General features: G+C 59.6%; 888 protein-coding genes, 13 tRNA genes, 1 other RNA gene, 6 pseudogenes and 4 riboswitches (2 of these 912 cut by a window edge). Of the genes and pseudogenes, 443 read left to right on the top strand and 465 right to left on the bottom strand.

Features of this window, described 5'->3' with window-relative positions:
- From mraY to murB, 6 genes are all read left to right on the top strand, one after another.
- Positions 1-527, top strand: the final stretch of a protein-coding gene (mraY, locus tag I8E17_RS09875) for a phospho-N-acetylmuramoyl-pentapeptide-transferase (RefSeq protein WP_069612538.1). It extends 595 nt beyond the left edge of the window; the window shows 527 of its 1,122 coding nt (coding positions 596-1,122); its start codon lies off the left edge, out of view; the stop codon is at positions 525-527.
- Between the two features lie 7 nt (positions 528-534).
- Positions 535-1,947: a UDP-N-acetylmuramoyl-L-alanine--D-glutamate ligase gene (murD, locus tag I8E17_RS09870; RefSeq protein ID WP_069612537.1), complete on the top strand. Its 1,413-nt coding sequence runs from the start codon at positions 535-537 to the stop codon at positions 1,945-1,947.
- Between the two features lies 1 nt (position 1,948).
- A complete protein-coding gene (gene ftsW / locus I8E17_RS09865; protein WP_069612536.1) occupies positions 1,949-3,103 on the top strand; it encodes a putative lipid II flippase FtsW in 1,155 nt (384 codons plus the stop codon).
- 181 nt (positions 3,104-3,284) lie between these two features.
- Entirely contained in the window at positions 3,285-4,406 is a 1,122-nt protein-coding gene (gene murG, locus I8E17_RS09860; protein WP_069612535.1) for an undecaprenyldiphospho-muramoylpentapeptide beta-N-acetylglucosaminyltransferase, read from the top strand.
- Positions 4,403-5,818, top strand: a complete 1,416-nt coding sequence (murC, locus tag I8E17_RS09855) for a UDP-N-acetylmuramate--L-alanine ligase (protein ID WP_069612534.1) — start codon at positions 4,403-4,405, stop codon at positions 5,816-5,818. The genes murG and murC overlap by 4 nt, the downstream gene beginning before the upstream one ends.
- Complete coding sequence (gene murB, locus I8E17_RS09850; RefSeq protein WP_069612533.1) at positions 5,815-6,789, top strand: UDP-N-acetylmuramate dehydrogenase; 975 nt, start codon at positions 5,815-5,817, stop codon at positions 6,787-6,789. Before murC ends, murB begins: the two co-directional genes overlap by 4 nt.
- Positions 6,790-6,879: 90 nt before the next feature.
- On the opposite strand, the gene I8E17_RS09845 is transcribed toward murB, so the two are convergent.
- On the bottom strand, positions 6,880-8,211 hold the full coding sequence (locus I8E17_RS09845) for an MFS transporter (protein WP_069612532.1): 1,332 nt from the start codon (positions 8,209-8,211) through the stop codon (positions 6,880-6,882).
- A gap of 255 nt (positions 8,212-8,466) precedes the next feature.
- Here I8E17_RS09845 and aqpZ point away from each other — a divergent pair, with 255 nt between their 5' ends.
- The 9 genes from aqpZ to I8E17_RS09800 all read left to right on the top strand — a co-directional run bounded on the left by aqpZ (position 8,467) and on the right by I8E17_RS09800 (position 19,438).
- Entirely contained in the window at positions 8,467-9,153 is a 687-nt protein-coding gene (gene aqpZ / locus I8E17_RS09840) for an aquaporin Z (protein ID WP_069612531.1), read from the top strand.
- 300 nt (positions 9,154-9,453) lie between these two features.
- On the top strand, positions 9,454-10,380 hold the full coding sequence (locus I8E17_RS09835) for a D-alanine--D-alanine ligase (RefSeq protein WP_069612530.1): 927 nt from the start codon (positions 9,454-9,456) through the stop codon (positions 10,378-10,380).
- 11 nt (positions 10,381-10,391) lie between these two features.
- A complete protein-coding gene (locus I8E17_RS09830) occupies positions 10,392-11,300 on the top strand; it encodes a cell division protein FtsQ/DivIB (protein ID WP_183814447.1) in 909 nt (302 codons plus the stop codon).
- Entirely contained in the window at positions 11,297-12,628 is a 1,332-nt protein-coding gene (gene ftsA / locus I8E17_RS09825; RefSeq protein WP_069612528.1) for a cell division protein FtsA, read from the top strand. The genes I8E17_RS09830 and ftsA overlap by 4 nt, the downstream gene beginning before the upstream one ends.
- A gap of 102 nt (positions 12,629-12,730) precedes the next feature.
- A complete protein-coding gene (gene ftsZ / locus I8E17_RS09820) occupies positions 12,731-14,473 on the top strand; it encodes a cell division protein FtsZ (RefSeq protein WP_069612527.1) in 1,743 nt (580 codons plus the stop codon).
- A gap of 329 nt (positions 14,474-14,802) precedes the next feature.
- Positions 14,803-15,759, top strand: coding sequence for a UDP-3-O-acyl-N-acetylglucosamine deacetylase (gene lpxC, locus I8E17_RS09815; RefSeq protein WP_069612526.1), 957 nt, complete (start codon positions 14,803-14,805; stop codon positions 15,757-15,759).
- A 288-nt stretch (positions 15,760-16,047) separates the two neighbouring features.
- Entirely contained in the window at positions 16,048-16,917 is an 870-nt protein-coding gene (locus tag I8E17_RS09810) for an outer membrane protein assembly factor BamD (protein ID WP_176728007.1), read from the top strand.
- 12 nt (positions 16,918-16,929) lie between these two features.
- Positions 16,930-18,603 carry a DNA repair protein RecN gene (gene recN, locus I8E17_RS09805; RefSeq protein ID WP_069612524.1) on the top strand — a complete coding sequence of 558 codons (1,674 nt, stop codon included), beginning with the start codon at positions 16,930-16,932 and terminating at the stop codon, positions 18,601-18,603.
- Between the two features lie 202 nt (positions 18,604-18,805).
- Entirely contained in the window at positions 18,806-19,438 is a 633-nt protein-coding gene (locus I8E17_RS09800; protein ID WP_069612523.1) for an acetyltransferase, read from the top strand.
- A gap of 105 nt (positions 19,439-19,543) precedes the next feature.
- On the opposite strand, the gene I8E17_RS09795 is transcribed toward I8E17_RS09800, so the two are convergent.
- Positions 19,544-20,203 carry a CDP-diacylglycerol diphosphatase gene (locus tag I8E17_RS09795; protein WP_229002099.1) on the bottom strand — a complete coding sequence of 220 codons (660 nt, stop codon included), beginning with the start codon at positions 20,201-20,203 and terminating at the stop codon, positions 19,544-19,546.
- A gap of 426 nt (positions 20,204-20,629) precedes the next feature.
- On the opposite strand from I8E17_RS09795, the gene ligA reads away from it, so the two are divergent.
- Positions 20,630-22,780 (top strand): NAD-dependent DNA ligase LigA, encoded by a 2,151-nt coding sequence (ligA, locus tag I8E17_RS09790; RefSeq protein ID WP_069612521.1) that lies wholly within the window; start codon positions 20,630-20,632, stop codon positions 22,778-22,780.
- Positions 22,781-22,822: 42 nt separating this feature from the next.
- Here the strand turns inward: ligA and I8E17_RS09785 are convergent, their stop codons facing one another.
- Positions 22,823-23,359 (bottom strand): GNAT family N-acetyltransferase, encoded by a 537-nt coding sequence (locus tag I8E17_RS09785; RefSeq protein WP_069612520.1) that lies wholly within the window; start codon positions 23,357-23,359, stop codon positions 22,823-22,825.
- 337 nt (positions 23,360-23,696) lie between these two features.
- Here I8E17_RS09785 and I8E17_RS09780 point away from each other — a divergent pair, with 337 nt between their 5' ends.
- A complete protein-coding gene (locus tag I8E17_RS09780) occupies positions 23,697-24,020 on the top strand; it encodes a helix-turn-helix domain-containing protein (protein WP_069612837.1) in 324 nt (107 codons plus the stop codon).
- Positions 24,021-24,058: 38 nt separating this feature from the next.
- On the top strand, positions 24,059-24,502 hold the full coding sequence (locus I8E17_RS09775) for an SRPBCC family protein (RefSeq protein ID WP_069612519.1): 444 nt from the start codon (positions 24,059-24,061) through the stop codon (positions 24,500-24,502).
- Here I8E17_RS09775 and I8E17_RS09770 read toward each other — a convergent pair.
- A complete protein-coding gene (locus I8E17_RS09770; protein ID WP_162750866.1) occupies positions 24,489-24,629 on the bottom strand; it encodes a hypothetical protein in 141 nt (46 codons plus the stop codon). The genes I8E17_RS09775 and I8E17_RS09770 overlap by 14 nt on opposite strands.
- 61 nt (positions 24,630-24,690) lie before the next feature.
- On the opposite strand from I8E17_RS09770, the gene I8E17_RS09765 reads away from it, so the two are divergent.
- Positions 24,691-25,185 carry a CreA family protein gene (locus I8E17_RS09765; protein WP_069612518.1) on the top strand — a complete coding sequence of 165 codons (495 nt, stop codon included), beginning with the start codon at positions 24,691-24,693 and terminating at the stop codon, positions 25,183-25,185.
- A gap of 267 nt (positions 25,186-25,452) precedes the next feature.
- Here I8E17_RS09765 and I8E17_RS09760 read toward each other — a convergent pair whose 3' ends face one another.
- Positions 25,453-25,917 (bottom strand): chemotaxis protein CheW, encoded by a 465-nt coding sequence (locus I8E17_RS09760; RefSeq protein WP_069612836.1) that lies wholly within the window; start codon positions 25,915-25,917, stop codon positions 25,453-25,455.
- Between I8E17_RS09760 and I8E17_RS09755 the strand changes: the two genes are divergently transcribed.
- From I8E17_RS09755 to I8E17_RS09740, 4 genes are all read left to right on the top strand, one after another.
- Complete coding sequence (locus tag I8E17_RS09755; RefSeq protein ID WP_141720050.1) at positions 25,904-26,152, top strand: hypothetical protein; 249 nt, start codon at positions 25,904-25,906, stop codon at positions 26,150-26,152. The two genes, I8E17_RS09760 and I8E17_RS09755, sit on opposite strands and share 14 nt — an antisense overlap.
- Before the next feature lie 213 nt (positions 26,153-26,365).
- Complete coding sequence (locus tag I8E17_RS09750) at positions 26,366-26,968, top strand: SCO family protein (protein WP_069612517.1); 603 nt, start codon at positions 26,366-26,368, stop codon at positions 26,966-26,968.
- 7 nt (positions 26,969-26,975) lie between these two features.
- Positions 26,976-28,124, top strand: coding sequence for an NAD(P)/FAD-dependent oxidoreductase (locus I8E17_RS09745; RefSeq protein WP_069612516.1), 1,149 nt, complete (start codon positions 26,976-26,978; stop codon positions 28,122-28,124).
- A gap of 20 nt (positions 28,125-28,144) precedes the next feature.
- A complete protein-coding gene (locus I8E17_RS09740) occupies positions 28,145-29,023 on the top strand; it encodes a 50S ribosomal protein L11 methyltransferase (protein ID WP_069612515.1) in 879 nt (292 codons plus the stop codon).
- 200 nt (positions 29,024-29,223) lie between these two features.
- Here the strand turns inward: I8E17_RS09740 and I8E17_RS09735 are convergent, their stop codons facing one another.
- Positions 29,224-29,364, bottom strand: a complete 141-nt coding sequence (locus tag I8E17_RS09735; RefSeq protein ID WP_162711788.1) for a hypothetical protein — start codon at positions 29,362-29,364, stop codon at positions 29,224-29,226.
- A 343-nt stretch (positions 29,365-29,707) separates the two neighbouring features.
- Here I8E17_RS09735 and I8E17_RS09730 point away from each other — a divergent pair, with 343 nt between their 5' ends.
- Entirely contained in the window at positions 29,708-31,543 is a 1,836-nt protein-coding gene (locus tag I8E17_RS09730) for an aminopeptidase P family protein (protein ID WP_069612514.1), read from the top strand.
- A 44-nt stretch (positions 31,544-31,587) separates the two neighbouring features.
- Here the strand turns inward: I8E17_RS09730 and I8E17_RS09725 are convergent, their stop codons facing one another.
- The gene (locus I8E17_RS09725) at positions 31,588-31,899 is read right to left on the bottom strand and encodes an AzlD family protein (RefSeq protein WP_069612513.1); all 312 of its coding nucleotides are present in this window, start codon (positions 31,897-31,899) and stop codon (positions 31,588-31,590) included.
- A 2-nt stretch (positions 31,900-31,901) separates the two neighbouring features.
- The gene (locus I8E17_RS09720; protein ID WP_069612835.1) at positions 31,902-32,624 is read right to left on the bottom strand and encodes an AzlC family ABC transporter permease; all 723 of its coding nucleotides are present in this window, start codon (positions 32,622-32,624) and stop codon (positions 31,902-31,904) included.
- A 232-nt stretch (positions 32,625-32,856) separates the two neighbouring features.
- On the opposite strand from I8E17_RS09720, the gene I8E17_RS09715 reads away from it, so the two are divergent.
- Positions 32,857-33,108: a DUF2164 domain-containing protein gene (locus I8E17_RS09715; protein ID WP_069612834.1), complete on the top strand. Its 252-nt coding sequence runs from the start codon at positions 32,857-32,859 to the stop codon at positions 33,106-33,108.
- A gap of 7 nt (positions 33,109-33,115) precedes the next feature.
- Here I8E17_RS09715 and panB read toward each other — a convergent pair whose 3' ends face one another.
- The 3 genes from panB to I8E17_RS09700 form a co-directional block, all read right to left on the bottom strand.
- A complete protein-coding gene (panB, locus tag I8E17_RS09710) occupies positions 33,116-33,937 on the bottom strand; it encodes a 3-methyl-2-oxobutanoate hydroxymethyltransferase (RefSeq protein WP_069612512.1) in 822 nt (273 codons plus the stop codon).
- Between the two features lies 1 nt (position 33,938).
- Positions 33,939-34,811 (bottom strand): pantoate--beta-alanine ligase, encoded by an 873-nt coding sequence (gene panC / locus I8E17_RS09705; protein ID WP_069612833.1) that lies wholly within the window; start codon positions 34,809-34,811, stop codon positions 33,939-33,941.
- 211 nt (positions 34,812-35,022) lie between these two features.
- Complete coding sequence (locus I8E17_RS09700) at positions 35,023-35,727, bottom strand: SDR family oxidoreductase (protein WP_219510697.1); 705 nt, start codon at positions 35,725-35,727, stop codon at positions 35,023-35,025.
- A gap of 124 nt (positions 35,728-35,851) precedes the next feature.
- Between I8E17_RS09700 and gcvA the strand changes: the two genes are divergently transcribed.
- A complete protein-coding gene (gcvA, locus tag I8E17_RS09695; protein WP_069612510.1) occupies positions 35,852-36,742 on the top strand; it encodes a transcriptional regulator GcvA in 891 nt (296 codons plus the stop codon).
- Between the two features lie 123 nt (positions 36,743-36,865).
- Positions 36,866-38,251, top strand: a complete 1,386-nt coding sequence (locus tag I8E17_RS09690; RefSeq protein ID WP_229002098.1) for a hypothetical protein — start codon at positions 36,866-36,868, stop codon at positions 38,249-38,251.
- Between the two features lie 6 nt (positions 38,252-38,257).
- Here the strand turns inward: I8E17_RS09690 and I8E17_RS09685 are convergent, their stop codons facing one another.
- From I8E17_RS09685 to I8E17_RS09670, 4 genes are all read right to left on the bottom strand, one after another.
- The gene (locus I8E17_RS09685; RefSeq protein WP_069612509.1) at positions 38,258-39,343 is read right to left on the bottom strand and encodes a glycosyltransferase family 1 protein; all 1,086 of its coding nucleotides are present in this window, start codon (positions 39,341-39,343) and stop codon (positions 38,258-38,260) included.
- Between the two features lie 81 nt (positions 39,344-39,424).
- The gene (pncA, locus tag I8E17_RS09680) at positions 39,425-40,048 is read right to left on the bottom strand and encodes a bifunctional nicotinamidase/pyrazinamidase (protein WP_069612508.1); all 624 of its coding nucleotides are present in this window, start codon (positions 40,046-40,048) and stop codon (positions 39,425-39,427) included.
- 111 nt (positions 40,049-40,159) lie between these two features.
- The gene (fucP, locus tag I8E17_RS09675; RefSeq protein WP_069612507.1) at positions 40,160-41,443 is read right to left on the bottom strand and encodes an L-fucose:H+ symporter permease; all 1,284 of its coding nucleotides are present in this window, start codon (positions 41,441-41,443) and stop codon (positions 40,160-40,162) included.
- Between the two features lie 261 nt (positions 41,444-41,704).
- A complete protein-coding gene (locus I8E17_RS09670; RefSeq protein ID WP_219510699.1) occupies positions 41,705-42,337 on the bottom strand; it encodes a TetR/AcrR family transcriptional regulator in 633 nt (210 codons plus the stop codon).
- Between the two features lie 145 nt (positions 42,338-42,482).
- Here I8E17_RS09670 and I8E17_RS09665 point away from each other — a divergent pair, with 145 nt between their 5' ends.
- On the top strand, positions 42,483-43,220 hold the full coding sequence (locus I8E17_RS09665; protein WP_069612505.1) for an SDR family oxidoreductase: 738 nt from the start codon (positions 42,483-42,485) through the stop codon (positions 43,218-43,220).
- A gap of 138 nt (positions 43,221-43,358) precedes the next feature.
- Here the strand turns inward: I8E17_RS09665 and I8E17_RS09660 are convergent.
- Together I8E17_RS09660 and I8E17_RS09655 are read right to left on the bottom strand one after the other, a co-directional pair.
- Positions 43,359-43,573: pseudogene (locus tag I8E17_RS09660) on the bottom strand (GIY-YIG nuclease family protein); the annotation flags it as partial.
- A 111-nt stretch (positions 43,574-43,684) separates the two neighbouring features.
- The gene (locus tag I8E17_RS09655) at positions 43,685-46,150 is read right to left on the bottom strand and encodes a UvrD-helicase domain-containing protein (protein ID WP_069612831.1); all 2,466 of its coding nucleotides are present in this window, start codon (positions 46,148-46,150) and stop codon (positions 43,685-43,687) included.
- Positions 46,151-46,512: 362 nt separating this feature from the next.
- Here I8E17_RS09655 and I8E17_RS09650 point away from each other — a divergent pair, with 362 nt between their 5' ends.
- The 4 genes from I8E17_RS09650 to I8E17_RS09635 all read left to right on the top strand — a co-directional run bounded on the left by I8E17_RS09650 (position 46,513) and on the right by I8E17_RS09635 (position 52,951).
- On the top strand, positions 46,513-47,679 hold the full coding sequence (locus I8E17_RS09650; protein WP_069612504.1) for an efflux RND transporter periplasmic adaptor subunit: 1,167 nt from the start codon (positions 46,513-46,515) through the stop codon (positions 47,677-47,679).
- The gene (locus I8E17_RS09645; RefSeq protein ID WP_219511510.1) at positions 47,679-50,831 is read left to right on the top strand and encodes an efflux RND transporter permease subunit; all 3,153 of its coding nucleotides are present in this window, start codon (positions 47,679-47,681) and stop codon (positions 50,829-50,831) included. Before I8E17_RS09650 ends, I8E17_RS09645 begins: the two co-directional genes overlap by 1 nt.
- 246 nt (positions 50,832-51,077) lie before the next feature.
- Positions 51,078-52,091 carry a flagellin gene (locus I8E17_RS09640; RefSeq protein WP_069612503.1) on the top strand — a complete coding sequence of 338 codons (1,014 nt, stop codon included), beginning with the start codon at positions 51,078-51,080 and terminating at the stop codon, positions 52,089-52,091.
- A 191-nt stretch (positions 52,092-52,282) separates the two neighbouring features.
- Complete coding sequence (locus I8E17_RS09635) at positions 52,283-52,951, top strand: OmpA family protein (RefSeq protein ID WP_069612829.1); 669 nt, start codon at positions 52,283-52,285, stop codon at positions 52,949-52,951.
- A gap of 59 nt (positions 52,952-53,010) precedes the next feature.
- Here the strand turns inward: I8E17_RS09635 and I8E17_RS09630 are convergent, their stop codons facing one another.
- Positions 53,011-53,418, bottom strand: a complete 408-nt coding sequence (locus I8E17_RS09630) for a DUF2000 family protein (protein ID WP_069612502.1) — start codon at positions 53,416-53,418, stop codon at positions 53,011-53,013.
- Positions 53,419-53,453: 35 nt separating this feature from the next.
- Here I8E17_RS09630 and I8E17_RS09625 point away from each other — a divergent pair, with 35 nt between their 5' ends.
- Positions 53,454-54,320, top strand: coding sequence for an AraC family transcriptional regulator (locus tag I8E17_RS09625; protein WP_069612501.1), 867 nt, complete (start codon positions 53,454-53,456; stop codon positions 54,318-54,320).
- 16 nt (positions 54,321-54,336) lie between these two features.
- Here I8E17_RS09625 and I8E17_RS09620 read toward each other — a convergent pair whose 3' ends face one another.
- From I8E17_RS09620 to I8E17_RS09605, 4 genes are all read right to left on the bottom strand, one after another.
- On the bottom strand, positions 54,337-55,062 hold the full coding sequence (locus tag I8E17_RS09620; protein WP_069612500.1) for an amino acid ABC transporter ATP-binding protein: 726 nt from the start codon (positions 55,060-55,062) through the stop codon (positions 54,337-54,339).
- Positions 55,040-55,699: an amino acid ABC transporter permease gene (locus I8E17_RS09615; RefSeq protein ID WP_069612499.1), complete on the bottom strand. Its 660-nt coding sequence runs from the start codon at positions 55,697-55,699 to the stop codon at positions 55,040-55,042. The genes I8E17_RS09620 and I8E17_RS09615 overlap by 23 nt, the downstream gene beginning before the upstream one ends.
- The gene (locus I8E17_RS09610) at positions 55,696-56,367 is read right to left on the bottom strand and encodes an amino acid ABC transporter permease (protein WP_069612498.1); all 672 of its coding nucleotides are present in this window, start codon (positions 56,365-56,367) and stop codon (positions 55,696-55,698) included. The genes I8E17_RS09615 and I8E17_RS09610 overlap by 4 nt, the downstream gene beginning before the upstream one ends.
- A gap of 63 nt (positions 56,368-56,430) precedes the next feature.
- A complete protein-coding gene (locus I8E17_RS09605) occupies positions 56,431-57,225 on the bottom strand; it encodes a transporter substrate-binding domain-containing protein (protein ID WP_069612497.1) in 795 nt (264 codons plus the stop codon).
- Between the two features lie 330 nt (positions 57,226-57,555).
- Here I8E17_RS09605 and I8E17_RS09600 point away from each other — a divergent pair, with 330 nt between their 5' ends.
- Together I8E17_RS09600 and I8E17_RS09595 are read left to right on the top strand one after the other, a co-directional pair.
- On the top strand, positions 57,556-58,968 hold the full coding sequence (locus tag I8E17_RS09600; protein ID WP_113366037.1) for an FAD-linked oxidase C-terminal domain-containing protein: 1,413 nt from the start codon (positions 57,556-57,558) through the stop codon (positions 58,966-58,968).
- A 226-nt stretch (positions 58,969-59,194) separates the two neighbouring features.
- The gene (locus I8E17_RS09595) at positions 59,195-62,902 is read left to right on the top strand and encodes an AsmA family protein (protein WP_069612495.1); all 3,708 of its coding nucleotides are present in this window, start codon (positions 59,195-59,197) and stop codon (positions 62,900-62,902) included.
- Between the two features lie 78 nt (positions 62,903-62,980).
- Here I8E17_RS09595 and I8E17_RS09590 read toward each other — a convergent pair whose 3' ends face one another.
- The 4 genes from I8E17_RS09590 to ssrA form a co-directional block, all read right to left on the bottom strand.
- Positions 62,981-63,193 (bottom strand): ribbon-helix-helix domain-containing protein, encoded by a 213-nt coding sequence (locus I8E17_RS09590; protein ID WP_069612828.1) that lies wholly within the window; start codon positions 63,191-63,193, stop codon positions 62,981-62,983.
- Between the two features lie 104 nt (positions 63,194-63,297).
- The gene (locus I8E17_RS09585; RefSeq protein ID WP_069612494.1) at positions 63,298-63,492 is read right to left on the bottom strand and encodes a DUF4169 family protein; all 195 of its coding nucleotides are present in this window, start codon (positions 63,490-63,492) and stop codon (positions 63,298-63,300) included.
- A 55-nt stretch (positions 63,493-63,547) separates the two neighbouring features.
- A complete protein-coding gene (locus I8E17_RS09580) occupies positions 63,548-64,060 on the bottom strand; it encodes an SspB family protein (RefSeq protein ID WP_069612827.1) in 513 nt (170 codons plus the stop codon).
- Between the two features lie 118 nt (positions 64,061-64,178).
- Positions 64,179-64,549: a transfer-messenger RNA gene (gene ssrA / locus I8E17_RS09575) on the bottom strand.
- Positions 64,550-64,731: 182 nt separating this feature from the next.
- Between ssrA and I8E17_RS09570 the strand changes: the two genes are divergently transcribed.
- Positions 64,732-65,652: a thymidylate synthase gene (locus tag I8E17_RS09570; RefSeq protein ID WP_069612493.1), complete on the top strand. Its 921-nt coding sequence runs from the start codon at positions 64,732-64,734 to the stop codon at positions 65,650-65,652.
- A 66-nt stretch (positions 65,653-65,718) separates the two neighbouring features.
- Here I8E17_RS09570 and I8E17_RS09565 read toward each other — a convergent pair whose 3' ends face one another.
- On the bottom strand, positions 65,719-66,240 hold the full coding sequence (locus tag I8E17_RS09565) for a GNAT family N-acetyltransferase (RefSeq protein ID WP_069612492.1): 522 nt from the start codon (positions 66,238-66,240) through the stop codon (positions 65,719-65,721).
- A 276-nt stretch (positions 66,241-66,516) separates the two neighbouring features.
- Here I8E17_RS09565 and I8E17_RS09560 point away from each other — a divergent pair, with 276 nt between their 5' ends.
- The 6 genes from I8E17_RS09560 to I8E17_RS09535 all read left to right on the top strand — a co-directional run bounded on the left by I8E17_RS09560 (position 66,517) and on the right by I8E17_RS09535 (position 72,778).
- Positions 66,517-67,083 (top strand): XRE family transcriptional regulator, encoded by a 567-nt coding sequence (locus I8E17_RS09560; RefSeq protein WP_069612491.1) that lies wholly within the window; start codon positions 66,517-66,519, stop codon positions 67,081-67,083.
- A 102-nt stretch (positions 67,084-67,185) separates the two neighbouring features.
- On the top strand, positions 67,186-68,022 hold the full coding sequence (locus I8E17_RS09555) for an NAD(P)-dependent oxidoreductase (protein WP_069612826.1): 837 nt from the start codon (positions 67,186-67,188) through the stop codon (positions 68,020-68,022).
- A 105-nt stretch (positions 68,023-68,127) separates the two neighbouring features.
- Entirely contained in the window at positions 68,128-68,646 is a 519-nt protein-coding gene (locus tag I8E17_RS09550) for a dihydrofolate reductase (RefSeq protein ID WP_069612490.1), read from the top strand.
- Between the two features lie 163 nt (positions 68,647-68,809).
- Complete coding sequence (gene hflK / locus I8E17_RS09545; RefSeq protein ID WP_069612489.1) at positions 68,810-69,934, top strand: FtsH protease activity modulator HflK; 1,125 nt, start codon at positions 68,810-68,812, stop codon at positions 69,932-69,934.
- A complete protein-coding gene (locus I8E17_RS09540; protein ID WP_069612488.1) occupies positions 69,934-70,872 on the top strand; it encodes a protease modulator HflC in 939 nt (312 codons plus the stop codon). The genes hflK and I8E17_RS09540 overlap by 1 nt, the downstream gene beginning before the upstream one ends.
- A gap of 193 nt (positions 70,873-71,065) precedes the next feature.
- The gene (locus I8E17_RS09535) at positions 71,066-72,778 is read left to right on the top strand and encodes a DegQ family serine endoprotease (protein ID WP_069612487.1); all 1,713 of its coding nucleotides are present in this window, start codon (positions 71,066-71,068) and stop codon (positions 72,776-72,778) included.
- 3 nt (positions 72,779-72,781) lie between these two features.
- Here the strand turns inward: I8E17_RS09535 and I8E17_RS09530 are convergent, their stop codons facing one another.
- The 3 genes from I8E17_RS09530 to serB are packed head-to-tail and all read right to left on the bottom strand — an operon-like array spanning position 72,782 to position 74,844.
- Positions 72,782-73,360: a GNAT family N-acetyltransferase gene (locus I8E17_RS09530; protein ID WP_069612486.1), complete on the bottom strand. Its 579-nt coding sequence runs from the start codon at positions 73,358-73,360 to the stop codon at positions 72,782-72,784.
- Positions 73,357-73,920, bottom strand: coding sequence for a GNAT family N-acetyltransferase (locus I8E17_RS09525; RefSeq protein ID WP_069612485.1), 564 nt, complete (start codon positions 73,918-73,920; stop codon positions 73,357-73,359). The genes I8E17_RS09530 and I8E17_RS09525 overlap by 4 nt, the downstream gene beginning before the upstream one ends.
- Before the next feature lie 33 nt (positions 73,921-73,953).
- On the bottom strand, positions 73,954-74,844 hold the full coding sequence (gene serB / locus I8E17_RS09520; protein ID WP_069612484.1) for a phosphoserine phosphatase SerB: 891 nt from the start codon (positions 74,842-74,844) through the stop codon (positions 73,954-73,956).
- On the opposite strand from serB, the gene miaA reads away from it, so the two are divergent.
- Positions 74,843-75,739, top strand: a complete 897-nt coding sequence (gene miaA, locus I8E17_RS09515) for a tRNA (adenosine(37)-N6)-dimethylallyltransferase MiaA (RefSeq protein ID WP_069612483.1) — start codon at positions 74,843-74,845, stop codon at positions 75,737-75,739. The genes serB and miaA overlap by 2 nt on opposite strands.
- Positions 75,740-75,747: 8 nt before the next feature.
- Here the strand turns inward: miaA and I8E17_RS09510 are convergent, their stop codons facing one another.
- Positions 75,748-77,769: an ATP-binding protein gene (locus I8E17_RS09510; RefSeq protein WP_219510702.1), complete on the bottom strand. Its 2,022-nt coding sequence runs from the start codon at positions 77,767-77,769 to the stop codon at positions 75,748-75,750.
- Positions 77,770-78,097: 328 nt separating this feature from the next.
- On the opposite strand from I8E17_RS09510, the gene I8E17_RS09505 reads away from it, so the two are divergent.
- The 3 genes from I8E17_RS09505 to I8E17_RS09495 all read left to right on the top strand — a co-directional run bounded on the left by I8E17_RS09505 (position 78,098) and on the right by I8E17_RS09495 (position 81,761).
- Positions 78,098-79,891 carry an acetolactate synthase 3 large subunit gene (locus tag I8E17_RS09505; RefSeq protein ID WP_069612481.1) on the top strand — a complete coding sequence of 598 codons (1,794 nt, stop codon included), beginning with the start codon at positions 78,098-78,100 and terminating at the stop codon, positions 79,889-79,891.
- An 84-nt stretch (positions 79,892-79,975) separates the two neighbouring features.
- Complete coding sequence (ilvN, locus tag I8E17_RS09500; protein ID WP_069612480.1) at positions 79,976-80,548, top strand: acetolactate synthase small subunit; 573 nt, start codon at positions 79,976-79,978, stop codon at positions 80,546-80,548.
- A gap of 205 nt (positions 80,549-80,753) precedes the next feature.
- Positions 80,754-81,761: a capsular biosynthesis protein gene (locus I8E17_RS09495; protein WP_069612479.1), complete on the top strand. Its 1,008-nt coding sequence runs from the start codon at positions 80,754-80,756 to the stop codon at positions 81,759-81,761.
- A gap of 3 nt (positions 81,762-81,764) precedes the next feature.
- On the opposite strand, the gene I8E17_RS09490 is transcribed toward I8E17_RS09495, so the two are convergent.
- The gene (locus I8E17_RS09490) at positions 81,765-82,610 is read right to left on the bottom strand and encodes an aldo/keto reductase (protein WP_069612478.1); all 846 of its coding nucleotides are present in this window, start codon (positions 82,608-82,610) and stop codon (positions 81,765-81,767) included.
- A 206-nt stretch (positions 82,611-82,816) separates the two neighbouring features.
- Here I8E17_RS09490 and I8E17_RS09485 point away from each other — a divergent pair, with 206 nt between their 5' ends.
- The 6 genes from I8E17_RS09485 to I8E17_RS09460 all read left to right on the top strand — a co-directional run bounded on the left by I8E17_RS09485 (position 82,817) and on the right by I8E17_RS09460 (position 87,232).
- Complete coding sequence (locus I8E17_RS09485; RefSeq protein ID WP_069612477.1) at positions 82,817-83,410, top strand: LysE family translocator; 594 nt, start codon at positions 82,817-82,819, stop codon at positions 83,408-83,410.
- Between the two features lie 23 nt (positions 83,411-83,433).
- Positions 83,434-84,078 carry a nitrile hydratase subunit alpha gene (gene nthA, locus I8E17_RS09480; RefSeq protein ID WP_069612476.1) on the top strand — a complete coding sequence of 215 codons (645 nt, stop codon included), beginning with the start codon at positions 83,434-83,436 and terminating at the stop codon, positions 84,076-84,078.
- Positions 84,075-84,734, top strand: coding sequence for a nitrile hydratase subunit beta (nthB, locus tag I8E17_RS09475; protein ID WP_069612475.1), 660 nt, complete (start codon positions 84,075-84,077; stop codon positions 84,732-84,734). Before nthA ends, nthB begins: the two co-directional genes overlap by 4 nt.
- The gene (locus tag I8E17_RS09470; RefSeq protein ID WP_069612474.1) at positions 84,721-85,098 is read left to right on the top strand and encodes a nitrile hydratase accessory protein; all 378 of its coding nucleotides are present in this window, start codon (positions 84,721-84,723) and stop codon (positions 85,096-85,098) included. The genes nthB and I8E17_RS09470 overlap by 14 nt, the downstream gene beginning before the upstream one ends.
- Positions 85,099-85,164: 66 nt before the next feature.
- Complete coding sequence (locus I8E17_RS09465) at positions 85,165-86,292, top strand: ATP-dependent RecD-like DNA helicase (protein ID WP_069612473.1); 1,128 nt, start codon at positions 85,165-85,167, stop codon at positions 86,290-86,292.
- A gap of 187 nt (positions 86,293-86,479) precedes the next feature.
- Positions 86,480-87,232: a pyridoxine 5'-phosphate synthase gene (locus I8E17_RS09460; protein WP_069612472.1), complete on the top strand. Its 753-nt coding sequence runs from the start codon at positions 86,480-86,482 to the stop codon at positions 87,230-87,232.
- A 249-nt stretch (positions 87,233-87,481) separates the two neighbouring features.
- Here the strand turns inward: I8E17_RS09460 and I8E17_RS09455 are convergent, their stop codons facing one another.
- Positions 87,482-88,369, bottom strand: coding sequence for an SDR family oxidoreductase (locus I8E17_RS09455; protein WP_069612471.1), 888 nt, complete (start codon positions 88,367-88,369; stop codon positions 87,482-87,484).
- 137 nt (positions 88,370-88,506) lie between these two features.
- Here I8E17_RS09455 and I8E17_RS09450 point away from each other — a divergent pair, with 137 nt between their 5' ends.
- Both I8E17_RS09450 and I8E17_RS09445 read left to right on the top strand, forming a co-directional pair.
- Complete coding sequence (locus tag I8E17_RS09450; RefSeq protein WP_069612470.1) at positions 88,507-88,923, top strand: helix-turn-helix domain-containing protein; 417 nt, start codon at positions 88,507-88,509, stop codon at positions 88,921-88,923.
- Between the two features lie 10 nt (positions 88,924-88,933).
- Positions 88,934-90,181 (top strand): NAD(P)/FAD-dependent oxidoreductase, encoded by a 1,248-nt coding sequence (locus I8E17_RS09445; protein ID WP_113366038.1) that lies wholly within the window; start codon positions 88,934-88,936, stop codon positions 90,179-90,181.
- A gap of 90 nt (positions 90,182-90,271) precedes the next feature.
- On the opposite strand, the gene I8E17_RS09440 is transcribed toward I8E17_RS09445, so the two are convergent.
- From I8E17_RS09440 to I8E17_RS09420, 5 genes are all read right to left on the bottom strand, one after another.
- Positions 90,272-91,498, bottom strand: coding sequence for an MFS transporter (locus I8E17_RS09440; protein ID WP_069612468.1), 1,227 nt, complete (start codon positions 91,496-91,498; stop codon positions 90,272-90,274).
- Between the two features lie 53 nt (positions 91,499-91,551).
- Positions 91,552-92,169 (bottom strand): TetR/AcrR family transcriptional regulator, encoded by a 618-nt coding sequence (locus I8E17_RS09435; RefSeq protein ID WP_069612467.1) that lies wholly within the window; start codon positions 92,167-92,169, stop codon positions 91,552-91,554.
- Positions 92,170-92,256: 87 nt separating this feature from the next.
- Positions 92,257-92,763: a GNAT family N-acetyltransferase gene (locus I8E17_RS09430; RefSeq protein WP_113366040.1), complete on the bottom strand. Its 507-nt coding sequence runs from the start codon at positions 92,761-92,763 to the stop codon at positions 92,257-92,259.
- 85 nt (positions 92,764-92,848) lie between these two features.
- The gene (locus I8E17_RS09425) at positions 92,849-93,778 is read right to left on the bottom strand and encodes a bifunctional helix-turn-helix transcriptional regulator/GNAT family N-acetyltransferase (protein ID WP_069612465.1); all 930 of its coding nucleotides are present in this window, start codon (positions 93,776-93,778) and stop codon (positions 92,849-92,851) included.
- 71 nt (positions 93,779-93,849) lie between these two features.
- Positions 93,850-94,569: an aspartate/glutamate racemase family protein gene (locus I8E17_RS09420; RefSeq protein ID WP_069612464.1), complete on the bottom strand. Its 720-nt coding sequence runs from the start codon at positions 94,567-94,569 to the stop codon at positions 93,850-93,852.
- A 161-nt stretch (positions 94,570-94,730) separates the two neighbouring features.
- On the opposite strand from I8E17_RS09420, the gene I8E17_RS09415 reads away from it, so the two are divergent.
- Together I8E17_RS09415 and I8E17_RS09410 are read left to right on the top strand one after the other, a co-directional pair.
- Positions 94,731-95,195, top strand: coding sequence for an Lrp/AsnC family transcriptional regulator (locus I8E17_RS09415; RefSeq protein ID WP_069612463.1), 465 nt, complete (start codon positions 94,731-94,733; stop codon positions 95,193-95,195).
- Between the two features lie 110 nt (positions 95,196-95,305).
- Positions 95,306-96,568: an NAD(P)/FAD-dependent oxidoreductase gene (locus I8E17_RS09410; RefSeq protein WP_069612462.1), complete on the top strand. Its 1,263-nt coding sequence runs from the start codon at positions 95,306-95,308 to the stop codon at positions 96,566-96,568.
- A gap of 39 nt (positions 96,569-96,607) precedes the next feature.
- Here the strand turns inward: I8E17_RS09410 and I8E17_RS09405 are convergent, their stop codons facing one another.
- The gene (locus tag I8E17_RS09405) at positions 96,608-97,651 is read right to left on the bottom strand and encodes an NAD(P)-dependent alcohol dehydrogenase (RefSeq protein WP_069612461.1); all 1,044 of its coding nucleotides are present in this window, start codon (positions 97,649-97,651) and stop codon (positions 96,608-96,610) included.
- A 201-nt stretch (positions 97,652-97,852) separates the two neighbouring features.
- Here I8E17_RS09405 and I8E17_RS09400 point away from each other — a divergent pair, with 201 nt between their 5' ends.
- The 3 genes from I8E17_RS09400 (at position 97,853) to ilvC (ending at position 100,676) form a co-directional block, all read left to right on the top strand.
- Positions 97,853-98,764 (top strand): AraC family transcriptional regulator, encoded by a 912-nt coding sequence (locus tag I8E17_RS09400; protein ID WP_069612825.1) that lies wholly within the window; start codon positions 97,853-97,855, stop codon positions 98,762-98,764.
- Between the two features lie 199 nt (positions 98,765-98,963).
- Complete coding sequence (locus tag I8E17_RS09395; protein ID WP_069612824.1) at positions 98,964-99,614, top strand: TetR/AcrR family transcriptional regulator C-terminal domain-containing protein; 651 nt, start codon at positions 98,964-98,966, stop codon at positions 99,612-99,614.
- Positions 99,615-99,656: 42 nt separating this feature from the next.
- Complete coding sequence (gene ilvC / locus I8E17_RS09390; protein WP_069612460.1) at positions 99,657-100,676, top strand: ketol-acid reductoisomerase; 1,020 nt, start codon at positions 99,657-99,659, stop codon at positions 100,674-100,676.
- 49 nt (positions 100,677-100,725) lie between these two features.
- Here ilvC and I8E17_RS09385 read toward each other — a convergent pair whose 3' ends face one another.
- From I8E17_RS09385 to I8E17_RS09375, 3 genes are read right to left on the bottom strand one after another with little or no spacing between them, the layout of a single operon-like run.
- Positions 100,726-101,313: a class I SAM-dependent methyltransferase gene (locus tag I8E17_RS09385; protein ID WP_069612459.1), complete on the bottom strand. Its 588-nt coding sequence runs from the start codon at positions 101,311-101,313 to the stop codon at positions 100,726-100,728.
- A 55-nt stretch (positions 101,314-101,368) separates the two neighbouring features.
- A complete protein-coding gene (locus tag I8E17_RS09380; RefSeq protein ID WP_069612458.1) occupies positions 101,369-101,746 on the bottom strand; it encodes a type II toxin-antitoxin system VapC family toxin in 378 nt (125 codons plus the stop codon).
- Complete coding sequence (locus I8E17_RS09375; protein ID WP_112721102.1) at positions 101,746-101,955, bottom strand: AbrB/MazE/SpoVT family DNA-binding domain-containing protein; 210 nt, start codon at positions 101,953-101,955, stop codon at positions 101,746-101,748. The genes I8E17_RS09380 and I8E17_RS09375 overlap by 1 nt, the downstream gene beginning before the upstream one ends.
- Before the next feature lie 219 nt (positions 101,956-102,174).
- On the opposite strand from I8E17_RS09375, the gene I8E17_RS09370 reads away from it, so the two are divergent.
- Both I8E17_RS09370 and I8E17_RS09365 read left to right on the top strand, forming a co-directional pair.
- Complete coding sequence (locus I8E17_RS09370) at positions 102,175-103,404, top strand: PLP-dependent aminotransferase family protein (protein ID WP_069612456.1); 1,230 nt, start codon at positions 102,175-102,177, stop codon at positions 103,402-103,404.
- 304 nt (positions 103,405-103,708) lie between these two features.
- Positions 103,709-104,638, top strand: a complete 930-nt coding sequence (locus tag I8E17_RS09365; RefSeq protein ID WP_112723452.1) for an IS110 family transposase — start codon at positions 103,709-103,711, stop codon at positions 104,636-104,638.
- Positions 104,639-104,679: 41 nt separating this feature from the next.
- On the opposite strand, the gene I8E17_RS09360 is transcribed toward I8E17_RS09365, so the two are convergent.
- The gene (locus tag I8E17_RS09360) at positions 104,680-105,738 is read right to left on the bottom strand and encodes an aldo/keto reductase (RefSeq protein WP_069613194.1); all 1,059 of its coding nucleotides are present in this window, start codon (positions 105,736-105,738) and stop codon (positions 104,680-104,682) included.
- A 172-nt stretch (positions 105,739-105,910) separates the two neighbouring features.
- On the opposite strand from I8E17_RS09360, the gene I8E17_RS09355 reads away from it, so the two are divergent.
- The 8 genes from I8E17_RS09355 (at position 105,911) to I8E17_RS09320 (ending at position 113,779) form a co-directional block, all read left to right on the top strand.
- Positions 105,911-106,891: an ABC transporter substrate-binding protein gene (locus I8E17_RS09355; protein WP_069613193.1), complete on the top strand. Its 981-nt coding sequence runs from the start codon at positions 105,911-105,913 to the stop codon at positions 106,889-106,891.
- 17 nt (positions 106,892-106,908) lie between these two features.
- The gene (locus tag I8E17_RS09350) at positions 106,909-108,603 is read left to right on the top strand and encodes an iron ABC transporter permease (protein ID WP_069613192.1); all 1,695 of its coding nucleotides are present in this window, start codon (positions 106,909-106,911) and stop codon (positions 108,601-108,603) included.
- Positions 108,591-109,622 (top strand): ABC transporter ATP-binding protein, encoded by a 1,032-nt coding sequence (locus I8E17_RS09345; protein ID WP_069613191.1) that lies wholly within the window; start codon positions 108,591-108,593, stop codon positions 109,620-109,622. The genes I8E17_RS09350 and I8E17_RS09345 overlap by 13 nt, the downstream gene beginning before the upstream one ends.
- 77 nt (positions 109,623-109,699) lie before the next feature.
- A complete protein-coding gene (locus I8E17_RS09340) occupies positions 109,700-110,695 on the top strand; it encodes a 2OG-Fe(II) oxygenase family protein (RefSeq protein WP_069613190.1) in 996 nt (331 codons plus the stop codon).
- A 48-nt stretch (positions 110,696-110,743) separates the two neighbouring features.
- Positions 110,744-111,859, top strand: a complete 1,116-nt coding sequence (locus I8E17_RS09335; protein ID WP_069613189.1) for an endonuclease/exonuclease/phosphatase family protein — start codon at positions 110,744-110,746, stop codon at positions 111,857-111,859.
- Positions 111,856-112,593 (top strand): DNA mismatch repair protein MutT, encoded by a 738-nt coding sequence (locus tag I8E17_RS09330; protein WP_069613188.1) that lies wholly within the window; start codon positions 111,856-111,858, stop codon positions 112,591-112,593. Before I8E17_RS09335 ends, I8E17_RS09330 begins: the two co-directional genes overlap by 4 nt.
- 68 nt (positions 112,594-112,661) lie before the next feature.
- Complete coding sequence (locus I8E17_RS09325) at positions 112,662-113,579, top strand: PhzF family phenazine biosynthesis protein (protein ID WP_069613217.1); 918 nt, start codon at positions 112,662-112,664, stop codon at positions 113,577-113,579.
- A 124-nt stretch (positions 113,580-113,703) separates the two neighbouring features.
- Positions 113,704-113,779 (top strand) — tRNA-Lys (locus I8E17_RS09320).
- A 65-nt stretch (positions 113,780-113,844) separates the two neighbouring features.
- On the opposite strand, the gene I8E17_RS09315 is transcribed toward I8E17_RS09320, so the two are convergent.
- Entirely contained in the window at positions 113,845-114,432 is a 588-nt protein-coding gene (locus I8E17_RS09315) for a hypothetical protein (protein ID WP_162750902.1), read from the bottom strand.
- Positions 114,433-114,734: 302 nt separating this feature from the next.
- On the opposite strand from I8E17_RS09315, the gene I8E17_RS09310 reads away from it, so the two are divergent.
- The 3 genes from I8E17_RS09310 (at position 114,735) to I8E17_RS09300 (ending at position 118,183) form a co-directional block, all read left to right on the top strand.
- The gene (locus I8E17_RS09310) at positions 114,735-115,517 is read left to right on the top strand and encodes an aminoglycoside adenylyltransferase family protein (protein WP_069613216.1); all 783 of its coding nucleotides are present in this window, start codon (positions 114,735-114,737) and stop codon (positions 115,515-115,517) included.
- 532 nt (positions 115,518-116,049) lie between these two features.
- On the top strand, positions 116,050-117,540 hold the full coding sequence (locus tag I8E17_RS09305) for an FAD/NAD(P)-binding protein (protein ID WP_113366598.1): 1,491 nt from the start codon (positions 116,050-116,052) through the stop codon (positions 117,538-117,540).
- Between the two features lie 175 nt (positions 117,541-117,715).
- Positions 117,716-118,183 (top strand): Rrf2 family transcriptional regulator, encoded by a 468-nt coding sequence (locus I8E17_RS09300; RefSeq protein ID WP_069613185.1) that lies wholly within the window; start codon positions 117,716-117,718, stop codon positions 118,181-118,183.
- A gap of 23 nt (positions 118,184-118,206) precedes the next feature.
- On the opposite strand, the gene I8E17_RS09295 is transcribed toward I8E17_RS09300, so the two are convergent.
- Both I8E17_RS09295 and I8E17_RS09290 read right to left on the bottom strand, forming a co-directional pair.
- Entirely contained in the window at positions 118,207-119,424 is a 1,218-nt protein-coding gene (locus tag I8E17_RS09295) for an SfnB family sulfur acquisition oxidoreductase (protein ID WP_069613184.1), read from the bottom strand.
- 374 nt (positions 119,425-119,798) lie between these two features.
- Positions 119,799-120,116 carry a hypothetical protein gene (locus tag I8E17_RS09290; protein WP_162750903.1) on the bottom strand — a complete coding sequence of 106 codons (318 nt, stop codon included), beginning with the start codon at positions 120,114-120,116 and terminating at the stop codon, positions 119,799-119,801.
- A gap of 20 nt (positions 120,117-120,136) precedes the next feature.
- On the opposite strand from I8E17_RS09290, the gene I8E17_RS09285 reads away from it, so the two are divergent.
- The 8 genes from I8E17_RS09285 to I8E17_RS09250 all read left to right on the top strand — a co-directional run bounded on the left by I8E17_RS09285 (position 120,137) and on the right by I8E17_RS09250 (position 130,774).
- Positions 120,137-121,552 (top strand): FAD/NAD(P)-binding protein, encoded by a 1,416-nt coding sequence (locus I8E17_RS09285; protein WP_069613182.1) that lies wholly within the window; start codon positions 120,137-120,139, stop codon positions 121,550-121,552.
- A 190-nt stretch (positions 121,553-121,742) separates the two neighbouring features.
- A riboswitch (cobalamin riboswitch) is annotated at positions 121,743-121,960 on the top strand.
- A 107-nt stretch (positions 121,961-122,067) separates the two neighbouring features.
- A complete protein-coding gene (locus I8E17_RS09280) occupies positions 122,068-122,481 on the top strand; it encodes a DUF1636 domain-containing protein (protein WP_069613181.1) in 414 nt (137 codons plus the stop codon).
- Positions 122,482-122,491: 10 nt separating this feature from the next.
- Positions 122,492-123,271, top strand: a complete 780-nt coding sequence (locus tag I8E17_RS09275) for an ABC transporter ATP-binding protein (protein WP_069613180.1) — start codon at positions 122,492-122,494, stop codon at positions 123,269-123,271.
- A 20-nt stretch (positions 123,272-123,291) separates the two neighbouring features.
- Entirely contained in the window at positions 123,292-124,251 is a 960-nt protein-coding gene (locus I8E17_RS09270) for an ABC transporter substrate-binding protein (protein WP_069613179.1), read from the top strand.
- A gap of 62 nt (positions 124,252-124,313) precedes the next feature.
- Positions 124,314-125,330 carry an iron ABC transporter permease gene (locus I8E17_RS09265; RefSeq protein WP_069613178.1) on the top strand — a complete coding sequence of 339 codons (1,017 nt, stop codon included), beginning with the start codon at positions 124,314-124,316 and terminating at the stop codon, positions 125,328-125,330.
- A 282-nt stretch (positions 125,331-125,612) separates the two neighbouring features.
- A complete protein-coding gene (locus tag I8E17_RS09260) occupies positions 125,613-128,204 on the top strand; it encodes a mechanosensitive ion channel family protein (protein WP_069613215.1) in 2,592 nt (863 codons plus the stop codon).
- Positions 128,205-128,426: 222 nt separating this feature from the next.
- Positions 128,427-129,266 carry a response regulator gene (locus I8E17_RS09255; RefSeq protein WP_069613177.1) on the top strand — a complete coding sequence of 280 codons (840 nt, stop codon included), beginning with the start codon at positions 128,427-128,429 and terminating at the stop codon, positions 129,264-129,266.
- Positions 129,267-129,442: 176 nt separating this feature from the next.
- Entirely contained in the window at positions 129,443-130,774 is a 1,332-nt protein-coding gene (locus tag I8E17_RS09250) for a diguanylate cyclase (RefSeq protein ID WP_069613176.1), read from the top strand.
- 39 nt (positions 130,775-130,813) lie between these two features.
- Here I8E17_RS09250 and I8E17_RS09245 read toward each other — a convergent pair whose 3' ends face one another.
- The 3 genes from I8E17_RS09245 to I8E17_RS09235 all read right to left on the bottom strand — a co-directional run bounded on the left by I8E17_RS09245 (position 130,814) and on the right by I8E17_RS09235 (position 132,653).
- Entirely contained in the window at positions 130,814-131,848 is a 1,035-nt protein-coding gene (locus I8E17_RS09245; protein WP_015340232.1) for a GlxA family transcriptional regulator, read from the bottom strand.
- A 288-nt stretch (positions 131,849-132,136) separates the two neighbouring features.
- Positions 132,137-132,340 (bottom strand): DUF1127 domain-containing protein, encoded by a 204-nt coding sequence (locus tag I8E17_RS09240; RefSeq protein ID WP_069613174.1) that lies wholly within the window; start codon positions 132,338-132,340, stop codon positions 132,137-132,139.
- 97 nt (positions 132,341-132,437) lie between these two features.
- Positions 132,438-132,653 carry a hypothetical protein gene (locus tag I8E17_RS09235; protein ID WP_229002097.1) on the bottom strand — a complete coding sequence of 72 codons (216 nt, stop codon included), beginning with the start codon at positions 132,651-132,653 and terminating at the stop codon, positions 132,438-132,440.
- Positions 132,654-132,776: 123 nt separating this feature from the next.
- Between I8E17_RS09235 and I8E17_RS09230 the strand changes: the two genes are divergently transcribed.
- A complete protein-coding gene (locus tag I8E17_RS09230; RefSeq protein WP_069613173.1) occupies positions 132,777-133,676 on the top strand; it encodes a LysR family transcriptional regulator in 900 nt (299 codons plus the stop codon).
- A 35-nt stretch (positions 133,677-133,711) separates the two neighbouring features.
- Here I8E17_RS09230 and I8E17_RS09225 read toward each other — a convergent pair whose 3' ends face one another.
- From I8E17_RS09225 to I8E17_RS09195, 7 genes are all read right to left on the bottom strand, one after another.
- Complete coding sequence (locus I8E17_RS09225) at positions 133,712-135,712, bottom strand: ASKHA domain-containing protein (protein WP_069613214.1); 2,001 nt, start codon at positions 135,710-135,712, stop codon at positions 133,712-133,714.
- A 54-nt stretch (positions 135,713-135,766) separates the two neighbouring features.
- Positions 135,767-136,096, bottom strand: a complete 330-nt coding sequence (locus tag I8E17_RS09220; protein WP_069613172.1) for a hypothetical protein — start codon at positions 136,094-136,096, stop codon at positions 135,767-135,769.
- A gap of 1 nt (position 136,097) precedes the next feature.
- Entirely contained in the window at positions 136,098-137,066 is a 969-nt protein-coding gene (locus I8E17_RS09215; RefSeq protein ID WP_015340226.1) for a methyltetrahydrofolate cobalamin methyltransferase, read from the bottom strand.
- A gap of 103 nt (positions 137,067-137,169) precedes the next feature.
- Positions 137,170-138,276 carry a methylenetetrahydrofolate reductase gene (locus I8E17_RS09210; protein WP_113366599.1) on the bottom strand — a complete coding sequence of 369 codons (1,107 nt, stop codon included), beginning with the start codon at positions 138,274-138,276 and terminating at the stop codon, positions 137,170-137,172.
- 3 nt (positions 138,277-138,279) lie between these two features.
- Positions 138,280-138,858, bottom strand: a complete 579-nt coding sequence (locus I8E17_RS09205) for a methylenetetrahydrofolate reductase C-terminal domain-containing protein (RefSeq protein WP_069613170.1) — start codon at positions 138,856-138,858, stop codon at positions 138,280-138,282.
- Positions 138,851-139,153, bottom strand: coding sequence for a virulence factor (locus tag I8E17_RS09200; protein ID WP_069613169.1), 303 nt, complete (start codon positions 139,151-139,153; stop codon positions 138,851-138,853). Before I8E17_RS09200 ends, I8E17_RS09205 begins: the two co-directional genes overlap by 8 nt.
- Before the next feature lie 236 nt (positions 139,154-139,389).
- On the bottom strand, positions 139,390-140,028 hold the full coding sequence (locus tag I8E17_RS09195) for a DUF1638 domain-containing protein (protein WP_069613168.1): 639 nt from the start codon (positions 140,026-140,028) through the stop codon (positions 139,390-139,392).
- Between the two features lie 19 nt (positions 140,029-140,047).
- Here I8E17_RS09195 and I8E17_RS09190 point away from each other — a divergent pair, with 19 nt between their 5' ends.
- The gene (locus tag I8E17_RS09190; RefSeq protein WP_083258188.1) at positions 140,048-140,206 is read left to right on the top strand and encodes an entericidin A/B family lipoprotein; all 159 of its coding nucleotides are present in this window, start codon (positions 140,048-140,050) and stop codon (positions 140,204-140,206) included.
- Positions 140,207-140,272: 66 nt separating this feature from the next.
- Here the strand turns inward: I8E17_RS09190 and I8E17_RS09185 are convergent, their stop codons facing one another.
- Complete coding sequence (locus I8E17_RS09185) at positions 140,273-140,974, bottom strand: B12-binding domain-containing protein (protein ID WP_069613213.1); 702 nt, start codon at positions 140,972-140,974, stop codon at positions 140,273-140,275.
- Between the two features lie 257 nt (positions 140,975-141,231).
- On the opposite strand from I8E17_RS09185, the gene I8E17_RS09180 reads away from it, so the two are divergent.
- The 3 genes from I8E17_RS09180 (at position 141,232) to I8E17_RS09170 (ending at position 144,420) form a co-directional block, all read left to right on the top strand.
- Positions 141,232-142,812, top strand: a complete 1,581-nt coding sequence (locus tag I8E17_RS09180) for a trimethylamine methyltransferase family protein (protein WP_069613167.1) — start codon at positions 141,232-141,234, stop codon at positions 142,810-142,812.
- A gap of 101 nt (positions 142,813-142,913) precedes the next feature.
- A complete protein-coding gene (locus I8E17_RS09175) occupies positions 142,914-143,606 on the top strand; it encodes a 4Fe-4S dicluster domain-containing protein (protein ID WP_069613166.1) in 693 nt (230 codons plus the stop codon).
- An 85-nt stretch (positions 143,607-143,691) separates the two neighbouring features.
- On the top strand, positions 143,692-144,420 hold the full coding sequence (locus tag I8E17_RS09170) for a phosphodiester glycosidase family protein (protein WP_176728015.1): 729 nt from the start codon (positions 143,692-143,694) through the stop codon (positions 144,418-144,420).
- A 65-nt stretch (positions 144,421-144,485) separates the two neighbouring features.
- Here the strand turns inward: I8E17_RS09170 and I8E17_RS09165 are convergent, their stop codons facing one another.
- On the bottom strand, positions 144,486-145,700 hold the full coding sequence (locus tag I8E17_RS09165) for a glycosyltransferase family 2 protein (protein WP_069613165.1): 1,215 nt from the start codon (positions 145,698-145,700) through the stop codon (positions 144,486-144,488).
- A 297-nt stretch (positions 145,701-145,997) separates the two neighbouring features.
- On the opposite strand from I8E17_RS09165, the gene I8E17_RS09160 reads away from it, so the two are divergent.
- Positions 145,998-146,987, top strand: a complete 990-nt coding sequence (locus I8E17_RS09160; protein WP_069613164.1) for a glycosyltransferase family 2 protein — start codon at positions 145,998-146,000, stop codon at positions 146,985-146,987.
- A gap of 95 nt (positions 146,988-147,082) precedes the next feature.
- Here I8E17_RS09160 and I8E17_RS09155 read toward each other — a convergent pair whose 3' ends face one another.
- A complete protein-coding gene (locus tag I8E17_RS09155) occupies positions 147,083-148,969 on the bottom strand; it encodes a glycosyltransferase (RefSeq protein WP_069613163.1) in 1,887 nt (628 codons plus the stop codon).
- 375 nt (positions 148,970-149,344) lie between these two features.
- Here I8E17_RS09155 and I8E17_RS09150 point away from each other — a divergent pair, with 375 nt between their 5' ends.
- Together I8E17_RS09150 and glf are read left to right on the top strand one after the other, a co-directional pair.
- On the top strand, positions 149,345-150,484 hold the full coding sequence (locus tag I8E17_RS09150) for a DUF707 domain-containing protein (protein WP_069613162.1): 1,140 nt from the start codon (positions 149,345-149,347) through the stop codon (positions 150,482-150,484).
- A gap of 126 nt (positions 150,485-150,610) precedes the next feature.
- On the top strand, positions 150,611-151,786 hold the full coding sequence (gene glf, locus I8E17_RS09145; protein WP_069613161.1) for a UDP-galactopyranose mutase: 1,176 nt from the start codon (positions 150,611-150,613) through the stop codon (positions 151,784-151,786).
- A gap of 114 nt (positions 151,787-151,900) precedes the next feature.
- Here the strand turns inward: glf and bmt are convergent, their stop codons facing one another.
- The 5 genes from bmt to I8E17_RS09120 form a co-directional block, all read right to left on the bottom strand.
- Positions 151,901-152,914 carry a betaine--homocysteine S-methyltransferase gene (gene bmt, locus I8E17_RS09140; protein ID WP_069613160.1) on the bottom strand — a complete coding sequence of 338 codons (1,014 nt, stop codon included), beginning with the start codon at positions 152,912-152,914 and terminating at the stop codon, positions 151,901-151,903.
- Positions 152,915-153,079: 165 nt separating this feature from the next.
- Positions 153,080-154,132, bottom strand: a complete 1,053-nt coding sequence (locus tag I8E17_RS09135; protein ID WP_069613159.1) for a glycine betaine/L-proline ABC transporter ATP-binding protein — start codon at positions 154,130-154,132, stop codon at positions 153,080-153,082.
- Positions 154,125-155,036, bottom strand: a complete 912-nt coding sequence (locus I8E17_RS09130) for a proline/glycine betaine ABC transporter permease (RefSeq protein WP_069613158.1) — start codon at positions 155,034-155,036, stop codon at positions 154,125-154,127. Before I8E17_RS09130 ends, I8E17_RS09135 begins: the two co-directional genes overlap by 8 nt.
- A 247-nt stretch (positions 155,037-155,283) precedes the next feature.
- Positions 155,284-156,282, bottom strand: coding sequence for an ABC transporter substrate-binding protein (locus I8E17_RS09125; protein ID WP_069613157.1), 999 nt, complete (start codon positions 156,280-156,282; stop codon positions 155,284-155,286).
- An 814-nt stretch (positions 156,283-157,096) separates the two neighbouring features.
- Entirely contained in the window at positions 157,097-157,240 is a 144-nt protein-coding gene (locus I8E17_RS09120; RefSeq protein WP_092716115.1) for a hypothetical protein, read from the bottom strand.
- A gap of 235 nt (positions 157,241-157,475) precedes the next feature.
- On the opposite strand from I8E17_RS09120, the gene I8E17_RS09115 reads away from it, so the two are divergent.
- The gene (locus tag I8E17_RS09115; protein WP_069613156.1) at positions 157,476-158,930 is read left to right on the top strand and encodes a cobyric acid synthase; all 1,455 of its coding nucleotides are present in this window, start codon (positions 157,476-157,478) and stop codon (positions 158,928-158,930) included.
- Here I8E17_RS09115 and I8E17_RS09110 read toward each other — a convergent pair.
- Positions 158,927-160,723 (bottom strand): chloride channel protein, encoded by a 1,797-nt coding sequence (locus I8E17_RS09110; RefSeq protein ID WP_069613155.1) that lies wholly within the window; start codon positions 160,721-160,723, stop codon positions 158,927-158,929. The genes I8E17_RS09115 and I8E17_RS09110 overlap by 4 nt on opposite strands.
- Positions 160,724-160,902: 179 nt before the next feature.
- Positions 160,903-161,302, top strand: a riboswitch (cobalamin riboswitch).
- Between the two features lie 140 nt (positions 161,303-161,442).
- Here I8E17_RS09110 and cobU point away from each other — a divergent pair.
- The 5 genes from cobU (at position 161,443) to cobO (ending at position 168,476) form a co-directional block, all read left to right on the top strand.
- Positions 161,443-161,967, top strand: a complete 525-nt coding sequence (cobU, locus tag I8E17_RS09105; protein ID WP_069613154.1) for a bifunctional adenosylcobinamide kinase/adenosylcobinamide-phosphate guanylyltransferase — start codon at positions 161,443-161,445, stop codon at positions 161,965-161,967.
- Between the two features lie 5 nt (positions 161,968-161,972).
- Complete coding sequence (gene cobW / locus I8E17_RS09100) at positions 161,973-163,022, top strand: cobalamin biosynthesis protein CobW (RefSeq protein ID WP_069613153.1); 1,050 nt, start codon at positions 161,973-161,975, stop codon at positions 163,020-163,022.
- A 236-nt stretch (positions 163,023-163,258) separates the two neighbouring features.
- Positions 163,259-167,239 carry a cobaltochelatase subunit CobN gene (cobN, locus tag I8E17_RS09095; RefSeq protein ID WP_069613152.1) on the top strand — a complete coding sequence of 1,327 codons (3,981 nt, stop codon included), beginning with the start codon at positions 163,259-163,261 and terminating at the stop codon, positions 167,237-167,239.
- The gene (locus I8E17_RS09090; RefSeq protein WP_069613151.1) at positions 167,236-167,835 is read left to right on the top strand and encodes a dimethylsulfonioproprionate lyase family protein; all 600 of its coding nucleotides are present in this window, start codon (positions 167,236-167,238) and stop codon (positions 167,833-167,835) included. Before cobN ends, I8E17_RS09090 begins: the two co-directional genes overlap by 4 nt.
- Positions 167,832-168,476, top strand: a complete 645-nt coding sequence (gene cobO / locus I8E17_RS09085; RefSeq protein WP_069613150.1) for a cob(I)yrinic acid a,c-diamide adenosyltransferase — start codon at positions 167,832-167,834, stop codon at positions 168,474-168,476. Before I8E17_RS09090 ends, cobO begins: the two co-directional genes overlap by 4 nt.
- 15 nt (positions 168,477-168,491) lie before the next feature.
- On the opposite strand, the gene I8E17_RS09080 is transcribed toward cobO, so the two are convergent.
- From I8E17_RS09080 to I8E17_RS09070, 3 genes are all read right to left on the bottom strand, one after another.
- Entirely contained in the window at positions 168,492-169,292 is an 801-nt protein-coding gene (locus I8E17_RS09080) for a helix-turn-helix transcriptional regulator (protein WP_069613149.1), read from the bottom strand.
- Complete coding sequence (locus I8E17_RS09075; protein WP_069613148.1) at positions 169,292-169,657, bottom strand: nuclear transport factor 2 family protein; 366 nt, start codon at positions 169,655-169,657, stop codon at positions 169,292-169,294. The genes I8E17_RS09080 and I8E17_RS09075 overlap by 1 nt, the downstream gene beginning before the upstream one ends.
- A gap of 101 nt (positions 169,658-169,758) precedes the next feature.
- A complete protein-coding gene (locus I8E17_RS09070) occupies positions 169,759-170,544 on the bottom strand; it encodes a TSUP family transporter (RefSeq protein WP_069613147.1) in 786 nt (261 codons plus the stop codon).
- A 148-nt stretch (positions 170,545-170,692) separates the two neighbouring features.
- Between I8E17_RS09070 and I8E17_RS09065 the strand changes: the two genes are divergently transcribed.
- The 14 genes from I8E17_RS09065 to I8E17_RS09000 all read left to right on the top strand — a co-directional run bounded on the left by I8E17_RS09065 (position 170,693) and on the right by I8E17_RS09000 (position 183,825).
- Positions 170,693-171,097, top strand: coding sequence for a cobalamin biosynthesis protein (locus tag I8E17_RS09065; RefSeq protein ID WP_069613146.1), 405 nt, complete (start codon positions 170,693-170,695; stop codon positions 171,095-171,097).
- A 163-nt stretch (positions 171,098-171,260) separates the two neighbouring features.
- Entirely contained in the window at positions 171,261-172,220 is a 960-nt protein-coding gene (locus I8E17_RS09060) for a nucleoside hydrolase (RefSeq protein WP_069613145.1), read from the top strand.
- Between the two features lie 281 nt (positions 172,221-172,501).
- Positions 172,502-173,350 (top strand): uroporphyrinogen-III C-methyltransferase, encoded by an 849-nt coding sequence (gene cobA, locus I8E17_RS09055; protein WP_113366600.1) that lies wholly within the window; start codon positions 172,502-172,504, stop codon positions 173,348-173,350.
- Positions 173,347-174,654 carry a cobyrinate a,c-diamide synthase gene (locus I8E17_RS09050; protein WP_069613143.1) on the top strand — a complete coding sequence of 436 codons (1,308 nt, stop codon included), beginning with the start codon at positions 173,347-173,349 and terminating at the stop codon, positions 174,652-174,654. Before cobA ends, I8E17_RS09050 begins: the two co-directional genes overlap by 4 nt.
- The gene (gene cobD, locus I8E17_RS09045) at positions 174,651-175,649 is read left to right on the top strand and encodes a threonine-phosphate decarboxylase CobD (RefSeq protein ID WP_069613142.1); all 999 of its coding nucleotides are present in this window, start codon (positions 174,651-174,653) and stop codon (positions 175,647-175,649) included. The genes I8E17_RS09050 and cobD overlap by 4 nt, the downstream gene beginning before the upstream one ends.
- The gene (cbiB, locus tag I8E17_RS09040) at positions 175,646-176,626 is read left to right on the top strand and encodes an adenosylcobinamide-phosphate synthase CbiB (protein WP_069613141.1); all 981 of its coding nucleotides are present in this window, start codon (positions 175,646-175,648) and stop codon (positions 176,624-176,626) included. Before cobD ends, cbiB begins: the two co-directional genes overlap by 4 nt.
- Before the next feature lie 118 nt (positions 176,627-176,744).
- Positions 176,745-177,173 (top strand): L,D-transpeptidase, encoded by a 429-nt coding sequence (locus I8E17_RS09035; RefSeq protein ID WP_069613140.1) that lies wholly within the window; start codon positions 176,745-176,747, stop codon positions 177,171-177,173.
- Positions 177,174-177,392: 219 nt separating this feature from the next.
- On the top strand, positions 177,393-177,671 hold the full coding sequence (locus I8E17_RS09030; RefSeq protein WP_069613139.1) for an acyl carrier protein: 279 nt from the start codon (positions 177,393-177,395) through the stop codon (positions 177,669-177,671).
- Positions 177,672-177,793: 122 nt separating this feature from the next.
- Complete coding sequence (locus tag I8E17_RS09025) at positions 177,794-178,267, top strand: 3-hydroxyacyl-ACP dehydratase FabZ family protein (RefSeq protein WP_069613138.1); 474 nt, start codon at positions 177,794-177,796, stop codon at positions 178,265-178,267.
- Between the two features lie 43 nt (positions 178,268-178,310).
- The gene (locus tag I8E17_RS09020; RefSeq protein WP_069613137.1) at positions 178,311-179,516 is read left to right on the top strand and encodes a beta-ketoacyl-ACP synthase; all 1,206 of its coding nucleotides are present in this window, start codon (positions 178,311-178,313) and stop codon (positions 179,514-179,516) included.
- Positions 179,517-179,526: 10 nt separating this feature from the next.
- On the top strand, positions 179,527-180,807 hold the full coding sequence (locus I8E17_RS09015; protein ID WP_069613136.1) for a beta-ketoacyl-ACP synthase: 1,281 nt from the start codon (positions 179,527-179,529) through the stop codon (positions 180,805-180,807).
- A gap of 55 nt (positions 180,808-180,862) precedes the next feature.
- Positions 180,863-181,891 carry a zinc-binding dehydrogenase gene (locus I8E17_RS09010; protein WP_219510706.1) on the top strand — a complete coding sequence of 343 codons (1,029 nt, stop codon included), beginning with the start codon at positions 180,863-180,865 and terminating at the stop codon, positions 181,889-181,891.
- A gap of 5 nt (positions 181,892-181,896) precedes the next feature.
- The gene (locus I8E17_RS09005; protein ID WP_069613134.1) at positions 181,897-182,829 is read left to right on the top strand and encodes a lipid A biosynthesis lauroyl acyltransferase; all 933 of its coding nucleotides are present in this window, start codon (positions 181,897-181,899) and stop codon (positions 182,827-182,829) included.
- A gap of 273 nt (positions 182,830-183,102) precedes the next feature.
- A complete protein-coding gene (locus I8E17_RS09000) occupies positions 183,103-183,825 on the top strand; it encodes a PAS domain-containing protein (protein ID WP_069613133.1) in 723 nt (240 codons plus the stop codon).
- Between the two features lie 187 nt (positions 183,826-184,012).
- On the opposite strand, the gene I8E17_RS08995 is transcribed toward I8E17_RS09000, so the two are convergent.
- Both I8E17_RS08995 and znuA read right to left on the bottom strand, forming a co-directional pair.
- Positions 184,013-185,218: a GTP-binding protein gene (locus tag I8E17_RS08995; protein ID WP_069613131.1), complete on the bottom strand. Its 1,206-nt coding sequence runs from the start codon at positions 185,216-185,218 to the stop codon at positions 184,013-184,015.
- Positions 185,219-185,300: 82 nt separating this feature from the next.
- Complete coding sequence (gene znuA / locus I8E17_RS08990) at positions 185,301-186,275, bottom strand: zinc ABC transporter substrate-binding protein ZnuA (RefSeq protein WP_069613130.1); 975 nt, start codon at positions 186,273-186,275, stop codon at positions 185,301-185,303.
- Positions 186,276-186,375: 100 nt separating this feature from the next.
- On the opposite strand from znuA, the gene I8E17_RS08985 reads away from it, so the two are divergent.
- Genes I8E17_RS08985 through I8E17_RS08975 form a run of 3 tightly spaced genes read left to right on the top strand, consistent with a single transcriptional unit; the run spans position 186,376 to position 188,460 of the window.
- On the top strand, positions 186,376-187,245 hold the full coding sequence (locus tag I8E17_RS08985; protein ID WP_069613129.1) for a metal ABC transporter ATP-binding protein: 870 nt from the start codon (positions 186,376-186,378) through the stop codon (positions 187,243-187,245).
- On the top strand, positions 187,238-188,065 hold the full coding sequence (gene znuB / locus I8E17_RS08980; protein ID WP_113366601.1) for a zinc ABC transporter permease subunit ZnuB: 828 nt from the start codon (positions 187,238-187,240) through the stop codon (positions 188,063-188,065). Before I8E17_RS08985 ends, znuB begins: the two co-directional genes overlap by 8 nt.
- Entirely contained in the window at positions 188,062-188,460 is a 399-nt protein-coding gene (locus I8E17_RS08975) for a Fur family transcriptional regulator (RefSeq protein ID WP_069613127.1), read from the top strand. Before znuB ends, I8E17_RS08975 begins: the two co-directional genes overlap by 4 nt.
- Before the next feature lie 51 nt (positions 188,461-188,511).
- Here I8E17_RS08975 and I8E17_RS08970 read toward each other — a convergent pair whose 3' ends face one another.
- Positions 188,512-189,042, bottom strand: a complete 531-nt coding sequence (locus I8E17_RS08970; RefSeq protein WP_069613126.1) for a gamma carbonic anhydrase family protein — start codon at positions 189,040-189,042, stop codon at positions 188,512-188,514.
- Between the two features lie 16 nt (positions 189,043-189,058).
- The gene (locus I8E17_RS08965; RefSeq protein ID WP_069613125.1) at positions 189,059-189,754 is read right to left on the bottom strand and encodes a fumarylacetoacetate hydrolase family protein; all 696 of its coding nucleotides are present in this window, start codon (positions 189,752-189,754) and stop codon (positions 189,059-189,061) included.
- A gap of 139 nt (positions 189,755-189,893) precedes the next feature.
- Between I8E17_RS08965 and dusA the strand changes: the two genes are divergently transcribed.
- On the top strand, positions 189,894-190,907 hold the full coding sequence (dusA, locus tag I8E17_RS08960; protein ID WP_113366602.1) for a tRNA dihydrouridine(20/20a) synthase DusA: 1,014 nt from the start codon (positions 189,894-189,896) through the stop codon (positions 190,905-190,907).
- Between the two features lie 127 nt (positions 190,908-191,034).
- On the opposite strand, the gene I8E17_RS08955 is transcribed toward dusA, so the two are convergent.
- The 8 genes from I8E17_RS08955 to uvrB form a co-directional block, all read right to left on the bottom strand.
- A complete protein-coding gene (locus I8E17_RS08955) occupies positions 191,035-192,654 on the bottom strand; it encodes an IS66 family transposase (protein WP_113367024.1) in 1,620 nt (539 codons plus the stop codon).
- 75 nt (positions 192,655-192,729) lie between these two features.
- Complete coding sequence (gene tnpB, locus I8E17_RS08950) at positions 192,730-193,074, bottom strand: IS66 family insertion sequence element accessory protein TnpB (RefSeq protein WP_069611408.1); 345 nt, start codon at positions 193,072-193,074, stop codon at positions 192,730-192,732.
- Positions 193,071-193,457, bottom strand: coding sequence for a transposase (locus I8E17_RS08945; RefSeq protein ID WP_069611409.1), 387 nt, complete (start codon positions 193,455-193,457; stop codon positions 193,071-193,073). Before I8E17_RS08945 ends, tnpB (I8E17_RS08950) begins: the two co-directional genes overlap by 4 nt.
- A 331-nt stretch (positions 193,458-193,788) precedes the next feature.
- Positions 193,789-194,001, bottom strand: coding sequence for a cold-shock protein (locus tag I8E17_RS08940; protein WP_069613123.1), 213 nt, complete (start codon positions 193,999-194,001; stop codon positions 193,789-193,791).
- 349 nt (positions 194,002-194,350) lie between these two features.
- Complete coding sequence (locus I8E17_RS08935; protein WP_162750904.1) at positions 194,351-195,502, bottom strand: hypothetical protein; 1,152 nt, start codon at positions 195,500-195,502, stop codon at positions 194,351-194,353.
- A 161-nt stretch (positions 195,503-195,663) separates the two neighbouring features.
- Positions 195,664-196,767, bottom strand: coding sequence for an adenylate/guanylate cyclase domain-containing protein (locus I8E17_RS08930; RefSeq protein ID WP_069613121.1), 1,104 nt, complete (start codon positions 196,765-196,767; stop codon positions 195,664-195,666).
- Between the two features lie 158 nt (positions 196,768-196,925).
- A complete protein-coding gene (locus I8E17_RS08925) occupies positions 196,926-197,381 on the bottom strand; it encodes an SRPBCC family protein (RefSeq protein WP_069613120.1) in 456 nt (151 codons plus the stop codon).
- 200 nt (positions 197,382-197,581) lie between these two features.
- Positions 197,582-200,368, bottom strand: coding sequence for an excinuclease ABC subunit UvrB (uvrB, locus tag I8E17_RS08920; RefSeq protein ID WP_069613119.1), 2,787 nt, complete (start codon positions 200,366-200,368; stop codon positions 197,582-197,584).
- Positions 200,369-200,651: 283 nt separating this feature from the next.
- Between uvrB and I8E17_RS08915 the strand changes: the two genes are divergently transcribed.
- Positions 200,652-201,902, top strand: a complete 1,251-nt coding sequence (locus I8E17_RS08915; protein ID WP_069613118.1) for an MFS transporter — start codon at positions 200,652-200,654, stop codon at positions 201,900-201,902.
- Between the two features lie 53 nt (positions 201,903-201,955).
- Here the strand turns inward: I8E17_RS08915 and I8E17_RS08910 are convergent, their stop codons facing one another.
- The 5 genes from I8E17_RS08910 to I8E17_RS08890 form a co-directional block, all read right to left on the bottom strand.
- Positions 201,956-202,549 (bottom strand): hypothetical protein, encoded by a 594-nt coding sequence (locus I8E17_RS08910; protein ID WP_229002096.1) that lies wholly within the window; start codon positions 202,547-202,549, stop codon positions 201,956-201,958.
- Between the two features lie 114 nt (positions 202,550-202,663).
- Positions 202,664-203,731, bottom strand: a complete 1,068-nt coding sequence (locus tag I8E17_RS08905; RefSeq protein ID WP_069613117.1) for a tetratricopeptide repeat protein — start codon at positions 203,729-203,731, stop codon at positions 202,664-202,666.
- A gap of 44 nt (positions 203,732-203,775) precedes the next feature.
- The gene (locus I8E17_RS08900) at positions 203,776-205,368 is read right to left on the bottom strand and encodes a tetratricopeptide repeat protein (protein WP_069613116.1); all 1,593 of its coding nucleotides are present in this window, start codon (positions 205,366-205,368) and stop codon (positions 203,776-203,778) included.
- A gap of 122 nt (positions 205,369-205,490) precedes the next feature.
- Positions 205,491-206,081, bottom strand: a complete 591-nt coding sequence (locus tag I8E17_RS08895) for a hypothetical protein (protein WP_069613115.1) — start codon at positions 206,079-206,081, stop codon at positions 205,491-205,493.
- Between the two features lie 4 nt (positions 206,082-206,085).
- The gene (locus I8E17_RS08890) at positions 206,086-206,475 is read right to left on the bottom strand and encodes an acyl-CoA thioesterase (RefSeq protein ID WP_069613114.1); all 390 of its coding nucleotides are present in this window, start codon (positions 206,473-206,475) and stop codon (positions 206,086-206,088) included.
- Between the two features lie 241 nt (positions 206,476-206,716).
- Between I8E17_RS08890 and I8E17_RS08885 the strand changes: the two genes are divergently transcribed.
- The 6 genes from I8E17_RS08885 to I8E17_RS08860 all read left to right on the top strand — a co-directional run bounded on the left by I8E17_RS08885 (position 206,717) and on the right by I8E17_RS08860 (position 212,270).
- Positions 206,717-207,910: an extensin family protein gene (locus I8E17_RS08885; RefSeq protein ID WP_069613113.1), complete on the top strand. Its 1,194-nt coding sequence runs from the start codon at positions 206,717-206,719 to the stop codon at positions 207,908-207,910.
- A gap of 106 nt (positions 207,911-208,016) precedes the next feature.
- Positions 208,017-208,271, top strand: coding sequence for a hypothetical protein (locus I8E17_RS08880; protein WP_069613112.1), 255 nt, complete (start codon positions 208,017-208,019; stop codon positions 208,269-208,271).
- Positions 208,272-208,657: 386 nt separating this feature from the next.
- Positions 208,658-209,584 (top strand): ABC transporter ATP-binding protein, encoded by a 927-nt coding sequence (locus tag I8E17_RS08875; protein WP_069613111.1) that lies wholly within the window; start codon positions 208,658-208,660, stop codon positions 209,582-209,584.
- Entirely contained in the window at positions 209,581-210,342 is a 762-nt protein-coding gene (locus tag I8E17_RS08870) for an ABC transporter permease (RefSeq protein ID WP_069613110.1), read from the top strand. The genes I8E17_RS08875 and I8E17_RS08870 overlap by 4 nt, the downstream gene beginning before the upstream one ends.
- A gap of 75 nt (positions 210,343-210,417) precedes the next feature.
- Positions 210,418-211,743 (top strand): Mur ligase family protein, encoded by a 1,326-nt coding sequence (locus I8E17_RS08865; RefSeq protein ID WP_069613109.1) that lies wholly within the window; start codon positions 210,418-210,420, stop codon positions 211,741-211,743.
- Positions 211,744-211,745: 2 nt separating this feature from the next.
- Positions 211,746-212,270, top strand: coding sequence for a GNAT family N-acetyltransferase (locus I8E17_RS08860; RefSeq protein WP_069613108.1), 525 nt, complete (start codon positions 211,746-211,748; stop codon positions 212,268-212,270).
- Between the two features lie 30 nt (positions 212,271-212,300).
- Here the strand turns inward: I8E17_RS08860 and I8E17_RS08855 are convergent, their stop codons facing one another.
- The 4 genes from I8E17_RS08855 to I8E17_RS08840 form a co-directional block, all read right to left on the bottom strand.
- Entirely contained in the window at positions 212,301-213,206 is a 906-nt protein-coding gene (locus I8E17_RS08855) for an EamA family transporter (RefSeq protein WP_069613107.1), read from the bottom strand.
- Between the two features lie 94 nt (positions 213,207-213,300).
- Entirely contained in the window at positions 213,301-214,002 is a 702-nt protein-coding gene (locus I8E17_RS08850) for a TIGR02281 family clan AA aspartic protease (RefSeq protein WP_069613106.1), read from the bottom strand.
- The gene (locus I8E17_RS08845; protein ID WP_069613105.1) at positions 213,999-214,220 is read right to left on the bottom strand and encodes a DUF1289 domain-containing protein; all 222 of its coding nucleotides are present in this window, start codon (positions 214,218-214,220) and stop codon (positions 213,999-214,001) included. The genes I8E17_RS08850 and I8E17_RS08845 overlap by 4 nt, the downstream gene beginning before the upstream one ends.
- 19 nt (positions 214,221-214,239) lie before the next feature.
- The gene (locus I8E17_RS08840) at positions 214,240-215,016 is read right to left on the bottom strand and encodes an adenosylcobinamide-GDP ribazoletransferase (RefSeq protein ID WP_083258185.1); all 777 of its coding nucleotides are present in this window, start codon (positions 215,014-215,016) and stop codon (positions 214,240-214,242) included.
- 127 nt (positions 215,017-215,143) lie between these two features.
- On the opposite strand from I8E17_RS08840, the gene cobT reads away from it, so the two are divergent.
- Both cobT and I8E17_RS08830 read left to right on the top strand, forming a co-directional pair.
- The gene (cobT, locus tag I8E17_RS08835) at positions 215,144-216,160 is read left to right on the top strand and encodes a nicotinate-nucleotide--dimethylbenzimidazole phosphoribosyltransferase (RefSeq protein WP_069613103.1); all 1,017 of its coding nucleotides are present in this window, start codon (positions 215,144-215,146) and stop codon (positions 216,158-216,160) included.
- 185 nt (positions 216,161-216,345) lie between these two features.
- Positions 216,346-216,738, top strand: a complete 393-nt coding sequence (locus I8E17_RS08830; RefSeq protein WP_069613102.1) for a diacylglycerol kinase — start codon at positions 216,346-216,348, stop codon at positions 216,736-216,738.
- 122 nt (positions 216,739-216,860) lie between these two features.
- On the opposite strand, the gene I8E17_RS08825 is transcribed toward I8E17_RS08830, so the two are convergent.
- The gene (locus tag I8E17_RS08825; protein WP_069613101.1) at positions 216,861-218,390 is read right to left on the bottom strand and encodes a HAMP domain-containing sensor histidine kinase; all 1,530 of its coding nucleotides are present in this window, start codon (positions 218,388-218,390) and stop codon (positions 216,861-216,863) included.
- A 123-nt stretch (positions 218,391-218,513) separates the two neighbouring features.
- Between I8E17_RS08825 and I8E17_RS08820 the strand changes: the two genes are divergently transcribed.
- The 3 genes from I8E17_RS08820 (at position 218,514) to I8E17_RS08810 (ending at position 220,267) form a co-directional block, all read left to right on the top strand.
- Entirely contained in the window at positions 218,514-219,083 is a 570-nt protein-coding gene (locus I8E17_RS08820) for a thermonuclease family protein (protein ID WP_069613100.1), read from the top strand.
- Positions 219,080-219,712 (top strand): uracil-DNA glycosylase family protein, encoded by a 633-nt coding sequence (locus I8E17_RS08815; protein ID WP_069613099.1) that lies wholly within the window; start codon positions 219,080-219,082, stop codon positions 219,710-219,712. Before I8E17_RS08820 ends, I8E17_RS08815 begins: the two co-directional genes overlap by 4 nt.
- Positions 219,713-219,778: 66 nt before the next feature.
- Positions 219,779-220,267: an Lrp/AsnC family transcriptional regulator gene (locus I8E17_RS08810; protein ID WP_069613098.1), complete on the top strand. Its 489-nt coding sequence runs from the start codon at positions 219,779-219,781 to the stop codon at positions 220,265-220,267.
- A gap of 62 nt (positions 220,268-220,329) precedes the next feature.
- On the opposite strand, the gene I8E17_RS08805 is transcribed toward I8E17_RS08810, so the two are convergent.
- Complete coding sequence (locus I8E17_RS08805; protein ID WP_069613097.1) at positions 220,330-221,202, bottom strand: NAD(P)-dependent oxidoreductase; 873 nt, start codon at positions 221,200-221,202, stop codon at positions 220,330-220,332.
- A gap of 266 nt (positions 221,203-221,468) precedes the next feature.
- On the opposite strand from I8E17_RS08805, the gene I8E17_RS08800 reads away from it, so the two are divergent.
- The 4 genes from I8E17_RS08800 (at position 221,469) to I8E17_RS08785 (ending at position 225,479) form a co-directional block, all read left to right on the top strand.
- A complete protein-coding gene (locus tag I8E17_RS08800; protein ID WP_069613210.1) occupies positions 221,469-222,437 on the top strand; it encodes an aliphatic sulfonate ABC transporter substrate-binding protein in 969 nt (322 codons plus the stop codon).
- A gap of 194 nt (positions 222,438-222,631) precedes the next feature.
- Positions 222,632-223,807, top strand: a complete 1,176-nt coding sequence (gene ssuD / locus I8E17_RS08795; RefSeq protein ID WP_069613096.1) for an FMNH2-dependent alkanesulfonate monooxygenase — start codon at positions 222,632-222,634, stop codon at positions 223,805-223,807.
- Between the two features lie 24 nt (positions 223,808-223,831).
- Positions 223,832-224,668, top strand: a complete 837-nt coding sequence (gene ssuC, locus I8E17_RS08790; RefSeq protein ID WP_069613095.1) for an aliphatic sulfonate ABC transporter permease SsuC — start codon at positions 223,832-223,834, stop codon at positions 224,666-224,668.
- A 10-nt stretch (positions 224,669-224,678) separates the two neighbouring features.
- Complete coding sequence (locus I8E17_RS08785) at positions 224,679-225,479, top strand: ATP-binding cassette domain-containing protein (RefSeq protein ID WP_069613094.1); 801 nt, start codon at positions 224,679-224,681, stop codon at positions 225,477-225,479.
- Here I8E17_RS08785 and I8E17_RS08780 read toward each other — a convergent pair.
- The 8 genes from I8E17_RS08780 to I8E17_RS08745 form a co-directional block, all read right to left on the bottom strand.
- Complete coding sequence (locus I8E17_RS08780; RefSeq protein ID WP_069613093.1) at positions 225,476-225,952, bottom strand: SRPBCC family protein; 477 nt, start codon at positions 225,950-225,952, stop codon at positions 225,476-225,478. The two genes, I8E17_RS08785 and I8E17_RS08780, sit on opposite strands and share 4 nt — an antisense overlap.
- On the bottom strand, positions 225,949-226,293 hold the full coding sequence (locus tag I8E17_RS08775) for a metalloregulator ArsR/SmtB family transcription factor (RefSeq protein ID WP_069613092.1): 345 nt from the start codon (positions 226,291-226,293) through the stop codon (positions 225,949-225,951). The genes I8E17_RS08780 and I8E17_RS08775 overlap by 4 nt, the downstream gene beginning before the upstream one ends.
- Positions 226,286-226,978: a glutathione S-transferase family protein gene (locus I8E17_RS08770; RefSeq protein ID WP_069613091.1), complete on the bottom strand. Its 693-nt coding sequence runs from the start codon at positions 226,976-226,978 to the stop codon at positions 226,286-226,288. The genes I8E17_RS08775 and I8E17_RS08770 overlap by 8 nt, the downstream gene beginning before the upstream one ends.
- Positions 226,979-227,093: 115 nt before the next feature.
- Positions 227,094-227,918: a methyltransferase domain-containing protein gene (locus I8E17_RS08765; RefSeq protein ID WP_069613090.1), complete on the bottom strand. Its 825-nt coding sequence runs from the start codon at positions 227,916-227,918 to the stop codon at positions 227,094-227,096.
- 111 nt (positions 227,919-228,029) lie between these two features.
- Complete coding sequence (locus I8E17_RS08760; RefSeq protein WP_069613089.1) at positions 228,030-228,296, bottom strand: aspartate-semialdehyde dehydrogenase; 267 nt, start codon at positions 228,294-228,296, stop codon at positions 228,030-228,032.
- A gap of 183 nt (positions 228,297-228,479) precedes the next feature.
- On the bottom strand, positions 228,480-229,310 hold the full coding sequence (locus I8E17_RS08755; RefSeq protein WP_069613088.1) for an ABC transporter permease: 831 nt from the start codon (positions 229,308-229,310) through the stop codon (positions 228,480-228,482).
- Positions 229,307-230,119: an ABC transporter permease gene (locus I8E17_RS08750; RefSeq protein ID WP_069613087.1), complete on the bottom strand. Its 813-nt coding sequence runs from the start codon at positions 230,117-230,119 to the stop codon at positions 229,307-229,309. The genes I8E17_RS08755 and I8E17_RS08750 overlap by 4 nt, the downstream gene beginning before the upstream one ends.
- Positions 230,120-230,237: 118 nt before the next feature.
- Complete coding sequence (locus I8E17_RS08745) at positions 230,238-231,020, bottom strand: lysine/arginine/ornithine ABC transporter substrate-binding protein (RefSeq protein WP_069613086.1); 783 nt, start codon at positions 231,018-231,020, stop codon at positions 230,238-230,240.
- A gap of 357 nt (positions 231,021-231,377) precedes the next feature.
- Here I8E17_RS08745 and I8E17_RS08740 point away from each other — a divergent pair, with 357 nt between their 5' ends.
- Entirely contained in the window at positions 231,378-233,894 is a 2,517-nt protein-coding gene (locus I8E17_RS08740; protein ID WP_069613085.1) for an OmpA family protein, read from the top strand.
- 52 nt (positions 233,895-233,946) lie between these two features.
- Here I8E17_RS08740 and mobB read toward each other — a convergent pair whose 3' ends face one another.
- Genes mobB through I8E17_RS08725 form a run of 3 tightly spaced genes read right to left on the bottom strand, consistent with a single transcriptional unit; the run spans position 233,947 to position 236,046 of the window.
- Positions 233,947-234,477 (bottom strand): molybdopterin-guanine dinucleotide biosynthesis protein B, encoded by a 531-nt coding sequence (mobB, locus tag I8E17_RS08735; protein WP_069613084.1) that lies wholly within the window; start codon positions 234,475-234,477, stop codon positions 233,947-233,949.
- Positions 234,474-235,124: a molybdenum cofactor guanylyltransferase MobA gene (gene mobA / locus I8E17_RS08730; RefSeq protein WP_069613083.1), complete on the bottom strand. Its 651-nt coding sequence runs from the start codon at positions 235,122-235,124 to the stop codon at positions 234,474-234,476. Before mobA ends, mobB begins: the two co-directional genes overlap by 4 nt.
- A gap of 10 nt (positions 235,125-235,134) precedes the next feature.
- A complete protein-coding gene (locus tag I8E17_RS08725) occupies positions 235,135-236,046 on the bottom strand; it encodes a DMT family transporter (RefSeq protein WP_069613082.1) in 912 nt (303 codons plus the stop codon).
- 336 nt (positions 236,047-236,382) lie between these two features.
- Here I8E17_RS08725 and I8E17_RS08720 point away from each other — a divergent pair, with 336 nt between their 5' ends.
- Positions 236,383-238,932, top strand: a complete 2,550-nt coding sequence (locus I8E17_RS08720; protein ID WP_069613081.1) for a methyl-accepting chemotaxis protein — start codon at positions 236,383-236,385, stop codon at positions 238,930-238,932.
- Between the two features lie 103 nt (positions 238,933-239,035).
- Here the strand turns inward: I8E17_RS08720 and I8E17_RS08715 are convergent, their stop codons facing one another.
- Together I8E17_RS08715 and moaA are read right to left on the bottom strand one after the other, a co-directional pair.
- Positions 239,036-239,728 carry an MBL fold metallo-hydrolase gene (locus I8E17_RS08715; protein ID WP_229002095.1) on the bottom strand — a complete coding sequence of 231 codons (693 nt, stop codon included), beginning with the start codon at positions 239,726-239,728 and terminating at the stop codon, positions 239,036-239,038.
- Positions 239,729-239,806: 78 nt separating this feature from the next.
- The gene (gene moaA / locus I8E17_RS08710; RefSeq protein WP_069613080.1) at positions 239,807-240,856 is read right to left on the bottom strand and encodes a GTP 3',8-cyclase MoaA; all 1,050 of its coding nucleotides are present in this window, start codon (positions 240,854-240,856) and stop codon (positions 239,807-239,809) included.
- A 133-nt stretch (positions 240,857-240,989) separates the two neighbouring features.
- On the opposite strand from moaA, the gene I8E17_RS08705 reads away from it, so the two are divergent.
- Positions 240,990-241,364, top strand: coding sequence for a DUF971 domain-containing protein (locus tag I8E17_RS08705; protein ID WP_069613079.1), 375 nt, complete (start codon positions 240,990-240,992; stop codon positions 241,362-241,364).
- Positions 241,365-241,396: 32 nt separating this feature from the next.
- The gene (locus I8E17_RS08700) at positions 241,397-242,596 is read left to right on the top strand and encodes a low temperature requirement protein A (RefSeq protein ID WP_069613078.1); all 1,200 of its coding nucleotides are present in this window, start codon (positions 241,397-241,399) and stop codon (positions 242,594-242,596) included.
- Here the strand turns inward: I8E17_RS08700 and I8E17_RS08695 are convergent.
- Positions 242,590-243,075 carry a MarR family transcriptional regulator gene (locus I8E17_RS08695; protein ID WP_069613077.1) on the bottom strand — a complete coding sequence of 162 codons (486 nt, stop codon included), beginning with the start codon at positions 243,073-243,075 and terminating at the stop codon, positions 242,590-242,592. The two genes, I8E17_RS08700 and I8E17_RS08695, sit on opposite strands and share 7 nt — an antisense overlap.
- 45 nt (positions 243,076-243,120) lie before the next feature.
- Between I8E17_RS08695 and I8E17_RS08690 the strand changes: the two genes are divergently transcribed.
- Complete coding sequence (locus I8E17_RS08690; protein WP_069613076.1) at positions 243,121-244,086, top strand: alpha/beta hydrolase; 966 nt, start codon at positions 243,121-243,123, stop codon at positions 244,084-244,086.
- Between the two features lie 56 nt (positions 244,087-244,142).
- Positions 244,143-244,751, top strand: a complete 609-nt coding sequence (locus I8E17_RS08685; RefSeq protein ID WP_069613075.1) for a pyridoxamine 5'-phosphate oxidase family protein — start codon at positions 244,143-244,145, stop codon at positions 244,749-244,751.
- A gap of 54 nt (positions 244,752-244,805) precedes the next feature.
- Here I8E17_RS08685 and I8E17_RS08680 read toward each other — a convergent pair whose 3' ends face one another.
- From I8E17_RS08680 to fumC, 3 genes are all read right to left on the bottom strand, one after another.
- On the bottom strand, positions 244,806-245,873 hold the full coding sequence (locus I8E17_RS08680) for a GGDEF domain-containing protein (RefSeq protein WP_069613074.1): 1,068 nt from the start codon (positions 245,871-245,873) through the stop codon (positions 244,806-244,808).
- A 196-nt stretch (positions 245,874-246,069) separates the two neighbouring features.
- A complete protein-coding gene (locus tag I8E17_RS08675) occupies positions 246,070-247,677 on the bottom strand; it encodes a fumarate hydratase (RefSeq protein WP_069613073.1) in 1,608 nt (535 codons plus the stop codon).
- Between the two features lie 299 nt (positions 247,678-247,976).
- Positions 247,977-249,368 carry a class II fumarate hydratase gene (gene fumC, locus I8E17_RS08670; protein WP_069613209.1) on the bottom strand — a complete coding sequence of 464 codons (1,392 nt, stop codon included), beginning with the start codon at positions 249,366-249,368 and terminating at the stop codon, positions 247,977-247,979.
- 405 nt (positions 249,369-249,773) lie between these two features.
- Between fumC and I8E17_RS08665 the strand changes: the two genes are divergently transcribed.
- Positions 249,774-251,672, top strand: a complete 1,899-nt coding sequence (locus tag I8E17_RS08665; RefSeq protein WP_069613072.1) for a L,D-transpeptidase family protein — start codon at positions 249,774-249,776, stop codon at positions 251,670-251,672.
- 71 nt (positions 251,673-251,743) lie between these two features.
- Here the strand turns inward: I8E17_RS08665 and I8E17_RS08660 are convergent, their stop codons facing one another.
- Entirely contained in the window at positions 251,744-252,418 is a 675-nt protein-coding gene (locus tag I8E17_RS08660; RefSeq protein WP_069613071.1) for an HAD family hydrolase, read from the bottom strand.
- A 195-nt stretch (positions 252,419-252,613) separates the two neighbouring features.
- Between I8E17_RS08660 and rpiA the strand changes: the two genes are divergently transcribed.
- The 5 genes and pseudogenes from rpiA to I8E17_RS08635 all read left to right on the top strand — a co-directional run bounded on the left by rpiA (position 252,614) and on the right by I8E17_RS08635 (position 257,566).
- The gene (gene rpiA, locus I8E17_RS08655; protein WP_069613070.1) at positions 252,614-253,315 is read left to right on the top strand and encodes a ribose-5-phosphate isomerase RpiA; all 702 of its coding nucleotides are present in this window, start codon (positions 252,614-252,616) and stop codon (positions 253,313-253,315) included.
- 13 nt (positions 253,316-253,328) lie between these two features.
- Positions 253,329-253,883 (top strand): DUF2059 domain-containing protein, encoded by a 555-nt coding sequence (locus I8E17_RS08650; RefSeq protein WP_069613069.1) that lies wholly within the window; start codon positions 253,329-253,331, stop codon positions 253,881-253,883.
- Positions 253,884-254,067: 184 nt separating this feature from the next.
- A complete protein-coding gene (gene gor / locus I8E17_RS08645; RefSeq protein WP_069613068.1) occupies positions 254,068-255,453 on the top strand; it encodes a glutathione-disulfide reductase in 1,386 nt (461 codons plus the stop codon).
- A gap of 154 nt (positions 255,454-255,607) precedes the next feature.
- Positions 255,608-256,981 (top strand): 3-deoxy-7-phosphoheptulonate synthase class II, encoded by a 1,374-nt coding sequence (locus I8E17_RS08640; protein ID WP_069613067.1) that lies wholly within the window; start codon positions 255,608-255,610, stop codon positions 256,979-256,981.
- Between the two features lie 159 nt (positions 256,982-257,140).
- Positions 257,141-257,566: pseudogene (locus I8E17_RS08635) on the top strand (GFA family protein).
- Between the two features lie 3 nt (positions 257,567-257,569).
- On the opposite strand, the gene I8E17_RS08630 reads toward I8E17_RS08635, so the two are convergent.
- Together I8E17_RS08630 and I8E17_RS08625 are read right to left on the bottom strand one after the other, a co-directional pair.
- Complete coding sequence (locus I8E17_RS08630; RefSeq protein ID WP_069613066.1) at positions 257,570-258,106, bottom strand: DUF1003 domain-containing protein; 537 nt, start codon at positions 258,104-258,106, stop codon at positions 257,570-257,572.
- A 157-nt stretch (positions 258,107-258,263) separates the two neighbouring features.
- Positions 258,264-260,138, bottom strand: a complete 1,875-nt coding sequence (locus I8E17_RS08625) for an LTA synthase family protein (protein WP_229002112.1) — start codon at positions 260,136-260,138, stop codon at positions 258,264-258,266.
- Between the two features lie 245 nt (positions 260,139-260,383).
- Here I8E17_RS08625 and I8E17_RS08620 point away from each other — a divergent pair, with 245 nt between their 5' ends.
- From I8E17_RS08620 to I8E17_RS08610, 3 genes are all read left to right on the top strand, one after another.
- Entirely contained in the window at positions 260,384-262,063 is a 1,680-nt protein-coding gene (locus tag I8E17_RS08620; RefSeq protein ID WP_069613208.1) for an NAD+ synthase, read from the top strand.
- A 31-nt stretch (positions 262,064-262,094) separates the two neighbouring features.
- Positions 262,095-262,919 carry a TolB family protein gene (locus tag I8E17_RS08615; protein WP_069613064.1) on the top strand — a complete coding sequence of 275 codons (825 nt, stop codon included), beginning with the start codon at positions 262,095-262,097 and terminating at the stop codon, positions 262,917-262,919.
- A gap of 164 nt (positions 262,920-263,083) precedes the next feature.
- Positions 263,084-264,835: an ankyrin repeat domain-containing protein gene (locus I8E17_RS08610; protein WP_069613063.1), complete on the top strand. Its 1,752-nt coding sequence runs from the start codon at positions 263,084-263,086 to the stop codon at positions 264,833-264,835.
- 42 nt (positions 264,836-264,877) lie between these two features.
- Here the strand turns inward: I8E17_RS08610 and I8E17_RS08605 are convergent, their stop codons facing one another.
- Positions 264,878-265,633, bottom strand: coding sequence for a hypothetical protein (locus tag I8E17_RS08605; protein WP_069613062.1), 756 nt, complete (start codon positions 265,631-265,633; stop codon positions 264,878-264,880).
- Between the two features lie 195 nt (positions 265,634-265,828).
- A complete protein-coding gene (locus tag I8E17_RS08600; RefSeq protein WP_069613207.1) occupies positions 265,829-268,141 on the bottom strand; it encodes an NADP-dependent malic enzyme in 2,313 nt (770 codons plus the stop codon).
- Positions 268,142-268,569: 428 nt separating this feature from the next.
- Here I8E17_RS08600 and I8E17_RS08595 point away from each other — a divergent pair, with 428 nt between their 5' ends.
- The 6 genes from I8E17_RS08595 (at position 268,570) to I8E17_RS08570 (ending at position 274,980) form a co-directional block, all read left to right on the top strand.
- A complete protein-coding gene (locus I8E17_RS08595) occupies positions 268,570-269,376 on the top strand; it encodes a UDP-2,3-diacylglucosamine diphosphatase (protein ID WP_069613061.1) in 807 nt (268 codons plus the stop codon).
- 166 nt (positions 269,377-269,542) lie between these two features.
- Positions 269,543-270,760, top strand: coding sequence for an MFS transporter (locus tag I8E17_RS08590; protein WP_069613060.1), 1,218 nt, complete (start codon positions 269,543-269,545; stop codon positions 270,758-270,760).
- A gap of 150 nt (positions 270,761-270,910) precedes the next feature.
- Positions 270,911-272,071: an ABC transporter permease gene (locus tag I8E17_RS08585; RefSeq protein ID WP_069613059.1), complete on the top strand. Its 1,161-nt coding sequence runs from the start codon at positions 270,911-270,913 to the stop codon at positions 272,069-272,071.
- A 12-nt stretch (positions 272,072-272,083) separates the two neighbouring features.
- Complete coding sequence (locus I8E17_RS08580; protein WP_069613058.1) at positions 272,084-272,947, top strand: ATP-binding cassette domain-containing protein; 864 nt, start codon at positions 272,084-272,086, stop codon at positions 272,945-272,947.
- Positions 272,948-272,956: 9 nt separating this feature from the next.
- Positions 272,957-274,327, top strand: a complete 1,371-nt coding sequence (locus tag I8E17_RS08575) for an MlaD family protein (RefSeq protein WP_069613057.1) — start codon at positions 272,957-272,959, stop codon at positions 274,325-274,327.
- A gap of 38 nt (positions 274,328-274,365) precedes the next feature.
- Positions 274,366-274,980 carry an ABC-type transport auxiliary lipoprotein family protein gene (locus I8E17_RS08570; protein WP_069613056.1) on the top strand — a complete coding sequence of 205 codons (615 nt, stop codon included), beginning with the start codon at positions 274,366-274,368 and terminating at the stop codon, positions 274,978-274,980.
- A gap of 6 nt (positions 274,981-274,986) precedes the next feature.
- On the opposite strand, the gene I8E17_RS08565 is transcribed toward I8E17_RS08570, so the two are convergent.
- Entirely contained in the window at positions 274,987-275,385 is a 399-nt protein-coding gene (locus I8E17_RS08565) for a polyketide cyclase (protein ID WP_069613055.1), read from the bottom strand.
- A gap of 295 nt (positions 275,386-275,680) precedes the next feature.
- Here I8E17_RS08565 and gndA point away from each other — a divergent pair, with 295 nt between their 5' ends.
- Complete coding sequence (gndA, locus tag I8E17_RS08560) at positions 275,681-277,108, top strand: NADP-dependent phosphogluconate dehydrogenase (protein WP_069613054.1); 1,428 nt, start codon at positions 275,681-275,683, stop codon at positions 277,106-277,108.
- Positions 277,109-277,124: 16 nt separating this feature from the next.
- On the opposite strand, the gene I8E17_RS08555 is transcribed toward gndA, so the two are convergent.
- Entirely contained in the window at positions 277,125-278,204 is a 1,080-nt protein-coding gene (locus I8E17_RS08555; RefSeq protein WP_069613053.1) for a LacI family transcriptional regulator, read from the bottom strand.
- A 459-nt stretch (positions 278,205-278,663) separates the two neighbouring features.
- Here I8E17_RS08555 and I8E17_RS08550 point away from each other — a divergent pair, with 459 nt between their 5' ends.
- From I8E17_RS08550 to I8E17_RS08505, 10 genes are all read left to right on the top strand, one after another.
- Positions 278,664-279,902, top strand: coding sequence for an ABC transporter substrate-binding protein (locus I8E17_RS08550; protein WP_069613052.1), 1,239 nt, complete (start codon positions 278,664-278,666; stop codon positions 279,900-279,902).
- Positions 279,903-279,993: 91 nt separating this feature from the next.
- Positions 279,994-280,884 carry a sugar ABC transporter permease gene (locus I8E17_RS08545; RefSeq protein WP_069613051.1) on the top strand — a complete coding sequence of 297 codons (891 nt, stop codon included), beginning with the start codon at positions 279,994-279,996 and terminating at the stop codon, positions 280,882-280,884.
- Between the two features lie 11 nt (positions 280,885-280,895).
- Complete coding sequence (locus I8E17_RS08540) at positions 280,896-281,792, top strand: carbohydrate ABC transporter permease (RefSeq protein ID WP_069613050.1); 897 nt, start codon at positions 280,896-280,898, stop codon at positions 281,790-281,792.
- A gap of 3 nt (positions 281,793-281,795) precedes the next feature.
- The gene (locus I8E17_RS08535; RefSeq protein WP_069613049.1) at positions 281,796-282,887 is read left to right on the top strand and encodes an ABC transporter ATP-binding protein; all 1,092 of its coding nucleotides are present in this window, start codon (positions 281,796-281,798) and stop codon (positions 282,885-282,887) included.
- Between the two features lie 56 nt (positions 282,888-282,943).
- Entirely contained in the window at positions 282,944-285,409 is a 2,466-nt protein-coding gene (locus tag I8E17_RS08530) for a glycoside hydrolase family 2 protein (protein ID WP_069613206.1), read from the top strand.
- Positions 285,410-285,513: 104 nt separating this feature from the next.
- Positions 285,514-286,275, top strand: a complete 762-nt coding sequence (locus I8E17_RS08525; protein WP_069613048.1) for a sugar phosphate isomerase/epimerase — start codon at positions 285,514-285,516, stop codon at positions 286,273-286,275.
- Between the two features lie 11 nt (positions 286,276-286,286).
- Positions 286,287-287,420, top strand: a complete 1,134-nt coding sequence (locus I8E17_RS08520; RefSeq protein WP_069613047.1) for a Gfo/Idh/MocA family oxidoreductase — start codon at positions 286,287-286,289, stop codon at positions 287,418-287,420.
- Between the two features lie 68 nt (positions 287,421-287,488).
- On the top strand, positions 287,489-288,520 hold the full coding sequence (gene mgrA, locus I8E17_RS08515) for an L-glyceraldehyde 3-phosphate reductase (protein ID WP_069613046.1): 1,032 nt from the start codon (positions 287,489-287,491) through the stop codon (positions 288,518-288,520).
- A gap of 79 nt (positions 288,521-288,599) precedes the next feature.
- Positions 288,600-290,210 carry a glycoside hydrolase family 43 protein gene (locus I8E17_RS08510; RefSeq protein WP_069613045.1) on the top strand — a complete coding sequence of 537 codons (1,611 nt, stop codon included), beginning with the start codon at positions 288,600-288,602 and terminating at the stop codon, positions 290,208-290,210.
- Between the two features lie 129 nt (positions 290,211-290,339).
- Positions 290,340-290,666 carry an RcnB family protein gene (locus tag I8E17_RS08505; protein WP_069613044.1) on the top strand — a complete coding sequence of 109 codons (327 nt, stop codon included), beginning with the start codon at positions 290,340-290,342 and terminating at the stop codon, positions 290,664-290,666.
- Positions 290,667-290,805: 139 nt separating this feature from the next.
- Here the strand turns inward: I8E17_RS08505 and I8E17_RS08500 are convergent, their stop codons facing one another.
- Positions 290,806-297,699 (bottom strand): hypothetical protein, encoded by a 6,894-nt coding sequence (locus I8E17_RS08500; protein WP_219510709.1) that lies wholly within the window; start codon positions 297,697-297,699, stop codon positions 290,806-290,808.
- Between the two features lie 491 nt (positions 297,700-298,190).
- Between I8E17_RS08500 and I8E17_RS08495 the strand changes: the two genes are divergently transcribed.
- Together I8E17_RS08495 and I8E17_RS08490 are read left to right on the top strand one after the other, a co-directional pair.
- Positions 298,191-298,559, top strand: coding sequence for an Hpt domain-containing protein (locus tag I8E17_RS08495; RefSeq protein WP_069613042.1), 369 nt, complete (start codon positions 298,191-298,193; stop codon positions 298,557-298,559).
- 149 nt (positions 298,560-298,708) lie between these two features.
- Positions 298,709-299,029, top strand: a complete 321-nt coding sequence (locus tag I8E17_RS08490; RefSeq protein ID WP_015340086.1) for a 2Fe-2S iron-sulfur cluster-binding protein — start codon at positions 298,709-298,711, stop codon at positions 299,027-299,029.
- 442 nt (positions 299,030-299,471) lie between these two features.
- On the opposite strand, the gene I8E17_RS08485 is transcribed toward I8E17_RS08490, so the two are convergent.
- A complete protein-coding gene (locus I8E17_RS08485; RefSeq protein WP_069613205.1) occupies positions 299,472-300,095 on the bottom strand; it encodes a DUF922 domain-containing protein in 624 nt (207 codons plus the stop codon).
- A 178-nt stretch (positions 300,096-300,273) separates the two neighbouring features.
- On the opposite strand from I8E17_RS08485, the gene folP reads away from it, so the two are divergent.
- From folP to folK, 3 genes are all read left to right on the top strand, one after another.
- Positions 300,274-301,056, top strand: coding sequence for a dihydropteroate synthase (folP, locus tag I8E17_RS08480; protein WP_229002111.1), 783 nt, complete (start codon positions 300,274-300,276; stop codon positions 301,054-301,056).
- Positions 301,057-301,117: 61 nt separating this feature from the next.
- Positions 301,118-301,489 (top strand): dihydroneopterin aldolase, encoded by a 372-nt coding sequence (folB, locus tag I8E17_RS08475; RefSeq protein WP_069613040.1) that lies wholly within the window; start codon positions 301,118-301,120, stop codon positions 301,487-301,489.
- Between the two features lie 61 nt (positions 301,490-301,550).
- A complete protein-coding gene (gene folK / locus I8E17_RS08470; RefSeq protein WP_229002110.1) occupies positions 301,551-302,000 on the top strand; it encodes a 2-amino-4-hydroxy-6-hydroxymethyldihydropteridine diphosphokinase in 450 nt (149 codons plus the stop codon).
- A gap of 79 nt (positions 302,001-302,079) precedes the next feature.
- On the opposite strand, the gene I8E17_RS08465 is transcribed toward folK, so the two are convergent.
- The 4 genes from I8E17_RS08465 to I8E17_RS08450 form a co-directional block, all read right to left on the bottom strand.
- Positions 302,080-302,631: a hypothetical protein gene (locus tag I8E17_RS08465; RefSeq protein ID WP_069613038.1), complete on the bottom strand. Its 552-nt coding sequence runs from the start codon at positions 302,629-302,631 to the stop codon at positions 302,080-302,082.
- Between the two features lie 105 nt (positions 302,632-302,736).
- A complete protein-coding gene (locus tag I8E17_RS08460) occupies positions 302,737-303,816 on the bottom strand; it encodes a TIGR01620 family protein (RefSeq protein ID WP_069613037.1) in 1,080 nt (359 codons plus the stop codon).
- The gene (locus tag I8E17_RS08455; RefSeq protein WP_069613204.1) at positions 303,813-305,288 is read right to left on the bottom strand and encodes a YcjX family protein; all 1,476 of its coding nucleotides are present in this window, start codon (positions 305,286-305,288) and stop codon (positions 303,813-303,815) included. The genes I8E17_RS08460 and I8E17_RS08455 overlap by 4 nt, the downstream gene beginning before the upstream one ends.
- 122 nt (positions 305,289-305,410) lie before the next feature.
- Positions 305,411-305,902 carry a histidine phosphatase family protein gene (locus tag I8E17_RS08450; protein ID WP_069613203.1) on the bottom strand — a complete coding sequence of 164 codons (492 nt, stop codon included), beginning with the start codon at positions 305,900-305,902 and terminating at the stop codon, positions 305,411-305,413.
- 281 nt (positions 305,903-306,183) lie between these two features.
- Between I8E17_RS08450 and dksA the strand changes: the two genes are divergently transcribed.
- A complete protein-coding gene (gene dksA, locus I8E17_RS08445; protein ID WP_004109001.1) occupies positions 306,184-306,603 on the top strand; it encodes an RNA polymerase-binding protein DksA in 420 nt (139 codons plus the stop codon).
- Between the two features lie 94 nt (positions 306,604-306,697).
- On the opposite strand, the gene I8E17_RS08440 is transcribed toward dksA, so the two are convergent.
- A complete protein-coding gene (locus tag I8E17_RS08440) occupies positions 306,698-307,633 on the bottom strand; it encodes a flagellar biosynthetic protein FliO (protein WP_113366606.1) in 936 nt (311 codons plus the stop codon).
- 391 nt (positions 307,634-308,024) lie between these two features.
- Here I8E17_RS08440 and I8E17_RS08435 point away from each other — a divergent pair, with 391 nt between their 5' ends.
- Together I8E17_RS08435 and trpS are read left to right on the top strand one after the other, a co-directional pair.
- On the top strand, positions 308,025-310,643 hold the full coding sequence (locus tag I8E17_RS08435) for a PAS domain-containing sensor histidine kinase (RefSeq protein WP_069613035.1): 2,619 nt from the start codon (positions 308,025-308,027) through the stop codon (positions 310,641-310,643).
- Between the two features lie 223 nt (positions 310,644-310,866).
- Entirely contained in the window at positions 310,867-311,886 is a 1,020-nt protein-coding gene (gene trpS / locus I8E17_RS08430) for a tryptophan--tRNA ligase (protein ID WP_069613034.1), read from the top strand.
- Positions 311,887-311,944: 58 nt separating this feature from the next.
- Here the strand turns inward: trpS and I8E17_RS08425 are convergent, their stop codons facing one another.
- Both I8E17_RS08425 and I8E17_RS08420 read right to left on the bottom strand, forming a co-directional pair.
- Positions 311,945-312,871: a pseudouridine-5'-phosphate glycosidase gene (locus I8E17_RS08425; RefSeq protein WP_069613033.1), complete on the bottom strand. Its 927-nt coding sequence runs from the start codon at positions 312,869-312,871 to the stop codon at positions 311,945-311,947.
- Between the two features lie 46 nt (positions 312,872-312,917).
- Positions 312,918-313,862: a carbohydrate kinase family protein gene (locus tag I8E17_RS08420; protein ID WP_069613032.1), complete on the bottom strand. Its 945-nt coding sequence runs from the start codon at positions 313,860-313,862 to the stop codon at positions 312,918-312,920.
- Positions 313,863-314,101: 239 nt separating this feature from the next.
- Here I8E17_RS08420 and recA point away from each other — a divergent pair, with 239 nt between their 5' ends.
- From recA to I8E17_RS08405, 3 genes are all read left to right on the top strand, one after another.
- Complete coding sequence (gene recA / locus I8E17_RS08415) at positions 314,102-315,187, top strand: recombinase RecA (protein ID WP_069613031.1); 1,086 nt, start codon at positions 314,102-314,104, stop codon at positions 315,185-315,187.
- Positions 315,188-315,360: 173 nt separating this feature from the next.
- On the top strand, positions 315,361-318,021 hold the full coding sequence (alaS, locus tag I8E17_RS08410) for an alanine--tRNA ligase (protein WP_069613030.1): 2,661 nt from the start codon (positions 315,361-315,363) through the stop codon (positions 318,019-318,021).
- 138 nt (positions 318,022-318,159) lie between these two features.
- Positions 318,160-319,011 (top strand): AraC family transcriptional regulator, encoded by an 852-nt coding sequence (locus I8E17_RS08405; RefSeq protein WP_069613029.1) that lies wholly within the window; start codon positions 318,160-318,162, stop codon positions 319,009-319,011.
- A 46-nt stretch (positions 319,012-319,057) separates the two neighbouring features.
- Here the strand turns inward: I8E17_RS08405 and I8E17_RS08400 are convergent, their stop codons facing one another.
- Together I8E17_RS08400 and I8E17_RS08395 are read right to left on the bottom strand one after the other, a co-directional pair.
- On the bottom strand, positions 319,058-319,684 hold the full coding sequence (locus I8E17_RS08400; protein ID WP_069613028.1) for a glutathione S-transferase family protein: 627 nt from the start codon (positions 319,682-319,684) through the stop codon (positions 319,058-319,060).
- 118 nt (positions 319,685-319,802) lie between these two features.
- On the bottom strand, positions 319,803-321,017 hold the full coding sequence (locus I8E17_RS08395; protein ID WP_069613027.1) for an NADP-dependent isocitrate dehydrogenase: 1,215 nt from the start codon (positions 321,015-321,017) through the stop codon (positions 319,803-319,805).
- A gap of 222 nt (positions 321,018-321,239) precedes the next feature.
- On the opposite strand from I8E17_RS08395, the gene I8E17_RS08390 reads away from it, so the two are divergent.
- The 6 genes from I8E17_RS08390 to I8E17_RS08365 all read left to right on the top strand — a co-directional run bounded on the left by I8E17_RS08390 (position 321,240) and on the right by I8E17_RS08365 (position 326,991).
- On the top strand, positions 321,240-321,845 hold the full coding sequence (locus I8E17_RS08390; RefSeq protein ID WP_069613202.1) for a hypothetical protein: 606 nt from the start codon (positions 321,240-321,242) through the stop codon (positions 321,843-321,845).
- 176 nt (positions 321,846-322,021) lie between these two features.
- The gene (locus I8E17_RS08385; RefSeq protein WP_069613026.1) at positions 322,022-322,864 is read left to right on the top strand and encodes an RNA methyltransferase; all 843 of its coding nucleotides are present in this window, start codon (positions 322,022-322,024) and stop codon (positions 322,862-322,864) included.
- Positions 322,845-323,645, top strand: a complete 801-nt coding sequence (gene murI, locus I8E17_RS08380; RefSeq protein WP_069613025.1) for a glutamate racemase — start codon at positions 322,845-322,847, stop codon at positions 323,643-323,645. The genes I8E17_RS08385 and murI overlap by 20 nt, the downstream gene beginning before the upstream one ends.
- A gap of 2 nt (positions 323,646-323,647) precedes the next feature.
- Entirely contained in the window at positions 323,648-324,112 is a 465-nt protein-coding gene (locus I8E17_RS08375) for a GNAT family N-acetyltransferase (protein ID WP_069613024.1), read from the top strand.
- 85 nt (positions 324,113-324,197) lie between these two features.
- The gene (locus I8E17_RS08370) at positions 324,198-325,343 is read left to right on the top strand and encodes an alpha-hydroxy acid oxidase (protein WP_069613023.1); all 1,146 of its coding nucleotides are present in this window, start codon (positions 324,198-324,200) and stop codon (positions 325,341-325,343) included.
- A 130-nt stretch (positions 325,344-325,473) separates the two neighbouring features.
- The gene (locus tag I8E17_RS08365) at positions 325,474-326,991 is read left to right on the top strand and encodes an ATP-binding protein (protein ID WP_069613022.1); all 1,518 of its coding nucleotides are present in this window, start codon (positions 325,474-325,476) and stop codon (positions 326,989-326,991) included.
- Between the two features lie 7 nt (positions 326,992-326,998).
- Here I8E17_RS08365 and I8E17_RS08360 read toward each other — a convergent pair whose 3' ends face one another.
- Both I8E17_RS08360 and I8E17_RS08355 read right to left on the bottom strand, forming a co-directional pair.
- The gene (locus I8E17_RS08360; RefSeq protein WP_069613021.1) at positions 326,999-327,439 is read right to left on the bottom strand and encodes a TA system VapC family ribonuclease toxin; all 441 of its coding nucleotides are present in this window, start codon (positions 327,437-327,439) and stop codon (positions 326,999-327,001) included.
- Entirely contained in the window at positions 327,436-327,663 is a 228-nt protein-coding gene (locus tag I8E17_RS08355; RefSeq protein WP_069613201.1) for a CopG family transcriptional regulator, read from the bottom strand. Before I8E17_RS08355 ends, I8E17_RS08360 begins: the two co-directional genes overlap by 4 nt.
- 281 nt (positions 327,664-327,944) lie before the next feature.
- On the opposite strand from I8E17_RS08355, the gene rpsD reads away from it, so the two are divergent.
- From rpsD to I8E17_RS08325, 6 genes are all read left to right on the top strand, one after another.
- Positions 327,945-328,562 carry a 30S ribosomal protein S4 gene (rpsD, locus tag I8E17_RS08350; protein WP_069613020.1) on the top strand — a complete coding sequence of 206 codons (618 nt, stop codon included), beginning with the start codon at positions 327,945-327,947 and terminating at the stop codon, positions 328,560-328,562.
- 71 nt (positions 328,563-328,633) lie between these two features.
- Positions 328,634-329,563 carry a glutaminase gene (locus tag I8E17_RS08345; RefSeq protein ID WP_069613200.1) on the top strand — a complete coding sequence of 310 codons (930 nt, stop codon included), beginning with the start codon at positions 328,634-328,636 and terminating at the stop codon, positions 329,561-329,563.
- Positions 329,564-329,623: 60 nt separating this feature from the next.
- Positions 329,624-330,511: a tRNA 2-thiocytidine(32) synthetase TtcA gene (ttcA, locus tag I8E17_RS08340; protein WP_069613019.1), complete on the top strand. Its 888-nt coding sequence runs from the start codon at positions 329,624-329,626 to the stop codon at positions 330,509-330,511.
- A gap of 73 nt (positions 330,512-330,584) precedes the next feature.
- Positions 330,585-331,412 (top strand): inositol monophosphatase family protein, encoded by an 828-nt coding sequence (locus tag I8E17_RS08335; protein WP_069613018.1) that lies wholly within the window; start codon positions 330,585-330,587, stop codon positions 331,410-331,412.
- Positions 331,413-331,428: 16 nt separating this feature from the next.
- Positions 331,429-332,253: an inositol monophosphatase family protein gene (locus tag I8E17_RS08330; RefSeq protein WP_113366607.1), complete on the top strand. Its 825-nt coding sequence runs from the start codon at positions 331,429-331,431 to the stop codon at positions 332,251-332,253.
- A 114-nt stretch (positions 332,254-332,367) separates the two neighbouring features.
- The gene (locus I8E17_RS08325; RefSeq protein WP_069613016.1) at positions 332,368-333,297 is read left to right on the top strand and encodes an adenylate/guanylate cyclase domain-containing protein; all 930 of its coding nucleotides are present in this window, start codon (positions 332,368-332,370) and stop codon (positions 333,295-333,297) included.
- Positions 333,298-333,315: 18 nt separating this feature from the next.
- Here I8E17_RS08325 and I8E17_RS08320 read toward each other — a convergent pair whose 3' ends face one another.
- From I8E17_RS08320 to grxD, 3 genes are all read right to left on the bottom strand, one after another.
- Positions 333,316-334,611 carry a multidrug effflux MFS transporter gene (locus tag I8E17_RS08320; RefSeq protein WP_069613199.1) on the bottom strand — a complete coding sequence of 432 codons (1,296 nt, stop codon included), beginning with the start codon at positions 334,609-334,611 and terminating at the stop codon, positions 333,316-333,318.
- Positions 334,612-334,624: 13 nt separating this feature from the next.
- A complete protein-coding gene (locus I8E17_RS08315) occupies positions 334,625-335,857 on the bottom strand; it encodes a multidrug effflux MFS transporter (protein WP_069613015.1) in 1,233 nt (410 codons plus the stop codon).
- A 140-nt stretch (positions 335,858-335,997) separates the two neighbouring features.
- Positions 335,998-336,333 (bottom strand): Grx4 family monothiol glutaredoxin, encoded by a 336-nt coding sequence (gene grxD / locus I8E17_RS08310; RefSeq protein ID WP_047633128.1) that lies wholly within the window; start codon positions 336,331-336,333, stop codon positions 335,998-336,000.
- A 387-nt stretch (positions 336,334-336,720) separates the two neighbouring features.
- On the opposite strand from grxD, the gene I8E17_RS08305 reads away from it, so the two are divergent.
- Entirely contained in the window at positions 336,721-337,023 is a 303-nt protein-coding gene (locus I8E17_RS08305) for a hypothetical protein (protein WP_069613014.1), read from the top strand.
- A 219-nt stretch (positions 337,024-337,242) separates the two neighbouring features.
- A complete protein-coding gene (locus I8E17_RS08300; RefSeq protein WP_069613013.1) occupies positions 337,243-338,442 on the top strand; it encodes a hypothetical protein in 1,200 nt (399 codons plus the stop codon).
- Here I8E17_RS08300 and I8E17_RS08295 read toward each other — a convergent pair.
- The 4 genes from I8E17_RS08295 to I8E17_RS08280 all read right to left on the bottom strand — a co-directional run bounded on the left by I8E17_RS08295 (position 338,428) and on the right by I8E17_RS08280 (position 343,228).
- Positions 338,428-338,661 (bottom strand): BolA family transcriptional regulator, encoded by a 234-nt coding sequence (locus I8E17_RS08295; RefSeq protein ID WP_004108912.1) that lies wholly within the window; start codon positions 338,659-338,661, stop codon positions 338,428-338,430. The two genes, I8E17_RS08300 and I8E17_RS08295, sit on opposite strands and share 15 nt — an antisense overlap.
- A gap of 14 nt (positions 338,662-338,675) precedes the next feature.
- Positions 338,676-340,907, bottom strand: coding sequence for a phosphoribosylformylglycinamidine synthase subunit PurL (gene purL / locus I8E17_RS08290; protein ID WP_113366608.1), 2,232 nt, complete (start codon positions 340,905-340,907; stop codon positions 338,676-338,678).
- Positions 340,908-341,077: 170 nt separating this feature from the next.
- Positions 341,078-341,584, bottom strand: coding sequence for an acyloxyacyl hydrolase (locus I8E17_RS08285; RefSeq protein WP_307777802.1), 507 nt, complete (start codon positions 341,582-341,584; stop codon positions 341,078-341,080).
- A 225-nt stretch (positions 341,585-341,809) separates the two neighbouring features.
- Positions 341,810-343,228, bottom strand: a complete 1,419-nt coding sequence (locus tag I8E17_RS08280) for a PLP-dependent aminotransferase family protein (protein ID WP_069613010.1) — start codon at positions 343,226-343,228, stop codon at positions 341,810-341,812.
- Between the two features lie 105 nt (positions 343,229-343,333).
- Here I8E17_RS08280 and I8E17_RS08275 point away from each other — a divergent pair, with 105 nt between their 5' ends.
- The gene (locus I8E17_RS08275) at positions 343,334-343,579 is read left to right on the top strand and encodes a DUF1127 domain-containing protein (protein WP_069613009.1); all 246 of its coding nucleotides are present in this window, start codon (positions 343,334-343,336) and stop codon (positions 343,577-343,579) included.
- 38 nt (positions 343,580-343,617) lie between these two features.
- Here the strand turns inward: I8E17_RS08275 and I8E17_RS08270 are convergent, their stop codons facing one another.
- The 6 genes from I8E17_RS08270 to I8E17_RS08245 form a co-directional block, all read right to left on the bottom strand.
- Entirely contained in the window at positions 343,618-344,151 is a 534-nt protein-coding gene (locus tag I8E17_RS08270; protein ID WP_069613008.1) for an AAA family ATPase, read from the bottom strand.
- A gap of 84 nt (positions 344,152-344,235) precedes the next feature.
- A complete protein-coding gene (locus tag I8E17_RS08265) occupies positions 344,236-344,643 on the bottom strand; it encodes a hypothetical protein (RefSeq protein ID WP_069613007.1) in 408 nt (135 codons plus the stop codon).
- 122 nt (positions 344,644-344,765) lie between these two features.
- A complete protein-coding gene (gene purQ / locus I8E17_RS08260; RefSeq protein ID WP_069613198.1) occupies positions 344,766-345,437 on the bottom strand; it encodes a phosphoribosylformylglycinamidine synthase subunit PurQ in 672 nt (223 codons plus the stop codon).
- Positions 345,438-345,540: 103 nt separating this feature from the next.
- Positions 345,541-345,783: a phosphoribosylformylglycinamidine synthase subunit PurS gene (gene purS, locus I8E17_RS08255; protein WP_069613006.1), complete on the bottom strand. Its 243-nt coding sequence runs from the start codon at positions 345,781-345,783 to the stop codon at positions 345,541-345,543.
- Between the two features lie 17 nt (positions 345,784-345,800).
- Entirely contained in the window at positions 345,801-346,565 is a 765-nt protein-coding gene (gene purC, locus I8E17_RS08250; RefSeq protein WP_069613005.1) for a phosphoribosylaminoimidazolesuccinocarboxamide synthase, read from the bottom strand.
- 266 nt (positions 346,566-346,831) lie between these two features.
- A complete protein-coding gene (locus I8E17_RS08245) occupies positions 346,832-347,386 on the bottom strand; it encodes an alpha/beta hydrolase (RefSeq protein ID WP_069613004.1) in 555 nt (184 codons plus the stop codon).
- A 168-nt stretch (positions 347,387-347,554) separates the two neighbouring features.
- Between I8E17_RS08245 and I8E17_RS08240 the strand changes: the two genes are divergently transcribed.
- Both I8E17_RS08240 and I8E17_RS08235 read left to right on the top strand, forming a co-directional pair.
- Positions 347,555-348,355: a DUF2189 domain-containing protein gene (locus tag I8E17_RS08240; RefSeq protein WP_069613197.1), complete on the top strand. Its 801-nt coding sequence runs from the start codon at positions 347,555-347,557 to the stop codon at positions 348,353-348,355.
- Between the two features lie 85 nt (positions 348,356-348,440).
- Entirely contained in the window at positions 348,441-348,956 is a 516-nt protein-coding gene (locus I8E17_RS08235) for a low affinity iron permease family protein (RefSeq protein ID WP_069613003.1), read from the top strand.
- Here I8E17_RS08235 and purB read toward each other — a convergent pair.
- The 4 genes from purB to I8E17_RS08215 all read right to left on the bottom strand — a co-directional run bounded on the left by purB (position 348,937) and on the right by I8E17_RS08215 (position 352,701).
- Complete coding sequence (purB, locus tag I8E17_RS08230) at positions 348,937-350,238, bottom strand: adenylosuccinate lyase (RefSeq protein ID WP_069613002.1); 1,302 nt, start codon at positions 350,236-350,238, stop codon at positions 348,937-348,939. The two genes, I8E17_RS08235 and purB, sit on opposite strands and share 20 nt — an antisense overlap.
- A gap of 104 nt (positions 350,239-350,342) precedes the next feature.
- On the bottom strand, positions 350,343-350,756 hold the full coding sequence (locus I8E17_RS08225) for a hypothetical protein (RefSeq protein WP_229002109.1): 414 nt from the start codon (positions 350,754-350,756) through the stop codon (positions 350,343-350,345).
- Between the two features lie 97 nt (positions 350,757-350,853).
- On the bottom strand, positions 350,854-351,540 hold the full coding sequence (rpe, locus tag I8E17_RS08220) for a ribulose-phosphate 3-epimerase (RefSeq protein ID WP_069613001.1): 687 nt from the start codon (positions 351,538-351,540) through the stop codon (positions 350,854-350,856).
- Positions 351,541-351,621: 81 nt separating this feature from the next.
- Complete coding sequence (locus tag I8E17_RS08215; RefSeq protein WP_069613000.1) at positions 351,622-352,701, bottom strand: ABC transporter substrate-binding protein; 1,080 nt, start codon at positions 352,699-352,701, stop codon at positions 351,622-351,624.
- A 168-nt stretch (positions 352,702-352,869) separates the two neighbouring features.
- On the opposite strand from I8E17_RS08215, the gene I8E17_RS08210 reads away from it, so the two are divergent.
- From I8E17_RS08210 to I8E17_RS08180, 7 genes are read left to right on the top strand one after another with little or no spacing between them, the layout of a single operon-like run.
- Positions 352,870-353,364, top strand: coding sequence for a flavin reductase (locus tag I8E17_RS08210; RefSeq protein ID WP_069612999.1), 495 nt, complete (start codon positions 352,870-352,872; stop codon positions 353,362-353,364).
- Between the two features lie 19 nt (positions 353,365-353,383).
- Complete coding sequence (locus tag I8E17_RS08205) at positions 353,384-354,313, top strand: MoxR family ATPase (RefSeq protein WP_069612998.1); 930 nt, start codon at positions 353,384-353,386, stop codon at positions 354,311-354,313.
- Between the two features lie 3 nt (positions 354,314-354,316).
- The gene (locus I8E17_RS08200; protein WP_069612997.1) at positions 354,317-355,564 is read left to right on the top strand and encodes a VWA domain-containing protein; all 1,248 of its coding nucleotides are present in this window, start codon (positions 354,317-354,319) and stop codon (positions 355,562-355,564) included.
- 7 nt (positions 355,565-355,571) lie between these two features.
- Complete coding sequence (locus I8E17_RS08195; protein ID WP_069613195.1) at positions 355,572-355,901, top strand: XdhC family protein; 330 nt, start codon at positions 355,572-355,574, stop codon at positions 355,899-355,901.
- Positions 355,901-356,608: an XdhC family protein gene (locus I8E17_RS08190; protein ID WP_069612996.1), complete on the top strand. Its 708-nt coding sequence runs from the start codon at positions 355,901-355,903 to the stop codon at positions 356,606-356,608. The genes I8E17_RS08195 and I8E17_RS08190 overlap by 1 nt, the downstream gene beginning before the upstream one ends.
- The gene (locus tag I8E17_RS08185) at positions 356,605-358,239 is read left to right on the top strand and encodes a molybdopterin-binding/glycosyltransferase family 2 protein (RefSeq protein WP_069612995.1); all 1,635 of its coding nucleotides are present in this window, start codon (positions 356,605-356,607) and stop codon (positions 358,237-358,239) included. Before I8E17_RS08190 ends, I8E17_RS08185 begins: the two co-directional genes overlap by 4 nt.
- 8 nt (positions 358,240-358,247) lie before the next feature.
- The gene (locus I8E17_RS08180) at positions 358,248-358,568 is read left to right on the top strand and encodes a TfoX/Sxy family protein (RefSeq protein ID WP_069612994.1); all 321 of its coding nucleotides are present in this window, start codon (positions 358,248-358,250) and stop codon (positions 358,566-358,568) included.
- Positions 358,569-358,571: 3 nt separating this feature from the next.
- Here I8E17_RS08180 and I8E17_RS08175 read toward each other — a convergent pair whose 3' ends face one another.
- The 5 genes from I8E17_RS08175 to I8E17_RS08155 form a co-directional block, all read right to left on the bottom strand.
- The gene (locus I8E17_RS08175) at positions 358,572-358,994 is read right to left on the bottom strand and encodes an NUDIX domain-containing protein (RefSeq protein WP_069612993.1); all 423 of its coding nucleotides are present in this window, start codon (positions 358,992-358,994) and stop codon (positions 358,572-358,574) included.
- A gap of 66 nt (positions 358,995-359,060) precedes the next feature.
- Positions 359,061-360,581: a DEAD/DEAH box helicase gene (locus tag I8E17_RS08170; RefSeq protein ID WP_069612992.1), complete on the bottom strand. Its 1,521-nt coding sequence runs from the start codon at positions 360,579-360,581 to the stop codon at positions 359,061-359,063.
- Between the two features lie 197 nt (positions 360,582-360,778).
- Entirely contained in the window at positions 360,779-362,095 is a 1,317-nt protein-coding gene (locus tag I8E17_RS08165; protein WP_069612991.1) for a M23 family metallopeptidase, read from the bottom strand.
- A 116-nt stretch (positions 362,096-362,211) separates the two neighbouring features.
- Positions 362,212-363,042, bottom strand: coding sequence for a ferritin-like domain-containing protein (locus tag I8E17_RS08160; RefSeq protein ID WP_069612990.1), 831 nt, complete (start codon positions 363,040-363,042; stop codon positions 362,212-362,214).
- A gap of 4 nt (positions 363,043-363,046) precedes the next feature.
- A complete protein-coding gene (locus tag I8E17_RS08155; protein ID WP_069612989.1) occupies positions 363,047-363,529 on the bottom strand; it encodes a peroxiredoxin in 483 nt (160 codons plus the stop codon).
- A gap of 128 nt (positions 363,530-363,657) precedes the next feature.
- Here I8E17_RS08155 and I8E17_RS08150 point away from each other — a divergent pair, with 128 nt between their 5' ends.
- Positions 363,658-367,077, top strand: coding sequence for a DUF3971 domain-containing protein (locus tag I8E17_RS08150; RefSeq protein ID WP_069612988.1), 3,420 nt, complete (start codon positions 363,658-363,660; stop codon positions 367,075-367,077).
- A gap of 55 nt (positions 367,078-367,132) precedes the next feature.
- Here I8E17_RS08150 and I8E17_RS08145 read toward each other — a convergent pair whose 3' ends face one another.
- The gene (locus I8E17_RS08145) at positions 367,133-367,459 is read right to left on the bottom strand and encodes a hypothetical protein (RefSeq protein WP_069612987.1); all 327 of its coding nucleotides are present in this window, start codon (positions 367,457-367,459) and stop codon (positions 367,133-367,135) included.
- A gap of 174 nt (positions 367,460-367,633) precedes the next feature.
- Positions 367,634-368,890: a tyrosine--tRNA ligase gene (gene tyrS, locus I8E17_RS08140; RefSeq protein ID WP_069612986.1), complete on the bottom strand. Its 1,257-nt coding sequence runs from the start codon at positions 368,888-368,890 to the stop codon at positions 367,634-367,636.
- A gap of 298 nt (positions 368,891-369,188) precedes the next feature.
- Here tyrS and I8E17_RS08135 point away from each other — a divergent pair, with 298 nt between their 5' ends.
- Together I8E17_RS08135 and I8E17_RS08130 are read left to right on the top strand one after the other, a co-directional pair.
- Positions 369,189-371,780 carry a caspase domain-containing protein gene (locus I8E17_RS08135; protein ID WP_069612985.1) on the top strand — a complete coding sequence of 864 codons (2,592 nt, stop codon included), beginning with the start codon at positions 369,189-369,191 and terminating at the stop codon, positions 371,778-371,780.
- Positions 371,781-371,959: 179 nt separating this feature from the next.
- A complete protein-coding gene (locus tag I8E17_RS08130; protein ID WP_069612984.1) occupies positions 371,960-372,475 on the top strand; it encodes a GNAT family N-acetyltransferase in 516 nt (171 codons plus the stop codon).
- 116 nt (positions 372,476-372,591) lie between these two features.
- On the opposite strand, the gene I8E17_RS08125 is transcribed toward I8E17_RS08130, so the two are convergent.
- Positions 372,592-373,269, bottom strand: a complete 678-nt coding sequence (locus I8E17_RS08125; RefSeq protein WP_004108794.1) for an alpha/beta hydrolase — start codon at positions 373,267-373,269, stop codon at positions 372,592-372,594.
- 233 nt (positions 373,270-373,502) lie between these two features.
- Here I8E17_RS08125 and I8E17_RS08120 point away from each other — a divergent pair, with 233 nt between their 5' ends.
- From I8E17_RS08120 to I8E17_RS08085, 8 genes are all read left to right on the top strand, one after another.
- On the top strand, positions 373,503-374,669 hold the full coding sequence (locus I8E17_RS08120) for a cysteine desulfurase family protein (RefSeq protein ID WP_069612983.1): 1,167 nt from the start codon (positions 373,503-373,505) through the stop codon (positions 374,667-374,669).
- A 146-nt stretch (positions 374,670-374,815) separates the two neighbouring features.
- Positions 374,816-376,285: a Fe-S cluster assembly protein SufB gene (gene sufB / locus I8E17_RS08115; RefSeq protein ID WP_069612982.1), complete on the top strand. Its 1,470-nt coding sequence runs from the start codon at positions 374,816-374,818 to the stop codon at positions 376,283-376,285.
- A gap of 71 nt (positions 376,286-376,356) precedes the next feature.
- Positions 376,357-377,112: a Fe-S cluster assembly ATPase SufC gene (gene sufC, locus I8E17_RS08110; protein WP_113366609.1), complete on the top strand. Its 756-nt coding sequence runs from the start codon at positions 376,357-376,359 to the stop codon at positions 377,110-377,112.
- 22 nt (positions 377,113-377,134) lie between these two features.
- Positions 377,135-378,409 carry a Fe-S cluster assembly protein SufD gene (gene sufD, locus I8E17_RS08105; protein ID WP_113366610.1) on the top strand — a complete coding sequence of 425 codons (1,275 nt, stop codon included), beginning with the start codon at positions 377,135-377,137 and terminating at the stop codon, positions 378,407-378,409.
- A gap of 15 nt (positions 378,410-378,424) precedes the next feature.
- The gene (locus tag I8E17_RS08100) at positions 378,425-379,666 is read left to right on the top strand and encodes a cysteine desulfurase (protein ID WP_069612307.1); all 1,242 of its coding nucleotides are present in this window, start codon (positions 378,425-378,427) and stop codon (positions 379,664-379,666) included.
- An 11-nt stretch (positions 379,667-379,677) separates the two neighbouring features.
- The gene (locus I8E17_RS08095; RefSeq protein WP_069612273.1) at positions 379,678-380,058 is read left to right on the top strand and encodes an SUF system Fe-S cluster assembly protein; all 381 of its coding nucleotides are present in this window, start codon (positions 379,678-379,680) and stop codon (positions 380,056-380,058) included.
- Positions 380,059-380,134: 76 nt separating this feature from the next.
- Positions 380,135-380,524, top strand: a complete 390-nt coding sequence (gene sufA, locus I8E17_RS08090; RefSeq protein WP_069612272.1) for a Fe-S cluster assembly scaffold SufA — start codon at positions 380,135-380,137, stop codon at positions 380,522-380,524.
- Between the two features lie 128 nt (positions 380,525-380,652).
- Positions 380,653-381,345, top strand: a complete 693-nt coding sequence (locus tag I8E17_RS08085; RefSeq protein WP_069612271.1) for a transporter — start codon at positions 380,653-380,655, stop codon at positions 381,343-381,345.
- Positions 381,346-381,371: 26 nt separating this feature from the next.
- Here I8E17_RS08085 and I8E17_RS08080 read toward each other — a convergent pair whose 3' ends face one another.
- The 4 genes from I8E17_RS08080 to gcvT form a co-directional block, all read right to left on the bottom strand.
- Positions 381,372-381,632 carry an addiction module antidote protein gene (locus tag I8E17_RS08080; RefSeq protein WP_069612270.1) on the bottom strand — a complete coding sequence of 87 codons (261 nt, stop codon included), beginning with the start codon at positions 381,630-381,632 and terminating at the stop codon, positions 381,372-381,374.
- A 148-nt stretch (positions 381,633-381,780) separates the two neighbouring features.
- The gene (gene gcvP, locus I8E17_RS08075) at positions 381,781-384,645 is read right to left on the bottom strand and encodes an aminomethyl-transferring glycine dehydrogenase (RefSeq protein WP_219510713.1); all 2,865 of its coding nucleotides are present in this window, start codon (positions 384,643-384,645) and stop codon (positions 381,781-381,783) included.
- Complete coding sequence (gene gcvH / locus I8E17_RS08070; protein WP_069612268.1) at positions 384,645-385,007, bottom strand: glycine cleavage system protein GcvH; 363 nt, start codon at positions 385,005-385,007, stop codon at positions 384,645-384,647. The genes gcvP and gcvH overlap by 1 nt, the downstream gene beginning before the upstream one ends.
- A 25-nt stretch (positions 385,008-385,032) precedes the next feature.
- A complete protein-coding gene (gene gcvT / locus I8E17_RS08065; RefSeq protein WP_069612267.1) occupies positions 385,033-386,169 on the bottom strand; it encodes a glycine cleavage system aminomethyltransferase GcvT in 1,137 nt (378 codons plus the stop codon).
- A 71-nt stretch (positions 386,170-386,240) separates the two neighbouring features.
- Positions 386,241-386,318, bottom strand: a riboswitch (glycine riboswitch).
- Positions 386,319-386,321: 3 nt separating this feature from the next.
- Positions 386,322-386,405: riboswitch (glycine riboswitch) on the bottom strand.
- A 168-nt stretch (positions 386,406-386,573) separates the two neighbouring features.
- Between gcvT and I8E17_RS08060 the strand changes: the two genes are divergently transcribed.
- The 8 genes from I8E17_RS08060 to I8E17_RS08025 all read left to right on the top strand — a co-directional run bounded on the left by I8E17_RS08060 (position 386,574) and on the right by I8E17_RS08025 (position 392,909).
- The gene (locus I8E17_RS08060; RefSeq protein WP_219510715.1) at positions 386,574-387,107 is read left to right on the top strand and encodes a copper chaperone PCu(A)C; all 534 of its coding nucleotides are present in this window, start codon (positions 386,574-386,576) and stop codon (positions 387,105-387,107) included.
- Positions 387,108-387,290: 183 nt separating this feature from the next.
- Positions 387,291-388,289 carry an RluA family pseudouridine synthase gene (locus I8E17_RS08055; protein ID WP_069612265.1) on the top strand — a complete coding sequence of 333 codons (999 nt, stop codon included), beginning with the start codon at positions 387,291-387,293 and terminating at the stop codon, positions 388,287-388,289.
- On the top strand, positions 388,286-388,939 hold the full coding sequence (locus tag I8E17_RS08050) for an HAD-IA family hydrolase (RefSeq protein ID WP_069612264.1): 654 nt from the start codon (positions 388,286-388,288) through the stop codon (positions 388,937-388,939). The genes I8E17_RS08055 and I8E17_RS08050 overlap by 4 nt, the downstream gene beginning before the upstream one ends.
- A gap of 9 nt (positions 388,940-388,948) precedes the next feature.
- Positions 388,949-389,734 carry an ATP12 family chaperone protein gene (locus I8E17_RS08045; protein ID WP_069612263.1) on the top strand — a complete coding sequence of 262 codons (786 nt, stop codon included), beginning with the start codon at positions 388,949-388,951 and terminating at the stop codon, positions 389,732-389,734.
- A gap of 69 nt (positions 389,735-389,803) precedes the next feature.
- A complete protein-coding gene (locus I8E17_RS08040) occupies positions 389,804-390,274 on the top strand; it encodes a hypothetical protein (protein WP_069612262.1) in 471 nt (156 codons plus the stop codon).
- Positions 390,275-390,336: 62 nt separating this feature from the next.
- Positions 390,337-391,869: an acyl-CoA carboxylase subunit beta gene (locus I8E17_RS08035; RefSeq protein WP_069612261.1), complete on the top strand. Its 1,533-nt coding sequence runs from the start codon at positions 390,337-390,339 to the stop codon at positions 391,867-391,869.
- Positions 391,870-391,992: 123 nt separating this feature from the next.
- Positions 391,993-392,385: a DoxX family protein gene (locus I8E17_RS08030; RefSeq protein ID WP_069612260.1), complete on the top strand. Its 393-nt coding sequence runs from the start codon at positions 391,993-391,995 to the stop codon at positions 392,383-392,385.
- A gap of 137 nt (positions 392,386-392,522) precedes the next feature.
- Positions 392,523-392,909 carry a DoxX family protein gene (locus I8E17_RS08025; protein WP_069612259.1) on the top strand — a complete coding sequence of 129 codons (387 nt, stop codon included), beginning with the start codon at positions 392,523-392,525 and terminating at the stop codon, positions 392,907-392,909.
- Positions 392,910-392,920: 11 nt separating this feature from the next.
- Here I8E17_RS08025 and sugE read toward each other — a convergent pair whose 3' ends face one another.
- The 6 genes from sugE to I8E17_RS07995 form a co-directional block, all read right to left on the bottom strand.
- On the bottom strand, positions 392,921-393,235 hold the full coding sequence (gene sugE / locus I8E17_RS08020; protein ID WP_069612258.1) for a quaternary ammonium compound efflux SMR transporter SugE: 315 nt from the start codon (positions 393,233-393,235) through the stop codon (positions 392,921-392,923).
- 133 nt (positions 393,236-393,368) lie between these two features.
- Positions 393,369-394,205: an S-formylglutathione hydrolase gene (fghA, locus tag I8E17_RS08015; RefSeq protein WP_069612257.1), complete on the bottom strand. Its 837-nt coding sequence runs from the start codon at positions 394,203-394,205 to the stop codon at positions 393,369-393,371.
- Positions 394,202-394,669, bottom strand: coding sequence for a YaiI/YqxD family protein (locus tag I8E17_RS08010; protein WP_069612256.1), 468 nt, complete (start codon positions 394,667-394,669; stop codon positions 394,202-394,204). The genes fghA and I8E17_RS08010 overlap by 4 nt, the downstream gene beginning before the upstream one ends.
- A gap of 74 nt (positions 394,670-394,743) precedes the next feature.
- Positions 394,744-395,871 (bottom strand): S-(hydroxymethyl)glutathione dehydrogenase/class III alcohol dehydrogenase, encoded by a 1,128-nt coding sequence (locus I8E17_RS08005; RefSeq protein WP_069612255.1) that lies wholly within the window; start codon positions 395,869-395,871, stop codon positions 394,744-394,746.
- A gap of 163 nt (positions 395,872-396,034) precedes the next feature.
- Positions 396,035-398,044: an acetyl/propionyl/methylcrotonyl-CoA carboxylase subunit alpha gene (locus I8E17_RS08000; RefSeq protein WP_219510718.1), complete on the bottom strand. Its 2,010-nt coding sequence runs from the start codon at positions 398,042-398,044 to the stop codon at positions 396,035-396,037.
- 81 nt (positions 398,045-398,125) lie between these two features.
- Complete coding sequence (locus I8E17_RS07995) at positions 398,126-399,061, bottom strand: DMT family transporter (RefSeq protein ID WP_083258155.1); 936 nt, start codon at positions 399,059-399,061, stop codon at positions 398,126-398,128.
- 218 nt (positions 399,062-399,279) lie between these two features.
- Between I8E17_RS07995 and I8E17_RS07990 the strand changes: the two genes are divergently transcribed.
- Positions 399,280-399,702 (top strand): helix-turn-helix transcriptional regulator, encoded by a 423-nt coding sequence (locus tag I8E17_RS07990; RefSeq protein WP_069612305.1) that lies wholly within the window; start codon positions 399,280-399,282, stop codon positions 399,700-399,702.
- 144 nt (positions 399,703-399,846) lie between these two features.
- Here I8E17_RS07990 and I8E17_RS07985 read toward each other — a convergent pair whose 3' ends face one another.
- The 3 genes from I8E17_RS07985 to I8E17_RS07975 form a co-directional block, all read right to left on the bottom strand.
- The gene (locus tag I8E17_RS07985; RefSeq protein ID WP_069612253.1) at positions 399,847-400,041 is read right to left on the bottom strand and encodes a hypothetical protein; all 195 of its coding nucleotides are present in this window, start codon (positions 400,039-400,041) and stop codon (positions 399,847-399,849) included.
- A gap of 76 nt (positions 400,042-400,117) precedes the next feature.
- The gene (locus tag I8E17_RS07980) at positions 400,118-400,333 is read right to left on the bottom strand and encodes a hypothetical protein (RefSeq protein WP_015339986.1); all 216 of its coding nucleotides are present in this window, start codon (positions 400,331-400,333) and stop codon (positions 400,118-400,120) included.
- A 294-nt stretch (positions 400,334-400,627) separates the two neighbouring features.
- Positions 400,628-400,712 (bottom strand) — tRNA-Leu (locus I8E17_RS07975).
- 239 nt (positions 400,713-400,951) lie between these two features.
- Here I8E17_RS07975 and lipB point away from each other — a divergent pair.
- Positions 400,952-401,668: a lipoyl(octanoyl) transferase LipB gene (gene lipB, locus I8E17_RS07970; RefSeq protein WP_069612304.1), complete on the top strand. Its 717-nt coding sequence runs from the start codon at positions 400,952-400,954 to the stop codon at positions 401,666-401,668.
- Between the two features lie 104 nt (positions 401,669-401,772).
- Here the strand turns inward: lipB and I8E17_RS07965 are convergent, their stop codons facing one another.
- Positions 401,773-401,937: a hypothetical protein gene (locus I8E17_RS07965; protein WP_162711810.1), complete on the bottom strand. Its 165-nt coding sequence runs from the start codon at positions 401,935-401,937 to the stop codon at positions 401,773-401,775.
- A 578-nt stretch (positions 401,938-402,515) separates the two neighbouring features.
- On the opposite strand from I8E17_RS07965, the gene I8E17_RS07960 reads away from it, so the two are divergent.
- Positions 402,516-402,833, top strand: a complete 318-nt coding sequence (locus tag I8E17_RS07960) for a hypothetical protein (protein ID WP_069612252.1) — start codon at positions 402,516-402,518, stop codon at positions 402,831-402,833.
- A gap of 402 nt (positions 402,834-403,235) precedes the next feature.
- Entirely contained in the window at positions 403,236-403,772 is a 537-nt protein-coding gene (locus I8E17_RS07955) for a hypothetical protein (protein ID WP_083258154.1), read from the top strand.
- Between the two features lie 60 nt (positions 403,773-403,832).
- On the opposite strand, the gene I8E17_RS07950 is transcribed toward I8E17_RS07955, so the two are convergent.
- Positions 403,833-404,327 carry a peptide deformylase gene (locus I8E17_RS07950; RefSeq protein ID WP_069612250.1) on the bottom strand — a complete coding sequence of 165 codons (495 nt, stop codon included), beginning with the start codon at positions 404,325-404,327 and terminating at the stop codon, positions 403,833-403,835.
- A 445-nt stretch (positions 404,328-404,772) separates the two neighbouring features.
- On the opposite strand from I8E17_RS07950, the gene I8E17_RS07945 reads away from it, so the two are divergent.
- A complete protein-coding gene (locus I8E17_RS07945) occupies positions 404,773-405,162 on the top strand; it encodes a MerR family DNA-binding transcriptional regulator (protein ID WP_069612249.1) in 390 nt (129 codons plus the stop codon).
- Between the two features lie 22 nt (positions 405,163-405,184).
- Here the strand turns inward: I8E17_RS07945 and I8E17_RS07940 are convergent, their stop codons facing one another.
- From I8E17_RS07940 to I8E17_RS07930, 3 genes are all read right to left on the bottom strand, one after another.
- Positions 405,185-405,658, bottom strand: coding sequence for an isoprenylcysteine carboxylmethyltransferase family protein (locus I8E17_RS07940; protein ID WP_069612248.1), 474 nt, complete (start codon positions 405,656-405,658; stop codon positions 405,185-405,187).
- Positions 405,659-405,670: 12 nt separating this feature from the next.
- Positions 405,671-406,660: a DUF1624 domain-containing protein gene (locus tag I8E17_RS07935; RefSeq protein WP_069612247.1), complete on the bottom strand. Its 990-nt coding sequence runs from the start codon at positions 406,658-406,660 to the stop codon at positions 405,671-405,673.
- A gap of 61 nt (positions 406,661-406,721) precedes the next feature.
- On the bottom strand, positions 406,722-407,414 hold the full coding sequence (locus tag I8E17_RS07930; RefSeq protein ID WP_069612246.1) for a DUF599 family protein: 693 nt from the start codon (positions 407,412-407,414) through the stop codon (positions 406,722-406,724).
- A 198-nt stretch (positions 407,415-407,612) separates the two neighbouring features.
- On the opposite strand from I8E17_RS07930, the gene I8E17_RS07925 reads away from it, so the two are divergent.
- Positions 407,613-409,022, top strand: coding sequence for an L-serine ammonia-lyase (locus I8E17_RS07925; RefSeq protein WP_069612245.1), 1,410 nt, complete (start codon positions 407,613-407,615; stop codon positions 409,020-409,022).
- A gap of 58 nt (positions 409,023-409,080) precedes the next feature.
- A complete protein-coding gene (locus I8E17_RS07920; RefSeq protein WP_069612244.1) occupies positions 409,081-409,515 on the top strand; it encodes a DUF1489 family protein in 435 nt (144 codons plus the stop codon).
- On the opposite strand, the gene I8E17_RS07915 is transcribed toward I8E17_RS07920, so the two are convergent.
- The 7 genes from I8E17_RS07915 to I8E17_RS07885 form a co-directional block, all read right to left on the bottom strand.
- Positions 409,512-409,787 (bottom strand): hypothetical protein, encoded by a 276-nt coding sequence (locus I8E17_RS07915; protein ID WP_069612243.1) that lies wholly within the window; start codon positions 409,785-409,787, stop codon positions 409,512-409,514. The two genes, I8E17_RS07920 and I8E17_RS07915, sit on opposite strands and share 4 nt — an antisense overlap.
- A 126-nt stretch (positions 409,788-409,913) precedes the next feature.
- Entirely contained in the window at positions 409,914-411,419 is a 1,506-nt protein-coding gene (locus I8E17_RS07910; RefSeq protein ID WP_069612242.1) for a D-alanyl-D-alanine carboxypeptidase, read from the bottom strand.
- 117 nt (positions 411,420-411,536) lie between these two features.
- Positions 411,537-412,307 carry a hypothetical protein gene (locus I8E17_RS07905; RefSeq protein ID WP_069612241.1) on the bottom strand — a complete coding sequence of 257 codons (771 nt, stop codon included), beginning with the start codon at positions 412,305-412,307 and terminating at the stop codon, positions 411,537-411,539.
- A gap of 336 nt (positions 412,308-412,643) precedes the next feature.
- Positions 412,644-413,249 (bottom strand): transglutaminase-like cysteine peptidase, encoded by a 606-nt coding sequence (locus I8E17_RS07900; protein ID WP_069612240.1) that lies wholly within the window; start codon positions 413,247-413,249, stop codon positions 412,644-412,646.
- Between the two features lie 390 nt (positions 413,250-413,639).
- The gene (gene pip, locus I8E17_RS07895; RefSeq protein WP_069612239.1) at positions 413,640-414,602 is read right to left on the bottom strand and encodes a prolyl aminopeptidase; all 963 of its coding nucleotides are present in this window, start codon (positions 414,600-414,602) and stop codon (positions 413,640-413,642) included.
- A 71-nt stretch (positions 414,603-414,673) separates the two neighbouring features.
- A complete protein-coding gene (locus I8E17_RS07890) occupies positions 414,674-415,303 on the bottom strand; it encodes a PilZ domain-containing protein (protein WP_069612238.1) in 630 nt (209 codons plus the stop codon).
- An 82-nt stretch (positions 415,304-415,385) separates the two neighbouring features.
- Positions 415,386-416,066, bottom strand: a complete 681-nt coding sequence (locus I8E17_RS07885; RefSeq protein WP_113366611.1) for a PAS domain-containing protein — start codon at positions 416,064-416,066, stop codon at positions 415,386-415,388.
- A gap of 299 nt (positions 416,067-416,365) precedes the next feature.
- On the opposite strand from I8E17_RS07885, the gene I8E17_RS07880 reads away from it, so the two are divergent.
- Positions 416,366-417,136, top strand: coding sequence for a rhomboid family intramembrane serine protease (locus I8E17_RS07880; RefSeq protein ID WP_069612236.1), 771 nt, complete (start codon positions 416,366-416,368; stop codon positions 417,134-417,136).
- A gap of 165 nt (positions 417,137-417,301) precedes the next feature.
- The gene (locus I8E17_RS07875) at positions 417,302-417,736 is read left to right on the top strand and encodes a CBS domain-containing protein (RefSeq protein ID WP_015339966.1); all 435 of its coding nucleotides are present in this window, start codon (positions 417,302-417,304) and stop codon (positions 417,734-417,736) included.
- Positions 417,737-417,880: 144 nt separating this feature from the next.
- Here the strand turns inward: I8E17_RS07875 and I8E17_RS07870 are convergent, their stop codons facing one another.
- The 3 genes from I8E17_RS07870 to folE all read right to left on the bottom strand — a co-directional run bounded on the left by I8E17_RS07870 (position 417,881) and on the right by folE (position 420,035).
- Complete coding sequence (locus I8E17_RS07870) at positions 417,881-418,840, bottom strand: patatin-like phospholipase family protein (RefSeq protein WP_069612235.1); 960 nt, start codon at positions 418,838-418,840, stop codon at positions 417,881-417,883.
- A gap of 108 nt (positions 418,841-418,948) precedes the next feature.
- Positions 418,949-419,398: a phosphoribosyl-AMP cyclohydrolase gene (hisI, locus tag I8E17_RS07865; RefSeq protein ID WP_069612234.1), complete on the bottom strand. Its 450-nt coding sequence runs from the start codon at positions 419,396-419,398 to the stop codon at positions 418,949-418,951.
- Between the two features lie 25 nt (positions 419,399-419,423).
- Positions 419,424-420,035: a GTP cyclohydrolase I FolE gene (folE, locus tag I8E17_RS07860; RefSeq protein ID WP_069612233.1), complete on the bottom strand. Its 612-nt coding sequence runs from the start codon at positions 420,033-420,035 to the stop codon at positions 419,424-419,426.
- Between the two features lie 292 nt (positions 420,036-420,327).
- Here folE and I8E17_RS07855 point away from each other — a divergent pair, with 292 nt between their 5' ends.
- The 5 genes from I8E17_RS07855 (at position 420,328) to I8E17_RS07835 (ending at position 424,855) form a co-directional block, all read left to right on the top strand.
- A complete protein-coding gene (locus I8E17_RS07855) occupies positions 420,328-420,789 on the top strand; it encodes an iron-sulfur cluster assembly scaffold protein (RefSeq protein ID WP_069612232.1) in 462 nt (153 codons plus the stop codon).
- A gap of 13 nt (positions 420,790-420,802) precedes the next feature.
- Positions 420,803-421,225: a membrane protein insertion efficiency factor YidD gene (gene yidD, locus I8E17_RS07850; protein ID WP_069612231.1), complete on the top strand. Its 423-nt coding sequence runs from the start codon at positions 420,803-420,805 to the stop codon at positions 421,223-421,225.
- 3 nt (positions 421,226-421,228) lie between these two features.
- The gene (locus tag I8E17_RS07845; protein ID WP_083258153.1) at positions 421,229-421,756 is read left to right on the top strand and encodes a DUF1697 domain-containing protein; all 528 of its coding nucleotides are present in this window, start codon (positions 421,229-421,231) and stop codon (positions 421,754-421,756) included.
- A gap of 128 nt (positions 421,757-421,884) precedes the next feature.
- Positions 421,885-423,873, top strand: a complete 1,989-nt coding sequence (gene thrS / locus I8E17_RS07840) for a threonine--tRNA ligase (protein ID WP_069612229.1) — start codon at positions 421,885-421,887, stop codon at positions 423,871-423,873.
- Positions 423,874-424,015: 142 nt separating this feature from the next.
- The gene (locus tag I8E17_RS07835; RefSeq protein WP_069612228.1) at positions 424,016-424,855 is read left to right on the top strand and encodes a lysophospholipid acyltransferase family protein; all 840 of its coding nucleotides are present in this window, start codon (positions 424,016-424,018) and stop codon (positions 424,853-424,855) included.
- A gap of 83 nt (positions 424,856-424,938) precedes the next feature.
- On the opposite strand, the gene I8E17_RS07830 is transcribed toward I8E17_RS07835, so the two are convergent.
- A complete protein-coding gene (locus I8E17_RS07830; protein WP_113366761.1) occupies positions 424,939-426,009 on the bottom strand; it encodes a hypothetical protein in 1,071 nt (356 codons plus the stop codon).
- Between the two features lie 153 nt (positions 426,010-426,162).
- On the opposite strand from I8E17_RS07830, the gene I8E17_RS07825 reads away from it, so the two are divergent.
- The 4 genes from I8E17_RS07825 (at position 426,163) to I8E17_RS07810 (ending at position 429,126) form a co-directional block, all read left to right on the top strand.
- On the top strand, positions 426,163-426,750 hold the full coding sequence (locus tag I8E17_RS07825; protein ID WP_069612226.1) for a nitroreductase: 588 nt from the start codon (positions 426,163-426,165) through the stop codon (positions 426,748-426,750).
- Entirely contained in the window at positions 426,750-427,355 is a 606-nt protein-coding gene (locus I8E17_RS07820) for a flavin reductase family protein (protein WP_069612225.1), read from the top strand. The genes I8E17_RS07825 and I8E17_RS07820 overlap by 1 nt, the downstream gene beginning before the upstream one ends.
- Before the next feature lie 113 nt (positions 427,356-427,468).
- Positions 427,469-428,623, top strand: a complete 1,155-nt coding sequence (locus I8E17_RS07815; protein WP_069612303.1) for a DUF2336 domain-containing protein — start codon at positions 427,469-427,471, stop codon at positions 428,621-428,623.
- 35 nt (positions 428,624-428,658) lie between these two features.
- Entirely contained in the window at positions 428,659-429,126 is a 468-nt protein-coding gene (locus I8E17_RS07810; protein WP_176728003.1) for a GNAT family N-acetyltransferase, read from the top strand.
- A gap of 4 nt (positions 429,127-429,130) precedes the next feature.
- Here the strand turns inward: I8E17_RS07810 and I8E17_RS07805 are convergent, their stop codons facing one another.
- Together I8E17_RS07805 and parE are read right to left on the bottom strand one after the other, a co-directional pair.
- Positions 429,131-430,309 carry an AI-2E family transporter gene (locus tag I8E17_RS07805; RefSeq protein WP_069612223.1) on the bottom strand — a complete coding sequence of 393 codons (1,179 nt, stop codon included), beginning with the start codon at positions 430,307-430,309 and terminating at the stop codon, positions 429,131-429,133.
- A gap of 246 nt (positions 430,310-430,555) precedes the next feature.
- Positions 430,556-432,619 (bottom strand): DNA topoisomerase IV subunit B, encoded by a 2,064-nt coding sequence (gene parE / locus I8E17_RS07800; protein ID WP_113366760.1) that lies wholly within the window; start codon positions 432,617-432,619, stop codon positions 430,556-430,558.
- Between the two features lie 205 nt (positions 432,620-432,824).
- Between parE and I8E17_RS07795 the strand changes: the two genes are divergently transcribed.
- The 4 genes from I8E17_RS07795 to I8E17_RS07780 all read left to right on the top strand — a co-directional run bounded on the left by I8E17_RS07795 (position 432,825) and on the right by I8E17_RS07780 (position 437,033).
- Positions 432,825-433,721, top strand: coding sequence for an alpha/beta fold hydrolase (locus I8E17_RS07795; RefSeq protein WP_069612221.1), 897 nt, complete (start codon positions 432,825-432,827; stop codon positions 433,719-433,721).
- A gap of 137 nt (positions 433,722-433,858) precedes the next feature.
- Positions 433,859-434,629: a triose-phosphate isomerase gene (gene tpiA, locus I8E17_RS07790; RefSeq protein WP_069612220.1), complete on the top strand. Its 771-nt coding sequence runs from the start codon at positions 433,859-433,861 to the stop codon at positions 434,627-434,629.
- A gap of 113 nt (positions 434,630-434,742) precedes the next feature.
- Entirely contained in the window at positions 434,743-435,261 is a 519-nt protein-coding gene (secG, locus tag I8E17_RS07785) for a preprotein translocase subunit SecG (protein WP_069612219.1), read from the top strand.
- A gap of 143 nt (positions 435,262-435,404) precedes the next feature.
- Complete coding sequence (locus tag I8E17_RS07780) at positions 435,405-437,033, top strand: CTP synthase (protein ID WP_069612218.1); 1,629 nt, start codon at positions 435,405-435,407, stop codon at positions 437,031-437,033.
- On the opposite strand, the gene ftrA is transcribed toward I8E17_RS07780, so the two are convergent.
- Positions 436,996-438,033 (bottom strand): transcriptional regulator FtrA, encoded by a 1,038-nt coding sequence (ftrA, locus tag I8E17_RS07775; protein WP_069612217.1) that lies wholly within the window; start codon positions 438,031-438,033, stop codon positions 436,996-436,998. The genes I8E17_RS07780 and ftrA overlap by 38 nt on opposite strands.
- Positions 438,034-438,098: 65 nt before the next feature.
- Here ftrA and I8E17_RS07770 point away from each other — a divergent pair, with 65 nt between their 5' ends.
- The 4 genes from I8E17_RS07770 (at position 438,099) to I8E17_RS07755 (ending at position 442,171) form a co-directional block, all read left to right on the top strand.
- Positions 438,099-438,491, top strand: a complete 393-nt coding sequence (locus I8E17_RS07770; RefSeq protein ID WP_219510721.1) for a rhodanese-like domain-containing protein — start codon at positions 438,099-438,101, stop codon at positions 438,489-438,491.
- A gap of 139 nt (positions 438,492-438,630) precedes the next feature.
- Positions 438,631-439,680: a HoxN/HupN/NixA family nickel/cobalt transporter gene (locus I8E17_RS07765; RefSeq protein ID WP_069612215.1), complete on the top strand. Its 1,050-nt coding sequence runs from the start codon at positions 438,631-438,633 to the stop codon at positions 439,678-439,680.
- Between the two features lie 85 nt (positions 439,681-439,765).
- Positions 439,766-440,299, top strand: a complete 534-nt coding sequence (locus I8E17_RS07760) for a FecR domain-containing protein (protein ID WP_069612214.1) — start codon at positions 439,766-439,768, stop codon at positions 440,297-440,299.
- A 12-nt stretch (positions 440,300-440,311) separates the two neighbouring features.
- Positions 440,312-442,171, top strand: a complete 1,860-nt coding sequence (locus I8E17_RS07755; protein ID WP_069612213.1) for an adenylate/guanylate cyclase domain-containing protein — start codon at positions 440,312-440,314, stop codon at positions 442,169-442,171.
- 26 nt (positions 442,172-442,197) lie between these two features.
- Here the strand turns inward: I8E17_RS07755 and I8E17_RS07750 are convergent, their stop codons facing one another.
- Positions 442,198-442,797, bottom strand: coding sequence for a LysE family translocator (locus tag I8E17_RS07750; protein ID WP_069612212.1), 600 nt, complete (start codon positions 442,795-442,797; stop codon positions 442,198-442,200).
- A gap of 97 nt (positions 442,798-442,894) precedes the next feature.
- Between I8E17_RS07750 and I8E17_RS07745 the strand changes: the two genes are divergently transcribed.
- The gene (locus I8E17_RS07745) at positions 442,895-443,770 is read left to right on the top strand and encodes a LysR family transcriptional regulator (protein WP_176728002.1); all 876 of its coding nucleotides are present in this window, start codon (positions 442,895-442,897) and stop codon (positions 443,768-443,770) included.
- Positions 443,771-443,793: 23 nt separating this feature from the next.
- On the opposite strand, the gene I8E17_RS07740 is transcribed toward I8E17_RS07745, so the two are convergent.
- Entirely contained in the window at positions 443,794-444,882 is a 1,089-nt protein-coding gene (locus tag I8E17_RS07740; RefSeq protein WP_069612210.1) for a citrate synthase/methylcitrate synthase, read from the bottom strand.
- An 84-nt stretch (positions 444,883-444,966) separates the two neighbouring features.
- On the opposite strand from I8E17_RS07740, the gene I8E17_RS07735 reads away from it, so the two are divergent.
- Entirely contained in the window at positions 444,967-446,100 is a 1,134-nt protein-coding gene (locus I8E17_RS07735) for a citrate synthase (protein ID WP_069612209.1), read from the top strand.
- Positions 446,101-446,133: 33 nt separating this feature from the next.
- Here the strand turns inward: I8E17_RS07735 and I8E17_RS07730 are convergent, their stop codons facing one another.
- The gene (locus I8E17_RS07730) at positions 446,134-446,505 is read right to left on the bottom strand and encodes a VOC family protein (protein ID WP_083258152.1); all 372 of its coding nucleotides are present in this window, start codon (positions 446,503-446,505) and stop codon (positions 446,134-446,136) included.
- A gap of 29 nt (positions 446,506-446,534) precedes the next feature.
- Positions 446,535-447,536: a dicarboxylate transporter/tellurite-resistance protein TehA gene (gene tehA, locus I8E17_RS07725; protein ID WP_069612207.1), complete on the bottom strand. Its 1,002-nt coding sequence runs from the start codon at positions 447,534-447,536 to the stop codon at positions 446,535-446,537.
- A gap of 305 nt (positions 447,537-447,841) precedes the next feature.
- Here tehA and gnd point away from each other — a divergent pair, with 305 nt between their 5' ends.
- The gene (gene gnd / locus I8E17_RS07720) at positions 447,842-448,867 is read left to right on the top strand and encodes a phosphogluconate dehydrogenase (NAD(+)-dependent, decarboxylating) (RefSeq protein ID WP_069612206.1); all 1,026 of its coding nucleotides are present in this window, start codon (positions 447,842-447,844) and stop codon (positions 448,865-448,867) included.
- Positions 448,868-448,988: 121 nt separating this feature from the next.
- On the opposite strand, the gene glp is transcribed toward gnd, so the two are convergent.
- From glp to I8E17_RS07695, 5 genes are read right to left on the bottom strand one after another with little or no spacing between them, the layout of a single operon-like run.
- A complete protein-coding gene (gene glp, locus I8E17_RS07715) occupies positions 448,989-450,215 on the bottom strand; it encodes a gephyrin-like molybdotransferase Glp (RefSeq protein WP_069612205.1) in 1,227 nt (408 codons plus the stop codon).
- Between the two features lie 3 nt (positions 450,216-450,218).
- The gene (moaC, locus tag I8E17_RS07710; RefSeq protein WP_069612204.1) at positions 450,219-450,713 is read right to left on the bottom strand and encodes a cyclic pyranopterin monophosphate synthase MoaC; all 495 of its coding nucleotides are present in this window, start codon (positions 450,711-450,713) and stop codon (positions 450,219-450,221) included.
- 1 nt (position 450,714) lies between these two features.
- Complete coding sequence (trpC, locus tag I8E17_RS07705; RefSeq protein ID WP_069612203.1) at positions 450,715-451,530, bottom strand: indole-3-glycerol phosphate synthase TrpC; 816 nt, start codon at positions 451,528-451,530, stop codon at positions 450,715-450,717.
- A 6-nt stretch (positions 451,531-451,536) separates the two neighbouring features.
- On the bottom strand, positions 451,537-452,559 hold the full coding sequence (trpD, locus tag I8E17_RS07700; protein WP_069612202.1) for an anthranilate phosphoribosyltransferase: 1,023 nt from the start codon (positions 452,557-452,559) through the stop codon (positions 451,537-451,539).
- Between the two features lie 25 nt (positions 452,560-452,584).
- The gene (locus tag I8E17_RS07695; RefSeq protein WP_069612201.1) at positions 452,585-454,477 is read right to left on the bottom strand and encodes a peptidylprolyl isomerase; all 1,893 of its coding nucleotides are present in this window, start codon (positions 454,475-454,477) and stop codon (positions 452,585-452,587) included.
- 180 nt (positions 454,478-454,657) lie between these two features.
- On the opposite strand from I8E17_RS07695, the gene I8E17_RS07690 reads away from it, so the two are divergent.
- The 4 genes from I8E17_RS07690 (at position 454,658) to I8E17_RS07675 (ending at position 458,463) form a co-directional block, all read left to right on the top strand.
- Entirely contained in the window at positions 454,658-454,939 is a 282-nt protein-coding gene (locus tag I8E17_RS07690; RefSeq protein ID WP_069612302.1) for a hypothetical protein, read from the top strand.
- A gap of 303 nt (positions 454,940-455,242) precedes the next feature.
- Positions 455,243-455,707 carry a MarR family transcriptional regulator gene (locus tag I8E17_RS07685; RefSeq protein WP_069612200.1) on the top strand — a complete coding sequence of 155 codons (465 nt, stop codon included), beginning with the start codon at positions 455,243-455,245 and terminating at the stop codon, positions 455,705-455,707.
- Positions 455,700-456,926 (top strand): HlyD family secretion protein, encoded by a 1,227-nt coding sequence (locus I8E17_RS07680; protein WP_069612199.1) that lies wholly within the window; start codon positions 455,700-455,702, stop codon positions 456,924-456,926. Before I8E17_RS07685 ends, I8E17_RS07680 begins: the two co-directional genes overlap by 8 nt.
- Positions 456,919-458,463 (top strand): DHA2 family efflux MFS transporter permease subunit, encoded by a 1,545-nt coding sequence (locus I8E17_RS07675; RefSeq protein WP_069612198.1) that lies wholly within the window; start codon positions 456,919-456,921, stop codon positions 458,461-458,463. Before I8E17_RS07680 ends, I8E17_RS07675 begins: the two co-directional genes overlap by 8 nt.
- 74 nt (positions 458,464-458,537) lie before the next feature.
- Here I8E17_RS07675 and I8E17_RS07670 read toward each other — a convergent pair whose 3' ends face one another.
- Positions 458,538-459,134, bottom strand: a complete 597-nt coding sequence (locus I8E17_RS07670) for a DNA-3-methyladenine glycosylase (RefSeq protein WP_069612197.1) — start codon at positions 459,132-459,134, stop codon at positions 458,538-458,540.
- 412 nt (positions 459,135-459,546) lie between these two features.
- Between I8E17_RS07670 and I8E17_RS07665 the strand changes: the two genes are divergently transcribed.
- A tRNA-Ser gene (locus I8E17_RS07665) sits at positions 459,547-459,636 on the top strand.
- Positions 459,637-459,772: 136 nt separating this feature from the next.
- On the opposite strand, the gene I8E17_RS07660 is transcribed toward I8E17_RS07665, so the two are convergent.
- The 14 genes from I8E17_RS07660 to I8E17_RS07595 form a co-directional block, all read right to left on the bottom strand.
- Positions 459,773-460,018 (bottom strand): hypothetical protein, encoded by a 246-nt coding sequence (locus tag I8E17_RS07660; RefSeq protein ID WP_113397812.1) that lies wholly within the window; start codon positions 460,016-460,018, stop codon positions 459,773-459,775.
- A 100-nt stretch (positions 460,019-460,118) separates the two neighbouring features.
- Positions 460,119-460,484 (bottom strand): helix-turn-helix domain-containing protein, encoded by a 366-nt coding sequence (locus tag I8E17_RS07655; protein ID WP_113397811.1) that lies wholly within the window; start codon positions 460,482-460,484, stop codon positions 460,119-460,121.
- Positions 460,474-460,815 carry a hypothetical protein gene (locus I8E17_RS07650; protein ID WP_162751133.1) on the bottom strand — a complete coding sequence of 114 codons (342 nt, stop codon included), beginning with the start codon at positions 460,813-460,815 and terminating at the stop codon, positions 460,474-460,476. Before I8E17_RS07650 ends, I8E17_RS07655 begins: the two co-directional genes overlap by 11 nt.
- Complete coding sequence (locus I8E17_RS07645) at positions 460,815-461,195, bottom strand: hypothetical protein (RefSeq protein ID WP_162751132.1); 381 nt, start codon at positions 461,193-461,195, stop codon at positions 460,815-460,817. Before I8E17_RS07645 ends, I8E17_RS07650 begins: the two co-directional genes overlap by 1 nt.
- A gap of 65 nt (positions 461,196-461,260) precedes the next feature.
- On the bottom strand, positions 461,261-464,557 hold the full coding sequence (locus I8E17_RS07640) for a hypothetical protein (protein WP_113397808.1): 3,297 nt from the start codon (positions 464,555-464,557) through the stop codon (positions 461,261-461,263).
- Between the two features lie 11 nt (positions 464,558-464,568).
- Positions 464,569-466,800, bottom strand: coding sequence for a hypothetical protein (locus I8E17_RS07635; protein ID WP_219510728.1), 2,232 nt, complete (start codon positions 466,798-466,800; stop codon positions 464,569-464,571).
- Between the two features lie 587 nt (positions 466,801-467,387).
- Positions 467,388-468,029, bottom strand: coding sequence for a hypothetical protein (locus tag I8E17_RS07630; RefSeq protein WP_113397806.1), 642 nt, complete (start codon positions 468,027-468,029; stop codon positions 467,388-467,390).
- A gap of 15 nt (positions 468,030-468,044) precedes the next feature.
- Positions 468,045-468,647: a hypothetical protein gene (locus I8E17_RS07625; protein WP_113397805.1), complete on the bottom strand. Its 603-nt coding sequence runs from the start codon at positions 468,645-468,647 to the stop codon at positions 468,045-468,047.
- On the bottom strand, positions 468,647-468,907 hold the full coding sequence (locus I8E17_RS07620) for a hypothetical protein (RefSeq protein ID WP_113397804.1): 261 nt from the start codon (positions 468,905-468,907) through the stop codon (positions 468,647-468,649). Before I8E17_RS07620 ends, I8E17_RS07625 begins: the two co-directional genes overlap by 1 nt.
- 29 nt (positions 468,908-468,936) lie before the next feature.
- A complete protein-coding gene (locus I8E17_RS07615; protein ID WP_113397803.1) occupies positions 468,937-469,758 on the bottom strand; it encodes a terminase small subunit in 822 nt (273 codons plus the stop codon).
- Between the two features lie 1,304 nt (positions 469,759-471,062).
- Entirely contained in the window at positions 471,063-472,793 is a 1,731-nt protein-coding gene (locus tag I8E17_RS07610; RefSeq protein WP_113397801.1) for a virulence-associated E family protein, read from the bottom strand.
- A complete protein-coding gene (locus tag I8E17_RS07605; protein ID WP_162751130.1) occupies positions 472,790-473,215 on the bottom strand; it encodes a hypothetical protein in 426 nt (141 codons plus the stop codon). Before I8E17_RS07605 ends, I8E17_RS07610 begins: the two co-directional genes overlap by 4 nt.
- A 699-nt stretch (positions 473,216-473,914) precedes the next feature.
- On the bottom strand, positions 473,915-474,193 hold the full coding sequence (locus tag I8E17_RS07600; RefSeq protein ID WP_162751129.1) for a hypothetical protein: 279 nt from the start codon (positions 474,191-474,193) through the stop codon (positions 473,915-473,917).
- Positions 474,162-475,463 (bottom strand): site-specific integrase, encoded by a 1,302-nt coding sequence (locus I8E17_RS07595; protein ID WP_113397797.1) that lies wholly within the window; start codon positions 475,461-475,463, stop codon positions 474,162-474,164. The genes I8E17_RS07600 and I8E17_RS07595 overlap by 32 nt, the downstream gene beginning before the upstream one ends.
- A 352-nt stretch (positions 475,464-475,815) precedes the next feature.
- Here I8E17_RS07595 and I8E17_RS07590 point away from each other — a divergent pair, with 352 nt between their 5' ends.
- The 6 genes from I8E17_RS07590 (at position 475,816) to I8E17_RS07565 (ending at position 481,999) form a co-directional block, all read left to right on the top strand.
- On the top strand, positions 475,816-476,439 hold the full coding sequence (locus I8E17_RS07590) for a flavodoxin family protein (protein ID WP_069612196.1): 624 nt from the start codon (positions 475,816-475,818) through the stop codon (positions 476,437-476,439).
- Positions 476,432-477,301 (top strand): sigma-70 family RNA polymerase sigma factor, encoded by an 870-nt coding sequence (locus I8E17_RS07585; RefSeq protein WP_069612195.1) that lies wholly within the window; start codon positions 476,432-476,434, stop codon positions 477,299-477,301. The genes I8E17_RS07590 and I8E17_RS07585 overlap by 8 nt, the downstream gene beginning before the upstream one ends.
- 381 nt (positions 477,302-477,682) lie before the next feature.
- Positions 477,683-478,858 carry a septal ring lytic transglycosylase RlpA family protein gene (locus I8E17_RS07580; protein ID WP_069612194.1) on the top strand — a complete coding sequence of 392 codons (1,176 nt, stop codon included), beginning with the start codon at positions 477,683-477,685 and terminating at the stop codon, positions 478,856-478,858.
- Between the two features lie 70 nt (positions 478,859-478,928).
- Positions 478,929-480,140 (top strand): D-alanyl-D-alanine carboxypeptidase family protein, encoded by a 1,212-nt coding sequence (locus I8E17_RS07575; protein WP_069612193.1) that lies wholly within the window; start codon positions 478,929-478,931, stop codon positions 480,138-480,140.
- A gap of 153 nt (positions 480,141-480,293) precedes the next feature.
- Entirely contained in the window at positions 480,294-480,971 is a 678-nt protein-coding gene (tmk, locus tag I8E17_RS07570) for a dTMP kinase (RefSeq protein WP_069612192.1), read from the top strand.
- On the top strand, positions 480,968-481,999 hold the full coding sequence (locus I8E17_RS07565; protein WP_069612191.1) for a DNA polymerase III subunit delta': 1,032 nt from the start codon (positions 480,968-480,970) through the stop codon (positions 481,997-481,999). Before tmk ends, I8E17_RS07565 begins: the two co-directional genes overlap by 4 nt.
- Before the next feature lie 51 nt (positions 482,000-482,050).
- Here I8E17_RS07565 and I8E17_RS07560 read toward each other — a convergent pair whose 3' ends face one another.
- Positions 482,051-482,851: a sulfite exporter TauE/SafE family protein gene (locus I8E17_RS07560; protein ID WP_069612301.1), complete on the bottom strand. Its 801-nt coding sequence runs from the start codon at positions 482,849-482,851 to the stop codon at positions 482,051-482,053.
- 249 nt (positions 482,852-483,100) lie between these two features.
- Here I8E17_RS07560 and metG point away from each other — a divergent pair, with 249 nt between their 5' ends.
- The 6 genes and pseudogenes from metG to I8E17_RS07530 all read left to right on the top strand — a co-directional run.
- Positions 483,101-484,654, top strand: coding sequence for a methionine--tRNA ligase (metG, locus tag I8E17_RS07555; RefSeq protein ID WP_069612190.1), 1,554 nt, complete (start codon positions 483,101-483,103; stop codon positions 484,652-484,654).
- 8 nt (positions 484,655-484,662) lie between these two features.
- Positions 484,663-485,445 carry a TatD family hydrolase gene (locus I8E17_RS07550; RefSeq protein ID WP_069612189.1) on the top strand — a complete coding sequence of 261 codons (783 nt, stop codon included), beginning with the start codon at positions 484,663-484,665 and terminating at the stop codon, positions 485,443-485,445.
- 4 nt (positions 485,446-485,449) lie between these two features.
- Positions 485,450-486,277 (top strand): MBL fold metallo-hydrolase, encoded by an 828-nt coding sequence (locus tag I8E17_RS07545; RefSeq protein ID WP_069612188.1) that lies wholly within the window; start codon positions 485,450-485,452, stop codon positions 486,275-486,277.
- A complete protein-coding gene (locus I8E17_RS07540) occupies positions 486,274-486,765 on the top strand; it encodes a YbaK/EbsC family protein (protein WP_069612187.1) in 492 nt (163 codons plus the stop codon). The genes I8E17_RS07545 and I8E17_RS07540 overlap by 4 nt, the downstream gene beginning before the upstream one ends.
- 68 nt (positions 486,766-486,833) lie before the next feature.
- Entirely contained in the window at positions 486,834-487,313 is a 480-nt protein-coding gene (locus I8E17_RS07535; RefSeq protein WP_069612186.1) for an SRPBCC family protein, read from the top strand.
- A 226-nt stretch (positions 487,314-487,539) separates the two neighbouring features.
- Positions 487,540-487,704 (top strand): annotated as a pseudogene (locus I8E17_RS07530) (helix-turn-helix domain-containing protein); the annotation flags it as partial.
- A gap of 29 nt (positions 487,705-487,733) precedes the next feature.
- On the opposite strand, the gene I8E17_RS07525 reads toward I8E17_RS07530, so the two are convergent.
- The 3 genes from I8E17_RS07525 to I8E17_RS07515 form a co-directional block, all read right to left on the bottom strand.
- A complete protein-coding gene (locus I8E17_RS07525; protein ID WP_069612185.1) occupies positions 487,734-488,474 on the bottom strand; it encodes a class I SAM-dependent methyltransferase in 741 nt (246 codons plus the stop codon).
- A 435-nt stretch (positions 488,475-488,909) separates the two neighbouring features.
- Positions 488,910-489,764: a D-alanyl-D-alanine carboxypeptidase family protein gene (locus tag I8E17_RS07520; RefSeq protein WP_069612184.1), complete on the bottom strand. Its 855-nt coding sequence runs from the start codon at positions 489,762-489,764 to the stop codon at positions 488,910-488,912.
- Between the two features lie 339 nt (positions 489,765-490,103).
- On the bottom strand, positions 490,104-490,328 hold the full coding sequence (locus I8E17_RS07515; protein WP_069612183.1) for a DUF1127 domain-containing protein: 225 nt from the start codon (positions 490,326-490,328) through the stop codon (positions 490,104-490,106).
- 103 nt (positions 490,329-490,431) lie between these two features.
- Here I8E17_RS07515 and I8E17_RS07510 point away from each other — a divergent pair, with 103 nt between their 5' ends.
- Positions 490,432-491,310, top strand: a complete 879-nt coding sequence (locus I8E17_RS07510) for a LysR family transcriptional regulator (protein ID WP_069612182.1) — start codon at positions 490,432-490,434, stop codon at positions 491,308-491,310.
- Positions 491,311-491,366: 56 nt separating this feature from the next.
- Here the strand turns inward: I8E17_RS07510 and I8E17_RS07505 are convergent, their stop codons facing one another.
- Complete coding sequence (locus tag I8E17_RS07505) at positions 491,367-492,023, bottom strand: dihydrofolate reductase family protein (protein ID WP_069612181.1); 657 nt, start codon at positions 492,021-492,023, stop codon at positions 491,367-491,369.
- A gap of 226 nt (positions 492,024-492,249) precedes the next feature.
- Here I8E17_RS07505 and I8E17_RS07500 point away from each other — a divergent pair, with 226 nt between their 5' ends.
- The 6 genes from I8E17_RS07500 (at position 492,250) to I8E17_RS07475 (ending at position 499,086) form a co-directional block, all read left to right on the top strand.
- A complete protein-coding gene (locus tag I8E17_RS07500) occupies positions 492,250-494,139 on the top strand; it encodes an ABC transporter ATP-binding protein (protein WP_069612180.1) in 1,890 nt (629 codons plus the stop codon).
- A gap of 2 nt (positions 494,140-494,141) precedes the next feature.
- Complete coding sequence (locus tag I8E17_RS07495; RefSeq protein WP_069612179.1) at positions 494,142-496,043, top strand: ABC transporter ATP-binding protein; 1,902 nt, start codon at positions 494,142-494,144, stop codon at positions 496,041-496,043.
- Positions 496,044-496,078: 35 nt separating this feature from the next.
- The gene (locus tag I8E17_RS07490) at positions 496,079-496,669 is read left to right on the top strand and encodes an NADPH-dependent FMN reductase (protein WP_113366758.1); all 591 of its coding nucleotides are present in this window, start codon (positions 496,079-496,081) and stop codon (positions 496,667-496,669) included.
- Positions 496,670-496,816: 147 nt separating this feature from the next.
- Positions 496,817-497,323, top strand: a complete 507-nt coding sequence (locus I8E17_RS07485) for a helix-turn-helix domain-containing protein (RefSeq protein WP_069612177.1) — start codon at positions 496,817-496,819, stop codon at positions 497,321-497,323.
- Between the two features lie 17 nt (positions 497,324-497,340).
- Positions 497,341-498,606: a beta-ketoacyl-ACP synthase II gene (fabF, locus tag I8E17_RS07480; RefSeq protein ID WP_069612176.1), complete on the top strand. Its 1,266-nt coding sequence runs from the start codon at positions 497,341-497,343 to the stop codon at positions 498,604-498,606.
- A 57-nt stretch (positions 498,607-498,663) separates the two neighbouring features.
- On the top strand, positions 498,664-499,086 hold the full coding sequence (locus tag I8E17_RS07475) for a DUF4864 domain-containing protein (protein WP_069612175.1): 423 nt from the start codon (positions 498,664-498,666) through the stop codon (positions 499,084-499,086).
- A 79-nt stretch (positions 499,087-499,165) separates the two neighbouring features.
- Here the strand turns inward: I8E17_RS07475 and I8E17_RS07470 are convergent, their stop codons facing one another.
- The 7 genes from I8E17_RS07470 to coaD form a co-directional block, all read right to left on the bottom strand.
- Positions 499,166-500,056: a cell wall hydrolase gene (locus I8E17_RS07470; RefSeq protein WP_069612174.1), complete on the bottom strand. Its 891-nt coding sequence runs from the start codon at positions 500,054-500,056 to the stop codon at positions 499,166-499,168.
- Between the two features lie 253 nt (positions 500,057-500,309).
- Positions 500,310-500,735 carry a VOC family protein gene (locus I8E17_RS07465; RefSeq protein WP_069612173.1) on the bottom strand — a complete coding sequence of 142 codons (426 nt, stop codon included), beginning with the start codon at positions 500,733-500,735 and terminating at the stop codon, positions 500,310-500,312.
- A 245-nt stretch (positions 500,736-500,980) separates the two neighbouring features.
- Positions 500,981-502,111 carry a tRNA guanosine(34) transglycosylase Tgt gene (tgt, locus tag I8E17_RS07460; RefSeq protein ID WP_069612172.1) on the bottom strand — a complete coding sequence of 377 codons (1,131 nt, stop codon included), beginning with the start codon at positions 502,109-502,111 and terminating at the stop codon, positions 500,981-500,983.
- 6 nt (positions 502,112-502,117) lie between these two features.
- Positions 502,118-503,203, bottom strand: coding sequence for a tRNA preQ1(34) S-adenosylmethionine ribosyltransferase-isomerase QueA (gene queA / locus I8E17_RS07455; protein ID WP_069612171.1), 1,086 nt, complete (start codon positions 503,201-503,203; stop codon positions 502,118-502,120).
- Between the two features lie 88 nt (positions 503,204-503,291).
- The gene (locus I8E17_RS07450; protein WP_069612170.1) at positions 503,292-503,792 is read right to left on the bottom strand and encodes a peptidylprolyl isomerase; all 501 of its coding nucleotides are present in this window, start codon (positions 503,790-503,792) and stop codon (positions 503,292-503,294) included.
- A gap of 114 nt (positions 503,793-503,906) precedes the next feature.
- On the bottom strand, positions 503,907-504,479 hold the full coding sequence (locus I8E17_RS07445) for a peptidylprolyl isomerase (RefSeq protein ID WP_113366757.1): 573 nt from the start codon (positions 504,477-504,479) through the stop codon (positions 503,907-503,909).
- Between the two features lie 29 nt (positions 504,480-504,508).
- Positions 504,509-505,021 carry a pantetheine-phosphate adenylyltransferase gene (gene coaD, locus I8E17_RS07440; protein ID WP_069612168.1) on the bottom strand — a complete coding sequence of 171 codons (513 nt, stop codon included), beginning with the start codon at positions 505,019-505,021 and terminating at the stop codon, positions 504,509-504,511.
- Between the two features lie 201 nt (positions 505,022-505,222).
- Here coaD and I8E17_RS07435 point away from each other — a divergent pair, with 201 nt between their 5' ends.
- The 4 genes from I8E17_RS07435 (at position 505,223) to I8E17_RS07425 (ending at position 506,974) form a co-directional block, all read left to right on the top strand.
- Positions 505,223-505,447: a hypothetical protein gene (locus I8E17_RS07435; RefSeq protein WP_069612167.1), complete on the top strand. Its 225-nt coding sequence runs from the start codon at positions 505,223-505,225 to the stop codon at positions 505,445-505,447.
- Between the two features lie 91 nt (positions 505,448-505,538).
- Positions 505,539-505,697: a hypothetical protein gene (locus tag I8E17_RS07430; protein ID WP_015339886.1), complete on the top strand. Its 159-nt coding sequence runs from the start codon at positions 505,539-505,541 to the stop codon at positions 505,695-505,697.
- A gap of 39 nt (positions 505,698-505,736) precedes the next feature.
- Positions 505,737-505,871, top strand: coding sequence for a hypothetical protein (locus I8E17_RS35280; protein ID WP_257713997.1), 135 nt, complete (start codon positions 505,737-505,739; stop codon positions 505,869-505,871).
- A 212-nt stretch (positions 505,872-506,083) separates the two neighbouring features.
- Positions 506,084-506,974, top strand: a complete 891-nt coding sequence (locus tag I8E17_RS07425) for an NAD(P)-dependent oxidoreductase (protein WP_069612166.1) — start codon at positions 506,084-506,086, stop codon at positions 506,972-506,974.
- Between the two features lie 150 nt (positions 506,975-507,124).
- Here I8E17_RS07425 and gyrA read toward each other — a convergent pair whose 3' ends face one another.
- Complete coding sequence (gyrA, locus tag I8E17_RS07420; RefSeq protein ID WP_069612165.1) at positions 507,125-509,920, bottom strand: DNA gyrase subunit A; 2,796 nt, start codon at positions 509,918-509,920, stop codon at positions 507,125-507,127.
- A 224-nt stretch (positions 509,921-510,144) separates the two neighbouring features.
- On the opposite strand from gyrA, the gene I8E17_RS07415 reads away from it, so the two are divergent.
- Positions 510,145-510,777 carry a MarC family protein gene (locus I8E17_RS07415; protein ID WP_069612164.1) on the top strand — a complete coding sequence of 211 codons (633 nt, stop codon included), beginning with the start codon at positions 510,145-510,147 and terminating at the stop codon, positions 510,775-510,777.
- A 52-nt stretch (positions 510,778-510,829) separates the two neighbouring features.
- Here I8E17_RS07415 and I8E17_RS07410 read toward each other — a convergent pair whose 3' ends face one another.
- Positions 510,830-511,390, bottom strand: a complete 561-nt coding sequence (locus I8E17_RS07410) for a single-stranded DNA-binding protein (RefSeq protein WP_069612300.1) — start codon at positions 511,388-511,390, stop codon at positions 510,830-510,832.
- A 271-nt stretch (positions 511,391-511,661) separates the two neighbouring features.
- Between I8E17_RS07410 and uvrA the strand changes: the two genes are divergently transcribed.
- Positions 511,662-514,583 carry an excinuclease ABC subunit UvrA gene (gene uvrA, locus I8E17_RS07405; RefSeq protein ID WP_069612163.1) on the top strand — a complete coding sequence of 974 codons (2,922 nt, stop codon included), beginning with the start codon at positions 511,662-511,664 and terminating at the stop codon, positions 514,581-514,583.
- A gap of 31 nt (positions 514,584-514,614) precedes the next feature.
- On the top strand, positions 514,615-515,421 hold the full coding sequence (locus I8E17_RS07400; RefSeq protein ID WP_069612162.1) for a DUF72 domain-containing protein: 807 nt from the start codon (positions 514,615-514,617) through the stop codon (positions 515,419-515,421).
- A 2-nt stretch (positions 515,422-515,423) separates the two neighbouring features.
- Here the strand turns inward: I8E17_RS07400 and I8E17_RS07395 are convergent, their stop codons facing one another.
- Positions 515,424-516,899 carry a bifunctional ADP-dependent NAD(P)H-hydrate dehydratase/NAD(P)H-hydrate epimerase gene (locus tag I8E17_RS07395; protein ID WP_069612161.1) on the bottom strand — a complete coding sequence of 492 codons (1,476 nt, stop codon included), beginning with the start codon at positions 516,897-516,899 and terminating at the stop codon, positions 515,424-515,426.
- Positions 516,900-517,247: 348 nt separating this feature from the next.
- Between I8E17_RS07395 and I8E17_RS07390 the strand changes: the two genes are divergently transcribed.
- The 3 genes from I8E17_RS07390 (at position 517,248) to hspQ (ending at position 519,606) form a co-directional block, all read left to right on the top strand.
- Positions 517,248-517,586, top strand: a complete 339-nt coding sequence (locus tag I8E17_RS07390; protein WP_015339877.1) for a P-II family nitrogen regulator — start codon at positions 517,248-517,250, stop codon at positions 517,584-517,586.
- Between the two features lie 64 nt (positions 517,587-517,650).
- The gene (gene glnA / locus I8E17_RS07385) at positions 517,651-519,060 is read left to right on the top strand and encodes a type I glutamate--ammonia ligase (RefSeq protein WP_069612160.1); all 1,410 of its coding nucleotides are present in this window, start codon (positions 517,651-517,653) and stop codon (positions 519,058-519,060) included.
- A gap of 216 nt (positions 519,061-519,276) precedes the next feature.
- Positions 519,277-519,606, top strand: a complete 330-nt coding sequence (hspQ, locus tag I8E17_RS07380; protein ID WP_069612159.1) for a heat shock protein HspQ — start codon at positions 519,277-519,279, stop codon at positions 519,604-519,606.
- A gap of 151 nt (positions 519,607-519,757) precedes the next feature.
- Here hspQ and I8E17_RS07375 read toward each other — a convergent pair whose 3' ends face one another.
- Positions 519,758-520,417: an invasion associated locus B family protein gene (locus tag I8E17_RS07375; protein ID WP_069612158.1), complete on the bottom strand. Its 660-nt coding sequence runs from the start codon at positions 520,415-520,417 to the stop codon at positions 519,758-519,760.
- Positions 520,418-520,681: 264 nt separating this feature from the next.
- Between I8E17_RS07375 and I8E17_RS07370 the strand changes: the two genes are divergently transcribed.
- Together I8E17_RS07370 and I8E17_RS07365 are read left to right on the top strand one after the other, a co-directional pair.
- Positions 520,682-522,493, top strand: coding sequence for an extracellular solute-binding protein (locus I8E17_RS07370; protein ID WP_069612157.1), 1,812 nt, complete (start codon positions 520,682-520,684; stop codon positions 522,491-522,493).
- A gap of 94 nt (positions 522,494-522,587) precedes the next feature.
- Complete coding sequence (locus I8E17_RS07365) at positions 522,588-523,259, top strand: DsbA family oxidoreductase (protein WP_069612156.1); 672 nt, start codon at positions 522,588-522,590, stop codon at positions 523,257-523,259.
- A gap of 164 nt (positions 523,260-523,423) precedes the next feature.
- Here I8E17_RS07365 and I8E17_RS07360 read toward each other — a convergent pair whose 3' ends face one another.
- Positions 523,424-524,323, bottom strand: a complete 900-nt coding sequence (locus I8E17_RS07360; protein WP_069612155.1) for a LysR substrate-binding domain-containing protein — start codon at positions 524,321-524,323, stop codon at positions 523,424-523,426.
- Positions 524,324-524,492: 169 nt separating this feature from the next.
- Here I8E17_RS07360 and I8E17_RS07355 point away from each other — a divergent pair, with 169 nt between their 5' ends.
- From I8E17_RS07355 to I8E17_RS07340, 4 genes and pseudogenes are all read left to right on the top strand, one after another.
- Positions 524,493-525,038, top strand: coding sequence for a sugar ABC transporter (locus tag I8E17_RS07355; protein ID WP_069612154.1), 546 nt, complete (start codon positions 524,493-524,495; stop codon positions 525,036-525,038).
- A gap of 6 nt (positions 525,039-525,044) precedes the next feature.
- Entirely contained in the window at positions 525,045-525,371 is a 327-nt protein-coding gene (locus I8E17_RS07350) for a hypothetical protein (protein ID WP_069612153.1), read from the top strand.
- A 20-nt stretch (positions 525,372-525,391) separates the two neighbouring features.
- Entirely contained in the window at positions 525,392-526,249 is an 858-nt protein-coding gene (locus I8E17_RS07345) for an MBL fold metallo-hydrolase (RefSeq protein ID WP_069612152.1), read from the top strand.
- Between the two features lie 12 nt (positions 526,250-526,261).
- Positions 526,262-526,366 (top strand): annotated as a pseudogene (locus tag I8E17_RS07340) (disulfide bond formation protein DsbA); the annotation flags it as partial.
- Between the two features lie 81 nt (positions 526,367-526,447).
- Here the strand turns inward: I8E17_RS07340 and I8E17_RS07335 are convergent.
- Complete coding sequence (locus tag I8E17_RS07335) at positions 526,448-527,035, bottom strand: TetR/AcrR family transcriptional regulator (protein WP_069612299.1); 588 nt, start codon at positions 527,033-527,035, stop codon at positions 526,448-526,450.
- 167 nt (positions 527,036-527,202) lie between these two features.
- Between I8E17_RS07335 and I8E17_RS07330 the strand changes: the two genes are divergently transcribed.
- Both I8E17_RS07330 and ubiA read left to right on the top strand, forming a co-directional pair.
- Positions 527,203-527,625, top strand: a complete 423-nt coding sequence (locus I8E17_RS07330) for a RidA family protein (RefSeq protein WP_069612151.1) — start codon at positions 527,203-527,205, stop codon at positions 527,623-527,625.
- A 151-nt stretch (positions 527,626-527,776) separates the two neighbouring features.
- On the top strand, positions 527,777-528,691 hold the full coding sequence (gene ubiA / locus I8E17_RS07325; protein ID WP_069612298.1) for a 4-hydroxybenzoate octaprenyltransferase: 915 nt from the start codon (positions 527,777-527,779) through the stop codon (positions 528,689-528,691).
- Positions 528,692-528,700: 9 nt separating this feature from the next.
- Here ubiA and mfd read toward each other — a convergent pair whose 3' ends face one another.
- Both mfd and I8E17_RS07315 read right to left on the bottom strand, forming a co-directional pair.
- Positions 528,701-532,201, bottom strand: a complete 3,501-nt coding sequence (mfd, locus tag I8E17_RS07320) for a transcription-repair coupling factor (protein ID WP_069612150.1) — start codon at positions 532,199-532,201, stop codon at positions 528,701-528,703.
- Positions 532,198-532,512, bottom strand: a complete 315-nt coding sequence (locus tag I8E17_RS07315) for a succinate dehydrogenase assembly factor 2 (protein ID WP_069612149.1) — start codon at positions 532,510-532,512, stop codon at positions 532,198-532,200. The genes mfd and I8E17_RS07315 overlap by 4 nt, the downstream gene beginning before the upstream one ends.
- A gap of 173 nt (positions 532,513-532,685) precedes the next feature.
- Between I8E17_RS07315 and recG the strand changes: the two genes are divergently transcribed.
- Complete coding sequence (recG, locus tag I8E17_RS07310) at positions 532,686-534,791, top strand: ATP-dependent DNA helicase RecG (protein WP_069612297.1); 2,106 nt, start codon at positions 532,686-532,688, stop codon at positions 534,789-534,791.
- Between the two features lie 44 nt (positions 534,792-534,835).
- Here the strand turns inward: recG and I8E17_RS07305 are convergent, their stop codons facing one another.
- The 15 genes from I8E17_RS07305 to pcsA all read right to left on the bottom strand — a co-directional run bounded on the left by I8E17_RS07305 (position 534,836) and on the right by pcsA (position 552,819).
- On the bottom strand, positions 534,836-536,323 hold the full coding sequence (locus I8E17_RS07305; protein ID WP_229002108.1) for an esterase-like activity of phytase family protein: 1,488 nt from the start codon (positions 536,321-536,323) through the stop codon (positions 534,836-534,838).
- Positions 536,324-536,560: 237 nt separating this feature from the next.
- Entirely contained in the window at positions 536,561-537,262 is a 702-nt protein-coding gene (locus tag I8E17_RS07300; protein WP_069612147.1) for a DUF502 domain-containing protein, read from the bottom strand.
- Positions 537,263-537,439: 177 nt separating this feature from the next.
- Positions 537,440-539,266 carry a glutamine--fructose-6-phosphate transaminase (isomerizing) gene (glmS, locus tag I8E17_RS07295; protein WP_069612146.1) on the bottom strand — a complete coding sequence of 609 codons (1,827 nt, stop codon included), beginning with the start codon at positions 539,264-539,266 and terminating at the stop codon, positions 537,440-537,442.
- 113 nt (positions 539,267-539,379) lie between these two features.
- Positions 539,380-540,741 carry a bifunctional UDP-N-acetylglucosamine diphosphorylase/glucosamine-1-phosphate N-acetyltransferase GlmU gene (glmU, locus tag I8E17_RS07290; protein ID WP_069612145.1) on the bottom strand — a complete coding sequence of 454 codons (1,362 nt, stop codon included), beginning with the start codon at positions 540,739-540,741 and terminating at the stop codon, positions 539,380-539,382.
- Between the two features lie 102 nt (positions 540,742-540,843).
- Complete coding sequence (locus I8E17_RS07285; RefSeq protein ID WP_069612144.1) at positions 540,844-541,590, bottom strand: FadR/GntR family transcriptional regulator; 747 nt, start codon at positions 541,588-541,590, stop codon at positions 540,844-540,846.
- 16 nt (positions 541,591-541,606) lie between these two features.
- Positions 541,607-542,575 (bottom strand): galactofuranose ABC transporter, permease protein YjfF, encoded by a 969-nt coding sequence (gene yjfF / locus I8E17_RS07280; protein WP_069612143.1) that lies wholly within the window; start codon positions 542,573-542,575, stop codon positions 541,607-541,609.
- Positions 542,572-543,600, bottom strand: coding sequence for an ABC transporter permease (locus I8E17_RS07275; RefSeq protein ID WP_113366756.1), 1,029 nt, complete (start codon positions 543,598-543,600; stop codon positions 542,572-542,574). The genes yjfF and I8E17_RS07275 overlap by 4 nt, the downstream gene beginning before the upstream one ends.
- Positions 543,597-545,120, bottom strand: a complete 1,524-nt coding sequence (gene ytfR / locus I8E17_RS07270) for a galactofuranose ABC transporter, ATP-binding protein YtfR (protein ID WP_069612141.1) — start codon at positions 545,118-545,120, stop codon at positions 543,597-543,599. Before ytfR ends, I8E17_RS07275 begins: the two co-directional genes overlap by 4 nt.
- Before the next feature lie 131 nt (positions 545,121-545,251).
- Positions 545,252-546,214: a galactofuranose ABC transporter, galactofuranose-binding protein YtfQ gene (gene ytfQ, locus I8E17_RS07265; RefSeq protein ID WP_069612140.1), complete on the bottom strand. Its 963-nt coding sequence runs from the start codon at positions 546,212-546,214 to the stop codon at positions 545,252-545,254.
- A 145-nt stretch (positions 546,215-546,359) separates the two neighbouring features.
- The gene (locus I8E17_RS07260; RefSeq protein ID WP_069612139.1) at positions 546,360-547,436 is read right to left on the bottom strand and encodes a BMP family ABC transporter substrate-binding protein; all 1,077 of its coding nucleotides are present in this window, start codon (positions 547,434-547,436) and stop codon (positions 546,360-546,362) included.
- Positions 547,437-547,489: 53 nt separating this feature from the next.
- Entirely contained in the window at positions 547,490-548,410 is a 921-nt protein-coding gene (locus I8E17_RS07255; RefSeq protein WP_069612138.1) for an ABC transporter permease, read from the bottom strand.
- A complete protein-coding gene (locus tag I8E17_RS07250; RefSeq protein ID WP_069612137.1) occupies positions 548,407-549,492 on the bottom strand; it encodes an ABC transporter permease in 1,086 nt (361 codons plus the stop codon). Before I8E17_RS07250 ends, I8E17_RS07255 begins: the two co-directional genes overlap by 4 nt.
- Complete coding sequence (locus I8E17_RS07245; protein ID WP_069612136.1) at positions 549,482-551,056, bottom strand: ABC transporter ATP-binding protein; 1,575 nt, start codon at positions 551,054-551,056, stop codon at positions 549,482-549,484. The genes I8E17_RS07250 and I8E17_RS07245 overlap by 11 nt, the downstream gene beginning before the upstream one ends.
- Before the next feature lie 41 nt (positions 551,057-551,097).
- Complete coding sequence (locus I8E17_RS07240; RefSeq protein WP_069612135.1) at positions 551,098-552,081, bottom strand: quinone oxidoreductase; 984 nt, start codon at positions 552,079-552,081, stop codon at positions 551,098-551,100.
- Between the two features lie 12 nt (positions 552,082-552,093).
- The gene (pcsA, locus tag I8E17_RS07235; protein ID WP_069612134.1) at positions 552,094-552,819 is read right to left on the bottom strand and encodes a phosphatidylcholine synthase; all 726 of its coding nucleotides are present in this window, start codon (positions 552,817-552,819) and stop codon (positions 552,094-552,096) included.
- 212 nt (positions 552,820-553,031) lie between these two features.
- Between pcsA and I8E17_RS07230 the strand changes: the two genes are divergently transcribed.
- Entirely contained in the window at positions 553,032-554,234 is a 1,203-nt protein-coding gene (locus I8E17_RS07230; protein ID WP_069612133.1) for a UbiH/UbiF family hydroxylase, read from the top strand.
- Here the strand turns inward: I8E17_RS07230 and I8E17_RS07225 are convergent.
- Positions 554,211-555,173, bottom strand: a complete 963-nt coding sequence (locus I8E17_RS07225) for an AEC family transporter (RefSeq protein WP_069612132.1) — start codon at positions 555,171-555,173, stop codon at positions 554,211-554,213. The genes I8E17_RS07230 and I8E17_RS07225 overlap by 24 nt on opposite strands.
- A 63-nt stretch (positions 555,174-555,236) precedes the next feature.
- Positions 555,237-556,004, bottom strand: a complete 768-nt coding sequence (locus tag I8E17_RS07220; RefSeq protein ID WP_069612131.1) for a cytochrome c biogenesis CcdA family protein — start codon at positions 556,002-556,004, stop codon at positions 555,237-555,239.
- 284 nt (positions 556,005-556,288) lie between these two features.
- Here I8E17_RS07220 and I8E17_RS07215 point away from each other — a divergent pair, with 284 nt between their 5' ends.
- Complete coding sequence (locus I8E17_RS07215) at positions 556,289-556,588, top strand: PsiF family protein (RefSeq protein ID WP_219510734.1); 300 nt, start codon at positions 556,289-556,291, stop codon at positions 556,586-556,588.
- Positions 556,589-557,401: 813 nt separating this feature from the next.
- On the opposite strand, the gene I8E17_RS07210 is transcribed toward I8E17_RS07215, so the two are convergent.
- The 3 genes from I8E17_RS07210 to I8E17_RS07200 form a co-directional block, all read right to left on the bottom strand.
- Entirely contained in the window at positions 557,402-557,680 is a 279-nt protein-coding gene (locus I8E17_RS07210) for a hypothetical protein (RefSeq protein ID WP_069612129.1), read from the bottom strand.
- Positions 557,681-558,093: 413 nt separating this feature from the next.
- Positions 558,094-558,573: a hypothetical protein gene (locus I8E17_RS07205; RefSeq protein ID WP_112721342.1), complete on the bottom strand. Its 480-nt coding sequence runs from the start codon at positions 558,571-558,573 to the stop codon at positions 558,094-558,096.
- Positions 558,574-559,248: 675 nt separating this feature from the next.
- Positions 559,249-559,324: transfer RNA gene (locus tag I8E17_RS07200), tRNA-Lys, on the bottom strand.
- A 377-nt stretch (positions 559,325-559,701) separates the two neighbouring features.
- On the opposite strand from I8E17_RS07200, the gene I8E17_RS07195 reads away from it, so the two are divergent.
- The 3 genes from I8E17_RS07195 to I8E17_RS07185 all read left to right on the top strand — a co-directional run bounded on the left by I8E17_RS07195 (position 559,702) and on the right by I8E17_RS07185 (position 561,154).
- The gene (locus I8E17_RS07195) at positions 559,702-559,959 is read left to right on the top strand and encodes a GlsB/YeaQ/YmgE family stress response membrane protein (RefSeq protein ID WP_069612128.1); all 258 of its coding nucleotides are present in this window, start codon (positions 559,702-559,704) and stop codon (positions 559,957-559,959) included.
- A 194-nt stretch (positions 559,960-560,153) separates the two neighbouring features.
- Entirely contained in the window at positions 560,154-560,360 is a 207-nt protein-coding gene (locus I8E17_RS07190; RefSeq protein ID WP_069612127.1) for a hypothetical protein, read from the top strand.
- Between the two features lie 179 nt (positions 560,361-560,539).
- Positions 560,540-561,154, top strand: coding sequence for a GntR family transcriptional regulator (locus I8E17_RS07185; RefSeq protein ID WP_069612126.1), 615 nt, complete (start codon positions 560,540-560,542; stop codon positions 561,152-561,154).
- A gap of 53 nt (positions 561,155-561,207) precedes the next feature.
- Here I8E17_RS07185 and I8E17_RS07180 read toward each other — a convergent pair whose 3' ends face one another.
- From I8E17_RS07180 to cysG, 5 genes are all read right to left on the bottom strand, one after another.
- On the bottom strand, positions 561,208-562,020 hold the full coding sequence (locus tag I8E17_RS07180; RefSeq protein WP_069612125.1) for a ferredoxin--NADP reductase: 813 nt from the start codon (positions 562,018-562,020) through the stop codon (positions 561,208-561,210).
- A gap of 245 nt (positions 562,021-562,265) precedes the next feature.
- Entirely contained in the window at positions 562,266-562,778 is a 513-nt protein-coding gene (locus tag I8E17_RS07175) for a DUF934 domain-containing protein (protein ID WP_069612124.1), read from the bottom strand.
- Between the two features lie 11 nt (positions 562,779-562,789).
- Positions 562,790-564,469 carry a nitrite/sulfite reductase gene (locus I8E17_RS07170; RefSeq protein ID WP_069612123.1) on the bottom strand — a complete coding sequence of 560 codons (1,680 nt, stop codon included), beginning with the start codon at positions 564,467-564,469 and terminating at the stop codon, positions 562,790-562,792.
- Between the two features lie 17 nt (positions 564,470-564,486).
- A complete protein-coding gene (locus tag I8E17_RS07165; RefSeq protein ID WP_015339836.1) occupies positions 564,487-564,801 on the bottom strand; it encodes a DUF2849 domain-containing protein in 315 nt (104 codons plus the stop codon).
- The gene (gene cysG / locus I8E17_RS07160) at positions 564,801-566,240 is read right to left on the bottom strand and encodes a siroheme synthase CysG (RefSeq protein WP_069612122.1); all 1,440 of its coding nucleotides are present in this window, start codon (positions 566,238-566,240) and stop codon (positions 564,801-564,803) included. The genes I8E17_RS07165 and cysG overlap by 1 nt, the downstream gene beginning before the upstream one ends.
- Positions 566,241-566,532: 292 nt before the next feature.
- On the opposite strand from cysG, the gene I8E17_RS07155 reads away from it, so the two are divergent.
- Positions 566,533-567,120 carry a nucleoside deaminase gene (locus tag I8E17_RS07155; protein ID WP_069612121.1) on the top strand — a complete coding sequence of 196 codons (588 nt, stop codon included), beginning with the start codon at positions 566,533-566,535 and terminating at the stop codon, positions 567,118-567,120.
- A gap of 18 nt (positions 567,121-567,138) precedes the next feature.
- Positions 567,139-567,987, top strand: a complete 849-nt coding sequence (gene mazG / locus I8E17_RS07150) for a nucleoside triphosphate pyrophosphohydrolase (RefSeq protein ID WP_069612120.1) — start codon at positions 567,139-567,141, stop codon at positions 567,985-567,987.
- A gap of 6 nt (positions 567,988-567,993) precedes the next feature.
- Here the strand turns inward: mazG and hflX are convergent, their stop codons facing one another.
- The 8 genes from hflX to dusB form a co-directional block, all read right to left on the bottom strand.
- The gene (hflX, locus tag I8E17_RS07145) at positions 567,994-569,328 is read right to left on the bottom strand and encodes a GTPase HflX (protein ID WP_069612119.1); all 1,335 of its coding nucleotides are present in this window, start codon (positions 569,326-569,328) and stop codon (positions 567,994-567,996) included.
- A gap of 78 nt (positions 569,329-569,406) precedes the next feature.
- Positions 569,407-569,649 (bottom strand): RNA chaperone Hfq, encoded by a 243-nt coding sequence (gene hfq, locus I8E17_RS07140; protein WP_003539403.1) that lies wholly within the window; start codon positions 569,647-569,649, stop codon positions 569,407-569,409.
- Positions 569,650-569,756: 107 nt separating this feature from the next.
- On the bottom strand, positions 569,757-570,620 hold the full coding sequence (locus I8E17_RS07135) for a D-amino-acid transaminase (RefSeq protein ID WP_069612118.1): 864 nt from the start codon (positions 570,618-570,620) through the stop codon (positions 569,757-569,759).
- A gap of 49 nt (positions 570,621-570,669) precedes the next feature.
- Positions 570,670-572,034, bottom strand: a complete 1,365-nt coding sequence (locus I8E17_RS07130) for a sigma-54 dependent transcriptional regulator (RefSeq protein WP_015339830.1) — start codon at positions 572,032-572,034, stop codon at positions 570,670-570,672.
- A complete protein-coding gene (locus tag I8E17_RS07125) occupies positions 572,024-574,297 on the bottom strand; it encodes a PAS domain-containing sensor histidine kinase (protein WP_069612117.1) in 2,274 nt (757 codons plus the stop codon). Before I8E17_RS07125 ends, I8E17_RS07130 begins: the two co-directional genes overlap by 11 nt.
- A 281-nt stretch (positions 574,298-574,578) precedes the next feature.
- Entirely contained in the window at positions 574,579-576,030 is a 1,452-nt protein-coding gene (gene ntrC / locus I8E17_RS07120) for a nitrogen regulation protein NR(I) (protein WP_015339828.1), read from the bottom strand.
- Positions 576,027-577,184, bottom strand: coding sequence for a nitrogen regulation protein NR(II) (locus I8E17_RS07115; protein WP_069612116.1), 1,158 nt, complete (start codon positions 577,182-577,184; stop codon positions 576,027-576,029). The genes ntrC and I8E17_RS07115 overlap by 4 nt, the downstream gene beginning before the upstream one ends.
- Positions 577,181-578,209 (bottom strand): tRNA dihydrouridine synthase DusB, encoded by a 1,029-nt coding sequence (dusB, locus tag I8E17_RS07110; protein ID WP_069612115.1) that lies wholly within the window; start codon positions 578,207-578,209, stop codon positions 577,181-577,183. The genes I8E17_RS07115 and dusB overlap by 4 nt, the downstream gene beginning before the upstream one ends.
- Positions 578,210-578,428: 219 nt before the next feature.
- Here dusB and I8E17_RS07105 point away from each other — a divergent pair, with 219 nt between their 5' ends.
- Both I8E17_RS07105 and I8E17_RS07100 read left to right on the top strand, forming a co-directional pair.
- On the top strand, positions 578,429-579,649 hold the full coding sequence (locus tag I8E17_RS07105; RefSeq protein WP_069612296.1) for a bifunctional 2-C-methyl-D-erythritol 4-phosphate cytidylyltransferase/2-C-methyl-D-erythritol 2,4-cyclodiphosphate synthase: 1,221 nt from the start codon (positions 578,429-578,431) through the stop codon (positions 579,647-579,649).
- The gene (locus I8E17_RS07100) at positions 579,646-580,143 is read left to right on the top strand and encodes a CinA family protein (protein ID WP_069612114.1); all 498 of its coding nucleotides are present in this window, start codon (positions 579,646-579,648) and stop codon (positions 580,141-580,143) included. Before I8E17_RS07105 ends, I8E17_RS07100 begins: the two co-directional genes overlap by 4 nt.
- 12 nt (positions 580,144-580,155) lie before the next feature.
- On the opposite strand, the gene I8E17_RS07095 is transcribed toward I8E17_RS07100, so the two are convergent.
- From I8E17_RS07095 to I8E17_RS07025, 15 genes are all read right to left on the bottom strand, one after another.
- Positions 580,156-580,602 (bottom strand): type II toxin-antitoxin system RatA family toxin, encoded by a 447-nt coding sequence (locus I8E17_RS07095; RefSeq protein ID WP_069612295.1) that lies wholly within the window; start codon positions 580,600-580,602, stop codon positions 580,156-580,158.
- Between the two features lie 9 nt (positions 580,603-580,611).
- Positions 580,612-581,205, bottom strand: a complete 594-nt coding sequence (locus I8E17_RS07090; RefSeq protein WP_069612113.1) for an AAA family ATPase — start codon at positions 581,203-581,205, stop codon at positions 580,612-580,614.
- A 9-nt stretch (positions 581,206-581,214) separates the two neighbouring features.
- Positions 581,215-581,808 (bottom strand): AAA family ATPase, encoded by a 594-nt coding sequence (locus I8E17_RS07085; RefSeq protein ID WP_069612112.1) that lies wholly within the window; start codon positions 581,806-581,808, stop codon positions 581,215-581,217.
- A gap of 156 nt (positions 581,809-581,964) precedes the next feature.
- The gene (lipA, locus tag I8E17_RS07080) at positions 581,965-582,936 is read right to left on the bottom strand and encodes a lipoyl synthase (protein ID WP_069612111.1); all 972 of its coding nucleotides are present in this window, start codon (positions 582,934-582,936) and stop codon (positions 581,965-581,967) included.
- Between the two features lie 36 nt (positions 582,937-582,972).
- The gene (locus tag I8E17_RS07075; protein WP_037201967.1) at positions 582,973-583,221 is read right to left on the bottom strand and encodes a GlsB/YeaQ/YmgE family stress response membrane protein; all 249 of its coding nucleotides are present in this window, start codon (positions 583,219-583,221) and stop codon (positions 582,973-582,975) included.
- Between the two features lie 69 nt (positions 583,222-583,290).
- On the bottom strand, positions 583,291-583,545 hold the full coding sequence (locus tag I8E17_RS07070; protein WP_069612110.1) for a GlsB/YeaQ/YmgE family stress response membrane protein: 255 nt from the start codon (positions 583,543-583,545) through the stop codon (positions 583,291-583,293).
- Positions 583,546-583,600: 55 nt separating this feature from the next.
- Positions 583,601-585,046 carry a dihydrolipoyl dehydrogenase gene (lpdA, locus tag I8E17_RS07065; RefSeq protein ID WP_069612109.1) on the bottom strand — a complete coding sequence of 482 codons (1,446 nt, stop codon included), beginning with the start codon at positions 585,044-585,046 and terminating at the stop codon, positions 583,601-583,603.
- Positions 585,047-585,098: 52 nt separating this feature from the next.
- Entirely contained in the window at positions 585,099-585,740 is a 642-nt protein-coding gene (locus I8E17_RS07060; protein WP_069612108.1) for an SGNH/GDSL hydrolase family protein, read from the bottom strand.
- Between the two features lie 25 nt (positions 585,741-585,765).
- Positions 585,766-587,127: a pyruvate dehydrogenase complex dihydrolipoamide acetyltransferase gene (locus I8E17_RS07055; protein ID WP_069612107.1), complete on the bottom strand. Its 1,362-nt coding sequence runs from the start codon at positions 587,125-587,127 to the stop codon at positions 585,766-585,768.
- Between the two features lie 15 nt (positions 587,128-587,142).
- Positions 587,143-588,525, bottom strand: coding sequence for a pyruvate dehydrogenase complex E1 component subunit beta (locus I8E17_RS07050; protein WP_219510736.1), 1,383 nt, complete (start codon positions 588,523-588,525; stop codon positions 587,143-587,145).
- A 16-nt stretch (positions 588,526-588,541) separates the two neighbouring features.
- Positions 588,542-589,585 (bottom strand): pyruvate dehydrogenase (acetyl-transferring) E1 component subunit alpha, encoded by a 1,044-nt coding sequence (gene pdhA / locus I8E17_RS07045; protein ID WP_069612105.1) that lies wholly within the window; start codon positions 589,583-589,585, stop codon positions 588,542-588,544.
- Positions 589,586-589,742: 157 nt separating this feature from the next.
- Complete coding sequence (locus I8E17_RS07040; protein ID WP_069612104.1) at positions 589,743-590,054, bottom strand: septum formation initiator family protein; 312 nt, start codon at positions 590,052-590,054, stop codon at positions 589,743-589,745.
- 218 nt (positions 590,055-590,272) lie between these two features.
- Positions 590,273-591,547, bottom strand: a complete 1,275-nt coding sequence (gene eno, locus I8E17_RS07035; RefSeq protein WP_069612103.1) for a phosphopyruvate hydratase — start codon at positions 591,545-591,547, stop codon at positions 590,273-590,275.
- Between the two features lie 148 nt (positions 591,548-591,695).
- Positions 591,696-592,535 (bottom strand): 3-deoxy-8-phosphooctulonate synthase, encoded by an 840-nt coding sequence (gene kdsA / locus I8E17_RS07030; protein ID WP_069612102.1) that lies wholly within the window; start codon positions 592,533-592,535, stop codon positions 591,696-591,698.
- Entirely contained in the window at positions 592,532-593,419 is an 888-nt protein-coding gene (locus I8E17_RS07025) for a VOC family protein (protein ID WP_113366754.1), read from the bottom strand. Before I8E17_RS07025 ends, kdsA begins: the two co-directional genes overlap by 4 nt.
- A gap of 419 nt (positions 593,420-593,838) precedes the next feature.
- Here I8E17_RS07025 and lexA point away from each other — a divergent pair, with 419 nt between their 5' ends.
- The gene (lexA, locus tag I8E17_RS07020) at positions 593,839-594,561 is read left to right on the top strand and encodes a transcriptional repressor LexA (protein WP_069612100.1); all 723 of its coding nucleotides are present in this window, start codon (positions 593,839-593,841) and stop codon (positions 594,559-594,561) included.
- On the opposite strand, the gene I8E17_RS07015 is transcribed toward lexA, so the two are convergent.
- Positions 594,542-597,010: a ComEC/Rec2 family competence protein gene (locus I8E17_RS07015; RefSeq protein ID WP_113366753.1), complete on the bottom strand. Its 2,469-nt coding sequence runs from the start codon at positions 597,008-597,010 to the stop codon at positions 594,542-594,544. The two genes, lexA and I8E17_RS07015, sit on opposite strands and share 20 nt — an antisense overlap.
- Before the next feature lie 289 nt (positions 597,011-597,299).
- Here I8E17_RS07015 and gltA point away from each other — a divergent pair, with 289 nt between their 5' ends.
- Positions 597,300-598,589: a citrate synthase gene (gene gltA / locus I8E17_RS07010; RefSeq protein ID WP_015339806.1), complete on the top strand. Its 1,290-nt coding sequence runs from the start codon at positions 597,300-597,302 to the stop codon at positions 598,587-598,589.
- A gap of 27 nt (positions 598,590-598,616) precedes the next feature.
- Here gltA and lpxB read toward each other — a convergent pair whose 3' ends face one another.
- The 18 genes from lpxB to I8E17_RS06920 form a co-directional block, all read right to left on the bottom strand.
- Entirely contained in the window at positions 598,617-599,798 is a 1,182-nt protein-coding gene (gene lpxB, locus I8E17_RS07005; protein ID WP_069612098.1) for a lipid-A-disaccharide synthase, read from the bottom strand.
- Entirely contained in the window at positions 599,795-600,676 is an 882-nt protein-coding gene (locus I8E17_RS07000) for an LpxI family protein (protein ID WP_069612097.1), read from the bottom strand. The genes lpxB and I8E17_RS07000 overlap by 4 nt, the downstream gene beginning before the upstream one ends.
- Positions 600,677-600,678: 2 nt before the next feature.
- Complete coding sequence (gene lpxA / locus I8E17_RS06995) at positions 600,679-601,494, bottom strand: acyl-ACP--UDP-N-acetylglucosamine O-acyltransferase (RefSeq protein ID WP_069612096.1); 816 nt, start codon at positions 601,492-601,494, stop codon at positions 600,679-600,681.
- Positions 601,491-601,964 (bottom strand): 3-hydroxyacyl-ACP dehydratase FabZ, encoded by a 474-nt coding sequence (fabZ, locus tag I8E17_RS06990; RefSeq protein WP_069612095.1) that lies wholly within the window; start codon positions 601,962-601,964, stop codon positions 601,491-601,493. The genes lpxA and fabZ overlap by 4 nt, the downstream gene beginning before the upstream one ends.
- The gene (gene lpxD, locus I8E17_RS06985) at positions 601,957-603,024 is read right to left on the bottom strand and encodes a UDP-3-O-(3-hydroxymyristoyl)glucosamine N-acyltransferase (RefSeq protein WP_069612094.1); all 1,068 of its coding nucleotides are present in this window, start codon (positions 603,022-603,024) and stop codon (positions 601,957-601,959) included. Before lpxD ends, fabZ begins: the two co-directional genes overlap by 8 nt.
- A 51-nt stretch (positions 603,025-603,075) precedes the next feature.
- Positions 603,076-605,409 carry an outer membrane protein assembly factor BamA gene (bamA, locus tag I8E17_RS06980; protein ID WP_069612093.1) on the bottom strand — a complete coding sequence of 778 codons (2,334 nt, stop codon included), beginning with the start codon at positions 605,407-605,409 and terminating at the stop codon, positions 603,076-603,078.
- Positions 605,410-605,606: 197 nt separating this feature from the next.
- Complete coding sequence (rseP, locus tag I8E17_RS06975) at positions 605,607-607,280, bottom strand: RIP metalloprotease RseP (protein WP_069612092.1); 1,674 nt, start codon at positions 607,278-607,280, stop codon at positions 605,607-605,609.
- A gap of 125 nt (positions 607,281-607,405) precedes the next feature.
- Positions 607,406-608,239, bottom strand: a complete 834-nt coding sequence (locus I8E17_RS06970) for a phosphatidate cytidylyltransferase (protein WP_069612091.1) — start codon at positions 608,237-608,239, stop codon at positions 607,406-607,408.
- On the bottom strand, positions 608,239-608,985 hold the full coding sequence (locus I8E17_RS06965; RefSeq protein WP_069612090.1) for an isoprenyl transferase: 747 nt from the start codon (positions 608,983-608,985) through the stop codon (positions 608,239-608,241). Before I8E17_RS06965 ends, I8E17_RS06970 begins: the two co-directional genes overlap by 1 nt.
- A 109-nt stretch (positions 608,986-609,094) precedes the next feature.
- Positions 609,095-609,655, bottom strand: a complete 561-nt coding sequence (gene frr, locus I8E17_RS06960) for a ribosome recycling factor (RefSeq protein WP_069612089.1) — start codon at positions 609,653-609,655, stop codon at positions 609,095-609,097.
- A 56-nt stretch (positions 609,656-609,711) separates the two neighbouring features.
- Positions 609,712-610,431, bottom strand: a complete 720-nt coding sequence (gene pyrH, locus I8E17_RS06955; protein ID WP_069612088.1) for a UMP kinase — start codon at positions 610,429-610,431, stop codon at positions 609,712-609,714.
- 238 nt (positions 610,432-610,669) lie between these two features.
- Positions 610,670-611,596 (bottom strand): translation elongation factor Ts, encoded by a 927-nt coding sequence (gene tsf / locus I8E17_RS06950; RefSeq protein ID WP_069612087.1) that lies wholly within the window; start codon positions 611,594-611,596, stop codon positions 610,670-610,672.
- 273 nt (positions 611,597-611,869) lie between these two features.
- On the bottom strand, positions 611,870-612,637 hold the full coding sequence (gene rpsB / locus I8E17_RS06945; protein WP_069612086.1) for a 30S ribosomal protein S2: 768 nt from the start codon (positions 612,635-612,637) through the stop codon (positions 611,870-611,872).
- Positions 612,638-612,826: 189 nt separating this feature from the next.
- Entirely contained in the window at positions 612,827-613,933 is a 1,107-nt protein-coding gene (locus I8E17_RS06940) for a substrate-binding domain-containing protein (protein WP_219510738.1), read from the bottom strand.
- Positions 613,933-614,550 (bottom strand): 5-bromo-4-chloroindolyl phosphate hydrolysis family protein, encoded by a 618-nt coding sequence (locus I8E17_RS06935; protein WP_069612084.1) that lies wholly within the window; start codon positions 614,548-614,550, stop codon positions 613,933-613,935. The genes I8E17_RS06940 and I8E17_RS06935 overlap by 1 nt, the downstream gene beginning before the upstream one ends.
- A 107-nt stretch (positions 614,551-614,657) precedes the next feature.
- Positions 614,658-616,232, bottom strand: a complete 1,575-nt coding sequence (locus I8E17_RS06930; RefSeq protein WP_069612083.1) for a substrate-binding domain-containing protein — start codon at positions 616,230-616,232, stop codon at positions 614,658-614,660.
- A gap of 4 nt (positions 616,233-616,236) precedes the next feature.
- Positions 616,237-617,316: a toxic anion resistance protein gene (locus I8E17_RS06925; protein WP_069612082.1), complete on the bottom strand. Its 1,080-nt coding sequence runs from the start codon at positions 617,314-617,316 to the stop codon at positions 616,237-616,239.
- Between the two features lie 203 nt (positions 617,317-617,519).
- Complete coding sequence (locus I8E17_RS06920) at positions 617,520-618,347, bottom strand: cell envelope integrity EipB family protein (protein ID WP_069612081.1); 828 nt, start codon at positions 618,345-618,347, stop codon at positions 617,520-617,522.
- A gap of 136 nt (positions 618,348-618,483) precedes the next feature.
- Here I8E17_RS06920 and I8E17_RS06915 point away from each other — a divergent pair, with 136 nt between their 5' ends.
- From I8E17_RS06915 to I8E17_RS06900, 4 genes are all read left to right on the top strand, one after another.
- Positions 618,484-618,951: a RidA family protein gene (locus tag I8E17_RS06915; RefSeq protein WP_069612080.1), complete on the top strand. Its 468-nt coding sequence runs from the start codon at positions 618,484-618,486 to the stop codon at positions 618,949-618,951.
- Positions 618,951-619,670, top strand: coding sequence for a glycerophosphodiester phosphodiesterase (locus tag I8E17_RS06910; protein WP_069612079.1), 720 nt, complete (start codon positions 618,951-618,953; stop codon positions 619,668-619,670). The genes I8E17_RS06915 and I8E17_RS06910 overlap by 1 nt, the downstream gene beginning before the upstream one ends.
- A gap of 123 nt (positions 619,671-619,793) precedes the next feature.
- Complete coding sequence (locus I8E17_RS06905) at positions 619,794-620,981, top strand: GNAT family N-acetyltransferase (protein ID WP_112721371.1); 1,188 nt, start codon at positions 619,794-619,796, stop codon at positions 620,979-620,981.
- Between the two features lie 41 nt (positions 620,982-621,022).
- On the top strand, positions 621,023-621,451 hold the full coding sequence (locus I8E17_RS06900; RefSeq protein ID WP_069612077.1) for an HIT family protein: 429 nt from the start codon (positions 621,023-621,025) through the stop codon (positions 621,449-621,451).
- Between the two features lie 108 nt (positions 621,452-621,559).
- Here I8E17_RS06900 and clpA read toward each other — a convergent pair whose 3' ends face one another.
- The 5 genes from clpA to cysE form a co-directional block, all read right to left on the bottom strand.
- Positions 621,560-624,094 carry an ATP-dependent Clp protease ATP-binding subunit ClpA gene (gene clpA, locus I8E17_RS06895; protein ID WP_069612076.1) on the bottom strand — a complete coding sequence of 845 codons (2,535 nt, stop codon included), beginning with the start codon at positions 624,092-624,094 and terminating at the stop codon, positions 621,560-621,562.
- A 10-nt stretch (positions 624,095-624,104) separates the two neighbouring features.
- Complete coding sequence (gene clpS, locus I8E17_RS06890; protein WP_069612294.1) at positions 624,105-624,458, bottom strand: ATP-dependent Clp protease adapter ClpS; 354 nt, start codon at positions 624,456-624,458, stop codon at positions 624,105-624,107.
- A gap of 286 nt (positions 624,459-624,744) precedes the next feature.
- On the bottom strand, positions 624,745-625,110 hold the full coding sequence (locus I8E17_RS06885) for a phasin family protein (protein WP_069612075.1): 366 nt from the start codon (positions 625,108-625,110) through the stop codon (positions 624,745-624,747).
- 352 nt (positions 625,111-625,462) lie between these two features.
- On the bottom strand, positions 625,463-625,666 hold the full coding sequence (locus I8E17_RS06880) for a DUF3126 family protein (protein ID WP_015339784.1): 204 nt from the start codon (positions 625,664-625,666) through the stop codon (positions 625,463-625,465).
- Positions 625,667-625,790: 124 nt separating this feature from the next.
- Complete coding sequence (cysE, locus tag I8E17_RS06875; protein ID WP_069612074.1) at positions 625,791-626,654, bottom strand: serine O-acetyltransferase; 864 nt, start codon at positions 626,652-626,654, stop codon at positions 625,791-625,793.
- A gap of 76 nt (positions 626,655-626,730) precedes the next feature.
- Between cysE and I8E17_RS06870 the strand changes: the two genes are divergently transcribed.
- A complete protein-coding gene (locus I8E17_RS06870) occupies positions 626,731-627,531 on the top strand; it encodes an enoyl-CoA hydratase-related protein (protein WP_069612073.1) in 801 nt (266 codons plus the stop codon).
- Position 627,532: 1 nt separating this feature from the next.
- Here I8E17_RS06870 and I8E17_RS06865 read toward each other — a convergent pair whose 3' ends face one another.
- Positions 627,533-628,318, bottom strand: coding sequence for an alpha/beta hydrolase (locus I8E17_RS06865; RefSeq protein ID WP_069612072.1), 786 nt, complete (start codon positions 628,316-628,318; stop codon positions 627,533-627,535).
- Between the two features lie 201 nt (positions 628,319-628,519).
- Between I8E17_RS06865 and I8E17_RS06860 the strand changes: the two genes are divergently transcribed.
- Together I8E17_RS06860 and I8E17_RS06855 are read left to right on the top strand one after the other, a co-directional pair.
- A complete protein-coding gene (locus I8E17_RS06860; protein WP_069612293.1) occupies positions 628,520-628,765 on the top strand; it encodes a zinc-finger domain-containing protein in 246 nt (81 codons plus the stop codon).
- 29 nt (positions 628,766-628,794) lie between these two features.
- Positions 628,795-629,958 carry an FAD-dependent monooxygenase gene (locus I8E17_RS06855; RefSeq protein ID WP_069612071.1) on the top strand — a complete coding sequence of 388 codons (1,164 nt, stop codon included), beginning with the start codon at positions 628,795-628,797 and terminating at the stop codon, positions 629,956-629,958.
- On the opposite strand, the gene I8E17_RS06850 is transcribed toward I8E17_RS06855, so the two are convergent.
- On the bottom strand, positions 629,959-631,149 hold the full coding sequence (locus I8E17_RS06850) for a cystathionine beta-lyase (RefSeq protein WP_069612070.1): 1,191 nt from the start codon (positions 631,147-631,149) through the stop codon (positions 629,959-629,961).
- Between the two features lie 370 nt (positions 631,150-631,519).
- Between I8E17_RS06850 and I8E17_RS06845 the strand changes: the two genes are divergently transcribed.
- The 5 genes from I8E17_RS06845 (at position 631,520) to I8E17_RS06825 (ending at position 636,184) form a co-directional block, all read left to right on the top strand.
- Positions 631,520-632,545, top strand: a complete 1,026-nt coding sequence (locus I8E17_RS06845; protein ID WP_069612069.1) for an amino acid ABC transporter substrate-binding protein — start codon at positions 631,520-631,522, stop codon at positions 632,543-632,545.
- 96 nt (positions 632,546-632,641) lie between these two features.
- Positions 632,642-633,835 carry an amino acid ABC transporter permease gene (locus tag I8E17_RS06840; RefSeq protein ID WP_069612068.1) on the top strand — a complete coding sequence of 398 codons (1,194 nt, stop codon included), beginning with the start codon at positions 632,642-632,644 and terminating at the stop codon, positions 633,833-633,835.
- A 1-nt stretch (position 633,836) separates the two neighbouring features.
- A complete protein-coding gene (locus I8E17_RS06835) occupies positions 633,837-634,991 on the top strand; it encodes an amino acid ABC transporter permease (RefSeq protein ID WP_069612067.1) in 1,155 nt (384 codons plus the stop codon).
- Between the two features lie 18 nt (positions 634,992-635,009).
- On the top strand, positions 635,010-635,783 hold the full coding sequence (locus tag I8E17_RS06830; RefSeq protein WP_069612066.1) for an amino acid ABC transporter ATP-binding protein: 774 nt from the start codon (positions 635,010-635,012) through the stop codon (positions 635,781-635,783).
- 239 nt (positions 635,784-636,022) lie between these two features.
- Entirely contained in the window at positions 636,023-636,184 is a 162-nt protein-coding gene (locus I8E17_RS06825) for a hypothetical protein (RefSeq protein ID WP_176728001.1), read from the top strand.
- A 53-nt stretch (positions 636,185-636,237) separates the two neighbouring features.
- Here the strand turns inward: I8E17_RS06825 and I8E17_RS06820 are convergent.
- The 5 genes from I8E17_RS06820 to I8E17_RS06800 all read right to left on the bottom strand — a co-directional run bounded on the left by I8E17_RS06820 (position 636,238) and on the right by I8E17_RS06800 (position 638,204).
- Positions 636,238-636,314 (bottom strand) — tRNA-Arg (locus tag I8E17_RS06820).
- Positions 636,315-636,402: 88 nt separating this feature from the next.
- Positions 636,403-636,708, bottom strand: a complete 306-nt coding sequence (locus I8E17_RS06815) for an ETC complex I subunit (RefSeq protein WP_069612065.1) — start codon at positions 636,706-636,708, stop codon at positions 636,403-636,405.
- Between the two features lie 179 nt (positions 636,709-636,887).
- Positions 636,888-636,964 (bottom strand) — tRNA-Pro (locus tag I8E17_RS06810).
- A gap of 147 nt (positions 636,965-637,111) precedes the next feature.
- Entirely contained in the window at positions 637,112-637,624 is a 513-nt protein-coding gene (locus I8E17_RS06805) for a DUF192 domain-containing protein (RefSeq protein WP_069612064.1), read from the bottom strand.
- A 1-nt stretch (position 637,625) separates the two neighbouring features.
- Positions 637,626-638,204, bottom strand: a complete 579-nt coding sequence (locus tag I8E17_RS06800) for a cold-shock protein (RefSeq protein WP_112721378.1) — start codon at positions 638,202-638,204, stop codon at positions 637,626-637,628.
- A 198-nt stretch (positions 638,205-638,402) separates the two neighbouring features.
- On the opposite strand from I8E17_RS06800, the gene I8E17_RS06795 reads away from it, so the two are divergent.
- The 5 genes from I8E17_RS06795 (at position 638,403) to I8E17_RS06775 (ending at position 640,458) form a co-directional block, all read left to right on the top strand.
- A complete protein-coding gene (locus tag I8E17_RS06795) occupies positions 638,403-638,843 on the top strand; it encodes a VOC family protein (protein ID WP_069612062.1) in 441 nt (146 codons plus the stop codon).
- Positions 638,844-639,047: 204 nt separating this feature from the next.
- Positions 639,048-639,845, top strand: a complete 798-nt coding sequence (locus I8E17_RS06790) for a hypothetical protein (RefSeq protein ID WP_069612061.1) — start codon at positions 639,048-639,050, stop codon at positions 639,843-639,845.
- Positions 639,846-640,019: 174 nt separating this feature from the next.
- Positions 640,020-640,094: transfer RNA gene (locus I8E17_RS06785), tRNA-Glu, on the top strand.
- A gap of 86 nt (positions 640,095-640,180) precedes the next feature.
- Positions 640,181-640,255, top strand: a tRNA-Glu gene (locus tag I8E17_RS06780).
- Positions 640,256-640,383: 128 nt separating this feature from the next.
- Positions 640,384-640,458 (top strand) — tRNA-Glu (locus I8E17_RS06775).
- 75 nt (positions 640,459-640,533) lie between these two features.
- Here I8E17_RS06775 and recJ read toward each other — a convergent pair.
- The 4 genes from recJ to I8E17_RS06755 form a co-directional block, all read right to left on the bottom strand.
- Complete coding sequence (recJ, locus tag I8E17_RS06770; RefSeq protein WP_113366415.1) at positions 640,534-642,336, bottom strand: single-stranded-DNA-specific exonuclease RecJ; 1,803 nt, start codon at positions 642,334-642,336, stop codon at positions 640,534-640,536.
- A 57-nt stretch (positions 642,337-642,393) separates the two neighbouring features.
- Complete coding sequence (locus tag I8E17_RS06765; RefSeq protein ID WP_069612059.1) at positions 642,394-643,713, bottom strand: homoserine dehydrogenase; 1,320 nt, start codon at positions 643,711-643,713, stop codon at positions 642,394-642,396.
- Between the two features lie 56 nt (positions 643,714-643,769).
- Positions 643,770-644,990: an LL-diaminopimelate aminotransferase gene (locus tag I8E17_RS06760; protein WP_069612058.1), complete on the bottom strand. Its 1,221-nt coding sequence runs from the start codon at positions 644,988-644,990 to the stop codon at positions 643,770-643,772.
- 222 nt (positions 644,991-645,212) lie between these two features.
- Positions 645,213-645,665 carry a hypothetical protein gene (locus tag I8E17_RS06755; RefSeq protein WP_069612057.1) on the bottom strand — a complete coding sequence of 151 codons (453 nt, stop codon included), beginning with the start codon at positions 645,663-645,665 and terminating at the stop codon, positions 645,213-645,215.
- A 160-nt stretch (positions 645,666-645,825) separates the two neighbouring features.
- Here I8E17_RS06755 and phaC point away from each other — a divergent pair, with 160 nt between their 5' ends.
- From phaC to I8E17_RS06685, 14 genes are all read left to right on the top strand, one after another.
- Positions 645,826-647,673, top strand: coding sequence for a class I poly(R)-hydroxyalkanoic acid synthase (gene phaC, locus I8E17_RS06750; RefSeq protein ID WP_069612056.1), 1,848 nt, complete (start codon positions 645,826-645,828; stop codon positions 647,671-647,673).
- Between the two features lie 11 nt (positions 647,674-647,684).
- A complete protein-coding gene (gene sfsA, locus I8E17_RS06745; protein ID WP_069612055.1) occupies positions 647,685-648,431 on the top strand; it encodes a DNA/RNA nuclease SfsA in 747 nt (248 codons plus the stop codon).
- Between the two features lie 2 nt (positions 648,432-648,433).
- Positions 648,434-649,270: a type I methionyl aminopeptidase gene (gene map, locus I8E17_RS06740; RefSeq protein ID WP_069612054.1), complete on the top strand. Its 837-nt coding sequence runs from the start codon at positions 648,434-648,436 to the stop codon at positions 649,268-649,270.
- 42 nt (positions 649,271-649,312) lie between these two features.
- On the top strand, positions 649,313-650,029 hold the full coding sequence (radC, locus tag I8E17_RS06735; RefSeq protein WP_229002094.1) for a DNA repair protein RadC: 717 nt from the start codon (positions 649,313-649,315) through the stop codon (positions 650,027-650,029).
- Between the two features lie 144 nt (positions 650,030-650,173).
- Positions 650,174-651,418 carry a site-specific integrase gene (locus tag I8E17_RS06730; RefSeq protein WP_219510741.1) on the top strand — a complete coding sequence of 415 codons (1,245 nt, stop codon included), beginning with the start codon at positions 650,174-650,176 and terminating at the stop codon, positions 651,416-651,418.
- A gap of 97 nt (positions 651,419-651,515) precedes the next feature.
- Complete coding sequence (locus tag I8E17_RS06725) at positions 651,516-651,848, top strand: nuclease (protein WP_229002093.1); 333 nt, start codon at positions 651,516-651,518, stop codon at positions 651,846-651,848.
- A 43-nt stretch (positions 651,849-651,891) separates the two neighbouring features.
- Entirely contained in the window at positions 651,892-652,257 is a 366-nt protein-coding gene (locus tag I8E17_RS06720) for a type II toxin-antitoxin system RelE/ParE family toxin (RefSeq protein ID WP_219510745.1), read from the top strand.
- Positions 652,258-652,260: 3 nt separating this feature from the next.
- Positions 652,261-652,623 carry an XRE family transcriptional regulator gene (locus tag I8E17_RS06715; RefSeq protein ID WP_219510747.1) on the top strand — a complete coding sequence of 121 codons (363 nt, stop codon included), beginning with the start codon at positions 652,261-652,263 and terminating at the stop codon, positions 652,621-652,623.
- Between the two features lie 98 nt (positions 652,624-652,721).
- A complete protein-coding gene (locus I8E17_RS06710; protein WP_219510748.1) occupies positions 652,722-655,721 on the top strand; it encodes a TrlF family AAA-like ATPase in 3,000 nt (999 codons plus the stop codon).
- A 15-nt stretch (positions 655,722-655,736) separates the two neighbouring features.
- Positions 655,737-656,207 (top strand): hypothetical protein, encoded by a 471-nt coding sequence (locus I8E17_RS06705; protein WP_219510751.1) that lies wholly within the window; start codon positions 655,737-655,739, stop codon positions 656,205-656,207.
- Between the two features lie 63 nt (positions 656,208-656,270).
- Positions 656,271-658,238, top strand: a complete 1,968-nt coding sequence (locus I8E17_RS06700; RefSeq protein ID WP_219510754.1) for an AAA family ATPase — start codon at positions 656,271-656,273, stop codon at positions 658,236-658,238.
- Positions 658,239-658,240: 2 nt separating this feature from the next.
- Positions 658,241-660,124, top strand: a complete 1,884-nt coding sequence (locus I8E17_RS06695; protein WP_219510756.1) for an ATP-dependent helicase — start codon at positions 658,241-658,243, stop codon at positions 660,122-660,124.
- Positions 660,121-660,264: a hypothetical protein gene (locus I8E17_RS06690; RefSeq protein ID WP_219510758.1), complete on the top strand. Its 144-nt coding sequence runs from the start codon at positions 660,121-660,123 to the stop codon at positions 660,262-660,264. Before I8E17_RS06695 ends, I8E17_RS06690 begins: the two co-directional genes overlap by 4 nt.
- The gene (locus I8E17_RS06685) at positions 660,249-660,767 is read left to right on the top strand and encodes a hypothetical protein (protein ID WP_219510760.1); all 519 of its coding nucleotides are present in this window, start codon (positions 660,249-660,251) and stop codon (positions 660,765-660,767) included. The genes I8E17_RS06690 and I8E17_RS06685 overlap by 16 nt, the downstream gene beginning before the upstream one ends.
- 58 nt (positions 660,768-660,825) lie before the next feature.
- Here I8E17_RS06685 and I8E17_RS06680 read toward each other — a convergent pair whose 3' ends face one another.
- The 8 genes from I8E17_RS06680 to I8E17_RS06645 all read right to left on the bottom strand — a co-directional run bounded on the left by I8E17_RS06680 (position 660,826) and on the right by I8E17_RS06645 (position 669,121).
- Positions 660,826-661,287 (bottom strand): very short patch repair endonuclease, encoded by a 462-nt coding sequence (locus I8E17_RS06680; RefSeq protein ID WP_219510762.1) that lies wholly within the window; start codon positions 661,285-661,287, stop codon positions 660,826-660,828.
- A gap of 1 nt (position 661,288) precedes the next feature.
- Positions 661,289-662,935 (bottom strand): DUF2357 domain-containing protein, encoded by a 1,647-nt coding sequence (locus I8E17_RS06675; protein WP_229002091.1) that lies wholly within the window; start codon positions 662,933-662,935, stop codon positions 661,289-661,291.
- A gap of 24 nt (positions 662,936-662,959) precedes the next feature.
- Positions 662,960-664,618, bottom strand: a complete 1,659-nt coding sequence (locus I8E17_RS06670) for a hypothetical protein (RefSeq protein WP_219510766.1) — start codon at positions 664,616-664,618, stop codon at positions 662,960-662,962.
- Positions 664,587-666,086 carry a DNA cytosine methyltransferase gene (locus tag I8E17_RS06665; RefSeq protein ID WP_219510768.1) on the bottom strand — a complete coding sequence of 500 codons (1,500 nt, stop codon included), beginning with the start codon at positions 666,084-666,086 and terminating at the stop codon, positions 664,587-664,589. The genes I8E17_RS06670 and I8E17_RS06665 overlap by 32 nt, the downstream gene beginning before the upstream one ends.
- A 2-nt stretch (positions 666,087-666,088) precedes the next feature.
- The gene (locus I8E17_RS06660) at positions 666,089-666,292 is read right to left on the bottom strand and encodes a CopG family transcriptional regulator (RefSeq protein ID WP_219510770.1); all 204 of its coding nucleotides are present in this window, start codon (positions 666,290-666,292) and stop codon (positions 666,089-666,091) included.
- Positions 666,293-666,660: 368 nt separating this feature from the next.
- The gene (locus I8E17_RS06655) at positions 666,661-668,259 is read right to left on the bottom strand and encodes an IS66 family transposase (RefSeq protein ID WP_113367574.1); all 1,599 of its coding nucleotides are present in this window, start codon (positions 668,257-668,259) and stop codon (positions 666,661-666,663) included.
- Positions 668,260-668,328: 69 nt separating this feature from the next.
- On the bottom strand, positions 668,329-668,682 hold the full coding sequence (tnpB, locus tag I8E17_RS06650) for an IS66 family insertion sequence element accessory protein TnpB (RefSeq protein ID WP_113367575.1): 354 nt from the start codon (positions 668,680-668,682) through the stop codon (positions 668,329-668,331).
- Positions 668,675-669,121, bottom strand: coding sequence for a transposase (locus I8E17_RS06645; protein ID WP_162750996.1), 447 nt, complete (start codon positions 669,119-669,121; stop codon positions 668,675-668,677). Before I8E17_RS06645 ends, tnpB (I8E17_RS06650) begins: the two co-directional genes overlap by 8 nt.
- Positions 669,122-669,321: 200 nt before the next feature.
- Here I8E17_RS06645 and I8E17_RS06640 point away from each other — a divergent pair, with 200 nt between their 5' ends.
- The 7 genes from I8E17_RS06640 (at position 669,322) to I8E17_RS06610 (ending at position 677,567) form a co-directional block, all read left to right on the top strand.
- Positions 669,322-670,515: a DUF932 domain-containing protein gene (locus I8E17_RS06640; RefSeq protein WP_219510772.1), complete on the top strand. Its 1,194-nt coding sequence runs from the start codon at positions 669,322-669,324 to the stop codon at positions 670,513-670,515.
- A 172-nt stretch (positions 670,516-670,687) separates the two neighbouring features.
- Positions 670,688-672,784: a ParB/RepB/Spo0J family partition protein gene (locus I8E17_RS06635; RefSeq protein ID WP_219510774.1), complete on the top strand. Its 2,097-nt coding sequence runs from the start codon at positions 670,688-670,690 to the stop codon at positions 672,782-672,784.
- 63 nt (positions 672,785-672,847) lie between these two features.
- Positions 672,848-673,882: a toprim domain-containing protein gene (locus I8E17_RS06630; RefSeq protein WP_219510776.1), complete on the top strand. Its 1,035-nt coding sequence runs from the start codon at positions 672,848-672,850 to the stop codon at positions 673,880-673,882.
- Positions 673,883-674,179: 297 nt separating this feature from the next.
- A complete protein-coding gene (locus I8E17_RS06625; protein WP_219510778.1) occupies positions 674,180-675,103 on the top strand; it encodes a DUF2493 domain-containing protein in 924 nt (307 codons plus the stop codon).
- Positions 675,104-675,326: 223 nt separating this feature from the next.
- Positions 675,327-676,451, top strand: a complete 1,125-nt coding sequence (locus I8E17_RS06620) for an NAD(P)/FAD-dependent oxidoreductase (RefSeq protein ID WP_219510780.1) — start codon at positions 675,327-675,329, stop codon at positions 676,449-676,451.
- Between the two features lie 363 nt (positions 676,452-676,814).
- A complete protein-coding gene (locus tag I8E17_RS06615; RefSeq protein ID WP_167713022.1) occupies positions 676,815-676,982 on the top strand; it encodes a hypothetical protein in 168 nt (55 codons plus the stop codon).
- 141 nt (positions 676,983-677,123) lie between these two features.
- Positions 677,124-677,567, top strand: coding sequence for a hypothetical protein (locus I8E17_RS06610; RefSeq protein WP_219511512.1), 444 nt, complete (start codon positions 677,124-677,126; stop codon positions 677,565-677,567).
- A gap of 705 nt (positions 677,568-678,272) precedes the next feature.
- Here I8E17_RS06610 and I8E17_RS06605 read toward each other — a convergent pair.
- Positions 678,273-679,301, bottom strand: a complete 1,029-nt coding sequence (locus tag I8E17_RS06605) for an IS110 family transposase (RefSeq protein WP_219510782.1) — start codon at positions 679,299-679,301, stop codon at positions 678,273-678,275.
- A gap of 193 nt (positions 679,302-679,494) precedes the next feature.
- On the opposite strand from I8E17_RS06605, the gene I8E17_RS06600 reads away from it, so the two are divergent.
- The 27 genes from I8E17_RS06600 (at position 679,495) to I8E17_RS06470 (ending at position 700,396) form a co-directional block, all read left to right on the top strand.
- Positions 679,495-679,821 (top strand): DUF736 domain-containing protein, encoded by a 327-nt coding sequence (locus tag I8E17_RS06600; protein WP_219510784.1) that lies wholly within the window; start codon positions 679,495-679,497, stop codon positions 679,819-679,821.
- A 186-nt stretch (positions 679,822-680,007) separates the two neighbouring features.
- The gene (locus I8E17_RS06595) at positions 680,008-680,250 is read left to right on the top strand and encodes a helix-turn-helix transcriptional regulator (protein ID WP_219510786.1); all 243 of its coding nucleotides are present in this window, start codon (positions 680,008-680,010) and stop codon (positions 680,248-680,250) included.
- A 120-nt stretch (positions 680,251-680,370) separates the two neighbouring features.
- Complete coding sequence (locus tag I8E17_RS06590; protein WP_219510788.1) at positions 680,371-680,634, top strand: DUF2285 domain-containing protein; 264 nt, start codon at positions 680,371-680,373, stop codon at positions 680,632-680,634.
- Between the two features lie 117 nt (positions 680,635-680,751).
- The gene (locus I8E17_RS06585; protein ID WP_219510790.1) at positions 680,752-681,069 is read left to right on the top strand and encodes a DUF6499 domain-containing protein; all 318 of its coding nucleotides are present in this window, start codon (positions 680,752-680,754) and stop codon (positions 681,067-681,069) included.
- Position 681,070: 1 nt separating this feature from the next.
- A complete protein-coding gene (locus tag I8E17_RS06580) occupies positions 681,071-681,517 on the top strand; it encodes a DUF2285 domain-containing protein (RefSeq protein WP_229002090.1) in 447 nt (148 codons plus the stop codon).
- 127 nt (positions 681,518-681,644) lie between these two features.
- Complete coding sequence (locus I8E17_RS06575) at positions 681,645-681,929, top strand: helix-turn-helix domain-containing protein (protein WP_219510793.1); 285 nt, start codon at positions 681,645-681,647, stop codon at positions 681,927-681,929.
- An 11-nt stretch (positions 681,930-681,940) separates the two neighbouring features.
- A complete protein-coding gene (locus I8E17_RS06570; RefSeq protein WP_219510795.1) occupies positions 681,941-682,828 on the top strand; it encodes a replication initiator protein A in 888 nt (295 codons plus the stop codon).
- Positions 682,829-683,039: 211 nt separating this feature from the next.
- Entirely contained in the window at positions 683,040-683,678 is a 639-nt protein-coding gene (gene parA / locus I8E17_RS06565) for a ParA family partition ATPase (protein ID WP_219510798.1), read from the top strand.
- Positions 683,675-683,929, top strand: coding sequence for a hypothetical protein (locus I8E17_RS06560; protein ID WP_219510801.1), 255 nt, complete (start codon positions 683,675-683,677; stop codon positions 683,927-683,929). The genes parA and I8E17_RS06560 overlap by 4 nt, the downstream gene beginning before the upstream one ends.
- On the top strand, positions 683,926-684,447 hold the full coding sequence (locus I8E17_RS06555) for a DUF2840 domain-containing protein (protein WP_219510802.1): 522 nt from the start codon (positions 683,926-683,928) through the stop codon (positions 684,445-684,447). The genes I8E17_RS06560 and I8E17_RS06555 overlap by 4 nt, the downstream gene beginning before the upstream one ends.
- Complete coding sequence (locus I8E17_RS06550; RefSeq protein WP_219510804.1) at positions 684,444-684,989, top strand: S26 family signal peptidase; 546 nt, start codon at positions 684,444-684,446, stop codon at positions 684,987-684,989. The genes I8E17_RS06555 and I8E17_RS06550 overlap by 4 nt, the downstream gene beginning before the upstream one ends.
- A 45-nt stretch (positions 684,990-685,034) precedes the next feature.
- Positions 685,035-685,373 (top strand): DUF736 domain-containing protein, encoded by a 339-nt coding sequence (locus I8E17_RS06545; RefSeq protein ID WP_219510806.1) that lies wholly within the window; start codon positions 685,035-685,037, stop codon positions 685,371-685,373.
- Positions 685,374-685,376: 3 nt separating this feature from the next.
- The gene (locus tag I8E17_RS06540; protein WP_219510808.1) at positions 685,377-686,141 is read left to right on the top strand and encodes a lytic transglycosylase domain-containing protein; all 765 of its coding nucleotides are present in this window, start codon (positions 685,377-685,379) and stop codon (positions 686,139-686,141) included.
- 244 nt (positions 686,142-686,385) lie between these two features.
- Positions 686,386-688,122, top strand: a complete 1,737-nt coding sequence (locus I8E17_RS06535; RefSeq protein ID WP_219510810.1) for a VirD2 family relaxase/mobilization nuclease — start codon at positions 686,386-686,388, stop codon at positions 688,120-688,122.
- A gap of 28 nt (positions 688,123-688,150) precedes the next feature.
- Complete coding sequence (locus I8E17_RS06530) at positions 688,151-690,142, top strand: conjugal transfer protein TraG (RefSeq protein ID WP_219510811.1); 1,992 nt, start codon at positions 688,151-688,153, stop codon at positions 690,140-690,142.
- Between the two features lie 7 nt (positions 690,143-690,149).
- On the top strand, positions 690,150-690,584 hold the full coding sequence (locus I8E17_RS06525; protein ID WP_219510815.1) for a ribbon-helix-helix protein, CopG family: 435 nt from the start codon (positions 690,150-690,152) through the stop codon (positions 690,582-690,584).
- Between the two features lie 168 nt (positions 690,585-690,752).
- Entirely contained in the window at positions 690,753-691,736 is a 984-nt protein-coding gene (gene trbB, locus I8E17_RS06520; protein ID WP_219510818.1) for a P-type conjugative transfer ATPase TrbB, read from the top strand.
- Positions 691,733-692,065 (top strand): TrbC/VirB2 family protein, encoded by a 333-nt coding sequence (locus tag I8E17_RS06515; protein ID WP_219510821.1) that lies wholly within the window; start codon positions 691,733-691,735, stop codon positions 692,063-692,065. Before trbB ends, I8E17_RS06515 begins: the two co-directional genes overlap by 4 nt.
- Positions 692,065-692,346 carry a VirB3 family type IV secretion system protein gene (locus tag I8E17_RS06510; RefSeq protein WP_219510824.1) on the top strand — a complete coding sequence of 94 codons (282 nt, stop codon included), beginning with the start codon at positions 692,065-692,067 and terminating at the stop codon, positions 692,344-692,346. Before I8E17_RS06515 ends, I8E17_RS06510 begins: the two co-directional genes overlap by 1 nt.
- 8 nt (positions 692,347-692,354) lie before the next feature.
- On the top strand, positions 692,355-694,793 hold the full coding sequence (gene trbE / locus I8E17_RS06505; RefSeq protein WP_219510826.1) for a conjugal transfer protein TrbE: 2,439 nt from the start codon (positions 692,355-692,357) through the stop codon (positions 694,791-694,793).
- Positions 694,790-695,548, top strand: a complete 759-nt coding sequence (gene trbJ, locus I8E17_RS06500; RefSeq protein WP_219510828.1) for a P-type conjugative transfer protein TrbJ — start codon at positions 694,790-694,792, stop codon at positions 695,546-695,548. The genes trbE and trbJ overlap by 4 nt, the downstream gene beginning before the upstream one ends.
- Positions 695,549-695,558: 10 nt before the next feature.
- Positions 695,559-695,894: a putative entry exclusion protein TrbK-alt gene (gene trbK-alt, locus I8E17_RS06495; RefSeq protein WP_219510830.1), complete on the top strand. Its 336-nt coding sequence runs from the start codon at positions 695,559-695,561 to the stop codon at positions 695,892-695,894.
- Positions 695,895-695,898: 4 nt separating this feature from the next.
- Positions 695,899-697,257 (top strand): P-type conjugative transfer protein TrbL, encoded by a 1,359-nt coding sequence (gene trbL, locus I8E17_RS06490; RefSeq protein ID WP_219510833.1) that lies wholly within the window; start codon positions 695,899-695,901, stop codon positions 697,255-697,257.
- The gene (trbF, locus tag I8E17_RS06485; RefSeq protein ID WP_219510835.1) at positions 697,257-697,940 is read left to right on the top strand and encodes a conjugal transfer protein TrbF; all 684 of its coding nucleotides are present in this window, start codon (positions 697,257-697,259) and stop codon (positions 697,938-697,940) included. The genes trbL and trbF overlap by 1 nt, the downstream gene beginning before the upstream one ends.
- Positions 697,937-698,965, top strand: a complete 1,029-nt coding sequence (trbG, locus tag I8E17_RS06480; RefSeq protein ID WP_219510836.1) for a P-type conjugative transfer protein TrbG — start codon at positions 697,937-697,939, stop codon at positions 698,963-698,965. Before trbF ends, trbG begins: the two co-directional genes overlap by 4 nt.
- A complete protein-coding gene (locus I8E17_RS06475; protein WP_219510839.1) occupies positions 698,962-700,173 on the top strand; it encodes a TrbI/VirB10 family protein in 1,212 nt (403 codons plus the stop codon). Before trbG ends, I8E17_RS06475 begins: the two co-directional genes overlap by 4 nt.
- Before the next feature lies 1 nt (position 700,174).
- Positions 700,175-700,396: a DUF2274 domain-containing protein gene (locus tag I8E17_RS06470; RefSeq protein WP_219510841.1), complete on the top strand. Its 222-nt coding sequence runs from the start codon at positions 700,175-700,177 to the stop codon at positions 700,394-700,396.
- A gap of 147 nt (positions 700,397-700,543) precedes the next feature.
- On the opposite strand, the gene I8E17_RS06465 is transcribed toward I8E17_RS06470, so the two are convergent.
- Both I8E17_RS06465 and I8E17_RS06460 read right to left on the bottom strand, forming a co-directional pair.
- Entirely contained in the window at positions 700,544-701,257 is a 714-nt protein-coding gene (locus tag I8E17_RS06465) for an SDR family oxidoreductase (RefSeq protein WP_219510844.1), read from the bottom strand.
- A 54-nt stretch (positions 701,258-701,311) separates the two neighbouring features.
- On the bottom strand, positions 701,312-701,923 hold the full coding sequence (locus tag I8E17_RS06460) for a TetR/AcrR family transcriptional regulator (protein WP_219510846.1): 612 nt from the start codon (positions 701,921-701,923) through the stop codon (positions 701,312-701,314).
- 189 nt (positions 701,924-702,112) lie between these two features.
- On the opposite strand from I8E17_RS06460, the gene I8E17_RS06455 reads away from it, so the two are divergent.
- Positions 702,113-703,207: an MFS transporter gene (locus I8E17_RS06455; protein ID WP_219510849.1), complete on the top strand. Its 1,095-nt coding sequence runs from the start codon at positions 702,113-702,115 to the stop codon at positions 703,205-703,207.
- Positions 703,208-703,296: 89 nt separating this feature from the next.
- On the opposite strand, the gene I8E17_RS06450 is transcribed toward I8E17_RS06455, so the two are convergent.
- Positions 703,297-704,187, bottom strand: coding sequence for a LysR substrate-binding domain-containing protein (locus tag I8E17_RS06450; RefSeq protein ID WP_219510852.1), 891 nt, complete (start codon positions 704,185-704,187; stop codon positions 703,297-703,299).
- A 117-nt stretch (positions 704,188-704,304) separates the two neighbouring features.
- Between I8E17_RS06450 and I8E17_RS06445 the strand changes: the two genes are divergently transcribed.
- From I8E17_RS06445 to I8E17_RS06430, 4 genes are all read left to right on the top strand, one after another.
- Positions 704,305-705,177: a PhzF family phenazine biosynthesis protein gene (locus tag I8E17_RS06445; RefSeq protein ID WP_219510855.1), complete on the top strand. Its 873-nt coding sequence runs from the start codon at positions 704,305-704,307 to the stop codon at positions 705,175-705,177.
- Between the two features lie 550 nt (positions 705,178-705,727).
- Positions 705,728-706,306, top strand: a complete 579-nt coding sequence (locus I8E17_RS06440; RefSeq protein ID WP_219510857.1) for a hypothetical protein — start codon at positions 705,728-705,730, stop codon at positions 706,304-706,306.
- A 2-nt stretch (positions 706,307-706,308) separates the two neighbouring features.
- Entirely contained in the window at positions 706,309-707,058 is a 750-nt protein-coding gene (locus I8E17_RS06435; RefSeq protein WP_219510859.1) for a M23 family metallopeptidase, read from the top strand.
- A gap of 64 nt (positions 707,059-707,122) precedes the next feature.
- Positions 707,123-707,809 (top strand): hypothetical protein, encoded by a 687-nt coding sequence (locus tag I8E17_RS06430; RefSeq protein WP_219510861.1) that lies wholly within the window; start codon positions 707,123-707,125, stop codon positions 707,807-707,809.
- 244 nt (positions 707,810-708,053) lie between these two features.
- On the opposite strand, the gene I8E17_RS06425 is transcribed toward I8E17_RS06430, so the two are convergent.
- The 8 genes from I8E17_RS06425 to I8E17_RS06390 all read right to left on the bottom strand — a co-directional run bounded on the left by I8E17_RS06425 (position 708,054) and on the right by I8E17_RS06390 (position 714,882).
- A complete protein-coding gene (locus tag I8E17_RS06425) occupies positions 708,054-709,097 on the bottom strand; it encodes a saccharopine dehydrogenase NADP-binding domain-containing protein (RefSeq protein ID WP_219510863.1) in 1,044 nt (347 codons plus the stop codon).
- A gap of 1,007 nt (positions 709,098-710,104) precedes the next feature.
- Entirely contained in the window at positions 710,105-711,073 is a 969-nt protein-coding gene (locus I8E17_RS06420; RefSeq protein WP_219510867.1) for a LysR family transcriptional regulator, read from the bottom strand.
- A 15-nt stretch (positions 711,074-711,088) separates the two neighbouring features.
- Complete coding sequence (locus I8E17_RS06415; protein ID WP_219510869.1) at positions 711,089-712,003, bottom strand: RNA polymerase sigma factor; 915 nt, start codon at positions 712,001-712,003, stop codon at positions 711,089-711,091.
- Between the two features lie 15 nt (positions 712,004-712,018).
- On the bottom strand, positions 712,019-712,324 hold the full coding sequence (locus I8E17_RS06410; RefSeq protein WP_219510871.1) for a hypothetical protein: 306 nt from the start codon (positions 712,322-712,324) through the stop codon (positions 712,019-712,021).
- Between the two features lie 69 nt (positions 712,325-712,393).
- Positions 712,394-712,843: a nuclear transport factor 2 family protein gene (locus I8E17_RS06405; protein WP_219510873.1), complete on the bottom strand. Its 450-nt coding sequence runs from the start codon at positions 712,841-712,843 to the stop codon at positions 712,394-712,396.
- A 19-nt stretch (positions 712,844-712,862) separates the two neighbouring features.
- Complete coding sequence (locus tag I8E17_RS06400; RefSeq protein ID WP_219510875.1) at positions 712,863-713,405, bottom strand: dihydrofolate reductase family protein; 543 nt, start codon at positions 713,403-713,405, stop codon at positions 712,863-712,865.
- On the bottom strand, positions 713,402-714,328 hold the full coding sequence (locus I8E17_RS06395; RefSeq protein ID WP_219510877.1) for an alpha/beta hydrolase: 927 nt from the start codon (positions 714,326-714,328) through the stop codon (positions 713,402-713,404). The genes I8E17_RS06400 and I8E17_RS06395 overlap by 4 nt, the downstream gene beginning before the upstream one ends.
- 137 nt (positions 714,329-714,465) lie before the next feature.
- Positions 714,466-714,882, bottom strand: a complete 417-nt coding sequence (locus tag I8E17_RS06390) for a helix-turn-helix domain-containing protein (protein WP_307777803.1) — start codon at positions 714,880-714,882, stop codon at positions 714,466-714,468.
- A 259-nt stretch (positions 714,883-715,141) separates the two neighbouring features.
- On the opposite strand from I8E17_RS06390, the gene I8E17_RS06385 reads away from it, so the two are divergent.
- Together I8E17_RS06385 and I8E17_RS06380 are read left to right on the top strand one after the other, a co-directional pair.
- A complete protein-coding gene (locus tag I8E17_RS06385; RefSeq protein WP_219510880.1) occupies positions 715,142-715,753 on the top strand; it encodes a dihydrofolate reductase family protein in 612 nt (203 codons plus the stop codon).
- A gap of 344 nt (positions 715,754-716,097) precedes the next feature.
- Entirely contained in the window at positions 716,098-716,505 is a 408-nt protein-coding gene (locus tag I8E17_RS06380; RefSeq protein ID WP_219510882.1) for a GFA family protein, read from the top strand.
- A gap of 51 nt (positions 716,506-716,556) precedes the next feature.
- Here the strand turns inward: I8E17_RS06380 and I8E17_RS06375 are convergent, their stop codons facing one another.
- Entirely contained in the window at positions 716,557-718,350 is a 1,794-nt protein-coding gene (locus tag I8E17_RS06375) for an FAD-binding oxidoreductase (RefSeq protein ID WP_219510886.1), read from the bottom strand.
- A 697-nt stretch (positions 718,351-719,047) separates the two neighbouring features.
- Here I8E17_RS06375 and I8E17_RS06370 point away from each other — a divergent pair.
- Positions 719,048-719,926 carry an SDR family oxidoreductase gene (locus tag I8E17_RS06370; protein WP_219510892.1) on the top strand — a complete coding sequence of 293 codons (879 nt, stop codon included), beginning with the start codon at positions 719,048-719,050 and terminating at the stop codon, positions 719,924-719,926.
- 47 nt (positions 719,927-719,973) lie between these two features.
- The gene (locus I8E17_RS06365) at positions 719,974-720,699 is read left to right on the top strand and encodes an NAD(P)H-binding protein (RefSeq protein WP_219510895.1); all 726 of its coding nucleotides are present in this window, start codon (positions 719,974-719,976) and stop codon (positions 720,697-720,699) included.
- Between the two features lie 117 nt (positions 720,700-720,816).
- Here the strand turns inward: I8E17_RS06365 and I8E17_RS06360 are convergent, their stop codons facing one another.
- Positions 720,817-721,404 carry a glutathione S-transferase C-terminal domain-containing protein gene (locus I8E17_RS06360; RefSeq protein ID WP_219510898.1) on the bottom strand — a complete coding sequence of 196 codons (588 nt, stop codon included), beginning with the start codon at positions 721,402-721,404 and terminating at the stop codon, positions 720,817-720,819.
- A 126-nt stretch (positions 721,405-721,530) separates the two neighbouring features.
- Here I8E17_RS06360 and I8E17_RS06355 point away from each other — a divergent pair, with 126 nt between their 5' ends.
- The gene (locus tag I8E17_RS06355) at positions 721,531-721,917 is read left to right on the top strand and encodes a helix-turn-helix domain-containing protein (protein WP_229002089.1); all 387 of its coding nucleotides are present in this window, start codon (positions 721,531-721,533) and stop codon (positions 721,915-721,917) included.
- 242 nt (positions 721,918-722,159) lie between these two features.
- Here I8E17_RS06355 and I8E17_RS06350 read toward each other — a convergent pair whose 3' ends face one another.
- Complete coding sequence (locus I8E17_RS06350) at positions 722,160-722,813, bottom strand: glutathione binding-like protein (protein WP_219510900.1); 654 nt, start codon at positions 722,811-722,813, stop codon at positions 722,160-722,162.
- Positions 722,814-722,910: 97 nt separating this feature from the next.
- On the opposite strand from I8E17_RS06350, the gene I8E17_RS06345 reads away from it, so the two are divergent.
- A complete protein-coding gene (locus I8E17_RS06345) occupies positions 722,911-723,765 on the top strand; it encodes a LysR family transcriptional regulator (RefSeq protein ID WP_219510902.1) in 855 nt (284 codons plus the stop codon).
- A 209-nt stretch (positions 723,766-723,974) separates the two neighbouring features.
- Here the strand turns inward: I8E17_RS06345 and I8E17_RS06340 are convergent, their stop codons facing one another.
- Positions 723,975-724,736 (bottom strand): SDR family oxidoreductase, encoded by a 762-nt coding sequence (locus tag I8E17_RS06340; RefSeq protein ID WP_219510904.1) that lies wholly within the window; start codon positions 724,734-724,736, stop codon positions 723,975-723,977.
- A gap of 136 nt (positions 724,737-724,872) precedes the next feature.
- Here I8E17_RS06340 and I8E17_RS06335 point away from each other — a divergent pair, with 136 nt between their 5' ends.
- On the top strand, positions 724,873-725,772 hold the full coding sequence (locus tag I8E17_RS06335) for an AraC family transcriptional regulator (RefSeq protein WP_219510906.1): 900 nt from the start codon (positions 724,873-724,875) through the stop codon (positions 725,770-725,772).
- Between the two features lie 68 nt (positions 725,773-725,840).
- Positions 725,841-726,224: a VOC family protein gene (locus I8E17_RS06330; protein ID WP_219510908.1), complete on the top strand. Its 384-nt coding sequence runs from the start codon at positions 725,841-725,843 to the stop codon at positions 726,222-726,224.
- 97 nt (positions 726,225-726,321) lie between these two features.
- Here I8E17_RS06330 and I8E17_RS06325 read toward each other — a convergent pair whose 3' ends face one another.
- The gene (locus I8E17_RS06325; RefSeq protein WP_219510910.1) at positions 726,322-727,200 is read right to left on the bottom strand and encodes an NAD(P)H-binding protein; all 879 of its coding nucleotides are present in this window, start codon (positions 727,198-727,200) and stop codon (positions 726,322-726,324) included.
- 146 nt (positions 727,201-727,346) lie between these two features.
- On the opposite strand from I8E17_RS06325, the gene I8E17_RS06320 reads away from it, so the two are divergent.
- On the top strand, positions 727,347-728,285 hold the full coding sequence (locus I8E17_RS06320) for an AraC family transcriptional regulator (protein ID WP_219510912.1): 939 nt from the start codon (positions 727,347-727,349) through the stop codon (positions 728,283-728,285).
- A 110-nt stretch (positions 728,286-728,395) separates the two neighbouring features.
- Positions 728,396-728,806 (top strand): ester cyclase, encoded by a 411-nt coding sequence (locus I8E17_RS06315; RefSeq protein WP_107393625.1) that lies wholly within the window; start codon positions 728,396-728,398, stop codon positions 728,804-728,806.
- Positions 728,807-728,812: 6 nt separating this feature from the next.
- Here the strand turns inward: I8E17_RS06315 and I8E17_RS06310 are convergent, their stop codons facing one another.
- The 3 genes from I8E17_RS06310 to I8E17_RS06300 form a co-directional block, all read right to left on the bottom strand.
- A complete protein-coding gene (locus I8E17_RS06310; protein ID WP_107393626.1) occupies positions 728,813-729,256 on the bottom strand; it encodes a MarR family transcriptional regulator in 444 nt (147 codons plus the stop codon).
- Positions 729,257-729,481: 225 nt separating this feature from the next.
- Positions 729,482-730,528, bottom strand: coding sequence for an amidohydrolase family protein (locus I8E17_RS06305; protein ID WP_229002088.1), 1,047 nt, complete (start codon positions 730,526-730,528; stop codon positions 729,482-729,484).
- Complete coding sequence (locus I8E17_RS06300; protein WP_229002087.1) at positions 730,522-731,250, bottom strand: SDR family oxidoreductase; 729 nt, start codon at positions 731,248-731,250, stop codon at positions 730,522-730,524. Before I8E17_RS06300 ends, I8E17_RS06305 begins: the two co-directional genes overlap by 7 nt.
- Positions 731,251-731,363: 113 nt before the next feature.
- On the opposite strand from I8E17_RS06300, the gene I8E17_RS06295 reads away from it, so the two are divergent.
- The 6 genes and pseudogenes from I8E17_RS06295 to I8E17_RS06270 all read left to right on the top strand — a co-directional run bounded on the left by I8E17_RS06295 (position 731,364) and on the right by I8E17_RS06270 (position 736,601).
- The gene (locus I8E17_RS06295) at positions 731,364-732,266 is read left to right on the top strand and encodes a LysR family transcriptional regulator (protein ID WP_219511525.1); all 903 of its coding nucleotides are present in this window, start codon (positions 731,364-731,366) and stop codon (positions 732,264-732,266) included.
- Positions 732,267-732,691: 425 nt separating this feature from the next.
- The gene (locus tag I8E17_RS06290; RefSeq protein WP_219510914.1) at positions 732,692-732,922 is read left to right on the top strand and encodes a helix-turn-helix domain-containing protein; all 231 of its coding nucleotides are present in this window, start codon (positions 732,692-732,694) and stop codon (positions 732,920-732,922) included.
- Between the two features lie 103 nt (positions 732,923-733,025).
- Positions 733,026-733,190: pseudogene (locus tag I8E17_RS06285) on the top strand (JAB domain-containing protein); the annotation flags it as partial.
- A gap of 261 nt (positions 733,191-733,451) precedes the next feature.
- The gene (locus I8E17_RS06280) at positions 733,452-734,048 is read left to right on the top strand and encodes a dual specificity protein phosphatase family protein (RefSeq protein WP_069611991.1); all 597 of its coding nucleotides are present in this window, start codon (positions 733,452-733,454) and stop codon (positions 734,046-734,048) included.
- A gap of 107 nt (positions 734,049-734,155) precedes the next feature.
- Positions 734,156-735,562 (top strand): Si-specific NAD(P)(+) transhydrogenase, encoded by a 1,407-nt coding sequence (gene sthA, locus I8E17_RS06275; protein WP_069611990.1) that lies wholly within the window; start codon positions 734,156-734,158, stop codon positions 735,560-735,562.
- Between the two features lie 229 nt (positions 735,563-735,791).
- Complete coding sequence (locus I8E17_RS06270) at positions 735,792-736,601, top strand: phytanoyl-CoA dioxygenase (protein ID WP_069612290.1); 810 nt, start codon at positions 735,792-735,794, stop codon at positions 736,599-736,601.
- A 142-nt stretch (positions 736,602-736,743) separates the two neighbouring features.
- Here the strand turns inward: I8E17_RS06270 and tig are convergent, their stop codons facing one another.
- From tig to I8E17_RS06250, 4 genes are all read right to left on the bottom strand, one after another.
- Positions 736,744-738,231: a trigger factor gene (gene tig / locus I8E17_RS06265; protein WP_069611989.1), complete on the bottom strand. Its 1,488-nt coding sequence runs from the start codon at positions 738,229-738,231 to the stop codon at positions 736,744-736,746.
- 280 nt (positions 738,232-738,511) lie between these two features.
- Positions 738,512-738,596, bottom strand: a tRNA-Leu gene (locus tag I8E17_RS06260).
- Positions 738,597-738,741: 145 nt separating this feature from the next.
- On the bottom strand, positions 738,742-739,356 hold the full coding sequence (locus tag I8E17_RS06255) for a GDYXXLXY domain-containing protein (protein WP_069611987.1): 615 nt from the start codon (positions 739,354-739,356) through the stop codon (positions 738,742-738,744).
- The gene (locus I8E17_RS06250) at positions 739,353-740,492 is read right to left on the bottom strand and encodes a DUF2157 domain-containing protein (protein WP_113366406.1); all 1,140 of its coding nucleotides are present in this window, start codon (positions 740,490-740,492) and stop codon (positions 739,353-739,355) included. Before I8E17_RS06250 ends, I8E17_RS06255 begins: the two co-directional genes overlap by 4 nt.
- A gap of 873 nt (positions 740,493-741,365) precedes the next feature.
- On the opposite strand from I8E17_RS06250, the gene I8E17_RS06245 reads away from it, so the two are divergent.
- The 3 genes from I8E17_RS06245 (at position 741,366) to trmFO (ending at position 743,507) form a co-directional block, all read left to right on the top strand.
- A complete protein-coding gene (locus I8E17_RS06245) occupies positions 741,366-741,512 on the top strand; it encodes a DUF1127 domain-containing protein (RefSeq protein WP_015339702.1) in 147 nt (48 codons plus the stop codon).
- Between the two features lie 329 nt (positions 741,513-741,841).
- Entirely contained in the window at positions 741,842-742,027 is a 186-nt protein-coding gene (locus tag I8E17_RS06240) for a hypothetical protein (protein ID WP_229002107.1), read from the top strand.
- A gap of 43 nt (positions 742,028-742,070) precedes the next feature.
- The gene (gene trmFO, locus I8E17_RS06235; RefSeq protein ID WP_069611984.1) at positions 742,071-743,507 is read left to right on the top strand and encodes a methylenetetrahydrofolate--tRNA-(uracil(54)-C(5))-methyltransferase (FADH(2)-oxidizing) TrmFO; all 1,437 of its coding nucleotides are present in this window, start codon (positions 742,071-742,073) and stop codon (positions 743,505-743,507) included.
- A 32-nt stretch (positions 743,508-743,539) separates the two neighbouring features.
- On the opposite strand, the gene I8E17_RS06230 is transcribed toward trmFO, so the two are convergent.
- The 5 genes from I8E17_RS06230 to yajC form a co-directional block, all read right to left on the bottom strand.
- On the bottom strand, positions 743,540-744,001 hold the full coding sequence (locus I8E17_RS06230; protein ID WP_069611983.1) for a hypothetical protein: 462 nt from the start codon (positions 743,999-744,001) through the stop codon (positions 743,540-743,542).
- Between the two features lie 75 nt (positions 744,002-744,076).
- Complete coding sequence (locus tag I8E17_RS06225; RefSeq protein WP_069611982.1) at positions 744,077-744,937, bottom strand: phytoene/squalene synthase family protein; 861 nt, start codon at positions 744,935-744,937, stop codon at positions 744,077-744,079.
- 17 nt (positions 744,938-744,954) lie between these two features.
- On the bottom strand, positions 744,955-745,341 hold the full coding sequence (locus I8E17_RS06220) for an Mth938-like domain-containing protein (protein ID WP_069611981.1): 387 nt from the start codon (positions 745,339-745,341) through the stop codon (positions 744,955-744,957).
- 4 nt (positions 745,342-745,345) lie between these two features.
- Entirely contained in the window at positions 745,346-747,889 is a 2,544-nt protein-coding gene (secDF, locus tag I8E17_RS06215) for a protein translocase subunit SecDF (RefSeq protein WP_113366407.1), read from the bottom strand.
- Positions 747,890-748,048: 159 nt separating this feature from the next.
- Entirely contained in the window at positions 748,049-748,396 is a 348-nt protein-coding gene (yajC, locus tag I8E17_RS06210) for a preprotein translocase subunit YajC (protein WP_047634659.1), read from the bottom strand.
- Positions 748,397-748,602: 206 nt separating this feature from the next.
- Between yajC and I8E17_RS06205 the strand changes: the two genes are divergently transcribed.
- Positions 748,603-749,475 carry an ATP-binding protein gene (locus I8E17_RS06205; RefSeq protein ID WP_069612289.1) on the top strand — a complete coding sequence of 291 codons (873 nt, stop codon included), beginning with the start codon at positions 748,603-748,605 and terminating at the stop codon, positions 749,473-749,475.
- A gap of 80 nt (positions 749,476-749,555) precedes the next feature.
- On the opposite strand, the gene I8E17_RS06200 is transcribed toward I8E17_RS06205, so the two are convergent.
- The 14 genes from I8E17_RS06200 to I8E17_RS06135 all read right to left on the bottom strand — a co-directional run bounded on the left by I8E17_RS06200 (position 749,556) and on the right by I8E17_RS06135 (position 765,460).
- The gene (locus tag I8E17_RS06200) at positions 749,556-751,244 is read right to left on the bottom strand and encodes a peptidoglycan DD-metalloendopeptidase family protein (protein WP_069611979.1); all 1,689 of its coding nucleotides are present in this window, start codon (positions 751,242-751,244) and stop codon (positions 749,556-749,558) included.
- Between the two features lie 170 nt (positions 751,245-751,414).
- Positions 751,415-752,068, bottom strand: a complete 654-nt coding sequence (locus I8E17_RS06195; RefSeq protein WP_069611978.1) for a protein-L-isoaspartate(D-aspartate) O-methyltransferase — start codon at positions 752,066-752,068, stop codon at positions 751,415-751,417.
- A 4-nt stretch (positions 752,069-752,072) separates the two neighbouring features.
- Entirely contained in the window at positions 752,073-752,837 is a 765-nt protein-coding gene (surE, locus tag I8E17_RS06190; RefSeq protein WP_069611977.1) for a 5'/3'-nucleotidase SurE, read from the bottom strand.
- 15 nt (positions 752,838-752,852) lie between these two features.
- Entirely contained in the window at positions 752,853-754,136 is a 1,284-nt protein-coding gene (gene serS / locus I8E17_RS06185; protein ID WP_069611976.1) for a serine--tRNA ligase, read from the bottom strand.
- A 98-nt stretch (positions 754,137-754,234) separates the two neighbouring features.
- A complete protein-coding gene (gene tatC, locus I8E17_RS06180; protein WP_069611975.1) occupies positions 754,235-755,062 on the bottom strand; it encodes a twin-arginine translocase subunit TatC in 828 nt (275 codons plus the stop codon).
- The gene (gene tatB, locus I8E17_RS06175; protein ID WP_069611974.1) at positions 755,059-755,784 is read right to left on the bottom strand and encodes a Sec-independent protein translocase protein TatB; all 726 of its coding nucleotides are present in this window, start codon (positions 755,782-755,784) and stop codon (positions 755,059-755,061) included. Before tatB ends, tatC begins: the two co-directional genes overlap by 4 nt.
- A 56-nt stretch (positions 755,785-755,840) precedes the next feature.
- On the bottom strand, positions 755,841-756,047 hold the full coding sequence (locus I8E17_RS06170; protein WP_069611973.1) for a twin-arginine translocase TatA/TatE family subunit: 207 nt from the start codon (positions 756,045-756,047) through the stop codon (positions 755,841-755,843).
- A 243-nt stretch (positions 756,048-756,290) separates the two neighbouring features.
- On the bottom strand, positions 756,291-756,983 hold the full coding sequence (gene scpB / locus I8E17_RS06165; protein WP_229002106.1) for an SMC-Scp complex subunit ScpB: 693 nt from the start codon (positions 756,981-756,983) through the stop codon (positions 756,291-756,293).
- 43 nt (positions 756,984-757,026) lie between these two features.
- Entirely contained in the window at positions 757,027-757,824 is a 798-nt protein-coding gene (locus tag I8E17_RS06160) for a ScpA family protein (protein WP_069612288.1), read from the bottom strand.
- Between the two features lie 74 nt (positions 757,825-757,898).
- Entirely contained in the window at positions 757,899-758,912 is a 1,014-nt protein-coding gene (nagZ, locus tag I8E17_RS06155) for a beta-N-acetylhexosaminidase (RefSeq protein ID WP_069611971.1), read from the bottom strand.
- Between the two features lie 78 nt (positions 758,913-758,990).
- On the bottom strand, positions 758,991-759,494 hold the full coding sequence (locus I8E17_RS06150; protein ID WP_069611970.1) for a GNAT family N-acetyltransferase: 504 nt from the start codon (positions 759,492-759,494) through the stop codon (positions 758,991-758,993).
- A 113-nt stretch (positions 759,495-759,607) separates the two neighbouring features.
- Complete coding sequence (locus I8E17_RS06145) at positions 759,608-762,364, bottom strand: SPOR domain-containing protein (protein ID WP_069611969.1); 2,757 nt, start codon at positions 762,362-762,364, stop codon at positions 759,608-759,610.
- 61 nt (positions 762,365-762,425) lie between these two features.
- Positions 762,426-764,186 (bottom strand): arginine--tRNA ligase, encoded by a 1,761-nt coding sequence (gene argS / locus I8E17_RS06140; RefSeq protein WP_069612287.1) that lies wholly within the window; start codon positions 764,184-764,186, stop codon positions 762,426-762,428.
- Positions 764,187-764,242: 56 nt separating this feature from the next.
- A complete protein-coding gene (locus I8E17_RS06135; RefSeq protein ID WP_069611968.1) occupies positions 764,243-765,460 on the bottom strand; it encodes a deoxyguanosinetriphosphate triphosphohydrolase in 1,218 nt (405 codons plus the stop codon).
- Between the two features lie 310 nt (positions 765,461-765,770).
- On the opposite strand from I8E17_RS06135, the gene erpA reads away from it, so the two are divergent.
- Entirely contained in the window at positions 765,771-766,103 is a 333-nt protein-coding gene (gene erpA, locus I8E17_RS06130) for an iron-sulfur cluster insertion protein ErpA (protein ID WP_069611967.1), read from the top strand.
- Between the two features lie 129 nt (positions 766,104-766,232).
- Positions 766,233-767,024, top strand: a complete 792-nt coding sequence (gene xth, locus I8E17_RS06125; protein ID WP_069611966.1) for an exodeoxyribonuclease III — start codon at positions 766,233-766,235, stop codon at positions 767,022-767,024.
- Between the two features lie 63 nt (positions 767,025-767,087).
- Here the strand turns inward: xth and exoR are convergent, their stop codons facing one another.
- The 5 genes from exoR to I8E17_RS06100 form a co-directional block, all read right to left on the bottom strand.
- The gene (gene exoR / locus I8E17_RS06120) at positions 767,088-767,891 is read right to left on the bottom strand and encodes an exopolysaccharide production regulator ExoR (RefSeq protein WP_069611965.1); all 804 of its coding nucleotides are present in this window, start codon (positions 767,889-767,891) and stop codon (positions 767,088-767,090) included.
- 683 nt (positions 767,892-768,574) lie between these two features.
- A complete protein-coding gene (locus tag I8E17_RS06115) occupies positions 768,575-769,834 on the bottom strand; it encodes an OmpP1/FadL family transporter (protein WP_069611963.1) in 1,260 nt (419 codons plus the stop codon).
- A gap of 471 nt (positions 769,835-770,305) precedes the next feature.
- Positions 770,306-773,149, bottom strand: coding sequence for a valine--tRNA ligase (locus I8E17_RS06110; RefSeq protein ID WP_069611962.1), 2,844 nt, complete (start codon positions 773,147-773,149; stop codon positions 770,306-770,308).
- A 122-nt stretch (positions 773,150-773,271) separates the two neighbouring features.
- A complete protein-coding gene (locus tag I8E17_RS06105; protein WP_069612286.1) occupies positions 773,272-774,141 on the bottom strand; it encodes a DUF2497 domain-containing protein in 870 nt (289 codons plus the stop codon).
- A 258-nt stretch (positions 774,142-774,399) separates the two neighbouring features.
- Complete coding sequence (locus I8E17_RS06100) at positions 774,400-775,050, bottom strand: protein-L-isoaspartate O-methyltransferase (protein ID WP_069611961.1); 651 nt, start codon at positions 775,048-775,050, stop codon at positions 774,400-774,402.
- 450 nt (positions 775,051-775,500) lie between these two features.
- Here I8E17_RS06100 and I8E17_RS06095 point away from each other — a divergent pair, with 450 nt between their 5' ends.
- Positions 775,501-775,941 carry a Rap1a/Tai family immunity protein gene (locus tag I8E17_RS06095; protein WP_069611960.1) on the top strand — a complete coding sequence of 147 codons (441 nt, stop codon included), beginning with the start codon at positions 775,501-775,503 and terminating at the stop codon, positions 775,939-775,941.
- Positions 775,942-776,830: 889 nt separating this feature from the next.
- Here I8E17_RS06095 and I8E17_RS06090 read toward each other — a convergent pair.
- Positions 776,831-776,904: transfer RNA gene (locus I8E17_RS06090), tRNA-Cys, on the bottom strand.
- A 316-nt stretch (positions 776,905-777,220) separates the two neighbouring features.
- Between I8E17_RS06090 and I8E17_RS06085 the strand changes: the two genes are divergently transcribed.
- The 3 genes from I8E17_RS06085 to I8E17_RS35275 all read left to right on the top strand — a co-directional run bounded on the left by I8E17_RS06085 (position 777,221) and on the right by I8E17_RS35275 (position 780,142).
- Positions 777,221-777,673 carry an acetyltransferase gene (locus I8E17_RS06085; protein ID WP_069611959.1) on the top strand — a complete coding sequence of 151 codons (453 nt, stop codon included), beginning with the start codon at positions 777,221-777,223 and terminating at the stop codon, positions 777,671-777,673.
- Between the two features lie 857 nt (positions 777,674-778,530).
- Positions 778,531-779,637 carry a porin gene (locus I8E17_RS06080; protein WP_069611958.1) on the top strand — a complete coding sequence of 369 codons (1,107 nt, stop codon included), beginning with the start codon at positions 778,531-778,533 and terminating at the stop codon, positions 779,635-779,637.
- Positions 779,638-780,007: 370 nt separating this feature from the next.
- The gene (locus I8E17_RS35275; protein WP_257713998.1) at positions 780,008-780,142 is read left to right on the top strand and encodes a hypothetical protein; all 135 of its coding nucleotides are present in this window, start codon (positions 780,008-780,010) and stop codon (positions 780,140-780,142) included.
- A 198-nt stretch (positions 780,143-780,340) separates the two neighbouring features.
- Here the strand turns inward: I8E17_RS35275 and I8E17_RS06075 are convergent, their stop codons facing one another.
- The 3 genes from I8E17_RS06075 to I8E17_RS06065 all read right to left on the bottom strand — a co-directional run bounded on the left by I8E17_RS06075 (position 780,341) and on the right by I8E17_RS06065 (position 781,616).
- On the bottom strand, positions 780,341-780,526 hold the full coding sequence (locus I8E17_RS06075) for a hypothetical protein (protein WP_069611956.1): 186 nt from the start codon (positions 780,524-780,526) through the stop codon (positions 780,341-780,343).
- Between the two features lie 312 nt (positions 780,527-780,838).
- Complete coding sequence (locus I8E17_RS06070) at positions 780,839-781,243, bottom strand: DoxX family protein (protein ID WP_069611955.1); 405 nt, start codon at positions 781,241-781,243, stop codon at positions 780,839-780,841.
- A 298-nt stretch (positions 781,244-781,541) separates the two neighbouring features.
- Positions 781,542-781,616: transfer RNA gene (locus I8E17_RS06065), tRNA-Asn, on the bottom strand.
- Positions 781,617-781,732: 116 nt separating this feature from the next.
- Between I8E17_RS06065 and I8E17_RS06060 the strand changes: the two genes are divergently transcribed.
- Entirely contained in the window at positions 781,733-782,044 is a 312-nt protein-coding gene (locus I8E17_RS06060; protein WP_069612285.1) for a hypothetical protein, read from the top strand.
- Between the two features lie 9 nt (positions 782,045-782,053).
- On the opposite strand, the gene I8E17_RS06055 is transcribed toward I8E17_RS06060, so the two are convergent.
- On the bottom strand, positions 782,054-782,611 hold the full coding sequence (locus tag I8E17_RS06055) for a sugar O-acetyltransferase (protein ID WP_069611954.1): 558 nt from the start codon (positions 782,609-782,611) through the stop codon (positions 782,054-782,056).
- A 327-nt stretch (positions 782,612-782,938) separates the two neighbouring features.
- Here I8E17_RS06055 and I8E17_RS06050 point away from each other — a divergent pair, with 327 nt between their 5' ends.
- The 3 genes from I8E17_RS06050 to I8E17_RS06040 all read left to right on the top strand — a co-directional run bounded on the left by I8E17_RS06050 (position 782,939) and on the right by I8E17_RS06040 (position 786,197).
- Positions 782,939-784,291, top strand: a complete 1,353-nt coding sequence (locus tag I8E17_RS06050; RefSeq protein ID WP_069611953.1) for an extracellular solute-binding protein — start codon at positions 782,939-782,941, stop codon at positions 784,289-784,291.
- Positions 784,292-784,390: 99 nt separating this feature from the next.
- Positions 784,391-785,275 (top strand): sugar ABC transporter permease, encoded by an 885-nt coding sequence (locus I8E17_RS06045; RefSeq protein ID WP_069611952.1) that lies wholly within the window; start codon positions 784,391-784,393, stop codon positions 785,273-785,275.
- A gap of 7 nt (positions 785,276-785,282) precedes the next feature.
- A complete protein-coding gene (locus I8E17_RS06040; RefSeq protein WP_069611951.1) occupies positions 785,283-786,197 on the top strand; it encodes an ABC transporter permease subunit in 915 nt (304 codons plus the stop codon).
- Positions 786,198-786,383: 186 nt separating this feature from the next.
- Here I8E17_RS06040 and I8E17_RS06035 read toward each other — a convergent pair whose 3' ends face one another.
- Positions 786,384-787,496 carry a sn-glycerol-3-phosphate import ATP-binding protein UgpC gene (locus I8E17_RS06035; protein WP_069611950.1) on the bottom strand — a complete coding sequence of 371 codons (1,113 nt, stop codon included), beginning with the start codon at positions 787,494-787,496 and terminating at the stop codon, positions 786,384-786,386.
- A gap of 249 nt (positions 787,497-787,745) precedes the next feature.
- On the opposite strand from I8E17_RS06035, the gene I8E17_RS06030 reads away from it, so the two are divergent.
- A complete protein-coding gene (locus tag I8E17_RS06030; RefSeq protein ID WP_069611949.1) occupies positions 787,746-789,203 on the top strand; it encodes a deoxyribodipyrimidine photo-lyase in 1,458 nt (485 codons plus the stop codon).
- A gap of 3 nt (positions 789,204-789,206) precedes the next feature.
- Here I8E17_RS06030 and I8E17_RS06025 read toward each other — a convergent pair whose 3' ends face one another.
- Positions 789,207-790,037, bottom strand: coding sequence for an SDR family NAD(P)-dependent oxidoreductase (locus tag I8E17_RS06025; protein ID WP_069611948.1), 831 nt, complete (start codon positions 790,035-790,037; stop codon positions 789,207-789,209).
- Between the two features lie 294 nt (positions 790,038-790,331).
- Here I8E17_RS06025 and I8E17_RS06020 point away from each other — a divergent pair, with 294 nt between their 5' ends.
- From I8E17_RS06020 to I8E17_RS06000, 5 genes are all read left to right on the top strand, one after another.
- Entirely contained in the window at positions 790,332-791,372 is a 1,041-nt protein-coding gene (locus tag I8E17_RS06020; RefSeq protein ID WP_069611947.1) for a cysteine synthase A, read from the top strand.
- Between the two features lie 4 nt (positions 791,373-791,376).
- Entirely contained in the window at positions 791,377-792,114 is a 738-nt protein-coding gene (locus tag I8E17_RS06015; protein WP_069611946.1) for an alanyl-tRNA editing protein, read from the top strand.
- A 60-nt stretch (positions 792,115-792,174) separates the two neighbouring features.
- Positions 792,175-793,032, top strand: coding sequence for a 3-mercaptopyruvate sulfurtransferase (sseA, locus tag I8E17_RS06010; RefSeq protein WP_069611945.1), 858 nt, complete (start codon positions 792,175-792,177; stop codon positions 793,030-793,032).
- The gene (locus tag I8E17_RS06005; RefSeq protein WP_069611944.1) at positions 792,987-793,601 is read left to right on the top strand and encodes a GNAT family N-acetyltransferase; all 615 of its coding nucleotides are present in this window, start codon (positions 792,987-792,989) and stop codon (positions 793,599-793,601) included. Before sseA ends, I8E17_RS06005 begins: the two co-directional genes overlap by 46 nt.
- An 81-nt stretch (positions 793,602-793,682) precedes the next feature.
- On the top strand, positions 793,683-794,192 hold the full coding sequence (locus tag I8E17_RS06000; protein ID WP_069612284.1) for a DUF1203 domain-containing protein: 510 nt from the start codon (positions 793,683-793,685) through the stop codon (positions 794,190-794,192).
- A gap of 17 nt (positions 794,193-794,209) precedes the next feature.
- On the opposite strand, the gene ald is transcribed toward I8E17_RS06000, so the two are convergent.
- Entirely contained in the window at positions 794,210-795,328 is a 1,119-nt protein-coding gene (gene ald, locus I8E17_RS05995; RefSeq protein ID WP_069611943.1) for an alanine dehydrogenase, read from the bottom strand.
- A gap of 152 nt (positions 795,329-795,480) precedes the next feature.
- On the opposite strand from ald, the gene I8E17_RS05990 reads away from it, so the two are divergent.
- Entirely contained in the window at positions 795,481-795,942 is a 462-nt protein-coding gene (locus I8E17_RS05990) for an Lrp/AsnC family transcriptional regulator (protein ID WP_069611942.1), read from the top strand.
- A gap of 6 nt (positions 795,943-795,948) precedes the next feature.
- On the opposite strand, the gene I8E17_RS05985 is transcribed toward I8E17_RS05990, so the two are convergent.
- Positions 795,949-796,752 carry an endonuclease/exonuclease/phosphatase family protein gene (locus I8E17_RS05985; RefSeq protein WP_069611941.1) on the bottom strand — a complete coding sequence of 268 codons (804 nt, stop codon included), beginning with the start codon at positions 796,750-796,752 and terminating at the stop codon, positions 795,949-795,951.
- A gap of 159 nt (positions 796,753-796,911) precedes the next feature.
- Between I8E17_RS05985 and I8E17_RS05980 the strand changes: the two genes are divergently transcribed.
- Both I8E17_RS05980 and I8E17_RS05975 read left to right on the top strand, forming a co-directional pair.
- The gene (locus I8E17_RS05980) at positions 796,912-797,271 is read left to right on the top strand and encodes a PilZ domain-containing protein (RefSeq protein WP_069612283.1); all 360 of its coding nucleotides are present in this window, start codon (positions 796,912-796,914) and stop codon (positions 797,269-797,271) included.
- A 137-nt stretch (positions 797,272-797,408) separates the two neighbouring features.
- Positions 797,409-799,397 carry a bifunctional 2',3'-cyclic-nucleotide 2'-phosphodiesterase/3'-nucleotidase gene (locus I8E17_RS05975; RefSeq protein WP_069611940.1) on the top strand — a complete coding sequence of 663 codons (1,989 nt, stop codon included), beginning with the start codon at positions 797,409-797,411 and terminating at the stop codon, positions 799,395-799,397.
- A 45-nt stretch (positions 799,398-799,442) separates the two neighbouring features.
- Here the strand turns inward: I8E17_RS05975 and I8E17_RS05970 are convergent, their stop codons facing one another.
- Positions 799,443-800,411 carry a LysR family transcriptional regulator gene (locus tag I8E17_RS05970; RefSeq protein WP_069611939.1) on the bottom strand — a complete coding sequence of 323 codons (969 nt, stop codon included), beginning with the start codon at positions 800,409-800,411 and terminating at the stop codon, positions 799,443-799,445.
- Between the two features lie 136 nt (positions 800,412-800,547).
- Between I8E17_RS05970 and I8E17_RS05965 the strand changes: the two genes are divergently transcribed.
- Entirely contained in the window at positions 800,548-801,162 is a 615-nt protein-coding gene (locus tag I8E17_RS05965; protein WP_069611938.1) for an FMN-dependent NADH-azoreductase, read from the top strand.
- Between the two features lie 53 nt (positions 801,163-801,215).
- Here I8E17_RS05965 and I8E17_RS05960 read toward each other — a convergent pair whose 3' ends face one another.
- Positions 801,216-801,797 carry a TetR/AcrR family transcriptional regulator gene (locus tag I8E17_RS05960; RefSeq protein ID WP_069612282.1) on the bottom strand — a complete coding sequence of 194 codons (582 nt, stop codon included), beginning with the start codon at positions 801,795-801,797 and terminating at the stop codon, positions 801,216-801,218.
- Between the two features lie 105 nt (positions 801,798-801,902).
- Between I8E17_RS05960 and I8E17_RS05955 the strand changes: the two genes are divergently transcribed.
- Positions 801,903-802,679, top strand: coding sequence for an SDR family oxidoreductase (locus I8E17_RS05955; protein ID WP_113366409.1), 777 nt, complete (start codon positions 801,903-801,905; stop codon positions 802,677-802,679).
- Between the two features lie 105 nt (positions 802,680-802,784).
- Here the strand turns inward: I8E17_RS05955 and I8E17_RS05950 are convergent, their stop codons facing one another.
- The gene (locus tag I8E17_RS05950) at positions 802,785-803,123 is read right to left on the bottom strand and encodes an HlyU family transcriptional regulator (RefSeq protein WP_069611936.1); all 339 of its coding nucleotides are present in this window, start codon (positions 803,121-803,123) and stop codon (positions 802,785-802,787) included.
- 37 nt (positions 803,124-803,160) lie between these two features.
- On the bottom strand, positions 803,161-804,375 hold the full coding sequence (ilvA, locus tag I8E17_RS05945) for a threonine ammonia-lyase (RefSeq protein ID WP_069612281.1): 1,215 nt from the start codon (positions 804,373-804,375) through the stop codon (positions 803,161-803,163).
- 391 nt (positions 804,376-804,766) lie between these two features.
- On the opposite strand from ilvA, the gene I8E17_RS05940 reads away from it, so the two are divergent.
- The gene (locus I8E17_RS05940; protein ID WP_069611935.1) at positions 804,767-805,108 is read left to right on the top strand and encodes a hypothetical protein; all 342 of its coding nucleotides are present in this window, start codon (positions 804,767-804,769) and stop codon (positions 805,106-805,108) included.
- Between the two features lie 288 nt (positions 805,109-805,396).
- On the top strand, positions 805,397-806,629 hold the full coding sequence (locus I8E17_RS05935) for a site-specific integrase (protein WP_219510917.1): 1,233 nt from the start codon (positions 805,397-805,399) through the stop codon (positions 806,627-806,629).
- Positions 806,630-806,663: 34 nt separating this feature from the next.
- Here the strand turns inward: I8E17_RS05935 and I8E17_RS05930 are convergent, their stop codons facing one another.
- From I8E17_RS05930 to I8E17_RS05920, 3 genes are all read right to left on the bottom strand, one after another.
- Positions 806,664-808,736, bottom strand: a complete 2,073-nt coding sequence (locus I8E17_RS05930; RefSeq protein ID WP_219510919.1) for a hypothetical protein — start codon at positions 808,734-808,736, stop codon at positions 806,664-806,666.
- 32 nt (positions 808,737-808,768) lie between these two features.
- Positions 808,769-809,988 (bottom strand): IS3 family transposase gene (locus I8E17_RS05925; protein ID WP_219510925.1). Its coding sequence is split into 2 segments (ribosomal slippage): positions 808,769-809,652 and positions 809,652-809,988, totalling 1,221 coding nucleotides; the frame shifts between segments, so codons are not numbered across the junction.
- Positions 809,989-810,050: 62 nt separating this feature from the next.
- Positions 810,051-811,259, bottom strand: coding sequence for an NERD domain-containing protein (locus I8E17_RS05920; RefSeq protein WP_219510927.1), 1,209 nt, complete (start codon positions 811,257-811,259; stop codon positions 810,051-810,053).
- Between the two features lie 514 nt (positions 811,260-811,773).
- On the opposite strand from I8E17_RS05920, the gene I8E17_RS05915 reads away from it, so the two are divergent.
- Positions 811,774-812,352, top strand: a complete 579-nt coding sequence (locus I8E17_RS05915; RefSeq protein WP_219510929.1) for a MobA/MobL family protein — start codon at positions 811,774-811,776, stop codon at positions 812,350-812,352.
- A gap of 125 nt (positions 812,353-812,477) precedes the next feature.
- Here I8E17_RS05915 and istB read toward each other — a convergent pair whose 3' ends face one another.
- The 4 genes and pseudogenes from istB to I8E17_RS05895 all read right to left on the bottom strand — a co-directional run bounded on the left by istB (position 812,478) and on the right by I8E17_RS05895 (position 816,830).
- Positions 812,478-813,212 (bottom strand): IS21-like element helper ATPase IstB, encoded by a 735-nt coding sequence (gene istB, locus I8E17_RS05910; RefSeq protein WP_003501246.1) that lies wholly within the window; start codon positions 813,210-813,212, stop codon positions 812,478-812,480.
- A pseudogene (gene istA / locus I8E17_RS05905) lies at positions 813,190-814,713 on the bottom strand (IS21 family transposase). The gene istB and the pseudogene istA overlap by 23 nt, the downstream one beginning before the upstream one ends.
- 247 nt (positions 814,714-814,960) lie before the next feature.
- Positions 814,961-815,356 (bottom strand): hypothetical protein, encoded by a 396-nt coding sequence (locus I8E17_RS05900; RefSeq protein ID WP_219510931.1) that lies wholly within the window; start codon positions 815,354-815,356, stop codon positions 814,961-814,963.
- An 85-nt stretch (positions 815,357-815,441) separates the two neighbouring features.
- Entirely contained in the window at positions 815,442-816,830 is a 1,389-nt protein-coding gene (locus I8E17_RS05895) for an integrase (protein WP_229002105.1), read from the bottom strand.
- A 421-nt stretch (positions 816,831-817,251) separates the two neighbouring features.
- Between I8E17_RS05895 and I8E17_RS05890 the strand changes: the two genes are divergently transcribed.
- On the top strand, positions 817,252-818,892 hold the full coding sequence (locus I8E17_RS05890) for a restriction endonuclease (RefSeq protein ID WP_219510934.1): 1,641 nt from the start codon (positions 817,252-817,254) through the stop codon (positions 818,890-818,892).
- 599 nt (positions 818,893-819,491) lie between these two features.
- Here the strand turns inward: I8E17_RS05890 and wrbA are convergent.
- Positions 819,492-820,091, bottom strand: coding sequence for an NAD(P)H:quinone oxidoreductase type IV (gene wrbA, locus I8E17_RS05885; protein ID WP_069611934.1), 600 nt, complete (start codon positions 820,089-820,091; stop codon positions 819,492-819,494).
- A 239-nt stretch (positions 820,092-820,330) separates the two neighbouring features.
- Here wrbA and I8E17_RS05880 point away from each other — a divergent pair, with 239 nt between their 5' ends.
- The 6 genes from I8E17_RS05880 to I8E17_RS05855 all read left to right on the top strand — a co-directional run bounded on the left by I8E17_RS05880 (position 820,331) and on the right by I8E17_RS05855 (position 829,819).
- On the top strand, positions 820,331-821,104 hold the full coding sequence (locus I8E17_RS05880; protein WP_069611933.1) for a competence/damage-inducible protein A: 774 nt from the start codon (positions 820,331-820,333) through the stop codon (positions 821,102-821,104).
- A 115-nt stretch (positions 821,105-821,219) separates the two neighbouring features.
- Positions 821,220-822,065 (top strand): universal stress protein, encoded by an 846-nt coding sequence (locus tag I8E17_RS05875; RefSeq protein ID WP_069611932.1) that lies wholly within the window; start codon positions 821,220-821,222, stop codon positions 822,063-822,065.
- Between the two features lie 314 nt (positions 822,066-822,379).
- Positions 822,380-822,877: a xanthine phosphoribosyltransferase gene (gene gpt / locus I8E17_RS05870; RefSeq protein WP_069611931.1), complete on the top strand. Its 498-nt coding sequence runs from the start codon at positions 822,380-822,382 to the stop codon at positions 822,875-822,877.
- 772 nt (positions 822,878-823,649) lie between these two features.
- The gene (locus I8E17_RS05865; RefSeq protein ID WP_069611930.1) at positions 823,650-827,450 is read left to right on the top strand and encodes a vitamin B12-dependent ribonucleotide reductase; all 3,801 of its coding nucleotides are present in this window, start codon (positions 823,650-823,652) and stop codon (positions 827,448-827,450) included.
- Between the two features lie 377 nt (positions 827,451-827,827).
- A complete protein-coding gene (locus tag I8E17_RS05860; protein ID WP_069611929.1) occupies positions 827,828-828,562 on the top strand; it encodes a phosphotransferase in 735 nt (244 codons plus the stop codon).
- 201 nt (positions 828,563-828,763) lie between these two features.
- A complete protein-coding gene (locus I8E17_RS05855) occupies positions 828,764-829,819 on the top strand; it encodes an acyltransferase (protein ID WP_229002086.1) in 1,056 nt (351 codons plus the stop codon).
- Between the two features lie 90 nt (positions 829,820-829,909).
- On the opposite strand, the gene I8E17_RS05850 is transcribed toward I8E17_RS05855, so the two are convergent.
- Positions 829,910-831,037, bottom strand: coding sequence for an alpha/beta fold hydrolase (locus I8E17_RS05850; RefSeq protein ID WP_069612279.1), 1,128 nt, complete (start codon positions 831,035-831,037; stop codon positions 829,910-829,912).
- Between the two features lie 303 nt (positions 831,038-831,340).
- Here I8E17_RS05850 and I8E17_RS05845 point away from each other — a divergent pair, with 303 nt between their 5' ends.
- Positions 831,341-832,963, top strand: coding sequence for an ABC-F family ATP-binding cassette domain-containing protein (locus I8E17_RS05845; protein WP_069611928.1), 1,623 nt, complete (start codon positions 831,341-831,343; stop codon positions 832,961-832,963).
- Positions 832,964-832,981: 18 nt separating this feature from the next.
- Here the strand turns inward: I8E17_RS05845 and I8E17_RS05840 are convergent, their stop codons facing one another.
- The 5 genes from I8E17_RS05840 to I8E17_RS05820 form a co-directional block, all read right to left on the bottom strand.
- Complete coding sequence (locus I8E17_RS05840; protein ID WP_069611927.1) at positions 832,982-833,995, bottom strand: OmpA family protein; 1,014 nt, start codon at positions 833,993-833,995, stop codon at positions 832,982-832,984.
- Positions 833,989-834,921, bottom strand: coding sequence for a hypothetical protein (locus I8E17_RS05835; RefSeq protein WP_069611926.1), 933 nt, complete (start codon positions 834,919-834,921; stop codon positions 833,989-833,991). Before I8E17_RS05835 ends, I8E17_RS05840 begins: the two co-directional genes overlap by 7 nt.
- On the bottom strand, positions 834,921-835,739 hold the full coding sequence (locus I8E17_RS05830) for a hypothetical protein (protein WP_069611925.1): 819 nt from the start codon (positions 835,737-835,739) through the stop codon (positions 834,921-834,923). The genes I8E17_RS05835 and I8E17_RS05830 overlap by 1 nt, the downstream gene beginning before the upstream one ends.
- Complete coding sequence (locus I8E17_RS05825; protein WP_069611924.1) at positions 835,717-837,165, bottom strand: hypothetical protein; 1,449 nt, start codon at positions 837,163-837,165, stop codon at positions 835,717-835,719. The genes I8E17_RS05830 and I8E17_RS05825 overlap by 23 nt, the downstream gene beginning before the upstream one ends.
- Positions 837,166-837,356: 191 nt before the next feature.
- Positions 837,357-839,270: a hypothetical protein gene (locus I8E17_RS05820; protein ID WP_083258145.1), complete on the bottom strand. Its 1,914-nt coding sequence runs from the start codon at positions 839,268-839,270 to the stop codon at positions 837,357-837,359.
- 228 nt (positions 839,271-839,498) lie between these two features.
- Between I8E17_RS05820 and I8E17_RS05815 the strand changes: the two genes are divergently transcribed.
- The 6 genes from I8E17_RS05815 to I8E17_RS05790 all read left to right on the top strand — a co-directional run bounded on the left by I8E17_RS05815 (position 839,499) and on the right by I8E17_RS05790 (position 842,942).
- Positions 839,499-840,515 (top strand): 2-dehydropantoate 2-reductase, encoded by a 1,017-nt coding sequence (locus I8E17_RS05815; protein ID WP_113366416.1) that lies wholly within the window; start codon positions 839,499-839,501, stop codon positions 840,513-840,515.
- 180 nt (positions 840,516-840,695) lie between these two features.
- Positions 840,696-840,923: a hypothetical protein gene (locus I8E17_RS05810; RefSeq protein ID WP_069611921.1), complete on the top strand. Its 228-nt coding sequence runs from the start codon at positions 840,696-840,698 to the stop codon at positions 840,921-840,923.
- Between the two features lie 12 nt (positions 840,924-840,935).
- On the top strand, positions 840,936-841,877 hold the full coding sequence (gene dapA, locus I8E17_RS05805) for a 4-hydroxy-tetrahydrodipicolinate synthase (RefSeq protein WP_069611920.1): 942 nt from the start codon (positions 840,936-840,938) through the stop codon (positions 841,875-841,877).
- 141 nt (positions 841,878-842,018) lie between these two features.
- Complete coding sequence (locus I8E17_RS05800) at positions 842,019-842,216, top strand: hypothetical protein (RefSeq protein WP_141720045.1); 198 nt, start codon at positions 842,019-842,021, stop codon at positions 842,214-842,216.
- A gap of 32 nt (positions 842,217-842,248) precedes the next feature.
- Positions 842,249-842,518: a hypothetical protein gene (locus tag I8E17_RS05795; RefSeq protein WP_069611918.1), complete on the top strand. Its 270-nt coding sequence runs from the start codon at positions 842,249-842,251 to the stop codon at positions 842,516-842,518.
- 94 nt (positions 842,519-842,612) lie between these two features.
- Entirely contained in the window at positions 842,613-842,942 is a 330-nt protein-coding gene (locus tag I8E17_RS05790; protein ID WP_069611917.1) for a DUF1883 domain-containing protein, read from the top strand.
- Positions 842,943-842,950: 8 nt separating this feature from the next.
- On the opposite strand, the gene I8E17_RS05785 is transcribed toward I8E17_RS05790, so the two are convergent.
- Both I8E17_RS05785 and I8E17_RS05780 read right to left on the bottom strand, forming a co-directional pair.
- Positions 842,951-844,267 carry a replication-associated recombination protein A gene (locus I8E17_RS05785; protein ID WP_069611916.1) on the bottom strand — a complete coding sequence of 439 codons (1,317 nt, stop codon included), beginning with the start codon at positions 844,265-844,267 and terminating at the stop codon, positions 842,951-842,953.
- Positions 844,264-845,667, bottom strand: a complete 1,404-nt coding sequence (locus I8E17_RS05780; RefSeq protein ID WP_069611915.1) for a DegQ family serine endoprotease — start codon at positions 845,665-845,667, stop codon at positions 844,264-844,266. The genes I8E17_RS05785 and I8E17_RS05780 overlap by 4 nt, the downstream gene beginning before the upstream one ends.
- Positions 845,668-845,884: 217 nt before the next feature.
- On the opposite strand from I8E17_RS05780, the gene I8E17_RS05775 reads away from it, so the two are divergent.
- A complete protein-coding gene (locus I8E17_RS05775; protein ID WP_229002104.1) occupies positions 845,885-846,190 on the top strand; it encodes a hypothetical protein in 306 nt (101 codons plus the stop codon).
- 208 nt (positions 846,191-846,398) lie between these two features.
- Here I8E17_RS05775 and ilvD read toward each other — a convergent pair whose 3' ends face one another.
- Entirely contained in the window at positions 846,399-848,237 is a 1,839-nt protein-coding gene (gene ilvD, locus I8E17_RS05770; RefSeq protein ID WP_069612277.1) for a dihydroxy-acid dehydratase, read from the bottom strand.
- A 339-nt stretch (positions 848,238-848,576) separates the two neighbouring features.
- Between ilvD and msrP the strand changes: the two genes are divergently transcribed.
- Both msrP and msrQ read left to right on the top strand, forming a co-directional pair.
- A complete protein-coding gene (gene msrP, locus I8E17_RS05765) occupies positions 848,577-849,527 on the top strand; it encodes a protein-methionine-sulfoxide reductase catalytic subunit MsrP (RefSeq protein WP_069611914.1) in 951 nt (316 codons plus the stop codon).
- Entirely contained in the window at positions 849,524-850,180 is a 657-nt protein-coding gene (gene msrQ / locus I8E17_RS05760; protein WP_113366411.1) for a protein-methionine-sulfoxide reductase heme-binding subunit MsrQ, read from the top strand. Before msrP ends, msrQ begins: the two co-directional genes overlap by 4 nt.
- A gap of 28 nt (positions 850,181-850,208) precedes the next feature.
- Here msrQ and I8E17_RS05755 read toward each other — a convergent pair whose 3' ends face one another.
- The 5 genes from I8E17_RS05755 to I8E17_RS05735 all read right to left on the bottom strand — a co-directional run bounded on the left by I8E17_RS05755 (position 850,209) and on the right by I8E17_RS05735 (position 854,632).
- Positions 850,209-851,099: an HlyD family secretion protein gene (locus I8E17_RS05755; RefSeq protein WP_069611912.1), complete on the bottom strand. Its 891-nt coding sequence runs from the start codon at positions 851,097-851,099 to the stop codon at positions 850,209-850,211.
- Positions 851,096-851,305: a DUF1656 domain-containing protein gene (locus tag I8E17_RS05750; RefSeq protein WP_015339618.1), complete on the bottom strand. Its 210-nt coding sequence runs from the start codon at positions 851,303-851,305 to the stop codon at positions 851,096-851,098. Before I8E17_RS05750 ends, I8E17_RS05755 begins: the two co-directional genes overlap by 4 nt.
- Before the next feature lie 4 nt (positions 851,306-851,309).
- On the bottom strand, positions 851,310-853,382 hold the full coding sequence (locus I8E17_RS05745; RefSeq protein ID WP_069611911.1) for an FUSC family protein: 2,073 nt from the start codon (positions 853,380-853,382) through the stop codon (positions 851,310-851,312).
- Entirely contained in the window at positions 853,379-853,849 is a 471-nt protein-coding gene (locus tag I8E17_RS05740) for a MarR family transcriptional regulator (protein ID WP_069611910.1), read from the bottom strand. Before I8E17_RS05740 ends, I8E17_RS05745 begins: the two co-directional genes overlap by 4 nt.
- Before the next feature lie 156 nt (positions 853,850-854,005).
- Positions 854,006-854,632: a TetR/AcrR family transcriptional regulator gene (locus I8E17_RS05735; protein WP_083258144.1), complete on the bottom strand. Its 627-nt coding sequence runs from the start codon at positions 854,630-854,632 to the stop codon at positions 854,006-854,008.
- A 69-nt stretch (positions 854,633-854,701) separates the two neighbouring features.
- Between I8E17_RS05735 and I8E17_RS05730 the strand changes: the two genes are divergently transcribed.
- On the top strand, positions 854,702-855,220 hold the full coding sequence (locus tag I8E17_RS05730) for a DinB family protein (protein WP_069611908.1): 519 nt from the start codon (positions 854,702-854,704) through the stop codon (positions 855,218-855,220).
- Positions 855,221-855,244: 24 nt separating this feature from the next.
- Here the strand turns inward: I8E17_RS05730 and I8E17_RS05725 are convergent, their stop codons facing one another.
- The 32 genes from I8E17_RS05725 to rpsL all read right to left on the bottom strand — a co-directional run bounded on the left by I8E17_RS05725 (position 855,245) and on the right by rpsL (position 875,000).
- A complete protein-coding gene (locus I8E17_RS05725; protein ID WP_176727999.1) occupies positions 855,245-855,652 on the bottom strand; it encodes a DUF2809 domain-containing protein in 408 nt (135 codons plus the stop codon).
- A gap of 170 nt (positions 855,653-855,822) precedes the next feature.
- Positions 855,823-856,245: a 50S ribosomal protein L17 gene (gene rplQ, locus I8E17_RS05720; protein WP_069611907.1), complete on the bottom strand. Its 423-nt coding sequence runs from the start codon at positions 856,243-856,245 to the stop codon at positions 855,823-855,825.
- Between the two features lie 48 nt (positions 856,246-856,293).
- Positions 856,294-857,304, bottom strand: coding sequence for a DNA-directed RNA polymerase subunit alpha (locus I8E17_RS05715; RefSeq protein WP_047634789.1), 1,011 nt, complete (start codon positions 857,302-857,304; stop codon positions 856,294-856,296).
- A gap of 103 nt (positions 857,305-857,407) precedes the next feature.
- Positions 857,408-857,797, bottom strand: coding sequence for a 30S ribosomal protein S11 (gene rpsK, locus I8E17_RS05710; protein WP_004118426.1), 390 nt, complete (start codon positions 857,795-857,797; stop codon positions 857,408-857,410).
- Positions 857,798-857,928: 131 nt separating this feature from the next.
- Positions 857,929-858,297, bottom strand: a complete 369-nt coding sequence (gene rpsM, locus I8E17_RS05705) for a 30S ribosomal protein S13 (protein WP_004118424.1) — start codon at positions 858,295-858,297, stop codon at positions 857,929-857,931.
- Positions 858,298-858,514: 217 nt separating this feature from the next.
- Positions 858,515-859,165 carry an adenylate kinase gene (locus tag I8E17_RS05700; RefSeq protein WP_069611906.1) on the bottom strand — a complete coding sequence of 217 codons (651 nt, stop codon included), beginning with the start codon at positions 859,163-859,165 and terminating at the stop codon, positions 858,515-858,517.
- On the bottom strand, positions 859,162-860,502 hold the full coding sequence (gene secY / locus I8E17_RS05695; RefSeq protein WP_069611905.1) for a preprotein translocase subunit SecY: 1,341 nt from the start codon (positions 860,500-860,502) through the stop codon (positions 859,162-859,164). The genes I8E17_RS05700 and secY overlap by 4 nt, the downstream gene beginning before the upstream one ends.
- Before the next feature lie 226 nt (positions 860,503-860,728).
- The gene (rplO, locus tag I8E17_RS05690) at positions 860,729-861,199 is read right to left on the bottom strand and encodes a 50S ribosomal protein L15 (RefSeq protein ID WP_069611904.1); all 471 of its coding nucleotides are present in this window, start codon (positions 861,197-861,199) and stop codon (positions 860,729-860,731) included.
- A 17-nt stretch (positions 861,200-861,216) separates the two neighbouring features.
- Positions 861,217-861,429 (bottom strand): 50S ribosomal protein L30, encoded by a 213-nt coding sequence (gene rpmD / locus I8E17_RS05685; protein ID WP_007690786.1) that lies wholly within the window; start codon positions 861,427-861,429, stop codon positions 861,217-861,219.
- Between the two features lie 13 nt (positions 861,430-861,442).
- Entirely contained in the window at positions 861,443-862,012 is a 570-nt protein-coding gene (rpsE, locus tag I8E17_RS05680; protein ID WP_004118414.1) for a 30S ribosomal protein S5, read from the bottom strand.
- A gap of 130 nt (positions 862,013-862,142) precedes the next feature.
- Positions 862,143-862,505 carry a 50S ribosomal protein L18 gene (gene rplR, locus I8E17_RS05675; RefSeq protein WP_069611903.1) on the bottom strand — a complete coding sequence of 121 codons (363 nt, stop codon included), beginning with the start codon at positions 862,503-862,505 and terminating at the stop codon, positions 862,143-862,145.
- A gap of 12 nt (positions 862,506-862,517) precedes the next feature.
- Positions 862,518-863,051: a 50S ribosomal protein L6 gene (gene rplF, locus I8E17_RS05670; protein WP_069611902.1), complete on the bottom strand. Its 534-nt coding sequence runs from the start codon at positions 863,049-863,051 to the stop codon at positions 862,518-862,520.
- Between the two features lie 43 nt (positions 863,052-863,094).
- Positions 863,095-863,493, bottom strand: coding sequence for a 30S ribosomal protein S8 (rpsH, locus tag I8E17_RS05665; protein WP_015339607.1), 399 nt, complete (start codon positions 863,491-863,493; stop codon positions 863,095-863,097).
- 12 nt (positions 863,494-863,505) lie between these two features.
- Positions 863,506-863,811 (bottom strand): 30S ribosomal protein S14, encoded by a 306-nt coding sequence (rpsN, locus tag I8E17_RS05660; protein WP_004118406.1) that lies wholly within the window; start codon positions 863,809-863,811, stop codon positions 863,506-863,508.
- A gap of 33 nt (positions 863,812-863,844) precedes the next feature.
- Positions 863,845-864,402, bottom strand: a complete 558-nt coding sequence (gene rplE, locus I8E17_RS05655; protein WP_069611901.1) for a 50S ribosomal protein L5 — start codon at positions 864,400-864,402, stop codon at positions 863,845-863,847.
- Positions 864,395-864,703: a 50S ribosomal protein L24 gene (gene rplX, locus I8E17_RS05650; protein WP_069611900.1), complete on the bottom strand. Its 309-nt coding sequence runs from the start codon at positions 864,701-864,703 to the stop codon at positions 864,395-864,397. Before rplX ends, rplE begins: the two co-directional genes overlap by 8 nt.
- An 11-nt stretch (positions 864,704-864,714) precedes the next feature.
- Positions 864,715-865,083 (bottom strand): 50S ribosomal protein L14, encoded by a 369-nt coding sequence (gene rplN / locus I8E17_RS05645; RefSeq protein ID WP_003573790.1) that lies wholly within the window; start codon positions 865,081-865,083, stop codon positions 864,715-864,717.
- A gap of 227 nt (positions 865,084-865,310) precedes the next feature.
- Complete coding sequence (rpsQ, locus tag I8E17_RS05640; protein WP_069611899.1) at positions 865,311-865,550, bottom strand: 30S ribosomal protein S17; 240 nt, start codon at positions 865,548-865,550, stop codon at positions 865,311-865,313.
- A gap of 12 nt (positions 865,551-865,562) precedes the next feature.
- Positions 865,563-865,763, bottom strand: coding sequence for a 50S ribosomal protein L29 (gene rpmC, locus I8E17_RS05635; RefSeq protein WP_007690763.1), 201 nt, complete (start codon positions 865,761-865,763; stop codon positions 865,563-865,565).
- Positions 865,764-865,774: 11 nt separating this feature from the next.
- Complete coding sequence (rplP, locus tag I8E17_RS05630) at positions 865,775-866,188, bottom strand: 50S ribosomal protein L16 (protein ID WP_004118395.1); 414 nt, start codon at positions 866,186-866,188, stop codon at positions 865,775-865,777.
- Positions 866,189-866,224: 36 nt separating this feature from the next.
- Positions 866,225-866,950 carry a 30S ribosomal protein S3 gene (gene rpsC / locus I8E17_RS05625; RefSeq protein WP_004118393.1) on the bottom strand — a complete coding sequence of 242 codons (726 nt, stop codon included), beginning with the start codon at positions 866,948-866,950 and terminating at the stop codon, positions 866,225-866,227.
- Positions 866,950-867,339 (bottom strand): 50S ribosomal protein L22, encoded by a 390-nt coding sequence (rplV, locus tag I8E17_RS05620; protein ID WP_004118391.1) that lies wholly within the window; start codon positions 867,337-867,339, stop codon positions 866,950-866,952. The genes rpsC and rplV overlap by 1 nt, the downstream gene beginning before the upstream one ends.
- Positions 867,340-867,341: 2 nt before the next feature.
- Positions 867,342-867,620, bottom strand: a complete 279-nt coding sequence (gene rpsS, locus I8E17_RS05615) for a 30S ribosomal protein S19 (RefSeq protein ID WP_037199970.1) — start codon at positions 867,618-867,620, stop codon at positions 867,342-867,344.
- Positions 867,621-867,635: 15 nt separating this feature from the next.
- A complete protein-coding gene (gene rplB, locus I8E17_RS05610; RefSeq protein ID WP_069611898.1) occupies positions 867,636-868,472 on the bottom strand; it encodes a 50S ribosomal protein L2 in 837 nt (278 codons plus the stop codon).
- Between the two features lie 11 nt (positions 868,473-868,483).
- Positions 868,484-868,777, bottom strand: coding sequence for a 50S ribosomal protein L23 (locus I8E17_RS05605; protein ID WP_015339600.1), 294 nt, complete (start codon positions 868,775-868,777; stop codon positions 868,484-868,486).
- Positions 868,774-869,394, bottom strand: coding sequence for a 50S ribosomal protein L4 (rplD, locus tag I8E17_RS05600; protein WP_015339599.1), 621 nt, complete (start codon positions 869,392-869,394; stop codon positions 868,774-868,776). The genes I8E17_RS05605 and rplD overlap by 4 nt, the downstream gene beginning before the upstream one ends.
- 13 nt (positions 869,395-869,407) lie before the next feature.
- On the bottom strand, positions 869,408-870,049 hold the full coding sequence (rplC, locus tag I8E17_RS05595) for a 50S ribosomal protein L3 (RefSeq protein WP_069611897.1): 642 nt from the start codon (positions 870,047-870,049) through the stop codon (positions 869,408-869,410).
- 39 nt (positions 870,050-870,088) lie between these two features.
- The gene (rpsJ, locus tag I8E17_RS05590) at positions 870,089-870,397 is read right to left on the bottom strand and encodes a 30S ribosomal protein S10 (protein ID WP_003547547.1); all 309 of its coding nucleotides are present in this window, start codon (positions 870,395-870,397) and stop codon (positions 870,089-870,091) included.
- Positions 870,398-870,705: 308 nt separating this feature from the next.
- The gene (tuf, locus tag I8E17_RS05585; RefSeq protein WP_095434658.1) at positions 870,706-871,881 is read right to left on the bottom strand and encodes an elongation factor Tu; all 1,176 of its coding nucleotides are present in this window, start codon (positions 871,879-871,881) and stop codon (positions 870,706-870,708) included.
- Positions 871,882-871,947: 66 nt separating this feature from the next.
- A complete protein-coding gene (fusA, locus tag I8E17_RS05580; RefSeq protein ID WP_069614848.1) occupies positions 871,948-874,047 on the bottom strand; it encodes an elongation factor G in 2,100 nt (699 codons plus the stop codon).
- A 30-nt stretch (positions 874,048-874,077) separates the two neighbouring features.
- Positions 874,078-874,548 carry a 30S ribosomal protein S7 gene (gene rpsG, locus I8E17_RS05575; RefSeq protein WP_069614847.1) on the bottom strand — a complete coding sequence of 157 codons (471 nt, stop codon included), beginning with the start codon at positions 874,546-874,548 and terminating at the stop codon, positions 874,078-874,080.
- Positions 874,549-874,628: 80 nt separating this feature from the next.
- The gene (rpsL, locus tag I8E17_RS05570) at positions 874,629-875,000 is read right to left on the bottom strand and encodes a 30S ribosomal protein S12 (RefSeq protein ID WP_003507760.1); all 372 of its coding nucleotides are present in this window, start codon (positions 874,998-875,000) and stop codon (positions 874,629-874,631) included.
- Positions 875,001-875,508: 508 nt separating this feature from the next.
- On the opposite strand from rpsL, the gene I8E17_RS05565 reads away from it, so the two are divergent.
- On the top strand, positions 875,509-875,802 hold the full coding sequence (locus tag I8E17_RS05565) for a hypothetical protein (protein ID WP_004123433.1): 294 nt from the start codon (positions 875,509-875,511) through the stop codon (positions 875,800-875,802).
- Positions 875,803-875,915: 113 nt separating this feature from the next.
- On the opposite strand, the gene rpoC is transcribed toward I8E17_RS05565, so the two are convergent.
- The 15 genes from rpoC to I8E17_RS05490 all read right to left on the bottom strand — a co-directional run bounded on the left by rpoC (position 875,916) and on the right by I8E17_RS05490 (position 894,193).
- On the bottom strand, positions 875,916-880,124 hold the full coding sequence (gene rpoC / locus I8E17_RS05560) for a DNA-directed RNA polymerase subunit beta' (RefSeq protein ID WP_069614846.1): 4,209 nt from the start codon (positions 880,122-880,124) through the stop codon (positions 875,916-875,918).
- A 176-nt stretch (positions 880,125-880,300) separates the two neighbouring features.
- Positions 880,301-884,443 (bottom strand): DNA-directed RNA polymerase subunit beta, encoded by a 4,143-nt coding sequence (gene rpoB, locus I8E17_RS05555; RefSeq protein WP_069614845.1) that lies wholly within the window; start codon positions 884,441-884,443, stop codon positions 880,301-880,303.
- A 263-nt stretch (positions 884,444-884,706) separates the two neighbouring features.
- Entirely contained in the window at positions 884,707-885,090 is a 384-nt protein-coding gene (gene rplL, locus I8E17_RS05550; protein ID WP_069614844.1) for a 50S ribosomal protein L7/L12, read from the bottom strand.
- A 58-nt stretch (positions 885,091-885,148) separates the two neighbouring features.
- Positions 885,149-885,667 (bottom strand): 50S ribosomal protein L10, encoded by a 519-nt coding sequence (rplJ, locus tag I8E17_RS05545; RefSeq protein WP_047637052.1) that lies wholly within the window; start codon positions 885,665-885,667, stop codon positions 885,149-885,151.
- A 329-nt stretch (positions 885,668-885,996) separates the two neighbouring features.
- On the bottom strand, positions 885,997-886,695 hold the full coding sequence (rplA, locus tag I8E17_RS05540; RefSeq protein WP_069614843.1) for a 50S ribosomal protein L1: 699 nt from the start codon (positions 886,693-886,695) through the stop codon (positions 885,997-885,999).
- Between the two features lie 4 nt (positions 886,696-886,699).
- Complete coding sequence (rplK, locus tag I8E17_RS05535) at positions 886,700-887,131, bottom strand: 50S ribosomal protein L11 (protein ID WP_069614842.1); 432 nt, start codon at positions 887,129-887,131, stop codon at positions 886,700-886,702.
- A 213-nt stretch (positions 887,132-887,344) separates the two neighbouring features.
- Complete coding sequence (nusG, locus tag I8E17_RS05530) at positions 887,345-887,875, bottom strand: transcription termination/antitermination protein NusG (protein WP_004123460.1); 531 nt, start codon at positions 887,873-887,875, stop codon at positions 887,345-887,347.
- A gap of 18 nt (positions 887,876-887,893) precedes the next feature.
- Positions 887,894-888,094 carry a preprotein translocase subunit SecE gene (gene secE / locus I8E17_RS05525; RefSeq protein ID WP_069614841.1) on the bottom strand — a complete coding sequence of 67 codons (201 nt, stop codon included), beginning with the start codon at positions 888,092-888,094 and terminating at the stop codon, positions 887,894-887,896.
- 195 nt (positions 888,095-888,289) lie between these two features.
- Positions 888,290-888,365 (bottom strand) — tRNA-Trp (locus I8E17_RS05520).
- A gap of 208 nt (positions 888,366-888,573) precedes the next feature.
- On the bottom strand, positions 888,574-889,452 hold the full coding sequence (locus I8E17_RS05515; RefSeq protein WP_176728038.1) for a 3-deoxy-manno-octulosonate cytidylyltransferase: 879 nt from the start codon (positions 889,450-889,452) through the stop codon (positions 888,574-888,576).
- Positions 889,453-889,457: 5 nt separating this feature from the next.
- Entirely contained in the window at positions 889,458-890,144 is a 687-nt protein-coding gene (locus tag I8E17_RS05510) for a glycosyltransferase (protein ID WP_069614840.1), read from the bottom strand.
- A 329-nt stretch (positions 890,145-890,473) separates the two neighbouring features.
- Positions 890,474-891,367: an NAD(P)-dependent oxidoreductase gene (locus I8E17_RS05505; protein WP_069614839.1), complete on the bottom strand. Its 894-nt coding sequence runs from the start codon at positions 891,365-891,367 to the stop codon at positions 890,474-890,476.
- 249 nt (positions 891,368-891,616) lie between these two features.
- Entirely contained in the window at positions 891,617-892,126 is a 510-nt protein-coding gene (locus tag I8E17_RS05500) for an AAA family ATPase (protein ID WP_069614838.1), read from the bottom strand.
- A gap of 71 nt (positions 892,127-892,197) precedes the next feature.
- On the bottom strand, positions 892,198-893,373 hold the full coding sequence (gene tuf / locus I8E17_RS05495) for an elongation factor Tu (RefSeq protein ID WP_095434658.1): 1,176 nt from the start codon (positions 893,371-893,373) through the stop codon (positions 892,198-892,200).
- A 391-nt stretch (positions 893,374-893,764) separates the two neighbouring features.
- Positions 893,765-894,193 carry a DUF3597 domain-containing protein gene (locus I8E17_RS05490; RefSeq protein WP_069614914.1) on the bottom strand — a complete coding sequence of 143 codons (429 nt, stop codon included), beginning with the start codon at positions 894,191-894,193 and terminating at the stop codon, positions 893,765-893,767.
- A gap of 466 nt (positions 894,194-894,659) precedes the next feature.
- On the opposite strand from I8E17_RS05490, the gene I8E17_RS05485 reads away from it, so the two are divergent.
- The gene (locus I8E17_RS05485; protein WP_219510937.1) at positions 894,660-894,824 is read left to right on the top strand and encodes a hypothetical protein; all 165 of its coding nucleotides are present in this window, start codon (positions 894,660-894,662) and stop codon (positions 894,822-894,824) included.
- Here I8E17_RS05485 and I8E17_RS05480 read toward each other — a convergent pair.
- Positions 894,821-895,345, bottom strand: a complete 525-nt coding sequence (locus tag I8E17_RS05480) for a phospholipase D family protein (protein WP_219510939.1) — start codon at positions 895,343-895,345, stop codon at positions 894,821-894,823. The two genes, I8E17_RS05485 and I8E17_RS05480, sit on opposite strands and share 4 nt — an antisense overlap.
- Before the next feature lie 80 nt (positions 895,346-895,425).
- On the opposite strand from I8E17_RS05480, the gene I8E17_RS05475 reads away from it, so the two are divergent.
- Genes I8E17_RS05475 through I8E17_RS05455 form a run of 5 tightly spaced genes read left to right on the top strand, consistent with a single transcriptional unit; the run spans position 895,426 to position 897,446 of the window.
- Complete coding sequence (locus tag I8E17_RS05475) at positions 895,426-895,665, top strand: hypothetical protein (protein ID WP_174174065.1); 240 nt, start codon at positions 895,426-895,428, stop codon at positions 895,663-895,665.
- Between the two features lie 54 nt (positions 895,666-895,719).
- Positions 895,720-896,223 carry a hypothetical protein gene (locus tag I8E17_RS05470; protein ID WP_219510941.1) on the top strand — a complete coding sequence of 168 codons (504 nt, stop codon included), beginning with the start codon at positions 895,720-895,722 and terminating at the stop codon, positions 896,221-896,223.
- Positions 896,224-896,234: 11 nt separating this feature from the next.
- Entirely contained in the window at positions 896,235-896,972 is a 738-nt protein-coding gene (locus tag I8E17_RS05465; RefSeq protein ID WP_113397951.1) for an SOS response-associated peptidase, read from the top strand.
- Positions 896,969-897,265, top strand: coding sequence for a hypothetical protein (locus I8E17_RS05460; RefSeq protein ID WP_113397952.1), 297 nt, complete (start codon positions 896,969-896,971; stop codon positions 897,263-897,265). Before I8E17_RS05465 ends, I8E17_RS05460 begins: the two co-directional genes overlap by 4 nt.
- A 1-nt stretch (position 897,266) precedes the next feature.
- On the top strand, positions 897,267-897,446 hold the full coding sequence (locus tag I8E17_RS05455; protein WP_113397953.1) for a hypothetical protein: 180 nt from the start codon (positions 897,267-897,269) through the stop codon (positions 897,444-897,446).
- On the opposite strand, the gene I8E17_RS05450 is transcribed toward I8E17_RS05455, so the two are convergent.
- From I8E17_RS05450 to I8E17_RS05385, 14 genes are all read right to left on the bottom strand, one after another.
- Positions 897,443-897,793: a DUF1515 family protein gene (locus tag I8E17_RS05450; RefSeq protein WP_113397954.1), complete on the bottom strand. Its 351-nt coding sequence runs from the start codon at positions 897,791-897,793 to the stop codon at positions 897,443-897,445. The two genes, I8E17_RS05455 and I8E17_RS05450, sit on opposite strands and share 4 nt — an antisense overlap.
- A 340-nt stretch (positions 897,794-898,133) precedes the next feature.
- Entirely contained in the window at positions 898,134-898,559 is a 426-nt protein-coding gene (locus tag I8E17_RS05445; RefSeq protein WP_113397956.1) for a hypothetical protein, read from the bottom strand.
- Positions 898,559-899,161 (bottom strand): lysozyme, encoded by a 603-nt coding sequence (locus I8E17_RS05440; RefSeq protein ID WP_113397957.1) that lies wholly within the window; start codon positions 899,159-899,161, stop codon positions 898,559-898,561. Before I8E17_RS05440 ends, I8E17_RS05445 begins: the two co-directional genes overlap by 1 nt.
- A complete protein-coding gene (locus I8E17_RS05435; RefSeq protein ID WP_113397958.1) occupies positions 899,148-899,387 on the bottom strand; it encodes a hypothetical protein in 240 nt (79 codons plus the stop codon). Before I8E17_RS05435 ends, I8E17_RS05440 begins: the two co-directional genes overlap by 14 nt.
- A 252-nt stretch (positions 899,388-899,639) precedes the next feature.
- On the bottom strand, positions 899,640-900,668 hold the full coding sequence (locus I8E17_RS05430) for an acyltransferase (RefSeq protein WP_219510944.1): 1,029 nt from the start codon (positions 900,666-900,668) through the stop codon (positions 899,640-899,642).
- Between the two features lie 188 nt (positions 900,669-900,856).
- Positions 900,857-903,283, bottom strand: a complete 2,427-nt coding sequence (locus tag I8E17_RS05425) for a hypothetical protein (RefSeq protein ID WP_219510945.1) — start codon at positions 903,281-903,283, stop codon at positions 900,857-900,859.
- Positions 903,284-903,296: 13 nt separating this feature from the next.
- Positions 903,297-903,551 carry a hypothetical protein gene (locus I8E17_RS05420; protein WP_219510947.1) on the bottom strand — a complete coding sequence of 85 codons (255 nt, stop codon included), beginning with the start codon at positions 903,549-903,551 and terminating at the stop codon, positions 903,297-903,299.
- Between the two features lie 101 nt (positions 903,552-903,652).
- Positions 903,653-903,937: a hypothetical protein gene (locus I8E17_RS05415; RefSeq protein ID WP_162751144.1), complete on the bottom strand. Its 285-nt coding sequence runs from the start codon at positions 903,935-903,937 to the stop codon at positions 903,653-903,655.
- A 95-nt stretch (positions 903,938-904,032) separates the two neighbouring features.
- Positions 904,033-904,515 carry a hypothetical protein gene (locus I8E17_RS05410; protein WP_219510949.1) on the bottom strand — a complete coding sequence of 161 codons (483 nt, stop codon included), beginning with the start codon at positions 904,513-904,515 and terminating at the stop codon, positions 904,033-904,035.
- The gene (locus I8E17_RS05405; protein WP_219510951.1) at positions 904,515-904,922 is read right to left on the bottom strand and encodes a hypothetical protein; all 408 of its coding nucleotides are present in this window, start codon (positions 904,920-904,922) and stop codon (positions 904,515-904,517) included. The genes I8E17_RS05410 and I8E17_RS05405 overlap by 1 nt, the downstream gene beginning before the upstream one ends.
- A 10-nt stretch (positions 904,923-904,932) precedes the next feature.
- Entirely contained in the window at positions 904,933-907,788 is a 2,856-nt protein-coding gene (locus I8E17_RS05400) for a phage tail protein (RefSeq protein ID WP_219510953.1), read from the bottom strand.
- Entirely contained in the window at positions 907,788-909,215 is a 1,428-nt protein-coding gene (locus tag I8E17_RS05395; RefSeq protein WP_219510956.1) for a hypothetical protein, read from the bottom strand. Before I8E17_RS05395 ends, I8E17_RS05400 begins: the two co-directional genes overlap by 1 nt.
- 522 nt (positions 909,216-909,737) lie before the next feature.
- On the bottom strand, positions 909,738-910,082 hold the full coding sequence (locus I8E17_RS05390; RefSeq protein WP_229002085.1) for a hypothetical protein: 345 nt from the start codon (positions 910,080-910,082) through the stop codon (positions 909,738-909,740).
- Between the two features lie 2 nt (positions 910,083-910,084).
- Positions 910,085-910,519 carry a hypothetical protein gene (locus tag I8E17_RS05385; RefSeq protein WP_219510958.1) on the bottom strand — a complete coding sequence of 145 codons (435 nt, stop codon included), beginning with the start codon at positions 910,517-910,519 and terminating at the stop codon, positions 910,085-910,087.
- Between I8E17_RS05385 and I8E17_RS05380 the strand changes: the two genes are divergently transcribed.
- The 7 genes in view from I8E17_RS05380 to I8E17_RS05350 are tightly spaced (at most 5 nt apart) and all read left to right on the top strand, a layout consistent with a single transcriptional unit that may run on beyond the window.
- A complete protein-coding gene (locus I8E17_RS05380) occupies positions 910,507-911,001 on the top strand; it encodes a hypothetical protein (protein ID WP_219510960.1) in 495 nt (164 codons plus the stop codon). The genes I8E17_RS05385 and I8E17_RS05380 overlap by 13 nt on opposite strands.
- The gene (locus tag I8E17_RS05375) at positions 911,001-911,279 is read left to right on the top strand and encodes a hypothetical protein (RefSeq protein WP_219510963.1); all 279 of its coding nucleotides are present in this window, start codon (positions 911,001-911,003) and stop codon (positions 911,277-911,279) included. The genes I8E17_RS05380 and I8E17_RS05375 overlap by 1 nt, the downstream gene beginning before the upstream one ends.
- Before the next feature lie 5 nt (positions 911,280-911,284).
- Positions 911,285-911,575, top strand: coding sequence for a hypothetical protein (locus I8E17_RS05370; RefSeq protein WP_219510965.1), 291 nt, complete (start codon positions 911,285-911,287; stop codon positions 911,573-911,575).
- A complete protein-coding gene (locus I8E17_RS05365) occupies positions 911,575-912,708 on the top strand; it encodes a recombinase RecT (protein WP_229002084.1) in 1,134 nt (377 codons plus the stop codon). The genes I8E17_RS05370 and I8E17_RS05365 overlap by 1 nt, the downstream gene beginning before the upstream one ends.
- Positions 912,705-913,556 (top strand): hypothetical protein, encoded by an 852-nt coding sequence (locus I8E17_RS05360; RefSeq protein ID WP_219510967.1) that lies wholly within the window; start codon positions 912,705-912,707, stop codon positions 913,554-913,556. Before I8E17_RS05365 ends, I8E17_RS05360 begins: the two co-directional genes overlap by 4 nt.
- On the top strand, positions 913,553-914,434 hold the full coding sequence (locus I8E17_RS35380; protein ID WP_307777804.1) for a hypothetical protein: 882 nt from the start codon (positions 913,553-913,555) through the stop codon (positions 914,432-914,434). Before I8E17_RS05360 ends, I8E17_RS35380 begins: the two co-directional genes overlap by 4 nt.
- A protein-coding gene (locus tag I8E17_RS05350; RefSeq protein ID WP_113397484.1) for an HNH endonuclease crosses the window boundary here: on the top strand, positions 914,431-914,787 show its 5' portion. The gene runs 33 nt beyond the window's last position; only the first 357 of its 390 coding nucleotides appear in the window; the start codon lies at positions 914,431-914,433; its stop codon lies off the right edge, out of view. Before I8E17_RS35380 ends, I8E17_RS05350 begins: the two co-directional genes overlap by 4 nt.

Genomic DNA, 914,787 nt, shown 5'->3' with positions numbered 1-914,787 from the left:
CCGCTGGCAATGCCGTCAACCTGACGGACGGCCTGGATGGGCTGGCGATCGTGCCTGTCATGATCGCAGCCGCGTCCTTCGGCGTCATCGCCTACCTCGCCGGTAACTTCGTTTTTGCAGACTATCTGGCGATCAATTTCGTGCCCGGAACGGGCGAACTGGCTGTCGTTCTTGGTGCTGTCATCGGTGCCGGCCTCGGCTTCCTCTGGTTCAATGCGCCGCCGGCCGCAATTTTCATGGGCGATACTGGTTCGCTGGCTCTCGGCGGCATGATCGGCTCCGTCGCCGTCGCCACCAAGCACGAGATTGTCATGGCGATCATCGGCGGTCTCTTCGTGCTTGAGGCGCTTTCCGTCATCATTCAGGTCGGCTTTTTCAAGATGACCAAGCGCCGCGTCTTCCTGATGGCGCCCATTCACCATCACTTCGAAAAGAAGGGCTGGACGGAGAGCCAGGTCGTCGTGCGTTTCTGGATCGTCGCTGTCATTCTCGCGATGATCGGCCTTTCCACTCTGAAGCTGCGGTGAGGCAAGAATGATCCCCGTCACCACGCTGAACGGAAAGAAGGTCGCTCTCTTCGGCCTTGGCGGCTCCGGTTTTGCGACGGCACGCGCGCTCGTTGCCGGCGGCGCCGATATCACGGCCTGGGACGACAATCCGGACAGCGTGGCAAAGGCATCCGCCGAGGGAATAGCGGTTGCCGATCTGAGGACGATCGACTGGAGCGGCCTGTCGGTTTTCGTTTTGTCGCCCGGCGTGCCGCTGACGCACCCGAAGCCGCACTGGACCGTCGATCTCGCTCATGCCGCCGGTGTTGAGATTATCGGCGATGTCGAGCTTTTCGTAAGGGAGCGGCGGGCGCATGCCCCGGATTGCCCTTTCATCGCAATCACCGGGACGAACGGCAAATCGACGACGACGGCGCTGATCGCCCATATCCTGCAATCGAGTGGGCGTGACACGCAGCTCGGCGGCAATATCGGGACTGCGGTGCTGACGCTCGATCCGCCGAAGTCCGGGCGTTTCTACGTCGTAGAATGTTCCTCCTATCAGATCGATCTGGCGCCCACGCTCAACCCGTCCGCCGGCATCCTGCTGAACCTGACGCCCGATCATCTCGATCGCCATGGCACGATGCAGCACTATGCTGACATCAAGGAGCGGCTTGTCGCGGGCAGTGATGTCGCCGTCATCGGCGTCGATGACAGCTATTCCTCCCTGATCGCCGACCGTATCGAGCGAGCCGGCGGCAAGGTCACGCGAATTTCGCGCCGGCATGTGCTAGCGGCTGGTCTCTATGCCGAGGGCAGCCGCATCCTGCAGGCATCGAACGGTGCGGCAAGCGAGATCGCCGATCTCGACGGTATCCAGACCTTGCGCGGCGGCCATAACGCACAGAACGCAGCGGCGGCGATTGCTGCATGCTTGGCCGTCGGCATTTCCGCCGAGGAGATCCGGGCCGGACTGAAATCCTTCCCCGGCCTCAAGCATCGCATGCAGCCCGTGGGAAGGCGCGGCCGGGTCGTCTTCGTCAACGATTCCAAGGCGACCAATGCGGATGCGGCAGCCCCCGCGCTTTCGAGCTACGAAAATATCTACTGGATCGCCGGTGGTCTGCCGAAAGAGGGTGGCATCACCAGCCTGGCGCCGCTCTTTCCGCGTATCGCCAAGGCCTATCTGATCGGTGAGGCGGCACCCGCCTTTGCGGCAACGCTCGGCGAGCAGGTTCCCTACGAGATTTCCGGCACGCTGGAACGCGCCGTGGCACATGCTGCCGCGGATGCGGACAGGGACGAACGGGAGTCCGCGGCGGTGATGCTGTCACCGGCCTGCGCAAGCTTCGATCAGTACAAGAATTTCGAGGTCAGGGGTGACGCCTTCGTCAGCCATGTCGCGGCGATCGATGGTGTGACCATGCTGATCGGTTCAGCAACTGGAGGCAAATGATATGGTAAGCCGCGTTGAACGTGGGGCCTTGGCCGAATGGTTCTGGACCATCGACCGCGTGTTTCTCGCCCTTTTCATCCTCTTGATCGGCATCGGCTTTATGCTGTCCTTCGCGGCTTCGCCAGCGGTGGCGGAGCGTATCGGGCTTGAGCCGTTCCACTTCGTCAAGCGCCATGCCCTGTTCCTCATCCCGGCCATCGCGGCGATGATCGGCATTTCCTTCATGACGCCCCGGCAGGTACGAAGGACCGCCGTCATCCTGCTGATCGTGTCGCTGGCGATGATGCTTTTCGCGCTTTTCTTCGGCATCGAGGTCAAGGGCTCGCGGCGTTGGGTGAATATCGCGGCCTTGTCGATCCAGCCTTCGGAATTCATGAAGCCGGCGTTCGTCGTCGTCTGCGCCTGGCTGTTTTCCGAACATGCCCGCCAGCCGGAAATTCCGGGTAATCTCTTCGCCATCATCCTCTTTGGCATCGTCGTCGCCTTGCTCGTCGCGCAGCCTGACCTTGGCCAGACGATCCTGACGACCGCCGTCTGGGGCGGCATGTTCTTCATGGCCGGCATGCCCTGGCTGTGGATCATCGTGCTCGGCGGCCTCGGCGCGGGCGGTTTCGTCACCGCCTATTATGTCTTCGATCACGTGGCGCAACGCGTGAACAAGTTTCTGACGGGCGAGGGCGATACGTTCCAGGTCGACACTGCCAAGGAAGCGATCGTTCATGGCAACTGGTTCGGCGTCGGTCCTGGCGAGGGCATCGTCAAGCGTATCATTCCGGACGCCCATACCGACTTCATCTTCTCGGTGGCGGCCGAAGAGTTCGGTGCCATCTTCTGCATCGTGCTCGTGCTGATCTTCGCCTTCCTCGTGCTTCGCGGCCTGTCGCATGCCTACAAGGAGAAGAACGACTTCAACCGTTTTGCCGTCGCCGGTCTGGTGCTGCAGATCGGCATCCAGTCGATCATCAACATCGGCGTGAACCTGCAGCTGCTGCCGGCCAAGGGCATGACGCTGCCGCTGATTTCCTACGGCGGTTCGTCGATGACCGCGATCTGCGTGACGGCGGGCTTCATTCTGGCGCTGACGCGTCACAGGCCGGAAAAGCGTGCGCAGGATCGGACCATGTTCCGCGTGACGCACGGTTTGCCGGCGGAGTGATCGTCTTGGGACTACCGGCCATCTGCTCCTCATATCTCCTGCCTGCTCTTCATTCTCCGGTCGCTTTTCCCAAAACGCCGGTCTATGAGGGGGGCTTGGCCCGCGCCGATGACGCGGTCGGGGCGGCTTCCTATATTAGGGAGATGCCCCGAGTAGTGGGGTATTCGCGGGAGCGAAAATCATGAGTAAAGGCATTGTCCTTCTTGCCGCCGGCGGTACCGGCGGTCACGTATTTCCGGCCGAAGCACTGGCCTACAAGCTGAAGGAGCGCGGCTATTCCGTGCACCTCGTCACCGACAGCCGTGCCGAACGCTATGCCGGCAAATTCCCAGCCGACGAGATTCATGTCGTGCCCTCGGCAACCATCGGCTCGAAGAACCCGTTAAAGGTTGCGCAGGCCCTCTGGACGCTATGGACCGGCATGCGCGCGGCGCGCAAGCTGATTCAGCGCATCAAGCCCGTCTGTGTCGTCGGCTTCGGTGGCTATCCGACCGTTCCGCCACTTCTGGCAGCCACGCGCATGGGCGTGCCGTCCATGCTGCACGAGCAGAATGCGGTCATGGGTCGCGCCAACAAGATGCTGGCGACGCGCGTGCGTGCGATTGCCGGCGGTTTCCTTGCGGAGAATGGCGCATTTGCCGAGAAGACGGTGACCACGGGCAATCCCGTTCGGCCAGCCGTCATCGAAGCAGCAAAACGCCCCTATGTGCCCTCCGGTCCGGAAGATCCGTTCAACCTTGTCGTCTTCGGTGGCAGCCAGGGGGCGCAGTATTTCTCCAAGGCTGTGCCGACAGCGATCAGCCTGCTTGAGGAGCCGCTGCGAAAGCGGCTGCGGATCACGCAGCAGGTGCGCCCTGAGGATATGGAGACGGTCAACAGCTGCACGAGAAAGCTTGACATGGGCGCCGATGTCGCGCCGTTCTTCAACGATATGGCGGAGCGCATCGGCGCTGCGCACCTGGTTCTCTGCCGCTCCGGTGCCTCCACGGTCTCCGAGCTTGCGGTTATCGGGCGCCCCGCGATCCTGGTTCCCTATCCGCATGCGCTCGATCACGATCAGGCGGCCAATGCGGCTGCACTGGCGGCAACCGGCGGCGTGAAGGTCATCGTGCAGTCGGAACTGACGCCGGAGAAACTTTCCACCATTCTGCGCGGCGCCATGACCATGCCGGAAAAGCTCGCAAAGATGGCTGCATCAGCCAAGCAGGCGGGCAAACCGGATGCGGCAAACTTGCTTGCCGACATGGTTGAGGCTATTGCCGCGGGACGTTCAATTCAGCAATTCAAGGGGGCAGGCGCATGAAGCTGCCGAAGGCAATCGGCCTTGTGCATTTTATCGGTATCGGTGGCATCGGGATGAGCGGCATTGCCGAGGTTCTGCATAACCTCGGCCATCGCGTGCAGGGGTCCGATCAATCGGAAAGCGCCAACGTGCAGCGGCTGCGCGACAAGGGTATTCCGGTCCATATCGGTCACAAGGCTGAAAACCTCGGCGATGCCGAAGTCGTCGTTGTCTCCACCGCCATCAAGAAGAGCAATCCGGAGCTGGTCGCGGCGCGTGAAAAGCTGCTGCCGGTCGTGCGCCGTGCCGAAATGCTTGCCGAATTGATGCGCTTTCGCAGTGCGATTGCCATCGGCGGCACGCATGGCAAGACGACGACGACCTCGCTCGTGGCGACGCTGCTGGAAGCCGGCGGCCTTGATCCCACGGTCATCAATGGCGGTATCATCAATGCCTATGGCACCAATGCACGCATGGGTGAAGGCGAGTGGATGGTGGTCGAGGCAGATGAGTCGGACGGCACTTTCCTGAAACTGCCGGCCGATGTTGCGGTCGTTACCAATATCGATCCGGAACATCTCGATCACTACGGCAATTTCGATGCCGTGCGCGCCGCTTTCCGGCAGTTCGTGGAGAATGTGCCGTTCTACGGCTTCGGCGTCATGTGCATCGACCATCCGGAAGTGCAGTCACTGGTTAGCCGCATCGAGGACCGCAAGGTCATCACCTATGGCGAGAACCCGCAGGCCGACGTGCGTTTCTCGAATGTGCGGATCGATGGCACGCGTTCGCTGTTCGATATCGAAATCCGCAGACGCCGCACCGGCAAGGTGATCCAGATCAAGGATCTCATCATGCCGATGCCGGGCCGCCACAATATTTCCAATGCGACCGCCGCCGTTGCGGTTGCCAATCGGCTGGGGATTTCCAGTGAGGCGATCGCCAAGGGCCTTGCATCCTTCGGCGGCGTCAAGCGCCGCTTCACGCTGACCGGAGAGTGGAACGGGGTCAAGGTCTTCGACGACTACGGCCATCATCCCGTCGAAATCAAGGCAGTGCTGAAGGCAGCACGCGAAGCATGCAAGGGCCGCATCATCGCCGTTCATCAACCACATCGCTACACGCGCCTTTCGAGCCTCTTCGAGGAATTCGCGGCTTGCTTCAACGATGCCGACAGTATCTTCCTGGCGCCCGTCTATGCCGCCGGGGAAGATCCGATAGAGGGCGTTGATTCGCAGACGCTGGTTTCGCGTATCAAGGCCGGCGGTCATCGCGATGCGCGCTATCTGCCCTCACAGGAAGATCTTGCCGCCATGGTTGCAGAGATTGCGCGACCGGGTGATTTTGTGGTTCTGTTGGGGGCTGGTAGCATCACATATTGGGCAGCATCATTGCCAAAGGAACTGGAAGGCCTCTCGGGTAAGTCCGTATGAAACAAGTAGATGGGGAAAAGCTTCTCGCGTCGCTCGGCGACGGTGTAAAGGATATCAGGGGACGGCTGACGCCGGATGCCCCGATGGATCGTGTGACGTGGTTCCGCGCCGGCGGGCTGGCGGAACTGATGTTCCAGCCGCATGATACGGATGATCTCATCACGTTCCTGAAGATCCTGCCGGAAGAAGTGCCGCTCACGGTCGTCGGCGTGTGTTCGAACATATTGGTGCGTGATGGCGGCATTCCGGGCGTCGTTCTCAGGCTTTCGGCCAAGGGCTTCGGTTCTGTCGAGCTTGCCGGTGAAAACCGCATCCTGGCCGGCGCTATCTGCCCGGACAAGCATGTCGCGGCCATGGCGATGGATAACAGCATCGGCGGTTTCCATTTCTATTACGGCATTCCCGGGAGCATCGGTGGTGCCGCGCGGATGAATGCAGGCGCCAATGGCGCCGAAACCCGTGAGCGCGTCATCGAAGTGCATGCGGTCGACCGCAAGGGCGACAAGCACGTGCTGACCAATGCCGAGATGGGGTACAGCTATCGCCATTCCGATGCGTCTGAAGATCTGATCTTCACGCATGTTCTCTTCGAAGGCTATCCGGAGGATCGCGCCAAGATTCGCACCGAGATGGATGCCGTGCGCGCTCATCGCGAAACGGTGCAGCCGGTACGCGAGAAGACCGGTGGCTCAACCTTCAAGAATCCGGATGGCTTCTCCGCCTGGAAACTGATCGACGAGGCGGGTTGCCGCGGTCTGGTTATCGGTGGCGCTCAGATGTCGTCGCTTCATTGCAACTTCATGATCAACATGGAGCAGGCGACGGGCTACGATCTGGAATATCTCGGCGAGCAGGTGCGTCGTGAGGTTTTCGAAAAATCCGGCATCAAGCTGGAGTGGGAAATCAAGCGCCTCGGAAACTTCATGCCGGGTCGGGAAGTCCGCCCGTTTCAGGGTGTGACGACTGAGTAGGTCTCGACTGCAATCGGTCATCTTCATAAAATGATTCAAGAAAATGGCCGGGTTTTCACCCGGCCTTTTCAATTGCTTATGTCTGTTTTTTCAGACTTCGTCGTTGCCCGAGAGCAGGATGCCGATCAGCGAGAGTACTGCTGCGCCGGCGAGGTAGTAGCCGACATAGACCAGACCGTAATTGGTCGCGAGCGATGTGGCGATGTAGGGCGCGAGAGACGCACCAACGATGCCGCCGAGATTGAAAGTCATCGAAGCTCCGGTATAGCGCACCGTGGTCGGGAAAGGTGCTGCCAGAGCTGCGCCGATCGGGCCATAGGTAAAGCCCATCAGGGCAAGACCGATGATCGAGCAGGCGAAGGCACCGGCAAGGCCGGCCGTCAGCAGCGACGAGTAGAACAGGCCGAAGACAAGGATGCCGATCGTCGTCAGGATAAGAACCAGACGGCGCGAATAGCGGTCGGACAGGAGACCGGAAACCGGGATCATCAGGCCGAAGAAGACGACGCCGACGAGCTGAACGACGAGGAACTGGCCCTGGGAGTAGCCGAGGCCGGCCGGAAGCGGCCCGTTGCCCGGGGGGCGGGTGCCCCAGCTCAGGGTGAATGCCGTCATCAGATAGAACAGCACGAAGGTCGCCACCGCGATGATGGTGCCGAGAATCAGGCTGCGGAAGTGCGAGCGGAAAATGACGGCGATCGGAACGGAAACGCGCTCTTCCTTCTCGATGGCTCGCTGGAATTCCGGCGTTTCGGTGATCTTCAGGCGGACATAAAGACCGACGGCGACCAGCACGATGCTGATCAGGAACGGAACGCGCCAGCCGTAGTTGAGGAAATCCGCATCCGCCATGCTTTCGCGCAGAATCAGGAACAGACCTGCCGAAAGGATGAAGCCGATCGGTGCTCCGAGCTGCGGGAACATGGCATACCAGCTGCGCTTGCCTTCAGGTGCATTTTCCGTGGCAAGCAAGACAGCGCCGCCCCATTCGCCGCCGAGGCCAAGACCCTGGCCGAGGCGGCAAAGTGCCAGCAGAATCGGTGCGAGAACGCCGATCGACGCATAGGTCGGCAGCATACCGATCACCACCGTCGAGAGACCCATGGTCATCAGGGCCGCCACAAGCGTCGCCTTACGGCCGATCCGGTCACCGAAATGGCCGAAGATCATCGCGCCGATCGGGCGCGCGAAGAAGGCGATAGAGAAGGTCGCGAAGGACTGCAGAGTTGCCGAAGTCGGATCGCTTGCCGGGAAGAACAGCTTCGGGAAGACGATAACCGCCGCCGTTGCATAAACATAGAAATCGAAAAATTCGATCGTTGTGCCGATGAGGCTCGCGATCAGAACACGTGCCGGGGAATTCGCAACAGCATTGTTCGATGACGAGGGGGTCGGCGATAAAGGAGATATCGCGTCAGTCATGTTCCCACCAATTCAGAGGATGCTAAGGCGCGCTTAGCGGATAAAAATTGTCCTTAGCGTAATTTTTGTTCAACGCAAACGTTAGCTGCGCAAGAAATCAGCGGTTGCGTGCTATTATTTTGACGTAATTGTTGATTCGTGAGCAATCAGGCGGGCGTTTGTTGTTGGAGAGGCGTACTCCGGCGAGTCCTTACCGGAATCTTTTTCACCAATGGCCGATTCTCGGTTGGATTGCGGGCTGAGGAGAAAGGTTTCATGCAGAAAAAACTCATCGCTGAGTTTCTTGGGACGTTTTGGCTCGTATTCGGCGGCTGCGGCAGTGCGATCTTCGCAGCAGCCTTTCCGAGCCTCGGTATCGGTTTTCTAGGCGTTGCCTTTGCGTTCGGTCTGACTGTGCTGACGATGGCTTTCGCCGTCGGCGGAATATCAGGCGGGCACTTCAATCCGGCCGTTTCGGTCGGCCTGACGGTGGCTGGCCGCTTTCCCGGCGGGCAGCTCATTCCCTATATTATCGCACAGGTCATCGGCGCCGTTGTCGCCGCGGCCGTGCTCTATCTGATCGCAAGCGGCAAGGCTGATTTCCAGCTCGGTGGCTTTGCGGCGAACGGCTATGGGGAACATTCTCCCGGCGGCTATTCCATGGTTTCGGCACTGGTGGCCGAGATCGTGCTGACGCTGTTCTTCCTGGTCGTGATTCTGGGCTCGACGAGCAGCACGGTGCCGGCCGGCTTCGCGCCGATCGCCATCGGCTTGGCGCTGACGCTGATCCATCTGATCTCGATCCCGATCACCAACACATCGGTCAATCCGGCTCGTTCGACAGGGCAGGCTCTCTTCGTCGGCGGCTGGGCGCTGCAGCAGCTTTGGCTGTTCTGGGTCGCCCCCATCGTTGGCGGAGCGCTGGGCGGATTGGTCTGGAAGCTGGTCGACGATAGCGAGTGATCTTGGCCTCAATTTAATGCCTACAGCCCCGCATCGAGCGCTCGATGCGGGGCTTATTGTTTAAAAAAATCTAAATGTAGTGATTTCAAAAGTAGCAACTCCATGATTCCAATGGCAGAATTCTTTAAGTCGGTTTGATTCGAAGCATGAGATCCTCGCCAGGTCGGCGGAAAGTTAACGAAAGTAAACGCTTCATTAACCTTAATGTCGTTCTAATCGGCCTATTGAAAGCGGGGCGAGAATCGCGGTTAGGCGAGGCCCTGCAAACGCAAAGTAGAGACCGTGAAGTCGGGGGTATTGATGGGTGGCAAGCATGTGGCTGTCCTTTTGGGCGGATTTTCCTCGGAGAGGCCGGTCAGCCTTTCCTCGGGAAAGGCATGCGCCGATGCCCTCGAAGCAGAAGGCTTCCGGGTTACCCGTGTCGATGTCGATCATGACGTCGCCAGCCGCTTGGCTGAGTTGAAGCCCGATGTCGTCTTCAATGCGCTGCATGGTCCCTTCGGCGAAGACGGTACAATCCAGGGCATTCTGGAATATCTGCAAATTCCCTATACGCATTCCGGCGTGCTTGCCTCGGCTCTTGCGATGGACAAGTCACGCGCGAAGACGGTCGCTGCCGCCGCGAGCATCCCGGTTGCCAGCTCGATCGTGATGGATCGTTTCGCCATTGTCGGCGAGCATCCGATGAGGCCGCCCTATGTCGTCAAGCCGGTACGCGAGGGCTCGAGCTTCGGTGTCGTGATCGTCAAGGAAGATCAGGCGCATCCGCCGCAGATCGTTACCTCTGCCGAATGGCGCTATGGCGATGAGGTTCTGGTCGAACGTTATATCCACGGGCGCGAGCTGACTTGCGGCGTCATGGATGGCAAAGTCCTCGGCGTGACCGAGATCGTGCCGCTCGGTCACAGCTTCTATGATTATGACGCCAAGTACGCCAAAGGTGGCTCAAAACATGTCTTGCCGGCGGAAATTTCACCGAATCTTTACCAAAAGATACAAACATTATCGTTAAGGGCGCATGAAGCTATCGGCTGCCGCGGTGTTAGTCGATCTGACTTCCGTTTTGACGATCGCTTTTCCGAAGAGGGCGAACTTGTCTGGTTGGAGATCAATACCCAGCCGGGCATGACTCCTACCTCCCTGGTGCCTGAAATGGCCGCTCATGCCGGCTACTCTTTTGGTGAATTTCTCCGGTGGATGGTGGAGGACGCGTCTTGTTTGCGCTGACGGTCAAAAATATGAGGCGGTCCCGTCATCGCGTCCCGCTCGCCATCGACGAGGTTGAGGACGCATTCGTCCTGCCGCGTCCGCTGCGCCGCACTGTTCGCTTCCTGGTCAGCCTCGGTTCGGGTCGCATCAATATTCCGGCTCATACGGGTACTGTTTCGACCCTCGTTCTTCTTGCTGCGACCGGCCTTTATGGCATGTCGGTTGGTGGTCATACCCAGGCGGTCGCGGAAGCGACGACCTCTGCTGCTGGTTTTGCGATCGAGGATGTAAAGGTCTCCGGCAATGACGAGACCTCGGAAATCGAGATCCTGCAGCTGCTCGGCCTCGACGGTACGACCTCGCTCGTTGCCCTTAATGCCGATGCGGCCCGCCAGAAGATTGCCAACCTGCCCTGGGTTCAGAATGTCGAGGTTCGCAAGGTCTATCCGCGGACTGTCGAGGTGAAGCTCAAGGAGCGTAAGGCCTATGCGATCTGGCAGCACGGTTCCGAGCTTTCTCTGATCCAGAAGGACGGCAGCGTGATTGCGCCGCTGCGCGACAACAAATTTGCAAAACTACCGCTCTTCGTCGGTCGTGATGCCGAAACCGCAGCGGCCTCCATCGACGACCAATTTGCCAAGTGGCCCGATGTTCGCAGCCATGTGAAGGCTTTCGTCCGTGTCGCCGGTCGCCGCTGGGATCTCTATCTGGACAACGGCGTGATCATCAAATTGCCGGAAGACAATATCGATGATGCGCTCGCGCGGCTGACCAAGCTCGACAAGGAGCAAAATCTTTTGCAGCGCGATATCGCTGCCGTCGATCTCCGGATCGATGATCGTACCGCCATTGAGTTAACTCCGGATGCCGCAATTCGCCGCCAGGCCGCAGTCGATGCAAGAAACAAGGCTTTGAAGAAAGCAGGTCAGGATACATGAGCTTATTTGGTTCGTCCCATTTCGGCCTGCCTCGGTTGAAGCCTTTGTCTTCGAAGCGGTCGCATATCGTGTCGGTCCTTGACATCGGCTCGACGAAGGTCGTCTGCATGATCGGTCGCCTGACGCCGCGCGAGGAGAGCCAGGTTCTCCCGAACCGCACCCACAACATCGAGATCATCGGTATCGGTCATCAGCGTTCCCGCGGCATCAAGACTGGCGTGATCGCCGATCTCGATGCGCTGGAAGGAGTTGTCCGGCTTGCGGTCGATGCCGCCGAGCGTATGGCGGGCCTGACCGTCGACAGCCTCATCGTCAACGTTTCGGCCGGTCGTCTCGGCAGCGATATTTACACCGCGACCATCGATCTCGGCGGTCAGGAAGTCGAGGCCAACGATCTCAAGAAGGTTCTGGCCGCAGCCTGCCAGCAGTCGATCCGTCAGGAGCGCGCCGTGCTGCACTCGCTGGCGACGGGCTACTCCCTTGATGGCGAGCGCGGCATTCGCGATCCTCTGGCCATGTTCGGGGATGCACTCGGCGTGGACATGCATGTGGTGACAGCCGAGCGCGCGGCACTTCGCAACCTCGAGCTCTGCATCAATCGAGCGCATCTGTCGGTCGAAGGCATGGTGGCGACGCCTTACGCCAGCGGTCTTGCTGCCCTCGTTGACGATGAAGTCGAGCTTGGCTGTGCTGCGATCGACATGGGTGGCGGCACGACGACGATTTCGGTCTTTGCCGAGGGCAAGCTGGTGCACACCGATGCCGTCAGCCTCGGCGGGCATCATGTCACCACCGATCTTGCACGCGGCCTTTCCACCCGCATCGAGGATGCGGAGCGGCTGAAGGTCGTTCATGCTTCCGCTCTCGCGAATTCTTCGGAAGAGCGCGAACTGATTTCCATCCCGCCGATCGGCGAAGATGAGCGTGACCAGCCGACACAGGTGCCGAAGGCGCTGGTGTCGCGCATCGTCAAGGCTCGCATCGAGGAAACTCTCGAGCTCATTCGCGATCGCATCCAGCGTTCGGGCTTCAGCCCGATCGTCGGCAAGCGCGTCGTCCTGACGGGCGGTGCGAGCCAGCTGACCGGTCTGCCCGATGTGGCGCGCCGGGTACTTGCCCGCAATGTCCGCATCGGTCGTCCGATGGGCGTGTCTGGTTTGCCGACGGCAGCCAAGGGGCCGGCTTTTTCGACCGCGGTCGGTCTGATGATCTATCCGCAGGTCGCAGACATGGAAACACATGCGCCGAGCAGCGGTCTGCTCTCGTCGTTTGGAGGTAACAACAGCCGGATCGGCCGCGTTGGCCAATGGCTGAAAGAGAGTTTTTGAGTGCCTGATCCCGGAAATCAGTCCGGGGCAAGCATCAGGCAAGTGAAATCGAGTGAATTGGCCGGCGTGGCGATGCGGCCATAAAGAGAAGGAACGGGTACAATGACTATCAAGCTGCATAAGCCAGATATCACCGAGCTTAAGCCGCGAATCACCGTGTTCGGTGTTGGTGGCGGTGGCGGCAATGCCGTCAACAACATGATCACGGCAGGCCTGCAGGGCGTCGATTTCGTCGTCGCCAACACGGATGCCCAGGCGCTGACCATGACCAAGGCAGAGCGGATCATCCAGCTCGGCGTCAACGTCACGGAAGGTCTCGGCGCCGGCTCGCAGCCGGAAGTTGGCCGTGCAGCTGCCGAAGAGTGCATCGATGAAATCATCGATCACCTGAACGGTACGCATATGTGCTTCGTTACCGCCGGCATGGGCGGCGGCACGGGTACGGGTGCCGCTCCGGTCGTCGCACAGGCCGCTCGCAACAAGGGCATCCTGACCGTCGGCGTCGTTACCAAGCCGTTCCACTTCGAAGGCGGCCGCCGTATGCGTCTTGCCGAGATGGGCATCCAGGAACTGCAGAAATCGGTCGACACGTTGATCGTCATTCCGAACCAGAATCTGTTCCGCATCGCCAACGACAAGACGACTTTCGCCGACGCGTTCTCGATGGCCGACCAGGTTCTCTATTCGGGCGTTGCCTGCATCACCGACTTGATGGTGAAGGAAGGTCTCATCAACCTCGACTTCGCCGACGTCCGTTCGGTCATGCGCGAAATGGGCCGCGCGATGATGGGTACCGGCGAGGCTTCCGGTCAGGGCCGTGCAATGCAGGCTGCTGAAGCCGCCATTGCCAACCCGCTGCTCGACGAAACCTCGATGAAGGGTGCACAGGGCTTGCTGATCTCGATCACCGGCGGCCGTGACCTGACCCTGTTCGAAGTCGACGAAGCTGCAACCCGCATCCGCGAAGAAGTCGATCCCGACGCCAATATCATCCTCGGCGCCACCTTCGACGAATCGCTTGAGGGCATCATTCGCGTTTCCGTCGTCGCAACGGGCATCGACCGCGCGATGAACGAGGCTTCCGACAGGGGCATGGAATTCCGCCCCGCCGCAAAGCCTGCTATGCGTCCTTCCGCGGCCGCCGCTCCGGCAGCGGCCGCAGTTCAGCCTGCCCACGTCTCGCAGGCCCAAACCGCACAGGCCGCCGCTCCGGCTCCTCGTACCGTGGATCCAGTCGCCCAGACCATTCGTGCAGCAGAGGCCGATCTGGAGCGCGAACTGGAATTCCAGATGAGCCGGCAGACTCAGGTGCCGCAGCAGCCGGTTACGCAGCAGGCCGCTGCGCCGGAAGATAATTTCCGTCCGCAGAGCCGTATCTTCGCAGCAGCCCCGGAAGCCCAGCCGGTCCGTCAGGCTCCGGTTCAGCCGCAGCCTCAGCAGCAGGCGCCGGTCATGCATCAGCAGCCGGTCATCCGTCAGGCTCCCGAGCAGGTCCGCATGCCGAAGGTCGAGGATTTCCCACCGGTCGTTAAGGCCGAGATGGAACACCGCGCCCAGCCGGCAGCCGCCCAGGCGACCGAAGAGCGTGGCCCCATGGGTCTTCTGAAGCGAATCACCAATTCGCTCGGCCGCCGCGAAGAAGATCCGGCTTTCGACGACATGATGGCTCCAACGAACAACGCCGCTCCGCAGCAGCGTCGTGCGCCGTCGCCGGAAGCAAGCCTCTATGCTCCGCGCCGTGGCAATCTCGACGATCACGGCCGCCAGGCTCCGCAGGCACGCATGGCAAGCCATGAGGACGATCAGCTCGAGATTCCGGCCTTCCTGCGCCGCCAGTCGAACTGACCCGCAACAGGCAACCCTTTAATAGGTTGCTAACCATATTGGAGAAATCCGGGGCCCAAAGGCTCCGGATTTTCTTATTTTATAACCATTGTCTTATTTAAAATTATCCAACAAATTCAATTGGCTGCTTTCGTAACAAAACGAAAGAAACAGTGATTTGGAATGCGATGCCCCGGCGCGTATGTAGATATCAAGCAAGCCCGCTGAATCACATTCGGAGACGAATGTATGTGAGGTGCGTGGCATAGTTAACAGACTGAACCGGCGATAAGGGTAAGCGTCCGAAGATGACCGCCCGGCTTGGATCAGATAGACGAAGGCAGAATTACATGGCAATTGGATTGCTTGGTTTTCAGACCACCATTGCAAACCCTGTGACACTTTCCGGTATTGGCGTTCATTCCGGTGCCAATGTGTCGATCACCTTCTACCCCGCCGAAGCCGGCACCGGTGTCGTTTTCCAGCGCCTGCACGATAATGGCGATGTGACCGAACTGCGCGCCGTTTCCTCGCAGGTCGGCAACACGGATCTCTGCACGGTTCTCGGCTTTTCTCCGGCGCGCTCTGTCGCGACGGTCGAGCACGTCATGGCTGCGATCTACGCGATCGGCCTCGATAACGTCGTCGTCGAGGTGTCCGGCGCGGAAATGCCGATCATGGACGGCAGCTCCTATCCCTTCATCGAGGCGATCGAGCAGGCGGGTGTCGTCTCGCTCGGTGTCAAGCGCCGCTATATCCGCGTCATCAAGCCGGTGCGGATCGAAGCTGGCGGTTCCTGGTGCGAGTTCCGCCCCTATGATGGCACGCGCTTCGAAGTCGAGATCGATTTTGAATGCCCGCTGATCGGCCGTCAGAAGTGGGAAGGCGATCTGACCGCAGAGACTTTCAAGACGGAACTGTCGCGTGCGCGTACCTTCGGCTTCATGCGCGATGTCGAGCCCCTCTGGGCTTCGGGCCATGCGCTGGGTTCGTCGCTGGAAAATTCGGTCGTCATTTCGGATGACAATACCGTCATCAACGTCGAAGGCCTGCGTTATCCCAAGGACGAGTTCGTCCGCCACAAGACGCTCGATGCCGTTGGCGATCTGGCTCTTGCCGGTGCACAATTCATTGGTTGCTACCGCTCCTATCGCGGCGGCCATCGCATGAATGCGAATGCCCTGAAGGCATTGCTCAGCGACGCTTCGGCTTATGAGGTCGTCGAAACCTCGGCACCTCGCCAGCGCGGTCACGGCCGCGAGTTCATTGCGGTCAACGCGCCTGAATTCGCTCCTTGGTCGGCGTGATTTTTTCGGAATCGAAATGAGACAAAGCTGCCGCTCTGATGAAGGGCGGCTCTTTTTTTGACGGACGACTCATCGGGTTTGTCTTCGGTCGCGAAGCGGCGGCAGGATGGTGCGGGCCGATATGAGAAATCCCTGTCAAAACAGTGATTAAAGGCTGCGGATATGCGGTCTTTGCCACAAAAATGCGTTAATGCACCATCAATGCGTTGCCCTGATGGTGTTTTTGCGGCTAGAAACGCCAGCGAGAGAACACCGTCTCCGCAACGACGGCTATGGGACAGTCATCCGATGGGTTTTGCAAGGTCTGAACGCATGAATATCACAGCACGGGCTTTGCTCGTATCGCTCCTTCTGGCCGGTACCGGTGCGGTGGTGACGGGGTGTAATACGAAAAAAGATATCGACATCACCAAGCTCGGTGTCGAGACCGATCCACCGGAGATGCTCTACAATCAGGGCCTTGCCAACATCAAGGCCGGCAACATGACGGAAGCCGGCAAGAAGTTCGATGCCATCAACCAGCAGCAGCCTTTCTCCGAATGGGCACGCAAGGCATTGGTAATGAGCACCTTCGTAAAGTATCGCACCGGCCGTTATGATGAGGCGGTACAGACCGGCAATACCTACCTCAAGCAATATCCGGGCTCGGAAGATGCCGACTATGTGCAGTACCTGGTTGGCTCGTCCTATGCCAAGCAGATCGTCGACGTGACGCAGGACCAGCGTGCAGCACAGCAGACGATCGAGGCAATGACCAAGCTCGTCAATACCTATCCGAAGTCGCAATATGTCAGCGACGCTCAGGAAAAGATCCGCTTTGCCCGCGACCAGCTCGCCGGCAAGGAAATGCAGATCGGCCGTTATTATCTGGAGCGCAAGGATTACCTGGCCGCCATCTCCCGCTTCCGCGTGGTGGTGGAGCAGTATCCGACGACGAACCAGATCGAAGAAGCCCTGGCGCGACTCGTCGAAGCCTATTATGCGATGGGTATTGTTCCGGAAGCGCAAACGGCAGCTGCTGTCCTCGGGCACAACTATCCGGACAGCCGGTGGTATAAGGATTCCTATCAGCTGCTGAAGAAGGGTGGCGTAGAGCCGAGCGAAAACTCGGGCTCGTGGATTTCCAGAGCGGGCAAGAAACTTCTTCTTGGGACGTGAGATTGAGCGCAGATGCTGATCCAGCTTTCGATCCGCGATATCGTTTTGATCGAGCGGCTGGATCTTGCCTTCGAATCCGGGCTTTCGGTTTTGACCGGCGAGACGGGAGCGGGCAAATCCATCCTGCTTGACAGTCTGTCGCTGGCCCTCGGCGGGCGCGGCGATGGCGGGCTCGTGCGCCATGGCGAAGAGCGTGGCCAGGTGACTGCGGTTTTCGATGTGGGCACGCAGCATCCCGCCCGCAAGCTCCTGCGCGAAAATGGCATCGACGATGACGGCGATCTGATTTTCCGCCGTGTGCAGTCCGCCGATGGCCGCACCAAGGCCTTTGTCAACGACCAGGCACTCAGCGTGCAGCTCATGCGCCAGATCGGCCAGCTCCTCGTCGAAATCCACGGTCAGCATGATGACCGTGCGCTGGTCGACACGGATGCGCATCGCACCTTGCTCGATGCTTTCGCTGGCCTTGCTGACGAGGCACAGGAAGTCGGCAGACTTTACAAGATCTGGCGCGATACCGATCGCACGTTAAAGAAGCACAGAGAGCAGGTGGAGCGGGCTGCCCGTGAAGCCGACTATCTTCGCGCCTCCGTTGACGAGTTAGAGAAGCTTGCGCCGCAGGACGGCGAAGAGGACGAGCTTGCCGAAAAGCGCTCCCGGATGATGAAAGCGGAGCGCATTGCGGGGGATATCGCCGAGGCTTCCGAATTCCTCAATGGCAACGCATCGCCCGTGCCGCATATCGCATCGCTGGTGCGCCGATTGGAGCGCAAGAGCCACGAAGCGCCGGGCTTGCTCGAAGATACCGTGGCGCTGCTGGATGCCGCTCTCGATCAGCTGTCCAACGCGCAGATGGAAGTGGAGGCAGCACTCCGAAAAACGGAATATGATCCGCGCGAACTCGAGCGTGTCGAAGAGCGCCTCTTCGCATTGCGGGGTGCCTCGCGCAAATATTCCGTGCCGGTAACGGAACTGCCGGCTCTGGCCGCACGCATGATTTCGGATCTCGCCGATCTCGACGCTGGCGAAGAGCGGCTGGCGCGTCTTGCTGCCGAGCTTTCCGCCGCCAAGGCGGATTATGATGTCGCCGCACGCAATCTGTCGGAGAAACGTCACCATGCCGGCGAGGCTCTGGCCGCAGCTGTCATGGCCGAGCTGCCGGCCCTGAAGCTCGAGCGTGCGCGTTTCATGGTGGAGATATCACGCGATCCAGAAGCCGGGACGGCCGAGGGTATCGACGTTGTCGAATTTCATGTGCAGACCAACCCTGGCACGCGACCGGGACCGATCACCAAGGTCGCCTCCGGCGGCGAGCTGTCGCGCTTCCTTCTGGCGTTGAAGGTTGCGCTTGCCGATCGCGGCTCGGCGCCGACCCTCGTCTTCGACGAAATCGACACTGGTGTCGGCGGCGCGGTCGCGGATGCGATCGGCCAGCGGCTGAAGCGCCTGTCCGATCGCGTGCAGGTGCTGTCGGTCACCCATGCACCGCAGGTCGCTGCCCGCGCTGCAACCCATCTCCTGATCTCCAAGGGACCCGTCGCGGACGGCTCGGAAAAAATTTCCACACGCGTCGCGACTATGGAGCCGAAGGATCGCACCGAGGAAATCGCCCGCATGCTCGCGGGTGCTTCGGTCACCGAAGAGGCGAGGGCGGCTGCCAAGCGCTTGCTGGCCGGTAACGGGTGATTTCTCCTGTGATGTTGTCGGAGGCAGAGGCCGGCGGCGACTTGCCCGAAGCGGGCATAGCAGCAAGCTCAGCGACTATAGCGCTGAAACGCGCCTGAACCCGTCATCTGCCGTCGGCATGTTGCTTCGGTTTTTCGACGGTCTTGCGTCATATATCCTTCATCGTCCCCAGTTAGGCAGGCCCGGAATTCGGAGACTGTCAATGCACTCAACCACACAGCCCAATCGGCCAAAAATCGCAGAAACCGTCATCCACCCGACGGCGAACATAAGGGATTCGAGCATCGGCAGATGCTGTGAGATTTTGGCGGACACATCCCTGCACACTGCCGAACTTGGAGATTTCTCTTACTTGGGGCCGCGCTGCATTGTCGGTGACGCAACGATTGGAAAGTTCTGCGCCATTGCGGCAGAGGTGAGAATTGGTGCTCCCAATCATCCGATGGACCGACCATCCATGCACCGCTTCACCTATTGTCCGGAATATTACACGGCGGGCGCCGTGCGGGACCACGCCTTTTTCGATCGGCGAAAGGAAGACCGCGCTGTCATCGGCAACGATGTCTGGATTGGTCATGGCGTGATTGTTTTGCCGGGCGTAAAGGTTGGACACGGCGCCGTGCTTGCGGCAGGCGCGGTCGTCAGCAAAGATGTCCAACCATATACTGTCGTCGGTGGTATTCCCGCCAAGTTCATTCGAGAGCGCTTCACGCGAATCATCGCAGAAAGACTGACGTCCATCGCCTGGTGGGATTGGCCTTTCGAAACCATCATGGAGCGGCTTGCCGATTTTCAGTCAAGCGACATCGAAGCCTTTTGCGAGCGCTGGTCCTGATTCGCTCCTGACGACTTGGGCGGCCAGCCTTGGCCGTGTCATCCTACGAAATCGTACCGGCTGTGAATGAGTTCGGCCGACGTACGAACTTTTGAGCGACATGCATCAGAGCCGGCATTTGGGATCGATCATGTCCTCCGCGGAGCCGTGGGATTTGTAGGCTTCGTTTATTCTTGCCAGAATATAGAAGCCATGCTGCCCGTTGGGCAATGCAGCGCCAAAGACGCCGACGACCACGTTTTCCATATTTGAACGGGCACCATCGACGCCATCTGCGACGAGCTGCAGCGGGTTCAAATTCGAAAGGTCATCGGCCGTATGGAAAGTTGCCCACCAACCAGCTCGGGTCTTCAAGTCCGTAAACCGGCCGCTTTCAATTTCCGTCGCATGGGCCTTCAAGAGCGCGCGAAAGCGAGGCGTCTCGCAGCCCATGTGGATATGAAGCCGATCTTGTGTGCGCCAACTGGCGGCGTTTATCGCCAGGGCAAAATTCTGTCGCGAAGCCTTCGTCGAACGCGGATCGATCGCTGATAGCTCTTTCCACGCTTCCTCAAAATAGTTCGGCGCTCCCGTGGTCAGAAGGCGTGGGTCTTCGATGCCGGGTACATCGGCGAGCGGTGCAAGGATGGTGCGCTCTTTGTCAGCAGGCTCACGAAGAACAACGTATGAAGACAAAGGGTCCTGCGACTGGACTATCTTGAGGCACGGATATGGCGACCCCGTCAGGGTGGAGTTGATCTCACAAGCTCTGACGACCAGCCCCAAAGCGGAGCGGCTGACGAATGAGCTCATGATCAAGACTGCAACAACGAGGAAAATAGAGAGAACGGTAAGACGGTGCTTCATGCGTGATTTCGAATTTCTGCCAATGATCCAATCATTTCCCGAGATGTGGTTCTCATAATATAGACCACCTTAAATCCCCTGCGATAGGCGCGGAAGAGCCGCTGCCCCAGGAATTGAATAGGGAATTCCACCGGGGCTAACTGGACGCTGATGCTTCCCGCATCTGTAACACCAAGGACGACAGATCACGGCGTAAAGTTGTCGTGAGCGGCGCCGCCACCTTTTCGGTCCGGCAATTGAATTGCAGATTTTTCCCTTTGTTTTTCCGTGCCCCGAGCTGAAAACCGCTTCGCACTTTTTGCGGAAGTGCTCTAAAACATTTTCGAAATCGGGGAGTGTAGATTCATGAGCACCGAACAGAAGCCCGTCGAGGATTTGACCGAGGAGGAAGCGGCCGCGGCGCTTGCCTATCTGGCTGCGGAGATCGCGCGCCACGACGCGCTTTATCATGGCAAGGATGCGCCGGAGATTTCGGATGCCGAGTATGATGCGCTGAAGCGGCGCAACGACGCGATCGAAGCCAGGTTTCCCGCATTGATTCGCGCCGACAGCCCGTCGCGGCGGGTCGGCGCCGCGCCATCTGAGACGTTTGCTCCCGTGGTGCATGCAAGGCCGATGCTCTCGCTCGACAACACGTTCTCACAGGAGGATGTCGAGGATTTCGTCGCCAGCGTCTATCGTTTCCTCGGTCGCTTGCCGGATAATTCGATAGCCTTTACTGCCGAGCCGAAGATCGACGGCCTTTCCATGTCGATCCGTTACGAGAATGGCCGCATGGTCAGCGCGGCGACGCGCGGCGACGGTACGACAGGTGAGAACGTCACCGCCAATATCAGGACCATCAAGGAAATCCCTCAGACTTTGCCGGCAGGCGCTCCCTCCGTCGTCGAAGTGCGGGGTGAGGTCTATATGGCCAAGAGCGATTTCCTGGCGCTCAACGCGCAGATGGAGGCCGAGGGCAAGCAGACCTATGTCAATCCCCGCAATACGGCGGCCGGATCGCTGCGTCAGCTCGACGCGAAGGTGACGGCGAGCCGCAAGCTGAAATTCTTCGCCTATGCCTGGGGCGAGATGTCCGACATGCCGGCGGATACGCAATACGGCATGGTGCAGACCTTCAAATCCTGGGGCTTTCCCGTCAATCCGCTGATGGAGCGCTTGAATTCGGTTGCCGATATTCTCGGCCATTACGAGGAGATCGGCCTGCAGCGGCCGGATCTCGATTATGATATCGACGGTGTCGTCTATAAGGTCGATAGCCTTGAATTGCAGGCCCGCCTTGGTTTCCGCTCGCGCTCGCCGCGCTGGGCGACTGCGCATAAATTTCCGGCGGAACAGGCCTTCACACGTCTGGTCGGCATCGATATCCAGGTCGGCCGCACTGGCGCGCTGACGCCGGTCGCGCGGCTAGAGCCGATCACGGTTGGCGGCGTCGTCGTGACCAATGCGACCCTTCATAATGCCGACTACATCAAAGGCATCGGCAACAAGGGCGAGCCGATCCGCGATGGCCGGGATATCCGGGTCGGCGATATGGTGATCGTGCAGCGGGCGGGCGACGTCATTCCGCAGATCGTCGATGTTGTGCTCGAGAAGAGGGAGGCGTCGAGCGCGCCTTACGAGTTCCCCAAAGTCTGTCCGGTCTGCGGCAGCCACGCGGTACGCGATATCAATGAGAAGACCGGGAAGGTCGATGCCGTCACCCGCTGTACCGGTGGCTTTATCTGCCGCGCGCAGGCGACCGAGCATCTCAAGCATTTCGTCTCGCGCAATGCCTTCGATATCGAGGGCCTCGGCTCCAAGCAGATCGATTTCTTTTTCGAGAGCGAGGATCCGGCGCTGCAGATAAAGACCGCACCGGACATCTTCACCCTCGAAAAGCGTCAGCAGGCGTCACTGACGAAGCTTGAGAATATCGAAGGTTTCGGCAAGGTCAGTGTCGGTAAACTTTATGCCGCGATCAACGAGCGGCGCCAGATCGCCCTGCATCGCTTTATCTTCGCGCTTGGCATCCGCCACGTCGGCGAGACGACGGCTAAGCTTCTGGCACGCTCCTACGGCACCTACGAAGCCTTCGAAACAGCGATGAAGGAAGCCGCGCCGCTTGCCGGCGACGCGTGGAACGATCTTAACAATATCGAGGGCATCGGCGAGGTGGTGGCGCGAGCCATCGTTGAATTCTACAAGGAACCGCGCAATACGCAGGTAATCGCGAAGCTTTTGGAGGAGGTTCAGCCTCAAGAAGCGGAGCAGCCGGTGACCTCAGGTAGTCCAGTGGCCGGCAAGACCGTCGTCTTTACCGGTTCGCTGGAAAAGTTTACCCGTGACGAGGCCAAGGCGAAGGCTGAGAGCCTGGGAGCCAAGGTTTCCGGCTCGGTGTCGAAGAAGACCGATATCGTCGTGGCCGGACCGGGTGCCGGCTCCAAGCTCGACAAGGCGCGCGAGTTTAATGTCCAGGTCATGACCGAGGACGAGTGGCTGGATTTGATCGGCTGATGATGGTCGGCGGCGGAATCATATCCGCCGCCGTGTGATTGCTTAGAATCTCAGCCGCGCCATCGTGAACGCATCCACGTATTCGCCATTGCGGAAACCGAAGGCGCGTAGACGCCCCTCGGTTTCGAACCCGAATTTTTCGTAGAGGCCGATCGCCCGCGCATTGTCGACATAGACGGTCAATTCCAGACGCTTGATCGCGAGCCAGTTATCGGCGGTATCGATGAGAGCGCCCAATAGCGCGGAGCCGATTCCGCAGCCGGTGAAATCGTCGTGCACGCCCATGCCAATGCTGGCACTGTGAGCCCGCCGGCCGGCAAGGCGGTTCATTCCGGCATTGCCGACGACCTTTCCGTCCACCTCCGCGACGAGACGGGTGGCACTGGGGTCGTGCTTGTCCAGCCATCGCTGCGTGTCTTCGACGCTTTGAAACGGCAGGCGAAGCGTGCCGGCGCGGAAACCCGGAAGATTGGCGATGGTGGCGATTGCCTCGGCATCGGATGGGCGGGTTGCACGGACCGTTACCGGGCCGACCTTGCCTGATCGTCGTTTGGCGGGTTCTTGCTCTTCGAAAGACATGGGCTCTCCTTGATATTGATGAGGAGAGCAAGGAGGCTTCAACCCTGCTCGCCTCGGCAGGGTTGAGATGGATCGCGGTCAGCTCAGCGCAACACGGCTTCCACTCGCCCTGCAAAGGGAGAGGTGGTGTGAAGGTGCATCACGATGGTGCGGTTTGCGATCATGGGCGGATGATCTGACGCGATGCGGACGTTGTCAATCACTCCCTGGATAAATCCCTAGATGAAACCGCCGCCGCCCCGCGGCGCGATGGGGTTATTTCGCTTCACATATTACTTGACAGGCAACCATTTGGTTGCCTATAAACAAAGAAAGGCAACCAAATGGTTTCGTGTTCGTGGATGATGATGCAGTCTTCAAGGCGTTGGCGGATGCTAGCCGGCGGCAATTGCTCGATAGGCTCCATGAGCGCAATGGGCAGACTCTGAACGCGCTCTGCGAGGATCTGGACATGAGCCGCCAGGCGGTCGCCAAGCATCTTGCCATTCTGGAGGAGGCCAATCTGATCTCTACGCAGAAGCATGGACGCGAGAAGCTGCATTTCATCAACGCCGTCCCGATCAACGGCATCGCCGAACGCTGGATCAACAAGTTCGAACAGCGGCATCTGAATACGCTTTCGGCCTTGAAAAAGGCGCTGGAAGGCGAGGATAGCCCCTGAGCTCAAGAAGCAATAAAATTCAAACAAGGAGAAATGGCATGACTGGCAGCAAATTCGTCTACGTCACCTTCATCCGCACCACGCCGGAAAAGCTCTGGTCGGCGCTGACCACGCCGGAATTCATCAAACAATACTGGTTCGATATGGTCCACGACACCGAGTGGAAGGTTGGATCGCCGTGGAAAATGCTCTTTCCGGATGGCCGGGTTGCCGATGCGGGAGAGATTGCCGAGTTCGATCCGCCTCGGCGGCTCGCGATCAACTGGCGCAATGAGTGGCGCCCGGATCTGAAGGCCGAAGGCTGGTCGCGCTGCGTGATGGAGCTGGAGCCGTCGGACGGTGTCGTGAAGCTGACCGTTGCCCATACGATCGAGGTTGAAAACTCCAAGCTTATCGAGGCGGTCTCCGGTGGCTGGCCGAAGATCCTGTCCAACCTCAAGTCGCTGCTGGAAACCGGAACGGTCGCAATCAGCCAGAAGTGAGGTGACGCACTGCCTGCGTGTGTTCGGACGCCGTTGCTTTGGCGGCGGCGTCCATCGTGTGGATCGCCGCCGCATCGATCGTGAAGCGTTGCACGCGGATACAGGCGTCCCATCTTGCATCGCTCATGGACCATCTTACCTTAACCAAGCCGCTCTTGCTCCCCGCGGCTGTTGTTGGAGGATGATCGATGCGTTCACCCAAACTCTTTGCCGCCATTGCCGCGTCTTTTCTGGTCGTAGCGCCCATTTCCGCTTCCGCCGAAGTCGTCGGCAAGGTCGGTGTGGACTGGACGGGCAATGATATTCTGGTCGATGCCGTGCCGGACCCCGAAGTTTCGGGCATCACTTGCCATGTAACTTATTTCGATCGCAGCGTGATCGACCGGTTGCGCAAGGGCAACTGGTTCGAAGATCCTTCCAATAATTCCATCGCTTGCCGTCAAACCGGTCCGATCGAGATCGGTGATATCAACCTGTCCCAGAGCGGTGAGGAGGTATTTCGCGCCGGTCTGTCGCTCATCTGGAAGAAGCTGGTCGTCACCCGCATTTATGACAAGAAAAATGACACGCTCGTCTATCTTATCCATTCGCGGCAGCTGACGGATGGCTCCGCCAAGATGGCTATTTCGACGATCCCTTTGTTCGGCCAGCAGGTTACATGGAAAAACGGTAAGCCGAAATGATGGTATATCGATACCTCTTGTATGGCTCGTAGAAGATAATACCAAAAAAAGTCATACTCTTGGGTTGTCGAATTCCCTCTAGTTGCTTTCGGTTTGCACCTTTTTGATGCAATTTCGAAGGCGAACAGGGAGGCGACTCTCGCCCCTGTTCACGGCCTGCAAGACCGTGTTATTGGCTACACCCCTGCCAAAACCGGTTGTTAAAAAGCGATCGCCCTGGAGCTTGGCTCCAGGGCGATCTTCTTTGGGTAAGCTAACTTATTGAAATCAGGCTGCCTGTGCCAACTGATCCGCAATGACCGTATCGAGGTTGAGGAAGCAGACCATGGTCTTTTCCAATGCCACGATGCCGCGGCAGAAGGCGCGCTGTGCTTCGGGGATGATTTCCGGAGCTGGCTGCAGATCTTCACTTTTGATCGACATCATATCCGAGACCTGTTCGACCAGCAGGCCGACCAGCTTGCCGGCAATATCCGTGACGATGATTGCGGAACGCTCCGAAGGTTCCGTCATCTTCATGCCGAGGCGGCAGGCCATGTCGATGACCGGGATCACGGCGCCGCGCAGGTTGATGAGGCCGAGCACGTAAGGCGGCGTATGCGGCATCGGCGTCACAGGAGCCCAGCCACGGATTTCGCGGATGGCCATGATGTCGATGCAGAATTCCTGATCGCCAAGGTGAAAGGAGACGATTTCCAGATAGGTGCCCGATTGCTTGATGGCGTTCGTCATATTCGAGAACTTCCCGTTTGGCATCGCCGCGCAAGCGACGCTCGCGATTGAAGAGAGAGAGATCGGCTGGAGCGGCTTGGGCAGCGGCAGCGTCCGGTGCTTCGGCGAAGATACGCCTGGCGTTCCGGCGGGCGTCATGCCCTCTGGAATAAAGAGGTTTGCCGCGCTTTCGGGCGGCGGAATGGAATTCGACTTTGCTGCTGATGTTGGCGCGGACTGGTTAGGATTGGTTTAACATGAAAACAGATTTTGTCTCTCCGGCCCAAGAAGAGCGGCGAAATGGAGTGATCAAGGGCTTGGAAAACCGCTGAACCACATACTGCGACGATTTCGGCCTTCCTGAACATCTTCTTGAATTGCGTCCTCCACTTCGAGCCGTTACATCGGCTGGGAGGTCGATTGCACCGTGCTCTCGGCGCAATGTCCGTATCGGTGAGGAATAGCATTCATGAGAAGCGTGCGGATTGCAGTTTGGGTGGCCGTATTGATCGTGGCCGGACTATTGGGCTGGTTTAGCTTTGGCGGCGGCAAGTCGCCGGAAGTCACGTCATCTGGGCCTTATGGCGTGCCCTTCACACTCGTTTCGCAGAGCGGCCAGCCGATCAGCGAGCAGGCGTTCCGCGGCAAGCCGTCAGCTGTTTTCTTCGGCTATACCCATTGCCCCGATGTCTGTCCGACGACGCTATTCGAGCTGAATGCCTGGCTGCAGAAAGTGGATCCCGCCGGGAGCAAACTCAATGCCTATTTCGTGACTGTTGATCCTGAGCGCGATACGCCCGCGATCATGGACCAATATGTCTCCAACGTATCGAAGCGCATCACCGGAATTTCCGGAGACCCTGCCAAGGTGATGGATATGATCAAGGGGTTCCGCGTCTATGCCAAGAAAGTGCCGGTCGACGATAAGCAACCGAATGGCGACTATACGATGGACCACACCGCTTCCGTCTTCCTGCTGGATTCGCAGGGCCGCTTTGCCGGAACCATCGCTTACGAGGAGGATCCGGACGTGGCGGTGAAGAAGCTGGAGAACCTTATCAAGAAGGGATAGGGCCTGGATGGGCGAGGAGATTGGCGGAGAGGGAAAATCCAGATCCATCCTGATCGCGGGGGCTGGGCCGGTTGGCCTTACCGCCGCTCTCGAGCTCGCCCGTCGCGGCTTCTCGCCGCGTATCGTCGATGACAGCATAGGTCCGACACCGCTGCAGGAAAGCCGGGCGCTCGGCGTCAACGCCCGCACGTTGACGCTGCTATCTCCTTCCGGCGTTGCGGAGCGCATCATCGCCGCCGCGCAGCCGATCGAGCAGTTTCGGGTCCGCTCGAATAGAAAGATTCTGATCCGGCTAGATACACGGGAGGTGAAAGGTCGCTTCAGCGCTGTTTGTGCCCTGCCGCAGGGAAGTACGGAGCGCGAGCTGATGGAGGCGCTTTCGGCCTATGGCATTTCGCCTGAATGGCAGACAGCCATGATTGCAGAAGCCATCGCAGACTTTCAAAAGCCTGAGGTCATGCTGCGCCGAGCTGATGGTATCGTTGAGACAGTGCGGCCGGACATATTGATCGGTGCCGATGGCGCCCATTCTGCAGTGCGCAAGGCGCTCGGTGCCGGCTTCCCAGGTGAGGCGCTGGAGGCTTATTTCTATCTTGCCGATTTTCGCTATGCGGAACCGGTAGACACGCATTTTGCCGAGATATCGCTCTTCGATCCTGGCATGGTCGGACGCTTGTCTGTCGCGGCCGATATCATCCGCTATATCTCGACGCTGGAGGATTTCGAAAGCCGCATCGCTCATCCAGCCGCCATTGCCGAAAAGACCTGGGCCTCGCAGTTTCGCATCCACTTCCGGCATGTCGAACCCATGGCCAAGGGCAATGTTTTTCTTGCCGGCGATTCCGCGCATATTCATTCGCCGGCCGGCGCTCGCGGCATGAATCTCGGCATCGAAGATGCCTCCTGGCTTGCCTGGCTCATTGCGGAAGGCCGCGAACAGGAGTATTCGGCCTTGAGAATTCCCGCCGTGAAGCAGGTTTTGAAACAGACCTATGACCTGACGCGATTGGTGACGATGCAAAGCCCGCTGGCAGTTGCGGCGCGTAATTTCCTTGCGCCGCTGTTGCTGCGCTTCGGCCCGGTCCGCCGGCAGTTGCTTCGGGGTGTGTCCGGCTACGACACTCCGAAACCGCCTTGGATCGACTGGGCCGAATAAAAACGAGAAAGAGCGACGAGTTGAGTGAAATCCGCCTTTATGTGACGACGACCGAGAAGAAGGCCGAGCAGGTTCTGGACCTGATGACGCCGGTGTTCGAAGACGAAGAATTGCCGATCGCAACGACGGAGATCGACGAGAAGAACGATGTCTGGGAAGCGTCGATCTATCTCTATGCTATGGATGAGGATGAGGTTCGCGGACGTTTCGAAGCGCTCCTGAAGCCTGCCTTCGCCGACCTCGTCATTCAAAAGGAAGTGCTTCCCGATATCGACTGGATTGCAAAGTCGCTGGAAGGGTTGAAGCCCGTTCGTGCCGGCCGCTTCCTCGTGCACGGCTCGCATGATCGGGACAAGGTGGGCCCCAGCGACATCGCCATCGAAATAGAAGCGGGACAGGCCTTCGGCACCGGTCACCATGGGACGACTGCGGGCTGCTTGGAGACGATCGAGAAGGTTGTTGCGAGCCGCCGCGTGCGCAATGCGCTCGATCTCGGTACGGGCAGCGGCGTGCTGGCGATCGCCGTGCGCAAGCTGCGCAACATTCCGGTTCTGGCAACCGACATCGATCCGGTTGCCGTTCGCGTCGCGAAGGAAAATGTCCGCAGCAACGGCATCGCCTCGGGTGTCACGCTGGAGACGGCGCCGGGGTTCCATTCCACGGCATTTTCACGCCATGGGCCGTTCGACTTGATCATCGCCAATATTCTGGCACGTCCGCTCATCAAGATGGCGCCGCAGCTCGTGGCGCATCTGGCACCGGGTGGTTCGGTCATTCTTTCGGGTATCCTTGCCGAGCAGCGGTGGAAGGTTCTCGCCGCCTATAACGGCGCCCACCTTCGGCATGTGCGCACGATCTGGCGCAACGGCTGGGTCACGATCCATCTCGACCGGCCCTGAGCCGGTCACCTCCCGCATCAACAATCGCAAATAAAAAAGGCGATGCCGAAGCACCGCCTTAAGATCGATTTTCACCGATCTTGCCCGCGAGCGTGTGGAGGAGGAGTGCTCAAGCGGGCTCTAAGCGTTCTGATCACAATCCGAGAGGGAGGAGGAGAACCGGATTGCGATCGACTTCGAACGCGTAGATCGTAAACTTCTTAACGGCGGCCGCCACGGCTGGCGCCGATTGCCTTTGCGGTTTCGACTTCGAGCTGACGAAGCGAGCCGACGGAGTGGCGTACGGTGCGACGCTCGCCAGCCAGCGCCGGGCTAACATATGCGGAGCGAGAGATAGGCATTGTCATAAGTCCTTGGTTTTGAGCTGGTTCTTCGTGAACCCGTTTGATGCGGCGGATATAGCGACTCGCCCGCCGACGTGGCAGGGGGGAAGCTTCATGGGAGCTATGCATGATATGCATGTTTCGTGCCGTGAAGTTGTCATATTCGAACTGGCATGCTCACGAAATGGGCGGATTCGTTAACGGCCGCGGTTGGGATAGACTGCTCTCATGTGGTGAGATGCGCCCGTTATCGCGCATATCGTCTCAAGGATCGAAAATCACGTCGCACTTCCGATTGTGATGCTCTAACATACTGGCAATATTCAGTTTCACGGAATCTCCACCAGTCTCGGATCAGCTCATGTTTCAGTCTTTCGACGTCACTTCCACCCCGCAATTCGGTCGCGAGCGTGTCGCCGGTTTGCGCGCTGCCTTTGGCGATCTCGGCATTGACGGCTTCCTGGTGCCGCGTGCTGACGAATATCAAGGCGAGTACGTGCCCAAATGCTCGGAGCGTCTCGCATGGCTCACGGGCTTCACAGGATCGGCGGGTGTTGCGCTTATCACACACTCTCAGGCCGTGGTCTTTGTGGATGGCCGGTATGTGACGCAGCTTGCCGAACAGGTGGACCGCAGCGTCTTCACCGGCGGCGATCTGGTGAACGAGCCGCCACATGTCTGGCTGCCGCGTCATGCGAAGAAGGGCTTCCGCCTCGGTATCGATCCATGGCTGCATACGGGTGCCGAAGTACGCCGATTGGAAAAGGCGCTGGCCGAGATCGACGGCAAGCTCGTCTTCCTGCCTCATAATCCGCTCGACAAGCTCTGGACGGCCCGTCCGGCCGAGCCGTTGGGCAATGTTATCATTCAGGATATCGCTCAGGCCGGTATCCTCGCCAAGGACAAGCTTGCAACGATTGCGAGCGGCCTCAAGGAAAAGAATCTCAAGGCTGCGCTGATTACCGATCCGTCTTCCGTCGCCTGGATCTTCAATATCCGCGGCAGCGACGTGCCGCACACGCCGCACCCCTTGGCCCGCGCCATCATCTATGCGGAAACCGAAGCGGAGCTTTTCCTTGACAAGCGCAAGACCAAGGTCGAGGCGGAAGCCTATCTCGCGCAGATCTGCCAGCAGCTGCCGCCTTCCGAACTTACCAAGCGTCTGGCCGCTGCGGCTGTGAATGGCGGGCGAATCTTGGTTGATCCGGATCTCGCTTCCTATGCCTTGACCGATATCATTCGTCGTGAAGGTGGAGAGGTCGTGGAGGGCAGTGATCCCGCCAGGCTGCCACGTGCCTGCAAGAATGCCGCCGAAATCAACGGATCGGCCGCGGCGCACCTGCAGGACGGCGCGGCAATGGTCGAGTTCCTTTACTGGCTGGAGACGAGCAAGCCGGGAACGGTGACGGAAATCGCCGCTGCAGAAAGGCTGGAAGCCTGCCGCGCCCGCGTCGGCGAAAGCATGCAGAACCCGCTCAAGGACATCTCCTTTGATACGATCTCCGGTGCGGGCGAACACGCGGCCATCATGCATTACCGCGTGACCACGGCGAGTGATCGGCTGATCCAAGCCGGTGAGCTGTTCCTCATCGATTCAGGCGCGCAATATATCAACGGCACGACCGACATCACCCGCACCGTTGGCATCGGTGCCGTGTCGGAAGAGCACAAGCGCCTCTTCACGCTGGTCTTGAAGGGAATGATTGCCATCAGCACGGCGCGTTTCCCCAAGGGTACGCGCGGTTGCGATCTCGATCCACTGGCGCGCATCGCGCTCTGGAAGGCGGGCGTCGATTTCGCGCATGGCACCGGCCACGGCGTCGGCTCCTATTTGTCAGTCCATGAAGGGCCCCAGCGCATTGCGCGTCTCGCCGTCCAGGAGCTGCTTCCTGGCATGATCCTGTCCAACGAACCCGGCTACTATCGTCCAGGTCACTTCGGCATTCGCATCGAAAACCTGATCTATATCCGTGAGCCGGAGGAGATCGAGGGTGGTGACATGCCGATGCTCGGCTTCGAGACGTTGACCTTCTGCCCGATCGATCGCAGCCTGGTGCTGGTGGAACTGCTGACACATGAGGAGCTGCATTGGCTGAACGAGTATCACGCTCGGACGCGCGAGGCGCTGATGCCGCTGATCCATGATCACGACATACGGGCGTGGCTGGAAAATGCCACCCTTGAGCTTAGCCACTGAGAAATACGAATCCCATCCCAACTGGAAAAGGGGTGGGAGCCGTGTCAGACGCCTATGGAATGGCGCCATGCCATGACGACGATCCATCCAGCGACCAGCATATAGGTCGAGGGATAGCGCAGGCCGACAAGAAGGGCGGCAACCATTGCCACCTTCGTATCCCAGCCGCCGACGAAGAAAGCGGGTGCGACGAGGGTCGTGAGTACGGCGGCGGGCACGGCATTCAGCGCGGCTTCGACACGCGGCGGAATGCGGGTCATCTTGACGATCAGGATATAACCGCCGATGCGCGTCAGGAAGGTCACCACCGCTGCAGCCGCAATCAGCAGGACCATATGCGAATTGAAGTCGAACATGGTCAGATCTCGTGGCTTTCGTGCGCGATATCAGGCTTGCGATTCGCCTTCACCGGCGGCAGCGTTGCGGCAAGCGCGACGCCCGCCAATGCGCCGATGCTGACATGCCAGGGCGAGCCGACATAGCGATGGGCTATGGCTGATGCCACGGCGCTGACGGCGACAACAGGCAGGAAATTGTCCCGCGTGCGGAAGCCCATGACGATGCCGAGGAAATAGACCGGCAGAAGGATATCGAGGCCGATGGCTTTGGGATCGCCGATGAAACTGCCGAGAAGACCGCCGATCAGGCTCACCACCACCCAGGGAACATAGATCACCGCCGCAAAGCCGATATACCAGGCGAAAGTCACCGGCTTGCCGCTTTCATGGCGCTTGATCGTTTCGGCGAATTGGGGATCGACCAGCAGGAAAAAGGTGAAGAACTTCTCCACCGCTGAAAAATGCCTGATGTAGCGAGCGATCGCCGCCGAATAGAGTACATGGCGAAAATTCACCGCCAGGATCGACAGCACGATGAGCCAAGCCTGAACATTGTGGCCGAAGAGGTCTATGCCCACCATTTGGCTGGCGCCGGCATAGACGGTGCCGCTCATCAGGGTTAGTTCGCCAAGGGACATGCCTTGATCGCGCGCCAGCGCACCGAAAAGGGCGCCAAAGGGCGCAGCAGCGAGGCCGACGGGAATGCCGCCCTTCAAGCCTTCAAGAAATTCCGCGCGACTCATGGTCCGCTTGTCCTTTGTGGAAAATCCGGCGCTCTCGCCAAGATGTCGGGTCGAGGGCGGCATTCCGCATGAAAGCAACGATTGTTGCACCCTTGCGTATTTGCTGCCGCGCTGTTCAATGGCCGGAGGTGTAAGCCGTACCCGTGGAACCAGCAATTGAATTTCCTTGATGGATCAATTGATTTCCTTGATCCAGCGCTTGGAGACCGCTCGCAAAATGAGAGATGGAAAGATGAAGAAGATCACCTTTTCGAAGGAGGAGAAGGCAGCCATGGTTGCCCGCCTTCAGCGCTATTTCGCCGACGAGCTGGATCAGACGCTCGGCACCTTGCCCGCTGAATTCCTGCTCGATTTCTTCACCGCCGAGATCGGTCCCTATTATTACAATCAGGGGCTGCGGGATGCCCATGCGGCATTTATGAGCAAGATGGAGGACTTCGGCGAAGCGATCTATCTGCTGGAGAAAGAGCCCCCCAAGAGCTGATGGTGCCTCACTTTTTCGGCTGAAACGTATGCTCAATAGCCGGGAAAGTGCGAGCCTTCACTTCCTCGGCATATGCTTCAGCCGCTTTCGAGATCATGGGCGCCAGCTCCGCGAAATGCTTGACGAAGCGCGGCTTGAAATCGTTGAACAGGCCGAGCATGTCGTCGGAAACGAGGATCTGCCCATCGCAGGCGGCGGATGCGCCGATACCGATGGTGGGAATGGCAACGGCGGCGGTGATCTCGCGGGCGAGCGGCTCGATCGTGCCTTCGATGACCATGGCGAAGGCGCCGGCCTCCGAGATCGCCTTGGCGTCACGCCGGATCTTGTCTGCTTCCTTGTCCGAGCGTCCAAGCGAGCGATAACCGCCGGTCGTATTCACCTGCTGCGGCATCAGGCCGACATGGCCGAAGACCGGAATACCGCGAGACGTCAGGAAGGCCACGGTTTCAGCCATTTCCTCGCCCCCCTCCAGCTTCACGCCATCGCAGCCGGTTTCCTTCAAGATTCGGGCGGCATTGCGAAAGGCCTGCTCCTTCGACTCCTGGTAGGAGCCGAAGGGCATGTCGACGATGATGCAGGCATGTTTTGTGCCACGCATGACGGCCTGGCCGTGGGCGATCATCATCTCCAGCGTGACGCCGACGGTCGTCTCCATGCCGTAGAGCACCATGCCGAGGGAATCACCCACGAGAAGCAGGTCGCAATGCTGATCGAGCAGGCGGGCAATCGGCGTCGTATAAGCCGTCAGGCTGACGATCGGGCGCGTGCCCTTCATCGCCTCGATGGCGGCGGGCGTGATACGCTTGGCATGTCCGACAGTGCTCATCTCAGGCGGTCCCTTCGTTGGCGGATCTGCTGCCGATAACCCGATTGTCAAGCAGGCGGGTGGTGCCGATGCGGACGAACAAGGCAATGAGGATTGGCTGCCCCTGCAGTTTACTCAATGGTTCCAGCGTTTCAGGATGGCGGACGGCGGCGACTTCCACGGTCGCGAGCGGCTCCTTTTCGATGAAAGCGCGCAGCGCCTCTTCGAGTGCGACGGGGTCATTCACCCCGAGATCATATAGCCGCTCGGCTTCCGCCAATGCATTGGGAACGATAACGGCGGCGGCACGCTCTTCCTTCGACAGATAGACATTGCGCGAGGAGAGGGCCAGGCCATCGGCGTCGCGAACGGTCGGCACCGGTACGACCCGGACAGGCTGGGCCAGATCCTCGACCATACGGCGGATGATCGTTACCTGCTGATAATCCTTCTCGCCGAAATAGGCGCTGTCCGGCTGGACGATGTTGAAGAGCTTGGTGACGACGGTGGCGACGCCGGCGAAATGGCCCGGGCGAACTGCGCCTTCCAGTTCCGCGCCGAGTTTCGGCACGTCGACCACAGTTTGCATCGGACGCGGATACATATCTGCAACACCAGGTGCGAAGAGATAGTCGACACCGGCATCGCGCAACATGGCGCCGTCGCGTTCGAGATCGCGCGGATATTTCGCCAGATCCTCATTGGCGCCGAACTGCAGCGGATTGACGAAAATGGAGGTGACGACGACGTCGTTCTCGGCCTTGGCGCGAGAGACGAGTTCCATGTGGCCGGCATGCAGGTAGCCCATGGTCGGCACCAGGCCGATTTTTCTGCCGGCTTTGCGTTGCACGTCGAGCCGTTCGCGTAAAGCGGCTATCGTGTGAACGATCTCCATCATGGCACTCCTCCCCAAGCAACGTCGTTTCCGCATTGCCCCTTTCCATCCCTAAAATTGCCGGGACTTCTAACGTGTGCAGTGCAGAAAGGCAATTCGCCCGCGCCCGGCCAACCAAGGCGATTTGATCTCCGCTATCGCGCTCCAAACAAAATCGCTCTCCCAAGCAGTGCCTGAGAGAGCGAAAACGAGATGATGCTGTCTTGCGTAGCTAGACCGAGTGCATCAATCCGCCATCGACCTTGAGATTCTGACCGGTGATGTAGCCGGCGCCATCTGAGGCGAGGAAGGCGACGGTGGCGGCGATCTCTGCGCTGGTGCCGTAGCGCCTCATGGGCACGCTGCCGCGGCGTTCTTCTGTCGCCGGCAGGCTGTCGATCCAGCCGGGCAGGACGTTGTTCATCCGCACATTGTCGGCGGCATAGGTGTCGGCAAAGATCTTCGTATAGGAGGCGAGACCAGCCCGGAACACGGCCGAAGTCGGGAACATTGGCGACGGTTCGAAGGCCCAGGCGGTGGAAATGTTGACGATGGCGCCGGACTTCTGCTTCTGCATGATGGGCGCGACGAGGCGGACCGGGCGAATGACGTTCATCAGATAGACGTCCAGGCCGGTGTGCCATTGCTCGTCGGTGATGTCGAGGATCGGAGCGCGGGGGCCGTGGCCGGCGCTGTTGACCAGCACATCGATGCGTCCCCATTTTTCCATCGTCGCATCGACCAGCCGCTTGAGATCGTCGTTGGACTGGTTGGAACCGGTGACGCCGATGCCGCCAAGCTCCTGAGCGATAGCCTCGCCCTTTCCGGAGGAGGAGAGGATGGCGACACGGAAGCCATCGGCGGCAAGGCGCCTAGCGCTTGCAGCGCCCATGCCGCTGCCGCCCGCAGTGATAATAGCCACTTTTTCTATCGACATCTGTGCTTCCCTTCTCGTCTGGCTCCCGCAGGATCGATTGCCCTAAATCTGCCGATGAAATATCATCTTCTTCGCGTGAGGGCCAAGCAGCTAAATTCTTATCTGTCAGTAGAAAAACTATCGCATGAATGGTTCACCGGGTAAACTTCCCTCCCTGAATGCCTTGAAGGCATTCGAGGTCGCCGCGCGCCATTGCAGTTTCAGGTTGGCGGCCGAAGAGCTCGGAGTGACGCAAGGTGCGGTCGCACAGCAAGTCCGCGGGCTGGAAGCCGAGCTCGGCGTAAAACTATTCGAGCGGATGCCGCGGGCTTTGGCTCTGACGGGCGAGGGGCGAGGCTATATTGCCGATATCAGGCGTGCCTTTGAAATCATCGCCCGCGCGACGGGTGAGCTCAGCCCGCAACCTGTCAGGCTCACCATCAGCACCACGCCGACATTCGCATCGAAATGGCTGATCCCGCGCCTGCCGGATTTTACAGCCCGTCATCCCGGTCTCGATCTCCACATTCTCGCGACAGAACGCATATCGAGTTTCCAGGCGGAAGGGGTAGACCTTGCGGTCCGTTATGGGCGACCACCTTTTGGACCGGGACTTGCTGCGGAGCTGCTCTTCGAGCAGGAAATCATTGCCGTTTGCAGCCCTGTGCTGCTGCATGATCGAAAGCCACCGAAGACACCGGAGGAGCTGGAAGGCTACGTGCTCCTTCACGATGCACATAATTCCTGGCCCGAGTTTATCGACAGGCATCTCGGGCGGGCTTCGCAGGCATCCTATAAAGGGATCAGTTTCAATCAGACTTCGCATGCGATCGAGGCCGCTATCGCGGGACACGGCATCGTGCTTGCAAACCGCGATTTCGTCGTGCGTGACCTAGCGGAAGGCCGGCTGACGCAGATAATTCAGGGATCGCTAAACGGTCCTTCCGACTTTTATCTCGTCTGGCCACGTTATCGGAAGTCCTCTGCACTTGAGACGGTGATTGCCTGGATAGGCGAAGAGGTAAAACGGAAATAATCGGTACGATGTCATGACGATGCCGGCATTTTGGGCCATGGTTTCAATATCGGCTCCGCTTCGCCCTTTCAGATTAGCGCTTTTCTCAATCTTTTCCTGTTATCTGCCGCCATGGCAAAGATCGTGGCGTTGGCGGCATATTTCTATCAGGCGGCGGTGGCTTTCGGGCTGCTGATCGCGGTGGCACATCTGCTGGCTCCGGCGGACTATGCGGCCTATTCGCTGTTCATCTCGATCAGCCAGTTTGCGGCGATCCTCTGCTTCGAGTGGGTTCGCTTTGCCTGCAGTCGCTTCTATCCCGGGCAGGGGCCAGGGAGCGAGGCGCTGGAGCGCAAGGCGCTGACGGTAGAATTCGCGGCATGCTCGGCAATCTGCCTGATTGCCGCTTCCGTCTCGATCCTCTTTTCGGTCTCGGCAGAGATTGCCGTGCTTGGCGGGCTCGTTGCGATCTTCCAGGGCGGCAGCGACCTGCATCTCACCATGCTGCGCTTCCGTCAGGAATTTCGCGTCTTTTCGCGGCTTCAGGGTTCGCGCGCGACGATTCTGGCAATCGGTACGCTTGCGGGCGCCGCCGTTGCTCCGACTTTCACATGCACCGTCATCGGTCTGATGACCGGCTATCTTGCCTATGGGCTCCTTGCCGCTTTTCTGAGCCGCAACAGTCTTCACGAGGCGGCTTCGTTCGAGAAGGCGCTGGTACGCAAGCATTTCGTCTATGGCAGCGTTGCCGCGAGCGCCTCCATTATCGGCATGTTGACGCCGTTGGGATTGAAATCGATCCTCACGGCCACGCTGGGAGCGGGTGGCGCTGCCGGCGCACTTCTGGCGCTTGATCTGCTGCAGAGACCCTTCGTCCTGATCGTCTCTGCGCTGCAGGCCATTCAATATCCCGATGTCGTCACGACCTATGATCGCGATGGGCGAACCCCTGCCTTTGCCAAGCAGCTTGGGGAATATTACTCGCTGCTGACCGGTCTGACGCTGATGACCGCCGCCGGCATTTTCGCGCTGCTGCAGCCGGTCGGGCAATTGGTCATTGCCGCCGGTTTGCGCAAAGAGTTTCTTGCCGTCGCCCCCTTTGTCATCGGCCTTGCGACATGCCGCGCGCTGACGGCCAACATGATGCCCACCCCGGCGCATCTGCAGCATCGACTATTGACGATTTTCCTGCTCGCGGCGCTGGATTGCGCGCTGCTGAATGCGGGCACGCTCATCGGCGGTTATCTCGGTTCCTTCGGCGATGCTGCCCTCATGGCCGGCGGCATGATTGGCGCGCTTTGTGCCATGACGATCGGCGTCAAGGTGATGATGTCTCTTGCCTTTGATTTCGTCTGGCCGCCCGTCGTTCTGTCGGGCATCGGGCTGGCCCTGCCGGTGCTGGCAACGGCCGGTTTTGGCTATTCGCTCTGGATATCTGTGGCTATCGGCGTTGTCGGGGGCGCGCTCTTCTGCCTGCTCGGTCTTTACAGCTATTTCGTCACCATGTTCCGGCCGCAGTCCCGGTCCTGAAATCCCTTAGAGATCTTCCAGAATGGACAGGACGCGATCTGCGCTGCCATCCCAGGAGAAGCGCGTAACGTTCTCATGGCCGCGTCGACGCAGATCCTGGCGCAATGTCTCGTCCGTCGCGATCCGCCGCATGGCGGAGACAAGTTCCTCCTGTCGGAAGGGATCGAAGTAGAGCGCGGCATCGCCCGACGCCTCACGCACGGCGGGAATATCGGCCGCAAGCACCGGGCAGCCCTGTGTCATCGCCTCCAGCGGCGGGATACCGAACCCTTCGTAAAGGCTCGGGAAAACGAAAGCTGTGGCATGGCGCTCCAGGGCGGCGATTTCCGCATCGGTGAGCCGACCGGGAAAAAGCAGGCTGTCGTTCGATTGCTGGTTATCCGATTTGAAGACGGTCGGTGCGGAGCCGCCGACGACCACGAGCTTCTGATTCTCATCGTTAAGCGCCTCGAAGGCGCGGATTGCGAAATCGAGGTTCTTGTTCGGCTTCATCGTGCCGACGAGTAGGAAGAAGCCGTTGGTTTTCAGACCAAGCCGCTGCATGACGGCCTCATCAGGCTCGATGGCGGCGTAATGATCGACCGCATTGTAGACGACGTCGATACCGGCAGAAGGAACTCGAAACACCGAGGCGAGCTCCTGCCGCGAGAATTCGGAGACGGTACCGATCTTGGCGGTGCGCGTCAGCACGGTCCCAAGTGCACTGTGCAGCAGCCTATAGCTGCGCTTGAAGGATTGCGGATGGCGGAAGATCGTCACGTCATGGATGACGACGGCCTGGCGGCGATGCAGAAGTGGGCCGCTGCCGCCAAAGCCGATGAGACGGCTGCCGTGCGAGTGTGAAAGCAGCGCTGTTTGCTCCCAGAGATGGCCGGGGCCGGAACCGAAGCTATCGATTTCTATCGCCGAAAGCCTCATATCGACAGGCGTATTGCGCGGCACCGCCAAACGCCAGCGCACCCCTTTCAGAGAAGCAGGCAGTGCGCCTGAGGAGATCTTGCGATCGAGCGCCAGGGTCAATTCGCGCGCAAAGCGCTGTACACCGGACAGAGGCTGGCCGAGAAAACGCCCGTTGATGACAATCGACTGCACGCTAAAGATCCCGATATCTTATTGATGGGACATAGCTTGCACCATTTTATTTAGAGAAGGTTTAGCGTGCTTCGCGCGATTTTACGCAAGCGCGTCCTTGCTGCTGGCAATGGTGACGCCGCGGGCTCGCATCTCGTCGATTGCCGCTTTGACGCCGGCGGGATCGATGCCTCGGCTGGCATCTTCGATGAAGCGGACTGCGACGCCGGGCAGCATTTCAACGGCATCGAGCGCCGAGAACTTGACGCAATAATCGGTTGCCAGCCCGCAAAGGTCGAGTTCGGTGACGCCCTTGTTGCGCAGATAGGCGGCCAGTCCGGTGAGGGCGGCCTGATCGTTGTCACGGAAGGCGGAATAGCTGTCGACGGCGGGGTTCTGGCCCTTCTGCTGGATGAAATCGACGGAGCCGATATGGAGATCGGGATGAAACTCGGCATCTTTGCTATTCTGGATACAATGATCGGGCCACATCATCTGCGGCTTGCCTGACAGTGTGCCGATCTCAAAAGGTTTTTTGCCTGGATGAGCGGAAGCGAAGCTGCCGTGACCGGCCGGATGCCAGTCCTGCGAGGCGACGACGAGATCGTATTGGCCGCTGTCGATGAGCCTGTTGGCGACAGGCACCACCTGATCTCCATCCGGCACGGGAAGCTTGCCGCCCGGGCAGAAGCCGTTCTGGATGTCGATGAGCAGCAGCGCTTTCATGAGACCTGTCCTTCCGTTTTGTTGCGCTGCACGATGCCAAGCGGCGCGCTTCGGATCAAGCCCTTTGCGCCCCGCCGATGAAGGCGGCGAGGCGCGATGGTGTGTGAAGGCTTATGCCGGCCTGTGGCCCTTGAGGCCATAGAAGGCAATGTAGACGTAGCAGATGATCGGCATCAGGAAGGCGAGGTGGATGCCGATCGTATCGGCAAGGCCGCCCTGGATAACAGGCAGGATCGCGCCGCCGACAATGGCAAGGCACAGAATGCCCGAGCCCTGGCTCGTATATTTGCCGAGACCGTGCAGCGCCAGGCTGAAGATCGTCGGGAACATGATCGAGTTGAACAGGCCGATCGCCAGCACGGCCCACATGGCGACATGACCCGTCGTCAGCACCGTCACCAGCAGGAGGATGATCGCTGCGACAGCATTGAAGGCAAGCGCCTTGCCGTCATCGATGTGGCGCATGATTGCCGAGCCGACGAAGCGTCCGACCATCGCGCCGCCCCAGAAATAGGAGACGTAATGGGCGGCATCGGCCTCGGAGAGATGCGCGATATCGGGCTGGCTGAGGAAATTCACCAGGAAGCTGCCGACGCTGACTTCGGCACCGACATAAACAAAGATGCCGAGAGCGCCGAGCACGAGATGGCGATACTGCCAGGCAGAGCCGCCGCCGCGCATCGGCTCGATGGTCTCCTCATCCTCGACTTGCGGGAGTTTCAGCGCCGCAAAGACGGCCGCGAGCACCAGGAAAGCGGCGGCAAGGAGCAGATAGGGGAATTTGACCGCGCCGGCTTCCGCTAGCCGCATGGCGTCGAGCTGTTCCGGTGTCGCGTTGGTGGCTGCAGCTGTCGCAGCAGACAGGATCAACATCGCGCCGAAGTAGGGGGCAATCGTTGTGCCGAGCGAGTTGAAGGCCTGCGTCAGGTTCAGGCGGCTGGCGGCCGTATCCGGCGGTCCCAATACGGTGACATAGGGGTTTGCGGCAACCTGCAGGATCGTGATGCCGGTGGCGAGCACGAACAGCGCGCCCAGGAACAGGGCGTAGACGCGGTAGGTGGCGGCAGGAATGAACAGGGCGCAGCCGACGGCCGCGATCGCAAGGCCGACGACGATGCCCCATTTATAGGTGATGCGCTTCACGAGCGTGCCGGCAGGCAGCGATATGATGGAGTATGCGCCGAAAAAGCAAAGCTGGATGAGCATTGCCTGCGTGTAATTGAGCTGAAAGACGCTTTTCAGGTGCGGGACCAGAATATCGTTCAGGCAAGTAATGAAGCCCCACATGAAAAAGAGTGAGGTGAGTGCGATAAGCGCGAATTGGTAATTGCCCTGGCCTTGGTGTGCGGATGCACGCGCGCTGGTGGGCGCAGAGCTTGTTGCTGAGCCGGCCACTTTTTAATCCTCGGTTCTTGTTGTTGCCAGGCTTCGAGATTCGAGCCGGACGAAAAGCCCGAACGGGCCGAAAGAAGAGCTGGCAGCGGCTTGCCGGGATCCCACGGGAAACGTGGAACCTCGAAGCCGCTTCAATCGATATAATCGATTGGTCCGCTATTGGTAGCTTGCTAGGCATGCGGATTTTGCAATGCTGCAATGCAATCGCTTGCAAAGTCGGAATGTCTAGGCGTGCCTTTTGCTTTTGGGCTGCGCACTCGATCAGGGCGGGTTGCTGAGCTTGTCGACGCTATGCAAATAGCCAAGAACGGCGCGTTTCACGCGCAGAGCCAGCTGGTATCTATCCTGGTCGCCATGCTCTCCGGCGGCATCCACCATTCCCTTGATGATGGCGACCACATCGCGGCTCGTCACATCGATATCGTCCTGCGGCGGCAGATCCGGCCGCAGCAGGGTTGCGCGGGTGAGCTCGAAGAAGCGCCTTTTGATCGCTTCGGTGGCAGCATCGAGCGGCAGGCGCGCTTCCTCGAAATCGAGCAAGCGGGCTAGTGCCGGCCTGCGAAGCTGTTGCTCGACGCAGGGGAGGATGAGCGCCGACAAGGCCTCGCTGCCGGTGGGCTTGTCGGCGGCAATTTCCGCCTCTGCGACGAGGCGCGAAGTTTCGCGCAAGATCAAGGCTCCGATCAACGCATCCTTGCGCGGAAAATACTGATAGAGCGAGCCGACACTGACGCCCGCCTTTTCCGCAACGGCATTGGTGGAGAAAGCCTCATGGCCACGCTCCTCCAAAATGCGAGCTGCAGCCTCCACGATCGCCTCGACTGTTGCGAGCGAGCGGGCTTGTCTTGGCGCTTTTCTCGGCGCGGCACGGCTATGGAGAGGGCCTTCGGACATGATTCCGGAATGCGAGTAGCAAAAAGCGAATTATCGCTCATATTACAGTTCGCGACCCAACGAAACAAGCGTTTCAGCGACATGCCGGGATTGAGTGCCCGGGCATGATCGACAACGCGTGTGCGAACGACAAGGAGATTGACGCATGCCCAACGAAATTAGAACGGCGATCGTAACCGGTGCATCCAAAGGGATTGGGGCAGCCATTGCGAGGCAGCTTGCCGAAGACGGCTTTCAGACCGTCGTCAATTACGCATCGGGTTCCGGAGAGGCCTCCGATGTTGTTGCCGGCATCACGGCGGCAGGCGGCCGCGCGATTGCAATCCGTGCCGATGTTAGCGACGCCGCGGCAATAACGGCATTGTTCGATCGCGCCGAAGCGGAGTTCGGAACGGTCGACGTGCTCGTCAACAATGCCGGGATCAGCAAATTCTCGCCACTGGCCGAGGTCTCGGATGAGGATTTTCGGCAGCAGCTCGCGGTCAATCTGACAGGGACCTTCAATGGAATGCGAGAAGGGGCGAAGCGGGTGCGGGATGGCGGCCGCATCATCAATCTTTCCACGAGCATTATCGGTCACTACTCCCCCGGCAATGGCGTCTATGCGGCGACCAAAGCGGCAGTGGAGGCGATGACCCATATCCTAGCCAAGGAACTCGGCACACGCGGTGTCACGGTCAATGCGGTCGCGCCGGGACCGATCGCGACCGAATTGCTGTTCAAGGGGCGGTCCGAGGCGCTGATCCAGCGGCTGATAAACGACATTCCGCTCGGGCGCCTCGGGATGCCGGAGGATATCGCCCATATCGTATCGTTTCTGGCCGGGTCGCAGAGTGGCTGGGTCAACGGCCAGATCATCAGGGCAAATGGCGGACGTAACTGAGATCGTGCAGCGGGGCGGGAGAGCTTTGTGCGTTGTTATCCGGTACCGTTAAAAGTGCAGGATTCGGACTATGATCGAGGGGCCGGGATACGCAGACGATCGGGAAGCGTGAGGCTTAAGCTTCACCAGAGCTCGTAGTATATCCCGCCAATCGGGATTGGCTCTTTCGATCAGCTCGATCTTCCATTGGCGATACCAGCGTTTCAGCGATTTTTCGCGTTGTATGGCTGAAACGATGTCGGCGTGGTCTTCATACCAGACGAGCCGTGTGCATCCGTATTCCAGGCAAAGCCCGGTGTCAGGCCTTCGCGATGTTCGTAGATGCGGCGCTCGAGATCGGCGGTGACGCCGATGTATAAAGTGCCGCGCTTGTGGTTGGACGGAGTGTGTGGGTGGGGAGGAGATCCACAATCAGCCTAACGGTTGATGGCCACCCTCTGGTCCCAAACCAGACAGCTTTACCGTCAAACCCGCTCGACAAACCCATCCAAAACCCTTTTCTGCCCCGCGCGGTCGAATTCGATCGTCAGCTTGTTGCCCTCGATCTCAGAGACATTGCCGTTGCCGAATTTGATGTGGAAGACGCGGTCGCCGATGGCGAATTTGGAGGGTTCGGCGGAAGTGGATTTGGCCACCAGCTCGCCGTCTATGGTGCGCACCTTCGGGCCGCTCTCGCCGTAGCCGATGCGCTCGACGGCGTGGCCGGAGCGGCTGCCCCAGTTGTCGCGGGTCGCATCGTTGCGGTTGGCCTGGGCGCGTTTCCAGCCGGGCGTGGAATAGGTGTTGGCGAAGGGATCGGCCTTGTCGAAGCGGGACTGGCCGTATCCGCCGCGACCGTATCCGCCATAGGATTGCTCGACTTCGGCGACCTGAACATGCGTTTCCGGCAGTTCGTCGAGAAAGCGGGAGGGGATCGTCGATTGCCAGAGGCCGTGAATGCGGCGGTTGGAGACGAACCAGATGTGGCAGCGGCGCTTGGCGCGGGTGATGCCGACATAGGCGAGGCGACGCTCTTCCTCGAGACCGGCGCGACCGCTTTCGTCGAGCGAGCGCTGATGCGGAAACAGGCCTTCCTCCCAGCCGGGCAGGAACACCGTGTCGAATTCCAGACCCTTGGCAGAGTGCAGCGTCATGATGGAGACGGCGTCGAGATTTTCGTTCTGCTCGGCATCCATAACAAGGGCGACGTGTTCAAGGAAGCCGCGCATGGATTCAAAGCTGTCCATGGAACGGATGAGTTCCTTGAGGTTTTCAAGCCGCCCCGGCGCTTCCGCCGATTTGTCGTTCTTCCACATGTCCGTATAGCCGGACTCTTCGAGGATCTGCTCGGCAAGCTCGGTATGCGGCGTATTCTCGAGCAGGCCCTGCCAGCGGCGGAATGATTGCACGACGTCGAACAGCGCCTTACGTGCCTTCGGCTTCATCTCATCCGTCTCGATGATATCGGCCGCTGCCGCCAGCATCGGGATATCGCGCACGCGGGCGTAATCATGCAGGGCGCGAACCGTGGTGTCGCCGAGGCCGCGCTTCGGTGTATTGATGATGCGCTCGAAGGCGAGGTCGTCGGCCGGTTGGCAGACGAGGCGGAAATAGGCCATGGCGTCGCGGATTTCGAGGCGCTCGTAGAAGCGCGGGCCGCCGACGACGCGATAGTTCAGGCCGAGCGTCACGAAACGGTCTTCGAACTCGCGCATCTGGAAGGAGGCGCGCACGAGGATGGCGATATCGTTGAGATTGTGTTTGTTGCGCTGGAGCTGCTCGATCTCTTCGCCGATGGCGCGCGCTTCCTCCTCGGAATCCCAGGAGGCGTGCACCTGCACCTTGATGTCGTCCGGTTCGGAGCGGTCGGTGAACAGCGTCTTGCCGAGCCGGCCTTCATTATGGGCGATCAGATGCGCGGCGGCACCGAGAATATGCTCTGTGGAGCGATAGTTGCGCTCGAGCTTGATGACCTTGGCGCCTGGAAAATCCTTCTCGAAGCGCAGGATATTGTCGACCTCCGCGCCGCGCCAGCCATAGATCGACTGGTCGTCGTCGCCGACGCAGCAGACATTCTGCGGCTCGCCTTTCTGCCGCTGCGCCAGCAGGCGCAGCCACATATATTGCGCCGTGTTGGTGTCCTGATACTCATCGACCAAGATGTAGCGGAAGCGCTGGTGATAATCCTTGAGGATATCAGGATTCTGCCGGAACATATTGATCGGATGCAGCAAAAGGTCGCCGAAGTCGCAGGCGTTCAGTGTCTTCAGGCGGTTCTGGTAGGCCGCATAGAGTTCGCGGCCCTTGCCGTTGGCAAAGGCGCGGGCGTCACCTTCCGGAATATCGGCGGGGCTCAGGCCCTTGTTCTTCCATGTGTCGATCATGCCGGCAAACTGCTTGGCCGGCCAGCGCTTGTCGTCGAGCCCTTCGGCCTGGATCAGTTGCTTGATCAGCCGGACGACATCGTCGGTGTCGAGAATGGTGAAGCTGGAGGTTAGACCGACCAGTTCCGCATGACGACGCAACAGCTTCACACCGATCGAGTGGAAGGTCCCGAGCCAGGGCATGCCTTCGACCGCGCCGCCGACCAGCAGCGCAATACGTTCCTTCATCTCGCGAGCCGCCTTGTTGGTGAAGGTGACGGCGAGGATCTGGCTAGGGAAGGCGCGGTTTGTGGAGAGGATATGAGCGATGCGTGTCGTCAGCACGCGTGTCTTGCCGGTGCCGGCGCCCGCAAGCACCAGCACGGGGCCGTCGAGCGTTTCCACGGCTTCCGCCTGTTCGGCATTGAGGCCCGAGAGATAATCGGGCCGGCGGCCGCTGTCGCGTGCCGCCATGGCGCGGGCCGCAATGCCGCCGCCGTTGCTGCCGGCTGTCGGCGCGGAACGGCGCGGTGCCACGTGCTCCGGCTCCTCGTCAAAGAAGGGAATATCGTCATGTCCAATGGTCATGCCGCCCAATGTAATGATTCTACCCCGAAAGGCAAAAGAAACGGGCCGAAACTAGAACAAAAAGTGCACATCGCAGGGCATAAGGCTCGATCGGCCGCTGTTTTTCATATGGAAATGGATCGGTCCATTCACCGGGTAAAACGTCTCGTTGTCCGCACCAAGATTACAACTTTGTCATAATCTGCGGCGAAACTTGCGGCATATGCTCAAAACACGATATTGCAGCAAATCGGGCACAATCTTGCTTTATAGAGCCGTCCGAGCCGAAATTGACCCCTGGTTAAGTGTGCTGGGTGGATGAGGGGTCACAAAAACCAACGACGCGATTTCATCGCCTCTGACACAACGAGCCGGAGACGTGCATGACCGCCTGGAAGCAGCTTTCCTTGTCTTTTTTCTTGCTGGCAGCTGGCATCGCCGCTGTCGTGGCCTTCATGCCCAGTGCGGCGGGCCTGCTGCAGAAGGTCGGCGTTCCCGAGACTGTCGTGGCCTGGATTGCTCCGCGCGATGGCGCGGCGGACGGGAGGGCGAAGACGCAGGCAAGCTCCGGCGGACGGCGCGGCCAGAACATACCGCTTGTCGTGACCGAGCCTGTGGTCAGCGGTGTCGTCAACGATCGCCTGAGCGCGATCGGTACCGGTGACGCCATCCGTTCGGTCGTCGTCATGCCGCAAGCGGCGGGTACGATCCGGGAAATTCTCATTAAGTCAGGCGACAGGGTGAAGCAGGGGCAGGTGCTGGCGCGTCTCGACGACGACGAGCAGATCATCGCTCGCGGCCAGGCGGAAGTGGCGCTGAAGAGCGCTGTCGAAAAATCCCAGCTCTACCGCAATATCAAATCCACAGTCTCGCGCATGGATGTTTTCGATGCCGAGATCGTGGAGCAGGGCGCAAAGCTGGCGCTGCAATCGGCCGAGCTGGCGCTGAAGCGCCGCGATGTGGTCGCACCGATCGACGGGATTGTCGGTATCGTGCCTGTGGTCGTCGGCGACAATGTGACGACAACGACCAATATCGTGATGCTGGACGACCGCTCGGAAATCCTGGTGGATTACTGGGTGCCGGAGCGCTTCGCCAACACAGTCAAGGTCGACCAGCCGGTGGAAGCGACGTCGGTGGCATTGCCGGGGCGCGTATTTTCGGGCGTTGTCGAGGCAGTCGACAATCGTGTTGACGGCGCGAGCCGGACGCTGCGCGTGCGCGCCCGCATCGATAACGCCTCCGATGTTCTGCGCGCCGGCATGTCCTTCAATGTCGGCATGCGCTTTGCCGGCGAATCCTATCCCTCCGTCGATCCGCTCGCCGTCCAATGGGATGGGGCGGGTGCGCATGTCTGGCGCGTCGTTGACGGCAAGTCCTCGAAGGTGCGCGTCAGCATCGTGCAACGCAATCCGGATGCGGTACTGGTCCGCGGCGATCTTCGCAATGGCGATCTCATCGTCATCGAAGGATTGCAGCGCGTGACCGAAGGCGGCGAGGTTCGCTTTGCCCGCGATGTCGCTCAGGCCAAGGAGGTCATCACTCAATGATGACCGATGGCGACGATGTGGCGGATGCCGGCTCGGCAGCGCCCAAGCAATCCTTTACCGCACTCTTCGTACGCCGGCCGATCCTGGCGCTGGTCTTCAACACGCTGATGGTCGTCGCCGGTCTTGCCGCCTATTTCGGCGTCGAAGTACGAGAACTGCCCGATGTCGACCGTCCGGTCGTGACCGTCAGGACCGTATTCGATGGCGCATCGCCGCAGACGGTGGATCAGGAGCTGACGAAGATCATCGAAGGGGCGGTTGCCCGCGTCAGCGGTCTGAAGTCGGTCTCCTCCAGCTCGTCCTTCGGTCAGAGCCGGGTAACGCTCGAATTTTCCGACGCGACCGATCTTTCGGTTGCCGCCAATGATGTCCGCGACGCCATCGGTCGCATCACCGAACAATTGCCCGATCAGGCGGATGCGCCTCAGATCGTCAAGGCGGATTCGGATTCGCAGCCGATCATGCGGCTTGCCGTCACCTCGAGCACCATGACGATGGATGACCTGACACAGCTCGTCGACAAGGAGATCACCGACCGGCTGGCCTCTGTCGAAGGCGTCGCCGATGTCGAGCTTTACGGCGATCAGGAGAAGATCTTCCGCATCGATGTCGATCAGGCCGCCCTTGCGAGCCGAGGTCTCACCATCGGCGACCTGACGACGGCGCTTGCGACCGCAGCACTCGATGTACCGGCCGGATCGCTGAAGAGTGCGCGGCAGGATATCGTCGTGCGTGCAACGGCGGCACTACAGACGCCGGAGGATTTCTCGCGGCTGATCATCAAGAACCGCGTGCGGCTTTCCGATGTCGCCACCGTGACGCTCGGACCGAGGGACGGCACGACCGCGCTGCGTTCGAACGGTGTGCAGGGCGTTGGCCTCGGCATCATCCGTCAGGCGCAGTCGAATACCTTGAATATTTCCGAAGGCGTGAAGGCCGTCGTCGCGCAGCTGTCTAAATCGCTGCCCGAGGGTACGCGCATCGTCATCACCAGCGACGATGCCCTGTTCATTCAGGGGGCGATCCACGAGGTCGTGCTGGCGCTCGTCCTGTCGGCCTTGATCGTCACCGCAGTCATCTATCTCTTCCTGCGCGACTGGCGGGCGACGCTGATCCCGGTCGTAACCATGCCGGTGGCGCTGATCGGCACGCTTGCCGCGCTCTACATGGTCGGTTTCTCGGTCAATATCCTGACGCTGCTGGCAATCGTGCTTGCGACCGGCCTCGTGGTCGATGACGCCATCGTCGTGCTCGAGAATATCGTGCGGCGCAGGGCGGAGAAGATCGGGCCTCGCGCTGCCGCCGTGCTTGGCACGCGCGAAGTTTTCTTCGCCGTCATTGCAGCGACGGCCACGCTTGCTGCCGTGTTCATTCCGCTCTCCTTCCTGCCGGGGCAGGTGGGCGGCCTGTTCCGTGAATTCGGCTTCGTGCTTGCCTTCTCCGTCGGCCTGTCGTCGGTCGTGGCGCTGACGCTGTGCCCCATGCTTGCCTCGCGAATGCTGACCAAGGAGATGCGCGAGGAGCATGGCGTGCTCGGCCGTTTCGGCGAGCTTTTCTCCGGTGTCTATCGTCGTACCCTCAAGGCTTGTCTCAATGCGCCTTTCGTCGTCATCGTCTTCTGTGCCGTGTTTTCGGCTGCAGCCGTCCTGGCGTTCGTGAACGTCAAGAGCGAACTGACACCGAGCGAGGATAGAGCGATGGTCATGCTGCGTCTCACCACGCCGCAAGGCGCAGGCCTCGATTATACCAAGGATCAATTACAGCGCGTCGAAGAGCGGCTGCAGCCGCTGATGGACAGCGGCGACATACGAAATATCTACGCGATTTCAGGCATGAACAGCCAGAAGAACAGCGGCTTCATGGTGCTGACGCTGGCGCCCTGGAGTGAGCGTCATCGTACGCAGCAGGATATCGTCGCCGATATCAACACGGCCATGGCCGGCGTGCCGGCTCTTCGCGGCAATGTCATCCAGGCCAACAGCCTGCGCATCCGTGGCGCCGGCAGCGGCGTGCAGATGGCGCTCATCGGCAACAATCACGAAGCGCTGACCGACGCAGCGCTGAAACTCGTGCAGGAACTCGACAAGACCGGCCAATTCGATACGCCGCGGCTGAACAACGAGCCGACACAGGCTCAGGTCTCCGTCACCATCGATCGCGAACGCGCTTCCGATCTCGGGATCGACATTTCAGGTCTTTCAGTGGCCTTGCAGTCGCTGCTCGAGGGTCGCTCCGTCGTCGACGTATTTGTCGCTGGCGAATCCCATCCGGTGCTGTTGACGTCGACGATGCGGCCCATCGATGATCCTACGGATCTTGAAAACGTCTTCCTCAAGACCGGCGACGGCAAGATCGTGCCGATGTCGGTCATTGCGTCGTTGAAGGAGAATGCGGTTGCGCCGCAGCTGACCCGCGAGCAGCAGCTGGCTTCGGTTGCGATCACGGCCGGGCTCAAGAACGGCATGTCGCTCGGGCAGGCGGTCGAGGAGATGACACGGATCGCGACGCCACTCCTGCCGCCTGGTTCGCGGTTGATGCCGCTCGCCGAAGCGGCGACACTGGAGGAAAATTCCAGCGGCATGGCCCTGACCTTCGGTTTTGCCATTGTCATCATCTTCCTGGTGCTTGCCGCGCAGTTCGAAAGCGTGCTGTCGTCGGTCATCATCATGTCCACGGTGCCGCTCGGTCTCGCCTGCGCCGTCTTTGCGCTCGTCATCACCGGATCGAGCCTCAACATCTACAGCCAGATCGGCCTGGTGCTGCTCGTCGGCGTCATGGCCAAGAACGGCATCCTGATCGTCGAGTTCGCCAATCAGCTTCGCGACAAGGGCGAAAGCGTGCGCGAGGCGATCGAAAAGGCCTGCGCACTGCGCCTGCGCCCTGTCATGATGACGATGATCGCGACCATCCTTGGCGGCGTACCGCTTGTCTTTGCCGAGGGGGCCGGCGCAGAAGCGCGCGTCGCGCTCGGCTGGGTCATTGTCGGCGGCCTTGGGTTTGCGACCCTGGTCACGCTTTACATCACACCCGTCGCCTATCTGCTGATCGCCCGCTTTGCGAAGCCACAGACGCATGAGGAACAGCGCCTGCATGATGAGATGTCGGATGCGGCGCTGCGCGCGAGGCTGACCAATCTTCGCGCGGCGGAGTAGGTCGGAACCGGCAGGTTGCGCCAATTGCAGTCGTTGCGCTTATTTATGGTAAATCAGGGGTATCGTTTAGCGCTTTTTTAAGCATGTTTGCTAATCATGTCGGTATGTAACCGCTGGAGCGCAGGCGTTGTTTCGCCTCACTCCCCGTTCGCCGACACGCTCGGCCCGCGCGCATGAGCGCCCGCGGCAAGGTTCCGATGTCTCCTTGTATTTGTTGCGTATTGTTGCGTCCGGAGTTCATGTGCCGTGAGTATTTTTTCGACCTTCATCAGGGTCAGTCCCTCTGTGAATACAGCGCTGGAAGTGCTGAGGGACACCCAGACCAAACTGGGTAATGCCGAACGACAGATGTCGTCGGGCCTGCGGGTTCAGTCGGCCAGAGACAATGCCACATACTGGAAAATCTCGACTTTGACGCATACCGACATCGGCGCGATTTCGTCGGTTCAGGATGCGTTAGGTCTCGCCGCCTCGACCGTCAGCACCGCTTCCACGGGTGTCAGCAGCGCGATCGATGTCGTCACCGAGATCAGGACGAAGCTCGTCGGCGCCTATGAGACCAGCGTCGACAAAACGACACTCAACGACGAGATCACCCAGCTCAAGCAGCAGTTGCGCAGCGTCGGGGAGTCGGCGACCTTCAACGGCGTCAACTGGACCGTGCTGCAAGATGGCGCGGATCCGACTGACCCCCATGAGATTCCAGGCTCCCTTATCCGCGGCACCGATGGCACCGTAAAGATCGGCATGCTGAGCTATGCGGGCGTCAGCTCGACGACGGGGCCAATCACCTCGGCCGATGCGCGTTATCTGATCGACGATCAGTCAAGCGGCACCGGCGGATATGGCGTGCTGACGTCGACATCTTTCGCCACCGAAGCCGGAGCGGCCAAGAATTATGTGCTCATCAGCAGCAAGAACGGCAATACTAGCGGCCAGGTGGAGATCTCGCTCGATGCGAATACGAGCCGGGGCGCCATTGTCGACATGGTCAATACCGTCACGGGAATGCTGAACCAGCTCAAGACGATCGGATCCGCCTTCGGCTCCCTCGAGGCGCGTATCAATCTTCAGACCGAGTTTGCCAGGAATCTCAACGATTCGCTGACCAGCGGGGTCGGCAAACTTGTGGATGCCGATATGGAACAGCAGTCGAGCAAGGTTCTGGCGCTGCAGGCTCAGCAACAACTCGGGCTGCAATCTCTGTCGATCGCCAATGCGAGCTACAATACGGTTCTGCAACTCTTCCAGAACCATTGATTGCAGCAAACGGCTGAAATTGACGGGGCTGGCGGGTGAATGGCTCCGCACGTCCGCATGCGCCGGCTTCTGCAAAAGCTCAGCTGACTCTCTATGCACAGGGGACAAGGGTCTGGATAAGATTTCTCTTCATGATATCGCCGCAATGCTTCATATCTGCTGCGGCCATCGAACCGGAGAGCGACGATTCTATGATCAAGAAAATTGCCATTCTTGCCCTAGCGGCAGCCTTTTTGAACGCATGCACCACCACCGACCCCTATACGGGTGAACAGAAGGTATCGAATACCGCAGGCGGTGCGGCGATCGGTGCCGGCGTCGGTGCCGTTGCCGGTCTTCTGATCGGTCATTCGCCGGCCTCGCGCCGCAATGCCGCGCTGATCGGCGCCGGCGTCGGTGCGCTCGCGGGTGCCGGTATCGGCAACTACATGGACCAGCAGGAGTCCGAACTGCGTGCACAGCTGCAGGGCACTGGCGTTTCAGTGACCCGCGTCGGCGACCGCATCATCCTGAACATGCCTTCGGCGATCACCTTCGATATCGACCAGGATGCGATCAAGCCGGAGTTCTTCCCGACGCTGAATTCCGTCGCGATCGTGCTGCGCAAGTTCAACCGTACGCTGATCGACGTCAACGGTCATACGGATTCGACCGGCAGCCTGCAGCATAACCAGGATCTGTCCGAACGCCGCGCTGGATCGGTCGCGTCCTACCTCGGCAGCCAGGGTATCGATCAGCGCCGCATGTCGGCCATTGGCTTCGGTCCATCGCAGCCGGTCGCAACCAATGCAACGGAGGCCGGTCGCGCGCAGAACCGCCGCGTCGAGATCCAGATCGCACCGATCACGCAGAACGGTTAAGCCTTTCCGAACAAAAACGGCCGGGTCTCGCGATCCGGCCGTTTTCTTTGCGCGTCCGATCACGCATGCATGTCGGCGCCCTTGGTGATCTTGTCGACGATTTTCTTGTCGGCGCGCAAGGCGATGCCGACGACCTTGGCATCTTCCGGCGCGAATTCGGCAAAGACGGCGCGGTTGGCCGCGTCATGCCCGGTTGAGAACATTTCCTCTATGAAGATGGAAGAGGTGACGCCGCGCTCCAGCGAGCGGCGATGGATGGCGGCTATGTTCTCCTTGTCGGCCGAGAGCACGATGATGGGCTGGATCGACAAAGCGTTGTAGACGTTGCCGGTGCGATCGCGATAGGCTTCTCCGATAATATCTGGATGTTGTCCGGCTATGCCTGTCGACAGAAAGGCCGTTACATTCAGCTTTTGCCAGGATTGAAGGTCGTTTCGCAGAACGATCGCGATTTTGGTATCGAACATCGATGGTCACTTTCATGCAGTCTGGAAATGGGACATTGCACGAGGATGTAGCGGGACAGATCTTCGAGGGTCTTGAACGTTTGTGCGTGACACCGGAGGCCAACCGCATCCTGTCCGCGCCTGCCTATCCGGGCATCGAACGCATCCAGGCGCAGTTTCGTGGCGATGCCTTCGAACTGCATCGGCACGACACCTATGCGCTTGGCGTCACCATGCGCGGCGTGCAGACATTCCGTTATCGTGGCGAACAGCGCTACAGCTTGCCCGGGCGGGTAATCATTCTTCATCCGGACGAACTGCATGATGGCGGGGCAGCGACCGAGGACGGCCTCGTGTACCGGATGCTGTATCTGGAACCGTCGGTGCTGTTTCAATGCCTTGAGGCGGCGCGTGTCGGCCTGCCTTTCGTCGATGATCCCGTGGTGGAAGACAATCGCCTTGCCGGCCTGTTGCTGGCGGCGCTTGGCGAGCTCGATCGCGAGCTGGATGAGCTCTTCGTCGACGATTTCGTTTCGCGACTCACCGACGGACTTGTCCAGCACGCCCGTTTGCCGCAACGGCGCTTGGGCAGCATTGCGTGGGGGCAGGTGAAGACTGCGCGGGACTATATCGAGGCGCATGTCACACGAGGTGTGCGCTCGCAGGAATTGGAGCGCATCACCGGCCTCGATCGCTTTGCGCTTGCGCGGCATTTCCGTGCTGCCTTCGCAACAAGCCCGCACCGGTTCCTGCTGATGCGCCGGCTGCAGCAGGCAAAAGCGATGATCGCCGCGGGGGAGCCGATCGCTGAGGTGGCAGCCGCAACCGGATTTGCCGATCAGAGCCATCTGACCCGGCATTTCAAGAAGGCGTTCGGCATTGCTCCAGGCGTCTGGAACACTATGGTTCAGAGAGCCGGCTAGCGGGACTTGTCGGCTCTCAATGAATGCCGAGGAACTGCGTGAGCTCCGGGGTTTGCGGATTGGCGAAGACTTCGCCGGGCGGTCCGATTTCGTGTACGCGGCCCTTATGCATGAAGACGACGCGTGAGCAGACGTCGCGGGCGAATTTCATCTCATGGGTCACCATCAGCAACGTCATGCCTTCGCTGGCCAGTTCGCGCACGACCGCAAGAACTTCCGCGACCAGCTCCGGGTCCAGCGCAGAGGTGATTTCATCGCAGAGCAGCGCAATCGGCTGCATGGCGAGTGCCCTGGCGATGGCGACGCGCTGCTGCTGGCCGCCGGAGAGTTCATCCGGGTAGGCGTCGAACTTGTGCCCGAGGCCGACACGGTCGAGCATGCGCCGCGCCATGGCTTCGGCTTCGGCCTTGGCGGTCTTCTTGACGACCATCTGCGACAACATGACGTTGCGTCCTGCGCTCAGATGCGGGAAGAGATTGAATTGTTGGAAGATCATGCCGACCTTCAGCCGGAGCGCCTTCAGATGGAGGTCATCGGGCAGGAGCTGTGCGCCCGCGACGGAGATCGAGCCGCCATTAATCGTCTCCAGCCCATTGATGCAGCGCAGCAGCGTCGATTTTCCCGAACCGCTCTTGCCGATGATGGCGATGACTTCGCCGGGCTCGACATCGAGGTTGATGCCCTTCAGGACTTCGTTGGTGCCGAAGCTCTTGCGGACTTCAGTGATTTCGATGAGCGACATTGAGCTTCCTCTCCAGGATCTGGCTGCTTTTCGACAGCGGCCAGCACAGGGCGAAATAGATGAGCGCGACAAAGCCGTAGACGGTGAACGGCTGGAAGGTCGCGTTGGTGATGACGGTGCCGGCCTTCGACAACTCGACGAAGCCGATGATGGAGGTCAGGGCCGTGCCCTTGACGACCTGCACCGAGAAGCCGACGGTCGGCGGCACGGCGATGCGCAGCGCCTGGGGCAGGATGACGTAGCGCATCTGCTGCAGATAGCCCATCCCCAGACTGGCCGAAGCCTCCCATTGCCCCTTGGCGACAGCCTCGACGCAGCCGCGCCAGATTTCGGTAAGGAAGGCAGCCGACCAGAGGGTGAGCGCGACGCCGGCAGCCAGCCAGGCCGGCACGTCGATCCCGAAAAGCCCGAGACCGAAGAAGGCCAGGAAGAGCTGCATCAGCAGCGGCGTGCCCTGGAACAGCTCGACGAAATATCTGACCGCGATGCGGCCTACCTTTGCCTTGCCGATGCGCAGGAACAGGAGGATTGCGCCGACGATGGCACCGCCGGCGAACGAGACGAGCGACAGCAATACCGTCCAGCGCGCGGCCAGCAGAAGGCCGCGCAGGATATCCCATGTTGTGAATTGGATCATTGGCGGACCCTGCGTGGAAAGATCATCTTGCCCACGACCGCGAGTACCTGTCGAAGCAGGATCGCCAGCGCGAGGTAGATCGCCGTGGAGACGAAATAGGCTTCGAAGGCGCGGAACGAGCGCGACTGGATGAAGTTTGCCGCGAAGGTCAGATCCTCGGCGGCGATCTGCGAGACGACAGAGGAGCCGAGCATGACGATGACGACTTGCGACGACAGTGCCGGCCAGATGCGCTGCAGGGACGGAACGATGATGACATGCCGGAAGGTTTCGAACCGGGTCATGGCAAGGCTGGCGCCGGCTTCGAACTGGCCGCGCGGCGTTGCCTGTATGCCGGCGCGGATGATCTCGCAACTATAGGCGCCGAGATTGATGATCATCGCGAGATTGGCGGCAGTCATCTCGTCCATCTGAATGCCGATGCCGGGCAGGCCGAAAAAAATGAAGAAGAGCTGGATCAGAAACGGCGTATTGCGGATGAGCTCGACATAGGTAGCAACGAAGGGTTTGAGCCACCCTGGACCCAGTGCTCGCGCCCAGGCGCAGGAAATTCCGAGGAGAATGCCAAGCACGGCGCCGATAAGGGTCAGCTCCACCGTGACGAGAACGCCCTTGATCAGCGTGGGATAGTATTCGGCAAACCAGCCGAAATCGAAATGATAGCGCATGGGAGAAAGCCCTGCTCGGACCGATCACGCCGCCGAATGACGGCACGATCGGTCCTGCGTTGATCAGAAGCCGGTCGGCAGGTCGGCGCCCAGCCACTTCTGCGACATCTTGTTCAGTGTCCCGTCCGCCTTGGCGGCAGCAACGATGTCGTTGACCTTCTTCTGTAGCGTCGGCTCGTTCTTGTTCAGGCCTATGAAGCAGGGGGAGTTGGTGATGAGGAATTTCATCTCGGGCTTCTTCGGCGGGTTCTTGGCGAGAATGGCAGCCGCGACGACATTGCCGGTCGCAACCAGCTGGACCTGTCCGGACAGAAAGGCGGAGATGGTGCCGTTATTGTCCTCGTAGCGCTTGATCGTCGCGTCCTGCGGCGCGATCTTGGTCAATGCCAGATCCTCGATCGCGCCGCGGGTGACGCCGATCGTCTTGCCGGAAAGGTCTTCCGCCTTTGTTGCTGCGACATCGCCGGGGCCGAAGACGCCGTTGAAGAAGGGCGCGTAGGCTTCGGAGAAATCAATGACCTTTTCGCGATCCGGATTCTTGCCGAGGCTTGAGATCACCAGATCGACCTTGTTCGTCTGCAGATAGGGAATGCGGTTGGCGCTGGTGACGGGAACGAGTTCCGTTTTCACGCCGAGTTTTTCGCCGATCAGATTGGCCATATCGATGTCATAGCCCATGGGTGCCATGTCCGTGCCGACGCTGCCAAAGGGCGGGAAGTCCTGCGGGACGGCGACGCGGAGTGTGCCGCGCGAGGCTATGTCGCTCAAGGCATCCGCCCGAGCTGCGTTGGGGGCGGAAATTGACCCCGTCGCCAGCACCGCAATTCCGAGTGCCATGAGCATTTGTCTGCGCTTCATCGAATGTCCTTCCAATCGTGGCTATGTGAAAGCTGAAAGGCGATAGGCAAGACATATGCCAGTCGACGGAAAATTGCGTCGCGGTGTTATGATCTGGATGAAAGTGAATGCTCGGTGATCGTGGAGGCGGTGCGTTGATTAAAAGATAGGCAAAATTCTGCCGCGATGATTTTTCCTACCCACCGGTTGTCGTGCCTTTGATCAATCGCACAAAACTTGAACTTATACGCGATGGCAGCTCGCTTTCATCACTGGACAGCCCCGCCCCAAATGCCCCATAGAACCGGGAGAGGTTAACGCCCTGGACGACCGCGATGGGAGATTCGGACTATGGTTTTGGCTGATGCAAAGCCGGGTACACGTAACGAGGCCGGCATATCTGCCGTTCTCGGCATTCTGAAGCAGGCCTTCGGCGAGCGGTTCCAGACCGGCGAAAGTTTTCGCGCCCAGCACGCCCACACGACCACCTATATCCCATCGCAGCTGCCGGATGGCGTGGTCTTTGCCGAAACGAGCGAGGACGCGCGGACTGTCGTCAAGGCATGTGCCGAACACAAGGTTCCGGTCATCCCGTTCGGTACTGGCTCTTCGCTCGAAGGGCAGGTCAATGCGCCGCAGGGCGGAATTTCCATCGATTTCAGCCGCATGAACCGCATTCTCGAAGTCAATGCCGAGGATCTGGATTGCACGGTCGAGCCCGGCGTCACCCGCGAGCAGCTTAATACCTATCTGCGCGATACCGGCCTGTTCTTTCCGATCGATCCCGGCGCCAATGCCTCGATCGGCGGCATGGCATCGACGCGCGCATCGGGCACCAATGCCGTGCGCTACGGCACGATGAAGGACAATGTCCTGTCCGTGACCGTTGTTACCGCCAATGGCGAGGAAATCCGCACCGCCCGCCGCGCCAAGAAATCGTCGGCCGGTTACGATCTGACGCGGCTCTTCGTCGGCGCCGAAGGCACGCTCGGCGTGCTGACCTCGATCACGCTGCGCCTTCAGGGTATCCCGCAGAAGATTGCCGGCGGCGCGTGTGCATTTCCGGACATCAAAGCGGCGTGCGATGCGGTCATCATGACCATCCAGATGGGCGTTCCCGTCGCGCGCATCGAACTGCTCGATGCCATGCAGATGCGGGCCTGCAATCGCTATTCCGGCCTGACTTACGACGAAAAACCGACGCTATTCCTCGAATTCCACGGCACCGACGAAACTGTTGCGCTGCAGTCGGCGCAATTTGCCGAGATCGCGACGGAATGTGAGGGCGGCGAATTCCTTTGGACAAGCAATGCGGAAGAGCGCAACAAGCTCTGGAAAGCCCGTCATGACGCCTATTGGGCCTGCCGGGCGCTGGCGCCTGAATTGGCTGCGCTATCGACCGATGTCTGCGTTCCGATCTCGCGGCTTGCCGAATGCGTCGCGGAAACCCAGGCCGATATCGAGGCGCACGGCCTGCTGGCACCCATCGTCGGTCATGCGGGCGATGGCAATTTCCATGTGCTCGTCCTGTTCGACGACAAGACGCCGGAGGGTATCGCCGTTGTCGAGGAATTCGTCGCGCGCCTCAACGCGCGTGCGCTCGCCATGGATGGCACATGCACGGGCGAACATGGCATAGGGCAGGGGAAGATGGCGTTTCTGGAGCAGGAGCTCGGCGATGCGGTCGATCTGATGCGTCAGATCAAGGAGTCGCTCGATCCGGATGCCATTTTCAATCCAGGGAAGATATTCCGCAGGCACTGAAAGATGGAATATTTTCATGATCTTGGCTTGCTACGGCCGCGAATGACGCTAGGCTGCATTCGCACTTTTCCGGTTTTTGCCATGAAAAGTCACTGACATGCGCTAGATGGGGCATATCTCCTGAAAAGAGCTGCTGTGACAGGCGGAGATCGGGTAGAACCATGCATATGCGCTCTGACAAGCGACCACTGCATGTGTTGGGAATGAAGATTGGAGACGATACGCGTTGTTAGGTAGGGTCCTGGTTTTTCTGGGTGGATTGCTCGTGGTGGTGCTGTTCGTGGCGCTGCTCGCTCCGCTCTTCATAGACTGGACCGATTTTCGCAAGAACTTCGAGGATCAGGCGAGCCGCATCATCGGCAAGAAGGTGACCGTTCACGGTACCGTGGATGCTCGCCTTCTGCCGTTTCCGTCGGTAACGCTGCACGATGTCCGTGTCGGCCAGGAGGCTGATGGCACGCCGCTGGTGCAGGTCGCCGAATTCTCGATGGATGCGGAACTTGCGCCTTTCCTTTCCGGTGAAGCGCTGATCTTCGATATGCGGGTGTCCAAGCCCAAGGTACGGCTGCGGCTGCTGAAGGATGGCACGCTTGACTGGATGCGCGGCAGCCAGCCGGAAATTCCCGCAAAGTCCGTCGTGCTCGAAAGCGTTCACGTCGAAGACGGCGATATTCTCTTCATTGACGAGCAAACGGGCAGGACCCGGCATGTTACGAGCCTGGATGCGCAGATGTCGGCCAGATCGCTTGCCGGCCCCTGGCGTATCGAGGGGGATGCGGCACTCGACAACGAGCATGGCAATTTCACCGTCTCCAGCAGCCAGCCGGACGATAACGGCGTTCTGCGGGTCCGCACCCGGCTGATGCCGGATCGCCATCCGCTGAACGTCGACCTCGACGGCGAGTTGAAACTCGTCAACAGCAAGCCCGATTACATGGGCTCCTTCACAGCCGGGATCAACGATAAGCAGACGCGCGATTCCGCCGATCAGAAGGCGCAGCCCCGCATCAAGGGCCGTTTTGAGCTGACGAATGACCGCATTCGCGTTCCCGAATACCGTCTCGAAGTCGGCGCCGATGACGATCCCTATGTCGTCACCGGCGAGGCGACGCTGGATACGGGGTCCAAGCCGGAATTCCTGCTGACGGCCGATGGACAGCAGATCGACGTCAACCGGCTCGGCAACAATAAGGGCACCAACGGCAAGACCAACCGCAACCCGGCAATCTCGGCGCGTCAGCGCCTCAACAATCTGATTGCGATCGCGGCTGAAATCCCGGTGCCACAGGTTCCCGGCAAGGCGACCTTCCGGCTGCCGGCGATCGTGGCGGGCGACACGACCATACGCGACGTGCAGCTCGATCTTGAACCTGCTGGAACGGGATGGAAGATCGATCATGCGATCGGCACGATGCCCGGCCGCACACAGGTCGAAGCGCGCGGCAATCTCATGTTGCGGGGCGAGCCGAATTTCATCGGCAATCTGGTTGTCGCATCCAACCAGCCCTCGGGACTGGCGTCGTGGCTTGTAGGGGCCGTCGACCCGGCGATACGCCAGCTGCGTCAGGCGGGCTTCTCCGCCGATGTCAGCCTGAAGCATGACGCGCAGCGCTTCGAAAATCTTGAGATCGCAATCGGCTCGGCCACACTGAAAGGCCGCATCGATCGCCAGAGCGGGACGGACAAGATCCCGGCAAAGCTTGCCGTCGATCTAACCGGCGATGCTCTCGACCTCGACGCGCTGAGGGCGCTGACCGGCCTCTTCACAGGTCAGGATACGGGGGAATCCCTCTTCGATCATCGGATCACGGCGCATCTCCAGGCCGGAAAATTCATGGCATTCGGCGTGCCGGCCGATAATGTCGATACCTCATTTTCCGTTGCCGACGGCGCTCTGACGCTCGACAAGCTTTCGGTGCATAATGTCGCCGGCGCCGAAATCACCGCGACCGGCCGCGCCGACGGCTCGCTTTCCGACTACAAGGGATCGGGTGAGATCACCTTCAAGGCTGCCGATCCCGGGCCGTTCTTCGAAATGCTACGCCAGCATTTGCCGCATCATCCCGTCATGGACCGGTTGGTGCGCAATGCCGCATGGTATGGAAACACTGCTCTTCGCGGGGCGGTGACGCTCGGTGGGGATCAGGAGAATGCGCTGACGGTGACGCTTGCCGGCGTTTCCAACGGTAGCCGCGTCAATTTCGATTATCGCATGTCCGATCTTTCGGCGTTCACGGGCAAGGGCACCACGACGCTCGAGGGAACGCTGGAAAATTCGGTGACGTCGATCCTGTTCGGCCAGGCGGGTCTCGATCCGTTGCCTGTGGAAGCCGACGCCAATGGTCGTCTGACGCTGAAAGTCTCCGCAAGCGGCTCCGATCCGGCGGATGCGGCACTCACCTTTGCGACCGACAAGACGTCGTTCACCGCAAACGGCAAGGTGGATGTCCGTCCCGCCACCTTCCTCGACGGCAACATAGTGCTGTCGCTCGAAAGCGCTGACATCGATCCTTATTTCGTGATGAACGGTATCGGTATTCCGCAGATGGGTGCCGGTTTGCCGGTGAAGTTCCAGGCCAATGCCGCTCTAAACCCGGACAAGATCGTGTTTTCCGACATGAAGGGGCTGTTTGCCGACAACAACATGTCCGGCACGCTGACTATCGATCGGAAGGCGCCGAATCTCAAGGCGTCGGGCGAACTGTCGCTCGACAAGGCGGATCTCGACTGGCTGGCGGAAGCCATCTACGGGCCGATAAGCGATCCGAAAACAGGCACTCTGAACCAGGATAAACTCGGGCTACCTGCATTCACCGGGATGGATATCGGCGTCAAGCTTTCCGCAAGGCAGGTATGGCCCGGCATATTCGGTCCCATTTCGAATTTCACCGCCAATGCGACCTACAAGGGCGAAGAATTGCGTCTTAACGATCTGACGGGCGGCTGGAACGGCGGCACGCTGACCGGCAGCGCAATGTTCGCCAATTCCGACGGTACTGGCCTGCTGCAGACGAAGCTTAGCCTGGCTAACGGCGATCTCGCCGCTGTCGCCTGGCAGCGTGACGGTGCGCCGCTCGCCACCGGTCGCTTCGGCCTTGCAATGAATGCCGAAACGAGCGGCAAGAGCATTGCCGACCTTGCGGCCAATGCCAGCGGTTCGGGTGAAATGAAGCTCGGCGAGACGCATGTGCGTGGCCTCAATCTCTCCGTCATGCCGCCGCTCCTCTCGGCGACGGATCAGATTCAGGGTGATATCACTGCCGCCAAGGTGCTGCCGATCGTGCAGACGCTGCTCAACAATGGCGAAGCGGTTCTTCCGGCGACGAGCATTCCTTTCAACATTTCCGCCGGTGTGATGCGGGCGACCAATATTGCCGCGAGCAACGATCTGGCAAAGCTTTCGGGCAATGCCGAAATCAGTCTGCCGCATGAGCGTATGCGCGGCTCTCTCGGCATCAATTTCAACGCCGGCGCAGAAGCCCAGAGCGGGGCGGAACCGGCCTTGCGCCTCGATTTCGCCGGCCCCCTGGCCTCACCAGGTCGGACAATGGACGTGACGGATGTGACCAGCTTCCTGTCGGTTCGGGCATTCGAGCGCGAACGCCGGCGTGTCGAGCGCCTGCAGGCCAATGTGCTTGAAAAGCAGAGGCTGCGGCGTGAGGTGGCGCTGTACAAGTATGTTGCAGGCGTGCGCGAGGCTCAGCGCCAGCGCGATGCCGCCGTCGAGCAGCAGCGCCGTGCGGAAGAGGAACGGCTGCGCGATTTGGCCCGGCAGGCGGCTGCGCAAAAGCAGTCGGAGGAAGAGGCGCGTGCCAGGCAGGCAGCCGAAGAGGCAGCCAAGGCCAAGGCGGCGGCCGAAGCGCGAGCCAAGGCCGAAGCGCAGCATCCGCCGGCACCGCTGAACTTCAATGAATTGCCAGGAGTCGCCCAGTAGGGTGGACAAGTTGCAAACCGAACTACGCCGGGCGTCTGAAGCACGCTGACGACATTGTTGCAAGTTTCCTGCAGCCGTTCAGTTGCGATCCTTCAGCCATCGGAGGACATAGAGGCGAAGTGCCGAGGAGAGATTGCTGCCTGCTTCGCGCCCGTCGTCGATCTCGGAGATCAGTGCTGCGAGCGACATGCCGCGCGCGCTGGCGATAGCCTTCAGTTCTGTCCAGAAGGCATCTTCAAGGGAAAAGCTTGTGCGATGGCCATGCAGCGTCGCGGAATGTTTGCGGATCATCGGCGGATCGATCAAATATCGGAAATGGCGGGATATGTCTGAAAGTGATTCAAAATGCGGAAGTAAGCAACTGATTTCTGAAGTTTTTTATCTCGGGATCTAAACTAGTCTTCGGTCTTCTTGGTTTCGATTCGCCCGGCCTCGTGCGTCTTCTCGGCCTTTTCGTTAAGCGCCGACGTCAGCTTCTTTTCGGCCTTGGTTCGCCCGAAGGAAATGCGGTTCTGCTCCGCTTGCTTTTCCTTGTCCGCGCGGGCCTGCTTTTTGCGAAACTGGCGCAGATTGACGATTTCGGCGCTCATCGATCTCTTCCGTTACCGATACGAAAAAGGGAAGCGAATGCTTCCCCTCCAATGCCTACTGCTTCTTGCGGAATGCGTCGAGGGAAACGACCGATCCCGGCTTCTTTTCTTCGCCTTCCTTGGCTGTCGCCGCCGGCGCTTCCTCGCCTTCAGCCGGTACCGGATAGGCCGTAATCTCGTTGGAAGAGGTTTCCTCTTCCTCGTCAGCCAGCGGCACGTCGAACTCCAGCTCGAAATTCACCGATGGGTCATAGAAGCCGCGGATTGCGTTGAAGGGGACGACCAGTTTTTCCGGGACGTCGGAGAAGGAAAGGCCGATCTCGAATTGGCTCTCGCTGATCTTCAGATCCCAGAACTGGTGCTGGATGACGATGGTCATCTGCTCGGGATACTTCGCCTTCAGGTGCTGCGATATGCGCACACCGGGGGCGCCGGTCAGAAAGGTGATAAAGAAATGGTGGTCACCGGGCAGGCGGCCTGTAGCGGCGACCTCGGTCAGCACCTTGCGGATTACTCCACGCAGGGCGTCCTGTGCCAAAATGTCGTAGCGGATATGATCCTGCCCCATGCTTTCCTGTCTTTCGTTGGCCATGTTTTTTATAGGCTTATGCCACGCTGAACGCCGCCGGAAAAGCCCTATGCGCGAGTCACCGCCTGTCGATCTATAATATAGCACTGGAGAAGAAGGTGAAGGCTTCTGTTGCCAGGTGCCTTCGAACCCCGCCTAAGAGTGCGACCCCTTAGGACTTTATTTGAAGTGTCACACCGCGATTAAGCAGCGAGACGAGCTTCCGCATAGTTGTCGTTTGCAACTACAATTTTAGCCCGATAACGGCGGTACAATGCCGAGCGAAAAGTCGATCTTTACACCCTTGTCGATCCTGTTTCGCCCCCATCAAAAGCCGGTCTGACGCCAGTCTGGCCGGCCGGTTTTTGGTGGAGGCGCCGGGTACCGCCCCCGGGTCCAATAGGTTTATTACACCGCTCATTTATCGCCATAGCCGGCCCGAAGACCGGCAAGGCTGATATAGTGTTTTCCGCCCGCGAAGGGAAGGGCAATTGTCATAATTACGTCGCGGAAACATCGGTTTGCCCGCGAAGCTCAGAGATTTACCTGAATTACGTCTCCCTGCGGTTGGTTTCACAGCGGCTTGTCATTAAAATTGCGAAAAAGGAATCGGCAGGCTGCCGTTCGGCAAGCCTTACGGCCGGAAATTTCAAGCGATTTCGGAGCGGAAGATGGCTCGTCACCCAGAGTATCAATATCTCGACCTGATGGCGCACCTGCTCGAGCACGGCGATCGCCGCATCGATCGCACCGGCGTCGGTACCTTGAGCGGCCTCGGCGCGATGATGCGATTCGATCTTTCGAAGGGGCAGATCCCGATCTTCACGACGAAACGCGTCTACTGGAAGCTCGCCGTCAAGGAAATGCTCTGGTTCCTGACCGGTGACACCAATATCCGCAATCTGCTGAAGGAAAATGTGCGGATCTGGACCGATTGGCCGCTTGCCAAATATCGCAAGGCGACGGGCGAAGAGATCGATCAGGTCGCTTTCGAGAAACGCATTCTGGAGGACGAGGCCTTTGCTCTGCAATGGGGCGATCTCGGCCCGGTCTATGGTAAGCAGTGGCGGCAATGGCGCGATGCCGAAGGCCGCGTGCATGACCAGCTCGCCGCTGTTATCAAGGATCTCAAGACCAATCCCAGCAGCCGCCGGATGATCTTCCACGCCTGGAATGTCGGCGAGCTTGCCGATATGGCGCTGCATCCTTGCCACATGGTCTATCAGTTCCACGTATCGAACATCTCGGCCGAAGGAGGCAAGCGCCCGCGTCTCAGCCTGATGGTCTTCCAGCGTTCGTGCGATTTGTTCCTCGGCAATCCCTTCAACATCTGCCAGCAGGCGGTTTTGCTCGCCATGGTCGCGCAGCAGGTCGATATGGATATGGGCGAACTGGTCTGGTCAGGTGGCGATGTTCACCTCTATCTCAATCACCTGGATGCGATCCGCGAGCAGCTCAGCCGCGAGCCGAAGCCATTTCCGACCTTGCGCCTGCTGCGCCATCCGGACAGCATCGATGATTATCGCATCGAGGATTTCGAGGTTCTCGGATATGAGCCGCACGCGGCGATCGCGGCTGAAGTCGCGGTTTAGGCGTTTCGGCCGGCAACGCCGGCGAGAATGAGTTTTGCCACCGTGATCGGCATGATCCCCATGCTCTCAGCTTATGGGATCGGGATCGACGCGTTCGTCCAGCAGCAGCTGCAGGAAGGCCAGATCCAACCACCGCCCGAACTTTGTGCCGACCTGCGGGAGCAGGCCGACCTGCTGGAAGCCGAGTTTTTCGTGCAGCCGGATCGAGGCGACGTTGCCGGCCTCGATGCCTGCGACCATCGCATGTTTGCCGATCGCCCGGGCACGCTCGATCAGCTCCATCATCAGCGCCTTGCCGATGCCGCCGCGATATTGATCGTTCCGCACATAGACTGAATGCTCGACCGTGTGGCGATAACCGTCGAAGGCGCGCCAGTCGCCAAAGGAGGCGTAGCCGACTACTTCCTTATGATCATCGATCGCCACCAGTACGGGGTAGCCGAGCTTATGCCGATCCTGCAGCCATTGTTTGCGGTTGGCGATATCAACCTGCGTCTCGTTCCAGATCGCGGCGGTATTGGCGACAGCGTCGTTATAGATCGCGGTTATTCCCGCGAGATCCTCGTCTCTCGCATCTCGAATTTGCATCGGCGGCTCCGTAGGGCATCCACTAAATCGGATAGATGTCTTTGTTACTCTGTCCTGTCATACATCGATTTCCATATCTGTCCACTATATTATCACAAAAATCCGGCGGATAAAAAGCGCCAGTCGGCTCGCGACGAATGCCGAAATTCCCACGGTTACGCGGCTTTAAGGAATATTCGACTGTTCTTCCATGCTATGAAGGCTCGTATGAGGTCAGATTTCGGATATGCAAGGCGCTAATTGTCAGCCCTGCGGAAGTCCACTATAGTAAAACGCATGTCTCACCTTGATGATATCGACAGGCGCATAGGCGCACGCATTCGCATCGAACGGGAAAGCCGCGGCTGGTCGCTGACGGAGCTGGCGGACCGCTCTACCGTATCCCGTGCCATGATTCACAAGATCGAGCGTGGCGAAAGCAGCCCGACGGCGGCGTTGCTCGGCAAGCTTTCCGGTGCCTTCAGCCTGAGCATGTCGACCCTGATGGCGCGTGCGGAGATGCAGCAGGGCCGGTTTCTCCGAAAGGAAGAGCAGCCCGTCTGGGTCGATCCGCAGACGGGCTATGAGCGCCGGCACGTTTCCCCGAAGTCGGACCTGCCGCTCGATCTCGTCCGCATCGATTTGCCTGCGGGCGCGGAGGTTCCGATGCCCGCATCGGCTTACGCCTTCACACGGCAGCTCATCTGGGTGCTGGCGGGGCGGCTGACGTTTTTCGAGGGAGATACGAAGCACTCGATGTCGGCGGGCGATTGCCTCGAACTCGGTCCGCCGACGGATTGCGTCTTCAAGAATGAGGGCAGCGAACCCTGCATTTATGCTGTCCTCGTGCTTCGTAACGCCTGAGAGGCAGCGCTAAACTTAGCGTTACCACAAGGCATTGCGCTCGTCCGGCCACACGATAGGCGATATGCTGCCGTCTTCCTCGATCGGAGAAGGAGATTGGCCGTGGAGATCGCAATCATCGGAGCCGGCGCCATGGGAAGTGCCATTGGCCGGCGTTTGGTCGAAAACGGGGCGAGGGTGCTCACCTATCTCGAAGGACGTTCGGCTTCGAGCATCGAGCGGGCGAAAGCAGCCGGCATGCAACCGGTCGATCTGGCCGAGGTTGCCGCGTCGCGTCTCATTCTTTCTATCGTTCCGCCTGCGGAGGCCATAGACGTTGCAGAGCAGATTGCCGGCGAAATGCGGCGGAGCGGAAGAATGGCGGTATACATGGATTGCAATGCGATCTCGCCGAAGACGATGGCGGAGGTTGCGACGATCTTCGGCGGCGATTGTGGCGTAGTTCTCGACGGCTCCATCATCGGCGGTCCGCCAAAGCCGGGCCAGAAGGGACCGAAACTCTATGTAAGCGGCGATACGGCGAGCGACAGCGGCGTGCTGGTCGAATACGGACTGCAGGTCCGCCGCATCGATGGGGCGATCGGTGCGGCCTCGGCACTGAAGATGTGCTACGCCGGCATCAACAAGGGCGTGACGGGCCTCGGCACGGCCATGCTACTTGCGGCGATCCGTTCGGGTGCCGATGCCGCCTTGAAACGCGAACTTCAGCAAAGCTTGCCGGATCTCGACGCGAAATTCGTCCACGGTATTCCGGACATGTATCCGAAAGCCTATCGCTGGGTCGCGGAGATGGAGGAGATTTCCGAATTCCTCGGCGAGGACGATCCAGCTGCCTTGATCTTCAAAGGTATGGCCGGGCTCTATCGGAAGATGGCCAATGATCGGGAAGGCGGGGGCATTTTGGCCGCCCAGCTCGATAAATTGACTAGTGGCGCCTGATACCGGGCCATGGCAGGTGCGTTCCATCTGCCGTTGCGGCCATGATGATATAAAGTCGTCGGACCGACTCGCATTGGCGTCGGTGAGGCAGACTGAGGGAGACGCATGACCCAGCCGATCAAAACCATCGTCGTTGCCGTATCGCGCAACGGCATCATCGGGCGCGAAGGCGATATGCCCTGGCGGCTGTCGTCAGATCTCAAGCGGTTCAAGGCGATGACGCTCGGCAAACCAGTAATCATGGGTCGCAAGACGTTCCAGTCGATCGGCAAGCCGCTGCCGGGCCGGCCGAATGTCGTCATTACCCGGGATACTGATTTTATGGCCGAGGGAATAACGGTGGCGCATTCGCTCGATGAAGCGATTTCAGTTGCGTCGCGTCTGGCGAATGAGAGCAATGTCGACGAAATCTGCATCCTCGGCGGTGGCGAAATCTATCGGCAGGCGATCGGTCTGGCAGATCGGCTGCTGATCACCCATGTCGAGGCGGACGTAGAGGGCGACACCTCCTTTCCAAAGATCGATCCCGGCATCTGGCAGGCAGACAACGAGCTTGCCGTTCCGGCTGGAGAAAAGGACACTTATCCGACGCGTTTCGTTCGCTATTTCAGACGAAAAGCATAAGAGCTGCCCCCAAAAAGCAAATATTTTCCAATGAATCCGACGAACTTCCTGAAGTCGCGTTGAAAGCAGGTGCTTCGATACCTATAACGGGAAACAATCGCTGCCACCCGCGAATTTCGTGGGCCTGGCGCGATATCGGGAGTCAACAAACAAAGAGGTTTTGATGCCTTGGAGCAATCAGAATGGCGGCGGCGGTGGCCCATGGGGCGGCGGTGGCGGCGGAAATAATCAGGGACCTTGGGGGCAGGGACCGAACCGGCCGCGAGGCAGCGGCAGCGGCGGGCCACCCGACCTTGAGGATATTATTCGTCGCGGTCAGGACCGATTGAAAGGTTTCGTACCTGGTGGCTTCAATGCAGGCGTCGTACTCATCATCATCGCAGTGATTGCCATTTTCTGGCTGATCCAGTGCATCTACACCGTGCAGCCGGACGAACGTGGCGTTGAGCTGCGCTTCGGCAAGCCGCGCGAGGAAGTCTCCATGCCCGGCCTGCATTTCCATATCTGGCCGATGGACCGCATCGAATTCGTGAAGGTCACAGAGCAGCAGCGCAATATCGGTGGCCGCTCCTCGGCCGGTTCGAATGCTGGGCTGATGCTGACGGGCGATCAGAACATCGTCAACGTGCAGTTCTCGATCCTCTATACCGTGACCAATCCGCAATCCTACCTGTTCAATCTCGAGACCCCCGACGAGACTTTGCAGCAGGTTGCGGAGAGCGCCATGCGTGAGGTCGTTGGCCGCCGTCCGGCTCAGGACATCTATCGCGACAAGCGTCAGGAAATTGCGACCGAGGTCAGAAGCATCATCCAGGATACAATGGATCGCTACGGCTCCGGTATCTCCATCAACGCCGTTCCGATCGAGGATGTTTCGCCGCCGCGCGAAGTGGCCGATGCATTCGAAGAAGTGCAGCGTGCGGAGCAGAACGAAGACCAGCAGGTGGAAGAGGCCAATCAATACGCCAACCAGAAGCTCGGTCAGGCCCGCGGTCGCGCGGCTCAGATCCGCGAAGAAGCGGCTGCCTACAAGGACCGTATCGTGAAGGAAGCACAGGGTGAGGCGCAGCGCTTCATTTCGATCTACGACGAATACGTCAAGGCGCCCGAAGTCACGCGCAAGCGTCTGTTCCTGGAAACCATGGAGTCCGTCATCGGCAATTCCAACAGCATCATCATCGACGACAAGCAGGGCGTCGTGCCTTACCTGCCGCTGAACGAAATCGGCAAGCAGTCCACGACGCAGGCAGGCAAGCCCGCCGCTGCAACTCAGCCGGAGGCCAAATAATGACATCCAGCCGTTTGCCAGCCATTCTTATCGCGCTCGCGGTAGTGCTGCTGCTTATTTATTCGTCGGTGTTCGTGGTCAATGCCCGAGAACAGGCGATCGTCCTGCGCTTCGGCCAGATTCGCGACGTGAAGACGGAGCCCGGCATCTACTTCAAGCTGCCTTTCGCCTTCATGGATGCCGATCGCGTCCAGTATGTGCAACTACAGGAACTCCGCTTCGATCTGGACAATATCCGTGTCCAGGTCTCCGGCGGCAAGTTCTACGAAGTCGATGCCTTCGTGGTCTACAAGATCATGGATGCGCGCAAGTTCCGCGAGACCGTCTCGGGCGATCGCGATGCGGCTGAATCGCGTCTCAGAACTCGCCTCGATGCTGCTCTGCGCCGTGTCTATGGTCTGCGCGGTTTCGAAGCGGCGCTTTCCAACGAACGTGCCGCGATGATGACCGAAGTGCGCAACGATCTGCATCGCGATGCGGAATCACTCGGCCTCAACATCGAGGACGTCCGCATTCGTCGCACGGACCTGTCTCAGGAAGTGTCGCAGAACACTTACGACCGCATGAAGGCCGAGCGTCTGGCGGAAGCCGAGCTGATCCGCGCGCGCGGTAACGAAGAGGGCCAGCGCCGCCGGGCGGTTGCTGACCGTCAGGTCGTCGAGATCGTTGCCGATGCGCAGAAGGATTCGGAAGTGCTGCGTGGTGAAGGCGAAGCTGAGCGCAACGCCATCTTCGCGGATGCCTCGAAGCGCGATCCGAACTTCTACGAGTTCTATCGCTCGATGGCTGCCTACAACAAGGCGCTTGCCTCCGGCGGCAAGACGCTCGTGCTGCCGCCGAACCAGTCGGACTTCTTCAAGTATTTCGACAGTCCTGCCGGTTCCGCGCCCAATTCCGGCGCGCCGGCACTCGCCAATCCGACGCCGCCTGCGAACTGAGGCGTCATACACTGAAACGAAAGGGCTGCCTCCGGGCGGCCCTTTTCTTTATGGCGGATTGCATCACCTTTCGCCTGCAAGCATCGGCGGCGAGGAGCTTCGGGGATTTCTCAAAAAGGTGATTTCACGCTTCATCATTCCGCCTTATGTTGATGCTTATACAAGTTTTCCCCTATCTTGATGAGGATGCCTGATGGCTTCGACCAATCGCCTGCCTTTCAGCCGTTCGTTTGCCTTGCTCGCAAGCATTGCACTGATTGCCGGCCCCGTTGCGGGCGTCGCCGAACAGGCTTATGCGCAGACGCAGAACAGCGGTGCAGCCGCAGGTGCCCAGCCGCCGGCCGCGACCAACAATCAGGCGCCGCCGGCAGCATCTCCAACGGTCACGACGAACCCGGCCATGAATGCCGGCCCGGCATCGGTTGCCGATCTCGCTTCCGGGTTGCTCGATGCGGTCGTCAATATTTCCACGTCGCAGAAGGTCAAAGATGAGGGGAACGGGCCGGCGACTCCGAAGGTGCCGGACAATTCGCCCTATCAGGATGAGTTCAACGATTTCTTCAATAACAAGAAAGACGACGACAGCAACCGCAAGGTGAGTTCACTCGGCTCCGGCTTCGTCATCGATCCTTCAGGCTATATCGTCACCAACAATCACGTCATTGAAGGCGCTGACGATATCGAGGCGATCTTCCCAAACGGCACGAAGCTGAAGGCCAAGCTGATCGGAACGGATACGAAGACCGACCTTTCGGTCCTCAAGGTCGAGCCGAAGCACCCGCTCACGGCGGTCAAATTCGGCGATTCCTCCAAGATGCGGATCGGCGACTGGGTGATGGCGATCGGCAATCCCTTCGGTCTCGGCGGCTCGGTGACCGTCGGCATCGTCTCGGCGCGTGGCCGCAACATCAACGCCGGCCCCTACGACAATTTCATTCAGACGGATGCGGCGATCAACAAAGGCAATTCCGGCGGTCCGCTCTTCAACATGAAGGGCGAGGTGATCGGCATCAATACGGCGATCATCTCCCCGAGCGGCGGCTCGATCGGTATCGGCTTTGCCGTCCCGTCCGAACTGGCTGAGGGCGTCGTCAATCAGCTCCGTGACTTCGGCGAGACGCGCCGCGGCTGGCTCGGCGTGCGCATCCAACCGGTCACGGACGATGTCGCCAACAGTCTCGGTCTTTCAGAAGCCAAGGGAGCCCTTGTGGCCGGTGTCATAAAGGGCGGCCCTGTCGATAACGGCTCGATCAAGGCTGGCGACGTGATCCTGAAGTTCGACGGCAAGGATGTGGACGAGATGCGGGATCTGCCGCGTGTCGTCGCCGAAAGCCCCGTCGGCAAGGAAGTCGATGTCGTCGTCTATCGCGATGGCAAGCAGCAAACCATCAAGGTGACGCTCGGTCGGCTGGAGGACAGCGATCAGGCGGCAGCGGCAAGCGCTGACAAGAACAAGAAGCCGCAGCTTGCGCCTGACGATAAGGGCAACAGCGACGGCGTCATCAACCCCGACCAGGGAGACGATGGTGACGACGACGGTATGGATGGACAGGATCAGGGCGGTGACCCGCAGCAATCGCCGCAGGCTCAGCCGCCAGTTCAGGCGACCTCGAACATTCTCGGAATGAAGCTCTCGACGCTGACCGCCGAAAACCGCAAGAGCTTCGGCATCGCCGACAGTGTCGATGGCGTCGTCATCACCGAAGTGGCGCCAGGTTCGGCAGCCGCGGAGAAGGGGCTGAAGCCTGGCGATGTCGTCGTCGAGGTCGCGCAGGAATTCGTTCAGACGCCGAGTGCCGCCTCGGAGAAAGTGGCCTCATTGAAGCGGGAAGGCCGCCGCAATGCGCAAATGATGATTGCGTCTCCGAACGGTGACTTGCGCTTTATCGCCGTCGCGCTTGAGTAGAATTCAGCTCCCAGCTTGCTCTGTCCGTTGTGCCCGCCACTCGGCGGCGCTCAGGCGGTAGACCACATGTCGCTTCAGGTGTGGATGGGTCTCCGAAATTTGCGGATGGTCGAAATCCCAGGCCGGATGAGGGTGCATGCCGATCTTGCGCATCACGGCCAGGGCGCGCGTATTGCCATGAACCGCAACGGACAGGATTTCTTCGAGGTTCAGCGCGGTAAAAGCGTGGTGTACAAGAGCCATGCCGGCTTCGGTTGCGTAGCCCTTTCCCCAATGGCGCGCCGATATCCGCCAGCCGATTTCCACGACATCCCTCGGTAAATGCGGCTCGAGCTGCACTCTCGCCAGGCTGCAGAATCCGACTGCCGTGCCATCACCCTTCAAGACCATGGTGAGAAGCTTGAAGCCGGGTTCCGGCGTTACCTTCCGGATCATGGAAAAGATGGTGTCGGCATCTTCGCGGCTGCGGGCAAATGGAAAGAATTCGAGGACGGCTGGGTCAGAGCTGAGTTCATAGAACAGCTCGCGATCCTCTTCCAGGCATGGCCGAAGGAGCAACCGAGATGTTTCAAGTGTCGTCATTGCCCCGAGTGCCACTCCGCTGCCGTTAGACGATAGAGGACGTGACGCTTTAGGTGAGGATGCGTGTCGGGAACGTTGGGATGATCGAAATCACCGTCCTTGACGCGATGCATACCGATCCGCTCCATGACGGCGGTCGATCTGACATTGTTGTGTACGGCGAAGGAAACGATTTGATTGAGGCCGAGCTTTCCGAAGCCATAGGCTAGCAATGCCCGCGCCGCTTCCGTAACCAGCCCCTTGCCCCAGTGCCGCGTCACCAGCCGCCAGCCGATCTCGATCGTTCCGACCGGGACAAATGGTTCCAGATGATCCGTGCGCATCAGGCCGCAATAGCCGATCGCCTCACGGTTTTCCTTCAGCTCGAGCACGTAAAGGCCGAGTCCGGTTTCCGTGATCATCGACTGGACGCGATCGAAGAATGCGTCCGCTTCCACGCGGTTGCGGCGAAACGGGTAGAACTCCATGACCGCCTCGTCGGAATTGATCTCCAAAGCCAGGTCGCGATCCTCTTCGCGCCAATTGCGGATGATGAGGCGTTCGGTTTCGGTGATGATCATCTGCGGCCTCCGAGTTCGGCGATTTGCGCTGCTCTATGGTTTGACGAAGTCCGTCTTGCGGTAGCCCTGGATATAGAGCAGGGCAGTCAGATCGCCGTGGTCGATGCGCATTCTGGCCTGCGCTGAAACGGTTGGCTTGGCATGGAGCGCGACACCGGAACCGGCAAGCTGCAGCATACCAAGGTCATTGGCGCCGTCGCCGACGGCCATGGCGTCATCGGTGGAGATACCGAGCTTTTCGGCTATGTCGTTCAGCGCGTCCACCTTGGCCTGCTTACCGAGGATGGGCTCTTCGACGAGGCCGGTCAGGATGCCCTTTTCTTGCAGCAGGACATTTGCCCGATTCTCGTCGAAGCCGAGGGTGGCACCGATCCTGCTGGTGAAGACGGTGAAGCCGCCGGAAACCAGGGCGGCGTAATAACCCTTCGCCTTCATGGTGGCGATGAGCTCGGGGCCGCCCGGCGTCAGCGTGATGCGTTTGACGATGACATCGTCGACAACGGAGAGCGGCAGTCCCTTCAAGAGAGCAACGCGCTCGCGTAGCGCCGGCTCGAAGGCGATTTCCCCATTCATGGCGCGGGCGGTGATATCGGCAACTTTCTCCTTGAGGCCGACTTCGGCAGCAAGCTCGTCGATGCATTCCTGGCCGATCATTGTAGAATCCATGTCGGCAATCAGCAATTTCTTGCGGCGGGTTTCGACTTGCTGGATGACGAGATCGATTGGTTCGCTGCCGATCACCGCCAGTATATTAGCCTCTGCTGCCTCGATATCGGTGTCGTCGCGAAGCGCGATATCGCAGGCAATGCCGTCGGCCAGCCAGTAGAGCCCGGATGCCTTGACAACATCAGCCGCCTGTTCGGCGATGGCCGGAACGAGAACGGGGTTTGACGGATTGGCAATAAGCGTGGCAACGAAGGCCATGAGCAGAAACCCTATAAGCAATATCGACGCGATCCTGATAACCGGGCCAACCGCCAGCGGCAAGTCCGCACTGGCGGTAGAATTGGCCCGTTCGCATGATGGTGTCGTCATCAATGCCGACAGCATGCAGGTTTATGATACCCTGCGCGTGCTGACCGCACGGCCCTCCGAGGCCGATATGGAGGGCATTCCACACCATCTTTACGGCCACGTTCCGGCGGGACAGGCGTATTCGACCGGCATCTGGCTGCGCGAGGCATACGCCTTGGTCGAGCGCCTGCGCGTCGAGGGCAGAATGCCTGTCTTCGTCGGCGGTACGGGTCTTTATTTCAAGGCGCTGACGGGCGGACTGTCCGATATGCCGGAAATCCCGCTTGGTATACGAAATCGCCTTCGCGGTCGGCTGCTGGCAGAAGGAGCGGAAGCGCTGCATCGTGAGCTTGCGGAGCGCGACGCCGCCGTTGCCGAAACGCTGAACCCGCAGGACGGGCAGCGCATCGTTCGCGCTCTGGAGGTGATCGAAGCAACGGGCCGGTCCATCGCCGCTTTTCAAGGGAAGACCGGACCAATGGTCATCGATCCCGACCGTGCACGAAAGATCGTGGTTCTGCCTGAGCGTGCTATCCTGCGCGAACGCATCAACAGCCGTTTCGAGAAAATGCTGGCTATGGGGGCGGAAGACGAGGTGCGGGCTCTTCTGGCACTGGATCTTCCGCCGGAAATGCCCGCCATGAAGGCGATCGGGGTCGCGCAGATTGCCGCGATGCTGAAAGGAGAGATGACACGTGCCGAGGTCATCGAAACCGGATCTGCGGCGACGCGGCAATATGCCAAGCGGCAGATGACCTGGTTCCGCAATCAGATGGACGAGAGCTGGGCACGCTTGAGCCCGTAGTTCGCGAGTCAGTCCTTGTCGTAAAGACTGCTGAGTGGCTTTTTCAGAATGCTGTCCCGCAAGGACGGGCCGGATTCCCGCCGCAGGGATGGAGCGGCCTCTCTCGGCGACACCGAGCGCGTGCCTCCTTCATCGCTCCCGAATTCGCGGCGCAATTCCGCAAGCTTGCTGTCGATCGATGTTTGCGAGGCGGCCGCGGGTTGCGGTGCGGTGGTGCGCGGCAGCATGTCCGGACGATAGGGTTCGATCGACGGTGGGTTCGGTTCCGCCTGATGACGAATTGCCAGCGGAGCTGGTACGTCGTCGAAATCATCTCTGATATTGGTCACCGGCGCAGCATTGTAGCCCTGGAGAGGGATGAGATCGGGGCCTGAAATCGAACGCATGCGGCCGACGATTGTGCGCAGATCGACCGTATCCGGCGAATCCTCACTGGTTTTCGCGACGCTGCCGCTGGCTTTTGGCAACAAATGCCGTTCGACCTGGGAAAAGCGCATCCGCATCGGCACTGCGATGGCCTCGCCGAAGGCGATCGCTTCGCCGTTGCCGATCGATGAGAGAAAGCTTGTCGTCGAGATCGAAGAATTCGGGATGGCCGAACGGATGATTTCCTGGTCGCGATCATTGGCAAGGCGCATGGCAAAGAGCGTCGAGCACTGCGACAGGATCGTCTGATCCAGTTCGCCCGGTCGCTGCGTGATGATGCCGAGCGATACGCCGTATTTGCGGCCTTCCTTGGCGATGCGGGCAATGGCTTGTCGTGTCGGGAAGAAGCCGAGCGTTGGGTCGGCGGGAATATAGCGGTGGGCTTCCTCGCAGACGACGAGCATATGGATTGCGCCGTCGCTCCAGAGCGCCAGTTCGAAGGCCATGCGGCAAAGAACGGAGGCAACGGAATTGATGACTTCCGAGGGGATGCCGGCGAGTTGGAAGGTACAGATCGGCTTGCCGTCGCCGGGAATTCGGAAGATCTTGGCGATGGTCTCCATGATCGTATCGGTGATCGTGTTGTTGGAGAACATGAAATGGTAGCGGGGATCGTTGATCGCCGAGATGATGCGCATCTTCAGGGAGCGCAGATGCGGCTTTTCCTGACGGCCCTCAAGACGGCCGATGCGCTCGTCGATCAGAGCCAGCAGATCCGCCATGCGGTAGGGGACCGGCGTGTCCGCTGTCACCGAGGCCTTTTCCGTCTGGCGGCGCATCAGGGCGGAATCGCTGCCGCGGAAGGCGCGTCTCGCTTCGGGGATAAGGTCACGCAGCGCATCGAGCTCTTCCGGTACTGCAGGACGGCCGCGGAAAACGACTTCGCTGAACTCCTCAAGCCGCATCAGCCAGAAGGGCAGGTCTAGGGTATCGGTGTCGATGACGACGGAGTGCCTTGGAAAGGCGGCGGCGAATTCGTTGTGCGGATCGAGGATCAGCACGCGCAATTTCGGATCGGCTGCGATCGCCTTGTGCAGCAGCAGCGAGACCGCAGTGGATTTGCCGACGCCTGTGGAGCCGACGACGGCGAAGTGTTTCGAGAGCATGGAGGGAATATGAATTGCAGCATCGATGCTTTCGTCCTGTGTCAGCTTGCCGATGACGCAGCTGCTGCCCTTGCCGGCATCGAAAATGCGCATCAGGTCGGCCGCACGGATGCGGTGCGCGATCGCTCCGAGATAGGGATAGGCCGATATGCCGCTGGAAAATTCCTCGCGGCCATCCGGTCCGACGCGGACTTCGCCGAGCAATTCCACCTCGATGCGGAAGAGATTGTCCTGACCTTCGCCCCAGCCGACGCTTTGCGTATTCATGGAATAGACGAGGGCTGCGACGCGGTTCTTCCCGACGCTGATGGAAATCAGCCGACCGACCGACCAGAGTTCGGTCAGATCCGTGCCGCCGGCCTCGGCCACGGCGGCGATCGTCGCTCTAGAACCGTTGCACGCGACAACGCGGCCAAGGAAGCGATTTCCCGGTTTCAGTTTGTCGCGGCGATCAAGATCTCCAGCGTTGCCTGATGTCTGCAGGTCGTTATTCAGCAAACAGTTACCCCAACTAATAGATGCCGGAGCATAGAGACGTGGGCTTAACAAAACCCTGTCTGTTACCCATGCTTTTTATAGGGTTATGATGCGGTCGCGATTTTTTATTGCTTCACGCGTTGACGCTTCGAAATTTTCTGTCTATCACTTCGGCCCATGAAAAACTCGATCGTTCTTATCGTGGTGGGAAGGCGCATGGGCAGGATGGTGTAACCATCCGGCGACAGCCACCCATGCGCTAGATGACAGGCTCCCAAAGGGGCCTTTTTTTATGCCCGAAATCGAGATTTCATCTTTCCAAACCTCCAGCAGACAGCGGAACAAACGTATGACCGGCACAGATAATCAGGCGAGCGGCAATCGAATGACAGGCGCGGAGATCGTGTTGCAGGCGCTTAAGGACAATGGCGTCGAACACATCTTCGGTTATCCGGGCGGCGCTGTGCTTCCGATCTATGACGAAATCTTCCAGCAGGACGACATCAAGCATATTCTCGTCCGCCACGAGCAGGGCGCCGGTCATGCGGCCGAAGGCTATGCCCGCTCCACCGGCAAGGTCGGCGTCATGCTGGTCACTTCGGGTCCTGGCGCGACCAATGCGGTCACGCCGCTGCAGGACGCCTTGATGGATTCCATACCGCTCGTTTGTCTCAGCGGTCAGGTCCCGACCACGCTGATCGGCTCTGACGCTTTCCAGGAATGCGATACGGTCGGCATCACGCGGCCTTGCACCAAGCACAACTGGCTGGTCAAGGACGTCAATGAGCTGGCAGCGGTCATTCATGAAGCCTTCCGCATCGCCCAGTCGGGGCGTCCGGGTCCTGTCGTCGTCGACATCCCGAAGGACATTCAGTTTGCGACCGGCACCTATACGCCGCCGGAAGCGCATCACGTCCAGAAGAGCTATCAGCCGAAGATGCAGGGCGATCTCAACAAGATCACGCAGGCGATCGAGCTGATGAAAAATGCCCGTCGTCCGGTCATCTATTCCGGTGGCGGCGTTGTCAATTCCGGTCCGGAAGCCTGCAAGCTGCTGCGCGAGCTGGTCGAGCTGACCGACTTCCCGATCACTTCGACGCTGATGGGCCTCGGCGCTTATCCGGCTTCCGGCAAGAACTGGCTCGGCATGCTCGGCATGCATGGTTCCTACGAAGCCAACATGGCGATGCATGATTGCGACGTCATGGTCTGCATCGGTGCACGCTTCGACGACCGCATTACCGGCCGCCTGAATGCTTTCTCGCCGAATTCGAAGAAAATCCATATCGATATCGATCCGTCCTCGATCAACAAGAACGTCCGTGTCGATGTCGGCATTCTCGGCGATGTCGGCAATGTTCTGGAAGACATGGTTCGCCTGTGGCGTGCACTGCCGCAGAAACCTGCCGCAGAGCGTTTGGGCGATTGGTGGGCTGATGTTGCCCGCTGGCGCGCGCGCAACTCGTTCGCCTACAAGCCGAGCGACGATGTCATCATGCCGCAATATGCGATCCAGCGTCTCTATGAGCTGACGAAGCATCGCGATACCTACATCACCACAGAAGTCGGCCAGCACCAGATGTGGGCTGCGCAGTTCTACGGTTTCGAACAGCCGAACCGCTGGATGACCTCGGGCGGTCTCGGAACCATGGGCTACGGCCTGCCGGCAGCGCTCGGCGTCCAGATCGCCCATCCGGAGAGCCTGGTCATCGATATTGCCGGCGATGCCTCGATCCAGATGTGCATTCAGGAAATGTCGGCTGCGATCCAGCACAATGCGCCGATCAAGATCTTCATCCTCAACAACCAGTACATGGGCATGGTTCGCCAGTGGCAGCAGCTGCTGCACGGCAATCGTCTCTCCAATTCCTACACGGAAGCGATGCCTGATTTCGTCAAGCTCGCGGAAGCCTATGGCGCGGTTGGACTGCGTTGTGAAAAGCCGGGCGAGCTCGATGCCGCCATTCAGGAGATGATCGACGTCAAGAAGCCGGTCATCTTCGATTGCCGCGTTGCCAATCTCGCCAATTGCTTCCCGATGATCCCCTCGGGCAAGGCACACAATGAAATGCTGCTGCCTGACGAGGCGACCGACGAGGCCGTCGCCAACGCCATCGACGCCAAGGGTCGCCAGCTGGTTTGATCGACAGATGGGGCGCGGCAAGAGCCGCGCCCCAATGGATCTCGCTGGCATACCGAACAGAACCGAGGAAACGGAACAAGGATCATGAACGCACACCTTCAACCCACGGGCTCCGCCTATTTCATTTCGCCCGAAACCGCGGCGGCCGAGAGTCATACGCTTTCGGTGCTCGTCGATAACGAGCCAGGCGTTCTCGCCCGCGTCATCGGCCTCTTTTCCGGCCGAGGCTATAACATCGAAAGTCTCACGGTTTCCGAGACGGAACATCAGGCGCATCTGTCCCGCATCACCATCGTGACACGCGGCACGCCGCAGGTGCTGGAGCAGATCAAGGCGCAGCTTGAGCGCATCGTTCCCGTTCATCGCGTCGTCGACCTGACGGTGCGCGCCCGCGAACTCGGCCAAGAGCGGCCGATCGAGCGCGAAGTTGCGCTGCTGAAGGTGATCGGAAGCGGCGAGACCCGTGCCGAGACGCTGCGGCTCGCCGACGCCTTCCACGCCAAGGTGGTGGATGCGACCGTCGAGCACTTTATTTTCGAGATCACCGGCAAGTCCTCGAAGATCGATCAGTTCATCGCCATCGTCAAGCCGCTCGGCCTCATCGAAGTCTGCCGCACCGGCATCGCCGCGATGAACCGCGGCTCGCAGGGAATGTAAGAGCCTGCGGTGTTGAGGGGGTACTCGCATATGAGGGAAATCGGCGCTGCAAATTCCTTCTCCCCTCGGGGAGAAGGTGGCCCGAAGGGTCGGATGAGGGGGCCTTTCCGATTTGAATTCGCGAGTTTTCGCACTCCTGGCAGGCACCCCCTCATCCGCCTGACGGCACCTTCTCCCCGAGGGGAGAAGAGGAAACGCGGCAACGATGGCTGAGATCGGCGACAAGCCGTGGCATCCGCCGCCTGGCATGCGTCTCGGCGCGGCGCCCTTCGTGCGCGGTGACTTTCCCTGGCTTGGGCATTATTTCGGCTCGCAGAAACTGGCCTCGATCCTTTCTCCGGGAATTGGCGGCGTCCTGTCCTGGGGTGGCCGTGCGCCGGCCAAGGTGGCGGACGGGATTGCGCGGTTTCGCGGATTGCGCCACTGGCACCTCGAGGACGGCTTCCTGCGGTCGATGGGGCTTGGCAAGTCCGGCGCCATTCCGCTGTCAATCGTTATCGACGATCTCGGTCTACCCGTCGATGCAAGCAGGCCCTCACGGCTTGAACGGCTGATTGAGGGAGCGAGAGAGGCTGGGGAGCTTGGCCGCACCATCCGCGAGCAGATCGTTCTGAACAAGCTCTCGAAGTATAATCATCTCCCCCATCGATCGCCTCACATCGAGCGGACGAGCAAGCGGCGCATTCTGCTGGTCGATCAGGTTGTCGGCGATGTTTCCGTTGGTAGGGCGCTCGGCTCGAATGCCTCCTTCGAGAAGATGCTTGCCGATGCGCTGGCAACCGATGCGCAATGCCTCATTCGTACTCATCCGGATGTCATGGCTGGACTTCGTAAGGGATATCTTACGGTGAGCGCTTCGAACGCCAATGTAATCCTCGTCGACGAGCAGGTATCCGTGGCGTCTATCCTTGAAGCGGTAGACGAGGTCTGGACGGTTTCTAGCCAATTCGGCTTCGATGCGCTGCTGCGCGGCATTCCGGTTCGCTGCTACGCCGCGCCTTTTTATGCGGGATGGGGAGTGACTGAGGATCATTTTGGCGTTTACACCAAGGCAGCACTTGCCGGGCGTCGAACGAAGCGGAGGACGGTCGATCAGATCGCCGCTGCAGCATTTTCACTTTATCCGACCTACCGCGATCCGGCTGACTGGCGAGAGATCGATGTTTTCCGGGCGATCGAGCTGATCGTCGCGCAGCAGAAAGCTGCCGCTTGAAACCTATAACATTTCCAACGACTTTTTCCGCGACGGTGGCGGGAAGGCGGCGTCGAGCACGGCCCAATCCTCGTCGGTGATATCAATATCGACAGAATCACGGTTTTCCTCGATGCGCTGAGGGTTCGAGGACTTCGGGATTGCTATCACGCCGTCGCGCTCCAAGAGAAAGGCAAGCGCAACCTGCGCCGGCGTTGCCTGATAGGTCTTGGCGACGCGGATCAGCTCGGGATGGTGGAGCAGGCGGCCTTGCTCGATCGGAGAATAGGCCATGATCGGAATGCTGCGCTCCTGGCACCAGGGCAAGAGGTCGTATTCGATGCCGCGCCGGGAGAGATTGTAGAGCACCTGGTTGGCGGCGACATTGCCGCCGTTCGGCACGGAAAGCAGCTCGTCCATATCCGCGACATCGAAATTCGACACGCCCCAAGCCTCGATCTTGCCCGCCGCCTTGAGGGCTTCGAAGGCTTCCACTGTTTCTTCCAGCGGATAGTTACCGCGCCAATGCAGCAGATAGAGATCGATGCGATCGGTATTCAGGCGCTTCAGGCTGCGTTCGCAGGCTGCAACCGCGCCCTTGCGGCTCGCATTGGCGGGATAGACCTTGCTGACGAGGAAAACCTCGTCGCGGCGGCCTTCGATCGCCTTGCCGACGATCTCCTCCGAGCCGCCATCGGCATACATCTCAGCCGTATCGATCAGCGTCATGCCGAGATCGAGGCCGGTTTTCAGGCTGGCGATCTCATCCCTGGCGGTTGCTGCATTCTCGCCCATGTTCCAGGTGCCCTGGCCAAGCGCCGGAACCTGGATGCCGAAGGGAAGGGCGACGGTTGGAATGGGCTCGCGCATGGTTTTTCCTCGCTACAGAAAACCGAAGGATAGGGGCATTCGACTGGATTTCAATCGGCATCCGTCCTGTCACGGTGACAATCATCCTATGGCTTTCGTATGGCCGGCGAACTAATGTCGCACCGTCATGCGCCGTCGCATTTTTGCGCGCGCGAAAAAGAATTTTGGATGCCGCCTTGTCACGATACGGTGTCCTGGGAGGCATCATGGCGCTGGATACATTTCTGGCTCTTCTACTTTTTGCATTCACGACCTCGATCACGCCCGGACCGAACAACATGATGTTGTTTACTTCCGGTGTGAACTTCGGTTTCCGGCGCACCATTCCACACATGCTCGGCATCGGCGTCGGCTTTTTTGTGCTGCTGATTGCAGTGGGATTGGGGTTGGGTGCGCTTCTGCACACGGTACCCGTGCTTTACACCGCACTTAAATTCGCCGGCGGGGCCTATCTCGTCTGGATTGCCTGGAAGATTGGCACCTCGCGCAGTCTGAGCGAGGCGGAAAGCGATGCGAAGCCGATGAGTTTCATCAGTGCTGCTGCGTTCCAATGGGTCAATCCCAAGGCGTGGGTGATGGCTGTCACCGCTATGGCCACTTACACCAACGAGCAGCTCTATCTCTTCACGGTCCTTGTCGTCGGATTCGCATTTGCCGCTGTGAACGTCCCGAGCGTATCGACCTGGGCCGGCTTTGGCTCCGTCCTGCGCGAATGGCTCTCCGATCCCATCAGGCTGAAATGGTTCAATATAACCATGGCCGTTCTGCTGGTACTCAGTCTCTGGCCGATGTTAAAGTAGGTGCAAAGAGAGAGGAGACGGCCATGTCCCACGACCACTCGCATGATGATGACGATCATCATCACCATCACCACGACAACCACTATTCGGACATGCAGGCGCGCGTTAAGGCGCTGGAGACGCTGCTGACCGAAAAGGGGCTGATCGACCCGGCGGCGATTGACCGCATCGTCGAGACCTACGAGACGAAGGTCGGGCCGCGCAATGGGGCGCAGGTGGTGGCGAAAGCCTGGAGCGACCCCGACTTTGCCGATTGGCTGCGGCGTGACGCGACGGCGGCGATTGCGAGCCTCGGTTTTACAGGCCGCCAGGGCGAGCATATGCGTGCGGTGTTCAATACGCCGGAAACGCATAACCTGATCGTCTGCACGCTTTGCTCTTGCTATCCGTGGGCCGTACTCGGGCTGCCACCGGTCTGGTATAAGGCACCGGCTTATCGCTCCCGCGCGGTGATCGATCCGCGTGGCGTGCTTGCCGAATTCGGCCTGACATTGCCGCAGGAGACGAAGATCCGCGTCTGGGATTCGACGGCCGAACTTCGCTACCTGGTAATCCCCGAGCGGCCGGCCGGTTCCGAAGGCATGGACGAGGCGGCGCTGGCGGATCTCGTCAGCCGCGACGCCATGATCGGCACGGCGGTCGCGAGAATGCCGGAGGCCGCGCTATGAACGGGCCGCACGATCTCGGCGGCCAGATGGGTTTTGGCCCGGTCGCCCCGGAACAAAACGAGCCCATTTTCCATGCCGAATGGGAAAAGCGCGCGCTTGGCATCACTCTTTCCTGCGGCGCCTTCGGTGCATGGACCATCGACGAAAGCCGGCATGCGCGCGAAAACATTCCGCCGGCGAGCTATCTCGGCGCCAGCTATTATGAGATCTGGACTCGCGCCGTCGATATGCTGCTGGAGCGGCATGGTTTTGCGACGGCCGAGGAGTTGCGCAGCGGTCACTCGCTCGAACAGGGCAGGGTGCCGAAGCGGGTTCTGACGGCTGAAATGGTCGATGGTGTCTTGGCCAAGGGCGGCCCCTGCGACCGGCCGGTCGATACCACTCCGCTTTTTGCCGTCGGCGATCATGTGCGGACGAAGAACTTCAACCCGACCGGCCACACAAGGTTACCGCGCTATGCCCGCGCAAAGACGGGTGTCATCGAAGCGGTGCAGGGCTCCTTCGTCTTCCCCGACGACAATGCCCATGGCCGGGGCGAAAATCCGCAATGGGTCTATACGGTCGTCTTCGATGGCGCCGAGATCTGGGGCGAGGGCGCCGATCCCTCGTTGACCGTTTCGATCGATGCCTGGGAGAGCTATCTTGAGCGCGGGTGAGATCGCATCGCCTCTGGCGCAATCGCCGGGGTTGCCGAAGTCCGCAGATGGCGAACCGGTCTTTCCGGAGCCTTGGGCGGCAGAGGCTTTCGCAATGACCGTTCATCTGCATGAAAAGGGCCTGTTTGCCTGGAGCGAATGGGCCGAGCGGCTGTCGGCCGAATTGCATAAGCCCGGCCGCGCGATTGACGGTAGCGACTATTTCGATTGCTGGGTGGCGGCTCTGTCAGGGCTGCTGGTGGCCAAGGGTGTGGCCGATGCGGATGCTATTTTGGCTCTGCAGCACAGCTGGCAACGTGCGGCCGAGGCAACGCCGCATGGCAAGCCGATCGCGCTCGAAAACGATCCTCAATACGCGACATAAGCGCGTGGCGGCGGCGATGGCTTTTTACCGCTTGCTTCCGTCAACCGAATCCTGCCAAGTCGAACCATGCAATTCGCGCCGCAACAAGATGAAGCGCTCAAGGCCGTCGCAAACTGGCTGAAAGAGGGGCGCTCGCCGTTGTTTCGCCTGTTCGGCTATGCCGGTACGGGCAAGACGACGCTTGCGCGGCATTTCGCCGAGCATGTGGACGGCGAAGTGCTGTTTGCTGCCTTTACCGGCAAGGCGGCGCAGGTGCTGCGCTCACGCGGCGCTTCGAACGCCAAGACCATTCATTCGCTGATCTACCGGCCGCGCGGCGAGGAAGCCGTCGAGGACGAAGAGACAGGCAAGACATCGATTGCCCCGATGTTCACGATCAACCGTCAGAGCCCGGTTGCCAAGGCCGCGCTGATCATCGTCGACGAATGCTCGATGGTGGATGAAGCGCTCGGCAAGGATCTGATGAGTTTTGGCACCCCCATTCTCGTGCTCGGTGACCCCGGCCAGCTTCCGCCGGTTTCGGGGGGCGGTTTCTTCACGAACGAGGAGCCGGATTACCTGCTGACGGATATTCACCGTCAGGCACGCGACAATCCGATCATCCAGCTCGCCATGCAGGTGCGTGAGGGCAGGGAAATCATGCATGGCGACTATGGCACCGCACAGGTGATCTCGAAGAACGAGGTTACGCAGCCACTGGTGCTGGAGGCCGATCAGGTGCTTGTCGGCACCAACAGGACGCGCCGGCGCTACAATCAGCGTCTGCGCGAGCTCAAGGGTTTTACGGCCGATTATCCGCAATCCGGCGACAAGCTGGTCTGCCTGCGCAACGATCCCGCCAAGGGGCTGCTCAACGGCTCGCTCTGGCAGGTCATGACGTCTTCCCGGGAAACGACGAAGCCGGGCATCAATCTGCTGGTGCGTCCGGAAGATGACGACATGGATCGCGGTGCAGCGAAGATCAAGCTCTTGAAGCAGGCCTTCGAGGATGTCGAGGGCGAGATCCCGTGGTCGACGCGCAAGCGCTATGACGAATTCGATTACGGCTATGCGCTGACCGTACATAAGGCCCAGGGTTCGCAGTGGAACAATGTCGTGCTGTTCGATGAGAGCTGGGCATTTCGCGATACGCGGGAGCGTTGGCTCTACACGGCGATCACCCGTGCCGCCGAGACGCTGACGATCGTTCGTTAGAACGGTACCGGAGCGATCGAGAACCACCAAAAGCAACCCTTCATTGGCGTGTCACCGCATGGGGATGCGCACCTGAAGCGCCCATCAAAGTTTTACATGGGTTGATGTCGGAATCTCGTTGGTTTTGCTGCGCATAATGGCATAAAACGGCAGCTGTCATCCGCTTTGAAAATCAGGGATTTCGATCATGCCCGCCAAGCTTTCCGTGAACCTCAACGCCATCGCGATGCTGCGCAACCGGCGTGATCTTCCCTGGCCGAGCGTCACGGGCTTGGGCCGTATCGCGCTTGCCGCCGGCGCCAGCGGTCTGACTGTTCATCCGCGTCCCGATCAGCGGCATGTCCGCTTTTCCGATCTGCCCGATATCCGCGCGCTGATCGATGATGAGTTTCCGGAAGCGGAATTCAATATCGAAGGCTATCCGAGCGACGAGTTCTTCGATCTCTGTGCTTCGGCGGAACCTGAACAAGTGACGCTCGTGCCCGATGATCCCTCTCAGGCAACCTCGGATCACGGCTGGGATTTTCGCAAGAACCGTGAGCTGCTGGCCGAGGTCGTCGCCAAATACAAGACGATCGGCTGCCGTGTCTCACTATTTGCCGATGGCGATGGTGATGCCGAGGCAGTGAAGATCGCCAGGGAAGTGGGCGCCGACCGCATTGAGCTTTATACCGGCCCTTACGGTGGCTGCTACGACGATCCGCAGAAGGCTGCCGTCATCCTCGAGGCGCTCGGCAAAACCGCCGATGCAGCCTTTGCCAATGGCCTTGATGTCAATGCCGGTCACGACCTGACAGTCGCCAACCTGCCGGCGCTGTTGAAGCGCATCCCGAAGCTTGCGGAGACTTCGATTGGTCATGGGCTGACTGCCGACGCGCTGGAATATGGCATGGCCGAAACAGTGCGGCGTTTTCGCCGGGCTTGCGGTCAGGCGGTTTGAGGGGAATAGTTCCGGGGCTAGTCAGGCAAGTTTGTTGTTTTTGTCGTGCCTTTCTTGATTTGCCCCTTATCTTAGCCTCCTCCCCGCAAGCGGGGAGAAGGGGCGACAGAGCAAAACGGTGACTGCGTCACCCATTCAGAGTTTGTGAACATGAAAACGCCCTCGCCCCGCTTGCGGGGAGAGGGCCGGGTTAGGGGCCTTGCTTGAAGTCTCGGCAGAGAGACTCGCATGATCGCCGTCAAACTAAATTCAGCCAGCCAACGCTGCTTTGTGCTCTTCGAAGAAGCTGCGCAGCGTCTGCGGCTCCTTGCCGGTCAGCTTGTTGAAGTCGTTGGTGAGGATGTCGAATTTGCCGGCGCGGGTGTTGGCATCGGCAGAGACGAGCATGTCGACGACGAATTTCGGCAGGCCGGCGCCGGCAAGACCGGCGGCGAACTGTTCGTCCGTGACTTGCACAACCTCAAGCGAACGGCCGGTGATCCGGCTGACGACGCTTGCGACGTCCTCGATGGTGACGGCGGTCGAGCCCGTCAGCGTGTAGGTGGCGCTTTCCGTGCTGTCGGAAGTCAGGGCGGCGGCGATGGCGAGTGCGCAATCTTCGCGGCTGATGTTGCTGATCCGGCCGCCGCCGGTTGCTGTATACCATTTGCCGGTTTCGAGGCTGTGCGGCAGGCCCATCAGGTAGTTGTCGAAGTACCAGGCGTCGCGCAGGATCGTGTAGCCGATGCCGCTTGCCTTGATGGCGTTTTCCGTGCCGAGGTGATCGGGCGCAAAGCTGACGAGCGAGCCTTCCGGCGCCGGCATGGAGGTGTAGAGAATGTGCTTCACACCGGCCTTCTTCGCGGCTTCGACGGCAGCCGTGTGTTGCTTCAGGCGCAGGCCGGGTACGGCGAGCGCATCAGTGCTGATGATCAGCAGGCGATCGACGCCCGCGAAGGCGGCAGGCAGGCCAGCGGCATCATCGAAGTCGGCCTTGCGGGTGACGACGCCCTTGGCGGCGAGATCGGCAAGTTTTTCGGGGCTGCGCGTGGCGGCAATGATGCGGCCGGGAGCAACCTTGTATGTCTCCAGCAGGTGATGGATGACGCGCTGACCAAGCTTACCGGCGGCGCCGGTGACGAGAAGAGTGCTGCTCATATGTTTTCCCTTGTTGGACCGCCGCACATTCGCAGGGTCTTGTTGCTCTCAAAAAGAGACTAGCACTAGAATAGGAATTGACTTCATGGTGTAAAGGAGGCAGTTTTTCGGCTCCAAGTTACCAAAAGGGAACCGGCATGGCAGCCAGCGCCGTCGTCAATCTGCGCAGCAAGGATCCGCCGCTGCGCGACTTCGATCTCAGCAATCTTGATTTCGGCAATTGTCCGGTGCGGGATCTGATTTCGCAGATCGGCGGAAAATGGTCAGTGCTGCTGTTGGAAACGCTGGCCAAGCGGCCGTATCGTTTCGGCGAATTGCGCCGGCTGGTGCCCGATATTTCCCAGCGCATGCTGACGCAGACGCTGCGTGACCTGCAGCGCGACGGCTATATCGACCGGGAGGTTTTTCCCACCAAGCCGCCAAGCGTCGAATATCGCATGACTGACCTTGGCCATTCGCTGTACGAGCCGCTGGCGCATCTCCTGAATTGGGCGGAAGCCAATCACGAGGCCGTCAAGGCCGCTCGCGCCCGTTTCGATCAATCGCCGGACTGAGCCGCCCATCGTGAAGCCTTTGAAGATTGCTATCGTCGGCGCCGGACCTGCCGGTCTTGCCGCCTCTCTCTTTCTCACTCGTGCTGGTCATACGACCGATATTATTGAACGGTTCGATAGTCCGGCTCCCGTCGGCTCGGCGCTGATGCTGCAGCCGACCGGATTGACCGTGCTGGAGTCGCTTGGGCTCGGTCCCGCAATCCATGCCGCTGGAAATCGCATCGATCGATTGTTCGGCATGGAAGCCGCCCGCGGCCGCATCGTCCTCGATGTGCGCTACAACGCGCTGCCCGGTGGACGCTACGGGCTTGGCGTTCATCGTGCGGCCCTGTTCGATACGCTTTACGACGAAGTCTCCGCACGGCGACATCCGATCCTTACGGGACAGCGTGTTATCGGTGTGATGGAAGAGGGCGGTGAAAGCTATCTCTCCGTCGAAGGCGGTGAGCGGCTGGGACCCTATGATCTCGTCATCGACGCCAGTGGTGCGCGTTCGGAACTGGTCGCGGACTCGCCCGTTGCGCCGCGTGCCCGCAATCTCGTTTACGGCGCTTTCTGGGCGACGCTCGACTGCCCGGAGGGGCTGGTGGACGAGGCGGCGCTGACGCAGCGTTATGACAAGGCCAGCGTGATGATCGGCGTCTTGCCGATCGGCAGCAGAAGGCCGCATTTGCCGAAGCAGGCGGCTCTGTTCTGGAGCCTGAAAGTCGCGGATGCCGATGAGGTGCGCAAGCGTGGGCTTGAGTGCTGGAAGCAGACGATCCGCGGCTACTGGCCGGAATGCGAGCCCTTGCTGGAGCAGATTACAGACTGGGATCAGTTGACGCTCGCACGCTACGCCCATCGCACTGTGATGACGCCCTATAGCGGGCGGACCGTCTTCGTCGGCGATGCAGCGCATTCCACCAGTCCGCAGCTGGGGCAGGGTGCCAATATGGCGTTGCTCGATGTCGCGGCTCTGGCGCATGCTCTGGCAGGACATGAAACGATTGAAGCCGCTCTTGCTGCCTATGCCAAGGCGCGGCGGATTCATGTGCGGCTGTTCCAGCTGCTTTCTGCCGCCTTCACGCCTTTTTATCAATCGGACTCGGCAGCATTGGCCTGGATCAGGGACCGGCTGGTTGCCACCATCGCCAAGGTGCCGCCGGCGCCGCAGATCCTGGCGGGCATCGTTTCCGGCACGCTGGTCGATCCGTTCCACGGCGCCGGCTTGCGGGAATGTGACTGGCTGCGGCTGGCTCTACCGCAGCCATCGTAATCATTTCTTGCGCTCGAGCCTTTCCGCTTTTCTCCGAATAGCGAAAAGGCTCTATCCCTTTATTTCCAAGCAATTCCGGACGGAAAACCGCTACGCACTTTTCCTGGAATTGCTCTCGGTCAGGAAGGCAAGCAGCGCAATGACCGGGAAGGTGACGCCGATCCAGGAGGCCATGCTCCAGCCCCCGGTCGCATAGGCCCAGCCGCCAAGCGCCGAACCGAGGGCGCCTCCGGCGAAGAAGGTCGCCATATAGAGGCCGTTGAGACGGCTGCGATGTTCGGCGCTGAGCGCAAAAATGGCGCGTTGGCCGAGCACGAGGTTCGTCTGGACGCCGAAGTCCAGCATGATCCCTGACAGCGTCAGGGTGATGAGTGCCAGCAACGAGCCGCTGCCGGAAAAATGGCCGATCAGGACGGCGATGATGGCAATCGTCAGAGCGAAGGCGGTGGCAAGCTTCGTCCAGCCGCGATCGGCAACACGTCCGGCAATCGGCGAGGCGACTGCGCCCGCCGCGCCGGCAAGCGCGAAAAGGGCGATACCATTTTGCGTCAGACCGAAGGCAGGGCTTGCCAGCAGCAGCGGTGTCGTCGTCCAGAACAGGCTGAAGGCGCCGAACATGCAGGCCTGGTACAGCGCACGACGCTGCAGGACCGGTGTGCGAAGCGCGAGGTGGCCCATGGAGGACAGGAGCTGCCCATAATGCAGCCTCGTATGGGGCACGCGGGTCGGCAGAACAAGGCGCAGGATGACGATCAGCCCGATCATGACGCCGGCCGAGATGATATAGACGGCGTGCCAGGAGAGAAGCTCAGACAGGAAGCTCGCAGCCGGGCGGGCGAGCATGATGCCGACGAGCAGGCCGCTCATGACATTGCCGACCACAGCGCCGCGGCTGGCGTCCGGCGCCATATGGGCGGCGAAAGGGACAAGGACCTGCACCGCGACGGATGCCAGGCCGATGCATAGCGAAGCGAGCAGAAACAGCGATGGCGAGGAGGCAAAAGCGGCGCCTATGAGCGCGATGGCGGATAGCGCGACCAGCGTCAGTACCAGTTTCCGGTTTTCGAGAAGGTCGCCGAGCGGCACGATCAGCAACAGGCCGAGGCCGTAGCCGATCTGCGTCAGGGTGACTATAAGCCCGGTCGCCGCCGGGCTGAAGCCGAGTGATTGGCTGATCGGGCCGGCGAGCGGCTGGCCGTAATAGAGATTGGCGGCTACCAACCCGCAGGCGGCGGCGAACATGAATGTGAGAAGCGGCGAAATGGTCTTTTCGGGGAGCGGCGTGCTCTCCCGTAGGGCAGCGGCAGTTGCGGGCATGTTTCGTCCTCGATGCGGGCAGGGAAGCGTGTTCCCCGAAATTTCGATGGAAATCAGTTCAGCAGTTTCATGGCCGTTTCGGTGACGGCGAGCATATGTTCGGCCTTGCGGCCGGTCTTGCCGATCACGCGCATGCCCTTCGTCAGGGCAAGCAGAGCGCAGGCGGTACTTTCCGGATCGACGTGCTTTGGCACGGAGCCATCCTCTTGTCCGAGATGGATCAGATTGAGAATGCGCCTTTCGTCGAAATCGAAGGCGACGCCGACGCGACCGGCAACTTCTTGGTCGAAAAGCGCAAGCTCTGTCGCGCTTCCAACCACGAGGCAGCCGCGGCGGCCGATCTCGCCGCACGAGGCCTCCGCGAAGAACCTCAGCAAAGTCCGCAGCTTTTCATGAGCATTCGGCGCCTCGGCAAGCGCGTCGTCGATAAGTTGCTGACGGACTTGGCGATACCGGTTGAAAGCGGCGAGAAAGACGCCGCGCTTGTCGCCGAAAGCCTTGTAGACGCTACCGGCTGTCAGGCCCATTGCCTCGGTCAACTCGCTGATCGAGGCTGCATAATAGCCGCGCTCGGAAAAGACGCGCAGTGCTTCATCGAGCGCGGAATCCATGTCGAATTCACGCGGGCGTCCACGAAGCTTCGGTGCGGTATCGAGAGTGTCTATCGTCATGGCACTCTTTTAGGAAATGATCGTTTCCAAATCAAGCGATTTTTGCGTCGCAGCAAGACATTGCGAGAATGGCGGCGGCTGGTTTCGTTATTCGTGGAAAAACGCCATATGGATCGCGTCTTTATAACGTCCGTCTATGCGGACGGAATTGCGTGCGAGGCCCTCGCGGACGAAGCCGACTTTTTCGTAGAGCGCGATGGCCCTGTCATTATCGGCATGGACGCTGAGTTCGATGCGTTCTATTTCTGCATCACGCGCGGCGCGCAGCGTTGCCTCTAACAATCGACGCCCCAATCCCCGGCCGCGATAAGCGGGGATGATGCCCATACCGAGCCTGCCGGCGTGGGCATGGGAAGGAAAGGCATGACGGCTGATGTCGCACCAGCCGACCACTTTCCCATCGGCTAAGGCGACGAATTGCGGATTGCCCTTTTCGATCATACCAAGCAGGAAAATGCGCGTTTCTTCCAAGGGAAAGGCTTCGAGCAGCGACAGATATTCCCGCTCGCGCGCGACCGTATCAAGCGCCTTGTGAAAGCCTTCGATGTGTTCGGCTGATATGGGTACTATCCGGATTTCGGTGTCAATGGTCATGGAAACAGCTCGATGCAAATAAGGGATGTATCGAGGATATGGTTCAACTAAGCGCCTGTCTATCCAAGTGTCTTCCCACGGACATTTACAGATCGAGCACCCAAGTCTGACCGTTCAATTCCGGGCCGAACATCCGATGTCTTTCCTCCGCCGCAAGCTTGAAGCCCGCCTTGATGTAAATCGCCCGCGCCGTATCAAGAATATCGTTGGTCCAGAGCGAGAGTGTTCTGTAGCCGGCGTCGCGCGAGAAGCGGATGCATTCATCGACCAGCAGTTTGCCGAGGCCGAGGCCACGCGCGGCCTTGTCGACATAGAGCAGTCTCAGCTTCGCGATGCCGTCGCCGCCATCGGTAATCATCACGGAGCCCACGTTCAGGCCGCTTCGCTCGGCAATCCAGCATCGGTCCTTCTGCGGATTGAAATTGGACAGGAATTTACCGGCGACTTCGGCCACCAATCCCTCGAAGCGGTCGTCCCAGCCGAATTCTTCGGTGTAAAAACGTGCCTGACTTTGCACGATCCAGCCAATGTCCCCCGCTCGATGGTTGCGGATGATGGCGGGTGGTTTACTCGTTTCACCGGCACCGAGCGTGTCCTGGATCGTCCGCATTGCCGCCACGATACGCTCTGGTTCTCCGATCGCGAGCTTTTCGAAATATCCGGCGATCTGCGCGCGTGAGCGGCGGACGAATTCTTCGAATTGCGCCTGTCCCTTATCGGTGACCTTTATGATCTGGCTGCGCGCATCGGTCGGATCGGGTGTCGTTTCGACCAGCCCATCCTCGCGGAAGCGCTTGACGATACGGCTGAGATAGGCGGGGTCGAGATGGAGATCGCGCGTCAGCGCCGAAGCGGCGACACCGCCGCGGAAGCCGACTTCGAACAGCACGCGTACATCCGTGAGCGTATAGGGGCTGTCAAGATAGGCCTTGTTCAGGACGCCGAGAAAATTCGTGTAGAAGCGGTTGAAGTCGCGAACGGCATCGATGGTCGCGAATTCGGCAGCAGGACTCATGGCATCGTCTCCTCAGATACAAGAGACGATGTTGGTTATTTATTGGACTCAGTCAAGTAAATTGATTGGACTCAGGCGGCGCAGCTGCTGCGAGCTTTTTCGTTCGCGAGAGCAAAATCCACAGCCGCTTCCGCATGGATGGTCGTCGTATCGAAGCCCGGCAGGATCAGCGCCTTCGGATCGAGGATGAGGCAGATCTCGGTGCAGCCGAGAATAACGCTGTCGGCGCCTTCGGCCTTGGCGCGTTCGATGATTGCATTCAGTTTCCGGCGCGACTCGTCCTTAATGACGCCGGCGCAGAGTTCGTTGAAGATGATATCGTGCGTGACGGTGCGATCCTCGGAACCGGGGACCATGATGGAGACGCCGTTCTCAGCCATGCGCTCGGCGTAGAAGCCGTGTTCCATCGTGTAGCGCGTGGCGAGCAGCAGAGGCTTGACGCGGCCGGCGGCCTTCAAGGCCGCGGCGGTTTCATCGATGATATGAATAAGCGGTGCGGAAACGCGTTCGGCAACCTGGGGAGCGATCAGGTGCATGGTGTTGGTGCAGATGAGCACACATTCGGCACCGGCCGACTGCAGGCGCTGCGCGGCGTCGCCGAGACGGTCGGCGGCATCGTTCCAACGCCCGGCCTTTTGCAGGGCGACGATTTCCTCGAAGTTGACGGAGTACATGACCAGTTCAGCCGAGGAGAGGCCGCCCAGCCGCTCGCGGACCATTTCGTTGATCAGGCGATAATAAACTGCAGAACTCTCGAAACTCATACCGCCGATCAGGCCAATGGTGCGCATAATGCTGTTCTCCGCTCGTGGATTTTGAATGGAGGAATAGTGCGGTGATTCATCCGCCGTATGTTTGCGTTTTTTGAAGCTTATCAGGATTTCTCTGCAAGTGTTTGCGCATTTGTCGATTTATGTGCAAAATAACGGCGCGTATAGAGGGGGTGCCGCACATGCTGGACGAACGTGACCGAAAGATTCTCGAAGTTCTGCAGGCGGATGCCGGCATCTCCGTCACCGAACTTGCCGATCGTGTTGCCCTGTCGGTGTCGGCCTGTTCGCGCCGCATACAGCGGCTTGAGGAGAGCGGGCATATAGCTCGGCGCATCGTTGTGCTCGACCGCGAAAAAATGGGAGTGCCGACCACGGTCTATGCGATGATCAAGACGGCGCATCACGCCGATGAATGGATCGAATCCTTCCGCAGGGTTATCGGTGATATCCCCGAAATCGTCGAGGCGCATCGGCTGACAGGTAACTACGATTATATCCTCAAGATCGTTCTGCCGCGTGTCGAGCATTACGATGTCATCTACAAGCAGCTCGTGCGCAAGGTCGAGCTCTTCGATGTATCCGCATCGATCTCGATGGAGGAACTTAAAAGCGGCGCCTCCGTTCCTGTCGGGTATGCGCAATAGGCGCCTTGCCATATCGTAGCCGTGCAGAGGTGCCATGCGTAAAAGACGGTTGCTGCATATCCTTCTCAACCCTACGTTTTTGAGCAGGCTTAATCGCGAGGTGTTGCCATATGCAGGATCATCATGTTGTTGTGGTCGGAGGTGGTTTTGGCGGGGTCCAGCTCGCCAACGATCTGAAGGGTGCCCCCGTCCGAATCACGATGATCGATCGGCGCAATCATCACCTCTTTCAGCCACTCCTCTATCAGGTCGCGACCACTCTGCTTGCGACTTCCGAGATCGCGTGGCCGATCCGCAATTTTTTCCGCGATCGGCCTGAAGTGACGACGCTACTTGCCGAGGTCGTCGGCATCGATAGCACGGCGCATGAGGTGCTTCTGAAGAATGGCCAAAAGGTCCATTACGACACGCTGGTACTGGCGACCGGCGCCACCCATGCCTATTTCGGCCATGACGAGTGGGAGCCGGTGGCGCCGGGATTGAAGACGCTGGAGGATGCCACCACCATCCGACGACGCCTATTGCTGGCCTTCGAGCAGGCGGAAATGGAAACCGACCCCGCCGTCCGCGAGGCACTGTTGACCTTCGTGATCGTCGGCGCGGGTCCCACCGGCGTCGAGCTCGCCGGTATCATCTCCGAGCTGGCAAGGACGACGCTACCGAAGGAGTTCCGCAACATCGACACCCGCAAGGCGAAGATCATCCTCGTTGAGGCCGGCCCAAGGGTGTTGCCCGCTTTTGCACAAGAGCTCTCCGACTATGCGCACAAGGAGCTGGAACTGCTGGGTGTCGATGTTCGCTTCGGCAGACCGGTCACCTCATGCACGGCGGAAGGCGTGACGATCGGCGACGCGTTTGTGCCATGCCGCACCATCGTCTGGGCGGCGGGCGTCGAGGCGTCGCCGGCGGCGAAATGGCTTGGCATTCCAGCCGATCGTGCCGGCCGCGCCATCGTCGACAAGGATCTGAGGGCGCCGGGCAAAGACGATGTTTTCGTCATCGGCGATACGGCAGCCGTCATGCGGGACGATGGCAGCCCAGTGCCGGGGATCGCTCCCGCGGCAAAACAGCAGGGCTCTTACGTTGCCAGGGTGATCAAGGCGAAGCTAACCGGCCGACCGGCGCCGAGGCCTTTCCACTATCGCCATCAAGGCAGCCTTGCGACGATCGGAAAAAGTGCCGCGATCATCGATTTCGGCTGGATCAAGCTTAAGGGCTGGCTCGCCTGGTGGGTGTGGGGACTTGCCCATATCTATTTCCTGATCGGCGTGCGCTGGCGCATCGCGGTCGCCTGGAGTTGGCTATGGATCTATCTCAGCCGGCAGCACAGCGCCCGCCTGATCACGCAGAAGGAAACGATGCGCGAAGAATAAGGAAGGGCGGCGTCCGGATCGGACGCCGCCCTTTTCAGCTTATGCCAGCGAGGCGATGTCGATCACGAAGCGATAGCGGACATCGCTCTTCAGCACGCGCTCGTAAGCTTCGTTGATGTCCTGGATGCTGATCTTCTCGATTTCCGAAACGATATTGTGCTCGCCGCAGAAGTCGAGCATTTCCTGGGTTTCCTTGATCGAGCCGATCATGGAGCCGGAAAGGCTGCGGCGGCCCGGAATGAGCGAGAAGGCATGAACCGGAACGGCATGTTCGGGAACGCCGAGCAACACCATGCTGCCGTCATACTTCAACAGGTTGAGATATGCATTCCAGTCGATGGCGGTTCCGACCGTATTGAGGATAAGGTCGAAGCTGCCGGCGAGCTTGGTGAAGGTCTCGGCATCGCTGGTCGCATAATAATGGTCGGCGCCGAGCTTGAGGCCATCTTCCTTCTTCGACAGCGTCTGGCTCAAGACGGTCACGTCGGCGCCCATGGCGTGGGCCAGCTTCACGCCCATGTGGCCGAGGCCGCCCATGCCGACGATGGCGACCTTCTTGCCCGGTCCGGCCTTCCAGTGGCGCAGCGGCGAATAGAGCGTGATGCCGGCGCACAGCAGCGGAGCACCTGCGTCGAGCGGAATGTTGTCGGGGAAGGAGAGGACATAGCCTTCCTTGACGACGATCGAGTCGGAATAACCACCGTAAGTCGGTGTCTCGCCGTCGGCCTCGACGTCGTTGTAGGTCTGAACGAGGCCCGGCATGTAATGTTCGTAATCCAGGTCGCGCGTGGCGCAGGTCGTGCAGGAATCGACGAAGCAGCCCACGCCGACGCGGTCGCCGACCTTGAACTTTGTGACCTCGGAACCGACGGCGGTCACGATGCCGGCGACTTCGTGGCCGGGCACCATCGGATATTTCGAGCCGCCCCATTCATTGCGGGCCTGGTGAATGTCGGAATGGCAGACGCCGCAATATTTGACGGAGATGACGACGTCGTCCGCATTCGGATCGCGGCGTTCGAAGGTGAACGGCGTGAGCGGCTTGGACGCGTCGGTGGCGGCATAACCCTTTGCGATAGGCATGGGAGATTTCCTTATCTTTTCGGATGGGTGGGGAGTAGAATTTGGATGGCCCACCATGCATCAGGATCGGGCCGCAGCGTTAGAGCGATCCTGCAAGCTTTATATACGATCCTGCGAATCTAAATGCGCGGTGGATCTTTCGCCATCGAATGGTGTTATCTAGATAAGCATCGATATCTGCTCAAAAACAGTTGGTTGCGCATGACACTGCCTTTCAATCCCAATCAGGAACTCGCATCGATCGTTGCACGTTTCGCTCCGGTGGACGGCGAACACCGCACGCCGATAGGCAGTCTTAATCTCTATCGGCAGTCGGCCGCGACCGTGTGGCAGCATGGGGCTTACCGGCCCTGTTTTGCGATCGTGGTGCAGGGACGCAAGCATCTGACAATCGGCGCCGAGACCTATAATTACGGTGTCGGCGAGTATATTTTGACGGCGCTCGACCTGCCGGTATCGACGCAGGTCACCAATGTCGGCAGCGACACGCCTTATCTTTGCTTCGGCATGGCGCTCGACAGCGAACGCCTGAAGGAGCTGCTGTCGCGCGTCAGCATTCCGCGTCAGGCACTGACTGCCGAGCCAGTGCGCGGAATTGCGGTCAATGCGGCCTCACCGGAACTGCTCGATGCCTCGCTGCGCCTGCTTCGATTGCTTGATCGGCCCGAAGATATTCCGGCCATGGCGCCTTTGATCGAGCAGGAAATCCTCTATCGCCTACTGACTGGCCCGAATGGACCTCGGCTGCTGCAGATCGCAATGGCAGAGAGCCAGACCAACCGGGTGGCGCGTGCCGTCGCCTGGCTCCGCAACAACTATACACAGCCGTTGCGCATTGACGAACTCGCCGAGCGTGTCGGCATGAGCGTTTCCTCGCTGCATCACCATTTCAAGACAGTTACGGCCTTATCGCCGATGCAGTATCAAAAGCAGCTTCGGCTGCATGAGGCGCGGCGGCTGATGATCGTCGAACAGCTCGACGTCGGATCGGCCGGCCACCGCGTCGGCTATCAGAGCCCCTCGCAGTTCAGCCGGGAATACAGCCGCCTTTACGGCCTGCCGCCACTGAAGGATGTCGAGGCCATGCGCAATAGCGTTGTCGCGGCCGAGTAGGCGATGTTTCCGACCAATCATTTGCGTCAAGTTCTCTTGATCGACTGGCCGGCTCGCGGCAGCTGCCACCTTTTAGGAGCCTGACTCGCACTCTCTTTTTAACGCAGTGCAGCAACGAATTCCGCTTGACGACGGCATTGGTGTCCTGCATAAAGCGCCACGAACCGTACCGTACGGTACGCATTTGGGAGTGGCCATCGTGCTGAGCGAAGTAGGACAGTCGAGCGAGTTTTCGCCGCGCCAGAACGCCGTTCTGGAACAGGCGCTGCGTCTGCTTGTCGACGGCGGCGAGAAGGCGCTGACGACCTCGGGTGTCGCGCGCGCCGCCAATTGCTCCAAGGAGAGTTTATATAAATGGTTTGGTGACCGCGACGGCCTGCTGTCTGCGATGATCACCTACCAGGCCAGCAAGGTTCGCACCTTCGAGCGCAATGGCGAACGGCTGAATACGGCAAGCCTGCATGACCATCTCGTCATTTTCGCCCGCGATCTGCTCGAGGTTCTGGCCGGCGACGTTTCACTTGCGTTGAACCGTCTGGCGATCGGCCAGTCGAACCGCGACGGCTCGAAGCTCGGAAAGCTGCTCCTGGAGCGCGGACGCCGGCAGATCGACCGCCGCGCCATCGGTCTCATCGATGCCGGCAAGCGGGCAGGGCTGCTACGCTTTACCGATGCGGACGAGGCATATCACACGCTTTATGGGCTCATCGTCTCCGATTTGCATGTGCGCATGCTGCTCGGTGAGCCCGGTTTGAAGGACACGAGCCGTCAGGCTGAGAAAGCGGTCACTGCTTTCCTCCGGCTTTACGGCACGGAAAAGGTATTGGCGGAAGCGGCAGCGACCGTCTGAGACTTAGAAGTTTACCCAGACAAGCAAAGGGAAGGACAAACAATGCGCGTCTATTACGATCGTGATGCCGATCTCAACCTCATCAAGTCGAAGAAGGTCGCCGTCATCGGCTATGGTTCTCAGGGCCGCGCGCACGCGCTGAACCTGAAGGACAGCGGCGCACAGAACGTTGTGATCGCGCTCAAGGCCGGTTCCCCGACCGTCAAGAAGGCCGAAGCCGACGGCTTCAAGGTCATGACCGTTGCCGAAGCTGCCGCCTGGGCCGACCTGATGATGATGGCGACCCCGGACGAGCTGCAGGCTGACATCTACAAGTCCGAAATCGCTCCGAACATCCGTGACGGCGCGGCCATTGCTTTCGCCCATGGTCTCAACGTTCACTTCGGCCTCATCGAGCCGAAGGCTTCGGTCGACGTCGTCATGATCGCTCCGAAGGGCCCGGGCCACACGGTTCGCGGTGAATACCAGAAGGGCGGCGGCGTTCCCTGCCTCGTTGCCGTTCACCAGAACGCTTCCGGCAATGCCCTTGAACTCGCGCTCTCCTACGCCTGCGGCGTCGGCGGCGGCCGTTCGGGCATCATCGAAACCAACTTCCGCGAAGAGTGCGAAACCGACCTCTTCGGCGAACAGGTCGTTCTCTGCGGTGGCCTCGTCGAGCTCATCCGCGCCGGCTTCGAAACGCTGGTTGAAGCCGGCTACGCTCCGGAAATGGCCTATTTCGAGTGCCTGCACGAAGTGAAGCTGATCGTCGACCTCATCTATGAAGGCGGCATTGCCAACATGAACTACTCGATCTCGAACACGGCCGAGTGGGGCGAATACGTCACCGGTCCGCGCATCATCACCGAAGAAACCAAGGCTGAGATGAAGCGCGTCCTCAAGGACATCCAGACCGGCAAGTTCACCTCCGAGTGGATGCAGGAATACCGCTCGGGTGCTGCCCGCTTCAAGGGTATCCGCCGCAACAACGACAGCCACCAGATCGAAGAAGTCGGCGCCAAGCTGCGCGGCATGATGCCCTGGATCGGCAAGAACAAGCTGGTCGACAAGTCGGTCAACTAAGCTTTCGGCGAGAGTCGGATTGGGGGCCGGGGCGAAAGCTCCGGCCTTTCTATTTATGGGCCGCGACGTAGAGCCATCTTGTCGGCTCGCCATCGAAGCCCCCACCATCGGCTTCGGTCATGGCGATGTTCTTCCACCCTCCGACGCTCAGCATATCCCGAATCCATGAGGCCGACGGATAGTTGTAATAGCGTCCGAACTTGTCATGCCCTTCCGCTTCTCCTGCCTTGAAGCTGGCGTGGAAGATGCCGCCCGATTTCAAGGCGCGCAAAATGCGATCGAAGATATCCGGCAGGGCGGATCGCGGAACATGCAGGAGGCTGGCCTCCGCCCATATTCCGTCGAAGATTTCGGTGGCATCCAAGTCTTCGAAACGCATGACTCGAACGGGCTTGCCAAGACGTTTTTCCGCTTCTCTCGCAAGCTGTGCTGAACGGTCCGTGGGCGTAACGTCGAAGCCGTGCGAGAACATATAGGCGGCATCCTGGCCAGCGCCGCAACCCAGTTCGAGGATGGCTGCGCCCGCGGGCAGGGTAGCCAGAAAGGCATCCAGCCTCTGTCTCGGCAGCTTGCGTTCACGCGCGGCGTAGATGGCGGCATTGTCGGTGTAGAAGGACGCTGTCGGATCGGTGCTCATGCTGGTTGGCGCCTTTTTCGAGATGTATCGCGTTTAAGCGAAAAAGGACAAATATCTATTGTGCTTTGCCAAAATAGACCACGCGATCCAGGTCCTTGAAATGGGCGTCCAGCGTCAGAACGTCGGCGTCGTGCTGTTCGGCCGTGGCGTAGATGATCGCGTCGGCGAGTGCGAGTTTGTGTTTCGCCGAGACTTCGGCGGCGCGGCGGGCGAGGGCGGTATCGAGGGGAGCGACGATGCAGGTGGCGGTGTAAGCGAAAAAAGAATCGACTGCGTCCTCATCGCGCTCGCGCTCCAGCCATTTGGCAAGTTCGAGCTGGACGATGGTAGGGACGATGCATTCGGTTCGCGCAGGCATTTCGCCCTGGAGCCGCTCTGCAGCCGGACCTTGGGTTAGCCATTCGATCCACGCCGAGCTATCAACGACGCGCATCAGAACCGGTCTTTCCGGTCGCGGTAATTGCCGGGGTTGGCACCCTTCGCCATGCCCTTGAGGTCGGCAAGTTCGGGTACGGGGATAAGCAGCACGCCCTTGCCCTTGGGAATGAAGATGAACTCCTGACCCGCAGTCCAGTGCTGCTGGTCGCGAACTTCTTTCGGGATCGATATCTGAAATTTCGAGGAGAGGGTTGCTGTGGCCATTCTTACGTTTTTCCGATCGATGGATTGAGCGTAAGAATAGCACCCAGAGAGAGAAATGTGTAGGTCATTTCAGACGCGATCTAGCATCGATGACCGGCAAGGCTGCGATCGTTTCGAGAGTTGTTTGTCACCATCACAAACAAAATAGGTCAGCATTATTGACTTATCTTTTGTTGCGTGATCTTGTGTCAGAAAGATCAAAAATTACGAGGAAGCCCCATGTTGAATTGGGAAAATATCTTTGCGACGCGCTCGAGCCGTATGCGCGCCTCTGAAATCCGCGAGCTGCTGAAACTCTTGGAGCGGCCGGATATCATCTCATTTGCCGGCGGCATTCCCGATCCGGCCTTGTTTCCGGATGCCGAATTCAAGCAGGCCTATGCCGACATCTTTTCCGGCCCGACTGTCAATGCAGCGCTGCAATATTCGGTCAGCGAGGGCTACAAGCCGCTGCGTGAATGGCTGGTCGGCCAGATGGGCGCGCTCGGCATTCCCTGTGAGCTTGAAAACGTCTTCATCGTTTCCGGCTCGCAGCAGGGCCTCGATTATCTCGGCAAGCTCTTCCTGTCGCCGAAGGATACGGCGCTGGTGACAGCGCCGACCTATCTCGGCGGGCTGCAGGCCTTCAATGCCTATGAGCCGACCTACGACCAGCTGACGCCGAATGGCAATCGCACGCCGGACTCCTATCGCGCCGCGGCTTCACAGGCCGGCGGCAGGGTGAAATTTGTCTATCTCTCGGCCGATTTTGCCAACCCGACGGGCGAGACGGTCGATCTCTCCGGTCGCGAGAAGCTGCTCGACCTCGCCGAAGAACTCGATATCGCCGTCATCGAAGACGCCGCCTATCAGTCGCTGCGCTATGACGGCGAGCCGGTTGCGCCGATCCTGGCCCTGGAAATCGCGCGCAAGGGCAGCATCAACGACACGCGCACGATCTATTGCGGCAGCTTCTCGAAGACGCTGGCGCCGGGCCTTCGCGTCGGCTTCATCGTCGCCAACGCACCTGTCATCCGCAAGCTCGTCCTGATGAAGCAGGCGGCAGACCTGCATTCATCGACCATCAACCAGATCGCGATCCATCAGGTCGCCGAGCGTGGGTTTGAAGCGCAGGTCGCCAAGATCCGCAAGGCCTATAGCCATCGCCGCGACTGCATGTTGGCCGCGCTTGCGAAATACATGCCTGACGGTACGAGTTGGACGAAGCCGCAAGGCGGCATGTTCGTCTGGATCACCCTGCCGAAGGGCATGGACGGCGCCAAGCTGCTTGCACGGTCTCTCGAAACGGCGAAGGTCGCCTTCGTGCCCGGTCAGGCATTCTTCGCCGACGGTTCTGGCGCGAACACCTTCCGTGTCAGCTTCTCCTGCGCCAATGACGAGATGATCGAAGAGGGTATCTCGCGGCTCGGCAAGCTAATTGCTGGCGAAATCGGGACAATGGCGGCCTAGTTTTTTACCTTCTCCCCTTGGGGAGAAGGTGGCCCAAAGGGTCGGATGAGGGGGCCAATTGCCGTGCCCCTGAGTCCTCGTAACCTCGGTATCCCCCTCATCCGCCTGTCGGCACCTTTGTAACTTCCCTTTATCCGCGATTGAGGCTGTAATGCCTGTTGCGGTGGCGGATGGAAGACCGATGCACCTTTGGGACACGAAGCCCGTGGGAGAGCGAGGGTCTTCATCCGCCGTTCCATTGAACCCGAACAGTCGCCAGGGCCGCTTGCGCAAGCAAAGCCCGCTTAGGCAAGGATGGGATCAGATGGAGAAGATTGTTGGCATCGATGTTTCGAAGGACCGGCTCGATGTGGCTGTCGCACCGCAGGGTGAGGTTTTTGCCGTCGGCAATGACCATGCCGGCATTGATGATCTGATTGTTCGGCTGAAAGCCATCGGCGCCGATGCGATCGCGCTTGAGGCGACAGGTGGTTTCGAGACCCTGGCGGTGGCCGGGCTGTCATCGGCGGGCTTGACGGTCCTCGTCGTCAATCCGGCGCAAGTGCGCGCCTATGCCCATGCCATTGGCCGCAGGGCCAAGACCGATCCGATCGATGCCGCCGTCATCGCTGCCTTCGTGCTGGCGACGAAGCCGGAGGTGCGGCCGTTACGCGATGCCGAGACCCAGGCTTTGTCCGAACTGGTGGCGCGCAGGCGCCAGATCGTGCAGATGATCGTGGCCGAAGAGAACCGGTTGCGCATGGTGCTGGCAAAGCAGGCGCAGAAAAGCGTCAAGCGCCTGCTTGCGGCCCTGCGCCGCGAGCTCGAAAGCCTTGATGCGGATCTCGACGATCATATCCGTAAATCACCGGTCTGGCGGGTGCGCGAGGCACTCTTGACCTCCGTGCCGGGCGTCGGGCCGACAACGGCGCGCACGCTGTTAGCCGAACTGCCGGAACTTGGCAGTCTCGACCGCCGCCAGATCGCCGCGCTGGCAGGCCTTGCGCCCTGGACGCGGCAATCGGGAAAATGGAAGGGCAAGAGCTTCATCGGCGGCGGCCGCGGCAAGGTGCGCGCCGTCCTCTTCATGGCAGCTCTCGTCGCCAGCCGTCATAACCCAGGCCTCAAGGCCTTCAGGGACAAGCTGGTCGCATCAGGCAAGCCGAAGATCGTCGCCATCGTCGCAACCATGCGAAAACTGATCACAATCCTCAACGCCATCATCCGAGACAACAAACCATGGCAAAACGCTTGACATCCAAGACAGTCGCTCTCCCCGAGGGGAGAAGGGGTTCGTCACTTCGCCAGATGTGGGCCGATCAGAGCCAGATCGGCCTCGCTCAGCCGATCGCTGGCGGTATTGCGCTGATGCCAATAAGGATACATCAGCGGCTGCAGGCTGACGTCGTCGAGGCTCTTGCGTTCCTCGGCCGTCAGCTTCAGCTCGGCGCTGGCAAGATTATCCTTGAACTGCGCCTTGGTGCGGCCGCCGATGATGACCGAGGTCACGCCCTTGCGGCCGATGAGCCAGGCAAGCGCCACCTGAGCGGCCGAAACGCCGCGACTGTCGGCTATCTCCACCAGCGTATCGACAATGTTCCATAGACGATTTTCATCCCGGATCGGCGGTTCCGTCCAGCCGGCGAACTGGCGCGTGCCCTCGGGCGTCGCCTGATTGCGGCGATGCTTGCCCGAGAGCAGGCCGCCGGCGATCGGACTCCAGACGAGAATTCCGAGGCCCTGGTCGATACTGATCGGTACCAGTTCGTTTTCCGCGTCGCGCGCTTCAAGCGTGTAATGAATCTGCTGGCTGACGAAGCGTTCGCGCTTGTCGCGCTCGCTCACGCCGAGTGCCTTCATGATGTGCCAGCCGGAAAAGTTCGAGCAGCCGATGTAGCGTACCTTGCCCTGGCGAACCAGGGTGTCGAGCGCTTCCATCGTCTCTTCCAGCGGCGTCTGGCCGTCCCACTCATGCAGCTGGTAGAGATCGATCACGTCGGTCTTCATGCGCTTCAGGCTTGCCTCGCAGGCCTGGATAAGATGCTGGCGGGATGAGCCGACATCGTTGACGCCGGGTCCCATCGGGAAGCGCGCTTTGGTGGCGATGAGCACGCCGTTCTTGCGCGGGCCACCGATGATCTCGCCGAGAATTTCCTCTGACGCGCCTTGCGAATAAACATCGGCCGTATCGAGCAGATTGACGCCGGCATCCACACACATGTCGACGAGCTTCTTTGCTTCCTTGACGCCGAGATCGCCAACGGTTTTTGCCCAGCCAACGCCACCGAAAGTCATGGTGCCCATAGTGACGGTGGAAACTTTGAGGCCGGAGCGGCCAAGCAAGCGATATTCCATAGATCTGTCCTCCTCGATCCCGTCTGAAATACGTGCCTCAGCAAATAGCGTCGGAGTGCCGCGGTCAAGATTCAATCATCATACGAACGGCAATCTATTCAAATTCAACTGTCACAATCATGTTAAGCCCTGCGTCTAGACAACCTCCTACAACCTAGCCGAGGACGTTTTCATGAAGACCTTTGTTTCCGCCTTTGCCGGCCTGTTGGCCATTGCCCTTTTCTCCGGCAGCGCCAACGCCGCCGATCTCGTCCTCTATACCAGCCAGCCGAATGCCGATGCGCAGGCGACCGTTGATGGCTTCATGGCCGCCAATCCTGGCATCAAGGTCGATTGGGTACGTGACGGCACGCCGCAGATCATCGCCAAGCTGCAGGCTGAAATGCAGGCCGGCGCTCCGGTTGCCGATGTCCTGTTGATCGCTGATACGGTAACGCTGGAGCGCCTCAAGGAAGCCGGCAAGCTGCTTGCCTACAAGTCGCCGGAAGCCAAGAACTACGATGCCTCGCTCTATGACACCGACGGCTATTATTATTCCACCAAGCTGATCACGACCGGCATCGTCTATAACACGGCCGCCGCGATGAAGCCGGCAAGCTGGCAGGATCTGGTGAAGCCCGAAGCAAAAGGCTTGGTTGCCATGCCGAGCCCGCTTGCCTCGGGCGCCGCCCTCATTCACGCCCAGACGCTTGCCGGCGTCGGCAGCCTCGGCTGGAATTACTACAAGAACCTCGCAGACAACGGCGCCATCGCGTCCGGCGGCAACGGCGCCGTACTGAAGTCCGTCGCTTCCGGCGAGAAGGCCTATGGCATGATCGTCGACTACATGCCGATTCGCGAAAAGGCCAAGGGCGCTCCGCTGGAGTTCGTCTTCCCGAAGGAAGGCGTTTCGGCCGTCACCGAGCCGGTCGGCATTCTTGCCGGCACGCAGCACGCCGACGCAGCCAAGAAGTTTGTCGATTACGTCCTCTCCGAAAAAGGCCAGGAAGGCTTCTTGAAGCTTGGGTATATTCCGGCCCGCAATGGCATGCCGCTGCCGCAAGGTTTTCCGGCACGTGACAGCATCAAGGTTTTGCCGTTGAATGCAGCCGATGCTCTCAAGAACACGGATCAGGACCTGAAGACCTTCTCCACCTACTTCAAGTCGAAGTAATCCGACCCGGATCTGGAATGTACTCACATGTGCGTCGGGGAAACAGCCAGCCGGCCTGGCTGTTTCCTTTTGTTGTTGCCGTCGTGCTGTTGCTCAGCGTCCTGCCGCTGGCGCGGCTGGCGTTCGTCGGCATCGAGGCGCTGCTCAAAGGCGGCACCTATGAACTCGTCACCGATCCCTCGCTCTGGCGCTCGGCCTGGTACACGATAGAGACAGCTGTGCTCGGCACCGTCGTTTCCGTCTTGCTCGGCTGCCTCTTCGCATTCCTGCTGACATTGACAGATTTGTCAGGGAGGGGATTGCTCGGTTTCCTCTTCGTGCTGCCGATGATGATCCCGCCGCAGGTGACGGCGCTCGCCTGGGTACAGATGTCAGGACCGTCGAGTCCCTTGCTGAAAGCGCTGCATATCGCGCCGCCGCTCGGCTCGCCGCAGCCGCTCTATTCCGTCGGCGGCATCGCGCTGCTCTATGGCGTTCAGCATGCGCCGCTTGTTTATCTCGCGTTGCGCGCTGGCCTGATGGCGCTGCCGCGTGACGGTGTCGAGGCCGCGAGGCTTTCGGGCGCGTCCGGCCTGCGTGTCTTCCGCGATATCATTCTGCCATTGTCTCTGCCCGGTGTCATTGCGGGAGCCGCGATCGCCTTCGTCTCGTCCATCGGCAATTTCGGCATTCCCGCGATCCTCGGCATTCCCGCGTCGATCTACACTCTGTCGACGCTGATCTTCACCAAGTTTTCCAGTTTCGGGCCGCGCACCTTCGGCGATATTGCCGTGCTGTCGACGATGATCGCCGTCATTGCGGTTGCCGGGCTTGCTGTGCAGGGCAGGGCCTTGAAGGGGCGCGACTATCGCGTCATCGGCATTTCCGGCGCCACAGCCGCCTTTTCGCTCGGTCGCTGGCGCTATCTGGCGCTGCCGGCGCTCTGTGCCATTCTCTTCGTCATGCTTGTTGCGCCTTTCCTGGCCCTGGTGGCCGGTGCGCTGGTGCCGGCCTATGGCGTGCCGCTGACCTTCAAGACCGCATCGCTCAACGCCTTCACAGAAATCCTGGTTCGGCAGAGCATAACGCGCACCGCCTTTTCCAATTCGCTGTTCCTCGCGGGCATGACAGCTTTTGGTCTCCTGCTGGTAACAGTGCTCACCGCCTATACACTGACGCGGCGCAAGGACGCGCTCAGCCGCATCGTCGGCGGCATGATCGAGATTCCCTATGCGCTTCCCGGCATCATCATCGCCGTCTGCTTCATTCTGGTGTTCGCAGCACCCTTGCCGATTCTCAACGTCACGCTTTACGGGACGATCTGGATCATCCTGCTTGCCTATTTCTCCGCCTATTTCGCCGTCAGTCTGAAGCCGGTCATGAGCGCCTTCTTGCAGCTCGATCCGGCGCTGGAGGAGGCAGCACGGCTTTCCGGCGCCGGCTTCTTTCGCCGCCTGACCGATATCATCGTGCCGCTGATCGCGCCGGCGGCGGGCGCGTCGGTGATCCTGGTCTTCCTTATCGCCTGCAACGAACTCACTGTTTCGGCGCTCCTGTGGTCCGCCGGCACCCAGACCCTCGGCGTCGTCATTTACAATCTCGACGATGGCGGCAGTGCCGATCTTGCCTCGGCCATGTCAGTCATCGTCATCGCCATGGTCGTCATCATGATGGTGCTTCTGGAAATCATGGCCAAGCGCCTGCCGAAGGGAGTGGTGCCTTGGCGAAGCTGATCCTCAATCACGTCAGCAAGGATTTCGGCACGGGCGGGCGTGCTGCTGTCAACGCCTTGTCGCTCGATGTCCGCGAGGGTGGCTTCCTGGCGCTTCTCGGCCCCTCGGGCTGCGGCAAGACCACCGTGCTTAGAATGATCGCCGGTTTCGAGCAGCCGACGGATGGCTCCATTCATCTCGGGGAGCGGTTGCTGGCGGATGCGGCGAGCATGTTGCCGCCTGAGCGGCGCAACATGGCGATGGTGTTCCAATCCTACGCGCTCTGGCCGCATATGAACGTATCAGACAATGTCGGCTATCCGCTGAAGGTGCGCGGCATTTCCGGCGAGCGCTACCGCGAGAAGGTGCGTAACGCCTTGGCGACGGTGCGTCTCGGCGACTATGCCGAACGCCGGCCCGCCGATCTCTCCGGCGGCCAGCGCCAGCGCGTGGCACTTGCTCGCTGCCTGGTGACATCGCCCGATGTCGTGCTGCTTGATGAACCGCTCGCCAATCTCGACCGTCACTTGAAGAAGGAGATGGAGGAGACGTTTCGCGAGTTTCACCAGCGCTCGGGTGCCACCATGGTTTATGTCACGCACGACCAGAGCGAAGCGATGGCGCTTGCGACCGATGTCGCCGTCATGTCCGAAGGGCGGTTGTTGCAGGTGGCGCCGCCGGCGGAGATCTATGCACGCCCTGAAGGCAAGATGGTCGGCGGCTTGGTCGGGCAGGGCGCCATTCTGTCGCTAGCGTTTTCCGATGGCGGTCCGCGCCGCATCGACTGGCCGTCCTTCCGAGGCCTGTGGGAGAATCAGACAAGCGGCTCGGCCAGTGCGGATATTCTCGTGCGGCCTGAAGACGTGGTTGCCGACGGGGAGGGCATTTCATGCCGCGTCGATTCCGTTCTCTATGAGGGCGAGCGCTATGCGCTAAGATTGTCTATGCCGGATGGGCAGGTGCTGCGTGCCTATAGCCGCGATGCCGTCACCGCTGGCGACGGCTATCGGGTCGCCATCCGCTCGGCTTGGCGGCTTTGATCGGGCAAGGGACAAGATGGTTGTTCCCTGTCGCCTCCTATGCTTGATTTGCTCCACGTCACGAAGGGGAGTCGCGCATGTCCGATCATAGCTTTCCGATTTTCGACCTCGGCGCTTTCGAAGCAGCCGGTCACGACGAGAAAAAGCGGCTCGGCGCGGAGGTGGATCGGATATGCCGCTCGACCGGCTTTCTGGCAATTGCCAACCACGGCGTTGCGGATTCCGTCATTGCAGAAGTCTGGAAGAAAACGCAGGCATTCTTCGATCTGCCACCCGAGGTGAAGCAGAAGGCGAAAACGCTCTATCCCGGTTACCCCTACGGCTATCTCGGGCCGGGCACCGAAGCGCTGGCAAAATCGCGTAATGTCGACACACCGCCGGATCTGAAGGAGAGCTTTAATGGCGGCCCGCTTTCCATTCCCGCAGGCATGAGCGACCCGGAAGCGCTCGGCTTCTGCTATGCCGCCACCATCTGGCCGGAGGCGCCAGAAGGGTTCGTGGAGGCTTGGAAGGTTTATTATCGGGCGATGGAGGATCTGGCGGCGCGCATCATGCGCGTGTTCGCGACGGCACTCGGCCTCGATGAGCACTTCTTCGATCCTCATGTCGATGCGCCGATCAGTGCGCTGAGGGCGTTGAACTATCCCGAGCAGCATGTGCCACCGCAGCCGGGCCAGCTTCGCGCCGGCGCGCATACCGATTACGGCAGCCTGACGATCCTCCTGCCGCAACCCGGCTCGAAAGGACTCGAGATCATCGCTCCTGATGGCAACTGGACGCCCGTGCCGCCGGTGGAGGGGGCTTTTGTCATCAATATCGGCGACCTGATGGCGCTCTGGACCAACGATCGCTGGGTCTCGACCGTGCATCGCGTCGTCAATCCGCCCCCGGAGGAGGGCGGCATGCAGCGGCGGCAATCCCTTGCCTTCTTCCATCAGCCAAACTGGTTTGCCGAGATCGCCTGCCTGCCGTCATGCCTCAAGGAAGGCGAGGAGCCGAAATATGTGCCTGTTCTGTCCGGACCGTATCTGATGGGCAAGTTCAAATCGACTGTAACAGCCAAAGCCGGATGATGCCGGTTTAGTAAGCCGGCTTATATTTTTCTTAAATCGGAATGCTTCATGTCCCTGCGCCTTGCGACCTTCAATGTCGAAAACCTTCTGACCCGTTTTGATTACACTGGTTTTCGCAACCAGTTGCGCCAGGATCGCGTGTTGCAGCTTTTCGATGTTCGCAATGAAGAGGTCTATCAGCAGCTGGAGGCAGCCCGGGTGGTTGCCGCTACCGATGACACAAGGCAGATGACGGCGCTTGCGATCGCGGATGCCGATGCCGACATCATCTGCCTGCAGGAGGTCGACAACATGGCGGCGCTGCAGGCTTTCGAATATGGTTATCTCTACCGCATGGTCGGCAACGGCTATCGTCAGAAATTCCTCATCGAAGGCAATGACAGTCGCGGCATCGATGTTGCCGTCATGATGCGCGAGGAGACGCGCGACGGCCAGCCGATAATCCTCAACGATATCAAGAGTCACGCCATGGTGACCTATGGCAATTTCGGCCTTTTCAACGACGAGCTTGCGGAGCTCGGCCTTCATTCGGAAGACAAGATCTTCAAGCGCGATTGCCTGGAGCTGCATCTCCATATCGGTGGCGTACCGTTCTCGCTCTACGTCATCCATCTGAAATCGATGGGACCGGCGCGTGAAGGCTTGGATGGACGTCACGCGACCATGCCGATCCGCCGGGCGGAGACCATGGCGGTTCGCCGCATCATCGAAGATCGTTTCGGGGCTGGCCACACTGCGACGAAGAATTTCGCCATCTGCGGCGATATGAACGACTATGAGGAATGGGTTGATGTCATCGGCACGCGGCGCACCGGCTATCGCTTCGAACCGCGCGGCGAGGAGAAGGGCAGCGCACTCGATGTCTTCAGCCATGATGGTTTCGCCGAAAACGTCGTGCGACGGCGCGACGAACTTGACCGCTGGACGCTTTACCACGCCCGCGGACCACAGGAGCAGCGCCTTTGCCAGCTCGATTATATCTGGCTCTCTCCGGCTCTGGCGCGGGCCAATGCGACGCGCATGCCCGATATCATCCGTTCGGGCCAGCCTTTCCGCACTATTTTCCCACCGGGGCAAGAGGTGGAGCGCTATCCGCGCGTCGGCTGGGACAGGCCGAAGGCCTCCGACCATTGCCCCGTCGTCATGACATTGGATTTGATATGACACTCTCAGAACAGAACGACATGGCCGGCTGGCCGCCGGAAAGCACCGTGTTCCCAATCTCCAGCATCGACCTTACGGTGTTTCCTGGCGAACATCCGTTTCACATGCGCGCGCAGGAGGCAGCGCGTGAAAATTGGGTAAGGGAAATTGCCGCCAATCCATCACTCTATGACGGTCGCATGATCTTTCAGCACAGGCTGTCGCTTACAGGCGGTGCAGTGAAGGGGGAGGCCTATGTAACACCCTTCTCGACATTTCTCTTTTGGCGAAAGCAGCGGCAGCCGGGAGCATTTCATCTTTTTGCCTTTCCTGTCATCGTATCGTCGGACGGAGCGATCATCGCGATACGCATGGCCGCCCATACCGCAAATCCCGGTCAGGTCTATTGCGCCTCCGGATCGATGGATGAGAACGATATCGTCGACGGGCGCGCCGATGTCGAAGGCAATATGCGGCGCGAGGTGTTGGAGGAGACTGGTCTCGATCTAGAAGATGCCGCGCCGGTATCCGGATATCACGCAATGCATATAAGGCGTTCGATCACGCTTCTTCGGGTCTTCCGTTTTCCATGGACGGCCGAGGACATGCTTCGGCGGATCGAGGCGCATATGCTCGTTTCCGAAGAGGACGAGGTCGATGGCGTGGTCGCTATTCGATCGGCCGACCCAACGGCGCATCCCTACAATATTGCGATGCTTCCGGTTCTCGCCTGGTTCTTCGGCCGCGACAAATAGCTTGGGCTTGCGCTGGAGTCGGTTGCAGTTATGAATATTAAGGTCTGGAAGCTTGGATGGAGGCCGGATTGGCGCGCAGCTACAGTGTCTATGATGTGTTCACCGACAGCAAACTATCGGGCAATCCACTCGCGATCATCTTCGATGCCGAAGGGTTGAGCGACGAGGCGATGCAGGCGATCGCCAGGGAGATGAACCTTTCCGAGACGGTATTCGTGCTACCGCCGCAAAATCCCGCGCATACGGCAAGCCTGCGGATATTCACGCCTGGTCGCGAACTGCCTTTTGCCGGACATCCGACCGTCGGCACGGCGATCGCCTTGGCGGAGAAGGCCCATGCCAATCATGGCGGAGATCTCGATCTAGTTTCCGTTCTCGACGAGCGCGTCGGGCCGGTGCGCTGCGCCATCAAGCTGCGACAGAATAAGGCGAGCTTTGCGGAATTCGACCTGCCGAAAAAGTCGCAGGAGATCCTGCTGCCGCTCGACAGGGCCGATATCGCCAATGCACTCAGCCTGAAGATCACCGAAATCGGCTTCGAGAATCATGTGCCCTCGATCTGGAGTGCCGGGGTACCGTTTCTTCTGGTGCCGGTTCACGATGTCGGGGCGGCGGAAAGGCTGGAATTCGACCAGCAGCTCTGGGAAAAGACTGTGCCGTTCGTCGACGGCGCGCTTGCCTCGGCTTTCATCTATTGCCGCGGCGGCGTCAATCACGTTGCCAAATTCCATGCGCGCATGTTTCCCGTGGGAATGGGTATCGTCGAGGACCCGGCGACGGGTGCTGCGGTGGCGGCGCTATCCGGTGCGATCAATCAGTTCGACGCCCTGCCGGATGGACATCATCCGGTCATCATAGAGCAAGGTATCGAGATGGGGCGGCCGTCGCTGATTCATCTTCACCTCGACATCGATGGCGGCCTGATCGCCAATGCACGTATCGGCGGCCAGGCGGTGCGTGTTGCATCAGGAATTCTTGAGCTTTGATTTCATTGAGTTTTCGTCGGCCTCTGAAATTTTTTTGACAAAAAAACAAAGAAAATTCGTCTGGCCGCTGGACAATCAAACCGATCCTATTTATATGCCCGGTCACGCCGCCAGCAAGCGGTACGGGTGATTAGCTCAGTTGGTAGAGCAGCTGACTCTTAATCAGCGGGTCGTAGGTTCGAGCCCTACATCACCCACCAAAAACTCCTTGAAATCGTTAGGCAATTTGCAACGCGTTAGGGTTTTCGGCTGTTGAGGCCGTCGATCAATCGGAGAGCCTGCCCAGCAGAAGGCCGGTAAATAGACCGAGTAACGCTGTCACGATCAGGACCGAGCTCGTGGCTGTCGGATTTTCCCTTGCGGCCTGCACCACGTTCCTGCCTTCGGAGCGGGCATGGTCCGCGATGCTTGCAACTTTTCCCCTTGTCGAAGAAAGAGCCTCGTCGGCGCGATCCGAGGCACTGTCGATGCGCCTTGCCAATTCGGTGGAGAGCTTATCGATCTGGCTGCGGAGCTCGTTGATCTGAGTGTTGATATCCTTGTCCAGCGAGACGTCGGCCATGGTGTTCTCCTTGAGAGGGGGAAATGCCCTTAGGAACGAACGGAGGCTTGCTTTGGTTCCCGTCCGCCATGGATCGATGTCTGGATGTTGGAATCTGTTAATCGGGAATGGAATTGATGATCCGCTGCCGGAAGAGAAGGCCCGGTTCAGCGCAGATGCAACAGAAATGCCGCTGGCGCGGTTAGCGACATCGTGAAGAGAAATAGGGACAGCCCGTATTTTAACCTTCTCATGCGGCGTGTCTTTACGCCCTCCCAGTCGTAAATCATGAGTATATCCTCTTTGCTTCATGTCTTATCGACCCGAGAAATATCCCAGGAATTGTTTGCGCGAAGCTTGCGGAATATTTTTCTTAGATCGATGAATAGACGTGTCGGATTATACAATCCAACGCTGCATATTTACCTTGATTTTTGCAAGTATAATCAAGAAATTTCATTCTCAAAGCAAACGGGCTTTGATCCGGCTCTTTTGGGATGTCTTGTTAGATCCATGCACTTTGGTTTGACGATTACGAAGATGAAGAGCTTGAGTTGGGGCTGCAAAAGCGGCTCCTCGATCGCTATATCCGGATGATCGCGATCGGAGATTGCATGCTGACTGCAACATCGGAAATTCCGGCAGAAGCCCGAGCGGCTTTGGCAATTGCCAAGGAAGTTTTCGGCGATCACCTTCAAGCCGTCTATCTGCACGGATCGGCGGTCGCGGGCGGACTGCGTCCGCAAAGCGATGTGGACGTTTTGGCAGTCATCGATTTCCCGATGACCGATTTCATGCGCAAACGCCTGCTTGCTCGTCTGCTGACGGCTTCGGGTCGTCAACCAGTCCGGCCCGGTGCTTCACGCTGCATCGAGCTCATGGTGTTTCTGAAGGGTCATCTTTCTGCACCACGTTTTCCTGCATGTAGTGAGTTTGTCTATGGTGAATGGTTGCGTGACGACTTCGAGGCCGGCGGAATCCCTGAACCTCTTTGTGATCCGGACATCACGCTCGTCCTGGCTCAGGCGCGGCAGCAGACCCTAACGCTATTTGGCCCGGCCCTTGATGATGTTCTTGTTGAAATTCCGCCGGGAGATATAGGGCGCGCTATACGGGAGGCGCTGCCGGCCTTGCTTGCCAATCTATATGGAGACGAGCGGAATGTTCTGCTGACGCTGGCCCGTATGTGGAGAACGGCGGCGACTGGGGAATTCGTCAGCAAGGACATCGCCGCCGAATGGGTCATGCCGCGCTTGTCCGAACACGTAGCCCGAACGACCATGCAGCTCGCTCGCAGTGCCTATTTGGGGGAAATACAGGATGATTGGAAGTTTCGACGGGGAGAGGCTCGCCACGCGGCGACCTGTCTGCATCGGCAGATCCTGTCGTTGCTATAGGCGGCGGCCCACATGAGCCGTCCACGTCGGTCTGATGGCTTTGCCAGCTGGTTCAGCTGCGTGCTTCAAGCCACGTCAGACATGTCCGCCTGACGGCAACGGCCATCGCTTTCGACCGTATGCGGTCAGTGCTTCTTATGCACGCCTTCCATAACGCTGAACACAAAGATCGCAGCCAGAATGAGCATCAACGTATAGTCGAATGCGGTGAGCAGACGCAGTAGTTCCATGATGTTTCTCCTCCCACAGAGAACACGAACCAGAACAACCGCTAGTATGTTCCTCGAACGCGTGTATGCCAAGTTCTTTACATCTTGCGATGCAAAAACAATGTTGTGCGTGGCACAAATAACCGTTTGTTTGCAAAGGCATATCAGCACTGTATTGACTGCCGTTGGTTGCAAAGAGGGCAGGCGCGAGCTTGAATCGTATTGTCAACAAATTTTATAGAGTATATCACTACCTCACTGATAATTGCCGTTGGCGGCGGATGTAGAATTCGCGTGGCGATCGATCTGGAGGAAGTTGGCTATTGACCATCGGCTCGGACCACCAGGCGTCTGAACTGCCTGTTATCGTCATAGTTGGCGGCGGCGTCTCCGGGACGGCGGTTGCCTTCCATTTGCTACAGAATCAGTCGGGTCGGGGCTGTCGGCTTTTTATATTCGAGCCAAGGGAGCGTTTGGGGGCAGGGCTTGCCTACGACACGCAAGATCCTGCCCACCGCATCAATGTGCCGGCAGCGAAAATGAGCCTGCTGCCCGACGACATCGAGCATTTTCAGCGCTGGCTGCTGGAGAATGACGCGCTTGCCAATGATGATGCGGCGGCCGCCGTGAATGGCGCTTTTTTTCCGCGACGCTCCGTTTTTGGAAACTATATCAATAGCATGATCCGTCCTTTCGTCGAGAATGGGCGGATCCTCCATGTCAGGCAAAGTGTCGAGCGTATTCACAGGACGGGCAACCGCTGGACGGTCACCGGTACTGATGGACGGCGCGTGGATGCTGACATTCTCGTCATCGCCACCAGTCATCCGTCGCCCTTGCCGCCGCAAGTGCTGCAGGATGCGCTTGCCGATCACCCGCGCTTCATTCCCGATCCGACACGACCGGATGCGCTTGCGGCCATTCGCGCCGAGGATCGCGTTCTGATCGTCGGTAATGGTTTGACCTCGGCCGACGTCATTGCCTCGCTCGGGCTCAGAGGCCATAAGGGGCCGATTACTGCCATATCCCGACGCGGCCTGCGCTCGCGCGGCCATGCGGCAGTCAGGCAGGAGCCATTCGGCGATTTCGCCACTCGGCCGTCGAAGACGGCAGTCGAGCTGCTGCGCAGCGTACGTGCCGCCATCCGCAAGGCGCAGGGCGAAGGCCGCAGCTGGCATGCTGTCATCGATCAGGTGAGGGCGCAAGGCCGGCATGTCTGGCACGCCCTGCCGGTCGCGGAACGGCGACGTCTCGTCCGGCATTTGAGGCCATTCTGGGATGTGCATCGGTTTCGCGTCGCGCCGCAGGTGGAGGCTGTCAGCGAAGGGGCGCTTGCAAGCGGCCGGCTGGAAATACTGGCGGCTTCGATCGCGACGGTCGGCGTTGCAGACGGCGTGGTCGACTGCACCCTACGACTCAGCCGTTCGGAGCGATCCGTTGAAAGGCAATTCGATGCAGTCGTGGTCACCACCGGACCAGGGCACCGCGGGATACTGCAATCGCAGGGCTGGATCGACGAGCTATCGAAGGCCGGATATCTCACAATGGATCCCGCACGGCTGGGGTTTTCCTGCGATATGCGATCACGGGCGCTTGCCGGCGATGGAACGGTGGTTCCATCCTTGTTTATCTCCGGACCGCTTGCGCGCGGAACCTTCGGCGAATTGATGGGATTGCCCGAGGTGGTCGAGCATGCCGTTCTGGTGGCCGACCAGGTCGCGGGCGCGGTTGCCGACTTCAGGCGTGGGCAAGAGAAGGCATATTTGGACAGTAGTGCCGCTAAATCCAAGAAAAGCCGCAAATTCGTTGCTTAGGCGATACAATTGCCTAAATTTACTCATATAAACTATACAATTTGTGAGTTACTGTCTTGTTCGTAAGGGGCTGCGGGGTTACTTCCGCAACCTGTGCTGACAGGACCGGCCCGTTGAGTCTCTTTTGAGCCACGCCGGGTTTTCAACAATCGACTTTGCAGTAAAGCGGACGGCGATGCTTACGAAAAAAGGAAAATACGGACTGAAGGCGCTGGTGGATCTCGCACGCCTTGGTCCGGGTGAAACCGCGTTCATCAACGATATCGCGTTACGCAACAATATTCCGAAGAAGTTTCTCGATACCATCCTCCTCGAATTGCGAAACGCCGGCGTGTTACGTTCGAAGAAAGGCCCGGGCGGCGGTTATTCGCTGTCGCGCCCCGCATCGGAAATCCGCATCGGCCATGTCATTCGTACCCTGGACGGTCCGTTGGCGCCTATACGTTGCGCCAGCCGTACGGCTTACGAAGCCTGCGACGACTGTTCCGATCCGGAACGCTGTCAGGTCCGGCGTTCGATGACCGAGGTGCGTGACGCGATTGCCGAGATTCTCGACAACATGTCGCTGGAGGAATTCGTTGCCGGTGGCGCTGACGCCGATATCCCGGAACGGGAAAACCACCGGGCCTCCCATATCGGCTGACGTTGTCGATTCTCCTGCGCCCATCAAGGCAATGAGGTCTTCGATGGCTTTACGCCGTTGAGATGGTAATTGCCGACGATGTGGTATTTCCGGCGGGCCGGTTCATGCAGGGTGTGAATGCGGGCATTGCGCCAGTGGCGGTCAAGGTTGAGTCCGATGCGCGCAGACTCCGTGCCCGCAAGCTCGAACAGCGCGTCGGCTGCTTCCATCGCGATATCGGCAGTAATCGTCTGGGCCGCCGCAACGGAGAGTGCGGCGTCGATAACATGATCTTCTGTCAGATTGATCTGTGCGGCATCGATCTTGCCGCCGGCGCGCTCCAGCATCGCCGTCGCCGCCTCAATGCGGATGGCAATCTCGCCGATCCTTGTCACGATCAGCGGATCGTTGACGACTCGCTCATCCCCGTTGCCTTCCGTTGAGTGAGAGCGGGTCCGCACGAATTCCATTGTCGCCGCCAGCGTGGAGCGGGCAATGCCGAGATTGATGCCGGCGCCGGTGAGCTGGTTCACACTATCGATCACTGTGGGCTCAGCCAGCTTTTCTCGGTGCAGAAGAAGGGCGTCGGCATTGAGATAGACATTATGCAATATGATCGTGCCGTTTCCGGAGGTGCGCTGACCAAAGCCATCCCAGTCGTCGATGATCTGGATGCCCTCCATGTCTTTGGAAACGACAGCGGCGATCAGCCCCTTGCGTTTGTCGGTCGTGAATAGCGCAATCCAGTCCGAAAAAAGAATGCTGGCGGAAGGCTGGCTCCGTCCGCTGAGGCGGAAGCCGAGCCCGTCCGCTGTCAGATGCCAGGGATGCTGGTCGGTGCCGCTTGCACCGGATTGGGAAAAGATGCCGCCGAAACGATCGCCGATAACGGCGCGGTCGAAAAGGGATGCCCGTTGGTCCTCGCCGCCCCCAATTCTCACCGCTTCCAGCACATGAAAATGCGTTTGCAATATCTGTGCTATGGAAGGATCTGCCTCGGCAAGGGTCGCAACGACCTCGGCGAGAACGCAGTTCGAAATGTCGATACCGCCATGTTCCGAAGGAACGGAAATCCCCAGCAGGCCTGACTGCGACAGGGCTTCGACCTCGTCATAGGGCAGGATGCGATTGATATCGCGATCGCTTGCATGCTGAGCGAAACCGGCGGCGAGCGAACGTGCGATGTCGAGCGCTTCCTCTTCGCTCTGGACGCGATGGGCGGGCGGCCTGACACGTTCGTGCAACTGCGAAACAGTCCCCATTCACCACTCCTCGGCCAGCGCCAAGTCGGTTTCTCAGGCGCAGCAAATCCCTGCGATCTTAATTTCGATAGATGGAGTGTACAACGGATTTTCCTGGCGCATTCATGTTGCGCCCTCGGGCACGATAGGCGCCGACCGCGAAATTGTAAGCGAGCGGCCCGGTATAATGCGTTGAGGATGGCGGGTTGCGAATCCTCTTCTCTGGGACCAACGAATAGCGAAAGCTGCTTCATAAGCTGATCCTAGGGCTTGGAATTGCTTTCCCTTTTTGCCGATCGACGCAGGTGCCGGATACGAAGGGGGTGTCCGGTCGCCCGCCGTTTTCTGTACCGCAGCTTCGTCGACCCTATTCCGCTCGGACAAGAAAGCACTTGCTAGCGGAGCGTTTTCGCGCTTTCATATACGACTAAATAAGTAGACAATGGCAATAATCCTGCTGCCTGATGGCTTTTGACGAAGTAATCATATGGCGGCTGATTGCAGGCATCTGGTGTTGGATCAGAGTTGGACCTGCCTGTCGCATCTTTCATTTTGGAAGCGTCCTGATTGAAGAAGCGCGACGCGTATTGAGAACGGAAGCGGCTTTTGTGCGTTCTGTCGGCCGCAGTCCCAAGGTTGCCGAGGCCCGGATATCGGCTCTGTGTTTCCGGACCTGTGAAGTCAGCAAGCCCAAGAAAGGCATGATCGACCACCTCTCGCCCCAGGAGTTGATATGACGGTTCAGGGATTCTTTTCCGCCAGGACGAACGCGACAGCGCGGCCTTATGCGATGCCTCGCATTGCCGTGATCGGGCGCGGTTTTTCCGGCATGATGATGGCGATCGCCCTGATGAAGACGGTTCGCTTTCCCTTCCATCTGCAGCTTTTCGATCCTAATTCCACCGTCAGCGGCGGACAGGCGCTCGCCTCCGGACATAGCAGTGAAATTCTCAACAGCCGTGTTCGCGATCTTTCCGTTTCCGCGGGAGATCCCGACGACTTCAATCAATGGCTTTGCGGTAATGCGCCTTTCCGCAGCGCCGTCCCCGCCGCCATACCCGGTTTTTTGCAGATCTTCGTACCGAAGAGCATTTTCAGCGACTACGTCTATCAGCGCTTTTCGGAAGCCTTCTCGTCACGGCGGGATGTGGCGGTGCAGGTCAGCAGTGAGACGGTCTTCGGGCTTCGGCGTGTTCAGGGCGGCCGTTTCGCAGTGGAAAGCGATGGCGCCGCCAACGCGCCTTTCGACATGGTGGTGCTGGCGACAGGCTATGGCATCAGCGATCACGAATTCCAGGCCAGCGATCTCGTGACCGTGCCGACGACGGTGCGGGCGCGCCGTCTCGTGTCGCGACCGCATACGGTCCTGCTCGGAAGCGGCCTGCGCGTCGTCGATCGGCTGCTGCAGATGCGTGAGAACGGCTATACGGGACAGATCACCATCGTCTCGCGGCGAGGCTTTCTGCCGCAGAGCCACACGCGCAACAATGCCGATCCGGTTTTCCCTGCCGACGAGATGCCCGGCAAGCTCAGCGAGATCGTCCGCTTCGTCCGCAAGGCTTGCGTCGAGGCGGAGGCGAACGGCCAGAGCTGGCAATCCGTCATGAACGGCTTGCGCAAGCATGCGCGCTCGCTTTGGCGATCTCTGCCGGCAGGGCAGAAGCAGCAGTTCAACCGCCATTTGCGGGCGCTTTATGACAGCCATCGCAATCGGCTTCCCGAGGCGCTGCATGTACGCCTCAATCAGGAGCTTGCCGAGCGCAATACGCTGCTGCGGCGCGGTCATTTTATCCGCCGCACGCCGACCGGGCTGGTTTTGAAGCCGGCTGGCCGGCAGGAGACCGAGCAGCTCTATGCCGACGAGGTAATCGATTGTCGGTGTCAGGCGCCGGATCTGAATGCACCCTTGCTGCGTAGCCTCATCGATGCCGGCCTCGCGGTGCCGGACGAGCTTGGTCTCGGTCTCGCCGTGGACGCGACAGGCTTGCTTGAGGTCAACGGGCGTACGACAGACGGGCTCTTTGCGATTGGTCCCCTGGGACTTGGAAGTCTCCCCGACATCGATCTGGTGCCTGAAATCGTGACGCAGGCCTATGCGGCGGCAGAGAGCGTCGCGGAGCGTTTTCATCCTCAGTGCAAGGCGGTCTGACAACCCTGCGGTCTCTTTCATTCTGGATCGCGATTGAGTGCTTCCGCACATGCATATCGCAGTCGCGGCCTCGAGCGGAAATAGGCTTGTCATTTGTTATGTAATAACGTAACAATTACCTATTCAGGCCGAAGCTCGAGGACAAATGAAAGCGCATATGACATCGTCGTTGCCCGCATCCGCTTTCTATGACATGAATACCGCCGATGGTGCTGCTTTCGGATCGATCCGGATGGCGGCTGAAAAGGGAACACGGTGCGGATTACCCATCAGGGGCCAAGACCGTGGCTGCCCCCGCAACTGTAAGCGGAGAGCGCGTTCGCAATATGCCACTGGCGTCAAGCCGGGAAGGCGCGAACGAGTTGTGACCCGCGAGCCAGGAGACCTGCCATCGACGATATCAACCGCAACGGACGGGGTGTTCCGATGGAAAATCAGTGGTTGGGCGAGGGCGCCGCTGCGTCCGCTGACCCCATCTTGACTGTGCCTCCGGCGAAATCTCCGGGAGGCATCTCATGGATAATACAAAAGAGGCGACGCACCGGATCACCGTGTGCACCAACTGCCGTCATGTCGGCAAACCGTGCCGGCCGGGCCTCGAACTCCTGAAACATCTGCAGATGGCGATCTCCCGGGCTGATGCCGCACTCGCGGATGATTTCAGCCTGGAGGGCAGCGTCTGCATGGCGGGCTGCGAACGGCCGTGCACGGTCGCTTTCCAGGCCACGGCAAAGTCGACGTACCTCTTCGGTGACATCGAGGATGCGAGCGATATCGGTGCGCTCGTCTCCTTCGCGAAGCTTTATCGGGATCGCCTCGATGGGCTGACCCGCGAAAGCGAACGCCCGAAAGCGCTGGCAGGCAAGACCCTCGCGCGCATTCCCGCCGCCATCGTATCAGCCGAACGCCAGCTGGTCGTATTGCAATAGGAGCCGGGTCATGTCCGAACGAAGCGCACGACTGGAAGCAGACGGCATCAGCTGGGGTCCCCAGAAGGGAATGCCGATCATCAGTGGCATCACGCTATCAGTCGAGACCGGCGCCCGGCTTGCGATCATCGGTCCGAATGGAGCCGGCAAGTCGACCTTGCTGCGCTGCCTCTATCGCGGCCTCAAGCCGCAGCGAGGTTCGGTGCGTCTCGACGGCATCGATCTTTGGTCCATAGGTCCGCGAGAGGCGGCGCAGCGCATCGCCGTCGTGCCGCAGGAGACGCCAGGTGATTTTCCCTTCAGCGTGCGGGACGTGGTGTTGATGGGCCGCATCCCGCACCGCAAAGGCATGGCACGCTGGAGCGATCGCGACCATGACGTCACGACCAAGGCGCTCGTCCGTCTGGAACTGGAGTCTTTGGCACCACGGCAATTCGCGTCGCTGTCGGGTGGCGAGAAGCAACGGACGCTGATCGCCCGCGCCTTGGCACAGGAGCCGGAACTCATCATTCTCGACGAGCCGACCAATCACCTCGACATCCGCCACCAGCTCGAGATTCTTGAGCTACTCAAGAGACTCGGCCTGACGATCATCACGACGCTGCACGATATCAATCTCGCTGCTGATTTTGCGACGCAGATCGCCGTCATGGATTGCGGGCGGCTCATGGGCCATGGCGAACCTGCCGAAGTCCTGACTGTGGAGCATGTCTCGAGCGCTTTCAGGGTTGGTACACGGCTGCATCGCACCGACGGCGGCCCGCAGCGCTTTTCCTTTTCCCTTCGATAATACGATCATTGGAGTTATTCATGTTTTCTCGCATATCTCTGTCTGCCGCGGCCTTGCTTATCGGAAGCCTGTTCGCGGGCACGACACTCGCCGAGCCTGTCACCGTGCGCAGCTGCAATCGCGATGTGACCTTCGACAAAGCGCCGGAGCGGGCCGTTTCCAACGACGTCAACCTGACCGAGATGATGTTGGCGCTGAAGCTGCAGGACCGCATGGTCGGCTATACCGGCATTTCCGGATGGAAGACGCTGGATGAGAAGCTGCGTGACGGCGTGAAGGAACTGCCGGAGCTGTCGCCGAAATATCCGAGCAAGGAGGTGCTGCTCGGCGCCAATGCGGATTTCTTCTTTGCCGGCTGGAACTACGGCATGAAGGTCGGCGGCGAGGTAACTCCGGAAACGCTCGCCCCCTTCGGCATCAAGGTCTATGAGCTGACCGAATCCTGCATCTTCGTCATGCAGAAGAACAAGCCGGCCATGGACGACATGTTCGTGGATCTCCTCAATCTCGGCAGGATCTTCCGCGTCGAGAACAGGGCGGAAGCGCTCGTCGCCGGCTATCGCAAGCAGCTTGGCGAGATCCAGGCGAGGATCGGTCATGTCGACAAGCCGACCAGCGTTTTCGTCTATGACTCCGGTGAGGAAAAGCCGTTCACATCGGGGCGCTATGGCATTCCGACCGCCTTGATCGAGGCTGCCGGCGGCGTCAATGTGATTGATGACGTCGAGAAGAGCTGGACTGAAGTGTCCTGGGAGCCGGTCATCGAGAAGAACCCGGAAGTGATCGTCATCGTCGATTACGGCCAGGTCACCGCCGCCCAGAAGATCGCCTTTCTCAAGGGCAATCCGGCTTTCAGGAATATCGATGCCGTGAAGAATGACCGCTTCGTCGTCCTGCCCTATGTGGAGGCGACGCCGGGACCGCGCAACATCGAGGCCATCGCCACGCTGGCCAAGGCCTTTCATCCGAGCGCCATGTAATCGTCTGCAATGCCGATCCGTCCAGTCGATCATGGGACGGATCCCTTCCTCAAGTTTCAAGCATGCGCCTCAATCTCTCAATTCTCATCCCCTTGCTTGCCATAGGCTTCATTCTGTCGATCACCGCCGGTGTGTCGCTCGGCTCGGCATCCATTCCGTTCTCCACCGTCTGGTCGATCGTCGGCAACAGACTGCATGTTGGTGCCTTTCCGGTCACCTGGTCCGGCGGGCAGGAAAGCATCGTCTGGGACGTCCGTTTCCCGCGCGTTGTTCTGGCGGCGCTCGTTGGGGCCGGGCTTGCCATCACCGGCGCCGTCCTGCAGGCGCTGACGCGAAATCCATTGGCGGACCCGCATCTACTCGGCGTCTCCTCCGGGGCGGCATTCGGCGCCGTTCTGGCGCTGTTGCATACCGGGCTGATCCTCGGCCTGTTGACGGTGCCGTTGTTCGCCTTTGCCGGCGCCTTGCTCGCAACCGCGGCCGTCGGGCTGACGACGCGGCTGACGCGCTCGCATTCGGCCGATCGGCTCGTCCTGTCGGGCGTGGCGGTAGCCTTCGTGTTCACGGCGCTTGGCAACCTCCTGATCTTTCTGGGCGATCCGAGAGCCGCCAACACCGTTGTCTTCTGGATGCTGGGCGGGTTAGGACTGGCGCAATGGCAACATCTTATCTATCCCGCTGGCATCCTGCTGTTCTGCCTTGTCTTACTTCTTCCGAAGACGAGGGAGCTCAACGCACTTGCGATGGGCGATGAAACGGCCGTCACGCTTGGCATTGCCGTTGCACGATTTCGCTTGCTGCTCTTCGTCATCACGGCGCTGCTGACCGGCGTGATGGTCGCTTTTTCAGGCGCAATCGGTTTCGTCGGGTTGATGGTGCCGCATTTCGTGCGGCTGATCGTGGGCGGCGACAATGTGCGCGTGGTGCCCCTGAGCGCTGCTGTCGGCGCACTGACGTTGATCTGGGCTGATATTATCGCGCGCCTTGTGATGGCTCCGGAGGACATGCCGATCGGCGTGGTCACCGGGCTTGCCGGAGGCGTCGCCTTCGTCCTGATATTGCGGAGCGGGCGCGCATAGATCGACCCATTGCCAATGTGTTTTCCTGGCCTATTTCCGGGCGGGCGATGATCGGCGCGGCGGGTCGGTCGTCAAGGTGAGAGCGGGCGATATCCGGTTTTGAGCGAGGGTTCGGATAGATAACGGCATGGAATGCCTTCGTGTCGCCTTTCTTTGTCTTACAAGGCGTACGCGTAAAGACTATGGAATTCGCAATCTTACTATAGGACGACTCGGCTCTCCATTTTGCGGCGATTTCGGTCATCCACCGCCTGCGACTTCATGTGCAACGAGGAGCTCTGCTTGCGCCCGCTGAAATCTCGTCTTTTTCCATTATCCCTTTTGTTGCTGGGATTCAGCGTTTTTACCGCCATCATCCCGCTGGCGGGGGCTGCCCTTGCGCAGGATCAGCAGCCGGCCCAAGCGTCGCAGCAAACGGACCAACAGCCCGGGCAGCTCGCCAATGGGCTGCTGGACGCAGCTGTCACCGATCTTGGCAAAGCGAAGAAGACTTATGCCTCGCTTCTGGACGCGGCAAAACAGGCAACATCGGATGACGAAACGCTCGTAGCGCTGTCCGGCCAGGTCGACGAGCTCAACCTCACCACAGCTGCTATTTCCGCACGTCTGAAACCCCGTACCGCCGAAATCGATGCGCGCCTGACCCAACTCGGTGCTGCGCCCAAGGAAGGCCAGCCGCCTGAGGCTCCGATCGTCACGCAGGAGCGCGACCGTCTCAATGCCGAACGCTCTCAGATCAGCGCCGTGATCCTCGATGCCGATAATCTGACCGTGGAGACCAATCGGCTTGCGATGCAGTTCATGGAGATGCGCCGAAGGCTGTTTGCCGAGACGCTATTCAAGCGGACGGAGATTTCCACGGCGACATTCGACGATGCAGGGGCGGCTCTGGTCGACGAGGGCGTCAAGTTCAGTACCGCCGTGACGAGCTGGATCGGCTTCGTGCTCAAGGCAAAGCTTGCTTCATTCCTGGCCGCTGTCTGCCTGTCGCTCGGCGCTGCTCTGATCTTTCTTTTCGGTGGTTATCGGCTATTCCGCCGCTACTACGTGCAGGACGAGGCCGTCGAGAATCCGCCCTATATCAGCCGTCTCTCCGTTGCCTTCTGGTCGACCCTGATCCGTACGCTGTCGCTGGCCGCCTTTCTCGTTACGTCTTTCTTCTTCCTCTCGAATTTCAATGTGCTGCGGCCTGACATCGCGCCGATACTGGCTGCGGTCTTCGGTTTCATTGGCCTCGTCTATTTTGTCGGTCGCCTGAGCAATGCTGTCTTCGCGCCCTTCCGGCCGCATTGGCGGCTGGTCAAGCTGTCGAACAAGGGGGCACATTCGCTGACCTGGTGCCTGCAGGCGATGGCTGTGGTCAACGGGCTGGATTACGTCTTCGACCGCATCAGCGAGTCCATGGGATCGCCGGTCGTCGTTACCGTGGCCAAGAGCTTTCTGGCGGCACTGCTGATCGGCCTCATTCTGATTGCGGCATCCTTCGGCTCGCCGATGCTTGCCAAAAACGGCGATCCGGATGCGCCAGGCCGCCATTGGCCGCATGGCATGGCCATCATTCTTCGCGTTCTCGGCATATTGGTGATCTTCACCTCGTTCATCGGCTATGTCGGGCTGGCCCGCTTCATGGCAACGCAGATGATCGTGACGAGCGCTGTCATCGCGACCATGTATCTCGGCTTCCAGCTCGGCAAGGCCGTGTCCAAGCAGGGCGTTTTTGCCGAAACCATCATCGGACGCTTTCTGGAAAATCGCCTGAAGCTGAGCGAAGTGGCGCTCGATCAGGCCGGTCTTGCAGCTGGGCTTGCGACTTACGCCGTCGCGCTGCTGACCGGCATTCCGCTGATCCTGCTCTCCTGGGGCTTCCATATTCAGGATCTGGAAGTTTTTGCCTACAGGCTCTTCACCGAGATCAAGATCGGCAACATGTCGATCTCGCTGCTCGGCATTTTCGTCGGCATCCTGCTGTTTGCGGGTGGCTATCTGGTCACGCGCTGGTTCCAGCGCTGGCTCGACAGCAATGTCATGGCGCGCGGGCAGGTGGATCTCGGCGTCCGCAACTCCGTGAGGACCGGTATCGGCTATCTCGGCATAGCCTTGGCGGCGATCTTTGCCATTTCCGCTGCCGGCATCGATTTGTCCAGCTTGGCGCTCGTCGCCAGTGCCCTCTCGGTCGGTATCGGTTTCGGCCTGCAGAATATCGTGTCGAATTTCGTATCGGGCCTGATCCTGCTGGTCGAGCGGCCGTTCAAGGTCGGCGACTGGATCGTTTCGGGAACATCGGAAGGTATCGTCAAGCGCATCTCGGTGCGCGCGACCGAGATTGAGACCTTCCGCAAGCAGTCGATCATCGTGCCGAATTCCGAGCTCATCAACGCGTCCCTCGGCAACTGGACGCATCGCAACAGGCTCGGCCGCTCGGAAATTCCGGTATCCGTCAGCTATGATGCCGATCCGCGCAAGGTCATGGATATTCTACTGGAACTGGTGCGCGCGATCCCGAAGGTTCTCAGAAATCCCGAACCGCATGTGGAGTTCCTGCGTTTCGGTCCGTCATCGCTCGATTTCGAGATGCGTTTCTATCTTTCCGATCTCTCCGACGGCATGGAGATCCGCAACAATTTGCGCATCGAAATCCTGAAGCGCTTCAAGGAAGAAGGAATTTCAATCCCCTATCCGCATCAGGAGCTGCATATCGTTCGCGACGGCAGGCGAGACAGGCAGCTGGATGTCGCGGCGGACGCACTGACAGATTCTGCCGACGGGCCCGAAGCCGAGGATAACATTCAGGAAGGCTCCGCTTCGTTCGGCGAAGATAAAGCGCCCGAGGCAAAGGGGGCGAGCCGGCGTCGTGGACGGACAGCCGCAGAGTAGGTTGCACGCAGGCAAGCCGTCGCCTGTGCGCTCCGACTGCAAGCTTTCAGTCCGATTCCCCACATGGGCAACGGGTATTCAGTGAGGTCTGCGCCTAAAAAGGCGCTGGCCGACCAGCATAGTTTTGTTCATTTCCGGGAAACCAGTCGACTTAACAAATACGCAAAAGCTTTGTTTTAAAACAATACAGAGGGGATCAATTTTCAAAAATAGGTTTTCATTATGCCATTTCTGGGTGTTTCGGGGATGCAATACTCCGGCGCGTCTCTTGCCGGCTCGCGCATTCTTCTCGTCGAGGACTCCAATCTCTTTACATCGATGGTCAGGGGCAAGCTGAAGGAGCTTCTGGATATCGACGTCGAGATTTGTCGCTCTTTCGAAGAGCTTCAGCTTGCCTATGACAAGTCGTCGGAGCCGATCAAGTTGGCGATCTCCAATATGAATCTCCCAGGAGCCGAGAAGGGCGAAGCCCTGGCCTATCTTCTCGACCTCAGCATTCCGACGATCGCCTTCACGGGTACTTTTCTCGAAGGCACGCGCGACGAGCTGATCGCCAAGGATGTTGTGGATTATATTCTCAAGGACAATGTCTTCGCAGTAGACATGCTGGCGGAATCGATCTGCCGCTTTCTGACAAACCACCGTCACCATGTTCTCATCGTTGACGACAGCGCAACTGCGCGCGCTTTGCTGTCCAGCCGGCTGAAACGCTATAATTTCCGCGTCAGCGTTGCGGAGAATGGTGCAAAAGCACTCGAAATCCTGAAGGCCAGCCGGGATATCGGCCTTATGGTCACGGACTACAATATGCCCGACATGGACGGATTCGAGCTGACACGGCGCATCCGTGCGACGACAGGTTCCCATGAGCTGCGCATTATCGGCGTCTCCTCATCCAATAACCGGCTGCTTTCCGCTCGCTTCCTCAAAGCGGGCGGCAATGATTTCATCCTGCGTCCATTCATCGATGAGGAATTCTACTGCCGCGTGAATCAAAATCTCGACACGCTGTTGCAGATTCGGTCGGCTCAGCCGCCCGCCGGGGAGATACAGGCTGGATAAAATCGGCTGAAATAATCCCAGGAAAGTGAGGAAAAATCACTTTTATGTAAATCTCCGCAATCAGCGGTTCCAATTTTTTCACGAATCCTGTTCAGGATACGTGCAAGACGGTTTGGCAGACCTGCAATTGACTGACTATTCATACACCCTGACGGTGTGGGAGGAATTGACGGGAAATGGTACTGCATGCGGGAAACATTGGCGGCGGCATCGGTCACCGCGATGGCAGCCAGAGAATACTTCTGGTTGAGGATTCGCGCATGTTTTCCGCGGTGCTGTCGCATCGGTTCGAAACCGAGCTCGGTCTTGCTGTCACCCATTGCTCTTCATTGAAAGTGTTGAACAAGGTGCTGGCAGAGGCGGACCGCAGCTTCACGATGGCGGTGATCGACCTGAACCTTCCGGACGCTGCCCATGGAGAAGCCCTGGATGTTGCCGTTGCCCATGACATTCCCACCATCGTCTTCACGGCGTCTTTCGACATGGCGACGCGCAATCGCATCATGGAGCGCAATGTCGTCGATTATGTGCTCAAGGATGGCGAGTTCGCCCTCGACAATCTCGTTTCCTCCGTCCGGCGCGCCATCGCCAATCGGTCTGTCCGCGTTATGGTTGTCGACGATGTGCCTTCGGCACGGAAAATGCTGACGGATTTGTTGCACGCTCAGCAATTCAAGGTCGCTGAAGCCGGCACGGGTGTCGAAGCCCTGGCGATGCTTGAGACATTCGACGACATCGAAATCGTCGTCACCGACTACAATATGCCCGACATGAACGGCCATGAACTGACTCGCCGCATCCGCCACCGCTATGGCTCGGATCGGATGCGGATCATCGGCATTTCGTCTTCGAACGATCGTTTGCTGTCTGCGACATTCCTGAAGGCGGGCGCCAGCGATTTCATCTACCGCCCCTTCGTTCAGGAGGAGCTGCAATGCCGTATCGCGTTGAATGTCGAGACACTGTCGCAGCTGAAGCAATTGCGAGCGGCAGCGGCGAGCGACTATCTGACCGGGCTCTACAACAGACGCTATTTCTATGATCATGGCCCGCGTCTGGTCAATGAATGCCTGCGTCGTCAGCGGCCAAGCTCGGTCGCCATTCTCGACATTGATCACTTCAAGAATCTGAACGACACCTATGGTCACGAGATCGGCGATCAGGTGCTGAAGGCCGTTGCCGCGAGGCTTCACGGGTTACTGGAAGGCACCGACAATCTGCTCTCCCGTCTTGGGGGAGAGGAGTTTGCCATTCTGTTTGCGGAAATGAATTCGCGGGCGGCGACCGCGCTATGCGATGAGGTCCGCCTCAGCCTTGCCAGCCTGAAGGTTCATGCCGACGACGAAGAGCTTTCGGTGACTGTTTCCATCGGCGTAGCGGAGATTGCCGGCTACGAGTCCTTCGACAACTATCTCAATGCTGCCGACCAGTTTCTCTACATGGCGAAGCACAACGGTCGAAATCAGGTCTATTCCGATTTCAAAATGGCCCAAGAGGCGGCCCAGTAAGCCGCCTGCCTGATCCGCTTGTTTTGAGTTCCACCGTCTTCAGACGACAATACCGGTGCGGTTGGTCGACATGGTCAGCTTGCGCTCCGCGCGCTCCTGCTGTGGCGAGCGATTATAGAGTTCGCGATAACACTTGGAGAAGTGCGAGGCGGAGACGAAGCCGCACGCGACCGCCACTTCGACGACTGGCATGGAGGACTGCACCAGCAGATGCCGGGCGCGATCCAGGCGAATTTCAAGATAGTAACGGGCTGGAGAGCGGCCCATTTCCTGGCGGAACAGGCGTTCGATCTGCCGGCGCGACAAGCCGGCATCGTCGGCGATTTCCAGAAGCGACAGCGGCTCGGCGAGGTTGCTTTCCATCAGCTCGATGATCGACAGCACCTTCGAGTTCTGCACGCCGAGACGCGCGCGCAGCGGCAGGCGCTGGCGGTCGTGCGGACTGCGCACGCGATCGGTCAGCTGCTGCTCGCAAACGCGATTGACGAGGTTTTCGCCGAAATCCTGACCGATCAGGTTCAGCATCATGTCGAGCGAGGCGGTGCCGCCGGCGCAGGTGTAGAGATTGCTGTCGACCTCGTAGAGATCTGCATAGACTTCCGCCTGCGGGAAAGTTTCCGAAAAGCCCGGAAGGTTCTCCCAGTGGATCGCGCAGCGCTTGCCGTTCAAAAGGCCGGCCTGGGCAAGCACATGGGCGCCCGTACAGAGGCTGCCGACGGCGACGCCGCGATTGTACGTCTCGCGCAGCCAGGCATTGACCGACTTGTTGTGGAATTCCTCGACATAGATGCCGGAACAGACCAGCACCATGTTCGGGCGGTTCTCTCCGCCAAGATAGCGACGCTCGTCGGTAAGGGAGGAATTGACCTCCAGCCCGATGCCGCTGGAGGAATAGACTTTCTGCCCGTCCGTCGAGGCAAGCCGCCATGTGTAAGCGGGATAGCCCAGCATGCGATTGGCAATCCGCAGCGTCTCGATCGCGGCGGAAAACGGCAGCATGGTGAAATGCGGAACAAGGAAGAAAACCAGGGAACGCGTCTTGATCGGGGTCTTGCTCATGTCGTGAAAATCCATGCTCCAGGGCCGTTACGTATTCCTTGCGTCAAATACGTCGGCCCGATGGTCTATAAGCGACATTGGCATGGATAATCGCGGCCGCAAAGGGATATTTGCGTCTACCATGAAAAATAGGGGGCTGCAGGGGGGAAGCGAAGCGGAGCCGAGCGATATGCTCAAGCGGCAAAATATATTTGCGGGTAATTCTCAAGATTAAAGTGCGGTTCGCATCTGGATGCGCAAATGTTCAAAAGGCGACGCTCGTTCGGGTTGAGCGTCGCCTTCAGTTTTTATGCTCTTTCATTCTCATTGGGCGGCTTTCGGCTTCTTGATTTCATTTGCGGCCGGCCAGCCCAAGTCCTTGCGCATGTCATCGGACAGGGATTCGAGCTCGCGAAGGGAGCGCCACTGCTGCCAACGATTAGCGAGGCGAGAAAAGAAGGGCATATAGTTGGTGCCGGACGAAAACGGGTTCCGCGCGCCGGTCTGTCTATAACTGATAGTCGTCATTTTCAGGGTCCTTTCAGTGTCAACCGCTCAAAATGTCACGGGTTTAATATGGGCTCGGCAGATCCATCAATCAAACGAATAGATCTTATAGCTGCCATTAGCATTCTTGAACGAAACGCAGCTTGCCGGGTTTGCGCTCAAGCGCTGCCAAGGTGCGATCCGGCGGGAGGCCGCGCGCATTGACGTCATCGATCAGATGAGCGGGAAAGCGGGCGGCAATCTCGTTCAGCGTATGCTGCGCCCTGCGCTGGATTTTGCGGAGGCGTAGAAGAGCGAAAAGCCGTGAAGCTTCGTTTGATACCGTGCCAGCCATGATTTTGCTCCTTCGAGGCTGTCTGCGATGAATTTCCGTTAAGGCTAATATGGTGCTTCGTTGACATTCAGACAAATGAAATGATATGGTGTTTAGGATCAGAAAAATTGAAAGGTAATCGATATGACCGTACCGTTCCGCCGGCCCATACCGTTGCTTGACAATGAAGTTCTGCGCACCTTCGTGGCGATTGCCGAAACGGGGAATTTTTCGACTGCGGCCGATGCTGTCTTTCGCACGCCGTCAGCTGTTTCGATGCAGATCAAAAAGCTGGAAGAGCAGCTTGGTGTTACGCTATTCCTGCGTGATGCTCGGTCTGTGAGCCTGACGCAGCATGGGGAGATGCTGCTTTCCTATGCGCGCAATATTCTCGCTCTCTCCAACGAGGCGGTTTCGCGCTTCATCATGCCCGAGCTCAGCGGCGTGGTGCGGCTTGGCGCGCCTGACGATATTGGCGAGCGCTTGCTGCCGACCATCCTCAAGAGCTTTTCCGAGACTTATCCGGGCATCATGGTCGATGTCGTTGTCGATATGAGCATGCAGCTGAAGAAGCGCATCGAGGAGCAGCGGCTGGACCTCGCACTGATCAATTGCGCCACGCGGCCTTTCCCGACCGAAGGAGAGGTTATCTATACGGAGCGTCTCGTCTGGGCCGGCGCGAAGTGCGGCACCGCCTATCGCCGCGATCCGCTGCCGATTTCCATCTGGGAGGAAGGCTGCATCTGGCGGTCCGAAGCCATGGCGCAGCTGGAGCGGCAGAAGCGCGCCTATCGCGTTTCCTATCTCAGTGCCCATACGATGGCGCAGCGCGCCGCAATCGTCTCCGATCTTGCCGTCGCGCCATTCCCGCGCTCCTACATCACGGATGATATGGAAATCCTCGGGCCGAACGAGGGCCTACCGGAGCTCACTTCGTTCGATATCCGTCTGTTGACGGCCTCGCAGATGACCGGGCCGATGAAGGCGGTGGCAGACAGCATTCGCCAGGCCTTCGTCGAGATCGGACGCAAGATGGCCGCGTGAACCGCGGCCAACCATCTCCTGGACAAATTGTTTTCTTACTCGCGGCTGCGGCGACGCCTGCGGGCGCCGCCCTCTCCGCCATCGTCTGAGATCTGCTTGCGCTCCGGCAGGGTCACGACCTTGGACAGTTCCGGGAAGCGGTCAACTTTGTTCGGCAGCGCCATGGCGTAGACAAAGTGCTCCTGAAATTTTGATTCAAGCGCTGTCTCTATCTTCTCGATTTTCCTGACAGTTTCCTCGATCTCGCGGCGATGGCCGCGATTGAGCAGCGCCATGCGCGCGCCAGTGCCGGCGGCATTGCCGACTGCTTTGACCTTGTCGAGTTCGCAGTCGGGAATGAGCCCGAGCACCATCGCATATTTCGGATCGATGAAGGTGCCGAAGGCGCCGGCAAGGCCGATGCGGTCGACGTGATCGATGCCCTGCTTGTCCATCAGCAGCTTGACGCCGGCGTAAAGCGCGGCCTTGGCGAGCTGGATGGCGCGGATATCGTTCTGGGTGACTGTGATGCGTGGTTCGCCGTCGCGCAGCAGATAGGAATAGGTGCGGCCGTTCTGCAGGATGCGTGGCGAGCGGGCAGCCATCGAACCGTCGACCACACCGTCCTCCGAGATGATGCCGGTCAGGAACATTTCGGCGACGACCTCAATGATCGCGGAACCGCAGATGCCGGTCACGCCGACCTTGGCGGCGGCCTCTTCGAAACCGGGCTCATCCGACCACGGCTCGATGCCAATGACGCGATAGCGCGGCTCCAGCGTGACGGGATCGATGCGCACGCGTTCGATCGCGCCGGGAGCGGCTCGTTGGCCGCTGGAAATCTCGGCACCCTCGAAGGCCGGGCCGGTCGGCGAGGAGGCGGCGACGACGCGATGGCGATTGCCGAGCACGATTTCGGCATTCGTACCGATATCGACCAGCAACATCATCTCTTCTTGGCGATGCGGGCCTTCGGCAAGTGTCGCGGCAGCCGCATCGGCGCCGACATGGCCGGCGATGCAGGGCAGCATGTAGATGCGCGTGCCGGCATTCATCGGCAGGCCGATCTCGGCCGATTTCAGATGCACGGCCCCGGATACGGCTAGCGCGAAGGGGGCGCCGCCGAGCTCCGTCGGATCGACGCCGAGGAAAAGGTGATGCATGATCGGGTTGCCGACGAAGACGGCATTCAGAATATCCTGGCGCGACACGCCGCCATCGGCGCAGACCTTGTCGATCAAGCCGTTCAAGGCTTCGCGAACGGCATTGGTCATCGCCTCGCGGCCATCCGGGTTCATCATGACGTAGGAAACGCGGCTCATCAGATCCTCGCCGAAGCGGATCTGCGGGTTGGAGGCGCCGGCCGAAGCGACGGTTCTGCCCGATAGCAGCGACGACAGATGCATGGCGATCGTCGTCGAGCCGATATCACAGGCAATGCCGTAGGCTTCGTTCTTCAAGCCGGGATAGAGCGCTATCAGGCGAGGGCGTTCGCTGTCCTGATCGCGATGAATGGCGGCCGTCACCTTCCATTCGCCCTTGCGCAGGATCGACTGCACCTGCGGGATGAGGTGAAAATCCACTTCGAGATTGTCGTATTTCCAATCCGCTGCAATTGCCGCCTTCAGGCGATCGAGATCGCCAAGCGGCTTGTGCATGTCGGGTTCCTCGACCTCGACGTAGCACATATGCACGGCCGGATCGCGGGCGATGACGCGTTCGTCGGCCGCCTTGCGCACGACCTGCGCGTTGATGACGGTATCCTGCGGCACGTCGATGACCAGATCGCCCTGGATCAAAGCGGAACAGGAAAGCCGGCGCCCTTCGGGCAGTTCGCGCACCTCGGCATAGCGCTTTTCCTTCGGGCCGATCGGCGAAAGGTGGTCATTGGACGAGACGATCTTGTGCTTGGCGAAATTGCCTTCCTGCACGGAGACCTGGCAGCGCCCGCAGGTGGCCCGGCCGCCACAGACGCTTTCGACATAGACGCCGAGCTGGCGCGCTGCTTCCAGCACGGGCGTTCCCACGGGGAAGTGGCCGCGCTTGCCGGAGGGCATGAAAAGAACAAGAGGTTTGGCGCTGTCGCTGGCTTCGGCCACGGATCAGCCTTTCTATTTGCTAAGGCGGCGCACGTTCGAGCGAACACGCCTGCTATAGGGTTTTATCGCGGCGTGAGCGACCGCATCGGCGATGCTGCGCTGGCTTGTCGCGCCTGCGACCGTCAGAGCGGCGAAACCCTGTTGCACCATTGCTGCGTTTACGGCAGCGGCGCTTTCCGCCGCCGCCATCATCTTCTCCGAGATCATCCGGTTCATTTCGGCCGCGTTTACGCTGCCTGCCAGCGCGTCCATCCACATCTGCTGCAGCCGTATGGCGATCACGACAGGCGCCTGCAGCCAGAGCGTAGCAAGATCGTTGGAGAGGTCGCGACGGGATGCCATCTTATTCCCTCGCTGCTCCCGCACCGGCGCGCGCAGCACGGCCACCGCGACGTCCGCCGCCGGCGGCAGGGGCAGCCGTTGCTGCGGCGGCTGCGACGCCGCCTTCGGCCGGCTTGTAGTCGCGATAGGTCATGATCCAGTTGGTGCAATTGGCATCCGTGCCGTTCAGCACGTTGGCGGCGCGCACCGCCTCCATTTCCTGCGGGCGGCAGGGGTTCATGATGGCCGAGGTCATGCCTGCGCCGATGACCATCGGAATGAAGCCGGCATTGATGCCATGGCGATGCGGCAGACCGAAGGAGATATTGGAAAGGCCGCAGGTCGTGTTGACCTTCAGTTCGTTGCGCAGCCGGTGCAGCAGCGCGAAAACCTGACGGCCAGCATCGCCAAGGGCGCCAATCGGCATGACGAGCGGGTCGACGACGATATCATGCGGCTTGATGCCGTGGTCCATGGCACGCTCGACGATCTTCTTGGCGACGGCGAAGCGCACGTCCGGATCCATGGAAATGCCGGTCTCGTCGTTCGAGATGGCGACGACGGGCACGTCGTATTTCTTGACCAGCGGCAGGATGGCTTCGAGCTTTTCCTCTTCGCCGGTCACCGAATTGACCAGAGGCCGGCCCTTGGCAACCTTGAGTGCGGCTTCGATCGCCGCCGTCACCGAGCTGTCGATCGAAAGCGGTACGTCGACCAGACCCTGCACGATCTCCAAGGTCTGCACCAGGAGGCCCGGCTCGGTCTCGTTCGGGTTGACCGAAGTGACGCCTGCGTTGACGTCGAGCATGGTCGCACCGGCGGCGACCTGTTCCAGCGCATCCTTGATGACGGTGTCGAAATTGCCTTCGATCATCTCGGCGGCGAGCTTCTTGCGCCCCGTCGGGTTGATGCGTTCGCCGATCACGCAGAAGGGCTGGTCGAAGCCTATGATGATCTCGCGGGTGGCGGAGGCAACGATGGTACGCGTCATGTCTGATCCTCTGGTCAGTTGGCCCGATAGCTGGTCTATCGTGCGGTGATCTGGGTTACAAGCCGGCCGGTTTCTCTCCTAGCCCGCTGCTATCGTCTCGAATTCAATGTGCCTGCGGCGGCGTATGGTGGGCGGCGATCTCCGCCATCGCCTGCTGGTTTTCTTCCCTGCCTTCGCTGATCTGGTGCAAGCGCTCGGCGACGAGAGCATCCGTGCGGCTTGCTTCGCGCTTCCAAGGCTGGCGGCCCTTCAGCACGCCGGAATCATGCACCATTTCGGCGACATATTCTTCCTGGCGGTAGGCCATGACATGGATGCCGGAAACGCCCTCGATCTCCTTCACCTCGTTGATGATGTCGATGCAGAGCTGCTTGCCTTCCTTCTTCTGATCCTGCGCGTCCTCGATGCGCTTGATGACCTCATCGGGGATATGAACGCCCGGTACGTTGGAACGCATCCAGCGGGCTGTCTTTGCCGATGCGAGCGGGCCGACGCCGACAAGGATGAAGCATTTCTCGTGAAGGCCGAGGTCGCGCACCTTCTTCATGTATTCGCGGAACATCGGTACATCGTAGCAATATTGACTCTGGACGAACTGCGCGCCGGCCTCGATCTTCTTTGCCAGCCGATAGGGGCGGAAGTCGTAAGGCGGCGCGAAGGGATTGATGGCGGCGCCGAGAAAAACCTTCGGCGGCGACGTCAGCTTGCGGCCGGAGAGGAATTTGGCGTTGTCGCGCATAATGCGGACAGTTTCGAGCAGCGACATGCAATCGAGATCGAAGACAGGCTTGGCGCCCGGCTGGTCGCCAGCTTGCACGCCGTCACCGGTCAGGCACATGATGTTGCAAACACCCATGGCAGCCGCACCCAGCACGTCGCCCTGGATAGCGATGCGGTTCTTGTCGCGGCAGGCGATCTGCATGATCGGCGCATATCCCATCCGCGTCAGCAGCGCGCAGATGCCGACCGAGGACATGTGGCAGTTGGCGCCGGAGGCATCGACGGCGTTGATGCCGTCGACCCAGCCTTCGAAGATGGCGGCGCGTTCATAGACGTCTTCAGCATTGGCGCTATCGGGCGGGTTCAGCTCGGCGGTGACGGCGAACTCGCCGCGGCGGAGCACGCGCTCCAGCCGCCCCCGCGAAGAATGACCGGGCAGGGGATCGAGCGGCAGATGGACGCCAAGCGGATTTTCATCGATATGCGACATCGCTCAGGCTTCCTTTTTCGCCGCTTCGCGGGCTGCTGCCGCTTCCGCCGTGACGCGAAGCCATGAGGACGTCTCGCGCAGCGACTGATTGACGGGCTTCTGCACGTTGAGGATCGCGTCCCCGTGGGTCATATTCCTCGAGCCGTTCCAGGCCTGCACCCAGACACAGGGCATATCGGGCTCCACCTCGCAATTGCCGTTGGCGCGCACACCGCCGCAGGGACCATTGCGCAGCTGCTTGGGACAGTTCATCGGGCAGGACATGCCTGTCGACGACAGCGCGCATTGGCCGCACATGCGGCAATCGAACAGGAAGCCCTTCACATTGCGTTCGATGAAGGTGATCGGTCGCTCCACGCGCTCATAGCCGAACGCTTTCCACAGCGGATGAAGCAGCAGGAAGGTGTCGGCGAAACGACGATAGAACCATTCGAGGAAACGCGAATGACGCACGGCCCAGAGACGGACCGTATATTTGCGTCGGGCGCGGCGGTTAGGGGAGACGCCGGCCGGCGTGTAGGCGCCGCTGGCCGCCTTTGCGCCCGCGGCGGCATTGCCAGGCTTCTGGACGGCATCAGCCATTGTCGCGGCCTCCGGCCTTCACCAGCGCCACCAGCCGCTCGCGATCATAGGCAGCCTCGAGCTCGCCGGCTGCCTTGTCTGCTTCGGCCTCGAGATCGTCGGAGACCGGTACGGGATCCGCCTTGCGCCATTCAGCCAGATAGTCGTCGGTTTCGGCCGCGCCGGTGCGCATGGCGCACATGTCGATCGCTTCGGTAAAGCGCAGCGAAAGCTCGCGTTTTGCCGTCTGCCTGCCCTTCTTGATGATGACCTGGGCCGGAATGTCCCGCCAATAAACGACAATGCGATCTGCCATGCACAAATCTCCTCTTCACGCCAGAATGCACGCCGGCAGACCTCGGGACTGCGCTCGCCACGACGCGGCACATGCCGAAAAGCGACGCGATATCGAAACCTCGCCTGCAAGCATCCCCAAAGCTTATTATCTTTTGAAACGGACGGGTTCGAACTGTGATTGAATGTCTTTGACTCGTCCAGCATGCCGGTCTCGGCAAAGAAGAGGAAGATCGAAAACCGACGTAGATGTCGCAGTCAGACGGTCAATAATTCGCGGGCGAGATCGCCGTAGCCGGTATAGCGATATTCGTATTCCAGGCCGAGAAAGGCGGCGGCGTCCCTTGCCTTTGCCTGCAGCGCCGGATCTTCTTCCTGGGAGAGATAGACGACCTTGCGGTAGTTGCCGAAATACATGTCGCGCAGCTCCGGATGGCGATCCAGACCCAATGGAACGATGACGAAGGATTCGAACTGGCGAGCCAGGAAGTCGGTCAGGAAAAACGACGTGATATCATCGTCACGCGCGGCGAAGGCCTCATTGCCTGTAAAGAAGGAATAGCAATGCGGGCCGGACAGACGCTCTATCCCCTCACGCTGGCAGATCCTGTCGACATCGCCGCCGGTGCCGCAATCGGCATAACCGATAAAGATCTTCTCGAAGCCGCGCGCGCGGGCATCGGCGATAGCCTCTTCCAGGGCTGGTGCGATCTTCTGCGGATAGGAATGATAGATTGCGGGAAGACAGTGAAGGTCGATGTGATCGAGCCCGTTTATTCTGGTGACCGCTAGTATTTCGCGCGCGATTGCCCCGCACGCAATCACATGAACTTTTTGGGCTTGTGCGCGTTTATGGCGCGGAGGGTTCTTCTCCGCATTTTTTTGATCGATATCCACTCAGAGGGGGTTCCCAATCATGACTGCACCGACACTCACGAAAATTGCCACCGCCTGCGTCGTTCTCATGGTGCTTGCCTCTTGCGCCAATACTATACGTGGCGTGGGCAGAGATACCGCAAATGCGGTGAACGCAACCGAGGACGCCGGTCATACCGTCAAGAAGGCGGCTCAATAGCTAATTTGGGATACCGATGTGCCGGCGGCAACCCGTTGATTGTCGCCGGCACTCAGTTTCTTGCAATCAGGCGCCGGCAGCCAGGCTGTTGTGCTTGCGCTTCATGAATTCCTTGGCAGTCTCCACCGCCACGGCAGCGTCACGGCAATAGGCGTCAGCACCCACCGCCTTGCCGAATTCCTCGTTCAGCGGCGCGCCGCCGACGAGCACGACGTAATCGTCGCGCAGGCCCTTTTCCTTCAGCGTATCGATGACGACCTTCATGTAGGGCATCGTCGTGGTCAACAGCGCCGACATGCCGAGAATATCGGGCTGTTCGCGCTCGATGGCATCGAGGTAGTTTTCGACCGGATTGTTGATGCCGAGGTCGATGACGTCGAAACCGGCACCCTCCATCATCATGCCGACAAGGTTCTTGCCGATGTCGTGAATGTCGCCCTTGACGGTGCCGATCACCATCTTGCCGAGCTTTGGTGCGCCGGTCTGTGCCAGCAGCGGCCGCAGGATCGCCATGCCGGCCTTCATCGCATTGGCCGAAAGCAGCACTTCCGGAACGAAGAGAATGCCGTCGCGGAAGTCGATGCCGACAATACGCATGCCCTCGACCAGCGCCTGGGTCAGAACATCGTAAGGAGCCCAGCCGCGCTCCAGGAGAATATTGGTGGCTTCCTCGATTTCTTCCTTCAAGCCATCATACAGGTCGTCATGCATCTGCTGCACGAGCTCTTCATCAGAAAGTTCCGAGAGAATGATTTCGTCGTCAGACATGCGCTCCATCCCATTTTCGTGCAGCATCAGAGACTTGTATAAAACACTGCCGTCATTACGGATAGACCGGAAGGCCGCCAAAACTCTTTTTGAATGCGACGTCGCACGGAACAATCGCGACGGACGAAGAACAGTTGATATTAGCAGCCGATGTCTGTCCTATGCTAATTGCTGGCGCATTAAGGAACGTCCGCTTGTCGGAATCAGGTAGCATGGGGCCTGATAGACGCATCCATGCGCAGGAGTGAGGAAACATCATGGACGATATGATTGAGCAACCGGCTGCAGGCAATGATGGCGGCGGACGGCGTTCGCGCAGCGAGGGCAGGGGTGCGGCGGCGCGGCGCGCTTCGCGCAGTGGCGGCGGGCCAGGTCCTTCGCTCCCCTATATCACCCGTAAGATCGGCGTCTATGAAGTGCTTGACGAAGAGGGCCTGCAGCTCATCGAACGCAATGCCGATACAGTTTTGGAGGAAATCGGCATCGAATTTCGCGACGATGCGGAAGCTCTGGCGCTCTGGAAGGAAGCCGGTGCCGACGTACGCGGCCAGCGCGTGCATTTTCCGAAGGGCCTTTGCCGCGAGCTTCTGAAGACCGCGCCGAAGGAATTCACCTGGCATGCGCGCAACAGCGCCCGCAACGCCCATGTCGGCGGCAAGGCGACGATTTTCGCGCCAGTCTACGGCCCGCCCTTCGTGCGCGACCTCGAAGGCAACCGCCGCTATGCGACGATCGAGGATTTCCGCAATTTCGTGAAGCTCGCCTATATGGCGCCGTCGATGCATTCGTCCGGCGGCACGGTCTGCGAGCCTGTCGATATCCCGGTCAACAAGCGCCATCTCGATATGGTCTACAGCCATATCAAATATTCCGACAAGCCGTTCATGGGCTCGGTCACCGCACCGGAGCGTGCTGAAGACACGATTGCCATGGCGAAGATCGTCTTCGGCGACGATTTCGTTGAAAACAATTGTGTAACGCTGAACCTCATCAATGCCAATTCGCCGATGGTGTTCGACGAAACGATGCTCGGCGCCTTGAAGGTCTATGCGCGGCACAATCAGGCCTCGGTCGTTTCGCCCTTCATCCTGTCGGGCGCCATGAGCCCAGTGACGGTTGCAGGTACGCTGACGCAGATTCTCGCCGAGGTGCTGGCCGGCGCTTCCTTCACGCAGCTGATCCGCAAGGGCTCGCCTGTTCTGTTCGGCACCTTCGCCGCATCCATTTCGATGCAGTCGGGCGCGCCGACCTTCGGGACGCCGGAGCCATCGCTTGTCTCCTATGGCGCGGCACAGCTTGCCCGCCGTCTCGGTCTGCCGTTCCGTACCGGCGGTTCGCTCTGCGCCTCGAAGGTGCCGGATGCGCAGGCGGCGCACGAATCGGCCAACACTTTGAACATGACGCTGCTGGCGGGCACGAATTTCGTGCTGCATGCGGCCGGCTGGCTCGAAGGGGGGCTCGTCTCCTCCTACGAGAAATTCATGATCGACCAGGACCAGCTCGGCATGATGCAGAAGATGGCCGAAGGCGTGGATCTCTCCGAAAATGGCCAGGCGCTGGATGCCATTCGCGAAGTCGGACCGGGTAGCCACTATCTCGGCTGCGGCCATACGCAGGCGAATTTCCAGTCGGCCTTCTATCGCTCGCCGCTCGCCGACAACAACTCCTTCGAACAGTGGGAGATCGAAGGTCAGAAACGCATCGAGCAGCGCGCCAACGCGCTTTGCCGTTCCTGGCTCGATCATTACGAAGCGCCGCCGCTCGATCCGGCCATCGACGAGGCTCTTCTCGCCTATATCCAGAAGCGCAAGGACTCGATGCCGGACGCCTTCACCTGAAGAGAGCCCGAGGCCGCCAGGGAGCAAGGCGGTGCGACACGCGTTGCCGATCTCATCCAGAAGGAAGTCTGGCGGCCGCACTATGAATATAAGGGGCCACGGTGAGCCGCGGCCCTGCCATCTTCGAACAGCTCCGTGCGGCGCTCGGCGTCCACGGAGTTTTCGTTCGTGGCAGCTTGTCTTTCAATGAAGGCGAGGGGCCATTGCTGACGGATTGCATGCCTGCACGCAGCGTCATCCTGCTCGGCAATATCGGCGGCTCGATCTGGCCGGCGTTTTCGGCCTGGCGAGATATGCCCGACAACAGGATATCCATGGATCCGCTCGACGACTGGTCGAAGGCGATTATCCGGCCGGTCGCAAGCGGGCTGGGGGCCACGGCCTATTTTCCGTCGGATCCGCCCTGGCAACCGTTCCAGCGATGGGCCATGCAGGCCGAGGGCTTGAAAGCGTCGCCGCTCGGCATCTTGATCCATCCGGACTATGGTTTGTGGCACGGATATCGCGGCGCATTGGGATTTGCCGACGTGCTGGAAGGAATGGAGGTGTCGCCGTTTTCTCCGCATCCATGCGATCTATGTGTGGAGAAACCTTGTCTTGCCGCCTGTCCCGTTGGGGCGATAGCGGCAGCCGGCTTTGATCTTTCAGGCTGCCGGTCGCATTTGCGCACACCGCAAGGACAGGCCGGCTGCATGGCCGGCGGCTGCCTTTCACGCAATGCCTGCCCGGTCGGAGCCAACTATCGTTATCCCGCCGAACAGCTTGCATTCCATATGGCTGCACTCCAGCTTTAGGTCTCACGCCTTCCTTGTTTCGCCGCATTGCGATGCGTTCTGAAGCCTGTGTTATTGATACGGGGCTATGCGATTGATTCGATTGATGGTCATTCTTGCCGTTCTTGCCTTTGCCGCCACCGCGTCGGCCGGCGAAGCCTGCCGCAAGGTCCAGCATCTCGGGGATGGCTATACGGTCTGCACTTTCGATGCGGTCAGCGACGACATTCAGATTTTTCAGAACGATCGCAACGGCAAGCCTTATGGCTCTTTCCGTGCCCTGGAAAATGATCTGCGTCAGGATCGCATCTATGTGCGCTTCGCCATGAATGGCGGCATGTATCTCGACGACCAGTCTCCCGTGGGTCTCTTCGTCGAGAATGGACGTGAGGTGAAGGCGATCAACACCAACAAGGGCTGGGGCAACTTTCATCTCCTGCCGAACGGGGTCTTCTATCTCGGGGCGGGCAAGGCCGGGATCATGGAAAGCAAGGCTTTCGCCGCTTCCGGCATCAAACCTTTTTATGCGACGCAGTCCGGCCCGATGCTGGTCATCAGCGGCAGACTTCATCCGTCATTTCTGGCGGATAGTCCGAGCTTGAAGACACGAAACGGCGTGGGCGTTACCTCTGACGGCAAGGTCGTCTTCGCCATTTCCGATGGCGCGGTGCGTTTCCACGACTTTGCGACGCTATTTCGCGACGAGTTGCAATGTCCGAATGCGCTGTTTCTCGATGGCAGCATCTCCAGCCTCGATATCCCGGAATGGCAAAGGCGTGACAGCCTGTTTCCGCTCGGGCCGATCATTGCAGTGACGGAAATGCTGCCGGGCTAAGACGCGCCGGAAATGCGAAGAGCTCCGCAGTGCGTCGCGGAGCCCTCGGTCATAGCTATCAAGTCTCAGACGAACTGATCGATATAGGTCATGATGCTGAACAGGCCGTCCTTCGGACCCGGATTGGCCGGGAAATCCTCGGTGAAGCGGAGATAGGCCCTTGGCTTGCCGCCATAGCTGCCGGTCTGCGGCGCTTCCCTCGAGAGATGCTGCCGGATCGACTGCGGGAGAAGGTTGATCGTGGCGTCGTCGATGATCGGTTCGATGATGACGGGTTCTTCATTGAAAGCGATCGCTTCCGTCGCGGCGGTGGAGATGCCTGCCAGCTTGCGGATCTGATCATAGGATTCCGGCGGCAATGGCGTCGGCAGGTAGGCCGCCATGCGGTGATACATGATATAGGCTTCGACCCAGTTCTGCGCGTTGACATGCAGGCGCATGGCGACCGCCTGACGCTGCAGCATGAATTCGGTGATGCGAGGCATCAGCGAGCCGCGATAATCAGGTGGATAGCGGTTATCGCGCAGCGCCTGCGAGGCGAGGTATTCGAGGCCGCCTCTGTAGGTATCCCATTGGAACATGCATTCCTTGTTGCCCTGCTGCAGGCGCGGATCGTCTGAAACGGCGGTCACGCGCGCGAAAGGCTCCGGCATAAACAGCACGTCGGCCTTGTCCAATGCGCGGGTCGTATAGAGGAATGCCCAGAAGATGAACGGCGTCGGGCTGGAAATTGATTTCAACAGAACGTCGCGCCGGATGATCATGAATTCGGGGAAGATGTGACGGTCGAGAATGAATTCCAGCATCGAGCGGAAATCACCCTTGGCGTGACGCGTCGGATAGGAGAGGTGATAGAAGGGTTCCATATCGCCGCCGCCAGGCCGGCCATCGACGAGGAGCCACGGCGCCTGGATCATGCCGATATTCTTGTCGTCCACCATGATACGAAGATATTCGACGACTTTTTCCGGGATCAGCAAATCGTCGTCGCCGAGGAAAACCGCGTAATGGCCGCGGGCTCTCTGCATCGCAAAAGCGTAGTTGCTGATGAAACCGGAATTTCGCGCCCGGCGATAGGCGCTGATTTCCGGATGATGCGAGATCGACTGAATGTAGGCTGCGGTCTCATCCGTCGAGCAATCGTCGACAATGACGATTTCGAAAGGGAGGCCCAGCCGGCGAAATTCCTCCAGGTGGAAATTGACGTTCCGCTCGAGCATGAACTGACGGTTATAGGTCGGAACGCAGACCGAAAGGACGGGGACTTGGGCAGAAGACATCGATATTCTCCACGAGGCATCAGCGCGATTCTATGCACGGACTTTGATCCATGAATAAGCGGGATTGCTTTCGCGGGGCTGGAGAGTTTTGAGCGATCCGATTGTGGGAATTGCCCATGCTCCAGTTCAGTGCAAGTTCCGCTCTTTATGCTCCAGCCAGCGCATCCCGCAATCCCGGCAGGAAGCGATTGCCGTTTTCGAGGTTGCCTCTTCCTAGAAAATGGCCGGATAGCCCGAGGCACATGGATCAACCGATACCTCCAGGGTTTGGCGTCCATGTCAGTATCAGGAGACCCTGTGAGCAAAGTCAGTGTCATCATTCCCGCCTATAAGGCGCAGGAATCCATCGGTGAAACGATTGCCGCGGTTCTGGAAAATCGTGCCGTCCTGGAGGTGATCGTCGTCGACGACATGTCTCCCGATGCCACCGCGATGATTGTCGAGCGACATGCTCAGCGCGATCAGCGGGTGCGCCTGCTGCGCAATCCGCAAAATGGCGGGGCGGGGTACAGCCGGAATGCCGGCATGGCCGCCGCCCGCGGCGACTATTATTACTTTCTCGACGCCGACGACATGGTAGCGCATCGCTCGATCGATGAAGTCGTGTATCACATGGAAGCCAACGGCTGCGATGTGATGGTGTTTCGCTATCGCTACGTCACCGAGAGGAACGGTCGTCTCGATCCGATGCTGCCGATCGACAACGATGCCTGGCGGGAGCTGGTCGGCGATACCGACATAGGTGTTTTTACACTCGACCAGTGCGGGCGATTGCTGTTCACCGTGAATTTCCCGTGGAACAAGATCGTGAGCGCCAGGCTATGCCGGGAAACGGGTCTCCGCTTCTCGGAGACCCGCGTCCATAACGATATCTATGCTCACTGGCATATCTATCTGCACGCCCGGAAGATCGGCATGATGAATCGTTATCTCATCGGCCACCGCGTCTATCAGGACAGGGCGCAGCTGACCAATGTCTTCACCGAAAAGCGCTTCGAGGTCTTCAAGGCCTTTGCAGAGGTGGAAGCGCTGTTTGCGCGCCTGCCGCGGATGAAAGAGGCCTATTACCAGTGGTTCCTTCGCAGCAAGTTCGATTTGCTCGATTGGATCTACCCGCAATTGCCGTTCGATCTCAGGGAGCGCTTTTTCGCGCTGGTTCGGCAATGCTATGAAGAGTATGGCCAAGCTGACTATGAGAACGTGCGCAGGCAGTCGTTCGAGACTGCGGATATCGCGCTCAGGCTGAAGCAGGCCCCTCATTTGATACTCGGCAAGACGCCGAGATAGCCGGCTAAGATAACCTTCTTCACCTGCCGTATTCGCAATAAAAAAGAGAGGCGCCGCGAAATGACCGCGGCGCCTCTCTTCCATTTCAGGCTGGTTCATCTGATGGCGTCGAGCTCGTTCAGATCCAGCGCGTTTTCGAATTCGTCGCGGCTGTAGATCGCAAAATCCGCTTCAGTCGATTCCTTGAACTTGTATGGGTTCTCCACGAGCTTCAGCAGGCTCCATTGCGGGAACCGGTTTGCGATGTCCGCCGTGAATTTGCGGTGCCGGACATGCGACGCGCCGCGAATATCCGGGCCGTCGAAATTGGAGGCGTAGATAATCACATAGCGCTGCGGCAGGGAGAAGAGCTGGTCGAGGTAATTGACGTAAATATTGTCGTCAACCAAATGGTAGAGGACGTCGAGCGACAAGGCGCAGTCATAGGCGTCCTCGTGCATTTCCCAGTCAAGCGACTGATCGCCCAGCCAGACGAAATTGTAGTTCGGCTTATCCCTGTACATCATCATCGTGCGTTCGATGACCGTCTTGGAGACGTCGAAGCCGGTATAGCGGTCGAACGAGAAGTATTTCAGCTGATTGCCGTCGCCGGAGCCCATCTCCGCGAAGGATTTCAGCCCTTTCTTCCGGGCGAAGCTATTTAGAAACTGTCCCTTGTATTTGGCGAGCACATCATAAGAGCCGGCACCCGAATTGCCGCCACTGCGGTAACGGCCTTCCCAATAGCCGGTGGAGTCAAAGGAAGGCGCAGCTTCCGATCGACGTATCGGCTGTTCCAGCGCTGTAACGGGGGCAAGTCGCTCCACAGATGGCGCCGGGATGGGCTGCGGCTGTGTCGGATAGGGCTGCTGCATCGGCTGCATCGCCACCTCGGCAACCGGCATGGCTTCGCGAACCTGCTGCACCGATATGGCCTGCGGAATAGGTGCGGGTTGCTGGGCCTGATGTGCGGCAGCCGGCCGCTGCGCCAACCAAAGCGGAACGGGCCGCTTCATATGCGAGCCGGCCTGCTGTTCCAGGGATGCCCAATTCAAGGTCTTGGGTGCTTCGGCTACCCGGTCGCCCATGACGATATCGAGTTCGCGCAGCTGCTTGGCGAGCGGGAATTTCTCGTGGACATATTGGGTCCATTGGTGGGTCTGACCGGCAATGATCTTTTCGACGGCCTCATCCACCGACGAGAAGCGGATTTCGTCGGGCCAGAATTCTTCCGCACCGGGATAATCATGGATCACCGGCAGGGCGCCGACAGCCATGGCTTCGGCGATGTTATAACCAAAGCTCTCGTGCACCGAGGTCGACAGTATCACGCCCTTGTCGGCGAGGAACGCCGGCATGTTGCGCTGCCAGCCATGGAAGAAGACGTTGCGGGTAAGGCCGAGCTTTTCCGTCGTGCGCTTCAGGTACGGCATCATGACGTACTCTTCCTGTTCGCCGGCCACATGCAGCGTGTAGGAAGGATCGCGCTTCACCAGCGAGTGCATGATTTGCAGGAACAGCGGCTGGTTCTTGCGCATGAAGGGCTTGGCGGCCCAGGCGATCTTCTTCTTGTCGAGCGAAGGGATCGGCTTGAACTTGTCGAGATTGAGGCCGTTCCACACGACGTGGGTACGGGTTTTCTGGGTGACCTGGGGTGCCCTGAGTTTCAGGACACGCAGCATGTCATGGGACACCAGAATCAGATCATCGATGGCGCCGAAATCGATACGATCGGGAAAATTCGATTCGACGATCTCGAAGCGATGCCAGCGCGCGATGACGCGCTTGCCGCGCCGCTTGATGTTTTGGTTGATCGCATGGACGAAGAGCTCGTTGCAGAATTCGAACCAGACGATATCGGCCCATTCCACAGCGGTCTCGATCTCCTTGATAGTCTTCGGCTGTATGGCCATGACTTCGTAGGTCTTCGACAGATGTTGGAATATGTCGCCGATGAAGCTATCGACTTCGATGATTATGGCCAGTTTTTTCTTCTGATGCATCTTCTGCTACCGTAAAAGAGACGAGTGGTTCTTAGTCTCGACCTGACGGACGACACGACCGACCTTCGTGTCCGCCGAGCACCGACGTTCTTGGCAATATTCTGAACGCGCGATTGTCCCCCGCACAGAAATCCCAGCCCCGAGATTATGCTGACCAACTTTCGCGAGGCTGGATTGCTCGAAATGCGTTCTGGGCGACGGTGTTCCCGGCGGCAGGCGGCCTTTGATTTCCTGCACAAGCTTCGCAAAAGGAATGGTGGCCAAAGTGCCGATCAAACGAGCTCGATCGCGAGCGAATCTCCGGGAGCCATGTCGTCTGACTGCTTTCCTCGGATCGGGCCGTTACCTGGGGTTCGGAATTAGGGAACAGTCCACATGTCATTGGCAGCGAACAGCTTGCATAAGCCCGCCTACGAAGTGCATCCGGCGAGCCAGATACAATGGTCCGATGCGCCGCCGCTGACCCAGGACATGTTGAACGGCACATTTTGGAGCCTTGGCGACGTCAACCGCGGGATATTCTCTCGCTTCATGGTTTTGGCGCCTGAGGGCATGATCGGCAATTATTTCGATCCCGCCGTCGATTTCTGGCATGTGATGGCCGGTCGGCTTTGCCTGATCGACAGAGATGGGCTGCCGTCGGTCATTTTCGATTCTGCCCATATCGAGGACGGCAATCTCATGGCATTGGCGGGCCGGGGCGTTATTGGAGGTGTCGATAGCACCTATCTGCTGGTGCCGGCCGATCACCCACCGCATCCGCTGTTTTCAACGCCCGTAGGTGTGGAGCGCAAGGCCAAGTTCCTCGTGCAGCCGCAGGAAGGGCTAAGGCGTCCCAATCTCGTTGTCGTGCCCGCTGGTTCGAAGTCGCTCCATCCGCGCTGGTTTGAAAAGATCGATGATGCCTCGCGCAACTGGGATCTCTGCATCGGCTATTATGGTGCCGAGACGCCGGAAGTTTCCGATAGCCCCTACGAATATCTGGCGCATCTGCCGAAGACCAAGAAGTTCAAGATCATCTACGACCTCTTCCATCAAGGCAGCCCGCTTTGGAATTATGAGCGAATCTGGCTGCCGGATGACGATCTGCTGTGCGACGGCGAGGACATTAACAGGATGTTCCACCTGTCGCACAAGCATGGTCTGGATCTGGCACAGCCGTCCCTCAAAAAGGGACCAGGCTCTTATCCCAATCATCCTTTGACGGTGCAGCGACCCAACAGCGTCGTGCGTTTCGAGGGTTTCGTCGAAATCATGTGCCCGGTCTTCTCGCGGCGTGCGCTGCAAATCTGCATCGAGTCCATGAAGGATGTCGAATCCGGATACGGTCTCGACCATCTTTGGCCGTCATTCCTCGGGCGGCCGGCGGCGCGCATGGCGATTATCGATGCCATTTCCGTCGCTCACACGCGGCCGCTAGGCGCGACCTACAACGTTAATGCAGCGGTGGAAGAACAGGCTGCACTCTTCAGGACGTATCAATATACGCCGCTGAAATATGCCGGCGTCTGGTAGCGTGCCTGGATTTTTCCAAATGCCGCCGACAGATTCGCGCCGCCGTCACCCTGATATATCCAATTCCGTTTGGCACCTTCGATTGCGGCCGCGACCGAGATTCGGTGGTAGCGAGAGTTTTAGAGCATGATTGATTTTTCCAAGACAGATTTATTGATCGTCGGTGCCGGCTTCTACGGCGCGACGATCGCGGAGCGGGTCGCGAACGAGCTCCAGAAGAACGTGCTTCTGATCGACCGGCGCAGCCATATCGGCGGCAATGCCTATAGCGAGTTCGACGGCGAGACCGGGATCGAGGTTCACCGCTATGGTGCGCATCTCTTCCATACACCGAACGAAGTGGTCTGGACCTATCTCAACAGATTTACCGCTTTCACCGACTATAAGCATCGCGTCTATTCGACCTACCGCGATCAGGTCTATTCAATGCCGATCAATCTCGGAACGATCTCGCAGTTCTTCAACCGGCGCCTTTCACCCGACCAGGCGAAGGCCCTGATTGCGGATCAGGCGGCGGAAATGGCCGGCCGCCATCCGGCCAATCTGGAAGAGAAGGCGATTTCGCTGATCGGCCGGCCCTTGTACGAGGCGTTCATCCGTGGCTATACGGCCAAGCAATGGCAGACGGATCCGCGCGACCTGCCCGAACATATCATCACGCGCCTGCCGGTCCGCTACACTTTCGATAACCGCTACTTCAACGACAAATATGAAGGCCTGCCGGTCGACGGTTATACCGCAATCTTCGAGAGGATGCTGAAGCATCCGAAAATCCAGATCGCCCTCGATGTCGATTTCTTTTCGTTGAAATCCTCGCTGCCGGCCGATCTGCCGATCGTCTATACCGGCCCGATCGATCGCTACTTCGATTATTCCGAGGGTGAGCTGGGCTGGCGTACCATCGACTTCGAGAAGGAGACGCTGAATACCGGCGATTTCCAGGGGATGGCGGTCATGAATTATGCCGACGAGACGACCCCTTACACCCGTATCCTGGAATTTCGCCACTTCAATCCCGAGCGAAGCTATCAGATCGAAAAGACGGTCATTGTGCGGGAATATTCACGATCGGCGAAGCGCGTCGATGAACCCTATTATCCAATCGACACGCGTCAAGACAAGGAGATCTTCCTGCGCTATCGCGCGCGCGCCGAGGCAGAGGTGAATGTGCATTTCGGTGGGCGACTCGGCACCTACCGTTATCTCGATATGCACCAGGCGATCGGCGCGGCGTTGAAGGCGTTCGATAGCCGCATTGTCCCGCATTTCATCGAGGGGCGCGCTATCGGTGGTGAGAAATAGAGGCTGCAGGCGCCGGCTCACTTTCGGCATACTTTGAAGACGCGGCCGAGCGAAGATCCCTGTGGAAGCACTTGAATGAAAAAAGAAAGCCCGGCAACCGGGCTTTCTTTTTCCTTAGGATCGTCTGCGACGTTCGCGAGCCGGGGCCGCGCCGCCTTCGTTGGCGGTCTTGTTGCGCAGGGGACCGATCCGTTCAATGATCGTTTCCAGCGTCGGGCGAGGGCCGGCTACGTAGCTGTCCAGCGCCTCCCGCATGGCGGCGAGATGGCCGCAGGAGGTGCCGCAGCAGCCGCCGATGATCTTGGCGCCGGCATCGCGGGCAAGGCGGGCATAATCGGCCATCAGCGGCGGCGTACCGGAATAATGGATTTCGGCACCGCGATATTCGGGAATGCCGCAATTGCCCTTGACGATGACGATCGCGGAAGCGTCCGCCTCGGTCATATCGAGAAGGCTGGAGAGGATGTCGGAAGCGCCGACACCGCAATTGGCACCGACCGCGAGCGGCCCTTCGCCGATATCGGTGGCGACGGCATGAATGTCCTTCGGATGCAGGCCCATCATGGTCTTGCCGGCCGTGTCGAACGAGCCGGTATAGGTATAGGGCAGGCCGACCTTGGCGGCGGCTTCTGCTGCAGCCCGGATTTCTTCCGGCGATGACATGGTTTCGATCCAGGCGACATCGGCACCACCCGCCTGCAGGCCTTCCATCTGCTCGACGAAAGCGGCGACGGCGTCTTCATAGGTCAGGGCGCCTAGCGGCATCAGCAGTTCGCCTGTCGGTCCGACGGAGCCGCCGACAATGACCTTGCGGTCGGCGTTGTCGGCAACGGCGCGGGCGATCTCGGCGGCCGTCTTGTTGAGGCTATGCACGCGATCCTGCGCATGATGGAGCTTCAGGCGATGGCGGGTGCCGCCGAAGGTGTTGGTGAGGATGATGTCGGCGCCGGCATCGACGAAATCCTGATGCAGCTTCGTGATCCGGTCCGGGTGCTGTTCGTTCCAGAGCTCGGGTGCTTCACCGGCCTCAAGGCCCATCGCGAAGAGGTTGGTGCCGGTTGCGCCGTCGGCAAGCAGTACGCCCTTTTCGGCAAGGAGATCAGTCAAGGGATTGGTGGCGACGGTCATGGTGCGTCCTCGGATACGTAGGATGTTCGGATATCAAATGCAGATATAAACATTTCTTTATGTGAAGACAACGACAAGATCGCTACCCATATGTCGACACGGCCATGGCGGCAGAAAAAAGCGCCCCGGTGAGGGCGCTCGATCGTTTGGGATGAAGATGAGCCGCTAGGCTGCCGCCATCTGTGCCGTCTCGTGCGATGTCGGCGTGACCATGGCGGCGATGATGCTTTGCAGATCGATCGTGCCGATGGGCTTGCCGCCCGCATCCATGACGACGGCTCCGGTTTGGCCCGCCTCGGTGATCTGCTTGGCGGCTATTTCCAGCGTCATGTCGCCGGGTACACGTGCGCCGCCCGGCTCGCCGGCAAGCGGCTTCATGATCGTCTGGGCTTGGATGACGCGACCGCGGTTCACCTCCTTCACGAAGGCCGTGATATAGTCGTCGGCCGGCTGCAGCACGATCTCCTGGCCGGTGCCCTGCTGCACGACCTTGCCGTCGCGCAGGATCGCGATCTTGTCGCCAAGGCGCAGCGCCTCGTCGAGATCGTGGGTAATGAAGACGACGGTCTTCTTCAGCTCCTTCTGCAGATCGAGGAGGACGGTCTGCATGTCGACGCGGATCAACGGATCGAGCGCTGAATAAGCCTCGTCCATCAAAAGGATATCTGCATCGTTCGTCAGTGCGCGGGCAAGTCCGACGCGCTGCTGCATGCCGCCGGAAAGCTGGTTCGGAAAGTGCCTTTCGAAGCCCTTGAGCCCGACGCGCTCGATCCAGTACTGGCCCTTCTTCTCGCTCTCGGAGCGCGGCACGCCCTGGATATCCAGGCCGTAGACCGTGTTCTCGATGACGGTGCGGTGCGGCAGCAGCGCGAATTTCTGGAACACCATCGCCGTTTTGTGGCGGCGGAATTCGCGCAGGTCGTTTTCGCTCATCTTGCAGACGTCAACGCCGTCATAGAGCACTTCGCCGACCGTCGGCTCGATCAGCCGGTTGATATGGCGGATCAGCGTCGACTTGCCCGAGCCGGAGAGGCCCATGACGACGGTGATGGCGCCGGCCGGCATGTCGATGTTGATATCCTGCAGGCCGAGCACATGGCCATGCGTTTCATTGAGCTCGGCCTTGCCCAGGCCGTTCTTGACCTGATCGATATAATCGCGTCCGCGAGGACCGAAAATCTTGTAGAGGCTTTTGATCTGGATCGCGTGACTAGCCATGGATGACCTCCGAGTGCTTCTGGAGCCTTCTGCCGTAGGCCTGGCTCGTACGGTCGAAAATGATGGCAATGGCAACCAGCGCGAAACCGTTGAGGAAGCCGACGGTGAAGAACTGGTTGTTGATCGCCTGCAGCGTGTTCTTGCCGAGACCGCCGACCCCAACCATGGAGGCGACGACGACCATGGCCAGCGACATCATGATGGTCTGATTGATGCCGGCCATGATGGTGGGCAGCGCGAGCGGGATCTGTACGTTGAAGAGTTTCTGGCGGTGCGATGAGCCAAAAGCGTCGGCGGCTTCCAGCACCTCCTTGTCCACGAGGCGGATGCCGAGATTGGTGAGGCGAATCATCGGCGGAACGGCGTAGATGACGACGGCGATGAGGCCCGGCACCTTGCCGATGCCGAAGATGACGACGACCGGAATGAGATAGACGAAGCTCGGCATGGTCTGCATGACGTCGAGGATCGGATTGACGATCGACTGCAGCCGGTCCGAGCGCGCCATCAGGATGCCGATCGGCAGGCCGATGACGATGGCGATGAGCGTACAGACGGTAACCATGGCAAGCGTGACCATCGTGTCGGTCCAGAGGCCGAAGATGCCGATGAGGATCATGGAGATCGCTGTGCCGGCAACGATTCTAAGGTTGCGGCTTGCCGCATAGACCACGAGCATCATCACGATGAGCACGATGAACCATGGCGTGTTGGTGAAAGCCCATTCGAGATAGTTCAGAAACCATTGCAGCGGTTGCACGATGGCATCGATGAGCGTGCCGTAGGCGCGTACCGACGCCCTGAAGCCGTCATCGATATTCTTGCGTGCGAGACGGATGATCGACTCGTCTATTGCCGGAAAGTTGCAGAGCACATTCGGCAGGATCGTACACTGGATAGCCATGTATTTCCCCTTCTTAGTCCGGTTTTGTCCCGCTCCGCCCGTGTGGCCTTCACGCGTGGATGGCTTGCAGCGCTGCGACCGGTTCTTCAGGCTGCCCCTGCATTCTTACTATATTCGCCACCATCAATCTGCACTCGTTGCGACCTTGCGCCATGTCACTCTGTCGGTATGAGGGGCATTCGGGTTGCACTGTGCGAATGTAAAATCGGCGGCAAACACAAGGCCGCCGCCGATTCCGCAGCATGGATTAGAGCGAAGCCTTGATCTTGGTGGCGACGTCCGGAGCAACCCACTTGGTCCACATGTCGGGGTATGTCTTGAGGAAGTACTTGGCGCCGTCCTCGTTCGTGCCCTGATTGTCGGTCATCCAGGCGAGAACCTTGCCAACCGTGGCATTATCCCATTTGCGGGTCTTCATATAGTCCATGGCAATGCCGGCCTTGGCCGCAAAGTCCTTGGTGACGACGGTGTAGACATCCGAAACCGGATAGGAGTTCACCTTCGGATTGGCGCAGTCCTGTTGCGACGTGCAGGCATCCCATTCCTTCTTGTCGTGCGGCACGTTAAAGCTCAGACGAACCATGTCGTACTTGCCGAGGATCGCGGTCGGCGCCCAGTAGTAGCCGAGCCAGCCGGTCTTCTTTTCGAAGGCGTTGGCGATCGAACCGTCCAAACCTGCCGCCGAGCCGGTGTCGACGAGAGTAAAGCCAAGCTTGTCGGCGCCGAGAGCCTTGTAAAGGTTGGTCGTGGAGATCTGGCAGTTCCAGCCTGCCGGGCAGTCATAGACGGCGCCCTTGGATGGATCTTCCGGGGCAGGGAAAAGTTCAGGATGCTTCAGCGCGTCCTGCACGGTCTTGATGTCGGGATGCGCGTCGGCGACGAACTTCGGAATCCACCAGCCTTCAACGCCGCCATCGCTCAAAAGCGGTGCAGCCACGATCAGACGGCCTTCCGATACGGCCTTGTCGAGCGCGGTGCGCACGGCATTGACCCAAAGCTCGGGCGCAACGTCAGGCTGACCTTTTTCGTTCATGGAGGTAAAGGTCGGCTGCGTGTCGCCGGTCACCAGAGTGACGTTACAGCCATAACCGTTTTGCAGTATGATCTTGTCGACCTGGGCGGCAACGCCTGCCGATGCCCAGTTCATTTCAGCGATGGATACGCTGCCGCAGTCTGCGGCCTGCGCCGAGCCAGCCAAAGCATAGGCGCCGAATGCAAAAATGGCTGAAGCGAGAAGCTTCTTCATTGATATCGTCTCCCAATTTTTCGTTACGTTGCGGAAATCGACTCCAAACGCGTTCGATTTCTGTCGATCCCCTGTCAGCGCGGTCTAATTGCAACCGTTCATACGCCGCTGACGACGCCCGTACGGTCCCCTTTGCTGCCGTCGTGCATTTGGTCTTTTTGCGACCGCGGAACTCTGTCGCGGCCGGGCATTCTGTGCATCGACGTTGAGCAGCGTAAGGATTTGAATGAAGAAATCAACAGCCCGTCGGGCGATGGACGTTATCGTGCCTCTTGGAGAAGCTTAAATAAGCGCCTGAATTAGCCTGTTTTCTGCCATTCGTGGCTGCAAAACGTCCATTACACGGCTTCCTCAAAGCTCTGCTGCTCAGACGGATTTGAATGGCGCTTAAATATCGCGTCCCTGAAAGACGTTTTATATCTTATTTGCGCCGTTTACGCTTTCTCAACGCAAAGCGGAAAATTTTCAAAAAATTTTCGGATTCACTCTAATTTAAGCACTTAATAACCCTCCAGTAACGATGTCCATTTATCAATCGATGCGTGGCGGGGGACAAACCGCTGCTTCCCTGGATCAGGTATTGCGTACCGGGGAAAGCGAACCTTGCGGTGTATGTGCAGGGAAGCCGGCGTTTTTGGCAAACCGCGTCGATCTCCGGATCGCGCGGTTTTCGCGCTTTAGAGGGTGCCTTTACGAGACAGTTTGATCTGCCACGAAGCGGCACCCGTTCCGATGTCGATAACGATCAAAAATAAAGCCGCCGATGCTGTCGCATGGCGGCTTTCATGTATCGGGTCGGCGGATTGACGCGCTCTCAGCCGACATTATAGGTGCGGATGAAGCCGATCGTGCCGAAGCGCGTGTCGAGCTGCTGCAGGCGGCTCTCCGGTCGGCGAACCGGGAGCTTGCCATTCCAGGCGATCTGAATGGAATTCTGTCTGTTGAAGATGAAGAGCATTGGGGTATCCTCCGACCCGGACCGGCCGGTTTCGTTGTGTGTTTTCGCGATGGAGATAATCCTCTTCTGCCTAACTCACAATGGATGAAATCGTCATCCAATGTCGCAAACAGAGCATGTTTGAGGGTGATGCATTTTTGTATCGTGGTCGCTCTTTCCGGAGGCCCGGGATCGCGGCAGAATCAAGGCGGAATCTAGCGTTTTCAGTGGCTGTGGCGCATCGAGGTGGTGGGGAATGACAAGAGCGATCATGCTGCAGGGAACCGGCTCCGATGTCGGAAAAACGGTATTGGTCGCAGGACTATGCCGGCTGTTCGCAAACAGAGGCGTGAGGGTGCGCCCGTTCAAGCCGCAGAATATGTCGAACAATGCCGCCGTTGCCGAGGATGGCGGCGAGATCGGGCGCGCCCAATGGCTACAGTCGCTGGCGGCGCGGGTGCCATCATCGGTTCACATGAATCCGGTGCTGTTGAAGCCGCAATCGGAAACCGGCAGCCAGATCATCGTGCAGGGCAAGGTTTGGGGCCATGCCAAGGGCAGGGACTATCAGGCGCTGAAGCCGCAGCTGCTTGGAGCCGTACTCGAAAGCTTCGCTACGATGCGGGCAGGAACCGATCTCGTTGTCGTCGAGGGAGCGGGTTCTCCTGCCGAGATCAATCTTCGGCGCGGCGATATCGCCAATATGGGCTTTGCGACACGCGCCAATGTCCCCGTCGTGCTGGTCGGTGACATAGACCGCGGCGGCGTAATCGCCTCACTGGTCGGCACGTATCATATATTGCCGGAGGAAGACCGGCGGATGATCCGCGGCTATCTGATCAACAAGTTCCGTGGCGATGTCTCCTTGTTCGGTGAGGGCATAGAGGCCATCGGCGGCTTCACAGGCTGGCAATGCCATGGCGTCGTGCCGTGGCTGAAAGCGGCGGCGCGTCTGCCGGCGGAGGATTCCGTTGTGCTGGAGCGGCTTGCTCGTGGCTCGTCCGGCGCGCTCAAGGTCGCCGTGCCGGTGCTGTCGCGGATTGCCAATTTCGACGATCTTGACCCGCTGCGAGCCGAGCCCGATGTCGATCTGGTTTTCGTTCGCGCTGGGGAGCGTTTGCCTGCGGATGCGGGGCTTGTGATATTGCCAGGCTCCAAGTCCACGATCGGTGACCTTCTTGATCTGCGCGAGCAGGGATGGGACCGGGATATAGGCGCGCATGTGCGCCGAGGCGGCCGTGTTATCGGTATTTGCGGCGGTTATCAGATGCTCGGCCATACCGTTTACGATCCGCTCGGTATCGAGGGATCGATGACCGAGACGCCCGGATTGGGTCTTTTGGATATCGAGACGGAAATGGCTCCGGAAAAGACGGTACGGAATAGCACTGCCGTTTCCAGGGAATATGATGTGCCGCTATCGGGCTATGAAATCCATCTTGGCGTGACGCGGGGGCCGGACTGCGAACGGCCATCAACGATGATCGATGGGCGGCCCGATGGAGCCGTATCGCCGGATGGCCGCGTCATGGGCACATACCTGCATGGTCTTTTCGGCAGCGACGCTTACCGGGCGAAGCTGCTGGCAAGCTTCGGTCTTTCCGGCGAGCGCATGAACTATCGCGCCAGCGTCGATGCAGCGCTGGACGAGGTTGCGGCAGAGCTGGAAAGTGTACTCGATCCCGCCTGGCTCGACGGTCTGGTCGCCTAAAGTTCCCCCGACACTTCCCGCCGCCGGCGGTCGAGTTCTTCGCTGTAGCGGCGCAGCGTATAGCTCTCCGTCAGCAGACCGATGACCTTGCGTTCGATCAGGTCGTTGACCACGACGAGCGCTTCGCTCTTCGTCTGCTCGAACATCGCGGCTGCCTGCTTGGCGTTCATTTGCGGCTGCAGGAACTCGTTGCGCAGCCGGATGAAATCGGAAAGGCCGTGCTCCTCGTCGTCTTTTTCGATCGGGCTCGCATAGACATCGGGCACGAGAACCATTCCGGAATATTTCTCGTTCTTGTCGATCAGGATGACACGCTGCGCCGAGCCGATCGGAAAATTCTTGCGGAATTCCTCGATGCTCATGTCGATGCTGCCCGTGTGCACGTCGGGGCGCATCATGCGGGCGACAGTGAGGTTGCGAATCCAGCCGACATCGTGAGCGCTACGGATGCTCTCGCCACGCAAATGGAAGCGCCATGTGGCGAAGGAGTAGCCGAAGGTCGTGCGCACCACGAGGGACGAGGTGATGACGGCCGCCAGAACCAGGGCGGTGATCGGGAAATCCCCGGTGATTTCAAGCGCCAGGAAGGTCATGGTCAGCGGGCCGCCGATGATGGCAACGGCCAGCGAGCTCATGCCGACGACGGCATAGACGACCGGCGTCAGCGTGGCATGATCGAGATAGGGTGCACAATAGGCGAAGATCTTGCCGAGCAGCGCGCCCATGAACAGCGAAGCGAAGAAGAGGCCGCCTCTGAAGCCGGAGCCGATCGATATTGCGGAGGCGAGCGATTTCAGCAGAAATAGACCCAGCAAGGCGCCCAGCGTCACGTCCGTAGACAGATTGAGATGCAGCGCGCCATGGCCGGCAGACAGGACCTGCGGCGAAATCAGCGCCAGTGTTCCGACGACAAGCCCGCCAAGCGCCGGCCGGAAAGGCGGCGCGATGGAACTCTTGCGTGCCAGTTCCTCGACCCAGGCGACGCCCTGCATGATCAGGATGCCGATACCGGCGCAGAAGGCACCGAGCAGGATAGCAGGGAGATAATCCGCCGGGACGATCGCCCCGAAATGATCGATATCGATGGCGAAGTCATCGCCGGCAAGCAATCTTGCGATCATTGTGGATATCAGCGCCGAGACGACGACGGGTGTCAGGGTGACGATCGAATAACTGCCGATGATCAGCTCGAAGGCGTAGAAGGCACCGGTCAGCGGCGCATTGAAAGCGGCTGCAATGGCGCCGGCCGCGCCGCAGCCGACGAGCATGCGCAGATCCGCGCGGCGCATCTGCATCTTATAGCCGAATTTGGAGGCAATGCCCGCGGCGAGCTGCGTGTAACCTGCTTCAAGCCCGACGGACGCGCCGAATCCATTGGAGATCAGGTTCTGCACGGCGACGATGATGCTGTCGGTAAGCGACATGCGGCCGCCATGCAGCGCATTGGCTTCGATCGGGTCGACCATCGGCTTTTTGCGCGTGCGCGACAATACGTAAAGGAGAATGCCGAGAATGATGCCGCCGGCGATCGGCGCGATGAACAATACCGATTTGTCGGGAATCGCCATCGCCGCCGAACTCAAGCGTTCGTAGTCTGTTATGCCGTAGATGACGCTGTGAAGCTTGCGCGAGATATAGCTCATCGCGGTGACGGCACAGCCGGACGCTATTCCCACCAGCGCGCCGGCAAAAACAAGTCCCAGCTCGCCACGGCGCAGCAATGCCCTGAAGCGACCGAGATCGAATAGGACCGAGAAGACGCCGAGACGTCGCGGTTGGAATTTCTGCAGCATGGAAGCGGACGATACGTTTTTGCTGGAATGTGAGGGCTTACCCTCTATAAACTCCTAACATCAAAGAAATACGGCAAAAAAGCCGCTGGTTTCATGGGAATTTTCAACCGAATTCGCAATCAGGATGGCGCAGGTCGCATCCATGCCCTTGATTGACTTGAACTCTGTGAAAGCCTAATCATTGCGGCATAACGAATGGTTCCTGAGCGGCGATCTGCCGCATGGGATGAAAAGGGAATGTGAAGGGGCGGACCCAATCCGGGCGTTCTCATCACAGCCGACCCCGCGACTGTAGAGCGGTCAGGGTCTTTCGTTCGGTTTGAAGCCTTTTCCGTCGATGCTTCGCATGGTGCGAACGGGGCGGGGCAGGCGCAAATCGAAAAAGCCACTGGCGTGGCATTATGATTAACCGGGGCTGGACGCCTCTTATTCTACGAATCGTCCGCCTTTTCATGATGCATTGCCGGGAAGGTGAGAAAGATCCGCTGGCGCACGATCGGGGGCGACCGGTTTCGGTCCGCCCCCGTCGCGGCGCCTCATCCGCGAGCCAGGAGACCTGCCATGCGTGCCGGGCGCAGAGCCTGTTTTGGGACGCGAGTTCCGCTGCCAGCACGGAGGTTGTCATGGCGCAAGATGAGTTTTCGGCGTGTAGGCGCCCGTTTTCCGGTTTCAGCGACGTGCTGCCGACCCTCGCTTTTGCTCGAGAGCGGGCATAACGCATGTCGGCTTCAATTTCCCAAGCGGTCTTCGTCCTTGGCGGCGCGCGTTCTGGCAAATCCAGGTTTGCCGAATCTCTGGTTTCGGACACTGGTCTTGAACGTCACTATGTGGCGACAGGGCAGGCGTGGGATGACGAGATGCGCGAGCGCATCGGCAAGCATCGTGCCGATCGCGGCGATCTATGGCAGACGCATGAGGAGCCGATCGATCTCGTCGGGCAGCTTGCCGCCATTGACGCGGAGGGGCGGGCGATGCTTATCGACTGCCTGACGCTCTGGGTGACCAATCTGATGATGGCCGAGCGGGATATGGCGGCAGAATTTGCCGCTCTCACTGCATTTCTACCAACTGCGCGATCAAGGCTCGTTCTCGTCTCCAACGAGGTGGGCCTGGGAATCGTGCCGGAAAATCGCATGGCGCGCGAATTTCGCGACCATGCCGGCCGCCTGCACCAGATGGTCGCGGCGGCAAGTGCCGAAGTTTATTTTATCGCAGCGGGCTTGCCGCTGAAAATGAAGGGCTGATCCATATGAACCAGGAAAAGATTCCCGCCACCGTCATCACCGGCTTCCTGGGAGCCGGCAAGACGACGATGATCCGCAACCTCCTGCAGAATGCCGGCGGCAAGAAGATCGCGCTGATCATCAACGAATTCGGCGATCTCGGCGTCGATGGCGACGTGCTGAAGGGCTGCGGCGCGGAGAACTGCACGGAGGACGACATCATCGAGCTGACCAATGGCTGCATCTGCTGCACCGTCGCCGACGATTTCATCCCGACGATGACGAAGCTTCTGGAGCGCGATGCGCGTCCGGATCATATCGTCATCGAAACATCAGGCCTTGCCCTGCCGCAGCCGCTGGTCGCCGCCTTCAACTGGCCTGACATTCGCACCCATGTCACCGTCGACGGCGTCATCACGGTGGTCGACAGCGCGGCTGTTGCCGCCGGCCGTTTCGCCGACGATCACGACGCCGTGGAGGCTGCTCGCGTCGAGGATGACTCGCTCGATCACGAAAGCCCGATCGAGGAGCTGTTCGAGGATCAGCTGACCTGCGCCGACCTGATCGTGCTCAACAAGACCGATCTGATCGACACCGATGGTCTCGGCCGCGTGCGCGCCGAAGTTGCCTCGCGCACGGCCCGCAAGCCGACGATCATCGAGGCGAAGAACGGCGACGTGCCGGCCGCTGTCCTGCTCGGCCTCGGGATCGGCACGGAAGACGATATCGTCAACCGCAAATCTCATCACGAGCTGGAGCACGAGGATGGCACGCCGCATGACCACGACGAGTTCGACAGCTTCGTCGTCGAACTCGGCCCGATTGCCGATCCGGCCGCCTTTGTCGATGCGCTGAAGGGCGTGATTGCGGCGCATGATGTGCTGCGCCTCAAGGGCTTCGTCGATGTCCCCGGCAAGCCCATGCGCCTGCAGCTTCAGGCCGTCGGCAGCCGCATCGACACCTATTTCGATCGCGCCTGGACGCCGGGTGAAGCGCGTGCGACCCGGTTGGTGGTGATCGGCCTGCACGAGATGGACGAGACGATCGTTCGCAAGGCGATCGAAGCATTGGTCTGATCGATGTTGAGTCTTTGCCGAGCGATACCCTCCTCTGTCACTACCGTGACATCTCCCCCACAAGGGGGGAGATTGGAAGCTCGTGGCTGCTCCATCGCAAAACAACTGATGTTGCAGGTTGCCGGGGTCTTGGGAGGTAAGTCCAGCGAAGCATGGAACCGAATGATCTCCCCCCTTGTGGGGGAGATGTCCCGAAGGGACAGAGGGGGGTATGCCGCCGCATACTCTGAAACCTAATGCATCTCCTCCTGGCTCAAAAGGGAACCATCAGCGACGGAGAGGAGGCGATCGACCTCGGGCAGTCGCCCGGCGATATCCTCTTTCTGTCGGCCGCCGATACCGAGCTTGCGGCGATTGCCGCGGCCCACGGAGAGGGCGGCCGTTCCCTTCGGCTTGCAAGCCTGATGAGCCTCAAGCATCCGATGTCCGTCGATACCTATATCGACAGAACGGCGCGGCATGCGAAGCTCATCATCGTGAGGGCGTTGGGAGGGGCGAGTTACTTCCATTATGCGCTGGAGGCGCTGCATGCCTGCGCGGCGCGCCAGGGTGCCTTGATCGCCGTGTTGCCGGGAGATTCGAAACCCGATCCCGGGCTGACACCGTTTTCCAACGTCGCGCTCGATGATCTCAATGCGCTCTGGTCCTATCTGATCGAGGGCGGCGAGGCGAATTCGCGGGCGTTTCTCGCCTATGCCGAGGCTATGCTCTCAGGTGCCGAGAAGCCGATGCCCGCCGTACCCTTGATGAAGGCCGGGGTCTGGTGGCCGGGCAGGGGCGTGATCGGCGTCGAGGAGTGGCGGAGAGTCTCCAATTTGGGGGTGGCGGGCCCGGAGGGACTCGAACCCTCAATCATCGCGATTTCCTTCTATCGGGCGCTGGTTCAGAGCGGTGAAACCAAGCCCGTCGAAGCCATGATAGAGGCGCTTATCGCCGAGGGCATGCGGCCGTTGCCGGTCTTTGCCTATAGCCTCAAGGACGCCGTGTCGGTCGGTATTCTCGAAAGTGTCTTTACCGAGCTGAAGCCAAGCGTGGTCATCAATGCCACTGGCTTTGCCGTTTCGGCGCCCGGTGCGGATCGTCAGGCGACGGTGCTGGAGACTGGTGACGCCATTGTTCTGCAGGCCATCTTCTCGGCTTCATCGAAGGAGGCGTGGGAGGCATCTTCGCAGGGGCTTTCGGCGCGCGATCTCGGCATGAACGTGGCGCTCCCCGAGGTCGACGGACGCGTTCTTGCCCGCGCCGTGTCCTTCAAGGCTGCGACCCGCTATGATGAAAGGGTCGAGGTCAATATCGTTGCCAGCGAGCCGCTTGAGGATCGCATGCGCTATACGGCGCGGCTTGCGGCCAATTGGGCGCGGCTGCGCAATACGCCGCCCGGCGATCGCCGTGTTGCGCTTGTTATGGCGAACTATCCCAATCGTGATGGACGTCTCGGCAATGGTGTCGGGCTCGATACGCCGGCTGGCACGATCGAAGTGCTGAAGGCGATGCGGGCGGCCGGTTACGGCGTTGCCGATCTGCCTGCCGATGGCGACACGCTGATGCGGCACTTGGCGGAAGGGCCGACAAATTCGGGGCATGACGGCCGCGTGGTCCGCGAGAGGCTTTCCTTCAGCGACTACAAGGATTTCTTCTCGTCGCTTCCCAAACAGATTCAAGATGAGATTACGGCGCGCTGGGGCGGGCCGGCGGCGGATCCTTACGCGATTGGTGACGGCTTTGCTCTGCCGTTCGCCCGCTTCGGCGATGTGCTCGTTGGTATCCAGCCGGCGCGTGGCTACAACATCGATCCGAAGGAGAGCTACCATTCTCCCGATCTGGTGCCGCCGCACGGTTATCTCGCCTTCTATGCCTTCCTGCGCCGCTCCTTCGATGCGCATGCGGTCATCCACATGGGTAAGCACGGCAATCTCGAATGGCTGCCGGGCAAGGCGCTGGCGCTGTCGGAAAATTGCTATCCGGAAGCGATCCTCGGGCCGCTGCCGAACCTTTATCCCTTCATCGTCAACGATCCCGGGGAGGGTACGCAGGCCAAGCGCCGCACCAGCGCCGTCATCATAGATCATCTGACGCCGCCGCTGACACGCGCCGAAAGCTATGGGCCGCTGAAAGATCTGGAGGCGCTGGTCGACGAATATTACGAGGCTTCCGGCGGCGACCCACGCCGCATCCGTCTGCTGCGCAAGCAGATTCTCGATCTCGTTGCCGATATCGGGCTGGATCAGGATGCCGGCATCGCCAAGGGCGAGGGTGAAGACGAGGCTTTGCGCAAACTTGATGCCTATCTCTGCGACCTCAAGGAAATGCAGATTCGCGACGGGTTGCACATCTTCGGCGTTTCGCCGTCGGGACGGCTGCTGACGGATTTGACGGTGGCGCTGGCAAGGGTGCCGCGCGGGCTGGGCGAGAGTGGCGATCAGAGTTTGCAGCGGGCGATTGCTCGGGATGCGTTCGCGGGCGTGGAGGGTGCGATACCCCCCTCTCTCGCCTTCGCGACATCTCCCCCACAAGGGGGGGGATCGGTGGCTCGCGGAGCTTCCTCGGATCAAACCAAGATCGAATCCGCTGATGTTGTCGATAAATGGGTTGGAAAGACGAGCGGCATACTCCCTCCAATCTCCCTCCTTGGGGGGGAGATGTCAGCGAAGCTGACAGAGGGGGGTATCTCTCCGAACAAACCATTCGATCCTTTGGATTGCGACATGGCCGCAGAATGGACCGGGCCGTGCCCCACAATCCTCCAAGGTATCTCCGACACCCCCTGGCGTACCCAAGGCGACACTGTCGAGCGTATCGAACTCCTGGCCGCAAAGCTCGTGAATGGCGAAACGGCCTGCCCCGAAAACTGGCCTAACACCCGCCTGGTCCTCGACGAGATCGTCGCAAGGCTCCAGCCTTCCATTCTCGCTTGCGGCGACGCGGAAATTGCAGCTCTGCTCAAAGGCCTCGACGGTCGTTTCGTGCCTCCCGGTCCCTCCGGCGCGCCGACACGTGGGCGGCCGGACGTTCTGCCTACGGGACGGAATTTCTATTCGGTCGACAGCCGCGCGGTTCCGACGCCCGCTGCCTATGAGCTTGGTAAGAAATCGGCCGAATTGCTCATCCGCCGCTATGTTCAGGATCACGGTGAATGGCCCGTTTCCTTCGGCCTGACGGCCTGGGGAACGTCGAATATGCGCACGGGCGGCGATGATATCGCGCAGGCGCTGGCGTTGATTGGCGTCAAGCCGGTCTGGGATATGACCTCACGCCGCGTCACCGGCTATGAGATCATTCCGCCGGCCATGCTCCGGCGCCCGCGTGTCGATGTGACGCTGCGCATCTCTGGCTTCTTCCGCGATGCCTTTCCCGAGCAGATCGCTTTGTTCGATAGGGCAATCCGCGCCGTCGGCATGCTCGATGAAGATGCTGCGGACAATCCCATTGCGGCGCGCATGCGCGGTGAGATCGCGCGGCTTGAGGCAGCCGGGCTGGACACGGCGTCTGCCAGTCATCGGGCGGGCTATCGCGTCTTCGGGTCGAAGCCCGGCGCTTATGGAGCTGGTCTGCAGGCGTTGATCGATGAGAAGGGTTGGGAGCGGCGTGCCGATCTGGCTGAGGCCTATCTTGTCTGGGGTAGCTATGCCTATGGCGCCGGCGAGGAAGGTCGTGCCGAGCGAGGCGTCTTCGAAGAGCGGTTGCGTTCGATCCAGGCGGTCGTACAGAACCAGGATAATCGCGAACACGATCTGCTCGACAGCGACGATTATTATCAGTTCGAGGGCGGTATGGCGGCGGCGGCCGAGCAACTCAGCGGCGCGCGCCCTTCAATCTATCATAACGACCATTCCAGGCCGGAAAAGCCTGTGATCCGCTCGCTTGAAGAGGAGATCGGCCGGGTCGTGCGCGGGCGCGTCGTCAACCCGAAGTGGATCGAGGGTATCATGCGCCATGGCTACAAGGGTGCTTTCGAGATCGCCGCTACGGTGGACTATCTCTTTGCCTTCGCCGCAACGACGGGTGCGGTCCGCAATCACCACTTCGAAGCCGTCTACCAGGCCTTCATCATCGATCAGCGCGTGCGCGATTTCATGACGGAGAAGAACCCGGCTGCACTCAGGGAGATGCGAGAACGTCTGCTCGAGGCGATCGATCGCCAGCTCTGGACGCCGAGAAGCAATTCGGCGCGGTTTGATCTGGAGAATCTGGATAAGGGCAAGGACGCCGCGGAATGAGTGCTATTGGCGAGCTTCTGGTTGCTTTTCGAGATTACCTGCTGTCGCGCAGTGACCCGATGCTATGGCATTTCATTGGAGGCTTTGATTGGCCGACTGAAGAGCGGTCGCTCGTGCCGCAGGACTTGCCCGTTGTCGATTATCTTCGGAAACATGGTCGGTCTGGCGATGGGGCGGAAGGCGTGCTGCTTGGCAGGCTCCTTCAAGCCGCGGACGAACTGCATTGGGCCCAGACCTACAGCATTACCGATTTCGGCGCGGATTTCCTCGAGAGATACGGCTGGGTCGAGCTTTTCGGCACGCGTGGGCATTTCGTGAGCGAGGAGATGGCCGGCGGCTTCCTGCTGCTCGGTCCCGGCGTGCATTATCCGGATCATCATCACGAGGCTGAGGAGATGTATATTCCGCTGACCGACGGCTCGCTGTGGAGCAAGGATGCCCAACCGTTCCTGCCGCGCTGGTCGGGTGAGATCATACATCACCCCTCGAATATCCGCCACGCCATGCGCACGGAAGACCAGCCGCTTGTCGCGCTCTACCTCTGGCGCGGCGGGCCGCTGGCACAGAAATCGATCATATCAGGGAGAATGCAATGAGCGACGAATCGGCCGAAACCGGCGCGGGCGTGCCGAAGAACGACGATGCCCGTCACGCCGACAAGATGGCCAAGAAGAAGGCCGCGCGCGACAAAATCATGTCGACCAAAACCGATGAAAAGGGTCTGATCATCGTCCACACAGGCAAGGGTAAGGGAAAGTCTTCTTCCGCCTTCGGCATGATCTTCCGTCACATCGCCCACGGAAGGCCAAGCGCTGTCGTGCAGTTCATCAAGGGGGCCATGTGGACAGGCGAGCGCGACCTGATCGAGAAGCATTTCTCCGACCTCTGCCAGTTTTATACCATGGGCGAGGGCTTTACCTGGGAGACGCAGGATCGCGCCCGCGACGTTGCGGCGGCCACGGCTGCCTGGGAAAAGGCCAAGGAACTGATCCGCGATGAGCGCAACTCCATGGTGCTGCTGGATGAGATCAATATCGCGCTTCGTTACGATTACCTCGACATCAACGAGGTACTGGAGTTCCTCAAGAACGAAAAGCCTTACATGACCCATGTCGTCTTGACGGGCCGCAACGCCAAGGAAGAGCTGATCGAGATTGCCGATCTCGTAACCGAGATGGAATTGATCAAGCACCCTTTCCGCTCGGGTATCAAAGGGCAGCCGGGCGTCGAGTTCTGATCGCTAGCCGGGCGTTCAACCGCCCGGCAGCATCGTCTTCAGTTTTTCCGCCGTCTGCGGGTTTGCGGGAAAGAAGGATTCGATCGCCAGCTCCGACAGAGTGACATCGACAGGCGTTCCGAAGACGGTCGTGGTGGACAGAAACGAGAGATGTCCCGCATCGGTGACAAGCTCCAGCGGCACGACAATGCCGGCGAAATCCCGTTCCGGAGCCGTCGACTTTGGCTGAGTCGGTGCGGGATAGGCGGATAATTCCGCCAGCAGTTTTGTCAACACGGGATCGCCGGTTGCCGATATCTGCTGGCGCAGGCGCTCCAGCAGATGCGCACGCCATTCGGAGAGATTGGCGATCCGGGGTGCCAGGCCACGCGGATGCAGGCTCAGCCGCAGGACATTGATCGGCCCTTCGGTCAGCGAGGCATCCGTCACGCCGGCAAGCAATGGTGCGACGGCGGCATTGGCAGCGATCAGCGTCCAATGCCGGTCGACGGCCAGAGCCGGGAAGGGCTCGTGCCCCTTCAGAAGCATGTTTATGGCATGGCGTGCCGGAGCAAGCGCCGGGTCGTCCAGTTTGCGCTCTGGAAAGACCGGCGCAAATCCAGCCGCCAGGAGCATCGGATTGCGTTCGCGCAAGGGAACGCCAAGCCGTTCGGCGAGATGCATCAGCATCTCGCGGCTTGGAAGCGCCCGCCCGCTCTCGATGAAGCTCAGATGCCGTTGCGATATATCGGCTTCAAGGGCGAATTCGAGCTGGCTCAGGCGGCGGCGCTGCCGCCATTCGCGCAGGTGGTCGCCGAGAGAGCGGGCCGGGTTCATCACGCGGCGGCCGGCAGCTGGTCGATAAAGCCGTGAACGGATTTCAGCTGTTCGCCTTCTAGAATTGCAAAATCCGTGCCCTTGATCAGCGGCTCGGCGTCGGCCGGGCCGAAACCCCAGGAGAAGCGAAGATGGTCGCCGTAGCGATCGCCGTTCGTAAGGAGGGTGAAGCGAAAGCCCGGGAAGCGCTCGTGTGCCGCCGTGACCAGTGCGTGGATCTCTTCGCGATTGTCCGCGCGCATCATCGGGTCGACATAGCTGCAGTCTTCCGTCCATGCCTCGGCGATAAGTGCGCGCCGACGGTCGGTATCGGCCTCGTTCCAGATGGCGATATAGCGGTCTGCAATGGTGTTCGCATCAGTCATCGGTCAACTCCTTTGGATCGCCTGAACCGTTCAGGCAGGGCGATCATCGGCGCGTACCGAAGCACTATCAATTACGTCGGAGGTAATCAAAGGTGCGGTTCTTACAGTCCCAGCCAGATCCTGACCGGGTGGGTAGGATCCGCCAGCAGCTTGATCGCGAAGGCGATGCAGACGATGACGAGCAGCGGCTTGATCAGTTTCGCACCGATGCGCATGGCGAGCCGCGAACCGAGCTGGGCGCCGAGGAATTGGCCGAACCCCATCGTCAGCCCGACTTTCCAGAGGATGGCGCCGGAGAAGATGAAGACGATCAGGCCGCCGAGATTCGAGCCGAAATTGAGCAGCTTCGTATGCGCCGTCGCCTTCAAGAGGCCGAAGCCGGCGAGAGTCACGAAGGCGAGCATCAGGAACGAGCCGGTTCCGGGACCGAAGGCGCCGTCATAGAAGCCGATCAGCGGCACGAACGTTACGCCGAAGAGTCCGGCGCTCATGCGCCGATGCTTTTCGACGTCGCCGAGATTGGGTTTCAGGGCGAAATAGAGTGCAATCGCGATCAGAAGGAAGGGCAGGATGATGCGCAGAACCTGGCTCGGCATGATGGTCGCCAACAATGCACCGAGCATGCCTCCTATCACAGCCATCGCCGCCATCGGAAGCTGTTCGCGAAGTTGCACGTGTCCTTGCCGGGCATAGGCGATCGTTGCGGAGGCTGCGCCGCAGATGGACTGCACCTTGTTCGTGCCGAGGGTCTGCAGCGGCGGAATACCGGCCAGCAGCATGGCAGGCACGGTAATCAGCCCGCCGCCGCCGGCGATCGAATCGACGAAACCAGCGAAGAACGCGGCGGCAAAGAGCAAAAGCAGCAGTTGAAATGTGATATCTGGCAAGGTGGGGAACTCTGAGGCGGGAATTAAACGGCCTTCTGGCACTTCGATCGCCGCAAGGCAATTGCTATCAGGGCACATCAGGCGAAATTGACGCGCCGAAACGTGCCCGCTACAGCTGTCATCTCGGTCGATGCTGTTGGGAGCGACTATGACGATCTACGCCAATTCCACCCGCCGCTATCTTCTGGGTCTTGGCTGTGAGCGCGGCACGGACTGGAATGAGGTGCGGATGCTTGCACAAAGAGCCTTTCAGGAGGCCGGCATCGGGAGCGAGCAGGTTCTGGCCGTCGTGTCGATCGACACGCGCATGGATGAACCGGCGATCCTGGAGACCGCCACGCATTTTCGCCTCCCGGCGCGCTTCTTCAAGGCGGCCGCACTGGAGCGGGAGACACCCAGGCTGAAGAACCCGTCCGAGATTGTTTTCGCGCATGTCGGTTGCCACGGTGTGGCCGAGGCTGCTGCGCTTGCGGCCGCCGGCCCCGATTCCGAGCTCGTGCTTCCCAAAATTAAGTCCGGCCTTGCGACAGCAGCGATCGCCAGGATCGCTTGAAGAGCGAATTCGCCACGCAAATCTCACAAATGCTCCATAGGGACATCGTCATGGCATTCCGCCGCCGGCGGTTCTCGTGTATGCCGATGGGTCAAGCATGATCCGCGACGGGAGGAAATTTCCGGAAGATCAAGCTTATTCAGTATGTTGATAAGGAAAAATCATGCAAAAGGTCATTTATGATACGGATCCGGGCGTTGACGACGCCATGGCGCTTCTCTTCCTGCATCGTCACCCGAATATCGACCTTCTTGGCGTGACGACGGTTTTCGGCAATGCTTCGGTCGACACGACGACCCGCAACGCGCTGTTCCTGAAGCGCGAGTGGAATATTCCGTGCCCGGTTGCGCGGGGCGCCAGCGTCACTTTCGATCCTTCGCGGCATGAGCGGCCATGGCCGACAATGGTTCACGGCCATAACGGCCTCGGCGACATCGATGTGCCCGACACGATCGATCTGCCGGCCGATCCGCGGCCGGCTTACCAATTCATCATCGACACGGTTCGCGCGCATCCGGGTGAGGTGACCCTGGTTGCCGTTGGCCGCATGACCAACCTCGCCCTGGCGTTGAAGCACGATCCCGAGATCGCCTCGCTCGTGAAGGGCGTCGTCATCATGGGTGGCAATTTCTACGTGCCGGGCAATGTCACGCCGGTTGCCGAAGCCAATATTCATGGTGATCCGGAAGCTGCGGATTTCGTCATGACAGCAGCCTGGAAAGTCGTCGTGGTCGGTCTCGACGTCACGTCGGTAACGACCATGAGCCGCAGCTATCTCGCTGATATGGCGAAAGCGGGCGGCCCTTCGGTGCAGCTCCTGGCCGATCTGTCGCAGTCCTATATCGATTTCTACAGCCATGCGGTCGAAGACGGCATGATGGTGCATGACAGCTGCGCCTGCGTCTACGTCGTGGCACCAGAGCTGTTCGACACGATCGAGGGATCGATCCGCGTCGTCTGCGGCGGTATTGCCGACGGCCAGACGATTATCAAGCAGGACGGCCGCCGCTTCCCGCCCGGCGATTGGGACAATCTGCCGAGCCAGATCGCCTGCACCGGCATTCGCTCGCAGCAGGTTCTCGACCTGATCCGCGACGTGATTCTGGGCAAGGTGAAGCATTGAACCCGTGAGGGGGGATGGCCCCCCTTCACAATTCGCTGAAGATCATTCTCCAGTTCTATCAAGAGCCTATCTGAGTGTCCGAATATATCGAGTCCGGGACGCAGTGATCGATCGACGTGTTTTCTGTGCCCTGTCGCCGTTGGAAAAGCTCATAGCGTGCTGTCGCTCATGTTGGGGAGATGCGTGACGTAATGTTCGCAATGCGAGCGATGTCGAACGGAGATCGCCTTATCCCGTTCTCAACATTGCAATTTCGCCCATCCAGGCATAGGACACATGGGATGAACGATACCGCCTTTTCCAATCTGCCGGCCCTGGAGCCGGGGTCCGTCTGGCTCGTCGGTGCCGGGCCGGGCGATCCGGGGCTTTTGACCCTGCTGGCCGCCAAGGGATTGGCCGAGGCTGACATCATCGTGCATGATGCGCTCGTCAATGAAGATTGCCTCAAACTAGCCCGATCGGGCGCGGTGCTGGAATATGCCGGCAAGCGCGGCGGCAAGCCTTCCGCCAAGCAGCGGGATATCTCGCTGCGCCTGGTGGAACTGGCGCGGGCCGGCAAGCGCGTTCTGCGTTTGAAAGGGGGCGATCCCTTCGTTTTCGGCCGCGGTGGCGAGGAAGCGCTGACGCTTGTCCAGCATGGCATTCCCTTCCGCATCGTGCCCGGCATCACGGCTGGGATCGGTGGTCTGGCCTATGCCGGCATTCCCGTTACCCATCGCGACGTCAACCATGCCGTCACCTTCCTGACTGGTCATGACTCCTCCGGCGTCGTACCGGACGCGATCGATTGGGACGCGATCGGCAAGGGATCGCCCGTTATCGTCATGTATATGGCGATGAAGCACATTGCTCAGATCAGCGCGAATCTTATTGCTGCCGGCCGATCGGAGGACGAACCTGTTGCCTTCGTCTGCAATGCCGCGACATCCTCGCAGCAGGTTTTGGAGACGACGCTCGGGCGCGCGCCCGACGATGTCGAAGCCTCGGGCCTCGAGCCGCCCGCCATAGTCGTCGTCGGCGAGGTGGTGAAATTGCGGCCGTCGCTCGATTGGCTGGGTGCGCTTTCCGGCCGCATATTGCTGCCGGCGACCGAAAGCCCGGTGGAAAGCGGACGCAAGGTGTCGGCATGAGCGGGCTTCTGATCGCGGCACCCTCATCAGGCTCCGGCAAGACCACATTCACGCTCGGTCTGCTGCGGGCACTTCGAAACAGGGGCGTTGCGGTCGCGTCCGGCAAGGCCGGACCGGATTATATCGATCCTGCCTTTCACGCAGCAGCGCTCGGATCCTCCTGTCTCAACTTCGATCCCTGGGCCATGCGCGCCGAACTGATTTCCGCCAATGCCGCGCTTCATCGTGCCGGCGGACGGATGCTCGTGATCGAGGGGATGATGGGTCTATTCGACGGTGCTGCCGATGGCACTGGAACTCCGGCCGATCTTGCCGCCCTGCTTGGCCTTTCCGTCGTGCTCGTCGTCGACTGTTCTCGCATGTCGCAATCGGTTGCAGCGGTCGTCAGCGGCTTTGCCAATTTCCGGGCCGATATCCGCATTGCCGGCGTCGTGCTCAATCGCGTCGCCAGCGACAGGCATGAGAGAATGCTGCGCCAGGCGTTGGACGCGGTGCGCATGCCTGTTGTCGCCGTTATCCGCAGTGATGCCAGCCTGGCATTGCCGGAGAGGCATCTCGGTCTGGTGCAGGCTGGAGAGCATGGAGCGCTCGAGCAGTTTATCGAGGCGGCTGCCGAGGTCGTCTCGAAAGCCTGCGATTTCGATCTGCTCTTGCGCGCAGCACACCAGCATCTCGTTCGCACGTCAGCGGCCAATATCGCGCGGCTTATGCCGTTCGGTCAGCGCATTGCCGTGGCGCGGGATATCGCCTTCGCCTTCTGCTACGAACACATGCTGCTTGGCTGGAAGCGGCGCGGCGCCGAGATCTCCTTCTTCTCCCCACTTGCGGACGAGGCGCCGTCGTTCGATGCCGACGCCGTCTATCTGCCGGGCGGCTATCCGGAATTACACGCCGGAAAGCTTGCCGCTGCCCAGCGGTTCCAAGAGGGCGTAAAGACTGCCGCGGCGCGCGGAGTGCGCATCTATGGCGAGTGCGGCGGCTATATGGTGCTCGGTGAGGGGCTTGTCGATGCGGCAGGTGCGCTCCATGAAATGCTAGGCCTCTTGCCCGTTGTTACCAGCTACGAGAAACGACAGCGCCATCTTGGCTATCGGCGGGTGATGCCGCTTGCCGGCTCCTTCTTCAACAAGCCGATGACGGCGCATGAGTTTCACTATTCGACCATCGTATCGGAAGGTGAGGCGGATCGTCTGTTTGCGGTGAGGGATGCGCTCAATAACGATCTTGGTGCCGCCGGCTTGCAGCGTGGCAATGTTGCCGGCTCCTACATGCATTTGATCGATCTCGCCGGTGACGCCGTATGACCAGCAGGATTGTCCATGGAGGCGGCATTACGGCTGCGGCACGCCAATATGGCGGGCGTCCGGAGGAATGGCTGGATCTGTCGACCGGCATCAATCCCAATCCGGTGACGCTGCCGGAAATCCCGGTTGCGGCATGGCATAGGCTGCCTGACCAGCATTTGCAGGAGCGGGCGCGGGAAGCGGCGAGGAACTATTACCGGACCGGCGATATTCTGCCCTTGCCCGTTCCCGGCACGCAATCCGTCATTCAATTGCTTCCGAGGCTGGTGCCCGGTGGCAGCGTCGCAATCCTCTCGCCGACCTATGGCGAATATGCAAGAGCCTTCACGCTGGCGGGGCTGCAGGTCCGCCAGGTTTCGACGCCTGCCGAACTTACCGCTGACGACAGGCTCGTGGTTGCCGTCAATCCGAACAATCCTGATGGGCGAAGACTGCCGATCGAGCAGTTGCGTGATTTGCACGACAGGTTACGGAGCCAAGGCGGGATCCTTCTTGTCGACGAGGCCTTCGGCGATATGGAGCCGGCAGCGAGCATGGCGCCTTTTGCCGCCGCGATGCCCAATCTCGTCATCTTCCGTTCGTTCGGAAAGTTTTTCGGACTGGCCGGCCTTCGGCTTGGGTTCGTGATTGCTGAGGCCGCGATCCTGACACGTTTCGAGGATTGGCTCGGTCCATGGGCGGTTTCCGGGCCGGCCCTTTCGATCGCCGCGTCGCTCTTGGAAGGCGACACAAGCGCTATCCGAAACCGCATTCTTCAGCGACATTCGGCGCTGCAGACGGTTCTTCGCCGCTCGAGGCTGCATATTGCGGGAGGCACTGCCCTGTTTGCACTGGTTGCGGACGACCGCGCCGAGGGCACATATGCGTATCTCTGCCGTCATCATATTCTCGTCCGCAAGTTCGATTACGCCCGCAATTGGCTGCGCTTCGGGCTAGCTCCAGATGAAGAAGCGGATCAAAGACTCGCCGGGGTATTAGAGGATTATTCGACATGACCGCCGACGAACATTTGCTCATCCTGGTCCTGGCCTTGTTGCTCGACCGCATCGTCGGCGATCCCGACTGGCTGTGGCAGCGCTTTCCGCATCCGGTCGTGCTGTTCGGCAAGGCGATTTCATCCTTCGACCAGCGATTCAATGCAAAGCACCTGGCCGGCGTGCTTCGCCGCCGCAACGGACTGATGTCGATCGTCGCGCTGCTCATGGGCGCCGTGATCGCCGGCTGGGCCATTCATGGATTTTTCGCCTTCTTCGGCTGGCTCGGCATCCTGGTCGAGGCGGGGCTTGTGGCGGTTTTCATGGCGCAGAAGAGCCTTGCCGATCATGTCGAGCAAGTTTCGCGGGCATTGCGTGCCGATGGTCTGGAAGGAGGGCGTCTCGCCGTGTCGCGCATCGTCGGCCGCGATCCCGAGACGCTGGACGAGCCGGGTATCTGCCGTGCCGCCATCGAAAGCCTTGCCGAGAATTTTTCCGATGGTGTCGTCGCACCGGCGCTGTGGTACGGCGTTTTCGGCCTGCCCGGCCTCTTCTTCTACAAGATGCTCAACACTGCCGATTCGATGATCGGCCACAAATCCGAGACCTATGTCGATTTCGGCCGCGCTGCCGCGCGCCTCGACGATATCGCCAACTGGCCGGCCGCGCGCCTCTCCATCCTATTAATTGCTGCCGGCGCTCTGATCAAACGTGGCATCTCCGCGCTTGGAAATGCGATCCGCATCGCCGTCCGCGATGGCGGGCTGCATCGTTCACCCAACTCCGGCCGGCCCGAGGCGGCTATGGCCGGCGCGCTCGATATCCAGCTTGCAGGTCCGAGAATCTATGGCGGCGAGCTCGTGCGCGAGCCGATGATCAACGGCTCCGGCCGCGACACTGCTACGGTCAACGACATCGAAGCCGGCATTTCCATATTCTATTCCGCTTGCACGATGCTGACGCTTCTCGCTTTCCTGGGTTTTCTGCTGCTCTTGTGAGCGTCCCTAAATTAAGCAATCGCTCACTATATGTATTAATTTGGTATAATCAGTATAGCGATAGACTCTCCCATCGTCTGAATTGCTTCATAAGGAAGCAAACAGTCGGAGGGGCAAGATGAGGCGTATCGCGTTCGCAGTAACGGCATGCCTGTGCATGCAATTCCACACCGTTTCGGCCCATGCCGGGACTGTTCTGGCAGTGGTCGATCTTCGATCGCAAACAATGACCGTTTCGGAGGATGGAGCTCTGAAGTATCGCTGGCGAGTGTCGACGGCGCGCAGGGGCTATGTGACGCCGACCGGCTCCTACACGGCCAAATGGCTGTCCAGGGATCACCGCTCGAAAAAATATGACGATGCGCCGATGCCTTACGCCGTGTTCTTCAACGGCGGCTATGCCATTCACGGCACCTATGAGGTGCGGCGGCTCGGCCGGCCGGCGTCGCATGGCTGCGTGCGGCTCGATACCCGCAATGCTGCCACTTTCTTTGCGATGACATCGGATGCCGGGCTTCACAACACCCGCATCGTGATCAGCGAGTGATCTTTCGCCAACAAGCGCTTTGTCATGGCGGTTCGGCCGCAATGCTGCCGCATCTCGCGTCCATGTCGCGCGTGATTTCACAGGTATGACGCGGCAGTCATTTTGCTGTTTGCGCAACACTGTCTTGCCAAATTGCCGGGGTTTCTGGTGGAAACCATTGGCTTTTGGAATGGATTTCCCTATGAGGGGGATGAATTATTATTTCAAGAGGTATGGGCAGTGACTGCTACATTTGACAAAGTTGCCGACATCATCGCTGAAACCAGCGAAATCGACCGTGACACCATCACCCCGGATAGCCACACGATCGACGACCTCGGCATCGACAGCCTGGACTTCCTGGATATCGTTTTCGCGATCGACAAGGAATTCGGCATCAAGATCCCGCTCGAGCAGTGGACGCAGGAAGTCAACGAAGGCAAGGTCTCGACCGAAGAATACTTCGTCCTGAAGAATCTCTGTGCCAAGATCGATGAGTTGCGCGCTGCCAAGGGCTGAGCGACATCCTTGCATTTTTTGACGCCCAGCCGCCTTTGAATATGGCGGCCGGGCGGTTTCATTCTTAAATAGCGTATCCCGCCCGGCGCGTCCTGCATTGCCGGGTTGGATCGGAGGCGTTGATGCTGCTGGAATATTTCCAGATGATCGACAGGGTCGAGTCCGTCGATCTGTCCAAGGGCCAGTTGAAGGCTCATTCCGTCGTTCCGGCGAAAAGCCCTGTTTTCGAAGGCCATTTTCCGGGCATGCCCCTGGTGCCCGGCGTTCTTCTTATCGAAACGATGGCGCAGGCCTCGGGCATGCTGGTGCTTGCCGCGACGAAATTTGCCTACATGCCGTTCCTGATGTCGGTCGATGGCGCGAAGATGCGAACCTTTGTCGAGCCGGAAGCCGAACTCGATATCGAAGCAGATTTGGAACACGAGGGTTCGGGCTTCGCCGTCACCAAGGCGCGTATTGCCATTGCCGGAAAGAAGGTTTGCGATGCGCAGTTGAAGCTGCGCACCATGCCGTTTAATGAGGTGCCGCTCGGCGATATCGTGCGCAAGCGGGCAGGCGAGGTCGGGCTTCTCGACGCCATCCCCGCCAACGGTTGATGCTGCCGGCTTGTTCGGCGCCGCATTCGAAGAGGATTGATGAATGAGCAAGGCTCAGAATGATGTGGTGATCACGGGTATCGGCATCGTTACCTGCCAGGGCGTTGGCAAGGACGCGCATGTCGCCTTGCTGACCGCGGACAAGGCGCCGGCGACCATCGTCGAAACCGAGAAGTTCAAGCCCTATCCCGTGCATCCACTGCCCGAAATAGACTGGTCGCAACAGATTCCGAAGCGCGGTGATCAGCGCCAGATGGAAAACTGGCAGCGCATCGGCGTGTTCACCGCCGGCTTGGCGCTCGACGATGCCGGCTTCAAGGATGATCTGGAAGCCTGCGGCACCATGGACATGATCGTGGCGGCCGGCGGCGGCGAGCGCGACATCAATGTCGATACGCTGATCGTCAATGAGGGCCTGAAGCGCAACGACCGCGAGCTGCTGCTGAACGAGAAGCTGACGACCGAACTCAGGCCGACGCTGTTCCTGGCGCAGCTTTCGAACCTGCTGGCCGGCAACATCTCGATCGTGCACAAGGTCACGGGCTCGTCGCGCACTTTCATGGGCGAAGAGGCCTCCGGCATTTCGGCAGTGGAGACCGCGTTCCACCGTATCAAGTCCGGTGAATCGAGCCATGCTCTCGTAGGCGGCGCATTTTCCGCCGAGCGCCTGGACATGATCCTGCTAATCGAATCGATCAACGCGCATGCCATTGGTGACTGGCATCCCATCTGGTCGCGCAAGCCGGAAGACGGCGGTGGCATGATTATGGGCTCGCTGAGCGCCTTCCTCGTTCTTGAATCGCGTGCGCATGCCGAAGCTCGCGGCGCCCATATCTATGCGACGATTGATGCGGTGGAGGGCGATCGCGGCCGGCGCGACGAAGGCAAGTTTGAAGCGCGGCTGGAGCGTATGCTCGCGCCAGCCAAGCAGACGCCCGGCGATGCGACCGTCGTCTTTTCCGGCACGACGGCGATTCCCGATCTTGCCCAGCGCGAAAAGGCAGTGCTCGATGCCCAGCTTCCGGGCTCGGCTATTCGCGCCTATTCCGGCGTTTCCGGCCATGGGCTGGAAAGCCAATTCCCGCTCGGGCTCGCCTTCGCTGCATTGGCCGTCGCCAGCCAGGCCAAGGTGCCGCCTTTCGATGCTGCCCATGAAAAGCCAATGACTACGGGTGCCCGCAAAGCCGTGGTTACGACCGTCGGCCATGTGCGCGGCGAAGGCATTGCCGTATTGTCAGCTGAAGCGTGAGGAACAGGATATGACCGCTTACAAGGATCATCTCGGACGCCCGATCGTTGCCGTTACCGGCATGGGGATCATCACGTCGCTGGGGCAGGGCCTGCAGGACAATTGGAATGCATTGTCGTCTGGCACTTCCGGCATTCACGGCATTACCCGCTTCCCAACGGACGGCCTTTCGACGCGCATCGCCGGCACCGTGGATTTCATCGATATTCCAGCTCCGAACGCCGTCGAGCGCTCTTATGCTTTCGCCCGCGAAACAACTATTGAAGCTCTGGCTCAAGCCGGGATTTCTGGCGATTTCGACGCACCGCTGTTCCTGGCTGCGCCGCCGATCGAACCCGAATGGAGCGCCCGTTTCGAACTGGCCGACCGCTCTCCTCCGGCAGATCATGAGGGCGATGCATATGAACGCTTTCTCGCCGCCATGCGCCAGCGTCCCGATCCTGCCTTCCATGAAGCGGCTCTTTTCGGCGCCATTTCCGAGCGCCTTGCCGACCGTTTCGGTACGCGCGGCCTGCCGGTAACGCTGTCGACGGCCTGTGCATCGGGCGTGACGGCAATACAGCTCGGTATCGAGGCGATTCGTCAGGGACGCACCACGCGAGCACTGACCGTTGCCACCGACGGTTCGCTTAGCGCCGAGGCGCTGATCCGCTTCTCGCTGTTGTCAGCGCTGTCGACACAGAACGATCCGGCGACCAAGGCTTCCAAGCCATTCAGCAAGGACCGTGACGGCTTCGTCATCGCAGAAGGCGCTGCGACGCTGGTGCTGGAATCACTGGAGGCAGCGGTCGCACGCGGCGCCAAGATCCTCGGCATCATGAAGGGCGCGGGCGACAAGGCCGATTCCTTCCATCGCACCCGGTCTTCACCGGACGGTGGCCCGGCGATCGCGACGATCCGCGCAGCGCTTGCCGACGCGGGCATGGCCGAGACCGATATCGGCTATATCAACGCTCACGGCACCTCGACGCCGGAAAACGATAAGATGGAATATGGCGCGATGTCTGCCGTCTTCGGCGAGCGGCTTCCGACCATTCCGGTTTCCTCGAACAAGTCGATGATCGGCCATACGCTGACGGCTGCGGGTGCGGTCGAAGCGGTGTTCTCGCTGCAGACCATGCTGACCGGCACGCTGCCGCCGACCATCAACTACAACAATCCCGATCCGTCGATCATTCTCGACGTGGTGCCGAACAAGAAGCGTGAAAAGCAGGTAAGTGCCGTTCTTTCGAACTCTTTCGGGTTCGGCGGCCAGAATGCCAGCCTTGTCATGGCGCTTGAACCGGCTTAATCGGACTTCTGAAAAAACAGGACACAACTGCGCCCGAGAGGCGAGGGACTTTGCCATGCGTGCTTTGCAACTGATCGACGACCGCAAACTTGAGATCACCGATCTGCCGGAGCCGGATGCGCCGGGCGCGGGTGAGGTGACCTTGCGCGTCAAGGCCGTCGCCCTCAATCACATCGATGTGTGGGGCTGGCGCGGCATGGCGTTCGCCAAGCGCAAGATGCCGCTGGCCATCGGCGCGGAGGCCGCCGGCGTGGTCGAAGCGATCGGCCCGGGTGTTGCCAACGTCCTGCCGGGGCAGCTCGTATCGATCTACGGCGCGCGTACTTGCGGTCTTTGCCGCCATTGCCGCGAGGGTCGTGACAATCTGTGCGAATATGTCGGCGGCGTGCATGGTTTCCATCTCGATGGTTTCGCGCAGGAGAAGGTCAATCTTCCGGCCCGTCTGCTCGTTCCGGCGCCTCCCGGCGTCGACGCGGTGGGTGCCGCGCTTGCTCCGGTGACCTTCGGCACCGTCGAGCATATGCTCTTCGATAATGCCAAGCTCGAACCGGGCGAAACGATCCTCGTTCACGCGGGCGGCTCGGGTATCGGTACCGCCGCGATCCAGCTCGCCAAGAAGATCGGCTGCACGGTTATCACGACGGTCGGTTCCGACGACAAGATCGAAAAGGCGAAGGCGCTCGGCGCCGATCACGTCATCAACTATCGCACCGACCGCTTCGAGGGCGTTGTGCGTAAGCTGACGAAGAAAAAGGGTGTCGACGTGGTTTTCGAGCATGTCGGCAAGGACACCTGGGCCGGCTCCATGCTCTGCATGAAGCGCGGCGGCCGTCTCGTCACCTGCGGTTCGACTTCGGGCGTTTCGACCGAAATGAACCTGATGATGCTGTTCCAGCAGCAGCTGAAGCTGCTTGGCTCCTTCGGCTGCCGCATGGAGAACATGGCCAATGCGATGCAGAAGATGGCGCGCGGACTGGTTCATCCCGTGATCGATACCGAAGTCGGCTTCAATGACATCGACCGGGCGCTGGAGCGGATGGAATCGCGCCAGATCTTCGGCAAGATCATCCTGAAGATGGACTGAGCAGCGTGAAGCTCTTCATCACCCGGATCGTCCTTGCGCTCAGAAATTTCCGGCAGTGGCTGGTGGCGCAGGTCATTTTCGGCTTCCTGAATTTCCTGAAGCTGTTTCCGGCGGATGCAGGCATCAACTTCGCCGATTGGCTGACCCGCAAGATCGGTCCGCGCATGCGCCGGCATCAGCTGATGCTGACCAATCTGCGCAATGCCTTTCCCGAAAAGAGCGAGGCGGAGGTCGATGAGATCGCGCGTGCGAGCTGGGGCAATATGGGGCGCCTGGCAGCGGAATATGTGTTTCTCGACCGGCTTTTCGACTTCGATCCCTTTAGCGACAAGCCGGGCCGCATCGAAGTTTCGGGCATTCCGATCTTTCTCGACCTCAGGGACAACCCGCGGCCGTTTATCGTCTTTACAGGCCATACCGGCAATTTCGAACTACTGCCGGTCGCCGGCGCTGCCTTCGGCCTGACCGTGACCGTACTCTTCCGACCGCCGAACAATCCCTATGTCGCTCAGAAGGTTTTCGACTTCCGGGCTAAACGTATGGGCAACCTCGTTCCCTCCCACGCCGGCTCCTCGTTCAGCCTTGCGCGGGAGCTGGAAGCGGGTCGCGGCGTCGGCGTGCTGGTCGACCAGAAATTCCGCAAGGGCTTGAAGACGTTGTTCTTCGGCAGGGACGTAAAGACGAATCCGCTGTTGCCGAAGCTGGTGCGTCAGTTCAATTGCGAGGTCTATCCGGCCCGCTGCATCCGCCTGCCCGGCAATCGCTACCGGCTGGAGATCGAGCCGAAGCTCGAGATGCCGCGCAACGAAGCCGGCGGTCTCGATCTGACCGCAACGGCGCAGATGCTGAATGACAAGGTTGAGAGCTGGGTACGGGAAAACCCTGAGCAATGGCTTTGGTATCATGATCGCTGGAATATCAAGAAGAGCGTTTTCTAGACATCCATTCCGGCCCGTTAGCGACAGTTTTGCATTGTATATTTGCATCCGGTCTTCATGCAGTCATTACGCCAGGTAAGCCTTGCATTTCAGAAAGTTCTCCTTTCACGAGAACTTCCGCTCATCCGGATTGAAAGTAGGGATAAGTCATGTTAATTCACAATGCGGAAAGTTTGGTGAGAATGCGGACACCAAGCTGAATATCCTTGGGCATGGTAACGCCGGGAAACGAGGCCCCTGCGTCTTGCTGTGTGCGGGGACAGGAGGGCAATTTTGCTGGCACTCTTTCATGCCTTCTCCACGAAATGTAACCAGATTCAGCGTGCGATAAAACTTGGCGATGATGAGCTTGTAGCGTCACTCGATCGCGAATTGGAGCCACTTATCGCGGCTATCCTGGCCTATAAGGCTACGAGTCTGCTTGAAATTTACATGCAGCTCCAGTTCATGAACAATCTCATCCGAGAAGAATCGGACGATCGCTCGCGCGTCATGCGCAATTCCGCATCGCTGTCGGTATTGATCGATCGCTATTTCGGCGGTGCAAGCGAAGCAGCAGGCGAAGTTCTTCGGGTGTTTTCAAGCGAGAAAATCGATCGGGACGATGCGTTCGGCTTCGAAGAAAGCAGCGTTCTCAATGATGTCATTCTGGACAGCCTGCCGGATCGCGTTGCCGTCGTGACGCGGGACTATCGCTACCTCTACAGCAACGCCGCCAATTCGGAGTTTCTGAAGTCGAAGCCGATCGAACTCATGGGACGTCATATCTCGGAATTTGCCGGCGCGGAAGATTTCGAAAACAGCCTCAAGGCGAAGCTTGATGCTTGCTTTACCGGGGAGAAGGTGGAGTGCCTTTATCCCTCTTATCGCCAGATCGAACCCGGCAAGGTATTTCACTGCACTATGACGCCGCTGCGGGCCAAGGCGGAAGTGATCGGCGCATTGCTCGTCATGCACGAGATCATCGCCGTTCCTGCAGGCATGCTGGTGGCCTGAATTCGCGTTCAGGCCCCAAACAGCAGTTTTCCAATCGCGTCCGGTATCAGGCGAAGATTGTGTTCGCTTGATTTAGTGGTGTCTCGATCCGCTTCGACCGTATCGGACCGCGATCGATCGCTCGCCTCTTCGTTATCGCCGCTGCTATCGAAGCAGTAGCAGCGGAATCGGATCATTTTCGGCTGTTTCATGCCGGTAACCTGTTCCAGCTTGCAAACGGATCGGGCAGATTGCGCCAACGCTCGGGCGTGAAGCGGTCCGCCTTGACGAGGCAGGCATTCAGTTCGGCGGTAATCTGTTTTTCGCTCATCGGGTCGGCGCCGATGAACACCAGCTCCTGGCGGCGGTCCCCCCAGATCGGATCGAGATAGGGTGCCAGCGCCCGCTGGAAGCCGGGATTGCGCGGCCATTGGTCCTGCGGGACGGCAGCCCACCAGAGGCCTATCTTGCCCGTGCGGACGAGTGCACCCGCCTGGCTCATTTCGCCGACATAATAGGGCCGCGTCGCCAACCAGAAGAAGCCCTTGGCTCTGACAACGCCCGGCCACGAGCGATTGAGGAAGGCTTGGAATTTCGCGGGGTCGAATGGTCTTTTCGCGCGGTAGACGAAGGAGCGAATGCCATATTCTTCCGTTTCGGGAACATGATCCTTGAAACCGTGCAATTCCTTGTACCAGAGCGGATGCGTTTCGGCGCGATCGATATCGAAGCGTCCGGTGCCGAGAACCTCCGCCGGTTCGACTGCACCGAAATCCGCTTCGATGAGACGCGCATCGGGGTTGAGGCCGACGATGATCTTGCGGGCGGCGTCGCGTTGTTCAGCCGTTGCCGAACCGACCTTGTTGAGAATGACGACATCGGCAAATTCGATCTGCTCAACCAGAAGGTCGACAATGGTCCGGTTGTCGCCTTCACCTGCGGTTTCACCGCGACCGGCGAGGAAATCCGTCGATCCATAGTCGGCAAGAAGATTGGCCGCATCGACAACCGTAACCATCGTATCGAGCCGGGCAACGTCGGAAAGACTGCTGCCATCCTCGTCGCGGAACTCAAAGGTGGTGGCAACGGGCAGGGGCTCGGCAATGCCTGTGGATTCGATCAGCAGATAATCGAAGCGATCCTGCTCCGCGAGCTGGCGGACTTCCTTCAGTAGGTCGTCGCGCAGCGTGCAACAGATGCAGCCATTGGTCATCTCGACGAGCTGTTCCTCCGTGCGGGAGAGATTGGCGCCGCCATCGCGCACCAGCGCCGCATCGATATTCACCTCGCTCATGTCGTTGACGATGACGGCAACGCGCAGACCCTCGCGGTTGTTGAGAATATGGTTGAGCAGCGTCGTCTTGCCGGCGCCGAGAAAACCGGAGAGGACGGTAACCGGGAGCTTCCTGTTCATGACAATCTCTTTTGTAATGTAATATCATTACATTTGTTGCGATGAAAAAAGCGAGCCATGCGCTCGCTTCCTTCGGCGGTGTTCAGCCTTGTGCTGAAAGGCAGGTTTTCAGAGAACTGGCGATGCCGCGCATCAGGTCGAAATAGAGATCCGGTCCTTGCGGCAGCGTTGCGGCTTCCGGGTCCAGCACACCCGATTTTGCCGATGTGCCCTCGAGCACCACCTTGACCAGCTTCGGTTCGAATTGCGGTTCGGCGAAAACGCAGGTCGCGCCGAGATCGGCGACCTTGCTGTGGATCTCGGCGACGCGCTGCGCGCCCGGGATGGTTTCCGGGCTGACCGTGATGGAGCCAGAGACACGCACGCCATAGCGATGCTCGAAATACTGGTAGGCATCATGGAAGACGATGAAAGGCTTGTCCTTCACAGGGGCGAGCGTCGAAGCGATTTCCATATCGAGCGCATCGAGCTTGTCGTCCAAGGTCTTCTGATTTGCCTCGTAGGTGAGGGCGTTGGCGGGATCGGCCGCGACCAGCGACGTCGTGATTTCGGCGACCATCGCCTTGGCATTGTGCGGATCGAGCCAAAGGTGAGTGTCGAACTCGCCATGATCGTGGTCGTGATCATGTGCATGATCATCGCTGGCTTCGTGTTCGTCGCCATCGTCATGCGGTTCGAAGGCACCGCCTTCGCGGAACTTCAGTTTGGCGATGCCGGGTGCGTCGTCAAGCTCGACGACGGTGGCATTGGTACCGAGTGCGGCAAGCGGCTTCTGCAGAAAAGCTTCCATGCCCGGCCCAACCCAGAAGACTACTTTCGCCTCCTGAAGGTTGCGCGCATTCGACGGCTTGAGCGCATAGGCATGCGGCGAAGCAGCACCGTCGACGATCAGATCCGGGGTGCCGACGCCCTGCATGACGGCTGCGACCAGCGAGTGGATCGGCTTGATGGAGACGACGACTTTCGGCGCATCGGCGGCAGTTGCGGTCGTGCTGACGAGCAGGCCGGAAAGGAGAAGGGAGGCGGCGAAGGGAAGAAGAGTTTTTGCTGCGTTCATGCCAGAAATGCCCTTGAATGGGTCTGTTATGTTATTACATCAATTGCGTTATGCTATAACGTGTGCGATAGCATGGCGCAATAGTGCAATTGGAAATTTCATGCTTTCTTCCATCGACAGCAAGAGCCGGCCGCTGGTGTCGCTCCATGATGTCGGCGTCCGCCGCGACGGACGCTGGCTGGTGCGTGGCGTCGATTTCTCCGTCAGTCGCGGCGAGATCGTCACCCTGATCGGCCCGAACGGTTCCGGTAAATCGACCAGTGCCAAGACGGCGATCGGCGTGCTGAAGCCGGACGAAGGACGTGTCGACCGCATAGCCAATCTGAAGGTCGGCTACGTGCCGCAGAAGCTTGCCATCGATTGGACCTTGCCGCTTAGCGTGCAGCGATTGATGACGCTGACCGGGCCTTTGCCGGAGCGCGAGCTGGTTGCTGCTCTTGAAGCCGTCGGCATCGCGCATCTCGCGAAAGCCGAGGTGCAGCATCTTTCCGGCGGCGAATTCCAGCGGGCGCTGCTGGCGCGCGCCATCGCCCGCAAGCCCGATCTGCTTGTGCTGGACGAGCCAGTGCAGGGGGTCGATTTCAGCGGTGAGATCGCGCTTTACGATCTCATCAAGTCGATCCGCAATTCGCAAGGCTGCGGTATCCTGCTGATCTCGCATGATCTGCATGTCGTGATGGCGGCGACGGATACTGTGGTCTGCCTGAATGGCCACGTCTGCTGCCGCGGCACGCCACAGACTGTCAGCCAGAGCCCGGAATATGTGAAGCTGTTCGGTACGCGGGCGGCACAATCTCTGGCGATCTACAGCCACCATCACGACCATACGCATCTGCCTGACGGTCGCGTGCAGCATGCGGACGGTTCGATTACGGACCATTGCCATGCCGATGATGGCCATCATCATGGCCACGATCACGATGATCATCATCACGGCCATGACCATGTCGAGGGAGAGCGTCATGTTTGATGATTTCTTCCCGCGCGCCGTCGTTGCCGGCGTCGGGCTGGCGCTGACGACCGGGCCGCTCGGCTGCTTCATCATCTGGCGACGTATGGCCTATTTCGGCGACACGATCTCGCATTCGGCATTGCTCGGCGTGGCCCTCTCGCTACTTTTTCAGCTCAATCTGACGCTGTCGGTCTTTGCGGTTGCCGCGCTCGTGTCGATCCTGCTGCTGTTTCTGCAGCGGCGGCAGGCGCTCTCGGCGGATGCGTTGCTCGGCATTCTCTCGCATGCGACACTGGCTATCGGCCTTGTCATCGTCGCCTTCATGAGTTGGGTGCGGATCGATCTCATCGCCTTCCTCTTCGGCGACATACTGGCCGTCAGCCAGTCCGATATCGCGGTAATCTGGGGCGGCGGCATCCTCGTTCTTGCGGCGATTGCCTGGCTCTGGCGGCCGCTTTTGGCCTCGACAGTCAATCTCGAGCTTGCCGAGGCAGAAGGATTGCGGCCGGAGCGCGCGCGGCTGCTCTTCATGCTGCTGATGGCCGTGGTGATCGCGATTGCCATGAAGATTGTCGGCATACTTCTGATCACGGCGCTGCTGATCATTCCCGCGGCCACCGCACGTCGCTTTGCCTCGACGCCGGAAACAATGGCGATCTTTGCTTCGCTGCTTGGCGCCATCGCCGTTGTCGGCGGGCTTTTCGGATCGCTGCGCTATGATACGCCGTCTGGCCCGTCGATCGTGGTTGCGGCGCTCGTTCTATTTATCATCAGTCTGCTGCCCCTCGTTCGCAGGAGCGGCACGCCAGCGGCGCAACAGAGAGGACAGTCATCATGACCACTCCGATGCTCACCAAGAACCAGTCCCTCGTTTTCGATATCCTGACCAAGGCGGAGGCGCCGCTCAGCGCCTATACCATCCTGGACAAGCTGCGCGATCAGGGTTTTCGGGCGCCGCTGCAGGTTTACCGTGCGCTCGACAAGCTGCTGGAATATGGCGTCGTGCATCGGCTCGAGAGCATCAACTCCTTCGTCGCTTGCGCGCATCCGCACGAAGATTGCCATAGCCATGGCCTCGTTGCCTTTGCCATCTGCGAAAGCTGCGGTCAGGTGATCGAGTTTCATGATCACGAGGTGGATCATCGGCTGATGGACTGGCTGAAATCTCAGAAGTTCAAGGCGGAGAAGTCGACCATCGAAATTCGCGGTCATTGCGCCAGTTGTGCGGCTTGAGCTACGCGCCGCAACGCATTCCGCGTTCCATCAATTACTCATAAGAGAATTCTAATCCAATCTTTTAAGATCACGCGCGAAGCGCTGCCAGTTGGCGACGTAATGCTGAGCTGAGCGGCGCAGGCCTTCGATCGCAGCTTCGTCCAGGGTGCGGATGGCTCTTGCCGGTGCGCCGACGATCAGCGAGCCATCCGGAAATTCCTTGCCTTCCGTGACGAGCGCATTGGCGCCGACGAGGCAATTATTGCCGATCTTCGCGCCGTTCAGAATGGTTGCGCCCATGCCGATCAGCGAATTGTTGCCGATGGTGCAGCCATGGATGATGGCGTGATGGCCAATGGTGCAGCCTTCGCCGATCGAAACCGGAAACGCCGGATCGGTGTGGATCATCGTGCCTTCCTGAATATTCGTCGCCTTGCCTAAGGCGATCAGCTCATTGTCGCCGCGCAGGACCGAGCCGAACCAGATGCCGACATCCTCGCCGATCTCGACCTTGCCGATCACGCTTGCGTCTGGCGCGATCCAGTATCGGTCGGGGCCCGGCGTTTTCGGTGTGAGGCCGGCAAGGGCGTAGAGCGGCATGGTCGATCCTCCTCGATCAGACGACGTTCAGCACAAGATTGGCGAGGCCATCGACGGCGCAGCTGATCCGGTCGCCGCGGACAACGGGGCCGACTCCGGCGGGCGTACCGGTCATGATGATATCGCCCGGGGCCAGTGTGAACAGCTTGGAGAGCTCGGCGATGATTTCCGGCACCTTCCAGATCATCTGAGAGAGATCGCCTCTCTGGGCGGCCTCGCCATTGCGCATCAGCCAGATGCCGCCCTTGTCGGGATGGCCGGCGCGGGTGGCCGGAACCAATGCTGAAACCGGAGCCGAGTGATCGAAGGCCTTGCCGATTTCCCAGGGGCGGCCGAGCTTCTTGGCTTCACCCTGCAGGTCACGGCGGGTGAAATCGATGCCGACACCATAGCCATAGACGCAATCCAGTGCCTGTTCGACCGGGATGTCCGCGCCACCGCCGCGCAGCGCCACGACAAGCTCCACTTCATGATGCACGTCCGCTGACAGCGAAGGATAGGGGAAATCGCTCGAGACAAGCAGATTGTCCGGGTTCTTCTGGAAGAAGAAAGGCGGTTCGCGGGTGGGGTCATGACCCATCTCTATGGCGTGGTCGGCATAGTTGCGGCCGACGCAATAGACGCGACGCACAGGAAAAAACTCGGTCTCACCGTCGATCGGCAGAAGGACAGGGGCAGGTAGTGGAATGACTGTCTTTAGTGGGGCGTTCATATGCGCTTTCGAAACTCTCATCTTTTTCAGAGGGCTGCTGCCGTCCGACTCCTTCGAGCAAGCTAGCATTATTGTTACAGCCGCGAAAACTGGCGTTTTTGAGGGATTTGGTGTAGAGCGCGGATCAGAAAGGTTTCCCATGTATAGCGACGCACTGAAAACTGGCCGCAAGATCTTTGCGGTCGCCCCCATGATCGACTGGACGGATCGCCATTGCAGATACCTGCATCGGCAGATCAGCCGGCATGCGCTTCTCTATACCGAGATGGTGGTGGCGGATGCGATCATTCATGGGCCGCGCGACCGGCTGCTGGGGCATGATGCTGCCGAACATCCCGTCGCGCTGCAGCTTGGCGGCTCCGATCCGGCCAAGCTTGCCGAGGCGGTGAGGATCGCGGAAGCCTATAACTATGACGAGATCAATCTCAATGTCGGCTGTCCGTCCGATCGCGTGCAGTCCGGCACCTTCGGCGCCTGCCTGATGCTGACGCCGGAGACGGTCGCATCCTGCATTGCGGCGATGAAGGCGATCTCGAAGGCACCCGTCACGGTGAAATGCCGCATCGGCGTCGATGAGCAGGAACCCGAAGAGGCGCTGCCCGAACTGATGACGCGCGTGCTCGATGCCGGCGCCGATGCGATCTGGATCCATGCCCGCAAGGCCTGGCTGAAGGGCCTGTCGCCGAAGGAAAACCGCGAAATACCGCCGCTGGACTACGATATCGTCTACCGCATGAAGCAGCGCTGGCCTCAGGTTTTCATCGGCATCAACGGCGGCATCCAGACGCTGGATCAGGCCGGGGCGCATTTGGCCCACGTCGATGGCGTCATGCTCGGCCGCGCCGCCTATCAGAATGCCGCCATTCTCGCCGACGTCGATCGTCGCTTCTTCGGCGAACCGGCCGCCGAGGCTGACTGGAACGGGCTGCGCGACCGGATGATGGATTACGTGGAGCGCCACATCGAAAATGGCGGCCGCCTGCAGCATGTCGCGCGCCACATGGTCGGCCTCTTCACCGGCTTGCCGGGCTCGCGCCGTTACCGCCAGATCCTTTCCACCGACGCCAACAAACCGGGGGCGGGGCCGGAGGTGATTGCCGCCGCCTTCGCGGCGGTGGATTTCAGTGCGGATTCGGAGCGGGTCAGCGCTTGAGGGGATACTGATCCCCACTGCGTTCTTCCTTCGAGCGCAGCTTTCGTTACCACCTCACACCCGTCATCCTCGGGCTTGACCCGAGGATCCACGCCCAAGCACATTGGTGCGTTTAAATCGTAAGCGGTTAGCTGATGGCGTCAGGCCTGAAGTTCCATGGCATAAGCGCCTCGAGCTCGGATACTGGCCAGCCTTGAGCGATGCGGGTCAATGTCTGGGAGAGCCAGTCGAGCGGATCGACGCCATTTATTTTGGCTGTCTGCAAGAGGGTGGCGACCGTCGCCCAGGTGCGTCCACCACCCTCGCTGCCGGCGAATAGACTGTTCTTTCTCGTAATTGTTTGGGGCCTGATCGCGCGCTCGACGACATTGGAGTCGATTTCGATCCGGCCGTCCGTCAGGAAGCGCTCCAGTGCTTCGCGCCGGGTGAGCGCGTAGCGGATTGCTTCGGCGGTCTTGGACTTGCCAGAGACCTTGCCCAGTTCCTTCTCCCAAAGATCAAAGAGGCCGGAGACGATGGTTGCAGATTTTTCCCGACGCAGCACGGAACGGCTGTCGGCATCTCGACCGCGGACATCATCCTCGATGCGCCACAGCTCGGTCATCGCGATGATCGTGTGCGTTGCAGCCTTCGAGACTCCGCTGATGTGAAGGTCGTAAAACTTGCGGCGTAGGTGCGCCCAGCACCCTGCGAGTTGGATCGTTTCATTGCTGCCGGCTTTGGCACGCGTCTTGGCGAGATTGGTATAGGCCGAGTAGCCGTCGACCTGCAGAATACCGCTGTATCCGGCGAGATGACGTGCCACGCAATCAGCGCCCCTGCTGTCCTCAAAACGATAGGCCACCATTGGCGGACTGGTTCCGCCATAGGGGCGATCATCGCGAGCATAAGCCCAAAGCCAGGCCTTCGTCGTTTTCCCCGAACCGGGCGCAAGAGTGGGTAAGGTGGTTTCGTCGGCGAAGATCCTTTCGCCCTCCTTGACGCGCTCGAGGATGTAATCGGCGCATATCTGCAGCTCGAAGCCCAGATGCCCCATCCACTGGGCCATCAACGATCGGCTGATCTCGACACCGTCGCGTAGATAGATTGCCTCCTGCCGGTAAAGCGGAAGGCCGTCGGCGTATTTGGAGACGGCGATATAGGCGAGCAGCCGCTCCGTCGGCAGGCCGCTTTCGATGATGTGTGCCGGTGCCAACGCCTGGAGCACGCCATCGTTGCCCCGGAAGGCATATTTGGGGCGACGCGTCACGATGACCCTGAACTTCGGTGGCACGACATCCAGTCGTTCGGAGCGATCCTCACCGATCAGGACCTTTTCCAGCCCCTCGCAGCCGGCAGGGATCTCCGGCTCGATCACTTCCTCTATGCGTTCGAGATGAGCGGCAAAACTCTTGCGCGGACGTGGTGCTCGTTTCGGCTTTTCCTTGGCCGCGCGATCGAGCTCGCTCTGGATCGCCGAAAGGCCGGTCTCAACTTCCTCGAAAGCAAAGGAGACCTGCTCGTCGTTGATGCCAAGGCGCAGCCGCTCGGAACGGGTGCCATGTTGGGTGCGCTGCAGAACCTTCAAGATCGATGTGAGGTTGGCAATCCGCTCGTTGGCGCTCTTCTCCATCGCCTCCAGCCGGGCGATCTCAGCTTCAGCGGCCTTCAGTCGGGCTTCTTTCGCAGCCTGCTCGCGCGCCATCGCGAGGACCATCGCTTTCAGCGCGTCAATGTCGTCCGGCAAGTCGTGAGGGGGCAAATCCATGGGAATGAGTAGAGCACAAAAACCGCCGTTTTCCCAACCATTACAGCGGCATGATTCATCTTGCCGCAGGCCCTGTCAGCCCGTCAACAAGGGCCGCCGGACCTTGGCCGGGCGGATCTTTTTCCAATCCATTCCGGCTAGCAACGCCATCAGCTGAGAATGGTCCAGACGTATCCGTGCCGCCGATATGCCCGGCCAGCAGAAGCCTTGATCTTCCAGGGTTTTCGAATAGAGGCAGACACCACTGCCATCCCACCAGACAATACGAATACGATCGGCCCGTTTCGACCGGAAGACGTAAAGCGCGCCATTGAAGGGATCGAGGCCGCCATCCCGCACCAGCGCCATCAAAGAGACGGCCCCCTTGCGGAAGTCGACCGGCTGGCACGACACATAAACCACCACACCGGAGGCGATCATGCCTTGCGAGCCGCCCGTAAAACCCTCACCAGATGATCAGGGTCGAACTCGCCGCCAACGCGCACCACCATATCCGCAATGACAATATCTACCGAGCCGCTTCTCATCGTATCAACGCGCGCGAACTTGATCTCCTTGCCCATTCCCTCCGTCAGGGGCGCAACAACTCCCGATGCCAGTGCCTTGCGACGCCACCCATAAAGCTGCGAGGGATCCAAGCCTTCAGACCGGGCAATCGCCGAGACATTGGCTCCAGGCTGCAACGTCGCGGCCACGATCCGCGCCTTCTCATCATCCGACCAGTCACGCGGCTTGCGTCGTCTTCGGACGGGCTCTGCCGTCAAAACCTCAAAGGTTCGAGGGTGATTCACACTGTCGCTCATGGAATTCTCCGCATGACTCATGCAGAAAATCGCCGATCAGCAGTCCGAAAGATACGTGGGGTGGCCTACGCGCTTACTTTAAATCGACAAGAGTGCTGGTTTCGCTTTGGCAACCTATCCCTTTTCGCCGGAGGAGGCGATGGGGCCTGTGCCTAGATCCTCGGGTCAAGCTCGAGGATGACGGAATGTTAGGATGTTCCGGGGCAGACAACGGACTTGCGGTGAGGGCATAGCCAAGCTTGCTTCAGGACGAGGGTGCTCTCCTCACAAACGAAAACGGCGCGGTTTTCACCGCGCCGTTCGAAACCTTGATCCGGTAGTCACCAGAGGCTTAGGCAGCCTGGATGTTGACAGCCTTCGGGCCCTTGCCCATGCGATCCGGCTCGGTGTCGAAGGTGACCTGCTGGCCTTCGCGCAGCGACTGGATGCCGGAAGCCTGAAGAGCGGAGATATGGACGAAAACGTCCTTTGCGCCGCCGTCAGGAGTGATGAAACCAAAACCCTTGTCCTGGTTGAAGAATTTTACGGTGCCCTTGGTGGCCATGGGGGATAGTCCTTTACCCATCAGTCTTAGTTTATCCGGATAGACCGGACGGCTTTGCTTCCGCAACATGCGAAAGCCAGTCGAGAAGTCACGTACGGGGAAAGAACGTCTGCGCGGGTCAGAAGACCCAACCGCTGCCTGCCGCAAGCGGATCACCAAATCAGTCCAGTCACCGGCATGCAAATGCCCGAGCATGCATATGGGTGACAGGGTTTGTGGAAAAAGGCAAGGGGCAATATCGGGGCAGGGTGGGAAACGGGTAGGATAGGGTGGGAATTTCAAGGGGTTGAGTGGTACATGTGAACTTCCTCATTATTCTCATCATTATGAAAATATACATCAGAATAGGTTAGATAATACTAAGCGCAATTCTCTTGATGATGGGCATTATATAAAGAATGATATCTTTCGAATATGGCAGGAAATATCCAACAATTACTCCTGCGATGGCCCCTTTTACAGCCGAATTACTGGTAGTCTCTAATGAATATCGATCCTTCATCGTCGACAGAATATTTTTATATGGGCCTACTTTGTTATCTTTTAAATTTTCTATCTCATAGGTTATTTTTGGATTTATTGCGATAAATCCGAATTTCTGTTCTATTGTATTGAGCTCTTCCTTATAATATCTCTCTGCTCCTTCTATTTGAGTCTGAATTTTCTCAAGTTTTATAAGTGCGTCATAGATATCCAGTTTTTGATTTTTGGGCCAAAACGAAAATGTTTTTCTCTTAAAATTCGTATTTTTATCAATTAAAATAGCAAGATTGGATATATTTGTACCAACGTTATTTTTAGTATTTATTATGCTGTAATAAGTTGATATTTCCTGTTTTATTCTGTCTTGGCAGTCAAATTTTATATCTTGTAAATTTCGTCCCTTTTGAATGTAGAAATTTACAATATCATATCCATAACTTTCTTCGTATTCGACATCGTACTTTCGTTCGTCTGTCTCGTAAATAAAGAAATCAGCATGAAATGGAGAAGGCCCAAGCATATGAAAATCTATCCCGTTTTTCTCCGTTAGGTTTTTCTTCATATGCTTCCAAAGTAACGAAACTGCCGCTGAAGGATCGTCCTCGATGACGTCCGTACTTACGTAAACAACCGGAAAGTGTCCGCCATAAACAATTGTAATCTCCAAGTTCTCACTTTTTAATGATCCGAGAAAGCGTGCACCATATTCTTTCTGCAGCCGGAATGGCATAGTCATCTTTATGGAGATCGTACCGCTCATGAAATGAGGGTATGGATATTCTATTTCAGATAAATCAGAACTTTCCGAAAAATTGTTTTCGACAAATTCTCCTATATACTGTGTTTCGGTAAAATCTGAAAATACAACCTCTTTAATCAAATTATCTTGTTTGAGATAATCCTCAATTTCATCCAAGTAAACCCTTCCAGGGTTCTGTCCTATTAATTTGGTCTTCTTCTGGAAGTGAAAGCAACCAACGCCGAATGAATGAATTAATACAGGGTTATCTTTTTCCACGATTTCTTTACTTCTTGTTGAGCTTTTAGGTTATTTTCTCGCACAGGTTAAGGTCATTGTAATCGCGAATTCAAATATTCATAGGTATCGCTTTGTCTTTTGTCGTCGCGATAACAGGTTGTTAGGTGCATTATTGACCACCGGCCCTCCTTGTGATCACATCATTCGACGAATGATGCTCTTACTGAAGAGCCCGCTTCTCCGACCGAATTGCGAGCTAGAGTAAACACCGCACAAGCCTCCGCAATCCCCCGCAGTTCGTGACTCCCCAAGGCCAGAAGCGGCATCGTTGTCTCGGCTGCGACCGACCCCGAAACAAGGATATTGTGTCCGAGCGGCTTGCAGAGGCCCTCCAGCCGGCTGACGAGGTTGACGGCGGGGCCGATGGCGGTGAAGTCCAGCCGGTCGGCAGCGCCGATGTTGCCCCAGAGCATATCGCCGAAATGCAGCGCGACGCCAAAGGGGAGCGGCGGCAGACCTTGGCTTGTCCGCGTCGCGTCGAGATGCGCCATGCCGGCGCGTATGGCGGTGGCGGCGCGCAAGGCGGCTTCACAGGCTTCCTTCGGTGTTCCAATGACCGGGAAGATTGCCAGTACGCCATCGCCCATGAATTTCAGCACTTCGCCGCCGAAGGCATGCACGGCTCCGGCGACGCGGTCGAACCAGGCATCGAGTGCCGCGATCATAACGGTCGGTTCCGTCGCTTCGGAAAGGGCGGTGAAATCCCGCAGATCGGCGCAGAGCAGGGCTGCGCGGATGGTCTCGCCGCTATTGCGGCTGAGTGCACCGGCCTGCACCCGCGCCGCACTTCTGCGGCCGAGATAGGCTTCGAGCAGGGTCGATAAAGTGGCGCGAGCGGTCAACCCCGCCAAAGGGGCTGCCGCAAATCGGGCGATCTCGCGCAGGTTTTCCGCTTCGAAGGCGGTGAAGGGCCGGGTGCCAGCCCAGGCAAGCACGGAATTGCCGGGCGCAATCCCGATCGTTTCCTCGCATATCGGGCCGAGATCGCCCAGCCAATCGCGGCCGGCCTGTCCGAGCGCCGTGCCGGCAAAGCCAAGAGCTTCGGTCACTGCGCCGGTTTCGGCGCGCCAGAGCCATGTATGCTGCGTGATGATCGGATGCGGCGCGGCAAGCGTCAAGGCGCTGCCGGCAAGCGGGAGACCGGCAGCCAACAGGTGTCCGCCCAGATCGGCCAGGAAGCGTTCGGGGCTGGGCGAGGTGCCGGCTTCGTCGACCAGCCAGGCAAGGGGGGCGGGCAAATCCATGCGGCGATCATGCCATGGCGCTTGCTGGCTGTCATCCGTGCCGGTGAGACCATGCCGACGGCCTTGGAAAGCAGAATGAGACTGGCAACCGCTGTCGCCGGTCGGTGATATTATGGCTTTCCAGCGTCCAGCCCGATGACGCCGCGCTCAAGATCTCGTCAACTTCTGCCGTCGTGACCGCGCATGGGGTCCGGACCGGGATCGCGTCCGGCGGCCACTGCGGCCATGCGGTCGAGATAATGCGCCCAACCCTTTGCGTGCGCTTCGCATTGTTCGACGGTCGGAAGGCCGGTATGGGTGAGACGCACCAGCGTTCCATCCGGCTGCTCTATCAGGTCGATCTCCACGAGGGTCGATCCGGGAGGCACTTCCTCGCTGCCATCCCAGCCAAAGCTATAGGCGAGGCGGTGTACCGGCACGACTTCGCGGAAAGTGCCCCGCGCGGCACGGGCGCCGGTGACGTTGACGAGATAGATGCCGCCGGGCTGCGGCTCCGTGCGCGCTTCCGTCCCCATCCAGCGCAGGATCTTTTCGGGATCGGTCAGCAATGCGAATATGGCCGCAGGCGGCGCCGAGACATGGGTCTCGCGACGGACGATCAAAGGCTCGGACATCAGTCTTTCTCCCCAGGTTGCTATCGCTTCCCACTGGCCCGGTAAGCGCTCAAGCGCCTTCCGTCTCCCCCGTAGGCCCCTTCATATGATGGCATGTAGCGTCTGCGGCCTCGTCAACAAGGCATTGCCATGTTCGCAGACCTCTCAGCCTTCGTAAATCGGCAGCACCGGGCAGTATATATCCGATAATCGTGGTCGCCTTATCGGCCGGGCCGCCCCGTCTTGCCTTTTGTCCGCCCCTTGCGCTGCTTCTCGTCCACCGGGTCCTCATAGGAGCCGACGCCCGGCTTTGCCCGGGTGATCGGCTTGTCCGGTAGCTTGCCGGTGACAGGCTTTTCGGTGCGGCCGACGGTCATCTCATCCAGCGTATTCTTACGGAAGAGCGGCGTGCCGGCATCGCCGCCCGGACCCATTTCGTCAAGGCTGGGCTTGGCGAAATAGGATCGGGAATCCGGCGCCGGCGGCGCACGCTTGCCCGTTGCGGAACCGCGGCTTTCGAGGCTCTTTGCCTCCTCGCGGGCGAGCGGATCGTCCATGGCGGCGAGCTCGACGGCCTTGAGGCGCTTGATCTCGTCGCGCAGCCTTGCGGCCTTTTCGAAGTCCAGGTCGGCGGCAGCATCGCGCATGGATTTTTCCAGCGCGTTGAGATGGGCCTGCAGATTGTTGCCGACGAGATGGCCGCCATCGGCAAAGCCCTTGCCGGAGGCGCCGCCGATATCGGCGCGGACATGGTCCTTCTCGTAGACGCTGTCGAGGATGTCGGAAATCTTCGCCTTGACCGATTCCGGCGTGATGCCGTGTTCCTTGTTGTAGGCCATCTGCTTTTCGCGGCGGCGATTGGTCTCGTCCATCGCCCGCTGCATCGAGCCGGTAATGGTATCGGCGTAAAGGATGACCTTGCCGTCGACATTACGCGCGGCGCGGCCGATCGTCTGGATCAACGATGTCTCCGAGCGCAGGAAGCCTTCCTTGTCGGCATCGAGAATGGCGACGAAGCCGCATTCGGGAATGTCGAGACCCTCGCGCAGCAGGTTGATGCCGACGAGCACGTCGAAGGCGCCGAGGCGAAGATCGCGGATGATCTCGATGCGTTCCAACGTGTCGATGTCGGAGTGCATGTAGCGCACGCGCACGCCTTGTTCGTGCAGATATTCCGTCAGGTCCTCCGCCATGCGCTTGGTCAGCACAGTGCAAAGCGTGCGATAGCCCTTGGCGGCGGTTTCGCGGATTTCGCCAAGCACGTCGTCAACCTGCGTGCGGGCCGAACGGACCTCCACCGGAGGATCGATGAGGCCGGTCGGGCGGATGACCTGTTCGGCGAAGACACCGCCGGATTGCTCCATCTCCCAGCCGCCGGGTGTTGCCGACACCGCGATCGTGTCCGGGCGCATGGCGTCCCACTCCTCGAAACGCAGCGGACGGTTGTCCATGCAGGAGGGCAGGCGGAAGCCGTATTCGGCAAGCGTCGCCTTGCGGCGGAAGTCGCCTCTGTACATGCCGCCGATCTGAGGCACGGTGACGTGGCTTTCATCGATGAAGATGATGGCGTTATCGGGAATGTATTCGAACAGCGTCGGCGGCGGCTCGCCGGGATTGCGACCGGTCAGATAGCGCGAATAGTTCTCGATGCCCTGGCAGGAGCCGGTGGCCTCAAGCATTTCGACGTCATAACGGGTGCGCTGCTCCAGACGCTGCGCTTCCAGCAGGCGGCCGGCCTTTTCCAGCTCCGCAAGGCGCAGTTTCAGCTCTTCCTTGATCGCCTTGATGGCGCCGTTCAGCGTCGGGCGCGGTGTTACATAGTGCGAATTGGCGTAGATCTTCACCGATTTCAGGTCACCGGTCTTCTGGCCGGTGAGGGGGTCAAATTCGGTGATGGCGTCGATCTCGTCGCCGAACATGGAAATGCGCCAGGCAGCATCCTCCAGGTGGGCCGGAAAGATTTCGATCGTGTCGCCGCGAACGCGGAAGGAGCCGCGCGTGAAATCGATGTCGCGGCGCTTGTATTGCTGCGCCACGAGGTCGGCCAGCAGCTGCCGCTGATCGAGCCGGTCGCCGACATTCATCTGGAAGGTCATGGCCGTATAGGTCTCGACCGAGCCGATACCGTAGATGCACGAGACCGAGGCGACGATGATACAGTCGTCACGTTCCAGCAGTGAACGCGTCGCCGAGTGGCGCATGCGGTCGATCTGCTCGTTGATCGAGCTCTCCTTCTCGATATAGGTGTCCGAGCGCGGCACATAGGCTTCCGGCTGGTAGTAATCGTAGTAGGAGACGAAATACTCGACCGCGTTGTCCGGGAAGAAGTTCTTGAATTCGGAATAGAGCTGGGCCGCCAGCGTCTTGTTCGGCGCGAGGATGACGGCCGGGCGCTGCGTCGCCTCGATCACCTTGGCCATGGTGAAGGTCTTGCCGGAGCCGGTGACGCCGAGCAGCACCTGGTTGCGGTCACCGTTTTGCAGCCCTTCGACGAGATCGCGGATCGCCGTCGGCTGGTCGCCAGCCGGCTGATATTCCGAGGCCATGCGGATCTCGATGCCGCCTTCGGATTTTTCCGGGCGGGCAGGACGGTGCGGCGTCCAGATCTTGCCGTTCTTATGCAGCGGGTTGCCGCTCTCGATCAGCTTTGACAGGGCTTCTACAGTCGCCGTTACGCCGCTCGTCGAAATCTTGTCGGCATCTTCAAGCGCGATATCGAGGCCGGAGACCGGATTGAGGCCGGCGGCGGCGCGTGTTTTGGGGTCGGTCGACCCACCCATGGAGACGCCGCGCGCGGTCTTGCCGGCGGTGATTTCCACCTTCTTGCGGTGCTTGCCGGCTTTCGAGGCAATCTCGCGCTGGGTTTCGACGCTGGATGCTTCCGCATCGGCTTCGAGCTGTTTCACCCAGTCGGCGACACTGCCGCTGAGCGGCGCGCCTTCGAACGATGCCTGCGGCGCCTCTTCGAAACCGGTCGCGGCGGGGTATTTTTTCGATGATTTGGCCATGGGGCGAATATGGCGACAGATCGCGCGGATGTGAAGGGGTAAAGAGTACAAAAGGGAAACAAAATGGCGGATTTTTCCATTCGCCGGCGATGTCAAATATGTTACAACCCAAGAGCGGCCGATGCGTTATCGCTGATCCAAAGTCCGCATAGCGCGATCCTCGCAGGCGCCAAGGGAGGAGCCAGCCGCAACGTCGACATGCCCGGCCAGTGCCGGGTTCCCCCAGCTTCGACGGCATCCGGTATTGCCCGCCTCGCCGCCGCCATCCGGTCGGAGGATCATGATGACCGCATTGGATAGCTTACGTTCCCTGTCCCCCCAGCAACGAAACACCGTGATCGCAGCCTATCTGGGCTGGACATTGGACGCTTTCGATTTCTTCATTTTGGTTTTCGTTCTCAAGCATATAGCCGAAGAATTTCACACGGATGTCCCCGCGGTTGCCGTGGCGATCTTCCTCACCCTTGCCATGCGGCCTCTTGGTGCCCTGATCTTCGGACTCGCGGCGGATCGTTTCGGCCGGCGCGCGACCCTGATGGTCGACGTGCTGCTTTACTCCGTATTCGAATTTCTGACAGGCTTTTCTACCGGCTTGACGATGTTCCTCGTGCTGCGCGCGCTCTTCGGCGTTGCCATGGGCGGGGAGTGGGGTGTCGGCGCGTCGCTCGTGATGGAAACCATACCCGAGGACTCGCGCGGCCTTGTGTCCGGTATTCTGCAGGCCGGTTATCCCTCGGGCTATCTGCTCGCCTCGATCGTCTTCTTTCTGCTGTTCCCGATCATCGGCTGGCGCGGCATGTTCTTCGTCGGCGCGGTGCCGGCGCTGCTGGTGCTCTATATCAGGCGCAATGTGGAGGAATCTCCGGCTTTCCTTCAGCGGCAGGCCAAGCCGCAGCGGCCGTTCCTCACCGTATTGCGCGAGAATATCCCACTGTTCATCTGGGCGGTGCTTCTGATGACAGCATTCAACTTCTTCAGCCACGGTACACAGGACCTCTATCCGACATTCCTGGAAGCTCAGCGGCAATATGATTCATATACCGTCGGTGCTATCGCCATCGTCTACAATATCGGCGCGATTGTCGGCGGCCTGACTTTCGGCTCTTTGTCGCAGCGTTGGGGCAGGCGGCGGACCATTGTCATCGCGGCGCTGCTGGCCATTCCGGTCGCTCCGCTCTGGGTCTGGGGTCAGGGACCCGTGATGCTCGCAATCGGCGCCTTCCTGATGCAGTTGTTCGTGCAGGGCGCCTGGGGCATCATTCCGGTACATCTCAATGAATTGTCGCCGGATGAGGTGCGCGGCACCTTCCCCGGATTTGCCTATCAGCTCGGCAATCTGCTGGCTTCAGGCAATGCTTCGATCCAGGCGGGATTGGCGAAGCGGTGGAGCGGCGACTATGCCCTGGCGCTGTTGATCGTGGCCTGTATCGTCGCCGTGGTCGTCGCTGTTTTCGCCGGCTTTGGCTTCGAGAAGAAGGGTGTTCGGTTTGGCGGGAAGGGTGCAGGCCAAGCGGATAGCGCCGTGCAGGCCTGAACAGATTCGCCATCAAGGTCACGAGGGCCGGCTGATATCGCTGGCCCTTTCGTTTATTTTCCGCAAATTTCCGAGATCTTGGCCTGGGCGAAGCCGCGGGCTAGCTCCTGCAGTCCACCGACCGAGGATATCAGTTCGCCGATCGGGCCATTGATGCCGAGATGCAGGTCGGTGATGTGGCATGCGCCGACATCGACGGTCATGGAGGCATCGAGTTCGCCCTTGATCGTCGTCTTTAGCACGCCGTGCGATTTGCATGCCATCTCGGCACGCGCGTTGATCTGGACACCGCCGTTCGGGCCGTCGCAGATATCGAGGGATTTCACCTCGAACTTGTCCTTGTGATCGACACCGGGCAGCTTCTTGCAGGGATCGGCCTCGTTCACGGATTTCTCGATCTCCGGGCCGAATTTGCTCTGCAGCAGCGACCAGCATGAGCCGGGCGCGGCCTCCGCCGGCATTGCCGTTATCGGAAGCGGAGAGAGCTGCAGCACGACCGCTGCCGTCAGCGCAGCCATGCGAAGCGTTGGTAGGGGCGAGACGGGGAACACGGGATATTTCAGGTTCACGACGATCGATCCTCTCAGGAAAAGAAGTAGCAAATCAGGCCCGGTGTGGCGACAGTCTTCCATCTCTTCCTTCGTCAAGGCAATCCCCCTGATGATGACCGTCCGATAGGTATCCGCATGGTTTGCCGCGCTCTACCGGGAGCAAGGCAATGATCGAAGGCATGAGAGATCACTGGTCGGCCAGTAAAGCGCTCAAATCGGAATAGTCTGTCCACCGGAGGGAGCTTCCGGCGGCTCCGTGTCTCCGTCGTAACCCAGATGCTTCGCCTTGCGGAACCACTCCGCTGCCTTGGCGGCATTAGCGGCAACGCCATCGCCGTCGCGGTACATCATGGCGAGATTATAGGCCGCGCCGGCATAGCGATGTTCGGCTGCCCGCTCGAACCAGTAGATCGCCTTCGGACCGTTCTTGGTGACGCCCTCACCGTCGCGGAACATAACGCCGAGATTGTATTCGGCCTCGACATCATTCTGCGCCGCTGCTTTCAGGAACCATGTGATCGCCTCGGCCTGATCCCGCCTGATCCCGTCGCCATCGGCATACATGGCACCGATATTGAACTGCGCGCTAGCATCGCCCTGTTCGGCGGCCTTCTTGAACCAGGAGAAGGCTGCAGCGCCATCCTTGGTGACGCCTTCGCCGTCGCGATACATGATCCCCAGATTGTATTGCGCCTCGACTTTTCCCTGCTCGGCCGCCTTGCGATACCAGTTGACGGCCTTGCTCTTGTCCTTGTCCGTGCCGTCGCCCTGGTCATACATGGTGCCGACATTGAACTGAGCATCGGCATCACCCTGTTCGGCCGCTTTGCTGTACCAGGCAAACGCCTGCGGCTTATCCTGCGCTACGCCTTGGCCCGTGTCGTAGACGACGCCGAGATTATATTGTGCATTGAGGTATCCCTGTGCCGCAGCCTTCTTGTACCAGACAATGGCCACGCTCTTGTCGGCGGTGACGCCTTCGCCCTGGTCGTACATGGTGCCGACATTGAACTGCGCTTCGGCATTGCCCTGATCGGCGGCCTTCTTGTACCAGCTGAGGGCAAGCGTAAGATTCTTTTCGACGCCGTTGCCGTCCTCGTACATTTGTCCGAGCTTCAGCTGTGCGGCAACGTTGCCCTTGTTTGCCAGGGGGCGCCAGTAATCCAAGCCCGATTTGATATCGCCGCGATCGTAGCTGTTTCGTCCGACATCGGCTTGTGCCGTTCCCATGGACGCCAGCGCGAAGAGCAAACCTGCTGCCCCCTTCTTCCAATTCACGATTTACCCCTCAATCGAAATTCGTTGAATTAACATGTCGAGCTCTAAGGCACGAGCACCATCAGCAAATGAAACAAGAGCCAGCCCGTGCTGACGCCCGAGCGCTTTTTGCCGGCGGTCCCATGGCCCAGCGGTCCGAGATCCTTGATCGGGCCGTCGCCATTGGCTTCCATGTAGGTGAGTCCATGCTGCGCTTCCGGTAATCCCTTTGCCGCCGCCTTGTTGAACCAGTCGGCTGCGATCTTGGAGTCCTTTGGCACGCCATAACCGTTATAATACAGATATCCAAGACCGTATTCCGCTCGAGCGTCGCCCTGATCGGCGGCTTTGTGAAACAGAGCGGCCGTTTGGCCATAGTCCTTGGGAACGCCGGCGCCCTGATAATAGAGGTAGGCGAGGGCATATTCGCCTTGTGAATTGTTCTGGTCGGCCGCCTTGCGGTACCAGCTTGCGGCGGCCGATTTGTCAGCTGTCGTCCCCTGACCGTTTTCATACATGTAGCCAAGTGCGTATTGGGCGTCAGCATGACCCTGGCCGGCGGCTTTCTGGAACCAGTCAAAGGCCTTGCCATAGTCCCTGCCAATGCCCCGGCCGGCCGCATACATGTAGGCGAGGGCATATTGACCCTGTGCGTCGCCTTGTTCGGCGGCCTTGCGATACCATCTCGCCGCGCTGTCATCGTCGGTCTTCACGCCCTGGCCGTTGGCATAGAGGTAGCCGATGGCATATTGGGCGTCGGGGCGGCCCTGATCGGCAGCTTTGCGATACCATTGCAGTGCCTGCCTGTAGTCCCGGGCGACGCCTATCCCGTTTGCAAGACTGTAGCCGACGGCGTATTGCGCGTCAGCGCGTCCTTTTATCGCTGCCTTCATATACCAGGAATAGGCTTCGGCATCGTTCCGTTCGACACCCTTGCCATTGGCATAGGCATAGCCGACCGCATACAGGCCTTGCGCGCTTCCTTGGTCGCCGGCCTTTTTATACCAGGCGACGGCCTGCTCCTGGTTTTCTTCCGTGCCTTGGCCGTTATCATACATATGGCCGATGGCGTACTGGGCATCGGGCCGGCCTTGGTCGGCCGCTTTGCGATACCAGCCGAGTGCGATCGCCTCGTCCTGATGCACGCCGAGGCCATTGGCATACATGTAGCCGAGCGCATATTGCGCCTGCGCCTGTCCCTGAGCGGCGGCTTTCTGGTACCAGGTGACGGCGTTTTCATTACTGACAGCCATACCACGGCCATTGGCATAGGAATAGCCGATGGCATATTCAGCATCGGCATTGCCGTTTTGCGCCGCCCTCAAATACCAGTCGTTTGCCTGTTTGAGATCCGCATCGACGCCCCGGCCGCTCGCATACATGTAGGCCAGTGCATATTGCGCCTGTGCATTGCCTTGGTCCGCCGATTGTCGATACCAATCGATGGCCTGAGCGTCGTCCTGCTCCACGCCCTGACCGTTGGCGTAGCGGTAGCCGAGACCGTATTGGGCGGCTGCGTTGCCCTGCTTTGCGAACTCCACCCAATATTTCAGATCGATCGCGGTATTGGCGGGGCCTGGGGCAGGATCCTCGGCGCGAGCAAGCCAGGGCAGCGAAAGAGCGAGCGCCAACCCCAATGCGTAGCTCTTTGTCTTCAAGGCTTCAGTCTCCCACCTGCGTCCCGGACGTAATCGATCTGAACAATATGGCGATGTCTTGGTCAAGGGATCGCAGGAACCCAAATGGCAGCGGTTTTTGATGCCTATACCGGATGCGACCGCTATACCGGAAGCACGTCGTAGAGGCGGAAGATCCATGTGATCTGATAGATCAGTCCGATGATCACGAATGCTGCCTGGAAGCGTCGGTTGGCGGTGATCGAGGCAATGATGCACAGGATGACGTAGACGACATTGCGTATTGGATATTCCCAGCCGAGAGAACGAAAATAGGCCTCTCCCTTCAACAATGTGTCGATGAGGTCGACGGCGTAGGTGACGGCGAGCAGGCCGAAGAACCAATGACGGCGGGAGATGAAATATTCCTCGAAGCCGCCGTAATCCTCGACCGACGGCGGATTGAGCAATACGCAGAGGAAATAGAAGAGGCAGCAGAAGCAGATGAGAAAGAGGTAGACACCAAAATTGATCTGCGCGACGGATTGCAGCCGATACTCCCACCACCAAAAATGGATGATGAAAAGGAACATGGACAATACCCAGCCGATATGGACGAGGTAGATCTTGTTCTTGCCCGGTGCCTGCACGAATCCGGCAAGCCGGGTCAGAAGCTGGGCGAGCGAAAGGCCGATCACCATGCTCATGACCGTCCTGATATAGACGTAGACTTCCGGTGTGTGCGCGGAATCCATCGCGTCAGCTCTCCTCTGGTACAGCCTTCGGCAAGCCGCTTTCATCGAGCGCGACCATGATGAAGGTCGCAGCCGTGACTTTCTCCAGGCTGTTATAACGGGCGCGGTGTGCCCATGCTTCGACGCTCAGCGTGATCGAGGTACGGCCGACGCGTTCGATATCGGTGAAGACGCTCAACGTATCGCCGATCTTGACCGGCAGTTCGAAGGCCATCTCCTTGACCGCTGCCGTGACCACGCGTCCACGCGCCCGCTCGGCTGCGCGGATGCCGCTTGCCAAGTCCATCTGCGCCATGACCCAGCCGCCGAAAATATCGCCGGCAGGATTGGCGTCGGCGGGCATGGCGAGCGTGCGCAATGTCAGCTCGCCTCTCGGTTTGACGCTGTCATTCATTCTTCTGCTCCTGTTCACGGTCGATTCCGACAATCAGCCTATGCAATCCTGCCGCGATGGAAAAGCCATGCTGGCATTTCCATGGAGGACTCCTGTGGGTCACGCGCTTTGCTTCAGGCGATTCCATGCTCACGCGGTACCGTTGTAAAACAGCGGGACCCCTGCGGTAAGCTTTCGTTCACCCTTCCCATTTAGGATTTGTAATCGTTACCGACCGTGGCTGGGGCAGCGGATCAGGACTATGGCCATTTTACCCATTCTACGGCGGGTCGCGCTGCCATTGCTGTTGTCGTCGGCGCTGGTCGCCTGTACGGCAGATAGCCTCGTGCCGCCTTCTGGCATCGACAGCTCCTCGCGCGTCGGCTCGATCAAGCCGCATCGCAGCGTGCCGCAAAGGCAATTCGCCTACCAAGGGGTACAGGATCCCGTCGTTTCCGCGTCGAGCAATTACAAAAGCGGCGGTCCCGTTCGTTCCAGCGGAACGGGTGAGGCGGTGACCACGACGGATGTCGAGGCCGGCTTAGCGCAGCAGTCGGATATCCCCTCCCAGGGTGTCAACATGGACGCCGAGCTTGGCGTCAGTCCGAGTGAGGAGGCGCAATCCGCCTCGGTGGTAGGATTGGCGCAGGAGGAGCAGCAGAACATTGCCGAAGGTCAGTCCGACCAGCCCGTGGTCGACGGTATCGGCACCGATGCGCCGGTACAGACCAACCGCTCGGTCGTGCAGCGCCCGGCCGCGCAGGCCGAGCTCAATCAGTCGCGGATACCGAGGCAGTTGCCGGGAACGCAAGTCGCGATGCTGCCGCGTGTCGAAAATCCGATACCGCGCCTCGATCAGCAGTTCGAAGCGCCGCAATCGACGCCGGGGATGATGCCGCCTTCGGAAATCGCCTGCCGTCAGGAATTGCAGCGCATGGGTGTTATCTATACCGACAAGCCGGCGATCTCGAACGGTCCTGCATGTCAGGTTCCCTATCCGGTTTCGCTGAGCGGCCTTTCCGGCAATATCGCGGTCCGACCGGCGGTGACCTTGAATTGCCAAGTGACGCTCGCCTTCGCCAAATGGGTAAAGAACGAACTCGCCCCAGCCGCACGCACGCGCTATTGGACCGGCATCGCCACGATCGTACCGCTCGGCGGCTATTCCTGCCGCCGTATGAACAATAGCCGGCAACGCTATAATCCGATGTCGGAGCATGCGCATGGCAACGCCATCGACGTCGGTACCTTCGTCCTGAAGAACGGCCATGTGATCGATGTGCGGAAGAAGGGCTTGTTCTCCTTCCGGGAAGGGCGGTTGCTCAAAGCGGTGCGCAGTGACAGCTGCCGCTATTTCGATACCGTGCTCGGCCCCGGCAGCAATCCGGAGCACTGGAACCACTTTCATTTCGACCTCAGGGACCGAAAGGGCGGCCGGCGCTATTGCAGCCTTTGATTGGCCCTTTGCCGGAACAGCATCTACACTTGTCAAACGGGAAAGCTGATTTACCTTTCGACGGAATCGCGCTCAATTGCGCGCATTGGGTGCCAGAGAGGGGTTCATGGAAGACGTACCAAGACGAAAGAAAAGCCTGGGAAGGGCGCTCCTTGCTGCACTGATTGCCATCATTATCGTCATCGGCGGCCGCTGGTACGCTTATGTCGCCTATGCCGACGATCCGTTCGATGAAGTCGGCATCGGTCTCAACTCCATGATGCCCGGACCCATTCGCGACAAGGGTTGTGCGATGCTGAAGGCACGCTTCGAGCACAAGACGCTGCCGCCGGCCGGATGCGGCGTCAACGGCAACTGGTAACGGTCGTTTTCCCGATCGTAAGCTGGCAAAAAGAAAAAAGCCGGCTGAGCCGGCTTGAGCGGAGCACGGCAACGACGGGGAATCTTCGCCGGCTCCAGAAAAGAACTTCATGTTGCAATGATGATGCACGCAATATGAATGCGAAGGCAATAAATCGGCCAATACAACAGGCGCTGACGGTGTCGCCAAGAGGCGTTGGGCGGAGTTGCGACAAGCGTTGCTCACCTAAGGAGCTATATGCCCGACGAAGGTCACGATTTGATGACAGCTTATTCCGCTTAGGCGAACGCTGTGTTTCACTACCGTGGGGTGGTAAAAGCCCAAGACCGGCTATATAGCGGGCAAACGCCGCGAAATTCATCACAAAAGCCGGACTTTGCCTGACTATGGCTGCGATCATTTCCATACGCAATCTTACGAAAACCTATGCCAACGGATTCCAGGCGCTGAAGGGCATTGATCTCGATATCGAGCGGGGCGAAATCCTGGCACTGCTGGGGCCGAATGGTGCGGGCAAGACGACGCTGATTTCCATCGTCTGCGGGATTGCCAATCCGAGCGGTGGGTCTGTGACCGTCGGCGGTTATGACGTCGTGCGCGATTTCCGCGCCACGCGCAGCCTCATCGGCCTCGTACCGCAGGAATTGACGACCGATCAGTTCGAAACCGTGTGGAACACGGTCAGCTTTTCGCGCGGGCTTCACGGCAAGAAGCCCAACCCCGAATATATCGAGAAAATTCTCCGCGATCTTTCGCTCTGGGAGAAGAAGGACAACACGCTTCGCCAGCTATCCGGCGGCATGAAGCGGCGTGTGCTGATCGCCAAGGCGCTGTCGCATGAGCCGGAGATCCTCTTCCTCGATGAGCCGACGGCCGGTGTCGACGTGACGTTGCGCAAGGACATGTGGCATGTAGTCGAGCGCCTGCGCGCTTCCGGCGTCACGATCATTCTGACGACGCATTACATCGAAGAGGCGGAGGAGGCCGCCGATCGCGTCGGCGTCATCAATGGCGGCGAGCTGCTGCTTGTGGAGGAGAAGAAGGCGCTGATGGCCAAGCTGGGCCGCAAGCAGCTCATTCTCGATCTGAACGAGCCGCTCCACGCCGTACCGCAGTCCCTCGACGGCAACGGGCTTTCGCTTGGCCCGAACGGCCTGACGCTCGTTTATGATTTCGATACTCGGCACGAACAGTCCAGTATCGCGGCTCTGCTGTCGAAACTCGCCGCCGAGGGAATTCATTTCAAGGATCTTTCGACGCGCCAGAGTTCGCTCGAGGATATTTTCGTATCGCTGGTGGAGGCGGGCAAATGAACTTCGAAGCGATCAAGTCTATCTATTCGTTCGAAATGGCCCGCACGCGTCGCACTCTGCTGCAGAGCGTCGTCTCGCCAGTCATTTCCACATCGCTCTATTTCATCGTCTTCGGTGCCGCGATCGGTTCGCGCATCAATCTGGTCGAGGGCGTTTCCTATGGGGCGTTCATCACGCCGGGCCTGATCATGCTGACCTTGCTTGGGCAGTGCATCAGCAACGGCTCCTTCGGCATCTACTTCCCGAAGTTTACCGGTACCATCTACGAGGTGCTATCGGCGCCTGTGGCCATGACCGAGATCGTGCTCGGCTATGTGGGCGCGGCGGCGACCAAGGGGATGCTGATTGGCCTGATCATCCTCGCCACGGCAAGTTTCTTCGTCGAGATCAGGATCGAGCATCCCCTTATGATGATCCTGTTCTTCGTGCTGACGGCAGTCACCTTCAGCCTGTTCGGCTTCATGATCGGCATCTGGGCCGGAAATTTCGAGCAGCTGAACCTTATCCCGATGCTGGTCGTGCCGCCGCTGACCTTCCTCGGCGGCAGCTTCTATTCGATCAACATGCTGCCGCCCTTCTGGCAGGCGGTCAGCCATCTCAACCCGGTCCTCTATCTGGTTAGTGGTTTCCGCTGGAGCTTCTACGGCATCGCCGATGTCAATCCGGGCTTGAGCCTTGCCATGATCACGCTCTTTCTCGTCATCTGTCTGATCATCCTGGGGTGGATTTTCCGGACCGGCTATCGCTTGAGAAATTGATGGCGGTGCCTGGCCCATAGGCCTAAGAAGACCTGCGGCTTTGCGGCCGCAACAAAATGGTCCAGGAAGCATTCAATGTCGCAGGCTCATCTCAATCCCTCGCTGCCCCAGGCACTCTCCCGGCTCGATCAACTGACCAACTGGGAGCGCAAGCCGCGCGGGGAGATGCGGGTCGGTCTTGAGCCGATGTTCGACCTCATGCAGCGCCTGGGTAATCCACATCGCAGCTTTCGCGCCATCCACGTTGCCGGCACCAAGGGCAAGGGATCTGTCTCGGCGCTCATCGAAGCGGGATTACTGCGGGCCGGCTGGCGCGTCGGTCGCTACGCATCACCGCATGTCGACCGAGTGAACGAGCGTGTCAGTATTCTTGGCCAGGAAGTCGAGGATGATGCGCTGGCGACGGCGATCATGCAAGTTCTGGACAGCTATGAGAGCGCGAAGCAGGCGGCAACCGCCGCCGAGGATGCCACCTGGTTCGACGTAATAACGGCTGCTGCTTTCGTCGTCTTCCGGGATGCTGGTTTGGATTGGGTTGTGGTTGAGGTTGGGCTGGGCGGCAGGTTGGATTCCACCAATGTGGTCTTCGGCGAAGTCGCGATCGTGACCAATATCGGCCTTGAGCATACCGAAATTCTTGGGGTCACGCGCGAGGCGATCGCGGGCGAGAAGGTCGGCATATTGAAACCGGGCGCCACGCTTGCCACCACGCTTGCTATCGATGATGCCGCGGGAAAGGTCTTGCAGCAGCGTGCCGATGAGCTTGGCTGCCAGATCCTGCGAACCGATCTTCCCGAAGATGCGACGATCGCCGCAACGAATATCGCGCTGGTCGGCCTTGTATTCGATTATCTCGGTCGGCAGGGCGTGCAGACGGCGGGCAAAAAGGGGCAGCCGGTCGGCGCGTGGCTGCTCGAACCGGCCGTTATCGACAAGGCGCGGCTGCCGGGGCGGATGGAGCGCTTCGACCTTTCCCTACCACCCACGCTGCGAAGCGGGCGGCAGAGCTTGCCCATCATCATGGATGGCGCGCATGTGCCGTTCAATATCGAAGCAGTCCTGCGCGATATCACGCGCTCGTCCAGCGTCAGCGGCGATTGCGTCGCCGTCGTCGCACTTGCATCCGACAAGGATGCTCCCGGCTTCTTGAACGTGCTCTCGCAATACGTGGCCCATGCGGTCTTTACGGAAGCGTCCGGATCGGGCCGCGCCCATGCGGCGACGGAGCTGGAGGCATTGGCGATCTCGATGGGTATGGCCTGCGAAGCCGAGCCCAACCCGCAGAAAGCGCTTCATCATGCCGTCGCGAAAGCTGCGGAGGTGGGCGGCTGGATCCTGGTGACGGGCTCGCTCTATCTTGTCGGCGCTCTGCGCGGAACTGTCCAGGGGAGTGTAGGGTGACGATGGAAATTACGATCAGGCCCGCTCTTGCCAACGATGTCGCCGAGATGGCGAGGCTGCATCGCGCGATCTGGTGCGACACCTATCGCGACCTGGTGTCTGCTGAGATTTATCAGGCTCTCGACGAGGATTTCCGCCGTCTGCGGTGGGCGGACATACTCGCAAATCCCCATCGGGATCAGCGCGTGCTTTTGGCCGAGCGGGGCGGGCGGCTTGTCGGTATCGGCGCGATCAACGCGCCGTCCGATGCCATATTCGAGGGGCGAGGCGAGATTAAGTCGCTCTATATCGATGCTTCCATCAAACGCCAGGGACTTGGCCGCCGTCTGATGCGAGAATTGGCGCGGGAACTTTTATCCATGGGCTATTCGGGTGCGGCGCTTGGTGTGGTTGTCGGCAACGAATCGGCGATTGCCTTTTATCGTGCGCTCGGAGGCCAATTGATCGGCCGGTACACGGATCCGGGTCCGGTCTGGCGTTCCGACAATTTCATTTTTGCATGGGACGATTTGTCCGTTCTGATCTGAGTGTCCCATGCAAGCCGATGAACGGCGATTTCATCCGGCTGCGATCCGCTTGCGTGGGGCGATGGTCATGGCCATGACGCCAGCCACGACACAGACAAGACCTATGGCTGCGGTCGGAGACAGAGGTTCGCCAAGGAAGACGACGCCGATGGTGACGCCGATCGGGACGCGCAGATAGGCTTGTGCCGTCGTGCCGACCGAGCCGAGGGTCTGGATAAGCCGGAAATAGATGCTGAAGGCAAGCGCGGTGGAGACGACCGACAGGCCAAGCAGTGCCAGGATTGAGGCTGTCGACGGCGCAATCTGCCAGGGATGTTCGACAATCAGGCTTGCCGGGATCAGGAGAGCGGCACCGCAAAGCAGGGAGCCGGCTGCCGGCATCATCGGGTCCAGCCCTTTGAAATTTCGGCCGAACAGTGCGGCGCAGGCATAGCAGATCGACGCCGCGACGACGGCAAGCTGCGGCAGCAGCTGGCGGCCCATTCCATGCAGCGCATCGAGGCCGATGATCAGGCAGATACCGGCCATGCCAGCAATCACGCCGAAAAGCTTGCGGCCCGTTAGCGGTTCGCTGCGCAGCACGAAGGCGGCAATCAGGAAGGTGAAAATCGGCGTCGTGGAATTCAATATGGTCGCAAGGCCGGCATCGACAGTCTGTTCCGCCCAGGCGATCAGCGTGAAAGGGATGGCGCTGTTGAGGCAGGATTGAATGAGGAAGCGCTTCCAGGTGGCGGCATCGCGCGGCAGGTTCAGACCACGCCAGCGAATGATCACAAGCAGGACAAGGCCGGCGATCAAGGTGCGGGCCGCTATCAGTGTGATCGGCGGGATGGTTGCTACGCCGATGCGGATGAAGGTGTAGGAGGCACCCCAGCAGGTGGCGAGGGCGAGGAGGAGAAGCAGTTCGGTCGTCAGGTTAGGTCTTGGCGGCGTCATAGGGGGCACTCTTGTAAGATTTGGACATGCCGTCTTTTAGAGCGAAGAGATCGGCGATTACTTCGCTCCCAACCGAACTATCGCGTTCGGTTCATCAGTCGCGCAGCCGAAGCTCGTCGGTTTGCATCTGCATCGACCCCAGGGTTTCGAGAAAGCTCATGCCGAGCAGGCTCTGATCGAGCTTGCCCGCTTCGGCCACGCTCGCCTCGACATCCCTGCGCTTGATCGGGCCGATTGCCACGGAGCCGAGTTCCACGGGAGCCGCCCTGGCGCGGCCGTTGGCGGTCAATACTGTCTGCGAATAGGTAAGGTTTTCCGGAATGATGCCGACGCGCTCGGCGTCCTCCTGCGATAAGGCGATGGTGCTGGCGCCGGTGTCGATCAGCATGTCGATCGACTGGCCATTGATCATGACCCGTGCTTCGAAATGCCCGTTCGAGCGCTTGTGAAGGATGACTTCCTGACCGCCTTCGCTCGTCGTGACGATAACGGCGTGGCCGGGTATAAGGCCGGCGAAGACGCGATTGCCGACCTGTTCGGCATCGTATCGATAAATATAGGCGGTCGCGAGCGCCATGATGATGACGAACCAGATCAGCAGATTGCGGATCGACTGGCTGACCGTATGCCGGCTCGCCCACACCGCGGCGCTCATCATCAGAGCGATCGGCAGAAGATAGACGACACGCGCGAAGTCGTCGTTGCGCATGCCGAAGGTGGAGCCGGTGTTATTGTTGAAGATGAGCAGTGCGAGGCCGATGCCGAGAATGGCGAGAACGATGTTCAGGCGGTTCATACGGCGCTGCGCTCCCGTGCCATCCTTTGGCGGCGCGTCTCCCGGCGCGGCTTGCGCTCGACCTTGGTCAGGCGCTCCGGAAGCATTTCCATGATCTGGCGGCGTTCGTCGTCGCTATAGCTCATCCACGCGCCGATTTCGGCCGACGTGCGGCCGCAGCCGAAGCAATAGCCGGTATTCTGGTCGATGGAGCAGACGAGGATGCAAGGTGTCAGCATGGGATCATATATCGATGCTTCAAATGCACATGGCAAGGGTACAGAGGGAAGCGATCTCGCAAATCTGCTGGGTCGCGCCGATCGTATCGCCCGTATGGCCGGTCAATTTCCGACGGACATATCCTGTGGCAAGAGATGTCGCGACGCTCGTCGTGAGAAGGCAGCCAACCAACGCCGGAACGCCCATGGCGGGACCGACGAGCAGTATCGCGAGGCCCAATGTCGCAATCAGCGCCAGCTGCATGGCATCGCCATCCGGCTTGCCTGCCGATGCCGCGGTCCCATCCGGCTTCGCGGATGGCAGGGCGTACCAATGCCAGACCATGGCACCGCGGCTCAAGGTGGCCGCCGCGAGAATTGCGACAGCGGCGTCCTCAGGCGGCAGATGCCGGGCGATGGCTGCAAGTGCCGCCGCCCGCAATCCGAACGACAGTATCAACGCTGCCGCCCCATAAGTGCCGATACGGCTATCCTTCATGATTTCGAGCGCGCGCTCGCGGTCCTTGCCGCCGCCCAATCCGTCCGCCGTGTCGCTGAGCCCGTCTTCATGGAGGGCGCCGGTCAGGATCGTCTGCACGGCAAGCGCCAGCAATGCGGCCATCAACGGATCGGCGTTGAGGGCGAGCAGCACGCTGAACGTCAGCGCCGAGGGCAGGGCGATCAGCAGGCCAGCAACGGGAAAAGCGCGTGAAACGCGCGAAAGCTTGCCGTCATGGCCTTCGAAGAAGGACGACGGCACGGGAATGCGGCTCAAGAATGCGACGGCGCGCGCGATGTCACGCATATATTCCCGCATTTCTTCCTCTCCCCGCCATACGCGCGACAGCATCGGGCGCTTTTGGAGTTGTTCGCACCGATTCCCAGGACTAATAGAGTCGCACGCAAAGAACCCGATTTGAGACCAAAAGACAAGGAACGCATTTATGAGCGTCAGCGGCCTCCCATTCGACGATTTCCGCGCATTGCTGCGCGACCTTCCAGGCCCGGATGCCCGGGCGCTCGTGGCCGCGCGCGAACGTGATGCGCAGCTCACCAAGCCGCCGGGCGCGCTTGGAAGGCTGGAGGAAATCGCTTTCTGGCTGGCCGCCTGGACTGGTCGTGCGCCGGCCGTAACCCGGCCGCTGGTGGCGATCTTTGCCGGCAATCACGGCGTCACCAAGCAGGGAATTACGCCGTTTCCGCCTTCCGTAACCCAGCAGATGGTGGAAAACTTCGCAGCCGGCGGAGCCGCGATCAACCAGATCTGCGTTGCCTACGATCTCGGCCTCAAGGTCTTCGACCTCGCCCTCGATTTCCCGACGGGCGATATCACCGAAGAACCGGCATTGAGCGAGCGCGACTGTGCCGCGACCATGGCCTTTGGCATGGAGGCGATTGCCGGTGGTACCGACCTGCTCTGCATCGGCGAAATGGGCATCGGCAACACTACGATCGCCGCGGCCATTCATTACGCGCTCCATGGCGGCAAGGCCGAAGACTGGGTTGGCCCAGGCACCGGCTCGGAAGGTGATATGCTGAAGCGCAAGATCGCCGCCGTCGAGAAGGCGGTGGCGCTGCATCGCGCTCATCTCAACGATCCGCTGGAAATCCTGCGCCGCCTCGGTGGCCGCGAGATCGCGGCAATGGCCGGCGCCATTCTCGCCGCACGCATGGAACGGATCCCTGTTATCATCGACGGTTATGTTGCGACGGCTGCCGCTTCCATTCTCAAGGCCGCGAATCCCTCTGCACTCGACCATTGCCTGATCGGGCACGTCTCGGCCGAGCCGGGTCATCTCCGCTCCATCGAGAAGCTCGGCAAGACGCCGCTTCTGGCGCTCGGCATGCGGCTTGGCGAAGGTACGGGGGCCGCACTGGCGGCCGGCATCGTCAAGGCTGCTGCAGCCTGCCATTCGGGCATGGCGACGTTCGAAAGCGCCGGGGTTACGAATAAGCACTGAAAACTTGGCGGCGAGACGTTGAAATAGGCGTTTCGCCGCTCAATTTCCCTGTGGATGATCGGTTTCTTGTCATAAATCTGCAATGAATTTTGAAGGCGGCGAGCGGCGTCGCCTTGCTTCGCCCACGGTGAGGCGGTATTCGCAAGGCATCCAGATGCAACCGGAACACTACGGGCGGAGCGCGAATGGCTGAATTTTCAAAATCTGCGGTCAACAAGGAGACCGGAATTCGGCATTTTTTCGCCGCTGCAGGCTACTCCTGGGGCGGATTTCAGCGGCTGTTGCAGGAATCGGCCTTTCGCCAGGAACTCCTTTTTGCCGGGGTGGGACTGATCCTGTTGATTGCGGTCGGCGCGACCATCGGCGAGATCGTCATCGCGATGGTGTTGTTCCTCGCGGTCTTCGCGATCGAAGCCATGAATACGGCGGTGGAAGAGGTGATCGACCGGATCTCGCCGGAGATTTCCAATGTCGGCAAACATGCCAAGGATCTCGGCTCGTTTGCCGTGCTCTGCATGCTGGTCGCGTCCGGCATCTACCTTCTTTATGTCATCGGCAGCCATCTGCTGTTTCGCTAGAGCAATTCCAGGAAAAGTACGTAGCGGTCTTCCGTCCGGAATTGCGAGACAACAAAGAAATAGCGCGGTTCAGAGATTCCGTGAAAAGCTGACGCGTCTAGCGATCAGCACCCGAGCTGCTTTTAAGCGAAGCTCTTCTTGCGGCGCTCGACAAAAGGAGCGTCTTCGACCGCCGGCAGGCTTTGAAGGACGCGTTTTGCCGGCAATATGGCTATGACCTCGGTGCCTTCCCGCAGCTTTGATTTCAGCATGAATTGACCGTCATGCTTGGCAAGAATGGCCTGTACGATCGGCAGACCAAGGCCAGTGCCCTGTTCGGCGCTCTTGATGGCGATGGAGCCCTGACCAAAGGCGGACAGGACAATCGGGATTTCCTCTTCGGGAATGCCAGGGCCATTATCCTTGATCGCTACATATTCGCCGCCGCCGGCGGTCCAGCCAACCTTCACGCTGATCTCGCCACCCTGCGGCGTGAATTTGACCGCGTTCGATAGAAGATTGAGGATCACCTGGCGCATTGATTTCTCATCGGCCCACACAGAAGGCAGCTGCGCTTCGAATTGCGATGAGATCGAAATGTTCTTGGCGCGGGCGCGCAGCTGCACCATGCCGATGCAATCCTCGGCAATATCGAGGAGGGAAATCGCTTCTTCGTTCAGCTCGTATTTGCCGGCCTCGATGCGCGAGAGATCGAGGATTTCGTTGATCAGGTTGAGCAGGTGCTGGCCGGATCGATGAATATCACTGGTGTACTCGCGATAGGTCGGATTGTTGAGCGGCCCCATAACCTCCGCCGACATGACCTCGGAAAAGCCGAGGATCGCATTCAGCGGCGTTCTAAGCTCGTGCGACATGGAAGCAAGAAAGCGCGATTTGGCGAGATTTGCTTCCTCGGCACGCCGGCGCGCTTCGTCAGACATCGACTTCGCGACTTCGAGCTCCGCGATCAGATCGTCCTTCTCCGATTGGAAGGAGAGGATCTTCAGGTTCGACTGATACATGCGGTTGGTGATGAAGCTGAAGAATATCACGGCAACCGAAATGGCTGCGGTGAGGGCGATATCGGAAGGTCTTCGCGTGAGGATCGCGGCCACGGCCAGCGCGACGGTCGCGGGTGCGAAGGAAAATGGAACGGCCCGCGGCAGCATGAAGCTGGACATGGCCGTAATGCAGATTGCCGCAAGCAGCGTCGTCCCTTTGTAGAAGGCGAAACTGTCGCCACCGCAGGTCGCACAATTTTGCACCGTGAAGAGCGCCCAACAGAAGCCGACGAGCAATTGTCCCAGCAAGAGCAGCTGCCGCCACTTTCTGGCGCTTTCGGCCGACATTTCCTGCTTCTTGGCGCGCCGTCCGATCAGCATGTTGATGGCATGGGCCGTCAGGATCGGAATGGTCCAGAAGAGAATGCCCGTATCGCGCGTCAGGTAGACACCGAGAACGGCAACCACGATGACGAAGATCGGCACCACGGCGGCACTCTGCCGCAAGGTGTCGATGTGCATCATCATCAGTTCGCGATCGAAATTGCGGCTATGGCCGCTTTGCAGGCGTTCGCGCGTTTGCCGCACGGCCTTCGACACAGCCCGGTTACGGTGACTGCGCGATCGGTCGACAATGTTTTTATCTGTCGATGTGCTGACGCCGGTGCTCATGGTTACATTGAAACTTGGCCTGCCTGAGGCTACACACTAGCCTTCAAATCTTAAGAAGATGCTGCGCCGAAATGATTTGTTTGCCATCTTCGCCAAGGATTTGTTCTTAAAGGAGGCAACAACGTGGTGCGGTCGGGCCGCCTGTTTCGTGACGGCGTGGTCACTTTCGCGCTGCTTGCCATCCTTGCATTATTCGCGTTGAAGATGAACAATCGACCGGAAATCGTTCAAAACGGCAAGTTTTATGTCATCGACGGCGACACGCTTTCCGCCAACGGCGAACGCTTGAGGCTGAAAGGTATCGATGCTCCTGAGTATCGGCAGCGCTGCCAGCGCAATGGCGCGGATTGGGCCTGCGGCGAAGAAGCGCGCAAGGCGCTTGCCACAATGATTAAGACAGGAGCGCCCGAATGCCGGGGATGGGAGAGGGATCGCTATGGTCGCCTGCTGGTGACATGCGTCGCCGGCGACCTCGATGTCAATGCCGCAATGGTGCGCGATGGCATGGCGGTTTCCTATGGTGCCTACGTCAGCGAAGAGCGCATCGCGCGGCAGGCGAAAGCCGGGCTTTGGGCCAGTGATTTCGAGAGGCCCAGCGACTATCGGCGCGAGGAGCGTATGGCTGATGGTAATGATTCGATTGCCGGATTGTTCGGCTATTTGCGCCAGCTTGTCGGATGGAGCGCCCCATGAAGCAGGAGAGCGAATTGCAGATCCTGCGTTCCGCGATTGCGGCCTGCCGTCTCTGTCGGGACGCACCGGCCAAGGGCGAGGCGGATCGCCTGCCGCATGAACCGCGTCCGGTTGCGACACTGTCGTCGACTGCGCGGATACTCATCGCAGGGCAGGCGCCGGGATTGCGCGTTCACGAGAGCGGCCTGCCATTCAACGATGCCTCGGGTGACCGTTTGCGTCAGTGGCTCGCGGTAGATCGCGAGAGCTTCTACAATCCGGACCATTTCGCCATAATGGGCATGGGCTTCTGCTTTCCGGGCTATGACATGACGGGAAGCGATCTGCCGCCGCGCAAGGAGTGTGCGCCGTTGTGGCGGCAGCGGGCGATGGATGCGATGCCGCAGATCGAATTGATCCTGACGATCGGTCAATATGCTCAGGCCTGGCATCTTGGGGCGGAGCGCATGGGGTCGATGACCGAGACGGTCGCGCAGTGGCGGCGTTACCTTCTAACCAACCGGTCGCCGTCCGTCCTGCCATTGCCGCATCCAAGTTGGCGCAACAGCGGCTGGCTGAAACGAAACCTCTGGTTCGAGGCCGAGTTGCTTCCCGTTTTGCAACAACGTGTGAAAAGCCTGCTTCCTTGAGAAAAAGTTTCTTTTCTATCGCTAAAAATAAGCTATAGAGAGAATATAATTCGAAGGATGCTTTAAATGGACCGTCTTGACCGCAAAATCCTGCGCCTGCTGCAGGAGGATTCCACTCTGGCCGTAGCCGATCTTGCAAAGAAGGTCGGTCTCTCGACGACGCCCTGCTGGCGCCGCATCCAGAAGATGGAGGAGGATGGCGTCATTCGCCGCCGAGTGGCCTTGCTCGATCCCGAGAAGGTCAACACGAAGGTCACTGTTTTCGTGTCCATCCGCACCAACAGCCATTCCATCGAATGGCTGAAGCGCTTTTCGGAAGTGATCGCCGATTTCCCGGAAGTGGTCGAATTCTATCGCATGAGCGGCGATGTCGACTATCTTCTGCGCGTCGTCGTTCCGGATATCGCTGCCTATGATGCTTTCTACAAGCGCATGATTGCCAAGATCGAAATCCGCGACGTCTCCTCGGCTTTCGCGATGGAGCAGATCAAGTACTCGACGGAACTGCCGCTCGATTACATGCTGCTGGAAAATGCCAAGTCCAACGAGGACTGACATGAACTGAGCGCCGTTTTGAAGAGGCGCTCAGCAGAAGCCGCTGATTTCGCTGCGGCCCTTTACTTCTTGTCCAGGCGCGCGAGCAGCGAGGAGGTATCCCAGCGATTGCCTCCCATCGCCTGGACGTCGCCGTAGAACTGATCGACGAGGGCCGTGAGCGGCAGCTTGGCTTTGTTGCGGCGAGCTTCCTCGAGCACGATGCTGAGATCCTTGCGCATCCAGTCCACTGCGAAGCCGAAATCATATTTGCCTGAAATCATGGTCTTGTGTCGGTTCTCCATCTGCCAGGAACCGGCGGCCCCCTTGGAAATCACCTCAACGACCTTCTCGATATCGAGGCCGGCCTGCTTGCCGAAGTGAATGCCTTCTGCCAGACCCTGGACGATGCCTGCGATGCAGATCTGGTTAATCATCTTGGTCAGTTGTCCCGCGCCGACAGGCCCCATCAGGCCGACCATGCGCGCATAGGCGTCGATGACGGGGCGGGCCTTTTCGAACACGGCTTCATCACCGCCGCACATGACGGTCAGTACGCCGTTTTCCGCGCCTGCCTGTCCGCCGGAGACCGGGGCGTCGATGAAGTCGACGCCTTTTTCCTTTGCGGCGGCGTAGAGTTCGCGAGCGACTTCAGCGCTCGCCGTCGTGTTGTCGATGAGCACGGAGCCCGCCTTCATGGTTGAAAGGACGCCGTTCTCGCCTGTCGTCACCGAGCGCAGGTCGTCGTCATTGCCGACGCAGGTGAAGACGAAATCGGCACCTTCAGCGGCCTGGGCTGGGGTAGGGGCGAACTTGCCGTCATATTGTTTGGCCCATGCCTCGGCCTTGGCGGTGGTGCGGTTGTAGACGGTGACGTCATGCCCGCCCTTGACCTTCAAGTGCCCGGCCATGGGATAGCCCATGACGCCCATGCCGATGAATGAGACCTTTACCATTTCATAACTCCCTGACCGAATTTGTTTCGAAGGCTTAGCCGAAAGGCCAGAGAGACGAAAGACCGATTTGTCGGGCAACTTGTCACCATGGCATGTGATTTGAAATCTCATTTCTAATTTTTGCATTTATTGGAATTTAATTTCGCTCTCGTTGCGAATTTTCATAATTTCCTTTGTCGATATAATCTATGGATTTGCGATCTTAAGCCATCGACAACGAGCCGATGGCCGCGGAAGCGCCGAGGCCTCATGAAAAGGAATCTTCGATGATTTCGCGCAGACAGACACTCGGCCTTCTCGGTGTGACGGCGGCAGCTTTCGCTTTACCTTCCGTTCGACAGTCACGTGCGGCCGCAGCCACGACACTTCGGATCGGCTGGCAGAAGAACAGCGTATTGGCATTAGCGAAGCGCGAAGGGGCGCTGGAAAAGCGGCTTTCCGATCGCGGCATATCCGTGGAATGGTCGGAATTCACATCCGGTCCGCCGCTACTTGAAGCTCTCGGCGCCGGTGCTCTCGATTTCGGTGCCACGGGCGATGTGCCGCCGCTGTTTGCGCAGGCTGCCAATGGCAATCTGCTCTACGTCGGCATTTACACCGGCAGCCCCGAAAGCTCCGCCATTCTCGTGCGCAAGGATTCGCCGATCCAGACGCTTGCCGATCTCAAGGGAAAGAAGGTTGCCTTCAAGCGCGGCTCCAGCGCCCACAACGTCGCCGTTAAGGCGCTTCGCAAAGGTGGGCTTGGTATCAACGATGTCCAGCCGCTCGATCTTGCGCCGCCTGATGCGTCCGCTGCGTTCAAGACGGGCGCGATCGACGCCTGGTCGATCTGGGATCCCTATCTCGCCATTGCGGAGGCCGATCCGGATACGCGCATCCTCGCGACCGCGCGAGGCATCGTCGATTCCTTCAGCTATTTCCTGGCGAACGGCGATTTCACCAAGGATAATCCGCAGGTGATTATCGACGTCATCGACGAACTGGCCAAGGTGGGGGCGGCGGCGCAATCGGATCTGGACAACACCGTTAAGGCTATGTCCGAAATCACTGGCGTGCCGGCCGAGGTGACGCGGGTGGTGCTGACGCGTCCGGGTGCGAATCTTGGCGGCGTCTCGACCATTACAGATGCGGCGATCGCCTATCAGCAGGGGCTGGCTGACGAGTTCTACAATCTTGGCATCGTTCCCAAGAAGCTCAACATCACGGACATCGTCTGGCGGCCGAGGGCGAGCTGAGGCTGACAAGATCCGCAGATATCGCCCGCGCCCGAAACACTACGGGCGGGGGCTTTATCAGGAAAAATATTTCGCCAGATACAGGCGATTAGAAAATCCACATTGTCGATATAATATCTGGTCTATGCCACTATCCGGATCGAACATCGGGAAGTGGCTCCCGACCACGCGCATCCAGAAAGCAGGAAAGCTTCATGACCGCGACCGCAAAACCCATCGATTTCCTCTGGTTCATTCCGACCTCCGGTGACGGCACCTATCTGGGCACGGCCGATCTCAATCGCGGGCCGGAGATCGGCTATCTTCAGCAGATCGCGCAGGCGGTCGACCGGCTGGGCTATACGGGCGTGCTTTTGCCGACCGGTGTTTCCTGCGAAGAATCTTTCGTCACCGCGGCAGCTCTTTCGGCACATACTCAGAAGCTGAAGTTCCTGGTGGCAATCCGCCCGGGTACGGCGTCGCCGGCTTATTATGCGCGCCTTGCATCGACGCTCGATCGTGTCTCGAATGGCCGTGTGCTGCTCAACATCGTCGTCGGCGGCAGCCCGGCAGAGCTGGCCGGTGACGGCATTCATCTGGAACACGATGAGCGCTACGCCCATGCCGATGAATTCTTCCATGTCTGGGAAGAGCTTCTGGAGACGGGATCGTCCACTTTCGAGGGCAAGTATATCAAGGCCACCAATGCAAGGCTCGGCCTACCGCCGGTGCAGGCGCCGCGCCCGCCGCTCTATTTCGGTGGTTCTTCCGATGCCGGCATCGAATTTTCGGTCGGTCGCGTCGACAAGTATCTGACCTGGGGCGAGCCGCCGGCACAGGTGGCCGAGAAAATTGCAAAGGTGCGGGCGGCCGCTGCCAAACGGGGGCGCGAAGTCAGCTTCGGCATTCGCCTTCACTTCATCGTTCGCGAGACGGACGAAGAGGCATGGGCTGCGGCCGACAAGCTGATTTCCAAGCTCGACGACGAGACGATCCGCGAAGCTCAGGAGCAATTCGTCAACCAGTCCGATTCCGTTGGCCAGAAGCGCATGGCCGCGCTGCACGGCGGCCGCCGCGACAGGCTCGAAGTGTCGCCCAACCTATGGGCCGGCGTAGGGCTGGTTCGTGCCGGTGCGGGTACGGCGCTTGTCGGCTCGCCGAAGACGGTTGCCGCGAGGCTGCGGGAATATCAGGAGCTCGGTATCGAAACCGTGATCGGTTCCGGCTATCCGCATCTGGAGGAAGCCTATCGTGTTGCAGAGCTTCTCTTCCCTGAACTGGGGTTGAAGCGTGACGAGCAGCGTGCCGGGTTCCGCAATGAATTCGGCGCCAAGCAGATTTTCGCCGGCGGCAGTCATGGCGGCAATCTCAAGGTCGTTTCCGGCTCGTAACGCCAGTTCAAAAGGGAGATTCCCATGTCGGCATTCGACACGTCCTTCGTCCGCGTGGCTTCGGAACGGCGCACGCGCCAGGCCAGGGTCGCGCGGCAAGGCATCTCGTTCCAGAGATTTCTGCCTTTCCTGCTGCCCATCGTCGTCATCGCGGCATGGCAGCTGGGCTCGTCGCTTGGATGGATCTCCACCCGTATCATGCCGTCGCCGGCGGCAGTCGTGATCGCCTTCTGGCAGACCACGATCTCCGGGCAGCTGCCGAACAATATCCTCGTCAGCGCCGGCCGCGCCTTCGCCGGCCTGCTGGTCGGCGGCTCGATCGGCTTCCTGCTCGGTATCGCCAATGGCGTCTCGCGGCTGTCTGAACAGCTGACGGATACGACGCTGCAGATGCTGCGCACCATTCCGCACCTTGCCATGGTGCCGCTCGTCATTCTCTGGTTCGGGATCGGCGAAGAATCCAAGCTCTTCCTGACGGCGCTCGGTGTGCTGTTCCCGATCTACCTCAATACCTATCACGGCGTACGCAATGTCGATCGCGGGCTGATCGAGATGGGCCGGGTCTATGGCATGAGCAGCTGGACGCTGTTCCGGAAGGTCATCTTTCCCGGCGCGCTTCCGTCCATTCTCGTCGGCTTGCGCTTTGCCCTCGGCATCATGTGGCTGACGCTGATTGTGGCTGAATCGATCGCGGCATCATCGGGCATCGGCTATATGGCCAACAATGCCCGCGAGTTCGGCATGACCGATGTCGTGGTGCTGACGCTGGTCATCTACGCCATCCTCGGCAAGCTCGCCGATGTCGTCGCCCGGGCGATCGAGCGCAGGGCATTACGCTGGAACCCGGCCTATCAGAATTGAGGAACCTGTCATGAGCAGCATCGCGATAGATCGCCCACGGGCAGAGGCCGCAAATATCACGCCACAGGTTGCGGGCGCCGCTGCCATCCATATCAAGGGCCTGGAGAAGAGTTTCGGCAACAACCGCGTCCTGCGCGGCATCGATCTCGATATTCCCGCCGGCCAGTTCGTCGCCGTTATCGGCAAGAGCGGCTGCGGCAAGAGCACGCTGCTGCGTATTCTGATGGGACTGGAAGAGCCGAGTGCGGGCCATTTGCGTTTTGAGGCAGCCGACCGCAGCGACGCGCAACCGAATACGCGCATCGTGTTTCAGGAGCCGCGGCTGCTGCCTTGGCTTTCTGTCGCCGACAATGTTGCGGTAGGCCTGGGCGAGGGCGTCCCGCAGGATATTTCGCGCAAGGAAACGGCCGCCGTTCTTTCCGAGGTGCAGCTGGCCGAAAAGGCCGGCGAATGGCCGTCCAGCCTTTCCGGCGGACAGAAGCAGCGTGTGGCGCTGGCCCGTGCGCTTGTCAGCAAGCCCGGTATCCTCGCGCTCGATGAGCCGCTCGGTGCGCTGGATGCTTTGACCCGCATCAGCATGCAGGAACTGCTGAACCGCGTCTGGCGTGAACTCGGCTTCACGGCCGTGCTCGTGACTCACGATGTCAGCGAAGCCGTGCATCTGGCCGATCGGGTTGTGGTGCTGGACGAGGGCAGGATCGTGCTCGATCTTGCCATTCCCTATCCGCATCCGCGCCGCCATGGCAATCCGGCGTTGGCAGAGCTCGAAGGGCAGCTGCTGGCCGCGATCCTTGGTGACGCACGCGGTTAATTCGGTTTGCTATCGTTCCCCTCGACGTAGAGCCTGAGATTGTCGAAGCCGATTTCCGTGCCCATGAGACGAGAACCATTGTCGCTGTAGCCGTCGAGGAAAACGACCTGCTCGACGAAGGTCATTTTCGTGCCGCCGGGTTCCGGGGCAAAATTGACCGTTGCGAGCGACACGGAAATCCTGACGTCATCGAGCATCATGTCAAAGGCATAGATGAAGCGCTCGTTCTGGACGACGTCGATATAGCGCGCCTGATAGGCATGCACGACGCCGTCCGTGGAGGCGGTACGGTTGCTTTCGCTGCCGCCGGTGCGGAAATCGAGCTGGAAATCCAGCTGCTTCCATTCGCCGTGACAGGCAAACCATTGCTGCTTCTGTTCGGGGATTGCCCAGGCATTGAAGACCTTCGAAAGAGGGGCTTTAAAATGACGCTCTATGGTGATCGTCGTATGGTCTGTCGATCTTATGCTCATTCGTCCGTCGTCTCCGTCGATGTATCAGCGAGAAAGAGGTCGAGCCGGTCGAAGGTCCTGTTCCAGGACGCCTTGCGTTCGGCAATCCAGCGTTCGACGGCTGCCAGCGCCTCCTTGCGCAGGTGATAGGTGCGCACCCGACCGGTCTTTTCAGATAGTACCAGTCCGCTCGTTTCCAGCACCTGCAGGTGTTTCATCACCGTCGGCAGCGCCATGTCGAGAGGCTGTGCCAGTTCCGTGACCGAGGCCGGTCCACGTCCGAGCCTGTCGATCATGCCGCGCCGGCTCTGGTCGGACAGGGCTTGGAACATCCGGTCGAGCGCCTGTGTTTCCTCAAGCATTCGGCTTTTCCGGCCGGAACTGCGCCGGCAGCTTGTCACTATAAGGATACATATGGAAATAAGGCATTGCTTCCTGCAGCACGCGGGCGAAGGACGGGCGCTCGATAAGACGTTGATAATATGCTCTCAGCCGACCATGCTCTTTGGTAAAGGGGACGAGGGTTTCAGCGTAGAACAGGGCTGGCGCGGCGGCGCAATCCGCCATGGTCACATTGTCTCCGGTGATCCAGGTTTTTCCGTCCAACTGCTTTTCGATCATGCCGTAGGCGGTGCGCAGTAAGATCTCGGCGCCGGCGACGCTTTGCGGGCTGCGATTCTCGTCTGTGCGGCGGACGTCCGCGACGATCGCTTGCATCGGCTCCTGCACATAGAGATCGAAGAAGCGATCCCAGAGCCTGACGCACAGGGCATCCGAAAGTTCGGTCGGCAACAGCTGCGTTGCGCCGGGATAATGCCGGTCGAGATATTCGATGATGATACTGGTCTCCGGAACGGTGCTGTCGAGTGCTTCATCGCGCAGGACTGGAAACTTGGCGAGAGGCCAGAGGCGGACGAGCGAGGCGCGCGATTCCGCATTGCCGAGATCGATGATGCGGCTTTCGAAGGGTGTTCCGTTCTCATAAAGCGCCATCAAGACCTTGTGGCAGAACGAGGCGAGCGGATGCTGATAGAGAATAAGAGACATGCGACAACCTTCCGAACTTATACTTATCTGAATGGCTAAGTATCAGGTTGCTGGTCGTCGCGCAAGGAAATAGTTATCCAAATGGATAACTATTTCCTGCGTGATGTATTTCGCTTCAATCGGCGAGACGCCGGGCGATGACCAGATGACCCGGCGTCGGCTGGCCATCTTCCATGCGGACGTTGATGTCGGTGATTTCGACGAGTTCGAAACCCGTCGCAGCCAGCCTTTCGCGTACATAGACTTCCGAATGGGCGAAGCGCTGATGCGGGCCGACCATATAGGGACGTCCGGCCATGGTCTCCTCACGAAGGGTTTCCGAAGAAAAGATAAAGAGCCCGCCGGGCGTCATGTTCTCCGCCGCACCGAAGAAAAGAGGCTCCAACGCGCCGAGATAGGGCAGGACATCCGTCGCGGTGATGAGATCGAAGGCGTCCTCATCGTTATCGTCAAGGAAATCCTCGACCTCAGCGACGAAGAGCGTTTCGTAGATGTCCTTCTCATGGGCGACTTCGACCATGTTCTCGGAAATGTCGATACCGGTGATATCCTCGACGATATCGCGCAGAGTGCCGCCCGTCAGCCCTGTGCCGCAGCCGAGATCGAGCATGCGCTTGAAGGGGCCGAGGCCGAGGGCTTGCAGGCGCTGGCGCACAAGAACCGGGACGTGGTAGCCGAGCTGCTCCACCAGCACATCCTCGAAAACCTCGGCATGCTGATCGAAGAGCGTCTCGACATAGGCATCAGGCGCCTTGACCGGCGTTTCGCCGCGTCCCATCGAGGCGATGCGCACGGCTGCGCCACCATGGTCTTCCGGGTCGAGGGCCAGCACCTTCTCATAGGCCTGAACCGCAGCGTCGATATCGCCGGCCTTTTCCAGCGCCAATGCCCGGTTATAGGCTTCCGCCAACGCGTCTTCGTCGATCTTCTTCTTTGCCATGAGTGACAGCCCTTCCATTCGTCACGCAGGCATTAAGGCGCTTGATCGGCTTTTGCAATGCTTGCCGTATCGCCCAATCGGCGCAGTCTTGACGCCGAAGGCCCGACGTGGCTAGTGCAGGATGAATTCGCCCTTCACGGCCCGCCATTCGGTTGCTGAAATCAGCTTGCGATGGACATAGCGCACGGAATGCAGCGGGCCATCCAGCGTTTCCTGCCAGAATTTCAGGAAGCCGCGCATTTCCGGGAAGTTCGGGGCGAGATCATAATCCTGCCAGATATAGGTCTGCAGGAATTGCGGATGATCGGGCAGGCGGTAGAAGATCTGCGCCGTGGTCAACCCATAACCCTGCAACTGCTTTTGCATGTCGTCGTGCATGAGCTTTCTCTTTCCGTTCCCATTTTTTCGTGACTCATGGTCACTCAAATATGGAAACAGCAGATGGTAAACTCAAGCTTTACAAAAATGTCATGGGCCAAATTTATTCACAGAAATCAATATGTTAGCAGCATATATATGGGAGTGCTGCCAAGGTTGCGCCCGGGCGCAGCCTTGGCGAGATCAGCGCTTGAGATGCCGCGTCAGCCGGCCTTCCATCCGTGCCCAGCCGTTCCGCATGAGTTCGACGATGACGAGATAGAAAATCGCTGCCCAGAGATAGATCTGGTAATCGTAGGTGCGTGAGAAGGCATAGCGGGTCTCGCCCATCAGGTCGTAGACGGTGATGATGGAGACGGTGGCCGAGCTCTTGATCAGCAGGATGATCTCATTGCCGTAAGGGCGGAGCGCCACGATGAGCGCCTGGGGAATGATAATCTTGCGGAAGGCGATCCACGTATGGATACCAAGCGCGCTGGCCGCTTCCCGCTGGCCCTTTGGTACGCTCTGAATGGCACCCCGGACGATTTCCGTCTGATAGGCGGCCGTGTTCAACGTCATGGCGAAAACGCCGCAATAGAACGGATCCTTGAAGAACCACCAAAGGCCGATATCCTCGAGCAACCAGCGGAAGCTCGGGAAACCGTAATAGACCATGAAAATCTGGGCCAGCAGCGGCGTGCCGCGAAACAGATAGACATAGCAGTAGGTCAGCGTGCTTAGAAATTTATTGCTCGACATACGGGCGAAAGCGAGCGGTATCGAGAGGATCGCGCCGAGAATGAAGGATGTGGCGACCAGTTTGATCGTGATGCCCAGGCCATGCAGAAGCCTGGGGCCATAGGTTTCGAGCTTGTCGACGTCCCAGCCGAAGACGATCATCGCCAGCAGCGAAATACCGAGAACGGCCCAGAGGGTCAGAAAGAAATAACCGGCAATGCGCGCCTTGGACAATTTCCTGACCGTCTCCGGCGGGGCCGGTCGCGCTGCGATCAGAACTTCGGCATGGCTCATCGATGGACCTCCGCACGTTTAGCCCATCGATCGAGATAGAAGAGGCCGACGGAAGAGATGACGGCCAGTGTCAGATAAAACAGGCAGGCGATGGAATAGAAGGTGAAGGGTGCCTTGGTGGCACGAACGGCAATCCCCGTCTGCCTGATGATGTCGGCAAGGCCGATGATGGATACGTAGGACGTATCCTTCAGCAGGTTCATCCAGAGGTTCCCGAGATTTGGCAAGGAAATACGTACGAGTTGCGGCACAATGATAAGCCGCATGGTTCGCGCCCGATGAAACCCAAGGGCATCGCCCGCCTCATACTGACCTTTGGGAATGGCTTTGAAGGCAGAGAGGAGGACTTCCGAGCAATAGGCGGAAAAGACGATCGCCAGTGCTACCATGCCGGCCGCGAATGCATTGATCTCGACGGGGCCATTGTAGCCGAACTTGGCAAGCAGCGATTGCAGAAGGATCTGCATGCCGTAGTAGATGATGAAGAGCGTCAACAGTTCCGGCAGGCCGCGGAAAATCGTCGTGAAGACACCTGCCGCAAGCCGTAGCGGCCTTTCCTCCGATTGCTGCGCGAGCGCGACGAAGAAACCGATGATGACCCCAAGTGGCAGCGTCAGAGCCGAGACTGCTATGGTTATCTTCAATCCGCCAGCCAGTTCATCACCCCAGCCCGTATCGCCGCAAGCGAGCATGGTATCCGGGCGGAACATGCTGAACACTGTGAACAGTCCCGCAGGACCGCACAATGGGTCAAAAATCGTACTCAACCAGGTCCATAAGGAACCAAGGGCGGAAAACAATCCGCTCATGCTGTATTTCCCCTAGCGGCTTTTGCCGCGTTTCTGCTTATATTCGTCTCGTTGTCAAACAAAAACGGCGGAAGAGCAAGCTTCCGCCGTCGTCTTTTCCCAGGGAACAGACGGGCGATCAATCGCCGTAGACGTCGAAATCGAAATACTTGTCCTGGATTTTCTTATAGGTGCCGTCAGCGCGGATCGCAGTGATCGCGGCGTTCAGCTTGTCCTTGAGAGCCGTATCGCCCTTTCGGATGGCGATGCCCGCGCCGGCACCGTTGATGACCGGGTCGCTTTTCAGCGTGCCGAGCATCTTGCAGCAGTTGCCTGCATCCGATTTCACCCATTCCGACAGCACGACCACGTCGTCGATGGCTGCATCGATACGGCCATTGCTGAGATCGAGCTTGTATTCGTCAGCCGACGGATAGAGCTTGAGCTCGGCATCCTTCAGGTGGGCGGAGGCGTAGTTGGCATGGGTCGTGGAGGACTGCGCGCCGATCGTCTTGCCCTTCAGGGCTTCGTCGGTCGGTTCCTTGAGAGCGGAGTCCTTCGGAACGGCGATTGCCGGCGGCGTGTTGTAAATCTTGTTGGTGAAGTCGACGATCTTCTCGCGCTCGGGCGTGATCGACATGGACGAGATGATTGCGTCGAACTTCTTGGCCTGCAGGGCTGGAATGATGCCGTCGAAATCCTGGTTCACGAAGGTGCACTTGACCTTCATGTGATCGCAAAGCGCATTGGTTATATCGATGTCGAAGCCGGTGAACTTGCCGCCGGCATCAAGCGATTCGAAAGGCGGGTAGGTCGCGTCCGTGCCGAAGACGATCGTGTCGCCGTCGGCAAGCGCCGCGCCGGCGGCAAGCGACATCGCGGCGAAGGACGCGGCGGCAAGAAGACGAGTGGAGATGCGCATATTGACCCTCTCTGTTGGTGGCCGGCAGCCCATTATTGTTTTTGGCAGACGGCTCGAGTGGAGCGGGCCGGTGGCCCGCCTTGCGGCGATATTCGTACTTTTTTTCTGGAAAATGCAACTGGAATTACGAAGGCAACCTGCCTTTGCGCAATGCAAGCCCGCCACAGGGAAATCTGAACGAAACCCATCCGCTGCGTTCAGCCAGGGTTAATTGCGGCAACCTAATAGTGCGGGAACATATAGCGGCTTGCCGCGATTCAGCCTCACGAGAACCGAAAATTGGCCGGGATATTGAGGCAATCGCCTTGCCGCTGAGATTCGCAATTTGGCGGACAAAGATCATAAGAGGAGACCCCTATGGGAAAGCGATCCAGACTATTTGCCAGCGCCGCGTTTCCGCTGCTTTCGCTATCGCTCGCCTTCGAGCCGGCAGCAGCGGCGGCACTTCGTGAACAGCCCATCGCACCGCTGAACAATGGCATAGGTGATGTGGCCGCGATGGCCCCCGATGCCAGTTTCGAGGTGGCGCAGCAGGAAGCGCCGGCAGCTCAGCCCGATGAGGAGCAGCTCAAACACAAGAAGCCTGCCGAAGGCGGAGAGGGTCAGAAGCATCAGGGTGGCGGCGAACAGCAGCACCAGATGAAGCAGGCCGAGCCTGAGGGCGAGCCGCAGCCGAAGGCGCCGAAGCAGCAGCAGCCGGAAGCCCAGCCGCCGAAGGCCCAACATCAGCAGCCTGCGGAGCAGGAGCAGCCGAAGCCGCAGAAGCAGCAGCCGGCCGCAGAGGCTCCGCCCGAGCCGAAGAGGCAGCGCCAGCAGCCGGCTGAAGAGCAGCCTCAGGCACAGCCCGAAGCCAAACCGCAGCCCAAGGCCGTCGCTCCGCAGGCAGAGCCAGAAGCCCCGCAGCCGAAGCCGAAGGCCAAGCAGCCTGTGGAGCAAGAGCAACCGAAGCCACAAAAGCAGCAGCCGGCCGAAGCACCTCAGCCGAAGATAGAGCAGCAGCCTGCTACGGAAGCACAGCCGGAAGCCCAGCCGCCGAAGGCCAAGCCTGGTGCGAAGGCACAGCAGCCGGCGCCGGCGGAGAAGCAGGCGCCCGCCGCCAACGAACAGCCGAATCAGGAGGCTCAGCCTGGAAAGCAGGCGCAACCCGAACAGAACGCCCATCCCAAGCCGCAAGGTCAGAACGAGGCTCCGGCAAAGCAGCCCACTGAGCAACAGCCGGCACCGGCCGGTGAGCCTGCCCAGGGACATAAGGCACAGCCGGGAACGCAGGCTCAGCCCCAGACGCAGGCGCAGCCTGAGGCTCAGCCCGGGACACCAGCGACACCTGGCGCCCAGCAGGGGCAGAAGCAGGGTGGTGACAAGACCCACGGCAAGCAGCCGCAGAACCAGCAGCAGGGCGAGCAGCCCGCCGCCAATCCGCAGCAGCCGGCCCAGCAGGGCACGCCGCAAGGACAGCCCGCCCAGGCTGGCAACCCGGCGGCGCCGCAGCCCGGCAAGCAGCAGCCCGCCAATGGCGCCGCGACGCCGGCCCCAGGTAGTGCAACGGCTCCCGCCGCAAACGGCAATGGTCAGCAGGCTGGCGAAATCCAGGTGCCTCCGGCCGAGCAGGTCTCGCCGCAGGAACTGGAGCGCCGCAAGAAGATCGCGGAGAACCCAGCCTCTGCCAATGGTCCCGTCATCCTGCCGGTCGAAAACGGAAGCGCGGTTCTGGACAGCCAGAAGGATGCGGTTCGTCGAGGCGAGCATCGGAACAACGGACAGAACCCCGCTGCTCCGGGCGCCCAGGGTGGTGGTGGACAGGCGGGTCAGGCTCAGCAGAGCGGGCAGGCTCAGAATGCTCCGGCCCAGCAGCCGCCACCGGCCTACACCAAGCCGCCGACCTCAGACGCCGAGGCGCAGCGCGCGGCAGCCGGCGCCCAGCCGCAGCAGCCGGTCAAGATGGAAGCGGTGACCAGCGAGCAGGGCCGCCGCATCGATCGCCGGCCGGACTTTGTCCCGCCGCAGGGAACGACGGTCCAGACCATCATCAATCAGGACAACCGGACCATCGTGAATGTCGACAACACCTATGTCGTTCGTCACGACGACAGTGAGCGCTTCATCCGAGGTGGCGAGCGGCCGATCTACGAACAATTGCCGCGCGACCGCTATCGTGAAACGATCGATCAGCCCGATGGCGATCGCGTGGTGACGATCCGCAACCGCTACGGCGACATCATCCAGCGCTCGCGCATCGACGCCAGCGGCCGCGAATATGTGCTGTTCTATTCGCCGGAGCTGGAAGATCGTCCAGACAATGACGACTACTTCCGCGATCCGGGCGATAGCCTGCCGCCGATGCGACTGCTCATTCCGCTGAGTCAGTACATCATCGACACGGCATCGAACCGCAACGCCGACTATTACGACTTCCTGCGTGAGCCACCGGTCGAGCCGGTCGAGCGCATCTATTCGGTGAATGAAGTCCGCTATTCGGCTCGTATCCGCGACAAGATCCGCCGCATCGACCTCGATACGATCACCTTCGCAACAGGCAGCGCCGAGATTCCGATGTCGCAGGCGAGCACCCTTCGCGGTGTCGCCGATGGCATGTTGAAGATCATCAAGCGCGATCCGACAGAAACCTTCCTGATCGAGGGCCATACGGATGCGGTGGGTTCGGCTCAGAGCAATCTGATCCTGTCGGACCAACGCGCCGAATCGGTCGCCAACGTACTGACGGATGTCTACGGCATTCCTGCCGAAAACCTGGTCACCCAAGGCTATGGCGAGCAATATCTCAAGGTGAATACGCTCGGCCCGTCGCAGGAAAACCGCCGTGTCACCATTCGCCGTATCACGCCGCTGGTGCGTCCGGTCGCATCGAACCGGTAAGGATCAGCTTACAGCTTGATAGTAAGGGCCGCCGGGAAACTGGCGGCCCTTCTCATTTCTGCCGGTTGCCGAGGCCCACTTTTGCAGCGATAAAGTCGGCGATGGCGGCCGTGTCGTCGAGGTCGAAAACGACGAGCAAACCGGCGTCTTCAACCGGATGGTCCGCGGCGATGGCTACGATGTGAGGATCTTGCGGGGCGAGCGGTTCGCGTTTTGCCGCTTCCAGTCGGCGCGCCTCGATCTTCGGAATGGGTTCGCGTTTGTAACCTTCGATCAGAACGAGGTCGCAGGGGGCAAGACGCGCCAGTATTTCTTCAAAGCTCGGTTCCGGCGCGCCGCGCAATTCGTGCATGATGGCGTAACGCGTGCCGGAGACGATGGTGACTTCATGCGCGCCAGCCTCGCGATGACGAAAACTATCGGCGCCAACCTTGTCGATATCGAAATCATGATGCGCATGCTTGATGGTCGAGATGCGATAGCCGCGCAGTGTGAACTCTGTGACCAGCCGCACGGCAAGCCCCGTCTTGCCGGAATTCTTCCAGCCGGCGATGCCGAAGATTTTGGGCCGAGATTTCGTCATGACATGCGTTCCAAAGCTGCCAGCCATGTCTCCGCTTCGACGAGATCGGCTGGCGTGTTGATGTTGAAGAAGGGGTCGAGAGGCCCGATTGCCGTTTGGATAGCGGGAAACTCCACCCGCCGCACTGTATGCCGGGCGAGGAAATCTCTCACGCGCCGCTTTTCGTCCGCGGCGATCCATTGCTCCAGATCGTCGGCTGCGGAGACGGGCCAGAGGCCGAAAACAGGATGATCCTGACCAAGGGATGCTGCGATGGCAATCTCGTCAGAGCCGTGAATGACGTGGGCAAGGTGCGCGACAACATCGGCAGGAAAGAACGGGCTGTCGATGGGGATGGTGGCGATATGCGAGACTTCAGAATAACGCGACCGTGCGTCCTGCAGCGCAGCGAGCACACCTGTGAGCGGCCCCAATTTACCGGGAATTGTGTCCGGTATGAGCAGCATCCCCATAGCGTCAGGCCAATCGGCATCCGCATTCAATGCGGTAGGCTTGCGTTGCTTTTCAGAGATCTTCGACGCGATGCGAGCTAGCAGACTTTCGCCGGCGAGCGGTGCGAAGGCCTTGTTTGCGCCCATGCGGCTGGAACGGCCGCCCGCAAGCAGAACGACGGGAATATCTTCGGGATTGGCGATGAAGTCGGACATGATTTCGACCTCAGGCGGGAACGCGGGGCTCTGATTCCTGAGCGACGAGCTCGGCCGTCCGCCGTTTGCTTTCGCGATAGAAGGTATAGATGCCGGAGGCGATGACAACGGCAGCACCGGAAATAGACCATCCGTCCGGCACTTCGCCAAAGGCGATCAGGCCGAGCAGGGCCGACCAGATGAGACTGAGGTAACGGAACGGCGCGACGAAAGAAATTTCGCCCGTGCGCATGGCTAAGATGACGCTCTGGTAGCCGATCAGCACCAAGACGGAGGCCAGCAGGATTTGCAGGAGCGATGTTGTGCTCACTGGCTGCCAGCCGCCGAAGGGGACGATGCACAATGCTCCGAATATGGAAATGGAAATTGCGGTACAGAGCGTGACCATCAACGACGGCACGGACTTGTCGATGCAGCGTGTTGCCAGATCGCGGGCGGCGGTCGCAAACATGCAGGCGATGGCAAGGAGGGCAGCCGTCGTGAACCCGTCCCGGCCGGGCCTGATGATGATCAGCACGCCGATGAAGCCGACGGCAATGGCCGTCCATCGCCTCCATCCCACAGGCTCCTTCAAAAAAATCATCGCGCCCAGCGTCACGGCAAGCGGCACCGCCTGTTGGATGGCGGAGGCATTGGCGATCGGCATCATTCCAAGAGCGGTGATATAGGTTGCTGCAGCCAGAGCTTCGCAGGCGATGCGCAGCGCAATCATCGGCTGCAGGATGACGCGCCAATTGCGCAGAGCGCCCATTCGGCGAGCGAGCAGATAGACGAAAAAACTCGTGAACAGGCCGCGGATGAAGATGATTTCGCCTGCATTCATCGTTGCTATGACCGTCTTGGACAAAGCATCGCTGCAGGAGAAGCCGGCCATGGAGGCCGCCATGAAGAGCGCACCCTGCGTATTCTTGGTCAGTCGCATGAGAAAGATGAGTCCCCCGATATACTCATCTGGATTAGCGCCGTTTTCGGCAAATTGGAATCGGCTGTGCTTTGGCTGCAGTTGAATTCGATTGTGCAGTGCGGCGAAATTGCTGCGAAGGAAAGGTCGGTTTTTCGCGTAATGGTCGCGAAATTATACGGCGGTTGTAATTTTTTGCCAATGCGAAGAGTTTCGGGCAGGCGATTAATCCTTATTCAATCTTATTTCCCGAGGCTCACAGCGGTTTTGCATGAGGCAGAAGCACCTACCGCAGCGCAGCAGGAATGACGATCCCGCCTCCGCTGGAGATTTTTAATAATCCAGTTGAGGCGCCGCATGTTTTTCATTGATCGTCTTTTGCAAGGCCGCAGGATTGTCACCAAGGTTCTAATTTTCGTGGTGCCGCTGGTGGTTCTCATCGCCGGTGTCGGCCTCGTCGGTTATCACACCGCCAATATTCTGAACGGTCACATGACCGTGACGCGCGCCACGATCGAAAATATCAGCGATTTCGAGAACCTGCAGGCCGCCCTGCAGGAATTCACCGGATCGCCTTCGGAAGAGACGCGCCAGGCACTGGCCGACAAGATCGATGCGCAGGAACAGGGTGTCCGTCGATTGAGCGGGCTGCTCAGCGACGATCAGCGCGCCAAAATCGTTCCGGTCACCGGGCTCGCCGCCAAGATGCGAACGCAGGAAGCCACGCTCTGGTCTATCAAACAGAAGCAGGATAGTGATGTCCAAGCCATCCGGAAGGCGGTGCAAAATATTGAGGCGACCGCCAAGGCCGCCGGCAAGCAGATCGACATCATCCGCAAGGATTTCAGCGACAAGGAAACCTTCGCCAAGGAACTGCTCTACGATGCCGCCGCTTATAAGGGCCTTTCGGAGAAGATGAGCAATCTGCGCATCCAGGTGCAAATGGCTGCCGACTCCACGGAAGAAATTTCCGATGCACGCACCTACGCCGATGCCATCTTGAAGCAGGTGACGGTTTCAAAGGCGCTGGTTTCGAAGCGCGGTGCCGGTCTCGTCGCGAACGCCTCCGATGCTGCCGACAAGCTCGATGCGGTCCTGAAGGGGTCGGGCACGCCCGATCAGAAGGTCGAGGCGATGGGGCCGATCCTGCAGAGCTTCGTAAAAATCGAAGGCGAGATGACGCTGCAATCGGCCAAGAACAGCGATACCGCCGCCGATCGTTTCGTCAGCCTGGACAAGATCATCGATGGCCAGAAGGAGCTTCTGGATCACGTCGATCAGGCGCTCGGTCTCGTCGATCGCCTGACCCTGCATGCCTCGCGTATGGAAAATGTCCGCGATGCTGCATCGCGCGAGCCTGTGCTTGCGGACCTCAAGGATCTGCAGGGCGTTGCTGCCAGGATTTCGGAACTTGGCCAAACCAACGCCACCATGCGTGATTTTTCCGCTCACGTGAAGCCGCTGATCGACGGCCTGACCAATGGATCGGCCGATCTGCTTCAGACGGCCGCCGACTGGAAGACGACGCGCGTTCAGTCCAATGCCCTACTGGCCGATGCCATGACCTCGCTGCGCGGCTTTGTCGCCCAGGCACAGGAACTCGGCAAGGAAGACAGCGAGCGCTCGGCCAACGTCTCGGTCATCGCCATGATCGTCGGCACGCTGCTTGCCATCATCGGCGGCCTGATGCTGGTGGAAACCCTGCGCGGTCCGCTGAAGCGCGTCACCGACGTCATGACGCGCCTTGCAAGCGGCGACTTGGAAGTCGCGATCGACGGCCGCAATCGCGGCGACGAGATCGGCGACATGGTGCGCTCCGTCAGCGTCTTCCGCGATGCCGCGCTTGAAAACGTCCGGCTCGAGCGCGAGGCCGAAAACGCCCGTGCGCTCTCAGCCGAAGAGGCTGCCCGCCGCGCCGCCGAGCGCGCCCGCATAGAGGCCGAGCAGAAGCAGGCGCTCAATGCGCTGGCCGATGTTCTCGCCAAGCTCGCCGACGGTAACCTGGAAGAGGGCATGCGTGAGGATCTTTCCGCCGATTTCGTGGAAATGGCCTTCACCTACAATCACGCCGTCGAAGCTCTGCGCGAGACGCTGACGGACGTTCGCTACACGGCCGAGGAAATTAAGGGCGGCACCGGTAATCTTGCCATGTCGGCTGACGATCTCGCCCGGCGCACCGAGCAGCAGGCGGCAGCTCTTGAGGAAAGCTCGCGGGCGCTGCATCGCCTTAGCGACGTCGTGCGTTCGACTGCCGATCGTGCACGGCAGACCGCAAGCTCCGTCAATGAGACGCAGGCCTATGCAACGCAATCGGGCGAAGTGGTTGCCAAGGCTGTGGGCGCCATGAGCGAGATCAACCGTTCCTCCGAGAAGATCGCCACGATCATCGGCGTCATCGACGAGATCGCCTTCCAAACCAACCTCTTGGCGCTAAATGCAGGGGTCGAGGCAGCCCGTGCCGGCGAAGCGGGCCGCGGCTTTGCCGTCGTCGCGCAGGAGGTGCGTGAACTGGCGCAGCGTTGCGCCAATGCGGCAAAGGAGATCAAGGGCCTGATTTCGGCAAGCTCCGCGCAGGTGCAAAATGGCGTACATCTGGTCGAGCAGACCGGCGCGGCGCTGGCTGAGATCATCAACCATGTCACCGGCGTCCAGAGGCTGGTTGCCGATATTTCGTCTGCCACCACCGAGCAGTCGACCGGTATTGAGGAAGTGACCCGCGCCGTCTCTGAAGTCGAGCTGATCACGCAGCGCAACGCGGCCATGGTCGAGGAGAACAATGCAGAGATCCACGGCCTTCGCCAACGGGTCGGCATGCTGTCGGAAAAGATTGATCGCTTCCGTACCGGCGATGGCGAGGTGGAATATGCGAGCTACAGCAGTACGGATGCGCGGTATCGCGCCGCATAAAGCGGTGCTTTAGATAAGGCTAATAACCGGTTGATGCGCCGGGCTAATGGTTCGGCGCATTTTGATTGAAGCTTACTGTCGCGATCACGGCGCTGTGGACGAATTACCGGCAGAGATTAAGCGTTTCGCCATCGGCGGGGATTAACAGGCGCGACGGATCGAGACCGCTGGCCTCTGCGGTTTGGCGAAGATCCTGGCTTGTGACGGTCGCGTGATCGAGCGCTTCCATATGAGTTGCGACGATAGTCGCTTGCGGGGCGAGGCGGCTGACTTCGAGCGTCTGCTTGTCATCCATGACGATCAGGTCGCCGTCCCAACGGGCGCCGCAGGAATGGGTGACGATGATATCGGGCGAGAATTCACGGATCGTTTCGGCGACCGGAGGGTAAAGCACGGTATCGCCAGCCCAATAGACGGTCGGTTCGCCATCGGCCTCCAGCATGAATCCGATGACCAGGCCCATCTTTTCCACTACCGGTCCGACACCGTGGCTGCCCTGCCGCGGCGTGATTGTCAGCCCTTGCCAAGTGATCGATTGCGCAAGCGGGGTGACATTTGTGAAGCCAGCGTCGCGGATACGTCCTTCGTCACCGGGTTGACAAAGGATCGGCAATGTTTTCGGCACGCGCTCCTTGGCAACGGCATCGAAATGATCGGTATGCAGATGCGATACGATCACCAGCTCGACGCCTTGGAGAATGTCGTCGATCGAACGTGGCAGTTCCGTCATCGGATTGGGAGAGCGGCCGGTAAAGGACGGGAGACTGTGTCGCGGCGCAAAATAAGGATCGATCATCAACAGATGGCCGCCATAGGTGATTCAGCGTCGCGTTGCGAATAAGCTCAAGCTGCATGCAGATTGTCTCGATTTAATTTAGCCGCCGGTAACGCTCATGTGGCGCGCGACCGCCGGGCGGTTGTGCGTGCGGTCGATGATGAAGTCATGACCTTTGGGCTTGCGGGTAATGGCTTCATCGATTGCGGCCTGGAGCAGGGCGTCATCCTCGCTTGCGCGCAGCGCTGTGCGCAGGTCGGCCGCATCGTTCTGCCCTAGGCACATATAGAGCGTGCCCGTGCAGGTGAGCCGCACGCGATTGCAGCTCTCGCAGAAATTATGGGTCATCGGCGTGATAAAGCCGAGGCGGCCGCCGGTCTCTGTGACTTCGACATAGCGGGCGGGGCCGCCCGTCTGGTAGGGGATGTCCGTTAGCGTGAACTGACGCTCGAGATCGGTGCGCAACTGGGAGAGCGGCAGATATTGATCGGTGCGGTCCTCGTCGATCTCGCCCATGGGCATGGTCTCGATGACGGTCAGGTCCATGCCGCGACCATGCGCGAACCGCAGCAGCTCGGGAATTTCGGTATCGTTGAAGCCTTTGAGCGCGACGGCATTGAGCTTGATCTTCAGGCCAGCCTTCTGCGCTGCGTCGATGCCTTCCATCACCTTGGAGAAATCTCCCCAGCGGGTAATCGTGCGGAATTTATCGGGATCCAGAGTATCGAGCGACACATTGATGCGCCGGACACCGCTATCGTAAAGTTCTTCGGCATGGCGGGCGAGCTGAGAGCCGTTGGTCGTCAAGGTCAATTCGTCGAGTGCGCCATTTTTCACGCTCTCGCCGAGTTTGCGGACCAGAAACATGATATTCTTGCGCACCAGAGGTTCGCCGCCGGTGAGCCTGATCTTGCGCACGCCCTTGGCGATGAAGGCGGAACAGAGCCGGTCGAGTTCTTCGAGCGTCAGCAGATCCTTCTTGGGCAGGAAGGTCATGTGCTCGGCCATGCAGTAGGTGCAGCGGAAATCGCAGCGGTCGGTGACGGAAACGCGCAGATAAGTCACCGCGCGCCCGAAAGGGTCAATCATCGGGCTTCTATCCGCTGCCAGCGGCGAAGCGCCGCCTATGGTACCGACCATGCTATTCACTCAAATCTCCATCACGCTGCTAATGTGTGCATAGGCGATTGTTGCGTCAAGGAAAATGCCTTTCAATTATACTTGCGTGTAGAGCTGTGGCGGCATAATTCTCGGAAACACACTGAAAGGCATGGGAAAATCGATGAGTGACGTTTGGCCGACCGAATTGCGGGTCTCGAAGGATCGCCGTCACCTGATGGTGACGTTCGATAACGGCGCGAGCTTCGACTTGCCGGCCGAGATGCTGCGGGTGCTGTCTCCCTCCGCGGAGGTCCAGGGACATGGGCCGGGACAGAAGGTTACCGTACCGGGCAAGCGCAACGTCAGCATCATGTCGATGACGCGGACCGGCAACTATGCTGTTCGCATCGGGTTCGACGACATGCACGACACGGGAATTTTCACATGGGCCTATCTGCGCGAGCTCGGAGAAAAGGGTCAGGAGCTTTTCGCGGCCTATGAGGCTGAGCTGAAGGAAAAGGGTCTCAGCCGCGACCCGGTTGGAAAGCCGCACTAGATAATCTCCAGTAACGGACAGGGGGCGTAAGCATGATCCTTGGGGGTAGGGAAAACTGGCTTCGCGCCAAGGGCAGCAAGAACGAGAGCAAGGTTTCCTTCGTCGAGCTGTTTTTCGATCTGGTCTTCGTTTTCTCGATCTCGCAGCTTGCGCATGCGCTGGCCGAGCATTTCACCCCATTGGGGGCGCTCGAAGCCATCATGCTGATCTTTGCGGTGTGGTGGGTCTGGATTTTCACGGCGTGGGTGACGAACTGGCTCGATCCCGACCGCATGCCGGTGCGTATCATGCTGTTTACGCTGATGTTTGCGGGACTTATCCTCTCCGCTGCAATTCCCGAGGCTTTCGGCGAGAAAGCGATTTTCTTTGCCGGCGCCTATGTCTTCATGCAGGTCGGGCGCTCGCTGTTCACAGTCTATGCCCTGAAGAATGTCAACGCCGCTAACCATCGCAACTTCCTGCGGATCACTTGCTGGCTTGTTTTGTCCGGCGTCTTCTGGATTTCAGGGGCGCTGGTGGAAGGCGAGGTTCGTATCGTGCTTTGGCTGATCGCACTCGTTATCGAATATTCGGCTCCGGCACTCGGCTTCCGGGTTCCCGGCCTCGGCAAATCGACGACGGCAGACTGGGATGTATCGGGTGCCCATCTGGCCGAGCGTTGTGCGCTGTTCATCATCATTTGTCTCGGCGAGGCCGTTCTGCAGGCGGGCAAGACCTTTGCAGAGCAGCCGGTCACGCCGTTGATCGTCGCAGTATTCATTACCGCTTTCATCGGTACGGTTGCCCTCTGGTGGATTTATTTTCAATTCGGTCATGAAAGGGCGGCCCATCGCATCGAGCATGACGATACGCCCGGCAGCCTCGCCCGGCAGGCGTTTACCTATGCGCATATTCCCATCCTCGCCGGCATTATTCTCAGCGTCGTCGGAGATGAATTTCTCTTTGCTCATCCACATGATGCCGCCGACATGCACGCTGCAGCCGCGCTACTCGGCGGACCGGCAGTCTTTCTCCTTGGAAATCTCTGGTTCAAGGGGGTAACCACCGGCCGGCCGCCGCTATCGCATATGGCGGGGCTTGTTGGGCTGGCGCTGTTGCTGCTTACACTGCCGATGGTTGTGGTCTATCAGCTCGGCATTCTTGCCACGGCCGTGCTCGTCGTCGTTGCGATCTGGGAATTCGCCTCGTTGAACCGGGTCGTTCCTTCGGCGCGTTCAGCCGGCGATCATTGATCGCCAGCAAGTTTCAGCGGTTCACGTTCTTCCTGTAGCAGGAGACTGACGATGCGTTCCATGTGCACGGTGATCGCTTTGCACTCTTCGATCGGCGCATCCGAGAGCATCCGGTCGATGAGCGCGGTCTGGATGGTCATGGCTTCCTCGGTTACACGGCGCCCTTCCTCCGTCAGGTAGAGGCGGAGCACGCGTTTGTCGTGCTTGTCGCCGCGCCGTTCGATCAGCCCGCGCTTTTCCATCTGCGGCAGCAACATGCTCATGTTGGAGCGGCCGACCAATAGCTTGCGGGCGAGTTCCTGCTGGGAAATGCCTTCAAAGCGAAACAGGTTGACGAGAATGTCGAGGTGCGGCGGCTTGATGTCGAGATGCGCCAATGCCCGTCCGAGTGATTGTTGCATCAGCTGACAGGCGCGCGCCACCGCGATCCAGCTTCGAAAACGCGGATGGTCCCAGGGAAGGGATTGATTTTTGTTCATCGTTGTACTTTATTGTTCATGGTTGAACATTATCGGATTTCCACTATGCCATCCTTTGCGCTCAAGGTCACCCGGTCGGTTCTCGCCGGTCTCGAAAGGCTGTCTCCGCGGCTCGCCGGCAAGGCGGCTTTCCGGCTTTTCTGTCTGACGCCTTCGCGTCGCCCACGCGGCTCGAAGGCCAAGGCGGCGCATATGGAGGGCAGGCAGCGTCTTCTCGCAGCAGAGCAGGTGATGCTGCCGTTTCCGGGCGGCCGTGCCATGGCCTACCGCTTCAACGGCGGAGCCAAGGGAACGCGCAAGCGCTATCTCGTGGTCCATGGCTGGGGTTCCAGCAGTGAATACATGTCCGAACTGGCTGCATTCCTTGCGGACGATGGAGCGGAGGTGATCTCGCTCGATTTGCCCGGCCATGGGCGATCGGCCGGTCGGTTCCTGAATGTACATTTGGCCGTTTCCGCTATCGCGGCTGCTTCGGCGCGCTTCGGAGCCTTCGATGCCACGATCGGACACTCCTTTGGTGGGGCATCCCTGGCACTGGCATCCGCAGGCTTTCTGCCTGATATCGAGCCGCTTCAGACGGGTAGGCTGGTGCTGATCGGTGCGCCGAGCGCCATGGGCTGGCTCTTCAAGGATTTCGGGCGCCTGATGCGGCTGAGGCCGGCCACGCAGGCGGCCCTCGAAGACGAGGTTCGTCTGGTAACGGGCAGGACGCTCGCTTCCTATGACCAGAAGCGCGACCGGCTCGATCCGAGCCGGCCGGTTCTCGTCATCCATGCCGAGGACGACAAAGAAGTGAGCGCCGATCATGCGCGCAGCTATGCCGCCGAAGGCGCGCATGTCCGTCTCTTCTGGGCCAATGGCTTCGGGCACCGACGAATCGTCAGCGCCGCACCCGTATTCGACGCCATACAGCGCTTCCTTACCGAAGATATTCAGGAGGAAAATCCGCTCGAAAATCATGACGGGACAGTGCTATCGTTCTATCGAACTCCGCTGCGTCGCTCGTCATGATAGTGGCTGTGCCGCGCCGGATCCGAGTGGATTACCACAGAGAAGCGTGAGGCCACATGCACATCGTCACATCCGTCGAAGAACTGAAGCAGCTCTATGGCGACGCCGGCGAGGCATCGATCACCAAGGTCACGAGCGTCCTGACGCCGCTCTATCGCCGAATGATCGAAGCGTCGCCCTTTATGGCTCTGGCCACAGTTGGGCCTGAGGGGCTTGATTGCTCACCGCGTGGTGACTTGGGCGGTGTCGTTCGCGTAGAGAACGAGAAGACCCTGCATCTGCCGGATTGGCGCGGCAACAACCGCGTCGACTCTCTTGCGAATATCGTTCGTGATCCGCGCATCGCGCTGATGTTTCTCATCCCGGGATCGAATACGACGATGCGGCTCAATGGTCGGGCAGTCGTCTCGATCGACCCGGCCTTGCTCGACAGTTTCGAGATGGATGGCAAGCATCCGCGCTGCGTTGTCGTGATTACGATCGAGGAAGTCTATTTCCAGTGCGCGCGGGCGATTATGCGGGCCGAGCTGTGGAATGCGGAACGGTTCGTCGATCCGGCAAGCCTGCCATCGCCGGGTATGATGCTGAAGGCGGCGAAGGCCGATTTCGATCAGGAGACTTATGATCGCGAGGCGCCCGTACGGGCAGCCAAGACACTCTGGTAAGCAAGCCGCCGACATGCCTGGGAAAGCCGCGCCGGCGGTTGGTTGGCTTCGCTTCTAATTCTTGTAGATGAGCCAACTTTTGGTGAAATCCTTCTGCATGCCATCCTGATAGACACTGCTGCAATTGCGGCCGGCATTCTTCGCGCAGTAGAGCGCCAGATCGGCCTTGTTATACAATTCTCCTGAATCGGCTGCTTCCGAAGCCATGCAGATGCCGAGGGAGAGGGTGATCGGACCATAGTCGACCCTGGTGCGCGAATTCTTGAACGGCGTCGCCTCCAGGGTGCGACGTATCCGTTCGCAAACCGTCGTAACGTCCTCGACGCTGGTGGCTTCCAGAATGAGAGCGAACTCTTCGCCTCCGACGCGGGCGACGAAAACGTCGCGACGCACATTGGCGCGGATGATGGAGGCGACGGTGGCGAGAATCTTGTCGCCGACCGGGTGGCCGAACGTGTCGTTGACCCGCTTGAAGTGATCGATATCGGCAAGAATCAGAGCGGTCGTCGGCCGGGTAAGCTGGTTGTCGAAGATGGAGATCAGCCGGTCTTCGAAGGCGCGGCGGTTGGAAAGCCGGGTTAGCGAATCGGTGTTGGCGATACGCTTGTATTCGTCGAGTTCCTTGCGGACCAGATCCATTTCCTGGCTGCGCTCCACGACATGCTCGACGGTCTTTTCGCCGTGAGCCATCGTATCGCCGGTTGCTGTGGCGAGCATGTCAATGGCGCTGCGTAGCAGTTCGGCGCTGTTGTGGCTTCTGGAGCTTATGCTTTCGCTGGTTTCGCCGAGCAGGCGGTTATAGCTTTCGAGTGTTGTCTGTTCCTGACGCAGGGCACGCAGGACGGCATCGAGTTCGGAGGCGAGGCGGGTATGCGCTTCATCGAAGACGCGACCCGCATGATGCGGAAAATATTTGGCGCCGATCTCGTCCAGCTCCTCCTGGGTGGCGTTTTTGCCCAGAGCTGCCAGTTCACGCGTGAGAGTGGGATTGGAGCCGATATAAGCTTCGTAGAAAAGTTGGTAATTGCGCGGAATAGGTGCGACCCCCATGGATCGCATGGCGTAGGTAATTTGCCCTGCCACGTCGGGAATTTGCGCCTTCGGCGCAATCGCCGTACTCATCGGTGAGCTCCGTAACATGTATTTGTTAAATCTCTTCTTTATTTATGCAAAGATTCTTTGAGAAAATATTAAGAATGTGATTATGAAAAATCCTCTGTCACCATGGTTTTATTCAAAAAATAATACAATTGAAGAGGGTTTTACAGAAAGGGGCGCCGATGCGCCCCTTTTGATATGCACAATTAAAACAGCTATTCTATCCAAGGTTAAGTTCCTGAAAGAAATCATTGCCCTTGTCGTCGATGACGATAAAGGCGGGGAAATCTTCGACCTCGATCTTCCAGACCGCTTCCATGCCGAGTTCCGGATATTCGAGTACCTCCACCTTCTTGATGCAATCCTGAGCAAGGCGGGCAGCCGGCCCGCCGATCGAACCGAGGTAGAAGCCGCCATATGTCTTGCAGGCTTCCCGTACGGTACGCGAGCGGTTGCCCTTGGCGAGCATGACCATGGAGCCGCCGAAGGATTGGAACTGGTCGACGTAGCTGTCCATGCGGCCCGCGGTCGTCGGGCCGAACGAGCCGGACGCATAGCCGGCAGGCGTCTTTGCCGGGCCGGCGTAATAGACCGGATGGTTTTTCAGGTATTCCGGCATGCCTTCGCCTTTTTCCAGGCGCTCGCGGATCTTGGCATGTGCAAGGTCGCGCGCGACGATGATGGTGCCGGTAAGCGACAGGCGCGTCTTGACCGGATGCGCCGATAGTTCTGCCAGGATATCCGCCATCGGCCGGTTGAGATCGATGCGGACCATGGATTCCGAGAGCTTGGCTTCGTCGATCTCCGGCATGTACTTGGACGGGTCGGTCTCGAGCTGCTCGATGAAGATGCCGTCGCGGGTGATCTTACCCTTGGCCTGGCGGTCGGCGGAACAGGAGACGCCGAGGCCGATCGGCAGCGAGGCGCCGTGACGGGGCAGGCGGATGACGCGGACATCATGGCAGAAATACTTGCCGCCGAACTGTGCGCCGACGCCGAGGCTCTGCGTGAGCTTGTGGATTTCCTTCTCCATTTCGATATCCCGGAAGGCATGTCCGCTTTCGGAGCCTTCCGTGGGAAGACAGTCGAGATACCGCGTCGAGGCGAGCTTGACCGTCTTCAGGTTCATCTCCGCAGACGTGCCGCCGATAACGATAGCGAGATGATAAGGCGGGCAGGCGGCCGTGCCGAGCGTCAGGATCTTCTCTTTCAGGAAGTCCAGCATACGATCGTGAGTCAGCAGCGAAGGCGTACCCTGATAAAGGAATGTCTTGTTGGCCGAGCCGCCGCCTTTGGCGACGAAGAGGAATTCATACGCGTCGGTGCCTTCCTCATAGATATCGATCTGCGCCGGCAGATTGTTTTTGGTGTTCTTTTCCTCGAACATCTTGATCGGCGCGAGCTGCGAGTAGCGCAGGTTCTTCTTTTCATAGGCATCGAGTACGCCCTTTGCCAGCGCGCTGCTGTCGCCGCCTTCAGTCCAGACGCGGCGGCCTTTCTTGGCCATGATGATGGCGGTGCCGGTGTCCTGGCACATGGGAAGCACGCCGCCAGCGGCGATATTGGCATTCTTCAGCAGATCATAGGCGACGAAGCGGTCGTTATCGGTGGCTTCTGGGTCTTCCAGGATCGAGGCGAGCTGCTTCAGGTGGCCGGGGCGCAGCAGGTGGTTGATATCGGCGAAAGCCGTCTCGGCGAGCAGGCGGATGCCCTCGGGTTCGACGGTCAGGATTTCCTGGCCCTTGAAGGTGTCGACGGAGACGTAATCGCTGGAAATCTTGCGATAGGGAGTGGCGTCATCGCCGAGAGGAAAGAGATCGTCAGCCATTTGGGAAACCTTTCAAGCCGGATGGCGGGGAAGATATTTGGAGACGGTCTAAATCCGGCTGGAGGCAAAAGCAATTGTTTGGCTGATAAGTCGAAACTTCAAAGTGGGGTTCGTTAGTTGGGCATACTCAGGTCAGGTGGTCTTCCGATGGCTAAGCCTTGTGCCCGGCCCCTCGCCATAGCCCTCTCCCCCATTGCGGGGAGAGGGGGACCTATTCTGTGTTTGCGGCACCTACTAATGAGGCTGCTGATGTCGCATGATCAATTTCTTCTCCCCGCGACGATCACCGTCCAATGATTTCACTTCGGACCGATCATCGTTTCCGGCCGGACGATGGCATCATATTCTTCCGATGATACCAGTCCACTCGCCAGAGCTTCTTCCTTCAGGGTCGTGCCGTTCTTATGCGCCGTCTTGGCGATCTTGGCGGCATTGTCGTAGCCGATCTTCGGCGCGAGTGCCGTCACCAGCATCAGCGAACGTTCGAGACCGGCCTTGATGTTGTCCTCGCGCGCCTCGATGCCGACGACGCAATTATCCGTGAAGGAGACGGCGGCATCGCCGAGCAACTGCACCGACTGGAGGAAGTTGTAGGCCATCATCGGATTGTAGACGTTGAGCTCGAAGTGGCCCTGGCTGCCGGCAAAGGTGAGGGCCGCATTGTTGCCGAAGATGTGAATGCAGACCTGCGTCAGCGCTTCGCATTGCGTCGGATTGACCTTGCCCGGCATGATCGACGAGCCCGGCTCGTTTTCCGGCAGTGCCAGTTCGCCGAGACCGGATCGCGGGCCGGAACCCAGCAAGCGGATATCGTTGGCGATCTTGAAGAGCGCGGCTGCCGCCGCATTGATAGCGCCGTGGCTGAAGACCATCGAATCATGGGCAGCCAGCGCCTCGAACTTGTTCGGGGCGGTAACGAAGGGCAGGCCGGTGATTTGGGCGATCTCGTCAGCGACCTTCTCTGCAAAGCCGATCGGCGCGTTGAGCCCGGTTCCGACCGCGGTGCCGCCCTGGGCGAGTTCGCAAAGGCCCGGCAGGGTCAGCTCGATGCGTTTGATGGAGGAGGCGACCTGCGCGGCATAGCCTGAGAATTCCTGGCCGAGCGTTAGTGGTGTTGCATCCTGCGTATGGGTGCGGCCGATCTTGATGATATGGGTGAAGGCGGCGACCTTCTTTTCCAGGGCCGCATGCAAGTGCCTGAGCGCCGGCAGCAGATGATGGACGATCTGCTCGGCGCAGGCGATGTGCATGGCAGTCGGATAGGTATCGTTCGACGACTGGCTCATGTTGACGTGATCGTTCGGATGTACGGGCTTTTTCGAACCCTTGACGCCGCCGAGCATCTCGATCGCGCGATTGGAGATCACTTCGTTGGCATTCATGTTCGACTGCGTACCCGAGCCGGTCTGCCAGACGACAAGCGGGAAATGATCGTTAAGCTTGCCATCTATGACTTCCTGTGACGCATCGACGATTGCCTTGCCGAGCGCCGGATCCAACTGGCCGAGCTCCATATTGGCCCGCGCAGCCGCCTGTTTGACGATGCCGAGGGCGCGCACGACCGAGAGCGGCTGCTTTTCCCAGCCGATCTTGAAATTGCCGAGCGAGCGCTGGGCCTGCGCCCCCCAATAGCGGTCGCTGGCGACTTCGATCGGGCCGAAGGTATCGGTTTCGGTGCGGGTGGACGTCATCTTCGTGGTCCTGCTTTCCATTGAGACAGATAGCAGCCATATAGGTGCGAACCGTGCTCATGAAAACATCAAAGCGCAATTCATGATTATAAACATCATGTTTGAATGCGATCGTCGGGCGTGCTCTTTTTAACACGCCTGGCATATATTCGCGGAGGCGCATTTACCGCCCCTCAAAAAGCCCGGCAAATTTCAATAAAAGATTAACCAATAATTTCATAATTCGGTGTGGACTAAGCGCGGAAGTCGCCACTGCTTCGTCACGTGAAGTTGAGGCATTGAACGAAAGGCGGGGTCTCGTCGTTTTCAGTGTGTCGGGTGTATGATGTCTGAGACATCGCGGCCGAGTTGAAAACAGCACCGTCGAGCTCGAAGTTACCGTACGACACAGGGACTGATTAGAGAATGAAACTTGCCATCAAAGCCACAGCATCCGTCCTGGCTCTTTCCTGCTGCCTTTCCTCGATTGGCGCAACCTCCGCAAGTGCTATGACCCTCATGGATTTTATCCGTGGCGGTCAGGGCCGTCAGCAGAGCACGCAGGTTTCGGCTCCGGTTCCCGTCAACCCGGCGCAGACGCTGAACTCCGTTGAGCCTCCGCGGGCAAAGCAGCCGCTGCCGACCGTCGATGCGCCGAAATACTATACTTACAAGGCCGACCAGATGCGTCTGGTGTCGACGGTGCATTTCGCCGATCCGGTTGTGACCGGCGCCGTTGCAGACGCCTCTCCCACGCCGGTCGCTATCGATGCCGAAGTTTCGCAGCGCCGCTATCTGGCGGATGCCCGCGTCATGGCGACCAACGATATCGCCAAGGCGATCGAAGCCTATTATGCCGATCAGAGCAAGCCGCTTCTCTGGGTTGCGGATCATGCCGTCAGCGACAAGGCGAAGGCCGCGATGGCGGTCCTTGCCGATGCCGGTTCCGTCGGCCTCGATCCTGCCGACTATGCGGTAACGCTGCCCGGCGACAATGCCGCAAATGCCGACCCGGTGCTGCGTGATCGGGCTCTCATGCAGTTTGAGCTCACGCTCTCCAGCAAGGTGCTGATGTTCGTCCAGGATACGGTTCGCGGTCGCCTCGACCCGAACAAGATCTCCGGCTATCACGACTTCAAGCGCAAGGACGTCAATCTGACGGCTATGCTCGATGTATTGCGCGCCAGCCCCGATGCTGCCGCCTATCTCAACAGCCGCAGCCCGTCCAACCCGCAATTCATGGAATTGAAGGCGGAGCTTGCGAAGCTGCGTTCCGAGGCCGGGACGGACGGCGGTCACATTTCCATTTCGCTCGCCGGTACGCTGAAGCCGGGTGATAGCTCGCCGGAAATGGCCAATATCGTCAAGGCCATCGAGCATCGCGGTTCGGATGCACTGAAGACGGCTCACGCCGATCTTTTCTCCGCGTATCTGGGCACGCCGAGCTATACGCCCGAGCTCGTGTCGCTAGTCGAGGACTTCCAGCGCGAAAAGGGTTTGACGGCCGACGGCGTGATCGGCCCGTCCTCCGTTCGCGCCATGGTCGGCGAGAACAACGATGTGAAGATCCAGAAGCTGGTCATCGCCATGGAGCAGCTGCGCTGGCTGCCGGACGAACTGGGCCCGCGCTACGTCTTCATCAATCAGCCGGCCTTCATGGTCTATTACTACAATAATAATCAGGAGCAGCTGTCGATGCGCGTCGTCGTCGGCAGCAAGCAGCACCAGACCTTCTTCTTCGAAAATCAGGTGCAGACGGTCGAATTCAATCCGTTCTGGGGCGTTCCGCAGTCGATCATCATCAACGAGATGCTGCCGAAGCTGCGTTCCGATCCGAACTATCTCGATCGCATGGGCTATCAGGTCGAAGTGGGCGGTCGCGCCGTCGCTTCGTCCAGCGTCGACTGGTATGGCTCGACGAAGAGCATTTCGGTTCGCCAGCCGCCGAGCAGCGACAACGCGCTCGGTGAACTGAAAATCCTCTTCCCGAACTCGCACGCCATCTACATGCACGACACGCCGCAGAAGAGCTTCTTCAAGAAGGATATGCGCGCACTCAGCCACGGCTGTGTCCGTCTTGCCGATCCGCGCGCGATGGCCGCTGCCGTGTTGAACACCACGGTTGACGACGTCGCCAAGCAGATCGCCACCGGCCAGAACAAGGCTGTGGCCGTGCCGCAGAAGTTCCCGATCTACATCGCCTATTTCACCGCTTGGCCGAACAAGGACGGCGTGATCCAGTATTTCAACGATGTCTATGATCGCGATGCTGCCACGCAGAAGGCGCTCGATGCGACCTCAAAGGCGCGGACTGCTCAGATCTAAAGTCTGTTCAGTGGCGAAAACAGAAATGGCGGCCATGTGCCGCCGTTTTTTTGTTGAAGAACTGCTGTGTCTCAGGCCGCCAGCAATCCCTCGACCAGTTCCGGCGTCAGCTCATCATAGTGATAGATGATGCGGTTCGGTCCAAGGGTTTCGATGCCGACATCGGAGTAGCCGAAGGGGACTGCGATGGAAGGGACGCCGGCATTGCGGGCGACAAGGATGTCGTTGATGCTGTCGCCGATCATGATCGTCCGGGCGATGTCGCCGCCCGCGCGCTCGACGGTGCCGATCAGGTGTTCTGCATTCGGCTTGCGCACGGTGAAGGTATCGCCGCCGGTAATGGCCTCGAAATATTGGGTCAATTCGAGCCGGTCGAGAAGTGTGCGCGCAAGCGATTCCATCTTGTTGGTGCAGACGGCAAGCTTGTAGCCTTTGTTCCGCAGTGTTGTAAGCGCGGCCAGGAGTCCGGGGTAGGGCTGCGTGACGCCGGGCATCGTCTCGGAATAATGGGTTATGAAGCGCTGTAGCAGAGCCGGTAATTCTTCCGATGTCAGCGTATAGCCATGCAGCTTGCAGGCCCGCTCGATCATCACCTGCGCGCCGTTGCCGACGAGATGCGTCACGTCGTCGTAAGTGACCGGCGGAAGCTTGAGTGCGGCGATGGTATGGTTCAGGCTGACGATCAGGTCCGCATGCGTGTCCAGCAGCGTGCCGTCGAGATCGAATACGACAAGGGGAGATTTCACGAGGAATCGGCCTTTGCATAGAAAAGAGTACGTCTTCCGGAGTTAAAAGATCGCGCGGGCAATTGCAACTGAAGTGCCGGAAAGCCTAGGCGGGAGGGGCTCGGGGATTTCTATATCATGCCGTTATTTTGGCTTTCGTTTGGCTGGAGAGCCGTGTAAACAGCAGACCAACGTAACAATGGGAGCAGGTGGCGCATGGACGCCCGCCAGATGAAAATCGAGGCTGCGAGAGCCGCGCTCGCTCACGTCGAAAGCGGCATGCGGCTCGGGATCGGCACCGGCAGCACGGCGGAGGAATTCGTTCGCCTGCTCGCGGAAAAGGTCGCCGCCGGCCTCTCGATTGAGGGCGTTCCCACGTCTGAAAGAACGGCCAAGCTCTGCAACGAACTCGGCGTGCCGTTGAAGTCGCTCGATGAGCTTCCGGAACTTGATCTGACCATCGACGGAGCCGATGAGCTGGATGGCGCGCTGACGCTGATCAAAGGCGGCGGCGGTGCGCTGCTGCGCGAGAAGATCGTTGCGGCCTCGTCAGCCCGCATGATCGTGATCGCGGATCAGAGCAAGGTCGTTGAGACCCTCGGAGCCTTTCCGCTGCCGATCGAGGTCAATCCCTTCGGTCTCGTTTCCACTCGCATCCTCATCGAGAAGGCGGCCTCGCGTCTTGGGCTTTCCGGCGCGCTCAACATGCGCCGCGCGGGCGACAGTTTCTTTGTCACCGATGGGGGGCATTACATCGTCGATGCATCTTTCGGCCGTATTCCTGATGCAGAGGCGCTGTCGAGCGAGCTCTATTCGATTCCCGGCGTTGTCGAACACGGGCTCTTTATCCATATGGCGACACAAGCGATCATTGCCGGCCCCGCCGGTGCGCGCACGTTGCAGGCGAACAATACATAGGAGCACTCATCTCATGATCAAATTTGCGGGTCTTGGCCGTCTTGCCGCTGCAACCATTCTTCTTTCCGGCATTGCTTTCGGTTCCGTAAGCGCTCAAGAGGTTTCCGAGGATCAGATCAAGGCTGCCCGCGCCGCGATCAATGCTCTCGGCATCACCAACCAGTTCGACAACATCTTGCCGAACCTCGCCGAGCAGCTGAAGAGCACGATGATCCAGGCAAACCCGAATTTCGGCGATGCGATCAACTCGACCGTCGACGCGACCGCCCTGGCTCTGGCGCCGCGCCGCGCCGATCTCGAGCGTGAAGCCGCCATCACCTACGCCAAGGCCTTCTCTGCCGACGAACTGAAGGCGATTGCAGATTTCTACAATTCGGCGGCAGGCAAGAAGCTTCTCAAGGACGGTCCGCTCGCCACCCGCGAACTCTACAAGGCGGCCGATATCTGGAGCCAGGGCATTTCGCGCGATCTCGCAAAGCAGAGCAACGATGCCCTGCAGAAGGTCGTCAAGCAGCCGGTCGTTACGCCGGATGCCGGTGCGGCCGCTCAGCCGGCGCCGAAGCAGTAATCAACGGTTCGCCGCCGCAATGGTTTCGAAAGCTGGGTTTGTAGTTTTCGGTATCTGCGGCAAGCAGTTGCAAATTCGAAGCCCGGATCGATTCCGGGCTTTTCTTTTTGAGTTCAGGCTCCCTATATGAGTGCCGACCCCTAAAGGCGCTTCGCGCGCAACTTGATGTCTACAGGAGCGATCCATGCCTTCGTTTGATTTCGACCTTTTCGTGATTGGCGGCGGCTCGGGCGGTGTGCGCAGCGCGCGCGTGGCCGCATCGCTTGGTAAGAAGGTCGGGATCGCCGAGGAATATCGCTATGGCGGCACCTGCGTCATTCGCGGCTGCGTGCCGAAGAAATTGTTCGTCTACGCCTCGCAATATAGCGAGCATTTCGAGGATGCAGCCGGTTTCGGCTGGACGGTCGGCGAAAGCAGCTTCGACTGGAAGAAGCTGATCGAGGCGAAAGACAAGGAAATCGCCCGGTTGGAGGGCCTCTATCGCAAGGGGCTCGATAATGCCAAGGCGGATATTTTTGACACACGCGCGGAGCTCGTGGATGCCCATACGATCAAGCTGCTGAAGACCGGGCAGACCGTGACCGCCGAGACGATCGTCATTGCGACCGGCGGCCGGCCGAACCTGCACACGGCGCTGCCGGGTCACGAGCTTTGCATCTCCTCGAACGAAGCGTTCCATCTGAAGGAACTGCCGAAATCGATCCTCATTGCCGGCGGCGGCTACATCGCCGTCGAGTTCGCCAACATCTTTCATGGTCTGGGCGTCGAGACGACGCTGATCTATCGCGGCGCCGAGATACTCTCGCGCTTCGATCACGACCTGCGCAAAGGCCTTCACGAGGCCATGGAGGAGAAGGGCATCCGTATTCTCTGCCATGACATCATCGAGTACGTCGAGAAGGCGGAGGGCGGGCTCAGTGTTCGGACGAAGAACGATAAGCTCCTGACGGTCGATACCGTCATGCTGGCGCTCGGCCGTACTCCGAATACCGAAAATCTCGGGCTTGAGGCTGCCGGCGTCGCAATCAACGAGCAGGGCGCCATTATCGTCGACGAATATTCGCGCACTTCCGTTCCGAATATCTTCGCTCTCGGCGACGTCACCGACCGGGTACAGCTGACGCCGGTGGCGATCCACGAGGCCATGTGTTTCATCGAGACCGTCTACAAGGACAATCCGACCCGACCGGATCACGAACTCATCCCGACGGCCGTTTTCTCGCAGCCGGAGATCGGCACGGTCGGTCTGACCGAGGAAGACGCTGCCAAGCGTTATCCGGAGCTCGAAGTTTACCGGGCGCAGTTCCGGCCGATGAAGGCGACGCTTTCGGGCCGAGCCGAGAAGATGATCATGAAGCTAATCGTCAATGCCGCGGACCGCAAGGTCATCGGCGCCCATATTCTCGGCCACGATGCCGGCGAGATGGCGCAGCTTCTCGGCATCACGCTGAAGGCCGGCTGTACCAAGGACGATTTCGACCGCACCATGGCGGTGCATCCGACGGCGGCGGAAGAATTGGTGACGATGTATTCGCCGAGCTACCGCATTCGCAACGGCGAGCGCGTGTAACGCGGTCGTTTTAGCTCTGAGATCGACTGCACCATAAAAGATTCGCACAGTAGTTTGCCCGCCTTTGCAAGCGGGCGGCAAAGGTTTATAAGCGCGCGTTATTTACGACGACGGGCCGCCCGAAAAAGATCGGGCGTACAAGCAGGTGAGTGAGATGGCACAGAATTGGACCCCGAGCAGTTGGCGGCAGAAACCGATCCAGCAGGTGCCGGATTTTCCGGACAAGGCAGCGCTGGCAGAAACCGAAGCCCAACTTGCAAGCTATCCGCCGCTCGTTTTCGCCGGTGAAGCCCGTCGCCTGAAGGCGCATCTCGCCAATGTCGCAGAGGGCAACGGTTTCCTGCTTCAGGGCGGCGATTGCGCCGAAAGCTTTGCAGAACACGGTGCCGACACGATCCGTGACTTCTTCCGCGCCTTCCTGCAGATGGCTGTCGTGCTCACCTTCGGTGCGCAGCTGCCGGTCGTCAAGGTTGGCCGCATTGCCGGTCAGTTCGCCAAGCCGCGCTCGTCGAACATCGAAACGCAGAATGGCATCTCGCTGCCGAGCTATCGCGGCGATATCATCAACGGCATCGATTTCACCGAAGAAGCTCGCATTCCCAATCCGGAGCGTCAGATGATGGCTTACCGCCAGTCTGCCGCGACGCTAAACTTGCTGCGCGCCTTCGCGATGGGCGGCTATGCGAACCTGGAAAACGTGCAGAAGTGGATGCTCGGCTTCGTCAAGGACAGCCCGCAGGGCGAGCGCTACCGCAAGCTTGCCGACCGCATCGGCGAGACCATGGATTTCATGCGTGCGATCGGCATCACCGCCGAGAGCAATGCGAGCCTGCGCGAAACCGATTTCTTCACCAGCCACGAAGCGCTGCTTCTGGGCTATGAAGAAGCCTTTACCCGCGTCGATTCCACAACCGGCGACTGGTACGCCACCTCGGGCCACATGCTCTGGATCGGCGACCGTACGCGGCAGGCCGATCATGCGCATGTCGAATATTTCCGCGGTATCAAGAACCCGATCGGTCTGAAGTGCGGCCCTTCGCTGCAGGCGGACGATCTGCTGAATCTGATCGACATCCTGAACCCGCAGAACGAAGCCGGCCGCCTGACGCTGATCTGCCGTTTCGGTCACGACAAGGTTGCCGACAACCTGCCGCGCCTCATTCGTGCCGTCGAGAAGGAAGGTCGCAAGGTCGTCTGGTCCTGCGACCCGATGCACGGCAACACGATCACGCTCAACAATTACAAGACGCGCCCGTTCGAACGCATCCTGTCGGAAGTGGAAAGCTTCTTCCAAATCCATCGCGCCGAAGGCACGCATCCGGGCGGCATCCATATCGAGATGACCGGCAAGGATGTGACCGAATGCACGGGCGGCGCCCGCGCGGTCGGCGCCGAGGACCTGCAGGATCGCTATCACACGCATTGCGACCCCCGTCTCAATGCCGACCAGGCGCTGGAACTCGCCTTCCTGCTCGCTGAGCGGATGAAGGGCGGTCGGGACGAGAAGCGTATGCGCGCACACGGCTGAGCGAAGCCGCATTCATGATCTCTCGAATGGGCCGGCGAAAACCGGCCCATTCGCTTTTGGGCTAGGAGCGATCAGCTCGGCTGAAAGACGCTTCAGTTCTTTGAAATTGACCCAAATTCCGTTCTCGGCAAGGCTGCCTTCAAAACAAGGGGAGCAATGATGAGCGACGAACACACGGGAGCCTGCCTCTGCGGCAGTGTAAGTTTCAGGACGCACGGAAAACTGCGCGAGGTGGTCGCCTGCCATTGTTCGCAGTGCCGCAAGCAGACCGGGCTCTATTATGCCGCGACCAATGTCGCACGCGAAAATCTTGTCATCGAGGGAGAAGAGGCGATCACCTGATATCGTGCCAGCACATTCGCTCGCCGTGGTTTTTGCAGGATCTGCGGCTCGGCTCTGTTTTGGGTGGCCGATGGCGCCGATGAAATATCGATCATGGCCGGTCTGTTCGATCAGCCGAGCGGCCTTGAGATGGGTTATCATATCTTTTGCGCCGACAAGGGCGATTATTACGAGATCAGCGACGGACTGCCGCAATACCGGCAGGGACGACCGGGATTGCTGACGGCCGGCCCCTCCGATTAACCCTCACATACCACCTTTTTCGGTAACGAGCTTGCTGAGCTTGGCGAGTTCTTCGCGCACCACCGCAAGCTCAGTCAACACCTGCATATCGATCTTCTGATGCAGGGACAGCACTTCCAGCTCGGACTTGAGATTGACTTCATAATCCTTGGCTGCCTCGAAACGATCCCGCTCGGCCTGCCGGTTCTGTGACATCATGATGATCGGGGCCTGGATCGCGGCGAGCATGGAGAGAACGAGATTCAGGAAGATGAAGGGATAGGGGTCGAAGGCGTTCGTGGTGAGGAGGATCGTGTTGATGACGCACCAGAGCGCCAGAAACAGCAGGAAGGCGATGATGAAGGACCATGAGCCACCGATGCGGGCGATGCTATCAGCGAGACGCTGCCCCCGGGAGGATTCCGCCGAGATGGCGGCGTTGATATCGGTGGAGATGATTTTCCGCTCGTGCGCCTTTTTGAGAACGCGCTTTTCGATATCGCCAAGCTGATCGGCCGTCTTGTCAAAATGCAGATGAACGAAGTTGGGAAGATTATGCATTGGAAGGGCTCCGAGGTCCAAGTAGCATTGAATGCAACTATTCGACCAACGGGGAAAAATGCAACGAGGGAAGGGTTTCAAACTCGATTGCGCATGGAGCTGCTGCGCGTACTGTTATCGCAAAAGAACACCCGCACTGACTCATGTTTATAATGGGCTAGCTGTCTTCCTGGCCCATCAGCTCCGCATGAGACGGGAAGAAGCGCCCCAAACCATATTGGTGGCCGAACATCATGTCGTGCTGCAGATAGCGATAGTCGCGCACGGTCGGGTCAAGCTCCGGCTCCTTGCGGCCCCAATCGGGGAAGGTCTGGCTGTCGCGGGTTGCCAGCTGATAGCGGTCGACGATGTTGTATTTCTTCTGCACGCGGCCGAGAAAGCCCGTGTAGAAAGGATGCTCATAGCCTGCCGTTTTCAGCAGGTGATAGGGCAGCTGCGAGGGGCTGATGGTACCGATGTCCTTGCGAACGCCCTTCTTGCTCGACCAGACGACGAGCGGCGTTTCGTGCTCCTTCTTCATGACGTCGAGCGGCGCCTTGCGGGTCGCCACCTGCTGCGGCATGTAGCCGGTGTTCGGATAGACGCTGCCGAGCGGCGGCAGATGATCGCCCCAGAGGACGATAATGGTTTCCCGGTCGCGCTTTTCGGCCCAATCCATCAGCATCTTCAGGCTGTCATCGGCTTCGCGAACGCCCTGTGCATAGGTAGCGAGCGCCGCACGATCATCGTCGTTCAAATTGCCGGCGATATCGACGGTATTCTCGGAATAGCGGTCGGCTTCGTAAGGCCCATGTCCCTGAAGAGTGACCGCGAAGAAGAAGAAGGGACGCTCGGCGGCGTCTCCTTCGCTCATGATTTCCTTCATAAGGGAGTCGTCAGCGGCGAACATGCCGCGTTTATCCATGGGCGGCAAAGTCTCCTGGGTATGAAATTCTTCGAAGCCGAAAGCCCGGTAGACCTCGTTACGGTTCCAGAACCAACCGCTGAAAGGATGCAGTGCGCGCGCCGTATAGCCTTCGCCGCGGAAGAAAGTGGCAAGCGACGGCAGCGGGCGGCGCACATATTGCTGATAGGGAATGCTGCCATAGGGGAGAAAGGCGTTGGAAAAACCCGTCAGTGCCTCGAACTCGACATTGGCGGTCATGCCGCCGAATTCCGGCGAGAAGACATTGCCCGATTGTCTGGCGCGGATCGTCGGCATCGGATCCGGTGTGAAGGCGATGTTGGAAAGCCGAGTCGGATCCCAGAGGGATTCGCTCATCAGCATGATAATGTCGGGCTTTTGGCGCGGACCGGAGAGATAGCCGTAATTTCTTGCGGGCATGGCGTCGATGGCGCCATGGCCGTATCCGGCCGGTGACTTGATGTCGGCCATGGGCAGGTTTAGCGCGAAGGCGACGATGAAGCCGTTGTGGTTGTAATTTTCCGTCTGGTCCCAGACGATCGGTATGATCCCCAGCTTCTCGCGAACATAGGAATATTGTGTGGGGTCCATCTGCGAGGCGAAAAGTGCTGCCAGCGGCAGGCAGATCGAAAGCCGGGCAAGGCGCTCGTTTCGCGAAAGTGCGAACGTGTGGCTCAGGATATAGCGCCAGAACAGGATCATGGCGCCGGTGCCGGCGATGATGCCGATTGCCAGGGCAATCGCCGTCCAAGGGCGATCACGTACCATGACCGGCATCAGCTCCATGATCTGCCGCCCAAACAGGAAGTCCGAAGGGTAGAGCGGATCGGAGAGAAAATTCTGCTTCTGGCTGGAAATGAAGGCCGGTATGAGCAGCACCGGAGCGACGATCAAAGCGGATAGATGCGCGCGACCGATCAAGGCATCCAGCGTCAGCATGGTCAGCATGACAACGCCGATGGTGGCAAGGCCCGGACGGGACGGGGAAAGGAGATAGGTCCAAGCGGAGGCGAATTCGCCGCGTGCGACCCATTCGACCGTCATGACGATGGACAGGGAGAAAAGCAGGGTCAGCGTGAGGCTCAGAAGCAGGCGCAGAGCGGCAGACTTCTGTCTTGCCGCGCCGATCTTCTGGAAAAGGGCAAGCTTGCCCGCCAAGGCGGACTCGATGACCAATGCGACCAATGCTTTCTCCAAAAGCTACAAATATTCATATAAGTGTCACGCTTCTGTCATGAATGCTTCATGAACCGCAAGGCTGGCCTGGTATTTTTTGGGGCAAAAATACCTCCCCTGCGTGTAGTGCGATCTTTGATGCGTGTGCGGGAAGGAAGGCGGTTGCGGAAGAAAGATGGCATCGCTAAATGTATGGCATGACAGAGCAAAGCCAGATTACCCACACCATCCGCATCGCCGTCGCGCAGCTCAATCCGACGGTCGGCGACGTCTCCGGCAATCTCGCCAAGGCGCGCGAGGCCCGCGCCGAAGCAGCACGCGAAGGCGCGCAGCTCCTATTGCTGACGGAATTGTTCATTTCCGGCTATCCGCCGGAAGATCTGGTGCTGAAGCCGGCATTCATCCGCGCCTGCTGGAAAGCGGTGGAAGCTCTCGCTGCCGATACCGCCGATGGCGGCCCCGGCGTCATCATCGGCTTTCCCCGGCAGGACGAGACCGGCCGCTACAATTCGATTGCCGTGCTCGATGGCGGCAAGGTGATCGCGATCCGTGACAAGGTAGACCTACCGAACTACGGCGAGTTTGACGAGAAGCGCGTGTTCGATCAGGGCGCCATGCCCGGTCCGGTCAATTTCCGCGGCGTGCGGCTGGGTATCCCGATCTGCGAGGACATCTGGGGCGAGCTCGGCGTCTGCGAGACGCTGGCTGAGAGCGGTGCGGAAATCCTTCTGTCGCCGAATGGCTCGCCGTACTATCGCGGCAAGGTCGACGTGCGCCATCAGGTCGTGCTGAAGCAGGTCATCGAGACAGGGCTGCCGATGATCTATGCCGCCCAGCTCGGCGGCCAGGACGAACTGGTTTTCGATGGCGCCAGCTTCGGTTTCAATGCAGATAAGACCCTGGCCTTCCAGATGAGCCAGTTCGAGACCGCGCTTGCGGTGACGACCTGGAAGAAGAACGGCGATGGCTGGCATTGCGCCGAAGGGCCGATGGCCCATATTCCGGAGGGCGAGGAGGCGGATTATCGCGCCTGCCTGCTGGGCTTCCGCGACTATGTCAACAAGAACGGCTTCAAGTCGGTCGTGCTTGGCCTGTCCGGCGGTATTGACTCTGCCATCTGCGCGGCGATTGCCGTCGACGCGCTCGGCGAAGAGCGTGTGCGCACCGTCATGTTGCCATATCGCTATACGTCGCAGGATTCGTTGAAGGATGCCGCCGATTGCGCCAAGGCGCTCGGCTGCCGCTATGACATCGTGCCGATCGAGGATCCGGTGACGGGCTTCACGTCGGCCCTGTCGGATCTCTTCGAAGGGACCGAGAGCGGCATCACCGAGGAAAATCTGCAGAGCCGCGCCCGCGGCACCATCCTGATGGCGATCTCCAACAAGTTCGGCTCGATGGTGGTGACGACGGGCAACAAGTCGGAAATGTCTGTCGGATATGCTACGCTCTATGGCGACATGAACGGCGGTTTCAACCCGATCAAGGATCTCTACAAGATGCAGGTCTATGCGCTGTCGCGCTGGCGTAACCTGCATGTCCCGCCGGGCGCGCTCGGCCCTTCGGGGGAGGTCATCCCCCATAACATCATCGACAAGGCGCCTTCGGCGGAACTGAGGCCGAACCAGACGGACCAGGATTCGCTGCCGCCCTATCCGGTGCTCGACGATATCCTCGAATGCCTGGTGGAAAAGGAGATGTCGGTAGAGGAAATCGTGGCTCGGGGCCATGATGTCGCGACCGTACATCGCGTTGAACATCTACTCTATCTCGCCGAGTACAAGCGCCGCCAGTCTGCGCCGGGCGTGAAGATCACCAAGAAGAATTTCGGTCGCGACCGTCGCTATCCGATCACCAACCGGTTCCGCGATCGCTGATCGCGGTATCCAGCGGCAAGGGAGAGGAAAAATGCGCAGCTCGGTCGAGATTTATAATATCCGCACGGGTGCGAACCGGATCGTCTGGCAAACGGACCAGCTGATCGAGGCGCCGAACTATTCGCCTGGCGGGCGCTATCTTCTGTTGAATGGCGACGGGCTGCTCTATCGGCTGCCGCTGGATGGCAGCGGGATCGTCCAGGTCGATACCGGCTTTGCGACCCTGTGCAACAACGATCATGGCATCTCGCCGGACGGTTCGCTGATCGCCATTTCCGACAAGACGCAGCATGGCAAATCCTGCATCTATGTTCTGCCGTCAGAGGGCGGCACGCCAAGGCAGGTGACGACCAATCTGCCCTCCTACTGGCATGGCTGGTCGCCGGACGGAAAGCGCTTCTCCTACTGCGGCATCCGCAACGACGTTTTCGATATCTATACGATCTCGATCGATGGCGGCGAAGAGACCCGCCTGACCCATGGCGAGGGCCGCAATGACGGACCTGACTATTCGGCCGACGGGCAATGGATCTATTTCAATTCGAGCCGCACCGGCCTGATGCAGATCTGGCGCATCCATCCTGACGGCACCGGCCTCGAGCAGGTGACCCATGATAATTACGGCAACTGGTTTGCACATCCGTCACCAAAGAACGACAAGGTGGTCCTGATCTCCTATGATCCTGACGTCTTTGATCATCCGCGCGATCTCAATGTGCGGATGCGGCTGATGGATATGGATGGCGGCAATCTGACGACGCTGTTCGAGCTCTTTGGCGGGCAGGGATCGATCAATGTGCCGAACTGGTCACCGGATGGGGACGAGTTCGCCTATGTCCGCTATGAGCCGGCCTGAGCTCTGGACAGATCGCAACCGGCGCGATAGATCTGGATGCGTTCTCAGGGCGCATCCGATCCGCGGGAAGGGCTAGGCCCACCTGATGCATATAAAGTGAGACTGCCACACCTCTTTTCAGTCTGTGGGCGCGGATACCGGACATAAATGGAAGGAGGTCTACCGTGACCACGCGCTCTTTGGCTGTCGACGCCACTCTCGATTCCCTGAAAAAGCAGGCCAAGTCTTTCTTCAAGGCCGTTCAAGCCGGCGATACTTCGGCGCGCAGCCGCGTTGTGCCCTATTTTGCCGATATCGACAGCGTCGGACTGCAGGACATTCAGCTCGTTCTTGCCCGCGAATTCGGCTTCTCCAGCTGGACGAAGCTTAAGGCACATCTGGAAAGCGGCAATCGCAAGCATATCCCACGGGATCAGCTCGCCAACCGTTTCCTGTCGCTGGCGACGGTTTCGTATTTTGCCAGTATTCCCGCCGATCCCGCGCGCTTCGATGAGGCGCTGCGACTGCTGGAGTCCCATCCGGAGATTGCTGACGAAAGCATTCACGTCGCTGCTGCGCTCGGCGATGCCGACCGTATAGCTCGCTGGCTCGATCGCCAGCCACAGCTTATCGATCGCAGGGGCGGGCCGCATGATCTCACTCCGCTGATGTACGCGGCCTATGCTCGCGTGCCGGGTCGATCCAGCCTGCCGGCAGCCCGTGGGCTGGTTCGGCGCGGGGCCGATGTCAACGCCTTCTTTCTCGATGCCGGTCAGTATCGCTTCACCGTTTTGACCGGCGTCTTCGGCGAAGGCGAGGCGGGAAAGGAGCGCCAGCCGCCGCATGCGGAATGCGAGGCATTCGCGCGGCTGCTGCTCGACGCCGGCGCCGAAGCCAATGACAGCCAGGCGCTCTACAACCGCATGTTCGAACGGGACGATACATGCCTGAAATTGCTGATCGAATATGGCTTGTCCGCTCGGGATAAGAACAATTGGCTCGTGCGCGAGGGCGGGAAGTTTGTCGAGAACACGCAGACTGTGTTCGACTATCAGCTTGCCTGGGCGCTGGAACATCGCATGAGCGAGCGGGTGCGCTTGCTGGTGGATCATGGTGCTGATGTTCACAAGGTCGTCAATGGTAGAACGCCGTATGAGTGGGCACGGTTAGGGAACGACAAGGATCTGGCGTTGTATCTTGTTCAGCAGGGGGCGGTGGCGGTTCGCCTTAAGCCCGAGGATTGGTTCTATATCCAGATTCAGCAAGGGGCCAGGAATGAGGCAGCGGATCCGGCAATAGTCGTCGAACACATAAAGAGAATTGCGAGGGAATTCGATATTTATGAGGCGATGCGGCAGGCTCATCCCGACATGCTGCACGAGGCTGCTGGCGAAAATGATCTGCGCGCCGTTGGTCTCATGTTGGCGCTGGATTTTGACGTCAATGCCATGACCAGCCGAACGCCGCTGCATGAAGCGGCGCTGCATGGCCATATGGAGATGGCGAAGCTGCTGATCGAGCATGGAGCGGACACCACCGTTCGTGATCCCAATTTTCATGCGCCGCCGATCGGTTGGGCCGAATATAACGGCAAGGATGAGATGGTCGAGTTTCTGAAGGCCTATCCGCTCGATATTTTCGCAGCAGCCACTTTCGGTCAGGTCGATCAGCTGGCTGCTATTCTCGATAAGCATCCGGAACAGGTGAATATCCGCTTCGGAGACTTCCGCCCGCATGGGCAATCCAGCGATCGCGATTGGATGACACCGCTTGGCTTTGCCATTGTCAATCGCTGCGGCGAGGCGGTGCGCTTCCTGCTTGCGAAGGGTGCGGATCGCTCGGTCAGGGATGTTTCCGGACAGTCCTATCGCGATCTTGCGAGAGAGACGGGCGATGAGGCCATCATCTCCTTGTTGCGCCAGTCCGGAACGGCATGAAACCACGCAGTCGGGCGGAGATGGGCAACATCCGCCCACGCATTATTGTGTCGGCTGCGGCCCCGCTTCTTTCGGATGTTTAAGGTCGATGCTGCCCTGGTCGGTCGCGAGGAATTGCGGGCCGACCTGGCGCACCTTATGGGCCGAAGGATCATAGGGGCGATCCGGCGGAAGTTGCTGCGGCTGCGCCTGTGTTACCTTGGGCGGCGCCGCCGGTGGTGCCTGCTTTTGTTCGAGGCTGGAATTCTTCTGGAGCCTTGGCGTCTCGATGACGGTAATGGAGCTCTCCGGCTTGGCCAGGGACTGCTCCTGCGGCGCATAGGCATCCATTTTCGTGTGAGTGTCGATGACAATATCCGGCGTTGCCGAAGCCGGCAGGCTGCAGCCGTTGCGCTGCATCGTGTCCAGCAACTGCCGGCGCTGCATGGCAACGGCATCGACGCGGCCGACGCTTTGTTCGCGCTGATCCATCAGAAGGGAGAGATCCTGCCGCATCTGATCGATCGATTGCCTGATGTCATCGCAGACGCCCTGACTGTCCTGGCCGCCAAATACGCCATCGTCCCCTTCGACGCAGCCCTGGTTGCGCAGATCGCTCATCGTCCGGCGGATCATCAGGTTCTGTTGCACGATGGCGCGCGAGAGCTGGCGCGTTTCCTGACTGGCGCCGATCACTTCGCTGATGTCGACATAGCGGCCGCGCAGTTCGTCGCAGAGATCGACCTGTGCGAGGGCCGCCGATGTGGTCGTCAGCAGGGAAAAGAAGGCGATGGAAGCTTGTTTTATGCCGCGGTTCACGGTTCTGCTCTCGAAAGCGGTTTTAAGTCGCTGAAGATTACACGCTGCAGCTTAACAACGTATCCATGAAAAAGCACGGATTTCGAGAGGATTTTCGTGAAATTGCGGGTCGCAGCCGCCGATAGCCAGGAGATGAGCGACACCGCGAATGCATGAAACGCGGTGCCGTTGTGACTGTGGCTGCTAGACGTGATATCAGGCGATCTGCGAGGCTTCGACGACGGCGAGCGCCGCCATGTTGACCACGCCGCGCGAAGTGACTGACGGCGAGAGAATGTGGGCCGGAAGCGCCGTGCCGAGCAGAATCGGGCCGACATGCAGACCATCGGTCATGGTCTTGACCACGCCGAGTGTGATGTTGGCCGCATCGAGATTGGGGAAGACCAGTAGATTGGCTTCACCGGAGAGCGCGCTGTCCGGCATTACGTGCCGGCGTAGGCTCTCGGAAATGGCACTGTCGCCATGCATTTCGCCGTCGACCTCCAGATCCGGCGCTGCCTCGCGAATGAGAGCCAGCGCTTCGCGCATCTTGGTAGCGCTTTCCGACTCCCGGGAGCCGAAGTTGGAATGCGAGACGAGGGCGGCGCGGGGCTCGATGCCGAAGCGCTTGATCTCCTCGGCCGCCAGCCAGGTGGATTCCGCGATTTCCTCGGCGGACGGATTAAACGTCACATAGGTGTCGGTATAGAAGGTGGCGCCACGCTGCGAAATTAGCAGGCTCAATGCCGAGAAATCCCGAACATCGGGCCGCTTGCCGATGACCTGGCGGACGATGCGCAAATGACGTTCGTACCGGCCTTCGAGACCGCAGATCAGCGCGTCGGCTTCGCCGCGCTTCAGGGCAAGGGCGCCAATGACGGTTGTGTTGGTACGGACGATCGTGCGGGCTGCTTCCGGGATAACGCCCGCGCGGCCGACCAGCGAGAAATAGAGCTCGACATATTCGCGGAAGCGGGGATCGTCTTCCGGATTGATGACGGCGAAATCCGTATGAGGGCGAATCTTCAGGCCGTAGCGCTTGAGGCGCGTCTCGATGACGGAAGGACGACCGATAAGGATCGGGACGGCGGTGCCTTCCTCGAGCAGGACCTGGGCGGCGCGCAGCACGCGCTCATCTTCGCCTTCGGAGAAGACGACGCGCTTTCGCTCGGCAATCTTCGCTGCCGCAAAGATCGGCTTCATCACGAAGCCCGAGCGGAAGACGAAGCGGTTGAGCTCATCCATATAGGCGTCGAAATCCTTGATCGGGCGCAGGGCGACGCCGCTTTCCGCGGCTGCCTTTGCCACCGCCGGCGCAATGCGCAGGATCAGGCGCGGGTCGAAGGGCGAGGGGATCAGGTAATTGGGCCCGAAGACCGGAGTTTCACCGGTATAGGCGCGGGCGGCGACATCGGAAGGTTCTTCGCGCGCAAGCGCGGCGATGGCGCGCACCGCAGCCATCTTCATCTCTTCGTTGATCGTCTTGGCGCCGCAATCGAGCGCGCCGCGGAAGATATAGGGGAAGCAGAGGACGTTGTTGACCTGGTTCGGGAAATCCGAGCGGCCGGTGCAGATCATCGCGTCCGGGCGGGCGGCACGGGCGAGATCCGGCATGATCTCCGGCGTCGGGTTGGCGAGCGCCATGATCAGCGGCTTTTCGGCCATCTGCGCCAGCAATTCGGGTTTCAGCACGCCGGCTGCGGAGAGGCCGAGGAAGACGTCGGCACCCGGGATGGATTCGGCGAGCACGCGCTTGTCGCTGTCCTGGGCGTAGACGGACTTCCACTCGTCCATGAGGACGTTGCGATCCTTGTAGACCAGACCCTCGATATCGTGGACCCAGATGTTCTCGCGCTTGGCGCCGAGAATGACAAGCAGATTGAGGCAGGCGAGTGCGGCCGCACCGGCGCCGGAAGCGACGATCTTGACGTCTTCGATCTTCTTGCCGGCCAGTTCCAGCCCGTTGAGGATGGCGGCGGCGACGATGATGGCGGTGCCGTGCTGATCGTCGTGAAAGACCGGAATTTCCATTTTCTCGCGCAGGCGGCGCTCGACGTCGAAGCATTCCGGTGCCTTGATGTCTTCTAGATTGATGCCGCCGAAGGTCGGCTCGAGCGCGGAGACGGTGTTGACCATCTCATCGACCGTCGGTGCTGCGATTTCGATGTCGAAGACGTCGATGCCGGCGAATTTCTTGAAGAGAACGGCCTTCCCTTCCATGACGGGTTTCGAGGCCAGCGGGCCGATATTGCCGAGGCCCAGCACGGCGGAACCGTTGGAAATCACCGCTACGAGATTGGCGCGGGACGTATAGTCGGCTGCCGTTTCGGGGTTGTCGCGGATGGCGATGCAGGGCGCAGCGACACCGGGGGAATAGGCAAGTGCCAGATCGCGCTGATTGCCCAGCGGCTTGGTCGCTTGAATTTCGAGCTTGCCGGGACGGGGATAACGATGGAAATAAAGCGCCTGCTCGTCGAAATTTCCGCTCGCCATGTTCTTGGCTGCTTTCGAAGTGTCGTTCGTATCCAACTTGCGTCTCCATTCCTGCCTGCGCTTCGAGTCTTCTGCATACATCAATCGCTTCGCCTTCACAGTATGGAATTGAGGTCACAAGGCGTTTTTGTCGTGGCAAAACTGAATTGCCTTTTCCGCAATGATCGCAGATCGCGCGATGTCCTTTCCGCAAGTCGAAGGTTGCGATCGTGTCATCTTGGAAAGAATGGCGTGAAAGTGCACAGATGTGCGGCTCATCCAAGCGAGGCGGCGCGGGCCATGTTTCGCCTTGGTATCGCCAGCTTTACAAGCGATCGTCCTGACCTCGCCGTTGCCGCGAAACCGGGTTGAACGTCGCCGCTGGGCCGCCAAGCACAGGGTTTGTCATCTTCCTGAAACACGAGTCTGGTTTTGGAATAGCCAAGGTAGGATAGGGCACGGACATAAAGTTCGTGAATGAAAACATGGACCCTCGGCATTTCCGAACGCTATTCATTTCTGACGTGCACCTCGGCTCGAAGGCCGCCAAGGCGGATTACCTGCTCGATTTTCTCCGTTATCACGAGGCCGATACCATCTTCCTGGTCGGCGATATCGTTGATGGCTGGAGACTGAAGCGAAACTGGTACTGGCCCCAGGATTGCAACGACGTCGTACAGAAGCTCCTGCGCAAGGCGCGCAAGGGCACGCGCATCGTTTATATCCCCGGCAATCACGACGAATTCCTGCGTGACTTCCCCGGAATGCACTTCGGCGGTATCGAGGTGGCGCAGCGCGCCATGCATGAAACGGCCGACGGGAAGAAATATCTCATCCTGCACGGCGACGAATTCGATGTCGTTGTCCGCAATGCCCGCCTGCTCGCCTATCTCGGAGACTGGGCTTACGACATGGCCATCTTGATCAATATCGGGCTTGCGGCGGTGCGCCGACGCCTGAACATGCCCTATTGGTCCTTTTCGGCTTGGGCGAAGCTGCAGGTGAAGCACGCTGTCAATTTCATCGGCGAGTTTCAGCGTGTCGTGGCCGAAGAGGCCAAGCGCAATGATGCCGATGGCGTCATCTGCGGTCATATTCACCATGCCGTGATCGAGGATCTCGATGGGATCCGTTACATCAACACGGGCGATTGGGTGGAAAGCTGCACGGCGATTGCCGAACACGAAGACGGCACGTTCGAGCTGATCACGTGGCAGAATATTCTCGAAACGCAGCCAGTCGGCTCGCAGGTCGGGGAAATACCGCAGGCCCTCGGCGCACAGGCGGCCTGATTTCTGGTTCTTCACGGGCTTGATAATGGCTTTTCATAATTATTGATCGCTGCAAGACAGCCTCGGCTTCGGATTTTTCCGAAACGTTACGGTTTTGGCCATTTCTCGCCATAGTCGTATTCTCGATAGCATGATAGGGACAAGTACGTTCCCCTTCAGGTCTGTCATGATTCCCGCGATCAAGTCCTTCCAGGGCGAGGGTGCGCCTCCTTATTTCCGCTTGCGCGCCGCCTTGTCCTATTGCGCTCCGTTGTTCGTCAACGGCATTGCCGTACCCTTCTTTCCCGTCTGGTTGGCGGGGCTGAATTTCAACGATCACGAGATTGGCCTGGTGATCGCCATTCCCATGGTCGTACGCGTCCTCGTGACACCCATCATCGCGGTACTCGCCGATCATATGAGAGAGCGGGCCGATGTATTGTTATGGTCGGGTGCCTTGTCGCTGCTGACGGCAATCGCGCTTTACTGGACCAGCGACTTCTGGCCGGTGCTTTTGGTCTATGGCATTCAGGGCGCTACTTATGCGCCTTACGTGCCGGTGGTCGAATCGATTGCCATGTCGGGCGTGCGCCGCTGGGGTTTCGATTACGGTTCCATGCGGGTCTGGGGATCGATCACCTTTATCCTGTCGACCCTTCTCGGCGGCCAGCTGATAGGCATGTGGGGCGGCACGACAGTATTGCCGGTGATGGTAGCGGGGTTCATTCTGACGACGATGATGGGCTTTTTCGCGCCACGTATCGGGCCGACGCGCCGGCGCAACCAACCGATCAATCTGCAATCGCCGACGGGAAATCTGCGCTCACCGCAATTGCTCATCACCATGATCGGCGTATCGATACAGCAATCGAGCCATGCGATGCTCTATACATTTGCGTCGATCTACTGGCATAAGCTCGGCTTTTCCGGCGCCGAGATAGCCGTGCTGTGGAGCATTGGCGTCACGGCCGAGGTGATGGTGTTTTTCCTGTCGAAAAAACTGAGCAGGCGGTTCAGCGCCTGGACGCTCATCTTCTTCGGTTCGACCATGTGCATTCTGCGCTGGGTCCTGTTTCCGAGCAATTTCGGTTTCCTTGGCTATTTCGTGCTGCAGTGCTTTCATTCCTGCACCTATGCCTGCGTCCATACCGGCGTTCAGCGTCGTATCGTGGCGTCGGTCCATGAGGCGCAGGAATCATCGGCCCAGGGCGCCTACTATTTCTACAATGGCATGTTCCTGGGATTGATGACGCTTGCATCCGGTTATCTCTACGCCTGGCTTGACCTGGCGAGTTACTATGTCATGGCCGGCATCGCCGCCTTTGGGCTCGCCATGGTCGTTTTTGCCTATGGGCTGCAGGCGAGAAAGCCGGCAATCGGCGGAGGCGCTCACGGTGTATCCTGACGCGGTGCAACAAATTCATTTGGATATCAAAAAGCCGTGACATATGTTGGCGCCGGCGCGAGATGGAAATTCCATGCATAGTCGGTGTATGAAGCACTGACCATGCGGGCTCACCGAGTCGGCGTATGTTGTGCCAAATTTGAAAGACGCATGAGTTTGAAAGCAGCCGAGCAAAGGTCCGATGCACCGAAGATCGATGATGCGCCCGAAGGCGCAGGCCATCGCTATCGGCTGCAAGGCAGTTGGCGCAGCGCCAGCGTGCATGGCGTGCTGCGACAGATCGAGCAGCTGTCCAAGCGCAGCTCCGGCGGCGACGTCGTGATCGATCTTTCCGGTCTTTCGGATGTGGATACGGCGGGTGCGCTGCTGATCCGCCGACTGAAGGAAAGCCAGGAAGCACACAAGGCCCACGTTACGATCGAAGGCTCCAATCCTCATATCGACGAATTGCTGACGACATTCGATACGCATCCGGACGATGAGGCGGCAGCGGCGAAGCCGAGGAAATCATGGGCGGAGCGTGTCTTCGCGCCTATTGGCGAAAGCGTCTACGATATATGGGGCAACCTCATCGCCGCCATGTATATCCTGGGTTCAGCCGTACGCGGCGGTCAGCTCAAGTTCGGCCGTGGTAGCGGGGTTTCGCCTGCCTCGATCATCAATCAGATCGATCACATGGCGGTGCGCGCGGTTCCGATCATCCTGCTGATGTCGTCGCTGATCGGCGCGATTATCGCCCAGCAGGGCGCTTTCCAGCTGCGTTATTTCGGTGCGGAAATCTTCGTGGTCGATCTGGTTGGCATCCTGCAATTGCGTGAAATCGGCGTGCTTTTGACCGCGATCATGATCGCCGGCCGGTCCGGCAGCGCGATTACCGCCGAAATCGGTTCCATGAAGATGCGCGAGGAAGTGGACGCGCTGAAGGTCATGGGCCTCAATCCCGTCGGCGTGCTCATCTTTCCCCGATTGGTGGCGCTTACGGTTGCCTTGCCGCTGCTGACGGTCATTGCCAATTTTGCCGCGCTTTTTGGTGCTGCCCTGGTGTCCTGGGCCTATTCCGGCATCACGTTTGCGACTTTCATTTCGCGCCTTCACGAGGCCGTCAGCCTTTCGACGGTCATTTCGGGCATGATCAAGGCGCCGTTCATGGCACTGGTCATCGGCATCGTCGCGGCGGTTGAGGGATTGAAGGTGGGAGGCAGTGCGGAGTCTCTCGGTCAGCACGTGACTTCATCGGTAGTGAAGTCGATCTTCGTCGTTATCCTGATGGACGGGCTCTTCGCCATGTTCTACGCAGCAATCGATTTCTGAGGGACGATAACGATGAGCGCGCTTCACTCGGAAATCCCGCTGGAAAAGGATGAGCAGGGCAGGGACATCGTGCTGTCGGCACGGGATGTCACCGTCGGCTTCGGATCGAAAATCGTCCTCGACAAACTGAACCTCAATATCTATCGCGGCGAGATTCTCGGTTTCGTCGGCGCTTCCGGGGCGGGTAAGTCCGTGCTGCTGCGCACGGTGCTGCGGCTATTGCCGCGCCGCTCGGGCAAGATTGAGATTCTCGGCGAAGATTACGACAAGCTCGACGAGCAGGACCGCAACCGCCTCGACATGCGGCTCGGCGTTCTCTTTCAGCAAGGTGCGCTGTTTTCCTCACTGACGGTCAAGGAAAACATCCAGGTGCCGATGCGGGAATATCTGGACCTGCCCAAGGAGATGATGGACGAGCTGGCGCTGATGAAGATCCGCATGGTGGGTCTCGCCGCCGACGCCGCCGACAAATATCCTTCCGAGCTTTCGGGCGGCATGATCAAGCGCGCGGCGCTGGCCAGAGCCCTGGCGCTCGATCCGGACCTCGTTTTTCTTGATGAACCGACATCGGGTCTCGATCCGATCGGTGCGTCGGAGTTCGACGAACTGATTGCCAAGCTGCGCGACACGCTTGGCCTGACCGTTTATATGGTGACTCACGACCTCGACAGCCTGTTTTCCGTCTGTGACCGTATTGCCGTCCTCGGACAGAAGCGGGTATTGGTGGAAGGTACGGTTGAGGACATGCTCGCCTGTGATGACCCCTGGGTGCAATCCTACTTCAGGGGCAAGCGCGCACGATCGATCGTGCCGCGCGAGGACATCAGAGGGCACAACGACGACAAAGGCGCAGGCGCCCACAGCCGCGAGAAGTGACTGGAGACAATGGAAACCAAAGCCAATTACACGATCGTCGGGTTCTTCACGCTGGTTGTCATCGCGGCCGCCTTCGGCTTCGTCTACTGGATGGCGGAATATGGCCGCGGCGGTCCGATGGTCGAGCTTGTCGTGCGCATTCCCGGTTCGGCCAATGGTTTGAGCGTCGGCTCGCCGGTTCGCTTCAACGGTATTCAGGTCGGCTCGGTGCAGGGGCTTTCGATCGACGCCGACGACCCGAACTATTCTCTCGCCTTCACACAGGTGCGCGCCGATGCACCGGTCTACACCTCGACCAAGGCTATTCTTGAGATCCAGGGTCTGACGGGTGCTGCCTATATCGAGCTTTCGGGCGGCCGTAACAGCGACGAAAACATCCTGAAGCGCTCGATCGACACGGGCAAGCGTGCGGTATTGCTCGCGGATCAGTCAAGCGTGACCAACCTGTTGACGACGGCCGACAAGATCCTGAACCGCGCCAACGATACGATTGGTGACATTCAGGGCTTCGTCTCGGATTCGCGCGGGCCGTTGACGGATACCGTGCGCAATGCGCAGAAATTCTCCAAGGCCATCGCCGATAATTCCGACAATATCGACAAGTTCCTGGCAAGTGTCGGGCAGCTTTCCGATACTTTCAAGACGGTTTCGGTCCGCGTGGATTCGACATTGGATGCGATCGAGAAGCTGGTGCGCGCGGTCGATGCCCAGAAGGTCAACGACGTCATCGCCAATGCCGACAGGATCACGGCCAATGTCGCCGACGCAACGACCGACCTGAAGGCGACGATTGCGAGCTTCAAGCAGACGGCCGACACCTATACGACGTTCGGTCAGAATGCGCAAAAGACGCTGGACCGGGTCGATGCGATCGTCGCACAGATCGATCCGGCCAAGATCAAGGGATCGGTTGACGATATTGCCGACGTGACGAAACAGGCGCGCACGGCGGTCGCATCGATCCGCGACGTCGCCAATTCCGTTGCCGCGCATCAGCAGGATATTGACCAGACGATCGCCAATGCCCGCGACATCTCCACCAAACTCAACGCGGCTTCCGGCAAGGTCGACGGCATCCTGACCAAGGTCAATTCCCTGCTCGGCGACGACAGCACGAAATCACTGTTCGCAGAAGCCAAGGACACGCTCGAGTCCTTCAAGAAGATGGCGGACAATCTCAATTCCCGCATTGGGCCGATCGCCGACAATCTGCAGAAATTCTCCAGCAGCGGCTTGCGCGATGCCCAGACCCTCATCAACGACATGAGGGGCACGGTTGACAACCTGAATAGCACAATCACTAATTTCGACCGCAATCCGCAACGACTGATTTTCGGCGGGGATACGGTCAAGACTTATGACGGCCGCGCGCGGCATTGATGAAGAGCGATATCTGGTCTCCAGGGGATAAGCGAAATATGGTCGGTTGCGTGTCGAGTGAGCGTCATCAAGTGTGGAAAGCTGTGATCGCGTTGCCGTTGCTTGCAGCTTTGCTGGGGGGCTGTGGAACTTCCTCCAACAACGATACCTACGATCTTTCCGCGTCGGCGAAGGCGAATGGACCTTCGGTCAAAAGCCGCCAGATCCTCATCCCGCCGCCAACCGCGCTGCAGGCGCTGGACAGCAATCAGATCGTCATTCGTGTCTCGCCCTCGGAAATTCAATACCTCGCCAAATCGCAATGGAGCGACAAGCTGAGCAAGATGGTGCAATCGAAACTGGTCGAAGCCTTCGAAAACACCGGCAAGCTCGGCGGCGTCGGCGTGCCAGGGCAGGGGCTTGCGATCGACTATCAGATCGTCACCGATATCCGCTCCTTCGAGATCAATGCGTCCGGCGGCCAGAAGACGGCAATTGTCGAGATCTCCGAAAAAATCCTGAACGATCGCACCGGCACGGTGAAGGCCCAGAACGTGTTCCGGAAGGTCGTGCCGGTCAGTGGTGGCAGCAATCCCGATTTCGTCCGTGCACTCGACGCTGCATTTGCCGGCGTGACCGGCGAACTCGTCGACTGGACATTGCGCTCGCTGTAAGGGCGATCAGCGCTCCATCAACTCTTTCAGTGTCTTCAGATCGCGCATGACATGCGCGGCATCGGCTGCGAATTGTGCTGCCTCCATGCCCGGTAGCTGGAGCACGGTGAACATGACCTCGCAACCGTCGCCGTTCGGTACGACGCGCAAGGCATTGTAGACCTGCAGATCGGATTCCAGTGTTACCCAGTGATCGATGACGCCGAAGTCATTGCAAGGCGCGAAGCGCACGCGTGCAGTCCCGAGCATGCCTTCGGCGATCCAGTCGTCCCCGTCCTGCGTCAGTCCCGATGCCAGGCCAGAGGCCCAGAAAGGCATGTTTTCCGGGCGGCTGGCGTAGTCGTAGACCTCCCTCCAGTCGCGAGCGATGGAGATATGTACGATCTTCGCGCTCATGGTCGACATGATGGTTTCCTCCTCTATATCACCCTCATGGGACTGCGGTCGGCAGAAAAAACGTTGGTTCGGAAACGGATGAATCGCGAATTCCGCAACATTGTTGCACAGTCCTGCAAAGAGAACGATTCACGGCTTTCGAAGGCTTGCCGTTTTCCGTCCGGAGTGCAACAACAGCCACCAACGCAGGGCTGTCGCCGGTCGCGTCGAGCGTCGGTGGCATTGCGTCATATCGGATGTTGCTGTGTCTTCCGGGTCTTCAGGGTGGGGCCGGGCGCAGTCAACGGCTCATTGGAGGATTGTCGTGGAAAAGGCAGAAATCGGGCTGATCGGTCTTGCTGTGATGGGATCGAATCTGGCGCTCAACATCGCCGAGAAAGGCAACAAGATCGCAGTGTTCAACCGTACACCTCAGGTAACGGATGAATTTTATGCGAATGCGGGCGCACTCAAGGACAAGATCATTCCCTGCAAGACGATCGAGGAATTCGTCGAGGCGATCCGCCCGCCGCGGCCGATCATCATCATGATCAAGGCCGGTGAGCCGGTCGACCAGCAGATGGCGGCGCTGCAGCCCTATCTCGACAAGGGCGACATCATGATCGATGCCGGCAATGCCAATTTCCGCGATACGATTGCTCGCTTCGATCGTCTGAAGGATACCGGCCTGACCTTCATCGGCATGGGCGTATCCGGTGGTGAAGAAGGGGCGCGTCATGGTCCGTCGATCATGGTCGGCGGCACGGAGGAGTCCTATAAGCGCGTCGAGAAGGTGCTGACCTCGATCGCTGCGAAATACAACAACGATCCATGCGTTGCCTGGCTCGGCAACGATGGCGCCGGTCACTTCGTCAAGACCATCCACAACGGCATCGAATATGCCGATATGCAGATGATCGCCGAAATCTACGGCATCCTGCGTGACGGTCTCGGCAAGAGCGCGGCCGAGATCAGCTCGATCTTCGGCGACTGGAACAAGGGTCGCCTCAACTCCTACCTCATCGAGATCACCGAGAAGGTTCTGGCTGCAAAGGACCCGGCAACCGGCAGCGCCATGCCCGATATCATCCTCGACAAGGCCGGCCAAAAGGGTACCGGCAAGTGGTCTGCCATCGAAGCCCAGAACATGGGCATTCCGGCGACGGCGATCGAGGCTGCTGTTGCGGCCCGCAGCCTCTCGGCGATCAAGAGCCAGCGCGAAGCAGCCGAGAAGATTTTTGGCACGCCGGACTACAAGTTCCCGATCGCCTTCGGTCCCGACTTGCTGAAGGACCTGGAACTGGCGCTCTTCGCCGCCAAGATCGGCGCCTATGCCCAGGGCTTTGCCGTCATGGCCGAGGCCTCGAAGGAGTTCAACTGGTCGCTGCCGATGCCTGTCATCGCCAAGATCTGGCGTGCCGGCTGCATCATCCGTTCGCAGTTCCTCGACGAGATCACCAGCGCTTTCACCAAGACCCCGGATGCGGCGAACCTGATCGTCACCCCGGCCTTTGCCGAGATGGTCAAGGAATCGATCCCGTCGCTGCGTCGCATCGTTTCGGCTGCGACCGCATCCGGTTTGCCGGTTCCAGCCCTTGCGTCGGCGCTCACCTATTTCGATGCCTATCGTCAGGCGCGCGGCACCGCCAACCTGATCCAGGCCCAGCGTGACTTCTTCGGCGCGCACGGTTTCGATCGCGTCGACGGCAAGGATATTCACCACGGCCCATGGGGCAGTGGGGCTCAGGGCTGAGAAGCTCGTTTGCGCTTCAATAAGGAAGGCTCGCCGGACCCGTTCGGCGACCTTTTTCCGTTGCCAGTTCTTCCGGCCAGACGGGCGAGCTGATGCTTTGCAGCAGTTCCGGTTCCACACCGTCGATACGGGCGATGACCGCCTTGGCGAGTTCGCGGCCGGCATGGCGGAAATCCTCCGATACCGTAATGATCTCGGGCCTGATCCAGCTCAGCACGTCTGTCGATTGCTTGGCGACCATGTCGATATCGCGGCCCAGGCGGAAGCCGGCCGCCTCGATGCCGGCATTGACGGCAATCGCACCGCCGCTGCTGGAGCAGACGATCCCGTCAGGCGCATGCGGTGAGCGCATCAGCGCCTCGACCGTGTCCTTGATATCGGCCAGCGCGTTGTCGGTCGTAATCCTCAAGGGGATTTCTTCGGCGCCATATTGATGCAAGCCCGTCTGGAAGCCGATGCGGGTGTGCGAATAATAGGTCAGCTTGCTGGAGGGCTGCAGCAAGGCCAGGCGGCGCCGACCTCTTGCGACCAGTGCGCGCACGGCCTCATGCGCGAAGGCCTCGTTGTCGAAGTCATGGAAGGGATGGATGATGCCCATATCCGTCCGCCCATGCGTCGAGAAAGGCATGCCGCGCTCATGCATGAGCTCGACGCGCGGATCATCCGGCTCCGTACGCGATATGATGACGCCATCGGCTGAGCCGGTGTCGAGAATGTAGCGCACTGGCACCAGCGGGTCCTTGCTGTGCGAATGCGGCGTGATGACCAGGTGATATTGCGTGCCGGCGAGAACTTCGGAAATGCCGAAGACGATGTGGCTGGTGAAGCCCATGATTTCTTCATCGATGCTCAGCACCAGGGCAATCACATTGGTCTTGCCGGTTCTCAGGCGCACGCCCGCGCGGTTCGGTTGATAACCCAATTGTCGGGCGACCATGCGCACCCGCTCCTTGGTCTCGGCTCCGATATCAGGGGCATCCTTCAATGCGCGAGAAACGGTGGTGATCCCTAACCCCGTCATGAAGGCGATTGTTTTCAATGTCGGCCGTTCGGGAGCGGATGGCGCTCCGCTCCCTGACATTTTTTTATTGTCCATTTCGCTCACGCTTGCCTCCCGGCCGCCTCCCGCAGCCTATCCGCTTATATTGCCCACATGGCCACCGCAAGCATAGACGCCATGCGGCCTCGCCAATGCAATGAGAAAAACTGTAACGATACAGTTGAAAAGTCGAGCCCTATTTTCACGCCGATTTTCATGCCTGTTCTCGTGGTTGTATTCGTGACTCCTGTCTCGAAAATTGAGCGGATCAAGATTATGCAAGAGGACCGCATGAGTGTGCCCTTGAAATAGAACATTAAATATCAGCACGTTACAAGGAGTTCCCAGGTTTTTTGGCGACCGATGTCGTGATGGAACGGAGTTATCTTCCACAGGAAAAATGTAATCAGTGATTGTATATCCACGCAGTCATGAAAAATTTATGGTCAGGCGGTTGCGCGTTGAAAATGATTCGAATACGTTTTTCCGGCAACGTTTCAGTGAGGGAGGAAACTCATGAATATTCGTTTGATGGCTGCCGCTTTGCTTGCATCTGTCGCAATTCCCGCTTTCTCAGCAAATGCGACCGATCTTGAGGTAACGCATTGGTGGACATCGGGCGGCGAAGCAGCTGCCGTGAAGGTTCTGGCTGAGCAATACAACGCGCTTGGCAACAATCACTGGGTCGACGGTGCGATCGCCGGATCCGGTTCGACCGCAACGCCCCTCATCGTCAGCCGTATCCTGGGCGGCAATCCCATGGGTGCAACGCAGCTCAATACGGGCCGTGACGCCGAAGAGTTGGTCAAGGCCGGCCTGATGACCGATCTGACCGACCTTGCCGAGAAGGAACACTGGAAGGACATCATTCGTCCGGCCAGCCTCCTCAATTCCTGCACCTATGAGGGCCGGGTCTATTGCGTGCCGCTCAACATCCACTCCTGGCAGTGGATGTGGGTCAATCGTCACGTCTTCGAAGACAACGGCATGAAGGTCCCGGCCAACTGGGATGAATTCGTCGCCGATGCGCCGAAGCTGCGCGAGAAGGGCATCACCCCACTTGCGACCGGCGCTCCGTGGCAGGTCGACGGTATCCGCAACGTCATGCAGATCGGCATCGGCGGCAAGGAGACCTATCTGGCGATCTACCAGAAGAAAGACGCAGACGCTGTGAAGAGCCCCGAAAACCGCAAGGTCTGGGACGCTTTCGCGCAGGCGCGCGATCTGGTTGATGAGAGCTATTCCGGCCGCGACTGGAATGTCGCCACCAATATGGTCATCACAGGCAAGGCTGCCGCGCAGATCATGGGCGACTGGGCGCAGGGTGAGTTTGGCGTTGCCAAGCAGGTTGCCGGCAAGGACTATGATTGCCTTCCGGGTCTCGGCTTCCATGGCCTGCTCGATACCGGCGGCGATAGCTTCTACTTCCCGAAGAACAGCAATCCCGACATCACCAAGGCGCAGCTCGAGCTTGCCAGCATGCTGGTTTCCAAGGAAACCCAGGTCAAGTTCAACCTCGCCAAGGGCTCCCTGCCGGTGCGCGACGATATCGATCTGAGCGCGGCCAGCAGCTGCATGAAGAAGGGTCTGGAAATCCTCAAGAATCCGGACAACGTGGTGCCGGGTGTCACTCAGCTGATCGACCCGGATACGCGCGGTCAGATGACGGATCTCGGACTGCAATTCTTCTCGTCGAAGATGACCGTGGATGAGGCGATCGAAAAGCAGGCCGCCATCTTCAAGCAGGCGCAATAAGCAAGACGACCATCTATCAATCGCGATGGCCGGCATCGGGGCGGGCGAGGGATCTCGCCTGTCCTGAGGCAGGTCACCAACGGAGGTATCGATGGCTAACGCTGTCCGGCCACTGGGTCTGTTCCGTAACCTCAATGCGAAGATCGCCGCCATTCCCATGGTGCTGACGGTGATCGTCGTCTTCGTCGGTTGCACGCTCTGGACCGTCATCTATTCGTTCACAGATTCAAGACTGCTGCCGAGCTCCAATTTTGTCGGTCTGGCGCAGTATCAGCGTCTGTGGGGTACCGATCGCTGGAACATCTCGATCGGCAATCTTGCGACATACGGCATTCTCAGCCTGGTTTTCGCTTTCGTCGTCGGCTTCTTTCTGGCCGTGCTGATGGATCAGAAAATCCGCTTCGAGAATACGTTCCGAACCATTTTCCTTTATCCTTTCGCTCTGTCCTTCATCGTGACCGGCCTCGTCTGGCAGTGGATCCTCGATCCTGCGCTCGGGCTGCCGAAGCTGATGCAGGATATGGGCCTTACGAGTTTCAACTTCGCTCTGCTCGGCAATCAGAAGACCGTGCTTTATGCGCTCGTCATTGCCGGTCTCTGGCAGGGCACCGGCCTTGTCATGGTGCTGATGCTGGCGGGCCTGAGGGGGATTGACGGCGAAATCTGGAAGGCGTCGCGCGTTGACGGCATTCCAGCCTGGCGGACCTATATCTTCGTCGTCATTCCGATGATGCGAGGCGTCTTCGTCACCACGCTCGTCATCGTCGCTTCAGGCATCGTGCGCGTCTATGATCTCGTCGTCGCCATGACATCAGGCGGGCCGGGTTTCGCGTCCGAAATGCCGGCTAAATATGTCTATGACTTCATGTTCCAGCGCTCCAATCTCGGTCAGGCGCTTTCCGCCTCCACCGTCATGCTGGTGACCGTTTTCATCTTCGTCGTGCCGTGGGCTCTCATCGAGTTCCGCCAGAAGCGCCGGTAAGGGAGGAAACCATGGCACTTGCCGCCACCATCGAACCTTCGGGCACCAAGCCCAGGCGCCGCTTTGCCCCGCGCACGATCATGCTCTATGGCATACTTGGGCTGGCCGCGCTCTACTATCTCCTGCCGCTCTATGTGATGGTCGTCACTTCGCTCAAGGGCATGCCGGAAATCCGCATGGGCAATATCTTTGCTCCGCCCATGGAGATTACTTTCGAGCCTTGGGTGAAAGCCTGGTCGCAAGCCTGCACCGGCCTTTACTGCCACGGCATCCAGGTCGGCTTCTGGAATTCGGTGAAGATCCTCGTTCCGAGCGTCATCGTCTCGATCGCCATTGCGTCGGTCAACGGCTATGCGCTCGCCAACTGGCGGTTCAAGGGATCGGAAATCTTCTTCACGATCCTGCTGTTCGGCGCCTTCATTCCCTATCAGGTCATGCTCTATCCGCTCGTCATGGTGCTGCGCGAACTTGGGCTGTTTTCGACGCTTGGCGGCATCGTCCTCGTGCACACGATCTTCGGCATGCCGATCAACACGCTGTTGTTCCGCAACTATTTCGCCTCGCTTCCGCCTGAACTCTTCAAGGCGGCACGCGTCGACGGCGCCGGCTTCTGGCAGATCTTCCTGCGCATCATGCTGCCCATGTCGCTGCCGATCTTCGTCGTCGGCATGATCATCCAGATCACCGGGATCTGGAACGACTTCCTGTTCGGCGTCATTTTCGCCGGCACGCAGAACTATCCGATGACCGTGCAGCTGAACAACGTCGTCAACGCCGTGCAGGGTGTCAAGGAATACAACGTCAACATGGCCGCAACGCTGCTGACGGGCGCGGTGCCGCTTATCGTCTATTTCGTGTCCGGGCGGCTCTTCGTTCGCGGCATCGCCGCCGGCGCAGTGAAGGGGTAATTCATGAACAGTAGCGTTTCCATCAAAGACCTTTCGCTGAATTTCGGTGCGGTCAACGTTCTGAAAAATCTCAATCTCGAGATCAATGACGGCGAGTTCCTGGTGCTTCTCGGTTCGTCGGGTTGCGGCAAGTCGACCTTGCTCAACTGCATTGCCGGCCTGCTCGATATCAGCGAGGGGCAGATCTTCATCAAGGGCAAGAACGTCACCTGGGAGGAGCCCAAGGATCGCGGCATCGGCATGGTGTTCCAATCCTATGCGCTCTATCCGCAGATGTCGGTCGAGAAGAACCTCTCCTTCGGCCTGCGCGTTGCCAAGGTGCCGCAGGACGAGATCAACAAGCGTATCGCGCGCGCTGCCGAAATCCTGCAGATCGAGCCGCTGCTGAAGCGCAAGCCGGCCGAGCTTTCGGGCGGTCAGCGCCAGCGCGTCGCGATCGGCCGCGCCCTGGTGCGTGATGTCGACGTCTTCCTTTTCGATGAGCCGCTATCGAACCTCGACGCCAAGCTGCGTTCGGAGCTGCGCGTGGAAATCAAGCGGCTGCACCAGTCGCTGAAGAACACGATGATCTACGTCACCCACGATCAGATCGAGGCGCTGACGCTCGCCGACCGCATCGCGATCATGAAGAACGGCGTCATCATGCAGCTCGATGACCCGACGACGATCTATAACGCGCCGCGCAATCTCTTCGTCGCCGGTTTCATCGGTTCGCCCTCTATGAACTTTCTCAAGGGCGAGCTGGTCAACCGCGAAGGCAAGGTCGTGTTCGCGACCAACGACGTGCTGTTTTCTCTCGATGGCTACAAGGCTGGCGAGGCGCTTCAAGCGGGCCGCAAGGTCGTGCTCGGCGTTCGTCCGGAGCACATCACGGTCAATGAAGCGACCGCTCCCGGCGCGGAGGTTCACAATGCCACGGTGGATATCGAGGAGCCGATGGGTGCCGATAACTTGCTGTGGCTGAAGCATGCCGGACATACGATGTCGGTTCGCGTCAACGGTGCCCGGCGCTTTGGCCCCGGTTCAGCCGTAAAGCTTGGCTTTGACATGTCGCTCGCATCGCTCTTTGATGCGCAGACAGAACTCAGAATATGATCCATGCCCGAGGCGGTCTGACCGCCTCCTTCTTTGCAGCGGTCCGGGGAGGTCCGATGTCGTCTTCGATCAATGATAATCTTGCCATCGATCTCGTCGGTTCGTGGAGGCTGACCTCTCCCGACAGCGATCATTCTCTCTCCATGTCGCTGCCCGGTGATATTCATTCCGCGCTACATGCGGAAGGGCTTATTCCCGATCCCTATTTCGCGCGCAACGAAGAAGTCGTGCAGTGGGTTGCCCAGCAGGATTGGGAGCTGACACGCAGCTTCACGCTCGATGATGCCGGCGGCGACTGGTATCTCGATATCGACTATCTCGACACCGTCGCCAGCGTCTATGTCAACGATACGCTCGCGCTGGAGGCCAACAACTGCTTCCAGCGCTATCGCCCCGATGTCTCGAAGGCGCTGAAGGCGGGCGAAAATACCATTCGCATCGTCTTGCATTCGAGCATTTCGGCTGGTGCCGCCCTTCAGGCGAAACAGCCTTTCTATATCCCCTACAGCACTGGCAATTCGCCGATCCCGAACGGCAACATGCTGCGCAAGCCGCAATGCCATTTCGGTTGGGACTGGAATATCGCGATCGCGCCGCTCGGTCTCTATGGCACCATCGCGCTGAAGAAGCTCGAGATCGCCCGTATCGAGAATGTCGTCACCCAGCAGGTTCACAATGATGACGGCTCCGTCGACCTCAAGGTGACGGTGGCGCTGTTTGCCAAGGGAACGGGGATTGCGCAGCTCTATTTCTCGCTCGACGATGAGCGGGTGCGCCTCGATGTCGGCGTCAATGCCGGCGAGACATCGATCACCCACTTCTTCCATATCGACAAGCCCAGGCTCTGGTGGCCGGCCGGCAATGGCGAGCAGGCGCTCTATGCGCTTTCAGTGGAAACCAATTTCGAAACCGTCACGCGGCAGATCGGCCTGCGCACGGTCGAGTTGATCACCACCGAGGATGAAGCTGGCAGCCGTTTTGCCTTGAAGGTCAATGGCCGCGAAATCTTTGCCCGTGGCGCGAACTGGATTCCGGCCGACGCGCTGTTTTCACGCTCCAATCCGGCTGCGACCGAGGATCTGCTGCAATCGGCCGCCGATGCCAATATGAATGCGATCCGAGTCTGGGGCGGCGGCTTTTACGAGCATGACTGGTTCTATGACACTTGCGACCGCTTGGGGTTGATGGTGTGGCAGGATTTCATGTTCGCCTGCAATCTCTATCCCTCGACGGGTGATTTCCTCGAGAATGTCGAGGCCGAGGTCGGCTATCAGGTTCGCCGGCTTGCGACGCATCCCTCCATCGTTCTATGGTGTGGTGATAATGAGCTGGTGGGCGCGCTCACCTGGTTCGAGGAGTCCCGCAAAGATCGGGATCGCTATCTCGTCTCCTACGATCGCCTGAACAGGACGATCGAGACGGCGATGAAGAACGCTCTGCCGGATGCGATCTGGTGGCCGTCGAGCCCGGCTTCGGGTTATCTCAACTTCGGCGACGCCTGGCACGCCGATGGCTCCGGCGACATGCATTACTGGTCGGTCTGGCACGAGAACAAGTCCTTCGACAATTACCGCTCCGTGCGGCCGCGCTTCTGCTCGGAATTCGGCTTCCAGTCCTATACCTCGCTACCCGTCATCAAGACCTATGCCGAGGCGAAGGATATGAACATCGCTTCTCCGGTCATGGAGCTGCACCAAAAGAATGCCGGCGGCAACGAGCGGATTGCCGGCACGATGTTCCGCTATTTCCGCTTTCCGAAGGATTTCCCGAATTTCGTCTATCTGAGCCAGGTCCAGCAGGGTCTCGCCATCAAGACGGCGGTGGAATACTGGCGGTCGCTGAAGCCGCATTGCATGGGTACGATCTATTGGCAGCTCAATGACACCTGGCCGGTGGCCTCGTGGTCGAGCCTGGATTACGGCGGCCGGTGGAAAGTGATGCACTATCTGGTGCGGCGCTTCTTCCAGCCCGTATCGGTTGCGGCCATTCCCTCCGAAGACAACAAGACGATCCGCTTCTCCGTGGTCAACGATACGAACGCCGACATCATGGCCGATATTTCGGTATCGCTGCTGAAGCTCGACGGTAAGCGCGTGCCGCTGACGACGGCGCACGCCATCTGCACGCCGGATGCGGCCGTAACGGCATTGTCGATCGATGCGGATCAGGTGCCGGCCGATTGCCTGCTGGCGTGGCGTTTCACCGCATCGAACGGCATGGGCGGCGAGGGGCATTATGTTCACGGCACCTACAAGGCGCTCGAGCTTCAGCCCGCCGGCCTGACGGTGCGGAGGGAGGAGAAAGAGGAAGATGGGACGATCGAACTCATCGTCACCGCAAAGGGACTTGCGCTGTTCGTGATGATCGAGAGCGAAACGGACGGACGCTATTCCGACAACGCCTTCGATCTCGCTGCCGGTGAGAGCCGCCGCATCGTCTTCACGCCGGCCAAGCCGCTCGCAAGCGGCGTGCCCGAATTCCGCATCTATGATCTGCAATCCAGCCAGTCGGTGGACAGCTAGCCGGTGGCCAGCAACCGACGGATTGAGCTATCGCGCCGTTAAGGCGGCGCTTTCGGGGCCACAAGCCCAAGACAGACGGCCGGGAGGCCATTGGAGGACTATCGATGACGAAACTTGGATTTCAGCTTTATAGCGCCCGCAATTTCCAGCCCTATTCGGAGATCTTCGTCAAGCTCGGCAAGGCTGGCTATGCCGAAGTCGAGGGCTTTGGCGGCATCTATGCCGATCTCGACGAGACCGGCCTCAAGAACCTGCGCGCCGAACTCGACAAGAACGGCCTGCGGATGGCAAGCGGCCATTTCAGCCCGGATTTCCTTGATGGCGAAGTGGAGAAGTCGCTCACCATTGCCAAGACCCTCGGCATGGATTCGATCTATGCGCCGCATATCGGCGCCGACCAGCGCCCGAAGGATGCGGCCGGCTGGCGTGCCTTCGGCAAGCGCCTGCATGAGATGAGCAAGCCCTACAAGGATGCGGGCTTCGAATTCGGCTGGCACAACCACGACTTCGAATTCGTCAAGCAGGCCGACGGCTCGCTGCCGATCGAGCAGATCTTCGAAGGCGCTCCGGATATTTCCTGGGAAGCCGATATCGCCTGGGTCATCCGCGGCGGCGGCGATCCCTTTGCCTGGGTCGAAAAGCTCGGTCCGCGCATCACGGCCGTTCACGTCAAGGACATCGCGCCGGCTGGCGAGAACAAGAATGAAGACGGCTGGGCCGATGTCGGTCATGGCACGGTTCCGTGGGCGAAGCTGCTCAAGGCGCTCGCCGGCACCAAGGCCAAGCACTTCGTCGTCGAACACGACAATCCGAGCGATGTCGATCGTCTGATCACCCGCTCCATCGCATCCTTCAAGAGCTTTTGAGGCATTTCCACATGGCTAAGGAACTTGGCGTCGGCATCATCGGATGCGGCAACATCTCAACCACCTATTTCTCGCTCGCACCGCTCTTCAAGGGCCTGAAGGTGCTGGCCTGCGCAGATATCAACATGGAAGCGGCGCGTGCGCGCGCCGAAGAATACAAGGTCAAGGCCCAGACCATCGACGAACTGCTCGCCAATGACGAGCTCGATGTCATCGTCAACCTGACCATCCCGGACGCGCATTTCCCGGTTTCGAAGCGCATTCTGGAAGCCGGCAAGCACGTCTACTCCGAAAAGCCGCTGGTGCTGACGCTGGAGCAGGGCGAAGAGCTGCGTCGCATCGCCAAGGAAAAGGGGTTGGCCGTCGGCTGCGCCCCGGACACCTTCCTCGGTGGCGCCCACCAGCTTGCCCGCAAATTCATCGATGACGGCGGTATCGGCCGCGTCACTTCGGGCGCATGCTATGTCATGAGCCCGGGCATGGAAATGTGGCATCCGAACCCGGACTTCTTCTTCCTGCCCGGCGGCGGCCCGATCCTCGATCTTGGCCCGTACTACATCGCCAACCTCATCAATCTGATCGGTCCCGTGAAGCGTGTCGGTGCGATGACCTCGATGGCATCGCCGACCCGCACGATCACCAGCCAGCCGCGCAACGGCGAGATCATCCCGGTGAAGACGCCGACGACCATCCAGGCGCTGCTCGAATTCGTCAGCGGCGCCCGCATCACGCTGACGGCGAGCTGGGATGTCTGGTCGCATCGCCATGCCAATATGGAGCTTTACGGCACCGAGGGCTCCCTCTATGTGCCCGATCCGAACTTCTTCGGCGGCACCGTCGAGGCGAGCGGCCGCGACAAGGACATCAAGCCACTGGAAAACTGGGCGCATCCTTTCGGTATCGTCAATCAGGAAAGCCCGAGCGGTGCGCGCGCCAACTATCGCACGGCCGGGCTTGCTGACATGGCGGCCTCACTGATCGACGGCCGCGATGCGCGTTGCTCGCTCGACCGCACGCTGCATGGCGTCGACGTCATGACTTCGATCCTGAAGTCTGGCGAGGAAGGCCGCTTCATCGATCTGACGACAACCTGCACGCAGCCGGCAGCCCTCGGCATCGAAGAGGCACAAGCGCTCTTGAAGTAAGCGCCGGAAGAGCTAGTTTGCGCGCGGGTGACCAACCCGCGCGCTTTTCATCTCGAAGGAATTCCATCATGGCCTGGCAACCGGCATCCGATCGTTATTCAAAAATGAAATACAACAGGACCGGCCGTTCCGGTCTCAAGCTGCCGGCGGTCTCGCTGGGGCTCTGGCACAATTTCGGCGGCGACACCCCGCATGATCGCAAGGTCGACATGTGCCGCACGGCCTTCGATCTCGGCATCACCCACTTCGACCTTGCCAACAACTACGGACCGCCTCCCGGCAGCGCCGAGACCGCTTTCGGCGAGATCCTGCGTACCGATTTCTCGGGCTTGCGCGACGAGCTGATCATCTCCTCCAAGGCAGGCTACGACATGTGGCCGGGTCCCTATGGCGAATGGGGCAGCCGCAAATATCTGATCGCCTCCTGCGACCAGAGCCTGAAGCGCATGGGCCTCGACTATGTCGACATCTTCTATTCGCACCGCTTCGACCCGGACACGCCGCTCGAGGAGACCTGCGGCGCGCTCGACCATATCGTCCGCTCGGGCAGGGCGCTCTATGTCGGCATTTCCTCCTACAACTCGCAGCGCACGCGCGAGGCTGCCGCCATCCTCAAAGACCTCGGCACGCCGTGCCTGATCCATCAGCCGAGCTATTCCATGCTCAACCGCTGGATCGAGGATGACGGTCTGGTGGATACGCTTGAAGATCTCGGCATCGGTTCGATCGTCTTCTCGCCGCTGGCTCAGGGCATGCTCTCGACCAAGTATCTCGGCGGTATTCCGGACGACAGCCGTGCCGCGCAAAACCACTTCCTGAAGCGCGACTTCATCCGTCCGTCGATCATCGACAATATCAGAAAGCTCAACGAGATCGCCGAGAAGCGCGGCCAGACGCTGGCGCAGATGGCGATCGCCTGGGTTCTGCGCGGCGGCCGTATCACCTCTGCCTTGATCGGCGCGAGCCGTTCGTCGCAGATCGTCGATTGTGTCAAGGCGCTCGATAATCTCGAGTTCACCGCCGAAGAGCTGAAGCAGATCGATGTCTATGCCAAGGAGGCCGACATCAATCTCTGGGCCAAATCGGCCGAACGCGATTGAGCATTCTGAAACGCCTGGAACTGGTTTCCGGGCGTTTTACCTTATTGCCGCTTGCCATGGTCTCCGGAGGAGAGAGTTCATGATCCGCAATCCGATCCTGCCGGGGTTCAATCCGGATCCGTCCATCTGCCGCGTCGGCGAGGACTACTACATCGCGACATCGACATTCGAATGGTATCCGGGTGTGCAGATCCATCATTCGCGCGACCTCGTGAACTGGACCCTGGTGAGGCGGCCGTTGGAGCGTGCGTCGCAGCTCGACATGCGCGGCGAACCCGACAGCTGCGGCATCTGGGCACCTTGCCTCTCCTATGCGGATGGTCTGTTCTGGCTCGTCTATACCGACGTCAAGCGCTATGACGGCAACTTCAAGGATGCCCATAACTACATCGTGACCTCGCCGACGATTGAAGGCGAATGGTCCGAGCCGGTCTATGTCAATTCCTCCGGTTTCGATCCGTCTCTGTTCCATGACGATGACGGACGCAAGTGGTTCGTCAACATGCAATGGAACCACCGCACGGAGAGCTATGGCGGCTCGCCGAAGACGCCGGCCTTCGACGGCATCCTGCTGCAGGAATGGGATTCGGCGACGAAATCCTTGAAGGGGCCGATCAGGAACATCTTTGCCGGCACGGAGCTGGGATTGGTCGAGGGGCCGCATCTCTTCAAGCGCAACGGCTGGTATTATCTGACCACGGCAGAAGGCGGCACTGGTTACGATCATGCCGTGACCATGGCGCGCTCCCGCGACATTGCCGGGCCGTACGAACTGCATCCCAACAAATACCTGATCACCTCGAAGGACCATCCGGAAGCGGCATTGCAGCGCGCCGGCCACGGACAATATGTCGAGACGCATGACGGACAGTTCTATCATACGCATCTTTGCGGGCGGCCTCTGCCGCCGCATCGCCGCTGCACGCTCGGCCGCGAGACCGCTCTGCAGAAATGCGTCTGGAAAGAGGACGGCTGGCTCTATCTCGAAAACGGCACCAGCGTTCCCGATGTCAATGTGGCCGGTCTGAACGGTGCGGTGCCGATCGAGAGGCCGCGCCGCAGCGGTTACAATTTCGATCAGGCCAAACTGCCAACGGATTTTCAGTGGCTGCGCACGCCGCAGCCGGAACGCATTTTCAGCGTGACGGAGCGTCCGGGTCACTTGCGGCTTTTTGCTCGTGAAAGCATCGGTTCCTGGTTCGAGCAAGCCCTCGTCGCCCGCCGGCAGGAGCATCACAGTTTCCGGGCCGAAACCGTCGTCGAATTCGAACCCGACACCTATCAGCAAGTTGCGGGCCTGACGCATTACTATAATCGATTCAAGCTGCATGCCATTGCCGTGACCTTGCACGAGAAGCTCGGCCGCTGCGTCACCATCATGACCTGCGCTGGAGACTATCCGAACGGCCGCTTGAGTTTTCCGATCGAGGGTGGCGTCGCAGTGCCCGATGGGCGGATCCAGCTTGCCATGGAGGTGCGGGACAACGAGCTCCAATTCTACTGGCAAGCGGAAGGCATGGGCGCATGGCAGGCGATCGGGCCTGTGCTCGATGCTGGCGTCATCTCGGATGAGGGCGGGCGCGGCGAGCATGGCTCCTTCACCGGTGCTTTTGTCGGCATGTTTGCTTTCGACACGTCCGGCCGGGCAAAGACGGCGGATTTCGACTGGTTCAACTATGATGAGCTATAAGACTTCCAGTGGAGCAGACGCCTGGCCGAACCTATCGCATCCATTACGGAATTGTAATTCGACTGTCAGACTCGTTTCATGTCTTTCACGATAAGTTCGCGTGCAGATTCTGAAATGAGGAAACAACCAATGAGAAAAATCTTCACTGTTCTTCTTGCAGCGTCCATCATCGCAATGCCGCTGGTTGCGACTGCGCAAGTCAAGCCTGCGCCCGCCGGCAGGCAGGCCGTGGTCCAGAAGGAACTGGTGAAGAAGAAGGTCGTCATCCGCAAGGGCGGTTGGGTCAAGGGACGCCGCCTGTCGGCCTCCGATCGGCGGCGTGCAACGGAAATCGACTATCGTACCTACCAGTTGTCCGTACCCCCGCGCGGCTATCGCTGGGTTCGCCTGAAGAACAACTTCCTCCTCGTCGGCATTACCAGCGGTTTGATCTCGAAAGTGCATGAGGCCCGGTAAGCCGGTTCGAGCTCCTGCCAAGCAAGTCAAGGGCGGCCGAGAACCGCCCTTTTTCGTGCCCTAAAAACTTATGGAACAGCCTAAAACAGAAATCCCCGGCATCTCTGCCGGGGATCGCTCAATCGTTCTTTGTCCATCCTCAGCTCAGGCGACCCGCTGCGTGCGCCAGCATGGTGTAGACCTTGCCGGTGTCCGATGTGAGATAGGATTGCGTGACCGTCTTGTCGCGATCGGTGCGAACAACGTCGGTGAGCAGCTTTTCGAAATCGGCGATGTAGCGATCGACTGCGGTGCGGAATTCCGGCTCGCGGTCGTATTTGCGCTTGATCTCATCGAAGGTCTGCTGGCCCTTGAGCGTATAGAGGCGGCGTGTGAAGACGTCGCGTTCGCCACGCTGGTAACGACGCCATAGATCAACCGAGGCGTCATGATCGATCGCGCGGGCGATATCGACCGAAAGCGAGTTCAGCGATTCCACGACATGGCGCGGGTTGCGTGCGGCAGGAGCGGGAGCCTGTTCAGCCGGCGCTTTCGGTGCCGGTTGACGGGCTGGCTGCAGACCGGCGTTTTCATCGCGCGACGCGCCGCGCAGCAGATCGCTGATCCAGCCGCCGCCTGCTGCTTCCTGACGGGCAGGAGCTGCTGTTTCCGCCGGACGCTGCGGCTGTGCCGCCGGGCGCTCGGCCGGGATCGACCCGCGCAAGCCGAGGGACTCGAACGAGGGCGGCTGCGGCTGCGGTGCCGGGCGCTGTGCGGGCTGCTGGGCGACCGGCGGCTGTTGCACCGGTTGCTGCGGAGCAGGTTGTTGCTGCCGCGGAGCTGCAGCGGCCGGGGCAGGTGCGGCGGGCTGCGGCCGTGGAGCGGGCTGCGCATCCGCCAGGGCACGGGCTGCAGGCTCGGAAATTTCCAGCTGCTGTGTCGAGCGACCGACGATCTGCGAGATATCCTGCAGGGCCTTGATCTGTTCGGCAACGGCGCGACGCATGGCTGCGGCACTTTCCTTTGCCTCTTCCGGAAGGTCGAAGGCACCGCGCTTCAACTCGCTACGAGTAAGGTCGAGCTCACGGCGAATATCGCCGGCCGAGCGGCGGATCTCATCCGTCGCACCGGCGAAGCGGCCGATAGCGTCATCCACCGCAACGCGCAGGGTTTCACGCAGCTGCTGGGCAGCGGTCTCGGACGTCTTGCCGGCGTCGGCGAGCATTTGCTCGACCTCTGACAGCGAGGCCGTGAGACCGCCGCGCAGGCGATTGGTGAGATCGCTTGAGCGGCGCTCGGCATTGGCGAATGTGTTTTCGACAGCCTGGTTCGCTTCCTCGCCGGCCTTCTGCAAGGCGGTGCGCATGTTTTCCGCCGCATCTTCCGCGCGTTTCTCTGCGTCGGAAAGAACGCGGCCGATATCGCCGAAGGAGGACTGCACGCTCTGGCGAAGGTTGCCGGTCACCTGGTTCGACCGCTGCTCCGCCCGATCGAAGGCTGTTTCGACCATCGAGCCGAGGGCGCGCATGGTGTTTTCGATCTCCTCCGAGCGCTGAACGAGGCCGACGGCCAGATTCTGCAGTGCCGTTTCGCGCTCCTCCAGCGTCGATACGAGGTTTGACTGCGCGGCGCCCAGGAGCTGGGATGCCTGCGTCAGCACCTTGGAGTGATCGTCAAAACGACCGACGATGCTGCCGACCTGCGATAGGGTCTGGCCGGTGATCTCAGACAGCTTGTCGACCTTGCCTTCGAGGAGGCGGCTGGACGCGGAAACCATCTCGCCGGCCTTCGCGGCAGATTCGGCGAAGCGCGACGAGGTTGCTGTGAGGCGATCGTCGACGTTTGCGAATTCGGTGGCCGCGTTCGACAACAGGCCGGCAATCGCCGAGTTGTTGTCCGCCAAGCGCGCAATGATGCCGTTGACGCTTGCAAGCAGGTTGTTTTCGAGCGCGCTGACCGTGTTGACCGCATGCTCCGTGCGCGACGAGATCGCGTTGATGAGGGCGGCGTTTTCAGCGCGCAGACGTTCCGTGCTTTCCTGAGCCGCCGCCGAGATGAGGGCTGCGGCTTCCTGACCCGTTGCCGCGTAGCGATCAACGATTGGGCGAGCTTTTTCGTCGATGAGGCGCGACAGCTCGGTAGAACGTCCGGCAAGCATCGAATTCAGCTCGCGGGTACGCTCGTCAAGCGAGGTGCGGATGGATGTGCCACGGGCTTCCAGCGCCTTGTCGACATCGGCAAGCGTCGAGCCGATTTCACGGGCTCGCTCTTCCAGAGAGCTGCGGATCGCCGTGCTGCGCTCGTCGAGCGCGCGCTCGACCTGGGCCATGGAGGCAGCAATCTGCTCGCTGCCGCCGGCAAGCGTGTTGCGAATAGCTGCGCCGCGGGCTTCCAGCGACTGTTCCGCGGAAGACAGTGCCTGCGAAATCGTATTGACCTGATTGCTGACGAGGCCCTCGGCTTCGGCGACTTTGTTGACGATCGCATTACCGGCTTCCGAGAACGTCTGGGCGACGGCCGCAGCCTGGCTTGCCAACCGGTTCTGCGTTTCGGAGACACGGTTGACGAGGTCGTTGGAGCGCTCGGTCATGGCACGGGCGAAGGCATCGCTGTGGTTGCCGAGGTTTTCGGCGAATTGCTGGCCGGTGTTGGCAAGCAGTTCGGCCGTACGCGTCGCCTCTGTGTCCATGCCTTGCGCGGCGTCGGCGACGGCCGTGCGCAGCGTGGTGGCCAGATTGGCGGCCTTGCCTTCGATCGTGCGATTGACGGCTTCGAGGCCGACATTGAGAGCACGATCCATCGTTGAAAGGCGCTCTTCGATGCGGGCGGATGCCTGGCTGCCGCTGTCGTCGATCTTCGCCGCGCCACTCGCCAGCGTATCGGAGAGGCGGTTGCCGGCAGCGTCGACCTGAGCGGCAACGCCTGTAACACCTTCATTGATACGGTTTTCAAGAGCCGAGAGGCTAGCCTCGACCCGCGAGCCGGTCTCGGCAAAGCGGTTCGTCATGCCGTCAATCGACTGGTTGAGGTTGGACGAGAAGGTTTCGGCCGAGCGCGCGATGTCACCTGCTGCCTGCTGGATACGGCCGGCAATGTCGCCCGCACCGCTATTCAGCCGCTCTTCCAACATCCTTGCGCTCGCGTCGATGGTCTGGCGCAGAGAAGCCTCACGATCCTCCAGCGACATTTCCAGCATGCTGGCGCTGGTGGCGATCGAGGTGCCGATAGCGGTCGTCTGCTCCATCAGCGTATTGTCGATCTGCGCATGGGCGTCACGCAGGGCGAGATTGATCGCATTGCTGCGATCTTCCAGCGTGGAGCGCATACGCTCGTAGGCCGAGGCCAGGTTCTGATCCATCTGAGACAGACCGGCACCGAGGGTGTTTTCGAGCTGACGGGTGGTGGTGCCGAGAACGGTCTCGACGCGATCGCTGTTGGCGCCGAGTATTTCGGAGAGAGTGTCCGTATGGGCAGCGAGCGAGCGATCGAGGCGTTCCTGGTTTTCGCTATAGGCTGCGCGAATCGCATCCGCCTTGTCGCCAAAGGCCCCGGCAACACGGGATTCTGCACCGGAGACGCTATCGAGGAGCGCATTGGTGCGTTCTTCCAGGGCGCTTTCGAAACGGTTCTGGTTTTCGGCGAGCGAGATCGCGAAGGCCATGCTCTTGTCATCGAGCGTGTTGGTCAATGCCTCGTGGCCGCTGTTGACGGTATGGGCGATGGCCTTGGCGCTGTTGGAAAGAGTGTCTTCCAGCTTCGCATGGCCTTCCGAAAGAGCGACGGCGAGCGCCATCGTCCTGTCGTCGAGGCTGTTGACGATCCTGTCGTGAGTGCCGGCGACAGTTTCGGAGAGGGCGTCGAGGCGGCTGGATACCGCATCCTCGAGGCGTGACTGGGTGTCGGAGAGCGAAATGGCAAGCGCCATCGCCTTGTCGTCCAGTGCATCGGCCAGCGCATTGTGGTTGCTGGTGAATGCGTTGGTGATCGCCTCGGCGCGGTTGGCGAGCGTTGCTTCAAGGCGCGACTGGCCGGAGGTCAGGGCATCGGAGAGCGCCCGCGTCTTGCCTTCGAGGGTATCGGCAACGCGTTCGGCGTGGCCTGAGACGGTATCTTCGAGACGGGCCTGAGCCTCCGACAGCGCGATGGCGAGTGCCATCGTCTTGTCGTCCAGCGTGGCGCCGACGCTTTCCGCATGGCCGGAAACGGCGTTTTCAAGGCGGGCCTGGCTTTCGGAGAGGGCAACGGCCAATGCCATCGTCTTGTCATCCAAAGTGCTTGCAACGCTTTCCGCGTGACCGGCTATGGTGCTTTCCAGGCGGGATTGGCTTTCACTTAGCGCGATGGCGAGTGCCATCGTTCTGTCGTCCAGCGCCTCGGCCAAAGCATTGTGGTTGCCCGCAAATGCCTTGATGATCGCCTCGGCGCGGTTGGCGAGGGTTTCTTCGAGACGAGATTGGCCGGAGGTCAGGGCGGCCGCGAGCGCACTCGTCTTGCCTTCGAACGTGTCGGCGACGCGATCGGCGTGACCGGCAACGGTTTCCTCCAGCCGGGCCTGGCTTTCGGAAAGCGCGATAGCGAGCGCCATCGTCCTGTCGTCGAGGGCATTGGTGACGCTTTCGGCGTGACTTGAGACCGTGCTTTCGAGACGAGCCTGACCCTCGGCGAGCGCACGCGCAAGGTCCTTGGTCTTCGCATCCAGGGTGCCGGCAACGTGTTCCGCATGACCGGAAACGGTGTCTTCCAGGCGGGATTGGCCTTCGGAAAGCGCAATAGCAAGAGCCATCGTCTTGTCGTCGAGCGTGTCGGCCAGCTTGCTATGGGTGTCGGCCATGGCACTGTTGATGGCATCGGCGCGGCTCGCCAACGTGTTTTCGAGGCGCAACTGGCTTTCGGCCAGCGAAATTGCCAGCATCGAGGTGCGTTCGTCGAGCGCGGCGGTCAGATGCTCGTGGGAACCGCTGACGGCATTGGTGATCGCCTCCGAACGTTCGGCAAGCGTCTGCTCGAAACGAGACTGGTTGTCTGCCAGGGCGCCGAAAAGCGCGTTGCTGCGAGCGGCCATTACGGCATCGACGCGCTCGTGGGCGGAACTCAAAGCCTGCGTGATCTCGCTGGTGCGGGCAGAGAGGGTATTGTTGATGTCATTGGCGCGGCCGGTGAAGGCCGAGGTCAGTTCTTCCGTGCCACTTTGCAGGGCGGCGGAGACGTCGCGCGTGACACCCTGCACGGCGGAGGTGAAGGCGTCGGCATGCGACGCGAGCGTGGTGTTGAGTTCGCTCGTGCCCGAGGTGAGGGCCGAGGAAATGCCAGTCGTGGCATTCTGCAGCGCCGACGTGATCTCGTTCGCCTTGGAACCGATGGCGCTTTCGAGCACTTCCTGTCCGGTTGCCAGCGTCGTTGCCAGTGCGAGGGACTGATCGGTGAGATGCGAACCCAGGCGCTCGATGCTGGAGGTCAGGATGCCTTCCAGCGCATCGGAATTGCTGCCGAGCGACTGATTGATGCGGGCGAGGCTTTCCGTGAGCTTGGTGTCCAGGGTACCGGCACGCTTGTCGAAGGCCGAGGTGAATTCCGATACGCGCTCGTCGAACGCCGTCGAAAGCTGCGCGATGGTCGACTGGAAGCGCTCGTCGAAGAAGCCGGAGCGCAGATCGATGTCCATGATGGCATCATCTGCAGTCGACTGCAGGCTTTGACGGAAGCTCGCGCCCTTTTCGTCGAGGGCCGTGTTGAGGCGGGACAGAACAGTGTCGAGCGTGCCGGTAATGGAACGTTCGCCGCCGGTGAGGCTCTCGCTGATCTCCCGGGTGCGGGCAACCAGCGTTTCGTTGAGCTGGCGCGCACGTTCATTCAGTGCAGAGTTCAGCTTTTCGGTGTTCGCATCGAGCGTCGACGCGCGCGTTTCGAACTGGCCGAGCAGCGCGTTGCCGCGTTCGGCAAGGGTCGAGGACAGAGATTCCAGGCGGGTGTCGAATTCGTGGCTGAGAGCGAGGCCCGAAGCGTTGAGGTTCTGCAGCAGGCTGTCTGTCTTGGCTGCAAGCAGGGTGCCGAGGGCCTGAACGGCGGAATCCGATTTCTCCATCAGCGCGGCGGCGCGCGTATCGATCATAGATGCGAAGGCTTCGCCCGAAGTGGAAAGGCGCACGGCGATTTCCTCGGTCGCCAGCGACAGGTCTTCCTTGATCTGATCGTGCACGCCGGAGATTGACGAGCGGATCCGCTCGGCGTGATTGACGATGGCGTCACGCTCGGTACCCAGCTCGTGGACCAGGCTGCGCACGCGCAACTCGTTGTCGGCGTAGCTGCGCTCCAGCGCATTGACCTCGGTATGGACGAGGGTTTCGAGCTCCGTGGCGCGTGCAATGGTGCGTTCGATGCCTTCGTTCATGGCCGAGACTTCACGGCGCACGGCCTGACCGACCGTCATGATGCGCTCGGAAGCTACAGTTTCCGGCTCGACGAGACGCAGAGCGACTTCCGCCATGGAGCGGGCTGCATTGCGCATGTCGTGCGCACGCGAAATCATCATGCCGAAAGCATAGAAGAGCAGCACCGGAACGATGATGCCGACGATGCAGGCGATGACGCCTGGAAGGGCTGCGAGATCCGCGATTGAATGGATGTTTCGGATCTGCGTACCATAGAGCATGAAGGCGAGGCCGGCGCCGCCGATGATCCAGAACAGCGAGAAGATCGTGGCGTTTCGCACCGCGTGGCTCTGCGGGGCTCCGTCGAGCGCTCTCAATATGCTTGCGGAACTCGCCCGGCTGCCGTCATTGGCGGCTGCAAGGTTCGGGTTCTTCGGTGCCTCGGCGGAGCGGGGCGGGGTAGCAGGGGCGGCGGTGCTGCGCGCGCTGCCATTCTTGCGGGCGGCATCATCCCTGGTCTGCTTTATCGGCTGTTTCGGCGGCTCAGACACATTTCGCTCCGGGACATCAGGCGTAGTGCCGCTGCGGGACTCCAAGCTCTCGTCACTGAAATCGATCTGCAGAGCTTCGTCCAATGCCTGAAAGGCCTTGTCCTCGACCGACTCGATGTACTTTTTGTTCGCCATGCGGTTACGCCTCGTTACAACTCACTCGGGCTTGCCGTGTCTTTTCCGGTAATTCCGCCGCGTCCGGAAAAGACGACCCCTGCCTCCCGCGGGTCTTCCGTCTTCGATCAACATCGAATTTGGATTTCCCATTACATTCAGAGTGGATAACTGGTTTTTCAAACGGATGTTATGAAAACATTACCATCATCCACTTCCGGGGCAAAGGCATGTGCCATCTACCCAATTTACCAGTATCGTAGTGACACATTCCCCTAGTCATGACAATTAATTCCACCTTAAAGCCGGTGGATCGTTAAGGTGACATTAACTCTGTTTATCTGTTCAACGCCATGAAAACCCAAGATTTTGAGCATGTTTAACGGACGTTAACCATGTCTGGAGTTTTCGGCCCTCAATGTGCCAAAATTTAACTGGATGGCCATGCCCGGGCCGCAACTATGCGGCATGTCCCTAAAACAGTCATAGATAAATGACGGGAGCATTGGCACATGGCAGCTTTGAACATCGCATTTGAATCTCCTGATAATTCGCGGGGCGCGGCTCCGTCGCGGGAGCGGGCGATCGATCTCGTCCATCTCGGCAAGCAGACGATGGGCGATAAGGCGCTTGAGGTCGAGGTGCTGCAGATGTTCGCGAGGCAGGCCCGTTCCTGTCTGCAGGAGATCGGCAGCGGCGATCCCAAGCGGATGGAGGCCGCATCGCACAAGCTGAAGGGCGCTGCCAGCGCCGTCGGCGCCTTCCGCGTGGCGGACGCGGCCGGAGCGCTCGAAAGCAATGTCGGCGACGCCGCTCACGTGGCAGCGGTCACAACCAGCGTCATCGAGGCTGAAAACTTCATTTTGAAGCTTTCGCGTTGAGCCGATCCGCTCGACGATCAATGATGTGCATCCTTGCGCCGCCGGACGGGACAAACCGTTTCGGCGGCGCAAATGTTGACTGCCCCATCGATTTGTTGGAAGTAAAATTCCGATCACCCTTCATTCACGAAATATCGGAATTCACCCACATGACCAAATTGACCATCGTCGCCTTCGACGGGACGCGCTTTGACCTCAATGTCGACGAGGGCTCCACCGTGATGGAAAATGCCGTACGCAACTCCGTTCCAGGCATCGAAGCGGAATGCGGCGGTGCGTGCGCCTGTGCCACCTGTCATGTCTATGTCGATGAGGAATGGACCGAGAAGGTCGGCGGCCCGGAAGCCATGGAAGAAGACATGCTCGACTTCGCCTTCGACGTTCGTCCGAACTCGCGGCTCTCCTGTCAGATCAAGATGAAGAGTGCGCTGGACGGCCTTGTCGTCCACGTGCCGGAACGCCAGGCCTGACACCTGACCTCTGGCACGTTCCGTCCGATCCGTTGCGATAATTCCGCTGAGGGTCGAATGCCCAAAAAAGATGCCCCGCTCAGCTGGTGCAGCGAGCGAGGCGAGGCGGGCGCATCACCGCAGGCAAGGGAGGAAACACCTGCGGCTTCAGGACGCGCCAGGAGAACACTTAGCGCATGCTTTGAGAAACAAACCCGACTGCGCCGAAGAGCGAAGAAACCCGCCAGCGCAGGTACTCAAAATCGATCCTTTTGCGACATCCGCCCGGCCTTCTTCGAATCAACCAGTGCGTTTGTCTCTGTAATTGATAGGAAAAACCTATTTCAGATTCTCGTAAAGTTCAAAGAACGACGAGATCAGACGATTCACAGGATATAGTGACTGATTTCCCACAGTTGGCGCTGCTGATCGCCTTTTGCGCCGAAAGGTAGTTTTCGAACGGCTACTGCCGGGCGCCTTGGCGGCTGCGATAGTAGAGCAGCCTCTGCATCCGGCTCGTGAAATTGATCGCTTCGATGCGATCGAAGCGCGCCTGATCGGCATCGTGCCGGTCGGTTTCCCGCGACGTCACCTCATTCGCCTTTTCCTGAAGCGCATCACAATTGCTGGCTGACGGCAGAGACAGGATCTGCCTTTCCATCTGCCGCGCATGTTGACGGGCGATTTCGACATGCCGGTCCTCATGGCGCCGGATATCGGCGGCCAATGTATCCCAGATCATGGAAAGCTGCTTGCTGGCATGCCGCCGGTCACGCCAGCGCGGCAGAATGATTTCCGTATCGACCGTAACCTTGACGCCGGAAATATAGCAGCGGCCGTTTGCTTCACTGTAGGTCGCATTGCCGCCGAAGCGGATTCTCGTCGCACCGGGATGGTGACTGCTGGAGCCGATCGCCAGCGGCCCGCGCTGGTTCAGGGCGGCATCGAGCTCGTCGGCGGTGCTGCCCTTGATGTCGAAATAGGAAATGGATTTGCGGGCGATGACTTCCGCTCCGGCTACATTGGGTATGCAGAACGCGAGCAGCAATGCACACGAAAGACTGAACTTATGGGATGCAAGCGGCATTCGTGTCGCTACCATGTTGAACTTCTGCGAACCTTGCGGCATAGCCACTGTGAGCGCAATATCAAGCGCGAGGTTTTTTCCTTTTCAATGGGATGGACGGTTCGTGACGGAGCTTCGCAGCCAAACCTGGCATGTCGCGCATGGCCGCAGTATCGATGTCGGCGGACAAAGCGTCATCATGGCTATCGTCAATGTGACGCCGGATTCCTTTTCCGACGGCGGGCATTATGAGGCCGTCGATGCGGCCGTTGCCCATGCGCTGGCCTGTGTCGAGGACGGGGCTGGTATCATCGATATCGGCGGCGAATCGACCAAACCGGGTGCCGCCGCCGTCAATGCCAGCGAGGAGCAGGGACGGGTACTGCCCGTCATCGAAGCCTTGCGCGGCAGGACCGATGCGCTGATCTCCGTCGATACGTATCGCGCCGATACGGCGCGGTTGGCGATCGGCGCCGGCGCGCATATCGTCAACGACGTGTTCGGTCTGCAGCGCGAGCCAGATATTGCCGCCGTGGCGGCGCAAGCGGGCGCTGGTCTCTGCATTATGCATACGGGGCGTGACCGGCAGAAGCTGCCTGATGTGATCGATGACCAGCTTTTCTTTCTCAATCGCTCGCTGGGGATTGCCGCTGCGGCCGGCGTCGACAGGCAGACGATCGTGCTCGATCCGGGCTTTGGCTTCGCCAAGGAGAATGCCGAGGAAAATCTGGAGCTGATGGCGCGTTTCAATGCTCTGCTGCGCTTCGAGCTGCCCCTGTTGGTCGGCACCTCGCGCAAGCGGTTCGTCGGCACTATAACGGGTCGCGACGCAGCCGATCGGGATGTCGGCACTGCCGCAACCAGCGCGATCCTGCGGTTGCAGGGGGCTGCGATATTCCGCGTACACAATGTCGCAATCAACAGGGACGCGCTGGCGGTTGCGGATGCTATTCTTAGGACGCGCGCGAGACTTAAAGCATAATGCTCGAATGCAGGGAGCGGTTTTCGGACCCGATCGCGCCTGTTCGAAAGGGAGAGACGCCATGAGCGCTGTGACATACACCATTACTTTGCAGAATTGCGCCTTCTTTGCCCGGCACGGCGTCCATGACGAGGAGGAATTCCTTGGCCAGCGCTTCTTCGTCGATGCCGAACTCGATGTCGAAGCCGGCGATGCGCTGGAGCGTGATTCGATCGACGACACCGTCAATTACGGCATCGCATTCAGCGTCATCGAGGAAATCGTGACCGGGCGCCGACGCTATCTGATCGAGGCGCTGGCGCTTGATGTGGCGAAGGAACTATGCCGTCGTTTTCCGGGTATCCGCCGCGCCAAAATCACGGTACGCAAGCCCAATGCCCCGGTTCCGGGCGTTCTCGATTATGTGCAGGTGAGCATTGAGCATTTTGCCTGAAGGTGTAGCCGTGCGGACGACGCTCGGTTTGGGTGGCAATCTGGACAACCCGGTCCGCGCCATGGCGCTCGCCTTGCGCATTCTGGATGCGCGTGCCGATTGTCAGGTGATTTCGGTGTCGCGGCTTTATCGCACGCCGCCCTGGGGCAAGACGGACCAATCCTTCTTCTACAATTCCTGTGCTGCGGTCGACACGACCCTCACGCCGGAAGCCTTGCTGGACGTGTGCCTCGACATAGAGCGGCAGATGAAGCGGGTGCGGATCGAGCGCTGGGGGCCGCGAACGATCGATATCGATGTGCTGACCTATGGAGATCTGGAACAGGCCGAGCCGCTGCTCACCATTCCGCATCCGCGAATGGTCGAGCGTGGTTTCGTGCTGATGCCGCTTGCCGATTTCGCGGCGGATCTCGTGGTCAAGGGTCGGGCAATCTCGGATTGGCTGCAGGATGTTGATGTGGAAGGTATCGAGGTCGCGGACGAAAACCGTGACTGGTGGCGAACGGCCTGAGCTGGACCATATGACTATTATTAAAGAGAAAGGCCGGCAAAATTGCCGACCTTACTCTTTGTGAATTGCTGTCGGACGCTTACTGGATCGATCCAACCGCCATCTGGTCGACGTCGGCGCGCTTCAGCGTGACGCCGATGACTGGCACCATCTGTTCGCCGACCTTCACCGAAATGGTGACGTTCATCGACTTGCTGTCCGGAACGCGGGCGATCATGGCACCGTTCAGCTTCTGACGGTTCAGTCCGAGAACGACGGTATTGTCGTTGACTGTGCCGGAGGTGACATCGAGGCCCTTGCCGGCTGCACCGTCCAGGAATTTTCCGCTATAGGAGCCGCCGCTCTGCGTGATCTCGGCCGACATCGGCTGCTGGAAGACGCCGACGCGGCAGGTGCCGTCGAGCTTGACGCCGGCGCTGCTGCCATCGGATGGCTTGCCCGTGAGATTGCAGGTGAACTTCGTGCCTTTGTACTTGCCGGCAACGATCTCGCCGGGGCCGCTCCATGTGCCCGAAATCGACTGGAAGAACGCCTTGTCGCGGGGAGCCGCTTCGGCTGATTGCGTCCAGGCGCCGGTGGAGATGGATGCGGCGGCAAGGCTGCTTACAAGAAAAAATCGACGCGAAAACATGGACATTCCCTAGCGAGGCGAAACCGTGAAACTGTTTGTCACTTTTGCCCGAGAATGGTTAATGCTTGGTTTCCGAAGGTACTGAAGTCCCTAATTTGCAGGTCGTCACGCCGGGTTGCGGCCAGTGACATTCGGCGTGAGGTCGCCGGCGAAATCGGTAATGCCCGGACGTTTGAGCGCCTTGAAGGGGAGCGGTCGGCAAAGGTCCATGGCGGCGATGCCGATTCTCGCGGTCATCATGCCGTTGACGACGCCCTCGCCGAGGCGTGCGGAGAGTTTCGACGCCAAGCCATGACCGATCAGTTGCTGGACAATGCTGTCGCCGACTGCGATGGAGCCGGTGACGGCGAGGTGGGCAATCACATCGCGCATCAGCCTGATCATGCCGAGCGTTCCGGGTCTGCCGCCGTAGAGTTCGGCCATGGCGCGGACCAGTTTGGCTGCTTCATAGAGAACGTAGAGAATATCGACGAGGGCGCGGGGACTGACGGCCGTTACGACGGACACGCGTTTCGACGCGCCGAGGATCAGCGCCCGGGCGCGGCGGTCGAGCGGGCCGAGAAGCTCGCGTTCGGCAAGATCAATGAGCTGAGGCGCATCGATGATATCGTCTTCGGCTGCCTTCAGGGTCGCGCGGCCTCTGGCCGTGTCTGGATTGGCTTCGAGTAGAGTGCAGAGCCGCTTGACCAATGCTTTGGCGCGCGCCGGTCGGGTTTCGAGGATGGCAGCTTCCGCCTCCACCTTGATGGTCTGCACGGCGGCGAGCCGCATCATTCCGATAGTTTCGCGGATGACGATGGCGAACACGGCCAGAATGCCGATGGCGACTACCGCAAGGGCGGTATAGCCAAGCCAGTCGGCCCGGCCGAACAGGTCGCGGATGAGCTGATCCGTCCAGAGGCCGAAGGCGAGTGACGCCAGAATGCCAAGCGCACCGAGCGCCACCTTGCCGAAGGAGAATTTCTTGCGGCGGGGCTTGGCGATGGCAGTTGCATCCGAATCGGCGCCGAAAGCCGGATTGATGAACGGATCTTCCGCGTCGGGCGTCAGCACGATGTCGGTATCGAAGCTTTGCGGCTTGCGAACCGCTGGTGGTGTCGCTTCTTTTCTGGAGGTTTCAGGTTCCACCGTGAAAGCGCCGGGACGACGATTGCCGTTCGGTTCGTTTTCGGTCGATTTCGTCATGCGAGACGGTCTCCGAACAGGAACTGCATGGCGCGGTCGAGGCGGATATGCGGCACCGAAAGCTTGATGCCTTCACCGGTTTCATCGAGCTCCGGCGGGCGAAACCGGACAACGTTCACCTCGGGCAGATGGACCTTTGCCCCATCCGATTCAAGGGCTTCGAACAGCCAGCGCGGGTTTTCCGGCAGATCGCCAGGGAAGATCGCCGTCTTGCGATTGCCGTCGAAAGCCTCGCCGGCGATAGTTTCCTTGTCCATCGGCGTGCCGACGATGACGGGAAGCGTCTGGCCGTCGCGGGTCACGGTTGCCTCGCGGGTTGCGCGCACAGAGGCGATGGCCATGACCTCTATGCCGGCACCCGCCATGCCGATGCGTTCGATCGCACGCTCGACGAGCCGGCGGGTGAGAGCCTCCAGGCGGTCGTGGCTTTCATGATGGAGGTGGTCGGCTTTGGTCGCGGCTACTAGCACACGGTCAATCCGACGGCCGAGCAGCGAGGAAATGAGCGAATTCGTGCCGGGACGGAAGCAGGCCAGTACGTCCGTCAGCGCCCGTTCCAGATCCTGTACCGCTTCCGGGCCGCGATTGATGGCCTGCAGGGCATCGACAAGGACGATCTGCCGGTCGAGGCGAGCAAAGTGCTCGCGAAAGAAGGGTTTGACGACGACGGCCTTATAAGCCTCGTAGCGGCGCTCCATCATCGCCCAGAGCGAGCCCTTCGGCGCACTGCCTTCGGGGGGCAGCTTCAGCGGCGCGAAGGTGAGGGCCGGCGAGCCGTCGAGATCGCCAGGCAGCAGGAAACGGCCGGGCGGCAATGTCGAAAGTGAGCGCTCATCGGATTTGCAGGCTTTGAGATAGTCGGCAAAGGCGATGGCGAGGTCGCGTGCCTTCATTTCATCCGCGGATGCTGCGATGTCTGCCGCCTCCGTCATGGCAAGCCAATGACGTGAAAGCTCGGCGCGAATGCCGGTGTTTGCCAGAGCCAGCGTTTCCTCGCTGAAGGTACGGAAATCCTTGGCGAGCAGCGGCAGGTCGAGCAACCATTCGCCGGGATAGTCGACGATATCGATGGAGAGCCGGCCGGGTGAAAACAGGCGGTTCCAGCCGCTGGCGCTTTGATAATCCAGCGTGATACGCAGCTCGGAGATAGCACGCGTCGAATCCGGCCAGATGCGGTCTTTGACCAGGGCACGGATGTGGTCCTCGTATTGAAAGCGCGGCACGGCATCATCCGGCTGCGGCTCGAGGCGGACGGCGGAGACGCGACCGGATTGCACCGGCTCGAACAGCGGCAGACGTCCGCCGTTCAGGAGATTATGCACCAATGAGGAGATGAAAACGGTCTTGCCCGAACGGGAGAGGCCTGTAACACCCAGACGGATCGTCGGATTGACGAGGCCGGCGGCGCGATCGGCCAGATTGTCAAAGGCGATGAGGGCGTCGTCGGTAAAAGAGGTCAGGCTTGGGGGCAAGGCGGGATCCCTGGATGACAGCGTGGCCGTGAATATAGGGATCGAAACTCGCGCCGAAAAGGTGAGCAGATATGGCTCTGCAATCACTCGCGAGCGGGATTGCGGCTCATATCGGGAAGTCCCTACTCGGTGACAAAGTCCGTCAGGGTCCAGCCTGACGACGTCGCATCGATCACAGCAAGGCCGGCTGTCGGAAAACCACGAGGGAGGGCATCGGCGAAGGCCTCATGTCCGATCAGCGCGGCGAGCGTCAGTTCGATGATCGGATTGTGCGCGACCAGCATGACGGACTCCTGATCGGTCTGCGCCGAGATGAGCGACAGATAGATATCCGGCGTGCCATTATAGAGCGCATCGACAAAGCGGAATTCCGTCGAGGGCGTGACGGCGCGGCGCATGGCCGCGGCCGTCTGACGACAGCGCAAGGCAGTGGAGGAAATGACGAGGTCCGGCTTATAGCCTTTGCCGACCGCTTTCTCCGCGACGATCTCGGCCGCCGCATAGCCATTGTCGCTCAAAGGGCGATCGAAATCCTTCTGTCCGGGCGTAGCCTGCCGGGCCTCGGCATGGCGTAAAAGATAGATCCTGGACGGCGGCGGCGAAATTCTGGTCATGGCGAAATTCCGGGGCTCGATTTCCCCAATGAGGTAGCGTCTGTTCGCATGCGCCGTCAACTGCGAGGCGATCCGCAAGAGCGCGAAATGCCTCGCCTTCACGGGAAGGTTACGAGCGCGGAGAATCGGGGCTGGCGAGAAGAAGTGATGAAAAAATAGACCCTTAGCCGAATTTTATGACAAATTTAAAAATCAGTTGACAGCATCTATTTGGCTTGAATCGGTACTATTGGTTGGGATATACACCCCAGCCATATGAGATGTTCTTCAGGAGAATCGCGTTGAGTGAGAAGATCGATCTTAGCAACTATGTGCCCTCGGAAGACGAGGAGTTCATGAATCTGAACCAGCGAGCTTATTTTCGAGCGAAGCTGATAGCATGGAAAAACGACATCCTTAGAGAAGCGCGCGAAACCCTGGATCATCTTGCAGAAGAAAGCGCAAATCATCCCGATCTTGCTGATCGGGCTTCCTCGGAAACCGACAGGGCCATCGAACTTCGGGCTCGCGACCGCCAGCGTAAACTCATTTCCAAGATCGATGCCGCCTTGCAGCGTATCGAAGATGGTACTTACGGCTATTGCGAAGAAACCGGCGAGCCGATCGGCTTGAAGCGTCTGGACGCCCGTCCCATCGCCACCTTGTCGATCGAGGCACAGGAACGCCACGAGCGCCGCGAGAAGGTTTATCGCGACGAGTGAATGGCGCTTCGGTTTCGACCGGGCTTATAGAACAAAGGCACGACGGGGATATCCGTCGTGCCTTTTTTCATTCCGGCGGTTGAGAGGACGCGCCCTATTTGTCGCGGCTGACGCTCATTTCCCCGAAGATGCGAGCGACTTCTTTCTGAAGGGCGCTGTCGGCTCCGGTCAGCGGTGCAAGTTCGGGTTCGACGCGTTTTGCGGGGTTTGAGACGGGGGATGGCGCGGCATTTGGCTGCTGCTGCACCTGCCGGGGTGCCGGCGCGTTCGGAATGATCCGTTCGGCGGTCAGGTTCTTCGACATTTCCGCTTCGAGGATGCGCTGGAAATCGTTGCCCGGCTCGGCAGCAGGCGCCGGCGCCGATGCGACGGTGGATTCGACTGCCGCCTGGCGCGCGGGAGCAGGCTGCTGCTGCGGCAGGACAACGTGGCGAGCAGCATCCAGTATGTCGGCTGCCTCAGTCTCGCTGATTGCCGGAGCGGGTTGTTGGGTCGGTTGCGGCGGCTTGACAGGGGCGGCTTGTGGGTGCTCGGCCACCTGCGGCACTGGAGCGGGTTCCGTTGCAGGCGCAAGGCGGGGTTCGTTGCGCAAATAAGCTTCGATCTTGTCTTCGGCGGATTGCTGGCGCTGCGGAAGCGCTGCGGGAGGAACTTCCACCGCAGCCTCCCTCTGCAGCCGCGACTGCTTCTCTTCAAATGCCATGGGGGTATCGACCGGCGTCGCCGCGGTTCCAGCCCGGGTGCCATCGGAAATGCCCGATTCGATGACGATATCCGTTGGGCCGCCGATCATGATCAGATGCTCGATCCCATCGCGTCGGACGAGCACGAGACGGCGGCGGGCATCGACGGCGGCGGCATCCAGCACCTGCAGGCGAGGCTGACGGTTCTTGCCGCCGCGCACGAAGGGAGAAGGCGCTCGGTTGCGCATGATCCACAGAATGCCAATGAGTACGAGCAGGGCAATGCCAACTCCACCGGCTGCGAGAAAGAAGCGGCTGCCATAGGCTCCGGCGATATCATCCAACATATCGAGATACTCCGTAATTGTCCCCGATGTCGCGGTTTACAGCGCCGCGCGCCAGATGTGACGCGCAAAGGTCGCTGTAGTACTTTAAATCCACTGCATAATTTTACTCTTAAATCGAATCCAATCTAAGGAATTATGCAGTGGGCGCAACTGTCGCGGGTAATGCTTTGACCGTGACCCTTCTATATCGCGATCATATGAACAGGATTGCGCCGGAGACAAGATGCGATTGCAGGCTGTTGTATTCTATTGCTTGTGAATTCAAGTCTTTCTGGTCCGGCAAAGCTTTTTGCGGATGACGCAAATTGATAAAGAAGATTCGAAAGGTCCGACTCCGGCGACGCCAAGGTGTATGACATGTCGCGAGGAGAACGGCCGATACGAGGGGTTTATGACGAAGCAGCGTCCGTCCGACGAGTATAGCGTGCCGCTGGTGGATCGCGGAGTTCGTTCTGGAACCGTGCTGCGCATCATCCTGCTCGCGCTTGTTCTCGTGGCCGCGGCAGCGGCCTTCGTCGTCTTCAAGAACCAGCTGGATAATGAAGCGGTTCTCGGCGGCCTTGGCATTCTGGCCATGGTCGGCATCTTTTTCCTGGTCTCTTCGATCATCGGTTTCGTCGAGGTCATGCCTCAGCCGCAGTCCGACAGCCTGGCGCGGTCCTTCCTCAACAGCCATCCCGACGGGACGCTGATCACCGACGAGAAGGGCCGCATCGTCTACGCGAATGCCGCCTATGGCCGGTTGACGGGGGCAACCAAGGCGACGGAAGTGCAGTCGCTGGAGATGCTCCTGTCGCGAAATCGCGAGTCCAACGAGGCTCTCTATCGTCTTGCCAATGGCCTGCGCGATGGTAACGAGGGGTCGGAAGAGTTTCGCCTGCTAAAGCCGCTCGGCCCGATGGACGGAGGCGGCAATGGCGCGCATTGGTACCGGCTGAAAGCGCGGGTGCTGCCGGCCGAGCAAGGCGCCAACAAGGCACTGCATATCTGGCAGATCACCGATATCACCTCCGAGCGTGACGACCAGGAACGCTTCTTCAAGGAACTGCAGAACGCGATCGACTATCTCGACCACGCGCCGGCCGGTTTTTTCTCCGCCGGACGCAAGGGTGAAATCTTCTATCTCAATGCGACGCTTGCCGAATGGCTGGGCTTCGACCTGACCAAGTTCGTGCCGGGTTCGATGACGATCGGCGATCTGGTGGCCGGCGAGGGGCTGGCGCTCATCCAGTCCGTCCAGGCCGAGCCGGGATTGAAAAAGACAGTGACGCTCGATCTCGATCTGCGCCGGTCCAATGGCCAGAGCCTGCCCGTTCAGATCGTCCACAGCGTCACGTCGATGCGCGACGGCGCTCCGGGCGAGAGCCGCACCATCGTCCTGACCCGCCAGAACGGTGGGGATACCGAGCAATCGGCCTCCGCCGCCGCGATGCGTTTCAGCCGCTTCTTCAACAATACGCCGATGGCGATCGCGTCCGTGGATGGCAACGGCCGCATTCTGCGGACGAATGCGCCCTTCCTGAAACTCTTTTCGGATCTGGTCTCGCGCGACGATATCGAGCGCGGTGCGGCCCTCGAGAGCGTCGTCAACGAAAGTGATCGGCCGCAGCTGCAGCAGGCGCTGGCGGCAGCCAAGGACCGGCAGGGCGACATTCCGCCGATCGACTCCCGCAATCCGAAAGACGAGACGCGGCATTTCCGCTTCTACGTCAATGCCGTCATCGACCAGACCGACGAGGCGCCGGAAGAGGCTGCCATCGTCTATGCGGTCGAGGTGACAGAGCAGAAGGCGCTCGAGACCCAGATGGCGCAAACGCAGAAGCTCAATGCCGTCGGCACGCTTGCAGGCGGCATCGCGCATGACTTCAACAACGTTCTGACGGCGATCCTGCTGTCGTCCGATCATCTGCTGCTGCAGGCGCGGCCCTCCGATGCCAGCTTTGCGGATCTGATGGAAATCAAACGCAATGCCAATCGCGCAGCCGTGCTGGTGCGGCAGCTGCTCGCCTTCTCCCGCAAGCAGACCATGCGGCCAACGGTTCTCAATCTGACAGATGTGATCGGCGATCTCCGCATGCTTGTGGACCGGCTGCTGTCCGGTACGCATGTCAAGCTGGATGTTGATTATGGCCGTGATCTCTGGCCGGTGAAAACCGATCTCTCGCAATTCGAGCAGGTGCTGATCAACCTCTGCGTCAATGCCCGCGACGCCATGCCGGGCGGCGGCACGCTGACGCTGCGCACCCGCAATCTGCGTGCGGCGGATGTCAGTGCCTTCAACTATCCCTATCTTCCGCATGAAGACATGGTGCTCGTGGAGGTCAGCGATACCGGAACCGGTATCGCGCCGGAGATCATGGACAAGATCTTCGAGCCCTTCTTCACGACGAAGGAAGTCGGCAAGGGCACCGGTCTCGGACTTGCCATGGTCTACGGCATCATCAAGCAGTCCGGCGGTTATATTCAGCCGGAATCGGAAGTGGGCAAGGGAACGACCTTCCGCATCTTCCTGCCGCGCCACATCGTGGAAATGCCTTCGGTAACGGAAGCGAAAGCGGCGGAAAGCCGTGATGTTACGGCAATGGATCAGGGTGCGGGTGTCGCCGCATCTACGGAAGAGCCGGCCGATCTCACCGGCAAGTCCGCAGTCGTTCTGCTTGTCGAGGACGAAGAGGCGGTACGCCGTGGCGGCAAGCGCATGCTCGAGACGCGCGGCTACACCGTCTACGAGGCCGGCTCCGGCGTCGAGGCGCTGGATATCATGGACGAGCTCGACGGTCAGGTCGATGTCGTCGTATCGGATGTCGTCATGCCGGAAATGGATGGTCCGTCGCTGCTACGCGAACTGCGCAAGAAATATCCGGACCTGAAATTCATCTTCGTTTCGGGCTACGCCGAGGATGCCTTTGCCCGCAATCTGCCGGCCGATGCGCAATTCGGCTTTCTGCCGAAGCCGTTCTCGCTGAAGCAGCTTGCCGTCGTCGTGCGCGAGACGCTGGACAAGAACTAAGTCTGAGGCGTTTCGCACCTCTCCATGTTGCCGATTGTGGCGCAACGGTGTAATCAACCGCCCATGATCGACCTTGCCAAGCCCGTTTGCCAAATGTGGTGGCGCTCCTTCTAGGAGCGGCAGTCGTCATGTCTTGAAATCGACCCTGCCGCCGTGATCCGGCAGGCATGGTCCATTCCGTTTTCCTTCCCGATTGCGGCGGCTCCTTTTGCGGAGCAACGAAATGTTTTCCCCTATCGATACCCGCCCTGTCATCCTGACGGGCGACCGGACGACAGGTCCACTCCATCTCGGCCATTACGTCGGCTCGCTGAAAAGCCGCGTTGCGCTTCAGCATAGCCACGAGCAATTCCTGCTCCTGGCGGATACCCAAGCGCTGACCGACAATGCCCATGATCCCGAAAAGGTTCGGCGCAACGTCCTTGAAGTCGCCACGGACTACCTAGCCGTCGGCATCGATCCAACGCTGACGACGATCTGCGTACAATCCGCCTTGCCGGCGCTGGCGGAGCTGACGCTGCTCTATCTGAATTTCGTCACGGTCAGCCGCCTGGAGCGAAATCCGACGATCAAGACGGAGATCCAGCTGCGCGGCTTCGAACGCGATGTGCCGGCCGGCTTTCTCTGCTATCCGGTCGCGCAAGCCGCCGATATCACGGCCTTCAAGGCGACGGTCGTTCCCGTCGGCGAAGATCAGGCGCCATTGATCGAGCAGACCAACGAGATCGTTCGCCGTCTCAATCGGCAGATCGGGCGAGACGTTCTCGTCGAGGCTGCAGCCATGGTGCCAAAAGTCGGGCGCCTTCCGGGCGTCGACGGCAAGGCGAAGATGAGCAAATCGCAGGGCAATGCGATCCCGCTTTCGGCATCGCCTGGTGAGATCAGGGATGCAGTGCGACGCATGTACACCGATCCGCATCACCTGCGCGTCGGCGATCCGGGCAAGGTTGAGGGAAACGTCGTCTTCACCTATCTCGATGCCTTTTGCGAGCATCGGCAGTTGGTCGAAGAGATGAAGGCGCATTATCGGCGTGGCGGCCTCGGAGACGTCACCTTGAAGAGACATCTTGAGGACATCCTGCAAGCGCTGTTCGCGCCGATCCGCGAACGCCGCGCGCATTATGCAGCCGAACCGAACTATGTCATGGAAGTCGTGCGAGAGGGGACGAGAAAAGCGAGGGAGCGGACGGAGGCGACACTTGCCGAATTGCGCGACGCCTTGGGCCTGTTCACGCTTACCTGAAACAAAGGGCCGGGCGATCTTCTGACGCGCCCGGCCACTCTCATAGCTGCTTGTCTGATTATTCCGCGAGCGCGACGGCGATCTCGGCGGCCAGGCGCGCATTGTTTTCGACAAGCGCGATGTTGGTCTTGAGGCTGCGGCCTTCGGTAATGTCGAAGATCGTGCTCAGCAGATAGGGCGTAACCGCCTTGCCGCTGATCTCATCCCGCTCAGCGCTGTCGAGTGCGCGCTCGATGTAGATTTCCATCTCCTCACGCGGGATCTCGTCGGCTTCCGGAACCGGATTGGCGATCAGCATGCCGCCATCGATGCCGAGCTGTTCGCGTGTCGTCTGGAAGTTGGCGATCGCAGCGGGGCTATTCAGCGTCAAAGGGCTCGTGAGCCCGGATGAGCGCGACCAGAAGGCCGGGAACTCGGTGCTGTCGTAGGTGACGACCGGAACACCGCGGGTTTCCAGCACTTCCAAGGTCTTCGGAATGTCGAGGATCGCCTTGGCGCCGGCGCAGACGACGATGACACCCGTGCGCGCGAGCTCTTCAAGATCGGCCGAGATATCGAAGCTCTCTTCGGCGCCGCGATGCACGCCGCCAATACCGCCGGTGGCGAACACCTTGATGCCGGCGCGGGCGGCGGCAATCATCGTGGCGGCAACGGTGGTCGCGCCGGTGCGGCGCTCAGCGATCGCAAAGGCGATGTCGGCGCGCGAAACCTTCATCGCACCTTCCGTCTTGGCGAGGGCTTCCAGCTCTTCCGGCTCAAGACCGATATGCAGCGTACCGTGAATGACGGCGATAGTCGCCGGAACAGCGCCTTCCTGCCGGATGATCGCCTCAACGCTGCGGGCCATCTCGATATTGCCCGGATAGGGCATGCCGTGGGTGATGATCGTCGATTCCAGGGCGACGATCGGTGCACCGCGCAGCTTGGCGGCAGCGACTTCCTTCGAATAGGAGATCGGAAGCAGGGGCGAGATAGGCTGGGTCATTGTCGTTTCCAATTCACTGAAACAGTATACGCGTCTTGAGCAGGCTTCATGACAGAATTTCGGCCTCGGGAACAAGGGCCAATGCCGCCTTTAGCAGCTCGGGAGAGAGATTTTCCGCCGTCGCATAGGGGGACTGGACGGTGATTGCTGCCGCCGCTGCCCCATGACGGACGGCTTCTGCGAGATCGTGGCCGGCCAGCAGCGCCGAAAGAACGCCTGACGCCAGCGAGTCTCCCGCGCCGGTGACATCGGCCACATCTTCGACCACAGGCGGCTGCAGGCTGACGATGGCATCACGCGAGAAGGCGATCAGGGGTCGTTTCCCGCGGGTGATCACGCCATTGCGCAGGCCGAGCGCACGCAAAGCATTTACCCATTCGCGCGGATCCTCCGGACGGATTTCGGTCAGCGCCGCGGCTTCGGCCTCGTTGAGGAACAGGTGGCCGATTCCGGCAAGGCTCGGTTTCAGCCGCACGACTTTGGCCGGCGAGATGGCGATAGCGGCAACGGGCTTGCCGCACAGAGCAGCTCTTGCCGCAATTGCTCCTAAGGTTTCGGCAGGCAGATTGGCGTCGCAGAGAATGAGGTCGGTTTCTTCGAACGCGTCCCGAACGGCGCGAATCGCCAGGCGTCGCGGAACGAAGAGCTTGTAAAGCTCCATGTCGGCAAGCGCGATGACGAGATTGCCGTCATTCTCAAGGATCGCCGTATAGCTCGGCGTCTTGCGATCGAGGAAGACAAAGGGCTTGTCATCGATGCCGGCATGGCTTGCCGCTTCCGCCACCATTTCGCCGGAGGGATCGCCGCCGCGCGGCGAGATCAGCTTTACGTCGAAGCCGAGGCGAGCGAGATTTCGGGCCGCATTGAAGCCGCCGCCGCCGGGCTCCTCGAACCATGCGCCGGGATTGCTGGCGCCGGGCGCCGTCTCGCCGAAAATGCGGCCGCGCCGGTCGATATGGGCGCCGCCGAGAACGAGAATCTTTTTCGCCATAGGATTATCCTCAGCAGTCGAAAAGGCGAATCGAGCGAGCCGCAAACATCTCGCAATTCACCGCTTCTGGCATGTAAGTGCCTGGGAAGAAAGAAGAAAACAAAAATAGAACGAAATTCATTTTACCTTTTTCTTTCAATCGCTTGTTGTGCCCTTGCGATATGAGAACAAATCGAGTACACAATTCTCATCGGCGGCGACATTGCTAGAGCGGCTTCAATAACCTAAAGGTGGATCGAATGTCTCAGAATTCTTTGCGGCTTGTAGAGGACAAATCGGTGGATAAAAGCAAGGCACTTGAAGCGGCACTCTCTCAAATTGAGCGGTCGTTCGGCAAGGGCTCGATCATGAAACTCGGCTCGAACGAGAACGCGGTCGAAATCGAAACGGTTTCCACCGGCTCTCTGAGCCTCGATATCGCTCTCGGCATTGGCGGCTTGCCGAAGGGGCGCATCATCGAAATCTACGGGCCGGAAAGCTCGGGTAAGACGACACTGGCGCTGCAGACCATCGCAGAGGCGCAGAAGAAGGGCGGCATTTGCGCCTTTGTGGACGCGGAACATGCGCTCGATCCGGTCTATGCCCGCAAGCTCGGCGTCGACCTGCAAAACCTGCTGATTTCGCAGCCCGATACCGGCGAACAGGCGCTCGAAATCACCGATACGCTGGTGCGCTCCGGCGCCATCGACGTTCTCGTCGTCGACTCCGTTGCGGCATTGACTCCGCGCGCCGAAATCGAAGGCGAGATGGGCGACAGCCTGCCGGGTCTGCAGGCCCGTCTGATGAGCCAGGCGCTGCGCAAGCTCACGGCTTCGATCTCCAAGTCCAACTGCATGGTGATCTTCATCAACCAGATCCGTATGAAGATCGGCGTCATGTTCGGTTCGCCGGAAACGACGACGGGCGGCAACGCGCTGAAGTTCTATGCCTCGGTTCGCCTCGACATCCGCCGCATCGGCGCCGTCAAGGAGCGCGAAGAGGTGATCGGCAACCAGACGCGAGTCAAGGTCGTCAAGAACAAGATGGCGCCGCCCTTCAAGCAGGTCGAATTCGACATCATGTATGGCGAAGGTGTTTCCAAGACCGGCGAACTGGTCGATCTCGGCGTCAAGGCCGGCATCGTCGAAAAGTCCGGCGCTTGGTTCTCCTATAATAGCCAACGCCTCGGCCAGGGCCGCGAAAATGCGAAACTCTTCCTGCGCGACAATCCGGATCTCGCCCGTGAAATCGAGTTGTCGCTCCGCCAGAATGCCGGTCTCATCGCCGACCGCTTCCTGCAGAATGGCGGTCCCGATGCCGATGATGGCGACGCCTCCGGGGAATAAGGATCTTCGGGAGTAGTTCCCGACCTGAGACTGAGACTTTAAATTGGAACCGGCCGCATTGTCCAAGGGATGTGCGGCCGGTTTTGTTCGTGCGGCTGGACAGCGCCCGGAGCGAACGATAAAAGCCTCTGACTTTGACGCAAGTTGTTGACGGCAGTACTGAAGGGCCCCCTATGAGCGGTGTGAATGAAATCCGGTCGACCTTCCTCGACTATTTTAAGAAAAACGGCCACGAGATCGTGCCGTCGAGCCCGCTGGTGCCGCGCAACGATCCGACATTGATGTTTACCAATGCCGGCATGGTGCAGTTCAAGAACGTGTTCACCGGTCTGGAGCAGCGTCCCTATACGACCGCTTCGACGGCGCAGAAATGCGTTCGCGCCGGCGGCAAGCATAACGACCTCGACAATGTCGGCTATACCGCGCGCCATCACACCTTCTTCGAGATGCTCGGCAATTTCTCCTTTGGCGACTATTTCAAGGAGCGCGCCATCGAGCTTGCCTGGAACCTGATCACGAAGGAATTCGGCCTCGATGCCAAGCGCCTGCTGGTCACGGTCTATCACACCGACGACGACGCCTTTAACCTGTGGAAGAAGATCGCCGGCCTTTCCGACGACCGGATCATCCGCATCGCCACCAGCGACAATTTCTGGGCGATGGGCGATACCGGTCCCTGTGGCCCCTGTTCGGAAATCTTTTACGATCATGGCGATCACATATGGGGTGGCCCTCCCGGCTCCCCGGAAGAAGATGGCGACCGCTTCATCGAGATCTGGAACCTCGTCTTCATGCAGTTCGAGCAGATCACCAAGGAGCAGCGCGTCGACCTGCCGCGTCCGTCGATTGACACGGGCATGGGCCTCGAGCGCGTTGCCGCAGTGCTGCAGGGCAAGCATGACAATTACGACATCGACTTGTTCCGCGCGTTGATCGAAGCTTCGGAAGAGGCGACCGGCGTGAAGGCCGAGGGCGAGCATCGCGCAAGCCATCGCGTCATTGCCGATCATCTGCGTTCGTCTGCCTTCCTGATCGCCGATGGCGTGCTGCCGTCGAACGAAGGCCGCGGTTACGTGCTTCGCCGCATCATGCGCCGCGCTATGCGTCACGCGCAGTTGCTCGGTGCCAAGGAACCGTTGATTTGGAAGCTCCTGCCGGCGCTGATCCAGCAGATGGGCCGTGCCTATCCGGAGCTGGTACGCGCCGAGGCACTGACCTCCGAGACGCTGAAGCTCGAAGAAACCCGTTTCCGCAAGACGCTGGAGCGCGGCCTGTCGCTGCTCAACGATGCCACTTCGGAGCTGCACAAGGGCGACAGCCTGGACGGCGAAACCGCCTTCAAGCTCTACGACACCTATGGTTTCCCGCTCGACCTGACGCAGGATGCGCTGCGCGCCCGCGGCATCGGCGTCGATATTTCCAGCTTCACGGATGCGATGGAGCGCCAGAAGGCTGAAGCACGCTCGCATTGGGCAGGCTCCGGCGACAAGGCGGCCGAGACCATCTGGTTCGAACTCAAGGAAAAGCTTGGTGCGACCGAATTCCTGGGCTACGACACGGAAACGGCCGAAGGCGTCATCCAGGCGATCGTCAAGGACGGTGTCGCGGTCGACAGCGCCTCTGCCGGCGACAAGGTGCAGATCGTCGTCAACCAGACGCCGTTCTACGGCGAATCCGGTGGACAGATGGGTGATACCGGGGTGATCTCCAGCGATCACGGCAAGCTTGTTGTCGGGGACACGCAGAAAAAGGGCGAGGGTCTCTTCGTTCACAGCTCCGAGGTTTCCGAAGGCAAGATCAAGGTCGGCGACGCTGTCGTCTTGACCGTCGATCACAACAGGCGCTCGCGCCTGCGCGCCAACCATTCCGCCACCCATCTGCTGCACGAAGCACTTCGCGAAGTGCTCGGCACCCACGTGGCGCAGAAGGGCTCGCTGGTCGCGCCGGAGCGCCTGCGCTTCGACGTGTCTCATCCGAAGCCGATGTCGGTCGAGGAGTTGAAGGTCGTCGAGGATATGGCCAACGAGATCATCCTGCAGAATTCGCCTGTCACGACCCGTCTGATGAGCGTCGACGATGCGATCGCGGAAGGCGCGATGGCGCTGTTCGGCGAAAAGTACGGCGACGAGGTCCGCGTCGTGTCGATGGGGCAGGGTGTTCGCGGGGCCAAGTCCGGCAAGCCCTACTCGGTCGAGCTTTGCGGCGGTACGCATGTCTCCGCCACCGGCCAGATCGGCTTGGTCCGCATTCTCGGCGAAAGCGCCGTCGGCGCCGGCGTGCGCCGTATCGAGGCTGTTACGGGTGAATCCGCGCGTGACTATCTCGCCGAACAGGACGATCGCGTGAAGAGCCTCGCTTCGACGCTGAAGGTCCAGCCGGCCGATGTCGTTTCCCGCGTCGAAGCCCTGATGGACGAACGCCGCAAGCTGGAGCGCGAATTGGCTGATGCCAAGCGCAAGCTTGCCATGGGCGGCGGCCAGGGCGGTTCGGCCGATGCGGTACGGGATGTCAACGGTGTCAAGTTCCTGGGCAAGCCGGTTTCCGGTGTCGACCCCAGGGATCTCAAGGGCATGGCGGATGAAGCTAAGGCAGGTCTCGGTTCTGGCATCGTTGCGCTGATCGGCGTTTCGGACGATGGCAAGGCAAGCGCCGTCGTCGCTGTCACTGAAGATCTGACGAGCCGCTTCAGCGCTGTCGATCTCGTCCGCGTCGCTTCGGCTGCGCTCGGCGGCAAGGGCGGTGGCGGCCGGCCCGACATGGCCCAGGCCGGCGGCCCAGATGGCGCCAAAGCTGATGAAGCCGTTGAGGCGATTGCGGCGGCGCTTGCCGGCTAAGGCTCTGAGTTCCGATGGGTAATCAAGAATGGCGGATACTTCGGTGTCCGCCATTTTTCTTTGTCCGGACAACTCCGCAGGATTTGTCAAATCGGGTTATGCTCTTGTCGGGCCGATCGAATTTGCAAGAGGTTTGACATGAGTGGCGGCACGGCGTGGACGCTTTACGAGACCCGGTTGCGGCGGGTTTCGGCCTATATCCACGAGCATCTGGATGATGAGCTCGATATGGAAAAGCTCGCCGAGATCGCCTGCATGTCCAGCTATCACTGGCACAGGATCTATCGGGCGATCTACGGCGAGACAGCGGCGGCAACCGTCAAGCGGCTACGGCTCCATCGTGCCGCCGGCGATCTCGTCAACACCCGTCTATCCGTCAGCGACATTGCAAAGCGGTCGGGCTATCCCAACCTCCAATCGTTCAACCGCATCTTCAAATCCGTCTACGGCATGCCGCCGGCGCGATATCGGAATGAGGGAAGCCATACGATCTTCGAACCCAGTACCCAAGGAAGGATCACGGTTATGTTCGACGTTACGCTTCGCACGATTTCCCCGATGTCACTGATCGGTGTCGCCCATCGCGGCTCCTATATGCAGATCGGGCAGGCTTTCGAAACACTTTTCGGCACCATCTTCGCCCGCCGCCTCGCCGGGCCTGATATGCGCATGATCGGCATCTATCTCGACGATCCTGATGTCGTGGAGACGGACAAGCTGCGGTCATATGCATGTGTCACCGCAGGCGGGGCTGTGGTTGCGGACGCTCCGTTGGAGCGGCGCTCTCTCGATGGTGGCGAATATGCCGTGCTGCGCCACAAAGGGCCTTACGCAAACATGCATAGGGCATATCAGTGGCTCTATGCACAATGGCTGCCGGCCTCCGGGCGACAACTCCGCGATACCGTCATGTTCGAGGAATATATCAACAATCCGCGCGACGTGCCGCCGGCAGAGCTTTTGACCGATATCTATATGCCCCTGCAATAGCGGCATAAGGTACCGATGGCGGATTTTCTCTCAACGCTTCGTATTGTCAGGCATTGGCCGGCTTCGGCATGGCAGCATTGTCGATATCGTTGCCTCGGCGATAGGCGTCGCGATCGCTGACCCTGGCCCAATAGTCGATGAAGGCCTGGCGCTTCTCGATGGTGCCGAAATTGAGACCCCAGCCGACATGCGAACCGACATAGACGTCGGCGGCCGTAAAGCGGTCGCCGGCGATGAAGGGCGATGTTGTGACCGCCTGTTCCAATGTATCGAAAACATGGTCCAGACTACCGCAGCCGGCCATGCGCAGGCGTTCCGTCGGAATTTCAAAGCCGAGGGCGCGATTGGTCACCGCCATCTCCATCGGGCCGGCGGCAAAGAACATCCAGCGGAAGTAGCGGCCGCGCTCGGCTGCCGTCGGGGCAAGTCCTGCCTGCGGGAAGGTTTCCGCCAGATAGGCACAGATGGCCGCACCTTCGGTGACGACGGTATCTCCATGCCTGATGGCCGGCACCTTGCCCATGGGATTGACCGCAAGATATTCTGGCGCCTTCATCGTCGTGCCAAAATCGAGGTATTCGGTGCGATAGGGTTGGCCGATTTCCTCGAGCATCCAGCGAGCAATGCGTCCGCGTGACATCGGGTTGGTATAGAAAACGAGTTCTTCGGCCATCTGCCTCTCCCTTTTGCTGCCAGCATTTTTGTCACCGGTTCGCCCGGGCGGCAAGATTCAGGGCAAAAGAAAACCCGGCGTTGAGGCCGGGTTCTCGTATCTGCTTTGTCGGTGAGGCTTAGGCAGCCATGGCCTTCTTGAGGTTCTCGTCGATCTTGTCGAGGAAAGCGGTGGTGGAGAGCCAGGGCTGGTCGGGGCCGATCAGCAGCGCCAGGTCCTTCGTCATGTAGCCGGCTTCAACCGTGTCGACGCAAACCTTTTCGAGCGTGGAAGCGAACTTCGCGAGTTCGGCATTGTCGTCGAGCTTGGCGCGATGAGCGAGGCCGCGGGTCCAGGCGAAGATCGAGGCGATCGAGTTCGTCGAGGTTTCCTGACCCTTCTGATGCTGGCGGTAGTGACGGGTCACGGTGCCATGCGCTGCTTCGGCTTCGACCGTCTTGCCGTCCGGCGTCAGCAGAACCGAGGTCATCAGGCCGAGCGAGCCGAAGCCCTGGGCAACCGTATCGGACTGAACGTCGCCGTCGTAGTTCTTGCAGGCCCAGACGTAGCCGCCGGACCACTTCAGGGCGGAGGCAACCATGTCGTCGATCAGGCGGTGTTCGTAGGTGATGCCGGCTTCGTCGAACTGAGCCTTGAACTCGTTCTGGTAGACTTCTTCGAAGATGTCCTTGAAGCGGCCGTCATAGGCTTTGAGGATGGTGTTCTTGGTCGAGAGGTAGACCGGCCATTTGCGCATCAGGCCATACATCATCGAGGCGCGGGCGAATTCGCGGATCGACTCGTCGAGGTTGTACATGGCCATGGCAACGCCGGCGCCCGGCGCGTTGAAGACTTCCTTCTCGATGACCGTGCCGTCTTCGCCGATGAACTTGATGGTCAGCTTGCCCTTGCCGGGGAATTTGAAGTCGGTGGCGCGGTACTGGTCGCCGAAAGCGTGACGGCCGACGACGATCGGCTGCGTCCAGCCCGGAACCAGGCGCGGAACGTTCTTGCAGATGATCGGCTCGCGGAAGATGACGCCGCCGAGAATGTTGCGGATCGTGCCGTTCGGGCTCTTCCACATTTCCTTGAGGTTGAATTCCTTCACGCGGGCTTCGTCCGGGGTGATCGTGGCGCACTTGATGCCGACGCCGTATTTCTTGATGGCATTGGCGGCGTCGACGGTCACCTGGTCGTTGGTGGCGTCCCGGTTTTCGACCGAGAGGTCATAGTAGTCGATATCGATGTCGAGGTAGGGGAAGATCAGTTTTTCTTTGATGAGCTGCCAGATGATGCGAGTCATTTCGTCGCCATCGAGATCGGCAACGGGATTTGCGACCTTGATCTTCTTCATGCTTCTGCCTCGTTTAAGCTGATGGGACCCGATGGTCCTGTGGGTAATATGAAGTCCCGAGGGCTATAGCACCGCAAGTGCGGAACGCAAAGCCGATAGAGCCTCCGGCGTCGCGTTTTTGATCATTCGTGACATCACTCGCTTTTTACGATCCGGCCATTGCCAAAGCGATCGATGGGTCTAATGTCGCGCATGTTTTGCCTGCTGCCACGGAATCAAATCATGCATAAATTTGCCGCCTCCGCTTTCGCCTTAACGCTTTTTCAGTTCTCGCTTGGCGCGCATATGGCGCTCGCGGCCGATGCGACGACGCCCGTGAAGGCCATCATGGACGCGACCGTCTCCAATTGGGCGGGCGGCGACAGCGATTGGCAGGATATTTTCGGCGAGGACAAGCTCAAGGATATCTACAGCAAGGATTTTGGAGCGAAGTACCAGGCGGCGGCGCAATTTCCCGCTGCCGACGAGGACGGTATCTCGCCATTCGACTACGATGTCATCGTCAATGCGCAGGATGCGTGCCCGCTGGAGGACGTGAAGATTGCCGCCCAGCCGCCGAAGAACAATGTGACGGAGGTGCTGGCGACCTTCAAGAAATCGACCTGCATGGGCTCCGACGCCGATTATCAGAAGGTGACCACGGTTCGTTTCGAGGTCATCGAAGAGGGTGGCAGGCCCGTGGTGGACGATATCGTCACCAACGACGACAATGGCAATCCGAGCTCGCTCAAGAGCGTGATGGTGGATCTCGTCAAACAGCAGCAACAACAGCCAGCAGACCAGACGCAGCAGCCGTCGGATCAGAAGAAGCCTGCCAATCCACAATAATAGGGCAGAATTCGTTCTGCCGTTCAAGCGCAAAAAACTTGCCGATCGGCAGGCGTCTCGCTATTGCGACACCGGAACCAGGACATTGAGCATGATGTCGTCCGAAAATCGCTAACACTTTTCGGCATCATGTTCGAATTAGCGCGATCGGTTTCGCGCGCGGAGATTTAGGCATCATGGCAGGCACGAACAGCGAGCGTCAACTTCTGGCCGAAGGGCCGGCCATCATTCTGGTCGAGCCGCAGATGGGCGAAAATATCGGTATGGTGGCGCGCGCCATGGCGAATTTCGGGCTTGCGGAGTTGCGCCTCGTCAATCCTCGCGATGGCTGGCCGAACGAGAGGGCACAGGCGACTGCCTCCAAGGCGGATCATATCATCGAGGCGACCAAGGTCTACGACACGCTGGAGCAGGCGATCGCCGATCTCAATTTCGTCTATGCGACAACCGCGCGGGAGCGGGACGGTTACAAGCCGGTGCGCTCGCCTGTCATTGCGGCCGAAACGCTCCGTACCAGATTCAAGGCGGGCGAGGGTACCGGCATTCTCTTCGGCAGGGAGCGCTGGGGCCTGACGAATGAGGAAGTGGCGCTGGCCGACGAGATCGTGACCTTTCCCGTCAATCCCGCCTTCGCTTCTTTGAACATCGCGCAGGCCGTGCTGTTGATGTCCTATGAATGGATGAAATCGGGCATGGAGGATCTGGGCGATGTGCCTTTCCAGGCGATCGAGCAGCGGCCTTCGACGAAGGAGCAGCTTTTCGGTCTGTTTGACCAGCTCGAGGAAGCGCTGGATGCGCGCAATTATTTCCATCCCGCCGGGAAAAAGCCGAAAATGGTCGACAATCTCCGCGCCGTCCTCTCGCGTCGGGCGTTCACTGAACAGGAAATCAGCGTCTTGCGCGGGGTGATCTCGTCTCTTGACCGCTTCTCGCGGAAGTCTCCGCGCGGCAGTGGCTCGCATCCCCGATCCTCGAAAACACCGAAGGAAGCTCCAAGCGATGACAGCAGCGGCGAATGAGCTGAAACCAATACTCGTTTTCGATTCAGGGATCGGCGGTTTGACGGTGCTGCGCGAAGCACGCGTGCTGATGCCGGAGCGGGGTTTCATCTATATCGCCGACGATGCCGCATTTCCCTATGGCAGTTGGGAAGAAGCGGCGCTGCAGGAGCGCATCGTCGATCTCTTCGCACAGCTGCTCGTGCAATATGATCCGGAAGTCTGCATCATCGCCTGCAACACTGCGTTCACGCTGGCCGGAGCCGCTCTTCGTGCCGCCTTTCCGCAGATGACCTTCGTCGGTACCGTCCCAGCGATCAAGCCAGCTGCGGAGCGCACGCGTTCAGGTCTGGTTTCCGTGCTGGCGACACCGGGAACCGTCAAGCGCGCCTATACACGCGACCTGATCCAGTCTTTCGCCACGCAATGTCATGTCCGGCTTGTCGGATCGGAAAATCTGGCACGTCTGGCGGAAGCCTATATTCGTGGCGATGTCGTCAGCGACGAGGCCGTCATGGCAGAGATCGAGCAGTGCTTCGTCGAGATGGATGACCGCAAGACCGATATCGTGGTGCTTGCCTGCACGCATTATCCTTTCATGGCCAATATCTTCCGCAGGCTTGCGCCCTGGCCGGTCGATTGGCTCGATCCCGCGGAAGCGATCGCAAGGCGCGCGCGCAGCCTGGTGCCGCAGGTGGCTGATGCCGTCCATCCCGATAATCTCGACTTTGCGGTGTTTACCTCCGGGGCACCAGATTTCCCCACGCGCCGGCTGATGCAGGGCTTTGGGCTCAAGGCTTGATCATGAAAGACAAGGTCTCGTTGCGTAAACTCGATCTCGCGGATATGCCGGCGGCTGCCGCCGTTCACCGCGCTTCCTTCAACGAAAGGCTGCCGACGCTTGCCGGGCTTCATACACCGGAAGAAGACGTTGGCTTCTGGAGTGCTGTCGTTTTCAAGGATTGCCAAATCTGGGGTGCGGAAGAGGGCGGTCGTCTCGTCGGCGTCATCGCCTTTCTCGAGGATTGGATCGACCAACTCTACGTGTTGCCTGAGGCGCAAGGGCGCGGCATCGGCAGCCGGCTCCTCGATATCGCCAAGTCGGCCTATCCGCAGCTCTCGCTCTGGACGTTCCAGAGAAATGAGCAGGCGCGCCGCTTTTACGAGAAGCACGGCTTCTTCGTGGTTGACGAGTCGGACGGGGCAGGCAATGAGGAGAAGGAGCCGGATGTGCTTTACAAATGGGAAGCACGCTTGCACCGGTTGTAATGCAGGATTGGGCTGAGCGGCGGAATATTGGGAGGACGATATTTGATGCCTTTTGAGATTGATTGCAGTGTTGTCGGGGCAAGCCATGCGCCTGCGTGAGTGCCATAACTTCCATGATTTTCGCCTTCTCGCGAAGAAGCGTCTTCCCGGTCCAATCTTCAACTATATCGATGGTGCTGCCGACGACGAAGTGACGCTCCGGCGAAACACAACCAGCTTCGAAAGCTGCGATCTCGTGCCCAACGTCCTGCGTGGGGTCAGCGAGATAGACATGTCTGTTACCGTCATGGGACAGAAGCTCGCGACACCCTTCTATTGCTCGCCGACGGCGCTGCAGCGGCTCTTCCATCATCAGGGCGAGAATGCGGTTGCAGCCGCCGCCTCTTCGCTCGGCACCATGTTCGGCGTCTCCTCACTCGGCACCGTCAGTCTCGAGGAAATCCGCAAGAAGCATCAGGGACCGCAGGTCTATCAGTTCTATTTCCATAGGGATCGTGGCCTGAACCGGGCAATGATGGAGCGGGCGAAGGAAGCCGGCGTCAACGTCATGATGCTGACTGTCGACAGCATTACCGGCGGCAATCGCGAGCGCGATCTTCGCACCGGATTTTCCATTCCTTTCAAGCTCAATCTGGCCGGGATTACCCAATTCGCCATCAAGCCCGCGTGGGCGCTGAATTACGTCACCCACGAGAAGTTCCGCCTGCCGCAGCTCGACGAGCATGTCGACATGAGCGGCGGTGCGATGTCGATCGGCAAGTATTTCACCGAGATGCTGGATCCGTCGATGAATTGGAACGACGTTGCCGAGATGGTGAAGCACTGGAACGGGCAGTTCTGCCTGAAGGGCATCATGTCGGTCGAGGACGCCAAGCGTGCGGTCGATATCGGATGTACCGGCATCGTGCTGTCGAACCATGGCGGCCGGCAGCTGGACGGCTCGCGCTCGGCATTTGACCAGCTGGCGGAAATCGTCGACGCCGTCGGCCATCGCATCGATGTGATGATGGATGGCGGCGTCCAGCGCGGCACGCATGTGCTGAAGGCTCTGTCGCTCGGCGCCAAGGCCGTCGGCCTCGGCCGCTTCTATCTCTATCCGCTGGCCGCTGCCGGTCAGGCGGGTGTGGAGCGCGCGCTGAGACATCTGCGCACCGAAGTCGAGCGTGACATGAAGCTGATGGGCTGCACGTCGGTCAGTGAGCTGTCGCGGGCCAATTTGAGGTTCAGATAGGTCTCGCAATCGCCTGTGGGTTTTTTCAATCCACGGGCGCGAAGCTTGGAAATCTTTGCTAGACGGAGGCGCGTCCTTTCAGAAAGATGGGACGCATCCACATTTGATTCTTGCTCATGGGGGAAGTGCATTGCAGGTCGGCATCGACATGGGAACGGCGTCCGGCGGGACCAGCGCCCAGCTCGATATCGAGGAGCTGCTGGCGACGCGTCTCCTGGTGCAGGGAAATTCCGGCTCCGGAAAATCGCACCTGTTGCGGCGGCTGCTGGAGCAATCCGCACAATGGGTGCAGCAGGTCATCATCGATCCCGAAGGCGATTTCGTCACGCTGGCCGACAAATTCGGTCATGTGGTCGTCGATGGCGAGCGGACGGAAGCCGAGCTTGCCGGCATCGCCAACCGCATCCGCCAGCATCGCGTCTCCTGCGTGCTGACACTCGAAGGTCTCGATATCGAGCAGCAGATGCGGGCCGCTGCTGCTTTCCTGAACGGCATGTTCGATGCCGATCGCGAATTCTGGTATCCGGTGCTGGTCGTGGTCGACGAGGCGCAGATGTTTGCTCCCTCGGTCGGCGGCGACGTCTCGGAAGATGCGCGCAAGATGTCGCTCGGCGCCATGACCAATCTGATGTGCCGCGGCCGAAAGCGCGGCCTTGCCGGCGTCATCGCGACGCAGCGTCTGGCGAAGCTTGCCAAGAACGTTGCGGCGGAAGCCTCCAACTTCCTGATGGGCCGCACTTTCCTCGATATCGACATGGCTCGCGCGGCCGACCTTCTCGGCATGGATCGCAGGCAGGCGGAAATGTTCCGCGACCTGAAGCGCGGCAATTTCGTCGCCCTCGGACCGGCACTTTCCCGCCGGCCCCTGCCGATCACCATCGGCGCGGTGGAAACCTCGGCGCGCTCCTCCAGCCCCAAGCTGATGCCGCTGCCGGATGCACCGCAGGATGTCGAAGATCTGATCTTCACGCCGGATCCGGAAGAGTTCACACGTCCCGTTGTTCGCCGTACCACACCGGCGCCGCGTCCGACGACCGATATTCTGGCAGAGCTTTCCCGCTCCGTGCCGGCGGCAAGCCCGGCACCTTCGGAGCCGAAGGTCAGCCAGCCGGAACTATCGAGCGAGGATCGCGAGGCGAGGGTGAGCGCCGTGCTCTGCGAAATCCTTGACGACCCGGCCTCCGGCTTCCGCACGGATTCGGTGCTCTATCAGGAGTTTCTCGTTCGTTTGCGCATGCGCCGCGTTCCCGGCGCGCCGATGAGCCTGTCGGAGTTCCGCCGCCGTGTGGCGATCGTCCGTTCCGGTGCGGACGAAGAGGTCATGGCGACGGACCAATGGGCGACTGCGCTCTCGCTCTCCACAGGCGTCACCGACGACCTGCAGGGCGTCTTCCTGATGCTGGCCAAGGCCGCTATCAGCGGCGAGCCGTGCCCATCCGATGCCCGCATCGCCCGCGCCTACGGCACGCATTCGGCCCGCCGTGCGCGCCGACTGCTGAGCTATTTCGAGGAGCAGGGCAGCGTCGTCGTCCACACGGATTTCTCGGGCAAGCGTATCGTCGCCTTTCCGGACATGGGCTCGCAGACCGCGCCTGGCGATGCCAATGCGCCGGATCTCGAGGGTGGCGAGCAGGCGGCGGCGGAATAGCTGCCAGTTACGCGTTGCTGCTGATGATATGGAGTGCGGCTTTGCCGTCCTTAACGGCTGAAGTCGATAGGCGCCGGTCGAGCGTTGCCAGTTGGCCTCTATGGAATTTCGCCAATGCCAACAGATAGGTGTCGGTGATCTGTCCAGGAGTCAGAATGCGTGTCAAATCCACCAAAGTATCGTCCAGCAGACTGATATCGTCCGCCCAGAACTGGTGACCGGGCAAACGGCGAAGCTGGGCAACAAGAAGCGCGGCCGTCGACGGTGGACCGGGCGAGTTGGGATAGCTCGGCTGACTGAGAATTCGAACAACGCCATTTTCCGTTAACGGGCAGGTTGCCCAACTGTCGCCGCCTAGGGAGTGAAACCACTCATGGGCGATATCATGCGATACATGGCTCGGATCGAATAAAGCGATCAGAACATTGACGTCCAACAGAAATGTCACGGAAGCTCGTCACGAAGTTTGTTGACAAGATCGAGCGTAACAGGGGGATTGCCTGTCTTGGGCGTGAGCAACGGAATACCATTCCGCTCCTTTGCCGGCTGTGAACGGTTTAGCGATCGGCGAGCAAGGTCGGAAATGACATCACCGATGCTGCGGTGCTGCTGCTCTGCCATCGCCTTTGCCGCGGCAAGTACGTCGTCGTCAATTGCAAGAGTTGTTCGCATCATTGCACCTTGATGGAGCATCAGTCATCACGCATCAAATATAGCATTTGTTGCTTCATTCTCAACAGCAACCGCGTGGGCTGTTGACATTTTCATGACGACCCCTTACAGACCGCGCCAACGCCGGGCAGAAATGTCCGGTGTTTCATTTGACATGTCCCGTGGCTTCGTCCGTTCGCTAACGTGAGAGGCCTGTCAGAGCTCGAAAACGGAGTTCAGAGGAGGGCGTGTTTCCTTCGCGGTTCGGCAACGGGCCGCCATAACACTTGAAAGGAAATGCGATGAGCAAGCGCGAATCGTCCAAGTACAAAATTGACCGCCGTATGGGCGAAAACATCTGGGGCCGTCCGAAGTCCCCGGTTAACCGCCGCGAATACGGCCCGGGCCAGCACGGCCAGCGCCGCAAGGGCAAGCTTTCGGACTTCGGCGTGCAGCTGCGCGCCAAGCAGAAGCTGAAGGGCTACTACGGCGACCTGCGTGAAAAGCAGTTCCGCGCCATCTTCGACGAAGCCAACCGCCGCAAGGGCGACACTTCGGAAAACCTGATCGGTCTGCTCGAATCGCGTCTCGACGCGATCGTCTACCGCGCCAAGTTCGTTCCGACCGTCTTCGCAGCCCGTCAGTTCGTCAACCATGGCCACGTCACCGTTAACGGCGTTCGCGTCAACATCGGTTCGTACCGCTGCAAGGCCGGCGACGTTATCGAAGTTCGCGAGAAGTCTAAGCAGCTCGTAACGGTTCTCGAATCGGTTGCTCTGGCTGAGCGCGACGTTCCGGACTATATCGAAGTCGATCACAACAAGATGGTTGCGACCTTCGCTCGCGTTCCGGCTCTCGGCGATGTACCGTACGCCGTCGTCATGGAACCGCATCTGGTCGTCGAATTCTATTCGCGTTAATAAGCGGATAACTTTCTTGATGAATGAAAAGCCGCTCGGTTCGAGCGGCTTTTTTGTCTTTGGAGCGCCTCATGACGGATTTGCAGGCCATTCTCGACGGCATTCATGCGGAGCTTTCGCCGCGCATCGGCGAGGGCAAGGTCGCCGATTACATTCCGGAACTGGCAAAGGTCGACCCGAAGCAGTTCGGGATGGCAATCGCCACTATCGACGGCAAAGTCTACAGCATCGGTGATGCCGGCGTTCCTTTCTCCATCCAGAGTATCTCCAAGGTCTTCATGCTGACCCTGGCGCTGGGTAAGGTCGGCGAGAGCTTGTGGAATCGTGTAGGGCGTGAGCCATCCGGTACGGCCTTCAACTCCATCGTCCAGCTGGAGCGGGAAGAGGGAATACCGCGCAATCCCTTCGTCAATGCGGGTGCCATCGCCGTCAGCGATGTCGTGCTGGCGGGACACGAGCCGCGCGAGGCCATCGGCGAGCTGCTGCGCTTCGTCCGCTATGTGGCTGACGACGAGACGATCAGCATCGATGACAAGGTCGCGCGTTCGGAGACTCAGACGGGGTATCGCAATTTTGCGCTCGCCAATTTCATGCGCGCCTACGGCAATATCCATCACCCGGTCGAGCATGTGCTCGGCGTCTATTTCCATCAATGTGCGCTGTCGATGAGCTGCCAGCAGCTTGCCAAGGCAGGGCTCTACCTCGCTGCGCGCGGCAGCAATCCGATCACCGGGCATTCCGTCGTTTCGCCGAAGCGGGCGCGGCGTATCAATGCGCTGATGCTGACCTGCGGCCATTATGATGGCTCGGGAGATTTTGCCTATCATGTCGGCCTGCCGGGCAAAAGCGGCGTCGGCGGCGGCATCCTGGCGGTGGCGCCGGGTATCGGCTCGATTGCCGTCTGGTCGCCCGGCTTGAACAGGGTCGGCAATTCTCAGCTCGGTGCCGTGGCACTGGAAATGCTGGCGGGGCGCACCGGCTGGTCGGTATTCGGCGATTGATACGGTGTCTTCTCATCCCGCTTTCTGCTATCAGCGTGGTGAGATGCAAGGAATGACGCAATGAATATCGCGACCATCGTGAAAGACGACATCGATATCGAGGCTGATGATGGCGGTTCTGCCGTCCATCCGATGTTTTTCGATGCGCCGCGTACGGTCTCCTTCAACAAGCTTCGCAAGCGCCTGTTGCGGCAGGCGCGCCAGGCAATGGAAGACTTCCAGATGCTGAAGGGCCAGAAGCGCTGGTTGGTCGGCCTTTCCGGCGGCAAGGATTCCTACGGTTTGCTGGCGCTGCTCCTTGATCTGAAATGGCGAGGCTTGCTGCCGGTGGAGCTCATTGCCTGTAATCTCGACCAGGGCCAGCCGAATTTCCCGAAGCATGTGCTGCCGGAATATCTGACGAAGATCGGCGTTGCGCATCGCATAGAATATCGCGACACTTATTCCATCGTGAAGGATAAGGTGCCGGAGGGCGCAACCTATTGCTCGCTCTGTTCACGCCTGCGCCGCGGCAATCTCTATCGGATCGCCCGCGAGGAAGGTTGCGATGCGCTGGTGCTTGGCCATCATCGCGAGGATATTCTCGAGACTTTCTTCATGAACTTCTTCCATGGCGGGCGGCTGGCCTCCATGCCCCCGAAATTGCTCAACGACGAGGGCGACTTGATGCTTCTTCGTCCGCTTGCCTATGCCGCTGAGGACGATCTCGCCAAGTTTGCCGCGGCCATGCAATTTCCGATCATTCCCTGCGATCTCTGCGGCTCGCAGGACGGGCTGCAGCGCAATGCCATGAAGGACATGCTCGCGGATATCGAGCGGCGGATGCCAGGCCGCAAGGACACGATGCTGCGCGCTCTGGCCCATGTAAATCCCTCGCACCTGCTCGATCCCAAGCTGTTCGATTTTGCAGGGTTGATGACGCAGGGATCTTCGAGAGACCCGGCGTAAATTCGGCGCTTTTGCCACACCGATGTCATCGAATCGGGCATAAGAGGAAGCCCTTTCAAAACAGAGGCTTCCGATGACCTTCTCCGATACGGATTTCGACTATGTGATGGCGACCGTTGTTGCAGCGGCGGCAAAAGAGATCATGCCGCGCTTCCGCAATCTGGATGCCGGCGATATATCGGAGAAAACCTCGGCTATCGATCTTGTAACCGAGGCCGACCTTCTGGCCGAACGCCATATTACCACAGCGTTGAAGGCACGGTTTCCAAGCGCTTTGATCGTTGGCGAAGAGGCCTATGAGGCGGATAAGTCCGTCGTGCCGGCGCTGGCGCAGGCTGAATTGGCTTTTACAATCGATCCGGTGGATGGCACCTTCAATTTCGCGGCCGGACTGCCGGTCTTCGGAACGATCGTCGCCGTCATTGCCAATGGCGAGACGATCGGCAGCATTATCCACGATCCCGTGCTGGGCGACGCCGTGACTGCCATGAAGGGCGGCGGCACTTTCCGGCGCCGGCAAAGCGGGGCGACGACGCGGCTTGCCGTTGCCGCACCTGCCCCTTTGAGTGCTATGACGGGCGCCATATCCTGGGGGCATATGGATGAGCCCGACCGGTCGCGGATCAACGCCAATCTATCGAAGATCCGCATGGTTTTCTCAGTGAATTGCTCAGCTTACGAATATTGGATGGTGGCGTCTGGCAAGTGGCATTTCATCGGCCATTCCAAATTGATGCCCTGGGACCATCTGGCCGGCGTGCTGGCGCATCAGGAGGCGGGCGGCTATACCGCCAAATTCGATGGTACGCCCCATAAGCCCGGCGAAACGACCGGCGGCATCATTTCTGCGCCTGACGAGGAAAGCTGGCGGATTATCCGCCGCGAGATCATCGGCGCCTGACGCGAAAGGAAAAAGCATGACATCGCTCGTTGACGTTACCACGCTCGCTCATGTGCTGCGCCGCGCGGCGCAGACGGAGATCCTGCCACGCTTTCGCAGGCTCGGCAGCGATGATGTCCGCGCCAAGAGTGAGGCGACGGATCTGGTGACGGAAGCCGACGAACGGGCCGAGCGCATGATCAAGGCAGAGGTTGCCCGGCTCTGGCCCGAAGCGTTGTTCATTGGCGAGGAATCGGTTGCGGCCGACCCGTCGCTACTTAAGAAGCTGCAGGATGCCGATCTCGCCATCATCGTCGATCCCGTCGACGGCACGTTCAACTTTGCCGCCGGCATTCCGGCCTTCGGCGTTATGGCCTCCGTCGTGTCGAAGGGCGAGACGGTTGCCGGCATCATTTTCGATCCAATGGGCGACGACTGGGTGTTGGCGGAGCGCGGCGGCGGCGCATGGCTGCGCCGTCCGGATGGCGAGACGCTACGCCTCAACGTTGCTCCTTCCGTCCCGCTGGAAGAGCTGGTCGGCATGGCGGCTACCGGCTTCCTGCCGAAGGAAAAGCGCGCCGAAATCATGGGCAATCTCGCCAAGGTGCGCTACACGACCTGCTATCGCTGCGCGGCGCATGAGTACCGCACGCTCGCTGGCGGCTATGTGCACTATCTCATGTACAACAAGCTGATGCCTTGGGATCATCTGGCGGGAGCGTTGATCTCGGCCGAAGCCGACGCCTATGTCCGCCGTTTCGACGGTTCGTCCTATCTGCCGCATCATCTCGATGGCGGGCTGCTGGTCGCGGCGGACAAGGATACCTGGGAGCTGCTGCGGCGCGAGGTCTTCACTCTTTAAGGTGAGCCACGCGCGAGGATAGTCCGCGAGGCCCTTGGAAAGTCACTGCGGCGGGGCTATCTTTGCTCCAACAGGCAAGAGCCTTGGTCGGCGCTTGCCGCGGGGATGAGACAGATGTCCGAGACGAGCCGCAAGCTGACCACCATCTTCTGCGCCGACGTGCAGGATTACACGCGCCTCATGGGGAAGGACGAGGAGGGGACGCTCTCCACTCTTCGCCGTTACCGCGATGCGATGAAACGGCTGATCGAAGCCCATGGCGGCCGTGTCATCAACACCTGGGGCGATGGCGTCTTTGCCGAGTTTCCAAGCGTCGTCGAAGCCGTGCGCGCTGCGATCGACACGCAGAACGAGCTTGCCGGCTACAATGCGGTGACCGATCCCGACAAGCAGATGCTCTTTCGCATCGGCCTCAATCTCGGTGATGTGATCGCTGATGGCGACGATCTCTATGGTGACGGCGTCAATATTGCGGCCCGGCTGCAGTCGCGCGCCGCTCCGGGTGGCATCGTCATTTCCAATACCGTCTACGATCAGGTCCGCAATAAGGTGGCCGTCGGTTTCGATTTTCTCGGGCAGCTCGAGGTCAAGAACATCGAAGGCGGCGTGCCAAGCTATGCAGTGCGGATCGGCGGCGTTCAGGTTGTCGACACCACATCCGATTATCGGTCGGCCCCCGAGCCAGCTTCCGCGCGGTCGCCCGAAGCGGCGATGCGGGAATCCGTGCCGCAGGACTGGCGGCGGAGCTACGGTGTTGCCTTAGTCGTGTGCATTGGCCTTGCCGTTCTTAACGGGTTGACCTGGAATGGCGAATTTTGGGCGAAATGGCCCGTACTCGCGATTTTGTGGGTTAACGCGTATCGTTACGTCCGTAGCAGACCGCAGATCGATATGGCGATCGCGAGTCTTGTCATCACCGGCATCGGGATCGTTACCATCAACCTTTTCACCTGGCACGGAACACCGTGGGCGATGTGGCCGCTCTTGGGGCTTGCGGTCGCCGCCGCGCTACGCTGGGTTAGTCGGCCGCGCAGCGACGCCTAGGGAAGGGAGGCACGTCGCTCAAACGTGCCCCATGCCCGGTTCCAGCGCCGGCGCATCGCCGGGATGGGTGAAGAGCTTGCCGCGTTCCGCCCATAGCGTCGCGACGATCGACAGCGCGCCAAACACCGTGAAGCCGGCAAGCAGCGGCTGTGCCGTGCCGTCGAACATCTGGCCAACGATGCCGCCGAGCAGGACGCCGACCGTCGTGGAGATCGAACTGGTGATGGCGGCTGCCGTACCCGCCAGGTGTCCCATCGGCTCGAGGCTGATCGCCATGCAATTGGTGGTGATCACCGCAAACATCATCAGCATCACCGAGATCAGTACATAGATGAAGGTGAAGCTCGGCTGGCCGAACAGGCCGACGATGTAGCCGATGGCGCCCAGAACGGTGAAAAGGATCATGGCGGCGTGGGAAATGCGACGCATGCCGAAGCTGCGGACGAAATAACCATTGGCGAACTGTGCGACGGCGGTGCCGGCTGCCGTGGCCGCAAAGGCGATCGGGAACGTGTCTCCAAGCCCGTAAACTTCACCGAAGACCTGCTGCACCGAGACGATGTAGGCGCAAATGATGCCGGTGTAGAGCGTCAGGCCGATCATGTAGCCGCAGGTGATGCGGTTGGTCAGCACGGTCTTGAAACCGGACAGTACGGAAGCGACCGAGAGCGGCAGGCGCTCTTCAACGGGCAGCGTCTCCTTCATGCGGAAGAAGGCAACCAGGAAAAGGCCGGCGCTGACGATGCCGAGCAGAATGAAAATCCACTGCCAGTTCGAATAGGCGACGATCATCTGGCCGACGAAGGGCGCAACCATCGGCATAATCATGAAGACGATCATGATATAGGACATCACGCGGGCCATTTCGCGACCGCCGAAGCAATCGCGGACGATGGCGAGCGTGGTGATGCGCACGGCCGCGGCGCCGACGCCCTGCGCAAAACGCATTGCCAGCAAGGCAAACAGGCTGCCACTCCAGGCTGCGGCAAACAGGGTCACCGTATAGAAGGCCAGACCGCCGAGCAGGATGTACCGCCGGCCATAGGTGTCCGACAGGCTGCCGAAGAAAAGCTGACAGATGCCGAAACCGAGGAAATAGACGCCGATAACGAGCTGCGTGTCATTCGGATTGGCAACATGAAGGGACTGGCCGATATTCGGCAGTGCCGGCAGCATGCTGTCGATGCCCATCGAAATGCTGGCCGTCATCAGGGCAATCGTGAGGATGAATTCCACGATGCCGAGGCCGATGCGGCTGGAGCCGGACTGCGCCGGCTGCTGGGCCGGCTGTTGAGACTGAGGCGGGGTTGTCATTCGAACATGCCTGTCAATGTAAAGCGAGGGACTGGTCGGCCGGAGGCGGCGCATTGTGCGGGCGGAACAGCTTTCCCTTTTCGGCAATCAGCACGAAGACGACGCCGATGAGGGAAACGGCGAAATAGCCGATGACCATCGGTGTCGCCGTGCCGTTATAGAACTGCCCGATGCAGGCGCCGATCGATGCGCCGCCGACCGTGCTCATAAAGCCGAGTACGGAGGATGCCGTGCCGGCGACGTGGCCGAGGGGTTCCATCGCGAGAGAGTTGAAGTTGGAACCGATCCAGCCGAATTGGAACATGGCCAGCGCAAAAAAGACCATGAACAGAGGGAACGGCATCGGCGATGGTCCGTAAAGCTGCACCAGCAGCCAACAGAAGGTGATGGCGACAAAGCCGAGCAGGGCCGTGTGCGACAGCCGGCGCATGCCGAACCGGCCGACGAATTGGGAGTTGACGAAAGACGACAGAGCCATGAACGCCGCCACGCCGCCGAATGCCAGCGGCGTATAGACGCCAAGGCCGTAGATGTTGTTGTAGATCTGCTGGGCGGAATTGATGAAGCCGAACAACGCGCCGAACAGGAACGTGCTCGCCAAGGTGTAACAGAGTGCTACCCGGTCCGTCAGAACGATCTTGAAGCCGGCGGCAACCGATCTGACGGTCAGGGGGCGGATATTTTCAGACTTAAGCGTCTCCGGAAGCCGGAAATACATCCAGAGACCGACGAGGGTTGCCATGGCGCCGATGAAGACGAAGATCATGTGCCAGGTGCTGACCAGCAGGATGATCTGGCCGCTTCCCGGCGCGATGACCGGAACGATCATGAAAACCATCATGATGAGCGACATCACCTCGGCCATCAGGCGGCCGCCGAACACGTCGCGGACGATGGAGACGGTGATGACGCGGGTTGCTGCCGAGCCGAGGCCCTGAATGAAGCGGAGCGCCAGCAGACCGGCGAAAGACGGGATGAGGGCGATGCCGAACGCCGAAATCACGTAGATGGTGATGCCGATCAAGAGTGGCATGCGGCGGCCGAAGCGATCCGACAAGGGGCCATAGATAAGCTGGGCCGAGCCGAAGCCGATCAGATAGGCTGTTACCACATATTGCCGATGGTTTTCGTTCATCACGCCGAGGCTGGAACCGATCTGCTGCAGCGCGGGAAGCATGATGTCGATTGCGAGTGAGTTAATCGCCATCAGGAAGGCCGCGAGTGCGATGAACTCGCGTTTGCCCATGGGCAGTTGCCCATGGGACATGGCCTGGGATGAAGTCGTCACGGTTTTATTCCCATAAACATATCAAGGGCGCCGCCCGGCGGCAGCGCCTTATCGATCAAATTGAACTATGGAAACCGGACGGGGAGCCCGGTGCCCGGTCAGGCGGCGCCGCGAACGCTGATGCCGTGTTCCTGAAGGTGTTGCTGCAATTCGCCCGCCTGGAACATTTCGCGCACGATGTCACAGCCGCCGATGAATTCGCCCTTTACGTAAAGCTGCGGAATGGTCGGCCAGTTGGAATAGTCCTTGATGCCCTGGCGGATTTCAGCGTCGGCCAGGACATTGATGCCCTTATAATCGACGCCGATATAGTCGAGAATCTGGACCACCTGGCCGGAGAAACCACACTGCGGGAACTGGGGGGTGCCTTTCATGAAGAGAACGACGTCGTTGTTCTTAACTTCGTTGGCGATGAATTCCTGAATGCCGCTCATTGTCCAGTTCCTTTCACATGCGGGCTCAAGGTCCGCAGCGTTACATCTGTCCCTTAAATAGCAAGCGCCCGGTTTGATTTCCAGCGGCAAAACGTAGGTGCCATCTTTTTCATCGCATGAATTGATTTTCGGCATCAGTCGTTAACAGGAACGTCCAAAAGGTGTCGATTGACTGCCTTTTCTGAACAGTGCGTTTTAAAATCCCCTCTTCAACTCCAGACCTGAACAACACACATCGAGCTGGAATCAAGGGACGATGAATATTAGCATGCTACCTAATTTACAAACCATCGGTATGTTTGTTAGAGTTTGCCGATTGATGCGATTTGGCGCGTATCGGTCCCTTGTCGGCATTGCATTCGCATATTTCTTGAGGGAGCGGACTCCATGAGCCACCATCACTATTCCGAAGGGCAGGTTGGGGAAGAGCGGGAATTTTATAGCTCTGAAGATACGAGCGAAGGCGAGCGGGAATATTACGAGCATGTGCGTACACCACGAGCATCGATTCTGAACAGTACCGTGACCGTCGGCGCCATCGTGCTCATTCTGAGTATCGCTTTCGGCTACCGGGCCTCGACCGCGACGACGCCGCAATCGGCCACGCCGCCGGCCGCCGAAAAAATCATAACTGCGCCGTCGCTGGACTCCTGTGCCGATATCTCTCCATACCCGCGTCGCGAATGCTGATATGCCGGAATTCGGATTTTACCCCTCGGCATGGCGAAAAAGCCGGCTGAGGACGATTGTGTATCCGTCCTGCGGGCTGACGCGATTATAAGCGTTTGACCCTATCTTTTTGTTTTTGGACGATTTGTTGCGGTCTGCCATGAAAAAGCCAGCAGGCGGTGGTCTTGGCTGATTTTCAGATTTCATCAGTGCTACTGGCGCCCGGGGACAGGCTACAATATGAATTCTATCAAGAAGAGGGTGGTTCTCCACTTCCCTGGCTTCGAGCCGCTGGATGCTGCCGCACATCGGGCTCGTTATGAACGTTCCGCCCGGCAGAGCGCCGCCACCTGGGATTTTTCCGCCTCGGTGGGAGAGTTGAAGAATTTTGGCAGGGCACCGTATTTTGATGTCACGGCGGCGGCTGCGGATTGGCATACCCAAAGCCGCATTCATATCGTCGATCATAACGATCTGGTTGCCGTCCTGAACGGCAGGCCATTCTTTACGCGGCTCATCCAAGGCTATCTCGCTGCCGCAAGGGTTGCCATTTCGGGCGGTATGGCCGGCTATTTCCGTCATGCATGGCGGTTCGGCCTGTTCTTCATCTTTCCCTTTCTGCTGATGCTCGTAGGCCTTGTTCTCAGCCTGTCGATTGCGTTTACGCCAATCCTGTTCGGACTGCCGGCCTGGAGCCATATCGGCAGTATCGCGCTCGCGGTCGCCTTCTTCGTCTATGTCTTCCTGCCGCAGGCCGAGAAGCTGCATACTCTGCATCTCTTCTCCGACTGGGAAATGGCAGTCGCGATGGCGGGGCTGAACGGAATAGGCGCAGAACAATGGCTGGAAGCGAGCGCCGTCAGCGTCCGGCAAGCCTTGGATGAGCCCGACGTCGAAGAATTCGTCATCTCCTCGCATAGCATGGGCTCGTCCGTGGCCACTCATGTGGTCGGCCTTTTATTGGAGCGCGAGCCGGACCTGCTGCAGGGTAAGCGCGTGGTATTCACGACCCTTGGCAGTGCCATCCTGCAATGTGCTCTCATGCGGCCGGCAGAGTTGTTGCGCTCACGCGTCGGGTTGATCGCTCGCTGCAAGGATATCTTCTGGCTCGACGTCCATTGCCTGACGGATGCGATTCATTTTTATAAGACGAAGGTCGCCGCCGTTTGCGGGCACGAAGATGCGCGACAGGCTTCGATCCTCTTCGTGCGCTTCAAGCAGATGTTGTCGGAAAAGCACTACAAGAAGATCAAGCGCGATTTCCTGCGGGTTCACCGGCAATATGTGCTCGGTCCCGATCTCCGGGCCTTCTTCGATTTCACGCTGATGACGGCCGGTCCGTTGCCGGCTGCGGATTTCGCTGAATTCTCACCGAAGAGATTGCCGGAGCTGAGCTTCAACTCCGGCGAAGTAGCGCAGGCGCTCTCAGTCGGGCGCTGACGTCTGCAGCGCGAGGGCGTGCAGCACGCCGCCCATATTGCCCTTCAGGGCATCGTAGACCATCTGATGCTGCTGCACCCGGCTCTTGCCGCGGAAGGCTTCCGCGACAACTTCGGCGGCATAATGATCGCCATCCCCGGCCAGGTCGCGAATCGTCACCTTGGCGCCGGGAATGCCAGCCTTGATCATGTCTTCGATATCGCCGGGATTCATTGGCATAAGCGGTACCTCGATTATTCAGCAGCGGCGAGCGCGCCGCCATCCATGAAAGCAGGAAACCACGATTCATGCGCCTCGCGCAACTGTTCAACCGGAAGCGTTAACAGCCCGTCGACGACGAGTGCGTCACCGCCAACCGTACCAAGGCGGCGGAAGGGTATGCCGGCGCTTTCCGCGTTGATGCAGACGAAATCGGCGACATCGGCCGGAACGGCGATGACATAGCGGGCTTGATCCTCGCCGAACAGGGCTGCATGCGGTAATGTCTTGCATTCGCCGAGATCGATCCGCAGGCCCTTGCCGGATGCCATCGCCATTTCCGCCAAAGCGAGCGCGAGGCCGCCGGACGAGAGGTCGTGGCAGGCCGTGACCTGACCGTTGCGGATGGCCGAGCGCACGAAATCGCCGTTACGGCGTTCGGCGAAGAGATCGACTTCCGGAGCAGGGCCATCGGTCGAGCCGATGATATCGCGCAGATAGATCGAGGAGCCGAGATGGCTGCCGTCGACGCCGATCATCAAAACGTGGTCACCTTCCGAAGCGGAGCCGATGCGGGCCATGGCCTTCCAATCCGGCAGCAGGCCGACGCCGGCAATGGTCGGGGTCGGCAGGATCGCGACGCCATTGGTTTCGTTGTAGAGCGAGACATTGCCCGAGACGATCGGGAAATCCAGCGCGCGGCAGGCTTCGCCGATGCCTTTGATGGCGCCGACGAACTGGCCCATGATTTCAGGCTTTTCCGGATTGCCGAAGTTCAGATTGTCGGTCGCGGCCAGCGGCTCGGCGCCGGTTGCCGTAATGTTGCGCCAGCATTCGGCGACGGCCTGCTTGCCGCCCTCGAACGGATCGGCTTCGACATAACGCGGTGTGACGTCGGACGAGAAAGCGAGAGCCTTGGTCGGATGGCCTTCGACGCGGACGACGCCGGCGTCGCCGCCGGGAAGCTGCAGAGAGTTACCCTGGATCAGCGTATCGTACTGCTCGTAGACCCAGCGGCGGCTGGACTGGTTGGCGGAGCCAACGAGTTTCAGCAGAGCCTGCCCGTAATCTTCCGGCGCGGCCACGAGATCGGCCGGCAGGGCGGCGCGCTTGTCTGACTCGCGCCACGGCCGATCATATTCCGGGGCCTGGTCGCCGAGATCCTTGATCGGCAGGTTGGCGACTTCCTCGCCCTGATGGATGACGCGGAAACGCAGGTCATCCGTCGTCTTGCCGACGATTGCGAAATCCAGGCCCCATTTGACGAAGATCGCCTTGGCGATGGCTTCCTTTTCCGGCTGCAGCACCATGAGCATGCGCTCCTGGCTTTCCGACAGCATCATTTCATAGGCGGTCATCCGCTCTTCGCGCACCGGCACCTTGTCGAGATCGAGCTCGATGCCAAGGTCGCCCTTGGCGCCCATTTCGACGGCGGAGCAGGTGAGGCCGGCGGCACCCATGTCCTGGATGGCGATGACGGCACCCGTCTGCATCAGCTCCAGGCAGGCTTCCAGCAGGCACTTTTCGGTGAAGGGATCGCCGACCTGAACGGTCGGCCGCTTTTCCTCGATCAATTCGTCGAATTCAGCCGACGCCATGGTCGCGCCGCCGACGCCATCGCGACCGGTCTTGGCGCCGAGATAGACGACCGGCAGGCCGACGCCCTTGGCTTCCGACAGGAAGATGGCATTGGACTTGGCAAGGCCGGCCGCAAAGGCGTTGACCAGGATATTGCCGTTGTAGCGCGCATCGAACTCGACTTCGCCGCCGACCGTCGGCACGCCGAAGGAATTGCCGTAGCCGCCAACGCCGGCAACGACGCCGGAGACGAGGTGGCGGGTCTTCGGATGGTCCGGCTCGCCGAAGCGCAGGGCGTTCATGGCGGCGATCGGGCGGGCGCCCATGGTGAAGACATCGCGCAGAATGCCGCCGACGCCGGTCGCAGCGCCCTGATACGGCTCGATGTAAGAGGGGTGATTGTGGCTCTCCATCTTGAAGACGACGCAGTCGCCATCGTCGATGTCGACCACGCCTGCGTTCTCACCCGGGCCCTGGATGACGCGCGGTCCCTTGGTCGGCAGAGTACGGAGCCACTTCTTGGAGGATTTGTAGGAGCAGTGCTCGTTCCACATGGCCGAAAAAATGCCGAGCTCGGTGAACGTGGGCTCGCGGCCGATCAGATCCAGAATGCGCTGATATTCATCCGGCTTGAGGCCGTGGGCGGCAATCAGTTCGGGAGTGATCTGGATCGAATTGGAAATGGTCATGGGCGCTCGAGTGTCCTTGCCTGTAAAGGATTGGAAGACCGGTCAGGGATCGGGGTCTCTTTAGCGCAAGTCTCCCTGTCGTGCGACAGGAAAATCACCGGCGTTCACAACACGCCGGTATGGATGTAGCGGAAATCAAGCGTGCGGCCATGGGCGGCCGCTTCGCAAGGTCAGAATTTGTAGCCGACCATGATACCGGCGCGCGTCATGCCGCCGTTAGGGCCATCGCAAAGATTCGCATGCGACGAGTGCGCGATCTGCGCCATTACGTTCCAATGGCTGTCGAAATTGTAGCCGAGGCCGGCATATTCGTGGAAGAGCAGGCGGCAGCCGAGCATCGGACCGTGCTCTCGCCAGTCGTCCAGGTTACCCGTGTGCACCGTGCCGCCGAAGCCGAGTTCGGTGAAGATGCCGTTGCTGTGGGTCAGCGTCCAGGAAAGGCCACCATAGACCTGCGTCGCGGAGCCTGACGTGCCGATCGATGTGCCTACGTGGATACGCGGATGCGTCAGCTGATCCTTCCAATCTGCTGTCGGATTATAGCCGAACGGATTGAAAAGTACCTGGACATCCGGGAAGACACCGCTTTCATGCTCGTTGCCGTTCTGGATGGAGCCGCTCGCGCCGAAACGCAATTCGTCAAAAATCTTGACTGGAGCGGCGGGAGTAGCTGTCACCGCATCTGCGGCGGTTGCGGTCGATTGACCTGCAACAAATACCGAACTGATTACCAGAAAACTCGAAACTAAACGCTTGCTGAAAAAGCTTGCAATAGCCATGCACTCCCCCTGCTGTGGCGGGCGAATCCTCATTTTTCATTGATAGAATGGTAGCGCGCTAAGAGTCGAGACGCCGAAATCGCATTTGCGCAATATGTCTGTCGATAAATTGATAAGGCTTGCTTAAATGTGACTATCGTAACCGGATGAGCCGTTTTCCAACAACCTGCGTAATGTCATGAAGCCGGCCGCAACATCTTTTCGCTGTGGTGGCGATGAAAAGGCGACGCGGACGCGATGATAAACCTTGTCGATTCGCGCCGCCTTGAATTCGTCCTCATCATCAATGAGCACGCCTTCGGAGAGCGCTGCATTCTTGAATGTACCCGAAAGCCAGGGTTCCGGCAGCTTCAGCCATAGGAATGGCAGATGGGGATGCGACTGGAACTCGAAGCCCGATAATGCCTCACGCGCCAATTGCTCACGGGCCTTGATCTCTTCGACGGATTTGCGGCGCAGTTCCAGAGCGTGACCGCCCAGCACGAGCCGGGCACAGGTTTCGGCCAATATGAAGGGCAGGCCGCCCGTCGTCATCTTGTGCGTGACTTTGATGCGCTGGGCGAAATGCGGCGGGCAGGCCACCCAGCCGCCGCGCACGCCGGCTGTCACCGATTTCGAAAGGCTGCTGACGACAAAAGTCCGCTCCGGCGCAATGGCGGCCATAAGCGGGTTCTGGTCGCCGGTCATGCCGCCATAGAGATCGTCCTCGATCAGCCAGACACTATGGCGGCGCGCAATGGCGGCAATCGCGCGGCGTCTTGCCTCGGGCATTGTTACCAGAGTGGGATTATGGGCTGTCGGCATCAGGAAGGCGAGGCGCGGATGCTGCTGCTGACACAGGCGCTCGAAATCCTCCGGGATCATTCCATGCTCGTCCGAATCCACCAGGATCGAGCGGCGTCCGAGCAGGCGGGCTGCCCGGCTGATCTGCGTATAGGTGAGGTTCTCGAAGACGATCTTGTCGCCCGGGGAGGTGACGGCGGAAATGACTGCTATGGCGGCGGCATGCGCGCCGAGCGTCGGCACGATTGTCTCGATTGCCGGCTGCCAGCCGTTGCGGGCAAGCCAGATCTGTCCCGCCTGGAACCAGCTCGCCGGGAAGTTCCTTGAATAGGAGGAGATCTCCGTCTGGTGCTCGCTGCTGATGTCGGCGAAGAGCTTGCCGATGATTACACCCTGGCCGATATCGGGAGCGGCGGTCGTATCGAAGCGGATCTTGGCATCCGGCGTATTCAGGCCGCGGGTGCCGGCGAGCGCCTGCGTGATCGGATCCACGAGTTCGATCTGCTTGCCGTTCGAACGTTCCAGAACATAGGTGCCGCGGCCGACTTCGCCGGCGACCAGACCGCGTTCATGCACGAGGGCATAGGCTCGGCTGATCGTGCCGATGGTCACGCCGATATCATAGGCGAGATTGCGCTGCGGCGGCAGCTTGGTGCCGGGCGGCAAGACGCCGTGGGTAATCGCGTGTTCGATGGCATCGGCGACGCGGATATAGACCGGACCGGTTCCGCTGGAAATGTCAGGAAGCCAATTTGTCATAATGACAATTTCCTAGATTGTCCCTGTCGTCGAGTCAAGGGTATGAGTCAATTCGCATCGCTTGGCTCGATGCATCGAAATTGTCACCATCATGTGGAAATGAAGATGAGTACAATGGCTACAATCTGTTCGACCGAAGCGGGAGCCCCCTGCGCGGCGGGCGTGGGAATTAGAGCGGCGCAGCCAAGGCCGCATATGTTGCGCCGGCTCTGGACGTCCTATTGGGATTGGCTGGAGAAGCGCGAGGGACGGCGTGTTCTAAGAGATCTGACCGATGATCAGTTACACGATATCGGCCTGACGCGTCGCGAGGCGGCAAAGGAAGTCAGTAAGTCATTCTTCTGGGATTGAGTGGGCTGAGCCAATATGGGCATCAAGCTGTCTGGCGTCTAATTGACACCCAGAACGGAATGAACAAAATCGGCGCGTTCCTCGACGCCGATTTTCGGCAGGATATGGACTTCATAGCCGAGCGTGGGATAGGCGGCGGTCAGCCGGTCATACTCTGCAACCGCCGCCGCAAGATCGTGTCTCCGCTCGCGATCGCCAACATAGATTTCCGGCCATGGCGGCGTCAGGAAGACATGTCGGTTGTAGCGGTGCAATTGGCCGAGCGAAGCCAGGGCCGGTTCGCCCGTCAAATGTTCGAGCGCCGATGCGGCATCGATCAATCCTCTGTCGAAAAAGACCAAGCCGGATAATTGCGCCGCTTTCTCGCGGTCAGTCAGCGACGTGGCGATCGCCCGACGGGCAAATGCCGGCGCATCGGCCCATGGCAGGGCCGATCCGTCGCCCTCCAATTCCTCGACGACGATGCGGCGGCCCGGCTCCTCGACGACGTGGTGACCACGTCGCTTGAGCGCCTCCAGCAACGTCGATTTGCCGCCGCCGGAGCAGCCCGAAAGAATGATAAATCTGTCCATGACAATGATCCCTGATTATTAGAGGGCACGTCATGCGTTGGCTGCGAGGTTTCCGCATGAAGCGGAAAGCCTCGAGTCATCAGCCTAGCTGCAAGCCTTCGAGCCACCAGCCCAACGGTTGACGTCGCCCGTAATGCGGCCGCCGGAGGCGCCCGACATCATCGGACCGAAGGCCTGCAATTGCGCGGGATTGCCTTCCGCTTGCACAACGAGCGATGGCCGGCCGGTCGGATGCTTCTTGTCGACCACGAGGATGCGCGGGCGACCGGTGAAGGAGTTGAGCTCCGGAGCGAGCTGATAACTCGCGAAAGCCGGGTCCGAAGACTTGAACCAGCAGGTATTGGCATTGAGCATGATGCGCTCCATCGTCGACAGGGCGCTGTGATCGGTCGCCGCGATGCTCGGCGGACGCGGGCCGCAAGAGGTGACCAACAGCCCAAGCATCGCAATGGCAGCGGCGGAATAAAGTCCTGTCAGGAGGCGAGGGCGCATCAATCTCTTTCCAATGAGGCGGTTAGGGCTGGTCTGCTAATGTGTATCGGGCCGCTTTGCGGCGCCCTGCTGTTCTATGCAAAGACGCCGATTTTATGGTTCCGATAGTGGATCGGCCGTTATCAGGCTGCGACCACGCCAAGCGCGGAGGCGAAGAGGCCGCGGCCATCGCTACCGCCATGGGCCGCCTCGATCAGGTTCTCCGGATGCGGCATCATACCGAGCACGTTGCCCTTGGCGTTCATGACACCGGCAATGTCATTGACGGAGCCGTTGGGGTTCGTGCCTTCGGCGTAGCGGAAGACCACCTGGCCATTGTCCTCGATCGCCTTCAGCGTGTCGGCATCGGCGAAATAATTGCCGTCGTGATGTGCGACCGGGCTGCGGATGATTTGGCCCTTGGCATAGGCGGCGGTGAAGTCCGTCTCGGCATTGACGACTTCCAATTTCACTTCACGGCAGACGAATTTCAGCGAGGCGTTGCGCATCAATGCGCCCGGCAGCATGCCGGCTTCGAGCAGGATCTGGAAACCATTGCAGACCCCCAAGACCTTGACGCCCTTGTCGGCCTTGTCCTTGATCGCTTGCATGATCGGCATGCGGGCCGCAATCGCGCCGCAGCGCAGATAATCGCCGTAAGAGAAACCGCCGGGAATGACGATCAGATCGACATCCGGAATCTCGGTCTCAGTCTGCCAGACCGTTACGGGCGCCTGGCCGGAAATCTTGGTCAGCGCCGCGATCATGTCGCGATCGCGATTGAGGCCTGGAAGTTGGACGACTGCTGATTTCATGATGCTGGTCCCGCAATAGGCAAAGGGATAATCGCTGGAAGTGCTTCGTGAGCCATACTCCATTGCCTCAGACAAAGGAAGAATGGCTCGCGAAAGAGGACGATCAGTCGATCGAAATGCTGAAGTTCTCGATGACCGTATTGGCGAGAAGCTTTTCGCACATGGCCTTGAGATCGGCTTCCGCCTTGTTCTTGTCGGTGCCTTCAAGCTCGAGATCGAAGACCTTGCCCTGGCGGACCTGATGGACGCCGTCAAAGCCGAGTGCGCCGAGCGCGCCTTCGATTGCCTTGCCCTGCGGATCGAGAACGCCGTTCTTCAGCGTGACGGTTACACGAGCCTTGATCACGATTGTCCTTTCTGAACTTACTTGACGAGAACCGGGCCCGTGCCGCGCACGGGTTCGTTTTCATTGATGATGCCGAGGCGGCGAGCCACTTCGGAATAGGCTTCGAGCAGGCCGCCCATGTCGCGACGGAAGCGGTCCTTGTCCATCTTTTCCCGGGTTTCGATATCCCAGAGACGGCAAGAGTCCGGCGAGATTTCGTCGGCGAGGATGATGCGCATCATGTCGCCTTCGAACAGGCGGCCGCATTCGATCTTGAAATCGACGAGCTGGATGCCGACGCCGAGGAAAAGACCGGTCATGAAATCGTTGACGCGGATGGCGAGCGCCATGATGTCATCGAGTTCGGCCGGATTGGCCCAGCCGAAGGCGGTGATGTGCTCTTCTGAAACCATCGGATCTTCGAGCGCGTCGGACTTGTAATAGAATTCGATGATCGAACGCGGCAGAACCACGCCTTCCTCGATGCCGAGGCGCTTGGCGAGCGAGCCGGCGGCAACGTTGCGCACGACGATCTCGAGCGGAATCATCTCCACTTCCTTGATCAGCTGCTCGCGCATGTTGAGGCGGCGGATGAAATGGGTGGGAATGCCGATCTTGTTCAGATGGCTGAAGATATATTCGCAGATGCGATTGTTCAGAACGCCCTTGCCATCGATGACTTCGTGCTTCTTCTTGTTGAAGGCGGTGGCGTCGTCCTTGAAGAACTGGATCAGCGTGCCCGGCTCAGGCCCCTCGTAAAGGATCTTGGCCTTGCCCTCGTAAATACGGCGGCGACGGTTCATTGGTATTGTTCTCTGTCTTTGGCGCTCATGGGACAGCGCAAGTGGATCGTATGTGGGCGTCCCCATAACGGATAAGAAGCGAATTCACAATCCGCCTGCGCCTCCTTCCTCCGAATTCCGGCCTTGGCGGGGTGCCAATGCAAGATTCGGGGTCCAGTCATGGCCTGTTTTACAGGCTTTTATCTGACGATGGAATGAAGCTGCTAGGTACTTCACAGGCTAGTGAGGCGAGGCATGCCTCCATTCATCATCGTTTATGAATAATACTACGGCTTCAGCTGGCTGAGAAACTTCGAAAAGACCATAGTACCCTCCGGCCAGGGGCCGTGACCGGATTCAGTATTGATATGGCCGGATTCGCCGGCATCGATCAGCAGCGAGCCCCAGCTGTTGGCAATATCATCCGCATGTTCGTAGCTGCCGAAGGGATCGTTGCGGCTTGCGATCGTTATCGATGGGAACGGCAGGGGATCGCGCGGATAGGGGCCGAACGTCATCAGATGCTTTGGCCGGATGGCCGGATTGGCGACATCGGGCGGCGCGACGAAGAAGGCGCCAGCGACCTTGTTGCGGAAATGCGGAATCGCATGGATCACCGAGGGAACGCCGAGCGAATGCGCGACCAGGACGACGGGCTTGTCCGAGGCATTCACTTCTTCCGCAATGCGGGCCACCCAATCGTCGCGCACGGGCTTCGACCATTCCGCCTGTTCCACGCGCCGTGCGGTCGAGAGCTTCTGCTCCCAGCGCGTCTGCCAGTGGTCGGGGCCGGAATTCGTATAGCCGGGGATGATGAGGATGTTTGCGTCGGAGGCTTTCATGATTTCGCCGATGTGGAAAAGGGGAGCCCAACTGTCAAGGGAAAAAGGCGACAATTGCGGCAAAATTTGATAGGATTGCCGCTGCCGGTAGCGAATGACGATGTCGGCGCCCCGTTTGCCGCCATCTTGCACCGCCAGCCGAGCACCACGGTTGAGGAGGAGAGCATTATGACGGCCTTTCACGTCATGGCTGGAGCAGACCACACTTTTACGCGCCCCGCCATCCGTAAGATCGGTATCGCCGATCTCGTCGACGCCCTGAAGATGGGGCTGGACGATTTCAGCGAAAAGCCATCGCATTATGTTTTTCTGTGCCTGATGTATCCGATTGCCGGCATTGCGCTGGCGATCTGGAGCACCGACCAGAATCTGCTGCCATTGCTGTTTCCGCTGATGTCCGGCTTCGCCTTGCTAGGGCCTTTGGCCGCGATAGGCCTCTACGAGATCAGCAGGCGGCGGGAAAAGGGGCTGGATACGTCATGGAGCCATGCGTTCGACGTGCGTTTCTCATCGGCCTTGCCGTCGATCATCGTTGCCGGCCTCATGCTGTTCGGTCTGTTCATTGTCTGGCTCTTGGTGGCGCAGAGCATCTACTTCATCTATTTCGGCGATGGTGTCCCTCCGACGCTTTCATCCTTCGTGTCGAGCGTGCTGACGACGCGCGAGGGTATGGCGATGATGCTTTGGGGCGATCTGATCGGCTTCCTCTTCGCTCTCGTCGCGCTGGCGACAACGGTCGTTACGTTCCAGCTGCTGCTGGATCGCGACGTCGGTGTCGTTGCCGCGGTCGATGCGAGCATCCGGGCGACGCTGACCAATCCGGTACCGATCGCGGTCTGGGGCTTGATCGTGACGGCGTTGCTCGTCATCGGCACTATCCCGATCTTTGCCGGACTGGCGGTCGTCATGCCTGTTCTCGGTCACGCATCCTGGCATCTCTATCGAAAGCTGATTTTGACCGGGAACTAGACAGACCGGCATAGGCTGAAGCCGTCATCATTGGAACCGCGGCGCGGTTTCCTACGTTGATCCGCATCATCAGGAGATGCGGATCATGGCGCGACTTACGCATATTTTCACTCGTTTCGCGGTTGTTGTTTCGGAATGGACCGGCAAACCGGCCATCTTCGTGCTGGCGCTGCTTTCGGTGGTCGTTTGGGGAGCCACCGGGCCGATCTTCGGTTATTCCGACACGTGGCAACTGGTCATCAACACCAGCACGACGATCGTCACCTTCCTGATGGTTTTTCTGCTTCAGAACGCGCAGACGCGGGATACGCGGGCCATTCAAGCCAAGCTCAATGAACTGATCCTGACGAGCGCGGCCGAGAACCGCTTTGTCGGGATCGAGAATCTTGATGAAGAGGATCTGAAACACCTCGACCGGCTGGTCGAAAAGGCGGCAAAGCGCGACGATGGACAACATCAAGGCAAGGCTTGCGAGAGCGTCGAGCATGATCGCGTTATCGCGACTGAATCCCCCAACAAAAGAAAGAGGCGGCGCATCAACCGCACCGCCTCAAGTAAAGCAAAATCAGAGACGGGAAATCCTAGCCGAAAACCCGCTTGAAGATCGTGTCGACATGCTTGGTATGATAGCCGAGGTCGAACTTTTCGCGGATATCTGCTTCCGAAAGGGCGGCGCGTACTTCCTGGTCTGCCAGCAGCTCCTCAAGGAAGTCCTTGCCTTCCTCCCAGACCTTCATGGCATTGCGCTGGACGAGCCGATAGGAATCCTCGCGGGACACGCCGGCCTGGGTCAGCGCCAGCAGCACGCGCTGCGAATGAACAAGCCCGCGGAACTTGTTCAAATTCTTCATCATATTGTCCGGGTAGACGAGAAGCTTGTCGATGACATTGGTGATGCGGGCCAGCGCGAAATCGAGCGTGACGGTCGCGTCGGGGCCGATCATGCGTTCGACGGAAGAGTGCGAGATATCGCGCTCGTGCCATAGGGCGACGTTTTCCATCGCCGGGATCGAATAGGAGCGGACCATACGGGCGAGGCCCGTCAGGTTTTCCGTCAGCACCGGATTGCGCTTATGCGGCATGGCCGACGAACCTTTCTGGCCCGGCGAGAAATATTCTTCGGCTTCCAGAACTTCGGTGCGCTGCAGATGGCGGATTTCGGTGGCGAGACGCTCGATCGAGGAGGCGACGACACCGAGCGTGGCGAAGAACATCGCATGGCGGTCGCGCGGGATAACCTGGGTCGAAACCGGCTCAGGCTTCAGGCCGAGAGCGGCTGCGACATGTTCCTCAACACGGGGATCGATGTTGGCGAAAGTGCCGACGGCGCCAGAAATGGCGCAGGTGGCGACTTCCTCGCGCGCCGCAATCAGGCGCTGCTTGCAGCGCTCGAATTCGGCATAGGCGAGCGCCAGTTTGACGCCGAAGGTGGTGGGTTCGGCATGGATGCCGTGCGAACGGCCTATCGTGACGGTGTCCTTGTGCTCGAAGGCGCGGCGCTTCAGGGCTTCCAGCAGCTTGTCGATATCGGCGATGAGCAGGTCGCTTGCGCGCACGAGCTGGACGTTGAAGCAGGTATCGAGCACGTCCGAGGAGGTCATGCCCTGGTGGACGAAGCGGGCATCGGGTCCGACGATTTCGGCCAGATGTGTCAGGAAGGCAATGACGTCGTGCTTGGTGACGGCCTCGATCTCGTCGATGCGGGCGACATCGAAGGTTGCCTTGCCACCCTTTTCCCAGATCGTATCCGCCGCCGATTTCGGAATGACGCCGAGCGCGGCCAGCGCGTCACAGGCATGGGCCTCGATCTCGAACCAGATACGGAACTTGGTTTCGGGAGACCAGATGGCGACCATTTCCGGTCGGGAGTAGCGCGGGATCATAGGCTCAAAGCTTTCTTGGCTAACGGGACAGGAGAACTCGGCGCCCCCATAACAAAGACGGGCGGTAATCACAATGTTTCATGGGCACAATGTTTAGCGGGACTTCAACGCGCCCGTCGCGCAAGATAGGCCGAAACGGCTGTCAGGCATAGCAGGCCGAATGGCAGAAACAAGGTCAGGCCGAGGACGGCGAACTGGTAGACGGCGCTGGCGCCGGTGAACAGGAACTGGAAGATCCAGATAAGCGAACCGAATGGCGCGTGCCAGCGCGAATAGAACCAGCGATAGTCCATGGCGAAGAGGAAGGCCGTCATGGCCACAGTGCCGATGGAGAGGCCCAGAAAGAAGGCGGCAAAACACGCGCTGGTCGGCCGCCGACGGGCAAAACGCTGGGTGAGCGGCACGAGGATGGGCCAGGAGAGGGCGCCGCCGAAGAAGTAGACGAGGGTAAGCGCGCCAAGGTGGCTGGTCAGTAGCCCGTTGCGCAAATAGAGCGCCGCGACCGCCGAGGCGGACATGGCCGCACCCCAGCAGATCGCACAGCCGAGAACTTCAAGGCAATGCGAGGCGACGGTCCGTGTCCGGCCCGCCGTCGCGATGAAGGTGTTGGTCGGGTTAGTTTGATCCAACGCGGCCTCGTTCGGCGGCCGCCCGGAGATCGCTGATCGTCTGCCTGTAGGCATCGACCGATTCGCCCTTGAAGATCGCCGAACCGGCAACGAGGACGTTAGCACCGGAAGCGGTGATCAGAGGGGCCGTTTCAACGGAGACACCGCCATCGACTTCCAGTTCGATCGGACGGTCACCGATCAGGGACTTGGCATTGCGGATTTTATCAGCCATGGCCGGAATGAACTTCTGGCCACCGAAGCCCGGATTGACCGACATGATCAAAATCAGGTCGATATCATCGAGCACGTTTTCCAGCACGGAAAGCGGCGCTGCCGGGTTGAGGGTGACGCCGACCTTCTTGCCGAGATGGCGGATCGTCTGCAGCGAACGATGGAGATGTACGCCGGCTTCGGCATGAACCGTAATGCGGTCGCAGCCGGCCTTGGCGAAGGCTTCCAGATAGGGATCCGCCGGCGAAATCATCAGGTGGCAGTCGAAGGTCGCGGTCGTATAGGGGCGCAGTGCCTTGATGACATCGGCGCCAAAGGAGATGTTCGGCACGAAATGGCCGTCCATAACGTCGAGATGGATCCAGTCGGCACCGGCTTCGGTCACATCCTTGACTTCCTGCCCGAGCTTGGCGAAGTCGGCGGCGAGAATGGAAGGGGCAATACGGATCGGCAAGGTCATGGGTAGCTGAGCTCCAACTGATTATTTCGCGCCTGGATTAGCACCGCTATCGCGGGCAAACAACCGCCAGAACGGCTTGCCTCAGTTCGATGGCGTCACCGGCACGAAGGCATTGCCCCGCCATTCCAGCAGGCGATAGGGATTTTCGGTCAATTCGTGGTTCTGTCCGAACGAGATCGGACCGATCGCTGTTTGGAAAACTGTTCCCACGAGCTTTTCGGCAATGGGTTTATTGTCCGCCTTGGCGCTGTTGGCTGCCTGGCTGGCGATCTGAGCCGCTGCTGCGGCCGGCAGAGTATAACCATCAGGTTCGATGCCAGCCGCGCGCATCGCCTGTACGGTAGACTGGGCTGCCGGCAAGCTGGCATAGTCGGGCAGCGCAATTGCCTGCACACCCTCCAGCAAGGGAAGAGGCTGATCTGCGGCACGCATGGCATCGCCGCCCATCAGGACTAGGGGGATGTTCTCGCTCTTGGCGTCGCGTGCGATCACGGCAACATCGCTGCGGTCGCCGCCGATGAAGACGCGTGTTGCGCCGGCCTTCTTCAAGCGCCTCACCAGGGCGATCTGCTGATCCTGACCGGGGCGATAGGTATCGGTGAACACCGGTTTCAGCCCCTTCTCCTCGAGCGCATTGCGGATCGCGCCGACCAGTTCGCGGCCGTGTATCGTACCGTCATCGATCAGCGCCATCGGTTCCGCGGCCCAATTTTTCAAAATGGTATCGATTGCCACGGCCGCTTCGGCGCTATCGACCGGCGCGAGGCGAAAGAGCGGCCAGCCATTCTTCAACGCATCTTCCATGAGGATGCGCGAGCGTACCGAAACGGTGATGACGGGAATGCCGGCATCCTTGAGGCGCGGCAGCGCTCCCTCCAAGGTTTCCGTGCAGAGAAAGCCGATTGCGACTTGTGCTTTGGCGGCTATCAGCGCTTCTGCTGCGGCGCGGCCGCCATCCTCGGTACAAGGCTCGTTGACCACGGTCGCCGTATCCTTTTGGGCCTGGATCACGAAATTTGCACCAGCAATTATCTCGGCCCCGAGCGCAGCGAAATTGCCATCCTGCGGTGCGACGACGCCGATGTGAATTCCTGCGGCATAGCTGCTGCTGGCCGCCGAAAGCAGCGCAAGCAAGAGCGGAAGGCGGCGCAGAAGGTTCATCGATGGAGTATCCCGGACAATTTTCCTGCCCTATTTATCCGTCTGCGGGGCATCGTCAAAGAAAAAGCAGCAAAATCGCTCTGTTTTCAATAATGCTATTGTAGAAAAGCTAACACCTGACCGTCATATTGAATGTTAGGCAAGCACGACTCAACAAAGGAGACGGTGGTGCTAGACAGGCAACGTATGGACCCGGCGCTTTATCGCGATGCCATGAGCCGCTATGCGGGGCATGTGCAACTGGTGACGACGGCGCTCGGTGCGGAGCGGCGCGGCGTGACGATCACGGCCGCGTGCTCGGTGTCGGATAGCCCGGCGACGGTTCTGATCTGCCTCAACAACAGCAACGCCAAGAACGAGATCTTCTTCAAAAGCGGCATTTTCGCCCTAAACTCGCTCGGCGCAGATCATCAAGCCTTGGCCGACGCCTTTTCCGGCAAGGCGCAACTGACCGTCGATGAGCGCTTCGCTGCCGGCAAGTTCGAGACGCTGGTGACGGGTGCGCCAGTGCTTGCCGATGCTCTTGCGGCCTTCGATTGCCGCGTGATCGAGATCAAGCAGGCCTCCACACACAATATCATCTTCGGCGAGGTGATGGCTCTACGCTATAGCGAACCAAAGCCGGCACTCCTCTATATGAACCGGGGCTATCACACGCTATAACCCCTGCAAGGGAGTTATCATGGCGGATCAGACAATACTTTCGCTGCCGAGTTCCATCGATGAGACGATGGCGTTGCTCGGCGCCCATGACTATCTGGCCGGTCGCGCGCTCGGCACCGTTTTGTTTCTCGCATTGAAGATGAAGCGGCCGCTCTTTCTGGAGGGCGAAGCCGGTGTCGGCAAGACAGAGATCGCCAAGGTCTTGGCGAAGGCGCTCGATCGGCCGCTGATCCGCCTCCAATGCTATGAAGGTCTGGATGTTTCCTCGGCCGTCTACGAATGGAACTATCCGGCACAAATGTTGGAAATCCGTCTCGCGGAAGCATCCGGCCTCACGGACCGCGACCGTATCGAAGCCGACATCTTTTCCGAGCGCTATCTGATCCGCCGGCCGGTATTGCAGGCACTGTCCGGTGTCGGCGGGCGTGCACCTGTTTTCCTGATCGACGAGCTTGATCGCACCGACGAGGCTTTCGAGGCATTCCTGCTGGAAGTGCTGTCGGATTTTCAGGTGACTGTGCCGGAACTCGGGACGATCCGGGCAGCAGAGCCGCCTATCGTCATCATCACAACCAACCGGACGCGCGAAGTGCATGACGCCTTGAAACGACGCTGTCTCTATCATTGGGTCGATTATCCTGAGGCCGAGCAGGAGCTTGAGATTATCCGCCGCAAGGTGCCTGGCTGCAATGAAGTGCTGTCGCGCCAGATCGTCGCCTATGTGCAGAAGCTGCGTACGCTCGACCTTTTCAAGAATCCGGGCGTTGCCGAGACAATCGACTGGGCCACCGCTTTAACGGAACTCGATCGGCTGGCTCTCGATCCGGAAACGGTTTCGGATACGCTCGGCACCTTGCTGAAATATCAGGACGATATCGCCCGTATTCAGGGCGCCGAAGGCAAGCGTGTGTTGGACGAAGTCAAATCCGAACTGCTTACGGCAGGATGAGCCATGGAGCCGGGTGCCCGGGATAGCATCGTCGTTGCGCCGTCACTGCCCGGTGACGGGCGCCTCGCTGACAATATCGTGCTGTTCGGCCGGGTGCTCCGCAGGGCCGGCCTGAAGATCGGTCCTGGGGCGATTGCCGACGCCATAGAAGCGGTCGAAGCCATCGGCATCGGTTCCCGCGAGGAGTTTCATGCTGCCCTCTGTTCCGTTTTCGTCAAGCGGCATGAAGATCTGGTCATCTTCGACGAGGCGTTCCGGCTGTTCTGGCGCTCGCGCGATCTCGTTGCGAAAATGATCGCAATGATGTCGCCGGTCGCACCCGACCATCGCGAGAAGGAGAAGCGGAAACCGGGCGAGAGTCGGGCAACCGATGCATTATTGAGCGATCGGAGCGACCGGAGCCCGCAGCGCGAGACGCCCGATATCGAGATAGATGCGCGATTTACAAGCTCCGGCAGCGAGGTACTGCGCCATCTGGATTTCGCGCAGATGTCAGCGGCAGAGATTGCTGTTGCCAAGAAGGAGCTGGAGAAGCTGCAACTGCCGCTGGATCGTGTGCGCACGCGCCGTTTCGCACCATCTCGCACGGCGGCCAAGGTCGATCCGCGCGCGACAATGCGGTCCGCGCTCCGCACCGGAGGAGCGCTGATCCTGCCGCGCTTCCGGAAGCCGAAGGAAATCCAGCCGCCACTGGTAGTACTCGCGGACATTTCAGGCTCGATGAGCCAGTACACGCGCATCTTCCTGCATTTCCTGCATGTGCTGACCGAACGGCGGCGACGCGTGCATACGTTTCTGTTTGGAACCCGCCTGACCAACGTGACGCGGGCAATGCGCCACAAGGATCCCGATCAGGCGCTGGACGAATGCGCGGCTGCGGTGCGCGACTGGTCGGGCGGAACGCGGATCGGCGAGACGCTGAAGGAGTTCAACTTGATATGGGCGCGCCGCGTGCTCGGGCAAGGCGCAATCGTGCTCTTAATCACAGACGGGCTGGAGCGCGAGGGCGTGGAATTGCTCGGTGCGGAGATGGATCGGCTGCATCGCTCCTGCCGGCGGCTCATCTGGCTCAATCCATTGTTGCGTTTTGAAGGTTTCGAGGCTCGGGCGCGCGGTGTAAAAGCAATGCTGCCGCATGTTGACGAATTCCGTCCCGTTCACAATCTATTATCTCTAGCCGATCTCGTATCGGCGCTCACCGCCGGCCGCGCGGATTCCTATGATCCGCGACGGTTTCTCGGCAAGCAATGAGGCTCCGATGTCAGATATATCCGAAAGTCTGGATCCGCTCGTGATTGCGGAGGAATGGGTGTCGGCGGGACGCAGCGTCGCGATGGCGACCGTTGTCGATACCTGGGGTTCCGCGCCGCGCCCGTCGGGCAGCCATCTCGTGATCGATGGCGAGGGTAATTTTCACGGATCGGTTTCCGGCGGCTGCGTCGAAGGTGCCGTCATTACCGAGGCACTGGACGTCATCGAAACGGGCAAGTCGCGCATGCTGGAATTCGGTGTCGCCGATGAAACGGCCTGGCGCGTGGGTCTCTCCTGCGGCGGCCGCATCCGAGTCTATGTCGAAAGGCTCGCCTGATGGATCGGCAGATACTGGCGCGGCTGAATGAGATGCGGCGCAGACGGCAGGCGGCGATCCTCGTCACCGATCTCTCGGGAGGGCCGGATCGGCTCATCGTCGAAGGCGATGCGCTGGAAGGCGCACTCAGCGATGCTGCTGCAGCGGCGTTCCGTTCGGGGAAGTCCGCGCCCCTTGATATCGACGGGCAGAGCCTGTTCTTCAACGTGCATCTGCCACCGCCGCGCCTTGTTATCATCGGCGCCGTGCATATCAGCCAAATTCTCGCGCGCATGGCGGCCCTAGGGGATTTCGATGTGACGATCATCGATCCGCGCACCGCTTTTGCAACACCGGAGCGCTTCGAAGGCATAGACCTAGTTGCCGACTGGCCCGTGGATGCGCTGAAAGAGCGACCGCTCGACAGCTATATGGCGCTGGTCGCCGTGACCCATGATCCCAAGATCGACGACGAGCCGATCATTCAGGCGTTGAAGACGGGTTGTTTCTATGTCGGCGCGCTCGGCAGCCGCAAGACGCATGCCAGCCGCCTGGAACGTCTGAAGCGGGAAGGCGTGAGCGAAGCTGAGCTTGGACGCATCCATGCGCCGATCGGGCTCCCTATCGGTGCTGCAAGTCCGGCCGAGATCGCCGTCGCCATCCTGGCTGAAATCATCGGCTCGCTTCGCGGGCGGGATGTCTCGTCGCCAAAAGGCGCTACGCTATGATCTTCGGTGAATTTTTGACGGCGGAGGCGGAGGGTGCTGTTCTCGCGCATTCCGTTCGGCTGGCGGCCGGCGGCTTTTCCAAGGGGCATAAGCTCACCGGCGGAGACATCGAGCGGCTCGCTGCGGCCGGAATTGACCGCGTTATCGCCGCGCGCATCGAACCGGGCGACCTCATGGAAGACGAGGCGGCTGAGCAGCTGGCGCGGGCAGTTGCCCACGATCATCTGACTTTTTCTGAAGCCGCGACGGGACGGGTGAATGTCCATAGCACCGTCGACGGCCTGTTTGTTGCAAATCGTATAGCGGTCGATCGCGTTAACAATCTCGATCCGGCGATCACCCTTGCCTGTCTTGCAGACCATGTACCTGTTCGAGCAGGCGACATGGTGGCGACCTTCAAGATCATTCCGCTCGCCGTTTCCGGAGTCAAAATCGCTTCAGGTGTCGAAATTTTGCGGCGGATGCCGGTTTTCGAGGTCAAGCCTTTCGTGCCGCATGCTGTTTCGCTCGTCGCGACGGAACTGCCGTCGCTGAAGGCTTCGGTAATGGACAAGACGGCGCGGATATTATCGCAGCGACTGCAGCCTTCGGGCAGCGTGCTGCAGCGGGAAGAGCGTGTCGCTCATAAGGCGGGCGCCGTTGCTGATGCGATCCGTCGCGCGCTGGCGGCACCCGACCGGATGCCCAAGCTAATGATCGTTTTCGGAGCGTCAGCTGTCATCGATGCCGGCGACGTCATTCCGGAGGCGATTCGGCTTGCCGGTGGCGAGGTCATTCAGGTCGGCATGCCTGTCGATCCGGGTAATCTCTTGGTACTTGGCAAGGTCGGCGACGTTCATGTCGTCGGAGCGCCTGGATGCGCACGCAGCCCGAAGGAGAATGGCTTCGACTGGGTGCTGGATCGCATATTAGCCGGCGAACAACTGACGCGGCGGGATATTAGTGGCATGGGCGTTGGAGGGTTGCTGATGGAAATTCAGTCACGTCCACGGCCGCGCGACATTGTCAACAAACCGCCGTCGGAAATCTCGGTTGCCATCGTCTTGCTGGCTGCGGGAAAGGCGAGCCGCATGGGCGAGGGTGGCGCGCACAAGCTTTTGGCGGAATTCGATGGCGTGCCGCTGGTACGCCGGTCGGCATCTATCGCCATTGCAAGCGGCATATCGGATATCATCGTCGTCACGGGGCACCGGCGCGATGAGATTGAAACCGCACTCAATGGTCTCACCGTCGAAGCGGTATTCAATCCGGATTATGGCTCTGGCATGGCCAGTTCGTTGGTTGCAGGTGTCGGCACACGGGCAGCACGTAGGGTCGATGGTGTTCTTGTCATGCTGGCCGATATGCCCGGCGTCACCAGCGATGATCTGAAAGCCTTGATGGCGGCCTTCCGGGAGGCGAACAGCCAGGCGATCGTGCGGGCGGTATCGGGCGGCAAGCGCGGCAATCCCGTCATCCTGCCACGGTCGGTCTTGAACGCCGTGATGCGGCTGGAGGGCGACGTGGGCGCCCGGCATATCATCGAAACATCGGGGCTTCCGGTCATTGATGTCGAGATCGGCGAGGCGGCACATCTCGATGTCGATACGCCTGAGGCCGTTGTTGCGGCCGGTGGGATTTTGAAGGGGTAGAGTGGGGAATGGACAATATCGATATCGAGGAGATGTTTCAGTCGCTCGGGCCGATCACCATCAAACGGATGTTCGGCGGCAAGGGGATCTACCATATGGGCCGCATTCTGGCGCTCGAAGTGGACGACGAGATTCTCCTGAAAGCGGACGATGCCAGTGCCTCCCAATTTGAGGCCGCCGGCGCGCGACGCTGGGCCTACGAAGGCAAGAAAGGCAAGGCCGTCAACATGCCCTATTGGTCGATACCCGACGACGCGTTCGACGATCCGGATGAAATGGCGCGTTGGGTGCGGCTGGCCTACGAGGCTGCGCTTCGCTCGGATAAATAGACGTCAGGGGAAATCTGCTTCGCTCAAATGGGCGATCGTTGCCTTGGCGAATTCTGAAAGCTGAGCCGGCAACTCGCCGCGGCCGAACCAGCCGAAATCGGAGAGCTTGTCCGGCTCCATCAGGCGCGGTTCGCCGGAAAAGTCCCTGCAGACGTAGATCAGCGAGATCCAGTGCTGCCGCTCGGCGCCGATGATGACTTCTTGCGTGCAAAGATAGTCGATCCTGCCGATGGAGAGGCCGCTTTCCTCTTCCGCTTCGCGAATCGCGGCCTTGACGGCAGGCTCCATATGATCGACCTTGCCGCCGACGATGCTCCAGCATCCGGCTTCCGGTGCCTTGAGGCGGCGATAGAGCAAAAGCTTGCCGTCCCGCAAGATTGCGAGACCGGTTCCCAGTCCTGGGAAATCGATGCCAGGCTTGCCCATGCCGGGATTCCGAGATTTGCCGCGACTTCCGGCGCAGTGGCTCGGATTGGCGGCAGGTGGAGATTATCAGCCCTTGGCGTTTGCCACGATGAGCATGAAAGCCGGAATATCGTCGCCGAAGCCGACTGGCGTCGGACCATCGTCCTGATCGCGATAACGGTTGCGGCGCTCACGGTGATCGTCATTGGCGGCAGGGAAGGGCCGATGGCTGTTGCGAGAACCGTTATGGGATCTGTTATTGTTGTTCTCAGACTTGCGCTCGTTCTTCACGCTTTCGGCCTTTGCTGGTGCTGCTTCGATCGCTACGACGTCATTATCCTCGACGTCGATATCAGATTTATGACTCGAGGCGTTGCGGCCTCCACGGCTGCGATCCCGATCGCGGCCCTTACCCTTCTGGTCACGGCGGCGGGACGAACGGTTGTCGTCGCTGCTCTCGTCCGCTGGTGGCAGAGCCGAAAGATCACCGTTCAGCCACTGAACGTCTTCACCGATCAGCTTCTCGATGGCGTCGACATGCTTGGTGTCGCGTTTCGTGACGATGGTAAAGGCGGCGCCGGAGCGGCCGGCCCGGCCGGTGCGGCCGATACGGTGAACGTAATCTTCCGAATGGATCGGAACATCGAAATTGAAGACGTGGCTGACATCGGGAATGTCGAGGCCGCGTGCCGCGACGTCGGAGGCAACGAGCAGCTGCAAGTTTCCATCCTTGAAGTTCTGCAGCATGGTCATGCGCGAACGCTGATCCATGTCACCATGCAGCGCGCCGGCGGAAAAGCCGTGGCGATCCAGCGAGCGGAAGAGGTCGGAAACGTCCTTCTTGCGATTGCAGAAAATAATCGCGTTCTTCAAATCCGTCTGGGCGCGGATGAGGTCGCGTAGCGTAGCGCGCTTCTCGTAATCCTTGCCATGCGAGGCGACGAAGCGCTGCGTCACGGTCTTGGCGGTCGATGCCGGCTTGGCGACTTCGACACGTTCCGGGTTTTGTAGAAAACGGTCGGCCAGCTTCTGGATTTCCGGCGGCATCGTTGCCGAGAAGAACAGCGTCTGACGCGTAAACGGGATGAGCTTGGCGATGCGCTCGATATCCGGGATGAAACCCATGTCGAGCATACGGTCGGCTTCGTCGATGACGAAGATCTCGACGGCGCTCATCAGCAGCTTGCCGCGTTCGAAATGATCCAGCAGGCGGCCGGGCGTGCAGATCAGCACATCGGCGCCACGCTCAAGCTTGCGATCCTGCTCTTCGAAGGAAACGCCGCCGATCAGAAGGGCAATGTTCAGTCTATGGTTCTTGCCGTACTTCTCGAAGTTTTCAGCGACCTGCGCTGCGAGTTCGCGCGTCGGCTCCAGAATCAGCGTGCGCGGCATGCGAGCGCGAGCACGGCCCTTTTCCAGCAGTGTCAGCATCGGCAGCACGAAGGAGGCGGTCTTGCCGGTTCCTGTCTGGGCAATGCCGCAGATGTCGCGGCGCTGAAGCGCAAAGGGGATTGCACCGGCCTGGATAGGAGTCGGTGTGGTGTAGCCCGCGTCAGTTACCGCGGAAAGGACTTTTTGGCTCAGGCCAAGGTCAGCAAATGTTGTCAAAGGGAAATCTAATTCCGTCTTGGTTCAGTCGAACACCATGAGTCGGCACACAGGAGCGTGCCGCAATGCAGCGCGACATAGAACCAAATACCCGCGAAGTCAAGGAAAGCAGGCGCTTCAACAGCCTCGAAGTTCATTCATAACGCAATTTTTGGATTAGTGCCATCTTTGTTGCGCGTTTGTCACAATTCCGGCAGCTAAATTGCGCCCAATCCGCTGATGTAACTTGCGAGTTTCGTACCGGCACCGATGAAATACATCGGGTCTATGGCGCGTCCGTTCTCGCGCACTTCATAATGCAGATGTGTTCCTGTCGAGCGCCCAGTGCTGCCGGCAAGACCGATCGCATCGCCGGCACCGACCTTGTCGCCGACTTTGACGAGTATCTGTTCCATATGCCCATAGCGAGTGGAGATGCCGTCGCCGTGGTCGATCTCCACCATGTTGCCATATCCACCAGTCCATCCGGCCGAAACCACCTTGCCGGGAGCGGTCGCTTTGATCTTTTCACCAGGGCTGAAATGGAAGTCGGTGCCGGTATGGAGCGCTAGCGTGCCGAAGAAGGGATCCTTGCGGTTGCCGAACGGGCTGGTAACGAGCTTGCCCGGTGCAGGATTGCGGAAGGGCAGGCTTTCGGCTGCGCTCCGCACCGTCTCCAGATGCGTCAAGGCGGTGTCGAGGTTCGCCATGGATTGTTCGAACTGATCGACGTTTTCCGGAGGTACGTAGGGACCGCCGACGCCGTCAACCGCATCGTCACGCGCGATGCCGGCGACCTCGTTCGGCACCTTGATGCCGACATTTTGCATGATCGATTGGATCGAAATGGCCGTTTCCGACGCATCGGCGGTGAGATTGTGGATGCGGGACAACTGATCCTGTTCGATATGCTTCAGCGACAGCGTCACTTTGGAGAAGACCCGATCAGCACGGTCGGCCACGGTTTCGGGGGCAGGGACGTAGGCAAGCGTGGAGTTGTCGGGTGTGGCGTCAGCCGGCTTGCCGCTCATGAGAAGCTTTTCGATTGCCTTGGGCGACGTCAGCTGGGCATGTTCGTTCTTTGGCGCGGCAGCGTCGGCATCGGAACGCGCGCCCTTGCCAGTCAGCCCGGAGTTCTCTGCACGGTCGAGTAGGGTGCTCAGCTTGCCGTTGCGTGAGGAGAGTTGCTGTTGCTGTTCGATCAGCTTGTCGACCTTCTCCTCCACGACCTGCTGGTCCATGAGCTGGCGCGAGGTAACACGGTCGACCTGGGCGCGCAGGGCGGCGATACGGTCTTCATAGTCATATTGCATGCGCGCCTGGCGGGCCATCGTCGCGCCGATCAGATCGTCACGCAGGACAAGGTAGGAAGTCGCAAGGAGATAGCCGATCGAGAATATCCCCATCAGGCAGACGGCAAGTGCGGCCATCCATGGGTGCACGGTCATATGGCGCACCGTATCGCCGCTGGCGAGGATGATAGTGTGATGTCGCCTTTGCTTGCCGAAAACCCGGTTCTGAGGCTTTGCTGTCACCGAGACTCTCCCAATCGGTGCCCTTTGGCACCCGATGGAAGTACACGGCATTATGGTTAATGAATACTTTCTATGGCGGTAATAAATACAGGAAAAAGCCATTTTACGTTAGTATATCAAGCATTGCTTGTAGATGTCAGTGAACGGTAGAAAGAGGGTGTCAGTCCGGCTTCCGCCCGGGCGATATCGTTGAACGGTGCCTTCAGCGAGCCCCGAAAATTAGCGCGCACCAACTCCTGGAAGGTTCGGGCCGGATCGCGCTTCTCCCGCGCGCACAGGAAGCGAAACCATTTCGCGCCGACGGCAACATGGCCTTTCTCGTCATTATAGATGACGTCGAGTATGGCGGCGCTTTCGAGATCGCCGGTTTCGCGCATCTTCGCCTGAAGGGCCGGCGTCACGTCCAAACCTCTCGCTTCGAGGATCAAAGGCACGACCGCCAGGCGCGCGGTCAAATCGGTGCGGGTGGCATGGGCCGCTTGCCATAGACCGTCGTGGGCCGGCAGATCGCCATAATCGGCACCCAACTCGCGCAAACGGGCCCGCACCATACGAAAATGCTTGGCTTCCTCGAAGGCGACCTGCATCCAGCCGTCGAAGAAGGAATTGGGGACCGGGCCGGTTGCAAAGCGCGCGACAATGTCCAATGCGAGATCGACGGCATTCAGCTCGATATGGGCGATGGCATGCAGGAGCGCGATGCGGCCTTTCAGCGTATGCAGCGAGCGCTTCTCCATGTTTTTCGGTGGCACAAGCTCCGGCTTTTCGGGCCGGCCGGGCCGATCGGCGAGCGGCGGGTCGAGCGGCGAACGCAGCGACAGGGTGCGCGCAAACCAGCGCCTTGCCGATTCCTGGGCAAGCTCGGTCTTACGATCGAGATCGGTCGAACGGATGGCGTCGATGGCACCACCGCGCAGCGACGTGATGGTTTCGGGACTGGCGGACATGCCGTCAGAGTTCCCTGGCTGCGGTCAGGACGGCTTCGGCGTGTCCAGCGACTTTGACCTTGTCCCATATTGCAGCGATGCGCCCATCGGTGCCGATCAAGAACGTCGAGCGCACCACGCCCATATAGGTGCGGCCATACATGCTTTTTTCCCGCCAGACGCCGTATGCCATCGCCATGGTCTTTTCCTCGTCGGCGGCGAGCGGAACGGAAAGCGCGTGCTTCTTGACGAATTTGTCATGGCTTTTCACAGAATCCGGAGAGACGCCGAGGAGGGCGACGCCGAGCTTTGCGAAATCGGCAGCAAGTGCCGTGAAGGTAATCGATTCTGTCGTGCAGGCGGTTGTATCATCCTTGGGATAGAAATAGATCACCAACGGCTTGCCGGCAAAATCGGCAAGGCGAACGCGGTCGCCGCCATCGCGCGGAAGATCGAAATCCGGCGCCTTGTCGCCGATGTTCAGTTGAATCGATAAAACTTCCGCCACGGGAAAACCTTTCTTTTGCCGGTTTTTTAGATGACACTTGAGGGAAGGCATATATACTGCTCACGTGTGCCGTCCAATGGGACGCAGCGTCACCAACAAAATTGTATAAGCGAAAGGCACGCGCAGGAGTGATCCGAGGCGAAAAGGTAACATTCCGCAAAAAGGATCTCGTGTCGCTCGACCATTTGCCGTCTGCTCAGGTCGAAGATCCGTTAATCGTGCACGTGCCTGAGCGCCGTCGCCGTAACCGTTCGCATGTTTGGCATGTCTGCCGCATGACATTGGTTTTCTTTGCCTTTCTCGCTATCATTCTCGGTGCCGTCATCGCGACCATCGAAGGCGGTATCTTCGATGCGCCGCTGTCCCAGAAAGCGCAGACGGCTCTCGATCAGGCCATCGGCCCGCGCTACAAGGCAGAGGTTGGCGCGACTGTGATCCGCTTTACCTCCAACCTGCGCCTGGCGCTGGAGGCACGCGACGTCAATGTCGTCGATCAGGAGAGCGGCAAGCATCTGTCGACGATGTCAGCCGTCAATATGGAGCTGGACCCCTTGGCCCTCATCGAGGGCAGGGTGGAAGTTGCAAGCGTTGCGGCAGAGGGGATCGCGCTCGATACTTCACTGCTGCCGCAAGGCGACCCGGTGGATTTGACCGCCTTGCGCGTCGATGCCTTGCCCAATGCCTTGAATGCGGCCTTCGATAATCTCGATTTTCTCGAACATTTCGTACAGCGCGGCGGCACGAATTCCGTGCGCATTTCCGGCTTCTCGATGAAGCTGGCGCGACAGGAGGGGGATCCGATCTCCCTCGTCGTCGACAATCTCACATTCGAGCGGGCGGCACCGAATTCTTTGCATCTCTATGGCCAGGTCGCGCTCAACGGGTCCGTGGCGCTCCTGGATGTGAGGGCGGATCAAAACGAGACCGGTCACAGCTCGTCGCTGGCGGCGAGGATATCGAATCTCGATCTCAAGCCACTCACGATGACCTATGACCCGAACGGGACGCCGCGACAGGGTCTGATGACCTTCGGGGACATCACGCTTTCGGCCGTCAAGGGCGAGGCAGGCGTCGATCCGAAGCTGAGCGCCACCATCAATGTCCAACCCGGCGTCCTCTATATGGATCATGATATGCAGGAGTTGACGCAGGCTGATATCAACCTCGCCTACAACTTCGATCACCAAACCCTGGAGATTGCGCCGTCAAAAGTGCAGTTCCTCCGGACGATCGCGCCCTTTTCCGGCGCGGTCATCGATCTCGATCGCGTCGACGCCAGTGCAGGCAAGGGTTTCGGCATCGATTTCGTGATCAAGGACGGTGTTGCTGCTTCGTCCCTCTCGGGGGAAAAGCCTGTCAGCTTCGATGGTCGCGCCACGGGACGGTTCTTTTCCGCAACCAAGGAATTCCAGTTCGACAATCTCGGCATATCGACGCCGCAAGGCGCGCTTTTCGGCTCTCTGCATATGAAACTCGGCGACAGCTCGCCGGAAATCAGTTTCGGCGGCCGGGCGGACAAACTGGACACAACTGTTGTCAAGCAGCTTTGGCCTTTCTGGATGGCTTCGAAACCCAGGGTCTGGGTCGAGGGCAATCTTTTCGGTGGCTCGGTGACCAATGCTGCCATATCGGTCTTCATTCCGGCCGGACGACTGCGAGAGGCGTCGCAGACCGGCAAGCTGCAGCTTGGCAAAAACGAGCTGCATATCGCCTTCGACATAGATGGCGCACGGATGAACATTCCCGGCGAAATTCCGCCGTTGCGCGATACCAAGGCCCATTTCGATCTGACCGGTCCGAATATGGTCGTCGATATCGCCACGGCCACTTCCTATTTTCCGACGGGGCGCACGATCACGCTGAGTGACAGCAGCTTCTCGATCCCGGCGACCTACGACAAGCCGCTGATGGCCGATCTTGATTTGACGATTTCAGGCTCCGGCGATGCGATCGGCGAACTTCTGACCTACAAACCTTTGGAGGTGCTGCAGCGGACCGAGTTCAAGCCGGAGGATTTCAACGGCAAGATCGTCGCCAAGGTCGATGCCAGGATAGGGCTCATCAAGGATCAGCAGCCGCCCCCGCCGGAGTGGCAGGCGAAGCTCAATCTCGACAATGTCGATCTGCTGAAGCAGATGAACAATCGCAAAATCGACAATCTGACCGGGGTGATCTCGGCCGATCCGCAATCCGTGCATCTGCAAGCCCAGGCCCAGATCGACAGTATTCCGGCCCAGATCGAGATGGTGGAGCCGACCGACAGCAAATCGACGGTCAAGCGCGCCCGCGTGATCACGGCAACGCTGACCGATGCGCAGCGCAACACCGTACTGCCGGGACTTCGAGATATAGTTGATGGGCCTGTCAAAGTGGAGTTGACGCGCATCGACGACGATCGCCAGGGTGTCAAGGTCGATCTCGGCAAAGCGGCTCTGACCGTGCCCTGGGTCGGCTGGTCGAAGGGCAGCGGCATTGCGGCGACCGCGCAGTTCGAGGCTTCCGGTCCGGACAGCCAGACGACGCTCAAGAATTTCACGCTCAAGGGCGATGGGTTCGGCGCCAGCGGTGATCTTCTGATCAGCAAGGGGAGCCTCACCTCGGCAAGCTTCGACAGCGTGAAGCTCTCGGCGCTCGATGATTTTGCGCTCTCGCTGAAGCGGGGCAAGGGTGGCGGCTACGACGTGGCGATATCGGGCAATTCCGCCGACATACGTCCGATCCTCGCGCGCCTGAAGGCGTCCACATCGGGCGGCCAGCAGAGTTCGGACGGAGACGCTTCGGCGAGCGCGACCGTTCGCGCCAATCTCGACAAGGTCATCGGCTTCAACGACGAGACCATCGGCAATGTCAAGGGCGTCTATTCGATCGCCGGCGGCAAGACGACGGCTGCGGACTTTTCCGGCGTGACCCGTAGCGGCGAAGCGCTCGTTACCCAGATGAGCAAAGGCGCCAACGGCGTCATCCGTATCACGAGCGGCGATGCCGGTGCCGTTGCGCGTTTCACCGATCTCTACAGGCATCTGCAAGGTGGATTGCTCAATCTGTCGCTGCGCTCGATCGGGCAGGATGACTGGGACGGTTCGCTCGATATCCGCAACTTCTCCATCATCGACGATAAGAAACTCTCGACCATCGTATCGACGCCGAGCGGAAAGAACGGCAAGAGCCTGAATTCGGCCGTGAAGCAGAATATCGATACGCGTTCGCAGAATTTCCAGCGCGGCTTTGCGCGGCTGGTGATGCGCGATGGTGTGCTCTCCGTCGAAAATGGCGTGGTGCGCGGCGTACAGGTCGGGGCGACGTTCCAGGGCGTGCTGAAGGACGCCGGCGGCAAGATGGACATGACGGGAACCTTCATGCCCGCCTATGGCCTGAACCGGCTGTTCGCGGAAGTTCCGATCGTTGGCTTCATCCTGGGCAATGGCAGCGATCGCGGCCTGATCGGCATTACCTTCAGATTGACCGGTACGATCGAGAAATCAAACCTGCAGATCAACCCTCTCTCGATCATCGCGCCAGGTGTTTTCAGGCAGATATTTGAATATTGAGGAAGCCCTAAGCCGGGGCTGCTGCCTTCCGATAGTGGAGAGGTTGTAAGGCGGGCTATCTTTCTTCCGCCAACCGCTCGCGTATGCGTTCTGGCCCGCCGTTCATGCGCCGTGCGAATGGTCGATCGGGGTCCACCACGCGCCAAAACGGAGCCGTGCCGTTTTGACTGATCTGCACCAAATGTCGCTGAACGGTGACAGGGCAGCAGGCGTCGGCACCATATTGCCTGGCAAGCGCCTGTCTTACTCCCGCAATATCGGACAACCGACCCGGTGGCGCTGTCCAGAGGGCGCGGGCGAGCATCTCCTCGCTGGGAATCAACATGCTTTGCGTAAGGTTTCGGCCTTTGCGCCTCGTTTTGATCATCGGCACTTCATCCATAATTCACCTCCGAGCGCGCGATCTGGACTGAGGACGGATAGGCGGGCCGTAATCCGACATCGAGATGAAAAAATCATCCGGCCAGCGTTGATATTGCTCTGCATCTGCGCGGGCACAAATGATAAAGCCGGCGCGAGGGCGCCGGCTCTCTTTGTTCTCTTTCTATTCGGACGCTCAAGCGGCCGGACGGATCAGGATGTGCTTCTTCTTGCCCAGAGAGAGCTTGATGACACCATCGGCTGTAACTTCGCCGGTACCAATCACCTTGCGCTCGTCGCTGATGGCCTGATCGTTGATGCGTACTGCGCCGCCCTGAACATGGCGGCGAGCTTCGCCATTCGAACTGGCAAGACCGGCGCGCACGATCAGAGCCAGCAGGCCGATGCCAGCTTCGAGTTCGGAGGAGGGAACATCGATCGACGGAAGGTTTTCGGAAAGGCCACCTTCCTCGAAGGTCTTGCGTGCCGTTTCTGCTGCCTGCTCGGCTGCCGCGCGGCCGTGAAGGATCGCCGTGACTTCGGTCGCAAGGATCTTTTTGACTTCGTTGATCTCCGAACCGGCAAGCGCGGAAAGGCGAGCGATTTCATCCATCGGCAGCGTCGTATAGAGCTTCAGGAAGCGGGAAACGTCTGCATCCTCGGTATTGCGCCAGTACTGCCAAAAATCATAGGCCGACAGCAGGTCAGCATTTAGCCAGACTGCGCCGGTAGCAGACTTGCCCATCTTGGCGCCGGACGCTGTTGTCAGCAGCGGTGAGGTCAAGGCAAAGAGCTGCTTGGTCCCCATGCGGTGACCGAGATCGATGCCGTTGACGATATTGCCCCACTGATCCGAGCCGCCCATCTGTAGGCGGCAATCATAACGCTTGGCCAGTTCGACGAAGTCGTAGGCCTGCAGGATCATGTAGTTGAATTCGAGGAACGACAGCGACTGTTCGCGGTCAAGCCTCGTCTTCACGCTATCGAAGGACAGCATGCGGTTGACCGAGAAATGGCGGCCGACATCGCGCAGGAATTCCAGATAGTTCAGCGAGCGCAGCCACTCGGCGTTGTTGATCATCAACGCGTCCTTCGGGCCCTCACCATAGGTGAGGTAGTTCGAGAAGCAGCGCTTGATCGAAGAGATATTGTCTTCGATCATGTCGATGGTCATCAATTTGCGGGCTTCCTCCTTGAAGGAGGGATCGCCGACCATGCCGGTGCCGCCGCCCATCAGCGAAATGGGCCGATGGCCGGTCGCCTGCATCCAGTACAGCATCATGATCTGGATCAACGAGCCCGCATGCAGGCTCGATGCCGTCGGATCGAAGCCGATATAGGCCGTCACGGTTTCCTTGGCGAAGAGGTCGTCGAGGCCGGCTTCATCGGAAATCTGATGAATGAAGCCGCGCTCTTGCAGGGTTCGCAGGAAATCGGATTTGAACTCAGCCATGATCTTGGTCTCTCGATGCCGCATTGCCGGAAGGCGCGGCGAAGTCGCTATTGTTTGATGTCGCGGGGCGCGTTTAGCACCGATTTACCGGCGCGTCACCATTTTGGTGGGGCTGACATGAAGTTTCGGCGGCGGCACGAACCGAGCAGGGTTTGTAACATAAGGCCCTCATATTGTGAACGGATCGTGATATTGCCCCCGGAGCAGCCCGGAAAGTGCCGCGCCTTCGCCTGAATCGAAGCCTAGTTTTTTGCCGTTAGTACTCGCGTACGCCACATGTTTCGTGAAAGAAACCGGTATGTTTGTTTTGTTTTCGATGATGGGATCGTCCTTCAAAAGGGCAATCTGCACATTCTTCGCCTTGGTGTTGGTTTTGGGTAGTGTTGCTGCTGTGAGCTCAGCCCAGGCGCAAGGTTCCCCTGAAAAAAGAATAGCATTTGTCGTCGGCAATGCCGCCTACAAGGCGGGCGCATTGCCGACGCCGGCCAATGATGCCGGTCTGATCGCACAGACGCTGCAGGCTGCGGGCTTCGATGTGATCGGCGCGCGCGATCTCGATCAGAATGATTTGCGCGACGCCATGCGTGACTTTCTGACGAAAGCGAACGCGTCAGGTCCCAATACCGTCGTTTTCGTCTATCTGGCGGGCTACGGCCTGCAATATCAGGGCGATAACTATTTCGTGCCGGTGGATGCTCAAATCGCCAATGCGACGGATGTGCCGCTCCAGGCGCTGCGCGTGAGCGATTTCACCAAATCGCTGGCAGCCCTCAACAATCGCGGCAGCATCGTCGTAATGGATGCGGCGAGGGCCAATCCATTCGTGCAGTCCAGCCAGCCGCTGGCCGGCGGTCTTGCGCTGGTCGATCCTGACGCTAATCAGCTGATCGCCTTCAATGCGGCGCCCGGCACGGTCGCGCCTCAGGAGGCTGGTCCTTATGGGTCCTATGCACATGCGCTGGCGGAAATGATCCGCGTCGGCGGTCTGCCGCTCGACGATGTATTCGATCGCACACGCCTGCGGGTCAGCGATCTGACCAAGGGCGCGCAGATTTCCTGGGATGCCTCCAAATTGAAGAATGACTTCACCTTCTTCGATCGCGGCCCTGATGCGCCGGCGACCCAGGTGTCCAGCTACGACAATGCCGCAATTCGCACGAAGGCGATCCGCGATTTCGACGAGCGGGATGCCTATTTCGCCGCGCTCGATCGCGACACGCTGCAGGGTTATGAGGATTTCCTGGCCGCCTATCCGAACGACTCCATGGCAAGGCGTGTGCGCGCCATCATCGCTGCTCGCAGAGAGGCGATAACCTGGCGCGAGACATGGCGAGCCGATACGCCGGAGGCCTATTGGTCCTATCTCAGGCGTTATCCGCGCGGTCCCCACGTGTGGGATGCTCGCCGCCGCCTCGAACATTTCGAGGCAGCGCTCGAGCCGCCGCCGTCCTTCACAGTCATCGAATATGACGTGCCGCCACCGCCGCCGCCGGAGGTGGTCTATGTCGAGCGGCCCGTGCTTTACTTCGATGATGCCGACTTCGGCTATGCACCACCGCCGCCGCCCGTCTTCCTGGCGCCGCCGCCTCCAGATTTCGTCGTGCTGGAACCGCCGCAGCCCGCGGTCGATCTCTATGTATTGCCGGAGCCGACATATGTTCCGGTCCCCAGATGGGTCGAGCCGCCGCGAGATGTCGCGCCACCGGAAAACAACATCATCTTCAATAACATCCACAATACGGTCGTGAACAACACGACGGTCATCAACAACAACACGACCACTACCACGACCAATGAAAATGGAGCTGCACCGGCGACTCCGGGATTGACGACAGGGCAGAAGATCGCCGGAGCCGCCGTCCTTGCCGGAGCGGGTGCTGCGGCACTGCATGTTGCGCTGCCACCCTCCGTGCAGAAGAAAGCTGTCGTTCAACAACAGCAGAATCCGGCCGCTGTGATCAGAACCCCGCCTGGAGCCGCTCCGGCGGTCGCGCCTTCTGCCCAGCCGCAAGCGCAGCCGCAGACAGGAAACGCCGCACACACCCTTCCCGGCGCCAATGGGCAGCCTCTGCCGGCAACCGGCAAGGTACCAGCCGCGACGCCGGGCGCGGCTCCGACGAATCAGGCGCAGCAGCCACAGGCAGCTCCAAACGCTGCGCGTAATTCGGCTATCACCAGCCAGCCTGTACAGCCGGGCACGAATACCAACGCTCACGCACTTCCCGGCGCGAACGGTCAGCCTTTGCCCGCAACCGGCAATCTGCCAAAGGCTCCGGGCGCGGCACAAACGAAACAGGCCCAACAGCCTCAAACGGCGCCGAATGCTACGCATAACCCGGCCGTCGCCACTCAACCTTATCAGCCGGGTACAAATGCCGGCACGCATGCACTTCCCGGTGCCAAGGGGCAGCCCTTGCCGCCGGCCGGCAATACGCCTGCTGTGAAGGGGCAAAATCAAATTGCCAAAACCCCGCAGCCTCAGGCGGCTCCGGGTGCGAAGCCGAATGCTGTTGTCGCCGCGCCGAAACCCAATGCGCATGTTCAGGCAATGAAGCCAGCGGCGCCCACCTTTGCCGCAAAACCCCCGGTGAAGCCCAACGTGGTCAATAATGCGCGGCCGCCGGTCAACAACCAGCCTCGCATTGCGGCCGCACCGCCGCGTCAGGTCAATCCGGCTGCTTCTCAGCCAAGGCCGGCGCCGCACGAGGCTGTTCAAGCAAGGCCACCGGCTCCGAAGATGCAGGCTCAACCTAGACCGCAACCTCAGCCTCAGCCGAAGATTGCACAGCCGCAGCCGAAGGCTATGCAGCCGCAAGTGAAGGCGCCGCCACCGCAGAAGCCTCCGGAAAAGAAGATGTGCGGTGCTCCCGGTCTACCGGCATGTCACTGAGCAATGATATCGAACGATGTTCTTGGGGGCCTGCTTCGGCGGGCCTTCGCGTTCAATATTGTCGCTTCATTGCCTTGTTGAAATCGGACCTGGCGTTTAGCACTGAGTGGCCGGTTGCAAATCGGCACCGTCATACTCGTTATGACTGGCTTATATTCGCTACGAAAACAGGCAGGCAGATGAGTGACACCATCATACTCGAAACCCCGCGCCTCGTTCTGACGATGTGGGACAAGGGTGATGCCGAAGTGATTCGGCAATTGCATTCGACCATCGAGACCACGCGCTATCTCTCGGGTGCGGCGCCTTGGACGTTGGAAAAGGCCGAGGAGCGGCTGAAAAGCTGGTTCGATGAACAAGCGCGAGATGGCACGACCAAATACAAGATGCTGCGGCGTGAAGACGGCCGCTTTATCGGCCGCGCCGGCTTTTCGCGCTTCCAGGAGAGAGGGCGAGGCGAGTTCGAACTCGGCTATTCGCTTCGGCAGGACGCGTGGGGCAATGGCTATGCCACCGAAATCGCCGGCGCTCTCGCGCAGTGGTTTTTCCGCCGCGGCTTTGCGGATCGGTTCATCGCATTCACGCATCCGGAAAATACTGCTTCGCAGCGGGTGCTTCAAAAAATCGGGATGCAGTACGAAGCACCGATCGTTGTCAGCGGTACTCCGGGCCTTTGCTTCAGGATGTCACGCTAAGAGAAGTTCCGGGAAAGTTCGCAAACGATTTTCGACCGCAGTGCGTAAACAGCAAAATTGAGCGTTTCCGTGTTTCAAAAACCGCGGAAACGCTCTGTGAGAGGGGCACCGCGTCTTTAGCGGATACGCTTGGCGGCCGGTTCCGGCACCAGTTCGCCGTTCAGGCGACGGTCGAGATAATCCTCGCATTCGCCGAGCAGTGTTTCGACCTGACCGTTGAAGAAGTGGTTGGCGCCCGGCACGACCTTGTGCGTGATCAGGATGCCCTTCTGCGTCTTCAGCTTCTCGACGAGGCCGTTGACGTCCTTTTCCGGGGCAACCTTGTCTGCATCGCCGTTTATGATCAGGCCGGACGACGGGCAGGGTGCGAGGAAGGAGAAATCGTAGATATTCGGCTGCGGCGCGATCGACATGAAGCCTTCTATCTCGGGGCGACGCATCAGCAACTGCATGCCGATCCACGCACCGAAGGAGTAACCGGCAACCCAACAGCTCTTCGAATCGGGATGGAGGCTCTGCACCCAGTCGAGTGCGGAGGCAGCATCGGAAAGCTCGCCGGCGCCATGGTCGAATTCGCCCTGGCTGCGGCCGATGCCGCGGAAATTGAAGCGGAGCGTGGTGAAGCCGCGCTTCTGGAACATATAGAAGAGCTGGTAGACCACCTGATTGTTCATCGTGCCGCCGAACTGCGGATGGGGATGAAGGATAATCGCGATCGGGGCGCTCTTTTCCTTGGAGGGCTGATAGCGGCCTTCAAGGCGACCAGCGGGGCCGTTGAAAATTACTTCGGGCATCGATACTCCGGCTCTTCTTTTTCTGCGTTCAAACCTTACGGCACGCAGCAAGTTGACTTGACGAATGCGCTCATCTTTTCTAGAACGCAGTTTAGAACAATTCGAAACTTGATGCGGTGGTCCGCGCGTTGTTTGCGCAACGGTTTGTGGAACGTGTCATAAGGCATGCCCGGCTGAAATTTCAAGGAAAATGAACCGGGCGCAGCAAAGCAAAGTCGCGCAGGAAGAAGATTATGGCGGCAACACGCCTCTATCTCGACTGGAATGCTACCGCGCCGCTCCATCCGGCGGCGCGCGATGCGATGTTGCGTGCAATGGATATTCAAGGCAACCCCAATTCCGTTCACGGCGAAGGTAGGGCAGCGCGGGCCGCTGTCGAGACTGCACGTCGCCAAGTTGCAAGATTGATCGGCGCCGAATCCGCCCATGTCGTTTTTACGAGCGGCGCCACCGAAGCGGCCAATATGGTGTTGACGCCGGAATTCCGCATGGGGCGCACTCCGCTTCTCGTCAGCCATCTTTATATATCGGCCGTCGAGCATCCGGCCGTGCGCGAAGGCGGGCGATTTGCCAGGGATAATGTCAGCGAAATACCGGTAACGTCGGACGGTACGGTCAACCTTTTCGCGCTGGAGACCATGCTTGCTGCCCACGACAAGGCCGGCGGCTTGCCGATGGTCGCCATCATGCTCGCGAATAACGAGACCGGAATTCTCCAGCCTGTCGGCGAAGCGGCCAAGCTCGTTCAGGCCGTGGGCGGCCTCTTCGTGGTGGATGCCGTCCAGGCAGCCGGCCGGGTTCCGCTCGATATCAATGCGATCGGCGCGGATTTCCTGATCGTCTCCTCGCACAAGATCGGCGGCCCCAAGGGTGCCGGCGCGCTCGTCTCGCGCGGCGAGGTTCTGATGCCGAAGCCGTTGATCCATGGCGGCGGGCAGGAAAAGGGCCATCGCTCGGGTACGGAAAACACGCTTGCCATCATCGGCTTCGGTGCCGCTGCCGAGGCTGCTGCCGCAGACTTCGAGGTTCGCAATGCCGCGATCGGTTCCTTGCGCGACCGGCTGGAAGCGGGCATGGAACTGGCGGCACCCGATGTCATCATTCATGGCAAAGGCGGTGCACGCGTTCCGAACACCAGCTTTTTCACGCTGCCGGGACTGAAATCCGAAACCGGTCAGATCGCTTTCGACCTAGAAGGTGTGGCGATTTCTGCCGGGTCCGCTTGCTCGTCCGGCAAGGTCGGAGAGAGCCATGTGCTCGTGGCGATGGGATGCGATCCCAAACTTGGAGCGTTGCGCATTTCGCTGGGTCCGACCACGACCGAAGCGGATATTGAGCGCGCAATCGCCACGTTTTCCCGCATCGCGGCAAGGCGCAAGCTGGCGGGTGCGGCGGCCTGACGGCCACAATTTTGCGGAAACCGAAATTTCCGCTTGCCAAGCGGGGTGAAAAGTCCCTTTTGGCCGACTACATAGGGGGCAGACATAAGTCTGCCGCAACGTTGACAAGCTGCCGGACCTTGGATCCGGCGAGATTGGAGAACGAAATGCCTGCAGTCCAGGAAACGGTCGATCAGGTTCGCCAGATCGACGTGGACCAGTATAAGTATGGTTTCGAGACCACGATCGAGGTGGAAAAGGCTCCCAAGGGTCTTTCCGAAGACATCATCCGCTTCATCTCCGCCAAGAAGCAGGAGCCGGATTGGATGCTGGAATGGCGCCTCGAGGCCTATCGCCGTTGGCTGACGCTTGAAGAGCCGACATGGGCGCGCGTCGACTACCCGAAGATCGACTTCAACGACATTCACTATTATGCCGCGCCGAAGAAGTTCGCCGGTCCGAAGTCGCTCGATGACGTCGATCCCGAACTGTTGAAGACCTACGAGAAACTCGGCATTCCGCTGCGCGAGCAGGAGATCCTTGCCGGCGTCGAAAAGTCGAAGATCGCCGTCGACGCGGTGTTCGATTCTGTCTCAGTCGTCACCACCTTCAAGGAAGAGCTGAAGAAGGCCGGCGTGATCTTCATGTCGATCTCGGAAGCTATCCGCGAACATCCCGATCTGGTGCGCAAGTATCTCGGTTCCGTCGTGCCGACTTCGGACAATTTCTATGCGACGCTGAATTCGGCCGTTTTCACCGACGGTTCGTTCGTCTTCGTACCGAAGGGCGTTCGTTGCCCGATGGAACTGTCGACCTACTTCCGCATCAACGAGAAGAACACCGGCCAGTTCGAGCGCACGCTGATCATCGCCGAGGAGGGAGCCTATGTCTCCTATCTCGAAGGCTGCACGGCGCCGCAGCGCGACGAAAACCAGCTGCATGCCGCTGTCGTCGAGCTGGTGGCGCTCGATGATGCCGAGATCAAATATTCGACGGTGCAGAACTGGTATCCGGGCGACAAGCACGGCAAGGGCGGCATCTACAATTTCGTCACCAAGCGTGGCGATTGCCGCGGCCATCGCTCCAAGATTTCCTGGACGCAGGTCGAAACCGGCTCGGCGATCACCTGGAAATACCCGTCTTGCATCCTGCGCGGCGACGACAGCCGTGGCGAGTTCTACTCGATCGCGGTTTCGAACGGCCATCAGCAGGTCGATAGCGGCACCAAGATGATCCATCTCGGCAAGAACACGTCGAGCCGCATCATTTCGAAGGGTATTGCTGCCGGCGTGTCGCAGAACACCTATCGCGGTCAGGTCTCGGCGCATCGCCGCGCGACCAACGCCCGCAACTTCACGCAGTGCGACTCGCTTTTGATCGGCGACAAGTGCGGTGCACATACCGTGCCGTACATCGAGGCGAAGAACTCGTCCGCGCAGTTCGAGCATGAAGCTACGACGTCGAAGATTTCCGAAGACCAGCTGTTCTACTGCCTGCAGCGCGGCATTCCGGAGGAAGCGGCGATCGCGCTGATCGTCAACGGCTTCGTCAAGGAAGTGCTGCAGGAGCTGCCGATGGAATTCGCCGTCGAAGCGCAGAAGCTGATCGGCATTTCGCTCGAGGGCAGCGTCGGCTGACGCACACGAAACAGAATTAGCTTTGGCGCGCCGCGCGCGCCGCTCACTCGTTCCTGCGATAGGATATTAAAATGCTTGAAATCAAGAACCTGCACGCCCGTATCGCCGAAGACGGCACCGAGATCATCCGTGGCCTGAACCTGACGGTGAAGGCGGGCGAAGTCGCCGCCATCATGGGCCCGAACGGCTCCGGCAAGTCGACGCTGTCCTACATCCTCGCCGGCCGCGATGACTATGAAGTCACCGAAGGTGACATTCTCTATAACGGCGAAAGCATTCTGGAGCTCGATGCCGCCGAGCGCGCCGCCAAGGGCATCTTCCTGGCGTTCCAGTATCCGGTCGAAATCCCCGGCGTTGCCACCATGCAGTTCCTCAAGGTTGCCCTGAACGAACAGCGCAAGGCACGCGGCGAAGACGAGCTGACGACGCCGGATTTCCTGCGCCGCGTCAAGGATGCTGCCGGCAAGCTGCAGATCAACATGGATATGCTGAAGCGCCCGCTGAACGTCGGCTTCTCCGGCGGTGAAAAGAAGCGCGCCGAAATCCTGCAAATGGCGCTCTTGGAGCCGCAGCTTTGCGTGCTCGACGAAACCGATTCCGGCCTCGACATCGACGCGCTGAAGATCGTCGCCGATGGCGTCAACGCGTTGCGTTCGCCTGACCGCGCCGTGATCGTCATCACTCACTATCAGCGCCTGCTCGACTATATCGTTCCGGACACCGTTCACGTTCTCTACAAGGGCCAGGTGATCAAGTCCGGCGACAAGACGCTGGCGCATGAGCTGGAAGCCAACGGCTACGCCGACATCATCGGAGCTGCAGCCTGATCGAGGCGGAAAGGACACGTCGATGAACATTCAGACGACGAACCGGCTCACCGCCGCGGAGACGGCGCTGATCGAGGCGTATAACGACCAGATGGGCGATCTGCCCGGCGACGGCGAAGTTTTCGCGGTCCGCGATCGCCTTCTGGACGAGCTGAAGACCGCCGGCCTGCCGACGCGCAGGATCGAGGCATGGCACTATACCGATTTCAAGAACCTGCTGCGCCTGGTTCCGAACGATATCGGCAAGGGTCTTGTCGAGGCGCTGTCGCCGACGGTTGAGGGATCGCCTGTCATTGCCGTCCTTCAGGGAAAGGCAAGCGAGAAGGCATCGGTCAAGAGCCTGACGGTGGGCCGCTATGCGGACAGCCTGCTCAACGGCACGGCTGCCGCCGGTCTTGAAGCGCTCGGCAGGGATGACGCTATCGGGCACATCAATGCGAGCTTCGTGCGCGATGGCTATGTCATCGATTTCCCCGATGGCACAGAACTGGAAGCACCTTTGGAGGTGCAGTTCATCCATGCCGGCGGTCAGATCCACAGCCGTCTGCCGGTTACTTTCGGTGCCGACGTCAAGGCGACCTTTATCGAGCGTCATCAGGCGGTTGAAGGCGCTGCCGCGCTGGTTTCCTCGGTCAGCGAAGTCAGGATCGGCAAGGGATCTGAAATCACCTGGATCATCCTGCAGGAGCAGGGTAGCGAAGACACCCATCTCGGCCAGCTCCGTATCGAACTCGGAGAAGATGCCAAGCTGAAGCTGTTTGTCATCAACGCCGGCGGCAAGCTGGTGCGCCAGGAACTGTATATCAAGGTCGTGGGCGAGGGCGCGGATCTGACGCTGCGCGGCATCAATCTGCTTGGTGGCGATACGCATACCGATGTGACGATGGTGCTTGGCCATGACGTTCCAAACACAGGTTCCACGGAAGTTATCCGCAACGTCGTGTTCGACCGCGCCCGCGGCGTCTTCCAGGGCATGATCCGGGTCGCACCGGATGCGCAGAAGACCGACGCCAAGATGGCCTGCAACACGCTGCTGATGTCCGACGATGCCGAGTTCTCGGTGAAGCCGGAGCTTGAAATCTTCGCCGATGACGTACAGTGCGGCCATGGTGCCACTGTCGCCGATATCGACGGCAACCATCTCTATTACCTGATGGCGCGCGGCATCCCGGAGAAGAAGGCGCGGGCCATGCTGGTCAACGCCTTCGTGGCCGAGATCGTCGAGGAACTGGAAGACGAAGCCCTGGTCGAGGCGCTGGAAGGCGTTATCTCCGGCTGGCTGGAAAAGCACGCCTGATTGGAGGCAAAGCTCGTGGACAAGATCGTGCCGGCAACGGCCTATGACGTCGAAGCCATTCGCCGGGATTTCCCGATCCTGACGAAGACGGTGCATGGCGAGCCGTTGGTTTATCTCGACAACGGCGCTTCGGCGCAGAAGCCGCAGGTCGTCATCGACGCCATTTCGCACGCCTATTCGAATGAGTATGCAAATGTGCATCGCGGCCTGCACTTCCTGTCCAATGCCGCCACGGAAGCCTATGAAGCGGCTCGCGAAAAGGTGCGCCGCTTCCTGAATGCGCCGTCGGTCGACGACATCGTTTTCACCAAGAACTCGACGGAGGCGATCAATACGGTCGCCTACGGTTGGGGCATGCCTGAGATCGGCGAGGGCGACGAGATCGTCGTCTCGATCATGGAGCATCACTCCAATATCGTTCCCTGGCATTTTATCCGGGAACGGCAGGGTGCGAAGCTCGTCTGGGTGCCTGTCGACGATGAGGGCGCGTTCCATATCGAGGATTTCGAGAAGAGCCTGACGGAGCGCACCAAGCTCGTCGCCATCACCCATATGTCGAACGCGCTCGGAACCGTCGTCCCCGTGAAGGAAGTCTGCCGCATCGCGCATGAGCGTGGCATTCCGGTCCTCATCGACGGCTCGCAGGGTGCCGTGCATATGCCTGTCGACGTGCAGGATATCGATTGCGACTGGTACGTCATGACCGGCCACAAGCTCTATGGCCCTTCGGGCATCGGCGTTCTCTACGGCAAGAAGGAACGGCTTGCCGAGATGCGGCCGTTCCAGGGTGGCGGCGAGATGATCTTCGACGTCACAGAGGAAAACGTCACCTATAATGATCCGCCGCATCGTTTCGAAGCGGGTACGCCGCCGATCGTTCAGGCGATCGGCCTTGGCTATGCGCTCGACTATATGGACAGTATCGGCCGGGAAGCGATTGCGCGCCACGAAGCCGATCTTGCCGCCTATGCGGCGGAGCGGCTGCGCGATATCAATTCGCTGCGTATCATCGGTACGGCGCCGGGCAAGGGCGGCATCTTCTCCTTCGAGCTGGCGGGTATCCATTCCCACGACGTCTCGATGGTGATCGACCGGCAGGGTGTTGCCGTTCGTGCCGGCACGCATTGCGCCCAGCCGCTCTTGAAACGCTTCGGCGTCACCTCCACATGCCGTGCATCGTTCGGCATGTACAATACGCGCGCCGAGGTGGATGCCTTGGCCGATGCACTGGAATATGCACGGAAATTCTTTGCCTGAGGAGGCAAGCGATGTCACTCGACGAAAGCGAACAGAAGATCGACGCGCGCGAAGGGATCGTGCATTCCAGCATCCCCGCAGACGAGCTGGCGCGCCTCAGCGACGACATCATCTCCGCGCTGAAGACCGTCTATGATCCGGAAATTCCCGCCGATATCTTCGAGCTGGGTCTGGTCTACAAGATCGATATCGAAGACGATCGCATGGTGAAGATCGTCATGACGCTGACGGCGCCGGGTTGCCCGGTTGCCGGTGAAATGCCGGGCTGGGTGGAAAATGCCGTCGGCGCCGTTGAGGGCGTTTCCGGCGTCGACGTCTCGATGACGTTCGATCCCCCCTGGACGCCGGATCGCATGTCCGAAGAAGCGCAGGTTGCCGTGGGCTGGTATTGAAGCTTTAAGCCGCTGGCTTTACATTAAGACTCGAAGCACCGGATCTTGACCCCGGATGTGGAAGGAGAATGAGCCCATGGGCTTTGCAGTCATGAGCATGACGGATGCGGCAGCAGACCGCGTCAAGGCGATAGTCGGAAATTCCGGCCCTGATGCCAAGGGCGTTCGCGTCGGCATCAAGAAGGGCGGCTGCGCCGGCATGGAATATACCATCGATCTTGTCACCGAGCCGAACCCGAAGGACGACCTGATCGAGCGTGATGGTGCAAAGGTCTGGGTCGAGCCGTCGGCGGTGCTTTATCTGCTCGGCACGGAAATGGGCTTCGAGACGACAACGCTGCGCTCGGGCTTCATTTTCACCAATCCGAACCAGACGTCGGCTTGCGGTTGCGGCGAATCCGTCGAATTGAAGCCTGCCGATCTTGCTGCCCTTGCTGCTCAGCGACAGGCCGCGCAACCCGCTTAAAGCGCATCTCACCACATTTCGCGTCGCTGCGTTTCGTGCTTTGATCGATGGAGGCCGAGGGTTTTACCGTTGCCCCTTGGCTGACCGGCTGAGCCCGATAAAGTCGACATAGCGCGCGAGGGGAACCTATGGTGGCTGCGGCATGGGTTTACACACTGATCCCGGCAGGCGCTGCGATCGCGGGCGCCGCAGTTGCCGTGAATACGCGGCCCGGGCCCAATCTTGTCAGCGCCATCCAGCATTTTGCCGCCGGCGTCGTGTTTGCGGCCGCCGCCGGCGAAATTCTGCCTGATGTCATGCATCGCGGCTATCCCTTTGCAACAGTCATTGGCGGCGCGATTGGTGTCGGCGTAATGCTGCTGGTCAGGCAATTGGAAAACTGGGCCAAAGGACCGGTTGGCCTGCTGACCGCCATCGGTATCGATATCTTGATCGATGGCCTCGTGCTCGGCATTGGGTTTGCCGCCGGCCCGAAAGTTGGCTTGCTGCTGACGATCGCCCTGACGATCGAGGTACTGTTTCTTGGCTTGACGGTGGCGAATGAGCTTGGCGACAGCGTTCGTTCTCGCGCAAAGATCGTTGCGATTACAGCGGCGCTTGCGCTGCTACTGCCGATCGGCGCCCTGCTTGGAGCGCCGATTGGTTCGTTGCCTGGTCCGATTCTCACAGGGTTTTTCGCGTTCGGTCTGATCGCGCTCCTTTATCTCGTTACTGAGGAACTGCTGGTTGAAGCTCATGAAACATCCGATCGCCCCTGGGTGACGGCGATGTTCTTTGCGGGCTTTCTCGTGCTGCTTCTGCTCGAAGAGGCGATCGGTTAGCGATCCGGGATTGGGGAAGCGAATTCCTAGTTTGCGGCCGATACCGGCGTCAGCTTGAGCCCCAACGCCCTGACGACCTTGAGGATCGTTGCGAATTCCGGATTGCCGTCACCACTGAGCGCGCGATAGAGCGCCGAGCGGTTCATGCCGACGTCCTTGGCAAGCTTGCTCATGTTGCGGGTTCGCGCCACTTCACCTAAAGCCTTGGCGATCGAGGCGGGATCGTCGGTTTCGAAGGCGGCGGCGATGTAGCTGTCGGGATTGTCCACGTCGAATCGTTCCGGCATAAATCTGATTTCCAAGGCCCCACTATGCGTCATCAAAAACGCCGCGCATCCTGTCGGACGCGCGGCGCTTTCATAGACAAGTTTCACAATAGATTTATGTCTGTTTCCAGCGAAGCGACTGAACTGCTTCGCTTTTTTGCAAAAAATCCTATTCTGCGGCCTCGGCGTAGGATTCCAGCGGCGGGCAGGTGCAGATCAGGTTGCGATCGCCATAGACGTTGTCGATGCGATTGACCGGAGACCAGTATTTGTCCACGCGGAAGGCACCGGGCGGGAAGCAGGCCTGTTCGCGGGAATAAGGGCGATCCCACTCGCCGACGAGGTCCTCCACCGTGTGCGGTGCGTTCTTCAACGGATTGTTGGTCTTGTCCATCCGGCCGTCTTCGATGGCGCGGGCTTCCTCGCGGATTGCCAGCATTGCCTCGCAGAAGCGGTCGAGCTCGGCCTTCGTTTCCGATTCGGTCGGCTCGATCATCAGCGTACCGGCAACCGGCCAGCTCATGGTCGGCGCATGGAAGCCGCAATCGATCAGACGCTTCGCGATATCATCGACCGTCACGCCGGCGCTTGCGGCCAATGGGCGGGTATCGATGATGCATTCATGCGCCACGCGTCCATCCTTGGACTTGTAGAGCACGTCATAGGCACCCTTGAGCCGGGCAGCGATGTAGTTGGCGTTGAGGATCGCCACCTTGGTCGCCTGCGTCAGGCCTTCGCCGCCCATCATCAGGCAATAGCTCCAGGAGATCGGCAGAATCGAGGCCGAACCGAAGGCTGCCGCCGAAACCGCGCCGCTGCGGCCGTCCGTTTCCGGATGGCCGGGCAGGTGAGGCGCCAGATGCGCCTTGACGCCGATCGGGCCCATGCCGGGACCGCCGCCGCCATGCGGGATGCAGAAGGTCTTGTGCAGATTCAAGTGGCTGACATCGGAGCCGATATCGCCTGGGCGCGAAAGACCGACCATGGCGTTCATGTTGGCGCCATCGAGATAGACCTGACCGCCATGCTTGTGCACGAGATCGCAGATCTCCTTCACCGTCTCCTCGAACACGCCGTGCGTCGAAGGGTAGGTGATCATGCAGCAGGAGAGGTTGTCGGCATATTGCTCGGTCTTGGCGCGGAAATCGGCCATGTCGATATCGCCATCGTCGCTGACCTTGACGACCACGACCTTCATGCCGGCCATCTGCGCCGAGGCCGGGTTGGTGCCGTGGGCGGAGGTCGGAATGAGGCAGATATCGCGATGACCCTGGCCATTGGCAATGTGATAGTTACGGATGGTCAGGAGGCCGGCATATTCGCCCTGCGCACCGGAATTCGGCTGCATGGAGAAGGCGTCATAGCCTGTTACGGCGCAGAGCTTTTCCGTCAGGTCGTCGATCATCTCGCGGTAGCCGAGCGCCTGATCGGCCGGGACGAACGGATGGATATCCGAAAATTCCGGCCAGGTGATCGGCAGCATTTCCGCAGTCGCGTTCAGCTTCATGGTGCAGGAGCCGAGCGGGATCATCGAGCGGTCGAGCGCCAAATCGCGGTCGGAGAGACGGCGGATGTAGCGCGTCATCTCGCTTTCGGCGCGGTTCATGTGGAAGATCGGATGCGAGAGGTATTCGCTGGTGCGCAGCAGGCTCTTCGGCAGGCGATAGGACGGCTCGAAATCGGCGATGCGGAAATCGCCGCCGAATGCGCGCCAGACGGCTTCCACCGTTGCCGGGCGCGTACGCTCGTCAAGGCTGAGGCCGATCTTCGTTTCGCCGACCTTGCGCAGGTTGACGCCTTCGGCGACGGCTGCGCGCAGGATGAGGCCTTGCATGTGGCCGACTTCGACAGTGATCGTATCGAAGAAGGTCTCCGGCTCGACGGTATAGCCGAGCTTTTCCAGCCCCTTGGCCATCAGCACGGCCTTCTGGTGGACCTGTTGGGCGATCGCCTTCAGGCCCTGCGGACCGTGGAAGACCGCATACATGGAGGCCATGACGGCGAGCAGCACCTGCGCGGTGCAGATGTTCGACGTCGCTTTTTCGCGGCGGATGTGCTGTTCGCGGGTCTGCAGCGACAGGCGATAGGCGCGATTGCCGCGCGCATCGATGGAAACGCCGACGAGACGGCCCGGCATAGAGCGCTTGTAATCGTCCTTCACGGCCATAAACGCGGCATGCGGCCCGCCGTAGCCGGCGGGAACGCCGAAGCGCTGCGAGGAGCCGATGGCGATATCCGCCCCCATTTCCCCCGGAGATTTCAGCAGGGTCAATGCCAGAAGATCGGTCGCCATGATGGCGATGGCGCCGGTCTGATGCAGGCGGGCGATCAGACCGCTGAAGTCGTTGATATGACCATGCGTGCCCGGATACTGAAAGATCGCGCCAAAGACATCGACCGGATCGAGGTCGGTGAAGGGATTGCCGACGATGACGGTCCAGCCGAGCGGCTCGGCTCGGGTTCTGATCAGCGCGATGGTCTGGGGATGGCATTCGGCATCGACGAAGAAGGCCTTAGCCTTCGATTTTGCGACGCGTTCTGCCATTGCCATGCCTTCGGCTGCGGCCGTCGCTTCATCGAGCAAGGAGGCGTTGGCGACATCGAGACCGGTGAGGTCACTGATCATCGTCTGGTAGTTCAGCAGCGCCTCGAGACGGCCCTGGCTGATTTCTGGCTGGTAAGGCGTGTAAGCCGTGTACCAGGCCGGATTTTCCAGGATGTTGCGCTGGATGACCGGTGGCGTGATCGTGCCGTAATAACCCTGGCCGATGAGCGAAACGAGAACCTTGTTCTTATTGGCGGTCTCGCGCAGCCTGTCGAGCGCCTCGCGCTCCGTCATCGGAGCGCCCCAGGCGAGCGGCGCCTTCTGCCGGATTGCCGGTGGCAGTGTCGCGTCGATCAGGCCGTCGAGGCTCTTGTAGCCGATCACCTTGAGCATATCGGCCATCTCGGAGGGAGACGGGCCGATATGGCGGCGATTGGCGAAATCGTATGGCTGGTAATCGGTGAACGTGAATTCCGTAGGCGTCGTCATTATCCGATCAGCTCCTTGTAACCGGATTCATCAAGAAGACCATCGAGATCGCCGATATTCCTCAGCTTCAGCTTGAAGAACCAGCCAGCGCCCATCGGGTCGGAATTGACGAGAGCCGGATCGGCGGTGATGGCTTCGTTGATTTCGGTGATTTCTCCGTCGAGCGGACAATAGACTTCGGAAGCCGCCTTGACGGATTCAACGGTTGCCGCGTCGGCTCCCTTCGAGAAGCTGGCGCCGACCTCGGGCAACTCAACGAAAACGAGATCGCCGAGCTGTTCGGCGGCATGGGCCGTGATGCCGACCGTTGCGACATCGCCTTCGACCTTCAGCCATTCATGTTCTTCGGTGAATTTCAGCATGGATAATCCTCTCTGGAAAAGACGTTCAACGTTTGTAGGTTGGTTTGATGAAAGGCAGGCTGCTGACGGCAACAGGCAGATATTTGCCACGCACTTCAGCGTAGACGGTGGTGCCCGGAGCGGTGAATTCGGTCGGTACATAGCCCATGGCAACCGGGGATTCGACGCTCGGGCCAAAACCGCCCGAGGTAACTTCGCCGATTTCCGTCTTGCCTTCGGCGTCGGCATAAAGTTTGGAGTGACCGCGCACCGGCGCCTTGCCCTCCGGTTTCAGGCCGACGCGCCGACGCGTAGTGCCGCTATCGAGTTCACCGAGAATGCGGGATGCTCCCGGAAAGCCGCCGGCGCGCGCGCCGCCGGTCTTGCGAGCCCTTTGGATTGCCCATTCCAGCGCGCCTTCGATCGGGGTGGTCGTCTGGTCGATGTCGTTGCCGTAGAGGCAGAGGCCCGCCTCAAGGCGCAGCGAGTCACGGGCGCCGAGGCCGATCGGCTGGACGTCCGGGTGCTCCAGCAGCCGCTTGGCGATATCCTCGGCCTTGTCTGATGGTACGGAGATCTCGAAACCGTCTTCGCCGCTATAGCCGGAGCGCGAGACAAGGCAGGAGACATCGTGGAGGCGACAATGGCGCACGTCCATGAACTTCATGTAGGCGATGTCGGCCCAGAGCTCGGCAAGCACGTCGACGGCGCGCGGTCCCTGCAGGGCAATGAGAGCGCGATCGAGTAATGTAACTTCGCAGCTATCGCCGATATGCTCTTGAAGATGCTTGAAATCCTGCTCTTTGCAGGCGGCGTTGACGACGACGAAAAGATAGTCGTCCATATGGGTGATCATCAGATCATCGAGAATGCCGCCCTTGTCATCGGTGAAGAAGCCATAGCGCTGGCGATTTTCAGCAAGGCCGAGAATATCGACCGGCACCAGGCTTTCCAATGCCAATGCCGCATCCTCATATTTGCCGGAACGGGCGCGGATCGTCACCTGACCCATATGCGACACGTCGAACAGGCCGGCGGAAGATCGTGTCCAGAGATGTTCCTTCAGCACGCCGGGCGCATATTGTACGGGCATATCGTAGCCTGCAAATGGCACCATGCGGGCGCCTAGGGATACATGCAGGGCATGAAGTGGGGTGGTCTTGAGGGCAGCGGTCTCGTCCAAATGACGCCTCCGGGTTTTGCGCTCGTTTCGAAGCGCAGAGCTCACACTTTCGGCGCGGTAGCGCCTGACGATGAGCCCCCTCTGTCTGTTTGCCTGAGATTGTTATCCCTTCGGCGAACGCTTGCGCGCTTCTCTCCAGAGTTCCGTCTGCCCCTTGCTGGTCCTTTGGCCTGAGAGTTTCCGGGGCGGTTGCTCCTTCGGCACCGGCTTGCGCCGGATTCTCCCAACAGGGTTGAGAGCCATTATCCGGTCCCGGCCCAAGATGGCAAGGGGCAAATGTCGCCGCTGAACAAATTTTTGTCGCGCCGATCAATCCTGCGTTTCCTAATGAATACGGGCCTTTGCAACAGGGATGGGAGAGGCTATCCCTTCTCATCGATTGAGGAGCCGGGCAGGAGATGAACATGAACCGCAACCACGCCGCCGCATTGTTGATTTCGATTTGCGCATTTTCGCTTCCCCTCGGTGGAGCGATGGCCGAGGACAGCGGCGCGATGAAATCCATGCCCGGTATGCACATGGATGCGGGTGGGGCACCTTCGGGTTCGGCCGCCGCTAAGCTCGGCGATCTCGATATCAGTGGTGGTTATGTTCGCGCCATGCTTCCCGGCCAGCCGGTCGGTGGCGGCTATATTACCATCCACAATACCGGCAAGACCGACGACAAGCTCGCCTCCGTGACCTCTTCATCCGCCGGCAGGGTGGAGCTTCACGAGATGAAGATGGAAGGCGAGATCATGAAGATGCGCGAGATGAAAGGCGGTATCGCCATCCCCGCCGGCGCGACCGTGACGCTCGCGCCGAATACGATGCACATGATGTTCAAGCAGGTGAAGACGCCTTTCAAGCAGGGTGGCACGGTGCCCGTGATGCTGATGTTCGACAAGGCAGGCATGATCGACATCAATCTGCCGGTCGTCCCGGCCAAGGGAAGCTGAGCCAGAAAATTATCCTGCCGTATAATTCCGGTTTCCACTTTTCCTCGAAATGCTCTAAAGCCACGTCAAAAGGCCGGAAATCTCCGGCTGCGGGACTGATCGTCCCGTTGTTTGAATTTGCATGATCCCGCCGAACGCGGTTTGGCAATGTCCGGAACATGCTGCGTATTTGAAAGAAGAAGAATGGCCGGGATTGAGCATATTAAGGTCGAGCCTGACGAGGCCGGCATGCGCCTCGACCGCTGGTTCAAGGTGCATTTTCCAGGGCTCGGCTTCGGGCAATTGCAGAAACTGATGCGCTCCGGCCAGGTGCGCGTCGATGGCGGCCGCGTCAAGACGGATGCCCGCGTGCAGCCGGGGCAGATGGTGCGAGTGCCGCCGCTCGACGTCGATGCCAAGGCTACGAAAAGCGGCCCGATCGCCGGCAAGGAATTGAAGCATTCCGGCGATGCCGAGCTCTTGGCACGCATGCTGTTGCACGAAGACGACAAAGTCTATGTGCTGAACAAGCCGGCGGGTCTGGCCGTGCAGGGTGGCTCCGGCGTCAGCCGCCACATCGACAAGATGCTGGAGGCCTGGACGAACCAGAAGGGCGAAAAGCCGCGCCTCGTGCATCGCCTCGATCGCGATACCTCAGGCGTTCTCGTCATTGCCCGCACGCGCGGTGCGGCGCAGAAGCTCACGGCAGCCTTCCGCGAACGCGATACCAAGAAAACCTATTGGTCGCTGGTCAAGGGTGTGCCGCGCAAGCATGAGGACAAGATCTCCACCTGGCTGGTGAAGGAAGCGACGCCGGATGGCGATCGCATGCGCATCGCCAAGCATGGAGAGGAAGGCGCCGATCATGCCGTGTCCTACTACCGCGTCGTCGAAACGGCGGCCCAGCGGCTCGCTTGGCTTGAAATGGAACCCTACACCGGGCGTACTCATCAGCTGCGCGTCCATGCGCTGCATATCGGCCATCCGATCATCGGCGATCCGAAATATTTCGAGGACGATCCGAACTGGGATTTTCCGGGGGGTGTCCAGAAGCGCCTGCATCTGCACGCGCGCCACATCGATATCCCGCATCCGAGCGGCGGGCGCCTGCGCGTCACCGCTCCTCTGCCGCCGCATATGGTGCAGACATGGAATCTTCTCGGTTTCGACGAGGCATCGGCGGGGGAGCCGGACGACGAATGAAGCTGGTACTTTTCGATTGCGACGGCACGCTGGTCGACAGCGCGCGGCTGATCCATGAGGTCATGGCGCGCACCTTCGTGGCCTTCGGCTATAAGCGTCCCGATGTTTCCGCGACGAAATCGATCATCGGCCTGACGCTCGATATCGCCATTGCCCGCCTGCAGGGCAAGCCCCATGTCGACGACGAAGCGATTGCCATGACGGCGCATTATAAGTCGATCTTTCCGGAGGTGCGAGACGAGGCGGACATGCAGACGCCACTCTTCGACGGCATCAAGCCGCTCATCGAGACGCTTGCCGCCCGCGACGAACTGCTGATCGGCGCGGTGACGGGTAAATCCCGCCGCGGTTTGACCCATATTCTTGAGGTCAACGAGTTCACGCCCTATTTCATTGTCTCGCGCACTGCTGATGATTGCCCGTCGAAGCCGCATCCGGCGATGGTGACGGAATGCTGCGACGAAACCGGCATGGATCCGCATGATACGATCGTGATCGGCGATGCGATCTACGATATGCAGATGGCGAAGGCGGCGGGTGCGACTGCCATCGGCGTCGCCTGGGGCTACGCCTCCGTCGAAGAGCTGCTGGCCGCCGGCGCCGATACTATCGCCCACCATCCGAACGACTTGTTGAGCCATATTCTCTGAGGTGACGCCATGCGCGACCTGTTGAACGATCTTTCCGAAGGTCTTAGCCATCCCGACCCGATCCGCCGTGCGCAGATCCAGATGAAGAAGCCGTTGCCCAAGCGCTTCTACAAGGATGTGACAATCAGCAAGGATGAGGACGGCCATGCTATCGCTCTCGATGGCAAGGTGGTGAAGACGCCGGCGCGGCATTCCCTGGCCCTGCCGACGGAAGCGCTTGCCAGACTGGTGGCTGCCGAATGGGCACGCCAAGTCGACGTGATCGATCCCGCCACCATGCCGGTAACGCGTCTCGTCAACACGGCCATCGACGGCGTTGCGACGGAAAGCCAGGCTGTATTCGACGAAATTGTCCGCTTCTCGGGCAGCGATCTGCTCTGCTATCGCGCCGACGGGCCGGAACGGCTCGTCGAACGGCAGTCGGAACGCTGGAATCCGGTGATCGAATGGGCAGCGCGCGATCTCGGCGCCCGCTTCATTCTGGCGGAAGGCGTCATGCATCAGGAGCAGCCTGTCGAAGCCATCGCAGCCTTCTCCGCCGCTTTGCGCAAGTTCGACACACCGATGGAGCTTGCGAGCCTGCACACGGTCACGACGCTGACCGGTTCGGCAATCCTTGCGCTGGCCTTCGCCAAAGGATTCCTGCCGCTGGTCGACGTCTGGTCGCTCGCACATCTCGACGAGGATTGGACGATCGAGCATTGGGGCAGCGACGAAGAGGCCGAACAGCGTCGTGCACAACGTTTTGAAGAGTTTCAGGCCGCAACTGAGGTTTTTTCTGCGCTGCGCAGTTGAATATTGTTGATTTCCAGTCCTTTATATCGGTCTGCATATCTTGCAAATTCGAAGGTCGGGGCAGGGATCATGTTGTTGTTGAGGACGAGAGCCGTACCGGCGCTCGTGGGATGTCTGGTACTGGCCGCATGTTCGAGCTGGTCCGTCGATCCTCCGCCTCCAACTTATGCCGTGCGCAGCGCAACCGTTATAGCCGATCAGGCTTTGCCACCGGTATCGCCAGCGCTGGTCACGGCCGTCAATGATCGTGTCAACGCCGCGATCGCCGCGACAAGCTTCAATCCGCAATTGCCACAGGTTGCCATCACCGTCCGACTGAGCGACGTTCGGAAGGCGCGCGGCTTCAATCGGGACCGCAGCAGCGCCAAGATCAATATCGATGCCGCGGCGGCCGACGGCGGCTCTGTGATTGCCATGGCATCGTTCGAGATCAGAACTGTCGCACCTGATCCTGCCACCGCAGATGAGCTGATGGCCGAAGACATCGCCGCGCGGGTTCGTTCCATCTTTTCGCTGAACACGCCTCGGCTGGCGAATTGAAGGGAAGCTTCAAACTGAATCGGCGCCATGCTAAGGCAAGGCGACGAGGGAGAGAGGACCGCATGAAGGAAATCCTGCAGGAACTGGAACGTCGTCGCGGGATCGCAAGGCTAGGTGGCGGGCAGGTCCGCATAGATGCGCAGCATGCACGTGGCAAGCTGACGGCGCGTGAGCGTATCGATATCTTCCTTGACGAGGGCTCCTTCGAAGAGTTCGACATGTTCGTCGAGCATCGCTCGACCGATTTCGGCATGGACAAGAGCAAGATTGCCGGCGATGGCGTGGTGACCGGCTGGGGCACGGTCAACGGCCGCACCGTCTTCATTTTTGCCAAGGATTTCACGGTCTTCGGCGGGTCTCTTTCAGAAGCACATGCAGAAAAGATCACCAAGGTACAGGATATGGCGCTGAAGAACCGGGCGCCGATCATCGGGATCTATGACGCCGGCGGCGCCCGCATTCAGGAAGGCGTGGCCGCGCTTGGCGGTTATGCCGAGGTATTCCAGCGCAATGTGCTGGCCTCCGGCGTCATCCCGCAAATCTCGATTATCATGGGGCCTTGTGCCGGCGGCGATGTCTATTCTCCGGCCATGACCGATTTCATCTTCATGGTGCGGGACACCTCCTACATGTTCGTCACCGGGCCGGATGTGGTGAAGACCGTCACCAACGAGACGGTGACCTCGGAACAGCTCGGCGGCGCTTCGGTGCACACGACGAAATCCTCGATCGCCGACGCAGCCTACGACAATGATGTCGATACGCTCTTGCAGGTGCGCCGTCTCATCGATTTCCTGCCGCAGTCCAATACCGCTGACGTGCCCGAGATCGAGTGCTATCAGTCGGTGACCGAGCCGGATAACTCGCTCGATACGCTGATTCCGGCCAACGCAAACAAGCCCTACGACATCAAGGAGCTGATCCTGAAGGTAGCGGACGAGGGCGACTTCTTCGAAATCCAGGAGAGCTTCGCCAAGAACATCGTCTGCGGTTTCGGCCGCATCGAGGGTGCCACCATCGGCTTCGTCGCCAATCAGCCGATGGTGCTTGCCGGCGTTCTCGACAGCGATGCGTCACGAAAGGCGGCGCGCTTCGTGCGCTTCTGCGATTGCTTCAATATCCCGATCGTCACCTTCGTCGACGTGCCGGGCTTCCTGCCGGGTACGGCGCAAGAATATGGCGGGCTGATCAAGCATGGCGCCAAGCTGCTCTTCGCCTATGCCGAAGCGACTGTGCCGAAACTGACGGTCATCACTCGCAAGGCCTTCGGCGGCGCCTATGACGTCATGGCCTCCAAGCACCTGCGTGGCGATCTCAACTATGCCTGGCCGACGGCGCAAATCGCCGTTATGGGCGCCAAGGGCGCCGTCGAGATCATCTTCCGCAAGGATATAGTCGATCCCGAGAAGATCGCGGCCCACACCAAGATGTATGAGGACCGCTTTCTATCGCCCTTCGTTGCCGCGGAGCGCGGTTACATCGACGAAGTGATCATGCCGCGCTCGACCCGGCGCCGGCTGGCGCAGGGGCTTAGAATGTTGCGCAACAAGGACCTGACCAATCCCTGGAAGAAGCACGACAACATCCCGCTTTGAGTCCGTGACAACAAGTCACGGATATCACACGGAGAATTGATCTGACGTTAGAAGCCGTGTTTTCACGTTCCCGGTCGTGCGCACTATTGCTTCGCCGTGGGGGAGTTAAAACTGGAGTTTAACATGGCGCTTTCCGATCGGCTGAATCAATATCAGCCCTATGCTCTTACCGTGCTGCGTATCGTCACCGGTGTATTGTTCATCGAACATGGTCTGCAGAAGCTCGTTGGCTTTCCGGCCGGCGGTCAATTTCCAAGCCCGCTGCCGACCCTGCTTCTGGTTCAGGGCATCATCGAAATCGTTGGCGGATTGGCGACAATCGTCGGCTTCTTTACCCGTCCGGTCGCGTTCATTCTGTGCGGCAACATGGCGGTCGCCTATTTCATGGCGCATTATCCGAAGAATTTCTTCCCGGCCAACAACGGCGGTGACGCAGCGATCCTCTATTGCTTCATCTTCCTGTTCCTGATCTTCGCAGGCCCGGGCCTGCTGGCCATCGACAACAGCAAGAAGTAACCAGCCTTTTCGTCGGGCTCGGCTGATCGTCGGGTCCGGCGAATAAATTCATCTCTCGCGTGTTCATTCCGTTGTCAGCGAAGCGAGAGCACTTTTGACAGGATCTCCTTCGCGTCCCCTATCGAACGGAGATCCACATGTCATTTCCCGAGCGCTTGTCGCGCCATCAGCCTGCTGCCCTTGCTATTTTGCGAATCGTGACTGCGTTGCTGTTCATCGAGCACGGCACGCAAAAGGTTTTCGGCTTTCCGCCCGCGCCTTACGAGATCACGACGCTGTTCTTCGTGGCTGGGATCATCGAGCTCGTGGGCAGTGTCCTGATCCTGCTCGGGCTTTTCACGCGGCCGATCGCCTTTCTCCTGAGCGGTGAAATGGCAATCGCCTATTTCATGGTCCACATGCCGATCGATTTCTTTCCGGCCAACAATCAGGGAGACGGAGCGATCTTATTCTGCTTCATCTTCCTGTTTCTGGTGTTTGCCGGACCGGGAAGCTGGGCGCTGGACAATCGCCAGCGCCGATGACCGCCGCGGTCTCAAGCAGCAAGCTTCAGGCCGGCTATACCGGCCACGATGAAGCCAATGCAGAGCAGCCGCAGAGGGGTCGCGGGATCACCGAGCAGCCATATGCCGAGCAGAACCGTACCGACGGTGCCGATGCCGGTCCAAACCGCATAGGCCGTACCCATCGGCAAGGTTTTTACGGCCAAACCAAGCAGCACGACGCTGATGACCATGGAGATGACGGTGAGGACTGTCGGCATCGGCCGCGTGAACCCATCGGTATATTTCAGCCCGACGGCCCAGCCAATTTCGAACAAGCCTGCGAGGAAAAGCAGGAACCAAGCCATGTTTCGCTCCTTTGTTAAGAGCGAGGCCGTCCCCGCGATGTCTACGGCCGGTTTGGTTGCCGGCCGCCGCAGTCGTCTGCGCATTTCCTATATGCATTTGTCGGCTGCTTATTTCAAGGCGATGGTACTACCTTTACTTCTTCAGCCGTTCGGCATGCCACTTTAGGTGATCGTCCATAAAGGTTGAGATAAAGTAGTAGGAGTGGTCGTAACGCTCGTGCATGCGCAGCGTCAGGCCGATACCGGTTCCCTTGATCTCATCTTCGAACAGCCAGGGGCGCAGTCCGTTTTCGAGGAAGCTGTCGGCTTTTCCCTGATCGATCAGGAATTCGGGGAAGCGGGCGCCGTCTTCGACGAGCGCGCAGGCGTCATAGCGGCGCCATGCAGCCTTGTCGCTTCCCAAATATTTCTCCAGCGCAGGTGCCGACCAATCGGCCGTCGACGGCTGCACGATCGGCGCGAAGGCGGAGCAGCTCTTGAAGCGCTCCGGATTCTTCAATGCGATCGTCATGGCGCCGTGGCCGCCCATGGAATGGCCGAAGATGCCCTGGCGGCTCATATCGGCGCGGAATTGCTTCGATATGATCGCAGGCAGTTCCTCGGTGATGTAGCTGTACATCTGATAGTTTTCGGCCCAGGGCGTCTCGGTGGCGTCGAGATAGAAGCCGGCGCCTTTGCCCATCTGCCAATTGGTCAATTCGTCCGGCACGTCGTTGCCGCGCGGGCTGGTGTCCGGGCAGACGATGATCAGGCCGAGCTCGGCGGCCATGCGGCGATATTCGCCCTTTTCCATGACATTGGCATGAGTGCAGGTGAGGCCGGAAAGATACCAGAGAACCGGGCGAGGCTCCTTGATCGCCTGCGGTGGCACGAAGACGGCAAAGGTCATGTCGCATTTGCAGGCTTCTGACTCGTGCGAAAAGACGCCCTGCATGCCGCCGAAGGCCGTGTTCTGGGAAATGATGTTCAAGACTGGTCTCCAGGCGATGATTGATGTGCTTTGGCACGCCGGCAAAGCCGGTCGAAGGTTTCGAGGAAGGCGGAGCGGTTGCGCGGCGAGAAGGCGGCATTATAGCCCTTGCTTTCGCCGGTTTCGCGAAGATGTGCGCCGAGATCGCGCATGGCCGTTGCCATGCCGATATTGGTCTTGTCGAAGATACGGCCGGTTGGTCCCGTCACCAGAGCTCCGGTCGCAACGCAGCGGCCGGCAAGCGGTACATCCGCAGTGACGACGATATCGCCGGCGCCAGCATGCTCCGCGATCCAGTTGTCGGCAGCGTCAAAGGCGTTGGAGACGATGACGTTGTGCACCATCGAGTCCCGCGACGGGCGCAATCCCGAATTGGCGACGAAGGTCACCTCGATGCCGTGGCGTTCGGCAACCTTCAGAATCTCCGGCTTTACCGGGCAGGCGTCGGCATCGACATAAATCATGATGTCAAATCTTTTCAATTATATGCGGCGCATTTCTCATGCGCCGCATACGTTCAGTCGAGTGGCTTTCTGCCTCAGTAGAGCACGACGCTGCGGATGCTTTCACCCGAATGCATGAGCTCGAAGCCCTTGTTGATGTCGTCGAGCGGCATAGTGTGAGTGATCATCGGATCGATCTCAATCTTGCCCTCCATGTACCAGTCGACGATCTTCGGAACATCGGTGCGGCCACGCGCGCCGCCGAAGGCCGTTCCCATCCACGAGCGGCCCGTCACCAGCTGGAACGGACGCGTCGAAATCTCCTGGCCAGCACCGGCCACGCCGATGACGACCGACTTGCCCCAGCCGCGATGGGAAGCTTCCAGCGCCTGACGCATCACCTTCGTGTTGCCGGTGCAGTCGAAGGTATAGTCGGCCCCGCCGATCTGGTCGGCCCCGCGCTTCGTCATGTTGACAAGGTAGGGCACGATGTCGTCACCGACCTCCTTCGGATTGACGAAATGCGTCATGCCGAAGCGCTCGCCCCAGGCCTTCTTGTCATTGTTGAGATCGACGCCGATGATCATGTCGGCGCCGGCAAGCCGCAAGCCCTGGATGACGTTCAAACCGATGCCGCCGAGACCGAAGACGATTGCCGTTGCGCCCATCTCCACCTTGGCGGTGTTGATGACCGCACCGATGCCTGTGGTGACGCCGCAGCCGATATAGCAGATCTTGTCGAAGGGAGCGTCGGGATTGACCTTGGCGACGGCGATCTCCGGCAGCACGGTATAATTGGCGAAGGTCGAGCAGCCCATATAGTGATGGATCTTGTCCTTGCCGATCGAGAAGCGCGAGGTGCCGTCCGGCATCAGGCCCTGGCCCTGGGTCGAGCGAATCGCGGTGCAGAGATTGGTCTTGCGCGAGAGGCACGACGGGCATTCGCGGCATTCGGGCGTATAGAGCGGAATGACGTGATCGCCCTTCTTCACCGAGGTCACTCCCGGGCCGACATCGACGACGATGCCGGCACCCTCATGGCCGAGGATTGCCGGAAACAGGCCTTCCGGATCGGCGCCGGACAGGGTGAAATCATCGGTATGGCAGATGCCGGTCGCCTTGACCTCGATCAGCACTTCGCCGGCCTTGGGGCCTTCGAGCTGAACCGTCATCACCTCAAGCGGCTTGCCAGCCGCAACCGCGACCGCTGCTCTTACGTCCATGATCTCATCCCTTCCTGCTTATGATTTGGTCCGCGCGACATTGGCATGGGCGCACGGGGTGGCTCAAGCCAAAATCAGACACTTAGCGTCGCAATTATCATGTTTTAGCCGAGCAATCGCCACGCAGCTTTTTCCATATGGCCGCGATGGCGAAACTTCTCGATCATGCGAATTCCATGATCACGGCGTCAACGGCGAGGCTTTCGCCCGGCTTGGCGTTGATCTTGCCGATGACCAGATCGCGTTCGGCGCGCAGGACATTTTCCATCTTCATCGCTTCGACGATGGCCAGCGTTTCGCCCGCCTTGACTTCCTGTCCCTCGGCAACGGCAATCGCCACGACCAGGCCCGGCATGGGGCAGAGCAGCAGCTTCGACGTATCCGGCGGCGATTTGACGGGCATCAGCTTGTCGAGCTCGGCCTGACGCGGCGTGAACACCCTGGCCCGGACGGAAATACCTTGCCAATCGATGCGCAGACCGTTGAGGACGATGCGGATCTGGGCCGTCAGCTTGCGGCCGTCGATGGTGCCGACCCACACCGAGCCGCCGGGACGCCAGTCGGTTGCGACAGTTACGGTTTGGGCGCCGATCTGCATGTCCATCTCGAAGGGAATGGTCACGACGCCTTCAAGCAATGTCACAGGCAGATAGTCGGCACCGAGCTTGACGACCCAGCTCTCCCGCAGCGGCGCGGCGGTCGGACGCAGCCGGTCGCCATAGCGTTCACGGCGGTTGGATTCGATGAGGCTGCAGGAAAGGGCGATTGCCGACAGCAAAGCGGTTTGGTCCTCGTCCGGCGTCACCGGCGCGAAGCCATCAGGATATTCCTCGGCAATGAAGCCCGTGGAGAGGCGACCTTCGCGCCAACGCGGATGTTTCATCAACGCTGAGAGGAACGGCATATTGTGCTCGATGCCGTCGACGACGAAGCCATCCAGGGCTTCACCCATCGCTTCGATCGCCTCCAGCCTCGTCGGAGCCCAGGTGCAGAGCTTGGCGATCATCGGATCGTAATACATGGAGATTTCGGCGCCTTCGAAGACGCCGGTATCGTTGCGCACGATCGATGTCTTCTTGTTACCCTCGCGCGGCGGACGATAGCGCGTCAGACGGCCGATCGAGGGCAGGAAGTTGCGATAGGGATCCTCCGCATACAGGCGGCTTTCGATCGCCCATCCATCGAGCTTGATATCTGATTGCTTGAACGGCAGTTTCTCGCCGGCTGCAACGCGGATCATCTGCTCGACGAGATCGACGCCGGTCACCAGCTCCGTTACCGGATGCTCGACCTGCAGGCGGGTATTCATTTCGAGGAAATAAAAGTTTCTGTCGCGATCAACGATGAATTCGACCGTGCCCGCGCTCTGATAATCGACGGCTTTCGCAAGCGCCACGGATTGCTCGCCCATGGCCTTGCGCGTTGCTTCATCGAGGAACGGCGAGGGTGCTTCTTCGACGACCTTCTGGTTCCGGCGCTGGATGGAGCATTCGCGCTCGCCAAGATAAACGACGTTGCCATAGGCGTCGGCCAGCACCTGGATCTCGATGTGCCGGGGGTCGACCACGAATTTCTCGATGAAGACGCGGTCGTCGCCGAACGAGCTTTTCGCCTCCGAACGGGCGCGCTCGAAACCATCGCGCACCTCGTCCTTGCTCCAGGCGATGCGCATGCCCTTGCCGCCGCCGCCGGCGGAGGCCTTGATCATGACGGGATAGCCGATCTCGGCGGCGATCCCTTCTGCGTGATCGGCATCATCGATGATGCCAAGATAACCCGGCACGGTGGAGACCTTGGCGGCGCTGGCGAATTTCTTCGATTCGATCTTGTCGCCCATGGCTTCGATCGCCTTCGGCTTCGGGCCGATGAAAACGATGCCTTCCTTCTCCAGTGCCGCACAGAAGGAGGCGCGTTCGGAGAGAAAACCGTAGCCTGGATGAACCGCCTCGGCGCCTGTCTGCTTACACGCAGCAATGATCTTGTCAGCGACGAGATAGCTTTCGGCTGCGGGCGCAGGGCCGATATGGATGGATTCATCCGCCATTTCGACATGAAGAGCATCCCGATCGGCATCGGAATAGACGGCGACCGTCAGGATGCCCATACGGCGCGCGGTCTTGATCACGCGGCAGGCGATCTCGCCGCGATTGGCGATCAGGATTTTCTTGAACATGCAATCTCCGCCCAAATACCCTATTCAGTCAGTGTTTTAGCCATAAAATGCGCGCCCGGTCCATGCGCAACATGTTTGCGCCTACGTCGTTTTTTCCAATCTCGATTGCATACGCTCCCGCCAGATCATGAAGAGGCCGGAGCCGACGATAATCGCAATGCCGATCCATTTGGAAAGATTGGGAAAATCACCGAAGATCGCGTAGCCCAGGACGGTGGCGGAAATGATCTCGAAATATTGGAATGGAGCAAGCAGAGACAAGGGCGCCAGCCGGAAGGCCCTGACGACGAGCATATGGGCATAGCCTGATATCGAACCGAGAATCAGCAGAAGCGCCAGTCCGAGTGCCGAGGCGGGCAGGGACGGCTCCAAATCCGCAGTACCGGCTGAGGAGCCGGCAAGCAGAGCCACGGCCATGAAGACGGTGCCGCCGAGACCCGCCATGATCTGCATCGTCAGTGGCGAATCCGCCTCGCCGACGGCGCGGTTCATGAAAAGATACAGCGCATAGAGAAATGCACAGGCGACCGGCAACAGCGCTTTCAATCCGAAGATCGCAAAACTTGGCTGAATGACGATCATCGCGCCGCCGAAGCCGATAACGATCGCTAGCCATCGCCGCCAGCCGACCTTATCGCCAAGGAAAAGAGCAGAAAGCGCCGTCAGCATGAAGGGTTCAACGAAATAGATGGCGAAGACGTCGGCAAGTGGCATGTATTTGACCGCTGCGAAGAAGAGCAGACTGGCAGCGCCGTGCAACGCGCCCCGCAGCAGGTTCATCCAGGGCCGCTTTGCCGAAAAGGCCGACCGTCCGGCCTCGGTCGCCAGCAGCGGCAGCATGCAGACGATCTGGAAGAAGAAGCGATAGAAGGTTACCTGGCCCGGCGACATGCCTTCGAAGCTCGCCATGTATTTGGCGATTGCATCCATCGTCGGCAACAGGACCATGGCGCTTGCCATGATCGTCATGCCTCTAAGCGGATTTTGCTGTGTGGAAGCGGCGGGAGAGATGGACATGCACGAACATCAAACACAGGAAAAGCATGCAATCAAGGCGCGATCAGGAGCGAGCTGCAAGTCTCGCGGACAGCCAGCGAAAAGTATCAGACTTTTCCAATTGGGACAGATCGCCATGGCGAGATGACGCCCTTAGACCTATCTGGAGCTTTGGAAACAGCTAAAACATGAATGCGCGGCACAAAATTGCCGGCGCAACCAGGAAAGGGATCGCACCGATGTTCAAACCAGAACAAGAGACGACCGTTTTTTCGGATGAAGGCGGTGATACGCTTGGAGGGCGCTTGTCCATGGCGCGCGATGCCGCGGGAATCAGTCTCGAAACGCTGGCCGGACAGCTAGGCGTCAGCGAGGAGACGATGCTCGCCTGGGAATCCGATCGGGCTGAACCCAATCCCTCCGCTCTGGCGAAGATGTCGGCGCTTTTCGATGTTTCTCCGGCATGGTTGATGACGGGATCTGGTGATGGGCCGGGAGAAGACAGCGACGAGCGCGCGCTGGAAGCTGTCAGGAACGAGCTTTCGCGGTTGCGGACGGCCTATCAGGAGATGGGCCGGCTGATCGAGGCGACGACAAACCAGCTTGAACGCCTCGACCATCAGATCAGGCTACGCAATCTCAGCAAGGATGTGGCGCATTGAGCGTGGCAACCGTTAACATTCATGGCGCTGCGCTGAACTTCTCTTGAGAGGCTCAGCTCTTCATGGAATCCCCGAACCGCTCCATCTCTTTGTTTTCTTTCAATTCGGGACGGAAAACCGCTACCGCTTTTCCTTGGAATTGCTCTAGCTGAGACGGGCAATTGTATCGTCGAGATTATCAATCGCGAGCTGTTCGCGCGCGATCATGCCGTCGAGATCGATATCCTGGCCGGCCCCTTTGGTACTTGCACCCTGCATCTTCATCGCCAGCAGTTCGTTGCGATGGGCGATCTTTTCGCCTCTGATTTTGATAAGCTTCAAGCGAAAATCATCATTCATCTCCAATCCCTCCGGTGGAATGAGTTATCCGCTGTTTCGAGCTGTCATTCGTTCTCCGGGCTCGTATCCCTCAATCTCAGTCGTGTCCGCGGCCGCGATAGGTGGTTGGAACGCCGGCTTTCTCATGGCATTGCGCTAGGGTCTCCAGCCATTCCGCCAACCCTTCCGGGACTTTGGCATTTCCAGCTTCCAGCGCCTCCACCCATGACAGGTCGCATTGCAGCGCGCTCGCCAGATTGATGGGCGTCCAGCGTATATGCAAAAGGCATTCTGAAAAGCGTTCCGGCGTCATTCATCTTCCCCATATCTGAAGAAGTTCACGGTGCCAGAGAGGAGCGCGAAGTCAAGTGACCATGGAAATACGACGGCTGTTCCGGCCCATCAGGGTAGGTAAACTACCTCTTGGCATAAATTTCGTGAGCAACTTGCTTGGGTGAACGGGGCAGCACCGCATATTCCCAACGTTTTGATCGGTTTGCGTGTCGTCAGCGGGCGGACGATGGCATGTCAGATAATGTCATGCTGAAAGAAGCGCTGGTTAGATATTGTTTCAAAAACAAAAAACCCGGCCAAAGCCGGGTTCTTTTGGTGCGGTCGAGAAGACTCGAACTTCCACGGGTTGCCCCACAGCGACCTCAACGCTGCGCGTCTACCAATTCCGCCACGACCGCATCGTGGTAGGCCGGATTGCTCCGGCGCGGCTGCATGTAGCAAAAGCATTCGGGGGGCACAAGAGCGATATGTCAGTTTTTTTAAATTCCTTCACAGCTCGCCCGATCGAACTGGTCCGGATGCGGCGGAAACGCCTTACATGTTTGAATTCCCGCCCGAATAGCGCCATATGTGGACAACCCGTCGGCATGCAGCTTTTCCACATATGCGGCCGGCGCGGCGCGCAAAGGACTGCCATATGCTTCGCACCGAACTTTCTCACCAAATGTTTCCCGTCCAAGGCACGCCGGCCGTCCGCTGGCGGATCAGCGATGGCCTCGTGCCATATGAGGAGGCCGTAGCCACGATGGAGGCGGAAGTGGCCGCGATTGCCGAGGGGCGGGCGCCGGAGCTCGTCTGGCTGGTCGAGCATCCGCCACTCTATACCGCGGGCACCAGCGCTAATGCCGCCGATCTGATCGAACCGGATCGATTCCCGGTCTTTGCGACCGGACGCGGCGGAGAATACACCTATCATGGTCCTGGTCAGCGCGTAGCCTATGTCATGCTGGACCTGAAGTGTCGGCGGCAGGATATCCGCGCCTTCGTCGGCGCGCTCGAGGAGGTCATCATTCGCACGCTTGATTCGATGAATGTGCGTGGCGAGCGGCGGGAAGATCGGGTCGGCGTATGGGTCAGGCGCCCGGAGAAGCCGATTCTGGCTGACGGCACCGTGGCTGAGGACAAAATTGCAGCCCTCGGAATCCGTGTGCGCAAATGGGTGACGTTTCACGGCCTTTCGTTGAATGTCGACCCCGATCTCGGGCACTTCACAGGCATCATTCCTTGCGGAATCTCGGCCTATGGCGTCACCAGCCTTGTCGATCTCGGTTTGCCGGTTATGATGGCGGATGTCGATATCCGCCTCCGTGAGGCGTTCGAACAAGTCTTCGGCGAAACGATCAATGACGCGTGAAGCCAATCGGTGATCGCCGGAAGGCGATCCAGAATGCTGCGCGGAATTCCGGCGCGCTAAGCAGAACAGGTCAAACGACCTGTCCGAATTCACGGTGAAAACTGCTATAGCTCACAGGAGCGCTCCTCGACGTCCTCAGCCAAGGGCAGTTCCGTTTCATCCAGGACGAACCGTTTTGATCTCTCCAAGAGATCGATCCTGTCTTCCGCCTTGAGAAGATCATGCAGTTTCTGATCGCTCAGGATATTGTCGCTGTCATACGAGGTCACGCGGGTAACTCCTTGACCTCTGCAGGCGAGAGCGCGTCGTCTCTCTCAGCCGATGGCGCCTACGGGTTCGGTAACCAACGGTGGAGACAGCTTACGCCCATTTGGGAGCCGTTGCGAATCATTTGGTGCGATGGTCCGTTTTCACCGCGCGCCCGGCTCGACAGGAAAAGTGCCCCGAAAGAAAAATGCCCTGGAAGGGAGAGCATCCAGGGCACAGAGAGGGGAACTGCACTAATGAAATTAGGGCGATGCGTCTGTACTTCAAGGTCCAAGTTTCAGGATAGGTTGTATCCCTCCCGCAATCGCTCCTATTCCTCGCGAAACCGTGATCATCGTCAGTCTTTGATAGGGTCCTAACGACTTTTTCCCTCCGCGCGGTGGTGATATTGTCGGCGAGGAGTCGGACGCAAGCCATAAGGGTTTTCCCAACCATTGTGCCGAGACGCGGCCGCCGGCGGCGTCCCGCCCATCTCTTGGCTGGAAATTGCGGAAAGATTTCGCAACGGACGGAGAAACGGAAGAAACATTCCAAAATTAGAGTTCGTTCCCAAACAACACTGCAGAATGGAGTAAGGACAATGAGAGCCGCTTTTGGCGTGACCGGTTATTGGAAGACAGGCTTCAAGGCGCTACTCCTCCTTACCCTGTCCGTCTTGCCGGTCATGGCGCAAACCGCCGGCGGTAACCAGAATGCCCAGAATTCGGCTTCGAGCTTCAGCTATCGGCGCGCGGATCTTGGCAGCGGCTATTCCACCTCGAGCATTCTGAAGATGCCGAACAATTCATCCTATTTCGTAACGTGCAATTGCGACGACCGGACATTGCAGGACATGACGTGCCCGACCCAGTCTTACGCATGCACCTGCGTTCCGCACGCTTATCTGATGTGCCAATAGGAAAGGTGGGCGCGAGAACGGCAGATCAACAGTTTCACGTCCGATGCAATTGCCAGGATTTCAGTCTCGCGACCGCAACCTGCCCGGCGCCCCGTTATGAGTGGCTATTGCAGCCCTAGCGCATCGCTGACCTGCGACTAGCAGAATCTGCCTGCCAATGTGCCAGATCGGGGCTGCGGTCTCCTTCTGCCTCCGGCTGAGCTCAGCGCGCCGGCGAACCGCCATCAAGGATTGTCAGTTCCGCCAAGCCGTTCTTTTTAAGGGCTATTTTTGTACAGTTTGCGTTCATGTTCGTCCGCATATGGTGTCCTCCGTCGCCCCCAGATCGCGCGTCGATTGACAATCGATATGGACGATACGATTAATAGTTTCGACATTCGTCATAGAGCGGAGGATATGCCAATGACAAGTCGTGCCATCCTGTTGATGTCTCTTGCGTCTCTCACAGTTGTAGGCTCGATGGGCCTCGCTTCTTCGGCTTCTGCGCTAACCATGAAAGAGTGCAGCGCCAAATACCAGGCGGCCAAGACCGCTGGTACCTTGAACGGCCAGAAGTGGAATGACTTCCGCGCAACGCAGTGCAGTGCGGACGCCAGCGCCACTACGACCACCGCTCCCGCAGCGACCGCACCAGCGGCTACGACGCCTGCCAAGCCGGCGAAGACCACTGCGGCTGCCAAGGTCGATGCCAGCGAGCCCGACGCGACGAAGCCGCCGGCAGCCGAACCGGCAAAGCCGACGACGGCTGCGCCGGCTGGCGTAACCTTCCCGGCAAAGGTCGACCCCAAATATGCTACCGAGACGCCCGGCAAAGCCCGCTTCCACACCTGCGTCGATGCATACAACGCCGCCAAGACCAGCAATTCGCTCGGCGGTCTGAAGTGGATTCAGAAGGGCGGCGGCTACTACAGCCTCTGCAATTCCAAGCTCAAGGGCTGATTGCGAAGCCAAGCGATTACGGAGCGGGCGCCTTTGGGCGCCCGTTTCCTTTTATGGACATCAAGCCCGCATCTTTTCCCATTTTTTGACAAGCCGATCGCGCTTGAGCTTGGAAAGCCGCTGCAGCCAGAAAATGCCGTCCAGCTGGTCGATCTCGTGCTGGATGCAGATGGCCAGAAAGTCGTGTGCCTCCGCTTCATGGGCCTCGCCAGCGACATCCCAATAGCGAAAGCGGATCGATTTCGGCCTGACGACCTCTTCCGTCACTCCGGGCATGGAAACGCTGCCCTCCGTATGCCGCATGGTGTCCGGCGACGACCATAGGATTTCCGGATTGATATAGGTGCGCACGCCGTCCTCGCGGCTGAGTTCGATCACGACGACGCGCTTGAGGACACCGATATGCGGGCCTGTGATGCCGACGCCGGGCGCAGCCCGCATCGTATCCAGCAGATCGGTGACGAGCGCTCGCAGATCATCGTCGAAGGCGGTGACAGCAGCGCAGGCGGTTCGTAATAGCGGATCGGGAAAGCGGATAATGGGGCGAGGGGACATGGTGCTCTCTATCCGATGGAAGACGTAGGTAGGAGGCTGCCAGAATAAGGGGAAGGTAGGCGCAATGCCACCATCCCGATGGCTGCGCTTTCCCTATAAGCTTTTTCCATCATCCACTTGCTTTACATCGATTTCAATCGAGCCCAATAAGGCACGCCGGGCGAGCCGGAGGCCTTCTAGCCGAATGACGTCTGCCATTGTTGAAGATGCAATCACCGCATTCCGCCATTCGAACCTCCATCGCATGATTCGTGCATCGAATGGCTGAGGCGTCCTCTGCATTTATGACCGTTCCCGTCGAATTTACGAGGAATTTTGCGCTGTCGGGGCTTGCGAGCCTGTGATTTTGGGCGGCACTGGCGGGTCGGGACCTGACTGCAACTCGTGAAAATTGACTATTACGTAAAAGTCAATATTATCATGGACAGCAGATAGGGGCGGATTCTTGGTCGACGGATACTATAGCATAACGGAGCTCACTCGGGAATTCGGGGTTTCGACCCGGACCTTGAGGTTCTACGAGGACGAGGGTCTCATCCACCCAGAGCGCAGAGGCCGCACGCGCCTATTCCGTCCGGCCGACCGGCGTCTGATCATGGAAATCCTGCGCGGCCGCCGCATCGGCTTCACCATTGCCGAGATTCGCGAGATCATTCAGGTCTACAAAGAGCCTCCGGGTGAAATCGGCCAGCTGAAGCTGCTGATGAAGCGCGTCGATGAAAAGCGCGATGAGCTGCGCCAGAAGCGCAAGGATATCGACGATACGCTGAGCGAACTCGACAATGTCGAGGAAGCTTGCCTTGGACGTCTCGCCGAAATTGGCGTCGGGACGTGATCGCGACCAGGCCATCAGCTTGTCAGAGCCAGCGGCGCGTCCGCTTGCAATAGAATTCGAATTCACAGCCGAATCGCGAGAGGAGATGCATCTCTTCACAACGAATGACGAGCAATGTCGTCAAGGCAGCCGCCACGGCCGCCATCGCCAGGAACCAGAGATTGCCGATCAGCAGGCCGAGGCCCGCGGTCTGCAAGGTATAGCCGAGATAGGTCGGGTTGCGGGTGAAGCGAAAGGGGCCAGTCGTCACCAGATGCGCCGTGCAGCGCTGCGTCAGAACGGTCGTGCGGCGCTCTAGGAGCGTCTTGACGGCCCAGACGTTCAGCGTCACGGCGAAGGCGGTCAGAAGCGCGCCAAACACCCAAGAAACAAGCGCCCACAGAAATGGCAATGGCAAGGGATACACCCGCTGCAGATACAGCGCCGCCATGACGGCGAGGCTATAGAGGAGCGGCGGCCACGGAAAACTCAGCGACTTCGAACGATAGGCATTCATAGAATAATCCTGTCATTGCGCTTCATCCGTGCATTGTATCGCGATTCGGCTTACACGTTCATCGCTATCTGCTTTGATCGCCCCGGATTCCAATGGTTTGAAAAGATTCTGGGCTTGTAATTTATCGAGTGTGCATTGGCAAAAGCTGCGGCACATGGATTCGCTTCCCGACCGGGTGCAGGAGGCCACGCATTGCCTGATATAGCCGACGGTCGCGTCCTGCGGCGGAGCCGGTGCAACCAGTGACAAAAGGTAGACGAGGCCGAACAGCACCGGCTGGTGCAGCAGATAGAAGATCAGACTGTGCCGACCGGCGCGCGCAATGAGATTGCCGCCGGGGCCGAATTTTGCCAACCATTTAAGCCAGCCAAGCGATGTCGCCAATTGCGCCACGCCGAGACCGAACAGGAATGGCGTCAGCCATGGGAAAAGCGGCACATAGTCATTCGAGCGCTGGATGTTTTCCGAAAGCCCCACCCACCAGAGCCAGGGCAGGTCGAAAAATGTCGAATGCAGCGATAGAGGCGCAATGACGTTGTCGACGGCAATGCCGACGGCAAGCACTATCGCGACGAGAAGCGTGGCAAGTGCCGGCAGACGCAAGAATAAGAGCCCAATGAGGCTCGCCGCCGCGATGCTGTGCAGGATGCCGAAGAATATCCATTCGTCGCGCATGCCGATGAAGGTGACGAGGGAAATGGCAGCGGCGGCCGCCACGATCATGCCCAGTCGTCGCCAGTAGGAGCGCCAGCGAATCTCCGGCGTATTGGCAAGCACAAGGCTAAATCCTGCCAGAAACAGGAAGGTGCTGGCGATCGCGCGGGCGTAAAGCTTCAGCCAGCCTGTTTCCGCCGTGCCGGAATCGAGATAGCCGAAGAACTCGAAATCCCAGGTGCAGTGATAGCTTGCCATGGCGAGGAGTGCGACGCCGCGCGCCGTGTCCAGAATGCCGATGCGGGGCGTCTTTTGCGGTGCATCGGCACTCTCGGCGATAGCGACCATTGGCGGGTCCTTCCAGGCATGAACTCAGATCACAAGCGCCGCTTGAGACGGCGCGAGCATGTCATGGCACATCGCTATCCATAATGGCCAGACGGGCATCGGAAAAAAACTGCCGGCGGACCAGCACGATGATGATGAACATGGTCGTGACCATGAAAACGTAAGGGCTCAGAAACCAGCCGAGATAGCCAATCGACAGGAAAATGGCTCGCAGGCCGGAGTTGAAATTCCGGGCCGCGATTATGTTCATGCGGATGACCCGCTCGGCGGCGCGTTCGGCACGCACGGGATCACGAATGGCATCTTCCAGCATCGGCAGGGAGCCGAAGAGAATGGTGCAGTAATTGAATAGGCGATAGGCCCAGCCGAACTTGAAAAAGGCATAGCCAAAGAGACAGGCAAGCCCGGCCACCTTGATTTCGAAAGCTGTCCGGCCGCCGTTGAAGATGAAGGGCATGTCGGAGAAGAAGGCATTGATCTTGTCGGTGGCGCCGAGCAACGCAAAGCAGCTGCCGATGGCGAAGATCGAGGTGGAGGCGAAGAAGCCGGTGCCGTTCTGCAGGCCTGAGAGGATCTGTGTGTCGATCATCTTCAGGTCGCGGCGAAGGGAATTGTAGATCCATTCGCGGCGACGCTCGTTCATCGCCAGCGTCAGGCTTGTACGATTGAAGAAGCTGGCGCTGCTGACGATCCAGTTCAGCGCGACCCAGAGAAGGATGAAGAGGGCGAGGGCGACATAGTCGGCAGTCGTCATAAAGGGAGATTCTCCAGATCAATCCGATGTGGACTGTAGCGCAGCGCGGGCCGCGTGCAATGGCCTTCTGTTTGCTTCCCCGGATGCCTATATGTAATGTCGCTGCCATGAAATCCGATGTCGGCCAATCGCCGTGCAAGCTTGCCCCGATAGCGTAGCCTTGCCGGAAATCGATTTGCCTGGAGGCACCAAAGGTCCATGTTTCTCTCAGTTTTCGATGTGTTCAAGATCGGTGTGGGACCGTCCAGCTCGCACACGATGGGGCCGATGTCGGCCGCGAATCGCTTCCTCGACCTCGTTCTTTCGAACGAATGGCCGCGTCCGTCTTCGAATGTGCATGTCGAGTCGATCAAGGTCAGCCTGCATGGCTCGCTCGCCCACACGGGCATTGGCCACGGCACGGGCAGGGCGGTTATTCTCGGCCTGATGGGCGAGAAGCCTGATAGCGTCGATCCCGATCATATGGATGCCATCATCGACGAAGTGGAGCGCAGCGGGCGCATCACGCCGCCAGGCCATCCGGCCTATCGGTTCCAGCCCAAGACAGATCTCATCTTCGACAAGAAGGTGCCGCTGCCCGGTCATGCCAACGGCATGAGCTTCTCCGCCTTCGACAAGGACGAGCGCCTACTGGTCAAGCGCATCTATTATTCCGTCGGCGGCGGCTTCGTCGTCACCGACACAGAATTGGAGCAGATGAAAGCCGACCGGAAAAAGCCTGCCCCGGCCGGCGAGCGTGTTCCGTTTCCCTTCGCCAGCGCCAAGCAGATGCTCGAAATGTCCGAGCGTTCCGGCCTTTCGATTGCGCAGATGAAGCGCGCCAATGAAGAGACGCATATGAGTGCCGAAGAGCTGGATGCCGGCCTCGACCGTATCTGGGCGGCCATGAGCAGCTGCATCGATCGTGGCCTCAAGGTCGATGGCATCATGCCTGGCGGCCTGAAGGTGCGCCGGCGTGCGCGTGCCATCCATGATAAATTGCAGGAAGAATGGCGCAGCAACCGCATCAATCCGCTGCTCGCCAATGACTGGCTCAGCGTCTACGCCATGGCCGTCAATGAAGAGAATGCGGCCGGCGGCCGCGTGGTCACCGCGCCGACCAATGGAGCGGCCGGCGTCATTCCGGCAACGATCCGCTATTATCAGCATTTCCACGAGGATTGGGATCAGGACGGCATTCGCAACTATCTTCTGACGGCCGCCGCCGTTGGCGGCATCATCAAGCACAACGCCTCGATCTCAGGCGCCGAAGTCGGCTGTCAGGGCGAGGTGGGTTCGGCGGCAGCGATGGCGGCTGCGGGGCTTGCCGCTGTCATGGGGGCGACGCCGGAGCAGATCGAGAATGCCGCGGAAATCGCGCTTGAACATCATCTCGGCATGACCTGCGACCCGATCGCCGGTCTGGTGCAGGTGCCGTGCATCGAGCGTAACGCGCTTGGTGCGGTCAAGGCGGTCACTGCCGCTTCGCTTGCGATCAAGGGCGACGGCCAGCATTTCGTGCCGCTAGACGCCTGCATCGAAACCATGCGCCAGACGGGCCATGACATGAGTGAGAAATACAAGGAAACCTCGACTGGCGGCCTCGCCGTCAATGTCGTGGAATGCTGAGTGTGGACGCCTGATCTAAAAGCTTGACGCTGTCGGTCAAAAGGACTTCAACGGCATTATGGCTTTGCATCTCATTAAATTGTGCGTGGGCGCGGATTCGATCGAGGATCTGCGCGAATGGGTGTCCGAGCGGGCAATGAACGCCATTGCTGCTGGGCTCGAGCCGCATACAACCCACACGACGCGCATGGTGCCGAAACGGGTAGACGAGCTGTTGGACGGCGGTTCGCTTTATTGGGTGATCAAAGGGCAGGTGCAGGCGCGGCAGAAATTGCTTGGCATCGAGACCTTCACCGATGCTGATGGAATTCAGCGCTGCCGGCTTATTCTCGACCCGAGCGTTGTCGAGACGACAGGGCAGCCGAAGCGGCCATTTCAGGGCTGGCGGTACCTGCCGCAGGACGACGTGCCGCGCGATCTCGACAGTCTCGGCGCGGCAGCCGAATTGCCCGCCGATCTACGGCGGGAACTTTCCGAACTTGGGTTGCTTTAACGCAGTCGCATCATGATCGGCGCCCGGCCGGTCGGGGCGGTGATGTGCAGATGAATATGCGCTTCCGGCTGTGAATAACGCCAGGCGCGTGCGCCGTGGCAAAGCAGGATGCCGATCAGGTCTTTCGTCTTGTTGCGCGAACGCGAACGGCTGAGACCTAGGTCCGCCAGCCGCATCGCCGCCTCATGCAGCGGATGAAGAGCAAAGCCCTTCGGTTTCATCTTGCCCCCGCCGTCGAGCGAGAAACCGGGAAAGTTCTCGTTCATTGCCATTTCAAAACCCCGTACACGTTACAAACTCAGGGCCGGCCCGTTTGACATTCGGAACCGGAGGGTCGGGCGCAACAGAAGGCCCAACCAATCTTCAGATCATGCGGCGCGAAAACACCGGCCACATTCCTATTCCGTGCTCGCCCAGCACTTGATGCCGGCTCGCTTGAGCGCCTTGCAGGCATTCACCGCTTCGCTCTGATCTTCGAAACCACCAAAACGGGCGCGGTAACCGCCATCGAAGGCGACTGTATAGGGCTTTGCCGAACGCAGCGCCTTGCCGCCCTTCGTCTTAGCCGTATCAAGCAGGTCGGTTGCGCCATCCTTACTGGAGGAAATGCCGATCTGCACGACCCAGCCAGTCGGCCCGCGCTCGGCTTTGGCTGCTTTTGCAACCTTCTCTGTCTTTTCGGTCCGCTGCAGCTTCGCGAGTTTCGAATCGCTCCTGGAGGTTGATGCAGTCGTTACGGTATCGATCTCATCCCCATCGGCATCGTCCGACGATCCGGCGGAGGCCGTTTCGTCATAGGCCGGCCGCTTCACGGCCTCCGGTTTCGCCGAAAGCAGTGGATTGGAGGAGGAAGACTGCGGCGTTACCGCTGCGAAGGCCGCCGCACTGGAAGGGTTGGAATCGGCGACTTCGGCCGTTCCGCCATTCTTGATCTTTGCGCGGCTGATATCCGCCATGCGTGCGCTGGCTGCCTGCACATTGGGCGTTGCGGCCGGGACCTGCGCTATCACATTGGAATCAATATGTTTTGTCGATGCTTTAGGCAGATAGTCAGCGATCAGCTTGCGCATCTGGTTGTCACGGGCCGGCGTCGAAGCGCCGCCAAGGACGACACCAACGATGGAGCGACCATCGACTTTCACGGAGGTTGCGAGATTATAGCCGGCGGCACGCGTGTAACCAGTCTTGATGCCGTCGACGCCGCGCACCGAGCCAACCAGGCGATTGTGACCGAGGATCGTGCGATTGCCCAGCCGGAAGCTCGTTTCGGAGAAGAAACCGTAATATTCCGGGAAATGCTCGCGCAAGGCGATGCCAAGGCGAGCCTGATCGCGCGCCGTTGTCATCTGCGCTGTGTTCGGCAGGCCGTTCGGGTTGCGATAGGTCGTGCGCGTCATGCCGAGCGCCCGCGCCTTGTCGTTCATCATCCGGGCAAAGCCTTCCTCAGAACCGCCAAGCATTTCGCCAAGCGCCATTGCCGCGTCATTGGCAGACTTGGTGACGATGCCGAGGATCGCCTCGCGAACAGTCACGGAGCGGCCGGCGCCGATACCGAGCTTGGTCGGAGCCTGTGCTGCAGCGTTCTTCGAAAACACGACGGGGGTATCGAGGGTGATGCGGCCGGCTTCAAGCGCTTCGAAGGTCAGATAGACCGTCATCATCTTGGTCAGCGAGGCCGGATAGTGCAGCGTGTCGGCGTTTTCACTGTAGAGAACGTTGCCGGTATTGGCATCGATGACGATACCGGCATATTTCGGGCCCGCCGCGCTCGCGTCAATGACAGTCACCGTGACCGTCGCCGTTGCGATCGAAAAACCAAGAAGCGCTCTCGCCAGGATCTTACCGGTTTGAGACGACGAAACGGAAAGAATGGATCTGGACACTAAATCACTCTCTGCTTGCATTTACATTCTCGATTATCCGGCCGCCGCCTCCATGAACGGCCATTCCGTTCGACAGTAGAGGCTTAGCGTTACCAATCGGTTTATGATGAACAGTTGGTTTCAGGTTTCCGCGCCATTTTAGCGGCCGCCCACAGCTGTCGTCGCAGGCACGGCATTATCCACAAGACGCGTTTTGACGAAGTTCCGGACAGCGGCATCCATGGCGCGCCAGTCACCCAGCTGATTGCTGGAAAAGCGGTAGAGAACACTCAAGTCCTTACCGACCTTGATGTCTCTCTGGCAATCGCCGCTGGTTGCCAGCGTGGGCGATGAGGGCAGGAGACAGCGCACGACATAATCGGTCTCATCAGGCCGCGGCGCCGTCAGAAGGATTTCGTCATTGTAGCCGGCATCCGCACGAAGCCGATGCGCGGTCAGGCCGAAGGGGCCGGCATAGGCCGCCCCATCCAACAGTTGCGAATAGATCGGACCGAGCCGGCCGGACATGTCGTGGGACATCGTGCTCTGGCTGATTTGCAGGAAGATCAGTGAGGACGATTGCGAGATATCGTCGAAACGCATGCGATCGGCTTCGCTATAGCCCTGCATCTGCGGCCAGGTCAGATAGAGATCAACACGTTCAGCCATACCGTCCGAACGCTCGCTCGGAAAGCGAATGGTGTTTGCAGCCAGACGCATTGTGTCGTCGCCGATCGTGACAGAGATAGGCTTGGTATCCGTCGTATGCCCTGCAAGGGAAATTTTCTCACCAAACCAGTGTCCACCAACGGATATGGCTACGGTCAAGGCTGCCAGAACGGCGACACCGGCCGTGAGCCGATAGACAAAGCCGCTCGATATCAGCGGTCTTTCTTCGATCATTGCGGCGGATGACAGAGGAGGAGCCATACTCTTGCCTTCATTTCCTTCCGCTCAGGTCGCCATCATTGACGGCAAAGCCTCGCGGCGCCTGACTTTTTTGAGTCTCGTTGGAAATGATGATTGGCGCCACGATGGTTAACCGACGGTTAAATATGTGTCGCAAGCCATGCTAATGGCGCAGTTAAATTCTCCGGGTATTTTCAGTCTTAGCTTTGGGCCTACTCATCAAACGAAAAAGAGCCGTTCCCCGGGACAGTGGGAACGGCTCAGAGGCACCGGCCTGGACAGAAATCAGGGGACGAGACCGGGCCTCTGACTTTGACCATCGACGCTAGGTCGCCGATGATCCTGTATGAAGAACGCTTATTTCAAGCTGCCAACCGCGACGGCGCGGCCATCCTGGATCTTGACCCAGCGAGCCGGGTGATCGGCGGACTGGCGCTTGAGGAAGGTATATTCGGTCTCGGACCAGAGCTTCACCTTGTTGCGCATGTTATCGAGAATGAAATCGCCACGATCCGTGCGTACCGTCAGCACGGCATGGCCCTCGCCATTCGGCTGCAGCACGACGGTCATGAGCAGATCGGAAGGCGAGAAGCCGGCATCGATCAGCTGCTTGCGCTTCAGGAGCGCGAAATCTTCGCAGTCGCCGGCGGTGGTCGGGATCGCCCACTTTTCCTCGACGCCGTAAAGCTCCATATCGGTCATGGGCTTGATGGTCGTGTTGACCGTATAGTTGACTTTCAGGATCGTCTTCCAGCTATCTTCATTGAGGATCATCGGGCCTGCGTCGCCACCGGAATAGGCGCATTCGCGCGGATTTTCCTTGCAGAACTCGTAGTGGCCGATCGGAGGAGCAGCGTCGCCCGTTATCGTCATGTTGGCGGGTGCTGCCTGAGCCGCACCGAAGGAGCCAAGAGCGGAAAGCGCCAGAGCGGCAAGGCCGCGAAGTACGATTTGAAAGTTCATGTCCCTGTCCCTGTTTTATTGGGATCAGAATGACACGCGTGTTTTTATCTGACGCAAAATTACGCAGTTAAATTAATAGCTTAGTTGAATCAAATCTGGAGAAAATTCTCATAAAACACGCAGAAAACTTGATTCAAGTTCGCCGCAAATTTGATTAAAATTTGAGGAATTTTGGTATGAAGTGCAGCAAAGCGAGAGTTTGATATCCGGCTGTTTCGGAACGGTTTTCAACAATGAGGATCGTTAACGTCCGGGCGCAGATTTGGGCGGCAACCATGTTGTATCGATACAGAGCCCACCTCGCGACAGGCCTGCCGAATGCCGGAAATGACCGCAAGAACCTCGACCTGTCCCATTTTGGGAAAGCCGGCTCAAAAAATATTTTTGATATTATTGTCTGCCGTCGCGGCGAAGCCCGTCGGTTGTGCGAATGATCGCGGCAGCCATCTCCGCGACGGCCGGCGAGTGGGCGCCGTTCGCAACGACCACCAGTTCCGCCTCCGGCCATGCTTGCGACAATTCCCAGGCGGTTACCAGCGGCGCCTCGAGATCCATCCGGCCCTGGATCATCGTGCAGGGGATACCGGCGAGCCGATGGATGTCGCGCAGGATCTGCCGTTCCTCGAGCCAGCCCAGATGGTGGAAGTAGTGGGTGATGATCCGGGCACGGGCCGTCAGATAGCGAGGATCGGACCACCGAGACGGAAGGGTCCCGCGCGGATCGATCAGGATCGAGGCGCCCTCCCATTCGTGCCAGTCTCTTGCAGCTCTCACGTGGATTGCGGGATCTGGGTCAAGCAGGAGACGATAATAGGCAGCGACGAGATCACCGTCGCGATCCTCTTCATGCACGGCAGCGCGAAAGCGCGCCCATTGCTCCGGAAAGAACCGGCCAAGACCTTGATAGAGCCAATCGATTTCCGATTGTCTCGTCATGGTAATGCCTACGAGGAGCAAGCTTTCCACTCGTTGCGCATGGGTTTCGGCATAGACGAGCGCAAGTGTGCAGCCCCAGGAATTGCCGAATACGATCCAGCTTTCAACGCCGACGCGCAACCGCAATTGCTCGATATCGGCAATCGTATGCCATGTCGTATTGGCCGAGAGATCGATCTCCGGTTCCGACACATGCGGAAGGCTGCCACCGCAGCCTCGCTGGTCGAACTGAATGATTCGATAATAATGCGGGTCAAAATAACGTCGCGTTCCGGCCGAACTTCCTGACCCCGGACCGCCGTGCAGGATAAGGACAGGCCTGCCTTGGCGGTTGCCTGATTGCGTCCAATGAATCCGCTGGCCGTCACCGACCTCAAGCAGGCCTTCGTCAAAAGGAATTGTGTCCGGGTAAAGCATTTACCGTCACGCGTTGAGAAGAAGACAGGCATCGCTGTTTCGCGACGCCGCGTGACAGGAGGATGACAATATCAGAGAAATTCGCGCAAGGTCTCTCGCGACTGCAGCGAAAGGAATTCGATCGCCACGCCTTCCATGAAATGGCGAACGACGCGGCCACGCATATTGCCGAGGCGCACCGGCGTCCCGATCGTGGGGCGTATTTCGACATCGACCGCGGCACCCGAGAGCGAAAGGTCCATGATGCGGCAAGCATATTGCGTACCGTCATCGAGCGTAAGCTCGCAGCGGGTGTTGCGCGGCGTCAGGCGATCATGGCGGCGATCTTCCGGCAGGCCAAGTTCGTGCTTGTTGGCAAGCCAGGTCAATTGGGCGGCAAGCTTTTCGCGTTTCCGCTCGGTCGCATTGATCGACATGGTGAAACCGCGGCTATCGACGGCAACGACATTGCCTTCAACGCGGCCAAGGTGATCGATATAGGCGACAACGCGCTCGTCGGCGCGCGGACGTCCCAGGCAGGTGACATGAAGGTCGCCCGGCGACATCTCGGTGACCAGGCACTCGAACTCCTCGTAATTAGCCAGCATCAGGCGGCCCTGCATATTGATCGGAACCCGTTGAAAGGTCCGCTGATCATTGCGAACAGCATTGCCTGTCATTTGGTTGGGCCGCGTCGCATGGGCCGGCTGGAATGAGTGCATGAAGCGTCTTGAACCCTATTGCGTCTCTTCCAACTATTAGCCGTAACTCCTTAAAGTAAGGTTGTCTTTCCCAAGGCGTGGCTTAGAGATGATCGTCGATTTTGTTCCGAGCTGGGTCAATTCCAGCTCTCTCGCGCCCATTTTTTGCTTGAATTAACTTTCGACGCATCCATTCGCCCAGGCTGGTGCTTCCCTGATGCGGCAGAAGATCTGTCGGATCGGGATGCGGCGGCGCATTTACGAGCCGGACGGGGCGGTCGCGAAGCAGGCGGCTGCGGTCCAGCGCCAGAAATTCCAGGCGCTCATTGCCGAGCCATGTCGTGTAAACGGTGGGCGTGAGGCAGCCGAGCAGTCTGTCGCAAGTGTCGCTCGATGTGCGAACCGGCAGCAATATCAGTTCGAAGGTCATTCTGCGGCCACTGATGCAATATCCCGTCGCATGGATCGAGGCGGGAACCACGTGCCTCATCACGCCGGCGGCGATGTGCACCGGATCGTCCTGCTGACTGCCAGCCCAGAGCGCCGCGAATTTTTCGCCGCGAATCTCGCGCCCCATGAGGTTGCAGATCGCCGTACCGGCCAGACGGAAGCGGGGATTGTCGTCGGCCGTGTTTTCCAGGATGAACAGCTCGGGAAGAATATGTCCGATCGCAGATGGCTGTATCAAACTGCGCAAGGGGGCATCAGCGTTACCGCGTATATGCTCCCAATAGGTAAATATATCGATGCTCGTCTTTTGGCGCATAATGCGTCCGTGTCCCATTTCATTTCAAATACAAAGGCATTCATTGCCCTCGACTCCATTGTAGCGAATTCCATGCCAGAACCGGGTCATTAGGGTTAACGAGGAGTTTCGCTTGCTCCGCCCGATGGTCGGTGTAAGGCTTTGTTCATCACTTCACCAAGTGACCTCCAGCACGAATTTCCCGGGCGCCGGACGGACCAGCGTGGTCCAATCCGGAGAGGAGCATCCCGGCGCGCCGCCCCATACTGCGGGCGGCTTTTTTTTTGATTTTTGCTGCGGTATGTGTCGAAGACCTCTATTGATAAGCCGAGCAAGACATGGACGATGAACAGCTGCCGCGCCCAGAGCCGGAAAATCCGCGGCCGCAGCAGCATGTGCCCGCCTTCAATCTGCCTCCCGCGATTCTGGCGAGTCTTGCTGTTCTGATCGTCATCTTCGCGGTCATGAATCTGCCCTCGTGGTCGGACGATACGTTGAACTGGATTTATTTCGCATTCAGCTTCATCCCGGCCCGCTATGCTTTTCCCTTATCGCAACAGGGGCTGGAATGGCTTTGGACGCCGGTCACCTATTCGCTGCTGCATGGCGGGATCGAGCATATCGTCTTCAACAGTCTCTGGCTGATGGTCTTTGCCGCGCCCGTGGCGCGACGCATCGGTGCGCTGCGCTATGTGATTTTCTGGATTTTTTCGTCCGCCGCTTCCGCCTTCCTGCATGCGGCGCTCTATTGGGGAGATCAGACGCTTTTGATCGGTGCATCCGGGGTCGTCTCGGCGCTGATGGGGGCAGCTTGCCGCTTTGCGTTTCCGGCCATGGACGGTCGCAGAGTTTCCATGCGACAGGCGCATCTCAATCCGCGCCTCAGCATCTTGGAGTCGCTTCGAAGCCGTACCGTCGTCGCCTATATCGTCATGTGGGTCGCCGGTAATGCACTCGTCGCCTTCGGCATCAATCTTGCGGGCGACAGCTCGCAGCCGGTGGCTTGGGATGCTCATATTGGCGGATTTCTGTTCGGATTTCTGCTTTTTGCACCCTTCGACCGGCAGCCGCCCGTGGAAGCTCAGGAAGCTTTACCACTCGATGAATGAGCTGTTGCTTTCTTACTGACACAGGCGCACCATTGCTATCCGTCGATCGTGGGATGAGGAGATCGACCGACCGACGGGCGAGGCGCCGGTTTGAGCTCCGGGGGTAATTTCGGAACATATCGGACGCTTCAGATGTTCATCATGCTTTCGAGATGGGAGGATCGAATGTCAGTTTCCGTAAAGGCCATACTTGAAGCCAAGGGCCGCGACGTCGTGACGACGGGCGGTAATACGACCGTTGCCGAGGCCGCGAAGATTCTCAACGAGAATCGCATCGGCGCCATCGTGGTCGTCGGACCGGGCGGCAAGATTTCCGGCATCTTCACCGAGCGGGATGTGGTCAATGCCGTTGCCAAGCAGGGGCAGGAATGCCTCGACAAGCCGATCGCATCGATGATGACGGCCAAGGTGCATCGCTGCAAGGAAGATACGACGACCGATGAATTGATGGAACTGATGACGATGCGCCGCTTCCGTCATGTTCCCGTTGAGGAGAAAGGCAAGCTTTCCGGCATCATCTCCATCGGCGACGTCGTCAAATGGCGCATCCGCGAGATCGAACTCGAGGCCGAGCAGATCAAGGCCTATATCGCCGGGTAAGAAGCGGTTCGGCGTGACCGAAGCAATCGGCGCGGTGGATCGCCTGCGGTAAGCAACGGCCTGGATTCCGAGCAAAGCGCCGATTGCGCAGCGCTAGCGGAGCGTCTCCCCCAGCGGAGAGATTTACTGCGGTTTTTTCAAGGCTTAACGCGCGTAGGCTTCCTGCATGCGCCGGATTTCGGTCAATCTTGCCGATGCTTCCTCATAGCCGCGTTCTATTGCTTCGCCAGCACGATGAAATTCCGAAAGGCCGATATCGCTGAGGCGCGGATGCAACGCCAGATCGGGCGGATCGCCGGCAAGGCGCGCACGCGCAATTCTGTCCTGTATTATGTTGAAAGCCTGCACCATGACACCCGTCATGCCAAGTTTCATGGCAGGCGCATCCTCGCGGCGCAGCAGATCGCCATTGGGCGAGCCGACATTGTGCTTGACCACCGCGGACCGGCCATAGAGATCGTAGTGCAGGTTTACCGCAACCACCAACGTCTGTTCATAAGTTCGGCAGACCGAAACCGGCACCGGATTGACCAGGGCGCCATCGACCAGCGTACGGCCGTTGGAGCGCACCGGCTCGAAGATGCCGGGCAGGGCATATGATGCCCTGAGCGCAGTGATGAGAGAGCCGTTGGCAATCCAGACTTCATGGCCTGTGTTCAACTCCGACGCGACGGCGACGAAGGGACGGTCGAGATCTTCGATGGATAATCCTTCCAGATGTTCCTGCATGCGCTTGGTGAGCCGCATGCCGCCGAACAATCCGCTTCCACCGATGGTGAGGTCGAGCAGGCTGGCGATGCGCCGCATGGTCAGCGAACGCGCGAAGGCCTCGAGTTCGTCAAGCTTACCTGCAAGATAGCAGCCGCCGACGAGGGCGCCGATCGATGTGCCGGCAATCATGCCGACTGCAATGCCGGCTTCGTCAAGCGCGCGCAAAACACCGATATGCGCCCAGCCACGCGCAGCGCCACCGCCGAGCGCCAAGGCAATCTTCACTTTTTTAGGAGGGGCGGGAGGGAGAAGCGGGGTAGACGTATCCTGCGTAAGGCCTGAACCGGTCGAGCTCTGTCCGCCGATGTGACGATTCAACCCCCAATTCAGCATTTTTACGCCTCCTCCGAGGCTCCGTGTGCCTCGGCTAAAATACTGTCCCTTTTTCGTTTCCAAATCGTATACTGGTTGTAGCTTGTTGAAACACCATCACCGATAGGTCTACTGCTTGTAGACTTCTTCCGGATTGAAATGCAGGTGATCGTCGACCACGCTCAGCACCGGCTTCCCATCTTCGAGCTCAACTGTTCGATAGAAGCAGGAACGGCGGCCAGTATGGCACGTCGCATCATGTCCGGCGACCTCCACTTTCAGCCAAATTGCATCCTGATCGCAATCCGTTCGGATTTCCTTCACCGTCTGAAGGTTTCCGGAGGTTTCACCTTTTTTCCAGATCTTACCGCGCGAGCGGCTGAAATAATGCGCCGTGCCGGTCTTGATCGTCAGAGCGAGCGCCTCGGCGTTCATGTGCGCGACCATCAGCAATTCACTATCATGCGCATCCGTCACGATCGCGGTGATCAGGCCGCGATCGTCGAAACGGGGCGTGAAATCGCCTGCATCCTCCAACTCGGATTTATCTTCGGAAGGAGCATTGAAAATCAGGTTCATTTCCGGCTCTTTCGTTGAAGCCCGGTCAGCGACCCCGGACCAAGGACATGAAACGAGCCTGCTCGGCCGGATCGGCCTTGAAGGCACCCGTGAAGGTCATCGTCAGCGTCGAGGAACCCTGCTTCTTTATGCCGCGCATGGACATGCACATATGTTCGGCGTCGATCATCACGGCGACGCCGCGCGGACGCAGAGACTCGTCGATCGCATTGGCAATCTGGGCCGTCATGGCTTCCTGCGTCTGCAGGCGGCGCGCAAAAATATCGACGACACGGGCGATTTTCGACAGGCCGAGCACACGACCGCTCGGCAGATAGGCAACGTGTGCCTTGCCTATGATTGGCACCATATGATGTTCGCAATGCGAGTAGAACGGGACGTCGCGCTCAAGAACGATGTCGTCGTAGCCCGAGACTTCTTCGAAGGTGCGGCCGAGCACATCTTCAGGATTCAGCTCGTAGCCGCCGAACAGCTCGCGATAGGCCTTGGCAACGCGTGCGGGCGTATCGAGCAGGCCTTCGCGACGCGGATCATCGCCGGCCCAGCGAAGGAGAACGCGGATTGCGTCTTCAGCTTCCTGCTGCGACGGGCGTTCGAAATCAGTGACTTGCGGAAAGTTCTTTACAATGGCGTCCATTACCTGTGGTTCTCCTGATCCGCTGTGCGGATATCATCTTGTCGGACTCGCCACTGGCATTCCCCGAGGTGCGGAGATTTTGTACCTTTGGCGGGCTCCGGGGCGTTCTGGCTGGCGGACAAGCCTGCCGTCCTGCACGGTTTCCCATCAAACTTACAGAAGACCATTGCATTTCGATGGTCTTCGAACGACATACATATAGTATGGTATTGTCCCTGTGAAAGTGTCCTAAACGGACACGCTGTGTTTTTTGTTAAGAAACACCAACAGGTGCATCGGAGCAAAATCTGTTATGGACGACATCTACAACAGCAAAATCCTAGAGTTTGCCGGCAATATCGGCCGCATCGGCAGCCTTCCTGACGCCGATGCCAGTGCCCAGGCCCATTCCAGACTGTGCGGTTCTCGCGTAAAAATCTGGCTGAAAATGGACGGCGATGTGGTGACCGATTTTGCCCATGACGTCAAGGCCTGTGCGCTCGGCCAGGCGTCATCCTCGATCATGGCGCGCCATGTGGTCGGCGCTACTGCGGATGAAGTACGCAAGGCCCGGGAGGATATGCTCGCCATGCTCAAGGCCGACGGCGAGGGGCCTGACGGGCGTTTCGAAGATATGCGTTACTTGAAGCCAGTCAGGGATTACAAGGCGCGGCATGCCTCGACCATGCTGACATTCGATGCCGTTGTCGACGCGATCGGGCAGATCGAGGTGGCGCGTCAAGGCGGAAATGCCAAAACGGCTGAAGCCGTCTGAGCGGGCGCTGACCATGTGCCAATTCTGTCTCATGCAGGATGACGATGAAGACGAGGGCGGCGCGGCACCCTCCAAGCGCGCGCGGCGCGATGCATCACCAGGCGGCGACGTGGCAATGAACTCGCGTAATTATGCCGGACCTTTCCGCAAAACACCGGACCGGCTCCTCGGCATGGGCCTCATTCGCCTTTATCAACTGACGCTTTCAGGCTTCATCGGCAACTCCTGCCGCCATATCCCTACCTGCTCGGAATATGGCTATGAGGCGGTAGCGCGCCACGGACTTTGGGCTGGCGGCTGGATGACGTTGTTTCGCGTCGCCCGCTGCGGACCGGGAGGTACGCGCGGGCTCGATCCGGTGCCCAGCGAGCTGGAGAGCCGCTATCATTGGTGGACGCCCTGGCGCTATTTCCGCCTTGGGCAAAAGGCTGCCTGACCGTTGGCGGTCTATGTCGCGCTGCTCTACAGCATAGTCCTTGGCCCAGGCCGCAGAGTTATTATGTCCGATCTCAAGGCCATGGCGGAGAGTTTGGGCTTTCGCAATGCCCGAACGCTTGTTGCGACCGGCAATCTTGTTTTCGAAGCCGAGCCGCAGCCAATCGCATCGGTCGAGACACAGCTTGAGGCAGGTTTTGCTACGGCTTTCGGCAAGCATGTCGATATCATCGTCCGCGATGCCGATACATGGCTGAGGCTCGCCAACGGCAATCCCTTTCTCGACGGGATCGGCAGCGAGGTCATCGTTCGGGTGATGCGGCGGCCACTCGGACCCGAAATTCTCGATGTGCTCGCGAAATACCGGCAGGACGAGCGCATGGCTGTTGTCGATGGCGATTTATGGATCGATTTCGGCCTCAAGGCCAGCGAGACGAAAATGCTGCCGGCTTTGACGACAAAACGGCTTGGCATCGGAACGATGCGAAACTGGAACACCGTGCGCGGTTTGACCGAGATGATCGGCCGCTAACGCGGCTTTTCCTTTACTAGAATGCGAAATACAGCTATCAGGCGCGCGGACACAAGTAAGCATTTACTTAGTCCCTGACTTTTAAAACCACCCGCATTCGTTGGCGGGACTGGACAAGGAGAATATCGATGTCCCAATCCGTTTCCCTGACATTTCCCGATGATTCCGTGCGCAGTTTCGCTGCCGGCACGACCGGGCGCGATGTCGCCGAATCCATTTCCAAGTCGCTGGCCAAGAAGGCTGTCGCAATCGCTATCGACGGCACCGTGCGCGACCTTTCCGATCCGGTGACCGACGGCAGGATCGAGATCATTACCCGCTCGGACGCCCGCGCGCTGGAACTGATCCGCCATGACACTGCTCACGTTCTCGCCGAAGCCGTTCAGGAGCTCTGGCCGGGAACGCAGGTGACGATCGGCCCGGTCATCGAAAACGGCTTCTACTACGATTTCGCCAAGAACGAGCCGTTCACGCCCGATGATCTGCCTGTGATCGAAAAGCGGATGCGCGAGATCATCCAGCGCAACAAGCCGTTCACCAAGGAAATCTGGTCGCGCGAGAAGGCGAGGGAAGTCTTTGCCGCCAAGGGCGAAAACTACAAGGTGGAGCTGGTCGATGCGATCCCCGAAGGTCAGGATCTGAAGATCTATTACCAGGGTGACTGGTTCGACCTCTGCCGCGGTCCGCACATGGCTTCGACCGGCCAGATCGGCAACGCCTTCAAGCTGATGAAGGTCGCCGGCGCCTATTGGCGTGGGGACAGCAACAACCCCATGCTGACCCGCATCTATGGCACGGCATTCGCTGAACAGGCGGATCTCGACAATTATCTGCACATTCTCGCCGAAGCCGAAAAGCGCGACCATCGCCGTCTCGGCCGCGAAATGGACCTGTTCCATTTCCAGGAAGAAGGCCCTGGCGTCGTCTTCTGGCACGGCAAGGGCTGGCGCATGTTCCAGACGCTGGTGTCCTATATGCGCCGGCGACTGCAGGGCGACTATCAGGAAGTCAACGCGCCGCAGGTGCTCGACAAGTCGCTTTGGGAGACCTCGGGTCACTGGGGCTGGTATCGCGACAACATGTTCAAGGTCACCGTTGCCGGCGACGATACCGATGATGATCGCGTTTTCGCGCTGAAGCCGATGAACTGCCCGGGCCATATCCAGATCTTCAAGCATGGCTTGAAGTCTTACCGCGAACTACCGATCCGGCTTGCGGAATTCGGCGCCGTCCATCGCTACGAACCTTCGGGTGCGCTGCATGGCCTGATGCGCGTGCGCGGATTCACGCAGGACGATGCGCATATCTTCTGCACCGATGAGCAGATGGCTGCCGAGTGCCTGAAGATCAACGATCTCATCCTGTCGGTCTATGAGGACTTCGGCTTCAAGGAGATCGTGGTCAAGCTCTCGACCCGCCCGGAAAAACGCGTCGGCTCCGACGAACTCTGGGATCGCGCCGAAAGCGTAATGATGGACGTGCTGAAGACGATCGAGGCGCAGTCCGAAGGCCGCATCAAGACCGGCATTCTGCCGGGCGAGGGCGCTTTCTACGGTCCGAAGTTCGAATATACGCTCAAGGATGCCATCGGCCGTGAATGGCAGTGCGGCACGACGCAGGTCGACTTCAACCTGCCGGAGCGCTTCGGCGCCTTCTACATCGACCAGCACTCCGAAAAGACACAGCCGGTCATGATCCATCGCGCCATCTGCGGCTCGATGGAGCGCTTCCTCGGCATTCTGATCGAGAATTTTGCCGGCCATATGCCGCTCTGGGTTTCACCGCTGCAGGTCGTCGTGGCGACGATTACCTCGGAAGCCGATGCCTACGGCGAAGAAGTAGCGGAAGCGCTGCGCGACGCCGGCCTCGATGTCGATACCGACTTCCGCAACGAGAAGATCAACTACAAGATCCGCGAGCATTCGGTGACGAAGGTTCCGGTCATCATCGTCTGCGGCAAAAAGGAAGCCGAGGAACGATCGGTCAATATCCGCCGCCTCGGCAGCCAGTCGCAGACGTCCATGTCGCTCGACGAGGCAATCGCATCGCTTGCCCTCGAAGCAACGCCGCCGGACATTCTGCGCAAGCGCGAAGCACGGCGTGTCAAGGCGGCTTGACGCGTCTGCATCTGACGGCACCTTCAGGGTGTCGTCAGAGAACTGACATACGACTTTCATATGATTGATAAATCAACGCGTTGCTGTGGCTGCAGCATGTGACGCAACTGAGACCATAGGAGCGGGGCAGCCCGTCGCGCACTTGGAATTCAAAGAATTATCCTACGCCAATGAACGGGACACGCGGATCAAGCGCTGGTTCATCCGCTCCATCGAAGGACTTTCCGGCCGGGACCGTTACGCCCGGCTCTACGATATCTGGCGCACCGATATCGTCGGCAAGAGCGAGCGGGTTTTCGGCAAGATGCTCGATCTCATCGATGTGCGCCTGCTCATCAAAGGCGAATGGCCGCCGAATCAGATCCCCGAGGCGCCGATCGTCATCGTCGCCAATCACCCCTACGGCATCGGCGACGGCATCGCGGTGCTGGCGCTTGCCGAGCAATTGGGGCGCCCCTTCAAGGTCCTGATCAATAACGAATTGTTGAAAGTGCCCGAGATGCACGACTATTCGCTGCCGGTCTCCTTCGAGGAAACCAAGGAAGCGATGGCGATCAATATGAAGACCCGGCATGAGGCTGTTCGCCTCTTAAAGGAAGGCACAACGATCATCGTCTTTCCGGCCGGTGGCGTTGCAACCGCCAAGAAAGGTTTCGGCCGGGCGGAGGATCTGCCTTGGAAGATATTCCCGGCAAAACTCATCCAGGCCGCGCGTGCGAGCGTCATTCCGATCTATTTCGAAGGACAGAACGGCCGGCTGTTCCATCTGGCGAGCCGCATCTCGATGACTTTGCGGATCTCGCTGCTGATCCGTGAATTCCGGCGTCTCTCCGGCAGCACCATAACAGCGCATATCGGTGCCCCGAGGAGCTGGGAGGCCCTCAGCGAGGGCAGTGACCGCAAGGATCTGCTGACGAAGCTCTATGGAGCGGTCTTCTCCATGGCACCCCCTAGAAAGATGCTGCGGCGTAAGGCCGGGTGAGCGGAAAGAGTTTCGAACTTTTCATCACCGAACGGTGACTGCACTGATAGCGCTAGCCTGCGACCAAACGCGGGGCTCCGCTGTCAATCCATGCTATCGCCGTCGTCGCCACCGGCAGCAGGCGCCAATTGTTCATAGGTGGGCAGCGGTTGCTGGTTGGTCGTGGCCGGCGGCGTCTGGCTCTGGCGCATCGGCGGCATCTGGATCGGCAGCTGCCGGGCCGGCTGTTCGGTATCGGCATCCTGCGGCTGCTGCTGCTTCATCAGCACTTCCACATCTGTATTCATGCCGGCGGCGACCGTGAAATCGCGCTGATAGATCTTGTCCTTGTTGCGGGCGACTGCGGTATAGCGGCCTTCTGCAAGGACCATCGTCGGGAACGCGCTGACGCTTTCCCCGACGATATCGCCCGCAGATGTGAGGATCGACCAGGCCGTATCGGCGATCGCCTCGCCGCCTGCATCCGAGACCAGCTTGAAGGTGAGCTTTGCCGCTCTGTGCTGGATGGTTGCCTCCGTCACCTTGCCGGCTTCCACCTGAATATCGGCGCGGATGACGGCATTGACCTCGCCATATTCGGAAACGACGTGATAGGTGCCGGCACTGAGGCCAACCAGCGTGTTCGGCTTGACGTCGTCCATGACGAGGCCGCGTTCGCCGTCCTCCTTGGTCTCGCTCGAATAGATCGAGAAGCTCAGCTCGTTCGGAGGAATACGGACATCGGGGCCGGATACGGCATTCAAGACCATGCCGCCGGCGTCGAGAACCATCGTCTGCTTCTGGGTCTCGCCGCTTTCAGGCACGCTCAGTCGCTTGGTGACACCGGCGCGGCCGAAAGAGACATTGACGAAGTAATCGCCCGGCAAAAGGTGAAAGGAAGCCGAGCCTCCGCGCGAGCTGGCAACCAGCGGCAGTTTGCCGTCTGCTCCCGCTATCGGGCTGAAAACGTACCAGGCAAGGCCCTGCTGCTGGGGGCCGCTCTGGGGCGTGAGTTTGGCTTCGAGGGAAACGTCGCGCAATGTGCGCGCAGGCGAATTCTCGCCATTCGGGGCCACGAAAGCATTGAGCTTCGGCATCTTGACGCTGCCGTCGAGCTGCTTGAATTCCTTGAAGGCATCCTGTGCCGGGGCGGCGGTACTCATGCTCGCAAGCATTGCGAAAGCCGCGCTCAATCGGCGAGCGGATGAAATGCCTGACATGGATACCAACCGATTGACTTCCGATAAAACACACGCCACTTCAAAACCAATGCGGTGGCAAATTCAAGACCTCATCATACCACAAGCCAAAATGAAGGCAGTTGCTCAATGAAAACCGATATCAAGCTGGTCGACTATCTCGCGGTGCGGCGATCCATCCCTGCGTTCCAGATGTCGGAACCGGGACCGGGCAAGGCCGAAATCGAGGAGATTCTCCGGCTGGCCTCGCGTGTGCCGGATCACGGCAAGCTCGCGCCCTGGCGCTTTATCGTCTATCGCGGCGAGGAACGTGCTCGCATCGGTGAAGAGCTATTGAAGCTTGCGCTGGAAGCCAAGCCTGACCTGTCGGAGGAAATGATCCAGGTCGAGCGGACCCGCTTCACCCGAGCGCCCGTGGTGATTGCAGTCGTCAGTAAGGCGGCGCCGCATTTCAAGATTCCGGAGTGGGAGCAGCTGATGTCGGCCGGTGCGCTTTGCATGAACCTGCTGATTGCGGCCAATGCCCATGGTTGGGTCTCCAATTGGCTGACCGAATGGTTCGCCTTCGACGAGCGCGCCTATCCGCTGCTCGGCGTTCAGCCTGGCGAAAAGGTCGCCGGCTTCATCCATATCGGCTCGACAAGCTTCCCTCCGGTCGAACGCCCACGCCCGGAACTTGCCGAAACGGTAACATGGGTCGGCGGCGAGGACGCGTGATGTTTTATACGACGGATACCAATCGTCATGGGCTGGCGCATGATCCGTTCAAGGCGATCGTGGCGCCGCGGCCGATCGGCTGGATCGGCAGCAAGGGCAGGGATGGTTCGCTGAACCTCTCGCCCTATTCCTTCTTCAACGCCGTCAGCGATCGGCCGAAGTTGGTGATGTTTTCTTCCGCCGGTCGAAAGGACAGCGTGCGCAATGTCGAGGAAACCGGCGTCTTTACGGCCAACCTCGTCAGTCGCCATATCGTGGAGAAGATGAACCATTCTTCCGTTGCCGTTCCCTATGGCGTCAATGAATTCGAACTGGCCGGACTGACGGCGAAGCCGGGCGAGCTGATCGATGCCCCCTATGTTGCCGAAGCCTTTGCCGTGCTCGAATGCCGGGTAACTGAAATCCTGCAGCCCAAGGGTCTCAATGGCGAGGTATCGGAAAATATCATGGTCATCGGCCAGGTCGTCGGTATCCATATCGACGAGACGATCATTCGCGACGGCAGGCTGGACATGGCGCTGGCGCGTCCCGTCGCGCGCATGGGCTACATGGATTATAGCGAGGGCAGTGACGTCTTCGAGATGATCAGGCCAAAGGCGCCCTGATGGGCGCCACTCTTGCTGGTAGGCAAAAGGTTAATAAGCAAGGTAAACGTCCCGTAAACCTTTGCCCGATAACGTGAAGCATATGAATTTGCGGGGCAAGAATCGCCTCGTTGATATCGGGGCGTTACGTGATCATAGAAGCATTCCTTCGCTGGGCTGAGACCGCCAAGGCAGAAAGCAGGACCCGGGCGGCCAATGCACTCGGCAGGGCCTATCTGCAGTCGGAGATGCCGAAGGACGAGCGCGCGGCCGCCGAGATGGCGATGACCTATCTGCTCGACGATCCGTCTCCCCGCGTGCGGCTGGCGCTTGCCGAGGCGGTCGCGCATTCGGCCACCGCCCCGCGGAACGTTATCCTGTCTTTAGCCGAGGATCAGGCTGAAATCGCCGCGCAGATCATCCTGTTTTCGCCGGTGTTTACCGATGCCGACCTCGTCGATCTCGCATTGCGGGGTAGCGATGTGACGCGGGTGTTGATCGCGTCGCGCGGCGAGGTGCCACGTGCGGTCTGCGCTGCACTTGCCGAGATCGGCGGCGAGGCTGAAATTCTGTGTCTGCTCGAGAATGATGGCGCCTTGCTTTCGCAGGCCTCGCTCAAACGCATCGCCGAGCGCATGGGTGACTGCGCCGACATACGCGGACTGCTTCTTTCACGAGACATTTTGTCCTCAGATATTAGGCACCTGCTGATGCGCGAGGTCAGCCACGCGCTCTCGGAATCGCCTCTCGTCCAGAGTTTTATCGAGAGCTCCAGGCTACAGCAGGTTACGCGTGAAGCTACGCAATCAGCAACCGTTGCCATTGCAGGAACGGCCCAGCACGAGCAATTGCCTGATCTGGTCGAGCATCTAAGGCGGAGCGGCTGGCTAACGCCGGCATTCCTGATGCATGCGCTATGTTCCGGCAAGGTCGACTTCTTTGCCTGTGCGATTACCAATCTTTCCGGATGCGACGAATGGCGCGTGCGCTCGATCGTTTCCAGAGGCCGCGTCCATGCCTTGCGGGCGCTTTACGAAAGCGCCGGACTGCCTCGGGATATCAGCACGATCTTCGTCGAGGCGACGATGATTTGGCGCGAATCCTCCCGCAAGAACGGCAGCGCGATGCTGGGAGACGTTTCTTCGCGGCTGATGCGCAAGTTCCGCCTCGCGGAGCCAGCCTCCGCCGCTGCAACGCAGTTGCTCGACATGGTCGAGAAGCTTGTCAATGCCGAGAAGCGGCAGACCGCGCGGAGCTTCGCCGCACTGGCGACGCTCGCCGCCGCGTGATATCCAGCGGGCATTCTATCCCTTAGAGGTTCATCTTGTCACTGACGATTGCTATCGAATCCCCGCGTCAGGAGGGTGTTATCCGCCTTCTAGACATGTCGAGCGCCTATGCGGAATCGCTGTATCCGGCGGAGAGCAACCACATGCTCGATCTGTCTTCACTGGAGAAGGCCGAGGTGACCTTCTGGGTTGCCAGGGTAGAGGGCGCAATCGTCGGATGTTGCGCCTTAGTGGAAGCCGGTGATGGCACGGCGGAGATCAAGCGCATGTTCGTCGATCCTGCCGCCAGAGGCCAAAACGTCGCACGAAGGCTGATGGAAACGCTCGAAGCGGCAGCGCTGGAGAAAGGCCTTTCCGCGGTGCGGCTGGAAACCGGCATATATCAGCCGGAAGCGATCGGCCTATATCGGAAATTCGGATATTTCGAAATTCCCGCATTCGGCAGCTATCAGCCCGACCCGCTCAGCCTGTTCATGGAAAAACGGCTGGAACAAACCAGCTGAGCAATCAGCCTTCCGCAGCATCCCGAACATGCAGCTGCAGTTCGGGTTCCTGCGCGTGCTGTTCCTCGGTCAATTCAGCCTCACGAATCCACTCGCGCCAGATGGCAACGATGATGGCCATCAGCACCGGGCCGATGAAGAGCCCGAGGAAGCCCATGGTCTTTACGCCGCCCACCAGACCGAAGAAGGTTGGCAGGAAGGGCAGCTTGATCGGACCGCCGACAAGCTTGGGACGAAGCGTTTTATCGACAATAAAAAGCTCGATCGTGCCCCAGAGAAAGAGGGCGATACCCGCCCAAAGCGAGCCGCTGGCGACGAGATAGATCGACACAAGCGACATCGAAAGTGGAGCGCCGCCCGGCACGAGAGCCATCACGCCCGTCAGTACGCCGAGCGTGATTGCGGACGGAGCGCCGGCGATCCAGTAGGCCACGCCGAGGACGATGCCTTCGCCGATGGCGATCAGCGTCATGCCCATGACGGTCGAACTGATCGTCGCGGGTACGACCCGCGAAATCCGTTCCCAGCGATTTGGGAGAATCTTCTCGCCGAGCAAGTCGACCTGGCGAACGAAGGTCGCGCCGTCGCGATAGATGAAGAACAGCGCAATCAGCATGAAGAGCAAGGTCAGCACGACGTGGAATGCGCCACCACCGGCTGCAAGAACTGCTCTGTAGATATTGCCGATATGGGCGCCGCTCACCAACTGCGCCAGCTCACCGAGCGAGCCCGGGCTTCCGACATATTGCGTCCACTGGTCGCCGAACCAGGAGCCGACGACCGGCAAGGCGAGAATCCATTGCGGTGGCGGCGCACCCTCGCGATTCACATGGATCGCCCAGCTGAACCACTCGCGCACCTCACCAGCCATATAGATGGCGGATAGGACGATGGGCAGGACGAGGAAGGTGACGATGAATGCGATGGCGATAGTGGCGGCGAGCGTTGTATTGCCGCCGGTACGTCGCACGATATCGCTATAGAGCGGCCAAGTGGCGAAGCCGATCACCGCTGCGGCAAGGACCGGTACAAGAAAGCCATAAAAGAAATAAATACCGGCAATGGCAATCAAAATCAGCAGCCAGCGCGCTGCGGAAATGGATGGGATCAAAGGCATGCGCGCATGCGCACTCGGCCCCAGCCACCGGTGTTCCTTTGGCTTATGACGTTCAAATACACCCACCGGTCTTACTTCGCCCCTATTTACTAGATCATCCGGTTATGGGGTATGATCTAGGCCGTTTCAAGAGCAACGGCTTTAAGCTTCTTATTCAGCCGTCATGACAATAGCACGACTGTCCTGCGCGCCGTAATTAAGTTATCGAGAGGCGACGAAACATCCTGAACGCAGATGACTGAGTTTTTGCGTCCAAATGAAACTTTTATCGGAGCAGGATCAACAAATCCGTTTCGGCGGTTGGTCTGCCGGTCAGATATCGAGATCCTCGGCGAAGGCGGCCCGCTCCTGAATGAAGCGGAAGCGAGCATCGGCCTTGGTGCCCATCAGATTGTCGACGGCGTCGCGCGTTCCCTCGAAATCGACTTCGTCGATCTCAACGCGCAGCAGCGTGCGCTTGGCCGGATCCATCGTGGTCTCCTTGAGCTGGGCCGGCAACATTTCGCCCAGACCTTTGAAGCGGCTGATTTCAACCTTGCCTTTGCCCTTGAATTCCGTGGCCATCAGCTCCTGCCGGTGGGCGTCGTCGCGGGCATAAATGGATTTCGAGCCCTGCGTGATCTTGTAAAGCGGCGGGACGGCCAGGAAGAGGTGGCCCTGACGGATCAGCTCCGGCATCTCCTGATAGAAGAAGGTGATGAGCAGCGAGGCAATGTGGGCGCCGTCGACGTCGGCATCGGTCATGACGACGATGCGCTGATAGCGAAGGTCTTCCTCGCGATATTTGGTGCGCGTGCCGCAACCGAGCGCCTGCACGAGGTCGGCAATCTGCTGGTTGGCCGACAGTTTCTCGCGACCGGCGCTGGCGACGTTCAGGATCTTGCCGCGTAGCGGCAGGATTGCCTGATTGGTGCGATTTCGTGCCTGCTTGGCCGAACCACCTGCCGAATCGCCCTCCACGAGAAAGAGTTCGGCACCTTCGGCGGCACTTTGCGAACAGTCCGCCAGCTTGCCCGGAAGGCGCAGCTTACGCACGGCCGTCTTGCGGTTGACTTCCTTTTCCTTGCGCCGCCTTAGACGCTCCTCGGAGCGCTCGATCACCCATTCCAACAGCTTCTCGGCTTCGGCCGGATTGTCGGCAAGATAGTGATCGAAGGGGTCGCGCAGTGCGTTTTCGACGATGCGCTGGGCTTCGACGGTCGCGAGCTTGTCCTTCGTCTGGCCGACGAATTCAGGTTCGCGGATGAAGATCGACAACATGCCGACGCCCGAAATCATCACGTCATCCGTCGTGATATTGGCCGCACGCTTGTTTTGGGTGAGATCAGCGTAGTTCTTCAAGCCCTTGGTCAATGCGATGCGGAGGCCCGCTTCGTGCGTGCCGCCTTCCGGGGTCGGAATCGTATTGCAATAGGAATGGATCTGCGGGTCGCCGCCATACCAGGTGATCGCCCATTCGAGCGAGCCATGGCCGCTTTCCTTCTCAGACTTGCCGGCAAATATCTCGCGGGTAACGGTGAACTCGTTGCCCATCGTCGCCTTGAGATAATCCTTCAGGCCGCCGGGGAAGTGAAAGACCGCCTTTTCCGGAACATCGGCGCCTTCGGGTGCCAGTTCGGGGTCACAGCCCCAGCGGATTTCGACTCCGCCGAATAGATAGGCCTTGGAACGAGCCATCCGGAAGACGCGGGCCGGATCGAAGCGGGCGTGATCGCCGAAGATCTGCGGATCGGGATGGAAGCGGACACGGGTGCCGCGCCGATTATGCACATCGCCCAGTTCTTCCAGGCCGCCGACCGGCAGGCCGCGCGAGAAACGCTGGCGATAGAGCTTGCGGTTGCGGGCAACCTCGACTTCCAAGTCGTCCGACAGCGCATTGACGACCGATACGCCGACGCCGTGCAGACCACCCGAGGTCTCATAAGCCTTGCCGTCGAACTTACCGCCGGCATGCAGCTTTGTCATGATGACTTCGAGCGTCGATTTACCGGGCACCTGCGGATGATTTTCCACCGGAATGCCGCGGCCGTTATCCGTGACGGTGAGATAACCTTCCCGATCGAGATAGACCCCGATGAAATTGGCGTGGCCGGCCACAGCCTCGTCCATCGAGTTGTCGATGACCTCGGCGAAAAGGTGGTGCAGTGCCTTCTCGTCCGTGCCGCCGATATACATGCCGGGACGCATGCGGACGGGCTCGAGCCCCTCGAGAACTCGGATGGAACTCGCGCCATATTCCTCCGACGACTGGGTCGTCGGCGCCGCGCGCTGTGCGGTCGCAGGAGCCGGCTTTTCTGTCTTTGCGGCCGGCTTTTCCGCTGCCTCCGGCTTCGGAGAGCGGGGGAGTCCGGAGAAGAGATCGTTGCTATTGTCCATAGAATTTCAAGCTACTCAGATTTGTTCTGGTGGGGCCAGACCCCTTTATTATCGCATTTGTCGCCGGTATTCGCGAATCACCGTGATTCTGCCAGAAACGGCACGCAAGAGCGATGGCGCCCCATAACGGCGCCGATTGATAAAGAGATTTGCGTTGCCGGGTGAGGAATGGCAAGCCCGATGGCCGATCGGAGGAAGTATCCGCATGCCAATGTCCACAGCTCATTTGCCCGTTCTGTCCGCAATCTCGGGGATTTTGCTTCTGGCGACGGGGCAGACCGCCTCCGCAGATATGTTGAAGCCGTTCAAGGACGAGCTGTTTTCAAATCAGACGGTCATCGAAAGTCACGACAATGGCGCGTTTCAGACGATCGATTATCAGGAAATGCGAGATATCAACGGCCGCGACCAGATTCCGGAAAAGCGCGTCAAGCCGGCCTATGTCGATACCGGCGTGCGATGGAAAGCGCAGGCGGACGAAACGCTTGAGATCGGCGACCGCAAAGTCGATGTCACCCGCATAGGCCCGGCATCAAGGCAGGCATTTACCGTGATCTTTATCCATGGCCGCGGCGGCGACCGCCGGCTCGGCTCCAGCGACTATACGTTCGGCGGCAATTTCAACCGGCTGAAGAACCTGGCTTACAAAAACGGCGGTACCTATTATGCCCCGAGCGTCAGGGGTTTCGACAGCAACGGCGTCGCCGATATCGCGGCGCTCATTCGCTACACTTACGAGCAATCCGCCGGCAAGCCCGTCATCCTCACCTGCGCTTCCATGGGCAGCTTCATCTGCTGGGGCATTACGCGCGATGCCGAAAGCGTCAAGCGGCTGAAGGGCATGGCGATCCTGAGTGGCGTTACCGATCCGGATTTCACGAAGAGCGCTTTTTACAAGGCAAAGCTGCCGATCTGGTTCACGCATGGCAGCAAGGATCCGGTCTATGCGGCGGCAGATCAGCAGGCGCTGTTTGAAAAACTCTACAAGGCGCATTATCCGACACGCTTCACGCTTTTCGAGACCGGCAATCACGGAACGCCGGTACGCATGACCGATTGGCGAAAGGTGCTAAACTGGCTCGTTGATCCACAGGCGTCGTGAAACACATCCCGCAATTCGATTTATTTTCCGGATAAGCATTTTTTCAAACGATTTGAACGGTTTCGGCCGTCTTCTCCAACTTTCCTTTGCTCCGTCTTTTTGTTAGTCCGGTAGATGAAATAGGGGGAGAAATCGGAATGACGAAGACGATACGGCCGCTTTTGGCCGGAAACTGGAAGATGAACGGAACGCGTGCGAGCCTCGATCAGATCAAGGCGATCGCGGATGGCGTCAAGACGCCGCTGTCGGAGAAAATCGACACGCTGCTTTGCCCCCCGGCGACGTTGCTCTATGTGGCGACGGCGCTTTGCGACGACAGCCCGCTCGCCATCGGCGCCCAGGATTGCCACCAGCAGGTCAGCGGCGCGCATACCGGCGATATTTCAGCTGAAATGATCGCCGACTGCTTCGGCACGCATGTCATCGTCGGCCATTCAGAGCGGCGCAGGAATCATGCCGAAAGCGACATGCTGGTGCGCGCCAAGGCGCAGGCGGCGCATGATGCCGGGCTGATCGCCATCATCTGCATCGGCGAAACGGCTTACGAGCGCAATAGCGGCCAGACGCTCGAGGTACTGAAGCGGGAGCTCGTGGGCTCCATTCCGGATGGCTCCACGGCACAGACGACGGTGATCGCTTACGAGCCAGTCTGGGCGATCGGCACCGGCGTGATTCCGACCCAGGAAAATGTCGAAGAGGCACATGCGTTCATCCGCGCCGAACTCATCGAGCGCTTCGGCAAGGAGGGGGCGAATATGCGAATCCTCTATGGCGGATCGGTCACCGGTGCCAATGCACGCGACCTTCTGGATGTTCCGCATGTCAACGGTGTGCTTGTCGGCGGACAGAGCTTGAAAGCGGTCGACTTCCTCGCCATTTATGCCGCATTCGAACGGCAGTTCGCCTGAAGCAACAACTTGCCCGGAATTCCGGCCTTAAAAGGGCTTGGAATAGGCGAGAGCCTCATGTAAAGAGCCGCGAGCTTTTATTTTTGATGCCCGCACCGGGCAGGACTGGATCTATGCAAACCGTACTGCTTGTCATCTATCTCATGGTTGTCGTCGCCCTTATCGGCGTGGTGCTGATTCAGCGCTCCGAAGGTGGCGGCCTTGGCATCGGCGGCGGCTCGGGCTTCATGTCTGCGCGCGGTACGGCCAACGCTTTGACGCGGACCACCGCCATTCTTGCCACGCTGTTCTTCGCACTTGCGCTCGGCATGAACGTGCTGTCCCGCTTCGAGGCTCGCCCGACCGACATTCTCAACCGCATTCCGAGCACGGCGGGTCAGGGCAACGGCATTCTCGATTCGCTCGGCGGCCAGAAGGGTGCTGCTCCGGCAACCACCCAGCCGAAGCCCGCCGATAATAGCGGTGTTCCGAATAGCGGTGCCGTCGCTCCGCAGTCGCAGGCAGCACCGCCTGCCGCGACGAATCAGGCAGCTCCTGCCCAGCAGGCTCCGGCCGCGACCGGTCAACAGACCGCGCCGGCGACGACCACACCCGCGCCAGCCGACAACGGCGGCGTCCCGACCGGTAAGTAATTCCGGTCGCCGAAGATCATCCCCGGCAGGTCCTCGGATCTGCCGGTTTTGTTTTGTCCATATTCCGCGTTCTGTAGCCAAAATTCCGGAAACGAATTTTAGGGCTAGCGGAATCATTTGTGAAAAGGTATCCGGTGACTCCCATGGCGCGATATGTATTCATCACTGGCGGCGTGGTTTCTTCCCTCGGAAAAGGAATTGCGGCTGCGGCTCTCGGAGCGTTGTTGCAGGCTCGTGGTTATCGAGTCCGCCTGCGCAAACTCGACCCCTATCTGAACGTGGACCCGGGCACGATGAGCCCGACCCAGCACGGCGAGGTCTTCGTCACCGACGACGGTGCGGAAACCGACCTCGATCTCGGCCACTATGAGCGCTTCACCGGCCGCTCGGCCACCAAGACCGACAACATCACCACCGGTCGCATCTACAAGAACATCATCGACAAGGAACGCCGCGGCGACTATCTCGGCGCGACCGTTCAGGTCATTCCGCACGTTACCAACGAGATCAAGGATTTCGTGACCGAAGGCAATGACGACTATGATTTCGTCATCTGCGAGATCGGCGGGACGGTCGGCGATATCGAAGCGATGCCCTTCATGGAAGCGATCCGCCAGCTCGGCAACGACCTGCCGCGCGGTACGGCTGTTTACGTTCATCTGACACTGATGCCCTATATTCCCGCTGCCGGCGAGCTGAAGACCAAGCCGACGCAGCATTCGGTCAAGGAACTGCAGGCGCTCGGCATTCATCCTGACATTCTGCTTGTACGCGCCGATCGGGAAATTCCCGAAGCCGAGCGTCGCAAGCTTTCGCTGTTCTGCAACGTGCGGGAATCTGCCGTCATTCAGGCGCTCGATGTCGCCAACATCTATGACGTGCCGATGGCCTACCACAAGGAAGGCCTCGACAACGAAGTTCTGGCTGCGTTCGGCATCGAGCCGGCCCCGAAGCCGCGCCTGGAGCAGTGGGAAGAGGTCTGCAATCGCATCCGCACGCCGGAAGGCGAGGTGACGATTGCCATCGTCGGCAAATATACCGGGCTCAAGGATGCGTATAAGTCGCTGATCGAGGCACTGCATCACGGCGGCATTGCCAACCGGGTCAAGGTCAAGCTCGAATGGATCGAATCCGAGGTCTTCGAAAAGGAAGATCCGGCGCCGTATCTCGAGAAGGTTCACGGCATTCTCGTCCCCGGCGGCTTTGGCGAGCGCGGTTCTGAAGGCAAGATTCTCGCCGCCCGTTTTGCGCGCGAGCGTAAGGTGCCGTATTTCGGCATCTGCTTCGGCATGCAGATGGCCGTCATCGAAGCGGCCCGCAATCTGGCCGGTGTCGAGCATGCCTCGTCGACCGAGTTCGGCCCGACCAAGGAGCCGGTCGTCGGCCTGATGACCGAATGGCTGAAGGGCAACGAGCTGCAGAAGCGCACGGCATCCGGCGATCTCGGCGGCACGATGCGCCTCGGCGCTTACAAGGCGGCCCTGAAGAAGGGCACGAAGATTTCCGAGATCTATGGCTCCACAGATATTTCGGAACGTCATCGCCATCGCTACGAGGTCAATGTCGACTACAAGGACAGGCTGGAAGATTGCGGCTTGACCTTCTCCGGCATGTCACCGGACGGCGTTCTGCCTGAAACGATCGAATATGCGGATCATCCGTGGTTTATCGGCGTTCAGTATCATCCGGAACTGAAGTCCCGTCCGCTGGAGCCGCATCCGCTGTTCTCGAGCTTCATCGAAGCGGCGACGGAACAGAGCCGGCTGGTTTAAGATTTGCAAATCGCTTGCGGTAGTCGCTCGGGCTCACCGCAAGCCTCTCCCGAAAATGATGGCGCATAGTGGCGAGCGATCCAAACCCGCTTGCCGCGGCTACATCGTCCAATGAAATGGCCGTTTGCTTTTCAAGCAGATCGCGGGCGCGCCTCAGCCGCTCGCTGAGCAGCCATTCCCCCGGCGCCATGCCGGTGGCCGCCTCGAAACGGCGCTGGAAGGTCCGCACACTCATGCCGGCCCGCGCTGCGAGTGCCGCAATGGGCTGTTCTTCCTGCAAACGCTCGCGCATCCATTCAAGCAGCGGGCCTAAACGGGCGCCCTCACGCTGTCTCAGAACCGGGGTTTCGATATATTGTGCCTGACCGCCCTCGCGATGGGGCGGAACCACGAGACGGCGGGCGACGCTGTTGGCGATATCCGGTCCGTAATCCCGGCGCACCACATGCAGGCAGAGGTCGATTGCGGCGGCACTGCCGGCGGCGGTCAGCACCTTGTCTTCATCGACATAGAGAACATCCGCGTCGACTGATATATCCGGATAACGCGCAGCAATGGAATCGACATAGCGCCAATGCGTCGTCGCCTTGCGGCCGGCGAGCAATCCCGCGGCGGCAAGGACGGCCACGCCGGAGCATAGCGACATGATCCGAACATCACGGCGGCTAGCCGCTTGGAGTTCGGCAACCAGCAGGGCAGGGACCGGCATTCCGATACCGCGCCAGCCGGGCACGATGATGAGGTCGGCATCGGCAAGGACTTCAATACCGTGGTCGACCTGTACCGTCAGCCCGCCCGCGGCGCGCAGAGGGCCATCCTCGATAGCGCAGGCGGAAAAGCGATACCAGTCCTCGCCCATTTCCGGACGCGACAGGCCAAAGATCTCATAGGCGACGCCGAATTCGAAGGTGCACAGCCCGTCATAGACAAGGGTGACGACATGGGGGCCGCGGAGATTGGGGTAATCTGAGTTTGGCATGATTTTGACGCTATATGGCATTTCGGCCAATTTCAACCATTGGATCGCTCAGGCATGAATGCACCGAACCAAATAAGGAGCGTTCCATGTCCCTCGTCAGTGAAATCCCCGTTGCAGACCCCAGTCTCGTCGCTGAGCACTACGCCAAGAGGCTTGGCTTCGAAACCGATTGCTCCGACGTCTACCAATCCATGACATCGGGCAATGTCGATTTCGTCCTGTTCGATGTCCGCGGCCCGGCCATGTTCCAGGAGAAGCATATCCCGGGTGCGATCACCCTGCCGCATGGCAAGATGACCGCGAGGAAGATGGCGGAATGGCCAGACGATACACTCTTCGTCGTCTATTGCGCCGGACCGCATTGCAACGGCACCGACAAGGCGGCATGGCGCCTGGGCACGCTCGGCAAGCGCGTGAAGGTCATGATCGGCGGCATGACCGGCTGGGCCGATGAGGGGTATCCGTTCGAGAAGGGCTGAGCGCAAAGGGCAGAGCCGACATAGACGGGTCTGCCCATTTTTACGACACTGCGAAAAACTTCGGCATCTGCGTCATTTGACTGTCGCGCTGCTTTCGTTTCCGTGACATTGTGCGAGTAAGCATAATGGGAACAAAAGTATGATTCTCAATCCATTTGATGATCGCGCGGAAAGGCCGCGGGCGAAGATCGCCTTCACCTTCGCGCTGCTGATCGTTTTCAATATTGCCGCCTGGATCTGGGCGTGGGTCGCTTTTGCAGACCATCCGTCTTTGCTTGGCATTGCGCTTCTTGCCTATATGTTCGGCCTGCGCCACGCCTTCGATGCCGATCACATCGCCGCCATCGACAATGTCGTGCGCAAGCTCATTCAGGAAAACAAGCAGCCCTATGCCGTCGGTTTCTTCTTCTCGCTCGGTCATTCCTCGATCGTCGTGATCGCCTCGATCCTGATTGCCGCAACGGCGGCTGCCATGCAGAGCCAGCTCGATTCCTTCCACGATATTGGCGGCGTCATCGGTACGACGGTTTCGGCGCTCTTTCTGCTGCTGATCGGCATTGCCAATCTCTTCGTCCTAAGAGGCGTCTGGTCCGCTTTCAGAAGGGCGCAGAGGGGTGAGCGGATCGCAGAAGAAGATCTCGACACTCTGCTTGCCGGCGGCGGTTTTCTGGCGCGCATCTTCCGGCCGATGTTCAAGGTCGTGACCCGCTCCTGGCATATGTATCCGATCGGCTTCCTTTTCGGCCTCGGCTTCGATACCGCAACGGAAATCGGGCTTCTCGGCATTTCGGCCGCTCAAGCCGCGCAGGGCATGTCCTTCTGGACCATACTCGTCTTCCCGGCGCTGTTCACCGCCGGCATGTCGCTCATGGATACGCTGGATAGCACGCTGATGACGGGTGCCTATGGCTGGGCGTTCGTGAAACCCGTGCGCAAGCTCTGGTACAATCTGACTATCACTGCGGCTTCAGTCGTCGTCGCCGTCTTCATCGGTGGTATCGAGGCTTTGGGGCTCATCGCCGACAAACTCGGCCTCGAAGGCAGCTTCTGGAGCTTCGTCGGCGAACTCAACGACAACCTTGCCAATTTCGGCTTCGCCGTCGTCGGCATCTTCTTGCTGAGCTGGCTGGTTTCGACCGTGCTCTACAAAGCCAGAGGCTACGACAACTTGCAGATCAATCGCTCATGACGCATCATCGCCCCAGGGATCGGGCATACCGTGACTGGAAATCGCCGTCCGCGGCTCCAGTCTCATGCGATGAGGGGCCGCAATCATGATCCAAGCAAGCAATCTTCGCAGCCTGGCGTTGGCAGCAGGCAGCCTATGCATCGCCGGTGCCGGCATGGCTTCCGCACAAGCCGTCGCAAATTGCCCATTGCAGCCTGCCGTCAGCACGACGCGCCAGGTCTTGAATTGTGAAGTCGGGCTTAGCGTCACCGTCGAGCGTGGCGCTCATTACCGGTTTGCAGACCGAAACCATGATGGCCGGGTGGATGCTCTCGTACTCGACAGCAAGGCAGCACTGGTGGATGTCGATCGCAACCGTGTTCAGGGCGGCTTCGAAGTGGTGACGCCGCAGGCGATTGCCGCCGTGCGCGGCACGCGCTGGGCCGTCGACGTGAAACGAGGCAACACGTCCGTGCTTGTCCTGCGCGGCCGGGTCGCGGTTAATAAGGTATCGACCGGGCAGGGGGTGACGTTAGGCCGAGGACAAGGCGTCGACGCCGACCGGGGGCGCGCCGCATTGCGTGTCACCAAATGGGGACAGCCGCGCATAAATGCTTTGATGGCGCGCCTCGGCGAGTGAGATTCCAACATCATGCGCAGACCGCCGCTGCAGACGCTGATTGCGCTTTTCCTGACTGCCGTCTGGGGAATAGGCCTGGGCGTCGCGCATCTGCGCGGTGACATTCCCTTTGTCGACGGCGCCGAAGCGACGCTCACGAATCTCCGCAATACGCTTGGCGGCAGCTTTCAGCCACCCGATCTCGTCACGATCATTGCCATAGACGATGAGACGTCGCGTATGGCGGGACACTATCCTTTGCCTCGCGCCACGCTCGCCAAAATGATCGATGCCGTCGGCGCATTGGGGCCGAAAGTCGTCGCGCTCGATCTGCTTCTGGTCGATGCCGGCGACGAGGCCGACGATGCGGCATTGGAACAATCGCTCAAACGGAACAAGGTTGTACTGGCCGCGGCCGGCATCTTTCCCGAAAGCCGCCAGCGCGTCACAGAAGATAGCAAGGAACCTCTCGCTCGCGTGCCCAGTGCGCTGCAATTCCTCGAACCGCAGCAGCGGTTCGCCGATGTCGCAAGCTATGGCATCGTCAATGTGCAGACCGACAAGGCGGGCACCCCGCGTTTCGTGCCGCTGCTGTTTCGCAGCGGCGAGCGGATCGAACCATCCTTTTCGCTGCGTGTCGTTTCCGCTGCAACCAACGAGCAGACAACCGTCATCTCTGATCATATCAAGATCGGTGACAGGTCCATCCAGACCGATACCGGCTATCTTATGCCGCTCTCGTTCTACGGTCCGCGCGGAACGATCCGCACCGTCAGCGCCAGTGCTGCGCTCAATGGACAATTGCCGGAGGCTGCGATCAAGGATCATATCATCGTTATCGGCGCGACCGTTACAGGCGGCGGCGATGTCTTTCCAACACCCTTCGATCCCGTTCTGCCGGGGGTCGAGGTTATCGCGACCTCGATCACGCATCTGATTGCCGGAGACGGGCTGGTACGCGACCGCAACGTCCGTTTTATCGACCTTTATTTCGCCCTCGGCCTGCCGCTGCTCGTCATTGCCCTTCTCTCCTGGCGGCGCAGCACCATCGGGCCGATAACAGTGCTCGGCGTCATGCTTGTCTGGTTCGCAGTCAATGTCAGCGCATTCAAGCATGGGATATGGCTGAGCGCGGCACTGCCGATTGCTGCGACCGCACCACCGATGCTGCTATATGGCGCCGCGCAACTTTGGCTCGACCGCAGGCGAGCGACGCGATTTGCCGAACAAAGCGAGCTCCTGCAGCGCATCGAGGCACCCGGTCTTGCCGAGCATCTTGCGCGCGATCCTGATTTTCTCGCAAGCCCTGTGCAGCAGGAAGCGGCCGTCGTCTTCATCGACATCAACGGCTTCACAGGTCTTAGCGAGGCCATTGGCCCGGCAGCTGTGCGGGAATTGCTGAACGGCTTCTACAATCTCGTCGACGAAGAGGTAACCGCATCCGGCGGCGCCATCACCAGCTTCATGGGTGACGGAGCGATGATCCTTTTCGGCCTGCCGCAGCCGAAGCCGAGTGATCCCGCCAATGCAGCGCACTGCTGCATTCGTCTCGCCGCGCGGATGAAGGGGTGGCTCTCAGCACTGCCGGAAACGGTCGCTTCCCGCATCGGTTTCAAGATCGGTGCGCATTGCGGCACCATCGTCGCCTCCCGGCTGGGTGGTGGAGGACGACAGCAGATCACCGCAACCGGCGACACCGTCAACGTCGCAAGCCGGCTGATGGAGGTCGCCGCCAGCAATCGCGCCGAAATCGCCATCAGCCATGAGCTATTGCTTTCCGCCGGTCGGGACAGCGCGCCTTTCAATGAGGGGAGCCTCGATGGCCCGATCGAAACAGGCTTGCGTGGTCGCGCCGGGACGTTGACCATATGGCTTTGGCGCAGCTGGCCGTGATCAAACCCGCCTCCACCTACCTGGTTTCATTCTCCCCACATCGGAATGATCGAAATCACCAGGAGGCACGCAAGAAAGATATTGACCGCGCGCCACTGCCATGCCGCTTTCAGCAGACGTCCGAGCATCTGCCCGAGAAGGCACCATACGGCGAGCGAGAAGGCTGCGATAAGGCAGAAAGTCACACCGAGCAATATACCAAGTCTGACGGGACTTTCTGCCAACGCAGCGAAAGAAGCAGCAGCCCCCATCGTCATGGCCCAGCCCTTGGGATTGTGCCAGAGCATCCATACGCCGGCGAGGAAGCCCGTCGGTCTCGCCATCTGCCCCACCTCGTGCGGCTGGCCGCTTCTGCCGATCCGAACGGCAAGCCAGAGCAGATAGAGAGAACCCAGCGTCTTCATGGCAATCTGCAGTATCGGCAGGGCCATCAAAACGCCGCCCACCCCGGCAGCCGCCGCGCAGGCCACGGAACCCAAGCCGAAGGCAAAACCGCCTATGACGGGTATGGAGCGACGGAAGCCGAAATGCGCGCCGGACGCAGTTGCGAGCGTGGTCGCACCGCCCGGCGTTATGGTGGAAACCAATGCGAAGAGTATCAGCGGCAGCAGAGGTTCGATTGTCATATCCAGCCCTTCTCAAATTGAAAAAGGCATAGGCGCAGCTCCCGCATCATGAAATCGAATATTGAAGGATCAAGGCATTAGCAATTATAATGCCCCGATGATCCGAAACTTCGACATTGCCCTGATCAGAACCTTCGCCACCGTTGCCGACCAAGGCAGCATGACGATATCAGCCAATATGCTGCATATGACACAGGGCGCCGTCAGCCAACAGATCAAGCGGTTGGAGGATATGCTCGGCTGCGCCCTATTCGAACGGGACAGACGCGGATTGCGGCTGACGGAGGCCGGTGAACGCCTGCGCGGCAATGCCCGCCGCCTATTGACGTTGAATGACGAGATCTGGGACGACATGACGGAAAGCACTGTTCGCGGTGGCGTCCGGCTCGGCGTTCCCTATGATCTCGTCGGGGCGACACTGGCTCCCGTGCTGAAATCCTATGCCCAGCGCCATCCGCAGGTGGAGATTTCGCTGGTCTGCGCATCGTCTCCGGAACTGCTGGAAGAACTGGGGAAGGGAACCGTCGACCTCTGTGTGGCGGAGGAACCATATGGCACGTCGCAAGGCGAACGCCTTGCTGTGGAGCGGCTTGTCTGGGTCGGAGCGAGGGGCGGCAATGCCCATCGCAAGGTACCTCTGCCGATTTCGATGGTCGCCGATACCTGTGCCTTCCGATCGTCGGTCTTTGCCGCACTCAGCAAGGATGGGTTGCGCTGGCGGACGGTCTTTGAGAACGGCAATATCGAAGCGACCACGGCGACGTTGCGCACGGATCTGGCTATCACCGCCTGGCTCGCTTCGACCGTTCCCACCGATCTCGATATCCTCACCGGCGAGCAGGGTCTGCCCGAGTTGCCGGTCTTCTCAATCAACCTGCATTTGCCGAAGGGCGGTGCAACACCGCAGGCGCTGGAGCTTGCCCGCCATATCCGCGAGGGCATGATGCGGCCGCGCCAATCCGCGGCCGCCTAGTTTCGTCCCCTGATAGAACTCGCCTATGCCGCCTTCGGCAGCGGACCGACATAGCGCGACTGCGGCCGGATCAGACGCCCATCGAGCGTCTGCTCGCGGGCGTGGGCGATCCAGCCGACCGTGCGGCCGATCGCGAAGACGCCTGTAAACGAGTTGCGTGGGAAGCCGAGAGCGTCGAGCAGCAGGGCCGTGTAGTATTCGACGTTGACGTCCAGGGGCCGATCCGGTTTGCGCTCCTTCAGCAACGCCAGTGCCGCCGCCTCAATGGCTTCCGCCAGCGCGATACGTCCAGCATCTGCCTGGCCACTCGCAAAGATCGGCTCAAGCGCCGTCTTCAGCGCATCGGCGCGTGGATCGCGGACGCGATAGATGCGGTGACCGAAACCCATCAGCCGCTCGCCACGATCGAGCGCGTCAGACAACCATGCCCGGGCATTTTCCGGTTTTCCGACGCCGTCAAACATGTCGAGGACAGGGCCGGGGGCGCCGCCATGCAACGGACCTTTAAGGGCGCTGATTGCGGCGAGCACCGAGGAGGTCAGACCGGCATGAGTCGAGGCGATGACGCGGGAGGCGAATGTGGAGGCATTCAAGCCGTGATCGGAAATCGTCACCAGATAGGCATCGAGGCCTGCGGTCTGCTCAGCGGTCGGGCTTCGACCCGTCAACATGCGCAGGATATCACCGGATTGGGACAAGGATGCATCCGGCTTTATCGGTGCTTCGCCTTTCTGCAGTCGCAAGATGGCCGGCAGGAAAACGGCCGGTGCCGCCATCAGGCGGATCGCGGTGGCGAAATCCTCACCGTCGGCCACGCGCGCCAGCAAGGCCCGCACGGCATCCACGGGTGGAAGCGCGAGCAGAGCGGCATCGGCGGCCTTCACATGCGGGAAAAGCGCAACGCGAGCCGCGCCGAGTTGAGTTCGGATGGAAGCTGCGTCGATATGTTCGTCAAACAAGCCATCCAGCAGCAGCGCCGCAACATCCTCGAAGCGGCTGGTCGCCACCAGATCATCGAGCGACACGCCGCGTATGATCAGGCGACCGGCAGCGCCGTCGACATCGGACAGCTTGGTTTCTGCGGCAATGACATCTTCAAGACCACTTTTCATTACGGTTCTCCTTTGACTATCCGATTAGATCGGATCTATTCCTGTTGACGTCAATCTTGACGCAATTGATCAATATGAGGACCGATGAGCTGGCTGACGGCAGAGCAGGCGCTGAACCTGCTGGGAACGAAATCACAGACGCTCTACGCCAATGTCAGCCGCGGGCGCATTCGTGCGAAAGCCGATCCCGCGGATACGCGGCGCAGCCTCTATTTTGCCGATGACGTCAAGCGATTGGCCACCCGCCACGCTGGAAGGCGCAAGACCGAGACGGTGGCCGCCGAGGCTATTCAATGGGGCGATCCGGTATTGCCATCCGCGCTGTCGACGGTTTCGAACGGCAGGCTCTTCTATCGCGGCAAGGATGTGGCGATGCTTGCCGAAAGCGTAAGCCTCGAGGATATCGCGCGGCTGCTTTGGGATATGAAGCGGCCGTTGCGATTCGATCCAAGCGAGGCGTGGCGGAAGCCGCCTTCCTTGGATAGTGCTTTGTCCGCGCTTGCCGAGCGCATAACAAGCGATCTGCCATCACTCGGGCGTTCGCTTCCGGCACTGCAAAATGAAGCCGAAAGCGTGTTTGGTACGGTGGCTGAGGCCCTGGCCCCGGGCGCGTGGGATCAACCGCTGCATCAGCGCCTCGCGGCTGCCTGGGACCGCCCCGATGCCGCCGATATGATCCGCCGCAGCCTTGTGCTGCTCGCCGATCACGAGCTGAACGCTTCGACCTTTGCAGCTCGGATCACGGCATCCGCAGGCGCCACGCTGTCCGCCGCCACTCTATCCGGCCTCTCCACGCTGACAGGTCCGCTGCATGGCGGAGCATGGCAGAGCGTGCGCGCGCTGATCGCGCGGGCAGCCACGATCGGGGTGGATGAGGCGGTCCGCAGCTATCTCGCGGAAGGACGGCCATTGCCGGCTTTCGGGCATCAGCTTTATCCTGATGTCGATATCCGCGGAGAGGCGTTGCTTGGCTGCTTCACGCTGCCGCCGCTCTTCGCCAGGGTTCGCGATATCGGCGAGCAGCTGGTTGGCGAGCGGGTCAATGTTGATTTCGCCCTGACGGCGATGACCCATGCCTATCATCTCCCGGAGAATGCGCCGCTGATCATCTTCGCGCTGGCACGGACGGTCGGCTGGCTTGCGCATGCCATGGAGCAGGCAACCAGCGGCAGACTCATTCGGCCGCGCGCGCGTTATGTCGGTCCGCCGGTACCATGATCTCATCCTTACCGGACGTAGGGCGCTTTTTGCTCAACTCACCGGCAGGTGACAAACAGCTTCGATATTGTGGCCATCAGGATCGAGAATGAAAGCGCCATAGTAGTTCGGATGATAATGAGGGCGCAGACCTGGGGCACCGTTATCGCTGCCGCCGGCGATGATCCCGACCCGATGGAAGTCATCGACGAGCTCCCTGTTTCGGGCGGCAAAGGCGATATGGGTGCTTGTTCGCAAAGTATCGCGCTGACCGATCCGGAAGAAAGCCTTCTGGCCAATACTGTAACCCGCAAATCTTTCGCCTTCGGCATAAAGGCGTTCTACGCCTATGGAGCGCAGTATTGTGTCGTAGAAGATCTTCGATCGCTCGATATCGCGAACCCCGATCGTCACATGATCAAGCACATCACCCTCCAAAGTGCGGTTGAACTCTATTAACGCTGACCAACGGCGCCAGCGTCGCGGTCGGCAAGCTCGACCCAGCCAATGACAAGTTTGCGGTTGGCAATCAGCCTGATCGTCGCGAGAGCGATCAGACCGACGACAATATTGGCGGCGACGAAGAGAATGGGAGCAAGTTGCGTGACTGGACCGACATCGCCACGCTCGACAAGGCGCATCGGGGCGGTGGCCAGCGCGGTCGCACCGAAGGTGAAGGCCCAATAGGCGGGGCTGAACCCCTCCTTCATGATCCACGGCAGGAGGCGCAACATGATCAAAGCCTGCAGCAAACCGTAGCCGATCATTGCGTGGACGAGCATGTCGGGAGGGCTTTGTGTGACGCTGATATAGGCTAACGCACCAACGGCCGGCGGCGCCAATTGGATTCCGAGAGTCGGCCGCAGGGGCGCGACCAACGCCGGCCCCGTCAGCAGGCGGTGCAGCAGGGCGGATTCGATAGCAAGCCAGGCGAAGAAGCCGGCGCCGAAGAAAAGCTGCGCCCATTGCGGAAAGCCGAGCGCTGCGCCGACGATTGCAGTCACGAAGCTACCGGCGACGCTTGGCAGATAGAGCACGGCTGTCGTCGTGGCAATATCGCGTTCGCCCTGCCAGAGCCCTCCGGTTCGCCAGACGGAGAACGCCAGGGTATAGACGGCGCCGATCAGGAATATTGTTTCGGCGCCGATGCGCGAATAGGGCAGCAGGCCACCGGCCACCAGCATGGTTGCAACACCGACAAGGCCGATGAAGCAGCATTGGACAGGGTGCGCCACTTCCTTGAATGCCTCCTCGCGCGCCACCATCCATTTCAAAGCGTAGAGCACGATCAGCACCAGCCAGACGGCCAGCGCAACAAAGGTCAGAACTTCACCGATCAGTACCGGCAGATGCCAGATGCGGGCACCCACGCGCCAGGCATTGGCGAGACCGGAAAGCCCCAAAACCACCCCGAAAAAAGAAGCTGGAACCAGCGGCAGTTTCAACGACGCAGCCATATGCCCCCTTTTGACGCTCTCTGTGAACGCCACCCTAAAGAGAATAATGCAAAGAACCCGAGATCGATGCTAAATCCATCAACAAGAATGAAGCGCAAAATACAGCTTTCCTCGAAACCGGCAAAGCGCGATCATGGCGAAAAGCGGGAGGTCTGACCAGGCGACATCACAGATGCGTGAACGGGCGAATTTTCCTTCGCTGACCGGCTTATGCATAGCTCGCCCGTCATTTGTTCATTGGAAAATGCTGCGAAATGCCTCTATTGAACATTCAAACGATTAAAACCGTCCTAGGAGACTGAAACATGCAAATCGGAATGATTGGCCTTGGCCGTATGGGCAACAACATGGTGCAGCGCCTGATGCGAGGCGGCCACAGCGCGGTTGTTTTCGATGCGCGTCCGGAAAGCATCGCCGGGCTTGAGCAGCTCGGCGCCACCGGCAGCAAGTCTCTCGCGGATTTCGTATCGAAGCTCGCTAAGCCGCGCGTCGTCTGGCTCATGTTGCCGGCGGCGATCGTCGATCAGGAACTGGCGGCGATCGTCCCGCTGCTGGAAGAGGGCGACATCGTCATCGATGGCGGCAATTCCTATTATCATGACGATATCCGCCGTGCCGAAGAGCTGAAGCCGAAAGGCATCCATTACGTCGACGTCGGCACCAGCGGTGGCGTTTTCGGTCTGGAGCGCGGCTATTGCCTGATGATCGGCGGCGAAAAGGAAACGGTCCAGCATCTATCGCCGATCTTCGCGACACTTGCCCCCGGTGTCGGTGACGTCGCTCCGTCGGCAATGCGCTCGGAAGAGGCTGCCAAGAACAGCACGGCAGAGCAGGGCTATCTCCATTGCGGCCCATCCGGCGCCGGCCATTTCGTCAAGATGGTCCATAACGGCATCGAATATGGCCTGATGGCTGCCTATGCCGAAGGCTTCAACGTTCTGCGCCATGCCAATATCGGCAAGCAGGATGCGGAGAAGGACGCCGAAACCGCGCCGCTCTCCCACCCGCAGTATTACCAGTATGATCTCGACATCGCTGAAATCTCGGAAGTTTGGCGCCGCGGCAGCGTGATCACCTCCTGGCTGCTGGACCTCACGGCCGATGCCCTGCACGGCGACGCAGCGCTTTCGCAATATGCCGGCCGCGTTTCCGACTCCGGCGAAGGCCGCTGGACGATCTCGGCGGCGATCGACGAAGGCGTTCCGACGCCGGTGCTGAGCGCTGCGCTTTACGGCCGTTTCGCTTCGCGCGGCAATGACGACTACGCCAACAAGGTTCTCTCTGCCATGCGCGCCGGTTTCGGCGGCCACCATGAGAAGCCGGCGAAGTAAATTCGCCCTATCGATCTGACGATTGCGAGCCGGGTGGGTCAAACCTCCCGGCTTTTGCTTGTCCGCTTTTATTATCCCGATACGTCGAGCCGGACCGCCATGCACTTTTCCTGGTGGACCTTCAGCCCAGCAGATCGGGCCGCAGGAATATGACCGGAGTGGGGGAACCGATTTCCAGCTGCGGTGCATGTGGCGGGCGGACAACCAGGCAGTCGGCGCGCGAAAAGACCTTCATCATCGACGAATCCTGCTTCGAAAACGGCTCGGCGAGCCAGCCGCCGTCGGCAGCTTTCGTCAGCGTTGCGCGAACATAATCCTGTCGCTGATCGTTCGCTGCAAAGGACACGGCGGCGCGTGCAAAGCCCTCGCGCTTTATCGGCGGCAGGGATGCGAGCTTTCTTATCAATGGCTCGAGAAAGAGCAGGCCGCAGACGAGGCTCGAGACGGGATTGCCGGGAAGGCCGAGGACATGCATTTCGCCGAGGCTGCCGACCATCAGCGGTTTGCCGGGGCGCATGGCAATGCGCCAGAAATCCAGCTTCATTCCTGCAGCCACCATTGTCGCCTGCACCAGATCGTGATCACCGACAGAAGCGCCGCCGAGCGTGACGATGATGTCTGCCTTGGCCACCTGCGCACGGCCGATAGCGGCGTTGATGTCGTCGCTGTCGTCGGCGACGATGCCAAGATCAAGCACATGCGCGCCTGCATTGCGGGCCAGTGCAGCGATGCCGAACGTGTTGGACGCGATGATCTGCGAGGGACCCGGTTCATTGCCGGGAGCCACGAGTTCATCGCCGGTCGCGAGAATCGCCACCAGCGGCCTCCGGTAGACATCCAAGGCCGGATGGTTCATGGCCGCGGCGACGGTGAGCCGCGAAAAATCCATGACGGTGCCGGCGGGAAGCACCGATTCGCCTTCCAGGAAATCCTGTCCGCGCGGGCGTATGTGCTGCCCCTTGCGTAGGGGATAGGTCGTGCGGATGCGATCACCCTCCAGGCGCTCGGCATCCTCCTGCAAAAGCACCGAATCGGCGCCGGCCGGAACGGGCGCGCCGGTGAAGATGCGAACCGCTTCGCCTTTGGCGACGCTGCCATCGAAGGCATGCCCGGCGGCGGAGGCGCCGATGACCTGCAGCTCCGAGCCAGGCGTTGCAGCATCCTCGAAGCGCAGCGCGTAACCGTCCATCGCCGAGGCGTCGAAAGGCGGTTGGGTCAAGCGGGCGGCAAGATCCTTGGCCAGAACCCTGCCTTCGGCCATATCGAGCGGAACGCTTTCAACACGATGGATCGGCGCGGCACTGCCCAACAAGCGCGCTTGCGCTTCGGCAACGGGTAGCAGGCTCATAGATCAGGCCCTCGGATGGCGGAAATCCCCCGATTTGCCGCCGGATTTCTCCAACAGAGTGATTCCGCCGATTTCCATGCCGCGATCGGCGGCCTTGGCCATGTCGTAGATCGTCAGGCAGGCGACGGAAACCGCCGTCAGCGCTTCCATCTCGACGCCGGTGCGGCCGGTCAGCTTTGCTGTCGCGGTGACCCGGAGACCGGGCAGGGCGGCATCTTCTGCGATATCGACGGAAACCTTCGTCAACATGAGGGGATGGCAGAGCGGGATGAGATTGCTGGTCTGCTTGGCAGCCATGATGCCGGCAAGCCGCGCCGTGCCGATCACATCGCCCTTCTTAGCGTTGCCGTCGCGAATCAGCGCCAAAGTCTCGGGTTTCATCTTGACGTAACCGGCCGCGATGGCGCTGCGCGCCGTCTCGGCCTTATCGCCGACGTCGACCATATGGGCTTCGCCCGAAGCGTCGATATGCGTAAGACCGGCCTTCTCGCTGCTCATCTCACTCGGCCGCCAGAATGCCGGTTTCGCCGTTTAGCAGCAGTTTGGTCGCCGCCGTCACATCATCCTTGCGCATGAGGCTTTCGCCGACGAGAAAGGTGCTGATGCCGACGGCCTCAAGACGCTTGCAGTCGGCGTGTGTGAAGACGCCGCTTTCGCCGACCAGCAGCCGGTCCTTCGGTACCATGGGCGCCAGATTCTCGCTGACCGTCAAGCTTACTTCGAACGTGCGCAGATTGCGGTTGTTGATGCCGACCAGCGGCGAGGACAGTTTTAGTGCACGATCCATCTCTTCAGCGTCGTGGACCTCCACCAGCACATCCATGCCGAGGCCGAAGGCCTCGTCCTGAAGGCGCTCGGCGTCATCGTCCGAAAGCGATGCCATGATCAGCAAGATGCAGTCCGCACCCCAGGCACGGGCTTCCTGGACCTGATAGGTATCGAACATGAAGTCCTTGCGCAGTGCCGGCAGCGAGCAGGCCGCGCGGGCAGCCGTCAGAAATTCCGGAGCACCCTGGAAACTTGGCGTATCGGTCAACACCGAAAGACAAGCCGCACCACCGGCCTCGTAGGCCTTGGCGAGCGAAGGCGGGTCGAAATCGGGGCGTATCAGGCCCTTGGACGGGCTTGCCTTCTTGATTTCGGCAATCAGGCCGAAAACACCGGATTCCTGCCGGGCAAGCAGCGCCCTGTGAAAGCCGCGCGGCGCGGACTGGTCAGCCTGCATGGCCTTGAGATCGGCAAGGGAAAGCTTGGCCTTGGCAGCAGCGATTTCCTCGCGCTTGTAGGCCTCGATCTTTCTAAGGATATCGCTCATGATGTCCTAGTCCTGTCCTTCTTCATTGGAAACGGCAATGAGCTTTTCCAGTGCAACGGCGGTGGCACCGCTATCGAGCGAATGAGCCGCGAGCTTCATGCCATCATGCAGCGTTTCAGCCTTGCCGGCAATGACCAGCGAGGCCGCCGCATTGGCAAGGGCGATGTCGCGATAGGCGTTCTTTTCGCCGGCGAGCACTGCGCGAAGGGCTGCGGCATTGGCAACGCCGTCACCACCCTTGAGATCGGCAAGGTCGGCATGTTGCAGGCCGAAATCGGCCGGTGTCAGTTCGAAGCTACGAATCTTCCCGTTTTCCAGGGCCGCTACGGAGGTCTTGCCCGTCGTGGTGATCTCGTCCAGGCCGTCGCCGTGCACGACCCAGACGCTCTCTGCGTTGAGATCCTTCAGCACCTCGGCCAGCGGCAATACCCATTGTGGCGCGAAGACGCCCAGCAGCTGGCGACGAGCGCCGGCAGGATTGGACAACGGACCAAGGAGATTGAAAATCGTGCGCGTGCCGAGTTCGACACGCGAGGGGCCGACATGGCGCATGGAAGAATGATGCAGCTGCGCGAACATGAAGCCGATACCGGCTTCCCGAATGCAGCGGGCAATCGTCTCCGGTCCGATATCGAGCTTGATACCCAATACGGACTGCGTGTCGGCAGTGCCGGCCTTGGAACTTTGGGCACGATTGCCGTGCTTGGCGACGGGCACGCCCGCGCCGGCGACGATGAATGCCGCCAGCGTCGAGATATTGTATGTGCCAAAGCCATCGCCGCCGGTGCCGACGATATCGATCGCATCAGCGGGCGCTTTCACCGGCAGCATCTTGGCGCGCATAGTCGTCACGGCGCCGACAATTTCATCCACCGTCTCGCCGCGAACGCGCAGCGCCATGAGAAATGCACCGATCTGCGACGGCGTGGCCTCGCCCGACATCAGGATTTCAAATGCCTGCCGGGCTTCGTCCCGCGTCAGCGCCTCACGATTGGCGACCTTGGCGAGGAAAGGCTTCAATTCTGTCATTGATGATCCATCCTCCCGTATGGGTCTAGCGGGACATCGCCTGTTCGGCGAGGCTCTGGTTGACCGTTACGGCGTATTTGGACTGCAGCTGGCCGACTATCTGGTCGAGGATATCGTCGCCGGCAGCATTGGCGATCTGGGCCACCTGCTGATCGTCGTTGCTCAGCGCATCGGTCGTCGGATTGTCGTTGACATCGGTGACCTTGAGCAGGATCTGCGTCGTGTCATCGGCGCCGACGGCGTTGGCGGCCGTATCGACCGGACCGGAGAAGGCGGCAGCGATACCGCCGCGACCCAGAACCGGATCATCCGTCGAGCGCGTGATGCCGGTCTTGCTTTCAACAGCGATGCCAAGCGGCGCCGCGATGTCGGCAAGCGACTTGCCCTTCTGCGCCTCCTGCTTCAGCTCGGCCGCCTTGGCGGCAAGCCCGACCTTCTGCTGCTCGGCGGTCCAGTCGGCAACTGCCTTTTCACGGACTTCGGAAAGCGGGCGATCATGATCGGGCGTGACGTTCATGACATCATACCAGATGTAGCCATCATTGCCGACCGTCAGGGGAGCAGGGTTGCCACCCTGATCGGCCTTGAAGACTTCCGAGATCAGCTGCTGGCGAGCCGGCAGATCCTTGATCTCATTGCCGTTCTGATCGAGGCCGGTCTGATCGATCGTATCGATGGTAACGAGCTTCAGCTTGAGTTGCGATGCCGCATCCTGCAACGATGCGCCGGAGCCGCGCAGGTCTTCGAACTTGTCGTGGACGCTGGTGATTTCATTGGCGGCATTGCCGAGCGCAATCTGCTTGCGGATATCTTCCTTGACATCGTCGAAATTCTTGGCCGTTTCGTTCTTCACATTCGTCACACGCAGGATGACCGGACCGAAAGAACCGTCCACGACAGGCGTGGTGCCGCCTTCCTTGGAGACGGCAAACGCCGCTTCGGCAACGGTCTTGTCCGGAACCTGATCCTTGGTGAAGGTGCCGAGCAGCACGTCGGACGGCTTCTTGCCTTGATCGGAGACGAGCTGATCGAAGGTGGTTCCCGTCTTCAGCGCATCGGCTGCGGCGTTGGCGAGATCCTTGTTGGCGAAGGTCAGCTGCTCGATGGTGCGGGTCGCGGGCGTCGTGAAGCTGTCCTTGCGCTTGTCGAACTGCGCCCGCACTTCGTCATCCGTGACACTTGCGACATCGGCAATATCTTCGGCCTGCAACTTCACATAGGCGAACTTGCGGTATTCGGGCGCACGGTATTTCGACTTCACGCCATCGAACCATTTCTGCAACACGTCGTCGGCCGGCGCCTTGACGGGATCGATATTGGCATTGGTCAGCAACAGATAATCGATGCTGCGGGTCTCGTCGTGATACTGCTTGACCGCATCGGCGAGAACCGCCGGTGCGACAAAGCCGTTCGACACAGCCTCGACGATCTGGCTGCGGATCGCGACTTTGCTGCGCTCCTTGATATAATCATCGGGCGATATGTTGCTGTTGCGCAGAAGCATATCGAACTTTTGGCGGTCAAAGGCTCCGTTCGCAGCCTTGAAGGCCGGATCGTCGCCGATGAGCTTGGCAAGGCGGTCTTGCGAGAGGCCGAGGTTCATATCGGCGGCAAGCTGATCGAGCGAAGCGCCGGCGACGAGCTGCGCCACCGTCTGTTGCCCGATGCCGAAGGCGCGAGCCTGTTCCGGTGTGATCTGCATGCGCAGCTGCTGGCTGATCGCCTGGATCTGGCGACGATAGGCAAGGCGGAACTCATTGGTATCGATGTGCTGATCGCCGACCGTGACAACTGTATTGCTGCCGCCGCCCGTGATGAGGGACCGCTCGACGCCCCACACGCCGAAGGCCGCGGCAAGAAGAAGCAACAAACCCTTGGCAACCCAGGTCTGGGCGATTTTTCTCAGCACGTCGAACATCGGAAAGCAAACCTCGTCATAATCAAGTCTTCGCCCGCAGGCGAAACAATCGGAGTTCCTTAGAACAATCCGAACCGGAATTGAAGAGCCAGCGGGGAAATCGCCTGATGAGGTGCAGCCATGCCGGAACCTTTGAGAAGCGGCAGCGTTCTAGCAATGCGGAAACATAAGGAGCACACGATGGCAGAGACCAAGTCAGCCTCTACTCAGTCGTCTTCGGCGCGAGCACAAACGGAAACGGCAATGGAGGATCTTGCCGCCCAGGTCGCAGCCTTACGCGAAGATCTGGCAAAGCTGTCACAAAGCGTGGCGGCTGTGGGGCAGGGAGCGAAATCTGTCGTCGCGGAGGAAGCCCAGGAGATAACGGAGCAGTTGCGCGAGAGAGTTCGCGAAGAGCCGATCTTCATGGTCGCTGCCGCAGCAGGCATCGGCTATCTGATCGGCCTTCTGAGCCGACGCTAGTCAGGACGCGCTCTCGACGGGTGGACGAGCCACTGAGAGCGACCGCAGCCGCGAAACTGCCGAAAAAGGCGCGGACGATTCGTTCGCGCCTTTTCAATTGGTAACTGCAAGCGCCCGTATGCAAGAATTGCAGAATATATGCATTGCACCCCAACCGAAGCCTGCTGCGACATCTTTGTGACACTCCCTGCGACATGTTGACCATCGCCATTTGTTGAACGCCCACCCTCTTGTATCACATGGGCGCTTACTATACGTAACAACAATTATAAGGTTGCTTATGAATAGCAGGCTCCCCATACAATGATTTCGACCCCCACCGTTGGTTTTCTCCTCCATGACGTTGCGCGACTGCTTCGAAAGAGATTCGAGCAGCGCGCGAAGGATTTGGGCCTGACGCGCTCGCAGTGGCAAACCCTTGCCTACCTTGCAAACAATGAAGGTATCCATCAGGCCGGACTGGCCGAAATTCTGGAAATCGAGCCGATCACGCTGGTGCGTATTCTGGACAAGCTCAGCGAACGGGGGCTGGTGGAGCGCCGGCAGCATCCGAACGATCGGCGCAGCTGGCTCCTCTATATGCGCGAAGAGGCCCGGCCGTTGATGGACGCCATGCGCAGCATTGGCGAACAGTCGCGCAAGGAAGCGCTCGAAGGCGCCTCTCAGGAAGATCAAGAGCGCCTCTATGAATTGCTTACCCTTATGAAATCGAACCTGGTTAGCGCCTGCCGTTCAAAAGCAGTCGATAAAGAGTTACAACATGGCTGAAGCATCCTCCCCACTTCGCGTACCCGCGAACGCAAACTCCTCCGAACAAAATCAAGCTCCCGTCGCCGAGGCTCCATCCTCCAACCCGGCGCCCCAGCCTTCGACGACTGCGCCGGCCGCACCGGCAGCGCCCCCGGAGGCGCCGCGCAAGCGCCGTGGCATGACGCGACCAGTCCTGTTTGCGCTGCTTCCGGTCGCGCTTGTCATCGGTGGCTACTACTACGTCACCGGCGGGCAGATCATGTCCACGGACAATGCCTACATTCAGGCCGATATGGTCGGTGTTTCCACCGACGTTTCCGGCACGGTAATCTCGGTCGACGTGCATGAAAACGAGGTGGTGAAGAAAGGACAGGTGCTTTTCCGCCTGAAGCCCGATTCGTTCCGAATCGCGCTCGAGGGCGCGAAAGCGCAACTCGGCAATGCCAGGAACCAGATCCTGAACCTGCAGGCGAGCTACAAGCAATCCCTGTCGGAAATTGCGCAGGCGCAGGCCGACATCCCGTACTATCAGACGGAATTCGACCGCCAGCAGAACCTGATCACCAATTCGGTCGCTTCCAAGGCGGCTCTCGACCAGGCCAGACACAATCTCGAAGCCGCGCAGCAGAAGGTATTGGTCGCAAAGGCCACAGCCGCCGCGACTCTCGCCCAGTTGGGCGGCGAAGGCACTGCCGATCTGCCTCCGGAGCAGAACCCGCTCTATCTGCAGGCGAAGGCTGCGGTTGACAATGCACAACGCGAACTTGACGACACCGTCGTCAAAGCCCCCTTCGACGGCGTGACCGCAAACGTACCCTCGCTGCAGGTCGGCGCCTATCTGACGGCTTCCCAACCGGGATTCTCGCTGGTTTCCACCACGCATCTATGGATCAACGCCAGCCCGAAGGAAACCGAACTCACCTATGTCCGGCCCGGCCAGAAGGTCGATATCTCGGTCGACGCCTATCCCGGCGTGACCTGGAAGGGCACGGTTGCCAGCATAGCGCCGGCATCCGGTTCCAGCTTCTCGCTTCTGCCGGCGCAGAACACGACCGGCAACTGGGTGAAGGTCGTCCAACGCATACCGATGATCATCAATATCGACGACACGGCGGGCAAGCCTCCGCTGCGCGTCGGAATGAGCGTCGTCGCCGATGTCGACACCGGCCATGCCCGCGGCCTGCCTGATTTCATTACCAACCTGCTGGGTCATTCCCGCGGTCAGGATCATGAGTAATACCACCACCGCTTCTCCCGCAGCGCCCGTTGCCAATCGTGGCGCGATCACCGCCTGCGTCATCCTTTCCGTCATCATGCAGGCGCTGGATACCACCATCGCCAATGTCGCCCTGCCGCATATCCAGGGCGACGTTTCCGCCAGCGCCGACCAGATCAACTGGGTCCTGACGTCCTATATCGTCGCCGCCGCGATCATGACGCCGCCCTCCGGCTTCCTCTCGGCAAAATTCGGCCGCAAGCGGGTCTTGCTGGTGGCAATCGCCGGCTTTGTCGTTGCCTCGGTGCTGTGCGGCCTGTCGGAATCGCTGATACAGATTGTGGGCTTCCGCCTGCTGCAGGGCCTGTTCGGCGCTTCGCTCGTACCGCTGTCACAGGGCATCCTGCTCGATATCTACAATGTCGAGGAGCGCGGCCGTGCCATGGCGCTGTTCGGCGTCTCGGTCATGGTCGGGCCGGTTCTGGGTCCCGTCATCGGCGGCTGGCTGACCGACAATATCAGTTGGCGCTGGGTATTCTACATCAACGTGCCGATCGGCGCGCTCGCCTTCTTCGGTATCGTCGTCTACGTGACGGAAACCAAGCTCGACGCACTCGCCAAGCTCGACTGGTTCGGCTTCGGCATGCTCTCGATTACGATTGCCGGCTTGCAGCTGTTCCTCGATCGCGGCGAACAGCTCGACTGGTTCTATTCGAGCGAGATCATCATCGAGGCGCTCGTCTGCGTCAGCGCCTTCTATCTCTTTCTGGTGCACATGTTCACGGCCGAGCGAAGCTTCGTCAATCCGCGGCTCTTCACGGACCAGAACTTCGCCGTCAGCATCCTGTTCATCTTCATCGTCGGCGTGACCTACCTGGCTTCGCTGGCGCTGATGACGCCCTATCTGCAGACGTTGATGGGCTATCCGGTCGTCACAGCCGGCATCGTCATGGGGCCACGCGGCCTCGGCACCATGTTCTGCATGTTTCTGGTCGGACGCTTGATCGGTAAAGTTGACACGCGCTGGCTATTGTTCATCGGCCTCGCGCTGACGGCCTGGGCCATGTACGACATGACGGGCTGGACGCCGGATGTTTCGCAATGGACGCTGATTTCGGTCGGCTTCGTCCAGGGTGCCGGCCTCGGCTTCCTCTTCGTGCCGCTGACAACCATTGCCTTCGCGACGCTGCCGGCGCAGATGCGGGGCGAGGGGACCGGCCTCTACAACCTCTCGCGTAATATCGGCTCCAGTGTCGGCATTTCGGTCGTCTCGATGCTGATTACCGAGAATACACAGGTCAACCATGCCAATATCGCCGCCTATGTCACGCCATTCAATCGATATTTCGGCCTCACGGCGGCGCAGGGCGTGAGCCCGCTCACGGCGGCGGGCAGGGCCTCGCTTGATAGCATGATCACGACGCAGGCGACCATCATCGCCTATATAGACGACTTCAAGCTGCTGATGCTGATGTCGATCTTCGCCATGCCGCTGCTGATGCTCTTGCGCAAGCCGAAGGCACCGCCGGCGGTCGACCACAGCGTCGCGATGGAATAGCTACGCAGCCTTTCCAGTTTCACTGCGTGGCTCAGCGGCTGCCGGGCACCACCCCGGCGGCCGTTTTTGTTCGATCATGGAAAACGGCGGCTGACAAAGCGTGAACCGGCAGCACCGAAGCGCCAGAGCGGATCGACATTCTTCGTGATGCCGATGCGCTTGCCTGAGACGATCGGCACTGGTTCCGCGCGAGACAACGAAAATGGGTCCGCATCCAGCGATCGGCCGTTGAGGCTTATATCGATAGCAAGCGCCTGCGAGAGCTTGCCCGGGCCGTTGCACAGCGAAACGATGTCGGCCAGCCCCCGCCGCCGGATCATGTCTTCTATGCCGTTTTCCGGCTCGATCGCCCGGATGAGCACGGCGCTTCCCCTGGTGCAAACGAAGTTCAGACACCAGTGAATGCCGTAGGAGCGGTAGACATAGACGTGGCCCGCCGGTCCAAACATGGCGGCGTTGCGCGGTGTCGGACCGCGATATGCGTGGGAGGCCTCGTCATCGGGCTTATAGGCCTCCGTCTCGACGATTCGACCGCCAATTTCCGCAATGGTGAAGCGCATCCCGATCAAGTCGGCCGCGACCACGACGGCATCCCGGTTGAAAAAAGCGGTGAGGGCAAGGCCGGCGAGGGGTTTGATACCGAGAGACAGGGAGTGATCGTCAGGAGTCATGGAAGGAAACTATCCCGGATAGCCGAAGCCATCAACATGGCGGCGATCATCAAGTGCTTGGCCCGGCGCACTGATAATTGACAAAAGCTAAGCATAACTTATTAATAGCCTGCTTCAGTCAGATTTGACCCCTGACCTGGCGAAGGTGGCCCGGCCCTTTCCAGCGGCCGGGCCACCTTATTTTTAGCGCGCTGACGATATGAAGTTCCCACAGCGCCGCCTGACTCGATCGATATTCCTCAATTGCCGTTCCAGCCGATATCGAGAATGCGAAGGAGCTAGGCGGAACAAGTTGACGCGGCGACCAAAGCTGCTAAAAAGCCAGCCGTCGAGTGATTGGGCAGAAAACCGGTAGCCACAGCCGGTTTCGAAAAATCAGCACTATGGATTTTTCAGGCCTTTTCAGTTGCTTGGAAGAGTGTCCGAGTGGTTTAAGGAACCGGTCTTGAAAACCGGCGTGCGGGAAACCGTACCGTGGGTTCGAATCCCACCTCTTCCGCCAAATATCATTGATTTTGTTGAATAATTTCCGATTTTTCAGCCGCTACCCGCCATAAAACCCTCCATCCATTTTGCGTTTGGATGAGACAGGATGATTCGAAAATGGGAAGCTGGCGCGTCGTCAGACGGTGACGATCTCAATTAGATTGACCGGCAAGGAATGCGTGAGCGCGCGCCTTGACTGCATGAGCTTCGTCGCTTTCCGCAGTCATCTCGGCAATCTCACGCGCCAACGATGCAACGGGAGCCGCAGCCGCATCGATAGCAGCCGCTTCAACCTCCGCATTCGTGCCTGCCGGGATCGCCTCGACCATCGCAGCGTAAACGCGGCGCGCTTCATCTAGCTTCTTGCCCAGGCTGATCAGTTCAGCATCGTCGCGCATGCTTCATCCTCATGAATGTAAAAAAGCCGCCTCGGGGCATGGACAACCCGAGGCGGCTAGACGGCTGGGAAACAGAGAAAAAACCAGCCTATATCAAAAACTATGCGGCACGACGGTTGGCCGGAACGAACTTTATGGAGCGGTCAAGAACCAGCCGGTAGCCTTGCCGGTATCCTATATTCTCGATCCACACGCCGTAATCACGGAGCTTTTTACGGAGGTGGCAGAGAGTCACTTTGAATGCAAGATAGCCCTTTCGCCCGGGCTCAGGCCCGCCATTAGGATCGTCGGCGTACATGGAAGCCAGCGCGCGTTCAGGCATGACAGGATTTCCATTCGCGCGCCAGACTACCTCCAGCAACCGCCCCTCCTGCTTTGATAGGCCGATCTCATCTATGACAAGAAGGAGCGATGGATTATTTACCTCAGACCCACAGCACGAGCAAACGAACTTCTTAACGGACATCACGGCGACCTCCGATAACCAGCCGATAGCCTTGCCGGTATCCAGCTTTCTCGATCCATATTCCGGCTACAGCAAGCTTGGCGTTGATGCCGGCCAAGCTTCGCCTTAGGGCTAGATACATATTTGTTAGCGTAGGCCCGCCGTCAGGATCGTCCTGATACATGGCGTCGAATATTGCTTCTGTCATGGCCGGCCCGCCAGCCAGCCAAACCGCAGAAAGGACCGAGGCTTCCATTTGCGTCAGGCCGTGAACGTCAACTACCGTTTCCAGCGACGGAGAATCGATCTCACTTCCGCATACGGGGCACGATGTCATGCGCAATGCCGTCATCAGTTCACCGCCGCCTGACTTGCCTGAGATGCTGCGAGCAGGCTGAAGCTGTCCATGGCCCGCCGCATAAGGCTCATGGCTTTATCTACGTACCAGCCGTGCTGCAGCGCGTCATCAACTCCTGCGTCCGCAACAGTAAGCGCGCTATAAGCCAAGGAAAGAGCCTCGAAGCCATTCACGTTCGGGTCGATGACCGCTTGCGCTAGGCTCCGCTCAAAATGCCGAATGCTACCAGGGATCCACCCGTTTGCGACCGTCTCTAGCGCCTTCAACGCATCTTCACGCATCTTGTCTGAGGGAATTTGGTTCGCGTCCATACCGATATCCGTTTCGCAGATGATTTTGCGACGATATCGAAAATCGGTAAGCATCAAGAACACGGGGAAATTCGGGGCCGTCCGTCGAAATCGGGCCAACCCGTCGCTCTATCCTGCCGGCGCGATGCCTACTTTTTCGCGTGCTCCTTCATCGGCGTCAAAATCTGCCCATCGATCAGCCAGCGCCAATAGGGAAGGCTGGCAAAGGGGATGAGCCGCCGCATGGTGGAGATATTGCCAGCCGTTATCGTCTGACCATGCGCCGCGCCAACAGCCACGCCCACAGTCGATATGAGATCGTTCGCCAATTCGAAGGACGGCCCCAGGTATGATCCAACGAGCGACCGGTTGGCAAACTTCGATGCTGGCGGGCGCTGGCTGGCATTCGGGAAAGCAGCGGCAGCACCCGCGAACATGCCCGGCACACCAAGTTTCTCCATGGCGTTGTTCGCCTCAAACAGGATATCGAACGTGCCGGACCTGTTGAGACCTTCCATGATCCATGTCCCAGGATTGTCCGACAGCGGGCGACCGCTTTCGATCTGCTTGAGAGCGTAAATCAGCATTCCCACGCCAGCGCTTGCCGTCACGCCGCCCCAAAATCTGGTCTTGTCCTCAGCGAGGCCGCGTAGCAACACGCGCTGATTGCCTGCGAGCATGAAACTCTTGAATTGCAGCAGCGCCCGACCGGTCGGCGTGTTGGCAAACAGCGGCACATCACCGATGCCCTTCGTGACGATGATACTGTCAACGTCCTTGTTGATGGCGGCTCGCCATGCCCTGACCATGTGTTCGGCCTCAGCGGGCCAGCTCTGACTATTGGCGACGCGAACGCCATCGAGCGTATCGCCGTGCTCTCGGAACAGCCGGCCCAGCAGTTCAGCCTTGTCCTGTCCGACGCCGAGATAGCCCATGTACTGCTTTTCCAGGCGAGGCAGCGCGTCGAAACCCTTGCTCGCAGCGATTTCCGCATTCTTCAAGATGCGGTTCTGCGTCATCGTCGCCGTCATCTCCTTCATAAAGTCGCCCCAATGAAGGATGCCTGTCATCTTCGTAAACGCAGGAGCCGCCATGTTGTGAAGGAACCGTTCGGCTACAGTGCCGTGCGCATAGGGGTCGGTCAGTTCGGCCATGGACGCCAACCGCGAATGAAGAATTTTCTCGGCAATCGCGCCGGCTTCTTTCGCCTCATTGCGGGTCATCTTCAGCGCAGCCGTCCGAGTGATCAGCGGGCGCAAGCCGTCGCTCATGAATGCCGTCAGACCGTGGACCATGGCAGGGCGGACGGCATCAACAAGGGATGAAACCGCGACGCCGCCAAGCATGCGAACGTAATTGAAGGCCATGGCGGCGTTGACGACGCGCGCCCAATTGCCTGATTGCACCTCAGGCCGGTAGTTGCCTCGCAGCATGTCGCGCACAGCGTTAATGTCTTTGATGTCAGATCGCTCGCGGTCGCTGAGCCTCTTCAGCTCATTGAATTTTGCCGCACCGTCAGCAGTCCGGCCTTCGACCTGCGCACGCAAATCGGCATACTCTGCCCGGATCTTCTCTATCTGCTCTTTCATCGTGACGGAGCCGAAGCGGTTCTTCAGCTCGATATCCGCCGCCATGGTGCGGGCATAGCGACGCATGACGAAATCGGCATTGCTTTCAAGGTATTGCTCAACCAGTTTGTCAGGAATGTTGAGCGTGCGCTCTGCCAGAGGGCCGCGCTTCGTGACAACAATCCCGACAGGCATAGCACCATCATGGCTACGACCAGTGAGGACATCGTAGACGTTATCAACGATGCTGTTCACATAATCGGCGCGGTCGGCTTCGTCCAAAAATTCAAACTTGCCTCGACCGGAATGCTCTGCCATCTGCCGGTCTACCTTGTCGATCTTCGCCAAATCGGCGTTATCTAGCGCCTGCGCGGTCCTGCCGGCGATCTGATTGAAGCCGGTCTCGAATGCCTCAAGGCTTTCCCCCGGCAGGTGCTGAGCGACGGCATTCTTGATACCAGCCAGCCCAGCGGCGCGCTCGGAAATGCCGTTCGTGATGGCGTCACGAACCGACGCCAGCGAATTCAAAACCTGATCCGTGTGGGATGCCTCACGTTCTGCCGCCGCATTTACCTGACCGTCGAAATAGTCGCGCAGGATTTTCTTGAAGCCTGCTTCATCGGCCTCGATCTTCGGGCGAGACCACATGCGGGAGAAGTAAGACTGGGCGGTATCGGGCGTCACGTCCTCCGGCAGCAGCCCGGCCTTGATGGCGCGGTCTTTCAGCGGGTCGAAAACCTTCGCGCGCGCTGATTGAGCGGCCTGGGCAACCTCTGGAATGTCGGATTGGTCGCCACGGCGCATAGCCTCGCCAACGAGATCATTGAAATCATCGCGGGTCATGGCAAGGCCGCGCTTCCTCAACGAGGTGTAGGCAGAATTGAAGTCCTCGACAGCCGACGACACAGCGCCTCGTGTCCATTCGTGCATGCTGGTTTCAGCAGCGGCGTCGCCCAGGCCCTGAAGGTTCCGCTTGAGATAGACGGGGTTTTCCAACATCTGCGCGGCGACTTCGCGCACCGTCTGTGATGGCGACTGGATCGTGCGCAGCAGCGGGTTGAGCTTTGCCGTCGCCTTTGCGGTCGCACTGGCAGCGGTCCCTGCTACATCGAAATTCGTAATGGGCTCTCGTGGAGTGGCGGCAGCGCCAACAGATTGCCCATGGCGCGACATGGCTGTGAGATCGGCGTGCAGTGCATCGGTCTCGGCATCGAAATTCGGATGCGTCGCATCTTGGAGAGCTTTCGAGGCCGCTGAATATTCGCCTCGGTTCATCACCGTGGCAATGCCGCCGCCCAGCAGAGCGCCAAGCAGCACCGAACCGCCTACAGCAGTCGCGCTCTGAGAAAGAGGGCGCGTCTCCTGCGTAGCCTGCAATCCGGCCTCCTGTAGGGCCGTCGCAGCTCCAGCCGATGCAGCGCCGGCAACCGCAGACTTTACGACCGAATAGCCAACCTTCCCGCCATTTCCGACAAGTGCGCCTACAGGAATGAGCGACGGCAGATCGATGACCGACGCGCCCACATTCGCAACGGTGCCAGTCCAGCCGCTCGCTTCAAGGATCTTCTTGTCTTGTGTCTCGCGGTCGATATCGGCTTTCACGGCGGCGGCGGCGCGAGCATTGAACACGTTTTCGAAACGGCCCATATGGTTCTCATAGCCCTTGATGTCATCGAAAACGTTATAGTCTCGGTCGATATCGTCAAAGCCGCCGCGCATCCTTGTCCAAGCGGCATCGCTGGCTAGAAACGATCCCACCATGTTGTTCTGACGGAACGCCGCGCCTACCGTGGACAAGGTGGACGGATCAGCGGCGGCCTGCGACTGCGCGTTGCTGGAGATCGTCGGTGCAATGTCGGTCTGTGTATCGAAAGGCATTGATGAAATCCTTAGTTGGGAACGGCATTGCCAAGCGCATCTGAGCTAGGAAGGCGGCCGGGTTCGCCATCGATTTTCGGCTGAGCGGGTTCGACCTTGGCCTGAGGCTTTGCCTTGTACTCATCAGGAACGTCGATGCCGGCTTGCTCGTAGTAATGCCGCCACTCTGCCTTTTTCTGCTCTTCGACCGCCGTGATATTCGCATCACGCTTTGCCTCAGCCTGCTTTTTCTGAGCTTCGAAAACCTGGGATCGCGTCGGCGGTTCGGCATAGAACGGATGCTGGTATTGCTGAATGAAGCCGTCGCCGTCCTTGTAAAACAGCACGTATCGAGCCGGATTGCCGGCCTTCACGTCTGCATTCGTGCGATCGTCGGATTGCAAAAAAACTTCTCTGGCGGTGACGCCTTCCTTCTTGAGCGCGTCCTTGGCCTGATCGCCGATGTATCCCCATGTGCCGTCAGTGCCAACAGGATAGGTGACTTCGGGCGGAAGGCGCGTGATGGCTTTCGTGCCGGACAGGTTGTAATCCGATACGCCGTAGCGCTTCTTGAACCGTTCGCCGGCAAGGGTTTTGGCAAGCTCCTTGTCGCCGTTCGTATCGACAAGGCTCTCTTGCAGAATGTCGCGATACTCAGCCGTCGCCGCCGCCGCCTGGGCCGGCGTTTCGCCAAGCTTCGGCGTGAAGTTGGTCGAAAAGAAGCCCGGATAGAAGACGTTCCGCGCATCGTTTTCCGTCGCCGTATCCTTGAGCCACTTCTCAGTGTCGGGCGATTTGATGAGAGCATTGCGATCAGCCTGCTTTTGCGGATCGTTCAGCTCCATGATTTTTCGGGTGGCATCGCCGGAGGAAAGTCCGACCATTCCCGTAAGGTGATCGTAAAGGACGGCCTTATCTTCGATGTCACTGCCGCCCGCGCTCCTCGCGAAGACGTGCGGGTCGATCTGCCTCAACTGAGACGAGTAGGACAATGCTTGCTCGACGGCCTTCGGGTTCTGCGACGTTGCCGCCTTGCGAAGAGCGCCCATAACTGGAGTTGGTACCATACCAGTTTGCTGCACAATGCCGCTGACGATGGGTCGGTTATCAGCGCCTTGCTGCGAATTCTTTGTTGCTTCGGTCCAGATCGCATTCACGCGCTTCCTGCCGTCCTCGCTGTACGGGTCAACGACAAGCTTTCCCGCCGCGAAAGATGCAATATCGTCCTGAGTTTGCTGGATCTGCTTGAACTTTTCGTTGAAGCTGTTCAGCAATGTGGCCTTAGCGCCATCGTCCAGCGCGGCATTATTGTTGATTTCCGCAGCGGTGAGGGACGTATCGCCCTGGGCAATCCGCAGCTTGACGGAGTTTTCAACCTGCAACTGCTGCGCCTTCGCAATGCTGGCTTGCCCTGTCGCCCAAGATTGAACGTCCTGATTGCTGGCTTCGTTGAGCTGCTGCCTCAGATTTCCCGGCATGGCGTTCACGACGGATGCGACACGGGGCGAGTAAGTCGGAACAACGCCGCCAGATCCGCCCATTTTCTTTTCCGCCCAAGCTTGCAAGTCCGCAATCGTCATGCCCTTGAGGAACGGATTGGCCGCGATCACAGCTGCAGGCAGGACATCGGACGCCTGCTTGCGCTCATTCGCTCCAAGAACCTGCTTGGCACCGGCAGGCCCGAGAAAATGGGCGAGATAGATGTTGCCAGCAGTGGGCGCATATCCCGCCTGCTGGAGCGTGGCAGCATTCTCCTGCGCATATCGCATGGTCATTTCACGCCCAAGCGACGGGTCCGACTTCATTGCGATCAAGTCGGCGTTCGATTGCCCGGCAAGGTCGGGCCTGTATTTCCGAACCATGCTTACCCAGGTGCTATCGAGAAACTGACCCAAGCCAGACGCGGACGAATTCGGGTTTGACGCGCTTGCATCGCCGCCGCTCTCCGCACCGATGATGCGGTCTGTTACCTGATCGAGCGATTGACCAGTCTTGCCGCCGTGGGCCTGCACGTTGGCAACGGCATCGCGCCCCGCCGCCTCACTGAGGGGCTTCATGATGGCCTGACGCGTGTTGATCAGCGTGACCGGATCGAGCTTGTCTTTGTTCTTCTCAAGGAAGTCGGCAGCTTGCACCGGGTCATCTTGAGCCATCAACAACGTTCGTTGACGGTATAGGTCAGACGTTTGCGTAGCGGTTTCCGCAGAAATCTGTTCGTCGGACCATCCTTGCTTGTGGCCCAAATCCTGAATTGTGGCGATCATCGCGCCGCTGTATTTTTGCCACTGCGCCGGATCGTTGGTTTTCGCAGCCTGATCTTTGAACGTCTCGACCTGAGACGTTGCCGTGGCGACGGCATATTTCTTCAGCTCCGAGCCGCGATGCTGGATAGCCGTACGGTTGGCGTCCGTCGTAATGGTCTGAGCGGCAGGATCGAATAGCTTCTGCTGGGCAGGCGTGAGTTTCGAGGAGATGGAGAGGCGATCTTCCTCAAGGCCCTTGTTCAGGTCCGAAACGCCATTGATGGCGTTCTGTCCGTCCGTTTGCAGATAACCGGTCGAGGTCGAGCCGTTGTCGCTCTGGCTTCCGTATAGCCGCGCGTCCTTGGCCTTGATGAACTGGTTTGTTGCATCTCGCGCTATGGTTTCGTCGGCAAGGTGCTGAGCGGCCTGCATCGCGTCGGCCAACTGCGTGCCGCCCTGGGCAAGCTGTTGCGTGCCGCGCCCGATAGCCGCGCCGAAATCATCAGGCGTGGCTTGCACGTCAATCCCTTGCCGGAACTGAGGGCGCAAGACCTGATCGCGTTCGTATGTGGGCACAGTTACCAAAGTCGTGTCCTCTCTGTCTCGCCTTAGAAGCCGCGTCGCTTGGCTTCGGTGATGGCCTTGCGGATCAGGTTGATGTCATTCCCCGCGCCGTGGGCGTCGAGGCTGGCCTTTACGCCGGGCGACTTGCGTTCGAGATGGTCGATAAATCGACGTGCTGAGCTAAGATCGGCCTGGGTAATGCCAGCGGCGGCGACGGCCAGCATACCGGCGTCATGGGCCGCTTTGGCCTGCTCAGGGGTAGTTTCAGCGAAGGACTGCCGCGATTGCCGCACGATCTCCATGGCTGACTTGAATTCTTCGGCTGGCGTTCCCGCCTCGGAAAGATCGGATGCAAGCGATCGGGTCGCATGCTTGATCGCATCAGCCTGATCTGTGTTGCCGTCTCGGATGGCGTCGAGCGTATATGCGTCCAACTCGGCACTGACGAGGCTCGAATATTCGGGCTTCGTCGTGTCACCGAAGAGTGAAGTGGCAACATCGTCGCCGGTCTGCGCGGTCGGCTGTGTGGACTGGCCGGCAGGAGGATTGGGGCTGTCCAGTCTCACATCAGGCTTGGTGGCGAGGGTGAGCGTTGGCGATCTGATCGCATCGGCAGCGGCGGGCTGCTCAGCCTTGGGCGCATCGCTTGGAAATAGAATGCTCGCAGCGTTCGGGTTCAGCTCCATTTGCGCAAAATCCTTCTACTTATCTTCGTCATTGAGAATGAAAGCCCAACCGATGCAGGCCGTGTCGACGGCAGTTTTCATCGTCGGAAGCCGGGCGCGGTCACCGCGAACGATGGCAGAAAGGCGTTCCACGATGGAAAAGGAGAGGCCATTGCGCCCGATCAGCGCCCCAGGAGGCGTTGTGCGAGCAGCGCGGAGATGGGAATGCACGACGCGCTCAAGGGACGCGATTTCGCTGATCGTGTCCGTAAGCTCGATCACGAGGGCGTCGGCAGCTTCTGCTTTCTCGACAAGGCGCTGAGCGGCGCTGCGAGCTTCACCGAGAGCGGCAGCGATGGAGGCGGCGTCTACCGCTTCCCGAGCTTCGGCCTCGCGCTGACGGGCAACCTCAGCCGCCGCGACAACGGTCTTGCGTTCTGATTTAGCGCGGCGGATCTCGGCATTGAGGCGAGAGATTTCCTTCGCGGCGTCGGCTGATCCTGTGACAACGGCGTCATAGGCTAGGCGGGATGCCGCCTCTTCCGATACCGCGAGATGCTCATCAAGCAAGGCGATATCATTGATGATGTCGGAATAGGTCTTGGTCATCGTGCGGTTTTCCTGCGAACTGGCGACCATCAGAGAAGCTCCGGTGCCCAGGCCGCACGCGCGATCTGTTCAACAGTTCGGTTGTCGGGCGGGGTGTTCTCGACCTTGCTGGCAGCGATGCCGCCGAGATTGCCGCGACCCATGATATGAGTGTTCGCGCCCGTACCAAGCTGGTTGAGAAGCGCGATTTCGTTCGTTTTGATCGTATCGAGAGCAGTGCGCAGCGATGCGATTGCAGTGTCAGCAGCGATAGCCGCGTCTACAATATTCGTTGCAAGTTGGTTTGCCATGGGTGCGTGCCTTTCGTTTAGATGCTATACTATAGGTTGTAATTGCCGCGTGTTGGGTCGTAGTCGCAGTCAATTTTCCCGTCGTCCTGCGCAGGCCACTCAGGCTCAGGCGGCAGAACGGCGCGGTAGAATCGCGCTGGAGCGGCAGCTATGATCTCCGCAGCTCCGATGGGGTCTTTGACTTCCTTCGCGTCGTCACTCTCGCTGGCGGGCTGCTCTGTGGCGTTCTGCGCCGACTCTTGAGAAGGACCGGCAAGAGGATTGGCAGGCGCAGCGACGGGCTTCTGAGCTGATCGAGCCGGCGCGTCTTCCTCGCGGGCAGCGATGCGATTGAGGCGATCTGCCAAGCCGTCAACGCTGGTTACCTCAATGCGATCATTGTAAAGAGACAGATGGCGCGCGAGTTGATCGAGCGCCTTGGACTTGTCGGCAAGCTTGACGCTGAAATTCTGATTGCGGTCGTAACCCCATCCGACGATCGCACGTCGCACGTTTTCGGTAAGTCGGCGAATGTCGTTAGGGCCGCGAAGGCCATAAATCTTTCCGTCGTCGGAGATCGAAACTCCGTCAGCAAGCTCAGGGTCCGCTTTTCCGATCTCGACCATGATTTCAGCCGGATCGTAGAAGGCCATGACTGAAATCTCTGACAACACGCGTTCAGCCGATATGCCGATCTTTACGGAGCGATCAGCCATCAGCGTGTCGATGGCGTCAGCGATATCGCGACGGGCAAGCATCTGTGCGGCCTGTTCGTTCGCGGTCTTGACGGAATACCCAGCCCTGATCGCAGCCTGAGTTGCATTTAGGTCGATCAGGTATTCTCGAATGAACAGTTGCTGTTTCGGGGTCATGGTTCCGGCGACTAAGTTTTACTAAGGCGCAGGATCGCAGCGAACAGTTGTCTTCAGTTCACGGATGACCGATGGCTTACACAAGGCCCGGCAAATGATGCAGGCGTCGCAGCAACAATGGCGCAATCAACGTTAGAGATTGCCGACTCCGAAAAACAATGTATCAGTGTAATTATTTTGGTAGGATGTTCGATTTTCAGGCGAGGGGACTTATGCGTAGAATTTATCAGGTATTGGCTTTCTCTCTGTTGCTAACAGCGTGCCAGACAGGGCCGCAATATGTCGCGTATAAAGCAGGCACAACATTCGACAATCGCCAGCTAGACTACGATCAGTGCAAGATATTAGCTTTGAATGAAATTCCAACGGACGTAAGGACGGAATATAGCCCAGGATACTACAACCCTGGCTCGCTTAGCTGCTCGACCATAGGAAATTACACGTCCTGCAACCGCGTCGGTGCCGTCGATATTCCAGCATCCGCCTCGCAATATGACGCAAATGCAAATCTCAGGCAGCGGTCCGTAATGCGGTGCATGGCCGCGAAGGGATACCAGTTCTTGGACAAGGTGCCGATGTGCAAATCGGAAAGCGAGCGAAAGACGGCCCTCGGCACGCCACAACCGGAAACCTCCGCGAAATTGTGCAATGCCGGCGTTTCCCTTGATAGATAGCTGAATGTCCGACATTGAGGAATACGAACAGCGGAAGCAAACTCATTCCACCACACCAACATCGCGGCTTAATGATTGGCTAAGGAACGATCAAACTTTAGTTGCAACGAATGATCCGAAACCGTGGGAAATAGCATCATATTTCATCCTACCCGTTATGGCGGCACTGCTATTCTTTGCGGCCTATAGATTTCGCGTCCGTCTCATCACGACAATAGAGGAAATCATCGTCCGTATCGGAGCAAGCGCTATTCGATCAGTTCGCGCCCTGCATGCGGCCCGTATTCGGATTGTCGGAAGAATGCGTGATCGAGCCGACCGATGAATGAGATCGAGCTAAAATACGCCATGCTGGCTTGAGAGGTAACGGTATTGAAAAAAAATCGTTACCTGAAGACTTATACGAGGGGGATATGTGGGTATATACAGTCATATACCCTCTATACATAAGTCTTTAAATCATCTTCGTTACCGTTACTTCGTTACCACTTTGAAATATAAAGGTTATTTTAAATGATGTGAATGTTAATTCAATTACTTCGTTACCCATCAGGAATGGTAATTCACAAATGAAAAAGCCGCTCACGGATGGAGCGGCATTTGATGAAGCAAAACGATAAACGCTATCGGTTAGAAGATCTCATCCTGGCAATGAGCGTCCAAGTCCTTAACGAAAATCCTTCCATCTGAGTACCTCGCGATACGTCGAGCGGTGCCGCGCTGATAGTAGCGACCGTTTTCGCCTTCAATCTTTATCTGTCGCGCTACCGGATCGAAGCCGAGGCCTACCAAGGCACGATGTAGCTTTGAGCGCCAGCCGCTCGGCAAGCGAGAAACATCATCATAGCCGCCAGTGATAGCCATCCTCACGACATTCGGCGATAGGAGCATATCGCCATCAGGGATCATGTCATAAAGATGATCGAAGTAGTCGCCGAAATCGGTCTTGGTGTTGTTAAGCTCGGCAAGCTCCCGACCAAGATCACTGTCCTCATCAATCCAAATCTTTTCAGCGCGCCAGGACAGCATGACTTCTGCCCATAGCTGATCGCGATCAGCCTTGATTGCGTCGAGGTCGATCCGACGCGGCGAAACTGGCCACCAACGCCTATTGCCGGTCGTATCGGTCAAGAACATTTCTTCGTTCGTGCTTGCGTAAAACACGAACTGACGCGGCACGGTATCGGCACGGCGACGATAAGCTCCTCGTGCCTTGTCGTGCGTGACGGTCATGAATTTTTTGACTGCCTCGATTTCCTTTGTGGATTTTCCGGCAAGCTCTGCCAGTTCCGCAATGAGAATGCCACTTGTGTTTTCTATGACTTCGCGCGCCTTGTCGCCCACATTGACGCTTTCCGTCACCCAAACATCAACGGGCACAAGGGCGCGACCGAAGCTAGACTTCTTCATGCCTTGGGAACCTTGCAGCACGAGCGCGGTATCGAATTTGCAGCCAGGGACGAAGACACGCCACGCGATTGCACAAAGCCATTTCCTGCCAATCGCCCGGTTAAGCGCCGTGTCGTCGGCACCCATGTAGTACGTCAAGAACGTGTCGAGGCGCTGTTTGCCATCCCAGGCGGGCAGGCTTTCAAAATAGTTCTTGACCGGATGATATGGGCGTCTTCTCGCGATTTTTTCAATAACAGGATCGAGTGTGGACACCTTAGGCGTTAGGTGGCGCGTCTCCAGCCATTCAACCGCCTCAACGATATCGAAATCCTGCACAGGTCGCGGCTTCCAATCTCGCTCACCGAGATCCCATGGCGGGCGAGAGACCAACATCACTTCAGCGGCAAATTCATCGAACGCAAACACGCCAGCCGTCTCAGGGTGATTTTCTAAAAACAGCGTCCAGTTTTTCGTAATGCCCGGCAATGTCTTGCCTTCAGTGTTCGTCACCAAATCACTAAGCCATTCGCCCCTGATCTCAGGAGGAGCGAGGGAGGACGGAGCCAAATCAAGTACAAGCGCAGGCATGTCTGGATAGCTTCCTACCTCTTGCCGTCTAAACGGCTTGCTCTGCACCTCACCAGAGAGCGCCGCGTCGTCGGATGGATCATGGGGGCCGGCAGGCGCTAGGGGCCGCTCGGGGGCCTCCGAGCCTATCCCGTAGCCATCTGCGTCTGGTAGAGGCGCTTCTGTGAGCCGGGAGGGAGGCGCACCCTCATCGACAGGCTTCTTTCGCAGTTTGTCAGATGGCGGCGTCCACGGCTTCACGGTCGCCCTGAAGAACGCTTCGAACTGATCACGGTCCCACCCGTCATCTACAGCGTTCGCGCAGTCCCAGCCTTTCGGCGGCTTCTTTCCAGAACGCCAATTTTCGAATGTGTACGGCTCGCTAGGTCCCGTCACCATCATGCAGCGCTCCCGCTTTTTCTACGGAAATCTGCTGCTTCCATGAGGAGTTTAAGCGGCGTAATGCCAATCGGATCATGGTGGTCGATACTGAAATCTCCATGCCCAGGCTCAGGGAAAACTACAACGTCTCCATTTGAGAGGACATCAATATTCTGATGTAGACCGCCTACAAGGGTCACCTTCGACAGTATAGAGCCGTCTGGCGTCATCGAGAGCGTGACGCATTTGCCATGCCCGATTGCCATCTCGCAGCCGCACTCAATGCAGATGAACGCGTTCTGAGCGGTACGCCGCACGTTAGCGCCGCAACTCCAACAGCCGATATTTCCGTCTTCTGTTCTGATCAGAGCCGGGATATCTTCGCCTGCCGAAATTGCTCGAACGACCTGTCTGCCGTTCTTCGATGAGTAGATGATATGCAATTTGCCCTCGTGCATTGCAAAGGGCAGTGTTTGTTGCTATGTTCACAACGCGCTCGTAACGCTGATGATAGCTTCACTGCCTCGTTGAAGTTTTCGAAAACCCATGGTGCCAGCCGTGGGTTTTCTCGTTTTAGGCGGCATTGCTTTCGGCCTTGCTGCGTTCCCATGCTTCCAGATCGTCAATCTTCCAGCGCGTGCAGCAATTCGAGAGCGTGACAGGCTTGGGGAATGAAGGCTCCTTCCGAGTCCAACGCCAAATGGTCGGGCGGGATACACCGTATCGAGCGCCGACCTGATCGACTTTGAGATAAAGAGTATTTGAAGTAGCCATTTCTTGTAACCTCAGTGATTTGAACTGAGATCAAGGTGAATCATTTTGGATTCCTAGTAAAGAGTTGTGAATTTAACAACACCGTATAAATTACTGAAAACGTTGCGTTATTTACAACGCGAAAGTGCGGGCGATGGGGTAAGCCATTGACTTTTATTTCAAATACAGAACGTCTGATTTTCTGCATTCCAGAATAAAGACTAAAAATAGTTTCGCTATCTTGTGGATGAATATTATAAACCTAGTTAAAAACCTCCAAATCGGAAGTATTCGTTGCGATTTTCACAACGAATTGCATTGCAGGCGGGCAAATCACCTACAAAAAAACCGGCGCAATGGCCGGGCTTTCAAATTTCAAGGCTGACAAATCAGTCGCCAAGGAGACGGCCAATCCGGCGACTTTCCTCCCGTCGCCACCGCAACCACGAAATCGCAATGGTCGGTATCGCTATCGCCGCCAATATGGCCTCGCCAACGTCGTGGAGATCCAGACCGGTGAAATTGCTGACGACCATTGTTGCGGCAACGATGGCAACAACGCCGGCCAACACCATCCCCCAAATAGCCATTCCACTCATGCGCTTGCGTTTTCTAAAACTCTTCATCGCTTCGTCCTCAGCCCATCGCTTTCTGAAATTGCACCACATTATCGTCTCCCTTCCTGCCGGCCAGAAAGTCGCTCCAGGCCGTCATCATGACGCGCCGCTTCTCGACCATATCCCCACGCCGATAAGCGGCCTCAACGGCGTTGCTGATCTTATGCGCAAGAGCTACCTCAGCCATTTCCCCAGGGAAAGAGGTGTACTCAGCAACCCAATCTCTGAATGTGCTGCGGCAACCATGCGGAACTGCTGGACGCTTCGACACGCGGTCAACAAAGCCCTTGCCGCCGTCTTCGATGTCATCCGCATGAATTCGCTTCATGGCAGCGCTAAGGGTCATGTCAGACAACATGCCGCCCTTAACTGCCGGAAACACAAGATCAATCCCCTCCAAGCGCGGCAATGCTTTCAGAAGCGCCACGGCGTCCTTGCAGAGTGGCACGCGATGCTCTCGACCCATCTTGATTCTTGAAGCGGGTATCACCCACAGCGCATTATCGAGATCAATTTCCTCCCATACTGCCCCGCGCACGTCACCAGACCGGCAGGCAGTCAGAGCTAGAAACTCCAGCGCGCGGCTTCCCATACCTTCGCGCTTCCGCAGCTCAGCGAACCAACGCTCAACGTCGTCAAGCTGTAGGGCAGGCTGATTGTCTCCCTTCGCAAGGGCAGACGGCATCGCCAAGTCGAATTTCAAATTCCCTGCCCACCGGGCGGGGTTCTCTCCAGATCGATGCCCGTTCGTCGCAGCCCAATCCAGCACTCTTTCAATACGCCCGCGAAGCCGGTTCGCAGTGTCGGTCTTATTGTCCCATATCGGTGACAAGACGCGGAGAACATCTTCGCGGCCAATCTCGGAAACCAGCATAGCGCCGATCTCAGGCATAGCGTAGGTGTCTAGAGTGTTCTCCCATTGCTGGCGATGCTTAGCGTTCTTGAAGTTCTTCAGCTCTGTGGCTAGATACTTGCTGGCAGCATCCTTAAACAAAAGACCGCGCTTTTGGCGAGCAGCAAGAGCGGCGCGCGCTGCCTTCTTCTCTTCGACAGGATCAATGCCGACCTCGATTTTAGCTTTTGTCTCGCGGGCCTTCTGGCGAGCGTCTGCCAGTCCGACATCTGGATATCCGCCAAGACCGATTTCGCGCCGCTTGGCACCCACCATGGTTCGCAGAAGCCATGTCTTCGCACCGGCAGGCGTGATCTGCATAATCAACCCGGCTACGCCGCCGACTGCAACCGTTGCATTCTTGTCGCCGCCAGGGTGCTGTATCCGCTTCACATCGAGGGGGCCTAGCTCTTTCGCTTTCTTTGGCAATGTCTCAAACCCATCATCTTACCCGCCATAAACAATGATGCAGAATGAGACGAAATTCAACCGGCTGAAACATGAAAATAGAAATTATTACGATATTACATGATGTTATATAACGACGCAGACACAGGCTGATACAACCTGAGACGTGAAAATGGCGGCCACCTCTTCCGCCATATCGATATGAAATCATTAGATTTTATGGCTGGATATCCTTTCCATTCTATATTCTGTATTATTTATACTTAATATTCCTGGTCACGCAGATTGCCATCGAAAATGAAGCGCGACGTGTCACATTAAGCATCCCTGCCTTGTCATCTCCTTCGCAACATCAATTTCGAAGGAGATGACAATGATCCGGCAGAGCATCGCAATCGTGTATCATAGCGGCTACGGACATACCGGCCGACAAGCCGAGGCCGTCAGGGCGGGGGTCGAAGAGGTCGATGGCGCGGAGGCTATGCTGTTGACCGTGGATGGGGTGGAGCGCCACTGGAGTGATCTCAATGCGGCGCATGCGATCATCTTCGGCTCGCCGACTTACATGGGTGCAGTTTCTGCACCATTCAAAGCATTTCAGGAGGCGACGTCGAAGACAGTTCTTGCGAAAGGTTATTTGTGGAGGGACAAGATTGCTGCCGGTTTCACCACCTCCGGGTCACGATCCGGTGACAAGCTTTCGACGCTGATGCAGATGGTGATCTTCGCAACCCAGCACGGAATGCATTGGGTCGGTCTCGATCTGCCGCCAGCCAACTGCTCTTCGACGGGTTCGGAAGAAGACATGAACCGCCTCGGCTTCTGGCTTGGCGCGGCGGCGCAGGCCAATACGGACGAAGGCCCGGAGACGGCGCCGCCGCCATCCGATCTCGCCACCGCCCGTCATCTTGGCCGGCGGGTAGCGCTGACGGCGCTGCAGTTCGCTTGTGGCCGCGACGCCAATCCATTTGCGCGCGAGTTCGCAGCCAATGAATGAGGCGCCGTCCGACCCGATCTTCGCTGAGTTGCGTCCGCGCCTTGTCAGGCTTGCCTACAGAATGCTCGGATCGGTCACGGATGCCGAAGATATCGTGCAGGACAGCTGGTTGCGCTGGCTGGCGACCGATCGCGCTTCCGTTCGCGAACCGGCGGCATTCCTGCGGACAGTCGTCACGAGACTTTGTCTGAACGAGCTGAAATCGGCCCGTCGTCGCCGGGAGTCCTATGTGGGTTCCTGGCTGCCCGAGCCGATTTTCGATCCGGAAGACGGCGATGCGGCTGACGATATAACCATGCCGCTGATGCTGGCCTTGGAGCGTCTTTCGCCGCTGGAGCGAGCCGCCTTTCTTCTGCATGACGTGTTCGGCATGAGTTTCGATGAGATCTCGTCGGCAATTGGTCGTGAGGCGGCCGCCTGTCGCAAGCTTGCCAGCCGGGCGAGGGCACATGTCACCGAGGCACGGCCGCGTTTTGCGGTCGGCAAGGAAGAAGGGCTCAAGCTTGCCGCCGCCTTCTTCACGGCGTCGAGAACGGGAGATACGGCCTCCCTTCAGGCTCTGCTTTCAGAGGATGTCGTTGTCTATGCCGACGGCGGCGGCAAGGTGACGACATCGCAGCGACCACACATCGGGCTTTCTGCCACCATGCGGCTTCATGAGCGACTGGCGCGAATTTTCCGCGCGCATCCCTCGCAACTGATCCACTATGCCGTCATCGATGGCTTGCCGGGCTTCGTAACAATAGAAGGCGACAGTGTCGTGCAGACGACCGCGCTGCAGGTCGAACGGGAAAAAATCGTCGCCATCTATTGCACCCGCAACCCGGACAAACTGCAGCACATTATCGGCGCATTAAAGTAGGCAACACCTATCCCGATGAACTACTGATGCGTCTTGATACAGCAGCCTGATAAAACTGCGCCAAATCTCTCCTTCGCAATCCCAGCGCAATGACAAACCGAGTGCATCTGTTGCAGTCCGGCACGACTGGTGGCGCTCAGAAAGCAGACCGTTACCGTAGCGGGATGGATGTGATCGACATTGCTTGCGGCCGACAGCACTTTACTGAGCATTAACCATGATCTTCGGAAATTCTTCGGTGAGCTCAATTTGCATCGCAAAAACGCCAAACTGCAATCATGATTAAAGCACCGTTAGGTGATTGGAGCGTAGCAGGATACCGGAGCGAGGGATTACCGGTAGCAGACCTCCGTCAAAGTAATGAGTAGCGGCTTGGGACAGATGACATTCGAAAATCGGGCGGTGACATACGCAACGGCCATGCGTTGGTTCGCTCTCTCACTGATGTGCGCAACCATTACGGCTTGCGGGACGTCTCAGAAGGTTGCTTCGACACGCAAGCACGGCAAGGAATATTTCTCCGAGAAGGAATATGGCGTGAAGGCGAGCCCTCGCGTCGTCAATAACGGACCAGTGCCGAAGGGCGGCGGCCGCTTCATGGTCGGCAATCCCTATCAGGTGAAGGGCAAGTGGTATTACCCCAAGGAAGATTTCGGCTATAACAAGGTCGGCATCGCTTCATGGTACGGCTCGGCTTTTCACGGTCGTCTCACCGCCAACGGTGAAGTCTATGACCAGCAGTCGCTGACTGCCGCCCATCCGACCTTTCCGCTGCCGAGCTATGCCCGGGTCACCAACGTCGAGACCGGATCCTCCATCATCGTTCGCGTCAACGATCGCGGCCCATACCATCCCGGCCGCATCATCGACCTTTCGAACAAGACGGCCCAGCTGCTCGACCTTCAGCATAGCGGCACGGGCAATGTGCGCGTGCAATATGTCGGCCGCGCCCGCATGGACGGTCATGACGAACCCTATCTGATGGCCTCCTACATCCCGAAGGGTTCGCGTCTGCCCAGCATCAACCCGGGTGGTCAGATCGCAACCGGCGTGATGGTTGCGTCCGCTGGTCGGATGACTGCCGATCAGCTGCCGGATTCGTATACCCCAACACCGACGCGCGCCAGCCGCCAGATGCGCAGCTTTGATGCCGCGCCGGCGATCGCACCCGTCCCACGCCAGTCGCCCTATTCGGCAACGGCCTTCGCCGGTTCTACCCCGGATGACGGCTACAACGCCACCAAGCGCAACGACCCGCCACCGATGATGTGGAATGGCGGAGCGATGCCTGCGGCGGAAGCGATGGATCCGACCATGATCGTGCTTCCGCGGATCGGCCCGATCCCCCGCGAACGGCCGGATTTCTCTCCGCGTCTGGCAAGCCAGAAGGACCAGTCCCTTGGCTCCATGGTTGCCGGCTATCAGGAAGCGCCGGTCAAAACAGTTTATGTCGACCTCGCTTTCGATGCCGTCATGGTGCGCAACGACGGTCTCACGCAGGAATCGATTCTCTCGTCCTATCGCCGTCAGCATCAGGGTACGACGCAGGTCGATTGACCGGCGTCATTGCCTGAATCTTAACCCGTCACAAAAATAATCGTGCCGGTGGTCGGATGAAGGGGACGATATGCCAAAGCGCTTGATTCTTTTGTTCCTTTTTCTCCTCGGGTTCGCGAATGTCACGGCCGTCGCGCAGCCGGCCGCACCGGGCGCTTTCGACACGAAAGCCGCGCAGGCATTCATGATCGAGGCGTCGACCGGCACTATCCTGCTTGCCAAGAACGAGGATCAGCTGATTTCGCCGGCGTCGCTTGCGAAACTGATGACGCTGGACGTCGTTTTCGACGCGATCGGGCGAGGGGAGATCAATCTCGACACCGAATATCCCGTCTCGGAAAATGCCTGGCGGACCGGCGGCGCACCCTCTCGCGCATCGACGATGTTCGCAGCCCTGAAATCTCGCATCCGCGTTGGCGATCTGATCCAGGGTATAGCCGTACAGCAGGCGAACGACGCCTGCATCGTTCTGGCCGAGGGTATGTCGATCAACGAACGCGAGTTCGCGCGGCGCATGACTGCGCGTGCCCGCGAGATCGGCATGTCGCGGTCGACCTTCACCAATTCAACCGGACTGCCCGATGCCAACGACCCCAATGGCGGCGGCAGGGTTTCCGCGCGGGAGATGGTCATGCTGGCGCAGGACCTGCAGGAGAAGCACCCGGATCTTTACAAATATTTCGGGCAGGCCGACTTCACCTGGAACAAGATCTATCAGCGCAATAAGAACCCGATGCTTCTGCTCAATATCGGTGTAGATGGCCTGGGGCTCGGCTTTGCCGAAAGCGAAGGCTTTTCAATCGTCGCCTCCATTCAGCGCGATGGACGCAGGCTGTTCCTGGCACTCGGCGGGCTGAAGAGCGACAAGGAACGCATCGAGGAGACGCGACGCGTCCTCGAATGGGGACTCAGCAATTTCAAGAGCCAACGCATCTTCGCCGATGGCGAAGTTATCGGCAATGCCAGCGTCTATGGCGGTGCCGCATCGACCGTCGGCCTGCGAACCAAGATACCCGTCGATGTCTACGTCCCTGTGGACACGCCGGATCGATTATCCGCCCGCATCGTCTATCGCTGGCCGCTGACGGCGCCGGTTGCTGCGGATTACGAAGCGGGAACTCTCCGCGTCTTCCTCGGCGCGCGTCTGCTACGAGAGCTGCCACTCTACACGAAAGAATCGGTCGGGCAGGGCACATTGGGTCGCCGCGCCTTCGATGCCCTCATGGAACTGACGGAATCACTGCTGTTCTCCTGGCTGTGGGACAAGCCTTTGCCGACCTGAGCGGGCCGCAAAGCTCGCGAAATCTCTGTTCACACCCCATATAGAGTGGCGGAGACCGGGACATGCACGGTTCCACCTGGACATGTCTTGGGTTAAACAGGATGCGTATCGCACGCCGCACGAATGGCACGCGAAAAGTGCAGGACATGATCATTGGCTGATGCAAACGGATTATTCGTAAGCTTCGAAGGCGGCGAGGGGGCCGGCAAGTCCACCCAGATTCGCCGCCTGGCTGAACGGTTGCGCAAGCGTGGCCATGAGGTCTTGGTAACGCGCGAACCCGGGGGCTCACCTGGAGCGGAAGCGGTGCGGCACGTCCTGCTTTCAGGTGCTGCGGAAATGTTCGGCACGCGCATGGAGGCGATTCTGTTTGCTGCTGCCCGCAACGATCATGTCGAGGACGTCATTCGCCCGGCACTTTCGCGCGGCACCATCGTCCTTTGCGATCGGTTCATGGATTCCTCGCGCGTGTATCAGGGCGTAACGGGCAATCTCGAGCCTGACTATATCGAGGCTCTGCAGAGGGTTGCCGTCAACGGCGTCGTTCCGCATTGCACGCTAATGCTCGACATTCCCGCCGAAGTCGGTCTGGAGCGCGCGCGCAAGCGCGCCTCCGCCGTAACCGCACCCGATCGCTTCGAGAAGGAGGAGATGCAGACCCATGAGAAGCGCCGCGAAGCGTTCCTCGATATCGCCGCCCGCGAGCCCGAGCGTTGTCACGTAATCGATGCTCAGAGGTCGGAAGATGAGATCGCCGCTGAAATCGCCGAGATTGTCGACAAGCGGCTCGGTGCAGCCAATATTGCCGCAGGATCGGAAGCGGCGCAATGAGCGATGAACGTCCGGGCGTCCTCGACGGCGCTATTCCTCCGCAGGACAATGCGAAGCTCTTCGGCCATGAAGAGGCGGAAACTTTCCTCGCGCAATCCTACCGCTCCGGCAAGGGCCACCACGCAATGCTGATCGAAGGGCCTGAGGGCATCGGCAAGGCGACGCTCGCCTTCCGTTTCGCCAATCATGTCCTCTCCCATCCCGATCCGGCGTCAGCGCCGGAGAGGATCGGCGATCCCGATCCGGCGTCTGTCGTCTCCAGGCAGATTTCCGGCGGAGCTTCGCACAATCTGCTGCATTTGAGCCGGCCGGTCGACGACAAGACCGGCAAGGCGAAATCCGCGATCACCGTCGACGAAGTGCGCCGCGCCGGAAAATTCTTTTCGCAGACCTCTGGCACCGGCAACTGGCGGATCGTCATCATCGATCCCGCCGACGATCTCAACCGCAGCGCGGCCAACGCCATCCTTAAAATTCTCGAGGAACCGCCGAAGCGCGCTTTGTTCCTCGTGCTTTCGCATGCACCGGGCCGGCTTCTGCCGACGATCCGCTCACGCTGCCTGCCTTTGAAACTTGCGCCGCTTGGCAATGATGCCTTGCGCAAGGCACTCGAAAATCTCGGCGTGCCGTCCGGGCAGGGGAGTGAATTGCTCTCCGCTGCCAAGGGCAGCGTCAGCGAGGCGCTCAAGCTCCTGAACTACGGCGGCGGCGAGATCATCGAGGCCTATCGGCAAGTGCTTTCGGCTGATGGGCCGGCGGCTCGCAAGGCGATGCACCGCCTCGCCGACGCGCTTTCCGGCAAGGACAGCGACACGATCTTTGGCTTCTTCCTGTCGCATATCGGCGATGACATCATCGATCGAGCTCGCGCTGCCGCTCTTGGAGGCTCCATTTCCACGGCCGAGAGGCTGGCCCGGCTGCACTCCGAGACCACTGAGCGATTGAACGTATCCCAAGCGTATAATCTTGACCGCAAGCAGACGCTCATCACCATTCTCGGCGAACTCAAGCAGCAGCTTTCGGCATAGACAGACCGTAATTCCCTACGAAAGCCACCGCGCAGTTTCCTGTGAATCGTGTCAGGGAGAGATCAGCTTGCAGGCGACAATCGCCAGCGTGACGGCAAGGATGATACGCACGGACCGCTCATGCAGGCGCGGCGCCAGCAGGCTGCCGGCAACGATGCCGGGAATGGATCCCACCAGCAAGGCGAAGAGCATCGTCCAGTTGATCTCGCCGATGAACCAATAGCCCATGCCGCCGATCAGGGTCAGGGGTACTGCGTGGACGATATCGGAGCCGACGATTTCGCGCACGTCTGTCTGCGGATAGAGCACGAGCAGGACAGTGACACCGAGCGCACCCGCGCCGACCGAGGTCATGGTGACGAGAATGCCAAGCATAAGGCCGAGTATGACGGTCAACAGGGCGATATTGCGTGGTGATATCGTTCCGCGTTCGCCGCGCCATTTGCGGATGGCCTCAATGATCTGGCCCCGGAAAATCAGCATCAGCGCCGTCAAAAGCAGAAGACAGCCCAACGACAGGGTGATGGTATGAGCAACGGCGGGGCTCTCGCGATTGACGCCGGCCATGATCCAGAGCATGGCGAGCGCCGCGGGAACGCTGCCGGAGGCCAGAAGGCTCACGACCTTCCAATTGACCCGCCCGTGCATGCCGTGCACGGCCGTTCCCGCGGTCTTGGTGATTGCGGCATAGAGCAGATCCGTGCCAACGGCCGTTGCCGGATGGACGCCGAAGAGAAGTACAAGCAGGGGGGTCATCAGCGAACCGCCGCCGACCCCTGTAATGCCTACAAGCATGCCGACGAAAAAGCCGGAAAAGGAATAAAGCGGTTGAAAGGAATCAATCAAACTCAAATTCACGGCCTCTTGAAGCCGTTAGGCAGACCAATACATAAAACGATGAAATTCACGGTCACTTCTGTCCTGCGCTCCACTCTTTCGAAGGGGTAAAGGCGAGGCGGAGCCGAGTCAAGCAAAGCGCCATCCCGAAGTTCCGAATGCTGCGGGCGCGAAACTTGGTGTTTCGCTCATGACAAACATGCGCTAAAGCGAGCGGAGCAAGAATAACTGCGACGTAACAGTAAAAGCGGGCCACTGCCTCACATGACCGAAAAAACTCCGTTCTACATCACCACCGCGATCGCCTATCCCAACGGCAAGCCGCATATCGGCCATGCCTATGAGCTGATCGCCACCGACGCGCTGGCACGATTCCAGCGCCTCGATGGCCGTGACGTCTTCTTCCTGACGGGTACGGACGAACATGGCCAGAAGATGCAGCAGACGGCGCGAGCCGAAGGCATGGACCCGCAGCAGCTCGCCAACCGCAATTCCGATGAATTCCAGGCGATGGGAAAGCTGCTGAACGCGTCAAACGACGACTTCATCCGCACGACGCAGCCGCGCCATCACGAGACCTCGCAGAACATCTGGAACCTGATGGCGGATGCCGGCGACATCTACAAGGATTCCTATGCCGGCTGGTATTCCGTGCGCGACGAAGCCTATTACCAGGAAAACGAAACGGAGCTGCGCGCCGACGGCGTGCGCTACGGACCGCAGGGCACGCCGGTCGAGTGGGTGGAGGAGGCAAGCTACTTCTTCAAGCTCTCCGAATACCAGGACCGGCTGCTGAAACATTACGAGGAAAACCCCGATTTCATCGGTCCGGCCGAGCGCCGCAACGAAGTCATTTCCTTCGTCAAATCCGGCCTCAAGGATCTGTCGATCTCGCGCACCACCTTCGATTGGGGCATCAAGGTGCCGAACGACCCGTCGCACGTCATGTATGTCTGGGTCGACGCCCTGACAAACTACATCACGGCGACCGGCTACATCGAGGATCGGAACAATCCGCGGGCTAAATACTGGCCGGCCGATCTGCATGTCATCGGCAAGGACATCATTCGCTTCCACGCGGTCTACTGGCCGGCCTTCCTGATGTCGGCGAAGCTGCCCCTGCCGAAGCGCGTCTATGCCCACGGCTTCCTGCTCAACAAGGGCGAGAAGATGTCGAAGTCGCTCGGCAACGTCGTCGATCCGGTCAATCTCGTGAACCATTTCGGCCTCGACCAGGTGCGCTACTTCTTCCTGCGCGAAGTCTCCTTCGGCCAGGACGGCAGCTACAGCGAAGAGGCGATCGGCACGCGCATCAACTCCGACCTTGCCAACGGCATCGGCAACCTTGCCAGCCGTTCTCTGTCGATGATCGTCAAGAACTGCGACGGCAAGATCCCGGAATGCGGACCGCTGACGGACGAGGACAAGGCGCTGCTCACACAGGCCGACGCCTTGCTCGCTTCGACCCGCGAAGACATGGGCAAGCAGCTCATTCATCGCGCCCTTGCGTCCATTATTGCCGTCGTTTCAGAGACGGACCGCTATTTCGCGAGCCAGGAACCCTGGGCGCTGAAGAAGACCGATCCGGCGCGCATGGCGACCGTGCTCTATGTCACGGCCGACGTCGTTCGCCAGATCGGCATTCTGCTGCAACCCTTCATGCCGGAATCCTCTGCGAAACTGCTGGATCTCATTGCAATCCCTGCCGACAAGCGTGATTTTGCGGCGCTCGGCGAGGCAGGTCGCCTCGTTGCCGGAACGCCGCTGGAAGCCCCGAAGCCGGTCTTCCCGCGCTATGTCGCGCCGACCGCCGAATAAGGTTCTCCATGCTGATCGATACGCATTGCCATCTGGATTTTGCCGATTTCGAAGAGGAGCGCGATGCGATCGTCGCGCGTGCTCACGAGATGGGCGTCAAGCAGATGGTCACCATCTCGACGAAGGTCAGGAAGCTCGACGGATTGCTTGCTCTGACCGAGCGTTATCCGTCGGTTTTCTGCTCGGTCGGCACCCATCCGAACAGCGCCGACCAGGAGCTGGACATCCAGACCGAAGATCTCATCAGGCTGGCAAACCGGCATGAAAAGATCGTCGCGATCGGCGAGGCGGGTCTCGATTACTTCTACGATACCGTCAAGCCGGAAGACCAGAAGACCGGCTTCCTCCGCCATATCGCTGCCGCTCGCGAAACACAGCTGCCGCTCGTCATTCACAGCCGCAGCGCCGATGAGGACATGGCCGCGATCCTGACGGAGGAAACAGGGAAGGGGGCTTTCCCCTTTATCCTCCACTGCTTCTCCGCCGGCCCTGCCCTTGCCGAGACCGGTGTCGAGCTTGGCGGCTATATCTCCTTCTCCGGCATCCTGACCTTTCCGAAATCGGAAGAGCTGCGCGAGATTGCCAGGACGATCCCGCACGACCGGCTGCTGGTCGAGACCGACGCGCCTTATCTCGCGCCGAAGCGCTGGCGCGGCAAGCGTAATGAACCGTCCTATGTCGTCAACACGGCCGAAGTGCTGGCTGAGACGATCGGCGTCAGCATGGATGAAATCGCCGAGATCACCACGGCGAACGCATTCCGCTGCTTCTCCAATATGACGAGGGTCTGACGTCGTGACATACCGGCGGCGCTTCACCATTTTGGGCTGTTCATCGTCGCCGGGAGTTCCCCGTATTACCGGCGACTGGGGCGCCTGCGATCCGAAAAACGCAAAGAATCGACGGACGCGTGCCGCCTTCCTGATAGAGCAGATAGCGCCGGACGGCGGCATTACCACCGTCGTCATCGATACCGGTCCGGATTTCCGCGAACAGATGATCCATGCCGGCGTCAGCTTCATCGACGCCGTTCTCTATACCCACGCCCATGCGGACCATATCCACGGCATCGATGATCTGCGCGGCTACTTCCATATTTCAAACGAGCGCATCCCGATCTATGCCGATCCGCCGACCATGGATCGCATTTGCGAAGGTTTTCGCTACTGCCTGGAAACACCACCCGGCAGCAGCTATCCGCCGATCGTGCGGCCGGTATTGATCGAAAATCTGGAGAAAAGTTTCGTGATCGACGGGGCAGGCGGCCCGATCCGCTTCTGGCCGCACAAACAGATACATGGTGATATCCATTCGCTGGGTTTCCGTATCGGTAAACTCGCTTATTGCAGCGATATCAGTGATTTCCCGCCGGAATCGATAGAAAAGGTTCAAAACCTAGACATCCTGATCATCGACGCGTTGCAGTATCGGCCTCATCCAAGTCATCTGTCGTTGGAACAGTCGCTCGAATGGATCGAACGCCTGGCACCGAAACATGCCATCTTGACCCACATGCATACGCCGCTCGATTATGAAACCGTGCTGGCTGAAACGCCCGATCATGTCGAGCCGGCCTACGATCAAATGCAGATCGAACTCGACGTGGAGGATGATGAGCTATGAGCGAAGATATCAAGAAGCTTTCCAGCCTGGAGCGCGTCGAACTTGCGGCGCGCGCGCTGGGGCTCGACATATCGATCAAGCGCATGGAGCAATCGACACGGACGGCCGAAGAGGCTGCCAAGGCTGCGGGATGCGCCGTTGGCCAGATCGTCAAATCGCTGGTCTTCGTCAATGCCGATACGCACGCGTTGACGCTGCTTCTGGTTTCGGGCGCCCATAATGCCGATACCGCTTATATTGCAGCAGCTTATGGAATTCGATTGAAGCGTGCCGATATCGATCGCGTGCGCGATGAGACCGGTTTCGCCATCGGCGGCGTCGCGCCGATCGGCCATCTGGTCGATCTGCCTGTTTTCATCGACGAAAGCCTTTTGGCTTACGATCAGGTCTGGTGCGCAGCCGGGCGCCCGGACAGCATTTTCTCCTGCAATCCAACGACGCTGGCCGAAAAGATTGCGGCCAAGGTGATCCGCATCAAGGCGAGCTAAGAATAGCGAATGCAGCCGGCGCCGGCAGAGATTCCATGGGATCCCCGCGGTGCGACGGGGAGGATGCGATGAGCAAGGCTTCAGACGACAAAAGGACCGATACGGCTTCCCGGATAATTCGCTCGACGCCACGCGCGATCTTCAAAGCATTCCTCGATCCCGAAGCATTGGCCTCATGGCTTCCGCCGAAAGGCATGACGTGCCGCATCCACGTCTTCGAACCGCATAAAGGCGGCCGTTATCGAATGGCGCTATCCTATGACGCACTGGATCATTCAACGCCTGGAAAATCCTCCGAGCATACCGACATTGTCTCCGGTCGTTTCCTCGAGATCATGGCGGATGAACGCATCGTTCAGACGGTGGATTTCGAATCCGATGACGCCGCATTCGGAGGAACGATGACCATGACCTGGACCTTGACAGAGGTTCCAACCGGCACAAGCGTCACCATAATTTGTGAGGACGTACCGCACGGCATCCGCAGAGAAGATCATGACGAGGGACTGAAATCGACCCTCGAAAATCTGGCCAACCATCTGGAATAAAAGCCAAAGGCGTCTGCACCATCGCCATATCGATACCTGCTTTAGTTCCATAATCTATCTTATCTGATGTTTGTATGTAGCGGGGGTACATTCTATTTAGTAATGCGACAGTCGGGCCAGTTAGAGATGCGACAGTCTCGCCTCTCGACGCACTGGTCAAAGCCAACGTTGGGAGCAAGGATGACGATCTTCAGCCTGGTCGAGACCCTGAGCGGTCGGAGTCGTCATGTCCTTTTTGATCACCATATCGCAGAAAGAATTGCATCGCCTCGAACTCATCCAGAAGATCCGTGACGAACGCCTGAGCGTCGTCCAGGCGGCGGACCGGCTCGACCTCAGTCGAAGTCAGGTCCATCGGCTGCTACAGGCCTATGACCTGGAAGGTCCAGCCAGACTCGCTTCAATCGCCCGGCAGGCCCGTCATGCTTCCAAAGCCATGACGACGATCCAGGCTTGCCATCTGACACCCGGGATTTTCAGCAGCAAATTATCGATCCGCTTGCCGGCGCCCCGCACCGCGGCGCCGAACGGGCTCTTGCGAAACGGAATGGACGCGAGCGCAGCGAGCCCGAAGAATTCCAGATCGCACTTCGAGAAATATTTGCGCACGACCTCGAAGTCCGATTTCAAAAGCGGATGCTCATCGACAGTACGAGCCTCTGGCGTCCGGTTGCGATAGAGATTGATCACGGGATTATGGCCTAGCGGCTCGAAGAAGAAGGCTTTGCCGCCGGGTCGCAGCACGCGCCGGATCTCGCTCAGCGATTTATCCAGGACGAGGTGATGGAGGATGCCGCTGCCGAAAACGACGTCAAAGCTCGCTGACGGCAAATTCATATCCTCCGCATTATCGACCTGGAACGTCACGTTCTCGATCCCACGGAGAGCCGCCGTGTTCGTGGCCTGCTGAATGGCGACATCCGAAATGTCGATTCCGGTAATCCGCTTGGCGGAGTGTGCAAGACCAATGCTGCTCATGCCGTTTGAGCACCCGTATTCGAGCACGTCCCTTTCGGGACAGGCCGCCCTCACCAGCCGCCAATAGGCATCCACGGCAGGCTTTACCGCAAAATAGAACGAGTCCTCCTTGCGCTCCTCCACCGCACCGAAGCGTTCATTATGAAAGTCGCGCTCACGCGCCAAACGTGCATCATACGTCATCCCAGCCCTCCCAACATGACCTAATGCGTTGAAATGTTTGCGAAATCTATCTTGCAAGGAGCATCAGACCGGGCGCGGCCCATGATGGATCCTTCATTTTCGGAGAATACAAACTGAAACCAGATATCTCCGCCTACGCAAATTCTCAGTTCGGCGCTGTTTCGTACCAGAACATGATAAGCGCAGCGAACGAGCAACTTCCGCTGTAGACATAGGGCAGCCCGCCAGTTCGGCAATCACTACTTGATTATTCGCCACGAGAGAGCCCTCTCAGCGAGCATTAGTCGGGATTTTCATCGCACGTTTGCATGAAGAAACGCGATCCCTGCCCTCCACGACAGGCGCGATGCGGCAGGATCGGCTTCTCCGCGAAGCCGCCCTCTTGGTGGCAGCCCAAAGATGAATGGCTGGCTGGATCCTGAAGTCAGGCCGAACTCAGTTGGCAGAGCTTTGCTTGGGAGTTCCGGTCGACACCGTGGCTGTTGTCGCCACAGGGGCCAGATAGGTATCCAGAAGGCTTGCCATCTTGTTGTCGCGAATTTCGGCGGTCTTCTCACCCATCACCACGCCGACAACACGGCGGCCATTCTTCGTCGCCGAGGTCACGAGATTGTAGCCGGAGGCATCGGTATAGCCGGTCTTGATGCCGTCGGCTCCAGCGTAGCGATACATAAGATTGTTGTGGCCGCGCAGCTTCATGCCGCGGAACTTGATGCCGCGCATCGAGAAGAGCTTGAACTCTTCCGGGAAGTCACGCATCAGCGCAACGCCGAGGGTTGCCATGTCACGGGCCGTCGTGACCTGCTCCGGGTCCGGCAGGCCCGAAGGATTCTTGAACACCGTATTGCTCATGCCGAGCTGATGCGCCTTTGCAGTCATCATCTTGCCGAAATTATCCTCGGAACCACCAAGCTGCTCGCCGATCGCAACCGCTGCATCGTTGGCGGACAGCACGATGATGCCCTCGACAGCTTCGCGCACAGTGACCTTGCGGCCTGCGCCAATGGCGAATTTGAAGGGTTCCTTGCTCTCGGCATTCTCCGACATGGTCAATTTCTGATCCCATTTCAGATGACCGGCATGCAGTGCTTCAAAAGCGAGATAGAGCGTCATCATCTTGGTGAGCGATGCCGGGAAATTCAGCTCGTTCTCGTTCGATGCCTCCAGTACCTGGCCGCTATGAGCATCCACCACATAACTCGCCTGCCCGGCCTGCGCCAACGAAGCTGCGCCGAGGAGCGACGCGGTCGAAATTGCCGCGGCGAGCAGCATGGAGGTCTTCTTGAGCATGGTTTGTCTGCGTTTCCTGCGATTGAAATCTGTGACGGGGCGCGGCGATCGAAAGTGAATATTCGCCGCTTTTCGAAGGCGATGGATCGGGCAAATCTATGGCGGAAAAAAGAACGGCGCCATGAAAAAAGGGTTAGGCGGCAATAACCCCCTGCTCTTTTCAATATTGGCTGGGTCGGATCACAAGCGGTTGATTGCGCCGGAATGAGTTACGATTTCGCGCCGCGAATAAGGGTTATGCCGGCTTGATTGCAGCGATGAACGTGCCAAACACACTGACAATCGCGATGCTATTTAATGCGTTCGGCCCGATGGCTCGCGCGCTTTGACCGACTTGCCTCATCCCCAAAACCAGGACTTATTGACCTCGGCACGCGCTTCGGCGCGCGTCATGCCGATGTCGCGAAGCTGGTCGTCAGTAAGGTCGCGCAGGTCCCACCTCGTTTCACGCTTTTCGAGATAGACCAGAAACCTTGCCAGCGCGCTTCGCAAAATTCCACGCCTTCGCGGACCACGACCTGCGCCCGTCGCTACAGGCATCGGCCTATGGATGTCGGTGGTCATTTTCATGCTCCTCGGGGCTCGTATCAAGATGGCCTCAGGATGCACTGGCGTAAGCAATGAATGAAGCTTATGGTATCTATGCAATCCATAAGGAATTTTTCTATTGCTTAATCTGGATCATCTGGCCGCCTTTGTCAGTGTCGTCGATCTCGGCAGTTTCACGGCTGCCGCCGATAAGGTCGGGCTGACGCAACCAGCCGTCAGCCTGCAGGTGAAGTTGCTGGAACAACGCCTCGGCGTGAAACTGGTCGAGCGCGTGGGGCGACGGGCGCAGCCCTCGCCGGCCGGACTTGATCTGCTGCCGCATGCGCGGCGCATCATCGAAGCCTGCTCTGTGGCGGAGGAGGCGATGACGCCCTTTCGTGAGGGATCGGTCGGTCGTGTGCGGATCGGCAGCGGCGGCACGGCCTCAATTCATCTCTTGCCGCGCGCCATCGCCATGGCAAAGAAACGCATGCCTGATCTCGAGATCATCGTGCGTATTGGCAATATCGACGAGATTCTGCGGGATCTCGAAGCCAATGCGCTGGATCTCGCAGTGGTGGCCCTGCCCGCCGTCGGCCGTTCTCTCGAGGTCGAAGCATTCCATGAGGACGAGCTTTTGGCCGTCGCCCCCAAAGGAAGCCCAATGCCGGATGGCGGGCCGGATGTGGAATTCATGAAAGACAGGACGCTGTTGCTCTACGAAGGCGGCAACACACGCCGCGCGACGAACGAATGGTTCGAGGCAGGCGGCGTCCGCCCGGAACCGGCCATGGAGTTCGGTAGCGTCGAGGCCATCAAGGAGCTGGTTGCCGCGGGTCTCGGATGGTCCATCCTCCCGGACATGGCGCTGAGACGCGACAAGTCCGATCTTCTGGTGACGTCGCCGCTCAGGCCGAGACTGGTACGGCAGCTCGGGATAGTCCTGCGCCGGGACAAGCATCTCACCAAGGGCCTTCGCGAGATCATGAAATCGCTGCGTGAAATTCAGGCAATGTAACACATGGTATGACCGCGGCTGGGCGCTCGTCGAACACCTTGCCGCGGTCAGATCGGTTATTGGAGCCGCTTGCGGCGCTCGATCTCCTCTTCGGACGGATTCGGCCCGACGAAGGAGCCGGTCTTCACCGGGCCGTCCGGCTGATAGGTCGCAAAGATGACACCGTTAGAGGAAGACTGGGTGCGCAGCAGTTTCATTGCGGCAGGAACCGCTCCGCCGGCGAACAGCTTCTTGCCGCCGCCCAGCACGACCGGAAAGATCACCAGCTTGAATTCGTCGATCAGCCTGTGACGCAGCAGGGTCTGAATGAGGTCGCCACTGCCCTGAATGAGAAGATCCGGTCCCTCGCCTGCTTTCAACTCCTTGATCGCCGCCACGACATCCTTGCCGAGCGACTGGCTTTTGTTCCATTTCAGCTCGGCATCGCCACGCGTTGCGACGTATTTGACAACGCTGTTGAATCGCTGGCCGATTGGATCGTCGTCGCCGACATAGGGCCAAAAAGCCGAGAATATATCGTAGGTCTTGCGTCCGAGCAGCAGATCGAACGGCTTTTCGAACAGTTCGAAGAGCGCCTTACCAGTTTCCTCGTCGGCGTGAGGGAATACCCAGCCACCATACTCAAAACCGCCGGTCGGATCCTCGTCCGGACCGCCGGGTGCCTGCATGACGCCATCGAGACTGATGAATGTTGCCGCTATGACTTTGCGCATGATATCCTCCTATTCTGGCGTGGTGCCCAGAGGACGTCTCGTCGGTTTCGATCCCGGCATATCATCGATTATTTTTAAACACGCAATCTAACGCTCGCGTTGGACTTGTGACCGATTGACTCTTGAACGCCGCCACGGAATCGGCAAAATTCATCCTATCAATATTTTCCTTGAGATACGAACCCGTCTGCGGGCCCGCCTCGTTTAATTATGCCTGGATAAAAGCGTGAGCAGCGATTCATCAAGAAGCGCCGCGAAGCCACTGGTTTCGCGTGCGCATGTCAATGCGGTCGGTTGGGGCCAAGGCCTGTCGACGATCGTCCGGATCACCCACATGACGCTGCGCCATCCCTGGCAGACAAGCTTCGCCATTGGGGCAACTTTTGTGGCTGCAACGTTGCAGCTGACGATCCCCCGCCTCTTGGGCCGTGCCGTCGATCAGACGCAGACGGCGGTTGCCGGCGGTGCCGCCGGCGAGATCGCGGAAAATGCGCTGCTGACGACTGCGTTGCTGCTGCTGGTCATCAGCATTCTGCGCGGCCTGTTCACGATGGTGCAGAACTACTATAGCGAAGCCGTCGGCCATCATATGGGCTATGAGCTTCGGCTCGCCTGCTATGAGAAGATCCAGCAACTCTCCTTCAGCTTCCATGACAAGGCCCATTCTGGCGATCTCATCACAGTCGGCCTGCTCGATCTCGAAGGCGTGCGCATGTATTTCTCGACCGCGCTGGTGCGCATGGTGCTACTGACCATGCTGATCGGCGTCGGCGCCTATATGCTGCTATCGACCGATGTCGCGCTCGGTCTCTTGGCCCTGAGCTTCGTGCCTTTCGTGGCGTGGCGCTCTTCCGTAACGCAGTTGCGGTTGCGTTCGACATGGCTCGATCTGCAGGAGCGCCTCTCTGTGCTGACGCGCGTGATGGAGGAAAATCTCGGTGGCATCCGCGTGGTGCGCGCCTTCGCCGCGCAGGCACACGAACTCATGAAGTTCGACCGGGCCTCGCACAATGCGCTTTCCCTTGCCCACAAGCGCGTCGGCATCCGCGTCATCAATACCAGCGCCATGAACCTCTCCTTCTTCGTGTCCATGGGTCTGGTACTCTGGCTAGGCGGCCTGAAGGTCATCAATGGCGAGATCAGTGTCGGCACGCTGGCCTCCTTCCTGACCTTCATGACCATCCTGCAGATGCCGGTGCGCCAGCTCGGCCTGATGGTGAATGCTTTCGCACGTGCCTCGACCTGCGGTTCGCGCCTGTTTGAGCTCCTCGATCTCGATATTCCCATCAAGGATTCGCCGGACGCCAAGCCGCTCGTCGTGACCGAAGGCACGCTGCGTTTCGAGAACGTCGACTTCAGCTATCCGGGCTCGGAAATGCGGCCGGTGCTGAAGAATATCTGTTTCGAGGCAAAGCGCGGCGAGACAGTCGGCATTGTTGGCCCGCCCGGCAGCGGCAAGTCCACCATTGCCCATCTCATTCCACGCTTTTACGACGTCACGGCCGGGCGGATCACGCTTGACGGCCAGGATATCCGCAAGGCGACGTTGCAATCGCTGCGGCAGAACGTTGCCGTCGTACAGCAGGATTCCTTCCTGTTCACGACCAGCATCGAGAACAACATCGCCTATGGCGACCCCTGGGCGAAGGAAACCCGCATAGAGCGCGCCGCAGAGTCGGCGCAGCTGCACAATTACATTCTCGGCCTGCCAGCCGGCTATACGACAATCGTTGGCGAGCGCGGCGTGTCGCTGTCCGGCGGGCAGCGTCAGCGCCTGACGATCGCCCGGACATTGATGCTGAAGCCGGCTGTGATGGTCTTCGACGATTCCACCGCCGCGATCGACGCCGCAACGGAGCAGCGCATCCGCAGTGCCATGAAGCGTTTCGCCCGGGACCGAGTAACACTGATCGTCGCGCATAGGTTGAGTTCGCTGATGCATGCCGACCAGATCCTGTTCATCGAGGATGGCGCGATCGTCGAGCGCGGCACGCACGAGCAGCTCCTGGCCGCAGGTGGGCGGTACAAGGCGCTCTACGATCTGCAGGTTCGCCCGGAGGATGATGTCGTCAAGACGTCGGCCGGCACGCTCGAAAGGGCGAAAAGGGAGGTATGACAATGTCGGAAATCACCGAAACCGAGCGCAATGATGTGCGCGAGGATGGTCGTCGCCCTCCCCGTGCCGTGGTCGGGTCCCATCGCGTCGAAGAGGAGATCTTCGGCAAGGTCTTCGACAGCAAGATCATCCGCCGCATATGGGCCTTCGTCAGCCCCTATCGGCGGCAGATCTACATCTCCGTTGCGGCCGTTCTGCTCTTCACTGCATCGCAAATCGTCATACCGCTCGTCATCCGCCATGCGATCGACGGCGCGATGGCGCCCGGAGCCATAGATTACTCCGCGCTCTGGTTGTCTCTGGGAGTTTTCACGGCGGCCATCCTCGTCAATTACGGGGCGAGCTATGTGCAGGAAACCTATGTCGGCCAGGTCGCCGAGGAAGTGCTGTTCGACATTCGCCGGGCGATGTTTGCGCATCTGCAGCGCGTCTCGCTATCCTTCATGGACAAAACGGAAGTCGGTCGCCTGATGTCGCGCCTGCAGGGCGACGTTAATTCCATGCAGGAATTCCTTGAAACTTCAGTGCTTTCCGTCGGCGACATAGCCTTGCTCTTCGGCATCGTCATCGTCATGCTGTCGCTGGATTTCCGGCTCGGCCTGCTGACGCTTTCCGTCATGCCGATCCTTTTCATCGTGCGGCTGTTCTGGCTGCCGAAGGCGCGTGTCGCCTTCATGAACGCGCATGAGACCAACTCGGTTACCAATGGTGCACTGGCGGAAGCGATCCATGGGGTGCGCGCTGTTCAGGGCATGCATCGGCAGAGCGTGAACTTTTCGCTTTTCGACGACAAGGCCCACGCGAACCTTCAGACACATCTGACGGCAGCGCGCTATGCCCAGGTCATGGTGCCGATCGTCGACACGCTGACTGGTATGGCCATGGCGATCGTCATCATCGTCGGGGGCTCGATGGTGCTGAACCACAAGCTCGATGTCGGCATCATGGTCGCCTTCCTGTTCTACATTCAGCGCTTCTTCGACCCGATCCGTTCACTGACCATGCAATATTCGGTCATGCAGCGCGCCATGGCGTCCGGCCAGCGGCTGACCGAGGTGCTCGACGTTCCGGTCGACATCAAGGATGCGGCCGATGCAATCGAGCTGTCGCCGGATATGGACGGCTCGGTGGAATTCCGCGATGTGATCTTCGGCTATAATCCCAAGCATCCCGTACTGAAGAATGTCAGCTTTAAGGTCAACCCGGGAGAAACGGTAGCGCTGATCGGGCCAACGGGCTCGGGCAAGTCGAGCTCGATGGCGCTCATCCATCGCTTCTATGATGTGCAGCATGGTCAGGTATTGGTCGGCGGCCATGACGTGCGCTCCCTTACACAGGATTCGCTCGGACGCCAGATCGCCATGGTGCTACAGGAGCCGTTCCTCTTCACCGGCACGGTGCTGGAGAACATCCGCTACAACAAGACGGAGGCGACACGCGACGAGGTCATCGAGGCCGCTAAAGCGGTCGGCGCGCATGAGTTTATCATGCGTCTTCCGGATGGCTACGACTCCGTTCTCGGCGAGCGCGGCGGTGGTCTTTCACTCGGCCAACGCCAGCTCGTCAGCTTCGCCCGCGCCCTTGTCGCCGACGCCAAGATCCTCGTGCTCGACGAAGCTACGGCGAATATCGACAGCTACACAGAAATGCTGATCCAGAAAGCGTTGGTGAAGCTGCTCGAAGGCCGCACCGGTCTCGTCATCGCGCATCGTCTGGCCACCATCCGCGAGGCGGACCGCATCATCGTGCTGCAAAACGGCCAACTGCTCGAAAGCGGCAACCACAATCAGCTTATGGCCAATGGCAAGCTTTACTCGAAGCTCTATAACCTCAATTATGCGTCCTTCGACGATATTCCGGAGGAGGAAGTCTCCGCTTCGGTACCGGTGGAGTCACAGACATAGAGTATTTCGCACAAACTGTGGGGGCATAATCAACAATGACCGACAGTATCCTCGTTCTCTACGGTTCCTACCGATCAGATCGCGCTGGCATCCGTCTTGCGAATTATCTCGTAGCCGGCCTGCGTCAGCGCGGAAACAATGTTGAACTCATCGACGCCAAGGGGGTTGGCCTGCCGATGCTCGATCGGATGTACAAGGAATACCCCAAAGGCTCAGCGCCCTCGGCAATGGAGCAACTTGCCGGGAAGATTCGGGCGGCCGATGCCTTCGTTTTTGTCACCGGCGAATATAATTGGGGCATGCAGCCTGGCTTGAAAAATCTGACAGATCATTATCTTGAGGAGTGGTTTTGGCGCCCGGCGGCGATTGCCAGCTACTCCGCCGGCCGCCTTTCCGGCGCCCATGCGGCGGTCTCCTGGCACGGCACTCTTTCCGAGATGGGAATGGTCGTTATCTCCAGCACGCTTGCCGTCGCCAATATTTCGGCGGCATTGGACGTTGACGGCAAACCCACCGGGAGCGGAGGGGATGCCCTCGCGAAAGCGTTTCCCCGTTTTGCCGACGATCTCGCCTGGTGGACCGAGGCGGCAAAACACCAGCGCGCTCGTAAGGCGCCTCCTTACTGAAAACCCGCGGCCCTGGCACAGCCAGGCGCATTTCGCTCATTCCCATCTAGGCTCGCGCGCCAGCAGATTGAGTTCCTGCTTCTAGCAAATCTAGCTTCGTGATAGTAACTTGCATCATGATAGTTACTCATGCTATCTGCCTCTCCCATGCAGAGAACCAGCTTCAGCAATTTCAAATGCCCCGCCGCCCGTGCACTCGAAAGCGTGGGCGACTGGTGGAGCATCCTGATCCTGCGTGATGCGCTGCAGGGATTGAGCCGGTTCGACGAATTCCAGAAAAATCTCGGCGTTGCACCGAATATCCTGACGCGGCGCCTCAAGCATCTCACAGACGAAGGTCTGTTCGAGCGGCGACTCTATCAAGAGCGGCCGCCGCGCTACGAATATGTGCTGACCGAGAAGGGTCGGGATTTCTTCCCCGTGCTGATGGCGCTCTTCACCTGGGGCAATCGGCACTTGCCTGCCGAAGAAGTCGCAATGCGCCTCGTCGACGCCAATACCGGCGAAGATCGCGACCCGCTTCTCATCGACCGCGTCACCGGCCGCGCCTTTCAGCCCGAAGACACGATGCTCGTGCCCGGGCCTGCGGCCGATGATACCGTTCATGAACGCATAGCCCAGATGAAGGCGTGGTTTCTGGGCTTCGACGCCTGACAGAATAGGAGCAAGACATGGATCGTATCGTCGTCACCGGCATGGGACTGGTTTCTCCCCTGGGCGTGGGTGTCAACGCAAGTTGGAAACGGCTGATTGAAGGGCGTTCCGGCCTCAGGCTGCTGCCTGAGGAAATGGTAAGTGATCTCACCGCCAAGATCGGTGGTGTTGTTCCCGACATCGCGGAAGATCCCGAGGCGGGCTTCGATGTCGACCGCTATGTACCCATCAAAGACCAGAAGAAAATGGATCGCTTCATCCTTCTCGCGATGGCGGCCGCTGAGGAAGCGATTCTGCAGGCCGGCTGGCAACCGACTGACGTCGGCGCTCTGGAACGGACGGCCACGATCATCGCATCGGGCGTCGGTGGTTTTCCCGCCATCGCCGATGCGGTTCGCATAGCAGAAACGAAAGGTTTGCGACGTTTGTCGCCCTTCACCATCCCTTCCTTCCTCGTCAATCTTGCCGCCGGCCAGGTGAGTATCCGCTACGGCTTCAAGGGGCCGCTGGGTGCGCCAGTCACCGCCTGTGCCGCCAGCGTTCAGGCAATTGGCGACGCGGCGCGGCTGATCCGCTCAGGCGAGGCCGATGTCGCCATCTGCGGCGGTGCCGAAGCCTGCATCGACAAAGTGAGCCTTGGCGGCTTCGCTGCAGCGCGTGCTCTCTCGACCGGCTTCAGCAACCGCCCGGAAGAAGCCTCCCGCCCCTTCGACAGCGGGCGTGACGGCTTCGTCATGGGTGAAGGTGCCGGCATGCTTGTCATCGAGACCCTGGAGCACGCCCTTGCGCGTGGCGCCACGCCGCTGGCCGAGCTTGTGGGTTATGGCACTGCCGCCGACGCCTATCACATGACGGCAGGGCCGGAAGATGGCGATGGTGCGCGCCGGGCCATGCTTGCGGCACTTTCCCAGGCTCGCATTTCACCGGCAGAGGTCAAGCATCTGAATGCGCATGCGACATCGACCCAGGTCGGTGACCGAGGCGAGATGGAAGCAATCAAGACTGTCTTCGGCCGCGACGGCGCGATCGCCGTCAGTGGCACGAAAGCCGCGACCGGCCATCTTCTGGGTGCGGCCGGCGGCATGGAAGCGATCTTCACCATCATGGCGCTGCGTGATCAAATCGCGCCGCCGACCCGCAATCTGCAGGATCCGGATCCGGCGGCTGAAGGCATCGACATCGTCGGCGGCACCGCGCGACCGATGGCCATGGACTATGCGATCTCCAACGGTTTCGGCTTTGGCGGCGTCAACGCCAGCGCGCTCTTCCGCCGCTGGCAGTAATCGCTTCTGCTTGAGATCAAAGCGCGCTAAGCTCTTCTCACATGGCTGAGGATGCACATGCGCGCTTTTTCTTTCGCCGTTTTTCTCTGCTGCTTTGCCTTTATGCCGGTCGCTTACGCGGAAGATCCGGTGCAGACGGCACAGAGCCTCATTGAGCAACAAATCGAGGCCTTTCTGCAGGATGATGCGGCGACCGCCTATTCCTTCGCCGCACCCGGCATCAGGGCGCTTTTCCCGGATAAGGACAGCTTCTTCGCCATGGTAAAGAAGAGCTACCAGCCGGTCTATCATCCCGGCAACTACGCCTTCGGCAAGAGCCGAGCGATCGAGAACGGTGCCGTCGTCTATCAGGAGGTGCTGATCACCGGCACCGATGACAAGGACTGGACAGCGATCTATCAGATAACCCGCCAGCCCGACGGCAGCTATAAGATCAACGGCGTGCAAATTCTTGCCAAAACGGCGAGCGAGGGCATCTGAGGCATGTTGCTCGCCCCCAAACGCAAACAGCGCGTCTCAAAGGAGAGACGCGCTGTCATAGAGCCTAGGCCGGATCTTATTAACCGCGAATTCTAAGCGGATTTCCTGCAGACGTATTGCCGTCGAGTTCCGGTCGCGGCTGCGGAATGACGACCGTTGAAGCCGGCATAGGCGTATTCGTGTACGTGGTCTCGCCGTTCGGAAGCGGTCCTGAAATTGCCATGTCCGTAGGCGCGGGCGTCGGGATCGGAACTGCAGTTGGGATAACGATGGCGCTCTGCGGCATGGTCACCGTCGGGTTCGAGACCGGCGTAAATGCCGCAACGGCAGACGTCGTGGACGCCGGCTGCGTTTCCGGCAGGACGAACGGAGATTGCGGCGCGCCCTGCGTGGGCACATAATTCATCGCAACCTCGTAAGCCGGAAGCGGCGCAGGCGTCTGCAATTCGCCATTGCGACCACGCTTCTCGTAGAACGCGTTGCCGCCGGCGTAAGCGACGTAGTGCATATTATCGTATGGGAATCTCAGGCCTTCGGTATGAAAGAACATCGCGTCCTTCACCTGGGGATGCCGTTCGCCGCGCAGGATCTTCGAGGCAGCAACTTCGAGGTCGGGCTTCGCCTGATCCTTGACTTCCCTGGTCATCACGCCAGGGGCGAACTGCTTTTCCTGGGCAACGACGCCGCAGATCGTGGGCGGATAGGCCCCGGAGGTCAGCCTGTTCATCACGACCGTACCGACTGCCATGTAACCACTCGGGTCGGACCGCTCCGATTCGAAGTACATTGCACGTTCGAGACAGTCCTTGTCCTTCATCGTGTAATTATAGGTAACCTTCGCGCCACGAATGGGCTTGGTGGTATTGCTGGGGGTGGGGGTTGTCTTCTGCGTCGTCGTGCAGCTGGTAGCGGCTAGGCCGACAACCAATAGTCCCGAAAGACATGCCCCGAATTTGCGTTGCGCCCTCAACGGCAAGTGCCTCCTATTTTCGGTAGTACAGCCCTTATCGATTAAGAGAATGCGTTTTAGCCGGATTTTTTCAAAATTCCAAGCAGCCACGCAATCAAATCAGCCAATGACGTTTTTCAAAGGCGGATGGACCGTTTATTCCGATTCGCTATTTTTCCCAATGCTTTATTGTCGTCGAGCTCATTTTGAAACATGGCCGGAAACGGAAATTGCCCAAGACAAGCCCGTTCCAGCCGACTCAAAATGATGTTTGTTAAGGATAGCAATCAATCGATAATAAATGATTTACCAACAGAGCAAGCTCCATGCGCCAGCCGACTTCGACGAGGATTCGCCCCGGCGCGAAACAATAAAACGACCAATTGCCACGTATGGCCGAAGGTGGTTTCCAGATCTCGCAGCCGCTCGATTTCGCCCGTTCGAACAACAGATCGACGGCTTCTTGAGAGGGCTGCATGAAGCCGATATGATAGGTATTGCAACCGACGGAAACGCCATCGACGCCGCCGAATTTCTCGACAGGCCGGCTGATGACAAGTTCAAGCCCGGCATCGTCGCGAAGGATGGCGAGGCCATTTGCGCCCCGCGTTTCCACCTCCGTCAGGCCGAAAACGGAAACAAAGAAATCCCGCGTCGCGGCGACATCGGGAACATGCAGATCCAGGTGGTTCAGTCTCATGACAGCTCCAAAAGACTTTCCCGCGGAGACATGTCGGTCGATCCGGCCCACGCCAACGCGAGACGCTCGACCACAATGGTCAAGCTCCGCGTCGCGGGCTCTCATCACCAATGGCAAGGAGCAGTGCTTCCAGATTGGAAGGGGTTGGGCCTACCGAAACCAACCCTGCCTTTTTCGACAGGCTTCAGTTAGCGCGAAATCGCCATACGAGCAAGATCGCGTGGCGCATCCTCATCGCAACAGGATCACACCGGCTCGAGATCGCCCCTCGCCCAGTTCTCCATCGTTTCGGCCATGAAATCGGCGAAGCGGCCTTCGGCGATCGACTGGCGGATTCCCTGCATCAGCTCCTGGTAGTAGGCGAGATTGTGCCAGGACAGCAGCATGCCGCCGAGCGCCTCGTTGGCGCGCACGAGGTGATGCAGATAGGCGCGGGAATAATCGCGCGAGGCCGGGCAATTGGATTGGTCGTCCAGCGGACGCATGTCTTCGGCATGGCGGGCATTGCGGATATTGACCTTGCCGCGACGGGTAAAGGCCAGTCCGTGACGGCCAGAGCGCGTCGGCATCACGCAATCGAACATATCGATGCCGCGGGCGACAGATTTGAGGATGTCGTCCGGTGTGCCGACGCCCATCAGGTAGCGCGGCTTCTCCGTCGGCAGCTCCGGAAGCGTGATCTCGAGCATGCGCAGCATGACTTCCTGCGGCTCGCCGACGGCAAGGCCGCCGACCGCATAGCCCTTCAGATCCATGCCGCTCAGCGCCTGAGCCGACCGGACGCGAAGCTCCGGAACGTCGCCGCCCTGGACGATGCCGAACATGGCCTTGCCGGGCTGGTTGCCGAAGGCGACCTTGCAGCGCTCCGCCCAACGAAGCGACATTTCCATGGCGCGCTCGATTTCCTTCGGCGTTGCCGGCAAGGCGACGCATTCGTCGAGCTGCATCTGGATATCGGAATCGAGCAGACCCTGAATCTCGATCGACCGCTCGGGCGACATGTGATGCAGGCTGCCATCGACATGCGATTTGAATGTCACACCCTGCTCATCCAGCTTGCGCAGACCGGACAGCGACATCACCTGGAATCCACCGGAATCGGTGAGGATCGGATGCGGCCAGCGGATCAGCTGATGCAGGCCGCCGAGGCGGGCGACGCGCTCGGCCGTCGGACGCAGCATCAGATGATAGGTATTGCCGAGGATGATATCGGCGCCGGTTTCGCGTACCTGGTCGAGATACATCGCCTTGACGGTACCGACGGTGCCGACCGGCATGAAGGCCGGCGTGCGGATCGTGCCGCGCGGCATGGAAACTTCGCCGAGGCGAGCGCCGCCATCGGTCTTCTTCAATTGAAACTGAAAGCTTTCGCTCATTTCGTCCTAGTCTTTCCGGTGAAGCAGGCTGCCATCGCCATAGGAATAGAAGCGATAGCCCGTCTCGATAGCATGGGTATAGGCCGCGCGCATCGTATCGAGGCCGGCAAAGGCCGATACGAGCATGAACAGGGTCGAGCGCGGCAGGTGGAAATTGGTCATCAGCATGTCAACGGCTTTGAAGCGATAGCCGGGCGTGATGAATATGCCCGTAGCACCCTGCCAAGGCTGGATGGTGCCGTCGTCAGCGGCGGCACTTTCGATCAGCCGCAGCGAGGTGGTGCCAACGCAGACGATGCGCCCGCCCCTCGCCTTGACGGCATTTAGTTTTGCGGCGGTTTCGACATCGACATAGCCGATCTCGAAATGCATCTTGTGGTCGTCGGTATCGTCGGCCTTGACGGGCAGAAAGGTACCGGCGCCGACGTGCAGCGTCACGAAATGCCGCTCGACGCCGAGAGCATCGAGCGCGGCAAACAGTGATGGCGTGAAGTGCAGGCCAGCGGTAGGTGCCGCGACGGCACCCTCTTCACGCGCATAGATCGTCTGATAGTCGGCGCGATCACGCTCGTCTTCCGGGCGCTTCGCTGCAATATAGGGTGGCAGGGGAATATGCCCGACCACGGCGATCGCTTCGTCCAGCGCTGGGCCGGAGAGATCAAACCGCAGGGTAATCTCGCCGCCCTCGCCCTTTTCCTCGACCGTCGCATAGAGCGAACCGAGCGCGCAGACATTTTCGCCGTGACCGAACTGGATGCGGTCACCGGTCTTGATGCGTTTTCCGGGCCTGGCAAAGGCCTTCCAGCGATCCGGCGCGGAGCGCATATGCAGCGTCGCCGAGACCTGTTGGCCAGGGGCGCCTTCGCGATGACGAATGCCTTCCAGCTGCGCCGGTATCACCTTGGTATCGTTAAAGATCATGGCATCGCCGGGGCGCAGGAAAGATGGCAAATCCCACACCTTATGGTCACTCAGCGTATTGGCACCATCGTTTGGATCGACGACGAGCAGGCGCGCGCTATCGCGCGGCTCGGCGGGCCTGAGCGCGATACGCTCCTCCGGCAGATCGAAATCGAAAAGGTCAACACGCATTCAATTGGTCCAGGCAGTTCATTCAGGCAAAGCGAAACCCGCCCCTCACGCCATAGGCGCAAGAGGCGGGTTTCAGGAATAATCACGATCAGACGTCGGCGGCAACCCGCGCGGATACGATCGAATCCGGATCCTTTACCGGCTCGCCGCGCTTGATCTGGTCGACGAATTCCATGCCCGAGATAACTTGGCCCCAGACGGAATACTGCTTGTTCAGCCACGGAGCGTCCGTAAAGCAGATGAAGAACTGCGAGTTGGCCGAGTTCGGGTTCTGCGAGCGGGCCATCGAGCACGTGCCGCGAACGTGCGGCGTGGCGGAGAATTCAGCCTTCAGGTCCGGCTTGGACGAACCGCCGGTGCCGGCGCGAGCGGTGTTGCCGCCAACCTTGCCATGCTCGACATCACCGGTCTGAGCCATGAAGCCATCGATGACGCGATGGAAAACAACGTTGTCATAAGCCTTTTCGCGTGCAAGCTCCTTAATGCGGGCAACATGCTCCGGAGCGACCTGCGGCAGAAGCTGAATGACAACCTGGCCCTTGGTGGTGTCCAGGATGAGGGTGTTTTCTGGATCCTTGATCTCAGCCATGTTCGTTTCCTTGTTCTCTCTGTTTGTGCATGATCCTCGCCGGATCATGCAACTTGCCTTGGCTTGATCTCATCCCAAAGCCGCGGTGCGCCTTTTGAGATCATGCCCGTGAAATCACTTCTTGGTGACGGTGACCTTGACCATCTTGTCAGGGTTGCTCACTTCGCCGTTCTGGCCTTCGCCGCGCTTGATCTTGTCGACGAACTCCATGCCCGAGACGACCTTGCCGACGACCGTGTACTGGCCGTTCAGGAAAGCGCCGTCGGCGAACATGATGAAGAACTGCGAATTGGCAGAGTTCGGGTCCTGGGCGCGCGCCATGCCGACGGTGCCACGCGTGAACGGAACCTTGGAGAATTCAGCCGGAAGATTCGGCAGGTCAGAACCGCCGGTGCCGGCCTTGTTCGGATCATAACCCTTGGAGGCATTGCCGTACTGGACGTCGCCCGTCTGGGCCATGAAGCCATCGATGACGCGATGGAAGACGACGTTGTCGTAGGCACCCTTCTTCGCCAGCGCCTCGATCTGGACAACATGCTTCGGAGCAACCTCCGGCATCAACTGGATGACCACCGGGCCGTCCTTGAGCTGGATGGTCAAAAGATCTGCGGCTGCGGCCGAGAACGCGCTGCCTGCGAAGGCGGCAAGGCTCAGGAATCCTGCCAATGCAATATGAAAGAGTTTCATGGATGCTCCGTTCGGGATTGGATTTCGGCTCAGCTGTTGCCGCTGGCCTTATTTTTGAGTTTGCCGTTCAGCGCTTCCAGAACCGCCGACGGCACGAAGGCGCTGACATCGCCGCCCATGGATGCGATCTGCCGCACCAATGTGGCGGTTATGGGCCGAGAGGCTGTCCCGGCGGGCAGAAACAGCGTCTGGATATCCGGCGCCATCTGCCTGTTCATGCCAGCCATCTGCATTTCATAATCGAGATCGGTGCCATCGCGCAGGCCACGCACCAGCAAGGTCGCGCCATGGGCACGGGCGGCATCGACGACCAGATCGTCGAAAGCGACGACGGAAATATCGCCCGCCTTCTGCGGCAGAGCCTCACCGAGCGATCTGCGGATGAGCTCCGCCCGCTCCTCGAAGGAGAAAAGCGGCTTCTTGCCAGGGTGAATTCCAATCGCGACGATCACCTTGGCGGCGACGTTCAACGCCTGCACGAGGACATCCAGATGTCCGTTGGTCATCGGGTCGAAAGACCCAGGATAGAAGGCTGTCGTCATTACCAGGCCGGCTCGTTGTTTCGACGCCTTTTGTCATGGATGAGACCGTATCGCAAGTGATTTGCAACCCGGCGGCCGCCGCTGAACTGCAGATGAACGCACCGTTCAAGCCCGTTTCAGCTCGACAATGCTTTACTGACATCAACATCGAAACGGGCCTGCTTCAATGGCTCGCCGATCTCGATTTCAGGGACTCATGCCATGCTCGTCTTCATCATCGCAGGCGCCGTCATCGGTTCATTTTTCGTCGAATACCTCGTTCATCTTTTCGCCGACAATTATGAGATCGAATGGGATTCCGCCTCGGAAAACGGCAAAGACATCGATTTTGCCCAAGAAATCGCCACTGCCATGCGCAGGACGCATCGCGAATCTGAACGCCAGATGAACAAGGCATTCAAGGTCGCTTCAGATGCGCATTGCTAGATAGCTCTCAATATCGGCGGAACCATTTTGGAAACGTCGCGTTAACAGTCCGAAACTCAGATTGCACATTGCGGCAAGAAGGAAGAAGAGTATGCCCGACAAGATCACCCTTATTAACGTTGTTTGGATGGCCATGATTTCGGGAATGCTCGCAGCAACCGTTGCGCTTTACGATCAGAAACCCGACCAGTCGAAGATCTACGGTCCCTTTGCTTCGGCTCGTCCCTTCGTTGCATCGAGCCAGTACTAAGGGATCTGAACGCTAGCCCCACCAAAGGAGGGAGCGATCATGTTCACCATTTTGACGCTGCTTACACTTTTCATCAGCATCATGTTTGTCGTGTCAGTCGCATCCACCATTTCGGCGCTTCATCGCGAAAGCGAAGAGAGCAAGAGGCTGCATAAGCGTCACAAGACGCTCTGATCTCCGCGCACCGAGCATCTCTCCCCGCCATATGCTCGGATGGACCCTGAACCGGACGCTTTCCCCGCCAGCGTCCGGTTTTTTATTGCCATTATCGTCCCGGCGCTTTCCCTTCAGGCCTGCCGCAAAGATGCAAAATCGTGATTTCGCAAGTGAAGCGCGCCAGCCGCTTCAATCATGCTATGATGATCGCGGTTCATTGAGGGATCGAGATGCGCATTGTCCTGACCGGCAGCTCCGGGCGACTTGGCCGGGCGATCTTTAATGCGCTGGCGCCAAGCCATAGGGTGATCGGCATCGATCGTTCACCGTTTTCGACGACGCATCTCCTCGGAGATTTTACCGACGCGGCATTGCTGCGCCAGGCGCTGACGGGTGCGGATGCAGTCATCCATTGCGCGGCCCTGCATGCCCCTCATGTCGGCGCGGTTTCCGACGATGAATTTCGCCGCATTAATGTGGACGGAACACGGCAGCTTGCGCAAGCGGCACTGGCTGCCGGCGTTAAGAGACTGGTGTTTACCAGCACGACCGCACTTTATGGTCGCGCCGTCGCTCCCGGTCATTGCACATGGGTCGATGAAGACACCGTACCGCAACCGAAAAGCATCTATCACCGCACGAAACTGGAAGCCGAGCAGATCCTTAAAGGGATGACTGGCCCGGATTCGCAGGTCCGCGTTTTACGCATGTCTCGAAGTTTTCCAGAAACAGCCAATGTGATGGCTGTTCATCGCCTGCATCGCGGTGTCGATATCCGCGATGTCGCGGACGCCCATGTCGCGGCGCTGACGAATGGCGGCAAAGATTTTCAACGACATATTGTTTCCGCCGGCACGTTGTTCAAACCGGAAGATTGCGAGGCGCTCGCGGTGGACGCCGCCTCCATCATCCAGCTGCGCGCGCCTGGCCTTGCCGCCAAATTTGCACAGCGAAACTGGTCGCTGCCTGACAGAATCGATCGCGTTTACGCATCGAAATCTGCGGGCGCGGTCCTCGGCTGGCATTTCCGCTTTGGCTATGATGAGGTTTTTGCGCAACTGGATCGGGAGAGCCTCGAGGTTCTGCCGCCTTTTTCGCAAAACTACGAACGCCCGGAATAACGGGTTGGGAAATGGCCGCCAGATCCGGGCAGGCCATGCTCTAAATGACAATCGCATGAGCCTGCTGCCAAGCTCATGCGATTGAAAACCTTCAGCTTCCAGATGGCCGATCGAGCCCCCGCTGGTCTCCCCGAGCGGGCGCAACGAAGACTATTCTTCGCTGCCACCCTCGCTACCGGCACCTCCTGCTTCACCGGCAGCAGCATCGTCCTCGGCTGCCGAAGCATCATCCTCATCGCCTTCCGGCTCGCTGATACGCTCGACGGATACGACCTTCTCGTCCTTGGCGGTCGAGAAGATGGTGACGCCCTTGGTGGCGCGGCTGGCGATGCGGATGCCGCCGACGGGCACGCGAATCAGCTGACCGCCATCCGAGACAAGCATGATCTGATCGCCGTCTTCGACCGGGAAGGCAGCAACAAGCTCGCCGATCTCGCCCGTCTTCGACGTGTCGGTGGCGCGGATACCCTTGCCGCCGCGGCCGGAGATACGGAAATCGTAGGAAGACGAACGCTTGCCGAAACCCTTCTCCGAAACTGTCAGAACGAATTGCTCGAGAGCCTTGAGCTCCTCGTAGCGCTCATCACTGAGCTGTCCCTCTTCGGTGACTTCTTCGCCGACCAGCGCGATTTCCTCGTCATCGCCCGTTGCGGAGCGGCGCTCGCTGACGGAGCGCTTGAGATAGGCCGCGCGCTCCCATGGCTCGGCATCCACGTGGCGAACGATCGTCATCGAAATGATGCGGTCGCCGGATGCAAGGCTGATGCCGCGCACGCCGATCGAGTTACGACCGGCAAAGACGCGTACATCGGATACCGAGAAGCGGATGCATTGGCCGAGCGCTGTCGTCATCAGCACGTCGTCGTGTTCGGTGCAGGTCTCGACGGAGAGGATTTCATCACCCTCTTCCTCGAGCTTCATGGCGATTTTGCCGTTGCGGTTGACCTGCACGAAATCCGACAGCTTGTTGCGACGCACGGTTCCGCGCGTCGTCGTGAACATCACGTCGAGATTGTCCCAGCTATCCTCATCCTCCGGCAGAGGCATGATCGTGGTGATGCGTTCGCCGGGTTCCAGCGGCAGCATGTTGATCAGTGCCTTGCCGCGCGATGTCGGCGTGCCGATCGGCAGACGCCAGACCTTTTCCTTGTAGACGATACCGCGGGACGAAAAGAACAGAACCGGCGTATGTGTATTGAGAACGAATAGCCGGGTAACAAAATCCTCGTCGCGGGTGGTCATTCCCGAGCGGCCCTTGCCGCCGCGGCGCTGCGCACGATAGGTGGTCAGCGGCACGCGCTTGATATAGCCGAGATGGGACACGGTGACGACCATGTCCTCGCGGGCGATCAGATCCTCGTCGTCCATCTCGAGGCCGCCATCGACGATCTCGGTGCGGCGGGGCGTTCCGAACTCATCGCGAACCGCGGCAAGCTCTTCTTTTACAATGGTTTGGATGCGGGCACGCGACGAGAGAATATCAAGGTAGTCCTTGATCTCGGCGCCAATCTGGTTGAGCTCCTCGTCGATTTCATCGCGGCCAAGAGCGGTCAGACGTGCCAGACGCAGTTCTAGAATGGCGCGCGCCTGCTCTTCCGAGAGGTTGTAAGTGCCGTCCTCGTTAATGCGGTGACGCGGGTCATCGATTAGCCGGATAAGCGATTCGACATCCGCTGCATTCCAGCGGCGCGTCATCAGTTCTTCACGGGCCGATTGCGGATCGGGCGCTTGCCGAATGACGCGGATGACTTCATCGATATTGGCGACCGCAATCGCCAGACCAACCAAGACGTGAGCGCGATCGCGCGCCTTGCGCAGCAGATACTTCGTGCGGCGGCTGATGACTTCCTCACGGAACGCCACGAAAGCGCGCAGCATGTCCATCAGGTTCATCTGCTCCGGCTTGCCGCCGTTCAGCGCCACCATGTTGCAGCCGAAGGAGGTCTGCAGCGGCGTGTAGCGATAAAGCTGGTTCAGGATGACGTCTGCATTGGCGTCGCGCTTCAGCTCGACGACGACGCGATAGCCCTGGCGGTCGGATTCGTCGCGCAGATCCGAGATGCCTTCGATGCGCTTCTCGCGCACGAGTTCGGCCATCTTCTCGATCATCGACGCCTTGTTCACCTGATAGGGAATCTCGGTGATGATGATCTGCTCGCGATCGCCGCGCATCGGCTCGATGGTCGCGACACCGCGCATGACGACGGAGCCGCGCCCCGTCTCATAGGCGGAGCGGATGCCGGCGCGGCCGAGGATTTTCGCACCGGTCGGAAAATCCGGACCGGGGATGATCTCCATCATCTCAGGCAGCTCGATCGCAGGATTGTCGATCAGCGCGATACAGCCATTGATGACTTCGGAGAGGTTGTGCGGCGGAATGTTCGTCGCCATGCCGACGGCGATGCCGCCCGAGCCGTTGACCAGCAGGTTCGGGAAGCGTGCCGGCAGAACCTTCGGCTCTTCCGTCGTCGCATCGTAGTTTTCCTGGAAATCGACCGTTTCCTTGTCGATATCCTCAAGAAGTTCGTGGGCGACCTTCGTCAGGCGCGATTCCGTATAACGCATCGCCGCCGGCGGATCGCCGTCGATAGAGCCGAAATTGCCCTGCCCGTCGATGAGCGGCACGCGCATCGACCAGTCCTGCGCCATGCGGACCAAGGCGTCGTAGATCGAGGCGTCGCCGTGCGGGTGGTAGCTACCCATGACGTCAGCGACGGGACGGGCCGACTTCACATATTTGCGGTTCCAGTGATAGCCGCTCTGATGCGCCGCATAAAGGATGCGCCGATGAACGGGCTTCAGACCATCACGGACGTCGGGAAGCGCGCGGCTGACGATCACGCTCATGGCGTAATCGAGATACGACCGCTGCATTTCCTCCATGATGGAAATCGGCTCGATGCCTGGCGGGAGCTTCCCGCCGCCGGGTGGTGTTTGCTCAGTCAAAACAGATCACGATCTCTTTTAGAATCACTGCGAAATTTATAGCCGAAAGGCCTGGCGAGCGCCAATTTGGGCCGGTGTTTTTGAACAGGTTTTGCCCCTTTAAGCCATGGAATCGAACATTTCCATGGCGAAATCCATCGACGCGGATGCATGGCCCTTTGCGAAAGCCCATTCCTCGCATAACAATGCTTGATAACAACGACAGAACAAGCTCTGGGGACTATATGGCGAGCGCGGATACGCTGATCAATGCCTTCACGACTCTGCTTGTCACTGTCGATCCACCGGGGCTCGCACCGCTTTTCATCGGACTTACGGCTGGCATGAACCGTTCGGAGCGCAAGCAGGTGGCGCTGCGCGGATCGCTGATCGCCTTCTTCATCCTGGCGGCCTTCGCCCTGTTCGGCGCAAGCGTGCTAGGCGTGCTCGGCATCTCGATCGGCGCTTTCCGTATTGCCGGCGGGCTACTGCTCTTCTGGATCGCCTTCGAGATGGTGTTCGAGCGGCGCCAGGACAGGAAAGAGAAGACGACGGAAGTCGCCATTACCAAGGATCATATCCGCAATATCGCGGTTTTCCCTCTCGCCCTACCCTTGATCGCCGGTCCCGGCGCCATCTCGGCGACAATCCTTTTGGCAGGATCGCTGCAAACCACGCTCGACCGCGCGCAACTGATCGGCGTCATCGCCGTCAACCTCGCTCTCGTCTTTGCGGCCCTTGCCATTTCCGACAGGCTCGATCGCATGCTGGGCGCCACCGGACGCGCCATCCTGACCCGCTTGCTCGGGGTTATCCTTGCGGCGCTTGCCGCGCAATTCGTCGTGGATGGCGCAAAGGCAGCTCTCACGCTTTCATGAAAAAGCCCGCCGGGAAGGCGGGCCATCGAAAGTCAAACGGGGAACGTCCGTCTCAGAACGGGATGTCGTCGTCCAGATCGCGCGAGAAATTACCGCCGCCGCCCTGGCTGCCACCACGATTGCCGCCGCCGCGCGAAGAGCCTTGCGACGAAGACTGGCCGTAATCGTCGCCACCACCGTAGTCGCCGCCATAACCGCCGCCAAAGTCACCGCCGCCGCGGCCGCCACGGCTGCCGCCTTCCATGGAACCACCGCCTTCGCCGCGACCATCGAGCATGGTCAGTGTCGAATTGAAGCCCTGCAGCACAACTTCCGTGGAGTAGCGGTCCTGACCGTTCTGGTCCTGCCATTTGCGGGTTTGCAGCGCACCTTCGATGTAGACCTTGGCACCCTTCTTCAAATACTGCTCCGCGACCTTGCAGAGACCTTCATTGAAGATGACGACGCGGTGCCATTCAGTCTTTTCCTTTCGCTCGCCGGAATTGCGGTCACGCCAGGTTTCCGACGTGGCAATGTTGAGGTTGGCGATCGGACGGCCGTCCTGCGTGCGGCGGATTTCCGGGTCCGCCCCGAGATTTCCAATCAGAATTACCTTGTTCACACTACCGGCCATGACACCACCCTGCTTGCCGTCCATCGACGGCTCTGAAATTCAATCCTGGCACCTTAGCCCATAGCAGGCGTCAGGTGCTATTTATGCGGCCTTCCCAGTTCCGTTCATCCACAAAGAAATCGCCGCGATAATTTTGTTCTTTATTTGTTCTAATTTATCCCTATGATGATGTCAACGGAATCGAAAACCCGGCTCTACCCTTCATTTCAGCCTCGACTCGCGGGCTGACATCACTAAATAAAGGCAGACTCCAAGGGACCTGCATACGACGATGAGCGAACTGAAGACTATTTCCATACGTGGTGCGCGCGAGCACAATCTCAAGGGCATCGATCTTGACCTGCCACGCAACAAGCTGATCGTCATGACCGGCCTTTCCGGCTCCGGCAAGTCATCGCTCGCCTTCGACACGATCTATGCCGAGGGCCAGCGCCGCTATGTCGAAAGCCTTTCGGCCTATGCGCGCCAGTTCCTCGAAATGATGCAGAAGCCGGATGTCGACCAGATCGACGGCCTCTCGCCGGCGATCTCGATCGAGCAGAAGACCACCTCGCGCAATCCGCGCTCGACGGTCGGCACGGTCACGGAAATCTACGACTATATGCGTCTGCTGTTTGCCCGCGTCGGCGTTCCCTATTCGCCTGTGACGGGCCTGCCGATCGAGAGCCAGACCGTCAGCCAGATGGTCGATCGCGTTCTCGCTTATGAGGAGGGCACCAGACTTTACATTCTGGCACCGCTCGTGCGCGGACGTAAGGGGGAATACAAGAAGGAACTGGCGGAGCTCATGAAAAAGGGCTTCCAGCGCGTAAAGGTCGACGGCCAGTTCTACGAGATCGCCGATGTGCCTGTTCTCGACAAGAAGTACAAGCATGACATCGATGTCGTGGTCGACCGCATCGTCGTGCGTCCGGACATGGCAGCGCGTCTTGCCGACAGCTTTGAGACATCGCTGCGCCTTGCCGACGGTCTTGCGGTCGCGGAATTCGCCGATAAGCCGTTGCCGCCGGAGGAGACCGCTGCCGGCGGCTCAGCCAACAAGTCGCTGAACGAAACGCACGAGCGAGTGCTGTTCTCGGAGAAATTTGCCTGCCCGGTTTCCGGCTTCACCATTCCGGAAATCGAGCCGCGCCTGTTCTCGTTCAACAATCCCTTCGGCGCCTGTCCGTCCTGTGACGGTCTCGGCTCGCAGCAGAAGATCGATCCGGAACTGATCGTGCCGGAACCCGAGCGCACGCTGCGCGATGGCGCGATCGCTCCCTGGGCCAAGTCGACCTCGCCCTATTACAATCAGACGCTGGAGGCGCTCGGCAAGCATTATGGCTTCAAGCTCGGCAATCGCTGGAACGAACTGTCCGACAAGGCCAAGGATGTCATCCTGAACGGCACGGAAGACAAGATCGAATTCCATTATGCCGATGGCGCGCGCTCCTACACCACGCACAAGAATTTCGAAGGCATCGTGCCGAACCTCGAGCGCCGCTGGAAGGAAACGGATTCGGCCTGGGCGCGCGAGGAGATCGAACGCTTCATGTCGGCCGCCCCCTGCCCGGCCTGCAACGGCTATCGCCTGAAGCCGGAAGCCCTGGCGGTCAAGATCGACAAGCTGCACATCAGCCAGGTGGCGGAGATGTCGATCCGCGTTGCCCGCGACTGGTTCGACGCGCTGCCGGGAACATTCACTGACAAGCAGAACGAGATTGCTGTCCGCATCCTCAAGGAAATCCGCGATCGCCTGCGTTTCCTCAATGATGTCGGCCTCGAATATCTGAGCCTATCGCGCAATTCGGGCACGCTGTCCGGTGGCGAAAGCCAGCGCATCCGGCTGGCATCGCAGATCGGTTCCGGATTGACGGGCGTTCTCTATGTTCTTGACGAGCCCTCCATCGGACTGCATCAGCGCGACAATGCCCGCCTGCTGGAGACGCTGAAGCATCTGCGCGATATCGGCAACACCGTCATTGTCGTCGAGCATGACGAGGATGCGATCCTGACCGCCGATGACGTGGTCGATATCGGGCCGGCGGCCGGCGTGCATGGAGGCCAAGTGGTGGCGCATGGCACACCGCAGGAGATCATGGCGAACCCGAAGTCACTGACCGGTAGATATCTCTCAGGCGAGCTCGGCGTTCCGGTTCCCGATGAACGTCGTAAGCCCAAGAAGGGCAAGGAAATCAAGGTTGTCGGCGCGCGAGGCAACAACCTGAAGAACGTCACGGCGTCTATCCCGCTCGGCGTGTTTACGGCGGTCACAGGCGTTTCCGGTGGCGGCAAATCCACCTTCCTGATCGAGACGCTTTACAAGTCGGCGGCACGCCGCGTCATGGGTGCTCGCGAGATTCCTGCCGACCACGACCGCATCGACGGTTTCGAGCATATCGACAAGGTGATCGATATCGACCAGTCGCCCATCGGCCGCACCCCGCGCTCGAACCCGGCGACCTATACCGGCGCCTTCACGCCGATCCGCGACTGGTTCGCCGGATTGCCGGAAGCCAAGGCGCGCGGCTATCAGCCTGGCCGCTTCTCCTTCAACGTCAAGGGTGGCCGCTGCGAGGCTTGCCAAGGTGACGGCGTCATCAAGATCGAGATGCACTTCCTGCCCGACGTCTACGTCACCTGCGACGTCTGCCACGGCAAACGCTATAACCGCGAGACGCTTGATGTCACCTTCAAGACAAAGTCGATCGCGGACGTGCTCGACATGACGGTCGAGGAAGGTGTCGATTTCTTTGCGGCCGTTCCCGCCGTGCGCGACAAGCTGCAGAGCCTGAAGGATGTCGGCCTCGGCTATATCAAGGTGGGACAGCAGGCCAATACGCTTTCGGGTGGCGAGGCACAGCGCGTCAAGCTAGCCAAGGAACTGTCGAAGCGATCGACGGGCCGCACGCTCTACATTCTCGACGAACCCACAACCGGGCTGCACTTTCACGACGTCGCCAAACTTCTGGAAATGCTGCACGAACTGGTCAATCAGGGTAATTCCGTCGTCGTCATCGAGCACAATCTCGAAGTCATCAAAACTGCCGACTGGATCCTCGATTTCGGCCCCGAGGGCGGCGATGGCGGCGGCGAGATCGTGGCTGTCGGCACGCCGGAGACGATTGTCAAGGAAAAGCGCTCCTATACGGGGCAGTTCCTGAAGGAGTTGCTGGAGCGGCGCCCGATGAAGAAGGTTGCGGCGGCGGAGTAAGTTATCCGGTCGAATGGCCAAGGAGGAGAGAATGACCAAAGCGGGCGAAATCCGCACAGGCATAGGCGGCTGGACCTTCGAACCCTGGCGCGGGACCTTCTATCCCGATACGCTGAAGCAGAAGGACGAGCTGAATTATGCCAGCCGCCAGCTGAAAGTGATCGAGGTCAACGGCACCTATTACAGTACGCAAAAGCCTGAAGTGTTTGCCAAATGGGCCGCCGATGTTCCCGACGGCTTCATCTTCTCCCTGAAGGCGACGCGTTTCGTCACCAACCGGCGGGTTCTTTCCGAAGCCGGTGAATCGATGCAGAAGTTCCTCGAATCCGGCATCAGCGAGCTCGGCGATCACCTCGGCCCGCTGCTCTGGCAGTTCGCACCGACGAAGAAATTCGATCCGGATGATTTCGAGGCTTTCCTCAAGCTGCTGCCGGCGAAGCAGGATGGTCTTGCGCTGAGACACGTCGTCGAGGTCCGGCACGATTCCTTCAAGGTGCCGGAGTTCGTCGCGCTGCTCGAGAAATACAATGTCGCGCCCGTTTGCGCCGAGCATTTCGAGTATCCGATGATTGCGGATGTCACGGCGGACTTCGTCTATGCCCGCCTGCAGAAGGGATCGGACGATATCAAGACCTGCTATCCGCCGAAGGATCTGAAAGTCTGGGCGGATCGCTTGAAAAGCTGGGCCGCCGGAAGGGTACCGGACGATCTGCCGCTGATCGATGCAAAGCGTAAGGTCAAGGCGGAACCGCGCGATGTCTTCGCCTTCATGATCCATGAGGGTAAGGTAAATGCGCCGTCCGGTGCGATCGCTTTGCAGCAGGAAGTGGCGAAATAGCGCTATAGTGGTTTAACGGCTGCGACGAGGTCTTCGGCGGTCAGCCCCTTCCCGGCATGTTGACCGGCAAGACCATGCAGCCAGACGCCAGCGGCGGCCGCCTCGAAGGCCGGTGCCCCCTGCGCCATCAGGCCGCCGACGATGCCGGCAAGTACATCGCCGGAGCCAGCCGTGGCAAGCCAGGGTGGCGCGTTGGCGTTGATCAGCGCCCTGCCGTCCGGAGCGGCGATAACGCTATCGGCACCCTTATAGATGATGGCAGCATGGGCTCTGGCAGCCGCCGCCCTCGCCTTATCGACCTTGCTCAAGGTTTCGTCGGCAGCGATATCGGGAAAGAGCCGGCCGAACTCTCCCTCATGGGGTGTCAGCACCAAGCGTGTCGGTCCTTCGGCGAAGGCATCGAACAGCCGTTGCGGCTCGTCGCGAAATGATGTGATGCCGTCGGCATCCAGCACCAGGTGGCGATCCGCGAGCGCGAGGCAGAATTGCCGCGCCTTTTCGCCGGCGCCGAAGCCAGGCCCAAGAATGAAGGTCGAAAGGCGTTTATCGGCAAGCCATTCGAGCAATGAGGCTTCATCCGCGATGGAATGCAGCATGATTGCCGTCAGCAGGCCGGCATTGACATCAAGCGCTTCCGGCGGCGAGGCGATGGTGACGAGCCCTGCCCCCGCCTTCAACCCGGCCATGGCGGACATGCGCGCGGCACCTGTCGCGTTCGGCCCGCCCGAGAAGACGACGAGATGGCCGCGCTTGTATTTGTGCGTCTCCACGCCTGCCGAGGGTATGGCCGCCTTCCATTGCGTCGGCTTGTTTTCGGCGAGCGAGCGGTCGGCGTGGGCGCGGACGATGCGGTCGGGAATGCCGATGTCGAAAACCTCCAGCTCGCCGCATAGGTCGCGGCCGGGCAAGAGAAGATGACCCGGCTTGCGCGTCATGAAGGTCACCGTGCGCGCGGCATGGAAGGCTGCACCGAGAACCTGACCGCTACGACCATCGAGACCGGACGGAAGATCGACTGAAATCACGGGAATATCAATCTCCGCTACGCGAGCGATTATGGCGGTCACGTCGTCCGGAACCGGCCGCGACAGGCCCGCGCCGAAGACCGCATCAATGACGACATCACCCGCCAGCGGGGCATAGCTGACGATCGCCTCACCTTTGATCGGGCAATCGGCAAAAGCACTGATAGCATCGCCCTTGAGCTGTCGCGGATCACCGAGATGAAAAATCCGCACCTCTGCTCCGGCTTCTTGCAGCGCGCGAGCCGCCACATAGCCGTCGCCGCCATTGTTGCCCGGCCCACACAGAACGGCATATCGGACGGCTCCGGGAAAATGCCGGAGCGCGACGGCAGCAACCGCCTGCCCTGCCTTCTCCATAAGCCCGTAGGAATCGATGCCGGATGCGGCCGCGGCGCGGTCGACGGCAGACATGGCGTCGGGGGTGAGGAGCAGATCGGTGAGCGGCAACATCATGGCGGATATTATAGATGCGAAATCTGCCTCAAAAACAACCGCTAATCCGGTGGCCATTTTGGTCGATAAATATGCATTTGCATAATAATTAAACAATAACATTCAAGACCTTGCCGAAGCACAAGCCTGCCGCGCGTGGCCCTTTTTTGCGAAATTTTGCTTATCCCACGCATTTCCGCGCGAAATCGCTTCCATTTTTCCGAAAAATCCTCATCAATTCATCGTCTCGGTGCGAATTCGCCGAGATTTTTTACAGCGGTCCGTCCTCAATTGGCATGGTACGTGCATCACGTTGGCCGAGCGGGGAGTAGTCCTGCTGTATCAGGAGAAGCGGAGAGACATTTTCTCATGAAAAAGATCGAAGCGATCATTAAGCCCTTCAAGCTCGACGAAGTGAAGGAAGCCCTTCAGGAAGTCGGCCTGCAGGGTATCACCGTCACGGAAGCGAAGGGCTTCGGTCGTCAGAAGGGCCATACGGAGCTTTACCGTGGCGCCGAATACGTCGTCGACTTCCTGCCAAAGGTGAAGGTCGAAGTTGTATTGGCGGACGAAAATGCGGAAGCGGTGATCGAGGCCATACGCAAGGCTGCGCAAACAGGCCGTATCGGCGACGGAAAGATTTTCGTTTCCAACGTGGAAGAAGTCATTCGAATCCGCACCGGCGAAACGGGCATCGACGCCATTTAATCCGCCCGGCCCATTCTCGGCCGCGGCTCGTTTAATCGTCATCTAAGTCAAGGGAAGTAATTTAATGACGACCGCAAGCGAAATTTTGAAACAAATCAAGGATAACGACGTCAAGTTCGTCGACCTGCGCTTTACGGATCCGAAGGGCAAGCTCCAGCATTTGACCATGGACGTGATCTGTGTCGACGAAGACATGTTCGCCGACGGCGTCATGTTCGACGGCTCCTCGATTGCCGGTTGGAAGGCCATCAACGAATCCGACATGGTGCTGATGCCCGATCCGGATACGGTTCACATGGACCCGTTCTTCGCACAGTCCACCATGGTGATCCTTTGCGACATCCTGGATCCGGTCTCCGGCGAAGCCTATAACCGCGACCCGCGCGGCACCGCCAAAAAGGCGGAAGCCTATCTCAAGGCCTCCGGCATCGGCGACACCGCCTTTTTCGGCCCGGAAGCCGAATTCTTCGTCTTCGACGACGTCAAGTACAAGGCCGACCCGTACAATACGGGCTTCAAGCTCGATTCCAGCGAGCTGCCGTCCAACGACGACACCGATTACGAAACGGGCAACCTCGGCCACCGTCCACGCGTCAAGGGCGGCTACTTCCCGGTCCCGCCGATCGACAGCTGCCAGGACATGCGCTCCGAGATGCTGACGGTTCTGGCCGAAATGGGCGTCGTCGTCGAAAAGCATCACCATGAAGTCGCAGCGGCCCAGCACGAGCTCGGCATCAAGTTCGACACGCTGGTGCGCAACGCCGACAAGATGCAGATCTACAAGTACGTCGTGCATCAGGTCGCCAATGCCTATGGCAAGACCGCAACCTTCATGCCGAAGCCGATCTTCGGCGACAACGGCTCGGGCATGCATGTTCATCAGTCGATCTGGAAGGGCGGCAAGCCGACCTTCGCCGGCGACGAATATGCAGGCCTGTCCGAAAGCTGCCTCTATTACATCGGCGGCATCATCAAGCATGCCAAGGCCATCAATGCCTTCACCAACCCGTCGACGAACTCCTACAAGCGTCTCGTCCCGGGCTATGAAGCTCCGGTTCTGCTCGCCTATTCGGCTCGCAACCGTTCCGCCTCCTGCCGCATTCCGTTCGGCTCGAACCCGAAGGCTAAGCGCGTCGAAGTCCGCTTCCCTGACCCGACCGCCAACCCCTATCTCGGCTTCGCAGCCATGCTGATGGCCGGCCTGGATGGCATCAAGAACAAGATCCATCCCGGCAAGGCCATGGACAAGGATCTCTACGATCTGCCGCCGAAGGAACTGAAGAAGATCCCGACAGTGTGCGGCTCGCTGCGCGAAGCGCTGGAAAGCCTGGACAAGGACCGCAAGTTCCTGACCGCTGGGGGCGTTTTCGACGACGACCAGATCGATGCCTTCATCGAACTGAAGATGCAGGAAGTCATGCGTTTCGAAATGACCCCGCATCCGGTCGAATACGACATGTACTATTCGGTCTGATATCGGACACGAAAGCCCCGGTCTGCCGGGGCTTTCTCCATAATCGGGAAGCCGGTGGCAGGTCTCCCGCCCGATAGCGTCTTTGCATTGAGCGATCATATGCGGCTCGACCGAATAACTCGGGCCGAATGCGACAGTTCGATGAAGGAATGGGGGCAAAATCCTTGATATCAGTGGTGAAAGTCACCACATGATTGCTTGAAAGGAAGTCGTGCCATGAAACAACGAAACGCAAAATTCAATATTGGCGACGTGGTTCGACACCGGATGTTCCCCTTCCGCGGTGTCATCTTCGATGTCGATCCGGAATTCGCAAATACAGAGGAATGGTGGAATTCCATTCCCGCGGAAGTGCGTCCCGATAAGGACCAGCCCTTCTATCACCTTCTCGCCGAAAACGACGAGACGGAATACGTCGCATACGTGTCGGAGCAGAACCTCATCAACGATGAGAGCGGCGTTCCTTTACGCAATCCGCAGGTCGCTCAAATCTTCGACCAAGCCCCGACCGGGCAGCTCAAGCCCAAGATGAGCTTCGCCCATTAAACACGGGTAAAACCTATCCTATTCGAAAGGGAAGGCGCTCCCAACGCCTTCCCTTTTTATTTGGCTTCCGAGCATCGGATATGGCCATTAGCGCAAAGAAAAAGCCCGGATCACCCCGGGCTTTTTCTCATGAAACGAGACTATCGTCAGCTTACTGCTGCTTGGCAGCCTTCTGCGCATCTTCAAGCTTCTTGCGTGCTTCCTCGGCCTTCTTCTGCATGCTGTCCTGCAGGCTCTTCTGGCTTTCGGCAAGCTTCGAATCGGAGATCGCCGGACCGTCATAAGCGGCGCCGAAACCGGTCAGCGAGATCTTGATCGGGTTCGGAGCGCGGCGGAAGTTCACAGAGGTGAAGGTGACGTCGGTGCCCTTCTTCAATGAAGCGACCATCGCGTCCGTCACGGGAACTTCCGCGGTGCACTTGTCCGGAAGGCAGACGGCGTAGTCGAGCTTCTGGCCCTTGCCGCCATCGACCTGCATGGTGATGCCGGGCGGGATCAGGCGGGCGGTCGGAACCGAGATCTGCAGGATCTTGCGGTTGACCTTGCCATCGACGGAGATGAGGCCGACAGCCGTCACAAGCTGGCCGTTGTTTGCCATGATCAGATTCTGCACGATGCAGATATCGGCATCGTCCTGCTTGGTGCAGGTCTTATACCAGCCCAGACGCGGCTGGTTGGGATCACCGCCGCCATCAGCGGGAGCTGCGTTGGACGCGTCCTGCGCGAAAGCGGCAGCCGGCATGGCCGCGCCAATCATGAGAGCCAGAGCAGAGAGACCTGCCCGCATTTTGTTGTCAGTCTTGAACATCATAGCGAAACCGCCTCCTGAAATCCGCTTCGGGACGACAGCACGCCGTCCCATGCAATTCGGGTCAAACCGTCGTCCACCTGTCGAATGAATAAGGCAAATACATGACCCGAGAAACCCGGCACCCCTGTTACATCGCACTGGCACGGATATCCAGCTTTTCTTTGGCCTTTTCTGCCAAGTCCTAAGATTTCCGCAGTCGCGTGTTGAATTCGGCACGCTCATGATAATGTTCGGCCGAATCGTACCCTTCCCGGAAAGGATGCCATGCAAGCGCTCCGGATCGCTGCCCTCCTGTTCTTCGCAACCTTGTGCAACGCCGCGGCAGCTCAGCCGCTTTACGGCATCGCCATGCACGGAGATCCGGCGCTGCCGGCGGATTTCAAACATTTCCCCTACGTCAATCCGGATGTCAAAAAGGGCGGCCGCGTCAGCTATGGCGTCGTCGGCACTTTCGACAATCTCAATCCCTTCATTCTGAAAAGCATGCGCACGACCGCACGCGGCATGTGGGACCCGGAATATGGCAACCTCGTTTACGAACCGCTGATGGTGCGCTCGCGCGACGAGCCCTTTACGCTGTATGGGCTGCTTGCGCAGACAGTCGAATGGGACGAGAGCCGAAGCTATATTCAGTTCAACCTCAATCCCGATGCTAAATGGTCGGATGGGCAGCCGGTGACGCCGGAAGACGTGATCTTCACGTTCCAGCTTCTTCGCGACAAAGGGCGCGTCCCTTTCTCATCGTGGCTCGAGACCATCGCCAGCATGGAGAAGGTCGGAGAGCACAGCGTGCTGATCCGCTTCAACGAGAAGGCCAATCGGGAAACGCCGCTCATCATCGCCTCTTCGCTGCCGATTCTGCCGAAACATGCGATCGACACGAATACTTTCGACCAGACTTCCCTCCGCATTCCGATCGGCTCCGCCCCCTACAGGATCAAGAGCATCGATCCTGGCCAGCGCATCGTCTTCGAGCGCCGTTCCGACTATTGGGGCAAGAACCTTCCGTCAAAGATCGGCATCGACAATTATGACGAAATCACCGTCAATTACTTCCTGCAGGACACGACGCTGTTCGAAGCCTTCAAGAAAGGCGATGTCGATATTTATCCGGACGGCAGCCCGGGCCATTGGCAGCAGGCTTACAACTTCCCTGCGGTAACTTCCGGCGCCATCGTCAAGGAGACCTTCAGGCCCAAAATACCGAGCGGGATGCTCGGTTTCGTCTTCAATACACGACGGCCAATGTTTGCCGATAAGAATGTACGCAAGGGACTGACCCTCGCCTTCGATTTCGAATGGATGAACCGCAATCTCTACTCGGGCGCCTACCAGCGCACCCAGAGCTATTGGCAGAATTCCGATCTTTCGTCGTTCGGCATTCCCGCGGATGCGCACGAACTCGCGATGCTCGGTCCGATCAAGGACCGCATCGATTCGGACGTGCTCGATGGCACCTATAAGCTGCCCGTCAGCGACGGTTCCGGGCGGGACCGTAAGATCCTGCGCAAGGCGGTAGCTCTGCTCAAGGAGGGTGGCTATACGATCCGCGGCGAGAAGATGGTCGACAAAAACGGCCGGCAGCTCAGCTTCGAGATATTGACGCAGAATGCAGACCAGGAGCGCATGGCGCTTCCTTATCGCCGGTCGCTGGAGTTGCTTGGCATCGCAGTCACGATTCGTACGGTCGACGATTCCCAGTATCAGCTCCGGACGATCAACTACGACTACGATATGATCATCAAGTCCTACCCTTCGTCGCTATCGCCAGGCATCGAGCAAATGGGACGCTGGAGCTCCGCTGCAGCCAAGACCGAAGGCAGCCTCAATTTCGTCGGCGTCGCCGACCCTGATGTCGATACTCTGATATCGCATTTTCTCATGGCGCGTTCGGCTGAAGATTTCCGCGACGCCGTGCGTTCTTTCGATCGGATGCTGATTTCCGGATATTATATCGTGCCGCTCTATCATATCGACCAGCAATGGGCGGCACGGCGCAGCCGCATTGCTCACCCAGGCATTCTGCCGCTTTACGGCTACTATTTGCCAGCGTGGTGGGACGCTTCGGCGCAGTAGCGTCGCAATGGTTCCCTTTCGGTAACCGGTTGAAGCCATCGGTACAAAGGCCTAGATGGAGGGGAACAGCCCAAAAAGCCGAAAGGATGAAACCATGGAACGCATCACGATTGACATCGTCTCGGACGTCGTCTGCCCATGGTGCTATCTCGGCAAGGCCCGTCTGGAGCTGGCGATTGCCGAGGTACAGGACGAAGTAGGCGTCGATCTCAACTGGCGACCCTATCGGCTCAATCCCGACTATCCCCCAGAGGGCGTTGACCAGAAGAAGGCGCTCGAGCAAAAGCTCGGCGGCGCGGAACGCGTCGCGCAGGGCCACAAGATGCTGACCGAGCTCGGCCGCGAGGTGGGTATCAAGTTCGATTTCGACGCCATCAAGATCGGCCCGAACACGCTCGACGCCCATCGCCTTATTCATTGGTCCGTCACCGAAAGCCGCGAAAAGCAGGACAAGGTGGTGGATGCTCTCTTCAAGGCGAATTTCGAACAAGGTCGCAATGTCGGCGATCACGCCGTGCTGCTCGACATTGCCGAAGAAGCCGGGCTCGACCGTTCAGTCATATCAACGCTGCTTGCCTCCGATGCGGACCGCGATCTCATCATCAGCGAAATTGACGCCGCCCAGAAGATCGGCGTCAACGGCGTGCCCTTCTTCATCTTCGACCAGCAATATGCCGTCAGCGGCGCCCAGACGCCGGACGTGCTTGCCGGTGCGCTGCGCGATATCGCCAAGATGAAGGCGGAAGCGCGCGCGGGGATGAATTGATCAAGATCCACAGAGGCGCCATTCCGGAGGGAATGGCGTCGGCCAGGCGTTTTTGGCGCTTTTTGCGGAAACGATTTCAAAACGGCTAGCCCCACCGCTGTAAAAAACCGAAAACCAATGCCACGTTAATCCGGATGTTCTCAAGGCCTATAAATCCACGGCCGTCAGATCGTTATATCCGCCGTCCGCGATTCCATGAGGAGCCAATTCGCAAAATCCTGGATCGGACCGTCGCTCAATCGGATCGGCTCCGGCAGGATGAGACAAAAGGTCTTGGAGATCGATTGACCATCGGGCCAAGGCGCAACGAGGCGACCTTCTGCCAACTCCGTCTCGACGTAGAGACGTGGCACCAGGGCGACGCCCAGTCCAGCGAGCGCAGCTTCAATCAGCATGACGTGAAGATCGTAACGCGGGCCAATCGCAGGATTGGTCAGCACAATCCCGGCCTCCTGCGCATAGCGTTGCCAGGCGTCCGGATTCTGGCGTCGGTGAAGGCGCGGCAGTTCATCGAGAGATGGCGGCGCTTCCGCGCTACCGAGAAGCGTCGGATGGCAAACCGGAACCAACGTCTCCTGCAATAGTCGATGCACTCTCATTCCGGTCCAGGCAGGGTGATCGAAATGGATCGCGGCATCAAACCCACTTCCAGCAAGGACAAAAGGCTCCATCCGTTCGGCGAGATGCACGATAATATTCGGGTGCTTTTCGCGGAACCGCCCAAGACGGGGAATAAGCCAGCGCGCGGCGAAGGTCGGGATGGTGGCGATATCGATATTCGCGCCGCCATTGGGCTGCCCCATCAGATATTGACTGTCGCGCTCCAGCCGATCCAGTGACTCACGAACCTGTAGGGCATAGCGCTCTCCATTCGGCAAGAGCCGAACACGATTACCGACCCGCTCAAACAACGTGACACCGAGAAAGGCTTCGAGCCGGCTTATCTGGCGGCTGATCGCTCCTTCGGTCAGCGCCAACTCGTCGGCAGCGCGAGCGAAGCTTCCATGGCGAGCCGACGCCTCGAACGCCAGGAGTGCAGAATTGCTTGGAATTTTGCGGCGCATGGGCAGCTCCCGACGTGATGGTTCGGCACTCGAACGACTGCTGCCTTGATATTTGATCACTAAAGCATGAGCCGATATCGATATATCAGCGACGAATGGCGCTCTATCATGATCAAATGTCAATGAGAAACAAGACCAAAAGCCAGTGCTTGCAGTTAAAGGTGATACGATGATCTACACGGTGGAATGCAGCTTTGCCGATCCAGCCAGCGAAGCGGAGTGGAACGACTTCTATAGCCTGGATAAGCTCCCAGCCCTGATTTCGGTGGGTGGCTTTCACACCTCGCAGCGCTTGAAGGCAATCAGCCGCAATTGCCCGGTTTATCTTGCCATGCATTCGATCGATGGCCTCGATGTTCTGACGGGTGAGGAATATCGCCGAAAGGGCGGTGGAAATTTTGCGCGCTGGCAGCAGCACATCACCGATTGGCACCGAAACCTTTATGATGGCATCGAGCGAGCGCCGGCAATCGGTGAAGACGAATATCTGGTGCTAAGCGCCCATGGCCCCGAGCCCCTCACCCGCCTGGGCCTCACCCCGTCCACAATGCATGCGGTGGCAATGGAGAAAGTCCCGGAGCACCGTTGGCTCGCCAAGGTGAAGCGCTCCTCAATTGCAGACATTCGGCATCTCCCGAGGGATGTTCATGTCTACGAACCGATGACGACACAATTGACGAGCGGCAGGAATGCCGCTTCCGAGACAGCGCGGTAGGTTCTGATGCCGAACGTCACAATCTTTATCCCCGCAGAAAGCATGCCGGACGACGAAGCACTTGCCGATCTCACGGAGCAATGCACCGAACTTTGCACGGGCATCCTTGGAGCTGCATTGACCAACGTGCATGTCATCTATGTCGCTGTCCGCTCCGGCCGAGGACATAAGGTCTTTGCAGACATCCGATATCGCCTTGAACCCTTTCGCACGCCGGCGGTCATGGATCGCTTCATGCAAGGCCTGGATGACGCCATCAAATACAAGCTCGCCCTCACCGCGCGCATCCGTTGCTTCGGCTATGGAGCTGCATGCCTCTACGCGAGAAATTGAGCGGCTGGTTGGAGACAACAATGACTAATCCAGCGTTTCCCAGCCAGCAGGTTGGCGACTTAACAATTACCGCCATCAGCGACGGCTACCTTGCTGCCAGCCTCGACCTCCTCTCGGATATCGACCCGGCAGATGCCTCTCGGATGCAGGCGAATACGGGGATAGAAGACCCTGCCTCGATCCATATCAACTGCTACATGGTGCGTGGTGGCGGCCGCACGGTCCTGATCGACGCGGGAGCGGGTGGTTTCAAACGATGGGGTGGCCGGCTGGAAACCAATCTCGCTCTGGCCGGCATCCAGCCTCTCGATATCGACACGATCCTGCTGACACATGCCCATCCGGATCACATCGGAGGGCTGATGAACGCTTGCGGAGACGCCACCTTCCCGAACGCCGAGCTTGTCGTCCACGATCGCGAAATCGCCTTCTGGCGGGATGACGGCAATTTGAGCCGAGCGCCGGAGCGCGCCCGCGGCAACTTTATCCTCGCGCGTCGAGCGTTCGACGGCTATCGCGGCAGGCTGCGCTCTTTCGATGCCGGCGAGGTGCTTCCCGGCATCACTGCGATGCCACTTCCCGGCCATACCCCAGGGCACACGGGCTATCGTCTCAATTCCGGTGACAAGAATCTGTTGGTCTGGGGAGATATTGTCCACTTTCCCTCGATCCAGATTGCACGACCGGATGTATCGATCGCCTTTGATCAGGATCCACATCTGGCAGCATCGACGCGATCAAGGCTATTGGAACTCGTCAGCTCGGAGCGGCTGTTGATCGCCGGTATGCACCTGGGCGAACTCGGCTTTGCGCATATCGAGCGAACGACCGGAGCCTACGGCGTGACTTATGCGGGACCTCATCATCAGCAAAATTGACGCCGCTCAAAAGACCAGCAATATGCCGTCAGCGGCGCCCAGATGCCGGACGTGCCTGCCGGTGCGCTGCACGATATCGCCAAGATGAAGGCGGAATCGCGCGCGGGGATGAACTAAACGGGCTTCCGCTTTTTCGATCAGAGCCGCAAGGGCTTCCGCGAATCGCCGATCGCGGAAGCAGCTGAGCCATGACTGGCATCAGGTCTTTGCCAGCAATCCCGAAGCCATCGCCCGGAAGGCTTCTATCGCCTTGGGCAGCACTTCCGCCGGATTGTCGCTGGCCGCAACCCAGAGGGCGGCATTCAGCGCTGCGCCTGAAATGAGCCGGGCTGCCGCCTCGGGATCGACCGGTTTGACCACCTCTTGTTCCAGAAGCTTTGACACCGTCAACCGGGTGCCGGCGAGGCAGCTGTTCTGGCTAGGCCATTTCGAGGGATCGCCCAAAACTGCCGGCCCGTCGAGCAGGACGATGCGCTGGACCTCCGGATCGAGCGCCATCTTGATGTAGGCCTCGCCTTCCGCAAGCAGGCTTTGCCAGTCACCATCCGCCTGTGCGCCGATTTCCTTCGCCCGCAACGCCATCTCATTGTCGATCTGATCGACGACTGCGGCGAGCAATCCACGCTTGTCACCGAAATTGTGATAGAGGGCGCCTCTCGTCAGGCCGGCATCCGCCGTCAACTCATCCATTGAAGCCGCCGCAAATCCTTTCTCCGCGAAAGCTCTCCGCGCAGCGGCAATCAGCTTGTTGCGATTCTCTTCCATCGTTTCCAGGCGCTTTGCCATATCACCCTCAAATTTCACATACGTTTCGTATTTGAAATATTGACATACGCCGCTCATATCAATATTTCACATACGCATCGTATATCAAATGAGACGGCAGTTTGGAAGCCTCGCGCCAAATTGCGTTCTTTCCATCTTTCACGTCAACCCGAATGGGAGCCGACACTATGACGACACGCAACGCAGTCTTTCCGAAGAACAGGCATGCGCTTTATGAGGAGCACCGCTATTCCGCTGCAATCCGTTCGGGCGACCTGCTGTTCGTCTCCGGTCAGGTCGGCAGCCGTGCGGATGGAAGCCCGGAGCCGGATTTCGAAAAACAGGTCGAACTCGCCTTCGACAATCTGAGAGCAACCCTGGAGGCCGCAGGCTGCACCTTCGACGACATCATCGATGTCACCACGTTTCACACCGATCCGGACCGGCAGTTCGGCGCTATCATGACCGTCAAGAACCGGATCTTCACCGAAAAGCCCTATCCGAACTGGACGGCGGTTGGCGTCAACTGGCTGGCGGGCTTCGATTTTGAGATCAAGGTCATCGCGCGCATTCCAGATGCTAGGGAGAAGCGTGAGCCGCAGGCGGCTTGAGGGTATGATCAGATTTCGGCCCGCGGCGGAAAATAGTCGTCGCGGGCCGGATGTGGCCTCAAAGCTAGATTGGCGCAGCCGCGCTTCCAGCCGTTGCGAGATGTGTGGAAGTCGCTATTTTTCTTCGTCGATGAAACTGCGGATTTCCATGATGAACGTATCCACCCGTCCCGATCTGAGCGATATAAAACTGGGTGACTGGGTGGACCGCCGTTTGCCTGCGGCGTTGAGACCCTACACGCGGCTTGCGCGGCTGGATCGGCCCGTCGGCATTTGGCTGACGCTTTTTCCCTGCTGGGCAGCGCTCATCCAAGCCTCACACGGCTTTCCAGATATCAGACAGCTAGCCATTTTCTCGCTAGGCGCATTGCTGATGAGAAGCGCGGGCTCGACTGTCAACGACATTGCGGATCGAAAGTTTGATGGGCATGTCGAGCGTACACGCTTTCGGCCATTGGCGAGCGGACAGATCGGCGTGCCGCAGGCCGTGCTGTTTCTTGCGGCCGAACTGGCACTGGCTGCCTCGCTGTTGTTTTTTCTGACGCCCTTGACACGCCTTGTCGCGATCAGCGTCTTGCCGTTCGTGTTTGTCTATCCGCTCTGCAAGCGTTTCACATATTGGCCGCAGGCCATTCTTGGTGCGGCATTCAATTGGGGAATGCTGATGGCCTGGTCGGAAGTCACAGGCGCGATTCCTGTCGGCGCGGCTCTGATGTGGCTCGGCGCTATCGCCTGGCAGATCGGATACGATACCGTTTACGCCTATGTCGACGTTCGCGACGATACGCGACTGGGCTTAAAATCGACCGCCATCCTGTTCGGCTCGCGCGGCAAGGCATATATCGGCCTGTTCTATGCCATTGCCATCGTGGCATGGTCCGCCGGTGGTTGGCTGACGGGCATGTCGCTGTCCTATGCCATCGGAATGCTCGTCATAGCCGTGCATCTCGGCTGGCAGACCTGGCGCCTCGATCTTTCACGCCCCGAGGTCAATTACCGGCTGTTTCTGGCGAATATCCTGACGGGCGTACTGCTGGCTGCAGGAACCTTTGCCGGAACGCTCTAAGCGGAGCAACTACTTCGCCAATTCCGCCAGCTGCGTCATGACCACGGCCGCCCCCTGCAGCCGCTTTTCCGGCGTTGGCAGATCGCGCGTCAGGAAGACGCTCTGGTCGGGGCGGATCTTGGCCATCGTGCCCTGCTTGGCGATATAGCCGACAAGGTTGGCGGGGTTCGGGAATTCCTTGTTGCGGAACTGCACGACGACGCCCTTCGGGCCGGCATCCAGCTTCTCGACATTGGCGATGCGGCAGAGCGACTTGATGTAGACGATCTTGAGGAGATGCTGCACCTCGATCGGCAGGGGGCCGAAGCGATCGATCATCTCGGCTCCGAAACTATCGATCTCCTTCAACTCGGTAATCTCGCCGAGGCGGCGATAGAGCGCCATGCGCAGATGCAGGTCCGGCACGTAGTCGTCGGGAATCATGACCGGCGTGCCGACGGAGATCTGCGGCGACCAGCCGGTATCCTGGATCTCATCGACGCCCTTGACCTCGGCGACGGCCTCTTCGAGCATCTGCTGGTAAAGCTCGAAACCGACTTCCTTGATATGGCCTGACTGTTCCTCGCCAAGCAGATTGCCGGCACCGCGGATGTCGAGGTCGTGACTCGCAAGCTGGAAGCCGGCGCCGAGCGTATCCAGCGACTGCAGCACTTTCAGCCGGCGCTCTGCCGTTGTCGTCAGAACCTTGTTGACCGGCAGGGTGAACAGCGCAAAGGCGCGTACTTTCGAGCGGCCGACGCGCCCGCGCAGCTGATACAGCTGGGCAAGGCCGAACATATCGGCGCGGTGAACGATCAACGTATTGGCCGTCGGCACGTCGAGACCGGATTCGACGATGGTCGTCGACAGCAGCACATCGTAACGGCCTTCGTAGAAGGCGTTCATGATGTCTTCCAGCTCACCGGCCGGCATCTGGCCATGCGCAACGGCCACCTTCAGCTCCGGCACATCCGACTGCAGGAAGGCGTGGATATCGGCGAGATCCGCGAGACGCGGACAGACATAGAAGCTCTGGCCGCCGCGATAATGCTCGCGCATCAGCGTTTCGCGGATCACGAGCGAATCGAAAGGCGAAATGAAGGTGCGCACCGCCATGCGGTCGACCGGCGGCGTGGTGATGAGCGACAGTTCGCGCACACCCGTCATCGCCAGCTGCAGCGTGCGCGGGATCGGCGTCGCCGAAAGCGTCAGCACGTGCACGTCGCTCTTCAGCTCCTTGAGGCGTTCTTTGTGCTTCACGCCGAAATGCTGCTCCTCGTCGATGATAAGCAGGCCGAGATTGGCGAAGCTGATGCCGGCGCCGAGCAGCGCATGCGTGCCGACGACGATATCGGTCTTGCCTTCGGCCACTTCCTTCTTGGTCAGCGCCAGATCCTTGGCGCCAACCAGACGGGATGCCTGCTGCACGCGGATCGGCAGACCGCGGAAGCGCTCGGAAAAGGTCTTGAAATGCTGCCGGGCAAGCAGGGTCGTCGGCACGACGACGGCGACCTGCACACCATTCATAGCGGCGACGAAAGCGGCACGAAGCGCCACTTCCGTCTTGCCGAAACCGACGTCGCCGCAGACGAGGCGGTCCATCGGCCGGCCGGCGCCGAGATCCTCGCGCACCGCCTCGATGGCGTTCATCTGGTCATCGGTCTCGTCATAGGGGAAGCGCGCGGCAAACTCGTCATAGAGCCCCTCGGGTGAGGTCAGCACCGGCGCATGGCGCGTCAGACGCTCGGCCGCAACACGGATCAAGTCGCCAGCGATATCCAGAAGGCGCTTCTTGAGCTTCGCCTTACGCATCTGCCAAGCGCCGCCGCCGAGCTTGTCGAGCTGTGCCTCAGTGCCCTCACCGCCAAAGCGCGAGAGCAGATCGATATTTTCAACCGGCAGGAACAGTTTGGCATCGTCGGCATATTGCAGCTCAAGGCAGGCATGCGGTGCGCCGGCGGCCTCGATGGTCCTCAATCCCACGAAACGGCCAATGCCATGCTCGGCGTGAACGACGATCGAGCCTTCATCCAAGCCTGCCACTTCCGAGATGAAGTCGGCGGCGCGCTTGCGACGCTTCGAGCGGCGCACCATGCGGTCGCCGAGAATATCCTGCTCGCCGATGACGATGAGATCGCCAGCCTCGAAACCGGCTTCGAGGCTCAGTACGGCGGCAGCTGCCTCGCCCCTTGCCAGACCGTTGAGATCCTTAAAGGCTTCGATGGTCTTGACGCGCGCCAGCCCATGCTCGGAGAGCACCTGCAGCAGGCGATCGAGAGAGCCTTCGGTCCAGGCCGAAATCAGCACCTTACCGCCCGCCGCCCGCTTGTCACCGATATGCTTGACCACGGCATCAAAGACGTTGACACGCTCGCTGTCGGCGCCATCGGTGGCGGAGCGCGCCCAGCGCGGCCCCTGGCGGGCGTCAAGCTCGATGACGCGGCGGGCCTCGCCCTCATGTTCGTTGAAGGGCGAGATGCGGATGGCGCCGAAGGCATCAAGCGCATTGCCGAAGGCCTTGCCGTCGAGATAGAGCTGACCCGGAGTGACCGGTTTATAGGGCGTGCCCTGTGCCATTTGCCCCTTGGCCTGCTGGCCGGAATTCAGGCGGGCGTCGTAATAATCGAAGACGAGCTTGGAGCGCTCCTCGGCCGCCTCGCGCACGGTGTGATCCGTGACCAAGCGGAAGCCTTTGAGATAATCGAAAACCGTCTCCAGCTTCTCATAGAAGAGCGGCAGCCAATGTTCCATGCCGGCGTATCGCCGACCTTCGGATACGGCGAGATAGAGCGCATCGTCGCGCGTGGCGGCGCCGAAGGCGGAGAGATAGTTCTTGCGGAAGCGGCTGATCGTATCCGGCGTCAGTGTCACTTCGCTCATCGGATTGAGATCAAGCGAACGCACTTGTCCCGTCGTGCGCTGGCTTGCCGGATCGAAGCTGCGGATGCTTTCCAGCGTATCGCCGAAGAAATCCAGGCGCACCGGCTCTTCCGTGCCGGGAACGAAAACATCGAGAATGCCGCCGCGCACCGCATATTCACCGACCTCACGTACCGTTGCGACACGATCGAAACCGTTACGCTCCAAGCGGGCCGCGATGTCGTCCATCCGGACCTGATTGCCGGGACGGGCCGAGAACGCCAGGCTCTCGATAATGTCCTGTGGCGCCACCTTCTGCAGCATAGCGTTGACGGTCACCAGCACGATCGCCGCATGCGGCTTGCGATGATGCGCGATCAGGCCGGACAAAGCCGCCAGGCGCCGGGCCGAGGTGTCGGAGCTTGGAGAAACGCGGTCGTAGGGAAGGCAATCCCAGGCAGGCAGGGTGAGAACCGGGATTTCGGGCGCGATGAAGCCGAGCATCTGTTCGACATCGGCCATATGCTGGCCGTCCGACATGACATAGGCGATCGGCTGGCCGGCCTTTGCCATTTCGGCAATCAGGAACGGCTCCAGGCCGGCCGGAACATGACCGATCGTCATCGGCTCGCTGGCGGCGAGCAGCTTCTTCGCGTCGAAACCGGGGATCATTTCGTTAATCCGAACCTTTCGGCGATCTCTTCGAAATCAGGCTTGTAGGAGGCCAGGCGCTCAAAGAGAGGCGTCTGCAAATGCTGCGGCGTCGGCTGGCTGCCGAGGATCCACTTCAAGAGATCGTTATCCTCCTCGCCCATGATGCGCTCGAGCTCGTCGAGTTCGGCGTCGAGCAAGTTCGGCAACTCGTTGTCGGCAAACTGGCCGAAGACCAGGTCCATCTCGCGGATGCCGCGATGCCAACAACGGAAAAGGATGCGCCGACGGCGAGGATCGAGATCGGCACTGCTGAGGGTCAGCCCAGTCATCAAAAACACCTTTATGTTGATGCGTCTCTATAAAACCAGCGCTCACAGGTGGGAACCGGTTTTTAAGAAAAAAGCACCTGCGATGCAATTTTCCGGGGAGTGTCGGGCTCAAAGGGATCGAGTTCTCCGCTGCCCCTTGCCAAATGCGCCCTGCCCGTCGCATTTTGCCGGCCATGCGTCCCGCTATCCTCGACCCGCTGTTTGCCTCCATCTCTTCGCTGCCCGGCGTCGGCCCCAAGGTATCCGAGCTGCTGGTGAAGCTGCTCGACCGCGAAACGATCGACGATTGCCGGGTCATCGACCTGATTTTCCACGCGCCGCATTCGATCATCGACCGACGCGAGCAGCCTGGTATCGCGAGAGCGCCGCAGGGGGCCATCGTCACCATTACCGGCCGTGTCGACCGACACCAGCCGCCGCCGAATGCGCGTAGCAACGTTCCCTATCGCGTCTATCTGCACGACGAGACCGGAGAATTGGCGCTGGTCTTCTTCCGTGGCAAGGCGCAATGGCTCGAAAAGCAGCTGCCGATCAATGAAACCGTTACCGTCAGCGGCAAGGTCGATTGGTTCAACGGCCGGCCGTCCATAGTGCATCCCGACTATATCATGCGCGAGAGCGAGGCGGAGAACCTGCCGCTCGTCGAGCCAGTCTATCCGCTAACCGCCGGCCTCACGCCGAAGTTCCTGCGCAAGACCATCGAGGCGGCGCTGCCGCGCATCCCGCAGCTGCCCGAGTGGGATGACATAGCCCTTACGCAGAAGCAGGGCTTCCCCTCGATCTCCGACGCCTTCCACATGCTGCATACGCCGAGGGATGCAGCGGATATCGATCCGCAATCTCCCGCGCACCGCCGGCTTGCCTATGATGAATTCCTGGCGGGGCAATTGTCGCTCTCTCTCGTGCGCCAAAGGCTGCGCAAGGTTGCGGGGCAGCCGGTGCATGCAACTGGAGAAATCAGCCGCAAGATACTGGAATCCCTGCCCTTCTCGATGACGAACAGCCAGCGTGAAGCGGTTGCCGATATTCTCAACGATATGGCGGGCACTGCGCGCATGCTTCGGCTGCTGCAAGGCGATGTCGGTGCGGGAAAGACACTGGTGGCACTGATGGCGATTGCCGCCGTGATCGAAAGCGGCGGCCAGGCCGTGCTGATGGCGCCGACCGAAATTCTCGCCCGCCAGCATCATGCAACGATTGCAAAATTCGCAGCGAGTGCAAACCTTTCCATCGAAGTTCTGACAGGCCGCACGAAGGGACGCGAGCGGGATGCGATCCTGGAACGCATTGCTTCCGGGGAAGCACAGATCATAATCGGCACCCATGCGCTTTTCCAGGACAGCGTCGCCTATGCCAACCTCATGCTTGCTGTCGTCGACGAGCAGCACCGCTTCGGCGTTCACCAACGCCTGCGCCTGACCGCGAAGGGCATCTCTCCTCATATGCTCGTGATGACCGCGACGCCCATACCGCGGACGCTGGTGCTCGCCGCCTTCGGCGATATGGACGTTTCGAAGCTCACCGAGAAGCCCGCGGGACGCAAGCCGATCCAGACGATCACCATTCCGAACGAGCGAACCGGCGACATCGTCGCGCGTCTGAGAAGCGCGCTATCCGAAGGTAAAAAAGCCTATTGGATATGCCCACTTGTGGAGGAATCCGAAGAATCCGATTTAATGTCCGTCGAAGAGCGCCATGAGACATTAACCAAGGCGCTCGGCCCCAGCATCGGCCTTATTCATGGCCGGATGAGCGGCCCGGAAAAAGACGCCGTGATGATGGCCTTCAAGAATGGCGAGATCCGCCTCCTGGTCGCCACGACCGTCGTTGAAGTGGGCGTCGACGTGCCGGATGCGACCATCATGGTCATCGAACATGCCGAGCGTTTCGGCCTTGCACAGCTGCATCAGCTGCGCGGCCGCGTCGGACGCGGTGACGAAGCCTCGACCTGTATCCTACTCTACAAAGGGCCGCTCGGCGAAACCGGACATGCCCGGTTGTCGATCATGCGCGAGACGGAAGACGGCTTCCGCATTGCCGAGGAAGATTTGAAGCTGCGCGGCGAAGGCGAGCTTCTGGGGACGCGCCAGTCCGGCACACCTGGCTTCCGCATCGCCAGCCTCGAAGCCCACGCCGATCTTCTGGAAATCGCCCGCAAGGATGCCGCCTATCTCATTGAGCGTGATCCGGAGCTCACCAGCGAGCGCGGCAGTGCGGTACGCACCCTGCTCTATCTCTTCCGCCGCGACGAGGCGATCCGGTTCCTGCGAGCGGGGTAAGCGGATGGACGCGTTAGCCGCGTCCATCCCTGTCTCTCACGACATTACTTTGCGGCGAGGCCGGGAATGGTGATCTGAAACACCTGGAACATGGTGTCGACATCGGCACCGCTTTCATCCTTGTAGGCGGCTCCGACCTGGAAACCGTCCTGGGTGATGAAGTCGTTGTCATTGGCAACGAACAGGAAGTAGTCGTCGGGCAGCTTCGGGTCCTGAACGCTGACGATCGACATAGCCTCCCACTTTTCCGAGAGGTTGTTGCGGTCGTTCGGCGCGCCATTGTGCAGACCGAAGCGCGCAAGATCAGCGCTGTCGTTGATGTCGATAAACTGGCTGAGGACAGCCGGCTTGACGGAGGGATCAAGAACTCCCTTTGGCGCGACAGCCGTGTCGCCGTCGAACTTGCCGCCGGCAATATCGGTGGCAGCGGACACATCGACTGCAACGATGCTGCGATAGAGCGATTTATCGCCCTTCTGGCCATAGCCATTGTTGCTGTCGCGCGCCAGCATCAGGAAGCTTGTCGGTGAGAGCGCCACGATTTCGCTTTGCGCGGCGACGGCCGTCTTGCCTTTGTCATTGGTAAAGACCGGGAGAGGCACGACATATTCGTGCACCAGTTTCAGATGGTCGAGATCGGCAGCATCATAGACCAGGGCGCGTGTATTCTGCCTGGTAGAGCTGGAATCGCCACCATCCTGGCGGGTCGCGGACTGCAGCACGACGATCAGGAACTTGCCGTCCGGCGTCAGGGACATCCCCTCGAAGCCCTGATTATTTTGACGCCCGCTGGTTGGATCCTTCGGATCGGGCGCGGCTTCACCGGGACCGGGATTATTTGAGGAGAAATTCACGGCGCCGTGGCGCATCGGCAGAAACGCCGCCGGCGGTGCGGTGGCCGAGATCATGCGCCCATCCGCCGAAAAGCGATAGATGTAAGGACCGTATTCGTCACTGATGAACATCGAACCGTCGGGCAGCCGAGCAATAGCTTCGTTATCGAGCGAGATCTTGCCGTTCGGTGCTTGCGGCAAAAGCGGCATGCCGCCTTCTGCCTGGCGAACGCCGTTGGCGGGGTCGAGCCCGGTGGTTTCGTTGCCCTTGTTGTCTTTCAAAAGCAGAGTATCCGCGAGCTTGGCTTCGACGCCCGACTGTTCCTGGCCGGCCGACGGCGTCGCGCCGGGAGCGACCGGAGTCAGCTTGATATCGATGGTGTTGAGACGCCCGCGATAATCGGTGGTGCCGGCGACATTATAGCCGCGGTCCGGCAGCAGCCAGAGCGAACCCTTATAGGTGCCGTCGGCATTGCGGACCCAGCTCTTGGTGTCGATCGACATTCCCGAACCGGAACCGAAGGTCTCGCCGAACTTGTCGCGCAGATTGGCGGGGATACGACCGACCGCGACACGTCCCTTGTTGACGAGCGTCACGCCTTGGACTGCGATGGAATTATCGGCAAGCGCCGCGACTGGTGCAGAAAAAACAAATGCTGCCAGCGCGGCCGACAACAGCGGCAAGCTCTTCGAATGCATATATTTCAAGACAATATCCTCCAGTGAAAATACGTATGGAGACAATGAGATCCATCTCCGACCCGCTCTCAAGCCGCGCCGAAAAACAACAGCCGGGGTCGAAACTCCGAATGTTCGATGATGCGATGCATCCGATTGCCTGTCCCGTAGGACGATCTAAGGCGTCAATATGATAGAGACATGACAGCTCGCGCGATACGCGAGGCCAGGCAATCTACGACAGGAACGGGAGTGTTTCTAAGTCAGCGATTTTATCGGAACTGGCCGGGGCAGCCCCTTTGCCGCGACGAGCTCTTCCTTGTATTCGGGCGATACAAGTCCGCCCGAGATCAGCAGTTTGGCGCCATCCTCCGGGCTCATGTCGAGCACCGTGATCTTTTCGCGTGGAACGAAAACCAGAAAGCCGGCCGTGGGCACAGGTGTCGGCGGCAGAAAGACCGCAACCATGTCCTGACCCATGGCATTGAATTTCGAAGCAATCTCACCCTTGGCATCGGTCGATATGAATACCATGGACCAGAGGCCTGGGCTTGGATATTCGATCAGCCCGACCTTCTTGAAGGATGTGCCCTGCTCTTTCAACACAGTCTCGAAGATCTGTTTGACGCTCTTATAGATGGTCCGCACCAGCGGCACGCGGTTGACGATCGACTCCCCGAAGCGGACGATGCTCTGGCCGATCAGGTTCTTGGCGAGGAAACCGACGATCGTGATGAAGATCATCGCGATCACCAGACCGGTCCCCGGAACGGCGAAGTTCAGATAGCTTTCAGGATCGTAGCGCGCGGGAATATAGGGGCGAACCCAGCTATCGGCCCAATGAACGACGGACCAGGTCAGCCAGAGCGTGATGGCGATCGGTGCGCAGATAATCAGGCCGGCCAGGAAATTGTTTCTGATCCGCGTCGTCACGGACATCTTGATGAGTTTTTCAGTCATTCGCCGCTCGAAAACTCCGTTCCGCCGCCTACCGCTACCCGGCAAATCCTCCCCACCACCTCAGTATGGGAATCGTGCCAGAAATCAGCGCGGCATACAACCCGCCAGCTGCGTCCGCGAGCCGAACAAACGTCCAGCTCACGACGACGTGACGGCAAATGCGGGACGGAAGTTGTCCTATTCCACGGTGACCGATTTGGCGAGATTGCGCGGCTGATCGACGTCCGTGCCCATGAAGACAGCCGTATGATAGGCAAGCAATTGAATCGGCAGCGAGAATATGATCGGCGCGATGATCTCATCAACGACGGGCAAGGTGATTGTCGCCATGGTCGGCAACGTCGAAGCTGCCGCGCCAAGCTCATCGGTGATGAAGATGATTCGGCCGCCGCGCGCCGCCACTTCCTGCATGTTGGAAACGGTCTTGTCAAAGAAGCGGTCATGCGGAGCAATGACGATGACGGGCATATTCTCGTCGATCAGCGCGATCGGTCCGTGCTTCAATTCGCCGGCCGCATAGCCTTCGGCGTGGATATAAGAGATTTCCTTCAGCTTCAGCGCGCCTTCCATGGCGAGCGGGAAGCTGGTGCCACGCCCGAGATAGAGCACATCCTTGAACTTCGAGATTTCGCGCGACAGGCTTTCCATCTGCGGCTGGATGATATTCAGAACATGCGCCATGATACGCGGCATCTCGACGAGATGGCGCACCATTTCCTGTTCATCCTTGGCGCTGACCGTACCGCGAGCGACGCCCGCTCCGATCGCGAGCGACGCAAGAACCGCAAGCTGGCAGGTGAAAGCCTTCGTCGATGCGACGCCAATCTCGGGACCAGCCAGGATCGGAAACACCGCGTCGGATTCACGCGCGATGGTCGATTCCCTGACGTTGACCACGGCGCCGATCTTCAGGCCGTTGTCCCGGCAATAGCGCAGCGAAGCCAAGGTATCCGCGGTTTCGCCGGATTGTGAAATGAACAGCGCCGCCTGCGACGGCGACAAGGGCATTTCGCGATAGCGGAATTCGGAGGCCACGTCGATTTCGACCGGCAGGCGCGCATAGCGCTCGAACCAGTATTTGCCGATCAGGCCGGCAAGATAGGCGGTGCCGCAGGCAGAAATAGCCAGACCGGATACGCCGCCGAAATCTATGGCCGAGACATCCGGGCGCACGCGATGGCTGGCGAAATCGACGTAATGGCTCAGCGCATGGGAGATGACCTCCGGCTGTTCGTAGATTTCCTTTTCCATGAAGTGACGGTGATTGCCCTTGTCGACCACGTAGGCGGTCGCTTGGGAAATCTGCCGCGGCCGGTTCACTTCGTTGCCGCTGAAATCGAGAATGGTCGCGCCGGCATGGCTAACGATGGCGCAGTCACCATCGACGAGATAGGTGATTTCGTTGGTGAAAGGCGCAAGTGCGATGGCATCCGAGCCGAGGAACATCTCGCCCTTGCCGTAGCCGACCGCGAGTGGCGGGCCAGAACGCGCCGCCATCAGCGTGCCGGGATCGTTTTGAAACATCACGGCCAATGCGTAGGCGCCCGTCACACGGTTCAGCATTTTGAGCATGGCCGAACGTGCGTCCAGGCCTTCGCGAACGTATTTCGCCAATAGATGAGCGACAACTTCCGTATCCGTCTGCGAGGCAAATTCCTGCCCTTCGGCCTTCAGCTCTTCGCGCAGCTCGGAGAAGTTCTCGATAATGCCGTTGTGGACGACAGCAACACCTTCGACGAAATGCGGATGAGCATTGGTTTCATTCGGAACGCCGTGGGTTGCCCAGCGCGTATGCGCAATGCCGGTCGTGCCTGGCAAAGGATCCGACTCGAGACGCTTTTCCAGATTGAAGAGCTTTCCCTCCGCGCGGCGGCGATCCATCACGCCGTCATGGATCGTCGCAACTCCGGCCGAATCATAGCCGCGATACTCGAGGCGCCGCAGCGCATCCACCAGGCGCTCCGCCACAGGCTTCGTTCCGACGATCCCCACAATACCGCACATACAGCTCTCCGTCTGGCCTCAGATATGAAGGCAAGTCCTAATCATTCCTGCGATTTTCTCAATTGCCGTCACGGTCACTTTCGATTTCTGACCGTTACGTCGATACGCGAGTTTTAGTGGCCGCCCTTCTTCGCTGCCTTGATGGCAAGAGCTCGCTCGCGGATTGCCTTGGCCCGCTCCGGCTTTATTTCCTGGCGAGCCCGGCCAAAAGCCAGCGCATCGGCCGGAACATCATCGGTGATGACACTGCCGGAAGCAATATATGCGCCGTTGCCGATGCGGATGGGCGCGACCAGCGATGAGTTGGACCCAACGAAAGCATTGGCGCCGATATGCGTCTCATGCTTGTTGACCCCATCATAGTTGCAGGTGATCGTGCCAGCGCCGATATTGCTGCCGGCGCCGATCGTCGCATCGCCGATGTAGGTCAGATGATTGACCTTGGCACCCTCGCCGATCTTGCCGTTCTTGACCTCGCAGAAATTGCCGACCTTGGCACCGCCGGCGAGATCCGCGCCCGGACGCAGCCGCGCAAAGGGCCCGACCGTCGCGCCGGCGCTGACATGGGCGCCCTCAATATGCGAGAAGGCATGGATGACCGCGCCCCCCTCGATCACCGCGCCAGGACCGAAGACGACATTCGGTTCGATCAACGCATCCTGGCCGATCACGGTGTCATAGGCGAGGAACACGGTTTCTGGCGCGACCATGGTCACGCCCGACAGCATAAGCTCCTGCCGGCGCCGCTCCTGCCAGAGGCGCTCGATGAAGGCGAGCTCGGCCCGGTTGTTGCAGCCGGTCATTTCGACCTCGGGCGCATCGACCGCAACGGCACGGCCGCCCAGCGAGCGGGCGATCTCGACGAGATCGGTGAGATAATATTCGCCCTTGGCGTTGTTGTTGCCGATGCGGTCGAGAAGCTCCAGCGCCTTGCGGCCATTGATCGCCATCAGCCCGCTATTGCACCACTTTATCGCCAGTTCGGCATCGGTGGCGTCCTTGGCTTCTCGAATGGCGATCAGTTCGCCATCCTTGACCAGCAAACGGCCATAGACATTGGGATGCTCCGTATGAAAGCCGATGACGACGATGTCATTGCCATCGGCCAATCCCTGGCGGGCCGCACGAAGCGGCACATCGGTCAGCAGAGGGACATCACCATAGGCAACGATAATATCGTCATATCCGCGGGCAATCGCCTCGCGCGCCGCCAACACGGCATGACCCGTGCCGAGCCGCTCCTTCTGCAGATAGGATTCGACGGTAATATCGCCGATCGATGCTGCGGCGCTGACCTCATCCGCATCGCGCCCGACCACCAGAGCCGCCGCTGAAATTCCGGTCCTGGCGATCGCCTCCATGACATGGGCGATCATCGGACGCCCGGCAATCGGGTGCAGGACCTTCGACATCGACGACTTCATGCGGGTACTGTCGCCGGCGGCGAGGATGATGGCGAGGCAGCTGCGTTCCATTTCAAGCTCCGAGATATACGGTCAAGCGCCGCCCGGGGACCGGGCGACTCCCCTCATATCAACAAGTCGAGCGATGAACTACGGCGAAATTGAAGGCGGCATTCAGGCTTCGGCAAGAGCCTCGAAAGCTTCGAGAACATGTTGGCGCCCGTCGATGATCACGAACTCCATCGCCTTATGGGCCGAAAGGCCGTCACGCGCCGCTATCGCGTCCACTATAGCCATATGCGTATCCGCAATATTGGCGAAGCCATTGGTTGAAGGCGGTGCGCTCATGCGGAACATGCCGACGAGTGCAGCTTCGATAAGTCCGCCCAGCGATCGCATGAATGGGTTCTGCGAAGCCTCCGTAATTGCCAGGTGGAAATGCAGATCGGCGACCGCGAGACTATCGGAGGTATGATGCGGCGCTGCCATGGCAGCGGCTAGACTGCGAAGCAGTTCGATGTCCTCTCGACTGGCCCTTTCCGCCACGAGGCTTGCGGCAAAAGGCTCGAATGCCATGCGTATATCGTAAAGATGGAGAAGGAACTCCTTGTTGACGCCGCTTTCGAAATGCCAGTTGAGCACCTCGTTGTCGAACATGTTCCAATGGATCTTCTCGGTGACGCGCGTGCCCACGCGCGCACGCGGCACCACAAGCCCCTTTGCGGCCAAAGTCTTCATACTCTCGCGCAGGACCGTGCGCGATACCTTGAATCGTTGCAGAAGCTCGCTGTCGCCGGGAAGAATGCTTCCGATCGGAAACGCGCCGGAGACGATCGCCTTGCCCAGCTCATCGACCACCTGAGCGTGGCTCGTGCGCGATTTTCCCTCTGATTTTCCGGTCTCAAGCAATCGGTCGCGCAAGCGCTCTGTCCCTCCCTCAGGCATATCGTCGATTCAAGCGGGAGAGCAGCAGAAGTCCCTTCTGCATCAGAATAAAGGCAAACAGCAACAAGCCGATCAATATCTTCGTCCACCAGCTGGAAAGCGTTCCATCGAAGGTGATGTAGGTCTGAATCAAGCCCTGTATGAGAATTCCGATGAGTGTTCCTCCGACGAACCCCGCTCCTCCCGTCAGCAGCGTTCCGCCTATAACCACGGCAGCGATCGCATCGAGTTCGACGCCGACCGTGGCAAGCGAATATCCCGCCGAGGTATAAATGGAAAAAACGATTCCGGATAGACCGGCAAGAAAGCCGGACAGAGCGTAGATCTGGATCGTCGTTCTTCCCACCGGCACGCCCATCAGCTCCGCGGTCTGCGCACCCCCACCCAGCGCGTAGACATTGGCACCGAAACGGGTGCGATGCGCCAGCACGATGCCGCCGGCAAAGACGAGCAGCATGAGACCGCCGATCAAAGTCAGCCGGCCGCCGCCGGGCATCAGCCAATAGAGATCATTGAGCTGAGAGTAGAAATCATGCTCTACCGGAATGCTGTCGATCGACAGCACGAAGGCGATGCCCCGCGCCAGGAACATGCCGGCCAGCGTCACGATAAAGGGCGGCATGCTGAGATAGTGGATGATGGCGCCCATGCCGGCGCCAAAAATTGTCGTGATCACAAGAACCAGAGCGAAAGCGATCAGGGGATGGACCGTGGTATCGCGAAGAATGATCGCCAGGAACACGCCGGTAAAGGCAATGACCGATCCGATGGACAGATCAATTCCGCCGGAGATGATGACGAATGTCATGCCGACAGCTGCGATACCGAGAAAGGCATTATCGGTCAAAAGGTTGCCGACCACGCGCGTCGACAGCATGTTGGGATACTGTGTCACGCAGCCGGCATAAGCCAGAATGAAAATGACGATGGTCGCAAGCAGCGGGAGATATTTCGAATTCACTTTGCCTGCTCCTTTTGCACCATCTGCCCCTCGCCGCGCCGGCGCCAGAAGAATGCGGTTGCGGACTGCATGGCGGGGGATTGGATGACCAGAATGACGATAACGATGATCGCCTTGATCACCAGATTGAACTCCGGCGGGAAGCCGGAGAGCAGGATGCCCGTATTGACCGATTGAATGATCATCGCGCCGATCAGCGAACCGACAATGCTGAAACGGCCGCCAAGCAGCGAATTGCCGCCGACCACGACCGCAAGGATCGCGTCCAGCTCAAGCCACAGACCGGCATTGTTGGCGTCCGCACCCTTGATATCGGCCGTGACGATGATGCCGGCGATGGAGGCACAAAGGCCGCTCAATGCGTAAACCGCAATCAGCAGGACCGGGGTCCGGATACCGGACAAGGTGCTTGCCCGGCGATTGATGCCGATGGCTTCGACCAGCATTCCGAGAGCCGTACGCCGCACTAGAGCGATCACCAGAAGCGCAGCGACAAGCCAGATCACGACAGGCATCGGCAGGGCGGCGAAGGAGCCGCTGCCAAGGAAGATCAGTCCATCGTTGTTGAAGGTGAGGATCGCACCCTCAGTGATCAATTGCGCAATGCCCCGCCCTGCCACCATCAGCACCAGGGTCGCGATGATGGGCTGGATATCGAGTATGGCGACGAGGAATCCGTTCCAGAGGCCACAGGCCAGACCGATGCCGATCGTCAACAGCAGCGTATAGGAAAGCGAGTAGCCGGCAACGATCGAGGAGGCCGCGACAGCACCGCAAATCGCGATGACCGCCCCGACGGACAGATCGATTCCTTTCGTGGCAATGACGAGCGTCATGCCGATGGCGAGCAGCGCTACCGGCGCACCGCGATTGAGTACGTCTACCAAGCTTCCGTAGAGCCTTCCATTCTGAACCTCCAGATGAAAGAAATGCGGGAACATGATGAAATTCAACAGAAGAATAACCGCGAGTGCAATGAGCTGAGGCATCAGCCGAAGCAAGGAGGTTTTGATTGGCGAGCTCATGCGTCCTCCCGCGTCTTTTGAGCCGTGGCGATAACCTCGACGATATTTCCGGCCGTTATCTCACTGCCGGTCAACTCAGCAATATGTTCGCGGTCGCGCAGGACGATGACTCGCGAACTATAGGCGACAAGCTCCTCGAGCTCGGACGAAATGACCACCAGGGACATTCCCTGCCGGCAAAGATCCTCGATCAATCGGATGATTTCCGCGTGGGCACCGACATCGATGCCGCGCGTCGGTTCATCCAGGATGAGGAAGCTCGGATTGGTCGCCAGCCAGCGCGCAAGAATCGCCTTTTGCTGGTTACCACCTGAAAGGAGCCTGATCGGCTTTTCCCGGTCGGTCGTGCGGATATCCAGCGCCTTGATGTAGCGATCGGCGATGGCGTTCTGCTCGCTGCGCGGCAAGGGCCTTGCCCAGCCCCGCCTTGCTTGCAGCGCCATGACGATATTTTCGCGAATGGAGAGATCACCGATGATCCCGTCGGTCTTGCGGTCTTCCGGACAAAAGCCGAAGCCACTCTTGATCGCGGCGCGCGGACTGGAAAGTGCAATGGGCTTGCCTTCGATCTTCGCCTCGCCGCTGTCGGCGCGCTCGACGCCGAAGAGCACTTCGGCGGTCTCCGTCCGCCCCGACCCGAGCAGGCCGGCAATGCCGACGACTTCGCCGACGCGCACCTCCATGTCGAAAGGCTTGATCTTGCCGCGCTTGCCGAAATTCGTGAAGTGATATTTGACCGGGCCGCTTTCCGTCTCGCTCTGCTTGATCGTGCTTTCAGTCTCGGCGAGTTCGCGGCCGAGCATCATGGCGATCAGGGTCTGCCGCGGAAGACCGTCCGCCTCGCGCGTGCCGACCAGCCGGCCGTTGCGGAGAACAGTGATGCGATCGCAGATTTCGTAAACCTGCTCCAGAAAATGCGTGATGAAGACAATTCCCAGTCCGCGCTGTTTCAATCGCCTGACGATACCGAACAGCATTTCGACTTCATGCGTATCCAGGCTCGCGGTGGGCTCATCGAGAATGAGGACCTTGCCGGAGAGATCGACCGCGCGGGCGATGGCGATCACCTGCTGAATGGCGACTGAAAAACGATCGAGCTGGCGGCCGACGTCGATATCCAGACCATATTGCGACAGCAGATCTCTCGCCATCTTATTCATGACGCGGCTGCTGACCATACCGAACCGCCGCGGCTGGCGACCAAGAAACAGGTTTTCCGCCACGCTCAGATTGGGCAGCAGGTTCACTTCCTGGTAGACGGTTCCAATACCGAGCTTCTGAGCGGCAAGCGTATCATGCGGATCGATCTCGGCCCCGTCGAGAACCAGAGTGCCCGCATCGCGGCGATAGGCGCCGGTCATGCATTTGATCAAGGTCGATTTTCCGGCACCGTTTTCACCGAGCAGCGCGTGAACCTCGCCGCGCATCAATGTGAAATCGACATGATCGAGAGCGGTCGAACCAGGGAAATATTTACAAAAACCTGTCGCCGTCAGAAGTCGCTCTACATCGTGAGCCATGAAGCGCGAATTTCCTTGGAATGAATAAAATTGCGAAAGCGATAGCCGGCGCATTCGACGAGTGCGCCGGCATCTTGCACACGATATCGCACCGGCGCGGCATTGCCGATCCGGTGCGATGGGCTTTCGTCTTAGTAGCCGAGGTCCTTCTTCTGCTCGTAGACCTTCTGCGGATCATCGGCCTGGGTATAGAGCTTGGATTCCGTCTGGATCCACTTCGGCGGCTCTTTCTTGGTCTTCAGGTAGGCGTCGAGTGCATCGAAGGCCGGACCAGCCATGTTCGGCGTCAGCTCCACGGTTGCGTTGGCTTCACCGGCAGCCATGGCCTTGAAGAGATCCGGAACCGAATCGATCGACACGGTCAGGATGTCCTTGCCCGGCTTCAGGCCGGCTTCCTTGATCGCCTGAATGGCGCCGACGGCCATATCGTCGTTATGAGCGTAGAGCGCGCAGATATCCTTGCCGCCGTTTTCAGCCTTCAGGAAGCTTTCCATGACTTCCTTGCCCTTGGCGCGGGTGAAATCGCCGGTCTGGCTGCGAACGATCTTCAGGTTGTCATGACCCTTGATGGCTTCCTCAAAGCCCTTCTTGCGAGCGATGGCCGGCGAGGAACCGGTCGTGCCCTGCAACTCGACGATATTGCACTTCTTGTCGCCGACTGTCTTCACGAGCCAGTCGCCGGCAACCTTGCCTTCATGAACCAGGTCAGACGTGACAGCCGTCAGATAAAGGTCCTTCGGCGCGGCGACCGTGCGGTCAAGCAGGATGACCGGGATCTTTGCTTCCTTGGCTTCCTTCAGAACGGCATCCCAGCCGGTTTCGACGACGGGCGCCAGCAGGATCGCATCGACGCCTTGCGCGATGAAGGACCGGATCGCCTTGATCTGGTTTTCCTGCTTCTGCTGCGCGTCAGCGAATTTCAGGTCGATGCCGCGCTTCTTGGCTTCCTGCTTGGTCAACGTGGTCTCTGCCGCGCGCCAGCCAGACTCCGAACCAATTTGCGAGAAGCCGACAACCAGGTCTTTAGCCGACGCCGACGTAAACATGCAGGCAGCGAGAATCGTAGCACTAACGAGTGCGGTCTTAAACTTCATGATTATCTCCCAAAGGCCATCTCCTCAGGCCCACTGTCAAAAAAATCATATAGTAATACTTTTGTAAATCGACATTCGATGATGCAGCGCAACAAAAAAGGGCGCCCGAGGCGCCCTTTTCTCAACTTTAACTATTGGATGGAACTTACTTCGAAGCCGGCAGCTTGTCGTCCACGCCTTCGATGTAGAAATTCATGCCGAGCAGCGTGCCGTCGTCAGCCTTTTCACCGGCCTTCAGCCAGGGCGTGCCGTCCTGCTTGTTGATCGGGCCGGTGAAGGGCGCGAGCTCGCCGGATTTGATCTTGGCTTCGGTTTCCTGGGCCATCTTCTTCACGTCGTCGGGCATGTTCGTATAGTCCGCCATCTTCAGGATGCCGTCCTTCAGCCCGTCCCAGCTCTGTTCGGACTTCCACGTGCCATCGAGCAGCGCATGAACGCGCTTGGAGTAGTAGTTGCCCCAGGTATCGACGATCGCCGTCAGCTGCGCCTTCGGGCCAGCCTTGATCATGTCGGAGGCCTGGCCGAAAGCATGGATGCCGCGCTCTTCAGCCACCTGCATCGGCGCCGTCGTATCGGTGTGCTGCGTCAGGATATCGACGCCCTGGTCGACCATGGCCTTGGCGGCATCAGCTTCCTTGCCGGGATCGAACCAGGTGTTGACCCATACGACCTTCAGCTTGAAGCTCGGATCGATCGAACGGGCGCCTTGCTCGAAGGAGTTGATGCCCATGACGACTTCCGGGATCGGGAAGGACGCGATGTAAGCGGCACCATGATTCTTCGACATCTTGGCGGCGATCTGGCCGAGGATATAGCGGCCTTCATAGAAGCGCGAGTTGTAGGTCGCGAGATTCGGGCCGCTCTTGAAGCCGGTTGCATGCTCGAACTTTACCTTCGGGAACTTGGCGGCAACCTTGACAGTCGCATCCATGAAGCCGAACGAGGTGGAGAAGATCAGCGAGCAGCCGGAGCGTGCGAGACGCTCGATGGCGCGCTCGGCGTCCGGGCCTTCCGGTACGTTTTCGAGATAAGGCGTCTCGATCTTGTTGCCGAATTCCTTCTGGATCTGCTGACGGCCGAGATCATGCGCCTGCGAATAGCCGCCGTCCGTGTGCGAACCGACATAGACAAAGCAGACCTTGGTCGGTGCTGCTTCAGCAGCGGCAGCGAAACCAACGATGGCGGCGGCTGTCGTTGTGAGGGCGAGTGCTAGCTTTTTCATGGTTACCCCTACTGGTTTGACATGTTTTGCAGAAATCCGTCCGGTCGTTGCAATTAGCGCTCCGGAACGAAGGCCTTGCCGAGCGACGCTGGCGTGTTGATCAAGGTCGCGCGGCGATTTTGAGAGATGATGACGAGAACCACAATAGTCGACGCATAGGGCAGCATCGACAGGAATTGCGAGGGAATGCCGACGCCGAAGCCCTGCGCATGGAATTGCAGGATCGTTACGGCGCCGAAGAGATAACCGCCGGCCATGACGCGCATCGGCCGCCAGGAGGCAAAGACGACCAATGCCAGTGTCACCCAGCCGCGGCCGGCCGACATGTTCTCCACCCACTGCGGCGTGTAGACCAGCGAGAGCTGCGCGCCGGCAAGCCCGGCGCAGGCACCGCCGAACATGACGGCGAGATAGCGCGTGCGGATGACGTCGATGCCGAGCGCATGGGCCGAGCCATGGCTGTCGCCGACAGCACGCAGCTTCAGGCCGGCGCGGCTGCGGAAGAGGAACCAATTCACGCCGATCAGCAGCGCGATCGAGAGATAGAAGGTCAGGTCCTGCTTGAACAGCACCGAGCCGATCAGCGGAATATCCGACAGGAACGGGAAGACGATCTCGTGCAGCTGCACGCCCGGCACACTGACATAACCTTCGCCGATCATGCCGGAAAGGCCGAGTCCGAGGATGGTCAGAGCCAAGCCGGTCGCGACCTGGTTCGTGACTAGCGTCAGCGTGAGAAAGCCGAACAGCAGCGAAAAGAGCGCACCGGCAACAATGCCGCTCAGCAGGCCGACATAGGGCGACCCACTCATCTGGGCTCCGACGAATGCGGCGACGGCGCCGATAATCATCATGCCTTCGACGCCGAGATTGAGAACGCCCGAGCGCTCCACCACCAGCTCGCCCAGGCCGGCAATGACAAGCGGCGTCGATGCGGTGATGATCGTCAAAAGGATCGCTTCGAAAACGCTCATGCCGCACCTCCACGGACCCGCGACCAGATCACACGGATTTTGTAATAGATCAGTGTGTCGCAGGAGAGCACGAAAAACAGCAAGAGGCCCTGGAAAACGCTGGCCGCCTTGGCTGATATCCCCGGCGACAATTGCGCGGCTTCACCGCCGAGATAGGTCAGCGCCAATACGAGACCGGAGAGAATGGCTCCAAGCGGATTGAGGCGCGCAAGAAAGGCGACGATGATGGCGGTGAAACCGTAACCCGGCGAGATCGCCGGCTGCAGATGGCCGATGGAACCGGAAACTTCGGATATGCCGGCCAAGCCCGAGAGCGCTCCCGAAACGAGGAAGGCGAACCAGACCATTTTCCGCGAGGAAAAACCGGCAAAGCGCCCTGCCCGCGCCGACTGGCCGAGCACGCTTATCTCAAAGCCTTTCAGCGTATATTTCATAACGAACCAGGCAAGGATCGCCGCGATCACGGCAAAGACGATGCCCCAATGCGCCCGACCGGAATCCTCCCAGATCGCAGGCAGGACGGCTTCCGGCGGAAAGTCGATGCTCTGGGGGAAGTTATGGCCCTGCGGATCGCGCCACGGCCCGCGCGACAACCAATCTAGGAAGAGTTGCGCGATATAGACAAGCATCAGGCTCGTCAGGATCTCATTGGTATTGAAATGAGCCTTCAGCAGCGCAGGAATGGCGGCATAGAGCGCACCGCCGATGGCGCCGGCGATCAGCATCAAAGGCAGGATCATCGGCGAATGCCAATCAGTGAAGACGATCGGGATGAATGATCCGGCGATCGCGCCCATCGTGAACTGGCCTTCGGCACCGATATTCCAATTGTTGGAACGGTAGCAGAGGCAAAGGCCGACGGCGATCAGGATCAGCGGCCCGGCCTTGATCGCCAGTTCGTGCAGCGACCACACTTCCAGCAGAGGCTCGACAAAGAAGGCGTCGAGCGCCTCGACGGGATCCTTGCCCATGACGGCGAACATGATGGTGCCTGCGATCAGCGCCAATGCGAGAGCAAGCAGGGGTGAAAGCAAACCGAACAGTTTCGAGACCTGCGGGCGCTTTTCAAGTTCAATGCGCATGTGCAGGCTCCGAATGCGTCTTCGATTCATGCAGCCCGCCCATCAGCAGGCCAATCTTTTCGCGCGTCAACTCGCCGGCGGGATAGGACGGCGACAGCCGCCCTTCCGAAATGACGGCAATATCGGTCGCGACTTCAAAAATCTCATCCAGATCCTGGCTGATGACGAGCACGGCCGAGCCATCGCGGGCGAGATCGACCAGTGCCTGGCGGATGCGGCTTGCGGCGCCGGCATCGACGCCCCAGGTCGGCTGATTGACAACGAGAACGCTTGGCTGGCGATCCAGTTCGCGGCCGACGATGAACTTCTGCAGATTGCCGCCGGACAAGGCGCCGGCAGCCGGATCCTCGCCGCTCTTGCGCACATCCATCGCCTCGCAGATGCGCTTCGTCGCCTGCTTGACCGCGCCGTGCCTGATGACGTTGAAGAAGCCACCCCCCAGGAACGATTTGCGATCCGACTGATGCCGGGCGAGCACGAGGTTATCCGACAGCTTCAATGCGGATACCGCGGCATGACCGTGGCGTTCCTCCGGCACGAAACCCGCGCCGATCAGCCGCCGCGCATTAATGCCCTTGGTGCCGACGGACTTGCCGCGCAGTTGGACGAGATCATCCGCTGCGACCGTGTATTCGCCGGAAATGACATCGAACAATTCGCCCTGGCCGTTACCGGCAACCCCGGCAATCGCCAGGATCTCGCCGGCGCGCACACGCAGGGAAACGTCCTTGAGAGCCATTGCAAACGGGGTTCGTGCCGGTGCCGAAAGACCCGCAATCTCCAGGAGAATATCTCCCTTAGCACCGAGGCCCTCGTGCTGCACGCTGGCGACATCGTTGCCGACCATCATACGAGCGAGCGAACCGGTCGTTTCCTGCCGCGGATCGCAGGCACCCGTAACTTTGCCATGGCGCAGGACGGTGGCGCGCGAACAGATGCGCTGCACCTCCTCCAGCCGATGGCTGATGTAGAGCACCGAGCGCCCCTCGTCCCTCAGCTTGAACAGGGTCTCGAAGAGACGATCGGCTTCCTGCGGTGTCAAAACGGAGGTTGGCTCGTCAAGAATGATCAGTTTGGGGTTTTGCAGAAGCGCCCGCACGATCTCGATGCGCTGGCGTTCGCCAACCGAAAGATCGGCGACATGCGCATTCGGATCGAGCGGCAAGCCATAGGCGTGAGAGAGCTTTGCGGCTTCCTCGGAAATTTTTGCGAGCGGGATATTGCTGTCGAGCGAGAGCGCTATATTTTCCGCGACAGTCAGCGCTTCGAACAAAGAAAAATGCTGAAACACCATGCCGATGCCGAGCTTGCGCGCAGTGCCCGGCGCGTCGATCGATACAGGTTGCCCTTGCCAGACAATCTGCCCATGCGACGGTTCGAGCACGCCGAACAGCATCTTGACGAGCGTGGATTTCCCTGCGCCGTTTTCTCCGAGGAGAGCGTGAATTTCTCCCGGCTGGATTTCAAGATCGATTTCGTTGCAAGCAGTAAAACTGCCGAACAGTTTCGTCAGTTTGCGAACCGACAATAGTGCACCGGTTGCCGGCGCATCGGATGACGACACGTTCCCCTCATTTCCTTCCCACCGTCCTGCCCTTTACGGATCTATGGGATCAGTAGTGTAGTTCCACTCGTTTTCCTGGCTTCCAAATCCGCGTGCGCGCGCCCTGCATCAACAAGCGGATAAGTTTGATGAATATTGATACGCACTTTGCTGCTTTGCACAACAGCAAATAACGCCTTTGCACTGGCTCTCAACTCCTCAGCTGTGCCGACATAGGCAAAAAGGCTCGGCCGCGTGGCAAAGAGCGAGCCCTTCTGATTGAGGATGGCGAGATTGAAATTCTCGATCGGACCGGAAGATTGACCGAAGGTGACCCACATACCGCGCGGCTTCAGGCAATCGAGTGACCGCGGGAAAGTATCCTTGCCCACCGAGTCGTAGACGACGTCGACCCCCTTGCCGCCGGTAATCTCGCGGACGCGCTCGGCAAAATTCTCCTTGCTGTAGTCGATGACGTGATCGTAGCCGTGCGCTAGCGCTAGTTCGACCTTTTCGGCGGAACCGGCAGTGCCGATGACGGTTTCGGCGCCGAGAGCCTTGGCCCATTGGCCGGCAATCAGGCCAACACCGCCTGCAGCCGCATGAAACAACAGCGTCGTTCCAGGACCAACCTTGAAGGTGCGGTTCAGCAGATACTCGGCCGTCATGCCCTTCAGCATCATCGATGCCGCGGTTTCAAGCGTGATATCATCGGGCACTTTGACCAGATGCCGGGTCTCAATGTTGCGTTCGATGCTGTAGGCGCCATCGCTGCCGGCATAGGCAACGCGATCGCCGACGGCAAAATCGGTTACGCCAGGCCCGACTTCGGTGATCGTCCCCGCAGCTTCCTTACCGAGCGGCAATGGAAATTGAGGCGCCTTGTAAAGGCCGGAGCGAAAGTAGACGTCGATGAAGTTGAGGCCGATCGCGGCGTGGCGAAGCTGCACTTCGCCCGAGCCGGGAGGCGGCAGATCCACCTCCTCCAGCTTCATGACCTCCGGACCGCCATTTTCATGGATACGGATAGCTTTGGTCTTCTTCATGATGCGCAATCCTTATTGACGTCCGAGGGACGGAAAAAACTGCAGCACGGCACCGATGCAATAAAGATAAATGCCGCTGATGATGAAGAGAGCAACGGCCCATTGCGGCATGACGAAATGCATCAGCAGCGAATAGATGCCAAGCGCCGACCAGAAGAGAAATATGCCAAGGTTCAGCGGCCGCAAGCGCTTGACCCGCACGGGATGCAGAAAATTGATCGGCAGGAAGGTCAGGACGACGGAAACGCCGACGAGGATCATGGCTGTCGTGGCGCTGGCGCCGATGACGAAAAGGGTGAAGATCACCATGTTCCAGACGACCGGAAAACCGGAGAAGAAATATTCGTCCGTCTTCATGCCGGTATCGGCATAATAGATGGCACTGGAAACCACGATCATGCCGGCCGCGACAAACGACCAGGGCTCGCCGATCATGCCGCTCTCATAGAGCGCGAAGGCCGGCAGGAGTACGTAGGTCACGTAATCGATGATGTTATCGAGCGTGTCGCCGGACCAGTTCGGCAGCACTTCCTTGACTCGGACCTTGCGCGCGATAGGCCCGTCTATGCCATCGACCAGCAGCGCCAGGCCAAGCCACCAGAACATATCGACGAAGCGATGTTCCGACGCCGCGACGACACCGAGAAAGGCGAGAAACGATCCGGATGCCGTCAGTATATGAACGGAGAACGCACGCATCTCCGCATAAGGCACCCGCTTGTAATTGAAGATTTTCATCCGCCCCACGACTCGTCAGCTTATTCACCTGCCCCGGCAGGCGGTTTTTCTCGCTAATATGCATCCTTTGGTCGGCATCGCCAGCGCAAAAGCGTTCATTGCGGCACGCTAGCGCGACTTACTGTCATTTTCACCCGTTGCGATGTTTCATCCCATGGATTTCAACAGGCTAAGCGCTTATTTTCAGAACCAAAGGCAATTGAGGCATCGATATGAAGCAGATTGAAGTGGCCGTTATCGGCGGTGGACTCGCCGGCATGATCACGGCTTTCGCGCTGGCACGCGGCGGAAGATCCGTCGCCCTTGTCGCGGCGCCGCACAACAAGGCCGACAAGCGGACGACGGCGCTGATGGATCAGTCGATCCGCTTTCTGGAACGCCTGACGCTGTGGGACAGGATCGCACCTTCGGCCGCGCCGCTGACAACGATGCGCATCATAGACGGCACATCGCGACTGTTACGGGCGCCGACCGTCTCGTTCCGATCGTCCGAAATCGGCCTGGATGCCTTCGGCTACAATATTCCGAATTCCGTGTTGCTCGACAATCTCAGCCAAGCCATCGAAGCGGAAGGCAATGTCAGCCGCATCGAAGCCACGGCTTCCGAGATCACCTTCGGCGATGATGGCGTATCGATTACCCTCGACAATGGCGATTCGATTGATGCGGCATTCGTCGTCGGCGCGGACGGCCGCAATTCGATGGTGCGAGAGACGCTCGGAATCAAGACCAAGGGCTGGTCCTATCCGCAATCGGCAATGGTTCTGAATTTTTCGCATAGCCTGCCGCATCAGAATATTTCCACCGAATTCCATACCGAAAGCGGCCCCTTTACACAGGTGCCTCTGCCCGGCCGGCGCTCCAGCCTCGTCTGGGTTCAGAAGCCGGCCGAAGCGGCAGCCAATGCAGAGAAGTCGCTCGAAGAACTCGGCCGGCTGGTCGAGGAGCGGATGCAATCGATGCTCGGCCAAGTCACGATCGAAGACAGCGTGCAGGTCTGGCCCCTTTCAGGCATGACAGCCTATCGCTTCGGCAAGGGTCGAGCCGCGCTGATCGGCGAAGCAGCCCACGTCTTCCCCCCAATCGGCGCGCAAGGCCTCAATCTCAGCCTTCGCGATATCCTGGCGCTGACAGATATTCTCTGCACGCGGGGGGACCAGCCGATCCCGGCCACATCGGGCGATAGTTTCGACCGCAAGAGACGTGCTGACATCATCAGCCGCACGGCAAGCGTCGATCTTCTCAATCGTTCGCTGCTGTCGGACTTCCTGCCGGTACAGATGCTGCGCGCGGCAGGCCTGCATGTGCTTTCGGCCATTGCTCCGCTGCGCAACATCGTCATGCGCGAGGGTATCGAACCGGGTGGCGGCCTGCGCAATTTTTCGTCGGCATTACGGGAAAAGCTGCGCCGGTAAGCTGCCGGATTTTATCAGATAGAGCACCAGCGAAACCGTCACCACGGAACAGGCCGTGGTGATCAGGATGGTAGCGGAGGCCCGCTCCTGCCAGACACCATATTGCTGGCCGATGACGAAGACGTTCGTTGCCGTCGGCAACGCCGCCAGCAATACGGCCGCCTCGATCCAGATCGGATCGAAGCCGCCGACAGCTTGCAGGACGACATAGACGGCCAATGGATGCAGGATGAGCTTTGCCGGCACGATATAGCCGATCTCGACTGGAACCCGCTTCAGCGGACGCAGCGCGAGCGTTACCCCCATGGCGAATAGTGCACAAGGCGCAGCCGCTTGCGCGAGATAATTGACAAATTGCTCGAGGGCGATCGGTTGATGCAGCGATAACGCAGCTACGACGAAACCCAGCGCTGTCGACAGGATGAAAGGGTGCAGCAGTACCTTCCGGGCGATATCGGCAGCAACGCGCCATGGAGAGCGCTTGTCGCCGCCTTCCAGCGCCATTAGGGCGGGCGCGACGATGAAATGCAGTGCGTTTTCAAAGCACACGATCAGCGCTACCGGAACCGCGGCTCTTTCGCCGAGCGCCAGTAGCGCAAGCCCCGGCCCCATATAGCCGATATTGCCATAGGCGCCGGCAAAGGCCTGGATGGTGCTGTCGGCAAGCGAATTGCGGCGCAGGAAATGGCCGATCAGGAACAGCAGCAGGAAAATCGAGTAAGTCGCGGCGATATCGGTGGCGATGAAGTCGATCCGAGTCAGCTGTTCGATCGGCGTCTGCGAAACGAGCCTGAAGAACAGGGCCGGCAATGCTGCGTAGATAATGAACGTATTCAGCCAGCCGAGCGCTTCTGCCGGCTGCTTCGTAATGCGCGCGGCGACGTAACCGATCAGGATCAAGCCGAAGAAAGGCAGCAGCAGACCAACAATATCAGCCATGGGTGTCAGCCATCGGGCATGTTCCACTTGCCGGGAAAAAGAAGGCGGAAGGTATCGCCCGACTTAGCCGATTTTCATCAGGATTGGAAAGGTCTGCTGAAACCAGATCGCCATGTCACTCACATAGCCGAAGATGAAAGCCAGACCTGTTAGCACCAGAAGCCCGCCCATGATCTTTTCGACCGTGCCGAGATGGCGGCGGAAGCGGGAGAGAAAGCCCATGAAGGCGCCGGAAAAGCCGGCGGCGATCCAGAAGGGAATGGCAAGCCCGAGCGAATAGACGGCAAGCAGGCCCGCACCGGCGCCGACCGTTTCACGCGAGGCGGCAATGCCGAGGATGGCGCCGAGAACGGGGCCGATGCAAGGTGTCCAGCCGAAAGCAAAGGCGAGGCCCATGACATAGGCGCCCGTCAGCGTCGCCGGCTTGCCGCCGCTCTGGAAGCGCGCCTCCCGCGCCAGAAGGCCGATGCGGAAGACGCCGAGGAAGTTCAGCCCCATGATGACGATGATCAAACCGCCGATCTTGGCAAGAATATCAAGGTGCTGGCGCAAAAGCATGCCGATTGAAGAGGCACCGGCACCCAGCGCGACGAATACGGTGGCGAATCCCAAGGTGAAGAACAATGCCGACATCAGCACATTGCCGCGAACGCTCGGGCCGGGAACACTCGCGCCTCCCGCTACCGCTGCACCGCCTCCGCGAAACTGCTCGACCGAAATTCCCGCCATGTAGCAGAGATAGGGTGGCACGAGCGGCAGCACGCAGGGTGAAAGAAACGAAAGCGCTCCGGCGAGCAAGGCACTCAGAAGCGAGATATCGGTAAGCGACACGATGGACTCCGGCTATGTCATTCCGATTCTTTCCTAATGGCGCGGGTAGCGGAAAGCCAATCACCTTTTCGAGCGGGCTTGGCATCTTGCCTTAAAGTTGACGGAATTGGGCTACGCGCAGCCATGCGCAAGATCGCGGTTTTCCCCGGATTTTCCGGGCGTGATCAAGGGTCTCGGAGCCGGCTGATGAACGAATTGCTTTTGTAAAAATATTGGTTCAAGCTGTTGATGTTCGTCGAACAACGTACATTCCACCCCAGCTACTCAGCGGAGGAAAAGCCCCCATGCGTATTGCTACTATGTTCACGACTGCAGCCTTTGTCGCACTCTTCAGCGTAAGTGCAATGGCACAAACGGCGACCACCCCCAGCACGACCACAACACCCCCCAGCACGACCACAACAACCCCGAGCGCAACGACGTCGACCCCGTCGACGACAAATACGATGAAGCCGAAGGCGACAAAGCCTGCCCAAACCGCCGTTTCAAAGGCATGTTCGGCTCAGGCTGACGCCAAGGGTCTGCATGGAAAGGCACGTGCCAAGTTCCGAAGCGATTGCAAGAAGAACGGCGGCAAGGCCTAAAACTCGTTTCATTCTCGAATCGTGGTCAACTTTGCCGTCCAGCTGGCGGTAGAGTTGGCCATTGCGGCGCTCCCATCAAATAACCCGACGGAAAGACCGAGCTGCGGCATCTGAACGCTGTTTGCTTTCGACGATCGTTTGTACTGCGATCCTTTAGTCGGACATATCCTGTTGTTCTCGACGAATTCCGGACGGAAAACCGTTGGCACCTTTTCTAAGATGACGTTGCAGGCTGGCGCCATTGATGCCGGCCGGCGCGAGTGTGCGTTATCTGGACATCACCCGCTCACTGTATCGATTGCGGGCTTGGCTCTCTCGCAGCCGTAGCAACGTTCTGCAATAAACGAGACAAACGCGGGAAACCGGCTGACATTACATTCCACCCCCACCCGGTCAAATCCATAGACGGAGCAGGAAGTTGAGACCCGCCATAAACCCTCCCCCTTCGGAAGCAGCATCACAGACTAACTATCTGACAGCCTGTCTTTTCGCCCTGGAACCTTCCATCGAGAGCGTGGTTGCTGCGGAGATGAAATCAGGCTGGAAGCGCGAATATGTTCTTCTTGCCATCATGGCCATCGCGCTGAACGACGGCAGCACAAACCGATCGTCACCTAAGTCGTTGCATTCATGAATGATGGAGAATGAAGTCGGTGACGCAAACAGCAACGTCGCTACCGAAACGGTGATCGCCTCGCAATCGTCGCTGCGCTACTTTTGCCGGACTGCACGATCATCTTTCCATGAGAAACGGCGCATGACGCGCACGAGCAGCCATCCGACATCGGTGTATCGCTCATCCGTCCCTAGGACTCATGCGTCCCGAGGCTTGCGCTCTTTCGTCACCAGATCGACTTTACCCTCGGCAAGCCTGTTGCGGGGATCGGCAACGAGGGAAGCCTCGTCCTTTTCTTTATTCAGCCGGTCGTCCTTGCGGATCTCGCTATGCTGTATTTTCGCCAAGGCTTGCTTCTTCTCACGTCCGCCATGCGATTCACTTTGTCGATCCTGTGCCAAGATGCGCCTCCTGTCTTTTGAAAAGGGAACTCGCTTGATGCGATTAGGTTCCGATGGAAATAGCGACACCATCATAGTCGGCGATCCCCCATCCGACTTCCAAGCGAATTTGGGAGGATTTTCGTCTTGGAAGCGGTAAAGCGCCACCTCACTGTACTTTTAGCGACAGATAATATAACAATGCGACGGTAGACGTGAAACGAATCATGAATTTCATGCGTTTAAGCTTCACTGCCATGTGAGGAAGCTGATCATGACGTTGGTCGAACGGAGGAAGCTCGCGCGGCTCGTTATGTTGAGACTGCTACCGATCTTCGGTGGCCTCACCGCGGTTGCGGTCGTTGCACTTTCCACAATCGCATAATCCCGCGATCGCACTCATAGTCCCGCAATCGCATAGGTATTGGCCACGGAACATGCTTGGGCCTTGCTCGACCATAAGCGATCGCCGATCTCAGGGTGCTCTTAATGTTTCGCCTGTCCAAAGGTCAGGAGCAGTCGGTGCTGTCGACTGAAAATGAATAGTCCCTACCCTTCAGCTGATAGATGTAATTCGCCAAAGATGCTTCGCCGGAACTGAACTTCGGCAACAGGAAGTCGCAGAGGTCGGTGAGCTGTGCGGATTTGACGAGAGGCGGATCGAAATCGTCATCATCGTCGTCAAGATCGTAAAAATAGCTATAGATATGATCGGTGAGATCTATCTTCGTCAGTGTGGTCCTTTGATCGATCTTCTTAGGTAAATCCTTGTTGGCGAAGATCACCGGATAGCGCTCCGAAAGGAAGGGAACCACTAACCGCTCGGTCACCGGTGTGGTCATCGCGATTCCTAAAAGCGGCAGCAGCCTCAAGGCTATCGGAAGCCTCCTGCCCGCGATCAATCCGGCCAACAGTCCCAAGGATACCAGCAACCCACAAACGGTTGCATAAATCTCCCATAGTGACAGCTCTGCCACGAATTCCATCATTCGCCTGTCGTCTTCACCAACAATCTCATTGATGAAGCTATGGTACTACCAAATCGAGATTCGTCACCAGCCAATTCCGGCCAAATCTCATCAACAACCTGTGCGTTATGCCTGGAAAACGAAAGCACGTCGCGAGCCGAGGCCAACAATCCATGAGGTTTGGCAATGCAGAAACGACTGCGAAGGCTGCCGGGCCGTATGGCCTTCGGCTCGCCTCATGAGCGATCTAATGAACCAGCTTCGCCACCTCGGGGACCGTTTGGATCGCGCTCTCGTGCCGCCCGGAAGTCAAGCCGATGATTACAGCAACTGCGGCGACCATTATGTAAATAATCGTCCCTTTCGGCTTTCGATCCGATAAGCAACGCCTCGTCGACTCTAATGAACGCGGATGGTCAGACATCTTGATCCTTCGGTATTAAGAGCGCTCATTTAGTAGATCAGCGGCGCCAGATAAATATCTCGATTCGCGCATCTCCCCTGCAGGCAGCGAATACCGGGCTATTCTTACGTCTGGGTTGCACGGCAAAATTGGCTGTTCCTGTCTGTGTGCCGCATCTGGCCAGGTGCTTTATCCGCGTAACGTCACTGGAAAATCGAGCAATACAAAAGCCCGCGACCTTGGTCCTAGGGACGTTCGGTTACCTATCTCTTCGGTATGGACCCAAAAGGCGATGGTGAGAGCGATGGGATTCGAACCCATGACCTACTGATTAAAAGTCAGTTGCTCTACCGACTGAGCTACGCTCTCCCTCTCCGCAGGCAGAAGCTGCTCCGGTTGGAAGTGCGCGGAACATATGCAGACGCCCTATTGTGGTCAACCCATAAAATTGTGGTTGCGAGCGACCGAAGATGCTTTTCCTCAGCTGGCTGCCACGAAATGACGGCATCGAGCCGAAGAAGTCGCCTGCTATTAAGGAAAATCAGAAATTCGACACCGTGGTTGGATGAGCTCCAACAAGGCAAACGATTCTCACCGACCCAAACAGCCGTAACAATTTCCCATAATAATCAGGGTTGCAATGAACGGATCGATCGGTTCGCCATCCGCAACGGTTGGGGTGCGAATCGTTTTTGGTGTATATCAGTTATTGTTAACAACCTGTCGGGCCCTCAGGAGGTTCTTTTATGGAAGACGCAAACGTCGGTTGGATTGCAGCAATTATCATCGGCGGCCTAGCTGGCTGGTTCGCCGAGATGATCATGAAAAGCAACACGGGCATAATCATGAACATCATCCTCGGCATCGTCGGCGCGCTCGTTGCCAGCTGGCTGTTCCGTGCTGTCGGCATCGCGCTACCGTTCAATGTATGGCTGAACTACCTGATTACGGGTTTCATCGGCGCCTGCATTCTTATTTTCGTGGGTCGACTGATCAGACGTTAACGGCGTATCGGGCAAGGTACGCCTAAATCGGGAAGAGGAAAAAAGGGAAGGCGGTTTGTCCGCCTTCCCTTTTTTATTGCACGAGCTTCGGCGGAAAGCGGCCCTTTAGTGGAGATGCGTTGACTTTCAAGGCCTTTCCAAGCCCGAACTGGGCGCTATTTAACAAAGAAGGGAGCCGAAAGGAGGTTGGAAACATGACAGAAAACGCCAATCGGACAACCGCCCGAAAAGTCATCCGCGGTCGCCCATACAGTATTGCCGAGTTTGCACGGAAATACCGCCTCGACGATGCGGAGGCAAAGCGCCTCTTCTATAAGTTCGGACCATCGTCCACCGAACTGGACCTGCTCATGGCCGCCAAACGAAGGCCGCCCACCCTCGCCACTGCAATCGGCCAGTAACGACGCAGCTCCTTCGCCCAAAGGCGCCATATCCGAATCGTCGACCTGCGGGGCGACGATCCGGGTTAGGCGATGCATACGGCTGCCAATCGGGCCTTATTGATATATCACGACGCGTTGCCTTCGATGATGCGAGGTGTCACTGTGTGCCCTCACGCATAAGTCGGACACTATCACGGATGCAGAATTCCCTTAGCCATCTCGCCTATCTCGCGCTGGAATATGCGATCGTGACGCTCGAGTTGAAGCCAGGTGCCCTTGTCACCGAAAAACAGCTGATCGAGAGGGCGAGACATGGGCGAACGCCGGTACGCGAAGCTATTCAGAAGCTTGCATGGCAGGGATTGATCCATGTGCGTCCGCGCGTCGGCCTGCAAATTGCGGAGATCCGTCCCGAAGATCATCAGTATGTCATGCAGGTCAGGCGCGAACTAGAACCGCTCGCAGCAGCACTTGCAGCGACCCATGCCGATCCGCAGCAGCGCGAGCAATTACGGGAATGCGCTCGACGGATGGAGGAATGCTCCGTTACCGGCAACCTGCCCGGCTTTTTCGCCGCCGACAAGGCCTTCGACGAGATTCTTGAAGCCGCCTGCCCCAACAATTTCATCACGGCAGCGCTGGCATCAGTGCAAACACACGCGCGACGGCTGTGGTATTCGACTGGAACGCATGACCGCATGGGCGGCGCGATCGCCATGCATATTCAGGCCATCGAAGCCATTCAAGCTGGTAATGCGGATGCTGCCGAGGCAGCCATGGCCTCGCTTATCGATTACCTCAGCAGCACATGAAAAAAGGCGGCCCCGTTACCAAAGCCGCCTTTCATTCCGGGTTTAGGGGCCGATCAGCCGACGAAAGCGCGTTCGATGACGAACTCGGCCGGATTGTTGTTGGCACCCTCATTCAGGCCAGCCTTTTCGAGCAGCGATTTGGTGTCCTTCAGCATGGCGGAGGAGCCGCAGATCATGCCGCGATCGATCGCGGGATCGAGCGGCGGCACGCCGAGATCGCTGAAAAGCTTGCCGTTCTCGATGAGATCGGTAATGCGGCCCTTGAAGGGGAATTCCTCGCGGGTCACGGTGGCATAATGACGTAGCTTGTCGCCGACGACTTCGCTCAACAGCTCGTCGTTGCGGATTTCCTCGACCAGATCGAAGCCGTATTTCAGCTCGGCAACATCGCGCGTGGTATGGGTGAGGATGACCTCCTCATACTTCTCATAGGTCTCCGGGTCGCGGATGAGGCTCGCAAATGGTGCAATGCCGGTGCCGGTAGAGAACATGTAGAGCCGCCGCCCGGGGGTCAGCGCGTCCAGAACCAGCGTACCGGTCGGCTTCTTGCGCATCAGTACTTCATCGCCCGGCTTGATGTTCTGCAGGTGCGAGGTCAGCGGACCGTCCGGCACCTTGATGGAAAAGAATTCGAGCTCGTCGGCCCAGGCAGGGCTCGCGATCGAATAGGCGCGATACAGCGGCTTGCCCTCGACCATCAGGCCGATCATGGCGAACTCGCCTGAACGGAAGCGGAAGCCTTGCGGCCGGGTCATGGTGAAACGAAAGAGCCGGTCGGTATAATGCGTGACGCTCAGCACCTTCTCGGCAAAGACGCCTGCGGGTACTGCTGAAGCAAATTCATCTGTCTTTGCGGGGGCGTTCATTCTGTCTCGGATCCCGTATTAGTCTTACGCGTTTTCCTGAGCACGTTTTTCCTGGCAGGCTCATTTCGCGACGCTGATATAATAATATAGCCGGTTTTGAAAGGCATTCCATTCCAACCGGCAGCACAGGACTGAAATATGCATTTTTCAGTCAAGTTTCCAGATTGCCGACATTACATCGTTCGAAAGGCTTGAATACGGCAATCCGACACTGTCAAATTGCCGCAACAGCGAGCCTTTCCGCATCAGGCCGACTTTGCCGGCAATCGCCGCCAGCTATAGGCCTGTCCGCCTTCGGCACGCCGAGCGGTCGGCTGATAATAGTGCGGAATGCCCGGAAGGCGATTTTCCGACAGGCGCTTCAGCGCTGTTGCGTTGGTGACCGCGAAACTATCGATACCGACGCGCAGCATCAGCGGAATCTGATCGATCAGCACGTCGCCAACCGCACGCAGCTCATTGGCATAGCCGAGGCGCTGACGCAGCAGCGAGGCATGGCTGAAAGCGCGGCCATCGTTGAATGCCGGAAACGCGACCGCGACGATATCGAGACGGTCGAGATAGGGCTGCAGCCGGGTCACGTCATCGGCGGGCTTGATGAGAACGCCGAGACCTGCCTCGTTGCTCTCTTCCGCCTTCGCGATCAACGCATCGAGGCCGAGCAGCGGCTTCTGCGCCTCGGTCGCCTTGACCTCATCGGTCTCGATGACCCACGGATCATTGTCGACGAAACCTGTTTCACGCCAGATCTTTGTCATGGTCGATCTCCCTACGCCGCTTCCGCTGCCGACGAGGACGCGCCGTAAAGCGCGGTCTTGAACGGCTGCGGCCCGACACGACGATAGGCGGTCAGGAAGGTTTCGGAGGGATCCAGACGAAGACCGAGATAGGTATCGACGATGGTTTCGATGGCGTCGGTCACCTTATCGGGTTCGAAGCCGCGACCAATGATCTCGCCGATCGAGGTATTTTCGTCGCCGGAGCCGCCGAGCGTGATCTGATAGAGTTCCGCACCCTTCTTCTCGACGCCGAGCAGGCCGATATGGCCGACATGGTGGTGACCGCAGGCATTGATGCACCCGGAAATCTTGATCTTCAGCTCGCCGATCTCCGCCTGGCGCTCGGGCGAACCGAAACGCGTGGAGATTTCCTGAGCGACCGGAATGGAACGCGCATTGGCAAGCGCGCAATAATCGAGACCGGGACAAGCGATGATATCCGTGATCAGGCCAGCATTCGCCGTTTCGAGACCGTTGGCTACCAGACCACGATAAACCGCTTCGAGATCGGCCAGTGCCACATGCGGCAGGATGAGATTCTGCTCATGGCTGACGCGGATTTCGTCGAAGGCATATTCCTCGGCGATATCGGCGACAGCTTCCATCTGGACATCCGTCGCATCGCCGGGAATGCCGCCGATCGGCTTCAGCGAGATCGTGACCATACCGTAATCTGGGTTCTTATGGGGCTGCACATTCTGCTGCACCCAACGCGCGAAAGCCGGATCGGCCTTCTTCCAGCGTGCCAGGCTTTCCCAACCTTCTGGGCGCTCTGGCAGCGCCGGTGGTGCGAAATAGGCCGAGATCGCCTGAACGTCAGCTTCCGGCAGCTTCAGTTCGGTGTCTCGCAGCTTGTCGAACTCGGCCTCGACCTGGCGTGCCAGTTCCTCGGCGCCGGTTTCATGCACGAGGATTTTGATACGGGCCTTGTACTTGTTGTCGCGGCGGCCATGCAGATTGTAAACGCGCATGATCGCGGTGGTGTAGGACAGGAGATCCTCTTCCGGCAGGAACTCACGGATAAGCTTGGCAACAAGCGGTGTGCGGCCCTGCCCGCCTCCGACATAGACGGCAAAGCCGATCTCGCCCTTGTCGTTCTTCTTCAGATGCAGGCCGATATCATGCACCTGGATCGCAGCGCGGTCACGCTCGGCGCCGGTGACGGCGATCTTGAACTTGCGCGGCAGGAAGGAAAATTCCGGATGAACGGAGGACCACTGGCGGAGGATTTCGGCATAGGGCCTGGGATCAGCAACTTCATCAGCCGCAGCGCCGGCGAAATGATCGGCCGTCACGTTGCGAATGCAATTGCCCGAAGTCTGGATCGCGTGCATCTCGACGGAGGCCAAATCAGCCAGCGCATCCGGCATCTCCGAAAGCTTCGGCCAATTGAACTGCAGATTCTGGCGCGTGGTGAAGTGGCCATAGCCGCGGTCATAGGTGCGGGCGATATGGGCGAGCATGCGCATCTGGCGCGAGCTCAGCGTGCCGTAGGGAATAGCGATGCGCAGCATATAGGCATGCAGCTGCAAATAGACGCCGTTCATCAGGCGCAGCGGCTTGAAGGCATCTTCCGAAAGCTCACCCGAGAGGCGTCGCTCCACCTGATCGCGGAACTGGGCGACCCGTTCCGCAACAAAGGCGTGGTCGAATTCATCGTAACGATACATGACTTCCTCGGGACTTCTCAGACTGCAATGAAATCGGGATCGGCCGCGGCATAGCCCGGCGCGTATTCCATGGTGGGGCCTTCGGCGCGGATGCGCTCGCGCAGGCGCAGCGGCCAGAGCTTGCCGCCGGTTTCCTGCACGTCGATCAGATTGACATCGACGACCTTGTTGTCGGCATAGGCCTGCTTGCCGATCGCTTCCAGTGCGGCTTCCGCTTCCGCATGGCGAGCGACCAGCGCCTCCTGCAGCGATGTCACCCACTCACCATTTGCGTTCAGCCAGACGGCGACGCCATCGGTGAGCCGGTTTGCGGTCAGAACCTTGTCGACCATCAATCGTTCCTTGCATAGTCTTGAGCAGCGGTCTCGCGACGGACCAGCGGCTCGGATTGCTCAAAATTCGCACCAGCGACAGCATCGCCGATAATGACCATGACCGGCCCGCCCAACTCGTCGCGATGCTCGAGATCAGGCAGATCTCGCAAAATTCCATGCATCAGGCGACGATCGCGCCGGCTGGCATTTTCGATGATGGCAACGGTCGTCTCGGGCGGCAGGCCGGCTTGCATGAGGCGGCCGGCAACGGAAGCGGCGACAGTCCGCCCCATATAGACGGCAATCGTGGCGCCGGATACGGCCAAACTCGCCCAATCGGGCAACACATCGCCTGTGAGATCGTGACCCGTCGTGAAGACCAGCGACGAGGCAATGCCACGCAGCGTCAGCGGCAATTCGAAATCGGCAGCGGCGGCGAAAGCCGAGGTGATGCCGGGAACAATCTCATAGCCGATGCCGGCGGCGCGCAGAGCCGCCATTTCTTCGCCGGCACGGCCGTAAACCAGCGGATCGCCGGACTTCAGCCGCACAACGCGCTTGCCTTCACGGCCGAGCTGCACCAGCAGATCATTGATCTCTTCCTGTGACTTGCTGTGGCAACCCTTGCGCTTACCTACGGAGAGGCGTTCCGCATCGCGGCGGCCCATGTCGACGATCGCCTGCGGCACCAGCGCGTCATAGACGATGACATCGGCTTCCATCATGACGCGCTGTGCACGTAGCGTCAGGAGATCTTCCGCGCCAGGGCCTGCGCCGACCAGCCAGATACGGCCCTCGATTTCACGCGACGACTGCAGCAACTCATCCGCCGCCCGCTCCGCCTGCGCAACATGACCGGCATTAACGGCATCGGCGACCGGTCCGGAAAAGAACTGCCGCCAGAAGACGCGGCGTGCGACGCCACGCGCCACGAAACGCTCAACCGGCTTGCGATAGCGCGTCGCCAGTTCCGCCAGCTTGCCGAGCGACGGCGATAGCATCTGGTCGATCTGCGCGCGGATCATCTGCGCCAGGACAGGACCGGCGCCTTCCGTGCCGATGGCGACGGCCACAGGAGCGCGATTGACCAGCGCAGGCGTGTAGAAATCGCAATAGTCGGGCTGGTCGACGGCGTTTGCCGGAATGCGCTCAGCGCGAGCCGCATCGACGATCGCACGATCCGCCTCGGCATCGCCAGTAGCAGCAAAGACAAGCGTCGCACCTTTGACCTGATCGGGCGAAAAATCGCCGCGTACGGTTTCGATGCGGTTGGCGATGAGGAAAGCGTGATAATCAGCCTCCGGCGCCTGCGCAAAGGCAACGACTTCCGCCTGCGTGTTCAAAAGCAGCCGCACCTTGGCAAAGGCTTCGTCGCCATTGCCGAAGACAGCCGCCATCCTCCCTTCCACGCGGAAGAAAGCGGGAAACACCGAAAGCTGTTCAGTCCTGGGAGGCATCACTATTCCACTTCGAGATTTGGCGAATATCGCCCCTGCGGCCAAGAGATTGAAGAAACAGAAATTCTAATGCCCATGCATGCGCGTATTCTTTTGCTCGACATGAGAAGGATTTGAGCAAAACTCACCAGGCGAGCAGATCAAGATAAATATAGGAAATCTATAGACTTTTATCATTGACTGACGCTTACGGCGATTTTATTGCCTGTGACAAACTTGGTCCATACGTCATTTGCGCATTCCGCCGCATGGGCAATGTCGATAGACTGGCGTAAAACGCTGGAGAAAACCCTTGTCTGACAAAAGCATCGCTGCACGCCTCCTCAACGTCGTCGAGCAAGACATCCTGCCCCTGACCCGCAAAGGCGTCGCGGCCGGCAACAAGGTTTTCGGCGCAGCCATCCTGCGCAAGTCCGATCTCTCGCTCGTCATTGCGGAAACCAACAATGAACTGGAAAACCCGCTCTGGCATGGCGAGGTTCACACCCTCAAGCGCTTCTACGAACTCGGCGAGAAGCCCGCGACCAAGGATTTGATCTTCCTTTCGACTCATGAGCCTTGCACCATGTGCATGTCCGCGATCACCTGGGCAGGCTTCGACAATTTCTACTATTTCTTCAGCCATGAGGATTCCCGGGATGCCTTTGCGATCCCGCATGATCTCAAGATCCTGAAAGAAGTCTTCGGCCTGGAGCCGGGTGGCTATCGCCGCCAAAACGCATTCTGGAACAGCTTTGCCATTTCAGACCTCGTGGAGACGGAAGCGGACCTACGCAAAGGCGAGCTCAAAGACCAGACAGCGCGCATCAAGCAGGCCTATGCTGATCTCTCCGACAACTACCAGGCGTCGAAGAGCAGCAACGACATCCCATTGAATTGATAGAGGCCCGAGGCAACGATGGAAGCATCGCGAGACATTTCCCGTCTGATCGACATTATGGCGGCGCTGCGAAACCCGGAGAGCGGCTGCCCCTGGGACATCGTTCAGACCTTTGAGACCATCAAGCCCTACACGATCGAAGAGGCCTATGAAGTCGCGGATGCGATCGAACGCAAGGATACGGACGATCTTTGCGACGAGCTCGGCGATCTCCTGCTGCAGGTCGTTTTCCATTCCCGGATCGCCGAGGAGGCCGGAGCGTTTTCCTTCGGTGATGTCGTGCATGCCATCACCCGCAAGATGATCCGCCGCCATCCGCACGTCTTTGCCGTCTCCGATGCCAAGACCGAGGATGCGGTAACGCTGCAATGGGACCGGATCAAGGCCGAGGAGAAGCGGGAACGCGCCGAACGCCGCGCCAAGAGCGGCATCACCGAAGATTTCAAGGCCGGTTTCCTGGGTTCGGTGCAGCGGACTTTCCCTGCCCTGACCGAAGCCTTGAAACTGCAGGAGCGCGCCGCCAAGGTCGGCTTCGACTGGTCGGCGCCGGAACCGATCCTCGACAAGATCGAAGAGGAAATCGGCGAATTGCGGGCAGCACTTGAAAGCGGCGACAAGGCCAAGGTCAGCGACGAACTCGGAGACCTGATCTTTGCTGTCGTCAATATCGGCCGGCATGTGAGCACCGATCCGGAGCAAGCCCTGCGCGGCACGAACACCAAGTTCCGCCGCCGCTTCCATCATATCGAAACGACGCTCGAGGCTGAAGGCGAGACGCTGGAAGGCGCCTCGCTGGAGCGGATGGAAGAAATCTGGCAGTCGGCAAAAGCCATCGAGCGGCGGCTAGCCGGAGTTAAAACGGCGTAAAAACGCCTATTCCCAGTCTTCGCGTTGCGGCTTCGGGCCATTGCCCATGCGCCGCTCCAATTCCGCCGCTTCAGCCTCGGTCAGGCGGACGTCGAGCGTCACCGTGCCGTCCTCATTATCCTCGCGGTTATCGACGATGGCGTGATTGTAAAGCCATGGCAGCAACGCCAGCTTTTCGACGGGCAAGGTGATCGTCGTTTCCGTCAGCACGCCGGAGAGGCGCCGGCTGATTTCGTCCATCAGACGATCAACGCCCTCGCCCGTTATCGCTGAGACGGCAATGACGTTTTCCGCGGTCGACGCCTTCTGGACGATGGCATCGTGAGCTTCCGGCTCCAGGCGGTCGATCTTGTTCCAAACCTCAAGGATGCGCTCGGCGCCTTCGGCCTCGCCAATGCCGAGATCGCCCAGAATGCGCATGACATCCGCACTCTGGGCCTGATTGTCGTCATCGGAGAGATCGCGGACATGCAGGATCAGGTCGGCTTCCAGCACCTCTTCCAGCGTCGCGCGGAAGGCGGCCACCAGGTGCGTCGGCAGGTCGGAGATAAAACCAACAGTATCCGAGAGAATGACCGTGCGGCCATGCGGCAGCTTCATGCGGCGCAGCGTCGGGTCGAGCGTCGCAAACAGCATGTCTTCCGCCAGAACGCCGGCGCCGGTAATGCGGTTGAACAGCGTCGATTTGCCGGCATTGGTATAGCCGACGAGAGCCACGATCGGATGCGGCACCTTTTTGCGCTTGGCGCGATGAAGCTGGCGGGTGCGAACCACCTGTTCCAGCTCTCGTTCCAGCCGGATGATCCGTTCCTGCAGCATGCGCCGGTCCGCTTCGATCTGGGTTTCACCCGGGCCGCCCATAAAGCCGGCACCGCCGCGCTGGCGTTCAAGGTGGGTCCAGCTTCGAACCAGCCGGCCCTTCTGATAGTTCAGATGCGCCAGCTCGACCTGCAGCGTACCTTCCTTGGTGGAGGCGCGGCGGCCGAAGATTTCGAGAATGAGGCCGGTGCGGTCGATGACCTTGGCGTTCCACGCCTTTTCAAGATTGCGCTGCTGCACCGGCGTCAGAGGATGATCGACGATGACGAGGCCGGCGTTGAGCTCATCGAGCAGCGCGAGAATTTCTTCGATCTTGCCGGTTCCGAGCAGGGTTGCCGGTCGCGGATCGTTGATCGGAACAATGGAGCCGTTAACGACATCGAGATCGATGGCGAGCGCCAGGCCTCTTGCCTCTTCCAACCGGCTTTCCGGCGGGCGCGAAACGGAGATGGTGCTATCGGCTTGAGCTGAACGCGCGGAGCGCGCCTGCTTCAGCACAGGCACGACGACAACGGCGCGCATATCATCCCGGTGTTTTACGGTCTCCGGGATGAGGGAATCATTTTTGGTATCGCGTGTCGTGATAACGGCAAGTCCCAGTTAGGATGCGGCTTCTTCGCTCTCGAACATCTGCATCGGTTGACCCGGCATGATCGTCGAGATCGCATGCTTGTAGACGAGCTGCGAATGGCCATCGCGGCGGAGCAGGACGCAGAAATTGTCGAACGAGGTTACGACACCTGTGAGCTTCACGCCGTTAATCAAGAAAATCGTGAGTGAAATCTTTTGCTTGCGAACAGTATTGAGAAACAAGTCCTGCAAGTTCTGAGAACGTTCCGCCATCGCGCCGCTTCTTTCTTTTTTGCCGACCTGAGCCGGTTGAATGTCATGGTATACAGAGGTCCCGGACGGGAGATACCCTCATTCTCTCCCCCCAGCGAATGTTGGTATCAAATCGCAGTCTTTTCCGCAACGTCGAAAAAGGCTTCACGAATTTTCTGTGACATGCTGCCCGGATGACCGTTCGCTATCGTCTCTCCATCGATAGAAACGACCGGAAAACAGATACTTGTCGCCGCGGTGATGAAGACTTCGCGGGCTTTCATCATCTCCTCGACCGAGAAGAATCGCTCGACGATCGTCACATCGAGCTTGGCTGCGACGTCCATCAGCGTCGTGCGGGTGATGCCGCGCAAGATGCCGTGCTCGGCGGGACGGGTGACGAGATTTCCGTCGTGATCGACGATCCAGACATTGGTGGCCGCACCTTCCTTCACCATGCCGTTGTGGTCGATATAGATCGCCTCCTGCGCGCCGGCCTCCTTCGCCTGCTGGCGGGCCATGGCGTTCGGGAGTAGGCCGACCGACTTGATATCAACCCGATCCCAGCGATTGTCGCGGATGGTGATCGCCTTGATGCCGTTGGCGTTCTTCTTGGCAATCACGGACTGATCGGTGCTCTTGGCGGTGACGACGATCGAGGACGGCGTGCCGGCCGGCGGAAAGACGTGATCGCGACGGGCGACGCCACGAGTGACCTGCAGGTAGAACAGGCCATTGCGGACATGATTGCGGCGCAGCGTCTCGCGAATCACCAGCACCAATGCCTGACGCGTCATTGGCCAGGCGATTCGTAGCTCGCTCAGCGAACGATTGAGGCGATCGAGATGGCGCGTCAGGTCGACAATCACGCCATGACGGACCTCGCACACCTCGTAGACACCATCGGCGAACTGATAGCCGCGATCCTCGATATGCACCATGGCATCGCTGTGCTTGACGTAGCGACCGTTGACATAAGCTATTCTCGGCATGGAAGCCCCTGATCCGAATTCTGTGAGGTTTGAAATGTCGGGCGGCCGATCAGACGCCCAACGACTTCAGCTTGCGATGCAGCGCCGAGCGCTCCATGCCGACAAATTCCGCCGTGCGCGAGATATTCCCGCCGAAACGGTTGATCTGAGCGATGAGATAATCGCGCTCGAACATTTCGCGGGCTTCGCGCAGCGGCAAAGTCATGATGTGATAATCGTTCTTGGCGGAGACCTTCGGCAACATGTCGCCAAGGTCGGTCGGCAGCATTTCCGCCGTGATCGGCGTTTCCGCCCCATCGGAACGCGCCAGGATCATCAGCCGCTCGATATTGTTGCGCAGCTGGCGGATATTGCCTGGCCAGTCGTGCGCCTGCAGCACCGCCATGGCATCATCACCGATGCGGCGCGGGCGAATACCCGCCTGTTCCGAAATCTGACGCATCAGCTGATCGACGAGGAAGGGGATGTCCTCCCGGCGCTCGGCAAGGGCGGGCACGCGCACGGGCACTACGGCCAGACGGTGGTAGAGATCTTCGCGAAAGAGGCCCTCGGCAATGCGGCTCTCGAGATTATAGGCCGTGGACGAGATGATGCGCACATCCACCTTCACGCGCTTCGAGCCTCCGACGCGCTCGAACTGCTGGTCGACGAGCACGCGGAGGATCTTGTTCTGCGTCTCGCGCGGCATTTCACCGACTTCGTCGAGATAAAGAATGCCGCGATGTGCCTCTTCCAGAGCGCCGATCTTGCGCGCCTGCCCCGGCGAACCTTCGGTGCCGAACAAAGCGATTTCCATGCGCTCCGGCGTGATGGTGGCGGCATTCAGCGCCACGAACGGACCATTGGCACGGGTCGACTTCTTGTGGATCATGCGGGCCACAAGCTCCTTGCCGGAGCCCGAGGGGCCGAAGATCATGATTCGGCTGTTGGTCGGCGATACCTTGTCGATCGTCTGGCGGAGCTGCGAAACGGCAACCGACGTGCCGATCAATTCGACCGCGTCGCCGGTGCGGCGCTTCAGCTCGGAGACCTCACGCTTCAGCTTGGAATTTTCGAGCGCGCGCTCGGCGATCAGGATGAGGCGATCGGCCTTGAACGGCTTTTCGATAAAATCGAAAGCGCCGCGCTTGATGGCGGAGACGGCCGTCTCGATATTGCCGTGACCGGAGATCATGACGACTGGCAGCTCGGGATGGCGCGCCTTGATCTCGTCCAATAACGCCAGACCATCGAGCTTGCTGCCCTGCATCCAGATATCGAGGAAGATGAGCCGCGGCGCGCGATCGGAAATCGCGGCGAGCGCGCTGTCGCTGTCATGCGCGGTGCGGGTTTCGTGGCCCTCATCCGAAAGAATTCCCGAAACGATTTCGCGAATGTCTTCCTCGTCATCCACTACGAGAATGTCAGATGCCATAGACGCTTTCCTTGTCACTTGCTGTCGGGGCGACGGCGGCTTGCTCACGGCGCGGCAGATGCACGCGGATCATGGCCCCCCTGCCCTGGTCGAAATCGGCCGGCGCGTCGTGGAGTTCGATCTGCCCGCCATGGTCTTCAATGATCTTCTTGACGATGGCGAGGCCGAGGCCGGTGCCCTTCTCGCGCATCGTCATGTAGGGTTCGAGAATGCTGTGCCGGTTCTCGACCGGCAGACCGCGGCCATTGTCGATGACATCGACCGTGAAGCGGTCGCGATCCGGGTCAAGAGACGAACGCACCAGGATTTTCGGCTGCTCGCGCGCTTGATCGCTCGGAACACCCTCGATTGCCTCCACGGCATTCTTGATGAGATTGCCGAAGGCCTGGCCAAGCATTCGCGCATCGAACATGCCCTCCAGCCGTTCATCGCCCAATTCACGCTCGAACTGAACGTGTGTATTGCCCATTTCGCGCAGGAACACGGCGTCGCGCAGAATATCGCGCAGATCGGTCGGCTCCATGGTAGGCTTCGGCATGCGGGCGAAGGAGGAGAACTCGTCGACCATGCGGCCGATATCGCCTACCTGCCGGATGATCGTATCCGTGCATTGGTCGAAAACCGGGCGGTCGGCGTCGGCGATATTCTTGCCGAAACGGCGGCGGATGCGCTCGGCCGACAGCTGAATGGGCGTCAGCGGATTCTTGATCTCATGCGCAATGCGGCGCGCGACATCAGCCCAGGCGGTCGAACGCTGCGCGATAACAAGATCGGTGATGTCATCGAGGGTGATGACATAAGATTCATTGGCATCGCGCGCTTCCTCACGCGTCACCTGAACGCTGAGCGTACGCACAGTGCCGCCGCGAACGAGGCTGATTTGCTTGCGGAAATCGCTGCGATGGCGCGTCGTTGCCTCGTTGACGACTTGATCGACTTCGGGGGCGATCTCCGAAAGATTCTTTCCGATGAGCTCGTCGCTCTTGAGCGTCAGCAGATCTTCCGCCGAAGTGTTGACGATGGTGATGCGCCGATCGTGCTCGACGCCGATCACGGCCGCCGTCACACCCGACAGCACGGCTTCGATGAAGCGGCGTCGGTCGTCGACCTCGTCCTTCGCCTCAAGGATTTCATCGCGCTGCGTGCGAATTTCCGAGATCATCTTGTTGAAGGTACGCGAGAGACTGCCGACGTCGCCATCGGCCGAGCGTACCGGCACCAGCACGTTCATATTTCCCGAAGCAACATTGTCCGCAGCGCTGATGAGGAGACGGATGGGCCTGACGATACGGTCGGCAATTGCGATGGCGGTCCAGATCGCCGCCAGAAGCACGATGAGAGCAAAGCCGATATAGAGGACGGCGAAGGCGATCTGGAGCGACATACGCCCTTCTTCCATCGCCTTGTACTCGACCGTGTTGTCCTCCACCATCCGCATGGCGTTCATGACGCGCGGGTCGACCGCTCGAACGGTGTAGAGGAAGGCGCCGGGTATTTCATCGAGCTTGATGACCGCGCCGACAAGATTGGTCACGCCGGGCGGAATGAGAGTCGGCTGCCCGTTGGCCGAGGAATCAAGTGCATCTTTTGGAATGGCCGGCAGCGGACGTTCGGTCTTGATATCGGCCTGGACGATAGCGGTGCCGTCGCGCCGCACCAGAAAGGCGCCCAGCAAGCCGCGTCCCCGCGCCTGCCGGGTCATCAGATCGGCAAAACCGGTGCGATCGAGGTTGAAGAGCGAGCGATTCCGTTCCAGATCGTTCGCCATCGAGACGGTCTGGCCCTGAAGATAGCTCGCATTCTCCATCAAATAGGCCTGCGCGACGTTCTGCGAGGAGCTGATGATCTGCTGCGTGCGTACGCCGAACCAGCGATCCAGACCGACATTGAGCGTCAGGCTGGCAACGATGGCGACAAGGATCGCCGGCGTGATCGCGACGATCGAGAAAAGAACGACGATGCGTATATGCAGGCGGGCTGCCGCACGGCCACGGCTGCGCGCCTTCATCAGCCGCGCCACTTCACGAGCGATCAGAGCAATCAGCCCCAGCACGAACAGGCCGTTGATGACGACAGAGGTGAACACGACCGAGGAGGTCGGGGCAATCGGGGTCAACCCGAGAAGCATCAACAAGGTCGCGATAGCGCATAAAAGCGCACCGCCGGCCAGGATCAGACCAGGGAGGGCAAAGGAAGCACGACGGTCCGTCACCTTGACGACCGTCTCGTCGCTCGCCGCCGGCGACACCGCGTCCTGCATCATTCCTATCAATCTCCACGCCCGAGCGACGGTCGGCGCCCTGGTCGAATCGCATAGCGCTATGGCACGGATGCGAGAGACAGGCAGAGGCGGAAACTGTCGTTCGGTTTCGCGCTGAAGCGAAACCTTTATTTCACGTCACTTCTGCAACATGTTGAAAAACCAGACGAACTCCTGTTCCTACAAGAGCGGCCAGATGAATCGCCACCGCAAAAACGACGAATCTGCTGCGTGACCTTTAAGCAACGCATTGTGGCGAAAATGCAACGCATCGAATTGCGTTGTCAAGCCGTGCGGGAGCTTCTGTAAACCGAAACACCCAGTTCTCTGATCTTTTTGCGCAGCGTATTGCGGTTGAGGCCCAAAAGATCGGCCGCCTTGATCTGATTACCGCGTGTGGCGGTCAGGGCGGCGAGAATCAGCGGGTATTCCATTTCGGTCAACACGCGGTCGTAGAGGCCCGGCGGCGGCAGGTTCTCGCCAAAACTGGCGAAATAGGTCCGCATATTCTCCTCCACCGCCTGCGCAATGGTCATGGAGCCGGTGCGGACCGGGCCTTTCTCGATCGGGCTGTCGGGTACGTCGGCGCGCAATTCCGCGTCGATGATCTCCTTGGTGATGACATCCTGCGGATAGAGCGCCATCAAGCGGCGTATGAGGTTTTCGAGCTCACGGACGTTGCCCGGCCAGGGATAGGCCTTCATGAGTTCGAGCGCTTCCTGATCGAAACGCTTGGAACCAAGCCCCTCTTTCTCAGCCTGCTGGATGAAATGACGCACCAGATCGGGAATATCCTCGGCGCGGTCGCGCAGCGGCGGCAGGCGCAGCGGCACGACATTGAGGCGGTAATAGAGGTCCTCGCGGAAGAGGCCCTGATTGATGGCCTGCTTCAGGTCCTTGTTGGTGGCGGCGACGATGCGGACGTCGGTGCGGATCGGGGTGCGGCCGCCGACGGTGGTATATTCGCCCTGCTGCAGCACGCGCAGCAGGCGCGTTTGCGCATCCATCGGCATATCGCCGATTTCGTCGAGGAACAACGTGCCGCCTTCTGCCTGTTCGAAGCGGCCCGTCGAGCGGGTCTGCGCGCCGGTGAAGGCGCCCTTCTCGTGGCCGAACAGTTCGGATTCGATCAGGTCGCGCGGGATGGCCGCCATGTTGATGGCGACAAAGGGACCGTTACGGCGCTTGCCGTAATCATGCAGGGCACGCGCTACCAATTCCTTACCGGTACCGGATTCGCCGGTGATCATCAGCGTCAAATCGGTCTGCATCAGGCGTGCGAGCACGCGGTAGATTTCCTGCATGGCGGCGGATCGGCCGACAAGCGGCATACCGTCCTGCATGTCGTCATCGATTTTTGCCGGCTTGCGCTTCGGCTCCGACAAAGCGCGGCCGACGATCGCGATCAGTTCGGTCAGGTCGAAGGGCTTCGGGAGATAATCGTAGGCGCCCTTCTCCGATGCCTTGATGGCCGTCATGAAGGTGTTCTGCGCACTCATGACCAGAACAGGCAGATCCGGCCTCGCCTTTTTGATGCGGGGCAGCAGATCGAATGCATTTTCGTCGGGCATGACGACGTCGGTTACGACAAGGTCGCCTTCGCCGGCGGAGACCCAACGCCAGAGCGTGGCGGCGTTCGATGTGATGCGTACATCGTAACCCGCGCGGCTCAAAGCCTGGTTGAGCACGGTGCGGATGGCCGCATCGTCATCGGCGACAAGGATCGTGGCTGTCATCGAGTAGTCCCTGTAGAGTTCGGAAGTGGGGCATCTTCTGAGGTGATGCCTTTGGAGGCAGGCATCAAAACACGGAAAGTGGTGCGATGGTTCTGGCTGTCGCATTCGACGATGCCGCCGTGGTCGCCGATGATCTTGGCGACCAGCGCAAGGCCGAGGCCGGTTCCGTTCGTCTTGGTGGTGATGAACGGATCGAAAAGATGCGGCACGAGATCGGCCGGCACGCCCGGACCATTGTCGATGACGCAGAATTCCAGCGGCAGCGAGATCTTCTCGCGCGTGCCGGCAACCGAAAGCCGGATGCCCGGGCGATAGGCGGTCGTCAGCATGATCTCGCCATCCTGACGGTCGCCGACCGCTTCAGCGGCGTTTTTCACGAGATTGAGGAAGACCTGCACGAGCTGATCCCGATTTGCGAAGACCGCCGGCAGGGATGGGTCATAATTCTCTGAGATCTTGATGTTTCGGGCAAAGCCGGCCTTAGCGACGGCCTTCACATGATCGAGCACGGAGTGGATGTTGACGGGGACGCGATCGACGGGCCGTTCGTCGGAGAAAACCTCCATACGGTCGACCAGCGAGACGATGCGATCCGTCTCGTCGCATATGAGGCGCGTCAGCGCGCGATCGTCATCCTCGACCGATTGTTCGAGCAACTGCGCGGCGCCGCGAATACCTGACAGCGGGTTCTTGATCTCATGCGCCAGCATGGAGGCAAGGCCCGTGACCGAGCGGGCTGCGGCACGATGTGTCAGTTGCCGGTCGATCTTGTCGGCCATGGAGCGCTCCTGGAACACCACAACCACAGAGCCGGGATCGCTGGAAACCGGCGCAACATAGAGATCCACCAGCTTGTCCTGTCCGAGACGTGGCGAGCTCAGATCGACGCGGTATTCGTTGACAGGCGCCCGGCGCTCGCGCACCTGGTCGATGAGCGCCAGCAAAGGGCTGCCGAAAGGAATGAAGCTCGAAATCTTATAGCGCGACAGATGCGAGGCGCTGGCGCCGAAGAAGGCTTCCGCCTCCCAGTTGGCGAAGGCAATCAAACCCGCCTCGTCGACCATGACGACAGGATTCTGGATCGCGTTGAGAACCGCCATGGCGACAGAGTTCGCCGAGGTATCACCGGCGCCGAAGCTGGTTTTCGAAGTCATGCAGCCTCCTGAATGCGGTGAGCGAGATCAGCGCCTGCCTGCAGCGCTGCTTGAAAGGATACAGCCACCTCGCCGCTCTCTTTCGACGTCATGATTTTTGCCTTGTCGGCACCTGCCGTCGCCGGCGCGTAGCGATCGAGATACCAGGCAAGATGCTTGCGGGCATGGCGAATGCCGACCGCTTCGCCATAGAACTCCAGCATCATGCGATAATGTTCGAGCGCGATCTCGACGATCTCATCGCGGCTGGGCTCTCGATGCCCTGCCAGCACACCCGCATGCCATGGACGGCCCTGACAGCCGCGGCCGATCATGACCGCGTCCGCGCCGGAGCGACGCAGGATTTCCTGCGCATCCCCGGCCATTTCGACATCGCCATTGGCGACAAGCGGAATGGAGATCGCGTCGCGCACGGCGCGGATCGCGTCCCAATCCGCCCTGCCCTCGTAGAACTGCATGCGCGTGCGGCCGTGAATGGTGACGAGCTGAACACCGGCCTCTTCGGCGCGACGCGCGATATGAGGCGCATTGATGGAATTCTCGTCCCAGCCGAGCCGCATCTTCAGCGTCACGGGAACGTCCACCGCACTTACGGTCGCTTCGATCAATGTCAGCGCATGGTCCGGGTCACGCATCAGCGCCGAACCCGAATAGCCGCCAATCACCTTCTTGGCTGGGCATCCCATATTGATATCAATGATATCGGCGCCATTATCCGCGGCGATCTTTGCAGCCTCGGCCATCCAATGCGCTTCACGGCCCGCGAGCTGGACCATATGCGGCTTCAAGCCGGCGCTCTTCAAACGCGCCCAGGATTCGGCCGTATCCTGAACCAGCTCACGACTAGCGACCATTTCCGTGACGACCAGGCCGGCGCCATAGCGTAAAGCGAGCTGCCGAAAAGGAAGATCGGTCACGCCCGACATCGGTGCCAGGATCACACGATTCCGGATGGATACGGAACCGATGGAAAATGGAGCTGCGAGCTTGGAAGAAAGCAAATGATTATCTTTCGGGCACACCATACATCTGCACTATTTTTAGACACGCTTTGAAAGTTTGCCAAGGGGTTTCGAAGAATCCTGATATTTTTTGGGCAGATGCTGGAAAATACTCGGTCGAGGCGATAGACCCTGCTGGAGCAGGATCCCGTTTTGGCGATCTATTTAGCATGTGCTTATTCAAAAAGCTCTACGCTTTTCAAAGCCATGGCGCAGACGGAGCCTTTCATCCTTCGGGGGTTTATGACGCAAATGCATTCAAAGCAACCGTTGTCGGTGGGAATCGTGATCGTTGCCGCCGGGCGCGGCGAACGGGCGGGCTCCCCGGAAGAAGGCCCCAAGCAATATCGCCCGATCGGCGGCAGAGCGGTTATTGCGCATACGCTTGAAAAATTCGTGACATGGCCAAAGGCGTCGAAGATCGTCGTCGTCATCCATCGTGACGATGAGAAGCTGCTGCGTGCGGCGCTGAAGCAGGTTCCAGGCCTGCCTGAGATCGAGATCGCCTTTGGCGGGGCGACTCGCCAGCAATCCGTGCTTGCCGGGCTGCGCGCATTGAGAGATAGCGGCGTCACGCACGTGATGATCCACGATGCCGTGCGCCCCTTCTTCGATCATGATCTGCTTGAGCGAGTGGCCTCAGCGCTGGCGAGTGGCGTGCCGGCGGTGCTGCCGGCCATGCCTGTCACCGACACGCTGAAGCGCGGCAATGCGGAAGGGCTTGTCGTCGATACTGTGCCTCGCGCTGAGCTTCATGCTGCCCAGACGCCGCAATCCTTCCGCTTGGCCGATATTCTCGCCGCACACGAGAGAGCCGAAACCGACGGCAGGACCGATTTCACCGACGATGCGGCAATCGCGGAATGGTGTAACCTGCCGGTGATATTGGTGATCGGCAGCGCCGACAATGTGAAGCTGACGATCAAGAGGGATATTGCCATGGCCGACGAAAAGCTGAGTTCCGGCCTGCTGCCTGACGTTCGCACCGGCAACGGCTATGACGTCCACCAGCTGGAGCCCGGTGATGGTGTTACCCTCTGTGGCGTGTTCATTCCGCATGACCAGAAGCTGAAGGGGCATTCGGACGCCGATGTCGCCCTGCACGCGCTGACGGACGCGCTTCTCGCCACCTGCGGCGCCGGCGATATCGGCGATCATTTTCCGCCCTCCGATCCGCAATGGAAGGGTGCACCATCGCGCATCTTCATCGAGCACGCGGCAAAGATCGTGCGCGAACGCGGCGGCACCATCATGAATGCTGACGTTTCGCTGATTGCCGAGGCGCCGAAGGTCGGGCCGCATCGTGACGTCATGCGCGCCAAGCTTTCCGAATTCCTCGGCATCAGCATCGATCGGTGTTCAGTCAAGGCAACGACAAACGAGAAGATCGGCTTCGTCGGCCGCCGTGAAGGCATCGCAGCCATCGCGACAGCGACTGTGGTCTATCGCGGAGGCAAGGCATAATGCATTTCCCCGATGAGATTCTCGCTCTGGCGCAAACGATCGTGACGGATTTCACGGCAAAGGGCTGGATGGTCGCCACAGCCGAATCCTGCACCGGCGGGCTGATTGCCGGCGCCCTGACGGAAATTCCAGGCTCGTCCGCTGTCGTCGATCGCGGCTTCGTCACCTATACCAATACTGCCAAGATGGAGATGCTCGGCGTTCAGGAGCAGACGTTGGCGCAGTTTGGCGCTGTGTCAAAGGAAACGGCCCTGCAGATGGCGCATGGCGCCCTCTTCCGCTCCCGGGCCGATTTTGCCGTAGCGGTAACCGGTATTGCCGGCCCTGGCGGCGGCTCCGCCGAAAAGCCCGTCGGGCTCGTCCACATCGCCGCCAAGACGCGCAGCGGTATGCTGATCCATCGTGAAATGCGCTATGGTGATATCGGCCGTGACAAAGTTCGGCTCGCCACGCTACGGACGGCGTTGGAGATGCTCGTCACGCTCGCTCAATGACCGGCCGCGGCTTCAGGCATAGATTTTGTTCGCGCGCGTCTCGAAGGCATCCGTGAACATACGGAAGGCCCGATCGAACATCGATCCCATCAAAGCGCCGAGAATGCGGCTCTTGAACTCGTAGTCGATGAAGAAGTCTATGACGCTGCCGCCATTCTCCGCCGGCTGAAAGCGCCAGCGATTGTCGAGATATTTGAACGGTCCGTCGATGTATTTCACGTCGATCGCGCGCTCCGCTTTGTTCAGCAGCACCTGTGTGGTGAACGTCTCGCGGATGGCCTTATACCCGACTGTCATATCGGCAACGAGCAAGGTCTTGCCGTCCCGCTCCTTGCGGCTGCGAACTGTGAGCGCCTCACAAAGCGGCAGGAATTCCGGATAGCGCTCCACATCGGCAACGAGGTCGAACATCTGGTCGGGCGAATGCGGAACGGGGCGATGAGTTTCAAACTGAGGCATGATCCGCAATTAAGCAGCACGGCCGAGAAGATCAAGAAGCTGACGCATTTCGCCGCGGGATTTCAGCTGTAAAACCGGCACATTGGGGCCGTGCTCGACAAGCCCGGCAAGGACCCTAGGCGTGAATTTTTCCTCAAATGTCCAGATGAAGCGCAGAAACTCCCAATCGACTTTCTCGATGCAACCCGGTGCCATTTCCGGGCGCGTGCGACCCACCCACTTGATCCAGCGAGAAAGAGCACCCCAGATGCATAGTAGGCGAGGCATCCGCACCCATATGACCAAATCAGTACGCGGCAGGCGTATGTCGAAGGTGGAGGGATTCGTGCCATCCATGAGCCATCGCTCACCCTGCACTTTGGCAACGATGATGGCGCGCTGCTCGTCCCTATCGCGCTGAACCCAGCCCGGCAGCCACAAAACGTCACGATCGATCGATACACAGGCAAGGTCGAAGCGGGCGGCAATCTTCTGCGAAAGGGTCGACTTACCGCCGCCGGAGCAGCCTATGACGAGGATTCGGTTCGCCCTGCGGATATAATCGGCTGCTTCGGTGAGATCGCGCACTTCGTTACGCGGCGACGGCGTCATAAGCTGATCCATGGGAGCCTCTCAGCTCTTGCCTCGGAGACGGGACAGCAATTCCTCGCCGTCGCGGTAGGATTTGAGCGTCACGACAGGCACATCGCCGCCGTGTCGCTCGAGCATCTCCTGAAACTGCGGCGCTTCGTCACGCTCGAAGGTCCAGATGTAGCGCAGGAATTTCCAGTCCAGCCGCTCGGGGCATCCGGGCGCCATTTCGGGCCGCGACCGTCCGCGGTAGCGCAGCCAGCGCGAAATGACGCCGCGTAGAGCCACATGCCGCGGCGGCCGTCGCCATATGACCAGGTCGGTGCGCGGCAACCGCAAGGGCAAGGTTCCGGGGCTGTTGCCGTCCATGATCCAGCGCGGCCCGGCAACCGCCTGCTCGATCAACGCGATCGCTTCCGGGCGCGGGCGCGATTTCCAGCCTGACAGCCAGAAGATGTCGCGATCCATCGAAACATAGGTCAACCCACGCAGCGACGCGATGGCCTGCGCGAGCGTGCTCTTGCCTGTGCCGGAGCAGCCCACGATGAGAATACGGCCTGCCTTTTCGAGGATGCGGGCCGCCTCATCGATATCGATGGCACGGACGAGCGCATGCGGCGCGACGATCTGCTCCACGGTCCAGCTCCATAATCGAATCGAAAGTGCCGATCCCGGTGACAAACGGCGGCGTGTTCCTAGGCCGCGTCAATGACAAAGAGATGACAGCGCGAACAAAAACCGCGGCACAATCGCCGCGGTTCTTTCGAATGCCAAAATGAATTCTTCTTCGGTTTATTCGGCGGCCAGCAGCAGCTTCTTTTCGCGCGCTGCGCGCAGACGCTCGAAATCGTCGCCGGCGTGGTGCGAGGAGCGCGTCAGCGGGCTGGAAGCGACCATCAGGAAGCCCTTGCTGTAGGCCACCGTCTCATAGGACTTGAACTCTTCCGGCGTGACGAAGCTCATGACCTGATGATGCTTGCGCGTCGGCTGCAGATACTGGCCGATGGTCAGGAAGTCGACATCGGCCGTGCGCAGGTCGTCCATCAGCTGCAGCACTTCGTTGCGCTCCTCGCCGAGGCCGACCATGATGCCAGACTTGGTGAACATGGTGGGATCAAGTTCCTTGACCCGCTGCAGCAAGCGGACGGAGTGGAAGTAGCGCGCGCCGGGGCGAACCTTTAGGTAATTGCCGGGCACGGTTTCCAGATTGTGGTTGAAGACGTCGGGCTTGGCAGCGACGACGCGCTCCAAAGCGCCCGGCTTTTTCAGGAAGTCTGGCGTCAGGATCTCGATCGTGGTCGAGGGCGAGGCCGCGCGGATCGCCCAGATGACTTTCTCGAAATGCTCGGCGCCGCCGTCCTCCAGATCGTCGCGGTCGACCGAGGTTATGACGACGTGGCTGAGGCCCATCTGCTTGACGGCCTTGGCGACATTTTCCGGCTCGGCCATGTCGAGCGCATTCGGTTTGCCGGTCGCGACGTTGCAGAAAGCGCAGGCGCGCGTGCAGATCTCGCCCATGATCATGAAGGTGGCGTGCTTCTTGTCCCAGCACTCGCCGATATTCGGGCAGCCCGCCTCCTCGCAGACCGTGACGAGCTTGTGCTCCTTCACGATCGAGCGGGTTTCGGCATACCCCTTCGATGTCGGCGCCTTCACGCGGATCCAGTCCGGCTTGCGCAGGACTTCCGTATCCGGCCGATGCGCCTTTTCCGGGTGTCGTACGCGTTTGGCGTCCGGGTTGATCGTATCGAGAATCGTGACCATGGAACGTCTACTTTCCGCCGCTTGAAATGCGGCCCTTCATCGCCGAGCGAATTTGGCGAGGAATATCAGAATGCATGCACCGATGAAACCGGTGATGAAAAAGCCAAGCCGGCCGCCGGGAACGCCGACATGCAGGGCCACCATCAGCGCTGCAGCCACGACCGAACCGGCAATGCCGAGGATGATGTTCAGGATGATACCGTAACGCGCATCCATCAGCTTGCCCGCGAGCCAGCCCGCAAGACCGCCGATGATGATCAGACCCAGCCAACCTACGCTTTCCATCAAACCCTCGTTCGGGCACCCTTCAGGACAGTTCCGTCGGGTATCGCCTTGCGTCTAAGTGATGATGCTCTAGGCGATCAATCTCGCCAAGAGCACCACGATGATCGCGCCGACTGTGGCATGGATGATCTCCACCACAAGCGCATTTTCAATGCCGAGCGATATCCCGAAATAATGGAATAGGAAACCGCCCACGAAAGCGCCGATCACGCCGCTCACCAGGCAACTGATGAGCCCGCCTCCTCCAACGATCAGGCTCGCGAGGAAACCCGCGACCAGCCCGATGAGAAGAAAGACGATCCAACCTTCCGCCGTGATAGACATGTTGATTTCCTTTCCTATTTTCCACCCCCTGGATAAAGGGCATGGCAGGAAATTATCAAGCGTTCAGCACCCGGCCGTAGGCATCCAGCACGGCTTCCTTCATCGTTTCAGAAACGGTCGGATGCGGGAAGATCGTGTGCATCAGCTCTTCTTCCGTCGTCTCCAGGTTCATGGCGACCACAAAGCCCTGGATCAGTTCGGTCACTTCGGCGCCGACCATATGCGCACCGAGAAGTTCGCCGGTCTTCTTGTCGAAGATGACCTTGCAGAGGCCCTGATCCTCGCCAAGCGCGATCGCCTTGCCGTTAAAGGTGAAGGAGAAGCGGCCGACGCGGATATCACGGCCGAGTTCTTTGGCCTTGGCTTCGGTCAGGCCGACGGAGGCAACCTGCGGCTGGCAATAGGTGCAGCCCGGAACCTTGCCCTTGTCGGTCGGATGAACATTCGGCAGGCCTGCGATCTTCTCGATGCAGACGACGCCCTCGTGCTCGGCCTTGTGGGCAAGCATCGGCGGGCCGGCAACGTCGCCGATGGCGTAAATGCCGGGGACATTAGTCTTGCCGTAGCCATCGATGACGACGCAGCCACGGTCGGTCTTCACGCCGAGCGCCTCGAGGCCGAGATTCTCGATGTTGCCCTGGACACCGACGGCCGAGATCATGCGGTCGGCAACGATCTGCTGCACCTTGCCGTCTTCCGTCTCGACATGGGCGGTGATGCTGTTAGCGGCCTTCTCGACCTTCGTGACCTTCGCCTTGGTGAAGATCTTCAGGCCACGCTTTTCCAGCTGCTTGCGAGCGATGCCGGAAATTTCGGCATCCTCGACCGGCATGATCGTCGGCATGACTTCGACGACGGTAACGTCGACGCCCATGGAGCGATAGAAGCTCGCGAATTCGATGCCGATCGCGCCCGAGCCCATGACGAGCAGCGACTTGGGCAGGAAATCCGGCTTCAACGCTTCGAAATAGGTCCAGATCAGCTTGCCATCCGGCTCGATGCCGGGCAGTGCACGCGGACGGGCGCCGGTCGCGACGATGATGTGCTTGGCGGTGTAGGTGCCCTCGCCCTTGACGTTCTTCGGCACCGGATGCTGTGGCTCGACGACCGGCTTGGTCGACTTGCCGACGACGATTTCGCCTGGCTTGGTAATCTTGGCTTCGCCCCAGATCACGTCGACCTTGTTCTTCTTCATCAGGAAACCGACGCCGGTGTTCAAACGGGCAGAGACGCCGCGCGAGCGCGCAACCACGGCCTTCACATCCGGGCTCACCTTGCCTTCGAGAACAAGGCCGTAGTCCTTCAGATGGTTGGAATGGTCGAGAATTTCAGCCGAACGGAGCAGTGCCTTCGTGGGAATGCAGCCCCAGTTGAGGCAGATGCCGCCTAGGTGCTCGCGCTCGACGATCGCGGTCTTCAGGCCAAGCTGGCCGGCGCGCACGGCGGCGACATAACCGCCCGGACCGGAGCCGATGATAATGACGTCGTAATTCTCAGCCATGTGTTTCCTGCCTTATTGGTGGCGGCGGATCGAAGCCGGCGCCTTGAATCTATCAGAGACCGAGCATCATCCGCACGATCGGCTCGAGGCCGCGACCGAGCGCCCGGGTGTTTTCCGCATCGAGATGAACGCCATCCAGCGGCGTGGTGACGGCGACTGTATTGGCATCGAAAAAGCCGCAGCCAAGCTCATCGGCCAGATCGCTATAGAGCGTCGGCAGCTTGCTCGATTCCTTGACCGCGCCGAGAAAGCTTGCCGCAAAGGCGGCATTGGCTGTCTCGGTGATTGCCGGCGGGGCGACAATGAGGATATCGGGCACCTCGTAGTCGAACCCCCAGGCATGATTGCGCACCAGCTGGACCAAGCGGCTGATGCCCTGCAGAGCGGCAAAGGCCGAACCGGCAACAACCGGCTTCATGTCGTTGGTGCCGAGCATGATAATGACGAGATCGAGCGGATTGTGGGTCTGGAGGATCGTCGGCAGGATTCTCGCGCCGTTGCGGTCGCAATCGGCGAGATGATCGTCAAACGCCGTCGTGCGGCCGTTCAACCCCTCCGGGATCACGCGCACCTGGTTGCCGAGCGCCTTTTGCAAGACACTCGGCCACCGATCTTCATAGGCATGACGGCCGACCGTTTCGGCACTGTAGCCCCATGTCAGCGAGTCGCCGTAACATAGAACAGTCTTGGTCATTCATGCCTCCGTGTCACAACAAGGCTCAGACGAGCATCCCCATCGGATTTTCGATGTAGCCCTTGAAGGCAGCCAGAAGCTCGGCACCGAGCGCACCGTCGACGGCGCGATGGTCGGTCGACAGCGTGACGGTCATCACGTTGGCAATCACCATTTCGCCCTTCTTGACGACGACGCGCTGTTCGCCAGCGCCGACGGCGAGAATGGTCGCATGCGGCGGGTTGACGACGGCGGCGAAGTTCTTGACGCCCATCATGCCCATGTTCGACACGGCCGTCGTACCGCCCTGATACTCCTCGGGCTTCAGCTTGCGCTCCTTGGCGCGCTTGCCGTAGTCCTTCATCTCGTTGGAGATGGTGGAGAGCGTCTTCTGCTCGGCGCTGCGGATGATCGGCGTGATCAGGCCGCCCGGAATGGACACGGCGACGCCGACATCGGCATGCTTGTGCTTGACCATGGCGCTGTCGGTCCAGGAGACGTTGGCATCCGGAACATCGCGCAGCGCCAGCGCCAGGGCCTTGATGACCATGTCGTTGACCGAGAGCTTGTAGGCCGGAACGCCATCCTTCGACTTCGGAGCGGAATCGTTGAGCTGCGTGCGGAGCGCCAGCAGCGCGTCGAGTTCGCAATCGACCGAGACGTAGAAGTGCGGGATCGTCTGCTTGGATTCCTGCAGGCGCTTGGCGATGGTCTTGCGCATGCCGTCATGCGGCACGAGCTCGTAGGAACCCTGCTCGAACAGCTTGAGGACGGCATCGTCGGACATGCCCTTCGGTGCCGCCGGGGCAGCGGCTGCTGCCGGCTGTGCAGCGGGTGCTGCTGCAGGCGCAGCCTTGGCCGTGCCGCCGGAAACAGCAGCTTCGATGTCCTTCTTGACGACGCGGCCATGCGGACCCGTGCCGGAGACTGCCGCCACATCGATGCCGGCTTCCTTGGCAAGACGGCGAGCGAGCGGCGAAGCGAAGGTGCGATGACCGTCGTTCGCTGCCGGAGCCGATGCAGCGGGAGCCGGGGCGGGTGCGGCAGGAGCAGAAACGCTTGCCGGAGCCGGGGCCGCAGCAGGTGCTGCTTCCGCCTTCGGAGCTTCCTTCGCGGCCGGAACAGCAGCGGCGCCAGCGCCGGACGCTGCAGCGGCGACATCTTCGCCATCGGCGGCAAGCACGGCGATCAGGGCGTTTACCTTCACGCCCTCGGTGCCGGCAGGAACGACGATCTTAGCGACCGTGCCCTCATCGACAGCCTCGACTTCCATCGTTGCCTTGTCAGTCTCGATCTCGGCGATGACATCGCCGGACTTGATCTTGTCGCCTTCCTTGACCAGCCACTTGGCGAGGTTGCCCTCTTCCATGGTCGGCGAGAGGGCAGGCATGGTGATGTTGATAGGCATCGATGAGCCCTCCCCTTATTTGTAGCAAACGGCCTTCACCGCATCGACCACTTCGGCGACGCTCGGGAGCGCCAGCTTTTCGAGGTTGGCGGCGTATGGCATGGGTACGTCCTTGCCGGCGATCGTCAGGATCGGCGCATCGAGATAATCGAAGGCCTGCTGCATGACGCGGGTGGCGATTTCCGTGCCGACGGAGGACTGCGGATAGCCTTCCTCGACGGTGACCAGGCGGCCGGTCTTCTTGACCGATTCGATGATCGTCGGAAGATCCATCGGGCGGATGGTGCGCAGGTCGATGAGTTCGACATCGATGCCCTGGGCTTCCAGCTCGGCGACGGCCTTGGTCGCATAGGTCATGCCGATGCCGAAGGAGACGACCGTGACGTCCTTGCCCGGACGGTGGATGCGGGCCTTGCCGATCGGTAGAACGAAATTATCCAGCTTCGGCACATCAAAATGCTGACCATAGAGGATTTCGTTTTCAAGGAAGATGACCGGGTTCGGATCGCGGATGGCAGCCTTGAGCAGACCCTTGGCGTCGGCTGCCGTGTAGGGCATGACGACCTTGAGGCCCGGAATGTGGCTATACCAGGCCGCATAGTCCTGGCTGTGCTGAGCGCCGACGCGCGCTGCCGCGCCGTTCGGGCCGCGGAAGACGATCGGAGCGCCCATCTGGCCACCGGACATATAGAGCGTCTTGGCGGCGGAGTTGATGATCTGGTCGATCGCCTGCATGGCGAAGTTGAAGGTCATGAATTCGACGATCGGGCGAAGACCGGCCATCGCGGCACCGACGCCGATACCGGCAAAACCATGCTCGGTGATTGGGGTGTCGATCACGCGGCGTGCGCCGAATTCCTGAAGCAGACCCTGGGTCACCTTGTAGGCGCCCTGATATTCGGCGACTTCTTCACCCATGACGAAGACGTCCGGGTTGGCGCGCATTTCTTCGGCCATGGCGTCGCGCAGTGCTTCACGCACCGTCATCGACACCATCTCCGTGCCGCCCGGAATTTCCGGATCGGCAGGAGCAACGGCCTTCGGCTGGGCCGGAACGGGAGCAGCGGCCGGCGCCGGAGCGGCGGCAGGAGCTTCGGTCTTTGCCGGCTCGGCAGCGGGAGCAGCCTTGGCGGACGAAATGGCATCGGCGGATTCGCCGTCCTGCAAGAGGATGGCGATCTTGGTGTTGACCTTGACGCCTTCGGTGCCAGCATCGATCAGCAGCTTGCCGATCGTGCCTTCGTCGACGGCTTCCACTTCCATGGTGGCTTTGTCGGTTTCGATTTCGGCAATGACGTCACCGGAAACGACCTTGTCGCCTTCCTTCTTGAGCCATTTCGAAAGGGTACCCTCTTCCATCGTCGGAGAAAGGGCGGGCATGAGAATGTCGATGGGCATAGTGTCCCTCCCCGATTTAGAGCAGAATGTCGGTGTAGAGCTCGGATGCATCCGGCTCAGGATCGTTCTGGGCGAAATCGGCGCTGTCTGCGACGATGTCGCGGACATCCTTGTCGATATCCTTCAGATCGTCTTCGCTCGCCCAGCCCTTTTCGAGCAGGCGAACACGGACCTGCTCGATCGGGTCGTGCTCGGAGCGCATCTTCTGCACTTCGTCCTTGGAGCGGTACTTCGCCGGGTCGGACATGGAGTGACCACGGTAACGGTAGGTCAGCATTTCCAGGATGATCGGGCCTTTGCCGGAGCGGCAATGCGCGACGGCTTCGTCAGCCGCGGCCTTGACGGCGCGGACGTCCATGCCGTCGACCTGTATGCCGGGAATGCCAAAGGACGCACCGCGCTTGGAGAAATCCGCCTGCGCGGTGGCGCGAGCCGTCGAGGTGCCCATGGCGTAGCGGTTGTTTTCGATCACGAAGATAACGGGCAGCTTCCAGAGCTGCGCCATGTTAAAGCTTTCGTAGACCTGGCCCTGGTTGGCGGCGCCGTCACCGAAATAGGCAACGCTGACATTGTCATTGCCGCGGTACCAATTGGCGAAGCCGAGACCGGTGCCAAGCGAAACCTGGGCGCCGACGATGCCGTGGCCGCCGTAGAAATTCTTTTCCTTGGAGAACATGTGCATGGAGCCGCCCTTCCCTCGGGAATAGCCGCCCTGGCGTCCGGTGAGCTCGGCCATGACGCCACGGGCGCTCATGCCGGTCGCCAGCATATGGCCGTGGTCGCGATAGCCGGTGATGACCTGATCGCCATCCTTCAGCGCCATCTGCATGCCGACGACGACAGCTTCCTGGCCGATGTAAAGGTGACAGAAGCCGCCGATGAAGCCCATGCCGTAAAGCTGGCCGGCCTTCTCTTCAAAGCGGCGGATCAGGAGCATCTCACGGTAAGCCTTGAGCTCCGCATCACGATCGAAATCTGCGATCGGGCCGCCATTGGTTTCCTTGGCAGGCCTTGATGCTGTCTTACGGCTGGAAACGGTCGCGTTTTTTCGCGGCGCCATTCAACCCTCCCTGTGTGAGTAGCCTCGTTTTATGGTGAGGCGTAACATAGGGAAGATTGCCCGCCACAGCAATGCTATAATTGCATGGCTCATATTCTTCGCAAGTCATTGATGTAACTTGCAAAAACGCGATTAACCGGAATTCGGTTAATTATGGCTATTTGTTGAAGATGACGATCTCGTTCGCCTTGGAATAGGTCAACTGATAGCGTGCATACTGATCGAGCATATCCTTATCCAGAGAGCCGTCACTCAACAGCGCGACCTCCTTTTCAAGGTGTTCGCGCTTGGCGACAAGCTCAGCCAATTCCTTTGCACGATCGATGCGGCGCTTCTCGAAAACCTCGGTCGCCTTCAGGCCGTAATCGCCATGAATGCAATGATAACCGAAGTAGCTCACAAAAGCGATGGTGATGGCGGGAAGGATGAGACGGCCGAACCTTCTCTTCTTATGATACTTTGTCCACATACTCGCTCGTCACGCTCTGGCTTTCCGCGATCTCCCGAAAGCCAATGCGCTTCGAACAAGATCACATCAAATCAAACACCTAGAGCTAATTTAACCCGTAGAGATTAACCGTCCGTTGACTCTAACAGTCGGGACCAACAAAAAACCGCGCCCGAAAGCGCGGTTCAATCCAAGTAATAATTTTGCCGTGGATCCGGATGGATCCGACAGGTCAGATATCAGCCACGAAGGATGGAGCGGCCGGCATATTTTGCCTGTGGGCCGAGTGCTTCCTCGATGCGGATGAGCTGGTTATACTTGGCAAGACGGTCGGAGCGCGACAGCGAGCCGGTCTTGATCTGGCCGCAGTTGGTGGCAACGGCGAGATCTGCGATCGTGGAATCTTCCGTTTCGCCCGAGCGGTGCGACATGACGGCGGTGTAGTTGGCCTTGTGCGCGGTTTCGACTGCGTCGAGAGTTTCGGTCAGCGAGCCGATCTGGTTGACCTTGACGAGGATCGAGTTGGCAACGCCCATGCGGATACCGTCGCGCAGGCGAGCGGAATTGGTGACGAACAGGTCGTCGCCGACGAGCTGGGTCTTCTTGCCGATCAAGTCGGTCAGCGTCTTCCAGCCTTCCCAGTCGTCTTCAGCCATGCCGTCTTCGATCGATACGATCGGGTACTTGGCTGCGAGTTCTGCGAGGTATTCAGCCATGGCGCCGGATTCCAGCGTGCGGCCTTCGCCTTCGAGCACGTACTTGCCGTCCTTGAAGAATTCGGTCGAGGCGCAATCGAGGCCGAGAGCGATTTCGTCGCCCGGCTTGTAGCCGGCCTTCTCGATGGACTTCATGATGAAGTCGAGAGCTGCCGGGGCGCTGGAAAGGCCCGGTGCGAAACCACCTTCGTCACCGACGTTGGTGTTGTGGCCCTGCGATGCCAGTTCCTTCTTAAGGACGTGGAAGACTTCCGAACCCATGCGGACGGCTTCGCGGATCGAGTCAGCGCCGATCGGCAGGATCATGAATTCCTGGAAGTCGATCGGGTTATCGGCATGAGCGCCGCCGTTGATGATGTTCATCATCGGAACCGGCAGCAAGCGCGCATGAGCGCCGCCGACATAGCGGTAGAGCGGCAGGTTGGCGCTCTGGGCAGCAGCCTTGGCGATGGCGAGCGAGACACCGAGGATGGCGTTGGCGCCGAGGCGTGACTTGTTCGGCGTGCCGTCGAGTTCGATCATGATGTTGTCGAGCTGGATCTGGTTTTCGGCGTCCATGCCGCCGATGGCGTCGAAGATTTCCGAGTTGACAGCTTCGACGGCCTTCTCGACACCCTTGCCATGATAGCGCTTGCCGCCATCGCGAAGCTCGACGGCTTCATGCGCGCCGGTCGACGCGCCCGACGGTACAGCCGCGCGGCCCAAGCTGCCATCTTCGAGGTAGACATCGACTTCGACAGTCGGATTGCCACGGCTGTCGAGAATTTCGCGGGCGATAATGTCGGTGATTGCGGTCATGATAGTTTCCTGCTCGCTGGTTTATAAATCGATTTAAATCGTATTAGTCGAAGGCGCGGAAATTACAATGGCGATCCGCGCCGCGATTTGGCACTCCTGCAGGCCCGTAACGTAAATTCATGTCAGCCTGTTGAATGCCGGCTACGTTTCAAGCCTTGGCGATGGCGTCGAAGGCCAGCAGCTTCTCCAGAAGCCGTGGCATATCCTTCAGATAGACCATGTTCGGGCCGTCGGACGGTGCATTGTCGGGATCCTCATGCGTCTCGACGAAAAGACCGGCAACGCCGACGGCGACGGCCGCGCGCGCCAGTGTCTCGACGAAGCGGCGGTCGCCGCCGGTCGAGCCGCCCTGCCCGCCAGGCTGCTGCACGGAATGGGTCGCATCGAAGATGACGGGCGCGCCCATCGCCGCCATGATCGGCAGCGAGCGCATATCCGAGACCAGCGTGTTGTAGCCGAAGGAGGCACCGCGCTCGCAGAGAAGAATATTCCGATTGCCGCTATCGTTCAGCTTGGCAAGCACGTTCTTCATGTCCCATGGCGCCAGGAACTGGCCCTTCTTGACATTGACCACGCGGCCGGTCTTGGCGGCGGCAACCAGAAGATCGGTCTGGCGCGACAGGAAAGCCGGGATCTGCAGGATATCGACCGTCTTGGAAACGATGGCGCACTGCTCTTCCGTGTGGATGTCGGTCAGGACCGGAAAGCCATATTCCTTCTTCAGGTCTTCAAAGACTTCCAGCGCCTTTTCCAGGCCGATGCCACGCTTGCCCGACAGCGATGTGCGGTTCGCCTTGTCGAAGGAGGACTTGTAGACAAGGCCGATGCCGAGCTTGCCGCAGAGTTCCTTCAGGACGCCCGCAACCATGAACGCATGATCGCGGCTTTCCATCTGACAGGGGCCGGCGATAAGCGACAGTTTTGCAGTATTGGAAAAAAGGACCTTGGAGGCACCCTCGCCGACGGTGACTTCGGAATTTGTGCTCATTTTGTCTCCTCAAAGGCGAACAACGCGCCCTCACCGGGCGCCAACCTCGCCAATAGACGATTGTTCTTACGCGTATAGGTGACGCCGTTAGCAGTGAAATGCGACGATGTCACGGAAAGATCGCGCGTCTTGAAAAGGATTGCACGTGCCCTGAGTCCCGGATCGTCAGCAGAAACAGGCAGGTCATAGAAGGCCTCCATGCCTTCCGGCGTCAAAATCTCGAGATCGGCGTTAGCTGCCTTGACGGTCAAACCGAAGGAATGCTCCGTTATTTGTGGGTTGCCGACAACGTCTTCAAAGAAGCGGCGATAGGCTGATGGCTGCGGCGCGGAAAGCGCCACGCGCGCGATGCCGGTCACCCCGTTTTCATGGCGCTCCAGCACGCTTCTGTCAGCCGGAAGGGGATTGATGCGTTGACAGCAGAAGGCGAGAAAATCCGGCGCACGCAGATCAGCGGCAAAGGCAAGACGAAAGCCGGCTGTGGTTTCGGTGCCGTCCGGCATCTTCATGGGACGGGAGAAATCCAGCATCTGTCCCGCAGAAATCGCCGCCTCTTTGAAGCGCTTGTCATCCGCCACCGCATCATCCGTACCGAATACCACGGTCGAAAAGCCATTTTCGCCGACCCGGAAGCGATAAGCCTGGTCACGAGCAACGAAAACGTTGCCATCCAAGATGCTCTTCTCGCACTGCTCCGTCGATGCCACGCCCAGAGGCTCTAAATAGGTTTTATCGGCAAGAAAGACGCAGGCATTCTGTGTGCCAAAGGGATGGCGCGCATCCGGAGCCACCGTAAAACCGAGCTTGCCGAGGCGCTCGCGCGCCAAAGCGATGTCGACGGTTGGCAGCACGAGGTGATCCAGCGGATGCGGAGACGAAATCATGGCTTCTCCCGTTTGCTTGTGGCAGCAGATTTGCGCCCATCCCCCGCGCAATTCAAGATGGAAGCATGGAACACCCGGAGCACACGACATGGATCGAAGGCAATCTCGCAAACGTGATTGCCGATTCTCTCCCATGGCCGGCTCATGCAGCCGCGCGGCCTGTTCATCCAAATGCTCGGCGCACGGGCTGAACAACAAAGTCCTGGAAGCGAGTAGAACGGCATTTCTCTTATTTTTCTGCAGGTTAACGGAGATATAGCGCGCCGATGTTCCGAGCCGATCCATTCGCAAATGGCAATTATTTAACTGACCTCACAAGGCTTTACCGAAATTTAAGCACTTGCGGAACACATATGGAACATATAGTGTCCGTTCTGGATTTGTTTCGCAGCTTTTCTTGATTCTGGGGTTCCAAGACGATGTTGACGCGCAAGCAGCAGGAACTGCTTCTCTTCATTCATGAACGCATGAAGGAATCCGGTGTTCCGCCATCCTTCGACGAGATGAAGGATGCATTGGATCTGGCATCGAAATCCGGCATCCATCGCCTGATCACGGCGCTGGAGGAGCGGGGCTTCATCCGTCGGCTGCCGAACCGGGCCAGAGCGCTCGAAGTCATCAAGCTTCCCGACGCCTATAATTCGAGCCTGCAGCAGCGCCGCGGCTTTTCACCGAGCGTTATCGAGGGCAGCCTCGGCAAGCCGCAGCCCGTTGCCCCGCCCGCTCCGTCGAAGGTGGCAAATGACGATCACAATAGCTCGGCATCGGTGCCGGTGATGGGCCGCATCGCTGCCGGCGTTCCGATCTCAGCCATCCAGAACAATACGCACGATATTACCGTTCCCGCCGACATGCTCGGATCCGGCGAACATTATGCGCTTGAAGTTCGAGGGGATTCGATGATCGATGCCGGAATTTTCGACGGCGACACGGTCATCATCCGCAATTCGACGACGGCTAATCCCGGCGATATCGTCGTTGCACTCGTCGACGACGAAGAAGCGACGCTGAAGCGCTTCCGCCGCAAGGGTGCCTCCATCGCGCTGGAAGCCGCAAACCCGGCCTATGAAACCCGCATCTTCGGACCGGACCGCGTCAAAGTTCAAGGCAAGCTCGTTGGCCTTATTCGTCGCTATCACTGACCGGTGAATTGTCGACGGCGGGTGACGCTGGCGCAATTGGCGCGTCGAATTTGCCGGTGCGCCAATCATAGGTTCGATGCCTGGTCCACGGACGCTGCGGATCCTCGAATGCGGCTGAGATAATGGGCTTGTCTGCGGTAAGCGCCATTTCGATGGAGCCGGTTTTGCGCAATGTCGCACCGGTTATGAGCATCGCTCCGGAACGGCAATGGTCGAGCCGTAGCCGGATTGGCGTCACGATAATGTTCCCCGTGTCGCAAGCCGCGGGCAGGTAGGCCGCGTTTTCGATAGTGACCAATATCGCGCCGTTTTCAAGCATGGCCGCGCACCATGCTCCTTTCTGGCAGGCGAAACTGCCCTGCATGGTACGGTCCAAGGCCTCCTCCATTGCGACGCGGACCGCCTTCTGTTCTTCACTGTTCAATCGCTTATAACGATCTGCCTTACCGATTTGTGGAAGTCGGCTGTCAGCCGGGAGCATAGTCGGAGGCTGATGGTCCGCCGCGACCAGTGCCTTTTGCCATTGTTCGAAAATGAAGGCCTGCGGTCTCTCGCGATTGGTCGCGAGTATATCGTCCTGGCGCAACGCGACCAGGACGCCATCTTCGGAGATCATCAGGTCGGGTTTCGGTACGCCAGGTCCGAATGCCGCCAAGCCCATGGACAAGAGCGATAATAGCAGGCCCAGATGGCGAAGCCGGGTCCGCAATATGCTCATGATCAGGAAGCCGATAATGAATGTCGGCATCAGCCAGGCCGGCTGGCGACCGAAGGTAATATCGCCTCCCCAACCGGCTACGGTTCTTGCGATCATGATAACGAGTTCCAGTCCCTCTCCGGTGACTTTCCAGAAAGGCCCGTCGAGACCGAGCGGCATGAGCAGCATCGCCGCCATGCCGAATGGCATGACGATGAAGGAGACGATGGGCATAGCGGCGAGATTGGCAGCAAGCCCATATGTCGCCAATCGGTGAAAATGCTCGATCGAGAAGATAGCGGTCGATGCGCCACCGATGAACGAAGTCGACGTCACGCCTGCGAAGAAACGCGTGACGAACAATAGCGGACTTAGTACACGGAGGCGCGGCAGGATGTTTTCACGATGCCGCCGCCGTTTCCAGAGCGAATAGCCCGACACCAGCGCCAGCGTTGCGGCATAAGACATCTGGAAGCTCGGGCCGAGCACTTGCGACGGCGACAGTACAAGAATGACAATGGCAGAAAGTGCGACGTTGCGCAGACTGATCGATGGCCGATCGAAAAGCACGGCCACAAGCATGATCGCCATCATGATGAAGGCACGCTCGGCAGACACGCCGAAGCCGGAGATGAGATAATAGGCCGTAACAGTGAGAAGCGCGCCGAGGGCTGCGAACTTCTTGGTCGGCCAAGCCTGCGCGACACCGGGAAACAGGCTGAACAGATATCGCAGACCGACATAGAAGATGCCGGCCGATAGCGCCATGTTGAGGCCGGAAATTGCAATGATGTGGGTCAGGCCGGCAATTCGCAGGGCTTCGGTCGTATCCTTCGAGATCGCACGTCGCTCATCGGTGACAAGCGCCGCTGCAAAGGCGCCGGTATCTCCCGGCAAGGTTTGCCTGATCCTGTCGCCTATGCTGTTGCGCAGGCCGGCGAGCCAGATATCGGCCATATCCATCAGAGAACCGGCGGCATTATCACCGGCCGGAGACAATAATTTCGGCATTCCGTAGGCAAAGCCGTTCGCACCGATACCATTGAAATAGGAACTGAAGGCGAAATCATTGAGGCCAAGCAAGGCCGGTCCGGCCGGCGGCGTCAACCGCGCCCTACCCTGGATGCGATCACCGAGATCGAACGGCTCCGCCTGCTTGCGCACGAAGATCGTAACCCGCTGCGGCGCGCGGCGAATGGAAGGTTTTTCCGTTGCCTCGACACGAATGACATAGCGCCAGCGTCCATTGTCATAGGATTCCCGTCGTTCGATCTGACCGGTCACGGTCGTGGTCACGACCGAATCGAGCATGACGGTAGAAACCCGCCAGCTCTCGCATTGCGCCAGCGCCATGCCCAGGCAAAGGAGCATGCCTGCAAAAAGCAGATGGCGAAACAGCCTGCCTGCCTCCCGCATGAGCGCAAAGCCACAGGTAAAGACCAACAGGCCTGCAAGAACAGCCTGTGGAGGCGGATCGCTGCCAGCCTTGAACCAGAAAATTGCACCAAGGCCCATATAGATCGGCGCGAGCAGGATCGCGCGACCATGAGCCGCCTCCTCTTCAATCAATCTGAAGGTGCCAAGCCGAATGCGGCTTGATATCCGCAACAGCCGGGATGTCAGCCGCGTCTGGTCCTGCGTCCGTTCCCCTCGCGGCACTTCGGCGGGGAAGGTATTCGTGGCAACAACAGGGCGAGGCTGCGAGAGCGCAGCGACGTCCCCACCCTCTTTCCGCTGCTCGGATGCCTCCAAATTAGGCACTCGCCGCCGTCCCCACGCAAAACTACAGCTTTCGCGCGATTTTTGCCGTCAGCAGGCGGTGAATTCAACCAAAATCGACGCAAGCAGGCTCAATTGGGCCGGTTTCGCCGCCTAACATAATTAAAGGCGCTTCTGCAGTGCCCAAAAGTTGATACTGCATTGCACAATTCAGCGTTAGGATAACTTGGCATTAGGCTCTGGATCATATAGCTAGTCGGTAGTCGCTTAACCTTTTGGCGCTTTTTATGGCGTCAATCCCGCCAAATCTTGGAGGATCAGCATGACGGAACAAAGCGCGAAACTAACTTGGGGTGAAAAGACGGTGGACCTGCCGGTCAAGACCGGAACCATCGGCCCGAGTGTCATTGATATTGGTGCCCTTTATAAGAACACCTCCACTTTCACTTACGATCCTGGTTTCACCTCCACCGCGTCGTGCGAGTCGAGCATTACCTATATCGATGGCGACGAAGGCGTTCTGCTGCACCGCGGCTATCCGATCGATCAGCTGGCCGAACACGGCGATTTCCTCGAAGTTTGCTACCTCCTTCTCTACGGTGAACTGCCAACGGCAGCGCAGAAGAAGGACTTCGATTATCGCGTGACCCACCATACGATGGTGCACGAGCAGATGTCGCGCTTCTTCACCGGCTTCCGCCGCGACGCACATCCGATGGCCGTCATGTGCGGCTGTGTCGGCGCGCTCTCCGCCTTCTATCACGACTCCACCGACATCACCGATCCGCACCAGCGCATGGTCGCAAGCCTGCGCATGATCGCCAAGATGCCGACGCTTGCCGCCATGGCGTACAAGTACCATATCGGCCAGCCCTTCGTTTATCCGAAGAACGACCTCGACTACGCGTCGAACTTCCTGCGTATGTGCTTTGCCGTTCCGTGCGAAGAATATGTGGTCAATCCGGTACTTGCCCGTGCCATGGACCGCATCTTCATCCTGCATGCCGATCACGAGCAGAATGCTTCCACGTCGACGGTTCGTCTGGCAGGCTCTTCCGGCGCCAATCCGTTTGCCTGTATCGCTGCAGGCATTGCCTGCCTCTGGGGACCGGCTCACGGCGGCGCCAACGAAGCTGCGCTGAACATGCTGAACGAAATCGGCACGGTCGACCGCATTCCGGAATTCATCGCCCGCGCCAAGGACAAGAACGATCCCTTCCGCCTGATGGGCTTCGGCCACCGCGTCTACAAGAACTACGATCCGCGCGCCAAGATCATGCAGAAGACGGCGCACGAGGTTCTCGGCGAACTCGGTATCAAGGACGACCCGCTGCTCGACATCGCGATCGAGCTGGAGCGCATCGCTCTCACCGATGAATATTTCATCGAGAAGAAGCTGTACCCGAACGTCGACTTCTATTCCGGCATCACGCTGAAGGCTCTCGGCTTCCCCACGACCATGTTTACCGTTCTTTTTGCTCTTGCCCGCACCGTCGGCTGGATCGCCCAGTGGAACGAAATGATCGAGGATCCGCATCAGCGCATCGGCCGTCCGCGCCAGCTCTACACCGGCGCTCCGCTGCGCGAATATGTACCTGTTTCCAAGCGTTAAGCTTCGGTATTGAAACAAAAAAACCGGTCAGAGATGACCGGTTTTTTTATGGGCTAGAACGTCCAGAACAATCTGCGCAGCCTTGTCGCCGGGCGGCTCCTCTGTCTGCATCCGTTCCCAGACCAGATCGTAGCCAGCAAGCATCGCCGCACGCTCCGGCGTGTCGCTCGACAGGCGCTCCATATAACGTGCCAGCATGCCCGGCCGCAGAACATCGTTGATGAGCTCAGGCAGAACGGCATAGTCTGCGATGAGGTTCGGCAAGGCGGCCGTCCAGATCTTGATGCGCGACAGCACGAATTTCGCCAGCCATTCCGTCTTATAGGTCGAGACTACGGGAACGCCCGCCAGCCCAAGCTCCAGGATTACGGTTCCGGAGGCTGCCATGGCGGCATCCGCCTTGGCAAAGGCACTCCATTTGGCATCCTGGCCGACGAGTATATCCGGCTTGACCTGCCAATTAGCCGTCAAAGAGCGAACCACCGCCTCCTGCCGCGGCACGGTCGGCAGCAGAAAATGAACATTATCATTTCTCCGGCTAAGTTCTTCGGTAGCCCGTTCAAAAACCGGAAGGAGATGCCGGATCTCCGATGCACGCGATCCGGGCAAAAGCAGGATCGTCTTTGCCACATGAGCGCCGGCCAGACCGCGCAAGGCGCGCTGACGTCGCGTCTCCACAAGATTGGCATCGACCGTCAGGCGGTGGCCGACATAAGTGGTTGCCGGACCGCCCAGGCGCTTCATGGCAGCAGGTTCGAACGGCAAGACGGCCAGCACATGGTCGACATAGGCAAGCATCTGCTGTGCGCGATATTCTTTCCACGCCCAGACACTGGGGCAGACGTAATCGATAACAGGCAGATCGGGCAACGCCTTGCGCACCCGCTTGGCAACGCGATGGGTGAAATCGGGGCTGTCGATGATCACAAGCACGTCCGGCTTTGCAGCAATAATCGCATCCGCCGTCTGCCGGATGCGGGCCAGCAGCTTTGGCAACCGCTTGATGACCTGAATGAAACCCATGATCGAGAGTTCGGAATAATCGAAGAGCGAGCGCAGGCCCTGCGCCTCCAGTGCCTCGCCACCGACCCCCACTAGCTCGACCGGACCATCATGGCGTCGCTTCAGGGCTGCGACGAGATCGCCGCCCAGCAGATCGCCGGAGACTTCGCCGGCAACGACGGCAAGCTTCAAAGACGCTGCGCTCACATGAAGCCCTCCGCGCTCAGGCCGCGGTCGATGCCGCAGACGAAAATACCGGCCTCATCGGCGGCAGCGATCACCGCTTGCCGATCAAGGATCAAGGCCCTGCCGGCTTCGACTGCGACGCCGCCCAGGCCAGCCTTCTTGGCATTCGACACTGTAGAAACGCCGATCGAGGGCAGATCGGCCCGAATATCCTGCTGCGGTTTGCAGAGCTTGACGAGCACGCCGCGCCGGCGCGTCGAGATGCGTCCTGCTGCGCGCAGCTCGGCAACTCGCTCGATCATCTTATCGGTACCCTCGGCGCCTTCGAGCGCAACAACGCGGCCGCCGACGCTGACCGCGCCCTGCCCGACATCCAGGAGCCCCAGTGCATCCGCCGCCTTCGCGCCCTGAGCGATATCGCGCAGATCCTCTTCCACCGGCGAGATTTTTCCAAGCGGGCCGGTCGTCGCCAAGAGATCCGGTGCGATTTCATGCGCACCCACGACGCGAACCCCGCCAGCTTCGATCAGGCGAATGACCATCTGCAGGACGGCATTGTCGCCGCCCGAAAGAAGCGTGCGGATGGTAGAGGGCAGTTCCTTGATGACCCGCCAGGTCGGATGCACCTGCCGCCATGAAGGGCGTCGTGCAACACCGCCCGACATGACAACACGATCGACGCCATGTCGGCGGAACATTGCCTCGAGACCGGCAAAATTGCCGACGCCGAGATTGGCGTAATCAAAGGCAGACCAATCGCGATCGGCCTCGTCGGTCAAAGCGATGATAACGGGATTTTCACCGGCCTGCCGGGCGGCTTCGGCGACGTAAACCGGCAAAAGGCCACTGCCTGCGATGATCGCCAGTCTGCCCTTGCCATTTTCGCTGGCCGAAACCACCCTCAGCTCTTGCCACGATTCGGCGATGAAAGCGCGCGGTCGCTATCGGCAGCAATGAAATCGAGAATTTCCATTACTTCCTTGCAATCGGTATATTCCTCGCGGATAGCCGCCGCATTGTCGCGGATGGATCCTTCGGCTTCGAAGATGCTCTTGTAGGCGCGGCGAACGCGGTGAATCACCGCGCGATCGATCCCTGCACGCGTCATTCCGACGACGTTCAACCCCGACAATACGCCCGGATTGCCGTTCAACATGCCGTAAGGAATGACATCATAGCTGGCTGCCGTAAGGCCCCCGATGAAGGCTTGCCTGCCTATGCGGGTAAACTGGTGCACAGCGCAGCCGCCGCCAAGAATGGCGCGGTCTTCGATGGTGACGTGTCCGGCCAGCATGACGTTATTCGACATGATGACATTGTTGCCGACGCGGCAATCATGTGCGACGTGCGAATTGGCAAGGAACAGGTTGTTGTTGCCGACAATCGTCCTGCCGCCGTAGTCGGCCGTACCGGTATTGATCGTCACGCCCTCGCGGATCGTGCAGTTCTCGCCGACATCAAGCGTCGTTTCCTCGCCATGATGGTGGACGCTCTGCGGATCGCCACCGATAACAGCCATCGGAAAGATCTTCGTTCCCTTGCCGATTGTCGTACGACCGGTCACAACGGCATTATTGAGCAACTGAATATCGTCATGCAGCACAACCTTGGGACCGACATAGCAGAACGGGCCGACAACAACATTCTCGCCGATGACCGCGCCGTCTTCGACAACCGCCAGCTTATGGATGCGGGCGCTCTTTGCGATGCTGCTCATGCCTGTTCCTGATCCTTCCGTACGATCATCGCACCGATATCGGCCTCGGCGACCAGCGAACCGTCAACCTTGGCATCGCAATGGAACTTCCAGATGGTCCCGCGCTGCTTCTGCTTGACGACGTGGAATTCGACACGGTCGCCCGGAACGACCGGCCTACGGAAGCGGGCGTTGTCGATCGTCATGAAGTAAACGAGGTTACCGCCGATGCCGTCCTTGCGGGCGCAGATCGCACCGGCCGTTTGCGCCATTCCCTCGATGAGCAGCACGCCCGGCATGATCGGCGACTCCGGGAAATGTCCGGTAAATTGCGGCTCGTTCGCCGTTACGTTCTTGATGCCGATCGCGGAATTATCGCTATCGATCTCGATGATCTTGTCGACCATCAAGAAGGGATAGCGATGCGGCAAAAGCTTCATAATTTCGATGATGTCAGCCGACGACAGCGACGTCTTGGCTTCCTCAGTCATGCTCCGCACTCCCGTCCTTCTTGTCTCTGGCTCCTGACCGCTTCGCGATCTCCGCCGATTCCCTTAGAAAATCCCAAAGCGGCCGCGCCGGAAGACCCGCATAGCGCTCGCCCGCCGGGATGCTGTTCATCACGCCGCTCTTGGCACCGATCTGCACGCCGTCGCCAATGTGGATATGCCCGTTGAGGCCTGCCTGTCCGCCAATCTGCACGCCATCGCCGATCACCGTGCTGCCGGCAATGCCGACCTGGCTGACGATAGCACAGTGGCGACCGATGCGGACGTTATGTCCGATCTGGACCTGATTGTCGATCTTCGTGCCTTCGCCGATCACGGTATCATCCATGGTGCCGCGATCGATCGTTGTATTGGCGCCAATCTCGACATTGTCCTGGATGATGACGCGGCCGATCTGCACGATCTTGACCATGCCGCGCGGTCCCGGCGCATAGCCAAAACCGTCCTGGCCGATGCGCGTGCCATTGTGGATGATGACGCCATTGCCGATATAGGCGCAGAGCACACTCGCACCCCCGCCGATGCTGCAATTGCGCCCGATCTTGACACCCGGCCCGATGAGGGCGTTAGGGCCGATATAGGTCCCCTCGCCGATCTCCGCACCAGGGCCGATGATCGCACCGGGCTCGATGCCGATATTGGCCTCCAGCTTAGCGGTCGCATCGATGGTCGCAGCGGGAGAAATCACGAGCGGATTCGCCGTGAACGTAACCGGCCGCATGGCTTGCGGATGCAGCAACGCGCCGGCAATGGCGAAATCCGTATGCGGCTTCTTCGACAGAAGGACCGGGATGTGATCGGGAACGAAAGACTTCAGTGCCGGAAGGCAAATGATGGCTGAAGCCTTGCAGGTCTCCAGCTCAGCGCGATTCTTTCGGGAAAGGATATAACAAACGTCACCCTCGCCTGCCCGATAGACGGGAGCGATAGATCTGATGACGACCTCGGAAGAGGCCGTATCAGCCAGCTCCGCCCCAAGATGCTCAGCCAGTTGTTTCAAGCTGACGCCACCATGGGGCGGGAAAAAACCAGTATGTTCCATAAGCACCAGCTCCAGAACGGTGTTCAAGCCCGCAGTTCTGGACTGCCGATATCAGAACTGGTTGGCGATGCCAAACCGGAAATTCTCGGTCTTGTCGTAATCTTCCTTCAAGACCGGCACGGCGTAATCAACGCGGATGACACCGAACGGCGACGACCAGATCAGACCGGCACCGAGCGATGCACGGATCGAGCTGTCGTTATGAAGCGTATCGCCAAAGAGATTCGCCTTATTGCCGTAGAGCGTGCCTGCATCAGCGAAGGCTGCGATACGCAGGCCGATATCCTGGGGAACGCCCGGCATCGGCATGCTCGCTTCAGCCGAAGCGGTGAAGTAGGTCGTACCACCGAGCGGATCGCCATGCGACGAACGCGGACCGATACCTGCATTCTCGAAGCCGCGGATTTCACGGCCGCCGAGCGTAAACTGATCGAAGACGTTCAGCTTGCCATTCGTCGGCATCACGTAGCCGGCACCCACTGTCAGCGAGCCGATGATATCGGCTTCGTCGCTGATCATCTGGTAGTAACGAGCCTTACCGCTCAACTTGTAGAAGTCAGAGTCGCCGCCGAGACCCGCAAATTCATGCGTGAACTTGGCGATGATACCTTCACGCGGAAGGTTCTGATCATCAAGCGTGTTGTAGGTGAAGGTCTGCGAAACCGTCGACTGTACCCACGGACCGTTCTCAACAAGGTTGAGATACGGAGCCGAAAGGTTGTTCTGCCAATCGTTCGTGCCGTCGTAAGTCAAGCGCTTGTAGTTGTAGCGCAGTGTCGTTGCCAGGTTCTCGGTAATCGGCGCGGTGACGCGCAGCGAGAAGCCTTCTTCCGAATAATCGTAGTAATCGTCGCTCGACGTCTGGTTCTTGAAGATATCGAAACCGGCAGCCAGACGATAACCGAGGAAATAAGGCTCGGTGAACGAGATGTTGTAGGTACGATTGCCTTCCGTACCGGCACCTGCGGCGAGACGGATGTACTGACCGCGACCGAGGAAGTTCTTTTCTTCGACCGAAGCTTCCAGAAGCAGACCGCCATTGTTGCCGACGGCGTAGCCGGCACCGATACCGAAGGAGCCCGTCGGCTGGTCTTCGACGTTGACGATGACGATGACGCGGTCCGGAGCACTACCCTGAGCCGTCGAGATATCGACCTTGGTGAAATAGCCGAGCGCGTCGAGGCGGCGCTTCGCGCGCGTGATCATTTCCTGGTTGAAGGCATCGCCTTCGTTCAGGTCGAACTCGCGGCGGATGACGTAGTCGCGCGTGCGGGTGTTGCCGCGGATTTCAATGCGCTCGACATAGGCACGCTCGCCCTGGTCGACCAGATATTCGATGCCGATGGTGTGGCCGGACAGATCGCGGTTGCCGCGCGGCGTGATGCGGGCGAACGGATAGCCGGCAGCCGCGACACGCTTGGAAATGTTCTCGATCGAGGTCTGGATATCCTTGGCGCTGTAGACATCGCCCTTGTGGGTGATGACAAGGCCTTTCAGCTCGTCGGCATTGATACCTTCGACGGTCGAGATGACGTTGATATCGCCGTAAGTATAACGCGGACCTTCATCGACGTTGAAGTTCAGCGTGTATTCGTTGCTCTGCTCGTTCAGCGTCGCATCGGCACTGACGACCCGGAAGTCGGCATAACCGTGATTGTAGTAGAACTGACGCAGCTGATCCTGGTCGGCTTGCAGACGTTCGGGGCTGTAGACGTCCTTGCGCGTCAGGAACGACAGGAAGTTGCTCTTCTTCGTGCCGATGACCGAAGCAAGGCGACCGCTGCCATAGGCCTGGTTGCCCGAAAAGTTGATCTTGTCGATCTTGGTACGCTCGCCCTCGTTGATAACGAAGGCCACGTTCAGACGGCCCGGCGCGACCTCGGCGGTCTGCGTCGTCACCTGCACATCGTTACGACCGATGGATGCATAGGCATCCTTGATGGTCTTGACGTCAGCCTGAACGGTCGCCTCGTTATACGGGCCGGCAGCGTGCGTCTGGACGATACCCTGAAGCTTGTCGTCCTTGATCTTGCGGTTGCCGTTGAAGACCACGGCGTTGATGAGCTTGTTTTCGCTGACCGATACAACCAGCGTGCTACCCGAAACGGTAATGTGGACATCAGAGAAATATCCGGTGGCATAGAGCTGCTTCACCGAAGCATCAATGTCACTGGCGGAGAAGCTCTTGCCGGGCTTGATCGTGATATTATCCCGAACGGCTGTCTCGCCGACGCGTCCAGCACCGCGAACGTCAACCCGCTGAATAACAGCTGCTTCAGCGACAGAAGCAGAGGCAAGGGTGATCACACCAGCGCCCGACGCAACAACACCTGCAGACAGCGCTACCGCCGACACTGCGTTCAAAAATTTTGAACCAGCCTTCATTTCACTTCTTACCTTTTTTCAATCGTCCCCAGCCCCGAGCGAACCCGATTCCGGCCACGTGTGTCGTTTTACCCGCTTTTGACATACAAGCAAGGGAGCACGTTAATTTCTGTTTACTTCATTTCAAAGCGTGGCTCATTCGCCACTACGGCTTTGAAACATCGTAAATAAATCGTAATTTTCCTCTCGTCGCCCCGCTAGCCTATTCTGGAACTAATATCGTTCCAGGTTGCAAACACCATGAGTGAGAGCACCATCGCAAATCCAATCCGGAAAGCGATATCCTGCGCCCGTGCACCCAGAGGTTTTCCCCTTACGGCTTCAATCGCATAGAACATCAGATGGCCGCCATCAAGTACCGGGACGGGCATCAAATTTAATAACCCTATTGAAACAGAAAGTATGGCGGCGAATTGGAGCACCGCGGCAAAGCCTAGGGTTGCCATTTGCCCGGAGAGTTGCGCGACCCGGATCGGCCCGCCGAGCTGATCGGCCTTCATATATCCGCCGATGACGTTGCCGAGATATTCGAAAGTGCCGGAAACGATACTGCCGGTCTGCTTCACACCTTCGGTAAGCGCCTGCAGCGGCCCGTAAGCCTCGTAACGCAGCCTGATCGGCTTCTGACCATCGCTGATGCCGATCGTGGCAATCTCCGTCCGTGCGCCGAAGACATCGGTCTCCTCCGACTTTCTCGGCGTCACCGATACGTCACGGGTCTGGCCATTATGCTCGATCGACAGTGCCATGGGCTTGTCGGCATGAGCAGCCGCATAACGCTGCACTTCGCCGATAGATCCGATCGCCCGTCCATCCACAGAAAGAATGCGGTCACCAAGTTCCAAGCCCGCCGTCTGAGCCGGACTGTCGGCCCCAACCGACGCGATCAACGGATCGATCGGCGCGATACCGATGCTGCCGACATCCTTCTTGTTTCCGGATGCATCCGTATCCGCCAATGTCGCGGTCACGATCGGCAAATCGCGGATCACGCCATCGCGCTGGATGGTCAGCACGATGCTCTTGCCGGGGCGCTCGGCGATGTAACGGCCGATATCGTAATAAGTAGCGGCATTATTGCCATCGACGGCAATCAGACGGTCTCCCGCCTGTACACCGGCCTTTGCCGCCGGTCCGGCCGGTTCCACCGCAGTCACCACCGGATCGACGAGCGCGATACCGATACGGCCCATTTCCATCTTGTTGCCGAACTGATCGGTGTCCTCGACCAGTTTCGGAACGATCCGAAAATCGCGATTCTGGCCGTCGCGGTCGACGGTCAGTACGATAGCGCGGCCCGGGCGCAGGCCGACATAGCGCTGCACTTCATCGAAAGTCGTCACCTTGTTGCCATCGACGGCGATCAGGCGGTCGCCTGGTTCGATGCCGGCTTCCGCGGCAGCACCGTCGCGCGTCACCATGGCCACGACCGGATCGGCAACCGTGCGGCCGTAAACGCTGAAAAGGACTGCGAAGATCACAATGGCGAGCAGGAAATTGGCGATCGGTCCGGCCGCAACGGTTGCAGCCCGCTTCCAGAGCCTGGCTCCGGCGAACGATTGGGCGCGCTCCTCCTCCGTCATGGCCGAGAGCTGATCCACATCGGTCTTGCTGGAGGCGTCCTCGTCGCCGAAGAATCGTACATAACCGCCGAGCGGAATGAGGGAGAGCTTCCAGCGCGTACCGTGTCTATCGGTAAATCCGGCAATCTCCGGCCCGAAGCCGATCGAAAAAGCCATGATGCGGATGCCCGACCAACGACCGACCAGATAGTGGCCCATCTCATGCACAAAAACGAGCAACGACAGCACAAAGACAAATGTGATGACGTTGTTCGTCAAGAAACCGATGAAGCCAGCCGCGCTACCCATGCAACGATCCTGTTCGTGTTAGAGCGGTTCAGCTTTCACGGAAGCTCCGAACCGTTCCATCTTTCTGTTTTCTCGCAATTCCAGACGGAAAACCGCTGCGCACTTTTCCTGGAATTGCTTCAGTATCAGACCCCGAGCAGAACGCCGCCCAATGAAAAGGTCTCGCCGCTCATTGTCAGCGTTATTACGATAGCCAACAAAAACGCTGCAAAACAAGCAAAAATTAGTCCATCGACCCGATCCATGACGCCGCCATGTCCGGGAATCAGATGGCTCGAGTCTTTCACGCCAAACTTGCGCTTGACGAACGATTCGAACAGGTCGCCGATCTGGCTGCAGACGGAAAGCACCAGGGCAAGGAGAGGAATCCACAGGTCTTCGGCTGAAAAGAAGCTCCAGACGACCGCCGTTCCCGCGATGACGGCCGCCATAGCACCGCCGATGGCGCCCGACCAGGTCTTGCCCGGCGATATGCTCGGCGCGAGCTTCGGCCCCCCGATAGCGCGGCCGGCGAAATAGGCAAAGATGTCCGTCGCCCATACCGTGGCAAAGACGAACAGCATCAGCACGAAGCCGCGAAAATCGTCATCGCGGATCTCGGCAAGGGCAATTGCCGTCAATCCGGAATAGAATATGCCGCCCGGCAGCCACCAGCTCTTTCCACGTATGGCGACCATGATCGCGGTAACAGCAACGAAGGCGGCCAGAACCTCGATGGAATAGACGGATTCGCTCAATGCCGTCGCACCGGCGATCAATACGAGCCCAAGCCAGCCGAGCGCGTTTCCCTGAGGATCGCGGCCATGCAGATCCGATATCGTCGACCATTCATAATAGACGAGCAGACCGATCACGGCGGCCAGCAGACGAAAGCCTGAGCCGCCATACCAGGTGGCAGCAAGAACGATGGCAGCGAGAATGATGCCGGAAATAATGCGCAGCCTGAGTTCCCGGCTCATCAGGACCCCACGGCCGCCGCCTGCTTGGCGGAAAGGCCGCCGAAACGCCGGTCGCGCGCAGCATATTTCTCCAGCGCGGAGAAAAAGAGCTCGCGGCTGAAATCGGGCCAATAATCCGGCACGAACATGAATTCCGAATAAGCGGCCTGCCAGAGCAGGAAATTCGAAAGCCGCTCCTCGCCGCTCGTGCGGATGATGAGATCGGGATCAGGAATACCGGCGGTGTCCAGACGGGCATCGACCAGCTCCGGCGTGATATCCTGCGGGCGCAGCCGCCCGGCCTCGACATCCTTTGCAAGGCCGGCAAAGGCACGCGTGATTTCGTCGCGCGAGCCGTAATTGAAGGCGATGACCAGAGTCAGAGCCGTGTTGTTCCTGGTGGTCTCCTCCGCCTCGATCAGCAAGGGCAGGATATCACCGCGCAGGCCGCTGCGGTCGCCGATGACGCGGATGCGCACATTCTGGCGATGAAGCTCGGCAAGGTCCCTCCGGATGAAGGCCTTTAGGAGGCCGAGGAGATCGCTCACCTCCGCCTCGGGCCGGCGCCAGTTCTCCGAGGAGAAGGCGAACAGCGTCAGATATTTTATGCCGATGTCGCCTGCCGCCCGCACCGTCTCCCGAACCGCCTCCACGCCCTTGCGATGGCCCATGGTGCGCGGCAGACCGCGCGCATTGGCCCAGCGTCCGTTGCCGTCCATGATGATGGCAACGTGTTCAGGTACGACAGAGAACGTAGGAGCTGACATATGGGTCCGGTTTCGTTCGGCGGAAAGATGCTCTGGCCTCATAATCTAGGGCGCAGCCGCCGCTTTCAATATTGCGAAAATCGAAAGCGCGACACTCCCCGGCATGCGATCAGACGTGCATGATTTCCTTTTCTTTGTCGGCTAGCAAGCGGTCGATTTCCGAAATCGTCTCATCCGTCATCTTCTGCACACGTTCAGAGAGAGAGCGGCTCTCGTCTTGACCGATTACGCCATCCTTTTCGGCCTTTTTGAGGCCATCCATGCCATCACGGCGCACGTGGCGAATCGCCACCTTCGCCTTTTCCGCGTATTCATGGGCAACCTTCACCAGCGAACGGCGGCGCTCCTCATTGAGTTCCGGCAGCGGGATGCGCAGGTTCTGGCCGTCAACGATCGGGTTGAGGCCGAGATTGGATTCGCGGATGGCGCGCTCGACGGCACTGACCATCGATTTGTCCCACACCGAAACCGTCAGCATGCGCGGCTCCGGCACGGTGATATTGGCCACCTGGTTCAGCGGCATGCGCGAGCCGTAGGCTTCGATCGTCACAGGATCGAGGATGTTGGCGGATGCGCGCCCGGTACGCAGTGAGGCGACGTCGCTCTTGAATGCCGCAATGGCGCCGTCCATACGGCGCTTCAGTTCCTTGAGATCGCTGGCTTCACTCATGTCTATACTCCCCTGTAATGAGGCGACACCGGGGCTTACCCGGCGTCACAGGAATGTCAGTTGTCTGATACGATGGTCTTGCGGCCGCCGCCGGTCAAGATTTCCGCAAAGCCGCCCTTCTCGTGTATGGAGAAGACGACGATCGGAATGGAATTTTCGCGTGCAAGCGCCACGGCGGCGACGTCCATGACGGCCAGCCCCTTTTCGAGCACCTGACTATGGGTCAGATGATCGAAGCGTTCAGCATCGGGGAACTTCTTCGGATCGGCGGAATAGATACCGTCGACCTGGGTACCCTTGAAGATCGCTTCGGCGCCCATTTCGGCGGCACGCAGCGCGGCAGCAGAATCCGTCGTGAAGAACGGATTGCCGGTGCCACCGGCGAAGATCACCACGCGGCCGAGCGAAAGGTGGTAGAGCGTGGCGCGCTGCGAAAAGCTTTCGCAGATTTCCGGCATGGAGATGGCCGAGAGCACGACGGTATCGATATTGAGCTTGCGCAGCGAGGTCGCCAGCGCCAGCGCATTGATGACGGTGCCGAGCATACCCATGTGGTCGCCGGTCACGCGGTCACCGCCCTTGGAGGCCACGGCCACCCCTCGGAAGATATTGCCGCCGCCGACCACGACGCCGACTTCGACACCCATGGCGCGCGCCTGTGCGATATCACCGGCAATCCGGTCGGCGACGGTGACATCGATACCAAAACCCTGGCTGCCCATCAGAGCTTCACCAGAGGCCTTGAGCAACACGCGCTTGTAGATCGGCTGGGACATCGTAGCTCCTTGACGTGATCATCGGGGGAATGATTGTGAAAGCCGGATACACGAAGGGCACCGCGTTGTCACGCGATGCCCATACGTTTTCCCTGATATGGTTTCACCAAACCGGAATATGTCTCTTTTCGACCGTGCTTTTCCGCACCTCTTCAAATTGCGGAAAAGCCCTATCGTTTTGTTTCCTTACGCATTCCGAACGGAAAACCGCTACGCACTTCTCCTGGAAATGCTCAGATCAGCCCTTGGCGACAGCCGCAACTTCTGCGGCGAAATCGCTTTCTTCCTTCTCGACGCCTTCGCCGAGCAGCAGGCGGGCCATGCCGGTGATTTCGATCGGGGCACCGGCGGTCTTTTCAGCTTCCTTGAGGGCAGCACCGACCGTCAGGTCCGGATTGATGACGAAAGCCTGCGACAGAAGAGCGACTTCCTCGAAGAACTTGCGCATGCGGCCCTCGACCATCTTCTCGATGATGGCTTCCGGCTTGCCGGATTCGCGGGACTGTTCGATGAAGACGTTGCGTTCGCGCTCGGCAACGGCGGCGTCGACTTCTTCCGCGCGGATAGCCAGCGGGTTGGTAGCAGCAATGTGCATGGCAATCTGGCGGCCGATCGACGTCAGAACAGCCTTGTCGCCGACCGACTTCAGAGCGACCAGAACGCCGAGCTTGCCGATACCGTCGCCGGCAGCATTATGGATGTAGGTCGCTACAACGCCATGCTCGACTTCCAGCTTGGCCGCGCGACGGAGCGTCATGTTCTCGCCGATGGTGGCGATCGCGTCCTTGATGGCGTCGGCGACCGGCTTGCCGGATGCGGGATAGGTCGCAGCCGAAATGGCTTCAACGGTACCGTCAGTGGACAGCGCAACTTCAGCGATGCCGCGAGCGAGGTCCTGGAAGGCATCATTACGGGCAACGAAGTCGGTTTCCGAGTTGAGCTCGACAACAACAGCCTTGTGACCAGCGCCGGCAATGGCGATCAGGCCTTCAGCGGCGGTGCGGCCGGACTTCTTGTCGGCCTTGGAGATGCCCTTGGCGCGCAGCCAGTCGATCGCGGCTTCGATATCGCCGTTCGTCTCGGTCAGCGCCTTCTTGCAGTCCATCATGCCTGCGCCTGACTTTTCGCGCAGTTCTTTCACCAGTGCAGCCGTAATCTCGGTCATAAGCTTCCTCTTGTCGGTTCATACGGTGCGGCAAACGACATAAAACCGAAGCGGCACCGATTTGAGGGACGAAATGTACCCGTAAGTATGACAGCGTTATGAAACCGCGTCATACTGTGGAATTCTTGATTGGAACATGCCTGGTTTTACCGCCCAGGCAAAGCGTTACCAAAAACGCGATAAGGCCGCTCGAACTTCTTGAAGTCGCAAACGGCCTTATCCCGGATGTCATTGCGCTTGGGCAGACGTTTTATTGTCCGCCGCACCGCGCGATCAGGCTTCGGTGCCGTCCGCCAGGGTCGGCTCGACCGGAGCTTCTTCGGAAGCGCCGAGGTCACGGCCCGATGCGCTCTGCTGGCGAGCGATACCGTCGATGGCAGCGCGCGAGATCAGGTCGCAATAAAGAGCGATGGCGCGCGAAGCGTCGTCGTTGCCCGGGATCGGATAGTCGATCAGGTCCGGATCGCAGTTCGAGTCGATGATGGCGACGACCGGGATGCCGAGGCGCTTGGCTTCGTCGATCGCGATCTTTTCCTTGTTGGTGTCGATGATGAACATCAGGTCCGGCGTGCCGCCCATGTCCTTGATACCGCCGAGAGCCTTGTCGAGCTTTTCGCGTTCGCGCTCAAGGTTCAGACGCTCCTTCTTGGTGAAGCCCTGGGCTTCGCCGGAGAGGATTTCGTCGAGCTTGCGCAGGCGCTGGATCGAGTTGGAGATCGTCTTCCAGTTGGTCATCATGCCGCCGAGCCAGCGGGCGTTGACGTAGTACTGAGCCGAACGCTTCGCACTGTCGGCGATCAGTTCGGACGCCTGACGCTTGGTGCCGACGAACAGAACGCGGCCGCCACGGGCAACGGTGTCGCTGACAACCTGCAGGGCGCGGCTCAGCAACGGAACCGTCTGGGCGAGGTCGATGATGTGGATGTTGTTACGATCGCCGAAAATGTACGGCTTCATCTTCGGGTTCCAGCGGTGCGTCTGGTGACCGAAGTGAACACCTGCTTCGAGAAGCTGGCGCATAGAAAAATCGGGCAATGCCATGCCTTTGTATCCTTTTCCGGTTGAACCTCCGCAAGGCGAACAGCATCCTCTTCGAGAATGCCACCGGGCGGAAAAATCCGGATTTCTCCCGGACAATCCCATGCCTTACGTGTGGAATGCGGGTGCCCATACCTTCGATTCGCTTGGAATGCAAGGCTTTTGGATCAAAAAAGCAATCTCGCCATGCCCTCAACTGGCCAATTTATCAAGAAGCGCCAGCATGACATTGGCATCCGGCATAGGCAATACGGCATCGATCTCGGCCGGCAGCAGGCCGGCGATGGCATTGTCGGCATCGCCGGTCGCGGTGCCGAGCGGTCCGCGGAAACCGTGCCTGGTCCAGGCGAGCTCCTGCAATCGCGGGCTGACGAGAGCTTCGATCATGCGATCGACCTGTTCGTCGATCGCGATCAACGGATGCGCGGAATAGACGGTTGGATGCGGATAGAGCACGACCGGCTTGGCGCTGTTGCTCGCCTGAACCCTCTTCCAACGCTGCGGATCGGCGATGATCCATTCCACCAGCTGATTCTCATAGCCGACGATCATCGGTTCGCCGCCAATACCGCCCGCGAGATACTGTTCGAACAGCTTGCCCGACGAAGACGACTTGAAACCCATGTTACGAAAGATCGCCTGGGCCTTGTCCCCGAACTGCGCGAGGTCGTCCGGGCTCGCGACGTTGCCGCTGAGTAGGCTGAGCACCAGGCCGGAAAACATGAAGCCTGAATTGGAACGATTCGGATCGGTCGACACGATCCGAGCCTGGCCATAGAGTGAGTTGACGCCGAGCTTCGACCAGTTCGTGCCGGCAAGCACGGCATCCAGCAGCGCCTTGAGATCAAGCTGGTGCTGCCCCTCCGGCGTCGTGTTGACGAGCCCCGCCTTGGTCAATCCATCGACGACCGGCTGCCAGGAATAGACGACGACGGGCGTGTTGAGGATGACGCGATCGTTGCGGATCTTAATACCATGCTGCCGGGCGATATCGACCATGATCGACGAGGATGGCCAGAGGAAGGCGGGGTTCTGCGACAGAAGCGCCTGCTCCCGCACCATTTCCACGGAGCCTGCGACGCGGCTGTTGATCTCAAGGCCATGACTGTGCAGTGCCGATACCACGTCGGCATCGGCAAGGAATGCCTCCTTCTCGCCGCCGATGAATCCGAAGAGCTTGGTGCTGTTGCCGAGCAGCCCCTGCAGCTCCGGCCTGTCCTTGACGGCGAAATAGCCTCCGGTCCCTGCGACACCGGCGGCAAGAAGCCCTACTCCAAAAGCGCGGCGGGAAATGGCCATCAGCGTCCTATATCCTCTTTGAGTGAGGCCTGTATGAGGCGCAGCTCCGTATCAAGCGTATCGAGCCTGTCTTCGATCAGGCTGTCGGAATAGTGTACGAAAGCATCTTCCAGTTTGGTCAGAACGAGACCGACCTCCTGAAGGCGCGCAACATCCGGCTGGCGTTTCGCCTCGATGACGGCAAAGCCCTCCGCCACCTCCGCGGCCCGCGGCAGATAGTAGCTGAGGAACCGCCTGACGGTGCCGGCGCTTTCCGGATTGGCTTCCACCTTCGCAAAGACGTCCGCGGCGATCTCCGCCAGATGCCGCACCCGTTTTGCCACATCCTTGCTGCCGATCTGGTTCGCCGACGCTTCCAGCCTTTCGGCCGCGGGAGCAGCCGTGCTCAACAGGTCGCGGGCGAACTCCAGACGCCCCCTGCCAATCGCCTTCGCATCCAGCCCCTCGAACATGCGCTTAGGTGCAAGGACGAAAATCAGGCCGATGAAGACCAAAAGACCGATGATGGCGGCAATCCATATCGGCATGCCGGCAAGGAAGCTGAGCACGGGAACGACGATCGCGGCAGCAAGCCCCGCCACAATCCAATTCCAGTCATTGCCGAACCAATTGCGCATTATCGTCCTAGAGCAATTCCAGCAAAAATGCGAAGAGGTTTCGCGTCCGGAATTGCGTGAAAACAAAGAGATAGAGCATTTTTGACTCCGTTCAGAACAGAAATGCTCTAGTTATAGCCGCGCACCGCCCGGAATGCGCTGACCAGATCACCACGGCCGTCGAAGACGCGCGCGGAGGTCTCCTGCGCGAGGGCATCGAGCTGCCGCTTGTCGGCATCGCCGAAGGTGATGCCGAACACTGGCACATGCGGGCTTACCGATGCCCAGCGGCTCATGAAATAGCCATTCCCATCATCTGATTTTCCATCGGTCATGATGACGATCGCGGGCAGGTAGGATGACAGCTCTTGCGTCGACTTCATCCAGTCGAGCGCCTTGCTCGCACAGGCATACATATCGGTACCTCCACCCGCATGCTGACGCGAGACCCTTTCGACCAACATCTTCTGCTGATCGGGCCTCCCGGTCGCCTCGATCGTGGTGCGCACATTGGCGTCAAAGGGAATGACGATGATGCGATCGGCTGGCGTCCATTGCGCGAGGACCTTGCCTGTTTCGTCCGGGTTGAACAGGAATTGCATGGCCGCCTGAAGCTGTTCTTCGCCCTTGCCCGCCATCGAGCCCGAAAAATCGAGGCAGAGAGCCGTCAGCGAAGGCTTGCGCAGCGCCACCTGATAAAGATCAAGCGCCTGACGGATCATGGCAGGCTCCGGCATGCGGATGGCCGTCACGATCCGGGTCGGATCGAAATTCCATGTCAGGTCCGGCTTGGCGGCAATATCGGAAAGCGGGATGCGGCGACCCGTATCGGCAATGCGTTTCTGCACTGGCGCGGAACGCAGATAGTCGACGAGCTGGTTGAAGAAGGTCTCGACCTCCTGCCCTCGCCCGTGATCGACAAAGCCGATAGGCGAATCGGCGACGACGACGCCATCGGCGGGGTAGATGGCATAGAGTGGCTCGTTGCCCATGCCGGCAAGCTTGTCATTGGTTTCCTTCAGGATCGCTTCGTAATTCCACATAGCGTCGTAAAGCACACCCCTGCCGGCGGAGTCCGTATAGAGATCCGCAAGCCAGCCCGACGACCCCGAAGAACGCTCCACACCGCCAAGCAGCGCGCGAACCGCGCTCTGGACATCCGGCTTGTCGAGATCGCCCGGCTCTATCACCGGCTTGTTGCCGAGCGCACTCGACAGCATGGCAAGATAGGCACTGGCGCCGGAGTTGGATTGCGTGGCCGATGTCATGAGAAACTTCAGCGAACCGCTTTTCACTGCCGCCAGTATGTCCTTCATATAGACCGGCTTGCCGACCCAGCCGAGCGCCTCGGCTTTGGATTTGCGCACGCCGAGAATGACAGGCATCTGCGCGACCGATGTCAGCGACTTCACGCGACGCTTGGTGTCGAACATATCGACCCAGACACCCGACGCCGGCCAGACGGCATCCTGTTCGACGCCCTGTTCGCTCTGGAGTGCCAGACCGATATCCAGCGTACCCTCATAGGTGAAACTGCAAGTCGCCTGCTTCTCCTTGCAGAACTCTTCGACGATCGGCTGCAGGACGGTATTTTCAGAGCCGGAAATGATCGAGAATTTCGAGACTTGCCCGCCGACATTGCAACTGCTCAACAGAAGTGCGCCTGCCAGCGTCAGCGCGGTAGCAAAAGTGCGGATTGCCATGGGTTCACCGCGCCTCGATCATCGCCTTCTTGAGTTCAATGGTCATTTTCTGCATCCGCTCTTCGGCTTCGGCCCGCTTGGCGCGGCCATCCTCCTGCACCTTCAAGACGCCGTTGATCGTGTCGATCAGGTCACGGTTGGCGGCGGCGAGCGTGTCGATGTCGACGATACCGCGCTGCGATTGCTGTTCTATGGCAATCGCCTGGTCCTTCATCATATTCGACGCCTGGCGGATCATGTCGTTGGTGGCGTCGGTGACGGTCTTCTGCAGTTCGAGCGCGGACTTCTGCTGCGTCAGGCCCAGCAGGATCACCATCTTCTGCTTCCAGGCCGGCACGGTCAGCGCCGACGTCGCCTGCAGGTTCTCGATCAGGGTTTCGTCACCGGCCTGAACGATACGGATCTGCGGCAATTGCTGAATGCCGAGCTGGCGTGCCTGCTGCAGGTAGAAGACCCGCTTTTCCAGGCGATCGAGGGCCTGTAGGCTATCCTGATAGACCTGCGCCTCCAGCATGCCGCCGCCAGGATTAGCCGAAGCCGCATCTGCGGAACTTTTCAGGCGCGGAAGCTCGGTCGCACGAAAACGCTCGGCAAAATCCTTGCCGGCCTGCACATAGGCATCGAGCTGCACGATGGACTGCTTTGTCTCTTCATGCAGATCGTCCAGAAGGGCGATGTCCCGGCGCAGAATATCCTTGTGACGGTCAAGCTCGAGCCCGATGCGATCGATCTGGCCGGCTACGTCTTCGAACTGCTCCTTGAAACGCTCCAGCTTCGCCCTGAAAGAGGAAAACATCCGCGATAGGAAGCCCTCGTCCTTCAACGAGGCAGGATCGAGCTTCTTCGACTTGACGATGATATCGGTCAGCAACTTGCCGACTTCGCCGAGATCGCGGTTACGCACCTCGCGCAGGATACGATCGGAATAATCGGAAACGGCCTGCTGGGCGCGGTCGCCATAGACGGAAATGCCGGCCCGGTCGGTCAGATCTATGCTGTCGCCGATGCGGGCGATTTCCGCCGGATCGGCCGCGACGACCGGCAGCGTGTTATTGGAACTCGTGGAGATACCGCTATTGCTCATAGGTCGTGCTTTCTCGTCCATAGACTCGGGAGCCGACCGCAAAAATTGCCAATCGCCTCAAGACGATGCCCCCGCGCGCCCCGCTACAATTTCAGATCGAAACAGAGATAATCCGCACTTACTTCCGCGTGTCGATCATTTCACACAATAGTGAGACTTGGATCACAGTTTTATGACAGAGGTTTTGCACGTTGAACGAGAGTCTATTGGCACGCCTTCGTACCGAGAACTTCAAGCTTGGTGAGCTTGCCGGTCAGCACAAAGTCACCATAATCCATGGTGAGGTCGCGCGTGATGCCGTTCTCGTAGAGTTTAAAGGACATCCGGTAGACGGGCATGGCATCGCCGGTGGACTTTTCGTTGAAATAGGCCACGGTCACCGGCCAGAAAGGCGTCTTGGAGAAGGCGCCAGCCTTGTCGGCATCGGGATCATCGATCGCCGGCGTCTGTTCCTTGCCGACGACGGTGGTGGCGATCAGCGGCTTGTCCCCATCGTCGGAACCGTCGAAAACCTGCGCCTCGAAGAAATTCTTGCCGAGCTTCGCATTGTGGATAATGTCGAGCATATGCTCCGTCGGGAAACGGCTCTCGATGATCTGGACCTGCTTGTTGTGCGGCTGGGTGAGGTCGACCTTGATGCCCTTCTGGTCGTCGCTTGCGGCGCCGCGCACATCCTTGTCGAGCTGGCTGTCGGTATAGGACTTGGTCTCGAAGCGGAACAGCCGCTTGCCGAGATCCTCGAAGGTCGTCGTCTGCTGGTCGCTGACGCGCGTTGAGTCCCCCGTATCGATCTTCGTCACGAAGCGGAAATTGGTGGTGAATCCGGTGCAATCCGAGCCTTCGAACTCATAGACCATGCGGCCGACCATGCCGGAGATGCCGGAGCGATCGGAGGCATCCTTCAGTTCGAGATCATAGACGGCGCGATGCGCGATCAGCCCGCTCGGACCGGCAGCATGGGCTGCCGAGGTTCCCAGTGACAGAATGCTCAGGCCCGAAACGACGGTAGCAGCAAGACTCGAGCGGAACATTCATTATCTCCTGTTGGACTCGCACGCGATGTTATAAGAACGCTTTCGGCTGAAACGAGGCTGCCGATCCTAAGTGACCGAATTTAGTCTTGATGCCGGATTTTTGAAGTTTTTACAACAAAACGGGAGATGAATAATGTCCGACGCTATCGAGGGCCGCCTGAAGGAACTCGGCATCGTTCTGCCGCAGGCCGCGGCACCGGCCGCCAACTACGTTCCCTATGTCATCAGCGGCAATCTTCTCTATCTGTCGGGCCAACTCCCGATGGAAAACGGCAAGATCGGCGTCACGGGTCATCTCGGCAAGGACGTCGATGTTGCCGGCGGGCAGCGGGCGGCCGAGCTTTGCGCGATCAATATTCTCGCCCAGGCGAAAGCTGCCCTCGGCGGCGATCTCGGCCGGATCAAGCGGCTGATCAAGCTCAACGGCTTCGTCGCCTCGACGTCCGATTTCGTCGAACAACACCTTGTGATCAACGGCGCATCCAATCTTCTGGCAAACGTGCTTGGCGAAGCCGGCAAGCATGCCCGCGCCGCCGTCGGCATGGCCGCCCTGCCGCTCAATGCCGCCGTTGAAATCGATGCCATTCTGGAAATTGCATAATGAGCAAACTTGCCTGGTTGACCGAGCGTCCCGTCGCTCACCGCGGCTATCATGACATGAACAAGGAAGTCTGGGAGAATACACTCTCCGCCTTCAGCCGTGCCATCGAGGCGGGCTTTGCCATCGAATGCGACCTGCACTACGCCTCCGACGGCGTTCCGGTGGTCTTTCATGACGACGACCTCCAGCGCGTCTGCAATCTGCCGGGCGAAGTGCGCGAACGCACCTCGGCCGAGCTCGGGCTGCTGTCGGTCGGCGGTACCAAGGACAAGATCCCGACGCTGAAGCAGCTCCTGCGGCTCTGCGACGGCAAGGTGCCGCTGGTGCTGGAGCTCAAGGGACGCGAAGGCGATGACGATGGCTTTGCCGAATCCGTGCTCGAAGTGCTGGAAGGCTACAAGGGGCATGTGGCGCTGATGAGCTTCGATCATTGGCTGCTCAAGGACCTCAAGGCGCTGGAAGCGCCCTACCCTGTCGGACTGACGGCTGAAGGAAACAAGCCTGAGACGTTTTTTCAGCATGACGAAGCCATGCATCTTGGGCTAGACTTCATCTCGTACTTCTACGGCCACCTGCCGAACCCCTTTGTTACGGCGCAACGCCAGCGCGGTATTCCGGTCATCACCTGGACCGTGCGCGACGAAGCGGCCCACAAACATACGTTTGCCAATGCAGACCAGATGACCTTCGAAGGTTTTGATCCGCGCCTGGCCTCGTAAATCGGCATCGATTGAAGAAGAGGCTTTGCGCATACCCAAATTGCCGCTGCGCTGACAGTGCGCCCTTCGGGCGGATGGCGCGGCGGTGAGAGCCCCTTCTTTCCTTCCAAGCGCAAGAGTTTGATGACAGACGAATTATCCATTCGAGTCGAACGATCCTTCAAGAATATCGCCCCGGAGAGCTGGTCGAAGCTGGCCGGAGCGTCCAGAACCGGCAGCGTCCTGCCCTACAATCCCTTTGTCTCGCACGCCTTCCTCTCATCGCTTGAGGAGTCCGGTTCCGCCACCGACAAGACCGGCTGGCTCGGCAATCACCTGCTGCTGGAAACCGAAAGCGGCGAATTGATCGGTGCAGTCGCCGGCTACCTGAAGAGCCATAGCCAGGGCGAATATGTCTTCGACCATGGCTGGGCCGATGCCTTCGAGCGTGCCGGCGGACGCTATTATCCAAAACTACAGTGCTCCATTCCCTTCACGCCCGCCACCGGGCCGCGGCTGCTCGTCGCCGAGGGACAGGATAGGAGCGTGCTGCAGCCGGCGCTCGCCGAAAGCCTGAAAGAAGTCACCCGGCAGCTCGGCGTTTCCTCAGCGCACATTACCTTCCTGCCGGAAGACGAGGTTTCGGTTTTCGAAACCGACGGTTATCTGCATCGCACCGACCAACAGTTCCACTTCATCAACGAGGGCTATGCCGATCACGACGCCTTTCTGGAGACGCTGGCATCGCGCAAACGCAAGGCGCTGAAGAAGGAACGGCGCGCGGCGGTCGAGCATGGCATCACCATCGACTGGCTGACCGGCAGCGACCTCACGGAAGGCATATGGGACCAGTTCTTCGCCTTCTATATGGATACCGGCAGCCGCAAATGGGGCCGCCCCTATCTCACCCGAAAATTCTATTCGCTGATCGGCGAGCGCATGCCCGACGACATTCTGCTCGTCATGGCCAAGCGCGAAGGCCGTTATATCGCCGGCGCGATCAACTTCATCGGCGGCGAAACGCTTTACGGCCGCCATTGGGGCTGCATCGAGGATCACCCCTTCCTGCATTTCGAGGTCTGTTATCACCAGGCAATCGATTTTGCGCTGAGCAAGGGGCTGAAGCGCGTGGAAGCCGGGGCGCAGGGCGAGCACAAGCTCGCGCGCGGCTATCTTCCCGTCATCACGCATTCCGCGCATTATATCGGCCATCAGGGCCTGCGGCGCGCCGTTGCGGACTATCTGAAGCATGAGCGGGAACAGATAGAGGAGATGAGCGAAATTCTCACCGAGCACAGCCCCTTCCGCAAAGGCGAACGGCAAGATATCTAGCCGTATGGGATAACCATAAACGCAAGACGAGGAGATACCGGATGACCATCCCCGCCTATGACGACAACAATATCTTCGCAAAGATCCTGAAAGGCGATATTCCTTCCTATCGCGTCTACGAGGATGAGCACACGGTCGCCTTCATGGATGTGATGCCGCAGTCGCCTGGCCATACGCTTGTCGTGCCGAAGGCACCCTCGCGCAATATTTTCGATGCCGACCCGGCTGCATTGCAGCAGGCTATCACGGTGGTCCAGAAGATCGCCGTCGCCGTTCGGGAAGCCTTTGATGCCGACGGCGTCTATATCGCGCAGTTCAACGAGCCCCCCGCGGGACAAACCGTCTTCCATTTGCATTTCCACATTATCCCCCGCATCGATGGCGTCGCGCTGAAGCCGCATTCGGGCAAGATGGAAGACGGCGCGGTATTGGCGGAAAACGCCAGGAAGATCATCGAAGCGCTGGCCTGACAGACTCAGCTCCTCAAGTCATTTCTGAGGATTTCTTCATAGCCATAAAAAACGGCTGCATTATCTCCAATGCAGCCGTTCCATTTTTCTCAAATCACCGGTCGGTGATTACTTGCGCGGAACCTTCGGAACCGTGCCGCCGCCCTTGCGCGGCGACTTGCCGTCGGACTCGCCGCTTTCGCTCGAAGGCGAGGCCTTGGCCGAGCGGCGGCTGTCGGCTGCCGTTGCAGCCTTGCCGACGCGGCTTCTAGCCTTGACGGTGACGTCGCCGTCATCCTCTTCCACCTCGGCCGGCACACTGCCCACTTCGGCTTCAGGCTTCGGCCGGATCGGAGCGGTGTCCGCGATCGCCTCGAGCAGAATGCCCGTGGTGCCGTCTTCCTTCTTGCCGACCGTGACGTTGACGACGCCGCCCTTCTTCAGCTTGCCGAAGAGGATTTCGTTCGCCAGCGGCTTCTTGATGTTTTCCTGGATGACGCGCGCCAGCGGACGGGCGCCCATCTTGTCGTCGTAGCCCTTCTCAGACAGCCAAGCGATGGCGTCCTCGTGCAGGTCGAAGGTCACGTTCCGTTCGGAAAGCTGTGCTTCCAGCTGCATGATGAACTTCTGAACGACCTTGTGGATAACAGTCGTCGGCAGCGGCGCGAAGGGAATGACCGCATCCAAACGGTTGCGGAATTCCGGTGTGAACAGGCGGTTCAGCGCCTCTTCATCCTCGCCCGTACGCTTGGACGAGCCGAAGCCGATGGCGGCCTTGGCCATTTCCGAAGCGCCCGCATTGGTCGTCATGATGAGGATGACATTGCGGAAGTCGATCTTCTTGCCGTTATGGTCGGTCAGCGCGCCATGATCCATGACCTGCAGCAGGATATTGAAGATATCCGGATGCGCCTTCTCGATTTCGTCGAGCAGAACCACGCTGTGCGGATGCTGATCGACGCCGTCGGTCAGGAGGCCGCCCTGGTCGAAGCCGACATAGCCGGGAGGTGCACCGAGCAGACGGGAAACCGTGTGACGCTCCATGTATTCCGACATGTCGAAGCGCAGCAGCTCGACGCCGAGCGACGAGGCAAGCTGCTTGGCGACTTCGGTCTTACCGACACCGGTGGGGCCGGAGAAGACGTAGCAGCCGATCGGCTTGTTCGGTTCGCGCAGGCCGGCACGTGCCAGCTTGATCGAGGTCGAAAGCGCTTCGATAGCCGTATCCTGGCCGTAGACCACGGAACGCAGTTCCTGTTCGAGGTTGGCGAGAACCATCTCGTCATCCTTGGACACCGTCTTCGGCGGGATGCGGGCCATGGTCGCGATCGTCGCCTCGATCTCCTTTTCGGTGATCAGCTTGCGGCGCTTGGACGGCGGCAGAAGCATCTGGGCGGCACCCGTCTCGTCGATCACGTCGATCGCCTTATCCGGCAACTTGCGGTCGGATATATAGCGAGCCGACAGCTCGACAGCCGTCTTGATGGCGTCGTTCGAGTAGCGCAGGTGATGATACTCTTCGAAATAGGGCTTCAGCCCCTTCATGATTTCGATGGCATCCTCAATGCTCGGCTCGTTGACGTCGATCTTCTGGAAGCGGCGGACGAGCGCCCGGTCCTTCTCGAAGAACTGGCGGTACTCCTTGTAGGTGGTCGAACCGATGCAACGGATCGCACCCGAGGAAAGGGCCGGCTTCAGCAGGTTCGACGCGTCCATCGCGCCGCCGGAGGTGGCGCCCGCGCCGATGACCGTATGGATCTCGTCGATGAACAGCACGGCGCCCGGATACTCCTCGAGCTCCTTGACGACCTGCTTCAGGCGTTCTTCGAAGTCGCCGCGATAACGGGTGCCGGCAAGCAGCGTGCCCATATCGAGCGAAAAGATCGTGGCATCGGCCAAAGCTTCCGGAACCTTGCCCTCGACGATGCGCTTGGCAAGACCTTCGGCAATCGCCGTCTTGCCGACGCCAGGGTCGCCGACATAGAGCGGATTGTTCTTTGAGCGGCGGCACAGCACCTGGATGGTGCGGTTGACCTCGGAGTGGCGGCCGATCAACGGATCGATCTTGCCGTTCTTGGCCTTCTCATTGAGATTGACGCAATAGGCCTTCAGGGCGTCCTGCTGCTTCTTGCCATTACCCTCCTCCTGCTCGCCGCGGGAGGTCGGCTTGCTTTCGGATTCGCTTTCCTCGGCGCCGCGCGGCGTGCGGGTCTGGGAGGAACCCGGGCGCTTGCCGATGCCATGGGAGATATAGTTGACCGCGTCGTAGCGGGTCATTTCCTGCTCCTGCAGGAAGAAGGCAGCATGGCTTTCCCGCTCCGCGAAAATCGCGACGAGGACGTTGGCGCCCGTCACTTCCTCGCGGCCGGAAGATTGCACATGGATCACGGCACGCTGGATGACACGCTGGAAGCCGGAAGTCGGCTTCGAGTCCTCATCATAGCCCGTGACCAGGTTGGAGAGTTCATTATCGACGTATTCAGTCAGAGTCTTACGGAGCGCGTCGAGATCAACATTGCACGCGCCCATGACAGCTGCGGCATCGGCGTCGTCTACCAGCGCCAAAAGCAGATGTTCCAGCGTGGCATACTCGTGATGCCGCTCGTTCGCGTAGGTCAGTGCCTGATGCAGCGCCTTCTCAAGACTAGGCGAAAATGTTGGCACGTTCAGATCCTCACTTCTTTTCCATAACACATTGCAGCGGATGCTGGTGCTGCCGGGCAAAGTCCATCACCTGGCTCACCTTCGTTTCGGCTACTTCATATGTATATATCCCGCACTCGCCCACGCCGTGGTTGTGGACATGGAGCATGATGCGGGTGGCACTTTCGAGATCCTTTTGAAAGAAACGCTCCAGGATATGGATCACAAAGTCCATGGGCGTATAGTCATCGTTCAGAAGCAGCACGCGGTATAGATTGGGTTTCTTGGTTTTGGGCTTGGTGCGCGTAATCACCGAGGTCCCGCGATTTCCGTTGTCCCCGTTCCTTTCGCTATTGTTTTGCATCCGGATCGGCTCAGCGATCATTTCATTCATTCCTCAAATCATCCGGCAGAAGCTATCGCATTCCGACTTGGCACTGGGTTGGTTTCTTCACTTGGTCGGGCCGGATATCCGAACCTCTAACTTAGTTCATATTGGCGTGATTTTAAGCCCCTTGCGGGACACTGCAATCACAATTCGCTGACAAACGGGACTGCGGTCAAAAAAGTCGCTGCATATCGCCATGTCTGGTTCGGTGCGCCAAAACGCAAAAGACCGGCCGCGCGTCGCGCAGCCGGTCCTTCCGGGAATTTTGCCTTTCGGCGAAAGTTTAAGCGGCGGTCGCCGTTGCCGCTGCCTTGCTGGCAGCCTTCGTCGCAGCCGCGACGGGCGCTTCGTAGGGCTTGTAGGCAACCTTGGCGAGATCGGCATACATTTCGCCGAGCTTGGTGGCTTCGGCAATGAAGTTTTCATAGGAAGACTTCACATAGCTGCTCTGCAGTTCGAAGGCAGCTTCGAAGCTCTTGACGCCGGCGAGCGTTTCGAAGTGTGCAACACCATCCTGGAAAGACTTCTTGGAGTATTCAGCGGCTTCGGCAGCAATAGCCTGAAAGCCCTTCGTGACATCGGAATAGCTCTTCAGCGCCGTGTCCATGGCTTCCTTGCCCTTCTTGTTCGCTTCATCGAAATTGAACATGCTTCTCCGTCCCTTGTTGGCCGGCCGGCGGCCGGTTTACAGGGATAAAGGTTAAATGCGACGCACAATTAGTCAAGTAGTCTTGTGCGCCGCAATATCACCTTTCGGTTGCATTTTGGATGACGGCGCGGTGTCGATAACGATGAGTGCGCCGCATCATTCTGTTTTTCCTAATATATATCATCCTCTCTGCAACCACAGGCTTTGATTAAAATATTGGCATCGGGGCAGAAAGAAGCCGAGAGAGATCAGAACGGCAGCGGAATGATCAAATCGACAAATGTCAAAGAAAAAGGCCGCATTTCAATGAAATACGGCCCAAATATTCGATCACTATACGAGATCGATATAATCAGAGATCGACGTCCAGAATAGCCATCGAGAAATTATAGGAGCGGTCGCCATCTTCGTCGTCGATATAAACGACACCCAGAAACTCTTCGCCTAGGTAGACTTCCGCAGAATCGTTCTTGCGCGGGCGGGCCTTCACCACGACCTGCGGGTTGAACGTGCGCTTGAAATAGGCGTCGAGTTTCTTGATTTCTTCGGGCTTCACAATGCTTCTCCGTGAGGATCTCTGTTGGCCGCTTCTTGCATAGGAAAAGCGGCGGTGTAAAGACCGGAACCGCGCATAGCTATCCGGCGACAGCGCAAGCCTCGGAAAATCGGACTGGAATTTCCTAGATTCCTGCACCCATGATCTGGTCAACGATCAATTGCTCGGCGAGCAGCTGATCCATCGAGCGAGAGGGTTCGGAGCACCCTGCTTCTCCGACCACTTTGGCCGGAACGCCGGCAACAGTCGTCTTGGCAGGCACCTCCTTCAGCACCACGGAGCCGGCGGCAATGCGCGAGCAATGGCCGACCTGGATATTGCCGAGGATCTTGGCCCCCGCACCAATCAGGACGCCGTGGGCGATCTTCGGATGGCGGTCGCTGCCTTCCTTGCCGGTACCGCCGAGCGTGACCCCATGCAGGATGGAGACGTTGTCGCCGATCACGGCCGTCTCGCCCACGACGAGGCCGGTTGCGTGATCGAGGAATATGCCCTTGCCGATGCGCGCCGCCGGGTTGATATCGGTCTGGAAGACGCTGGAGGAACGGCTCTGCAGATAGAGCGCGAAATCGCGGCGACCGCGATTATGCAGCCAGTGCGCCAAACGATGTGTCTGTAACGCATGGAAACCCTTGAAATAGAGGACAGGCTCCAGGAACCGCAGGCAAGCGGGATCGCGATCATAGACGGCTTGGATATCGACACGCAGAATCGATCCCCATTCCGGCCAGTCGGCGAGCATTTCCTCAAAGGTCTGCCGCAAAAGAATGGCTTGCATGTCTGGATGGTCGAGGCGCTCGCAGATGCGATAGATGACGCATTCTTCCAGCGAACGATGGTTGATAATCGTCGAATAGAGGAAAGCGGCAAGGAGAGGGTCCTTTTCGGCAGCGGCGCGTGCTTCCTCGCGCATGCTGTCCCAGATCGGGTCCATGACCTTCACCGCGCTCAAGCCTTCAACCTGGCGAATATCCGTTGCTGCGACCATTGGCGGTCTCCCGATTTTCTGTCAGGGGTGCATTATATAGAATAAAAGCCAGACAAGACAAATGGGTTGATCGCGCATGAATTTCGAGCATGACTTCGCCGGCGGTCTCATTCGCGCGACATGCAGCGACGCGATCGGTACGATCGCCATCAGCAACCCTGGCAGAAAGAATGCCGTAACGGCTGCCATGTGGCGCGCCATCCCGCAAGCCGTGCGTATCCTGACTGATGAAGCCCATGCGCATGTTATTGTTCTGCGCGGCGCGGGCGCCGATTTTTCAGCCGGCGCCGATATCAGCGAATTCGACAGCGTGCGCAAGAATTCCGAGACCGCGGTCGCCTATGAGGCGCTGAACAGCCAGGCTTTCGAGGCTATCCGTCACTGCCGCGTGCCGACGATCGCCGCAATCCGTGGCATTTGCTATGGCGGCGGCTTCGGCTTGGCAGCGGCCTGCGATCTTCGGATAGCCGAACGAGGCGCGCGATTCTGCGTCCCCGCCGTCCGCCTCGGCATCGCCTATCCCGCCGACGCCGTGCAGGACATCGTCAACGCGCTCGGAGCGCAGATGGCCAAGGTCACGCTGTTTACCGGCGCGCCCATGGCTGGCGAGAAGATGGTTGCCGCCGGCTTTCTTCTGGAGGAAATCGACGCAGAGGCATTCGATGGCGAAGTCTCCGCCCTCGCCCATGCCATAGCCGCCAATGCCCCCATCGCGCTGCATGCCTCGAAGCTCGCGATCCGTGCCGTCATCGAGCAGGATGGCGATCTGTTGCGCGAAGCGGAGGTGATCGGCGCCGAGACGTTCGACAGCGCCGATTATGCCGAGGGCCGCGCTGCCTTTGCAGAGCGGCGGAAACCACACTTCACCGGCAAGTGACTTAGCGCTGGCCGAGGCGCTGATAGAATTCGAGAACCGCCGCTTTGAAGATCTTGTCGCCGACGGCGAGCATGTGATCGCGGTTCGGTATGTCGACGGCCTCGGCATGCGGCATCAGCGCCGCCAGTTCACGGCCGGAGCCAGCAATATCGTCCTTGGTGCCGACGGCGATCAAAGTCGGCGCTTCGATCCTTGCCACATCCTCCCTCGACGCCAGATCGCGTGAGCCCTGGATGCAGGCGGCCAGCGCCTGCCGATCGCTTTTCGTCTGTTCGGCGAAGGCGCGGAACATGCGCCCGCGTGCATGGGTGACATCATCGAGCGATGGTGCCACCAGCGCATCCGCAATTGGATCCCAATCGCCGACGCCCTCGACCATGCCGATGCCAAGACCGCCGAGAACCAGCGAGCGGACGCGATCCGGATGAGCGATCGCCATGAAGGTCGAAACACGCGCACCCATGGAATAGCCCATGACATGCGCCTCGGGAATGCCCAAATGGTCGAGAAGGGCGACGGCATCCTCTGCCATGATCCACGGATGGTAGACATCGGCATCATAGAGCTTGTCGCTCGAGCCGTGGCCACGGTTGTCGATGGCGATCACGCGATAGCCGGCCTCGCCGAGCGTCTTCAGCCAGCCCGGATTGACCCAGTTGGCAATCGCCGTGGAAGCGAAGCCATGAATCAGCAGCACCGGCGGGCCGCTCGGATCGCCGTCATCGAAAAAGGCAAGCTTCAATCCGTCGCTGATAAAATAGGACATCGGGGGAGCATTGAGATTCATGGCGTCGTCTTCACAAACTGGGTCCTGTTGGCGCCGGACCATATTTTATCGGCGATATCAAATGAACCCTATGCCTGCGAAAATCTCTGCCTCAAGCCGGACTTTCGCACTACACAATCGGGAAGAAGGATTATAAAGAGGGGCTACCAAGTCTGGCGCAACATTCATGCCGCTCACGGCAAGACGCATTCGGAGATCATCATGGCCGGCCACAATATTCCCCATTTCCAGAACGACGGCGGACATCGCGTCATCGAAATCGGCGTGAAGGAATTCATGTGCACCGGCGCCTCGGTTCCCTATGATCATCCACACATCTTCATCGATCTCGGCGACGAGAGCGAGAAGGTCTGCTCCTACTGCTCGACGCTCTTCCGCTACAATCCTTCACTGAAGGCGGATCAGACGAATCCGGCCGGCTGCGTCTTCCATTTCAAGGCGGCCTGACGCCATAGCGTCCGATCGGACATAAGAAAATGCCGATCAAAGCAGCCGCAATCATCGGCGCCGGAATAGCCGGATTGACGGCGGCTCTCACGCTGGCGAGACACGGGATTGCCTCCGACATTTTCGAACAGGCAGAGGTGCTGACCGAAGTCGGTGCGGGCCTGCAGATTTCGCCAAATGCCTCCCGTGTCCTCGATGCACTCGGCGTGCTCGAGGCGCTCAGACCGGTTTGGCTGGAGCCGGAGGAAGTCCGACTCGTATCCGGCTCGTCGCTGCGGCCTGTCGCTTCCATTCCCTGCGGGAAATTTGCCCGAGAGCGATGGGGTGCCCCCTATGGTGCCGCGCATCGCGCGACCCTGCAAAAGGCGCTCCTCAATGCGGTAACGGCCAATGACTTATGCAGGCTGCACCTCGGCCGGCATATCGATATCAAGGACAAGCAGACATTGGAAGAGAGCGCCGGAAGAGGATTCGATCTCATCATCGGCGCAGACGGCGTGTGGTCGAAACTGCATGCGATGGTGCCCAGTGCGCCATCGCCGCTCTTCTCCGGGAATATTGCCTGGCGCTTCTCCATTCCGCAGGCGGCGGCCCCCGCCCTGCTGGACAAGGCGAACGTCACGGCATTTCTCGGTCCTTCCAGCCATCTCGTCTGCTATCCCATCCTGGAAAATGCCGCCTTCAATATCGTCGCCATCGTCTCCGGCAGCAGCACCAGCCGCGATTGGAGTGCGACCGGCAGCAAGGCCCAACGCGAGCAGATGCTGCGCGGCTTTTCCGGCTGGAACGGCGCGATCCTGCAAATGCTGGAGGCACAGGAGCAGACAAGCTTCTGGCCGCTCTACGAGATGAAGGACGGTCGGTGGCATAATGGCCGCGATACGATCCTGATCGGAGACGCTGCGCATGCGATGATGCCGTTTGCGGCGCAAGGCGCAGCCATGGCGATCGAGGATGCCTTCGAGCTTGGCGGGCTGCTTTCTGCGCGCTCGCCGGCGGAAGCCTTCGAACTCTATGAAAAGCATCGGGCGCCACGAATTGCGCGCCTGAGGCAACGCGCCGCCTTCAATCAGTTTGCCTATCACGCCCGCGGCCCGATCCGGATCGCGCGCGACCTCGTTCTCTCCCTCCGTCCGCCGCAAAGCCTCGCGGCGGACATGGACTGGATTTATGGCTACCGCGCCATCGGTTGATCAAACCTCTTTGGCGGCGGCAAAGCCCTTTTCGATATCCGCCTTGAGATCCGGCACGTCTTCGAGACCAACCTGCAGGCGGATGACCGGCCCTTCCGTCGGGACCTTGGTGACGCGCCGGTCATTGAGATTGACATGCAGGGCCAGACTTTCGAAACCGCCCCAGGAATAGCCCAGAGCGAAAATCCGCAAGGCATCGAGGAAGGCATGCGCCTTCGCCTTGAATTTCTGGGGATCGTCGACGGCCAGAACGAAGGAGAAAATCCCGCTCGCACCCTTGAAGTCGCGCTTCCAGAGTTCGTGGCTGGGGAAGCTCGGCAAGGCCGGATGCAAGACGCGAGCGACCTCCTCCCTGCCCTCGAGCCACCGGGCGATCGCAAGCGCGCTTTCCTGATGGCGATCCAGGCGTACGCCCATGGTACGCAGGCCGCGCAGCACCTGATAGGCGTCGTCTGGCGCCCCACAAAGGCCGAGCTGACCGTGAGCGTCCAGCAACCGCTTCCAATGCGTCTCGTTGGCGGAAACCGTGCCCATCAAAATGTCGGAATGGCCGGCGGGGTATTTCGTCACGGCATGGATGGAAACGTCAACGCCATGGTCGAGCGGCTTGAAATAGAGCGGCGTTGCCCAGGTATTGTCCATGGTCACGACGCAGCCGTGACGATGAGCCGCCGCCGAAATTGCGGGGATATCCTGCACTTCGAAGGTGTTTGAACCCGGCGATTCCGTGTGGACCAGCTTGGTGTTCGGCTTCATCAACCGCTCGATATCGGCGCCAATCGACGGATCGTAATAATCGACCTCGACGCCGAGGCGCTTCAGCATGGTATCGCAGAAGAAGCGCGTGGGACCGTAGACCGAATCAACGATCAGTGCGTGATCGCCGGCGGAGAGGTAGGCAAGAAGCGGCACGGTGACTGCAGCAAGCCCGGACGGCACGATGATCGTTCCCGCCGAACCTTCCAGCGCGTCCATTGCTTCGCATAGCGCATCCGTTGTCGGCGTGCCGCGCGTGCCGTAGGTATATTTCTGGTCATGCGTCTCCATAACGCGCGCATTGGGAAACAGCACCGTCGAGGCACGCACGACAGGTGGATTGACGAAACCGTGATAGTCGAACGGCGAATTGCCGATATGGGACAAGCGCGTGTTGATGCCGGCGTTCGGCAGGTTTGTGTCTTTGTCTTTCATGTCAGGATATGCCTTTGGCGCTGTTGGAAGCTGGATTTGTGGCGACCAAGTCCAGTGGGGTCAACCCCGATCATTCCAACGCCACACATTATTAGAAGGCTAAAATAACAAAAATGGCAGCCAAAACCGCATTTTCGCGCAGATTTTTGGCAACATGCCGCTCATTTTGGCGCCAAATGCCCATTTTTCATCCCCGAGAAGCAAAAATGCCGAATAAAACCGCAATAATTGGGGCGATCTCTTGACCGCTACACCATTTGCGACTGTGATAGCGCCACTCGCACCGAGAAAGGGAAGGAACGGTTCTCCAGGAACCTACTTCGGACGCGATACAGTTTAATTATAAGACAAATAGACAAAGGTAGGGAAAATGAAAAAGATTGCTCTCTCCGCATTCCTCGGAGTCGCAGCCTTGGCTTATACCGCGTCCGGCGCTTCGGCTTCGACGCTGAGCGACGTAAAGGCCAAGGGCTTCGTCCAGTGCGGCGTGAATACCGGCCTTCTCGGCTTTGCACAGCCGGACGCATCCGGTAACTGGGCCGGTTTTGACATCGACTTCTGCAAGGCTGTCGCTTCCGCTGTCTTCGGCGATCCGACCAAGGTGAAGTACACGCCTCTCAGCGCCAAGGACCGCTTCACCGCGCTGCAGTCCGGCGAAATCGACGTACTTTCCCGTAACACCACCTGGACCATCAACCGCGACACCGCGCTCGGCCTAAAATTCCGTCCGGTCACCTATTATGACGGCCAGGGCTTCATGGTTCGCAAGGAGCTGAACGTAAAATCGGCACTCGAACTTTCCGGCGCGGCAGTTTGCGTTCAGTCCGGCACGACGACCGAGCTGAATCTGGCCGACTACTTCAAGACCAACAACCTGCAATACAATCCGGTCGTCTTCGACAAGCTCGAAGAAGTCAATACGGCCTACGATTCCGGCCGTTGCGATGTCTACACCACCGACCAGTCCGGTCTCTATGCTCTGCGCCTGACGCTGAAGAACCCGGACGACAACGTCGTTCTGCCCGAAATCATCTCAAAGGAGCCGCTCGGCCCGGCCGTTCGCCAGGGTGACGATCAATGGTTCAACATCGTGAGCTGGACGGCTTACGCGCTCGTGAACGCCGAAGAATTCGGCATCACCCAGAAGAACGTCGACGAGATGAAGAACTCGGCCAATCCGGACATCAAGCGCTTCCTCGGCGTAGAACAGGGCTCGACGATCGGCACCGACCTCGGCCTGACCAACGACTGGGCCTATAACATCATCAAGGGCGTCGGCAATTACGGCGAAGTCTTCGACCGCAACATCGGCGCAGGCAGCCCGCTGAAAATCGCTCGTGGTCTCAACGCTCTGTGGAGCAAGGGCGGCATTCAATACGCACCGCCGGTGCGCTAAGCCGCAAAGAGCCTAGCTTTAAAAGAGAGAGGCGGCTTCGCCTCTCTCCCCTCAAGAAAACAAGCCTGAAACAGGCACATTGGGGAAAAATTCTATATGGCAATTACTGTAAACTCGCCTGAAGGCGGGCGCTCGGCACTATCGGCGGCGCTATACGACCCCAAAGTTCGGGGTGCCTTCTATCAGGCGCTCACTATCATCATTCTCGCGGGACTTTGCTGGTTTGTCGTCACGAACACCATCGACAATCTGCGCGCATTGAACCGCTCGTTCGGCTTCGGCTTTCTCGAAGGACGCGCTGGCTTTAACCTGGGGCAAGCGCTGATTCCCTACTCCAGCGATTCGACCAATGCCACCGCCCTTCTCGTCGGCGTACTGAACACACTCCTGATTTCGGTGGTCGGCATCGTCGCGGCGACTATCGTCGGCTTCCTCATTGGTATCGGCAGGCTTTCGCATAATTGGCTGATTGCGAAACTTTCCCAGGCCTATGTCGAGATCTTCCGCAACATCCCGCCTCTGCTCGTCATTTTCTTCTGGTATAGCGGCGTTCTGGTGCTGCTGCCGCAGGCGCGCGATGCCGTGCACCTGCCCTTCTTCAGCTATCTCAGCAATCGCGGCCTCGCCTTTCCGAGCCCGATCTTCGGCGCGGGCATGTGGGCCGTCGGCATCGCCTTTCTCATCGCCATAGCCGTCGTATTTTTCGTGGCGCGCTGGGCGCACAGGCGTCAGGCGGCAACCGGTCAGCAATTCCATACGATCTGGGTGTCGATCGGCATCCTGATCGGCCTGCCGTTGCTGGTCTTCCTGGTAACGGGCATGCCGCTTTCCTTCGACTATCCCATTGCCGGCAAATTCAACCTGACGGGTGGCACGGTCATAAGTCCGGAGTTCCTTGCGCTTCTGCTTGCGCTGTCCCTTTATACCGCATCCTACATTGCCGAGATCGTACGCGCCGGTATTCGCGGCGTGCCAAAGGGTCAATCGGAAGCAGCGGGCGCACTTGGCCTTCGGGCGTCGGCCATCAACCGGCTGATCGTCATACCGCAGGCCATGCGCATCATCATTCCGCCGCTGACGAGCCAGTATCTCAATCTGATCAAGAACTCGTCGCTTGCCATCGCCATCGGCTATGCCGATCTCGTCGCCGTCGGCGGCGTGATCCTCAATCAGTCCGGCCGAGCCGTCGAAGTCGTCATCATCTGGATGATCATCTATCTCGCCTTGAGCATCGTGACATCGCTGTTCATGAACTGGTTCAACGCCAAGATGGCCCTGGTGGAGAGATAGAATGTCCAGCGTAGATCAACACTTCGTCAGCAAGGCGCTTCTCACGGCGCAGCCGGCACCCGCCAGCGAAAGAGGTGCGTGGCATTGGTTGAAAAAGAACCTGTTTGCCACGCCCAAGGACATTGTCCTCACCGTGCTTGCCATCACCTTCCTTGCCTGGGTGATCCCGCACCTGATCAATTGGCTATTCCTAAATGCAGTCTGGAGCGGAACCGACCGCACCTTCTGCGCTACCACTGTTCAGGGCGGAACACAGCCGGATGGCTGGAACGCCGCGTGCTGGGCCTTTGTCCGCGCAAAATTCGCCATCTTCATGTTCGGCCTTTATCCGCCGGACGAGCGCTGGCGGCCGATCCTCGTCTGCATCCTGATGATCGCCAGCTTCGTTCCATTGCTGATACCGTCGGTTCCCCGGAAGGGGTTGAACGCAATCCTGGCATTCTTCGTGCTGCCAGTTGTTTCGTTCTTCCTGCTCCACGGAGGCTTCGGCCTTGAGACGGTGGAAACGGAACGATGGGGTGGCCTGCTGGTAACGCTGGTGATCGCTTTCGTCGCCATCGCAGTCTCATTCCCGTTCGGCATCGTGCTTGCACTCGGCCGCCGTTCCAAGATGCCGGTCTTGCGCATGCTGTGCGTGACATTCATCGAAGTGATCCGCGGCGTACCGTTGATTACGGTGCTGTTCATGGCAAGCTATATGCTGCCGCTGTTCATGCCGCAGGGCTGGACTGTCGATAAGCTGCTGCGTGCCGTGGTCGGTGTCGCGATCTTCACCTCGGCCTATATGGCCGAAGTCATCCGCGGCGGTCTGCAGGCGATACCGAAGGGCCAGTTCGAGGGCGCCGATTCACTCGGCCTCGGCTACTGGCAGAAGATGCGGCTGATCATTCTGCCGCAAGCGATCAAGCTGGTCATTCCCGGCATCGTCAACACCTATATCGGCATGTTCAAGGACACGTCGCTGGTTGCGATCATCGGCATGTTCGACCTGCTCGGTATCGTTCGTCAGAACTTTTCGGATGCCTCCTGGGCGACGGCGGTGACCCCCGTAACGGGTCTTGTATTCGCCGGATTCGTTTTTTGGCTGTTCTGCTTTGGCATGTCGCGCTATTCAGGCTTCGTGGAACGCCATCTCGACACCGGCCACAAGCGATAAAATTGAGGGAAATACAAAATGGCTGAAGCCCAATCGAAGAAAATGACTGTCTCCGAGACCGAGGTCGCGGTGAACATGATCAACATGAACAAGTGGTACGGCGATTTCCACGTGCTGCGCGATATCAACCTCAAGGTCATGCGCGGCGAGCGTATCGTCATTGCCGGCCCGTCCGGCTCGGGCAAATCGACGATGATCCGCTGCATTAACCGCCTGGAAGAGCACCAGAAGGGCCAGATCATCGTTGACGGCGTCGAGCTTACCAACGATCTGAAGAAGATCGACGAGGTGCGCCGCGAAGTCGGCATGGTGTTCCAGCACTTCAACCTTTTCCCGCACCTGACCATTCTGGAAAACTGCACGCTGGCGCCGATCTGGGTGCGCAAGATGCCGAAGAAACAGGCGGAAGAGATCGCCATGCACTTCCTCAAGCGCGTGAAGATTCCGGAACAGGCGAAGAAATATCCCGGCCAGCTTTCCGGCGGTCAGCAGCAGCGCGTGGCAATCGCCCGCTCGCTCTGCATGAACCCGAAGATCATGCTGTTCGACGAGCCGACGTCGGCCCTCGACCCCGAAATGATCAAGGAAGTGCTCGACACCATGGTGGGCCTTGCCGAAGAAGGCATGACCATGCTGTGCGTGACCCACGAAATGGGCTTTGCCCGCCAGGTCGCCAACCGCGTGATCTTCATGGACCAGGGCCAGATCGTCGAACAGAATTCGCCGAAGGAATTCTTCGACAATCCGCAGCATGAGCGCACGAAGCTGTTCCTTAGCCAGATCCTGCACTGATACGGATCGATTGAATGAACAAGACCCGCCGCTGCATCGCTGCCGGCGGGTTTTTTATATACGGCCGGGTTCAGCGGCCGTAATCGGCGTCAGGACGCGGATCTCGCGGGCCGTCTCCTCCTGATTGCTGCCTGGCAATTGGCAGCGTTAGCACGCGCTATAGCGCTTCGCAAAAAACGAGATATATTCTTTATCACCGCGAATAATGCGGAATTCACGAGACGTCGGGGAAGCGGGCCGTGAAAAAAAGCGACAGAATCATCGGCGGGCTTGCACTTTTAAGCGCCGCCATCATCGTCATCAAACTGGCCGGAGCGATGTATGGCCACGATCTCATTCAGATGGCGATCGATGCTACGCGGCCAAAAGCTGCCGGCGGCTGGCCGACGGTGGCGAACTGAGCATGAAACAGGGCTGATCGCGTGATCGGCGGTACGTTATCGTAATCGGAGAATGGCGACCCCTGCAGGATTCGAACCTGCGACCACATGCTTAGAAGGCAAGTGCTCTATCCAGCTGAGCTAAGGGGCCATGAGCCTTGCCGCGCTTTGCGCGGCGGGCAACACATGCCTGAAACCGCCGCCAAACTCAATGGCCGGCGTTCAAGAAGTGCCTGGTTTCAGTGCGTCCAGGGCTGGATGCGGTTGAAGCGGAAATTGTCGGAATAGGACACCGTCTGCCGGATGGGATCCTTCGGCGGGATGACGCGGTAGTCGATGCCGTTGCGCTTGGCGTAATCTTCCGCCTGTTCTTGCGTCTCAAAGGTCAGCTTGAGCTGCTGGCGCATATCGCCCGACGAGGTATAGCCCATGATCGGATCGATCTTGCGCGGCATTTCCTGATCGAACTCCAGAACCCAGATATTGGTTTTGGCCTTGCCGGATTGCATGGCCGTTTTTGCAGGACGATAAATCTTGGCAGGCATTGCTGCAGCGCCTCCGAATCAAGCGGGAATGATCCGCTTACTTGCTTCTCTTGCCGCGACGCGATCCTCTGCGGGCCGCGCGAACACGACTTTTGCTTAGCTGCGAATCCCTTTGTTTTCAAGCAAAAAGGCAGCCGCTACCAGGACGAATTCAACGACATTAATGAGGGGATTTTAAATGGTCGGAGTGGAGAGATTCGAACTCCCGACCCTCTGGTCCCAAACCAGATGCGCTACCAGACTGCGCTACACTCCGTACCCGTCAGCATGACCAAAATGCGGCCATGAGCTGATTTCCGTACCACCGAACGCTTGGTCCTGCGGAACGAGTGGGGAGATACACGGTTCATCTGCCCGCTGCAACAGATAAAATCTTGCCTGGCACATCTTCCCCGAGGAAAATTTACTTGCCGAGCTTTGCCGAAATGGTGGCGCTCGTCACCGTATCGCCGACGGCAAGGCCGAGTTTGCGAACAATACCGGCGTTGAGCTCGATGACATAGGCAACCGGCCCGCCGGAGCTGATGATCGCTTCGGAATAAGGCACGGCGTTTTCCTGAATATGGGTAACGACACCCTTCTGATCCAGAAAGAGCATGTCGAGCGGCAGCTCGGTGTTCTTCATCCACATCATCACAGGCTGTGTCGTGCCGAAGTCAAACAGCATGCCATGGTCGGCGGGCATCTTGTCGCGGTACATAAGACCGAATTCGAGCTGTGCCGGCGTCAAGGCCAGTTCCACGGTGAATTTATGCGTCCGCCCTTTGGGCGATGCGATCGAAAGTGGCTCCGAATCGAAAGCCATCGACTGTTGCCCTGCGGTCTGTGCCGCGAAAGACGATGAGGCGATTGCGCCAACGAGAAAAAGCGCCAAAACGGCGCTTTTCAAAATTTCAAGAAATCCGGCTTTGTTCATATCAGTGCGGCCGTGTCGCCGGGCTCGGCGCATCCGGGTGAATTTCCGCCGCCATCAGGCCCTTTTCGCCAGGCCCGAAGCGGACGAGCACCACCTGCCCCGGCCGCAGCTCGGCCAGACCGAAGCGGCGCAGCGTTTCCATATGCACGAAGATATCCTCGGTGCCTTCGCCGCGCGTCAGGAAACCAAAACCCTTGGTGCGATTGAACCACTTGACCAACGCGCGCTCCAAGCCGCTCGTCGCCGTTACCTGCACGTGTGTACGGACAGGGGGCATCTGCGAGGGATGCACGGCCGTCGATTGATCCATGGAAAGGATCTTGAAGGCCTGATAACCGCGCTCCCGGCGCTGGATCAGCGCAACAATGCGGGTTCCTTCGAGAATCGTCTGATAACCGTCACGGCGCAGACACGTCACATGCAGCAATACGTCCTGCATGCCATTGTCAGGCACGATAAAACCGAAGCCCTTGGCGACATCGAACCACTTGACGACGCCTGAGATTTCGATGAGCTCGACGGTATCGCCCGACATCTCCTCGAAGTCGACAACTCCCTTCGATGAAATTCTGTCACCCATCCTAGCCAGCCCTCGATTACGCGTCACACTGTTACGGTTAACTGATTCCCTGATATCAAGATTAACATCTTGGTAACGGAAAAGCGCAAGTCCTAGTTTTCGTTTATTCCCACCCTAAGATTATTGCTCCAATGACTTGCGCGAAGCTGGTGCCCTGACCAAAGATCCGCCCGGCTCAACATTAAGAGAGGAAATAGAATGCGTTATCTCCATACGATGGTCCGCGTCACCGATCTCGACGCCTCGTTGCATTTTTATAGCACCCTATTCGGGCTTACCGAAACCCGCCGCTACGAAAACGAGAAAGGCCGCTATACGCTCGTTTTCCTGGCGGCCGACGAGGATGCCGAATCATCCCGCAGCAACGGCGCCCCCAGCCTGGAGCTGACCTATAACTGGGACCCGGAAGAATATAGCGGAGGACGCAATTTCGGCCACCTCGCCTACGAGGTCGACGATATCTATGCGACCTGCCAGAAGCTGATGGACAACGGCATTACGATCAACCGCCCGCCCCGCGATGGTCACATGGCTTTCGTGCGTTCTCCGGACGGCATTTCCATCGAAATCCTGCAGAAGGGCGCCAATCTTCCCTCCGCCGAGCCCTGGGCTTCCATGGCCAACACCGGCTCCTGGTGAGGCCTAAGCTTTCGCGAAGCTTACGGCACGCGCGAAGCCATCCGTTTCGCGCTTGCCGCCCATGCCCATCCTCCGGCATGCTTGGACGACTCGAAGCATCATGCATCGGATATCGCGCGGTCATCGCTCCCAGTCGGCGCGTGCGGTATCGTCGTCCCTCGCAGGAGGCCGTTCCGATGCAGACTTTTTTGCAGGGAACGCCCTATGTGCGATCAAGAGATTTTATACCGCAGGAAGAAGCTAGCAAGCACAATTGCCGTTCTTGCCTCATTTGTGATGATTGCGAGCTGCGCGACCACGGCCAAAAAGCCGATCGAGACCTCGCAGGCTGCCCCTGTCGTGCCATTGACCGTGGCAGAACAGCTGGCAGCCGATATGAACAGCAAGGCCGATGCCCGGCGCCGCAAAGCCGATGTCGCCTATCGTGATCCGATGGTCCACAGCGTCAATGGCACACGTCAGCAGATCGTCGCCCAGCAGAACCAGGCACTCTATCCTGCGCCTACGGCAGCCCCGACTGCGGACGGGCAGACGGGCATCGGCGGCCTGGTCACGCAGCCGACGGCGGTCAATGCGAACAGAAGCAGCATCTTCTCCGCTCCGCCGCCGATCGCCGTCAATCCGGACGGGACGCTTGCCCAAACCCAAGCTGATGGCGGCCAGGCGATCACGCCGATGATGCGCAGCGTTTACAGCGCGCCACCAGCGACTATGCAGACGACGGCGCCGCAGACGATGGACACGGCTGCCGTGCTGAACGGCCGCACATCGGCCGACATGCTGCCACCACCCGTCATTCGCAATGCAATCTCGCCAGCTTCGGGTTCGCCGCAGCCGATTGCCCAGGTGACCACGTCGGGTGCTGCGGCAACGGCGAATCCGAATGTCCATGAATTGAACGGCAGACAGGCCGCCGCTCTGGCGCAGTTCATCGCATCGAAGAACCAGCCGCAGAACGGCAAGCTGCTGGTGCAGCCCGTGCCGGGTGCAAATGGGCAATAAAAAAGCCCGCGTTTCCAGAGAATCTTCGATATCGCCGGCAAGAGCCTGTTAAATCTCACTTATTCAGCACCGGCGACAGTTTCACCCATCTGTCATTTTTTCCACAAAAAAGCAAAATTGCCGCTTGCGGGAATGAAATCACCCCGCTATAAGCGCGCCACACAACAGCTGAACGCGCCCTTCGTCTATCGGTTAGGACGACAGATTTTCATTCTGTAAAGAGGGGTTCGACTCCCCTAGGGCGTGCCACTGTTGTTCTTCTCCCCTCGTCTTCAATTCATTTAAGCTACCGCTTGCGGACGCAATAGGCTATTCCTATCTAGGCCGTGCAGCATGCGCCCTTCGTCTATCGGTTAGGACGACAGATTCTCATTCTGTAAAGAGGGGTTCGACTCCCCTAGGGCGTACCAAAAGCGTGTCCCGAAGTTTTCCACAAGCACCTCGAAAAATCTTTGCTTAGTCATCGATTTTTCTGCGATTTTTCTCGTTTTTCCGCTTGCGGGAATGAAAGGTGCTGACTATAAGGGCGCCACAGCACGCGCCCTTCGTCTATCGGTTAGGACGACAGATTTTCATTCTGTAAAGAGGGGTTCGACTCCCCTAGGGCGTGCCACTGCTCCTTCCCCTTAAATTGATGTTTTGGCTCGCTAGACGCTGTTATGCAGACGCGTATCGGGCGTAATCTGCTTTACGGAGCTTTCGCCGCATCTGTGACGCGCAGCTGCACGCGCCGGCTGCCCTGCCAGTGATCGGCGCCGAGCGTGCCGGCGACATGGATCTGCGCGCCCCGGGAAGATATCAGCAGCTCGCCCAAGGGCGTCTCCGCCGCGCGGAAGGCAATGCCATCCACCCGGCCGCCGTCCTGCGCCTCCAGCGTGATCTTGATATGCGATTGGCCGACAAGGCGGGAATCGCGCAGACGGTGGCTCGGAAGCGCGAAGACGGGCTGTGGATGGCCCGAACCATAGGGACCGGCCGTCTCGAGCCTGTCGATCAATTCCACGGTCGCGCCGCTTGCGCCGAGCGCACCGTCGATCTTCAAGGTTTCGTTGGCAACGAGCCCGGCTACCTGCTTCTCCGCCTTCTCCGTGAAGAAAGCCCGCAGCTTTCCGAGGTTGCTTCTCTCCACCGTCAGGCCGGCGGCCATGGCATGACCGCCGCCCTTGACCAGCAGGCCCGCATCGACGGCGGCTCGCACCATGCGGCCCATGTCGAAGCCATTGATGGAGCGGCCTGAGCCTGTACCCTTTCCGGAGGAATCAAAAGCGATGGCAAAAGCCGGCCGGCGGAACTTGTCCTTGAGGCGCGATGCAATGAGGCCGACGATTCCCGGATGCCAGTTCTCGCGCGCCGTGACGATGACGGAGGCGCCGTCGCCATTGCCGTACTCCGCCAGGGCCTCGGCCTCGGCCTCCTGCAGCATGGCGGCCTCCATGGCCTGCCGCTCGCGATTGAGCTCATCGAGCTTCGCGGCGATGGTTTCCGCTTCGCTCCCATCGGCCAGCGTCAGCAGGCGTGCGCCAAGAGCTGCATCGCCGATGCGGCCGCCGGCGTTGATGCGCGGGCCGATGAGGAAGCCGAAATGATAGGGCGTGACGGGACCGTTGAGGCCGGCCTTGCGAAAGAGGGCTGCAAGCCCGAGATTGCCCTGGTGGCGGGCGGCAATAAGCCCCTTGACGACATAGGCGCGGTTGAGGCCCTTCAGCGGCACGACATCGCAAACGGTCGCGAGCGCGACGATATCGAGCCAGGCAAGCAGATCGATGGAACGCACGCGGGAATCGCCGGTCTGGCGCAGCAGCCGCAAGGCCGCGACCAGAACCATGAAGACCACGCCGGCGGCGCAGAGATGCCCCTGCCCCGACAGATCATCCTCACGGTTCGGATTGACCAAGGCATGACAATGCGGCAGCTCGTGCGCCACCTGGTGGTGATCGATGACGACCACGTCGATATTGCGCGCCCTTGCCGCTTCAAGCGATTCGAAGCTGGTGGAACCGCAATCGACGGTCACGATCAGCGTCGCGCCATTGTCGATAAGCTGGTTGATCGCTGTCGGATTGGGGCCGTAACCTTCGAAGATGCGATCGGGAATATAGATGCTGGCCGGAACGCCGAAATGGGTCAGGAATCGATAGAGCAACGCCGAGGAGGCCGCGCCGTCGACGTCATAGTCGCCGAATATCGCGACTGTCTCACCCTTCCTGATGGCGTGCAAGAGGCGCTGTGCTGCCTTCTCGCAATCGGTCAGCAAATGCGGATCCGGCATCAGGCCGCGGATCGTCGGGTCGAGGAAAGCCATGGCTTCGTCCTGCCCGACGCCGCGCCCTGCAAGCACTCGGGCAATCAGCTCCGGCAGGCCATGCGTCTGCGCAATGGCAAGCGCCCTGTTCTGGCCGGCCTGATCGAGCCTGGAAACCCAGCGATTACCTGATACCGAGCGCTCGACACCCAGAAATGCCCGCTGAACTGGATCGACCGGTTGCTCCACCATCTCTCCCGGAATTTGAGAGCGGCGTCCCTTTGAGGCACGCCGCCGCTGGTCCGACTATTCTTTCGGCCGCTCGATGCGGATGACCTGCGGTTCGCCGACGAGATAGCCCTCGTTCTTGATCGAGGCAACCGCCTTGCGCACCGAATCCTCTGTCGTCGCATGGGTGACGAGGATGATCGTCTGGTGATCGGACGGTGCGAGATGCTGCCTGGAACGCTGCACGATCGATTCGAGCGAAATGTGGTTTTCCGCCATGCGGGTCGCGACACTCGCAAAAACGCCGGTGCGGTCGAGAACCGTGAGGCGGATGAAATAGCCACCTTCGTGGCTCTGCATCTGCGCCTTGCGATAGGGCTCCAGCGCCTTGGCCGGGTGACCCAGCACCGGTACGCGCTGTTCGCCGGGACGGCTCTTGGCGATATCGGCGATATCTCCGAGCACAGAGGAAGCCGTTGCGTTGCCGCCGGCTCCGGGGCCGACCATCAGCAATTCGCCGAGAATATCGGATTCGATCGCCACCGCATTGGTGACGCCGTCGACCTGGGCGATGACCGAATCGAGCGGCACCATGGTCGGGTGCACGCGCTGTTCGATGCCGCTTTCGGTGCGCTGGGCGACACCGAGCAGCTTGATGCGGTAGCCAAGATCGGCAGCGGCGCGGATATCCTCGATGGAGACGTTGGTGATCCCTTCAAGGTAGATGTCGTCGGCCGCGATGCGGTTGCCAAAGGCGAGCGTCGTGAGGATGGCAAGCTTGTGCGCCGTGTCATTGCCTTCGATATCGAAGGCAGGATCGGCCTCGGCATAGCCGAGACGTTGCGCTTCCTTGAGGCAATCGGCGAAAGACAGGCCTTCCTTCTCCATCCGGGTTAGGATGTAGTTGCAGGTGCCGTTCATGATGCCATAGACGCGAGAAATCGTATTGCCCGTCAGTGATTCGCGCAGGGCCTTGATGACCGGAATGCCGCCGGCAACGGCCGCTTCGAAGTTGAGCAGGACGCCCTTTTCTTCGGCGATTTGTGCGAGCTCGACACCGTGATAGGCAAGCAGCGCCTTGTTGGCGGTCACGACATGCAGGCCGCGTGCAAGCGCTGCGCGTACCGCTGCGTTGGCCGCCCCTTCGGAACCGCCGATCAGCTCGACGAAGACGTCGATATCGGCCTTCTGCGCGAGATCGACCGGACCTCCGAACCATTCGATTCCCGTCAGATCGATGCCGCGATCCCGCGTGCGATCGCGTGCGGTGACGGCGACGATCTTGACGGGACGACCGCAGGTAACGGCAAGCTCGTTAGCGCGGCTCTGAATGATGCGGACGAGCGAGGCACCAACGGTGCCTAAGCCCGCAATGCCGATTTTGAGGGCATCTGCCATGGAAAATTCCTGATCAGTATTGGGACGGCAGCCGCGGGAACGGCTGCCGCGCGATATTATGAACGATGAGCGTTCAGCGAAATAACATTATGCATCGTCTCGTCCGCGGTGGAGAGGAAGCGCTTCAGATTGCGCGCCGCCTGGCGGATGCGGTGTTCGTTTTCAACGAGCGCGATGCGGACATAATCGTCACCCTGCTCGCCGAAACCGATGCCCGGAGCAACGGCGATGTCAGCCTTCTCGACCAGAAGCTTGGAGAATTCCAGCGAGCCGAGATGACGGAACTTTTCCGGGATCTTCGCCCAGGCGAACATGGTCGCTGCCGGCGGCGGCACGTCGAAGCCGGCTTTGCCGAAGCTGTCGACCAGAACGTCGCGACGACGCTTGTAGATGTTGCGCACTTCGGCGATGTCGGAACCGTCGCCGTTCAGAGCGTGCGTCGCCGCCACCTGGATCGGCGTGAAGGCGCCGTAATCGAGGTAGGACTTCACGCGCGTCAGCGCCGCAATCAGCCGCTCGTTGCCGACTGCAAAGCCCATGCGCCAGCCGGGCATGGAGAAGGTCTTCGACATCGAAGTGAATTCGACCGTCACGTCGATGGCGCCCGGAACCTCCAGCACCGACGGCGGCGGCGTGTCGTCGAAGTAGATTTCCGAATAGGCCAGATCCGAAAGCACGATGATGTCGTGTTTCTTCGCGAAGGCGACGACTTCCTTGTAGAAATCCAGCGTCGCGACATAGGCCGTCGGGTTCGACGGATAGTTCAGGATGAGCGCGAGCGGCTTCGGGATCGAGTGGCGCACGGCTCGTTCCAGCGGCGGGAAGAAGCTGTCATCCGGCTCGACCGGTATCGAGCGGATCACGCCGCCTGCCATCAGGAAACCGAAGGCGTGGATCGGATAGGTCGGGTTAGGGCAGAGGATCACGTCGCCGGGCGCCGTGATCGCTTGAGCCATATTGGCGAAGCCTTCCTTCGAACCGAGGGTGGCGACCACCTGCGTATCGGGATTGAGCTTCACACCGAAACGGCGGGCGTAATAGGCGGCCTGCGCGCGGCGAAGGCCCGGAATGCCCTTGGAAGAGGAATAGCGATGCGTGCGCGGGTCCTGAACCACTTCGCACAGCTTGTCGACGATCGCCTTTGGGGTCGGAAGATCTGGATTGCCCATGCCGAGGTCGATAATGTCCGCCCCGCCCGCTCGCGCGCTCGCTTTCAAACGATTGACCTGTTCGAAAACGTAGGGCGGCAAACGCCGGACTTTATGAAACTCTTCCATTTCTTTCCCCATGGGACAGCGGCCCTCACAACCGCAATGAAGTTCGTTGATCTCCCGGCCAGCCGCGACACGAACTTGGGACTCGCGGCGCCGTATTCATGCTATCTCGAAAGATAAGGTGAATCTTGGGCGCTTATGCACGCAAAATGCAATCCGCCGGTCAGATACATCCAATTTCGGCCTATCCGAACGCTTTGCGTCCAAATCGCCTGAAACGCAAGGCTAATTCTGCGTTGAGGCCGGCTGGGCGCCGCCCTCTTTCTGAATTTCCTGCAGCGTATCCTGGCCATGTTCGGCAGCGAGCTTGCGCATCTCGGCGACGCGCCTCTGATACTCGGCCTCGGAGATCGTGCCGGCCTTGCGCTGCGATCCGAGAGCCGTCAGCTGCTTGACCAGATCGCCCGCCTGCTGATCGTTGATCTGGACGTTTGCGGCGGTCGGCGGCGCGTTGAAGGAAGGATAGCCGTCCTTGTAATATTGCTGCGTGCTGGTTTCCACCACCGGCGTGCCTTTGGCGGGCTTTACGATGACAGCCTGAGGCGGCTGCTTGCGCTTGGCGAAGGCCGCCTTTTCCTCGGGTGTCGAGCAGCCCGCGAGCGTCAATGCGAGAATTCCGCACATTGCACCGCAGAGTACGGAATACCGGTTCAGTCTTGCCACCATGCCGCCGCCCATAATTGTCTTCCTGCGCTATTCCTTGCTGTGGGTTGCGACTGTTAAATTTGTCGCAGCAGCAAAGCAAGAGCAGGGTTGCGTTTCATTCGACTTGTATTCCTTTTCCCGCAAGATGTACAAATGGAAAACAAGACACGAGCTGCCGCCGGGAGGATGATGCGTGACCGACAGCAAGCGGGACAAGAATGAAGGCAACGGCGGCTTTCCAGGCTTTGATCCAAAGTCAGTCGAGCCTTACATCGTCAGGGATCCTGAAGCGATGGCCGTCAACTTTGCCCGTGCGCTGGAGAATCTTGGTAAGGCAGCCTCGGCCTGGCTTGCGCCGCGCGAGCGCGGCGAGAAGATCGATACGGTTGCCGATCCCTTCACTGACATGGTCAAGACGCTCTCCAAGGTCGGAGAATACTGGCTTTCCGATCCGCGCCGGACGCTGGAGGCGCAGACTCAGCTGCTTTCCGGCTATTTCGGCCTGTGGACGAAAACCATGCAGCGCCTCAGCGGCGATTCGTCCGCCGAGGCTGAAGCTGAACCGGTCAAGGACAAGCGCTTTGCCGATGAAGACTGGCAGAAGAACCCCTTCTTCGATTTCCTGAAGCAAACCTATCTTCTGACGTCGAACTGGGCGGAAAAGCTGGTCGGCGAAGCGGAAGGGCTGGACGAGCATACGCGTCACAAGGCAGCATTCTACACGAAGCAGATCACCGCCGCCTTTTCGCCGACCAATTTCGTCGCGACCAATCCGCAGGTCTACCGCGAGACTATCGCCTCAAATGCCGAGAACCTCGTACGCGGCATGAAGATGCTGGCGGAGGATATCAGCCTTGGCCATGGCGAGTTGCGCCTGCGTCAAACCGACATGACGAAATTCGCCATCGGCCGCGATATGGCGCTGACGCCGGGCAAGGTGATCGCGCAAAGCGATGTCTGCCAGGTGATCCAATATGAGCCAGGGACGGAGAAGGTGCTGAAACGGCCTTTGCTGATCTGCCCGCCCTGGATCAACAAATTCTACATTCTCGATCTCAACCCACAGAAATCCTTCATCAAATGGTGCGTGGAGCAGGGTCACACCGTCTTCGTGATTTCGTGGGTCAATCCCGATCATCGTCATGCGGCGAAGGATTGGACCTCTTATGCCCGCGAAGGCATCGATTTCGCCTTGGAGACGATCGAAAAGGCGACGGGCGAACAGGAAGTCAATGCTGTTGGATATTGCGTCGGCGGCACGCTGCTGGCGGCGACGCTCGCCCTCCACGCCAAGGAAAAGAACAAGCGTATCCGAACGGTCACCTTCCTGACGACGCAGGTCGATTTCACCTTCGCCGGCGATCTGAAGGTTTTCGTCGACGAGGAGCAGATTGCAGCGCTCGAAGAGCAGATGAACGTGCTCGGCTATCTCGAGGGCTCGAAGATGGCGACGGCCTTCAACATGCTGCGCGCCTCCGAACTGATCTGGCCCTATTTCGTCAATAATTACCTGAAGGGGCAGGAGCCGCTACCCTTCGACCTCCTGTTCTGGAATGCCGATTCGACGCGCATGGCCGCGGCCAACCATTCGTTCTATCTGCGCAACTGCTACCTCAACAACGCCTTGAGCCAGGGCAAGATGGTGCTCGACGGCAAGACATTGTCGCTGAAGGACGTGCGCATCCCCGTCTACAATCTGGCAACCCGCGAGGATCATATCGCGCCGGCCAAATCCGTCTTCGTCGGCAGCCAGTATTTCGGCGGTCCGGTGGAATTCGTGGTGACCGGCTCCGGTCATATAGCCGGCGTCGTCAACCCGCCCGACAAGCATAAATATCAGTTCTGGACCGGCGGCCCGACCGGCGGCGACTATGAGGATTGGCTCGCCGGGGCAAAGGAGACGCCTGGCTCATGGTGGCCGCATTGGCACGCCTGGATCGTCGCACAAGACCATCGCATGACGGCTGCGCGCAAACCCGGCGGCAAGGCCCTCAATGCACTGGAAGAGGCACCCGGCAGCTATGTCCTGGAACGGGCATAAGTCACCCGATCATGCAATTTCCTTCGCCTCTCCTCCCTGCCCGCCTGATTTCCCGTTACAAACGCTTTCTCTTCGATGCCGAGCTGGAGGACGGAACCTTCATCACCGGCTCCTGCCCGAATACCGGCTCGATGCTCGGCCTTACGACACCAGGCTCGCGCATATGGCTCTCCGAGCATGAGGGCGCGAAGCGAAAATACCGTCATGTCTTCGAACTGATCGAAGCTGACGACACGATCGTCGGTGTCAACACCGCCATGCCGAACCGCATCGCAGCGGAAGCGATCGCGCTCGGACAAATCTCCGATCTCGGCGATTATACGGCTGTCAAACGCGAGCAGAATTACGGCCACAACTCCCGCATAGACCTGCTCTTGACCGATCCTTTGCGGACAACCACCTATGTCGAGGTGAAAAACGTCCATTTCATGCGACAGCCAGGCCTTGCGGAATTTCCCGATACGGCGACGGCGCGCGGCGCCAAGCATCTGGAAGAACTCGGCGATATGGCCGAGGCTGGTTATCGTGCCATCATGTTGTTCGTGATCCAGCGCAATGACTGCGATCTCTTCCGGATTTGCAGCGATCTGGATCCGGTCTACGCCAGGGCCTATGATCGCGCTTTGAAGCGTGGCGTCGAGGTCTATGCGCTGAAATGCAGAGTTTCGCCGACGGAAATCGCGCCTGCCGGGTTGATCCCGATAGACGAACCCGGCATAGCTGCATTAGAACAGTTTAAGATCTCTACCAAAGGCTAGTCATGGTGAATTACATCGAAGCGGCAACAGCGCCGGCGAAGAATACGGGCGCTATCCGCATTTACGGGCAGGATGCCTTTGCCGGAATGCGCAAGGCATGCCAGCTGACCGCCCGCTGCCTCGATGAACTCGCCGCGATCGTCAAGCCCGGCGTGCCCACCGATGTCATCGATCGCTTTGTTTTCGAATTCGGCATGGATCACGGCGCCTATCCGGCGACGCTGAACTATCGCGGCTACATGAAATCCTCCTGCACGTCGATCAACCACGTCGTCTGCCATGGCATTCCCAACGACAAACCGCTGCGCGAAGGCGATATCGTCAATATCGATGTGACCTATGTGCTCGATGGCTGGCACGGCGATTCCAGCCGCATGTATCCTGTTGGCGAAATCAAGCGCTCGGCCGAACGGCTGCTGGAAGTCACCTACGAATCCCTGATGCGCGGCATTGCCGCCGTTCGCCCCGGCGCCCGCACGGGCGCCATCGGCGAAGCGATCCAGACCTATGCCGAAGGCGAACGCTGCTCGGTCGTGCGCGACTTCTGCGGCCACGGCGTCGGCAGCCTCTTCCATGACTCGCCGAATATCCTGCATTATGGCCGAGTCAATGACGGCCCGGAACTGCGTGAAGGCATGATCTTCACCATCGAGCCGATGATCAATCTCGGCAAGCCGCACGTGAAGGTGCTCGGTGACGGCTGGACGGCCGTGACCCGCGACCGCTCGCTCTCAGCGCAGTACGAACACACAGTCGGCGTGACCGCGACAGGCTGCGAAATTTTCACCCTATCGCCCGGCGGCCTCGACCGCCCCGGCCTACCGCCGCTTCAGGCATAATTCATGGCAAAACGGCCCGCTTCTTCCAACGGACATGGTGACATGCCCCTCGAGAGAGGCGGGAAGCCGGAGACTTTGGAAGAAGCTCCGCTGTTGGACGAGCGGCTATTCTTCGCCCCGCGGGCTGCCAAACCTGTCTCATCGACCACCAAATCCGCTTCCAAACCCCAATCTGCACCAGAGAATGTCGAAGCCCATTATCATGGCCACCGCGAACGGTTGCGCAATCGCTATCGCGACGGTGGCGATGCGGCATTGGCGGACTACGAAATCCTCGAACTCCTGCTTTTCCGGCTGATCCCGCGCCGAGACACGAAACCCATCGCCAAGGCCCTGCTCACCCGTTTCGGCACGCTTGGGGGTGTATTCGGCGCTCCGGTCAACCTGCTGACGGAGGTCAGTGGCGTCGGCGATGCGGTTGCGCACGACTTGAAGCTCGTGGCAAGCGTCGCACAGCGCATGCTGAAGAGCGAATTGACGGGGAAACCCGTACTCTCCTCCTGGAAGGCGCTCATCGATTATTGTCATGCCGCTATGGCGCATGAAGCGCGCGAGCAATTTCGCCTGCTGTTTCTTGATAAGCGCAACGCCTTGATCGCCGATGAGGTGCAGGGTTTCGGCACTGTCGATCATACGCCCGTCTATCCGCGCGAGGTCGTCAAACGCGCACTCGAACTCTCCGCCTCCGCAGTAATTCTGGTCCATAACCACCCCACTACCCCCCTTTCGATCACGCTGGATCACGCTCAAGCACGTTGAATCACAAGCATTTTCTGGCTTGCGCACAGGGGGCGGTTTTGGCAAATTGGGGGCTGTTGAAGGGGTAGCAAACGGCTTCCAGCTCCCGAGCACCGATCCCAGTTTCTCCTCTTCCGATCCCAGTTGCGGAGCAGGAGAAACGCCATGCCGAGCCTTACCGATACCGCCATCCGGCAAGCGATGAAGCGGGTGGAGCTCACAGGAAAACAAGAGAACCTCGCTGACGGCGAAGGGCGCGGCACCGGCCGGCTCGTTCTCGTTCTCAAGCCAATGCCGAAGCGGGTCACTGCCGATTGGATGGCGCAGCAATGGCGTGATGGAAAGCGTACCAAAAAGAAGCTCGGCTCCTATCCATCGATGTCCCTCGCGCAGGCGCGCGAGATTTTCAAACGCGACTTCGCTGACGTCATCCAGAAGGGTCGCAGCATCAAAATCGCGACGGACACTCGACCGGGAACGGTGGCCGATCTGTTCGAGGGCTACGTCGCGGCGTTGAAGGCAGGCGGCAAGCCCTCATGGAAGGAGACAGAGAAAGGACTCAATAAGATTGCGGACACGCTCGGACGCAATCGCCTCGCCCGCGAGATCGAGGCCGAGGAGATCGTCGAACTGATCCGCCCGATCTATGAGCGGGGCGCGCGATCGATGGCTGATCATGTCCGGTCCTACATCCATGCCGCGTTCAGCTGGGGCATGAAATCGGACAACGATTATAGAAACACGTCGCCGCGACGCTTCCGGATTCCTTTCAATCCGGCGTCGGACATCCCCACCGAGCCGAAAGTCCAGGGCACCCGGTGGTTGAGCGAAGACGAGTTTGTGCAGCTCTATCGCTGGCTTGATTGCCCTGACACTCCCGTCCACCCATCGTATCCGCGGGCGGTGCAGCTCATCATGCTGACCGGTCAGCGCGTGGAAGAAATCGCCCGACTGCACATCGATCAATGGGACGCGGCCGAGCGGATCATCGACTGGTCCAAGACCAAGAACCTTCAGCCGCACGCAGTCCCGGTCCCGTCGCTTGCAGCCGAGCTCATCGAGTCAATCAGGCCGAACGAATACGGCTGGTTTTTCCCCTCGGCGAAGGATCCATCAAAGCCGGTCAGCCATGGCACCCTCTACAGTTTTGTCTGGCGGCAGCGCGACCGCGGCGTCATCCCCTACGCAACCAACCGCGACTTGCGGCGCACGTTTAAAACGCTCGCCGGCAAAGCGGGCGTGCCTAAAGAGATCCGCGACCGCCTCCAAAACCATGCGCTGCAGGATGTCAGCTCAAAGAACTACGACCGCTGGAACTACATGCCGGAGAAGCGCGCCGGCATGGCCCGCTGGGACAAGTACGTTCGCGCGCTCCTGAAAAAGAGAAAGGCAAAGGCAGCGACACGTTGAAGGCTGCCGCGTGAGACCCCTGCCCCTCTTCCTTGCTGGCATCCTCGCCTCGTTCTGCTGCGGCGCCCCCGCATATGCAGATCCGTGCGAAGCACCTTTGCCAGCCCAAGCTGGAGTGCGATTCTCCGGCACCGTCCGGTACATTGGTGACGGAGACAGTCTTTGCGTCGGCAGGACGGCGGACCCCAATGAGTGGATCGAGGTCCGCCTCGCTGATTTTGATGCACCCGAGCTTCAGCAGGCTCTCGGCGCGGCCGGGAAAGCAGCACTCGAGCGCATAGCCATCCATCGAGAGGTCACCTGCACGACCGAGCGCGGCCGGAGCGGCCGCGTCGTCTCATTCGATCGCGTGATCGCACGCTGCCGCATCGGCTCGAAGAGCATCGGAGACCTCCTCCGCCAAGCCGGCGTCATGCGGGGTGGCAACTAATGCGAGTTCGTCCACCCTTGACCCGACATAGCTTGGAAGCTATATGAGTTGGGACGTCAGACTGCATGAAGCTTTCGAGGCGGAGTTGCTGGCCTTCGAGCGCGGGGTTCAGACCGAATTACTGGCCACCGCGAAGCTGCTTGCCGAATACGGACCGCAGCTGGGTCGACCGTTCGTCGACACACTCAAAGGCTCGAAGCACGCCAACATGAAGGAGATGCGTTTCTCGGCCGCCGACGGCGAATGGCGCGCAGCCTTCGCGTTTGACCCCGAACGGAGGGCGATCCTCCTGGTCGCGGGCGACAAGTCAGGCGTTAGCCAGAAGCGCTTCTATAAGCAGCTTATCGCAAAGGCGGACAGCAGGTTTTCCGACCATCTGGAAAGCCTGAAATCCGTAAGGAAGGGATAATTGATGGGACGGAGCCTTCAGGACATCATTGCTTCGCTGCCCCGCGACCAGCAGGAGCAGATCGAGGCCCGTTACAACGAGCTGAAGCAGGAGGTTGAAGGTCTGCGAGAGCTGCGCCAGATCGCGGGTAAGGCTCAAGAGGATGTTGCGACTGCACTGAACATCAAGCAGCCCTCGGTGTCGAAGATCGAGAAGCAGGCCGATATGTACCTCTCGACGTTGCGCAGCTACGTCGAAGCGGTGGGCGGAAAATTGGAGCTAACTGTGAAGCTGCCTAAGCGGCCACCAATGACCATACACCACCTAGGCGATCTGGCTCGCCCACAGTCGCAGCCAACAGCTCGCCGAAGTAGCGCAAGACGATAAATAAGAATGTGGGGGGACAGCTTGGGGACTGAGGCGCAAACCAGAGTCGAGAGGGGTCTTCACCGAACGACCGTTATCTGCATTTTGCGGGGCCGCCCATGACAGATGCGGCGACGGGGGCACACGATCCTGCAGGATCGAGGTGGCATCGATGGGACCCCCACATCCATGCTCCGGGCACCGTTCTGAACAATCAGTATCGCGGAGCCGACCCGTGGGAGGAGTTTCTCTCTCGAGTCGAAACGTCGTCGCCTCGCATCCGCGCTCTGGGGGTGACCGACTACTACAGCGTCGACGTCTATGAAGAGGTTCTGGCGCATCGGAAGGCTGGTCGTCTCGCCCAGGTGGACCTCATCTTTCCTAATGTGGAGCTGCGTTACGGGATCGGAACGGGCAAAGGGTCGCCAATCAACTTTCACCTCCTCGTCTCGCCCGACGATCCCGAGCATGTCGACCAAATCCGCCGGTTCTTGCGTGCTCTGACTTTCACCGCCCACGGCGAGTCGTTTCGCTGCGACAGGTCTGACCTAATCCGGCTCGGTCGCGCGCATGACAAGACGCTCACCGATGAACGTGCTGCTTTCGCGGCCGGCGCTAATCAGTTCAAGGTGAATCCTGACGAGCTCCGCACGGAGTGGAAGAAGAGCACATGGGTGCAGGAAAACGTCCTCATTGCTGTCGCAGCTGGCAGCAATGATGGCACCTCCGGCCTTCAAGGAGACCCGTCGCTCGCGACGTTGCGGAAGGAAATTGAGCGTAACGCTCACATCATTTTCTCGTCCCATCCGAAGCAGCGGGCGTTCTGGCTGGGTCAAGGCGCGGCGTCCGTAGAAAAGCTTCTCTCCGACTGGAATGGAAGGAAGCCCTGCTTGCATGGCAGTGATGCCCACGGGCCCGATGGCGTCGGTGTCGTTGAGCAAGACCGGTATTGCTGGATCAAGGGCGATCTCGCCTTCGAGTCCCTCCGACAGACGTGCCTTGAACCCGAGACACGAGCCTTCATCGGCTTGGCCCCACCGCGGGGTGCCCTTCCGTCTCAGGTCGTGACAAAGGTCGAGGTCACGAACGCACCGTGGCTGGTGACACCCAGCTCGCCCCTGAACGCCGGCCTTGTCGGCATCATTGGCGCCCGAGGCTCAGGAAAGACCGCATTGGCGGACATCATTGCTGCAGGCGGCTATGCCCTGTCGCCCCATCTCAGCGAGCGCTCCTTCATTCGTCGCGCCCAAAGTCACCTCGGCGAAGCCTCGGCCCGACTGATCTGGGAAGACGGCGATCCTACGTCAAATGAACTCCAGCATGTCGAGATGGAAGACTTTCTCGACACGCCGAGGGTTCAATATCTCTCGCAGCAATTCGTCGACAGCCTCTGCTCCGCAGAGGGCGTCACGGACGAGCTGCTCACCGAGGTTGAGCGGGTCATTTACCAAGCTCATCCCGCTGAAGAGCGGATGGGCACCACGACCTTTCGGGAACTCCTGGATCTTCGCGCCGCACGCGGCCGTGCGCTTCGCCGGAGCCACGAGGATGCGCTCGCCGAAGCTGCATTGGAGCTCAATGTAGAGCGTGATCGGAAGGCGAGCCTGCCAAGTCTCCAGAAACAACGTGCGGAGAAGGCCGCCTCGATAGCCAAGGATAAGCGCGACCGCAGCAGCCTGATCGGCAAGGGAGGCGAGGAACGCGCCAAGCGTCTCGACGAAGTGTCTACGGCGGCCGAATCCGTGCGTTTCCAGGTCGAGCAGGCTCAACGGCGAAGGCAGGCGCTGCTTGCACTCAAAGACGAGGTTGCGGACACGCGGTCGAACAAGGCGCCGGTCCGGCTTCGGCAGCTACAACAGGCTCATTCCGAAGCAGGTCTGAGCGCTGACCACTGGAAGGCCTTCCTGCTGAAGTTCTCCGGAGACGTCGACACAATCCTGGACAATGCAATCAATGCGATCGACGCACACATTCGTAAATTGTCTGGTCCGGCACCCGGGGAGGTCTCGATCGCTGCTGACGCGCCACCATCAGCAACGTCGTTCCTGCCGGACGGTACCGAGTTGTCTCAGCATACACTGAGCCTCCTTAACAAGGAGGTAACCCGGCTGCGCGCCTTGATCGGAATCGACACAGAGAACGCCAAGGCATTTGCGAGACTGTCGGAAAAGATCTCCCGAGACGAAGCCGCACTCGCCAAGCTGGATCGAGACATCGAGGCAGCCGAAAAGGCCGATCAACGGATCAAAGAGTTAATCCAATCGCGCCGGGACAGCTATGCGTCCGTCTTCGACGGAATCATCGACGAAGAGAAGGAACTGTCGGCCCTCTACGCGCCTTTGAAGGCCCGCCTGGAAGCAGAGGAAGGTGCGCTCGGCAAGCTCTCGTTCTCCATTCGGCGCGTGGTCGATATCGCGGCGTGGGCGCAGCAGGGCGAGGATCTCCTCGACTTGCGCAAATCGGGGCCATTCAAAGGCCGGGGCGCATTGCTGGCCGCCGCAAAATCCGAGCTGCAAGGTGCCTGGGAATCGGGGTCGAGCGCGGACGTCGCCGAGGCGATGTCACGATTTCGCGAAGCACATGAGCGCAACCTCGTCGAACACGCTCCGGTGGAGCGCACCAACGCGCAGGCGTTCCGCGAGTGGGCAGGTCGTATTTCGAGCTGGCTCTACGGCACCGACCACATCACGGTCAGCTATGGCGTCCAATATGAGGGCGTCGATATCGAGCAGCTCTCACCTGGCACAAGAGGCATTGTCCTACTACTGCTCTATCTCGCGATCGACCGCGATGATGATCGGCCGCTGATTATCGACCAGCCGGAAGAGAATCTAGATCCAAAGTCTATCTTTGACGAACTGGTCGAACGGTTCCGCAAAGCGAAGCAGCGCCGTCAGATCATCATCGTCACACATAACGCGAACCTCGTCGTCAATACCGACGCTGATCAGGTGATTGTCGCAACCTGCGGTCCGCACCGCCCCGGCATGCTTCCCGAAATCACGTATCGAAGTGGCGGCTTAGAGAATCCGACCATCCGCCGGTTGGTGTGCGAGATCCTAGAGGGCGGTGAGGCCGCCTTCCGCGAACGCGCCCGCCGCCTGCGTGTCCAGATGTAGACCGGGGCCGCGATCATGGAGGGGCATAATTTCGAGAGGCTGAAGGCTCACATTCTACCCCTGTCAGTGTCGAAGAGTTTCGATGTTGCCCGGAAGGAGTGGTCACTTATCGCCGTAGAGATCAGCGAAGAATTCGATGAGTGTCCATGTGGCCAGGAGATCAAGGAACATTGTTACATCCGCAATCGCCTGAACGGCAACGAGACGTACGTCGGGAATGTTTGCATCAACCGCTTCATTCAGATCGATACCGGGAATCTCTTTGACGGTCTCAAGCGCATTGCCAAAGACCTCACCGCCAACGCCAACAGCGACCTAATCGAGCATGCCTATCGCATGGGTTATCTCTACGGGGAGAAGGAATACACGTTTTTGAAGCAGACAATGCGGAAGAGGAATCTCTCTGCCGCGCAGATTGCCTGGAAGGTGAAGATCAATCGGCGCATCGTGGGCCAGACCGTGGTCCGGAAACGAACGGCTCGATGATTTCGCGCTCTCTGCTACCGACAACTCAGCCTTAGCGCGCAACCTTGGGGGACCCACGCGCCGATGTTCATTGAAAAGATTATCTTGAGTAATTTCCGCTGCTTCGGACCAGCTCCGACTGCGGTCGATCTAACCAGCGGGCTCACGGCCTTTGTCGGCGCGAACGGGGCAGGAAAGACAGCCGTGATGCAGGCTCTGCAGCGGCTCTTCGGGGTGACCGGCGATCAGAGGCGACTCCGGCGCCAGGACTTTCATATCCCCTCAACTGAAGCCGTACCTCCACCGCAGCGGAATTTTGTGCTGGAAGCCATAGTAGCCTTTCCGGAGCTCGACGGAGTTGGCGCCGATGGCGCAGCCATTCCGGAGTTCTTCCATCAGATGGCCGCCGATGAGGCCGGCAAGCTCAAGTGCCGCCTGCGTCTCGAAGCGACGTGGACCGACGACGGGTCGCTCGACGGAACTATCGAACAGAAATACTGGGCTATCCGGACCTTCGCGCAATTCACGGACGCTGACTGCACCGAGCTTAAAGCGACCGACCGCGCCCGCATCCAGATGATTTATGTCCCGGCAACACGCGACGGCGCTTCCCAGGTGACCGCGTTCCTCCGAGGGCGACTTTGGCGGGCTATCAACTGGTCGCAAGGGGTCAGGAATACCTTCGCCGACGCCGGCAGCACGCTCAACGGCGCATTTGCCGGGGAGCCCGCAGTCGACGTGATTGCCGGAGCCCTGACGCGTCGATGGCAGGAGGTCCATACAGCCGGGACCGACACAACACCCCTCTTCCGCCCCATAGACCTGCGCTTCCAAGAATTCATCCGGAAGGTCGAAGTCGTCTTCCGGCCCGACGAAGCAGGTCGCGAGCGTGCTCTCGATGACCTGAGTGACGGACAACGCTCTCTCTTCCATCTGGCAATGACTGCCGCCACACTCGACGTCGAAGGCGGGATCGCCGCCGATCCCGCGGCGGCTGGTTTCCAGGCCGGAGGCGTTCCACTTCCGGCCCTGACGCTGATCGCGGTCGAGGAGCCGGAGAACAACCTAGCCCCCTTCTATCTCTCCCGCATCATCAAGCAGATCAAGGATCTCACGAAGGGACCACGCGCACAGGCGCTCGTCTCCAGTCACTCGCCGAGCATTCTCGCCAGGGTGGGTCCAACTGAGGTCAGGCACTTCAGGCTGGATCCGAATGATCGCACTGCCCGCATTCGGCCGATCAACCTGCCGGCCGGCGACGAGGAAGCTTCAAAGTTTGTCCGTGAGGCCGTGCGGACCTATCCCGAACTCTATTTTGCGCGCTTTGTCGTACTCGGCGAAGGCGCATCCGAAGAGGTGGTTCTGCCGCGCCTTGCTGAAGCAATGCAGTTCGACATCGACCGCTCCTTCGTTGCCGTCGTCCCACTCGGCGGCCGTCACGTGAACCACCTTTGGCGACTGCTAACGGATCTCGATATCCCGTACGCCACCCTTCTCGACCTGGATTGGGGCCGCGCGGGTGGTGGATGGGGCCGTATCAAGACCACATGCGCGCAACTGCTGGCGATTGGCGTTCAGCCAGCAGAGCTCTTCAATCCCAACCTCATCGCAGCAGGACCAGTCACCAATCTTGCCGGCTTTGATGTATTAGCGCCCGAGAATGTAGCCGGTCTCAACGAATGGATCGGCTGGCTAAACCGCTTCCACGTCTACTTCTGCACTCCGCTCGACCTCGACTATTCGATGCTGCAGGCTTTTCCCGCAGCCTATCAGGTGATCGAGCCTGGCCGACAAGGCCCCTCGCCACTCGGGGACCCTCGCACTGCGGTGTTGGGCGACGATGGATTGGTGGGTCTATACGGCGCGCCTCAGGATGCCCTTCTACGGTGGTATCGATATCTGTTCCTCGGTCGAGGTAAACCGAGCACTCATGTTCGCGTTCTGAGTAACCACGATCCCGCCGCTCTTGCCGCCGGCGCGCCACCAGAGTTGCGGAACCTCCTGTCGTCAATCGTCGCCCGCCTAAGTCCGGCGCCCCCCGCTGGTGCTTGAGCATGCGCCTTGTTCGACCCGACGATTGGCGCCCCCGTGGCATCGACGATCTCGAACCGGCTGCCTGGAACGCGCTCCGGCACGGAGGCTCGGCATCAGTTGTAGCCGGCCCGGGCGCGGGCAAGACCGAATTTCTGGCGCAGCGAGCAGTGTATCTCCTCGAGACGGGACTCTGCCGCGCACCACACCGGGTACTCGCGATCTCCTTCAAGACTGACGCAGCCGCGAATCTTGCCAAGCGCGTCCGGCTACGCTGCCCTCCCGAGCTTGCCGAGCGTTTCGTGTCGCTGACCTTCGACTCCTTCACCAAGGGCCTCGTCGATCGTTTTCTCAATGCGCTTCCGGCGGACTGGCGTCCGACCCGGCCATACGAAATCAATTTTCCTAAACCCAGGCAGGTGGAAGACTTTCTGACGCTCGCCCGACTCAATGCACCGCAGCCGTGGCAAGCAGAGATCGCGGGCTTCGGCGCTGCCGATTTCGAGCCGCGCGTGGTCGGCAGCTACCGCCTGCCATTCACGCCGCAGCCGCCACAAAATGGCGCCGAGTTTGCGATTGACCGCTGGTGGAAGCGGCAATTGCCGGCAGGGAACCAATCCTCCCTCACCTTTGTCGGCATAAACCGGCTGGCGGAGCTTCTGCTCCGCGCCAGCCCGCACATCCGGGCCGCGCTGATCGCCACGTACCCCTACGTCTTCGTGGACGAATTTCAGGACACGACCTACGCGCAGTACGACTTCCTTCTCTCGGCCTTTTCTGGCGGTCAGACGATCATCACGGGCGTCGGCGACGATAAGCAGCGGATCATGGTTTTCGCCGGCGCTCGGAGAGACGCTTTCCAACGGCTGCAAGCGGATTTCGAAGCGGAGCGCTTTCCGCTGCTCTTCAATTTCCGATCGTCGCCAGACCTTGTCGCGATCCAACACGTTGTTGCTCGCGCACTCGATCCCAACGCGGTCCCGACGCTCGCTCAGGCAGCGCGCCAAGTCGACGGTGACGTGGCGCAGGTCTGGTGCAGCCAAACAAAGGCCGCGGAAGCCGCCCATCTCGCGCATTGGCTCGCCAATGATATGGTAACCCGCGGGCGCTCACCTCGTGATTATGTGCTTCTGGTCAAACAGAAATCTGACGACTATGAGCGCGAGCTCGCCGGAGCGTTCGCGGCACAGGGTCTTCGAATTCGTAATGAGAGCCACGCTCTCGGGAAAACCTCGCTGCAGGATATTCTCTCCGACGACCTCTGCCGTCTTGCCCTCGCTATTTTTCGCCTTGGCGCGACCCGCCGCGCACCGACGGCTTGGCAAGTGGCTTCCTCCTCGGTTCAGGCTCTCCGCGCCGTTTCCCTTAGCGATGACGTCGCCGCGGCGGAGGTCGAATCGGACCTGACAGCCTTCCTCGCCGCGCTCCGCGCAGAGATGGCAGTAACAGCTCCTTCCCGAAACAGCGCAGCCGATTTCGCACGGCGGGTCTTTGAGTATCTCGACCTCGGTGCCATCGCGCGGACCTACCCCGAATATGGCGTCGGCGATCTCCTCGCGATCATCCTCGAGGCCTTCTGCATCCACTTCTTCGCTTCGGCCGACGGTGCTGCAGACTGGAATGCCTGTCTCGACGCATTCGAGGGCGTCGATCAGATCCCGATGATGACCGTCCACAAGAGCAAGGGGTTGGAATACGACACTATCGTTTTCGTCGGCCTTGATGACAGAGCATGGTGGGCTCATGTCCCAGGCGACCCCGAGGGCGTGGCAGCGTTTTTTGTAGCTCTCTCGCGCGCCAAACAGCGGGCCATCTTCGCCTTTTGTCAGCAGCGTGGAGAACGCAACAACGTCGCGGAGCTCTATCAACTCCTCACCGAAGCCGGTGTGCCGGAGATCGCCATATGAGCGACATTTCCATGGGGAAAAGGTCCGGAGGAGCCCGTGACATTACTCTTGCCGAGGTCAGCCCATCACGGGAGAGCTTCTATTATCTTCCCCACACAGCAATCGATAAACAGGTAGAAGAAAAATGGCGTCCGAGTTGAAAACCGACCGCGATCTAAAGCCCGATGCACATTTCCTTTCTCGGTTGGACGATTCCGAGCTCATAAAACTTCGAGCTGGGCTCGACGTCGAAATGAAGCGGCGGAAAATCGCTATCTCGGTTGGAGCAATGGCCGAAGAGCTGGCAATACAGTTCTTCAATCGCACATCCGGCTGCCCCAACTTATTGGCCTCGCCGGTAGGAACGGCAAACGTGGACGCCTTGTCCAGAAAAGGTGAGCGATATTCTATCAAGGGCATCTGCAATGCAAAAAAGACAGGAACGATCTACCCGGATGCTGATGACCCAGAAAAACAACTTTTCGAATATCTGCTGATAGTCAAAATGACTCGGGACTGGTCTCTTGAGGCCATCTACGAGTTTAATTGGCGGTCGTTCTGCGAAAGCCGCAGCTGGGATAAGCGCATGAACGCGTGGTACATCGGCGCATCGAATAAGACCCTTGCAAGGGCGAAGACATATTTACCTTCAAATGCGGCCTGAAATATCGAACCTGAGCCAACGATAGCCGCTGTACTGAGATATGTCGGGCAGCGAAGCTTCAGTTAGCCAGTAGCACGCCACGCAAGTCACTTTTTCGCTCACTCCCACGAATGAATGCCGCACATCTGCCGATCACTTCTTCCAGGGGAAGACGAGCTGGCCCCTTGAGGCAGCACTCCCACACGGTGAGGATCCGCCAGCCGGCCTCCGCCAGACCTGCCGCTGCACGTTGGTCCCGCTCGCGGTTAGCCGTGATTTTTCCCAACCAGAAATCAGCTCGCGTCCGCGGCAACTTAAAGAGCGAGCAATCATGCCCATGCCAAAAACAGCCGTGCACCAGAATGATCGCACGGTATCGCGGAAAGACCAGATCGGGGCGCCCCGGAAGATCCGGTGCATGCAGCCGGAAACGGAACCCCACAGCGTGAAGCCCGTGGCGAAGCAATAGCTCCGGCTTGGTATCCCGCCCCCGGATACGGCTCATATTATGCCGGCGCTGTTCGGGGGTCAGCACGTCCATATCACGAACCCCTCACCGTTGCATCGGCAACGACTAGTTTAAGCGCAGCACTGATTTCCCCCGATGTCATCCCAGGGCGGAGGGTTACGGCTCCAAAACGGAACCCGGCCCGGTAGGCCGGATGGAATAGCCTCGCCGGCATTGGTGTATCGCGGTAGCCCGATGCTAGAACCGGAGTGTGCGGGGTCAGCAGATAGGCCGCGGTTACAATGCCTTCCACAGCGCCGGATTGTACCTCCTGCACCAGAGCATCGCGATAAGTGTGGATCGAACTAAGGGCATCGTTAAGCCCTTCGTCGATGCGATATTTTGCATCAAGCACAATCAACCTGCTGCTAGACGGATCCGCTGTCTCGTGGCTGGCGACGACATCGGGAGTCATCGTGCGGCTATAGGAGCCCCGTTGTCCGGGCTCGATCCAGAACTCGCGGTACTGCTTCTGAAAACACAGCTTCCAGCCTGAGCCGACCGGAACTGTAACTGCTCCGGCCGCGACAGTAACGCCGCCGGCTGCATCGCTGATGAAAAGGTCCCGCACATCAAGTCCAGCCGGACCAAATTCTTCCGCCCCAGCCCTGACCAGACGGAGGAAGCACCAAAGCTCATACAATTCGAAAGTCCGGGCCAGAGGTAGGTTCAAGAAGTCGCCGAATACCGCAGCAATGCCAAGATTCATGTCCTGCCAAACCCGGTAGAACCGGCGGTAGGAGGGATCGTTGCGAAACAACGCTGAAAGCACAAGACGCGCCGGCCCCTCTCCGGCCTCGGCGAATGGAGCCGCAGCGCAAAGGTTGCCAACGCGGCGCGACAAGCGTCTGCAGCGCTGTGCCCACGCGGCCGCACCACGGCGCAGTTCGGCATCCCCCTCCGGCCGCTTTCGCTCAAGCAGTTCCGCAGCGATGCCCAACCAGGCGACCCACGACCTCAAGCACGCTGCCATCTGACGGTGCTCTGGCAGATCGAGCGAGCTCAGGCGCTGGCGCACCCGGATGCGCTCCGGCAGAAAACCTTTGAGTGGCGCCGGAAGGCGCGAGGGTTTTGCGCCCTCCCGAAGAACACGTCCCGAGCGAAAGGAGCGCAACACCTCCGGTCCGGTCGCGCGGCTGGCGCGGTGATAAGGAACGATCGCTTCCTCAGCGACCAGTATGCGCCTGGGGCTGCGCACGATCGCTGCAACGACGGCCTCCAGTTCGTCCACCCTCGAGCGGAGGAATTCGAGACGCGCGATCGCTGGCGGCCGACCGCCGGTGCCGCGGGCCACAGCTTTCCGGAAACTGCTGAGCGAGAACAGTGCGAAAGTATCGTCAAGAATCTCGCGCACCATCGCATCGAAATCGTCCCGGGTGAGCTTTCGCTGGTCCGGATCGGTGACTATCTCGAAGCGGCGTGGTGCCTGCGCAGGCATCCGCAGCTCTGCCTCGATGGTCCCGGCATTGAAACCCGGCGACCAGCGCCAGCGAGCAGTGTCGGGCGTCTGCGTCCGCAGAGCTTCCAGCGGAACGTCATCCACCAACAGGTCGGCCGTGGCGGCGGCGCCGCTGCTATGCAGCTCAAAGAGGTAGCTCCCGGTCTCGTGTACCAAGCCGGGCGCGACTGCCTCCGGATCCGGCCATACCCTCCATGCCTCGCCTGTCGTTTCGCTGCGCATGAACAAGGTGGCCATCGTCGGACCTCACCGGCTGGCCTGGAATGAGCCAAACTCGTCCAGGTCCGCGGTCAGCTTGCCAAGGTATACCTGCGAGCGTGGCAGCCCATCCAGCGCCTTGGCCAGACCGGTCAGCAATGGTCGCTGCCGTTCCCCGCCGCGCAATTTGACAAGGACCTTCTGCACCATCAGATCATCGATGATGGCGGCGCCATCTGCCTTCAGGTGCTCCGTCGCAAATGCGTGATAGCGGACCACCTCCTCCGCGACGCGATAGCCAAATCCCAAGCCATGAGCCGCCATGACAGTCTGAGCGGCAACGAGCCTTTGTTCACATCCCATCCGGGCATCGTTCAGCGTCGGTTCGCGACCTGCCAAAGCTGAAAGGAAACCGGCCAGATCGACCACCGACATATCAATGACGATGGCGCGGTCCAGAACCTTGTCGCTGACCGGGTTCGTCGTCTCATCGATGTTGATCGTGCCCGCAATATAGAGGTTGGGCGGCAACGGCAGGGCGGCGGGAACCGATGTGCCCGTTGAGCCCTCAAGCGGAACGCCGCTTGAGTGAAGTTGCAATTCCTCACCCGTTTCGATCGCCGACAATACGTCAGAGAAGTAATATTCCACACGCGCAAGGTTCATCTCATCGAGCACGACGAACACCGGTGAATCGCGGTGCGCCGTTGCGAGAAGAACCGCTTCCAGAAATGGCGGCACGACATAGCGGTTCGACAATACGTCGTAGTAGCCGGTCAGGCCTGTGGGATCAGTCCACTCCGGTCGCACAGGACAAACGAACAGAAAGGGATCCGGAACATTATTCGCCGCCAAGCCGTGGACCGCTCGTGCATATTTCAGCGCAAGCTGAGTCTTTCCGGTACCCGAGAGACCGGCGAGGATCACGAAGTGTTTGTGTGGGAGGAAATTCATCGCGGCATGAAATCGCCGGACCTCTCCACCCGGATAGTGTCCCCCGAGCGACGCCACTGCCCTCTCGATCTCGGCGACTGGAATGGTAGCAGGCAACCGCTGCATACCCAGGCTGACGGCACCCGCGTCGGCCCACACGTGCAGCTCGTGGACCTTTTCGCGCCCGATCAGGCTTCCGAGATAACCGACGAACTCACGTGCAAGCAGGCTCCGGCGCGCGGAAGCTGCCGGCGGCCAGATCGCGAACAGGATCGAATCGATTTTCGCCCTGCAATCAGGATCAAGGGCGGGCTCTCCGGGACCACTTCGCAGTGAATCCCGAAAATCATGGTTGTGAAAAAAGATGTCACCGGTGTCGGTTATATAAAATTTCACATTGTTGCTGATGCTGCCGGGCTTTTTCGATGCGGCGACAAGCTGCTTGTTACGCTCCTCGCCTTCGTGGAAGAGCTTCAGCAACCCCTTGTTGATACGATCGGCTTCAGTCGTGACGGTGACCGCGAAATAGACCTCATCCTGCGGCGGGAAGGTCAGAACGCACAGGAAGATGAACTGCTCGAGCGGCGCAGTGCGACCCGCCGCCAAACCGGCCGAGTACGCTTCCAGATTGTTCGTGCAGGCAAACAGCCCACCCTCGATGACACGGGCGCTGTTTGAGAATCCGAAGTTCTTTGCAATTCGCGCTTCTGATCGGATGCCCGGCTGAGCGCGAATTGCGACCTCAAACTGCTGCTGCCGCTCTTCTGCTGACATGATAGTCCTGCTCCTCCGTGCCCCGGAGGGCAATCATCATGGTTTCCGCGAGTGCTTTCGCCATAAGAGGCGGCACGGCATTGCCAATCTGCCGGAACGCCGGATTCATGGTTCCGCAGAAGACAAAGCCGTCGGGAAAGGACTGCAGCCGTGCCGCTTCGCGCACGGAGATCGTGCGCGCCTGCTCGCTGTCGTAATGGATGTGGCTATAACTGTCCTTGCCAAGATGCGCCATCAAAGTGCGCGCCGGCTGATCACGCCACATCTTCCGCCATTTGTTCGGGAATTTGGTGGCATCATAAGGAGGAACGATCGCGTCACGCAGACGCTCGTATTCGGCAGAGCCTTCGCGCACCACTTTTCCCTTGCGCCGCAACTCCGCGATCTTTTCGGACAGCATGTTCATGGCGTGCTGCCACGCTTGCGGATACTGATCACCGGGGTTGAGACGTGCGAACAGCTCGTAGTCGCGCGGCAGATAGCGAATGACGTGATCCCGGAGACCTCCTTCTGGAGCTTCAAATCCCGGCCAGGATCGCATCAGGCGCGCATAGGCGGAAATTTTGCGCCTCCGGTCATATGGAATGATCTGGTCGAAGCGCCGGGCACCGCGGCGCAGGTGGCCCGCCGCAAGTTCCTCCCGGGCGAAAATCGGCGGCAGGTCTCCGAGGGCCTGTTCAGCCGTGACGGCCGGCGGCAGCTCCGGACTGGCTATTGGCGGCTCATGGTAGTCATGCGCCTCCTCGAGATGGCCGTTCAGCACCTTCAAGGCGACTGCACGCGATCCCTCGTAGCCTGGCGGCAGCACCAGCCAGTTTGTAGGTTCGGGGAACGACACCCTTTCGGCGATCTCACGACGGTAGGCCACGAGGAACATGCGTTCCCGCATCTGTGGCACGCCAAAAAAGGCGGCATTCAGTAGTGTGTAACCGCAGACATACCCCTTGTCCTCAAGGACTTCGCAGATTTCCTCGGCGATGTTCTGGCCGCCATGATTGAGAACGTCCGGGACATTTTCGACCAGCACCGCAAGGGGCTGAAAAGCGTCGACGTATCGTAGATATTCCTGATAGAGACGCGCTCGAGGGTCATGCCGGAATGCCTGCGGATGGGCGTCGATCTCACGCAGCTTTGGCCGGCCAACACGCGCGAAAGCCTGACAGGGCGGGCCCCCGACAATAACATCGACTGCATCTGCAACGGATCCGAGGTCCAGTTCTGCTACGAGGTCCTCTGGATGTGTGGTGATAATGTCGCGAGCGCGACTGTGCTTTGGGTCGCCTCCGTGAAAATTCAAACCATGCGAACGTGCAGCATCAGGATCGAATTCAATTGCGGCCTGCAGCGCATATCCCGCCGCCTGAAACCCCAGCGACAATCCCCCGCAACCTGCGAACAGGTCCAGCAGCCGCGGCTTTCCACCCGCACGGATCCGGGCAATCTTTCTGCCAATCGCGTCCGAGCTCATTCTCATTCCCCCTTCTTCGTTCGCGGAAGCTTCAGAGGAAGCTGCGTTTCGTCCCCATGCTCATCAAGAAACTGCATCACAGCCGCACGGATGACCCAGGCGGCCGAGACATTGTTGGCGTCCGCCAGAGCCTGAATCCGTGTATGTGCCGTCTCAGGCAGGATCACGGATGTCCGGACCGATTTCTTGAGCGCTGCGGCGGGCATGAATCGCCTCCTGATGCAATTTGCACCCAACATATGCGTTCGGAGTGTAATGTGCACCACATTTCATCTCTCTTCCTCAGAAACCTATGACTACTGAGCAGCTGCTTGGCTCCAGCACTTACTCATAGAACAAATGAGGAACAATATAAAGACACGTCCGGAAGTCTGCCGAGCCGCGAAGCGCGACTGACCGGTTGGCTTATGTCTCCTCGTAGCACGCCTTGAGGGGAAAGCCTTCCCCTGCGGGGAGCCCCCGCAACGCCCCTTAGAGGTAAGCGCTAATTTCGGGGGTTATTAAGAGGCGATTTTGCGGTCTTCGGCCTGGGGATTGCCGATTACTTTATGATTTGAGGTTGGATCGTCGCGAATCAGACGGCGGCTTCAACACTCGAGCGCTTGGGGAAGTTGAAGGGGAGCAGGTCGTCAATATTGTCGTCGGGACGCCGCTGGGGCAGTTCCGCGAGGACGTGTCGCAGCCACGCAAGGGGTTCGATGCGGCATGCGCGGCAGGTCAACATCAGACTATAGATGACGGCACTGGCCTTTGCTCCGTCTACGGTATCGCTAAAGAGCCAGGATTTTCTTCCCGTTGCAAAGATTCTGATGTCTCGTTCCAAAAGGTTGTTGTCGATCGGCATGTTGCCATCTTGGGTGTAGCGGATCAGGTATTCCCACTGGTTCCGCGTATACGAGACCGCATCCTCAAGCTTGCTTTCCGGCAAAACCTTCGGGGCAATCTTGTCGAGCCATTCCTTGAGGGCATTCAGGACGGGAATGCTGTGCTGTTGACGAAAGCGACGAATACAGTCAGCCTGCGTTTCACCATCATTTGGCTTTTCCTCGCGAGCCTGTTTTTCAATCCGGTAAAGTTGCTCGAAGAATTTCAGCGCCTGTTCCGGTGGTCCCCCGCCTTTCTTTCTGGCTCGCAGCGCCTCGACAAAGCGCCGCCGTGAATGAGCCATGCACCCGATATGGGTGGCACCTTTCAAGGTGCGCCAGGCCGCATAACCGTCGCTCACCAATATACCGCGATAATCTCCAAGGAAGGCTTGCGGATATTGCTGCCCTCGACCGGGCTGATAATCGAGCAGCACGATCGGTTCGTCACTATCCTGGCTGCTGCGATACGCCCACATGTAGGATATGCTGGTGGGAGTCTTGTCCTTTTCCTTCAGCACCTGAACCGTGGTCTCGTCGCCGTGGATGAGGGAATGGGATCTGAGCCGCAGTTTTAGCGCGTCATAGATCCGATGCAGATGCTTCTCGCTGGAACCGATCACCCAATGTCCGAGAGCCCCACGACTAACGGGAACGCCAGCCCGTTCGAAGGCCTTGCTCAACCGATAGAGCGGTGTGCCGTCAACAAACTTGTGAACGAGCGCGAAGGCCAGCGTCGAAGCCGTGGCGATGCTGCCCGGCAAAGGTTGCGCAGGCATCGGGGCAATAACGATCGGTGTTTTGATGCCGGTACGGTCGCAGTTTCGGCACGCATATTTGGCACGCGCATTCTGCAAGACCTTGGCCTTCACCTCGATGTGAAGCTGCTCGGTGACCAGTTCACCCATGCGATGCAGCCGGCGACTGCAACATGGACAAATCTTCTGATCGTCGGGGAGGTCGTATTCGACACGTTCGCGTGGCAGGTTTGAAGGAAGCGGTTTACGTCCGCGCTTTTTGCCTTGCCCCGCCTCGGTGTCCGGCAATCCCGTCTCTGGCAATTCAGCGGTGTCCACATCATCGGTATCGGCGAGGTCTTCGTCCGCATCTGCCTCAAGGGCAGCCTGTTCGGCTTCGTTGAAGACGCGATCAACACCCTTCTCACTACGCGGAGCAAAACGGTGCAGTCGCGCCAGGGCCAATTCTTCCTCAAGTTTGAAGACACGTTCGGAGAGCTTCTGGTTCTCCGCTTGCAGCGCAGCTATCTGCGCCATCAGTTCTTCAACAGTGGGGTTGTCGGTTCGATTCATCCCAATGCTTGAATCGAACGCGACCAACGGCGTCAATAAATGAATTCAGATTTTGTTACGATATTCGCATCAACCAGCAATTCTATATTGCCGTACCGGATGGCGAACCATCGCATCGATATCGATACCGTCAAGTAACCAGTGTAATTGTTCCGTCGTAAGCTGCACTATTGTTTCCTGACGCTGTGGCCAGCGGAATTTGTCGTCGGTCAATCGCTTCAATATGAGCACAAAGCCGGATCGATCGAAGAACAAAATCTTCATTCGGTCCCGACGCCGGTTGCAAAATGCAAAGATCGCTGGCGTGAACGGGTCGAGTTCCATCTCCTCCTGGACAAGGACTGCAAGGCTGTTGATCCCGCCCCGGAAGTCGATGGGATCACGGTGCAGATAGACCTGAACGTCAGAGGCAAACTTAAACATCCCTAACCGCTCCGATGACGGCTGTTAATGTCCGTACATCATCGCATTCCAGCGATAACGTCACACCGTTGGGCAAAGTCACATTCAGCTTGGTGACAGAAGAGAGTGACGCCACCTTCGCAGATGCCAGCTGCATCGCGCCAGGATTGCTCGCAGCCAAATCCAGCGCGTGAGCACTATTATGTCCAGGTATGACGCCACTTGTAGCAGGCTCGATGCGAACCGGAATAAAAGCCGACGCCAAAGGTGGCGATGGTGACAAGGCTTCCATTTCCGCTGCCTTGTGCTTACGCACCCATTTGCGCACAAGGTTCGTATTTATCCCGTGATCAATGGCAACGCGCGACAGCGATGCGCCGGGCTCAAGGGCGCAAGCAACAACCTGCTTCTTCCATGCACGATCGTAGTGATGGTTGCCTTGCCGGTCGACAAACAGCACGTGCGGTTTGTCTCCATTCGCTCCCATAGTTCCCATCGGTGTCCACCCTTTCAGTCGGTGGACACCCTTTGCACCACTCCATTCAACCAATGAAGGTGCTTAGAAATGAGCGTTTACCCTTAGAGTGAGAGGGAGGACGAATTTCCGTGACGGGTTGAGGGCTGGAGAGAGGTCTCCGGCGCCCGTCGTGGAGATGCCCCATGACCCAAGAAGATCTGAGCAGTGCCCGCGACCGCGTCGGCGGCTACAAGGTGGATGCGACCCGTGGCAAGCGCGTCGGCCGCGTGTCGTCAGAGTGGTTTTCGCGCCCGGCGGACGAGCGTTACCTGTCCCTGTCCGACCTCTACGCCGCAGTGCGTGGCCGGACCGAGCGCAGCCGAACGCGAACCGTAGAGAGCGCAGCAATCCGCGTGGAAGCCAATCGGGATGACGCCGAACGCCTGGCGCTGATGCTGCCCGGCTCCGGCGAACCGATCGCACCGACCCACTGGAGCTTCGGCCAGCTCGCCGGCCTGGTCGGTGCGCCGGCCGCCTATCTCCGCCAGCTCCCGGCGCCGCTCGCCGGCATCAATCTGCAATTTGGCCTGAGCTCGCACCGCGCCGAGCAGGTGAAGACACTGGAGATCGAGGACGGCCGCCTCGAGCTGCGTGCCGTCACCGGGCCCGATTACGGCCGCATCTTCGACCACGAGCTGGTCGCCGCCGTCCAGCGCATCGCCGGCAACGGCACGGGCGACACCCGCTGGAAAGTGCCAGGCGTGCTCGACTGGTCGACGGGAATCTATAATCCGCGTGTCGACATGACTCAGGACACGACGACGCTCTACGCGTCCGATCGCGACGTCTTTCTCTTCCTGGTCGACGACTTGAATCCGATTGAGGCTGGTCGGTTGCCGGACGGGTCGCCCGACCTCTACTTCCGTGGCTTCTACTGCTGGAATTCCGAGGTCGGCGCGAAGACGCTCGGCATGGCGAGCTTCTATCTCCGCGCCGTCTGCCAAAACCGCAATCTCTGGGGCGTCGAGGATTTCGAGGAGATCACCATCCGCCACTCGAAGTACGCCGCCTCGCGCTTCGCCCACGAGGCTGCACCGGCGCTCACCCGCTTCGCGAACTCTTCGCCCATGCCGTTCGTCAACGGCATCAAGGCGGCGCGGGAAAAGATCGTCGCCCGCTCCGACGAGGACCGCAGCGACTTCCTGCGCAAGCGCGGCTTCTCCAAGGCCGAGATGGCGAAGATCATCGAGACCGTCTTGGCTGAGGAAGGCCGCAAGCCCGAGAGTGTGTTCGACTTCGTTCAGGGCATCACCGCCATCGCGCGAGACAAGACCCACCAGGATGCTCGGCTCGACCTGGAGGCGCGGGCGAAGAAGCTGCTCGACCGAGCGGCCTGATCCTGGAAAGCCGGAGATGCGGAACGACGTGTCTCCGGCTCTGTGACTTTCCGTCTTTCCGTATCGTCGGTTTTGCGGCGCTGTCCTCAGAGTGAGAGGGCGGCGCTGCACTTCGTGACGGGTTGGAGGCCGAGAGAGAGGCTTTCGGCCGCCCGTCGCGGAGTACATCCCGATGACACGTGCCGTTCAGAAGATCACCCTTTCGCCCTCGTGCGACATCCCCTTCAATAAGCTCGTCTTGTCCCAATCGAACGTCCGGCGTGTGAAGGCCGGCGTCTCGATCGAGGAGTTGGCGGAAGACATTGCTCGCCGCGGCCTGCTGCAGGGCCTCAGCGTCCGCCCGGTCGTCGACCAAGCCGGCACCGAGACCGGCCTGTTCGAGATTCCGGCCGGCGGCCGGCGCTACCGGGCGCTGGAGTTGCTCGTGAAGCAGAAGCGCCTCGCCAAGACCGCGCCGGTGCCCTGCATCGTCCGCAACAGTGGCATCGCCGAGGAGGACTCGCTGGCAGAGAATGTCCAGCGGGCGCCGCTGCATCCTCTCGATCAATTTCGGGCATTCCTGGCGCTGCGCGAGCAAGGCCAGTCCGAGGAAGAGATCGCCGCCGCTTTCTTCGTCTCGGTCAACGTGGTGAAGCAGCGCCTGAAGCTGGCGTCGGTCTCGCCGGCACTGCTCGACGTCTATGCCGAGGATGGCATGACGCTCGACCAACTCATGGCCTTCACCGTCTCAGGTGACCACGAGCGCCAGGAGCAGGTGTTCGAGCGCCTGAAGGCCTCCTACGACAAGCAGCCCTATACCATCCGCCGCATGCTGACAGAGGGCGCGATCCGGGCCGTGGACAAGAGGGTGCAGTTCATCGGCGTGGACGCTTACGTGGCTGCGGGCGGCTCGGTGCTACGCGACCTGTTCCAGGGCGACGACGGCGGCTGGCTTCAGGATGTCGCGCTCGTCGACCAGATGGTGGCCGAGAAACTAAAGGCGGAGTCCGAGGCGATCGCCGCCGAGGGCTGGAAGTGGATCGAAGTCGCCCCCGATTTCGCCTATGGGCATGCCTTCGGTTTGCGCCAGCTTCGTGGCGAGACCGTCGCGCTCACGGCCGAGGAGGAAGCAACCCGCGACGCGCTACAAGCCGAGCTGGACCGGCTGTCCGACGAGTATCAGGACGCCGACGAACTGCCCGACGAGGTCGACGAGCGGCTGTCGGAGCTGGAAACGGCGATCGAGGGCTTCGACGACCGCCCCGTGCTGTTCGACGCCAGCGAGATCACGCGCGCAGGCGCCTTCATCAGCATCGCTGCTGACGGCCATCTTCGCGTCGAGCGCGGCTATGTTCGCCCCGAGGACGAACTGCCGGCGGAAGCGGAGCCCGGCTCGGTGGAGGACGGCGCCATGGCGGCGAGCTATGACGGCCACGACACCATTATCACCGCCGAGTCCGCCACCGATCCGGAGGAGGACGAGGGTCTCTCGCCCATCTCGGACCAGCTGATGACCGAGCTGACCTCGCACCGGACGCTTGGCCTGCGCCAGGCGCTCGGCGAACGGCCTGACGTCGCTTTTGTCGCGGCGCTGCACGTCCTGACGCTCAAGGCCTTCTACCCCTATGGTTCGGATAGCTGCCTCGAGCTGGACTTGAAGAGCGCGAGCTTCAGTGCACAGGCACCGGGGCTGAACGACAGCGCCTCGGCCGAGGCGATCCGCGCCCGGCACGAAAGCTGGGCGAAGGCGCTCCCGAAGGAATCGGCCGATCTCTGGGACGTGCTGCAGGAATGGGACGGCGACAGCCAAGCTGGTTTGTTCGCGCATATCGTCAGTGTCTCTGTTAACGCCATATACGAGCCCTGGAACAGGCGGCCCCGGGCGTTCGCCCATGCCGATCGCCTGGCGCAGGCGGTCGATCTCGACATGGCGGCAGCCGGCTGGAAGCCGACCGTCGACAACTTCCTTGGCCGTGTGACCAAGGCTCGGATCCTCCAAGCCGTGGCGGAGGCGAAGGGGCAACGCGCGGCCGATCGGATCGAGCATCTGAAGAAGGGCGACATGGCGGCGGAAGCGCAGACGCTGCTCGCCGATACCGACTGGTTGCCTGAACCGCTTCGCACCGCCGATCGGAACGTGTCGAATGTCGAATCCGCCGTGACCAGCGCATCTGTTGAGCCGATCGAACAATCGATGGCAATCGACGGCGAAACGGCCATGGCCGAAGACGGGCCGTTCGCAGAGAATGGGATGGCCGACGACGTTCCCCACGCGGTCGCGGCCGAATAACCGTCAACGACTTGCGAGACTGGCCCGCCGGCGACGGCGGGCCTTTTCGCATGGGAAACGACCATGGCGCAAATTCCGCATGATCTCGCACGCCGTCTCGCCAATCGTGCCGAGGCAGTGTGCCGGCACTATCTCTCCAGCGGACGACGCGAAGGCGGCTACTGGCTGGTGGGCGACGTGCGCAACGCGCCGGGGCGCTCGATGTATGTCCGGCTCAAGGACACCCCCAAGGGTCCAGCCGGCAAATGGACCGACGCAGCGACCGGCGAACATGGCGATCTTCTCGACGTCATCCGCGAAAGCTGCGGCCTCATCGACTTCAAGGACGTCGCCGATGAGGCCCGGACGTTCCTCAGCATGCCGCCGCCCAAGCCGCAACCTTGGGAGCACCAGCGGCAGATCCCGGCGCCGCATGGCTCCTCCGAAGCGGCGCGCCGGTTGGTTCGCATGTCGCAGCCGATCAACGGCACGCTCGTACAGGCGTATTTACGGGAACGCGGTATTACGGATTTACGCGGAACCGGAAGCCTGCATTTCCACCCGCGCTGCTACTATCGGCCCGACGAGCATTCGCCGACCGAGACCTGGCCGGCGATGATCGCGGCCGTCACCGACCTCGACGGCAAGATCACCGGGGCGCATCGCACTTGGCTCGATCCCCGCCGACGCGACAAGGCGCCGATCGACACGCCGAGGCGGGCAATGGGCGATCTTCTCGGCAACGCTGTTCGCTTCGGCATCGGCAGCGAGGTGATGGCGGCCGGCGAAGGCATCGAGACCGTCCTGTCGCTCCGCCAGGTCCTTCCCGACATGCCGATGCTGGCGGCGCTCTCCGCTGCGCATCTCGCCGCCATACTGTTCCCCGACACGCTGCGGCGGCTCTACATCGTCCGCGACAACGATCCGGCCGGCGACGGGGCGCGCGATAGCTTGATCGAACGGGCGAACGCGGCCGGGATCGAGGCGATTGTCATCTCGCCGGAGCTGGTCGACTTCAACGAGGATCTGCGCACCCTCGGCCTGGACGCGTTGCGCATGGAAGCCCGGTTGCAGATCGAACCGCAGGACGTCGTCCGCTTCATGGCGTTGGCGGCATAGCCGGCAGGAGAACGGGCCTGCGGCTCGCCGCCGTGCCCGGAGGATGCGTCAATCCGTCGGAGGGGGACCGCGCCTCGGCCTTCGAGAGGGCGATCGGCCCACAAGCCGGCCAGCCGGGCAATGGCGGCGGCCGACTATTTTCCGGCGCGGCCTGACGGCCGCTTTCCATCGCGAGGCAAAATAGCCGGCCTTAGCCATCGAGCCCTGCGCTTGCGCTCCGGGTGCCCGGCCGTCCGGCCCGTGGGCTTCGTCGCCATGAAGGCCGCGACGGTCGCGGTCCCACCGACGGAGCATCCCATGCGCGATCACGACGACTTCGAACCGCACCACGAATCCTCACCCACCGACCATGTCCTCAACGAGCTCCAGCTCCACGGCTACCGACCCTTCACCGACGAGCCCGACCAGCGGCTACTGCCCGACGGCAACCAGGTCGCGGGCGCTGTCGCCGACATCTTCGACGCCCTGATCGGCACCCTGGAGGACACGCGCCTCGAACCCGACCTCGACGATCTCCTCTGGTCGACCGTCAACGTCTTCCACCGCGCCATCGACCGGATCGGTCGGGAACTGGACGACAACGAGCAGGCCCAGAAGCGGGCGCAGCGCGAACAGGACGGCAGCGAGGTGAAATCCGTCGAACTGGAGCGCTTGATCGCCGAGGGCATGACGCTGATCGAGCGCCAGAACGCATTCGAGCTAATGCGCGACCAAGCCGCGGAACACTACGAGCGCCACGTCGGAAAGACTTGGCTTCCGCGCAGCGGATCGAAGGTCAACCATCGCAATCTCACCTCAGCGATGATCGACAGCCGCGACTTCCTGATGGCGAAGAAGCGCGCAGACCAGGAGGTACTCCTGCCGCCGGGCCCGAAGATCGTCGTCACCGGCGGGCTCAACTTCGATGACCACCGGCTGATCTGGACCAAGCTCGATCAGGTCCACGAGAAGCATCCCGACATGGTGCTGATCCACGGCAAATCACCGAAGGGCGCCGAGAAGATCGCCTCGCTCTGGGCCAAGAACCGCAACGTCCCGCAGATCGGCTTCTCGCCCGATTGGACGAAGCACGGCCGAGCAGCGCCGTTCAAGCGCAACGACGAGATCCTGGAGATCGTGCCGAAGGGCGTGATGCACTTCCCTGGCACCGGCATCCACGACAATCTCGCCGACAAGGCCAAGAAGCTCGGCATCCCGGTCTGGAGATTTGGCGGCGCATGAGCGCCGTCGACCACGCCGCAATCGAATGGACCGCGCCTTGCTCTGTCGGGTGCAAAGCCCTAAACTCTGCATGTCGCGAAAAACGATTCCCGCCTCACCGGGTTTCGCGCATACGCCGATCCCTTTCCGATCGACCAGCGGCTCCAACAAACTCAGCCCGATCGCAATCGGGCTTGCGATGTCGTGCTCCCCGCGGCGCGTCTCGCAAACCATGGAGCGCGCTATGCAACAGTCCGTCACCATCGTCGGCGCAGGTTTGGGTGGCCTCACCCTGGCTCGCATTCTTCATCTCAACGGCATTGCCGCCGTGATCTACGAAGCAGAAGCATCGGTCGGCGCCCGCACGCAGGGCGGGTTGCTCGACATGCATGAAGAGACCGGCCAGCATGCCCTGAAGGCCGCTGGTCTGTTCGAGCGATTCCAGCAACTCGTGCGTCCCGGCGAGGATGCCAAGCGCATCGTCGATCGAAACGGCGCGATATTGCTCGATAAGCCCGGCACTCCCCTCGGCAGGCGCCCCGAAGTGGACCGCGGCGAACTCCGCAAGATGCTGATCGATGCCTTGCCGCAGGGCATGATCCACTGGGGCCGCAAGGTCGCGTCGGTATCGCCGAAAGGTACCGGTCTGAACGAACTCCGCTTCGCCGATGGCACAGGCGTCACAACTTCGCTGCTGGTAGGAGCGGATGGCGCATGGTCGAGGGTGCGGCCCCTCCTTTCCCAATCAAAGCCCGAATATACGGGAACCTGTTTTGTCGAGACGCACCTGTCAGCGGACCATCCGTGTAACGCCGCAAGCGCCGAGGTCATCGGGACTGGGACACTGATGGCGGTGGCGCCCGGCAAGGGCATTCTTGCCCATCGCAACGCGGATGGCAGTGTTCATGTCTATGTCGCAATCAACAAACCCGAGAATTGGGCATCAACCATCGACTTCACGGAGGCGCGCGCTGGCCTGGCAAGGGTCGCCCAGCAGTTCGACGGTTGGGCGACTTCGCTAATCGCGCTGATTACGAGCACGGATATTTTACCTGTCATACGGCCGATCTACGCGCTACCGGTCGACCATAGGTGGCACCGCAAGCCAGGAGTGACGTTGCTCGGCGATGCCGCGCATCTGATGTCTCCCTTCGCCGGTGAAGGCGCAAACCTGGCAATGTATGACGCGGCCGATCTAGCCCTTTCGATTGCCGCGGGACATGACGCAGGAGCCGCCATCGCCGAATACGAACAGCGCCTGTTCCCCCGTAGCGCCGGGGTCGCGCAAACCAGTGCCCAAAACCTAGCGCAGTTCTTCGGCCCCGAGGCTCCTCAAAGCACCGCCAGGCTCTTCGGCGCCGTGGGCTGAGAACCTCGCCATCTACCGGTCGCCTGGAACCCCTTCCATTACCCAGTTCGATGGATGGAGAACGTGTCTGGGCCGGCGGATTTTAGGCTAGCTACCTTGCCGGTGCGTGAAATTCGACCGGAAGCCCGATTGGCAAGCCAATCGTTGCGATCGATCCGCCTCGTCAGCGGCGCACTCTCCCCGCCTGATCTGCGCTGATCCTTTGGTCAGACTGACCGCTTGACGCCATCAACCCGTAAAGGGTCGGCTATGCGAGCATGCCGCCGCTCCGGCTTCACCTGCGCGGTGATTGCAGCGCTCAGCCCGACACATCGGGCGCCTGTCAGCGGGGGATGGTCCTCCGCTCGAACAGGAGCCGGATCGATGTCCCTCAACGACGCTCACGCCTTCGCCTTCAGCCTCGCCACCACGCTGATGGCCGCCATCATCATCTTCCAGGCCGGCGACGGCACGCTGTCGGTCACGCCCGCCAGCGAATATGACGGCGACATCGCCGCCATCGTCCATGAGATCGATCCTTTCGCCCCCTGACCGGGGCGCCCCGGTCGCCCGAGCGGAAATCGCCGCCGATTTCCGCTCCCGGCACGCGCGCTCTTGCGCTATACTTCAGCGGCGCCGTGGTGGTGGTGGAAGGCGCGGCCGTCAGACCTTGTCCATACGGAAACCACCGCCATGATCATCCTCGCAATACTTGCATCCCTCGCAGCGATAGGCCTGCTTTGCTGGCTGCTGTTCACGCTGGCCGTCTTCGCGCTGCCGGCGTTCGTCGGCGTGACCACCGGCGCTTGGGCGCACGGCACGGGCGCCGGCATCCCGGGCGCCATCCTGGTCGGCGCCATCGCGGCGGCGATCACGCTCGCCGCCGGCCATCTGCTCATCACCTTCGTCCGGCCTATGTGGTTGAAGCTGATCGTGGCCGCAGCCTTCGTGGCGCCGGCAGCGATCGCCGGCTTCCATGCCACCCATGGTATCGTGAAGCACCTCATGCCGTCCGACGCGTGGCAGATCACCTTCTCCGTAATCGGCGCGGTCGCGGTCGGCATCACCGCCTTCGTGCGGGTCGCTGGAATGGCGGCGGCTCCGGCCCCGCCCGGCCGGGACCTTGCACGGGCCTGATCTTCATCATCGCCGTCAGGAGGATCAGGGCAGCGGCGGAGGTGGTCGCCCTCGTCGTCTCATGTCGGAGCAATAGGCGTGTGTGGCGCGGGCCGACGCTGGCCCGAAAGGCCGTCCTCGCTGGTGCGCTGCGAGAGCAGAGCAATGTTTCGGCGGGCCACAGGACGTCCGGCGCGGCGATCTCCATCATGGCGGCGGTAGGCCAGGATGCGGCAGCGTCGGCCTGCCGGGAGAGCAGACGAAGCTGGCGAGCCTGCGGCGGCGCCGGTTTGCCTTTGCGGGACGGCCGCCATCTTCTCCGTTATCTGACCGTGCCTCGACCGCTCCAAACGGCCTCTTCAATGGCCTGATCTGGCCGAAGGCCGGCTGCGCCTCGATCGCCTATGACGCAACAGCCGCGTTAAACTTTCTTCCCCTGCCGGCTGCGCCGCATTCCTCGCGAGACATATGTGGACACCCCCTCGGTCAAGCCTTTCTTCTGATCTTTCTGAATCCGGCTGGCTGCTCGCATATGTCCGGCCTCTCTGATGATCGGCCGAACGGCCGCGGGCCTTGATGAAGTCCGCGGATCATGGTCCCAATCAAAAAAGCGCATTCTGCTGATGCAGTCTCGCGAACGGGTTGTCCTGATCCCCGGCAAAACCGGTATTCATCACGATCGTCTGGCAGGCCCTCCGAACTTGGTGACGCTGTCGGCGTCGATGTCTATGCGACGGCGTTAGCGTAAACTGTGCGCCTGGCCATCACGGCCCATGCGATCCGCGCCATTTTGTTCGCCAGCGCCACGGTGGTCAGACGCGCGGACTTGGTCAGAAGCAGTTTCCTGACCCACTCGATGAGCGGACCGTGCATCTTGTGCCTGACATGCCGGAGGACGGCTGTCGCGCCGACGATCAGCAGCGTTCGTAGATATCTGTTCCCCGCCTTTGTAATCCTGCCGAGCCGTTCCTTTCCTCCGGACGAGTTCGATCGAGGCGTGAGGCCGAGCCATGCTGCAAGTTCCCGCCCGGATCTGAAGACGGAAGCATCAGTCACCGTGGCGGCCAACGCTGTGGCCGTGATCACGCCGACGCCCGGGATCGTCGCAAGCCGGCGGCTTGCTTCGCTCGTTCGATGCCATTCGCGTATCTTGGCCTCAAGTGTCCTGACCTCGGCGGTCAGGGAGTCTATTTGCTTGGCCAAGGATACGACGATGTCAATCACGAGCGGCGGAACGTCCAGCTCGGTCGGATCGTGTGCGAGCACCCGCCCGACGAGTTCTGCCGTCCTCTCGATCCCTACCGGCGCCACGATGCCGATCTCGGTGAGATGGCCTCGCAAGGCGTTCACCAGCATGGTCCTCTGCCGGATGAGAAGGGCACGCGACTTGTGCACCATCAGGATCGATTGCTGTGACGCGGTCTTGATCGGAACAAACCGCATGGTCGGCCTGGTGACTGCCTCGCAGATCGCCTCGGCATCCACCATGTCGTTCTTCCCGCGCTTGACGTACGGCTTCACATAGGTCGGCGCCATCAGCTTGACCTCGTGTCCCATGCCAGTCAGTTCGCGCGCCCAATGGTGCGCCGAAGCGCAGGCTTCCATGCCGATCAGGCACGGTTCTAGCTTGGCAAAGAATGGAAGAAAGTGTGCCCGCCGCAGCTTCTGCGCGATGACGACCCGATTATCACCGTCGATACCGTGTACTTGAAAGACATTCTTTGCGAGATCGATTCCGATAGTCAGCCTGGACATCCCGTTTCCTTCCCAACGTTTGATTGGTCCCTACCGATATCCTCGGCGGTAGAGGTGGGGGTGTCCACATCATCAAGAAAGCCCTCCTTAGCTGTCAGGCCCCTTCGGGGTGCGCCGTCGATCGCCTCCGGCCTGCCGATCGCCATCGAGGCCGCAATGGTGCGGGCTCGGGAACGGAAAACGGAGACTTACAATGGCGACCATCGGCACCTTCAAGAAGACCGGCTCGAACGAGTTCACCGGCGAAATCGTCACCCTCAGCGTCCAGGCCAAGAACGTGCGCATCGTCCCCGACCAGCGCGCCACCGGCGAGAACGCCCCCAGCCACCGGGTCCTGGTCGGCCGCGCCGAGATCGGCGCCGCCTGGTCCAAGCGCTCCAACGAGGGCCGCGGCTATCTGGGCCTCAAGCTCGACGATCCGAGCTTCACCGCCCCGATCTACGCCAACCTCTTCGACGACGAGGGCGAAGACACCTTCTCGCTGATCTGGTCCCGTCCGAACGGCCGGCGCAGCGACTGAGGCACCCGCGCAAGGCCCCGGCCAAAAGCCGGGGCCTTCTCTCATGCATAGCGACCGAATCAGTTGCAGAGGGAGACCACCTCGCGGCTTCCATAAAGGCACTTGCGGCTAGTCTCTCATCCGAAGAGCGACTATTATAGTCGTAGTTTTGGCGTGCGCGTGGGTCCGTATGGGAGGTGATCATGCATGATCACCGCCCGACAATCGCGGGCCGCACGCGCGTTGCTGGGTTGGACGCAGGAGACGCTCGCTGACAAGGCCCGGGTATCGCTGACCGCGCTCAAGCGCCTCGAATCCGAAAACGGCCTCGAGGTGTACGAGAGCACACGCGATGAGGTCCGGCGCGCCTTCGAGCGCAGCGGTATCGTCTTCCTGAACTCCGACCAGGGCGTGGGAGTGATGCTTGTCGAGAGGAAGAAAGACCGCTGACGGCTTGGCGTGCCTTCAAACCGCTCGACCGTCATGCGACGGTATCGCAGCTATGCGACGCCTTCCAAACAGCGTTAACAAAATCCTTCAAAATGGATACATCCTTCGTCGGGGGATGCCATGACCAAAGAAGATTTCCTGGACGAGCCACCTGGCGGTGCCGCGCTGACCGCCTACGACCGTACGCATTTGAAGCTGTATCTGCGCCTTCTCGACGCGGACGCTGAGGGTGCGGACTGGAAAGAGGTCGTCGAAGTGCTGTTCGGAATCTGTGCCAAAACCGACCCCAAACGCGCCGCACTGGTCCACACCACTCATCTCGCCCGAGCAAAATGGATGACCAAGAACGGCTTCGGCGAGCTTTTCGGCCCCCGTCTTCATTGAGGTGATGCAGAACTTGCATCACGTTGGTCCAACTTCGTTCTTCCCGGCAAAAATTCAACTTGGAATCGTGACGTCCAGGCAACTCGCGTTGCGTTCAACACGTGGAGGCAGTGGAGGATGTCAGAGGGTGAAGATTGGCGGTCTGCGGCCGCTTACGATTATGTCGATGACCTGACGCCCAGTCAGCTTGCCTGGGAGTTCCTGCGGCGCAATCCCGATTACAGACAATCTTATTCTGAGCTACTGTCCAGCGGCCGGCTCACCGAAAAGGCCGCCGAGGAGTTTGCACAGCAATGGGGGTTGCGATTTCGCAGCCGACCCGCAAGCCACCGCCCTCATCCAGCCAGTCTTCTGGACCCCGCAAGCAGATCCGGCCGCGATCCTGCTCGAAACCGGTCCGGCGCCTGCCGAAGGCTTCCATCTCACTGCGGATGAATTGCGTCGCCACACAACGCTCGAGCGGGACACCACGCTGGTCGAGCTTCAGATACGCAGCCATCCCTTCGACGTCAGCCTCGCCGAGTTGATTGGGGACAGTCCGCTCTCCGCAGTGGTCCCCTTGGACGATCTCACCCCCGATCGGCTGACTGCTCTGACGCGCTTCTGGGCAGCCGTCACAGGGCGACGTGTCCCTCCCGACCCACGGGTGACCCCGCAACGACGCGAGCGCGCCCGCCAGATGCTCCGCGCCGTCGATGCGCGGCACGCCGGCGCCATATATCGCGTCGTCGCCGAACATCTCTTCCCACAACATAAGATCGATCCAGCCTCCTGGGTCGGTGATCCCATCCGGGAGATGACCATTCGCCTCGCCCGCGACGGCATGAAGCTTGTGCGGGGTGGCTACCGGACATTGCTCCGCCGTCCGCGCCGGGATCGCTGACGCCCCGCAGAGTGTCGAATTTAACCCGCTTACTTCGACATCGTGCGAGGCGCCGTCCTCGCGCCACCGTGCTCGCATCCCGCCGCTCGTTCGAAGCGGCCGTCTGCGAGATCACGGAGGTTCGATCATGGCCGAGAAAGCCGCCAATCTACCGCCACGCTACCTGAGAACACAGGAGGCGGCACGCTTTCTCGGCCTTTCCGAGCGAACCCTCGAAAAGCACCGGACCTACGGGACCGGGCCGATCTACCGCAAGCTCGGCGGTCGCGTCGTCTATTCCGTCGATGACCTCCAGGCCTGGGCGGATCGCGGCCTCGTCACCTCGACCTCCGATCCGCGCGGCGGCTCTGTGCAGCCGGCAAAGCGCCATGCCGCGCCCGCGCCTGCCGCCGGCGGGCGCTTTTCGCGCTGAGGTAGCCGGCCATGTCGTCCCGCCACCATCATCGCGACGAGCGCGCGCAGCTGGACCTCTTCCGGGCGCTGCCCGGCGATCTCGCGCCCCGCGATGCGCAGGACCTCATGGCCTATCCCTTCTTCTCGCTCGCCAAGTCGAAGCGCCTGGCGCCGATCGACTTCAAGGCGGGCTCGGTGAAGATCCGCGTCGAGGCCGTCGCCGAGCATGGCATGGCCACGATCTGGGACGCCGACGTTCTGATCTGGGCCGCCTCGCAGATCGTGGAAGCGCGCGATCTCGGCCTGCGCCCTTCACGTCTGATGGCCACAACCCCGTACGAAATTCTCAATTTCATTGGCCGTGGCGTTTCCTTACGGGACTACGACCGCCTGAAGGCCGCGCTCGACCGGCTCCAGTCGACAACAGTGGCGACCTCCATCCGCCAGCCCACCGAGCGGCGGATGCACCGCTTTTCCTGGATCAACGAATGGAAGGAGCGCGCCGATCATCGTGGTCGCCCGCTCGGCCTCGAGCTGATCGTGCCGGACTGGTTCTACGGCGCCGTGCTGGACGAGGCGCTCGTGCTGACGATCGACCGCAACTATTTCGGGCTGACCGGCGGATTGGAGCGCTGGCTCTACCGGCTCGTGCGCAAGCATGGCGGCAAACAGGAGTCCGGCTGGAGCTTCGATTTCTCGCATCTCCACGCCAAGTCGGGCAGCCTCTCGCCGCTCAAGCACTTCGCTTACGACCTGCGCGACATCGTCCGCCGCCAGCCTCTGCCGGGCTACCGCCTCGCCATCGAGCAATGCGTCGGCGGCCCGGAAATCCTTTCCTTCGCACCGACCGACCCCGACGCGCTCGGCATCCCACGCCGTCGTCGCCGCTCGGCAACTCGTCCTGGGGATAAGCTGTGAATCGTCTCGTGCTATCGGGGACCCGCACTATCGTGCCATCGGGGACCGGACTCTCGTGCTATCGGGGACGGGAATCATCGATTCCTCGCGCTGAATCAGCAGCTTGCGAGCCCTCTAACTTATCTAACCTAGATTCCTTCGGAATCTTTCTAACGGACCACCGCTTTTCCACGCCTGCGGATAACCCGCCGCCGGCAAGGAAGGGCGCGCCATGATCGTCGCGCTGCTCAACCAGAAGGGCGGCGTCGGCAAGACGACGCTGGCGCTGCATCTCGCCGGTGAATGGGCTCGCGAGCGCAAGCGCGTCACGCTGATCGACGCCGACCCGCAAGGCTCCGCCCTCGACTGGTCGCAGCAGCGCAGCCGGGAGGGGCTGGGGCGGCTTTTCGGGGTCGTCGGCCTCGCGCGCGACACCCTCCATCGCGAAGCGCCGGAGCTCGCTCGCGACGCCGATCACGTCGTCATTGACGGGCCGCCGCGTGTTGCCGGGCTGATGCGCTCGGCGCTGCTCGCCGCCGATCTGGTGCTGATCCCGGTGCAGCCTTCGCCGTTCGACGGCTGGGCCTCGGCCGAGATGCTGACCCTGCTCGGCGAGGCGCGCATCTACCGCCCTGAGCTCGCTGCCCGCTTCGTGCTGAACCGCTGCGCGGCCCGCACCGTGCTCGCGCGCGAGACCGCCGAGACGCTCGCCGATCACGATCCGCCGCTGCTCGCGACCACCATCGGTCAGCGCATCGTCTTCGCCGATGTCGTGCAGACCGGCCGGCTCGCCGCCGAACAGGATGAGGACTGCCCGGGCGCGCGCGAGATCGCCGCGCTCGCCGCCGAGGTGGCGAGGATCGACGCATGAGCCAGCGGTCCCCGAAACGCAGCTTCGCGTCCCGGCCTGCCGATCCGGAAAGCTGGATCAAGGCGCCCGACCGTCAGGCGCAGCACGTGCCGTCTGCCGAGCAATTCACAGCCCGGCTGACAATCGACGTCACTGCCGACATGCGCGGCCGCATCAAGATCGCTGCCTTCCAGCGCGGCCAGACCGTCGCCGACATGCTGCGCGCCCTCTTTGAACGCGAATTCCCACCCCCGTCAGGAGAAGGATCATGACCGGCCTTGCCGCCGCATCCGCACGCGTCGGCCGCGCTCCCGCCGAAGCGCCGCCAGACGATCTCACGGAGGTCAAGCTGATCTGGATCGAGAAGCGGATGGAGCATTGGATCCGCTTCGGCCACGATGTACGCGAACAGGTCCTCGATCGCCGCCGCCGCATCCTCTTCTTCCCTCCAGGGACCAACTTCGCGCTGGTGCGCTGGGCGGCGAACGAGCACGGCACTGTGCTCTCGCGCCTCGACATCATGCGCGCTCTCCCCCGCGGCACACCTTGCCAGACGGTCCCGACCGTGACGCCCGGCGGCGATATCCTGCTGCGCGTCGATGGCTGGCCGAAGGTGGAGCGCGTGCTCCAGCTCATCGATGCGATCGAGGCGATCGGCATCGATCCGGCCGAGGTCTCGCCCGATCACTGGCGGCACGTCCACAACCGCATGGCCGCCGGCGAGACGCCGCGCGCCTACACGGCGGCGCGCCACCGCGCCTTCCTGTTGCGCCGGGAGATCGGCGCATGAGCCGGCTTGGCTACGTCCTCACGACGACCGCCGCCGTGTCGCTACTCGGTGTCCTGTCGGTCGTTTCCTTCGCACCGAAGCTGATCTGGAACGCGTCGGCGAGCACGCCGATCGGCCTTTACGCGATTGAGCCCGAGCGGTCCGCGGAAGTCACCGATCTCGTTGCCATCCGGGCGCCCGAACCCCTCGCCTCCTTCATGGTGGAGCGCGGCTATATCGGCCAGGGGGTGCCGCTGATGAAGCGCATCGCCGCGCTTCCCGGACAGCGCGTCTGCCGGACCAGCGCCAACATCACCGTCGATGGAGTGCCGCTCGGCGATGCGCTGGAGCGCGATCGTCTCGGTCGGCCATTGCCCGCCTGGCAGGGCTGCCGCCTCGTCGTCCCGGGCGAGCTGTTCCTGATGAATTGGCAGGTCCGCGACAGCCTGGACGGCCGCTATTTCGGTCCGCTTCCCGCCTCCGCCGTGATCGGCCGGGCGATTCCTCTCTACACCGATGAGGACGGCGATGGCCGCTTCGTCTGGCGCGCGCCGACGCGGTGACGGCGCGGCCATGCTCTTCCTCACCGCACATCCAAGGAGGGAATCATGTCCCTGATCGGTCAATTCAGCCGCACCAAGTCGGGTTACACCGGACGCATCAGAACGCTCGGCCTCGACGCCGAACTTGTGCTCGTACCCGCCGAGCAATCCGACGCCGAGAACGCACCGGACTATCGCGTCCATCTCGGCTCCGATGACGAGGGCCCCGAGGTCGGCGCCGGCTGGAAGCGAACGGGCGAGAAGGCCGGGGATTACGTCGCGCTGCAGCTCGACGACCCCTGCTTTCCGCATCCGGTCCGTGCCAACCTCTTCCAGTCAGCGGATGACAAATCCGCCTGGGGCCTTCACTGGAACCGCCCGCCCAAGCGCGGCGAGCGGGACTGAGCGATGCCGGCCCGCCCCTCTCGCGCTGTCGCCGGACGGTTCACCACCGTCCGGTCCACAGCCCTCCTTCTCCTTTCCGGCCTGACACTCGCGCTGCCCGTCGCTGCCCTCTCACAAGAGCAGCGTGCGCCGGCCGAGCGCGCATCGCCGACCGATCCCTATGCCGGTCCTATCGCCGAGGCGGCGCGGCGCTTCGGCATCCCGGAGGCCTGGATCCGCGCTGTCATGCGCGTCGAAAGCCGAGGCGATGCGCGCGCTATCTCACCAAAGGGCGCGATCGGCCTCATGCAGATCATGCCTGCCACCTGGACGGTGCTGCGCGCCCGGCATGGTCTCGGTAGCGATCCCTATGATCCGCGCGACAACATCCTGGCGGGCGCGGCCTATCTGCGCGAGATGCACGATCGCTACGGCTCGCCGGGTTTCCTGGCGGCCTACAATGCCGGGCCCGCGCGCTACGAGGAGTTTCGCGACAACGGCCGTCCCTTGCCGGCCGAAACGCGCGCCTATGTCGCCGTACTCGCGCCGATGATCGGCAGCGATGATGTCGCGGCCCCCGTCACGGTGGCGGCTGCCGATCCGCTCGCCTGGACCCGCGCGCCGCTGTTCATCGCGCAGGCCGACGGCAGCGTGAAAGCAGATCGGCGGCGCGGCGACGATACTCCGGCCGAGCCGTCGTCGTCCCATCCAGCGCGCGATCTTGCGCCCGCCGACCCGCAAACCGGTGGTCTCTTTGCCATCCGAACAGCCAGTGCGGGGCCGCGATGAGGGCTTTCGTACTCCAGGCGCTATTGTCGGGCTCTGGCGTAGGAATGGCCGGAGAACAAGGAAACGCAGGCAACACAACCGCACGATGGCAGGATAAAGGGGCGCGATGTGCGCTTCTGTTCGGTTGTGCTTTTTCAATAGGTTATGGCGCGATTTCGCGAGGTGCGCCTGATGGGCGCAACCTGCGCACTCTGGCTTTTGTTAAGCAAATCATCGGCTTCGCGCGATGTGCGGAGCCTCCGTCATGAGCGACGAGCACGAATTCCGCATCCGGCCAGGCCGCATCCGCTCGACCAGCGCTCAGCGGGCTCGGCCCTTCATCGCCCAGGCGCTGGCGGCCGCACAGCGCGCCGGCGGCAGCGTCTCCCGGCAAGGGAAGATCGGGTCCGGCGCGCGATCCCGGTTCGGTCGCGGCCAGCGCGCCTCGATCCAGGCGAACCGCCTCATCACCGCGCGCTCGCGCGGCGCGGTCATTAAAGCGCGCGTCGTTCGTCATGGCGGGCGGTCCGCGCCGCTCTCGACGCATCTCGATTATCTGCGCCGCGACGGCGTCACCCGTGACGGGGAAAAGGCCCGGCTGTTCGGTCCGGGCGGCGATGACGTCGACGCCAAGGACTTCGCGGCGCGGTCCGAGGACGACCGCCACCATTTCCGCTTCATCGTCTCGCCGGACGACGCGCTGGAAATGTCGGACCTCAAAGGTTTCACCCGCGAGTTGGTCGGCCAGATGGAGAAGGATCTCGGCACGCGGCTCGAATGGGTCGCGGTCGATCACTGGAACACTGAGCATCCGCATGTCCATCTGATCGTGCGCGGTGTGCGCGATGACGGCGAGAACCTCGTCATCTCGCGCGACTATATCAAGGAGGGCATGCGCGATCGGGCGCGCGACCTCATCACCCAGGAGTTGGGGCCGCGCACCGACCAGGAGATAAGGCAGACGCTGGAGCGCCAGATCGACGCGGACCGCTGGACCAACCTCGATCGCCAGCTCGCACGCGACGCCTATCGGACCGGCGTCATCGATCTCGCGCCGCATCCCGATCGGCAGCCCGATGAATTCCACGCGCTCAAGGTCGGGCGGCTGCGCAAGCTCGAAGGGCTCGGGCTCGCCGACGAGATCGGTCCGGGACAGTGGACCATCTCGGACAAGGCCGAGGCGACGCTCCGCGAACTCGGCGAGCGCGGGGACATCATCAAGCGCATCCATCACGGCCTGACCGAGCGCGGCATCGAGCGAGGCGCGGCGAGCTATGTGCTCGCCTCGGAGAGCCTCAACGATCCGGTCATCGGCCGCCTCGTCGCACGCGGCCTCGACGACGAGTTGAAGGGCACCGCCTTCGTCGTGGTCGATGGCGTCGACGGGCGTACCCACCACATCAAGCTTCCCGACCTCGACGCGGCCGGCGACAGCGCACCGGGTTCGATCGTCGAGCTTCGGAAATTCGACGACGCGCGCGGCCAGCGCCGCGTGGCGATCGCGGTGCGCTCCGATCTCGACATCGAGCGGCAGGTCACCGCAGCCGGCGCCACCTGGCTCGACCGGCAGAATATCGCCCGCGAGCCGGCAGCGCTCGGCGGCGGCTTCGGCGCCGAGGTGCGCGACGCCATGGACCGGCGGGCCGAGCATCTTGTCGGCCAGGGCCTTGCCGAGCGCCAGCAGCGCGGCGTCAGCTTCCAGCCCGGCCTGGTCGACACGCTGCGGCGTCGCGAGCTGGAGGCGGTCGCCGAACGCATCGCCGCCGAGACCGGGCGGCCGCAGGTCAAATCTGAATCCGGCGAATATGTCACCGGCACCTATCAGCGGCGGCTGAACCTCGCGAGCGGCCGCTTCGCCATGATCCACGACGGGCTCGGCTTCAGCCTCGTGCCCTGGACGCCATCACTCGAAAAGCAGCTCGGCCGTCACGTCTCCGGCGTCGCCCGGAGCGACGGCGGCGTCGACTGGAGCTTCGGCCGCCAGCGGGGGCTCGGCCTGTGACCACCATCCCAAACGAAAGGACCCCGTCATGTCCGCCACAAAGATCCTCTGGGGCCAGATCCTCACGGTCTTCGCCATCGTCCAATTGACCACCTGGGCCGCCACGCAATGGACGGCTTACCGGCTCGGCTTCCAGCATCAGCTCGGAGCGCCGTGGTTCATGCTCGGCGACTGGCCGATCTACTACCCATGGTCCTTCTTTCCCTGGTGGTATTTCTACGACGCCTACGCGCCGCCGATCTTCGTCGAGGGCGCCTATATCGCCGCGTCGGGCGGCTTCATCTCGATCGCCGTCGCGATCGGCATGTCGGTCTGGCGGGCGCGCGAGGCGAAGAACGCCGAGACCTTCGGCTCGGCGCGTTGGGCACATGAAGACGAGGTGCGGGGCGCCGGCCTGCTCGGCGAGGACGGCGTGGTGCTCGGCAAGTACGCCCGCGCCTATCTCCGCCATGACGGGCCCGAGCACGTGCTGTGCTTCGCGCCGACCCGTTCCGGCAAAGGCGTTGGTCTGGTCGTGCCGTCGCTCCTGACCTGGCCGGGTTCGGCCATCGTCCACGACATCAAGGGCGAGAACTGGGCGCTGACCGCAGGCTTCCGCGCCCGCCATGGCCGGGTGCTGCTGTTCGATCCCACCAATGCGAAGTCGGCCGCCTACAATCCGTTGCTTGAGGTCCGCCGCGGCGAATGGGAGGTCCGCGACGTTCAGAACATCGCCGACATCCTGGTCGATCCGGAGGGCAGCCTCGAAAAGCGCAATCACTGGGAAAAGACCAGTCACGCGCTGCTAGTCGGCGCGATCCTCCACGTCCTCTACGCCGAGACCGACAAGACGCTCGCCGGCGTCGCTGCCTTCCTCTCCGATCCGAAGCGGCCGATCGAGTCGACGCTGGCCGCCATGATGAAGACCGCGCACCTTGGCGAAGCCGGGCCGCACCCGGTGATCGCCAGCGCCGCTCGCGAGCTGCTCAACAAATCGGACAACGAGCGCTCCGGCGTCCTCTCGACCGCCATGTCCTTCCTCGGCCTCTATCGCGACCCAGTCGTCGCCGAGGTCACCAGGCGCTGCGACTGGCGCATCGCCGATATCGTCGGCGCGCGGCAGCCGACCAGTCTCTACCTCGTCGTGCCGCCGTCGGACATCGCCCGGACCAAGCCGCTCATCCGGCTGATCCTCAACCAGATCGGCCGGCGCCTGACCGAGGACCTCAACGCGAAGAGCAACCGGCATCGGCTGCTCCTGATGCTCGACGAGTTCCCAGCTCTCGGGCGGCTGGACTTCTTCGAATCCGCGCTCGCCTTCATGGCGGGTTACGGATTGAAGGCGTTCCTGATCGCGCAATCGCTAAACCAGATTGAGAAGGCCTACGGGCCGAACAACTCGATCCTCGACAACTGCCATGTCCGCGTCAGCTTCGCGACCAATGACGAGCGGACGGCGAAGCGCGTCTCCGATGCGCTGGGTACCGCGACGGAGATGCGCGCCATGAAGAACTATGCCGGCCATCGCCTCTCTCCGTGGCTCGGCCACCTGATGGTGTCGCGCTCCGAGACCGCGCGGCCGCTGCTCACCCCGGGCGAGATCATGCAGCTCCCGCCCGCCGACGAGATCGTCATGGTCGCTGGCACGCCACCGATCCGCGCCAAGAAGGCGCGCTATTTCGAAGACCGGCGGTTCAACGAGCGGATTATGCCCCCGCCGAAGCTGACGAGGTCATCGCCAACGAGTGCCGACGACTGGAGCCGGCTCCCAGTTCCCGCTCGACCGGCAGCAGCGATGCCTGAGGCAATGGTGACAGCTGATGGCGGCGACGAGGACCCCACGGGATCGGAACGCCGTCACCAGCCCGAACTGGCGCGCGCCGCTCCGGTCGAGAAGAAGGCACCGATCGAGAACGAGTTCGAGATCGAGCTCGATGACGAACCAGATGACGACGTCGCGCGCCTCAGCCGCGCGAACCAGGTCATGCAGGGCGTGGCACGTCAGGTCTCGCTCGATCCGAACGACGGCATGGAGCTGTGAGGTGCCCATGGCCAATCCGTCGAAGAAGCAGCGCCTGTCGGTCTATCTCGAACCCGAAGTTATGAAGGCACTCGCCGCCCACGCGGCGCGGCGCGACCAATCCCGGTCGCTGATCGCCGAGGCGGCGATCGCTTCCTTCCTGTCGCCGGACGCCGCCGAGCGTCAGGAAGCGGCGACGACCAAGCGTCTCGACCAGCTCGACCGGCGGATGACCCGTCTGGAGCGCGACCTTGGCATTGCGATCGAGATGCTGGCCGTCTTCGTGCGCTTCTGGCTCACCACCAACCCGCCTCTGCCGGAGCCGGCGCAGGCCGCCGCGCGGGCACAGGCTGGCGAGCGATACGACGCCTTTGTCGCTGCGCTCGGCCGCAGGCTCGCCAAGGGTCCGAAGCTCCGGCAGGAGATTTCCGAGGACATCGATCCCGCGCGCGACGTGCAATAAGCAGCGATCGCGGCAACTCAAGTATTCGGCGATCACGCCGTTCGCCTGTCTTTGTACGCCACGGTACGACAAGCAAAACAACCTGTTGCCGCGGGCCGATTTCCGGTTCTCTTAATCATCCCCGATCCAGGGACGGCCTGACGCGGTCCCGCAAAGAACGGGGACAACGTGGCCGCTTCTTCCGAGAAATCCGAGGCGATACTTCGAGGGGCGCGCATGCTGCGCACCGCCCTCGGCCCCGCCATCGCCGGCTTTCTCGGGGACGCCAGCGTCGTCGAGGTGATGCTCAACCCCGACGGCCGTCTCTGGATCGACCGCCTGTCCGAGGGACTGTCCGACACCGGCGAGCGACTCTCGCCGGCCGACGGCGAGCGCATCGTGCGACTCGTCGCTCACCATGTCGGCGCCGAAGTCCATCCCGGCAATCCCCGCGTCTCGGCGGAGTTGCCGGAAACGGGGGAGCGGTTCGAGGGGCTTCTGCCGCCCGTCGTGGCCGCGCCCGCCTTCGCGATCCGAAAGCCCGCCGTCGCGGTGTTCACCCTGCAGGACTATGTGCAAGCCGGCATCATGTCGGCCGTACAGGCCGACATCCTGCGCCAAGCTGTCGTCGAGCGTTCTAACATCCTCGTTGCCGGTGGCACCTCCACCGGTAAGACAACGCTCACAAACGCGCTGCTCGCCGAGGTCGCCAAGACATCCGACCGCGTGGTGCTGATCGAGGACACACGCGAGCTGCAGTGCAGCACCCCCAACCTCGTCGCCATGCGGACGAAGGACGGTGTCGCGACGCTGTCCGATCTCGTCCGCTCCTCCCTGCGCCTGCGACCTGACCGCATTCCGATCGGCGAGGTGCGAGGCGCCGAGGCTCTCGACCTGCTCAAGGCCTGGGGCACCGGCCACCCCGGCGGGATCGGCACCATCCACGCCGGCACCGCGCTCGGCGCGCTCCGCCGCCTCGAGCAACTCATCCAGGAAGCCGTCATCACCGTTCCGCGCGCGCTGATCGCCGAGACCATCGACCTCGTCGCCATCCTCTCCGGCCGCGGCGCTACCCGCCGTCTGGCGGAGCTCGGCCGCGTCGATGGGCTCGGCCCCGACGGTGACTACCGCATCCGCTCCGCCACCCCGCCCCCTGAAGGAGACCCCGCATGATCCGTCCTGCCCCGCATTTCCGTCGCCACGCCACCACCGCTGCATCGGCCGTCATGGTCAGCCTGATGCTGGCCCCGGCCGCCCACGCGTCCGGCTCCTCGATGCCGTGGGAGCAGCCGCTCCAGCAGATCCTGCAATCGATCGAAGGCCCGGTCGCTAAGATCATCGCGGTGATCATCATCATCGTCACCGGCCTGACGCTCGCCTTCGGCGACACCTCGGGCGGTTTCCGCCGCCTCATCCAGATCGTCTTCGGTCTGTCGATCGCCTTCGCGGCGTCGAGCTTCTTCCTGTCGTTCTTCTCGTTCGGCGGCGGGGCGCTCGTCTGATGGCGGGCTTGATCGAGAGCGGTGGCGACGTGCCGGGTTACAGCGTCCCCGTCCACCGGGCGCTAACCGAGCACATCCTGCTCGGTGGCGCGCCACGGAGCATCGCCATCCTCAACGGCACGCTCGCGGCCGCTCTCGGTCTCGGGTTGCGTCTGTGGCTCGTTGGCTTGGGTCTCTGGGCCGTCGGCCATTTCGCTGCTGTTTGGGCGGCCAAGCGCGATCCGCAGTTCGTCGATGTCGGACGCCGGCACCTGCGCATTCCCGGTCATCTCGGGGTCTGAGGCCGGCCATGATGAACCTCGCCGAATATCGACGGACCTCGACCCGCCTCGCTGATTTCCTCCCCTGGGCGGCGCTCGTCGCGCCCGGCGTCGTGCTGAACAAGGACGGCAGTTTCCAGCGCAGCGCGCGCTTCCGCGGGCCGGATCTCGACTCCGCCGTGCAGGCCGAGCTGATCGCCGTCGCCGGCCGCCTCAACAGTGCCTTCCGCCGGCTCGGCAGCGGCTGGGCGATTTTCGTGGAAGCGCAGCGCCATGCCGTCGGCGCCTATCCAGCGAGCCCGTTCCCCGACCCGGCATCGGCGCTGGTCGATGCCGAGCGCAAGGCGGATTTCGAGGAAGACTCCGCCCACTACGAGTCGAGTTATTTCCTGACCTTCACCTTCCTGCCACCGGCCGAGGACGCAGCGCGCGCAGAAAGCTGGCTCTATGAGGGCAAGGCCGAGCGCGGCGTCGATGCCTGGGAAGCGCTCCGCGGCTTCGTCGATCGAACCGACCGCATCCTGCAGCTCGTCGAGGCCTTCATGCCGGAATGCGCATGGCTCGATGACATCGAGACGCTGACCTATCTGCACTCGACGGTCTCGACGAAGCGCTACCGCGTGCGCGTTCCCGAGACGCCGATGTATCTCGACGCGCTGGTCGCCGATCAGCCGCTGACCGGTGGGCTCGAGCCGCAACTCGGTGAAGCGCATCTAAGGGTCCTGACGATCGTCGGTTTCCCGTCTGCGACGACGCCCGGCATCCTCGACGATCTCAACCGTCTCGCCTTTCCCTATCGCTGGGCGACGCGGGCGATCCTGCTCGACAAGACAGACGCGACCAAGCTGCTGACCAAAATCCGCCGTCAGTGGTTCTCCAAGCGCAAATCGATCGCCGCGATCCTCAAGGAGGTGATGACCAACGAGGCGAGCGCCCTGGTCGACACCGACGCCGCCAACAAGGCCGCCGACGCCGACCTCGCGCTGCAGGAGCTCGGCGCCGACTATGCCGGCCAGGCCTATGTCACCGCCGCGATCGCCGTCTGGGACAATGATCCACGCATCGCGGCCGAGAAGCTCCGTCTCGTCGAGAAGGTTGTCCAGGGCCGCGACTTCACGGCCATGCCCGAGACGATCAACGCGGCCGACGCCTGGCTGGGTTCGCTGCCCGGGCACGTCTACGCCAATGTCCGCCAGCCGCCGATCTCGACGCTCAACCTCGCCCACATGATCCCTCTCAGCGCCGTGTGGGCGGGGCCGGAACGGGATGATCACTTCGGTGCACCCCCCTTGCTCTACGGCAAGACCGAAGGGTCCACCCCGTTCCGGTTTTCCCTGCATGTCGGCGACGTCGGTCATACGCTGGTGGTTGGCCCAACGGGTGCCGGCAAATCCGTGCTGCTGGCGCTCATGGCGCTGCAATTCCGCCGCTATGCCGGAGCCCAGGTCTTCGCCTTCGACTTCGGCGGCTCGATCCGCGCCGCCGCCATCGCTATGGGCGGCGACTGGCACGATCTCGGTGGTGGCCTGACCGAGGGCTCGGCCGATAGCGTCGCGTTGCAACCCCTTTCACGCATCGACGAGGCGGCCGAACGCGCATGGGCCGCCGATTGGGTCGTCGCCATCCTGATGCGCGAAAGCATCCAGATCACGCCCGAGGTGAAGGAGCTGATCTGGACGGCACTGTCGTCGCTCGCCAGCGCGCCCACGGCCGAGCGCACGATGACCGGCTTGTCCGTGCTGCTGCAGTCGAACGACCTCAAGCAGGCGCTGCGCCCATATTGCGTCGGCGGACCCTATGGCCGGCTGCTCGATGCGGAGAGCGAGCATCTCGGCGTCGCCACCGTCCAGGCCTTCGAGACGGAAGGCTTGATCGGGACGGCCGCGGCCCCGGCGGTGCTCGCCTATCTCTTCCACCGCATCGAGGACCGCCTGAACGGCGAGCCGACGCTGATCATCGTCGACGAGGGTTGGCTCGCGCTCGACGACGAAGGCTTCGCCGGTCAGCTGCGCGAATGGCTGAAGACGCTGCGCAAGAAGAACGCCAGCGTCGTCTTCGCCACGCAGTCGCTCTCCGACATCGACGGCTCCGCCGTCGCGCCCGCCATCATCGAGAGCTGCCAGACACGGCTGCTCCTGCCGAATGAGCGGGCGATCGAGCCTCAGATCACCGCGATCTACCGGCGCTTCGGCTTGAACGACCGACAGATCGAGATCCTCGCTCGCGCCATGCCGAAGCGCGACTACTACTGCCAGTCCCGCCGCGGCAGCCGGCTGTTTGAGCTGGGCCTGTCCGATGTGGCGCTCGCGCTCTGCGCTACATCCTCGAAGACGGACCAAGCCGCCATCGACCGGATTGTCGCCGAACATGGCCGTGAGGGCTTCCTCCCGGCTTGGCTGCGCTATCGCGGCGTCGATTGGGCGGCCGACCTCATCCCCAACCTCACCAACCTGGAGAAGACCCCATGACACTGCGCCGTTCCCGCGCCCTGCGGCTCGCCGCCGCGCTGCTTGTGCCATCGGTTGCGCTCGCGCCGATGCTGACCACGCCGGCTCACGCAATCATCGTCTACGATCCGAGCAATTATGCGCAGAATGTGCTTCAGGCCGCACGCGCGCTCCAGCAGATCAACAACCAGATCACGTCGCTTCAGAACCAAGCGACGATGCTCATCAACCAGGCCCGCAACCTCGCGAGCCTGCCCTATTCGTCACTTCAGCAGCTCCAGCAGTCGGTCCAGCGCACACAGCAGCTGCTGAGCCAGGCGCAGAACATCGCCTACAACGTCCAGAATATCGACCAGGCGTTCCGCACGACCTACGGCAACGCCTCGATGACGGCCTCCGACCAGCAGCTGGTCGCCTCCGCCCGCGAGCGCTGGCAGAATACCGTAGCGGGATTGCAGGACGCGATGCGGGTCCAGGCCGGCGTCGTGGGCAACATCGATACCAACCGTGTACAGATGTCCACGCTGGTCGCGCAGAGCCAGGGCGCAGCCGGCGCGCTGCAAGCGACTCAGGCCGGCAATCAACTCCTCGCCCTCCAGGCCCAGCAACTTGCCGATCTCACGGCCGTCGTGGCCGCGAACGGCCGTGCTCAGGCGCTCGCCGATGCCGAGCGATCCGCCGCCGCCGAACAAGGCCGCGAGCAGCGCCGCCGTTTCCTGACACCGGGCAGCGGCTATCAGCCCGGCAACGCGCAGATGTTCCGGACCAGCAACTAAGGACGGAGCAATGGACGGAAAGACGTTCGCGCGCATCGGCGCAGTCATCTTCGTTGCGGTCGCGATCACTGCGACCGCAATCGAAGTCAGCCGCAAGGACGCGTCCGCGGAGAGTTGGACCTCCGACCGGCAAGTCGTAGCCCCCGCAGATCCGCTGCGCGCCGAGCTGCTGCGCTGCCAGGCCTTGGGCGAAGCCGGGCCACGCGATCCCGCGTGCCTGCACGCCTGGGCGGAGAACCGCAACCGCTTCCTCGCGCCCGGGGCCCGACCGGAGGAACGCCTTCCCCCGACACAGCCCGCGCCGCTCCCGACGCCGACGCCGGCGCAACCGTCAGCGGCGCAGTAGGCACATGGGCAACACCGGCGTCATAGACCATTTCCTCGAGGTCTTCACGCGCTACATCGACGGCGGCTTCGGTCTCCTGGGCGGCGAAGTCGCGTTCATCGCCACCACACTGATCGTCATCGACGTCACCCTGGCCGCGCTCTTCTGGTCGTGGGGCGCCGACGACGACATCATGGCGCGGCTGGTGAAGAAGACGCTGTTCGTCGGCGTCTTCGCCTACATCATCGGCAATTGGAACAATCTCGCCCGCATCGTCTTCGAGAGCTTCGCCGGGCTTGGCCTGAAGGCGTCCGGCACCGGCTTCACAACCGCCGATCTGCTACGCCCCGGAAAGGTCGCTCAGACCGGACTCGACGCCGGCCGTCCACTGCTCGACTCGATCTCCGGCCTGATGGGCTACTGGTCGTTCTTCGAGAACTTCATCCAGATCGCCTGCATGTTCTTTGCATGGGCGCTGGTGCTGCTCGCCTTCTTCATCCTCGCCGTCCAGCTCTTCGTCACGCTCATCGAGTTCAAGCTGACGACGCTCGCCGGTTTCGTGCTGATCCCGTTCGGTCTGTTCGGCAAGTCCGCCTTCATGGCCGAGCGCGTGCTCGGCAACGTCATCTCCTCGGGCATCAAGGTGCTGGTCCTCGCCGTCATCATCGGCATCGGCTCGACCTTGTTCTCCGAGTTCACGGCCGGCTTCGGCGGCGTCACCCCGTCGATCGACGACGCCATGGCGATCGTGCTGGCGGCGCTGTCACTACTCGGGCTCGGCATCTTCGGCCCGGGCATCGCCAACGGCCTGGTCTCGGGCGGCCCGCAGCTTGGCGCCGGCGCCGCGGTGGGAACGGGCCTCGCTGCCGGCGGCATGGTCGCGGCAGGCGCCGCCACTGTCGGTGCCGTGGCTTCCGGCGGCGCGGCCTTGGCAGGCGGTGCTGCCGCCGCCGCTAGCGGCGGCGCTGCCCTCGCGGGCGGCGCTTCGACCGCGTACAGCCTGGGTGCGGCGGGCCAGACCGGAGCGTCGGGCGTGATGAGCGGTCTCGGTGGCGTCGCCCGGGCCGCCGGCTCGGCCGCCACGTCGCCGCTTCGCCGGGCCGTCGAACGCTCAGCCGAAAGCATGCGGTCGAGTTTCGCTGGAGGCGCGCGCGCCGCCTTCGAGGCAACCGGCGGCTCCTCAATCATGGGCTCGGTCGGCGACACTGCGGACGAGACGGCAGCACCTCAGACAGCCGGCGGCGATCAGCCGCCCGCCTGGGCCCGCCGCATGAAGCGCTCCCAGCAAATGAGTCACGCCGTTTCGACCACCGTCCATGCGGTGCGCAGCGGCGACAGCCGCGGCGGCGGCTCCTCCATCAACCTCTCTGAAAGTGACCGCTGATGTTTCGACGACCCTCAACGCACTATGGGAAAGCTCCCGAACCCGAAACACCGTACCAGCGCGCTGCCCAGGTCTGGGACGACCGGATCGGCTCGGCGCGCGTCCAGGCGCGTAACTGGCGCTACATGGCGTTCGGCTCGCTAGTCCTGTCGGCGGGCTTCGCGGCTGCGCTGGTCTGGCAGTCAGCTCGCGGCACCGTCGTGCCGTGGGTCGTCCAGACCGATCGTCTTGGCCAGGCGCAGGCGATCGCGCCGGCCGTTGCCGACTACCAGCCGACCGATCCGCAGATCGCCTTCCACCTGGCGCGCTTCATCGAAGAGGTCCGCTCGATCCCGGCCGACGCCATCATCGTCCGCCAGAACTGGCTGCGCGCCTACGACTTCACGACCGATCGCGGCGCGGCCGCGCTCAACGACTACGCGCGGACCAATGATCCCTTCACGAAGGTCGGCCGCCAGCAGGTCGCCGTCGATGTCTCCAGCGTCATTCGCGCGTCCCCGGACAGCTTCCGCGTCGCATGGACCGAGCGCCGCTACGAGGACGGCCAGCTTGCCGATACGAGCCGCTGGATCGCGATCCTCACCATCGTCCTCCAGACCCCGCGCGACGCCGACCGGCTGCGCGCCAATCCGCTGGGAATCTACGTCAACGCAATTTCTTGGTCACGGGAGCTGGGGCAATGACTCTGCCGATTTTCCGTAAAGCCGGAGAACCGGCTTTCCGTACTCACACCTTCGCGACTTTGCTGCTTTCCGCTTCAGCGCTCGGGGGATGCGCCACGACCCAGAAGCCGCCCGAGATCAGCTATGACGACGCGCCCGCCGCGGTCCAAACCCTCGACCCGCCGACGCCTGTCCAGGTCGTCGAGCTGCCAAAGCCGCTCCCGCTGCCGGGTCAATTGCAGCGCGTGGAGCCCTCGCTCTCCACGCCGGAGCCCGCCGATCCCACGACGCGCATCAACCAGGCGAACGCAGCCGCCCGCATGCAGCCGGTGCGCAACGGCTTCATCAATTCGATGCAGGTCTATCCCTTCACGCAAGGCGCGCTCTATCAGATCTACACCGCCGTCGGGCAGATCACCGACATCGCGCTCCAGCCAGGCGAACAGCTCGTCGGCTCCGGGCCGGTGGCCGCCGGCGACACCGTGCGCTGGATCATCGGCGATACCCAGAGCGGATCCGGCGCCACGACACAGGTCCATATCCTCGTCAAGCCCACCCGGCCCGAGCTGATGACGAACCTCGTCATCAACACCAATCTGCGGACCTACCACATGGAGCTGCGCTCGACCGAGCGCACCTACATGGCATCGGTCTCCTGGCAGTATCCGCAGGACCAGCTCATCGCGCTGCGCCGTCAGAACGCCGAGGCGCAGGCCGCCCAGCCGGTGGCGACCGGCGTCGATCTCTCGCGAATCAACTTCCGCTATGAGGTGACCGGAGATCGCGCGCCATGGCGGCCGCTGCGCGCCTATGACGACGGCCGGCAAGTCTTCATCGAATTCCCGCGGGGCATCGGCCAGGGCGAAATGCCGCCGCTCTTCGTCGTCGGCGCGGAAGGCAACACGTCGGAGCTGGTCAATTACCGCGTCCGCAACAACTACATGATCGTCGACCGGCTCTTTGCCGCGGCCGAGCTGCGGTTCGGTTCCGGAGACAATCAGAAGCGCGTCCGGATCACCCGCACCGACGGGAGGCCCGCGTCGTGAGCGAAGACCGGAACGAGGAAGAGGAGTCCGGCGCGCCGCTCAGCGGGTCCGCGCCCGAGGTGGCCGCCCCGATGCGGCTGCGGGCCGAGACTCCCCGCGTCACGCGGCTGTCGCGCAAGGTCCTGGCGGGGCTTGGCCTGGTCGCGAGCCTCGGCCTAGGCGGCGCGCTCGTCTATGCACTCCAGACCCGCAACGGCGGCAAACCACCCGAAGAACTCTATTCGACCGACAACCGCGCGACAGCCGACGGCCTCCAGGGTCTACCGCGAGATTACACCGGCGTGCCGCAGCTCGGCCCACCGCTTCCAGGCGATCTTGGTCGACCGATCCTCGACGCCCAGAACCGTGGTCAGCCAGCTCCCGCGCCCGGCATTGCCCAGCCACAACCCGGCATCAGCGCCGAGGAGCAACGCCGCCTTCAGGAGATCGAGAGCGCACGCACGAGCCGGCTCTTTTCAGCATCCGAATCCCGCAACGCCGCCCCGGCCGCCGCCGCCACGACGACGAACCTAGCAACACCTGATCTCACCGGCCTGGGTCTTGCGCCGCAGCCGGCAACGCCGACCGCCCAAGAGCGCCAGCAAGCCTTCCTGAACGCGCCGGTCGACCGCCGCACCGTCGCAGCCGACCGCGTTGCCGCGCCGGCCTCGCCGAATATCCTCCAGGCGGGCGCTGTCATCTCGGCCGCGCTGATCACAGGCATCCGGTCGGACCTGCCCGGCCAGATCACCGCGCAAGTCACCGAGAACATCTACGACAGCCCGACCGGCCGCATTCTGCTCATCCCGCAGGGCACGCGCGTCATCGGCCAGTACGACAACAACGTTCAGTTCGGCCAGAGTCGGGTTCTCCTGGTATGGAATCGGCTGATCTTCCCGAACGGCCGCAGCATCGTGCTTGAGCGGCAGCCGGGCGCCGATGCCGAGGGCTATGCGGGCTTGCAGGACGGCGTCGACTATCACTGGTGGGACCTCGCAAAAGCTGCCGGCCTTTCCACACTGCTCAGTGTCGGTGCGGAGCTCGCCACCAATGATGACGATCGGTTGATCGCGGCGGTCCGCAATGGTGGTCAGGACACGATAAATGACGCCGGCCAGCAGATCGTCCGGCGTCAGCTCAACATCGCGCCGACTTTGACGATCCGCCCGGGCTTCCCGGTCCGTGTGATCGTTACGCGCGACCTCGTGCTCGAGCCCTACGGAGGGTGACATGACCAAGCTGAAACTCGGCGCGATCGCCGACGACAAACCGATCAAGGTGACGATCGAGTTGCCAGCGGCGCTGCACCGGAATCTAGTGGCATATGGCGAGCTACTTGGACGGGAGAGCGGAAGCCCGCCGATCGATCCGATCCGCTTGATAGTGCCTATGCTGGAGAGGTTCATCGGCACCGACCGCGGATTTGTTAAGGCCCGGCGAGCGCCTTCCTAACAGTCCGAATAAGATTACCTGTCGGGTCACGGCCTGTATCATACTTCGCGGGGCTCGCGTCAGGCTCTATGAGGACGTGGCAGGCGGATTATGGCACGAAAATGCTGCAGTCAGAGGACAGGATGCGGGTCTGAGTATCCGCCTTGGTCAGGAGATTACGAAGCCGCCGTCGACGTTAAGCGTATGTCCGGTCATATAGGGATTGGTCATAAGGAAGAGGATCGCATTCGCAACGTCCTCTGGTTGACCAAAGTGGCGGGCCGGCAGTTTCGACTCCGCCCAACCTTGAAGCTGCTCACGCCGATGCTGATTGATGGGCGTGTCTACCACACCAGCCATAAGAACATTTACCCGTATCGGCGCTAATTCCAGCGCCAGTGCTCTTCCAAAGCTCGTCATAGAGGCGTTGACGGCCGCCAGCACCGAAAACCCAATTGGAGGTTTGACCGCAGAGCCACCGGACAAGAGCGTAATCGTGCCTCGGCTGGCCATGGCTGGCACCGATGCGCGCACAACATTCACATACCCTCGGAGTTTATCGAGCGTCCGCTCGACCTGTTCATTCGTAATGTGAGAAATCTCAGCCCTCTGCTTCAATTCATCGGCAACCGCCGTGAGGACGAGATGATCGATCCGGCTGAGCGAGCCGATGACGCGATCGACGGCTTCAGCATCAAGCATGTTCATCGCCATCGCTCGCCTCTCGCCTGTTACAAGGCTAGCTGCATGATCGAGCTTCGTTTGCGAGCGGCTGAGCATTACCGCGTTCGCGCCTTTCGCAGCCGCCAATTGTGCCGTAGCCAGCCCTATCCCAGAACTCGCACCTACAATGACAACTGTTTGATCAGCCAGTTTGCTCATGTTGTTTCCTCGTCCAAAATGTTCGTTCGTGCGCCAGACCCCGTCGCGTTGGCATCACTCGAGAGGTTCTGATATTTGCGGGCGCTCGACGGACCGAAGCAGAGTTTCGACCAGTGCCACCCCAGGATAGGTAAACCGATCACTCCTTCCAGAGAGTGCGCCGGCAATAACGCCTTCGTGTATGATGAATAGTTGACTCGCCAGAAACGCCGGATCGCTGCCAGGCGCATGAGCGGTACAAAACTCCGCCGCAAGCTCCTCATATCGCTTGAGAAGCCAATCTTTCGTTTCCTTCGCACGGCGGTGCGGCTGCGAATTCACATCTGGATATTCCGCCAGAGCCATTTGCGAAGAGCATCCACGACAAACGTCAGGGTGCGTTTCTTCGGACATTGCCCGAAATACCGACATGATACGCTCGCGTGGGTCGCTCTCGCCAGCCGCGGCGCCCTCAAACTGCTCTCGGAATTTGCGATCGCTATCACCGATATAGGCCGTCACCAAGTCGTCCTTTGAGCGGAAGGCTCGATAGAGGCTCGTTGGTGCGACGCCTGCGGCGTCGGCGATGACGTCCACTCCGGTCGCTCGAATTCCATTCCAGTAGAAGAGACGGCTCGCCACATCGAGGATGTGTTCCTGCGTCTTACTGGATGCTCGCTTCGCCATGCGTCCTCCGAACGATCTTCACGCTTGCAATGTAAGGGATCGTTCCCTACAAATCAAACGATAACGATCCCTAACATTCTCCGGAGCAGCACAATGCCCTCAAATCCGAGCTCCAGCATCCCACGTCCGTTGCGGATCGCGCTCCCGACCCTATTCCTCGGAGCATTCGTCCTTGGAAGTTCCGAAACGATGCCGGTTGGCCTTCTCACGGACATCGCCGAAAGTACCCAGAGCGAGATTGGCCACGCGGGTACACTTGTCACCGCCTATGCGATTGCCTTCGCAACCGGGGGAATTGCTTTGAGCTTCGTGACGGCGTCTTGGTCACGCCGGTTGGTGTTGTTCGCCTCTCTTGCGGCAGCGCTTTTGAGCAATCTTGTGCTCGCCTATTCGAACGATCTCGCGCTGCTCATCGCGGTCCGCATCGCTGGCGGATCGGCACAGGGCTGGTTCGTAGGTGCGGCTATCGCGGTCGCTATGTCGGTGGTCCCGCCCGACAGAATTGGCCGCGCGGTCTCGATTGTCGTTTCTGGATTCGCAGCCTCTACAGCGCTGGGGGTCCCTGCTGGTGTCGGCCTTGCATCAGCCTACGGTTGGCACGCATCCTTTCTCGCAGTGAGCGTGCTCGTGCTCGTCGTGATGTCGGGGGTCGCCATTTCGATACCCAGCTCAATCAAAAGCCCTGTGGCGCCAGCCAATAACGCGGAACAGATACGACATGCGCTCTCCCCCAGAGTACTTGCAATCCTTGCCGTTACGATGATCCTCTTCGCAGGAGAATACGCCGCCTTCACCTACATTAGCCCGTTCCTTCAGGAGGCTGACCGCATATCTTCGGAGACCATAGGCTGGTATATTCTAGGCTTCGGAATCGCCTCGGCCCTGGGCTCACTTCTTGGCGGCCGCGTAGCCGATGCCAACGCGCGCATGGCGGTAATTCTCGCCAATTTGGCGATACCGATCGCGATTATTGGGTTGCTCACCTTCGGATCTTCGACCGTCGGGAGCTCTGTTATGATGATTGCATGGGGCGTTGTCGCCGTTGCGTCAGTTCCAGGAATTCAGACATTGGTGGCGGAGGCTGCAGGACCCGGTCGCGACGTTGCGGGAGTGCTGCCTGCGGCTGCAATAAACGTCGGCATCGCCGCCGGCTCTCTCATCGGAGGACTGAGCGTGTCGGCGTGGGGGCTGACGGCTCCCGTCATCGTAGGCATCACGTTGTCAATTTTGGTCCTCCCGGCGACCATTTTGGTCATGCAGAGGCATGTCCCTTTTACCACTTAAGGCCTCTCTTTCGTTCAACGATGGATCGCGCGTCCTGAAGACAATCCCAGAATGGGTTCCGCCGCTGCCAAAGCCTAATCTCGCATAGACTACCTGGCCGGAAAGCAGTTCTGGAACCAAACCCTCAGCGACGCCACGTCGGCGCGGGTCTCCAGCCCGAAGCAGCAAACAAAATGATAGGCGTCGCCTGCGAGCGTCTGGGAAAAGGGCATGGTTAGCAGGCCTGCTTCGACAGCATCTTCGACCAATACCCGACTGACGATGACGACACCTTGCCCACCGATGGCCGCTTGAACGGCCAACATGCTGTCGGGAAAACGGAGGCCGGCAGTGGTATCTACGCCGCCGATCCCAGCTTGCGCGCACCAGCGTGACCAGTCGGGCCGAGGCGTCGGTCGGCTTTGCCCGTCGATGTGGATCAATGGCGCCCGGCGCAGGTCGTCTGCGTGCGAGAGGCCGAGTATCGGACTGCAGACCGGCACCAGGACATCGTCGCACAGATGGGTACAGGCGACGCCATCATAGGGCCCCGGACCATATCGAATTGCGATCTCGATACCTCCTGGCCGCAACTCCTCCACGGCATTCGACATATGCAGTCGAAGGTCGAGCGTTGGGACGGCCTGGCGCAACATAGCCATCCGAGGCACCAGCCAATGGCTTAGGAACGCCGTTGTGGATGTAAGAGTGACCGGCACTGGAGCGGCCTCGGCATACAGCCGCGCCACCACCTTTTCGATTTCCCCAAAGCCCGAGGCTGTCGCGTCATACAGGGCCTTGCCCTGCGCGGTCAGCGTGACAGCACGGGGCGTGCGGTCCAGCACACGAAAACCCAGATGGGTTTCGAGTTGTCTGATCTGATGGCTGATGGCCGTCGGTGTGACCGACAGCTCGTCAGCCGCGGCCTTGAAGCTCGCCCGGCGGGCGACTGCCTCAAAGGCACGTAGAGCCGATAGCGGCGGCAAGCGCGAACGGGCCATGCTGAATCCAACTCATCATAGAGGTGAGGAGTTTGATTTTTTCTTTTTGTTCTTAGGAGATTAAGACGATCAACGTGCACACATCAAGAGTTTGTCTCATCACAGGAAGTAGCTCTCATGGTTGAACTGGTTGCCGGCATCATCGATGTATTCGCGGACGAACCATTGGCGGGCAATCCTTTGGCGGTGGTGGAAGGCGCCGACGACCTGACCGATGAGCAGATGCGGCGGATCGCCGGCGAGTTCAATCAGGCCGAAACGACCTTCATCCAGAGCAGCACGCGCGCGGACCGGAAGTTGCGCTCGTTTACCGCCAGTGGCGCTGAAGTATTCGGCGCAGGTCACAATGCTCTAGGGGCGTGGCTCTGGCTTGGGGAGCATGGCGATCTCGGCCCTTTGACGACAGCTCGATCGTTTCGGCAGGAAATCGGCTCGGATGTCCTGCCCATCGAACTCGTATCGATCGGTGGCCGCGTTCATGGACGGATGCGCCAGGCACCGCTGCGTCTGTCGGAGCCGTTGAAGGATGTCGCAGCCTTGGCGCGGGCTCTCGGCCTCGATGACGTCGACCTACTTCCCGAGCCGAAACCGCGGCCCGCCGATACTGGCGCAGCGCATCTCATGGTGCGCATCCGCGACTCCCAGACAGTCGATAAGGCAGCCCCGGACGCCGCGAAGCTGCTCGCGGTCCTCGACGAGACCCAGGCGGAAGGATGTTACATCTATTCGTTCGATTCAGACGTGCCTGCGAGCGCCTATTGCCGCTTCTTCAATCCCACGGTCGGGCTTTGGGAAGATGCAGCAACGGGGACTGCTGCTGGACCGCTTGCTGCTTATCTCGAGAACCAGGGGATGCTGGCTGGCGACGGTCTCGTGGTCGAGCAAGGGACGAAAATGGGCCGTCGTAGTCTCATCCGACTACAGCTCACCCCGGAACCCGAAATCTCCGGAGCGGGCATTGTCCTGTTGCGCGGTTCGCTCCGATTGTAGGGAATGAAAACATGGGAGCGATGGCAGGGGTGCCTGGAGCGCGGTTAATGCGGAGGCCGCCGACACTCCGGACAACTGGTCGACGATCCAGCCAGCGCTATCTCCCGGTGCCACGCCAGCTCATCTAGACAAGCCGCTGAGCTGCGACAGCGCCCAGTCAGACTGCGTGCCATTTGGATACACCGCCTGAGCGAGAGCACTCCCATTTCTCGGCGAGCGCGCCATAACGCCGATTACCGGCACGTGCAGTTCCATGACGATGGCGAAGGCGGCGGACAGTTTGAGCGGCGAAGCGGCATTCAATCGATCCTGTCGCGGACGCTTCTCCCGTCAAGGACCTGCACCATCTTTCAGTCGCGTCGCTTCTTGCACCAATCTGAAGATTCAGCGTCGCTCACCAGCGGCCCCGGGGAGATTGACAGTCCTCACGCAATATGTCCGCGGAATCCTTTTGAGGCCCCCAATCGTCCAAGTGATTGGAACAATCGCGAGGCCGCGCCCGGGGCCGAGCGAAAACCAAATGGAATCTGATCCCTCAGAGGTGTCTGTCATGCGAGTACCACTTGTTTGGGCGATATCTACGTTCGCGCTCGGCGCCGCTGGGGGTGCGATTTCCTCCGCCGCGTTCCGGCCAATCGCCGAGGCGGAGGTGCGCGATCGCCTCACTGCCCACCGCCTCGATATCGTCGACGGCAACGGCGTTCCACGCCTGATCCTGTCCGCGCCGACACCGGATCCCCGCATCAATGGCGTCCGCATTGCCAGGCGATACCCGGTCAGCGGCATCGCCATATATGATGCGAAGGGAAGTGAGCGGGGCGGAATCGGGATTGCCGATATCCCCGGCGGCGCACCTGTCCTTGCGTTGGACCATAAAGACTTCGACGCGATCGGGTGGAAGGTCCTGCCTGACGGCAGCGTCGATTTCGGCATCAACAGCGCGGGTGCTCAGACGGTTCAACGCATCCGCGTTCATGTCGCGGCCGACGGCACGCCGAATATCGACCTCTCCGATAAAGGGGAGCGACCCCGACTTCGGTTGACTGTCGACCGCAATGGCCAGGGGGCCATCCAGTTCCTCGACCGAAACGGAACGATCATCCGCAGCCTCGGCGGTGATCGGATCTAGGGATGCCGGCTATCTGCAAACCTGATCCGAAGCTCCCGATGAGACGTCGCCAGCTCGGGCAAGCGGCGATGCTCATGTTCCTTCTCGGGCTGCTCGCGCAACCAAGCACGGCCTCTAGCCAGAAGCCGCCGCGCCCGACCCGCGCTCAGGTCAAGGCGATGGACGCCAAACTTCGCGCGATGGGCCTTCCGCCCCACCTCGAAAGCCTAACGCGCGAACCGTCGACAATCCGCGAGGTGACCTTGGCGCCGGTGTTCGCCGAGCCTTTCGCGTGCAGTGAACATGCCGAAGGCCAGCTTGATCGCGCAGGCGATGCACTTGGAACCGACTGCATGGTCGTCGGCGGGCTTCAAGGCGACGGTGGGTTCGAACGCATGTATCGCACGGACGGCAGCGAGAACGCGGACTGGTACGGTTGGCATGCCGAGGTTCGCGCACCCCTCTCAGGCATTGTAAAATTTGTCTACATCAATCCGGCGACAAACAAGCCCGGTACCTTTGGAAGGCCGCCGGCGAGCATGATCGAAATTGAACGCGCGGACGGGACAAACGTCGTACTCGCCCATATCGTCGACGCGCGCGTGAGCATCGGAGATGCCGTTAAAGCCGGGGATGTCATCGCTCTAGTGGGAAATAACGGCATGGCCCGAAATCCGCACGTTCACCTGGGTGCTTTCAAAGGTCGCTTGCCGATGCAAATTCGCTGGGATTTGCGAGCCATGGGAAACATGCCCGCGCATCGGGGCGAATGACCTCAAAGGCTTAAGAAACAAGTATCAGACCGCGCGTCTGAATTGAGCGGAAGGAGTATGGCAGATGATCGACTCATCACGTGCCATCGGCGGCTACGCTGCTGTGATGACGCTAACGACTGCTTGGTTGGCGCTTACGGCGGTTGCGACCCCTACGGCTAGCTTCTCTACGATCGAGGTCCAACGGATAAACGTGCGCGAACCCGATGGTACGCTGAGGATGACGATTTCAAACCACGCACGCATTCCTGGGGTGATCATCGCCGGGAAAGAGCATCCCAACCCCAACCGGACCGAAGCGGGAATGATCTTCTATAACGACCAGGGTGACGAGAATGGTGGCCTGATATTCGACGGCGGGATGAAGAACGGTAAGCCAACCAATGGTGGCAGCCTAACCTTCGATCGATACCATCAGGACCAGACAATTCAGCTGGTTAGTAGCGAAGACGGCGTTGACCGGCGCGCCGGACTAGTCGTCAATGATCGGCCCGACATACCGCTGAACATAGATGGGGTCACGCGCGCGCGAGACATGCCGCCTGGTTCGGCGCGAGATGCGTTGCTCGTCAAATCTGGGGCGACGGCTGCCCAGCGCGCTTGGTTGGGCCGGTCTGCTGACGGCAGCGTCGCCCTGGTGCTGCGTGACCCTGCTGGCCGGCCACGGCTGACTCTTGCGGTAAACGGGGACGGAACGCCGCTTGTCGAGTTCCGCAACAGTGCCGGCATAGTGACACGGACCATGCGATAGACCTACGTTGGACAGTTTAACAATCTGCGTCTCGGAGACGTCACACGGAGACGCGACACTGTCCTTAGGACATTTTCGGTGTCATTGATGACCCGACGTCTCCTTAGTAAATCGATTGCGCTTGGGCGTACTCATCGCGCCTCGGCGGCCTGGATTGAACTCGAGTGTCTGCGCGTCGACACCAAGCGATGGTATATCCACAGCAGCGCATCTCGAGAGGAGCTCGCATCTGGTTCCCCTCCCTTTAGCGCTTACTCCCCTCAATTCGCCAACGCACGTTATAAGCAGCTAGGTAATCGAGAAATTCGACTGGCTCAAAAGCCTGCGACGCCGCCAGAACACCTGATGGTGCTTGGCCCTCAACGAGCCGCCGCGCGCATTCAACGGCTATGACGGCCGTGGTGCCGTACGTGTCAGCACCTTCGATCGCCCCTCTAACAACACTGCCATCGGTCGACGTTGCCTCCAAGGCGATCAAAAATGATTGATCCTCCCTTTGCTCCGGCGATGGGTTTGAAACCGCCCTGATCATTTGCTCTGAAAGTGGGACGGACAATCGCTTGGCAAGCGATGATTCGATCACCCCAGCGACACGACGCGCCCGGACGTGCCTTGGTATTGTGATCGCCTCAACTAAGGGAAACTTGGATATGGCTACCTCTTCCTCGCCGAAAAAGGCCATCGTGGACCTATCGAGCGGCTGGCCTTTCCGCCATGCTCCGTCCTCGTAGGTCAGCCCGCCATCAGCGATATCTTCATGAGTTTCTACTACGGATCGTAATGATCCTCTCGACGGCCCACCGCCTCCGACAATCTTATGAGCAATTATAATGCTATCGATCTGGCTCGTCCGCGTGCCGATGATGTGCGCCACCAGGTCGCCTGGAACAGCCCCGTCTGTCCCGGACGGAAGTACGGTTACGCCGGCCTTCTCCGCTTCGCCTGAGAAATTGTCGAAGACCGACTTCACGAAACCCTGTTCACCGGCAGTGTCTACGTAGTGGCAACCGGCGGCTATTGCCGCCTTTATGATCGGTGCAGCGCATCCGGTGAACGGGCCTGCGCAGTTGATGACCGCGTCGCAGCCTCGGAAGGCGCGAAGCAGATCACGCCGATCCTTTGCCTCCGCAATTTTCATGTCCACGGCGGACGAATCCAATTCGGCCGCGGCTCTTGCCAGGCGCTCTTGGCTGCGCCCTACGAGGACCGTTTGAGCGCCCTGCCGCACCAGTTCGGCGGCCGTCAGCTTCCCTTGGAACCCATTGGCCCCGTAAACAGCAATTCGCATCGCACAACCGTTTCCTTGTTCAACGTTGATCCAACAGTAGAACGGAGTAGGATACGATCAATGCGCAAATGGACCCGGAAAATGCTTGTTCGTCTCTCAATCGCGTGATTGGAGTTTCCCCATGGATCTCCTATCCGACGTCATTAGCGTAAGCCGATTGGGAAAACCCCACTCAGCCCGCGTGCGTCGGTGCCGCCCCTTCCACCGCAAGGTGACACAAAGCGACTCAGCCGGCTTCCACGTCGTCCTGCGGGGAACCTGTTGGGTAGTGACGCCCGGATTTGATCCAGCGCAACTCGGCCCCGGCGACGTCGTGTTCTTTCCACGCGGCTCAGCTCATGCGCTGATCGACAGGCCGCCCTTGGTATCGGTCGATGGTGGCGAGAGCCTATCGAGCGATATTCAGATCGAGCAAGTGGACTTAACTGGTAGCGCCGACTTTGAGGATGAATCGTCCGCAGACGTCGTCATGCTATGCGGTGCATATCTCCTGGATCGCTTGTGTCTTCACCCCTTGCTCGATGAACTTCCGGAGATGTTGCATTTTCGGGCAGAAGCCGGGACGCAATGGCAATTGCGTACGACCCTCGAACTATTGGGAGCCGAGGTCGATTGGGGTCAGTCAGGAGCCGATGCGGCTCTCTGCGCTCTACTCGATCTCATGTTCCTCTACATCCTTAGGACCTGGCTCGCGGACAGCTTCACACACGCACATCCCACCGGCTGGTCCGCAGCGCTAAAGGATCCTCGCATCGCCGCGGCTCTGAGCGGCATCCATCGCGAACCGGGCAAGCGATGGACGGTTGCGGCACTCGCCCATGCCGCAGGTCTTTCGCGCGCTGCATTCGCGCGACGATTTTCGGCTCTGCTCGGCCAGGCACCCGCAGCTTATCTGACCTTATGGAGAATGATCTTTGCCATCCGTCTGATGCGAGATTCCGATCAGTCACTTGCCGAGATCGCACTTCAGGTCGGATATTCTTCAGAATATGCGTTCGCTCACGCCTTCAAGCGTCTGCACAGCATCTCGCCCGGAGCGTATCGCCGAGGCTTGAAGAAGCCGGGTTTATCGTCACCGCCGATCGGGCGCGCACTTCCGCCAGCGCAATAAGACGTTGCAGCGCAGGATTCAGATCGCCCTTGGGCCAGACGACACTCGACGGCAAGCTGTCTTGCTCCCCTGCGATCGGCCTGAACGCGACACCATCGACACCCATGCGCAACGACGAGGTGCTCGTGAGCGTCACTCCGTAGCCCATCGCCACAAGGCTCAAGAGATTCTCCCGCGAGACGTCATGGACCTCGATCTGCGGTCTAAAGCCAGGCTGCGCCAGCCGACGGATGAGGTAGTCCTGAATCTCGGAGCCCGGCCCGCCGTGGCTGGTGATGAAGTTCTCGGATCGAAGATCCTCCCATTCGATCAGCCGCTGGTGCGAGAGCGGATGGGTGCTCGGGAGAACGGCGTAGATGGACTCGTGCCAGAGGACCTTCGAATTGTAACCGCAAAGATCATGCTCACCCGTCAGGAAGGAGATATCCAAGCGGCCCATGGCCAAGCCGTTGAGCGTTTCGAGCGGCGTTCCTTCATAAAGCACAACTTGGAGGTCTCGGTTCCGCTCCCTGAAATCGGTCAGGACGCTTCTAAGGAAACCTGATGTCAGAGACGCCAGAATCCCGATTCTGATAACGCCTCGTTCGCCCCTATGCGTGGCTGCGGCTAACTGCGCCGCGCGGCTGAGGTGACGGACTCCGGTGATCGCGTCCTTGAGGAAGTTCGCACCGGCTGGCGTCAGCTTCACGCCGATCCTGTCGCGCACGAACAACGGAAATCCCAGCCGCCCTTCGAGCATCTGAATGCGCCGGCTGACGGTGGACTGCGGCACGTCAAGGAATCGAGCGGTCCTGCGAAAGCTGCCATGTTCGGCGGCGGCGATCGCGCAGCGCAGATACCGAAGATCGAGCGCTACATCGGGCACGTTCACCCCCTGCAATCATGAGGAACCGCCCGGCATACCAAAGGGAATCATCTCGGCTGATTCCGCCACATACCGGGCGTTCCTGAAATCGCGGATGAAACTGATTTGTTCTCCAAGCCATTCGAGCAGGACAAAGTAGGATGGCGTGGAAGCGGGGTTATTCGTGTCGAACACAAGCAAGCCGGGCCGCCCATCAACGAGCCCGGGCACAAAATGCCAGTCGTAAAGCCCGCTGTAGTTATGGAAATATCGAGAAACCTGCCCGCGGCCATCCAATCTAGTCTTGGCGACCAGATCGAGCCGAACGTCCTCCGCCAGCATCTCACGCAGCACATCGAAATTACGACCGTTGAAGTGCTCGACATAATTGGCGAGACGGCTCAATTCGGTGTGGCTCAGCTGGGGTGACACATCCTGATCGGGGGCATCCGCCAGTTGCCGTATCCTGGCTCGGCCTCGATGCAACGCGGCTTTGACCGCAGGAATGGTCATGCCTGTGATGTCGACGATCTCTTGCTGTGAATAGCCGAGCACATCCATCAAGATGGTACATGCGCGGTGAGGTACCGGCAGATACATGAAGGATTTCAAGCCGGCAGCCGCCACGACGCGATCGGCCGCCGACGAAGAGCGGTCAGCTATCATGTCCAACTCTCCCTCGGACTGCATGGCCATCTCACGTTGGCGGCGGCGCAAAAAATCGATGGAAGCGTTGTGCGCGACCCGAAACAGCCAATTTTCGATGTTGTCGATCTGCTTGCCCGGCAGGGTTTCAAGCGCCTTGAGGAGAACATCCTGTACGATGTCCTCGCCATCGATTGCCGAGCCGGCCATGCGCGCGCAGTAGCGATGTAGCTTCGGTCGCAAACGCTCCAGCGTTGTGACAATGCCACGATGTTCATCATCGCCTTCGGAGATCTGCTGGGTCATCCGCGGAGCCAATCCTCAAACTGCATTCGACACCACCCCATAGGATCCAACGATGGTGATGTCGGTCGCAACCGGCCGTTCGCGGCACCGCTCGCCGACGTTCTTCTGAAAGGTGCGGAACGCCTCGAGTTCGGAAAGGGCCGGCGCTCCGTCGTCTTGGCGGAAGAGGTGCAGGAAGGTACCATCGTCACGGCGAAGGACAAGGTAAGCAAGTCCCTCAGGCGCACGTTCATGGAGTTCGGAAAAGACGTCGCCGACCAGGCGCGCGTTCTCCTCGGCCCACTCAGGTTTGGTTGCATAGGTCACCAGTGTTTGTTTCATCGCCAATTCTCCTTCTGGCAGCTGCTGCCGCCTGATTTGTGGTCGATGCGCGACCCGCTTCCCCGAGCATCATTCGTTACCCCTGTCCTCCGCAATTTTCAGAATGGCCCTTGCGGAGTGGTGATCGATCGGTGCCGAGGTGTGCTCGTGTACGACCTTCCAAAGGTTCCCGGCGCGTCGCAGAGCCATCGTGATGCGATTGCTAAGGGATCGCAGTTCTTTTCCTTCCGAGGAAAAGGCGGTGTAGGTGAGAATTGCGTGCCCGATCACCAGATCGCTCGATATGGCGGCGCTGGTATCCCGAGCCTCAACAACAACACGCTCCGTCCCAAGGGACGAAAACCACTCTGTTGCCATCTTTCGCCACGCATCGATGCCTCGAAGCGACCACGTGCTCCACATATCAAAGACATGAATGTCATTGTCGTATATCGCGACAAAAGCATCGACATCTTTAGCCAGTACCGCCGCACGGTACGAGTCGAGTGCAAGCAGGAAAGGGTCGTGCAGTATGTTCATTTCGAAATCCACGTGACAATTATCTCGGCACATATGAGAGAATGACGCTGCCATTCGCGAACCGACGAACATCGGTGAGCTCCAGATCGGGCTGCGACGCCATGTCTATATCGTCAAATGCGCGTTTGCCTGAGCCACCGCGCGTCGGCAGCAGCCAAAGCTTGTATTCGTCGACCAGCTTGTTTTCGAGAAGTGCGCGGTCCAGTTGAGTGACGCCGTACTTCACGATCGCCCCTCCGCCCTCCTCCTTGAGCTTGCGCAGCGTCTCGGCGACCTCGTCTTTGATCAACGAGGCATTCCACGCCACCGCGTCCAGCGTTCTGGACGCGACCAGCTTCTTCAAGCCGTTGATGCGGTCAAAATATTTGTCACCCTGGATCGACGGCCAGCTTGCCGAGAATATCTCGTACGCAATGCGGCCGAGCAGGAAATAGTCGGCGTCGGCCAATTGGCGGTATGCATGGTCCTTCGACTCTTCATCAAAGAAGGGCGAGGCCCATCTCATCGGTGACTCGATTACCCCGTCGAGAGCTATGAAGCTTTCCACGATCAGTTTTCTCATGGTCGAGCCCCCTCACGCGCCACGGGATCGATGCCGAGCTTCGGTCGGACCCAATTGGCAAGGCACTGGATGGCGTCGTCGGCTTCCGGAGCCCGACCGGCCATCATCTGAAAGCTGTGGAGCATCTCAGGAAACACGTCGAGCCGGACGTCGACGCCTGCCTGTCTTGCCCTTTCGGCGAACATGCGGCTTTCGTCGACCAATGCCTCGTCGCCTCCCGCCTGAAGGAAGATCGGCGGAAGGGCTTTGAGGTCGGCGTATAGTGGACTTGCAAGAGGGTCATGCGGGTCGCCGTCTCCGAGAAAGTTCGACGCCAGCCAGCCCACGACCTCTCTCGTGAAAAAGGCGTCCTTCCCGCGATTGGTGTCGAAGCTCGGCGCCGAGAGCGTCAAATCGAGCCATCCGGACAAGATCATGACCGCCGCGGGAAGCGGCATGCGGTCGTCCCGGACTTGCTGCAGCAAGCCGAACGTCAGGATCGCGCCGGCGGAATCGCCCGCGACGGCGATGTGCTTCGGATCGACGCCTTCGGCCAAAAGCCACCGATACGCCGCGACGGTGGCGTTTAACTGAGCGGGATATTTCTGCTCATGCGCGTAGGGATATTCGAACAGGAGAGCCCGGCAACCGACGGCCTTCGCGAGGTGCCCAACCATCTTGCGGTGGGTATAGATCGACCCCGAGACAAAGCCGCCGCCATGCGCATAGAAGATAACGCGGTCATCCGCGGCATCCTTAGGCCGAACCCACATCGCCCGGACACCGCCCGTATCGACTTCGATGTAATCGACACCGCCAGGTTCGGCCGAAAGCGACGTCCAACCGATATCGACGCGCTCGATCATTGCCTGCGGCGCGAGCGGGCCTTGCTTGGCCGCCGCCTCCCAGTATGCCTTGTTTGCCAGACTCTGCTCGCTTGCCATCGATCTCTATCTCCAGTGGGTCGGCCCCGGCGGTCACACCGCCCTGCGCAAAAGAGACGTGGGAGACAGGCGAAAGGATTCGCTGGTGCGAGTTTTTTCGTGGGCGGCGCTTCTCGCGCGACCCGACGAGGACAGGGTCAGGCCTGTCCGGTCCGCAGTTCGTCCTTCTTGCGCTCGATGAGTTCACCTCCTCCTGCCTTTAACTGCCTCGCGAACCGGGCGAGTTGGTCGTCGGCCTTGCGATGCTTGCCACCCCAGACGCCAAATTCGATCAGAACTGGCAGCAGATCCATGCCCGCTTCGGTGAGGCGGTAGACCACTTTGAGCTTGTGCGCCGGGTCGTCATGGCGGGTGACGATCCCCTCTTCCTGCAGCGTCTGCAGGCGCTCTGAGAGCGTGCGGGACGAAATCCCTTCGTCAGATTGAAGAAGCTGCCTGAAGTGCTTTTTGCCGCCGAACGCGAGGTCGCGCACGATCAGGAGCGTCCAGCGATCGCCAAACAGCTCAAGGGACAGGTTGATCGGACAACCAGACCGCGCCTTGGTGGACATCATATGCTTCCATTTTTAAATCGATTTACTATTGCAATCATAGACGGTCAGTGTCAATGATTCCGTCTGCAGGCGCGATCACCGACAGGAATCTGGCGAGCACGCGGGCCACATGAATTCGTGTGGACGAGCGCAAGCACGTGGCCGGAACCTGGCAAGACAGCAGCGATGAGCGCCGGCGCGAGACGAATGGATTCGAATGGAGAGTTCGACGAAAGGCCGGCGCTCCCCCGTGAACGGGCCTGTCATCAGGAGGCACGCAATGAGAAAACTCGTTCTTCAAATGCAGATGTCAGTCGACGGATTCGTGGGCGGCGATGGCCAACATCCTTGGCAAGTCTGGGACTGGGTGAGCGACTGCCCATGGGATGCAGATTTGAAGAAGGATTTTAATACCTTCTTCGAGGCAATCGGAACGATTCTACTGAGCCGCAAGATGGCCGAAGAGGGCTATATCAACCATTGGGCAAAAGCTGCCGAGCGCTATCCCCAAGATCCGTTCTACGCGTTCGCAAAGAAGATCACGGACGTCCCAAAGGTCGTTTTGAGCGGAAAGCTTGACCATTCTCGCTGGGAAAGAACGACAGTTGTCCATGGCGATCTACCGCGCGAGGTCGATGCCTTAAAGCGTAGTGGTGAGGGCAATATAGCCGTGTTCGGAGGCCATGGATTTGCCTCCGCGCTGATCGCCCATGGTTTGGTTGATGAGTACCAGTTCTTCATCAACCCGGCGGCTCTCGGGACCGGGCAAAATATCTTTCAGCAGTCAGGCTCTCGCGACTTGAGGTTGGCAGGGTCGAAAGCATATGCGTGCGGCATCGTTGCCAACCGCTATGTCCCAACTTCTTCTCGGCCGGCTCCCTCAGAAAATTGAACCTCCTAGTCGGTCACATGCTCGGAGGCCGTTACGAAAATTCGGCATGACGTGAATCTTTTGTGAGTTTCGGATCGTCTTCCTGGGGTCAATGGCGCGTCGACGCAGCTCGCCAGCAACCGAACGAGTGCCGGTGATCTCCAGGGGGACACTGAACATGATCGAACACAGTGCACGCTACATTCGCAGAGCTCACCGAACGAACCCTGTTACGCTCCGAGCAGATGCTCGACCGGAATATATCACAACTTGTCGACAAGCGGCAGGAGGAAAGCTCTTTCGATCGCAGCGCTCATGACGATCGAAAGTCTAAAGCACGCTAGATCAGCACCGGGACGATAACAATGAAACGACTATACACGGGCAAATGCCATTGCGGCGACGTGAACTTCGAGGTGATGGCCGATATTGCGGCTGGAACGCATAAATGTAATTGCTCTATATGTGCAAAGAGCAGATTCTGGTCGGTGGATGTATTGCCCAGCGATCTGCGCTTAATCTCTCCCCTCGAGATGATGACCGTCTTCCGAGGGCCCAATCCGGTCGCCGAGCATCCATTCTGCAAGCGGTGCGGGATCCGCCCGTTCCAGCGCATTGGAATGCCCAACATGTCGGGTCATGAATATCTCAATGTGAATATCGCCTGCCTCGAGGCCGTCGACGTCGATGAACTCATGGCGGCACCGATCACTTTCTACGATGGCCTCCACGATAAATGGGGAGAACGGCCGCAGGAGGTACGGCATCTTTGATCAGTTCTGTCCTGGCGTGAGTTAACAGGGGGAACGTGGCGCGCATTCACGTCAGCTGCCCACGCCATGATGGACCTTGAATAAGCCCGATGGATCGTAGCGCCTCTTGATGGCAAGGAGGCGCGGGTAATTCTTCCCCCAGAACGCCTCTTGCCAGTGCCGATGAAAATAGTCCGTCTCAGAGACGTAAGATGCCGGCGGGCCGCTGATCGCCTCTAGCGGCGCGAAGGCCTGCCGCATCAAACCGGCATCGCGTCGACCGGCAGCGACGTCAGGTTCATGTCCGGGGACGCCCGGATAGGCCGGGGCCTGCCCTCCGGCAACGATCGCGAGCGCGAATGCATCCACCATCCGTGGATTCGTCGCGGTTGCTCTGCACGCTGCCCGCGCGTGCGGCTCGCCGCCGGCCATCCCCTTGTTGAAGTGTAGATCGACACCCCAGCGCTCGGACGCCTCCACTAGCGCCGAGACCAGCGCCTCGCGAGCGCCGGCGCCAAGGAGTGACGAAGGAAGCCAGCTGGAATGGTATCCGCTGATCACCCATCCCGTTTCCGCGAGATTCTGTGCCCAGTAGGCGTCTCCCTCCCTTGCCCCCGGCCGGCTGTCTTTGAGGATGATGCCGGGAAGAGTACCGAGGAAGCCCGGATTCCACATCTGCCGCGCGGGGAAAGCGGCAATCATCGGCTCGTGCATCTCGAAGTCGGAATCGTTCGACCGAAGGTAGTCGATGAAGGGCCTCCAAATTTCCTGAGCCTGTTCCGTTGTCAGCCCGGCAAAAAGCATCCTCACGGTAAGGCGACGCTGGCTGAAACCGATCTGCTCGCCCCAGTCCGGGTTGCACAGCGATGCCGCGTAGAAGGCGATCATGCGTTCGACGAGGTGGCGCCAAGCGCCGCGCGATTTCGCCTGCACATCGAGCATGACAACGCCCAATGTGCTCGGCAGATCGTGCGTACGCATCGTGACGCGCGTCATAATGCCGAACGTGCCCCCACCACCCCCCTTGAGCGCCCACAGCAAATCCTGATGCTGATGAGCGTTGGCGATAAGGATCCGCCCATCCGCCGTGACCACTTCGGCCTCCAGGAGGTTCGAAGCCCCCGTCCCGTAACGCTTGGAGAAGCTGCCGAAGCCGCCCCCCAGCACAAATCCTGCGACCCCGACCGTCAGACACCCGCCGCCCTGGACGTAACGTCCTCCACGGGTGGTCACCGCGTCGTAGATTCGGCCCCATATCGCTCCTGCGCCGACTGACACTGCCGGGACGGGAACGGTGCCTTCGACGGCACCGACTCCAACGAAGGCATCGTGCATCACGACGCTGTCCATCTTCCTCGTCCATATAAGCAGCGAGTCTGGAGCGTTCGACGCCCCTACGTAGCTGTGTCCACCGCCCTTCACGACCAGCCGGAGGTTATGAGCACGCGCGAACAACACCCCGACCGCGACGTCGCGCGCAGACGTTGCCTCAATGGCGTAAGCGCTCGGCTGTGACGTCCATGCGTCGGTCCACCCCAGGCTTTGGGTAAGGGCGGGATCATCTCCGATATAGTACGGGTTTCGCAGATTCTCGAAAAGCGCGTCGGTCGACGCTGCATCGCGCGCTGTGCGCGCCGCGATCAGCGGTGATCGCACCTGCGAAAGATGGCCGGCAACCTGTCGATGCAAAGCGGCCCACTGAACGGCGTTGGGCCAGGAGCTCGCACCTGGTTGCGCAAAGTTCGAGGAATTGAGAAGCGAGCTGGCGAAGACCTTCGGCCCGCACGCCAACCCTAGACTGACCCCCAGGGAATTTTTGAGAACTTTCCGTCGGCTGCATCCGTTGTGGGAGCGCTCACGCGTCATTCAGCTCATCCTCGCTTGACGAAGAAACATCCCTCGGTCGCGCTTTGGAGCGGCTCCAATCCTTGATAGCGAAGATTGGCGTGGAGAGTTCTGATCCCCAAGCGCTAAGCCCATACAATGGGATTCCACCCTGCCACTCGACCTGAACGACGCAGGCTGACTCCAGGAACCGCAGGCGCTTTGTCAAAGCGTTGGCGCTGAGGCCGGGTAGCGCGCTCCTGATATCGGTGAAGCGCAACGGCCCGGCGAGAAGAACGGCAGCCACGCGTAGCGTCCATTTTCCACCTAGCAAGTAGATTGCCGCGGCAAACGGGTCGATCGGAGATGCTAGCAATGGCTCGCGCATCTACCGTCATCACGCTTCGCCGAGGGCGCCGCAGAGTTGGGCAATATCGTTCTATTCGTCATCGGCACCCCATACTGATTGGAGCCGAGCACGCCGCGTTGCTCCGCATGTCAATCAAGCCAGTGACGATGGAGCAGCGGAAAAGGATTCTAGCTGGCGAACATTTTTCCATCGCCCCGATTTTTTGCCCCCGCAGGAGTGTCCAACTGAGCCCATTCTCGCAGCAGAGACGCCCCCCTCCCGCATGGGAGCGTGTCGCGACACGCCGAATCCTTTCTGAGCTTCGGATCGTCTCTTCGGGGTGACTGGTGTGCCGGTAGGCACGCCAACAACCCAGAGAAAGGATAATCGATGCTGCTGGTAACAGGCGCCACTGGAATGAGCGGGCAGCTTGCGGTTCGCGAATTTGCTCGAATGGGGACGCCGGTGCGGGCGCTCGTGCGGAACCCTGCAAAAGCCAATGCTGCCGGCCTCGGAAACCTCCCGGGCGTCGATCTTGTCGTAGGCGACATGCGTCAGCCTGACACCCTCGGCACGGCGCTCGATGGCATCGAGCGCGTGCTCATGATCTCGGGCGCAGCGCCCGACATGGTCGAAACGCAATGCAACTTCATTGACGCCTGCAAGGCCGCCGGCGTGCGACACGTTGTAAAGTTCTCCGGGGCCGAGCCCGGGTTCGACCCTACCAAGTTCCGCTTCACGCGGATGCATGAAGACATAGAGGATTACCTCGAAGCGTCGGGCCCCGCCTGGACCCACCTGCGCCCAAGCCAGTTCATGCAGGTGTATCTGCGCGAGGCGCCGGACGTTATTGCGACCGGTACGCTGCGCCTTCCGTTTGCGGGTATATCGCTATCCCCGATCGACGCCGAGGACGTCGCCAGGATCGCGTACCGCTTGCTTCGAGACGGTGGTCACGAGGGGGAAAGCCTCGACATGACCGGTCCCGAAGCCCTGACGATGGACGAAATTGCTGCACGCATTTCCGCCGCCATCGGGAAGCCGGTGAAATATGTCAGCATCACCCCCGAAGAGCGGCGTCGGGCTTTGCTGGCCAGGGGGCTGCCGAAAGGATTCGTTGACGCGCTCGACGAGCAGACCGAGGAGCGCCTGAAGAACCCTGTCGCCAAGGTGCTGATTGCGGCGCATCAGAAATTCGGCGTCCAACCCACGCACTTTGCGGAGTTCGCAAAGAAACACGCGGGCGCATTTGCCGAGGCGGTGGCCTGATCAGAAGGATCGAGAGCTCGAATATAGCCCGGGACGGAGGCGACCCAATGGAGATAGCGGTAATTGGCGGCACAGGCCTTCTTGGGAGCCGCTTGGTCAAGGAACTGAGGGTACGTGGCCACAACGTGCGCTCCCTCAGTCGTCGTTCTTCTCAGTACAGCGTCGATCTGGATACCGGAGCGGGTCTGGAGGAGAGCATCTCGGGGTGTGATATCGTCATCAACGCAGCCAACGATTCCACCAGAAACGCTGCTGCAGTTCTGGCGGGCGGTACACGACGGCTCGCCGAAGCCGCCCGCCGCACGAACATTAAGCACCACCTATGCGTCTCAGTAGTTGGCAGCGCTGAAATGCCTCTCTGCTATTTTCGAACGAAGCGCGAGCAAGAGCTGGAGGCAGAGCGCGGCGGGTGTCCCTGGACAATCCTGCGCTCAACACAATTTGACGAAATGCTTGCGCAGACCTTCTCGCGGCTGGGCGCCGTGGGCCTGATTCCGCTGCCTGAAGGAAAGGTGCAGCCTGTGGCCGTTCTCGAGGTCGCACGCACCATCGCCGATTTGGCAGAGGGTGAGCCGCACAACGGTTATGTCACAATGGCTGGCCCTCGAATCCGCACAATTCGTGAATGCGCGCGGGATTGGAAAGTTCAAGAGCACCAGCAACGCATAATTTTGCCGATTCCTTTGCCGGGCAAGCTCGGCAAAGCGCTACGGCGGGGCGTCTTGACCTGCCCTTCTCCGGATGTCGTCGGCCGAAGCCGATTTGCGAGTTGATCTCGCGCAGCTGGCCTCGCCGCAATGAACCGACGTCCACTTGTTTGCCGATCGTGCCTCGAAGTGTCAGAACGTGCGTCAGCAGTTAGCCGGATGTTTGCCAACGGCGGGACGATCTCAGGCCAGCGCTTCGGCCGCCAGGGCTGCGCCGACTGAGGGCAGCCCCCGTAACCATTCGCGATAGGCGGCTAGCCGATCCGAGATCGTTATGCCTTTCATGTCCGCCCAGAAGAGCATGACGAACAGGTAGCAGTCGGCAATCGTCATCTCTTCGCCGATCAGGAACGGGCGGTCTCCGAGCTGGCCATCGAGCAAGGTGAAGTGCCTGACCAGCAAGGTTTCAGCCTGCTCCTTCGCAGGGAGCTCCGCTCCGGCGAAGATCGGCTTGAAGTTGCCGTGGATTTCGCTCGTCATGAAAGCGAGAGCTTCCAGCGCGCGCCAGCGCGCCGACCCTTCCTTCGCTAAGAGCCGTCCCGAACGTTCCGCCACATACACCTGGATGGCGAGATTCTCGGTTAGGACCGTGCCATCGGAGAGCTCCAGGGCGGGAACATAGCCTTTCGGATTGATCGACCGGAAATCGCGCCCGTCTTCGGTTCGCTTGTCGCCGCGTGATACTCGAGAAAGCTCAAAGTTCAGCCCTGCCTCGCGCAGCGCGATGTGGTTTGCCAGGCTGCATGCCCCCGGCTGGTAGAATAGCTTCATATCATGCACGTCCCATCTGACCGGCCGAGACTCTCATGCTCGACCGCAAGTCAATAAAATTGACCAGAGCAGGATATGAGACCACGATCTCGCCGCCAAGAACGCATTTTTTTGGGACCAGGTCATATGGATATGCCCGCGGACAACACGGTGACCCCGGACTGCCGGACGGTGGGTGAAATACTCAGCCGCGTTGGCGACAAATGGACGGTGCAGGTGGTGATCGCCCTGCGCGATCGATCGCGCCGCTTCAACGATCTCAAGCGAGAGGTGAACGGTATCTCGCAACAGATGCTGACTCGAACCCTGAAAATCCTCGAACGAGACGGGCTTGTCGCGCGCAGCGTCCGGCCGACAACGCCACCGCAGGTGGACTATGCACTAACGGAGCTCGGTTGCTCCTTGTCCGAGCCTGTCCGCCAATTGGCACGCTGGGCGCGGACAAATCTCGCCACAATCCACGATCACCGTCGGAATTATGATTTGAGCCACCCGGACACTCCCCACGTGTAGCGACTGGCTGTATCCCCGGCATCAAAAATTCGGCGTCGCAGCGTTCGCGGATTCCACGTTCAAGATCACTGCTTCACCTCGTTACGCGTCGGTCGGCAGGCGATACGTTAACCGCCCAGCCGCTGGACCGCGGCGTGGTATCTCGGGTCCGGCACTCCATCGCGGACGACGAGGTTGCTCCACAGCAACGTCGGTCTGCGCGATCCCTATGACGTCGTCGGAAGCAGACATATCCACCCAACTCATTTGTTGGCCTCCAGCAGCGCGTGCGGCGGCCCTTCGACACGCAGCACCGCCTCAACCGCTGGACGGCTTCTGATACGATTGAAGAATGCTGAAAGGTTCGGCCACGACGAGAGATCAAGCGATAAGCGGCCTGCCCAGGTCAACATCGTAAACAAATAAGCATCCGGTGCGGTGAATATGCTGCCCCCGAGATAGTCACGTCCCTCCAGCTGTCGGTCGACATAGGCCAGGCGTGGCGATACGTGGAGGCGGGTTTGCGCCTGCCCCTCCTCCGTCTTCGACAGGAAGTTCGCGGCCACCCCACCGTGCCGCTCCGGCGTAATGAAATTCTTGTGCAATTCGGTGGCAATGAAGGCCAGCCACTCCAGCACGCGGTACCGCTCTCTCGTCCCGGCCGGCGGGATCAGGTTTTTCGCCGGAGCCTGATCGGCAATGAACTCAAGGATCACAGCACATTCGGTCAGAAGGTTGCCATCATCGAGCTTCAACGCCGGCACATAGGCCTTCGGATTCAGTTTCCGATAGTCGCCGCCGCCCGACCATTGATGCGTTGAAAGATCGACGCGTTCGAGGGCGAAGGGAAGCCCGGCTTCCCTAAGCAGGATGTGCGCCGCCTGGGAGCTGGCGCCGGGAGCATGAAAGAGGATCATGACGCGTCTCCGTCGTTGTTTCAAATCGCAAGACTATGATGATCCGAACCAAGCGAAAACGCGTGATTACAAGAGTAAAGCGTGCAAAACTGCACCCATGTTCGACTGGCAAGATCTTCGATATTTTCTAGCCGCTGCGCGGCTCGGCTCGCTGACGGCGGCCGCGAGCGAGCTTGGCGTCGATCACGCCACAGTGGGCCGCCGCGTCGCCCGCCTGGAAGCAGCTATCGGATGCAAGCTGATGGTCCGTCTGCCGCGATCGACACGCCTGACCGAGGACGGCGCCGCGCTTGCCGCGGCCGCGGGAATAATGGAGGATGACGCGGCGGCCATTGTTCGCCATGTGCGCGGTCACTTGGGCGGCCTTTCTGGCAGTGTGACCGTTAGCGCACTGCCCGCTCTTGCTGCCTTCGTCATAGCGCCGAGCTTACCGGCCCTTGCCGACGAACACCCGGGCATCCGTGTGGTGCTGTCGGCGACGTCTATGATCGCGTCGCTGGAGCGAGGCGAAGCCGATATCGCAATCGGTTTTGTCCGGCCCAATCTGCCGGGACGTGTGGTGCGGAAAATTGGGGAATTGCGGCTTGGGCTTTACGGTGCGCCCGGGCTCGCCGATCGGCCACGGGAAAGCTGGACATTCATTGGTTTCGAGGACTCGCTTAGCGATATTCCGCAACAGAAATGGCTGAACGCCTTTTCGGCCGGCCGACCCTTCGCGCTCAAGTCCAACGATGTGGTGACGCAGGCGCAAGGGGCGCGAGCAAGCGTCGGGGCCGCGCTGCTACCCTGCTTTCTCGGCGACCCTGAGCCCGGACTGATCCGTCTCGAAGTCGAACCGGAGCCGCCACCGCGTCCCCTCTGGATGTCAGTCCACGCCGACGTACGCCGCGCCCCCACAGTTCGCGCCGTCATGGATCATCTCGTCGCGGCCTTCGCCGACAGTCACACGTGAGGCACTTAGAAGGCTTACTTGACCACGGCGTCCAAGCGGGAACGTACTCTCGGATTCCGATCAAGGCCCGCAGCCGACTGATCTGAAGCCGGTCGCCCGCTGCTCGGCGCGACCCTACTTGGTATTGTTTCACCGCGATGCTTTATGCTGAAGGTGGTTCCACCCTGAGGCATCCGCTTGAGGACAGCCGACATTCTCCATGCCGTTCCTCAGATCGCCATGCCGCCGGAAACCTCGATCCGTTGCGCGTTGACCCAGCGATTGTCCTCCGACAGCAGCGACGCGATCATCGGGCCGATGTCATCCGGCACGCCTGCGCGACCAAGCGCGGTCATGTTCGCGACGGCTTTGTTGACCTCGGGATTGTCGCGCACGACACCGCCGCTGAAATCTGTCGCGATGGCCCCCGGAGCAACGACGTTAACGGTGATCCGGCGCGGGCCGAGCTCGAAGGCCATGTACTTCGTCATCGCCTCAACCGCCGCCTTCATCGTGCCGTAGGCGGCGCGGTTCGCCATGACGATCCGGGTCAGGCCCGATGAGATATTCACGATGCGCCCCCCATCGTTCATCAGCGGCAGGAGCTTCAGTGTCAGGAAGAACGGGCCTTTGACATGAACCCTATAAAGGGCGTCGAACTCCTCCTCCTCCGCGTTCAGGAAGCTCATGCCGCTCGATGTCCCGGCATTGTTCACCAGGAAGTCGAAGCGATCGGCGTCGAGCCCGGCCAACGCCGTCTTCAGCGCGTCCAGAAAAGCATCGAATGTCCCGGTCTCGCCAACGTCGAGCCGCAACGCGACGGCGCGGCCCCCTTGCGCTTCGATCAGGGAAACGACCTCCTCGGCCTCGTCCCGGTTCTGGCGATAGGTGAAGACCACGTCCACGCCACGCCTGGCGAGGTTCAACGCCGTGTTGCGGCCAAGCCCGCGGCTGCCGCCGGTGATCACCGCGATCTTTGCATGTTCGGTCATAGGGCTCTCCCTTCGAGGATTTTCTGCCATATAATCGTGCTTAGATCGTAATCGAATGCCGATTATCAGCACTTTCTTGCCTGATTGTGCCTTGCCTCCTATATTTGCAACGGATCAAAAAGACCGGAGGTCTACCATGATGCCGGAAATCGGCCGGGCCATTGAGGCCTATACCTCGCGCCATCCCGGCGGGAATCCGTGGATGACACAGATCGAGGGCCTTATCCTCCTGCGGGCGGATCATGAGGATCAGCCGAAACACATAATCTCTCGCCCAGCCCTCTGTGTCGTTGCGCAGGGCGCCAAATGGACGAGCTTCGGCGACAAGCGGCATATCTATCGCGCCGGACAAGCGCTGCTTATCAATATCGAGACGCCGTCGGTTGGTCGGATCACGGAGGCCAGCCCGGAGGCGCCGTTTCTCGGTGCCGTTATCGAATTCGATCCCGCGATCCTGCGCGAGGTGTATGACGGGATGCCCGATCCGCCCGTGTCCCAAGTCGAAGTGGGTCGCGGTGCCTTCGTCCTGGAGGCGATGGACCCACAGGTGGAGGACTGCGTGTTGCGGTTGCTGCGACTCCTCGACCATCCGCGTGCCATTCCGCTCATCGCACCGATGATCCGTCGTGAATTGGCTTATTGGCTGCTATCCGGTCCGCACGGTGCGATGCTGGCGGAACTGACGCTGGGGCGCGAGCGTGCAGCGCCGATCATGCGGACGATCCATCGGCTGCGTGAAGAATTCAACGCGCCCTTTCGCGTTTCCGATCTCGCCGCGGAAGTCCATCTCAGCCCCTCGGCCTTTCATCGTCAGTTCAAGGCAGTCACTTCCATGACGCCGCTGCAATACCAAAAACAGCTCAGGCTGCTGGAAGCGCGGCGAATGATCCTTTCAGAAGGGGCCAAGGTAGAAAGCGCGGCCTTCGCGACGGGGTACGAGAGCCCTTCGCAATTCAGCCGGGAATACGCCCGAATGTTCGGCAGGCCACCGAAACGCGATGCCAGCATCACGAAGGGCTTGCCGCAATGGGCATGAAAATGGGTCGGCGGAATATGGTCCGCTCGCCTTACTCGGTCCTGTCCGAGCCTATTCAGGATGGATAGATGATTATCGAAACCTTCACCCGCATCTTCGTCGATCCCGATGCGTTTGATCGGACGATCGACTTCTACACTGCCTTGCTGTCAGGCCAGGTGACGATGCGCTTCACCTATCCGGACACCGGACTCGAACTAGCCTCGGTATCGTCCGACAGGCTTTCCGTGCTGATCATCTCCGGTACGCCGGAACGACGCGCACCCTTCGAGGCGACCCGACTGACGATCAAGGTCGATCGCCTCGAGTCCGTCATCGCAGTCCTTGCCGACGCCGGAAGCGAGCAGTTGGAGCCGATTCAGAAAACGCCAGTGGGCCGCAAGACCCGTTTTCGTCACCCGGACGGGACGGTGGTTGAATATGTCGATCACGATACGGCCTCGTCCGGCTGACGAGTTCGTCGGATACGCCGCGTCGGGCAGTCGTTTGCGCCCTTGCGCGCCCAGCCATTGCCCGAAGGTCCGATGTAGAGAGAAAGCACGAACTGCTTCACGCAAGCATGGCGGGACGCAGGATGTGGACACACCACTGGCGAAAGCTGGTCGGGCTGCTGGTCGCCGGTGTACGCTCCACCATGCGGTCGATGCCCTCGTTCTTGGCCGTCAGCATGTTGACCATGGCCTGCGCCATTCCCTCGGACGCTCCCCTGCTGATCGACATGGCTCGCATCTCTTCCATAGCGATTTCCTGGAAACGCACTGGCCTTTCGAGTACGTCGGACATGATCGCCGCCATGTCATCGAATGACAGGTCTTCCGGACCCAGGATTGGCACTTCTTCCGCGCCATCCCAGGACCGGTCCACGAGCAGCCGAGCGGCAGTGTCGGCGACATCGCGCGTCGCACATGTGGGTGCTCGAAGATCACGGGGCGACGGCCAGTAAAAGACGCCCTGGTGCTTGATCGCCTCTACCTGGCGGAGGATGTTTTCCATCAAGCCTGGACATGTGAGGGCCCGGTAGCTCACACCCGTCTGCGCGATCATGTCGTCCATCCTGAGCGTCGCGGTCACGTGGCCGGCGTCCTTCGGCCAGCCCCGGCCGAGCGCGGAAACGCTGACGACGCGTTTGCCCTTGAGGCCCTTGAACGCATCCAGGGCTGGCCGCGCGAAGTCCACATAGGCGGCTTCGGCACTTGCCGCGCGCGGATCGCCCGCCACAAGCCAGAAGACGCTGTCGGCACCTTCGAATGCTTTTTCGACGATTTCCGAACAGCTGTGCGACCCCTCAACCACCTCTACGCGTGCCAGCACGTCCGCGGGGAGCTTTGCCGGGTGGCGCGCGATCACCCGGATAGGCTCGCCGCGGTCGAGGAGTTTGGCCAGCACCTGGCTCCCGATGTTGCCCGTGGGGCCTGTGATGACGATCATTGTTTCTCCTAACGCCACTTTTGCGGTGGATGCGCACATTGACTGCAGCGCGTCCGTCACCGCTGTCTGACGCAGGATAGGCGGTTTCCGTTCGAACGATCCATGCTATAAAGTTCGTATTCTTGTCGCGATTGTTCGGATTGTTTATGGATCCCCTCTCAGACATTCTGTCGTTGCTGAAGCCAAAGAGTTATCTCTCCGCTGGCCTAGATGCAGGCAAGGACTGGTCGCTCCAGTTCGGCTTGTACGAAGGCATCAAGTTCAATGCTGTGATGGCCGGCGAGTGCTGGCTTTCGGTCGATGGCGTGGCTGATCCCGTTCACCTCCAGGCTGGCGACTGTTTCCTGCTTGCCAAAGGACATCCCTTTCTGTTGGCCAGCGATCTCAGCCTGCCGCCCGTCGACGCCCGACCGATCTTCGCAGCCGCCGGGCCGGGCGGTGTGGCCGTGTGCAATGGCGGCGGCGAGTTCTTCCTCGCCGGCAGCCGCTTCATCCTCGGCGGTGATCAGGCGGATGTTCTTCTGAGCGTACTCCCGCCGATCGTGCTTATCCGCAAAGAGGCCGATCAGGCCGTACTCCGGTGGTCGCTCGATCGGATGCGGCAGGAGTTGCGGGAGCAACAACCGGGAGCGTTTCTGGTGATCGAGCACCTCGCCCATATCATGCTCGTTCAGACCCTCCGCCTTCATTTGTCGGATGCGGCCAATGGCGGCGGTGGGTGGCTGGTAGCTTTGGCTGACAACCAGATCGGCGCGGCGATCGCGGCCATACATGCCGAACCCGCCCGGCCATGGACGTTGCCGGAGCTTGCTCGTCACGTCGGAATGTCCCGGACAACCTTCGCTGTGAGGTTCAAGCGTAAGGTCGGCCTTTCCCCCATCGACTACCTGATCCGTTGGCGCATGCTGCTCGCCGGCGACAGGCTCTCCAACACGCGCCAGTCCATCGCTGCAATCGCCTCGTCGCTCGGCTACGAAACCGAAAGCGCCTTCGGTGCCGCCTTCAAAAGAACCATGGGCTGCTCCCCGAGGCAGTATAGCCGAAGTGACAAGCGTAGCGGCTTGGCCGTGGCGGAGGGAGCATAGCCATCGGATGGAGGCGGTTGTTCGCCTCGGCGAGACCCGCTTCTTCCCTCTGGCCAAGAATACAGTGTGACTGCATATATCGGACATAAGCCACGCGAGATGGAGCAGTCATGGCCGTCGACAACAAGGAAGTGGTTCGGCGTTTCAACGTCGAAGTCATTCAGAAAGGTAACGAGGAAGAATTCCAGGCGCTGATAGCGCCGGGCTTCGTCAATCACGCTGCCCCGCCGGGAGTGCCCAACGGTCCGCAAAGCATGTGGAACACATTCCAGAACATCCTTCGTCCTGCGCTGTCAGACATGAAGGTGACGATCCATGACCAGATCGCTGAGGGCGACAAAGTGACGACCCGCAAGACAATCAGCGGTGTTCATTCTGGCACCCTGATGGGGATTGCCGCGACCGGTAGCAAGGTCTCGATCGACGTCATCGATATCGTGCGCGTTCATGACGGCCGGTATGTGGAACATTGGGGGCTGAACACGCTGTCGCAAGTCCTGGCCGCGCTGAAGGGTTCGTAGCTCAGACTATGCGAGGCGATCGAGGATCCGGATTGCGGCCCGGAGGGCTTGCCTTTCCTGATCCGATAGCCTTTCCTCGATCAAGGCGGCAATTTTCCGCGTCCTCGCCTCCCGTGATCGGGATAATTCCGCCTGCCCTTCAGCAGTAATGGAAATGAGCTGGCTGCGGCCATCGGCAGGGTTCGGCAATTTCTCGACCAGTCCGTTCTCTTCCAGGCTGGCCGCGACCAGGCGCATGCTTTGGTGCCTGACATTGCGGCGCGCTGCCAGTTCAGCAACGCTCAGGGGGCCCCCTCTGTCCAGTATCGACAGGGTCTCGGACTGAGAATTTGTCGGAGTGTCCGACTGTGTTCTGATGCTTCGAACAAATGTTCCCACGGCACGACGAAGGTCTTCGGCAAGCCTCAGCCTGTCGTCGCCTTCACTAATCCAGGTTTGATCACTCGCCATGGGTATTTTGGGCTCTGTTGGAAAGAGCTACCCATACACCGGCAGCCGCGACTGGAGAATGGTTCGCCGATGCCCTTCGGCCAAACGCTTCAGTATGCGACTGAGATGCTACAAAGCCGCCACGGAAAGCCTCATGGACGCGATCCGCGAGCAGAGCTCTGGCCTCGTGCGCGATCACACGGAATAGCGGGCCCCATGCCTTCACATCGTGCCTCTCGACCGGTGTCACGACGAAGCCAAGACTGGCCTTTCGCTGCCATTCGTGAGCCTTTCCCAGTTGCCGTGGGCGAACGCCGCCTTCTCCGTGTCGCTTAAGCCGCATTCGGCAAGGAACCGGCGAGCATCACTGCCCTGCCGATATTGGTAAGGGTAGTCGGTCGAGAACAGCAGTCGATCCGGTCCCACGATGGCGACCGCCCGCGCGAGATAATCGGAACTGAACATGCCGCTGGCGGTGACGTAGAGGTTGCGGCGCAGATAGGTCGCGATCGGATGCTCCAGGCCGGACACTCTGTCCAGGGCCGCCAGACGCTCGACGTAGAACAGCACGACCTCGCCCCAATGACCCAGGATGACCTGAAGCCCGGGCAGGCGATCGAAGATGCCCGAGAGCGTCAGCCGGACGAACTGAATACCGGCATCATAGTGCCAGCCCAGCCCGTACATGGCAAACGCCGCATCCACGTCCGGCGTGAATCCGGAATAATAGGCCGATCGCACCGCTAAGGTGGGGGTGCGGGGATGGAGCAGGATCGGCGCGCCGAGCGCGGCGGCCGCCTCGAAGATGGGCGCCAGGTCCGGATGATCGAGATTGCGTTCCCCGACCCGCCCGCACAGCATCGTCCCCTTGAAGCCGAGCGTCCGAACGCTGCGTTCGAGCTCCAGCGCTGCCGCCTCCGGCTCGCCGACCGGCAAGGCGGCGAGCGCCTGGAAGCGATCCGGCCGGCGCGCCACGGCCGCAGCGACAGCATCGTTGGCGCGACGCGCCAGCTCCAGACCCTGCTGCCCCAGATCGTGCAGCGCGGGGGTGGTTAGTGACAGCACCTGAACATCGAGGCCGGTCTCGTCCATCAGGGCGAGCCGCTCGTCGGACAGGTCGAGCAGGCGTCGCTCGACCTCGCCCGAATGGACCGCGACGCTCGGGTCGGTTGCGGCCAGTCCGATCGCCTCCCAGGCATCACGGACGTCCGTTGTCAGATAATGCTCCTCAATGCCGATGAGCCTCAGGCACGGTCCCGTATCGCTCACGTCCGAGCCCTGCGAATTCACCATGACACGGTCTTTCCGTGCCGGTCGATGAAGCGCAGGCCCGGGGTGCCTTGCTGGACGAGCAGGGTTTCGACCAGATCGGGGATGGTTTCCTCGACGCTGAAGGTCGCGTCCGGGCCACCCAGGTCGGTACGGATCCAACCGGGCGCCATCAGCACCAGCGGACGGCGATCGGCTGCTGTTCGGGCGGCATAGCTGCGCATATACTGGTTCAGCGCGGCCTTGCTCCCCCGATAGACCTCGTGGCCGCCCTTTTCGTTGTTCGCGATGCTGCCTTGACCGGAGGACATGACGCCGATCAGGCCGCCTGGGCGGACCAGCGGCTCGAGGCCCTCGACCGTCCGCATCACGCCCAGCGCGTTCGTCAGCATGACGCGCATGAACTCATCGGTCGATGTCTCGGCGATGGTTTCCGCCTGATCGCGGTTGGCGGTGCCCGCATTAACGAACAGCATCTCGATGCTCCGACCCGACAGCTGATCGCGGAGCGCCGCGATCTGATCGGGCTTGGTGATATCGAGAGGTTCGATCGTGACCTGGGTCGGATGCGCGTCGGCGAGCTCGTGCAGCCCGGTCGAGCCATCCTCGCGTACCGTGCCGATGACGTGCCACCCCCTCTTTACGAGCTCACTCGCCATCGCCAGCCCGAGGCCGCGCGACGCTCCGACGAGCAGGATGGTTTGCGTTTGCTGGTGCGAACTGTTTGCCATGATGTCGATCCTCAACGTGCCTCTCCATCATGTGGGCGAAGGTATGGAAGGCGCCAGACGCATGGGATGCAAATGACGATTGCACAGGACGCTATGGCTGCTCCGGTCGAACGGCTATGCTGCGGGCCATGGCCACCCTCGATCTCAACCTGCTGACCGCTCTCGACGTGCTTCTCGCCGAACGTAGCGTCACGTCCGCCGCCAGGCGGATGGGTCTCAGCGTATCCGCCATGAGCCGGACGCTGACCCGGCTCCGGTCCGTGACGGACGATCCGCTTCTCGTGCAGGCCGGACGATCGCTCGTGCCGACGCCCTACGCCGAACGCCTGAGCGAACGGGCCCAGCGCGCCGTGCAGGAAGCACGATCAGTGTTGGCGCCGGCGCCGAAAGACATTGAGCCCGCGTCTCTGGACCGAACGTTCACGATCCGCGCGAACGAGGGGTTCGTGGTGCTCTTCGCTTCCGCCATCGTCGAAGCCGTCGTCGAAATGGCGCCTCTTGTCCGGCTCCGTTTCGCTCCCAAACCCGACAAGGTGGTGGCGCCTTTGCGAGATGGATCGATCGACCTGGAGATCGGGACGACGGGCGCTTCCGCTCCAGAGATGCGCAGCCAGCTTCTCTTCCGAGACCGCTTCGTCGGCGCAGCGCGCGACGACCATCCGCTGCTCGTCGACCCAATCACGCCGGAACGCTATGCAGCCTGCGGGCATGTCGCCGCCTCGCGTCGAGGCGCTTGGGAGGGGCCGGTGGACGAGGCCCTGGACGACCTCGGCTTGCGGCGCCGCGTCATTGCGGTGGTGCCGGGTTTCGTGGATGCGCTTGCCATCGCGCGACGATCCGACCTGGTCGCGCTGGTGCCACGCTCGTGTGTTCGGCACGAAAGGACAGAGGCGCGGGGTGTCGTATGCTTCGATATACCCGTCCCCACGCCTGAGTTGACCATCAGCATGATGTGGCATCCGCGCCTCGACGCCGATCCGGGTCATCGCTGGCTTCGGCAGGTGGTTCTGAAGTGCGTAGGGCCGGTCTAGCGGAAAGGGCGACGATGGGCGCCGGGTCGATCGTTTCTCCACTCCATCAGTTTCGGGCCGGATGCCGACGGCGCTACCGACGAGCAAAGCACGCGAAGGTGGTCCTCCGTTCATGTCCTTCTCCTCGGTCCACAGTGTAGATACGGCCCGCTGCAGAGATCTGACCGCTTCGCACGTCCTCTGTGCTCACTGGCCATGTGCTCACAACGGCTGTGCGTGGAATCCGGCCTATGTGCCCCCTATGGTATCCGTTTCTTAGACCGGTGACGTCGACGTCTTTCGTCGCGGGAAATTACGCAGCATGTATATCCCAGCGGATGCGTGAGGCACCGGGAATCACGAATGAATCAGGTCGCGCCTCGTTTGAGCATCGCAATGATCAACATGACGACGCCGCGGTAGTCGTGCTGCGGAAGGAGGCCCGCATGACAGATAGCAAATTCCTCACACCCGACGAGGTAGCTGAACGCTATCGCGGTGGTGTTTCAGTTGGGACGCTTCGAAACTGGCGCGCGATGCGACTCGGCCCATCCTTCGTCAAAATCGGAAAGGCTGTCCTCTACCCGCTCGATGAGCTTGATGCATGGGATGAACGGAATAAAGTGCAGTGCCGTGCTTCCAAGGGACCTAGCAATTATGGGAGTAATCGGGCGTGAGCGTCACGCATGAACATGATCAGCCGACCCCAGTTCACGGCACCTGCGAGCAAGTGTGTCAGAAATATTCTTTTGAATACAGCATTTTAGATATAAAGCACGTATGGTCCATAATCACCCGTCAGGAGATCCGACACCTTCGCGTGCCGATATCGATATGACCAAGACCATCATAGACACTGCCAAGCCTTTGGGCATCACCGTTCACGACCATGTTATCATTGGAAAAAACGGCCATGTCAGCTTCCGCGCATTGCGGCTGATTTGAAATTGTCGCAGATGAGATAATGCAATACTTCAAATCTATATTGTATAATTTTGATTTTATACGATCATTACCGATTCGTATCCGTTTGATCGTGGCGAAATATCCCGAATTCGTCATAGCGATCTCCGCTTTCATTTTTCAGCTCGGCGTCAGGATCATCTGGCAGAAGGATCGCCGCGTTCCTGTCGGCTGATCCGCCCGCGGAAGCTGTTGTTTGATTTGGCCTTATCCGCTTGCATGCGCCGGCCATCTGGAGATCGAATGCCGAAGATGTCGCCCAAGCTTGCTCATCGCCTCCTTTCTATCGGTCGCGGCGCGCTTGTCGCGGCAGGCGCTTTTCTGGTGGCCGCCAGCGGCTTCTATGCTCACATGCTCTGGACGACGAACTTCCATCCGGTCATTGCCGGGGAGCTTTACCGCTCTTCGCAGCCCTCGGCCACCAACATCGCCGAGTTTCAGAAGCAATACGGCATCAAGACCATTATCAACCTGCGTGGCTACAATAGCGGCCACCATTGGTATGATACCGAAGTTGCCGAGGCGAAAGCGCTCAACATCGACCATATCGATTTCCACATGTCTTCGGCCCGAGAGCTGACACAGGAGCAGGCGGCGCAGCTTGTCGATATCATGCGGAATGCGCCGAAGCCGATCCTCATTCATTGTCAGGCCGGAGCCGACAGAACCGGCCTGGCCTCGGCACTTTACCTTGCCGCCATCGCCAAGACGAACGAGGCTACCGCGGAGGGCCAGATGTCGATCATCTATGGTCACCTGCCGTTCTCCTTCACGCGTGCCTATGCCATGGACCGTACTTTTGAGAAGCTGGAACCCTGGCTCGGTCTTTCGGCCTCGTGAACACCAAACTTCCCGTTAGATAATCTGTAACATTGAGAGGCTACCGGTTGACGGAGCATGTTGCATTGCGACATTGATTCCCCATTCCAGTCATCCGAGGCTTCCCGATGGACCAATTCGATCTCCTAGTCGTAGGTAGCGGCCCCGCCGGCCGCAGAGGCGCTATTCAGGCCGCCAAACTCGGCAAGAAGGTACTCGTCGTCGAGCAAGGCAAGCGGGTCGGCGGCGTCTCGGTCCACACCGGTACCATTCCCTCCAAGACGCTACGCGAAACCGCGCTCAACCTTTCCGGCTGGCGCGAACGCGGCTTCTACGGTCGCGCCTATCGCGTCAAACAGGAGATCAGCGCGGAGGATCTCCGCCGCCGCCTGCTGATCACCCTAGACCACGAGGTCGAAGTGCTGGAACATCAGTTTGCCCGCAATCGCGTACAGCACATACGAGGCAAGGCGAGCTTCATCGATCCGCAGACGATGCAAATCGTCAAGGATGATGGCGAGATCGTCACCGTGTCCGCCGCCAGCATCCTGCTTGCAGTCGGCACCAAGCCATTCCGTCCGGATTATATGCCCTTCGACGGCAAGACGGTTCTCGACAGTGATGAATTGCTCGATATCGAAGACCTGCCGCGCTCGATGGTGGTCATCGGAGCCGGCGTCATCGGCATCGAATACGCCACAATCTTCAGCGCGCTCGACACACAGGTGACTCTGATCGATCCTAAATCGACCATGCTCGACTTCATCGACAAGGAAATCGTCGAGGATTTCACCTACCAACTGCGCGATCGCAACATGAAGCTGCTGCTCGGCCAGAAGGCAGAGAAAGTCGAGCGCCTGCCGAGCGGCAAGGTGGAGCTGACGCTGGACAACGGCCGCCGCATCACCACGGACATGGTTCTCTTCGCCGCCGGCCGCATGGGCGCGACCGATACCCTTAATCTCGCTGCAGCTGGCCTCGAAGCCGATGCGCGCGGCCGCCTGAGCGTCAATCCAGAGACCTTTGCCACCAAGGTTCCGCATATCTTTGCCGCCGGCGATGTCGTCGGCTTTCCGAGCCTCGCCTCCACCTCGATGGAACAGGGCCGCATCGCCGCCCGCGTCGCCGTCGGCGCGATCGCCAAGGAGCCGCCGAAATACTTCCCCTATGGCATCTATGCCGTGCCGGAGATTTCCACCTGTGGCCTCTCTGAGGAAGAGGTCAAGGAACGGCACATCCCCTATGAATGCGGCATCGCCCGCTTCCGCGAGACGTCGCGCGGCCATATCATGGGCCTCGACACAGGCCTCTTGAAGATGATCTTCTCGCTGAAGACCCGCCGCCTGCTCGGCGTCCACATCGTCGGCGAAGGCGCCACCGAGCTCGTGCATATCGGCCAGGCCGTGCTGAACCTCAAAGGCACCGTCGAATATTTCGTCGAAAACACCTTCAACTATCCGACGCTTGCCGAAGCCTACAAGATCGCCGGCCTCGACGCCTGGAACCGCATGGGCGATATCAAGTCGGAACTCTAATAGGTCAATATTGACCATGCCGGCGGAGCTCACTACTCTGCCGGCATGATGAGCATTCTCAACATCGCTTCGGTCTTCTTCATAAGCCGCTGACCCGGTGGCTTTCATTCAGCCAAATGAAGACGAGACCGCCTCAACGGCCGCAGGGCCGCGCGTAGGTCTTTGCCGAAGCAGCCGTGATACCCGCACAGGAAGGGTGAAAAACGGCGCTATGATCGAGAGAGATTTCATGCCATCCCAAAAACAGTATCCGGCTGCGCTTTCCAACGCGCAGGTGAACGATTTCATTGAACATGGTTTTATACGCATCGATGATGCGTTTTCACAGGAACAGGCTGCCGAAGCCCGCGCCATCATGTGGCGCGATATTCCATGTCGCGAGCACGATCCGGCAAGTTGGAGATTTCCGGTCGTGAGGCTGCCAGGCTATGGCGGTGAGCCATTCCGTGCCATCGCTAATATGCCCATTTTGCACGCTGCTTTCGATCAACTGGTCGGGCGTGGGCGATGGCTGCCAAGAGATGGGCTTGGGACCTTCCCCGTGCGTTTCCCGCATCCGGACGATCCCGGTGACGCCGGCTGGCATGTCGACCTCAGCTTTCCTGGGGACGATTGCGATCCGAATGGGCAAAACGACTTCTCCGCCTGGCGCGTGAATGTCACCTCGCGAGGGCGCGCTCTGCTTACGCTATTCCTGTTTTCCGATGTCGGCGAAGACGATGCGCCGACCCGCATCCGCGTCAGCTCTCACATGGATATGGCGCGCTATCTCGAGCCTGCCGGAGAGCACGGGCGTTCTCATATGATGCTCGAGCAGATGGGGGCCGACCGCCCTCACGCACTGGCAACGGGAAAGGCTGGTACGGTCTACATCTGCCATCCCTTCCTAATCCACGCCGCCCAGAAGCATCGAGGCGCTACGCCGCGATTCATGGCGCAGCCTTCGATCGGCCTTACTGAGTCCTATCGATTGGAGCGGCCGGATAATACCTATAGCCCGGTCGAGACAGCCATTCGCCGCGCTTTGGGTAAGGAATAATCGCGCCGAACTGATTGCTGATAGCCTGGGGCCCCTCGCCCCAGCCCTCTCCCCGCAAGGCGGGAGAGAGAGCATTATGGCGAAACAACAAAAGCCCCACCGTTTCCGGCAGGGCTCAATGTCAGTCCAGAAGAAAAACCGATTATTCGGCGCTGTCTTCAGCAGCCTTCTTCTTCGGAGCGGCCTTCTTCTTCGGAGCCGCAGCTTCTTCGCCTTCAGCGGCAGCTTCGGTCGCTTCAGCCTTGGCAGCCTTCTTCTTCGGAGCAGCCTTCTTGGCAGCCGGCTTGTCTTCTTCCTCGTCGTCAGCCAGCAGCGCTTCCTTGGAAACGGTCTTGTCCGTGACGTTGACCTCGGTCAGCAGATGGTCGATGACCTTTTCTTCGAAGATCGGAGCGCGCAGGTTGGCGGAAGCGCCCGGCGTCTTGCGGAAGAATTCCAAGATTTCCTTTTCCTGGCCCGGGAACTGCTGAAGCTGTGCGTAGAGGGCGCGCTGCAGTTCGTCTTCGCTGACTTCGACGCCGGCCTTTTCGCCGATTTCGGAGAGAACGAGGCCGAGGCGAACGCGACGCTCGGCGAGCTTGCGGTATTCCTCGCGAGCCTTTTCTTCGGTGGTGTCTTCGTCTTCGAAGGTCTTGCCGGATTCGCTGAGATCGGTTTCGATCTGGCGCCAGATGCTGGCGAATTCAGCGTCGACGAGCTTCTGCGGCGTGTCGAACTGATACATTTCGTCGAGCTGGTCGAGGATCTGGCGCTTGACCTTCTGGCGGGTGACAGAGCCGTACTGGCTTTCGATCTGACCGCGAACGATCTCCTTCAGGCGATCGGCGGATTCGATGCCGAGCTTGGAAGCGAGTTCGTCGTTGATTTCGATTTCGCCGGGAGCTGCAACTTCCTTGACGTTGATGTCGAAGGTGGCTTCCTTGCCGGCGAGGTTCTTTGCCGGATAGTCGGCCGGGAAGGTTACGGTGATGACCTTCTCATCGCCAGCCTTGACGCCGACGAGCTGCTCTTCGAAGCCCGGGATGAAGCGGTTGGAGCCGAGAACGAGCTGTGCGTCTTCGTCCTTGCCGCCGTCGAAGGCAACGCCATCGACTTTGCCAAGGTAATCGATAGTGACTCGGTCGCCGTTGGCAGCCTTGCCCTTCTTGGTTTCGTAGCTACGAGCGCTTTCAGCGATCTTGAGGATCTGCTCGGTCACTTCGTCTTCACTGATTTCAGCGACTTCGCGGGTGACCTTGATGCCGTTGACCGGCTTCAGTTCGATCGCCGGGATGACTTCGTAAGACAGCGTGAATTCGAAATCGGCCTGAGCGGAGAGGATCTTTTCTGCCTCGTCCTGGTCTTCGGTCATGGCGATTTCCGGCTGGGTTGCCGACTTTTCGCCGCGCTCGGTCAGGATCGCCGGCGGCTGGTCACGAACGATTTCGTTGACGAGGTCGGCCATGATCGACTTGCCGTAGACCTTCTTCAGGTGCGAGACCGGAACCTTGCCCGGACGGAAGCCGTTGATGCGGACCTTGTCCTTGACCTCGGCCAGGCGCTCGTTCATGCGCACTTCCATGTCCTTGGCCGGGATGACCACCTTGATTTCGCGCTTCAGCCCTTCAGCGAGCGTTTCGATAACCTGCATTGTCCTACCTTCATTCATGGCGGCCGTGCCCAGCCTGCCGTTCGTTTCGATGAGCACGACGCCGGAAAATCCCGAGCGTGGCTTGGATGCAATTCTCTTTCACCTTGCAAGAGCGCCGCGCCTTCAAATGAACGCGCAAAAGGCAGCTCTATCCCGTCACGAGCCAAAACATCTTATCCCCTTTCCTCATCGAAAGCGGGATGCTTTGGGCAAGATGCGCGTCCTGCGGCATATCGGAAGACAGGCTTCGTGAGCCTTCCCCCCGTCCACGAGACAGTGTTGGTGCGGGTAGAGAGACTTGAACTCCCACGCCTTGCGGCACCAGAACCTAAATCTGGCGTGTCTACCAATTTCACCATACCCGCGTTCCCAAAACCGCATGGCGATGCCTGCCCATGGGGCCTTCCGGAGCGCGGCGTCTCTATATCACCCGTTTTAAACCACGCAAAGGAAAAATGACGGCTCCGCGACAACGCTTAAAGCTTATCGGAGCCGTTAGCGCAGATATCGTCAGTAAAGCGGCTCCTCATAGACGGATTTGCCGTCTAGAAGCAGGCTTCTGATATGCGCAACGCCGTCGGAAGACACCCGCGCCGCGATAGCGACGCGATTGGCGTTGCGGGCGCTCTCGATATCGTGTCCCTGCCCTTCGGGCACGTAGTAGCGCTCGATGCCATAAGTGACCCCGACAATCGCCTGCGACGGGTCGGCGGCATCACCATAGAAAACATAGTCGTAAGGCAAGCTTTTGAGCACGACCGTATCGGGCTTCGGATCGAGCTTTCCAAATGTTGATTCGACGACCCCCCAGTAGCCGTCGTCCTGCTTCTTCAGACGAACGGACAATATCGCGCCACTTCGGCTCGTTTTCGGCGGTCCTTCAACCATCGTCGAGAACGGAACCCGTGAGATGTCGTAATTCAAGGTCACGTAGTCGCCGCGCAGAAGATCGCGCGGATCGACCGGCGCCGTCTTCAAGAGAATCTCGACGCCGCTGCGCAGACCCCAGGCCCGCTCGCCGACCATGTAGCCTAGAACGGCCGTCTGCAGCGCAGCAACGACGAGGGCGGCGATCCACAGGCGGCGGGAACCGACAGGCAGGCTCTTTTCAGCGATATCGGTCATGCCCGCGTCCCCTGCCCGCGATTATCGGAAAAACGCCGTTCCAGCTGGATGACCAGCCAGGCGGCAATCGCCACCAGCAAGCCGGCGACGAGGAAGAACCCCGCCGTGCCGATGATCGAGCCGATCGTCTCGCTGGCGAGGTAAAGAATCTCGCAGGAGAAGACGAAATAGGCGAGATAGCGCACCGCACCGTTGTCGCGGCCACTGAGCGCGATCGCCGCTACCGAACTCGCCAGTGTCGCTGCCGCCACGATGACGAGCGGCAATTTGTCCTCGACCCAGACATTGTTCTCAAAAGAGCCGTTGCTGATCTCGGCATGGATGAGAAAGAAGCCGATCGATGCGATCAGAAAGGTGTAGAAGGCCGGCGCGGCGCCGGCTGTGCGGGCAAAAGGCATCAGCGGCGAAGCGGGAACACTAACGATGAGAAACGCCGCCATGCCGAGAGCGGCAAACAGGATCGCGGTATTCAACCCCTCATGACGGCCAAACAGCCATGTCAGCCAGCCGACGAGCATGAGATAGGCCAGATGCCGAGCCATGGGCGCATCGGCATAGCGGACAAGCGCAGTCAGGAACACAGCCATCAGAGGCGGCATCCAGGGCATGATCCCATACCATTCGTCGAAATGCCCCCAGAGATAGACGCCGCAAAATGCCCAGGCGAGAAAACCGGCGAGCCCGACCTGCGCCGAGGAACGAAACAACGCCGCAACAATGCAGGCCGCGGCGAACCAGACGAGCATCATTCTGAGTTCGTCGCCGGACAGATTATACATCTGACCAACCAGCGCCATGGCGCCGCCGAAACTCAAGGTGCCGAGGATCAACATTGCGGCGGCGAGGATGGAGCGCCCCTGAGCTAATAAATATGCCGCCGTAAGATAGAAGGCCCATATCATCGCAACCAGCCCGAGCAGACGGGCAATTCTCGGAAGAGCCTCCCAGTTTGCGGAGATGAACAGCAGGATGGCAAGGCCGAGAAGCACGGCGGCGATGATGGTCAGCACCCGGCCGGCGCTGAAACTCGTCTGGCGACCGTCATACTCGCTGAGGATAGCTTTCGCCGTCCCCGCGTCGACCAGCCCCTTGTCGGTCCAGATCTTGAGATCCCGCTCCAGCCTGCCCCTGTACATGCCCGGCTCCCCTCGCTGCGATTCTGCTCGCGACAGAGTTAGCACAAATCGCCGCCTAATCGATGCGAGCCGAGCGATTCTGGCAGAGGCTTCGGCTCACAGGAATATGTGCCATATTAATGCGGAATTAACGGATCATGCAGTATGTTGACGGCCGGTAAAGAGATACCGATCAAAGATATGCGCGCAGCTCATGCCTCCCATGAAATTATTGCGCTGCACAAATTCGAAAAGTCATACTATTTATCAAACAACAAGACGGCGGTGGCGCGCCGGGCCGATGCAGATCGGACCAAGCCTGGGGATAGCATCCCGACACTATATTCGGAGCCGCACACTCCTCCTCCCAGTGCGCTCCGATAGATTGACGACACTCCTCCTCCCAGTCGTCAATCATCTCAAATGACGCCCACCGCATCCTCCTCCCGCGGTGGGCGTTGTTTTTACCCCCCCTAAATCGGTTTAGGCTGCCCGGATGCCCATGCCGGCCATCAGATGGCAATCGTCAGTGGGAAGAGTTATCGAGCTCATTTCTCAACCGCCACACGGCAGTTCGCGGCAACATCTGCCGCTCCAAAACAGCAGGGCTGGCGAAAAGACGGCTAAAAAGCGAGCGGCTACCGGCAAACGCTTCGGAATGGCTGACACGGGCGCGGAATTGACTTACGGCGACGGACCAGCTTTGCCCGCGGCATGCACACAAAGCAGCCACCATCTTAGACAAAGACCCACAAGGCTTGCGCGTTATGCATAGGTGACATGAAGCTTTCGCGCTTTTAGTTTTCGCGGCGCAGCATATATTTAAATCCATTAGATCGAAGACGGAACCAATCACGGAACTGCTCGATCCCTTGATCCTCGAAAGGGACTACAATGAACCTGACCCGCTCTTTCAACAACTGGCGCAAGTATCGTCAGACCGTTAACGAACTCGGCCGTATGAGCTCGCGTGAACTGCACGACCTTGGCATCGACCGCGCCGACATCCATCGCGTTGCTCGCGAAGCCACCGGCCGCTAATCGCCGGATAGGCTTCGCCACCCGCGAAAGCCTCTCAACGCCCGTTGCGGATCTCCGCGGCGGGCGTTCTTTTTTTGCCTATCGACTGAGCAAGCGCAGCATAACCGATCCGCCGCGAGCTATTCCTTATCTGCAAAGCACACAAATTTTGAGCATCGACTGCTTTTTGGGCGTCATATTGCACAAATGCATAGCAGACGCATCTTCTTTGCACTGCACAATCAGCCTCTTCGCGCCTATATAGAGTGCAAGCGCTGAGGCGGTAATTACACCGCCCGCAAACAAGATACCGAGGAAAAGATCATGAACCCGATTCGCATTGCAAAGAACTGGATCAGCTACCGCCGCACCCTGAACGAACTTGGCAACCTGTCCAGCCAGACCCTTTCGGACATCGGCGTCAGCCGCTACGAAATCCGCAACATCGCTGCTCGTTCTTTCCGTTAATAAAAACGGACTGGGCAGATTGCTTCAAGACGGCGCCTTTCGGCGCCGTTTTTGATTCCGGCTTTTAGCAAAGCATTGGATCGCCGGCCTGCCCGTGATAATGACGCGCGCATGACACAGATCACTTCTCACTCCCCTATCCACATCATCGGCGGCGGCCTCGCCGGCTCGGAAGCCGCATGGCAGATCGCCAATGCCGGCGTTCCGGTCATCCTGCATGAAATGCGCGGTGTGCGCGGCACCGAAGCGCACAAGACGGATGATCTTGCCGAGCTGGTGTGCTCCAACTCGTTCCGCTCCGACGATGCCACCAGCAATGCGGTCGGCGTCATCCACGCGGAAATGCGCATGGCGGGTTCGCTTATCATGGCATGCGCGGATAAGCATCAGGTACCGGCCGGCGGCGCGCTTGCTGTCGATCGGGACGGCTTCTCGGCAGCCGTAACCCAAGCGATTGCAGATCATCCCCTGATCACGGTCGTCCGTGAGGAAATCCAGGGGCTGCCGCCGAGGGAATGGGACCAGGCGATCATCGCCACCGGCCCACTGACCGCGCCCGGGCTTGCCAGCGCCATCCAGGCTGAAACCGGGGCGGATGCGCTCGCCTTCTTCGACGCCATCGCGCCGATTGTCTATCGCGACAGCATCAACATGGACATTTGCTGGTATCAGTCGCGCTACGACAAAGTCGGCCCCGGCGGCACCGGTAAGGACTATATCAACTGTCCGATGGACGAGGCCCAGTATAATGCCTTCGTCGATGCCCTGATCGCCGGCGATGCCGTCGGCTTCAAGGAATGGGAAGGCACGCCCTATTTCGACGGCTGCCTGCCGATCGAAGTCATGGCGGAGCGCGGGCGCGAAACACTGCGCCACGGGCCGATGAAGCCGATGGGGCTCACCAATGCCCATAATCCCACGGTCAAGGCCTATGCGGTCGTGCAGCTGCGTCAGGATAATGCGCTCGGTACGCTCTACAACATGGTCGGTTTCCAGACGAAGCTGAAGTACGGCGCGCAGGCGGAGATCTTCCGCCTGATTCCCGGTCTCGAAAACGCGGAATTCGCCCGCCTCGGCGGCCTGCACCGCAATACCTACATCAACTCGCCGACCCTGCTCGACCGCTCGCTGGTCTTGAAGTCGCGCCCGGGCCTGCGTTTCGCCGGCCAGATCACAGGCTGCGAAGGCTATGTCGAGAGCGCCAGCATCGGCCTGCTCGCCGGCCGTTTCGCCGCAGCGGAGCGCAAGGGCGAAGCACCCTCGCCGCCGCCGGATACCACGGCGCTCGGCTCATTGCTGAACCACATCACCGGCGGCCACATCGTCTCCGACGAGGAGCCGGGCAAACGCTCCTTCCAGCCGATGAACATCAATTTCGGGCTTTTCCCGGAGCTGGAGCCGGGTTCGATCGTCAAGCCGGAAGGCGTCAAGCGCTTTCGCGGCAAGGACAAGACCATCATGAAACGCCAGCTCATCGCCAAGCGTGCGCTTGCCGATTGCGCTAGCTGGCTCGGCGTGCCGGCACCCGTATTCGCAGAGAGCGCCTGACAACCTGAGCTTGGGACCGAGCTTTCGGGATTTCAAGCCTTGGCCGGCGACGCCTGCTCCTGCAGCTTGGCGTCGTCACCTGCCACATAATTGCCAAGCAGCCAGAGCGACACTTCCGCGGCTTCGGCAGGCGTCTTGAATTCGAATGTGCCGTTGTGGTGGGGCACATCCAGAAAATCGACGATCAAGCCGCGTCCGGTTGCCGAAATCTTGGCACGGGCACGGCCGGGTTCGATCAGATGGACGCTGAAATGATTGCGCACATTGCGCATGAACCCCGCCTTGTCATCATGCAGACGCACGAAAACCGCCTGCCCGTCTGCAGTCGTCTGCAACTGGCGAATAGCCTCCGTCGGAAAAGCGCGGCCGAATTCCAGAATCGCAAGGCCGGTATCGTGCAGGCCGTCTTCCTTGTTCTGCGATGCCATGCGCGTCGCGTAATAGGCAATGAAGATGACAATCGCAAACAGTATGCACCAGACGACAATACCCATGGCAGATCCCCCTGAAATGCAAATCAAGTGCCGCCATCTCCATAGACGCCGAGACTTGTGCGAGCTTGGTGTATTTTAGATTTTCTTTGTGATCGACGCTATCGCCATGCGCAGCTGCCGGCGCCATTGCGGCAGCACCAGGGATTGATCGAAGATGCCGGCTCCGAGCTTCTGTGCCTTCTGCAAGACAGGCTCGGCCAAGGTGACAGGCAGAAACGCCGGGAATACGGCCTGCGATATGGCGCCTGCCGCCCTCGCCTTGGCGAGATGCTCGCGACCGAGACCGGCGAAGGCCTCGATCGCCGCCGAAATGCGTGGCTTGTCGTCGCCGGCGAGAAAACCGTCGCGATCGAGGCCGGTTGCCGCCAGGATCTCCAGCGGTAGGTAGAGCTGGCCGCGATGGCGGTGCAGCGGCATCAGGAGCAGCAGACCGGCAATCGCCTGCGCAACGCCGGCATGGCCGGCGGCATCGGCGGAGCGCTTCGCTTCATCGGCGGACAGGACCAGACTTGCAAGCTGGATAAGGGCCGAAGCCGTCTCACCGGCATAGCCTTCCAGACTGCTGCGGCTTTCCATGGGATCATCGTAGAGATCGAATATGCGCGCATCGATCATGTCGATCAGCGTCTGGCGCGGCAGGCGATACTCTTCAATCGCAGTGAGAAGTTCGGAAGCCAGCGGATTGGCCTCACTCGAACCGTGGGACTGCCCTTCGAGCAGATCGCGCCAGTATTGCATCCGCACTTCGCCGGGCAGCGGCTCATGCACGAGATCGCGTACGCGCGCCAGCTCGGCGTTGAAGGCATAGAGCGCTGCAAGTGCCGGGCGCTTATCCTCCGGTGCCAGCAGGCATGCAAGATAACGATCACGATCGGTGTCGCGAAGCGTGGCGAGGCAGATGTCTCGATTGCTCCGAGGCGCAGCTGGTGTTTTCATACGTTTGAATCCGAAGGTCAGACGGCGATCAGCGCCGCGGCCACGGCACGCGATTCGGAAAGCATGATGTTGAAGGTGCGCACCGCTGCCCCCGTGCTCATCGGGTCGGACGAAATTTGCTTTCCACGCAGGGCGGCCTTCAGCTCGGCGGGAAGCGGTCGCAGCTCCATGCCGGTGCCGACGAGCAACACTTCGATCTCGGCGGCTTCATCGAGAACCTTCTGGAAGCGATCCGGCGTCAGCGCATCGCCCTGCAGCATGTCCCAGCCGTAGATGCCCGAAGGCAGGCACAGCAGCGAACCGCGATGCGACATGTCTGCGAAGCGAAAGCCGCCATTGCCGTAAGCGTCGATCGGTGCGCGTCCGGGGAAATGCGCGTTTCGGATTTCTATACCTTTAGCCACTGTATCACACCGCTGGTTTGCCTGACTGGATGTTGCCGGCCGCGGGTCCATTGTTTTCGCCGCCGGTCTGGAACTTGTCCGGACGCAGCTTGAACAGGATCAGCACGGGCGCCGCAATATAAATCGACGAGAAAGTGCCGACAGCGACGCCGAAAAGCAGGACGAAGGTGAAGGCACGGATCACCTCGCCGCCGAAGATGTAGAGGGCAAGCAGCGCCAGAAGCGTCGTCGCCGATGTCAGAATGGTACGAGATAGTGTCTGATTGATGGAAGCATCGATCAGAATCGGCAGCGGCATCTGCGAATAGCGCTTCAGATTCTCGCGCATGCGGTCATAGACGACGACGGTGTCGTTCAGCGAATAGCCGACGATGGTCAGGATCGCGGCGATGCTCGTCATGTTGAATTCCATGCCTGACAGCACGAAAAGGCCGAGCGTCAGGATGACATCGTGCAGCGTCGCAATGATGGCGCCGACGGCAAACTGCCATTCAAACCGTACCCATATGTAGATCAGGATTGCCGCCAGAGCCGCAAGAACGGCAAGGGAGGCCGTGGTGGTGATCTCGCCCGATACGGCTGGACCGACCACTTCGACGCGGGCGAAATTGTAATCCTTGCCCAGCTCGTCCTGAACGAGCGAGACGGCGGATTGTTCGGCGTTTTCACCGCCCTCCTGAGCATGAACGCGAACCACTGCACCGAGACGATCGGCGAGCCGTTCGACGCGCACGTCGCCCGGAATGACGGCGTCAAGACGGGTTTGAATGTCGACGGGATCGGCAACGCCCTGTTTGGCCCGGACCTCGATGATCGATCCGCCGGCAAAATCGATGCCGAGGTGCATGCCGACCGTCGCGAAGGCAATGAGAGTGACGACCGAAAGAGCCGCAGAGACCGTAAACGTATAGCGGCGAATGCCCATGAAGCGGATATTGGCATTGTCGAAAATGCCGCTGCGCACGCCAACAAGCAAAGTACGCGGCTTGCGGCGCGAGATCCACATGTTCACCAGCGACCGTGTGACGAAGCAGGAAGTGAAGAAGGTGGTGACGACACCCACCATCAACGTGGCGGCAAAGCCGCGCACCGCGCCGGTGCTTGCATAAAAGAGAATGGCCGCGACGATCAGAACCGTCAGATTGGCGTCGGCGACGGTCGCAGCTGCCCGGTTGAAGCCGTGGCGCAGCGCATCGACGAGAAGATGGGTCTTCTTCTCCTCTTCGCGCACGCGCTCGTAGATCAGCACCAACGCATCGAGACCGATGCCGATAATGAGGACGATGGCAGCGACACCCGGCAGGGTGAGCGTAATTCCGAGCAGGCCCATGAGGGCCGCGACCATGATCATGTTGATGACGAGCGAGATGGTCGCGATGATGCCGAGCAGGCGGTAGAAGCCGATCATCAGGGCCGCAACGAAGACGGCGGCCGCAATGCAGGCAATCAGACCATAATGCGCCGTTTCGCCGCCAAGGCCCGGCTGAATGGTGCGCTCTTCGACCGTCGTCAGGATTGCCGGCAGCGGACCGCTCTTGACCATGACGGTCAGATCCTGCGCGCCCTGGGCGGTGAAATCTCCGGGAACGTCGATCTCGCCTGTTGCAATGACCGTCTTCAGAGAGGCAGCGGAGATGACCTGATCGTCAAGCACGACGACGATGATCTTGCCGAGATTGCTGGCCGTCGATTGCGCGAAGCGGTGGGTCGCCTCCGGCGTCAGCCTGACGGAAACGGTGCCTTCGCCTTTCTGATTGTCAACGACCGCCACGGCATCGGAAAAATCGACGTTGGAGAGCAGTGGCTGCCGCTGCACGAGATAGCCAACGGGCGGATCATCTTCGGAAAACAGCACGTCGGATCCGGCCGGCGGCTGCTTGTCCATGGCGTCCTGGACCGACATCGACTGATCGATCAGGCGGAAGCTGAGCTTGGCGGGCTGGCCGAGAAGGTTTTTCAGCCGCTGCGCATCGGCAAGGTCGGGCACCTGAACGATGATACGATCGGATCCCTGCCGGCGAATCAATGGTTCTCCAACACCGAGTTGCGCGATACGGGCATGAATGACCTTGATCGCGCGTGCGATCGCCGATGAGACATGACTGTTGATATCCGCATCGGTGATATCGAGCGTCAGCGCGCCATTGTCACCTTGGGACAGAACAACGGACGGCTTATCGGATCCCGCCGTCAGCGGCCGCAATGCCGTCAAAGCAGCCTGAACCTGCGAGGGATCGCCGATGCGAAGCTGGATTTTTCGGCCGGTGCCGGTGAGGCCCGAATAGGCGACATTGACGGTGCGCAACCGGGTGGCGATATCGCCGACAATGCTTTCCAGGCGATCCTTCTCGACATCACCCCGTTCGATCTTCAGTAGCAGATGCGATCCGCCGCGGAGATCAAGGCCAAGCTCGATCTTTCGATGTGCCCACCATGCTGGAAACGATGAAAGCGAGCGCTCACCAAGCAGGTTGGGGGCGGCCAGAAGCACGCTCAAGAGAACGACGAACCAGATCAGGGCGGTCTTCCACCAGGAGACGTGCAGCATCGCTCTCTCGAATTAGGGCTTCCCTACCGCGCCCTCGCTTTCGACGGAAAATGCAAAGGGCGCAGTAACACCTTGAATTTGTGCACAGTCCTTCAAGAAAGTCGATCTCGAATTTCGAAGATGCGCAGCGGCGGCAGGCGCCACCTCTCGGGAGGAGCCTTACGCGGCGTCCGCCTTGACGGGTTCGCCCTTGACGCGAACCTCGGAAATGGCGCTGCGGACAACGCGGATGCGCACGCCTTCAGCGATCTCGACTTCCAGTTCCTTTTCGTCGATGACCTTGGTGACCTTGCCGACGATGCCGCTGGTAACGATCTGATCGCCGCGACGGATGTTCTTCAGGATCTCGTCGCGCTTCTTCGCCTGCGCGCGCTGCGGACGGATGAGGAGGAAATACCAAACGACCATCAGCGGCACAAACAGGATGATCATTTCAAAGCCGGAACCGCCGAAGGCACTCGCGGCCGAATCTGTCGCGCTCTGCGCATATGCGTTGGTGATAAACATCGAGAACTCCCTTGAATTCCGAGCGGGAACAGGCCCCGCGTCAGGTGGCCGGAATATAGTTACGCGTATGGCGAATGCAACAAAAACAGCCGTCAACCGTACCGTTTTCCCGGTCTGTTAGCCTTTCAGGCCCCAAAGGAGCATGATACCCGGCAAGACAGCGCGCGCATTTTACGACTTTCTTGTTCAATATTCAGGAGGAAACGGTGACTGAAGACCAAAACGCCCTGATCCTTGCCGAAGTCCGTCGCCTTGCCGACGCTGTCGAACGTCTGGCCGGGCCGGCCCCGGCCGTCAATGACTGGAATGCCGCCGATTGTTTCGTCTGGGCTCCTGCCCGGCTTCATCTGCAGCCGGTGCCGCGGCCGAACCGCGTGGCGCTGACCCTTATCCGCGGCGTCGATCACGTGCGCGATATCCTGCACGAGAACACGCTTCGTTTTGCCGAAGGTTTCGCCGCCAACAACGTGCTGCTCTGGGGCGCGCGCGGCATGGGCAAATCCTCGCTGGTCAAGGCAGTGCACGAAGACGTGCGTCGGGCGACCGGCGTGTCGCTAAAGCTGATCGAAGTGCATCGCGAGGATATTTCCTCGCTGCCGGTGCTGCTCGATATATTGAAGGCAACGCCGCATCGCATCATCATCTTCTGTGACGACCTCTCCTTCGATCATGACGATACCGCCTACAAGTCGCTGAAGGCGGCATTGGACGGCGGCGTCGAAGGTCGGCCTGATAATGTGCTGTTCTATGCCACATCCAACCGTCGCCACCTGCTGCCGCGCCACATGATGGAAAACGAGCAATCGACCGCGATCAATCCCTCGGAAGCCGTTGAGGAAAAGGTATCGCTCTCCGATCGCTTCGGCCTTTGGCTCGGCTTCCACAAGTGCAGCCAGGAAGACTATCTGCAGATGATCGACGCCTATGCCGATCACTTCAAGCTTGATCTCGATCGCGCCCAGATGCATCACGAAGCCTTGGAATGGGCAACGACCCGCGGCGCCCGTTCCGGCCGTGTCGCCTGGCAATACATCCAGGATCTCGCCGGCCGGCTGCGCATCGTGCTGGAGCGTGATTGATCTTCGATCGACTCGCCATAAACGACAAAAAGCCCGGCTTTAACCGGGCTTTTTGCAGAGTCCTTGAGACGCACTACCTACTATTCAAGGAACGTCATTGGGTTGACCGGAGCCGAATTCTTTCGGACTTCGAAGTGCAGCTGCGGCTGGCTGACATTGCCGCTCATGCCCGACGTCGCGAGCGTCTGACCACGCTGGACCTTCTGGCCGCGAGTGACGCTGAGTGCGTCCGCATGACCGTAGACCGTGACGGTACCGTCGTCGTGGCGGACGAGAACCGTGTTACCGAGTTCCTTTAGGCCATTGCCGGCATAGATGACGACGCCGTTTTCGGCCGCCTTGATCGGCGTGCCCTCGGGAACGGAGATGTCGATGCCGTCGTTGCGGCTGCCGTTGACGTTGGCGCCATAGCCGGCGACGACAGCGCCGCGAACCGGCCAGCGATATTTGCCAATACCGGTCGCCTCGGGCGCATCGGCCTGCGCATCCGACTTTGCGGCATCGTTGATGGACTGGCTCGGCGAAGCGGAGGCAACTTCCTTCGGCTTGGCAGGGGCATCAGCTGCCGCGTCGGCATGGGCAACCGCCTTGGGTGCCTGCTTGGCGATCGGGTCTGCGGCGACCTGCTTCGGCTCCACAGGCAACGCGCCCGGCTTGGCGGAAGCCTTCTGAGGCTCTATCGAGGCGGTCTTGACCGGGTCTGCAGCGGCGACGGAGCCGTGTGGCAACGCGAGTGCCTGTCCGATGCGAATGCTATCGCCGGCCTGCATGTTGTTCGCACGCTTCAGTTCGGCGACGCTCACACCGCTTTCCTTGGCGATTCTTGCCAGCGAGTCACCCGGCTTGACGACATAGGTGCCCTTCGGCGTCGGCCCCTTGCCATTACCGGCTGCAAGCTTATTGGGGTCAGCGAGGCCCGCTTGGGACTTGCCGCGCATCTGGTTGCCGGAGGGCAATGCGAGCGCTTCCTGCTGCGGCGCCTTGGCGGGACCAGGCATCTTGCCGCCCTTGGAAAGATCAGTCGCTTCAGCGGCCATCTTGGCCGGGCCTGAAACACCTGCCCCATTCATCGTCGGGATGACGATCTGCTGGCCGGGCTGCGCGGCAGCGCCATTGCGCAGGCCATTCGCACGCAGAATTTCCTTTTCCGGAACGCCGTAGCGGCGCGACAACAGCGCAATATTTTCACCCTGATGCAGCGTCACGCTCGGAGCATTGACCGTGGTCCAGCCGGGAGACATCTGCTGCGCGGCGGCGGCCTTGATCGTGCCTGTCGACATGGTGTCGGGAGCAAGTGCCGGCGCGGCGCGGGAGCCGTTATTGTTGCGAGACGCGGGGAACGGCTGCGCCATTGCCTCCGATTCCGCCTGCGGCATCCGACGAGAATTGCTGGCGGAAGCACTCGGAGGAGCAAGATCGGTGCGCTGAATTGCAACGGGGGCGGTCGAAGCCCGTGCACTGGAATAGGACGGGTTATAGCGAGCCGGCGAATTCGGGTAGGGTTGCGTCACCGGTGCGCTCTGCTGCGAATAATCCTGCTGGCCGTAGCCGCCCGCCTGAGCGACATCGGCGCGCGGCACGGGGTCACCGTTCGGACCATTGAGGCTGCGGCGATTGATCGAGCCGGTCGTTACATTGTCGGTTCTATTAAAGAGACCGCTGAAACGGGTGGTGTCCGAACTACAGGCTGTGGCCGTACTCGCCAGAAGAATGGCCACCAGGACTTTCCCTGCCGATTTGCTGACGTTTGAAGAAAGACTGAAACCCATGACTCGACCCACTTAAGACGCAACCGATTATGGGTCGATTAAAGCGCGTTAATCTTACCATGCGGTTAAAGCACTGGTGCGGCATGTGTTTTTTTGAGGAATTGCTAACCATAGAGAATGAAACGGCGCCAATGCGCCCGTTTCATAGGGGCATCAGCCCGAATTGAGCCTCAAAGATAGGAGGCGAGCATCGGCACGATGGGCTGATAGGGAACGTCGAACAATTCTTCGCGCTCGAATCGGCTTCCCGTCTTCGTCAGTCGCACCAAGCGACATGTGCGCTCATCAATAATAAGCGGGGCTATCATCGAACCGCCGGACACGAGCTGTTCGGCATAAAAGCGCGGCATTGTCGTGAAAGCTGCCGTCACCAGGATGCGATCGAAGGTGCCCTCGCCCGGCAAACCGGCGCTGCCGTCCGCCTGACGGATGATGACATTGCGCAGCCCAAGCGTATCCATGCGCTGCTGCGCCGATGTCGTCAGCGTCTTGTAGCGATCGACCGTCAGCACGCGCTCGACGATCCGCCCCATGACGGCGGCAGTGAAACCGCTTCCCGTGCCGATCTCGAGAACGCGATGGCCAGGCTTGATCTTCAAGCCATGGAGAATACGCACTACGAGATCGATGCCTTCCATGAAGGCACCGCAATCGATCGGAATCGTGCGGCTGGAATAGGCATCATCGGCAAATTGCGCCGGCACGAAAGGCAGGCGCGGCGTCTGCTCGACCGCCGTCATCAGATCGATGTCCAATATGCCTTCCGCCCGCAGCCGCAACACCACGGCCGCAAAGCCTTCCTTTTCCACCAAACGAGGTGTCAATCCGCTACTCCATACCGAGTGCCCGCGCCACGCGATCTTGCGCCGAATAATCCGTCAGATCGAGTTTCAAAGGCGTTACCGAAATACGATTTTGTTTCAACGCCTGAATATCGGTCCCTGGACGGAAGATGCCGCTCCGCTCACCGAAGCGAAGCCAATAGTAAGGGAAGCCGCGGCCATCGGCCCGCTCCTCGACCTGCACGTTGAAGGCAAGATTGCCCTGTGCGGTCACTTCCGCTCCGTCGACCTCTTCGGGGCGGCAATTCGGAAAATTCAGATTGAGGAAGGTCCCGTCAGACAGATCGACGTTCATGAGCTTGTTAAGCAAAGCCGGAGCATGTGCTTCTGCCACTTCCCAGGGCACGACGCGCGCGCCGTTTTCATAGAGATAGGCCTGGCTCAAAGCAAAGGAGCGCACGCCTTGCAGCGTGCCCTCTATGGCACCGGCGATGGTGCCGGAATAGGTGACGTCGTCGGCGACATTCGAGCCGGAATTGACACCGGAGAGCACCAGATCCGGCTTGATATCCAGAACCTTGCGGATCGCCATGATGACGCAATCGGTCGGCGTTCCCCGCAAAGCATAATGCCTGTCGGAAACCTTGCGCATGCGCAACGGTTCGGAAAGGCTCAATGAGTGAGCAAGGCCGCTCTGATCCGTCTCGGGCGCAACGACCCAGACATCGTCAGACAGAGTGAGGGCGATGCGCTCTAATGCCGCCAGACCTTCGGCGTGAATGCCGTCATCATTGGTCAAAAGAATACGCATCGCCCCACCACCTGATTATGCTGCTTTTTCGATCCTCTTCAGACCACCCATATATGGCAGGAGTACGTCGGGGATAGTGACCGAGCCGTCAGCATTGAGATAATTCTCAAGCACGGCGATCAGGCAGCGGCCGACGGCCGTTCCCGAGCCGTTCAGCGTGTGAACGAACTTGGTGTTCTTGTCGTCCTTGCCGCGATAACGCGCATTCATGCGCCGGGCCTGGAAATCACCACAGACGGAGCAGGAGGAAATCTCTCGATAGGTATCCTGCCCCGGCAGCCAGACTTCGAGGTCGTAGGTCTTGCGGGCGCCAAAGCCCATGTCGCCGGTCGACAGCGTCATGACACGATAATGCAGGCCGAGGCGCTTCAGCACTTCCTCCGCGCAAGCCGTCATCCGCTCATGCTCGGCAATGGAGCTTTCGGCGTCGGTGATCGACACCAGCTCGCACTTCCAGAACTGATGCTGGCGCAGCATGCCGCGCGTATCGCGACCGGCAGAGCCTGCTTCCGAACGGAAAGACGGCGTGAGTGCTGTGAAGCGCAGCGGCAGCTTCTCCTGATCGAGAATTTCGCCGGAGACGAGATTGGTCAGCGAAACCTCAGCCGTCGGGATCAGCCAGCGACCGTCCGTGGTCCTGAAGGAGTCCTCGGCAAATTTCGGCAGCTGACCCGTTCCGAACATCGCCTCGTCGCGTACCATCAGCGGTGCGCTGACTTCGGTATAGCCGTGCTCGCTGGTGTGGAGATCGAGCATGAACTGACCAAGAGCGCGCTCAAGACGAGCAAGCTGCGCGGTCAGCACCGTAAAGCGCGAGCCGGAAAGCTTGGCGGCACGCTCGAAATCCATGTAGCCGAGCGCTTCGCCGATATCGAAATGCTCTTTCGGCTGATGGTTCCAAGTCGGCTTGGCGCCCCAGACATGCTTGACGACGTTGTCGTGCTCGTCCTTGCCAACGGGCACGTCCTCGAGCGGGATGTTCGGAATGCGCGACAGCGCATCATTGAGCTCGGCCGTCAGCGTGCGCTCTTCTTCCTCCGCAGCCGGAAGCGAGAGCTTGAGATCGGCGACCTCGGCCTTCAGCTTTTCGGCAAGCTCGCTATTCTTCTGGGCCATTGCCGCGCCGATTTCCTTGGAAGCGGCGTTGCGGCGCGATTGCATATCCTGGACGGACTGAATGACGGAGCGGCGCTTCTCGTCGAGCGCTATGAGGCTTTGCGACAGAGGCTCCGCACCGCGCTTCGCAAGCGCTGCATCAAAAGCCTCGGCATTCTCACGAATCCATCTGATATCAAGCATCTTCGTTCCAGGTCGTTTGACATAAGTACAGCTCCGACCGAGACTTCGGTCGGAGGTCGAAACGGCAATAGCAGGGAAACGAGGCTGAGCTTCCGCGCCTAGACGTCGTCCGTCTTAGTGATCTCGGAAGTCCCGCCGCTCTCTTCAAGCGCTTGCCGGCTACGCTGGCGTTCCACGAGTCTCGCCGCGTAGATGGAAATCTCGTAGAGAAGGATTGTCGGCAGTGCAAGGCCGATCTGGGACATCGGGTCCGGCGGCGTAAGCACAGCAGCGACGATGAAGGCGAAAACAATGGCAAACTTGCGCTTTTCCGCGAGCCAGGCCGACGTCAGCAAGCCGACACGTGCCAGCAGCGTGGTAATGACGGGAAGCTGGAAGACGAGCCCGAAAGAGAAAACCAGCGTCATGATGAGGCTCAGATATTCCGAGACCTTCGGCATCAGCGCGATGCCTACCTGACCGTCGCCACCCGTCTGCTGCATCTTCAGAAAGAACCACATCACCATGGGCGTGAAGAAGAAATAGACGAGTGCTGCCCCCATGAGGAAAAGTACGGGCGAAGCGATCAAAAACGGCAGAAAGGCATTGCGCTCGTTCTTATAGAGGCCGGGCGCGACGAACTTGTAGATCTGCGAAGCGATGATCGGGAAGGAAATTACCAAGGCGCCGAACATGGCGACCTTCACCTGGGTGAAGAAGAACTCCTGTGGCGCGGTGTAGATCAGCTCCGACTTCGCGAGATCGAGATGAGCCCATTCGACGGCCCATTTATAAGGATAGACCAGATAGTTGAAGAGATGCTTCGCCACTGCGAAACAGCCAATGAAGGCTACGAAAAAAGCCACGAGCGACCAGATAAGCCGTGTGCGCAATTCCATAAGGTGTTCGATAAGCGGTTGCGGCTTATCGTCGATGTCACCCGTCATGCCTGGTCCTTCTTCTTGGGCGTTTTAGGCGTCGCCTTGCTGGCTGTAGCAGTCGGACGCTTCCTGGGAGCTGGGGGCGTCTTCTCTACGGCAGCAGCGACCGCGACCTTGCGCGGGGCTCGCTTTGGTTTTTCCGTGACGACGGGCGTCTGCACGGCGGCAGCCGCAACATCCTCGGTCTTGGCCGGGACCTTGGCACGAGGTTTGCGAGCGGCCTTCGGCTTCTCTGCAGCGTCATTCCCAACGGCCACCGGCTGAGGGACGACTGCTGCCACCGCCTCTGGAGCAGCCGCCGGCGACGGATTGCTCGAAGCGGCAGGCATTGTGGACGTGGCCGCAAGTGCTTCCGACAGGCCGGACGAGACGCCGGGAACCGGCTCGGACGGCAATGGTGTCGCGGCCGGGACTGCTTTGTCCGGTGTTGCCGCACGCTGCAGATCAGCCTTTATCTCATTACCCATTTCCCGCAGCGGGTTCATGGCTTCCCGTAGCGAGTTGACTGGATTGAGCTTCTGCGCATCGGCAATCGTCTGGCGCACATCGTCCAGATCCGCCTCGCGCATGGCTTCGTCAAATTGGGCACGAAAATCGCCAGCGACCTTCCTTGCCCGCGCCGTCATCTTACCGATAGTCCGCAATGTCGACGGCAACTCCTTGGGGCCAATCACCACCAAGGCCACGACGCCAATAACCACCAGCTCGGACCAGCCTATATCGAACATGCAAAGGCTCCTGGGCCAGCGGCAAGCTTCTCAGCTTGTGCGCCTGCCCGACATGATTACTTCGTTTCGTCAGCCTTGTGCTCGACCGTACGGGACGCCGTCGACGCGGATGTCGACGTATCTTCGTCGTCGTTCATCCCCTTCTTGAAGCTCTTGATGCCCTTGGCGACATCACCCATCAGCTCCGGGATCTTTCCACGGCCGAACAACAACAGCGCGATGGCGAGGACGATCAGCCAGTGCCATATGCTTAGAGAACCCATTGCTTTAACTCCCAATTACAGTGTCTTTTCGATGTAAGACGTTTGCGGATGTTTTTCAAACACCAAAATGCAATGCATCCACGCATATCGGGATGACAAGCGCCGATGCGGGCGATCAAACGTCTCCAAGCCGATAGGATGATTGCTATATTCGCACCCGCTGATGGCGAAAGAGAGACTTTGCCGGCAGTTTCGCGAAAATCCGCAAATAGGGTTGCCCCCCTTGAACGAGCCGGCCAACGCTCAATCGCCGGAGCTTGCGCCGCTCGGCGGCAGGATGCCGAGTTCCTCCAGATCCATCTGCGTGATCGGATCTTCGTCTTCGGTCAACTCGTCGCTCATCAACGGCGAGGGAATGTTGAAATTGGCCGGAATCCGGCCTGACAACAACCCCGCCCCCTTCAACTCTTCGAGACCGGGCAGATCGCGCAGCTCTTCGAGACCGAAATGATCGAGGAAATCGCGCGTCGTGCCAAGGGTCACCGGTCGCCCCGGGGTGCGGCGACGGCCACGGAAGCGGACCCAACCAGACTCCATCAGGACGTCAAGCGTGCCCTTTGAGGTCTGCACGCCTCTGATATCCTCGATCTCGGCGCGCGTGACAGGCTGATGGTAAGCGATAATGGCCAGCACCTCCAGCGCCGCGCGCGACAGCTTGCGCACTTCGCTCTCGTCACGCCGGATCACGAAGGAGAGATCCGCGGCCGTGCGAAAGGCCCAGGCGCCATCCACCTGGACGAGATTGACGCCGCGCATCGCGTAATCGGCCTTGAGTTTCTGCATGATAGCGGGAATATCGACCCCACGCGCCACGCGCTCCGCAATGAAGGCCTCGGAAACCGGCTGCGCCGAGGCGAAGACCAGCGCTTCGGCGATCCGCTCGGCCTCGCTCAGCCGACGATCGTCTACATCGGGCGCTTCCGCCTCGTGCTCCACATGCTGCTGTTCGTCGTCCGGTTCAGTCACGCGCTTTCCTGCCCTATTCCGCTGCTTCCAGCGACGAATGCTTTGGCCCGCGCCGCATGTAAAGCGGCTGAAACGCGCCTTCCTGGCGAATTTCCAGCTGCCCTTCGCGCACCAGCTCCAGCGATGCCGCAAAGGCGCTGGCAATCGCCGTCACCCGCTCGCTTGAAGTCGTCATGTAGCTCAGCAGGTAATGTTCCAAGGCCGTCCAATCGGTGATTTCGCCGATCATTCTGTCCAGAATAACGCGGGCATCGGCCAGCGACCAGACACGGCGCTTCTCGATCGTGACCTGGGTCACGGCCTGACGCTGACGCAGGCTCGCATAGGCGGTGAGCAGATCATAGAGGCTGGCGTCGAAGGCGGATTGGCGCCGATCCGGAATATGTTCAGGCGCGCCGCGCGCGAAGATATCGCGGCCGAGGCGGTTACGATTGACGAGATCGGTGGCAGCATCGCGCATGGCTTCCAGCCGCTTCAGGCGGAAGGCGAGCGTCGCCGCCATCTCCTCGCCGGTCGGTCCGTCTTCCTTGCTCTGCTGGGGGATCAGCAGCTTGGATTTCAGATAGGCGAGCCAAGCGGCCATGACGAGATAATCGGCCGCAAGCTCTATGCGGATACGCCGCGCACTCTCGATGAACTGAAGATACTGTTCGGCCAGCGCCAGAACGGAGATACGGGACAGATCGACCTTCTGGTTGCGCGCCAGATGCAGCAGCAGATCGAGCGGTCCTTCAAAGCCGGCGAGGTCGACGACAAGCGACGGCTCGTGCGAGCCGCGCTGTGTCTCGCCCTCCTGCCAGAGCTTGTCCATCGGCGTTGCCGCCTGCTGAAGCTTGTCCGTGCTGCCGCTCACTCTGTCACCCGCCCGTTCCTCGAAGTCCGGTTTTATGCCACTGCGAACATCGCGTCGAATTCCGCCCGAATAGAGGCTTCATGGGCGCCATCATTTCTGCCGAATGCCGCTTCGACCGCCTTGGCCCGTTTCAGCGATGTCCCCGCCAAAGCAGGAACATTGCGAACCACCTGCCGCATCTCGTCCATGACACCATTACAATGCAGCACGATATCGCATCCGCCCGCAATAATATTTGCTGCACGCTCGCCGATCGTGCCCTTCAACGCATTCATGGAGGTATCGTCCGACAGGAGCAGTCCCTGGAAACCGATATGTCCGCGGATGATCTCCTCGATCACCTTACCCGACGTCGTGGCCGGGTTTTCCGGATCGATATCGGTAAAGACGACATGGCAGGTCATCGCCATGAGTTCGTCCTTCATTGCAACGAAGGGAGCGAAATCATGCGCCTCCAGCTCCGCGCGGGGCGCCGAGACGACAGGCAACTCATGATGCGAATCCGCAAAACCGCGCCCGTGGCCTGGCATGTGCTTCATCACGGGCAGCATACCGCCGGCTTTCAGACCTTCCGCAGCCGCGCGTCCCATTTCCGTCACCGTCACCGGATCGGAGCCATAGGCGCGATTGCCGATGACGTTGCTCGATCCCTCCACAGGCACGTCCAGCACCGGCAGGCAATCGACATTGATGCCGAATTTCAGCAGATCGAAGGCATGAAGCCGCGACATCAGCCATGCGGCACGCAGGCCTCGTTCGCGATCCTGGCGATAGATATCGCCGAGTGCCTGCCCCGAGGGATAATGCGGCAGGATCGGCGGGCGAATGCGCTGCACCCTGCCGCCTTCCTGGTCGATGAAAACGGGAGCGTCGCGTCCGACGCTATCGCGCAAAGACGCAACGAGATCGGCGATCTGTGCCGGTTCGGAAATATTGCGTCCGAACAGGATAAAGCCCCATGGCTGCTCCCCCTGATAGAAGGATCGCTCTTCGGGCGTGATGGTGTGGCCGCTACAGCCGAGGATCATGGATTTCGATTCGGTCATATCCGAATCATAAGGCTTGCGCCGGGAAATGCGAGTGACGTCAAGCGAAGATGCACAGGAACAACCGTCTTCGGCAGGCTATTTGGGCGGTATACGATAGACGACTGAGCGGTATTTAGGATTTGATCTGCGCTCCCTCACCTCGCCGCCATAGGCTTCGGCTATCCGTCTGCTGGCGATGTTCTCCTCCGCGACGGGGTATACGAAATATCGGATAGAAAAGCTCGCACTTGCCCATCCGATGATCGCGCCGATCAATTCGCGGCCGAATCCCAGGCCTTGCGCTTCGCTGCGAAGCCAAATTCCAAGCTCCGGCGTGTCGGTCAGCGCGGCATGCATACCGATAACGCCCAGAAAGCGATCGTCATTCCTGTAGCGGGCTGTGAAGTGCAATTCCGAGCCGTCTTCAATTGCCTTCAGCCACCCCCGCCAAACATCCGCAAAAGCCGCTTCAGTCTCAGGCGGATGCCAAGCCATGAAACGCGTGATGCCAGGCGATATGTTGGCGAAGATATCCGGGGCGTTCTCAGGAACAAACGGCCTGATGGACGTTCGACGCGTCGATAGCTGTAGATGCCGCATCGTTCGCCATGTCCCGCGCTTAGCGCATCAAAAATAAATCCGCCCGCAGATTGATCTCTGCGGGCGGATTTTTCAACTCTATCGAAAACACCCAGGCTGAAAGCCCAACTCGATCACCTCGAGATCAGGCAGGTGCCGCCGGCTGCGCGATAGCGAGTGCAGATGGCTGCGGCCTCATCCTTCGAGCCGGCGACGACGCGGACGCGATAGTAGGTGCCTTTGCCGGCGATGTCGGCCTTGCGGATCTCCAGCGGATGATTGCCGATGATGCTGGCGAACTTGGCCTTGAGGTTCGCCTGCGACTTCTGCGCATCGGCTTCCGTCGGCAGGGATGCGATCTGCACACCATAAGCGCCGCCGCCTGCAGCGGAGGTGGCTGCCGGGGCAGCGGCAGCCGGGCTAGCCGATGCGACCTGCTTCGGCTGAGCCTTGGGCTGAGCTTGAGCCTGGGCTTCCTGGGCCGGAGCGGCCGTATTGGCCTTGGGGGCGGGCTCCGGACGTGCCGTTGGGACCGGGTTCGTCTTGACGACGCGGATCGGCGTGCTCTCGGCGCTGGCGGCATCGGTATTATCCGACTGGGCCGCTGCCGGGGCATTTGCCGGAGACGGGCGCGAACCGGTGGATGCGACCTGATTGTTCGCCGGCTTAGCCGCTGGGGCTGCCGTATCGGCAACCGGCTCGTCGCGCGGCACCAACGAGCCATCCGGCTTGACGATCATCGTGCGCACCTTGCGCGGCGAGACCGACGGCACCTGATCGTCGTTGTTGGCGGCGACGTTGGTGTTTCCACCATTCTGGTTCGGCAGCAGGCGCGGATCTTCGGTTTCACCGACCGGCGTCGACGTCACCTGATCGCCATCGCTGTCGTCAGGCGATACCGCCTCGGGAATCAGCGTCTTCTGGACGACGTCAACCGGCTGCTCGTTGGAGGAGACAAGCTCCTTCTGCTTCGGCGCCGCCGTACTATCGCCAGCGACGCGATCGTAGACGGCCTTGTCCTGATTCGGAACGACGGTGCCACCCGGATTTTCCGGAGCGACCTTTACCGGATCGCTATCGGCCGCAATCACGCGCGGCTCTCCGGAGAAGCTGGAAATCGGCGCGCCGTGACGGACCCAGCTGTAAGCGCCATAGCCACCGACGCCGAGAACAACGATGACGGCGGCAGTCGTGACCATGCCGCGCACGGAGCGGACCGGGCGACGGTTGGCGGCGGGGTTCAACGTCATCCTGGCGACGTTCTCGACAGGCGTCGCCGCCTCGCGATAGCTGCGGCGGAAGTCTTCTTCCAGCGCACGCTCGAACTCATCGAACTCCTCGATCGGCTGCTTTGCGACGGGCGCAGCAGGCTGGGCTGCCGAATTCTTGGACCAGGAAGCAGCGGCGGCAGCACCGCCAAGTGCGGCGGCAACGGCCGGCTTGATCGGCTCGGGTGCGGCTTCCTTGGCCGGCGCACCGAGCAGGCTCGCCATTTCCGAATCGAGATCGAAATCAAACTCCGGCGGAACAGCGATCGGCTCCTCCGGCTCGATCGCCGGCAGATGCGGAACATGCGACCCCTCGAAGGTCTCGACACGATCCTCCGTCTCGGAAATTTCCGTGGGATCGAACGGCAGAGGCTGGTCGGCCTCGAATACGGGCGCTGCCGTGGTTGCGGCAGGCGCAGCCGGCGCCGGTGCGGGTCGCATCGGCTGCGGCGCTGCGGCGACAATCACCGGAGCGGCGGGGCCTGGAGCGACCGGCGTTGCGCGGGAAAGGATCGGCTCTGCGATCGGAGCGGCCGAAGCCTGCTGATGAGCAGCGGGAGACTTTTCGGCTTCAGCGAAATCGAGGCCGGCAAGTTCCATTTCGATATCGGCCAGATCGAATTCGAAGTCCTGACCGGCAAAAGGATCCTCCGCGCCGAAGGTAATCGGCTTTGGCTCTTCATGCTGCGCGGCTGCCACGGGAGCGGCGGACAACTCTGCAGGCTCGGAAAACGGCGCACTGAAATTGCCGAAATCCGGCTCTTCCTTCGCTGCAGGCGCGTTGGCTCTGGATGGAACCGGATAGCGATTCACATCGGCCAGCAGAGCGTCGATCTCGGCGGAAAGCGCAGCCGGATCGGCCTTCGCGACCTTTGGCGGTTCTGGTGCACGGAAGACGGCCGCAGCCGGCTGGGATGCAGCAGGCTGCGAGACAGCTTCCGGAGCGCGCGGAGGCTCGACAGGATCAAACGCCTCGAAATCAAGGGCATCGTCGAACAGCGCTTCGTCAGACGTGGCTTTCGGCGCCGGCTGAGCAACAGCAGGCGCGACCGGCGGCGTGAACTGCTCCCGCGAGGCGACGGGCGTTGCCAGGGCAAAGTTGGCAAGCGGCAACCGTATGGTGGCGGCAGCGGATTGCGGCGTCGGCTTCGGCACTGGCGCAGCCGCCTGCGGCTCAACAGGCGCGGCCTTCGGCGCCGGCTGCAGAACCGGCGCGATCGACATTTCCAGCTCGTCGATCAGATCGCGAGCGCCGATCGTCGGCTTCACTGGAGCCACAGGCTGCGGCGCAAGTTCTTCGAACTTTGGCTCTTCAAACTTGGGTTCGGCCTGCACCGGCTCGGCGGAAAGCGCAACGTCTTCATGGCTCGGCGGCGACACCTGCTCGGCCGGAGCAGCGATGTCATTTGCCGGACTCATTCGCGGCGTATCGTAGCGCTCGAATTCGCGAAGAAGCTCGTCTTCCAGGTTGAAGGCCGGCTCCTGCCGTTGAGCCGCAGGAGTTGCCTGAGCAGCGGGGCGCGGCTCAAAACCCACGATACGAGCGAGTTCTGCGAGCGGATCATCATCCGCAAAGAACTCGTCGTTTCCGCTTGCGCGATACGCCAACTGTTTTTCTGCCATCACCCGTTCCACTCGCAAACACTACAGTTAATGCCAGCGCAATGTGGGTAAATGGTGACGTTTATCGCATTTCGTCCGGTGCTGCGGTCCCGGTTATACCAAGACCCGACTTCAAAACCGACGCGACAGCGTACACCAGCCCAAGTCTGGCAATGCTCAATTCTCGGTTCTTATCGTTAACAAAACGTAATTCCGGTAAATCTTTACCTTTATTCCAGTGTCCATGGAAGGAACTGGCTAGATCGTAAAGATAAAAAGCGATGCGATGCGGCTCCTGCGACTGTGCTGCAGCTTCGATGATTCGCGGGAATTCCGCAATCTTCGCGACCAACTGCAATTCAGCTGGATCGGAGATCGCGCCAATGACAGCCTTCGACAGGTCAAGCGAGGCGATGTCGAGGTCCGGGAAGGCTTCCTTGGCCTGACGGAAGACGGACATGCAGCGGGCATGCGCGTACTGCACGTAAAAGACCGGATTGTCCTTCGACTGCTCTGTAACCTTGGCGAAATCGAAATCCAGAGGCTCGGAATTCTTCCGATAAAGCATCATGAAGCGCACCGAATCGCGGCCAACTTCATCGACGACCTCGCGTAGCGTGACGAAATCACCCGAGCGCTTCGACATCTTCACCGGCTCGCCATTGCGGTAGAGCTTGACGAGCTGGCACAGCAGCACAGTCAGCTTCGCAGCACCGTCGGAAACGCCGCGAGCGACCGCTTCCAGCCGCTTGACGTAGCCGCCATGGTCGGCGCCGAGGATATAGATCATCTCGTTGAAGCCGCGGTCGAACTTGTTCTTGAAGTAAGCAACGTCGGCAGCAAAATAAGTATAGGAGCCGTCCGACTTGATCAGCGGGCGGTCTATATCGTCACCCACTTCCGTCGAGCGGAAGAGCGTCTGTTCGCGGTCTTCCCAATCTTCCGGCAGCTGCCCCTTCGGCGGCGGCAGCGCGCCCTTGTAGACATAGCCCTTGAAGGTCAGGTCGTTGATCGCGGTGCGGATCAGTGCCGCGCCATTGGCATGCAGGGTGCGCTCGGAGAAAAACACGTCGTGATGGACGTTCAGAGCCTCCAGATCTTCCCTGATCATCGCCATCATCGCCTCGATAGCACGATCCTTGACGATCGGAAGCCACTGCTCTTCCGTCATGCCGCGCAGCTTGGTGCCGAATTCCTTGGCCAGCGCCTCACCGACCGGAATCAGATAATCGCCGGGATAGAGGCCAGCCGGGATCTCGCCGACCTGCTCGCCGAGCGCCTCGCGATAGCGGATGAAGACGGAGCGCGCCAGCACATCGATCTGGGAGCCGGCATCGTTGATGTAATATTCCTTGGTCACTTCATAGCCGGAGAAAGCCAGCAGGTTCGCCAGCGCATCGCCGACGACGGCGCCGCGGCAATGGCCGACATGCATAGGCCCGGTCGGATTGGCTGAGACATATTCGACGTTGACCTTCTGCCCCGCGCCAAGCTTCGAACGGCCGAACTTCTCGCCCTCGGAAATCATCGTTGCCAGCAGCCGCTGCCAGTAGCCGACCGAGAGGCGGATATTGATGAAGCCCGGGCCTGCGACCGAAACCTCGGCGACGTCTGCATCTTCCTTCAGCTTGGCGACGATGATTTCGGCAAGCGCACGCGGATTCGTGCCCAGCGGCTTGGACAGAACCATGGCAGCATTGGTGGCGACATCGCCGTGTGTGGCATCGCGCGGCGGTTCCACGCCAATACGTCCGAAGTCGACTTCCGATCGCTTTTCTCGTACAATATCAATTTGTTCGAGAGCGTTCTTAATTCTTACTTCGAAGTCGGTGAAAAGGTTCATCATATCGTCCACGCATTAGCTTCGGAGAGCCGTTATCGGCCCGACGCCGCCGCTGCCTACCGCAAATCGGGAGTCTGGTCAAACAGGCGCTTGTGGGCGCTGATGGCGTAGGTGTCCGTCATGCCGGCGAGATAGTCGCCGACATGCCTTGCCTTGGGGGCGATCGCTAGGCCCGCAATATGATCGACCCAGTAATGGCTCTGCATCTCCCTGGGATTTTCCATATAGGCCCCGAAAAGGTCCGTGACGATCTGCGCCGCGCCGGCACGGATGCGCATGATGTCCGGATGACGGTAGATACGCTTGAACAGCATCTGCTTGATCAGCTTGTCGGTCTCAGCCATCTCAGGCGAGAAAGTCGCGATAATCCGGCCGGCAGCACGAATGTCGGCCACATTGCCCGGCTTGATTTCGGCGAGCGCCTGCTGTGAAACGGCGATCACGTCCTCAACCATGCGGGTGATCTGCCGGCGCATGATCTCGTTCGTGAAGCGGCTCGCCTCCAGATGCGGGTAGCGTGCCCTCACTTCAGCCATCAGCTTGGCGAGAAAGGGCACCTCCTCCAGCATATCGAAGGTCAAATAACCGGAGCGCAAGCCGTCATCGATGTCGTGCGTATTGTAAGCAATGTCATCCGCAATCGCGGCGACCTGCGCTTCAAGGCTGGCATAGGAGGCAATTTCGAGATCGTGGATCTCGCAATAATCGAGAATTGGCTGCGGCACCGGACCGCGGATGCCCTTACCATCAGGCGTCATCAATGGCCCATTGTGCTTGACGAGGCCCTCAAGCGTTTCCCAGGTAAGATTGAGTCCGTCAAAATCGGCATAACGGCGCTCGAGCTTGGTGACGATGCGCAGGGATTGGGCATTGTGATCAAAGCCGCCATAGGGCAGCAGCACTTCATGAAGCGCATCCTCGCCCGTATGGCCGAAGGGTGTGTGGCCGAAATCGTGAACAAGTGCCACACCCTCAGCCAGATCCTCGTCGAGTTTCAGGGCTCGCGCCAGGGCGCGGGCAATCTGGGCAACTTCGATCGTATGCGTCAATCGAGTGCGGTAATGATCGCCATCCTGAGCAATGAAGACCTGCGTCTTGTGCTTCAACCGACGGAAGGCGGTCGCGTGGACGATCCGGTCGCGGTCGCGCTGGAATTCGGAGCGTGTCGGGCTCGATCCTTCTTCGTACAGCCTTCCATGCGATTCCCAGGGATTTGTCGCATAGGCTGCCTTTTCCCCATACCCGAAACCCAATGCATGCGTATCAATCGTCATTATCAATCCATTCCGGCATTTGGCTCCCGCACCGCCATCGACGCGACAGTCGTTTCCCTGCAATCGGTCCCCGGCCCTGTCCGGCAATACGGACATATGCCCGCTCTTCGTACATTCCGGCCCATTGACGCCGCTTTGCAGCCTTCATACCTATAGACAAGAAAACAGCAAAATGGTGTGTGGCTCAACCACGAAACCATAGCTGTCAACGGCCTGACTTTCATGATAAAGGCTACGGATATCAGCCGTTTGAAAGTTCGACGGCTTATTATTGGTTCTCTCCGGATCTTGACCCCGGCAGGAGGAAAATATGACTGAGACAAGTGTTACCCTATCGGATGCTGCAGCCAAGCGAATCGCTGCTATCGTCGGCGCGGATGCCGGAAAGCGCGCTCTTCGCGTTGCCGTCGAAGGCGGCGGGTGTTCGGGTTTTTCCTATAAATTCGATCTCGTTGAAGGCCCCGAGGATGATGATATCGTCGTCGAAAAGGACAATGCGACCGTCCTGATCGATCAGTTGTCGCTGGTCTATATGGCGGGCTCGGAGATCGATTTCGTCGACAATCTCCTCGGCCAATCCTTTCAGATCAAGAATCCGAATGCAGTCGCAAGCTGCGGATGCGGCACCAGTTTCGCGATCTGATCCCTACCCTCTTTTTCCACAATTTGATGACCGGCCGGGAGCCTTCGCTCCGGGCCGGTTTTCATATGGGCTGTAGTCAAGCCGATCGGCTGCGGATACAACAGGGCGAAGCAAAGGAATGAGCCGCCCATGAAAATCGCCACCTGGAACATCAACGGCGTCAAAGCGCGTATCGAGAACCTCTGCCAATGGCTGAAGGACTCGAACCCGGACATCGTCTGCCTGCAGGAAATCAAAACGGTCGACGAAGGCTTTCCACGTCTGGAGATCGAAGCGCTCGGCTATCACGTCGAGACACACGGGCAGAAAGGCTTCAATGGCGTTGCGATTCTTTCGAAGACGAAACCGGATGAGGTGAGGCGCGGTTTACCCGGTGACGACAGCGACGAACAGGCCCGCTTCATCGAGGCTGTGTTCTCCGTTGAAGGACACGGCGCCCTGCGGGTCTGCTGCCTCTATCTGCCGAACGGCAATCCGGTCGATACCGAAAAATACCCCTACAAACTCGCCTGGATGGAGCGCCTGCGAAAATTCGCCTTGGATCGCCTGGCCTTGGAGGAGCCTCTGATACTCGCCGGCGACTACAACGTCATTCCGGAGCCACATGATTGTTTCGACCCGAAGGTCTGGGAGAGCGATGCCCTCTTCCTGCCGCAAACGCGCCAGTCCTTCCGTCAGCTCGAACATCTCGGCTTTACCGATGCGGTGCGCGCGACGACGGATGCAATCAAGCTTTATTCATTCTGGGATTATCAGGCCGGCGCATGGCCGAAGAACAACGGCATTCGCATCGACCATCTGATGCTGTCGCCCGAGGCTGCCGATCGCCTCACCGCAACGGCAATCGAAAAACATGTGCGCGCCTGGGAAAAACCGTCGGACCACGTGCCTGTGATCGCACATCTTGATTTCGCGAGCTAGTCCGTCCGCCTGCAAGCACACCGCGCGGCCTGAGCGACAACAGCGTCAGTAAAGCCGGCGCGATCAATCGGAGCCGGCAACGTCAAGCTGATGGGCCATGGAGACCGCGACGCGGCGGTCGTTCTCGTTGGCAACGGAGAATGCCTGCTCCTGCAGGTCTTCCATCCAGCTGCAGTCCTTCGGCTTGCACTTGTCCAGTGCCGCCGTCATGAAGGCGAGACCCCGGATGGATTGGCCTTCCTGGAACAGGATATTGCCGAAGACGGCCATGGCGCCGGGATGGCCGCTCTTGCGGGCCTGGTTCAGCCATTTCTTGGCCTGCTGAACATTGGTGGCGCCGCCCTCGCCGGACAGCATCATCTGCGCCAACTGGAACTGCGCCTCCGGAACGCCGAAGGTCGATGCCACCTGGAAATAGAGCTGCCGGGCCTGATTGAGGTCGATCTTCACCGGGCTGTTGGGAATGCCCGTCTTGTAGTAACTCGCGAGCGCCAGCAGCGCATTGATGAAGAAGCCGGTGTCTTCCGAGCCCGGTTCCACACCCTGCTGGGCGATCTCGCTATAGATCTTGAAGGCTTCGAAATCGTTCTGCGCCACCCCGTCGCCATCGGCATACATATTGGCCAAAGCCCAGCGTGAGCCGGTATGGCCTTTTTCGGCGGCATAACGATAGGCTTCGACCGCCTCTTCCTTCTGTCCGTTCTTGTAGGCCTTAAAGCCGAACTTGAAGAGATCGAACGGACCTGATTCCTTGGTGACGCCGGCATTGATATCGAATGCCTTGGCTTGACCCGCCAGCACCACCGCGGTGGCAAGGGACAGGCTGAGCATCATGACTCTCGCTGATATGAACTCGGACTTAAACATAACAGTCGATTTCTTTCGCTCCATTCGGACCTGTCACGGCACTTGCATAATCGCCGCCAGCTTCACGAATGTTTTCCCTGATGGCGCACGAGACTGGATCGTCCTTCGAAAAGGCATTTCCTGTGGCATCCAACCGATGCTGTTTGCCACAATTGCGAGCATAGCTTGCAATTATGTCCAAACCAGCATTTGCGCGGCCGCTATCGCATCTCACCATCGAAGCAGCGCCCTCGTTCGCCCTCCGATGATGGAACCCAAAGATCGGCCGGCTGACGACTTCCCTTGGCAGACAACGCGTTTTCGGCTGCGTCGGAAGCATCGCAGCTCCGATCCCGAATTGTTGCTTATGCCAAAGTGGAAGTTCACCCATCGACCGCTTACGCACTTTCTACAAGGCTTGCCCCTGTGCCCACGTAATCGCTGCTCCCCATTTGTGGCGGGAAATGGACAAATTGTAATCTGATCACGTGGCTGCAATGTCTTGAAATAGAGTGTTGCTAATTCGTCACAAAGATTTTATCGAACTTGAGATTTCTTTAACCATAAATCAGGCAAAAGCGGCGGTTTGCGTTCCGCCTTTTGCCGATCAGACAAAGAAACGTCGCGAGACTCGGAAAAGCTCGCGACGTTGATGACAAAGTGAAGGATCAGTCAACTAGCTCCTTCAATTCAATGGCTTATCGTCAGAAGCTGACTTTCACCGATGTCTGAAGAGCGGCGACCAAGTCATTGCCGAAGCTATAGGTCGCATCATTACCGTAGACGACACCGCCGCGTGTTACCGGTCCGGATTTGCCTGATGTCATGAGGCCGAGAGCGCCGCCGAAATTGAACTGAACATGCTCTGTCGCCTTATAGGCCACGCCCGCGCCGAGGGTCCATGTATCGGAATTCATGCCATAGCCATCGCTCGTACCGCGATCCCAGGTCAGGCTGACGGCGCCGCTCCACTTGTCATTGAACTTGTGTCCGACACCGCCGGTGATCGTCCAGCCGTCCTTGTACAGCAGGTCAAGCGAGGTGAGCTCGGTAGGGCCATTGGCTCTGCAGGATATGCTGCGCGTGGAGCTCGGGCAGAGCGCGATGCTCTGAAGGATGCTCCAGTTGGTCCATTTAACCGATCCGAAGGCCAGCCAATCAGGCGCTATACCGGTCTGTACCTTCCATTCCAGGGAGTCGGGAGCATCGGCCGAGCCGAAAACGGACGTTACCTTGCCACCGAAGCCGGGAACAACAGGCGGCGGCACCTCGGTCAGATCGACGCTACCCTTCAGGTTGTCGTATTTGACCCGGCTGTTGTAGACGAGGCTCGTGCGGAAGGCATATTCCGGAATTTCGTAGGCAATACCCGCGCGCCAGCCCCAGCCGTGACCGTCGATGTCAAGCGAACCCATGCCGTTGTAAATGGCTGAAATCGGAGCCGGAGTAGCGTAGACGAGGCGCGACTTGTAGCCGCTGACTTCCTGATAGAAACCGCCCCCGATCAGACGTAGCTGACCCGGACCCGCATCGAACTTGTACGAGCAGGTGGCCGAATAGTTGTTCGTGCGAACCTTGACTTCGGTTTCGTTATTGGCGCCGGCCCAATTTGCACCTTCGTTGAGGTGGCCGCCGAAAGGCTGCGAATAGTCGGCCATGCAGTCGAGATCATCGGTGATGCCAATCTTGAAAGCGGCATAGGGAACGGCGTAATTTTCCGCGGCGTCCGTCGAACGGCTACGGTTGTTAAGATTGCCGTCAGTCGGATTGATGTCCTTGGCGTTCTTCAGTTTACGGTCGGGCATGACGTAAGTAACGCCTGACTCGAACACATAACGGCCTTTGTCGAAAAGCAGATCGATATCATAGCCGTTACGATCAAGGCCGCCCGCAAAGGCAGCGGTGGCGAAAGACGAGCTGATAACGAGTGTGACTGCGCTCCTCAACGCAACAGAAAATGCCATTGTATCTCCCCCACATGTGCATTCAGTGGTTTGATTGTTGCGACGATCGCGTGAATTGGCAATGTGGCGCACAAAAGCACCGGCCATGTAAGAGAATGATTGATTTACGTAAGAAAACGAACGCCGCCTCTGAAAATCCATAAGTGTAGGTAATTTTTTCTTTCGAAATAGCATTTTTGGCCCCCGATAGATTCTCATTCTTCACAACAACAATTCTGTTACAATATGACAACAGTTTTGCTTTTCGAGCGTGTCCAGCAACTTTAGGGGTAATCTGTTTCGCCTGTGCGAAACTGGCGACGGATCTAGGGTGTTAGATCCCGTCAATTCTACCGATTCGAGAGAAATAAAACAAAAGGCACGCGGCGAACACCGCGTGCCTTTTTCGATTCCGGATCTCTACTTCCTCAAGCGAATCGCGCTTTCTCAGTTCCGCTTCTTGTGCTTTTCACCTTCGATCGCATGCATGTCCTAGCCGGCCTCGCTGACGCGGGCCAGCGCCACCTTGAGGCTGGACTGCTGCCCCTCGAGCTCACCGAGGCGCTCGCGCTCGGCGGCTACGACGTCCGGATTGGCATTGGCAACGAACTTGTCGTTCGAAAGCTTGCCGGCAATGCGGGCAATCTCCTGATCATTCTTGGCAATCGCCTTTTCGAGGCGCGCTTTCTCGGCGGAGAGATCGATGAGGCTGCCAAGCGGCAGGCAGACCGTCGCCTCGCCGACGACGATCTGAGCGGCACCCTTCGGTGCCGTATCGGCAAGCGAAACCGCTTCCACGCGCGCCAGCCGCTTGATGGCGGCATCGTGACGGAAGAGGCGCTCGCGCGTCAGGCTATTGGCGTCGACAACAACCAATGGCGCCGTCGCGGCCGGCGGCACGTTCATTTCCGAACGAACGGAGCGAATGCCGGAAACAAGATCGATCAGCCAATTGATTTCATCGGCGGCGACATTGTCGGCATAGGACGGTGCCGGCCAATCCGCATGGCAGATCAGGCCCTCACGTTCCTGCCCCTCGCCTGCCGTGTGCGCCCAGAGCTCCTCGGTCATGAAGGGCATGAACGGGTGCAGAAGCTTGTAGGTTTCTTCGAGAACATAGGCTGCGCAGGACTGAGCCTCCACCTTGGCATTCTCGTCTTCACCATTGAAGATCGGCTTCAAGAGCTCAAGGTACCAGTCACAGAACTGATTCCAGATGAAACGATAGAGAGCGCCTGCGGCATCATTGAAGCGGAAGCTTTCCAGCGCTTCGGTAACGTCACGCTCCGCACGCGCCAGTTCCGTCAGGATCCAGCGGTTTACGGTGAGCTCCGCCGCTTCGGGCACGAAATGCGGATCGCTCTTGGCACCGTTCATTTCGGCAAAGCGCGTGGCGTTCCAGAGCTTGGTGCCGAAGTTGCGGTAACCGGCGATGCGGGCCGGATCGAGCTTCACGTCGCGACCCTGCGCGGCCATGATCGCCAGCGTGAAGCGCAGCGAATCGGCGCCGTACTGATCGATCAGTTCAAGCGGATCGATGACGTTGCCCTTGGACTTCGACATCTTCTGCCCGTTCTTGTCGCGAACGAGAGCATGAATATAGACCGTGCTGAACGGCTCGACGGGATTGCCATTCTCATCCTTCATGAAATGCAGACCCATCTGCATCATGCGAACGACCCAGAACGGGATGATGTCGAAGCCGGTCACGAGGAGGTTCGTTGGATAGTAGCGCGCCAGTTCCGGCGTCTCGTCCGGCCAGCCGAGCGTGGAGAACGGCCAGAGTGCGGACGAGAACCAGGTGTCGAGCACATCTTCATCGCGCGTCAGAATTTCGCCGGGCTTGAAATTCTCCAGCAGGTCCTCGACATAAGCCTTCATCGGCCCTTCATGCGAGAGATAGTGCTGGATCGCGGCCTGCAGCGCTTCTTCCTCGGATTTTTCGACAAAGACCTGCCCGTCCGGGCCATACCATGCCGGAATCTGGTGACCCCACCAGAGCTGACGGGAAATGCACCACGGCTCGATATTTTCGAGCCAGTTGAAGTAGGTGTTTTCCCAGTTCCTGGGCACGAACTTGGTTCTGCCCTCGCGAACGGATTCCAGCGCGGGCTGCCCCAACGTCTTGTTGTCGACGAACCACTGTTCCGTCAGGCGCGGCTCGATCGGCACGCCGCCACGATCGCCATGCGGCACGGCATGCGTATGCGGCTCGATCTTGTCGAGCAGGCCCGCCTCTTCGAAGATACGAACGATGATCTTGCGGGCCTCGAAGCGGTCCTTGCCTTCCAGCTCGTCCCAGGCGCCATGCAGCGCTGCCGGATGATCGAGATCCTGGAGGAAGTCCTCGTTATCCTTGATGGTGATCGAGGCATCGACGTCCATGACGTTGATGGCACGCAGTCCGGCGCGCTTGCCGACTTCGAAGTCGTTGAAATCATGCGCCGGCGTGATCTTTACCGCGCCAGTGCCGGCGGTCGGATCGGCATAGGAATCGGCGACAATCGGGACCTTGCGGCCAACGATCGGCAGGATGACATGCTTGCCGACAATACCCCGATAACGCTCGTCTTCCGGATTGACCGCGATGCCGGTATCGCCGAGCATCGTTTCCGGACGCGTCGTCGCAACGACGATATAATCGCGCGTTTCGAATTCGGTCGGCTTGCCTTCCTCGTCAAAGGCGATCGGATGTTGATAGGTAACGCCGGGCTCCAGCGGATAGCGCAGGTGCCAGAGATTGCCCTTCACCTCGTGCTGCTCGACCTCCATATCGGAGATTGCCGTCAAGAGCTTCGGGTCCCAGTTGACGAGGCGCTTGTCCTTGTAGATCAGGCCTTCCTTGTAGAGCGTGACGAAGACTTCGAGAACGGCCTTGGACAGGCCCTCGTCCATGGTGAAGCGTTCGCGCGACCAGTCGCAGGACGCGCCGAGGCGCTTCAGCTGGTTGAAGATCAAACCGCCCGATTCGGCCTTCCATTCCCAGATCTTTTCAATGAAGGCTTCGCGGCCCATCTTGCGACGATCCGGCTGCTGGCGCTCGGCAAGACGACGCTCGACGACCATCTGCGTGGCGATGCCGGCATGGTCCATGCCCGGCTGCCAGAGAACGTCCTTGCCTCGCATGCGCTCGAACCGCACCATGATGTCCTGCAGCGTATTGTTCAGCGCATGACCCATGTGCAGCGAACCGGTCACGTTCGGCGGCGGGATAACAATGGTGAAGGTTTCCGCGCCCGGCTTGGCGTTCGCACCGGCGCGAAAGGCGTCGGCCTCATCCCATTTTTGGGCGATCTTCGGTTCGACGGTGGCGGAATCATATGTTTTGTCGAGCATTTTATGACCGGATCTAGAGGACTGGGTGATGCGGGTTGTAAATAGGATGGCCGTGGGCAAGTCAATAAAAAAGCCGCTCCGGAGACCGGAGCGGCGGATCGTCTGCCCGAAGCTGAGGCCTGTCAGCGGCGTGGACCGCGGGCCACTCGTTCGATTTCTTCACGCACGAGACGTTCCACAAGGGTCGGCAGGTTGTCGTCGAGCCATTCCTGAAGCATGGGCCGGAGCATCTCTTGCGCCAGTTCATCGAGAGAACGGCGCGGGCCGCCATCGACGATGGCAGCCAGTTCTTCGAACGAGCGGGAAACCTGTGCGCCGGCGGCTTCCGACATCAGCGGCGATGCGGATACGGCCTGGGCCGATGGCGGGGATGCAGCCTCCGCTTGCGCGGCAATGGTGAGTTCCGCCGCCTCGAAAATCGGTGTTACGGCAGGTGCTGCGACAGGCGCCGCAGAGGCAGCCGTCGGCCTCTGCGCTTCCATCTCAGGTTCAACCTCGGCCACCGCCCGCATAACAGGCGGAGCGACCGGCGCGGCAACATCCGCAATGGCCTGTCTCAGGGAGGTGTCGGCGATCGGCTCGACGTGCACCTCGGCAAGGCGCGCAGCCATGGCGGGCGGCAGCTCGCGCGGCTGTGGCGGCTCGCGCCCCGCATTCAGCAATGCGGCGGTATTACGCTCGGAAGCGGCACGCACACGCGCGGCAACATCGGCCAGCGACAGACCGCGGCCGCCAGCTTCCGGCTCTGCAACCGGGACCTGGGAGTTTGCCGCAACGAAACGCGGGTCCTGTTCAGCTGCGCGCGCCCGATCGGCGGCAGCGAACTCTTCATCCACAGTCAAATGAATATCGTCATCACGCATGCCGGTGCCGGCGAAATGCGTTGAGGGAACCGGCTTGGCGCCTACGGGTTCGTTGCTTTCGATGATCCTGCGGATCGACGCCAGAATCTCTTCCATGGACGGTTCACGCACTACATTTGGCTGAGCCATATTCATCCCCGTTTTCCCATATTCAGCGACCGGAAACCCGCACCGCAAACTCGCCAGGCGGCGCCCGAATCAGGGCCACCCTAGATGACTGCCTTCGGGAAAAAAATCACCTGAAAAGCACTAAACCCGGTGATGCACAGTTTTGTTACGATCACGACGAATCGCTTTGCTGAACACGATTCTGCCACAGGTGGCGACAATAAAAAACAGGCGCCAAAAGGCGCCCGTCGCAAGCTCAAAGATAGCTCGTCCAGAAAATCAGAAGACGAATTCCTTGGCCTTGGCAAAGCCCGGAAGCGGCTTGATCGAGGCGTTGAAGAAGACGTTTTCCGAGAAGGCACCGCGCTCGCGCATGAAAACGGTGGCTCGGGCGGCGTGACCATAGCCGATGACCGTGATCAGGCGGCCGTCTTCGCCGAGCTGGTCAAGCAGGCCCTGCGGCAACTGCTCGATCGAGCCGTTGAGGAAAATCACATCGTAGGGTGCGTTAGCGGCATGTCCCTTTTCAAGGTCACCGCCAACGACCGTCACGTTATCGTAGCCAAGTGCGGCAAGATTGGTCTTCGCCTGAGCCGCAAGCTCCTCGTTGGATTCAAGTGCGATAACCTTGCCGGCGAGAAGCGACAGGACAGCGGAGACATAGCCCGTGCCACAGCCGACATCGAGAACCTTGTCGTCCTTGGTGATCGAGCCGAGCTGCAGCAGCTTAGCAAGCGGCGAGGCTTCCATGAGGAAGCGCCCGGGAGCGACCTCGATATCGCAATCGACATAGGCCAGGAGCTTCGACTTCTCCGGTACGAAGTTTTCGCGCGGTACGGCGAAAAATGCATTCAACACGGAATGGGAGGTGACATCCGTCGTCCGGATCTGGTTCTCGACCATCTTCACGCGCGCTGCTTCGAAATCCATCTTATCCTCTTGCGCCCTTGGTGCCCGAACGGGCTGGCTCTACTTTCTGTTACGCGTGTCTTAATCGCCTGACGCTGCGCTTTCAAGGCATTGCCGCAACAGGCGCCGAGATTCATGGTCAGGCGTCGCCGACGAACAACAATCGACACCTTAAATTCGAGCCAGCGCCTTTTGATACTCGGGATTCTGCAAGGATTGCGAATCCGCCGTGTCCCAGACCGGAACGCTCGTTAGCAAAATGTTAACTTCACGCGACCACGCTTCAGGACATTGGACCCGCCCGGGTGGGTGACCAATCGACCTTCCGGCCCGAAGCTATTCGGCCCAAACATTAAATTTGAATAGAAGGTGGCTGGCATGCCTGTTTCTCTCGTTCTTTTCGTCGTAACGTCGCTGCCGCTGGTGGTTTTTCTGGCCGCGAGCCTTTCCTCGATGATGTAGGTTTTCCGAATGAGGCTTTCGCTCTTCGCTGCCGCGCTTCTCCTTCTCTTACCCCAGGTCGCGTTGAGCGAGGGAACGTCAAGCGAGGATGAGCCGAAGGAGACAGCCCCGATCATCGGACATATCGTTACCGGAAAACAGCTCGACGAATGGTGCGAAGAGGACCGAACGCTCGCGTCTGTCTATATCCAGGGCATTCTTGACGAGGCTCAGCGGACGAAGAGCCTGACAATCCGAGCCACGAAGCAGACTCCGAAAAACTCATCGCGCTACGAGCGCTACCTTCAACAGTTTGTCGGTGCTTTCTGTCTGCCGCCCGAGCTCAGCAATACAAAGGCGACGACGATAGCCTGCAAGTGGATGGCGGAGCACTCCTGGCAGCTCGAGCGGCCTGCCAGCTCACTGATCGCACGCGCCTACAAATTCGCCTTTCCTTGCCTTGAGGAATAGTCATTCTCCCGCAATGGCGGCTAAGAACCGACACGCGGCAGCTGAAACTTTCGCTGAGGATTGAGAATCATCCGAAGCGACCACGCCCCTGCCGCGTGTGCGGACCAAATACGCAATGGAACCGGTAGCTCAAGCGAAGATCTCAGTCAGGCCGAAGAGCGCGAGGCTTGATGCGCGAAGACGCCACATCGCATTTGCGTTGACAACTACTAAGTACACCTTATAATTAGCGTGCTGAATTTGATTGACCTCTAGTCCAGCGAAAGGCGGCCCAGTTTTTTCCCTAGACTGGACCGCTTTTGCTTTTGTGGAAGCACGAATTCTCTATTCATTTGCTTCGCACTTTCAGCACCGAACCGGATCGGGGTCCGACTGCATTTGTCACTTGGGCGATGTCCGAAGCCGAAACGCCGGCACCGCCATCCTCAAACTCCCGTAACTCCTCAGTACCTTAAGCGTCATTTCAGTTTCGAATGCGACGCTGAGACGGGGGATAGGGAGTATCAATGTCGTTACCGAAGTCGCAGTGGCTTGCGCTGACACCGGTCGAGCGCAAGAAGCTTGCTCGCCTAATTATGATTCGACTGCTGCCAATCCTCGGTGCTTTGGCACTGCTCGGTATCGTCTCGCTTATGATGTTTGCGCAATAGAGAATTTTGAACGATCGAACGCGCCACCGCCGTCCTGCGTCCTGGGCAGGCAGATTCCGGACTACCCACGATCAGAGCAAATGGAATAGACACCAAATCATTGCTGGCAGCCAATGAGACAGAAACTGAACATAGAACGGATTGCCACATTTAACTTCGGTATATCAGAATGTTTCAGGCCGGAATCGCGCTGAAATTCCACTGAAAAATCAATTACTTATTGTGGATTTAAGGAAAATTGGAGGCCTCGCCCGGAATCGAACCGGGGTGCAAGGATTTGCAGTCCTCTGCGTAACCACTCCGCCACGAGGCCATCCGAAAGCAATTTGCGTTGTGGTGGCGCGGATTTAGAATGATCCAAAGAAAACCGCAAGAGGCTTATTCTGAATTCTGTCCTTTTTTCACTCTGAAGAGAGAATTGCCTGCTGCTCGTGTGTAAGCCTTCAATGCGGGTGATGAAATGCATTGCGCCCAAGACGGCAGGAGCGTCGCAGATGTGCCAATATCGGCCGAGCCGGAATGGCGCACGGAAAAGTTGCAAAGCTCAAGACCGCGCAGCCTTTACGCGGCGGTGCGGGAATATTAAACAGCCATGCTGAAATTTCGAACAGCATAGTGAGAATTCGGACATGTTCCTGCTGCGGCCAGCAACGCCTGACGACATCGCGCGCAATTATGAGATATGGCGGACCTCCGTGGAAGCCACCCATGATTTTCTCGATGCATCGGACCGGGAAGCGATTGCGAGGATGGTCTTGGAAGACTACCTGCCGAACGCGGAGTTCACGGTGGCGGCGGATGCCAATAATTTGCCACACGGCTTCCTGGGAGCGACCGGGAACCACATCGATTCGCTCTTTATACATGCCGACAGCAGAGGTGCAGGCTTGGGACGTCTGCTTTTCGGTAGCTTTCGTGCTGGAAAAGATGTCGTCACCGTCGACGTGAACGAGCAGAATGCGGGCGCTGTCGGCTTTTACGAGCGGCTCGGATTCAAGGTAACAGGGCGCGCCGATGTAGACGACCAAGGCCGCCCCCACCCGATCCTTCATTTGCGATGGCAAAGACCGACCGCGCCATGAGGCGCTGCTGCCGATGACGCTCCATTCGGGTGTTGTGGCGACCATCTTGGAGTTTGGCGAACCGATGGAAACTGAGAACGAAAAATTCATTGCTGGATCGCGGCGCAGTCATCCTATCGAGCGCCTGAAGCTGCCAGCCCATTCAGGTAGGTTATGGAAACCTGTGGTGGCTGCTAGCATTCGTACTACCGGTTTGTACGCCACCCACGGACCGGACAGTGCCGCGTCCGACGAGACTACGCCCCAGTAATGTCGTCGGACGCACCATAGCCAAGCCTCCGTCAACAGCATCGCAACCAAGCGCGATTCCACACGGTCTCTCACCTTCTCTTTCATGTCTCTCATCTTCTCTTCTATAGAGTGATGCGCGTGCGCCGCCCGGGGTTTCGCCGCCTGGGATCGTTTCAACAGTTGCGGCTCAGAAGAGCCGCGACCCGGCGCGGCCATCCGGATTGAGGGGCAATCGTCTGCGCCCGGTCTCAGGAGTGACCATAATCATATGGCGGCGGCTTCCTGCCCTCGCCCGCCCCAAATCGGAGCGCGTATCGCCTTAATAGCCGGAGACTTAAACGCTTTCCGGACTTATGGAAGACAAGCCATCCAAACGAGATGCAAACAGGCTGGGATCAGACACTTCCGCGAATTGCGTCATTTTTGCAACAACGCCGGCTTTCGAGTAGTGCACATATAGTTCCGTACCCTTAGTATCTTGCCAAATCACTGAAGCGGGTTCAGGAAATAGTTCGCGAAGCTTATTACTTCGCACCTACTGAATAGGGAACATGAACGGGATGGGGTTGGGCACGTCGTTTCTCGGCGCGATATCTCATGCCCAATCAAGAAAGATTGGAGTTATTATGAACATCAAGAGCCTTCTTCTCGGCTCCGCTGCTGCTTTGGCAGCAGTATCCGGTGCTCACGCTGCTGACGCTATCGTAGCAGCTGAGCCCGAGCCGCTGGAATACGTCCGCATCTGCGACGCATACGGCGCTGGCTACTTCTTCATCCCGGGCACCGAAACCTGCCTCAAGATCGGCGGCAAGGTTCGTACGGAAGGTGAATGGTACAACGCTTACAACCGCGACAGCCATCAGGGCACGCTCTGGCACACCCGTGCTGAGTTGAACGTCGACACCGCTACCGACACCGAGTACGGTCCGCTGAAGACCGAAACCATCGTTCGTTGGGACTGGAATGACGGCGGCTCCACATCCACCAACCTGCTGTGGTCCTACATCAGCCTCGGCGGCTTCACCGTTGGTAAGAAGGACTCGCAGTACAACCTGTACATCGGTTACGCCGGCGACGTCATCAACGACGACGTGATCTATGACGGTCCGTATGAACTCAACCAGTTGACCTATGAATACGATGCAGGCAACGGCTTCTCGGCTGTGATCTCGCTCGAAGATTCCAACTCCGCCACGACCGGCTCGGCATCCTACGGCGCAAGCTGGTGGACGGACGACAAGACCAACCACTACGCTCCTGACGTCGTTGCCGGTGCCGGCTTCAAGTCTGGCGCATGGGGCTTCAAGGTCGTCGGCGGTTATGACTCCATCGTCGAAGAAGGCGCCATCAAGGCTCGCGTCGATGCTGATTTCGGCGCATTCACGGCCTTCTTGATGGGCGGCTGGAACACCGACGGCGACAAGCTCAACAAGTACGCAGGCACCAACCAGGACGTCTCCGCTTGCACGGCACCGAACGGTACCGTCAACGCATCGAAGTGCGGCTGGGGTGACTGGGCTGTCTGGGGCGGCGTTGGCGTTCCGTTCAACGACAAGCTGAAGTGGAACCTCCAGCTCGCCTACAGCGACTCGAAAATCTTCGAAGCAACCACGAACCTGAAGTTCAACCCGGTCAAGAACCTCCTGGTCGAGCCGGAACTGACCTACGTTCACTATGACTATGCCCACGACGACACCGTTTCGGGCATCCTGCGCTTCGAACGCAACTTCTAACCTGATCAGACTTGACCTCCGATCAGAGAAGGAAGGGGGCCGGCTTTCCCTGCCGGCCCCCTTTTTGTTGTGACACCCGCAATCAGCGGCTCCTCCTGCGATCAGTACGCGTGTCATAAGGATCTCCAGTCAACGAAAAGGGGAACCTGGTCGCTGCCCTGGCGTTTAGCGATGAAAGGGACATGGCTGAATACAGGAGTTAGCATCTTGAAACACCACCTTGCCTCACTCGCCTTGAGCGTGACGCTGGCCATAGGCTCCGCGCTGCCCGCCGCCCTGCCCGCAATGGCCGCGCCGCCGAGCAATCCATCCATATCGCGCGCGTCTGATGTTATCCTTGTGCAAGAGCATGGATCGCGCCGATGGCGCGATGACGACCGTCCTCGCTGGCGCGATCGCGATCGCCGTCATTGGCATGGTGACCGCGGCTGGGATCGCCGCCGTCATTGGGATGACAGATGGCGGGACGACCGTCGCTATCATCATCGCCGCCATGGCGGCGTAATATTCGAGATTCGGCCCTAGTGTACTGGCGCTGCGAGCAGTTGGCGTATCGCAGCTGATGTGCCGGCTGCCGAACTCACGCTAAACGCGGGCAGCGGGTCACTTCGAGGTATAATGCAAACGATACGGCCGCCACCGGAACTCCGGCAGCGGCCGTTTGGGTTTAAGAGGAACCTGCGCCGGCTCTTAAGTCTTCCGATCAGCGGCAGACGCGCACATGGCGCACAACCCAGCGCCCATGAATCTTGCGCTTTACCTTCTTCACATGGCAGTGATGATGATAGTGGTGATGACGATGATGATGCATCGGAGCGGCCTCGGACGGCACGCTGAAGGCAAAGACCGACGCCACAGCTACTGCAGAAGCAAGAATCAGGTTTTTCATGTCGAACCTCTAAAGCATTGGGGGACTATGCTGCGCGGATCGCGCATTACGTTCATGCGCCGCATCGCATTAACGACACATGAACATGCTCTCACATTCGCGAGAGCAACCATACCTTGAACTAATTTTTTCAGAAATGCCACATATATCCACCCGAGCGCCGCCTCCACGGGCTCTCGAAAAGCACGGATGCATCATCTTGGCACAATCTCATTAGCCCGCTACCATTCGCAATCCCCGCGCGGAGGGAGGTGCAGCGCAAGATATTGTTATTGCACCGCAAAAAGTCTGAATGGGTCATGCGCTCGATTTTCAGTCGTCCACCGAACGGAGGGGCAGCAGGCGCCGAATACGTTCGTCGCGAAGATAAAGACCACCCCACGCCGTGACGCCGAGCAATAAACTTATAAGTTGTGGTGGCGACCCGATTTCTCCGAGACGCAGATGGGCGCAAATTGCACCGCCGAAGAACCCGGTCGTTAGGATCGCTCCAAGGACTGCCGTGCGCGGAATTGCGTAAAGAATGACGCAAACGAAGATGATCAAACCCACCACCGCAGCCAGATTGGCGGGAAAGCCCGTCTCCTCCATCTGCGCACTGATTAAGGCCGGCGCAAACAGATCAACCGCCCCATCGGCCACCAATGCAAGAATCACAATTACGCTAAGAACCCATCCCACCGCCACTCCACCGCGAAAGCTCGCATTCTCGGCCATCTTTATCCCCCAAATGTGCCAGATGTGGCCCACATCGCCGATTGACCACCGGCATTGACGCCTGCCTGACAGGTGGCGGCAATCTGGCATGAATGGGAAAGACCGGTCAACGAAGATACCGCTGTCGAACCATGCGAGCCTCGGCCGAAGTCGGTGCTGCGAGGCATGCGCAATAAAACTGCAAAAATGCGCTGCTATAAGCCGGGCCGCACTCATCAGCTTTGAGAATTACGGACACAGGATTAAATCAATCGGACACGCCTGCTCCGATATCAGCTTCAACTCTGTATAAGAAGAGTGGCTCCCCGGGCCGGATTCGAACCGGCGACCTGTCGATTAACAGTCGAATGCTCTACCGCTGAGCTACCAGGGAATGCGCTTGGCGCGGTGTGAGCGGGGTAATACAAATGCTTTCCCGATTTGCCAAGCGGTTTTTTCAAAAAAAATGCATTCTCTTGCATTATTTCCTCGCGCCACCATTTCCTGTGGATGACCGATCAAAGCGAAACGACAGCAAATGCCGATCGGAATGGCCGGAAAACCCGCCGTTTTGGCATTGATCCCTCAACCCGCGAGCTGGTTTTCGGCTCCGTCAGAATCCCCCTGCCCCGATCGCGCCTTGCCCGCCTTGGCGTGGGGATTGCGCTGATTTTCGGCGGACTGCTCGGCTTCCTGCCGGTGCTCGGCTTCTGGATGCTGCCATTGGGCTTTATCGTGCTCTCGCACGACATGCCTATGGTGCGCCGCTGGCGCCGCCGCTTCGTCGTATGGTGGACGCGAAAACGCCGCCCGGCAAACTAACTCTTTATCCTATCCCGCACGAACGGGACGAGCCGGATTGCCGACAACAGTCGCACCAGCGGCAACATCCCTGGTGACGACCGCGCCGGCGCCGATGATCGCGCCGTCCCCCACCGACACGCCGCCGACCAGGATCGCGCCGCCGCCGATCCAGACGCTTCTGCCGATCGTCACCGGCCGGGCGACTTCCAGACCCGCCCCGCGCAATTCGGCATCCCTGTGATGTTCGGCGCAATAGATATGGACGCCCGGTCCCAGCATGCTGCCGTCGCCGATGCGGACGCTGGCGCTATCGAGGATCGTGCAGCCGGCATTCATATAGACCCGACGGCCGAGCGAGATATTGATGCCATAGGAGCAATGAAACGGCGCCTCGATGAAGACGCTCTCGCCGATCTCGGCAAAGAGCGCAGACAAAGCCGGCGCAAGATTGCCCCGCTGGGCGGGCGGCATCGTGTTATGTGCATGCACAGCCTCGCGCGCCTGCCGGCGCAAGGCATCGAGCTCCGGATCGAAACAGCAGTACCACTCCCCCGCCGCCATTTTCTGCCGCTCGCTGAGACCCATATTCTCATTCCTTCAATGCCATCAGAACGTCCTGCCGGTGATCTTGCAACACGGCTCGGGGCACAGGCAAGGAGGACCATTGCGTCTTCCTGACCGACCAGCAATCTATGGGCAAACAGACGCAGCCCACACCTTTTGATCAGCAGAACCTCAAATGCACGATCCTGCGATGAGCGTTGCTCCGCAAAGCCGCTACCCTTGTGAAAAAGCCCGCCAACCTGGGATTCTTGCCCACAACAAACTGTCACACAGCTTGTCTATAACCCGCGCTACCGCGGACTTGCGCAAGACCACCGGTTCCGAGCTTTCAAAAAGGAAATAGGGATTATGTCGAAACTTAAAAACTTCATTTCGGCTGCTACTGCCGGCGTCATGAGCGTCGCTCTGGCGATGCCGGCTGCCGCAGCTCCGGTCAAGTTCGATTTCTGGTTTGGTTTGTCGGGCGACCTTCAGCGCGTCGTTGAGACGCTCTGCAAGAACTTCAACGATTCCCAAAAGGATTATGAAGTTTCCTGCGTCAGCCAGGGTAACTACGACGCCGCTCTGCAGAACACGATTGCCGCCTTCCGCGCAAACAAGCAGCCGACGATCGTTCAGGTCTATGACGTCGGCACGGCAACAATGATGCTTTCGGGCGCCTATTATCCGGTCAACAAGCTGATGGCAGAAAACGGCTACAAGGTTGACTGGAACAACTATTTCCCGGGTATCGCCCGCTACTACGCCACCTCGAAGGGCGAGTTGCTTTCCTTCCCGTTCAACTCTTCCACCGCTCTGCTCTACTGGAACAAGGATGCCTTCGCCAAGATCGGCAAAACTGCCGCTCCGAAGACCTGGGAAGAAGCTGCGGAAGACATGAAGGCGCTGAAGGGCGCCGGCTATGAATGCCCGATGGCGATCAACATTTCCGGCAACGAAAGCTGGCAGCTGATGGAGCAGTTCTCGGCCATCCACGATCAGCCGATTGCCACCAAGAACAACGGTTATGATGGTCTCGATGCCCGCTTGACCGTCAATAAGACCAAGTTCGTCAAGTATGTGACGGATCTCAAGAGCTGGTACGACCAGGGCTTCATCAAGATCAAGTCCAAGGACCTCGGCCAGGACATGGTCCAGGCCTTTGCCGCTGGCGATTGCCAGATGATCATGACCTCGGTCGGCGACCATGGCACAGTCGGCAAGACGCAGAAGGCCGGCATGAACTGGGATGTCGCCGAGCTCCCGGTCTACGCCGGTACCGAGCGCAAGAATTCGCTCGTCGGCGGCGCATCGCTCTGGGTTCTCTCCGGCAAGACCTCTGACGAATACAAGGGCGCTGCCGCGTTCCTGAACTTCATTGCCAAGCCCGAAACCGCTCTCTTCTGGTCGACCAATACCGGCTATATCCCGGTTACGAAGTCCGGCTTCGAATTCATGAAATCCTCCGGTTTCTACGACAAGGCTCCTTACAAGGGTCGCGAAGTCGCTATCGCCAGCTTGACGGCTTCCGAGCCGACCGCGATCACCCGCGGCATTCGCCTCGGCAGCTTCACGCAGATCCGCGCTGAATTCGGCAATCAGATGCAGGCCATCTTCGCCAACAAGGTCAGCGTCCAGGAAGGCATCGACAATCTCGTCAAGAACGGCGACGCCGTGCTCGAGCGCTTCGAAGCCACCTACAAGGGCAAGCAGCTGCCGTAAGCGGCAAAGCTCATAACAGAACAGCGTCCGCCGGGCTTTCCCGGCGGACGTTCGTTATGAGGGCAAGCGTGGCATCGAGATATCAAGCCGGTAGAGACAATGGAAAAGCGAGTAACTTTCAACAAATGGAGCGTCGGCATCTTGTTCGCAGTGCCGCAGCTGCTTCTCATCTTCACCTTTTTCTATTGGCCGGCCGGTCAGGCGGTCTTCTGGTCCTTGACGCTGCAGCAGCCCTGGGGCGGCGGCAACATCTGGGTCGGACTCGACAATTTCAAATCGATTCTCGCTAGTTCCGATTACTGGAACTCGGTCACGATCAGCATTGTTTTCGCTGCTATCAGCACGACTATTTCCATGGCGGGCGGACTGATACTTGCGGCGCTGACCGATCGGCAGCTGCGCGGCTCTAAAATCTACCGCGTGGTCCTGATCTGGCCGTACGGAATTGCAGCACCTGCATCGGCCATGGCCTTCCGCTTCATCCTGGCGCCGGAAGCGGGCCTCATGGCCGTGGTCAATCAGTGGTGGCCGGGATTTTGGGATCCTGGTCTCGACGGCAATGCCGCCATGGCCTGCATCATCGCCGCCTTTTCTTGGAAATATATCGGATACAGCTTTATCTTCTTCCTTGCCGCTTTCCAGGCCATCCCACGCGCGCTGATCGAGGCGTCCGCCATGGACGGCTCCGGGGTGCTCCGCCGCTTCTGGGATATCCAGCTCCCGTTAATCACCCCGACGATCTTCTTCCTGCTCGTTATCAACATCACCGAAAGTTTTCAGGATTCATTCGGCATCGTCGACATCATGACTTCGGGCGGCCCGCATAATTCGACCAACCTCATGGTCTACAAGATCTATTCGGACGGCTTCAAGGGCCTCGATTTTTCCGGTGCGGCGGCGCAGAGCATCATTCTCATGCTGCTGATCGTTCTGCTTACCATCTTCCAGTTCCGCTTCATCGAGAAGCGCGTGCATTACCGTTGAGGCTGACATGGTCGAGCGCACCCCCATTCTTAACTTCTTTACCCACCTGATCTTGCTCCTTGGCTTCATCGTCGCTGTAGGTCCGCTGGCTATCGTCACCATTGCCGCATCGCATAACATCACCGACGTCAACAAAGTGCCGATGTCGCTGATCCCCGGTTCGGATTTCTGGGTCAACATGAAGACTGCCTGGACGACCGCCAATCTCGGCCCCAAGCTGCTGAATAGCCTGATCTTCGCCACCGGCGTCGCGGTGGGCAAGGTGCTCGTTTCGGCGATAACAGCCTTTTCCCTCGTCTACTTCCGCTATCCCGGTCGCCACCTCATCTTCTGGCTGATCTTCATCACGCTGATGCTGCCGCTCGAGGTTCGGATCGTGCCGACCTATGCGGTCGCAGCGAACGTACTGTCGCCATTCCAGGGAATTCTTGACATCACCGGCATCACCTGGCTCATCGCAAAGCTTACAGGCATCGAAGTCTCGCTGAACCTCGGGCTACTCAACTCCTCAATCGGCCTTATCCTGCCGCTGATCGCGACAGCGACTGGGACCTTTCTTTATCGCCAGTTCTTCCTGACGATACCGGACGAGTTGGCTGAGGCCGCGCGCATGGACGGCGCCGGAGCGTTGCGTTTCTTCATCGATATTCTGCTGCCGCTCTCGCGCACCAATATGGCCGCCCTCGGCACCATCATGTTCTTGTGGGCGTGGAACCAGTATCTCTGGCCGTTGTTGGTGACCACCGATCCCGCCCACATAACGGCGGTTCACGAACTCAAGTCACTCATCCCGAATTTTGGCGGCCTTCCGGAGTGGCATATCGCGATGGCCGGCACGCTGATCATTATGATTCCGCCGCTTGCCGTCGTCGTGCTGATGCAGCGCTGGGTCGTTCGCGGCATGATCGCTACGGAGAAGTAATCGCGTTTCCTGCCGCGCCGCATTTGGCGTCGCGGCAGTCCCCCTGCGATCGAGTACTCATCGGGTATTGTGCTGGAATATCCCGCGCAAACCCGACTTCACTTAAACTCCGTCGATCTATACAAATAAAAAACCCGGAAGTCGGGAAAACTTCCGGGCTCACCTACTGAAAATTTATATTTGAAATCAGCTCGCCAGCACTTTGAGCGGCGTGACGGAGGCAACGGCGTCTAGCCGCAGCCCGGTATCCTGGGCAAATAGATGCGTGTGCTGCTGCGGCAGTTCCAGCGCTACGGACTGACCGGTCTGGCCCGTCGTATGATCGGCAACGGCGATGGCGAAGCTCGAACCGTTGATATCGCAATGGATAACGCGGCCGGCACCGAGTTCTTCGACGAAATCGACCGTTGCCGGGATAGCACCGGGCGTGCCGGCAGGAACGAGGCGTGCATGTTCCGGCCGGATGCCGAGGGCGACCGGCTGGCCGGCATGGCGCTTGCCGATGTTGGCGTCGATGGCGATCGGAATGCCGTCGAAGATGAATTGCTCACCATTGGCCGCGAAGGTGCCTTCCAGGAAATTCATGGCCGGGGAGCCAATGAAAGATCCGACGAAGCGCGTGCGCGGCGTATTGTAGATTTCAAGCGGCGTGCCGACCTGCTCGACATTGCCCTTGTACATAACGACCAGCTTGTCGGCGAGCGTCATGGCTTCGACCTGATCGTGCGTCACGAAGACCGAGGTCGCCGACAAGCGCTTGTGCAGGCGGCGGATTTCGACGCGCATCTGCACGCGCAACTTGGCATCGAGATTGGAGAGCGGCTCGTCGAAGAGGAAGACCTTCGGCTCGCGGATGATCGCGCGACCCATGGCGACGCGCTGGCGCTGGCCGCCGGAAAGCTCGGCTGGCTTGCGGGCGAGGAAATCCTCGAGGCCGACGATCTTGGCGGTTTCCTTGATGCGGCGATCACGCTCGGCGCGCGGCACACCGGCAACCTTGAGCGCGTAGCCCATGTTGGCGGCGACATCCATGTGCGGATAGAGCGCGTAATTCTGGAAGACCATGGCGCAGCCGCGCTCGCGCGGCTCGAGTTGGTTGACCACCTTGCCATCGATGATGATCTCACCCGAGGTGATATCTTCAAGGCCGGCGATCATGCGCAGCAGCGTGGACTTGCCGCAGCCGGAAGGTCCGAGGATGACGACAAATTCGCCCGATCGGAAATTCAGGTCGACGCCATGAACGACCGGGTTGCGTCCATAGGCCTTGCGAACTTGTTCGATGCGGATTTCCGCCATTTTAATCTTCCCCGCCTGTCCATTCTCGGCACGTTAATCGGGTGGACTGCTAGCGAATTTGCATTACAGAACAGTGACAAGCATTCCTTATATCATAAACGGCATCCAGTTTTCCTTACGAGAGTTGCGTGTGGCATCCGCTTATGTAACGCGCGATAGCGGAACCGTTTGACGGCTGGCACCATATAAGGGTTTTCGCCTTTATAAGGCATGCGAGACGCAACAGAGGATGGGCGATCGGCCAGGACCATGACGACACCGACACAAGAGCCGAGCCCCATTCTTATGTGGTTTCGCAAGGATCTCCGCCTAGACGACAACCACGCGTTACAGGCGGCGGCAACATCAGGCCGCGCGGCAATTCCCGTCTATATTCGCGAGCCGGATGCAACGGAGCGTGGCCCGCTTGGCGGAGCACAGGAATGGTGGCTGCATCATTCGCTCACGGCTCTCCAAACCGCCCTCGATAGATTGGAGAGCAAGCTCATCCTCCGCCAGGGCGATGCGCTGACGGTGCTCGAAAAACTTATTAAGGAAACCAAGGCTGAAGCCGTCGTCTGGAACCGTCGATACGACCCAGTCGGGATCGACCTGGACACCCAAATCAAGAAGGCGTTGCGGAGCAAGGGTATCGAGGCCAACAGCTTTGCCGGCCAGCTGCTGCATGAACCGACACGCCTGCGCACGGGCGCAGGCGACCATTACAAAACTTACACGCCCTTCTGGCGCGCATTCGAACAATCCGGCGAGCCGCCGTTTCCGATAGACGCGCCGGCAATGCTCCTCGCACCCGGCCGCTGGCCGCAATCGGACACGCTCGCCTCTTGGTCAATGCTGCCCACCAAGCCGAACTGGGCATCAGAATTCCCGGACATATGGAAGCCGGGCGAAGCCGCGGCGCAAGAGAAGCTGAAGGACTTCATCGATGGCGCCATCGATGATTATGCGGTCGGCCGCGATTTTCCGGACAGACCGGCAACCTCCCTGCTCTCGCCGCATCTGGCGCTCGGAGAGATTTCGCCTGCCCGTATCTGGCATGCGACGCGCGGACTTCCCGACAATATCGCCAAAGACAATGTCGTCCGCTTCCGCAAGGAGCTGGTCTGGCGCGAATTCTGCTATCATCAGCTCTTTCATTTCCCGAAACTCAGGACGGAAAACTGGAACGATCGTTACGATGATTTTCCCTGGCTATCCGATACCCAGCTGCTCACAAGCTGGCAGCGAGGGCAAACCGGTTATCCAATCGTCGATGCCGGCATGCGGCAGCTCTGGCGCCATGGCTGGATGCATAATCGTGTCCGCATGATCACCGCTTCCTTTCTCATCAAGGATCTGCTGATCGACTGGCGTGACGGCGAAGCCTGGTTTCGCGATACGCTCGTCGATGCCGATCCGGCCGCCAATACAGCAAACTGGCAGTGGGTTGCGGGCTCCGGCGCCGATGCCTCGCCCTTCTTCCGCATCTTCAATCCAGTGTTGCAAGGCGAGAAATTCGATCCGGAGGGCGGCTATGTCAGGGCTTTCGTGCCGGAGCTCGCCAAGCTCGACAGCAAATATATCCATCGGCCGTTCGAGGCGCCCGACGATGTGCTCAAGCGTGCGGGCATAGAACTCGGCAAGCACTATCCCCGGCCGATCGTCGATCATGCCATGGCGCGCCAGCGCGCGCTGGCCGCGCACGCATCGCTGAAGAATGACAGATAGGCGCTATTCGGCCGGATGCGCGGTTATGTGCGGGGCGACCGGCCCGCGCTTGCTGCCGCTCCGGAGAAAATACCTGAGCGCCTTGAAATAGAGGCCATAGGGCAGCAACTTCAACAGTTTTGCCCGATAGACCAGGCTCTTCGGGAAACTGATGTCGAAGGATGAGGATTTCAATCCGGCAGCGATCGCATCAGCCGCCTGCTCTGCCGACACGATATCAGGCATCACGAACTTGTTCTGTGCCGTCAATGGCGTGTCGACATAGCCTGGAGTTATGAGCTGGATGTGGATGCCCATGCGGTCGAGCTCGAAGTTCAGGCTTTCGGCCATGTTGATCAGTGCAGCCTTGCTGGCCCCATAGGCCGCACCGCCGGGCAGACCGCCATAAGCGGCAACGGACGAGACAATAGCGACTTGGCCGTATCCCCTCGCGCGCATATGCCTGACCGCCGGAACGAGACAATTGACGACACCGTGAAGATTGACAGCGAAACTCCGCTCGAAGACTTCGTGATTGAGATCTTCGCCTCGTGCCGGCAGATAGATGCCGGCGTTCAAAACTGCCAGAGCAACAGGGCCATGCTGGTATTCGATGGCGGCGACAGTGTGTTCCATATCCTCCGTATCGGATACATCGCCATCGAGCACGACGATGCTGCCGGTAAGCGCGCTTGCCTCGGCCTGCAGCGCCAGAAGCTTATCGTGGCTGCGAGCCGTAACGGCAACCTTATATCCTTCTTCCGCGAGCTTCAGCGCGAGCGCGCGGCCGATACCGGAACTGGCGCCGGTGATCCAGACCACTCCATGTTCAGGACGTGCGATGAACGGGCTCATGGCTCTTCTCCTTGGCTGGCGGCCGCCTACATCAAACGCTTTCAACAGCGACCGTCGTGGCATTTTAGAAATAGCGTATCATTGTGGCCGCTTTCGGCCAGACTGACGGCTTCATCGGGAAAACAATGTCACCAATTGGAGACTGAGGCCCGGGTTAATAGAAAGAGGTCGAAACGCCCGCCAAGTCGAATTTTGCGAGGCAAAGGAGTAGCAAGGAACAGAATTTCTTGCCTATGCCGCCTTGTGAAGGGAAAAGACCGTTCTTACAGTAGTTGCGAACAGAAGGCAGATTCCATGACCGTCCATCCCTCCGTCCTCGAAGCAATTGGCAATACGCCGTTGATCAAGCTCAAGGGCGCCTCAGAGGCGACGGGCTCGACTATTCTCGGCAAGGCCGAATTCCTGAACCCCGGCCAATCGGTGAAGGATCGCGCCGCGCTCTACATTATTCGCGACGCCGAGAAAAAGGGTCTACTGAGGCCGGGAGGCGTCATCGTCGAGGGTACGGCCGGCAACACCGGTATCGGCCTGACGCTGGTTGCCAAGGCACTCGGCTATCGTACCGTCATCGTCATTCCTGAGACACAGAGCCAGGAAAAGAAGGACGCACTGAAGCTGCTCGGGGCCGAGCTGGTCGAAGTTCCGGCCGTCCCCTACAAGAACCCGAACAACTATGTGAAGGTCTCGGGCCGGCTGGCCGAACAGCTCGCAAAGACAGAGCCGAACGGCGCGATCTGGGCCAACCAGTTCGACAATGTCGCCAACCGTCAGGCGCATATCGAGACAACAGCCAAGGAAATCTGGAACGATACCAACGGAAAGATCGACGGCTTCATCTGCTCAGTCGGTTCCGGCGGCACGCTGGCGGGCGTCGCCATGGGGCTGCATGCCTTCAACGAGGACATCAAGATCGGCATCGCCGATCCGGAAGGCGCGGCCCTTTATGAATTCTACAAGAACGGCGAGCTGAAATCCTCCGGCTCCTCGATCACCGAAGGCATCGGCCAGGGCCGCATCACGGCGAACCTGGAAGGTTTCACGCCCGATTTCGCGTATCAGATCACCGATGCCGAAGCGCTTCCCTATATCTTCGATCTGGTCGAACACGAAGGCCTGTGCCTCGGCGGCTCGACGGCCATCAATATCGCCGGCGCGGTTCGTCTCGCCAAGGATCTCGGTCCCGGACATACGGTCGTGACCATCCTGTGCGATTACGGCAATCGCTATCAGTCCAAGCTCTTCAATCCCGACTTCCTGAAGTCGAAGGGTTTGCCGCTGCCAAGCTATTTGGAAAAACGGGCTGAAATCGCCGTCCCATACGAAACAACAGCGTGACCATATGACCGTCCATGCCCTCTATCGTGACGATTTCTATCTCTCGACCGCGGAAGCCGTCGTCACCGCGATCCACGAAGATGGGGGCATCGAGCTCGATCAGACCTGCTTCTACGCCACCTCGGGCGGTCAGCCGGGCGATACAGGTTTCCTGGAGCGCGGCGACGGCTCGAGGATCATGCTCGGTCAAACGAAGCACGGGCCGATCAAGGACATCATCATCCATGTGCCGCTCGAGGGCCAGCCATTACCCATCGTGGGCGAGAAGCTGGTGCTGCACATCGACTGGGCGCGGCGCTATAAGCTGATGCGCATGCATACGGCCTGCCATCTGCTTTCCGTGGTCTGCCCCTATCCGATCACGGGCGCGGCAGTCGGCGAAGATGAAAGTCGCGTCGATTTCGACATGAGCGAGACGATGGATAAGGATGAAGTAACGGCGAATTTGATGGCGCTCGTCAACGAGAACCATCCGGTTTTCGTCCGCTGGATCACGGATGAGGAGCTGATTGCCAATCCCGGCATCGTCAAATCCAAGAATGTGCGCCCGCCAATGGGTCTCGGCCGTGTCAGCCTTGTCTGTATCGGCGGGGATTCGTCTATCGACAGCCAGCCTTGCGGCGGCACGCATGTGTCGGAAACGCAGGAGGTCGGCGCGATCCACATCGCCAAGATCGAGAAGAAGGGCAAGGAAAACCGCCGTTTCCGCATTCGCTTCGGCACGCCGACCGACGATAATTGACCGGGCAAGCGCCTGTATCTCGATATCAAGACCAATAAATCATAGCAGGGAGTGATCATCATGGCAGCGGACAAGAGCCGTTTCGTCGTATCCGCCGACTGGCTGCAGGGCGAGCTGGGTGCCAAGGACCTGCGCATCCTCGACGCATCCTTCTATCTGCCGGCACAGAAGCGCGATGCCGATGCCGAATATGCCAGCGGCCATATTCCCGGCGCCATCCGCTTCGACCAGGACAAGATCGCGGATCATTCGACCAACCTGCCGCATATGGTCCCCTCGCCCGAATTCTTCGCGTCCGAAGTCGGTAAGCTCGGCATCAGCGAGAGCGATCGGATCGTGATCTATGATGGTCCGGGCCTGTTCGCCTCGCCGCGCGTCTGGTGGCTGTTCCACATCGTCATGGGTGCGCCGAATGTCTTTGTACTCGACGGCGGCCTGGATGGCTGGAAGGCCGAAGGGCGGCCGCTGGAGACGGCGACGCCTGCCTTTGCGCCCGCGACATTCAAGCCTAAGTTCAACGGCAGCCGTGTCGTCTCGTTCGAAGAGATGCGAGAAATCGTCGACAGCCATTCCCTGCAGATCGCAGATGCCCGCAGTGGCGGCCGTTTCGCAGCAACGGAGCCTGAGCCGCGCGAAGGCATGCGCTCAGGCCATATGCCGGGCGCGAGAAGCCTGCCGTCGGGCGTTTTTGCTACGAATGGCAAGTTCAAGTCGCTGCCGGAATTGAGGGAAACCATCGAGAAGGCCGGCATCGATCTCGATAAGCCTGTGGTGACGACCTGCGGGTCCGGCATTACCGCCGCCATCATCACGCTGGCGCTCGAATCCCTCGGCCACGGCAACAACAAGCTCTATGACGGCTCCTGGTCGGAATGGGGCAGCCGGGCGGATACGCCCATCGTCACCGGTCAAGATTGAGCATCATAGCCGTGAAGACGCCCTCCTCCATCAAGGTTCACATCACCCGCCTGGAAATGACCGCGCCGCCCAAGGCCAGCCTGCCGGTGCCGGTCAATATCCAGACCGCGATCATGCGTGCGCCCGGCATTCCGCTGCCCTTCTATCGCTATCTCTATCGCCAGGTGGGCGCCCGCTGGCACTGGGTGGAGCGACTGCGTCTCTCCGACGAGCAACTGGCCGCTATTCTTCACGACCCGCGCAACGATATCAGCGTGCTTTACGTCAATGGCGCGCCGGGCGGATTCTTCGAATATTTCCGCCAGGACGAGGAGACGATCGAGCTCAGCCATTTCGGCCTCATCGAAAACGCGCTCGGCCTCGGCATCGGCAAATGGTTCCTGCTGCAGTCGCTCTACGCCATATGGACGTTAAACCCGCAGCGCATCGTGACGACCACAAATAATCTCGATCACCCCAGGGCGTTGCAGCTCTATCAGATGTTCGGCTTCTCGCCGATTTCGACCGGCGAAGGCATCGTCCGGCCGCTGAGTGACAAGGAACTGCTTGAGCTCGCCAAGAAGAGCTAAGGGTTCGCTTTCGGCAGGAATCGGGTGGCTTCGGCTCTTGTTCCGGCGCATCACATGGCAAATCTCGAAAGGAGCTTTGCCATGCCTTCCATCGCCTTTGCAGCCATGCCCACCTCCGATGCCGAAGTTTTGTGGAACGGCGGCGTCGATGCCTATAGTCACCGGCCGGAGACAATGATTTCGGATGGCCCCGGCCATCCCTGCCGTCACTGCCTGCGCAATATCGATGCCGGCGAAGAGCTGTTCGTCTTCGCCTATCGCCCCTTTCCGGAATTGCAGCCCTATGCGGAGACGGGACCGATCTTCCTGCACAAGACGCCATGTCAGCGCTACGAAGCAGAAGAAATCCTGCCGCCGGTGCTGACGACCAGCAAGGATTTCATCGTGCGTGGTTATGGCAAGAACGACCGCATCGTCTATGGGACCGGCGCCGTGACGCCGACCGATGACGTCGCAGTCTACGCAGCTTCGCTGCTTGAGCGTCCCGACATAGCCTATGTCCATGTCCGCTCCGCGCGCAACAACTGCTACCAATGCCGGATCGATAAAATCGGAGCGCCGGCATACGCGGATGCCGGCGCCTCCATCTGACGTGCGCGCGATGGGCTTTACGCGACGTTCAGAATGCTTTCGGGTGCAACGGCTTCATAGCCGAGCGCCTCCGCCACTGGCCGATTGGTGATGCGGCCCTTGTGGACATTGAGGCCATTGCGGAGATGCTTGTCTTCCGCGATGGCGCGCAGCCCACGATCGGCCAAGGCGAGACCGTGATAGATCGTGGCGTTGTTGAGCGCATGCGCCGAGGTGACGGGAACCGCGCCCGGCATGTTGGCGACGCAGTAGTGCACGACACCTTCCACCACAAAGGTCGGATCGGAATGCGTCGTTGCATGCGAGGTTTCGAAACAGCCGCCCTGGTCGATGGCGACATCGACGATAACAGAGCCCTTCTTCATGCCTGACAGCATTTCGCGCGTCACCAGCTTCGGCGCGGCGGCGCCGGGGATCAGCACGGCACCGATGACGAGATCGGCGGAGAAGACTTCCTCTTCCAGCGCCTGGATGCTCGAATAACGGGTATGGACGCGGCCATTGAAGATATCGTCCAACTGGCGCAGGCGCGGCAGCGAACGATCGAGAATGCTGACGTCGGCACCCAAGCCGGCTGCCATCTTGGCGGCATGCAGCCCGACGACGCCGCCGCCGATGATCGCCACCTTAGCCGGCAGCACGCCGGGCACACCGCCGAGCAGGATGCCGAGGCCGCCATTGGCCTTCTGCAGAGCGGTTGCACCCGCCTGGATCGACAGGCGGCCGGCAACTTCGGACATCGGCGCCAGCAGCGGCAGGCCGCCGCGCTCGTCGGTCACCGTCTCGTAGGCGATGGCAGTCACGCCCGAGGCGAGCAAGCCCTTGGTCTGTTCCGGATCAGGGGCCAGATGCAGATAGGTGTAAAGAAGCTGGCCTTCGCGGAGCTGTGCCCATTCCGAGGGCTGCGGCTCCTTGACCTTCACGATCATGTCGCACTTCTCGAAAATATCCTTGGCGCTTACGGCGATCTTGGCGCCGGCAGCCACATAGGCGTGGTCATCGGCACCGATGCCGGCACCGGCCTTCGTCTCGACCCAGACTTCGTGGCCATGGGCGACGTACTCGCGAACGGATGCCGGCGTCAGGCCGACGCGGTATTCGTGGTTCTTGATTTCCTTGGGGCAGCCAACGCGCATTTCATTCCTCCTCGAATGCTTTTGCGTCTTTCATTTTCTCCAGATGAAATCAGACCACCACCGTCCCGCAATGTCCTTGCAAAGACGATTTGCGCTTCAGTCATTTTTCGTGATTTATTGCGCAAATAGGAATTTCTTCGAAAGATCTTCGAATGTCCGACCTCGACGCCATCGATCATTCGATTCTGCGGATGCTGCAGCAGAACGCCCGGATCACCAATTCGGAACTGGCCGAGAAGGTCGGGCTTTCGCCCTCGGCCTGTTCGAGGCGGCTCGATATCCTGGAAAAGAGCGGCGTCATCGACGGCTATCACGCGCATCTCTCGCATAAGGCGCTTGATTACAAGATGATCGCCTTCGTGCACATCTCGCTGTCCGGTCAATTCGCAAAGACGCTTTCGGAATTCGAAACGGCGGTAAAGCGCTGCCCCAATGTGCTCTCCTGCTACCTCATGTCGGGCGAATACGACTACATACTCCGGGTCGCCGCGCGGGACCTCGAAGACTACGAGCGCATCCATCGCGACTGGCTCTCCGCCCTGCCCCATGTCGTGAAGATCAATTCCAGCTTTGCACTGCGCGAGATCATTGACCGGCCGAATGTCGGCTTGTGATCTTCGTCAGCACATATCCAGCAGCAATGCGCGATGATCGGACACCTCTGGCTCCGCGACAGGATCGAAACGGATGACCTCGACATTCGATGTCACGAGCATGTAGTCGGCAAAACGCGGCTGCTTCTTATAATGCGAGGTGCGCGTGTCGTCATGTCCCCGCGAGGTGACGAGATCGGCAAGTCCCAGGCTGCGGAGGACGTCGAAGGTCTCGCTATCCGGCAACACGTTGAAATCACCGCAGACGACCAGCCGGTCGCCCTCTTGCCGAACCTGACGAATGATCTCGACCAGCGCGCGCGCCTGATGGCGCCGGGCCGGCGTATCGCCCTTGCCTTCCAAATCCCGAAGGCCATGCATATGAGCAATGGTGACGGGGTAGCCGCGCTCATAGTCGAAGAGACGGATGCAATGGGCATTGCGGGAGCGCGGATGCGGTCCATAGCCATCAGCCGAAAATTCGCCGTGAACGAAACCGGCTGCCTGGCCGATGATCGGACAGGTCCTGCGCACGAAGGTTGCCAGTCCGAACTCAGAGTCCAATCGCGTGTCACCGTCAAAGAGATCACCCCGCGCGACGGGGAGGAAGAAGGCATCATAAGCCGGCAAAGCAGCCTTCAGTTCCTCGAAGAGATTGGCGCGTTGCGGGAGCTCGATTCCGTGATCGCGATAAACCAGCCATTCGGATTGTGCGTCGTGCGTGCGGACCACTTCCTGCAGGCACAGAACATCCGCCTCGACATCGACGAGATAGGGCATCAATGGCTCATGCAGCCGGCCGCCCCATGCATTCAAAGAAACGATACGCATATCCCGCACCTCTCATAGTCACATGGCCGATCGCAGCGGCCATCTCGATGCGGTACCGATTCGGGACGCCCGGCTACAATTTTAGCGATTATGCTAAACATCCCGCAAGGCACATCTGATATCCAAACCGAGAAAAGACGGATGAGCCGGGATAACATCATGCAGTTCTCTTCGAAATCTCCCGTTCAGGGTAACCTGAAAATCACGACACGCGGCTCGCCGCGCCAACATGCGCGGCTCATGGGTCAGGTTCGCTACTTCACCAAGCTCGTCACCGGTCGTGTCGTCGATATTTCCACCAGCGGCATTGCGCTCGACCTGCAGGCGCCGCTTTATGCGGCCGCCGGCAGCAAGGTTCGCGTCGAATGCGACGATATCGGCCTGCTGGATGGTTTCGTGCGCTGGACTCATAACGGCCGTATCGGCATCGAATTCGATCGCTCGTCCAATGCCTCTGCCAAGGTCGCGTCCTATTTCCGCTTTTTCCACAAGGACATAAAGCCGGTTCTCAAGCGCTGATCTAATGTCGGCGCAAGCCGCCTACGATCCACAATAAGCCTGTCACATTCCTGGTGCACACCTTCGAAAATCGTCCTAGTCTCCCTCGCCCGAGAGATGATCGACGGACCGTAGCCCCATCGTTGAAGGAGTGCCTTATGTCTTCCATTCTGGATTTGCCCAGCATGTCGCGCCGTTCCCTGCTGCAAGGCCTCAGCGCCACGGCGGCGCTGATCGTGCTGCATCCTTTCGCCGCTCGCGCGGCCAGCAATCAGGCTCATCTGCGCCTCATGGAAACGACGGACATCCACGTCAACGTGTTCCCCTACGACTACTATGCCGACAAGCCGAACGACACGATGGGCCTGACACGTACCGCAACGATCATCGACAATATCCGCGCCGAAGCCACCAACTCGCTCCTGATCGACAACGGGGACGTGCTGCAAGGCAATCCGATGGGCGATTACATGGCCTATCAGCACGGCATGAAGGATGGCGATGTTCATCCGGTCATCAAGGCGATGAACACGCTCGGCTATTCCGTGGGCACGCTCGGCAACCACGAATTCAACTATGGCCTCGATTTCATGTTCAAGGTGCTGGCCGGCGCGAATTTCCCGTTCGTCTGCGCCAATTTGACCAAGGGCCAGCTTGCTTCCGACCCCACCAAGGACGACCTGTTCTTCAAGCCCTATCTGATGCTCGAAAAGAAGATCAAGGACGGCGCCGGCAATGAAAGCCCGATCAAGATCGGCTTTATCGGCTTCGTGCCGCCGCAGATCATGCTCTGGGACATCAAGAATCTCGAAGGCAAGGCGCAGACGCGCGATATCGTGGACGCCGCCAAGGCCTGGGTGCCTGTCATGAAAGCCGAAGGCGCGGATATCATCATCGCGCTCTCGCATTCCGGCATCGACGGCAGCGGCCCGAGCGAGAAGATGGAAAATGCCTCGCTCTACGTCGCCGCCGTCGACGGCATCGATGCCGTCTTCACCGGTCACCAGCATCTCGTCTTCCCCGGCCCGAAGACTTGGGACGGCATCAAGGACGCCGATCCGGTCAAGGGCACGCTGCACGGTAAGCCTGCCGTCATGGCCGGCTTCTGGGGCTCGCATCTCGGCCTCATCGACCTATTGCTCGAAAAGGATGGCAAGAGCTGGAAGATCGTCGACTTCACTTCCGAGGCACGCCCGATCTACCACCGCGACGACAAAAAGAAGGTCGTCGCCGATGTCGCAGACAAGAAGGAAGTGGTTGAAGCCGCCAAGGCCGAGCATGAGGCGACACTGACTTATGTCCGCACGCCCGTCGGCAAGACGTCTGCGCCGCTCTATTCCTACTTCGCGCTGGTTGCCGACGATCCCTCCGTCCAGATCGTCAGCCAGGCGCAGATCTGGTACATCAAGAACATATTGAAGGAGACGCAGTACAAGGACCTTCCGGTTCTGTCGGCCGCAGCGCCCTTCAAATGCGGCGGCCGCAACGGCGCCGACTATTATACGGATGTTCCCGCCGGCAACATCGCCATCAAGAACGTCGCCGATCTCTACCTCTATCCGAACACCGTCCAGGCCGTTGTCATCAACGGCGCGCAGGTGAAGAACTGGCTGGAAATGTCGGCCGCGATGTTCAACGAGGTTCAGCCGGGCGCCAAGGATGCGGACCTGATCAACAGCAGCTTCCCGTCCTACAACTTCGACGTCATCGACGGCGTCACCTATCAAATCGACCTCTCGCAGCCGCGCCGCTTCGGCGATGACGGCAAGGTTCTGAATGCCGATGCAAACCGCATCCAGAACCTGCAGTTCGAGGGCAAGCCGATCGACCCCGCGCAGAAGTTCCTGGTCGTCACCAACAACTACCGCGCCGGCGGCGGCGGCAACTTCCCGGAAATCGCGGCGGACAAGGTGGTCTATCAGGCACCGGACACCAATCGCGACGTCATCGTGCGCTATGTCCATGAACAGGGCACGATCAACCCGACCGCCGACGGTAATTGGACCTTCAAGCCGCTGCCGGGTGCGACCGCGCGGTTCCAAAGCTCGCCGAAAGCCAAGGATTTTCTCGATCAGGTCAAGAGCGTGAAGATCGAAGACGCCGGCGAAGGTACCGACGGCTTCCGCAGCTACCGGCTGGTGCTGTAAGCACGAATGCCATCGTCCTCTCCTCTCAATGGGGAGAGGACTTTCTCACTCCGCCGCCAGACGATTGTCTCCAGGATGGAACATCTCGACAGCGGACTTGAAGTCCTCCTGATTCGGGCATCTCGACAGACGATCACGGAAAGCCTCGATCATCCAGGCAGCCGCAGGGCCAGGGGGATTGTCCACCTTACGGATGGCATAGAGCGGATATTCGCTCTGGTCGTAAGCATCGAGAGCCAAAGGCACCAGCCGTCCCTTCTGCAGATCCTCCATGATGAACGAGGCCGGCAGGCCGCCCCAGCCAAGACCACCGCGGATCAACTGATGCTTCGTGGCGATATCGCTGAGATGCCAAATCTTGTAGGACAGGACGTTGAAATCCTTGCCATTGGTGAGATTTGACGCGTCGGTGACAACCAGTTGCACTTCTTCGCGCACATCGGCCAGCGTCAGCGGCCGTCCCAGCAGAGCGAGCGGATGCGTCGGAGCGGCAACGGGCATCATGAAGGAATGTCCGATGCGCTCGATAACCAGGGCATCATCCTGCTTCAACACCGAGCCGCCGATACCGATCGTCGACTTGCCGCTGGCAACCAGCTCCAGCATCGAACCAAGTTCGCCGGTGTCGAGGCGCAGGGAAACATAAGGGAAGCGATCGCGAAATTCCCGCAGCACATCGACGGTCGCGTGCACCGGCACCATGACGCTGATGGCAACAGCCACCTCCGCCTCAAGGCCGCTCTTCAGGCCCTTCACGCGTGCGCGCATCACCTGCAGATCGGAAAGAATGCGGCGGGCATCCTCCAGCATTACCCTGCCCGCATCCGTGAGCTTCGGCTGGCGCGAGCCGGAGCGCTCGAACAGCGGCATTTCGAGCTGAGCCTCCAGATTGGCAATCGTGTAGCTGATGACCGACTGCGCGCGGTTGAGCATTCGTGAAGCGGCCGAGAAGCTGCCTGACTCGGCGACGGTCAGAAAGACCTGCAATTGGTCGAGGGTGGGATTGGGGAGCATCTGCCATCCATTCTATCGATAATTCCAATCCATATTATCACAGTTTTTCTCGATAGTACTGACGACTTATTTATGGAGGCGAACGTGATCGGACTCTCCCAGCCGATTTAGCAACTCATTGAAAAGGAAAACGGATATGTCCTCCATTCTGCTTCTGACCTCCAGCCCGCGTCCGGACTCGCTCTCCACGAAGATCGCCACCGAACTGGCCGAGAAGATCAAGGCCAACAACCCGGGCAAGACGCTCGTCAAGCGCGACCTCGCCGCCGACAACCTGCCGCATATCGATGGCCCCTTCACCGCCGCCATCCGCACGCCGGCCGACGCCCGCACGCCCGAGCAGCAGGAACTGGTCAAGGTTTCCGACGCACTCGTCGACGAGCTGCTGGCAGCCGACACGCTTGTTATCGGCACCGGCCTCATCAACTTCAATATCTATTCCTCGCTGAAGACCTGGATCGACAACATCGCTCGCGCCGGCCGCACCTTCACCTACACGGAAACCGGCCCGAAGGGTCTGGCGACCGGTAAGAAGGCCTATATCGTGCTCGCTTCCGGCGGCGTCTACTCCGAAGGCCCGGCTGCCCCGCTGAACCATGCCGTTCCCTACCTGAAGTCGGTTCTCGGCTTCATCGGCATCACCGAAGTCGAGACCGTCTATGTCGAAGGCATCGCCTTTGGCCCGGAAGCAGTCGAGAAGGCAATCGGCGCCGCTCAGGCCCGCGCTTCCGAGCTGGCTCTCGCCGCTTAATCGACTGCAGCCTTCAGACATTGACAGGCGGCCGGCATCAGCCGGCCGCTTTGCTATTTCGCCTGTGGCAACTCCTTCACGAACGACCTCACGGTTTCCAGAATTTCATCGGAAAGAGCCTCGTCATTTGACACGCGCGCAAGGCCGAGCGCACCGGTCATCAGGCAGGAAGCGATGATCGCCTTGCGTCTGGCTTCGGCTGTCTCCGGTTTCGGCATGCGCGCCGTCATGGCATCGAAATTCCTTCGCAGGCCATCCGTCGCAACAGCGCGCACCGTATTGCTGCTGCGCGCCATATCCGCCGTCAGCGCCGCATAGGCACAGCCCTCACCGCAATGATCGCGGTGACGTTCGCTGAGATAGGTATCGACATACTCATCGAGCGAGATGCTCTCGGGATCGATCCCCTTGTCCTCCTGCCGTCGCCGCCACGACCCGATCGCCGATTCCACGGCTTCCGCCACCAGTTCATCGCGCGAGGCGAAATGCTTATAGAAGCCGCCGACGGTCAGACCGGCCTCCTTCATGAGGTCGGCAACGCCGATCCCTTCCAATCCCTCCTCACGCAAACGCTTGGCAGCGAGCGTCACGATGCGTTCGTGCGTCTTCTGCTTCTCCAATTGTGAGCGGCCCATCGAAAATCCTTTCGTGCCCAGCTTGACAAAATGGATTACGACCATAATCCTTATAGATAACGATCATAATCCAGATCGTCTCAAAAGCCAACAGGAGCTACGAACATGCGTCTCAAGAACAAGGTTGCCGTCATCACCGGTGGAAACAGCGGCATTGGGCTGGCCACCGCCCGCCTCTTCCTCGCCGAAGGCGCGAAGGTCGCCATCACAGGTCGCAATCCCAAGACACTGGCTGCGGCGGCCGAACAGCTCGGCGGTGGCGTGCTGGCCTTGCAGGCCGACACCACCGATATCCCGGCCATGGAAAAGGCCTTTGCCGAGGCTGCGGAGAAACTTGGGAAATTTGATGTGGTCTTTGCCAATGCCGGTATTGCCGGCGATACGCCGCTCGGCAAAACGACGCTTGAGCAGTTTGAAACCATCGTTCGCGTCAATTTTACCGGCGTCTTCTTTACCGTGCAGGCCGCCTTGCCATATCTGAACGACGGCGGTTCCGTGATCCTGAACGGCTCCGTCCATGCCGTTCTCGGCATTCCCGGCGCTTCGGCCTATGCCGGCACGAAGGGCGCCGTTCGCGCCATGACGCGCAATCTCGCCTCCGAACTTGCGCCCCGCGGCATCCGCGTCAACCAAGTTACACCCGGCGCCACCAAGACGCCGATCTGGGAGCCACGCGCCAGCACGCCGGAGGCTCTGGATGCCCTGCAAGCCCGCTTTGGCAGCCTCAGCCCGCTCGGCCGCATGAGCGAAGCGGATGAAATCGCCAAGGCAGCGCTCTATTTCGCCTCCGATGATTCCGCCAACGTGACAGCCATCGAAATCACCGTCGACGGCGGCGCGATCAACGCTCCATCCGGCGCAAAGATATTCCGCGCAGCTTGAAGCCTGCGAATTATCAGCCATCAATTTTCAATGAGTGTTATGGGCCGCCCAAGCAGATGCAGAGGCGGCCTTGCATCTAATGCATGTTAAAGGAGTTTAGCTGCTTCAGACCTGGCGAACCTTTTCGCCGTCGCCAAAGAGGCCGGCGCCGTTCTGATCGATAATCTGCTGGCCCTTGCGGAAGGTCGATTCCACCGCATCATCAGACGAGGTGAAGACGTCGGCGCGGATGAAATTGCGCACCAGGATCTCGCCGTTCACATCCTTCTCAATCCGGCCCATGAGGCGGAACTGGTTGCCCTCGCGCTGCGGCGTCGCATAGATCGTGCAGCCGGCATGTACCTGAGGTTCGACGCTAGCAGTCGAGCCGCCGGACTTTTCAGTGCCAGCCTGCGATGCGCCACCGGTGAAAATCGAAAGGATATTTGAAAAGAATGAAGCCATGGATCGCCTTTAGCATGAAGGTTGCGGGGTCGCAAAGTCAAATGATCAGGTTTGCCAGGATCTCGTTTTCGGTGATGTCCTCGTAGCCCATGCCGGAACTTTCAAAATTGGCGATAAGCTGCTTGAAATTATCCGGATTTTTCGTCTCGATGCCGATCAGGATAGAGCCGAAATTGCGGGCGCTCTTCTTCAGATATTCGAAGCGGGCGATGTCGTCTTCCGGGCCGAGCATGTTGAGGAAATCGCGAAGCGCGCCGGGGCGCTGCGCCAGGCGCAGGATGAAGTATTTCTTCAAGCCCGCATAGCGCATGGCACGCTCCTTGACGTCGGGCAGGCGCTCGAAGTCGAAATTGCCGCCGGAGACGACGGCAACGATGGTCTTGCCGCGGATGCTGTCGCGGTCGAGCTTTTCCAGCGCCGTGATCGCCAGAGCGCCGGCCGGCTCCAGCACCACGCCCTCGACATTCAGCATGTCGGTGATGGTAACGCAGATGGCGTTTTCCTCGATGAGCTTCACCTGCTCGGCCGCAAAGTCCTTCAGGGCCGCGAAATTCAGCTCGCCGATACGACCGACGGCAGCGCCATCGACGAAATTGTCGACCTTGGCGAGCGTGATCACCTTTCTAGCTTCGATGCTGCGACGCAGGCTCGGCGCGCCGGCGGGCTCGGCAAAGGTAAAGGCGTCGCGCGGGAGCTTATCGGCAAAATAGCCGGTGATCCCGGCTGCAAGACCGCCGCCGCCAACGGGGAGAAGCACATGGTCGGGGATAACGCCATCAGGCAGCTGCTCGGCGATCTCGGCAGCGACCGTCGCCTGCCCCTCGATAATATCGGCATGATCGAAAGGAGGCACCATGACGCCGTCGATGCTCTCGACGTGATCGCGCGCGGCCTGATAGCATTGATCGAAGAAATCGCCGAAGAGCTTGATGGTGATGAACTCACCGCCGAAGATGCGGGTCTTGTCGATCTTCTGCTGCGGCGTCGTCACGGGCATGTAGACCACGCCAGGCACACCGAAATGCCGGCAGACGAAGGCGAAGCCCTGGGCGTGATTGCCGGCGGATGCGCAGACGAAGGTCTTTCCCGTACCGCCCTCGGCAATCACCTTACGAAAGAAATTGAAGGCGCCGCGAATCTTGTAGGAACGGACCGGCGTCAGATCCTCACGCTTCAGCCAGATGTCGGCGCCATAGCGCGCCGAAAGATGCTCGTTCAGCTGCAGCGGCGTTGCGGGAAAGAGGCCACGCATGGCCTCTGTGGCTTCGAGAACAGTCTGTTTGTCCACGGTCTATCCGTCCTTCTTCAATCGCCCCCGCTATGACACAGGAAAGATGAGCAAAGAAAGCCTCTTTATCGCGCTTTCGGTCCTGCAATGGCGAGATTGGCCGCACCGAACAAGTCATTAACCATTTATGCCCCTGACTGTCGAAACCCCTAAATCTGTGAATTGACAGCCAAGCTCCCCCTGCGTCCAATATGACACAGCCATCATGATGATGGTTAGAGGCCCGCCTTAAATCCGATCGTCGGCTACGGCGGGCTTCGCTTATCCATGCCGGCATTAACTTATACTTGCACATGGGATTGAGAATCGCGCGAAAGATGTTTATCCCAGTTTTGTTCAAGGGGAGAACATCGTCATGCGCCTTATGCGCCCAGCTATAATCGCTTTCACTCTTGCGGTGCTTGCTTCCTGCGCCTCGCAGGAAAAAAGCTTCGAGAAGAACATCCCCATTATGAAGGAAAGCCCGACGGCACGAGCGCAGGTCATCGACAAGTGCATGTCGCAGCGCCTGCCACCGGAAACGCTGGATGAAATCGCTTTCTACGTCAAATCTCAAAGAAGCGACGCAAAGCGGCTCTTTTGTCAGCGACTAATGAACGGTGTGGTATCGGGAAAGATCAGCTATGCCGATTTTAAGGCCATGTTCCAACAGAAGAAGGTGACACCGGCGCTTGTCAGCGTTCTCAAGGGTCGCTGAGCCGAGCATGTCAGGCTTACGCCGATCGGCCCTTCCTGCAAAAACAATCCTTGACTGAATCGCTCAAGTGCTTGATGGGGAAAGGCACGCGGACGTGGCGAAACTGGTAGACGCAAGGGACTTAAAATCCCTCGGCCTTTGGCTGTACGGGTTCTCAGCGTCAAAAATAATTACGTAAAATCAGTTATTTAGTATTTTTCCTGCCATATAATCTCCGCCATTTCGGCGTACACATTCCATACACAGTCTGAAGCACACTTCTCGGGGCGCAAGGATGGGATTGAAAGCATGGCCAGTCATGAGATTTTAGGCGGCAAGGTTCTCGTCTACCGCCGCGAGAACAGCAAGCTGTGGCAGTGTTCGACGCGCATCAACGGCAAGAACTGGCGGACGAGTACCCGCGAGGAAAGCCTCGCCCTCGCCAAGGAGTTCGCGGAAGACTGGTTCTTCCGGATGAAGGTCAAGGAGAAAGGCGGCGGGCTGAAGGATGAGAAGACCTTCAAGGAGGCCGCCAAGCGCTATCTTGACGAATATGACGTGGTGACCGGCGGCACCCGCAACCGCACCTACGTCGGCGGCAACGAACGCCGGCTGCGCCTCTACCTCACCCCCTTCTTTGGCGAGCTGGGACTATCGGAGGTGACGGCGGGGAAAGTGCAGGAATACCGGGTCATGCGCTACACCACCGCACCCGAGATCGTGCCGAAGGACGATCCCGATGGCAAACCGGTGAAGAAGCTGCCCGCGAAGAATACCCTGCATCAGGAAATCGTGGTCCTGCGCCAGGTTCTGAAAACCGCCATCCGGCATGGCTGGCTGACCCATCTGCCGGACCTTACGACCCCGTATAAGTCGGCGGAGAAGATCTCACACCGGGCGTGGTTCTCGCCCGATGAATATAAGCAACTTTATACCGCGACCCGCAAACGCGCAGAAGAGCACCAGGGCAAGCGCTTCGAGCGGAATGCGCAGCAGTTGCATGACTATGTGCTGTTCATGGCCAATACGGGCCTGCGGCCCGACGAGGCCAAGAGGCTTCAGTACCGGGATGTTGAAATCGTCGAGGACGAGGAAACCAAAGAAACCATTCTGCTGATCCAGGTGCGTGGCAAACGTGGCGTGGGCTATTGCAAGAGCATGCCCAGCGCCGTGTTCCCGTTCGAGCGGTTGCTTAAGCGGAACCTTCCGAAGCCGGAGGCGCTGATTTTTGAAGACAACCACATGGAGATGTTCAACAACATCCTGGAAGAGGAAGGCTTGAAGTTCGACCGTGAGGGCAATCGCCGGACAGCTTACAGCCTGCGGCACACCTACATCTGCCTCCGGCTCATGGAAGGCGCCGATATCTATCAGGTCGCCAAGAACTGCCGGACCAGCGTCGAGATGATCGAGAAATACTACGCCTCACACATCTCAACGAGCATCAGCGCCGCCGCTGTCAACGTCCGGCGTAAGGTGAAATCGAAGAAGCAGATTGTTGAGCATGAGAAGCGGAATGCTCATCGAAGTTCCCAAGCATGATCGCAGTTTGGCTTCCATCGCGACGCCCTCAAATTTAGCGGCCTATCTCAATTCGGCGGATAGCATCAGCCGCAGATCGTGCGAAATCAGGTTCTGTGACAAGGCCTCGCAACGCTCCCAGATCTGATCTGTCGCCCAATTCGCCGATGATCTGTAGCGCCCAAGCCGTTGCGCGTTCATTTTTATAACCGTGGGATGACATAGCAGTTATCCCGGTGCGCGCAAAATATCGGGCGATCTTCAATAACTGCTGAGGAAAGAATTGGAACATATCGACGGGCGGGTATTTTCTTGACTCGGACATCGGTGAATGTTGCTCAAGCCCTTCGTGCACTACGTCGTGCAAAGCGCCGATGACAATCGGGGCGGGAATAAGCAGCAACGCATCCCAAGAGGTAGTTGCTAATTTCCTCGCGTCTTCTGAACCCGTTTCGACACAAGCTATTATGCCGCGTAGGTGTTTGAAACACCTCTGAAGATCGTTCTCCTCTGGTGTATCAGGTAAAGGAACCCTGTGCCTTGAAAGAAATCGCACCGCGAGAACGAAAGTTGCAATTTCATCCTGCCAGTGAGGATTGATTTCAGGATATCGGGCGTAGCGAACAAAGAGTGGCACGTCCGCGGGGTCGTCTGCATCTGAGACGGCCGTCGCGAGCCACTTCAGCGACAGGGAACTACGGATACTTCCTGCCTGAAATGCACGACTTATAAGCCGCTTCGTCTCAACATCTGAAAGCGCGTTGATCTCTTCGCAGTATATGCTGTCATACGGATGGTCAAACTGCGCGGAATAGACCGCCAAAGCTTCTTCAAAAACATCCTCACCATCATCTTCATCGAGTGCTGCGCGCAACTGCGTTCTTATTCCGTCTCGTGCGTCCTCAGCATCCTCGTCCAGTGCGCCCAAAAGCTTTAGAGCCTCAACCATGCTAGAGCTGATGAACGGATGAAAGTTATTTGGGTCCAGCTGCTGGAGCGCGTCAACCAAAATGGCATGCGCCGCATCTGACGCGCGGCGTACAAAACCGGCGGCGTGTAAGATTGCTAGCTGTACATGGTAAGGTTCGCACCGAAACCTTTTTTCAATCACCTGGGCGAGTTGTTCGCAGAACGATGTCTCATGATCAACGTAGAGCAAATGCCGGTGTTCAACCGCGAAAAGGAGTTCGCCTGACGTCAAGTCCATCAGGTGTCTCTCACGCATGACATCACACGGTGCCACAGTCTCCCAAGACGATTGGGCGGCTCCAACCATTATCCGGAAGCTCGACTTCCATCCCGAGTAAAGACCAAGATACGCTAGCCCAAAGCTGGGGCTCCGAAGTCCAATATTATGCCTTTGAGCCTCATCCGCGAGTTTCTGCCGCTCCGCTAAAAGCCGTGCGTCCATCGCCCGACACAAGCCAAGATATTCCTCGACGGCAAACCCATGTTTCGCGGCAATACCCAATGCGGCAAATTGCGCGGCTTTCTGTTTGCTGTGATGAGGTAATTCCTCCCATTCAACGCTAGCCTTCTCCTCAACGATCACAAGCTTGAGATGCATGTTGCCTATGTCTGACAGGATCTGAGACGCGGCCGAGGCCAAAAGCCTTTCGGAGGCCGATCTGGCTAGTGGACCAAATTCGCCGATTGCCGCCCTCGCCAAAAGATTAGCGTTGGCTAGCGAGCTAAGAATTTCGTAGGCCGCTACTTCATCGTCAAGAGAAGCTAAAACATCCGGTGCAAGTGCTTCCGTAAAAGCGGAATTTAGTGTCTTCGAGACTTCACCCACCTCGGAACGTGCCAATTGCGCATACCCTTGCGCCGCGCATCCAAATAGGAACATCTCGTGAAAGAAGGAGATGCGACCTGCTCGACAATCGAGCAAGCCGGATGAAAGCAGAATGTCGCATTGCTCGTCATTAAGGCCGTTCGCAATCATAATGCTGTCGAATGCCGTCTCGGTGGCCGAATAAGAAAACTGACCGAAGAGATGAAGAGCAAACGACCTCAGGGCAGCGTAACAAGTTCTGGCTTTTGGTCCCAGACGCTTGCGAATAAATTGGTCAATGAGACTGCTTCGGGTTGCATCAGGACCGAGCGTCGCCTGAAGCTCTGCCACCATTCGTGGAGTTGCCCCCAAAAGACCGGACATGCTCAGGTTTGAGATTGCGAGCTGATGAACTCGCGCGGTGATTGATATCCTAAAGCACTGTGCGGGTGAAGATTGTTGTAGTGCTCGAACCAGAGCGGCAGTTGCGCGATGACGGTTTCGGCATCCGGGGTGGGGTTCACCGCGACGTAGTCGCGCTTGAAGGTTTTGACGAAGGCCTCGGCCATGCCGTTCGATTGCGGGCTGCGCACGGGCGTCGTGCACGGCTCCATGCCGATGTCGCGGAGCAAGGATGCGGTATCCCTGGCGACGAAGCACGAACCGTTGTCGGTGAGCCATTCGATGGGCTCGGACAACATGTTGATGCGACCGAAGCGGTTCTCGACGGCGGTGATCACGAGGTCCTGCACGTCCTGGCTCTTGATGCCCTCCGTGGTGGCGACATGGGCGATTGCCTCACGGTCGCAGCAGTCGAGGGCGAAGGCGACACGGACCTTCTCCTTGTTGTCGCAGCCGATCTCGAAGCCGTCCGAGCACCATCGGATGTTGGAGCGTTCGACAGCGACCTGACCATCGTGGCGGCGATCATCGACCGCTCCGGTGTGGCGCACCAGAAGCAGGTTGTGCAGCTTCATGACCCGATAGACGCGCTTGGCGTTGGGCCACGAACGCCCCTGTTCGCGGGCATTCCGGCGCAGGATGGCATGGACCCGCCGATAGCCGTAGGTGGGCATGTCGGCGATGACGGCCCTGATTTCTTCCACCAGCTCCCGATCCGGGAGTGGCGGCCGTCCTCTGGCTCTGGAAGGGGAACCCGTGGCACGCGCAGCGATATTCGAGCGGGCGACACCCAAGGTTTCGCAGATGGTCTTCATTCCAAAATCCCTCTCGGCAGAGAGATCGAGCGCAACATCCGTTTTTTTGGGCCACCGGCGATTTCGAGGGCTTCCTTGAGGATTTCGCTCTCCATCGTCTTCTTGCCCAGCAGGCGTTGCAACTCCTTAACCTGGGCCTGAAGCGCCCGGTATTCGGATGCCGGAACGACCTCCTCTTCGGCGGCCGTCGCCGTCAGTGCTCCCTGGGATGCCAGCTTGCGCCAGGCGAACAACTGGTTCGGCTGGATGCCGTGCCGACGCGCGACGATGCTCACCGTTGCGTCCGCCTCGTAGGTCTCTTGAATGATCGCCAGCTTCTCTGCCGTGCTCCAGCGCCGCCGACGTTCCGGCCCGGAGAGAACTTCCATCTTAAAATTGCTACCAGTCATATTACCAACATTACTCCTACCCACTTAGCTAAGTGGGGGAGCATGTCCGGGCCTTTCGGGGGCTAATTCAGCTCTGCCACCATTCGCGCCTCAAGGCCACTTCTGGCAGCTTCGAGGACCTGCACCGCCTTATCAGAAAGTGAAGTTGTTAGTACTATCGCGATCCTTTTCTTCAGATCGATATCCGGTTCCGGCACCTTGATAATCGACAGCCCCTGAAGAAGGTTCGGCCTCTCACTTTGACTGATAACAATCAGTTGCGCGCTATATCTACGCGCTAGGATTTTGATTCCGCGGAGCGTTCGCTCGAACATAGCTTCCGATAGCTCGTTTATGCCATCAAGAATGATAAATGCCGGTGATCCTGTCTGTCGTATTGCCTTCAGCAGAATGGACCAGGGCATGTCGGCCACGAGACTAATTTCCATTTTCAATGCTTCGGCCAACGACCCGGAAATATCCTTGGCCTGCACGAAAAGCACCGTCCCGCCGTCGCGAGCGAGGTGCACCGCAGTTGCCTTCGCCATCAGAGTTTTTCCGCATCCGGAAGGCCCTGTCACAAATACTCCAGGAACTCCATCAGCCAGTGCAGATACAATTGCGCCTCGTTGCTGATCATCAGTTGGGATCCACTCATCTGCTTGAGGCTGATAATCATTGATAACCGCCTCTCGATATTTTCGAAGGAGATCGGCCGGCGTATTATTAAACGCTTCTAGAAGAGTCACTTTTCGAAGATGCAAGTGTTTCGCCCACTGTCGCCACTCTCCTACTGACCAAGGATTGCCATCTTCACGAGATAGCGTTGCGAGGAATTCTTCTAGGCTGCCAACTTGGGCCTTGAAGTTCCCTGATGTCAGGTTTGATCCATCAGGAAGATGGTCGCTGAAAACGACGTGAGCCTCTGGGTAGAAAGAACTTCCCGCACGCATCATGGCGTCGCGAAGAATATTTTTTCGCTGAAGAACCTGCTGATATCCGTTGGTCGCGGGAACCCATTGACCATCGGCAGTAGCGTATTCCCAGGAACCATTAATTTCGCCACGCACGGGGAAAGCACTTGATTTGGCTTCTACTACGACAACACGACCGGCTGTAATGATAACGAAATCGAATTGGCGTCCGGACAGCTCGAAATTTGCAAGAACAAGTAGCGGCACTTTGTGCTCGCTGGAGAATGCATTAAGCGCCTTAAGAATCTTTTCTTCCGAGCGGTGTGAGATCGGCTCACCGATGTAAATTTCCAGATGATTTGCAATGTCGCTGATCATTGAGAGAGATTAGCAAATAATTGCGGTGCCGAACCACACTTTCCTGAAGTAAATCTTTTCGGATTTATGGTGCGGACGACGGGGGTCGAACCCGTAAGGCCAAAGGCCGAGGGATTTTCTTACCAGCTACGGCTTTCGCCGCCGCCATCCGGCGTTTGTGGTCTGGACTATACCTTCACCTTAGCGTTGCCTTAGGTGCTGCCCGTCTAGTCTCTACACCTTCCTCTGGCGAGGCTTGGCTCGGGATCGCCATTTAACAGGGTTCCCCGACTTTGAGCAGTTCTACAGCCGGCGTTTCCGCCGGTGCACTCAAATTGCGTTTAAGTCCCTTGTGTCTACCAGTTTCACCACGTCCGCGTGGTTCCCTCTGCTAGCAAAGTGGCGGGCCATTCTCAACCGATATTCACGTCGTTAAACAAGGAACTTCGTCGCGAAGTTCGAATGCTTGCCATTGCAACCTTGACGAAGGCGATCCGCTCGCGATGATAGACGTGCGTGGAGAGCAAGGGTGCCAATGGCGATCTATCACTTGCACGTCAAAAACATCAGCCGGGGCAACGGGCGGTCTATCGTTGCGGCCGCTGCCTACCGTGCGGGTGAAACCCTTCCCAACGAAGGGGAAGAACGCTTGAGCGCCTTCGGCGGGCGCCGTGACGTGCTTTATGCCGAGATCCGCGTTCCGCTAGATGCTCCGGCATGGGCTGCCGAGCGCGCGCAGCTGTGGAACGCCGCTGAAGCGGCCGAGCGTCGTAAGGATGCCCGGCTCGCCAAAGAAATTGAAATCGCGCTTCCGCGTGACCTGCCACGGCCAACCTGGCTTCGGCTGGCACGAGCGATGGCCGATATTTATACGGCACAGGGTTTCGTCGCCGATCTGGCCATCCATGACGACGGTTCGGCCCACAATCCTCATGTCCATATTCTCCTGACGACGCGCGTTCTGACGGAATCCGGTTTCGGCCCGAAGATCCGCGAGGCGGACGGGCTGAAATTTGTTACCGACGCTCGCAAATCATGGGAAACGCTTGCCAACGAAGCCCTCACCGAAGCGGGGTTATCGGGCGTCGACGCAAGATGTCAATCGGCATCGTAACGGGACCCCTTATCGGCTCCCAAAAGGGACCCCTGCCTCTGGTTGCATCGGGTCAGCGCGCGTAGGCCCGGAGCTCTCCATTTAGCGCAGGGGCCTGCGGGCGCGGGTTGTTTGTCTTTTCGGCTTTAGCTTTGAGAGCGGTTTTTGAAGCGCCAGGATTCATTCCCGGTCTCAACGATTTCGCAATGGTGGGTTAGCCTGTCGAGGAGGGCGGCGGTCATCTTGGCGTCGCCGAAGACGGCCGGCCACTCGCCGAACGCCAGGTTCGTCGTGACGATGATCGAGGTCCGCTCGTAGAGCCTGCTGATCAGATGGAAGAGGAGCTGGCCGCCGGCCTGAGCGAATGGGAGGTAGCCGAGTTCGTCCATGATGACGAAGTCGAGCCTGGTGATGAAGTCGGCCAGCCGCCCCTGCTTTCCGCTACGTGCCTCCGTCTCGAGCCGATTGACGAGGTCGACGACGTTGAAGAAGCGGCCGCGTGCGCCGTTGCGGATTAGGGCGCGTGCGAGCGCGATGGACAAATGGGACTTCCCCGTGCCGGTTCCGCCGACCAGAACGATATTGTGCTGCTCGGCGAGGAAGGCTCCTGTCGCAAGCTGGCGCACGAGCCCTTCGTTGACCGGCGTGTCGGTGAAGTCGAAGTCGTCGATGTCCTTGGCCAGCGGCAGCTTGGCGACGGTGATCTGGTATTTGATGGAGCGCGCCTGCTTCTCGGCGATCTCCGACTGAAGTAGGTCGCCGACGATGCGTGGCGGTTCGTGCTGCCGCTTGATGCCGGAGGCCATGATCTCGTCATAGGCGCTGCGCATGCCGAACAGCTTCAGCGTGCCCATCATGTCAAGGATTTGGGATCGTTCCATATCAGCTTGCCCTCCTAAGGCTGTCGTAACGGGCGCAATCGGCCAGAGGCTCGTGGGTCAGGCGAAGCACGTCGGGAATGGAAAGGATGGCGGCCGGCTGCGGATCACGCTTGCGGGCCAGGATGTTGATGATGACGGCAGCCGAGAATACGCCCTGATCGAGCGCCTCCTGGCAGGCCGCTTCGACGGCGGGGAGTCCGTCCAGGCCCACACATTCGAGGATCGACACCATCTGCCGGTCGCCGTCATGCATGGCCTTCAGCCGGCGGCGCACCTTCTCCATGGCGGCGGGCAAAACCCAGTCGTGGAATGGCGCACCGTTGCGCAGCGCTCCCGGTTTGCGGGTCAGGACCGGCACGTAATGCCACGGATTATAGATCGTCTCGCCACGGCCGAAGCAGCGATCGTGTTGGCCGATCTCCACGCCATCCTGCCGGATGACGATGCGATCGGCATAGGCATGTATCTCGGCCGGGCGGCCGACTGCCGTGGACAGCACCGAGTATTTGTTGTTGTCGAAACGCACGAGGCAGGTCTTGCCGATCGAGGCCTGCACTGCGTGGAAGCCGTCGAACTTGCCGGGATAGCCGACCAGGTGCGGCCGTTCCCCATCGAACACCTCCCAGATCGTGCGCTCCGTTTGATCGACATGCTTGTGGGCGCGGGCATAGCTGATGCACTTGTCCAGTAACCAGCCATTCAGCTCATCGTAGGATTTGAAGCGTAGCCGCGGCGTGAAGAAGCGTTCCCGCACCAGATTGACCTGGTTCTCGACCTGGCCCTTCTCCCACCCCGACGCAGGCGTGCAGGCCACCGGCTCGATCAGGTAATGGCTGCACATCTGCAGGAAGCGGCGATTGTACTGCCGTTCCTTGCCGACGAAGACCGTCTCCACCGCGGTCTTCATGTTATCGTAGATGCCGCGCGTGCAGGCCCCGCCGAAGAACGCGAACGCCCGGTCATGGGCATCGAAGACCATCTCCTGCGTCTCGCGCGGATAGGCTCTCACATACATCATCCGGCTGTGGCAGAGCCGGACATGCGCCACCTTCACCGTCGTCGTCACGCCGTTCAGCACGACGATCTCGTGGCTCCAGTCAAACTGGTAAGCCTCGCCCGGCGCATAATAGAGCGGCACGTAGGCTTCCGCCGTTACGGAGCCGCGTTCCTTCGCCCAGGTTCGGGCGTAGCGCCGGACTGTGTCGTAACCGCCCTCGTAGCCGAGGTCGCGCAAGTCCTCGAATATCCGGATCAGTGTCAGCCGTTCGCGAGAGGATTTGGCCTCATTGGCGAGCAGCATTCCATCGAGCTGATCGCGCCAGGGCCCGAGCTTCGGCTGAGGTTGACGGGTCCGCTCATATTTGAACTCCGTCTCATCGCTGCGCAGAACCTTCCGCACCACTTTCCGCGATATGCCAAGCTCCCGGCAGATCGCCTTGATCGACTTGCCCTGCACACGGGAAAGTCGACGTATCTTTAGAATTGTCTCCACAACAAGCATCCAAATAAAAAGCCTCCGATGAAACCGGAGGCTGTTGTAACCCCATCGCAGATGGGGGTCCCGTTTGGACGCCGATCACCCCAAATGCGGGGTCCTTATTCCATGCCTAATCACAAGCAAGAGCGACGGGAGGCCTACTATAGGGAACTGGACCGTAACCGCAGCCTGCTATGGCGGTTCTGGAACTGGATTCGCAAACTGTTTACGAGTTAATCCTTGTCTTCAGCTTGGCAGGGGGACCGGTGGTTTAGCGCCTACGATAATAAGTCTCCCAGGCTAGCCGAATGTCAAAGAATGACCATTCGCGGCGGCGTCCATATGCCGGGCTCGGACGGTTGAAGCATTCGTTCAGATGGGTCTCTCGCTGGAATTTCATGAACCAGGCGGATGATTTTGGCTTGCCGCGCGGCGTCGGCTCGATGTTGCAGATGATGCCACTATGAGCCCACAGGTCGTGTGGATTTGCAATCGAGGCCGGATCGGCGAGATAGGCTCGGAGCTTGCGCAAGGTGGCCTCTTCCGGTGACTGCTGGAGTTGGGCGCGAAGTTCGGTGACGGCGAGTGCGGCGCCTTTCTTGGCGGCTTCCGTCAGCATGTCGCGCAATTGCGCATCGGTCAGCACGACCGCCTGAAATGCTTCCATAAACGATGACTTTCATCTGTGGGATTGGAGCGGCTGGAGGTCACCGCGGACTCATTGCCGCACAGCCGAAAAATGACGTCAAGGCTTAGACGCCGAGCAGAGCACCGAGCTTTTCCGTGACCGGACGCAGCGGGTCGACCAGCCCAAGGTCATAGATCATCGTGGTTTCAAGGTTTCCTTTATGATCGACATAATGGGAGATAGCCTCGTGCGAAACGCCTTGGCCCGCGAGCATGAGCGAGATCGCAATGCGCTTCAGATCATACAATTGGAAGTAATCCGGCACGTCCGGCAGTGCTTTGAACCGCGCCAGACCGCGACGGAAGCTGTCGCGCGGCTGTGACGCATCAGTATGCGACGGGAACAGGAGCTCACTCTTAGGCCAGCGAACCCGCTGTGCCCGAACGATATCCACCACGCGGGGGTGGATCGGCACCGAACGGTAGGCGTATTCAGAGACCGAACGGGATAGCTTGATGCCTTTCGTATTGTGCTTGTGCCAGATGAGCTTTTCGAGGTCGAAGTGCTCGAACCTGGCCGTGGCAAGATCGCTGGGCCGCGCCATAGTCAGGAAGAGGATGCCCATGAGGTTGCACAGTTCCAGCATCTGATCGTTGGCGGTTAGCACGACCGCCTTGGCGAGAGCGGCATTCCGCTTCTGAAAGCCGGTGAGACTTTCGATTTCCGGCACGACTTCGAGAACCGGATTGAAGATGTGAGACGCGATTTGCTGTATCTGCTCGGTGGAATAATCCCGGCGCCGCCGGACAACCTTCCGCGCGCGAATGGCTTCGCAGGGGTTCCGAATATCAACGAGCTGCATGCGGATCGCCCAGTTGAACAAGGCACTGACATGCCTTAGCCCGTCATTGTGGCTGTACGGAGATGTGAACTGCTTCTGAAAACGTTCAATGTCGAGCGGCTTGATGGAGGCAAAGGAGCGATCGGCGAACATCGTTCCAAAGTCGATGTAGCTCCTTTTAATGTTTTGCCCGCGGCGAGTTTCCTTCTTCGGCGCGCGTCTCAACCATCTTGCCACAAACAGCGCGAACCCCTCCCGGTATCCTTCCGAAAGGCTGCTGATGTGACTTTCCCAATAGCGGTTGATGATTTCGCGGACCGTTACGAGCTGAACCTCGTTGGCCTCTTGTTCAGTCTGGGCAGCAGCGGCGGCGTCGGGATTCTTGCCAGTCTTGAGCTGGGCTTGGCGATCCGAAACGAGCAACCGTGCGGATGCGACCTTCATATTGGCGGTAGAATCGAGGATTTTTCGATACCGTTCGCCGGCTATCCTGTAATCGTGAATGAATGCCGTTCTTCCGAGGCAGGTGACTTTGACGCCTAGCCCCGACATAGAGCCATTGCGGGTACGCCCATCAATTCCGACGGGATAATCCCAGTAAACAATCTGCGTTTTTCCCGTCGGACACCTAAGCGTCGGGATTAGATCGTCAGTTAAATATAGTTTCGGCATGCACGTCACTTTCACGTCACCAATTTATACCATTGGTGACGTGGAAAATGAAGTAATGACGATCAGTTAAATTGAAAAAATGACAGGATTACATGGGCATGTGCTTATTTCCTAATAGCAGAAATAAGCCCTCGATTGGTTCACACGGTAGGGGTCACAGGTTCGAATCCTGTACCGCCCACCAATATTTTCAACGGTTTGAGAGAGTCTTCCGACTAGAAAGTCACTCGCGTCACTTTTGCGTCACCATTTCCCCATTCGAGCAATAGGCCTAAACATAGCGATTTTTAAGTAACGCCAGTCTTCTGTTAGAAGCGCTCTGCAACCCAGCCGCCCGAAAGGACTAATCAAAATATTCAACTATATGTTTGTATTTTACGGCTATTCTTAAATTCCGGATCTTGAGTTTTGGGTGACGAGCATGGCGAGACGGGGCGGCCTCGAAAAATTTGTAATGTCCATGGCAAGGCAGGCAGCGCGACAGCAGCGGATAAACGCGTCGCAGCGTCTGAAAGCGCAGCGAGAGGCTGAGCGTCAAGAGCGTCAGCGTTTGCGACACCAACAAAATCTTGAGCGGCAATTGGTGCTGTCGAAAAAGGAGGCCGAGAAGGCTGCTCGCGCCCAGTACATCGAAGATCGTGAAGACGAAGCGGAAATGCAGAACCGAGAAGTCGCTGAACGACTGGCTGAGCTTTCTCAAATACTTCCCGCTACCCTTTCTATAGATGACACCATCAGCTTCGACAGCCTACGCATAGTCCAAGCGCCTCCGCCCTTCGTGTTGCCGCCAGCTATCGCGACGGGAGCAGAGCCCCCTCGCCGAGAGACCTATATTGTAAAAGTTGGCGAACCGACCATGTTCGCAAAGTTGATACCTGGCTTCTCCAAGCGCCACGCGAGCGCGCTGGCAAACGCCGAGGCGAAGTTTCAAGCGGACTACGCCGAATGGCAGAGCCAAGAAGCATCGCGGTTGGCCAAAATTGAGGATGCCCGATCCGCTTACGCAAGAGAAGTCAAAGCGTTAAACGCGAAGATCGACCAGAGAAATGCGGAAGTCGATACGTTTAAAGCTAGTTATTTTGCCGCAGAACCCGACGCCATTGTGGCTTATAATACGATGGTGTTAGAACGCTCCGCCTATCCTGAGGGGTTCCCGCAGGGTTTCTCGTTAGCCTTTGCAGCCGCCTCGAAGCAATTGGTCGTTGAGTATGAGCTCCCGGCCCCAAGCATTGTGCCTGAGCTCTCGGAGTTCAAATATGTCAAAGCACGTGACGCCATCGAGGCAAAGCCACGCAAGGGTGCCGACCTAAAGTCGATTTATCAGGACGTCATCGCCAGTGTCGCTCTCCGAACAATTCACGAGATCTTTGAGGCGGACCAAGCAAATACGATCGAAACATGTTGTTTCAATGGTTACGTGCATACGGTCGATCCCGCTACGGGACATGACATCCAGCCACACCTCATTTCTGTAAGAACGACCAAGGAAGCGTTCAACGCGATCAATCTTGCACGTGTGGACAAGGCGACGTGCCTGCGCAATCTAGGTGCCCAAGTCTCTCGCCATGCGAGCGAAGCACAACCTGTAAAGCCAATTGTTGAGTTCAACATGGCTGATGCAAGGTTTATTGATCAGAGCGATTTGGTATCCGGATTAAGTTCAGCGCCGAATCTGATGGATCTAACTCCGTCGGAATTCGAGCATTTAGTCGCCAACCTATTTGGCAAGATGGGCCTGGAATCGAAGCTGACGCGGTCGTCTCGGGACGGCGGGGTCGATTGCGTAGCCTATGATAAGAGACCGGTTCTCGGAGGAAAGGTGGTCATTCAAGCAAAACGATATCGGCACACGGTCGGTGTCTCGGCAGTTCGGGATCTCTACGGGACCATGATGAATGAAGGCGCGAACAAGGGAATTCTCGTCACGACGAGCGGCTATGGTCCTGACGCGTTCAATTTCGCGTCGGATAAACCGATTGAGCTAATAGACGGTGGCGGACTTCTGTTTCTTCTGCAGGAAATTGGAATGCAAGCTCGCATCATTTTCCCCATGGACACGTAGCCGACCGGAAAGCCGGAGGACCTTTCGCAGCGCTGCTCTCGCTTCAATTGCCAGTTAGCCGGTCTGTTGCCTGCTGCACTTCATTTTCCGGTTCGCCAGATGCAGAAGTCCTTCGCGAGAGGCGCGTAGAACTCTAAGCCGCTGAATATCTTCCGCATCCGCAGCGGTCGGAGAATAATCCTCCCGCAGTAATTCCGGCCGACGTTTCTCGATCTCCGCGGTCAGAGCCTCGCAGATCAAGATTTGCTCGCCAATGAAATTCTCCCACGTCTCACCCATGAGCTATATCATCGGCCTTGCAAGCACTGGCGCATTGATCAGCATCAATCGCGAGAGGCGTCCTGGGAAGAGTGCGCTCTACGGCTCGTGATTTAACCGTCAATTCGTACACAGTATCGTACACATACACAGAATTACGAACATATTATCAAGCAATAACAGCGTCTTATATATTGCTATATGGGACTTAAAATCCCTCGGCCTTTGGCTGTACGGGTTCGACCCCCGTCGTCCGCACCAAAATCAAATTCCATCAAAATCCCAATGAAAAGAGGCGCAGCCTTCGCCGCGCCTCTCTCAATCAACATGTGGAATTCAATTCAAGCCGTGAGCTTGGCCGCGATCTTGGCGACGTGCGCGCCCTGGAACTTTGCTGCTTCCAGTTCGATTTCGGAAGGCTGGCGGGAGCCGTCGCCGTTGGTGATGGTGGAGGCGCCGTAGGGCGAGCCGCCCTTGACTTCTTCCGTGCCCATCTGGCCCTGGAAGGCGTAAGGGAGGCCGACGACGGCCATGCCGTGGTGGAGAAGCGTCGGGATGAAGCCGAGGATGGTGGATTCCTGGCCGCCGTGCTGGGTTGCGGACGAGGTGAAGACCGAGCCTACCTTGCCGACGAGCTTACCGCCGAACCACAGGCCGCCGGTCTGATCCCAGAAATTGCGCATCTGCGAGGCAACGGTGCCGAAGCGCGTGCCAGCACCGACAATAATAGCGTCGTATTCGGCCAATTCATCCGGGGTTGCGATCGGGGCTTCCTGATCGAGCTTGAAATAAGAGGCCTTTGCGACCTCTTCCGGAACGAGTTCCGGCACGCGCTTGACGGTGACGTCCGCGCCGGCCGACTTTGCACCTTCCGCGACAGCATAAGCCATCTTCTCGATATGACCGTAGGAGGAATAATAGAGAACCAGTACCTTAGCCATGAACGTCTCCTGTTGTTGGACGCGTTGATTGTCGCGGTGTGTTGTATCAGCGATGCGACAGCTGCGCAGCCCCCGCGCTCAGAACGCAGTGTTCATCCTGCGTAGACGGAAATTTCGGTCTGGGCGTACTTCCACCGGAGCAGAGATCGTGAAACGAGCGTTTGCATTCGCCGTAAAGCACGCTACCTATTTCGGACCTTTTGCGAACGCGCGGATCGCGCCTTTTCACGGATATCTTCATGTCGAACGAAATCATTGTCACAGCCGCCATGCTGGCCATCGGCGACGAATTGCTCTCCGGCCGCACGAAGGACAAGAATATCGGCCATCTCGCCGATGTGCTGCTGCTGGCCGGCATCGACCTGAAGGAAGTTCGCATCGTCGCCGATGACGAGGACGCGATCGTTTCGGCGCTGAATGCCTTGCGCGGTCAGTATGATTACGTCTTCACCTCAGGCGGCATCGGCCCGACGCATGACGATATCACCGCCGATGCCATCGCCAAGGCATTCGGCGTGGCCTGTGAGCACGATGCCGAAGCCATGAGAATCATGGGCGAAATGTATGCTCGGCGCGAGATGGAATTCACCGAGGCTCGCCAGCGCATGGCCCGCATGCCCGTAGGATCGAAGCATATCGCCAATCCGGTCTCGACCGCTCCCGGCTTCAACATCGGCAACGTTTACGTCATGGCCGGCGTGCCGCAGGTTTTCCAGGCGATGCTCGACAATGTCATCCCGACACTCAGGACCGGCGCAAAGGTGCTATCAACAGCGATTTCCTGCCCCTATGGCGAGGGCGAGATCGGCACGCCGCTCGGCCTCATCCAGAAGGCGCATCCTGAAACCAGCATCGGCTCCTACCCGCGCTATGTCGGCCAATTCTTCTCGACGGAGATCGTCGTCAGGGGCCGCTCGGCGGAATTGGTCGAAAGAGTCGCAGAGGAAGTGCGCGCAATGATCGAAGCCATCCGACAGTCGAAAGCCAAGGAAAATCAGTCGGCTGAGGCCTGACCTTTAACGAAGGTGTGTACTTTCCGGGGAACTCTGAGACCATTCTGAGCATTATCTTGTAGCGGAATGCTGATATCATGATCCGATCCAACCCTTCCGCATGGGAGATCTCTTCATGTCCTACAAAACGATAGTGACCGTTCTCGACAATCCCGACAATACGCCCATCGCCGCCGCGTTTTCGGCGGCGCTCGCCAAGGAGCACGGCGCCCATGTCATCGGGCTTCATGCGGAAATTGTTTCGACCGTGCCACTGGTGGCGCCAATGGAGATCCCGGACCCTGTTGCGGTCCAGGCGCTTCAGGATGTCGCCCATAACCAGGCGGTCGAAATCGAACGGGTGTTCCGCTCAAGGATGGAAGCCGCTGGTATCGACTATGAATGGCACAGCTTTGCCAGTACGGTCGGCTACGGCACCGAACCGCTGATCGAAAGTGCCCGCAGTGCCGATCTGCTGGTGGCCGTGCAGCCAGACCCGTCGAAATATGCCGATACTCAGGTCGATGTCGAAACCTTCCTGTTCGACAGCGGCCGGCCGGTTCTGCTGATCCCCTACATTCTCAAGGAACCGAAGCCGGTCCGCCGCGTGCTGATCGCCTGGAACGGCTCCAAGGAAGTGGCCCGCGCCACCTTCGACGCCCTGCCTTTTCTCAAGGCTGCGGATTCGGTGGAGATCCTTTCCGTCAGCACGTCGGAAAAGGACCCCCACCCGTCCAAGGAGACCGGCGTCCGGATCGCAGCGGCGCTGACGCGCCACGGTGTTCGCGCCAAGTTCGAAACGGCAGCCTGCAGCGGCAAGTCGACGCCGTCGCAGGTCATCGAAAACCGCCTGGCGGATGACAGCATCGACCTGCTGGTCATGGGCGCCTATACGCATTCCTGGCTATGGCAGATGATCTTCGGCGGCACGACGCGCACCCTGCTGCAATCGATGACGGCAATGACGCTGCTGGCCCGCTGAGCGGCTGAAAGCTCAAATCCTGTGTCAACCGGTGCAAATGTGCATCGGTTGGCCGCTTCGCGGCTATTGCCTTTTGCCCGTAAATCCAGCAGAAAGCAGCGACCGATGACAGAATTCCCGCCAGGGAACCGTTCGCGCGGTCGAAGGGGCATGATCCTGAAAAGCCCAGGCTTTCCCGGATAAGATCCCGTTCAGGCAGATAGCAAGCGAATCGCGTTCCGGATTTGGTTCTTGGTCCGCGCCTGCCGCGGGGTCTGCTCAGGGTCGCCGGCGCTGCCGGTGCGTCGTTATTCCATGCCCCGGAGCTTTCTGCCATGTCCCTGCCCGATAAAGCCTTTCCAGTATCCTGGGATCAGTTCCATCGCGATGCGCGCGCGCTTGCCTGGCGGCTTGCCGGCCTCAACCGTGAATTCAAGGCGATCGTCTGCATCACCCGGGGCGGCCTTGTGCCGGCCGCCATCATCTCTCGCGAGCTCAATATCCGGCTGATCGAAACAGTCTGCGTCGCCTCCTATCACGACTATTCCAGCCAGGGCGAAATGAACCTGCTCAAGGGCATCGCACCGGAACTGTCGGTCAATGGCGGCGAAGGCGTCCTCGTCATCGACGATCTCACCGATACCGGCAAGACGGCTCTCGAAGTCCGCGCCATGCTGCCCAAGGCGCATTTCGCCTGCGTCTACGCCAAGCCGACCGGCGTTCCCACGATCGACACCTTCATCACCGAGGTCAGCCAGGACACCTGGATCTACTTCCCCTGGGACATGGGCTTCACCTATCAGGAGCCGATCGCCAAGGGCCATCGCGGCTGACCTCCCGCTGCCGGCACGCGAATCAGTCACGATTCATGCGCAGTCGCGAAATGTGATTCGAATAGTGGTAATAGAGGTGGGCGCTACGGCGCCCACTAGATTTAGTGGGCGTCACAAAGGCGAGAAAGCGTAAGATTCAAGGCTTTCCGCGCGAATCATGATGCGCCACGGCATGGATTTACGGCGCTGCCAATGGCATTGAAGTCACGGTCACAATTTTGTCGCTTTCGACATCGCCAGTGATGATACTTGTTGCGCCAGCGGTCGCGCGAAGGGCGAGCATCCCTCCTCAAGCTCTTGAATCTCTTAACCTACTGGCATTTCCCCAGTTTCCACAGGCAAGCCCACAAGATATTGTGGTTAGCAATCCATTACAAACCACCCCTTGACGGAATCGGGTCTTTCAAAGTTAATGGACGACGTTGCGGCGGCGACTGGACCAGGCGGGGTTACGAGGACTGGTTCTCAATTCGAAATCGGATTTGGATTCAAGGCGATTCACCTGTGCAGGTGGCCCGCCGTGAGGGTTTTTGTGTCGATCTCGATGCTGCCGAAAAAACACATGCGGGGACTGGCGGCAATAAGCTGTTAATACTATATTTAGTGTTTGCAGCCACCATCACCACAAGATACAGGAAAGACATCTCCGGGTGACACCTCCTGTCAAAGAGCGGATCGGAAGCTGGCTGCGCGTTGAATTCGCGATGCCGGAATGAGAATTTTTGCGCCCTGTTTTCGTGCAGGCGCACACCAACGAATAAGGATACGGACCATGCGCATCGAACGTCGTTTTACGAAGGCCGGCCAGTCACCCTATGCGGACATCGAATTCCGCAAGGCGACCAGCGAGATCAAGAATCCTGACGGTTCGATCGTGTTCCGCCTCGAAAACATCGACGTACCCGCGCAGTTCTCGCAGGTCGCCGCCGACATTCTCGCGCAGAAGTATTTCCGCAAGGCCGGCGTGCCCGCCAAACTGAAGAAGGTCGAGGAAAACGACGTTCCTTCCTTCCTGTGGCGTTCCGTGCCCGACGATGCGGCCATGAAGGACCTGCCGAAGGATCAGCAGAGCGGTTCCGAAACCGATGCGCGCCAGGTCTTCGACCGCCTCGCCGGCACGTGGACCTACTGGGGCTGGAAAGGCGGCTACTTCTCGTCCGAAGAAGACGCCTCCGCTTTCCGTGACGAGCTTGCCTATATGCTCGCCACCCAACGCGTCGCGCCGAACTCCCCGCAATGGTTCAACACCGGCATGCACTGGGCCTATGGCATCGACGGCCCCGGCCAGGGCCACTATTATGTCGATCCCTTCACCGGCAAGCTCACCAAGTCCAAGTCGGCTTATGAGCATCCGCAGCCGCATGCCTGCTTCATTCAGTCCGTCGAAGACGATCTCGTCAACGAAGGCGGCATCATGGACCTGTGGGTTCGCGAAGCCCGCCTCTTCAAATACGGCTCCGGCACCGGCTCGAACTTCTCGATGCTGCGCGCCGAGGGTGAAAAGCTTTCCGGCGGCGGCCGTTCTTCCGGCCTGATGAGCTTCCTCAAGATCGGCGACCGCGCTGCCGGCGCTATCAAGTCGGGGGGCACGACCCGCCGCGCCGCCAAGATGGTGGTCGTCGACATCGACCATCCCGATATCGAGGACTACATCAACTGGAAGGTCAAGGAAGAGCAGAAGGTTGCCGCCCTTGTGACCGGCTCGAAGATCGTCGCCAAGCACCTGAAGGCGATCATGAAGGCGGCGGTCAATTGCGAAGGCGACAATGACGATTGCTTCGACCCGGCCAAGAACCCTGCCCTGAAGCGCGAAATCCGCGCTGCCAAGAAGGACCAGGTCCCGGAAAACTACGTACAGCGCGTCATCCAGTTCGCCCGCCAGGGCTACAAGGATCTGGAATTCAAGACCTACGACACGGACTGGGATTCGGAAGCCTATCTCACCGTATCCGGTCAGAACTCCAACAACTCGGTCTCGATCAAGGACGACTTCCTGCGTGCCGTCGAGAATGATGGCGACTGGAACCTGACCGCCCGCAAGGACGGCAAGGTCGTCAAGACGCTGAAAGCCCGCGATCTCTGGGAGTCCATCTCCTACGCCGCCTGGGCATCGGCTGATCCGGGCCTGCACTTCAATACGACGATGAACGACTGGCACACCAGCCCGGCTGCCGGCCCGATCCGCGCATCCAATCCGTGCTCGGAATACATGTTCCTCGACGACACGGCCTGCAACCTCGCTTCGCTGAACCTGATGACCTTCAAGGACGCAGCGACGAAGCGCATCAACATTGCCGATTATGAACATGCCGTCCGCCTCTGGACCGTCGTTCTCGAAATCTCTGTCATGATGGCGCAGTTCCCCTCGCGCCGCATTGCCGAACTCTCCTACGAATACCGCACGCTCGGCCTTGGCTACGCCAATATCGGCGGCCTGCTGATGTCGTCGGGCATTCCCTATGACTCGGACGAAGCCCGCGCCATCGCCGGCTCGCTGACCGCGATCATGACCGGTATCGCCTATGCGACCTCGGCCGAAATGGCGTCCGAACTCGGGACCTTCCCGATGTTCAAGCCAAACCGCGAAAACATGCTGCGCGTTATCCGCAACCATCGCCGCGCCGCCTACGGCGAGACCTCGGGCTACGAGAGCCTGTCGGTCAATCCGGTGGCGCTGATCCATTCCGACAATCCGGACCAGGATCTCGTCGCCCATGCCAAGGCGGCCTGGGACAAGGCGCTGGAACTCGGCGAAAAGCATGGCTATCGCAACGCACAGGCAACCGTGATCGCGCCGACCGGCACGATCGGCCTCGTCATGGATTGCGACACGACCGGCATCGAGCCGGACTTCGCCCTGGTGAAGTTCAAGAAGCTCGCCGGCGGCGGCTACTTCAAGATCATCAACCGCGCCGTTCCGGAAGCCCTGCGCACGCTCGGCTATTCCGAAAGCCAGATCGCCGAAATCGAGGCCTATGCCGTCGGTCACGGCAACCTGAACCAGGCTCCGGCCATCAACCCGTCGACGCTGAAGGCCAAGGGCTTCACCGCCGAGAAGGTCGATGCCGTCAACGCTGCGCTGAAGAGCGCCTTCGACATCAAGTTCGTCTTCAACCAGTGGACGCTCGGCGCCGATTTCCTGAAGGGCGCGCTGAAGGTGTCCGACGAGCAGATGGCCGATATGAGCTTCAACCTGCTTGAGCACCTTGGTTTCTCCAAGAAGGATATCGAAGCCGCCAACATCCATGTCTGCGGTGCGATGACGCTGGAAGGCGCTCCGTTCCTCAAGAACGAGCATCTCGCCGTCTTCGATTGCGCCAACCCCTGCGGCAAGATCGGCAAGCGTTATCTCTCGGTCGAGAGCCACATCCGCATGATGGCGGCAGCCCAGCCGTTCATCTCGGGCGCCATCTCCAAGACGATCAACATGCCGAACGAGGCGACCGTCGAGGACTGCAAGAATGCCTACATGCTGTCCTGGAAGCTCGGCCTGAAGGCGAACGCCCTTTACCGCGACGGCTCCAAGCTCAGCCAGCCGCTGAACGCCTCGCTGATCGAGGACGACGGCGACGAAGATGCGCTGGAGGAATTCCTGCAGGCACCGGCAGCCGCACAGGCCGTCACCATCACGGAAAAGATCGTCGAGCGGGTGATCGAAAAGGTCGTCCGCACGCAGGAAAAGCTGCCGAGCCGCCGCAAGGGCTATACCCAGAAGGCGAAGATCGGCGGTCACACCATCTTCCTGCGTACCGGCGAATATGACGACGGCCGTCTCGGCGAAATCTTCCTTGACATGAACAAGGAAGGCTCCGCTCTGCGCGCCTTCATCAACAACTTCGCGATCTCGGTCTCGCTCGGCCTGCAGTATGGCGTGCCGCTCGAGGAATATGTCGATGCCTTCACCTTCACCAAGTTCGAGCCGGCCGGCATCGTCACCGGCAATGACGCCATCAAGAACGCCACGTCGATCCTCGACTACGTGTTCCGCGAACTGGCGATCTCCTATCTCGGCCGTCACGATCTCGCCCATGTCGACACGTCCGACTTCAACAACACGGCGCTCGGCCGCGGTGTTTCCGAAGGCAAGGCCGATGTCGTCTCCAAGGGCCTGACCCGCGGCTACAAGCCGACGTTGGTTCCGACATCGGGCGAGCGTCCGGCAGCCGAAGCCAAGGGTGCCGCATCAGCCGCCCCGGCCCGCGCCGCCTCCCTCGGCACGGTCACGGCTTTCGCCGGCAACACGGTCCGCAAGCTGGAACCGGCAAGCTCCGTCTCGACCTCCGAAGTCGTCGCCTTCAAGCGCGATTATGAGGAGCGTGCGAAGGAACTGGCTGAAGAGATCGCCGAGGAAGTCATCTCCGAATCCGCGACCGGCCTCTTCACCGACGATGCGGCAAGCGAAGCTGCCAATGCCAAGACGGAAGCCAAGAAGCTGGAATCCGAACGCCGCGCCCGCTCCATCATGCAGGGCTACACGGGCAACATGTGCACGGAATGCCAGAACTTCACGATGGTCCGCAACGGCACCTGCGAGAAGTGCGACACCTGCGGCGCGACGAGCGGCTGCAGCTGAGTGTTCAACGGATCGTCCAGGATGACGTGAACCTTGTCGTATCGGCGTTACGTTTATCACAAAGTCAGTAGCATCATCCAAACGCTCACCGGGTCCGCAATGGCCCGGTGAATTCGTTTCGGAGCTATCATCGCGAGCGTCGCTACAGTGCTTCCTGATGAGCGAGACGCTGACTGCATGCAACTGCACCCTGTCAGGAAACATCCAATCCGATAGCGAGGAATCGCAGCTTTGAAGGGCACTGCAAACGCCTGGATGTCCCTGGAGCAGACGTAACAACACAACTTGCCGAGTTTGCCAAACTCGCGTTAATTGGTGTTGTCCGCGCCTGCGGCCGAGGCCAAATCAGCACCAATAACGCGCCAAGGGTATCGCCGATGGGATGGGAAGCACTTGCGCAATGGGGTGAAGACGCGGTCCGCATCGAACCACTCACCGGTGGAGTTGCCAATGATGTATGGCGTGTTCGCATCCGTGGACGGATTGCCGTCGGTCGTCTCGGCTCCAGAACCGGCGCTGATCTCGCCTGGGAAACCGAGCTACTCCAATACCTCGACCGTGAAGGCATGACCGTTCCGACGCCGATCCCGACGACGGATGGCCGGCTCTTCGTGGACGGTCTGGTGGTGATGAAATACATCGAAGGAGGGCCGCCCGAAACGCGGGCCGATTGGCTTCGCGTTGCCGAGACGCTCCGCGAGCTGCACCGGCTGACACACGGCTGGCCTCAACGTCCCGGCTGGAAATCGTCGACCGACCTCCTGCATGCTGAAGCCGGAACGAGGATCAATCTTGCCGCAATGCCGCCCGAGGGCGTCGCTCGATGCCGAGCAGCGTGGGCGCGTCTCGCCGGGCGTCAGGCATGCGTTGTGCATGGAAACCCCAAAAACCCTGGCAATATCCGCATGACGGCAGATCGCGTCGCGTTGATCGACTGGGATGAATCACATGTCGACGTTCCAGATCTTGATCTCGTATTGCCCGACAACGCTGCCGATCTCACCGATGGTGCTTATGATATCGCCGCACAGGCGTCAGCCGCATGGGAGGCCGCCGTCTGCTGGCAGGACGAATATGCGGTCAAGCGGCTTGCCGAAGTTAGAGCGGTCTAACCGGCTTCGGCGGAACTGCCAGTCCCCTGCATAGGCGAAAGCTTTTGGCTGGATCGGCCGTTCAGCGGGCCACCTCAAATGCGCGATTTCAGCCACGAAATGGCAGGAAATCATCCATTTTGATTGAAATTGTTGCTGCCAGCCATATCTGCCCTACTCCAAGCCAATCCACACGGGTGTCCGGCCTTTCGACGCATTCTATTGCTGATCGGCCATCGGGGCATCGGCGATAGTGGTCCAGTCGCAGGAGGCAACATCCTGAAAACCGGCAGCGATATCAAGAGTATCCAATATCTACGCGCCATCGCCGCGATTTCCGTTCTTTGCTTCCATGTCTGCGAAACATATGGCTTGGAGTTCAAGAGCGGAGCAGCTGGGGTCGATATATTCTTCGTCATCAGCGGCTTCATCATGTGGGTTACGACCGATGGAAGATCGCTCGGTCCGCAGGAATTCATGTGGCGCCGGCTCATCAGGATCGTGCCGCTTTACTGGATCGCGACAGCGGCAACCTTCATCGTTGCCGTGCTGAAACCGCAATTCTTCTTCGACACGAATTCGAGCATCGAGAACTTGATCGGCTCGCTGTTCTTCGTGCCCTTCATGAAGGACGAAGCCCTGCACCCTGTGGTCGAGCAGGGATGGACGCTCTCCTACGAGATGTTCTTCTATCTCATCTTTTCGATCTCACTACTTGTGCCGGCATTCAGGCGGCTATGGTTCCTGATGGTGGCTCTGGTGACAATCGTGATCGCGCATTACCTGCTGCCTTCCGGCTATCTCAGTGTTTTCGCACAGCCGGTCATTCTGGAATTCGCCGCCGGCATCATCATCGGGCACCTGTGGAAACGTGGCTTTCGGCTGCCTTTTCCCGCGGCCATCGGCTTGATGATAGTCGGGGTCGTGCTGCTTGTGGCGAGCGACCCGCTGATCCATCTGGAACGGGCTGTGCGCTGGGGCATACCGGCAGTGTTGCTGCTGTCAGGTGCTGTTTTCGCCGAGCGGGAACGAGGCGTGCCGCAGCTGGCATTCCTGCATTTCCTGGGGGATGCCTCCTATTCCATCTATGTTTGGCACGTCCTGACCGGCATCCTGGTCACTGCACTGCTTTTGCGCATCGGAGTGCCGCACGATATGCAGCCGATGCCTATCGCATTGGGTTCGCTGGCCTTTGCCATCGTTTGCTACCTGAGCATCGAGCGCCCGATACAGCGAAAAATCCGATCATCGCGCCCGCAGCCGGCCTATCGCAGCTGACGCATGAAATGGATGGCGGATCACGATGGCCCCCCCAAAAGCATCAGTATATGCATGTGATCGCGATGGGGATCGACCACTCGAGAAAACTTACGGCACCGCTCCGGATAGTTTTGCAGTCCCATCGATAACCGGGCAGGACGGCGGCACCGGTCGATCGAACAGAACGGCAATGCCGCAATCCGAGGTGAACATCCCTTCATCATCATGCCCCACGCCGGGTACCTCGACGACCTTCTGATCGAGATCGGAAGGATGCCGCTTCTTCATATAGTCGAAAAAGGTGAGCCCGCGCGCGAGCCGATACGGCCCTTGCGCCATCGCGGCGCACGAGCGGTCGATGAAATGGGTATAGGGATTCGTGTCCGCCTGGCCCAGCAGATAGACCACGTTGCGCGCGGCATATCTCGTTTCCAGAAGCTTCGGGTCCTGCGAGGATACATATGGTGGAGCGCCGGCGAGGCCGTATCGCCATTGCGTCGCCTTCGGGCAGGAAGCCAGCCCTGCCTGCTGATCCGGCAAGGCCGGTCGCTCGTTGTCGAAATAGACATAGCTCGACGGATTGGCGACGAGATAACGCACGGAGATGCCGGCGCTCGTCAGATTTTCCACCTCCCGTCCGGCAACGGCATAGCGCTGGACCAATTGTGCTCCCGCCGAATGCCCCATCACGACGATGCTCTTCAGCGACGGATACAGGCGACGGTCAGCGAAATGCCGCAGCAGGGCATCGAGCGCGGCGAAGGAACTGATCGGCGCCGGCTGGCGGGCGGGTTCTCCGCCTTTCCAGCCATTCTGCGTCCAGGCCAGCGTCTGCGCAGACAGCGAGAAAGCGTTCACATCCGGTCTTATCAGGAACTGCGGCGCAACCACCATCGTACCGTCAGCGAGATCGCCTGCCTTTGCGAGCACCTCCTGCCCGGTCGCATAATAGGCATCGGCGTTTCGGAGCGTGCCGTGGACGATGATCAACACCTTCGTCACGTCGGGCGATGCCGCTTCGATCGCATGATCCGCGTAGACAGGCAATTCCCCCTTCCCCTCGGGCGTATCGAGGAGCAGGCGTTGATCCGCAACCTCCTTGACTGGCTCATTGAGCCGCACGTGCTCGGAGGCAGCATTGGCTAATTGAGCGTCGCTTGACATCCCGATGGCGACTAATGCTGCGATCGACAGTCGGAAGAAAACCCGGTTCTGAATGCTTTTCGGAATTTTCATCTGCAAAACTCGGCTGAGAAGAATGACAATGAATATAGCGGCTTCCGATCGAGCGGAAAGCAGCCGGCGATCCGACCGCGCGCCGGTCCTCCCGGAAGCCGTGTTGATTGAACGGGCGCGTGGGCCAGAATCCGTCGTCCCGTCAAAAGTTTCTTTTCCGTAGGGCAAGTAGGCTTGGCGGAAATTGTCGCCCTTGAACGTCAGTTCGCTGTCGATCCCACATCTCCGCTCGAAAACCTGCGACAGAGCCCATAACCCGTGGCATAAGGCGCCCGAAACACTTTCTTCGGACTTCGCGTAACCATGATTCGTATCGAGAATATCAGCAAGCAGAATAGCCATCGCATCCTCTTCATCGAGGCGTCCGCGGCGCTCAACAGGGGCGAGAGTGTCGGGCTCGTCGGGCCGAACGGCGCGGGAAAGACAACGCTTTTTCGGATGATTACCGGGCAGGAGCAGCCCGACGAGGGGCAGGTTTCCGTCGATAAGGGTGTCACCATCGGCTACTTCAATCAGGACGTCGGCGAGATGGAAGGGCGCAGTGCGGTCGCGGAAGTCATGGAGGGCGCCGGTCCCGTCAGCGCCGTTGCCGCCGAACTTCGCGAACTCGAAGCAGCGATGAGCGATCCGGACCAAGCCGACAGGATGGATGAGATCATCGAGCGCTATGGCGAGGTGCAGGCGCGTTATGAGGAACTCGATGGCTATGCCCTCGAAGGCCGCGCCCGTGAAGTGCTAGCGGGCTTGAGCTTTAGCCAGGAGATGATGGACGGCGATGTCGGCGGGCTGTCTGGCGGCTGGAAGATGCGTGTGGCACTTGCCCGCATCCTCTTGATGCGCCCCGATGTCATGCTGCTCGACGAGCCGAGCAACCATCTCGATCTCGAAAGTCTGATCTGGCTCGAATCCTTCCTGAAGGGCTACGAGGGCGCGTTGCTGATGACCTCGCACGACCGCGAGTTCATGAACCGCATCGTCACCAAGATCATCGAAATCGATGCCGGCAATCTCACCAGCTATTCGGGCGACTATGAATTCTACGAGCAGCAGCGCGCTCAGAACGAAAAGCAGCAGCAGGCGCAGTTCGAGCGCCAGCAGGCGATGCTCGCCAAGGAAATCAAGTTCATCGAACGCTTCAAGGCGCGCGCCTCGCATGCTTCGCAGGTACAGAGCCGCGTGAAGAAGCTGGAGAAGATCGATCGCGTCGAGCCGCCGAAGCGCCGACAGACCGTCGCCTTCGAATTCCAGCCGGCGCCGCGCTCGGGCGAAGACGTAGCCGTGCTGAAAAACGTCCACAAGAAGTATGGCAGCCGGACCATCTATGAAGGGCTGGATTTCATGGTGCGACGCCGCGAGCGCTGGTGCATCATGGGCATCAACGGCGCCGGCAAATCCACACTCCTGAAGCTGGTTGCCGGCTCGACGCAGCCGGACGAGGGCAGCGTTGCGCTCGGCGCCAGCGTCAAGATGGGCTACTTCGCCCAGCACGCCATGGATCTGCTGGATGGAGAGCGCACCGTATTCCAGCAGCTCGAGCATGATTTTCCGCAGGCCGGTCAAGGCTCGCTGCGGGCGCTTGCCGGCTGCTTCGGCTTCTCCGGCGACGATGTGGAAAAGAAGTGCCGCGTGTTGTCGGGCGGCGAGAAGGCGCGGCTCGTCATGGCGATCATGCTCTTCGATCCGCCGAACCTGCTGGTGCTCGACGAGCCGACCAACCATCTCGATCTCGACACCAAGGAGATGCTGATCGAGGCGCTTTCGCAATATGAAGGCACGATGCTGTTCGTCTCGCACGACCGGCATTTCCTGGCGGCGCTCTCCAATCGCGTTCTGGAGCTGACGCCGGAGGGCATTCATCAATATCCCGGCGGCTATACGGAATATGTCGAGCGCACCGGTTACGAGGCACCTGGCCTCAGAAACTGATGCCTCGCCAAATCGGCACTATTGCGTATTCACTGATGGGGCGGCCCCGGCGTTGATGACGGCGACAGGCGTTGTCCTGCCCCGCACGCGGATTTCGATGCGGCGGCGTGCCTCGACGGCGCCGCTTTGGCCAGACGTGACGGTATCGCCGGGCAAGATGAGCTGTGCGGCGGACATCGGCAGGATAGTGGCATCCTTCAGCTTCGGATTGGCCTTGAGCACATTGGCGACGGCAATGGCGCGGGCAAGGCCGAGACCGGCATTGTCTGCCGGCAGCAGGGCGGAGACCGGCAGCTTGCCATCCATCGCGCCGATGATCGTATCGTCGAGATTGGATTTTTCGCGCGCCACCGGCTGCTCGTCGGTGTGGCCGATCACCTCGACGATATTGGCGCCATAGAGGCTCAGATTGCTCGCGATTTCATCCGTGATGGTCGTGCTGAGCAGCTGGGAGAAGGTGCCCGTGAGTTCGGCGCTTCCCGACTGGAAATAGTTCTTCTTGGCATCGTCGAGGTTGATGATGGGCGGCCAGTCGTGTGCCCCCTTCCCACCCGCGTTGCCGGCCAAGAGCTTGTTGATCTCATCGGGCGCCGCCGCCAGCGAGACGCCATGTTCTTTTAGAACGGCGGCAACCTTGGAAAGCGATTGCAGATCAGCTGTGGTCCCGCCCTGATCCGCCATGCTGTCGAGTGTTTCTTTCGCCAGAACCAGCTCCCGCCATTGCTTGTCCACCACGGCCTTGTCGGCAGCGGAGAGATCGCCGGAGACGACCTTGGACTGGAGAAGCACGATCTCAGCCGCCTGCTCCGCTCGCTTCTTCTCCAACACCGCGACTTGCTGCTCGGCCTTCTCAAGCTTCCGCTCGACCTCGTAGCGCTTGTTTCTCTCAGCGGAAATCATGGCGGCGGCCACCAGCAACAGGCAGAAAACCAGGAGCAGCATGGATTCGGCCATCGTCAGGCCTAGGATGAGGCCACGATTATAGCCCTTGTGCTCCAGCTTCGGCGTGCTGTCCGATCCTCCTGCTACCATAGATGCCACCAGCGTTTTCGCGGCACAGCCTCGGGCTCAACAGCGATATCGCCATCGGGCTTCGGCAGCGGCGTTTGCCCCATCGCTTCGGCCACACGACCGAGCGCCAGCTCGATATTGCGCAGCGGCTGCAATTGCGCCTCCGACATCTCCTTGATGGCGGCAATCGCCGGTGCCAGCTCGGCGCGCACGACATCCTCTGGCGCGCGGATCTCCTCGAGCTTCTTGCCGACATTCTCGACGGCGGTGCCGAACGTGCCGATTATCTCCGACAGCTGCGAGGTCGTGGCCGTCAGCTGCGCGGCGGCGTCGTTGATCGGTGTCACGGCCTGCTTTGCCAGCAATTCCAGGATCTTGTTGATCTCCTGGCCATTGCGCTCGGCCTGTCGCGCGATCTCCTCGAACCCTTCCGACAGCATCTGGTTGCTGACGCGGCGGTAATGGGAGAATTCGCGCGAGGAGGAGTCGAGTTCGCTGCGGACACGCCGCGTCATCTCGGCAAGCTCGTGGCGCACGCTGCGTTCGATGTCGATCGGATCGCGCCGCATCTGGTTGAAGAGGATACGCAGCGTCACGCCGGCAATGGTCGAGGTGACAGCGATGCCGAAATTGCGGACGATGGTCTCGATCGATGTCTCGCCGGCAAAGAGATAGAGCGATACGCCGAGGCTCGACAGGGTGAAGAGGAAACCCATGTAATAGAGGTTGTCGCCCGCCTGCTCATTGTGCAGCCGGAACCCGGCGACGGCCAGCGATACGATGAAGTAGATCCCCATCAGCACCAGCGGCACACCGGTCACGATTGGCAGCGACCAGCCCATGAGCTTCGACGACCAGATGAAGATCATGCCGCCAATGGTGATGGAGGCGAATAGCACCATCGGCCCATAATCCCGGATGAGATATCTGGCGTCGGTATTGGCCATCAGCGTATCCCCTCCAGCCGCACGAAGCCGCCAAAATCACCCTTGTTGTTCTTGATCCACTGCATCCAGAAGTTCGCAAGTTCCTCCATGCTGAACTTCATGTTCGGCCTTTGAAAGGCGAGGATCTTGACCGTGACACCATCCAGCGACGTGCGGAAACGGTCATCTGCCGGGCTTTGCTGATATTTCTGATAGGAAGCGCCATCCCTGTAATTGGAGAAGGCGGCCGTGTGCTCGATCATATCGGAAGCGATGTAGAGGCGCTTGGGCATGCCGCCTGGCGCATTGGCGAAGACCTCCAGATTGATCTTCTGAATGGCGGCCATGATCGGCGACAGCCGGCCGGACTCGCCCGCCGTCAGCTTGCCGGCGATTTCGGCAAGCGGCTTTTGGAAGCCCTTTTCCCAGCGCGCCTGTGCGAGGCGCGGATTGCTGGTCCATTCGTCGACATTCGCGCCGCTTCCGGGATTGCAGCCATGGAAGGTCTGGATCAGCTCACCTTCCTTTTCTGTGAGCGCATAGATATCGATGGCGCCGCCAATCGGCACGTCCGCAACGATCTTCTGGAACTGGTTGCGGAGATCGAGCGCCGTCGTGTCCGATATCGGATCTGTGACATCGAGCAGGATGGCCGTTTCCGCCTTCGGGCCATCCACGGGGCAGAGAGACGCCTGGTCGACGGCGACATTGCCGCTTGCCTTGTAACGCAGCCAGCCATAGGCGCCGACGATCCCGAGGGACAGGACGGCGAGACAAACCGTTGCGATGATGAGACCGGCGGATCCGCCGCGCCGGCTACGCCGCTTGCGTCGCGCCAAGGATGCTCTCCGGGAAAAGATTATCGAGCTGATGGTATTTTTCGATGGCGCGCTCGAATTCGTCGCCGATCCGCTTGATCTGCTCCGAAAGCTCCGCCTGAGCACTCTGGATACGCGAGCCCAGCACCTTGTCGTCCCATTCCTCTTCCGTGCGAATGACGGGCGTCAGGCGCTCCATCTTGTAAGCGGCTTTGAAGTATGACGGCTCCGGCTCGGTGCGCGCGGCCCGGTTGGCATCGCGATAAGAGGTGAGCAGCACATTGGCGGCACGCTCCAGATGGTTCTGGTGTTCGGCAAAGAGGCCCGCGGTCCTGGCACGATGCGCGATGATGGCAGCCGTTTCCTGGCGGCGCAGCGAGAGATCGCGGATGATCTCTTCGATCTTGCTGTTGTGGTCGTCGCGGATCTCGCGGAGATCTTCGATCAGATCAAGCTTGCGGTCGATGTAGTTGTCTCTGGCCGCATCGAGACGCTTCTGGACGCCGGCAAAGCCCGGATAAGGATCGGTCAGATAACAGCCGTCGATGAAGGCGACGAGCGAGAACATCAGACCGATGGCAAAGAGCATCCAGGAGTTCAGCTCCTGCAACCCGAGCGGTGCGGTCTTGAGCCGCTGGATCACCTCGGCACCGGCTCCGCTCAGGATCGTCGAAGAGACCTCGCGATAATGCGCTAGCGCGATATTGATGCCCAAAGCCACGGCGACATAGGCGACAAGCCCCAGCAGGCCGAGCAGCTTCAGCGCAAAGGAGCGATGCACCAGAAAACGGACACAGAAGAAAGAGAACATCAATGCCGTGCCGATGTTCAGGAAGGCGAAGGCGGCTGCCTCGGTTACACCACCGACGAGACCCTGCTCGCTTCCTTTGGCGAGAAAACTGCCGTTCATCACCATTTCGATGAGCACGAGGAAGACGATCAGCGAGACCTTGAAGCCCCACGCCGCCCGGCTGGAAACCTTCGCGGCGCGCTGCAGCTTATGCCTGGCCTTAAAGCCCGCCATTTCATCCTCGGCCGTTTTCAGCTTGCGGCGCAAGCCGTGAAGCTCGTCGACGCCGCTTGCCACTTCCGCCTTGAAATCCGAAACGCTTGATGCGTTCGCCTGGCGGATCAGCCCGAACTGTCCCTCGAAATCGAGATTGCGCAAGCGGCTGTCGAAAGTCTGGAACTGGTCCTCGAGGATCTGATAGGAGCTTTTCTTTTCCGCTTCGACCCAGGCGACGATGCGCTGCTCCGTCTCGTCATGCGATTGCGCATCTGGCGGCGGCCGATTCTGACGCCCGGCAGCGGCACCCTTTTCCTTCAGGTCGAGGGTGGTGCCCAGCTTTTCGATATCGACGACGGGAAACACATCCGTCGAGGCACGGAAATCATGGCTGGTCTCCCGAACGCTATCCCAGAGACGGTTGAGGGCTTCGAAACGCAACGATCTTCCCCGGTGAATTCATCAACTTAGAAAGGACAATTGAGAAATCGATACCGCACCGGTTGTCCACGGTCCAGAGCGATATGGCAGAGGTTAGGATGCGATTGTGGTAAAGACTAGCCCGACCTCGTGTTGATTGGAAAACACTGACGTGAGCGAGGGTGACACTTGCACCTGATGGTGGGCAGCTGCTATGCCATGGTCACGTTCGGGATTGCCTTCCAGAAACCTGCCCGGCGCAGCCCTTCCCGATAGATGTCACGCTGCCATTGCTCCTTGAAAGGCACGACGGAAAGCCATCGATCAACATCGAAATCCGGGTTGGTTCTTTGGACGCGCTGAACGAAAAAGCCTGCCTTTTCCTCATGCCCGAGCATCGCCCAGCTGGCAGCGGAAATCCTGTCCGCCAGGCGTGCATTCGCCATCCGGCCGATGTAATCGAGGGCAGCCTCGAAGCGACCGAGCGTATAGCTCGCCACGGAAGCAGTCCAAAGATAGGTATCGGGGCTTACCGGATTGAGCGCCATAGCGCTTTCAATCTTCGTCAGCGCCAGATCCGGCCGGGACGCATAAAGCAAAGCCTCCGCATGGTCGGCAATGATGCCGGCATGCCCCGGATTAAGGGCTTCAGCCAGTTTCAAGGCCTCTATGCTCTCCTCACTCGCCTTTCGGAAGACCTTCGTCATGCCAAGCTCGCGATAGCCGTCGGCGATATCGCGCCGCGCTGCGATGGCCTGCATCGCATAGCTTTCCGCCTTGTCCAGCAAGGCCGCATCGCCACCGAAGGTCAGTACCCATTCCTTAGAATAGGTACGGGCCATAGAGCTCAAGGCAGGCGCGAAGTGGCTGCCGGTGCGCAGCGCCATCTCAAGCTCCCCACGCGCCCTCTGCAGATCGGGTACGGAGAGGCGCTCGATGTAACGCTTGCCGGCGAGATAGCGCTGATAGGCCGCCGGATTTTCCTCGAAATGCGACCTCATCATCTCCCGCCGCTCGATCTGCCCTGCAAGCGACAGCACGATATGACGTGCGACCACCTGTCTCCGCTCTTCGGGCGAGGATTGTCCGAGGCTGATGCGCTCGGCCCAGATGATTTCATCGCTTGCGGCGTCGACCAGTTGCGAAAACAGCAGCGGTCCGTTGCCGCGAAGGCTAAGCCGCATCTCAAGAAGGTAGGAGCGATCCCATTGGTCGAAAGTTGCAACGGCACGTTCCCCGGTCCTGCCAACCCGGACCGCCGTGTAACGATCCGCAATCTGAAGACTGTCCAGCGCGCAGAAACCGATTGTGATATCGTTCACGAGGGATGAGGTATCATAATCTTTCCCTTGCCCCTCCGTGGAAGGCAGGAGCAGGAGGGGTATCTTCACCCTCGCTCGCGCAGCTGAAATCCGTTCATGGTGGGCATCCCCGGCTCGAATTTCCGAAGCATATTCCCGCTGCGCCGACCATGAGGCCAGCAGCGCGGCACGCTGCGCGAAAATCTGCCTGAAGTGCTCCACCTCACCTTCCGCATCGAATATCCGCAACAGGATGCGATGAATATCGCGATCTTCGGGATCTATACCAAAGACCAGGAGTGCCGCCTCTCTCACCAGAGCGACATCCGCCATACCATTGGCTTCGGCGGCAGCGGCATTCAGCGCCGCCTTCAGTGCCGACAGATGCCTGCCGCTTTGCGCCTCCCGCCAATGAAAGAAAATCGCGCTCTGGCAATCTGTACCCTGCAGGAATTCCGCCGCGAACGTCCTCACCAGCGATTGCAATCTTGCAAAGATCGGTCTGCCATCATCCGTGGGCGCGAACCACAGATCGGAGGTGGTTGGAGGCGCGTCGAGTTCGACGGCGGTCTCGCTGAAACGCAGAAATGATCTCCCGAGTGCTTCCTGGCGGACCCTGATACGTGAAACCAGCTTGCGCAGATTGACCTGCGCACTGCCATTGTCGTCTCCCCACAAAAACCGGGCGATCGCGCTGCGCGACACGCGCGACGTTGGCTCCAGCATCAGATAGACCAGGATCAACAGACCCTTTTCGGGAAAGGCGACCTCGTGACCATCGCTGTCCAAAAGCTTCAAGCCGCCAAATGTATGGAGTGAAAACATAATCTGTTCACAAAATCCGGGTGAAGCAGCGACGCTGAGAGGTATTTCCTTTACCTGTTACCCCCATTCGCGCTCGGACGAGTATGGTGAAATTTCGATAAGGCTGTAGTGTGTCGGAAGGTCCGGCGATTTTCAATTCCAATTGCCGACAATCTGATAAACCACTCGCTAAATCACGGGCTCGCCATATCTTGGCAGAGCATGCGACTTCTTTCGGAGCATCAAATCATGACGCCCTCTCCCTTCAAGAACATCTGTGTCTACGGCGCCGGCGCACTCGGCGGGGCGATCGCGGCCAAGCTCGCCTCCGCCAAAGAAGCGCAGACCAAGATTTCCGTCGTGGCGCGCGGAGCTCATCTGGAGGCCATTCGCGCCGGCGGCATAAGCCTGTGGGAAGCCGATGCGGATAGTCCTCTCATCGCGCAGATGACCGCAACGGCCGATGCTGGCGAACTTCCGCCGCAGGATCTTGTCATTACCGGCCTCAAAGGCCATCAGCTTGCCGCAGCTGTCCCCGGCATTGCGAAACTGCTGCATTCGGGCACTCGCATCGTCATGATCCTCAACGGCGTTCCATGGTGGTATTTCCATCGGGACCGTCAAAGCGGCCATGCCGAGTACCAGATGGAAGAGCTCGATCCGAACGGCGATCTCTGGCGCCTGATCGGGCCGGAGCGCGTCATCGGCTGCGTTGCCTATCAGGGGGCGGAAGTCGTCGCCCCCGGCGAGGTCAAGCTCGCCAACAACGGATATTTCATCCTTGGCGAACCCTCCGGCGAGACGACGGGCAATATCGAAGCCATCGCAGCGCTGCTGCAGCGGGCCGGCGTCAATGTCTCGATTTCCCCGCGCATACGCGACGATATCTGGAGCAAGCTCATGGGCAACGCTGCCTTCAATCCGATCAGTGCGCTAACCCGCGGTTTGATGTCCGATATCATGGACGATCCCGCGCTTGCGGCCATGGTGGGCCAGGTAATGAGCGAGGTAAAAGCCATTGCCGAGGCTTTGGGATCGAACATCGCCATCTCCGTGGAGGAACGTCTTGAGCGTTCCCGTCAGATCGGACCCGTACGCACCTCGATGCTGCAGGATCTTCTTGCCGGCAAGGCGCTGGAAATCACGCCTCTCGTCGGTGTCGTTGTCTCGCTCGGAAAGCTCGTAAATGTGCCGACGCCGGTCTCGGCGACGATCCTGGCGCTGGTGACGCAGCTCGACCGCAAGAACCGGCAGGGCGCCGAGTAAGCGGCGGCCGGCTACGCCAGATAATTTTTCGATGCTCCGGCAGCGGTCCACAGGCCATTCTCCGGAGGAACTCCGGCATGTCGGTTCTTTATATTTCACTTACGCCTTCGTCCTTGGCCCCGAATGGATTTCCTATGGGAGCCGGCGTTACGCTTGCGGTGGAATATGGAGACAGATCCCATGCTCGACACGCACGCCCCCAATCTTACGGAAGCCATCCGCGTCCTCGTTCATAACAGCGACGAGAAGCATCATCGTGTTGCGGCATCGGCTGCAGCAACGAAAAGATCACGCCAATGCCCGCTTCATTCGCGCCAGGTCCAGGAAAAGCGCACCTTTCAGGCTATGCTCGCCTTCGGCCTGCTGCTCGGCGCTCTCGAGTTGTTCATCGTGCTGCATTACCTCTGAGATTTCACAGATATGAGTAGACCGACTTTTCGAAGGCGCATCGGCGGTGCGATCGCCGCCCTTGTGACGCCTTTCCGCGACGGCGTTTTCGATGGCGTCAACATGATGGCCCATATCGAGTGGCAGCTGCTAAACGGGATCGATGGGCTTCTCGTCTGTTCGCTGATTGGCGAAGGTCCGACGCTGACGGAGGCCGAGCGCATTCGTGCCATCGAAATCTGCATCGAGCTTTCAGAAGACAAGGTGCCCGTCGTCGTCGCGACCGGAACCAACGACACGAAGACGACCCTGGAGGAAACGATACAGGCACAACGTCTTGGCGCCGATGCGGCTTTGGTAACCGTGCCTTATTATTCCAAGCCGACGCAAAAAGGGATCGTCCACCATTTCGAGCAGCTGGCGGCGCAGACCGAGCTGCCGATCATCGTGCATAACCAGCCTTCGCATACCGCAGTCGATCTCGCTCCCGCAACCGTCGCGCGGCTCGCCGAAATTCGAGGGATTATCGGGATCGCCGACGGCGGCTGCGATGTCTCGCGCGTCGATGTCTGGCGACCTCTTTTGCCGGAGCGGTTCGGCCTGTTTACGTCGAATGACGCCAGCGCACTCGGCTTTACGGCTGGGGGCGGACATGGCTGCTTCTCGGGTGCGGCCAATATCGTTCCGCGGCTCTTTCAATCGATGCAGCATTCGGCGGCCTGCGGCAATGTCGTCGCGGCACAATCCATCGACGAGCGGTTGCAGCCATTGTTCAGCGCGCTCGCCCGCGAAAGCGAGCCGGCGACGGTCAAGCACGCCCTGTCACTGGTGAGAGATATCGAGGCGGAGGTTCGCCTGCCATTGGTCGGCGTCGGCACCGAGACGGCTGCGGCCATCCAGGCGGCAATCACCCTATTTCAACTCGACGGCAGCGGCAGATTCGCCCCGCGCCATGGCTATCGCCCGGGATTGTGAAATCGCCGCATCCATATGAAATTTTCATATTTTTTCCGTTTCAGGCAAATGGAAAACCTAGCGGCTCCCCCATAGATTCAACAGCGTAGCACCGGAAATGATCTTATCGGACCCATGGTGCTGGTGACACTGAAAGGAACCATGATGTCACGCCATACGCATACAGGCCTATTCGCCGATCCCCTCCAACGCCTTCGCAAGGCCGCCCTCGCAAGAAGCGAGCGGCCCATCTCCTCGGACGCATTGCTGAACGGGCTTCGTTCCGTCGCCCCGCGCCTCGGGCTTGTCCTCCTGATCGCCGGCGCCCTGCAGATGGCGCTGCACCTGACCGGACACTGAGCGAAATCGAAGAGATTCAAGAGGAAATAACAATGGCAAACGCACAGCATGTTCAGCGCCGCTCGGCTCACAGCGCGATTTCCCCGGCTCCAGCCCGCTTCATCATCGGCCGCGACCGCCGCGGCAGCTGGATTGTACAGGACCGGCAAGGCCTTGTCGGCGGCCTGTTCCGCAATGAAGCAGCCGCCCTGCACTTCGCAGCTGAAGAATGCAACCACAATCCGGCTGATATCTGCCTGGCGCCCGAAGGCGCCATCCTCGATCTCGACGGCTTTGCCCCCGCATCGTCAAACCTGCACTAACTTCCCCTTGGCAGGCTTCGAGAGCATCTCGCCGAACGCTTCCTTAACCGCCCTCAGGTAAGCTTTCGGCCAGATATCCAAAGAACAGAAAGCCATGTCGAAGCCTGCCTTCCGCTACAGCCACTACGACCTCAGAGAGCAGCGCGCCGGAACGGTGATCGAGATCACCCTCTCGGCCATTGCCAATGTCAGGCTGATGAACAGTTCGAATTTCCAGCGCTTTACCGAGACGCTGAAGCATCAGTTTCTAGGTGGCGTCGCCAAGAAATCGCCGATACGGCTGGTCATTCCGGAGGCCGGCCATTGGCATCTGGTGGTCGATATGGAAGGTCATAAGAGCCTGGCGGAATCGAGCGTGAAGATGGTCGACAGGGTAACAGTGCCGCGAATACAGAAAGCGCCGCAGGATGTCGCCGGCAGGTGATATATGGGCTAGCGCTCGCCGCGCTCCTTGCGCAGCTTCGACCACCAGTCCAGCCGCTTGCGGATCTCACGCTCGAAACCCCGCTCCGGCGGATCGTAGAAGGTCTGGCGACCCATCTTCTCCGGAAAGTAATTCTGGCCTGAAAAGGCATCCGGCTCGTCGTGATCGTAGCGATAACCATCGCCATAGCCTTCGGTACGCATCAGCTTGGTCGGCGCATTCAGAATGTGCTTGGGCGGCAGCAGCGAGCCGTTCTGCTTGGCGGCCTGGGTCGCGGCCTTGAAGGCCGTGTAGACGGCATTGGATTTCGGGGCAGTAGCGAGGTAGACGCAGGCCTGGGCCAACGCCAGCTCGCCTTCCGGCGACCCCAGATAATCATAGGCGTCCTTGGCAGCATTGCAGATGACAAGCGCCTGCGGATCGGCAAGACCGATATCCTCCACCGCCATGCGCACCAGCCGGCGTCCGAGATAGAGCGGATCTTCGCCGGCATCGAACATGCGGGCGAGATAATAGAGTGCCGCATCCGGATCGGAGCCCCGGACCGATTTATGCAGCGCCGATATCAGATTGTAGTGACCGTCCTGCGCCTTGTCATAGACGGGCGCGCGGCGCTGAACGATCTTGACCAGCATGTCGGGATCGAAAAGCTCGTCCTTGCGGGCAGCGCGCCAGACTTCTTCCGCCAGCGTCAGCACCGAGCGGCCATCGCCGTCGGCCATGCGGATCAGGCTGGCACGGGCATCCTCCGTCAGCGGCAGCGGCTTGCCCTCCACCGTTTCGGCGCGGCGCAACAGCTCTTCCAGGCTTCCCTCGTCGTGCGAACGGAATGTCAGGACGCGAGCCCGGGAAAGAAGAGCGGCGTTGAGTTCGAAGGATGGATTTTCCGTGGTTGCGCCCACAAGAATGACGGTGCCGTCTTCCATGACGGGCAAGAAGCTATCTTGCTGGGCACGATTGAAGCGATGGATCTCGTCGACGAACAGCAGGGTCTGGCGGCCATCCATGCGGCGCAGACGCGCCGCCTCGAAGACCTTCTTCAGATCGGCGACGCCTGAAAAGATCGCCGAAATCTGCTCGAAGGCGAGACCCGCCTCGCCCGACAAAAGCCTTGCAACCGTCGTCTTGCCGGTGCCTGGAGGCCCCCAGAAGATCATCGATCCCAGCGAGCCAGCCTCGATCATCCGGCGCAATACGCCGTCCTCGCCCGTCAGATGTGCCTGACCGGTGACTTCGGCCAATGTTTGCGGCCGCAGACGATCGGCAAGAGGCCGCTTGTTGGCGACCTCCTCCGGTATCCGCGGTGCAAACAGGTCATCGCTCATCGGAAGAACTGCCTGATACGCTGGCCGTCGCGCTCGATCTCGACGCGCCAGAAGCTCGGGTTTGACGTAACGGTCTTTTGAAGGATTTCCGTGGTGTTGATCGCCACCCCATTGATGGAAATGACGATGTCGCGGGCAGCAAATCCAAGCCGGTCGGCCGGCGAATTCGGCTTCAGGCTTTCGATGACGACGCCTGAAGAATCCGGCGGCATATGCAGATCATCGGCAACGCGCGGCGAGAGATTGGCAACGGTCGCGCCGGAGAAGGGATTGTTGCCTTCGATCACCCGCTCGTCGCGCGGCGTGGATTCGGGCGCGGCGGCGAGCGTCATCGTGGCCTGATGCTCCTTCCCATTGTCGAGCACCGTCAATGCCACTGTCGCACCAAGGCCAGCCGTCGTCAGGCGATAGCCTAGCGCATCGGGATGCTCGATTGAAATGTTATTCAGCGCCGTGATCACCTCACCGGGCTTCAGGCCCGCCTTGGCCGCCGGACCGCCATCGACGACCTTGGTCACCAGCGCACCGCGCACCTTGTCAAGGCCGAGTGCTTCGGCAACATCGGATGTCACCGGCTCGAAGGAGGCGCCGATATAGGGACGCTCGAAGGCCTTGTCGCCACGATCGGCAGCGGCAAGGAAAACCTTGACCAGATTGGCCGGGATCGCGAAGCCGATACCGTTGGAGCCGCCACCCTGGGAAAAGATCGCCGTATTCAGCCCGATCAGCTCGCCGGTCATGTTGACGAGCGCGCCGCCCGAATTGCCGGGATTGATCGAGGCATCGGTCTGGATGAAGAAGCCGACCTCGTTCTTGACCTGATTGCGGGCAAGCGCCGAAACGATGCCACTCGTTACCGTCTGTCCCACGCCGAAGGGATTGCCGATCGCGAGAACGAGATCGCCAACCTCGATGCCGTCGGAATTGCCGAGCGGCAGAACCGGGAAAGTCTCGTTCTTCGACTGGATCTTCAAGACGGCGAGGTCTACACGATCGTCCTTCAGCACGACCTTGCAGGGAAATTCGCGGCCGTCCGAAAGCGCGATCTTGATATCGTCCGCGCCATCCACGACGTGGTTATTGGTAATAACGGTGCCATTTGCCTCCACGATGACGCCGGAGCCCAGCGACGACTGCTTCTCGGTGCGATTCGGCATGCGCTGGCCGAAAAACTGCTCGAAGAAGGGATCGCCGGCAAAGGGGGACTGACGCTGCACGACACGCTCGGCATAGACGTTCACGACAGCACCGGACGTCTGCTTGACCAGCGGGGCAAAGGAGAGCTGCATCTGCGTCTGGCTTTGCGGCAGCGTCTTCGCCGTCTGAGCCTCAGCGGAAAGCGGCATCGCCATGACGAGGGCAATCATCGAAACGGCAGTGCGCTTCAGGAGGACATGCATGGAAATTTCCCTTTTTAATTCTCTTTAAACAACGTTGTAGCGCCCGACGCTAGAAAGAAAAGAGGGCGGAACCATGAAGCATAAATGGAAGTTTGCTGTGATAAAAAACAGGCTCGCCGAACAAAAACATGCTGTCATGCATTTCGCGTTGGGAATCGTCAAAAGGGAGCCACGTATGCGATTGATCCATGTTGCCGCCGCCACGTTCCTCGTCTCGATGGGCATGGCCGGCGCCTCTCACGCCGCCAGTTTCGATTGCGAGGCGCAGAATCTGAAACCGGACGAGAAAACAATCTGCGACGTTCGGGCCCTTAACGATGCCGACGTGAAGATGGTCACGACCTTCGACCTGCTCTCGGGCCTTCTTGCCATGGGCGCGCGGGGCACGATGCAGGACCAGCAGACGGAATGGCTGAAAAAGCGGCAGGCCTGCGAGGCGGATGTCGCTTGCTTGAAGACCTCTTATGAGGAGCGCCTTAAAGTGCTGAACGACACCTACAAGCAGATCAATCGGCCGCTGTAAGAGTTTGGTTTGAATGGCTTAAAGGTTTTCGCTGAGATGTCCCCTCGCCCCGCCTGCGGGGAGTGGGTTAGGGTGCGGGGCTACCGCAAGAACAGCCAGACTCTGCCATCGCGATAAAGCTCGAAAAGCCCCTCATCCGTCCTCTCGCAGCCGAGCTATGCTCGACTGCTCGAGTCCACCTTCTCCCCGCTGTGCGGGGCGAAGGGGCTTATTTGCCACCCAGATCGCGAACGGCACCCCGATCCGCGCTGGTCGCAAACGCGGCATAGGCCTTCAACGCCGTGGTGACGTTGCGCTTGCGTACTTCGGCCGGATGCCAACCCTTAGCATTCTGGGCTTCGCGGCGAGCGGCAAGCTCCTTCTCATCGACGCGCAGGCTGATGATGCGGTTCGGGATGTCGATGTCGATCATGTCGCCTTCGCGCACCAGGCCGATCGTGCCGCCATTGGCTGCTTCGGGCGAGACGTGACCGATCGACAGGCCCGAGGTGCCGCCCGAGAAGCGGCCGTCGGTGATGAGCGCGCAGGCCTTGCCGAGGCCCTTGGACTTGAGATAGCTCGTCGGATAGAGCATTTCCTGCATGCCGGGGCCGCCCTTCGGGCCTTCATAACGGATGACGACGACATCGCCGGCCTTTATCTCGTTGCTGAGGATGCCCTTGACGGCCGCGTCCTGGCTTTCGAAGACTTTGGCAGGGCCGGAGAACTTCAGGATCGATTCATCGACGCCGGCTGTCTTCACGATGCAGCCATCGAGCGCCAGATTGCCCTTGAGGACGGCCAGACCGCCATCCTTGGAGAAGGGATGCTCGACGGAGCGGATGACACCGTTTTCGCGGTCGGTATCGAGCTCCTCCCAGCGGGCGTTCTGGCTGAAAGCAACCTGGGTTGGAATGCCGCCAGGAGCCGCGCGGAAGAATTCGCGCACCGTCTCGCTGTTGGTGCGTGTGATGTCCCAGCGATCGATAGCATCGCCGATCGTTTCGGAATGCACCGTCGGGCAATCGCGGTTGATGAGACCGCCCTTATCGAGCTCGCCCAGGATCGACATGATGCCGCCGGCGCGGTGCACGTCTTCCATGTGAACGTCGTTCTTGGCAGGCGCGACCTTGGAGAGACACGGTACGCGGCGCGAGAGCGCATCGATATCGGCCATGGTGAAATCGACTTCGCCCTCATGCGCGGCTGCCAGGATGTGCAGAACCGTGTTGGTCGAGCCACCCATGGCAATGTCGAGCGCCATGGCATTCTCGAAGGCCTGCTTGGAGGCAACGGAACGCGGCAGGATCGATGCATCGTCCTGCTCGTAATAACGGCGGGCGAGATCGACGACCAGATGGCCGGCTTCGACGAAGAGGCGCTTGCGGTCGGCGTGGGTAGCGAGCGTCGAGCCATTGCCCGGCAGCGACAGGCCGAGCGCTTCGGTCAGGCAGTTCATCGAATTGGCCGTGAACATGCCCGAGCACGAGCCGCAGGTCGGACAGGCGGAGCGCTCGATGACCTGGACGTCTTCGTCGCTGATCTTGTCGTCAGCGGCGGCAACCATGGCATCGACCAGATCGAGGGCGACCTTCTTGCCCTGCAGGACGACCTTGCCGGCCTCCATGGGGCCGCCGGACACGAAGACCGTGGGGATGTTCAGGCGCAGTGAGGCCATCAGCATGCCGGGGGTAATCTTGTCGCAGTTGGAGATGCAGACCATGGCGTCGGCGCAATGGGCGTTGACCATGTATTCGACGCTGTCGGCGATCAGCTCGCGCGACGGCAGCGAATAGAGCATGCCGTCATGCCCCATGGCGATACCGTCGTCGACGGCGATGGTGTTGAATTCCTTGGCAACACCGCCGGCCGCTTCGATTTCGCGCGCGACGAGCTGGCCGAGATCCTTGAGGTGGACGTGGCCGGGCACGAACTGAGTGAAGGAGTTGACCACCGCAATAATAGGCTTGCCGAAATCGCTGTCCTTCATACCCGTCGCGCGCCAAAGGCCGCGCGCACCGGCCATGTTGCGGCCGTGGGTGGTTGTTCTGGAACGATAAGCTGGCATGGTGTCTTCCTCGTCATCCTGGAAATTGCGCGGCGTCGGGCATCGGCCAAGGATTTCGGGCCAAAAGGGCGCCGGCAACTCCGCTTTTTGGAATTGTCCTAATCCAATCGTGCAGTACTGTCACTATCAACTCAAGCGAATCCGGTACGCTTCCGGGCAAGGGCCACGTCCGGGCGAACAAGTCGCTCGACCAAAGTTGGGAACGAAACAGCCCGATCACAAGCGCACACAAAAAGTTGCTTTCACTTCCAAAGAAATGCCGGCCTAAGAGTGTAACAAAACCTGCGTCCGCTGCGTATCGCTCATATCGAAGCTGCTATCGCATAAAGGAATTGTTCCATGGCCGCCTATCGCCCGCCGAAAATCGCATCCTCCGAAATTACACCCCGCTCGATTTATCTGAAGCGTCGCGAGTTCCTGACGACGGCAGCGGCCGGTATCGGCGTGGCGGCGATCGGCGGCAAGGCGGCGCTGGCCGAAGCCCTGACGGCGACCAAGAGCAATTACACGGTCGATGAGAAGCTGACGCCGCTCAAGGACGTCACCACCTACAACAATTTCTACGAATTCGGCCTCGACAAGTCCGATCCGGCCAGCCTCTCGGGTAAGTTCAAGCCGCGTCCCTGGACGATCAAGGTCGATGGCATGGTCAACAAGCCCGGCACGTTCGATGTCGACGCGCTGATCAAGGAGTTTCCCCCCGAAGAGCGCGTCTATCGCATGCGCTGCGTTGAAGCCTGGTCGATGGTGATTCCATGGGACGGCTTCCAGCTTTCGGCCCTGCTCGACAAGGTGGAGCCGCAGGGCAGCGCCAAATATGTTGCCTTCGAAACTGTTGTGCGGCCGGAAGAAATGCCGGGGCAATCTGGCCTCCTGCAATCTCTAAACTGGCCCTATGTCGAGGGCCTGCGTCTCGACGAGGCGCGCAATCCGCTGACGCTGCTCGCCGTCGGCCTCTATGGCGAGACCCTGCCGAATCAGAATGGCGCGCCCATCCGGCTCGTCGTGCCGTGGAAGTACGGCTTCAAGGGCATCAAATCGATTGTCCGCATCACGCTCACCGACAAGCAGCCGCTGAACACATGGCAGGCAACCAACAGCCAGGAATATGGCTTCTATGCCAACGTCAATCCGGCTGTCGATCATCCGCGCTGGAGCCAGGCGACCGAACGGCGCATAGGCGAAGGCGGCTTCTTCGGCTCCAACCGCCGCCCCACCCTGCCCTTCAACGGCTATGCCGATCAGGTTGCCAGCCTCTATAGCGGCATGGATCTCAGGGTGAATTTCTGATGGCCCTCTCCTTCGCTCTCCCAAAACGTTGGCAACCCGCCTCCGTCTGGGCGCTCTACGTTGTCGGGCTTTTACCGGCCGCCTGGGAATTCTATCTCGGGGCAACGGATCAGCTCGGCGCCGACGCGGTGAAGACGTTCGAGCTCTTCCTGGGACTATGGGCGATCCGCTTTCTGCTGCTGACGCTTGCTGTCACGCCGCTTCGCGATCTCTTCGGCTGGAACTATCTGCGCTATCGCCGCGCGCTCGGCCTGCTTTGCTTCTACTACGCGCTGATGCATCTGACGGTCTATATGGTTCTCGACCAGGCATTGGACGTGCAGGCCGTCATCGATGATGTATTGAAGCGGCCTTTCATCATGTTCGGCATGGCGGGACTCGTCATGCTGCTGGCCTTGGCCGTGACCTCGAACAACTTCTCGATCAAGCGTCTCGGCAAGAAATGGATCTGGCTGCATCGCCTCGTCTACATCATCGCCGCCTGCGGCGCTCTACACTTTGCGCTATCGACCAAGGTGTTGTCCGTAGAGCAGTTCATCTATATCGGCCTGCTGATCGCCATGATTCTCTACAGATCCTACCGGCCGATCATGATGGAGAGGCGGCGGGCAGCACGCAAGCCAGCTGCGGCCTTTAGTTCCAGAGTGGCCTGACGGCGGCCGCTCTACCTTTCAAGCGAAGTCATTCCGCAGCGCTGGCGATCTTGGCTTGGCCCTGTTCCCGCACTTCGACGGTCGCCGTGAGGCCGGCGATGAGCTTCGTGCCATCGGGTACCTTGTCGAGTGCGATGCGCACCGGCACACGCTGCGCCAGGCGTACCCAGCTGAAGGTCGGCGTTATGTTGGCTAGCAGGCTGCCGGAGGTGCGCTCGCGGTCCTCGATGCCGTAAGCGATGCTCTCGACATGACCGGTCAGCTTCTCGGCCTGCCCCATCAGATGGATATGAACTTCGTCGCCGATCTGGATGCGCGGCAGCTTGGTTTCTTCGAAATAGCCTTCGACGCGCAGGGAATCGCTGTCGATCAGAGCTACCTTTGCGGTTCCGGCTGAAACATAGTCGCCCGGACGCAGGCTGAGGTTCGAGATCGTGCCGTTGACGGTGGCGCGAACTTCGGAGCGGTCGAGATTGAGCTGGGCGAGTTCGCGATTGGCCGTCGCCTGACGAACGGCAGCTTCATCCTGCTGCACGGTGGTCAGCGCCTGCTCCTTCTGCTGCAGGGAGGCGGCATCCCCAAGGCGCGCCTGGCGTGCGCTTTCGCGCTGAGCCTGCTCGAGAGCCGCCTTGCTGCTTGCAAGGGCTGCATCCGCCTGTTCGAGAGCGATGGCGAAACGATCGCGATCGACGCGGAAGAGGACATCGCCCTTCTTGACGGTCTGGTTGTCCTTGACGAGGACCTCGCTCACGAGACCGGAGACATCGGGGGCGATGCCGACGACATCGGCCCTGAGACGCGCATCGCGCGTCCATGGTTCATCCATGTAATGGCCCCAGAGCTGGCGGCCGACATAGACGGCGGCAATAACGAAGATGAGAGTGACGGCCACACGGCCGATGAGTTTGAACGCGTTCATGTGAAATACCAACGGGAGACTGAGGAGACGGCGCCGAGCAGCAGGACGTAAAGCGCGAGATCGAAAAGACCGCGATGCCAGACCAGAGTGTAGACTCCGATCCATGCGAGCAGGCGTCGAAGGATGATGACGACAAACAGCGTCAGGAGCATGAGAACGAGAAGGCGCGGGATATAGACGCCATAGAGATCGAATTCTGCGGGCATGATATTACTCGGCGGCAATGGAATGGGGTTGAGTTGTATCGGATAGCGGTGGCCGCCAGCTCGCCGGCGGCTCGGCGTGGGGGAAAAGCGCCCGGCGAAGACCGACGAGCGCATCAAGGCTCGCCCGACTGGATTGCCGCTTTTCCTGTGCGACGGCTTCGAGGCTATGGTCGATCGACACACGCAGTTCGTCGGCCGGATCCACGGCCCGTTTTGCCTTCAGCCGCGAACGATAGAAATCCGATACGCCGATCAGGACTTCGCTGACCGATGCGGCGGCAGCCGGCTTCAGCTGGCCACGCTCTTTCTGAAGCATCAGCACGTTGAAGCCGAGACGGACATCGGCGTAACCGTCGACCTTTTTCAGTTCGCGGTCCTCGATGCCTGCAAGGCGGGGGACAAGCTGGCCCAGGCGGTCGAGGATGCGGCCTGAGAGGCGTTCATGATCGGCACGGCGGATACCGGCGGCAGTTTCGGCCAGATCTCTCCAGCCGGCCCGCACCAGCCGCCAGGCGGCAAGCTCGGAGCCGAATGGGCGGGTAAGCAGAGTCCAGACCAAGGCGAAGCCAACACCGGCCAGAGCGGCGATCGCACTGTTGGTGAAGCTGGCGAAATCGGCGGTGTAACGATCCTGCAGCGCGATGAAACTTGCGCCGTTCACCGCCAGCAGCATGCCGAGCATGTTGGTCTGCGGGCGGGTAATCAGGATGCCCATCACCAGGAAGGGCGGCGCAAAGACCAGCACCAGCATCTCGAAGCCGGAAATCGACGGCAACACGCCGAAGATATAGACGCAGGCGATGACCAGACTCACCGCAGTCCAGATGAACATGGTGGTGATGAAGGGCGCGGGACGATCGAGCGCGGCGAAAAACGAGCAGGCAACGGCCACCATGGCGATGAAGCCGGCGCCATCCGCCCAGCCGGAATAGATCCAGAAGAAGCAGGCGACGGCAATTCCGGCGATGACGCTACCGGCCGAGAAGGCAAGCAGGGCGTAATCATAATGCCTGCTGCGGCCGACGACATTGCGGTAGCGGAAGGCGGGGCGCCAGGTGCCGACCTGCTGCCCCGAAACGATCTGAGCGCGCAATGTCAGGCAATCCTGCCATAAATCGACAATTTCCTTGAGGCGCGCGAGAGCGCTCGACCGGACGAGGTCGTCCCAGCCGATATCGAGATCGTTCTGCTGCAATTCCTCGATCTTCCGCGACAAGGTCTCAGCGGTGTCATCGGTCTTGCCGCGACCACCCTGCCCCAGCCAGTCGGCCACCTCGTTCAAAACAACGAGCAATTCCTGCGGTAGCGGCTTGCCGCCGGCCTTCAAGGCGTGCAGCCGATCGGCAAGGGAGGAGAAGAGCGGCAGCAGCATCAGCAGGCGGCCGCGCAGTTCGCGCGAATGCCTGACGATGTCGCGGCTGCCGGCATCATAGCGCAACTGGCTGATGACGAGATCCAGGCCGGAAACGTCAGCAGCAAGCTTCTGCCGCTTCAAGGGCGTTGCCGGCGAAGCGCCCTCGCCGCGCAGGATCTCGTCGGCCCAGGTGCCGGCATCATCAAGCCAGGACCCTATGCGCTGGCCGAGCACGGTGCCGACGCTGCTCGGAAAGACGACGGCGCTAACCACGCTTGCACAGACAATGCCAATAATGATCTCTTCCGAACGGGCAAGCGCGACATCGAAAATGGTTTCGGGCGAGCCGACGGTCGGCAGCGCGATCAGCGGCAACGTATAGCCGGCCAGCATGAAGACATAGCTGCGCGACGTGCGGTCGAGCATCGAGATGAACAGCAAGGTGCCGGTCCATAGCGCGACAACGATCGAAAGCAGTTCCGGCGCGTTGACGAAGAGCGGGATGAGGATCACCGATGCGGTGGCACCGATAAGGGTGCCGAGCGCGCGGTAAAGCCCCTTGGAGCTGGTTGCGCCGGCAAGAGGATTGGCGACCACATAAACGGCGGCCATCGCCCAATAGGGCCGCGGCAGATCGAGCGACAAGGCGATGAACAGCGCCATGATCGCAGCCATGAAGGCCTTGACGGAAAATAACCACTCGCGCCAGGATGGAATGCTCATGAGACCTTCTCCGGCTCCGGTTCGGCGGCCTTGGATGCCTCAAACTCCTCGAAAGCCTTCAGGACGCGAACCGCGGCTTCGATATCCGCGGGGTCGACATTGGCGAGGATCTTGCCACGCAGCTCATCAAGTACGTCTTCCATGCGGGAGGCCAGCTTTTCGCCTTCCGGCGTCAGCCACAGGCCTTTCGCGCGCCGATCCGTCGGATCATCCTTGCGGATGACAAGATCCATGCTTTCGAGCTGATCGATCAGCCGAACCAGAGACGGGCCTTCGATGCCGACATAGGTGGCGAGCACCACCTGCCGCACGCCTCCTCCCAGGCGGCCGATCCAAAGCAGCGGCGCGGCCACCGCCTCGGATATGCCATGGGAGCTCAGCGCGAGATCGACGGCCCGCCGCCATTGGCGGCCGGTGGTCAGCAGGTTTGCGGTGAAGAGGCGTTGTAGAGCGTTTGACGAGTTCATGAGAACCTATTAGCACTAAACTAATTAGGATTCAAATTATTATTATCGAAAGCGCTATTCCAAATGGGAAAGCAGCTATGCACTCAGCGATAACCAAGACGGTAAGGAGGCCGAGATTGCAGGCGTGGAGATAGGCCCAGCCACTCGACCCCTCTTTCAGCGATCGGCGTTGCTCAGATAGGAACAGATCATTCTGACAAGCTCCCGCTTCAGTTCCGGCGAGTCCAGCACATGCTTTCGAGCTGCGCCGTGGATCACTCCTTCCACCGCACCAGATAGCAGCTGCGCAAGGACATCGTCGGAGGGGCCGTTGCGGTCATTGCGATGCGTGGCAACGAAAGCTTTGTAGTGAGCGTGATATTCGGCCAGGAAGGCATCGTGCGCCACCCTCGAACCATCGTGGCCCGGCGCCTCATCCAGCAGCACCCTGTGAAGCTCCGGGTTCACATTGTGAGCGTCGATCATGCCTTGCACGAGCGCCTCCGCGCGCTGCGGCAACGGCAGTGCGCCGGCCATCGCTTTGCGCATGACCATAAGGACCTCATCGAAATGACGACGCCTGACGGCTTCCACCAAGGAAAGCTTGTCAGGGAAATACTGATAAAGCGAGCCGATGCTGATACCGGCAACCGCCGCGACAGTATTGGTCGTGAAGCCGGCCCATCCGCGCTCCCCTAAAACGCGAGCACCCGATTCGACAATCGCATCGACCGTTGCCCGCGAACGCGCTTGGCTCGGCTCTTTTCGCATCGGCGTACGCGGTTTCTTAATGCGAGTAGACATGCGCCGCCCATTCCATGAAAATGTGAACAGATTACTCGCATTTCATCGAATGACGAAAGGTGTTTCATCATGAGCGAAATATCATTGCTGCAAACTCTGTTCCGCTATCAGGCCTGGGCGAACGAGGAATTGCTCGACGCTGTCGGTCGCCTCGATCCCGATCGCCACGGCAGGGAACGTCATCTCTCCATACGCCTGATGAACCACTCGCTGGTCGTCGGCCGCATATTCGCGGCGCATCTCACCGGAAGGGAGCACGGCTACACGGACGACAATACGCCGGAGACGCCATCCCTGCCCGATCTTCGCGCGGCGCTGACGGCTTCGGATCAATGGTATCTGACCTATCTCGAAACCGCCGACTCGGAGCTTCTGTCAGCTCCAGCGCCGTTCGTCTTCACGGATGGCGACAAGGGCTGCATGACGCGCTGGGAGATGCTCCTCCATGTCGTCACGCATGGAGGCTACCACAGGGGCGAGATCGGTCGGCTTCTGGCGCAGCTTTCCATTACACCGCCCTGGGACACCCTTGCCGTTCATCTTCATCATAGCGAACCAACGCGCAGGCTGGCCGCTGCGGCTGAATGAGCCCCGCCCTGGCGTTTTGCCTCTTCACAACAGTCTGGGCTTCGACAGTGCGCAGTCGATCGCCAACGCCAGCGCGATGCCGGCGGCATAGGCGACGATATTCCAGAGCGAGAATACCCTGCCCAGCAACAGGGCTCCGGCGGCAGTCAATCGAAAGGCGTCAAGATCAGGCGTGTGCCAAAGCCTGAAAAGCTCTACGGCGACCGCGACGAGCAGCGCCGCCATGGCAATCCTGAAACGTGCCGAAGACACGAATATTGCCGCCAGGAGCCAATAGACCATCGCTCCCCACAATAACGAGCCGCCATATTTGACGATCGCGAAAGGCAGGTTCAGCGCATAGCCATAGCGCCGCAATGCAAGACCGGCGGCGATGGTCACCATCAGCGCCACGAACAGCAGCAGTCTGTCACGCGTCAATTTTCGCTGCATGTCCCACGACGCTCCCTGCTCTGATGCACCTGAGCCGCCTGCGACTCGGCAGGGCCGATTGTGATACTCCAAAGCAATCAGGGAGATTGAAAGGCCGCTCCGGTCGCGGAAACGACAAAAGGCCGGATGATCGCTCATCCGGCCTTCAATTTCTGATCCGAAGCTTAGCCTTAAGCGGCTGCGGCTTCTTCTTCAGCGGCAACGCGAGCCTTGTCGGCTGCGCCCTTGGCGTTGACGTCGCGATCGACGAACTCGACGACTGCGAGAGCGGCGTTGTCGCCCTGGCGGAAGCCGGCCTTCATGATACGCAGGTAGCCGCCGTTGCGGGTGGCGTAGCGGGTTGCGATCGCGTCGAACAGCTTCGAAACGACGGCGACGTCGCGGATCTGCGAGATGGCCTGACGACGAGCGTGCAGGTCGCCGCGCTTGCCGAGGGTTACCAGCTTCTCGACGATCGGGCGAATTTCCTTCGCCTTCGGGAGCGTGGTGACGATCTGCTCATGGGTGATGAGCGAAGCTGCCATGTTGGCGAACATCGCCTTACGATGGCTAGCGGTTCTATTCAGCTTGCGGCCGGCTTTACCGTGGCGCATGGCTATTCTCCTTCACTTGCAGGCATCGTTCGCCCGCAGTTTGATTGGTTAGTATTGGTCTTCGTATCGCTTGGCGAGATCTTCGATGTTCTCGGGCGGCCATGCCGGCACTTCCATGCCTAGGTGCAGGCCCATGGAAGCGAGAACTTCCTTGATTTCGTTCAGCGACTTGCGACCAAAATTCGGCGTGCGGAGCATTTCTGCTTCGGTCTTCTGAATGAGGTCGCCGATGTAGACGATGTTGTCGTTCTTCAGGCAATTTGCCGAGCGAACGGACAGTTCCAGCTCGTCCACCTTCTTGAGGAGCGCCGGGTTGAAAGCGAGTTCGGTGACTGCTTCTTCTTCGGCTTCCTTCTGCGGCTCGTCGAAGTTGACGAACACGCCAAGCTGATCCTGGAGGATGCGAGCCGCGAAAGCGACGGCATCTTCACCGCTGATCGAACCGTCGGTTTCGATCGACATGCTCAGCTTGTCGTAGTCGAGAACCTGTCCTTCGCGGGTATTTTCAACCTTGTAGGACACCTTCTTGACCGGCGAATAGAGGCTGTCGACCGGGATGAGGCCGATCGGAGCGTCTTCCGCACGATTGCGCTCGGCGGGCACATAGCCCTTGCCGTTGTTGACGGTGAATTCCATGCGGATTTCGGCGCCCTCGTCGAGCGTGCAGATGACATGCTCGGGGTTGAGGATTTCGATATCGCCGACCGTCTGGATGTCGCCAGCCGTTACGACGCCTGGGCCCTGCTTGCGGACGACCATGCGCTTGCTGTCATCGCCGTCCATCTTGATGGCGATTTCCTTGATGTTCAGCACGATGTCCGTCACGTCTTCCCGGACGCCCGGGATAGAGGAGAACTCATGCAATACGCCGTCGATCTGCACGGCCGTCACAGCGGCACCGCGCAGAGAGGACAGCAGAACGCGACGCAGCGCGTTGCCGAGGGTGAGACCAAAGCCACGCTCCAGCGGTTCGGCCACGAGCGTTGCCTTGGTGCGGCCGCTCGAGGTGAACTCGACCTTGTTGGGCTTGATCAGTTCCTGCCAGTTTTTCTGAATCATGTTTTTGCCTTCCGTTCGTTGCCACCATCCAATCGTGGCAACCGAGCTTGAGTAACACCAAGCCGGGCGCATCTCCCCCGGCCGGTGTCGTGAGTGGCGATGATCAGACGCGACGCTTCTTGCGCGGGCGGCAACCATTGTGCGGGATCGGGGTCACGTCGCGGATGGACGTGATCATGAAACCAGCAGCCTGGAGCGCGCGCAGAGCGGATTCACGACCGGAGCCCGGACCGCAAACTTCAACTTCGAGCGACTTCATGCCGTGTTCCTGAGCCTTCTTGGCGCAGTCTTCGGCAGCGATCTGGGCGGCGAACGGGGTCGACTTGCGCGAACCCTTGAAGCCCTTGGCACCAGCGGACGACCAGGCAATCGCGTTGCCCTGTGCGTCGGTGATGGTGATCATCGTGTTGTTGAAGGTCGAGTTGACGTGTGCGACGCCCGACGTGATATTCTTGCGCTCGCGACGACGAACGCGGACGGCTTCCTTGGCCATGTTAGTCCTTTCTTGGATCTCTGCACCGCCGTAATCCCAGCGGCTACACCGAAGCGGCACCCATGGAGCACCGCTTCAAACTCAAAAGAGGCCGGCGGACCGCCAGCCTCCCAAATCCGGTTGCCCGGAAATTACTTCTTCTTACCGGCGATCGCCTTTGCCGGACCCTTGCGGGTGCGGGCATTGGTGTGCGTGCGCTGGCCACGAACCGGCAGGCCGCGGCGATGACGCAGGCCACGGTAAGAACCCAGGTCCATAAGACGCTTGATGTTCATCGCGGTTTCGCGACGCAGATCACCCTCGACCTGATAGTCACGGTCGATGGTTTCGCGGATCTGCAGTACTTCAGCATCGGTCAACTGGTTGACGCGACGCTCGGCCGGAATACCGACCTTCTCGCAGATTTCCTGTGCAAACTTCGGTCCGATCCCGTGAATGTAACGAAGCGCAATAACTACGCGCTTTGCAGTCGGGATGTTGACGCCAGCGATACGAGCCACGCCTGTTCTCCTTGCATTCCTCTTGCCTTGGCAAAGGGTCTTGTTATGCAGCCCGGGAGCTGCTTGTTCAATGTATGTCCGCCACATGTCAAAACGACCGTACCCGGACTTCCCGTTGGAAATCCGCGCCGATCGCATGGCATGTCGCGAGTTGGCGCGGTGTTTAGCGGAATCAGCGCAAAAAAGCAACCGCTCCGGCAAGTTTATTTTAGGCTATCTAAAGCTTAGCCAGGATAGCCTCTATGCTTTCGGTCACATGCTCGATATCGGCCATGCCGTCGATGCTCTGCAACTTGCCCTTGGCATAGTAGTAACCGATCAGCGGCGAGGTCTCCTTGTAGTAGACCTGAAGACGGGTCGCCATGGTTTCGGCATTATCATCAGGGCGGCGCTTGAAATGCGTCGAGCCGCATTTGTCGCAGACACCCGCATTTGCGGGAACCTTGTCAGTGTCGTGATAGACGCTGCCGCAGTTCGAGCAGGAATAGCGGCCTGAGACGCGGCGAATCAGTTCGGCATCATCGACCTTGAGCTCGATAACGACGGAAAGCTCGAGGCCTTTCGCATTGAGCATCTTTTCGGTTGCATCCGCCTGCACCAGCGTGCGCGGAAAGCCGTCGAGAATGAACCCCCTTGCGCAATCCGGCTGGTCGATACGCTCGGAAACGATCGCGTTGACCACCTCGTCCGGAACAAGCTTGCCAGCCTTCATCAGGGCGTCGGCGCGCTTGCCGACTTCCGTGCCCGCCTGAACGGCCGCGCGCAGCATGTCGCCTGTGGAAAGCTGCGGAATGCCATATTTTTCCACGATGCGCTGGGCCTGGGTCCCCTTACCTGCTCCCGGCGGCCCTAAAAGTATAAGTCTCATCGCCCCCTCTTTCCTCCACGCAACTTCGATTTCTTGATCAGGCCTTCATATTGCTGTGCGATCAGGTGACCCTGAATCTGCGCCACCGTATCCAGCGTTACGCTAACCACGATCAGAAGCGAAGTGCCACCCAGAGACAAGGGAATACCTGTCTGGGATACGAGAATTTCGGGCAGGATGCAGACGAAGACAAGATAGATCGCGCCGATGACCGTGATGCGGGTCAGCACGTAATCGATATATTCGGCGGTGCGCTCGCCCGGACGGATACCGGGAATGAAGCCGCCGTGCTTCTTCAGATTGTCGGCCGTGTCCTTCGGATTGAAGACAAGTGCCGTGTAGAAGAAGGCGAAGAAGGCGATCAGAGCGGCGTAGAGCACCATGTAGACGGGTTGTCCATGGCCGAGCGCAGCAACGATGGACGTTACCCAAGCCGGAAGCGCGGTGTTGTTGCCGAGACCGGCGACGGTTGCCGGCAGCAGAAGCAGCGACGACGCGAAGATCGCCGGGATGACGCCCGAGGTGTTGAGCTTCAGCGGCAGGTGTGACGTATCGCCCTGGAACATCCGCGTGCCAACCTGGCGCTTCGGATACTGGATCAGAAGGCGACGCTGCGCGCGCTCGACGAAGACGATGAGCGCGATGACCAGAATGGCGACGACCAGCACGGCGAGAATAAGGGGCGTGGAAAGCGCGCCCGTGCGGCCAAGTTCAAGAGTGCCGGCGAGCGCAGTCGGAAGACCTGCGGCGATACCAGCGAAGATGATCAGCGAGATGCCATTGCCGATACCGCGCGACGTCACCTGCTCGCCAAGCCACATCAGGAACATGGTACCTCCGAGCAGCGTGATGACGGTGGAAATGCGGAAGAACCAGCCGGGATCGACGACGACGCCGTTGCCATGCTCCAGGCCGATCGCAATGCCATAGGCCTGCAATGCGCCGAGCAGCACCGTGCCGTAGCGGGTGTACTGGTTGATGATCTTGCGGCCCTGCTCACCTTCCTTCTTCAGGTTTTCGAGCGAGGGAACAACCGAGGTCATCAGCTGAACGATGATCGAGGCCGAGATATAGGGCATGATGCCGAGCGCGAAGATCGCCATGCGCTGCACGGCGCCGCCCGAGAACATGTTGAAGAGACCGAGAATGCCGCCCGACTGATTCTGGAAAGCCTGGGCATAGGCGGCAGGATTGAGGCCAGGAAGCGGAATGTGGGTGCCGAGCCGGTAGACGAGGAGAGCGCCGAGGGTAAACCACAGGCGCTTCTTGAGATCCTCGGCTTTGGCAAAGGTCGAAAAATTGAGGTTGGACGCCAATTGTTCCGCTGCAGAAGCCATGCAAATCTCCGCATCACCAATTCCGGCATAGTCGGCCGAGTCCGGAATCGGTCTGTAAATTGTTCAAAAGCCGGGCTTCGGACGGATTGCGCTGCAATCGGGCGCCTCACCCTTGGTTCCCGTTATCGATCGGAAAGACACTTGCCGCATCGATCAGATTCGTGAGGCTCACATATGGGAGCAAAATCGCCCGAAGTGAAGTCACTTCGGGCGATTGTTGATAATATTATTCTGCGGCAGCAGCGAGCAGCTTGACGGAACCGCCAGCCTTTTCGATCTTCTCGACTGCGGACTTGGAAGCGCCTGCAACTTCAAGAGCAAGCTTCGCCTTCAGTTCGCCGTCCGAGAGAACCCGAACGCCGTCCTTGACGCGGCGAATAACGCCGGCAGCCTTGAGGGCTGCTGCATCAACAGTGCTCTTGGCATCGAGCTTGCCGGCATCGACGGCAGCCTGGATGCGTGCCAGCGATACGACAACGTAGTCGGATGCAAAGATGTTGTTGAAGCCGCGCTTCGGCAGACGACGGTAGATGGGCATCTGACCGCCTTCGAAGCCGTTGATCGCAACGCCCGAACGGGACTTCTGACCCTTCACACCACGGCCACCGGTCTTGCCGGAGCCGGAGCCAATGCCGCGGCCGAGGCGCTTGCGGCTGTGGGTCGAGCCTTCGTTATCCTTGATTTCATTCAGTTTCATAGCGAATTACCTCCGGCTCACTTCTCGTCGACAACGCGAACGAGATGCTGGACAGCACGGATCATGCCACGAACAGCCGGGGTATCTTCCAGCGTGCGGCGACGGTGCATCTTGTTCAGTCCGAGACCGATCAGCGTCTTCTGCTGAACATCCGGACGGCGGATCGGGCTGCCAATCTGCTCGACCGTAACGGTCGCCTTAGCTTCAGCCTTCTTGGTCGTCTTGGCCATAGGTCAAACTCCCTTATTCTTCGGAGGCGTTGCCCGAAGCGGCGCGGCGAGCCTGCAGGGTGGCATACTTGATGCCGCGCTGAGCTGCGATGTCCTTCGGGTGAACCTGGTGCTTCAGGGCGTCGAACGTGGCGCGAACCATGTTGTACGGGTTCGACGAACCGGTCGACTTGGCAACGACGTCATGAACGCCGAGCGTTTCGAAAACGGCGCGCATCGGGCCGCCGGCGATGATACCGGTACCGACCTTGGCCGAGCGCAGCAGAACCTTGCCGGCGCCATGACGGCCATGAACGTCGTGATGCAGCGTACGGCCGTCGCGCAGCGGTACGAAGATCATGTCGCGCTTGGCGCTTTCGGTTGCCTTGCGGATGGCTTCCGGCACTTCGCGTGCCTTGCCATGGCCGAAGCCTACGCGGCCCTTCTGGTCGCCAACGACGACGAGAGCGGCGAAGCCGAAGCGACGGCCACCCTTAACAACCTTGGCGACGCGGTTGATCGCGACCAACTTGTCGACGAATTCGCTGTCGCGCTCTTCACGGCTCTGACGGTCTTCCCGCGGAGCCCTCTTTTCCTGTGCCATTGTCCTCTTCCTTTTTCTTTTCCGGGTGCAACGGGCAAACAAAACGAAGACCGCATCAATCTCCCCACGGAGATTTGCGGTCCGGTGAATATCCGGCCGGCATCCTTGAGATCACCGGCCGGAAATCTGATTAGAAGGTCAGGCCGCCTTCGCGGGCTGCTTCAGCCAGGGCCTTGATACGGCCGTGATAGATGAAAGCGCCGCGATCGAACACGACTTCCTTCACGCCGGCCTTGGAGGCGCGCTCTGCAACGAGCTTGCCAACGAGGGCTGCGGCGGCGGTATCGGCACCGGTCTTCAGAGAACCGCGCAGATCCTTGTCGAGGGTGGAGGCAGCCGCGAGGGTCTTGCCAGCCACATCATCGATGATCTGAGCGTAGATGTTCTTCGACGAGCGATGAACCGACAGGCGCGGACGGCCATTGGCCACCGACTTGATTTGGCGGCGCACGCGGTTGGCGCGACGCGCAAGTGCTTCTTTCCTGCTAGCCATTTCGCGTGTTCCTTACTTCTTCTTGCCTTCTTTGCGGACGATCCGCTCTTCGGCATACTTAACGCCCTTGCCCTTGTAGGGCTCAGGACCGCGGTATTCGCGGATTTCAGCGGCAACCTGGCCAACCTGCTGCTTGTTGATGCCGGTGACGACGATTTCCGTCGGCTTCGGCACAGCAATGGTGATGCCTTGCGGCGGCTGATAAATCACGTCGTGGCTGAAGCCGAGCGCCAGCTGCAGGTTCTTGCCCTGCATAGAGGCACGGTAGCCGACGCCGTTGATTTCGAGCTTGCGCTCGTAGCCGTCCTTAACACCCTTGAAGATGTTCTCGATCATCGTGCGGGACATGCCCCACTTTGCGCGAGCATCCTTGGAGTCGTTGAGCGGCGTCACGACGATTGCATTATTTTCCAGCTTGAGACCGATTTCGTCGTTAGCGACGAAAAACAGCTCGCCCTTGGGGCCCTTGGCAGTCACTTTCTGGCCATCAACCGTGGCCGTGATCCCTGCAGGTACCTGAACGGGCTTCTTACCGATACGAGACATTTTTCAAACCTGTCTGTTTCGAAGGAGATATCTCTGTCCGATCTTAGAAGACCGAGCAGAGAACCTCGCCACCAACATTCTGTTCGCGAGCCTGGTGATCGGCCATCACGCCCTTCGGGGTCGAAAGGATGGTGATGCCGAGACCGTTCGCGACCTGCGGAATGGACTTGACCGAGACATAAACTCGGCGGCCCGGCTTGGACACACGGCCGATCTCGCGGATCACCGATGCGCCTTCGTAGTACTTGAGTTCGATGTTGAGCTCAGACTTGCCGTTGCCGAAATCGACGACGGAATAGCCACGGATGTAGCCTTCAGCCTGGAGCACATCGAGAACGCGTGCACGGAGCTTGGACGCAGGCGTCGAAACCGACGACTTGCGGCGCGAAGCGCCATTGCGGATGCGGGTGAGCATATCGCCCAAAGGATCAGTCATAGACATCTAATCTGCTCCTTACCAGCTGGACTTGACGATACCCGGCACCTTGCCGAGATTGCCGAGTTCACGCAGCGCGATACGCGACATGCGCAGTTTGCGGTAGTAGGCGCGCGGACGGCCAGACACTTCGCAACGGTTGCGAATACGGGTCTTCGATCCATCGCGCGGGAGCGATGCCAGCTTCAGAGTGGCCTTGAACCGGTCTTCGATAGAGAGAGACTGGTTCATGATGATTGCCTTGAGAGCAGCCCGCTTCGCGGCCTGGTTGGCAACCGTATTGCGGCGGCGCTTGTTCTTTTCAACTGCGCTTGTCTTCGCCATATCAGGGTTCCTTTTCTACGCTCGTCGTTACGGTTATTGACGGAACGGGAAGTTGAACTCTTTCAGAAGAGCCCGTGCTTCGTCGTCGGTCGTCGCCGTCGTGCAAACGATGATGTCCATGCCCCACATCTGATCAACCTTGTCGTAGTTGATCTCAGGGAACACAATGTGCTCCTTGATGCCCATGGCAAAATTGCCACGACCGTCAAAGCTCTTCGGGTTCAGGCCGCGGAAGTCGCGAACGCGCGGAAGCGCGATGTTGACCAGACGATCCAGGAACTCATACATGCGGGCGCCGCGCAGGGTAACCTTCGCGCCGATCGGCATATTTTCGCGGACTTTGAAGCCAGCGATGGAGTTGCGTGCGCGGGTGATGACCGGCTTCTGGCCAGCGATGGCCGCCAGGTCGGCAGCAGCAACTGTCGGCTTCTTCGAATCAGCCGTCGCTTCGCCAACACCCATGTTGATCACGATCTTGTCCAGCTTCGGGATCTGCATCTCGTTAGCGTAGGAGAACTGCTCCTGCATGGCTGCGCGGATGCGAGCAACATATTCCTTCTTGAGCCGCGGCTCGTACTTTGCCTCAGCCATCGATCACTTCTCCCGAGGTCTTGGCCACACGGACCTTCTTGCCATCCACAACCTTGAAACCGACGCGGGTCGGCTTGCCGTCCTTGTCGACGATCGCAATGTTGGACAGGTGAAGCGGGGCTTCCTTGCTGATGATGCCGGCTTCCTGGTTCTGCGTCTGGCGCTGATGGCGCTTGATGACGTTGACGCCACGAACGACCGCACGGTCTTCCTTCGGCAGCACTTGAATGACTTCGCCGGTACGGCCCTTGTCCTTACCGGTCAATACGACAACCTTGTCGCCTTTACGGATCTTCTGCATCGCTCCGCTCCTTACAGTACTTCTGGAGCCAGCGAGATGATCTTCATATGGTTCTTGGCGCGAAGTTCGCGCGGAACCGGTCCGAAGATACGGGTGCCGATCGGCTCTTTCTTGTTGTCGATGAGGACTGCTGCGTTGGTATCGAAGCGGATGACGCTGCCATCCGGACGACGGATGTCCTTGGCGGTACGAACAACAACCGCCTTCATCACGTCACCCTTCTTCACACGGCCGCGCGGAATAGCTTCCTTGATCGAAACGACGATAACGTCGCCGATCGAGGCATACTTGCGCTTCGAGCCGCCCAGCACCTTGATGCACATGACACGACGTGCGCCGGAATTATCCGCCACGTCGAGGTTTGTTTGCATCTGAATCATGTCAGGTCGCCTTCTTGTTGTTACCGGAATGGTTGGGCCAATCGACCCCCTACCCCGGCTTATGGACTAGTGTCTTGTCTGATTATGCCTGGGCTTCGGAACCGCAACGGGTCGCCTCTGCCGGCCATCAATAAAGCAAAAGAACGCCCGTTCGCGAGCGTCCTGCTTCCAAGCTCGTGCTTCATACAGATATTTCGCCCAAGCGCAAGGGCCTGAGCGAAATTCTGTTACTTGGACTGGGCGGAAACGACCGTCCAGGTCTTATCCTTGGAGATCGGCGCGCATTCCTCGATGGAAACGACGTCGCCGGTCTTGTACTGATTGTTTTCGTCGTGAGCCTTGTACTTCTTGGAACGACGAACGGTCTTCTGGAGCAGCGGGTGAGCGAAACGACGCTCAACGCGGACAACTACCGTCTTCTCGTTCTTGTCGCTGACCACGACGCCCTGCAGAATGCGCTTCGGCATGTTATTTTTCCTTTAGGCCTTTGCTTCTGCCGCCTTCTGGCGGGCAATGGTTTTTACGCGAGCGATGTCCTTGCGGACTTCGTTGATGCGCGAGGACTTCTCGAGCTGGCCAGTCGCCTTCTGAAAGCGCAGGTTGAACTGCTCCTTCTTCAGCTTGGCAAGCTCGTCCTTGAGTTGGTCGGCGCTCAGGGCGCGAACATCTGCGGCTTTCATGAGCTTCTTCCTTACTCTGCAATGCGCTGAACGAAGCGCGTCTTGACCGAGAGCTTGGCAGCGCCGAGGCGCAGGGCCTCACGAGCGATTTCCTCGCTCACACCGTCGATCTCGAACATCATACGGCCGGGCTTGACCTTGCATGCCCAGTATTCGACAGAGCCCTTACCTTTACCCATACGGACTTCGGTCGGCTTTGCGGTTACCGGAACATCCGGGAACACGCGGATCCATACACGGCCGGCGCGCTTCATATAGCGCGTGATCGCGCGGCGGGCCGCTTCGATCTCGCGAGCGTTGACGCGGTTAGGCTCCTGCGACTTCAGGCCGAATTCGCCGAACGCCAGATCAGAACCACCCTTGGCAACGCCCTTGATGCGGCCCTTGAATTGCTTGCGGTACTTCGTACGCTTTGGCTGCAACATTTTCTTATTCTCCGAACTTATCTGCCACGTACGCTATCAAGCGTTGTCGCGGCGACGGTCTCTATCGCGATCGCGGCTAGCCGGACCCTGGGCGTCGCCTTCGAGCGCGCGGCGTTCGGAGGCCATCGGATCGTGCTCAAGGATTTCGCCCTTGAAGATCCAGACCTTGATGCCGCAGATACCGAAAGCGGTTTCTGCTTCAGCCGTACCGTAGTCGATGTCGGCGCGCAGCGTATGCAGCGGCACGCGACCTTCGCGGTACCATTCCGTACGAGCGATTTCAGCACCGCCGAGACGGCCGGCGCAGGTGATCTTGATGCCTTCGGCGCCAAGACGCATCGCGGACTGAACGGCGCGCTTCATGGCGCGACGGAAAGCAACACGGCGTTCCAGCTGCTGAGCGATCGACTGGGCAACCAGCGTCGCATCGATTTCCGGCTTGCGAACTTCAACGATGTTGAGGTGCGTTTCGGAATTCGTCATGTCCGACAGCTTCTTGCGGAGCTTGTCGATGTCAGCGCCCTTCTTGCCGATGATCAGGCCCGGACGAGCCGAGTGGATCGTGACGCGGCACTTCTTGTGCGGACGCTCGATGACCACCTTGGAGATACCAGCCTGCTTCAGTTCGTTCATGACGAACTTGCGCATCTTCAGGTCTTCGTGGAGGAGCTGGCCGTACTCGGCATTGTCCGCAAACCAGCGGCTATCCCAGGTACGGTTGATGCCAAGACGAAAGCCGATCGGATTGATTTTCTGACCCATTATGCGGCCTCCCCTTGAGCTTCCACTTCACGAACGACGATCGTCAGGTGCGCAAACGGACGCTCGATGCGAGATGCGCGGCCACGGCCACGAGCGTGGAAACGCTTCATGACGATCGACTTGCCGACGTAAGCTTCCGCAACGACCAGCGAGTCAACGTCGAGATCGTGATTGTTTTCTGCATTGGCGATCGCAGATTCGAGCGTCTTCTTCACGGCGCCAGCGATACGCTTGCGCGAGAATTCCAGCTCTGCGAGCGCGCGGTCAACCTTCTTGCCACGGATCGAAGCCGCGACCAGGTTGAGCTTCTGCGGGCTGACGCGGAGCGTGCGCGCAACTGCCTGCGCCTCGTTGTCCTTCAGCCGGCGTTCGGTTTTTGCCTTGCCCATTGTTACTTCCTCTTCGCCTTCTTGTCCGCACCGTGACCATAATAGGTACGGGTCGGGGCGAACTCGCCGAACTTGTGTCCGACCATGTCTTCATTGACGCTGACCGGAATGTGCTTGCTGCCGTTGTAGACGCCGAAGGTGAGACCAACGAACTGCGGCATGATGGTGGAGCGACGGCTCCACATCTTGATTACTTCGTTACGTCCGCCTTCACGCACCTTCTCAGCCTTCTTGAGAAGATAGCCGTCAACAAACGGACCTTTCCATACTGAACGAGCCACTTGAGACTTCCTCTCTTACTTCTTGCGCTGATGGCGCGAGCGCATAATCATCTTGTCGGTCGACTTGTTCGACCGCGTACGCTTGCCCTTGGTCGGCTTGCCCCATGGGGTCACCGGATGGCGACCACCGGAGGTGCGGCCTTCACCACCGCCGTGCGGATGGTCGACCGGGTTCATGACAACGCCGCGGTTATGCGGCTTCTTGCCACGCCAACGCGAACGACCGGCCTTACCGTCGTTGATGTTGCCGTGATCCGGGTTCGAAACCGCACCGATCGTGGCAAGGCAGGTGCCGTGCACGAGGCGCTGTTCGCCCGAGTTCAGGCGAAGGATCGCCATGCCCTGGTCACGGCCGACGAGCTGAGCGTAGGAACCGGCGGAACGAGCGATCTGACCGCCCTTGCCCGGCTTCATTTCCACATTGTGGATGATGGAGCCGACCGGGATGAACTGAAGCGGCATGGTGTTGCCAGGCTTCACGTCCACTGCCTTTTCCGAAGCGATGACCTTGTCGCCCGAAGCGAGACGCTGCGGAGCGAGGATGTAGGCCAGTTCGCCGTCCGTGTACTTCACCAGAGCGATGTAAGCGGTACGGTTCGGGTCGTATTCGATACGCTCGACGGTTGCTTCGACGTCGAACTTGCGACGCTTGAAGTCGACCAGACGATAGCTGCGCTTGTGACCACCGCCCTGGAAACGGACGGTGATGCGGCCGGTGTTGTTACGGCCACCCTTGGAGGTGAGGCCTTCGGTCAACGACTTGACCGGCTTGCCCTTGTAGAGCGAGGAGCGATCGACAATGACCAGCTGACGCTGGCTCGGGGTCGTCGGATTGAATGTTTTCAATGCCATTTTCTTATTCCTCAGAGACCGGTGGAGACGTCGATCGACTGGCCTTCGGCGAGCGTCACAACAGCCTTCTTCACGTCCTTCTGCTTGCCGACGAGACCCTTGAACCGCTTGGTCTTGCCGAGGCGCAGCAGAGTGTTAACGGCCGTCACCTTGACGCCGAAGAGCGCTTCGACGGCAGCCTTGATTTCCGGCTTCGTCGCGGTCTTCGCAACGTTGAAAACAACCTGGTTATTGTCCGACAGCAGCGTGGACTTTTCGGTGATCGCCGGAGAAACGATCACATCATAATGGCGAAGATCCGTCACTTGAAACGCTCCTCTAGAGCTTCAACTGCAGCCTTGGACAGCACGAGCTTGCCGCGGCGCAGGATGTCGTAAACGTTGATGCCCTGAACCGGCAGAACATCGATATTCGGGATGTTCTGGGCTGCGAGCTTGAAGTTGCTGTCGAGCTCAGCACCGCCGATGAACAGAGCGTTCGTCAGGCCGAGCGTCTCGAAAGCGCCAGCGAGTGCCTTGGTCTTGGCTTCGGTAGCGACGAGATTGTCGATGACAATCACGTCTTCAGCCTTGAACTTGGCAGAGAGAGCGTGACGCAGGCCGAGGGCGCGAACCTTCTTCGGCAGGTCATGCTCGTGGCTGCGAGCGACCGGGCCGTGAGCCTTACCACCGCCGCGGAACTGCGGAGCGCGAGCCGAATGGTGACGAGCGCGGCCCGTACCCTTCTGCTTGTACATCTTGGCACCGGTGCGCGCTACGTCTGCGCGGCCCTTGGCCTGATGCGTGCCCTGCTGCTTCTTGGCAAGCTGCCAGCGAACGACGCGAGCGAGAATGTCTTCACGCGGCTCGAGGCCGAAAATCGCATCAGAAAGGGAAACCTTCCCGGCGTCTTTGCCCTCAAGGGTCTTGACGTTGAATTCCATTGGTTTGGCTCCCTTACTTCGCTGCCGACTTGACGGCGTCGCGCACGATGATCCAGGCGCCCTTGGAGCCGGGAACCGCACCCTTGACCAGGATCAGACCGCGATCTTCGTCGGTCGATACCACTTCAAGATTCTGCGTCGTGACGCGGGTCTGGCCCATGTGACCAGCCATCTTCTTGTTCTTGAACACCTTGCCCGGGTCCTGGCGCGAGCCGGTCGAACCGTGCGAGCGGTGCGAAACCGACACACCGTGCGTGGCGCGCAGGCCGCCGAAGCCGTGACGCTTGATGGCGCCGGCAAAGCCCTTACCGATCGTCGTGCCGGTCACGTCGACGAGCTGACCCGCCGTGAAATGACCTGCGTTGAGCTCGGTGCCAACTTCAAGCAGATTGTCTTCCGTGACGCGGAATTCTGCGAGCTTGGCCTTCGGCTCTACGCTTGCGACGGCGAAATGGCCGCGAAGAGCCTTCGTCGTGTTCTTAACTTTAGCCTGGCCGGCACCGAGCTGAACTGCGGTGTAGCCATTCTTTTCAACTGTGCGCTGGGCTACGACCTGGCAGCCTTCCATACGCAATACGGTAACCGGGACATGCTCGCCGGCGTCGTTATAGACGCGGGTCATTCCCACCTTCTGTGCAATCACACCTGAACGCATCGGTTCAATCCTTCTCACTCAGCTCGAGGACCGGAGGCCTTAGAGCTTGATCTCAACATCGACACCGGCGGCGAGATCGAGCTTCATCAGCGCGTCTACCGTCTGCGGGGTCGGGTCAACGATGTCGAGGAGGCGCTTATGCGTGCGCATCTCGAACTGCTCGCGGCTCTTCTTGTCGATGTGCGGGGACCGGTTTACCGTAAACTTCTCGATACGAGTCGGAAGCGGAACGGGGCCCCGGACGCTTGCACCGGTGCGCTTCGCCGTCGACACGATCTCGCGCGTGGAAGCATCGAGAATCCGGTGATCGAACGCCTTCAGGCGAATGCGGATATTTTGGCCGTTCATTCGACGTTATCCTTGTGTTTGTTATCTCGCGCGCCTTTCAAAAAGGCACGGTTTGTTCTGTTTCCTAAGGCGGACCACCGGTTTCAAAGATCGAGAGGGACGCCGGCTACGGCATCCCCATCCACTCTTTAGGCCTTTCGGCCCACCTTATTGTTAATTTCATTGGCCGCTTCGTCATCCGAAGCAGCGCGCAAATCGCGCTCGCGCGCCATTTGCAACATTTCCATGTCATAAGCAAGCGGCTAGTGCCGCTTGCATCATAATATTGTCATCGAATCAGCCACCCGGATGGAGTGGCCATCTTCGAATTACTCGACGATGGAGGCAACGATGCCAGCGCCGACGGTACGGCCGCCTTCGCGGATCGCGAAGCGAAGCTTTTCTTCCATCGCGATCGGAACGATCAGCTCGACGTCAACCGTCACGTTGTCGCCCGGCATAACCATTTCCGTGCCTTCCGGAAGCGTCACGATGCCGGTCACATCAGTCGTACGGAAGTAGAACTGCGGACGGTAGTTCGTGAAGAACGGCGTATGACGGCCGCCTTCTTCCTTCGTCAGGATGTAGGCTTCTGCCTTGAACTTCTTGTGCGGCTTCACAGAGCCCGGCTTGCACAGGATCTGACCACGCTCGACGCCGTCACGGTTCACACCGCGGATCAGCGCGCCGATGTTGTCGCCAGCCTGGCCCTGATCGAGCAGCTTGCGGAACATTTCAACGCCGGTCACCGTCGTCTTCGACGTCGGACGAATGCCGACGATCTCGACTTCTTCACCAACCTTGATCACACCACGCTCGACGCGGCCCGTCACAACCGTACCGCGGCCCGAGATCGAGAACACGTCTTCGATCGGCATCAGGAACGGCTGGTCGATCGGACGCTCAGGCGTCGGGATGTAGGCGTCAACCTGAGCCATCAGCTCGCGGATCGCATCTTCGCCGATCTTCTTGTCCGAATCTTCAAGAGCAGCAAGCGCCGAACCCTTGACGACCGGGATGTCGTCGCCCGGGAAGTCGTAGGACGACAGAAGTTCGCGAACTTCAAGCTCGACGAGCTCGAGAAGTTCAGCGTCGTCAACCTGGTCGACCTTGTTCAGGAACACGACGATCGCCGGAACGCCAACCTGGCGGGCGAGCAGGATGTGCTCGCGCGTCTGCGGCATCGGGCCGTCAGCAGCAGAGCAAACCAGGATCGCGCCGTCCATCTGGGCGGCACCCGTGATCATGTTCTTCACGTAGTCGGCGTGGCCGGGGCAGTCAACGTGCGCATAGTGACGGTTCGGCGTCTCGTATTCAACGTGGGCCGTCGAGATCGTGATGCCGCGAGCCTTCTCTTCCGGAGCCGCGTCGATTTGGTCATACGCCTTGAACTCGCCGAAGTACTTCGTGATCGCTGCCGTCAACGACGTCTTGCCGTGGTCAACGTGACCGATCGTCCCGATGTTAACGTGCGGCTTATTGCGCTCAAACTTACTCTTTGCCATTTTCGGCTCTCCGTTTTCCTGTCCCCTGAGGGATCAATTCTTGTTATCGGTCAATTGGTATTCCGGTCACTTCTGACCGGAATACTTTGCCTGGATTTCCTGTGCGACGTTCGACGGAACCGGCGCATAATGATCGAAGGTCATCGTGTACTGCGCACGGCCCTGAGACATCGAGCGCAGGTTATCGACGTACTTGAACATGTTCGCCAGCGGGACGTTCGCGCTGATGACGACGGCGATACCGCGGCTCTCCTGGCCCTGGATCTGGCCACGGCGAGAGTTCAGGTCACCGATAACATCACCGACGTAGTCTTCCGGCGTTACGACTTCGACCTTCATCATCGGCTCGAGAAGCTGAGCACCGGCTTCGCGAGCTGCTTCACGGAAGCAAGCGCGAGCGGCAATTTCGAAGGCCAGAACCGACGAGTCGACGTCGTGGAAGGCACCGTCGATGAGCGTCGCCTTAACGCCGAGCATCGGGAAGCCAGCCAGCGGGCCCGAAGACAGAACGCTTTCGATACCCTTCTGAACGCCCGGGATGTATTCCTTCGGAACAGCACCGCCGACGATCTTGGATTCGAACTTGAAGTCTTCGCCTTCCGGGTTCGGCTCGAATACGAGCTTGACGCGTGCGAACTGACCGGTACCACCGGTCTGCTTCTTGTGCGTGTAGTCCTTTTCCGTCAGGCGCGTGATGGTTTCGCGATAAGCAACCTGCGGCGCGCCCACGTTTGCTTCGACCTTGAACTCACGACGCATGCGGTCGACGATGATGTCGAGGTGCAGTTCGCCCATGCCGGCGATGATCGTCTGACCGGATTCCTGGTCGGTCTTGACGCGGAACGACGGGTCTTCTGCAGCCAGGCGGTTGAGCGCGAGGCCCATCTTTTCCTGGTCGCCCTTGGACTTCGGCTCGATCGCGATCTGGATGACCGGCTCCGGGAATTCCATGCGCTCGAGGATAACCGGCTTCAGGGGATCGCAGAGCGTGTCGCCCGTGGTGGTTTCCTTGAGGCCGGCGAGAGCAACGATGTCGCCAGCATAGGCTTCTTCGATGTCCTCACGCGAGTTGGAGTGCATCTGCAGCATGCGGCCGACGCGCTCGCGCTTGTCCTTGACCGTGTTCATGACCGAAACGCCCTTCTCCAGCTTGCCGGAGTAGATGCGGGCGAAGGTGAGCGAGCCGACGAACGGGTCGTTCATGATCTTGAACGCGAGCATGGAAAGCGGCTCGTTGTCGTCAGCGTGACGCTCGATCTCTGCTTCCGTCTTGGCATCGATGCCCTTGATCGCCGGAATGTCGAGCGGCGAAGGCAGGTAATCGACGACGGCGTCGAGGAGCGGCTGAACACCCTTGTTCTTGAATGCGGTGCCGCAGAACATCGGATGGAACTTGACGTCGATCGTGCCGCGACGAACGAGTTCGCGGATCTTGTCGTTGTCGGGCAGGTTGCCTTCGAGGTAGGCTTCCATCGCGGCTTCGTCGATCTCGACAACGGTCTCGATCAGCTTTTCGCGATATTCTTCAGCCTTGGCCTTCATGTCTTCCGGGATTTCAACGACGTCCCACTGGGCGCCGAGCGACTCGTCGCGCCAGATGAGAGCGTTCATCTCGACCAGGTCGACAACGCCCTTGAAATCGCTTTCAGCGCCGATCGGCAGCTGCATGACAACTGCGGTCGCGCCGAGGCGGGTCTTGATCATCTCAACCGAACGGTAGAAGTCGGCGCCGGTCTTGTCCATCTTGTTGCAGAAGATCATGCGCGGAACATGATACTTCTCAGCCTGACGCCAGACGGTTTCCGTCTGCGGCTCGACGCCGGCGTTGGCGTCGAGGAGCGCGATGGCGCCGTCGAGAACGCGCAGCGAACGCTCGACTTCGATGGTGAAGTCGACGTGGCCGGGAGTGTCGATGATGTTGAAGCGGCGGGTCTTGCCGTCACGGCCCTTCCAGAAGGTCGTGGTAGCAGCAGAGGTGATCGTGATGCCACGCTCCTGCTCCTGCTCCATCCAGTCCATCGTGGCAGCGCCATCGTGAACTTCGCCGATCTTGTGCGACTTACCGGTGTAGTAAAGAATACGCTCGGTCGTCGTGGTCTTGCCGGCGTCGATATGCGCCATGATACCGAAATTGCGGTAGTCTTCGATTTTATATGCGCGAGCCATTGTGGACTGCCTTTCCGAAACCGTTCGGGATTACCAGCGATAATGCGAGAACGCACGGTTGGCATCAGCCATCTTGTGCGTGTCTTCGCGCTTCTTGACGGCAGCGCCGCGGTTGTTGGAGGCATCGAGAAGTTCGCCGCACAGACGGTCGATCATCGTAGTCTCGTTACGCTTGCGAGCAGCGGTGATCAGCCAGCGGATGGCCAGAGCCTGGCGACGCTCAGGACGCACATCGACCGGAACCTGGTACGTAGCACCACCAACGCGGCGCGAGCGGACTTCAACGTGCGGAGCGATGTTATCCAAAGCCTGATGGAACACGCCGAGCGGTTCCTGCTTTGCCTTGCCCTGCACGGCGTCAAACGCGCCATATACGATGTTTTCCGCTACGGACTTCTTGCCGTCCAGCATGATGGCATTCATGAACTTGGTAACGACCAGATCGCCGAACTTCGGGTCCGGATTGATCTCGCGCTTTTCTGCTCTATGACGTCGGGACATGTAACTTCTCGTCTCTCAACTGTTGCGACGCTTAACCACGCGGAGAACCTCGCGCAGCGCCGGATTATCTAAAACCCGAATTACTTCGGACGCTTTGCACCGTACTTCGAACGGCGCTGCTTGCGGTTCTTGACACCCTGGGTATCGAGAACGCCGCGGATGATGTGGTAGCGAACACCCGGAAGGTCCTTAACGCGGCCGCCACGGATCATGACGACAGAGTGTTCCTGAAGGTTGTGACCTTCACCGGGGATGTAACCAATGACTTCGAAGCCGTTGGTCAGGCGGATCTTTGCGACCTTACGCAGAGCCGAGTTCGGCTTCTTCGGCGTCGTGGTGTAGACGCGGGTGCAAACGCCGCGCTTCTGCGGGTTCTCCTGAAGAGCGGGAACCTTGTTACGCTTTACCTGCGCCTGGCGAGGCTTGCGGATCAGCTGGTTTACGGTAGGCATTCAACCATCCCTTGTAAATCTATCTCGACACCCTTGCGGGCATGACTTTCGCCGTCACCGGCACGACACACGTTCGTCTCAATGCGCAAAACGTGGCCCGATCCGCTCTCGCAGATGGACCACAGAAAAGCAGAGGACACCTAAGGTGGCGTCGTGCGAGCAGCATTCGTGTCTTCAACGTGCGTTTAGAACCTTGTTTGAGGTGAACTCCAGGGCGCGTCGCCCCGAATAGCCATGCCTCACATGGGTTCCGATGGCGGCGGTACTACTGGTTTCCCGCCGGTTCGTCAAGGCCGGTTAAGAAATTATCTTTGTCATAAAGCCCGGAAATCCCGGCCAAACCAGCCATTTGGCGCATTGGATACGGAAATGCCGCCCCTTCGGCAAGATGGACTTTGGTATTTCGGCAAAATCCCTATAAGGAATCACGGAAGAACATTTCCATCCGATGGACCCGCGCGATGAAAAGGAATCGCCGGGTCGATTCGACACTCCCGAAGGAAGATCCATGATTACTGCGCCAGACAACGATAACAATTCCGACGGCCCCATGGTCTTCATCATCATCGGCAAGGGCTACGAGACCGATGGCGGCGAAGGCATCGACCTGCACGTCATGCTGAAAGCGCCCGACGATGATACAGCCGTGCGCGAGGCGCTGAACGCTCTTGCCGAAGAGGGCTTCATCGAGGCCGACCTCGACCAGATCGGACTCCTGACGGATATTCCGGACGAGGAGCCGCATGCCTCCGCCTATCAAGGCGCACTCGAAGGCGAAGTGGCGATCATCCGCTTCCGCTGATCGGACAACCGTCTGAGGAAGGCGGCGCCCCCTCACCTCGCCGATTTCATTATGCAAAAAAGAAACCGCCCGGATCGCTCCGGGCGGTTTGATTCTTCACATTCGCTAGCGGCTTATTCGGCCGGGCTGTTCTCGCTGGCGAGATCCTGCAGCATCGGCGTTGCAACGCCGGCGCCCGTGCCCTTGCGGCGCTCTTCGAGGATGAGCTCGTCGCGAGCCGTAGCGATGCGGCGGATCTGCGTCATGGTACCGCCGGTACCGGCCGGAATCAGGCGGCCGACGATGACGTTTTCCTTCAGGCCTTGCAGACCGTCGGTCTTGCCGGCGATTGCAGCTTCGGTGAGCACCTTCGTCGTTTCCTGGAAGGATGCAGCCGAGATGAAGGACGGCGTCTGCAGCGATGCCTTGGTGATACCGAGCAGAACCGGATCGCCATAAGCGGGCTTCTTGCCTTCTTCGATCAGACGGTCGTTGGCGTCTTCCAGCTCGATACGATCGACGTTGTCGCCGACGATGTACTGGCTGTCGCCCGCATCGGTGATCTCAACCTTCTGCAGCATCTGACGGACAATCACTTCGATGTGCTTGTCGTTGATGACAACGCCCTGCAAGCGGTAGACTTCCTGGATTTCGTTGACCAGGTAGGAAGCCAAAGCCTCCACGCCCTTGATCGCCAGGATGTCGTGCGGAGCCGGGTTACCGTCGAGGATGTAATCACCCTTTTCGATATAGTCGCCTTCCTGAAGGTGGAAGGGCTTGCCCTTCGGGATCAGGTATTCGACCGGCTCGACACCGTCTTCCGCCGGCTCGATGATGACACGACGCTTGTTCTTGTAGTCGCGGCCCAGACGGATCGTACCATCGATCTCCGCGATGATGGCGTGGTCCTTCGGACGACGAGCTTCGAACAGTTCGGCAACGCGCGGCAGACCACCGGTGATGTCCTTGGTCTTGGCGCTTTCCAGCGGCGAACGGGCGAGAACGTCACCCTGAGACACCTTCTGACCCGGCTCGACGGACAGGATCGCGTCGACCGAGAGCAGGAAGCGGGCTTCGCCACCGCGCGAAAGCTTGGCGACATTGCCGCTGGCGTCCTTGATGACGATCGCCGGCTTCAGATCCGAGCCGCGCGGCGTCGAGCGCCAGTCGATAACCTGACGCTTGGTGATGCCGGTGGATTCGTCCGTCGCTTCGAGGACCGAGAGACCGTCGACGACATCTTCGAAGTGAACCGTACCGGCCACTTCCGTCATCATCGGACGGGTATAGGGGTCCCACTCTGCCAGACGCTGACCGCGCTTTACCTTGTCGCCGTCGTCGACATAGAGCTTCGAGCCGTAGGCAACGCGCTGCGAGGAGCGTTCGACACCACGTTCGTCCAGGATCTGCACCGTCATGTTGCGGCCCATGGCAACGAGGTTGCCTTCGGAGTTGCGCAGCATATTGCGGTTCTTGATCTGAACCGTGCCCTCGTAAGAGGCTTCCAGGAACGACTGGTCGACCACGGTCGCCGTGCCGCCCAGGTGGAAGGTACGCATGGTCAGCTGCGTGCCCGGCTCACCGATCGACTGTGCGGCGATGACGCCGACAGCTTCACCGATGTTGACAGGCGTACCGCGAGCAAGGTCGCGACCGTAGCAGACCGAGCATACGCCCGTCTGGATTTCGCAGGTCAGAGCCGAACGGATGCGGATGGACTGGATACCAGCCTTCTCGATCTCGATGACATCGGGCTCGAGGATCATCTTGCCGGCATCGACGATGCGCTCACCCGTGACCGGATGATCGATGTCGTCCAGGGCCGTACGGCCGAGGATGCGGGCGCCGAGCGAGGCAACGACCTGACCGGCATCGACGATGGCGGTCATGGTGAGGCCGTTTTCGGTGCCGCAATCGATCTGCGTGACGATGCAATCCTGCGCGACGTCGACCAGACGGCGGGTCAGGTAGCCCGAGTTCGCGGTCTTCAAGGCGGTGTCGGCCAGACCCTTACGGGCACCGTGCGTCGAGTTGAAGTACTCGTTAACGGTGAGGCCTTCCTTGAAGTTCGAGATGATCGGCGTCTCGATGATTTCGCCCGACGGCTTGGCCATGAGGCCGCGCATGCCGCCCAGCTGGCGCATCTGGTTCGGAGAACCACGAGCACCCGAATGGCTCATCATGTAGATCGAGTTCATCGGCTTCTGACGACCGGTCTTTTCGTCGAATTCGACGGCCTTAATGCGGGCCATCATTTCTTCGGCGACCTTTTCCGTGGCCTTGCCCCAAGCGTCGACAACCTTGTTGTACTTTTCGCCCTGGGTGATCAGACCGTCGTTATACTGCTGCTCGTATTCCTTCACGAGCGCTTCGGTATCGCCGACGATCTTGGCCTTGGTGTTCGGGATGACCATGTCGTCCTTGCCGAACGAAATGCCGGCGCGGCAGGCATGGGCAAAGCCGAGCTGCATGATGCGGTCGCAGAAAATGACCGTGTCCTTCTGGCCGCAATGACGGTAGACCGTGTCGATCATCTTAGAGATGTTCTTCTTGGTCATTTCCTGGTTGCAGATGTCGAAGGTGACCTTCGCATGCTTCGGCAGAAGTTCGCCGATCAGCAGACGGCCGGGGGTCGTTTCATAGATCTTCGAATAGGGCTTGCCATCTTCGCCGATCGACTTGAAGCGACCGCGGATCTTCGAATGCAGCGTCACGACCTTGTTCTCAAGTGCGTGATGCAGCTCGCCGAGGTCGGAGAAGGCCATGCCTTCGCCCGGCTCGTTCTGGTTCAGGATCGACAGATAGTACAGGCCGAGAACCATGTCCTGCGAGGGAACGATGATCGGCGCGCCGTTTGCCGGGTGCAGAATGTTGTTGGTCGACATCATCAGCACGCGGGCTTCAAGCTGGGCTTCCAGCGAGAGCGGCACGTGAACGGCCATCTGGTCACCATCGAAGTCGGCGTTGAAGGCCGTGCAGACGAGCGGGTGCAGCTGGATGGCCTTGCCTTCGACCAGCGTGGGTTCGAAGGCCTGGATGCCCAGGCGGTGCAGCGTCGGTGCGCGGTTCAGGAGAACCGGATGCTCGCGGATGACCTCGTCGAGGATATCCCAGACTTCCGGCTTTTCCTTTTCGACCAGCTTCTTGGCCTGCTTGACGGTCGAGGAGTAACCCTTCGCGTCGAGACGGGCATAGATGAACGGCTTGAACAGCTCGAGCGCCATCTTCTTCGGCAGGCCGCACTGGTGCAGCTTCAGTTCCGGACCGGTCACGATGACCGAACGACCGGAATAGTCGACGCGCTTGCCGAGCAGGTTCTGACGGAAGCGGCCCTGCTTGCCCTTGAGCATGTCGGACAGCGACTTCAGCGGACGCTTGTTGGCGCCGGTGATGACGCGGCCGCGACGACCGTTATCGAACAGCGCATCGACAGATTCCTGCAGCATGCGCTTTTCGTTGCGGATGATGATGCCCGGAGCGCGCAGTTCGATGAGACGCTTCAGACGGTTGTTGCGGTTGATGACGCGACGGTACAGATCGTTCAGATCCGAGGTCGCGAAACGGCCGCCATCGAGCGGAACCAGCGGACGCAGGTCCGGCGGGATGACCGGGACGACCTTCATGATCATCCATTCCGGGCGGTTGCCGGATTCCATGAAGTTCTCAACGATCTTCAGGCGCTTCATCAGCTTCTTCTGCTTGAGATCCGACGTGGTGTCGGCAAGCTCGGAGCGCAGGTCGCCGGCGATCTTTTCGAGATTCATGCTGGCCAGCATCTCGTAGATCGCTTCAGCGCCGATCATGGCGGTGAACTGGTCTTCGCCATATTCGTCGACCGCGAGCATGTACTCTTCTTCCGTCAGGAGCTGATGCTCCTTGAGCGCGGTGAGACCCGGCTCAGTGACGATGTAGTTTTCGAAGTAGAGAACGCGCTCCACATCCTTCAGCGTCATGTCGAGCAGCGTCGAAATGCGCGAAGGCAGCGACTTCAGGAACCAGATGTGGGCAACGGGAGCGGCCAGCTCAATATGGCCCATGCGCTCACGGCGAACGCGCGACAGCGTGACTTCGACGCCGCACTTTTCGCAGATGATGCCCTTGTACTTCATGCGCTTGTACTTGCCGCACAAGCATTCGTAGTCCTTGATCGGTCCGAAGATTCGCGCGCAGAAAAGACCATCGCGTTCCGGCTTGAACGTACGATAGTTGATCGTTTCCGGCTTCTTGATCTCGCCATAAGACCAGGAAAGAATCTTCTCCGGCGACGCAATCGAAATCCGGATGGAATCGAAATTCTGCGCAGGCACCTGCGGATTGAAAAGATTCATGACCTCTTGGTTCATGCCTATCTCCTTTAGGGGCGAAACGCCCTCGAATTGCGTGCAGTGCCGGCAAATCCCGGGAACCGGACTGACGCTTTAAAACCGCCTTGCGGCGCCATGCATCCAAAGGGACGCCAACGGCGCTGCAATATTCCAAGCGGTGCGCGCTGACCGACAGCGCGCACCCTGACAGGCTATTACTCGGCTGCGTCCGGAAGCTGGCTTGCCGTCTGCAGATCGTCGACCTTGGAGTTTTCCAATTCGACGCTGAGGCCCAGCGAGCGCATTTCCTTGACGAGAACGTTGAAGCTTTCCGGAATGCCCGCCTCGAAGGTGTCGTCGCCACGAACGATGGCTTCGTAGACCTTGGTACGGCCGGCGACGTCGTCCGACTTGACCGTGAGCATTTCCTGCAGCGTGTAAGCTGCACCGTAAGCTTCGAGCGCCCAGACTTCCATTTCGCCGAAGCGCTGGCCGCCGAACTGCGCCTTACCGCCCAGCGGCTGCTGGGTGACGAGGGAGTACGGACCGATCGAACGGGCGTGGATCTTGTCGTCGACAAGATGGTTCAGCTTCAGCATATAGATATAGCCAACCGTGACCTGGCGGTCGAACTGCTCGCCGGTACGTCCGTCGTATAGCGTCGACTGGCCGGTTTCCTTGAGACCTGCCATTGCCAGCATCTTGTTGACGTCGACTTCGCCAGCACCGTCGAAGACCGGGGTCGCGATGGACACGCCACGCTTCCACTGATCGGCCAGACGCAGCACCGATGCATCGTCGTACTCGTGAACGTCGTCGCTCTTCGGGCCATCGCCGACGACCAGGTCGATCGTCTTGCGCAGAGGCTCAATGTTGCCGCTTGCCTTGTAGGCTTCGATCAGTTCGCCGATCTGACGACCCATGCCGGCGCAAGCCCAGCCCAGGTGCGTTTCGAGAATCTGACCGACGTTCATGCGCGAGGGCACGCCGAGCGGGTTCAGCACGATATCGACATGCGTACCGTCTTCCAGGAACGGCATGTCCTCGACCGGAACAATGCGCGAGACCACGCCCTTGTTCCCGTGACGGCCTGCCATCTTGTCGCCCGGCTGGATCTTGCGCTTCACGGCAACGAAGACCTTGACCATCTTCATGACGCCCGGAGGCATTTCGTCGCCACGCTGGACCTTTTCGACCTTGTCCATGAAGCGCTGTTCGAGGCGCGACTTGGATTCATCGTACTGGCCACGCAGGGCTTCGAGCTCGCTCTGGACCTTTTCGTCCTCGACGGCGAACATCCACCACTGCGAACGCGGATACTCGGAAACGACGGCGTTCGACAGTTCCGTGCCCTTCTTGAAGCCCTTCGGACCAGCAAGAGCAACCTGACCACGCAGCATCTCGACCAGACGGCCGTAGACGTTACGATCGAGGATTGCCTGTTCGTCGTCACGGTCCTTGGCAAGGCGTTCGATCTCTTCGCGCTCGATCGCCATGGCACGTTCGTCCTTTTCGACGCCGTGACGGTTGAAGACGCGAACTTCGACGACCGTACCGTAGGTGCCGGGTGGCATGCGCATGGAGGTATCGCGAACGTCCGATGCCTTTTCACCGAAGATGGCGCGCAGGAGCTTTTCTTCCGGCGTCATCGGGCTTTCGCCCTTCGGCGTAATCTTGCCGACGAGGATATCACCCGGCTGAACTTCGGCGCCGATGTAAACGATGCCGGCTTCGTCCAGATTCTTCAGAGCTTCTTCCGAAACGTTCGGAATATCGCGGGTGATTTCTTCCGGACCGAGCTTGGTGTCGCGCGCCATCACTTCGAATTCTTCGATGTGAATGGAGGTGAACACGTCGTCGGCAACGATACGCTCGGAGAGCAGGATCGAGTCTTCGTAGTTGTAGCCGTTCCACGGCATGAACGCGACGAGCACGTTGCGGCCGAGGGCCAGATCACCGAGGTCGGTCGACGGACCGTCTGCCAGGATGTCACCCTTGTTGACCACGTCACCGACTGTCACCAGCGGGCGCTGGTTGACGCAGGTGTTCTGGTTCGAACGCTGGAACTTCATCAGGCGGTAGATATCGACGCCGGACTTCGACGGATCGAGGTCTTCGGTGGCGCGGATAACGATACGCGTTGCGTCGACCTGGTCGACCACGCCGCCGCGGCGGGCGCCGATAGCAGCACCGGAGTCACGCGCGACGACCGGCTCCATGCCGGTACCGACGAACGGGGCTTCGGCACGCAGAAGCGGCACGGCCTGACGCTGCATGTTCGACCCCATGAGAGCGCGGTTGGCGTCGTCGTTTTCCAGGAACGGGATCAGAGCGGCGGCGACCGAAACCAGCTGCTTCGGCGAGACGTCCATCAGGTTGATGTTGTCGCGCGGAGCGAGCATGACTTCGCCGGCATGGCGGCAAACGACGAATTCCTCGATGAAGGAGCCGTCGGCGTCGAGCTCGGCGTTGGCCTGAGCAACATAGTACTTCGCCTCTTCCATGGCGGAGAGGTAGAGCACGTCGTTGGTCACCTTACCGTCGATGATGCGGCGATAAGGGCTTTCGATGAAGCCGTACTTGTTGACGCGGGCAAAGGTTGCCAGCGAGTTGATGAGGCCGATGTTCGGACCTTCCGGCGTTTCGATCGGGCAAATACGACCGTAGTGCGTCGGATGAACGTCGCGGACTTCGAAGCCTGCACGCTCGCGGGTCAGACCGCCCGGGCCAAGAGCCGAAAGACGGCGCTTGTGGGTGATTTCCGAAAGCGGGTTCACCTGGTCCATGAACTGCGACAGCTGCGAGGAGCCGAAGAATTCGCGGACAGCGGCGGCAGCCGGCTTTGCGTTGATCAGATCCTGCGGCATGACCGTGTCGATTTCGATCGAGGACATGCGTTCCTTGATCGCACGCTCCATGCGCAGCAGACCCAGACGATACTGGTTCTCCATCAGCTCGCCGACCGAACGGACGCGGCGGTTGCCGAGGTTGTCGATATCGTCGATCTCGCCCTTGCCGTCGCGCAGCTCGACGAGCATCTTGACCACGGCCAGGATGTCGTCCTTGCGCAGGATACGGACGGTGTCTTCGACGTCGAGGTCGAGGCGCATGTTCATCTTCACGCGCCCGACGGCGGAGAGATCGTAGCGCTCCGCATCGAAGAACAGCGAGTTGAACATGGCTTCGGCCGATTCCATGGTCGGCGGCTCACCCGGACGCATGACGCGATAGATGTCGAACAGAGCGTCCTGGCGGTTCTCGTTCTTGTCTGCTGCGAGCGTGTTGCGGATATAGGCGCCGACATTGATGTGGTCGATGCCGAGAACCGGGATCTCGTCGAAGCCGGCGTTCAGGATAACAGGCAGTGTCTTCTCGTCGATTTCGTCGCCGGCTTCGAGATAGATCTCGCCGGTCTGGAAGTTGACGATGTCTTCCGCCAGGAAGAGGCCGTAAAGCTCTTCGTCGGTCGCCTTAAGGGCCTTCAGACCCTTGTCCTGCAGCTGACGCAGAAGGCGCGGCGTGAGCTTCTTGCCGCCTTCGACAACGACTTCGCCGGTGTCGGCGTCGATCATGTCGGAAACGGTCTTGGCGCCCTTCAGGGTTTCCGGCTTGAAGGGAATGCGCCAGCCATCGCCGTCGCGCTGATAGAGCGACTTTGTGTAGAAGGTCGACAGGATGTCTTCGCCATCCATGCCGAGCGCCATCAGCAGCGAGGTCACCGGAATCTTGCGGCGGCGGTCGATACGGGCGTAGACGATGTCCTTGGCGTCGAATTCGATATCCAGCCAGGAACCGCGATACGGGATGACGCGGGCGGCAAAGAGCAGCTTGCCGGAAGAATGGCTCTTGCCCTTGTCGTGATCGAAGAAGACGCCCGGCGAACGGTGCATCTGCGACACGATCACGCGCTCGGTGCCGTTCACGATGAACGTACCGTTGTTCGTCATGAGCGGCATGTCGCCCATGTAGACACTCTGTTCCTTGATGTCCTTGATGGACTTCGCGCCCGTATCCTCGTCGATATCGAACACGATCAGACGGAGGGTCACCTTCAGCGGCGCGGCGTAGGTCAGGTCGCGCTGGCGGCACTCATCGACGTCGAACTTCGGCGGTTCGAACTCATAGGAAACGAACTCCAGCATGGAAGCGCCGGAGAAATCGGTGATCGGGAAAACCGACTTGAAGACAGCCTGAAGACCTTCGTCCGGGCGGCCGCCCTTTGGTTCTTCGACCATGAGAAATTGATCGTAGGACGCCTTTTGAACCTCGATGAGGTTCGGCATCTCTGCGACTTCGGGAATCTTACCAAAAAACTTGCGTACGCGCCTGCGACCGTTGAACGAAAGGGTCTGAGCCATCGTCGCTCCTTTAAAATCCTGCACCCGGGCCTGCAACGGATGGGAATCGCTGGCCAGGCGACCCCATCAATCAATGAGTAGTTCAATCTCGTCTATCTAACCGAAAACCGCTCAGCCGGATTGCGTCGCGGTTCGGTTTGAGACCATCCTCTTGAAGAACCCATTACCCAAAAGCCGTTTTGCCTGCGGCTTTTGGGTAATTCGTTCAGAAAAACGGCAAATGGGAGGTAGCAAAAAGCCACCTCCCAAAAGCAGTTTCAAGCTTACTTAACGTCGACCTTAGCGCCGGCGTCTTCGAGCTTCTTCTTGATGTCAGCAGCTTCAGCCTTGGAAACGCCTTCCTTGACAGCCTTCGGAGCGGCTTCAACGAGGTCCTTGGCTTCCTTGAGGCCGAGGCCGGTGATGCCGCGGACTTCCTTGATGACGTTGATCTTGTTCGCGCCGGCATCAGCGAGGATGACGTCGAACTCGGTCTTTTCTTCTTCAGCAGCTGCAGCAGCGCCGCCAGCACCACCGGCAACGGCAGCAACAGCTACCGGAGCAGCGGCGGAAACGCCCCACTTTTCTTCGAGAAGCTTCGACAGTTCTGCGGCTTCGAGAACGGTCAGCGAGGAGAGGTCTTCAACGATCTTTGCGAGATCAGCCATTTTAGTAGTTCCTTTTGTTCGGTTCGAACTGGTTGGTTATGAACAGCGAAAAACCGCCTTACGCGGCTTCGTCCTTCTTGGCGTAGGCCGAGAACACGCGAGCAAGCTGGCTTGCCGGCGCTGCAACAACACCTGCGATGCGGGTAGCCGGAGTCTGGATCATGCCCAGCAGCTTCGCGCGCAGCTCGTCCAGCGAAGGCAGGGTCGCGAGCGACTTGACACCTTCGGCGTTGAGCGTTGTTGTTCCCATGGCGCCGCCCAGAACAACGATCTTATCGTTGGTCTTGGCGAAATCCACGACGACCTTCGGAGCGGTAATCGGGTCATTGCTGTATGCGATCAGCGTCTGACCGGTGAAGAGATTGGAAATCCCTTCCGCATCCGTGCCCTGAAGAGCAATTTTGGCCAGGCGGTTCTTCGCGACTTTGACGGTGCCGCCAGCAGCGCGCATCTTGGAACGAAAATCGTTCATCTGAGCGACTGTAGCACCAGCATAGTGGGCCACGACAACCGAGCCCGAAGCCTTGAAGACTTCGTTCAGTTCCGTGACGAATTCGCGTTTTTCCGCTCTTTCCACTGCTTTTCTCCAGTTGACAGGACCGGGTTAGCGGGCCTGCCGGGTTGCCTTTTGCCTCCTGGGATCAATGAGATCCCAAGCGACGCTTGAGGATCCTGTCCCCTCGCGCTCGAGCCTGACGGCTCCAAGGCACAAGGCATCCAAGGCTCGAACCGAGTTCATCGAAGCGAAGCTTCTTCAAAATTCGGGTCTTACCCGTCTCATGCAGGCTTTAGTGATTAAGGGATAACCACCTGCAATCTCGGACAGGAATTCCGGATTTCTCCGGAAATCCCGGCCCCGAAAGGCCGAGAATTCTTAAACGCCGGGCACAAAGCCCGGCATAATCATCAGGCGCTCGGCGCCGTAACCGTCGACGGCTCGATCTTGACGCCCGGCCCCATGGTCGAGGAGATCGCTACGCGCTTGACGTAGTTGCCCTTGGCGCCAGCCGGCTTTGCCTTGATGACGGCGTCGGCGAAAGCGCGGATGTTTTCTTCCAGAGCCTTGGCATCGAAGGAAGCCTTGCCGATACCGGCATGGACGATACCAGCCTTCTCGACACGGAACTCGACAGCACCGCCCTTGGAAGCTTCAACAGCACCCTTGACGTCCATCGTGACGGTGCCGACCTTCGGGTTAGGCATCATGCCGCGCGGGCCGAGAACCTTACCGAGACGGCCGACGAGCGGCATCATGTCCGGGGTGGCGATGCAGCGATCGAAATCGATCTTGCCGCCCTGAACGATTTCGACCAGGTCTTCCGCACCGACGACGTCAGCGCCGGCGGCCTTGGCTTCGTCAGCCTTGGCGCCACGAGCGAAGACGGCAACGCGAACCGTACGGCCGGTGCCGTTCGGCAGGTTGACAACGCCGCGAACCATCTGGTCGGCGTGACGCGGATCAACACCGAGGTTCATCGAGATTTCGACGGTTTCGTCGAACTTGGCGACGGCACGTTCCTTGACCATGTTGATGGCCAGATCCAGAGCATAGAGCTTGGTCGGATCAACGCCTTCACGAATCTTCTGAATACGCTTTGCTACCATGGTCTTAACCTACCACTTCCAGGCCCATGGCGCGGGCAGAGCCCTCGATCATGGCCATTGCGCCTTCGATATCGGCGGCGTTCAGATCCTTCATCTTGGCTTCGGCGATCGCCTTGACCTGAGCCTTGGTCAGGGTGCCAGCCTTGGCGCCCTTGCCCGGGGTCTTCGAGCCGGACTGGATCTTCGCTTCCTTCTTCAGGAAGTAGCTGACCGGCGGCTGCTTCATGACGAAGGTGAAGGACTTGTCCTGGTAGTAGGTGATGACGACCGGGATCGGCATACCCTTTTCCATTTCCTGCGTGGCGGCATTGAACGCCTTGCAGAATTCCATGATGTTAATGCCACGCTGACCAAGCGCAGGACCGATCGGTGGCGACGGATTCGCCGAGCCGGCCTTGACCTGCAGCTTGAGCTGGCCTGCAACTTTCTTAGCCATTTCTCTCTGCCTTTCTACATGACCGGTTGCCCGGCCTACTATGCCGGATCGCTCCGGCGGCTGCGGTTGCGTGGTGCGGATCGCCAGGCCCGGCTAAGACCCTACCCTTCCACGCGAATTGCGGCTTGGCCGCGAGACATAAGCAAGCATTTGCTTATATCCAAACTCGAACAAAAGGCCAGCCGCCAGGCCAACCTTTCGTAGAAATCACAATCAGACCTTCTCGACCTGGCTGTATTCCAGTTCGACCGGCGTAGCGCGGCCGAAAATCGACACCTCCACCTTCAGGCGCGAACGCTCTTCGTCCACATCCTGAACTGTGCCATTGAACGATGCGAACGGACCGTCGGATACGCGGACCTGCTCGCCGATCTCGAAGGATACGGAAGCCTTCGGCCGCTCGACGCCTTCCTGGACCTGACCGAGGATGCGCTCGGCTTCATAATCCGGAATCGGAACGGGCTTATTGTCGGAACCGAGGAAGCCAGTGACCTTCGGCGTATTCTTGATCAGGTGGTAAGCTTCATCCGTCAGGTTGGCGCGCACGAGCACGTAACCCGGGAAGAACTTGCGCTCGCTGTCGACCTTGCGGCCGCGACGAACCTCAACAACCTTTTCGGTCGGCACAAGGATCTTCTCGAACAGATGCTCGAGACCCTTCTGCCTAGCCTTCTCCTCGATGGATTCAGCCACCTTCTTTTCAAAATTAGAATAAGCGTGGACGATGTACCAACGTGCCGCCATGTTCATCTCCACCCGATATCAGTTGCCGGTATTCAGCACGTAGCTGAGAATCCAGCCAATGAGCTGGTCGGCAGCAAAGAAAAACAGCGAGGCGAAAACGACCATGACGAGCACCATCACCGTCGAGATCATCGTCTCGCGACGCGAGGGCCAAGTGATTTTCGACGTCTCGGAGCGCACCTGCCGCAGAAACGCTAGTGGATTCGTTTTGGATGCCATTGACTGCCCACGCAATTACGGCGCGTAAAGCTGAACATATCAGCCCCACGCACCGCGTGTCTGTTAAACCCTACATAAACACCGATTCCCGATTTAACAAGAGGCAATACGGTGTTTTCTAAAATTTGCCGACAAACCGGCATGACCCTCAACCCAAGAAGCTGCGAAACGACGCGCCAGTCAAATCAAGGAAAATGGCAGGGGCAGCAGGGCTCGAACCTACGACCTGCGGTTTTGGAGACCGCCGCTCTACCAACTGAGCTATACCCCTTCTTCCTTCGAATATTCGCTCCAGGCGGTGGACCGCCCGAGCAGTTCGAAGACATGGCGCTCCCTTTAAGGCGGGACGAAACGATTGGCAAGAGCGTTTTTTGCTTTTTCCCAATCGAACCCGCAACTTCACACGGGACATGCCCGAGCGGACAGATCTGCGGACAGGCGAAGCTGCGGCAAATGCTGCAGAAAGGATGCCCCTCGCCTCATTGCTCTCCGGGAGAACCTTTCGGCTTGCGCTTGAGAAATTTCGGCTTGAGGCGGCGCATAAAATTGTCAGCGGAGCGAATCACATTGGTCAGGGAGATCAGCTTGTCTATTTCGGCGTCGGTATTTCCCAGCCGCTCCGACAAAACCTCGGCGGCGGCCAAAGCAATCTCGGCCGGAGGCACCTCCGTAAAGCGCTGGGCAAGGCTGATATAGGGGTTCAGTGCGACCCCACCATGGATGGTGATCTTTCCCAGCCGGGCAAACAAGCGCAGGAAGGTCTGCTCGAAACTCCAATCGTGGGCGGACACCACCCTCCACTTCTGACTGCGCCGGGCCGAGAAGCCGGCCAGCACGATCTTGCCGGGCAATTTCAAATCGCTGAGCCAAAGCGCCATGGCAAAGCCGCTCGTGGGCGTCTTGCCCTCCTTATAGAAATCCGAACAGAAGCCTACGAGGTCCAGATGGCCAGTCGGCGCCCCCTGAAAATCGGTGGCAGGATTGAGCTTCTCTTCCGGACCGAGGCGGATATTCATGATGCCGAGGAAATATTCCTTCGGAAAGAATTTGATCACCTCTCCCACTTCGCCGCGATAGACGATGTTGGCGCCACGCGGCTGGCCACGAGAGATCAGCAGCGAATGCCCGTGGAACGGGCGGTCCAGAACCTTGTAGACCTTGTTGAAGAAGACGAAGAGCGCAGTCTCGGGGAATTGAGCCTGCAGGCTTGAGATATCGACCGCATCGCTATTGGCGACCAGGACGATATGGGAAAACCCCATCAATATGGCCCGCCATTCGTCGGTGCTGCTCAAACCAGCCGCGGAACCCGCGGCCGGTATGCCGACCTCAATATTTCCGGTCGTCTTATGATCCAAATCGCTCACTTCTGCTGGACGTGCAGCATGCGGTCGCGCATGGCGAACCATTCTTCGGCGTAGTCGTCGTTACGGTATTCGTCGAAATACGGGCCGCCATCGGTGAAGTGCACGAGCTTGGCATCTTCGCGATAGTCGTATTCGTTGACGAGATAGTTCCAGACCACCGGCACCTCACCGATCTGATCGTCGTTCTCCAGCCACTTGAACTGATGAAGCTGAAGGCCCGTCGCCGTATTGACGAAATCCTTCGTCAACGCCGTGCACTTGGCGTTGTTGAACAGGATCATGCTCGACCAGTTCTTCTTTTCATACTTCGTCTGCGTCTGGCCGAGGAACTTGGTTTCGATCTTTGGCTGGTAGTCGTGTTTGACGCACATGGCGGCATAACGATCGTCACGCAGCGCCCAAAGCTCGGCGATATCGGCGCGGGCGAGCATGTCGCAGTCCATGAAGATGCTCCAGCCCTGGTAATCGCTGAGGTAAGGCACGAGGAAGCGCGAGAAGGAAAATTCTGTCGACTGCAGCGGATTGCGCTCGCGCGTGAAGATGCCCTCGAGATTGTTGAGCACGATCGGCGAGAAGACCACCGGAATAGACGAGCGCTCGATGATGCTCTGGGTCAGGACGTGATAGGCCACGACCTCCTTGGAATCGAACCCGACGAAAATACGTGCAACATTATCCTTCATGATACCTCCGAAACGGCTAAGCGCTTGCAGGCCAGCCGGCTATTATCTTTCGCCGCGACGCAAATCGCACGCTGCTCACCCCCGAGGCCTATCAGCCGGAGGGCGCTGGTTCGAAACAGGCGCGTGGATATACCGAACCATGCGCTGCAATCTCTAGGAGATGCTTCGCGAACGCAACCCTACTTAAATAAACGGCTGTATTTGTCGAGTGTTTGGGGAAGCATTTTTGGTTTTGTTGCGTAACAAATGGAGAGGCACCCTACTCTGGATCAATGCCTTTGCCGGACGCCAACACACAGCGGCCGGCCGATTGCAGGGACTATGTGCCCTCAAACCTTCACATATTTCCGCCAGTCGTGCTCTTCCTTAAAACCCAGGACCTCGCGGATCTTACGGTTGGACAGCAGCCCCTCATATTCGCCGATCTCGCGCGTGAACGGGACCTTCGGAAAGTGCTTGGCGGCGAGCTCGCGCGATGGCGTGTTGGCCGAAACGGTGTCGTTGGCGGCGTTGAACACCTGAAAGCCGAGGCCGTTCTTCTCGATGCAGAGATGCACGATCTGGCCGAGATCGCGGGCGTCGATATAGCTCCAGGCAATGCGCTTGCGGATTTCGCTATTGGCGAAGAACTCGGGGAACCGCTCATATTCATGCGGCTCGATGACGTTGCCGATGCGCAGCGCATAGATATCGATGCCGAAACGCTCGGCGAAAGCCCGAGCCGTCTTCTCGTTTACGACCTTGGACAAACCGTAGGAATCCATCGGATTGACGTCATAATCCTCCTCCAACGGGAACTGATGGAAGTCGCGATGGCCTTCGGCGAAGCAGACGCCATAGGTCGTCTCGCTGGAGGCGATAATGATCTTCTTCACGCCGAGCTTCGCCGCCGCTTCGATGACGTTATAAGTGCTCATCGTGTTGATGCGGAAGGTCTCGTTGTCCGGCTTGATCAGGATGCGCGGGATGGCGGCGAAATGCACGACGGCATCGAAAGGCTGTACGCCCTTGCCCTGATCGAGATCGGGAAAATCACGATGCATGGTCAGGACATTATAAACCTGTCCCGCATCGGTGACATCGGCCTGCAGGTTGGTGACGCCAGGGCTGTTCAGCGGCACGAGATCGACATTGTGGACCTCATAGCCGGCATTGACCAGCCAGGGAACCGTGTGACGTCCAGCCTTGCCGCTGCCGCCAGTGAACAAAATACGTTTCTTCATGAAATCTCCTCCAGATAAAATCGAGCGATACATAGGCCCTTGCGCTCATTTCGCAAGACACGGCTTGGTGAGTGGAGGCTCTTCCGCCAAGATAATCGAATAGAGATGGCCAGCCTGCCAAAGAGGCTAATGGCGACTGGAACCATTACACCGGCGGCAACAGCGATTTCATTGCCGATATCGTGCGCCGCGCCAAGGCCGAATTCGGATCGACGAAAAATATCGCCGACTGGTGATAATATCCTTCGACTAATCGAGCAGGTACTTCAGTACAGTACCCGCGCTCTGCTCGAGGGAGAGATGGCTTGTGTCGAGAATCTCAAGACCAAATGCATGGGCTTCGCGGCGCAGATAAGCGGCCCAATTCATCATGTTCGCATCGGCAAGTTCCGGCTGGCCTCTCTCAGCGGACAAGCGATGTCTCCTCGTTGCATCATCGCAATCGATCAATATGAGGCGATAGTCATCGGCCCTTGTAACCACGGCAGCTTCGACGACGAAGGATGGCCGCATCTGCCCCTCGAAAAGGACGCCCCTGCCCTTCTGCGCTTGCGGCACAAGCCGTTCCAGCCATTCGATGGTCTTGTCGCGCTGCCAGGCCTCGGGCGAACCATGATCTCTGACCATCGCGTCAAGCGACGGTACGCCGATGCTGTCGAAATGATAGACGGCTAACCTTCGCGCGTGGTCCCTGGCTATTGCCTGCGCGATAGCAGTCTTTCCCGAACCGGAGGCGCCGGTCAGAATGATCAAGCTCATGCACCATCTCCCAATGCAAAAAGGCCCCGCTGTTTCCAGCGGGACCTTCTTATAAAGGAATAATCCTGGGATTACTCGACGATGGAGGCAACGATGCCAGCGCCGACGGTACGGCCGCCTTCGCGGATCGCGAAGCGGAGCTTTTCTTCCATCGCGATCGGAACGATCAGCTCGACGTCAACCGTGACGTTGTCGCCCGGCATAACCATTTCCGTGCCTTCCGGAAGCGTCACGATGCCCGTCACGTCAGTCGTACGGAAGTAGAACTGCGGACGGTAGTTCGTGAAGAACGGCGTATGACGGCCGCCTTCTTCCTTCGTCAGGATGTAGGCTTCTGCCTTGAACTTCTTGTGCGGCTTCACAGAGCCCGGCTTGCACAGGATCTGACCACGCTCGACGCCGTCACGGTTAACACCGCGGATCAGCGCGCCGATGTTGTCGCCAGCCTGGCCCTGATCGAGCAGCTTGCGGAACATTTCAACGCCGGTCACCGTCGTCTTCGACGTCGGACGAATGCCGACGATCTCGACTTCTTCACCAACCTTGATCACACCACGCTCGACGCGGCCCGTCACAACCGTACCGCGGCCCGAGATCGAGAACACGTCTTCGATCGGCATCAGGAACGGCTGGTCGATCGGACGCTCAGGCGTCGGGATGTAGGCGTCAACCTGAGCCATCAGCTCGCGGATCGCATCTTCGCCGATCTTCTTGTCCGAATCTTCAAGAGCAGCAAGCGCCGAACCCTTGACGACCGGGATGTCGTCGCCCGGGAAGTCGTAGGACGACAGAAGTTCGCGAACTTCAAGCTCGACGAGCTCGAGAAGTTCAGCGTCGTCAACCTGGTCGACCTTGTTCAGGAACACGACGATCGCCGGAACGCCAACCTGGCGGGCGAGCAGGATGTGCTCGCGCGTCTGCGGCATCGGGCCGTCAGCAGCAGAGCAAACCAGGATCGCGCCGTCCATCTGGGCGGCACCCGTGATCATGTTCTTCACGTAGTCGGCGTGGCCGGGGCAGTCAACGTGCGCATAGTGACGGTTCGGCGTCTCGTATTCAACGTGGGCCGTCGAGATCGTGATGCCACGAGCCTTCTCTTCCGGAGCCGCGTCGATTTGGTCATACGCCTTGAACTCGCCGAAGTACTTCGTGATCGCTGCCGTCAACGACGTCTTGCCGTGGTCAACGTGACCGATCGTCCCGATGTTAACGTGCGGCTTATTGCGCTCAAACTTACTCTTTGCCATTTGAATGCTTCCTGTGAACGTAATGAGTGACCCCGGCGAACCGGTTTAGTGCCGCCGTTTAAGGCTTTCGTTGCGTTTGCGCAAGACTTAATTGCAGGCGCTATTTCCGGCAAAGTCCGGCGGATGGCGTATGATCCGCAGCCCTCGGCATTCCTTCGCCGCGCAAGCTTCGCCGGCCGATCCGGAAAGACAAAAAAGCATTTGCCGGTTCAGGCGCTTAGATAGGGAGGCACGGCTAAGAATTCCAGTGCCGACGGAGGGCGAGGCATTCGTCCCTCGCAAAACGCCCTTCCCGGCAGGAAAGGGCGCAGAACTATCAAACGATCAAGCGTCGCTTGTCACGATGCATCATTCGACGCAGCCGATCGGACACGCCGAAGCTTTGCAGCGATCAATCGAGAAGATCGGCCGGTACCTTGCCGCCATTGTCCGCAAGCTTCTTCAGAAGAGCCTTGTGGAGGAACATGTTCATCTTGGCGGAATCGCCCGTATCGCCGGTATAGCCCAGCTCCTGCGCCAGCTCCTTGCGCTCGGAAAGGCTCGCATCCATGCCGAGTGCCTTCATGAGGTCGACGATCGAATGTTTCCAGTCCAACTTCTGGCCACTTTTCTTGACAGCAGCATCGAGGATCGAAGCGATATCCACCGGCGCGGACGGCGCACTTGTCGCAGGCGACGTTGCCGCCGTCGTCGCTGAAGGAGCTGGCGTCGGCGCAGGCGCCGGATTGTCAGTTGCGGCAGTGGTCGACGGTGCAGGAGCGGCCTCGGCAGCTTTTGCCTCTCCCCAGATTGCACCCTTGATCTTGTCGAAGATACCCATTTTCGCTCTCCCGTTTCGGTTGCCCGAGCAATATGTATCGCTCGCGCGAATATAAGCAACCCTTCATGTCAAATATGCAAAGAGGGCGGCTAATACGCGCCGGCGAGGCACGCCGTGATCAAAGCGACCATCAGGGCGCCGACATGGATAGCAAGCGCAATACCCTCTCCGCGTGGCGAAGAACGAGTAAAGATGCTAACAAATTGAAACTCTTGGAGCGGGTAGCGGGAATCGAACCCGCGTATTCAGCTTGGAAGGCTACCGGAACCTTCAACCTTTTCTATAGCGCCGTGTCACTCTGTTTCTGTGGCGTTCACCTACCGACGAAATCTTGAGACACGTTTTGTTCACGGCGAATGGGCCTTGATTTTCCGCTGATCGGGTCCATCCTGTTGCTATGGTTTACATCCCACCACCAACCTTGCCGCCGGGAGACCCTGACCGGCACCTGAAATGCCAAGAGGCAATGGACGTTGCTTTGCAGGAAGTAGCGCTGGCAGCCATAAAGGCGGGATGGGATCAGCAGGAAGTAGCGACCGCCATGGTCGAGCTTGCCGATGCCCAAGTCCTCGCCATGATCGAGGACGGCGCCTTTGACGAGCAACTGGCTCGCTTTCTCAAAGGTCGCTAATTCATCGCGCCTTCGAAAACTCTCGATACCTTCAGGCGGCTATCCCAATTTGTCGTGAACTGACGCGCGATCTCTCGGCTCTCGGTAAAGGTGACATTCTCCGCATTCCGCTTCTGCGCCGCCACGGTGTAATTGTATGAGCCGCCGATGGTCAGATGGCCGTCGATCACGATGATCTTGTTATGCGCGATCGCCGGCTCGAAATCGATCCAGACCGGAACGCCGGCGGCCTCAAGCAGTGTCGCGCCCGAATATTTCCGCTCGTTTGTTTTATCGAGGATAGCGAGGACTTCGACGCCCCTGCCCGCGGCTCGCTGCAGTGCATGGATGATCGGGAGCGATGTGAAGCCGTAAGCCTGGACGCGGATGGATGATCGAGCTCGGTCGATCGCATCGATGATCTTCGCTTCGCACTGTTCGCCTGGCGTGAAGCAGACCGAGATCTTCGCATCGACCAGCTGGCCAGCATTAGCCGAGCTTGCGAACATCATGGCGGCAATTGTGGCGGCGGCGATTTTCATGCGGTCTCCATAGCACTTTCGGTCGCGCTTGACTCTTCTCCAAAATGAGAACATTTATAGAACAGACAGAGGAAGACGCAATGAGCACCGCTGAGAAATTCATCATCCTGCCGTATCGGAAGAACCGTGGAAACCTTGTGCCGGGCGAGATGCGCCAGGCGTCCAGCGTTCCATCGGCAGAGAAGATTGCGGCCTCAATGGCTTCCCGCTTTGTCGGCGTTGCGGCTTATGCCGTCATGGTCGACGAGGAGACCGGCGATATGTCGTCGCCCCGGCTGCTCGCGAAGCATGGCGAAATCGCCGACCTGAACGCCGCCTGAGATAGACAGAAAACATGAAGAGAAGGCCTGCCGCGCTGCGGCGGGAGCGGAGACGTGCGCAAAGCTGAACCTGCCACTTCCCCACCAAACATGCTCGCAGATCATAAGGGGGAAACGGTCGATTTCATCTGCGAGGATTGCGAGATCCTGAAGCGGCTGAAATCGTCGGCTCTCTTGGAGGAATATGGCAATCAGACGATGCCGTCGCTTCCTGATTTGGTCGCGAAGTCGCTGGGATGCAAGCGCACCGAAAACGCCTTCTACGATCGATGCAAGATGCACTTTCACTTCTCGCCCGAGGAATGGGCGAAGCGGATGGGCTATATCGATCCGAAGGCCAGGAAGAAGGATACCCTCACCTTTTCCGACCTGAGGGAATGGCATAGGCTTTACGCACAGTGCTCGTGCGGGAGGAGGACCGAGGTCGAGCAGATCAAGTTGGAAAAGGTTCTTGGGAAGAGCGCGCCGATTGCCGATGCTAAAAATCTCCTCAGATGCCGCAAGTGCGGCCTCAAAGGTCAAGCGGAGATTATCGTGGTGTCGTTGGCGCGGGGTTAGGGAAAATTCGAATGTGCAATCTTTATAATGTGACGACCAATCAGGAAGCCATCAGGCAGTTCACGAGGGCGATGATCGACAGCATCGGCAACCTTGAGCCGGAGCTTGATCTTTACCCGGACCAGATGGGGCCGATCGTGCGGAACACGCCGGCAGGTCGAGAACTGGCAAAGGTTCGCTGGGGATTGCCTTCGTCTCAAAAGGCGCAATTGGACGCCGCCACGAAGCGAGCCGATAAGCTGCGCGCCAAAGGCAAGGAAATGAACTTCGATGAGCTTCTGAGGATGGAGCCTGACGGCGGAACGACGAACGTCCGCAACACATCGAGCAGACATTGGGCGCGATGGCTGGGTGTGGAAAACCGCTGCGTCGTGCCGTTCACGCGATTTGCGGAACCAGATCCGGCAAGCAAGGTCGAGGGAGGAAGGACGCCAAATGCCTGGTTCGCGGGCAGCGAGGACGAGCCGCTGATGTTCTTCGCCGGCCTATGGGTGCCGCAATGGCGATCCGTGAGGAAGGTGAAGGAGGGAGAGATCACGGTTGACCTCTATGGCTTCCTGACGACGGAGCCGAATGGAATCGTGGGACCGGTCCATCAAAAAGCCATGCCAGCGATCCTGCGAAATCAGGATGAAGTCGAGACCTGGCTTACCGCGCCATGGGAGGAAGCGAAGGCGCTTCAGCGGCCGTTGCCAGATGACGAACTGGTGCTGCTACCAGCCATGAAAACCGCAGGAGAAGAAAAATGACTGACGAAAGAATCGAGAAATTGGAAAGGCGAGTCGCCGAACTCGACGGCCGATGCGTGATGCACGAGCTGCTTATCGCGCAATTGTTGGGCACCGTTGGCTCAAGCACAGGTGACATAAAGGGTTTCGTCGGAAGCGTGCTCGGCAACGTCGCACGCGATCTCAAATCCGCCTCAAAAGCTGCGGGCGCTGCGCAAGAGACACGCTTTTCCTACGCCATGAAGACACTGGAGAACTTCGCGGGGAATATGGCGGGGTCGCTCGGCGGCGTTCCGAAGGGCGATCTGAACTAAGATGCCCGACGAACTCGAAAAGCCGATGGACACCGTCCACGTCAATCACTATTGCGAGCATCCCGGCTGCAAGGCATGGGGCGGATGGGGCTACGATATCGGCAAGGGCGAGACCCGCTGGTACTGCTATGAGCACAAATGGAACGAGTATCCCCGGCCAAAGGACGGCACGACGTTCTAGCGGCCGAGCAAGACGATCGCTATCCGCTTGAGAGCGTCTGCAAACGATACCCCGAGCGCCATGCCCGCGATGCCGATCATGCCCAGCGCCCCTAGCCCCATGAGCTTCCATCGCTTCACGTCATCCGTGACCGGCCGCATCTCGGAAACGTCTTCCTGAACCGCCGCTAGGTTGCCCTCGACCTTGCCGACACGATCAACGAGCTGATCCATGCGCTGGTGCATCGACGCTCTGCTATTGTCCGATTTAATTTCGGACTGCCGAAAGGCATCCCGCAGATTTCGAACTTCTGCCAGGACTTCCCCCATCTGTTGATGAAGGCGCGGATCGCTATCTGTTGGGGACATTTCGGCTCTTTCAGTGCGGGAGGGGGATGGAGAGGAGACCGGCGGCGATCACGCAAACAAAAGCACCGGCCGAGAGAATGAAGAGGATAAGGCTCACGCGCGCCGGCATCACGGATGCCTCTCGAAGTTCGCCTTGATGTCATCATAGAACGCTGCGCAGCGCTCGCCTCGTGCGTTCGCCCGATCGAGGGCTCCACGCTCCCTGACAAGCACGGAACGCAGTTCATCCCCTACCCTGACGGCGGCGTGCGGCTCTTTCTTCCGGCAGTCTTCCGGTTGGTCGGGAAGGTTGACGCCAGCCGAGAGCTTGCCGACGTCAGCTGCCGCCGTGTTCAGCCGGTCAGTGAGACTGCAGGAACTGAACGTCAGCAGGATCAGCAAGACACTGGCGATTTGCGGCGGATAGCTTCTTCTCATAGTCGGCGATCTCGATTTCGGTTTGAGCGTCTTTGGCGAGCTGGGCGGCATCGTCGGCTGCCTGGCGCTTTCGGGCCTCTTCCAAGGCCTGCGCGGAGGCATTGCGCTGGCGCTCCAATTCGGCGGCCTTGGCTTCTGCCGTCGTCTTCTCGCTTTCGAGCACGTAGCCCTTCAGCGCCTCGTCCTTGACCGTCTGGACATGGCCGACCGCGATATGACCGAGCAGAGGGATATTCTTGAGGATGGGGTAGTCGTTGAGGATCGGAACGCCGGTCCAGTATAGCGATGTGATTAGGACGCCGACCGCTATGCCGGCGCCGAGTTTAAGATAGTCGAGGAGACCGAGCATCAGAGACCACTCACGCAGATTTCAGCTTCGCCGAGCCGCTGGGCATCACCCATCTCGCGTCGCTTGACAAGACCATTGACGACCCGGCCGCCAGCTTGATTGAACCGGGCCTGCATTTCGCAGGCCGACCGATAGTTGCCCTTTCCAGCCTCCCGCATGGCGCTCGATCGCAATAGCGCCCCCAGCCCGAAGTTATAGCCGCCGGAGATCTGCGAGGCCTGCAAGCTGACAGGGAAGCTCGTGAACTTCGGCACCTGCTTGGTGAGCGGCAGGTAGTATTCCTCGTAGACTTCCTGCTCGAGGAAGTCATCGCATTGAGCCTTGGTGAAGCTCATACCGGCGGTAACGGGCTTGCCGTTGATCCGGGTCTTGCCGTAGCAGATGTCATAGATCTTGGCGTACGGGTCCCAATGTGCCTTGAGAACCAATCCCTCCCACGGCTTGATGAGTTTTTCCGTCGCCAGAATGACGGCAGGCGGATAGACGTGCTTTGCCGGGTTGTTATCCTTGACGGACTGCCAGCCGGCGGCACCAGCAGCGACGAGAGCGGCGGCAATCGCGGCCTTTCCGCGCTTGGTCGCGACGATCTTATTGATCGGCATCGGTGTTACCTTTCAGATTTTCTTGGACGACGAGGCGCGAGATCAGCGCACCGCAGGTGACGAGGCCCGTCAGCGCCGCGAACGTGCCGCGCGGGATGGAGACGAACTGATCAATGATCGGGAGAGCGACTTCGCAGCCGGACAGGATGCCGGCCACGACAATGAGACGGATGCTCCACGCGCGGCGAAGCACCCGGCCCCAGTCAGGGACGAGTTTCGATTTCATTGGATGTCCTACGAAATTGACAGAGGTATCGGCGCCAAGGCGGCGTCAAAGCTGGGCGACGGCGGCCAACCCCATCCGGTTGCAAAACGCTTCACAAGAAACTCATTCAATGGTAGCAATATCGTGCGAGCCAGCCCTACCGGCTAACCCCACTCGCGGTGATATGTTCTCCTGGAATGGCCCTGCTGGCCCCACCGGCAGGGCCTATTTTTCTAGCGAGCCATAGCGGAATGGGCCAGGAAGCTCGCTGATTCAGCCTGCAAGTGCTGGCTTCATGGTTTCCGAAAAACGGATGATGGCTCGCTTTGCCGGTTTCTCGATGGCCGCATAGCTAATTGCCGCCACCAATATGATCGAGAGGTAAAGTAGAACTATAGAGCGAATGACGTTCCAGTCCGCCGCAAGAAGCGCAGCTCTCGTATCCTCCGTATATCCGATCAAATTGAAATCACGGAAGAGTAGCAGGATCGGGAAATGCCACATGTAGATACCAAAGCTCAAGCTTCCTAACCAAGCGACGTTTTTGGAGGCCAAGACGCGCTGGATAGCGGATTCTCCGCTGCTAAGTGCCCATATCGCAAACGCCGAGAATATGACCGCCACCGTTTTCCCGGGATTTTCGATCGGCGCTTGCAGACACCAAAATATTCCAATGATCGCGAACACATGGACCGGTAAGATCACTCCACGCGGGATGACCTTGGCATATGGCCTTGCCTGGTAGACCAGATAGCCAAGGCTCGTGTCGATTGCACATCTCAACAGTCCAGCTGAAACAGGTCCGACAGGGTTTGACGTTAGATGTTCGATGTGCCCAGAAATGTCCCTGATCAAGAGATAGCAAAATACTATTGTGACAAGAGCAACCATCCGCAAGCCATACCGGGCGATCGGATAAAGCAACAACACACCGATAATCAACTCCGATGAAATTGACCACGCCGGGATGTTTATCGTCAGCTCATCGACTATTCCGGAATTTTGCATCAGGGACAGGTTCACCAGCACCGCCTCCCAACCGGGCCATGGCGCCAACAATAATACGGCTGCCATAGTTGCCACTTGCAGAGGCCAAAGGCGTGCAATTCTCGCGATCGCAAAATCGCGAAAACTCAGCGGCCTATTTACAAGACTTTGAGTAAGAACAAAGCCAGAGAGTATAAAGAAGAAGTCAACTGCCAAACCGGCGTTGCGTGCCGGGCCGGTCCATCCCAGAGTGTGTCCAAATACCACATAAAACGCGAGGATAAAGCGGAGCGTGTCCAGATGCAAAAATCTCATGCCTTATCCAATCAGAGCCGGCAGCGGTAAATCGTTGCAACTTTCATTACAACACTTAGCAACATTTGGAAACAAACTACTCGCCTTAAGAGAAGGTAAGCTGCCGGAAAATACATTCGCGAGCTGTATTTTGCCGTCTGAAAGCTTTGAATCAGTGGCGCAGTCGGTCTTCTCACCAAAATTGGCGCTCAACCGCCGCCCTTTACGCCGACCTTCCAGCCGAAGAACCATTGAACGGCAGCGGCAGAAGATCTCGCGATTGTGACATTGGTCGCATCAACCGCACTGACCCAGAATCTATCCGATCCTATGTCGGACATTGACGTGACCACGAAATCTTCCTTGATTGGCGTAAACGCCATTCCATGGGCAAACGTCACGGTACTAGCGCCGGCCGCAATTGAGTTTGCGCCACGAGACCACGTAGTGCAGCCTTGGCAGTTGATGATTCTCGTCCCTGTAGCCGCGTCGATGATCGGCCCGGTCGCATTGCCCGTGAGATTGACGCCACTGACAAGGATGTTGGTATTCGAGGCGTCGGTCCGGATGCCATATCGCTGATTGGTGCCGAAGCCAGCACCGTTACCGCTCTGACCACCAATTATGTTCACGTAGCTCACGCCAACAGAAATTTGAATGCCGTCAGATGCGCCATCCACGCCGTTTGAAAGGAAGTTACATGCATTGATGGTTATCTTCTGGCAATATTGCAGCCACAGGCCCATCTTTTTGTTTATGATAAAATGGCACGCCGAAAAGATGATTGTATCAACGAGCGTACTGTCCGACGACGAGCCGTTGATAGCAAACCCGGCATCATTTACAGACGCGTTGAAATGCGTGTTGGTAAAGATAACATCCGACACTCGACCGGTCCCGGCCTGAGAGATACTGGCGCATGCATTTGCGCAAGCGTCGAAAAATACGTCCGTAATGCGAACCCCAGCAACGCGATTTCCAGCCGTCGGCGCCATGTTTAGGCCGATGCCTTTATTTAGCGCCTCGCCGCCAACCCACACCAAGCCGCCGCAATTGCGCACAAGTACGCCACTGCCAGCATTGGCACCACTGAACTGGCAATTATAGAGGAATATCCCCTGCAAATCCCCGGTACCGTTCGCCCCAAGCAACAAGCCGGCAGTCGTCGCGCTGGCATCAAGAACGTCACGAAGGGTGTTGTTATACGCGACGCTACCTTTCTCGAATTCTATTCCGTAGGCATGCGGACCCCATATGGACACACGCTCAATTAGCATGTTGTATGTGTTCTTTACCAGGATGGCCCTGTTGATCGTCACTGTGGAAATGATAGTTAGATCAACTATATAGTTTGTTTTCAGCTCCGTGCCCGCTGTTCCGGAATAGACCACAAATGCATCCATATTGGCTACAGTTGGGACGATCTGTGTAGCAAGAACGCCGTCGCCTCTGATCCTAACAAATGATTTGGAAATGGTAATTGAGCTGCCAATGGAATACGATCCGCAGGGGATGAGAACAAACCCGCCGCCGAGCGCGCCACACACGTTAACGGCCGCCTGAATTTCCGGCTGATCATCGCTACCATCCGCAAGAGCACCAAACCACTTAACATTGATGTCGCCAGAATACACTCGCACCCATGCGCCGGCTGTTGCCGCTATCGCATTCGCTTTGATGAACATTCCTTCTTGCGTATCAACTGCGATTAGCGCCGAATAGTCGCCAGCCCTCCATATCCATGCGCCAGCGCGGCCGGATTCGGAAAGATAGGCAACCTTGTCAATTGTCGTGTCCAGTGCCTTGAGGACCGTTCTCGTGGCCACCGTGGTATTGATGCCGAGATTGCTTCTAGTTGTGCTGGCGGCGGTTCCGGCAAACGCAAGGCCATTTGTTACGGTCGTAATACCGGTCGCCGAACTGATCGATAGAGGAGAATCGAGAAATGTCCCGGAAGCAGCATCATATCGTTGGACATTGTAATTGTGTGTATTGGCCTGCGAAAGGACGCTCCACTTCACCAATCCAGCGGAATTATATCTGATTTGCTTGGCTGTGGCGTCGTTAGCGTCCATGACAATTGCGCCACCGGAAAACACTTGCCACTGGTTCCATGTATTAGACGTATCAAGCCTGCCAATACTCGCGCCACTCGTGCCTGTGTTCAGCACGGCGGCAGTGCCAAGTCCGAGCGCCGTCCGCTGAGCAGTGGCATTGGCCGCCCCCAACAGAGCCTGTCCCGCTGCCGTGACATCCATTAACGAAAGCGCGCCGGGACCGGTAAAGTACGGCACCTTGTTCGCTGCGCCCGCCAGACCGGAAAGCGCTGCGATATTCCCGTTGGTCAATTGCTGCAGCAGCTGACGCGAGGTCTCCTGCATGCGCGCATTGTCGCTCTGCAGCATGATCTCATAGGCGGCCGCTGTCTGCGCTCCACCCGGCCACTGATTGGCAAGCGTCAGCTGCGTGTCGCTGTCCACCGACAGGATGCGGATCGCGTAGCCCTTGTGCACGCCGAAGAAATCGCCAGGCAGAATGGCCTTGGTCCACAACGTGCCCTGGCCGGCAACAACCGTGCCATTGGCGGAAATCGTTGCGGTGCCATCCTTATAGACCGACGGGAGCGTAACAGCCATTTCAGGCGTCCTTTTACTTGGTCTTCTTCGCGAGCGACGGCTTGACGTCGTCCGCGTCCGCAGACGCTGCGGCTGCATGCAACGAGGCAATCTCCTCGGAGCGCTCGGCGAGGGATGCAGTAAGCTCGCTGCACCTCATCTCCAGTTGGTAGGCCATCGTAGACATCGCGATCAGCCGGTTCTCAGTGAACTGCAGCCGGGCGGCAAGCTCGGCATTCATTACCTCAAGCGGGATCGTCTGCTGCTCTGGGCGCGTTTCATTCGACATGTTTTTTCCTTTCGGGAGGGTATGACGATGACAAAATGATGCAGGCTGGCCGGTCGTCATCCCAGCTGACTGCTATGCAAAATCTTCACTCGATGAGATACTTAGAGTTCCGCGAACGCCCACCAACGGAGGCGCCGGGTGACGGCTGGCTTCGCGCGGTTGTAGAGCTGCAATCGCGGCGTTGTACCGGCAACGAACCAGCCGCCGACTGTATCGGTTCCCGGCAATATTCCGTCCGTCGACTTGATGAGGATGAACGGCGGATAGGAAAACACCTGCGAGGGAATGTTCACGGTCACCGTGGCGCTCAACGATATATTGTAGGGCACATCGACCTCACCGAAGGCCTTGGGCACCATGGGAACTTGCCCCTCGTAGATCGACATCCGAGAGATGTCGCCGCCCAAAACATCGGTACCAGGCTGACTCGCGCGGAAAAGAAAGCTTCCTCCGCTGTTTCCAATGTAAACGCGACGGGTCATTACTCACCGAACCTGTTCTTGAAAACCATCCACGTCAACGTCATGCTGCCGCCCGAACCGCCGACATTCATCACTGCTCGTGCTCTAAGGGTCGTGTTATTGACGAGCCAAACCCCACTTTCCATGAAAATTTGGCCGCCGGAACCGACCTGACCATAGGTTCCGCAGAGAGAAATCGGCACTCCGGAGCTGTTGACCGGGATGTTTGATGGATTGGCGCTGTCATATTTGATGTTGCCGAAGAAGACAGGGCGGTATCCGAGATCGGGAAAGTTAACTTCGGCGTACCAGATCGTTTTTCCGGTAACGGCCCCCGTGCTCGCCATGCCAACCTGCCCGTTGGCATGCAGCATCAATGTTCGGAATCGGCTATCGAGCAGGTAATTCGTGCTTGTGTCGTCGATGTCTCTTCCCGGCTTGCTGATGAATATTCCGCTATCTCCGACAGCCGGATTGTTTCCGATCCTGATCCGCTTCACCATCAATCGACACCATAGACTTCATATTCGATCGTCCCGTAGTTCATCGTCCCGCCGCTGGAGAAATTGCGAGGAAACCAGATTCGGTTGCTGTAGATGATCGGACAGACCTGGCCATTTCCGGCTTGCTGCATCGGCGATTGAACGCTAGGTCCGCCCCACGGCGTCGCGACACTGCTCGCCGCAAGCATGCGAGCGACGACGCATGGCGCGTAACCATAATCGCGGTTGAACATCACGTTCCAATCTCCACCGCCAGGATCGGTGGCGGATTTAGCCTCAAGCAAGACACCCGACCAGTTCCAGTTAGAGTCGAAGATCTTGTCGTTATCGGCCATTGACGTTGAAGCAGGAATTCCAGGCCTTGAAATGACGATCCTGGCGGCCTGAATGATGGCGCGAAGAACCATAACCTCTCCCTCAATCAGAAACGGTGATCGAGCCGTTGGTGATATCGATCACCATCTTTGCGCCCGGGCCACCATTGATGAGGCCGGCCGTCACGGTGCCGATATTGGCTGCATTCAACGTCAATACCCCGCTCTGGAATATGAATGGCTGCCCGGTATTCGAGCCGTTGGTGACTGAGAACTGATCCGCCACAATAGCAACTCTGGTCGGCTGAGTTTCGCTCGACGGCACATCAATGAAGAGGCTTGCCGAGCGGTACGCCCCAGAAGATCCCCCGCGAGCCTCCATGCCAATGCGGGACGAATACCCGGACGGCGCAGCGTAGACCGACATGCGAAAGTTCGCGCTTGCGGAAATATCGCCGACTTGCGTATTCAGTGACGTGATCGCATCGGCCTGCGAGGACAATTGGCCGTCGACTTGATCGACCCGCGCGGAGAGCAGTGTCGTTGCATCGGCATTGGCCTGCAGCCCTGTCGTCGGGTCATTGACTTGGGTGGTCACCGTCGATAGCTGCTGGCTGATCGACGTGATATTGCCTTCGGCCTGCGTAACTCTCGTCGTCAGCGAGCTTGTGGCGTTGGCGTTGGCGACCAGGCCGTTCGTTGGGTCGTCGATGCGCGCGGTTATCGTAGTGATCTGCTGCGCCAGAGCCGAACCCGGTCCCGTCGCAAGCAGGATGTCGGACTGATAACTTGCTGTTAGCTTGGCGACTTCGGTATTGAGGCTGGACGCATATTGCGTCCGCATCAGCTGCCGATCGGTGAAATTTCCGAGATCCTGGTCTATTGTCAGGCGAGCAATGCGCTGGGCATCGAGAAGAGCTTGCCGCGTGCCGTCGCGGATCCACTCCGTTGCATCGCCAACGAACTTCTGCAGGTCCTCGACGACGCCAGGAAGATAAACGTCATCCGCGCCTAAAAGCACATTCGGCGTGGTGACGGGGAGCCACGCGCTCCAGTCCGTCGCTCGCCCCGAGAACGGTACGAACATCCCTCTGACGACATAACTGGTATTTGGCAGAAACGTCCCATTCAGAATGACGGATGAAGGGTTCGCATTGGTAGTGGGATCGCCGTAAGGAACCTCACCATCGAAAATGACGACGCCACTTGATGCTAGCTCAACCTGAATGCGAACCGCCCGAACATCGATCTGATCTCCGTCATAGAAGACCTGGATCGAGGGACGGCGCGCGGTCCCATCGGCATCATAGATCGTTGCCGGCTGGACCTGCCAGCCGGTCATAGGCTGTGAGGTCGGTAACCGCGGCGAGATAGGCCCTACGGTCCAGGGAAGCTGAAACGACGGGCTCCAGTCGTAATCGGAAGGATCTGTTTCCAGCAACGCCACCGACTGGTTGGCGTTGTCGAGATCGTCCATCCCGGTATTGAGGAACTGCTTCGACACGTAGCCGTTTCGGTCGCTCGACCACGAAAAGGTGTCGAGCGGCTCATAAAGCCACGCCTCAGGCGGTAGATTGATCTGATGGCGGCGGAAATTGCGGTTGTCGTTGGTGACGGACCGCATAAGGCGCTGAACCTGCACCGGGAACGGTGTGGCATTGAACTCCAATGAGGCAAGACGGATTTCCCCGCCGTCGGCTGCCAGGAAGCTTGCATCGCTGTATTGCGGCGCATCCTTCATCTGCCAGCCGGTTTCCGGCTCTGGATAAGAGGCAGATGCCCCGTTGTATGTGTTCTCGTAGCCGGGGAAAGGATCGAGGCTCTGCCCGTCGGTCACGATGATATCGTCATCGGTGAAGAAGTAGACCGGAAGCGCCGGCGCGCCGACGTGGATTTTGTAGACCCCGCCGATTTCCGCCATCCGGCCATTGCAGCCGAGCAAGATGTCGTCGATGACGTCGACAGGCTGCTTATTGGCCGTCTCGATTTCGTATCCCGCCCGGAACTGCTTTTCAGTACCACCGCCGTCAAGATTGATGAGGCGGTCGCACTCGTTCATCGCCGCGAACCAGTTAGACAGCGGCAGACGAGCGGCCGGGACTGCGGGACCGTAGATCAACGTGCCGGCATAGTAGATGCCGCGCATGATGTTGTAGATGATGACGACGTTGTTATCCGAGAACTCGTAGGTTCCCGGCTGGCCCCAGCGATGGGAGCCCGAGCCGCCGACGGTCGAATCCTTGCGCGGGTCATAGAGCGGGATGCCCTGAACCTCGAATATGGGCGATGGCGTGCTTGTGAAGAGCTCGCGGTCATACTGAGCGGTGAAGATCGCCATGGCGACGCCACGGCCGATCATGTCGCTCAACCAAGGTCTATCTGGGTCCGCGCCAAACTTCGCAAGCAGGAACGCATCAGCCGCTGTCTGGTTGCCGGTCGGAACCTTGACCCAAAGGTGATTGTTGTTGCCGTTCGTCTTATATTCGGTAACCGGAAAGCCCTGATCGCCGTAGCTCGTATCGCTCGTGTCGATCGTGCAAGCTTCGCTGTTGATCCAGATCCGGTTCGTGATGCCAGAGATCGGCAAATCGGAGAGCGAGCGGACCTGCGTCAGGTAAGCGTTCGGCGTCTTGCCGGCATTGCCCCAGCTTCCGACGTATTCGTGGCTGCCCGCGGTGGCATAGGTGCCGACGATGAAGGCTAGCGAATTATCGCCGCCTGAGGAAACGTTGGTTTTGATACCAGATTGGGCGGTGTCTTGCTTTTTCGCCAACGCACGCGAGAGGAGCGAGCTGCCGACTTCGAGCGCGATGCCCAGCACGAGCTTTGCAACAACGCCCAGCTGACCAATGGTGCCCGCAATCGCAGTGATAGCGGCGGTGATCGGATCCGCATGGGCAAGCGACATCGTCGCCAGCAGAAACCATGCGGCGATAAGAAGGATACGAATGATCGGCATCAGACCCGGAAAGCCCTTTCAGCGGCCAAGAGATCGACCGTTCCAATTCCAGCCTCACCGGGCCGAACGACATAGATGCGAGGCCCTTGGACAACGCCAAGAGCATAGACGCCGCCGGTGTCCACCTTGATCGCGGCAATATCGCCAACAGAAGCCATGGCGACCGGTATCTCCTCAAAGAGAGAGGCAGCAAGTTCGGCGTGATTGCCAAAGCCCTTCCGCTTCAAAAGACGAAGGCCACCAGCGAGCGTGCTGTAACGACCGCGATAATCTGCGCCAATATAGGCGTCTGCCAGCTTCTCGATCTCTGCGCGCTGCGCGGCGGTTACCGTGCGGCCCTTATCGGTGGCGTCCTGAAGGAGCTTGAGCTTGAAACTCAGAGTTTCCGCAGCAATGCCCGTCTCGCCTGCGGTCTGCGCCTCGAGCTTCATCTGATCGATGCGGTCATGGGCGTTTTTGACCAAATCCCTATACGCATCGGCATTGCGCTTGAGACCGGCGGTATTCGTTTTCGGCTCTGCAAATCCATAGGGAGAAGGCCGGTCGGAAGGCGTCGGAATGGGGACATACCGGCCGTCATCGGTGACCACCGTCCCCTGCGGGTTTTGATCGTTGGAGACGACTTTCCCATCATAGATCGAAAGCGGGCTAAGCGGGTTCAGCTTGTCGCCACCGAAAAGCTTTGCCGTCAATGCCGAATTTGACAGCTTCTCTACTTGGCCCGCTGCATTTGCCGCAGCTGTCGCAACCCCATTGAACGATGCCGCCCATTCGGAGAGCGCAGGGAGGCCCGTGCTGTTGATCGCTGCGGACAGCGCATCGTTGACTGTCTTCACCTGGCTCGTGACATCTTTACCTTCTTGGGCAGCCTTCACGAAATCATTGAACGCCTTTTCCAGATTGATGATGACCTGATCTTCTTCCCCGGCTTGCCGCAAATCTTGCGTGAGATTGGCGAACGACCCTCTGAGGTCATCGACGCTGGTCTTGACGTTGGCGATCGTCTGCTGACTGAGGACTTTCAAGGAATCGTCCAAATTCTTCAGATCGGCGGCGCGCTGAAGCTGGTCGACATATTGCTGAAGCGCCGGGACAGCCTCACCCCATGCCTGTGCGGTCTCCGTGATAAGCTGCTGCTGCTCCCTGAGGACCTTCGCTGAATCTTCGCCGCTTCCGATCAGTGTACCGAAATATTGGAGAGCAATGCCGCTCACAACACCGATCGCGATACCGACGGCTCCGAAACCTGTCGCCAAGTCGGGAAGCTGGATAGCGAGCGCTCGGATGAAGTCGCCGCCTGCCTGCGTCTGTTGCGCGACCTGCGAGAGCTGAAGCGCCATCATTCTGGCTTGATAGGCGACATTCTTCGATGGCGCGATGGTTGCGTTCAGGGCGGCATTGTTCTGATTTGCCGCACGGTTCATCATCTCGACTTGCTTCGAGGAAGAGGCGGCAGCAGAGCCTTGTTTTTGAGCGGCCAGCGCGGCCATCTCAGATGCTTTTGCAGCCTCTAGCGTTGACCTAGCGGCTAATTGTGCCGCTGCTGCTTTATCCAACTCAGCCTTCGCGGCGGCTTGAGTTGCTTGCGCCAAATTCACTTTCGCGCGTTGGGCAGCCAATTCTTCTTTCGTTGCTGTGCCAGTGGCCCTCGCGGAAGCAAGTGCCGCAGCCGCCTGTGACGTGTCTGCCCGAGCAGCAGCAAGTGCCTCAGCCGCTTTATTCTTTGAAGCGGAGGCTGCGGCCAACAAGCCTATGGCTTGAGCCTTCGATGCGCTTCCCAGACTGTCAATTGTAGCTTCTGCTCTGCTTGCCGCGCCCGAAAGCTTGGTCAGGCCGGCCGTCGTTTCATTGACGCCGTTGCTGGTAACCTGCACGCCGAGTTGTGCGACGTCTGCCATAGCTCTACCTTTACAATGCGATGGAGAAAGGAGGTTCAGGGTGCATGCACCTCAAGGCCTGGATCGTTCTACCCGCTCGCGGATGGCTTCCGCCTCACGCTCGACCTCGGCCACATAGCGGCTGTCCATCGTGCGAAATATGGCAATTTCCTCCCGCCGAAGGACATTGCCGGTAAGCTGAAGCCACGCGAGCAGTTCAACATTGGAGATCGGCACCGCACCGCTAAATCCCGGCGCCTGTGCCGATCGCAATTGCCAAAACCAATCCCACAGCGAAGCGCAGAACTCAGGTACCTCAGGATCGGGGCTATCGATCTCGAAGGCCTCGTTTCGCTCGCGTCGCGTCTCTTCGCGCCGGCGCGTTCCCGCGACGGTTACAGCGTCGGTGAAATTCATGGCTATTCCTCTACGATGCCTTCCGCCCAATCGGGCTTGAGCTCAGCGAAAATTTCGGGTCCGAGCTCGATCGCGCCACGGTAAGGCTCAACCGTGTCGATATCGACGTCGCCGGGCTGATACGTGAAGGTGATATGAGGACTATAGTTCGGATAGGTCGGCTCGGCACCGATGCGTTTCAGCTCCTCATGGCGCCATTGCAGCGCGGCAGAAGAGAACTCAATCACGATCGCGCCCTGCCCGAACTGAGACACGACGCGCGGACCACCGGGCGGGATTGTCAGCGTGCCGTCGTCGTTCCACGCATCCTGACCGGCTTCCATCCAGTCGACGGCCGTCGGCGAATACAAGACGGTCACGTGCAGATCATCGGCAGGTAGCGTCGTTTCAAAGCCCTGCCCCTTTGCCCATGCAATGATCTCGCTTGCGTTCGTCACGCTGCGAGAGACATAGAGGGACTTCGGCTCACCTCGAAGCCGGTAAGGCTGTAGATGCGAAGTGGCAGCCGCTGGTTAAGAAGGCGAAGGCCGGCGCCGATCAGGTCCGCGATGCGATCGGCGCGTGGGAGACTGTGAAACTGCAAGAGCAGCGCAAGCGGGAACGTGAGGCCGAACAGGCTCGCCTTGCCTCAGAGCAAGCCGCTCGGGAGGCATCCACGCAAGCCGAGGTCATAGAAGCACCGCCACCGGTTTCTGCGCCAGAAGCAGCTCCAACACCGATCAAGCCGGCCTATGGCAAGGCAGCCAGCGTTTCAGTCAAGAAGGTTGTGACAGAAGTCACCGATTGGGCCGCTCTATCAGCATACATGCTCAACCATCCAGACCTGCAGGCGTGCCTTCGCGACCTAGCCCAACGCGCGACCGATAAAGGGCACACGGTTCCTGGCGTCAAGGTCGAGGAAAGAGCGGCGGTGCGCTGATGAACGGGTATTGGATCACCTTCACCGACGGATCGCAGGGCTATTGCGAAGGCGCCAACGAGTATGACGCCAAGGAGATTGCTGAGAAGCTGACCGGAAAGACGGTCGGCGGCGGCCCGTGGAAAGACTTCACCATGAAGCGCCTGCCATATCCGGCAAGCCCCATCATTTGGCAGCTGGATCATCCCGTAAATGGGAAATGCCCAGCATTCTGCCACAGCCCGAAAAAGTGCGCTGGCTCAACGGCTTGCCAGCAACGATTTTCTTGCACGGAGTAACGACCTTGAACGAACAGCTTACCCCTACCCGCGCCGTCGCCGCCGTCAAGTTCAAGTGGCAGAAGGCGGAAGACGCCAAAACCTATGACTACTTCGTGCCGGCCGGTCTTGAGTTGCAGCCGGGCGACAAGGTCATGATCGAAACCAAGCACGGCCCCAAAGAGGTCGAGGTCGTTGAGATCAAGACCGAATCCGACAAGGCGGAGAAGGAAATCCTTCGTCGCGCCGATCCCAAGCCGGAACCGATCACCGAAGCTGCGGCAGAAGTCGCCACCGACAAGAGGTTTGATTTCTGATGGACAACCAGACCCAGACCAAACAGAGCATGCCGGCGTTGGCCGGCGGCGGCCAGGTCATGGCGATCGTGCCGCAGACATTCGAGGAAACCTTCCGCATCGCCAAGGCTGTCTATCTGGGCGGCTTGGCACCGGCGGCGCTGATCGGCAAGCTGAATGGCGATGATGCCGTGAGCGCGGTTACCGTCGCCATCATGGCCGGCGCCGAGCTGGGTCTGAAGCCGATGGTCTCTCTCCGGAGTTTCACGGTCATCAACGGCCGGCCCGCGCTTTATGGCGACGGCATCATCAACGTGGTGCGCTCGTCCGGGCGGGTAGAGGTCCTGAAAACCGGCTACGCCAAAGACGACAAGAAGATCCTTCGCGATGCTGGCATGTTGCCGAGCAAGGAAGCGGAGGCGGAAGATCCGGGCATTACCGCCAAAGCCTTCGCCGCCCTGACCGAAGACGAACGGACCTTCGGCTATTGCGTCGCGAAGCGGGCTGATACCGGCGAAGAAAAGACCGTCGTCTTCAGTGTTGCCGACGCAAAGCATGCTCGCCTTTGGGACGATCGAGCCACGGTCAAAAAGCCTGTTTGGGAAAATGGGCAGAAGGTTTGGAAGGAAGGCCAGCCGAACGACGCGCCTTGGTATCGCTTTCAAAAGCGCATGCTTGCTTGGCGCGCTGCCGGCTACTGCCTTCGCGAACTGTTCGGCGATGTCCTCGGCGGTATCCGCGACGAGTTCGAAGCCCGCGAGATCGCCGATCTCGATGATATCCGCGATGTCACCCCGCAAGACGAGCAGCCTGCGAAGCCCATGCCGCCGGTACCGCCAAAGCCTCCTGTAGAGGACGCCGAGGTCGTTGATGTCACCAATCAGCCCGAAACCGGTAACGATGACGGGACGGAAGCGCCGGCAACTGACGAGACCGACGCCGGCGCGCAGGAAACGATCCCCGACGATAACGAATATTTCGAGCAGCTTGAGGAAGCGATGGCCGTCGTATCTGACGCTGAATCGCTCGAAGAGGTCTGGGTAAATTTCGATCCGCTCGCTCGGTTCGACGGCAAGCCTCAAGGCGAGGTCAACCAGGGCATCGCCTTGGCGATCCGCAAGCGCGCTGAGAAGCGCATCGGCGGTGCGGCATGACGAAGGGCGATTTCCCAGCACTCCGCATGACGATTGACAGCGGACGGCTTATCCCGGCTGGCCCATTCGACCAAGAGCGCCTCAACAGCTATCGCCGCGGCACCGTCGTTTTCGTCCGGTTCACGGAAGAGAAAGACCGCGTGCTTGTTCGCAAGTGGTGGGCCGTCATCGGCCTGGTCGTCAAGCAATGCCAGACGCCTTGGAAAACCAAGGAGGAAGCCAGCGAAGCTGTGAAGCTCGCCCTCGGCATCGTGAACCTGTCGAAAACCATCGGCGGCCAGTTCATGCAATATCCGAAGAGCCTCACAGAGCTAGACGATCCGGAGCTGACGGAAGCGCTAGAAAACATGACGGAACTTCTCAGCCGAATGACCGGCGTCGACGTCGCGACCCTTCGCAAGGAAACCGCGCACGTCGACGAGGAGCCGTCCGACCCAGAGACCGGCGAAATCCTCGAAACCCAATTCCCCAATTCCGGCTCAACGCCATCCGAGCCGGATACAGCGGACAGCGGTCACCCTTCCGCTTCCGCAGCGTCCGACGATCACGCCCCCCAAGCCTCGTCGTCGGACGCTCCCCCTACAGAGCGCGAGACGCTCATTAAGTTCGCCAGGGACATGCTTCCCATGGCTGCCGACACAGGCGTCTCGCCTGCAGCGCTGAAAGCCGTCGAGCGCGAATATGCGCCGATTATCAAGGCACTCTCGCCAGAGAGCATCGAGAAGGCTCGCGCGATCAGCGAAAGCGTCCGAGCGATCGCCAACAATCCGAAGCGGCTGGAACCGGCCTTGGAGCATTTCGCCGAGGTATTGGAAACGACAGTCGAAGAGCTGCGAGGCGCGGCATGATCCCCTATCCTCTCCAATGGCCCGAGAACATGCCGCGCTATTCGCGCACCCGCGATGCCGGCCAGTTCCGCACCACGCTCGCCGGCGCCATCAAGAACGTGAAGGAGAGCCTTCGCCTCTTCGCGTCGGATAGCGGCAAGCCTCTGCAGAACGTCGTCATATCCAGCAACGTGACGTTGGGTGTGGAGAAGCCGGCAGATCCTGGCGTCGCCGTCTGGTTTGTTTGGGATGGACTATCGGTCTGCATTCCGGTCGATCGCTATTCCAAGGTCGAGGCGAACCTGCAGGCGATACATCACATCATCGAGGCTCGGCGCGTCGAGCTCCGGCACGGCACCCTTGCACTCGTCCGCGCGACGTTCACCGGCTTTGCAGCTCTGCCCGCTCCGGCCGGCAAGAGATCGTGGCGAGAAGTCTTCGGCTTCAATCCTGGCCCTGTCACGCGCGAGCAATTGGACGCTGCATTTCGCCAAGCCTCAAAGAAAGCTCACCCCGACGCGCCGGGCGGCTCACACGACGCCATGGCTGACATTGTTGAACGCCTCCGTTGGTGGGGCGCGAAGCAGCGCCCACCGAAGAACATGCCGACACTGCCGGCTGATTGTTCAGATGGCGCGGACGAGATCGAGCGGCTGCGCGCCAACGTCGATCGCCTCACCGGAAACCCCGTCGACCATAGATATTGGGAAGGCCGGTACCGAGACGAGAAAGCGGAAAACGAACGTCTGGTGAAGGCGCTGGAAGAAATCCGTGATGCTCATCCAACCGGCTCAAGCTGGTCGACTATGGCCGATGGCACATGGCGAGAGGCTGTTCGCGATCTTCAGCGCATCGCGCGGCTGGCGGTTGCGGCACATGGCGAAGGGGAACGATCATGACCCGTTCTGTCCCCGAATGGATCGGCAAGCATGACGATCAGAAGGTGCCGGACCGCGTGCGGATGCGCATCTTCGACAGAGAGAACGGCATCTGCCATCTTACCGGCAAGAAGATCGATCCGGTTCGCGACGAGTGGGATCTCGATCACCGCGTTGCGCTCATTCTGGGCGGCGAGCATCGTGAGACCAACCTCTTCCCGGCCCTGAAGGAGCCGCACCGGCGCAAGACCGCGACCGAGGTTGCCGTCAAGGCCAAGATCGCCCGCACCCGGAAGAAGCATCTTGGGATCAAACCCGAGAAGGCCGGCGGCTTCTCCAAACGTTTCAAGCGCAAGTTAAACGGCGATGTCATA

The organism is Rhizobium sp. AB2/73 (assembly GCF_020871915.1).
GTDB lineage: Bacteria > Pseudomonadota > Alphaproteobacteria > Rhizobiales > Rhizobiaceae > Rhizobium > Rhizobium dioscoreae.
The sequence above is the reverse complement of the archived record's forward strand: the minus strand, read 5'-3'. Positions and strand labels throughout refer to the sequence as shown.

Bases quoted from the DNA above. Each gene is read 5' to 3' on its own strand.
- trbE (WP_219510826.1), top strand. From the start codon at position 692,355: ATGATGAACCTCGCCGAATATCGACGGACCTCGACCCGCCTCGCTGAT.
- I8E17_RS08535 (WP_069613049.1), top strand. From the start codon at position 281,796: ATGAACAGTAGCGTTTCCATCAAAGACCTTTCGCTGAATTTCGGTGCG.
- I8E17_RS09580 (WP_069612827.1), bottom strand. From the start codon at position 64,060: ATGGGGCAGGATCATATCCGCTACGACATTTTGGCACAGGACGCCCTG.
- I8E17_RS08305 (WP_069613014.1), top strand. From the start codon at position 336,721: ATGAGCCACCATCACTATTCCGAAGGGCAGGTTGGGGAAGAGCGGGAA.
- recG (WP_069612297.1), top strand. From the start codon at position 532,686: ATGCGTCCCGCTATCCTCGACCCGCTGTTTGCCTCCATCTCTTCGCTG.
- I8E17_RS09355 (WP_069613193.1), top strand. From the start codon at position 105,911: ATGAAGACCTTTGTTTCCGCCTTTGCCGGCCTGTTGGCCATTGCCCTT.
- I8E17_RS09300 (WP_069613185.1), top strand. From the start codon at position 117,716: ATGCTTACGAAAAAAGGAAAATACGGACTGAAGGCGCTGGTGGATCTC.
- rplX (WP_069611900.1), bottom strand. From the start codon at position 864,703: ATGCAGAAGATCCGTAAAGGCGACAAGGTTGTCGTATTGACCGGTAAG.
- I8E17_RS06025 (WP_069611948.1), bottom strand. From the start codon at position 790,037: ATGAGCCCGTTCATCGCACGTCCTGAACATGGAGTGGTCTGGATCACC.
- I8E17_RS09180 (WP_069613167.1), top strand. From the start codon at position 141,232: ATGGACGATATGATTGAGCAACCGGCTGCAGGCAATGATGGCGGCGGA.
- I8E17_RS09585 (WP_069612494.1), bottom strand. From the start codon at position 63,492: ATGAGCGCCGAAATCGTCAATCTGCGCCAGTTTCGCAAAAAGCAGGCC.
- I8E17_RS05985 (WP_069611941.1), bottom strand. From the start codon at position 796,752: ATGCGTATCGTTTCTTTGAATGCATGGGGCGGCCGGCTGCATGAGCCA.
- I8E17_RS08265 (WP_069613007.1), bottom strand. From the start codon at position 344,643: ATGCGCCCTCGCCTCCTGACAGGACTTTATTCCGCCGCTGCCATTGCG.
- I8E17_RS09845 (WP_069612532.1), bottom strand. From the start codon at position 8,211: ATGACTGACGCGATATCTCCTTTATCGCCGACCCCCTCGTCATCGAAC.
- tehA (WP_069612207.1), bottom strand. From the start codon at position 447,536: ATGGCTGCGTCGTTGAAACTGCCGCTGGTTCCAGCTTCTTTTTTCGGG.
- I8E17_RS06590 (WP_219510788.1), top strand. From the start codon at position 680,371: ATGACCAAAGAAGATTTCCTGGACGAGCCACCTGGCGGTGCCGCGCTG.
- I8E17_RS07360 (WP_069612155.1), bottom strand. From the start codon at position 524,323: ATGCGCCGCAAAATTCCAAGCAATTCTGCACTCCTGGCGTTCGAGGCG.
- I8E17_RS06730 (WP_219510741.1), top strand. From the start codon at position 650,174: ATGCCGAGCCTTACCGATACCGCCATCCGGCAAGCGATGAAGCGGGTG.
- I8E17_RS07875 (WP_015339966.1), top strand. From the start codon at position 417,302: ATGTCAGTTTCCGTAAAGGCCATACTTGAAGCCAAGGGCCGCGACGTC.
- tatC (WP_069611975.1), bottom strand. From the start codon at position 755,062: ATGACGGGTGACATCGACGATAAGCCGCAACCGCTTATCGAACACCTT.
- pdhA (WP_069612105.1), bottom strand. From the start codon at position 589,585: ATGGCGCCGCGAAAAAACGCGACCGTTTCCAGCCGTAAGACAGCATCA.
- secE (WP_069614841.1), bottom strand. From the start codon at position 888,094: ATGGCATCCAAAACGAATCCACTAGCGTTTCTGCGGCAGGTGCGCTCC.
- mgrA (WP_069613046.1), top strand. From the start codon at position 287,489: ATGGCCTGGCAACCGGCATCCGATCGTTATTCAAAAATGAAATACAAC.
- I8E17_RS06635 (WP_219510774.1), top strand. From the start codon at position 670,688: ATGACACGTGCCGTTCAGAAGATCACCCTTTCGCCCTCGTGCGACATC.
- lexA (WP_069612100.1), top strand. From the start codon at position 593,839: ATGTTGACGCGCAAGCAGCAGGAACTGCTTCTCTTCATTCATGAACGC.
- fumC (WP_069613209.1), bottom strand. From the start codon at position 249,368: ATGACGTCCACCCGCACCGAAACCGATACCTTCGGCCCGATCGAAGTC.
- I8E17_RS06005 (WP_069611944.1), top strand. From the start codon at position 792,987: ATGGGGCAGCCGGGCGGATACGCCCATCGTCACCGGTCAAGATTGAGC.
- I8E17_RS09775 (WP_069612519.1), top strand. From the start codon at position 24,059: ATGACTGGCAGCAAATTCGTCTACGTCACCTTCATCCGCACCACGCCG.
- ntrC (WP_015339828.1), bottom strand. From the start codon at position 576,030: ATGACAGCCACGATCCTTGTCGCCGATGACGATGCGGCCATCCGCACC.
- I8E17_RS08280 (WP_069613010.1), bottom strand. From the start codon at position 343,228: ATGACAAATTGGCTTCCTGACATTTCCAGCGGAACCGGTCCGGTCTAT.
- I8E17_RS08050 (WP_069612264.1), top strand. From the start codon at position 388,286: ATGAAGCTGGTACTTTTCGATTGCGACGGCACGCTGGTCGACAGCGCG.
- gltA (WP_015339806.1), top strand. From the start codon at position 597,300: ATGACGGAACAAAGCGCGAAACTAACTTGGGGTGAAAAGACGGTGGAC.
- I8E17_RS06615 (WP_167713022.1), top strand. From the start codon at position 676,815: ATGTCCCTCAACGACGCTCACGCCTTCGCCTTCAGCCTCGCCACCACG.
- I8E17_RS07230 (WP_069612133.1), top strand. From the start codon at position 553,032: ATGAAGCAGATTGAAGTGGCCGTTATCGGCGGTGGACTCGCCGGCATG.
- I8E17_RS08620 (WP_069613208.1), top strand. From the start codon at position 260,384: ATGACAGAGCAAAGCCAGATTACCCACACCATCCGCATCGCCGTCGCG.
- cobO (WP_069613150.1), top strand. From the start codon at position 167,832: ATGAGCGACGAATCGGCCGAAACCGGCGCGGGCGTGCCGAAGAACGAC.
- rpoB (WP_069614845.1), bottom strand. From the start codon at position 884,443: ATGGCTCAGACCCTTTCGTTCAACGGTCGCAGGCGCGTACGCAAGTTT.
- I8E17_RS05990 (WP_069611942.1), top strand. From the start codon at position 795,481: ATGTCCGACCTCGACGCCATCGATCATTCGATTCTGCGGATGCTGCAG.
- I8E17_RS06835 (WP_069612067.1), top strand. From the start codon at position 633,837: ATGTCCAGCGTAGATCAACACTTCGTCAGCAAGGCGCTTCTCACGGCG.
- I8E17_RS07920 (WP_069612244.1), top strand. From the start codon at position 409,081: ATGGCTTTGCATCTCATTAAATTGTGCGTGGGCGCGGATTCGATCGAG.
- I8E17_RS08745 (WP_069613086.1), bottom strand. From the start codon at position 231,020: ATGCGCATCTCCACTCGTCTTCTTGCCGCCGCGTCCTTCGCCGCGATG.
- I8E17_RS06450 (WP_219510852.1), bottom strand. From the start codon at position 704,187: ATGGCCCGTTCGCGCTTGCCGCCGCTATCGGCTCTACGTGCCTTTGAG.
- I8E17_RS06110 (WP_069611962.1), bottom strand. From the start codon at position 773,149: ATGCTCGACAAAACATATGATTCCGCCACCGTCGAACCGAAGATCGCC.
- msrP (WP_069611914.1), top strand. From the start codon at position 848,577: ATGGCCGCCTATCGCCCGCCGAAAATCGCATCCTCCGAAATTACACCC.
- I8E17_RS06430 (WP_219510861.1), top strand. From the start codon at position 707,123: ATGATCGACTCATCACGTGCCATCGGCGGCTACGCTGCTGTGATGACG.
- I8E17_RS07660 (WP_113397812.1), bottom strand. From the start codon at position 460,018: ATGCGCGACGATGCTGAACTGATCAGCCTGGGCAAGAAGCTAGATGAA.
- I8E17_RS08520 (WP_069613047.1), top strand. From the start codon at position 286,287: ATGGCTAAGGAACTTGGCGTCGGCATCATCGGATGCGGCAACATCTCA.
- I8E17_RS08650 (WP_069613069.1), top strand. From the start codon at position 253,329: ATGATCAAATTTGCGGGTCTTGGCCGTCTTGCCGCTGCAACCATTCTT.
- I8E17_RS08200 (WP_069612997.1), top strand. From the start codon at position 354,317: ATGGAGCCGGGTGCCCGGGATAGCATCGTCGTTGCGCCGTCACTGCCC.
- I8E17_RS08805 (WP_069613097.1), bottom strand. From the start codon at position 221,202: ATGGTAAAGGTCTCATTCATCGGCATGGGCGTCATGGGCTATCCCATG.
- I8E17_RS09275 (WP_069613180.1), top strand. From the start codon at position 122,492: ATGTCCGAACGAAGCGCACGACTGGAAGCAGACGGCATCAGCTGGGGT.
- I8E17_RS09810 (WP_176728007.1), top strand. From the start codon at position 16,048: ATGGGTTTTGCAAGGTCTGAACGCATGAATATCACAGCACGGGCTTTG.
- I8E17_RS08705 (WP_069613079.1), top strand. From the start codon at position 240,990: ATGAGTGACGTTTGGCCGACCGAATTGCGGGTCTCGAAGGATCGCCGT.
- I8E17_RS07225 (WP_069612132.1), bottom strand. From the start codon at position 555,173: ATGGCTGATATTGTTGGTCTGCTGCTGCCTTTCTTCGGCTTGATCCTG.
- nagZ (WP_069611971.1), bottom strand. From the start codon at position 758,912: ATGACCGAATCGAAATCCATGATCCTCGGCTGTAGCGGCCACACCATC.
- I8E17_RS09670 (WP_219510699.1), bottom strand. From the start codon at position 42,337: ATGTCCGAAGGCCCTCTCCATAGCCGTGCCGCGCCGAGAAAAGCGCCA.
- I8E17_RS07625 (WP_113397805.1), bottom strand. From the start codon at position 468,647: ATGGTCGCCAGTTCGCAGGAAAACCGCACGATGACCAAGACCTATTCC.
- I8E17_RS09505 (WP_069612481.1), top strand. From the start codon at position 78,098: ATGACCGGCACAGATAATCAGGCGAGCGGCAATCGAATGACAGGCGCG.
- I8E17_RS09735 (WP_162711788.1), bottom strand. From the start codon at position 29,364: ATGCCTATCTCTCGCTCCGCATATGTTAGCCCGGCGCTGGCTGGCGAG.
- I8E17_RS08800 (WP_069613210.1), top strand. From the start codon at position 221,469: ATGATTTCGCGCAGACAGACACTCGGCCTTCTCGGTGTGACGGCGGCA.
- I8E17_RS06270 (WP_069612290.1), top strand. From the start codon at position 735,792: ATGCCATCCCAAAAACAGTATCCGGCTGCGCTTTCCAACGCGCAGGTG.
- I8E17_RS05375 (WP_219510963.1), top strand. From the start codon at position 911,001: ATGAACGGGTATTGGATCACCTTCACCGACGGATCGCAGGGCTATTGC.
- I8E17_RS07580 (WP_069612194.1), top strand. From the start codon at position 477,683: ATGACATTCGAAAATCGGGCGGTGACATACGCAACGGCCATGCGTTGG.
- I8E17_RS06245 (WP_015339702.1), top strand. From the start codon at position 741,366: ATGAACCTGACCCGCTCTTTCAACAACTGGCGCAAGTATCGTCAGACC.
- I8E17_RS09010 (WP_219510706.1), top strand. From the start codon at position 180,863: ATGCGTGCTTTGCAACTGATCGACGACCGCAAACTTGAGATCACCGAT.
- rpmD (WP_007690786.1), bottom strand. From the start codon at position 861,429: ATGGCCAAGACGACCAAGAAGGCTGAAGCTAAGGCGACCGTTACGGTC.
- I8E17_RS06605 (WP_219510782.1), bottom strand. From the start codon at position 679,301: ATGTCCAGGCTGACTATCGGAATCGATCTCGCAAAGAATGTCTTTCAA.
- I8E17_RS08335 (WP_069613018.1), top strand. From the start codon at position 330,585: ATGACCTTCTCCGATACGGATTTCGACTATGTGATGGCGACCGTTGTT.
- I8E17_RS07355 (WP_069612154.1), top strand. From the start codon at position 524,493: ATGATCTACACGGTGGAATGCAGCTTTGCCGATCCAGCCAGCGAAGCG.
- I8E17_RS06115 (WP_069611963.1), bottom strand. From the start codon at position 769,834: ATGGCATTTTCTGTTGCGTTGAGGAGCGCAGTCACACTCGTTATCAGC.
- I8E17_RS07345 (WP_069612152.1), top strand. From the start codon at position 525,392: ATGACTAATCCAGCGTTTCCCAGCCAGCAGGTTGGCGACTTAACAATT.
- I8E17_RS09280 (WP_069613181.1), top strand. From the start codon at position 122,068: ATGGATAATACAAAAGAGGCGACGCACCGGATCACCGTGTGCACCAAC.
- secDF (WP_113366407.1), bottom strand. From the start codon at position 747,889: ATGCTGCACGTCTCCTGGTGGAAGACCGCCCTGATCTGGTTCGTCGTT.
- moaC (WP_069612204.1), bottom strand. From the start codon at position 450,713: ATGAGCAGCGAGAAGGCCGGTCTTACGCATATCGACGCTTCGGGCGAA.
- I8E17_RS08850 (WP_069613106.1), bottom strand. From the start codon at position 214,002: ATGAACCGCCTGAACATCGTTCTCGCCATTCTCGGCATCGGCCTCGCA.
- cobA (WP_113366600.1), top strand. From the start codon at position 172,502: ATGAACGATACCGCCTTTTCCAATCTGCCGGCCCTGGAGCCGGGGTCC.
- I8E17_RS07540 (WP_069612187.1), top strand. From the start codon at position 486,274: ATGAGCGAAGATATCAAGAAGCTTTCCAGCCTGGAGCGCGTCGAACTT.
- glnA (WP_069612160.1), top strand. From the start codon at position 517,651: ATGACGACCGCAAGCGAAATTTTGAAACAAATCAAGGATAACGACGTC.
- I8E17_RS09750 (WP_069612517.1), top strand. From the start codon at position 26,366: ATGAGAAGCGTGCGGATTGCAGTTTGGGTGGCCGTATTGATCGTGGCC.
- I8E17_RS09220 (WP_069613172.1), bottom strand. From the start codon at position 136,096: ATGGCATCCCGTCGCGACCTCTCCAACGATCTTGCTACGCTCTGGCTG.
- I8E17_RS08040 (WP_069612262.1), top strand. From the start codon at position 389,804: ATGTTGTTGTTGAGGACGAGAGCCGTACCGGCGCTCGTGGGATGTCTG.
- rplD (WP_015339599.1), bottom strand. From the start codon at position 869,394: ATGGAATTCAACGTCAAGACCCTTGAGGGCAAAGACGCCGGGAAGGTT.
- I8E17_RS08690 (WP_069613076.1), top strand. From the start codon at position 243,121: ATGCCATCCTTTGCGCTCAAGGTCACCCGGTCGGTTCTCGCCGGTCTC.
- I8E17_RS09725 (WP_069612513.1), bottom strand. From the start codon at position 31,899: ATGTTCGACTTCAATTCGCATATGGTCCTGCTGATTGCGGCTGCAGCG.
- rpsD (WP_069613020.1), top strand. From the start codon at position 327,945: ATGAGCAAGCGCGAATCGTCCAAGTACAAAATTGACCGCCGTATGGGC.
- pip (WP_069612239.1), bottom strand. From the start codon at position 414,602: ATGCTTTACCCGGACACAATTCCTTTTGACGAAGGCCTGCTTGAGGTC.
- I8E17_RS09190 (WP_083258188.1), top strand. From the start codon at position 140,048: ATGACTGCACCGACACTCACGAAAATTGCCACCGCCTGCGTCGTTCTC.
- I8E17_RS06930 (WP_069612083.1), bottom strand. From the start codon at position 616,232: ATGGCAATCCGCACTTTTGCTACCGCGCTGACGCTGGCAGGCGCACTT.
- I8E17_RS07260 (WP_069612139.1), bottom strand. From the start codon at position 547,436: ATGAAAAAGCTAGCACTCGCCCTCACAACGACAGCCGCCGCCATCGTT.
- I8E17_RS08930 (WP_069613121.1), bottom strand. From the start codon at position 196,767: ATGGATTTGCCCGCCCCCCTTGCCTGGCTGGTCGACGAAGCCGGCACC.
- I8E17_RS06290 (WP_219510914.1), top strand. From the start codon at position 732,692: ATGACAGATAGCAAATTCCTCACACCCGACGAGGTAGCTGAACGCTAT.
- I8E17_RS05735 (WP_083258144.1), bottom strand. From the start codon at position 854,632: ATGTCTACTCGCATTAAGAAACCGCGTACGCCGATGCGAAAAGAGCCG.
- I8E17_RS06345 (WP_219510902.1), top strand. From the start codon at position 722,911: ATGTTCGACTGGCAAGATCTTCGATATTTTCTAGCCGCTGCGCGGCTC.
- I8E17_RS08985 (WP_069613129.1), top strand. From the start codon at position 186,376: ATGCTTTCTTCCATCGACAGCAAGAGCCGGCCGCTGGTGTCGCTCCAT.
- I8E17_RS06200 (WP_069611979.1), bottom strand. From the start codon at position 751,244: ATGGGTTTCAGTCTTTCTTCAAACGTCAGCAAATCGGCAGGGAAAGTC.
- I8E17_RS05840 (WP_069611927.1), bottom strand. From the start codon at position 833,995: ATGGTAGCAGGAGGATCGGACAGCACGCCGAAGCTGGAGCACAAGGGC.
- rplR (WP_069611903.1), bottom strand. From the start codon at position 862,505: ATGGCTAGCAGGAAAGAAGCACTTGCGCGTCGCGCCAACCGCGTGCGC.
- purL (WP_113366608.1), bottom strand. From the start codon at position 340,907: ATGACCATTTCCAATTCGATCCAGATCACTCCCGAACTGATTGCCGCC.
- I8E17_RS09080 (WP_069613149.1), bottom strand. From the start codon at position 169,292: ATGAACCCGGCCCGCTCTCTCGGCGACCACCTGCGCGAATGGCGGCAG.
- sufB (WP_069612982.1), top strand. From the start codon at position 374,816: ATGCCTGCAGTCCAGGAAACGGTCGATCAGGTTCGCCAGATCGACGTG.
- surE (WP_069611977.1), bottom strand. From the start codon at position 752,837: ATGCGTATTCTTTTGACCAATGATGACGGCATTCACGCCGAAGGTCTG.
- I8E17_RS09125 (WP_069613157.1), bottom strand. From the start codon at position 156,282: ATGAAGAAGCTTCTCGCTTCAGCCATTTTTGCATTCGGCGCCTATGCT.
- I8E17_RS07935 (WP_069612247.1), bottom strand. From the start codon at position 406,660: ATGGTCGCTATCGCCGAGAGTGCCGATGCACCGCAAAAGACGCCCCGC.
- I8E17_RS06665 (WP_219510768.1), bottom strand. From the start codon at position 666,086: ATGAGCTCGGACGCGATTGGCAGAAAGATTGCCCGGATCCGTGCGGGT.
- I8E17_RS09380 (WP_069612458.1), bottom strand. From the start codon at position 101,746: ATGCGCGTCGTTGATAGCTCGGCGTGGATCGAATGGCTAACCCAAGGT.
- I8E17_RS06710 (WP_219510748.1), top strand. From the start codon at position 652,722: ATGACAGATGCGGCGACGGGGGCACACGATCCTGCAGGATCGAGGTGG.
- I8E17_RS08125 (WP_004108794.1), bottom strand. From the start codon at position 373,269: ATGCCCGAAGTAATTTTCAACGGCCCCGCTGGTCGCCTTGAAGGCCGC.
- I8E17_RS09600 (WP_113366037.1), top strand. From the start codon at position 57,556: ATGGTTTTGGCTGATGCAAAGCCGGGTACACGTAACGAGGCCGGCATA.
- I8E17_RS06595 (WP_219510786.1), top strand. From the start codon at position 680,008: ATGATCACCGCCCGACAATCGCGGGCCGCACGCGCGTTGCTGGGTTGG.
- I8E17_RS06905 (WP_112721371.1), top strand. From the start codon at position 619,794: ATGACAGACGAATTATCCATTCGAGTCGAACGATCCTTCAAGAATATC.
- I8E17_RS06385 (WP_219510880.1), top strand. From the start codon at position 715,142: ATGAGAAAACTCGTTCTTCAAATGCAGATGTCAGTCGACGGATTCGTG.
- I8E17_RS09240 (WP_069613174.1), bottom strand. From the start codon at position 132,340: ATGACGACTATCAGTTATAGACAGACCGGCGCGCGGAACCCGTTTTCG.
- sthA (WP_069611990.1), top strand. From the start codon at position 734,156: ATGGACCAATTCGATCTCCTAGTCGTAGGTAGCGGCCCCGCCGGCCGC.
- panC (WP_069612833.1), bottom strand. From the start codon at position 34,811: ATGGAGATCGTTCACACGATAGCCGCTTTACGCGAACGGCTCGACGTG.
- I8E17_RS09340 (WP_069613190.1), top strand. From the start codon at position 109,700: ATGTCCGATCATAGCTTTCCGATTTTCGACCTCGGCGCTTTCGAAGCA.
- I8E17_RS05955 (WP_113366409.1), top strand. From the start codon at position 801,903: ATGCGTCTCAAGAACAAGGTTGCCGTCATCACCGGTGGAAACAGCGGC.
- I8E17_RS07600 (WP_162751129.1), bottom strand. From the start codon at position 474,193: ATGTGGTGCAATTTCAGAAAGCGATGGGCTGAGGACGAAGCGATGAAG.
- I8E17_RS07615 (WP_113397803.1), bottom strand. From the start codon at position 469,758: ATGACCCCGAAACAGCAACTGTTCATTCGAGAATACCTGATCGACCTA.
- recN (WP_069612524.1), top strand. From the start codon at position 16,930: ATGCTGATCCAGCTTTCGATCCGCGATATCGTTTTGATCGAGCGGCTG.
- I8E17_RS08740 (WP_069613085.1), top strand. From the start codon at position 231,378: ATGGGAAAGCGATCCAGACTATTTGCCAGCGCCGCGTTTCCGCTGCTT.
- I8E17_RS08300 (WP_069613013.1), top strand. From the start codon at position 337,243: ATGAATTCTATCAAGAAGAGGGTGGTTCTCCACTTCCCTGGCTTCGAG.
- I8E17_RS05480 (WP_219510939.1), bottom strand. From the start codon at position 895,345: ATGAAAATCGCCGCCGCCACAATTGCCGCCATGATGTTCGCAAGCTCG.
- glf (WP_069613161.1), top strand. From the start codon at position 150,611: ATGATTGATTTTTCCAAGACAGATTTATTGATCGTCGGTGCCGGCTTC.
- I8E17_RS06380 (WP_219510882.1), top strand. From the start codon at position 716,098: ATGAAACGACTATACACGGGCAAATGCCATTGCGGCGACGTGAACTTC.
- I8E17_RS08010 (WP_069612256.1), bottom strand. From the start codon at position 394,669: ATGATTTATGTCGATGCCGACGCCTGCCCGGTAAAGCCGGAGATTCTG.
- I8E17_RS07055 (WP_069612107.1), bottom strand. From the start codon at position 587,127: ATGCCTATCAACATCACCATGCCTGCCCTCTCGCCGACCATGGAAGAG.
- I8E17_RS09350 (WP_069613192.1), top strand. From the start codon at position 106,909: ATGTACTCACATGTGCGTCGGGGAAACAGCCAGCCGGCCTGGCTGTTT.
- I8E17_RS08375 (WP_069613024.1), top strand. From the start codon at position 323,648: ATGAAAGACAAGGTCTCGTTGCGTAAACTCGATCTCGCGGATATGCCG.
- I8E17_RS07770 (WP_219510721.1), top strand. From the start codon at position 438,099: ATGTCCCTCGTCAGTGAAATCCCCGTTGCAGACCCCAGTCTCGTCGCT.
- znuA (WP_069613130.1), bottom strand. From the start codon at position 186,275: ATGAACGCAGCAAAAACTCTTCTTCCCTTCGCCGCCTCCCTTCTCCTT.
- I8E17_RS06675 (WP_229002091.1), bottom strand. From the start codon at position 662,935: ATGCGCAGCGAAACGACAGGCGAGGCATGGAGGGTATGGCCGGATCCG.
- I8E17_RS08205 (WP_069612998.1), top strand. From the start codon at position 353,384: ATGGCGGATCAGACAATACTTTCGCTGCCGAGTTCCATCGATGAGACG.
- I8E17_RS09135 (WP_069613159.1), bottom strand. From the start codon at position 154,132: ATGGCTAGTCACGCGATCCAGATCAAAAGCCTCTACAAGATTTTCGGT.
- I8E17_RS07695 (WP_069612201.1), bottom strand. From the start codon at position 454,477: ATGTTCGACGTGCTGAGAAAAATCGCCCAGACCTGGGTTGCCAAGGGT.
- I8E17_RS05415 (WP_162751144.1), bottom strand. From the start codon at position 903,937: ATGTCGATCTACGAGGGGCAAGTTCCCATGGTGCCCAAGGCCTTCGGT.
- I8E17_RS07525 (WP_069612185.1), bottom strand. From the start codon at position 488,474: ATGACGTATGATGCACGTTTGGCGCGTGAGCGCGACTTTCATAATGAA.
- I8E17_RS05795 (WP_069611918.1), top strand. From the start codon at position 842,249: ATGGCAAACGCACAGCATGTTCAGCGCCGCTCGGCTCACAGCGCGATT.
- I8E17_RS35280 (WP_257713997.1), top strand. From the start codon at position 505,737: ATGTTCACCATTTTGACGCTGCTTACACTTTTCATCAGCATCATGTTT.
- I8E17_RS09205 (WP_069613170.1), bottom strand. From the start codon at position 138,858: ATGGCTGATGCCGTCCAGAAGCCTGGCAATGCCGCCGCGGGCGCAAAG.
- murI (WP_069613025.1), top strand. From the start codon at position 322,845: ATGACAGCAGCGGCGAATGAGCTGAAACCAATACTCGTTTTCGATTCA.
- recA (WP_069613031.1), top strand. From the start codon at position 314,102: ATGTCTCAGAATTCTTTGCGGCTTGTAGAGGACAAATCGGTGGATAAA.
- I8E17_RS06350 (WP_219510900.1), bottom strand. From the start codon at position 722,813: ATGATCCTCTTTCATGCTCCCGGCGCCAGCTCCCAGGCGGCGCACATC.
- I8E17_RS08135 (WP_069612985.1), top strand. From the start codon at position 369,189: ATGTTTGTTTTGTTTTCGATGATGGGATCGTCCTTCAAAAGGGCAATC.
- I8E17_RS09375 (WP_112721102.1), bottom strand. From the start codon at position 101,955: ATGGCCACAGCAACCCTCTCCTCGAAATTTCAGATATCGATCCCGAAA.
- I8E17_RS06150 (WP_069611970.1), bottom strand. From the start codon at position 759,494: ATGCGGCATCTACAGCTATCGACGCGTCGAACGTCCATCAGGCCGTTT.
- I8E17_RS05725 (WP_176727999.1), bottom strand. From the start codon at position 855,652: ATGCAGCGAAAATTGACGCGTGACAGACTGCTGCTGTTCGTGGCGCTG.
- I8E17_RS06465 (WP_219510844.1), bottom strand. From the start codon at position 701,257: ATGAGCAAACTGGCTGATCAAACAGTTGTCATTGTAGGTGCGAGTTCT.
- dusB (WP_069612115.1), bottom strand. From the start codon at position 578,209: ATGGTGTGCCCGAAAGATAATCATTTGCTTTCTTCCAAGCTCGCAGCT.
- rpmC (WP_007690763.1), bottom strand. From the start codon at position 865,763: ATGAAAGCCGCAGATGTTCGCGCCCTGAGCGCCGACCAACTCAAGGAC.
- I8E17_RS05450 (WP_113397954.1), bottom strand. From the start codon at position 897,793: ATGTCCCCAACAGATAGCGATCCGCGCCTTCATCAACAGATGGGGGAA.
- nusG (WP_004123460.1), bottom strand. From the start codon at position 887,875: ATGGCGGCACGTTGGTACATCGTCCACGCTTATTCTAATTTTGAAAAG.
- I8E17_RS08130 (WP_069612984.1), top strand. From the start codon at position 371,960: ATGAGTGACACCATCATACTCGAAACCCCGCGCCTCGTTCTGACGATG.
- I8E17_RS09130 (WP_069613158.1), bottom strand. From the start codon at position 155,036: ATGGCTATCCAGTGTACGATCCTGCCGAATGTGCTCTGCAACTTTCCG.
- I8E17_RS09250 (WP_069613176.1), top strand. From the start codon at position 129,443: ATGGTACTGCATGCGGGAAACATTGGCGGCGGCATCGGTCACCGCGAT.
- I8E17_RS06570 (WP_219510795.1), top strand. From the start codon at position 681,941: ATGTCGTCCCGCCACCATCATCGCGACGAGCGCGCGCAGCTGGACCTC.
- I8E17_RS06440 (WP_219510857.1), top strand. From the start codon at position 705,728: ATGCGAGTACCACTTGTTTGGGCGATATCTACGTTCGCGCTCGGCGCC.
- I8E17_RS05440 (WP_113397957.1), bottom strand. From the start codon at position 899,161: ATGCCGATCAATAAGATCGTCGCGACCAAGCGCGGAAAGGCCGCGATT.
- I8E17_RS05775 (WP_229002104.1), top strand. From the start codon at position 845,885: ATGGGCATGGCCGGCGCCTCTCACGCCGCCAGTTTCGATTGCGAGGCG.
- ilvD (WP_069612277.1), bottom strand. From the start codon at position 848,237: ATGCCAGCTTATCGTTCCAGAACAACCACCCACGGCCGCAACATGGCC.
- I8E17_RS06600 (WP_219510784.1), top strand. From the start codon at position 679,495: ATGGCGACCATCGGCACCTTCAAGAAGACCGGCTCGAACGAGTTCACC.
- I8E17_RS06550 (WP_219510804.1), top strand. From the start codon at position 684,444: ATGAGCCGGCTTGGCTACGTCCTCACGACGACCGCCGCCGTGTCGCTA.
- I8E17_RS09245 (WP_015340232.1), bottom strand. From the start codon at position 131,848: ATGGATTTTCACGACATGAGCAAGACCCCGATCAAGACGCGTTCCCTG.
- secY (WP_069611905.1), bottom strand. From the start codon at position 860,502: ATGGCTTCTGCAGCGGAACAATTGGCGTCCAACCTCAATTTTTCGACC.
- I8E17_RS08720 (WP_069613081.1), top strand. From the start codon at position 236,383: ATGTTTTTCATTGATCGTCTTTTGCAAGGCCGCAGGATTGTCACCAAG.
- I8E17_RS09365 (WP_112723452.1), top strand. From the start codon at position 103,709: ATGGAGAAGATTGTTGGCATCGATGTTTCGAAGGACCGGCTCGATGTG.
- I8E17_RS09025 (WP_069613138.1), top strand. From the start codon at position 177,794: ATGCTGCTGGAATATTTCCAGATGATCGACAGGGTCGAGTCCGTCGAT.
- I8E17_RS08595 (WP_069613061.1), top strand. From the start codon at position 268,570: ATGGACCCTCGGCATTTCCGAACGCTATTCATTTCTGACGTGCACCTC.
- I8E17_RS09535 (WP_069612487.1), top strand. From the start codon at position 71,066: ATGGCTTCGACCAATCGCCTGCCTTTCAGCCGTTCGTTTGCCTTGCTC.
- I8E17_RS06400 (WP_219510875.1), bottom strand. From the start codon at position 713,405: ATGAGAAAACTGATCGTGGAAAGCTTCATAGCTCTCGACGGGGTAATC.
- I8E17_RS05420 (WP_219510947.1), bottom strand. From the start codon at position 903,551: ATGTCGAATGAAACGCGCCCAGAGCAGCAGACGATCCCGCTTGAGGTA.
- I8E17_RS05400 (WP_219510953.1), bottom strand. From the start codon at position 907,788: ATGCCGATCATTCGTATCCTTCTTATCGCCGCATGGTTTCTGCTGGCG.
- I8E17_RS08345 (WP_069613200.1), top strand. From the start codon at position 328,634: ATGACGGATTTGCAGGCCATTCTCGACGGCATTCATGCGGAGCTTTCG.
- I8E17_RS08420 (WP_069613032.1), bottom strand. From the start codon at position 313,862: ATGGCGAAAAAGATTCTCGTTCTCGGCGGCGCCCATATCGACCGGCGC.
- I8E17_RS08840 (WP_083258185.1), bottom strand. From the start codon at position 215,016: ATGCGGGAATATATGCGTGACATCGCGCGCGCCGTCGCATTCTTGAGC.
- I8E17_RS06145 (WP_069611969.1), bottom strand. From the start codon at position 762,364: ATGGCAGAAAAACAGTTGGCGTATCGCGCAAGCGGAAACGACGAGTTC.
- I8E17_RS05935 (WP_219510917.1), top strand. From the start codon at position 805,397: ATGGCCAGTCATGAGATTTTAGGCGGCAAGGTTCTCGTCTACCGCCGC.
- I8E17_RS07375 (WP_069612158.1), bottom strand. From the start codon at position 520,417: ATGATGTTCAAGACTGACAACAAAATGCGGGCAGGTCTCTCTGCTCTG.
- I8E17_RS05835 (WP_069611926.1), bottom strand. From the start codon at position 834,921: ATGGCCAATACCGACGCCAGATATCTCATCCGGGATTATGGGCCGATG.
- I8E17_RS06540 (WP_219510808.1), top strand. From the start codon at position 685,377: ATGCCGGCCCGCCCCTCTCGCGCTGTCGCCGGACGGTTCACCACCGTC.
- uvrA (WP_069612163.1), top strand. From the start codon at position 511,662: ATGAGCGAACTGAAGACTATTTCCATACGTGGTGCGCGCGAGCACAAT.
- I8E17_RS07655 (WP_113397811.1), bottom strand. From the start codon at position 460,484: ATGTCCGTTAAGAAGTTCGTTTGCTCGTGCTGTGGGTCTGAGGTAAAT.
- I8E17_RS08880 (WP_069613112.1), top strand. From the start codon at position 208,017: ATGGAAGACGTACCAAGACGAAAGAAAAGCCTGGGAAGGGCGCTCCTT.
- I8E17_RS07275 (WP_113366756.1), bottom strand. From the start codon at position 543,600: ATGAGCTCGCCAATCAAAACCTCCTTGCTTCGGCTGATGCCTCAGCTC.
- I8E17_RS09530 (WP_069612486.1), bottom strand. From the start codon at position 73,360: ATGACGACACTTGAAACATCTCGGTTGCTCCTTCGGCCATGCCTGGAA.
- I8E17_RS09150 (WP_069613162.1), top strand. From the start codon at position 149,345: ATGTCATTGGCAGCGAACAGCTTGCATAAGCCCGCCTACGAAGTGCAT.
- I8E17_RS08940 (WP_069613123.1), bottom strand. From the start codon at position 194,001: ATGGCCACCAAGGGCACCGTAAAATTCTTCAACCAGGACAAGGGTTTT.
- I8E17_RS06315 (WP_107393625.1), top strand. From the start codon at position 728,396: ATGGCCGTCGACAACAAGGAAGTGGTTCGGCGTTTCAACGTCGAAGTC.
- trbL (WP_219510833.1), top strand. From the start codon at position 695,899: ATGGGCAACACCGGCGTCATAGACCATTTCCTCGAGGTCTTCACGCGC.
- I8E17_RS05810 (WP_069611921.1), top strand. From the start codon at position 840,696: ATGCTCGACACGCACGCCCCCAATCTTACGGAAGCCATCCGCGTCCTC.
- I8E17_RS06700 (WP_219510754.1), top strand. From the start codon at position 656,271: ATGTTCATTGAAAAGATTATCTTGAGTAATTTCCGCTGCTTCGGACCA.
- I8E17_RS07475 (WP_069612175.1), top strand. From the start codon at position 498,664: ATGCGCGCTTTTTCTTTCGCCGTTTTTCTCTGCTGCTTTGCCTTTATG.
- gpt (WP_069611931.1), top strand. From the start codon at position 822,380: ATGTCCCTGCCCGATAAAGCCTTTCCAGTATCCTGGGATCAGTTCCAT.
- I8E17_RS06310 (WP_107393626.1), bottom strand. From the start codon at position 729,256: ATGGCGAGTGATCAAACCTGGATTAGTGAAGGCGACGACAGGCTGAGG.
- I8E17_RS08400 (WP_069613028.1), bottom strand. From the start codon at position 319,684: ATGGCCGAAGAACTCGTTTTCTATACCAACCCGATGTCACGCGGACGC.
- I8E17_RS06530 (WP_219510811.1), top strand. From the start codon at position 688,151: ATGTCCGCCACAAAGATCCTCTGGGGCCAGATCCTCACGGTCTTCGCC.
- I8E17_RS08675 (WP_069613073.1), bottom strand. From the start codon at position 247,677: ATGGCTGACGATCTCTTTCCTCTCGGCGATGACGCCACTCCCTATCGC.
- I8E17_RS09455 (WP_069612471.1), bottom strand. From the start codon at position 88,369: ATGAGCAGCACTCTTCTCGTCACCGGCGCCGCCGGTAAGCTTGGTCAG.
- I8E17_RS07650 (WP_162751133.1), bottom strand. From the start codon at position 460,815: ATGACGGCATTGCGCATGACATCGTGCCCCGTATGCGGAAGTGAGATC.
- I8E17_RS08370 (WP_069613023.1), top strand. From the start codon at position 324,198: ATGCGCCTGCGTGAGTGCCATAACTTCCATGATTTTCGCCTTCTCGCG.
- rpsJ (WP_003547547.1), bottom strand. From the start codon at position 870,397: ATGAACGGCCAAAATATCCGCATTCGCCTGAAGGCGTTCGATCACCGG.
- cobT (WP_069613103.1), top strand. From the start codon at position 215,144: ATGAGCGTCAGCGGCCTCCCATTCGACGATTTCCGCGCATTGCTGCGC.
- I8E17_RS08890 (WP_069613114.1), bottom strand. From the start codon at position 206,475: ATGAATGACAGCGTCAAACCGAGAGGCGAGCTGACATTGCGCACGCTC.
- I8E17_RS07900 (WP_069612240.1), bottom strand. From the start codon at position 413,249: ATGAACTTTCAAATCGTACTTCGCGGCCTTGCCGCTCTGGCGCTTTCC.
- I8E17_RS06070 (WP_069611955.1), bottom strand. From the start codon at position 781,243: ATGGCCGAGAATGCGAGCTTTCGCGGTGGAGTGGCGGTGGGATGGGTT.
- I8E17_RS08525 (WP_069613048.1), top strand. From the start codon at position 285,514: ATGACGAAACTTGGATTTCAGCTTTATAGCGCCCGCAATTTCCAGCCC.
- I8E17_RS08640 (WP_069613067.1), top strand. From the start codon at position 255,608: ATGGCACAGAATTGGACCCCGAGCAGTTGGCGGCAGAAACCGATCCAG.
- I8E17_RS08615 (WP_069613064.1), top strand. From the start codon at position 262,095: ATGCGCAGCTCGGTCGAGATTTATAATATCCGCACGGGTGCGAACCGG.
- rplF (WP_069611902.1), bottom strand. From the start codon at position 863,051: ATGTCTCGTATCGGTAAGAAGCCCGTTCAGGTACCTGCAGGGATCACG.
- I8E17_RS09035 (WP_069613140.1), top strand. From the start codon at position 176,745: ATGAGGCGTATCGCGTTCGCAGTAACGGCATGCCTGTGCATGCAATTC.
- I8E17_RS05700 (WP_069611906.1), bottom strand. From the start codon at position 859,165: ATGAGACTTATACTTTTAGGGCCGCCGGGAGCAGGTAAGGGGACCCAG.
- I8E17_RS06040 (WP_069611951.1), top strand. From the start codon at position 785,283: ATGGTCGAGCGCACCCCCATTCTTAACTTCTTTACCCACCTGATCTTG.
- ftsZ (WP_069612527.1), top strand. From the start codon at position 12,731: ATGACTATCAAGCTGCATAAGCCAGATATCACCGAGCTTAAGCCGCGA.
- I8E17_RS06610 (WP_219511512.1), top strand. From the start codon at position 677,124: ATGATCATCCTCGCAATACTTGCATCCCTCGCAGCGATAGGCCTGCTT.
- I8E17_RS05405 (WP_219510951.1), bottom strand. From the start codon at position 904,922: ATGGTTCTTCGCGCCATCATTCAGGCCGCCAGGATCGTCATTTCAAGG.
- I8E17_RS07165 (WP_015339836.1), bottom strand. From the start codon at position 564,801: ATGGTCGACAAGGTTCTGACCGCAAACCGGCTCACCGATGGCGTCGCC.
- I8E17_RS09425 (WP_069612465.1), bottom strand. From the start codon at position 93,778: ATGAGTCCTGCTGCCGAATTCGCGACCATCGATGCCGTTCGCGACTTC.
- I8E17_RS07520 (WP_069612184.1), bottom strand. From the start codon at position 489,764: ATGCTCAAGAAGACCTCCATGCTGCTCGCCGCGGCAATTTCGACCGCG.
- I8E17_RS07830 (WP_113366761.1), bottom strand. From the start codon at position 426,009: ATGCTTGCGAGCATGAGTACCGCCGCCCCGGCACAGGATGCCTTCAAG.
- lpxC (WP_069612526.1), top strand. From the start codon at position 14,803: ATGGCAATTGGATTGCTTGGTTTTCAGACCACCATTGCAAACCCTGTG.
- I8E17_RS07565 (WP_069612191.1), top strand. From the start codon at position 480,968: ATGAGCGATGAACGTCCGGGCGTCCTCGACGGCGCTATTCCTCCGCAG.
- I8E17_RS05745 (WP_069611911.1), bottom strand. From the start codon at position 853,382: ATGAGCATTCCATCCTGGCGCGAGTGGTTATTTTCCGTCAAGGCCTTC.
- I8E17_RS09615 (WP_069612499.1), bottom strand. From the start codon at position 55,699: ATGATCCAATTCACAACATGGGATATCCTGCGCGGCCTTCTGCTGGCC.
- I8E17_RS09835 (WP_069612530.1), top strand. From the start codon at position 9,454: ATGGGTGGCAAGCATGTGGCTGTCCTTTTGGGCGGATTTTCCTCGGAG.
- I8E17_RS07960 (WP_069612252.1), top strand. From the start codon at position 402,516: ATGAGAGCCGCTTTTGGCGTGACCGGTTATTGGAAGACAGGCTTCAAG.
- I8E17_RS06415 (WP_219510869.1), bottom strand. From the start codon at position 712,003: ATGACCCAGCAGATCTCCGAAGGCGATGATGAACATCGTGGCATTGTC.
- ligA (WP_069612521.1), top strand. From the start codon at position 20,630: ATGAGCACCGAACAGAAGCCCGTCGAGGATTTGACCGAGGAGGAAGCG.
- exoR (WP_069611965.1), bottom strand. From the start codon at position 767,891: ATGTTTAAGTCCGAGTTCATATCAGCGAGAGTCATGATGCTCAGCCTG.
- I8E17_RS08315 (WP_069613015.1), bottom strand. From the start codon at position 335,857: ATGGGCAAACGCGAGTTCATCGCACTCGCGGCCTTCCTGATGGCGATT.
- I8E17_RS09120 (WP_092716115.1), bottom strand. From the start codon at position 157,240: ATGCTCTTCATCTTCAACAGACAGAATTCCATTCAGATCGCCTGGAAT.
- I8E17_RS08580 (WP_069613058.1), top strand. From the start codon at position 272,084: ATGAGCGCGCTTCACTCGGAAATCCCGCTGGAAAAGGATGAGCAGGGC.
- secG (WP_069612219.1), top strand. From the start codon at position 434,743: ATGCAAACCGTACTGCTTGTCATCTATCTCATGGTTGTCGTCGCCCTT.
- murB (WP_069612533.1), top strand. From the start codon at position 5,815: ATGAAACAAGTAGATGGGGAAAAGCTTCTCGCGTCGCTCGGCGACGGT.
- I8E17_RS35380 (WP_307777804.1), top strand. From the start codon at position 913,553: ATGATCCCCTATCCTCTCCAATGGCCCGAGAACATGCCGCGCTATTCG.
- I8E17_RS08555 (WP_069613053.1), bottom strand. From the start codon at position 278,204: ATGGACAATAAAAAAATGTCAGGGAGCGGAGCGCCATCCGCTCCCGAA.
- rpsL (WP_003507760.1), bottom strand. From the start codon at position 875,000: ATGCCTACCGTAAACCAGCTGATCCGCAAGCCTCGCCAGGCGCAGGTA.
- I8E17_RS06255 (WP_069611987.1), bottom strand. From the start codon at position 739,356: ATGACCGATATCGCTGAAAAGAGCCTGCCTGTCGGTTCCCGCCGCCTG.
- trpS (WP_069613034.1), top strand. From the start codon at position 310,867: ATGTTTTCCCCTATCGATACCCGCCCTGTCATCCTGACGGGCGACCGG.
- I8E17_RS07680 (WP_069612199.1), top strand. From the start codon at position 455,700: ATGGCTGAAGCATCCTCCCCACTTCGCGTACCCGCGAACGCAAACTCC.
- I8E17_RS08975 (WP_069613127.1), top strand. From the start codon at position 188,062: ATGACCACTCCGATGCTCACCAAGAACCAGTCCCTCGTTTTCGATATC.
- map (WP_069612054.1), top strand. From the start codon at position 648,434: ATGGTGAATTACATCGAAGCGGCAACAGCGCCGGCGAAGAATACGGGC.
- cysE (WP_069612074.1), bottom strand. From the start codon at position 626,654: ATGGTCGCAGCAACGGATATTCGCCAGGTTGAAGGCTTGAGCGCGGTG.
- I8E17_RS07755 (WP_069612213.1), top strand. From the start codon at position 440,312: ATGCGCAGACCGCCGCTGCAGACGCTGATTGCGCTTTTCCTGACTGCC.
- I8E17_RS08770 (WP_069613091.1), bottom strand. From the start codon at position 226,978: ATGTCTCTTATTCTCTATCAGCATCCGCTCGCCTCGTTCTGCCACAAG.
- I8E17_RS06625 (WP_219510778.1), top strand. From the start codon at position 674,180: ATGCGCGATCACGACGACTTCGAACCGCACCACGAATCCTCACCCACC.
- I8E17_RS09265 (WP_069613178.1), top strand. From the start codon at position 124,314: ATGCGCCTCAATCTCTCAATTCTCATCCCCTTGCTTGCCATAGGCTTC.
- rpsQ (WP_069611899.1), bottom strand. From the start codon at position 865,550: ATGCCGAAGCGCATTCTGCAGGGCGTCGTGGTCAGCGACAAGAACGAG.
- I8E17_RS07450 (WP_069612170.1), bottom strand. From the start codon at position 503,792: ATGGCTGAGATCAAGGATCCAGAAAACACCCTCATCCTGGACACCACC.
- I8E17_RS08970 (WP_069613126.1), bottom strand. From the start codon at position 189,042: ATGCCGCTCTACGCCCTTGCCGGCCTCACACCGAAAACGCCGGGCCCC.
- I8E17_RS08355 (WP_069613201.1), bottom strand. From the start codon at position 327,663: ATGCGAACAACTCTTGCAATTGACGACGACGTACTTGCCGCGGCAAAG.
- I8E17_RS09485 (WP_069612477.1), top strand. From the start codon at position 82,817: ATGGCGCTGGATACATTTCTGGCTCTTCTACTTTTTGCATTCACGACC.
- I8E17_RS06865 (WP_069612072.1), bottom strand. From the start codon at position 628,318: ATGAATCTCAATGCTCCCCCGATGTCCTATTTTATCAGCGACGGATTG.
- I8E17_RS05510 (WP_069614840.1), bottom strand. From the start codon at position 890,144: ATGAAGGATAATGTTGCACGTATTTTCGTCGGGTTCGATTCCAAGGAG.
- I8E17_RS09310 (WP_069613216.1), top strand. From the start codon at position 114,735: ATGCTGACTGCAACATCGGAAATTCCGGCAGAAGCCCGAGCGGCTTTG.
- I8E17_RS09770 (WP_162750866.1), bottom strand. From the start codon at position 24,629: ATGAGCGATGCAAGATGGGACGCCTGTATCCGCGTGCAACGCTTCACG.
- I8E17_RS09065 (WP_069613146.1), top strand. From the start codon at position 170,693: ATGACGATCTACGCCAATTCCACCCGCCGCTATCTTCTGGGTCTTGGC.
- I8E17_RS08450 (WP_069613203.1), bottom strand. From the start codon at position 305,902: ATGACCAGAATTTCGCCGCCGCCGTCCAGGATCTATCTTTTACGCCAT.
- I8E17_RS09605 (WP_069612497.1), bottom strand. From the start codon at position 57,225: ATGAAGCGCAGACAAATGCTCATGGCACTCGGAATTGCGGTGCTGGCG.
- I8E17_RS08190 (WP_069612996.1), top strand. From the start codon at position 355,901: ATGGATCGGCAGATACTGGCGCGGCTGAATGAGATGCGGCGCAGACGG.
- tuf (WP_095434658.1), bottom strand. From the start codon at position 871,881: ATGGCAAAGAGTAAGTTTGAGCGCAATAAGCCGCACGTTAACATCGGG.
- thrS (WP_069612229.1), top strand. From the start codon at position 421,885: ATGTCCCAATCCGTTTCCCTGACATTTCCCGATGATTCCGTGCGCAGT.
- ftrA (WP_069612217.1), bottom strand. From the start codon at position 438,033: ATGCCATATAGCGTCAAAATCATGCCAAACTCAGATTACCCCAATCTC.
- I8E17_RS08395 (WP_069613027.1), bottom strand. From the start codon at position 321,017: ATGAAGAAGATCAAGGTCGCAAATCCCGTTGCCGATCTCGATGGCGAC.
- I8E17_RS06910 (WP_069612079.1), top strand. From the start codon at position 618,951: ATGAGCAAACTTGCCTGGTTGACCGAGCGTCCCGTCGCTCACCGCGGC.
- ssuC (WP_069613095.1), top strand. From the start codon at position 223,832: ATGTCGGCATTCGACACGTCCTTCGTCCGCGTGGCTTCGGAACGGCGC.
- argS (WP_069612287.1), bottom strand. From the start codon at position 764,186: ATGAACCTTTTCACCGACTTCGAAGTAAGAATTAAGAACGCTCTCGAA.
- I8E17_RS06765 (WP_069612059.1), bottom strand. From the start codon at position 643,713: ATGGCAGATGCCCTCAAAATCGGCATTGCGGGCTTAGGCACCGTTGGT.
- I8E17_RS07465 (WP_069612173.1), bottom strand. From the start codon at position 500,735: ATGAGACTGAACCACCTGGATCTGCATGTTCCCGATGTCGCCGCGACG.
- I8E17_RS08665 (WP_069613072.1), top strand. From the start codon at position 249,774: ATGAAACTTGCCATCAAAGCCACAGCATCCGTCCTGGCTCTTTCCTGC.
- I8E17_RS08815 (WP_069613099.1), top strand. From the start codon at position 219,080: ATGAAGCAGGAGAGCGAATTGCAGATCCTGCGTTCCGCGATTGCGGCC.
- glp (WP_069612205.1), bottom strand. From the start codon at position 450,215: ATGAGCCTGCTACCCGTTGCCGAAGCGCAAGCGCGCTTGTTGGGCAGT.
- I8E17_RS06620 (WP_219510780.1), top strand. From the start codon at position 675,327: ATGCAACAGTCCGTCACCATCGTCGGCGCAGGTTTGGGTGGCCTCACC.
- rplQ (WP_069611907.1), bottom strand. From the start codon at position 856,245: ATGCGCCACGGTAAAGCCGGCCGCAAGCTGAATAGAACCGCTAGCCAT.
- I8E17_RS06640 (WP_219510772.1), top strand. From the start codon at position 669,322: ATGACCCAAGAAGATCTGAGCAGTGCCCGCGACCGCGTCGGCGGCTAC.
- trbG (WP_219510836.1), top strand. From the start codon at position 697,937: ATGACTCTGCCGATTTTCCGTAAAGCCGGAGAACCGGCTTTCCGTACT.
- I8E17_RS06510 (WP_219510824.1), top strand. From the start codon at position 692,065: ATGGCGGGCTTGATCGAGAGCGGTGGCGACGTGCCGGGTTACAGCGTC.
- I8E17_RS09215 (WP_015340226.1), bottom strand. From the start codon at position 137,066: ATGACGCGTACCATCGTTGCCTCCGCCACCCGCGAGATCATCATAGGC.
- I8E17_RS05485 (WP_219510937.1), top strand. From the start codon at position 894,660: ATGGACGTTGCTTTGCAGGAAGTAGCGCTGGCAGCCATAAAGGCGGGA.
- I8E17_RS09610 (WP_069612498.1), bottom strand. From the start codon at position 56,367: ATGCGCTATCATTTCGATTTCGGCTGGTTTGCCGAATACTATCCCACG.
- I8E17_RS06015 (WP_069611946.1), top strand. From the start codon at position 791,377: ATGACCGTCCATGCCCTCTATCGTGACGATTTCTATCTCTCGACCGCG.
- folB (WP_069613040.1), top strand. From the start codon at position 301,118: ATGAGCGCTGTGACATACACCATTACTTTGCAGAATTGCGCCTTCTTT.
- clpS (WP_069612294.1), bottom strand. From the start codon at position 624,458: ATGATCGCTGAGCCGATCCGGATGCAAAACAATAGCGAAAGGAACGGG.
- I8E17_RS08275 (WP_069613009.1), top strand. From the start codon at position 343,334: ATGAGTACAATGGCTACAATCTGTTCGACCGAAGCGGGAGCCCCCTGC.
- I8E17_RS06915 (WP_069612080.1), top strand. From the start codon at position 618,484: ATGTCCGACGCTATCGAGGGCCGCCTGAAGGAACTCGGCATCGTTCTG.
- I8E17_RS08490 (WP_015340086.1), top strand. From the start codon at position 298,709: ATGACCAAATTGACCATCGTCGCCTTCGACGGGACGCGCTTTGACCTC.
- I8E17_RS07435 (WP_069612167.1), top strand. From the start codon at position 505,223: ATGCTCGTCTTCATCATCGCAGGCGCCGTCATCGGTTCATTTTTCGTC.
- I8E17_RS09450 (WP_069612470.1), top strand. From the start codon at position 88,507: ATGGCAGCCAGCGCCGTCGTCAATCTGCGCAGCAAGGATCCGCCGCTG.
- I8E17_RS06375 (WP_219510886.1), bottom strand. From the start codon at position 718,350: ATGACGCGTGAGCGCTCCCACAACGGATGCAGCCGACGGAAAGTTCTC.
- I8E17_RS07170 (WP_069612123.1), bottom strand. From the start codon at position 564,469: ATGTATCGTTACGATGAATTCGACCACGCCTTTGTTGCGGAACGGGTC.
- I8E17_RS07740 (WP_069612210.1), bottom strand. From the start codon at position 444,882: ATGAAAAGTGGTCTTGAAGATGTCATTGCCGCAGAAACCAAGCTGTCC.
- I8E17_RS08385 (WP_069613026.1), top strand. From the start codon at position 322,022: ATGGCAGGCACGAACAGCGAGCGTCAACTTCTGGCCGAAGGGCCGGCC.
- I8E17_RS07585 (WP_069612195.1), top strand. From the start codon at position 476,432: ATGAATGAGGCGCCGTCCGACCCGATCTTCGCTGAGTTGCGTCCGCGC.
- I8E17_RS07485 (WP_069612177.1), top strand. From the start codon at position 496,817: ATGCAGAGAACCAGCTTCAGCAATTTCAAATGCCCCGCCGCCCGTGCA.
- rpsH (WP_015339607.1), bottom strand. From the start codon at position 863,493: ATGTCTATGACTGATCCTTTGGGCGATATGCTCACCCGCATCCGCAAT.
- I8E17_RS07315 (WP_069612149.1), bottom strand. From the start codon at position 532,512: ATGACTGGGCTGACCCTCAGCAGTGCCGATCTCGATCCTCGCCGTCGG.
- parE (WP_113366760.1), bottom strand. From the start codon at position 432,619: ATGGACAATAGCAACGATCTCTTCTCCGGACTCCCCCGCTCTCCGAAG.
- I8E17_RS06555 (WP_219510802.1), top strand. From the start codon at position 683,926: ATGACCGGCCTTGCCGCCGCATCCGCACGCGTCGGCCGCGCTCCCGCC.
- rseP (WP_069612092.1), bottom strand. From the start codon at position 607,280: ATGGGTAGCGCGGCTGGCTTCATCGGTTTCTTGACGAACAACGTCATC.
- I8E17_RS06920 (WP_069612081.1), bottom strand. From the start codon at position 618,347: ATGTTCCGCTCGAGTCTTGCTGCTACCGTCGTTTCGGGCCTGAGCATT.
- I8E17_RS08550 (WP_069613052.1), top strand. From the start codon at position 278,664: ATGAATATTCGTTTGATGGCTGCCGCTTTGCTTGCATCTGTCGCAATT.
- I8E17_RS05475 (WP_174174065.1), top strand. From the start codon at position 895,426: ATGAGCACCGCTGAGAAATTCATCATCCTGCCGTATCGGAAGAACCGT.
- I8E17_RS08715 (WP_229002095.1), bottom strand. From the start codon at position 239,728: ATGATCGATCCTTATTTTGCGCCGCGACACAGTCTCCCGTCCTTTACC.
- hflX (WP_069612119.1), bottom strand. From the start codon at position 569,328: ATGCGCGCCGTTGTCGTCGTGCCTGTGCTGAAGCAGGCGCGCTCCGCG.
- cobN (WP_069613152.1), top strand. From the start codon at position 163,259: ATGCATCTCCTCCTGGCTCAAAAGGGAACCATCAGCGACGGAGAGGAG.
- I8E17_RS08760 (WP_069613089.1), bottom strand. From the start codon at position 228,296: ATGCACGACGACATGCAAAAGCAGTTGCAGGGTTATGGGTTGACCACG.
- I8E17_RS07490 (WP_113366758.1), top strand. From the start codon at position 496,079: ATGACCGACAGTATCCTCGTTCTCTACGGTTCCTACCGATCAGATCGC.
- I8E17_RS07990 (WP_069612305.1), top strand. From the start codon at position 399,280: ATGTTCAAACCAGAACAAGAGACGACCGTTTTTTCGGATGAAGGCGGT.
- I8E17_RS09540 (WP_069612488.1), top strand. From the start codon at position 69,934: ATGACATCCAGCCGTTTGCCAGCCATTCTTATCGCGCTCGCGGTAGTG.
- radC (WP_229002094.1), top strand. From the start codon at position 649,313: ATGCCCCTCGAGAGAGGCGGGAAGCCGGAGACTTTGGAAGAAGCTCCG.
- I8E17_RS07060 (WP_069612108.1), bottom strand. From the start codon at position 585,740: ATGACCAAGACTGTTCTATGTTACGGCGACTCGCTGACATGGGGCTAC.
- I8E17_RS05435 (WP_113397958.1), bottom strand. From the start codon at position 899,387: ATGAAATCGAAACTCGTCCCTGACTGGGGCCGGGTGCTTCGCCGCGCG.
- I8E17_RS08685 (WP_069613075.1), top strand. From the start codon at position 244,143: ATGCACATCGTCACATCCGTCGAAGAACTGAAGCAGCTCTATGGCGAC.
- rplP (WP_004118395.1), bottom strand. From the start codon at position 866,188: ATGTTGCAGCCAAAGCGTACGAAGTACCGCAAGCAATTCAAGGGCCGC.
- trmFO (WP_069611984.1), top strand. From the start codon at position 742,071: ATGACACAGATCACTTCTCACTCCCCTATCCACATCATCGGCGGCGGC.
- I8E17_RS06885 (WP_069612075.1), bottom strand. From the start codon at position 625,110: ATGTTCAATTTCGATGAAGCGAACAAGAAGGGCAAGGAAGCCATGGAC.
- I8E17_RS06560 (WP_219510801.1), top strand. From the start codon at position 683,675: ATGAGCCAGCGGTCCCCGAAACGCAGCTTCGCGTCCCGGCCTGCCGAT.
- murD (WP_069612537.1), top strand. From the start codon at position 535: ATGATCCCCGTCACCACGCTGAACGGAAAGAAGGTCGCTCTCTTCGGC.
- I8E17_RS08465 (WP_069613038.1), bottom strand. From the start codon at position 302,631: ATGTTTTCGCGTCGATTTTTTCTTGTAAGCAGCCTTGCCGCCGCATCC.
- I8E17_RS06755 (WP_069612057.1), bottom strand. From the start codon at position 645,665: ATGGGCGGCGGCATGGTGGCAAGACTGAACCGGTATTCCGTACTCTGC.
- rplK (WP_069614842.1), bottom strand. From the start codon at position 887,131: ATGGCTAAGAAAGTTGCAGGCCAGCTCAAGCTGCAGGTCAAGGCCGGC.
- I8E17_RS07890 (WP_069612238.1), bottom strand. From the start codon at position 415,303: ATGCACTCATTCCAGCCGGCCCATGCGACGCGGCCCAACCAAATGACA.
- I8E17_RS07825 (WP_069612226.1), top strand. From the start codon at position 426,163: ATGAAAACCGATATCAAGCTGGTCGACTATCTCGCGGTGCGGCGATCC.
- trbF (WP_219510835.1), top strand. From the start codon at position 697,257: ATGTTTCGACGACCCTCAACGCACTATGGGAAAGCTCCCGAACCCGAA.
- I8E17_RS06715 (WP_219510747.1), top strand. From the start codon at position 652,261: ATGGGACGGAGCCTTCAGGACATCATTGCTTCGCTGCCCCGCGACCAG.
- purC (WP_069613005.1), bottom strand. From the start codon at position 346,565: ATGAACCGTCGCCGCCGTATTTACGAGGGCAAGGCCAAGATCCTTTAC.
- I8E17_RS07090 (WP_069612113.1), bottom strand. From the start codon at position 581,205: ATGGATCAGCTTATGACGCCGTCGCCGCGTAACGAAGTGCGCGATCTC.
- fabZ (WP_069612095.1), bottom strand. From the start codon at position 601,964: ATGACTGAGGAAGCCAAGACGTCGCTGTCGTCGGCTGACATCATCGAA.
- ilvA (WP_069612281.1), bottom strand. From the start codon at position 804,375: ATGCGTGGCCTCTTTCCCGCAACGCCGCTGCAGCTGAACGAGCATCTT.
- rpsN (WP_004118406.1), bottom strand. From the start codon at position 863,811: ATGGCGAAGACAAGCGCAGTTGAAAAGAACAAGCGCCGCCGCAATACG.
- yidD (WP_069612231.1), top strand. From the start codon at position 420,803: ATGTGCCAATTCTGTCTCATGCAGGATGACGATGAAGACGAGGGCGGC.
- bamA (WP_069612093.1), bottom strand. From the start codon at position 605,409: ATGAAGGCTGGTTCAAAATTTTTGAACGCAGTGTCGGCGGTAGCGCTG.
- grxD (WP_047633128.1), bottom strand. From the start codon at position 336,333: ATGAGCGGCATTCAGGAATTCATCGCCAACGAAGTTAAGAACAACGAC.
- I8E17_RS07050 (WP_219510736.1), bottom strand. From the start codon at position 588,525: ATGCCCATCGACATTCTCATGCCCGCCCTTTCTCCGACGATGGAAGAG.
- I8E17_RS08895 (WP_069613115.1), bottom strand. From the start codon at position 206,081: ATGGATTCCGCGCACACACCGGAAGTCTACGTCTATATCAGGACGGTC.
- tatB (WP_069611974.1), bottom strand. From the start codon at position 755,784: ATGTTCGATATAGGCTGGTCCGAGCTGGTGGTTATTGGCGTCGTGGCC.
- I8E17_RS09060 (WP_069613145.1), top strand. From the start codon at position 171,261: ATGCAAAAGGTCATTTATGATACGGATCCGGGCGTTGACGACGCCATG.
- I8E17_RS07185 (WP_069612126.1), top strand. From the start codon at position 560,540: ATGCAGAATTCCCTTAGCCATCTCGCCTATCTCGCGCTGGAATATGCG.
- znuB (WP_113366601.1), top strand. From the start codon at position 187,238: ATGTTTGATGATTTCTTCCCGCGCGCCGTCGTTGCCGGCGTCGGGCTG.
- I8E17_RS06585 (WP_219510790.1), top strand. From the start codon at position 680,752: ATGTCAGAGGGTGAAGATTGGCGGTCTGCGGCCGCTTACGATTATGTC.
- I8E17_RS05960 (WP_069612282.1), bottom strand. From the start codon at position 801,797: ATGGGCCGCTCACAATTGGAGAAGCAGAAGACGCACGAACGCATCGTG.
- I8E17_RS08030 (WP_069612260.1), top strand. From the start codon at position 391,993: ATGGCGCTTTCCGATCGGCTGAATCAATATCAGCCCTATGCTCTTACC.
- I8E17_RS06690 (WP_219510758.1), top strand. From the start codon at position 660,121: ATGAGCGACATTTCCATGGGGAAAAGGTCCGGAGGAGCCCGTGACATT.
- I8E17_RS06860 (WP_069612293.1), top strand. From the start codon at position 628,520: ATGGCCGGCCACAATATTCCCCATTTCCAGAACGACGGCGGACATCGC.
- I8E17_RS07820 (WP_069612225.1), top strand. From the start codon at position 426,750: ATGTTTTATACGACGGATACCAATCGTCATGGGCTGGCGCATGATCCG.
- I8E17_RS08505 (WP_069613044.1), top strand. From the start codon at position 290,340: ATGAGAAAAATCTTCACTGTTCTTCTTGCAGCGTCCATCATCGCAATG.
- I8E17_RS07195 (WP_069612128.1), top strand. From the start codon at position 559,702: ATGGAAGACGCAAACGTCGGTTGGATTGCAGCAATTATCATCGGCGGC.
- I8E17_RS06100 (WP_069611961.1), bottom strand. From the start codon at position 775,050: ATGGATTTCGAAGCAGCGCGCGTGAAGATGGTCGAGAACCAGATCCGG.
- I8E17_RS09630 (WP_069612502.1), bottom strand. From the start codon at position 53,418: ATGTTCGATACCAAAATCGCGATCGTTCTGCGAAACGACCTTCAATCC.
- I8E17_RS06045 (WP_069611952.1), top strand. From the start codon at position 784,391: ATGGAAAAGCGAGTAACTTTCAACAAATGGAGCGTCGGCATCTTGTTC.
- I8E17_RS09665 (WP_069612505.1), top strand. From the start codon at position 42,483: ATGCCCAACGAAATTAGAACGGCGATCGTAACCGGTGCATCCAAAGGG.
- I8E17_RS09730 (WP_069612514.1), top strand. From the start codon at position 29,708: ATGTTTCAGTCTTTCGACGTCACTTCCACCCCGCAATTCGGTCGCGAG.
- ilvC (WP_069612460.1), top strand. From the start codon at position 99,657: ATGCGCGTCTATTACGATCGTGATGCCGATCTCAACCTCATCAAGTCG.
- I8E17_RS09435 (WP_069612467.1), bottom strand. From the start codon at position 92,169: ATGACGATAGACACTCTCGATACCGCACCGAAGCTTCGTGGACGCCCG.
- gcvA (WP_069612510.1), top strand. From the start codon at position 35,852: ATGAATGGTTCACCGGGTAAACTTCCCTCCCTGAATGCCTTGAAGGCA.
- I8E17_RS07425 (WP_069612166.1), top strand. From the start codon at position 506,084: ATGCGCATTGTCCTGACCGGCAGCTCCGGGCGACTTGGCCGGGCGATC.
- I8E17_RS09285 (WP_069613182.1), top strand. From the start codon at position 120,137: ATGACGGTTCAGGGATTCTTTTCCGCCAGGACGAACGCGACAGCGCGG.
- I8E17_RS06085 (WP_069611959.1), top strand. From the start codon at position 777,221: ATGTTCCTGCTGCGGCCAGCAACGCCTGACGACATCGCGCGCAATTAT.
- I8E17_RS06355 (WP_229002089.1), top strand. From the start codon at position 721,531: ATGGATATGCCCGCGGACAACACGGTGACCCCGGACTGCCGGACGGTG.
- I8E17_RS05395 (WP_219510956.1), bottom strand. From the start codon at position 909,215: ATGATGAACCGTGCGGCAAATCAGAACAATGCCGCCCTGAACGCAACC.
- I8E17_RS07095 (WP_069612295.1), bottom strand. From the start codon at position 580,602: ATGCCTCAGTTTGAAACTCATCGCCCCGTTCCGCATTCGCCCGACCAG.
- I8E17_RS08460 (WP_069613037.1), bottom strand. From the start codon at position 303,816: ATGACGAAATCGACCGAAAACGAACCGAACGGCAATCGTCGTCCCGGC.
- ubiA (WP_069612298.1), top strand. From the start codon at position 527,777: ATGAACGTATCCACCCGTCCCGATCTGAGCGATATAAAACTGGGTGAC.
- I8E17_RS07495 (WP_069612179.1), top strand. From the start codon at position 494,142: ATGTCGGAAATCACCGAAACCGAGCGCAATGATGTGCGCGAGGATGGT.
- I8E17_RS09745 (WP_069612516.1), top strand. From the start codon at position 26,976: ATGGGCGAGGAGATTGGCGGAGAGGGAAAATCCAGATCCATCCTGATC.
- ytfR (WP_069612141.1), bottom strand. From the start codon at position 545,120: ATGGCTCACGATGTAGAGCGACTTCTGACGGCGACAGGTTTTTGTAAA.
- I8E17_RS06035 (WP_069611950.1), bottom strand. From the start codon at position 787,496: ATGGCGGAAATCCGCATCGAACAAGTTCGCAAGGCCTATGGACGCAAC.
- I8E17_RS06795 (WP_069612062.1), top strand. From the start codon at position 638,403: ATGCGTTATCTCCATACGATGGTCCGCGTCACCGATCTCGACGCCTCG.
- I8E17_RS07350 (WP_069612153.1), top strand. From the start codon at position 525,045: ATGCCGAACGTCACAATCTTTATCCCCGCAGAAAGCATGCCGGACGAC.
- I8E17_RS08860 (WP_069613108.1), top strand. From the start codon at position 211,746: ATGGAAATTACGATCAGGCCCGCTCTTGCCAACGATGTCGCCGAGATG.
- I8E17_RS05940 (WP_069611935.1), top strand. From the start codon at position 804,767: ATGCGCCTTATGCGCCCAGCTATAATCGCTTTCACTCTTGCGGTGCTT.
- I8E17_RS05895 (WP_229002105.1), bottom strand. From the start codon at position 816,830: ATGCCGAAACTATATTTAACTGACGATCTAATCCCGACGCTTAGGTGT.
- lpxD (WP_069612094.1), bottom strand. From the start codon at position 603,024: ATGGAACATACTGGTTTTTTCCCGCCCCATGGTGGCGTCAGCTTGAAA.
- I8E17_RS06630 (WP_219510776.1), top strand. From the start codon at position 672,848: ATGGCGCAAATTCCGCATGATCTCGCACGCCGTCTCGCCAATCGTGCC.
- I8E17_RS09440 (WP_069612468.1), bottom strand. From the start codon at position 91,498: ATGCCCGCAACTGCCGCTGCCCTACGGGAGAGCACGCCGCTCCCCGAA.
- I8E17_RS08120 (WP_069612983.1), top strand. From the start codon at position 373,503: ATGGCGGCAACACGCCTCTATCTCGACTGGAATGCTACCGCGCCGCTC.
- I8E17_RS08630 (WP_069613066.1), bottom strand. From the start codon at position 258,106: ATGCATAATCTTCCCAACTTCGTTCATCTGCATTTTGACAAGACGGCC.
- mobA (WP_069613083.1), bottom strand. From the start codon at position 235,124: ATGTCCGACTTCATCGCCAATCCCGAAGATATTCCCGTCGTTCTGCTT.
- rpe (WP_069613001.1), bottom strand. From the start codon at position 351,540: ATGACCTTGCCGATCCGTATTGCCCCTTCCATTCTCGCCGCCGACTTC.
- rpsB (WP_069612086.1), bottom strand. From the start codon at position 612,637: ATGGCATTGCCCGATTTTTCTATGCGCCAGCTTCTCGAAGCAGGTGTT.
- I8E17_RS06330 (WP_219510908.1), top strand. From the start codon at position 725,841: ATGATTATCGAAACCTTCACCCGCATCTTCGTCGATCCCGATGCGTTT.
- I8E17_RS08775 (WP_069613092.1), bottom strand. From the start codon at position 226,293: ATGCTTGAGGAAACACAGGCGCTCGACCGGATGTTCCAAGCCCTGTCC.
- I8E17_RS07255 (WP_069612138.1), bottom strand. From the start codon at position 548,410: ATGAGCGTTTTCGAAGCGATCCTTTTGACGATCATCACCGCATCGACG.
- I8E17_RS06935 (WP_069612084.1), bottom strand. From the start codon at position 614,550: ATGCGCAATTGGTTCGGCAATGACTGGAATTGGATTGTGGCGGGGCTT.
- I8E17_RS07130 (WP_015339830.1), bottom strand. From the start codon at position 572,034: ATGGCATCTGACATTCTCGTAGTGGATGACGAGGAAGACATTCGCGAA.
- I8E17_RS06535 (WP_219510810.1), top strand. From the start codon at position 686,386: ATGAGCGACGAGCACGAATTCCGCATCCGGCCAGGCCGCATCCGCTCG.
- I8E17_RS08435 (WP_069613035.1), top strand. From the start codon at position 308,025: ATGACGAAGCAGCGTCCGTCCGACGAGTATAGCGTGCCGCTGGTGGAT.
- murG (WP_069612535.1), top strand. From the start codon at position 3,285: ATGAGTAAAGGCATTGTCCTTCTTGCCGCCGGCGGTACCGGCGGTCAC.
- I8E17_RS08160 (WP_069612990.1), bottom strand. From the start codon at position 363,042: ATGTCCGCCAGTCCCGAAACCATCACGTCGCTGCGCGGTGGTGCCATC.
- I8E17_RS09565 (WP_069612492.1), bottom strand. From the start codon at position 66,240: ATGCAAATTCGAGATGCGAGAGACGAGGATCTCGCGGGAATAACCGCG.
- I8E17_RS05750 (WP_015339618.1), bottom strand. From the start codon at position 851,305: ATGCCCGCAGAATTCGATCTCTATGGCGTCTATATCCCGCGCCTTCTC.
- I8E17_RS08485 (WP_069613205.1), bottom strand. From the start codon at position 300,095: ATGCCGCTTGCATCCCATAAGTTCAGTCTTTCGTGTGCATTGCTGCTC.
- I8E17_RS05780 (WP_069611915.1), bottom strand. From the start codon at position 845,667: ATGCATGTCCTCCTGAAGCGCACTGCCGTTTCGATGATTGCCCTCGTC.
- lpdA (WP_069612109.1), bottom strand. From the start codon at position 585,046: ATGGCTGAGAATTACGACGTCATTATCATCGGCTCCGGTCCGGGCGGT.
- I8E17_RS09415 (WP_069612463.1), top strand. From the start codon at position 94,731: ATGCTGGACGAACGTGACCGAAAGATTCTCGAAGTTCTGCAGGCGGAT.
- I8E17_RS08240 (WP_069613197.1), top strand. From the start codon at position 347,555: ATGACGGCCTTTCACGTCATGGCTGGAGCAGACCACACTTTTACGCGC.
- I8E17_RS07880 (WP_069612236.1), top strand. From the start codon at position 416,366: ATGGACGATGAACAGCTGCCGCGCCCAGAGCCGGAAAATCCGCGGCCG.
- I8E17_RS05800 (WP_141720045.1), top strand. From the start codon at position 842,019: ATGATGTCACGCCATACGCATACAGGCCTATTCGCCGATCCCCTCCAA.
- I8E17_RS06805 (WP_069612064.1), bottom strand. From the start codon at position 637,624: ATGAACAAAGCCGGATTTCTTGAAATTTTGAAAAGCGCCGTTTTGGCG.
- I8E17_RS08545 (WP_069613051.1), top strand. From the start codon at position 279,994: ATGGCTAACGCTGTCCGGCCACTGGGTCTGTTCCGTAACCTCAATGCG.
- ttcA (WP_069613019.1), top strand. From the start codon at position 329,624: ATGAATATCGCGACCATCGTGAAAGACGACATCGATATCGAGGCTGAT.
- dusA (WP_113366602.1), top strand. From the start codon at position 189,894: ATGTATAGCGACGCACTGAAAACTGGCCGCAAGATCTTTGCGGTCGCC.
- trpD (WP_069612202.1), bottom strand. From the start codon at position 452,559: ATGACAGAATTGAAGCCTTTCCTCGCCAAGGTCGCCAATCGTGAGGCG.
- I8E17_RS06410 (WP_219510871.1), bottom strand. From the start codon at position 712,324: ATGAAACAAACACTGGTGACCTATGCAACCAAACCTGAGTGGGCCGAG.
- I8E17_RS08915 (WP_069613118.1), top strand. From the start codon at position 200,652: ATGACCGCATTGGATAGCTTACGTTCCCTGTCCCCCCAGCAACGAAAC.
- I8E17_RS08585 (WP_069613059.1), top strand. From the start codon at position 270,911: ATGAGTTTGAAAGCAGCCGAGCAAAGGTCCGATGCACCGAAGATCGAT.
- I8E17_RS09015 (WP_069613136.1), top strand. From the start codon at position 179,527: ATGACCGCTTACAAGGATCATCTCGGACGCCCGATCGTTGCCGTTACC.
- I8E17_RS07410 (WP_069612300.1), bottom strand. From the start codon at position 511,390: ATGGCCGGTAGTGTGAACAAGGTAATTCTGATTGGAAATCTCGGGGCG.
- trbJ (WP_219510828.1), top strand. From the start codon at position 694,790: ATGACACTGCGCCGTTCCCGCGCCCTGCGGCTCGCCGCCGCGCTGCTT.
- sufA (WP_069612272.1), top strand. From the start codon at position 380,135: ATGGGCTTTGCAGTCATGAGCATGACGGATGCGGCAGCAGACCGCGTC.
- I8E17_RS07950 (WP_069612250.1), bottom strand. From the start codon at position 404,327: ATGTCCCCTCGCCCCATTATCCGCTTTCCCGATCCGCTATTACGAACC.
- folK (WP_229002110.1), top strand. From the start codon at position 301,551: ATGGCGCTCGCCTTGCGCATTCTGGATGCGCGTGCCGATTGTCAGGTG.
- I8E17_RS05975 (WP_069611940.1), top strand. From the start codon at position 797,409: ATGTCTTCCATTCTGGATTTGCCCAGCATGTCGCGCCGTTCCCTGCTG.
- I8E17_RS08785 (WP_069613094.1), top strand. From the start codon at position 224,679: ATGAGCAGCATCGCGATAGATCGCCCACGGGCAGAGGCCGCAAATATC.
- ald (WP_069611943.1), bottom strand. From the start codon at position 795,328: ATGCGCGTTGGCTGCCCCAAGGAAATCAAGAACCACGAATACCGCGTC.
- tsf (WP_069612087.1), bottom strand. From the start codon at position 611,596: ATGACCGAGATTACGGCTGCACTGGTGAAAGAACTGCGCGAAAAGTCA.
- I8E17_RS05850 (WP_069612279.1), bottom strand. From the start codon at position 831,037: ATGAAAATTCCGAAAAGCATTCAGAACCGGGTTTTCTTCCGACTGTCG.
- I8E17_RS08695 (WP_069613077.1), bottom strand. From the start codon at position 243,075: ATGAACAAAAATCAATCCCTTCCCTGGGACCATCCGCGTTTTCGAAGC.
- I8E17_RS05865 (WP_069611930.1), top strand. From the start codon at position 823,650: ATGCGCATCGAACGTCGTTTTACGAAGGCCGGCCAGTCACCCTATGCG.
- I8E17_RS09410 (WP_069612462.1), top strand. From the start codon at position 95,306: ATGCAGGATCATCATGTTGTTGTGGTCGGAGGTGGTTTTGGCGGGGTC.
- gnd (WP_069612206.1), top strand. From the start codon at position 447,842: ATGCAAATCGGAATGATTGGCCTTGGCCGTATGGGCAACAACATGGTG.
- I8E17_RS05970 (WP_069611939.1), bottom strand. From the start codon at position 800,411: ATGCTCCCCAATCCCACCCTCGACCAATTGCAGGTCTTTCTGACCGTC.
- I8E17_RS05455 (WP_113397953.1), top strand. From the start codon at position 897,267: ATGCCCGACGAACTCGAAAAGCCGATGGACACCGTCCACGTCAATCAC.
- purQ (WP_069613198.1), bottom strand. From the start codon at position 345,437: ATGAAATCAGCAGTCGTCCAACTTCCAGGCCTCAATCGCGATCGCGAC.
- I8E17_RS09800 (WP_069612523.1), top strand. From the start codon at position 18,806: ATGCACTCAACCACACAGCCCAATCGGCCAAAAATCGCAGAAACCGTC.
- metG (WP_069612190.1), top strand. From the start codon at position 483,101: ATGACCGAAAAAACTCCGTTCTACATCACCACCGCGATCGCCTATCCC.
- lipA (WP_069612111.1), bottom strand. From the start codon at position 582,936: ATGGTCACGATTCTCGATACGATCAACCCGGACGCCAAACGCGTACGA.
- rpiA (WP_069613070.1), top strand. From the start codon at position 252,614: ATGGACGCCCGCCAGATGAAAATCGAGGCTGCGAGAGCCGCGCTCGCT.
- coaD (WP_069612168.1), bottom strand. From the start codon at position 505,021: ATGACGACAGCCTTCTATCCTGGGTCTTTCGACCCGATGACCAACGGA.
- I8E17_RS07780 (WP_069612218.1), top strand. From the start codon at position 435,405: ATGGCGCGATATGTATTCATCACTGGCGGCGTGGTTTCTTCCCTCGGA.
- I8E17_RS08870 (WP_069613110.1), top strand. From the start codon at position 209,581: ATGAACTTCGAAGCGATCAAGTCTATCTATTCGTTCGAAATGGCCCGC.
- I8E17_RS05715 (WP_047634789.1), bottom strand. From the start codon at position 857,304: ATGATTCAGAAAAACTGGCAGGAACTGATCAAGCCCAACAAGGTCGAG.
- I8E17_RS06660 (WP_219510770.1), bottom strand. From the start codon at position 666,292: ATGCCCGCCGCAGCGCTCAAGAAATCGGTCCGGACATCCGTGATCCTG.
- I8E17_RS05505 (WP_069614839.1), bottom strand. From the start codon at position 891,367: ATGAAGAAACGTATTTTGTTCACTGGCGGCAGCGGCAAGGCTGGACGT.
- I8E17_RS06850 (WP_069612070.1), bottom strand. From the start codon at position 631,149: ATGAAAGACAAAGACACAAACCTGCCGAACGCCGGCATCAACACGCGC.
- murC (WP_069612534.1), top strand. From the start codon at position 4,403: ATGAAGCTGCCGAAGGCAATCGGCCTTGTGCATTTTATCGGTATCGGT.
- I8E17_RS06900 (WP_069612077.1), top strand. From the start codon at position 621,023: ATGACCATCCCCGCCTATGACGACAACAATATCTTCGCAAAGATCCTG.
- I8E17_RS06705 (WP_219510751.1), top strand. From the start codon at position 655,737: ATGGAGGGGCATAATTTCGAGAGGCTGAAGGCTCACATTCTACCCCTG.
- I8E17_RS05365 (WP_229002084.1), top strand. From the start codon at position 911,575: ATGGACAACCAGACCCAGACCAAACAGAGCATGCCGGCGTTGGCCGGC.
- rplV (WP_004118391.1), bottom strand. From the start codon at position 867,339: ATGGGCAAGGCAAAAACCGAACGCCGGCTGAAGGACAACGAGGCGCAG.
- tuf (WP_095434658.1), bottom strand. From the start codon at position 893,373: ATGGCAAAGAGTAAGTTTGAGCGCAATAAGCCGCACGTTAACATCGGG.
- I8E17_RS08845 (WP_069613105.1), bottom strand. From the start codon at position 214,220: ATGCTGACACCTTGCATCCTCGTCTGCTCCATCGACCAGAATACCGGC.
- I8E17_RS08225 (WP_229002109.1), bottom strand. From the start codon at position 350,756: ATGTCCGCCTCGGCGGTCGCGGCGCTCTATTTGCGCAACGGGCTACTG.
- I8E17_RS07675 (WP_069612198.1), top strand. From the start codon at position 456,919: ATGAGTAATACCACCACCGCTTCTCCCGCAGCGCCCGTTGCCAATCGT.
- I8E17_RS08320 (WP_069613199.1), bottom strand. From the start codon at position 334,611: ATGACAACCCCGCCTCAGTCTCAACAGCCGGCCCAGCAGCCGGCGCAG.
- serS (WP_069611976.1), bottom strand. From the start codon at position 754,136: ATGCTTGATATCAGATGGATTCGTGAGAATGCCGAGGCTTTTGATGCA.
- I8E17_RS05785 (WP_069611916.1), bottom strand. From the start codon at position 844,267: ATGAGCGATGACCTGTTTGCACCGCGGATACCGGAGGAGGTCGCCAAC.
- I8E17_RS09185 (WP_069613213.1), bottom strand. From the start codon at position 140,974: ATGTCTGACGACGAAATCATTCTCTCGGAACTTTCTGATGAAGAGCTC.
- I8E17_RS09230 (WP_069613173.1), top strand. From the start codon at position 132,777: ATGACCGTACCGTTCCGCCGGCCCATACCGTTGCTTGACAATGAAGTT.
- I8E17_RS07630 (WP_113397806.1), bottom strand. From the start codon at position 468,029: ATGGAGCTGAACCCGAACGCTGCGAGCATTCTATTTCCAAGCGATGCG.
- I8E17_RS06965 (WP_069612090.1), bottom strand. From the start codon at position 608,985: ATGTCAGCTCCTACGTTCTCTGTCGTACCTGAACACGTTGCCATCATC.
- I8E17_RS07635 (WP_219510728.1), bottom strand. From the start codon at position 466,800: ATGATCGCCACAATTCAGGATTTGGGCCACAAGCAAGGATGGTCCGAC.
- I8E17_RS08830 (WP_069613102.1), top strand. From the start codon at position 216,346: ATGGCTGAATTTTCAAAATCTGCGGTCAACAAGGAGACCGGAATTCGG.
- I8E17_RS05880 (WP_069611933.1), top strand. From the start codon at position 820,331: ATGTCGAACGAAATCATTGTCACAGCCGCCATGCTGGCCATCGGCGAC.
- I8E17_RS08540 (WP_069613050.1), top strand. From the start codon at position 280,896: ATGGCACTTGCCGCCACCATCGAACCTTCGGGCACCAAGCCCAGGCGC.
- mfd (WP_069612150.1), bottom strand. From the start codon at position 532,201: ATGATCCCCGGTTTCGACGCGAAGAAGCTGCTCGCCGCCAGCGAGCCG.
- I8E17_RS06335 (WP_219510906.1), top strand. From the start codon at position 724,873: ATGATGCCGGAAATCGGCCGGGCCATTGAGGCCTATACCTCGCGCCAT.
- I8E17_RS07115 (WP_069612116.1), bottom strand. From the start codon at position 577,184: ATGACTTCGAAAACCAGCTTCGGCGCCGGTGATACCTCGGCGAACTCT.
- queA (WP_069612171.1), bottom strand. From the start codon at position 503,203: ATGCGTGTTGACCTTTTCGATTTCGATCTGCCGGAGGAGCGTATCGCG.
- I8E17_RS05425 (WP_219510945.1), bottom strand. From the start codon at position 903,283: ATGGCTGTTACGCTCCCGTCGGTCTATAAGGATGGCACCGCAACGATT.
- I8E17_RS09360 (WP_069613194.1), bottom strand. From the start codon at position 105,738: ATGGAATATCGCTTGCTTGGCCGCTCCGGCCTCAAAGTTTCCACCGTC.
- I8E17_RS09330 (WP_069613188.1), top strand. From the start codon at position 111,856: ATGACACTCTCAGAACAGAACGACATGGCCGGCTGGCCGCCGGAAAGC.
- I8E17_RS05980 (WP_069612283.1), top strand. From the start codon at position 796,912: ATGCAGTTCTCTTCGAAATCTCCCGTTCAGGGTAACCTGAAAATCACG.
- I8E17_RS07305 (WP_229002108.1), bottom strand. From the start codon at position 536,323: ATGCATTCGAAGAGCTTGCCGCTGTTGTCGGCCGCGCTGGCAGCATTT.
- I8E17_RS08495 (WP_069613042.1), top strand. From the start codon at position 298,191: ATGGCAGCTTTGAACATCGCATTTGAATCTCCTGATAATTCGCGGGGC.
- I8E17_RS09720 (WP_069612835.1), bottom strand. From the start codon at position 32,624: ATGAGTCGCGCGGAATTTCTTGAAGGCTTGAAGGGCGGCATTCCCGTC.
- I8E17_RS06055 (WP_069611954.1), bottom strand. From the start codon at position 782,611: ATGGGTCTCAGCGAGCGGCAGAAAATGGCGGCGGGGGAGTGGTACTGC.
- I8E17_RS07515 (WP_069612183.1), bottom strand. From the start codon at position 490,328: ATGACCACCGACATCCATAGGCCGATGCCTGTAGCGACGGGCGCAGGT.
- I8E17_RS07445 (WP_113366757.1), bottom strand. From the start codon at position 504,479: ATGAAACTCTTTCATATTGCATTGGCAGGATTCCTGAGCCTTGCCGCC.
- I8E17_RS06095 (WP_069611960.1), top strand. From the start codon at position 775,501: ATGAGGCTTTCGCTCTTCGCTGCCGCGCTTCTCCTTCTCTTACCCCAG.
- cobW (WP_069613153.1), top strand. From the start codon at position 161,973: ATGAACCAGGAAAAGATTCCCGCCACCGTCATCACCGGCTTCCTGGGA.
- I8E17_RS06940 (WP_219510738.1), bottom strand. From the start codon at position 613,933: ATGGCCATTTCCCGCCGCGCTTTTGGAGTAGGGCTTCTTGCCGCCGGT.
- I8E17_RS06050 (WP_069611953.1), top strand. From the start codon at position 782,939: ATGTCGAAACTTAAAAACTTCATTTCGGCTGCTACTGCCGGCGTCATG.
- I8E17_RS09765 (WP_069612518.1), top strand. From the start codon at position 24,691: ATGCGTTCACCCAAACTCTTTGCCGCCATTGCCGCGTCTTTTCTGGTC.
- I8E17_RS06075 (WP_069611956.1), bottom strand. From the start codon at position 780,526: ATGAAAAACCTGATTCTTGCTTCTGCAGTAGCTGTGGCGTCGGTCTTT.
- fusA (WP_069614848.1), bottom strand. From the start codon at position 874,047: ATGGCTCGCGCATATAAAATCGAAGACTACCGCAATTTCGGTATCATG.
- I8E17_RS08565 (WP_069613055.1), bottom strand. From the start codon at position 275,385: ATGTCGACCATGAGCGCGAAGATCGTACATATCTCCATCGCTCGCGAC.
- I8E17_RS06435 (WP_219510859.1), top strand. From the start codon at position 706,309: ATGCCGGCTATCTGCAAACCTGATCCGAAGCTCCCGATGAGACGTCGC.
- I8E17_RS08145 (WP_069612987.1), bottom strand. From the start codon at position 367,459: ATGGATGAAGTGCCGATGATCAAAACGAGGCGCAAAGGCCGAAACCTT.
- miaA (WP_069612483.1), top strand. From the start codon at position 74,843: ATGAGCAGAAACCCTATAAGCAATATCGACGCGATCCTGATAACCGGG.
- I8E17_RS09370 (WP_069612456.1), top strand. From the start codon at position 102,175: ATGTTGAATTGGGAAAATATCTTTGCGACGCGCTCGAGCCGTATGCGC.
- I8E17_RS07690 (WP_069612302.1), top strand. From the start codon at position 454,658: ATGGCAGAGACCAAGTCAGCCTCTACTCAGTCGTCTTCGGCGCGAGCA.
- tig (WP_069611989.1), bottom strand. From the start codon at position 738,231: ATGCAGGTTATCGAAACGCTCGCTGAAGGGCTGAAGCGCGAAATCAAG.
- I8E17_RS05730 (WP_069611908.1), top strand. From the start codon at position 854,702: ATGAGCGAAATATCATTGCTGCAAACTCTGTTCCGCTATCAGGCCTGG.
- I8E17_RS09270 (WP_069613179.1), top strand. From the start codon at position 123,292: ATGTTTTCTCGCATATCTCTGTCTGCCGCGGCCTTGCTTATCGGAAGC.
- rplB (WP_069611898.1), bottom strand. From the start codon at position 868,472: ATGGCATTGAAAACATTCAATCCGACGACCCCGAGCCAGCGTCAGCTG.
- ssuD (WP_069613096.1), top strand. From the start codon at position 222,632: ATGACCGCGACCGCAAAACCCATCGATTTCCTCTGGTTCATTCCGACC.
- I8E17_RS06470 (WP_219510841.1), top strand. From the start codon at position 700,175: ATGACCAAGCTGAAACTCGGCGCGATCGCCGACGACAAACCGATCAAG.
- I8E17_RS07330 (WP_069612151.1), top strand. From the start codon at position 527,203: ATGACGACACGCAACGCAGTCTTTCCGAAGAACAGGCATGCGCTTTAT.
- I8E17_RS08810 (WP_069613098.1), top strand. From the start codon at position 219,779: ATGGACCGTCTTGACCGCAAAATCCTGCGCCTGCTGCAGGAGGATTCC.
- I8E17_RS07620 (WP_113397804.1), bottom strand. From the start codon at position 468,907: ATGGCAAACCAACTTGCAACGAATATTGTAGACGCGGCTATCGCTGCT.
- I8E17_RS09075 (WP_069613148.1), bottom strand. From the start codon at position 169,657: ATGACTGATGCGAACACCATTGCAGACCGCTATATCGCCATCTGGAAC.
- I8E17_RS05755 (WP_069611912.1), bottom strand. From the start codon at position 851,099: ATGAACGCGTTCAAACTCATCGGCCGTGTGGCCGTCACTCTCATCTTC.
- I8E17_RS07885 (WP_113366611.1), bottom strand. From the start codon at position 416,066: ATGGGACACGGACGCATTATGCGCCAAAAGACGAGCATCGATATATTT.
- glmS (WP_069612146.1), bottom strand. From the start codon at position 539,266: ATGTGCGGTATTGTGGGGATCGTCGGAACGAAGCCTGTGGCGGAGCGC.
- I8E17_RS07535 (WP_069612186.1), top strand. From the start codon at position 486,834: ATGAGCAAGGCTTCAGACGACAAAAGGACCGATACGGCTTCCCGGATA.
- I8E17_RS09655 (WP_069612831.1), bottom strand. From the start codon at position 46,150: ATGACCATTGGACATGACGATATTCCCTTCTTTGACGAGGAGCCGGAG.
- I8E17_RS06320 (WP_219510912.1), top strand. From the start codon at position 727,347: ATGGATCCCCTCTCAGACATTCTGTCGTTGCTGAAGCCAAAGAGTTAT.
- nthB (WP_069612475.1), top strand. From the start codon at position 84,075: ATGAACGGGCCGCACGATCTCGGCGGCCAGATGGGTTTTGGCCCGGTC.
- I8E17_RS05875 (WP_069611932.1), top strand. From the start codon at position 821,220: ATGTCCTACAAAACGATAGTGACCGTTCTCGACAATCCCGACAATACG.
- I8E17_RS06425 (WP_219510863.1), bottom strand. From the start codon at position 709,097: ATGCGAATTGCTGTTTACGGGGCCAATGGGTTCCAAGGGAAGCTGACG.
- I8E17_RS08510 (WP_069613045.1), top strand. From the start codon at position 288,600: ATGATCCGCAATCCGATCCTGCCGGGGTTCAATCCGGATCCGTCCATC.
- I8E17_RS07175 (WP_069612124.1), bottom strand. From the start codon at position 562,778: ATGACAAAGATCTGGCGTGAAACAGGTTTCGTCGACAATGATCCGTGG.
- I8E17_RS06325 (WP_219510910.1), bottom strand. From the start codon at position 727,200: ATGATCGTCATCACAGGCCCCACGGGCAACATCGGGAGCCAGGTGCTG.
- trbK-alt (WP_219510830.1), top strand. From the start codon at position 695,559: ATGGACGGAAAGACGTTCGCGCGCATCGGCGCAGTCATCTTCGTTGCG.
- I8E17_RS07955 (WP_083258154.1), top strand. From the start codon at position 403,236: ATGACAAGTCGTGCCATCCTGTTGATGTCTCTTGCGTCTCTCACAGTT.
- I8E17_RS09715 (WP_069612834.1), top strand. From the start codon at position 32,857: ATGAAGAAGATCACCTTTTCGAAGGAGGAGAAGGCAGCCATGGTTGCC.
- I8E17_RS07205 (WP_112721342.1), bottom strand. From the start codon at position 558,573: ATGATGGAATTCGTGGCAGAGCTGTCACTATGGGAGATTTATGCAACC.
- I8E17_RS08235 (WP_069613003.1), top strand. From the start codon at position 348,441: ATGGCGCGACTTACGCATATTTTCACTCGTTTCGCGGTTGTTGTTTCG.
- I8E17_RS08390 (WP_069613202.1), top strand. From the start codon at position 321,240: ATGCATAAATTTGCCGCCTCCGCTTTCGCCTTAACGCTTTTTCAGTTC.
- I8E17_RS08080 (WP_069612270.1), bottom strand. From the start codon at position 381,632: ATGCCGGAACGATTCGACGTGGACAATCCCGACAGCTACATCGCCGCC.
- ytfQ (WP_069612140.1), bottom strand. From the start codon at position 546,214: ATGAAGTTTAAGACCGCACTCGTTAGTGCTACGATTCTCGCTGCCTGC.
- I8E17_RS09155 (WP_069613163.1), bottom strand. From the start codon at position 148,969: ATGCATCAGAAGAAAAAACTGGCCATAATCATCGAAGTCGATAGCTTC.
- I8E17_RS07995 (WP_083258155.1), bottom strand. From the start codon at position 399,061: ATGTCCATCTCTCCCGCCGCTTCCACACAGCAAAATCCGCTTAGAGGC.
- rpsK (WP_004118426.1), bottom strand. From the start codon at position 857,797: ATGGCCAAGGAAGCCGTCCGCGTTCGTCGTCGCGAGCGCAAGAATATC.
- erpA (WP_069611967.1), top strand. From the start codon at position 765,771: ATGACTGAGACAAGTGTTACCCTATCGGATGCTGCAGCCAAGCGAATC.
- I8E17_RS05360 (WP_219510967.1), top strand. From the start codon at position 912,705: ATGACGAAGGGCGATTTCCCAGCACTCCGCATGACGATTGACAGCGGA.
- I8E17_RS06815 (WP_069612065.1), bottom strand. From the start codon at position 636,708: ATGCCTGCCAAGATTTATCGTCCTGCAAAAACGGCCATGCAATCCGGC.
- mazG (WP_069612120.1), top strand. From the start codon at position 567,139: ATGGAAGCATCGCGAGACATTTCCCGTCTGATCGACATTATGGCGGCG.
- ftsW (WP_069612536.1), top strand. From the start codon at position 1,949: ATGGTAAGCCGCGTTGAACGTGGGGCCTTGGCCGAATGGTTCTGGACC.
- cobU (WP_069613154.1), top strand. From the start codon at position 161,443: ATGTCGGCTTCAATTTCCCAAGCGGTCTTCGTCCTTGGCGGCGCGCGT.
- I8E17_RS08750 (WP_069613087.1), bottom strand. From the start codon at position 230,119: ATGAGCGGATTGTTTTCCGCCCTTGGTTCCTTATGGACCTGGTTGAGT.
- I8E17_RS06445 (WP_219510855.1), top strand. From the start codon at position 704,305: ATGGTTGAACTGGTTGCCGGCATCATCGATGTATTCGCGGACGAACCA.
- I8E17_RS08330 (WP_113366607.1), top strand. From the start codon at position 331,429: ATGACATCGCTCGTTGACGTTACCACGCTCGCTCATGTGCTGCGCCGC.
- I8E17_RS08995 (WP_069613131.1), bottom strand. From the start codon at position 185,218: ATGAACAGGAAGCTCCCGGTTACCGTCCTCTCCGGTTTTCTCGGCGCC.
- I8E17_RS05890 (WP_219510934.1), top strand. From the start codon at position 817,252: ATGGCGAGACGGGGCGGCCTCGAAAAATTTGTAATGTCCATGGCAAGG.
- ilvN (WP_069612480.1), top strand. From the start codon at position 79,976: ATGAACGCACACCTTCAACCCACGGGCTCCGCCTATTTCATTTCGCCC.
- istB (WP_003501246.1), bottom strand. From the start codon at position 813,212: ATGGAACGATCCCAAATCCTTGACATGATGGGCACGCTGAAGCTGTTC.
- I8E17_RS08955 (WP_113367024.1), bottom strand. From the start codon at position 192,654: ATGGATTTGCCCCCTCACGACTTGCCGGACGACATTGACGCGCTGAAA.
- fabF (WP_069612176.1), top strand. From the start codon at position 497,341: ATGGATCGTATCGTCGTCACCGGCATGGGACTGGTTTCTCCCCTGGGC.
- I8E17_RS09755 (WP_141720050.1), top strand. From the start codon at position 25,904: ATGGCGTTCGTCATATTCGAGAACTTCCCGTTTGGCATCGCCGCGCAA.
- I8E17_RS05410 (WP_219510949.1), bottom strand. From the start codon at position 904,515: ATGGTGAAGCGGATCAGGATCGGAAACAATCCGGCTGTCGGAGATAGC.
- I8E17_RS07210 (WP_069612129.1), bottom strand. From the start codon at position 557,680: ATGATGGTGTCGCTATTTCCATCGGAACCTAATCGCATCAAGCGAGTT.
- I8E17_RS08590 (WP_069613060.1), top strand. From the start codon at position 269,543: ATGATTCCCGCGATCAAGTCCTTCCAGGGCGAGGGTGCGCCTCCTTAT.
- I8E17_RS08765 (WP_069613090.1), bottom strand. From the start codon at position 227,918: ATGGCAAAGAAGAAGATCGACGAAGACGCGTTGGCGGAAGCCTATAAC.
- I8E17_RS09405 (WP_069612461.1), bottom strand. From the start codon at position 97,651: ATGCCTATCGCAAAGGGTTATGCCGCCACCGACGCGTCCAAGCCGCTC.
- I8E17_RS09490 (WP_069612478.1), bottom strand. From the start codon at position 82,610: ATGCGCGAGCCCATTCCAACCGTCGCCCTTCCCTTCGGCATCCAGGTT.
- I8E17_RS06405 (WP_219510873.1), bottom strand. From the start codon at position 712,843: ATGAACATACTGCACGACCCTTTCCTGCTTGCACTCGACTCGTACCGT.
- I8E17_RS07980 (WP_015339986.1), bottom strand. From the start codon at position 400,333: ATGACGCCGGAACGCTTTTCAGAATGCCTTTTGCATATACGCTGGACG.
- I8E17_RS06000 (WP_069612284.1), top strand. From the start codon at position 793,683: ATGCCTTCCATCGCCTTTGCAGCCATGCCCACCTCCGATGCCGAAGTT.
- I8E17_RS07670 (WP_069612197.1), bottom strand. From the start codon at position 459,134: ATGACTCCTGACGATCACTCCCTGTCTCTCGGTATCAAACCCCTCGCC.
- I8E17_RS06830 (WP_069612066.1), top strand. From the start codon at position 635,010: ATGGCTGAAGCCCAATCGAAGAAAATGACTGTCTCCGAGACCGAGGTC.
- pncA (WP_069612508.1), bottom strand. From the start codon at position 40,048: ATGAAAGCGCTGCTGCTCATCGACATCCAGAACGGCTTCTGCCCGGGC.
- I8E17_RS09110 (WP_069613155.1), bottom strand. From the start codon at position 160,723: ATGCTGCAGAAATTCCAACCGCGACGTCTCGGCGTCTTCTCGGTCCTA.
- I8E17_RS05445 (WP_113397956.1), bottom strand. From the start codon at position 898,559: ATGCTCGGTCTCCTCGACTATCTTAAACTCGGCGCCGGCATAGCGGTC.
- I8E17_RS08295 (WP_004108912.1), bottom strand. From the start codon at position 338,661: ATGCCAATGAATCCCGGCGATATCGAAGACATGATCAAGGCTGGCATT.
- I8E17_RS08325 (WP_069613016.1), top strand. From the start codon at position 332,368: ATGTCCGAGACGAGCCGCAAGCTGACCACCATCTTCTGCGCCGACGTG.
- I8E17_RS09235 (WP_229002097.1), bottom strand. From the start codon at position 132,653: ATGGCTGGCACGGTATCAAACGAAGCTTCACGGCTTTTCGCTCTTCTA.
- I8E17_RS08865 (WP_069613109.1), top strand. From the start codon at position 210,418: ATGTCGCAGGCTCATCTCAATCCCTCGCTGCCCCAGGCACTCTCCCGG.
- I8E17_RS06170 (WP_069611973.1), bottom strand. From the start codon at position 756,047: ATGGGTTCTCTAAGCATATGGCACTGGCTGATCGTCCTCGCCATCGCG.
- I8E17_RS07760 (WP_069612214.1), top strand. From the start codon at position 439,766: ATGATCCAAGCAAGCAATCTTCGCAGCCTGGCGTTGGCAGCAGGCAGC.
- folE (WP_069612233.1), bottom strand. From the start codon at position 420,035: ATGGACGCCATTGTAAAGAACTTTCCGCAAGTCACTGATTTCGAACGC.
- I8E17_RS06545 (WP_219510806.1), top strand. From the start codon at position 685,035: ATGTCCCTGATCGGTCAATTCAGCCGCACCAAGTCGGGTTACACCGGA.
- I8E17_RS08005 (WP_069612255.1), bottom strand. From the start codon at position 395,871: ATGGACGTAAGAGCAGCGGTCGCGGTTGCGGCTGGCAAGCCGCTTGAG.
- I8E17_RS07365 (WP_069612156.1), top strand. From the start codon at position 522,588: ATGGAACGCATCACGATTGACATCGTCTCGGACGTCGTCTGCCCATGG.
- I8E17_RS06360 (WP_219510898.1), bottom strand. From the start codon at position 721,404: ATGAAGCTATTCTACCAGCCGGGGGCATGCAGCCTGGCAAACCACATC.
- I8E17_RS08925 (WP_069613120.1), bottom strand. From the start codon at position 197,381: ATGTCCGAGCCTTTGATCGTCCGTCGCGAGACCCATGTCTCGGCGCCG.
- uvrB (WP_069613119.1), bottom strand. From the start codon at position 200,368: ATGGCCAAATCATCGAAAAAATACCCCGCCGCGACCGGTTTCGAAGAG.
- I8E17_RS07390 (WP_015339877.1), top strand. From the start codon at position 517,248: ATGAAAAAGATCGAAGCGATCATTAAGCCCTTCAAGCTCGACGAAGTG.
- I8E17_RS06340 (WP_219510904.1), bottom strand. From the start codon at position 724,736: ATGACCGAACATGCAAAGATCGCGGTGATCACCGGCGGCAGCCGCGGG.
- purB (WP_069613002.1), bottom strand. From the start codon at position 350,238: ATGATCCCGCGCTACTCCCGACCGGAAATGGTCGCCATCTGGTCTCCC.
- I8E17_RS06080 (WP_069611958.1), top strand. From the start codon at position 778,531: ATGAACATCAAGAGCCTTCTTCTCGGCTCCGCTGCTGCTTTGGCAGCA.
- I8E17_RS08570 (WP_069613056.1), top strand. From the start codon at position 274,366: ATGGTCGGTTGCGTGTCGAGTGAGCGTCATCAAGTGTGGAAAGCTGTG.
- rpoC (WP_069614846.1), bottom strand. From the start codon at position 880,124: ATGAACCAAGAGGTCATGAATCTTTTCAATCCGCAGGTGCCTGCGCAG.
- cobD (WP_069613142.1), top strand. From the start codon at position 174,651: ATGACCAGCAGGATTGTCCATGGAGGCGGCATTACGGCTGCGGCACGC.
- I8E17_RS07795 (WP_069612221.1), top strand. From the start codon at position 432,825: ATGCCAATGTCCACAGCTCATTTGCCCGTTCTGTCCGCAATCTCGGGG.
- I8E17_RS09650 (WP_069612504.1), top strand. From the start codon at position 46,513: ATGACCGCCTGGAAGCAGCTTTCCTTGTCTTTTTTCTTGCTGGCAGCT.
- frr (WP_069612089.1), bottom strand. From the start codon at position 609,655: ATGAGTGAAGCCAGCGATCTCAAGGAACTGAAGCGCCGTATGGACGGC.
- I8E17_RS09090 (WP_069613151.1), top strand. From the start codon at position 167,236: ATGAGTGCTATTGGCGAGCTTCTGGTTGCTTTTCGAGATTACCTGCTG.
- I8E17_RS09785 (WP_069612520.1), bottom strand. From the start codon at position 23,359: ATGTCTTTCGAAGAGCAAGAACCCGCCAAACGACGATCAGGCAAGGTC.
- I8E17_RS06305 (WP_229002088.1), bottom strand. From the start codon at position 730,528: ATGGTGAATTCGCAGGGCTCGGACGTGAGCGATACGGGACCGTGCCTG.
- I8E17_RS09525 (WP_069612485.1), bottom strand. From the start codon at position 73,920: ATGATCATCACCGAAACCGAACGCCTCATCATCCGCAATTGGCGCGAA.
- pcsA (WP_069612134.1), bottom strand. From the start codon at position 552,819: ATGAAAATCTTCAATTACAAGCGGGTGCCTTATGCGGAGATGCGTGCG.
- I8E17_RS06525 (WP_219510815.1), top strand. From the start codon at position 690,150: ATGGCCAATCCGTCGAAGAAGCAGCGCCTGTCGGTCTATCTCGAACCC.
- I8E17_RS05500 (WP_069614838.1), bottom strand. From the start codon at position 892,126: ATGAGCTTGATCATTCTGACCGGCGCCTCCGGTTCGGGAAAGACTGCT.
- I8E17_RS09430 (WP_113366040.1), bottom strand. From the start codon at position 92,763: ATGACCATTGACACCGAAATCCGGATAGTACCCATATCAGCCGAACAC.
- I8E17_RS06030 (WP_069611949.1), top strand. From the start codon at position 787,746: ATGACGACACCGACACAAGAGCCGAGCCCCATTCTTATGTGGTTTCGC.
- I8E17_RS07550 (WP_069612189.1), top strand. From the start codon at position 484,663: ATGCTGATCGATACGCATTGCCATCTGGATTTTGCCGATTTCGAAGAG.
- I8E17_RS07215 (WP_219510734.1), top strand. From the start codon at position 556,289: ATGCGTATTGCTACTATGTTCACGACTGCAGCCTTTGTCGCACTCTTC.
- I8E17_RS07400 (WP_069612162.1), top strand. From the start codon at position 514,615: ATGACCAAAGCGGGCGAAATCCGCACAGGCATAGGCGGCTGGACCTTC.
- I8E17_RS05460 (WP_113397952.1), top strand. From the start codon at position 896,969: ATGACTGACGAAAGAATCGAGAAATTGGAAAGGCGAGTCGCCGAACTC.
- I8E17_RS07370 (WP_069612157.1), top strand. From the start codon at position 520,682: ATGCAAGCGCTCCGGATCGCTGCCCTCCTGTTCTTCGCAACCTTGTGC.
- I8E17_RS06455 (WP_219510849.1), top strand. From the start codon at position 702,113: ATGCCGGTTGGCCTTCTCACGGACATCGCCGAAAGTACCCAGAGCGAG.
- I8E17_RS09400 (WP_069612825.1), top strand. From the start codon at position 97,853: ATGACACTGCCTTTCAATCCCAATCAGGAACTCGCATCGATCGTTGCA.
- I8E17_RS06515 (WP_219510821.1), top strand. From the start codon at position 691,733: ATGATCCGTCCTGCCCCGCATTTCCGTCGCCACGCCACCACCGCTGCA.
- rplO (WP_069611904.1), bottom strand. From the start codon at position 861,199: ATGAAACTGAATGAAATCAAGGATAACGAAGGCTCGACCCACAGCCGC.
- I8E17_RS05465 (WP_113397951.1), top strand. From the start codon at position 896,235: ATGTGCAATCTTTATAATGTGACGACCAATCAGGAAGCCATCAGGCAG.
- I8E17_RS06060 (WP_069612285.1), top strand. From the start codon at position 781,733: ATGACCGATCAAAGCGAAACGACAGCAAATGCCGATCGGAATGGCCGG.
- I8E17_RS08700 (WP_069613078.1), top strand. From the start codon at position 241,397: ATGATCCTTGGGGGTAGGGAAAACTGGCTTCGCGCCAAGGGCAGCAAG.
- rplL (WP_069614844.1), bottom strand. From the start codon at position 885,090: ATGGCTGATCTCGCAAAGATCGTTGAAGACCTCTCCTCGCTGACCGTT.
- I8E17_RS07930 (WP_069612246.1), bottom strand. From the start codon at position 407,414: ATGACGACTGCCGACTATGTCGCCCTCGCCCTCTTCATCCTTCTCTGG.
- rplA (WP_069614843.1), bottom strand. From the start codon at position 886,695: ATGGTAGCAAAGCGTATTCAGAAGATTCGTGAAGGCGTTGATCCGACC.
- hflK (WP_069612489.1), top strand. From the start codon at position 68,810: ATGCCTTGGAGCAATCAGAATGGCGGCGGCGGTGGCCCATGGGGCGGC.
- lpxA (WP_069612096.1), bottom strand. From the start codon at position 601,494: ATGAGCAGCATCGCAAAGAGCGCCCGCATCCATAAGCTGGCGGTTGTC.
- I8E17_RS05950 (WP_069611936.1), bottom strand. From the start codon at position 803,123: ATGGCTTCATTCTTTTCAAATATCCTTTCGATTTTCACCGGTGGCGCA.
- I8E17_RS07870 (WP_069612235.1), bottom strand. From the start codon at position 418,840: ATGCTGAATTGGGGGTTGAATCGTCACATCGGCGGACAGAGCTCGACC.
- I8E17_RS09295 (WP_069613184.1), bottom strand. From the start codon at position 119,424: ATGGGGACTGTTTCGCAGTTGCACGAACGTGTCAGGCCGCCCGCCCAT.
- I8E17_RS09210 (WP_113366599.1), bottom strand. From the start codon at position 138,276: ATGTCGCATATCGATGAAAATCCGCTTGGCGTCCATCTGCCGCTCGAT.
- panB (WP_069612512.1), bottom strand. From the start codon at position 33,937: ATGAGCACTGTCGGACATGCCAAGCGTATCACGCCCGCCGCCATCGAG.
- I8E17_RS06970 (WP_069612091.1), bottom strand. From the start codon at position 608,239: ATGAGCCGGGAACTCAGGCTGCGCATTATTTCCGGCATCATTCTCGCT.
- I8E17_RS05740 (WP_069611910.1), bottom strand. From the start codon at position 853,849: ATGAACTCGTCAAACGCTCTACAACGCCTCTTCACCGCAAACCTGCTG.
- I8E17_RS06845 (WP_069612069.1), top strand. From the start codon at position 631,520: ATGAAAAAGATTGCTCTCTCCGCATTCCTCGGAGTCGCAGCCTTGGCT.
- wrbA (WP_069611934.1), bottom strand. From the start codon at position 820,091: ATGGCTAAGGTACTGGTTCTCTATTATTCCTCCTACGGTCATATCGAG.
- I8E17_RS07610 (WP_113397801.1), bottom strand. From the start codon at position 472,793: ATGATGGTGACGGGACCTAGCGAGCCGTACACATTCGAAAATTGGCGT.
- I8E17_RS09570 (WP_069612493.1), top strand. From the start codon at position 64,732: ATGGCTCGTCACCCAGAGTATCAATATCTCGACCTGATGGCGCACCTG.
- I8E17_RS07190 (WP_069612127.1), top strand. From the start codon at position 560,154: ATGACAGAAAACGCCAATCGGACAACCGCCCGAAAAGTCATCCGCGGT.
- sufD (WP_113366610.1), top strand. From the start codon at position 377,135: ATGAACATTCAGACGACGAACCGGCTCACCGCCGCGGAGACGGCGCTG.
- I8E17_RS07855 (WP_069612232.1), top strand. From the start codon at position 420,328: ATGGACGACATCTACAACAGCAAAATCCTAGAGTTTGCCGGCAATATC.
- I8E17_RS08405 (WP_069613029.1), top strand. From the start codon at position 318,160: ATGAGTGGCGGCACGGCGTGGACGCTTTACGAGACCCGGTTGCGGCGG.
- I8E17_RS05815 (WP_113366416.1), top strand. From the start codon at position 839,499: ATGACGCCCTCTCCCTTCAAGAACATCTGTGTCTACGGCGCCGGCGCA.
- aqpZ (WP_069612531.1), top strand. From the start codon at position 8,467: ATGCAGAAAAAACTCATCGCTGAGTTTCTTGGGACGTTTTGGCTCGTA.
- I8E17_RS05900 (WP_219510931.1), bottom strand. From the start codon at position 815,356: ATGGAAGCATTTCAGGCGGTCGTGCTGACCGATGCGCAATTGCGCGAC.
- I8E17_RS08530 (WP_069613206.1), top strand. From the start codon at position 282,944: ATGTCGTCTTCGATCAATGATAATCTTGCCATCGATCTCGTCGGTTCG.
- I8E17_RS07590 (WP_069612196.1), top strand. From the start codon at position 475,816: ATGATCCGGCAGAGCATCGCAATCGTGTATCATAGCGGCTACGGACAT.
- I8E17_RS05820 (WP_083258145.1), bottom strand. From the start codon at position 839,270: ATGTTTTCACTCCATACATTTGGCGGCTTGAAGCTTTTGGACAGCGAT.
- I8E17_RS07685 (WP_069612200.1), top strand. From the start codon at position 455,243: ATGATTTCGACCCCCACCGTTGGTTTTCTCCTCCATGACGTTGCGCGA.
- I8E17_RS07735 (WP_069612209.1), top strand. From the start codon at position 444,967: ATGAGCTGGCTGACGGCAGAGCAGGCGCTGAACCTGCTGGGAACGAAA.
- I8E17_RS06670 (WP_219510766.1), bottom strand. From the start codon at position 664,618: ATGTCAGCAGAAGAGCGGCAGCAGCAGTTTGAGGTCGCAATTCGCGCT.
- glmU (WP_069612145.1), bottom strand. From the start codon at position 540,741: ATGGAACGCAGCTGCCTCGCCATCATCCTCGCCGCCGGCGACAGTACC.
- I8E17_RS08780 (WP_069613093.1), bottom strand. From the start codon at position 225,952: ATGAGCATAAGATCGACAGACCATACGACGATCACCATAGAGCGTCAT.
- I8E17_RS09465 (WP_069612473.1), top strand. From the start codon at position 85,165: ATGCAATTCGCGCCGCAACAAGATGAAGCGCTCAAGGCCGTCGCAAAC.
- xth (WP_069611966.1), top strand. From the start codon at position 766,233: ATGAAAATCGCCACCTGGAACATCAACGGCGTCAAAGCGCGTATCGAG.
- I8E17_RS07745 (WP_176728002.1), top strand. From the start codon at position 442,895: ATGATCCGAAACTTCGACATTGCCCTGATCAGAACCTTCGCCACCGTT.
- I8E17_RS08085 (WP_069612271.1), top strand. From the start codon at position 380,653: ATGGTGGCTGCGGCATGGGTTTACACACTGATCCCGGCAGGCGCTGCG.
- I8E17_RS09050 (WP_069613143.1), top strand. From the start codon at position 173,347: ATGAGCGGGCTTCTGATCGCGGCACCCTCATCAGGCTCCGGCAAGACC.
- kdsA (WP_069612102.1), bottom strand. From the start codon at position 592,535: ATGAGCACAAATTCCGAAGTCACCGTCGGCGAGGGTGCCTCCAAGGTC.
- I8E17_RS07105 (WP_069612296.1), top strand. From the start codon at position 578,429: ATGACGCAAATGCATTCAAAGCAACCGTTGTCGGTGGGAATCGTGATC.
- I8E17_RS05920 (WP_219510927.1), bottom strand. From the start codon at position 811,259: ATGATCAGCGACATTGCAAATCATCTGGAAATTTACATCGGTGAGCCG.
- I8E17_RS07250 (WP_069612137.1), bottom strand. From the start codon at position 549,492: ATGCGCATTGAACTTGAAAAGCGCCCGCAGGTCTCGAAACTGTTCGGT.
- tnpB (WP_069611408.1), bottom strand. From the start codon at position 193,074: ATGATCGCCTCCGGTGTGGTGGTTTATGTGTCGTGCCAGCCGGTCGAC.
- I8E17_RS06695 (WP_219510756.1), top strand. From the start codon at position 658,241: ATGCGCCTTGTTCGACCCGACGATTGGCGCCCCCGTGGCATCGACGAT.
- I8E17_RS06295 (WP_219511525.1), top strand. From the start codon at position 731,364: ATGGCCACCCTCGATCTCAACCTGCTGACCGCTCTCGACGTGCTTCTC.
- I8E17_RS05390 (WP_229002085.1), bottom strand. From the start codon at position 910,082: ATGAATTTCACCGACGCTGTAACCGTCGCGGGAACGCGCCGGCGCGAA.
- rplN (WP_003573790.1), bottom strand. From the start codon at position 865,083: ATGATTCAGATGCAAACAAACCTCGACGTGGCGGATAATTCCGGCGCA.
- I8E17_RS08180 (WP_069612994.1), top strand. From the start codon at position 358,248: ATGGACAATATCGATATCGAGGAGATGTTTCAGTCGCTCGGGCCGATC.
- I8E17_RS08875 (WP_069613111.1), top strand. From the start codon at position 208,658: ATGGCTGCGATCATTTCCATACGCAATCTTACGAAAACCTATGCCAAC.
- I8E17_RS05965 (WP_069611938.1), top strand. From the start codon at position 800,548: ATGTCCTCCATTCTGCTTCTGACCTCCAGCCCGCGTCCGGACTCGCTC.
- I8E17_RS08440 (WP_113366606.1), bottom strand. From the start codon at position 307,633: ATGTTGGATGATATCGCCGGAGCCTATGGCAGCCGCTTCTTTCTCGCA.
- I8E17_RS08025 (WP_069612259.1), top strand. From the start codon at position 392,523: ATGTCATTTCCCGAGCGCTTGTCGCGCCATCAGCCTGCTGCCCTTGCT.
- I8E17_RS09315 (WP_162750902.1), bottom strand. From the start codon at position 114,432: ATGAAGCAAAGAGGATATACTCATGATTTACGACTGGGAGGGCGTAAA.
- I8E17_RS06840 (WP_069612068.1), top strand. From the start codon at position 632,642: ATGGCAATTACTGTAAACTCGCCTGAAGGCGGGCGCTCGGCACTATCG.
- I8E17_RS08095 (WP_069612273.1), top strand. From the start codon at position 379,678: ATGTCACTCGACGAAAGCGAACAGAAGATCGACGCGCGCGAAGGGATC.
- I8E17_RS07395 (WP_069612161.1), bottom strand. From the start codon at position 516,899: ATGATGTTGCCGCTCACCGATCTGCTCCTCACCCCCGACGCCATGTCT.
- I8E17_RS05790 (WP_069611917.1), top strand. From the start codon at position 842,613: ATGTCGAAGCCTGCCTTCCGCTACAGCCACTACGACCTCAGAGAGCAG.
- I8E17_RS07025 (WP_113366754.1), bottom strand. From the start codon at position 593,419: ATGATTTCGTCTCCGCATCCGCTGGATCACCTCGTGCTGCCAACCGTC.
- I8E17_RS06760 (WP_069612058.1), bottom strand. From the start codon at position 644,990: ATGGAAGAGTTTCATAAAGTCCGGCGTTTGCCGCCCTACGTTTTCGAA.
- I8E17_RS06390 (WP_307777803.1), bottom strand. From the start codon at position 714,882: ATGATGTCCACCAAGGCGCGGTCTGGTTGTCCGATCAACCTGTCCCTT.
- I8E17_RS08270 (WP_069613008.1), bottom strand. From the start codon at position 344,151: ATGGACAGATTTATCATTCTTTCGGGCTGCTCCGGCGGCGGCAAATCG.
- I8E17_RS06460 (WP_219510846.1), bottom strand. From the start codon at position 701,923: ATGGCGAAGCGAGCATCCAGTAAGACGCAGGAACACATCCTCGATGTG.
- I8E17_RS09645 (WP_219511510.1), top strand. From the start codon at position 47,679: ATGACCGATGGCGACGATGTGGCGGATGCCGGCTCGGCAGCGCCCAAG.
- I8E17_RS08045 (WP_069612263.1), top strand. From the start codon at position 388,949: ATGCGCGACCTGTTGAACGATCTTTCCGAAGGTCTTAGCCATCCCGAC.
- rplC (WP_069611897.1), bottom strand. From the start codon at position 870,049: ATGCGTTCAGGTGTGATTGCACAGAAGGTGGGAATGACCCGCGTCTAT.
- I8E17_RS07335 (WP_069612299.1), bottom strand. From the start codon at position 527,035: ATGGCAAAGCGCCTGGAAACGATGGAAGAGAATCGCAACAAGCTGATT.
- gcvP (WP_219510713.1), bottom strand. From the start codon at position 384,645: ATGACGACGCCTACGGAATTCACGTTCACCGATTACCAGCCATACGAT.
- rpsC (WP_004118393.1), bottom strand. From the start codon at position 866,950: ATGGGTCAGAAAATCAATCCGATCGGCTTTCGTCTTGGCATCAACCGT.
- I8E17_RS06020 (WP_069611947.1), top strand. From the start codon at position 790,332: ATGACCGTCCATCCCTCCGTCCTCGAAGCAATTGGCAATACGCCGTTG.
- I8E17_RS05845 (WP_069611928.1), top strand. From the start codon at position 831,341: ATGATTCGTATCGAGAATATCAGCAAGCAGAATAGCCATCGCATCCTC.
- I8E17_RS06680 (WP_219510762.1), bottom strand. From the start codon at position 661,287: ATGGACGTGCTGACCCCCGAACAGCGCCGGCATAATATGAGCCGTATC.
- I8E17_RS08965 (WP_069613125.1), bottom strand. From the start codon at position 189,754: ATGAACGCCCCACTAAAGACAGTCATTCCACTACCTGCCCCTGTCCTT.
- I8E17_RS05430 (WP_219510944.1), bottom strand. From the start codon at position 900,668: ATGAGATTTTTGCATCTGGACACGCTCCGCTTTATCCTCGCGTTTTAT.
- I8E17_RS07505 (WP_069612181.1), bottom strand. From the start codon at position 492,023: ATGCGCAAAGTCATAGCGGCAACATTCATCAGTCTCGATGGCGTCATG.
- I8E17_RS07135 (WP_069612118.1), bottom strand. From the start codon at position 570,620: ATGCCGAGAATAGCTTATGTCAACGGTCGCTACGTCAAGCACAGCGAT.
- I8E17_RS09225 (WP_069613214.1), bottom strand. From the start codon at position 135,712: ATGCCCTCCGGCAAGCGCGGCCACTTCCCCGTGGGAACGCCCGTGCTG.
- I8E17_RS06250 (WP_113366406.1), bottom strand. From the start codon at position 740,492: ATGTACAGGGGCAGGCTGGAGCGGGATCTCAAGATCTGGACCGACAAG.
- I8E17_RS08575 (WP_069613057.1), top strand. From the start codon at position 272,957: ATGGAAACCAAAGCCAATTACACGATCGTCGGGTTCTTCACGCTGGTT.
- I8E17_RS35275 (WP_257713998.1), top strand. From the start codon at position 780,008: ATGACGACCGTCCTCGCTGGCGCGATCGCGATCGCCGTCATTGGCATG.
- I8E17_RS09115 (WP_069613156.1), top strand. From the start codon at position 157,476: ATGACAAGAGCGATCATGCTGCAGGGAACCGGCTCCGATGTCGGAAAA.
- I8E17_RS07915 (WP_069612243.1), bottom strand. From the start codon at position 409,787: ATGGCAATGAACGAGAACTTTCCCGGTTTCTCGCTCGACGGCGGGGGC.
- I8E17_RS09495 (WP_069612479.1), top strand. From the start codon at position 80,754: ATGGCTGAGATCGGCGACAAGCCGTGGCATCCGCCGCCTGGCATGCGT.
- I8E17_RS06230 (WP_069611983.1), bottom strand. From the start codon at position 744,001: ATGGGTATTGTCGTCTGGTGCATACTGTTTGCGATTGTCATCTTCATT.
- bmt (WP_069613160.1), bottom strand. From the start codon at position 152,914: ATGACCGTCGCCACCAATCCCTTGACTGATCTCCTTGCCGAAAAGGGC.
- tnpB (WP_113367575.1), bottom strand. From the start codon at position 668,682: ATGTTTAAGTTTGCCTCTGACGTTCAGGTCTATCTGCACCGTGATCCC.
- I8E17_RS07905 (WP_069612241.1), bottom strand. From the start codon at position 412,307: ATGGCTCCTCCTCTGTCATCCGCCGCAATGATCGAAGAAAGACCGCTG.
- tpiA (WP_069612220.1), top strand. From the start codon at position 433,859: ATGACGAAGACGATACGGCCGCTTTTGGCCGGAAACTGGAAGATGAAC.
- I8E17_RS06225 (WP_069611982.1), bottom strand. From the start codon at position 744,937: ATGAAAACACCAGCTGCGCCTCGGAGCAATCGAGACATCTGCCTCGCC.
- I8E17_RS05860 (WP_069611929.1), top strand. From the start codon at position 827,828: ATGGGATGGGAAGCACTTGCGCAATGGGGTGAAGACGCGGTCCGCATC.
- sugE (WP_069612258.1), bottom strand. From the start codon at position 393,235: ATGGCTTGGTTCCTGCTTTTCCTCGCAGGCTTGTTCGAAATTGGCTGG.
- I8E17_RS05490 (WP_069614914.1), bottom strand. From the start codon at position 894,193: ATGGGTATCTTCGACAAGATCAAGGGTGCAATCTGGGGAGAGGCAAAA.
- I8E17_RS08885 (WP_069613113.1), top strand. From the start codon at position 206,717: ATGGCCATTTTACCCATTCTACGGCGGGTCGCGCTGCCATTGCTGTTG.
- I8E17_RS06105 (WP_069612286.1), bottom strand. From the start codon at position 774,141: ATGGCTCAGCCAAATGTAGTGCGTGAACCGTCCATGGAAGAGATTCTG.
- cysG (WP_069612122.1), bottom strand. From the start codon at position 566,240: ATGCCTCCCAGGACTGAACAGCTTTCGGTGTTTCCCGCTTTCTTCCGC.
- alaS (WP_069613030.1), top strand. From the start codon at position 315,361: ATGAGCGGTGTGAATGAAATCCGGTCGACCTTCCTCGACTATTTTAAG.
- I8E17_RS08855 (WP_069613107.1), bottom strand. From the start codon at position 213,206: ATGACGCCGCCAAGACCTAACCTGACGACCGAACTGCTTCTCCTCCTC.
- I8E17_RS07240 (WP_069612135.1), bottom strand. From the start codon at position 552,081: ATGAAGAAGACCAAAGCTATCCGTATCCATGAAAATGGCGGTCCGGAG.
- I8E17_RS07575 (WP_069612193.1), top strand. From the start codon at position 478,929: ATGCCAAAGCGCTTGATTCTTTTGTTCCTTTTTCTCCTCGGGTTCGCG.
- I8E17_RS09385 (WP_069612459.1), bottom strand. From the start codon at position 101,313: ATGAGCACCGATCCGACAGCGTCCTTCTACACCGACAATGCCGCCATC.
- lipB (WP_069612304.1), top strand. From the start codon at position 400,952: ATGCTTCGCACCGAACTTTCTCACCAAATGTTTCCCGTCCAAGGCACG.
- I8E17_RS05915 (WP_219510929.1), top strand. From the start codon at position 811,774: ATGGCGATCTATCACTTGCACGTCAAAAACATCAGCCGGGGCAACGGG.
- tgt (WP_069612172.1), bottom strand. From the start codon at position 502,111: ATGAGCGAAAGCTTTCAGTTTCAATTGAAGAAGACCGATGGCGGCGCT.
- gcvH (WP_069612268.1), bottom strand. From the start codon at position 385,007: ATGCTGAAATTCACCGAAGAACATGAATGGCTGAAGGTCGAAGGCGAT.
- I8E17_RS08755 (WP_069613088.1), bottom strand. From the start codon at position 229,310: ATGAGCCATGCCGAAGTTCTGATCGCAGCGCGACCGGCCCCGCCGGAG.
- rpsE (WP_004118414.1), bottom strand. From the start codon at position 862,012: ATGGCACAGGAAAAGAGGGCTCCGCGGGAAGACCGTCAGAGCCGTGAA.
- I8E17_RS06870 (WP_069612073.1), top strand. From the start codon at position 626,731: ATGAATTTCGAGCATGACTTCGCCGGCGGTCTCATTCGCGCGACATGC.
- I8E17_RS07925 (WP_069612245.1), top strand. From the start codon at position 407,613: ATGTTTCTCTCAGTTTTCGATGTGTTCAAGATCGGTGTGGGACCGTCC.
- I8E17_RS09635 (WP_069612829.1), top strand. From the start codon at position 52,283: ATGATCAAGAAAATTGCCATTCTTGCCCTAGCGGCAGCCTTTTTGAAC.
- I8E17_RS06395 (WP_219510877.1), bottom strand. From the start codon at position 714,328: ATGGCAAGCGAGCAGAGTCTGGCAAACAAGGCATACTGGGAGGCGGCG.
- I8E17_RS08000 (WP_219510718.1), bottom strand. From the start codon at position 398,044: ATGTTCAAGAAAATCCTGATCGCCAATCGCGGCGAGATCGCCTGCCGC.
- I8E17_RS08825 (WP_069613101.1), bottom strand. From the start codon at position 218,390: ATGAGCACCGGCGTCAGCACATCGACAGATAAAAACATTGTCGACCGA.
- I8E17_RS07125 (WP_069612117.1), bottom strand. From the start codon at position 574,297: ATGATGCAGGACGCGGTGTCGCCGGCGGCGAGCGACGAGACGGTCGTC.
- I8E17_RS08680 (WP_069613074.1), bottom strand. From the start codon at position 245,873: ATGAGTACGGCGATTGCGCCGAAGGCGCAAATTCCCGACGTGGCAGGG.
- I8E17_RS07040 (WP_069612104.1), bottom strand. From the start codon at position 590,054: ATGTGGACAAAGTATCATAAGAAGAGAAGGTTCGGCCGTCTCATCCTT.
- hisI (WP_069612234.1), bottom strand. From the start codon at position 419,398: ATGAACCTGATTTTCAATGCTCCTTCCGAAGATAAATCCGAGTTGGAG.
- I8E17_RS09165 (WP_069613165.1), bottom strand. From the start codon at position 145,700: ATGTCTTCTGCCCAAGTCCCCGTCCTTTCGGTCTGCGTTCCGACCTAT.
- folP (WP_229002111.1), top strand. From the start codon at position 300,274: ATGGCTATCGTCAATGTGACGCCGGATTCCTTTTCCGACGGCGGGCAT.
- I8E17_RS06925 (WP_069612082.1), bottom strand. From the start codon at position 617,316: ATGAGCAATAGCGGTATCTCCACGAGTTCCAATAACACGCTGCCGGTC.
- hfq (WP_003539403.1), bottom strand. From the start codon at position 569,649: ATGGCGGAACGTTCTCAGAACTTGCAGGACTTGTTTCTCAATACTGTT.
- I8E17_RS06280 (WP_069611991.1), top strand. From the start codon at position 733,452: ATGCCGAAGATGTCGCCCAAGCTTGCTCATCGCCTCCTTTCTATCGGT.
- parA (WP_219510798.1), top strand. From the start codon at position 683,040: ATGATCGTCGCGCTGCTCAACCAGAAGGGCGGCGTCGGCAAGACGACG.
- I8E17_RS08060 (WP_219510715.1), top strand. From the start codon at position 386,574: ATGAACCGCAACCACGCCGCCGCATTGTTGATTTCGATTTGCGCATTT.
- I8E17_RS07415 (WP_069612164.1), top strand. From the start codon at position 510,145: ATGGCGAGCGCGGATACGCTGATCAATGCCTTCACGACTCTGCTTGTC.
- mobB (WP_069613084.1), bottom strand. From the start codon at position 234,477: ATGACGAAATCTCGGCCCAAAATCTTCGGCATCGCCGGCTGGAAGAAT.
- sseA (WP_069611945.1), top strand. From the start codon at position 792,175: ATGGCAGCGGACAAGAGCCGTTTCGTCGTATCCGCCGACTGGCTGCAG.
- I8E17_RS08055 (WP_069612265.1), top strand. From the start codon at position 387,291: ATGGCCGGGATTGAGCATATTAAGGTCGAGCCTGACGAGGCCGGCATG.
- I8E17_RS08215 (WP_069613000.1), bottom strand. From the start codon at position 352,701: ATGAACCTTCTGCGCCGCCTTCCGCTCTTGCTTGCGCTGCTTTCGGCG.
- I8E17_RS09255 (WP_069613177.1), top strand. From the start codon at position 128,427: ATGCCATTTCTGGGTGTTTCGGGGATGCAATACTCCGGCGCGTCTCTT.
- rpsG (WP_069614847.1), bottom strand. From the start codon at position 874,548: ATGTCCCGACGTCATAGAGCAGAAAAGCGCGAGATCAATCCGGACCCG.
- I8E17_RS05565 (WP_004123433.1), top strand. From the start codon at position 875,509: ATGATTACTGCGCCAGACAACGATAACAATTCCGACGGCCCCATGGTC.
- I8E17_RS06160 (WP_069612288.1), bottom strand. From the start codon at position 757,824: ATGGACAAGCTCTGGCAGGAGGGCGAGACACAGCGCGGCTCGCACGAG.
- I8E17_RS06135 (WP_069611968.1), bottom strand. From the start codon at position 765,460: ATGACGATTGATACGCATGCATTGGGTTTCGGGTATGGGGAAAAGGCA.
- I8E17_RS06685 (WP_219510760.1), top strand. From the start codon at position 660,249: ATGGCGTCCGAGTTGAAAACCGACCGCGATCTAAAGCCCGATGCACAT.
- I8E17_RS08245 (WP_069613004.1), bottom strand. From the start codon at position 347,386: ATGAAAGCCTCCGACGCAAACATCCTCATCATCCCCGGCTATACGAAT.
- I8E17_RS07750 (WP_069612212.1), bottom strand. From the start codon at position 442,797: ATGACAATCGAACCTCTGCTGCCGCTGATACTCTTCGCATTGGTTTCC.
- I8E17_RS07070 (WP_069612110.1), bottom strand. From the start codon at position 583,545: ATGTCTATCACGGCGGAAGGTTGGATCGTCTTTCTTCTCATCGGGCTG.
- rplE (WP_069611901.1), bottom strand. From the start codon at position 864,402: ATGGCTGAGGCAAAGTACGAGCCGCGGCTCAAGAAGGAATATGTTGCT.
- I8E17_RS06720 (WP_219510745.1), top strand. From the start codon at position 651,892: ATGAGTTGGGACGTCAGACTGCATGAAGCTTTCGAGGCGGAGTTGCTG.
- eno (WP_069612103.1), bottom strand. From the start codon at position 591,547: ATGACCGCAATCACCGACATTATCGCCCGCGAAATTCTCGACAGCCGT.
- trpC (WP_069612203.1), bottom strand. From the start codon at position 451,530: ATGAGCGATATCCTTAGAAAGATCGAGGCCTACAAGCGCGAGGAAATC.
- pyrH (WP_069612088.1), bottom strand. From the start codon at position 610,431: ATGTCCCAGCCGATCTACAAGCGCGTGTTGCTCAAGGCCTCTGGTGAA.
- I8E17_RS06365 (WP_219510895.1), top strand. From the start codon at position 719,974: ATGGAGATAGCGGTAATTGGCGGCACAGGCCTTCTTGGGAGCCGCTTG.
- I8E17_RS09550 (WP_069612490.1), top strand. From the start codon at position 68,128: ATGACCCAGCCGATCAAAACCATCGTCGTTGCCGTATCGCGCAACGGC.
- I8E17_RS07180 (WP_069612125.1), bottom strand. From the start codon at position 562,020: ATGAACGCCCCCGCAAAGACAGATGAATTTGCTTCAGCAGTACCCGCA.
- I8E17_RS06655 (WP_113367574.1), bottom strand. From the start codon at position 668,259: ATGAATCGAACCGACAACCCCACTGTTGAAGAACTGATGGCGCAGATA.
- I8E17_RS09170 (WP_176728015.1), top strand. From the start codon at position 143,692: ATGGTCATTCTTGCCGTTCTTGCCTTTGCCGCCACCGCGTCGGCCGGC.
- I8E17_RS06575 (WP_219510793.1), top strand. From the start codon at position 681,645: ATGGCCGAGAAAGCCGCCAATCTACCGCCACGCTACCTGAGAACACAG.
- I8E17_RS06790 (WP_069612061.1), top strand. From the start codon at position 639,048: ATGTGCGATCAAGAGATTTTATACCGCAGGAAGAAGCTAGCAAGCACA.
- I8E17_RS09830 (WP_183814447.1), top strand. From the start codon at position 10,392: ATGAGGCGGTCCCGTCATCGCGTCCCGCTCGCCATCGACGAGGTTGAG.
- I8E17_RS09420 (WP_069612464.1), bottom strand. From the start codon at position 94,569: ATGCGCACCATTGGCCTGATCGGCGGTATGAGTTTCGAGAGTTCTGCA.
- tyrS (WP_069612986.1), bottom strand. From the start codon at position 368,890: ATGGCTGAGTTCAAATCCGATTTCCTGCGAACCCTGCAAGAGCGCGGC.
- cbiB (WP_069613141.1), top strand. From the start codon at position 175,646: ATGACCGCCGACGAACATTTGCTCATCCTGGTCCTGGCCTTGTTGCTC.
- I8E17_RS08725 (WP_069613082.1), bottom strand. From the start codon at position 236,046: ATGCGACTGACCAAGAATACGCAGGGTGCGCTCTTCATGGCGGCCTCC.
- I8E17_RS06370 (WP_219510892.1), top strand. From the start codon at position 719,048: ATGCTGCTGGTAACAGGCGCCACTGGAATGAGCGGGCAGCTTGCGGTT.
- I8E17_RS08035 (WP_069612261.1), top strand. From the start codon at position 390,337: ATGAAGGAAATCCTGCAGGAACTGGAACGTCGTCGCGGGATCGCAAGG.
- dapA (WP_069611920.1), top strand. From the start codon at position 840,936: ATGAGTAGACCGACTTTTCGAAGGCGCATCGGCGGTGCGATCGCCGCC.
- I8E17_RS07640 (WP_113397808.1), bottom strand. From the start codon at position 464,557: ATGCCTTTCGATACACAGACCGACATTGCACCGACGATCTCCAGCAAC.
- I8E17_RS07985 (WP_069612253.1), bottom strand. From the start codon at position 400,041: ATGAATGATGATTTTCGCTTGAAGCTTATCAAAATCAGAGGCGAAAAG.
- I8E17_RS08500 (WP_219510709.1), bottom strand. From the start codon at position 297,699: ATGGCGAACAAAAAGTACATCGAGTCGGTCGAGGACAAGGCCTTTCAG.
- nthA (WP_069612476.1), top strand. From the start codon at position 83,434: ATGTCCCACGACCACTCGCATGATGATGACGATCATCATCACCATCAC.
- I8E17_RS07910 (WP_069612242.1), bottom strand. From the start codon at position 411,419: ATGCAAGCAGAGAGTGATTTAGTGTCCAGATCCATTCTTTCCGTTTCG.
- I8E17_RS09335 (WP_069613189.1), top strand. From the start codon at position 110,744: ATGTCCCTGCGCCTTGCGACCTTCAATGTCGAAAACCTTCTGACCCGT.
- I8E17_RS08945 (WP_069611409.1), bottom strand. From the start codon at position 193,457: ATGAGCGACAGTGTGAATCACCCTCGAACCTTTGAGGTTTTGACGGCA.
- hspQ (WP_069612159.1), top strand. From the start codon at position 519,277: ATGAAACAACGAAACGCAAAATTCAATATTGGCGACGTGGTTCGACAC.
- gor (WP_069613068.1), top strand. From the start codon at position 254,068: ATGCCTTCGTTTGATTTCGACCTTTTCGTGATTGGCGGCGGCTCGGGC.
- ftsA (WP_069612528.1), top strand. From the start codon at position 11,297: ATGAGCTTATTTGGTTCGTCCCATTTCGGCCTGCCTCGGTTGAAGCCT.
- I8E17_RS09560 (WP_069612491.1), top strand. From the start codon at position 66,517: ATGTCTCACCTTGATGATATCGACAGGCGCATAGGCGCACGCATTCGC.
- I8E17_RS09620 (WP_069612500.1), bottom strand. From the start codon at position 55,062: ATGTCGCTCATCGAAATCACTGAAGTCCGCAAGAGCTTCGGCACCAAC.
- I8E17_RS06855 (WP_069612071.1), top strand. From the start codon at position 628,795: ATGCCGATCAAAGCAGCCGCAATCATCGGCGCCGGAATAGCCGGATTG.
- I8E17_RS09590 (WP_069612828.1), bottom strand. From the start codon at position 63,193: ATGATCCGCAAACATTCCGCGACGCTGCATGGCCATCGCACAAGCTTT.
- I8E17_RS07765 (WP_069612215.1), top strand. From the start codon at position 438,631: ATGATTCTCAATCCATTTGATGATCGCGCGGAAAGGCCGCGGGCGAAG.
- I8E17_RS09020 (WP_069613137.1), top strand. From the start codon at position 178,311: ATGAGCAAGGCTCAGAATGATGTGGTGATCACGGGTATCGGCATCGTT.
- I8E17_RS09460 (WP_069612472.1), top strand. From the start codon at position 86,480: ATGCCCGCCAAGCTTTCCGTGAACCTCAACGCCATCGCGATGCTGCGC.
- I8E17_RS07940 (WP_069612248.1), bottom strand. From the start codon at position 405,658: ATGAATGCCTATCGTTCGAAGTCGCTGAGTTTTCCGTGGCCGCCGCTC.
- I8E17_RS07300 (WP_069612147.1), bottom strand. From the start codon at position 537,262: ATGACTGAAAAACTCATCAAGATGTCCGTGACGACGCGGATCAGAAAC.
- yajC (WP_047634659.1), bottom strand. From the start codon at position 748,396: ATGTTTATCACCAACGCATATGCGCAGAGCGCGACAGATTCGGCCGCG.
- I8E17_RS09200 (WP_069613169.1), bottom strand. From the start codon at position 139,153: ATGGCAGATCGCATTGTCGTTTATTGGCGGGACATTCCGGCCCAGGTC.
- I8E17_RS06800 (WP_112721378.1), bottom strand. From the start codon at position 638,204: ATGGGTGACAGAATTTCATCGAAGGGAGTTGTCGACTTCGAGGAGATG.
- sfsA (WP_069612055.1), top strand. From the start codon at position 647,685: ATGCAATTTCCTTCGCCTCTCCTCCCTGCCCGCCTGATTTCCCGTTAC.
- I8E17_RS09700 (WP_219510697.1), bottom strand. From the start codon at position 35,727: ATGTCGATAGAAAAAGTGGCTATTATCACTGCGGGCGGCAGCGGCATG.
- sufC (WP_113366609.1), top strand. From the start codon at position 376,357: ATGCTTGAAATCAAGAACCTGCACGCCCGTATCGCCGAAGACGGCACC.
- I8E17_RS08185 (WP_069612995.1), top strand. From the start codon at position 356,605: ATGATCTTCGGTGAATTTTTGACGGCGGAGGCGGAGGGTGCTGTTCTC.
- I8E17_RS07430 (WP_015339886.1), top strand. From the start codon at position 505,539: ATGCCCGACAAGATCACCCTTATTAACGTTGTTTGGATGGCCATGATT.
- I8E17_RS08175 (WP_069612993.1), bottom strand. From the start codon at position 358,994: ATGGGCAAGCCTGGCATCGATTTCCCAGGACTGGGAACCGGTCTCGCA.
- serB (WP_069612484.1), bottom strand. From the start codon at position 74,844: ATGGCCTTCGTTGCCACGCTTATTGCCAATCCGTCAAACCCCGTTCTC.
- I8E17_RS08425 (WP_069613033.1), bottom strand. From the start codon at position 312,871: ATGACCCAGCCTATCTCGCCCCTGCTTCCGATCTCCTATTCGAAGGAA.
- I8E17_RS08195 (WP_069613195.1), top strand. From the start codon at position 355,572: ATGTCAGATATATCCGAAAGTCTGGATCCGCTCGTGATTGCGGAGGAA.
- I8E17_RS09760 (WP_069612836.1), bottom strand. From the start codon at position 25,917: ATGACGAACGCCATCAAGCAATCGGGCACCTATCTGGAAATCGTCTCC.
- I8E17_RS05930 (WP_219510919.1), bottom strand. From the start codon at position 808,736: ATGGTGGCAGAGCTTCAGGCGACGCTCGGTCCTGATGCAACCCGAAGC.
- I8E17_RS07075 (WP_037201967.1), bottom strand. From the start codon at position 583,221: ATGGAAAGCGTAGGTTGGCTGGGTCTGATCATCATCGGCGGTCTTGCG.